Here is a 922746-nt window from a genome sequence, read left to right as displayed (position 1 = left end):
TGATCGCCAGGAGGGCAGCGGACAGGCCCAGCAGTTTCATCAGATGTGGAGTCATGGTCTGGGCTTCCTTAATCGATCATTTCGGTCTGGCGTTCGACCGGGTCGATCAGCACAGCCTTTTGCTGGCGTACCAGCAGGTCGAGGATTTCGTCCTGGCGTTCGCCGAGGATGCCGTTGAGGCTGATGCCGCTGGCCTTGCGCGGGGCGAGCATGCTTACCTTGTACAGCTCGACCGACAGCGGCGAGTCGATGGACAAGGGGCCGGAGCCGTTGGCCGCCAGTTCGCCACCGACCAGGATCAGCGACACCTTGGTGTCGAACGGGTCGAGGGCGATGTCGCGGTCGGTGTCGGACAGGTCCTTGATGTGCCCGTACACGCCGACCAGGCCATTGGCCATGGCGACGTTTTCGTACAGGCGGATGTTCACGCTGTTACGCACGCGGATGCCGTGGCGGCGGTTGTTGATCAGCTTGTTGCCCCAGATCAGGTTGTCGCCACTTTCGTACAGGGTGATACCGTCGGTGTGGTTGCGGTAGATCTCGTTGTAGGCAATCAGGTTGTTGACGCTGTTACGGTCGATCACCACGCCCGAGAGCTTGTTGTCGAAGCTCTTGTTGTTGATGATCCAGCTGTCGTTGACTTCACGCGAGACGATGATGCCGTGCTTCTTCTTGGTGCCGTACACCGTGTTGCCGGCGATGATCAGCCGGTGCGAGCGGTCGTGCGGGTCGATGCCGTAGACGATGTTGTCGCGGTAGGTGCTGTCCTTGACCACGAAGTCCTGGGTTTCGTAGCAGTAGAAGCCGTACCACATGTCGCTGAATTCAGAACCGATGATCCAGCCGGTAGGCTCCGGGCGGCCCATGCGCTTGGCCATGTTCGGCGTGTACTGCGAAATGCTGACGCCGTACGACTTGGACTTGGCGTAGCCGAAGCTGGCCATTTTGGTGTTGACGATGTAGGTCTCGGTGCCGCCCCACGACAACAGGAACGGGCGGAATTCCTTGGGCGAGCGGAAGGTCGCCGGGCCGTTGTCCTTTTCTCTCCAGCCGGTCACCTGGGTGTCGGTGACGAACAGCTTGCCGTCGTTGACCAGGAACGAACCGCCTTCCTGGGACAGGCGCAGCTGCTTGACCTTGCCGTCGATCTCGAGGATGCCCTTCTGCCCGACCACGATCGGCAGGCGCGCCAGGTAGACGCCCGGCTCGACTTCGCTGAGGTACTGCTTGGGTACCTTCTTGCTCAGTTCGACCAGGTCGACATGGCCGTCATCGACGAAGATCGCCTGCGGAATGCCATGCTGGCGCTGGACCCATTCGGCCGCCTTGTTGTCGCCGCCGACGAATTCCTTGAGGGTGTCCTCCTGGAACATGCGGCGCAGGCTGACCTTGCCCTTGTGGCGGCGGTCGATTTTCTTCTGCACCGCCTCGGCGGTGTAGCCGGTCAGGTCGGGCAGCTTCGGCGGGTCCATGTGCAGCGGCTCGACCGGTGCGCTGGAGACCGTGTAGGTCTTGGCCTGCTGCAGCTCCTTGGCGATCACCTTGGGCTCTGCTGCAGCCACCAGGCCGCTGGCCAGCAGCAAGGCGCTGGCCAACAGGCTGTGACGTAAGTGCGGGTGAAGGTTCATAACGGTAAGTCCTCTACCGGCCTCAGAAGCGCCAGATCACGTCGACGAAGGCGCGGTGCATGTACGAGTCCGCTTCCTTGCCGTAGGCATCGCCCGGCTTGAACACGCCGGCGCGCAGGCGCACCAGGGCAGATGGCTCGTCGATGGCCTGGCTCATCGAAGCCGGCAGCAGGCCTTGCTTGAAGTACTTGGTCACGACCACGTCCATTTCCTGGCCAAGGTCCTTCTCGCCATCGACCAGCGGGCGGTTCACACCGTTGTCGTTGACCACCGCGTTGATGCCGCTGGAACCGATGTTCTGGTTGCCATCGACACGCCAGAACTTGTGGTAGATGAAGCTGGCGTCGTAGTCGTCGCGCAGCTGCCAGGAGGCGAACAGGGTGGCCGCCTGCAGGTTGCCCAGCTCGCCGCGGAAGGCTTCACCGAAGCGGTGCACGCGCGAACGGGTACCGGTGTAGTTGGAGCGGTTGCTCTCGAGGCCGGTCTGCTCGTAGTTGCTCGAGCCGTCGTCGCCACCGCCGCCGCTGCCACGGGCGTAGGCCGCACCGACCTGCCATTGCGGGTCGAGGCGCAGGCGGATGCCGAGGTCGGTGGCCCAGGCGTTGACGTCACCGCTCTGCTTGCCGGTGGCCACGGTTTCGTCGCCGACGACCTGGCTGCTGAGGGTGTCGCGATCACCGGTCAGCCAGGTGACGCTGCCCCAGTAGTTGACGGTGTGGTCGTTGCGCCAGTTGTAGGCGTCGCTGTTCGCTTCCAGGCCCAGCCAGGTGAGGTCGCCGGTGCGGGTCTTGTCCAGCGCATCGACGGTTTCGCCCGGGTTCTTCAGGCTGCCGCCGTCGTGGGTGTGGTGGGCGCGCACGCCGACCCAGTGGCCAGGGGTCCATTGCGTGGCAACGTTGCCGTAGAGGTGCGTGCGGTCCTTGTCTTCCGGGGCCAGCTCGGTGAGGTCGGTGCGGTATTCGCTGAAGCGCTGGGCCACGCCCAGATCGGCCTTGAGCAGGGTGGTGTCGAAGGTCCAGTTCAGCGCCTCGATGTTGGTGTCACGCCACATGCCATCGTCGCTGCGCAGGCGCTGGCGGCCGAAACGCAGCTGCTCGCCGGGGTAGGCGGTGAGGCCGCTGTAGCCGACCCAGAACTCACGCATGGCCAGGTAGCTCTTGTCCTGTTCACGGCCGTCGGCAGCGGTGTCGGTGCTGGTACCGTCGTCGTTCTGGCGCAGGGTGTCGGTTTCGATGGTGTCGGTCGCGGTGACAGCCTGGCCCATGGCATAGGCGCTCCAGTTGCCACGCTCGCCATATACCCAGGGGCGCAGGTCGAGACCCAGGCCGTTGACGTCGCCGCCGGAGCGGGTGCCCAGGTCACGGTCGTCTTCCGACTGGCCGGTGATTTTCACATCCAGGCCGAAGTTCTTTTCAGCGGTCATTTCCGCCAGGGTCGGGCAAGACCACAGCAGGGCGAAGCTCAGGCCGATGCCGGCTTTCACGAAGGGATTGAGCGTCATAGCGAGTCCTCACCGGTTACTTCTTTTTCGTCGTCTTGCAGGGCTTCGATGGCCAGGGTGCTGTTGGCGCCCTGGCTCATGCTGCCGCGGGCCTGCTTCTCTTGCGCGAGCAGGGTTTGCGCCTGGCTGCGCTGGTCAGGCGTGAGTTGCTGGTCGAGCTGCTGCAGCAGTTCAGCGGACTGCGGAGTCGGGTTGACCTGGGCCAGCTGGGCGAATACCCAGGCGTTGCCCGGTTGCGGGCGAATGCCGTGGCCTTCGCTGAACAGCTGGGCCAGGGCATAGTCGGCGCTGTTCTGCCCGCCACGGGCGGCGGCCAGCAGGTGGTCGACGGCCTTCTGCGGCTCGACGTTGCCCAGGTAGCCGCGGCGGTACAGCTGGCCAAGGTAGTAATGGGCGCTGACTTCGCCGGCGTCGGCGGCGGCCTGCAGGTGTTGTTCGGCTTTGGCCGCATCCGCAGGCAGGGTCTTGCCTTCGTAGTACAGGCGGCCCAGCAACAGTTCGGCGCGTGGCTGCTCGGCTTCGCGGCCCTTGTCGATGTAGGCCATCAACTGGTCGGTATCGCCCAGCTCGGGGAAGTCGTACACCAGTTGCGCCAGGCTGACCCAGGACGCAGGGTTGGCCGGGGCCACCTGTTCAAGCAGGTCCTTGGCGGTTTTCTCGTCGGTCTGGCCGAGGCTGCGGTCAGCCAGTACCCGGGCAACGCTGTCGACCCTGGTGGCCGGTACTGCGCCACGGGCGTAGGCCGCCTTGAGCTGGCCAAGCAGGGCAGCCTGCTGGTCGGCCTGGCCACGCTTCTGGTACACGGTGGCCAGTTCGACGTAGCAGATGTCGGTGGTGTTCAGTGCGGCCTTGCAGATTTTCTCCACTTCGCCCAGGTGCTGGTCGTAGGTGCCCTGGGTGCGATACAGCAGCACCTGGGCCAGGCCCGCTTCCGGGTTGCCGGCGGCGCGCCACTGGTCGATCTGCTGCTGCGCGTTGACCTTGGGGAAGCTCTGCGGGTAGCTCAGGTAGAGCATCGCCAGCGGGATCAGGGTGTTGCTTTCGCCCTGCTTGGCGGCTTGCTTGAGCAGGGTCTCGGCTTCTTCGCGCTCGGCCTGGGTGCTGTCAGGCTTGGCCACCAGCAGGCGGCCAAGGCGCGCCTGGGCACGCGGCGAAATGGCGGCCGCGGCGCGGTAGGTGGCCTCGGCTTCCTTGATTTTCGCCGGATCGCGGGTGGCGACCTTGATGTCGGCCAGGCCCACTTGCGCTTCGCTGTAGCCCAGGTCGGCCAGCGCCTTGTAGTTGCGCTCGGCCAGTGCCGTGTCACCGCGCTTCATGGCTTCGTTGGCCAGGCGCTGGTCCGGCAGGCCTGCGCAGCCCGCCAGGGTGATGGCTGCAGCCAGGGCACACAGGCCCAGGCTGGCGCTTTTCTTGTGGGGAATCATGTCGTGATCCTCTTACAGCCCACGGGCCATGGCTTTGTCGATCAGCCAGTTCAGCGATGGGCCACGGTCACTGTTGACCGAAGCCGGGCGGCCGGCGAGTTCGGCGGGCAGGGCGCTGTCGGGCTTGATCTGCACGCGGATGTCGGCGGCCAGGTCTTCGCTGTTGAGGCTGGCGCTGCTGACGATCTGGCCGGTACGCACTTCGTCTTCGCCGGCTACCTGGAAGTTGACCTGGGTACCTGGCTTGACCTCGTCGAACTGGCGGTAGGTGAAGCGCGCCTCGATCATCGGGTTGGTGGTGCGTGGGATCAGCTGGAAGATCGGCTGGCCCTTGGCAGCGTACTGGCCGTTGTCCACCAGCTGGCGGGCAACCACGCAATCACAGGGGCTGGTGAGGGTGCCGGACAGCTGCTTGCCGAACAGTTCCTCGATCTTCGCCGGTTCCAGCTGCGCGTCTTCCAGGTTGCCCTTGAGCATGTCCAGCATGCTGGTGGTGAAGCTGGCCAGTGGCGCGCCCTTGGCGATCTGCCCACCGCTTTCGACCAAGCTGTTCACGGTGCCGTCGCGCGGCATGGTGACGTTGGTGGTGGGTACCGCGACCACGCCGGCTTCGGCATGGCTGACGAAGTACATGCCGTACAGCGACTTGGCGATGAAGCCGAAGGCGGCTACACCGACCACGAACACGCCGAGGGTGACGGTGACCGCCTTGAGGCGGCCGAAGGCGCTCAGGCCGGCACCGCCGTCCTTCTGCTTGCGTGCCTTGGTGAAGTTGTCGCGCTGCAAGGTGCTGAGCACATCGCCAGCGGTGATCAGCTCACCCGACAGGTGCGAAGTGATGATGTGGCGCAAGGTGGCGATGTCACGTGGCTCGAGGTTCTGGAACTGCGCGCCGGTGCGGCCACTGTCCGGGTGGAAGGAGCGCACCTGGAACTCGATGTCCATCGACAGGCCGAGGTTGTCGACCGTGAACTGCAGCCGTCCGCGGAGCACGTCGCCAACCGACAGTGGTTGCTTGGTGTGGAAGCTCAGGCCACCGGCGGAGAGGTCGTCGACCTTCACATCGTGGGCCTGGCGCTGAGGGTCTAGGAACCGCAGCTTGGCGGGGATGCGTACCCGGGCATGCTGGCGCTGGGCTTCGGACTCATGCACGACGTTGACGTTCACGGCGGTATTCATGTGTTTTGTTCCTGTTAGTTCCGATCCGGGTTGGGCTCACACGACCATGAACAGCACAGCAACGAAGATGCTGGCAGCCGAGAAGGTCATGGTCCGCGAGGACCAGGTGTTGAACCATTGTTGAAAGCTGGCGAGGTCACGCTTGAGGGCAGTGGGCTGACGCGTCCAGGACTGCTTGTCGAGGCGGAAGAACACGTAGATCTTCATCAGCGCGCCGACGATCTGGTTGTAATAGAGAATCAGCGGGTAGGCCGGGCCGACGTTGTGGCCGGAGCACAGCAGCATGATGGTTAGGATCAGGCGGGTGATGCCGATCCACAGCAGGTACACCAGCAGGAAGCCCAGGCCGAACTTGAGGCTGGCGATCACCGCCACGGTCAGGCCCAGCAGGCTGGTCCACATCGACACGCGCTGGTCGAACAGCACGATGCTGGTGAACAGCCCCAGGCGGCGCAGGCCCAGGCCGAGCGCACGGGAGTTCTGCCGCAGGTTGTTGCCGTACCAGCGGTACATCAGCTTGCGGCTGGCCTTGAGGAAGCTCTTCTCCGGCGGGTGCTCGACGGTGTTGATGGCGGCGTCCGGCACGTAGAAGGTGTCGTAGCCCAGGCGCATCAGGCTGAACCAGCTGGACTTGTCGTCACCGGTGAGGAACTTGAAGCGGCCCAGGCGCCAGTGCATCAGCGAGTCGCTTTCGACGTCGGCGATGAACTCGGGGTTGGTCACCACGCTGGCGCGGAACATCGACATGCGCCCGGTCATGGTCAGCACGCGCTTGGACAGGGCCATCGAGCACATGTTGATGTGGCGCTGGGCAAAGCGCAGCTTGTGCCACTCGCTCATGATGTAGCCGCCACGCACTTCGCAGAACTCGTTGGTGGTCAGGCCGCCGACGTTGGGGAACAGCTTGAACCACGGCACGGTCTTGCGTACCACGCCATCGCCCAGCACGGTGTCGCCGTCGATCACCGCCACCACGGCGTTCTCGTCCGGCAGCATGCGCGAGATCGCACGGAAACCGTAGGCCAGGCCGTCACGCTTGCCGGTACCGGCGATGCGCACGATGTCCAGCTTCACGTGGGCTGGCGGGTTGTACTTGGCCCACAGGCTTTTCACCAGCAGTTCGTCCGACATCTCCACCAGCGAGCAGACCACGGTGGTGGGGAAGCCACAGTTGATCGCCTCGCGGATCACCGAGCTGTACACCTGGGCGGTGGTGAGTGCTTCGATGCGGAAGCTGGTCACCATCAGGTACACGTGGGACGGGTCGGCGTCCTTGCCCATCTTCTGCACCTTGCGGCGCAGGTACGGGTACACGCCGTAGAGGAAGATCATGCCGCGGATGAAATGGGTGGCGCCCATGGAATAGCGCCAGATGCCGACTGCGCCGACCAGGAAGATGAAGTGCTTCGACTGCGAGTCGAAGATATCGGCTGGCAGGGCCAGGGCGATCAGCATGAGCAGACTCATGTAGAGCAGCCAACCGGCGCACTGCAACAGCACTGTCTGGATCCTTTGCATGTTCAGCATCCGTCGAGAATTCGGGAAAAGGTGGGCAGCGGGGGTGGGGAGGCCCCCGCTGCCCGGCCAGCACTTACCAGCAGATGCCTTCGGTACGGCTGGTGGCGCAGGTCGGTTTGCTCATGAAGCCGACCAGGTCGATCACGTGCTTGCCGGCCGGCGCTTGCTGGGCCAGTTCACGGAACTGCTCGTCACGGTTGCCCAGGACGATGATGTCGGCGTTGTCGATCACCTTCTGGAAGTCGGCGTTGAGCAGCGACGACACGTGCGGGATCTTCGACTCGATGTAGTCCTTGTTGGCGCCGTGGACGCGGGCGTACTGGACGTTCTCGTCGTAGATGTCCAGCTGGTAGCCCTTGCCGATCAGGCGTTCGGCCAGCTCCACCAGCGGGCTTTCACGCAGGTCGTCGGTACCGGCCTTGAAGCTCAGGCCGAGCAGTGCGACCTTGCGCTTGTCGTGGGCTTCGATCAGCTCGAAGGCGTTCTGCACCTGCGATTCGTTGCTGCGCATCAGCGAGTCGAGCAGCGGTGCGCGTACATCGAGGCTGGCGGCACGATAGGTGAGGGCACGTACGTCCTTGGGCAGGCACGAGCCGCCGAAGGCGAAGCCAGGGCGCATGTAGTACTGGGACAGGTTCAGCACCTTGTCCTGGCAGACCACGTCCATCACGTCACGACCATCCACGCCTACGGCCTTGGCGATGTTGCCGATCTCGTTGGCGAAGGTGACTTTGGTGGCGTGCCACACGTTGCAGGTGTACTTGATCATCTCGGCCACTTCGATCGGCTTGCGGATGATCGGTGCGTCGAGCTCTTCGTACAGGGCCTGCAGGATGTCGCCGCTGGCGCTGTCCAGTTCGCCGATGACGGTCATCGGTGGCTGGTCGTAGTCCTTGATCGCGGTGCTTTCACGCAGGAATTCCGGGTTGACCGCGACGCCGAAGTCGACACCGGCTTTCTTGCCCGAGCAGTCTTCGAGGATCGGGATGACCACGTTCTTCACGGTGCCCGGCAGCACGGTGCTGCGCACCACGATGGTGTGGCGGCGCTCGCTGTCACGCAGCACGTAGCCGATCTCGCGGCAAACCGACTCGATGTATTCGAGGCCCAGGTCGCCGTTCTTCTTGCTTGGGGTACCCACGCAGATCATCGATACGTCGCTGGCACGGATGGCTTCGGCGAAATCGGTAGTACCGCGCAGGCGGCCGTTGGCGATGCCCTGTTGCAGCAGTGCTTCCAGGCCAGGTTCGACGATGGGCGACTTGCCCTGATTGATCAGGTCGATCTTGGTGCTGGATACGTCCACACCGATCACTTCATGGCCTCGCGCCGTCAGGCAGCCTGCACAGACTGCACCCACATAACCCAAACCAAAGATGCTGATACGCATCGCTATCACCTCATGTGTTTATCACGCCGGCGCCTCTGGAGAGAGCCGGGCTGGGTTGATTAACAACAGTTTTCGGGCGCACGGATCCATGGCGAAATGCACACTTCGCCGAGCGCAGGCAAAATAAATCCGGAGCGCAAAAAGTTATGCACTCAAATGTGGCAGTAAAAAGCCATTAATTAAAAAACGTGCCCTGGAATGCAGCCGTCTTTATTGCAATGCGCTACATGGCGCTTTGCTGTGCTTGTTTTTTCAAGTGGAAAAATCCTTTGAAATCAACCACTAGGACGAATTGTAAGGGACGCGTCTCTCCTGCGTGGACAGGGTCTTCGGGGGTTGCCGTCATACCTGTCGAAGTTGTTGGGGCTGGTAGTGGATACCTGCCGTTGTCATCTGTAAGTCATCTCTCACAGCCCGGGGGCAGGAAAATCGTTACGGCACTATGAGCGATTCGTCGTAGCAGAAGTTCCGGGGTGGGTTCGGCGCGGATGAAAGATTTCTAAATATTTTTTCAGTGGCAGACAATTTCAATCTGATAGCACACGGGTGTTTTGCCCCTATATATAAAGGGCGAAACTGTTGCGAGATATTTTTGTGCCAGCATCGAAAAATATTTTGAAAAATTCGTCAAAAAAGCTACGAACGGTCTTATGGCGTTTGGCTATAAGTTGCGATGTGTCGATTTTTTGGCGTCGGATTTGTGGCGTGATGGCGATATGAGGTGTGCCCTTTCTGGGGCCAACGCGACGACACATGCAGAAATATACCAAGACCACAAGAAAGCTAAGGCTTTGCCGTTGCCTGCCGTTACCCCATCTGGGCGCTCTATGGAGCTGTCCATGAACGAAGGAGCGTCTTGGGCAGCCTTGGGACCCTAGGTCACCAAGGGCGTCTCATCCATAAACCACATGGAAGAGATGAGAGATAGCTAAAAATGAAGAAGACATCGCAGGTCCTGATGGCCAGTGTTTCGTTGCTGATTGCTGGCATGGTCCAGGCAGGGCCGAAGGTTAACGTGACGTTCAAAAATCTTGGCGCGGAAGACGCCATACTAAAAATCGTCACTTCCAATGAGAGCAGCACCTACCAGATAGCGAGCCCGAAACCTGACAACACGGTGCCATCGACAAAGACAATAAATTTCGATGTGCAACGCATTGTGAGTCCCGATGTGAATGCGGCAATGGTGCGTTATACCCAAGGACGTAAGACTTGCGCATTCGGCACAACTTTTCAGATGAGGTTGATGCCGGGTGGGATCAAAGTGCCTGAGTGGACTAAAACTGCAACACCCAGTGGCGGTGCTACGTGCACGGCCAACATCACCCGTATGAATGCAGATAATTCATGGGCTGTTGAATTTACCATGAAGTAATGATGACGCTTTGAGGTGGGCAACAGCACGATGCCTTTGTTGCGTGCTGTTGTCGGGTCGGTTGTATCGGACGCCGAGGTGAACAGTGCACTTTCCAAAAAGTATGGGCTTCGCAAAAACGGATATCACCGGAACAACACCGGTCAGGCATGTACCAGATGTTGAAGTGAATACGCAGGGCCTCAAGGTTGAAGGCGATCAGAAGCATGAAAATTCGGAGCTTTCCAGCCTATCTCGCCAGCTCAGCGCGGCGGCTCAACGCGCGGCTTTGCGGGATAGCCAACTTTCGCGAAGCGAGTTATCAGCCCTGGCTGCGCGAATCCTGGACCGGCTTTCAGGGGCAAGCTACTCATTTAGCAAATCATCGCATGATGCTTTCTTACCGAATACAGATGATGCTGAATTGCTTGATCGAGCTCGGCGAGCCACGGACTTTACCAATGGTCGAGGCCCAAACCCATTTGCGGGTTTGTCCGCGGATCAATTGAGTTTGATTACCTATGATGAAGGGGGAGATTTTACAGTTAATGAGCGACGGGCGGCGAGGTTTGAATTGGCAGATCGACGCTCGGAGTGGCAGTTCTACATCACCCATAAAATGGATGGCGAGCGTCAGCAAACGGGGCGGGCAGAGCATGGTATTTACGAAATCATGGACTATTACAGGGCGCTCCCACCTATAGAAGAGGCGCAGATTAAAAGTAACTGGGAAATTGACTACATGATGCTGCTTTCCCAGTCCGAAGTTGAATGGCCAGAATTCAATACGTCATTGATCGACATGGTCGCAAAAGAATGGAGGGCGGAGGAAACGTCGTCGGTGCCGTTCGAGCGCAGGGAGGGGGTAGCTATTATGGAGGGCGGAAAAGAGTGAATCCGATTATCGCCATGCAAGGCATTACACGTCTGCTGGGCAACGAAGCAATCTTGTGTGATGTATCGTTTTCGCTCCCCGCAGGCCAGTCATGCGCCATCGTCGGCGCCTCTGGTTCAGGTAAAAGCACGCTACTCAACCTGATCGGCCTGCTCGACCAGCCGTGTCGGGGACGTCTGATACTGGACGGTTGTGACATGACGCAGGCAAATGCTGACCAACGCGCCATCGCCCGCAATTGCTCGCTGGGCTTCGTGTTCCAGAGCTTCAACCTGCTGCCACGCCTGTCCGTTCTGGACAATGTCGCGCTGCCGCTGACTTACCGGGGTATCCGCCTGGCCTCGGCACGGCAGGCCGCGAAGGCTCAACTGGAAAAAGTCCGCCTGGCCCATCGTGCCTTGAGCCGGCCCGCTGATCTGTCCGGCGGCCAGCGCCAGCGTGTGGCGATCGCTCGGGCGCTGGTTACCGGGCCGCGAATACTGCTTGCCGATGAGCCAACGGGAAACCTGGATGGCGATACGGCGCAAGACATCATGGGGCTGCTATCGAGCCTGAACCGCGAGCAAGCAATGACCTTGCTCATGGTCACCCATGACCCGGGCATGGCGCAGTGCCTTGACCGGCGCCTGCGGGTGCGTGACGGTGCCGTGTTCGATGTCTGAAGCCTATGGACCAAGCTGGCCACAACGCATCGGCGAGGCGCTGGGCAGCGTGAGGCAATCAGGCGCTCGGGCCGTGCTGGCGCTGCTTGGCATCGCTGTCGGTTGTGCCGCATTGGTGGCCTTGATGAACATCGGCCACAGTGCGGCGCAGCATACCCGGCAGTTGTTCCAGGGCTTGGGTAGCGAGTTGTTGATTGCCAACCTTGAGGCGACGGTCGAACGGGGCGAGCCGATGGCGCTGGAGCCTGTCGATCTGCCGCCGGGCATACGTGCCGCAGCGCCGTTGGCGGTCAGCGTGGCCACCGTGCGATTCAACGGGGAGAGCATCGAGACGATGGTCGTCGGCAGCACCACGTACCTGAACGAAGTGCTGCGGTTGCAGGTAGATCAGGGCCGATTGCTGTCCGGTTACGATGAACTGGCCACGCATGTTCTGCTGGGGGCTTCTCTGGCGCGCCAGCTGCGTGTGAGCAGCGGCGATCGCTTGCAGCTGGGCGCCTATGGGTTCGATGTAGTGGGTGTGCTTGCGCCGCAGGGGTACAACCCGATGTTGCCGGTCAATTTCGACGACGCCGTGCTGATGCCACTGCCCGGCGTTCGTCGTCTGAACCCTCCGCCGGATGTCGGGACGCTGGTCGCGCTGGGTGTGGATGCGATGAGCCTGCCCCAGGCCGCTCGTTCGCTGTATCAGTACCTGCAATCACGGTTGCCGAGGCATGAAGTGAATGTTCAACTGCCGCGGCAAATGCTGGAGAGCCTGGCCGGGCAGTCACGGATGATGACCTGGATGTTGGCGAGCACAGCTGTCATCGCGCTGCTGCTTGGTGGTGTCGGCGTGATGAATGTCATGGTGATGAACGTGGTGCAGCGCCGCCGTGAGATCGGCGTACGCATGGCCCTTGGGGCGCGTGGTTGCGATATCGCCTGGCTGTTCGTGCTTGAAGCGCTGTTGCTCTCGGTAGCCGGGGCGCTGCTGGGTGTGCTGCTCGGGTTGGCCGGTGCCTGGCTGTTCACCCTGGCTTCCGGCTGGAGTTTCGCACTCGATGCAGGGTCGCTGCCTGTGAGCATGGGCATTTCATTGGTGCTGGGACTTTTCTTCGGCCTGCAGCCTGCGCTGGCCGCCGCGCGGCTACAGCCGGTAGTGGCATTGCGTGATGACTAGGTGGCTGGCGATGACCTGCGCATTATCGCTACCGTGGGTGGCCATGGCCGAAAACGGCCTGCGGCCGTCCCGTCCGGCTGTGCAGAACCGTTTACCAGTGAGTGCCCTGTCAGCCATGCACGGCGAGCCCATGGATATCGAGCTGGCCGATGCCATTGCCTTGGCTTTGCGCGACAACCGGGCAATTCGCAGTGCCTACCTTGAGCGTATCGCGCAGAAATTCGACCTGCGCGTAGCCCGTGACCAGTTCGCCCCGCAGCTGTCGTTGAAGGCGCGTTACCTGGGCAACCGCAATCACGCGGACCGCTATCGGGAGGCGCAGCTGACGCCCGCAGCCAGCTTGCTCACACCCTACGGTACACGCTTGAGCCTTGACTGGGCTTACGGCAATACCCGCGCCGATAGCGCGGGCCGGCGCTACCGGGATGGCGCCAACCTGATGGTTATCCAGCCCTTGTTACGTGGCGCCGGGCGCGAGATCGCCGGCGCGCCGCTGCGCCAGGCGCAGCTGGCCGAACAGTTGCACCGCCTGGCGCTCAAGGACAACGTGGCCCACGTCATCACCCGCACCATCCTGCTGTATCGCGGTCTGTTACGTGCTCAGGAGCAGTTGCGCATCGCTGACGATGGCCTGGCTCGTTCACGCAAGCTGGTCGAGGTGAACAGGGCGCTGATTGCTGCCGGGCGTATGGCCGCGTTTGAAATCGTCCAGGCAGAGGCCGAAGTCGCAAGCCAGGAACTGGCCCGCGAAGGCAGCCGCAACCAGTTGCAGCAAAGCCGTCTGGCGCTGGCACAGCTATTGGGGATAGACCTTTCGACGCAACTCAGAGCAGCGGAGTCTTTACGCATCGAGCATGTACAGGTGGACACCGAACAGGCACTGGCTCGGGCGCAGGCGCTTCAACCGGCCTATCTGATGCAGTTGCTGGCTGGTGAACAGGCAGCAATCGACTTGCGGGTGGCGCGCAATGCGCAGTGGTGGGATCTGTCGCTGGTCGGCGGTGCCAGCCAGTTGCGCGAACGACCAGGCGACCAGGCCTCCTGGGAGCATTATCTGGGTCTTGAACTGGATGTGCCGATTGGCGACCTCAGCCGGCGTCAGGCCAAGGTACGTGCGCAGGTGGCGGTGGATAGCCAGGCATTGAGCCTGGCCGAATCCCGTCAGCAACTGCAACGCGAGGTGATCAGCACCGTGCGCGATATCCAGGTGCGCTGGCGGCAACTGGAAATTGCCGAGCGTGCCCTGGCCTTGTCGCAGCGCAAGCTGGATATCGAGCAGGAGAAACTTGCTGCGGGACGCTCCAGCAACTTTCAAGTGTTGAGTTTCGAGGGCGACCTGCGGCATGCGCAAAGTACCCATCTCGATGCCACCCTCGATTACCTCGATGCCCAGGTGGTTCTGGATCAGGTACTGGGGACCACGCTGGAACGCTGGGATGTGGCACTCAATGACTAGGAGAGGCTGGTTGGCGCTGGGTGGGCTCTTGAGCCTGCTGGGTGTGTCGCTCTGGCAGGTATGGCCCGATGCTGCCGGGCAGGGTACGCAACACTGGGTGCAGGTCCAGCCGCAGCGGCTGGAAAGTCGCCTGGGCTTGGTCGGCAAGGTGCAGTCGGGCCGTCAGGTGATCCTAAGCGCGCCGTTCGATGGCGCGTTGGCGTCGGTTCTGGTGCAGGAGGGGCAGCGGGTTGTTGCGGGCCAGCCCCTGATGCGGCTCGATACCAGGCAAATCCACATCCAGTTGCGCCAGGCCGAGGCTGAGCGCCTGAGGACCAGAGCCCTGGTTACTCAGTTGCGAACATGGCCTGCCAGCCCCGAAGTCGCTCGCAGTCTGCGTGTGCTAGGCGCGGCGCGCGCCGCGCTTGCTGCTGGCCAGGCGGCGCTGGATGAAACCCGACGGCTGTTCGAGCGCGGGATCGTTGCGCGCATGGAAGTCGATAGCCTTGAGCAGTTGCAGCAAGCGCAACGTGAAGCGGTGCTGGATGCGCAGCAGGAGCTGCAACTGACCCGGGCACGGGGGCAGGGCGATGTACTGGCTATTGCCGAAATGGAGCTGGAGAACGCCGAAGCGCGGTGGCAGGCATTGGCGGCAATGCGCGAACAGAGAGTGCTCAGGGCGCCGTTCGATGGCCTGCTGGCACGTGTAGGCAATGGTGGTGCGAGCACGGCGCTGCCACTGCAGGAGGGGCAGGCACTGACGCAAGGCATGCCACTGCTGGTCTTGAGCGACCTTGAGCGGTTGCAGGTGAATGCCGGCGTGGAGGAGCGCGATGTGGGAAGCTTGCGTGAAGGCATGGAAGTCGGGGCCATCATCGCTGGTCATCTGCTTGTCGGTCGGCTGAGTCAGATTGGGCAGCAGCCGCGAAACGATACAGGGCAGGGGGCATGGTATGACGTCGTGGTGGACCTGAATTTGCCTGTAGTGTCCTCGGAACTAGGTTTACGGCTGGGCATGGGCGCGCAGCTGGCGCTGTTATTGCAGCGCCGAGAGCAGGCGATAGTGCTTCCACCCGAGGCGCTGCGGCGGGATGAGGCAGGCAGGACTTATGTGGTGTTTCGCGAGGGAGATGAGCAGGCGCCGCGCAAGGTTCCGGTCACTGTTGGTATTACCGTTGCGCAAGGTGTCGAGGTGAACGGGCTGCAGTCGGGGTTCGTGCAATTACCCTGAAGGCCCGCGGGGCAGCCTGTGGGAGCGGGCACGCCGCTCCACAGGTATTGCACTGGCCTCGAGTGCAATGGGGAACTTGCGGGTTTACCCGCGAAGAGGGCGTGCCAGGCTCACTCGGCAGGATGATCGCGCAGGAACACCAGGTGGTCCGGCTTCGACTGCTCGGCACTGTAGTAGTACCCCTGCACATCGAACTGCTTGAGTTGTTCCGGTTCGCTGATGCGCTGCTGGATCACGAAGCGGCTCATCATCCCCCGTGCCTTCTTTGCATAGAAGCTGATGATCTTGTACTGGCCGTTCTTCAAGTCTTTGAAATCGACGTTGATCACCCGAGCCTTCAATGCGCTGCGTTTTACCGCGCTGAAATACTCGTTGCTGGCCAGGTTCAGCAGGACGTCATCGCCCTGCTCGGCCAAGGCCTGGTTCAGCCATTCGCTGATGCGCGTGCCCCAGAAGGCGTACAGGTCCTTGCCGCGGGCGTTGGCCAGCTTGGTGCCCATTTCCAGGCGGTAGGGTTGCATCAGGTCGAGTGGGCGCAGCAGGCCGTACAGGCCCGAAAGCATGCGCAAGTGCTGCTGGGCGTAGCTGAAGTCATCCTCGCTCAAGCTCTCGGCGTCGAGGCCGGTGTACACGTCACCCTTGAACGCCAGCAGCGCCTGCTTGGCATTGGCCGGGGTGAAGTCCGGGGTCCAGCTGCCGAAGCGCGCGGCATTCAGGCCGGCGAGCTTGTCGGATAGATGCATCAGTTCGCTGATCTGCGCCGGCGACAGGTCGCGCAGCTGCTGAATCAGCTCCTGGGAGTCGTCCAGGTACTGGGGCAGGGTGAAACGCTCGGTCACAGGCTTGGTGTCGTAGTCGAGGGTCTTGGCGGGTGAAATCACCGTCAGCATCGGGTCGGCTCCTGGCATCGTTGGCCGGGAATTCTACGGGCTGGACAGTGCAACTCCAAACTATGGCGACGATAGTCACAGACCATGGCCGATGCAGAGGCTATAGTGCGCGTTTCGCCGTTGCGGAGCCTTCAACCGTGCGTATTGCCTCTGCCTTGCTGGCCGCTCTGCTGAGCCTGGCCGCGCAAGCCGCCCCTTCACCCCAGCTGAGCCTGGACCGCAGCCTGTGGCCTGAACAGCTGGACAGCCCGGCGTTGTTCGATGTGGCCTCGCGGGCCGAGATCCTCTCGTTCGCCCAGGTACTGCACGAAAGCGAACTGCTTGACGACGCGACGCTGGCGGCACGCTTGGGGCTACGGCAGGTCAATCTGCAGAAGGTGCGCCAGGTGCGGGCGCGCATGTGGCAGCGTTTGTGGGAAGGGTATCAACAGGCGCAGCGCAGTTGCGAACAGGATGCGTCGTTCTGCTATCCGGTTACGTCGATGGCGGAATTGCGCACACAGGCAGCGACGTTCGCCGCTGATGTCGGCACGTTCTATACGGGCTGGATCGAGCCTAGCCATCAGTTCCATGTCCGTTATCTGGACGACCAACTGCGCAAGGCTGCGTTGCTGCCACAGACCAGCAGCGAGGTGGAGCGGTTGTCCCCGGGCGAGCGCAATGGGGATGAACTGAACGACCGCATGTTCCTGCTGACCTTCGTCGGCGGCCCCGGGCCGGATGGCGGCAGTACCGACCTGCTGGCTGATTACCTGCGCCGGCAAAAGCTTGAAGGTACGTTCTTCGTGCTCGGCAACCGCCTGCAGCAACGCCGCGATGCCGGCTCGGCAGATGCCTTGCATCAGCTCTATGGCGGGCAGTGCGTGGGGATCCAGGGTTGGGAGTACCGCTCCCATGCGCAATGGACCGGCTGGCAGGACTCGTTGCGGCGCAGCCAGGCGCGGGTGCAGGCCGACCTGCCGCAGCAATATGTGCCGTTGTTCCGCCCGCCTTACGGGCAGCGCCGGGCCGATGGCGAGGCGTTCATGGCCAGCCAGCAGTTGCAGGTGTCGTTGTGGGATATCGATGCCCAGGACGATGGCGCACTGAGCGCCGAAGCCTCTGCGCAGAGGGTGCTGACCTTGATGCTGCTGTGGCGCAAGGGGGTGATCCAGTTCCATGACAGCCTGCCCAAGGCGCAGCCAGCGGTGGAGTGGTTGTTGCGCAATACGGCGCAGAGCGGGATTGGTTGGGAAGATTGCCAAGCTTATGGCTTGAGGGGGTAGGGGCCGCTTTGCGGCCCATCGCGACACAAGGCCGCTCTACAAGGTTACGCGATGCCTGTAGGAGCGGCCTTGTGTCGCGATCGGGGTGCGAAGCGCCCCCCCGCCAATGCCAGCCTGAATTTTTACTGTAGCCCCCACGCGCCCCCTCGCCAACCCCTGTTCGTCATTTGGAAAAATAAACTTCACCTGCACGTAAAAAGACTTTTTTTAGTCATCATTTTTGCTGTATGAAGAAACCAGACAGCCGATTCCTGCAGCACAGGTGGCGTCATCCAGGCCCACCTAGCCAGGTTCGCTTCCCGCCCGTAACAACGCGGATACGGGGACAGCGGCAGTCACTCTGCGGCGTAACAGACCACGCCGTGTGGCTTCGACATAAGGTGACCGAGTATGGATGACCAAGGACGCAACCCTTCCTCCAGCAAGCCTATCCTGTATGTGCTCGATACCAACGTCCTGATTCACGACCCCAACGCGTTACTGAACTTCGAGGAGCACCATGTCGCCATCCCGATGACGGTGCTGGAGGAACTCGACAAGCTCAAGACCGGCAAACAGACCATCGCCGCCGAATGCCGCCAGGCCATTCGCCTGATTGATCAGACCCTTGGTGACGCCTCTCCCAGTGATGTCGAGCAGGGCGTGCCGATCCAGCGTGGCAAGAGCGGGCCCAAGGGCTTCCTGTCAATCCTGATGACTCCGCGCAACGAGCCGAACAAGCTGCTGCCGGAAAACCTCAACGACAACATCATCATCAACCAGTTGCTCGAAGTACGGGCCCGGCGCACCGACCTGGACGTTGTGCTGGTCACCAAAGACATCAACATGCGCCTGAAGGCGCGTGCCTGTGGCATCGCGGCCGAGGACTACAGCACCGACCAACTGGTCGATGACGTGTCCTTGCTGTCCAAGGGCTACCATTCGGTCACCGGCTCGTTCTGGGACCGGGTGAGCAAGGTCGATACCCGCCAGGAGCGCGGCCGCACCTGGCATCGCGTGCAATTGATCGACAACCTGCCGGCGGTTCATGTCAACGAGTTCATCATCGATGAACAGGGCTTCGTCGGCTGGATCAAGGGTATCCGCAACGATGAGCTGCTGTTGCTCGACCTGCACCAGGAACCGCTGCTGCACCAGGAAGCCTGGGGCCTGAAACCGCGGGACATCCACCAGAGCCTGGCGCTGTTCGCCCTGCTCGACCCGGATATCCACCTGGTCAACCTGACCGGCGCCGCCGGTTCCGGCAAAACCATCCTGGCACTGGCCGCAGCCATCGAACAGACCATGGTCAGCAAGCGCTACCGGCGCATCATCGCCACCCGCAGCGTGCAGGGGCTGGACCAGGAGATCGGCTTCCTGCCGGGCACCGAGGCCGAGAAGATGGAGCCCTGGCTGGGCGCCATCACCGACAACCTCGAAGCCTTGCACATGGATGACGAAAGCACCCATGGCAGCGTGGAATACATCCTCGAACGCGTGCCGTTGCAGTTCAAGTCGCTGAACTACATCCGAGGTCGTAGCTTCCAGCAGAGCCTGATCCTGATCGACGAGTGCCAGAACCTGACGCCGCACCAGATGAAAACCATCATCACCCGTGCCGGCTCCGGGTCCAAGGTGGTCTGCCTGGGCAACCTGGCGCAGATCGACACCCCTTACCTGTCCGCGACCAGCTCGGGCCTGACCTACCTGACCGAGCGCTTCAAGGACTTCCCCCATGGCGTGCACATCACCCTGCAGGGCGTGCCACGCTCGGTGCTGGCCGAGTACGCCGAGTCGCATCTGTAACCCTCACCGCCGGGCGGTTCGCCGCCCGGCCTCTTCGCGGGCACGCCCGCTCCCACAGGTAATGCGCTGTCCTCGAGTCCCGTGTTGTACCTGTGGGAGCGGGCGTGCCCGCGAAGTGGCCGAACCTGCCGAAACATACTTCTGCTCAAACCTGACTCACAGGTTTACACTGCGAGTTCCCTTCACAGGAGCAGAGCAGTGCTGACACATCTTGATTCCCAGGGGCGGGCCAACATGGTCGACGTCACTGAAAAGGCCGTGACCGAGCGTGAGGCCACCGCCGAGGCGCGGGTGCGCATGTTGCCGCAGACCTTGCAGATGATCGTCGACGGTGAACACCCCAAGGGCGACGTGTTCGCCGTGGCGCGCATTGCCGGGATCCAGGCGGCAAAGAAGACCAGCGATCTGATCCCGCTGTGCCACCCGTTGATGCTGACCAGCGTCAAGGTCGAGCTCAGCGCCGAGGGGCAGGACGCCGTGCGTATCGTCGCCCGCTGCAAGCTGGCCGGGCAGACCGGCGTGGAGATGGAGGCGCTGACCGCCGCCAGCGTGGCCGCACTGACGATCTATGACATGTGCAAGGCTGTGGATAAGGGCATGGTCATCGAGCAGGTGCGCCTGCTGGAAAAACTCGGCGGCAAGAGCGGCCACTACAAGGTGGAGGCGTGATGAAGGTCAAGGTGATGTACTTCGCCCGTTACCGCGAACTGCTGGGCGTGGATGCCGAGCGGGTGGAGGGCGCGTTCAAGGTGCTCGATGATGTACGCCAGGCCTTGGTGGGCAAAGGCGGGCATTACGAAGTGCTGGCCGAGCAGAACCTGATGTGTGCGCGCAACGAAGAGCTGTGCAAGCTCGATGAGCCTCTGGAAGAAGGCGATGAAGTGGCGTTCTTCCCACCGGTGACCGGAGGCTGAACATGGCTGTGCGAGTACAGGAGGGCGCGTTCGACCCGGGGGCCGAGACCAATGCCATGCACGCGGCGAATGTCGGCGTGGGTGCGGTGGTCGGTTTTGTCGGCTACGTGCGGGATTTCAATGATGGCCGCGAAGTGGCGGGGATGTTCCTCGAGCACTATCCGGGCATGACCGAAAAGGCCCTGGCCAAGATCGTGGTCGAGGCCGAGCAGCGCTGGCCGCTGCTCAAGGTGGAGGTGCTGCACCGCATCGGTGCGCTGGAACCGGGCGAGCCAATCGTGTTCGTCGGCGTGGCCAGTGCTCATCGGCAGGCGGCGTTCGATGCCTGCAACTTCATCATGGATTACCTGAAGACCCGGGCGCCGTTCTGGAAGAAGGAAAATACCCAGGAAGGGGCGCGGTGGGTAGAAGGGAAGCAGAGTGACCAGGATGCCGCTGGGCGCTGGTGAGTTCTTCGTTTGATGGCCGGGGCTTTGCCCCGGTTCGCGGGTAAACCCGCTCCCACAGGTACTGCACAGGTTTCGAAAGCTGTGGAGTACTTTGTGGGAGCGGGTTTACCCGCGAAGAGGCCGGCACAAGTTAATGGTGCTTGCGCGGCACCGGCTTGAGCAGCTCATCCGGCGGCATTTCACACTTGATCTTGCGCCCCAGCAGCTCTTCGATCGCCGGCAGCTGGTACGAGTCGTCTTCACCGGCAAAGCTGATCGAAACACCACTGGTGCCTGCACGGCCGGTCCGGCCAATGCGGTGCACGTAGTCGTCCGGGTCTTCCGGCAGGGTGAAGTTGATCACGTGGCTGATGCCATCGATGTGAATGCCACGCCCCGCCACGTCGGTGGCCACCAGCACGGTGATGCGCCCTTCGCGGAAGCTCTCCAGGGTACGGATACGCTTGTGCTGCGGCACATCGCCCGACAACTGCGCGGCGTTGATGCCATCGCGCACGAGTTTTTCCTCGATACGCCGCACTTCGTCCTTGCGGTTGGCGAACACCATTACCCGTTCCCACTTGTTCTGGGTCACCAGGTTGTACAGCAGCTTGTACTTGTCGCTGCCGGCCACCGCATAGACGTGCTGTTCCACCGTTTCGCTGGCAACGTTCTCCGGCTCGATTTCGACGATGGCCGGGTTGGTGGTCCACTGCTTGGCCAGGTTCATCACGTCGTCGGTGAAGGTGGCGGAGAACAGCAGGGTCTGGCGCTCGCTTTTCGGCGGCGTCTGGCGAATGATCTGGCGCACCTGGGGGATGAACCCCATGTCGAGCATGCGGTCGGCTTCGTCCAGCACCATCACCTCGACCATGTCCAGGTGCACCTCACCGCGCTGGTTGAAGTCCAGCAGGCGGCCCGGAGTGGCCACCAGGATGTCGCAATGGCGCGATTCCAGGGCCTTGAGCTGCTTGTCGAAGTCCATGCCGCCGACGAAGCTCATCACGTTCAGGCCGGTGTACTTGGTCAGGGCGACGGCATCCTTGGCGATCTGCACTACAAGCTCGCGGGTGGGCGCGATGATCAGCGCGCGTGGCTCGCCCATGTAGCGTTCCTTCGGCGGCGGCGTCTGCTGCAGCTGGGAAATGATCGAGATCAGGAACGCCGCAGTCTTGCCGGTACCGGTCTGGGCCCGGCCGATGGCGTCCTGGCCACGCAGGGTGTAACCCAGCACCTGTGCCTGGATCGGCGTGCAGTACGGGAAGCCCAGGTCGTGGATGGCGTGCATCAGTTCGTTGGACAGCTTGAAGTCGTGGAAGCGGGTCTTGCCTTCCTGCGGCTCGACCACGAAGTCTTCCGGTTTCCACAGGCTGGCCTGTGGTTTGGGTTTGCGCTCGCGACGCGGTTTGTCCTTGGCCGGCTTGTCGGCGGCTGGCGTAACGGCGGCAGGCTGTTCGGCCAGGGGAGCGGGGTTGGCGCGTGGCGCGGCCGGTTTTGCCGCAGGCCTGGCATCGCTGGCGGGCGCAGGCGGCGACACGCTGGCAGCAGGAGCGACGGCCTGTGGCGCGGCGTCTCCCTTGCCGAAAATTTTCTTGAGTGCCTTGAGCACGATCGTCTCGTCAACTGGTTAAGGAATGTACGCCGGGCAGTGTAATGCAAGTTTCGGGCGCGGCGTAGTGGAATAGCCTTACAACTACAGGCGGCTGCGGCTTATTGCAGTTGTTCGGCCAGCCAGTGGTGGATGTCGTTCAGCTCTTCCACCACCACTTCATGTTCCATCGGGTATTCATGCCAGCGGGCGGCGACGCCCCAGGTGTTCAGGTACTCGAAGGCGGTGCGGCCCATGGAAGGGATGACCACCGGGTCGTGCACGCCGTGCAGGCACAGGGCCGGGGTGCGTTGCTGGCAGGCGCTCAACTGATGCTGGTCGTTGAAAGTGGGGGCGTAGGTGGACAGGGCGATCACGCCACCCAGCGCTTCTTGCCACTTTATATACGCAGTGTGCAGTACCACCGCGCCACCTTGGGAGAAGCCGGCCAGGAAGATCCGCGACAAGCTGATGCCTTTGGCCTGCTCGGCCTTGATCAGGGCAATGAGCTGCTCGGCCGATTCTTCCAGCTGCGCTTCGTCGATGGCGCGGGCCGGGGTCATGGCCTTGATGTCGTACCAGCTAGGCATGGCGTAGCCGCCGTTGATGGTTACCGGGCGGGTGGGAGCCTGGGGCATGACGAAACGGGTACCCAGCAGGCGCTCCTGCATGAATTCGGCGACTGGTAGGAAGTCGTAACGGTCGGCACCCAGGCCGTGCAACCAGATCACACAGGCATCTGCGGTTTTCTGCGGTTCGAGAATCAGCGGGTTGGTCATGACTGCTCCGAAAGTGTGCGGGTCTTGTTATGGCGTGCGTAAAAAGAAGGCGCTGCAAATGATTGTCGGAAAAAGAATGTCGCAACGATACAACTTTCCCTACTTGACGAGCGCTTAAACGCTACAGCCAGCGAAGCTGGTACGCGCTTTGCAATCCAACCTGTGATGCAAAGGGCAGGCCGCGACGGTAACACCCTTTGCACGCGAAGGCTGTCACAGAACAGTCCATTGCGCCAATTGACCCAATAACAAGCCAATACGGGTCGGATACGCCTCAAAAGGGTGCGGTGCAATTCCGGCTCGATACAACAAGAGCGATTTGGAGGTTGTGAATGAAGATGTTGAAAACCACCCTGGCAGTCCTGACCGCTGCCGCCGCGCTGGGCGCCGTGAGCAACGCCCAGGCCGGCGCCACCCTCGACGCGGTAAAGAAGAAGGGCTTCGTCCAGTGTGGCGTGAGCGATGGTCTTCCAGGCTTCTCGGTACCTGATGCGCAGGGCAAGATCGTGGGTATCGATGCCGACGTGTGCCGCGCCGTGGCAGCCGCCGTGTTCGGCGACGCCAGCAAGGTCAAGTTCAGCCAGCTCAACGCCAAGGAACGCTTCACCGCGCTGCAGTCGGGCGAAGTCGACGTGCTGTCGCGCAACACCACCTGGACCAGCTCGCGTGATGCCGGCATGGGCCTGGTATTCGCCGGTGTTACCTACTATGACGGCGTCGGCTTCCTGGTCAACAAAAAACTGGGTGTCTCCAGCGCCAAGGAGCTCGATGGCGCAACCATCTGCATCCAGGCCGGTACCACCACCGAGCTGAACGTGTCGGACTTCTTCCGCGCCAATGGCCTGAAGTACACCCCGATCACCTTCGATACCTCTGACGAAAGCGCCAAGTCGCTGGAGTCCGGCCGTTGCGACGTGCTGACCTCGGACAAGTCGCAGCTGTTCGCCCAGCGCTCCAAGCTGGCCGCGCCGACCGACTACGTGGTACTGCCGGAAACCATCTCCAAGGAACCGCTGGGCCCGGTAGTACGCAAGGGCGACGAGGAGTGGTTCAGCATCGTCAAGTGGACCCTGTTCGCCATGCTCAACGCCGAAGAGGCAGGCATCACCTCGAAGAACGTCGAGGCCGAGGCCAAAGGCACCAAGAACCCGGACGTCGCCCGCCTGCTGGGTGCGGACGGCGAGTACGGCAAGGACCTCAAGCTGCCCAAGGACTGGGTAGTGCAGATCGTCAAGCAAGTCGGCAACTACGGCGAAGTGTTCGAGAAGAACCTGGGCCAGGGCACCGACCTGAAGATCGACCGTGGCATGAACGCCCTGTGGAACAACGGCGGCATCCAGTACGCGCCACCAGTGCGCTGATGGTTGCACCCTGCGGCGGCATCCCGCCGCCGCAGGCTGTTCGGAACCCTACTTTCCGGGGCACTTCATGCAAAATCGAATCGGCGCACAAAAGGGTTTATCCCTGAGCGATCCACGTGTGCGCGCGTGGCTGTTCCAGATTCTCACGATAGTCTTCGTGGTGGGTCTGGGCTGGTATCTGTTCCACAACACGCAAACCAACCTGCAACACCGGGGCATCACCTCGGGCTTCGACTTCCTCGACCGCAGTGCCGGCTTCGGCATCGCCCAGCATCTGATCCCCTACGTGGAATCCGACAGTTATGCGCGGGTTTTCGTCATCGGCCTGCTCAACACCCTGCTGGTGACCTTCATCGGCGTGGTGCTGGCGACAATCCTCGGCTTCATCATCGGTGTGGCGCGGTTGTCGCCGAACTGGATGATCAACAAGCTGGCGACCGTGTATGTGGAAACCTTCCGCAACATCCCGCCGTTGTTGCAGATCCTGTTCTGGTACTTCGCCGTGTTCCTGACCCTGCCGGGACCGCGGGGCAGCATCAATATCGACGACACCTTCTTCATCAGCAACCGTGGCCTGAACATGCCCGGCGCGTCCATGGCCGAAGGCTTCTGGCCGTTCGTCGTGGCCCTGGCCCTGGCGCTGCTGGCCATCGTGGCGATGGTGCGCTTTGCCAACAAGCGCTTCGACGAGACCGGCGTGCCATTTCACAAGTTCTGGGTGGGGCTGGCGCTGTTCATCGCCATTCCGGGCGTTTGCGCACTGCTGTTCGGCAGCCCGGTGCACTGGGAAGTGCCGCAATTGAAAGGATTCAACTTCGTCGGTGGCTGGGTACTGATCCCCGAGCTGCTGGCGCTGACCCTGGCGTTGACCATCTACACCGCTGCATTCATCGCCGAGATCGTGCGCTCCGGTATCCGTTCGGTCAGCCATGGCCAGACCGAGGCCGCGCGCTCGCTGGGCCTGCGCGAGGGCCCGACCCTGCGCAAGGTGATCATTCCCCAGGCACTGCGGGTGATCATTCCGCCGCTGACCAGCCAGTACCTGAACCTGGCGAAGAACTCGTCGCTGGCAGCCGGTATCGGCTACCCGGAGATGGTCTCGCTGTTCGCCGGTACCGTGCTCAACCAGACCGGTCAGGCCATCGAGGTGATCGCCATCACCATGAGTGTCTATCTCGCCATCAGCATCAGCATTTCGCTGCTGATGAACTGGTACAACAAGCGCATTGCGCTGATCGAGCGGTGAGGATACGCCTGTGAATGCCCATGTTTTCAAACCCGACATGCCGCCACCGGTGAAAACCGTCGGCGTGCTCGCATGGATGCGTGCCAATCTGTTCTCCAGCTGGCTCAATACCCTGCTGACCCTGTTCGCCATCTACCTGGTGTGGCTGATCGTGCCACCGTTGCTGCAGTGGGCGTTGCTTGACGCCAACTGGGTCGGCACCACCCGCGCCGACTGCACAAAGGAAGGCGCCTGCTGGGTGTTCGTGCAGCAGCGCTTCGGCCAGTTCATGTACGGCTACTACCCGGCCGAGTTGCGCTGGCGCGTGGACCTGACCGTGTGGCTTGCCGTGCTTGGCGCCGCGCCGCTGTTCATCAAGCGTTTCCCGCGCAAGGCCTTCTACGGCCTGGGCTTCCTGGTGCTGTACCCGCTGCTGGCCTACACCCTGCTGCACGGGGGCGTACTGGGCCTGGAAAACGTACCGACCAGCCAGTGGGGCGGGCTGATGCTGACCCTGGTGATCGCCACCGTGGGCATTGTCGGCGCGTTGCCGCTGGGCATCCTGCTGGCCCTGGGCCGGCGCTCGAAGATGCCGGCGGTGAAGGTGGTGTGCGTGACCTTCATCGAGTTCTGGCGCGGCGTACCGCTGATCACCGTGCTGTTCATGTCGTCGGTGATGCTGCCGTTGTTCCTGCCTGAGGGCATGAGCTTCGACAAGCTGCTGCGGGCCATGATCGGTGTGATCCTGTTCCAGTCGGCATACATCGCCGAGGTGGTGCGCGGCGGCCTGCAGGCCATCCCCAAGGGCCAGTACGAAGCCGCCGCGGCCATGGGCCTGGGCTACTGGCGTGCGATGGGCCTGGTGATTCTGCCGCAGGCGCTGAAGCTGGTGATCCCCGGCATCGTCAACACCTTCATTGCCCTGTTCAAGGACACCAGCCTGGTGATCATCATCGGCCTGTTCGACCTGCTGAACAGCGTCAAGCAAGCCGCCGCCGACCCGGCCTGGCTGGGCATGGCTACCGAGGGCTACGTGTTCGCCGCCCTGGTGTTCTGGATTTTCTGTTTCGGTATGTCCCGCTACTCCATGCACCTGGAGCGCAAGCTGGACACTGGCCACAAGCGTTAGGAGTTTCGAAATGAGTGAAGCGATCAAGCAGCCTGCCGGCCCCGAAGGCATCATCCAGATGCAGGGCGTGAACAAGTGGTATGGCCAGTTCCATGTGCTCAAGGATATCAACCTGAATGTGCGCCAGGGCGAGCGCATCGTGCTGTGTGGGCCATCCGGCTCGGGCAAGTCCACCACCATCCGTTGCCTCAACCGCCTGGAAGAGCACCAGCAGGGGCGCATAGTGGTCGATGGCGTGGAGCTTACCAACGACCTCAAGCAGATCGAGGCCATTCGCCGCGAAGTGGGCATGGTGTTCCAGCACTTCAACCTGTTCCCGCACCTGAGCATTCTGGAGAACTGCACCTTGGCGCCGATGTGGGTGCGCAAGATGCCACGGCGCAAAGCCGAGGAAATTGCCATGCACTACCTGGAGCGGGTGCGTATCCCTGAGCAGGCGCACAAGTACCCGGGGCAGTTGTCCGGTGGCCAGCAGCAGCGTGTGGCGATTGCCCGCGCGTTGTGCATGAAGCCGAAGATCATGCTGTTCGACGAACCGACCTCGGCGCTGGACCCGGAAATGGTCAAGGAAGTGCTCGATACCATGGTGGGCCTGGCCGAGGATGGCATGACCATGCTCTGCGTGACCCACGAGATGGGCTTTGCCCGGACCGTGGCGAACCGGGTGATCTTCATGGACAAGGGCGAGATCGTCGAGCAGGCGGCGCCGGATGACTTCTTCGACCGGCCACGCAGTGACCGGACCAAGTTGTTCCTGAGTCAGATCCTGCATTGATGCTGTAGGGGCCCCTTCGCGGGCACGCCCGCTCCCACAGGTACTGCACAGGGCTTGAGGCCGGTGTTATCACTGTGGGAGCGGGCGTGCCCGCGAAGGGCCGCAAAGCGGCCCCGTTTTTTACTTCTCTTCCTTGGCGACTGCCGGCGCCGGTGGCGGCCGCAGCCCCACTTCGGCGATCAGCTTCAACTGCTGCCCATTGCGCATCACCTCGATGGTGATCTTCTCGTTGGGCTTGATCCGCGCCACCTGGTTCATCGACTTGCGCCCGTCACCGGCCGGCTCGCCGTTGATGCTCAGGATCACGTCACCCAGCTGCAACCCGGCCTTTGCCGCCGGCCCTTCGCGGAAGATACCCGCCACCACGATGCCCGGGCGGTCCTTCATGCCGAACGATTCGGCCAGTTCCTGGCTCAGCGGCTGTACTTCGATGCCCAGCCAGCCACGGATCACCTGGCCGTGCTCGATGATCGACTTCATCACCTCCAGTGCCAGTTTCACCGGGATGGCGAAACCGATGCCCTGCGAACCGCCGGACTTGGAGAAGATCGCCGTGTTGATGCCGATCAGGTTGCCGTTGGCATCCACCAGCGCACCGCCGGAGTTACCCGGGTTGATCGCCGCATCGGTCTGGATGAAATCCTCGTAGTTGTTCAGGCCCAGCTGGTTGCGGCCAGTGGCGCTGATGATGCCCATGGTCACGGTCTGGCCGACCCCGAACGGGTTGCCGATGGCCAGCGACACGTCGCCGATGTGAATGGTGTCGGAGCGGCCGATGGTGATCGCCGGCAGGCTCTTCAGGTCGATCTTCAGCACCGCCAGGTCGGTTTCCGGGTCGCTGCCGATGACCCGGGCCAAGGTCTCGCGGCCATCCTTCAGAGCCACGACGATCTGGTCGGCGCCGCTGGTGACGTGGTTGTTGGTCAGCAGGTAGCCCTCGGGGCTCATGATCACCGCCGAGCCCAGGCTCGACTCCCAGCGGCGCTGCTTGGGCAGGTTGTCACCGAAAAAGCGGCGGAACTGCGGGTCTTCGAACAGCGGGTGGGCGCTCTTGTTCACCACCTTGGTGGTGTACAGGTTGACCACCGCCGGGGCGGCCAGGGTCACGGCGTCGGCGTAGGATACCGGGCCCTGCATGATCCGCGAGGTCTGCGGCGCCTGCTGCAGGTTGACGTCCTGGCTGGGCAGGCCGACCCATTCCGGGAAGCGCTGGATGATCAGCATGGCGATCAGTACGCCGGTAAGCAGGGGCCAGCCAAAATAACGCAAAGCCTTGAACATGAATGAATCCTGGAAAGAGCCGGGGACGGTGACCGTGCGGTGGGGCATGAGCGCGCGCGATCATACACCGGTTCCCCCAGTGCCGGCGACGGCCCATAATGGCCGGCATTATACGGGCGTTGCATGGGCGTTGTGCCCGAGAAGAACGCAGATTTCGAGGAGATTTTCATGGCTGTCGCTCTGAACACCCTGGTCGAGGAAGCCGAGCGTTACCTGGGCAGCGCGAAGATCCAGGATTATTGCCCCAATGGCTTGCAGGTCGAAGGCCGGCCGCAGGTCAGCCGCATCGTCAGCGGCGTTACCGCCAGCCAGGCGTTGCTGGATGCGGCAGTCGAGGCCGAGGCCGACCTGGTGCTGGTGCACCATGGCTACTTCTGGAAGGGTGAGAACCCGTGCGTCACCGGCATCCGGCAGCGCCGGCTGAAGACCCTGTTGAACAACGACATCAGCCTGCTGGCGTTCCACCTGCCGCTGGATGTGCACCCGGATGTGGGCAACAACGTGCAACTGGCGCGGCAGCTGGACATCACCGTCGAAGGTCCGCTGGATCCGGAGAACCCCAAGGTGGTCGGGCTGGTCGGCTCGCTGGCCGAGCCGATGACCGCCCGCGACTTCGCCCGGCGGGTGCGTGAGGTGCTGGGGCGTGAGCCCCTGTTGGTCGAGGGTGAGCAGATGATCCGTCGGGTCGGCTGGTGCACTGGGGGCGGGCAAGGCTACATCGACACGGCGATCGCGGCCGGAGTGGACCTGTACCTGACGGGCGAGGCATCGGAGCAGACCTACCACAGCGCCCGCGAGAATGGCGTCAGCTTCATTGCCGCCGGGCACCATGCCACCGAGCGCTATGGGGTGCAGGCGCTGGGTGATTACCTTGCACGGCGGTTTGCCGTGGAGCACCTGTTCATCGATTGCCCGAACCCGATCTGACATCGGCGTCGCCTTCTTCGCGGGTAAACCCGCTCCCACAGGGACAGTGTTGATCCCAGGCCTGCGGGATCCCTGTGGGAGCGGGTTTACCCGCGAAGAGGCCAGGCCTGCTGGCCCAAACCCACAGTCATATCGTTAGACTTTTTCGATCTAGCCAGCCTCCTAAATAGAAGAAGCCGCTGTGATAAAGTGGCTCGCTCGAACACGGCCCGCAGGCCGTCCATAAGATCGTTTTTCGTGAGTAGCCATGGTCGACAAACTGACGCACTTGAAACAGCTGGAGGCGGAGAGCATCCACATCATCCGCGAGGTGGCCGCCGAGTTCGACAACCCGGTGATGCTGTACTCGATCGGCAAGGATTCCGCCGTGATGCTGCACCTGGCGCGCAAGGCCTTCTTCCCGGGCAAGCTGCCGTTCCCGGTGATGCATGTCGACACCCAGTGGAAATTCCAGGAGATGTACAGCTTCCGCGACAAGATGGTCGAGGAAATGGGCCTGGAACTGATCACCCACGTCAACCCCGAGGGTGTGGCGCAGGGCATCAACCCGTTCACCCATGGCAGCTCCAAGCACACCGACATCATGAAGACCCAGGGCCTGAAGCAGGCGCTGGACAAGCACGGTTTCGATGCTGCCTTCGGTGGTGCGCGCCGCGACGAAGAGAAGTCGCGGGCCAAGGAGCGCGTGTATTCGTTCCGTGACAGCAAGCACCGCTGGGACCCGAAGAACCAGCGCCCCGAGCTGTGGAACGTGTACAACGGCAAGGTCAACAAAGGCGAGTCGATCCGCGTCTTCCCGCTGTCGAACTGGACCGAGCTGGACATCTGGCAGTACATCTACCTCGAAGGCATCCCGATCGTGCCGCTGTACTTCGCCGCCGAGCGTGAAGTGATCGAGAAGAATGGCACCCTGATCATGATCGACGACGAGCGTATTCTCGAGCACCTCTCCGAGGAAGAGAAAGCGCGCATCGTCAAGAAGAAGGTGCGTTTCCGTACCCTCGGCTGCTACCCGTTGACGGGTGCTGTCGAGTCGGAAGCCGAAACGCTCACCGACATCATTCAGGAAATGCTCCTGACGCGCACTTCCGAGCGCCAGGGCCGGGTCATCGACCACGATGGCGCCGGTTCCATGGAAGACAAGAAACGTCAGGGCTACTTCTAATTTTCAGGGCTACTCCATGTCGCACCAATCCGATTTGATCAGCGAAGACATCCTCGCTTATCTGGCTCAGCACGAGCGTAAAGAACTGCTGCGTTTCCTCACCTGCGGTAACGTGGATGACGGCAAGAGCACCCTGATCGGGCGCCTGCTGCATGACTCGAAGATGATCTACGAGGACCACCTCGAGGCCATCACCCGTGATTCGAAGAAAGTCGGCACCACCGGCGAGGAAGTCGACCTGGCGCTGCTGGTCGACGGCCTGCAGGCCGAGCGCGAGCAGGGCATCACCATCGATGTCGCCTACCGCTATTTCTCCACCGCCAAGCGCAAGTTCATCATTGCCGACACCCCGGGCCACGAGCAGTACACCCGCAACATGGCCACTGGCGCGTCCACCTGCGACCTGGCGATCATCCTGGTCGACGCCCGCTACGGCGTGCAGACCCAGACCCGCCGCCACAGCTACATTGCCTCGTTGCTGGGCATCAAGCACATCGTGGTCGCGGTCAACAAGATGGACCTCAAGGGCTTCGATCAGGACGTCTTCGAGTCGATCAAGGCCGACTACCTGAAGTTCGCCGAAGCCATCAACCTGACCCCGAGCAGCCTGCACTTCGTGCCGATGTCGGCGCTCAAGGGTGACAACGTGGTCAACCACAGCGAGCGTTCGCCGTGGTACGCCGGCCCGACGCTGATGGAAATCCTCGAAACCGTCGAAGTGTCGGCCGACCGCAACTTCACCGACCTGCGCTTCCCGGTGCAGTACGTCAACCGTCCGAACCTGAACTTCCGTGGCTTCGCCGGCACCATCGCCAGCGGCGTGGTGCACAAGGGAGACGAAATCGTCGTGCTGCCGTCGGGCAAGAGCAGCCGCGTCAAGTCCATCGTCACCTACGAAGGCGAGCTGGAAAACGCAGGCCCTGGCCAGGCCGTGACCCTGACCATGGAAGACGAGATCGACATCTCCCGTGGCGACCTGCTGGTGCATGCCGACAACGTCCCGCCTGTCACCGACCAGTTCGACGCCATGCTGGTGTGGATGGCCGAAGAGCCGATGCTCCCGGGCAAGAAATACGACATCAAGCGCGCCACCAGCTACGTGCCGGGCTCGATTGCCAGCATCACCCACAAGGTCGATGTGAACACCTTGGAGCAGGGCGCTGCCAGCGCGCTGCAACTGAACGAGATCGGCCGCGTGAAGGTGTCCCTGGACACCTCGATCGCCCTGGACGGTTACGACAGCAACCGCACCACCGGTGCGTTCATCGTCATCGACCGCCTGACCAACGGCACCGTCGGCGCCGGCATGATCATCGCCCCGCCAGTGTTGCCGCACGGCAGTACCGGTCATCATGGCAAGCTGTGCCATGTGGCCACCGAAGAGCGCGCCCTGCGCTTCGGCCAGCAGCCTGCCACCGTGCTGTTCAGCGGCCTGTCCGGCGCTGGCAAGAGCACCCTGGCCTATGCCGTGGAGCGCAAGCTGTTCGACATGGGCCGTGCGGTGTACGTGCTCGACGGCCAGAACCTGCGCCACGACCTGAACAAGGGCCTGCCACAGGACCGCGCCGGCCGCACCGAAAACTGGCGCCGCGCCGCCCATGTGGCGCGCCAGTTCAACGAAGCCGGCCTGCTGACCCTGGCCGCGTTCGTGGCCCCGGATGCCGAAGGCCGCGAACAGGCCAAGGCGTTGATCGGCAAGGAGCGCCTGGTGACCGTTTACGTCCAGGCCTCGCCGCTGGCCTGCCGTGAACGCGACCCGCAAGGCCTGTACGCTGCCGGTGGCGACAACATCCCGGGCGAAAGCTTCCCGTACGATGTGCCGCTGGACGCCGACCTTGTGATCGACACTCAGGCCACCAGCGTGGAAGAAGGCGTGAAACAGGTGCTGGATGTGCTGCGTCAGCGTGGCGCGATCTAAGCGCTAGCCTGTAAGGAAAACCCCGCTTCGGCGGGGTTTTTTGTTTCTCGTTCCCGCAGATAGAGCGCATGCTTCGGGCTCACACTGTACCTGTGGGAGCGGGTTCACCCGCGAAGCAGGCGGCGCGATGGATGGCACCGGCTGTGCCGGTGTTCGCGGCTAAAGCCGCTCCCACAGGGACTGCGCAAACTTGTGGATTTTTTAGCAAGACAGTTGCTCCCAAACGGAGCGCGCAAGTTGTTCAAATGTGTTTTTCTGACACCGGTATCACCCGCCGTTCCTTCACCGCCTTGTAGGAAAAACTCGAATAGATCTCCTTCACTCCTGGCAATCGCTGCAGCACCTCCCGGGTGAACTCGCCGAACGACTCCAGGTCCCGCGCCAGGATCTCCAGCAGGAAGTCATAGCGCCCGGAAATATTGTGGCAGGCAACAATCTCGGGAATCTCCATCAGCCGCTGCTCGAATGCCAGCGCCATGTCCTTGGTGTGCGAGTCCATCATGATGCTGACGAACGCGGTCACGCCAAACCCCAGCGACTTGGGCGAGAGGATGGCCTGGTAGCCGGTGATGTAGCCGTTGTCCTCCAGCAACTTGACCCGCCGCCAGCACGGCGAGGTGGTCAGTGCCACCTGGTCGGCGAGTTCGGCAACGGTAAGGCGGGCGTTGTCCTGCAGGGCAGCGAGCAGGGCGCGGTCGGTGCGGTCGAGGCTCGAAGGCATGTTTTGCCCTCCTGATCCGGTAATTATTGTTTTTGTTCCAACAAGCACGCGGATGCGTGGGCCATTTTGGAAAAAATCGGGCAGCTCGGTGGCATAAGCTTATAGCAAACCACAAGAGGCTGTTGCCATGCGCGACTCCCATAACAACACCGGTTTTTCCACGCGGGCCATTCACCATGGCTACGACCCGCTTTCTCACGGTGGCGCCCTGGTGCCGCCGGTGTACCAGACCGCCACCTACGCCTTCCCAACTGTGGAATATGGCGCTGCATGCTTCGCCGGAGAAGAACCGGGGCATTTCTACAGCCGTATCTCCAACCCTACCCTGGCTTTGCTGGAACAGCGCATGGCCTCGCTGGAGGGGGGCGAGGCGGGGTTGGCATTAGCGTCGGGCATGGGCGCCATCACCTCGACGATCTGGACCTTGCTGCGCCCCGGCGATGAGTTGATCGTCGGGCGCACACTGTACGGCTGCACCTTTGCCTTCCTGCACCATGGCATTGGCGAGTTCGGCGTGAAGATTCGCCATGTCGACCTGAACGATGCCAAGGCCTTGAAAGCGGCGATCAACAGCAAAACGCGGATGATCTACTTTGAAACGCCGGCCAATCCCAACATGCAACTGGTGGATATCGCCGCCGTGGCCGAGGCGGTGCGCGGGCATGATGTGCATGTGGTGGTCGACAACACCTATTGCACGCCTTACCTGCAGCGGCCGCTGGAGCTGGGGGCGGACCTGGTGGTGCATTCGGCGACCAAGTACCTAAGTGGCCACGGTGATATCACTGCCGGCCTGGTGGTGGGGCGCAAGGCGCTGGTCGACCGCATTCGCCTGGAAGGGCTGAAGGACATGACCGGGGCGGTGCTATCGCCGCATGACGCATCACTGCTGATGCGCGGGATCAAGACCCTGGCCCTGCGCATGGACCGGCATTGTGCCAATGCCCTGCAGGTGGCTGAGTTCCTGGCTCGGCAGCCGCAGGTGGAGCTGATTCACTACCCGGGGTTGCCGTCGTTTGCCCAGTACGAGCTGGCGCAGCGGCAGATGCGTTTGCCGGGCGGGATGATTGGCTTCGAGCTCAAGGGCGGTATCGAGGCTGGCCGGCGTTTCATGAACGCGCTACAGCTGTTCGCCCGCGCGGTGAGCCTGGGCGATGCCGAGTCGCTGGCGCAGCACCCGGCGAGCATGACCCATTCCAGCTATACCCCGCAGGAGCGGGCGCATCACGGGATCTCGGAAGGGCTGGTGCGCCTGTCGGTGGGGCTCGAGGATGTGGAGGACCTGCTGGCGGATGTCGAGCAGGCATTGCAGGCTTGCAGCTAGGTGGCCTGGGCTGGCCTCTTCGCGGGCACGCCCGCTCCCACAGGTACACCACAGCATTTGAAATCTGTGGAATACCTGTGGGAGCGGGCGTGCCCGCGAAGAGGCCAGTGAATTCAGCCCACAAAAAAGGCCTCTAGCGAGGCCTTTTTCATGTTCGGCAGATCAGCGCTTGAGCCCGTAGCTCTCGTCGAGCATGCCCGGCGAGTTCGGCGCTTTCGGCGCATAGTCGCGTGGCACTTCGGCGGTATCCTTCGGCGGGGTCAGGCGGTCGCGCGGGCCTTGCGCGCCCTCGGAGTGCAGGGCAGCCAGCAGGCGTTGGCGAGTAACGTCATCAAGGGCCAGGCTGTTGGCGCCTTCGGCCAGGTGATCCTGGACGTCCTGGTAGCTCTGGGTCAGTTTCTTGACCAGCACGGCGGTGCTGTTGAAGTGGGTGACCACTTCGTTCTGGTAGCTGTCGAAGCGCTTCTGGATGTCATCCAGCTGGCGCTGGGTGCTGCTCGGCGCAGCATTGGGCAGCAGGCGAGCGACGACGAAACCGACCACGACGCCAATGACCAGGGCCAGGGTCGGCAACAACCAAACAAGGAGCGAGAGTTCCACGAGTCCTTCCTCTATAAACGGCTTTGCTTTACGTTAACGGCTCAGACCTGCGCTGTATACCGCGAGCGATCGCAAATCAGAACAGAATTCCTCACCTAGACGAATCGACCCCTCCCGAGGTCACGGAGTAGTGCCTTGCTTGTCCGCGAAACCCCCTTGTTCATCGATGGCCCCAGCGGCCAGCTGGAAGCCTTGTACCTGGACGTGGCCAATGCACGTGGCGCGGTGCTGATCTGCCACCCCAACCCGGTCCAGGGTGGCACCATGCTCAACAAGGTAGTCTCGACCCTGCAACGCACCGCCCGCGACGCAGGCTACGTGACCCTGCGGTTCAACTACCGTGGCGTCGGCCAGAGCGCCGGCAGCCATGACATGGGCGCCGGCGAGGTGGCCGATGCCGAGGCCGCTGCGGCCTGGCTGCGCGAAAAACATCTGGGCCTGCCGCTGGTACTGATGGGCTTCTCGTTCGGCGGCTTCGTCGCCACCAGCCTGGCCGGCCGCCTGGAGGCCGCTGGAGTAGAGCTGCAGCAGCTGTTCATGATCGCCCCGGCGGTGATGCGCCTGACGCCGGAATACCCGCTGCCACAGCGCTGCCCGATCACCGTGGTGCAGCCGGACGCTGACGAAGTGGTTGCGCCGCAGCTGGTTTACGAATGGTCCGACAGCCTGTCGCGCCCCCATGAGCTGCTGAAAGTGGCAGAATGCGGACACTTCTTCCATGGCAAGCTGACTGATCTGAAGGATCTGCTGCTGCCGCGCCTTTCGAACTGAGCCAAGCCTGAATAAGCGAACACCCATGACCACGCGCATTCTCACCGGTATCACCACCACCGGCACTCCGCACCTGGGCAACTACGCCGGCGCCATCCGCCCGGCGATCCGTGCCAGCCAGCAGCCCGGTGTCGACTCGTTCTACTTCCTGGCCGACTACCACGCCCTGATCAAGTGCGACGACCCGCTGCGCATCCAGCGTTCGCGCCTGGAAATCGCCGCTACCTGGCTGGCCGGTGGCCTCGATCCGGACAAGGTGACTTTCTATCGCCAGTCCGACATCCCGGAAATTCCCGAGCTCACCTGGCTGCTGACCTGCGTCAGCGCCAAGGGCCTGCTCAACCGCGCACACGCCTACAAGGCCTCGGTGGACAAGAACCTGGAAAACGGCGAAGACCCGGATGCCGGCGTGACCATGGGCCTGTACAGCTACCCGGTGCTGATGGCTGCGGACATCCTGATGTTCAATGCCAACAAGGTGCCGGTCGGCCGTGACCAGATCCAGCACGTGGAAATGGCCCGCGACATCGGCCAGCGCTTCAACCACCTGTTCGGCCAGGGCAAGGACTTCTTCGCCCTGCCGGAAGCGGTGATCGAAGAGAGCGTGGCGACCCTGCCGGGCCTGGACGGGCGCAAGATGTCCAAGAGCTACGACAACACCATCCCGCTGTTCACCAGCGCCAAGGAGATGAAAGACGCGATCTCGCGCATCGTCACCGACTCGCGTGCGCCTGGCGAAGCGAAAGACCCGGACAACGCGCACCTGTTCACCCTGTTCCAGGCCTTCTCGACGCCGGCGCAGTGCGCCGAGTTCCGTGAAGAGCTGCTGCAGGGCCTGGGTTGGGGCGAGGCCAAGCAGCGCCTGTTCCAGCTGCTGGACGGCCAGTTGGCCGAGAAGCGCGAGTACTACCACCAGTTGATCGCCCGCCCGGCGGACCTGGAAGACATCCTGCTGGCTGGCGCCGCCAAGGCCCGCAAGATCGCCACGCCGTTCCTCGAGCAGCTGCGCGAGGCTGTTGGCCTGCGGTCATTCCGCAGCAGCGTGCAGGCCAGCACCGAAGTGAAGAAGAAGGCCGCCAAGAGCGCGCGTTTCGTCAGCTTCCGTGATGAAGACGGCAGCTTCCGCTTCCGTCTGCTGGCCGCTGATGGCGAACAACTGCTGCTGTCGCGCAGCTTCGCCGACGGCAAGAGCGCCGGCGCCGTGAGCAAGCAGCTGCAGCAGGGTGGCGAGGCGGATGTGCGCGTCGAAGGCCTGGGCTTCGGCCTGTGGCTGAACGGCGAGCAGGTTGCCGACGGGCCGCAGTTCGACAGCGCCGAGGCCCGTGATGCGGCCATCGAAAGCCTGCGTGTAGCCCTGGCACCACAGCAGGACTGAAATATCGCACCCGCCTGTACTGGCCTATTCGCGGGTGAACCCGCTCCTACAGGTATTTCTCCTGTGGGAGCGGGTTCACCCGCGAACACCGGCAACGCCGGTGCCATACAGCGTAAATGAGGCATATTGACGCAAGTCGCATTGCCATTAAGCGGGCCTGTCGCTACAGTGACGGCCCGTTTTTTGTTGCCTCGCTAACGAATCATGACGCCCCTAGAACGATATCAAGCAGATCTGAAACGTCCCGACTTCTTCCATGACGCGGCGCAGGAAACTGCTGTGCGTCACCTGCAGCGCCTGTACGACGACCTGGTACATGCGCAGAACAACAAGCCGGGCGTATTCGGCAAGCTGTTCGGCAAGAAGGAGCAGACCCCGATCAAGGGCCTGTACTTCTGGGGTGGGGTAGGGCGCGGCAAGACCTACCTGGTCGATACCTTCTTCGAGGCGCTGCCGTTCAAGCAGAAGATGCGCACGCACTTCCACCGCTTCATGAAGCGTGTGCACGAGGAAATGAAAACCCTCAAGGGCGAGAAGAACCCGCTGACCATCATCGCCAAGCGCTTCAGCGAAGAAGCCAAGGTGATCTGTTTCGACGAATTCTTCGTGTCGGACATTACCGACGCGATGATCCTCGGCACCCTGATGGAAGAGTTGTTCAAGAACGGCGTATCGCTGGTGGCCACCTCCAACATCGTGCCGGACGGCCTGTACAAGGACGGCCTGCAGCGCGCGCGCTTCCTGCCGGCCATCGCCATGATCAAGCAGTACACCGAGGTGGTGAACGTCGACAGCGGGGTCGACTACCGCCTGCGCCACCTGGAGCAGGCCGAGCTTTACCACTACCCGCTCGATGAAGCAGCGCACCAGAGCCTGCGCGCAAGCTTCAAGGCACTGACCCCCGAGTGCACCCAGGCGGTCGAGAACGATGTGCTGATGATCGAGAATCGACCGATCAATGCCCTGCTTACCTGTGACGACGTGGCCTGGTTCGACTTCCGCGCCCTGTGCGACGGCCCTCGCAGCCAGAACGATTACATCGAACTGGGCAAGATCTTCCATGCCGTGCTGTTGAGCAACGTGGAGCAGATGGGCGTCACCACCGATGACATCGCCCGCCGCTTCATCAACATGGTGGACGAGTTCTACGACCGCAACGTCAAGCTGATCATCTCGGCCGAGGTGGAGCTGAAGGACCTGTATACCGGTGGGCGCCTGGCCTTCGAGTTCCAGCGCACCCTGAGCCGGTTGCTGGAGATGCAGTCGCACGAGTTCCTGGCGCGCGCTCACAAGCCGTAACATTCTGGGGCCGCAAAGCGGCCCCATTGTCCTCAAGCCTCCTGCATGAACTGCTGCCGATACTGGTTCGGCGACAACTCGGTATGCTGGCGGAACAGCCGCGCAAAGAAACTGGCATCGTCATAGCCGACCTCATAGCTGATGGTCTTGATGCTCTTGCGCGTGCTCGATAGCAGCCCCTTGGCCGTCTCGATCCTCAACCGTTGCAGGTAATGCAGCGGCTTGTCACCCGTGGCGCCCTGGAAGCGGCGCATGAAATTGCGAATGCTCATGCCGTGGTTGCGAGCCACGTCCTCGAAGCGGAACTTGTCGGCGAAGTGTTCCTCCAGCCAATGCTGGATCTGCAGGATGATCAGGTCCTGGTGCAACTTCTGCCCGCCAAAGCCCATGCGCCCCGGGGTGTAGTTGCGCTGCACTTCGTAGAGGATGTCGCGGGACACGGCGCGGGCCACGTTGGCGCCACAGAAGCGTTCGATCAGGTAGATGTACAGATCGCAGGCTGAAGTGGCGCCGCCAGCACAATAGATATTGTCGGCGTCGGTCAGGTGCTTGTCCTGATTCAGCCGGATCTTCGGGAAACGTTCGGCAAAGCTGGTGAAGAAGCGCCAGTAGGTAGTCGCCTCCTTGCCGTCGAGCAGGCCGGACTCGGCCAGCCAGAACACGCCACTGGCCTCGGCGCACAGCACCGCGCCACGCGCATGCTGTTCACGCAGCCACGGCAGCACCTGTGGATAACGTTGCAGCAGGTTGTCGAAGTCGTCCCAGAAGGCCGGGAGGATGATCACATCGGCGTCGTCAAGGCCACCTTCGACCGGCAACTGCACATTGCTGAAGCTGTCAACGGGCTGGCCGTCCGGGCTCACCAGGCGGATCTCGAACATGGGTTGCAGGCCCAGGCCCAGCTGTTTGCTGTAGCGCAAGCTGGCGAGGTGGAAGAAATCCTTGGCCTGCATCAAGGTCGAAGCGAACACCTTGTCAATGGCCAGGATGCTGACACGCCGCAGCGACGTCGAGGGTTGGGTAAACATCATTGTCATTGTTCTTATAGGGTAGAGTGGTCAATTACCGGCTGGATCGTCTTATTTTTTGGCGATTGTGTCTAGCCTGCTGCACCGCGTGGCCTTCTTCGCGGGTAAACCCGCTCCCACAAGTGTCGCGCAGGACTTGAGGGCTGCGGGGGACCCTGTGGGAGCGGGTTTACCCGCGAAGAGGGCGGTACAATATTATTGCGCTCAAGGCGCCGGGTTCGGTTGCTCCTGGTGAATCGACTCGATTGCCGCCAGCAGTTCATCACTCAGGCTCAGCTCGAGGCTGGCAAGGTTGCTGTCCAGCTGCTCCAGGCTGGTCGCGCCAATGATGTTGCTGGTCACGAACGGCTGCCGGGTGACGAACGCCAGGGCCATCTGCGCCGGGTCCAGGCCATGCTCCCGGGCCAGCTGCACATAACGGCTGCACGCCGCCACGGTCTGTGGGTTGGAATAGCGGGCAAAGCGGCTGAACAGGGTCAGGCGCGCTTTCTCTGGCCGTGCGCCGTTCTCGTACTTGCCCGAAAGCATGCCGAACGCCAACGGCGAGTAGGCCAGCAGGCCGCATTGCTCGCGGATGGCGACTTCCGCCAGGCCCACCTCGAAGCTGCGGTTGAGCAGGTTGTACGGGTTCTGGATCGACACCGCCCGCGGCCAGCCACGGCTTTCGGCCAGTTGCAGGAACTTCATGGTGCCCCACGGCGTTTCGTTGGACAGGCCGATGTGGCGGATCTTGCCCGCGCGTACCTGCTCGTCCAGCGCTTCGAGGGTTTCTTCCAGCGGGGTGAAGTGGTCCTGTGGCAGGTGCTGGTAGCCCAGCTTGCCGAAGAAGTTGGTGTTGCGCTCCGGCCAGTGCAACTGGTACAGGTCGATGCGGTCGGTCTGCAGGCGCTTGAGGCTCTCGTCCAGCGCCGCGACGATGTGCTGGCGGTTGTGCTTGAGCTGGCCGTCGCGAATGTGGCTGATACCGTTGCCGGGGCCTGCAACCTTGCTCGCCAGCACCCACTCGTCGCGATCACCATTGGCCTTGAACCAGTTGCCGATGATGCGCTCGGTGGCGGCGTAGGTTTCGGGGCGGGGCGGTACCGGGTACATCTCGGCGGTATCGATGAAGTTGACCCCTGCGGCCTTGGCCCGGGCAATCTGCGCGAAGGCCTCGGCCTGGTCATTCTGTTCGCCCCAGGTCATGGTGCCCAGGCACAGGGCGCTGACGTTGAGGTCGGTACGGCCGAGCTGGCGGTATTCCATCGGATAGACACTCCTTGGCAAATGAAAACATCAAAGCAGGTTGAAATTTTTCGCGCAATCTGGATAATTCGGCAGCTCTCCGTGTGGCGGAAGTGATGCACCACCACGCAGGAAGAACCCCGTCGAACATTGGCGTGCCTGACCCGAGCCCCCAAAGCGTCAGCGTTCGGCTGCGCGCTTGCCCTTGGCAAGCTGTGCACTATCCAGTAAGATTCGCCGTCTATTTTTCGCTGGGCGGCCTCTGAGGCTTTAGAGAATGAAAACTTTTACTGCTAAACCGGAAACAGTAAAGCGCGAGTGGTTCGTAGTCGACGCCGCTGGCCAGACCCTGGGTCGTCTGGCTACCGAAATCGCTAGCCGTCTGCGTGGCAAACACAAACCAGAATACACCCCTCACGTTGACACCGGCGACTACATCGTCGTTATCAACGCCGAGCAGGTTCGTGTGACTGGTGCCAAGTCTTCCGACAAGATGTACTACTCCCACTCCGGTTTCCCAGGCGGTATCAAGGAAATCAACTTCGAGAAGTTGATCGCCAAGGCCCCTGAGCGTGTTATCGAAACTGCGGTCAAAGGCATGCTGCCGAAGAACCCGCTGGGTCGCGACATGTACCGCAAGCTGAAAGTGTACGCGGGTGCTGCTCACCCACACACTGCTCAGCAGCCTCAAGAACTGAAGATCTAACGGGATAGTTCATTATGTCGGCGACTCAAAACTACGGCACTGGCCGTCGCAAGACCGCAACCGCTCGCGTATTCCTGCGTCCGGGTACTGGTAACATTTCCATCAACAACCGTTCTCTGGACGTGTTCTTTGGTCGCGAAACCGCTCGCATGGTTGTTCGTCAGCCACTCGAGCTGACCGAAACCGTCGAGAAGTTCGACATCTACGTCACCGTTTCCGGTGGTGGTGTCAGCGGTCAAGCCGGTGCGATCCGTCACGGTATCACCCGCGCTCTGATGGAATACGACGAAACCCTGCGTGGCGCTCTGCGTCGTGCTGGCTACGTCACCCGCGACGCTCGTGAAGTCGAGCGTAAGAAAGTGGGTCTGCGTAAAGCGCGTAAGCGTCCTCAGTACTCCAAGCGTTAATACCGCTTCGGCAGTCGAAAAAAGCCCGGTTCCTTGGAACCGGGCTTTTTTTATGTCTTGAACTAACCTGTCAGCATGTCAGTGACCACTTGTCGCATAGACGCAGATCAAGCAAAGCGCGGGTAGTGCCCCCTGGCTGGGGTATTCACCTTGTCAGTGTGTGGATTTGTTTCTTACCATGGCGACCAATTTTTAGCGCCACTGACACAACCTAAGTACAGGGTCTGGTTCAACAGGCCAAGCAAGCTGATGGGAGAGGACTGAATGAGCAATGACGGCGTCAACGCAGGCCGGCGCCGCTTCCTCGTAGCCGCGACATCTGTAGTCGGGGCAGCGGGGGCAGTGGGGGCTGCGGTACCGTTCGTGGGGTCATGGTTTCCCAGTGCCAAGGCGAAAGCCGCAGGTGCACCGGTGAAGGTCAATATCGCCAAGGTCGAGGCCGGGCAGCAGATGGTGGCCGAGTGGCGTGGCCAGCCGGTGTTCATCGTGCGGCGAACGGACGAGATTCTCGGTAACCTGAAAAAGGTCGTTGGTGATCTGGCTGACCCCGAGTCCAAGGCCTCGGTACAGCCCACCTATGTCGACCCGCAGGTCCGTTCGATCAAGCCGGAAATCCTCATCCTCGTCGGTCTGTGCACGCACCTGGGCTGCTCGCCCACCTTCCGCCCGGAAGTCGCACCCGCCGACCTTGGGCCGAAATGGGTCGGTGGCTATTTCTGCCCGTGCCACGGCTCCCACTACGACCTGGCCGGCCGTGTCTACAAGTCGCAGCCGGCGCCCCTCAACCTGCCCGTGCCACCGCACTCTTACGAGTCGGACGAGATCGTCGTCATCGGCGTTGACCAGGAGAACGCATGATGAGCAAGTTCATGGACTGGATTGATGCTCGCTTCCCCGCCACCAAGATGTGGGAAGACCACCTGAGCAAGTATTACGCGCCCAAGAACTTCAACTTCCTGTACTTCTTCGGCTCCCTGGCGCTGCTGGTGCTGGTCAACCAGATCGTCACCGGTGTGTGGCTGACCATGAGCTTCACGCCCTCGGCAGAAGAGGCGTTCGCCTCGGTCGAGTACATCATGCGTGACGTGGAATACGGCTGGATCCTGCGCTACCTGCACTCCACCGGTGCGTCGGCGTTCTTCATCGTGGTCTACCTGCACATGTTCCGCGGCTTGCTCTACGGCTCGTATCAGAAGCCTCGCGAGCTGGTGTGGCTGTTCGGCATGCTGATCTACCTGGCGCTGATGGCCGAAGCCTTCATGGGTTACCTGCTGCCGTGGGGGCAGATGTCCTACTGGGGCGCCCAGGTGATCATTTCGCTGTTTGGTGCCATCCCGGTGATCGGTGACGACCTCACCCAGTGGATCCGTGGTGACTACCTGATCTCGGGCATCACCCTGAACCGCTTCTTCGCCCTGCACGTGGTGGCCTTGCCGATCGTCATCCTCGGCCTGGTGGTACTGCACATCCTCGCCCTGCACGAAGTGGGTTCGAACAACCCTGACGGCGTCGACATCAAGAAGAAAAAGGACGAAAACGGCATCCCGCTGGACGGCATCCCGTTCCACCCTTACTACACCGTGAAGGACATTGTCGGTGTGGTGGTGTTCCTGTTCGTGTTCTGCGCCGTAGTGTTCTTCTTCCCGGAAATGGGCGGCTACTTCCTGGAGAAACCGAACTTCGAGCAGGCCAACGCCTTCAAGACCCCCGAGCACATTGCGCCTGTGTGGTACTTCACGCCGTTCTACGCGATCCTGCGTGCGGTGCCTGACAAGCTGATGGGCGTCATCGCCATGGGTGCGGCCATTGCCGTGCTGTTCGTGCTGCCCTGGCTCGACCGCAGCCCGGTGCGCTCCATGCGCTACAAGGGCTGGATCAGCAAGCTCTTCCTGCTGGTGTTCTGTGTGGCCTTCGTCATCCTCGGCGTGCTCGGCGTACTGGCGCCGACACCCGGGCGTACCTTGCTGTCCCAAGTGTGCACGGTGTTGTACTTCGCCTACTTCCTGCTGATGCCGTTCTACACAAGGCTCGAGAAGACCAAACCGGTTCCGGAAAGGGTGACTGGCTGATGAAAAAGTTGATTGCAGTATTTTTGCTGGCAGTGATGCCTGCCTTTTCCTTCGCGGCCGAACATGGCCTGGAGCTGGACAAGGTCGACATCGACCTGAGCGACAAGGCCGCCATGCAGGACGGTGCGCGTACCTTTGCCAACTATTGCATGGGTTGCCACAGCGCCAAGTTCCAGCGTTACGAGCGGGTGGCCGATGACCTCGGCATCCCCCACGAGCTGATGCTCGAGAAGCTGGTGTTCACCGGTGCCAAGATCGGTGACCACATGCAGATCGGCATGAAGCCCAGCGATGCCAAGACCTGGTTCGGCGCCGCACCGCCCGACCTGACCCTGGTAGCCCGGGTGCGTGGCACCGACTGGCTGTACACCTATCTGCGCAGCTTCTACGAGGACCCATCGCGGCCTTACGGGGTGAACAACAAGGTGTTCCCGAACGTCGGCATGCCTAACGTACTGGTCGGCCTGCAAGGCAACCAGGTGGTTGGCTGCAAACAGGTGCAGACCGTGATCGATGGCAAGAAGCAATTCGACCCGTTGACCGGTAGCCCCATCACCCATGAAGCCTGCGACCAGCTGACCATTACGCCGAAATCCGGTACCCTGACGACCGAGCAGTTCGACGAGAAGGTCAAGAACCTGGTGACCTTCCTGGCCTATTCGGCCAACCCGGTCAAACTGGAAAGCCAGCGCATCGGTACCTATGTGTTGCTGTACCTGGCTTTCTTCTTCGTATTCGCCTACTTGCTCAAGCGTGAATACTGGAAGGACGTGCACTGATCACGCAGTAGTTTCTGGTTGTTGAACGCGCCCGGGGCGCCCCCGCAGAAATGCGGGGCGCGCCCCGGGCGCGTTTTCATTTACAGTTGCACAAGCATCTCGTGCGAGGAGCCGCTACATGGGCGCAACCAACAGGTTAGCCTGCTATTCCGATCCCGCTGACCACTATTCCCATCGGGTACGCCTGGTGCTGGCGGAGAAGGGCGTCAGCGTGCAGGTCATCGATGTCGACCCCGCCCGCCTGCCGCCCAGGCTGGCCGAGGTCAACCCTTACGGCAGCCTGCCGACTCTGGTCGACCGTGACCTGGCGTTGTATGAGTCGACCGTGGTGATGGAATACCTCGAAGAGCGTTACCCACACCCGCCGCTGATGCCGGTCTACCCGGTTGCGCGTGGCAACAGCCGTCTGCTGATGCACCGCATTCAGCGCGACTGGTGTGTTCTGGCCGATACCGTACTCGATTCGCGCAGCACCGAGGCTGCCCGCACCGAGGCGCGCAAGGCCCTGCGTGAAAGCCTGACCGGCGTTTCGCCCCTGTTCAATGAATTCGCCTGTTTCATGAGCGATGAGCAAAGCCTGGTCGATTGTTGTCTACTGCCCATACTCTGGCGTTTGCCGGTGTTGGGCATCGAGTTGCCGCGGCAAGCCAAGCCGCTGCTGGATTACATGGAGCGGCAGTTCGCCCGCGAGCCTTTCCAGGCGAGCCTGTCCTCCGTAGAACGTGAAATGCGCAAGCTTTAAGGAGCCGTTGATGAACTCCAGTCGCCCCTATCTGGTTCGAGCACTGTACGAGTGGATCGTCGACAACGATTGCACGCCCCATATGCTGGTCAACGCCGAATTTCCCAAGGTTCAGGTCCCGGACGGTTTCGCCAGTGATGGCCAGATCGTCCTGAACATCTCGCCAAGCGCCGTGCGCAGTTTGCACATGGACAACGATGCGGTCAGCTTCGAGGGCCGTTTCAGTGGTGTGGCCCATTCGCTGTTCGTGCCGGTTGGCGCGATCCTGGGTATCTACGCTCGCGAAAATGGCCAGGGTATGGTCTTCGAGCTGGAGCCGCCACTGATGGATGACGATGAGCAGGAAGATGATGATGTGCAGCCGGATGACGATGGCCCGCCAGGGGGTGGTGGCCAGCCGCCACGCCCGACTGGCCGACCAAGCCTGAAAGTGGTCAAGTAACAAAAAAGGCGATCCAACCGGATCGCCTTTTTCTTTACCGCCAAGCCGGGCTCACAGGTCGCTGATGGTGCGTACCTGGTCCTTGTTGATGCGAGTACGTTTGCCGTCGAGTTGCTGGAACTCGTAGAAGCCGGAATCGGCGTCGTACTGCGGTACGTCGACCGTCTGGATTTCACGGCCGTCGTTGAGGATGATCTGGCTAGGGGTGGAGCAGCCGGCCAGGGTGGCGAAGGTGCCGAACAGCAGGGCAGGCAGCAGAAGCTTTTTCATGCGGTGTTTCCTGGGTATCTGAAAGGATGGAACAGGGTTGTAGCCTGTGCTGGCCTCTTCGCGGGTAAACCCGCTCCCACAGGAATACCACAAGCTCGAAAGCCGTGAGATCACTGTGGGAGCGGGTTTACCCGCGAAGAGGCCGGCTCAGGCAACCAATGAATCAGTCGATGTACTCGAACAGCTTGACGATTTTCTGCACGCCCGACACGCCCTGTACCACGGCAGTGGCCGAGTTGGCCTCCTGCTGCGTCACCAGGCCGAGCAGGTAGACGATGCCGTTCTCGGTAATCACCTTGATGCGCGAGCTTGGCACGGCATTGTCGGTCAGCATCTGGGTCTTGATCTTGGTGGTCAGCCAGGCGTCGTTGTTGCGCGCCAGGATCGAGGAAGGCTGCATCACCTGCAGCTCGTTGTGCACTTTCTTGACCCTCTGTACCTGGCTGGCGGTCTGCTCGGCGAGGCTCTTGAGGTCGGCGCGCGGGGTCTGCCCGGCCAACAGGACGATGCCGTTGTAGCTGCTGACAACGATGTGCGAACCTTTGTCCAGATCAGGGCTGGCCTTGGCGATGTTGACCGAGGCCTTGGTTTCGATCAGCGAGTCGTCGATCTTGCTGCCGATGGTGCGCGTGCCCCGATCGTCTTCGATCGGCGAATTGCGGGTAGATGTCAATACCGAGCTGCAACCAGTGACGCTCAGGCACAGGGTCAGGGCCATAAGGCCGAGGCGCATAGGGTTCATTCTTCACTCCCGAACAGTTGGCTGTCGATCAGATCACACAGGCAGTGGATCGCCAGCAGGTGGACTTCCTGGATGCGCGCGGTAACCGTCGAAGGCACGCGGATTTCCACGTCTTCGGGCAGCAGCAACGAAGCCATGCCGCCGCCATCGCGACCAGTCAATGCTACGACAATCATTTCGCGGTCATGTGCGGCCTGGATCGCCTGGATGATGTTGGCCGAGTTGCCGCTGGTGGAGATCGCCAGCAGAACGTCACCGGGCTGGCCCAGTGCGCGGATCTGCTTGGAAAAGACTTCGTTGTAGCTGTAGTCGTTGGCGATCGAGGTCAGGGTCGAGCTGTCGGTGGTCAGCGCGATGGCCGGCAGGCTCGGGCGTTCGCGCTCGAAGCGGTTGAGCAGCTCCGAGGAAAAATGCTGGGCATCGCCGGCCGAGCCGCCGTTGCCACAGGCGAGCATCTTGCCCTCGTTGAGCAGTGCGTTGACCATGACCAGGCTGGCCTGCTCGATGTGCGGTGCCAGGATGTCCATTGCCTGTTGCTTGGTATCGATGCTGGCCTGGAACAGCCGGCGAATTCGGGATTGCATGTCCATCTGGTGACCTTAAGTGGGGCGGTGGTCTTTGCTACGCGCAACAACGACCAGCCCGCGAAACATAGAGCAAAAAAATCGGAGTGGGTTCAGCATTCGAAGGCGTTTTTCAGCCATTGAAGCGGTCTGCCTGCATGGTGGCTGCCCTGCAGGGCGACTACGTCGAAGCGGCAGGGGTGGTTGCCCCAGTGGGGCTCCTTCTGCAGGAACAGGCTGGCGGCGAGCACCAGCCGTTTCTGCTTGCGCCCGTCGATACTGCCGAGAGCGCCACCGAAGCCCGCGTGCAACCGGTAGCGGACTTCGACGAATACTACTGTATCGGCGTCGAGCATGACCAGATCAAGCTCACCGCCTTTGCATCGCCAGTTGCGCGCCAGCAGTTGCAGGCCCTTCCCCTGGAGGTACTCGAGGGCCTGGGTTTCTGCTGCCTGCCCGGCGCTGGTGGGCGACGCTGCTGCCATCAGCGAGTGGTGTCAGGCAGGCGCTGGACCTGGCCGCCAACGAACTCGGCCCAAGGCAGCTGACGCTCGACACGCTGGTTGGCGTTCATGCTCAGGCTGCCCGAAAGGCCCAGTACGCGGTTGTCCGGCAGCGCTTTCAGCTGGCCCAGGCGCGGCGCCAGGCTGTAGGCGTCAACGCCCATGGCATACAGGCGGCCCAGGCTGCCGGCGGCTTGTGGCCACTGCTGCACGACCTGCTGGCGCAGGCTGTTGCTGGTGTCGAGCAGCCATGGGGTTTCGCAGAAGCGGATACCGTTCATGTCCTTGTACTGGTTGACGTCACCACTGGCGCTGTACAGGTTCGAGGTGGCGTAGACCGGTACGTCACCGGCGTACTGGAAGTTCAGGGTCGGCTTGATCTGTTGGGCCTGTTGCGGGGTCGAGGCGAGGAAGATGAAGTCGATGTCCTGGCGGCGCGACGGCTGCGCGGCGATGCTGCCGCCTACCGTGCTCTGCAGGCTCTTGGCGCGGCCTTCGCTCTGGCGCAGCTGGAACAGGTCGGCAATCTGCTGGGCCAGGGCGACCGGCTGGGCGATGCGCTCTGCGGCAAGCAGGGTGCCACCGTTGCCTTCCCAGTCCTGGCGGAAGGCGGCAAGCACGCGGTCGCCCCATTCGCCGCTCGGTACCAGGGCCACGGCGCGGACCATGCCATCGGCGCGGGCGCGGCGGGCCACTTCACGGGCTTCGTCTTCGGCAGCCAGGCCGAACTGGAACAGCTGCGGCGGAGCCTTCTGGCCGGCGTCGGCGTAGTTGAGGGCCAGGGTGGTGATCGGCAGTTGTGGCTTGGCAGCCAGTTGCTTGACCAGCGGTTTTTCCAGTGGGCCGATGACCAGCTGTACGCCTGCGGCCTGGGCCTGGCGATAGAAGTCGTCGAGCGAGCCGATGCGCGAGCTGTCGAATACCTGCACGGCTGGCGCCTGCTGGCCGGCTTGCTGGGCCTGGAAGTGTGCAGCCATGAAGCCGTCACGCAGGGCGCGGGCAACACCGGCAAGCGGGCCTTCCTGAGGCAGCAGCAGGGCAATCTTGGTCAGCGGCTGGCTGGCCAGCTCCTTGAGCTTGGTCAGCGCCAGCGGCAGTTGCTGGGCGGCCGGGTGGTCCGGGTGCTGCTTGACCCAGGCGTCGATCGCCGCTTGCTGCTGCTCCAGGGTGCCGGCGCTTTTTACTGCGAAGGCAAGGCTGGTCCAGCCGGCCAGGGTCTGGTCGTTGCCCGGCTGCTGCAGTTGCTCCGCCGGCAGCGAGGCGACCAGGGCCCAGATGGCGTCATTGTTGGTGCTGGCGGCCTGGCCGCTGAGCAGCGGGGCCAGCAGCACGCGCTGTTGCGCGGCGGCCAGGGCCTGGCCATCGGCTTCGAGGGCGGCGGCGTGCACGCTGTAGGTGCGCGCTTGCTGTTCTTCCGGCAGTTCGGCGACGCGCTGCAGGCTAGGGTGGGCCAGTGCGGTCAAGGCAGCCTTGGGCTGGTTGCGGCTCATGGCCAACTCGGCACCCAGGGTGCTGGCGAACACTTGCTGGGCCGGCTTGAGCGTGTCCAGCGGCACCTGCTCGAGGATGCGTGCGGCGCGTGGGAAGTCCTTCTGCCTGTAGGCCAGGTCGGCTGCGCTCAGGCGCAGCAGCGCGGCGTCTTCCGCGGACTTGCTGGAAGCAGCCTTTTCGAGCAGTTGCTCGATGCTGGCGTCCGGGGTGCGTGGCAGTTCGCCCAGGCTGGATGAGGGCGAGCTGGCGCAGGCTGCCAGCAAGGCAGCAAGGCAGAGGGCTGTGAACAGCCGCAGGCAAGCGATCATGTAAAGGTCCTGTTACTCGATCAAGGTGGCCGGCAATTGTACCCAAGCAGTGGCCGGGGCGCGATGTTGCCGTGTCGATCCTTCACTATAGGTGGCCTGCCATCGGTCGTCGGCGAAGTTCTTTGCGCCCTGTTGCAGGCGCTCGGGCTACAATGGCGCCTTTGATCCGAACGACAGGTGTGCGCAGTGACTGATGTGGCAGGGGCTTCGAAATCCACGGTGGGGACGCTGTATGTGGTCGCAACCCCTATCGGCAACCTCGACGACATGAGCGCCCGGGCGCTGAAGGTGCTGGCGGACGTGGCCCTGATCGCGGCGGAAGATACCCGTCATTCGATCCGCCTGCTGCAGCACTTCGGTATCGACACACCACTGGCGGCCTGCCATGAGCACAACGAGCGTGACGAGGGCGGGCGTTTTCTCACCAAGCTGCTGGCGGGCGAGAATGTGGCGTTGGTTTCCGATGCCGGCACGCCGCTGATTTCCGACCCGGGGTACCACCTGGTGCGCCAGGCGCGGGCTGCCGGGGTGAACGTGGTGCCGGTGCCGGGCGCCTGCGCTCTGATCGCCGCGCTGTCGGCAGCTGGCCTGCCGTCGGACCGCTTCATCTTCGAAGGCTTCCTGCCAGCCAAGGCGGCGGGGCGCCGGGCACGCCTGGAGCAGGTAAAGGAAGAGCCGCGCACGCTGATCTTCTACGAAGCCCCGCACCGTATCCTGGAATGCCTTGAAGACATGGAGGCGGTATTCGGTGGCGAGCGCCCGGCGCTTTTGGCGCGCGAGCTGACCAAGACCTTCGAGACCCTCAAGGGCCTGCCCCTGGCCGAGTTGCGTGCGTTCGTTGCCGGTGACAGCAACCAGCAGCGTGGTGAGTGCGTGGTGTTGGTGGGTGGCTGGAGCGCGCCGGAGGGCGAGCAGGCGATCAGTACCGAGGCGCAGCGGGTGCTCGACCTGCTGCTGGCCGAGCTGCCACTCAAGCGGGCGGCGGCGCTGGCTGCGGAAATTACCGGGGTGCGCAAGAACCTGCTGTATCAACTTGCCCTGGAAAAGCAGAAAGCCCAGTAGTGGCATATTGATATAAATGCCGGTATTGCTTGTTCTCGGGCGCGCGTGCCGTTAATCTTGGCGGCGGAGAGTCGATCGGACAGTCGCTGCCTGCTTTTGTTCCGCAACAGCAGGGGGAGGAAAGTCCGGGCTCCATAGGGCAGAGTGCCAGGTAACGCCTGGGAGGCGCGAGCCTACGGAAAGTGCCACAGAAAATAACCGCCTAAGCACTTCGGTGCCGGTAAGGGTGAAAAGGTGCGGTAAGAGCGCACCGCACGGCTGGCAACAGTTCGTGGCTAGGTAAACCCCACTCGGAGCAAGACCAAATAGGGTTCCATCAGGCGTGGCCCGCGTCGGAACCGGGTAGGTTGCTAGAGGCGTCCAGTGATGGCCGTCGTAGAGGAATGACTGTCCTCGACAAAACCCGGCTTACAGATCGACTCTCCACCTTTCCTTCCCTGCTTATTCGATAGCAGATGCCCTCTGGTAATACCGAAAAAATCTTACTCTTGATAAATCACTTTAACTTCGAACTCCATTCGCCTGCGTGGGTTTGATTTTTCTCGCGTTTTTTTCTCCTCGGTAGTCCTTCCGCATTCCTTTATTGCGCTAAATCTCGGTCCTGTAAGGCTTTTCCTTCCGAACGTGCCTTGACGGTGCTGCGGGCGGATTCCTATAGTGTGCGCAAGTGGCAGAAAGTGGGATGAAGTGGGTTTTCTGACACAAAAAAGCTAACATTGTGGGGAATCGCAGCCGTGTTCCGCGGAGCCAACGCCGTCAGCCTCGATGCCAAGGGTCGTCTCGCCATGCCGAGCCGGTACCGTGACGAGCTCGATTCGCGTTGCAATGGTCAGCTGATCGTGACCATCGACGCCGTTGACCCCTGCTTGTGTGTTTATCCCCTCGATGAGTGGGAACAGATAGAAGCCAAGTTGCGTGCCTTGCCATCGTTGCGTGAGGAAAACCGCCGCCTGCAGCGCTTGCTGATCGGTAATGCGGTTGACCTGGAGCTCGATGGCAGTGGGCGTTTCCTGGTGCCGCCCCGTCTGCGTGAGTACGCCAAGCTCGACAAGAAGGCGATGCTGGTGGGGCAACTGAACAAATTCCAGCTGTGGGATGAAGATGCCTGGAACGCGGTTTCGGCAGCCGACCTTGCAGCTATTCAACAACCGGGCGCCATGCCCGACGAATTGCGTGACCTGATCCTGTGACCATAGATAGCGGCTTCAACCACATTACCGTCCTGCTCGACGAAGCTGTCGAGGCATTGGCCCTGCGCGCCGACGGTTGCTATCTGGACGGCACTTTCGGCCGTGGCGGGCACAGCCGGCTGATTCTCAGCAAGCTCGGGCCGCAAGGGCGGCTGCTGGGTTTCGACAAAGATCCACAGGCGATTGCCACGGGGCAAGCGCTGGCGGCCGAAGACGGCCGCTTTGTCATTGTGCAGCGCAGCTTTGCCGAGCTGGGCGCGGAAGTGGCCGAGCGTGGCCTGCACGGCAAGGTCAGCGGCGTGCTGCTGGACCTGGGCGTGTCCTCGCCGCAGCTGGATGACCCCGAGCGTGGTTTCAGCTTCCTCAATGACGGCCCGCTGGACATGCGCATGAACCCGGACCAGGGCATCAGTGCCGCCGAGTTCATTGCCATGGCACCGGTGGAAGAAATCGCCCGCGTATTCAAGGAATACGGCGAAGAGCGTTTTGCCGGGCGCATGGCGCGTGCCGTCGTCGAGCGCCGCGAAAAGCAGCCGTTCACCCGCACTGCCGACCTGGCAGAAGTGCTCAAGGTGGCCAACCCGGCCTGGGAAAAGGGCAAGAACCCGGCTACCCGCGCCTTCCAGGGCCTGCGCATCCACGTCAACAATGAGCTGGGCGACCTTGAAACCGGTCTTGAGGCTGCACTCGATGCGCTCGAAGTCGGCGGTCGCCTGGCGGTCATCAGCTTCCATTCGCTGGAAGACCGCATCGTCAAACTGTTCATGCGCAAGCTGGTGAAAGGTGAGGCGGACAACCTGCCGCGCAACCTGCCGGTACAGCACAAGGTCTTCGAGCCGAAAATCAAGCTCATCGGCAAGGCCCAGTTCGCCTCCGAAGCCGAGCTCAAGGCCAACCCACGTTCGCGCAGCGCCGTGATGCGTGTGGCGGAGAAGCTGCGGTGAGCAGGCTGTTTGCCAAACCCTTGCCAGGCGGAAGCTTCCTGATGCTTCTGCTGTTCGTTGCCGTGCTGGTTTCGGCCATCGCCGTGTCCTACAGCGCGCACTGGAACCGCCAGCTGCTCAACACCCTGTACGGCGAATTGAACGAGCGCGACAAGGCCCAGGCCGAGTGGGGCCGGCTGATCCTCGAGCAAAGCACCTGGACCGCTGCCAGCCGCATCGAAAGCCTGGCTTCCGAGCAACTGAAGATGCGCGTGCCTTCGGCTGACGAAGTGCGGATGGTGGCGCCATGATGAAGCTCGAAGGCGCACTCTACCCGTGGCGCTTCCGCGTGGTGATCGGCTTGCTGGCGCTGATGGTCGGTGCCATCTGCTGGCGTATCATCGACCTGCAGGTGGTCGACCGTGACTTCCTCAAGGGGCAGGGTGATGCGCGCAGCCTGCGTCACATCCCTATCCCGGCTCACCGCGGCCTGATCACCGACCGTAACGGTGAACCGCTGGCGGTCAGTACCCCGGTCACCACCCTGTGGGCCAACCCCAAGGAAATGCAGGCCTCCAAGGAGCGCTGGCCGCAACTGGCCGCGGCGCTTGGGCAGAACCCGCAGCAACTGATCGACCGCCTGACCCAGCAGGCCAACAAGGAATTCATCTACCTGGTCCGTGGCCTGACCCCGGAGCAGGGCCAGCATGTGCTCGACCTGAAAGTGCCGGGCGTGTATGGCCTGGAAGAATTCCGCCGCTTCTACCCGGCCGGTGATGTCACCGCGCACATGGTCGGCTTCACCGACCTCGATGACCACGGTCGCGAAGGGGTGGAACTGGCCTATGACGAGTGGCTGGCCGGCGTACCCGGCAAGCGGCAGGTGATCAAGGACCGGCGCGGCCGGCTGATCAAGGACATCCAGGTAACCAAGAACGCCAAGGCCGGGAAGACCTTGGCGTTGTCGATTGACCTGCGCCTGCAGTACCTGGCCACCCGCGAGCTGCGCAACGCAATTGCCGAGCAGGACGCCAAGGCCGGCAGCCTGGTGATCATGGACGTCAAGACCGGTGAGGTCCTGGCGATGGTCAACCAGCCGACCTACAACCCCAACAACCGCCGCAGCATGTTCCCGGCCGCCATGCGTAACCGCGCGATCATCGACGTGTTCGAGCCGGGCTCCACGGTCAAGCCGATCTCGATGAGCGCGGCACTGGAAAGTGGCCGCTGGAAGCCCACCGACAAGGTCGAGGTGTACCCGGGCAGCCTGCAGATCGGCCGCTACACCATCAAGGACGTATCCAGGAGCGAGGGCCCGGTCCTCGACCTGACCGGCATCCTGATCAACTCCAGTAACGTCGGCATGAGCAAGATCGCCTTCGACATCGGCGGCGAGGCTATCTACCGGGTCATGTCCCAGGTCGGCCTGGGCCAGTACACCGGCCTTGGTTTCCCCGGCGAGCGCGTCGGCAACCTGCCCAACCACCGCGAGTGGCGCAAGGCCGAGACCGCGACCCTGTCCTATGGCTATGGTGTGTCGGTGACCGCCCTGCAGCTGGTGCATGCCTACGCGGCGCTGGCCAACGACGGCAAGATGGTGCCGCTGTCGATCCTCAAGGTCGACAAGGCCCCGGAAGCCGTGCAGGCCATTCCGAAGGAAACCGCCGAAACCGTCCAGGGCATGCTGCAACAGGTGATCGAAGCACCGCGCGGGGTGTTCCGCGCCCAGGTGCCGTTCTATCACGTGGCCGGCAAGTCCGGTACCGCGCGTAAAGCCACCGTGGGCTCCAAGGGCTACACCGAAAACGCCTACCGCTCGCTGTTCGCCGGCTTCGGGCCGATGAGCGACCCGCGCTACGCCATCGTCGTGGTCATCGACGAGCCGGGCAAGGGCGGCTACTTCGGTGGCCTGGTTTCGGCGCCGGTGTTCAGCAAGGTCATGTCCGGCACCCTGCGTTTGATGAACGTGCCGCCAGACAACCTGCCGCCACCCGCACCCGCACCCGTCGAACAGTCGCAAGTCAATGCAGCAGCAACCGCCAAGGGAGGGCGTGGATGATGACAATGCCATTGAGCAAGCTTTTCGCCCACGCCAGCCGTGACCCGCTGATCCGTGAACTGACCCTGGACAGCCGCAACGTGCGCCCGGGTGACCTGTTCCTGGCTGTGCCGGGCGCCAAGGTCGATGGCCGCGAGCATATCGCCGATGCCTTGGCTCGCGGCGCCGCTGCCGTGGCCTATGAAGAACAGGGCGCCACGGTCCTGCCAATCACCGATGTGCCGCTCATCCCGGTCAAGGGCCTGATCGCGCAGCTATCGGATATCGCCGGGCGCTTCTATGGTGAACCGAGCCGCCAGCTGAACCTGGTGGGCGTGACCGGTACCAACGGCAAGACCAGCGTCACCCAGTTGGTGGCCCAGGCGCTGGACCTGCTTGGCCAGCGCTGCGGCCTGATCGGTACCCTGGGTACCGGCTTCTATGGCGAGCTGCAGAGTGGCCGCCTGACCACGCCCGACCCGATCGCCGTGCAGTCGACCCTCAACGACCTCAAGAAGGGTGGCGCCAAGGCCGTGGCCATGGAGGTTTCCTCCCACGCCCTGGAGCAGGGCCGGGTCGCCGCGCTGGAATTCGACATCGCGGTCATGACCAACCTGTCCCGCGACCACCTGGACTACCACGGCAGCATGCAAGCCTACGAGGCCGCCAAGGCCAAGCTGTTCGCCTGGCCGAGCCTGCGCTGCCAGGTGGTCAACCTGGATGACGCTTTCGGTCGCCGTCTGGCCGCCGACTTCGCCCGTCGCCCGAGTGTCGACCTTATCGAAACCCGGTTGCTCAGCTACAGCCTGGAGAACCCGGAGGCCTCGCTGTTCTGCCGCGAAGCCGTGTTCAATGATGATGGCGTGCGCGCCACCCTGGTCACCGCCCAAGGCGAACGTACCTTGCGCAGCCAGTTGCTGGGCCGCTTCAACCTGAGCAACATGCTCGCCGCTGTAGCGACTCTGTTGGCGCTGGACTATGCGCTGGACGAAATCCTTGAGGTCACGCCGCAGCTGCAGGGCCCGATCGGCCGCATGCAGCGCCTGGGTGGCGGCGACAAGCCGCTGGTGGTGGTCGATTACGCACACACCCCGGACGCCCTGGAGAAAGTGCTCGAAGCCCTGCGCCCGCACGCGCACGGCAAGCTGCTGTGCCTGTTCGGCTGCGGCGGTGACCGTGATCGCGGCAAGCGCCCGCTGATGGCCGAAGTTGCCGAGCGCCTGGCCGACCGCGTGCTGGTCACCGACGACAACCCGCGTACTGAAGACCCGCTGCGCATCTTTGATGACATCCGCCCGGGTTTCGCCAAGCCTGCCGGGGTCGAGTTCGTTGCCGGTCGTGGCGAAGCCATCGCGCACCTGATCGCCACTGCCGCTGCCGACGATGTGGTCGTGCTGGCCGGCAAGGGGCACGAGGATTACCAGGAGATCAATGGCGAGCGCCATGGCTTCTCCGACCTGATCGAAGCCGAGAAGGCACTTGCAGCCTGGGAGGCTCCACATGCTTAAGCCGCTTTCACTCAGCCAGCTGACCACGGCACTGAGTGGTCGCCAGATCGGTGCCGACGCCACCTTTACTGGTGTCAGCATCGACAGCCGCAGTGTTGGCGCAGGGCAACTGTTCGTCGCCCTGGCCGGCCCGCGCTTCGATGGCCACGACTACCTGGCCGATGTGAAGGCCAAGGGCGCTGTCGCGGCCCTGGTCGAGCGTGAAGTAGCCGATGTCGACCTGCCGCAGCTGCTGGTTGCCGATTGCCGCCTGGCCCTCGGCCAGCTTGGCGCGCTGAACCGTGCTGCCTTCGACAAGCCAGTGGTGGCCATCACCGGTTCCAGCGGCAAGACCACGGTCAAGGAAATGCTCGCCAGCATCCTGCGCACCCGTGGCCTGGTGCACGCCACCCGCGGCAACCTGAACAACGACCTCGGCGCGCCGCTGACCCTGCTGGAAATCGCCCCGGAGCACAGCGCCGCGGTGATCGAGCTGGGCGCTTCGCGCATTGGCGAGATCCGCTACACCGTCGGCCTGACCCAACCGCAGGTGGTCATCATCAACAATGCCGGTACCGCCCATGTTGGCGAGTTCGGTGGCCCGGAAAAGATCGTCGAAGCCAAGGGCGAGATTCTCGAAGGCCTGGGCGAGGGCGGCATCGCCATCCTCAACCTGGACGACAAGGCCTTTGCTGTCTGGAAGGCCCGTGCCGGTGCGCATCAGGTCATCAGCTTCGCCCGTAGCAACGCCAGTGCCGACTTCTACGCCACCGATATCGGTCGCGATGCCCGTGGTTGCCCATCGTTCAAGCTGCATGGCGGCGGTGAAGCGGTAAACGTGCAGCTCAATGTGCTCGGTGAGCACAACGTCAGCAACGCCCTGGCTGCCGCCGCCGCCGCCCATGCCGTTGGTCTGAGCCTGAGCGGCATCGCCGCTGGCCTGGCTGCCATGCAACCGGTCAAGGGCCGTACCGTGGCGCAGATCGCGCCGAACGGTGTGCGGGTGATCGACGACAGTTACAACGCAAATCCCACCTCCATGTGCGCGGCCATTGATATACTCGCCGGCTTTTCCGGGCGCACCGTTCTGGTGCTTGGGGATATCGGCGAACTGGGGCAATGGGCGGAAGAAGGCCACCGTCAGGTGGGTGACTACGCGCGTGGCAAGGTCGACGCCCTGTACGCAGTGGGTTCCAACATGACACATGCGGTCAAGGCGTTCGGCGCCAATGGCCGCCATTTCGCTACTCAAGCTGAGCTGATCGACGCGGTTGGCGCCGAGAATGCCAGCGACACCACTATCTTGATCAAGGGCTCGCGCAGCGCTGCGATGGAAAACGTCGTGGCGGCTTTGTGCGGTGCCAGCGGGGAGAAACATTAATGCTGCTGCTGTTGGCCGAGTATCTGCAACAGTTCCACAAAGGCTTCGCGGTCTTCCAGTACCTGTCCCTGCGCGGGATTCTGGGTGTGCTGACCGCGTTGTCCCTGGCGCTGTGGCTGGGGCCGTGGATGATTCGTACCCTGCAAATCCGCCAGATCGGCCAGGCCGTGCGTAACGACGGCCCGCAATCGCACCTGTCCAAGTCCGGCACCCCGACCATGGGCGGGGCGCTGATCCTGTCCGCCATCGCCATCAGTACCCTGCTGTGGGCCGACCTGACCAACCGCTATGTGTGGGTGGTGCTGATCGTTACCCTGGCATTCGGTGCCATCGGCTGGGTCGACGACTACCGCAAGGTGATCGAAAAGAACTCGCGCGGTCTGCCAAGCCGCTGGAAGTACTTCTGGCAGTCGGTGTTCGGCCTGGCTGCCGCCATCTTCCTGTACAAGACCGCGCCGACCAGCGTCGAAACCACGCTGATCCTGCCGTTCATCAAGGATGTCACCATTCCGCTGGGCATCGGCTTCGTCGTGCTGACCTACTTCGTCATTGTCGGTTCGAGCAATGCGGTCAACCTCACCGATGGCCTCGACGGCCTGGCGATCATGCCGACGGTGATGGTCGGCGGTGCCCTGGGCATCTTCTGCTACCTGTCGGGTAACGTGAAGTTCGCCGAATACCTGCTGATCCCATACGTGCCGGGCTCGGGCGAGCTGATCGTGTTCTGCGGCGCGCTGATCGGTGCCGGCCTGGGCTTCCTGTGGTTCAACACCTACCCGGCGCAGGTATTCATGGGTGACGTCGGCGCGCTGGCGCTGGGCGCCGCGCTGGGCACCATCGCCGTGATCGTCCGCCAGGAAATCGTGCTGTTCATCATGGGTGGCGTGTTCGTCATGGAAACCCTGTCGGTGGTGATCCAGGTCGCCTCCTTCAAGCTGACCGGCAAGCGCGTGTTCCGCATGGCGCCGATCCACCACCACTTTGAACTCAAGGGCTGGCCAGAGCCACGGGTGATCGTCCGCTTCTGGATCATCACCGTGATCCTGGTGCTGATCGGCCTTGCAACCCTGAAACTGAGGTAGATGAGCGTGTCAATGATCGCTTCCGACCAATTCCGCATCGTTGTCGGCCTCGGCAAGAGCGGCATGTCCCTGGTTCGCTTCCTGGCGAGCCGGGGCATTGCCTTTGCGGTCGCCGACACCCGCGAGCAACCGCCGGAACTGGACACCCTGCGCCGTGATTATCCGCAGGTGGAAGTGCGCTGTGGTGAACTGGATGTGGACTTCCTGTGCCGCGCCAGCGAGCTGTACGTGAGCCCCGGCCTGGCCCTGGCCACCCCGGCCCTGCAGCAGGCGGCCGCGCGTGGCGTGAAGCTGTCCGGCGACATCGAGCTGTTCGCCCGCAACGCCAAGGCCCCGATCATTGCCATCAGCGGTTCCAACGCCAAGAGCACCGTCACCACCCTGGTCGGCGAAATGGCCGCCAAGGCGGGCAAGCGCGTGGCGGTGGGCGGCAACCTCGGTACCCCGGCGCTGGATCTGCTGGCTGATGACGTCGAGCTCTACGTGCTGGAACTGTCCAGCTTCCAGCTGGAAACCACCGACCAGCTCAACGCTGAAGTGGCCACCGTGCTGAACATCAGCGAAGACCACATGGACCGCTACAGCGGCCTGCCGGCCTATCACCTGGCCAAGCACCGGATCTTCCGTGGCGCCCGCCAGGTCGTGGTCAACCGCCAGGACGCCCTGAGCCGGCCGCTGCCGGTGGAAGGCCGCGCATGCTGGACCTTCGGCCTCAACCAGCCGGACTTCAAGGCTTTCGGCCTGCGCGAAGTGAACGGCGAAAAATACCTGGCGTTCGAGTTCCAGGCGCTGATGCCGGCACGTGAGCTGAAGGTTCGCGGCGCCCACAACCAGAGCAACGCCCTGGCGGCGCTGGCCCTGGGGCATGCTGCCGGCCTGCCGTTCGAACCGATGCTCGAGGCGCTGCGCGAGTTCGGCGGCCTGGCCCACCGTTGCCAGTGGGTGCGCGAGCGCAATGGCGTGAACTGGTATGACGATTCCAAGGCCACCAACGTCGGTGCTGCCCTGGCGGCCATCGAAGGCCTGGGTGCCGACATCGAAGGCAAGCTGGTGCTGATCGCCGGTGGCGATGGCAAGGGCGCCGACTTCGCCGCGCTGCGCGAGCCGGTCCAGCGCTTCTGCCGCGCCGTGGTGCTGCTTGGCCGTGATGCCGAGCGCCTGGCCGAAGCCCTGGGCGATGGCGTGCAACTGGTCCGCGTCAAGACGCTCGACGACGCCGTACAGCAATGCGCCGAACTGGCCCAGGCGGGTGATGCCGTGCTGCTGTCGCCAGCGTGCGCCAGCCTCGACATGTTCAAGAACTTCGAAGAACGCGGGCGCCTGTTCGCCCAGGCAGCGGGAGGCCTTGCATGATCTTCGGCATCCTCAAGCCCTATCCGTCGCCGCTGATCAGCGGTCGTGGCATCGACCTGGACTTCGCCATGCTCGCCGGCTGCCTGGCACTGCTGGGCCTGGGCCTGGTGATGATCACCTCGGCGTCCTCGGAAGTGGCTGCGGTGCAGTCGGGCAACCCGCTTTACCACATGTTCCGCCACCTGGTGTACGTGTTCCTCGGCCTGGTCGCCTGTGGCGCCACCATGCTGATACCGATCGCCACCTGGCAGCGCATGGGCTTCCTGATGCTGCTGGGCGCCTTCGGCCTGCTGGTGCTGGTGCTGGTGCCCGGTATCGGCCGCGAAGTGAACGGTTCCATGCGCTGGATCGGCTTCAGCTTCTTCAACGTCCAGCCTTCGGAAATCGCCAAGGTGTTCGTGGTCGTCTACCTGGCCGGCTATCTGGTACGCCGGCAGACCGAGGTCCGCGAAACCTGGATGGGCTTCTTCAAGCCGTTCATCGTGCTGCTGCCCATGGCTGCACTGCTGCTGATGGAGCCGGACTTCGGTGCCACCGTGGTGATGATGGGCGCGGCGGCAGCCATGCTGTTCCTCGGCGGGGTGGGGCTGTTCCGCTTCAGCCTGATGGTGGTGTTGGCGGTGGTTGCGGTGTTCGTCCTGGTACAGGCGCAACCCTACCGTATGGCGCGTCTGATTACCTTTACCGACCCGTGGTCCGATCAGTTCGGCTCGGGCTACCAGCTGACCCAGGCGCTGATTGCCTTCGGCCGTGGCGAGTGGCTGGGCGTTGGCCTGGGCAACAGCGTGCAGAAGCAGTTCTACCTGCCTGAAGCGCACACCGACTTCGTGTTCTCGGTACTGGCCGAAGAACTTGGCGTGGTCGGCTCGCTGCTGACGATCGCGCTGTTCGTGTTCGTGACTGTGCGTGCCCTGTACATCGGCCTGTGGGCGGAAAAAGCCAAGCAGTTCTTTGCCGCTTATGTTGCGTTCGGCCTGGCCTTCCTGTGGATCGGCCAGTTCCTGATCAACATTGGAGTGAACGTCGGCCTGCTGCCGACCAAGGGCCTGACCCTGCCGTTCCTCAGCTACGGGGGCAGCTCGCTGGTGATCTGCTGTGCCTGCGTGGGCCTGTTGCTGCGTATCGAGTGGGAAAGCCGCACGCACCTGGGCAGTGAGGAACACGAATTCAGCGAAAGCGATTTTGCCGAGGAGACCAATCATGGCCGCTGACGGCAAGAACGTACTGATCATGGCGGGCGGCACCGGGGGCCACGTGTTCCCGGCCCTGGCTTGCGCCCGTGAATTCCAGACGCGCGGTTACAGCGTGCACTGGCTGGGCACCCCGCGTGGCATCGAGAACGAACTGGTGCCCCAGGCCGGCCTGCCGTTGCACCTGATCCAGGTCAGCGGGCTGCGCGGCAAGGGCAAGCTGTCGTTGCTCAAGGCGCCGTTCACCCTGGTCAAGGCCGTGCTGCAGGCGCGGCGTATCGTGCGTGAGCTCAAGCCGGTATGCGTGGTCGGTTTCGGTGGCTACGTGACTGGCCCTGGCGGCGTGGCCGCACGCCTGTGCGGCGTACCGCTGGTGATCCACGAGCAGAACGCCCGTGCCGGCACCACCAACCGCCTGCTGCTGCCGCTGGCTGCACGCGTGTGCGAAGCCTTCCCGGCCACCTTCGCCGCCAGCGACAAATTGCGCACCACTGGCAACCCGGTGCGTCCGGAACTGTTCATGGACGCCCTGCGCGCGCCCCTGGCCGAGCGCCGTGCGCGCCTGCTGGTGATGGGCGGCAGCCTGGGTGCGGAACCATTGAACAAATTGTTGCCTAAGGCCCTGTCCGAAGTGCCCGCCGCACTGCGGCCAGAGGTATTCCACCAGGCCGGCAAGCAACACGCGCCGGTCACCGCCGAGCGTTATCGCGAGGCGGGCGTCGAGGCTCAGGTAGAGCCCTTCATCAAGGACATGGCCCAAGCCTATGGCTGGGCCGACATTGTGGTGTGCCGGGCCGGCGCCCTGACTGTCAGCGAGCTGGCGGCAGCGGGCCTGCCTTCGATGCTGGTGCCATTGCCCCATGCGATCGACGACCACCAGACCCACAACGCCCAATATCTGGCCCGGGAAGGCGCTGCCTTCCTGATGCCACAAGCGACAACTGGCGCAGCGCAGCTCGCTGAACGCCTGAACGAGGTGCTGATGCAACCCGAGAAACTCAACGTCATGGCAGGCACCGCACGGCGCCTGGCCAAACCTGCCGCAACCAGCACCGTGGTCGATATCTGCCTGGAGGTGGCCCATGGTTGAGAGCCAGAAAGCCATGCCCCAGCCGAAGATGGGCCGTATCCGCCGTATCCACTTCGTCGGTATCGGCGGCGTGGGCATGTGCGGCATTGCCGAAGTGTTGCTGAACCTGGGCTATGAAGTGTCCGGTTCCGACCTGAAGGCCTCGCCGGTCACCGAGCGCCTGGAGTCGTTCGGCGCCGAGATCTTCGTCGGCCACCGCGCCGAGAACGCCGCCACCGCCGATGTGCTGGTGGTGTCCAGCGCCATCAACCCGGCCAACCCGGAAGTCGCCACCGCCCTCGAGCGGCGCATTCCGGTGGTGCCGCGTGCCGAAATGCTCGCCGAGCTGATGCGCTATCGCCATGGCGTGGCCGTTGCCGGCACCCACGGCAAGACCACCACCACCAGCCTGCTGGCCTCGGTGTTCGCCGCTGGCGGCCTGGACCCGACCTTCGTCATCGGTGGCCGCCTGACCGCTGCCGGCACCAATGCCCAGCTGGGTACCAGCCGCTACCTGATTGCCGAAGCAGACGAGAGCGATGCCAGCTTCCTGCACCTGCAGCCGATGGTGGCCGTGGTCACCAACATCGACGCCGACCACATGGCGACCTACGAAGGTGACTTCAACAAACTGAAGAAAACCTTCGTCGAGTTCCTGCACAACCTGCCGTTCTACGGCCTGGCCGTGATGTGCCTGGACGACCCGGTAGTGCGCGAGATCCTGCCTCAGGTCAAGCGCCCGACCGTGACCTATGGCTTCAGCGACGAGGCCGACATCCGCGCCATCAATGTGCGCCAGATGGGCATGCAGACCCACTTTACCGTCCTGCGTCGCGACCGCGAGCCGCTGGAGGTGTCGGTGAACATGCCCGGCAACCACAACGTGCTCAATGCCTTGGCCACCATCGCCATTGCCACCGACGAAGGCATCACTGACGAAGCCATCGTCCAGGGCCTGTCCGGCTTCCAGGGCGTCGGCCGCCGCTTCCAGGTGTACGGTGAACTGCCGGTCGAAGGCGGCAGCGTGATGCTGGTCGACGACTACGGCCACCACCCGACCGAAGTGGCCGCAGTGATCCAGGCCGTGCGCGGCGGTTGGCCAAGCCGTCGCCTGGTGATCGTCTACCAGCCGCACCGCTACAGCCGTACCCGCGACCTGTACGACGATTTCGTCCAGGTGCTGGGCGATGCCAACGTGCTGCTGCTGATGGAAGTCTACCCGGCCGGCGAGGAGCCGATCCCCGGCGCCGACAGCCGCCAGCTGTGCCACAGCATCCGCCAGCGCGGCAAGCTGGACCCGATCTACATCGAACGTGGCGTCGACCTGGCGCCGGTGGTCAAGCCACTGCTGCGCGCTGGCGACATCCTGATCTGCCAAGGTGCCGGTGATGTCGGCGGCCTGGCCCCTCAATTGATGAAAAGCCCGCTGTTCGCTGGCGCCAAGCAGGAGAAGTCGAAATGACCAGCGCCTACGACAAGCTGCACTCGACCCTGGACGCCAAGGCGTTCGGCCGCGTCGCGGTGCTGTACGGCGGCAAGAGCGCCGAGCGCGAAGTGTCGCTCAAGTCCGGCGCCGCGGTGATCGACGCGCTGACCACCGCCGGTGTCGACGTGGTCGCCATCGACGTGGGTGACGACCTGCTCGACCGCCTGCAAAACGAGAAGATCGACCGCGCCTTCATCATCCTCCACGGCCGTGGCGGTGAAGACGGCAGTATGCAAGGCCTGCTCGAGTGCCTGGGCATCCCCTACACCGGCAGTGGCATCCTTGCCTCGGCATTGGCCATGGACAAGCTGCGCACCAAGCAGGTGTGGCAGAGCCTGGGCATTCCGACCCCGCGTCATGCGGTACTGGCGAGCGAAAGCGATTGTTTGCAGGCCAGCACGGAACTGGGCTTCCCGCTTATCGTCAAACCCGCCCATGAAGGTTCCAGCATCGGCATGGCCAAGGTGAACAGCGCCCAGGAACTGGTCGCCGCCTGGCAGGATGCCGCCCGATACGATTCCCAGGTACTGGTGGAACAGTGGATCCACGGGCCGGAGTTCACCGTCGCGGTATTGCGCGGCCAGGTGCTGCCGCCGATCGCCCTGGGTACGCCGCACGTGTTCTACGACTACGACGCCAAGTACATCGCCAACGATACCCAGTACCGCATTCCGTGCGGCCTGGACAGCGTCAAGGAACAGGAACTGATCGACCTGACCGCGCGTGCCTGCGATGCCATCGGCATCGAAGGCTGGGGGCGGCTGGACGTGATGCAGGACGAGCAGGGCCGGTTCTGGCTGCTCGAAGTCAACACCGCACCCGGCATGACCGACCATAGCCTGGTGCCCATGGCGGCCCGCGCGGCCGGCCTGGACTTCCAGCAACTGGTGCTGGCAATCCTGGCCGAGAGCGTGGCGACGCGAGGTTAACAACCATGCAAGGCGCGATGATACGTCAGCAGCAACCCGTTACCGGCCGCAGCAAGCCGGTGCCGCGTGGTGCCAGCCGGCTGGTGGCCGACGAGCCCGTATCGGCGCGCCTGCCGCGGCCAAGCCTGGGAGGGCTCAAGCGCCTGCTGTGGCCGGTGCTGCTGGTGGCGGCCGGGTTTGGCGCCTACGAGGGCGCCATTCGCCTGATGCCTTACGCTGACCGGCCGATTACCAAGATCGACGTTCAGGGTGACCTCAGCTACATCAGCCAGCAGTCGGTGCAGCAGCGTATCGCGCCCTACGTGGCAGCGAGCTTCTTCAGTGTCGACCTGCCGGCGATGCGCGCAGAGCTCGAGCAGATGCCGTGGATTGCCCATGCCGAAGTGCGTCGGGTGTGGCCCGACGAAGTGGTGATCCGCCTGGAAGAACAGTTGCCGGTGGCACGCTGGGGTGACGAAGCCTTGCTCAACAACCAGGGCCAGGCCTTTACCCCGCGCGAACTGGCCAACTACGAGCACCTGCCGCAGCTGGCCGGGCCGCAGCGTGCTCAGCAACAAGTGATGCAGCAGTATCAGGTATTGAGCCAGATGCTGCGCCCCCTGGGCTTTTCCATCGCTCGCCTGGAGCTGCGCGAGCGAGGCAGCTGGTTCCTGACCACGGGCGCGAGCAGCGCCGGGCCGGGCATCGAGCTGCTGCTGGGGCGCGATCATCTGGTGGAGAAGATGCGCCGTTTCATTGCCATTTACGACAAGACACTCAAAGACCAGATCACCACTATCGCCCGCATTGATCTGCGTTATTCCAACGGACTTGCCGTTGGTTGGCGGGAACCGATTGCACCGACGACGGCCCAACCCGCCGTTGCGAAGAATTAGAGAGAGGCAGGACCATGGCAAACGCGCATAGCGGCAAAATGATCGTCGGGCTGGACATCGGCACCTCCAAGGTGGTGGCGCTGGTGGGTGAAGTGGGCGAGGACGGCACCCTGGAAATCGTCGGGATCGGTACCCATCCGTCCCGCGGCCTGAAAAAAGGCGTGGTGGTGAACATCGAGTCCACCGTGCAGTCGATCCAGCGCGCGGTGGAAGAAGCGCAGCTGATGGCCGGCTGCCGCATCCACTCGGCCTTCGTCGGCGTGGCCGGCAACCACATCCGCAGCCTGAACTCCCACGGCATCGTCGCCATCCGCGACCGCGAAGTCAGCCTGGCCGACCTGGAGCGCGTACTCGACGCCGCCCAGGCCGTGGCCATCCCGGCCGACCAGCGCGTGCTGCACACCCTGCCGCAGGACTACGTGATCGACAACCAGGAAGGCGTGCGCGAGCCGCTGGGCATGTCTGGCGTACGTCTGGAAGCCAAGGTCCACGTGGTCACCTGCGCCGTCAACGCGGCACAGAACATCGAGAAGTGCGTACGCCGCTGCGGCCTGGAAATCGACGACATCATCCTCGAGCAGCTGGCCTCGGCCTACTCGGTGCTGACCGACGATGAAAAGGAGCTGGGCGTGTGCCTGGTCGACATCGGTGGTGGCACCACCGACATCGCCATCTTCACCGAGGGCGCGATCCGTCACACCGCGGTAATCCCGATTGCCGGCGACCAAGTGACCAACGACATCGCCATGGCCCTGCGTACCCCGACCCAGTACGCCGAAGAAATCAAGATCCGCTACGCCTGCGCCCTGGCCAAACTGGCTGGCGCCGGCGAGACCATCAAGGTGCCGAGCGTGGGTGATCGCCCACCGCGCGAGCTGTCGCGCCAGGCTCTGGCCGAGGTGGTGGAGCCACGTTACGACGAGCTCTTCACCCTGATCCAGGCCGAACTGCGCCGCAGCGGCTACGAGGACCTGGTGCCGGCCGGCATCGTACTCACCGGCGGCACCGCGAAGATGGAAGGCGCCGTGGAACTGGCCGAGGAAATCTTCCACATGCCGGTACGCCTGGGCGTGCCGCACAGCGTTCGGGGGCTCAGCGACGTGGTGCGCAACCCGATCTATTCCACCGGCGTGGGCTTGCTCACCTACGGCCTGCAGAAGCAGACCGAAGACTTGCCCCTGACCGGTAACAGCAGCAACAACAGCTATGGCGATGAACCGAAGGCTCCAGTGCTTGAACGCTTCAAGCGCTGGGTCCAGGGCAACTTCTAAGTTTCAAAGCAGTAGTGGTAGGCGCGACAACTAGAGAACTGTAAGGAGAGGGAAAATGTTCGAGCTCGTAGACAACGTCCCGCAAAGCCCGGTCATCAAAGTGATCGGTGTTGGCGGTGGTGGCGGCAACGCCGTCAACCACATGGTCAAGAGCAGCATCGAAGGCGTGGAATTCATCTGCGCCAACACCGATGCTCAAGCGCTGAAGAACATCGGCGCGCGCACCATCCTGCAATTGGGCACTGGCGTGACCAAGGGCTTGGGTGCCGGTGCCAATCCGGAAGTCGGCCGCCAGGCCGCGCTGGAAGACCGTGAGCGCATCGCTGAAGTGCTGCAGGGCACCAACATGGTGTTCATCACCACTGGCATGGGTGGCGGTACCGGTACCGGTGCAGCGCCGATCATCGCCGAAGTGGCCAAGGAAATGGGCATTCTCACCGTTGCCGTGGTGACCCGTCCGTTCCCGTTCGAAGGCCGCAAGCGCATGCAGATCGCCGATGAAGGCATCCGCATGCTGGCCGAAAGCGTCGACTCGTTGATCACCATCCCCAACGAGAAGCTGCTGACCATCCTGGGCAAGGATGCCAGCCTGCTGTCTGCCTTCGCCAAGGCCGACGACGTACTGGCCGGTGCCGTGCGCGGTATCTCCGATATCATCAAGCGCCCGGGCATGATCAACGTCGACTTCGCCGACGTGCGTACCGTGATGGGTGAAATGGGCATGGCCATGATGGGTACTGGCTGCGCCAGCGGCCCGAACCGTGCGCGTGAAGCCACCGAGGCAGCGATCCGCAACCCGCTGCTGGAAGACGTCAACCTGCAGGGCGCCCGCGGCATCCTGGTGAACATCACCGCAGGCCCTGACCTGTCGCTGGGCGAGTACTCCGACGTGGGTAGCATCATCGAAGCCTTCGCCTCCGACCACGCCATGGTCAAGGTCGGCACCGTGATCGACCCGGACATGCGTGACGAGCTGCACGTGACCGTAGTGGCTACTGGCCTGGGCGCGCGCATCGAGAAGCCTGTGAAGGTGGTCGACAACACCCTGCAGACTGCCCAGCAGGCGTACGAGGCTTCCAACCCGGCGCCGGTTCGCCAGGAGCAGCCTGCGGTCAACTACCGTGACCTGGAGCGCCCGACCGTAATGCGCAACCAGGCCCATGCAGGTGCTGCGGCAGCCGCTAAACTGAACCCTCAGGATGACCTGGACTACCTCGATATCCCGGCATTCCTGCGTCGTCAGGCTGATTAATGGAATTTATCAGGGGTATAAAGGTGATTGGTATTCATCAAAGGTTGGGTCTGTTATCATCCCCAGCCTTTGTTGATACCTGTTCGCAATTTGCGCTGAAGCGGCCAATGCCATGATTAAACAACGCACCCTGAAGAATACCATCCGTGCCACAGGTGTCGGTCTGCACTCCGGGGAGAAGGTTTACCTGACCCTCAAGCCTGCACCTGTTGACACCGGCATCGTCTTCCGCCGCGCCGACCTCGACCCTGTGGTCGAAATACCGGCGCGCGCGGCCAACGTCGGCGAGACAACCATGTCGACGACGCTGGTCAACGGTGACGTCAAGGTCGATACGGTCGAGCACCTGCTCTCCGCCATGGCGGGCCTGGGCATCGATAACGCCTACGTCGAGCTCTCCGCCTCGGAAGTGCCGATCATGGATGGCAGCGCCGGACCCTTTGTATTCCTGATTCAGTCTGCAGGCCTGGAAGAACAGGACGCAGCCAAGAAGTTCATCCGCATCCTGCGTGAGGTAACCGTGGAAGAGGGCGACAAGCGCGCCACTTTCCTGCCTTTCGACGGCTTCAAGGTGAGCTTCGAGATCGACTTCGATCACCCGGTGCTTCGCAACCGGACCCAGAGCGCCAGCGTCGACTTTTCCAGCACCTCGTTCGTGAAGGAAGTCAGCCGCGCGCGCACCTTTGGTTTCATGCGTGACATCGAGTACCTGCGCAAGCACAACCTTGCGCTGGGTGGCAGTGTCGAGAACGCCATCGTGGTCGATGAGGACGGCGTGCTGAACGAAGACGGCCTTCGTTACGAAGACGAATTCGTCAAGCACAAGATCCTCGACGCCATCGGCGACCTCTACCTGCTGGGCAACAGCCTGATCGGCGAGTTCAAGGGCTTCAAGTCCGGCCACGCGCTGAACAACCAGCTGTTGCGCAAGCTGATTGCCGAAACCGATGCCTGGGAAGTGGTCACTTTCGAAGATGCCAGCACGGCACCGATCTCGTACATGCGCCCTGTTGCGGCCGTGTAAGTTCGAACACTCTCTAGTTCATTGAGGCCACCTTCGGGTGGCCTTTTTTATTGCTGACACATTTTGCCCGGCAGGTCCGGCCATTCGCGGGCACGCCCGCTCCCACAGGTCCTGCGCCGCTCCAGAGGCAGTGGGCACCCTGTGGGAGCGGGCGTGCCCGCGAATGGACTGCGCAGCAGTCCCGAAGGTGTCAGCGCTTGTCCTGGGCGTGAGCTGCCAGCCTTTCCAGCGCTGCGCGCAGCTTGGGGTCGGTGATGCCCCCGGCGGTATCGCGCAGGCTCTCGGCTGCGTTGCTGGAAAGCTCTGCCGCATGGCCACCACGCTTGGCCGGCACCAGCGGGGGTTGGACCTTGTACAGGATGCGCCTGAGGTTGCCAAAGGCTTCCATGCCCTGCAATGCCGCCAGCAAGCGTTTCTGCTGATAACGCAGGCGGGTTGCCCAGTGGCCGTCGGTTACCACCAGCAACAAGGTGCCATCGCGCCACGACGCCACATGGCAGTGCTCGCGGGCGGCCGGTTGCAGCTGGCTTTCCAGCAGGCGCTGCAGGTGCTCCAGGCGTTCGGCCTGGTTCAGCAGCAGGCGCAACGGGCGGACCTGGCGGAGCAGGGCCGAGGGCGGCTGGGCGGGGGAGGGTTTGTAGGCCATGGGGGTACGCATGAGGTTACATGGTCCGCAGTCTAACATCTCTATAGCCTGCACTGGCCTCTTCGCGGGTGAACCCGCTCCCACAGGGTACGGCACTGCCCTTGATGTGTAGGTGATCCTGTGGGAGCGGGTTTACCCGCGAAGAGGCCGGCGCAGATAACAAAAGACAAGACTCATTCTCGATACGTTTCATCTTCCCGAACCTTGAACTCAGGGAAAATGCCCCTATCTAAGACAAGCCCCCGCCAAAACGCTGTACAAGCATCGTGGCAATCCACCACTTTCCTCACCATCGTTTCCGGGTAGAATGCTCGTTCGCATGCGGCCTCAGGGCTGCACGGGCGACTCATGGGGCCGCCCTCCATCCCTACGTGTGGAAGATCCTGCCGATATGTTTGCGCCTTTGTTAAAGAAACTTTTTGGAAGCAAGAACGAGCGTGAAGTAAAACGCATGCTCAAGACGGTGAACATCGTCAATGCTCTCGAAGAGAAGATGGTGGCCCTCTCCGACGAGCAACTGCGGGGCAAGACCGCAGAGTTCAAGGAGCGCCTGGCCAAAGGCGAGACACTGGACCAGTTGCTGCCTGAAGCCTTCGCCGTGGCCCGTGAGGCCGGCAAGCGCGTGATGGGCATGCGCCACTTCGACGTGCAGCTGATCGGCGGCATGACCCTGCACGAGGGCATGATCGCAGAAATGCGTACCGGTGAAGGCAAGACCTTGGTCGGTACCCTGGCCGTGTACCTCAACGCACTGTCCGGCAAGGGCGTGCACGTGGTCACCGTCAACGACTACCTGGCCCGCCGCGACGCCAACTGGATGCGCCCGCTGTACGAGTTCCTCGGCCTGTCGGTCGGCATCGTCTCGGCATTCCAGCCGCCGGAAGAAAAGCGCGCCGCCTACGCGTCCGACATCACCTACGGTACCAACAACGAATTCGGTTTCGACTACCTGCGCGACAACATGGCGTTCAGCCAGGAAGAGAAGTTCCAGCGTGAACTCAACTTCGCCGTGATCGACGAAGTCGACTCCATCCTCATCGACGAAGCGCGTACCCCGTTGATCATCTCCGGCCAGGCCGAGGACAGCTCCAAGCTTTACATCGAGATCAACCGCCTGATCCCGCGCCTTACCCAGCACATCGAAGAGGTCGAAGGCCAGGTCACCCAGGAAGGCCACTTCACCATCGACGAGAAGAGCCGTCAGGTCGAGCTGAACGAAGCCGGTCACCAGTTCATCGAAGAGATGCTCACCCAGTCCGGCCTGCTGGCCGAGGGCGAGAGCCTGTACTCGGCGCATAACCTGAGCCTGCTGACCCATGTCTATGCCGGCCTGCGCGCGCACAAGCTGTTCCACCGCAACATCGAATACATCGTCCAGGACGGCCAGGTCCTGCTGATCGACGAGCACACCGGCCGTACCATGCCAGGCCGTCGTCTGTCCGAGGGCCTGCACCAGGCCATCGAAGCCAAAGAAAACCTGAACATCCAGGCCGAGAGCCAGACCCTGGCTTCGACCACCTTCCAGAACTACTTCCGCCTGTACACCAAGCTGTCCGGCATGACCGGTACCGCCGACACCGAAGCGTTCGAGTTCCAGTCGATCTACGGGCTCAACGTGATGGTCATTCCGCCGAACAAGCCGTTGGCGCGTAAAGACTTCAACGACCTGGTGTACCTGACTGCCGACGAGAAGTACGCCGCGATCATCGCCGACATCAAGGAAAGCATGACCCATGGCCGCCCGGTGCTGGTAGGTACGGCGACCATCGAAACGTCCGAGCACATGTCCAACCTCCTGAAGAAGGAAGGTATCGACCACAAGGTGCTCAACGCCAAGTACCACGAGAAAGAAGCCGAGATCATCGCGCAAGCCGGTGCGCCAGGTGCCCTTACCATCGCCACCAACATGGCCGGCCGCGGTACCGACATCCTGCTGGGCGGTAACTGGGAAGCCGAAGTGGCCGCCCTGGAAAACCCGACTGCCGAGCAGATTGCCCAGATCAAGGCCGACTGGCAGAAGCGTCACCAGCAAGTGATCGAGTCGGGTGGCCTGCACGTGATCGCCTCCGAGCGCCACGAATCGCGCCGTATCGACAACCAGCTGCGTGGCCGTTCCGGCCGTCAGGGCGACCCGGGCTCCAGCCGCTTCTACCTGTCGCTGGAAGACAGCCTGATGCGTATCTTCGCCTCTGACCGGGTGAAGAACTTCATGAAGGCGCTGGGCATGCAGTCTGGCGAGGCCATCGAGCACCGCATGGTCACCAACGCCATCGAGAAGGCCCAGCGCAAGGTCGAAGGCCGCAACTTCGACATCCGCAAGCAGTTGCTGGAATACGACGACGTGGCCAACGAGCAGCGCAAGGTGATCTACCACATGCGCAACAGCCTGCTGGCCGCCGAGAACATCGGCGACACCATCGTCGAATTCCGCAAGGAAGTACTGGACGCTACCATCAGCCAGCACATTCCGCCGCAGTCGCTGCCCGAGCAGTGGGACGTGGCCGGCCTGGAGGCTTCGCTGGCCAGCGATTTCGCCATGAAACTGCCGATCCAGCAGTGGCTCGACGAGGACGATCACCTCTACGAAGAGACCCTGCGCGAGAAGCTGCTGAACGAAATCACCACCGCGTACACCGAGAAGGAAGACCAGGCCGGTATCGAAGCCCTGCGTACCTTCGAGAAGCAGATTCTGCTGCGCGTGCTGGACGACCTGTGGAAAGACCACCTGTCGACCATGGACCACCTGCGTCACGGTATTCACCTGCGTGGTTATGCGCAAAAGAACCCGAAGCAGGAGTACAAGCGCGAATCCTTCAGCCTGTTCCAGGAGCTGCTCGAGTCGATCAAGCGCGACACCATCCGCGTGCTGTCGCACGTTCAGGTACGCCGCGAAGACCCGGTCGAAGAGGAAGCCCGCCTGCGCCGCGAGGCCGAGGAACTGGCCAGCCGCATGCAGTTCCAGCACGCCGCTGCGCCGGGCCTGGAAAGCGAGCAACTGAACGAGGAGGGCGCCGAAGTGGCCGTCGCCTCGGCACCGGTGCGCAACGAGCAGAAGCTGGGCCGCAACGAGCCGTGCTGGTGTGGTTCGGGCAAGAAGTTCAAGCATTGCCACGGTCAGATCGAGTGATCTGACCTGAATGGGGCCGCGTTGCGGCCCTATCGCGACACAAGGCCGCTCCCACAGGGATAGCGCACAGCCGCAACGCTGCGCCGTCCTATGTGGGAGCGGCCTTGTGTCGCGATGGGGCGCGAAGCGGCCCCGCTTTTCGATATCAACCGTATTTTCTAGGAGCGCTCTAATGGCTGTTGGTCTTGGTCCTTTGCCCACCCTGCACCCGGTCCCGGGTTTTGAACTCGGCATCGCTTCTGCCGGCATCAAGCGCCCTGGGCGCAAGGATGTGGTGGTCATGCGCTGCGCCGAAGGCTCCAGCGTGGCTGGCGTGTTCACCCTCAACGCCTTCTGCGCAGCGCCGGTGATCCTGTCCAAGCAGCGCGTGCAGGGCACCGTGCGCTACCTGCTGACCAACACCGGTAACGCCAACGCCGGCACCGGCGCGCCAGGCCTGGCCGCTGCCGAGCGTACCTGCGCCAAGCTGGCCGAACTGGCCGGCGTACCGGCCGAGTCGGTACTGCCATTCTCCACTGGCGTGATCGGCGAGCCGCTGCCGGTCGAGAAGATCGAAGGCGCGCTGCAGGCCGCCCTCGACAACCTGTCGGAAAACCACTGGGCCGAGGCTGCTACCGGCATCATGACCACCGACACCTTGCCCAAGGGTGCCAGCCGCCGGTTCCAGCACGATGGCGTGACCGTTACCGTCACCGGCATCAGCAAAGGTGCAGGCATGATCCGCCCGAACATGGCCACCATGCTCGGCTACATCGCTACCGACGCCAAGGTTGCCCCTGCGGTACTCAAGGACCTGATGCTGGATGGCGCCAACAAGTCGTTTAACCGCATCACCATCGATGGTGACACCTCGACCAATGACTGCTGCATGCTGATCGCCACCGGCAAGGCCAACCTGCCGGAAGTCACCGAAGCCAGCGGCGCGCTGTTCGAAGCGTTGAAGAAGGCGGTGTTCGAAGTGTGCATGGAAGTGGCCCAGGCCATCGTCCGTGACGGCGAAGGCGCCACCAAGTTCGTTACCGTGCAGGTCAACGGCGGTGGCAACCACCAGGAGTGCCTGGACGTCGGCTACGCCGTGGCCCACTCGCCGCTGATCAAGACTGCGCTGTTCGCCTCCGACCCCAACTGGGGCCGTATCCTCGCCGCCGTTGGTCGTGCCGGCGTACCGGAGCTGGATGTGAGCCTGATCGATGTGTACCTGGACAACGTGTGCATTGCCAGCAAAGGTGGCCGCAGCCCGAGCTACACCGAAGACCAGGGCGCCAAGGTAATGGCCCAGGAAGAGATCACCATCCGTATCGAGCTGGGCCGTGGCCAGTGCAGCGAAACCATCTGGACCACCGACCTGTCCCACGAGTACGTGAAGATCAACGCCGAGTACCGTACCTGATTCATATGGGGCCGCTTTGCGGCCCTTTCGCGACACAAGGCCGCTCCTACAAGAGCTCGCGAACCCCTGTAGGAGCGGCCTTGTGTCGCGATGGGCTGCAGAGCAGCCCCAAAATTCCCAAACCGATGGAGCCGAACCATGAGCTATCACCTGATCATCGGCGACAAGCTGTATTCCTCCTGGTCGCTGCGTGGCGCCCTGGCCCTCGAACTGGCTGGCGTGCCTTACGAAGAAACACTGATCAAACTCAACCAGCCTGACACCCGTCAGCGCCTCCTCGCTTTCTCCGCAACCGGCAAGGTACCGCTGCTCAAGACCGAGCACGGTGTGATCGCCGACTCGCTGGCCATTGCCGAATACCTCAACGAACGCCACCCCGACGCCCAGCTTTGGCCGGCCGATGTGGCTGCCCGGGCCCAGGCCCGTTCGGCCTGCGCGCAGATGCACAGCGGCTTCTTCGCCCTGCGCGGCGCCATGCCGTTCGATCTGTCGCGTGACCAGGCGCTGGACAGCGTGCCGCTGGAGGTTCAAATCGATATCGACCGTATCGTTGCGCTGTGGTCGGAATGCCGCCTGGCGGCGAAGGACAGTGGCCCGTTCCTGTTCGGCAAGCCGAGCCTGGCCGATGCCTTCTTCGCCCCGGTAGCCGTGCGCCTGCGCACCTATCGCGTGGAAGTGCCTGCCGAGGCGGCGACCTATATCGAAACCATTTACCAGTGGCCGGCCTTCCAGGCCTGGCAGCAGGCTGGCCTGGCGGAGCGTGAAGGGTGAAACGGATTCATGTTGTAGCTGCTGTCATTCGCGGTACCGACGGCCGCGTTCTGATCGCACGGCGTGCCGATACCCAGCACCAGGGCGGCCTGTGGGAATTCCCGGGCGGCAAGGTGGAAGAGGGTGAGGGTGTCGAGGCGGCGCTGGCCCGCGAGCTGCGCGAGGAACTGGGCATCGAGGTAAGCCGTTCGCGCGCGCTGATCAAGGTCAGCCACGATTACCCGGACAAGCAGGTGCTGCTGGATGTGCGCGAAGTCGAGGCGTTCACCGGCGAGCCGCATGGCGCCGAAGGCCAGCCGCTGGAATGGGTTGCCCCGCGCGATTTGCCATTGTACGAATTTCCCGAGGCCAACAAGCCGATCGTTGCGGCCGCGCGCCTGCCAGACCAGTACCTGATCACCCCCGATGGCCTGGAAGTGCCGCAGATGCTCAAGGGCATCCAGAAAGCGGTGGCCAGCGGCATTCGCCTGATCCAGTTGCGTGCACCGGACATGTACGACCCCAAGTACCGCGATGTGGCGGTGGATGCGGTCGGCTTGTGCGCTGGCAAGGCGCAGCTGATGCTCAAGGGCCCGCTGGAGTGGCTGGGTGATTTCCCGGCCGCAGGTTGGCACCTGACGGCTGCCCAACTGCGCAAGTATGCCGCCAACGGCCGGCCGTTCCCCAGGGAGCGCTGGCTGGCGGCGTCCTGCCACAGTGCCGAAGAGCTGGCGCTGGCGGAGCAGATGGGCGTGGACTTCGTTACCTTGTCGCCGGTGCAGGCGACCCGGACTCACCCTGAGGCGGTGCCGCTGGGGTGGGACGAGGCACAGCGGTTGATTGCTGGGTTCAACAAGCCGGTTTACCTACTGGGCGGGGTCGGGCCGGCTGAGCGTGAGCAGGCTTGGGATGCGGGGGCACAGGGTGTTGCCGGGATCCGGGCGTTCTGGCCTGAGATTTGAGTCGCCTGTAATTGGGGCCGCTTTGCGGCCCATCGCGACACAAGGCCGCTCCTTGTATGTTGTGTCTGGCCTAGCGGGAGAGGTTATTCTCGTCGGGCTGAAGAAGCACTTCCGGGGAGGCCGATCGCTCCTGAAGGCAGGCATTGCCCCTGACCTTGTATGTAGAGAGGCCCCCCGCCTCATTGCCCACTGCGAAGAGTATCGAGAAGCCGACAAGTCGGACTTCGCATTACAAGGTTGCAGCAGCATGAAGTTCGAGGTCGGGGAACCGGAGGCCATTGTTACCTAACTCGCTTGGAGAGGGAAGAAATGAGTGTCTGGGTTGGCGTCGATATCGGCTCACGTACTTCGGTCGTTGCGGTGCGTAAAGATGGGCGTCCGGCCGGACAGTGGGATATCGCTCAAACCCCTGCAGGCCGTAAGGCTGCGGTGAAAAAGCTGCTGGCACTCAAACCCAAGTCGATCGTGATGGAGGCGACCGGAATCTATTACCTGGACTTGGCCCTTGAGCTACATGCGGCTGACCTTCCTGTATCCGTGATCAACCCCAAGAGCTTCCACAATTTCGCCAAACTAATGCTGGTGAACAGCAAGACCGATGCAATAGATGCTCAACTGCTGTCCGAGTACGGCGAGCGTATGACACCGCGCTTGTGGACACCTCCAAGCCTTGTGCAGCTTGAGCTGAGGGCTCTGGGGCGACACATCAATCGTTTGGTGGGGCATCGTACAAGGGCGAAGAACGAACTGCATGCATTGCAGGCGACCGCTACAACCGTGTCGATGCTGATCGAGGATCAGGAGGAAGCGATTGCTTCACTGGATAATCGAATTGAGCGCTTTCGTAAGGCGGGCCGCGAGCTGGTCGCCCAGTGTCCGACGCTTACTCGGCAGTACAAGCAGCTGCTCGCAGGGCCTGGGATGGGAGAAGTCTCGGCACTTGCGGCATTGGCTGAACTGACCATCCTTCCTCAAATACTCAAGTCCTCGCAGGTAGCTCGCCACGCGGGTCTCGATGTTCGACAGACCCAATCGGGAACGAGCATTGATAAGCCCGGCAGACTCGGCAAAAGTGGGAATGCTTATCTACGGGCAGCCATGTACATGCCTGCCTTGACCGCAGTGCGCTGCGACCCTTATGCGAAGGCTTTTTACGAGTCGTTGGTCAACAGGGGCAAGAAGAAAATGCAGGCTATCGCTGCGGTCATGCGCAAGTACCTGACAGGCATCTGGGCATGCATGCGCGGGAATGAGCCATTTGATACGGCCAAGCTTTTCAGCTCTGAACACCTCAGAAAAGCTTGACCGCCAACAGAGTATCTACAGGGTGATGCGATTCCTTCAAGATGACACGGTTCTCCTGTAGGAGCGGCCTTGTGTCGCGATCGGGCTGCGCAGCAGCCCCAAAACTATCAGCCCTGCGGCTTCTCGGCAGGCTGCCACAAAACCTCAGCCACCCCCTGCCGCCGCCCGATGATCCGCGCCGCCACAAACAGCAGATCCGAAAGCCGGTTGATATACGCCAACCCAACCCCCGCCAACGGCTCCAACGCATTCAGCTGCTGGCACCGCCGCTCCGCACTGCGCGCCAGGCTGCGGCACACATGCGCCTGAGCCACCAACGCCGAGCCACTGGGCAAGATGAAGTTCTTCAACGGCCCCAGCTCTTCATTCCAAACATCGATCGTCGCTTCCAGGCGTTCCACCTCTGCCAGGTTCAGCGCCTGATAGCTGGGCATCGCCAGCTCACCGCCCAGGTCGAACAAGCGGTGCTGACACGGCGCCAATACCGCGCTCACTTCATCCAGGCCTTGTTCGGCCAGCCCCGCCAGCAGCAGACCCAGCTGGCTGTTCAGGCTGTCCACTTCGCCGATCGCCTCGATCCGTGGGTGGTCCTTGGGTACCCGGCGCCCGTCGCCCAGGCCGGTTTCGCCTTTGTCGCCGGTGCGGGTGTAGATCTTCGACAGGCGGTAGCCCATGTCATTTCTCCGTTTTGGCCGGCGTCACCGCTGCCGGCTGGCCGAGGGGCAGGCGCAGGGTGAAGCAGGTGCCCTGGCCGGGCGTGGACTGTACTTCCATCTGCCCCTTGTGGTTGTTGGTGATGATGAAGTACGAGACCGACAGGCCCAGCCCGGTACCCTGGCCGATTTCCTTGGTGGTGAAGAACGGCTCGAAAGTGCGCTTGCGCACCCCCTCGGGCATGCCGACGCCATTGTCCTCGACCTGGATTTCTGCCCATGGCGGGTTCAAGCGGGTGCGCAGGGTGATGCGCCCGGGCTCGCTTGGCTGCGGCCGTTGATGAATGGCCTGGGCGGCGTTTTTCAGCAGGTTGAGCAGCACCTGCTCCAATTCGTTGGCGGTGCATGGCACCGGCCCCAGTTCGGGGTCGAACTGCCGCACGATGGCCTGGCCCTTGAAGTCGAAGCCGATGGCCAGGTCGAAGTCGTTGCCGGCGATCTCCACCGCCTGGTCGATCAGCGCCGGCAGGTCGCATGGCGCCAGTTGGCGGTTGCTGCGGCGGCTGAAGCTGAGCATGTGGGTGACGATTTTCGCAGCCCGGGCACCAGCCTGCTGGATGCCGTCGAGCAATTGCGGTACTTCGCGGCTCTCCAGGTAGCGGTTGACCGTGGGCAGGTCGATGCCCAGTTCCTCTGCCTGTTCCTGATTGCGCGGCAGCTCTGGTGACAGGCGTCGGCGGATGTTCTGCACGTTATGCAGGATCGCGCCCAGCGGGTTGTTGATCTCGTGGGCCATGCCGGCGGCCAGGCCGCCGACCGAAAGCATCTTCTCCGATTGCACCATCATTTCTTCCAGCGACAGGCGCTGGGTGATGTCGTCTATACGGATGACCACGCCACGGCCGCCGCCACCGGTCAGTGGGTAGAAGGTCAGGGCATAGTGGCGCAGGTCGTCGCCCTTGGGCCAGGTGACCCGCTCGATCTTCGCCACGCGGTGCTTTTCCACGGTTTCCTTCAGCTGCGGCAGGAACGGCTTGAGCGGTTCGAAGGCAATGAAGATCGGCTGGTTCAGCGCTTCGTCCAGCGGCGTGCCGGAAAGCACCGTGGCTTCGTGGTTCCACTGGGTCACGTAGAGCTGTTCATCGAGGGCGATCAGCGCCGAGGGCATCGAGTCGATGATGCTGTTCAGGTAATTCTGGAATCCGGTCAGTTTTTTCTCGATCTTGCTGCGCACCTGGACTTCCAGCTCCAGCTTGCGGTTGGTGTGGCGGGTTTCCTCGGCCAGGCCCTGGGCCTGGTCATAGGCCTCCTGGAACTCGTCGCGGGTGCGCTTGAGCTGCTGTTCGCGGGCCTCGATGCGCGAGAGCATGGTGTTGAACGCTTCGGCCAGGCTGCCAATTTCATCGTCGTTGCCGCGCTGCGCACGCAGGGCATAGCTCTCTTCGCGGGTGACCTGGCGGCTGAGTTCTTCGAGCTGGTTGATCGGCTGGGTGATCAGGCGTTTGATCTGCCGGGCGATGACGATCCACAGCAGGATGCTGAACACCAGGATGCCCAGGCTGGCGCTGAGGGTGCCGGTGTAGAAGGCCGTGGGCAGTTCGCTGCTGGCCACCAGCAGCAGGTGCGCCGGTGGGTTGGCGTCACGTGGCATGCGGATCAGCTGGGTACTGCGAAACTCCATCAGGCGCCAGCCGTCGATGTCGCGAAAACGCCTGGGCAGGGCCAGCGGCTCGCCGTGCTGAAGCTGCGCCAGTATGCGGCCATCGCCACCGTAGACGGCGGCGGCGCGCAGCGGTGTGTAGCTGTCCAGTTCCTTGAGCAGGGCGCTGGCGGTGTCCGGTGCATCGCCGGCGCGTGCCGCCAGCTGCGGGTTGGCCACCAGCCGGCCGATGGTGTGCAGTGCCTGTGGCGCCATGCTTTCCTGGGTGATCCAGTAGGCGGCGCTGATGAAGGTGAGGTTGGCCACCAGCAGGATGGTCACCAGCAACACCAGCAGGGCTGCCAGCAGCTTCTGCCCGACCGGGAGGTTTTCCAGGCGTTGGCGCAAGGTCATGGGTTAGGCAATATCCGTATCCGGTTGAAAGGGCCGCGTCAGTCGCAGGGCAAACCACGCGCACGCAGGTTATCGACCAGGCGCTGCAGCAGGCGTTCCAGCTCTGGCAGCTGCAGGCCATGTCGGCCGGCGGCGCGGCAGGCGTGGCCAAGCAGGTAGTGCACCTCGGTGCGCCGGCCTGCGCGTACATCCTGGTACATGGAAGAGTAGTTGGCCGCAGTGGCGAGGATCACCCGCTGTACTTCTTCGTCCAGCCCGTCTGCCGCTTCTGGCTGGCCACAGCGGCGCAGCAGTTGGGCCAGCTCGGCGCACAGGGCGTCCACTTCGCCCAGATGTCCCAGCAGCCCGCCGTTCTGGCAGTCATGCAGCACGGTCAGCGGGTTGATGGCGCAGTTGAGTGCCAGCTTGCGCCACAGGCGGGTGAGGATATCCACCGTCCAGTCGGCGGGGATGCCGGCCTGATGCAGGTCATCGAACCAGGCCGGGGTCGTCGGGTTGCGAGGGTCACCCAGCCAGTTGAAGCCGTGGCCGGCAAAGCGTACCTGCCAGTCACCCTCGCGGAACGCCCCTTCGGTACTTGAGGCGAAGATGCAACGCGCGTGGGGCACCAGGTCGGCGACCTCGTCCTGGCTGCCCAGGCCGTTCTGCAGCAGCACCACTTCGGCGCCCTCGGCCAGACGCGCTGCCACGCCGGCGATGGCCGGGGCGGCGTCGTAGGCCTTGCAGGCCACCAGCAGGCGATGGATCGGGCCGCGTGCCTGCGCGGTTTCGGCGGGGATGGCGTAGTGGCGGGGCTGGTCCTGTTCGACCAGGGTCAGGCCACCGGCCTGCTGGTAGGCCTGCAGCCGTTGCCCGTCACGCAGGATCAGGCGCACTGCCTTGCCCGCGCGCGCCAGGCGGCAAGCCCACAGGCTGCCCAGGCTACCGGCGCCGAGAATATGCCAGGTGCTGCTCATATGCGTTTCGCAACCCGTTATAATGAGCCCGCATTTTAACCGTCAAACCCAGCGCGCTCCATCTTCAGCCTGAGCGCGCTTTTATTTTGGGAGAACAACCATGCCTTCGTTCGACGTGGTATCGGAACTGGACAAGCACGAAGTGCAGAACGCGGTCGACAACGCCATCAAGGACCTGGACCGTCGCTACGACCTCAAGGGCAAGGGCACCTTCGAGTTCAAGGACAAAGAGCAGACCGTGATGCTCACCGCCGAGGAAGAGTTCCAGCTCGAAGCGATGCTGGAAATCCTGCGCCTGGCGCTGGTCAAGCGCAAGATTGACGTGAAGTGCCTGGAAACCAAGGACCCGTACGCCTCGGGCAAGGAAAAGAAACAGGAAGCCAAATTCCGCGAAGGCATCGACAAGGACCTGGCGAAGAAGATTGTCGCCACCATCAAGGATGGCAAGCTGAAAGTGCAGGCCGCCATCCAGGGCGAGCAGGTACGCGTTACCGGTAAAAAGCGTGACGACCTGCAGGAAGCCATTGCCCTGCTGCGTACCAAGGAATTCGACATGCCATTGCAGTTCAACAACTTCCGCGACTGATCGCAGGGTTGTCCGGAACCCCGATGGCGTAATGATGTCCATGGGGGCCAAGGCCGCCGAACCGACGGCGGCCTGCTATACGTGTACATGCCGTTCGGCATCAGGAGATGAATATGGATTTGAACGCTGAAGTCGATCAGCTGGTCCGCCAATCGCAGACCTGGGTCCCCTTGATCATGGAATACGGCAGCCGCCTGCTGCTGGCACTGCTGACCTTGGCGATTGGCTGGTGGCTTACCAACGTGGTCAGCGATCGACTCGCCAGGCTGGTGGGTTTGCGCGTACAAGACCCGGCGCTGCAGGGCTTCATCCGCACCCTGGCCAACATAATCCTCAAGGTCATGCTGGCGATCAGCGTTGCCTCGATGATCGGCATTGAGACCACTTCGTTCGTGGCTGCGATTGGTGGTGCCACGCTGGCCATCGGCCTGGCCTTGCAAGGAAGCCTGGCGAACTTTGCCGGTGGCGTGTTGATCCTGTTGTTCCGCCCGTTCCGCATCGGTGACTGGATCGAGGCGCAAGGCGTGGCCGGCACCGTCGACAGCATCCAGATCTTCCACACCGTGCTGCGCACCGGTGACAACAAGACCGTGATCATGCCCAACGGCAGCCTGTCCAACGGCATCATCACCAACACCAACCGCCAGCCGACGCGCAAGGTGGTGTTCGATGTGGGCGTGGACTACGAGGCCGACCTGCAGAAGGCGCGCAACGTGCTGCTGGAGCTTGCGCAGGACCCACGCGTGCTGCCCGACCCGGCGCCGCAGGCAGTGGTCGCAACCTTGGGCGACAGTTCGATCACCGTGTCCTTGCGCTTGTGGACCAAGACCGCCGATTACTGGGATGTGATGTTCATGCTCAACGAGCATGCGCGTGACCGGTTGAAGGCCGAAGGGATCGACATTCCGTTCCCGCAGCGTGTGATTCGCGTGGTGCAGGAGACTGCAGCGCAGTAATACCGCGTTGTCATCGGTTGGGGCCGCTTCGCGCCCCTTCGCGACGCAAGGCCGCTCCTACAGGGAATCGCGTAACCCTTGTAGGAGCGGCCTTGCGTCGCGATGGGGCGCGAAGCGGCCCCGGCTTTTTACACTTGTTCACAGCAATACCCCGCCATTTCTGGCATATAGCCTGACCCCACCTGCCACACCTGATACGCCATCATGAAACCACTGCTGTACATCACCCCGCTGCGCGCCTTGCTGTTCGGCCTGACCCTGGCCCTGTTCGAGCTGCTTACCTATCTGGCCAGCGATGCCGTCATGCCTGCCATGCCGGTGGTGGTCGGCGACCTGAACGCCAGCCCCGAATACATTCCCCATGCTCTCAACCTGTACCTGCTGGGGGGCGTGGTGCTGCAATGGCTGATCGGTCCGCTGGCCGATCGCTATGGCCGGCGTCCGCTGCTGCTGATCGGCTGCGCGTTCTTCGGCCTGGCCTGCCTGGCCACCTTCTGGGTCCATGACATCGGCCTGTTCAACCTGCTGCGCCTGCTGCAGGGCATCGGCCTGGGCTTTGTGGTCACGGTCAGCTACCCGGCCCTGAACGAAGCCTTCAGCGAGGCGGACGCCGTGCGCATGATGGCCCTGCTGGCCAATATCGCCTTGCTCTCGCCATTGCTCGGGCCGCTGGTGGGCACCTTGCTGCTGCAGTGGCTGGATTGGCGCTGGCTGTTCGTGGCCTTTGCCATTGGCGCGGTTCTGGCCTGGCTGCTGCTGTACCGGCTGATGCCGGAAACGCTTGGTGTGGAGCGTCGTGACGGCTCTCGCCTGGCGTTCACGCCGATCCACCTGCTGCCGCTGCTGGCCGGTTACGGCCAGTTGCTGGCCAACCGCCGCTTTGTCGCTGGTAGCGCGGCCCTGGGCCTGGTCGGTCTGCCGCTGATTGGCTGGATCGGCCTGTCGCCGGTGCTGCTGATCCACGACGAGGGGTTGAGCACCATGGAATACGCCTTGTGGCAGTTGCCGGTGTTTGGCGGGTTGATCCTTGGCAACCTGATCATCAACCGCATCGCCGACCGCTATCCGCTGCCGGCACTGGTGCGTGGTGCATTGTGGCCATACCTGGCCGGGCTGTGCCTGATGGTGCTGGCGACCTGGTACTGGCCGAGCGTGACCAGCGTGGTGGCGGGCATGTCGCTGTACGCGCTGGGGTTGGGCGTGGCCAACGCGGTGCTGTATCGCATGACGCTGTTCGCCAGCGAGCAGAGCAAGGGCCTGGTCTCGGCCATGTTGGGGATGATCACCATTGCCTTGCTGGGGTTGGGTGGGGCGCTACTGGCGCTGATTGGTGCCGGGGCCAGCTTGCTGCACTTTGCCCTGGCGGCGGGGGTGGCGGGGGCCTTGGCGCTGTGGCCATTGTGGTTTGTGGTGGGTGGGCGAGCCGGGGCTGTTACCCAGTAATCTTCATTGCCTGAACCGGCTTCTTCGCGGGTAAACCCGCTCCCACAGGTACAGCACTGCCCTCGAGAGCTGTGCAGTCCCTGTGGGAGCGGGTTTACCCGCGAAGAGGCCGATACAGGCGGTACAGCCTCTTCAGGGCCTTTGCGCTGCTGAACTTTCCTCGCCCACCGGTTTACCCGGCCCCGCCTCCTGGCGCCACTGCAGAGCAATCAGGATCAAGGTGGGCACGCCCAGCAGGGCAGTGATCAGGAAGAAGTCGTGGTAACCGAACTTCTCTACCATGACCCCCGAATAGCCCCCGATCAGCCTTGGCAACAGCAGCATGATCGAGCTGAGCAACGCGTACTGGGTAGCCGAGAACTTCAAGTTGGTCAGGCTCGACAGGTAGGCGACAAAGGCCGAGGTGGCCATGCCGGAGCTGAAGTTGTCCAGCGAGATGGTCACCACCAGCATTTGCAGGTTCGGGCCCATGTCGGCCAGCATCAGGAACAGGATGTTGGTGCCCGCCGAGGCAGCACCGCCGATGAACAGGATCGGCATGATGCCGAAGCGCACGATCAGCAGGCCACCGATCCCGGCGCCGACCAGGGTCATGATCAGGCCGAAGATCTTGCTGACGCTGGCGATCTGGTCCTTGGTGAAGCCCATGTCGATGTAGAACACGTTGGCCATTACGCCCATCACCGTATCCGACATGCGATAGGTGGCGATCAGGCCGAGCAGCAGCAGGGCCTGCCAGCGGTAGCGTGCGATGAAGTCGTTGACCGGGGTCAGCACCGGCGCCAGGCCGCGACGGCCCAGGCTCGACAGGCACGCCCAGGTCAGCAGTACGTAGAGGATCAGGCGCAGGAAGGCGCGGTCTTCCAGCAACAGGTCCAGTGGCGTTGCATCACCGGAGATGACGCTGGACCAGCCGGTGTTGAACATCTGGGTGAAGCTGGCCGGTACCGAAACCAGCAGGATGATCAGCACGAACACCGATGCCAGCTGGTGCACCAGCCCATAGCGCGCTGCCGACAGCTGGGTACGCATGGGTACGGGCGGTTCGCGCATGATCAGGGTGGTGAACACGGCGGGCAGCATCATCACTGCAAACATGACGTAGGTGCCGGCCCAGGCCTTGTGCAGGTAGCTGAAGCCGGTAGAGCCGAACCATTCGGCGAAGAACAGGGCACCGGCCGTGGCCAGCAGGGCCGCCACGCGGTAGCCGGCCATGTAGCTGGCGGCGAGCGCAGCCTGGCGTTGGTCGTCGGCGATTTCCAGGCGGTAGGCATCGACGGCGATGTCCTGGGTAGCGGAGGCGAAGGCCACCAACACCGCCAATGCGATCAGCCATGACAAGTGTTGCTGCGGGTCGCACAGGCTCATGCCTACCAGCCCGACCACCACCAGCGCCTGCGACAGCAGCAGCCACGAACGCCGACGCCCAAGGCTGCCGAGCAGCGGCAGGCGCCATTGGTCGAGTAGCGGCGACCACACCCACTTGAAGGCATAGGCCAGGCCGATCAGGCTGGCGTAACCAATGGTCTCGCGGGCCACGCCCGCTTCGCGCAACCACACCGAAAGGGTGGAGAACACCAGCATGTAGGGCAGACCGGCGGCGAAGCCGAGCAGCAAAAGTACCAAGGTTGACGGGCTGGCATATGCAGCAAGCGCAGCGCGCCAGGTTTTACGGGGCATGGGCCAACATCTGCCTCAAGTTTGCGAAAACAAAGCGCGCACTCTAACCGCTGTGCTCCATCGGGCGCCAGCCATGGCGCGTCATATCCACACGATTGTTGGTTACATTCACACCCTCCGCGCGCAGTCGCGCCCTTTGTTCATCCCCCGACGGGGTACCCAGTGCCAGGCTCAGCCGGCCACCAGCGCCAAGCACCCGGTGCCAGGGCAGGCGAGTATCTGCAGGTAGTTGCCCAAGGGTGCGCCCGACCCAGCGTGCCGCCCGCCCAAGCCCCGCCAGCTCGGCCAGCTGGCCATAGCTGACGACCTTGCCGGGCGGCACCTGGCCGAGTACCGAATACAGCGCCGTTCGTCGGCCCTCGGCGGATTCCAGGGCGTGCTCATATCCGTCAGACATCAGGCCCCCATTGGGCTGCAGATGAAACCGGACCGGCGGTCTGGCAAATGAGAGTTGAACTCAACGGCATGCTCCCGGTCTTTCCTTGCTCTGGTCGTGGTTATCTGGATAATGCCCGGCTTTTTTCGCCAAATCGAACCCGTAGTCCGCAGATCATAGCCCGCTTATGTATTCTAGATCCCTGTTGTGCCTGCTTGCTGTTTCCCTGTGCGCCTCCCCGGTGTTCGCCGACACCGTGTGGATGAAAAACGGTGACCGGCTCAGCGGCAAGATCAAAGTCTTCGACGGCGGCAAGCTGCTGCTGGAAACCCCCTATGGCGGTTCCATCGCCCTGGACTGGAAAGAGGTCCAGACCCTGGAGAGCGACCAGGAGATGCTGGTCAAGCAGGACGCCTACAGCGGTGAGCGCGCCAAGTCGCTGAAGGCCGCCGAGCCCGGCAAGGTGACCCTGGCCAATGGCGAGGCACCGAAGACCGTGGAGCTGGCCAGCATCGAGCAGATCATGAAGCCCAAGCCCCTGGTCGAGGATTTCGTGTGGAAAGGCAACGTCGACGTGGCACTGGATTACAAGCGCGCCGAGAATGACACCGACGACTACGACGTCGGCTTCAAGACCAGCGCCCGCCATGGCCGCTGGCGGCACAACGCCGAAGGCGAGTACAACCGCGAGACCAAGGACGACGTCACCACCACCGACAACTGGAGTGCCGAGTACGCTCTGGACCGCTTCCTCACCGAAAAGTGGTTCTGGCAGGGGCGCGTGGAGTACAAGCGTGACCGCATCGAAGACCTCGCCCGCCAGCGCACCGTGGGTACCGGCCCGGGTTACCAGTTCTGGGACAACGAGCTGGGCGCGTTCTCGCTGGGTTCGCTGATCAACCGCACCGACTTCGAATACCAGGATGGCGCCAAGGACAACTTCTATTCCGCGGCGGTGAAGTGGGACTACACCCGCTACCTGATCGGCAAGAACGTGCAGCTGTTCACCAATGGCGAGTTCGCCAAGCCACTGGGTGGCGTGGCCGATTATGCGCTGGATGCCGAGGTTGGCCTGCGCTACAAGGTCACCGAGTGGGCCTCGCTCAACCTCAAGGCGGAGAAGGACATCATCACCGGTACGCGGGACAGTGACCTGGACAAGACCCGCTATACAGCTGGCTTCGGCGTTACCTGGTGAGTCTTTTGGGGCCGCTTTGCGGCCCATCGCGACACAAGGCCGCTCCTACAGGGGATCGCGTAAATCCTGTAGGAGCGGCCTTGCGTCGCGATGGGCTGCAAAGCAGCCCCATTGGCACTGGATCTGATAATGCTTATCTTGTCCCATCCAGCCCGCCATCAGGAGCCGCCCCCAAGTGAGTACCAACGCCATCCGCCCCGCCCGGGAACTGCTGCTCAAGGAATACCGCGGCGTGCTCTCGACTCATTCCAAGTCGATGCCCGGCTACCCCTTCGGCTCTGTCGTGCCGTACTGCCTGGATGCCCAGGGCAATCCGCTGATCCTCATCAGCCGCATCGCCCAGCACACCCACAACCTGCAGAAAGACCCCAAGTGCTCGCTGCTGGTGGGTGAGCGCGAAGCCGAGGACGTACAGGCGGTGGGGCGCCTGACGGTGATGGCCGAGGCGCACAAGCTGGTGGAGGAGGCCGCCATCGAGGCCGCCGCCGAGCGCTACTACCGCTTTTTCCCGGAAGCAGCCAACTACCACAAGGCCCACGACTTCGATTTCTGGGTGCTGCAGCCGGTGCGCCACCGCTACATCGGCGGCTTCGGCGCGATCCACTGGCTCGACCAGGTGACCCTGGCCAACCCGTTCGCCGGTAAAGCCGAGGCAAGCATGGTCGAGCACATGAACAACGACCACGCCAACGCCATCGCCCATTATGTGCAGCTGGCCGATTTGCCAAGCCGTGCGCCAGCGCAGATGGTCGGGGTGGACAGCGAAGGCATGCACCTGCGTATCGGCCAAGCGTTGCACTGGCTGCCTTTCCCGAGTATTTGCAACACGCCGACACAAGTCCGCGAAGCCCTGGTTTTGCTGGCTCGCGCCGACCAGTGGCCGGTTGCGACGGAAGTCGAGGGTTGAAAAGCCGAGCGCACGCATCCATCTGTTGGTCTTACAGGAAGGTTCTCTTCCGACGAGGAATGCTTTGATGCGTGCTTTTCTACTGCTGTTTCTCCTGTTTCCCGTGCTGGAGCTGTTCGTCTTCGTGAAGGTCAGTGCCGCCATCGGTTTCTTCCCGGCGCTGTTGCTGATCATTGCCGGCTCCGCCTTGGGTGTGCTGGTGATGCGCGTAGCCGGGCTGGCCACCGCATTGCGCGCCCGTGAAAGCCTGCAGCGTGGCGAGCTGCCCGCCGAGGACATGTTCCAGGGCATGATGCTGGCCGTTGGTGGTGGCCTGCTGTTGCTGCCTGGTTTCATCAGCGACGTGCTGGGCCTGCTGTGCCTGCTGCCCTTCACCCGTCACCTGGCTGCGCGCAAGATGCGCCAGCGTGCCGAGGCCCAGGCCATGCGCCAGCGCGCCTTCCAGGACGACCCGTTCCAGGCACGCCCACAGGATGGCGGCCATCGCCCGAACGTGATCGAGGGCGAGTACGAGCGCCGCGACAAGTAATAGCTGGGGGGCCGCTTTGGGCCCTTTCGCGACACAAGGCCGCTCCCACAGGGAATGCACACCTCCTGTGGGAGCGGCCTTGTGTCGCGAAAGGGGCGCGCAGCGGCCGCAGCTTTTTGCGGGGCCAAGGCGCTAATGAAAAATTTTCTGAAACAAGCCTTGTAATTGAATATGGCGGCCTCATGTAGTGGTCACCGCAAGGTTTCTGGTGGCAACACCAGTCATTACTCAGGCGGTTCGCCTTGGGCGAGCGGCCTTCCGGCAACGCCGGATAGCATTAACCCGCCGGTGTCGACACCGGCCGATGAAAACCACACTTTGGGAGAGATCGACAATGAAGCTTCGTCCTCTGCATGACCGCGTAGTCATCCGTCGCAGCGAAGAAGAATCGAAAACCGCTGGCGGTATCGTCCTGCCGGGTTCGGCCGCTGAAAAACCAAACCGCGGCGAAGTCGTCGCCGTCGGCACCGGTCGCATCCTGGACAACGGCGAAGTTCGCGCGCTGGCCGTGAAAGTGGGTGACAAAGTGGTTTTCGGCCCTTACTCGGGCAGCAACACCGTGAAAGTCGATGGCGAAGACCTGCTGGTCATGGCTGAAAACGAAATCCTCGCCGTTATCGAAGGCTGATTTCCCCCGACTTCCCGTTACTCCAAAGAATTTCCAAGGATTAAACGATCATGGCTGCTAAAGACGTAAAATTCGGCGACTCCGCTCGTAAGAAAATGCTGGTTGGTGTCAACGTTCTGGCTGACGCGGTAAAAGCGACCCTGGGCCCGAAAGGCCGCAACGTGGTGCTGGCCAAGAGCTTCGGCGCGCCGACCATCACCAAGGACGGCGTTTCCGTTGCCAAGGAAATCGAGCTGAAAGACGCTTTCGAAAACATGGGCGCCCAGCTGGTCAAGGAAGTTGCTTCCAAGGCCAACGACGCTGCCGGTGACGGCACCACTACCGCTACCGTTCTGGCTCAGGCCATCGTCAACGAAGGCCTGAAAGCCGTCGCTGCCGGCATGAACCCGATGGACCTGAAGCGCGGCATCGACAAGGCCACCGCTGCCGTCGTCGCCGAGCTGAAGAACCTGTCCAAGCCATGCGCCGACTCCAAGGCCATCGCCCAGGTAGGTACCATCTCCGCCAACTCCGACAACTCCATCGGTGAAATCATCGCCGAAGCCATGGAAAAGGTCGGTAAAGAAGGCGTGATCACCGTTGAAGAAGGCTCGGGCCTGGAAAACGAACTGTCGGTCGTGGAAGGCATGCAGTTCGACCGTGGCTACCTGTCGCCGTACTTCGTCAACAAGCCGGACACCATGGTTGCCGAGCTGGAAGGCCCGCTGCTGCTGCTGGTCGACAAGAAGATCTCCAACATCCGTGAGCTGCTGCCAGTTCTGGAAGCCGTTGCCAAGGCCGGCCGCCCACTGCTGATCGTTGCCGAGGACGTTGAAGGCGAAGCCCTGGCTACCCTGGTAGTCAACAACATGCGCGGCATCGTCAAGGTTGCTGCGGTCAAGGCTCCGGGCTTCGGCGACCGCCGCAAGGCCATGCTGCAGGACATCGCCGTCCTGACTGGCGGCCAGGTCATCTCCGAAGAAATCGGCCTGTCCCTGGAAACCGCTACCCTGGAGCACCTGGGTAACGCCAAGCGCGTCATCCTGTCCAAGGAAAACACCACCATCATCGACGGCGCTGGCGCCGACGGCGAGATCGAAGCACGCGTCAAGCAGATCCGTGCCCAGATCGAAGAAACTTCCTCGGACTACGACCGTGAGAAGCTGCAAGAGCGTCTGGCCAAGCTGGCTGGCGGTGTTGCCGTGATCAAGGTTGGTGCCGGCACCGAAGTTGAAATGAAAGAGAAGAAAGCCCGCGTTGAAGACGCCCTGCACGCTACCCGTGCAGCCGTTGAAGAAGGCGTGGTGCCTGGCGGTGGTGTGGCCCTGGTTCGCTCCCTGGCTGCCATTGTCAACCTCAAAGGTGACAACGAAGACCAGAACGTCGGTATCGCCCTGCTGCGTCGCGCCGTTGAAGCGCCGCTGCGCCAGATCACTGCCAACGCCGGCGATGAGCCAAGCGTTGTCGCTGACAAGGTCAAGCAAGGCTCGGGTAACTTCGGTTACAACGCTGCTACCGGCGAATACGGCGACATGATCGAGATGGGCATCCTGGACCCAGCCAAGGTCACTCGTTCGGCGCTGCAAGCTGCTGCTTCGATCGGCGGTCTGATGATCACCACCGAAGCCATGGTTGCCGACCTGCCGGAAGACAAGCCAGCTGCTGGCATGCCTGACATGGGCGGCATGGGTGGCATGGGCGGCATGATGTAAGCCAGCCTTACCCCCTGCGCCATCAAAAAGCCCCGGTTCGCGAGAGCCGGGGCTTTTTTGTTTTCCTGTTGGGGCCATTGGGGCTGCTGCGCAGCCCATCGCGACGCAAGGCCGCTCCTTGTATGTTGTGTCTGGCCTAGCGGGAGAGGTTATTCTCGTCGGGCTGAAGAAGCACTTCCGGGGAGGCCGATCGCTCCTGAAGGCAGGCATTGCCCCTGACCTTGTATGTAGAGAGGCCCCCCGCCTCATTGCCCACTGCGAAGAGTATCGAGAAGCCGACAAGTCGGACTTCGCATTACAAGGTTGCAGCAGCATGAAGTTCGAGGTCGGGGAACCGGAGGCCATTGTTACCTAACTCGCTTGGAGAGGGAAGAAATGAGTGTCTGGGTTGGCGTCGATATCGGCTCACGTACTTCGGTCGTTGCGGTGCGTAAAGATGGGCGTCCGGCCGGACAGTGGGATATCGCTCAAACCCCTGCAGGCCGTAAGGCTGCGGTGAAAAAGCTGCTGGCACTCAAACCCAAGTCGATCGTGATGGAGGCGACCGGAATCTATTACCTGGACTTGGCCCTTGAGCTACATGCGGCTGACCTTCCTGTATCCGTGATCAACCCCAAGAGCTTCCACAATTTCGCCAAACTAATGCTGGTGAACAGCAAGACCGATGCAATAGATGCTCAACTGCTGTCCGAGTACGGCGAGCGTATGACACCGCGCTTGTGGACACCTCCAAGCCTTGTGCAGCTTGAGCTGAGGGCTCTGGGGCGACACATCAATCGTTTGGTGGGGCATCGTACAAGGGCGAAGAACGAACTGCATGCATTGCAGGCGACCGCTACAACCGTGTCGATGCTGATCGAGGATCAGGAGGAAGCGATTGCTTCACTGGATAATCGAATTGAGCGCTTTCGTAAGGCGGGCCGCGAGCTGGTCGCCCAGTGTCCGACGCTTACTCGGCAGTACAAGCAGCTGCTCGCAGGGCCTGGGATGGGAGAAGTCTCGGCACTTGCGGCATTGGCTGAACTGACCATCCTTCCTCAAATACTCAAGTCCTCGCAGGTAGCTCGCCACGCGGGTCTCGATGTTCGACAGACCCAATCGGGAACGAGCATTGATAAGCCCGGCAGACTCGGCAAAAGTGGGAATGCTTATCTACGGGCAGCCATGTACATGCCTGCCTTGACCGCAGTGCGCTGCGACCCTTATGCGAAGGCTTTTTACGAGTCGTTGGTCAACAGGGGCAAGAAGAAAATGCAGGCTATCGCTGCGGTCATGCGCAAGTACCTGACAGGCATCTGGGCATGCATGCGCGGGGATGAGCCATTTGATACGGCCAAGCTTTTCAGCTCTGAACACCTCAGAAAAGCTTGACCGCCAACAGAGTATCTACAAGGGATCGCGTAATCTGTAGGAGCGGCCTTGTGTCGCGAATGGGCCGCAAAGCGGCCCCCTGGGTCAGGCGACGCTACGCTCAGCGGCAGATACCTCAGCCATCCCCCGCCGATAAAGAACCAGGTAATACGACCCCAACCCGATCAACCAGCAGAACACCGCCGTCCACACGTTATGCGACAGGAAGTGCGCCCCCTGCATCATCCGCCCCAGCGACAGCACCGACCCCGCCACGAAGGCCACTGTCAACGCCACCCGCGCCAGCCTCGGCTTGCGATCGCGCAACATGAAGAACAGCCCGAACAGGCAGAACCCGGTTGCGGCATGCCCGCCCGGCCAGCACAGCCCGGGCTTGTCGGTCGCTGGCCGCGGCTCCAGCAGCTTGCTGTAGGTTTCCTTCCCGCCAAACTGGGTCAGGCTCCACGGGCATTGCACTTGGGTCACTTTCTTCAGCGGTGTGACAAACGCCGTGGACAGGCCCAGTGCCAGCACCAGGCAGCCCAGCTCGCGGCGCCAGCCGAACAGGCGCTTCCAGAAGAAGCTGGCAGCAAAGGTCACCAGCGACATCACTCCCAGCAGGATCACCCCTTGCTTGACCCGGTCATGCAGGATGTTCTCCAGCAAATAGCTGTGGCGGCCGATGAATTGCCCGGCGGCGGGGTCGAAGAACAGGTTGGCAATGTCCATGTCGACCGAGGTCAGTTCCAGCAGGATCAGGCCCAACGCCGTCGCCAGGGGTAGCCCCAGGTACAGCCAGAAATTGATCGGGCGGGGGCGGGTTGGTTGCTGCATGGCGGCTCCAGGGCGCGAAAAAGATCGGGCATTGTCGGCCGCCCGCTATCCTGTGTCCGTGAAGGATCAGTGAAAAAACCGTCAAGTGCGCTGAATTTTCCCTGGGGCTGGCACCCTGCAGGCATAGGCCTTAAGCTGCGCCTGCCGCGCACCACAGCGAGAAGCGCCGCACAGGAGAAACCGATGCGCATTCTTTTGGTTGAAGACAACCGCGATATCCTGGCCAACCTGGCCGACTACCTGGGGATGAAGGGCTACACCGTCGACTGCGCCCAGGATGGCCTGTCCGGCCTGCACCTGGCTGCCACCGAGCACTACGACCTGATAGTGCTCGACATCATGTTGCCGGGCATCGACGGCTATACACTGTGCAAGCGCCTGCGCGAAGACGCCCGCCGCGACACGCCGGTGATCATGCTCACCGCCCGCGACCAACTGGACGACCGCCTGCAGGGCTTCCGCTCCGGTGCCGACGATTACCTGCTCAAGCCCTTCGCCCTGTCGGAGCTGGCCGCCCGCATCGAAGCGGTGCTGCGCCGGGCCCAGGGCGGCGGGCGCCGCACCTTGCAGGTGGCCGACCTCAGCTATGACCTCGACACGCTCGAAGTCACCCGCCAGGGCCGCCTGCTCAAGCTCAACCCGGTCGGCCTCAAGCTGCTGGCGGTGCTGATGCAGAAAAGCCCGCACGTATTGCGTCGCGAAGTGCTGGAAGAAGCCCTTTGGGGGGATGACTGCCCTGACAGCGACAGCCTGCGCAGCCACGTGCACCAGCTGCGCCAGGTAATCGACAAGCCGTTCGAAAAACCGCTGCTGCATACCGTCCATGGCGTCGGCTATCGCCTCGCCGAGGGCCGTGATGGAGTTTAAGCAAAGCCTTGCCCAGCGCATCATCATCGCCTTTGCCCTGATGAGCGCGCTGGTGGCCGGGGCCTTCGCCTTCGGCATCGTCGGCACTGTGCACCTGGTCGAAGAACGGCTGATTTCCACGGTATTGGGGGGCGACCTGCAGCGCCTGCTGCGCATGGACAGCGTCAGTGACTGGAGCCACCGGCCACGCCCCGACCAGCTGTTCTACTTCAGCGGCGGGCGTGACGATTTCGAGCTGCCCAAAGACCTGCGCCACCTCGACCGAGGCTTCCATGAGGTGTTCCGCGACCAGTTGTCGTACCACGCCATGGTCGAGATCGTCGACGGCCGCCGTTACGTACTGCTGCAGGACCAGAGCGACTTCGAGGAACGCGAACGCCTGCTGTTCGCGGTGGTGGTGGTGGGCTTCGTGCTCAGCCTGGTGCTGGCGGTCATTCTTGGCTGGCTGGTGGCGCGTCGGGTGATGGCGCCGGTTATCCGCCTGGCGCGCCAGGTACGCCACCGTGACCAGTTGCTGGGCCTGGCCCCGCCGCTTGCGCCGGACTATGCCGCGGACGAAGTCGGCCAGCTGGCGGTCGCCTTTGACGATACCCTGGGCCGCCTGCGCGATGCGCTGACCCGCGAACGGTTGTTCACCAGCGACGTCAGCCATGAACTGCGTACGCCCTTGATGGTGCTTGCTACCTCATGCGAACTGCTGATGGAAAACCCGACGCTGGATGCCCGCTCGCGCAGCCAGGTGGAGCGCGTGGCCAGAGCCACGGAAGAAATGCGCGAACTGGTCAAGACCTTCCTGATGCTGGCCCGGGCACAGCGCGACGAGGGCGCGGTGGCTTCGCGGGCCACCCTGCGGGAGGTGGCTGATGAACTGGTCGGGGTCTGGCGCGACACTATCGAGCAGAAGGGCCTGGCCCTGTATTTCGATGGCCGCGTCAGTGCCAGCCCAGTGCTGTACAACGCTACCTTCCTGCAGTCGGTGATGGGCAACCTGCTGCGCAATGCCGCGCACTACACCGATAGCGGCTATATCCGCCTGAGCCTGGAAGCCAACGGCTTCAGCGTGGAGGACAGCGGCGTGGGCATCCCGGAGGAGCAGCGCGAGGCGATGTTCCGGCCGTTCGTGCGCGGCGATGAGCGGCGCGGCGAGGGCCTGGGCCTGGGCCTGTCGCTGGTACAGCGGATCTGCGATGACCAGGGCTGGCATGTCACCCTGACCTCGACCTTGCCGCACGGCTGCCGTTTCAGGGTGGACCTGAGCAATACCGCAGCCAAGGGCGACCCAGAGGCTTTGGTCGAGTAATCTGTTGTAACAGGTCATTCGGCGCTCAACATATTTTTCACATCAGCATGACCTGATTCCTACGCTTGCTTACCTAATGTGGGCGGAATGGAGTCAGGAGATGCCCAATGCGTAGCCCCATCAAGCTTGAATTTTCCGAGAAGTACGACAAAGAACATGCGCGTGAGTACTTTCTCAAGCACCAGGATGGCCTGGCGCGACGCCTTTCCCACAAGCGTGATGAGCAGTTGGCGCGCCGCGCCTTGGCATTGGCTGGTGAGCCTGGCCTGGTCCTCGACCTGCCATGCGGCGCCGGCCGCTTCTGGCCATTGCTGGCAGAAAAGCCCAACCGGGTGATCATTGGCGCCGACAACTCCGAAGCGATGATCGAGACAGCCTGTGCCGCGCAAGCGCCAGAGGTGGTGGCACGGGTACGGCCTTTGCAGACATCGGCATTTGCCATCGACTTGCCGGACAACTCGGTGGACAGCATCTTCTGCATGCGCTTGTTCCACCACATCGGCGAAGCAGCGCACAGAAAGACCATTCTGTCGGAATTTCAACGGGTTAGCCGTGATAGTGTGATCCTGTCATTGTGGGTGGATGGTAACTTCAAGGCCTGGCGCCGAAAAAAGCTGGAACAGCGTCGCAGCGCCAGGAAAGGCGACCAGGACAATTACCAGAACCGCTTTGTGTTACCGGCCGACACGGTCGAAGAAGAATTCCGAGCCGCCGGCTTCAGAATCCAGGAACGCCTCGACTTTCTGCCGTTCTATGCCATGTGGCGGGTCTATGTATTGCGTAAGGGGTAGTGTTTGATGGCTGTAGCCCAGAAAGGGGAGTCGCGGTTCGATTTTTACTGGCGCCAGCAGGGCGAGTGGGTCGAGGAGCCTAACCAGCGCCGTGGTGGCGAGAGTGGTGTGCAACGCCTCGACGATGGCAATGGCAAGCTGCTGTATGCCAAGCGCCAGGTCGGGCATATCTACCGCAGCGTGCTGCACCCTTTCGGCCGGCCGACCGTATTGCGTGAGCTCGATGCGTTGAACAGCTTCGAGCAACTGGGCGTGCGTGTACCGCGCATCGTCTTCTGTGGCGCCGAGCGTGGTGCCGACCACCAGTGGCGTGCGCTGCTGGTGAGCGAAGCACTCGACGGTTTCGTCGAACTCGACACCTGGCATGCCGAAGGTGCCCGCGAGCGTTATCCGCAGGTGGTGCATGAGCGCATGCTCAAGGACCTGGCGGACAACCTGGCGCGCATGCATCTGGGGCATTGGCAGCACGGCTGCCTGTATGGCAAGCATGTATTCATCAAGGTGATTGGCGAGGGCGAGCAGGCCCGCGTCGAGGTCGCCCTGCTGGATCTGGAAAAATGCCGGCGGCGCATCAGTTGCCAGCGCGCGGCGGGCAATGACCTGCGCCAACTGCGCCGCCATTCGTCGCTGAATGACGCGGAATGGCAAACACTGCTCTACTTTTACCAGATGGCGTTTGGCAGCGCTGTCAAAGGGTTAGAGCAATGAAACTAGAAATAGCTCGAGCTTTGTTCCTGGTAGCTGGCCTGGCGGTGACCACCGTGGCGGTGGCTGCTTGGGAAGAGCCGAGGCCGACAGTGTTCAGCAAGGCCGAGCTGGCCGACCAGTGCGCGTTGCCGCGGGATGTGAAGCCGCAGCAACAGGCCAAGGCCGCGCCGGATCAGGACCTGTTGCTGTTCCTTTTCGGCTTGCGTCAGGGGTTGCGGCCGTTCGGTTGAACCCGGTGCAGTCAGAAATGCCAGAGGCCTCGCGATTTCGGGGCCTCTGGCATTTTTGCATCTGCCTTGCCGGCCCCTTCGCGGGTGAACCCGCTCCCACAGGAACTGCACAATATCCGAACCTGACGCTGTACCTGTGGGAGCGGGTTCACCCGCGAAGAGGCCGGTTCAGGCTACAGCGGGTTCTTTGACCTGCGCCTTGTGCGCCAGCAGGGTGTAGATACAAGGCAACACAAACAGGGTAAACAGCGTACCAATCGACATCCCCGTGGCAATCACCGTACCGATGTCAAAGCGGCTGACCGCCCCCGCTCCGGTCGCCAGGATCAGCGGCACCATGCCGAACACCATCGCTGCCGTGGTCATCAGCACTGGCCGCAGGCGAATCGCCGCAGCTTCCTCGATCGCCTCGCGCACGCTCAGGCCGCGTTCCTCACGCAGCTGGTTGGCGAACTCGACAATGAGGATCCCGTGCTTGCTGATCAGCCCGATCAGCGTCACCAGCCCCACCTGGGTGTAGATGTTCATGCTCGATATGCCGAGGAACAGCGGCAGCAGTGCACCACAGATCGACAACGGCACCGTCACCAGAATCACCAGCGGGTCGCGGAAGCTTTCGAACTGGGCCGCCAGCACCAGGAAAATGATCGCCAACGCCAGGCCGAAGGTGACCCACAGTGCGCTGCCTTCCTGCACGTACTGGCGCGCCACGCCGGCATAGTCGAAGGCGAAGCCTTCCGGCGCCTCTTCGCGGGCGATAGCCTGCACGGTCTGCAGCGCCTCGCCGAGGCTGACCATGGGCACCCCCTGGATGATCGCCGAATTCAGCTGCTGGAACTGGTTGAGCTGGCGCGGGCGCGCGCGGTCGCTGAGGGTGATCAGGGTGGATAGCGGTAGCAACTGGCCCTGGTCGTTCTTCACGTAGTAGTTGTTCAGCCAGCCGGGGTTGTCGCGGTACGGCCGCTCGACCTGGGCAATCACCTTGTAGCTGCGGCCTTCGAGGGTGAAGCGGTTGATTTCCGCCTCGCCCAGCAAGGTCGCCAGGGTGCTGCCCAAGGTGTCCATCGACACCCCCATCTGCGCCGCTTTGGCCCGGTCGATATCCACCACCACCTCGGGCTTGTCGAAGGCCAGGTCGATGTCGAGGAAGGCGAACTTGCCGGATTCCTGGGCGCGGGCCTTGATTCGCTGGGCCACATCCAGCAGTGCCGGGTAGTCGCCAGCGCTGTTGATCACGAACTGGAATGGCAGGCCCTCGCCGGTGCCGGGCAGCGACGGCAGGTTGAAGCCGAAGATCTGCAGGCCACTGATTTCCTCGAGCTTGCTCTGCACCAGTGGCAGCAGCTCCATCTGCGTGCGCTCGCGCTCGTTCCAGGGCTTGAGCAGGAAGCCGCCGATGCCGGTCTGCACGCCATTGAAACCGTTGATCTGGAACGATGAGTAGTACTCGGGGAAAGCCTTGAACAGCGGGGTGAATTCGTCGGTATAGGCGTTGAGGTAATCAAGGTTGGCCGGCTGCGGCGAGCTGCTCATCATGAAGATCACGCCCTGGTCTTCGTTGGGCGCCAGTTCGTTCTGGGTGAACTTCAGCAGCACCGGAATCAGGCACAGGATGATCACGGCAAACACCAGCACGACGGGGCGGCTGTCGAGGGTGGTGTGCAGCAGTCGCTGGTAGCGCACCTTCAGGCGTTCGAACAGCATGTCCAGGCGGTGGGCCAGGCCACTGGGGTTCTGCTCCGGGCGCAGCAGCAGCGCGCACATCATCGGTGACAGGGTGAGGGCAACGATGCCGGAGATGATCACCGCACCGGCCAGGGTCAGGGCAAACTCCTTGAACAGTGCGCCGGTAAGCCCGGTAAGGAAGCCGATCGGTGCATACACCGCCGCCAGGGTGATGGTCATCGACACCACTGGCATGGCGATTTCGCGGGCGCCCTCGAGGGCGGCGTCGAACGGCGACTTGCCTTCTTCCATGTGCCGGTGGATGTTCTCCACCACGACAATCGCGTCGTCCACCACCAGCCCGATGGCCAGCACCATGGCCAGCAGGGTCAGCAGGTTGAGCGAGTAACCCATCATCTGCATGAAGAACAGTACACCGATCATTGACAGCGGAATGGTCACCACCGGGATCAGCACCGAACGCAAGGCACCGAGGAACAGGAACACCACCACGATGACGATCAATATCGCTTCGCCGAGGGTCTTGATCACTTCGTCGATGGAGGCCTGGATGAACAGCGTGGCGTCGTAGGCGATCGATACCTTCAGCGCCGAGGGCAGCTGGCTTTCCAGCTCGGGCATGATGCGCCGCACTTCCTTGATGACGTCCAGCGGGTTGGCGGCCGGTGTGGCCTTGATGCCGATGTACACCGATGGGGTACCGTCGAACGAGCTGACCGTGTCGTAGTTTTCCGCCCCCATCTCGACCCTTGCCACATCACCCAGCAGCACGCGGCTGTCGCCACTGGTCTTGACCGGCAGGGCGGCGAACGCCTCTGCCGACTTCAGCTCGGTGCTGGCATTGATGCTGGTGACCACGTATTCGCCCTTCACCTCGCCGGCTGCGGAAAGGAAGTTGTAGCGGCGCACGGCATTGGTCACATCGGTGGCCGACAGGCCATAGCCTGCCAGTTTCACCGGGTCGATCCAGATACGCATGGCGAACACCTGGTTGCCGAGGATTTCCGCTTCGGCCATGCCCGGCAGGGTAGCCAGCTTGGGCTGGATCACTCGCGACAGGTAGTCGGTGATTTGCGGGTTGCTCATCTCCTTGCTGTAGAAACTGATGTACATCAGCGCCGAGGCATCGGCGGCTTCCTTGCTCAGGACCGGGTCTTCCGAGTCCTGGGGCAGCTTGTTGCGCACTTCGTTGGCCTTGGCCAGCAGTTCGGTGAACAACCGGTCGCTGTCGGCGCCGATGCGTGCGTAGATGGAAATGATCGAGAAGTTCTGCCGGCTCACCGAGGTCATGTAGTCGATGCCTTCGGCGCTGGCCAGGCTTTGCTGCAGCGGCTGGGTGATATAGCCCTGGATGGTCTCGGCGTTGGCGCCGGGGTAGGCGGTGGTTACCGTGATCAGGGCGTTTTCCATTTGCGGGTACTGGCGGATCTGCAGCTTGCTCCAGGCCTGGAAGCCCAGCAGCAGAATCAGCAGGCTGACCACACTGGCCAGCACCGGGCGGCGGATGAACGGGTCGGTGAACGCCATGCCAGCCTCCTGTCAGTCCTTGCCCGGCGCGCCCTGTGCGGGCTTGAGGGCTTTGTCCTGGCCGATGCGGATCGCGGCACCGGGGGTGAGCTTCAGTTGGCCGGCGGTGACCACCTGCTCCCCGGCCTGCAGGCCCTTGCGGACCACCACCATACCGTCACGGCGCTCGCCGGTTTGCACCGCGCGCTGTTCGGCGGTGAGCTGCGGCTGGCCCTTGTCATCGTTTTGCGGCTTGCCGTCCTTGTCCTTTTTTGGCGTTGCGACGTACACCGAGTTGCCATACAGCGTGTAGGTGATGGCGCTTTCTGGCACAACCACTTGTGGCTGCGGGTTGGGTAGCAGGATCAGCAGGCTGGCGAACATGCCCGGCAACAGCTTGCCGTCCGGGTTGGCCATGGTCGCGCGCACCAGCAGGTTGCGCGTGGTTTCCTCGACCTTGGGGTTGATGGCGCTGAGGCGGGCGGGGAAAGTCTGGCCCGGGTAGGCGGCCACCTGCACCAGTACCTGTTGGCCCAGGCTCAGGTGCGGCAGGGCCTGTTCCGGTACGTTGAAGTCGACGTAGAGGCTGGAGGTGTCCTGCAGGGTGGCGATCACCGTGCCGGTGGCCAGGTAGTCGCCGACGTCCACCTGGCGAATGCCGATGGTGCCGCTGAACGGGGCGCTGATGCTTTTCTTGGTCTTCGATGCCTTGAGCTGGTCGACCACCGCCTGGTTGCGCCGGTACTGGGCGGTGAGGCGGTCGAACTCGCCGCGGGAGATGGCCGAGTCGCCGACCAACTGGCTGCCGCGGCCGAAATCGACCTTGGCCAGGCCCAGGTCGGCCTGGGCTGTGCCAAGCAGGGCGGTTTCCTGGTCGTCGTTGAGTTGCAGCAGCAGCTGCCCTGCCTTGACCTGCTGGCCCGAGTCGAAATGCAGGGCTTTGACGATGCCGTCCACCTCCAGGCTCAGTTCCACGCCCTGTAGCGCCTTGAGGCTACCGACGGCGGGCAGGCGCTCTTGCCACGGGCGCTGTTCAGCCAAGGCGGCCGCCACGGTGATGGGCGGCTTGGGGGCAGTGAACATCTGGATCTGCTGGTAGATCGAAAAGGCCTTGTAGCCCCCCAGGGCCAGCACGATCAGCAGAACCACGGCCAACATGATGAGCATGCGGCGGCGCAGCATAGGTCCGGTTCCTTGGATATGGTTGTTATTCGCTTGGACACGACAACGGGCGATCCTGCCCACGTGTGGATGGGGGAAGTATTGACTGTTTTTGGGGGGAAGGGGAGTGGAATGCCTGTGTCGGCCCCTTCGCGGCTAAAGCCGCTCCCACAGGGACCGCGCAGTCAACGGGTTGCGCTATTCCTGTGGGAGCGGCTTTAGCCGCGAAGAGGCCAGTACAGCCAACCCGAAAATCAGACGAGATGCAGGTGGTTGTCCCAGAAACCGGACGGCAGGTTCATCGGTTGCCCGACCAGTTCGGCCTTGCGGCAATCATAGAACCGGCAACGGCCCTGCCCGGAGGTGACGACAAAGCCGTCCTGCACCGCACCCACCCCCGCGCAATCGGGCATTGGCGCATCCAGCCGTACCGCGCCGCTGTCCAGGTCCCAGACGAACAGGCGGTTGGCCCGTGGCGCGGTCAGCGCCACCAGGCGCAGCTCGCTGTGGATAGCCACGCTGGCGGTGTACTGGGCCATGGCCTGCAATTGTCGCTCCGGTACCGGGAAGGCCTTGAACGGCTCGCCCGGGCGCTTGATCGCCAGTAGTTCGGCAGTTTCGTCGGCATCGCCCATGAACTGCTGGCAGGCGGCGATGGTGCCATCGCTGCCCACCGCCAGGTGGCGCACGCTGTTCATCTGCTGGGCCAGGGTTTCCTTGCTCAGCAGGGTACCGTCGCGCTGCATCAGCACCAGGCTCGGCTCCATGGCGTCGAGGTTCATCTCCACCCGGCTTTCGGCTTCGGTACGGATACCGCCGTTGGCCACCACCAGCGTCTCGCCGTCAGGCAGCCAGGCTACCTCGTGCGGGCCGATGCCGTGGGTCGGAATCTCGCCGGTGTGGACCAGGCGCTCGCCTTCGAAACGGTACACACCGAGTACGCCACGCCCTGGGTCGGTGGTGTCGTTCTCGGTGGCATACAGCCATTCGCCACTTTTGTGAATGACCGCATGGCCGTAGAAGTGCCGGTTCGGCTGCGAGGTGACGGTCTGCAGCAAGCGCCCGTCGCGCAGGTCGACCAGGTAGCTTTCGGTGCCAGGGCGGCGGGCGACGAACAGGGCGATCGGCAGTTGCGGGTGGTGGATGATGGCATGGCAACGCTGGGCGACCTGGGTGCTGAACACCTGGGTGCCGTCCAGGCGGAACCCGACCGCATAGTGCTTGCCGTCGCCGTCGTCACGCGCCGACAGCAGCAGGGGCTCGCTGCCTTTGTTGCGGAACAGGCTCCAGCCGCCCAGGGTGAGGGCGCTGAGCAATACGCTACCGAGTTTGAGGGCCTGGCGTCGCAGCATGATCAGTCACCGTCGTTGGCATTGAAGCCCAGCTGGATGTTCAACGCCTTGGCCAGCTCGCCTTCGTGCAGGCGGTGGACGACGTTGAGGCTGTCGTAGATCTGGTTCAGGGTTTGCTGGCCGGCGTCGTCGGCCAGCAGCTCGCCCAGGGTTTTCTGGTTGTCGGCCAGCAGCTTCAGCGAGGCAGCGTAGGCGGCGTCGATCTTGTCCGCCAGGGCTTTCTGATCGCTGGCCAGCAAGCCGCGCAGGCCTTGGTTGTCGACCCCGAGCCAGACCGCTTCGGCGGCCTTGAGGCTGGCCTCCAGGCTCTTCAGCGAGCTGTGGCTGCGCCAGGCTTCGGCCTGCAGTGGCTGCGGGATACCCTTGCTCTGGCGGCCCATCGGTGCACCGAGCTTTTTCTTCAGGCTGTCCAGGGCGGTGACCTGGGCGCGCAGCAGGTCGGCAATGGCCTCGTGGGAATCGGCGTAGCGCTGGTTGGGGAACTTGGTCATCTGCGAGAGCATGCCGTCGGTGCTGTTCCAGCCCTTGAGGATCTCTTCGGCCAGGGCCTTCTGGTGTTCACCGATGGCCACCAGCAACGGGCAGTAGCGGGCTTTCTGCTCGGCAGTGGCGATGTCCGGCTTGCTGTCGAACAGGATGTACTCATAGGCCGACAGGCCACGTACCACCACGCTGGCCTTGCCCAGGGTGGCGGCATCGACCGGCTTGTCGGCGTTGACCAACTGCTCGACCTGGCGACCGACCAGGTTTTTCTTGTCGGGCCAGAACTGTACCTGCCAGGCGCGGTTGCCTTCGGCCAGCGGGCCGACCAGCAGCGGTTGCAGTTCGGCCCAGGCCTTTTGCGCGTTGAGGAAGTCGGCACGGGCCTTGTCCAGGGTTTCCTTGCCTTCGCAGTAGGCCAGGGCGCTGGCGGCCAGCGTGCGGTCGGCTTCGACCCAGCGGCTGTAGGTGGGCAGGATCACCTGCTTGGCGATGGCAGCGGAGGTCACGGCTTGCGGGTCCTGCGGCGAGCAGGCGCCGAGGGCGAGTGCGGCGAGGCTGGTGAACAACAGTTTGGGTCGGAACATGCCCGGCTCCTTTGCGCTTTTTAAAGTGAGTTCAGGAAAGCCAGCAGCGCGGCACGCTGCTCGGCATTGAAAGTGAGTACGAAATTGCGCGCTGCCTCGGCCTCGCCGCCGTGCCAGAGCACGGCTTCGAGCAAATTGCGGGCGCGGCCGTCGTGCAGGAACTGGCTGTGGCCACTGACCGTCTCGCTCAGGCCAATGCCCCACAATGGCGGGGTGCGCCAGTCCTGGCCGTTGGCGGCGAATTCGGTGCGCTCGTCGGCCAGGCCCGGGCCCATGTCATGCAACAGCAAGTCGCTGTAGGGGCGGATCAACTGGTTGGCCAGCTCCGGCTCGGCGGCATTGGCGGCGGTGGTGAACTGCGGTGTGTGGCAGCCCTGGCAGCCGGCCTGGTAGAACAGGTTCTTGCCCGCCAGCACTTGCGGCGAACCCACGTCGCGGCGGGCCGGCACGGCCAGGTTGCGGGTGTAGAAGGTGACCAGGCGCAGGATGTTGTCGCTGACCTCCTTCTCGCCATCGGCACCGTCACCGTTGGGCGCGGCCAGGCAGTCGGCCTGAGCAGGGGTGCAGTCATCGTTGGGCTGCAGGGTGGTGGTCAGGCCCATGTCGCCGGCAAAGGCGTGCACGTTCTGCTGGTTGACGTTGGGCTGCCCGGCCTTCCAGCCGAAGCGGCCGACCACGGTCTTGCCCTGGGCGTCGTCCCACACCCGGTTGGCCCGGCCACTGATGCCGTCGCGGTTGCGGTCGTCGGGGTCTTCATTGGCCAGCAAGTCGGCTTCGGGGATGGCTTCGAGCAGGCCCAGGCCGATCATCGGCGGCGCCACCCGTGCCGAAAAGCGCGTGTCGGGGTGCATCACGCCATAGCCGAGCTGGGTGATCTGCAGGGCCGGCTTGCGCAGCTCGACCTGGTGGCCATCCTCGAACGACACCGTTTCACGGGTGTAGCTCACCCGCACCTTGCCTTCCGGCGTCACGCCGGGGATGGCCATGTCCTGCAGCTGGGTGCCATAGACCGGCTCTGGCACCACGCCGAGTCGTTCGACCACCTTGGCCAGGTAGGGTTGGTCGGGGATCGACAGGCGTACCAGCATCGATACGGCGTTGCTGTCGCCCGGCTCTGGCGGGTGGCCGCGGCCGTCGCGCACGTGGCAGTTCTGGCAGGCATTGGTGTTGAACAGCGGGCCCAGGCCGTCACGGGCGGTGGTGGTGGACGGGGCGATCACCCAGGGGTTGCGGAAGAAGCTGTTGCCTACGGCGAAGTCCAGGCGCCGCTCGGGCGAGAGGTTGGCCGAAGGCAGGGAATAGGCATTGCGGTCAGTGCGCTGCACGGTGGCTTTGCCGCCCGACAACGCTTCGCCAGGCTCGGCCTGGGTGAAACGCGGGGCGTCGTCACAGGCGGCGAGGGCAAAGGCCAGCAGCAAGGGGGAGAGTCGGGACAGCGACAAGGACATCGAGAATCCTGGGCGTGAGCGAAAAACCGGCGTGCAAGCTTAGCAGGGTGAGGGAGTTTGAATAAGAGCAATTTGCAATTGCTGGATGAAATCGGTGTCAGTTGGCCATGTTCATCTGTTGCCTGTGACGACCTCTTCGCGGGTGAACCCGCTCCCACCTCGACCCGCACAGACCTGTAGGAGCAGCCTTGTGCTGCGAAGAGGCCATTACCGCCATAGAAAACCTTTTGTCATACTGCCCCCTTCGCAGCACAAGGCTGCTCCTACAGCATCATGCAGTCCCTGTGGGAGCGGGTTCACCCGCGAAGAGGCCGGCACAGAAAAAAGGCGACCCGAAGGCCGCCTCTTCCAGTACCGCTACAGCAGGATCAGAACTCGTGATCCGCGGTATCGGGGTTCAGGTTGGCAATGCCCAGCTTGCCGGCGGCCTGCTCGATCGCACCGGTCTGCTTGACCAGGGAAGCGATGGCGTCACGCACGATCTGGTTGCCGGCTGCGTTGTCGGCCGCGATCAGCTGGTCGTAGTGCTCGCCCTTGAGGGCGTGGTCGACGATCACCTGGATCTTGGCTTCGGTGGCTTCCAGGTCGGCCTTGAGGGTGGCGTCGGCGGCCGGGTCTACCTTGGCCACCAGCGACGACAGGCTCGGGCCGGTCACCTTGCTGCCATCTGGGCGGGTGTACTCGCCCAGGTAGACGTTGCGGATGCCCTTGGCGTCGTAGAAGTGCGAGTAGTGGGTGTTGTCGCTGAAGCAATCGTGCTCGTCTTCCGGCGAGTTGGCTTCGAGCGAAACCTTCATGCGCTCGCCAGCCAGTTCGCCCAGCGACAGGCTGCCCATGCCGAACAGCATCTTGCGCAGGCCGTCGTTGACCGATTCGGCCTCCAGCTTGGCGCGGTAGTTGTCGGCGACGTTCGGCGCCCAGTTGCCAACCATTTCTTCGAGGTCCTTGACCAGCAGGTCGGTGACCGCTTTCAGGTAGGCACGGCGGCGGTCGTTGTGGCCACCGGTGGCGCCCTTGCCTTCCAGGTAGTCCGACGCCGGACGGTTGCCCGCGCCCGGGCCGGTGCCGTTCAGGTCCTGGCCCCAGAGCAGGAACTCGATGGCGTGATAGCCGGTGGCGACGTTGGCTTCGGAACCGCCCAGCTCGTTCAGGCTGGCCAGCTTCTCGGGTGTGATGTCCTTGACGTCGACCTTCTCTTCGCCCACCTGGATCTCGGTGTTGGCGATGATGTTGGCGTTGGCCGCCGGGTTGCCCAGGGCGTGCTCATAGCTCTTGTCGACGTAGTCGATCAGGCCTTCGTCCAGCGGCCAGGCGTTCACCTGGCCTTCCCAGTCGTCGATGATGGTGTTGCCGAAGCGGAAGACTTCGCTCTGCAGGTACGGTACGCGCGAGGCGACCCAGGCTTCCCTGGCTGCCTTCAGGGTTTCGTCGTTCGGCTTGGCCAGGAACGCGTCGACTGCGGTCTGCAGGGTTTTGGCGGTGCTCAGCGAATCGCTGTACACGGCGTACACCAGCTCGGCGTAATGTTTGACCACGGCTTTGCCGGCGGCTTCGTCGACAGCCCCGGGCGCCGCAGCGGTGGTGCTGGCGGCAGCAGGTGCCTGGGCTTGCGGCGCGGCGGCCTTGTCGTCCTTGCCTTCACCGCAACCGGCGAGAGCGATGGCAATGGCCAGCAGACTGGCGGAGGCCAGAGGCATTCGAATCATTATTGGTTTTCCTGCGTCGTGTGGTTGGACCAAGGGGTGGACCGTGCGCCGTGGCACGCGAAACGGCAACATCATGCGAAAGATTTGCATTTGCTGTAAAGGGGGGCGGGCATGCAATTCGTGTAAATGCCAGTCATGGCCTGTAACCGGTCAGGCGGCTCAGAGCATCGAAACCTGATTTCGCTGCGCCTGTTTGAGGAAATTGGTCAACTCACGGGCCGACAGCGGCTTGCTGTAGTGGTAGCCCTGGCCCTCGTGGCAACCCTGAGCGACGATGTAGGTTTCCTGTTCGGCGGTTTCCACGCCTTCGGCGATCACCTGCATTCCCAGGCTCTTGCCCAACTGGATGATGGCGCGAACGATGGTGGCGTCGTCATCGTCGTCCAGCAGGTCCTGGACGAAGCTCTTGTCGATCTTGATCTTGTCCAGTGGCAGCGATTTCAGGTAGCTGAGCGACGAGTAGCCGGTGCCGAAGTCGTCGATGGCAATCAGTGCTCCGGAGCGGCGCAGGCTCAGCAGGTGCTGGGCGGCGGTGCTGATGTCTTCCATCAGGCCGGTCTCGGTGACTTCCAGCTCCAGGCTGCGTGGTGGCAGGCGGTAGGCCTGCAGCAGGTTGTTGACCACCCGCGGCAGTTCGTTGTGGTGCAGCTGCACGGTGGACAGGTTGACCGCCATGCGCAGGTCACTGAAGCCCATGTCGTGCCATTCGCGCAGTTGCCGGCAGGCCTGGTCGAGCACCCATTCGCCGATGCTGATGATGCTGCCGTTCTGTTCGGCCAGGGGGATGAACTGGTCTGGCGGCACCATGCCCAGCTCCGGGTGCTGCCAGCGCAGCAGTGCTTCGACGCCGACCACGCGGTGGTCGCGGTAGCTGATCTGCGGCTGGTACACCAGGTACAGCTGGTTGCGCGGCAGGGCTTCGCGCAGGTCCTTTTCCAGCTCGCGACGGCGGCGCATCTCGCTGTCGACGCTGGCGATGTAGAACTGGTAGCGGTTGCGCGAACGGGCCTTGGCCAGGGTCATGGTCTGTTCGGCTTTCTGCAGCAGCTTCTCGGTGCTGTCGCCGTCTTCCGGGAACAGGGTGATGCCGATGGTGGCACGCAGGCGGATCTGCTGGTGCTGGTCGAGGTCGAACGGCACTTCCAGGTCGTCGAGGATACTCTGCGCCAGTTCCGCCGCCTCGTAAGGCTGCTCGATATTGGCCTGCACCAGGGCGAACTGGTCACCGCCCAGGCGTGCCAAGGCGCCCAGGCGCCCGCTGTGGGCGCGCAGGCGGTCGGCCAGGGCCAGCAGCAGCTGGTCGCCGACCTGATAGCTGAACTGCTCGTTGATGCCCTTGAAGTCGTCCAGGCCGACGCATAGCACCGCCACACGGTGTTGCAGGCGGCCACCGTCGACGAGGATCTTGTCCAGTTGCTGCTGCAACTGCTGGCGGTTGGGCAGGCCGGTGAGGAAGTCGTACTGGGCCATGCGTTGCAGGCTGTTCTCCGCCTCGTGGCGCAGATGGGTGTTGCGCTCGATCGAGGCCAGCAGCTGGTTGGCAGTATTTACCCACAGGCCCAGCTCGTTCTTCTCATGGCCCTTGAGCAGCGGTAGCTGGTGCTGGCTGGGGCGGTCGGGGTTGATCTGGGTGAGGTGCTCGATGATCTTGGATAACGGTTTGGTCAGCAGCCAGTGGTAGACCAGGTACAGCACCAGGCCCATGGCCAGGGCCCGCAGCACGCCGGAAATGAAGATGATCACGGCGTTGATCAGGAAATCTTCGCCGTAGGACGAGGTGTCCAGCGTGATGCTCAGGTCGCCGTAGTATTCGCTGTAGGGGCCGCGGCCAACCAGTTGCGTGGTGTAGGTGCGTTCCTGGCCGAGGATCAGGTCAGTCAGCCAGCGCATGGACATGTCCTGCAGCGGGCGGGACTTTTCTGCGAGCATGGTTTCGTTGGGGTGGCCGATGGAGGCCATGCGTACCGATTCGTCCTGGAACAGGCCTTCCATCACCTGCATGCCCATTTCGCGGTCCAGGCTATATACCGCTTGGGTCGAGGGGTCGCGGAACATGTCGAGGATGCGTTGGGCATCGTTGTTGACGGCCTGGCGGGTCTTGTAGGTGTCGTAGACGATTTGCGCACAGCTGAGCACGACACCGACCGCTAGCGCCGACAGCAGCACGACCCTGAGCAACTTGACCGACAAGCTGTTCCGCAATTCCAGCTTCAATGGGGTTTCCTTAATCCATGCGCATGGCATCATTTTGCCATCAACGATGACGATACACTATCGGCCGACCATCAGTAGTGTATCGGTTGCCTGACCCCGCAACTTGAGTGCGCTGTATCAATCTTCCAGAGGTTTGATGTTAGCGTGCTATGCGGGCTGAGCAAGCGTTTGCTGGTGGGTTGAAGGTGAAATCTGTGCCGGCCTCTTCGCGGGCACGCCCGCTCCCACAGGGATAGCATCAAGTCAACAAGCGGCGCCGAACCTGTGGGAGCGGGTTCACCCGCGAAGAGGGCCTTACAGGCATAAAAAAACCCGGCACCGGGCCGGGTTTTTCGTTCAGGGCTGAATGACTCAGGCCTTGAAGGTCTTGCCTTCGAACTGTTCGGCAACGAAGGCCCAGTTGACCAGGTTCCAGAACGCCTCGACGTACTTCGGACGCAGGTTGCGGTAGTCGATGTAGTAGGCGTGTTCCCAGACGTCGCAGGTCAGCAGCGGGGTGTCACCGCTGGTCAGCGGGCAGCCGGCGCCGATGGTGCTGGCCAGGGCCAGGGAACCGTCAGCCTTCTTCACCAGCCAGCCCCAGCCGGAACCGAAGGTGCCAACCGAAGTCTTGGTGAACTCTTCCTTGAACTTGTCGAAGGAACCGAAAGCGGCGTTGATGGCGTCAGCCAGGGCACCGGTCGGCTGGCCACCGGCGTTTGGTGCCAGGCAGTTCCAGTAGAAGGTGTGGTTCCAGACTTGAGCGGCGTTGTTGAAGATGCCGCCCGAAGAGCTCTTGACGATCTCTTCCAGGGTCTTGCCTTCGAATTCGGTGCCTGGGACCAGGTTGTTCAGGTTCACGACATAGGTGTTGTGGTGCTTGTCGTGGTGATACTCCAGGGTTTCCTTGGAGATGTGCGGCTGCAGGGCATCGTGGGCGTACGGCAGCGGCGGCAATTCAAAAGCCATGGTGGATCTCCTGATTCAGGTCTGTTTGCGGTTTGCGCAAGGCCGATCACGGGCGGCCCGATGAGCGTCGGCGAGTTTGTACTCTTTGCGACGCAAGGGCTGGATCATAGCACCGGGCCCGGCGCATAACCACGCAACAAAGATAGGGAATAGAGGTTCCAGAGCGGTTGGGGCATACCGACCGGTGGCGTTCGCCGGAGTGTTTGTGTTGCCTGTGAGATCGAGCGCCGCCCGCGCGGCGCTTCGCGGGGCAAGCCCGCTCCCACATTTGTTGCAACGTGCCGAACCTGTCAGGCCATGGTTGCCTGCCTGGTTGCTCTTACCCGATTTCTCGACTGGCGCTGCTGCCGCCCCATCTGTCTCAAGTCATGCACCAAGGCGGACAACGCCTATCCCACAGGCATGGCCACGTTGCAACAAATGTGGGAGCGGGCTTGCCCCGCGAAGCGCCGCGCGGGCGGCGCTCGATCTCACAGGCAATAAAGATGCTGCGACCAGCCCATCGGTCAGTTGAAGATCAACTGCGCCGCCACCGCGAACATCATCACCGCCACCATCAGGTCGAGCATGCGCCAGGTCGCCGGCCGGGCCAGCCACGGCGCCAGCCAGGCCGCGCCGATCGCCAGGGTCGAGAACCACAGCAGCGAGGCACTGGCCGCCCCGGCCACGTAGGCACCAGGCGCAGCCTGCTGGGCGCCCAGTGAGCCGATCAGCAGCACCGTGTCGAGGTACACGTGCGGGTTCAGCAGGGTCACCGCCAAGGCACTGAGCAGTACCGCGCGGCGTGAGCGGGCACCTTGGCCTTGCTGGTGTTGCAGGCTTTGCTTGGAGCAGGCGCTGCGCAAAGCCTTGGCGCCGTACCAGATCAGGAACACCGCGCCACCCCAGCGGGCGATCGCCAGCAAGGTTGGGTTGTGCGCCAGCACAGTGGCCAGGCCGAACACTCCGGCAGCTACCAGGATGGCGTCACAGACGATGCACAGTGCCGCCACCGGCAAATGATGTTCGCGGCGCAAGCTCTGGGCGAGGACGAAGGCGTTCTGTGCACCGATGGCCATGATCAGGCCGAAGGCCACGAGCATGCCGTTGAGATAGCTTTGCCACATGGCGTGCTCTCCAAAGAAGCTAAAAGATGCTGGTCATTGTGATGAATCACGCTGTATAAGAAAAACAAATAAAGCTGATCCCTCATTAGGAAAATCGATGTTCGACTACAAGCTGCTGGCCGCCCTCGCCGCGGTGATCGAGCAGGGCGGTTTCGAACGCGCGGCGCAGGTGCTGGGCTTGTCGCAGTCGGCCATCTCCCAGCGCATCAAGCTGCTCGAGGCGCGGGTCGGTCAGCCGGTGCTGGTGCGTGCCACGCCGCCAAGCCCGACCGAAGTCGGCCGCCAGTTGCTGAACCATGTGCAGCAGGTGCGCCTGCTCGAACGCGACCTGCAGCGCCAGGTGCCGGCGCTGGACGAAGAGGGCATGCCGGAGCGCCTGCGGATTGCCATCAACGCTGACAGCCTGGCCACCTGGTGGGCCGGCGCAGTGGGCAAGTTCTGCGCACAGCAGAACGTGTTGACCGACCTGGTGGTGGAAGACCAGGAAGTGGGCCTGAAACGCATGCGTGCGGGCGAAGTGGCGGCCTGCCTGTGTGGCAGCGAGCGGCCGGTGGCCGGCGCGCGCAGCCTGCCACTGGGTGCCATGCGCTACCGCGCGCTGGCCAGCCCCGCGTTCATGGCGCGGCATTTTCCGCAGGGGTTCGCTGCCAGCCGCCTGGCCCGTACCCCTGCGATCGTTTACGGCCCGGACGATTTCCTGCAACACCGCTACCTGGCATCGCTGGGCATCGAGGACGGTTTCCTGCACCACTTGTGCCCATCGTCCGAAGGCTTCCTGCGCATGACCGAAGCGGGTCTGGGCTGGGGCCTGGTACCGGAACTGCAGGCACGCGAGCAACTGGCCAGCGGCCAGTTGGTGGAAATCTGCAGCGATACCCCCATCGATGTGCCGCTGTACTGGCATCATTGGCGCAATGGCGGGCAACTGCTCGCGCAACTGACCGACCACCTGCGGCACACCGCACGGCATTGGCTGGTGCCCTTGTAGCCACGGCTGGCGTCAGTTGCATCTGAAATCTGGCAAGACGGAGTCTTACATGCGAATTCTGGTCACCGGCGCGAGCGGCTTCATTGGCGGGCGCTTTGCGCGCTTTGCCCTGGAGCAGGGCCTGGACGTGCGGGTCAGCGGCCGTCGAGCCGAAGGGGTCGAGCACCTGGTCAAGCGCGGCGCCCAGTTCATCTCCGGCGACCTGGGTGATGCCGAACTGGCCCGCCGCCTGTGCCAGGGCGTCGATGCGGTGGTGCATTGTGCTGGCGCAGTGGGCAACTGGGGGCGCTATCAGGATTTCTACCAAGGCAATGTGGTGGTCACCGAAAACGTGGTCGAGGGCTGCTTGAAGGAGCACGTGCGACGCCTGGTACACCTGTCTTCGCCGTCGATCTACTTCAATGGCCGCTCGCGCCTGGACATCCGGGAAGACCAGGTGCCGCGCCGCTTTCACGACCACTACGGGCAAACCAAGCACATGGCCGAGCAGAAGGTATTCGGCGCCCAGGAGTTTGGCCTCGAGGTACTGGCACTGCGCCCACGCTTCGTCACTGGCGCGGGCGATGCCAGTATCTTCCCGCGGCTGATGCAGATGCAGCGCAAGGGGCGTGTGGCAATCATCGGCAACGGCCTTAACAAAGTCGATTTCACCAGCGTGCACAACCTCAACGAAGCGCTGCTCAGTGCCTTGTTCGTCGACGACCGGGCGCTGGGCCAGGCCTACAACATCAGCAACGGCCAGCCGTTGCCGCTGTGGGACGTGGTCAACTACGTGATGCGTCAGATGCAGCTGCCGCAGGTTACCCGTTACCGTTCCTACGGCCTGGGTTACAGCCTGGCCGCGCTGAACGAGGCGGCTTGCATGTTGTGGCCGGGGCGCCCGCAACCGACCCTGTCGCGCCTGGGGATGCAGGTGATGAGCCGCGATTTCACCCTGGATATCAGCCGTGCTCGACAGTACCTGGATTACCAGCCCAAGGTCAGCCTGTGGACGGCGCTGGATGAATTCTGCGCCTGGTGGAAGCATCAGCCGCCGGGGCAGTGAGGCCGCTCGGCCGACAATGGTCATCAACGCGCCGCGCTGGCGGTTTATACTCGTGCCTCTTTGCGACTACCGCGGTTGAATGTATCCATGCGTAACCATGCTCACGATGACTACGATGACGTGCCTACCCTGCGTGCCGGCACCCATGACGATGACGAACTGATGCCGGCGCACGTGGTGCGCAGCCGCCAGAAAGCCGCTCGCGGTGCCAGCACGGCGCCGCTCTGGGCATTGCTCGGCGCCTCGTTCATCGCCTTGGCGGGCCTTGGCTGGTGGAGCTTCCAGCAGATCTCGCTGATGGAGCAGCAGCTGGTGGCGACCCAGGAAAGCTTCGCCCGCATCAGCGAAGAAGCGGCGGGGCGCCTGCAAGCGATCAGTGGCAAGGTGGCGGCCAGCGAATCCGGCGCCACTACCAACAGCGAGGCGCTGAAGCTGCAATTGCGCCAGTTGCAGAAGGGCGTGGCCGGGCAGACCGGCGACCTGGGCAAGCGCCTTGAGCAGGTGCTGGCCGATACCCGTGAACAGCAGAAGGCCGTGACCGAGCTGCAAAGCCAGTTGCAGGCGCAGTTGAAGGCGGTGAATGGCGAACTGGCCGCATTGCGCTCGGGCCAGGTCGATGGGGGCAAGCTGGATACCCAGTTCAAGGGGCTGAACGAACAGGTCGCTGCGCTGAAGGCCGCGCAGGTCGATGGCGCCAAGCTGGATGGGCAGCTCAAGAGCCTGAGCAGCGAGGTGGCGGCGCTGAAGAAGCAGGGTAACCCGAGCGCGGCCATCCAGGGCCTGGAACAGGATATTCTGGTGCTCAAGAGCCAGATCGACAACCGCCCGGCCGCGGCGGCCTCCGGTGGTGCTTCGGTGCAGGAGTTCGATGCCTTCAGGGCACAGACGACCCGTAACCTGAATACCTTGCAGAGCCAGGTTCAGAACCTTCAGCAGCAGATCAATGCCCGGCCCTGAAACCACCTGAGCCTTCTTCGCGGGCACGCCCGCTCCCACAGGTACAGCGACAAGCTTGAAGATTGCGCTGATCCTGTGGGAGCGGGCGTGCCCGCGAATGGCCCTCAATCACAACCGCGGATAGTCGATGTACCCCACCGGCCCTTTGCCATAGAAAGTCTCCGGCCGCGCCTCGTTCAACGGCGCATCCGCCGCCAGCCGCGCCGGCAGGTCGGGGTTGGCGATGAACGGCACGCCAAACGCCACGGCGTCAGCCTTGCCACTGGCCAGGGCCGCATTGGCACTGGCCTTGTCAAACCGCTCATTGACGATGTACGGGCCACCGAACGCTTCCTTGATCAGCGGGCCGATACTGTCATCGGCTTCCTTTTCCCGCGAGCAGATGAAGGCAATACCCCGCTTGCCCAGCTCGCGGGCCACGTAGGTAAAGGTTTCGGCGCGGTCGGCATCGCCCATGTCATGGGCATCGGCACGCGGTGCCAGGTGCACGCCGACGCGGTTGGCGCCCCAAACCTCGATGGCTGCATCGGTCACTTCCAGCAGCAGCCGCGCACGGTTTTCCAGCGAGCCGCCGTAGCGGTCGGTGCGCTGGTTGGTGCTGCTCTGCAGGAACTGGTCGAGCAGGTAGCCGTTGGCACCGTGGATCTCTACGCCATCGAAACCGGCAGCCTTGGCATTCTCGGCGCCGCTGCGGTAGGCCTCGACGATGTCGATGATTTCTTCGGTTTCCAGCGCGCGCGGGGTGGGGTAGTCGCTGAGCGGGCGTACCAGGCTTACATGGCCTTTAGGCTGAATTGCACTGGGGGCTACCGGCAGCTCGCCGTTCAGGTAGCTGGGGTGGGAGATGCGGCCAACATGCCACAGCTGCAGGAAGATGCGCCCGCCGGCGGCATGCACGGCCTTGGTCACATTGTTCCAGCCACGCACCTGCTCGTCGTTCCAGATACCGGGGGTATCCGGGTAGCCGACGCCCATGGCGCTGACCGAGGTCGCCTCGCTGAGGATCAGCCCGGCGCTGGCGCGCTGCACGTAGTACTCGGCCATCAGCGCGTTGGGTACGCGGCCTTCGTCGGCCCGGCAGCGGGTGAGCGGGGCCATGATGATGCGGTTGGGCAGTTGCAGGTCGCCCAGGGTGATCGGATCGAAAAGCGTGGTCATGACGGTTACCTGCCTGTTCAGAGTGCTTGGCGCAGTTGTTCGAGAAACGCCTGGATGGTGGCTTCGTTGCGTTTGAAGAAGTGCCATTGGCCGATCTTCTGGCTGCTGATCAGCCCGGCGCGCTGCAGGGTGGCCAGGTGGGCGGAGACGGTTGACTGCGAGAGGCCGCAGCGTTGGTCGATCTGCCCGGCACACACACCGTTCTCGGTGCTGTGGTACTGGTCGGGGAATTGCGTCGCCGGGTCCTTCAGCCAGCTGAGGATTTCTCGCCTGACCGGGTGGGCCAGCGCTTTTATGATTTCGTCGAGATCGAGAGGCATGGGTTGAGGCTCGTTGTAGCGGTATATCGCGATGGAGCGAAATGTAAATCGCGCTTTGCCGATATACCAATACCAAGAGGTTCTGAGCTCAGTATGAATCGCTATATCGCGTTATAACGATATGCTGGCTGGCGGTGCTAGACTGCGCTGATGAACTACCTCGCACACCTGCACCTGGGCGGCCCGGCGCCGCAACAACTGCTTGGCAGTCTGTATGGCGATTTTGTCAAAGGCTCACTGGAAGGGCGCTTCCCACCTGCGCTGGAGGCGGCCATCCGGCTGCACCGGCATATCGACAGCTATACCGACCAGCACCCGTTGGTGTTGGCGGCGCTGGCGCGTTTTCCACGGGAGCGGCGGCGCTTTGCCGGCATCGTTCTGGATGTGTTTTTCGACCATTGCCTGGCGCGGCATTGGCGGGATTATGCCGAGCAGCCGCTGGAGCAGTTCACTGGGGCCTTTTATCGGGTATTGCTGGCGGAGCCCGAGTTGCCGGGGCGGCTGGCGCGGATTGCGCCGTTCATGGCAGCGGATGACTGGTTGGGGGCGTATGGCGACTTTGCCACGCTGGAGCAGGTGTTCAACGGCATCGCCCGGCGCTTGTCGCGGCCGGAAGGGATGGTTGGGGTGATGGGGGAGCTGGAGCGGTTGTATGAGCCATTGTTGGCGGACTTCAGGGCGTTTTATCCACAGTTGCAGGCCTTTGCTGCGGCTGGCCGGTTGTCTGGCAGTTAGTGCCGGGTTGGCATTGCTGGCCTCTTCGCGGGTAAACCCGCTCCCACAGGACACCACAGGCCTCAGGATGAGTGCCATCCCTGTGGCTCCCACAGCTATACCACAGACCTCAGGACTGCTATTGCAGTGGCTCCCACGGGTACACCACAGAACTCAGGATGAGCGCGGTCCCTGTGGGAGCGGGTTCACCCGCGAAAGGGCCAGAACAGGCAGTGCAACAATTCAGGCAGCCCGCGCCTGCCGCCTTGGCGCCAGCTCGACTTCTCCAACCCCGAACAACGCCAGGTGAATCGCCTGCTGCGCCTGCAGCGCCAGCACCGCTCGCTCCTTGCCCACGCTGCCGATCGGCTGCAACAGGTGAATGCACACCTCGCCCCGCGGCAGGGCAAACAGGCGCATCAGGTGCGACACCAGGTCATCGTCACCAATGAACGGCGCAATCGGGTCGATCTGGCCTTCACGCAGGTACTGGATGGCCACCGGCTGCACCGCCACGCCACGGTCGATGGCGCCTGCCAGCAGGCGGCCATGGAAGGTGCGCAGGGTACGGCCGCTGGTGGTGGTGCCTTCCGGGAAGATCAGCAGTGGCCGGGCAAGGCCCAGTTGCCCGGCGATCTGCTCGCGCAGGCGCTGGCTGTCGCCCCCGCCACGGCGGATGAACAGAGTGCCTGCCTTTTCCGCCAGCCAGCCGGCCACCGGCCAATGGCGCACTTCGGCCTTGGACAGGAACGACAGCGGCAGCAGCATGCCGAGCAGGGGGATATCGGTCCAGGACACGTGGTTGCTGACCCACAGCATCGGCCGCTGCGGCAGCTCGCCGATCACCCGCACATCGAAGGGCAAGGCAGTGACCAGGCGCTTCATGAACAGGCAGGTCCAGCGTTGGCGGCGCTCTATGGGCGCCTTGAACCCCAGGCGTTCGCCCAGGGCAATCACGCTGGCCATCAGCATGCCCAGCAGCAGTACATGCAGCAGTCGAGTCAGGCGGGCCATTACCCGCAGCTTCGGCATCAGACCGCTGCCTTGAAGTGGCGGGCGTAGCGTGGGCACAGTTCGTCGCGCTTGAGCAGGATGAACACGTCGGCCACCTGGAAGTCTTCGTCCCAGCATGGCTCGCCGCAGATCTTCGCGCCCAGGCGCATGTACGCCTTGAGCAGCGGTGGCATTTCGGCAATGACGTTGTTCGGCAGGGGCAAGTTGGGCAACGGGTTCTTTGGCTCGGCGCGCAGGTGCTCGGTGCACAAGTAGCGGTCACGCAGGCGCTGCATCACCGCGTGGGCCTGTACCCCGCCATCCTGCATGGGGATGCTGGCGCAGCCCATCAGGTAGCTGTAGCGGCCTTCGTTGAGCACTTCGGCCAGTTCGCCCCAGAGCACGGCGATGGTGCCGCCGTTGCGGTAGTCGGGGGCTACGCAGGTACGGCCCAGCTCCAGGATCGGGCCCTGCAGCTGCAACAGCCCGTGCAGGCTGAATTCTTCTTCGCTATAGAAGCGGCCCAGGCTGCTGGCGGCCTGATGGTCCAGCAGGCGGGTGGTGGCAACCAGCTCACCGGTGTTCAGGTCGCGTACGCCAATGTGGCGGCAGTGCACGTCGTAGTCGTCCATGTCCAGGCCTTGCTCGGCTCCTTTGAGCTTGGCCTTGAATTCGGCGCTGAACACTTTGTAGCGCAGGGCCTGGGCTTCCTGCAGGGCCGCGGCGCCAACCAGGCGTTCGGCTTGCAGACGGCGTTCGGTGCTGTTGTCGCCAGCGTGAGCGATCCGAGTCATTACGAGTCTCCATAAGCCAGCCATGAAGGGTTGCGGCCGGTCGGCTTTGTTGTGCAAAGTCAGCCTAGGTAGATGGGGTGTCACCCCTGTGAATCTTTGGTGATGCTTGCGTGACACCCCCCTGAGCCTCAACTGAAAGCCCTTCAGCAAGGAGCCGACCGATGGCCTGGTTGCAACGACTCAACGACCCGCTTCGCCAAGCGCTGGCGGGCACCCTGGGCGAAACCTATGCCGCCCTGCTCGAACGCCTTGGCCCGGTTGCCCCGTTCGAACTGGCGGTGCTCGGCGGGCGCGCGATGAGCACCCCGGGCCTGGCCTTCCTGGTCGGCTACCAGGCCGCCTTGCGCGTGCTGTGGCCCAGTGCCCCACCCAGCCTCGGTGCCCTGTGTGCCACCGAACGGCGCAGCGTGCGGCCGGCGGACATGCACACGCGCCTGGACGGCTTGCGGCTGAGCGGCAGCAAGGATTTCGTCACCGCAGGCCTGGAGGCGGAATGGTTGTTGGTGGCGGCACGCTGCGAGGCGACTGGGGCGGCACCACAATTGAGCCTGGCGGTGGTCTACCCCGGGGAGCCCGGTGTGACGCTGGAAGCGCTGCCTACCCTGCCGCTGATGCCGGAGGTGGGTCATGGGCGACTGGTGCTGGAGCAGGCGGCGTGCGAGTTGCTGGCCGGTGATGGCTGGGATGCCTATGTGAAGCCGTTCCGTTCGCTGGAGGACTTGTATGTGCTTACGGCGTTGACGGCCTGGCTGTATGGCGTGGGGCAGGAGTGCGCCTGGCCACAGGCCCTGCGCCTGCAGTTGCTTGGGCTGCTGGCCGGGTGTGCCGAAGGTAGCCGGCAGTGCGCCGATAGCGTTGGCTGCCATTTGTTGCTGGGGGGATTGTTTGCACAGTTCCAGGCGCTGCGAGGGGAGATCGATGCTGCGTTGGCGGCGGGGCCGGCGCAGTGGGCGCAGATCTGGCAGCGTGACCAGGGGGTGATGGCGCTGGCGGCGGCGGCGCGGGAGAAGCGGCTGAACAAGGCTTGGGCTGCTGCGGGATTGTCATGAATGCCTGATAGGTTTGTGTGATCCGATGAATCCTGGGGCCGCTTTGCGGCCCTTTCGCGACACAAGGCCGCTCCTACAGGGGACCGCGTCAAGTTCAGGTTGACGCTGTACCTGTAGGAGCGGCCTTGTGTCGCGATAGGGCTGCGCAGCGGCCCCAAAGACGGCGATCACGATGAAGGTACTGTTGATCATACTGACAATGGTTGCGGGTTGTGCCCGGGCCGAAGACTGGCCCGAGCCCGACTGGCCGATCGATAGCCCCCCCCTCGACTGGCAAGCCGTCGACGCCTACGCCTTCCCCGCACACACCACCCCCGAACGCAGCGGCATCCGCACCGACGCCCTGCTGATCATCCGCGACGGCCGTATCCTTCACGAACGCTACGCCGCCCCCAGCACCGCCGCCACCGCCCACCTCACTTGGTCGATCAGCAAGAGCGTACTCGCCACGCTATTGGGCGTAGCCCAGGGCGAAGGCCGCTTCCAGCTGCAAGATCCGGTCGCCCGTTTCTACCCGGCCATGCACGCCCACCCTGGCGTGCGCATGGCCGACCTGCTGCATTGGGCCAGCGGCCTGGACTGGCAGGAAGACTACGAGTACGCCCCGCTCAAGTCCTCGGTGGTGGCCATGCTGTATACCCGTGGCCGCGAGGACATGGCGGCGTATACGGCCGCGCGGGAAGCGGTGGCCAGCCCGGGCCAGCGGTTTCTCTATTCCAGTGGCGACAGCAACCTGCTGGCCGCCGCGCTGCGTGGCATGCTCGATGCCGGTCAGTACCGCGACTACCCCTGGCATGCGCTGTTCACCCCTTTGGGCATCGACAGCGCGGTATGGGAGCGGGACCGCGCGGGAACCTACGTGGGCTCGTCCTACCTGTACCTCAGCGCTCGCGACCTGGCGCGCATCGGCCTGCTGATGCAGCGTGACGGGCGCTGGCAGGGGCGGCAATTGCTGCCCAAGCCCTGGATGGCGTTCAACCGCACGCCGTTTGCCGGGGCCGAAGCGCTGCCCGGTGAGGCCAACCCCGGTGGCCATTGGTGGCTCAACCAGCCGCTGGCCGAGGCTGCACGGCCTTGGCCGAGTGCGCCCGCAGACACCTATGCAGCCCTTGGCCACTGGGGCCAGGCGCTATACGTGCTGCCCGCGCAAAAGCTGGTCATCGTGCGTTATGCCAATGACCGCGACAGCAGCTACCAGCACGACGAACTGCTCAAGCGGATACTCGCGGTTCTGGCCGGGGAGGGGACATGAAGCGGGTACTGCTGGTTGTATTGCTGGGGGTGGTGTACTGGGCCTGGTACGAACGCCAGGCCTTGGCAGACTTCCCCGGCATTCTTTCGGCCTACTCGGCCAAGGAATATTGCTCGTGCCGCTTCGTCATGGGTTTCGAGCCGGCGTATTGCCAAGGCTATGTGAAGCAATGGCTGCCGCTGAGCTTGCTTGCGGAAGACAGCCAACAGCGGCAGGTCACCGCCGAAGGCCTGGGCCGACGCAACCAGGCCGCCTGGCAAGGCCCACGCGAGGGCTGCCGCTTGCTGCCGTGAAGGCGGGCGGGTAAGGTTGGCGGCCTGGTTTCACGAGATCTGTCATGTTCAAGCTGCCCCGCCTGCTACCCGCCCTGTTACTGGCTTTTTGCCTGCCCGCCCATGCCAACTGGCACCTCGATGGCGAGTCTTCGCGCCTTTCGTTCATTACCGGCAAGAACGGTAACACCGCCGAAGTGCACCGGTTCCTGGTGCTGCATGGCACGGTCGACCGCAAGGGTGTGGCTGGGTTGAGCATCGAGATGGACTCGGTGAGCAGCGGTATTCCGCTGCGTGACGAACGCATGCGCGAGGACCTGTTCGAGGTCGAGCGCTTTGCCGAAGCCAAGGTGCAGGCGCAACTGGACCTGCGGCCGATCAACGACCTGGCCAATGGTGCCCAGATCGAACTGCGCCTGCCGCTGACCGTGACCCTGCATGGCCAGTCGCACAGCTACAACGCCTTGCTGCTGGCCACCCGCCTGGACGAGCGACGCTTCCAGGTGGTGACCCTCGAGCCCTTGGTGCTGCGCGCCGAGGATTTCGGCCTGCTGCCGGGGCTGCAACGCCTGCGCAAGTTCGCCGGGCTCAAGTCCATCAACCCGTCGGTGCCGGTTAGCGCGGTGCTGATCTTCACCGCCCGCTGACATGCCGGGGCCGGTCTTTCCCTGGCGGGATGGCAACCAGTTCGAACTGCTGATCGACGGCCCCGAGTTTTTTCCGCGCATGCTCCTGGCGATCGTGCGCGCCGAGTTTCAGGTCGACCTGGAGCTGTACCTGGTCGAGGCCGGTGACTGCGCGGATGCGGTGGTCGAAGCGCTGGAGCAGGCTGCCCGACGCGGCGTGCGGGTGCGCTGCCTGTTCGACGACTATGGCTCGCTGGCTTTCAACAGCAAGTTGCGTCAGCGCCTGCTGGACGCAGGTGTGTACCTGCGCTGGTACAACCGCCTGCGCTGGAAGCGTGGCCTGCGCAACCTGTACCGCGATCACCGCAAGTTGCTGCTGGTGGACGAGCGCTGGGCAGTGGTGGGCGGCACGGGTGTCACCGACGAGTTCTGGACGCCGGGTGAGGCGACCAGTGAGTGGCACGAGGTGATGGTGCAGATGCAGGGGCCGGTAGTGAGCGACTGGCAGTTGCTGTTCGATCGCCAGTGGCACGCCAACAACCGTCGTACCGCCTGGCGCCCCGCCGAGGGCTTTGGCCTGCCGCGCCTGCCCAAGGTGCCTGCGCAGGGGCAGGGCATGGGCCGGGTGGCTTATGCCGACGCCCGCCAGCACCAGGACATCCTGCATTCGCTGGTGCGGGCGATCAACAGCGGCAAGCAGCGAGTCTGGTTGGCCACACCTTATTTCCTGCCGACCTGGAGCGTGCGCCGGTCGCTGCGCCGGGCCGCCGGTAAAGGGGTCGATGTACGGCTGCTGCTGACCGGGCCACGCACCGATCACCCATCGGTACGTTACGCCGGGCACCGCTATTACCCGCGTTTGTTGCGCGCAGGGGTACGCATCTACGAGTACCAGCCGTGTTTCCTGCACCTGAAGATGGTGCTGATCGACGACTGGGTCAGTATCGGCTCGTGCAACTTCGATCACTGGAACCTGCGCTTCAACCTCGAAGCCAATATCGAGGCCCTCGACCCGCCTCTGACGGCAGCCGTGCAGGCCAGTTTCGAGCGTGATTTCGCCTTGAGCGAGGTAGTCGACCTGAGCCACTGGAATGCCCGGCCGCTGTGGCGCCGGATGAAGCAGCGGTTGTGGGGTTGGCTGGACCGGTTGGTGGTCAACCTGCTCGACCGTCGTGACTGAGACCGGCTATCGTGCAGTGACTGTCTCAAGGCAATCGAAGGAGTGGGTGCGATGACGGCGAAGAAAATTCTCATGTTGGTCGGTGACTACGTCGAAGATTACGAGGTCATGGTGCCGTTCCAGGCGCTGAGCATGGTCGGGCATACCGTGCATGCGGTATGCCCGGAAAAGGTCGCGGGGCAGACCGTGCGTACCGCGATTCATGACTTCGAGGGCGAACAGACCTACAGCGAAAAGCCGGGGCACAATTTTGCCCTGAATTACGATTTCGTGCGGGTGCGTGCCGAGGGGTATGACGCGTTGCTGATCCCCGGTGGCCGGGCACCGGAGTACCTGCGTCTGGATGAAAAGGTGCTGGAGCTGGTGCGGGCGTTCGACCAGGCCGGCAAGCCGATTGCGGCGGTGTGCCATGGTGCCCAGCTGTTGGCGGCGGCGGGTGTGCTGGAGGGGCGCGAATGCAGTGCGTACCCGGCGTGTGCGCCGGAAGTGCGGCTGGCGGGCGGCACGTTCATCGATATCGCGGTGGACCAGGCGCATGTGGACGGCAACCTTGTGACGGCACCGGCATGGCCGGCGCATCCGGCGTGGCTGGCGGCATTCCTCAAGGTGCTTGGTACCCGCATCTCCTGATCGGGCCTCTTCGCGGGTAAACCCGCTCCCACAGGGATTGCACAGGTTTTTGGAATTTGTGGCGACCTTGTGGGAGCGGGTTTACCCGCGAAGAGGTCAGTACAGGCAATACACCCCTGCCAGGCTCAACCTACCTGCTCGACCCAGTCATTGAGGTTGTAGTAGTTGGTCACCCGGGCAATCTTCCCGCAATGGATATAGAAGAACGCCCCCGCCGGCAGCACATAGGTCTGCCCGTTGGCCGCCGGCAACCCTTCGTCATCGGCCAGATATTCCCCATGCACGGTGAATTCCGCCGCCGCGCGGCTGCCGTCGGCGTTCTGCATCACCACGATGTCGGCCAGGCGCTCGCGGTAACAGCGGTTCATCTTGTCCATGAACGCTGCAAACCGGGCCTTGCCCATCTGCCGCTCGCCCTGGTTGATGTCGTGGATCACATCCTCGCTGAGCAGGGCGAGAAAGGCCGGCATGTCGCCAGCGTTGAAGGCGGCGTAGTAAGCATTTACCAGTTCGGTAGCGGTCATGGAACAATACCTGTCGTGGAGGGAAAAGGCGGGTCGTTGCTCCGGATGATAGGGTTTCCCCTCAAGCCCGGCTTAGCCGAGCGCGTCATCCACATCGACAAAACGACCGCCAAGCATGGAAATACGCCTGTTGCACGGCGCCGCTATCGCGCCTTACATCGATGACCTCGCTCGCCTGCGCCTTACCGTGTTCCGCGAGTTTCCCTACCTTTATGACGGCACCCCGGAGTACGAGGCCGACTACCTGGCCACCTATGCCCGCTCCGGGCGCAGCCTGGTGGTACTGGCGCTGGACCACGGCAAGGTGGTCGGCGCCTCCACCGGCCTGCCGCTGGTGGATGTCGCCCCCGAGTTCCAGCAGCCGTTCCTGGCCCAGGGGCGCGACCCGGCCAGCGTGTACTACTTCGGTGAATCGGTGGTACTGCCCGAGTACCGTGGCCAAGGCCTGGGGGTGCGCTTTTTCATCGAGCGCGAGTCCTACGCACACAAACTGGCCGAGTTCGATTACTGCGCGTTCTGCGCGGTCGAACGGCCAGGCGTGCATCCACGGCGGCCAGCGGACTACAAGCCATTGCATGGCTTCTGGCGTAACCGCGGCTTCCTGCATGACCCGTCGCTGCGCACCAGCTACGCCTGGCGCGACCTGGACGAGCAGGAGAGTTCTGACAAGCTGATGTCGTTCTGGCTCAAGGAACTGCCGATATGATCCGCCTGGCGGCCTGCCAGTACGCTATCGAGCTGCATGAAACCTGGGAGGCCTACGCCGACCACCTGCAAGGACTGTGCGCCGAGGCGGTGGACGCGGGGGCCCGCCTGCTGCTGTTGCCAGAGTACGCCGGGCTGGTACTCAGCGGGCAGCTGAATGCCGAGCAACGGGGTGACCTGAAGGCCTCCATCGCCGATATCCAGCCGTTGATCGAGCCCTGGAAGGCCTTGTGCGAGGGCCTCGCCCGGCGCTGGGGTATCTACCTGCAACCAGGTAGCGTACCGGTACTGGACAGCGATGGGCGCTACCGCAACCGTGCCTGGCTGTTCGGCCCCAACGGTGTGCTGGGCTACCAGGACAAACTGATGATGACCCGTTTCGAGCGGGAGCAGTGGGACATAGCCGCGGGCCAGGGGCTGCAGGTGTTTGACACCGAACTGGGGCGCCTGGGGATCCTGATCTGCTACGACAACGAATTCCCGATGCTGGCCCGGTGCCTGGCCGAGGGTGGTGCCGACCTGATCCTTGCACCAAGTTGCACCGACACCGAGGCGGGTTACCACCGGGTGCGCATTGGCGCGCAGGCGCGGGCGCTGGAGAACCAGATTGCGGTGTTGCAGAGCCCTACTGTCGGGCTGGCGCCGTGGTCGCCGGCGCTGGACGAGAATATCGGCCGGGCAGGGTTGTTCGTGCCGCCGGACCATGGGATGCCGGGGGATGGGGTGGTGGCGCTGAGTGAAGAGCTGAGTCCGGTTTGCAGCCAGTGGCTGGTGTGTGAGGTGGATCTGGAAGAGGTGCGGCGGGTGAGGCGGGAAGGGCAGGTGTTTACCCGCAGGGACTGGCCGGAGCAGTTCGAAAGAATTGTGTAGAACAGGGCGGCCTCTTCGCGGGTGAACCCGCTCCCACAGGTATCGCGCAGCCTTGAGGCTTGTGCTGTCCCTGTGGGAGCGGGTTTACCCGCGAAAAAGGCGACGCTGTTACATCAGGCTTACTTCACTTCGACTGCCAGGCTCTGGGCGATCTTGCTCTGCCACAGGGCAGGGCCAGTGATGTGTACCGACTCACCGTTGCTGTCCACGGCGACGGTCACCGGCATGTCCTTGACCTCGAACTCGTAGATCGCTTCCATGCCCAGCTCGGCGAAGGCCAGGACCTTCGACTTGCGGATGGCCTGGGCCACCAGGTAGGCGGCGCCGCCGACGGCCATCAGGTACACGGCCTTGTTGTCCTTGATCGCTTCGATGGCGGTGGGGCCGCGCTCGGACTTGCCGATCATGCCCAGCAGGCCGGTCTGCTCGAGGATCTGGCGGGTGAACTTGTCCATGCGGGTGGCGGTGGTCGGGCCAGCTGGGCCTACCACTTCGTCACCGACCGGGTCGACCGGGCCGACGTAGTAGATGAAGCGGCCTTTCAGGTCCACCGGCAGCTCTTCGCCACGGTTGAGCATTTCGACCATGCGCTTGTGCGCGGCATCGCGGCCGGTCAGCATCTTGCCGTTGAGCAGGATGGTTTCGCCTGGCTTCCAGCTGGCGACTTCTTCCGGGGTGATGGCGTCGAGGTTGACGCGACGGGCGCTCGGGCCGGCTTCCCAGACGATTTCCGGGTAGGCGTCCAGCGACGGCGCTTCCAGCTCGGCCGGGCCGGAGCCATCGAGCACGAAGTGGGCGTGGCGGGTGGCGGCGCAGTTGGGGATCATGCACACCGGCAGCGAAGCGGCGTGGGTCGGGTAGTCCATGATCTTCACGTCGAGCACGGTGGTCAGGCCACCCAGGCCCTGGGCGCCGATGCCCAGCTGGTTGACCTTCTCGAACAGCTCCAGGCGGATTTCTTCCAGACGGTTCTGCGGGCCACGGGCTTTCAGTTCGTGGATGTCGATGGACTCCATCAACACTTCCTTGGCCATCACGGCGGCTTTCTCGGCAGTACCGCCGATGCCGATGCCGAGCATGCCAGGCGGGCACCAGCCAGCGCCCATGGTCGGGACGGTCTTCAGTACCCAGTCGACGATCGAGTCGGATGGGTTGAGCATGGCCATCTTCGACTTGTTCTCCGAGCCGCCGCCCTTGGCTGCGACATCGACCTCGACCTTGTCGCCGGGAACGATGGAGTAGTGGATCACTGCCGGGGTGTTGTCCTTGGTGTTCTTGCGGGCACCGGCCGGGTCGGCCAGGATCGAGGCGCGCAGGACGTTTTCAGGCAGGTTGTAGGCGCGACGCACACCTTCGTTGATCATGTCGTCGACGCTCAGGGTGGCGCCGTCCCAGCGCACGTCCATGCCCACGCGCACGAACACGGTGACGATACCGGTGTCCTGGCAGATCGGGCGGTGGCCGGTGGCGCACATGCGCGAGTTGATCAGGATCTGGGCGATGGAATCGCGGGCAGCGGGCGATTCTTCACGCAGATAGGCCTCGTGCATGGCCTGGATGAAATCGACGGGGTGGTAGTACGAGATGAATTGCAGGGCGTCGGCGACGCTCTGAATCAGGTCGTCTTGCTTGATCACGGTCATGCAGCGCGCTCCTCTTAAAGACGGGAACATTCATATAGACGCTCGACGGTGCCGACCAGCGTGTCGAAACGCCTTGCAAAGGCGCGCCGGCAGCATGGCCGACGCAAAAGGGCGCGGCAGTATAGCGTGCCTCACCGTGTGAAACACCTGCGAGTGGTCTGGACCATGGTCGGCAGGGGGCAGGCATTGTTCTTGCTGGCTCGCTGAAGAGATAGGATGCTTTGGAAGGGGCTGCTCTGCAGCCCATCGCCGGCAAGCCAGCTCCCACAGGATTGCACCATGCCTGAGGTTTGCACATTACCTGTGGGAGCTGGCTTGCCGGCGAATAGGGCGCAAAGCGCCCCCAGAAAATCAACAGCTGGAAGAGATAGCTGACAATGCCCGAACTTTGCGTAGGCGAGCGCCGCTGGGCGGTGCCGACCGGCAGCAACCTGCTCGATGCCTTGAATGATGCCGGGCTGAACGTGCCCTACAGTTGCCGCGCCGGCAGTTGCCATGCCTGCCTGGTGCACTGCCTGGCCGGGCAACCGCTGGACGCCTTGCCCCAGGCCTTGGCGCAGGACAAGCACGCCCAGGGCTGGCGCCTGGCCTGCCAGTGCCAGGTAGTCGAAGACCTGTGCCTGGCGCTGTTCGACCCGCAGCAGGATGGCGTGCCGGCGCAGGTGTGTGCCCTGGACTGGTTCGGCGATGTGCTGCGGGTGCGGTTACGTCCCGAACGGGCAATGCGTTACCAGGCGGGGCAGCATGTGGTGCTGTGGAATGGCACGGTAGCGCGGCCTTACTCCTTGGCCAGCCTGCCGGGCGAAGATGATTTTCTCGAGTTCCATATCGACTGTCAGCGCCCCGGTGCCTTTTGTGACAGGGCCCGTGGCTTGCAACTGGGTGATGTGCTGCGCCTGGGCGAGCTCAGGGGTGGGGCCTTGCATTACGACCCGGACTGGCAGCAGCGGCCGCTGTGGTTGCTGGCGGCGGGGACCGGGCTGGCGCCGTTGTGGGGCATCTTGCGCGAGGCATTGCGGCAGGGGCACCAAGGGGAAATCAGGGTGATGCATGTGGCGCGCGAGGGCGCCGGGCATTATCTGGCCGAGCCGTTGCGAGAGATGGCGGGTGTGAATGTCGAGTTGGTACTGGCAGAGCAGTTGGATGAAGCGTTGGCCGGGCTGCGGCCGTCATCGCGCCAGACGGTAGCGCTGGTGTGCGGGGCACCGGGGACTGTCGAGCGGTTTGCCCGACGGCTGTTCATTGCAGGGGTGCCACGAGGGCAAGTGTTTGCCGATGTGTTTGTCGAGCATGCCTGAGGCATGTGTGTTGCCTGGGCTGGCCTGTTCGCGGGTAAACCCGCTCCCACAGGGTTAGTGGCAGGCCTGGGGCTAGCGCTGTACCTGTGGGAGCGGGTTCACCCGCGAAGGGCCGCAGAGCAGCCCTCTATGGAGCAGATCAACCGACCAGCGGATCACCGACATGCAGGATCTTCATGCCATTGGTGCCACCGATGGTGTGGTAGCTGTCACCCTTGGTCAGGATGACCCAGTCACCTTGCTCAACCAGGCCACGCTTGAGCAGTTCGTCGACGGCCGCCTGGCTCACCTTGTCGGCCGGCAGCGAAGCCGGGTCGAAGGCGATCGGGTAGACGCCACGGAACATGTTGGCGCGTGCCTGGGTGGCGCGGTGCGGCGACAGCGCGAAGATCGGCACGTGCGAACGCAGGCGCGACATGATCAGCGGGGTATAGCCACTTTCGGTCAGGGCGATGATCGCCTTCACGCCCGGGAAGTGGTTGGCGGTGTACATGGCCGCCAGGGCGATGCTTTCGTCGCAACGCTCGAAGGTGGTGTGCAGGCGGTGGCTGGACTTCTGGCTGGTCGGGTGCTTTTCGGCACCCAGGCAGATGCGGGCCATGGCCTGGACGGCTTCGATCGGGTAGGAGCCAGCGGCGCTTTCGGCCGACAGCATCACCGCGTCGGTGTTGTCCAGCACGGCGTTGGCCACGTCGGACACTTCGGCGCGGGTCGGCATCGGGTTCTGGATCATCGACTCCATCATCTGGGTCGCCACGATCACCGCCTTGTTGTTGCGGCGGGCGTGCTGGATGATCTTCTTCTGGATGGCGATCAGCTCGGCGTCACCGATTTCCACGCCCAGGTCGCCACGGGCAACCATCACGGCGTCGGAGGCGAGGATCAGCTTGTCGAGGGTCTCGTCGTCGGCCACCGCTTCGGCGCGTTCGATCTTGGCCACCAGCCAGGCACTGCCGCCAGCTTCGTCACGCAGCTTGCGTGCGTATTCCATGTCGCTGGCGTCACGCGGGAAGGACACGGCCAGGTAGTCCAGGTCCATTTCCGCGGCCAGCTTGATGTCGGCCTTGTCCTTCTCGGTCAGGGCCGGTGCGGTCAGGCCGCCGCCTTTACGGTTGATACCCTTGTGGTCCGACAGCGGGCCACCGATGATCACCACGCAGTGCAGGGCATCCGCGGTGGCGGTTTCGACGCGCATCACCACACGGCCATCGTCGAGCAGCAATTCGTCACCAACGCCGCAGTCCTTGACCAGGTCGGGGTAGTCGATACCGACGATGTCCTGGTTGCCTTCGGTCAGCGGGTGGGCAGTGGAGAAGGTGAACTTGTCACCGATCTTCAATTCGATGCGCTTGTTGGCGAACTTGGCGATGCGGATCTTCGGACCCTGCAGGTCGCCCAGCAGTGCAACATGGCGGCCGTTCTTGGCGGCGATTTCACGGATCAGGCGCGCGCGGGCCTTGTGCTCGTCCGGAGTGCCGTGGGAGAAGTTCAGGCGTGCCACGTCCAGGCCGGCGAGGATCAGCTGTTCGATCACTTCCGGCGAGTTGCTGGCGGGGCCAAGGGTGGCGACGATTTTGGTACGGCGGATGCTCATGCACAGACTCCTATAGTGAAGCGCAGCGAAAGGCTACTCCTGAATCTCGCTGTAGTCATTGTTCCGTTGCACTACCTGCGACCAAGGCAGGGTGGCATTTGAACGGGCAGGGTATCCTTGCAAAAGGGTGTGAAGATTTGCCGGCAAAGGCCGATACACTGGCATCAAAGGAGACCCCCATGCGAGCCCTGATCGTTTTAGCCCTGGCGGCCAGCGCCGTCGGCTGCACCCGCTGGTCCATGGACCACCACCTGAACAATGCCTACCGCGCCTACGACCGTGGCGATTGCGCGCGGGTCATGCTCGAGCTGTCACAGGTCGACCGCACCAGCCGTGCGCGACCGTTCATCCACCCCGAGGTGTCGCTGCTGCGCGGCCAGTGCCTGGAGCGCCAGGCGTTGTACGTGGATGCCGCGCAGACCTACCAGTACCTGATCCAGCAGTACCCGGGCAACGAATACGCCTATCGCGCCCAGGCGCGCCTGCAGACTCTGGATAAACTCGGCCATTTGCGCGGCGCCGAAGCCGCCGTGGCCACCCCGGCAAGCGCCGCACCTTGGCGTTAACACCAAGGTGCATTTTATTTAACAGGATTTGCCGCGTGCACTGGGCTAATCTGTAACTCAGCTGTTACAACAACCGCCAGTTCCACGTATTCCTGGCTCCGGATACGGACTGCAATCGCGATCATGTTCAACAAGCGCCACATCGAACGCCATCAACTGCCTTGTGTCCTGCAGGTGTTCAACCGCTGTACCGGTCAGCTGATCGGCCAGCTGGGCAATGCTTCCGAGGACGGGCTCATGCTGATCAGCCAGTTGCCTGTGCTGGTCGGGCCCGATTACGACTTGCAGTTGCGTCTGCCGCTGGTCGGGGGCGGGCATCAGTTCGTCAACCTCACCGCCAGTTGCCTGTGGTGCCGCGAAGACCAGACGCCGGGGCATTACGATTCCGGCTTCATGCTGCTGCAGACCCCTCGCGAGTACGACGAATTCGTCCGCTCGTTGCGCGACTTTTTCAGCTTCAACCCGGCCAACGCTTCCGTCTGAGTCTGCGCATCCTGGCTCAGGCCAGAATCGCGCTAGAATCGGGTCGACCTCGATACAGGACGACCCCGTGACCTCCAGCATTTTCTGGCACGACTACGAAACCACCGGCATCAACCCGCGCTGTGACCGGCCGCTACAGGTGGCCGGCGTGCGCACCGACTTCGACCTCAACGAAATCGACGAGCCGATCAGCCTTTATTGCCGGCCCTCCGACGATATCCTGCCGCACCCGGCCGCCTGCCTGGTGACCGGTATTACCCCGCAACTGCTGGCCGAGCAGGGCTTGTGCGAAGCCGAGTTCATGACCCGGGTACATGCGCAACTGGCGCACCCTGGCACCTGCGGTGCTGGCTACAACACCCTGCGCTTCGACGACGAAGTGACCCGCTACAGCCTGTACCGCAACTTTTTCGACCCTTACGCGCGCGAGTGGCAGGGCGGCAACAGCCGCTGGGACCTGATCGACATCGTGCGCACGGCCTACGCATTGCGCCCGGACGGCATCGAGTGGCCGCAACAGGACGGGCGCACCAGCCTGCGCCTGGAACTGCTGAGCAAGGCCAATGGCATCGACCACGGGCATGCTCACGAGGCGCTTTCCGACGTGCGGGCAACCATCGCCCTGGCCCGCCTGATCCGTCAGAAACAGCCCAAGTTGTATGACTGGCTGTTCCAGTTGCGCAGCAAGCATAAAGTGATGGAGCAGATCCGTTTGTTGCAGCCTCTGGTGCATATATCCGGGCGCTTCTCGGCGGCACGCAATTACCTTGGTGTCGTATTGCCATTGGCTTGGCACCCGCATAATCGCAATGCACTGATTGTGTGCGACCTGCATCAGGAAGCCCTACCGTTGTTACGGGATAGTGCTGAAGTTCTACGCCAGCGTTTGTATACCCGCCATGAAGAACTGGCCGAAGGCGAATTACCCGTTCCGCTCAAATTGGTGCAGATCAATCGCTGCCCGGTACTGGCACCACTTTCGGTATTGCGCCCGGCCGATCAACGACGGCTGGGTCTGGACTTGACGTTGTTACAATTGCGCGGCGAAGAATTGGCCAAGCAACAGGCGCAATGGCAAGACAAGCTGGAACACATCTATGGCAAGGAAGACTTCGCCTTGAGCGAAGACCCGGAACAACAGTTGTATGACGGTTTTCTGAGGGACCGTGACCGCCGCTTGTGCGAGCAAGTTCGTGCACTGGAACCGGCTCAGTTGGGCCGTGGGCAATGGATGTTCGATGACCCGCGCCTGCCTGAACTGTTGTTCCGCTATCGGGCGCGCAACTTCCCCGAGACCTTGACCGGCGAAGAGCGGCAGCGCTGGTTCAGCTTCTGCCAGCAGCGCCTGAGCGACCCGCGGTGGGGCGCGCCGAATACGTTGGGCGACTTCGAACAGGCGCGGCAGCAGGCCTGGGAGGGCGCCGACGAGGCGGGGCGGCGTGTGCTGGAGGCGTGGCAGGTACATGCTCGGCAGTTGCAGGGACAGTTTGCAATTGGCTGAGCGCTGACACAAAACGCGGGCAAACAAAAACGCCGGCAATATGCCGGCGTTCTTGTTGCGACAAGCAGCAGGCGTGTGCGGACAATCAGTCCAGCAGGGTCGCCCAGCTTTCAACCACATCGCCACCCCACTTGGCTTTCCATTCTTTCAGGGTCTTGTGGTTGCCGCCTTTGGTTTCGATCACTTCATTGTTGTGCGGGTTCTTGTATTGCTTGACCTTGCGCGCACGCTTGGTGGCGGTAGTCTTGACCGCACCACGAGGTGCCTTGCTCAGTTTCGACTCTGGGTCGAGCAGGGCAATCACGTCGCGCAGCGACTTGGAGTATTCGCCCATCAGTGTGCGCAGTTTGCCTTCGAACTCCAGTTCTTTCTTCAGCTTGTCATCCTGCGACAGGTTGGCCAGGCGGGCCTGAAGTTCCTTGATGGCTTCTTCGGTAGCGCGGTACTCGTTGATCAGGGACATGGAGTGTTCCTTAATGCGTGTTCAGAAATGTGTGGGGCAATAATAGACAGGCAATACTCGCAAGTAAACATATTGTTGGGCAATTAACTGTTAACTAAGCTGTGACAACCATTTTCAAGGTGAACAAAAATTTACAATTAACCCTGCATTTCGTCATGTCTGTCAGAGAATGTCCGCAGTGCGTCTCATCAGGATCGCAGGCCACTGCCGCTGCGATCAATACTGCGTTTTTCCTGGCGGGCCGCTAGAATGAGCGCCTTTGCGAAGTTCTGGAGTCTCATTCATGCGCACCTATCGTCTGGTGATCGCCTGCCCCGACCGTGTTGGCATCGTGGCGAAAGTCAGTAATTTCCTGGCCCTGTACAATGGCTGGATCAACGAAGCCAGCCACCACTCCGATGAGCAGAGCGGTTGGTTCTTCATGCGCCATGAAATCCGCGCCGAATCGCTGCCGTTCGGTATCGAAGCCTTCCGCGAGGCGTTTGCGCCGATCGCTGAAGAGTTCTCCATGACCTGGCGCATTACCGACTCGGCGCAGAAAAAGCGCGTGGTGCTGATGGCCAGCCGCGAGTCGCACTGCCTGGCCGACCTGCTGCACCGCTGGCACACCGATGAGCTGGACTGCGAGATCCCTTGCGTGATCTCCAACCACAACGACCTGCGCAGCATGGTCGAGTGGCACGGTATTCCGTTCTTCCATGTACCGGTCGACCCAAAGGACAAGGCCCCGGCCTTTGCCGAGGTTTCGCGCCTGGTGCAGGAGCACGCCGCCGATGTGGTGGTGCTGGCCCGCTACATGCAGATTCTGCCGCCGCAACTGTGCCAGGACTATGCTGAAAAGGTGATCAACATCCACCACAGCTTCCTGCCGTCGTTCGTCGGCGCCAAGCCGTATCACCAGGCTGCCCTGCGTGGTGTGAAGCTGATCGGCGCGACCTGCCACTACGTCACCGAAGAACTGGACGCAGGCCCGATCATCGAGCAGGACGTGGTGCGTGTCAGCCATGCCGACAGCATCGACGACATGGTCCGCTTTGGCCGTGATGTGGAGAAGATGGTGCTGGCCCGTGGCCTGCGTTATCACCTGGAAGACCGGGTGCTGGTGCATGGCAACAAGACTGTGGTGTTTGACTGATACAGACTGGTTGCCTGTGAGGTTCTGGGGCTGCCTTGCAGCCCATCGCGACACAAGGCCGCTCCTACAAGGGATCGCGTACCGGCACTGCGTCGCGTAACTCCTGTAGGAGCGGCCTTGTGTCGCGAAAGGGGCGCGAAGCGCCCCCAGCAATCTGAGGGATAAGCCGATGGCCAAGCAGCGCAACCAACCCACCGCCTCACCCCCACCCACCCTCGGTGAAGGCTGCCTGGCCCGCTACGACCCCGAAGCCCTGGCCGACACCGATGGCACCGATTTCCCTGGCGCCGCCGAACTTTGGCAGCAGCTCAACCCGCCTGACGCCGCCAGCGCTCCAGCAGCGGGCGCGCCAGCAGGCACACAAACACCGGCCCACCCGCCAGCAGATAAAAGTAGTAAGTGACCGCTCGCCATATCAGGATCGCCGCAGCCGCGGTCGAACTGCCCACCAGCGGCGTCAGCAGGCTGGCCGAGGTCAGCTCGGCGGCACCGGCGCCGCCAGGCAGCAGGCTGAACTGGCCGGCACTGAGCGACAGCATCTGCACCAGGAAGCTGGGGATCCACGCGAGGTCTACTCCCAACCCCCTCAATACCAGGTACAACACGCTATAGCGCAGGCCCCAGTGGGCGCAGGTCAGGGTGAACACCAAGGTCAGCGTGCGCTTGGGCAGACGCCAGGTCTGCGCCAGTGCGTCGATGAAGCGCAGCACTTTGCGCGCCCAGCGGCGTTTGCGCTGGCGGCTCACGCCCAGGCGGCGCAGCAATCTGCCGTTCACGCGCATCACCGTGCGCCGGTAACGCAGCAGGCCGATTACCCCGGCCAGAGCCGTGCACAGCATCAGCGCGCTGCCCAGCAACATGCTTTCCTGGCTGCGGCCCAGGCTGTGGAACAGCGCATAGCCGGCAATCGCCAGCATTGCGCAGAAAAAGAACACCAGGTCATTCAGCTGGTCCATGGCAAACACCGCGCCGCTGCGCGCCGGGCCGATACGGTCGCGTGCCAGCAGGGCCATCAGGGTCAAGGGGCCACCGCTGCCGCCTGGAGTGGTGCAGATGGCGAACTCAGTGGCCATCACCACACCCAGGCTGCGCATGCGCCCAAGCCTTGCCCCTTGCTGGCCGAGCAGCAGGCGCAGGCGAATGGCGTTGATGACCCAGCACAGCAGGATCATGCCCAGCAGGGTCAGCATCAGGCTGGGGGCGAAGCGCTGCAGCCTCGGCAGCAACTCGCTGCCGCCTAGCAGGGCCGGAACCAGCACGGCGCCGAGCAGTGCCAGGGCCAGCCAGACCAGGCGGTTCATGCGCTGGCCTGGCGGTCGAGCCAGGTGGACTTGGTCAGGGGCTCGCGGCCCTGTGCCAGTAGCGTGTGCAAGGTGTTCAGCCAATAGTCGCGGGACGCGCGATGGCGCATGTCCACCGGGTGCAGGCCCAGGCGCAGGGTCTGGGCGTCGCGCCAGCGCCGGCATTGCCAGTCGCACAGCACCCGTGACAGGCCGCGGCGCCAGCTGCTGCGGGCACTCCAGACCAGCCCCGGGGCCTTGATCGCGGTGAAGTCCGGTAAACGGTACAGGTGCTGGGGCGTGCTGGTATAGCGCAGCGGCAGACGGCGCAGTGCCTGGCGGGTGCCTTCGCTCATCAGCCAGGCGGGCGCGACGAAGCCGGCCACTGGCCAACCCTGATGTGCGAACAGAGCCAGACCGTGCTCCAGGCGTTGCAGGGCCTGCTGCTGGTCGAGGGCGTAGAACTCGCCTTCATGGGTATAGATACGGCGCATGAAGTATTCGCCGGGCGTGCGCGGCGGCGGGCCGTTGTCGGCATGATAAAAGCCGTGCAGGGCAAGCTCGTCGCCCCGGGCCAGGCGCTGCTCGAGCAAGCGGCAGAAGCTGGGCGAGCGCTGCAGCGGGTTGCGGTGGTGAAAGTCCGGTACCACCAGCCAGGTCATGGGAATGCCGCCGATGGCATCGACGGCCTGGACGAAGGGTTGGTAGTCGGGCCAGGTCTCTGGCGCGACATCGTGCAGCACCAGCATCAGGCTGCGCGCTGGCGGCAGTGGCTCAGCCATGGGCGCGGACCTGCGGCTGGTGGCCAAGCACGGCCTGGTAGTGCTGCAGCAGGCCGGCGACCACATGGTCCCACGAATACTGCAGCTCGGCATGGCGACGGGCTTGTGCCCCGAGTTTGCGTACGCCGGCTTCGAACGCTTCTTGCACGGCCCTCGCCATGGCCTGGCCATCGTTGGGACGGCACAGGCGCCCACACTGTTCGTTGACGATTTCGCCGAAAGCACCGGCGCGCACCGCCACCACCGGCGTGGCGCTGGCCATCGCTTCGAGTATGACCAGGCCGAAGGTTTCCTGGTCACCAGCGTGCACCAGCAGGTCGGCGCTGGCCATCAGCCGGGCGACTTCCGGTGCCGGGCAGAAGTGATCGATCACACTCACGTTCTGTGGCACGTTGGCGGGCATGTTCGAACCCACCAGCAGCAAGTGGTAGGGGTGGCCCAGGTGCTGCATGCAGTCGAGCAGCACCGGCAGGTTCTTTTCCCGCGAACCACGGCCGGCGTAGATCAGCAGGCGACTGGTGTCGGCAATGCCCAGCTCGGCCCGCAACCGTGGGTCGCGCTGGCTGGGATGGAAGGTAGCCAGGTCCACGCCCAGGCGCTGCACGTGCACATCGCGTACCCCCAGGCGGCGCAACTTGTCGGCCATGACCTGGCTAGGGGCCAGGACCCGGTCGAAATTGCCGTACAGCTTGCTGACATAGGCCTCGACATTGGGGGTGAACCAGTTGCCCATGCGGTTGCTGACCAGCAGCGGCAGATCGGAATGGTAGAAGCCGATTACCGGCACATCGAGCTTGCGTCGCGCCTCCAGCGCAGCCCAGGCGGTCAAGTACGGGTCGCCGACTTCGATCAGGTCGGGCTTGAGCCGGCGCAGCACATTGCACCAGGGGGCCAGGCGCACCGGGAAACGGTAGCCATTGCCGAACGGCAGCGGCGGTGCGGGCACCTGGTAGATGCCGTCGGCGTGCTGGGCGCTGGCACCGGGTATCAGCAAGCTGTGGCGGACGCCCTGGATGGCGCCCAGGCGGTGGTGTTTGGCATCAAGATAGGTACGTACGCCGCCACTGGCGGGGGCGTAGAACATGGTGATGTCGGCGATGTGCACGATCAGCATCCCTCCGGGATCGTCTTCGGGTCTGTCATCCGGCGCTAACGGGCCGGCGATGACGCGCCTAAAGGTTGACCTATCAGAAGGATAGTTTGTTCGATCGGGGTTGGGCGGGGCAGGGGAAAGCGGGAGAGCGGTGTGGGCTTCTTCGCGGGTGAACCCGCTCCCACAGGAGTTACACAGGCCTCAGGGGTGTGCAGTTCCTGTGGGAGCGGGCGACGCGGATTGAGATCAGATGCGGAAGCTACCCACCAGCTGCTTCAGGCGGCCAGCCTGCTGCTCCAGGTCGGAGCAGGCGCGCAGGGTGGCCTGCAGGTTTTCCACGCCTTCCTGGTTGAGCATGTTGATCTCGTTGATGTCCATGTTGATCGCCTCGACCACGGCGGTCTGCTCTTCGGTGGCGGTGGCCACCGACTGGTTCATGCCGTCGATCTCGCCGATGCGCACGGTAACGCTGTCGAGCCGCTCACCGGCCTGGTTGGCGATCTGCATGCTGTCCTGGCTGTGGCGCTGGCTCTGGTCCATGGTCTCGACCGACTCGCGGGCGCCGACCTGGAGTTCTTCGATCATGGTCTGCACCTGTTGCGCCGATTCCTGGGTGCGGTGCGCCAGGTTGCGTACTTCATCGGCGACCACGGCAAAACCACGCCCGGCCTCACCGGCACGGGCTGCTTCGATGGCTGCGTTCAGCGCCAGCAGGTTGGTCTGCTGGGAAATGCTGGTGATCACCTCGAGGATCTGGCCGATGTTGACGGTCTTGCTGTTCAGCGTCTCGATGTGTGCGCTGGAGGTGACGATCAGGTCGGACAGGCGGTTCATTGCCGCAATGTTGCGCTCCACCACCTGCTGCCCTTCTTCGGCCAGCAACCGCGCCGAACTGGCATGCTGCGACGCCTGGGCGGCGTTGCCGGCAATTTCCTGGGCGGCGGCACCCAGTTCGTTGATGGCGGCGGCCACGCTGTTGGTACGGTTGGACTGCTCGTCGGAGTTGGTCATCGACGAGTTCGACGCACTGATGACCCGCAGGGCTACTTCGTTGACCTGCTCGGTGGCCGAAGACACTTCGCGGATCGAGCTGTGAATACGTTCGACGAAACGGTTGAAGGCGCTGCCCAGGATGCCGAATTCGTCGTGGTTGTGAATGCGCAGGCGCTTGGTCAGGTCGCCTTCACCTTCGGCGATGTCTTCCATGGCGCGGGTCATGGTGTGCAGCGGCTGCATCAGCACGCGGATCAGCAGGCCGAGCAGGCCGATGATGATCACCACAGCCACCAGCGTGGCGATCACCGCAGAGGTGCGGAAGGTGCTGAGCATCGAGAAGGCCTTGTCCTTGTCCACCGACAGGCCGATGTACCAGTTGGCCGAAGGCAGGCCTGTGATCGGGGTGAAGGTCAGCAGACGGGCCTGGCCTTCGCTCTGCACTTCGGTCAGTTCACCGGTCAGTTTTGGCGTGTGCTGCGGGAACAGGTCCGACAGCGACTTCATCACCAGGTCTTTTTCCGGGTGTACCAGGATCTTGCCTTGATCGTTGACCAGGAAGGCGTAGCCCATGCCGCCGAAGTTAAGCGAGTTGATGATCTGCACCAGGCCATCCAGGGCCAGGTCGCCACCGACCACGCCGACACTGGTGGAAACCTTGCTGAGGATGCCGATGACCATCTTGTTGGTGGTCATGTCGATGTACGGCTCGGTCAGGGTCGCGCCGGCGGCGTTCATGCCGTCCTTGTACCAGGGGCGGGTGCGTGGGTCGTAGCCGTCGGGCATTTTCGAGTCAGGGCGCACGCTGAAGCCACCATCGACCTTGCCCAGGTAGACGGTGAGGAAACTGGAAACCAGTGCATTCTGGCCCATGAGGGTTTCGGCGTTGGTCGGGTCCTGGGCAATGTTCTGTGCCAGGTTTTCCACCAGCTTGATACGGCCTTCGAACAGGTTGCGGATATTGGTCGAAGTGGAAGCGCCCATTTCAGCCAGATAGTTTTCAAGGTCCTCGCGGATCGCATTACGCTGGAGGTAATCGTTGTAGAGCGTGAAAAGGCTGAAGGCGAGTATCACGATCAGTGACGCTGCCAAAAGAATCTTGTGGCTGAAACGAAGGCTTTTGTTCATGGCGTAATCGGTTCCGCTAAGGTTTCATATCAGGCGTTTGCACGCGTGGAGTCGCAAAGCAGTGCAACATCCCGAAAAGTCCCTTTTCGGTTGTTCCTCTCTATTAAGGCGAATATCACCCACAGGTATCGGCCGAATTACGGTAAAGCTTGAGCAGAGGATTAAAGAGATGTCGGAATTTTCGACCATCGTTGTAGGCGCTGGCCCGGATGGCCAGCCGGTTGGGCAAGCCATGAGGTTGGCTAACCGCCATGGCCTGGTAGCGGGCGCGACGGGTACCGGCAAGACCGTCACCCTGCAGCATCTGGCGGAAGCGTTCAGTGATGCGGGGGTTGCGGTATTCGCCGCCGATGTCAAAGGCGACCTGTGCGGCCTGGGCGCTGCTGGTGCGCCGCAGGGCAAGGTGGCCGAGCGCATCGCCGGCATGCCCTGGCTGGGGCACAGGCCACAGGCTTACCCGGTGAGCCTGTGGGACATTGCCGGGCAGTCCGGCCACCCGCTGCGCACCACCCTCAGTGAAATGGGGCCGCTGCTGCTGGGCAACCTGCTGGAACTGACCGACAGCCAGCAGGCGGCGCTGTATGCGGCGTTCAAGGTGGCCGACCGTGAAGGCCTGCTGCTGCTCGACCTCAAGGACCTCAAGGCGCTGCTCGCGCACCTGAAGGACAACCCGCAACTGCTGGGCGAAGACAGCGCGCTCATGACCACGGCCTCCACCCAGGCCCTGTTGCGCCGGTTGGCGACCCTGGAGCAGCAGGGCGCCGAGGCGCTGTTCGGTGAGCCCGGGTTGCAGCTCGAGGACCTGCTGCGACCAGACCCGGATGGCCGTGGGCGTATTCACCTGCTCGACGCCAGCCGCTTGGTTCACGAAGCCCCCAAGGTGTATGCGACCTTCCTGTTGTGGCTGCTGGCCGAGTTGTTCGAGCAGTTGCCCGAGCGCGGTGACGCCGACAAGCCGGTGCTGGCGTTGTTCTTCGATGAAGCCCACTTGCTGTTCAACGATACGCCCAAGGCATTGCAGGATCGCCTGGAGCAGGTGGTGCGGCTGATCCGCTCCAAGGGCGTTGGGGTGTACTTCGTCACCCAGTCGCCGGGGGACTTGCCGGATGCGGTGCTGGCCCAGTTGGGCTTGCGCATTCAGCATGGCTTGCGGGCATTTACCGCCAAGGAGCAGAAGTCGCTGCGGGCGGTGGCCGATGGCTTCCGTCCCAACCCGGCGTTCGAAACCTTGGCGGTACTGACCGAACTGGGGATTGGCGAGGCGCTGGTGGGGACGCTGGAAGAAAAGGGCACGCCTGCGATGGTGCAACGGGTACTGATTGCACCACCGCAGTCGCGTATCGGGCCGTTGAGCGCGGCTGAGCGCAGTGCGCTGATTGCCGCTTCGCCGCTGGCAGGGCGTTACGACAAGCCGGTGGACCGTGAGTCGGCGTATGAGATGTTGACCCAGCGCAAGGGCGAACCAGTGGAGCCGGCGCCGCAACCCAAGGCGGATGAAGAGAGCTTTGCCGACAAGGCTGGTGAGTTCTTGCAGAGTGCCGCAGGGCAGGCCATCAAGTCGGCGGTGCGCCAGGCGGCCAACCAGTTGGGGCGGCAGTTGGTACGAGGGTTGATGGGGTCGTTGCTGGGGGGCAAGAAAAGGTAGTTTGCCTGTACCGGCCCCTTCGCGGGTAAACCCGCTCCCACAGGTTCATCACAGATATCAAGAGCTGTGCATTACCTGTGGGAGCGGGTTTACCCGCGAAGAGGCCGGTACAGAAAAAAGGCGACCCGAAGGCCGCCTCTTTAACCGTATCACTCAGCCAATGGCTTTGGACGCCAGCCAGAACAGGCCGGCCGCCAGGCCCATCGACGTAGGCAGGGTCAGTACCCAGGCCAGCAGGATGGTCTTCACGGTGCCGCCTTGCAGGCCGCTCTTGTTGGCGACCATGGTGCCGGCCACACCGGACGACAGCACGTGGGTGGTCGATACCGGCAGGGCGAAGACGTTGGCCATACCGATGGCGCAAGCCGCGGTGATCTGCGCCGACATGCCCTGGGCATAGGTCATGCCCTGCTTGCCGATCTTTTCGCCGACGGTCAGTACCACGCGCTTCCAGCCGACCATGGTGCCCAGGCCCAGAGCCAGGGCGACGGCCACGATCACCCAGAACGGGGCGTACTCGGTGGTGGCGGTCAGGTCTTTGCGCAGTTTTTCCAGGTCGGCCTTTTCACGGGCTTCCAGGCCTGGCAGCTTGCCGACCTTCTTCGCCGTGTCGTCCAGGCACAGCAGGTAGCGGCGCACTTCGACACGCTTGTCGGCACTCAGGCTGTGGTAGTCGGTCACGCCCTGCAGTGACGATTGCAGCGCGGCAATGGTCGGCTCGGTCTGCTGCGGGTTGCAGCTGAACTGCTCCGGCAGGTCGCTGGATTTGGCCTTGCCCAGTGCCAGGAACTCACCCAGGGTGGCGGCGTTGCGCTGGTAGAACTGGCTCATGTGCAGAGTGGCGTCTCGGGTACGCTCGATCTGGTAGGTGGTACTGTTCAGGTCGAGGACGAACTTGGCCGGGACGATACCGATCAGCACCAGCATGATCAGGCCGATACCTTTCTGGCCGTCGTTGGAACCGTGCACAAAGCTCACGCCCATTGCCGAAACGACCAGTACCAGGCGGTTCCAGAACGGCGGGTGCTTCTTGTCGTCGAGCTTGCGGCGCTGCTCGGGGGTCTTGTGCATCTTCGACAGCGGGCGCCACCACTTAAGGCCGATCAGCACCAGGGCGGCAACGGCGAAGCCGGCCATTGGCGAGACCACCAGCGACATGGCGATGTCGATAGCCTTCTGCCAGTTGACACCGTCGCCCAGCGGGATGTCGTTGATCAGGGCATTGGCCAGGCCGACGCCGAGGATGGAGCCGATCAGCGTGTGCGAGCTGGAGGCGGGGATACCGAAGTACCAGGTGCCCAGGTTCCAGGTGATGGCCGCGGCCAGTAGCGAGAAGACCATGGCCAGGCCGTGTCCGGTGTTCACATTGATCAGCAGCTCTACCGGCAACAGGTGCACGATGGCATAAGCCACCCCGACACCGCCGAGCAGAACGCCAAGGAAGTTGAACACGCCGGAGAAGAACACGGCGAGGTGCGGCGGCATGGCCTTGGTATAGATGACGGTAGCTACCGCGTTGGCGGTGTCATGAAAGCCATTGATGAACTCGAAGGCGAGCACGAAGGTCAAGGCGAGCAGCAGGCTCACCAACACCCAGGCATCCAGTCCGCTGAATAATTCGATCATGAAGGTTGTCTGGCGGTCTTAGGGGGGCGGGATTATGCCAGAAAACCTTGGCAATCGATGCATCCGCGACAGACCGACGGCAATCTTCCTGACACGAGCGTGGTGTGCTCGGAGCGACATTGAGGCAGGGAAATGTCGGCTAAAACGCACAAAAACTGGCGAAAACCGGCAAAACGCTGGTTAAAAAGCCGCTTCGCTACTGTTCAAACGGCCGTATGAAATTTGTGTAATTCCATTTCACCTTCAGCCGGGCAGTAAAGATCGAGCGCGCCCGGGTTGGCCGGGCGACGACGCGCTGGCTTGGTCCTGGAAATCAGGGAGTGTCGCTGCGCAGTTCCTTTTCCATACGTTCCAGTTCCTGGCTGAAGGCTTGGTCGCGCACGCTGGCGCGCTTGCGCCAAGGTTTGCGTTCCGGATCCGGTTGGGCGGCGTAGGTGGTGACTTCGCCACCGTAAACATCCTTGTAACGTTCAGCCTGGCGCTCGAGTTCCGCGCGCAGTTCATCTTTCGTCACAGTAGCACCTGAATTAAGTTTGATGACAGTTGTTAATGGCGTTGTGCAGCGGTGCGCATGCCTTGCTGGCCGCAACGGCTTGATACAGCGGAAGGTTCCATTACCACGGAATCGTTGAGGCCTGCGCAGTCGATTATAGCAATCGATATTTCGCCGAACATCGTTATTTACCCAACCCTGACATCACCGGACGCAAGTAACGGAATGCATCCGACAACAGTTTGGGCCTTTCGTACAAGTTTGAAAGGCAAGACGGACAAAAGTTCGTTGCAACGCCGTAGCGGGGCTGTCGATCGGGAGTGTAATGAAAAACGGCCTCGCCAAAAGACGAGGCCGTTGCCTGGGACTTCTACGGTGGGTACCTGACCAGTCTCTCCAAAGAAGCCACAAGTGGCATGAGAAAGGTATAAGTAAAAGTGTCAGCGGTCAATTGCGATTATCGGCCGTTTGTTCGATAATCGCACGAGTGGGCGTTTTTTTGAGGTGTGCGATGAGTGACGAAACCCTGGCCAACGATTCCGTCAATCCAGAGCCGGCCAACCCGGAGCAGGGGCGACCTGCCTCGGCAGCTTTGGCACCGCCGATCGTGGCTTCCCCGGCAAAGCGCATCCAGGCCTTTACCGGCGACCCTGACTTCATGACCTCCCTGGCGCGAGGCCTGGCCGTTATCCAGGCCTTTCAGGAACGCAAGCGCCACCTGACCATCGCCCAGATCAGCCACCGCACCGAAATACCCCGTGCGGCGGTACGCCGTTGCCTGCACACCTTGATCAAGCTGGGTTACGCCACCACCGACGGGCGCACCTATTCGCTGTTGCCCAAAGTGCTGACGCTGGGGCATGCGTATCTGTCGTCGACGCCGCTGGCGATTTCTGCCCAGCCTTACCTGGACCGCATCAGCGACCAGCTGCACGAGGCGGCCAACATGGCCACGCTCGAAGGTGACGACATCCTTTATATAGCCCGTTCGGCCACCGTGGAGCGGCTGATTTCGGTCGACCTGTCGGTGGGTGGGCGCCTGCCGGCCTATTGCACCTCGATGGGGCGTATTCTGCTGGCGGCCATGGACGACACCAGTCTGCGTGAATACCTGGAGCGTGCCGACCTCAAGGCGCGCACCAGCCGTACCTTGCATGACGCCGAGTCGCTGTTCGCCTGTATCCAGCAGGTGCGCGCGCAGGGCTGGTGCGTGGTGGACCAGGAGCTGGAGCAGGGGCTGCGCTCGATTGCGGTGCCGGTGTATGACGCCTCAGGGCAGGTGTTGGCGGCGTTGAATGTGAGTACCCATGTCGGGCGGGTGACGCGCAGTGAGCTGGAGCAGCGGTTCTTGCCGATCCTGCTGGCGGCCAGCCGGGACCTTTGCCATCAGTTGTTTGGCTGAGCTCGCTGGGGGCGCAAAGCGCCCCTTTCAAATTTTGAACAGGCAAAACCCTTTCCTGTGCGATAAACGCACAGTGTCGTTCGCGGCGAATTGCTTCACCCCCGCCCGCTGATTAATGTCTCTCGCAACGGTCGGCTGCGCCGATCGAACAAGAAAAACACAAGAGGCACTTTCCATGATTACTGTCCCCTCGCTGTCGCGGCCGCACCCGCGCGCAGTATTGTTATATCCAGGCTGACGCCGGCCGCAATCTCCCAAATCCTTGTCCTCTGTAACGTTTGATCGCTGCAGCGGCCAGGCTGTGCCCCTCATTCTGGATAACAATAATGAACCAAGCGCAATCCAACGTCGGCAAAAGCCTCGACGTCCAGTCGTTCATCAATCAGCAGCCGCTGTCCCGCTACCAATGGCGGGTGGTGTTGCTGTGCTTTCTGATCGTCTTCCTCGACGGCCTGGATACCGCCGCCATGGGCTTCATCGCCCCGGCCCTGTCACAGGAGTGGGGGATTGACCGCGCCAGCCTCGGCCCGGTGATGAGTGCTGCATTGATCGGCATGGTTTTCGGTGCCCTCGGCTCTGGCCCGCTAGCGGATCGTTTTGGCCGTAAGGGCGTACTGGTGGGGGCGGTGCTCGTATTCGGCGGCTTCAGCCTGGCCTCGGCCTATGCCACCAATGTCGACCAGTTGTTGGTGCTGCGCTTTCTGACCGGCCTGGGCCTTGGCGCAGGCATGCCCAACGCCACCACGCTACTGTCTGAATACACCCCAGAGCGCCTCAAGTCGCTGCTGGTGACCAGCATGTTCTGCGGTTTCAACCTGGGCATGGCCGGTGGTGGTTTCATTTCCGCCAAGATGATTCCGGCTTACGGCTGGCACAGCCTGCTGGTGATCGGTGGCGTGCTGCCGTTGCTGCTGGCGCTGGTGCTGATGGTATGGCTGCCGGAGTCGGCGCGGTTCCTGGTGGTGCGCAACCGGGGCACGGACAAGGTGCGCAAGACCTTGTCGCCCATCGCGCCGCAGGTGGTGGCCGAGGCGGGCAGCTTCTGCGTGCCGGAGCAGAAGGCGGTGGCTGCGCGCAACGTGTTTGCGCTGATCTTCTCTGGTACCTACGGCATGGGCACCATGCTGTTGTGGCTGACCTACTTCATGGGCCTGGTGATCGTCTATCTGCTGACCAGCTGGTTGCCCACCTTGATGCGCGACAGTGGCGCGAGCATGGAGCAGGCTGCCTTCATCGGCGCACTGTTCCAGTTTGGTGGCGTGCTGAGTGCCGTCGGTGTGGGCTGGGCCATGGACCGCTTCAATCCGCACAAGGTGATCGGCATTTTCTATCTGCTGGCCGGGGTGTTCGCCTACGCCGTGGGGCAGAGTCTGGGCAATATCACCGTGTTGGCCACGTTGGTGCTGGTTGCCGGCATGTGCGTGAACGGCGCCCAGTCGGCGATGCCGTCGCTGGCGGCGCGCTTCTATCCGACCCAGGGCCGCGCCACGGGGGTATCGTGGATGCTGGGTATCGGCCGTTTCGGGGCGATTCTCGGGGCCTGGAGTGGCGCGACCCTGCTGGGCCTGGGCTGGAACTTCGAACAGGTGCTGACGGCGTTGCTGGTGCCGGCGGGGCTGGCGACCGTGGGTGTGATCGTGAAAGGGCTGGTGAGCCACGCTGACGCGACCTGAGACGCAGGGGCCGCTCCGCGGCCCTTCGCAGCACAAGGCTGCTCCTGCACAGGCGACGCCGCCCCATGTAGGAGCAGCCTTGTGCTGCGAAGAATTCGACACCGTGGAGAATGAGTAGCAGGATAACAAATAGTTCGATAATCGCACGAATAGTCGATTATCGGATTGTAAGCCACCCACCAGTCTCCTTAATCTGAGCTCACCGAAGCACCCTGACCAGGAGTCTCCAAATGGCTGCAATTCTCCCGCTTCACGAAGCCGTGAAGCAGTTCATCCAGGATGGCGATACCGTCGCCCTCGAAGGTTTCACCCACCTGATCCCGACTGCCGCCGGCCACGAGATCATCCGTCAGGGCAAGCGCGACCTGACCCTGGTGCGCATGACTCCGGACCTGATCTACGATCAGCTGATCGGCGCCGGTTGCGCCAGCAAGCTGATCTTCTCCTGGGGTGGCAACCCAGGTGTCGGTTCGCTGCACCGCCTGCGTGATGCCGTCGAGAAGCAGTGGCCTCACGCCATCGAAATCGAAGAACACAGCCACGCCGACCTGGCCAACGCCTATGTCGCCGGTGCTTCTGGCCTGCCGTTCGCCGTGCTGCGTGCCTACGCCGGCTCCGACCTGCCAAAGGTCAACCCGCTGATCAAGAGCGTCACCTGCCCGTTCACCGGTGAAGTGCTGGCAGCCGTGCCGTCGGTGCGCCCGGACGTGACCGTGATCCACGCGCAAAAGGCCGACCGCAAAGGCAACGTGCTGCTGTGGGGCATTCTCGGTGTACAGAAGGAAGCTGCCCTGGCCGCCAAGCGCTGCATCGTCACCGTCGAGGAAATTGTCCACGACCTGCAGGCCCCGATGAACGCCTGCGTGCTGCCGACCTGGGCGCTGAGCGCGGTATGCCTGGTGCCTGGTGGTGCGCACCCGTCCTATGCCCACGGCTATTACGAGCGTGACAACCGTTTCTACCAGGCCTGGGACCCGATCGCGCGTAGCCGCGAATCGTTCACTGCCTGGATCGACACCTACATCCGTGGCACTGCCGATTTCAACGAATTCAAGGCCAAGCTGGCCAGCACTGCGGAGGCCGCACAATGAGCTACTCCACTTCCGAAATGATGACCGTCGCCGCAGCCCGTCGCCTGCGCAACGGTGCTGTGTGCTTCGTCGGCATCGGCCTGCCATCCAAGGCTGCCAACCTGGCGCGCCTGACCTCTTCGCCAGACGTAGTGCTGATCTACGAATCCGGCCCGATCGGCGCCAAGCCAAGCGTGCTGCCGCTGTCGATCGGCGACGGCGAGCTGGCGGAAACCGCTGACACTGTGGTGCCGACCGGCGAGATCTTCCGCTACTGGCTGCAAGGCGGGCGCATCGATGTCGGCTTTCTCGGCGCCGCCCAGGTCGACCGCTTCGGCAACATCAACACGACTGTGGTCGGTGACTACCACGCGCCGAAAACCCGCCTGCCGGGCGCCGGTGGCGCGCCGGAAATCGCCGGTTCCGCCAAGCAGGTACTGATCATCCTCAAGCAGTCGCCGCGAGCCTTCGTCGACAAGCTGGACTTCATCACCTCGGTTGGCCACGGTGAAGGCGGCGACTCGCGCAAACGCCTTGGCCTGCCAGGCGAGGGCCCGGTCGGCATCATCACCGACCTGTGCATCATGGAGCCGGAAGCCGGCACCCACGAATTCGTGGTCACTGCCATCCACCCGGGCGTGACCCGCGAGCAGATCATCGCCGCCACTGGCTGGGCGATCCGTTTTGCCGACAGTGTGCAGACCACTGCCGCACCTACCGAAGTCGAGCTGTCCGCCCTGCGTGACCTCGAAGCCCGTACCGCCGCGGCCCATGGCCAGGTGGCAGGAGAAGCCTGATGCGCGACGTATTCATCTGTGACGCCATCCGTACCCCGATCGGCCGCTTCGGTGGCGCACTGGCCGGCGTGCGGGCCGACGACCTGGCCGCCGTGCCGCTGAAGGCGCTGATCGAGCGCAACCCGAGCGTGCAATGGGATCAGGTTGACGAAGTGTTCTTCGGCTGCGCCAACCAGGCCGGTGAAGACAATCGCAACGTGGCGCGCATGGCGCTACTGTTGGCCGGCCTGCCGCAGAGCATCCCGGGCGTTACCCTGAACCGCCTGTGTGCATCGGGCATGGATGCCATCGGTACCGCCTTCCGTGCCATTGCCAGCGGCGAAATGGAGCTGGCGATCGCCGGCGGCGTCGAGTCGATGTCGCGCGCCCCGTTCGTCATGGGCAAGGCCGAAAGCGGCTATTCGCGCAACATGAAGCTCGAAGACACCACCATCGGCTGGCGTTTCATCAACCCCCTGATGAAGAGCCAGTACGGTGTGGACTCCATGCCGGAAACCGCCGACAACGTGGCCGACGATTACCAGGTTTCGCGTGCTGACCAGGACGCCTTCGCCCTGCGCAGCCAACAGAAGGCAGCTGCCGCCCAGGCCGCCGGTTTCTTCGCCGAAGAGATCGTGCCGGTGCGTATCGCGCACAAGAAGGGCGAGACCATCGTCGAGCGTGACGAGCACCTGCGCCCGGAAACCACACTGGAAGCCCTGACCAGGCTCAAGCCGGTCAATGGCCCGGACAAGACCGTCACCGCCGGCAACGCCTCGGGCGTGAACGACGGAGCTGCGGCGTTGATCCTGGCTTCGGCCGAAGCAGTGAAGAAGCACGGCCTGACCCCACGTGCCCGGGTACTGGGCATGGCCAGTGCCGGCGTGGCACCGCGGGTGATGGGTATTGGCCCGGTGCCGGCGGTGCGCAAGCTCACCGAGCGCCTGGGTGTGGCGGTGAATGATTTCGATGTGATCGAGCTCAACGAAGCCTTTGCCAGCCAAGGGCTGGCGGTGCTGCGTGAGCTGGGTGTTGCCGATGATGCACCGCAGGTGAACCCCAACGGCGGCGCCATCGCCCTGGGTCACCCGTTGGGCATGAGCGGTGCGCGCCTGGTGCTGACCGCGCTTCACCAGCTGGAGAAGAGCGGTGGGCGTAAAGGCCTGGCGACCATGTGTGTAGGGGTTGGCCAAGGTTTGGCATTGGCCATCGAGCGGGTTTGACCTGTACTGGCCTCTTCGCGGGTAAACCCGCTCCCACAGGGAACCACGCATTCCCTGTGGGAGCGGGTTTACCCGCGAAGAGGCCGGCACATGCGTCTCAAGGCCAATTGCCAGGCAAATAGCGGAACGAGGGTGTTACCAGGTGTGTCTAGAATTACCTGCGACCCTCCAGGAGTAAACTCACCATGACCTCAGCCTATTACACCGGCGAAGAGCGCAGCAAACGCATCTTCGCTATCGTTGGTGCCTCTTCAGGCAACTTGGTGGAATGGTTCGACTTCTACGTCTATGCCTTCTGCGCGATCTACTTTGCCCCGGCGTTCTTCCCCTCCGATGACCCGACCGTGCAGTTGTTGAACACGGCGGGCGTGTTTGCCGCGGGCTTTCTGATGCGCCCCATCGGTGGCTGGATCTTCGGCCGCCTCGCTGACCGCCATGGTCGCAAGAATTCCCTGATGATCTCAGTGCTGATGATGTGCTTCGGCTCTCTGATGATCGCCTGCCTGCCCACCTATGCCAGCATCGGCACCTGGGCCCCGGCGCTGCTGTTGCTGGCCCGGCTGATCCAGGGCCTGTCGGTAGGCGGCGAATACGGCACCACTGCCACTTACATGAGTGAAGTGGCACTTCGCGGCCAGCGCGGCTTCTTCGCTTCGTTCCAGTACGTGACCCTGATCGGCGGCCAGTTGCTGGCGGTGCTGGTGGTGGTGATCCTGCAGCAACTGCTCACCGAAGAAGAGCTGCGCGACTGGGGCTGGCGCATTCCGTTCGTGGTCGGTGCCATCGCCGCGCTGATCTCGTTGATGCTGCGCCGCTCGCTGCATGAAACCAGCAGCGCCGAAACCCGTCAGGACAAGGACGCCGGTACCATCAAGGGCCTGTTCCGCGACCACGCGGCGGCCTTCATCACCGTGCTCGGCTATACCGCAGGCGGTTCGCTGATCTTCTATACCTTCACCACCTACATGCAGAAGTACCTGGTCAACACCGCCGGCATGACCGCAAAGAACGCCAGCTACGTGATGACTGGCGCGCTGTTCCTGTTCATGGTGCTGCAGCCGTTCTTCGGCATGCTGTCCGACCGCATCGGCCGGCGTAATTCGATGATGCTGTTCGGTGCCTTGGGTACGCTGTTCACCGTGCCGTTGCTGATGGCGCTGAAAACCGTGAGCAGCCCGTTCATGGCCTTCGTGCTGATTAGCCTGGCGTTGTGTATCGTCAGTTTCTACACCTCGATCAGCGGCCTGGTGAAGGCCGAGATGTTCCCGCCGCAGGTGCGTGCGCTGGGTGTGGGCCTGGCCTATGCAGTGGCCAACGCGGCGTTCGGCGGTTCGGCCGAATACGTTGCCCTGGGCCTGAAGACCCTGGGCATGGAAAACACCTTCTACTGGTACGTCACGGCGATGATGGCGATTGCCTTCCTGTTCAGCCTGCGCCTGCCGAAGCAGGCCGCGTACCTGCACCACGATGATTAAGGACGTGGCATGACCAACCAATTGTTCGACGCCTACTTCACCGCACCGGCCATGCGCGAGATCTTCTCCGACCGTGGCCGCCTGCAGGGCATGCTCGATTTCGAAGCAGCGCTGGCGCGGGCCGAGGCGGCTGCCGGGCTGGTCCCGCATAGCGCGGTAGCGGCCATCGAGGCGGCGTGCCACGCCGAGCGCTATGACGTTGGCGCGCTGGCCAACGCCATCGCCACTGCGGGCAACTCAGCGATCCCACTGGTGAAGGCGTTGGGCAAGGTGATTGCCAGTGGCGTGCCCGAGGCCGAGCGCTACGTGCACCTGGGCGCTACCAGCCAGGACGCGATGGACACCGGCTTGGTCCTGCAGCTGCGTGCTGCCCTCGACCTGATCGAGTCCGACCTCGGCAAGCTGTCCGATACCTTGTCGCGTCAGGCCTTGCAGTACGCCGACACACCGCTGGTGGGTCGCACCTGGCTGCAGCACGCCACTCCGGTAACTCTAGGGATGAAACTGGCCGGTGTGCTGGGCGCGTTGACCCGTCACCGCCAGCGCCTGCAGGAGCTGCGCCCTCGCTTGCTGGTGCTGCAGTTCGGCGGTGCCTCGGGCAGCCTGGCGGCCTTGGGCAGCAAGGCGATGCCCGTGGCCGAAGCCTTGGCCGAGCAGCTCAAGCTGACCCTGCCCGAGCAGCCCTGGCACACCCAGCGCGACCGCCTGGTGGAGTTTGCCTCGGTGCTGGGCCTGGTCGCTGGTAGCCTGGGCAAGTTCGGCCGTGATGTCAGCCTGCTGATGCAGACCGAGGCAGGGGAACTGTTCGAGCCTTCCGCGCCGGGCAAGGGTGGTTCTTCGACCATGCCGCACAAGCGCAACCCGGTCGGCGCCGCGGTGCTGATCGGTGCCGCTACCCGCGTGCCAGGGCTGGTCTCGACGCTGTTCGCCGCCATGCCCCAGGAGCACGAGCGCAGCCTTGGCCTGTGGCATGCCGAATGGGAAACCTTGCCAGACATCTGTTGCCTGGTATCCGGTGCGCTGCGCCAGGCCCAGGTGATTGCCGAGGGCATGGAAGTGGATGCCACGCGCATGCGCCGTAACCTCGACCTGACCCAGGGCCTGGTGCTGGCCGAGGCGGTGAGCATCGTCCTCGCCCAGCGCCTGGGCCGCGACCACGCCCACCACCTGCTGGAGCAGTGCTGTCAGCGCGCCGTGGCCGAACAGCGCCATCTGCGCACCGTGCTGGGTGAAGAGCCGCAGGTCAGCGCCGAGCTGTCCGCCGAAGAACTCGATCGCTTGCTCGACCCTGCCCATTACCTGGGCCAGGCCCGCGTCTGGGTGGCGCGTGCCGTGTCCGAACATCAACGTTTCACTGCCTGAAGGAGACCGCTGTGGCGCACTTGCAACTGGCCGATGGCGTTTTGAATTACCAGATCGATGGCCCGGAAAACGCCCCGGTGCTGGTCCTGTCCAACTCGCTGGGCACCGACCTGGGCATGTGGGACACACAGATTCCACTGTGGAGCCAGCACTTGCGTGTGCTGCGCTACGACACCCGTGGCCACGGTGGGTCGCTGGTCACTGAAGGCCCCTACAGCATCGAACAGCTGGGCCGTGACGTGCTGGCCCTGCTCGATGGCCTGGACATCGCCAAGGCGCATTTCGTCGGCCTGTCGATGGGTGGCCTGATCGGCCAGTGGCTGGGCATCAATGCCGGCGAGCGCCTGCGCAGCCTGACCCTGTGCAATACCGCCGCCAAGATCGCCAACGACGAGGTGTGGAACACCCGTATCGACACCGTGCTCAAGGGTGGCCAGCAGGCCATGGTCGACTTGCGCGATGCCTCCATCGCCCGCTGGTTCACCCCGGCCTTCGCCCAGGCCCAGCCAGCGCAGGCCCAGCGCATCTGCCAGATGCTGGCGCAAACCAGCCCGCAAGGTTATGCCGGCAATTGCGCGGCGGTGCGTGATGCCGATTACCGCGAGCAACTGGGCCGTATCCAGGTGCCGGCGCTGATCGTTGCCGGTACCGAGGACGTGGTGACCACTGCGGAGCACGGCCGCTTCATGCAGGCTGGTATCGCGGGTTCCGAATACGTCGACTTCCCGGCGGCGCACCTGTCCAACGTCGAGATCGGCGAGGCGTTCAGCCGCCGCGTGCTCGACTTCCTGCTGGCTCACTGAGGATACCGCCATGGACGAGAAACAACGTTACGACGCCGGCATGCAAGTACGCCGCGCAGTGCTTGGCGATGCCCACGTGGACCGCAGCCTGGAGAAGCTCAACGACTTCAACGGCGAATTCCAGGAGATGATCACCCGCCATGCCTGGGGTGACATCTGGACTCGCCCGGGCCTGCCGCGCCATACCCGTAGCCTGATCACCATCGCCATGCTGATTGGCATGAACCGCAACGACGAGCTGAAACTGCACCTGCGCGCGGCGGCCAACAACGGCGTGACCCGCGACGAGATCAAGGAAGTGCTGATGCAGAGCGCGATCTACTGCGGCATTCCGGCGGCCAATGCCACCTTCCACATGGCTGAGTCGGTGTGGGATGAGCTGGGCGTGGAGTCGCGACAGCAGTAATGCCTGTACCGGCCCTATCGCCGGCAGCCAGCTCCCACAGGGATTGCATCAGGCTTGAGGGCAGTGCAGTCCCTGTGGGAGCTGGCTTGCCGGAGATAGGGCCATGGAATGTTTACATGGCCGCATTCTTCTGCCGCATGGCCACTGGGCCGGCGTTGCTTTCCACGGCTTGCTTCAGGGCCGGGCACAAGCCGAGCATGAATGCCGCTTCTGCCACCACGAACAACGGCCCGATGATCAGGCCGCTGACATCGTCTACAAACGCCGGCTTGCGGCCTTCGTAGTAATGGCCGACGAACTGGATTATCCAGCCCACCACGAATGCCCCCAGCCCGGCGCCTAGCCACAGCGCTGTCGTCTGCATTGCCAGCACCTGGCCGACCCACAGGCATAGCCCCAGCAACAACCCCATCACCAGGCCGAAGCGCAGGTCCAGGCGCAGGTAGAACCAGACCGAGGCTGCCGCCGCCGGCAGGGCAGGGGAAAGCCAAATGCCGGCTACCTCCCAGCCAGGTCGCGACAGCAGGATGGTGACCGCCAGCACGATCATGGGGATGCCGACGAAGTGGGTGGCGATGTTGCGTGGGTCGCGGTGGTAGCTGGCGTATTGGCTCAGGTGGTCGACGAGGGTTTTCATTGTTGTGCCTCCCTGGTTTGCCTGGTCGGGGTGTGTTGCCTGTTCTGGCCTCTTCGCGGGTAAACCCGCTCCCACAGGGTCACCACAACTCCTGAGGGCTGCCCTGTCCCTGTGGGAGCGGGTTTACCCGCGAAAGGGCCAGCACAGGCGACCGATATAGCTCAGGATAGCCCGCAGCCACCACCATCATCAGCTCAGCGAATGGCAGCAGCCCGCACTGGCATATCCAGCCCCACCAGCGTCTCGATCATCGCGCGTGCCGCCGGCGATAGCCGGTAACCGCTGCGGCTGACCACGCCACAGCGCACACTCAGCACTTCCAGCGCGGGTGGCAGGTTGCGCCAGTGCAGGCGCACCAGGCTGCCGCTGGCCAGGTCTTCGGCCACGGCTTCCTCGCTGGCGGTGCCGATGGCATCGGTGGCCTGCACCACGCTGCGCAGCACGGCCAGGTGCTCTGTTTGCAGGTGCGGGGTGAAATCGCTGCGCCCGCTCAGGTTGGCCAGGCGCTTGCGCACGCCGGGGGCGAGCAGGGCGCTGGCCAGGGGGTAACTGAACAGGTCGTTGGTCGACAGGCTGTCCTTGGCCAGCAACGGGTGCCCCGGGCGGCAGAAGAACAGGCCGGGGCGCGGTGAAAGGGGTTCGGTGTGGAAGTTGGGGTCGGCTTCGAACGGGCGGATATCGTCGACGAAAAATTCGATCTGCTCGCGGCGCAGGGCCTGGCCGAGGCGTTCTGCATTGTCCACCAGCAGCGAGGTGCGGATGCCCGGGTGGCGTTCGAGGAAGTGGCGCAGGGCATCGGGCACCAGGCGCACGGCCAGCGCCGGGCCGCTGCCAAAATGCAGCTCGCCGGCGTCTAGCTTGGTCATCTGCAGCACTTCGTTGCTCAGCTGTGCGGCACCTTGAACCAGACGCCGGGCATGTTGCAGCACCACCAAGCCTTCGGGGGTGGGCGGCAAGGCTTTGCTGGCGCGGTCGACCAGTGGGCAGCCAAAGCTGTGTTCCAGGCTCTGGATGGCACGGCTGAAGGCAGGTTGGGTGATGCCCATGGCCTCGGCGGCTCGGACGAAGCTGCGGTATTCGGTGAGGGCGATGAAGTAGCGCAGCTGACGGAGGTCCATTTCACGGCTCTGGGGCGGGGATCAGGAGCCTATTCAAGCGGTTGCTGCATATGTCGTCAAAGAAGGTTTATTGATTTGTTTATAGCTTCAGGTTATTTAATGTGACTTCTGGCCTCTTCGCGGGTAAACCCGCTCCCACAGTTTCACCACAGATTCTGAAACTGTGATGAGCCTGTGGGAGCGGGTTTACCCGCGAAGAATTCAAAGAAGATTCAGCGGGTAACTCACGATCAACCGGTTCTCATCGAACGAGTTGGTGCTGAAGTCCCGGCGCATGGTGGAGTTGCGCCACTTCACCGACAGGTCCTTGAAGCTGCCCGACTGCACCACATACGCCAGTTCCGTTTCCCGTGCCCATTCCTTGCCATCGTCCACGCCACCCGCAGTGACGTTGTCACCCTTGATGTAGCGGTTCATCAGGGTCAGGCCTGGCACGCCGACGGTGGCGAAGTTGAAGTCGTGGCGCACCTGCCAGGAGCGTTCCTTGGCATTGTCGAAGCTGGAGTTGTAGCTGTCGTTTGCCAGGGTGCCGCCGCTGGTGCCATTCACTCGCATCCAGGCGTCGTCGCCGCTGACTTTCTGCAGGCCGACGTAGAAGGTGTGGCCCTGATAGCGCGCCGAGAGCATGGCCGAGGCGGTGCGGTTGTCCAGTTCGCCGGCGCGTTCGGCACCGTCTTCCTTGCCGATGAAGTAGCCCAGGTTGGCGCCGAGGGTCCAGTCGCCCAAGGGTTGGCTGTGCACCAGGTTGAGGTACTGCTGGCGGTAGATGTCCTTGAGCTGGGCATCCCACAGGCCGATCATGGTGCGCTTGTCGTTGAAGGTGTATTCGCCGCCGCCAAAGTTGAAACGGTCGGAGGTGAAGGCAGCCTTACCGTTCAGCGACATGTCTTCCATGCTGGCGTCGTTGCGTGGGCTGTTGCCGCGGAACTGGCCGGCGTACAGGGTCAGGCCAGCGATTTCTTTCGAAGTCAGCTGGCCGCCGCGGAAGGTCTGCGGCAGCGAGCGGCCATCGTCCGAGCGCAAGATCGGTAGTACCGGCATCCATTCACCCACTTTCAGCTCGGTTTCGGACAGCTTGGCTTTCAGTGCCACGCCCAGGCGGCCGAAGTCATCGGCGGGGCGGCCGTCGTCATGCACTGGCAGCAGGTGGGTGTTGGTAGTGCCTTTGCCGCCATCGAGCTTGACCGAGTACAGGCCCAGAACGTCCACGCCGAAACCTACGGTGCCCTGGGTGAAGCCGGAGCGGGCGTCGAGGATGAAGCTCTGCGTCCACTCTTCGGCCTTGGCCTGCGGGTGGGCCGGGTCGACGAAGTTGCGGTTGATGTAGAAGTTGCGCAGGTTGAGGGTGGCCTTGGCGTCCTCCAGGAAACCACCTTCGTCGGCGGCGAACACGGGGAATGCGCAGGACATGGCCAACAGGCCGGGCAGCAGCTGGCGTGCGGGTTGCAAAGTGCTCATCTGTCGTGGATCTCTTGTTTTTATGGGCGAGCCGGTACGCTGCAGGATGCGGCCTGCAGGTGCGGGTCTTTTGGGATGAACCGGGGCAACGTTGCGTGGGGAGGATGGTGCGGGGTCGGGCTGGGGTGAGGCAATTCGCCGCAAACGGAAACGGGCGATAATCGAACGGAATGTTCTGGTTGGTTAATTGTTCTCCTGCACTGGCCTCTTCGCGGGTAAACCCGCTCCCACAGGTACTGCACAGCCTTCAGCATTTATGCAAAACATTGTGGGAGCGGGTTCACCCGCGAAGAGGCCGGTTCAGGCAACAGAAAACAAAAAGCCCACCGCGAGGGTGGGCTTGATGCTTTGGCAGCTTCAATCAGCCCTTCGGCGCTTCCACCGATGCCTGCTGGTTGGCCTGCCCGCTCTGCTCGTACCAGCCACCGCCAAGCGCCTTGTACAGGTTGACCTCGCTGGTCAACTGCGACAGGCGATCGCCAATCAGCGCCTGCTGGGCACTGAACAGGTTGCGCTGGGCGTCGAGGAAGGTCAGGTTGCTGTCGATACCGATGCGATAGCGGCGTTCGGCCAGGCGGTAGTAGTCCTGGTTCGCCTGCACCAGATCGCGTTGCGCCTGCAGCTGCTCTTCGAAGGTCTTGCGCGCCGCCAGGCCATCGGAGACTTCCTGGAAGGCGGTCTGGATGGTCTTTTCGTACTTGGCGACGTTGATGTCCTTCTGGATCTTCGAGTAGTCCAGGCTGGCCTTCAGGCTGCCGGCATTGAAGATCGGCAGGTTGATCTGCGGCTGGAACAACCAGGTGCCCTGGCCACCCGAGAACAGGTGGCCCATGTCGGGGCTCAGGCTGCCGGCATTGGCGGTCAGGCTGATGCTCGGGAAGAACGCTGCGCGGGCCGCGCCAATGTTGGCATTGGCGGCCTTGAGCAGGTGCTCGGCTTCCTGGATGTCCGGGCGACGCTGGAGGATGTCCGACGGCAGGCCGGCCGGTACTTCGGCCAGCTGGTCGGCATCGAGCTCCAGCGGCTTGGCCAGGTCGGCGGGAATGCCGGTGCCCAGCAGCACGGTCAGGCTGTTGACGTCCTGGGCGACCAGGCGCTGGTACTGCGAGTACTTGACCCGGGCGCCTTCCACGGCGGTACGCGCCTGGCTGACGTCGAGTGCCGAGGCTACGCCGACTTCGTTGCTGCGACGGGTGAGGTTGTAGCTTTCCTCGTAGGTCTTCAGCGTTTCTTCGGTCAGCTTGAACAGCGCCTGGTCGGCCTGCCAGGTGTAGTAGGCGTTGGCCACGCTGGCCACCAGGCTGATCTGCGTGGAGCGACGCGCCTGCTCGCTGGACAGGTAGGTTTCCAGGGCCTGCTCGGTCAGGCTGCGCACACGGCCGAACAGGTCCAGCTCATAGGCGCTGACGCCCAGGGTGGCCGAGTACTGGCTGGTGATGCCTGCTTCGCCCGTCTGCGACATGTTTGCCGGTACGCGTTGGCGGCTGCCGCTGCCGTTGGCCGAAACCGCAGGGAACAGGTCGGCACGCTGGATGCGGTACTGCGCACGGTAGGCATCGATATTCAACGCGGCAACGCGCAGGTCGCGGTTGTTGACCAGCGATGTCTGGATCAGTTGCTGCAGTGCCGGGTCGTGGAAGAACTGGCGCCAGCCCTGCTCGGCGGCGGCAACTTCCGCCGATTGCGTCGGCGAGTACGCAGGGCCTTGCGGCCACTGCGCAGCCACCGGCGATTCCGGGGTCTGGTAGTCAGGGATCAGCGAGCAGCCGCCAAGAATGAAAGCGGTTACTGCCAGGGACAACAAAGACTTGGTCATTGCCCAGCCTCATAACGTGGAGTTTCAGGGGTGACGTCTTTTTCCGGCTCTTTGCTGCCGAACAGTGACGACACTGCGACGAAGAACAGTGGTACCCAGAAGATAGCCAGCACGGTCGCACTGATCATGCCGCCGATCACGCCAGTACCGATGGCGTGCTGGCTGCCGGCGCCGGCGCCGCTGGCGATAGTCAACGGTACCACGCCGAGGATGAACGCCAGCGAGGTCATGATGATCGGGCGCAGACGCATGCGGCACGCCTCGATCGCCGCGTCGTACAGGCTGCGGCCTTGCTCGTGCAGCTCCTTGGCGAACTCGACGATCAGAATGGCGTTTTTCGCCGCCAGGCCGATGGTGGTCAACAGGCCGACCAGGAAGTACACATCGTTGGACAACCCGCGCAGGCTGGTGGCGATCAGGGCACCGATGATACCCAGCGGTACTACCAGCACCACGGCGATCGGGATCGACCAGCTTTCGTACAGGGCTGCCAGGCACAGGAACACGAACAGTACCGAGAGGGCAAACAGTGCCGGCATCTGCGAACCGGAGAGTTTTTCCTCGTAGGACATGCCGGTCCAGGAGAAGCCGATGCCGCTTGGCAGTTCGCCAGCAATGCGCTCGACCTCGGCCATGGCTTCACCGGTACTGTAGCCCGGGGCCGGAGCACCGAGGATTTCCATCGCCTCGACGCCGTTGTAACGCGACAGCTTCGGCGAACCGTAGGTCCATTCGCCCTTGGCGAATGAGGAGAACGGCACCATTTCGCCGGCGCCATTGCGCACGTACCACTTCTGCAGGTCTTCCGGGCTCATCCGTGCGTTCGGCTCGCCCTGGATGTACACCTTCTTGACCCGACCACGGTCGATGAAGTCGTTGACGTAGCTGGCACCCAGGGCAATCGACAGGGTGTTGTTGATGTCGGCGATGGTCACGCCCAGGGCGCTGGCACGCTCGTCATCGATGGTCAGCTGGTACTGCGGCTCATCGTTCAGGCCGTTCGGGCGCACGGCGCTGAGGATCTTGCTCTGCGCGGCCTTGGCCAGGAACTGGTTGCGCGCTTCCATCAGCTTGGCATGGCCGACACCGCCGCGGTCCTGCAGGAACACGTCGAAGCCGGTGGCGTTACCCAGTTCGAGCACCGCAGGCGGGGCAAAGGCGAACACCATTGCATCACGGAAGGTGAAGAAGTGCTGCTGGGCTCGCTGGGCAAGGGCGAACACGCTGTTTTCCTTGGAGCGCTCGTCCCACGGCTTGAGCATGATGAACGCCATGCCCGAACTCTGGCCGCGACCGGCAAAGTTGAAGCCGTTGACGGTGAACACCGAAGCCACGGTGTCGGACTCTTCGCTGAGCAGGTACTCACGCATCTGGTCTACCACTACCTGGGTGCGCTCGGCACTGGAGCCGGCTGGGGTCTGTACCTGGGCGAACAGTACGCCCTGGTCTTCTTCCGGCAGGAACGCGGTTGGGATGCGGGCGAACAGCCAGATCATGCCGACCACGATCAGCGCATAGGCCAGCAGGAACGGTGCCTTGTTGCGCAGGATGGTACCCACGCTGCGCTCGTAGCCGGTTACGCTGCGGTCGAAGTTGCGGTTGAACCAGCCAAAGAAGCCACGCTTGGCCACATGGTGCTCGCCCTTCTTCAGCGGCTTGAGCATGGTGGCGCACAAGGCCGGGGTGAAGATGAGCGCCACCAGCACCGACAGGCCCATGGCCGAGACGATGGTGATGGAGAACTGCCGGTAGATCACACCCGTGGAGCCGCCGAAGAACGCCATGGGCAGCAGTACCGCCGACAGCACCAGGGCGATACCCACCAGGGCACCCTGGATCTGCTCCATCGAGCGCTTGGTCGCTTCCTTGGGCGGCAAGCCTTCCTCGGACATCACCCGCTCGACGTTCTCCACCACGACGATGGCGTCGTCCACCAGCAAGCCGATGGCCAGGACCATGGCGAACATGGTCAGGGTGTTGATGCTGAAGCCTGCTGCGGCAAGGATGCCGAAGGTGCCCAGCAACACCACTGGTACGGTCATGGTGGTGATGACGGTGGCACGGAAGTTCTGCAGGAACAGGTACATCACCAGGAACACCAGGACCACGGCTTCGATCAGGGTGTGGATTACGCCGCTGATCGATTCGGTGACCACCGGGGTCGTGTCATACGGGAATACTGCCTTCACCCCAGGCGGGAAGAACGGTTCCAGGTCGGAGATGGTCTTGCGCAAGGCCTTGGCGGTGTCCAGTGCGTTGGCACCGGTGGCCAGTTTTACTGCAAGGCCGGAAGCCGGCTTACCGTTGAACTGAGCGCTGACGGCATAGTTTTCACCACCCAGGCCAACCTGGGCGACATCACCCAGACGCACCTGCGAACCATCGCTGTTGACCTTGAGCAGGATCTTCTCGAACTGCTCGGCAGTCTGCAGGCGGGTCTTGCCGATGATGGTGGCGTTCAGCTGGGTACCCGGCATGGCCGGCAGGCCGCCGAGCTGGCCGGAGGATACCTGCACGTTCTGCGCGGCCACGGCGGTCTTGACGTCGACCGGGGTCAGCTGGAACTTGTTCAGCTTGGCCGGGTCGAGCCAGATACGCATGGCGTACTGCGCACCGAATACCTGGAAGTCACCCACACCTGCGGTGCGCGAGATCGGGTCCTGCATGTTGGAGACGATGTAGTTGGCCAGGTCGTCCTTGGTCATGCTGCCGTCTTCGGACACCAGGCCGATCACCAGCAGGAAGTTCTTCACTGCCTTGGTGACGCGGATACCTTGTTGCTGCACTTCCTGCGGCAACAGCGGGGTGGCCAGGTTCAGCTTGTTCTGCACCTGCACCTGTGCGGTGTCCGGGTTGGTGCCCTGCTCGAAGGTGGCGGTAATGGTCATGCTGCCATCGGAGTTGCTTTCCGATGACACATAACGCAGGTTGTCGATACCGTTGAGCTGCTGCTCGATCACCTGTACCACGGTGTCCTGCACGGTCTGCGCCGAGGCGCCCGGATAGGTCACGGCGATGGCGATGGCCGGCGGCGCGATGCTGGGGTACTGGTTGATCGGCAGCTTCAGGATCGACAAGGCGCCGACCAGCATGATCACCAAGGCGATCACCCAGGCGAAGATCGGGCGATCGATAAAGAACTTCGACATGGTTTACTCCGCTTTGCCGTCTGCTTTCGCCGCGTTGGCCTGATCAGGGCTGGCCGGCTTCTTGACGTTGGTGGCTTCGCTGACTTTTACCTCTACGCCCGGGCGCACGTACTGCAGCCCTTCGGTGATCAGGCGGTCGCCCGGTTTGAGGCCTTCCTCGATCAGCCAGTCGCTACCCAGGGTACGGTTGGCCTTGAGCTGGCGCAGTTCGACCTTGTTCTCCTGGTTGACCACCAGTGCGGTCGGCGCGCCTTTCAGGTCGCGGGTCACGCCCTGTTGCGGGGCCAGGATGGCATTGGCGTTGACCCCGGCCTTGAGCCGCGCATGCACGAACATGCCGGGCAGCAGGGTGTGATCGGGGTTGGGGAACAGCGCGCGCAGGGTGACCGAGCCGGTGGTCTCGTCGACTGCGACTTCAGAGAACTCCAGGCGGCCTTCCTGCTTGAACAGGCTGCCGTCTTCCAGCACCAGTTGCACCGAGGCGGCGTTGTCGCCGGCCTTTTGCAGCTGGCCGCTTTCCAGGTCACGACGCAGCTTGAGCAGCTCGGCGGTGGACTGGGTGACGTCGACGTAGATCGGGTCGAGTTGCTGGATGGTCGCCATGGCATTGGTCTGGCCGTTGCTCACCAGTGCACCTTCGGTGAACGAAGAACGGCCGATACGGCCGCTGATAGGTGCCAGGACCTTGGTGTAGCGCAGGTCGATCTGTGCGCTCTTGAGCGAAGCCTCTGCCTGCAATCGTTTGGCATTGGCGTCGTCGTATTCCTGTTTGGAAACAGCCTGCTCGTCGATCAGCTGCTTATAGCGTTCGGCCAGCGAGCGGGTAGCTTGCAGGTTGGCCTGGGCATTGGCCAGGTTGGCTTCGTACACGGCAGGGTCGATCTGGTACAGCTGCTGGCCTTCCTTGACCTCGCTGCCTTCCTTGAACAGGCGCTTGAGGATGATGCCGTTGACCTGCGGGCGCACTTCGGCGACGCGGTAGGCAGTGGTACGGCCTGGCAGTTCCGTGGTCAGAGTGAAGGCCTGGGGCTGGATGGTCACGACGCCGACCTGAGGAGCCTGCGCCGCTGGCGCTGCTTCTTCTTTCTTACAGCCACTGAGCAGGGTTGCCAGGGCGACGGCGGAAACCAGAGCGGTAACGGCTGGCTTGAATTGCATGAGGATCCTCGGGTCGTCGGAGCTGGGAGACGCTCAAGAGTAATGGAAGAGTCTTGATCTGGAAAAATTGCTATCCGGTGGATAAATAGCTTGCTAAGGAATATACTTACATTCATGGTTGTTTGTAAATACCGCTGGGTTGTACTTAGGTACTGCCACAGCCCTTGATTAGCTCATCCGCGAGGCGCCCTGCAGAGGTGCCCCCGGAGCGTTCCCCGCCGCGCCGCGCGTTCGGGGCAGATGAGGTTTGTACTGCCATGGTCCGTCGAACCAAAGAGGAAGCCCAGGAAACCCGCGCCCAGATCATCGAGGCGGCGGAAAAGGCCTTCTACAAGCGCGGGGTTGCGCGAACCACCCTGGCCGACATCGCCGAACTGGCGGGTGTGACGCGGGGGGCGATCTACTGGCACTTCAACAACAAGGCCGAGTTGGTGCAGGCGCTGCTCGACAGCCTGCACGAAACACATGACCACCTGGCGCGGGCGAGCGAAAGCGAGGACGAAGTGGACCCGCTTGGCTGCATGCGCAAGCTGCTGCTGCAGGTGTTCAACGAGCTGGTGCTCGATGCCCGAACCCGGCGTATCAATGAAATCCTGCATCACAAGTGCGAGTTCACCGATGACATGTGTGAAATTCGCCAGCAGCGCCAAGGTGCGGTGCTGGATTGCCACCAGGGCATCACCCTGGCGTTGGCCAATGCCGTGCGACGGGGCCAGTTGCCAGGCGAGCTGGATGTCGAGCGCGCGGCGGTGGCCATGTTTGCCTATGTCGATGGCCTGATCGGGCGCTGGCTGTTGCTGCCTGACAGTGTCGATCTGTTGAAGGATGTCGAAAAATGGGTCGACACCGGGCTGGATATGCTGCGCTTGAGCCCGGCTCTGCGCAAATGACACTTTGTTAAGGATTGTGAGGGAGTGTTGCCCCTTTGTGTTAAGGGGGGATTAATGCTTTCGGATTGCTCGGCTGTTCAGGTTCTGCTGGCGCGCCGAGGTCTCTGTGGGAGCGGGTTTACCCGCGAATCAGGCGCCGCGGTGGATGGCACGGGCTTCGCCCGTGTTCGCGGGTAAACCCGCTCCCACAGGGATCGCGCAAGCTTTAGAAATTGAGCAAGACAGTTGCTCCCGCATTCAACGTCCGCGCAGTTGCCGGTCCGGCAACGCCACTGCTGCTAACAGTCCGAGTACCGCCACCCCGGCACTCCCCATCAGCAACTGCCGGAACGTCTCCAGCAACCTCCCTTGGGTCACCAGGTCCACTTCGCCGGCCTTCAGGCTCCCCAGCAACGGATTACCCAACGACTCGAACCCGCCCTGGTGCAGTAGCGCCAGCAGCAGGCTGGACATGCACGCCACCCCCATGGCCCCGCCCAGCGAGCGGAACAGGTTGGTGGTGCTGGTGGCGACGCCGATGTCCTTGCTGTCCACCGCGCTTTGCGTGCCTACCAGCGAGGTCGGGAACTGCAGCCCGCAAGCGATACCGGTCAGCAGCATGAACAGTGCACTGAGCAAGGCCGATTGCGGCGGGGTCAGCGCCATGGCGAAAATGGCCAGCGGCATCAGCAGCGCACCGGCCAGGATCTGCGGTTTGTAGCGCCCGGTCAGGCTGGTCATGCGCCCGCCGGTAAAGGCACCCATGGGCAGCCCCATCACCAGCGGCAGGAGGTGCAGGGCAGCGCTGTCGGCACCGGCGCCGGTGATGCCCTGGTAGCGCAACGGCATGAGCATGGTCAGGGAGATCGACTGAAAGCTGGCGAAGAAGATCACGCCCCAGCACAGCACCGCCACGCGATTGCCGAACAGGCCGAGTGGCAGTAGCGGTTCCAGGCAGCGGCGCTCATGGACGATGAACAGCATCAGGCCCAGCGTGGCGCAGGCGAACAAGGCCAGCACGGCCGGGTCGACCCAGGCGTGGCCCTGGCCGACCAGGGTAATACCCAACAACAGGCTACCCAGACCGAGGATCAGCAACACGGCGCCCAGGTAGTCCACCCGCGCCTCACGGCGCTGCGCCGGCATTCCGCCGAGGGCGCGGCGGATCGCCCACAGTGCAACCAGCCCCAGTGGCAGGTTGATCCAGAACACCCAACGCCATGACAGGTATTCGGTCAGCCAGCCGCCCAGTACCGGCCCGGCGACACTGGCCACCGCGTACATGCTGCTGAAATAACCCTGGTAGCGGCCGCGCTCCCGAGGTGGCACGAAATCGCCGATGATCGCCTGGCTCACCGAGACCATGCCCCCGGCGCCAATGCCCTGCAGTACCCGGGCCAGCACCAGTTGCTGCATGTCCTGGGCCAGGGCGCAGGCGATCGAGGCCAGGGTGAACAGGCTGATGCCGGTGAGGATCATCCGGCGCCGCCCGTACAAGTCGCCCAGCTTGCCGTAGATCGGTACGGCCACGGTCATCGCCACCATGTAGCCGGAGATGACCCAGGCCAGCAGGCCGACATCGTTGAACTGCGCCGAGATCGCTGGCAGCGAGACAGCGACGATGGTCTGGTCCAGGGCGCCGAGGAAGATCGCCAGCATCAGGGCGGTGAGCACGTTGCGCAGGGTGGTGGGAGGCAGAGCGGCGGTCACGGGGATACCTTATATGGCGGCGGGCCTTCTTCGCGGGTAAACCCGCTCCCACAGGTCCGGTGTCGCTCCTGAGGATGGCGACGTCCCTGTGGGAGCGGGTTTACCCGCGAAGAGGCCAGCATGAAGTACGCGGATTGTAACCTGAGTTAGGTAGCTTCCTATGTACTATCTGCATCCCCTATGCAAGATCGGCATTGGCGCATTCATCCAGTGCTGCATGGCTGCGTGATATCGTTGGTATGCCACAGAGGCTGAAAACCGGGGCTTGCACCAGCTTGGTGCAGCATTATGCCGCAGGGTTTTCACGCCGCTGTCTCCCACACCTTTTATTCCTCTGCCTGCATGTCGAGCATGACCGCCCAAGTGACGACGGTTGGAACAGGCCAGGTAGACCCGATTACAGGGGTCGGTAGTTACCGTTCGAATTTCAACTTATTTTGCGGAGTGATCATGCCCAAGGCTTCCCATCAAGATCTGCGTTTTGCCTTCCGCGAGCTGCTCGCTTCAGGTTCCTGTTATCACACCGCATCGGTGTTCGACCCCATGTCGGCCCGCATCGCCGCGGACCTGGGCTTCGAGGTCGGCATCCTCGGTGGTTCCGTCGCTTCGTTGCAGGTGCTGGCTGCACCGGACTTCGCCCTTATCACCCTCAGCGAGTTCGTCGAGCAGGCCACCCGTATCGGTCGTGTGGCGCAACTGCCCGTGCTGGCGGACGCCGACCACGGCTATGGCAACGCGCTGAACGTCATGCGCACCGTCATCGAACTGGAGCGCGCCGGCGTGGCTGCGCTGACCATCGAGGACACCCTGCTGCCTGCCCAGTTCGGGCGCAAGTCCACCGACCTGATCCCGGTTGAAGAGGGCGTCGGCAAGATCCGTGCGGCGCTGGAGGCGCGGGTCGATTCCTCGTTGTCGATCATTGCCCGGACCAACGCTGGCGTGCTCACCACCGAAGAAATCATCGTGCGTACCCAGAGCTACCAGAAGGCCGGAGCGGACGGTATCTGCATGGTGGGAGTGAAGGACTTCGAACAACTCGAGCAGATTGCCGAGCACCTGACGGTTCCGCTGATGCTGGTGACCTACGGCAACCCGAGCCTGCGCGACGACGAGCGCCTGGCACGCCTGGGCGTGCGCATCGTGGTCGATGGTCACGCGGCCTACTTTGCCGCCATCAAGGCCACCTATGACTGCCTGCGGCTGCAGCGCGGCCAGCAGAACAAGTCGGAAAACCTCAGCGCCACCGAACTCTCGCATACCTACACCCAGCCGGAGGACTACATCCGCTGGGCCAAGGAATACATGAGCGTCGAGGAGTGACCTGATTCACCGGCAGGCGCAGCACTTGTGGGAGCGGCCTTGCGTCGCGAAAGGGCTGCGTAGCAGCCCCGACAGTATTGGATGTGGCGAAGATCAGGGGACCGCTTTGCGGTCCTTTCGCGACACAAGGCCGCTCCTACAAAAGCCTCACAGGTCCCGGTCCCACTCCGGTTCGTCCTTGAACCGCTGCACCAGAAAATCCAGCATGCTGCGCAAGGTCGCCGGCATGTGTTTGCGTGAGGTGTACACCGCATTCAGGTTCAGTTCGCGTGGCCTGGCCTCGGGCAGCAGGCGCACCAGCTCGCCTCGGCGCAGGGCCTGCGCGGCCTGGTAGGTCGGCAGCATGGCGATACCTGCGCCGGCCAGCGCCGCCTTCTGCAGTGTCATCGCCTCGTTGGCACTGATGTTCCCCGCCACCGGCACGGCGACCTGCTGGCCGGCCACCTCGAAATGCCAGAGGCTGTGGCCGAAGTAGGCATGGGTCAGGCAATTGTGCCGGCTCAGTTCCTCGACCCGTTGCGGCGTGCCGTGCTCGCGCAGGTAGGCCGGTGCAGCACACACTGCCGAGCGGCATACGCTCAAGCGCCGGGCGATCAGGTTGGGGTCCAGGTCATTGCTGGTGCGGATTGCCAGGTCGATGCGCTCGTCCACCAGGTTGACCGTGCGATCGAGCATCTGCAGCTCCACCTTTACCCCGGGGTAGCGCCGGACGTAGGCGGCCACTGCATCCACCAGCTGGGCCTGGCCGAATGAGGTGCTGACACTGATGCGCAGCGCGCCTTTGGGCGCGTCATCCGGTTGCTGCACCGCGGCTTGCAAGTCGCCGGCCAGTTCCAGCAGTTGCCGGCAGCGGGGCAGGGTTTCCTGGCCGGCGGCGGTGAGGCTGAGCTTGCGTGTGGTGCGCTGCATCAACCGTGCGCCAACCCAGTCTTCCAGCTCTGCCAGGTAGCGCGACACCACCGGCCGCGACAGTTGCAGATGATCCGCCGCCGCCGACTGGCTGCCCAGGTCGACGACGGTGACGAAAACGCGCATGGCGTTGAGACGATCCATGGATTTGCCCGGTTTCAGAAACAAACTATGTTCGAGCATCGCATTTTTTGTCACGGATTGGGCAACTAAGCTGTTGGGCATTGTTCATCTGACGGGTGTTTGTGATGTCTCTTTTCACTCCCTTGCGTGGCCTGCTGCTGGCCTGTGTGACCCTGGCCGGCCCGGTGCTGGCTGCCGACCCCTTGCAGCTGGAGGTTTACAACCCCGGGCATGAGGCGATCTTCCCGGTCAGTTCGGTGATCGTCAGCGGCGAACACGACGCCATTCTCGTCGATGCCCAGTTCGGCAAGGCCCAGGCCGAGCAGTTGGTGCAGCGCCTGCGGGCAGGCGGCAAGCAGCTGACCAGTATCTACATCAGCCATGGCGACCCGGACTACTACTTCGGCCTGGATACCCTGACCCAGGCCTTCCCCGAGGCCAAGGTGCTGGCGTCGGCCGCCACGGTTGCCCATATCCGCCAGACCATGGATGCCAAACTGGCCTACTGGGGCCCGCAGATGGGCGCGGACAAACCGGCGCGGCTGGTGCTGCCGCAGGTGCTCGAAGGCAACCGCCTGATGCTGGAAGGGCAGGCCCTCGAGGTGGTCGGCCTCGACGGCCCGCAACCTGATCGCAGTTTCGTATGGGTCCCGTCGATCAAGGCGGTGGTCGGTGGCGTAGTGGTGTCGGAGAACATCCATGTGTGGATGGCCGACACGCAAACGGCCAAGTCCCACGCCGACTGGCTCGGCACCCTGGCGAACATCGAGGCGTTGGCGCCGCGCACGGTCATCCCCGGGCATTACCTGGGGGACAGCAGCCGATCGCTCGAGGCCGTGCGCTTCACGGCGAATTACATTGGTGATTTCGATGCCGAGACTGCCAAGACCAAAGACGCCGGTGCGTTGATCGCGGCGATGAAGCGACGTTACCCGAGCCTGGCCGATGAAAGCTCACTGGAGTTGGGGGCCAAGGTCGCCAAGGGCGAGATGAAGTGGTAATTCCGTTCAATTGATGGAGAGTATCCCATGAGCAAGATTGCAATCATCGGTGCCACTGGCCGCGCTGGCAGCCAGTTGCTGGAAGAGGCCCTGCGCCGTGGCCACAGTGTGCTGGCCATCGCCCGCGACCCGTCGCGGTTGCAGGGGCGGGACGGGGTGACCGTCCAGGCGCTGGATGCCAAGGACAGTGCAGCCCTGCAAGCGGCGGTCGCGGGTGTGGATGCGGTGCTGAGTGCGGCGCATTTCTCGACCATCGAGCCACACGCGATCATCGAGCCGGTCAAGCGGGCCGGAGTCAGGCGCCTGCTGGTGGTGGGTGGGGCCGGCAGCCTGTTGCTGCCGTCTGGGCATCGGGTAATCGACAGCCCGGACTTCCCCGAGGCATACAAGGCCGAGGCCACTGCTGGGGTGCGTTTTCTGGAAGCGTTGCAACGGGAGCCGAATCTGGACTGGACCTTCCTGTCGCCGTCGGCGGAGTTCGTTGAAGGCGAGCGTAGCGGGCATTACAAGCTGGGCAAGGATCATCTGCTGATCGGTGCGGATGGCAAGAGCTGGATTACCTTTGCCGATTACGCGATTGCCATGCTGGATGAACTGGAAAAGCCGGCGCATTCGCGGCAGCGTTTTACCGTCGGCTATTGAGTCGCCCTCTTCGCGGGTAAACCCGCTCCCACAGGTACTGCACTGATTTCGATACCGGTGTATTACTTGTGGGAGCGGGTTTACCCGCGAAGGGGCCCTCACTGGCTGGCCTGGCCCTCCAGCCAATCCAGCAATTCCACCAACCCCGGCGGCAAGCTCTTGCTCTGGCTCACCAGGTAATACCCCTTGCCGGTCATCACCTTCAGCGCAAACGGCATGCACAACCGCCCCCCGCGCAAGTCATCACCGATCAGCGACCAGTCGCCGATCGCCACGCCGGTCCCCTGCGAGGCCATGGCCATCGCCATATCCAGCGTCTCGAAATGCTGCTTCGGCCCTGGAGTGCCCAGTGTCACCCCGGCTGCCTGCAGCCATAACTCCCAGTCATGCTCATCTCGCGACGGGTGCAGCAGCATGTGTCGCGCCAGGTCCTCGACCTGCTGCAACGGTACCGGCCCCTGTTGCAGGGACGGTGCGCACACCGGTGTCAGCTGTTCATCGAACAGCTTGCGCACGCGCAGCCCGTGGTTCGGCGCATCGCCATACACCACAGCCGCATCGAAACCCTCGCGGCGAAAGTCCACCCCATGTTGCACCGTGGTGGTCAGTTCTACAGGCACATCCGGGCGTAGCGCCTGCCATTCCATCAGGCGTGGCAGCAGCCAGCGCATCACGCAGGTCGGTGCCTTGAGCTGCAAGGTAGCGGTGCGTCCACCCACCTCGCGCACCCCTTGTTCGATCAGCGCGAACACTTGCTGCACCCTTGGCAGCCAGTCCTGGCCTTCACGGGTCAGGCTCAGCCCACGGGCCTGGCGCTGGAACAAGGCATAACCCAGATGCTCCTCGAGGGCCGCGATCTGTCGGCTGACGGCGCCTTGGGTGATATGCAACTGCTGCCCGGCACGGGTGAAATTGCAGTGCTGGGCGGTGACCAGAAATGTATGCAGGGCGGGTAGGGGCGGGAGGCGTTTCATTGCACCAAGCCATGATTGCAGGACATGGCTAGTATGTGTTTTTTTGCATTGTGGCGATAGCCGTGGCTGGGTCCAATAAGGGCATAACCCAACCAAGATTCATGGTGAAACCCGATGGCAACCTGCGGCGAAGTACTGGTAAAACTCCTTGAAGGCTATGGCGTGGACCATGTCTTCGGCATTCCTGGCGTACATACCGTGGAGCTCTACCGTGGCCTGGCGGGCTCGTCGATCCGCCATGTCACCCCGCGCCACGAGCAGGGTGCCGGGTTCATGGCCGACGGCTATGCGCGCACCCGCGGCAAACCGGGGGTGTGCTTCATCATCACCGGCCCGGGCATGACCAACATCACCACTGCCATGGGCCAGGCCTATGCCGACTCGATCCCGATGCTGGTGATTTCCAGCGTGCAGTCGCGTGATCAGCTGGGCGGCGGCCGCGGCAAGCTGCACGAGTTGCCCAACCAGGCAGCGCTGGTGTCGGGTGTGGCGGCGTTTTCCCACACCCTGATGAGTGCCGATGACCTGCCGCAGGTGCTGGCCCGGGCATTCGCCGTGTTCGAAGGGGGCCGACCGCGCCCGGTGCATATCGAGATCCCGCTCGATGTGCTGGTCGAGCCGGCCGATCACCTGTTGCCGGGGCGCGTGGTGCGCAGCAGCCGCGCAGGGGCAGCGCCGCAGGCCGTGGCGCAGATGGCCGAGCGCCTGGCCAATGCAAGGCGGCCATTGATCCTGGCCGGGGGCGGCGCGTTGGCCGCGGGCGCTGCGCTGGCGCGCCTGGCCGAACACCTGCAGGCGCCGGTGGCGCTGACCATCAATGCCAAGGGGCTGCTGCCGGCCAGCCACCCGCTGCAGATCGGCTCGACCCAGTCTCTGCCTGCCACGCGGGCGCTGGTGGCCGAGGCCGATGTGGTGCTGGCGATCGGTACCGAACTGGCCGAAACCGACTATGACATTACCTTCAAAGGTGGTTTCGAGATCCCGGGCAGCCTGTTGCGCATCGACATCGACCCGGACCAGACCGTGCGCAATTACCTGCCGGCGCTGGCGCTGGTGGCCGATGCCGAACTGGCCGCCGAGGCGCTGCTCGGCGCCTTGCAGCCACTGTCGCAACCCGTGCGTGAAAGCACATGGGGGGCAGCCCGGGTGGCCAAGTTGCGCCAGGCACTGGCGGCGGGTTGGGACCAGCCGACGCTGAGCCAGACGCGTTTGTTGAATGCGATTCTCGAGCGCCTGCCCAATGCCATTCTGGTGGGCGATTCGACCCAGCCGGTGTACACCGGCAACCTGACGCTGGACATGGACCAGCCACGCCGTTGGTTCAATGCCTCGACCGGCTATGGCACCTTGGGTTACGCATTGCCAGCTGCCATGGGCGCCTGGCTGGGCAGCGCGGAACAGGTCGACGAGCGTGCCCCAGCGGTGTGCCTGATTGGTGATGGCGGTTTGCAATTCACCTTGCCAGAGCTGGCCAGCGCGGTGGAAGCGCAGGTACCGTTGATCGTGCTGCTGTGGAACAACCAGGGGTACGAGGAAATCAAGAAGTACATGGTCAACCGGGCGATCGAGCCGGTCGGGGTGGATATCCATACGCCGGACTTCATCGGTGTGGCGCGAGCTCTGGGCGCTGCGGCGGAACAGGTGGCAGACGTGGCGCAGCTGCAGGTGGCGTTGGGGCAGGCAGTGGAGCGCAAGGGGCCGACCTTGATCCAGGTTGACCAGAATCAGTGGCAGGGGGCTGTGTTGGGTTGAAGTGAACCCGCTCCCACAGGTACTGCACAGTTTTCAGTATCTGTGCAAAACCTGTGGGAGCGGGTTCACCCGCGAAGAGGCCGGCACAGGCAAAGCCAAACTCAGCCAGCAGTCGCTCGCAACCTGGCCACATCACGAATCGGCGGCGCGCCATACAGCCGGCTGTATTCACGGCTGAACTGTGACGGGCTCTCATACCCCACCCGGTAGGCTGCCACCGCTGCCTCGATCCCGTCATTGAGCATCAACCGCCGCGCCTCCTGCAGGCGCAGTTGCTTCTGGTACTGCAACGGGCTCATCGACGTCACGGCCTTGAACCGGTGGTGCAAGGTCGAGGTGCTGAGGTTGACCTCCCGGGCCAGGTCCTCGATGCGCAAAGGCAGCTGGTAGTTCTGGTTGAGCCAGGTGATGGCCTGGCAAACCCGGTGGGTCTGGCTGTTGGCCAAGGCGATTTCGTACAACCGATAGCCCTGCGGCCCGCGCAGCAGGCGGTACAGAATCTCCCGGCGGAACAGCGGCGCCAGCATCGCGATGTCGCGAGGGGTGTCCAGCAGGCGTATCAGCCGCAGCAAGGCGTCGAGCAACGCGGCATCGGTTCTTTCCACATACAAGCCACGACCGGAAGGCCGGTTGGGCACCAGCATCGGCCCGCTTTCGGCGATCAGCTGGCTGATTTCGGCCGGGTCCAGGTCCAGGCGCAGGCCAAGGCTCGGGTGCTCGGGGCTGGCATCGAGCCTGACGCCGCTGAGCGGCAAGGTTACCGAGACCACCATGTAGTGCAGCGGGTCGTAGGCGTACTGCTCGTCACCGAGGAACAGGCTTTTGCTGCCCTGGGCAAGGATGCACAGCGCGGGTTGCGCCAGGGTCGGTACCGAGCGCACGTTTTCGGTGTAGCGCACCAGGTACAGGTCGTCGATGGCCGATGCCGGGCCGTGAGGCTCCCCGGCGTGGCGGCGGATCAGCTCGGCCAGCTCCTGGCGTTGCAGTTCCAGGCTCGGGTCGATGGACGTGGCGGTGGTCATGATGGCTTTCCTCTGCTGACCGACGCAGCATAGGTTTGGGCAATGGCCGGCGCTAGTCAAAAGCTGCACGCCGATTGCCTGATCCTGCCGTGCTGCAGGATCAGGCAATCGGCGTGCAGTAATGGCCTAACGCGTCGCGCGGGTGGGCCCCTAACCTTGGCAGCCTGGCTTTTCCGTCCGCCTGCTTCAAGGAGATTGTGCAATGACCCCGACACAACCGGTCACCCACCTTGCTTTCATCCGTGCCAGCAGCGGGCGCTCGGCGGAGCTGGGCGCGCGCCTGCGTGACCTGCTCGAGCCCTCGCTGCGGGCACCGGGTTGCCTGAGTTTTACCGTGCAGCGCTCGCAGGCTGATGCCGATTTATGGTTGCTCAGTGGCAGCTGGCGGGATCAGCAGGCGATGAGGGGGTACTTTGCTTCGCCGACGCTGGAGGTGTTTGGTGAGCTGGTACAGGCACAGGTGGTCAGCAGCCTGGATCTGCATACCTTTGATTGATCTGTCGCCTGTGCCGGCGATAGGGCCGGAGCAGGCAATAGGGTAAAATGCCGGCCCTCGATCAACCAAGCGGATAGCAACATGGCACGTAGGGAGTTCCCGCATTTCGAAGCGGTTTCGGCGATGGTCCCGGTGGAAGGTGGCGGCTACAACGCAGCCATCGCGGTAAAGGCCCTGGGCATGGGCGGCGCGCCGCGCTTTCACAAGATTCTCGACGGCCAGGTGTTCAAGGGCGCCGTGGCCGCCGATGAAGCGGCCACGTCCGAGCTGCAACGCCTGCAGGGCGTCAGCGAAGAGGGTGAGCTGATCTGGTGATCAGGCCGGCGGGCGGGCCATCTTGAACAGGTTGCCCAGCTCGAAATAATCTGCCGGGCCGCCGCCACGCAGGATCGGCTCGGCGGCAGCGGTATCGTAGATGCCGTTCTTCAGCAGGTGCTCGGCAATGTGCACCGCCACCACTTCACCCAGAATCAGCCAGCTGGGCACCAGTTCCTGGTCGGCCCGCTTGAGCTGGACGATCTGGCTGACCTTGCACTCGAAGGCCACCGGGGTTTCGCCGACACGCGGCACGTTGACGATGCTCGACGAGGTGGCGGTGAGGCCGCTCAATTCGAATTCGCTTATCTCGGCGGCAACCGGTGCGCAGCTCTGGTTCATCTGTTCGGCCAACGGGCGGGTGGCCAGGTTCCAGACGAACTCGCCGGTCTGCTCGATGTTGTTAAGGCTGTCTTTGCGCCCGACGCTGCAGAAACCGATGATCGGCGGGATGTAGTTGAAGGCGTTGAAAAAGCTGTAGGGCGCCAGGTTCAGGCGGCCTTCGCGGTCCTGTGAGGAGATCCAGCCGATAGGGCGGGGGCCGACGATGGCATTGAAGGGGTCGTGGGGCAGGCCGTGGCCTTTGGCGGGTTCGTAGTAATACATCTGTGCTGGGCTTGCTGGCCCTACCTCCTGGTGGACAAGGTGCCTAGTGTGCCAAGCCTGTGCCTGTCTGCAAATGATCAAGCCCGGCCGAAGCCGGGCTGGGTGCTCGCATCAGGGATCAGCTGATGCGGTGCGCGTTGGTGCGGTCGAAGCCATCTTCAGCGAAGCGCTGGCCGCCAGTGCGGTCGAAGCCGTCTTCAGCAAAGCGCTGGCCACCGGTGCGGTCGAAGCCATCTTCAGCGAAGCGCTGGCCACCGGTGCGGTCGAAGCCATCTTCAGCGAAGCGCTGGCCACCGGTGCGGTCGAAGCCATCTTCAGCGAAGCGCTGGCCGCCAGTGCGGTCGAAACCATCTTCAGCGTAGGCCGCGGATTGGCTCTGGGTCGCTGCGAAGGCGTGGGCGTTGGTGCGGTTGAAGCCATCTTCGGCGAAGGCGCCAGCAGCGAAAACCGAGAGGGCCAGGGTAAGGATCAGTTTGTTTTTCATGGTCGTTGCTCCGGGGGTTCTTGAGGTTGTTTGTTTCTATGGGTTTGATCCTACGCTGATTTATTTGATTAAAAAGCGCAAATAATAGTGCTTAAAAATCGAATAATTCGATATATGTCGGCGCACATCTTGTCGCTCAGGCAGCTGTTCTGGCTCAGGATGTGTCTGCCCATGCGCCGACGTTCTGCCAGCCATTGCAGCTTGGGGGAGTGGAATTAATCGGGCGTTAAGGATGAAAAATCTGTCATGGAAGGCTGCTCAACGTATTTTTCATACGTCACCAACCGATTTTTCAAATGCTGCTCAGCACCATCGCCGCACCTCAAACCGGAGCGGCACAACAATGAACAAACTTCCGCAAATCACCTTGGCCTTCTGGGTCATGAAGATCTGCGCTACCACCCTTGGCGAAACGGCGGGTGATTTGCTGTCGATGACCCTGAACATCGGCTATGCCCTCAGTTCGCTGCTGCTGATCAGCGTGTTCCTGCTGACCTTGCTCGGCCAGCTGTACTCGCGCCGCTACCACCCGATGCTGTACTGGCTGGTAATCCTCTCCACCAGCACCGCCGGCACTACCATGTCCGACTTCATGGACCGCACCCTGGGCCTGGGCTACGCCGCGGGTTCGGCCATCCTTGTCGGCATCCTGCTGCTGACCTTCCTGGTATGGCGCTTGAGCGGCAACCCACTGGATGTCACCCGCATCAAGAACCGCACGGGCGAATTGTTCTACTGGGTGGCGATCCTGTTTTCCAACACCCTCGGCACCGCGCTGGGCGATTACCTGGCCGATGACTCGGGGCTTGGTTTTGCCGGTGGTGCGTTGTTGATCGGCAGCGCCATTGCCTTGGTCGTGGTGGCCCGCTACTGGACACGCATCCCAGGCGTGGTGCTGTTCTGGGTTGCGTTCGTGCTCACCCGCCCGTTCGGCGCCACCTTGGGCGACTTCCTCACCAAACCCCACGATAAGGGCGGCCTGGACTTCGGCACGGTCGGCTCTTCGGCGGTGCTGGGCGGGGTGTTGCTGGTATTGGTGCTGATGGCCACCTGGTACCAGCGCCGTGAACCGCGTCAGGCGTTGGAGATGTCCTGAGTGTTGATGCGGTAGCGGGTACTGCGGCCTCCGCCAGGAAGGCATGATTTGTTCCGTGAGCCGAATAAGCCGGCTATTCGGCTCATCTCGTGAGCCGAATGAGGCCGTCAATCGGCTCACAGGCTACCGCGTATCACAAAAAAGGGTCGCTCCATGCACTGGAGCGACCCTTTTTCAGTATTGCCAGGCCAGCATCACTCAGTGGTAATCCGCGAGTGCTGCTTGGTGTCCTTCATGGTCGCGTAAACCAGCAGCGAACAGGCGATGCAGGCGGTGACGTACCAGTAGAAGCCGCTCTCCATGCCCGCGCTCTTGAACCACAGGGCCACGTACTCGGCAGTGCCGCCGAAGATCGACACGGTCAGGGCATACGGCAGGCCCACGCCCAGGGCGCGGATTTCGGTAGGGAACAGCTCGGCTTTGACCACGGCGTTGATCGAGGTGTAGCCGCTGACGATGATCAGCGCCGCCATGATCAGGAAGAACGCGCCCCACCAGGTCTGGATGGTGTGCAGGGTGCTGAGGATCGGTACGGTGAACAAGGTGCCGAGTACACCGAAGGCGATCAGGATCGGGCGTCGACCGATCTTGTCGGACAGGCCACCGATCACTGGCTGCAGGCACATGAACAGGAACAGCGTGGCGGCCGAGATGGTGGTCGAGTCGCTGATGCTCATGCCTACGGTGTTGACCAGGTACTTCTGCATGTAGGTGGTGTAGGTGTAGAAGGCCAGGGTGCCGCCCATGGTCAGGCCGACTACGGTCATGAGCTCCTTGGGGTGGCGCAGCAGGGTGCGCATCAGGCTTTCCTTGGCCTTTTCCTTCTTGGTGAAGGAGGCGGTTTCTTCCATGCCGCGACGCAGGTACAGGGCCACCACGGCGCACAGCGCACCGATCACGAACGGTACGCGCCAGCCCCAGGCATACAGCTGCTCGGTGGTCAGGGTCTGTTGCAGGACGATCAGTACCGCCAGGGCAATGAGCTGGCCAGAGATCAGGGTCACGTACTGGAAGCTGGAGAAGAAGCCGCGGCGGTCCTTGCTGGCCATTTCGCTGAGGTAGGTGGCCGAGGTGCCATACTCACCACCCACCGACAGGCCCTGCAGCAGGCGTGCGATGACCAGCAGGATTGGCGCGGCGACGCCGATGGTTTCGTAGCCCGGGGTCAGGGCGATGACCAGCGAGCCGGCGCACATCAGCAGCACCGAGGCCATCAATGCGGCCTTGCGGCCTTTGCGGTCGGCGTACAGGCCCATCAGCCAGCCACCGATCGGGCGCATGAGGAAGCCCACGGCGAAGATCGCGGCGGTATTGAGCAGTTGTGCGGTGGAGTCGCCGGCCGGGAAGAAGGCCTTGGCGAAGTACAGCGAGAATGCGGCGTAGACGTACCAGTCGTACCATTCGACCATGTTGCCGATGGACCCGCTGAAGATCGACTTCAGGCGGCTGGCGGTGGTTTTTTCTGTGGCAGGCGCGGTGGCCGCCCCGGCTGGCAGGGAGGTGGCATTATCCATCAGGGATACCTTCTCGTTGTTTTTGTGGAGCGCGCCGTAGCGCAGCTTGCCAAGGCAATTGCAGAAGGTGTGCCAAATGGGTGCATTGGGCTTCAAGTTGGAGCGCTGCGCGCCCCTTCGCGGGCACGCCCGCTCCCACAGGGACCGCGTGACGTCTGACTCTTCGCGTTTCTCTGTGGGAGCGGGCATGCCCGCGAAGGGCTGCAAGGCAGCCCCCAAGAATCGTGTTGATGAGCGGCTTTTTGCTTACTGGTTGAGTGCTATAGGCGGATTTCCGCTTATTCGCGCCCTGTAAAATCCTCGCGCACCAACCCATGCCGCTGCATCTTCTCGTTCAGCGTGCGCCGCGGCAGCTGCAACGCTTCCATCACTGCATTGATAGCGCCCCCATGCTGGCGCAGCGCCGCGCGCAGGCATTGCGCCTCGAACGCTTCCATCTGCTCGCTCAACGACTGCCCGGCAGGCGCCACCTCGATGTTCGGCGAGCCCAGCCCCAATGCATGCCGTTCCGCCGCGTTGGCCAGTTCGCGCACGTTGCCCGGCCAGTCATGCGACAGCAACTGCGCCAGTTGCGCGCCCGACAGTGGCGGGGCTGCGCGGCCAAGCTTTTCGCCGGCGGCACGGGTAAAGTGCTCGAACAGCAGTGGAATGTCCTCACGCCGTTCACGCAATGGCGCCAGGCGCAGCTCGGCCACGTTCAGGCGATAGGCAAGGTCTTCGCGGAAGCGCCCGGCGCGGGCTTCTTCGAGCAGGTCGGGCTTGGTCGCGGCGATGATGCGCAGGTCGACGCTGATGCTCTGGTTGGCCCCCAGGCGTTCCAGCTTCTGTTCCTGGATCACCCGCAGCAGCTTGGCCTGTTGGGCCAGTGGCATGCTTTCGATTTCGTCGAGGAACACCGTGCCGCCGTTGGCGTACTCCAGCTTGCCGATGCGCTTGCCCTGGGCACCGGTAAAGGCGCCGCTTTCATGGCCGAACAGCTCGGCTTCGAACAGCGACTCGGGGATGGCAGCACAGTTGAGGGCGACGAACGGCTTGCCAGCGCGCGGGCCAAAGTCGTGCAGGCAGCGGGCCACGCGCTCCTTGCCACTGCCGGTTTCGCCGCGGATCAGCACATTGACCGGAAGGCCGGCCAGGTCCAGCACTTGCCGACGCAGCTGTTGCAGGCCCTGGGACATGCCCAGCAGCGTGCCTTCAAGGCGTGACTTGAGGTCGGCCTGCTCGTGCAGCCGGCGGTTTTCCAGGACCAGCTGGCGCTTTTCCAGGGCCCGGCGCAGGCTGCCTAGCAGGTGCTGAGGGGTGAAGGGTTTTTCAAGGAAGTCGTAGGCACCGCTGCGCATGGCTTCCACTGCCATGGGCACATCCCCGTGGCCGGTCAGCAGAATTACCGGCAAGTCAGGGTCGTCCGCCTGCAAGCGTTCGAGCAACTGCAGGCCATCCATGCCCGGCATGCGTACATCGCTGATGATCACCCCGGGAAAGTGCCGCGGCAGGTGTGCCAGGCATTCTTCGGCGCGGGCGAACAGTTGCACGCTGAAGCCGGACAGACTCAGCCATTGCTCCACCGCGGTGCGGATACTGGCTTCATCATCGACGACGATCACTGAATTCAACATACGGGCTCCAGGTCACGGGGCAGGGTAAGGCTCAGGCGCGCACCGCCAGGCAGGTTTTCGGCCTGTAGCTGGCCACCGGCCTCGTGGACGATGCCGTAGGAAATGGCCAGCCCCAGCCCCAGGCCTTCGCCCACCGGCTTGGTGGTGAAGAACGGGTCGAAGACCTTGGCCAGGTCGGCTTCGGCAATGCCGCCACCCGAATCCAGCACGCTCAGACGCCACAGCTCGCCATCGGGCTCGATGCGGATTTCCAGGCGTTTGTAACGCTTGTCGGCCATGGCGTCGAGGGCATTGCGCAGCAGGTTGATCAGCACCTGCTCCAGGCGAATGGCATCGCCGCGCACCCAGGCCGGGCGCGCCAGGTACAAGGCTACCTCCACTTCTTCGCTGCGAATGCGCGCTTCCAGCAGGTGCAGGGCCTGGTCGACCACGGTGGCCAGGTCGAGGCGCTCGCGCAGGCCGACCGGGCTGTTGCGGGCGAAGGTTTTCAGGTGGCTGGTGAGCGCGGCCATGCGTGTGAGCATCTGTTCCAGCGGTTCCAGTGCCTGGCGCGCTTCGTCATATCGGCCATGGTCGAGCAGCAGGCGCAGGGTTTCCAGCTGCATGCGCTGGGTGGTCAGCGGCTGGTTTATTTCATGGGCCATGGCTGCCGACATCTGCCCCAGTGCGGCCAGCTTGGCCGATTGCACCAGCCCCTCCTGGGCGGTGCGCAGTTCACGGGTGCGCTCCTCGACCTGACGCTTGAGCTCTTCCCGGCTGCGCTGGCGCAGGCGGGCCAGGCGCAGGCGCTGGCTGACGAACAGCGCAGCGAACACCAGGCTCAGCCACACGGCAGCGGCACCGAGGGCGGCATGGCGACCGTCGGCGGCCACCTGCGGCTTGCGCAGCAGATGCAAGGTCCAGTTTTCACCCTCCAGCGGCAGGCTTTCCCACAGGTAGTCGGCGCTGCCTTCCGGGCCTTGCACGCGGCTGAGGGTACTGTTGGCGGCAAAACGGGTCAGCACCTGGTGCTGCAGCGGCACCAGCGGTTGCTTGTCGTACTGACGGGTTTCGGCCAGCTCGGCACGGTCGGCACCCGTGAGTGGCTGCAGCTCGCGGTAACGCCAGCCGTCCTGATTGGCGATGAAGGTGATGCCACGGGCATCGCTGACCAGCAGAATGTCGCTGCCCTGGCGCCACTCGCGCTCCAGTTCGGGGAACTCCAGCTTCACCACCATGGCACCGAGGAAGCGGCCCTGCTCGTCGTCCACCGCGCTGGCGAGAAAGTAGCCCGGCACGCCACTGGTCACACCTACTGCGTAGAAGCGGCCACTACCCTGGCTGCGGGTTTGCTTGAAATAGGGGCGAAAACCATAGTTGGAGCCCACGTAGCTGCTGGGCAGCCGCCAGTTGCTGGCGGCGATGGCCAGGCCGGTGCGGTCGAGCAGTTCGAGGGTGGAGGAATTGGCGGCGCCATTGATGCGTTCGAGCTTGCGGTTCAGGGCGTCCTGCACCGGTTCGCTGACCGGGCCACGCAGGGCGGCGATCAGTTCCGGGTCCAGCGCCAGCACGGCGGGCAGGGCGCGGTAGCGATCGATCAGTGTGTGCAGGGCGTTGGCATACAGGCCCAGCTGCTGGCTGGCACGCTGGGCGTCGGCTTCCATGGCCTGGCGCTTGGCCTGGTGCATGGCCCAACCGGCGCTGAGGGCCGTGCCCAGCACGATCAGCAGGGTGATCAGCCCCAGACGCAGGGCGCGAACGGAAAAGGGCATGGGGGCGGATCCGGATGATTGGATATCGGGGCCGGCCTCTTCGCGGGTGAACCCGCTCCCACAGGTATCGCGCAGGTCATCTGCTTGCGGAGTACCTGTGGGAGCGGGTTTACCCGCGAAAGGGCCGGTACAGGCGACGTGTCAGTTACAGCAATTCAAAGCTCTGCTGCTGCACCGCCTGGGAATCCAGCCCGACCTGGACATTGAATTCCCCTGGCTCGGCAACCCGCTGCAGCTGGCCATTGTAGAACTTCAGGTCTTCTTCACTGATGCGGAAGCTCAACGTGCGCGACTCGCCAGGCTTGAGCATCAGCTTCTGGAAGTTCTTCAATTCTTTCACCGGGCGGCTCATCGATGCCGATACATCCTGCAGGTACAACTGCACCACGGTCTCGCCTGCCACCTTGCCGGTGTTCTTCACCGTCACCTTGGCTTCCAGCGTGTCGCCACGCTTGAGGTCCTTGTTCGACAGCTTCAGCCCCGACAGCTCGAAGCTGCTGTAGCTCAGGCCATAGCCGAACGGGTACAGCGGGCCATTGGGTTCCTCGAAGTACTGCGAGGTGTAGTTGCCCGGCTTGCCCGGCGTGAAGGGCCGGCCAATACGGGTGTGGTTGTAGTACATCGGGATCTGCCCGACCGAGCGCGGGAAGGTGATGGCCAGCTTGCCGGACGGGTTGTAATCGCCGAACAGCACATCGGCGATCGCGTTGCCGCCTTCGGTACCGGCGAACCAGGTTTCGAGGATGGCGTCGGCCTGCTCGCGCTCCCAGGCAATCGACAGTGGGCGGCCGTTCATCAGCACCAGCACCAGCGGCTTGCCGGTGGCCTTCAGGGCCTTGATCAGCTCCCGCTGGCTGGCCGGGATTTCCAGGGTGGTACGGCTCGACGACTCATGGGACATGCCGCGGGATTCGCCGACCACTGCAACCACCACATCGGACTGCTTCGCCGCCTTCACTGCCTCGTCGATCAGCACCGCAGGCGGGCGCGGGTCGTCGACGATTTCCGGGGCATCGAAGTTGAGGAAGTTCAGGTAGTCGAACATCGCCTTGTCGCCGGTGACGTTGGAACCTTTGGCGTAGACCAGCTTTGCCTTGCCCTCCACGGCGCGGCGCAGGCCTTCGCGCACGGTCACCGAATGCGCTGGTTTGCCGTCGGCAGCCCAGCTGCCCATCATGTCGATCGGGGCATCGGCCAGCGGGCCGACCAGGGCGATGGTGCCGGCCTTTTTCAGCGGCAGGGTCTGGTTGCGGTTTTCCAGCAGCACCAGGCTGCGGCGCGCCACGTCACGCGCGGCGTCGCGGTGCAGGCGGTCGTTGCCGTAGTAGTCCTTCAGGTCGGTTTCGGCCTTGCCGATGCGCACGTACGGGTCCTTGAACAGGCCCATGTCGTACTTGGCACCCAGCACTTCGCGTACCGCCTGGTCCAGCTCGCCCTGGGTCACTTCGCCGGATTTCAGCAGGCCTGGCAGCTCTTCGCCATACAGGGTGTCGTTCATGCTCATGTCGATGCCGGCCTTGATCGCCAGCTTGGCGGCTTCGCGGCCATCGCGGGCGACGCCATGGCGGATCAGCTCCTGAATGGCACCGTGGTCGCTGATGGTCACGCCCTTGAAGCCCCACTCCTTGCGCAGCAGGTCGTTCATCAGCCAGGTGTTGGAAGTGGCCGGCACGCCGTTGATCGAGTTCAGCGCCACCATCACCCCGCCGGCACCAGCGTCAAGCGCGGCGCGGTAGGGCGGCAGGTAGTCGTTGTACATTTTCGGCAGGCTCATATCGACCGTGTTGTAGTCGCGCCCGCCTTCCACCGCGCCATACAGGGCGAAGTGCTTGACGATGGCCATGATGCTGTCAGGGTTGGCCGGGCTGCTGCCCTGGAACGAGCGGACCATCACCTGACCGATCTTCGAGGTCAGGTAGGTGTCTTCGCCGAAGCCTTCACTGGTACGGCCCCAGCGCGGGTCGCGGGCGATGTCGACCATCGGTGCGAAGGTCATGTCCAGGGCGTCGGCCGCGGCTTCGATGGCGGCGGTGCGGCCGACCTTGGCGACGGCGTCCATGTCCCAGGTCGCGGCCATGCCCAGGCCGATCGGGAAAATGGTGCGTTCGCCGTGGACGGTATCGTAGGCGAAGAACATGGGGATCTTCAGGCGGCTGCGCATGGCCGCGTCCTGCATCGGCCGGTTCTCGGGCGCGGTACGCGAGTTGAAGGTGCCACCGATGCGGCCGGCGGCAATTTCCTCGCGAATCTTGTCGCGGGGCATTTCCGGGCCGATGCTGATCAGGCGCAGCTGGCCGATTTTCTCGGCTTCGGTCATCTGGCTGATCAGATGTTCGATGAACGCCTGCTTGTCCTGCAGGGGCGGGGCGGAGGGGGCGGCGAGGGCCGCCTGACTGGCAAGGCCCATGGCCAGGCCCAGCAAAGACAGTTTCATCATCAATTCCGTTGTGGGGCCTCTGCCGTATCCACGGTGATACGCGCGCGGCCGGAGTTTTCAGGCGGCTATTGTTGTACGATTTGCAGGCATTTCTTCCAGCGGCGGATTATGCCTGAATATGTCGCCTGCGGACGAAGCCCCGAGTGCCGGGACAACAACTATAAGAACGCTCAAGAGACCGACGGCATGACACCCCTCGACGAATACCATCAGCGCCAGATCGCCGAAGCCATTGCCCGTGCCGAACGGCGCACCGATGCCGAACTGGTGACGGTGCTGGCCCGCCGGGCCGACGACTATGCCTACTGGCCTTTGTTCTGGGCCGCCGTGCTGGCGCTGGCCGTGCCGGGCCTGTTGCACTGGCTGCTGGGTTGGCCCAGCGTGCGTGGCTTGCTGGTAGCCAATGTGCTCCTGTTCGTCGGCTTGTGCCTGCTGCTGCGCAGCCCGCGCCTGGCCGGCTGGCTGATCCCCCGGGCCCTGCGCCGCTGGCGCGCCTCGCGCCTGGCCCGCCAGCAGTTTCGCGAACAGAACCTGCAGCGCACTGCTGGTGCCACGGGCGTACTGATCTTCGTCAGCGAGGCGGAGCGGCATGTGGAGATCCTGGTCGACCGTGGTATCGAGCACCATCTGGATGCCACCGCCCGCGCGGCCATCGTCGCCCGCCTTGCCGAACAGGTACGCCAGGGCCGCACCTTGCAGGGGTTTGTCGAGTGCATCGAGGCGTGCGGCGAACTGCTCAGCGAGCATGTGCCGCCTACCCATGCGCGTAACGAGTTGCCCAACCGGCTGGTGATTCTCGATTGAGCCGAACCTCGATGGCTTGACGCGCCCGCTCCTATGGAACTGCACATAACTCATTGAATCAGCAGGGACTCTGTGGGAGCGGCTTTAGCCGGTGCCAGGCACCGCGTTGGATTCTTCGCGGCTAAAGCCGCTCCCACAGGGTACGCGTAGCGCTTGCGAATTCAGTTCTCTACGCGACAGCGCAGCCCAAAGGACTGGGCGATCTCCCACAGGAAGTTAGCCACCCTGTAGAATGCGTGCATTGCGCCATGCGCTCCCCGCTATCCGAGGCACCGTTTCTCCATGTCCGCCAGTTCTTCTGCCCCATCCGCGCCGGATGCGCGCACCCAGTTTCTCGACCTGCTGAACGCCGCCCTGCATGGCAATACCCTGGTCAAACTGGTTTTGGCGCGCCATGTGGGTGCCGACCAGACCTTGCAACGGATCATCGCCAAGCCGCTGCTGGTCAAGGGCCAGCCGTGCCTGTCGATGGTCTACCGCCACCAGACCCGCGATATCACCCGCAACCTGGCGCTGGACCAGGCCCAGGCGCTGGTCGGCGAGCTGCTGCCGGACAGCTTCCGCAACGCCCACCTGTTCGACGCCGACGGTGAAGTGCAGTTGACCTTCAGCAAGAAGGGCAAGCCAATGCTCCAGCGCCACGGCGCACAGGCACCTCGCGAAGCTGCCAGCAGCAGCGGCCATGACCGCGAGAAGAAGCGTTATCTGGAGCTGTCACGGCCGTTCCTGCGTGACCTGGGCGTGACTGACGCACAAGGCGCGCTGATCCCCTCCATGTCGCGCAAATGGAAGCAGATCAACAAGTTCATCGAAGTCTTCGACCATGCCCTGGCCAGTGCCCCGGTGCCGGCGGAGCAGGCGCTGCGGGTGGCCGACTTCGGCTCTGGCAAGGGCTACCTGACCTTCGCCATGCACGACTACCTGCGCAACAGCCTGGGCCGCGACGCACAGGTAACCGGCGTCGAGCTGCGCCAGGACATGGTCGACCTGTGCAACGCCGCCGCCTTGCGCCTGGAGCACCCAGGCCTGGAATTCCAGTGTGGCGATGTGCGCAGCGTGGTGCCCGAGGCCATCGAAGTGATGATCGCCCTGCATGCCTGCGACATCGCCACCGACTACGCCATCCATACCGGCATCCGCTGCAACGCCGCGATCATCATGTGTTCGCCGTGCTGCCACAAGCAGATCCGCCCGCAACTGCACAGCCCGGGGTTGTTGCAACCGATGCTGCAGTACGGCCTGCACCTGGGCCAGCAGGCCGAGATGCTGACCGACAGCCTGCGCGCGCTGTACCTGGAAGCCTGCGGGTATGAGACCAAGGTGTTCGAGTTCATCTCGCTGGAGCACACCAACAAGAACAAGATGATTCTTGCGGTGAAGCGGCGCCAGGCAGGGGACAACGGGGCGTTGCTGGAAAAGATCGGGCAGCTCAAGGCGTTCTATGGGGTGCAGGAGCATTGCCTGGAAACCTTGTTGCGGGCGGATGGGTTGCTGCCTGCCGTGTGATTCTTCAACGGCTCTTGTGAAGCGCCGCACTCGGTAACTCGTTATCCAGCAGTGGCGCATTCGTACCTTTCAGGGGCTCGGTTTCGCTGGTCGACGCTCCGAGCTGGCGGGCCTGGCGGTATTCGCTGGGCGTGCAATTGCTGACCTGCTTGAAGGTGCGGGCGAAGTAGGACGGGTCCTTGAAGCCGGCCTCGTAACCGATGCTGGTAATCGGCATCTGGCTGTTGACGAGCAGGTCCATGGCCAGGTTCATGCGCTTGCTCAGGATGTAGTCCAGAAACCCGACGCCGTTGACCTCTTTGAACAGGCGGCTGAAACGGGCCGTGGTCATGCCGCAGCGCTGCGCGAGGTCCTTTTGATCGACGCATTCGCGAAAGTGCTGGTCGATGTACGGCATCACCTTGCTGAGCGCCTGGTGCTTGTGGTGTTCGCCGGTCAGGCGAATGCTGTCCGGCAAGGAGGGAAGGTGATCGATGCGCTGCGCATTGCCTGAGCTCTTACTGGCGCGGCGGATGTCGCAAAGCTGCTTGAGGACATCGATGTAGCGGCTTTTCTCACCGCTTGTCAGCGGCAATACCAGATACTCCCAGACCCGCGAACGCATGGCCCAGACGGCCAACTCTTCGGAGTGCTGCACGGTGAACATGGTGACCGGGATTGACGGTGAGTTGCGCTTCACTTCCAGCAGCAGGTTGAGGTTGAGGGTGTCGGGGCGATCGAAATGCATGCAGATCATGTCTGCCTGCTGGCGTTCGGATTGCGCGACGGCTTTCGCCAGTTTGCAATCGCAGACATGGCTGAACTGCGCCATCAGCGCTTCGGTGGAATGATCGCGTGTCAGATCGAACCACAACAACAGCGGCTTTGTGCCCGGGTTAGACATCGTGACTTAACCTTATGCTGGGGAGTTCCCTACGAGCAGCAGTATTGTCAAAACACTACTAAGACGACGAGCAATTTGGTTATTAACTTATATCGTTTTCGATTAAGGCGGTCTAAGCGTTTTGTAAAACCCTGATGTTAGACGAGTTCGGCAGTTGGAATGGCCCTTGAGCCTGACGACCGCTTGTCGGCTTTGAACGAGCGTGCCAGGGACCTTTCCCTGATCCAGCTGCAAATGCATACGAAAGTGCTTCTCATATTCGGGTTTTCCGGCCGGTTTTACTGGTGGCCTTGTGCACCTTTCGATACTGGCCAATAGCCGCAAAAAAGTCCTAGCGATTCGCAAAAATCTCCTAACCCCTACCGTCACCCCCTTACTAGGATTCCCATCAGGTAGTGCAAACACCACTGCCCGGGAATAAAAATAATGTCCTTAGCGAGGTGAGCGAAATGAATCTGCAAACAATCAAGACTTCGGTGATGAAGTTCGTCGAAGATGAAAATGGCTTGACCGTTGTTGAATATGCAATAGCAGGTGGCTTGGTTGCCGCCACCCTGGTTACTGCGTTTACTAACTTGGGAACCGCAGTGAAGACAAAGATCAACCTGCTGATTACTGCGCTTGGCGGTACGACTGCTTGAACTAAATTTTTAACTAAGCCCCAAGGGGGATGCAGCAATGTCAGCAGAGTCTCTGTTCGCCATTGTCGTGCTGCTAGGGCTACTGGGTATTGCGGTGGTCGGGGATCTTCGTAACCACCGCATTCCCAATATTTTGATCTTGCTGGGGCTGGGTTTGGGGCTGGCGGGTCAGGTTTATTCCGCAGAACTTACCGGGCTGGGTTATGGCGTGGTGGGTATGTTTATCGGTTTTGCCGTGTTTATTCCGATGTACGCGCTGGGGGGCATGGCAGCCGGAGACGTCAAGCTGATGGCCATGGTCGGTACTTTTCTTAATCCGTATGAAGCACTTGCGGCAGCACTTCTTAGCCTTATTGCCGGTGGCGTGTGCGGGATGTTGATAGTGCTCATGCGCGGGCAGTTGAAACAGACATTACAACGCTACTGGTTGATCTTGACGGCGCAGGCTTATTTTGCGCCGGAGGCGGATGAGGTGGCAGGTAAGCCTTTCCCTTATTCAGTCGCGATCCTGTCCGGAACCCTTGTCAGCCTGTTTGGGCTGCCGCTAGGCCTATAGCCTGGGAGGCTAATAATGTATGCACTCAGAGACAGTGGTGCCTGCGCCTGTGACAAGGACGCAGTGCAGAGCCTGGCACCTCAGCCACGTACAGTCGGTGAGACTGGGCTGGCGGAAAGCTTTCTCGGTGATTTGCTGTGCAAGCACTTGCACGACGCCGGTACGCTGGACCTGTCACGTCTGGTCGAGCGCCTTGCGCTGACCGGTGCGGTAGTGGAAGAAGTGCTGGCCTTTCTGCGCAAGGATGGCCGCGTCGAAGTACTGGGCCAGGTCGGTGTGCAAACGGGGGGGCAGGTGCTGCGCTACGGCCTGACCGAGCGCGGCCGTGCCACCGCCCGCGATGCACTGGCGCGCAGCGGCTATATCGGCGCGGCGCCCTTCCCGGTGAGTGCCTATCGTGACTTGCTCAAGCTGCAGACCATCCACCATGGCCGCATCAATATGCAGGACATGCACACGGCCTTCACTGGCGTCGTGCTCTCGGACAGCATGCTCGATCAGCTGGGCGTAGCGCTGAACTCCGGGCGCGCCATCATGATTTATGGCCCTGCAGGTACCGGCAAGACATACGTCAGCAGCCGGTTGATTCGTCTGTTCGCCGAAGCCATCTGGGTACCGCATGCCATAGAGATCAATGAGTCGGTCATCGAAGTGTATGACCCTCAGGTGCATCAGCGCCTGGAGGAGGAGGGCCAACCCACCAGCCTGTTGCTCAACGAAGGCATCGATCGCCGGCTGGTGCGCTGTAAGCGCCCGGTGGTGATCACGGGCGGCGAACTGGGCATGGAGCAACTGGATGTCCGCTTCGATCCGAATACCCGCCAGTACCAGGCCTCCTTGCAACTCAAGGCCAGCAATGGCCTGTTCATCATCGACGATATGGGGCGCCAGCGCATGGCTCCGGCCGAATTGCTCAACCGCTGGATCGTGCCAATGGAAGAGAAGCGCGACTTCCTCAACCTGGGGGGCGGGCGCCATTGCGAGCTGCCGTTCGATCTGGTGCTGGTGTTCTCCACCAACCTCAACCCGCTGGAGCTGGCAGACGAAGCCTTCTTGCGACGTATCGGCTACAAGCTGCAGTTCAGCTACCTGAAAGTCGATGAGTACGAACGCATCTGGCGCCAGGAATGCGAACGCCTGGGCCTGGCTTACGACCCGCTGCTGTTGCGTTACGCGCTACAGGCGCTGTACGAGGCCGAAGGCGTGCCACTCGTGCCCTGCCACCCTCGTGACCTGCTGAACATGGCACTTGACCGCCAGCGTTACCTGGGCGGCGATGGGCCGTTGTCGGAGCAGGAGCTGAAATGGGCCTGGCAAAGCTACTTCGTGCAGATCGACTTCCTTGGATAAGGAGATGCAGACATGAGTGCCCGTACGCTGATCCTGATTGCCGTTTCCCTGACCTTGGGGCTTGGCGCCGCCTGGATGGCCAACAACTGGCTCGATGGTCGGCTCAACACCGTCCCGGACGACAACATGAAGAACGTGGTGGTCGCCACGGTGGAGATCCCGTTCGGGCAGATGATCGAGGCCCAGCAGGTCGCCATCGTGCGCATGCCCAAGGACGCGGTACCAGACGATGCCTTCGACAGTAACGAAAAGGTGCTGGGCAAGATCGCCACCTTCGCCCTGTTGCGCGGCGACGTGCTGCGCAGCGCCCGCCTGGCCGAGCACTTGGGTGGCAGCACCCTGGCTTCGTTGATCGCCCCCGACAAACGTGCCATTTCGGTGCGAGTGGATGATGTGGTCGGGGTGGGTGGGTTCCTCTTGCCGGGTAACCGGGTCGATGTACTGGCGACCAGGCAAAGTGACGGCGGCAGTAATGACGCAGAGTCCAGGACTATCCTCCAGGACTTGCGGGTATTGGCCGTGGATCAGACGGCAGGGACGGACAAGACCCAACCGGTGGTAGTGCGGGCGGTGACCCTGGAAATGTCGGCGAAAGAGGCAGAAATCCTGGTCAAGGCGCAATCGGAAGGGAAGTTGCAACTGGCCCTGCGTAATCCGCTGGATGCTCAGAAGCCGGCGCCAACCGTTGCTGCTGCCGAGCCGGTGAAGGCCGTACCGCCAGCAGTCAAACCCCAACCAAAACCGGTGGTAAATCGCAGTAACGACGGTGGCGCGGTCACCATCATCCGCGGGACCGAAATCGAGGTCGCGAAAGCCAGATTCTAAGGCAGAAGACGTCCCGATAGCTAACTTTCGGCAGCAACAAGATCACCTTGCAGGGAGTAGTCAATGAATACTTTGCAGAGACTAGGGCTGTACCTGTTGTGTGGGCTGGGTACGCAGCTGTTGTTCGCTGGCGTGGCGCAGGCTGCAGAACCGGGGGCGGGCTACAGCGCCATGCCGGCGGCCAACACCAACATAGTCCAGGTACCCATCTACAAGTCGCGGACGATCAGCACTCGTACACCGGTCAGGAAAATCTCGGTAGGCAACCCGGATATCGCCGATATCCTGATCACCAGCCCGACCCAGCTCTACCTGCTTGGCCGTTCTCTGGGCGCTACCAACGTATTGCTGTGGGACAGCAACAACCGCTTGATCGAGACCCTGGATGTGGAGGTCGTGCATGACCTCACCGGGCTCAAGACCAAACTGCATCAGTTGTTGCCCGAAGAGAACATCGAGGTGTTCAGTGCCCAGGGCGCACTTGTGCTGCGTGGCCAGGTGCGCAGCGCCGGCGCCATGGACACGGCGATGAAAGTGGCCAAGACCTATGCCGCGCAGACCTCGAGTGTGGTGCAAGGCAAAGGTGAAGCTGCCGAGGCGGCCCCGGCCCAGTCGCTGGAGGTGATCAACCTGCTCAGTGTCGGTGGCAGCCAGCAGGTGATGTTGGAAGTGAAAGTGGCCGAGATGCAGCGCAGCCTGATCAAGAACCTCAACGTGCGCTTCAATGCCCTTGGCTCATCTGGCAACTGGAGCGGTGGCGGGTTCAACAATGGTCAAGGGCTGGGCCTGACTCCAGGTGGCGGCTCGATCCTTTCGCCAGGTTCGCTGATTGGTGGCGGCAAAGGCTTGTTCGCCCAGTTCCTGTCCGACGATTTCCTCTTCAACGTGGTGCTGGAGGCGTCCAAGGACAATGGTTCGGCCAAAGTGCTGGCGGAACCCACCCTCACCACCCTGACCGGGCAGCAGGCGGAGTTCATTTCCGGTGGCGAGTTCCCGATTCCGATCACCGAGGATGATGGCATCACCATCGAATACAAGGAATTCGGTGTCGGCGTGAAGTTTCTGCCGGTGGTGCTCGACTCCGGGCGCATCAACCTCAACCTGAATGTCTCGGTGAGCGAGCTTTCCAACGTCAACTCGCTGGTACTCGACACAGGCCTGAACAGCATTCTGGGCGATGGTGTCACCCAGGTCATTCCGTCGTTGACCAAGCGCAGCGCCGAGTCCACGGTCGAACTTGGCAATGGCCAGACCATCGCCATCGCCGGCTTGATCAGTGAAAACACCCGCGATTTCGTCAGCCGTTTCCCCGGGCTGGGGGACCTGCCGATACTCGGGCACCTGTTCCGCAGCCAGTCGTTCATAAACGGTGAAACCGAACTGGTGATCCTGGTAACGCCGCACCTGGCCAAGCCTGTGGATGCCAAGGCGGTGCGCCTGCCCACCGAGAAGTTCGTCGAGCCCAGCGACCTGGACTTCTACCTGCTCGGCAAGACCAAGGGCAGCGAGCCTGGGCGCGCGGTACCCGTCAGCCTCGGGGTCAGCGGTGGCAACTTTGGCCATGATCTGAATTGATCGGAGAGAACCAGCATGAGAAGCATGATCGTGTGTTGCGCGCTGCTGTCGGGTTTGTCCGGTTGCATGTCGTACGACGAAGGGCGCGTTGGTCCGCTGGGGTACAGCGTCTACCAGACTACCTACCAACAGATTGCCGACAAGCAGGCAGCTGCCAACCCAGGTACTGAACTGCCTGCCGCTGGAGTCGATGGGCCGCTGCTGGAGAAGGTGATCAATGGTTATAGGGGGGTGACTGGCGATGCGCAGCAGGTCGGTCAGCCGATCCAGATCCAGGTCACTGATTCAACTCGCTGATCGAGGGCGTGATCATGACTCATCGAGCCCAACGGATGTTCACCGCGCCGCCAGGCCAACAGCGGGGCGCAGTAACTATCATCATCGTGATCGCCCTGTTGGCGATACTGATGATGGCCGCGTTGGTGCTCGATGGTGGTCACATGTTGTTGAACAAGACCCGACTGCAGAATGCGGTGGATGCCGCCGCCCTCAGTGGTGCCAAGACCCTGAGCCAGGTGATGGGCTCAGGCAATGCCGCCACTACCGCACGCAGTGCCGCGCTTTTTACCCTGAACGAAAATGCCAAGGCCGCAGGCAACAATGAGCTGGCGACGGCAATCGGCGGCAACCCTGGAGCATTCGCTGTGGTGGAGTTGGCAGACAGTGTCTATGGGCCTTTCTCCTTCCCCGGGCCGGCCAATGCCACCTATGTGCGGGTCTCGGTATCGAATTACTCACTGGCGGGCTTTTTCTGGAGCTTCGCCCAGTCAATCGGTATGGGAACCGTGGGGACCAAGAGCGTGGCGGCGATTGCCACCGCCGGGCCGAGCCCGACCAGTCCATGTGATCTTGCACCGCTGCTGGTGTGTGGCGACTCGACCAAATACAACCCGGATACCGGAATGTTCTGGGGCTATCGCTTTGGTGACCTGGAGGTCTTGAAATCAGCCTCCAAGAACAGCGACCCGATCGGCCCGGGCAATTTTCAGCTGCTCGATTTTGGCTCGGGTGGCAAGGAAGTTGGCGAACTCATGGCCGGCGGCGCCTCGGTCTGCCGCAATGTCGGTGAAAACGTCACCACCAAGCCTGGCAACACAGTTGGCCCTTCCGTCAAAGGCCTGAACACGCGCTTTGGCCAGTACACCGGGTCGCTCAATAATTCGGACTATCCGCCGGACCTGGTGACGAACTATAGCGACCCGGTGATGACATACAACGATGCAACCACGCCTCCCCGAGTAGAGCAGCAGGGCCAGGTCGTCACTTCGAGCAATGGCAACCTGTCTGCTGGCGGCACGCCGCTGTTCGACTACAACGATTATTCCGCGCAGACAGCCGCATGTGTTGCAGGCGGCACGGGTTGCCAGTCGGGTGGGGTTTTCGAGCGGCGGATGCTGAAGATCGTGGTAGGCGACTGCTCTGGCAAGAATTCGGGTGCAACGTCGATTCCTGTCATCGGTTTCGGTTGCTTCTATGTAGTGCAGCCAGCCGACAACTCAGGTGGGGATTCGCAGATCTTCGGCCAGTTCGTCAAGCAATGCGAAGGTGACGGTGTACCTGGGCCAACGCCGCAAGACGATTCCGGCCCACAGATCATCCAGCTGTACAAAACCTTTATCAGTGGCAGTGGCACACCGAGCACCGACTCCTAGGAGCGTGTCATGAAAATTCATCGGCTCAAGCGTGCGCAGCATCAGCAAGGGGTGGCAATCGTCGAGTTCACGATCACCCTGCCGCTGTTGCTCCTGACCTTGCTGGCTCTCGGCGAATTTGGCCGCATGCTTTACCAGTACAACAGCTTGCTGCAGGGCAGCCGGGATGCCGCGCGTTTCGTCGCCAGCCAGGCCTGGAACTCGACCCTTGGCAAGGTCGAGGTGGGTGCCGATCTCGAGTGCATGACCAAGTACGTGGCGGTGTACGGAGCACCGTCCACGCCGCCTTGCAGTCTGACCGGGATGCCGGCCAACACCACCGTGCAGGTGGCCAAGGTGGCGGGCACCAACGACCACGTGCAGGTGACCATCAGCTCGGTCTTTTCCCCGGTGGTCGCCAACGGCATTCCGGCCTTTATCGGAGGCAGCACGGCGCTGAACTTCCCGTTGGTCGCCACCACTGTGATGAGGGCACTGTGATGAAACGCAGAGGCATGCAAGGCGTCTACGTGGTGGAGTTCGCCATCGTCAGTGCGTTGATGTTCACGTTGCTGTTCGGAGTGCTGGAAATTGGCCGGTTGTACTACACCGCGAACGTGCTGAACGAGTCCGTTCGGCGTGGTGCGCGGCTGGCAGCGGTATGCAATATCAGCGACCCGGTGGTGCTGCGCCGGGCGATATTCAACAGTGCGGGCGACAGCGGAGCCAGTGGCCTGCTGGCCGACCTGGACACCTCTGACCTGACCCTGCGTTACCTGGACAAGAACGGTGCACAGGTCGCCAACCCCGGTGACCTGGTGAGTGCCACCGGGTTTGCCGCTGTCCGCTATGTGCAACTGACACTGCAGAACTTCCAGTTCAGCCTGTTTATTCCAGGTTTTGGCGTTTCCATTACCTTGCCAGTATTCAAGGCGACCTTACCTCGCGAGAGCCTCGGGCGTCATACCGAGGCGGATGTCGTACCGGAGATCACGCCATGCTGAATCTTAGGGAATCTTCCGTATCCGCTACCTCCATCAAGCCCGGGATGCGTCTGTTGATCAGCAGTTCGGACGCCTTGGCCTTGCGTCAGTTGCAAGAAATCTGTCAGCGCATCTCAGGCCTTGAGGTGAATGTTCGTCAGGTGAGCAATGGGCATTGCGACCCTCTGTACGGTTTGGACCGGATGCCCGACTTCCTGCTGCTGCGCGTTGGCCAGCTGTGGCGTGAGGAACTGGCAGCGCTGATGCAACGCCCGGCCCATGAGCGCCCGCCGCTGTTGGTGTGTGGCCTGCTGGACGATCGGGAAGGCATGCGCCTGGCGATGCAAGCCGGTGCGCGCGATTTTCTGCCAGAGCCTATCGTTGCCATGGAGCTTATTGCAGCCTTGAACCGTATGGTCGTGGAAACCCAGACCAACAGCACGGCAACAGGCAAGCTGATCGCGGTGATGAATGCCAAGGGAGGCTCCGGCGGCACGGTACTGGCCTGCAACCTGGCGCATCAACTGAGCCTCAAGGGCAACACCCTGTTGCTGGACCTGGACCTGCAGTTTGGCAGCGTGTCGCATCATCTGGATGTGGCGCAGTCGCACAGCCAGCTAGATGTGTTGCAGCAGGTAAAAGAAATGGATGGTGTCGCACTGCGAGGCTTCTGCAGCCATTTCAGCCCGTCCTTGCATGTGCTTGGCAGCCGCGCCAATGAGCTGTGCCTACCGCAGGATGTCCAGGCCGAACAGCTCGATGCGCTGCTGCAGCTTGCGCGGGCCAACTATGACTGGGTGGTGGCGGACTTGCCGCGGCAGATCGACCACATCACCGCTTCGGTACTGGAGCAGGCCGACCGGGTGTACGTCGTGGTGCAGCAGAGCGTCAACCACCTGCGCGACGCCAGTTCCCTGGCGCGCATCCTGCGCGATGACCTGGGCGTGCGTGGCAATCAGCTGGAGGTGGTGGTCAACCGCTACGACAAGGCGGCACCGGTCAGCCTCAAGGACATTGGCGAGGCATTGCGCTGCACCAACATCGTGAAGCTGCCCAATGACTTCAGCGTCATCAACCAGAGCCAGAACACGGGCGTGCCACTGGGCCTGCAAGCACCTCGCTCCGCGATCACTCAGGCGCTGCGTGGGCTGGCCGAGGAATTGGTTGGCAAGCAGGTGGACACTGACAGTGGACTGTTCAAACGCGCCTTCAAGCGTGTTTTTCGGGGGTGAACCATGCTTAGCGATTTTCGTAACCGTTTGCGCAAACAGGCAGTCACCGCCGAGGCATCGACACCGTCGAAGCAGGGTGCAGGCGCGAAGGACCCGGCAGAGGCGCTGATGGCGTGGGAGCATTCAGCGCCCGATATTCTGTTTGAAACGAAAAGCCAGGTCACCTCGGTGGAAGCCGAGTGGCGGGAAAAAACCTATCAGCAACTGCTCAAGGTCATGGATCTGTCCTTGCTCGACTCGCTCGAACAGGCCGAGGCCGTGCGGCAGATCCGCGATATCTGCCAGCGTCTGCTCGATGAGCATTCAGCTCCGGTGAGCTCTGCCAGCCGCCAGTTGATCATCAAGCAGATCACCGACGAAGTGCTTGGCCTTGGCCCGCTGGAGCCGCTGTTGGCCGATCACACGGTGTCCGACATCCTGGTCAACGGGCATGACTCGGTGTACGTCGAGCGGTTCGGCAAGCTGCAGCGCACCGATGTGCGTTTTCGCGATGATCAGCACCTGCTGAACATCATCGATCGCATCGTCTCCAGCCTCGGCCGGCGTATCGACGAGTCTTCGCCGTTGGTAGATGCGCGGCTCAAGGATGGTTCACGGGTCAATGCGATCATCCCGCCGCTTGCCATCGACGGGCCAAGTATATCGATTCGCCGCTTTGCGGTGGACCTGCTCAATACCGACAGCCTGATCCAGGCGGGCGCGCTGACGCCGGCCATCGCCTTGCTGCTCAAGGCGATCGTGCGGGGACGGCTGAACGTACTGATCTCCGGCGGCACCGGCTGCGGCAAGACCACCATGCTCAATGTACTGTCCAGTTTCATTCCGCATAACGAGCGCATCGTCACCATCGAAGACTCGGCCGAGCTGCAACTGCAGCAGCCGCATGTGGTGCGCCTGGAAACACGGCCGGCGAACATCGAGGGGCGCGGCGAGGTGGGCCAGCGTGAGCTGGTGCGCAACAGCCTGCGGATGCGCCCGGACCGCATCGTGATCGGTGAGGTGCGCGGCGCCGAGGCGCTGGACATGCTGACGGCGATGAACACCGGCCACGATGGTTCGCTGACTACCATCCATGCCAACACTGCGCGCGATGCGTTGGGCCGGGTCGAGAACATGGTCTTGATGTCTGGCGCCACATTCCCCATCAAGGCCATGCGCCAGCAGATCGCATCAGCCATCGATGTAGTGATCCAGCTGGAGCGGCAGGAAGATGGCAAGCGGCGGTTGGTCAGTGTGCAGGAGATCAACGGCATGGAGGGCGAAATCATCACCATGACCGAGATCTTCTCTTTTGTCCGCAATGGTGTGGGCGAGCAGGGCCAGGTGCTTGGTGACTTCCGGCCAAGTGGCATGGTCCCAGCGTTTCGCGATTCCTTGGCGAAGCGCGGGATCGAGTTGCCGCTGACGATGTTCAGGCCTGAATGGATGGAGGCTCGTCAACCATGAGCCAGATACCTGTTGAATTCATCCTGATTTTTCTTGGCATGGTGTTCGTTGCGGTGTTTCTCCTCAGCCAAGGGTTGGTGGTGCCAGTGTTCGGCGAAGCGGGCAAGGTACGCAAACGTATCCGCAGCCGGCTGGTTATTCTGGAGCGGGCAAGCCATCTGCCGAACATGCAGACCGTGCTGCGGCAGAAGTACCTGACCCGCTTGTCTCCGCTGGAGGCGCGGCTCGAGCAGTTACCCTTCATGGCGTCGCTGACGCAAATGATCGAGCAGGCCGGGCATGAGTACCGGGCCTATCGGGTATTGCTGATGGGATTCGTTCTGGCGGCGGCTGCCGGGATGCTGGCCTGGATGCTCTTTCCCTACTGGTGGTTGGCGCTGGCGGCAGCGTTCGTGGCGTTCTGGCTGCCGCTGCTGAAAATCTCCGCTGATCGTGGCAAGCGTTTCGCCAGGTTCGAGGAGGACTTGCCGGATGCGCTGGAATCCATGTGCCGGGCGTTGCGCGCGGGGCACCCCTTCAATGAAACCTTGCGCCTGGTGGCCGATGAACACAAGGGGCCGGTGGCGCACGAGTTTGGCCTGACGTTCGCCGATATCAACTACGGTAATGATGTGCGCAGGGCCATGCTTGGCTTGCTCGAGCGGGTGCCGAGCATGACCGTGATGATGATGGTGACCTCGATCCTCATTCATCGCGAGACAGGCGGCAACCTGACCGAAGTGCTGGAGCGCCTGAGCCGCCTGATACGCGGGCGTTTCCGCTTTCAGCGCAAGGTCAAGACAATGTCGGCCGAAGGGCGAATGTCGGCCTGGATTCTGGTGGCCGTACCTTTCATGTTGGCGGCGGCGATCATTGTCACGACCCCGGAGTATTTGACGTTGCTGATCAAGGATCCTACTGGGCACAAGTTGGTCATGGGGGCTTTTGGCTCCATGTTGATGGGGATTTTCTGGATTCGGAAAATCATCCGTATCCAGATTTAGGCAGTTCTCGCAGGGGGGCGTCGGTCATGGACTATTTGCTCGGTTTGTTGAATAGGGTGACGGACAGTGAGGCACTGGCACGCCTGCTGATCGTTGGTGCGATCGGGATGAGCACAGTCATTGCAGTGATCACAGTGACGTTACTGGTGCTGGGCCTGCAGAGCCCTCTGCAACGCCGTCTTGCATTGATCAAGCGTGATCACTCCAGCGCTGCGGCCGGGCGCGAGGCGCCCGGCAACCTGCAGCTGTTACTGGAACGGGTCGGTCGGCGCGTTACTCCCTCTGCGGAGGAGCAGGTGTCGGCCACCCGAATCCTCTTGACCCACGCGGGTTACGGCTCGGCATCAGCGGTACAGGTGTACTGGGCTGTGCGTTTGCTGCTGCCGTTGATGCTGATGGGTATCTTGCTGTTGACACTGCCACTGGTTCCCAACCTTTCCCCGACCATGATCATTGGTGTGGCACTGATGGGGGCTGCCGTCGGATGGCTACTGCCGGCAGTGTATGTCGACAAGCGCAAGAAGGCTCGGCAGAGGCGGTTGCGTGCGGCCTTTCCTGATGCCCTGGACCTGATGGTGGTTTGCGTGGAGTCGGGCTTGGCGTTGCCCCAGGCGATCGAGCGGGTAGCCGAAGAGATGGCGGTCAGCCAGGCCGAGCTGGCCGAGGAACTGGCATTGGTCAATGCGCAAATCCGCGCCGGCATTTCCAGTACCGAAGCGCTCAGGCAACTGGCGGACCGCACCGGCCTGGAAGATATCCAGGGCTTGGTCAGCCTGTTGGCGCAGAGTATCCGCTTCGGCACCAGCGTAGGGGCTACCTTGCGTATCTATGCCGAAGAGTTTCGTGACCGGCGCATGCAGGCTGCCGAGGAAATGGGCGCAAAGATCGGAACAAAGCTGGTCTTTCCACTAATTTTCTGTCTGTGGCCAAGCTTTTTTCTGGTAGCCATCGGCCCGGTGATCATCGGGATACTTAAAACGTTTGGGAGTCCGTGACATGAAAAGGATCAGCTTGCTGTTGTCCATGATGGCCGTGCTCTCGGGTTGCCAGAGCACGGGGCCAGACCTGAATGGGGTGCGTTCTGTCTACTCCGCTGGCAATTCGGTGCTCTACCAGGTGCAGTCGCAGAGCAGCTCGCCCGACCAGGCGATGCAGATGGCGGCGATGGCCTACCAGGCCGGTGACCTGGACCAGGCGCTGTACCAGTACTTGCGCGTCCTTGAACTGGCGCCCGAACGTTATGAGGCCCTGGTCTGGGTTGGCCGTATCCACCGCGAACGCGGCAACAACCAACTTGCCGAGATGGCCTTCACCGAGGTGCTGGGCAAGGCGCCTGAAAACCCCGATGCGCTGACCGAAATGGGCCTGCTGAACCTGTCCATGCGTAAACATGAGCAAGCCAAGGTGATGCTGTTGAAGGCAGTTGCCGTGGATCAGAAACGCTTCGTCAAGGAGCCGGCCAATACCCAGACAGGGGCGGCTGGGCTCAGGGTCGACAGCAAGTCCCCGCTCAAGGCGTACAACGGGCTGGGGGTGCTTGCAGACCTGGCCGACAACTTCGCCGAGGCGCAGACCTACTACCGCCTGGCCGAGCTCATCGATCCACGTTCGGCGTTGGTGCAGAACAGCCTGGGGTATTCCTACTACATGGCCGGGCAATGGGCCGATGCCGAGCTCCGGTACAAGCGTGGCGTAAGCTACGACGGCACCTACAAACCGCTTTGGCGCAACTATGGGTTGCTGCTGGCTCGCATGGGGCGCTATGAGGAGGCGGTGTCTGCCTTCGAACAGGTCGAAAAGCGTGCCGAGGCCAGCAATGATGTTGGCTATGTCTGCCTGGTGGAGGGCAAGCTGGATGTGGCTGAGCAGTTCTTCCGCAGCGCGATCGAGTTGTCGCCGGGGCACTATCCCGTCGCCTGGGAAAACCTGAACAGGGTCCAGCAGATTCGGCAAATCCGCCAGCTGGGTGGCGATGTAGCGATGCCCGAGCCGGTTGCAGTTGGCCCGGCCGTGCAGGTGACAACGGCATCGGCGCCTTGACGGGGCCGAGAGCTTCAGCGGACAAACCCTGATGCCTGTGAGATAGCATTAACGGGGGCTGCTTTGCGGCCCCCAGCTGGTCCACTTCACCTGCGGGTAAGCGGTGCTTCAATAGCCAACGCTGCTTGCCCCAACGGATGCGTACTGGCATCAAAGAAGTGCAGTACCGTCCCCGGCATATCCCCGAACCTGTCGACAAAATGCTGCTTCTGGTTGATCACCGATGCCTCGCTCAACGGCCTGATGGCAATCGACAGATGCTTCGGCCGGGCCTGTCGGATGGCTTCGAGCAGGTGCTGATCACTGCTGTCCAGGTGCTGCCCGAACAGGCATAGCCCCTGGCTTTCCCGCGCCAGCTGCCCCAGGCACCAGCTCAGGTAATCCGAGTTGCGGATGGCGCGCAGTTTCTCGTCGCTGCGGTCCTCGTTGACGAACAGCGGCACTTCGCCCGGGATGTTCACGGCAAAACCATCGAGCAGTTCGGCGCTGTCGGCGCTGCGTTGGCGGGTGGTGCCGTCGGGCAGTTTGAGCAGGTGCAGGCCGCCATGCAGGTGCAGCACCCGGGTGCCTTCGGCACTGGTGCGGCGCACGTCGAAGAAACCTTGCTCGTCGAACAGTTCGGCAAAGCCGTGCGGGGCGTGTTGCACGGCCCACGGTAGCAGCAGGTCGTAGTTGCTGGTGTAGACGCTGCGGTAGCCGCGCAGGGCCTGGTTGAGGGTTGCCAGGGTGACGGCCGGCATGAGAGGCCACGGCAGGTGTACCGTGCGTATGGCGTGTATCAGCGCTTCCTTGATCGAGTAGTAGCGGTTCAGCGGCGCGGTGGAGTTGATGGCCAGCGCGGCGTTGGTGCGCACGGTGGTGTTGAGGGCGCTGAGCACCGGCTCGAACAGCTCCGTACCCAGCGACTTGAACAGTGCCTGGTCGCTGACCGCCAGGCCTTTCTTGCGGCCGGCACGTTGCGCTTGCTCGAACAGCGAGAAGTAGCCGAACGGCTTCCACAGCGCGCGGCTGGCGCCGTTGCCCAGCAGCAGTGCGTCGCAAGGGTGGCAGGCGGCGAGTTCTGGCCAAGGGGTGAGGGTGGCGTCTAGTGCGGGCATGCTGGGATCCGTTGGGTGGAGCGGGAACGGGGCGACTTTAGCATGTCATGCAAGGTGTGCGAGGGTTGTATCCAGGCGCCTGCCTTGTGAAGCCTGTACTGGCCCTATCGCCGGCAAGCCAGCTCCCACAGGTTCACCGCAGGTCTTATAGCAGTGCAATATCTGTGGGAGCTGGCTTGCCGGCGATAGGGCCAGCGGCAACAATGCACCTCTTCAACCTTCTCCAGCCACCTGCGCGCTGCGACTCCTGTTACGCCACACCCGATACGCACGGATGCCCGCCCGTACCGAGCCGAACAGCAGTCTGTCTTCCATCTCCCGGGCCATCCCCGAGCGCACCAGCATGCGCAGAAAGGTGCCGCGGGCGCGGGCGATGGCGAAGTAGATGCCCTGGGCCGCCAGGGTGTCGCGCACTTCGCGCAGGGCGGCGATGCTGGTTACCGCTTCGGCATCGAACAGCACCGCCTTGGGTTGATCCTGGCTCTGCACGGCTTCGAGCAGGCGCATCTTGAAGTAGTCGGCGTTGAAGAACAGGATCGCGTCGTCGAAGCGGTACACCACCAGGCCTGGCACGGTGCGGGCATCCTTGTGTTTGCGAATGTCCACCTGGCCTTCGGTGCCCGGTAGCCAGCCCAGCACCGCGTCGGTGGGCTGATAGATGCTGTACAGCAGGCGCAGGATCGCCAGGGTCACGGCAAACACGATGCCGGGCAGCACGCCCAGGCTCAGCACGCCGACCGTGGTCAGCAGGCACAGCCAGAACTCGAAGCGGCTCAGGCGGCGAATGTGCCCCAGCGACTTGATGTCGATCAGCCCCCAGCCGGCCATCAACAGCACGGCGCCCAGCGCGGCCTGCGGGATCCACGCCATCGGCGCGGTGAAAAACAGCAAGATCAGGGCGATGACCAGCGCGGCGATGATGCCTACCAGCTGGCTCTTGCCACCGACCATGTCGTTGACCGCAGTGCGCGAATCTGCGCCGCTGATGGCAAAGCCCTGGGAAACGCCGGCAGCCAGGTTGCTTACGCCCAGGGCGACGAACTCGTGGTTGGCGTTGATCGCGTAGCCGTGTCGGGCGGCAAAGCTGCGTGCGGTAAGCATGGCGCTGCAGAAGCTGACGGTGGCGATACCCAGGGCGTCGCGCAGCAGGCTTTTCATTTCTGCCAGGTTACTGTGTGGCCAGGCCAGCTGCGGGATACCGGCAGGTACCGGACCGAGAATGGCGACGCCGAAGCGGTCGAGGCCGAACAGACCGACCAGCAGCATGAACAGCACCACTACCATTAGTGCCGCAGGCAGACGCGGGTAGCGCCGTGGCAGCCAGATCAGCAGGCCCAGTGCGGCGAGGCCGATGAGCAGCGTCACCCAGTGGATTTCGCCCAGGCGCTGGAAGAAGTTGATCAGGCTGAGGATGAAGCCGTCACCCTCGATCTTGAACCCCACTACCTTGGACAACTGCCCGGCGATCAGGCTCAGGCCGATACCGTTGAGATAGCCGATCAGGATCGGCCGCGAGAAGAAGCTGGCGATGAACCCGGCCCGGGCCACACCGGCCGCGATCAGCATCACCCCGACCAGCAAGGTGACGATCACCGACAGTTCGGCAATCCGGTGCGGCTCGCCCAGGGCCAACGGCGCCACGGCGCCGGCGATCATCGCGCAGGTGGCGGCGTCTGGGCCGACCATCAGCTGGCGCGAGCTGCCGATCAGGGCGTAGATCATCATTGGCAGCACACAGGCGTACAGGCCGTACTGCGGCGGCAGGCCGACGATCTGCGCGTAGGCGATGGCAATGGGGATCTGGATCGCCGCCACCGAAAGGCCGGCCTGCAAGTCGGCGTGGAACCACTCGCGGCGGTAATGCAGCAGGTTGGCAAGGCCCGGTAGCCAGCGGGAGAGAAACATGCGTCGTCCTTTCGAAATGCTTCACGAATCCATGCAGGCATTGAAGCGGATCGGCAGGCAAATGGCCATGGGGCAGGTCAAAGGGAAGGGGAGAAACGAAAAAAGGAGCCTGGGCTCCTTTTGACAGCGATGACGTTGCGGGAACGCCATGCGGGAATGCGATGTGGAGCGGGTAGAGGGAATCGAACCCTCAACTAAAGCTTGGGAAGCTTTCGTTTTGCCACTAAACTATACCCGCGTTTGCGCAGCACTTTTTACCAGAACCTTCAACGAATTAGAAGCCCAAGTTATAAAAAAGCTTGTCGGCGCCCAATGACTTGCGGGATTCAGTCACAGGACGCCGAGCTGCTCAGATGGCCAATGCATGCTGCCCCTGTTGTACGTGCTGGTAACGTTGACGAGGCTCACGCACGGTTGGCTTCAGGAACCCCAGCATGACGCTGCGGGTGTCCTCGCAAGCGGTCTTGTTCTCCATGTCAAGAAAGTGGCCTGCATCGCGGATCACGCTGAAGTGGCTGCGGCCCACATGCTTGCTGAACTGCCGCGCATCCTCGGCCGTGGTGTACTCGTCGCGGTCGCCGTTGATGAACAGCACCGGGATGTCGATATTGCGTGCACAATTCAGCGCCCGCTCCAGGTCATGTTGCAGCACCTCGTTGATGTGGAAGTGCATCTGCGCGTACTCGTGGCTGTCCAGGCTGCTGATGTGGCGGTAGTTGAAACGCTTGAACAGTGACGGCAGGTGCTTGCCGATGGTGTCGTTGACCAGGTTGCCGACCTGATAGCGGTCGCAGGCGGCCAGGTACTGGCAACCGCGGTCCAGGTAGTCGCGCATCGGTTCGTTGATTACCGGCGAGAAAGAACTCACCACTGCCTTCTTCAAGCCACGAGGCTGGTGCGCCAGCGCCAGCAGCGTACTTGCGCCACCCCACGAGAACGACATCACGTGGTCTGCCTGGAAGTGCTCGATCAGCTCCAGGAGAATATGCGCTTCGGTCTCCTTGCTGATAAAGCGTTCCTGGCGATTGTGCGGCTTGGATTTGCCGGCGTATGGCTGGTCGAACAGCACCACGTTGAATTGCGGGTGCAGGTTACGTACCGTCTGGGCGAACGAGGCCGTGGTGGCCAGCGAGCCGTTGATCAGGATGATCGTATTCTCGGCCGCATCCGCGCGATAGAACTCCGTGTAAACCCGATACTGACCTTGGATATCAAGTACAGCGATTTCTGGCCTCATGTCATCGACTCCTGGCGCAAAAAGGGTATTCGCGTCACCTAGGGTGCACGTTCTTTATGACAGGTAGGCATTTGCCTGAAGAGAAACCGGGGGCCCTGTGTCGATCCTTGGCACTTGCGTCGACGGTATTGTTTTTGGCAGGCAATTTGCCGTGCCCCAAGGCATCGAGGCCCCGGGTGGCCGGCAAAAAGTGTCTTCGACCGCAAGTGTGACTTGTTAGTCACATGCGGACTGACGATTTGGATTCAAGCAGTGGGTCGGTTATCCCGCAAGTGCCGTTCGGGGGAAAATGTGACTTTTGTCGCTGAGCGGTCGTATGACAACCCCGAAATGTCTGTTCCGGACTCTTCGCGGGTAAACCCGCTCCCACAGGCACCGTGCCGCTTGCAAGGGCAATGGAGCACCTGTGGGAGCGGGTTCACCCGCGAAGGCGTCGGAACAGCCAATCTAGACTGTCGCTATTTCATCCGCCGTCAGCTCACGGAACGCCCCCGGTGGCAACCCCGGGTCCAGCCGGATCGCCCCCATGCTCTCCCGATGCAACCCCACCACTTTGTTGTCGAAATGGCCGAACATGCGCTTCACCTGGTGATAGCGCCCTTCGACGATCGCCAGCCGCGCCTGGCGCGGCCCGAGGATGTCCAGCTGGGCGGGCAGGGTGGTGAGGTCTTCGAAGGCGAAGTAGAAACCTTCGAGGAACCTGGCCACATAGTGCTCGCCAATCTCGTCCTCGGTTTCCACCAGATAATGCTTCGGCAGCTTGGTCGCGGGCTGGGTAAGCCGCCGTGACCATTGGCCATCGTTGGTCAGGATCATCAGGCCGGTGGTGTTGAAGTCCAGCCGCCCGGCAATGTGCAGGTCCTCACGCAACGCGGCTGGCAGCAGGTCGAGCACGGTGCGGTGTTGCGGGTCCTGGGTGGCGCTGACGCAGCCTGCGGGCTTGTGCAACATCAGGTAGCGCGCCGGGCGGCCTGCCTGCAGCAGCTGGTCGTCCAGCTCCACGCGGCTGAATTCGCGCACTTCGGCCAGTGGGTCGCTGACAACCTGGCCATCCACCCGCACACGGCGTTGCGCGAGCATGAGCCGGACTTGCTGGCGGTTGTGGCTGGGCAGGTTGGCGAGGAAACGGTCGAGGCGCATGACAGACGGTCAGTGGGAAGCGGGGGAGCCAAGTTGTTGTTCGACGGCGGCGCAGCGCGGGCACAGGCAGGCTTTGTCGCGCAGTTCGGCGGGCAGGGCCTTGAGCACGGCAGGGTCGATGGTCACGCTGTAACACCAGCATTCCTGGGTAGCCCGGCGCGGGTCGGCCAAGCTGCACTGGTTGAGGGCGCCACAAGCAGGGCAGTGCTGGTTGTCGGGCATGGCTGCCGCTCACCTGTATCAAATTATTGCGGAAATGGCACTGCACCTTGGCGGCACTGTCTTATTCAATGTCGATGATCGCATTTCACGTCGACGCTCGCCAGCGCCGCTGTTCGGGCACTCCAGCGGTCCAGGAGGCCGCCATGTCCTATCGAATCCTGTTGATCGCCCTGCTGGGGCTGATGACTTCCGCCTGCGTTCCGTACTACGAGAGCGGGGGCTACTACCGATCGGACCACTACTACTCTGACCGTTATGTGTCACCGGATTATTACCGCTATGACCGCTATTACGTAACACCACAACCGCGCTATTACTACCAGCCGGCACCGCGCTACTACTACCGCTCGGCGCCTGCGCCTCACTACCGGTCTCATCCGCAGCCGGGGATGAGGCAGTGGTATGGCAACCCGCGCAATGACTATGGCAACCGTCAGCGGTATGACTATGGGCGCGATCGTGATCGACATGATTATCGCGGTGGTAGCCAGCGTTACCAGAATGACCGTTGGCATTCCAATGGGCGGGGGGATGGTGACCGTCGTGGAGACGGGCGGCGCGGGCACGGGCAAGGGAGGAGTTGGCAGCGGTAGGTGAACTGAAAACCGGGGGCGCTTTGTGCCCCTTTCGCGACGCAAGGCCGCTCCCACAGGTACGGCGCAGCATTGGAAACCATCGCTGTACCTGTGGGAGCGGCCTTGTGTCGCGATGGGCTGCAAAGCAGCCCCAGCTTCTCGAAGCTACCCGAGATCCGCCAGCGGATGGCGCCCCTCCCACACCTTGGCAAAATGCGCCTCGACCACTGCCGCCGGCACTTGCGCCACATCGGGCCAGTGCCAGTGCGGCTGGTTGTCCTTGTCCAGCAAGCGCGCACGCAAGCCTTCGCTGAACTCCGGGTGGCGGCAGCAGTTCAGGCTCATGCTGTATTCCATCTGGAACACCTGCGCCAACGACAGGTGCCGTGCCCGGCGGATCTGCTCCCACACCAGGTGTGCGGTCAGCGGGCAACCCTCATGCAACCGTTGACCAGCAGCGGCCAGTAGCGGGTCGCCGTGGTGCTTGAGCCCCTCCAGCGCACGCCAGGCGGCGGCTGCGTCGGCCACGTCGAGCAACTGGTCGATCACCTGTCGCCGTGGCAGCCACTGGGCCTCGGGCAACTCGGCGCAGGCGCGGTGCTGTTCGGCCTTGAGCAGGCTGTTCAGTTGCAGAGCGGTCTGTTCCTGCCAGTTCAGTTGCAGCAGTTCCTCGATCAGCGCCTCTTGTTGGTACTCACCCAGAAAGCGGTCGGCCAGGCCCAGGTCAAGGGCGTCGCGGGCATTGATCGGGGCGCCTGTCAGGCCGAGGAACAACCCCAGCTTGCCCGGTAGCCGGGCAAGAAACCAGCTGGCGCCCACGTCCGGATACAGGCCGATGCTGATTTCCGGCATGGCCAGCCGACTGCTAGGTGTGACGACACGCACATTGGCGCCCTGCAGCAGGCCCATGCCACCACCCAGCACATGCCCGTGGCCCCAGCACAGCAGCGGCTTGGGATAGGTATGCAGGGCAAAGTCCAGGCGGTATTCGGCGGCGAAAAAGGTGGCGGCCAGCGGGGGGACGCTGCCGGGGTGGTCGCGGCAGGCTTGCACCAGCGCACGTACATCGCCGCCGGCGCAGAAGGCCTTGGCACCGTTGCCGCGCAGCAGTACGCAGACGATTCCCGGGTCGCGACCCCAGGCGTGCAACTGTTCGCCCAATACCTCGATCATCGGCAGGCTAAGGGCATTGAGCGCCTTGGGCGCATCCAGGGTGGCGATGCCGATGCGGGCGCCATCGGCGCCGGTGAGTACCTCGCAATGAATGGCCATGGACTACCTCGCGCAAGTCATCGCACAAGTATGGCTTGCCTGGCCGAACATGCCGGTCGTCGGTCGGATCGTTTGACAAGCGGGAAGGGCTTACCTAGTGTCGCGCCATTGTTTATGGAAGGCCCCATGACTGACGACGATCGCATCAAACTCGAACCCAGCTGGAAGGCCGCCTTGCGCGCCGAATTCGACCAGCCCTACATGCATCAGTTGCGCGAGTTCCTGCGCAGCGAGTACGCCGCCGGCAAAGAGATCTACCCGCCAGGGCCGTTGATCTTCAATGCGCTCAACTCGACGCCGCTGGACCAGGTGAAGGTGGTCATCCTTGGCCAGGACCCTTACCACGGGCCGGGCCAGGCGCATGGCCTGTGCTTCTCGGTGCAGCCGGGCGTGGCCACGCCACCGTCGCTGGTCAACATCTACAAGGAACTGCAGCGCGACCTGAACATTCCGATTGCCAGTCACGGCTACTTGCAGAGCTGGGCCGAGCAGGGCGTGCTGTTGCTCAACACGACCATGACCGTGGAGCGCGCCAATGCCGCGTCGCATGCCAAGAAGGGCTGGGAGTTCTTTACCGACCGGATCATCCAGGTGGTCAGCGAGCAGTGCCCGAACGTGGTGTTCCTGCTGTGGGGCTCGCATGCGCAAAGCAAGCAGAAGCTGATCGACGGGACCAAGCACCTGGTGCTGAAATCGGTGCATCCGTCGCCGTTGTCGGCTTACCGTGGGTTCCTGGGGTGCGGGCATTTCAGCCGGGCCAACACGTTCCTCGAACAGCGTGGGCTGGCGCCGATCAACTGGGCGTTGCCACCATTGTAATGGCCTGACATACCGCGTCGCCTGCTTCGCGGGTGAACCCGCTCCCACAAGTACTGCACCACCTTCAGGGCTTGTGTGGTCTCTGTGGGAGCGGGTTTACCCGCGAAGAGGCCGTCACAGTCATTCCGGGGTTGCATTCCACACCCGGAACAAAGGCTCTGCCAGAAACAGCACGAACAACAAGCGCATCACCTGCAGCGCCGTCACCAGCGGCACTGACAACTGCAAGGTCTCTGCCGTCAGGCTCATCTCGGCAATGCCGCCCGGCATCATCCCCAATGTCAGCGAGCGCAGATCCAGCGCAGTCATCACGCTCAATGCCCACGCCGCGCTGCCGGCAATCGCCATGCACAACGCCGTGGCCACCAGGGTACGCCCCAGAAACGACGGTGCGCGGCGGAAGAACGCGCGGTTGAAGTGGCAGGCCAGGCCACTGCCGATCAACCACTGGCCGATCTGGCTGGCGCCATTGGGCAGGGTTATCTGCAGGTTGCCCGCCAGGCTCACGGTGGCTGCCACCAACAATGGCCCGAACAACCACGGGTTGGGCTGGCGCAAGCGCTGCCAGAGCAGGGCGACGGCAACGCCCAGCGGGGCAATCAGCGCCAGCCAGCCCCAGCTCACACTGCCGGTATGATTCAGCGGTACCCCGTCACCCAGCAGGAACTTGAACAGCGCCGGCACGCACAGTACCACCGCCAGTACGCGCAGGCTCTGCGCCGCTGCCACCTGGCTGAGCACTGCGCCATTGCGCGCGCCAAGGTTGACCATCTCTCCCGAACCGCCTGGCATGCTGGCGAAGAATGCCGTGGCACGGTCTTCCCCGGTGCGCCGCAGCAGCCATACGCTGATCACGCTGGACAGGGTAGTGAACAGGGCGCCGAAGAAGATCAGCGCAAAATGGCTGGCCACTTGTTCGATAACAGCCGGGGTGAAGTGCAAGCCGATGCCGATGCCGATGATCCACTGCCCGCATTTGCGGCCATTGGGGATTTCCGGCAGCTGCCAGGGTGTAAGGCAGCGCACCAGGATGATCGCCAGCAATGAGCCGACCATCCACGGCAAAGGCCAGCCGACCTTGCTGGCGGCAAAACCGCCAGCGAGGCCGACCAGCCCGGTCGCGACAAACAACGGCAACGAGCGATCAGGCATCGGCCATCGCCCGGCGCTGCTGGCTGCGTTTGCGCCAGATGCGCAGCAGCGGCAGGGTCAGCATGCAAATGGTCAGTACCCATACCGACATGCTGATCGGGCTCGACCAGAGGATGCCCAGTTCGCCGTTGGAGATCGACAGCGCCCGGCGCAGGTTCTGCTCCATCAACCCACCGAGGATGAAGCCGAGCAGGATCGGCGACAGCGGGAAGTCCAGCTTGCGCAGGATATAGCCCATGATGCCGATGCCGACCATCAGGAACAGGTCGAAGGTGGTGGCATGCACGGCGTACACGCCGATCGCCGTGATGATGGCGATCACCGGTACCAGCGCCCAGTTCGGCACGGCGAGAATGCGGGTGAAGATGCGGATCATCGGGATGTTGAGGATCACCAGCATGATGTTGGCGACGAACAACGAGGCGATCAGGCCCCAGACGATGTCTGGCTGCTGTTCGAACAACAGTGGGCCCGGGGTGATGTTGTACAAGGTCAGGGCGCCGATCATCACCGCAGTGGTGCCCGAGCCGGGTACCCCCAGAGTCAGCATCGGCACCAGGGCGCCACAGCAGGATGCACCGATGGCGGTTTCCGGGGCGGCCAGGCCGCGGGCGTCGCCCTTGCCGAACTTGCCCTTTTCACCAGCCAGGCGTTTTTCGGTCATGTAGGCCACCGCGCTAGCCAGTGTTGCACCGGCGCCGGGCAGCACACCCATGATGAAGCCCAGCAGGCCGCAGCGGATGTTGACCACGAACACCGAGGCCGCTTCCTTGAAGTTGAACAGCATGCGCCCGGTGGCCTTGACCGCCTGGTGGCCATGGTGGGTCTTTTCCAGCAGCAGGAGGATTTCGCTGATGGAGAACAGGCCCAGCACCAGCACCACGAACTGGATGCCATCGGCCAGATGCACGCTGTCGCCGGTGAACCGGTACACGCCACTGTTGGCATCGATGCCGACTGCCGACAGGAACAGGCCGATCAGTGCGGCAATGAAGGTTTTCAGCGGCTTGTCGCCGGCCATGCCACCGAGAGCGACGATGGCGAACACCATCAGCACGAAGTACTCCGCCGGGCCGAAGGCGATTGCCCATTTCGCCAGCAGCGGGGCGAACAGCACCATGCCGCAGGTGGCGATCAGCGCACCGATGAACGAACTCCAGGCCGACAGCGACAGCGCTACGCCAGCCAGGCCGTTGCGGGCCATCGGGTAGCCATCGAGGGTGGTCATTACGGTCGAGGCTTCGCCGGGAATGTTCAGCAGGATCGAACTGATGCGCCCACCGTATTCGCAGCCCAGATACACCGCCGCCAGCAGGATCAGCGCCGATTCCGGCGGCAGGCCTAGGGCGAAGGCAATGGGAATCAGCAAGGCCACGCCGTTGATCGGGCCCAGGCCCGGCAGCAGGCCGACCACGGTACCGATCAGCGTGCCGGAAAGGGCGGTGACCAGGTTGTAGGGGGAAAGGGCGACGCCGAAGCCCTGGCCCAGGTAGCTCAAGGTATCCATGTGTCAGTTCTCCAGTACGCTCAGCAGGCCAAGGGGCAGGGGCACGTCCATCACGCGGTCGAACAGCCAGTAGAGGAACAGGCTCATGCCAATCACCACGATGGCGCTGTGCAGCCAGCGGCCGCCGTACAGGCGGGCCATGGGCACGCCGATCAGGATGGCGCTGAGGATGAAGCCCAGGGCTTCGAAGGTGCTGGCGAAAACGATCAGCAGGCCGACGCAGGCGGCGATCTTGGTCAGGGTTTCGCGGTCCAGTTCCGGTTCGTCGTCCTTGCGCACGATGGGCGTGGGGCGGAACACCAGGTACAGCAGGCCCAGGCCCAGCAGGCCGAGCATCAACAGCGGGTAGGCGCGCGGGCCCACCGGTTCATAGGAAAACGCCGCCTGGTAAGGCCAGGCCATGACGGCCAGGGCGGCGCACACCGCCAGCAGGGCCAAGGCGAAGATGCGTTGCAGGATCATGAAGGAGTCCTCGTTTGTGGGAGCGGGTTTACCCGCGAAAGCGTCAGGCGCCACAACGGTGCTGTCCGAGCTGAGGCATTCGCGGGTAAACCCGCTCCCACAGGGGGCTGTGACAGGTCGTGGAGGCTTACTGGATCAGGCCAAATTCCTTGGCCAATGCCTTGTAGTCAGCCACTTGCTTCTTCACATAGACGTCCAGCTCGGCGCCGGTCATGGCGAACGGGAACAGCTCGCGCTGGTCACGCAGCTGGGCGAAGTCTTCCGAGGCCAGCATCTTGTCGAACGACTGTTTCCACCAGGCGTAGTCCTCGTCGCTTACCTTTGGCCCCAGGTAGAAGCCGCGTACCACTGGCCAGACAATGTCGTAGCCCTGTTCCTTGGCGGTGGGAATGTCTTTCATCTCGGGCTCGTCCAGGCGGTTTTCCGAGAACACCGCGAGGATGCGCATGTTGCCGCTCTGAATGTGCGGCATGGAGTCGGAGATGTCGGTCGAGCCTACCTGGATATGCCCGCCCAGCAACGCCGTGGCGATTTCGCCGCCGCCTTCCAGGGCCACATAGCGCAGGTCACGCGGGTTGATACCGGCGGCCTTGGCGATCAGGGCGGTTTGCATCCAGTCCTGGCTGCCGACCGTACCGCCGGAGCCGATCACCACCTTGCTCGGGTCTTTCTTCAACGCCGCGACCAGGTCGTCGAGGGTCTTGTAGGGCGAGTCGCTTTTCACCGCGATGGCGCCGTAGCTGGTGCCGACGGCGGCCAGCCATTTCACCGCGTTCTCGTCGAAGCGGCCGAACTTGCCCTGGGCCAGGTTCAGCAGCGAACCGCTGGACCAGGCCACCAGGGTGCCGGCATCGGCCGGGCGCTGGGCGACCACGGCGTTGTAGGCCACCGCGCCGACACCGCCGGGCATGTAGGTGACGCGCATCGGCTTGGTGAGGATCTTTTCCTGCACCAGGGCGCTCTGCACCAGTTTGCAGGTCAGGTCGAAGCCGCCGCCTGGCGAGGCGGGGGCAATGCATTCGGGGCGTTTCGGTTCGGCAGCGAGGGCATTGCCGGCCAACAGCAGGCAGCTGGTAGCGAGGACGAGGCGGCGCAGTGAAAGGGTCATCGTCAATCTCCGTGAGTATTGTTGTTATCGGGTTACTGCTGTTGGCTTACCAAAGGGCCACGCTGTAGCTCACCAGCAGCCGCACTTCGTCGGCATCGCGGGCGAAGTTGGAGCGGAAGGTGGCGTTGCGCAAACGCACGGCGACGTTCTTCAACGGGCCGCTTTGTACCACGTACTTCATCTCGGTATCGCGTTCCCACTCCTTGCCCTCGCCACCGGCGGCGCGGCTGACGTTGTCGCCGCTGATGTAGCGCGTCATGAAGGTCAGGCCGGGCACGCCGAGCGCGGCGAAGTTGTAGTCGTAGCGCGCCTGCCAGGAGCGTTCGTCGGCACCGGCGAAGTCGTTGATCTGGACGAAGTTGACCAGATACGGGTCGGCACCATCGACGTACGGGAAGGCGCTTTCGCCAGACAGCTGCTGCCAGGCGGCGCTGACCTTGTGCCCGCCCAGGGCGTAGCTGAGCATGCCGTTGACGGTGGTGTTGTCGATGTTGCCGGCCTTGGCGGCACCGGCGTCGTCACTCACGGCCAGGCGCAGGTCTGCGCCGAAGGTGCCTGGGCCCCATGGCTGGGTGGCGACCATGCCGATGAAGTGCTGGCGGTAGATGTCGTCTAGTTGGGCAAAGTGGTAGCTGCCGGTGATGCGATCGGTGAACTGGTAATCAAGGCCGCCCAGAGTCAGGTTATCAGCGCTGAACGAGCCACCGAAGCGGCCGTTCTTGTTGTTCAGGGCCAGGTCTTCCCAGTTGGTGTCGTTGCGGTCCTTGGCCTTGTCCAGACGCCCGCCGGTGAAGGTCAGGCCTTTGATTTCCTTCGAGGTAAGCAGGCCGCCCTCGAAGGTTTGCGGCAGGATGCGCCCGTCGTTTGGCTGCAGGGTCGGCAATTCCGGGATCAGCGTGCCGATTTTCAGTTCGGTTTGCGAAATCTTCACCTTGCCGGTCAGGCCAAGCTTGGAATACTCATCGGCAGCCTTGCCGTCATCGTGGGTCGGCAGCAGGCCGGTGTCTGTACGGTCGGGGCTGGAATCGAGCTTGATGCCGAGCATGCCCAGCGCATCCAGGCCGAAGCCTACGGTGCCATCGGTGTAGCCAGACTCGAAATTGAGGATGAAGCCCTGCGCCCACTCGTCGCGCTTGGATTGCTGCGCACTGGTGCCGTCGCGGAAATCGCGGTTGAAGTACATGTTGCGGGTTTCGAAGGTGGCCGTGCTGTCTTCGAAGAAGGCGGCCTGGCTCATCGGGGCGACACCGGCAAGCGCAAGGGCGCTGGCGATGGCGGAGGGGCGTGCGGCAAAGGAACGGGTAGGCGCGAACGCCTGCGGTTGCGATGACAGCATCACTGATGGCTCCGTTTATTGTTCTTATTCGTTGCACCTTGCTGGTGCTTTTTTCGGCGCGAAGGGCAGCCGTAGTGCGATGCTAGGTAACCAACCTTTCGCTAACCTTTCAGCGTGAAAGGTTTGTCGACAGGGCTTCACAGGCCTGCCGACAGCGGTACACTCCGCGCCACCGTCCCACCCGAGCAGGGAGAATCCGATGCGTGTGCTGCTGGTCGAAGACCACCTGCAACTGGCCGAAAGCGTGGCCCAGGCCTTGAAAAGCCATGGCCTTACCGTGGATGTGCTGCATGACGGCGTGGCCGCCGACCTGGCCCTGGCCAGCGAGGAATATGCCGTGGCCGTGCTGGATGTCGGCTTGCCGCGCATGGACGGCTTCGAGGTGCTGGCGCGCCTGCGCGGCCGTGGCAAGACCCTGCCGGTGCTGATGTTGACCGCGCGCAGCGACGTCAAGGACCGGGTCCACGGCCTGAACCTGGGGGCCGACGACTACCTGGCCAAGCCGTTCGAGCTGACCGAACTGGAAGCACGGGTCAAGGCCCTGCTGCGGCGTAGCGTGCTTGGTGGCGAGCGCCAGCAACGCTGCGGGCCGCTGGTGTACGACCTGGACACTCGGCGTTTCACCCTGGGTGGCGACAACCTGACCCTGACCTCGCGCGAACAAAGCGTACTGGAAGCGCTGATCGCCCGTCCGGGCCGGGTGATGAGCAAAGAGCAACTGGCCGCCCAGGTGTTCGGCCTGGCCGAAGAAGCCAGCCCTGACGCCATCGAAATCTACATCCACCGCCTGCGCAAGAAGCTCGACGGCCACCCGGTGGCCATTGTCACCTTCCGTGGCCTGGGCTACCTGCTCGAGCACCGCGATGCGTGACAATGGCAGCCTGCGTGGGCGCTTGCTCGGCAACCTGGCCTTGTTGCTGGTGGTGTTGATGCTGGCCAGCGGCCTGAGCGCCTACTGGAACGGTCGCGAGGCCGCCGATACCGCCTACGACCGGACCTTGCTGGCCTCGGCGCGGACCATTGCCGCAGGCCTGTCCCAGCGCGATGGTTCGCTGAGTGCGGATGTGCCCTATGTGGCCCTGGACACCTTCGCCTACGACAGTGCCGGGCGCATCTACTACCAGGTACTGGATATCCAGCAGCGGCTGATTTCCGGTTATGAAAACCTTCCGCCGCCGCCGCCAGGCACGCCGCGTACCGACGATTACCCGGCGCTGGCCCGCTTCTACAACGGCACCTACCAGGGCCAGGATGTACGTGTGGTCAGCCTGTTGAAGGCGGTCAGCGAACCGAACATGAACGGCATGGCGGAAATCCGTGTGGCCGAGACCGAGGAAGCGCGGGTGCGCATGGCCCGTGACCTGATGACCGACACGCTGCTGCGCCTGGGCATGCTGGCGCTGGGCGCGCTGGTGATGGTGTGGTTTGCCGTGAGTGCCGCATTGCGGCCGCTGGAGCGCCTGCGCACGGCGGTAGAAGAGCGCCAGCCGGACGACCTGCGGGCGTTGCCGGTGGTACAGGTGCAGCGTGAGCTGAGCCCACTGGTGCGGGCCTTGAACCATTTCACCGAGCGTTTGCGTGGCCAGTTCGAGCGCCAGGCGCAGTTCATCGCCGATGCCGCCCACGAGTTGCGCACGCCACTGGCCGCGCTGAAGGCGCGTGTCGAGCTGGGCTTGCGTTCAGCCGAGCCGCAGGAGTGGCGGCAGACGCTTGAGTCTGCGGCCCAGGGCACTGATCGGCTGACCCACCTGGCCAACCAGCTGCTATCGCTGGCGCGGGTCGAGAACGGTGCGCGGGCGATTGCCGAAGGCGGGGCGCAACGCCTGGACTTGAGCCAGTTGGCTCGTGAGTTGGGCATGGCCATGGCACCGCTGGCGCACAAGCGCGGGGTGGCACTGGCTCTGGAGGCCGAGGCGCCGGTGTGGCTGAAGGGGGAGCCGACGCTGCTCAACGAGCTGTTGAGCAACCTGGTGGACAATGCACTGGCCCATACGCCAGCGGGTGGCAACGTGATCTTGCGGGTGATGGCGCCGGCGGTGCTGGAGGTAGAGGATGACGGGCCGGGGATTCCCGAGGCCGAGCGTGAACGGGTGTTCGAGCGCTTCTACCGGCGCAGTGCGCAGGGAAGCGGGCTTGGCTTGGCGATTGTCGGCGAGATCTGCCGGGCGCACCTGGCGCAGGTGAGTCTGCATGACGGTGCGAATGGCGGGTTGCGGGTGCGGGTGAGCTTTATCGCGGATTGATGTGTTGCCTGTACCGGCCCTTTCGCGGGTGAACCCGCTCCCACAGGTACAGCGCAGCCTTCAGCAGCGAGGCGGTCCTGTGGGAGCGGGTTTACCCGCGAAAAGGCCGGCACAGGCTGACACCGGTCAGCGCAACATGCTCCGTGCCTCGATCAGTTCACCCACTTCCAGCTCGGTGCCGTACGGCAGGCCCAGATGGCGGTATGCCGGTAGTGCGGCCAGCGGCCGGTGGCGCCCGCGCTGGCTGATGCAGCGGGCGATCTGAACGATGTCGATGTAGTCGATCTTGTCGGTCTGCCGGTCCAGGTCCTGCACCTGGCTCGGCAGGCTGACCAGTTGCTCCGGAAACTCCCAGGCCTTGAGGATCTTGTCGCCCAGCACCGGCTGGATCTGCTCGATCACATAATGCAGGCACACAGGGTCCGACAGCAGTTCGTTGTGCTCTTCGGCATAGATCAGCACTGGCAGCGCGCCAATCTGGTTGACCAGCCCGCCGAGGGTAGCCTGGTCGGGCTTGAGCTGGGTGAAGCGGCGGCATATTTCGTAGCTGATGCCAGCCACATCAAGGCTGTTGGCCCATATATCACGTAACTTCTGCTCCACCGCCGGCGCCCGGGCGTGGAAAATCTGCTCGATCACCAGGCCAATGGCCAGGTTGCAGCTGTAGTTGATGCCCAGCCGCGTGATGGCGGTGTGCAGGTCGGTGACCTCGACCGCCGCGCGCAGCAGCGGGCTGTTGACGACCTTGATCAGGCGCGCTGAAAGGGCCGCGTCGCGACCGATCACCTTGCTCAGGGCCGCTACGCTGATCTCGCTGTCTTCAGCTGCCTCGCGGATGCTCAAGGCAACCTCGGGCAGGGTGGGCAGGACCAGGTCATCCTTTTCGATGGCATCGAGCAATTGTGCTTGAACCATCTCGGCCAGCTTGTTCATGGGCGTGTCTACCGCAGTGGTGGTGCGGCCCCGCCACGTAGGCGGGGCAGGCTGGTCAGCGCTGGATTTCCCGGTCGCGGTCCAGTTCGTAGGGCAGGGTCAGCACCTGCAGGCGCGGGCCTTCCAGGCTGCCCAGATGCAGGTTGTCGTCTTCCACCGCTTCGGCGCTGAGCACCGCCAGCAGTTCGCAGCCTGTGCCGTTGCTGGCAGCAATGACCACTTCACCGACCGACGAGCCATGGGTGGGCGAGAAGATCTCGGCGCCCGGGGCCGGAATGGCCTGCTGGTCCAGGGCCAGGCGGTACTGGCGGCGCTTGAGCTTGCCCAGGTACTGCATGCGGGCAACGATTTCCTGACCGGTGTAGCAGCCTTTCTTGAAGCTGACGCCGTCGACGGCCTGCAGGTTGATCATCTGCGGGATGAACAGCTCGCGGGTCGGCCCCATGACCTGGCCGATACCGGCGCGAATCTGCCCCAGTAGCCAGTCGTTGAGGCTGCCTTCGGGCAGCGTGGCGGCCAGCACCTGGCGAACGCTGTCGGCGTTCTGCGCAGGTACCCACAGTTCCACGCGGCCAGCGGACACGGCAATGGCGATCAAGCCGTCGTGGCGCACGGTGCTGCCGGCTGCCGCAGGCACATCGAGCCCCAGGGCCTGCAGCGCTGCATCGCCGCCTTGCAGGCCGAAGCGTACCCAGGCAGCGCTTTCATCGGTCAGTGTGGCCTTGGAGAACACGGCGTACTTCTTGAGGTCGGCCAGCTGGGCGTCGAGCAGCTCGCTGGCCATGGCCAGCAGATAGCCGTTGCCTTCGGGCAGGATGCGGAAACTCGATTGCATGCGGCCCTTGACCATGCAGCGGGCGCCAAGGCTGGCGTATTCCGGGCTGAGGTAGTTGATGTTGCAGGTCAGCTGGCCTTGCAGGAACTTGCCTGCATCGGAGCCGCGGACGGCGAGGATGCCCTCGTGGGACAGGGGGCAGAAGAAAGCGGAATCGGCCATGGGTCATCGCGGTGGCTAAAGACTGGCGGCCATCATAGAACGCCGGTAACAAAATAGGTAGTTGACTAGACCAACGCCCGGTGCCGCTTCGCTCGCCTGGCTGTATACTGGCGGGCCATTCGAGGAGGGCCCCATGGTCGAACAAACTGAACTCAACCGGCTTTTCTGGCACAGCCGCCGCGGCATGCTGGAACTGGACGTACTGCTGGTGCCTTTCACCCAGGAAGTCTACCCCACTCTCAACGAGACCGACCGTGAACTCTACGTGCGCCTGTTGAGCTGCGAGGATCAGGACATGTTCGGCTGGTTCATGGAACGCACCGAGTCCGAAGACCCGGAGCTGCAGCGCATGGTCCGCATCATCCTGGACCGTGTCCAGCCCAAGTGAGTGCTTCGAGTGCCGCTGGCAAGGCTCGCGCCTGCTGCTGGCGGCCTACCTGGGTTGCCAGGTACTGGCTTGGCTCGCCGTATGGGCGAGCCCGCTGCCCAGGTGGCCGGCCCTTGCTGTTGTCATCGCCTGTATTGCCCACGCTGGCTGGGCCATTCCCCGACGTATTCTGCTGACGCATGAGCATGCCGTTGTCGGCCTGCGCCGTGATGTGCGCGGCTGGCAGGTGTTCAGCCGTGCCCGTGGCTGGCAGCCGGTGCGCTTGTGCCGGGACAGCGTGGCGTTGCCGGGGCTGGTGGTGTTGCGCTTTGTACGGGCGGAGCGATGGATGGGGCAGAGCCAGTGCGTACCGGGGGATGCAATGGGCGCTGATGAGCATCGGCGTTTGCGGGTGCGGCTGAAATTCAGTCGGCGCAGGTGGGGCGAGGTGGGGGCGAGTCAGGGCTGACAGGTGTTCGTCGTGGCAGCTACAGCGCCTGCGAGATCGAGCGCCGCGCGGCGGCGCTCGATCTCGCAGGCGCTACAACTTTCAGAGCGGACTAAGAATAGTGTCCTTGGCCTCATCCAGCATTCCCGGGTAATCCAGGGTGTAATGCAGCCCGCGGCTTTCCTTGCGCTGCATGGCGGACAGGATCATCAATTCGGCCACCTGCGCCAGGTTGCGCAATTCGATCAGGTCGCGGCTGACCTTGTAGTTGCTGTAGAACTCGTCGATTTCGTCCAGTAGCAGGCGAATACGGTGCTGCGCCCGTTGCAGGCGCTTGCTGGTGCGCACGATGCCGACGTAGTCCCACATGAAACGCCGCAGTTCGTCCCAGTTGTGCGCAATGATCACGTCCTCGTCCGAGTCGGTGACCTGGCTGGCGTCCCAGCCGGGCAGGGCCTTGGGCATGGTTACTTCATCCAGGTGCGCCTGGATGTCGGCCGCAGCGGCACGGCCATAGACGAAGCATTCCAGCAGCGAGTTGCTGGCCATGCGGTTGGCGCCATGCAGGCCGGTGAAGCTGGTTTCGCCGATAGCATAAAGGCCCGGCACATCGGTGTGGCCGCGATCGTCGACCATCACCCCGCCGCAGGTATAGTGCGCTGCCGGTACCACCGGGATCGGCTGGCGGGTGATGTCGATGCCGAAGCCCAGGCAGCGCTCGTACACGGTGGGGAAGTGGCTCTTTATGAAGTCGGCCGGCTTGTGGGTGATGTCCAGGTACACGCAGTCCACGCCCAGGCGCTTCATTTCGTGGTCGATGGCGCGGGCCACGATGTCGCGCGGGGCCAGTTCTTCGCGGGGGTCGAAGCGTGGCATGAAACGCTCGCCATTGGGCAGGCGCAGCAGGGCGCCTTCGCCGCGCAGGGCTTCGGTGACCAGGAAACTCTTGGCCTGTGGGTGATACAGGCAAGTCGGGTGGAACTGGTTGAACTCCAGGTTCGCCACCCGGCAACCGGCCCGCCAGGCCATGGCGATGCCGTCGCCGCAGGCACCATCGGGGTTGCTGGTATACAGGTAGACCTTGGCCGCACCGCCAGTGGCGAGCACGGTGAAACGCGCGCCGAAGGTGTCCACTTCGCCGGTGTTGCGGTCGAGCACATAGGCACCCAGGCAGCGTTCGCCAGGCAGGCCGAGGCGACGCTCGGTGATCAGGTCGACCGCCACGCGCTGCTCCAGCAACTGGATGTTCGGACGCAGGCGGGCCTGCCCCAGCAGCGTGGTGAAGATAGCGGCGCCGGTGGCATCGGCAGCGTGGATGATGCGCCGGTGGCTATGACCGCCTTCGCGGGTCAGGTGGAACTCGAAGCCGCCGTCGTCGACGCTGTAGTGCTCGTCACGGGTAAAGGGCACACCTTGCTCGATCAGCCACTCGATGGCTTCGCGGCTGTGTTCGACGGTAAAGCGTACTGCCTCTTCATGGCAAAGGCCGCCGCCGGCATTGAGGGTGTCCTCGACATGCGACTGGACGGTATCGGTATTGTCCAGCACTGCCGCGACACCGCCCTGGGCCCAGAAGGTCGAGCCGTTGGCCAGGTCGCCCTTGCTGAGTACGGCGACTCGCAGGTGGCTGGGGAGGTTCAGTGCCAGGCTGAGACCGGCGGCACCGCTGCCGATCACCAGGACATCATGTTGGAATTGTTGGCTCATGTCGGGACACTAGTATTCTTTGGAGGGGGCGCGGCACAATAGTCACGCGCCGATGGCATTGTGAAACTATCGTTAAAGCTGGCCGGGTTGCCTTTATAGCAGCCCCCGGTGGCCAATTTCCATGCCACTTGCCTGGTCGCGACAACCTTTGTGGGAACTTTCCGGCATGGCCGCAAATCCTATGAAGGCTGCCCACGCGCCACAACTTGCCGCGGCGACGCAGGGCGGCAGGCCTGTCCGGGCTGTCCCTGCGTACTCGAAACCTGATTATCGACGTAGCCGGCCGTGACCGTGCCGCGTCTTTCGTGCAAGCCGACCAAGGGCTGCAGGAAACTTGCTTGGAGGGGAGAACTTTTGCGCAAAGCCCGAGTCTATGGTTGCAAGCCTGAACGATGGCTGATGCAACGCTCCTTCGAGTTCACTGAGGAGTGTTCATGCTAACCCAGGAAGAGGATCAGCAGCTTGTCGAGCGCGTTCAGCGCGGCGACAGGCGAGCGTTCGATCTGTTGGTGCTGAAGTATCAGCACAAGATTCTCGGGTTGATCGTGCGGTTCGTTCACGATACCCACGAGGCCCAGGATGTAGCACAGGAAGCCTTCATCAAGGCCTACCGTGCGCTTGGCAACTTCCGCGGCGACAGTGCGTTCTATACGTGGCTGTACCGCATCGCCATCAACACGGCGAAGAATTACCTGGTGTCCCGTGGAAGACGGCCACCAGATAGTGATGTGAGCTCCGAGGATGCGGAGTTTTACGACGGCGATCATGGTCTCAAGGATCTCGAGTCCCCAGAACGCTCGTTGTTGCGGGATGAAATCGAAGGCACTGTCCATCGCACCATCCAGCAACTGCCCGAAGACCTGCGTACGGCGCTGACCCTGCGCGAGTTCGACGGGCTGAGTTACGAAGACATTGCGAGTGTCATGCAATGTCCGGTGGGTACCGTGCGCTCTCGAATCTTCCGCGCTCGGGAGGCAATAGACAAAGCCCTGCAACCTTTGCTGCAGGAAACCTGAGACAGCGGCGACAGCCAAGAGAGGAACCGCCATGAGTCGTGAAGCTTTGCAGGAATCGCTGTCCGCGGTGATGGATAACGAAGCGGACGAGCTTGAACTGCGTCGTGTGTTGAACGCCGTAGACGATGCTGAAACCCGAGCCACCTGGTCGCGTTACCAGGTTGCCCGCGCAGCCATGCACAAGGAGCTGCTGCTGCCTGACCTGGATATCGCCTCGGCGGTGTCTGCAGCGCTGGCTGACGAAGCCGTGCCGGCCAAGGCCAAGAAAGGGCCATGGCGCAGCATTGGCCGCCTGGCGGTGGCTGCCTCGGTCACCGTAGCGGTGCTGGCCGGTGTGCGCATGTACAACCAGGACGAGATCACTGGCGCCGAGCTTGCTGCCCAGCAACCTGCCCAGCAAGGCCTGAGTGTGCCACAAGCACAAGGCCCCGCCGTTTTGGCAGGCTATAGTGAGAGCAGTGAGCAACCGACCGGGCCGATGGCCAACGGCGTGCTGCAGAACCAGGCCGGCTGGGATCAGCGTCTGCCAGGCTACCTGCGCCAGCATGCCCAGGAATCTGCGCTCAAGGGCACTGAAACCGCATTGCCATATGCCCGCGCCGCCAGCCTGGAAAACCGTTAAGTAAGGAGGATCATGCGCGCGCTACCTCTCCTGTCGCTGCTGATTGGCAGCTGCATGACGGTGCCAGCGTTGGCCGCCAACTCCTCGCCCGAGGCGAGCGAGTGGCTGAGCAAGCTGGCACAGGCCGAGCAAAAGCAGAGCTACCAAGGCTCTTTTGTCTACGAACGCAACGGCAGTTTCTCTTCCCACGAGATCTGGCACAGGGTCGACGACGGCAAGGTCAGCGAGCGGCTGTTGCAGCTCGATGGTACTGCCCAGGAGATCGTGCGCCTGGATGGCAAGGTAGAGTGCGTCAGCGGGGCCTTGGCCAGTGGTGTGACGGCGCCCCCGGACACCGCGCAGCGTGTGCTTGATCCACTGAAACTGATGGGCTGGTATGACTTGAGCGTGGCGGGCAAGTCACGGGTCGCCGGGCGCGATGCCGTGATCGTGACGCTCACCCCGCGCGACCAGCACCGCTATGCCTTCGAATTGCACCTGGACCGTGCTACCGGTCTGCCGCTGCGCTCGTTGATGGTCAACGACAAGGGGCAATTGCTGGAGCGCTTCCAGATGACCCGTCTCGATACTGCAGCGCCCAGCGATGACCAGCTGCGCGCCAGCACTGCGTGCAAGCCGGTGCAGCATGTGGCCGCTAGCGCCCATGACACGGTCGCCGGCTGGCGCTCGGACTGGCTGCCGCCTGGTTTCGAACTGGTCAACAGTTCGGTACGCCGCGATCCGAAGCAGGACAGCACGGTCAGCAGCCTGATGTATGACGATGGCCTGGCACGTTTCTCGGTGTTCCTCGAGCCGGTAAAGGATGAGGGCGGGACCGACATGCGCACTCAGCTAGGCCCGACTTCGGCGGTTTCCCGTCGCCTCAACACCCCCAAGGGTAAGGTCATGGTTACCGTGGTCGGCGAAATTCCGCTGGGTACCGCAGAGCGTGTGGCGCTGTCCATGCGCCCACAGGATGGCCAGGCGCGCCAGTGATGGCGCGCTTTTGCGGGCCTGACGCAAGGCACGCGGGCATGCCGCTGAAATGAAATTAAAGCATTGTCATTTGCAATCCATCGGCAAATTTTCTATAGGTCAGGCTTCTAGGAGCCTGGCCTTTCCTGCTTTGTGCAGGGGCCTTTCTAAACTACCGCTCGTTGTGACGGGAGCCGTATGTCAATACCACGCTTGAAATCCTACCTATCGATGTTCGCCGCCGTGCTGATGCTCGGCCAGGTGCTCAGCGCCCAGGCCGAGGAAGCCCTGCCGGACTTCACTACCCTGGTCGAGCAGGCCTCGCCGGCCGTGGTCAACATCAGTACCAAGCAGAAACTGCCGGACCGCCGCATGGCCGCCGGGCAGATGCCCGACCTGGAAGGCCTGCCGCCGATGTTCCGCGAATTCTTCGAGCGCAATATGCCGCAGCAGCCACGCTCGCCGCGTGGCGACCGCCAGCGCGAAGCCCAGTCGCTGGGTTCGGGCTTCATCATTTCCAGCGATGGCTACGTGCTGACCAACAACCACGTGGTAGCCGATGCCGACGAGATCATCGTCCGCCTGTCGGACCGCAGCGAGCTGCAAGCCAAGCTGGTCGGCACCGACCCGCGCACCGATGTGGCCCTGCTCAAGGTCGAGGGCAAGAACCTGCCGACCGTCAAGCTGGGTGACTCCGAGAAGCTCAAGGTGGGCGAGTGGGTACTGGCCATCGGTTCGCCGTTCGGCTTCGACCATTCGGTGACCAAAGGTATCGTCAGTGCCAAGGGCCGTACCCTGCCCAACGACACCTACGTACCGTTCATCCAGACCGATGTGGCCATCAACCCGGGCAACTCCGGCGGCCCGCTGTTCAACATGAATGGCGAAGTAGTGGGTATCAACTCGCAGATCTTCACCCGTTCCGGCGGTTTCATGGGCCTTTCGTTCGCGATTCCGATCGATGTGGCGATTGATGTCTCCAATCAGCTGAAGAAAGACGGCAAGGTCAGCCGCGGCTGGCTGGGCGTGGTGATCCAGGAAGTCAACAAGGACCTGGCTGAATCGTTCGGCCTGGACAAGCCGGCCGGTGCCCTGGTGGCACAGGTGCTGGAAAACGGCCCGGCAGCCAAGGGCGGCCTGCAGGTGGGTGACGTGATCCTGAGCATGAACGGTCAGCCGATCATCATGTCGGCCGACCTGCCGCATCTGGTCGGCAGCCTCAAGGATGGCGAAAAGGCCAAGCTGGAGATCATCCGCAACGGCAAGCGCCAGAACCTCGACATCAGCGTTGGCGCACTCCCCGACGAAGACGCCGACATCGGTACCGGTGCCGAAGGCAGCGCAGAGCGCAGCAGCAACCGCCTGGGCGTCTCGGTGGCCGACCTGACCGCCGAGCAGAAGAAAGCCCTGGAACTCAAGGGCGGCGTGGTCATCAAGGAAGTCCAGGATGGCCCGGCCGCGATGATCGGCCTGCGCCCAGGTGATGTCATCAGCCACCTGAACAACCAGGCCATCGGTTCGGCGAAGGAATTCACCGAAATCGCCAAGGAACTGCCAAAGAACCGTTCGGTGTCGATGCGCGTGCTGCGTCAGGGCCGTGCCAGCTTCATTACCTTCAAGCTGGCTGAGTAAGCGGGTTCGCAAGGAGAAAAGGGCAGCTTCGGCTGCCCTTTTTCATGAAAATTCACAATTGCCGGGGCGAATGCTGTGCACAGCCCGATAGAGGAATCTCCCATATCCCGGCAGCTTAAGGTACAATTCCCGGCTATTTTTCGGCGGGCGTCCGGCTCGCAGCCTTTTCGAGTGTTGACCCGTGAGTGATTTGAGTCATATCCGCAATTTCTCCATCATCGCCCACATCGACCATGGCAAGTCGACGCTGGCCGACCGTTTCATCCAGATGTGCGGTGGCCTGTCGGCACGCGAAATGGAAGCCCAGGTGCTCGATTCCATGGACCTGGAGCGTGAGCGCGGTATCACCATCAAGGCCCACAGCGTCACGCTTCACTACAAGGCGCAGGACGGCAAGACCTACCAGCTGAACTTCATCGACACCCCCGGCCATGTCGACTTCACCTACGAAGTCTCACGCTCCCTGGCAGCCTGTGAAGGCGCGTTGCTGGTCGTGGACGCCGGCCAGGGTGTCGAGGCCCAGTCCGTGGCCAACTGCTATACCGCCATCGAGCAGGGCCTGGAAGTCATGCCGGTTCTGAACAAGATGGACCTGCCCCAGGCCGACCCGGATCGCGTCAAGGACGAGATCGAGAAGATCATCGGTATCGACGCCACCGACGCCGTGGCCTGCAGCGCCAAGAGCGGCATGGGCGTGGACGAGGTGCTCGAGCGCCTGGTGCATACCATTCCGGCGCCTGAAGGCGAGATCGACGCCCCTCTGCAGGCGCTGATCATCGATTCCTGGTTCGACAACTACCTGGGCGTGGTCTCGCTGGTGCGCGTGCGCCAAGGCCGCGTCAAGAAAGGCGACAAGATCCTGGTCAAGTCCACCGGCAAGGTGCACCTGGTCGACAGCGTGGGCGTGTTCACCCCGAAGCACACCCAGACCGCCGACCTGAAGGCCGGCGAAGTGGGCTTCATTATCGCCAGCATCAAGGACATCCACGGTGCCCCGGTCGGTGACACCCTGACCCTGTCCACGACCCCTGAGGTCGAGGTGCTGCCAGGCTTCAAGAAGATCCAGCCGCAGGTCTATGCCGGCCTGTTCCCGGTAAGCTCCGACGACTTCGAGGACTTCCGCGATGCGCTGCAGAAGCTGACCCTGAACGACTCGTCGCTGCAGTACATGCCGGAAAGCTCCGACGCCCTGGGCTTCGGCTTCCGTTGCGGTTTCCTCGGCATGCTGCACATGGAAATCATCCAGGAGCGCCTGGAGCGCGAATACGACCTGGACCTGATTACCACCGCGCCAAGCGTGATCTACGAGCTGGAACTGAAAACCGGTGAAACCATCACCGTCGACAACCCGTCGAAGCTGCCAGACGTTTCAGCTGTCGCCGATTTCCGCGAGCCGATCGTCACCGCCACCATTCTGGTGCCGCAAGAGCACCTGGGCAACGTCATCACCCTGTGCATCGAGAAGCGTGGCGTGCAGCGCGACATGCAGTTCCTCGGCAGCCAGGTGCAGGTGCGCTACGACCTGCCGATGAACGAAGTGGTGCTGGACTTCTTCGACCGGCTCAAGTCCACCAGCCGCGGCTATGCTTCGCTGGACTATCATTTCGATCGCTACCAGTCGGCCAACCTGGTCAAGCTGGATGTACTGATCAACGGCGACAAGGTCGATGCCCTGGCATTGATCGTGCACCGCGACAACGCGGCCTACAAGGGCCGTGCGTTGACCGAAAAGATGAAGGAACTGATCCCTCGGCAGATGTTCGATGTGGCGATCCAGGCAGCTATCGGCGGCCAGATCATCGCGCGGACAACCGTCAAGGCGCTCAGAAAGAACGTACTGGCCAAGTGCTACGGTGGTGACGTCAGCCGTAAGAAGAAGCTGCTGGAGAAGCAGAAGGCCGGTAAGAAACGCATGAAACAGGTGGGTAACGTGGAGATTCCACAGGAAGCCTTCCTCGCCGTGCTCAGGTTGGATAGCTAGGTCCTATGTCGCTAAATTTCCCGCTGTTGCTAGTCATCGCCGTCTTCGTCTGCGGCCTGCTGGGCTTGATCGACCTGCTGTTCCTGGCCCCGCGCCGGCGTGCGGCAATCGCCAACTACCAGGGCAGCGTCAGCCAGCCCGAGATGGCGGTGGTCGAGCGCCTGGGCAAGGAGCCATTGCTGGTTGAATACGGCAAGTCGTTCTTCCCGGTGCTGTTCATCGTGCTGGTGCTGCGTTCGTTCCTGGTCGAGCCGTTCCAGATTCCGTCGGGGTCGATGAAACCGACCCTGGAAGTGGGCGACTTCATCCTGGTGAACAAGTTCTCGTATGGCATTCGCCTGCCGGTGATCGACAAGAAGGTCATCGAAGTGGGTGACCCGCAACGCGGTGATGTGATGGTGTTCCGCTACCCGAGCGACCCGAACGTCAACTACATCAAACGAGTGGTTGGCTTGCCGGGCGACCAGGTGCGCTACACCAGCGACAAGCGGTTGTTCGTCAACGGCCAGCCAATTGCCGAACAACTGGTGGGCACCGAACCGGGCACCCTGGGCAGCGCCGAGCTGTACAAGGAAAAGCTCGGCGAGGCCGAACACCTGATCCGCAAGGAAATGAGCCGTTACCGCATGCCGCCGGACCAGCAATGGACCGTGCCGGCAGGCCATTACTTCATGATGGGCGACAACCGCGACAACTCCAACGACAGCCGTTACTGGGATGACCCGAACATCCCGAAGGAGCTGCACGGCATGGTTCCGGACCGGAACATCGTCGGCAAGGCCTTCGCGGTGTGGATGAGCTGGCCAGAGCCCAAACTCAGCCACCTGCCCAACCTGTCGCGGGTCGGTCTGATCCATTGATACCCATCGGCGCTGGCCAGCAGGCAGCGCCGAATGCATTTCTGACATAGGCTGTGTTCTCAGGGATCGGGAGATTCGCCGCACATCGCGGCGGGCCACAGCCAAACAGTCTTTCAGGATGTTGATTTGAACAACGCGTTGAACAACGAACGGGTGGCCGCATGACTGCTTCCCTTGCCCGTCTGGAGCGAAAGCTCGGCTATACCTTCAAGAACCAGGACCAGATGCTTCTGGCCCTGACCCATCGCAGCTACGCCGGGCGCAACAACGAGCGCCTGGAGTTTCTCGGTGACGCCATTCTCAACTTCGTCGCCGGCGAGGCGCTGTTCGAGCGCTTTCCGCAGGCCCGCGAAGGCCAGCTGTCGCGCCTGCGTGCGCGCCTGGTCAAGGGTGAGACCCTGGCTCGTCTGGCCCGTGGTTTCGACCTGGGTGACTATCTGCGCCTGGGCTCGGGGGAACTCAAGAGCGGTGGCTTCCGCCGCGAGTCGATCCTGGCCGATGCCCTGGAGGCGCTGATTGGCGCCATCTACCTGGACGCCGACATGGATACTGCCCGTGAGCGCGTGCTGGCCTGGCTGGCCGACGAGTTCGAGGGGCTGACCCTGGTCGATACCAACAAGGACCCGAAAACCCGCCTGCAGGAGTTTCTGCAGTCGCGCAGCTGTGAGCTGCCACGTTACGAAGTGGTGGATATCCAGGGCGAACCTCATTGCCGTACCTTCTTCGTCGAATGCGAGGTAGTGCTGCTGAACAACAAGAGCCGTGGTCAGGGCGTCAGCCGGCGTATTGCCGAGCAAGTCGCCGCCGCGTCTGCATTGATCGCCCTGGGCGTGGAGAATGGCAATGACTGATAGCAACCCGACCCGCTGCGGCTACGTGGCCATCGTCGGCCGCCCCAACGTGGGCAAGTCGACCCTGCTCAACCACATCCTCGGCCAGAAACTGGCGATTACCTCGCGCAAGCCACAAACCACCCGTCACAACATGCTCGGCATCAAGACCGAGGGTGACGTGCAGGCGATCTACGTCGATACCCCAGGTATGCACAAGGCCAACGACAAGGCCTTGAACCGCTACATGAACCGCAATGCCTCGGCGGCCCTGAAAGACGTCGACGTGGTGATCTTCGTGGTCGACCGCACCAAATGGACCGACGAGGACCAACTGGTGCTGGAGCGTGTGCAGTACGTGACGGGCCCATTGATCATCGCGGTCAACAAGACCGATCGCATGGGAGAGAAGGCCGAGCTGATCCCGCACTTGCAGTGGCTGCAGGAGCAATTGCCGAACGCCGAGGTCATGCCGATTTCCGCGCAGCAGGGGCACAACCTCGAAGCGCTGGAAGCCCAGATCGCCAAGCACTTGCCCGAAAACGATCACTTCTTCCCCGAAGACCAGATCACTGACCGCAGCAGCCGCTTCCTGGCCGCCGAACTGGTGCGCGAGAAGATCATGCGCCAGCTGGGTGCGGAATTGCCGTACCAGATCACCGTGGAGATCGAAGAATTCAAGCAGCAGGGCCATGTGCTGCACATTCACGCGCTGATCCTGGTCGAGCGCGACGGCCAGAAGAAAATCATCATTGGCGACAAGGGCGAGCGTATCAAGCGCATTGGCTCCGAGGCGCGCAAGGACATGGAGGTGCTGTTCGACTCCAAGGTCATGCTCAACCTGTGGGTCAAGGTGAAAGGCGGCTGGTCCGACGACGAGCGTGCCCTGCGTTCGCTGGGCTACGGCGACCTGTAAATTCGCCTGACGGCTCAGGTTACTCTGTGGGAGCGGGTTTACCCGCGAATGCGTCAGTGGGTTCACCATCGCATTCGCGGGTAAACCCGCTCCCACAGTTGTCTGGGGCTTTTAGAGAGCGTTTATGGAACAACCTGTTGGCCAGCCAGCTTACGTGCTGCACAGCCGTGCCTACAAGGAAACCAGCGCGCTGGTGGACTTTTTCACCCCGCAGGGCCGCATGCGCGCCGTGCTGCGCCGTGCGCGTGGCAAGGGTGGCAGCCTGGTGCGGCCGTTCGTGCCGCTGGAGCTGGAGCTGCGCGGGCGTGGCGAGCTGAAGAATGTCGGCCGCATGGACAGCGCCGGCATCGCCGCCTGGCTGCACGGCGATGCCCTGTTCAGCGGGTTGTACCTCAACGAACTGCTCATGCGCCTGCTGCCCGCCGAAGCGCCTTTCCCGGCGCTGTTCGAGCACTACACCCTGACCTTGCAGGCCTTGGCCGCCGGTCGCCCGCTGGAGCCGCTGCTGCGCTCATTCGAATGGCGGATGCTGGACGAGCTCGGTTACGCGTTTTCGTTGCATCACGACGTCAATGACCAGCCGATCGCGGTCGACGGCCTGTACCGCTTGCGTGTGGACGCCGGCCTGGAGCGGGTGGAGTTGGCGCAACCCGGCCTGTTCCGCGGCACCGAACTGGTGGCCCTGGCTGAAGCCGACTGGAATGCGCCAGGCGCCTTGCTCGCCGCCAAGCGCCTGATGCGCCAGGCCCTGGCGGTTCACCTGGGGGGAAAACCGCTGGTCAGCCGGGAACTGTTTCGCAAGCGCTGATCAGGACGTATGCTGTGGGGCTCAATCTTCAGGAGAGCCTTTCGTGACTCACAGCAACCGCATGCTTCTCGGCGTAAACATCGACCACGTGGCGACCCTGCGTCAGGCCCGGGGCACGCGTTACCCTGATCCGGTCAAGGCTGCCCTGGATGCCGAGGAAGCTGGCGCCGATGGCATCACCGTGCATCTGCGTGAAGACCGCCGGCACATCCAGGAGCGTGACGTGGTGCTGCTCAAGGACGTGCTGCAGACCCGCATGAACTTCGAGATGGGCGTCACCGAAGAGATGATGGCCTTTGCCGAGAAGATTCGCCCGGCGCACATCTGCCTGGTACCCGAAACCCGTCAGGAACTGACCACCGAAGGCGGCCTGGATGTGGCGGGCCAGGAGGCACGGATCAAGGCTGCGGTTGAGCGCCTGTCGCGTACCGGTGCCGAAGTGTCGCTGTTCATCGATGCCGACGAGCGGCAGATCGAGGCATCGCGTCGTGTTGGAGCGCCAGCCATCGAACTGCACACCGGGCGGTACGCCGACGCCGAAACCCCGACTGATGTGGCTGAGGAGCTCAAGCGTATCGTCGATGGTGTGGCGTTCGGGGTGGGGCAGGGGCTGATCGTCAATGCCGGGCATGGCCTGCATTACCACAACGTCGAGGCGGTTGCCGCGATCAAGGGCATCAATGAACTGAACATCGGCCATGCGCTGGTGGCGCATGCGCTGTTTGTCGGCTTCAAGGCGGCCGTGGCCGAGATGAAGGCGCTGATCGTGGCGGCTTCGCGCTGATCGTTGGTCGCCTGTACCGGTCCCTTCGCGGGTAAACCCGCTCCCAGAGGGGGCGCACAAGCCCCAGCCCTGTAGGGTACCTGTGGGAGCGGGTTCACCCGCGAAGAGGCCGGCACAGGCGAAAGATCAATCGGCAGGAAACACCAGGGTAAACCGGGTAGGCCCCAATGGGCTGCTGCTGACCTCGACCCGCCCGCCATGCAGCTGCATGATCGACTTGACGATCGCCAGCCCCAACCCGGTCCCGCCTTCCAGCCGCGAGCGCCCCGAGCCAACCCGGTAAAACCGCTCGAACAAGCGCGACTGGTGCTCTGCAGCAATACCAGGCCCCTGGTTTTCCACCGAAAGCCGAATTTCACTACCCAGGCGCTCGATGCGCAACTCTACGGGCTTGCCATCGGGGCAGTGCCGAATCGCATTGCTCAGCAGATTCGACAATGCCCGTTGAAACATCAGCCGATCCCCCAGTGCCGTCCCCCAGCCCTGAACACGCAGCTCAACGTCTTTCAGTTCGGCACTGAACGCGAAAAGTTCGACAACCCGAGCAGTTTCGTCGGCCAATGCCATGGGTTTCAGCACCACCTGGGCTTGAGGCTGGCTGACCTGGGCAAGAAACAGCATGTCGTTGATGATGCGGTTGAGCCGGGTCAGCTCTTCGATACTGTCTTCCAGCACTTCGCGGTAATTGGCGTTGTCCCGTTCACGGGCCAGGGTCACCTGGGCCTTGCCCATCAGGTTGCTCAAGGGGGTACGCAGCTCATGGGCGAGGTCGTCGGAAAACTGCGACAGCTGGCTGACCCCCTGATCGAGCCGATCGAGCATCACATTGATGCTGCTGGCCAGCTCTGCCAGTTCCAGCGGCAGGCCGCTCGCTGGCAGGCGATGTTGCAAGTCTTGCGCCGACACCTGCCCGGCAATGCGGCGGAAGTGGCGCAAGGGCTTCAGGCCGCGCCGGGTCAGCCACCTGGCGCCAGCGCCGATCAACAGCAACAGCAGCGGCAACGCCAGCAAGGTGGAATGCAGGTAAGCCTGTAGCAGGGCGTTGTCGTCGGCGCGGTTGAGCGACATCATCACCCTGACTGGGGTGTCGTCGCGCAGGCGCATCAGCCGGGTCGCGGTAAGGATCTGGTTACCTTTGCTGTCGCGCCAGGCATGAAAGGCCAGGTGGGCATCGGTGCGCAGCTCGCCTACCTGCGATTCAAGCGCTGGTCCCAGGCTGAGCAGGTGCGGGTGGCGGCCTTCCAGGGCCAGCACGCTGAGGCTGAGGTTGTCGTGCCCCATCACCAGGTCGAGCAAGGGATGGGCGCGGCTGCCCAGGTCTTCGCTACGCAGGTCGACGCGCAGGTTGTGCTCGACCTGCAGCATCTTGCGCGCCAGGTCCTTGCGTGCGCGGTTGTCCAGTTCGTGATCAAGGGCGAACACGGCCAGGCAAGCCAGCAGCAGCACCAGTGCGGCGCCCATCAGCGTCACGCTCAGGCCCAGGCGCAGTGACAGGCTGGCGTTGTTCAAAAGCGTGCCTCGAGCACGTAGCCGACGCCACGCAGGGTATGGATCAGCTTGTCGTCGAACGGGTCGTCGATCTTTGCCCGCAGGCGCCGGATCGAAACCTCGACCACATTGGTGTCGCAGTCGAAGTTCATGTCCCACACCAGCGAGATGATCTGGGTGCGCGACAGCACCTCGCCAGTCTGGCGCATCAGCAGGTGCAGCAAGGCGAATTCCTTGGCGGTCAGGTCGATACGCTGCCCGGCACGGTAAGCGCGGTGGCGGGCGGGGTCCAGCTCCAGATCGGCGACGCGCAGGGTGCTGGGCTGCAGTTGCTGATCGTTGCGACGCAGCAGGCTGCGGATGCGGGCCAGCAGTTCAGGAAACTCGAAGGGTTTGAGCAGGTAGTCGTCGGCCCCCAGGTCCAGGCCCTTGACCCGGTCGGCCAGGCGGCCGTGGGCGGTGAGCATCATGATACGTGTGGTCGATTCGGCACGTAGCCGCTGCAGCACGGTCCAGCCATCGAGTTCGGGCAGGTTGACGTCGAGAATGACCAGGTCGTAGGGCTGCTGGCGGGCGAGGTGCAGGCCATCGGTGCCGGTGTGGGCGCAGTCGACCACGTAGCCGTTCTCGCGCAGGCCCTGCTGCAGGTAATCGGCGGTGCGCAGTTCGTCCTCGATGATCAGTAGACGCATGGGTGGGCTCGGTGTGATGAAAGGGGCGATTCTCGACCCTGTAGTGACATCAGGGTCAACGGGCAGGATGTTACGGCATGAGTAAGGGCGTGCGGCGCAGATAACGGATTTGTAATGCTGGCGTTATCTGGCTGTCCTGTTGCGGCCCTTTCGCGGGTAAACCCGCTCCCACAGGGTCTTCACAGACGCTGAAAATCCCCGCAGTTCCTGTGGGAGCGGGTTTACCCGCGAAGCGGCCAGCACTGACAACACAGGGCCACATTGCAAGACTGTAATCCGCGCCTCACCTTGCTGTTAGCTAGCCCTCGCTAGGATGGCCGTGTCTGATCGGTTATCACGAGGCAACCACGATGAACCTGACCAAATACCTGCTGTTGGCCACCCTTGCCCTGGGCAGCGCCAGTGTTTATGCCGAGGGCGGTGCGGAACGTTCGAAACAATTCTGGCAAGCGTTCCGCGAAGACCAGCAGCGCCTGCACGGCGACAAGCAACAGGCCGTTGCCGAACGTGAGCGCAAGGCGCAGGAGAGGGCCCGCGAGTTGGCCAAGGATTGAAGTTACAGCACCTGCGCCGCGTCAGTTCCTCGGCGCAGATGTATTCAGACGCCCATCCGGGCGTCTTTTTTTATTTGCGTGCCAGCAGGGTGGCGCGACGTGGAGCCGGCAGGCCTTCGATGGTCTTGCTGTGGTCGTTCGGGTCAAGGAAGTCGACCAGTGACTGGTAGCGCATCCACTCGGTGCTGCGCTGTTCTTCGACGCTGGTCACGCTTACGTCGACGCACCGCACATCGCTGAAACCGGCCCGGCGCAACCAGCGCTCCAGGGCTGGTACCGACGGCAGATACCAGACGTTGCGCATCTGTGCATAGCGGTCCTCAGGTACCAGTACCTGGTTTTCGTCACCTTCGATCACCAGGGTTTCCAGCACCAGTTCGCCACCTTTGACCAGGCAGTCCTTGAGCGCCAGCAGGTGCTCGATAGGCGAGCGGCGGTGATAGAACACCCCCATGGAAAACACCGTATCGAAACCTTCGAGGTTGGCCGGCAGGTCTTCGAGGGCGAACGGCAGGTGCCATGCGGGCAACTCTGGCAGGTATTGCTGGACGGCCTGGAACTGGCAGAAGAACAGCCAGTTCGGGTCGACGCCAACAACTATGTCGGCACCGGCACCGAGCATGCGCCACTGGTAGTAGCCGTTGCCGCAGCCCACGTCGAGCACACGCTTGCCCTTGAGGTCCAGGTGCGGGCCAACCCGGGACCATTTCCAGTCCGAACGCCACTCGGTGTCCACATGCACCCCGAACAGGTCGAACGGCCCTTTGCGCCAAGGCGACAGGCCCATCAATGCCTGACGCATCTGCGCGCGGGTCGCGTCGTCGCAATCGCAGTCCAGGCGCAGCCCGTTGGCCAGGTCGATTTCGCTCGGCTGCAGGGCGGGAAGGGCTTCCAGCGCACCACGCCAGCGGTCGAGGTCGCCGTGGCCCTTCTCCAGCTTGGCTTCCAGTTGCGCTTGCAGGCCTTGCGACCAGGAAGCCAGGGGCGTGCCCGCCAGGCGGCGGACGAGGGGGGACAGATCGATCATGGCAGGGCAATCAAAGAGGCGAAATTAAGGCATTGGAACCAGGGCACCACCTTCGAGAAACCGGCTGCGCGCAGGCGCGCCTGGTGGGCTTCGAGGGTATCGGGCCTCATCACGTTCTCGATGGCGCTGCGCTTCTGGGCAATCTCCAGTTCGCTGTAGCCATTGGCACGCTTGAAGTCCAGGTGCAGTTCATTGAGCAAGTCCTGCTGTTCATCATCGGCGAAGCGCAGTTTTTCCGAGAGGATCAGCGCACCACCGGGCAACAGCGCCTGGCGGATACGGCCGAGCAGTTCCAGGCGCTGGTCGGGGGCGATGAACTGCAGGGTGAAATTCATCGCCACCACCGAGGCGGGCTCGAAGGGCAGGGCCAGGATGTCGGCTTCCAGCACTTGCACCGGCAGCAGTTCCTGGAACATCGAGTCCTGGGCGGTGAGGTACTGACGGCAACGTTCGACCATGGCCGCTGAGTTGTCCACGGCAACAACCCGGCAGCCGTCACTGCGCACATGGCGGCGCAGCGACTGGGTAACGGCGCCCAGCGACGCACCCAGGTCGTACAGCGTGGTGTGCGGCTGGGCGAAGCGCGCGGCCAGCACGCCGAGGTTCTCGACGATGGTCGGGTAGCCCGGCACCGAGCGCTTGATCATGTCCGGGAACACACGCACCACATCCTCGTTGAAGACGAAGTCGGGCACCTGCTCCAGGGGCTGGGCGAAAAGGCGGTCGGGTTGTTTGCTCACGGAGGGCTCGATACAGGGTGAAACGGAGGCGCATTTTAGCCAAAGGCCGCGATTCTTGCCATGGCAGCGCTTCAGCCTCAGGGTGTTCATGGAGCAGCCGCTGCGGTCAGCGGACGACGATCCTGCAATCGAAAGTCTGTACCGGGGCAACATCTGCAGCCCACGGCTGCTGGTAGATCAGCACCAACTGGCCATCGCCGGTGCCGCTGGCCTGGTAGCGCCAGGTCGAGACACCGGCGCTGCCGACCACATCGTCTTCTTCCGGGGCGCTGTACACCTCCGGGCCGAGGCTTTGCAGCACGTTCGCGGCTGGGTTTTCGACCCGCCAGCGGTAACCGGTGGACGGGTTGCTTGGCAGCGTCAGGGTCAGCGTCTGGCCAACCTGCAGGCGCGTCGGGCATTCGCTTTCGGCATCGAGTGCAACCGGCCGGGTGGGCTGATTGGCGCAGGCAGAAAGCAGGGCGAAGCTCAGGGGAACGAGCAGACGAGGGGCGGTCATGTTGGCTCCGGAGGCTGACGATGGCCTGAGGATAACCGATGATCGAGTAGATTTGTGTTGTCTGTGCCGGCCCTTTCGCGGGTAAACCCGCTCCCACAGTGATCTCACTGGGCTCAAGCCCTGCGCTATCCCTGTGGGAGCGGGTTTACCCGCGAAGAGGCCGGTGCTGGCTAGAACAGCACTTTCGCCACGTCGGCAAAGCGCTTGGCAAAATGCACGGTCAGGCCTTCGCGCAGATAATCCGGCAGTTCTTCATAGTCCCCACGGTTAGGCTCCGGCAAGATCAGTTCGAAGATCTTCTGCCGCCGCGCCGCAATCACCTTCTCGCGCACACCGCCAATCGGCAGCACCTGCCCGGTCAGCGTCAGCTCGCCAGTCATGGCCACGCCTTTCTTGGGCGCCTGGTCACGGGCCAGCGACAACAGGGCGCTGGCCATGGTGATGCCGGCACTCGGGCCGTCCTTTGGCGTGGCGCCTTCGGGCACGTGCAGGTGAATGAACGCTTCGTTGAAGAAACCCGGGTCACCACCGAACTGTTTGAGGTTGGAGCTGACGTAGCTGTAGGCGATTTCGGCTGACTCTTTCATCACATCACCCAGCTTGCCGGTCAGCTTGAAGCCCCGGTTGAGAGTGTGGATGCGGGTGGCTTCGATCGGCAGAGTGGCGCCACCCATGCTGGTCCAGGCCAGGCCGGTGATCACGCCTTTGCCGGCAAGCACTTGCTCGCTGCGGAACACGGGCATGCCAAGCGCGGCTTCCAGGTCCTTGGTGCCTATCTTCAGCTTGGCCTCGGGGTTATCCAGCAGCTTGACCACTGCCTTGCGCACCAGCTTGCCCAGTTGTTTCTCCAGCTGGCGCACCCCGGCTTCTCGGGCATAGCCTTCGATCACCGCGCGCAAGGCACTGTCGCTGATACCAAGGCTGGTCTTGGCCACACCGGCCTTTTCCAGCTGCTTGGGCCACAGGTGGCGCTTGGCGATGGCCAGTTTCTCTTCGGTGATGTAGCCGGACAGGCGGATCACTTCCATGCGGTCGAGCAATGGCCCGGGGATCGAGTCCAGGGTGTTGGCGGTGCACACGAACAGTACCTTGGACAGGTCCAGGCGCAGGTCGAGGTAGTGGTCGAGGAAGTCGACGTTCTGCTCCGGGTCGAGTGTTTCCAGCAGTGCTGAAGCCGGGTCGCCCTGGTAGCTCTGGCCCATCTTGTCGATCTCGTCGAGCATGATCACCGGGTTCATCACTTCGACGTCCTTCAGGGCCTGCACCAGCTTGCCGGGCTGGGCGCCGATGTAGGTGCGGCGGTGGCCCTTGATCTCGGCCTCGTCACGCATGCCGCCGACACTGAAGCGGTAGAACGGCCGGCCGAGCGATTCGGCGATGGACTTGCCGATGCTGGTCTTGCCGACCCCGGGCGGGCCAACCAGCAGCACGATCGAGCCGCTGATCTCGCCTTTCCAGGCGCCCACGGCGAGGAATTCGAGAATGCGCTCCTTGATGTCATCGAGGCCGGCGTGGTGCTGGTCGAGGACCTTGCGTGCGTGGTTGAGGTCGAGCTTGTCCTTGCCGTACACGCCCCAGGGCAGGGCGGTTGCCCAGTCCAGGTAGTTGCGGGTGACAGCGTATTCGGGCGAGCCGGTTTCGAGGATGGCCAGCTTGCCCATCTCTTCGTCGATGCGCTTGCGCGCCTGGTCCGGCAGGGTCTTGCCTTCGAGGCGCTGCTCGAACTGCTCGAGGTCGGCGCTGCGGTCGTCCTTGGTCAGGCCCAGCTCCTGCTGGATGACCTTGAGCTGTTCCTTGAGGAAGAACTCGCGCTGGTGCTCGCCGATCTGCCGGTTGACCTCGGCCGAGATCTCGTTCTGCAAGCGCGCGACCTCGACTTCCTTGCGCAGCATCGGCAGGACCTTTTCCATGCGCTTGAGCATGGGCACGCAGTCGAGCACTTCCTGCAACTGGCTGCCGGTAGCCGAGGTGAGGGCGGCGGCGAAGTCGGTGAGTGGCGACGGGTCGTTGGGGCTGAAGCGGTTGAGGTAGTTCTTCAGCTCTTCGCTGTACAGCGGGTTGAGCGGCAGCAGCTCCTTGATCGCGTTGATCAGGGCCATGCCGTAGGCCTTGACCTCGTCGGTCGGCTCGGCGGGCTGGCGCGGGTATTCGACCTCTACCAGGTACGGCGGGCGGTGGTGCTTGAGCCAGGTACGGATGCGTACCCGGGTCAGGCCCTGGGCGACGAACTGCAGCTTGCCGTTCTCGCGGCTGGCGTGGTGCACCTTCACCAGCGTGCCGTACTGGGGCAGCGCCGAGGTGTCGAAATGGCGGTGATCTTCTGGCGGAGTATCCATGAAGAACAGGGCCAGGCTGTGGTCTGGCGTCTTGGCTACCAGGTCGAGGGTTTCTGCCCAAGGGTCTTCATTGACGATGACCGGCAGCACCTGGGCCGGGAAGAACGGACGGTTGTGGATCGGGATCACGTAGACCTTGTCCGGCAACTGCTGGCCGGGCAGGGCGAGGGCGTGGCCGGTTTCGGCCTGGGGAGTGGTGTGTTCGACTTCGCTGTGTTCGTCGGGATGTTCCGGGAAATCCTGCTGGTCGCTCATGGGGCACCTGCGTGAATGACTATGGTGCTTAGATGGGGCGCGGGGGGATGGGTTTCAATGGTAGACGAAGGGCGCAGAGAGAAGTGATACCTGTACCGGCCTTTTCGCGGGTAAACCCGCTCCCACAGATACGGCGCCGACCTTGGGGGCAGCGCCGTATCTGTGGGAGCGGGTTTACCCGCGAATGCGGCAGCAGGTTCACTGCCGCATCTCTGGATTACTCAGCCAGTTTGTAGGCGATGATGTAATCGCCCATCCTGGTGCCCAGCGAGCCATGCCCGCCAGCAGTCACCAGCACGTACTGCTTGCCATCCTTGCCGCTGTAGGTCATTGGCGTGGCCTGGCCACCCGCTGGCAGGCGGGCTTTCCACAGTTCCTTGCCGTTGTTCACGTCATAGGCGCGCAGGTACTGGTCCAGGGTGCCGCTGAGGAAGCCGACGCCACCAGCGGTGACGATCGAGCCGCCCATGCTCGGCACGCCAACCGGCAGGCCGATCGGCACCGGGGTGCTGTCGCGGGTGGTGCCGTTCTTGTGCTTCCACACCACCTTGTTGGTGAACAGGTCGATGGCGGCGACATAGCCCCAGGCCGGGGCCTGGCACGGTACGCCCAGTGGCGACATGAACGGGTGCATGGTCACTGCGTACGGCGCGCCGGTGTTCGGCTGCACGCCGCTGGTCTCGCTTTCGCGCTTGCTGCCCTCGGCAACTTGCTCACGCGGGATCATCTTCGACACGAAAGCCATGTAGTTGGGCGAGGTGAACAGCAGTTGGCGCACCGGGTCGACCGACACGCTACCCCAGTTGAACACACCGACGTTGCCCGGGTAGACCAGAGAGCCTTGCTCGGACGGTGGAGTGTACTGGCCTTCGTAACGCAGCTCGCGGAACTGGATGCGGCACAGCATCTGGTCGAACGGCGTGGCACCCCACATGGCCTGTTCGGTCAGCTCGGGGCCAAGCAGGTTGAGGTCGGAGCGGGCCTGGGTCGGCGAGGTGTGATCGCCCTTCACCGCACCTTGCGGGGTGGGGATTTCGCGGATCGGCACGATCGGCGTACCGTCGCGGCGGTCGAGCACGTACAGGCTGCCTTGCTTGGTCGGCACGATGATTGCCGGCTTCACGCCATCGTCGGTCTTCAGGTGGACCAGGGTCGGCTGGCTGCCGACGTCCATGTCCCACAGGTCGTGGTGGGTGAACTGGTAGTTCCAGCGAGCCTTGCCGGTGGCAAGGTCCAGGGCGACAACGCCGGCGCTGTACTTCTCGGCACCCGGGGTGCGGTTCGCGCCCCACTGGTCCGGGGTCTGGTTGCCCAGAGGCAGATAAATCATGCCGAGGTCTTCGTCGACGCTGGCGATCGACCACATGTTGGCCGAGTTGCGGCTGTACATCTTGCCGGGCGCCAGTGGCTGGGTGTCGTCCGGGTTGTTGCTGTCCCAGTTCCACACCAGGTGGCCGTCATGCACGTCGTAGGCGCGGATCACGCCGGATGGCTCGTTGGTCGACTCGTTGTCGGTGACATGGCCACCGATGATCACCAGGTCACGGGTGACCGCGGCTGGCGAGGTGGAGTAATAGCCGCCAGCGGTGAACGGGCCGATGCCGGTGGTAAGGTCGATCACGCCCTGGTTGGCGAAGCCTTCGCAGACCTTGCCGTTGTCGGCGTTGATGGCGATCAGGCGGGCGTCCGCAGTCGGCAGGTAGAGGCGGCGAGGGCAGGCCTGGGCCACGGCCTGGCCGGCCTCGGTAATTTTCGGTGCCGGGCTGCCGTCGCGGCTGACGTAGCGGTTTTCGTCATAGTACGAAACGCCACGGCAGGTCATGTGGGCAAAGCCCTTGAAGGTGCCGACCGGGCTCTTGACCTGAGGGTCGTAGCGCCAGATTTCCGCTCCGGTGTCCGGGTCCAGAGCCAGCAGGCGGCTGTGCGCGGTGCAGGCATAGAGCATGCCGTTGACCTTCAGCGGGGTGTTCTGGTTGGTCAGCTCCACCGGGTCGTTTTCGGTTGGCAGGTCACCGGTGCGGATGCGCCATGCCTCCTCCAGGCGGTAGGCGTTCTGCGGGGTGATCTGGCGCAGTGGCGAATAGCGGTCGCCGTGCTCGGTACGCCCGTAGGCCTGCCATTCACCGTCGGGCATGGCCGGGGCGGCGCTGGCCATCTCGCTGCTGTCGCGGCCCAGTTCGCCGAACACTTCACCGGGGTGGGTGAACTGGCTGCCCAGGGCGCAAGCGCCCGAAGCGACCACTGCAACGCCGAGCAGCGCAGTATTGGCCTTGCTGGCCGGGCCGATCAGCGGGCGACGCGCCCAGGGCAGCAGCAGAACCACGCCGATGGCAAACCAGATGGCCAGGCGCGGTACCAGTTGCCACCAGTCCAGGCCCACTTCGAGCAGGGCCCATACGGTACTGCCCAGCAGTACCAGGCCGTAAAGGCCAAGGGCGATGCGGCGCTGGGCAAGCAGCAGGATGCCCGACAGGGCAAAGCCGATACCGGCGATCAGGTAGTACAGCGATCCGCCCAGCTGGCTGAGCTTGATGCCACCGGCCAGCAGGGCCAGGCCCATCAGCAACAGCAGCGCGCCGATCAGGCGCGGTAGCCAGCGGCTTCCATTGTTGGCACCTTCAGTGCTCATCGTAGGTTCTCCGTCAGGTCAAAAAGGGGTTAGAAACTGCTCTGGATCTTCAGGCCGCCGATCAGGGCGCCATCGACCTGCGACACCCCGCCCGGGTGGCGGATGTATTGCAGGTTGGGGCGTACCGTGAGCCAGTCGGCCAGGTGGATGCCGTAATACAGCTCGGCGCTGTACTCGGTGTCCTGCACCGGCAGGAAACCGGGGTTGTCGTAGTCGTCGATACCGCTGGCCTGGTTGGCCAGGCGCGCGTTCTTGCGGTAGGCAGGGTTGACGTGCACGCGGGCGAGGGCGAAACCGATGTCGTCCTTGGCGCGGGCGTCGAAGGGCCCTTTGTATACCAGTCCTGCCTGAACATAGTTGTCGATGGCATTGGTCTTCTTGTCGTGCACCGTGGCGTTGGCGAACAGGCTCAGGCCACGCGACTGGTCGGACGCCAGCGAAGTCACCTGCTGCTGGGCCCCGAGCCACAAGCCGTGCTTGCTCGAACTGCTGCGGTAGGCGGCGCCGCTGAGGGCTGCCGGCTGGCCGTTGCTGTCCTTGAGAACATCCTGTGCCTTGGCATTACTGTAGTAGTAGCCGGCGCGATATTCCCCTTTCAGACCATTGACCCGTGGGCTCCATACCAGTTCTATCGGCATTACCGCGCCCTGGGTGCCACTGCCGCTGAGCTTGAAGCCGTTGCCCGATTCCAGGTTGGAGGGGTTCTGCTCGTACACGCCGACCTGGGCGTAGAGCGCATCGTTGAGGTTGTAGCGCACGCGCAGGGCCCACTGGCTGACCGGCCAGTTGTACCAGATGCCACCCACCCAGTTGCCTACCTGCGAGCCGCAGAAGGCCAGGTTCTGAAAGTCGCAGGGGAAGCTGTTGAAGTCTTCGCCTTCGCCGAAACGGCCGAATTTCACGTCCAGCGCGCCGTCGAAGTACTTCTGCTTGACCCACAGCTGCGTCAGCCGCCAGGTTTCGCCACGGCCCCAGACCTCCTGGGCCGAGGTGAAACCGCCGACACGTGGGTCGTTGATGCGGTCGTTGCTGATGTTGTCGCCATGACGCTCGGTGATGGTCAGCTGGAATTCGGTGTCGTGCCAGCCGAGGATCTTTTCCAGGTCGAGGTGGCTACCGAAGGTGAACTGGTCGCTGTAGCGCGCGGTGCGGTCGTGGTCGTAGCCACCCTGCAGGTTGCTGCCCATCTCGCCGGTGTAGCCGAGGGTGAAGTCGTAGCCTTTTTCCAGCAGTTCTCTGCGGGTACCACCCCAGTCGCCGAGCATCCATGGGGAATCGCTGGCGAACATCTCGCTGGCGCCGGTGGGAGTCGCCAGCGCACTGAGGGCAAGGCCGATGTAACAGGTTTTGGGCAGTTGGAGCATGAGATAGCGCTATCTTCTGATTATTGAATAAACGGCAAGCGCATCGAAGGGCGCGCCCTTCAATGGATATGGCAACAAGATGGTTTCGATGAAGCGATTCAGCTTGCGGCGGGGAGGATATAGAGGAAGTTGTAAGAAAAAAAGACAAATTGTCGCACTGGATTGTTGCTTGTCTGGTAACAGTACAGATGATAGGAGGATAAAGGAGGGACCTTGTGGGAGCGGGTTCACCCGCGAATGCGGCGGTGGCCCTGGCATCGCATTCGCGGGTAAACCCGCTCCCACAGGCATCGCGTCAGGTTAGAAGGTGGTACGCAGGCCCACTTCCACGCTGCGCCCCGGCGCCGGGGCGATATCGCGCAGGATCGAGCTGGCATAGCGCACGGTCTGGTCAGTCAGGTTCTCGCCGCGCACAAACGCCAGCCACTGGCTCTGGCCAACTTCGAAGCGGTAGCCAACGCTGGCCCCCAGCGTGGTGTAGCCATCGGTGCTGGTTTCGTTGGCCGGTTTGCGATGCTGCGACGCAGCGTGCTGCACATCGACCCGCGCCTGCCAACGGTCCAGCTCCCAGACCAGGCCGCTGTTCAGGCGCAGCGGGGCGATACGTGGCAGCGGTTCGCCATTGTCGAGGTTCTTCGCCCGGGTGTAGTCACCAGAGAGCTCCAGGGCGAAGCTGCCATAACGGTTCTCGACCAGTTGCCAGCGGTCCTGGGCCTCGATGCCATAGAAGCGCGCCCGCACGCCTTGGTACTGGTACTCCGGGAAACCGTCATGGTCGTGATCGTGGTCGTGGTCATCCTCGCCATGGTCGTGGTCATGCCCCTCGCGGATGTTGCCGGTGCCGATCAGGCCGATGTAGTTGCGGAAGTGGCTGTAGAACACCCCGACACTGCCCTTGTGGGTGCCGTTGTCGAAACGCAGGGCCAGGTCGGCAGAAATGGCTTTTTCCTTGTTCAGGCTGGCATCGCCGACTTCAAAGGCTCCGGTGGCCACGTGGGCACCATTGGCATACAGCTCGTAGAAGGTCGGGGCGCGCTCGGTGTAGCCGAGGTTGGCGGCCAGCGCCCAGATCGGGTCGAGCTGGTACACCGCCCCGGAAGACAGGCTGAAGGCGTTGAAACTGCTGGCGCTGTCGGCGTCGGCGAAGTTCTCGTTGCCTTTGGCATCCGGGTCGACCTGGGTGTGCTCCATGCGTGCGCCCAGGCTCAGGTTCAGGCGCTCGGTAGCTTGCCACTGTTCCAGCATGAACAGCGCCAGGCTGTCGGTGTCGGTGTGCGGGACGAAGGCTTCCTCGCCCAAGGCGGAGAATTCGTTGCGGCTGACCTGCGCACCGATCACGCCTTCTACCGGCCCGAGCGGTTGGTGGCGGGCTTCGATACGTGCTTCATAGCCCTTGTTCCTGAAGGTTGTGTGAACCTCGCCTTCTTCGATTTCACGGTGCTCGTAGTCGGTGTAGCCGGCATCGACCTTGACCGAAGTGAACGGGCCTTGCAGATCGCGCAGTTCGGAGGCGAAGGCGTAATGGTCCTGCTTCATGTCCAGGCGCACACCTGGCTCGGCTACCGAGCCATAGTTGCTGTCGTAGCGGCTGTACGACAGGCCGGCGTAACCGTGGTCCCAATGGTAGGCGCCACCCACGGCGCCACCGTCCTGGCGACCGTCGCTGTTTTCCAGGCGGTGCTTGCTGCCGGGTTCGTCGGCATCGCGCACCTTGGAACTGCGCGCGTAACCGGGGATGCGCAGGTCGTTGAACTGGCGGCTGTTGGCATCCAGGTGCAGGGCAAAGGCACCGTTGCCGGCTTCCAGCTTGCCAGCACTGCTGCGGGTGGTATCGGCGCCGCCGTAGCGCAGTTCACCGGCACCTTGGATGCCCTCGATGGGGGTATCCGGGATGCGATTGTCGAAGGTGTTGACCACGCCGCCGATGGCGTTGCCGCCGTAGAGCAGGGCAGCGGGGCCACGGACGATCTCGATGCGGTCGACGGTCACCGGGTCCAGCGGCACGGCGTGGTCGTAGGACAGCGATGAAGCATCCAGGGCGCCGACGCCATTGCGCAGGATGCGAATGCGGTCGCCATCCAGGCCACGGATTACCGGGCGACTGGCGCCAGGGCCGAACCAGGTGGAAGCGACCCCCGGCTGCTTGTTCAGGGTTTCACCGAGGCTGCCGTGCTGCTGTTGCAGCAGGTTGTCGCCGTCGAGCACGGTGCTGGGGGCGGCCAGCTGGCTGTTGCCCAAAGGGTTGGCGGTGATGACCTGGGGTTCGAGTTCCACAGCGTGGCTGGGTGATGCGGCCAGCCACAGTGCGACGGCGAGAGGAGAGAGGCGAAGCGGTGTGTACAGCATGGGGATGGGGCGTTCCTTGGCAGATGCTTTTGTATTGTTACAATATAACATCTCTATTTCAGCACAGAGGTTTTGCGCCTGGCCAGCGGTTTTTCTGTCGACTCATCTGATCCCACCCACCACTACACTCGTGTAAGGTGCGCATCTTTCCTACGGAGCACTGGCATGAGCACGGCCCAACACAACGCGCTGCACGGCAAGACCCTCGAACAGATCCTCACCGAGCTGGTTGCGCACTACCAATGGCAGGGCCTGGCCGAGCGCATCGATGTGCGCTGCTTCAAGAGCAACCCGACCATCAAGTCGAGCCTGACTTTCTTGCGCAAGACGCCGTGGGCACGGGAAAAGGTCGAGCAGTTGTACGTGAAGCTGCAGCGCCAGGCCTGACATGCCGCGCCGTCCCTGGCTGACCGGCATGGCCGTGCTGGGCTGGTTCGGCCTGGCCGTGCAGGTGTACCTGGTGCTGTTGGCGCGTTGGCAGGAGCAGGCCAGCCTGGTGGGTGGCCTGATCAATGTGTTCGGGTATTTCACCGTGTTGACCAATACCCTGGTGGCAACGGTGCTCAGTTATGCGGCATTCGGCCGGGAAGGCCGTGCCAAGCGTTTTTTCCTGTCGCCTTCAGTGAGTTCCGCGGTGGCCGCCAGCATCGTGCTGGTGGCATTGGCCTACAGCGTGCTGTTGCGTCACTTGTGGCAACCGCAGGGCTGGCAATGGCTGGCCGACGAGCTGATGCATGATGTGATGCCCGTGCTATATGCCTTGTATTGGTGGTGCGAGGTGCCCAAGGGCAGGTTGCGCCTATGGCAGTTGCCGGTCTGGGCGGTGTATCCGGCAACGTATTTTGCCTACGCGTTGTGGCGGGGGAGCGAGATTGGCGTATATGCCTACCCGTTCATCGATGTGGCGAGCCTGGGGTATGGGCAGGTGATGCTCAATGCCCTGGGGGTGTTGGCGGGGTTCTGGGGAATCGGGCTGGTGCTGCTGGGGCTGGATCGGTGGCGCCCCATTCGCGGGTAAACCCGCTCCCACAAGTACTGCGCTGCCCTCAGGAACAGCGCCGCCCTTGTGGGAGCGGGTTTACCCGCGAAGAGGCCGGCGCAGCAATAAACAATCATTCGTCGTCCGCAGTCCCGTCGGCACGCCAGTACGCTACAGCCTTCAGCGCGTCCTCAGGCACCCCTTTCTCCAGCAACAGTGCCTTGGCCTGGCGGGACAGGGCTTTTTCCAGTGCCACCCAGGCGTATAACCGGCCTTGCGGCAAGGTCAGGTTCTTCACCAGCGCCAGCAAGTCTTCCTGTTGGCGACGTACCCAGATCACCTCCACCTGCGCCTTGCTCGGCAGCGGCTGGCGTTCCTGCTCGTCTTCGATCTGGATAACCGCCAGCACCTGGCGGCCAGCAGGCAACTCCTCCAGGCGGCGGCCAATGGCCGGAAGGGCGGTTTCGTCGCCGATCAGCAGATAGCTGTCGAAGATGTCCGGCACCACCATCGAAGCCTGCGGCCCGGCGATGTCCAGAGTTTGCCCGGGTGCCGCCTGCGCGGCCCAGGTGGAGGCAGGGCCATCGCCGTGCAGCACGAAGTCGATGTCCAGCTCATTGGCCACCAGGTCGATGCGCCGTGGCGTGTATTCGCGCATGGTAGGCCGTGCGCCACCCTCTCGGCCCAGGTTGCGAGCCTCGATGGCTTGCTGTTGCTCCGGTGTTTCGGCGAACAGCAGCTTGATATGGTCGTCGCTGCCCACGCTGGTGAAGCCTTGCAGCTCGGCGCCCCCGAGGGTGATGCGGCGCATGCGCGGGGTCAGTTCGGTGACCCGCAGCACCTGCAGGCGGCGTTGGCGGATTTCGTGGTTCACGCGGTGAATGGTGTCACTCATGGGGTGTCTCCCTGACAGGTTCGGCCGGCCCAGAGGCGATGGCCTTGGCGGTATGGTTGAGCAGGTCGCGAACCCGCTCGATTTCTTCCGGTGTCCACCGGCCGCTATGCATGTGCAGCGCGTGGCGCAGGTTGCCGACCGCTTCATGAATTTCTGGTGGGCGGTCGTGGCCGCGCAGGGCGCGCTTGCTGACTTCGATGCGCATACGCACGCCGTCCAGCGCGACAGCCTGTTCGGCCAGGGCGGTGCGACCGGCTTCGGTGATGGCATAAAGGCGTTTGCTGCCCTGCACCTGGCCGCTGATCAGCTCGGCCTCTTCGAGGAAGTTGAGGGTGGGGTAGATCACCCCGGGGCTTGGGCTGTAGCTGCCGTCGAACAGGTTTTCGATCTGGCGGATCAGGTCGTAGCCGTGGCCAGGCTGCTCGGCGAGCAGGTCCAGCATCAGCAGCTTGAGGTCGCCGGGGGCGAAGACGCGTGGGCCGCGCTCGCCACGGCCAGGGCGCCGCTCGAAGGGGTCATGAGGGGTGTGTTCGCGCATGGGGGCAGGGCTCCGTCGTTTGCGATATATCGTAAGATATTACTCAAGATATATCTAAAGACAAGCCTTTAATTGCAGATGATTATCATCTAGTTGTTCGATGTATCCCCTTGCGGCGTGGTTGTATGCACGGCCACCTGCGGCGCTTTGCACTCATTCGGATTGCCCGGTTGCAGGTATGGCATGAGAATCGGAGCCATGCCCTTGAGTACCTGCACTGGCAGCGCCGAGGTGAACTTGAAGGCCTCTGCCGAGCGCCCCGGCACGAACGCGGTCAAGGTACCGAAGTGGTTGTCGCCCAGGAAGAACACGAAAGTGGCGGTACGGTTCAGCGAGCGCGAGCCGATCAGCCGGCCCCCAGCCCCAAAGCTTTCGATGCGGTTGTCACCGGTGCCGGTCTTGCCGCCCATCACCAATGGTGTACCGTCCTGCAGCTTGAAACTGCCGGAAATACGCCGCGCAGTGCCCGCATCCACCACCTGCGACATGGCGCCCTTGAGGGCGCGCGCCACTTCGACCGGCAGTATCCGCACACCCCGGTCCGGGTCAGTGACCAGCTTGGTCTCGTAGGGCGTGTTGGCCGCGAAGTGCAGTGTGTCGATGCGCAAGGTCGGCAGGCGCACGCCGTCGTTCTGGATGATGCCGACCAGCTCGGAAAGGGCGGCAGGTCGATCCCCCGAGCTACCGATGGCGGTGGCCAGCGAGGGTACCAGGTGGTCGAACGGATAGCCCACGCGCTTCCAGCGCTGGTGAATGTCGAGGAACGCTTCGATCTCCACCATGGTGCGAATGCGGCTGTCACGGGCGCCCTGATGGCGGCTCTTGAACAGCCAGCCGTATACCTCCTGGCGCTCGAAGCGGCTGGCATTGACCATTTCGGTCAAGGTCGAACCTGGGTTCTTCAGCAGGTAACCGAGCAGCCACAAGTCCAGCGGGTGGACCTTGGCGATATAACCCTGATCGGGCAGGTCGTATTTGCCCGGGCCATAGGCGTCGTACATCTCCGACAGGCGGCCATCGGTCAGTTTGCCCAGCACGATCTTGTCACCCTTGAGGTGGGCACGGACAAACGCGTTGAAGGTTTCCTGGCCTGCCTCGGGGAACAGGTAGCGGTGTACGGCCGCCAACCGTTGCGGGGTCACGCGCATACTGTCGAGGAAGGTGTCCAGGCGCTGCTGCGAGGTCTTGCGCTGGTATTTCTTCCAGAAGCGCATCAGGTAGTTGGTGCCTTCCTTGTCGGCGAAACGGGCCAGGTACTCCTGGCGGCGCGGGTCGGAGTCGTCCTTGAGCAGCGGCACGCGGTTGTACGGCTGCTGGTAGGTCACGTAGCGCACCAGGTCGCGCATCAGGCGGATGAACGGCAGGTTGATCGATTCGCGCAATGCATCCTTGAGGGTTGGGTTGCGGCTGTTGTCTTCCTTGCGGAAGTTGTTGAACACATGCATGCCGCCGCCGGTGAAGAAGGCTTCGCCGGTGTTGGCTGAATACTTGCGCTCCAACGCGGCATCGAGCATGGCGTCCAGGCTCTGGTTCTTGCTGTTTTGTGCCAGCCATTCCAGCGACCACTGGCTGATGCGGTCGAGTTCGGCGACTTCGACTTTCTTCAACTCGGCGGCAGGTTTGCCAGCGTATTTGTCGTGCAGCTCGGCGATGATTTCCAGGTAGGTGGTGAGCACCCGCAACTTGGCGGTGGAACCCAGTTCCAGCTTGCTGCCTTCGTTGATGTCGAAGGGCTGGTCGGTGCTGTCGGTCTGCACCCGTACCCGTGAGCCGTCGGCGGTGCGCTCGAACAAGGTGAAGCTGTAGCTCACCTGGTCGGTGGTCTTGGCGGTGAGCAGGCGTTCGCCGATCAGGCCGATCTGCGCCGCGAATTCAGGGTCGGCAAGGTTTTTCAGGTACTGGCTGACCTGCAGTTGCAGGTCGGACTGCAGGGTACTGGTGGCGGACACGTCGAGCCGGTCGAGGTCGTACAGCGGGCGATTGAGCATGGCCGCCAGGCGGTTGCGTGCCAGGCTGATGCCCTTGTTGGTGACGATCGGCACGATGGTCGGTTGCGCCACCCAGTCGCGATATACCGCCTTGCTGGCCAGTGCCGCGTCGGCCAGTGGCTGCTCGATGACCTTGTTGGCGGCCAGCACACGGATGTGCGCATCGGTCAGTTCGGCCAGTTCGAGCCGACCCTTGGACAGGTAGTGCGAGGGCCGGCGCTGGGCAATCATCAGCGACAGCACCTGGCGCAGGGCCAGGCCGCGTGCGGCCATGCTCTCGGGGTCGCTGGCGGTGGAATTCAGGGTCTGGTTGACCTGGTCGAAATCGGCGCCGTACCACACCCGCAGGCCTTCGGCCATGCCATGCACTTCGCCATGCCCGGGCACTGCCGACAGCGGCACGCTGTTCAGGTAGTCCCGCACGATGCGCTGGCGTGCCTCGGTGGTGTCGGGGCCGCCCTGGTAGGCGCGCACGCTGGCGGAAATCATCTGGCGGATCTTCTCGGCGCCGGAAACGGTCAGGCCGTCCGGTGAATGGCGGTACTTTTCCAGTTGCGTGGCCAGGGTGCTGCCGCCAGCGGACTGGCCGGGCAGGGCCAGGTATTTGGCCACCTGGCTGTAGGCGGCCTTGGCGAAGCGCGGCCAGTCCACGGCCGGGTTGTTTCGCGGGTCCTTGGTGTCGAGCAGGTCGCGGTTCTCGATGAATAGCAGGCTGTTGGCGATAACCGGCGGGATCGCAGCGAAGTCCGGGTACAGGTGTTGCGGGTAGTTGTACTGGTACAGCACGTCGCCGCGGCAGTCGGTGATCGACAGGCCAGCCTGGATTTTCTCGATATAGGGGGCGAACAGCCCATGATCGACGTAGTTCATCAACGCCGGCGAGAACCTAACCTGTTCGCTGATCAGGTAGTCGCGCTTGAGCAGGCGCGGCAGGAATTCGCCCAGGGCGCTGTAGCCCAGGCGTTTGTCGAACGGCCCTTCGCCAGGGTAGACGATGGCATCGCTGGGGCCTGGTTGCAGCGAATAGGTGAGGGTGCTGGCCAGCTTGCTGAATTCCCGTGACTGCAGGTTGGAGGTGCGGAATTCGTCATACGCAGCGAAGCCGATGGCCACCAGCGCCACCAGCAGGATGAGGATGATCAGCCGCCACCATAGCCGACGCTGACGGGGGGATTTGGGTTGTGGCGTCTCGGCCGGAGGTATCTCGGGTGCTTCCGTTCTGCTTGGTTCCGATTGCCACAGTGCGCCCATAGTCTTCTATCCGGCCAGGTATTTTCGTCTTGCTTGTCTGAAGCTTAGACGTTGAGCGGGTCAGGTGAAAAATTTGTAAGAGACGGCGAAAAGTGGCGTAGGGCTATGCGGCTTTGGTGTGGGTTTCTTCGTAAGGCGATATTGCTATGGTGGCCGGGCGATTTTGGGGGCGCGAAGCGGCCCAGAAATCTAGCTGAATTTTCCTGTTTATACAGCGAAAATCCCTACAACGGTCTTCCTATACTGCTCGCCCCCTTCGCCTTGCCGGGCGCTCTATTCCGGCACACGGGCAGGCCCACGAGGCCAGCCCGGCAAGCCAACGCTTCGCCTATCGGCGTGGCCGGTGCTGCACGAAGGTCAAATCCAATAACAAAATGAGGTTGTATTGCTATGCCAGTCGGCAACCATCCTGCCCACGGCCAGGCCACTGAAGGCGGCCCGCTCAAGCGCGAACTGGGCGAACGGCACATCCGCCTGATGGCGCTGGGCGCCTGTATCGGCGTCGGTCTTTTCCTCGGTTCGGCCAAGGCCATCGAAATGGCCGGCCCCGCTATCATGCTGTCCTACATCATCGGCGGCCTGGCCATTCTGGTGATCATGCGCGCCCTTGGCGAAATGGCCGTGCACAACCCTGTCGCTGGCTCGTTCAGCCGTTATGCCCAGGACTATCTCGGCCCGCTGGCGGGCTTTCTTACTGGCTGGAACTACTGGTTCCTGTGGCTGGTGACCTGCGTTGCCGAAATCACTGCGGTGGCCATCTACATGGGCATCTGGTTCCCCGACGTACCGCGCTGGATCTGGGCCCTGGCGGCGCTGGGCAGCATGGGTGCGGTCAACCTGGTGGCCGTCAAGGCCTTTGGTGAGTTCGAGTTCTGGTTCGCCCTGATCAAGATCGTTACCATCATTGCCATGGTCCTTGGCGGCATCGGCATCATTGCCTTTGGCTTCGGCAATGACGGTGTGGCAATGGGTATCTCCAACCTGTGGAGCAACGGCGGCTTCATGCCCAATGGCGTGACCGGCGTGCTGATGTCGCTGCAGATGGTGATGTTCGCCTACCTGGGCGTGGAAATGATCGGCCTGACCGCCGGTGAAGCACGCAACCCGCAAAAGACCATCCCGCAGGCCATCGGCTCGGTGTTCTGGCGCATCCTGTTGTTCTATGTCGGTGCGCTGTTCGTGATTCTGTCGATCTACCCGTGGAACGAAATCGGCAGCCAGGGCAGCCCGTTCGTCATGACCTTCGAGCGCCTGGGCATCAAGACCGCCGCCGGCATCATCAACTTCGTGGTCATCACTGCAGCGCTGTCGTCGTGCAACGGCGGCATCTTCAGCACCGGGCGCATGCTCTACAGCCTGGCGCAGAACGGCCAGGCCCCGGCGGCCTTCGCCCGCACTTCGAAGAACGGCGTGCCGCGCAACGCGCTGCTGCTGTCCATCGGCGCGCTGCTGCTGGGCGTGTTGGCCAACTACCTGGTGCCGGAGAAGGTCTTCGTATGGGTTACTTCGATCGCCACCTTCGGCGCGATCTGGACCTGGGTGATGATCCTGCTGGCGCAGCTGAAGTTCCGCGCCGGCCTCTGCACTGCCGAACGCAAGGCACTGAAGTACCGCATGTGGCTGTGGCCGCTGAGCTCGTACCTGGCGCTGGCCTTCCTGGTGCTGGTGGTCGGCCTGATGGCGTACTTCGAGGATACCCGCGTGGCGCTGTACATCGGCCCGGCGTTCCTGGTGCTGCTGACGGTGCTGTACTACGCGTTCCGCCTGGCGCCGAAAGACGCGCAGGGTGTGGCCAGTACTGCTTCCTGATCTGAAATGGCTGGGGCCGCTTTGCGGCCCTTTCGCGACACAAGGCCGCTCCTACAGGCGACCGCGACAGCAGCATGGGTCGCGATTTCCTGTAGGAGCGGCCTTGTGTCGCGAAAGGGTCGCGCAGCGGCCCCAGGGTTCTATCAGGCTGCCACTTCGCTGTTTGGTTCGAAGCTGTCCGCCCGCGCCAGCTGCCACATGCGCGAATAGAACTGGCCATTCACCTCGCCAGTCAGCAGCTCACCCGGCTTCAAGAACACATGCATCTGCGAGAACAGCTTGATCTCGGTGGCCGAGATGCGTCGCACCAGATGCTTGGCTTCCAGCTGCGCCGGGTGTTCCAGCCCCGCAGCAGCCAGCATTTCGGCCAAGGCTCGCAAGGTATTGTGGTGGAAGTTCAACACCCGCTGGGCTTTGTCCGGCACCACCAGCGCACGCTGGCGCAGTGGATCTTGCGTGGCTACACCGGTCGGGCACTTGTTGGTGTGGCAGCTCTGCGACTGGATGCAACCGATGGCGAACATGAAGCCGCGCGCCGAGTTGGCCCAATCAGCGCCAATGGCCAGCACGCTGGCAATGTCGAAGGCGCTGACGATCTTGCCGCTGGCGCCAAGCTTGATCTTGTCACGCAGGTTCAGGCCGACCAGGGTGTTGTGCACGAACAGCAGCCCTTCGCGCAGTGGTACGCCAATGTGGTCGGTGAACTCCACCGGTGCCGCGCCGGTGCCACCTTCCTTGCCGTCGACGACGATGAAGTCGGGCAGGATGCCGGTTTCCAGCATGGCCTTGGCGATGCCCATGAACTCCCACGGGTGGCCCAGGCAGAACTTGAAGCCTACCGGTTTGCCACCAGACAGTTCACGCAGCTGGGCAATGAACTGCATCATCTCGATGGGGGTGGAGAAGGCGCTGTGGCGTGACGGCGAGATACAGTCTTCGCCCATCAGCACGCCACGGGTTTCGGCAATTTCCCGGGTCACCTTGTGCTTGGGCAGGATGCCGCCATGGCCGGGCTTGGCGCCCTGGCTCATCTTGATTTCGATCATCCGCACCTGCGGGCTGCGTGCCTGGGCGGCGAAGCGTTCGGGGTCGAAGCGCCCGTCCGGCGTGCGGCAGCCGAAATAGCCGCTGCCCAGTTCCCAGACCAGGTCGCCGCCATGCTCGCGATGGTAGGGGCTGATGCTGCCCTCGCCGGTGTCATGGTGGAAATTGCCCAGCTTGGCGCCTTGGTTGAGGGCGCGGATGGCGTTGGCGCTGAGTGAGCCAAAGCTCATCGCCGATATGTTGAAGATCGACGCCGAGTATGGCTGGCTGCACTGCGGCCCACCGACGATGACCCGGAAGCTTGCCGGGTCGGCCAAAGACGCCGGGCGCATGGAGTGGCCGATGAATTCGAAGCCGGACTCGTACACATCGATCAGGGTGCCGAAGGGTTTGTCCGAGGCTTCATTCTTCGCCCGGGCATACACCAGCGAGCGCTGGGCGCGGGAGAATGGCAGGGCGTCGCTGTCTGCCTCCAGCAGGTACTGGCGGATTTCCGGGCGAATGGCTTCGACCAGGTAGCGGATGTTGCCCAGGATCGGGTAATTACGGCGTACCGCGTGGCGCTGCTGCAACAGGTCGAAAAGGCCGATCAGGCTGAGGATGGCGGTGCTCAGGGTGAACGGCCACAACCATTCGTGGTGGGTGAAGGGCAGGCTTGCCAAGGTGAACAGTACACAGGCGGCGAAGAAGGCATAGCGACTGAGAAGTGACAGGCTCATACAGGGTCCTTGCGATGGCGCGGTCAGGCTCAGGGCCTGGGGCAAACCCCGACCATAGCCCGGTTTGGGCGGTGCTGAAAATGAAATTCGGGGTAGCGAAAATCATTCTCGCAGAGACCTGGCAACGGTCTTCAGGCCAACGCGGGCTTTTGTAGGAGCAGCCTTGTGCTGCGAAGAGGCCAGCAGGGATACAGATTGTCTTCGGCAATAATGGCCTCTTCGCAGCACAAGGCTGCTCCTACAGGGCCTGTGCATGCCGTGAAGGCATTCAGAAAGTGTCGCGCAGTAGCTTCTGCCGCCAGCTTTCCTGCTCTTGTGCCGGCGCTTCGACCAGGTACGAATAGTGCCCGGCCACCCGCACCGCCACCGGCACTCCGTCGCGATACAACAAACGGTTGCCACTCACCGCTGGCACTTTCGCCCCCGGCAGCAACGACCCGACCAGGTTCAGCGGGTCACTGGCACTTACCACCACCAATGCCCCGTCCAATTCACGCCGCCGCACCTGCCGCAGCAGCCCCACCGCCTCCGGCAAGGCGAATTGTTCGCCGGCGAGCCCGGCAATGAAGCGCCCGCCACGAATCTCGCCACGCGCTTCCAGCCTGTGATAGCAGCGCAGCAGTTCACGCCAGGGCGGCAGCACATCGCTTTCACGCTCCAGCAGGCGCCAGCACACCACGCCATAGCGCCGAAGCAGGGCCCGGGCGATGTGCTCCAGGCGCTGGCTGTCGTCTACAGTGCCCCTGCGCAGCAAGGCCCAGCGCCCGGCATGGGACATGCTGCTGGACAGCGGCGGGTGGCCGCGTCGGCTGTTGCGCGATGTGCGTTTCGCCGCCGGGGTGATCAGGCTGCGCAGGCCGGTGAAGCTGTCGGCTCCCACCAGGCCTGCGCCTACCAGTTCCTGCAAGGCCGTTTCCAACTCGCTGGGCAGCAGGTGGGCGTCGTGTGCCAGCTCGTCAAAGAACAGCGCGCCATGTGCGTTCAGCACCTGGTGGACGCGTTGCGCCCGTGCGCCGAGGCTATCCACCGCAGGCACGGGGGCCAGGCTGCGCCACAGGCCAAGGTGCTCGCGCGGCAGCAGTACCAGCGGTGTGCTCGACAGGGTGTTGCTCGACACCGTCGCCGCCAGCCGGCTCCAGGCGAACTGCCCGCTACGGCACGCATCGTCGAGCCAGTGCGGGCTGTAGTCCTTGATACGTGCCGGCAGCAGTTCGGCTTCCCAGGCTCCGGCGGCACTCGGGAACCCTTGCAACTGGCCAAGGACCTCAGCCACCGCTTGCGGGCCACGCAGGTGTGTGTCGTTGGCCAGGTGCTGCCAGTCGAACAGAAAGCGCATGAAGTCCTGCAGGCTGACCGGCTCGATCTCCCGGCGCAGGCGTTTGACCGTGTAGCGATGGATGCGTGCCAGCAAATGGCGCTCGCACCATTGCAGTTCGCTTGCGCCAGGGCTGAAATGCCCACGCAGCACATAGCCTTCGGCCTCCAGGCGGGCCAAGGCCTGTTCGATGGCCTGCGGCGGCTTGCCAAGTGCTGCCGCAATCTGCGCGCGGGTCAGCGGGCCATGGCCGCTCAGGCGGGCTCGTAACAGTTCGACCAGCGCAACGTCCGGCTCGATGACCTGATCGAAGCCAGGCAGTACCTGCAACGCAGGTTCCAGCCGGGAGCCGGGGTACAGTGCCTGCAGCAGGCTCAACCGCTCACGCGCCAGCCACAGCTTTTCATCCACCAGGCGCAGGGCCCGGCCGGCCTTGGCCAACTGCCTGAGCAGCAGCTCCCAGCTGGCATTGCCCTGCACTTCGTCCTGGCTGATGGCACCCAGGCCCATCAACGCTTCATGCATTTCGTCGGCGTTGCCCGGCTGCGGCCAGGCCTCGGCCGCGACGGCGGCAATGGCATCGGCGTCCAGCGCGCCCAGGTCGTCGCCGTTCTGCACCTCGCTCCAGCGCCGGTTGAGCACTGCCTGAGTGCGCCGTTCTTCCAGTGGTGCGTCATCCAGGAAGGCATAAGGCCGTGCGTTGAGGATGGCCGACGCCAGCGGCGAAGGGGCGGGCAGGTCGCGGCACAGCAGGCGCACTGCGCCGCTTTCCATACGCCGCAACAGCGCCAGCCAGCCTTCGCTGTCCATGGCCTCGTGCAGGCAGTCGTCGAGGGTTTGCTCGACCAGCGGATGATCGGGAATCTGCCGCTCGCCGACGATGTTCTCCAGGCAGGCGATCTGCTCGGGGAATACGGCGGCAATCAGGTCTTCGCTCTTCATCCGCTGGATCTGTGGCGCCACCTTGCGTCCGCCGACAAAGCGCGGCAGGGCCATGGTCACGCCGGCATTCCAGCGCCAGCGCACGCCAAACAGCGGCGCATCGAGCAGCGCCTGGACCAGGATCGCCTCGGCGCTGCGGCTATTCAGGTAACGCCACACGTCGTCCAGTTCGAAACTGTGGCTGGAGGACAGCGACAGCACGATGGCGTCCTCGCTGGCCGCCGCCTGCAACTCGAAGTTGAAGGTGCGGCAGAAGCGCTTGCGCAGGGCCAGCCCCCAGGCGCGGTTGATACGGCTGCCGTAGGGTGAATGGATGATCAGCTGGGTACCGCCGGACTCATCGAAGAAGCGCTCCATCACCAGCGTGTCCTGCGAGGGCAGGGCGCCGAGCACTTCGCGGGTGCGGGCCAGGTAGTCGAGCAACTGGCTGGCGGCGTCTTCGCCCAGTTCGAAGGTACCCTGCAACCATGCCAGCACCTCGGCCTGGTCGTTGTCAGCCAGCTGTTGGTCGATCTGCGCCTGCAGCCGGGCCACCGCGGCAGACAGCTCGTCGCTGCGCCCCGGCGCCTCGCCCAGCCAGAACGGGATGGTCGGTGGCAGGCCATGGGCATCCTCCACCCGCACCCGGCCTGGTTCGACCCGCAGGATGCGATAGGAGGCATTGCCCAGCTGGAAGATATCGCCGGCGATGCTTTCCACGGCAAAGTCTTCGTTGACGCTGCCGATGTTCAGCGCCTGCGGTTCGAGCAGCACGGCGTAGTCGGCGTTGTCGGGGATGGTGCCGCCGCTGGTCAGCGCGGTCAGTTGGCTGCCACGACGGCCACGCAGGGTGCCGCTCACCGCATCGCGGTGCAGGTAGGCACTGCGCACGCCCTGGCGGCCGTTGTAGCCCTCGGCGAGCATGCGCAGCAGCGCCTGGTAATGTTGCTGGTCGAGTTCGGCGTAGGGCGTGGCCTGGCGCAGGCAGTCGAACAGGGCCTGTTCGTGCCAGGGCTGGTTGCTGGCCTCGGCTACGATCTGCTGGGCCAGCACATCCAGCGGCGCCCGAGGAATGTGCAGTTCGTCCAGCTCGCCCCGGCGTATGCAGTCGAGCAGGGCCACGCATTCGATCAGGTCATCGCGCGAAGTCGGGAACAGACGCCCCTTGGGCACGCCATCGACCTGGTGGCCAGCGCGGCCGACCCGCTGCAGCAAGGCCGCGATCGAACCTGGCGAAGCGATCTGGCAGACCAGCTCGATGTCGCCGATATCGATGCCCAGCTCCAGCGACGCAGTGGCCACCAGCACCTGCAACTGGCCGTTTTTCAGGCGTTGTTCGGCATCCAGGCGCAGTTCCTTGGCCAGGCTGCCGTGATGCGCGGCAACCGCCTCTTTCCCCAGGCGGTCGCTGAGGTGGCGGGTGATGCGCTCGGCCAGGCGCCGGGTGTTGACGAACACCAGGGTGGTGCGGTGTTCGCGCGCCAGGGTGGCCAGGCGGTCATAGACCAGGCCCCAGACATCGGTAGCCATCACTGCACCCAGCGGCACTGGCGGCACCTCGATGGCCAGGTCGCGCTGCCGAGCATGGCCGACATCGACGATTGCGCAGGGACGGTCGTTGCCGACCAGGAATTGCGCCACTCGCTCGACCGGGCGTTGCGTGGCCGACAGGCCGATACGCCGCAATGGCCGGTTGCACAGGGCCTGCAGGCGCTCCAGGGTCAGTGCCAGGTGGGCGCCGCGCTTGTTGCCGGCCAAGGCATGGATTTCGTCGACGATCACCGTGTGCACGCTGGCCAGGCCTTCACGGCCCGAAGCCGAGCCCATCAGCACGTAGAGCGATTCGGGTGTGGTCACCAGGATGTGCGGCGCCAGCTTGCGCATGGCGGCACGCTCCTTCTGTGGGGTGTCGCCGCTGCGCACGGCCGTGGTGATGCGCGGGGCGTTCAGGCCCTGGTCCGCCAGGGCCTGGCTGATGCCTTCCAGCGGCGCCTGCAGGTTCAGACGGATGTCGTTGGACAACGCCTTGAGTGGCGAAACATAGACCACCTGGGTTCGTGCGGGCAGTTCGCCCTGATGCTCCAGGCCCTGGCGAAACAGTTCGTCGAGCACGGCAAGGAACGCGCTGAGGGTCTTGCCCGAACCGGTCGGCGCGGCCAGCAGCATCGACTGGCCGGCATGGATCAACGGCCACGCCTGGGCCTGGGCATCGGTCACCGTGGCGAAGTGGCGACGGAACCAGGTGCGCACGGCGGGGTGGAACAGCTCGAGCACCGGGTGGTGTTTGGCGGGCAGGTTCATGTGTTGGTTATGGAGGGTGTGGGGCGGGTTGGCAAGGGGCCGTTCGTCTGTGAAATAAGCTTTGACCTGTGCTGGCCTCTTCGCGGGTAAACCCGCTCCCACAGGTACAGCGCCGCTCTCTGGCCCTGTGGGTGCACCTGTGGGAGCGGGCGCGCCCGCGAAGAGGCCGGCACAGGAAACACCGGCCTTGTCAGGCCAATGACCCCCATGGGATCCTCCCCGGCCATTGTTTCAGGTGAGCCCACCCATGCCCAACACCATCCGCATCGCCGCCGCCCTGTTGATCGACCCCCAAGGCCGCACCCTGCTGGTACGCAAACGCGGCACCCAGGCCTTCATGCAGCCCGGCGGCAAGATCGATGCTGGCGAAACCCCGGTGCAGGCGCTGGTGCGCGAGCTGCATGAGGAACTGGGCCTGCACATTGACCCGGCCCAGGCCGTGCACCTGGGCCAGTTCAGTGCCCCGGCCGCCAACGAGCCAGGCTTCGAGGTACAGGCCGAACTGTTTCGTGTCGACAGCGCCGCAGCCGTGCTGCCGGCCGCGGAGATAGAGGAGGTGGTGTGGCTGGCCGCTGACCAGGTACCCGCCATGCAGCTGGCGCCCCTGACCCGCGACCTGATCCTGCCGCTTTACCGCCAGGCCGTCAGCGCACCGCACTGACGCCATCGAGGGTGGCGAACGAGGTGTCCTTGGCCGTCAGCAGGAAGTCGCGCATGTATGGCGCATCGAGCATGTCGGTGCGCACGGCGGCATAAAGCGTGGCGAACAGGCCTTTCTCACCCAGGCGCTTGCCCTTCACATACCCGCGCGAACTGTACTCGTGCAGCGCCCAGTGCGGCATGCCGCACACGCCACGGCCGCTGGCCACCAGTTGCATCATCATCACCGTCAGCTCCGAGGTGCGCACGGCAGCGGGCTCGATGTCGGCCGGTTCCAGGAAGCGGGTGAAGATGTCCAGGCGGTCGCGCTCCACCGGGTAGGTGATCAGGGTCTGGTCGAGCAGGTCCTGCGGCACGATGTAGGGCTTGCTGGCCAACGGATGCTGGTTGGCCACCGCCAGCATCGCCTCGTAGGTGAACAGCGGCACGTAGGTGATGCCCGCCAGGTCCAGCGGGTCGGAAGTCACTACCAGGTCGAGGTCGCCGCGGGCCAAGGCCGGCAGTGGGGCGAAGGCAAAGCCGGAGGCCAGGTCCAGCTCCACCTCCGGCCAGGCGTCACGGAACTGGTCGATGGTCGGCATCAGCCATTGGAAACAACTGTGGCATTCGATGGCCATGTGCAGGCGCCCGGCGGTGCCGCCGGCCAGGCGCGCGATGTCACGTTCGGCGCCGCGCAGCAGCGGCAGGGTGGCATCGGCCAGCTGCAGCAGGCGCAAACCGGCACTGGTGAAGCGGATCGGCTTGGTCTTGCGCACGAACAGCGGCAGGCCCAGGCGTTCTTCCAGCTCCTTGAACTGGTGTGACAGCGCCGACTGGGTAAGGTGCAGGCGCTCGGCGGCCTCTACCAGGCTGTCGGCCTCGCGCAGGGCATGAAGGGTTTTCAGGTGACGGATCTCCAGCACAGCTGACTCCGGTGTGTGGACTTGAGGAAACAGGGAATGAGTTGAGTTTCCCTCATGTTGCCGTGCCTGTCGACTGGGCGTTCGGCCGCACCGCCTGGCGGGAGTCATCAAACTGTCACCGAACTGTGGCAGCGCGCCCGAACAGAATTCATCAGACTCGCGTTCTACTGGGGATCTGCATTCTGGTGTTTCTTTCATGCGGGCTTTTTGGCTTTTTCTTTTCTTTGTATTCGGCGTTCCTGCGGGTTTTGCTGAACAGCGTTGTGACGCCCACGTGCCGGTGCAGCGTGCCGAACTGGGCGCGGTCAGCCTGGTGTACCAGAGCGTCGGCGCGCCACGCGACCCGGTCTTGCTACTGGTGATGGGCCTGGGCGGGCAGTTGATTCACTGGCCGGACGATGTGGTCGAGGCGTTGTGCCGACAGGGCTTTCGGGTGATCCGCTATGACAACCGCGATGTCGGGCTGTCGCGCTGGAACCAGGTGCCGCCGTCGGCCAACCTGACGGTCGCGCTGCTGCGCTACAAGCTGGGCCTGCCGATGGCGGCGCCGTACACGCTGACCGACATGGCGGATGATGGCGTGCACCTGATGGATGCATTGGGTGTGCGCCAGTTTCATGTATTGGGTGTGAGCATGGGCGGCATGATTGCTCAGCACCTGGCTGCAATGGCGCCCGAGCGGGTGCGCAGCCTGACCTTGGTCATGTCCAGTTCAGGGGCGGCGGGGCTGCCAGCGCCGGCCCCGGCGCTGGTGCAGTTGCTGGCCCGGCGCAGCGCACCGAACCGCGAAGTGGCCATCGAGCAACAGGCCGACCTGCTGGCTGCGCTGGGTAGCCCCGACGTGCGTGACGACCGTGCGGCGTTGCTGCAGCAGGCGGCGGTGGCCTATGACCGGGCGTTCAACCCTGACGGGGCCAAGCGCCAGATCATGGCGATACTGGCCGAGCCGAGCCGGGTTGAGCTATTGAACCAGCTGAGGGTGCCGACATTGGTGGTGCACGGCACGGCCGACCCTTTGTTGCCAGTCATGCATGGCGTGCATTTGGCGGCGCATATCCAGGGCAGCCAGCTGCGCTTGATACCGGGGTTGGCGCACCGCTTTCAAGAAGAATTCAAGGCGCCGTTGCTGGGGGCAGTGTTGCCCTACCTGCAGGCGCATCGGCAGGATGTCACGCATATCGCAGGGCTTTGAACCGGCGCGCCTGCTTCCACAGGTGCAGTACAGGTTTAAGGTTTACGCGGTACCTGTGGGAGCGGCTTTAGCCGCGAACACCGGCAACGCCGGTGCCATACACCGCGCTGGATTCTTCGCGGGTGAACCCGCTCCCACAAAGGCCGGAGTCAGCCGGTCAGTCTCAGTGCATCCGCACCCACAAGGTCACTAGAACCGTCGCGGCCATCAGCCAGGCCACGGTGGCCAACGCCAGCGATACCTCCAGGCGCATGCGGTCGACCAGCACATACAAGGTCGCCAAGTACACGAAGTACGGAATGATCGCCCACATGCCGAACAGGATGGTGGTCTTCAGGTCGGCAATGCTGCGCCCCTTGCCGACTATGTAGTGGGCGATCAGGGCGAAGGTCGGGAACAGCGGCACCAGCCCGGCGATGTAGTAATTGCGCGTCTTCGACAGCACCGCCAGCAGCAATACCACACCAGCGCCCAGGGCCGCTTTGAATACCAGGTCCACGTTGTCTTTCCAGTTGAGATTGAGGTCAGCCGAGGCCGTATTTTTTCACTTTGTCGAACAGCGTGGTCTTGGCCATGCCCAGCTCCTGGCTGGCTTGGCTAAGGTTGCCGCCGGTACGTTGCAGGGCATCGCCGAGCAGGTTGCGCTCGAATGCTTCCACCGCCTCGGCAAAGCCCAAACCTTGGCTGGCACCACCGCTGGGGCCTTTCTTGAAAGCTGGCAGGCCGAGGGCATAGCGTTCGGCGACGTTGCGCAGTTCACGCACATTGCCCGGCCAGTCGTGGGCCATCAGGCGCGACAGGGTCTGGCTGTCCAATGCAGGTGTTTCACGGTCGAAGCGCAGGGCCGACTGCTGCAGGAAGTGTTCGAACAGCTGGAGGATATCTTCGCGGCGCTCGCGCAGCGGTGGCAGCTCCAGGGTTACCACGTTCAGCCGGTAATACAGGTCGCTGCGGAACTGGCCGCTCTGGCCCATGGCATCCAGGTCGGACTTGGTGGCGGCGATCACCCGGCAGTCCACCGCAATGCTCTGGTTCGAGCCCAGCCGCTCCAGAGTGCGCTCCTGCAGCACGCGCAACAGCTTGATCTGCAGGTTGATCGGCATGCTCTCCACTTCGTCGAGGAACAGCGTGCCGCCGTTGGCATGTTCGATCTTGCCGATGCGGCGTTTGCCGGCACCTGTGAAGGCGTTTGCCTCGTGGCCGAAAATCTCGCTTTCGAACAGGTTTTCCGGCAGGCCGCCACAGTTCAGCGCCACGAACGGTTGGCCCTGGCGGCGGCTGAAGTCGTGCAGGCAGCGGGCGACCAGTTCCTTGCCGGTACCGGTTTCGCCTTCGATCAGCACGTTGGCCGAGGTATCGGCGACGTTGGCGATCAGTTCGCGCAGGTGCTCCATGGCCGGCGAACGGCCAATGATGCGCCCCTCCAGGCTGCTCTGCTCGGCCAGCTGGCGGCGCAGGGCCACCACTTCGCGCGACAGCCCGCGCTGTTCGAGGGCACGGCGCACCACGTCGACCAGGCGCTCTGGGGAGAAGGGTTTTTCCATGAAGTCGTAGGCGCCATTGCGCATGGCGCCCACCGCCATGTCGATATCGCCGTGGCCGGTGATCAGCACCACCGGCAGACTGCGGTCGCGGGCCTTGAGGCGGTTGAGCAGCTCCAGGCCATCGATGCCCGGCAGGCGGATATCGCTGACGACGATGCCGGCGAAGTCGTCGCCGATGCGTTCCAGCGCCTGCTCGGCGCTGCCCACGCCTTCACAGGCGATGTCCTCCAGGGCCAGCGCCTGTTGGCAGCCGAGCAGCACATGCGGGTCGTCTTCGACGATCAGGACAGTAAGAGGCGCTTGGGTCATGGGTGCTCTGCCGATTCGCTAGGGGGGGAGGCCAGGGGCAGGGCCAGGACGAACGCCGTGCCGCCACTGGCGGGGTGCTCGACGTTGAGGCTGCCCTTGGCGGCGGCGGCAAGGCTCGCCGACAGGGTCAGGCCCAGGCCCAGGCCATGTTCGCCCGGTTTGGTGGTGAAGAAAGGTTCGAACAGGTGCTTGCGCGCCTCGGCGTCGATGCCATGGCCATTGTCGCGCACTTGCAAACGGTACTTGTCGCCCTGCAGCTCGCCTTCCAGCCACAGTTGCGGCAGCGGCTGGGCGGCCATGGCATCCAGGGCGTTGCCGATCAGGTTGACCAGGATCTGCTCCAACCGGGTCTGGTCGATCGCCAGCTGCTGGTCCTCGAACTGATTGTGCAACTGCAGGTGGCAGGCGCTGATGCGGTTGGCCAGCACCTGCAGGGTAGCGTCAACCGCCTTGGCAAGCGAGGCCTGGCCGCTGTCGTCAGCGCGCCGGGCGAACGAACGCAGGCTGGCGGTGATGCGACCCATGCGGTCGATCAGGTCGTTCATGGTGCGCAGGTTGGTGCTGGCGGTTTCCAGCGCCCCGCGTTCGAGGAAGCGTATGGTATTGCCGGACAACGTGCGCAGCGCGGCCAGCGGCTGGTTCAGTTCGTGGGCAATGCTGGTGGACATCTGCCCGATGGCGGCCAGCTTGCCGGCCTGTACCAGTTCATCCTGGGCGTGGCGCAGGGTTTGTTCGGCATGCCGGCGCTCGCGAATCTGACCCTTCAGGCGCTCGTTGCTGGCACGCAGGTCGGCCGTGCGTTCGGTAATCCGTCGCTCCAGCTGGCTGTTGGCTTCCTGCAGGGCCTCGCGGGCTGCCAGGCGGGTGGCGATGACCTTGCGTCGTTCGTTCCAGGCGATGCCGAGGATTGCCAGCAAGGCGAAGGCCACGCCCACCAGGACGCCCTGTACCATGGATTCGCGGCGCAGGTCCTGCAGCGGGGTCAGCAAGGTGAAATGCCAGGGCGTGTCGACCAGCCGCCGGGTCTGGGCCAGGTAGGCCATTTCGCGGGCCTTGCCCTGTGCGGTTTCGCTGTTGGCCGGGAAGGTCAGCTTTTCCACACCATCGGCCAGTGTTTCCCGGGCCAGGGGCTGCAGCTCGTTCAGCGGCCACCAGTAGTATTGCAGGCTACGGGCCAGGCGCTCCTTGATTTGCGGGGTCAGCGGGCGTACCGACTTCAGGCGCCGGGCCGGGTCGCTGGAGAGGATGATGATGCCGTTCTCGTCGCTGACGAACGCTTCCAGGCGCGCACGTTGCCAGCGCTCTTCCAGGGTATCCAGCCGCACTTTGATCACCGCCACGCCAATGACCTTGCCGTGTTCCTCCAGGCCATGCGCCAGGTAATAACCGGCCTCGCCAGTGGTGCTGCCGATACCGTAGAAACGCCCGGGTTCGCCGCGCACGGCGGTCTGGAAGTAGGCACGGAACGACAGGTCCTCGCCGAGGAACGAGTCGGCATCGCGCCAGTTGCTGGTGGCCTGGACCCGGCCATTGGTGTCGAGCACGAAGATGGCCCGGCTGCGGCTGCGCCGGTTCAGGCCTTCGAGGTATTCGTTGACGGCCTGCCGCGAGCCGCCGTCAGGGTCGGTGAGCAGGTGCGAGACGCTGTCTTCCAGCTCCAGCAGGCTCGGCAGGTAGGTGTACTTGCTGATTTCGCTCTCGACCGTGCGCGCGTGCAGCTCCAGCTGGCGCTCGCCGTTTTCGCTGAGGGCGCGGATACCGTTGCTCTCGCTGATCAGGTAGCCGGCCGTTCCCAGGCCGACCATCAGCAGGATGATCAGTGGCGGCAACAGCAATTGGCGGAGCAGGCGGGATTTCACGGCAGGCTTGGCAGGGAGAAGAAGCGAAGGATCGCATTTCATCACAGTGGCCTTGTCACGACCAGCGCCTGCTGCCCGAAAGGGCAGCGGCGCCGACCGCTTCAGTGAAGCAAAATCAGTGTTGCAGGATCTTGCTGAGGAAGTGCTGGGTACGCTCGTGGCGGGCGCTCGGGTTGCCAAAGAAGTCTTCCTTCTGGCAATCCTCGATGATGTTGCCCTTGTCCATGAAGATCACGCGGTTGGCCACCTTGCGGGCGAAGCCCATTTCGTGGGTCACGCACATCATGGTCATGCCTTCGTGGGCCAGTTCGACCATCACGTCCAGTACTTCGTTGACCATTTCCGGGTCCAGCGCCGAGGTCGGTTCGTCGAACAGCATGACGATCGGGTCCATCGACAGGGCGCGGGCAATGGCCACGCGCTGCTGCTGGCCGCCGGACAGCTGGCCGGGGTGCTTCTTGGCGTGGGCACCGAGGCCGACGCGGTCGAGCAGGGCCAGGCCCTTCTTGGTCGCTTCCGCTTCGCTGCGGCCAAGCACCTTGCGCTGGGCAATGGTCAGGTTCTCGGTGATGGACAGGTGCGGGAACAGCTCGAAGTGCTGAAACACCATGCCAACGCGCGAGCGCAGCTTGGGCAAGTTGGTCTTGGGGTCGGCGATCGAGGTGCCGTCGACCACGATGTCACCTTTCTGGAACGGCTCCAGGGCGTTGACGCACTTGATCAGGGTGGATTTGCCCGAGCCCGACGGGCCGCACACCACCACCACTTCACCCTTCTTGACCTCGGTGCTGCAGTCGGTCAGTACCTGGAAGTCCCCGTACCACTTGTTGACGTTCTTGATGGAAATCATACGGTGATCCTTTTTTGCAGGCGCTTGACCAGCCACGAAGCGGAGAAGCTGATGAGGAAGTACACGACACCGGCGAAGATCAGGAACTCATGGGAGCGCCCGATGATGTCGCCGTTGGAGCGTGCCGAGTTGAGAAAGTCCACCAGGCCCACGGTGTATACCAGCGAGGTGTCCTGGAACAGAATGATGCTCTGCTGCAACAGCAGCGGGGTCATCTTGCGGAAGGCCTGGGGCAGGATGATCAGGCGCATGGTCTGGCCGTAGGTCATGCCCAGGGCCTGGGCGGCGCCCATCTGGCCCTTGGAGATCGACTGCACGCCGGCGCGGACGATTTCGCAGAAGTACGCGGCCTCGAACATCATGAAGGCCACCACGCAGGAGGTGAAGGCACCCACCGGGGTGTCCTCGCCAGTGATCCAGCGCAGCACGAATGGTACCGCCAGGTAGAACCAGGTGATTACCAGCAGCAGCGGGATCGAGCGGAAGTAGTTGACGTAGGCGCCGGCCACGTTCGACAGCAGCTTGCTCGACGACAGGCGCATCAGGGCCAGGATGGTCCCCAGTACAATGCCGCCGACCACGCCCATGACCATCAGTTGCAGGGTCATGACCATGCCTTCCCACAGGGCGGGCAGGGCCGGGATGATTTCGCTGAAATCCATGTCCATTTATTTGCCCCCTACGGAAATCAGGCCGGGCACCGAGACTTTCTTCTCGACCATGCGCATCAGCAGCATCAGGCCCATGTTCAGGGTGAAGTAGATCAGCGTGGCCAGGGTGAAGGCCTCGAACAGGTTGGCCGAGAATTCGGCGGTCTGCTTGGTTTGTGCCAGCAGTTCCATCAGGCCGATCAGCGACGCCACCGACGAGTTCTTGAACACGTTCAGGAATTCCGAGGTGAGCGGCGGAATGATGATCCGGTAGGCCTGCGGCAGCAGCACGTTGGTGTAGATCTGCGACAGGCTGAAGCCCATGGCGCGGGCGGCGGCTTCCTGGCCGCGGGGCAGCGCCTGGATGCCGGTACGCACCTGTTCGCACACGCGGGCGGCGGTGAACAGGCCCAGGCAGATGACCACGCTGATCAGCGCCGAAGTGGTCGGGTTGAGGTCCTGCTTGAACCATTCCTGCAGGCCTTCGGGCAGCAGGTCCGGCACCAGGAAGTACCAGATGAACAGCTGCACCAGCAGCGGTACGTTGCGGAACAGCTCCACGTAGGCAGTGGCGATACCTGCTACCAGACGGTTCGGCACGGTACGCATGACACCGAGGACCGAGCCCAGCAGCAAGGCGATGATCCAGGCGGAAATGGCGATGGCGATGGTCCAGCCCAGGCCGGTGACGTACCAGTCCAGATAGGTTTCGCTGCCCACGCCGGTGGACTTGAAGAACACGCCCCAGTCCCAGTTGTAATTCATCGGGATTTCCCCTCAGACGATTGTTTCACGGGCACCTTCGAGCATCCGAGAGCGCTTGGCGCCCTCGGATGAAAGGTTAGACACTAATGAGTGGCCTGCAGTATTGATTGGTGCTGTTGAGCACCAGGCCACTATCTGAGAGTCAGGACTTCTTCTCGTCCGCAGCCTTGTCGGTCGGCTCGGCGATCAGTTTCTTCAGCTCGTCGCTCATCGGGAACTGCAGGTTCAGGCCCTTTGGCGGGATTGGCTGCTGGAACCACTTGTCGTAGCTCTTGTTGACTTCACCCGACTTGAAGTAGCCGACGATGGCGTCATCGACCGCTTTCTTGAAGGCCGCGTCATCCTTGCGCACCATGCAGCCGTAGATTTCGTACGACTGTGGGGTACCGGTGATGACCCAGTCCGCCGGCTTGCGAGCCTTGGCCATTTCACCGGCGAGCAGGGCGTCGTCCATCATGAAGGCCACGGCTCGGCCGCTTTCGAGCATGTTGAAGGCTTCACCGTGGTCCTTGGCGGAAATCACGTTCATCTTCATCTGCTTGTCGGCGTTCATCGCCTTGAGGATGCGTTCGGAGGTGGTACCAGCGGTGGTCACCACGTTCTTGCCGGCCAGGTCCGGGAAGTCCTTGTATGCTGGCTGACCGTCCTTGACCTTGGTCAGCAGGCGGGTACCGACTTCGAAGATACCGACCGAGAAGCCGACCTGCTGCTGGCGCTCGACGTTGTTGGTGGTGGAGCCGCACTCCAGGTCCACGGTGCCGTTCTGCACCAGCGGGATGCGGGTCTGCGAGGTGACGAGGTTGTAACGGACCTTGATGTCCGTGCCCAGCTGCTTCTTCAGGGCCTCGACGACGGCCAGCTGGATGTCATGCGAGTAACCCACGGGCTCGGGCTTGCCGGCCAGGTAGGAAAACGGGATGGAGGAGTCGCGGTGGCCCAGGGTGATGGTGCCCGAATCCTTGATCTTCTTCAGGGTGCCGGTCAGTTCTTCGGCCATGGCCGGCGAAGCGATCACAGCGGCCGCGATGGCGGCGCCCAGCAATTGACGAACGATGCGCATCAAATTTTCCTCGACGTGTTTGTTTTTTTTATGGAGCCGTTGGCGGACTCTTTCGTTCAACGAATACCGCTAGAAGCGAGTGCATTCGGCTACCAAGTGTAGAGCATGAGTCGTGCCAAGCTCTGATAACGATCATAACGCCGCGAAAATCCATGGGATTAATCTTTTTTGGCCTAGGTTTTACCGCTTTTTTCGAACGGGTTTCCGAATGAGTTGCTAGTTGCTGTTCGGGAATCCGAACGAAGGTGTCCGGGTGCCTGGCAGGCCGAGGGGCTTTATATACCGCCAGTACGCACCAGCAGCGTGGTGTCCTGAACCTTTCAGGTACGGAGAACACCAACATGGCAACTGCGCAAAGCATCCCCACGACCTCTATCGATCATCTGATCGCGCGGCAACTACCTGCTTGGCTGACAACTGCCGAAAAGCATCACATCAGCGCTTATCACCAGGCGCTGCGGGCGCAGCAACAAAGTGCAAATGACTTGAAGCACTTGCTTGGCAGCATCCCTGGCCTTGAAGACTTCGCCGCCCCGCTGCTGCAGCAGGCTTTGCTGGAGCAGGGGCTTGGTGATATCGACACACGACGGGCGTGCGTGGTCGTTTCCGAAGAATTTCCTCTCCCTTCGGCTGCGGAAAAGCTTTATCAGCCAAGGATCACGTATTCAACGCGGCAGAGCCTTCTTGCGGCCGCGCTGCATAATTTCGAAGAGCATGAAACCCTGCCATGGCTGATGCGCAAGGCCCATCTTGTCGACCCGAACGGGGTAAGGCTGGCCATGACGTATGAGGATTTTGCCAGGCTGACTCGCACGCTGGACATTGGCGGGCAGTATCAGTCGCTCCTGAAGCGGCTCCTGCACCCCAAGGCCGGTCGCAATCAACCTGAGCATCAGGCCGGAAGGCAGATAGAGCAGCTGTTCGAGAGCAGCGTGCGTACCCAGATGCAGGTTTCGCTGTATCAGGGACGGTTAAAGGGTGAACTGGACGAGCGGGATCTGCAGCGGCTGCAAAAGGTCTTCAAGTCGCCCTCACCGACATACCGGGGAGGTACGCTGACACCCAGCCAACTGTATCTGCTGGGCAAATGTATGGTCGGGGTTGTCGCCTTCGAATGGCGGCCTGCGCCGGATGCAGACATTGACGAAATCATTGTCTGGATTCCTGATGACCCAGAAAAAAGCCTGCGTTATTACGACTCATGGGATGAAGTGTACAGCGCTTTTTCCATTCGCCTGCAGCAGCAGTCTTTCCGTCGGTTCTTCGGCCGTTTCATCAAGGCGCAGGACAAAAGCCAGTTCGAGAAGAACCTGATGCGCTTGCTGGCCGCATCGGAGCCCGGCAAGCCAATGGAACTGGACGGACGAAATCGGCCTGTCGACGGCGACATGTTCGCTCATGTACGAGCCTTGCTGATGGCAAAAATATTCGATGACGCTTGCTACCTCGCTGTCCCGACGGGGGTTGAAGATCGAATGACCAGGCACAAGCGTTTGCAGGAAATGGCCAGCGCGGGTCTGGACCTGATGGGTATGGCAGCTTTCTTCGTGCCCGGGCTGGGCGAGCTGATGTTGGCCGTTGGCGCGGTGCAGCTGCTTGATGAGGTGTATGAGGGATATCAGGACTGGCAGTTGGGTGATCGTCAAGGGGCGCTGGACCATCTGTTTGCCGTTGCGCAGGGTCTGGTACTGGCAGGTGTGACCGCAGGGGCGGTCCACATAGCGAGGCGGCTACCTTTTGTCGATGGGTTGGCGCCAAAAGTAACGCCTGAGGGCGGTGTGAAGCTGGGTCGAGCTCCTCGTTATGCACCTGTTGAAGAGCAGGTGTTGGCGTTGCTCGATCAACTGCAAGGAGAGCACTTTGCCGATACCTTGTCGGATGATGCCAGCTTAATGCTCGAAGTTACCGGCATTCAACTTGCTCAGTTGCGGCGCTTGAGCCTGGAGGATGCAGCCCCTCCGGCGCGTCTGCTGGACATCCATGAGCGCATCGAGCTGGGCCGGCGGTATCCAGCCCTCACGGGCACTGCGTTCGAGGACGAACTGCAAACGCTGAGTGAAACGCCTTCGGATGACCGGAAGCAATTGATGGAGGCATTCAAGGGCCTGTCGCCCAGAGGGGCTCAGGAAATTCTGGATCACAGCAGTGTTTCCCTTCTGGAAACACTTCGCGCCAGTAACCGTGTGCCGCTGAGCATGGCGGAACGCGCGCGCTGGTACATCCGTGACAGCAGGGTCGATAGGGCCTGCCTGGGTATCCGCCTGCAAGCGATGGCCAATGCCGACACTGAGAAACTGGTGCTCGGGCTGATCGAGCGCAAGGCGCCTTGGCCACCGACATCACGTGTCGAACTGCGTGAAGGTAGCCGCGACGGGCGCTTGTTGTTTGCGAGCCAAGGAGAGGCAGCAGAACCGACGCGCATAATCATCAGGCATGAGCAAGGCTATGCCTTGGCCGAAGAGGGTGGCGAGGAATTGGCCGTTGGGAACAGGTCTTTGCTCCAGGTGGTATTGCAATGCCTGGACGAAAGCCAGAAAACCGTGTTGGGTCACCCGAACTTGCAGGTGAAGCAGTTGCGTACCTGGTTGCTGGAAGCGGCCGCTGGTGATCGTGAACAGGCTGCCAGGCTGATCGGTTTGAGCCCGGTTGGTGCTGGTGTCAGGCCCCCCCGGCGTTTCGCCGACGGGCGGCTGGCCTATCCTCTCAGTGGTGGCGGGGAAAGTAGCCAGCAGGCTATCCGCCGCGGTATTCATCAGATTTTCCCGACGCTCAGTGAAATGCAGCTGGACGCCTACATCGAGGCTGTACGCCAGCGTGGGGGGAACCTGTGGGACCATTACCAGATGCTGCAACGCCAACTCACCGAGCTGCGTGAGGCATTGCGACAATGGCAGGCCGGCTGGCGGACACCGATCGATGCCATCCGTCGTCGCCGTGTTGCGGACACACTGCGGCGCAGTTGGCGACGCAAGTTGGTCGATAGCAACGATCAGTACGAACTGACCATCGAAGGCGAGCAGGTAGGGGCGTTGCCGACCTTGCCGGCAGGTGTGGATTTTGTGCATGTGCGCCGTCTGGCTTTGCGCAATATGCAGCTGCCGGCCATCGACGCCCAGTTCCTCAGCCTGTTCCCGAACCTTGTCGATCTCGACCTGAGCGGTAATCAGCTTGTCCAGGTGCCGGACGGAATCGAGCGCCTGACCCAGCTCAGAAGGGTGGACCTGGGCAACAACCGTATCGTCATGGACGAGACGGGCAGCCAGCGCCTGGCCCAGTTACGCCGCCTTGATACGTTGATATTGAGCTACAACCCGCTCAATGGCATGCCGGACCTCTCCGCCTTGCCGCATGTTCGCGATGTGCGGTTACGCTCTACCGGGCAGGTGGATATCCGCCAGGTCCATGAAAACGTGACGTTGCGCGCCCATATCGATTTGCGTGACAACAGGATCAGCGAGTTGCAACGGGAAATGCGCGGCCTGCGCTTGCGTCTTCAGCGCCTGAACCTTCATGACAACCCGTTGACGGAAAGCAGTGTGCAATATCTGGACGAAGCACGTGGTTTCAACGACGCGGCTGCCAGAGGCAGTGCAGCTTATACCCATGAGGTGGTCGATGAGCAGACCCGGGCTAACTGGGTCATGTCCAGGAGCGATCTGCTCAGGAGTCAGCGGGAAGCTACCTGGGATCGCCTGACTGAAGAGCCTGGTTCGGGTGGGTTGTTCAGGTTCCTGGCCGACTTTGCCGAAAGTGAGGATTTCGAATCCCACCCGCGCTATTTCCGTCGCCGCATATGGCGCATCCTTGATGCCTGCGAAAACAACGAAGCATTACGTGAGTTATTGTTCCGCGAAGCCGATGCGCCGCGCAGTTGCGAGGACCGCCTGTTGCTGATGCTCAACCAGCTGGAAGTCGGCATCCTGGCCTACCGGGGTATCGAGGGGATACCCACTGAGCTGAGGGCGAATCGGTTGTTGCGTCTGGGGCGGCAATTGCACCGCCTGGACTTGCTGGACGAGATCGCCAACAGGCATGTACAGCGGTTGCGCCAGGAGGGCTTGCGCAGGGTCGATGAAATCGAGGTGCGGTTGTACTACCGCTCGCGGCTAGCGGGAGCACTCGACTTGCCGGTACCGCCCGATGAAATGCACTTTGCCTCATTCGCCAATGTGACCATGGCCGACCTGAGCCATGCGGAACTTGAGGTACTGCGTTCCAGTACCCCGGTTGCCATGTTGGACGCACTTGTCGAACGCCCCTTCTGGCAGAGCTACCTGCGCGAAACTTTCCCGGAGCGTTTCGAGGTGCTGGGCGCGCCGTACCATGATCGCCTGGAGGTACTCGAAGAACAGGCCAGGGCTGGCCAGGAACACGAGTATGACGAGCGAGCACGGTCCCTGATGCAGCAGCACGCTGCAGAAGAGTCGAACTTGATGCGCAACCTGACCACCGAAGTGTGGGCGCGCTCGCGCTATGCGACCTAGTGTAAACCGCCCCGCGCCTGAAGGCTGCGAGGCGGCACCGATCAGGCCGCTTGGATGCGTGCCTGATCTTGTCCGCGTTGTTGCAGATACTCCCTGAGTACTTGCTGTTCGCTGGCGCTGGTGAACAGCCCCAGCTTGGTGCGGCGCCAGAGAATGTCTTCGGCGTCGCATGCCCATTCTTCGTTGCACAGGTAGTCCACTTCGCGGCTGAACAAGCCACCGCCAATCGACTGGCCGAGATCTTCAGGCCCATGCACGCCATCCAGAAGGCGCCAGACGCGGCTGCCGTAGGTAACTGCCCAGCGTTTGGCGATGTCTACCGGCAACCAGCCACAGCGCGCCAGGATGGCGTCGACCAGGGCATGGACGGTGGTCATGTTTTCACCTCCGGGAAGCGCGGCCTCAGCTGTCCAGCTGCCTCGCATCTGGGTAAAGAACGGCTTCAGCTCGCCCATGGCCGACTCGGCCAGCTTGCGGTAGGTGGTCAGCTTGCCGCCGAACACCGACAGCAAGGGTGCCTGGCCTTCGCCTGCGGACAACGCCAAGGTGTAGTCGCGAGTGACCGCGGAGGGGTTGTCCGACTCATCGTTGCACAGCGGGCGAACGCCTGAGTAGGTGTGCAGGATATCGCTGCGGCTCAACTGGTGATTGAAGTGCTGGTTCACTACATTCAGCAGGTAGTCGGTTTCCTGCTCGGTGATCGCCACCTTGGCCGGGTCGCCGCTGTATTCGCGGTCGGTGGTGCCGATCAGGGTGAAGCGGTCGAGGTAGGGGATGCAGAAAACGATGCGCTGGTCTTCGTTCTGCAGGATGTAGGCATGTTCGCCTTCGTACAGGCGCGGCACGATGATGTGGCTGCCCTGGATCAGGCGGATGCCGTAAGGCGCGTCGAGTTTGAGGTCGTCCTTGATGAAGCTGGCGACCCAGGGGCCGGCGGCGTTGACCAGGGCGCGGGCGCGAATGCTCTGCAAGCTGCCGTCGGCATGCTGCAGTTCAACCTGCCACAGGCCATCTGAACGCTCGGCGCGCAGGCAGCGGGTACGGGTACGAATCTGCGCGCCATGTTCGCGGGCAGCCATGGCGTTGAGCACTACCAGGCGAGCGTCGTCCACGGCACAGTCGGCGTACTCGAAGCCGCGGGTGATCGCCGGCTTGAGCGGGTAGCCCGGGCCGAAGCGCAGGCTGCGCGAGGCGCCCAGGCGCTTGCGCTTGCCCAGGTGGTCATACAGGAACAGGCCGGCGCGGATCATCCAGGCCGGGCGCAGGTGCGGGCGGTGCGGCAGCACGAAGCGCATTGGTTTGACGATATGCGGGGCCTTGGCCAGCAGCACTTCGCGCTCGGCCAGCGCTTCACGCACCAGGCGGAACTCGTAGTGCTCCAGGTAGCGCAGGCCGCCGTGGATCAGTTTGCTGCTGGCCGACGAGGTGTGCCGGGCCAGGTCGTCCTTTTCGCAGAGAAATACCTTGAGGCCACGCCCGGCGGCGTCGGCAGCGATGCCCACGCCATTGATGCCGCCGCCGATCACGACGAGGTCATAGCAGTCGGCGACTGGGGGCTGGGACGAAACGGGCTGGGACACGGGCAAGGCCTCCTGGGGCTGTTCACATCGAATATGAACATTGATGTTCGTTTTCGAAAATACTAGCGCAACAGAAAGCCGGTCGCCAGTCAGTCTTTATAGAAAAAACTGATCAGATGACAATAAAGTGAACATTTACGAAAATGGCGGGCCGCTTACAGCCCGCTGGCGGCTCAAACTACTTCGAGGCGTATCTTGTATTGGTTCAGCAGCTGGGTGAGGGCTGGTGTTGGCGCCTGGTCGGTCACCAGGCAGTCGACCAGGCTGATCGAGCCCATGCGCACCATGGCGTTGCGCCCGAACTTGCTGGAGTCGGCAGCAAGGATCACTTGTCGGGCATTGGCGATGATCGCCTGGGACACCCGCACTTCCTGGTAGTCGAAATCGAGCAGGCTGCCATCTTCATCGATGCCGCTGATGCCCACCAGGGCGAAGTCGACCTTGAACTGGTTGATGAAGTCGACACTGGCCTGGCCGACAACGCCGCCATCACGGCGCACCGTGCCACCCGCCACCAGCACTTCGAAATCGTCCTTGGCGGCAAGGATCGCGGCCACATGCAGGTTGTTGGTGATGACCTTCAGGTGGTTGTGGTTGAGCAGCGCCCGGGCGATGGATTCGGTGGTGGTGCCGATATTGATGAACAGCGAGGCATGGTCGGGAATCTGCCGGGCCACGGCTTCGGCGATGCGTTGCTTTTCGTCACGCATCTGGTCGGCGCGCATGGCGTAGGCGGTGTTCTCGATGCTCGAGTCGTAGGCCGCGCCCCCGTGGTAGCGACGTAGCAGGTTGAGCTCGGCCAACTGGTTGATATCACGGCGGATGGTTTGCGGTGTAACGACGAACAGCTGCGCCATTTCTTCGATACTGACGTAACCGCGTTCGCGCACCAGTTCGAGGATTTGTTGTTGGCGAGGGGGCAGATTCATGGGCGGTCCTTTGGGGCTGCCGGACAAATGCTGCAATGATGCCGTAGGACGGGGATTACGACCAGTAGACTAACAGGCCCGTTGCTTCACGCGGTCCTTGCTGCGGCGCTCGTCATGCACAAAACCCAAAAGCTGTACTGGTCCCTGTGGGAGCGGCTTCAGCCGCGAACACCGGCGTAGCCGGTGCCATCTTCGCGGGTAAACCCGCTCCCACAGGGTTTGGGCAAGCTTTCGCGCCGGGCATCAGGCCTCGTGATCTTCCCAGTCACGGGTACGGTCCACTGCCTTCCTCCAGCCGGCATACAGCTTCTCTTTCTGCGTTTCATCCAGCTGCGGGCTGAACTCGCGCTCGATGATCGCCTTGTCGCGCAGTTCGTCCAGGCCGCTCCAGAAACCGCAGGCCAGGCCTGCCAGGTAGGCCGCACCCAGCGCCGTGGTTTCGCGCATCTTCGGCCGCTCCACGCAGGTGCCCAGGATGTCGGCCTGGAACTGCATGAGGAAGTTGTTAGCCACCGCACCGCCGTCCACGCGCAGCTCGGACAGGCGTTGCCCGCAGTCCTGCTGCATGGCGTCGAGCACATCGCGGGTCTGGTAGGCGATCGATTCCAGTGCGGCGCGGATGATGTGGTCCACCTTCACGCCACGGGTCAGGCCGAACAGTGCGCCACGGGCATACGGGTCCCAGTACGGTGCACCCAGGCCGGTGAAGGCGGGCACCAGGTATACGCCGTTGCTGTCCTTGACCTTGCTGGCGAAGTATTCGGTATCCAGTGCGTCGTTGACGATCTTCAGTTCGTCACGCAGCCACTGCACGGTGGAACCACCGTTGAACACCGCGCCCTCCAGCGCGTAAGCCACTTCGCCTCGGGGGCCGCAGGCAATGGTGGTGAGCAGGCCATGGGACGATTTCACCGCCTGATCGCCGGTGTTCATCAGCAGGAAGCAGCCGGTGCCATAGGTGTTCTTGGCCTGGCCCGGCTCCACGCACATCTGGCCGAAGAGTGCCGACTGCTGGTCACCGGCGATACCGGCAATGGCGATGCCGCTCTTGGTGTGGCCGTATACCTCGGAAGAAGGGCGTACCTCGGGCAGCATCTGCCGTGGGATACCGAGGATTTCCAGAAGCTTGTCGTCCCATTGCAGGCTGTGGATGTTGAACATCAGCGTGCGCGAGGCGTTGGTGTAGTCGGTGACATGTACCTTGCCACCGGAGAACTTCCAGATCAGCCAGGTATCGATGGTGCCGAACAGCAGTTCGCCGCGCTCGGCGCGTTCGCGGGCACCCTCGACATTGTCGAGGATCCACTTCAGCTTGGTGCCGGAGAAGTACGGGTCGGTGACCAGGCCAGTGGCTTCGCGAATGTAGTCTTCATGGCCGTCGCGCTTGAGCTGCGCGCAGATTTCGGTGCTGCGGCGGCACTGCCAGACGATGGCGTTGTACACCGGACGGCCGGTTTCCTTGTCCCACACCACGGTAGTTTCACGCTGGTTGGTGATACCCAGTGCCGCGACTTGGGCATGGCTGATGCCCGCCTGGGCCAGGGCCTCGACCATGGTCGCGCTCTGCGTGGCGAAGATTTCCATCGGGTCGTGCTCGACCCAGCCCGCCTGCGGGTAATGCTGGGCGAACTCGCGCTGGGAGGTGCCCACCACATTGGCGTCGCGGTCGAAAATGATGGCCCGCGAACTGGTGGTGCCCTGGTCCAGGGCGATGATGTAGTTCTTATCCTGGGTGTCTGTCATGGTCGTAGGCCTTGCGAAAATAGGGGGGTCAGGGCTGGGCGTGATGCCGGCGTCAATTGACTTGAGTATCGCCCTGGCGATTGTCATTTGTCTCAGGGTTCACAGCGGCTGCCATTGGCAGGTTGCGGGCGATCAAGCCGCGATAGGTCGCGGCGCCCAGGCAGGCGCCAAGGATCGGTGCGAACACTGGAACCAGGAAATAAGGCATGTCCCGACCGCCAGTGAAGGCGATTTCGCCCCAACCGGCCAGGAAGGTCATGAGTTTTGGCCCGAAATCGCGTGCCGGGTTCATGGCAAAGCCGGTCAACGGGCCCATGGCGCTGCCGATCACGGCGATAAGCAGGCCGATCAGCAGTGGGGCCATGGCGCCGCGCGGCAGACCGTTGTTGTCGTCGGTCAAGGCCATGATCACGGCCATCAGGATGGCGGTGATGATCACTTCGACCAGGAACGCCTGGCCGGTGGATAACGATGGGTGCGGGTAGGTGGAGAACACCGAGGCCAGCTCCAGGCTGGCTTCGCTACCGCGCAACATGGCATGGGCCTGTTCGAAATCGAAGAACAGGTTGCTGTACAGCGTATAGACCAATGCTGCGCCACAGAACGCGCCGCACACCTGGGCCAGCATGTAGAAGGGCAGCTTGCGCTTGTCGAAGCCGGCGAACAGGGTGAGGGCGATGCTCACCGCCGGGTTCAGGTGCGCGCCGGAAATCCCGGCGGTCAGGTAGATCGCCATGCTGACGCCCACACCCCAGATGATACTGATTTCCCACAGGCCGAAGCTGGCGCCCGCGACCTTGAGCGCGGCGACGCAGCCGGTACCGAAGAAGATGAGCAGTGCAGTGCCGAGGAACTCGGCCAGGCATTGGCTGGACAGCGCAGGTTGGCGTAGAGCAGTCGTCATGTATGACCTCGTTTTTTTTGTTGTGAGGCGCGTGGCGCTCGACAGCAAAGCCCGGAGTCTATCCCCGTTGACCCCAGGCGGATGTAGGAATTGCACCTTAAAAGTGCACCATTTATTCAGAAACGAAAAAATATAGACAAGAAACGCTGATGTCAAAGGTCGAAAGTGAACGGTCGGTCACGATCTGGATGCTGATTTCAGGTGCGGATCCGCGTACTAGAGGCGCGCAATTGCGGTGCGCTGGCTGCGGTGTGGGAATTGTCCTAAAGTAGCCGCCGAGCTGTCCCGACCGGAGCCCCTGCATGACCCCCGCCCTAGACCTGTTGAAGAAACACCGTGCCGAGCACCGTGTGCACAGTTACGAACATGACCCAAAATCGGCGTCATATGGCCTTGAGGCGGCGGAAAAGCTCGGTCTCGACCCGCAGCAGGTATTCAAGACCTTGCTGGCGAGCAGCGAGAAGGGAGAATTGCTGGTGGCGGTGGTGCCCGTGGTGGGTACGCTGGACCTCAAGGCCCTGGCCCATGCCGCGGGCGTGAAGAAGTGCGAGATGGCCGACCCGGCGGCGGCACAACGGGCCACGGGGTACCTGGTGGGCGGGATCAGCCCGCTGGGGCAGAAGAAGCGCCTGCGCACCTTTATCGATGACTCGGCGCAGAACTTTGCAACCATCCATGTCAGCGCCGGGCGGCGTGGGTTGGAGGTGGAGTTGGCGGCCGTGGTGCTGGCCGAGCACACCCAGGGCAAGTTTGCCGGGATCGGTAGAGGCTGAGAATCTTGGGGCTGCTTTGCAGTCCATCGCCGGCAAGCCAGCTCCCACAGGTACAGCGTTGCCTTCAGGGCATGTGGTGATTCTGTGGGAGCTGGCTTGCCGGCGAAAGGGCCGCAAAGCGGCCCCAAAATTTCGAATCAGGTCGCCGAGCTGTACCGGCGCACGCCGTTCTCCTGCCGCGGCAACTGCGCCGCCACGCTGCCCGGGACCGGGAACAGCACCAGGTGATCGGCCTTGACCGCAATTCCCACATCCTCACCGACCTGATGGTCGTTATGGCTAGGGAAGATCGCCTCCAGCTGGCTGCCGGTCGGCAACTGCAGGCGGTACAGGGTCGATGCTCCAAGGAAGCTCTTGCCGACGATGTTCGCCTGCAGTGCGCTGCCCGGTGCGTGGACGATATCGTCAGGGCGCAGCAGCACATCCACCGAGCTGCCCGGCGCCATGATGTAGGCACGGTTGCCGCGCAATTCACCCAGCTCGGTATTGACCGCCTCGTGGCTGATCATCTGCCCACGGATGAAATACCCCTGGCCAATGAAGCTGGCCACGAATGGCGTCTGCGGCTCGTGGTAAAGATTGTAGGGTGTATCCCATTGTTCCAGGCGGCCTTCCTTGAACACGCCGACCTGGTCGCTGACGGCAAAGGCCTCTTCCTGGTCATGGGTCACCAGGATGGCGCTGGTGCCGCGGCTCTTGAGAATGTCGCGAACCTCATGGCTCAGGCGCCGGCGCAGTTCCACGTCGAGGTTGGAGAATGGCTCGTCGAGCAGCAGCAGTTGCGGCTCCGGTGCCAGTGCACGGGCCAGGGCGACCCGTTGCTGTTGGCCGCCGGACAGTTCATGCGGGTAGCGCCCGCCCAGGCCGCCCAGCTTGACCAGCTCGAGCATCTCTTCGATGACCTCGGCCTGGCGCGGGTGCTTGGCGATGCCGAAGGCAATGTTCTGCGCCACGGTCAGGTGCGGGAACAGCGCGTAATCCTGGAACACCATGCCGATGCGGCGCTTTTCCGGGGCCAGGGTGAAGCCGGCCCGGGAAATGACCTCGCCGGCCAGCTGGATCTCGCCGTCGTGCACGGGTTCGAAACCGGCGATGGCGCGCAGGGTAGTGGTTTTGCCGCAACCGGATGAACCCAGCAGGCAACCGATGTCGCCTGCGTTCAGGTGCAGATTGAGGTTCTGGACGATGCGCTGGTCGCCATAGCCGCAGGCGAGGTTGCGCAGGTTGAGCAGTAGGGGTTGACTCATGCGTGGTGGTAAGCCGGTTCTACAAGGAATTCGAGAAGGGCCTTCTGTGCATGCAGGCGGTTTTCAGCCTGGTCCCAGGCGACCGAACGTGGGTCGTCGAGCAGGTCATGGCTGATTTCCTCACCACGGTGGGCTGGCAGACAGTGCATGAACAGGGCGTCGGGTGCCGCCAGGTCGAGCAGTTCGCGGGTGACCTGGTAAGGCGCGAAATGCGCCAGGCGCCGTGCAGTTTCCTCCTCCTGGCCCATGGAAGTCCAGACATCCGTGGTCACCAGATGGGCGCCGCGCACGGCTTCCTTCGGGTCACGCACGATCTGCACGTGCTCACCACCAATGGCCATGAAGCGTGGGTCCGGCTCGTAGCCTTCCGGGCAGGCGATGCGCAGCTGGAAGTCGAACTGCCTGGCTGCCTCGATGTACGAGTTGCACATGTTGAAGCCATCACCGATCCAGGCGACGGTCTTGCCCTGGATCGAGCCGCGATGTTCGAGGAAGGTCTGCATGTCGGCCAGCAGCTGGCATGGGTGCGACTCGTCGGACAGCGCGTTGATCACCGGCACACGCGAATTGGCGGCGAATTCGGTCAGGGTGCTGTGGGCGTGGGTACGGATCATCACCACATCGAGCATGCTCGACAGCACGATGGCGCTGTCGCCGATCGGCTCGCCACGGCCCAGCTGGGTGTCGCGCGGGGACAGGAAGATGGCCTGGCCGCCGAGCTGGATCATGCCGGCCTCGAACGACACGCGGGTACGGGTCGAGGACTTCTCGAAGATCATGCCCAGCACGCGGTTCTTCAGGGGCTCGAACAGCACGCCTCGCTTGCGCAGGTCCTTCAGCTCGATGCCGCGGCGGATCACACCGAGCAATTCGTCGGTGGTGAAGTCCAGCAGGGAGAGAAAGTGCCTAGCGCTCATGATTGACTACCTTATCTGCAACTGTATGCAGGTCGACCGTATGGTTTTTTTTGACAACGGGAGTGACCTGCGGCGTAAGCCGCACGGGGGCGGACGAAATAGGGAAAGGCGCAATACTATAAGTAAATGTCGCCTGAAGCCAAGAGGGGAAACAGCTGCCCAGTATCAAAGGGTGTTGCAAAGGGTGTCTTTACCCGACGGGCAGTGCTGTTTTTTATTTGCTACAGAGGGTTGTACACGGCTTGCCGGCAATTTGGCAAATGGCTGTCGCAAATCGTGTGCCTGATGTCGGTGGATTCACGCCACGAAGCGCGCTGGCCGGTGGCCGGTGCTGGGCGCATAGTCGATGTTCGACAACCCTCTACACATCCTCCATAACAACAACGCAGAGGCGGCCATGACCAAGACCCTGCATCACCGTGCCTGTCACCTGTGCGAAGCGATCTGTGGGCTGAACATCGAAGTCAGCCATGACGTCGACGGGCGGGCGCTGATCAGTTCGATCAAGGGCGACCCCCAGGACCCGTTCAGCCGTGGCCATGTCTGCCCAAAGGCCGTGGCTTTGCAGGACATCCAGAATGACCCCGACCGCCTGCGCCAACCGCACAAGCGGGTGGGCGAGCATTGGCAGGCCATCGGCTGGGACGAAGCCTTTGCCCTGGCCGCCGACAGGCTGTGGGCGATCCAGCGGGCCCGTGGGCGCAATGCCGTGGCGGTGTACCAAGGCAACCCGAGCGTGCACAACTACGGCCTGATGACCCACAGCAACTACTTCCTGGGCCTGTTGAAAACCCGCAACCGCTTCTCTGCCACCTCGGTGGACCAGTTGCCGCAGCACCTGGTCAGCCACCTGATGTACGGCCATGGCCTGCTGCTGCCGATCCCGGACATCGACCAGACCGGTTTCATGCTGATCCTTGGCGGCAACCCGCTGGCATCCAACGGCAGCATCATGACCGTGCCGGACGTGGAAAAACGACTGAAAGCCCTGCAGGCCCGGGGTGGGCGCCTGGTGGTGGTGGACCCGCGACGCAGCGAAACAGCGGCGATGGCCGACAGTCACCTGTTCATTCGCCCTGGAGGGGATGCGGCCTTGTTGTGTGGCTTGCTCAATACCCTGTTCGCTGAAGGCCTGGCGCGCGGCTCGCACTTGCCGGTCGCCGGCCTGCAGCAGGTGCGCGAAGCGATCGCGCCGTTCAGCGCGGAGGCCATGAGTGGGCACTGCGGCATTGCCGCGACAGACATCCGCCAGCTGGCACGGGACTTCGCCGCGGCCGACAGGGCGGTGTGCTACGGCCGCATGGGGGTTTCGACCCAAGCCTACGGCACCCTTTGCCACTGGCTGGTGCAACTGATCAACCTGGTGACCGGCAACCTTGACCGTGAAGGCGGCGCGTTGTGCACCGAGCCTGCCGTCGACCTGGTGGCGACCACCTCGGGTGGCCATTTCAACGCTTGGCAGAGCCGGGTGTCGGGCTTGCCCGAGTACGGCGGCGAACTGCCCGTGGCGGCCTTGGCCGAGGAAATGCTCACACCCGGCGAAGGGCAGGTGCGCGCGCTGGTGACGGTGGCCGGCAACCCGGTGCTGTCCACGCCGAACGGCCGCCAGCTGGATGTGGCGCTGGAGGGGTTGGAATTCATGCTCAGCATCGACCTGTACATCAACGAAACCACCCGCCATGCCGATCTGATCCTGCCCTCCACCTCGGCGCTGGAAAACGACCATTACGACAGCACGTTCAACTTGCTGGCCGTGCGCAACGTGACACGCTTCAATCGGGCGATCCTGGCCAAGCCCGAAGGCGCATTGCATGACTGGGAGATTTTCGTCGGGCTGGCCCAAGCGTTCGCCAAACGCGCCGAGCTGGAATTGAAGCCGACCTGGGCTCCAGCGCAGATGATCGACCTGGCCTTGCGCAAGGGGCGCTATGGTGAAGCGACGCCCTGGCAGTTGTCGCTGGCAGCGCTGGACAAGCACCCGCATGGCCTCGACCTTGGGCCATTGCGTGCCAATCTCGCTGCACGCCTGACGACTGCCAGCAAGGCAGTCGAAGCGGCGCCCCAGGTACTGCTGGACGACCTCGGCCGGCTGGCGCAACAAGCCCCTCCGGCGCCGGGCGAGCTGCTGCTGATCGGCCGTCGTCATGTACGCAGCAACAATTCGTGGATGCACAATTTTCATCGGCTGGTGAAAGGCAAACCGCGACATCAGTTGTTGATGCACCCGCAGGACCTGCAGCAGCGGCAGCTGCAGGACGGCCAGCGGGTTCGTATCCGCTCGCGTACCGGGGACCTTGAAGTCGAGGTGCAGGCCTGCGAGGACATGATGCCGGGTGTGGTCAGCCTGCCTCATGGCTTCGGTCACTCTCGTCAGGGCGTGCACATGCAGATCGCCCAGGCGCAACCTGGCGTGAGCGCCAACGACCTCACCGATGAGCGCCTGCGTGACCAGGTTTCCGGCAATGCGGCCCTCAATGGCGTACCCGTGCAGGTAGAGGCCGCGTAAGGAATGGTAAGGCCGAGCATGCTGCTCGGCTTTCCGTTACAATGCGTCACCGTGCCGACGACCGCGTCGGAAAGTTCAGCCGAGGTGCTACATGGATATCATCGAAACGATCAAAGAGCAGATTGCCAACAACACCATTCTGCTTTACATGAAAGGCTCGCCGAATGCCCCGCAGTGTGGCTTCTCTGCGCGTGCATCGCAGGCCGTGATGGGTTGTGGCGAGAAGTTCGCCTACGTCGACATCCTGCAGAACCCGGAAATCCGTGCGAATTTGCCAAAATACGCCAACTGGCCGACCTTCCCGCAGCTGTGGGTAGCTGGTGAACTGGTCGGCGGCAGCGACATCATGCTGGAAATGTTCGAGAAGGGTGAGCTGCAGACCATGATCAAGGAAGCGGCTGCCAAGGCCAAGGCTTCCGAGGCCTGATTTCCGGCAGACATAAAAAAACCCGCACATGGCGGGTTTTTTTATGGGGCGAAATTCTATTCTTCGCCCATCTGCGACTGCAGGTAGTTCTCGATACCGATCTTGTCGATCAGCCCCAGCTGGGTTTCCAGCCAGTCGATGTGTTCTTCCTCGGATTCGAGGATGTCTTCGAGCATGTCACGCGAGCCGAAGTCGCCAGCGGTTTCGCAATGGGCGATGGCTGCTTTGAGGTCGACCAGGCCTTTCTGTTCGATCTTCAGGTCGCACTCGAGCATTTCCTTGGTGTGCTCGCCAATCAGCAGCTTGCCCAGGTCCTGGACGTTGGGGATGCCTTCGAGGAAGAGAATACGCTTGATCAGTTTGTCAGCGTGCTTCATCTCGTCGATGGATTCCTTGTACTCGTGCTTGCCGAGTTTGTTCAGGCCCCAATCTTCGTACATGCGTGCGTGCAGGAAGTACTGGTTGATCGCGACCAGCTCGTTTCCGAGGATCTTGTTGAGATGCTGGATGACGCTTACGTCGCCTTTCATGTCGGGTTCCTGCCCTGTAGAGATGTGCCAATACAGGGAAGTTTGAGCCCGATACTTGGGTGTGTCAAACCTAAGTTCTTGAATAATAAATGAAAATTAATGGAAATAAGAATGTTTGTGAACCGCGTTGAAGCGCTAACTTATTGAATTGCAGACATAAAAAAACCGGACGCAAGGTCCGGTTCTTCGAATTCTGGGTTTTCAGGCCGCGGTAAATTCCACGGGGTAGGGCAGGGCTGCCTGGCTGACCTGAAGCTCGGTCAACGTTTCGCGGACCACCTGCTTGGCCACGCAGGCACATTTGCCACACTGGCTGGCGACGTTGGTCGCGGCTCGCACTTCCTTGTAGCTGCAGCATCCTTCATAGATCGCATCGCGGATCTGTCCGTCGGTAACGCCGACACAAAGACACACATACATAAAGGCTGACCATCGTTGGTGGGCTCGATGGAGTGGAGCTTAATGTTAATGAGAATGCTTGTCAAAGTGGTTTCTGAAATGGCCGTGCTTGAGCGACCGGCGGTTGCTTCGTCGTTGGAGTCGGCCTGTCACCAGAAGCCGTGTATGATGGTCAGCCTTTGTTGGATGTCGGGCAAGCCCGTCTGGCCCGGCAAACGGTTTTTCACCCTCATCAGGAGATTACAATGAGCGTACTCGTTGGTAAGAAAGCCCCCGATTTCACCGTGCCGGCCGTGCTGGGCAATGGCGAGATCGTCGACAGCTTCAACCTGGCTTCGGCCATCAAGGGCAAGTACGGCCTGGTGTTCTTCTACCCGCTGGACTTCACCTTCGTCTGCCCGTCCGAGCTGATCGCCCTGGACAACCGCATCCCTGACTTCCAGGCACGCAACGTGGAAGTGATCGGCGTGTCGATCGACTCGCACTTCACCCACAACGCCTGGCGTAACACCCCGGTCAACAACGGCGGTATCGGCCAGGTCAAATACACCCTGGCTGCCGACATGACCCACGAAATCTGCAAGGCCTACGACGTCGAGTCCGAAGGCGGCGTGGCCTTCCGTGGCGCCTTCCTGATCGACACCAACGGTGTTGTCCGTTCGCAGATCGTCAACGACCTGCCTCTGGGCCGCAACATGGACGAGCTGCTGCGCTTGGTCGACGCCCTGCAGTTCCACGAAGAGCACGGCGAAGTCTGCCCTGCCAACTGGAAAAAAGGCGACAAAGGCATGAACGCTTCGCCGGAAGGCGTTGCTGCCTACCTGAGCGAGAACGCTGGCAAGCTGTAATTGCCGCGAGCATGAAAAAACCGGCCCTGGTGGCCGGTTTTTTTGTGCCTTCCTGTGCCGGCCTCTTCGCGGGTAAACCCGCTCCCACAGGAGAGCCACAGGTCTGAGCCAATGTGGATCCTTGTGGGAGCGGGTTTACCCGCGAATGCGATCCCAACTCAGTCGTTGAAGTCGCGCCAGCCGCCCATCTCTTTCCAGCGGTTGACGATGCCGCAGAACAGCTCGGCCGTCTTCTCGGTGTCATAACGCGCCGAGTGCGCCTCACGTCCGTCGAAGTCAATGTCGGCGCTCTGGCAGGCCCGCGCCAGTACGGTCTGGCCATAAGCCAGGCCGGCCAGCGTAGCGGTGTCGAAGCTGGAGAACGGGTGGAACGGGTTGCGCTTCAGGTCATTGCGTGTCACCGCCGCATTGAGGAAGCCCAGGTCGAAGCTGCTGTTGTGGCCGACCAGGATTGCCCGCTTGCAGCCATTGGCCTTGAGCGCCTTGCGTACGCCACGGAAGATGTCGGTCAGCGCGCTTTCCTCGCTGACCGCCATGCGCAGCGGGTGGTCCAGTTTGATCCCGGTGAACTCCAGCGCAGCCGCCTCGATGTTGGCGCCCTCGAATGGCTCCACCCGGTGGAAGTAGGTGTGCTCGGGGAACAGGAAGCCCTTTTCGTCCATGCCGATGGTGACTGCGGCAATTTCCAGCAGGGCATCGGTAGCGCTGTTGAAGCCGCCGGTTTCAACATCCACCACTACCGGCAGATAGCCGCGGAAGCGCTCGGCCATCGGGTGGCGCGAGCCGCTGCTGCCTTGGGTGTCCAGGTCGTCTTCGTAGAGGTCTTCGCTCACGCGTTTTCCTCCAGCAGGCGCCAGCGCAGTTTTTCGCCGGCGCGCAGCGGGACCACGGTCTGCTCGCCAAAAGGCAGGCTGTCCGGGGCGGTCCATTCTTCGCGAACCAGGGTAATGGTGTCGGTGTTGGCCGGCAGGCCGTAGAACGCCGGACCGTGCAGGCTGGCGAAGCCTTCCAGTTTGTCCAGCGCGTTACGCTGCTCGAATGCTTCGGCGTACATCTCGATGGCTGCGTAGGCGGTGTAGCAACCGGCGCAACCGCAGGCGGCTTCCTTGGCGTGACGGGCGTGCGGGGCAGAGTCGGTACCCAGGAAGAACTTCGGGTTGCCGCTGGTGGCTGCGTCAAGCAGCGCCACCTGATGGGTGTTGCGCTTGAGGATCGGCAGGCAATAGAAGTGCGGGCGAATGCCGCCAACCAGCATGTGGTTGCGGTTGTACAGCAGGTGCTGCGCGGTGATGGTCGCGCCGACGTTGGCCGGGGCCTCGGTGACGAACTGCGCGGCATCGCTGGTGGTGATGTGCTCGAACACCACCTTCAGCGTCGGGAAGCGCTCGACCACACGGCGCATGTGCTCGTCGATGAAGCGCTTCTCGCGGTCGAACACGTCGATCTCGCTGCGGGTCACTTCGCCATGCACCAGTAGCGGCATGCCAACTTCCGCCAACGCTTCGATGGCCGGGAAGATGTTGTCGATGCTGGTCACGCCCGAGTCGGAATTGGTGGTGGCGCCGGCCGGGTACAGCTTGGCGGCGTACACGAAACCGCTGGCCTTGGCCGCGCGGATGTCCTCGGGGCTGGTGCGGTCGGTGAGGTACAGCACCATCAGCGGCTCGAAGCGGCTGCCAGCCGGGCGGGCGGCCAGGATGCGCTCACGGTAGGCGCCGGCCTCGGAGGCATTGCGTACCGGCGGAACCAGGTTGGGCATGATGATGGCACGGGCGAAAGTACGCGCCACGTCGCCAACGGTGTGGGGCAGGACGGCACCATCGCGCAGATGGATGTGCCAGTCGTCGGGACGCAGGAGGGTCAGGCGATCGGACATTGGGGATTCCAGGCGGGTCGAACTCAAGCGCCAATGCTACCGGAAAACCCTGGGTGGAGCACGGCTATCAAGTTTTCAGCCAGGCGTCCGATAGCCTGCAGGTAAGCCGTCAGAATTTGTGGAGCCGCCCGTGCGCCAGCGTTACCTAGCCCTGTTGACCCTGTTCGCCAGCCTGCCGGCCGGTGCACTGACCTTCCAGACGCGCATGGAGAACATTGCCTGGAAGGTCGAGGGTGACCAGTTCGAATGCCGGCTGATCCAGCCTATCGACGGTTTCGGCAGTGGCGAGTTCGTGCGCCGCGCGGGCGAGCAGCCGGTGTTCCAGCTGCGCTCGGACAGCAACGTACTGGGTGCGGGCACGGCCACATTGCTGGCAGCTGCTGCACCGTGGCAACCCGGGCGCAGCGACATCAACCTGGGCAGCGTGCGCATGGCCCGCACCGGGCTGTTGTTCAGTTCCTCCCAGGGCCAGGCCAGTCGCCTGATCAATGGCTTGCTCGATGGGCGCAGCACGGTGATACGCAATTACGCCGGCGAGGCGGGCAGGCCGATGGAAGTGCGGGTACTGCCGGTCAGCTTTGCCAAGGCCTACAACGACTATCAGGCCTGTGCCGGCAAGCTGCTGCCGATGAACTACGATCAGGTGCGTCAGACCCAGGTGGGCTTCCCGGGGGGAGGCTTCGAGCTGGATGCCTCGGCCAAGGCGCGGCTGGATGTGATTCTCGACTACATGAAGGCTGACCCGACGGTGAACCATGTCGAGCTCAACGGCCACTCCGACAACAGTGGCAACCGCCTGACCAATCGCGACATGTCGCGCCGCCGGGCACTGGCGGTGGCCGACTACCTCAAGGCCCATGGCGTTCCGGAGGAGCAGATTACCGTGCGTTTCCATGGCGAACGTTACCCGTTGGCCAAGAACAACAGTGCAGCCAACCGGGCGCGTAACCGGCGGGTGAATATCGAACTGGATCGGGTGACGGTGATCGAGAAGCCGGGTGAAAAACCTGTCGAAAAGGCTCCTGAGCCAACGCCTGCCAAGTCATGAAGTCTGCAGGGCTTTCTGTAGGAGCGGCCTTGTGTCGCGATGGGCTGCGCAGCAGCCCCCGGATCTCAGCCAAGCAGCGAAAATTGCCGGGGCTGCTGCGCAGCCCATCGCGACACAAGGCCGCTCCTACACGGCACTTCATACTTTCCGACGGTAAGTCGCCCTTCCGAAAGTTCCTGTCGCTTTGTCGTCAGAAGCTGTCGCCCCACTGTAAATTTATCCGTAACGTCGTTAGAATCGATCCCTTTCCGTACAACCCCGTGGAGTGATGGCATGGCGGACGTAAAAAAGGTCGTACTGGCGTATTCCGGCGGCCTTGATACTTCGGTGATTCTCAAGTGGCTGCAGGATACCTACAACTGCGAAGTGGTGACCTTCACCGCTGACCTGGGGCAGGGCGAAGAGGTCGAGCCGGCTCGTGCCAAGGCCCAGGCAATGGGCGTTAAAGAGATTTACATCGACGACCTGCGCGAAGAATTCGTGCGTGATTTTGTGTTCCCGATGTTCCGCGCCAACACCGTCTACGAGGGCGAGTACCTGCTGGGTACTTCCATCGCCCGTCCGCTGATCGCCAAGCGCCTGATCGAAATCGCCAACGAAACCGGCGCCGACGCCATTTCCCACGGCGCCACCGGCAAAGGCAACGACCAGGTGCGTTTCGAACTGGGTGCGTACGCCCTGAAGCCAGGCGTCAAGGTCATCGCCCCATGGCGTGAGTGGGACCTGCTGTCCCGCGAGAAGCTGATGGACTACGCCGAGAAGCACGGCATCCCGATCGAGCGCCACGGCAAGAAGAAGTCGCCGTACTCGATGGACGCCAACCTGCTGCACATCTCCTACGAAGGCGGTGTTCTGGAAGATACCTGGACCGAGCACGAAGAAGACATGTGGCGCTGGAGCGTCTCGCCCGAGAACGCCCCGGACCAGGCTACCTACATCGAGCTGACCTACCGCAACGGTGACATCGTAGCCATCGACGGCGTCGAGAAGACCCCGGCCACCGTCCTGGCCGACCTGAACCGTATCGGTGGTGCCAATGGCATCGGCCGTCTGGACATCGTCGAGAACCGTTACGTCGGCATGAAGTCGCGTGGGTGCTACGAGACCCCAGGTGGCACCATCATGCTCAAGGCCCACCGTGCCATCGAGTCGATCACCCTGGACCGCGAAGTCGCTCACCTGAAGGATGAGCTGATGCCGAAGTACGCCAGCCTGATCTACACCGGCTACTGGTGGAGCCCGGAGCGTCTGATGCTGCAGCAGATGATCGACGCGTCGCAGGTCAACGTGAACGGCGTGGTACGCCTGAAGCTGTACAAGGGTAACGTCACCGTTGTCGGCCGCAAGTCGGACGACTCGCTGTTCGACGCCACCATCGCTACCTTCGAAGAAGATGGCGGCGCCTACAACCAGGCGGACGCTGCGGGCTTCATCAAGCTCAACGCCCTGCGTATGCGCATTGCTGCCAACAAGGGCCGCTCGCTGCTCTGATCGCTGGCATGTGCAGCAAGAACCCCGGCGCAGGCCGGGGTTTTTTTTGCCCTGTGGAAAGCCTGGGGCATTCAATGGCCGTCGTTCGCCACCTGTCCATCAAGCGCGCTGATCGATAGTTGCGCGCACTGGCGTCTGTCCAGGTTGCAAAAGCGCCAGGTGCGCGTTGGTTGAGGCGGTTGGGCAAGGGCGGATAGTAGTTGCTGTTCCATCAAGCGACAGGCATCAGGGCCGGAAAACATGAATGTGACAGGCTCGCCCTGCAGCGCTTCGCTGGTATCACCGGGCATCGCATGTTTGGCGACATCGCTCTGTGTCGACGCCTTGCCGTTTGCCTTTGTGTTTGGCGACGGGTCGTAGAACGACTTGTAATTGAAGTTGAGCGTGAGGAAGAACAGTGCCGTCAGGAAGAATGGGAAGCCTACCAGGAACCAGGTGTAGAGCTTTTGGCTGGACTCGCTGAGAAACGGCAATGTGGCAAGGGCCGAGGCTTCGATAATCCCTGCGAAGATGGCAATGATCGTCAGCGGGGCGACAGGTTGTACTTGGTGCATATGGGTCGTCTCCAGCGATTTTGCACATCTTTACCTTTTGACGATGCTCAACTAAAGACTGGATTGTTTCCCGGGTGAGAGTAATCGCTCGAATTGCAGACGAAATGTCTATTCAGCGTATTTGAGTGGTTATTTCATCAGGTATTGGCCGGTTTTCAAGTGAGTGCACTTTCAGGTCGGTGATACTGTTCATTTGGTAACAAGGAATTTGATTGTTACAAGTACATCAATTGAGTGTAGGAAATTTCTGTAAGTGTTGTAGGTTCCATCTGTTCATTTGTTTCGCCGCTAAATCGCCGCGCCAGCAAGCGCTCTGTAGGTTATCTTGGCGTGCCAAAGCAAAAGCAATGAATGGATATCGCATGAATAAAGTGCTTATCGTGGATGATCATCCGGTCATACGCCTGGCCGTACGCATGCTGATGGAGCGGCATGGGTATGACGTCGTGGCGGAAACGGACAACGGAGTGGCTGCGTTGCAACTGACACGGCAACACCTGCCGGATATCGTGGTGCTCGATATCGGTATCCCCAAGCTGGATGGCCTGGAGGTGATCGGCCGCATGACGGCCTTCAGCCCGGGCAGCAAGGTGCTGGTGCTGACATCACAGGCCCCCGGCAACTTTTCGATGCGCTGCATGCAGGCGGGGGCGGCAGGGTATGTGTGCAAGCAGCAGGAACTCACAGAACTGCTGAGCGCCATCAAGGCCGTTTTGTCGGGGTACAGCTATTTCCCCAACCAGGCCCTGCATGTGTCACGAGGAAGGGGCGGAAGCGAGACGGATATGGTCAACCGCCTTTCGGCGCGCGAGATGACAGTGCTGCAACAGCTGGCGCGAGGGCGTTCCAACAAGGAGATTGCCGACAGCATGTTCCTCAGCAACAAGACGGTCAGTACCTACAAGTCACGCCTGTTGCTCAAGCTCAATGCGCGGTCGCTGGTCGACCTGATCGAGCTGGCGCAACGGCAAGGGTTGAACTGACCGCCAAGGCCGTGAAGCCTCCAGCCAGGAGGCTTTGCCCGGGTTACAGATCGTAGTCGAAGTCGGCCAGCTGCTTCTGCAGGCGCCTTTCTTCAAGCATATTGTCGATGGTGCGGCGTTTGCTCAGGTTGGTCTTTGCGGTTTCCACCTGGGGTTCCGCTTCGTCATCCACGGCAACAAAATCATCTTCGATCGGCAGGTCGTCTTTATCGCTACTCATGAGTCGCTCCAAGCCAAGGGGCCATTGGCCGTCCTTATAACCAGAAAGCAGACGCTGGTAAAAAAGATTTTTTCAATCGCCGCAAGTGGTTTTCAGCTATCGGCTCAATCGTCTGAGGTCTTGTGCTTGTACTCGCACAAATCTTCGATCCGACAGCTGCCACAGCGTGGCTTGCGCGCCTGGCATACATAGCGCCCGTGCAGGATCAGCCAGTGGTGAGCGTCGAGCAGATAATCCTTTGGTACGAACTTGATCAGCTTCTTCTCCACCTCCAGGACTGTCTTGCCTGGCGCGATGCCTGTGCGGTTACTGACCCGGAAGATATGGGTATCCACGGCCATGGTCGGCTGGCGGAACGCTGTGTTGAGCACTACGTTGGCGGTCTTGCGACCCACGCCGGGTAGCGCCTCCAGGGCTTCGCGGGTTTGTGGTACCTGGCTGTCATGGCGTTCGATCAGCAGCCGGCAGGCTTCGATGACGTTCTTGGCCTTGCTGTTGTACAAGCCAATGGTCTTGATGTACTCACTCAGGCCTTCGACGCCCAGCGCATAGATGGTCTCGGGGGTGTTGGCGACCGGGAACAGGCGTGCAGTGGCCTTGTTGACGCCGACATCGGTGGACTGCGCGGACAGCGTCACGGCGACCAGAAGTTCGAACGGGGTGGTGTAGGCCAGTTCGGTCTTCGGGTCGGGGTTGTCTTCGTGCAGCCTGCGAAAGATCTCCAGGCGTTTGGCGGCATTCATGAAATCAGAGCTTTCCTTGACGGTGTGATTGGGCGGGACCCGGACGCAGGCGATTGTACAAGGCCAGCAACAATCCAAGCAGTAGCAAACCACCCGGGGCCAGGGTAGCCAGGTGCAGGCCGGTACCATCGGCCAGCCATTGGCGGCTGGCGCCGAGCAGCAGGCATGTGGCGAGCAGCGCGCAATGGTGGCCAGCGAGCACGCGCCAGCGGCCTTGACCGGGCAACAGGTGGTCAATGGCCAGGCATTGCAGGCACAGCAGTGCGGGGTAGTGGCCGAGGGCGAGTGCCAGTGGCAGCAGCCAGGCACGCAGTGCCAGTTGCAGGCAACTGGCCAGGGCCGCCAATACCAGCAGGCTGGCCAGTACATAGGTCCATGTAGCGAGCCGCTGGCGCAGGGGTGCCAGCAACAGCTGGTGAAGGCTGCTCATCAGCACCGCACACACGCCTATGGTGGCGCCTTCGCTCAATGTTCGGGTGGCACCCAGTAGCGGCACCAGGCTTGCGCCGAGCAGGTAGAACCTAGTCATGCGTGGCGCCCTCGAGCAATACGCTGCGCTGTTCATCGAAGTAACTCAGCGCTTCCTGCAGCGCGCCGATCACTGCCCGTGAGGTCACGGTTGCGCCGGCCAACTGGTCAAAGTCGCCCTGGTCGCGCTTCAGCGCCCAGCGATCGCCCAGCTGGCGGTTGGCAAATTGCCTCAGCCAGTTCAGTTGCGGATCACCCAGGCGTGCACCCAGCCCGGGGCTTTCCTGTTGCTCTACCACCTGGCTGCCGATCAACCGGCCGTCCGCGGCGATGGCCACGCTCAGCATGATCGGCCCAGCATAGCCTTGTGCCTGGGTGACCAGGATGATGGCGACCGGTTTGCCCGCCAGTGTCGCCCGATAAGCGGCCAGGATCCGGCTGTTTGGCCGCTGTGCGGCGGGCCTGGGCAGGGGGCTGTCCAGGGGTTGGTTGTCGTAACTGCCCTCTGGCAGTACCGCCAGCCGCTGCCTGCTGTTGAGTTGTTTCTCTGCGTCGGCGACGGCCGCGCTGGTCCAGTGCCGCCAAGCGAGGGTGGCCGACAGCGCCAGTGCCCCAGTCAGTAGCAGCACGCCCATATCACGTATCAGGCGCTTCATCGGGCAACCCGCTGGCGCTGCAAGGCCAGGCGTTCCAGGCTCGGCGCCGTGAGGTTCATCAGCAGGATGGCGAACGCCGTGCCGTCCGGGTAGCTACCCCAAGTGCGGATCAGGTAGATCAGCAGGCCTGCCCCCAGGCCGAACCCAAGCTTCGCCCACTCCTGCCGGGGCGCGGTCACCGGTTCGGTGGCAATGAAGAACGCCGCCATCATGGTCGAGCCGGAGAACAGGTGCAGCAGGGGGGAGCCGTTGGAGTCCGAACCCGAGCCATTCCAGCCCAGCAGGCTGAACAGGAACAACCCTGCCAGCAGGCCTGCCGGCGCATGCCAGCTGATCACCTTGCGTTGCAGCAGGAACAGGCCGCCCAACAGGAATGCCAGGTTGACCCATTCGCTGCCTCGCCCCCCGATGCTACCGAAGCCCGGGTGGCTGGCGAACAGCTCGTCGATGGTCAGGCTGCGGTTGTGACGCAGGCCGTCGAGCAGTGTCGGCCGGGCCCAGGCATCGATCTGATCGCTGCCGATGAATACCTGTTGCAGGCTGTCGAGCAGGCCAGGTGCTGGCCCTGGCCAATGGTTCATCTGCAACGGGAAGCTCAGCAGCACGAAGGCATAGCCGACCATGGCCGGGTTGAACAGGTTGCGCCCGACTCCGCCAAAGGCCTGCTTGCCGATGCCGATGGCAACGCTGGTAGCGATCACCGGCAACCACCATGGCGTCAGGGGGGGGAGGGCGGCGGCCAGCAGCACGGCAGTGACCAGCGCGCTGCCATCATTCAGCGCCGTGTTCCACGGTTGTGCTCGCAATGTGAGTACCAACCCCTCGCACAGCAGCGCGGCACTGGCGCAAAGCAACAGGTTCAGCAGCAAACTCCAGCCATGCAGCCAGAACAGCGCCAGCAGGCCAGGTACACAAGCCAGCAACACCAGGCCCATGCTGGTACGGAGCCGCGGGTCGGGCTTGGCAGTCATTGGGCGAACAGCCCATTGAAGCCTGAAAACGCCATGGCCATCACCCCGGCACCGAGCAGTTCGATGGGCAGGCCGCGCATTGCCCCGGGGACGTCGGCATGAGCGCTGCGCTGGCGCAGGTCGGCGAACAACACTAGCGCCAGCCAGAAGCCGCTGCCGGACAGCAGGCCTCGCAGCAGGGTAGCGAGCCATGTGCTGTCATCACTTGCCTGTTGCAGGGTCAACCCCAGTACTACCGCGTTGCTCAAAAGCAGCGTGGGCAATTGCGTTGTCGGCCAGGTCGGGCGCCACCTTGTCAGCAGCCATGGCACGCCCCAGGCAAGCATGGCCAGCCAGGGCAACAACAGGAACAGGGCAAGGTCCTGGGCCTGCAGCGGGGCAAGCACCCCGCGCACCAGAAGTTGTGCGCCAATCACGCCCAAGGCAATGCACAGTGCGCAGGCAAGGCCGTGCACATGCAGGTGCAGCCTGGGGATTGGCTGTTGTTGCAGGCACAGGTGATTGACCAGCGCGGCGCTGATCAGCACCAGAAGATAATCGCTCATGAGATGACGATAGCCGGGAATCGGGGCGATTGTCCGGGATTGGTGTGAGGCATTGGGGCCGCTTTGCGGCCCTTTCGCGACACAAGGCCGCTCCTATAGGGAAATGCGATCCCCTGTAGGAGCGGCCTTGTGTCGCGAAAGGGCTGCAGAGCAGCCCCCGGCAAGGTCAGTTACTTGATGCGCTGGCCCGGCTTGGCACCGCTGTCCGGGCTCAACAGGTAGATCTCTTCACCGCCAGGCCCGGCCGCCATTACCATGCCTTCGGACACGCCAAAACGCATCTTCCGTGGCTTGAGGTTGGCCACCATCATGGTCAGGCGGCCTTCCAGCTGGGACGGGTCGGGGTAGGCCGACTTGATGCCGGAGAACACGTTGCGGCGCTCGTCACCGATGTCCAGGGTCAGTTGCAGCAGCTTGTCGGCACCCGCTACGGCCTCGGCCTTGACGATCAGCGCCACGCGCAGGTCGACGGCAGCGAAGGTGTCGAACTCGATTTCCGCTGACAGCGGGTCCTTGGCCAGCTCGCCGTTGCCGGCCGGGGCCTTGGCTTCGGCGGCCAGCAGGTCTTCCTTGCTGGCGGCGACCATGGCTTCGACCTTGGCCGGTTCGATGCGGCTCATCAGTGCCTTGAACGGGTTCAGCTGGTGGTTTTCCAGGCGCGACAGGTGGTCGTTCCAGGTCAGCGGTGCCACGTTGAGGAAAGCCTCGGCGTCGGCGGCCAGCACCGGCAGCACCGGCTTGAGGAAGATCACCAGCTGGCGGAACAGGTTGATGCCCTGGGCGCAGATGGCTTGCACTTCATCCTGCTTGCCTTCCTGTTTGGCCAGCGACCACGGGGCCTTGTCGGCGATCCAAGCGTTGGCGCGGTCAGCCAGCGCCATGATTTCGCGCATGGCACGGCCGAAGTCGCGGCCTTCATAGGCGTCGGCGATCGACGGGGCTGCCGCCAGGAAGGCTTCGGTCAGCTCCGGTGCGGCATCGCCAGCCACCATCACGCCTTCGTTGCCCTTGTGGATGAAGCCGGCGCAGCGGCTGGCGATGTTGACCACCTTGCCGACCAGGTCGGAGTTCACCTTCTGCACGAAGTCTTCAAGGTTCAGGTCCAGGTCATCGACGCCACGACCCAGCTTGGCCGCGTAGTAGTAACGCAGGTATTCCGGCTGCAGGTGGTCGAGGTAGGTGCGGGCCTTGATGAAGGTACCGCGCGACTTGGACATCTTGGCGCCGTTCACGGTCAGGTAGCCGTGGACGTTGACCGCGCTTGGCTTGCGGAAGCCTGCGCCTTCGAGCATGGCTGGCCAGAACAGGGCGTGGAAGTTGACGATGTCCTTGCCGATGAAGTGGTACAGCTCGGCCTTGGAGCCTTCGTTCCAGAACGCGTCAAAGTCCAGCTCCGGGCGGCGTGCGCAGAGGTTCTTGAAGCTGGCCATGTAGCCGATCGGTGCATCCAGCCACACGTAGAAGTACTTGCCTGGCTCGCCCGGGATCTCGAAGCCGAAGTACGGCGCGTCGCGGGAAATGTCCCATTCCTGCAGGCCCGAGTCCAGCCATTCGGCCAGCTTGTTGGCCACCGCGTCCTGCAGCGTGCCGCTGCGGGTCCACTGCTGCAGCATGGCCTGGAAGTCCGGCAACTTGAAGAAGAAGTGCTGGGAATCACGCAGTACCGGGGTGGCACCAGAGATGGCCGACTTGGGGTTCTTCAGCTCGGTAGGCGCATAGGTGGCGCCGCATTTTTCGCAGTTGTCGCCGTACTGGTCTTCGGCCGCGCACTTGGGGCAGGTGCCCTTGATGAAGCGGTCGGCGAGGAACATGCCCTTTTCCGGATCGAAGTACTGGGTCACCGAACGGGTGGCGATGTGCCCGGCGTCACGCAGGCGTGCGTAGATCAGGCCCGACAGCTCGCGGTTCTCTTCGCTGTGGGTCGAATGGAAGTTGTCGAAGTCCACCAGGAAGTCGGCGAAGTCGCTGCTGTGTTCGGCCTGGACGTTGGCGATCAGCTGTTCCGGGGTGATGCCTTCCTTTTCGGCGCGCAGCATGATGGCCGAGCCGTGGGCATCGTCGGCGCAGACGTAGATGCACTGGTTGCCGCGCAGCTTCTGGAAGCGGACCCACATGTCTGTCTGGATGTACTCGAGCATATGGCCAAGGTGGATCGATCCGTTGGCATAGGGCAAGGCGCTGGTGACGAGAATCTGACGTGGCTCGGACATGGTGGCTTGGCTACTTATCTGGCGACGGGGTAAAAATGAGGTTGATCGGCCACTATAAAGGGCTGGCGAAGATATTTCACCCCGCATGCGCATCTGCTGACGATTGACGGGTTAGGATAGGCGCCTGTTTTACATTCAGTTTGCCATTGGGAGTCTCCATGAGTGCCGTCACCCGTGCCGCCGTCGAAGGCGTGCTTCGCCAGTACACCGACCCCTACCTGAACCAGGACCCGGTCAGCGCCGGCTGCGTGCGTGCCATCGATATCCAGGGCGGGCAGGTCAGCGTGCAGTTGCAGCTGGGTTATGCCGCAGGGCTGTTCAAGAACGGCTGGGCCCAGGTGCTGCAGACCGCCATCGGCAACCTCGAGGGCGTCAGCAGTGCCCAGGTGTCGATCGACTGCGTGGTTGCCGCGCACAAGGCTCAGGCCCAGGTGCCGGCCATGGCCAACGTCAAGAACATCGTCGCCGTGGCCTCGGGCAAGGGTGGTGTGGGCAAGTCGACCACGGCGGCCAACCTGGCCCTGGCGCTGGCCCGCGAGGGTGCGCGGGTGGGTATTCTCGATGCGGATATCTATGGCCCCAGCCAAGGCGTGATGTTCGGCATCGCCGAAGGCACCCGCCCGCAGATTCGCGAGCAGAAGTGGTTCGTGCCGATCAAGGCCCATGGCGTGGAAGTCATGTCCATGGCGTTCCTTACCGACGACAACACCCCGATGGTCTGGCGTGGCCCGATGGTTTCCGGCGCGCTGCTGCAGTTGGTGACCCAGACCGCCTGGGACGACCTGGATTACCTGGTGATCGACATGCCGCCGGGCACCGGTGATATCCAGCTGACCCTGGCGCAGAAGGTGCCGGTGGCCGGTTCGGTAATCGTCACCACTCCACAGGACCTGGCCCTGCTGGATGCCAGGAAGGGCGTGGAGATGTTCCGCAAAGTCAACATCCCGGTGCTGGGCGTGGTGGAGAACATGGCCGTGCACATTTGCTCGAACTGCGGCCATGCCGAACACTTGTTCGGCGAAGGCGGTGGCGAGAAGCTGGCGAGCCAGTATGGCGTCGACCTGCTGGCGTCGCTGCCGCTGTCGATGGTGATTCGCCAGCAGGCCGACAATGGCAAGCCGACCGCCATCGCCGAACCGGAAAGCCAGATTGCCATGGTCTATCAGGAACTGGCCCGTCAGGTAGGGGCGCGCATCGTGCTGCAGGAAGCGGCGGCGCCGGCGATGCCGAGCATCACCATCAGCGAAGATTGATCTGTCAGACCGAGTCGCCTGCTTCGCGGGTGAACCCGCTCCCACAGGTATCGCGCAGCCTTCAAATACCGCGCGGACCCTGTGGGAGCGGGTTTACCCGCGAAGAGGTTGACTCGATCTTTCGACCAGGCATAAAAAAACCCGCCGGAAGGCGGGTTTTTTTGAAAGCTAGGAAGCTTCGATCGACTTAGGCGATCTGAACTTCTTCAGCCTGCATGCCTTTCTGGCCGCGGGTAGCGACGAAAGTAACAGCCTGGCCTTCTTTCAGGGTTTTGAAGCCGTCAGCTTGGATGGCTTTGAAGTGCACGAACAGGTCGTCGCCCGACTGAGGGGTGATGAAGCCGTAGCCTTTCTCATCGTTGAACCACTTAACAACGCCTTGTTGACGATTGGACATTTTTCTGTCTCCTTGGACAATTTGATAACGGTCAGGAAAAACCCTGGCCGGGACTGAGCGCAAAGAGAGCAGAAAATTCAGCGATGGGCCGATCAGGATCGTGCATCAAACTAGATATTCTCGGTGTCACGTGCAGCACAGTGGCAACACCTTACCCCACTTTCCGCAACCTGCCAATGGTCAGAAGCCGCTTTATGCAAATTCGGATCGACGGCGGCTGCAGCCCCCGCCCGGCGCGGGATGAGGCATGGAACTTTAACCTGGGCGCCGGGACCGGTAAGATGCGCGTCTCGAATTTTCACCTCGCAACTCTTCAGGACAACCCGCCATGAGCATCAAATCGGACAAGTGGATTCGCCGCATGGCGCAGGAACACGGCATGATCGAACCGTTCGTCGAGCGCCAGGTGCGCGGCGAACAGGACAGCCGGGTGATCTCCTTCGGCGTTTCCAGCTACGGCTACGACGTGCGCTGCGCCGACGAATTCAAGGTGTTCACCAACATCAACTCGGCCACCGTCGACCCGAAGAACTTCGATGCCGGCAGTTTTGTCGACATCAAGAGCGACGTGTGCATCATCCCGCCGAACTCCTTCGCCTTGGCGCGCACCGTCGAGTACTTCCGCATTCCGCGTGACGTGCTGACCATCTGCCTGGGCAAGAGCACCTATGCCCGTTGCGGTATCATCGTCAACGTCACCCCGCTCGAGCCCGAGTGGGAAGGCCACGTGACGCTGGAGTTCTCCAACACCACCACGCTGCCAGCAAAGATCTACGCCAACGAAGGCGTGGCCCAAATGCTGTTCCTGCAGTCCGACGAAGAATGCGAAGTGTCGTACAAGGACCGTGGCGGCAAGTATCAGGGCCAGCGCGGCGTCACCCTGCCGCGTACCTGAGCCGACAAGCGCGGGGAATTCCCCGCGCCTTTGGCACTCCAACTGGATAACGCCGGTACGCATGATGCGTGGCGGCCTTGCCAGGAGCAGCCAATGAAACTCCACCCCACAATCAGTGCCAAGCTGGCAGTTCTGCAGCCTAACCACGTCGGGTTGCTACCATGGTCACTGCTGGCGCACCCGCTGCCGATGCAGGCGGGGGGCGTGCCCCACCAGCCTGACCCGGACACCCCGCAACCGCCGGAACCGGGCGAAACGCCCCCCATGGAACCAGGCGAGCCAACCCTGCCTGACGAGCCGCCTCCTGCGCCTGTCGCCTGAGCGTCGCTACACAGGCCAGACGCGGTCTGCTCCGGCCAGGTACACCCGGCTGCCGTTGGGGGCGATTTCCCAACCCCCGGTAAACTCACCAAACGCCGGCAGCAGGCTGACCTGGACATCGATCAGGAAGCAGGGCAGTCGCAGGCGTTGCCGCGCCTTGCCGCGCAGCACGAACACCGGGTGTACATGGCCCGCCAGCACCGGATGAGTTGGATGGGGGGCGGGTTCGTGCTGTAGGGCGAAGGGTTCCAGCAGCCAAGGTTCGTCCATTACCTCAATGCCGAGCGATGCCGGCGGATCGCCGGCGTTGCGATCGTGATTGCCGCGTATCAGCACGATCCTCAGATTTTCGTGTCGTTCCCGCCACGCTTGCAGCCTGGCCAGCGTTGCCGGCGCCCGTGCTGTGCGCGCATGCAGAAAGTCGCCCAGAACGATCAATTGCTCGCAATCATGCGCCGCCAACAAGGCATCCAGCCGGGCGAGCGTCGCTTCGGTGGTGCCGCGTGGTACTGGTTGGTGCAGGGCACGGTAGCTTGCCGCCTTGCCGATGTGCACATCGGCGACCAGCAGGGCCCGACGTGAGGGCCAATAGAGGGCCTTGTCCGCAAGCAGCCAGAGCACCTGGCCACAGTGCTCGATGGATAAAGACGCGGTCATGCGCAACCCTCCGCCGCGCTTTCCAGTTCCGCGACCATTCGCGCAATCCGGTCCGCCAGTTTCTCGGTGCTCAAGGTTTCTCGCATGCCTTCCACCAGCAGGGCGAACGCCAACGGCCCGGTCCGCTTCAGCTGTCGCAGATCCAGGCGTAATTGCGCCATTTTCAGCAGTTGCCGATGCAGTCGCTCGATTTCCAGCTCCTCGTTCAACACCTCGTCCCGCGCCTGGCCCAGCAGCAGGTTGTCGGCGTCATGCTTGCGGAATACCTCGTAGAACAACCCGCTGGAGGCCTGGATCTGCCGCAGGCTTTTTTGCGCCGCCGGATATCCGCCAAACACCAGGCCGGCAATCTGGGCGATCTCGCGAAAGCGCCGCAACGCCATTTCCCCCGCGTTAAGGCTGGCCAGCACATCGTCCAGCAGATGTTCGGTGGCGAGCGCCTGTGGCAGGTGCGTCGCCCAGTCGACGTTGCCGGGGCTGAGCAGTTCGAACCCATAGTCGTTTACGGCAATCGAGACCGACAGCGGCTGTACCCGGCTCACCCGCCAGGCAATCAGGTTGGCCAGACCAAGGTTGGCCATGCGCCCGGCGAACGGATAGAGGAACAGGTGCCAGCCCTGGCGCGATTTGAGCGTTTCGGCCAGCAGCGTGCCAGGGCCAGGCAGCGCCGACCATTGCGCCTGCAAGGCCAGCAGAGGTTGTACTGCGCGCATCTCCGGGCCGTCGAAACGCCCTTGAGCTGCTGCGCCAAGCTGCTCGATCAGGGCGTCGGCCAGTTCGCTGGAGAGCGGCATGCGGCCACCGTTCCAGCGTGCCACCGCTGCCTTGCGTGCGGTGCTGCGGCGCACATAGGCGGTCATGTTTTCCACGCGCACCAGCTCCAGCACTCGGCCGGCGAAGACCAAGGTATCGCCCGGGCGCAAGCGGGCGATGAACGCCTCCTCGACGCTGCCCAGCGCTTTGCCGCCACCGCCCTTGCTCCAGTACTTGAGTTGCAGGCTGGCGTCGCTGACGATGGTGCCGATGCTCATGCGGTGGCGGCGCGCCAGGCGTTCGCTGGCAACCCGGTAAACGCCGTCGGCATGGCGCTCGACCCGCTGGTAGTCCGGGTAGGCGCTGAGCGAGCTGCCGCCATGGCAGACGAAATCCAGCGCCCATTGCCACTGGCTGTCGCGCAACTCACGGAAGGCCCAGGTGCTGCGTACTTCTTCGAGCAACGATTCGGCGCAAAAGCCACTGCCCAAGGCCATGCTGACCAGGTGCTGCACCAGCACATCCATGCACAGGCGTGGCGACTGCCGGGCCTCGATGTGCCCGGCGGCCAGGGCCTGCCTGGCAGCGGCGGCTTCCACCAGTTCCAGGCTGTGGGTGGGAACCAGGGTGACCCGGGAGCGCCGCCCCGGCGCGTGGCCCGAGCGCCCGGCGCGCTGCATGAGGCGGGCGATGCCTTTGGCAGAACCGATCTGCAGCACGCGCTCCACGGGCAGAAAGTCCACGCCCAGGTCCAGGCTGGAGGTACAGATCACCGCTTTCAGGCTGCCCTGCTTGAGGGCGCGCTCGACCCAGTCGCGGGCCTCCCGGGCCAATGAGGCATGGTGCAAGGCAATCAGCCCGGCCCAGTCGGGGCGTGCTTCGAGCAGGGCCTGGTACCAGAGTTCGGCCTGCGCCCGAGTGTTGGTGAATACCAGGCAACTGGTGCTGGCATCGATCTCCCGGCTGACCTGGTCGAGCATCTTCAAGCCCATGTGCCCGGCCCAGGGGAAGCGCTCGATGGCCGCTGGCAGCAGCGTATCGACCAGCAGCGGCTTGTCTTGCCGGCCCTGCACCAGCAAGCCGCCCTGTGGCAGCAGTACATCCCGCGCATGCTCGAGGTTGCCGAGGGTGGCGGACAGGCCCCAGGTGGGCAGGCCCGGGTGCCAGCGGCGCAGGCGCGCCAGGGCCAGTTGCAGTTGCACCCCGCGCTTGTTGCCCAACAGTTCGTGCCATTCGTCCACCACCACCAGGCGCAGCGTGGCGAAGTCTTCGCTGGCCTGTGCCCGGGTCAGCAACAGCGTCAGGCTTTCCGGCGTCGTCACCAGTACGCTGGGCAGGCGCCGTGCCTGCCGGGCGCGTTCGGCACTGCCGGTATCGCCGCTGCGTACGCCCACGTTCCACGGCAGGCCAAGCTCGTCCAGTGGCGCCTGCAGGGCGCGGGCAGTGTCGGTGGCCAAGGCCCGCATAGGCGTGACCCACAGCACCTGCAACGGCGCAGCCTGGCGCCCCTGGCGCTCCTGGCGCTCCTGGCATTGTGCCTTGAACGCGCGCAGTGCGGCGAGCCATACCGCATAGGTCTTGCCGGCGCCGGTACTGGCATGCAACAGGCCGGACTCGCCACGTGCCACGGCGGCCCAGACACGGCGCTGGAACGCGAACGGCTTCCAGCCACGCTTGGCGAACCAGGCCTTGGCGAGGTCGGGGGCAGCGGGCATGAGGCATGAGGTCCTTTGGAGGTTGTGTGTCTAGAGACCACCACCCAGGTGCAATGGTTTTACCGGATCAGTTGGCCAGCAGATAGCCGCTGCGGCACACCTGCTCGCCTGCGATGTGGGCGATGACCATGCCAGCGGTAGCCATGCGCCGTACGTTACGTGCATACAGCAGGCCGGGCTGGCTGTTGTGGATGGCAGTCACCCGGTCGCTGAGCGGGTCGATGACTTCAGCGATCAACTGGCCCGCCTCCAGGTGCTGGCCTGGCCGGGCGTGGTACACCAGCAGCCCGCCCAGTGGCGTTATCACCGGTTCGACGGCGGCCAGCGGCGTGGCCGGGCAGCGCAAGGCGGGCAGGGCGGCTGCGGCTCCTTCGATGACCCCCGCATGGGTCAGGAAGTCAAGGATTGCCTGGCAGTCCTTGCTGGCCAGGTCGTGGCTGACATCTGCCTGGCCGCGCAGCTCGACGGTGACCGAACAGCAGCCCAGCGGAATCGGGAAACGTTTGCCGAAGCGTTGCTGCAACTGCCACCAGACCAGGCTGAAGCATTCATCGAACGACTGCCCGCCCGAATCGGTGGCCAGCAGGCTGGCCTGTGCGCCCAGGTAGCGCGCCAGCGGTTCGATCTGCGGCCAGGCGTCTGGCGTGGTGTACAGGTGCTCGACCGCTTCGAAGTCGCAGTGCAGGTCCAGCACCATGTCGGCATCGCAGGCCAGGCGTTGCAGGATCAGGCGTTGGGCCTGCAGCGGTGTGCGCGCTGGGTGTGCGTCCAGCCCCCGGCGCAGGTATTCGCGGATCAGCGCGAGATTGTGTGCCGGGTCTTCGGTCAGGTGTTCTTCGATCTGGTCGCCGATGCTGTCGGAGAGGTCGACGAAGTTACGGTTGAAGTTCTCGCCGCTTTGCAGTTCGAAACGCCCCAGCGGCGCGTCCAGCAGCACCTGTTCCAGGCCGACCGGGTTGGCCACCGGTACCAGAATTATCTCGCGCTGCAGGCGGCCTTGCTGTTCCAGTTCACCCAGGCGGCGCTTGAGGTGCCAGGCCACCAGCATGCCGGGCAGCTCGTCGGCATGCAGCGAGGCCTGGATATAGACTTTGCCGCCACCGCGAGGTCCGAAGTGGAAGCTGTGCAACTGGCGGGTGATGCCCGGAACGGGAGAGAGCAGGTCATGAGTCGAGTGGTGCATGGTGGTCCTGGGTGCGTGGCGAAAACGGTCTGCGACACGAGGCGGAACACAGATAGAAGCACAAATTTTGGCCTTGCGCCTGCATCGGTGCCCTCCTGACCACCGCGCTGGCTACTTCGCGGGTAAACCCGCTCCCACAGGGGTCGTAAAAAATCCAGCTTTCGTGCATGACCTGTGGGAGCGGGTTTACCCGCGAAGAAGCCAGCGCGGTCCAGAAATTGTTTCAGGCCAGCAGTGCCTGCAATGTAGCCAGGTCATCCGCTTCTTCCACCGGCTTGTCCAGCCGCCAGCGCAGCATCCGCGGAAAGCGCACGGCAATGCCGCTCTTGTGCCTCCTGGACAGGGCGATGCCCTCGAAGCCAAGCTCGAACACCAGCGTTGGTGTCACGCTGCGTACCGGCCCGAATGTTTCAACAGTGGTCTTGCGGATGATGGCGTCGACCTTGCGCATCTCTTCGTCACTAAGGCCTGAATAGGCCTTGGCGAAGGGGACCAGTGCCCGCCCCGGCGTACCGGGTGGCGCGTCCCACACGGCGAAGGTGTAGTCGCTGTACAAGCTGGCCCGCCGGCCGTGGCCGCGCTGGGCATAGATCAGCACGGCATCGACGCTGAACGGGTCGATCTTCCACTTCCACCAGGTGCCCATGTCCTTGGTACGCCCCACGCCATACAAGGCCTCGCGCTGTTTCAGCATCAGCCCTTCCACCCCCAGGCTGCGGGACTGTTCGCGCTGGCGGGCAAGGTCGGCCCAGTTCTGGCCTACCAGTAGAGGCGAGAGCAACACCGGGGCCAATGGGTGCTCCTCAAGCACGTGTTCCAGCTGCTGGCGGCGTGCATGCTGCGGCCGGCTGCGCCAGTCCTCGCCTCGCCATTCCAGCAGGTCGTAGGCCTGCAGCACCACTGGCGCGTCGCTCAGCAGCTTTTTGCCCAAGGTCTTGCGACCCAGGCGCTGCTGCAACATGGCAAACGGCTGTACAGCCAGTTCAGCCGCTGAGCCACCAGGTTTCCAAACCAGGATCTCGCCATCGAGCACGATACCGTCGGGTAGGGTCTGCGCCAGGCTGTGCAGTTCGGGGAAGCGCTCGGTGACCAGTTCCTCACCGCGCGACCAGACCCACAGCTGGCCTTCGCGCTTGACCACCTGGGCGCGAATGCCGTCCCATTTCCACTCGATTTGCCATTCGCTCGGCGGCCCGAGCAGTGCGTCGAGCTGTTCGGTTGGCACCTGCAGAGGGTGGGCCAGAAAGAACGGATAGGGCTGGCCACCACGCTGGCTATGCTCATCGTCTGATTCCGGGGCTATCAGCCGTTGAAAGCTGGCTGCCGTCGGGCGGTGACTGATGTCGGTGTAGCCAACCAGGCGCTGGGCCACGCGTTTGGCATCCAGCCCGGCCATTTGTGCGAGGGCGCGAGTGACCAACAGCTTCGATACACCCACGCGAAAGCTGCCAGTGATGAGTTTCAGGCAGAGCATCAGGCTGGGGCGGTCCAGCTGGGCCCAAAGAGGCGGCAGGCGTTGCTGGATTTCCTCGACCGGCAGGCTCCGCAATGGCAGCAGATGGGCTTCGACCCAGCGGGCGAGGCCGTCGTCGCCAGGGTTGCGGCTTTCCGGTACCAGCAGTGAAATGGTTTCGGCAAGGTCGCCAACGGCCTGGTAGCATTCCTCGAACAGCCAGTCAGGCAGCCCGGCCAAGCTGCCGGCCAGCTCCCGCAGCACGCGTGTAGGCACCAGTTGGCGAGGGCGGCCACCCGCCAGGAAATACACCGCCCAGGCGGCATCCACAGCCGGGGCGGTGCTGAAGTAGTCGCGTAGCGCCTCGAGCTTTGCAGTGCTGGAGGTGGTCGCATCCAGCCTCAGGTACAGTTCGGCGAATGCTTTCATGCGTCTGCCTCCGTGGCTACAACGTCATCTTCCTCGCCGTACTCGGTCACGAAGGCGCGTGCGTCGAGGCCTTGTTCGATGAGGTAGCGCACCAGCACATTGACCGAGCCATGGGTGACCATCACGCGTTCTGCGCCTGTCTGGCCGATGGCCCAGAGCAACCCCGGCCAATCGGCATGGTCCGAGAGCACGAAACCGCGGTCTACCCCACGCCGGCGGCGGGTGCCGCGCAATAGCATCCAGCCACTGGCAAAGGCATCGCTGTAGTCGCCGAAACGGCGCATCCAGCTGCTGCCACCAGCCGAAGGCGGTGCCAGGACCAGTGCCTGGCGCAGCAGCGGGTCGTTGCGTGGGATATCGCCGACATAACGGGTTTGCGGAAGGTAGACGCCAGCGTCCCGGTACACTCGGTTGAGCGGTTCTACAGCGCCATGCACGAGGACAGGACCAAGGTTGGCGTCCAACCCGTGGAGGATTCGCTGGGCCTTGCCGAAGGCATAGCAGAACAGCACGCTGGCTTTGCCCTGTTCGCTATTGGCGCGCCACCAGGCGTTGATGCCGGCAAATATTTCGCTTTGGCTGGGCCATCGGTAGATCGGCAGACCGAACGTCGATTCGGTGATGAACGTGTGGCAGCGCACCGGTTCGAACGGCGTGCAGGTGCCGTCGGGCTCCACTTTGTAGTCTCCGGAGGCGACCCACACTTCGCCTTGGTACTCCAGGCGTACCTGCGCCGAGCCCAGAACATGCCCGGCCGGGTGCAGGCTCAGGGTTACGCCATGGTGCAGCAGGCGTTCGCCATACGGCAGGGTTTGCAGGTCGATGTCCTGGCCCAGACGGCTGCGCAGGATGCCGGCGCCTGGGGCGGCGGTGAGGTAATGGCGGTTGCCGATACGAGCATGGTCGCCATGGCCATGGGTAATTACGGCCCGGTCTACGGGCCGCCACGGGTCGATATAGAAATCACCGGGGGGGCAATAGAGCCCTTCGGGGCGGGCGATGACGAGGTCCATGGCGTGGGCGCTGGTGGCCGAGGTTCTTGTTAGGAGCGCGGAACTGTCACGAGAGTTCGAACGTTTTAACAAGCGAAGTGGACTACTTGCCATTCAGAAATGCCGAACCGCCTTTTGCGGTTAACTGTGTCCTCAGGTCGAAGGGCTGCAACAAAAATGTTGCGGTCTGTCGGCGCGTGATGCACATTGGTTCGACAAAGGCTGATATGAAATACAGTGAATTTCGCCGATGGCTGCGCGGCCAAGGCGCTACGTTTGTCGCTGCCAAGGGTAGTCATTTCAAGGTCTATTTAGGTAATCGCCAGACGATTTTCCCAGATCACGGGGCGAAGGAAATAAGCGAAGGCCTGAGACGGAAGATCCTGAAGGACCTAGGGTTGAAATCATGAACGGTTTAGGGGAGCACGTGATGGTATTCGAGTATCCGGTAGTCGTTCATCTGGAAGACGGCAGTGTCTGGGTGAGTTGTCCCGATGTGCCTGAGATGGCCTGCGCGGGTGACACTTCGGAGGAAGCTCTGTTCGATGCCGTGGATGCCTTGGAGTCCGCGCTCTCGTTCTATGTGGATCAAAAAAAAGCTATTCCGCTGCCTGCAACACCAACTGAAGGTCAACCCGTCGTACGTCTGCCAGCCCTGACCGCCGCGAAGGCAGCGTTGTGGAATACGATGGTTGCACAAAAAATCAGCAAGACCGAGATGGCGCGCCGACTTGGAGTGAATCGTCCCCAGATCGATCGTCTGGTCGATCTGCTGCACCGTTCCAAGATCGAGCAGGTCGAGCATGCGCTGCACGTGTTGGGACAACGGATCGAGCTTTCAGTCGTAGCTGTGTAGTGCATAGCCCAAGCCGCCACAGGTGGCGGCTTGATTGAGAGGTTTACTTGCCGGGCACCAGGGTCAAACGCTGGTTGCCATACGCCCGCCCGAAGTTCTGCTGCTGCAGCGGCAGGCTCATGAAACGCCCTTTGAACCAGGCATCCAGCCCGTCGCTGTAATGCGTGCTGGCCGGGTTGCCGGACTGCCCGCTGCTGGTCAGCACCTGCAACGGCTCGGCCTGGCCGAAGTCGACGATCATCCGCGCCGAGGCCGGCAGGCGGGTGTTGAAGTCGCTGCCCCAGGCGTATGGCGTCAGGGCCAGGGTGGTGAAGTCACCACCGGCAGCCTGCGGTGAGCGTTCAAGGGTATCGCCCAAGCCATGGTAGGCCGGTGCAGGCCAGCGGTACTGGTGCAGCTTGCCCCACTGCCAGGCGCGGCGGTCGGCACCCAGTTGCGCAGTGCCGGCATCCACCGCGCCCGCTAGGCTGCGGGCCAGGATGGCCGGCTTGTCTTCCTTCTGCGGGGTGCTGCGGTCATCCCAGAACGGGCTGTCGTCGCGGCCCAGCAGGTGGTCGGCCTGCGCCGAGAACGACAACCGCGCATTGCTGACGAAAGCCTGCCAGGCCGCGCCGGATTCAGGGCCCAGGTCGTCGAGGAAGGTTTGCCGGGCCACTTCCTGGAGGAACAGTTCGTACAGTGCGGCATCGCTCGACACCGGGCTCAGGCGGCCATCGAAGGCCTTGAGCCGGGCCAGCGCGTCGCGGGCCTTGTCGCGCTGTGCGGCGGGCAGGGCATCGATCGCCTGCTTGAGTGGCTGGGCCATGCCTGGGGCGTCGAACATCTGCTTGAGCTTTTCGGCCAGCAGGGTGGTCTGGTCGTTCTGCAGGGCCATCAGGCTGCGGCTGTCGTGGCGGCCATTGCCAGCGAGCTGGGCCAGGCGCTCGGCGCGTTCGGGGTAGTACCAGGTGCTGGACAGCTGCATGCCATAGCCACGCGGCAGGCTGCGCTGGTTGGCGTGGCCGATCCAGCCGGCGGGTGGGTCCTGGTCGTAAGGGTGCAGCATCGGGTCGGCATAGCCGTCCCAGTCGTAGCGCCCGTCCCAGCCCGGCGAGGGCAGCAGGCCCTGGCCTTCGCGGCGGTTGGGGTAGCGGCCACTGACTTGCCAGCCGATGTGCTCGGGTTCGGCGAAGACGAAGTTGAGGGCGGCGGAGGTCACTTCACGGGTACTGTCGAAGGCACGCTCCACGCTCTTGGCACGGGTCAGGTCGAACAGCGCATCCAGGCTGCGGTCGCCCTTGAACTGTGGCAGGTTCAGCGCCAGGCCCAGGCTGGCATTGCCTGGCTGGGCCAGCAGGGTGCCGTGGCGGGTGTCGTACATCACCTCGCGCAGCGGGCGCTGGCCGCGGACGAAGAAGGTTTCGCTACGGGCGCGGGCCGGCAGCCATTTGCCGTCGGCCAGGTAGCTCAGTTGGCTGCCCTGGTGGCGCAGTTGCTCCAGGTACAGGTCCTGGTTGTCGGCCATGACCGCGCTGCTGCTCCAGGCCAGCTTGCCGTTGTAGCCGGCCAGCACGATCGGCAGGCCAGGCAACGACAGGCCGGCGACCTGATACTTGCCGGTATGGATCTGCACCGGGCTCAGGACCCAGGCGGCTCGGCTGTCGCTGGCCAGCAGGCTTTTGCCGCTGCGGCTGCGCTGCGGCGCCAGGGCCAGGTTGGCCGAGCCCGGGCTGCCCAGAAGGTCAAGGTCGGCCAGCTTCTGACTGGCAGCTGCCAGGGCCGGTAGCCCCGGCAACTGGCTGGCCAGGTTCAGGCCCTTGAGCTTGTCCACTTCGGCCTCGGCCAACGGCTCGTCCGGGGCACCGGGCAGCAGCCAGGCCAGCTTGTCGCTGCCGGCGTTCTGCGCCAGGGTCAGGGCGCTCAGTTCTTCCTGCAGGTTCACCGACTGGCTGAAGGCATACAGGCTGAAGATCAGCGCCGAGTCTTCGGGCTTCCAGTATTCGGGGCGGTAGCCACTGCCAGCCAGGCTGGTAGGCAGTTTGTCGCGGTAGCGGAACAGGTAGGCGTTGACACCGCGCGCATACACTTCGAAGAAGCGCTTGAGCCGTGGCGATGCGTCGGCGTACTGCTGGGCCGCGCTCTGCTTGAGGTTGGCTGCGCGCATCAGGCGGTCGATGTCCAGCGCGTCGCTGCCTGCCAGTTCTGCCAGGCGGCCCTGGGCCAGCAGGCGCATGGCGACCATCTGCTCGATGCGGTCGCCGGCATGCACATAGCCCAGGCTGAACAGGGCGTCATGGAAACTGCTGCTTTCGATCAGTGGTGCGCCCATCGCGTTGCGCCGAACCGAAACGTTCTGCGCGAGGCCTTTGAGTGGCTGCACGCCACTGGTCGGTGGCACGCTGCCCTGGTAGCCGCCCGTCTGGCAGCCGGCCAGCCCGAGCATGCCGAGCAGCGTGGCAGCGGTTGCGAACCGCGGACGGAATGGAGGAAAGGCGGGGGCGGCCATGACGAGGGCTCCTGCAAGGCGTGGCGGGTTTGAAAGGCGCTAAGGTAGTGAGCGCGCAGGCGCCGTGCAAGGTCCTTGGGCGGTTTATTTGCCAGTGCCGACTCAAACCTTGAAATGTTCGGCCACGGCGTCGGAAAAGTGCGTGCAATTGATGCGAGCAAGGCTTTGATAGCCACGGCTGACTGCGAAGGCCGAGCCTGGCATCAATAGCACCTGGTGCTGTTCCAGGCGACGCATGAACGGCTGCAGGTCGGCCAGTTCGGGGTGGTAGACCCACAGGAACATGCCGCCTTGGGGCGTTATGTCGAACTGCCAGCCACGTGCCCGCAACAACTGCTGGGTCTGCGCCTGCTGCCGGACCAGGCGCTGCTGCAGGTCTTGCATGTGCCGGGCATAAGTGCCGTCGGACAAGATGGTGTTGACGAAGCGTTCGCAAAACGCCGGCACCGCCACGCAGGTCAGCAGCTTCAGGCGCGTCAGCGGCTCTATCAGCTCTGCCGAGCAGGCGATGTAGCCCACCCGCAATGAGGCGGACAGGCATTTCGAGAAGCTGCCGATGTAGATGACCCGCTCAAGGTTGTCCAGTTCGGCAAAGGTTTGGCGCACACCCGGGCTGAAGTCGCCGTAGACATCGTCCTCGACCACGAAGAAGTCGTGTTCCACCGCCAGGCGCAGGACGTTGAAGGCATTGTGCGGGCTGATGTTGCCGCCGGTCGGGTTGTGGAAGGTGCTGTTGCAGAAGAACGCCTTGACCTTGTGCCTGGCCAGGTGCTCCTTCATGTCTTCCACGCTTGGCCCGTCCTGGGTTCGGCGCACCCCGACCACGTGGCCGCCGGCCAACTGGATCAGCTTGATCAGGTTGCCATTGCCGGGTTCGTCGACGAACACGTGATCCCCTGGCTTGATCAACAACCGCGCCACCAGGTCCAGCGCTTGTGTGGCGCCCAGTGTAGTCAGCAACTGGCTGGGCCGGGCATCGACACGGGTCAGGCGTTTCAGGTGCACGCACAGCTGTTTGCGCATGGGCAGGTAACCCTGGATGTCGCCATATTCGGCCAGCGAACTCTGCTCCAGCCGCGCCGTGCGCCGAATCGCCTTGGCCAGCAGCTCGGTGTCACGCCAGGCGGGTGGCAGCCAGCCACTGCCCAGTTTGGTGTAGTGCTGGCCCCCCTGCAGCAGCTTGAACAGCGGGTCACCGGCCATGCCTGCGGGCGCATCCACCGCGCCGGTTTGCCGTGTGTGGCTGGCGACGAAGTAGCCGCGGCCAGGAATGGCGGTCAACACACCTTCGCTGACCAGCCGGGCATAACTGGAGACGACATCGTGGTAGCTGCAGCCAATTGTCGCCGTCAGCTTGCGGATGGACGGCATGCGCTGGCCGGGCAGCCATTCGCCGGCTTCGAGGCGCTGTTTCAACTGAGCAAGAAGGCTGTGCGGGCGCATGGCGGGTCCAGCAGCTGTTAGAAAAAACAGCCTAACAGTTAACCGGAAAGTACGTCGACTGTTCGCGTCGCTGGGTTCGACAGATGCCACCATGCACCTGTCGGCACTTTTCCCGTGCCGACAATTACCCTGTCCACCTACCGTGAGCACACGCCATGTCGAGCACACTTCCGCGGCGCACGTACCTGTATTTCACCGCGCAATCGATCAACCTGACGACTGCGGTCATGTCCGTGACCATGGCGGCCATTGTCGGGGCGGCGCTGGCGCCTGCCGCCACCTGGTCCACCGTGCCCTATGGTTTCCAGTTCCTCTGCCTGATGCTGGCCACCTATCCGGTCTCCAGGCTGATGAGCCGTATTGGCCGCAAGCGCGCCTTCATGCTGGGCTCGATCCCGTTGGCGGTGTCTGGCATCTGTGGCTACCTGGCTGTGCAGTACCAGCACTTCCCGACGCTGGTAATCAGCCATTCGGCATTGGGCATCTACATTGCGTTTGCCAACTTCAATCGCTTTGCGGCCACCGATAATCTGGCGCAGGACCTGAAGCCCAAAGCGCTTTCCCTGGTGGTGGCCGGTGGGGTGATCGCTGCCGTGGTCGGGCCGGCACTCACCGAGTGGCTTCGGGACATTGGTGGCTATCCGCTGTTTTCGCTGTGCTACGCCGCTTTTGTCGGCCTGGCGGTGATGTCCTTGCTGACAGCGGCCTGCCTGCCCGGCGATACCGACACCGCCGGTAACGACCGTGCAGCGAAACCGGCTGGCACGGCCGCCGAGCCGCTGAGCCCGGTGGTTGCCGTGGCCATGGCAGTGGCCGCGCTGGGATACGGGATCATGAATCTGCTGATGATCCAGGCGTCCATGCACATGAAACACATGCATGAGGACTTTTCCGACGTTCGCCTGGCGATTCAATGGCATGTGATTGCCATGTTTGCGCCATCGTTTTTCACCGGGGCCATCATCCACAAGCTCGGCATCAGGGCCACCATCTGTCTCGGCCTGGGCCTGCTGATCGGTTGCACGGCCATGAACATGTGGTCGCACAGCTACGCGATGATGACCTTGTCACTGATAGCCCTGGGCCTGGGTTGGAACCTGACCTACGTGGGCGGTGGGGCGCTGTTGGCGCAGTCGCTGCAAAACAGCCCGGCAGCGATGCAGATGCAGGGGAAGAACGATCTGGCCATCGCGGTATTCGCGACCGTTGGCGCGTTCAGCCCGGCGCTGTTGCTGGGCACGGTCGGTTGGGAGGGTACCAATGCCATTTGCATGGCCCTGTGCATCGTGCTGCTCATGGCCACCGCCGGGTTGCTGCAGCGCAAGGTTTCAGGGCCTGCCAGGGCCAGCTAGGCCCCGGCTACCCACTGCGCGGCCCACGGCAGGGACGCGCAAGTGCTGTTCAGCTCAGGCGCCGTGGCACTTCTTGAACTTTTTCTGGCTACCGCACGGGCACGGGTCGTTACGGCCAACGTCCTTCAGGGCGTTGCGTACCGGTTCCTGGTGGCCGTGGTTGCAGTGCGGACCGTGTACATGGCCATGGTCGTGGTGGTGATCATGATCGTGGTTGCAGTCAGGGCCATGAACGTGGGGTTGCTGGGACATTGCAGGGTTACTCCGGTTTGTAATCGCCGGGGATTATCTCACCACTGCGCGACAAGTGCAGGTCCCGATGGATGAGCAACCCGGTCGCCAGTTCGCCTTGCAGGCTGTAATGCAGCGGTTGTTCGCTTTTCAGCAGCTTGGCCAGAGGCTTCAGGTGCTGCCACAGGTTGGTCCGCGCGGTGATCTTGAAAGTCCGCCGGGCATGCCCGCCGACACTGCGCCATACGCTGGTTTCATCCTGCACCAGCAACAGGTCGTTGAGGCGTATGGCGTACGACAGGTTGCGGATGAACAGGCGGCTGTCATTGGGGTTGTCGATTCGCAGATGCAGCACGAACTCTTGCCCCAGCAAGCTGGCCTTGACCGTCTCCACCTCGACCAGATGCACCTCGGGTTCGCGCCAGTCGTCACCGCCCCAGCTGGCGCAGCCCGCCAGCAGTGCCAGCCATGCGATCAGGGCGGCGAACAGCAGCGGGCGGGCGCGGGCGATCATGGTCAGCTACCCACGTAACTGGCGCAGCATTTCTTGAACTTCTGGCCGCTGGCGCAGGGGCAGGGGTCGTTGCGCCCGGCCTTGAGTCCGACCGTGGGGTCGATGAAGTACCAGCGCCCGGCATGCTGGACGAATGCCGAGCGCTCGCGGTGCTGATGGTCACCTTCCTGGTCGTGCCAGCGGGCAGTGAAGGTGACAAAGCCGTGCTCCGGCTGGCCGCCCAGCACCTCTGCGCTTTCCACCTCCAGGCCCAGCCAGGTGCTCTGGGCGCTCCAGGCGGCCATGGCAGCACGGTCCAGGCCAGCTTGCTGGGCCGGCAGGGTGGTGGCCACCAGATAGTCGACCAGGCCCAGCACGTAGGCACTGTAGCGTGAGCGCATCAGCGCCTGGGCATCCGGTGCCGGGGTGCCGGCATGGTAATGCCCGCAGCAGGCGTCGAGCAGGTTGCCACTGCCACAAGGGCAGACCGAGACACTCATCATCACCACCAGTACTTGCCGAAGTTTTCAGGGTTGGCCCAGAACTTGGCATTCAGCCAGTCCGGTACCTGCTTGTAGTCATGTAGATCATAGGTGAACAGGCTCAATACCTGCTGGTCACGGCGGAATTTCTCGCTGGCCGACAGGGCCAGGGCAAAGAAATCGGTGTCTTGCCAGCCACAGGCGGCCAGGTCGGCCAGCACCGCGACCCGGCTGGCATTGAGGTTGCGAATGCCGCCGAGCAATTCCAGGCCGGTGCGTTTGGGCAGGTGCTCCAGGCAGTCCACCAGTACCGCCAGGTCAAAGCGCTGGGCGGCCAGTTCGGCCGGCAGCGGGCCTGGGGCGGCCGCGGCGATGGTTGCAAGTGGATGCGCCTGGGCGAAGGCGTCCAGCGCCGGGAAACGCGTGCCCACCAGCAGCAGGCGTTGCGGAGTGAAGCGCTCGAGCAGGGCCGCCAGGGCCTGCTGCGGGGTGCGCTGGGAAAAACCGTCGGTCATTGGCAATCCTCGTTGAAGTCGTCCAAGACTAGCGGGCCGCAGCGTGCGGGCAAAGAGGCATGTGATTGTGTCGTGGCTTATTGCTGGCAGGGATCAAATGCTCGGTCTTTAATCCCTGAGATCGGCCTTATGCCGATTCCCCCTAGGAGAAGCAATGAAATGAGCATAGTACGCACAGCGATACCCCTGGTTCTGCTCACCAGTGTGTTGACTGGTTGTGCAGGTTTGCAAAAGACCGACTGGCCGAAGTGTGCTGCCGTCGGGGGTGTAGGCGGCGCTGCCCTGGGCGCCATCGAGAGCTCCAGCTGGGCTGGTTGGGGCGCGTTGCTGGGCGGTGGCCTGGCGGCGGGCTATTGCTGGGCCCATGGCGATGGCGACGAGGATGGCGACGGCGTACCGGACAGCCGTGACAAGTGCCCTGGCACCCCGCGCGGTGTGCAGGTCGATGCCAACGGCTGCCCGCCGGAGCCGGCCGCGGTGGTTGAGGAAGTGGTGGTGCAGAAGGAAGAAGTCATCGTCATCCGCGATGTGCACTTCGAGTTCGACTCTGCGCGCCTGACCGCCAGCGACAAGGAGCGCCTCAACACCATTGCCACGCGCCTGAAACAGGAGGCGCCGTCCGCCCGCCTGAGCGTCAGCGGCCATACCGACAGCGTTGGCTCCGACAGCTACAACCAGAAACTGTCCGAGCGCCGTGCCCATTCGGTGACCGATTACCTGGTCGAGAGCGGTGTGCCGCGCAGCAGCTTCGTGTCGGTGGTCGGTGCCGGTGAAACCCAACCGGTGGCAGACAACGCCACGGCCGATGGGCGTGCCATGAACCGCCGTACCGAGATCAAGATCCAGCGGTAGAACGGCGTGCGCCCGTGCCTTGAGCAGTGGCACGGGCGTGTCTTCACGGCGCTCAGCCGTTCGTGGCCAATGACACAGGAGCATTCAGCATGAGTGTGACGTCGAAGGCGGCGCTGCCGCTGTTGGTGGCTGCCAGCCTGCTCGCGGGCTGCGCCACCCACAGCGATGGCAGCGCGCCGCTCAACCAGAGGACCTGGCCCATCTGCAGCCTGCTCGGCGGCCTGGTCGGTGGTGGCCTGGGCGCCATCGAAAGTTCGACCTGGGCGGCTGGCGGCGGTGCCCTTGGCGCCATTGCCGGGGGCCTGATCTGTTACGCCCAGGATGGCGACGAAGATGGCGATGGCATTTTCGATCGCCGCGATCGTTGCCCCGATACCCCCGCCAACACTGCGGTCGACCACATGGGTTGCCCGTTGAAGGTGTACCCCGCATCACAGCCCGCCACTGAACCTGAACCCTCGCCAGAGGTGATCATCCTGGATGACAACGGCGCGGTGATGTTCGCCTTCGATTCTGCCCAGCTGACCCCGGCGGCCCAGCAGCGCCTGCAAGGCCTGGTGGCGAAGCTCGATTCACCGACGGTGGCGAAAGTAAGCGTGATCGGGCATACCGACAACGTGGGCTCCGACAGCTACAACCAGGCACTTTCCGAACGCCGCGCCAGCAGCGTGGCCGTTTACCTGATCAGCCAGGGGCTGGAGGCGGGCAAGGTCACCAGCCAAGGGCGCGGCGAGAGTGAACCGCTCACCGACAACGAAAGCGAGGAGGGCCGCGCCCGCAACCGACGGGTGGAACTGCACCTCAACTGAGTGGTGCTGGCGCCTGTCCTGGCATTGCAGTTAATGTTGGTCGCACGGCCCGCTCGAACGGGCCGTCTCGACATAACAACAATTCATGGGGGCGGGATATGAGGTTCATCCTGGGCTTGGGCAAGGTCCTGACTGTCGCTTTCTGGGGGGTGGTGCTGTTCAATCAGTTGATGCCACAACCTTTGCCCTTCAACCTGCTGATCAACGCCGCCGGCATCACCTTGCTGGGCTTGCACCTGCTCGAAGTGCTGTTCTTCAATGGCAGCCTGCGCGGGCGCAGCCACCGCTGGTTCGATCGTCTGCAGATCCTGTTGACGGGTATCTTCCATGTCATGTCCATCCCCCGTGTGCAGGAGGCGCCGCGAAATGCGTAATCTGATGTTAATGGCCATGTTGGCTGCTCCACTGGCCCAGGCCGAAAGCCTGGAAGTCGCTGCCAATTCCATGCTGCGCCTGCCCGACAAGTCGGCCAGCGTGCATCTTGCACAGCTGCGTGTCGCCGATGCTGCAACCCTGCTGCTGCCTGCCACGCTCGCCGAATTGAAGGTCGACCAGCTGGAGCTGGGGCGCGATGCGCGTATCGCCATTGCACCGTCCGATAGCCCGCTGCTGATCGAGGCGCGCAGCGCGCGGCTGGGTGAGGGCAGTGAATTCAGTGCGCCGGGAGCGGCGGGCACTTATCAGCGGGGAGCCCGGTCCGGCCGCAGCCTGGACCTGAAACTGGCGGAAGTGGACGCCGAACGCCTGGCTATCGATGCCCGTGGCGGTGCCGGTGCGCCGGGGTACGCGGGGCTCGATGGTGCCAACGGCCAGGCCGGTGGCTGCACCTGGGGCCAGGCCAGCCGCGGTGCCAACGGCGATGACGGCGGCAACGGGCACGATGGTGCGCCGGGTGGGCGCGTCCGCCTGAGCCTACCGCAGGGCTTCCCGCAGGAACGTGTCGTTGTGCGCCTGGACGGCGGCGCGCCGGGCCAGGCCGGGGCTGCCGGCAAGGCCGGTAAAGGCGGGGCCAGCAAGGGTTGCCTGGTGTACCGCACAGACGCCGGTGCCAACGGCCGGGCGGGGCAGCCGGGCCAGCCTGGGTTGGCGGGGGCTGCAGGTGAGCTGATTCTGCAGCGCTTGTGAAAACCTGTACTGGCCCTATCGCCGGCAAGCCAGCTCCCACTGCGACCGCATCGGCTGCAAGCCATGTGCAGTACCTGTGGGAGCTGGCTTGCCGGCGATAGGGCCGGTGCAGGCAATATCAGAGCATCAGCCGCGAACTGGCCACTGCGACCACGGCCAGGCCCAGCAGCAGGTTGATCCCCACCATCCGCCGAATCCGCCCCAGCACCGCCGCACCTGCCGACCAGTCCTCGGCTTGCACAGCAGCCCTCAGCTCCGGCAACAGCAACGCCTGGATGCGCATGAAAAGGGCAAACATGGCGATGCCCCCACCGATCATCACATGCACGTACTTCGGCGCAGTCTCGAAGCCGCTGAAGCGCATGTGCAACATGCCGATACCACTTATCGCCAAAATCGCCACCGCCAGCCAGACCCAGCCGAAGAAGCGTCGGAAAACTTCCACCCACAGGCGCAGCCGGGCAGGCCCTTCAAGGGCTGCAACCGTTGCCGGGCGCAGTACCAGCCAGGCGAAGAACATGCCGCCGACCCACACCAGGGCGGCCAGGACATGCAATGTGTAGGGCAGGGCAAAGGCAAGCATGCGGATCTCCATGCGGCATAAAGGGCAATAGCGGGGTATGATAGCCGCCCCATGCGCAACACTGAAAATATATCCAGCCCTCCGGGCGCCTGCAGACCATGATCAGCAACGAACTCAAAGCCACCATCCAGGGCGCCTATACGCGTTTTCTCGAAGCCAAGAGCCTCAAGCCGCGCTATGGCCAGCGCCTGATGATTGCCGAAGTGGCCAAGGTGCTCGGCGACATTGCCTGCGACGAAGAAGGCCGCCGTGCCGGCGAGCCTGCCGTGGTGGCAGTGGAGGCGGGCACCGGTACCGGCAAGACGGTGGCCTACAGCCTGGCTGCGATTCCGGCCGCCAAGGCCGCCGGCAAGCGCTTGGTGATCGCCACCGCCACCGTGGCGCTGCAGGAGCAGATTGTCTTCAAGGACCTGCCCGACCTTATGCGCAACAGCGGGCTGAACTTCAGCTTCGCTCTGGCCAAGGGCCGTGGCCGCTACCTGTGTCTGTCCAAGCTCGACATCCTGCTGCAGGAGGGCCATGCCCAGTCGGCCACCGCCCAGCTGTTCGAGGAAGAAGGCTTCCACATCGAAGTCGACGAGCGCAGCCAGAAGCTGTTCAACAGCATGATCGAGAAGCTTGCCGGCAACCGCTGGGACGGTGACCGCGACAGCTGGCCCGAAGCCCTGGAGGACCAGGACTGGGCGCGCCTGACCACCGACCATAGCCAGTGCACCGGCCGTCATTGCCCGAACTTCCAGCAGTGCGTGTTCTACAAGGCACGCGAAGGCATGGGCAAGGTCGATGTGATCGTCACCAACCACGACATGGTGCTGGCCGACCTGGCCCTTGGCGGCGGCGCGGTGTTGCCTGACCCGCGCGACACCATGTACGTGTTCGACGAAGGCCACCACCTGCCGGACAAGGCCATCGGCCATTTCGCTCACTATTCGCGCCTGCGCTCCACTGCCGACTGGCTGGAGCAGACCGCCAAGAACCTGACCAAGCTGCTGGCCCAGCACCCGCTGCCCGGTGACCTGGGCAAGTACATCGAGCAGGTGCCGGAGCTTGCGCGGGAAGTGCGCACCCAGCAGCAGTTCATGTTCACCCTGTGCGAGCAGGTTGCCGACTTCCGCCCCAGCGAGGACAACGAAGGCCGTGAGCGCCCGCGCTACCGCTTCGAAGGTGGCGTGGTGCCAGAGCAGATTCGCGAAGTGGGCATCGAGCTGAAAAAGGGCTTTGCCCGCCTCAACGACCTGTTCACCCGCCTGGCCGACCTGCTCAAGGAAGGCATGGACGGTGAAGTCAACATCGGCATCGCCAGCCACCAGGCCGAGGAGTGGTACCCGCTGTTCGGGAGCCTGGTCACCCGTGCCCAGGGCAACTGGGAGCTGTGGACGGCCTTTACCGCCGAAGACCCGGAAGACAGCCCGCCCATGGCTCGCTGGCTGACCCTGGCCGAGAGCGGCGCGCTGTTCGACATCGAAGTCAATGCCAGCCCCATTTTGGCTGCCGAAATGCTTCGCCGCAGCCTGTGGAGCGTGGCCCATGGCGCGCTGGTGACCTCGGCAACCCTGACCGCGCTGGGCAAGTTCGACCGCTTCCGCATGCGCTCGGGGTTGCCGCGTGACGCGGTCACCTGCGTGGTGCCCAGCCCGTTCGTGCATGGCGATGCCGGCCTGCTGCGGGTCCCCGACCTCAAGGCCGACCCGCGCGATGCGGCGGCGCATACCGCTGCGATCATTCGCGAACTGCCGAACATTGTCGAAGATGCCCGCGGCGCGCTGGTGCTGTTCTCCTCGCGCAAGCAGATGCAGGATGTGTTCGATGGCCTGGACCGTGACTGGCGCAAGCTGGTGCTGATCCAGGGCAACCTGTCCAAGCAGGAAACCCTGAACAAGCACAAGGCGCGGGTCGACGATGGCCAGCACAGCGTGCTGTTCGGCCTGGCCAGCTTTGCCGAGGGGGTCGACCTACCGGGGGCTTACTGCGAGCATGTGGTGATCGCCAAAATTCCCTTTGCCGTGCCCGATGACCCGGTCGAAGCTGCATTGGCCGAGTGGATCGAGGCTCGCGGCGGCAACCCGTTCATGGAAATTGCCGTGCCCGACGCCTCGCTGCGGCTGATCCAGGCCTGCGGCCGCCTGCTGCGAACCGAACAGGATCGCGGTGTCATCACCTTGCTTGACCGGCGCCTGGTTACCCAGCGCTACGGCAAGGCTATTCTCAATGCGCTGCCGCCGTTCCGGCGGGAGATTTCCTGACCGCCGGAGCACTTGCTCCGGCGCGTTGTCCATTACTCAGTCGCGGGCCATGAGGGCCCTTGAAGGAGAGCCCCAGCCTTATGGTCCGCCGTACCCTGCCCGCCGTTTTCGCCTTGTTGTTCAGCTCGCCCTTGCTGGCTGGGCAGCAGACGCTGTTCAGCTTCGTGCGCCCGGCCTCGGTGGTCAACGTGGCGACCGAAAACGCCGGCATGCCGCAGTACAATGCGGAGCAGACGGCCGAAGGCGAAGTGTTGCGGCGCGTGGTGTTCAACCCGGCCCAGCGGCCGACCCTGCGCCTGAGCCCGCAAAGCGGTGTGTGGGACTGGTCCGGTGGGCAGTTCCTGACCTTGCGCCTGCAAAGCGCGATGGATTGGGCGCTGACGGTGGATGTCACGGTGCAAGGCAGTGATGGGCGCATGTTGACCAGCCGCATTGACCTTCCGGCCGGTCCTGCACAAACCGTGATGGTACCGCTGACGGCCAGCTCGCCGCTGAGTCAGGGCATGCGCGCCGGCCCGCCCATGCCCTGGAACCATGGCGGCCAGCGCCTGCTGCTGACCAGCAGCGCCGGCGCGGTCGACCTCAAGCAGGTGGCGTCGGTCAGCCTGAGTATCCCCAACCCCAACGTGGCGCAGAACCTGCTGATCGAACGTGTGGGCATCCAGGATGACGACCAGCCCTACAAGGCGGCCTATCAGGAGCTGATCGATGCCTATGGCCAGTCCACCCGCGGCCATTGGCCAGAAAAGGTTGCCAATGACGAGCAGCTCAAGGCGGCCGATGCGCGCGAACAGCAACAGCTCAAAGGCTGGCTGGCAGAGCGCGGCAAACAGCAGCTGGACGCATACGGTGGTCTGCTGGCTGGCCCGGCGTTCGAGGCCAAAGGCTTCTTCCGCACCGAAAAGCGTGACGGCCGCTGGTACCTGGTAACGCCCGAGGGGCATCCGTTCTATTCCCTGGGGGTGAATGCAGTGGCTGCGGATGGCGGGCGTACCTACGTTGCCGGGCGTGAGGGGATGTTCAAGGCGTTGCCGGGCGAAGGTGATGCACTGGCAGCATTCTATGGTGATGGCAACAACGACGATGGCAACCCTTCGTCGCAAGGGCGTAACTTCAAGCAAGGGCGCTGGTTCGACTTCTATGCCGCCAACCTGCAACGCACCCATGGCAAATCTTGCCCGCCCGCAGTAGAAGGGCAGCCGGCCAGTTGCCCGCCATTGGCGCTGGATACCGCCCGCTGGCAGGCGCATGCGCTCGACCGCCTGCAGGCCTGGGGTTTCAACACGGTAGGCAACTGGAGCGAGCCGGCTCTGGGCCAGGCCAGGCGCATGCCATACACATTGCCGCTATCGATCGTGGGGGATTACGCCAGCATCAGCACCGGCATGGACTGGTGGGGCCGCATGCCCGACCCGTTCGACCCGCGTTTTGCCATGGCCACCGAGCGCGCCGTGGCAATCGCCGCCCGCGATCACCGCGACGACCCCTGGCTGATCGGCTATTTCGCCGACAACGAACTGGCCTGGGCCGCCCCAGGTAACGACCCAAAGGCGCGTTATGGCCTGGCCTACGGTACCTTGCGCCTGACCACCGATGTACCGGCCAAGCGCGCCTTCCTCAAGCAGTTGCGTGACAAGTACCGCAACCAAGAAGGGCTGTCCAAGGCCTGGGGGATCGAGCTGGCGGCCTGGGAACTGATGGAGGACCCGGGCTTCGAGGCACCGTTGCCCAACCCGGAGCACCCGGAAATCGAGCGTGACTACCAGCACTTCCAGCAGGTGTTCGCCGAAACCTATTTCAAAACCATTGCCGACTCGTTGAAGTGGCATGCGCCCAATCACTTGCTGCTGGGCGGCCGCTTTGCCGTCAGCACGCCGGAGGCGGTCAAGGCCTGCGCCGAATTCTGCGATGTGCTCAGCTTCAACTTCTATACCCTCAAGCCGCAGGACGGCTACGACTTCGCCCGCCTGGCCGAGCTGGACAAGCCGGTGTTGGTGTCCGAGTTCCAGTTCGGCTCGCGCGATCGCGGGCCGTTCTGGCCGGGGCCGCTGGAAGTGGCGCGGGAAGAAGACCGTGGCCCGGCCTACGGCAATTTCCTCAAGGCGGCGCTGGCGCAGCCGATGATCGTTGGCGCGCACTGGTTCCAGTACCTCGACCAGCCGGCCAGCGGCCGCCTGCTCGATGGCGAGAACGGCCACCTCGGGTTGGTGGCGATTACCGATATGCCATACCCAGGGTTTGTCGATGCCGTGCGCAAGAGCAACTTGCAGGCAATGAGCCAGCTGCGCGCCCAGCTGGAAAAGCCGACGCCCTAGCCCAGGTTGACGCGGTCTTTTTGTGGGAGCGGCCTTGCGTCGCGAAAGGACTGCGGAGCAGTCCCCTGATTTCAGCGGCGCTGCATAAATTGCCGGGGCTGCTGCGCAGCCCATCGCGACACAAGGCCGCTCCCACAGTGACCACCCAGCCCAAGCCAGTTTGCAAAACTCGCAACTACTGAAACAATGCACACCATTTTCGGAATTGGTCGTACGGAGAACAGCGGGTGCAGATCCAGGGTCACTATGAGCTGAAGTTCGAAGCAGTGCACGAGGCCTTCGCCGCGCTGTTCGATGATCCCCAGGAGCGTGGCGCCGCGCTGTGCATCCAGGTCGGTGGCGAAACCGTGGTCGACCTGTGGGCCGGCAGTGCCGACAAGGATGGCCAGCAGGCCTGGCACAGCGACACCATCGCCAACCTGTTCTCCTGCACCAAGACCTTCACCGCCGTCACTGCCCTGCAACTGGTTGGCGAGGGCAAGCTGGCCCTGGATGCCCCGGTGGCCAACTACTGGCCCGAGTTTGCCCAAGCAGGCAAACAGGCGATCACCCTGCGCCAGCTGCTCAGCCACCGTGCCGGCTTGCCGGCCATCCGTGAGTTGCTGCCGGCCGAGGCGCTGTATGACTGGCAGACCATGGTCGATGCGCTGGCTGCCGAAACGCCCTGGTGGACACCCGGCACCGAGCACGGCTATGCCGCCATTACCTATGGCTGGCTGATTGGCGAGCTGATCCGCCGTGCCGACGGCCGTGGCCCCGGCGACTCGATCGTGGCCCGTACCGCTCGGCCCCTGGGGCTGGATTTTCATGTCGGCCTGGCAGACGATGAGTTCCATCGCGTAGCGCATATCGCCCGTGGCAAGGGCAACGCCGGCGACGCTGCGGCCCAGCGCCTGCTACAGGTGACCATGCGCGAGCCAGAGGCACTGTCGACCCGTGCCTTCACCAACCCGCCGGCGATCCTGACCAGTACCAACAAGCCGGAGTGGCGGCGCATGCAGCAGCCAGCGGCAAATGGCCATGGCAATGCGCGCAGCCTGGCGGGCTTCTATGCCGGGTTGCTGGACGGTAGCCTGCTCGAATCCGAACTGCTCGACGAACTGACCCGAGAGCACAGCCTCGGCCAGGATCGCACCCTGCTTACCCAGACCCGTTTTGGCCTGGGCTGCATGCTCGACCAACCCGATGTGGCCAACGCCACGTTCGGCCTCGGGGCCCGCGCCTTCGGCCACCCAGGCGCTGGTGGCTCGGTCGGTTTCGCTGACCCGGAGCACGATGTTGCCTTCGGTTTCGTGGTCAATACCCTTGGCCCTTATGTGCTCATGGACCCGCGAGCCCAGAAACTGGTACGTGTCCTTGCCAGTTGCCTTTGATCGGGTAATGCGGGTATTGCCCCATCCCTTTGACTATCCTCAATGCCAACGCCTGAAGTGCGTAGGCAAAATTTCTTTCTATTTCATGGTGTATCGCTGATGTCTTCACACAAAACCTTAGCACTCGCCCTGTGCCTGACCGCCGTTACCGGCTGCGCCAGCCACCCCCAGGACGGCTCGAAGGACAGCGCCTCGAGCTGGTGGCCTTTCGGTTCGGACAAGGTTGCCGAGCAGGAAGTGAAGCAAGCCGTCACGGAAAACGTGGCCAAGGCCGACGCCAAGTCCGACAGCGCCAGCCGTTGGTGGTGGCCGTTCGGCGGTGAAGATAAGCAGGCAAAGGGGCCGGTGGTACCGAAGATCGACCAGAAGGCCACCCAGGCCTGGCTGGACGAGTACGAGCCCAAGCTGCGTGAGGCGATCAAGGGCAGCAAGCTGGAGCTGGAGCGCCGTGACAACGTGCTGGCTGTAACCATCCCGGTGGACAGTTCGTACAACCCCGATCGTCCTAACATGCTGCTGCCGATGACCCTGGGCCCGATTACCCGGGTGGCCAAGACTGTCGAGGGCGATGCCAAGACCGCCGTGCTGGTGCTTGGCCATGCCGACAGCAGCGGTGTCGCTGCCGCCAACCAGAAGCTCAGCCTGGAGCGCGCCGCTTCGGTATCGGCCATCTTCCGCCTCAGCGGCCTGCAGCGTGACCGCCTTAACCTCAAGGGCATGGGCTCGGAAATGCCGCGCGCCGCCAACGACAGCGCCGAGGGCCGCGCCCTTAACCGCCGTGTGGAAATGCTGTTGACCCCGCAGAACACCATGGTCGCCCTGCTGGCCAAGTACCAGCAAGCCGCCCCGGCGCGGGCCCCGATGGTGGCGGCGCAGGATGTCAAGGCGCCTGCCGTCAAGGCTGCCGACAGCAAGCCGGCCACCAAGGCTGCGGCGAAGAAGCCTGTTACAAAAGCCAAGGCCAAGGCGCCCGCCAAGACCACGGCCAAGAAAAAAGCCGCGCCGGCCAAGCCCGTCGCCAAGAAAGCTACCACTGACAAGAAAGTAGCTGCCAACAGCCCTGCGAAGACCAACTGATCGTCAAGGAACGCAGCAATGACCCAATCCCTGGCAGATATGCGCCGCGACTACACCCGTGATGGCCTGGCCGAAGCCCAGGCTCCGGGGGAGCCGTTCGCCCTGTTCCACCAGTGGTTCGCCGATGCGGTGAAAACCGAGCAGGCACCGGTGGAAGCCAACGCCATGACCTTGGCCACTGTCGATGCTGAAGGCCGCCCTCACTGCCGTATCTTGCTGCTGAAGGGGCTCGATGAGCGTGGTTTCACCTTCTTCACCAACTACGATAGTGCCAAGGGCCAGCAACTGCTGGTCAATCCTTTCGCCGCCATGACCTTCTTCTGGCCTGCGCTGGAGCGCCAGGTGCGCATCGAAGGGCGGGTGGAAAAGGTCACGCCCCAGGAGTCTGACGCGTACTACCAGGTGCGCCCGCTGGGCAGTCGCCTGGGGGCTTGGGCGTCGCCGCAGAGCCAGGTGATTGCCGGTCGCGAGGAACTGGAGGGGCTGGTCAAGGCCACCGAGGCGCGCTTCTCCGACACCCAGCCGCATTGCCCGGAGCATTGGGGTGGGTATCGGTTGCTGCCTGAGCGTATCGAGTTCTGGCAGGGGCGGGCCAGCCGCCTGCATGACCGACTGAACTACCGCCTGGTGGATGGGCAATGGCTGCGGGAGCGGTTGGCGCCCTGAGATTGTCGGGGCCGCTTTGCGGCCCTTTCGCGACACAAGGCCGCTCCTACAGGGGATCGCGGTCCCGGCAACTGACGCGGCCCCCTGTAGGAGCGGCCTTGTGTCGCGAAAGGGCTGCGCAGCAGCCCCCGCATTCCATCAGCTACCCCGAATACCCCGCAGCCTCCCGCTCCAACCACCCCGCCAACTGCTTGCGCCCCACCTTCTCCACCCGTGCCTGCTCCAGCCGTTGCAGCATATAAGCGCGTTTTCGAGGGTCCGCCCCAGCCAGCGACAATGCCAGATCACGGTCCATCCAGCGGCGCATGCGCACATAAAGCCACCAGTGGAAGTACAGCCCCGCAACGGTGGTGACCACGACGATGAAGTAATCCATGGCTATCCTTGGTCTCACTTGAAAGGCCTCGACACAGCTACGCAGGCTGTCCGTTGGCTGAATGAAAACAATTTTATTACGTTTGTACCGTGACAGCCGTCAACGTGCAGCGTCTAATGAGCACCTGACTTATGGAGACTTTACCCATGCGTAAATCCGCTTTGCTGGTGGCGACCTTTACCACCATGTCGCTGTTGCTGGGTGGCTGTGCCTCGAGCCTGACCGGTGACAGCTACTCCCGTGATGAGGCCCGCCGCGTGCAAACCGTGCGCATGGGCACCATCGAGTCCTTGCGTCCGGTCAAGATCGAGGGCACCAAGACCCCGATCGGTGGTGGCGCGGGCGCCATCGTCGGTGGCGTGGCCGGCAGCGCCGTGGGTGGTGGCCGTGGCAGCATCGTTGCTGCCGTGATCGGTGCTGTTGCCGGTGGCCTGGCCGGTTCCGCCGCCGAAGAAGGCCTGACTCGTACCCAGGGTGTCGAAATCACCGTGCGTGAGGATGATGGCAGCATGCGTGCCTATGTGCAGGCCGTGCAGCAGAACGAGATCTTCCGCGTTGGCGACCGCGTGCGCATCATGACCGTTGATGGCACCAGCCGCGTCACGCACTGACCGTAGCCGAACAAGAAAAACCCCGACATGGCGTTCGCCAGTCGGGGTTTTTTCATGCTGCGGCAAGGTCAGCCGACGTTGGGCTTGCGGCTGGCCATGGCGGTTACCGCATAGCCGATCACGGCGGCGAAGAACGAGCCGGTGAGAATGCCCATGCGGTCCATCCCGGCGTAATCACTGCTGCCAGGCACAAAGGCGAGCGAGCCAACGAACAGGCTCATGGTGAAGCCGATACCGCAAAGTATCGCCACACCCAGCAATTGCCCCCAACTGGCGCCGGCAGGCAGCGCGGCCAGGCGTAGCTTGATCGCGACCCAGGTCAGGCCGAAGACACCCACGGTCTTGCCCAGCAGCAGCCCGACGGTGATGCCCAGTGGCACCGGGTGGGTGAAGCTTTCTACGGTCATGCCTGCCAGCGATACACCGGCATTGGCAAAAGCGAACAGTGGCAGGATGGCGTAGGCGACCCAGGGATGCAGGGCGTGTTCCAGGGCAAGCAGTGGCGAGCGTTCGGCATGGCGCGTGCGCAGCGGGATGCACAAGGCCAGGGCAACACCGGCCAGAGTGGCATGCACGCCGCTCTTGAGCACGCAGACCCAGAGGATCAGGCCAACGACCATGTACGGCCCAAGCTTGACCACACCAAGCCGGTTCATGGCCACCAGCACTACCAGGCAGGCGGCGGCCAGCAGCAGTGACACGCTCGACAGGGTACCCGAGTAGAACAGGGCAATGACGATGATCGCACCCAGGTCGTCGATGATCGCCAGGGTCATCAGGAACAGTTTCAGCGACACCGGCACGCGCTTGCCCAGCAGGGCCAGTACGCCGAGGGCGAAGGCGATGTCGGTGGCGGTAGGGATCGCCCAGCCGGCCACGGCTGCCGGGTTGTCACGGTTGATGAACCAGTAGAGCAATGCCGGGATCACCATGCCGCCCACGGCGGCGGTGGCAGGCAGGATCACCTGGGAGGGCTTGGACAGGTGGCCGTCGACCACCTCGCGCTTGACCTCCAGGCCGATGAGCAGGAAGAACAGCGCCATCAGGCCGTCGTTGATCCACAGCAGCAGCGGTTTGGCGATTTGCAGCGCGCCGACCTGGACGGCGACGGGCACGTCGAGCAGGCCGCTGTACAGGTAGGAAAGCGGCGAATTGTTGATGACCAGGGCCAGGATGGCTGCAGCGATCAGCAACAGGCCGCTGGCGGCTTCGAGCTGGAAGAAGCGGGTGAACAGGCTACGCACGGGCTATAGGCTCTCCATGAGCAGTTAAGATGGAACGGGCATACACCCTAGCCTGTGACGATATGCTTTCAAACAAAAACTATATTCGTTTTTGTTATATGGTGTTACTGGCTGGGCTGAGGGAAGCCTAGATGCAGATGGGGAAGGAAGGGGGAGGGGAAGTCTGATATTTGCTGTGGATTTTTCTGATGTCTGCAGTGGCCCTTTCGCGGGTAAACCCGCTCCCACAGGTACTTCACAGTCTTCAATACCTGTGAAGTACCTGTGGGAGCGGGTTTACCCGCGAAGAGGCCCTGGCATGTAACAAAGGATCAGAGGCCGAGCATATCCCGCGCCACCGCCTCGGCAATGCGAATCCCATCGACCCCCGCCGACAGGATCCCGCCTGCATACCCGGCCCCTTCACCCGCCGGGAACAGCCCCTTCAGGTTCAGGCTCTGGAAGTCCTCACCGCGGGTAATGCGCAGCGGCGACGAGGTGCGGGTCTCGATCCCGGTCAGCACTGCATCATGCAGGTTGTAACCCTTGATCTGCCGGTCGAACGCCGGCAGTGCCTCGCGAATGGCCTCGATGGCAAAGTCCGGCAGGCTCGGCGCCAGGTCGCCCAGGGTCACGCCCGGTTTGTAGGACGGCTCGACACTGCCCAGCGCAGTCGACGGTCGGCCGGCGACGAAGTCACCCACCAGCTGCGCCGGGGCCTGGTAGTTGCTGCCGCCCATCACGTAGGCGTGGGCTTCCAGGCGTTCCTGCAGCTCGATGCCGGCCAGCGGGCCGCCCGGGTAATCGCGCTCGGGGTCGATGCCGACGACAATGCCGGAGTTGGCGTTGCGCTCGTTACGCGAGTACTGGCTCATGCCGTTGGTAACCACCCGGCCTGGCTCGCTGGTGGCGGCGACCACAGTGCCGCCCGGGCACATGCAGAAGCTGTACACCGAACGGCCATTCTTGGCGTGGTACACCAGTTTGTAGTCGGCGGCACCGAGTTTCGGGTGGCCGGCGTACTTGCCCAGGCGCGCCTTGTCGATCAGCGTTTGCGGGTGCTCGATACGGAAGCCCACAGAGAAGGGCTTGGCTTCCATGTACACGCCCTTGGCGTGCAGCATGCGGAAAGTGTCGCGAGCACTGTGGCCCAGGGCTAGTACCACATGGCGCGAGTGCAGCTGTTCGCCGCTCTCCAGCACTACGCCGGTCAGTTGCCCATCCTCGATCAGCAGGTCGGTGACCTTCTGCTGGAAGCGCACCTCGGCGCCGAGGGCGATCATGTCCTGACGCATCTGCTCGACCATGCCAGTCAGGCGGAAGGTACCGATGTGCGGCTTGTTGATATACAGGATCTCATCCGGCGCACCGGCCTTGACGAACTCTTCCAGCACCTTGCGGCCGTGGTGCTGCGGGTCCTTGATCTGGCTGTACAGTTTGCCGTCGGAGAAGGTACCGGCGCCGCCTTCGCCGAACTGCACGTTGGATTCCGGGTTGAGCACGCTCTTGCGCCACAGGCCCCAGGTGTCCTTGGTGCGCTGACGCACTTCCTTGCCGCGCTCGAGGATGATCGGCTTGAAGCCCATCTGTGCCAGCAACAGGCCGGCGAAGATGCCGCACGGGCCGAAGCCGACCACGATCGGGCGTTCCTGCAGATCGGCAGGGGCCTGGCCGACGAACTTGTAGGTTACGTCTGGCGCCGGGCCAATGTTGCGATCGTCGGCGAATTTGCTGAGCAGTTCGGCTTCGTTGCTGGCTTCCAGGTCGATGGTGTAGATGAACAGCAGTTCGCTGTTCTTCTTGCGCGCATCGTAGCTGCGCTTGAACAGGTTGAAGCTGAGCAGTTGCTCGTCGCGGATGCCCAGGCGCTGGACGATGGCTTCACGCAGGGCTTCGTCGGGATGGTCCAGGGGCAGCTTCAGTTCGGTGATTCGTAGCATGGCAGGGTCCAGTATCCCGGCCATGGGCGGCCGGCGGCTTTACACAAACCGCCAAGTATAAGCTGTTCGCCGCCCGGACTGGCAGGATAAAAGCGCCCGGCGATCAGTTGTCGCGTGCGCCGCCGTAGTAGCCGCAGCCCTGCAGGGTCTTGCCGTCAATGCGCAGTTCGGCGCGCAGGTGGTGGATGGCACCGGTGGCGGTATCCACGCAGCGTTGTGGCGCGACCCACAGCTCCACGTGCTGGCCGTTGGCTTCGCTGGTCAGGGTCAGGCCGCCGCCGGGCACTTCTTCTTCCAGGAAGGGCAGGGGCAGGGGTTCCTGGCCGACGCGGTTGAGCACCATGCCTTTGCCGCTGGCCTTGATGTCCCATTCCGGTTCGTGGCCGTTGGCGCGCAGGGTCAGCTGCTTGAAGTTGGGGTCTTCACAGGCGCGGGTGGAAGGTTCCAGGCGGTAAAGGCGGCGTACTTCCAGCTGGCCGTCGTTGTTGGCCTGCCTGCTGCCGGTGAGGCGGCCACGGACGTCGGCGAACAGCTTGTCGTTGGCATCCTTGGCGAGGTTGGCGGCTTCCTGCAGGATGCCGGTGGCGGCGACGTCGTTGATCACGAAGGTACGGTTTTCGCTGCACGGCTTGAACAGCAGCTGGCCACCGGCGGCACGCAGCTCGCCCTGCATGCGCGTGGTGCCGATGTTCGGGTCGCTGGGGGCGTCAGCCATCAGCTGGCAGCCGGCGAACAGGGGCAGCAGGGCGGTGAGCAGCAGGGTGGGAGTGAGGCGCATGGGGCGGGCTCCGGGGGAATCTTTTGCCAAGGAGCTGGCCACGTTACTCAGGCTTTGCCGGGATCACAAGTTTTCGGTCAACTGTGCTGGCTTCTTCGCGGGTAAACCCGCTCCCACAGGGGTAGCGCAAGGCTTGAGTGTGGCGCCGTACCTGTGGGAGCGGGTTTACCCGCGAAGAGGGCTGCACAGGCGACACAAAACCGGCAGGCAGAAAAAAGGGCCCGAAGGCCCTTTTCCCGATCACCCCCCCAGGTACGCGTCGCGCACCTTCGGGTCGGTCAGCAGTGCTTCACCTGTCCCTTGCATCACCACCCGGCCGTTCTCCAGCACGTACGCCCGATCAGCAATCTTCAGCGCCTGGTTGGCGTTCTGCTCCACCAGGAACACCGTCACGCCATCACGGCGCAGCTGTTCGATGATGTCGAAGATCTGCTGGATGATGATCGGCGCCAGGCCCAGCGAGGGCTCGTCGAGCAGCAGCAGCTTGGGCTTGCTCATCAGCGCCCGGCCAATGGCGAGCATCTGCTGCTCGCCACCGGACATGGTGCCGCCACGCTGGATATAACGCTCCTTCAGGCGCGGGAACAGCTGCAGCACCTTGTCCAGTTGCTCCTGGTAATCGCCCTTGTCGGTGAAGAAACCACCCATTGCCAGGTTTTCCTCGACGGTCAGGCGGGAGAACACACGGCGGCCTTCCGGCACTACCGCGATGCTCTTGCGCATGATGTGCGAGGACGGCTGGCCGACCAGTTCTTCACCCAGGTACTTGATGCTGCCGCTGTGCGCCTGCGGCGAGCCGCACAGGGTCATCAGCAAGGTCGACTTGCCGGCACCGTTGGCGCCGATCAGGGTAACGATCTCGCCCTGGTTGATCTCCACGTTGACGCTGTGCAGCGCCTGGATCTTGCCGTAGAAGGTGGAAACGTTTTCGAACTTCAGCATTTACGCTTCCCCCAGGTAGGCTTTGATCACGTCAGGGTTGTCGCGGATCTCTTCCGGCGTGCCGTGGGCCAGTGGGGTGCCCTGGTTGATCACCACGATATGGTCGGAAATGCTCATCACCAGCTTCATGTCGTGTTCGATCAGCAGCACGGTGACGTTGTGTGATTCGCGCAGGTAGGCGATCAGCGCCTTGAGGTCTTCGGTCTCCTTCGGGTTCAGGCCGGCTGCCGGTTCGTCGAGCATGATGATGCGCGGCTGGGTCATCATGCAGCGGGCGATTTCCAGGCGGCGCTGTTGGCCGTAGGCGAGGGTGCCGGCGGTACGGTTGGCGAACTCGGTCAGGTTGACCTTCTCCAGCCAGTACTGGGCGCGCTCCATGGCCTCCTTCTCGCTGCGGCGGAAGTTCGGGGTCTTGAACAGGCCGGCGAAGAAGTTGGTGTTCAGGTGGCGATGCTGGGCGATCAGCAGGTTTTCCAGCGCAGTCATTTCCTTGAACAGGCGCACGTTCTGGAAGGTCCGCACCACGCCCTTGCGGGCGATCTGGTGCCCGGCCAGGCCCTGGATCGGCTGGCCATCGAGCAGGATGGTGCCGCCGCTGGGCTTGTAGAAGCCGGTCAGGCAGTTGAACACCGTGGTCTTGCCGGCGCCGTTCGGGCCGATCAGTGCCACCACCTGTTTTTCCTTGACGGTCAGGCCCACGCCGTTGACCGCCAACAAGCCGCCGAAGCGCATGCTCAGGCCGCTGACTTGCAGAATTTCACGGCTCATCGATGCAGCTCCATGTGTGGTCGTTGCATAGGCAGCAGGCCCTGCGGACGCCAGATCATCATCAACACCATCAGCGCACCGAACATCAGCATCCGGTATTCGCTGAACTCACGCATCAGCTCGGGCAGCAGGATCATCACGATGGCCGCGAGAATCACGCCCAGTTGTGAGCCCATGCCGCCAAGCACGACGATGGCGAGGATGATCGCCGACTCGATGAAGGTAAACGACTCCGGCGTCACCAGGCCCTGGCGCGCAGCGAAGAAGCTGCCGGCGAAACCGGCGAAGCAGGCGCCCAGGGTGAATGCCGAGAGCTTGATCACGGTCGGGTTCAGGCCCAGTGCACGGCAGGCGATCTCGTCTTCGCGCAGGGCTTCCCAGGCGCGGCCGATCGGCATGCGCAGCAGGCGGTTGATAACGAACAGCGCCAGCAGGGCCAGCAGCAGAGCCACCAGGTAGAGGAAGATGACCTTGTTGATCGAGTTGTATTCCAGCCCGAAGAACTCGTGGAAGGTCTGCATGCCCTCGGCGGCACGGCGTTCGAAGGTCAGGCCGAAGAGCTCCGGCTTGGGGATGTTGCTGATGCCGTTGGGGCCGCCGGTCCAGTCGGTGAGGTTACGCAGGAACAGGCGGATGATCTCGCCGAAGCCGAGGGTCACGATCGCCAGGTAGTCACCGCGCAGGCGCAGCACCGGGAAGCCGAGCAGGAAGCCGAAGGTAGCGGCCATCAGGCCGGCGATCGGCAGGCATACCCAGAAGCTCCAGCCCAGGTAGTGCGAGAGCATGGCATAGCTGTAGGCGCCGACGGCGTAGAAGCCGACGTAACCGAGGTCGAGCAGGCCTGCCAGACCGACCACGATGTTCAGGCCCAGGCCCAGCAACACGTAGATCAGGATCAGCGTGGCAATGTCGACTGCACCGCGCGAACCGAAGAACGGCCACACCAGTGCCGCGACGATCAGGCCCAGGATCACGTAGCGCTGGGTCTTCGGCAGGGTCAGGTAGTTGCTGACGGCCGGCGGGATCAGCTTGCGATCCGAACGGCGGCCCATCACCGAACTCCACTGCTTGTCGAACAGCACACGCAGGAACATCAGCACCGAACACACGGCAATGATGCTGATAGTGAACGAGCCCTGGCTGTGCACCACTAGGCTGATGCCGTCGATGCTCAGTTTCAGGCCCAGTACCGGGAAGGCCACGGCCCATACCAGCAAGGCGCTGAAGAACGCCTGTTTGAGATTTCTGTTCATACTTTTTCAACCTCCGGGCGGCCCAGGATGCCGGTCGGCCGGAATAGCAGGACAAGAACCAACAAGCCGAATGCCACCACGTCCTTGTACTGGTCGCCGAAGATATCGGCACCGAACGCTTCGGCCACGCCCAGCACCAGCCCGCCGAGCATGGCGCCCGGAATGCTGCCGATGCCACCCAGCACCGCCGCGGTGAAAGCCTTCAGGCCCACCAGGAAACCGGCGTTGGGGTTGATCACCCCGTACTGCATGCTCAGCAGCACGGCCGCCACCGCCGCCAGGGCGGCACCGATGACGAAGGTGAGGGCGATGATGTTGTTGGTGTTGATGCCCAGCAGGTTGGCCATCTTGATGTCCTCGGCACAGGCGCGGCAGGCGCGGCCCAGGCGGGAACGGGAGATGAACAGGGTGAGGCAGGTCATGGCCACCAGGGTGACCACGAACACCAGGATCTGCATGTAGCTGATCAGTACTTCCTCCGCGCCACCCGGCCCGAACGAGAAGCTTCCGGGGATCAAGTTGGGGATGGACTTGTCCTTGGAGTCTTGCGACAGCAAGACGGTGTTCTGCAGGAAGATCGACATGCCGATGGCGGAAATCAGCGGGATCAGGCGGTTGCTGTTGCGCAAGGGGCGGTAGGCAACCCGTTCGATGCTGTAGCCATAGGCACTGGTGACGAAGATCGTCGCGACGAAGGCGACGGTCATCAGGATCGGCAGCGAATGGATACCCATCATGGCCAGGCCCGCCAGGGCGATGAAGGCCACGTAGGAACCGATCATGTACACCTCGCCGTGGGCGAAGTTGATCATGCCAATGATGCCGTACACCATCGTGTAGCCGATGGCGATCAAGGCATAGGTGCTGCCGATGGTCAATCCATTAACCAGTTGTTGGAAGAAATGGTAGATCTCAGGCATTACAGCGCTCCTAAAAACCTGATTTGCATTTCGCTGGCGGGGGTACGGCCAGGAAACCGCGGGTGACGGTTTTAAGATTTTCAGGTGAACCCGCCCCCGGATCGCGGGGATCAGGCCCATGAACCTCGTAAAACAAAGCCCACTGCTCGCACAGTGGGCTTCTACGGTCAGCTATTAGTCACGCAGTTACTGAGGGGAGACTTCGGTCTTCGGCTTGCCGAAGTGCCATTCGTAGACCACGAACTTGAAGTCTTTCAGGTCGCCTTTGGCGTCGTAGGACAGATCACCGGTCGGGGTCTTGAAGGTGCCGGCGTGGATGGCCTCGGCCACCTTCTCGGCGTCTTCGGACTTGGCGGCCTTGATGCCCTGGGCGATCAGCTCGACAGCCGAGTAGGCCGGGAACACGAACGGGCCGCTTGGGTCCTTGCCGTCAGCCTTGATGGCGTCGACGATCTTCTTGTTCGCAGGGTCCGCGTCGAACGACTTCGGCAGGGTCACCAGCAGGCCTTCGGAGGCGTTCTGGGCGATCTGCGAGATGGAGTCGTTACCCACGCCTTCCGGGCCCATGAACTTGGCTTTCAGGCCTTTTTCCTGGGCTTGGCGCAGGATCAGGCCCAGCTCTGGGTGGTAGCCGCCGTAGTAGACGAAGTCGACGTTGTTCTGCTTGAGCTTCTGGATGATCGAGGAGAAGTCCTTGTCACCGGCGTTCAGGCCTTCGAACACGGCAACCTTGGTGCCTTTGCCTTCCAGAGTCTGCTTGACCGCGGTAGCGATGCCTTCACCGTACTGCTGCTTGTCGTGCAGGACGGCGACTACCTTCGGCTTGACGTGGTCGGCGATGTAGTTGCCGGCAGCCGGGCCCTGGGCGCTGTCCAGGCCGATGGTACGGAAGATCAGCTTGTAGCCACGGGCGGTGATTTCCGGGGAGGTGGCGGCCGGGGTGATCATGATCACGCCTTCGTCTTCGTAGATGTCGGACGCAGGCTGGGTGGAGCTGGAGCACAGGTGACCGATGACGAACTTGACGCCGTCGTTGACCACTTTGTTGGCGACTGCAACGGCCTGTTTAGGATCGCAGGCGTCGTCGTATTCCTTGGCTTCGAGCATCTTGCCATCCACGCCGCCCGCGGCGTTGATATCCTTGATGGCTTGCTTGGCGCCGATGAACTGCATGTCGCCGTACTGGGTTACAGGGCCGGTCTTGGGGCCTGCAATCCCGATCTTGATGGTATCGGCGGCAAACGAATGGCTGGCTACCCCTGCCAGAACCATTGCGGCGAACAGCTTGGAAATCTTGATCATAGTGCTCCACTCATTCTGTTGTAATTCTTATAGTCCTGGCGGCCAGGGCTACAGACCGGGCGGGATTTGCGGCGTGGCCATGCCAACGCGCAAGCCCACCTTCCCCCGGAACATGTCCCGGAACTGTACCGGTACAGTGTAGAGCGCTGCCCGAGCGCTTGAAAAGCGGTCGAAAAGTGCCTGCTTCCTGGGTTGTCGCATGGTCGACACAAAGATACAGAAAGGCGCCATCAAACTGCCTGCATCTGCGACCCCGCCCCACAAGTTTCGGGATCAATCGACCAAATTACATATTTGAAACCGGGTTTTTCTGCAAAAATGCCGACCTTTTTTATTGGCCGATTTTTGCGGATACCACCCATGACTGATCACACAAGCACCCTCTATGCCAAATTGCTTGGCGAGACGGCAATCATCGAGTGGAAAGCGCTGGAGCGTTTCTGGGCCAAGGGTGACCTGATTTGGGTCGACCCAAGCCTGGACCTGATTGCCGTTGCCGAGGCAATGGCCGAGAATCGCAGCGAGATCTTCGCCAAGTGGCGTAGTGATGGCACTGTTGGGCCGGTGACCGCCGAGCAGGCCCAGGACCTGCAAAGCCGCGATCCAGAGATTTGGGCGGTGGTGGTTTCGCCATTCATCGTGATCCAGGCGAAGCGCCCTCTCGATGCATGATCGCTTTTGGTGCGCGAAAATGCGCAGCCGCCTCGTTTTGGTGCTTGCAGGCGTTCAAGGCGGGTAGAGGTAAGTAACAATTCGGCGTGGCGGTAACAGTTTACGGGATGCGTAATGGGGGCTGCCTTGCAGCCCATCGCCGGCAAGCCAGCTCCCACAGGTGAGGTGCAGCCCTGTAAAGCTGCACCGAACCCTGTGGGAGCTGGCTTGCCGGCGATGGGCCGCACAGCGGCCCCCGGTTATTCGAATAGTCAGGAGTCATCGATGAGCACTGCACTACCTTCGCTTGGATTCGCCGGCATCGGCCTGATGGGCCTGCCCATGTGCCGGCGCCTGTTGGCAGCGGGCTACCCGCTGACGGTGTGGAACCGCAGCCCGGACAAGTGCGCTGCACTGGTCACCGCCGGCGCGCGCCTGGCCAGCAACCCTGCCGAACTGTGCCGCGACAGCGACATGCTGCTGCTGTGCCTGGCCGACACGGCCGTGGTCCGCGAGGTGGTGTTCGGCGAGCAAGGCATTGCCCAGGGCGGGCGTAGTGGTCAGTTGCTGATCGATTTCTCCAGCCTGGAGCCAACCGCCACCCGTGAAATGGCCGCCGAACTGGCAGCGCTGTGCGGTATGGCCTGGCTGGACGCGCCAGTTTCCGGCGGCACGCCCGGGGCCGAAGCCGGCACCCTGGCGATCATGGTCGGTGGCGAGTCGGCCGACCTGGAGCGTGCGCGCCCGGTACTGCAGGTACTTGGCCAGCGCGTGACGCACATGGGGGCGGTGGGCGCAGGCCAGGTGACCAAGGCCTGCAACCAGATGATCGTGGCCTGCAATGCCCTGGTGATCGCCGAAGTGGTGGCCTTGGCTGAACAGTCCGGGGTCGACGCGACGCTGATCGCCGAAGCGCTGGCGGGCGGTTTTGCCGACTCCAAACCGTTGCAGATCCTCGCTCCGCAAATGGCCGAGAGCCGCTTCGAGCCGATCAAGTGGCACGTGCGCACGCTGCTCAAGGACCTCGATGGCGCGGTCAAGTTCTCCCGCGAGCAAGGCTCGGCGACGCCGCTCAGTGGCCTTGCCGCACAATTGATGCGCCTGCACGCAAGCCAGGGGTATCTGCAAAAAGATCCGGCGACACTGGTTGAGTTGTATCGCAGCAAGGGCTGAATAGGCCGCCCTGGTGCTGTAGCCGCTCCAGCAACGAGCGCAGTTCGGCCAGCGGCTCCGGGCGGCCCAGCAGGTAGCCTTGCAGGTAGTCGCAGCCGTGGGCTTCGAGAAACGCCAGCTGTTCGGCGTTTTCCACGCCCTCGCTGACCACCTGCAGATGGAGGGTATGCGCCATGACGATGATCGCCTGGACGATCTCGCGGTCCTTCTGGCTGCCCGGCACATCCTGCAGGAAGCTGCGGTCGATCTTCAGCACGTCCAGCGGCAGGCGCTTGAGGTAGGCCAGTGACGAGTAGCCGGTGCCGAAGTCATCGATCGACAGCGCCACGCCCTGGGCGCGCACGCGCTTGAGCAGGTTGACCGTACGCTGGATGTCACCCATCAGGGCGTTCTCGGTCACTTCCAGCTCCAGCTGGCAGGGCGCGAGCCCGGCGTGGAACAGCGCCTTCTCCACCTCGTTGGGCAGTTCGTCGTGGCTGAGGGTGACGGCCGAGCAATTGACCGTGACCTTGAGGTTGCCATGGCCGTGGCGCTGCAGGTAGGCCAGGTCGGCGCAGGCGTGGCGCAGCACCCACAGGTCAAGGTCGATGATCAGGCCGTTGGCTTCGGCGATGGCAATGAAACGATCGGGCCCGAGCAGGCCGTGTTGCGGGTGTCGCCAGCGCACCAGGGCTTCCAGTTTGGCCACTTGCCTGCTGCGCAGGTCGAATATCGGCTGGTAATGCACGCACAGCCCATGCTCCTCGACCAGGGCCACCCGCAGTTCCTCTTCCAGTTGCAGGGCAATCGAGGCCTGGGTCTTCAGGCTGTCGTTGAAGAAGTTCAGGCTGTTGCGCCCGTTGCCCTTGGACTGGTACAGCGCGAGGTCTGCGTGCTTGAGCAGCTCTTCGGCGGTGGTGCCGTCGTCGGGGAAGATGCTGATGCCGATGCTGGTGGTCATGACCATGCGCCGACCGCCCAGGTCGATGGGCTCCTTCATCCGCTGCATGATGCGCTGGGCCAGGTGGCGGGCTTCGTCGCGGTTGTTGAGGCTGGTGACCACGCAGAACTCGTCGCCGCCAAAGCGCGCGACCAGGTCGTGGTTGCGGGTGGCGGCCTTGATGTGGCTGGCGATCACTTTGAGCAGTTCGTCGCCGGCGTCGTGGCCGAGGCTGTCATTGATGCGCTTGAAATGGTCGATATCGAGGAACATCACTGCCAGGTGGCTTTCCGTGGCCTGGTGTTCGGCCAGGCGTTCGGCGAACACCTGGTTGAAACCTCGGCGGTTGACCAGGTTGGTCAGGGCATCGTAGTGCGCGGCCTGCTGCAGCGAAGCCCGGGCCTGGTCCAGCTGGCTGAGCAACACGCTGACCCGCCGCAGGTCGTGTTCCTTGCTTTGCAGCTTCTTGTCGGCCAGCGCGGTACTGATGCTGGCAGCACTGATCAGCAGGGTGATGAAGCCGATGCCGAGCGCCAGTTGCAGGCTGTTGTCGCCAGAGGGCAGGCGCAGGGCAGTGTCTGCCGGGATGACCAGGGTCATGGCCGACATCGCTGTGAAGTGGGTGGCGACTATGCCGCCGGCCATCAGCAGGCTGGCGCCGTACTTCATGGCATGGTGCAAGGTGCCGCTGCCATGACGGAAGTAGCGTGCCAGGCACAGCGCCGTCAGGCTGGTCAGCAGGGCAATGGTGGCAGATGCCAGCAGCAGGCCGGTCTGGTAGTACTGGCGGGCGCCGGTTTCCAGGGCGGCCATGCCGACGAAGTGCATGAGGATGATGCCCAGGCCAATCAGCACTGCACTTTGCAGGTAGTGGTGGGGGCGCATCTGGCTGCGGTCGAGGCTGTGCATGGCCAGCCAGGCGACGGCCAGGGCGATGAGCAGCGACAGGATGGTAAGGGAAACGTCATAGTGCACTTCCACTGGCGCCTGGAAAGCCAGCATGCTGATGAAGTGCATGGCCCAGATGCCACCTGCCAGGCAGCAGGCACCGAGCATGTTCCATTGTCGGTGGGCGGTGGGGTCTTCGCTGTGGGATTGGCGCTCGGCCATGTCCAGGGTGGCGAAGCAGGCCGCACAGGCGACGAGGTAGGCGAGCAGAACCAGGAACGGTTCATGCCGGCAATCAATGACGATGCGCCCGGTTGCCGGCAGGTCGGCGAACAGTTGCAGCCCCAGCCACTCCATGGAATGCCTCATGATCGAGTTTTCACTCGTCTGCGCTACAACCCTGTGCAGACTGTCCAGAGGCAGTATAGGAAGAGGTGGTTAAGCCTTCCTGACTAATGGCACATTGATTTCTACGATTTGGTTATGAACCTGATCGCAGCAGGGAATATGTACTTGGTTTCTGAAAATTGGCCCCCTGTGGGAGCGGCCTTGTGTCGCGAAAGGGCTGCAAAGCAGCCCCAGCAATTTCAATTATTGCGCCAATTCTGGGGCCGCGTTGCGGCCCTTTCGCGACACAAGGCCGCTCCCACAAAGGCGGTGGTGTCTGACCGGTATCAGCCAGCCACCAGCACGCGAATGGCCTCCAGGCGCAGGGCGGCCTTTTCCAGCATCGCCAGGCCCTCTTCGCGCTGCTTGCGCAGCGCTTCGATCTCGCTGTCGCGCACACTCGGGTTGACTGCTTGCAGCGCGACCAGACGGGCCAGCTCTTCGTCGGCCTCCGCTTTCAGGCGACGCTGGGCCTCGGCCACGCGTTCGACGTGGGCTGGCAGGACCTTGGCTTCGCCACTGCCGATGCGCTGGGCCAGCATGTCACGCTGGGCCTGGACGAACTTGTTGGCGCTGGCGCGCGGCACGCTTTCCAGCTGGTCGTTGAGGGTTTCGAAGGCCACGCGCGACGCCAGATCGTTGCCATTGGCATCAAGCAGGCAGCGCAATGCTGCCGGTGGCAGGTAACGGCCCAGTTGCAGGCTGCGCGGTGCCACCACCTCGCTGACGAACAGCAGTTCAAGCAGCACGGTACCGGGTTTGAGCGCTTTGTTCTTGATCAGCGCCACGGCGGTGTTGCCCATCGAGCCGGACAGCACCAGGTCCATGCCGCCTTGCACCATCGGGTGTTCCCAGGTGAGGAACTGCATGTCCTCGCGCGACAGCGCCTGGCCACGGTCGTAGGTGATGGTCACGCCTTCGTCGTCGCCCAGCGGGAAGCTGGCGTCGAGCATCTTCTCGCTCGGCTTGAGGATCAGCGCGTTCTCGGAATGGTCTTCGCTGTCGATGCCGAAGGCGTCGAACAGGGTTTCCATGTAGATCGGCAGGGCGAACTGGTCGTCCTGTTCGAGAATGTCCTCGACCAGCGCCTGGCCTTCGCCGGCACCGCCGGAGTTGAGTTCCAGCAGGCGGTCACGGCCGGTATGCAGTTCGGCTTCCAGGCGTTCGCGCTCGCTGCGGGCGTCGGCCACCAGTGCTTCCCAGGCCTTGCTTTCGCCGCTTTCGAGCAGTGGCAGCAGGCGTGGGCCGAACTGATGCTGCAGTGCATTACCAGTAGGGCAGGTGTTGAGGAAGGCGTTGAGCCCTTCGTGGTACCACTGGAACAGGCGCTCTTGCGGGCTGTCCTGCAGGTACGGGATATGCAGCTGGATGGTGTGCTTCTGGCCGATGCGGTCGAGGCGGCCGATGCGCTGTTCGAGCAGGTCCGGGTGCGCTGGCAGGTCGAACATCACCAGATGGTGGGCAAACTGGAAGTTGCGGCCTTCGCTGCCGATCTCGGAGCAGATCAGCACCTGCGCGCCGAACTCTTCGTCGGCGAAGTAGGCGGCGGCACGGTCGCGTTCGAGGATGCTCATGCCTTCATGGAACACCGAGGCCGGGATGCCCGAGCGTACGCGCAGGGCGTCTTCCAGGTCCATTGCGGTTTCGGCATGGGCGCAGATCACCAGCACCTTGGTGCGCTTGAGCATCTTCAGGGTGTCGATCAGCCAGTCGACGCGCGGGTCGAAACGCCACCAGCGCTCGTCGTCGGCCACCTCGCCCTGGGCCTGGAAGGCAACTTCCGGGTACAGCTCGGCATGTTCGCCGGCTGGCAGGTCGCGGTACTGCTCGGGCGTTGCCAGTGGGTAAGGGTGCAGCTGGCGCTCAGGGAAGCCCTGGACCGCCGCGCGGGTGTTACGGAACAGCACGCGGCCGGTGCCGTGGCGGTCGAGCAGCTCACGGATCAGGCGCGCGCTGGCCTGGGTATCGCCGTCGCTGACCGCTGCCAGCAGGGCTTCGCCTTCGGCACCCAGGAAACCCTGGATGGTGGCGTGGGCCTTGGGTGACAGGCGGCCTTCGTCGAGCAGTTCCTGTACGGCTTCGGCCACCGGGCGATAGTGCTCGCTCTCGGCGCGGAAGGCGGCCAGGTCATGGAAACGGTTGGGGTCGAGCAGGCGCAGGCGGGCGAAGTGGCTGTCCTGGCCGAGCTGCTCTGGGGTGGCGGTGAGCAGCAGCACGCCCGGGATCACCTGGGCCAGCTGTTCGACCAGGCCGTATTCGGCGCTCACCTGGTCTTCGTGCCAGACCAGGTGGTGGGCTTCGTCCACTACCATCAGGTCCCAGCCGGCGGCGAACAGCGCGTCCTGGGCCTTTTCGTCTTCGACCAGCCACTCCAGGGCCACCAGCGCCAGCTGGGCATCCTCGAACGGGTTGCTGGCGTCGCTTTCGATGAAGCGCTCGGCGTCGAACAGGGCCACCTGCAGGTTGAAGCGGCGGCGCATTTCCACCAGCCATTGGTGCTGGAGGTTTTCCGGCACCAGGATCAGCACGCGGCTGGCGCGGCCGGACAGCAGCTGGCGGTGGATCACCAGGCCGGCCTCGATGGTTTTGCCCAGGCCCACTTCGTCGGCCAGCAAGACGCGCGGCGCGCTGCGGTCGGCGACTTCGCGAGCGATGTGCAACTGGTGGGCGATGGGTTGGGCGCGGCAGCCGCCCAGGCCCCACAGCGCCGACTGCATTTGCTTGCTGGTGTGCTGCAGGGTGTTGTAGCGCAGGCTGAACCACGACAGCGGGTCGATCTGCCCGGCGAACAGGCGGTCGCTGGCCAGGCGGAACTGGATGAAGTTCGACAACTGGGTTTCCGGCAGGGTGCGCGGCTGGTTTTGCCCGTCCAGGCCGTGATAGACCATCAGCCCGTCGATATCCTCGACCTCGCGCACAGTCAGCTTCCAGCCTTCGAAGTGGGTGATCTGGTCACCTGGCGAGAAGCGCACGCGGGTCAGCGGCGCATTGCGCAGGGAATACTGGCGGGTGTCGCCAGTGGCCGGGTAGAGCACGGTCAACAGGCGGCCATCCTGCGCCAGGATGGTACCCAGGCCGAGCTCGGCTTCGCTGTCGCTGATCCAGCGTTGCCCCGGTTGATACTGCTGCGCCATACTGCCTGAACTCCCGCGATGAAAAAGCCGATTATGTTAACGGATCGGCCGGTCAGACCAAAGTGCCGAGCGCATCGAAAGGTGCCGAATTGCGATAGGAAGTGCGATAGGTAGCAACAGTCTAGTCGCTTCATCGTCCCCCACCGTGCTGCCGACGAGGGCCCCGGATCAACATGTCTGCCAAGCACCGCTGGATCAGCACTTCGATGGCCGTGGGCAGCCTGTTGCTGCTGGCCGCCTGCGAGCAGAAAAACTTCGAGACCTTGCCCGCCATCCCGATCGAGCAGCTCGAGGTACTGGGCGTGCAAACGCCGATCAAGAGCGTGCACTTTCGTGACCGCGATGGTGAAGGCCTGCTGGTATTGAGCCGCAGCGATGGCCAGACCAGCGACCCGGAAAGCGAGCAGGAAGTGGACAAGGTGGTCCTCAAGGCCACGTTGTACGGGCGCACCGCCGAAAGCGACGCGTTCAAGGCGCGCTGGCAGATCGAACAGGAAACCACCTGCCCGGGCCTGGACCTGGATGTGGACTTCTATAACGATGTCAGCGATGTCGGCGACCTGAACAAGGACGGCGTCGCCGAGGTGACGGTTGCCAGCCACGCCTTCTGCGGCGGTGGCATCGACCCGCACGACATCGCCATCGAGATGCGTGAAGGGCAGGCCAGCTACAGTATCACCGGCCAGTCGCTGATCACCCCGGCGGGTGAGGAGCCGATCGGCGGTGAGCGCGAAGACAGCGCCTCGCTCAAAGCCGCGCCACAGGTGCTGCGCGAACACATGGACGCGGTCTGGCAGCAGGTGTACAAGCGCCCCTGGAGCGAGGCCAGCCCGCCAACCGACGACGAGCCTGACGAAGAAGCCGAATAAGTGTTGTGCCTGCCATCAAGGTAAGCCCGCGCCTGCCGATACAGGGGGCATAGGAGAACGTCCATGCTGCCACCGATCATTCCGCTCAGTGCCGCCCCGGTGACCTCGCAACAGGACCCGGTCAAACCGACACCCGACATCAAGCCGGTGGTGCCGACGCAGCCTGCCTCCGGCGAAAGCACCATCGACCTCAAGCACCAGCGTGACCCGCAGGAGCAGGCACTACTGCTGCGCGACGAGCAGCGCCGCCAGCAGCAACGCCGGCAGAAGGACGACGACGAACGCTACAGTGCGATGCCGGGTGACGAGGTCAACGCCGACAACACCGTGCCGGTGGCGCCGTTGATGGGCGAGCACGGGCGCCAGGGGCTTCTGGTGGACATCGAAGTCTGACGCGGGGCTGGTCAGCGCCAGCGCCTGGCTTCATCATGCAAGTCTCAGTTGATCGTCGAGCCCACCCATGAGCCAAGACAACCTCATCGATTTCGATGCCGAACGCGCCAAGCGCGTCCACGACCTCAAGGAAAAGCGCCTGAACGAAATGCGCAATGCTTTCGAGCAGGCCCTGCCGTTGAACACCGCCAAGAAAAAGAAACCCAAGAACAAGCCGAAGAAACGCTGAAACTTGACGCAGGTCAACCCAGCACCCGCCTCGCGTGCCCGGCCCCGGGCACCATTGACACCGATCAATTTTCCCCGCCCCCAGTTTGGTTAACTTGCACCCATCGGACAACGGCAAACGAATGGGGAGGCCAGCATGTTCTTCGACAACGTGGTTATCGCCGGAGTGGTAACGGTCGGGTTGATGGTCGTCTTCTTTGCCGGTCTGGGCATTTTCATCTGGAAGGATTCGAACAAGCGCAAGCCGCGCTGACCTTCCGGGTACACGAGCACGCAAGGCATTTAGGGCGACTTCGGTCGCCCATTTTTTTGCCTGCAATTTTTGTGTTGCCTGTGCCGGCCTCTTCGCGGGTAAACCCGCTCCCACAATGACTTCACGAGATTCGGACTGTGCGCGGTCCCATGTGGGAGCGGGCGTGCCCGCGAACAGGGCAGCACAGGAGAGCCTGTCGATAACAAAGATGATTAGCTAGCTAATTAATCCTTTCCGCCTTATCCTTCCCATCATTGTCTATCTTTCTACAAGACCATCCCCGCAAGGTCCGCCTCGTGCCCATCACTCTCCAGGCCCTGTTCGCCCCCAGCAGCCTCGCCCTCAAGTTCGCCATCAAGACCCTGCTCGGTGGCGGCCTGGCGCTGTGGCTGGCGATGCGCTGGGGCCTGGAGCAACCGTCCTGGGCACTGATGACCGCTTTCATCGTCGCCCAGCCTTTATCGGGCATGGTGGTGCAAAAGGGCTTGGCGCGGCTGGCGGGCACTCTTGTCGGCACGATTGTGTCGGTGCTGTTCATCGGCCTGTTCGCCCAGACCCCCGGCCTGTTCCTGCTCACCTTGGCCCTGTGGCTGGCCCTGTGCACCGCCGCCTCCACCCAACTACGCAGCGCCTGGGCCTATGCCTTCGTGCTGGCAGGCTACACCGCGGCGATCATTGCCCTGCCGGCCATCGACCACCCATTGCAGGTGTTCGACCAGGCCGTGGCGCGCTGCACCGAGATCTGCCTGGGTATCTTCTGTGCCACCGCCAGCAGTGCCTTGCTCTGGCCCATGCGGGTAGAGCAGCAACTGGGCGGGCAGGCCCGCCAGGCCTGGCAGAACGGCCTGCAGGCCGCCAGTGCCATGCTGGGCGGGGAAGACGAGGCGCGCAAAGGCTTGCTGGAGAGCCTGGGGCGTATCGTTGCCATCGACAGCCAGCGCGAACACGCCTGGTTCGAAGGCAACCGCGGGCGCCAGCGTGCTCGTGCCATTCGCGGCCTGAGCCAGAAACTGATGGTGCTGCTGCGCATTTCCCGGTCAGTGCGCCGGCAGTGGCGGCAACTGGATGAGCGCGAGGCCCAACGCCTGGCGCCCTGGCTGGAGGAGGTGCGCGCACTGCTGGGCAAGCCCGACCAGCCGGGCCTTCTGTTGCTGCGCCAGCGCATCTGGGATACCGCCCACGATGAGCAGATCAGCCCGGCGGAGCACTTCTGCCTTGCGCGCATGGCTCTGCTGCTGGATTACGCCATGGCTGCCAGCCAGGCGCTGGAAGATGTCGAGGCGGGCAGGGCGCCCAAGGATGTATCCCAAGGCCTGGCCGCGCACCGCGACTGGTCGCTGGCCTTGCTGTTCGGCTCACGCAGTGCGCTGGCCTTTCTGGTAATGAGCGGCTTCTGGCTGGCCACCGCCTGGCCTTCGGCGCCGGGTGGCCTGGTGCTGACCTGTGTGGTCTGCAGCCTGTTCGCCAGCCGCGAGAACGGTGCGCAGATCGGCCTGAGCTTCTTGCGCGGGATCTTCCTGGCGATACCCGCGGCGTTTCTGGTCGGGCAGATTCTGCTGCCGCAATGGAGCAGCTTCGCCATGCTTTGCCTGGGCATGGGCGTGCCGCTGTTTCTTGGTGCACTGGGTATGGCTCACCCGCGGACCGGGGCAACGGCTACCTCTTATTGCCTGCATTTCATCGTGCTGGTGTCGCCGCTCAATGCCATGCAGTTCGGCGTGGCCACCATGCTCAACAGTGCCTTGGCCATGCTGGTAGGTGTGTCGGCAGCGGTGATGGCCTTCCGTTTGCTGGTGTTCCGTCACCCGGCCTGGCTGGGCCGGCGCTTGCGTGCGGCGACCCAGAACGACCTGGTGCGCCTGACCCGACGCGACTTGCGCGGGGCCGACAGCTGGTTTGGCGGGCGCATGGCCGACCGCCTGATGCAACTGGCGCGGCATGCCGGCGAACTGCCCGAGAGCGAACGCAAGCGCTGGGACGACGGCCTGCACGGCCTGGATATCGGCGACGAACTGGTGCATCTGCGCATGTGCCTGGCGGTCGCCCAGGCCCCGTTGGGGCGTGCCGAGCGTGAATACCTGCAGCAGGTAGAGGCCGTGCTGGCCAAGGGGCCGGCGCCCGGGCGCGGGCAGCGCCTGGATGCCGCCAGCGAACAGTTCATTGGCGCCTTGCGCCGTCTACCCTCCAGCGATCCGCTGCGGTTGGCCGAAGGGGCGGTGCTGCAACTGCAAAAAAGCTGGGGCAAGTGGTGCCGCTGGCAGGAGGAAGCTCATGGGGTTGCGTGAGTGGGAAGTGGGCGGCGTGCTGTTCAGTCCCTTCCTTGTTTATGTGTTGCTGGCGCTGGTGCTTACCGGGTTGCTGCGTCTGGTGGTGCAGGCCACGCCGTTGGGGCGCTGGATCTGGCATGAAGCGCTGTTCGACGCGGCGCTGTTCGTTTGTGTGTTGTTCCTGGTGGTGCGACTGCTGGGAACCTTGTAAAGGAGTGTTTCGATGCGTGCGGCCGTACGTACCTTGGTCACCTTGTGTGTGGTGGCCCTTGCCGTGTTCGCCGGCTATCAGTTGTGGCAGTACTACATGCTCACCCCCTGGACCCGAGATGCGCGTGTGCGTGCCGATGTGGTGGTGATCGCCCCCGATGTGTCCGGCTGGGTGCGCGAGCTGAAGGTTCGTGACAACCAGCAGGTCAAGGCCGGCGACCTGCTGATGAGCATTGACCGCGAACGCTTCCAGGCGGCATTCGACCAGGCCAGCGCGGTGACCGAGACCCGCAGCCAGCAACTGCGCCTGCGCGAGCGGGAAGCCGCCCGGCGTACGGCCCTGGGGCCGGAGGCGATCAGTGCCGAACTGCGGGAAAACGCCCAGATCAATGCGGCCATTGCCCGCGGTGAACTGCATGAGGCCGAGGCACAGTTGCAGGTTGCCAGAATCAACCTGGCGCGCAGTGAAGTGCGGGCACCGCGCAGCGGGCAAATCACCAACCTGCGCCTGGCCGAGGGCAACTATGTGAACACCGGGGAATCGGTGATGGCCCTGGTGGACGATTCAACCTTCTATATCCAGGCCTACTTCGAGGAAACCAAGCTGCCGCGCATTCGTGTGGGGGATGCGGTGAAGGTCTGGCTGATGGGCGCGGGCGAGCCGATGCAAGGGCATGTGGAGAGCATCAGCCGTGGTATCACCGACCGCAACAGTAACCCCGACAGCCAGTTGCTGCCGGAGGTTGAGCCGACCTTCAACTGGGTACGCCTGGCGCAGCGGATACCGGTGAGGATCCGCCTGGACCAGGTGCCGGAGGGGGTGACCCTGAGTGCGGGGATGACGGCCAGTGTGCAGGTGCATGAGCAATGAGGCAGGTGGCTACTCTGTGGCCCGATCGCTGGCAACCCAGGCTCATGCGGTGGTGGGAGCAACTGTCCTGTGTTGCCTGTCCTGGCCTCATCGCCGGCAAGTCAGCTCCCACAGGTACTGCACAATGCTTGAGGTCGATGCAGTCGAGGTGGGAGCTGGCTTGCCGGCGATGGGCCGCAAAGCGGCCCCAGAAAACCTGACCTCAGAGGAACATCCCGCCTGAAACCTCCAGCCGTTGCCCGTTGATCCAGCCATTGCCATCTTCCAGCAACAGCGCAATCGCTGCCCCGATATCATCCGGCAAGCCCACCCGCCCCAGCGCCGTGTTGCCGGCAATGTATTCATTCACCTGGCGGTTGTCCCGCACCACGCCGCCGCCAAAGTCCGTCTCGATCGCCCCCGGCGCCAGAATGTTCACGCGAATACCACGCGCGCCCAGTTCCTTGGCCTGGTAGCGGGTAAGCACTTCCATCGCCCCCTTCATCGCGGCATAGGCGGCATACCCCGGCAGCGCAAAGCGCGCCAGGCCAGTGGAAATGTTGACGATGCGGCCATTGTCGACCAGCAGCGGCAGCAGGCGCTGGGTGAGGAAGAACGGCCCTTTCAGCTGGATGTTCAGCAACTGGTCGAACTGCGCCTCGCTGGTTTCGGTGTATGGCACGTTCAAGCCGATCCCGGCATTGTTCACCAGAAAGTCGAAACGCTCGCGACCGAAGTGTTGCTGCAAGGTTGCCCCCAGGCGTTCGGCGAAGCCGGCAAAGCTGGCGCTGTCGCTGACGTCCAGTTGCAACATGGCGGCCTTGACCCCGGCCTGCTCCAGCCGCACGGCCACGGCCTGGGCTTCCTCGGCCTTGCTGTGGTAAGTGCCGATGACATCGATGCCGCGTGCGGCCAGGTGTTCGGCGGTGTTGCGGCCCAGGCCGCGGCTGGCGCCAGTGATCAGGGCAATCTTGCGGGTCATGGTGAAAACCTCATGGTGGGCTGATGAGCACAGGTTATTGGTCGGTGTTGTGCTGTTAAATCCAGCAAATATGGAAATACTGTTCGGTAAAACCGGATAGACGAGGTTCAAGTGAACAAGCTGGAGTTGTTGCGCACCTTTGTGCGGGTCAGCGAGGTCAGCAGTTTCACCCTGGCTGCGGAAAGCCTGGGGCTGCCCCGTTCGACCGTGTCGGAGCAGATCAGGGCGCTGGAGCGTTTGCTGGGTACGCAGTTGTTCAATCGCACCACCCGCCGGGTGCAGGCGACCCAGGATGGCGCCTTGCTGTACGAACGCAGCAAGGACCTGCTGTCGGGCATGGACGAAATCGAGAGCCTGTTCCGCGCCGACGATGCCGAGCTGGCCGGGCGCCTGCGGGTCGACCTGCCGACCATGATGGCCCGCCGGGTCATCATCCCGGCGCTGCCGCAGTTTCTGCAGCGCTTTCCGCGCCTGGAGGTGGAGCTCAGTTGCACCGACCGCCAGGTCGACCTGCTGCGTGAAGGCTTCGATTGCGTGATGCGCATTGGTGCCCTGCATGACCTGGATGTGGTGGCGCGCCCGGTCGGGCAACTGAGCATGCGCAACTGTGCAAGCCCTGCCTACCTGGCCCGCCATGGCGTGCCGCACACGCTGCAGGACCTGGCCCGGCACCACCTGGTGCATTACGTTCGCACCCTGGGCGCGCGCAGCGCCGGTTTCGAATACCTCCAGGACGGTGAACTGCACTTCCAGGCAATGGCCGGCGTGGTGACAGTCAACAATGCCGAGGCGTATTCGGCGGCATGCCTGGCCGGGCTGGGGCTGATCCAGGTGCCGGCGGTGGGCGTGGCCGAGCACCTGCAGCGCGGTGAGCTGGTTTCGGTACTGGAAGGCTGGCAAGCCCCGGCCATGCCAGTGTCACTGCTGTATGCACGGCAACGGCACGTGCCACGCCGGGTGCAGGCCTTCATGCAGTGGCTGGGCGAGCTGCTGCATTCCCAGGTAGACGGTGGGCGCTGATCGATGAAAACCGTGGCGCCTGTGCGACGGCTTGCGTTAGGCTGCCAGCCACGAGTTGCCCGGCAGAGGCAACCTTTCCCCGCCTGGCGTGCGTATCTTCCGATTTGATTGCGAGGTTACGTCATGGCCATCACTTCCCAGGACATTTGCAACGCTGCCGACCAGCTCAAGGGCTTTGTCGGTTTTCATGGCAAGCGCGGTGTGCACATCGTGCGTTTTTCCGAAGATTCGTTCGGCATGGACGTGGCCGACGCCAGTATCACGCCCTGCAGCGAGTTTGTCTGGCGGCCCGAGCAAGGGCAGCGCATGGCCCTGTGCCGCGAACGGCTGGCGCTGTTGCTGGAACAGCATGTGGATGACCGTTTGAACATTGGTGAACCGCTGCGCACCTACCTGCGTCGGCGCGACCTGCCGGAAATCGTGGCAGAGCGCAGTTTGCAGCGGGATTCAGCTCTGTAATAGCGAAGAAACTTCGAAAAACTGCACTATCCCTGTGGGAGCGGGTTCACCCGCGAACACCGGCGAAGCCGGTGCCATATACCGCGCCGCATTCTTCGCGGGTAAACCCGCTCCCACAGGGATAATCATTCCAACCTGAGCAAGACAGTTACCTCGACGCGCTACAGGTAAGGTGCCGAACGCTGGGATGCCTGCGTCAACAACGCCTCAAGCCCCGCACTGTCCAGCGGCCTGCTCATGTAATAGCCCTGCACTTCGTGACAACGATCCTTCTGCAGTGCCTTGAGCTGCTGCTCGCTCTCCACCCCTTCGGCCGTCACCGTCAGCCCCATCGCTTCGCCAAGGTTGATGATGGCCTGGACCACGGCGCGGTCGCTGCCACTGGTGTTGTTCAGTCCGCCAATGAAGCGTTTATCGATCTTGATACTGTCGAACGGGTAGGTGCGCAGGTAGCCCAGCGACGAGTAGCCAGTGCCGAAGTCGTCCATGTTCAGGCGCACGCCCAACTCCTTTAGCGACAGCATGGTGCCCAGCGCGCCTTCGATGTCATTGAGCATCACGTTCTCGGTAATTTCCAGCTCCAGGCGCTGTGCGGGGAAGGCGGTTTCCAGCAGGATCTCGCGTACATCGGCAACCACGTCGCTACGCAGGAACTGCGCCGGTGACAGGTTCACCGAAACCAGCACATCGGCAGGCCAGTCATGGGCTGTGCGGCAGGCTTCGCGCAGCACCCAGCGGCCCAGCGCGACAATGATGTCACTCTGTTCGGCCAGCGGGATGAAGGTGTCCGGCCCCAGCAACCCCTCCTGCGGATGCTGCCAGCGCAGCAAGGCCTCGACCGCGACGATGCGCAGGTCGCTGAGGCGATAGCGCGGCTGGTAGTGCAGCTCGAATTCCTGGTTGCGCAGGGCCCGCCGCATGTCGTTCTCCAGTTGGCGGCGGTACTGGATCTGCTGGTTCATTTCGGCAGCGAAATAGCGCCAGGTGCACTTGCCGTCGGCCTTGGCCTGGTACAGGGCGATATCGGCGCAGCGGATCAGCTCGCCGGCATCGAAGCCTTGGGTACGGGTCTGGGCGACACCGATACTGGCGCCAACGTGCAGGGGCTGGTTATCGAAGATGATCGGTTGCTGCAGCAGGCTGATCAGGCGCGCACAGAAGCGGTCGATCTCGCTGCGGTTGTCCATGCCGCCAAGCACCAGGAGGAACTCGTCGCCGCCCAGGCGCGCGACCAGGTCGCCATCGCGGGTGCTGTCGCGCAGGCGTGTTGCTACCTCCTGCAGCACGGCGTCACCGGCGGCATGGCCGAGGGAGTCGTTGATCGGCTTGAAGTTGTCCAGGTCCAGCAGCAGCAAGGTCAGTGGCGGCGAATCACTGCCGCGCAACAAGGCCTGCTCGAGGTGCCGGGCGAGCTTGTTGCGGTTGGCCAGCCCAGTCAGCGGGTCGTGCAGCGACAGGTGCTGGATGCGCGCATGAGCGTCGACTTCGTCGGTGATGTCGCTGGCGGTGCCGCGAAAACCGACGGGCTTGCCGTCGTACCAGATGGCGCGGGCCGATATCCGGCAGTAGCGGTTCTGGCCATTCTGGTCGCGGTAGGTGCAGCGCAGGTTGGCCAGTTGTTGCGGGGCGGCCGCGGCCAGGGCATCCAGCCACGGCGAGAGCGGCGTGGTATCGCAGGCCAGCAACTGATTGAGCGGGTGGCCGAGCCAATCGTCCACCGGGTAGCCGGTGACATTGACGAAGCGTTGCGAAAGGTAGGTCAGGTGTTGTTGCCGATCGGTTTCCCAGATCCAGTCGGAGGCCGACTCGGCCACCGCGCGAAAACGCAGCTCGCTGGCCTCCAGGGCCTGGTTGCTCTGCTGCAGATGGGCGAGTGTGAGGTCGATCGCCCGCGAACTGCGCAAGGCATGGCGAAACAGGTACAGCATGACCAGGCCGAGTATCAGCAAGGCACCCGCCAGCGGCGGCAACACCGCGCGCAGCAACTGCTGCCCTGGCAGCGGGCTGCTCCAGGACAGGTGGTAGCCGGTATCGCCGAGGTCGATGCGCAGGTGGCCGTGCTCACCCACATCATCGTTTTCCACATGCATGCCGGTCAGGCCGGCACCGCTGCTCAGCTGTGCCAGCTTTTCCTCGGTGAGCTGGTCGACGAACAGCATCACCGGCGCCTGGCGCACCTCGCTATCGGTGACATCCCGGTCCGGGCGCACCGCCGCGGCACTGAGCACTGCCGGCCAGCCGTTGAACAGGACGAAACGGGTGATCTGTTCACGTGGGATGGCCGCTGCCCGAGCCTGGTCGATGATTGGCTGCAGCGCTGCATTAATATAGGTATTGGCCGCTGCCTGGGTAGGCTGGCCTTTGAACAAACCGTAGGTGGTGCGAGCGTCCTCCACCACGAACACCCCTTCATAGCCGCTGGCGCTGTACAGCGACTCGCCCACGTTCTTTTCTTCGTAGGCCCATTTCCAGTCGGCCTGGCCCGCCAGGTGTTCGAAGGCAGCATCCCACACGGCATAGCTGGACAGGAACTGGCGCGAGGCGAGCAGCCGTTGCTCCAGCGCCTTGGTTGCCTGCGAGGCACTGCGCTGGCGTTCCTGATGGTCAAGAGTACCCGCGATATTTAACAGGGCGCCGAGGATGATCAGGCAGGCCAGGCCGAAAACTGCGCTGAAGCCGGCAATCAGGCGACGCACCTGGAAGCGTGGTGTGGGGCTGGCGGGTGGAAGGTTGGCGGTCCTGGCCATGCGCGAGCGGCTCCTTCAGGCAGCCTCCCGCCAGTTAGTCAGGAAGGAGGTTCAATCAGGATAGGCCAGCCTGAGCGCCGCAGCGTCGCTGCGGGCAAAATTGACCTGGTCGCGTCCGGCATGCTTGGCGGTGTACAGCGCTTTGTCCGCCTGTTCGAGCCAGTGCTCGGGTGACTCCAGGTTGGCCTCGAATGCCGAAAGGCCGATGCTCAGGCTTATGCGCAGGTGCGGCAGCTGCGGGTTGCGGTAGCTGGCGACCCGCTCGCGCAGGCGCTCCATGGCCTGGCAGGCTTGGGCTTCACTGGTATCGGGCAAGATCACGCAAAATTCGTCACCGCCGTAGCGCCCGGCCTGGTCACCTTCGCGCAGGTTGTGCCGCAGCTCGGCACCAAGCTGGCGCAGCACACAATCGCCAACCACATGGCCGAAGGTGTCGTTGATGGTCTTGAAGTGGTCGATGTCGATCAGGGCAATCACCGCGTGGCCCTGCTGTTGCTGGCAGGCCTGGAACTTCAACAGCAGCAGGTCTTTCCAGGCACCATGGTTGAGCAGCCCAGTCAGGCTGTCCGTGAGGCTCAGGGTGCTCAGGCGGCGCTTGTGGTCGGCCAGCTTGATCGCCAGTTGGTAGCAGACCCAGCCCAGCGCCAGCGGATAGAGCGTCAGCATCGGCAGGCAGGCATAGACCTGCAGGGGCGTAGCGTTCAATTGCAGGCCGGGGCCCAGCAGCAGAATGGCGACGAACATGCCCGTCAGCTGGGCCAGGACGCCGCGAACGACCATGCGCTTGCCGCCGGCGGCGACGTTGTTCATGGTCATCATCGACAGCACGGTCACGCTGGGCAACGGATTGAAATGGATGGCAGCGGTCCAGAACCCACCCATCAGGGAGTCCAGCACCAGGTTGCGCTGTTCTGCCTGGTAAGGCGTGGCCGAACGGGCTGCCCACAGGTAGGCCACATGCGGCCACAGCAGGCCATTGAACAGTAACAGCAGCCATGCCCAGGTGGGCGGGGACAGCGGCGCCATGGCGGCCATGACGCTGAACAGGCCGATCCCCAGGCCGATGACTCGCGGCAGGTAGATGCGTTTGACGAATGAAAGTCCTTTGCCGCTGCGTTTATCCATCTTGGTATCGTTCTTCTGCTGGAGCACCGTTTATCGCATAACTCTCATGAATATTGTTGAACAGTGTTTCATCTATGAAAAATGACCTTACAAGCCAATTCACGGTTGGTCCGATCACTGTGGGGTAACATGAAGGCTTTCCTGTTGCTCGGAGTGTTGCTGATGGTCCCCTTGACCAGCCCTGCCGGCGAGCCGGCGCCCCAGCGGGAAGGGCGTTTTCACAACCAGGCGTCGTTGCCGCAGGATGGCGTATTGCAGAAGCTGCGCATCGGGCTCAAGTATCTGTTCCTGAGCAAACCGCCGGAAACCCGGCCGGCCACACCGGTGAGCCTGCAGCCCATGACTCGCCAGCAGGTGCTCGACGCACCTGACCGCAGCCTGTGGCGCCTTGGCCATTCCACGGTATTGCTCAAGTTGCGCGGGCGCTTCTTTATTACCGACCCGGTATTCGCCGAGCGCGCCTCGCCGGTGCAATGGGCCGGCCCGCTGCGTTTCCATGCTCCACCCCTGGCGCTGGACCAATTGCCACCGTTGGCTGCGGTGGTACTGTCCCACGATCACTTCGATCATCTGGATGAGCAGGCAATTCGCCAACTGGCCCCGCGCACGAGTGTGTTCCTGGCCCCGCTGGGCGTAGGCAACCTGCTGATGACCTGGGGCGTAGCACCGGGGAAGGTGCGGCAGCTGGACTGGTGGCAGGAAAGCGAGGTCGAGGGCGTACGTTTTGTCGCCACCCCGGCTCAGCACTTTTCCGGGCGTGGGCTGCTGGACAGCAACCGGACCTTGTGGGCGTCGTGGGTGATCGTCGACGAAGATGTGCGGGTATTCTTCAGTGGTGATACCGGCTACTTCGATGGGTTCAAGCAGATTGGCGAGCGCTTCGGGCCGTTCGACCTGACCCTGATCGAGACCGGGGCCTACAACGTCGCCTGGCCCGATGTGCACATGCAGCCGGAGCAGAGCCTGCAGGCCCATCTGGATTTACGCGGGCGCTGGTTGTTGCCGATTCACAACGGTACCTTCGACCTGTCCATCCACGGCTGGCAGGAGCCGTTCGAGCGCATCCTGGCGTTGGCCAACCAGGCACAGGTGCGCCTGAGCACGCCGCAGATGGGGGAGCGGGTCAGCCTTGACTCGCCACATGCCGGGCAGAACTGGTGGCAGCCGCTACCTGTGCGTCAGCGCGGCCAGGCGAACGAGCGCGTGGTAGCGGCACGCTGAAGTTCATTTGTTGCCGTTGTCGCGGCGCAGGGAGGGGGGCTGGTGTTCTTTCAGTAGCCGCGAGGGCGGTCTGCCGCTGTCGCTGCGCACCTGAGCATGGCTGATCAAGCCGAAGATGAAGCTGCCGCCGATGATGTTGCCCGCCAGTGTCGGCAAGGCGAACTCCAGCCAGAAGCTGCTCCAGGTTTCATCGCCGGCCCAGACCAGATAGGACACCTCGACCGAGCCGACCACGATATGGGTAAAGTCGCCCAGGGCCATCAGGTAGGTGATCATCAGGATGATCCAGATCTTGGCGTGTTCCATCGACGGAATCATCCACACCATGGTGGCGATCATCCACCCCGATACGATGCCTTTGGCGAACATCTGGCTGACATCGTTCATCATTACCTTGCGGCCCACCTCCAGGAAGGCCACGTCGGTCTTGCTGTCGAAGATCGGCAGCTCCAGCATTACCCAGGCCACCAGCAAGGTCCCGGCAAGGTTGCCAAGCAGTACCACACTCCAAAGGCGCAGCAGGCGCCCGAAGTTGGCCAGGGTAGGGGTGGTCATTACTGGCAATACGGCGGTCAGGGTGTTTTCGGTGAACAGCTGCTGGCGCGCCAGTATTACTGCAAGGAAGCCTGCGCTGTAGCCGATGCTGGCGATTACCTGGGCACTGTCGCCCTCAGGCAGGCGAGCGTAGAACAGGCCCATGGCCATGAGCGACAGCCCCATGGACAAGCCTGCGGCCAGTGCCGACCACCATAGTGCGGCGAGTGTGCGTTCCAGTTCCTGGTCGCCCTGGTAACGAATGATCTCGTGCAGTACTGCCGCGCGGGGCGGTTGGTTGAGGCTGACTTCCTGCTCCTCGTCCGCGGACAGGCCTGGGGTTTTCTCGCTTTGCGCATCGCTCATGGCCGCTACGCTCCGTTGGGTGGTGTATTTCTACAGATTCGCGGCGCTTTCATTAGTTGCCGACAAAGGTAAAACGGCGGCAGAAAGTTTTTTCAGATCAAGGTGTTGACTCTGATTTCAAAGCGCGTATTATTCGCCTCCTCGCAGCGATGAACGCTTCGAGGCAAGCGGTAAGTTGTTGAGGTTGAAGGGTTTCGAAAGAAACTGGTTGTAAAAAACTTCAAATAAACGCTTGACAGCAAATGAGGAAAGCGTAGAATGCGCGCCTCGGTTGAGACGAAAAGCTCTTAACCAAACGCTCTTTAACAAATCGAATCAAGCAATTCGTGTGGGTGCTTGTGAGTACGGACTGATAGTCACAAAGATTATCAGCATCACAAGTGGCCATGCGAGAAATCACATAGTCATTTGAGATTGCTGAGCCAAGTTTAGGGTTTCTTAAAAACCCAAGCAGTATTGAACTGAAGAGTTTGATCATGGCTCAGATTGAACGCTGGCGGCAGGCCTAACACATGCAAGTCGAGCGGATGACGGGAGCTTGCTCCTTGATTCAGCGGCGGACGGGTGAGTAATGCCTAGGAATCTGCCTGGTAGTGGGGGACAACGTTTCGAAAGGAACGCTAATACCGCATACGTCCTACGGGAGAAAGCAGGGGACCTTCGGGCCTTGCGCTATCAGATGAGCCTAGGTCGGATTAGCTAGTTGGTGGGGTAATGGCTCACCAAGGCGACGATCCGTAACTGGTCTGAGAGGATGATCAGTCACACTGGAACTGAGACACGGTCCAGACTCCTACGGGAGGCAGCAGTGGGGAATATTGGACAATGGGCGAAAGCCTGATCCAGCCATGCCGCGTGTGTGAAGAAGGTCTTCGGATTGTAAAGCACTTTAAGTTGGGAGGAAGGGCAGTAAGCTAATACCTTGCTGTTTTGACGTTACCGACAGAATAAGCACCGGCTAACTCTGTGCCAGCAGCCGCGGTAATACAGAGGGTGCAAGCGTTAATCGGAATTACTGGGCGTAAAGCGCGCGTAGGTGGTTCGTTAAGTTGGATGTGAAAGCCCCGGGCTCAACCTGGGAACTGCATCCAAAACTGGCGAGCTAGAGTACGGTAGAGGGTGGTGGAATTTCCTGTGTAGCGGTGAAATGCGTAGATATAGGAAGGAACACCAGTGGCGAAGGCGACCACCTGGACTGATACTGACACTGAGGTGCGAAAGCGTGGGGAGCAAACAGGATTAGATACCCTGGTAGTCCACGCCGTAAACGATGTCAACTAGCCGTTGGAATCCTTGAGATTTTAGTGGCGCAGCTAACGCATTAAGTTGACCGCCTGGGGAGTACGGCCGCAAGGTTAAAACTCAAATGAATTGACGGGGGCCCGCACAAGCGGTGGAGCATGTGGTTTAATTCGAAGCAACGCGAAGAACCTTACCAGGCCTTGACATGCAGAGAACTTTCCAGAGATGGATTGGTGCCTTCGGGAGCTCTGACACAGGTGCTGCATGGCTGTCGTCAGCTCGTGTCGTGAGATGTTGGGTTAAGTCCCGTAACGAGCGCAACCCTTGTCCTTAGTTACCAGCACATTATGGTGGGCACTCTAAGGAGACTGCCGGTGACAAACCGGAGGAAGGTGGGGATGACGTCAAGTCATCATGGCCCTTACGGCCTGGGCTACACACGTGCTACAATGGTCGGTACAGAGGGTTGCCAAGCCGCGAGGTGGAGCTAATCTCACAAAACCGATCGTAGTCCGGATCGCAGTCTGCAACTCGACTGCGTGAAGTCGGAATCGCTAGTAATCGCGAATCAGAATGTCGCGGTGAATACGTTCCCGGGCCTTGTACACACCGCCCGTCACACCATGGGAGTGGGTTGCACCAGAAGTAGCTAGTCTAACCTTCGGGAGGACGGTTACCACGGTGTGATTCATGACTGGGGTGAAGTCGTAACAAGGTAGCCGTAGGGGAACCTGCGGCTGGATCACCTCCTTAATCGACGACATCAGCCTGCTGATGAGCTCCCACACGAATTGCTTGATTCATTGTAAAAGACGATGCTGTAACGCGACCCTGTTATAGGTCTGTAGCTCAGTTGGTTAGAGCGCACCCCTGATAAGGGTGAGGTCGGCAGTTCAAATCTGCCCAGACCTACCATTACATGGTTCAGCCGTAGAATACGGGGCCATAGCTCAGCTGGGAGAGCGCCTGCCTTGCACGCAGGAGGTCAGCGGTTCGATCCCGCTTGGCTCCACCACTTCCGCAGTACACAGTAACTTGTCAGAACTTAGAAATGAGCATTCAGATCGAATGTTGATTTCTGACTTTTGTCAGATCGTTCTTTAAAAATTCGGATATGTGATAGATATAGACTGATAGCCAGTTTCACTGCTGGTTAATCAGGCTAAGGTAAAATTTGTGAGTTCTGCTCGAAAGAGCAACATGCGAATTTTCGGCGAATGTCGTCTTCACAGTATAACCAGATTGCTTGGGGTTATATGGTCAAGTGAAGAAGCGCATACGGTGGATGCCTTGGCAGTCAGAGGCGATGAAAGACGTGGTAGCCTGCGATAAGCTTTGGGGAGTCGGCAAACAGACTGTGATCCAGAGATCTCTGAATGGGGGAACCCACTCAGCACAAGCTGAGTATCTTGTACTGAATACATAGGTGCAAGAAGCGAACCAGGGGAACTGAAACATCTAAGTACCCTGAGGAAAAGAAATCAACCGAGATTCCCTTAGTAGTGGCGAGCGAACGGGGACCAGCCCTTAAGTTGATTTGAGATTAGTGGAACGCTCTGGAAAGTGCGGCCATAGTGGGTGATAGCCCCGTACACGAAAATCTCTTGTCAATGAAATCGAGTAGGACGGAGCACGAGAAACTTTGTCTGAATATGGGGGGACCATCCTCCAAGGCTAAATACTACTGACTGACCGATAGTGAACCAGTACCGTGAGGGAAAGGCGAAAAGAACCCCGGAGAGGGGAGTGAAATAGAACCTGAAACCGTATGCGTACAAGCAGTGGGAGCCTACTTTGTTAGGTGACTGCGTACCTTTTGTATAATGGGTCAGCGACTTATATTCAGTGGCGAGCTTAACCGAATAGGGGAGGCGTAGCGAAAGCGAGTCTTAATAGGGCGTTTAGTCGCTGGGTATAGACCCGAAACCGGGCGATCTATCCATGGGCAGGTTGAAGGTTAGGTAACACTGACTGGAGGACCGAACCGACTACCGTTGAAAAGTTAGCGGATGACCTGTGGATCGGAGTGAAAGGCTAATCAAGCTCGGAGATAGCTGGTTCTCCTCGAAAGCTATTTAGGTAGCGCCTCATGTATCACTCCAGGGGGTAGAGCACTGTTTCGGCTAGGGGGTCATCCCGACTTACCAAACCGATGCAAACTCCGAATACCTGGAAGTGCCGAGCATGGGAGACACACGGCGGGTGCTAACGTCCGTCGTGAAAAGGGAAACAACCCAGACCGTCAGCTAAGGTCCCAAAGTCATGGTTAAGTGGGAAACGATGTGGGAAGGCTTAGACAGCTAGGAGGTTGGCTTAGAAGCAGCCACCCTTTAAAGAAAGCGTAATAGCTCACTAGTCGAGTCGGCCTGCGCGGAAGATGTAACGGGGCTCAAACCATGCACCGAAGCTACGGGTGTCATCTTACGATGACGCGGTAGAGGAGCGTTCTGTAAGCCTGTGAAGGTGAGTTGAGAAGCTTGCTGGAGGTATCAGAAGTGCGAATGCTGACATGAGTAACGACAATGCGAGTGAAAAACTCGCACGCCGAAAGACCAAGGTTTCCTGCGCAACGTTAATCGACGCAGGGTTAGTCGGTCCCTAAGGCGAGGCTGAAAAGCGTAGTCGATGGAAAACAGGTTAATATTCCTGTACTTCCAGTTATTGCGATGGAGGGACGGAGAAGGTTAGGCCAGCCTGGCGTTGGTTGTCCAGGTTTAAGGTGGTAGGCTGAAATCTTAGGCAAATCCGGGATTTCAAGGCCGAGAGCTGATGACGAGTTGCCTTTAGGCGACGAAGTGGTTGATACCATGCTTCCAAGAAAAGCTCCTAAGCTTCAGATAACTGGGAACCGTACCCCAAACCGACACAGGTGGTTAGGTAGAGAATACCAAGGCGCTTGAGAGAACTCGGGTGAAGGAACTAGGCAAAATGGCACCGTAACTTCGGGAGAAGGTGCGCCGGCGAGGGTGAAGGACTTGCTCCGTAAGCCCATGCCGGTCGAAGATACCAGGCCGCTGCGACTGTTTATTAAAAACACAGCACTCTGCAAACACGAAAGTGGACGTATAGGGTGTGACGCCTGCCCGGTGCCGGAAGGTTAATTGATGGGGTTAGCGCAAGCGAAGCTCTTGATCGAAGCCCCGGTAAACGGCGGCCGTAACTATAACGGTCCTAAGGTAGCGAAATTCCTTGTCGGGTAAGTTCCGACCTGCACGAATGGCGTAACGATGGCGGCGCTGTCTCCACCCGAGACTCAGTGAAATTGAAATCGCTGTGAAGATGCAGTGTATCCGCGGCTAGACGGAAAGACCCCGTGAACCTTTACTATAGCTTTGCACTGGACTTTGAATTTGCTTGTGTAGGATAGGTGGGAGGCTTTGAAGTGGGGACGCCAGTTCTCATGGAGCCATCCTTGAAATACCACCCTGGCAACTTTGAGGTTCTAACTCAGGTCCGTTATCCGGATCGAGGACAGTGTATGGTGGGTAGTTTGACTGGGGCGGTCTCCTCCCAAAGAGTAACGGAGGAGTACGAAGGTGCGCTCAGACCGGTCGGAAATCGGTCGTAGAGTATAAAGGCAAAAGCGCGCTTGACTGCGAGACAAACACGTCGAGCAGGTACGAAAGTAGGTCTTAGTGATCCGGTGGTTCTGTATGGAAGGGCCATCGCTCAACGGATAAAAGGTACTCCGGGGATAACAGGCTGATACCGCCCAAGAGTTCATATCGACGGCGGTGTTTGGCACCTCGATGTCGGCTCATCACATCCTGGGGCTGAAGCCGGTCCCAAGGGTATGGCTGTTCGCCATTTAAAGTGGTACGCGAGCTGGGTTTAGAACGTCGTGAGACAGTTCGGTCCCTATCTGCCGTGGACGTTTGAGATTTGAGAGGGGCTGCTCCTAGTACGAGAGGACCGGAGTGGACGAACCTCTGGTGTTCCGGTTGTCACGCCAGTGGCATTGCCGGGTAGCTATGTTCGGAAGAGATAACCGCTGAAAGCATCTAAGCGGGAAACTTGCCTCAAGATGAGATCTCACTGGGATCTTGAATCCCCTAAAGGGCCGTCGAAGACTACGACGTTGATAGGTTGGGTGTGTAAGCGCTGTGAGGCGTTGAGCTAACCAATACTAATTGCCCGTGAGGCTTGACCATATAACACCCAAGCAATTTGCTGACGCAGATTGCGGTGGTGAAGACGAAACGAACCGAAAGTTCGCACTGCTCACAAAAGCACCACAAATATCGCATATCCGAATTCGCTGGGCTGTCCATCTGGACATTCTGGCAACAGAATTTCTTGACGACCATAGAGCATTGGAACCACCTGATCCCATCCCGAACTCAGCAGTGAAACGATGCATCGCCGATGGTAGTGTGGGGTTTCCCCATGTGAGAGTAGGTCATCGTCAAGATTCATTTCGCAAAACCCCTATCTGCGCATGCAGGTAGGGGTTTTGTCTTTGTGGCCCGGAAGCCACAGGCCTGCACAACCCTTCTCTGTGGGAGCGGGTTCACCCGCGAACACCGGCAAAGCCGGTGCCATCCACCGCGCTGCCTTCTTCGGGCGGTTCTAATCTCCGCTGCCCAACGACCGCAAAATACCCCGGCTGCGACAATATTCCCGTCACATTCACGTGACTTTCCCGCGCCCACCCTACGTCAAGACTTTGGTTCGGAGCACTCCTGTCTCCGGGCCGAGCGATGCCAGCGTACCGTGCTGCGCATTTCCGGACTTTCACCGTCCCATCACTTGAGGTAGCAAGCAAGATGGCCAAGGCCGCCGATGTCGTTGTGCAATGCCTGGAAAACGAAGGTGTCGAGTATGTGTTCGGCATTCCCGGTGAAGAAAACCTCGACCTGCTCGAATCCCTGCGCAAGTCGAAGATCAAGCTGGTACTGACCCGTCACGAGCAGTCCGCGGGCTTCATGGCCGCCACTTACGGTCGCCTGACCGGCAAGACCGGCGTCAGCCTGTCGACCCTTGGCCCTGGCGCCACCAACCTGGTCACCGCCAGCGCCTACGCCTACCTTGGCGGCATGCCGATGATGATGATCACCGGCCAGAAGCCGATCAAGAAGTCCAAGCAGGGCCGTTTCCAGATCATCGACGTGTGCGGCATGATGGACCCCATCACCAAGTACACCCACCAGTTCGCCTCCGCCGACAACATCCCGGCGCGTATGCGCGAAGCCTTCCGCCTGGCCGAAGAAGAGAAGCCGGGCGCGGTCCACCTGGAGCTGCCGGAAGACATCGCCGCCGAGCAGACCGAAAGCCTGCCGATCCCGCCTAGCCTGAGCCGGCGTCCGCTGGCCGAGCACAAGGCCATCGAAGCCGCCGTGGAAAAACTGCAGAAAGCCCGCAGCCCGATCCTGGTAATCGGTGCCGGGGCCAATCGCAAGATGACTGCCAAGGTCCTCAAGCAACTGATCGACAAGACCGGCATCCCGTTCATCACCACGCAGATGGGCAAAGGCGTGGTCGACGAGCGCCATCCGCGCTTCCTGGGCAACGCTGCACTGTCGTCCGGTGACTTCGTGCACCGCGCCGTCGAAGCTGCCGACCTGATCGTCAACATTGGCCACGACGTGATCGAGAAGCCGCCGTTCTTCATGGTTCGTGGCGGTACCGAAGTCATCCACATCAACTTCCGCTCTGCCGAAGTCGATGCCGTGTACTTCCCGCAGGTGGAAGTGATCGGCGACATCGCCAACGCCGTATGGCAGATCAGCGAAGCCCTGACCGACATCACCCATTGGGACTTCACCCGCCTGATGGCGATTCGTGAAGCCAACGAAGCGCAGATCGCCGAAGGTGCCGACGACAACCGCTTCCCGGTGTACCCGCAGCGCATGGTTGCCGACATCCGTCGCGTGCTGCCGTCCGAAGGCATCGTCGCCCTGGACAACGGCATCTACAAGATCTGGTTCGCCCGCAACTACAAGGCGCACAAGCCGAACACCGTACTGCTGGACAACGCCCTGGCGACCATGGGCGCCGGCCTGCCATCGGCCATGGCCGCGCACCTGGTGCACCCGGACCGCCCGGTGATCTCGGTGTGCGGCGACGGCGGTTTCATGATGAACAGCCAGGAGCTGGAGACTGCGGTACGTTTGGGCATGCACATCACCGTGGTGATCCTGCGTGACGACGGCTACGGCATGATCCGCTGGAAGCAGGCGAACATGGGCTTCACCGATTTCGGCCTGGATTACGGCAACCCGGACTTCGTCAAGTACGCCGAAGCCTACGGTGCCAACGGCCACCGCGTGGAAAGCGCCGAAGGCCTGCTGCCGTTGCTCGAACACTGCATCAAGACCCCGGGTGTACACGTGATCGACTGCCCGGTCGATTACAGCGAAAACGACCGCATCCTCAACAGCGAGCTGCGTGAGCGCGCGCTGGCGGTGTAAGGCGTAACGGCTTTATTGACATCAATCCGGCCATCACAGCGATCTCACGATCCTGCGGTGGCCGGTTGGTGCTAATTAACAACCTCTTCACGCATCTCGTGATTGATCATTCTCATGTTCTCAACTCATAGAGAACACGAGACCATGACCATCGGCTCTACACACAACCATCCTGCTGATCTGACTATCGAGCCATCCCTGCTCGTAAAGCCGTGGGCTGCGCGTTACCCTAATCCTCCTGATCTTTGCTTTGATTATCGGCGTCTACTCGAACAAGAGGGCGGAGTCGCATGCGCCACTCAACCGGATCATCGGATCTGTATTGTCGGTGCTGGTGTTACCGGGCTAACTGCAGCCCGTGAATTGCTACGTTGCGGCTTTACCCGTATCACTTTGATCGAGCAGTCCAGGCGTGTGGGCGGGCGCCATCTCACGCTGGTAAATAACGCAGGAAATCAAAAGCAGCCTGTAACCCCTTTTGAAATGGGCGCCATGCGTATGCCGTTCTTCAACAGGACTGGCGAACCCCCGAAAGATGGGCGCTCGCTTATGGCCTATTACGCCAAGCTGTTCGAGCTACGAATTTCCGATTTTCCAAATCCCGGGACACCTTGGGTGAATGCCACTGGAATATATCTTCGTAACGGGCAATTAGAGGGTAATAGAGACCCTGTGCTGTTGGTCTGGCGCAATCCTGAAGGAAACACACCACCCCCCACTGCGATGCTTCAGCAGGTCTACGATAAATGGCGCCATTTTGCGGAGCAGTTCGCCGAGCGTATTGCAGCGGGTTATGGCACTGAAAGCTGGGAATCGATGTGGTCGGCGATCGTCGAGCGCTACCATCGATTATCGTTTAGAGATCTGGTGCATTTACCAGCTCTTGCGGCTTGGGACCCTGCAAACCCTGGTGATTTTGGTGGTCTAGGTATGAGTGGCGACGAGTCGGCCATCTTCTATTCAATCGGGATTGGAGACGGTAGCTGGGGAGCGTTTTATGATGTCTGCTGCCTGTACCCGCTGCGCACAGCAATCTTTGGCTTTAGCAGTCACCTACAGTTGGTGCATGGGCGTGTTGACCAGGACGGTATGCCTTACGTTGCGCCCCATCTTGAAGCCAGCAGCGTCCCTGACAGTAAAGGGTTGATGTTTCAGGGGCCCGCCTATATCGGGCTTGCGGCGATGGACGAAAGCCTCATGTTTCTGGACGCCGGGATGGGCGGCTCCTCGCTGTATGACCACCTGCTGCAACGAGATGATGGGTTACTAACCGACACTTCGGTCTGTTCCCTACAAAAGCTGGAGGATGGTCGCATACGGGTCGGATACCGTTGGCATTGCAGTGATCCGGTGCAGGGGAACGTCCAATATGAAGACTTCGACAGTGTGATCTTGACCATCCCTTCCTGGCTGATCGAAACCAACATCCGCCTCGACGGTTTCAGCCGTCAGATGTTGCCGCAGACGATCTTGGATGCCTGGAAGCATGCTCACTGGGAGACGAGCTGTAAGGTCTATGCCCCGCTGAAGAAGAGCTTCCTGGACCGCAACCTAGCTTTTCCGCAAATTCTGGTCACTGACAGTTTCGTTCACGATGTCTATGCCTATCGCTACAACGACCATTACGCTGATGACTGCATCCTGCTCAGTTACACCTGGGAAGACGATGCAACGAAACTGGCCGCGTTCTCAGATGAGGAACTTGCCCACAAGTGCGTGAAGGAACTCGATCGGATCCTCCTTCGCTGCAGCAACGTGGCTGAACCCATATCGCCTTATATCGATACCCGCAACATTCGCATACAGCGTTGGATGACTGATCGAAACGCGCTTGGCTGCGCAAAGTTGTATCGGGCTGGGACCTATTACGATGCAGTGAGCCTGATGAAGTACAACCGTGATCTGAGTGCCAGTTCAGGATTGTATCTGGCTGGAGAGTCCTTCTCTGTTGACGCCGGCTGGACCGAGCCGTGTCTACGCACGGCGCTCGATGCGGTCATCAACCTGTGCAACAGAACATCGGCATCGTTCAACGGTGGCTTTACCCTGAACCACTACCCACATTATCAAGCTGGGAAATAGCTGCATCCGGGAGTTTTTGTGGGGAATTTCCTACTGGAAGACCTCTCTTGTCCTTCGATCCCATAGGAACTCCCCGACTGTCACTCCCCAGCCCAACCCCGCTTTACTGGCGCCCTTCCAAAACAACCATAAAAGGAAGCCGCCATGTCCGAACATTGCACGTCCGTCAGCCCTGTACGTATCGCCGTCATCCAGTACGACCCTCAGGTCGGGCTGGAGAATTGCGATGGCAACCTTAGCAAGGGCCTGGCATTGGCCCGGTGCGCGGCGCGTGAAGGCGCCAACCTGATCGTGCTACCCGAGTTGGCCAATACCGGCTACACCTTCCACACACGGGCAGAGGCCTATGCCCATGCCGAAACGCTGGAGGAGGGTCGCAGCCTGAAAGCCTGGGCGGATTTCGCCCGGGAGTACCAGGTCTACCTGGCTGCGGGTTTTGCCGAACGCGAGGGGTTGAAACTCTACGACAGTGCCGTACTGTTCGGTCCGAAAGGCTTGCTCGGGCATTACCGCAAAGCCCACCTGTGGAACCAGGAAAAGCTCTGGTTCACCCCTGGCGATCTGGGTTTCCCAGTGTTCGAGACACCGATCGGCCGTATCGGCCTGCTGATCTGCTGGGATATCTGGTTCCCGGAAGTGCCGCGGCTGATGGCCGCGCAAGGCGCCGACATCATCTGCAGCCTGAACAACTGGGTATGGACGCCACCACCGCTGTTCGATGAAGCAGGGCGCTGCATGGCGTCCTACCTGACCATGACAGCGGCGCACGCCAACAACGTCTACATCGCTGCCGCCAACCGCATAGGTAGCGAGCGGGGCGGTCGCTTCCTTGGCTGTTCACTGATTGCCGGTACCAATGGCTGGCCCATTGGCGAGGTGGCCAATGCAGAGGAGGAGTGCATTCTTTACGCCGATGTCGACCTCAGCAGCGCCCGCTCGGCGCCGATCTGGAACAGCCTCAACGACCTGCCGCGCGACAGGCGCACCGATCTTTACGATGCGACGCTTGGCTATCGCCTTCATGCACCTATGCCTCGCTGAGGAGTTGCACATGAAAACGCTACTCTTCCCCAACCGGCAGCGTTCGTCGGTGTTGATCCTTGCCTGTCTGCTGGTGCTGCTGGTTGCCAGCCTCGTACAGGGCCAATGGCCGGACTACACGCAACTGGCCGCGACGCTCGATCAGCCGCTCAGCCGCCTGCGCTGGATAGTTGGTGATATCAGCGAAGTGGCCTTCTACAAGCATGAGTTGCCTGCCCTGGGCTTGCTATTGGGAGCTTGCCTGGCGCACTGGGCCCACGTGCGCGGGTATCGCTGGCACGGCTTTGCCATCTGCTACGGCAGCGGATTATGGCCGTGGGTGTTCACCAGTTCGCTGCTGGGCTTGTTGCTCAGTCACGCGTTGTGGGGATGGACATTGGCCAGTGGCACCTGGCAACCGACCTTCGTTGCTTTCGTATCGTTGCCAGCAGCCATGGTGCTGTTGTTTGGTGCGGGTTGGCGGGTGACCATCAGCGGCGCACTGCTGGGAGCGCTGTTGGTAACACCAGCCAGCCTGCTGATGGTCAACTACCTGTGCTATCCCCTGCAGTTGCCGGTGGTAGTCGGCAACGTAAGTGGCATGGCGCTGGCAAGCGTGGTGGCGTTCATGCTGTGCTGGCACTTTCCATCATGGGTACGGCCCAGCCATCCGCCCACCACACATGAACCCGTTGCGGCCCAACCCGACTACGGTGTGTTCTGGACCCTGCGGCGTGTACTGGCCGATTTCAGCGAAGCGCCATTCTTCGGCAATGAACTGGCCAGCCTCGGGCTACTGCTGGGGGTGTTTCTGGCTTACATGCTGGCCCCCGCTGCGCCGGTCTACGGTTCGCTGCTGCTGATTCCGATGGTTGCCGGGCAGGCGCTGGCATCACTGGTAGGTGTCGTGTTCTGGCGTCGCCAATGGCAGGCGCGAGGCTGGTACCCCACTTACATTCCCATCGTCTCGATCGTCCCTGCCGCTGTGCTCACCCACGGTGGAGGCTGGCAAGTGGTCGTAGCCAGTGCAGTGCTGGGTGCGCTGGTAGCGCCACTGTTGGCAGTGGCCATCAGTCAGCGCTTGCCAGCCTACATGCATGGTTACATCGGCAATGTAGTGTCGATGGCCATCAGCACACTGGCGATCGTTCCGCTGGTCGGGCTGCTTGCTGGAGGTGGCGTATGAAAGCGCATGCAAACCTGCCCAGGTTGTCGATCGCCAGCCTGGGAGGGACGGTGAGTATGCGGACAAGTGCAAGCGAATGTGGGGTGATGCCCAAGCTTGACTGCGCTGAGCAACTGGCCGAGTTGCCACAGCTGCGTGAGATGGCCCATCTTGAGGCTGTCACTCTGGGCCTGCTCCCCAGTGCCTCGCTGGGCTTTGCGGCGATGCTCGAGGTGCTGGCCTGGGCCCGGGGCGAGGTGGCTCGTGGAGCACACGCGGTGATACTGACCCAAGGTACCGACAGCCTCGAGGAAACGGCGTATTTCCTTGATCTGCTCTGGCCGTTCGATGTGCCATTGGTAATGACCGGTGCCATGCGCGCGGCCAGCCAGCCGGGCAACGACGGCCCGGCCAATCTGCTGGCTGCGGCGCAGGTGGCATTGGCGCCTGGCAGTCGTGGTCGCGGTGTTCTGGTGCTGATGAATGATCAGGTCCACTGCGCTGCAAGGGTTCGCAAGACGGCAAGCCTCGCGATGGCTGCATTCGAATCGCCCGGGTGCGGAGCACTGGGCGATGTTGTGGAAGGTGTCGTGGTATATCGTCAACCGCCAGTCCCACGAGAGGTGCTGCCGTTACCGCATCGTACCGAGCATCGGGTTGCAATGCTGGAAGCGTGCCTGGACGCAGATACGGCGTTGTTGAAGGCTGTAGCGACACTGGGCTATGAGGGACTGGTCATAGCCGGTTTCGGTGCCGGTCACGTTTCCGCTAGCTGGTCCGAAGTGCTTGGCCATCTCGCGCCCACCTTGCCTGTGATTGTTGCCACCCGCACAGGCAGTGGTCCCACAGCCTCGGCCTCCTACGGTTTTACCGGAGCCGAGATCGACCTGCAGGCCAAGGGGGTACACATGGGCGGGCAGCTCTGCCCGCGCAAATGTCGTATTTTGCTGTGGCTGTTGATCGGCACGGGCAGGCAGCAGCAGCTGCATGGCTGGTTGCCACGTTAGATAATCTGCCCGCGTAGCTGCAAGCGCGGGCAGCCCTTCGGACGTTGCTGTGCTAGGGTGCACACACTTTTGCTTCCCAGGATGTCCACGCCATGCTCCCCCCTCTCAGCGAAAAAGAACTCGACCGCCTTGAAGACCTGCTGATCACCTACGGCAATGACTACTCGGTACTCAACCTGGCCGAGCTCAATGGCTTTTTCACTGCCCTGGCCAGCTCGCCGACTACCGTCATGCCTGAACAGTGGCTGCCTGCGGTGGCCGGCGGCAAGGTGCCGAAATTCAAGAAGCCGGCGCATGAAGAGGCGTATACGGCATTGATGCTGCGCTATGCCAGCCAGGTGGCGGAGGAGTTGGGCGACGATGTCGACCACTTTGAGCCGCTGTTCGAAGAAAGCGAAGGCGAAGAGGGCAATGTAATCATCATGGAGGAGTGGTGCTTTGGCTACATGCGCGGCACCCAGGTCGCCGGCTGGGCCGAGCTGCCGCCGGAGCAGGACCAACTGCTCAAGGCCATTTCGCTGCATGGGCTGGAGGACAACTTCGAGCTACTGGACCAGATGAGCGAAGCGGATATCCAGGCCTGCGTGCCTCAGGTGACCGAGGCGGCACGCAAGCTTTACCGTTACCACCGGCTGCAGGATTGACCTCTATGAGTCACCCCATCACCGACCAGGAGTTGGACGAGCTGGGAGAGCTGCTTTTCAAGTATGGCAATGATGACGCGATACTTGATGTCAGTGAACTCGATGGCTTTGTGAATGCCCTATGCAGCTCGCCGCATCTGCTGCCACCAAGTGAGTGGTTGCCGGAGGTTTCTGGCGGCAAACTGCCTCGGTTCAAAAGCAAGGCCCAGGCTCAGCGCTACACGGATTTGATCATCAAGTTTTACAACACCGTCGCGATTATGCTCAGCGAAGCCACGGATGAGCTGAATCTGTTCTTTGAGGTCAGAGATACTGCGCAGGGCGAAATTGTAGTGCTTGAAGAGTGGTGCTTCGGGTACATGCGGGGTGTTCGTTTGGGACGATGGACAGAATTACCTGCCCATCTTCAAGAATATCTCGACGCTATTGCCTTGCACGGTTCGGAGGAAAATTTTTCCGTCCTGGACAAGATGAGCCTCGAAGAACACCAGGCCACTGTGCCGTTGGTGGTTGATGCTGTGCATGTTCTTTACCTCTACCAACGGCAGCAGCGATTGGGTTGATTTCTCTGATTTAGCAGGGACCTGTGGGAGCGGCTTTAGCCGCGAACACCGGCGCAGCCGGTGCCAGGCACCGTGTTGGATTCTTCGCGGCTAAAGCCGCTTCCACGGGAGGGTGTAATGCTTTTGGAGCGGGCTTGCCCGCGAAGAGGGCAGAAGCCTGAGTGCATTATTCCGCCTCGCGAAATTATGGTTTCCCCGCCACGCGGATTCTGCTGTCAGTCGAACCAGTGCAGCATGTGCTCCACCAGCCCATCCCGGTGCTGACGAGGAGCCAAGCCCATGTCGAACCCGATCAAGCTTTACAACTTCCCCAAGTCCGGCCACGCCCACCGCATCGAGCTGATGCTCTCGCTGCTGAACCTTCCCACCGAGCTGGTGTTCGTCGACTTGGCCAAAGGCGCGCACAAGCAGCCGGACTTCCTCGCCCTCAACCCGTTCGGCCAGGTCCCGGTCATTGATGACAACGGCACGGTGGTCGCCGACTCCAATGCCATCCTGGTGTACCTGGCCAAGAAGTACGATAACGGCACCTGGCTCCCCGAGGAACCCGCTGCCGCCGCCCGCGTCCAGCGCTGGCTTTCTGTCGCTGCCGGCCCGTTGGCCTTCGGCCCTGCTGCTGCGCGTCTGGTCACGGTGTTCGGTGCCTCGTTCAACACCGATGAAGTGATTACCCGCGCCCACACCCTGCTGAAAGTGATCGACGCCGAGCTGGCCAACAGGCCCTTCCTGGCGGGTAGCACACCCACCATCGCCGATATCGCCAACTACTCGTACATCGCCCATGCACCTGAGGGCAATGTGTCGCTGGAGCCCTATGCCAACGTACGCGGCTGGCTGGCGCGGATCGAGGCGCTGCCGCGCTTCGTGCCCATGCCACGCACCGTGATCGGCCTGCAGACCAGCGCCTGACGCTCAGCCACTGCGAGGAACGCCGCCATGCAACAGAACCCGGACCACCACTCCTCCCCCTGGCATGCGGGAGAGAAGACCCTGCAGGAAAAAGCCGGTGTCGCGGAGCGCATGGAGGCGTTCGGGCAGAAGGTCATTCGTGACTACATGCCCGATCAGCATCGTATTTTCTATAACCAGTTGCCATTCATGGTCGCTGCCAGCGTGGACGCACTGGGGCGGCCCTGGGCGACGCTGCTGGAAGGGCCGGAAGGTTTCGTCAGCTCGCCGGACCCGCGCCAGCTGACGATCGACACTCAACTGCCGGCAGACGATCCCGCTACCCCGGGGCTGGCAGCCGGGCAGGCGGTCGGCCTGTTGGGGATCGAACTGCACACTCGCCGGCGCAACCGCCTCAACGGGCAGATTCGCGAGGCCGGCGACAGGCAACTGCAGGTGACTGTGGAGCAGTCGTTCGGCAACTGCCCGCAGTACATCCAGCTGCGTGACTACACCCGCGTCGCAGAACCCGCCCAGGGGCGTGTCGATGCGACGACACTCGATGCCTCGGCTGTCAGCATTATCCAGGCAGCCGATACTTTCTTTGTCGCCAGCTATGTCGAGCATGACGACGGCCAGCGTTCGGTGGATGTCTCCCACCGTGGCGGGCGGCCCGGGTTCGTCAAGGTCGAAGGCAACCGCCTGACCATTCCCGACTATGCTGGCAACCTGCACTTCAACACCTTGGGCAACCTGCTGGTGAACCCGCAAGCAGGGTTGCTGTTCATCGATTTCAGCAACGGCAACGTGTTGCAGCTCTATGGGCATGCCGAGTTGCTGCTGGACAGCCCGGCCATCCAGGCGTTCGAAGGCGCCGAGCGCTTGTGGACGCTGGAGGTAGAGCAGGTGGTATGGCGCCCGGCTGCCGTTTCCCTGCGTTGGGCCTTCAAGGAGTACGCGCCGACCAGCCTGATGACCGGCACCTGGGCCGAGGCCGACATACGCCTGCAGCAACGCCAACAGCAGCGCCAATGGCAGGCCTGGCGTGTGCTGCGGGTGGAGCAGGAAAGCCGCGATATCCGCTCGTTCTACCTTGAGCCTCCTGCAGGTAGTGCGATGGCTTTTGCCCCAGGGCAGCATGTTCCGGTGCAAGTCCAGCTCGACGGCGAGGCAGCACTGATCCGTACCTACAGCCTGTCCAGCGCGCCTTCGGACGGCTACCTGCGCATCAGCGTCAAAGCCCAGGGTCCTGCTTCGCGGCACCTGCATGAGCGTGTCGTGCCCGGCGATGTGCTGAACGTGCGCCCGCCGATGGGCAGCTTCACGCTGGACCAGCAGAGCACACGGCCGCTGGTGCTGATCGGCGCGGGTGTGGGTATCACGCCATTACTGGCCATGCTGCGCGAGCAGTTGAACAAGGGGCGGGCACGGTGCATCCATCTGTTCCATGGTGCGCGCAGCCTGGCCGACCTGCCGTTCCGTGAGGAGCTGGCAAGCTTGCGGCAGCAGGCTGGCGGCCTGCTGCACGTGCACCGCGCCCTTAGCCAGCCGGAAGAGCATGCGCTGGTGGGGCGTGATTACGAGTTTGCCGGTCGGCTGGGTATCGAGCAGGTCAAGACGACGCTTGCGCTGGACGACTACGATTTCTACCTGTGTGGCCCGGGCAGTTTTACCCAGGACCTGTATGAAGGGCTGCGCGGGGTGCATGTGCCGGATGCACGGATCCATGCCGAAGCCTTTGGCCCGTCGACGCTTCGGCGGCACACCGACGATGACCAGCCCACCCTGCAACAGCCGCCGGCGGCCAGCGAGCCGGTGCCGGTATACTTTGCGGCTTCGGCCAAGGAGGCGCGCTGGGCGCCCGGTAGCGGTACGCTGCTGGAGTTGGCCGAGGCGCGTGGGCTGGCGCCGGAGTTCAGTTGCCGAGGTGGATCGTGCGGTACCTGCAAGACCCGGTTGGTCAGTGGCCAGGTGCATTACCCGAACCTGCCGGCCGAGCTGCCGGAGGCGGGGTCGGTGTTGATCTGCTGTGCCGTGCCGGCCCGGTCGGAGGAGGGGGCGCAGGCGTTGGTGCTGGATCTGTAAGTAGCCTGTCCCGGCCCTTCGGGCTTGCCCGCTCCCACAGGTACTCCACTGCCCTCAGGGATGGTGAATGACCTGTGGGAGCGGGCAAGCCCGCGAAAAGGCCGGCACAGGCAACACAAAATGCCCAGATGAAAGATAATCCCGGCACCTCACAATCCCAGGAGCCCGCATGGACCAGATCCACCTGATGAAGGTGTTCGTCGCCGTAGGCGAGCTGGAGAGCTTCGCCGCCGCTGCCCGCCGCCTGGACATCTCCCCAGCTGCGGTCACCCGTGCCGTCAGCGCCCTGGAAGAGCAACTCGGGGTCAAGCTGCTGCTGCGCACCACCCGTAGCGTGCGCCTGACCGAAGCCGGTGGCCGCTACCTGGAAGATACCCGGCATATCCTCGCCAGCATCCACGAGGCCAACGAAGCCGCCGCTGGCATCAACGCTACGCCCAAGGGCGACCTGGCCGTCACTGCGCCCATCCTGTTCGGCAAGAAGTTCGTCATGCCGTGCATCGTCCACTACCTGCAGCAGTACCCTGAGGTTGACGTTTCCGCCTACTTCCTCGACCGCATCGTCAACATGGTAGAGGAGGGCATGGACGTGGCCGTTCGTATCGGCCCCTTGCCCGACTCCGGGCTCAAAGCACTGCGGGTGGGCAGGGTCCGACGCATGTTGTGCGCCTCTCCCGAATACCTGGCGCGTCATGGCGTGCCAAAGCACCCGTCCGACCTGGCGGAACATGCGGTGATCGGTACCACAAACCTGTCGCCGCGAGCCGGCTGGCGTTTCGGAATAACCGATGAACCGACCCTGGTGCGCATGAAACCCCGCTTGATGGTGACCAGCAATGACGGGGCGATCGCTGCGGCCAGCGGCGGGTTGGGCATTGCCCGCCTGCTGTCGTATCAGGTCGCAGATGAATTGGCCAGCGGGCAGCTGCAGGTGATCCTGGCCGATTATGAAGAGGCGCCTTGGCCGATCCATATACTGCACCGGGAGAGCAAGTACGGTTCAGCCAAGGTCCGGGCCTTCATTGACATGCTGGCGCAGGCGCTGAGGGCTCGGCAGCTGGACTGATTCAGGTGAACTGAATGAAGAAGAACCCGGCGTCATCGCCTTCCTTGCCACGGCGCGCCTGCATGTCCACGAACAGGAAGCCGTTACCTTCGCCAAACAGCCCAACATGTTGCGGACTGGCTTTGGCCACGTCGGCGTCCACCAGTTGCATCATGAACATGTAGCGCGGTGGTTCGTAGATCGGATCCTGCAGCCAGCAGGGGCGGCCGCTGGGTTTGCTCAGGCCGATCCCGCTGTCCTCATCCTCATGCTCCTCGTCATGCTCCTCGTCGGTCATCTCTTCGAAATCGATGAACGCTCGCTCCAGCAGCAAGGGCGGGGTGCTGGGCTCCAGGGGCTGGCTGGCGAGTTCATGCAGGATGACCCGGGCAAAGCCACCGCTGATGACGCTCTGCAGTTCAGACTGCTGATTGACCGTATAGCGACGCTGAAGTGGGCGGTTGAAGCTACCGTCCTGCTGTTGCTCGACTGCAAGGAAAACGGTGATAGCCATGCCTGGCGGGACGAACCGGGCCGGTTGGAACTGTTCGGTAAGGGTCATGATGGGCGTCATCAGCCCACCGGTTTGCGGGTTGGCCGGCCACAGGGAAAGGTCCTTGAGCAAAGGCGCACCACCGATCTGGCCGACGCCGCGATCTTGTTGGGACAGCACGATTTTCTTCATGACGCGCAGGAAAGCAGGGTGAAGGTAAAGCATCCTGGACATTGCCCTTCCAGCCATTCCTTGGCGCGTTCGCTCAGAAAATACCCACGATAAACATCGCCTTTGAAAAAGTCGGCCTGTTCATCGGCCTTGAGCACCTTGAGATACTGGCCGAGGTCAGCAGGTTCGTGCTGTGAGTCCTTGAACAGGTTGAGCTTGCCCACGACGAATGCTTGCCAATACTCCGGCATGCGTTTGGCCAGTGCCGGGTCATGCGGCAAGGTATCGATGATCGAGGTCGGCCCGCCTTCCAGATCGAGGTAGTCGGTAATGGGCTTGCTGGTATCCCAGTGCAACCAGTCGATGTGCACGATGTGGGTTTTTTCCAGGTGCTCATAACGGCTGATGCCCTTCAAGCCGCTTTTTTCCAAGGCTTGTTTGACCGGCTCGGTGAGTACCAGCGAACCCGACCGGATATACGCGGCCGGGGTATAGGGGCCGGCGCGCTCGATGCTGTCTATGTCGGTATCTTCATCCCAGGCGATCATCCCCTGAAGCAGTGCCGCGCCCCAGTCTCCCCAAGGGGATGGCAGGTTGTCCAAATAGTAAATGTTCATATCAGAGGCATGTTCTTTCGGCCATTCAGGCGTACTGAACGAAAAAGAACCCGGCTTCGTCGCCTTGGTTTTTTCGTCGGGCTTGCTTGTCCAGATAGATGTAACCGATGCCATCCAGGAAGATCCCTTCCTGCTGGGGGGCCCAGCGGCTGATTTCGTAGTCGGTCAGTTGTAAAAGAAGCAGGTACCGGCTTGGAACATAGATGGGATCTTGCATCCAGGCTGCTCGACCGAGTTGCTTGCTGATGCCAAGACCGGAGTCCTCGTCATCGTGCTCTTCGGCGAATTCCTCTTCGGTCATTGGCTCGAAGTCGATAAAACGGCGCTCCAGCAAGAGCGTTCCAGGCGGGGCTGGTAACTCCTCCTCACACAGCCGGTGGAGAATGAACCGTGCGTAACCATTGTGGATACCGGGTAGCTCCGCTTGCTCATGAAGTGAGTAGCGGCTGACGACGGATTGCTTGAAGCCGCCGGCGCGCTGTTTTCGAGCTGTGATGAATACCGTGGCAGCCATGCCGGGCGGAAAGATTTTAGCCGGCAGGAAGTTTTCCGTGACCGTACACAGAGGCGTCATCGGCTCCTGGGTATCGGGCGACAAAGGCCACAAGCCTGGGTCGTCCATGCGGACGCTGCCACCCACCTGACCGAAGCCTTTGTCTTCTTCGGTAAACACGATCTTCATTGAATGCACGTCAATAACATCCCTTGCTTTTTGCATATGACCGGGCTAGCCGCCTGGCGGTGCGGAGTTGGTCCTGGGTCACGATATTACGGGTAACCAATGTGTTGTAGATAGCTTCGGACATCAGTCGGATTTCCAGTTTGCCGCGCTTGAGCATCTGGTTTGGCCCCAGCCCTCGTAGTGCTCGCAAGCGGCGCTCCTCGTCGTGAACCATGGTGTGGTTGCTACGCTTGAGCGCCATTGCCGGGTTGCCTTTTACCCGGTTAGTCGTGGCGATACCTTTGTCCTGCATGAACTTGTGACGCATGATTTCATGGGCATCGTGGCCGTCTTTTTTATGAGCATCGGTGCCGAAGCCTGCGGATTCGCCTTCTTTGAGCAGCCCCCATGGGTCGATCCAGGTAAACGGGTTGGGCGCAAACTCGTAAAGGTTCAAACCACCGGCCAGACCAATCGGGTCAGGCTGGGTAAAGCGGCCTATCTCCGGGTCGTAGAAGCGGAACAGGTTGTAGTGCAGGCCGGTTTCGCGGTCCAGGTACTGGCCCTGGAAGCGCAGGTTCTGTTCTTCCGGCAGACGGGTAGCCCGCTGTTCATCCCAGCTTGCGCCCCAGGTCAGGTAGCGCGCCGACCACACCTCCTCGCCAGCGTCATCGGTCAACTGCTCCGGCAGGCCGTTGATGTCATTGTGGTAATGCAGCACTTGCTGGTGAGTACCCAGGCCGTCCACCCGGGCCAGCGGTTCGTGGCCATCGTCCTCGTACAGGTACAGCGCCTGCCGGCCATTGTGCTGCTCGCCGAGCAGGCGCAGGCCACTCCAGCTGAAGCGGGTGCGGCTGACCACCTGGCCGTCGAGCGTCGACTCGATTTTTTCGGTGCGCCGGCCCATCGGGTCGTAGCGCATGTCGATGATGCGTTCCCGCCCGGGTTGCAGGTTGCGCACCTGGACCAACCGGTGCTCGGCGTCGTAACGAAAATGCTGCGTACCGCGGCGGCGGCTGCGCTTTTCCACCAGGCGACCGAAGCCATCGTAGCGATAGCGCTTGTCCTCGAAAGTGAGCACGCGGTTGTGCCGGACCAGCCCGGCACCTGCTGCCAGCGGGTCGAGCAGGTTGCCGGCCGGGTCGTAGCGGAATGCTTCGCGCTGGCCGGCAGGGCTGTCCTGGCGCCCCAGCACATGGCCGCAGCCATCATGCTGATAAGCCTGCAAATAGCCGCTGCCGGGGTGCTGCACCTCGCGTACGGCCAGTTGGTCGGCCGCGTCGAACTGGTACCGCTGCTGGTCTGGCGCCGGCAGCTGGCTGGGTTGGGTTGCCGGGCGGCGCAGCAGAGTGCGCAGGCGCCCACCACGGTCGTACTGGCGTTGAATCGCCAGGTTGCCCTGCAGACGCAGCGTCTCCCGGTGTACGCGGTCACGCTCGAAATCGCACACCACCTTGCCATCGAGGTTGATCTGGTGCAGGTGCCCGCTGCCGTAGTACAGGCGGTTGATCCAGCGGCCGTCGGGGACTCGCGTGCGGGTGACATTGCCGAGCGGGTCGTACTGGTACTGCACGCTGCCCTGCGCGCTGTGTTCTTCGAGCAACTGGCTCAGTGCATCGAAGGCGAAGCCCAGTTCCTCGACCTGGCCATCCACGGCGGTACGGCGGATCGCAACCACGTTGTCCAATGGGTCGTTGCAGTAGTCGGTGCGTCCCTCATCGGTATGGCGGGTCAGCAGGCGACCGCCGGCGTCGTACGCCATTCGATGAACAATGGGCGCCTCTGTGCTGCCTGGTGCAGGCAGGAAGGTCACCTGGACAAGGTTGTCCAGTGGGTCGTACTGGTAGCGCCGCAAGCCGCCGTCCAGGTCGCGTTCGGCGATCAGCCGGTCGCCTGCATCCCATTCGAAACCGTAGGCTTCGCCATTTTCGTTGTACAGCGCGAGCAGGCGCCCATGGTTATCGTACTGGTAGCGCACCTGCCGGCCGAGCGCATCGATGCGCAGTTCCAGTTGCCCGCGGCGGTTACGCCGGTATTGGGTAACATGACCTGCCGTGTCGATGTGCTGGGCCAACAAGCCGCTGGCATCCAGGGCAAACGCTTCGCTGCGGCCATCGGGCAAGGTCACGCTGCGCAAGCGACCCTTGCTGTCATGCTGGTAGTCGGTGCGCTCGCCCTGGGCGTCGGTGATCGATCGCAAGTGGCCCAAGGTGTCGTAGGTGAAGCGGGTCAGGTAGCCGGAGCAGTCCCGCTGTTCGACCAGCAGCCCTTGCTCGTTCCAGCGCAGGTGGCGGCTGGAACCATTGGCATCGATGATTTCGACAGGGTTGCCCTGGCTATCGTGGCGATAGCGTGTGTGCTGGCCTAGCGGGTCGGTTTCGCGCGTGCAGTTGCCGCGTTGGTCGTAGGCGAATGTCCAGCGGTGGCCGGCCTGGTCGGTCTGGCTGCGAGGCAGCGACCAATGCTCGAGCCACTCGGTCGACTCGCTACGCCCCAGCGGGTCGACCGTTTCGGCAAGATTGCCCGACTCATCGTAGAAAAACTGCCAGCGTCCATCCATGGGATCGCTTGCCGCGAGCAACTGGCGCTCGTCGTTCCATTCGAAGCGCCAGGTCCGCTCGAGTGCATCGGTGTAGGCGGTGATCTGATACTGCGGGTTCCAGTGGCGCACGGCGACGCGGCCAAGACTGTCGGTCACCCGGGTGATCCCTGCGGCCACATCGTATTCGAAGGCGTAGCTGTCGCCGCCGTTGGTCCAGTGTCGCACCACCCGCCAACCGTCCTCATGCTGCGCCCATTCGTAGTTGCAACACAGGCCGCCGCCAGTACGGTGTTCGATCATGCGTCGGGCGGCGTCGTAGGCAAAGCCGCGCAGCGGCTGGCTTGCGCCATCCAGCACCTGAGCCAGGTCACCGTTGGCGTCATAGCCATAGCTGGCCAAGCGTTGCGATTCGCCGCTCGCCGCGTGGAAGTCGACGTGGCTCACTCGCTGTGGCCATTGCTCGCTGTAGCCGAGCCGGACACGCACCTGGTCGAAGGTATCGCGCAACTGGCAAAGGCGGCCCTGGTTGTCGTAGTCCAGGTAGATCCGGTTGTCGTTGCGATCACCGATCTGGCTAAGGCGCAGTCGGTCAGGCCGCCCCGGGGTCGGCTGGAACAGCCGATACTCGCCTTCGCGGCTTTCGGTCAGCAGCTCGCCGTTGTGCGCCCGGCGTACGCTCAGCCCTTCACCGACGCTGAACACCGCATCACCCAAGGTGATGATGCCCATGTCCACCCGGCGGGCCTGCTCGTCGACCAGCACCAGGTGATCGTCTTCGCTGACCTCTACCGAAACTTCGTAAGGCAGGCTCCAGCCCGCGCCGAACAAGCCATCGACCCGCTCGTCGTGGCTGTTGTAGAGGCGTTGCCAGGCGATCGGCAGGGTGGCCTGCACGGTGAAGTCGAGGTCTTCATCGCCACACAGGACCTTGCCGCCGGTCGCCGCATGTACCGGGTTGGGCGAACCGGCCATGGCCTGGGTGAGGGCGCTGGTCACCTGGCCGGTTACGACGCTGCTCACCCCGCCCACCAGCATGCAGCCGAACTTGCTGTAGAACTTGCCGCCACGCCCGCGCAGCAGCATCAGCGCGGTCACTGCCAGGCCGATGCCCGGCGTCTTGCCGCTGCGGATCTCGCGCACCACGATCGGTTCACCGCCGATGCGCACGTTGCTCGATACCAGGCCACCGTCGACGATCACCGCTTCGCAGGTGCTGCGGTCACCGCTGCGGCAGGCCGGGTGGCCATTGATCAGCACCTTGCTTGACCCTTCGGCCAGGTACTGCGGTGGCATTGGCGGGTGCTTGCTGCACAGTACCTTGTCGTCCGGTGCTGGCAAGGTATTGGCAGCGGGCGTGGCCACGGTCGGCCGCCACATCTGCGAGAAGAAGCCCTTGGCCATGTCCAGGAAACTTTCTTCCTTCGCCTCGCCAGCCTCGGCGCCGGCCTGCTCCAGCGGTGCCGGCGGGCCAGTGACGATGCCGGCAGCACGTGCCGCGCGCATGCCGTTGGTGCGGGTGTTCGGCGAGCCACTGATGATGGTGGCCTGCACCGACGGCGGGAACAGGAAATTGCCGATGCCCTCGCATAATCGGCTCAGGCCGGTATCGGCGCCGGTCTTGGCCATGACCACACCGACCACCAGGCCAACCACCGCGCCCAGCACGAAGCAGCCCAGGCCACCGGTGGCCACGGTCAAGCCGAACGCTGCCGCCACGGCGGCAGTGGCCAGGGCGCCGATGGCCACGGTGGCGGCGATTTCCAGTACACCGCCGACAATGTCCGCCAGCATCGAGGTGTGCATAAGCGCGTCGCCTTCGCGGGCGGCCCACAGGGCGTCGGACATGGTGCGCGATCAGCCCAGGTTGTCGAAGTCGAGCGACTGCTTGATGGTTGCCCAGTGCGCCGCTTCGGCCGCGCCCAGCGGGCTGGCCTTGACGTAGCTCAAGGCAAACATCTTGCGCGTGCCCGGCAGCACCAGGGCCAGCTGGTACTGATAGACCTTTTCCTGGCCCTTGCTGAACTGGCTGCTCAGCTCGATGGCGGCGATCGCCTGCTCGGTGCCTACCCGCACCGCCTGGGCAGGCTGCATGCGCAGGTCTTTGACCTGCTGCTGCAGGCGCTGCAACTGGCCGTCGAAATTGCTCTGCAAGGTCTCGCCTTCGGCCAGCAGGCTGCGGCTGATGATCAGCGAAGTGGCCAGCGCCTCGAAGCGCAGGATGTTGATGCTGCTGTCCTGCACGGCGGCATCGGGCAGGGCCAGGCGGAATTCGTTGACGCGATAACTCATGACAGGTCTCGTTACTGGTCGGAGCCGGAGAAGATCGCCTTCACCGAGTCGTCGATGGTCTTTTTCACACCCTGGTTGTCGGGCGCGGTCTGCGCACCACTGCCGACGTTCAGGTCGAGGGTGCCGTCGGTATTGATCTCGCCGTTCTGCTTGGCATGGAAGCTGAACTGCTCGCAGCTGATGTTGATCTGGCCGCTGGCGTTGAGCTCGATGACGCTCTTGCCGCACACCAGGCGCAGGTTTTCACCCACTTCGATCAGGTAGCTGGTGCTGACGCTATCGGTCTTGCTGGCGCCGACCAGCAACATGTCGTCGCGACGCACGGCGCGGATGCGGTCCTGGCCGATGGTGATGGTTTCCAGCATGCCCACCGTCTGGGTGCGGTTGATGCCGACGGCCAGCGTCTCGCTCTGCTCGACCACGGTGTCCATGTTGCGCTCGGCATGCACGTAGATCTGCTCGGCGCCCTTTTTGTCTTCCATGCGGATTTCATTGAAATTGGCCGGGCTGCCGCCTTTGCTCGAGCGGCTTTTCATGCCGCTTTGCGTAGCATTGGCGGGCAAGTCGTAGGGCACGCTCTGTTCTGCGTTGTAGACGCGGCCAGTGATGATAGGCCGGTCGGGGTCGCCTTCGAGGAAGCTGACGATCACCTCCTGGCCGATGCGCGGGATCTGCATCGAGCCCCAGTTCTTGCCGGCCCAGGCTTGTGATACGCGGATCCAGCAGGAGCTGTTCTCGTTGGACTGGTCGTGGCGGTCCCAGTGGAAGTGCACTTTCACCCGGCCATACTGGTCGGTCCAGATCTCCTCGCCGGCGGGGCCGACCACCACGGCGGTCTGCGGGCCCTTGACGATAGGCCGCACGGTGTTGCCCTGCGGGCGGAAGCTCTGCTGTGCGTCGATGCAGCTGAGGTTGCTTTCGAATTGCGCCGCGCCGCTGCCGGTGCCGCTTTCCAGGCGCTCCTGGTGCACGTAGTAGCGTGCGCCGACGATCAGGTATTCGCGGTTCTGGTCCTGGCGGGTGAAACCGCTGAGGCTGAACAAGTGACCGCTGCCCAGGCCACGGGCGTTGCCGCGCAGCTCGACCCGCTCGTGCAGGCTTTGCAGCGATTCCAGGCGCGTACGCGCGTAATGCTCGCCATCCTGGCTTTGCTGGTAGGCGCCGGGGTAGTCGTACAGTGGGTAGTCACCGGCCTGATGCGGGCGTGGCATGGCCGAGCGCACGTCGATACGCGCGCTGGGGCGCTGGAAGTCGTAGTCGTTGAGCTCCAGGGAACCTGGCTGGACTTCCTGGGCCAGGTGCCAGTCGTTGATGTGGTCACGCTCGCGGTGCTGCCCGTCCGGCGGGTAGAAGGGCACGCTTTCGTAACCAGGTACCTGCGGGTGCGCGCCATAGGCGTCGGCCAGCACCAGCACGTGGCGCTGCGCTTCATGGCGGAAGAAGTAGTAGATGCCTTCCTCTTCCATCAGCCGGCTGACGAAGTCGAAGCTGGTCTCGCGGTACTGCACGCAGTATTCGCGTTCGCGGTAGCTGCGGCTCAGGGCATCCTCGAAATCGGAAAAGCCCAGATCGCGAAACACCTGCTTGATGATCTGCGGCGCGCTCTGGTGCTGGAAGATGCGGCAGTCGCTGGTGCGGGTCAGCAGCCACAGCCATGGGCGCAGGGTGACCCGGTAGCTGGCGAACTGGCCCTGGTCCACCGACTGGCTGCAGCGGGCGACGATGCCATGGAAGTAACGTGACGTGCCGAGGCCCTGCTGCACGCTCAGGCTCATCGGCTTGCCCAGCAGGGCGTTGAGGTCGATGGCCGGGTCGTCGCTGGTCAGCTGCAGCTCATAGTCGAACAAGCGGCCGAGCTCGTCGCTGCCGCCCATTTCGGCCAGGATCAGCTTGTCCGGCCCCAACGGGCTGTTGATCTGCGCCAGGCGCGTGAACTGCGTGAACAGCATGGTCGGTCCTGTCAGTCGGCTGCGCCGAAGTCATAGTGCAAGTCGTTGTCGCGGCGGCTGATGCGCACGCTGGCCAGCGGCTTGCCTTCGAGCATGCGGGTGAGGAACTCGCGGCTCATGTCCGGCAGCAGGCCGTTGGTGAGGATGGCGTCGATCATGCGGCCACCGCTTTCGGTTTCGCTGCAGCGCGAGACGATCAGCTCCACCACCCCTTCGTCGTAGGCGAAGCCGACCTTGTGCGTGCCTTCCACGCGCTTGCGGATGCGCTCCAGTTGCAGGCGGGTGATGGCCTTGAGCATGGCGTCGCTGAGCGGGTAGTAGGGGATGGTCACCAGGCGGCCGAGCAGCGCCGGCGGGAAGATTTCCAGCAGCGGCTGGCGCAGCTGGCTGGCCACCGTGTCCGGGTCGGGCAGGGCCTGCGGGTCGCTGCAGGTGCGCGCGATGAGCTCGGTACCGGCGTTGGTGGTGAGCAGAATCAGCGTGTTGCGGAAATCGATCTGGCGGCCTTCGCCGTCCTCCATCACGCCCTTGTCGAAGACCTGGAAGAAAATCTCGTGCACGTCCGGGTGGGCCTTCTCCACCTCGTCCAGCAGCACCACGCTGTACGGCCGGCGGCGCACGGCCTCGGTCAGCACGCCGCCTTCGCCGTAGCCGACGTAGCCAGGTGGGGCGCCCTTGAGGGTCGAGACGGTATGGGCCTCTTGGAACTCGCTCATGTTGATGGTGATCAGGTTCTGTTCACCGCCGTACAACGCCTCGGCCAAGGCCAGTGCAGTCTCGGTCTTGCCCACGCCAGAGGTGCCGGCGAGCATGAACACGCCAATCGGCTTGTTCGGGTTGTCGAGGCCGGCGCGGGAGGTCTGGATGCGCTTGGCGATCATTTTCAGCGCATGGTCCTGGCCAATGATGCGCTTGGCCAACAGGCTGTCGAGGTTGAGCACGGTCTCGATCTCGTTGCGCGCCATGCGCCCCACCGGGATCCCGGTCCAGTCGGCCACCACCGAGGCGACTGCCTGGTAGTCCACGGTCGGCAGGATCAGCGGGCTCTCGCCTTGCAGGGCGCTCAGGCGCCGTTGCAGGTCGGCCAGCGTTTCGCGCAGTTCAGGGTTGCCAGGCACCTGCGCGTCCTGGTCGACCACCCCGGCCTGGTCGCGCAGCTGGGCACGGGTGGCCAGCAACTGGTCGACCAGGGCCTTTTCTTCGGCCCAGCGGCTTTCCAGCGTGGCCAGGCGTTGGCGCTCTTCGGCCAGCAGGGTTTCGGCCTGGGCCTGGCGCTGCGCGGTAGGCACGCCGATGGCGGCTTCACGGGCAATGATCGCCTGCTCGACCTCCAGCGCCTCGATACGCCGGCGGCTGTCGTCGACCTCGGCCGGCACCGCGTGCAGGCTGATGGCCACGCGCGCGCAGGCGGTATCGAGCAGGCTCACCGACTTGTCCGGCAACTGGCGCGCCGGGATGTAGCGGTGCGACAGCTTGACCGCGGCTTCGAGCGCTTCGTCGAGGATCTGCACCTGGTGGTGCTGCTCCATGGTCGATGCCACTCCACGCATCATCAGCAGCGCCTTGGCTTCGCTCGGCTCGTCCACCTGCACCACCTGGAAGCGGCGGGTCAGCGCCGGGTCCTTCTCGATGTGCTTCTTGTACTCGGCCCAGGTGGTTGCCGCCACCGTGCGCAGGCTGCCACGGGCGAGCGCCGGCTTGAGCAGGTTGGCGGCATCGCCGGTGCCGGCAGCGCCACCGGCACCGACCAGGGTGTGCGCTTCATCGATGAACAGGATGATCGGCTTGGGCGAAGCCTGCACATCCTCGATCACCTGGCGCAGGCGCTGCTCGAACTCGCCTTTCATGCTGGCGCCGGCCTGCAGCAGGCCGACGTCCAGGCTGCGCAGCTCGACGTCCTTGAGCGCCGGCGGCACGTCGCCGGCGACGATGCGCAAGGCGAAGCCTTCGACCACGGCGGTCTTGCCGACACCGGCCTCGCCAGTAAGGATCGGGTTGTTCTGCCGGCGGCGCATGAGGATGTCGACCAGCTGGCGGATCTCTTCGTCACGGCCGACGATAGGGTCGAGCTTGCCGCTGCGGGCCTGTTCGGTCAGGTCGACGGTAAAGCGCTTGAGCGCCTCCTGCTTGCCCATCGCCGCGGGCGCCACGGCGCCGCTGGCTTCGCCAGGTTGCGCAGCACTGAAACCGTCGGTGGCGCCCAGGTGGTTCTCCGGCGAGTCGCCCACGTATTCGCTGAAGCGTTCGCTCAACGCCTCGACCTTCAGCTTGGCGAACTCGCTCGACAGCCCCAGCAAGGCGTGGCGCAGGCTCGGGGTCTTGAGAATGCCAACCAGCAGGTAACCGGTGCGCACCTGGCTCTCGCCGAACATCAGGCTGCCGTAAACCCAGCCGCGCTCGACGGCTTCTTCCACCTGCGAGGACAGGTCGGTGATCGACGTCGAACCGCGCGGCAGCCGGTCCAGCGCATCGGTCAGGTCGCGGGCCAGGCGCGCCGGCTCTATATCGCACTGGCGCACGATACGGTGCAAGTCGCTGTCCTGCAGTTGCAGCAACTGGTGCAGCCAGTGCACCAGTTCGACATAGGGGTTGCCCCGCAGCTTGCAGAACACCGTTGCGGCCTCGATGGCCTTGTAGGCGATGCTGTTGAGTTTGCCGAACAGCGCGGCGCGGCTGATTTCACCCATGGTCCTGGTTCCTTGTATGGTGGGCGGCGGCCGGCTGGTCGGCGTAGTACCGGGCCAGCTTCAGGTCGCGTGCATCGTGCGGAGGGCGGCCGAGCCAGGTATCGAAACCGAGGCGCTGGCCGGCATTGAGTTGCAACGCAGGCACCTGGTCCTGCGCGAGAATCAGGTTGAGGTCCCAGTCCAGTTCCTGGCCCAGGTATTCGGCGACCCATGCCGCCAGTTCGACGAAGGCCTGTCCGCCGGGTAGCAGGGCGTGGTACTGGTCGAGGCTGAGCGGGCCGAGGCACAGCCGGAACTTGTGCTGGCGGTCCCAGACGTAGCGGCCCAGGCACAGGTCCACGCCCAGGCGGTTGGCGCGCACGCCGAGCTGGCTGCGTTCGGGCAGTTCAAGCCATTGGCCGACGTATTCTTCAAGCGCCACAGGCACGCCGAAATACCCGCTGAGGATGCTGCACAGGCCGTCCGGGTAACGGGTTTGCGCGCTCAGGTGGCCGGACCAGTGCAGTTTGGCGGTGTCTGCCAACGCGCCCTGGCCTTGCAGTTCTGGTTGGCCACGGCCACTGAGCGCCGCCAGGCGCGCGGCCCAGTAATCATCACCCGGGCGATCGTGGCTGACGGTCGGTCGGGCTTCGGCCCAGGCACGGTAGAACAGGCTCAGCAGGCGGTGATGGAAGACATCGAGGAAGGCCTTGCTGGTCGAGTCGGCATGGTTGCGCTGGCGCTCGCGCATGTATTCGGTCAGGTGCAGTGGCAGTGGCCCGTTGGGCCCACCGAGGCCGAAGAAGAACTGCTCCAGGCGCGCCGGCTGGTTGCCGTCGGCGCTGACAGAGGCCAGGGTCGCCGGGGCGAACCCGCAGTCCAGGCGCTGGCCCAGGCGCACTGGCTCGTCGGCCAGGCGCAGGGAATGGCCGAAGCGTGGCAGCTCGGGGTATTGCGCCTCGAGGCGGCGCAGCGCCTGGAAGAAGTCGTACGCCCAAGGCTCGTCCTGCATGGCCTGCAAGGTGTTCATAAGGTCGGCCTGCGCCCCGGTTTGGCCGCCCAGCGCATGATCTCGCCGCGTTCGCTGGTGCGCAGTACCGTTTCGGTGAAGCTGTTGATCGACACGTAGCGGGTCAGGAAGCGCTCGAACACCGCGCCGAGCAGGAACACGCCGGTCCCGCGGAAGGCGTTTTCGTCGAAGGTCAGGGTGATCTCCAGGCCACGCCCGAAAACGATCGGCCCGGGCATCGGCAGGCGTCGGGTGCAGGGCTTGCTACTGACGTCGCGCAGGCCGTCGATCTGCAGGTTCAGGGCGCTGTCCTGCGGGTCGCCATACAGGCGCAGCAATTCGCGCAGGGCGGCGGCGCCCTGGCCATGCTCGGCCAGCGACAGGTAGTTCAGCGACAGCTGGCTGATCAGGCGCCAGGCGCGGTTGTCATGGGCATGGCTGGCCTTGGGCCGACTCGGGCCGGCCAGGCATCGCACGCCGGCGACCGGCGCGCTGTCGGCCAGGCTGAAGTCGCTGCGCCCGTCGCCAACACTCATGAACAATGGCAGGTCGCGGTTGCTGCACAGGGCGCTGATACCCAGCTGGCGCAGGTCGTGGCGGTAGGGCGCCTGCTGGCCATCGACCAGGCTGATGAACGTTTCGCTGCCCATGTAGCTGGAGCGGGTGCCATTGCGTCGCTGGTCGCTGGACAACACCCGCGGCTCGCGGCGCACGATGTAGTAGGCCTGGTCGCGGCCGTAGCGCGACGGGTCGCGCACCGCGTAGAACGGCAGGAATTCCTGATCCGGGCCGGTACCATGGCCGGTGACCCGCTGCAGGGAATGGATCTCGAAATCGGTGGGCCGGGTGCGGTCGGCGATCACGTGGTGTTCATGCACCCGATCGGAAAGGTGCAGGCGGTCGACACGGCGCGGGAACAGGTTGATCGCCGGGGTGCAGAACGGCACGAACTGGCCCGCGCCGACGCTGCCCTCCAGGCTCTGGTCGAAGCGCTCGAACAAAACCAGCACTTCCAGCGTCTGGCCGGTGCAGCGCTGTACGGCCGGCTCCAGCCCGGCAAAATCGACGAACAGGAAGCGCTGCGGCAGGGCGAAGTACTCCTGCAGCAGGCGGTAGCCCTGGAAGGCCTGGGGCACCACCGGCAACGCTGCTTCGCGGTCATCGAAGCCACACGGGCGCAGGGCCTGTTCGACCGGAATACGTTCCACCCAGTCGGCGCCGGGTTGGCGCACGAACACCGCACAGGCGCTGCCCAGCAGTTGCTCGTAGAGGCGGAACGGGGTTTCGTCGGCGCCGTTGAGGTACAGCGGCAGATGGCTGAGCGGCAAGCTGGCGAACGGCACCTCGGCGCCACTGCGCAGGGTCAGGCGCAGGCCGGCGCGGGCTTGCGGCACGCTGCTGGCCAGGCGCCCGAGTACAGCGCCGGGGTTGCCGAAGTACTCGGCGCGGGCTACCTGCAAGGGCCAGAGCGTGACGTCCTGGGTGCTGCGGAACTCGCATGGGGTCTGCGAGTTGCGCCCCAGGTTGGCGCGCAGCACGCTGTCACGCGGCAGGCGGAAACCGGCGGCCAGCGAACCCTCGTCGGGGTCGGTCTGCAGTTGCACCACGGTCATCGATGGGGTCGGCGCCAGGTAGTGCGGGTAGGCGATCTCCAGCAGGTTGTGGGTGAAGGTCGGGTACTCGGCGTCCAGCTTGAGCTGCACCCGTGCGGTGAGGTAGGCGAAGCCTTCGAGCAGGCGCTCGACATAGGGGTCGGCACACTCGACCCCGGACAGCGTCAGGCGCCCGGCGATTTTCGGGTATTCCCGGGCGAACTCCGCCGCACTCTCGCGGATGTGCTGCAGCTCCTGGTTGTACAGCTCGAGCAGGCGCGGGTTCATGCACGCCTCCGGCGTTCGGCAGGGGCCACGCGCACATGGCCGGACTCAAGGTCCACCTCGGTCTGCAGCAGCAACGGCAAGGCCGCCGGCTGGGCCCACAGGTCGCCTTCGATTTCGAAACTCAGGGCGTTGGCATTCATCTCGCCAGGTGCGGCCTGGGCCCGCACCTTGAGGGTATGAGCGAGGATGCGTGGCTCGTAGGTGGTGATGGCCTGGTGGATGATGCGCTCCAGGGCGGCCAGGTCGATGTTCGAGGCGCTGTTGCCGGCCAGGGCCGGCAGGCCGTAGTTGATCACCGAAGCCCCGGCCGGGGTGCCCAAGGTAGTGGCGCTGTCGAGCAGCGAAGTGGTGTTGAGCAGCCAGGCGAGGTCGCGCAGTACCGAGGCCTTGAGCTGGTGCAGGCTGAGCACGCGCTTGTCCGGGGCTTCCTGCGGGTTGCCCGGGTCGTCGTCGGTCAGACGGTCCAGCAGCGAGGGCTGCAGGCGGTCGCGGGCGGCGATTTCGGCTACCACTCGAACAACCCCACGAAGTTCTTCTGGTCTACAGGGCCGTTCCAGCAACTGGCGCCACGCGCCAGGATGGAGGGCTCCAGGCGCTCGCCCAGCTGGCGAACAGCCTGGTACTGGCTATCGCAACGGCCGGGCTGTGACGGGTCTGGCTGCACATGGCTGACAATAATGATCTGTGCGCCATTGAACTGCTCCACGCGAGGCTTGCCGCCATCTCGCTCCGGGCTGAGCTGGCAGGGCCAGGGCATGTCCAGCTGCAACAGCGAGGCATCGGCCTTGCGCAGCGCGCAGCGGCCTTCGTGGTTCACCAGCGCAAGCGTTTTCCCGGCAAGGGTAACCTCAGGCGCCGCGTTCGACGAGGGGGCGGGGGGCTGGGCACACGCATTCAGGGCGAACGCGACCAGCAGGGCCGGGATGGCTTTGAGCGCACGTTTCATTTCAGCTCCCAGAACCAGACGGCCTTGGAACGATGGGCCTGGTCGGCGAAATAGCCCGTGACCCGGCCTCTGTCCCACAGGTCGATGTGATCGCCGGTACGGTCGTCGAATGCCTGCCCGGCACGGGCGAAGCAGTCCTTGAAGAAAATGATGCCGCGCTTCTGGCCGAGCTTGAGGCGGTCGCCTGCACTGCCGCTCAGTTGCAGCGGGGCGCCGAGATGGTGCTTCCACAGCCAGTTGGCCAGCGACTCGGCACCCCGGGCATGGCCATGGGCACAACGTGGTTCGCTGTAGGTACCGGCGTTCACCTTGATGGTGTGCTCGCCGTTGAGCGCGATACTCATGCGAATGGCGCACTGGTTGTCCCAGCCGCCGTCGCAAGGCGAGGAGTCGGTCGGGTAGGCATTCCAGAGGTTGATGAAAGAAGGCTTGGCCATTGGGGTTCACCGTGAGCGGGTGAGGTGGGGAAAGGCGCCCGCGCCAGCCAGGCGGCGCGGGCGCGGTCGGTCAGATCTTGACGTTGGAGCGGATGTTCCAACCGTACTTGATCGGGCCGCCTTCCTTGGTGCCGTCGGCTTTCTGCGGCTGATAGTCGACGGTGACCTTGGCGAAGTTCAGGGTCACGTGCTCGGTCAGGCGGTCGTCGCTGCCCGAGCCACCGGTGCTCAGCGAGCTGATGATGACTTCTTCAAGGTTGATGATCAGGTACTCGACCTGGCTCTCGCCACCGGCCTTGCGCACGGTTAGCTTGACCTTGTCGATGTGCTTGCCGCTGGAGCAGTGGGCCATCAGGTTGGGGCTGGACTTGTCGATGTACTTGGTGATCGACAGATCCTGGATGTTGACCTTGCCCGAGCCGCCGCCGCTGCCCATGTGCATGTTGCCGGACTGGGACATGCCCCAGCTCCAGTTGAGCACGTCGATTTCGTCCTTGTGGCCCTTGTCGTGGGACTCGCCCTTGATGTCGCCGATCTTGATGAAAATATCTACAGCCATGATGTCCTCGGTATTACGCGTCAGGTTGGCGGTTTGGTGCAGTTGGGGCTGTCAGGCAGCCCCGGGGGCGGTCAGGCCCCTTTGGCTGAAGGCAGCTTCGATACCAGGCGCAGCGACACGGTCAGCCCTTCGAGCTGATAGTGCGGGCGCAGGTAGAAGCGCGAGTTGTAGTAGCCCGGGTTGCCTTCGACGTCCTCGACCACTACTTCGGCCGCTGCCAGCGGGTGCTGGGCCTTGGTGGTCTCGGTGGAGTGCGCCGGGTCGCCGTCGACGTAGTTGAGGATCCAGTCCTGCAGCCAGCGCTGCATCTCGTCCTTCTCCTTGAACGAGCCGATCTTGTCGCGAACGATGCACTTGAGGTAGTGAGCGAAGCGGCAGGTAGCGAACAGGTACGGCAGGCGCGCGGCCAGGTTGGCGTTGGCGGTGGCGTCCGGGTCGTCGTATTCGGCCGGCTTCTGCAGCGACTGGGCACCGATGAAGGCAGCGAAGTCGGTGTTCTTCTTGTGCAGCAGCGGCATGAAACCGTTCTTGGCCAGCTCCGCTTCGCGGCGGTCGGAAATGGCGATTTCGGTCGGGCACTTCATGTCCACGCCACCGTCGTCGGTGGGGAAGGTGTGCGCCGGCAGGCCCTGCACTTCGCCACCCGACTCCACGCCACGAATGCGCGAGCACCAGCCGTAATACTTGAACGAACGGTTGATGTTCACGGCCATGGCATAGGCGGCATTGGCCCAGGTGTACTTGCTGCTGTCGGCGCCGTCGGTGTCTTCTTCAAAGGCAAACGCCTCTACCGGGTCGGTCTTGGCGCCATAAGGCAGGCGCGCCAGGAAGCGCGGCATGGTCAGGCCGATGTAGCGCGAGTCTTCGGACTCACGCAGCGAGCGCCAGCCGGCATATTCCGGTGTGGTGAAGATCTTGGTCAGGTCGCGCGGGTTGCTCAGTTCCTGCCAGGAGCCCATGCCCATCACGGTCGGCGAGGCGGCGGCAATGAACGGCGCGTGCATCGAGGCGCAGATCTTCGACATCTCGCCCAGCAGCTCGACGTCGGGTGGCGACTGGTCGAAGTAGTAGTCGCCGACCAGGCAGCCATAGGGTTCGCCGCCGAACTGGCCGTATTCTTCCTCGTACAGCTTCTTGAACACCGGGCTCTGGTCCCAGGCGGTGCCCTTGAATTTCTTCAAGGTCTTGTGCAGCTCGGTCTTCGAGACGTTGAGCACGCGAATCTTCAGCTGCTCGTCGCTCTCGGTGTTGTTCACCAGGTAGTGCAGGCCACGCCAGGCGCTTTCCAGCTGCTGGAAGTCGTCGTGATGGATGATCTGGTTGACCTGCGCGGTCAGCTTGGCGTCGATGGCGGCAATGATCTGCTCGATCGAGCCGATGGCATCGTCGGATACCAGGCTGGTCTGCGCCAGGGCCTGCTCGGCCAGCGTGCGCACGGCGCTTTCTACCGCTTCCTTGGCACGTTCGGTCTTGGGCTTGAATTCCTGCAGCAGCAGGTTGGCGAACTCGCTCGGGTCCTGGGTGGCAGCTGCCGGCTGGCCCTGGGCGTCGCGCAATGGATCGTTCATGAGCTGTCTCCTCAGGCCTTGGGCTCGTTGTCGACGGGTTTCGGTGCGCTGGCCAGGGCCTGCAGCAGGGCCGGGTCCTTGATGGCCTTGAGGATGATGTCCTCGGCACCGGTCTTGCCGTCCATGTAGGTCAGCAGGTTGGCCAATTGGGTGCGGGCCTCGAGCAACTGGTTGAGGGCATCGACCTTGCGTGCCACGGCGGCCGGGCTGAAGTCGTCCATGCTCTCGAAGGTGATGTCCAGGCTCAGGTTGCCTTCGCCGGTCAGTTCGTTGGGCACGTTGAAGGCCACGCGTGGCTTCATCGCCTTCAGGCGCGAGTCGAAGTTGTCGACGTCGATTTCCAGGAACTTGCGCTCGGCCACCGCTGGCAGCGGCTCGGCCGGCTTGCCGGCAAGGTCCGACAGCACGCCCATGACGAACGGCAACTGGACTTTCTTCTCGGCGCCGTAGAGCTCGACGTCATATTCGATCTGCACCCGCGGCGCACGGTTGCGCGCGATGAATTTCTGGGAGCTGTCTTTCGCCACGTTGTTCCTCCTGGTCGCCGGTGCGGCGGGGCTGTTTGTTGCGGGCGTCGGTGTTGATGCGGGCCGAGGACGTCAGTTGTCCTCGGGGCCGCGCAGGTTCTCGAATTGCGACCAGCCATCGGGGATCAGGTCGCGCACAATGGTTGCGAAATCGGCATTGACCAGCTTCTTCGCCCGGTGCAGCAGTACCGGCAGCGGGCTGGAGGGTTCGTGGCGTGCGTAGTACTGCAACAGGCGGTCGAGGCTCAGCTGCACGTCTTCGCGGCTGTTGACTTCGCCGGGGCGGGCAGCCGGCCGTGTGTCGGGGGCAGCACCGGCGATCGTCAGCCGGTCGTCATCGCTTTCGGCAGATGGCGCGTTAGCGGCTTCCGGGGCTGGGCCCGCCCCGTCGGGGCAGTAGTCGGCCAGTACCTGCTGCACCTGGCGCAGCGGCTGGCGCAAGGCTGACAAATCGATACCACTGGCCGATCCGACCTGGTCGTTGACCCGGTTCTCGATGGCGTCCACGGCCTCGCGGGCCAGCCGCAACGCCTCTTGGCATTGCTGCAACTGGTCGGCGTCGGCGTCACGCAGGGCGGCGGCCAGTTCCTCGGCGCTGAGCTGTTCGCTGGCGAAATGCTGCACGCCTGCGGCGTGCAGCGCCGCGCGCAGGGTGACCGGGCCGAAGGCACGTGAGCGCACCAGCACGGCGTCACGCAGCAGCGCGATGTTGGTGTCGCAGGTCAGGCCGGCCAGGGCGTTGACCCGTACCGTTGGGTCGTTGTCGTCGGCGGCGTCCAGTTGTGGGTGCAGGTGCAGCCAATACTCGCCGAGCAGGTCGCGGATCAGTTCCAGGCTGGCGGCAAGCCCTGGCAGGCCGTGCAGGGCCAGGTTGGCCTGAAGCAGGAAATGGGTGATGCGCAGGTCCTTGCTGCGTTGCAGCAAGGTCGTGCTTGCCTGCTCGATATCGCGCCACTGCGGTGGCTCTGCAGGCTGCACAGCGTCGCCCATGACGCGCTCGGGGCGGCCCTGGGCGTCACGTTCCAGTTGCAGAAACTCGGCGTCATATTCGAGGTCATCGCCGCAGGGGAAGTCAGCGGAAACAGCGGCGAGCAACGGCGATGCGTTCACCAGAATTCGATCTCCATATCGGCCCTTGGTGAGGGCGTGTTGTGTGTGCGTAGTTGCAAGTGTGAACTGGCGCACAAACTTTCCAAAGAGTGCCGGAGTGATATCATGGTGATATTGTTTTGGCACTTCGAAGTTGCGCATTTATGGTTTATTTATTCGCGAGTGTCAAGGTAAGCTACGCGCCCCCGAGTGCCACCTGTGAATTCGTTGGCAGTTACCGGGCACCGCTCGTCCGGTTCCATTCGGTGAGCCTCGGCGTTGGCTTTGAATAGCCCTGGCATGTTCGGTTGTATGTGCAAAGCCCCGTAAATCAAGGGGTTCAGCCATTTTTGAGTGGCTGTGAAAAAGTAACTCAAATGGATGGATCGACGTTTTAAATGGATGCATGGAGGCGTGATGGCACTTTGCCTAAATATCACTAGTTACCACAAGATTACTCCCGGCCAATGCCCGGAGATGCGGTTGGAAACCGGTGCCATCACGCTTGGCCGCGCGACGGATAATGACTGGGTACTTCCTGATCCGGAGCGGTTGGTATCGGCCAGGCATTGTGTGATCCAGTTCAAGGATGGGCGATATTATTTGACCGATGACAGTACGAACGGTGTGGAATTAGTTCGCGCCGGTATTCGCTTGCGTCGCGGTAACAGTGAGCAATTGCTGGATGGCGAAGTTATCCGCATTGGCGAATACGAGATACAGGCGCGCATCGACGCGAACCTGCCCGGCGCCCTGGATGGCGAACCCCAGGCGCACAGTTTCGAGGCGCTGATGGCCAACCAGGTGGCGGCCCCAGCCGCCCCAGCCCCGGCGATTTCCGGTGCGCCGGCTGCGTTCCTGCAAGGTGCGTCGAACCACGACACGCTGCCTGACCTGTTCGACTTCCTCGGCCCCTCGAGCGTGCCGCCGGTCAGCCAGCCCGACCATGTGCCGGCTCAGCAGCACGACTTCCGCCCGCCAACCCCGCTGGTGGCGCCTGCCCCAGCCGTCGAACCGGCTGCGCCGGGGATGATCCCGGAAGACTGGAACCTTTTCGACTCGGCACCGGCATCGGTACAAACACCGACCCCGACCCCGACCCCGGCCCCGACAGCGCCCCCTGCGCCAGCCGTTCCGGCAGTATCTGCACAGCCGGCGGCGAGCGCACCGGTCGCAGCACCGGCCGCTGCGCCTGCGCCGGCTGCAAGCAGCGACGCGTTGCTGCAGGCGTTCCTGCGCGGCGCTGGTATCGAGCACCTGCGCATCGACGCCGCCGACGCTGCCGCGCAGATGGAAGCCATCGGCCATAGCTACCGCCTGATGGTAGAGGGCCTGATCGATGTGTTGCGTGCACGCAGCAGCCTGAAGGGCGAGTTCCGCATGCAGCAGACCACCATTGCCCCGGTGCAGAACAACCCGCTGAAGTTCGCCCCCAATGCCGACGAGGCGTTGCTGCTGTTGCTGCGTCACGGCAACCAGGCGTTCATGGCGCCGGACCAGGCCGTGCGCGAAAGCTTCGATGATGTGCGCGCTCACCAGTTGGCGGTGATGGCGGGTGTGCAGGCCGCAATCAAGCACTTGCTCGAGTGTTTCCAGCCGGCGCGCCTGGAGCAGCGCCTGGCACCCGCGGCCGGGCTGGCCAAGTTGTTCGGTGGTTCGCGTCAGGCCCACTGCTGGCAGCAGTTCACCGAGCTTTACGGGCAGATCTCCCGTGAGGCCGAAGACGATTTCCAGGAACTGTTCGGCCGCGAATTCAGCCGCGCCTACGAGGCCCACAGCAGCCGTTTGCAACGTAGCTGAGCGCCCCCAGGAAGACCACGGTACGTCAAGAGGACAAGGATGAAAGCAATACGACTGGTCGCAGCCCTGAGCCTGGTGCTGCTGGCTGCCTGTAGCAAGGACTCGCCGGTTGCCCCCGCTGCCGACAGTGCCCCGGACAGCGCAGCCGTGACCCTGTATTTCAGTGCCGCCGAGGGGCTGAACCCCGGCCCTGGCGGCACGCCAGCGCCGGTACGCGTGCGCCTGTACGAGTTGAAGAACAGCGCGGCTTTCGCCCGCGCCGACTACTTCGCCCTGGCCGAGCGCGCCCAGGCCACCCTCGGCGCCGACCTGATCGACCAGGACGAAGTGCTGCTGCAGCCCGGTGGGCAATTGCGCCTGGAACGCCCGCTCGATCCTGCCACTCGCCACATCGGCCTGGTGGTCGGTTACCGCGAAATCGACCAGGCCCAGTGGCGCAGCGTGCTGCCGGTGCCGCCGCGGGATTATCAGATCAGCCTCGATGTGCGTGCCGTGCGCAGCGCCGTGGCCACCTCACAACCTGAACCTGCCCGCTAGGCAATCGGAGTCCCCATGTCCTGGAACAATCGCGTGGTGTGGTCGGAAGGCATGTTCATCACGACCCAGCATTTCCAACAGCATGATCGCTACCTCGAACACTTGGTCGATGCCCGCAGCCGCCCGCTTGGCGTGGCTGCTTGGGGGTTCTCCGAGCTGCTGCTCGACCAGGGCCTGCTTGCCCAGGGCAAGGTGGCGATCCTCAGCGCCCGTGGCCTGCTGCCTGACGGCACGCCGTTCGATATCCCCCGTGACGACCTGCCACCTGCGCCGCTGGAAGTGCCCGACGATCTGCGCGATGGCGTTATCCACCTGGGGCTACCACTCAAGCGGGCGGGGGCTCGCGACACCGTCGACGAGGGCGAAGCCGTCGCTGGCGCCCGTTACATCAGCCGAGTCAGCGAAGTGCGTGACGACAACGCGCCGTTCGAAAACCGTGCTCCGCTGGCCCTTGGCAGCCGCGCCCTGCGCCTGCTGCGCAGCGAGGATGGCCTGAGCGACTACGCCGCCCTTGGCATGCTGCGCATCCGCGAAAAGCGCGCCGATCGCGCGCTGGTAGTGGATGACAGCTACATCCCGCCGGTACTCGATGTGGCAGCCAGCCAACAACTGTCTGGCTTCTGCGGCGAGTTGCTGGGCCTGCTGCACCAGCGTGGCGAAGCGCTGGCAGGCAGGGTGGTCGCCTCGGCCAATGGCGGGGCGTCGGAAATTGCCGACTTCATGCTGCTGCAACTGGTCAACCGTGCCCAGCCGCTGGTCGAACACCTCAACCAGCTGAGCCCGCTGCACCCCGAGCGGTTGTACAGCGAGCTGGTGGCCCTGGCTGGCGAGTTCGCTACCTTCACCCGCGATGGCCGCCGCCCGCACAGCTTCCCGGTCTATCAGCACGACGACCTGGCGGCGACCTTCGCCCCCGTGATGGCAGCCTTGCGCGAGGCCTTGTCGACGCTGATCGACAGCAAGGCGGTGGCCATTCCCATCGTCGAAAAGGCCTATGGCATCCACGTTGGCATGCTTGCCGACCGCAGCCTGCTCGACAGCGCCAGTTTCGTCCTGGTGGTGCGTGCCGACGTGCCCAGCGAGACCCTGCGTAGCCGCTTTGGTCAGCAGAGCAAGATCGGCTCGGTGGAACACATCCGCGATCTGGTCAACCTGCAACTGCCGGGCATCGGCCTGCTGCCGTTGCCGGTGGCGCCCCGGCAGATTCCGTTCCATGCCGGCGCCACCTATTTCGAACTCGACCGGGGCAGCGAGCACTGGAAGCAGTTGCAACACTCCGGTGGCTTTGCCTTCTACGTCGCCGGCGAGTTCCCCGGCCTGAGCCTGGCCTTCTGGGCCATTCGAGGATAACCCGTGATGCACCCGGACGATCCGCAGGCCAACGACCGTACCCAGTTCATGCCGCGCCCTGGTGGCCGTGCTGCGCCGCAACCCGCTGCGCCAGCACCGCAGCTGCCGCCGTTGCAGGTACCGGCCGAGCCCCTGGCACCTGGCCAGGGCAAGGGACTCAACCCGCTCGAGCAGGCTGCCGGCCCGTTGCTGGCCTTGCTTACCCGGCTGCGCAACACCATCGCCCACTCGGCACCGGCCAGCCTGCGAGCGCAGTTGCTGGCCTATCTGCGCCAGTTCGAGACCCGTGCCGAAGCCGCCGGGGTGGTGCGCAACGAGGTGCTGCTGGCGCGCTATGCGCTGTGCACCGCGCTGGACGAAGCGGTGCTCAGCACGCCGTGGGGCAGTGCCAGCGACTGGAGCCGGCAGAGCTTGCTGATCACGGTGCACAACGAGGCCTGGGGCGGTGAGAAGGTGTTCCAGCTGATGGAGCATTGCCTGCAGAGCCCGCGCGAACGGCTCAACCTGCTGGAACTGTTGTACCTGTGCACCAGCCTCGGCTTCGAAGGCCGCTACCGGGTCATGAACGATGGCCGCAGCCAGCTCGAAGCGCTGCGCGAGCGCGCCGCTGCGGCGATTCGCAGCGCCCGTGGCGAGCGTGAGCGTGAACTCTCGCCACACTGGCGTGGGGTGGCCGTCAGCCGTGACCGTCTGGCCCAGTTCGTGCCGCCATGGGTGGGCCTGGCGGTGGCCGTGGCGTTGCTGTTGCTGTTGTTGTTCGGCCTGCGCCTGAAGCTGGCGGCCGATGCCGAGCCGGTGTTCCGAGGTATTCACGCGCTGGGCGAAATCCCGGTACAAGCCATGGACCGCCCGGTGTTGCAGCCCAAGCCAGTGGAGCGCCCGCGCCTGGCCGGGTTCCTCGCCGATGACATCAAGGCTGGCCGGGTCGCCGTAGAAGACGCGGTCGACCGCTCGGTGGTGACCATTCGCGGCGACGAGCTGTTTGCCAGTGCCAGCGCCAGCATCAAGGGCGATTTCCAGCCGTTGATGCTGCGCATCGCCGAGGCAGTGGCCAAGGTCAAGGGCAATGTCCGGGTCACCGGGCACAGCGACAACCAGCGCATCGCGACGCTGCGCTTCCCGTCCAACTGGGCGTTGTCGCAGGCACGCGCCGAAGAGGTCAGGAGCATCCTCGCCGCGCGCACCGGGCAACCCGAGCGCTTCAGCGCCCAAGGGTTGAGCGACACCGAACCACTGGCGTCGAACGACACCGCGCAGGGCCGGGCGAAGAATCGCCGGGTTGAAATCACCGTTCTGGCGGAGGGCGTCGAGTGAAGGCGTTTTTCAGTTTTGTCATTCGCTGGGTAATCCCGCTGCTGGGCCTGATCGCCCTGAGCCTGATCATCTGGTTCGTCGGGCCGTTGCTGGAAATGCTGGCGTCGCCCACGCCACGCTGGCTGCTGATTGTCCTGCTGTTCGCGCTGTGGGGCGCTTACCGTGCCTGGCGCATCGTGCAGGCGCGCCAGCAGGCGGCCAAGGTCATGCAAAGCCTGGCGGCCGAGACCGCCGCGGACCCTGCCAGCGTGGCCACCGCCGAAGAACTGTCAGCCCTGCGCCAGCGCATGGACGAAGCACTGGCCCTGCTGAAGAAGGCCCGCCTGGGCGGTGACGAACGGCGCAACCTCTACGAGTTGCCGTGGTACGTGATCATCGGCCCGCCCGGTTCGGGCAAGACCACCGCGCTGGTCAATTCTGGCCTGCACTTCCCGCTGGCCGCGCAACTGGGCGAGGGCGCCATCCGCGGTGTCGGCGGCACGCGCAACTGCGACTGGTGGTTCACCGACCAGGCGGTGCTGCTCGACACTGCCGGCCGTTACACCACCCAGGACAGCCACGCCCAGGTCGACAAGGCGGCCTGGCTGGGCTTCCTCGACCTGCTCAAGACCCAGCGCTCGCGCCGCCCGATCGACGGTGCGTTCATCGCCATCAGCTTGTCTGACCTGCTGCTGGGCAGCGACGCCGAGCGCGCCGCACACGCAGCGGCGATCCGTGCGCGCATCCAGGAGCTGTACAGCCAGCTGGGCGTGCGCTTCCCCGTATACCTGATGCTGACCAAGCTCGACCTGGTACCGGGCTTCATGGAGTTTTTCGACAACCTGGGCAAGGACGAACGCGCCCAGGTGTGGGGCATGACCTTCCCGCTGGATACCCTCGAGCAGGGCGGTGATGGCCCGTTGGCGCAGTTCGACAACGAGTTCGGGCTGCTCGAGCAGCGCCTCGGCGAGCGCCTGGTCGAACGCCTGCAGCAGGAGCGCGACCCGGCCCGGCGCGACCTGATCTACGGCTTCGTGCAACAGTTCGCCGCCCTGCATGGCAACCTCAAGGGGTTCCTCGATGGCATCTTCAAGCCCAACGCCTTCGAGGCGCGGGCGTTGCTGCGCGGGGTATATTTCACCAGCGGCACCCAGGAAGGCAGCCCCATCGACCGGCTGATCGGCAGCATGGCCCAGAGCATGGGCCTGGACCGTGCGCACCTGGCACGCCAGAGCGGTAGCGGGCGCAGCTATTTCATCGAGCGGCTGTTCACTGCCGTGGCTTTCGCCGAGCGTGGCCTGGTCGGCAGCAACCCGAAGGTGGAGCGGCGGCGCCGGTGGATCGCCCGTGGCGCGCTGGCCCTGAGCGTGGCCCTGGTGCTGCTGGTCGGCACCTTGTGGGCCGTCAGTTACCGGGCCAACCAGCAATACATCGCCGAGGTCGACAGCCGCCTACAGCCGCTGGGCAAAAGTGTGCAAGGCCTGAGCCCTGCGCAGCGCAACGTGGTCGACGTGCTGCCGCTGCTCAACGCCGTGCGCCACCTGGCCGACGACCCACCCAGCTGGGCCGAAGGCCTGGGCCTGTACCAGGGCGACATGCTCGAAAGCGAATCGCAGAGCCTGTACCGCAAGCTGCTGATCGCAATTTTCGCCCCACGCCTGGTCACCCGCATCGAGGAACAGCTGTACGCCGGCGGCCCGTCAGACTACCTCTACGAAGGCCTCAAGGCCTACCTGATGCTGGCCGATGCCGAGCACTACGACCCGGACTTCATCAAGGCCTGGATCACCCTCGACTGGGAACGCCAGTTGCCCCGCGACCTGGCGCCGGATCTGCGCAAGGCCCTGGAGCAGCACCTGGCGGCGCTGTTCGACAAGCGCCCGCCGAATGCCCGCCTGGACCAGCGCCTGATCGACGACACCCGTCGCCAGCTGCAGCAATTGCCGGTGGCCCAGCGGGTGTACGACCGGGTCAAGCGCCAGAAACTGCCAGGCGGGGTCGAGGATTTCCGCGTCAGCGACGCGGCCGGGCGCGATGCAGCCCTGGTGTTTCGCTTCAAGAGCGGCAAGCCGCTGAGCGAGCCGCTGCCGGGGCTGTTCACCGTGCAGGGCTACCGCCAGGCGTTTCTTGCCGCCAGCCTGGCGCAGAGCACCACGCTGGCCGAAGAGCGCTGGGTATTGGGCCGCGCGCCGGGCGAGGCAGGTGATGCCAGGCGCCTGGCCGATGATGTGCAGCAGCTCTATTACCAGGACTACATCCGCCACTGGGATGCCCTGCTCGACGACCTGGACTTTGTGCCGATCACCAGTGTCGGCCAGGCCGCCGATGTACTGCGGGTGCTGTCCGGGCCCACTTCGCCAATGAAGCAGCTGCTGCAGGCGGTAGCCCGGGAAACCAACCTGGCGCAGCCGACCACACTCGACAAGGTCCAGGACAAGGCCGAACAGGCCGGTGTCGACCAGCTGCGCCAGCGCCTTGGCGGGCTGCTCGGCGACGCACCGCTGCCCGTCGACAGCCCTGCTTCCCGCACGCAGGACCCGGTGACGGCGCACTTCGCCGAGTTGGCCGCGCTGGTCGGCAACGGCGAAGGCCAACCTGCCGCCATCGACGGCTTGCTCACCGACCTCAATGCGCTCTACGTGCAGGTCAGCGCCATGGTCGGCGCCAGCGGCGATGCCCTGCTAGGCGAGGCCAAGAACCAGGCCCAGGCGGCGGCGCAACGGGTTGCCCTGGGCGCGGCGCGCCAGCCCAAGGTGGTGCAGAACCTGGTCAGCTCGGTACTCGGCTCGACCCACGGCGTGGTCATGGGTGGGGTGCGCAACCAGCTCAACGCCGCCTGGGCCAGCGAAGTGCTGAATGTCTACCGCCAGTCGCTCAGTGGCCGCTACCCGATGGCGGCCGGCAGCTCGCGCGATGCCACCCTGGAAGACTTCGGCCAGTTCTTCGGGGTCGGCGGGGTGATGGACAGCTACTTCCGCAAGTACCTGCAGCCCTACGTCAACACCTCCAGCACACCCTGGAGCTGGCAGCCGGGTGCGGCGCAGAAGCTTGGGATCAACAGCAGCGTGCTGTACACCTTCCAGCGCGCGGCGACCATTCGCGATGCCTTCTTCCGCAGCGGCAACGGTCTGCAGCCAGGCGTGCGCTTCGAGCTCAAGCCAGTGGCGATGGACGCCAGCATCACCCAGTTCCTGCTCGACCTCGACGGCCAGCAGGTCAGCTACGATCACGGGCCGAGCCGCCCAGTGGCGTTGCAGTGGCCCAACCCCAACAGCATCGGCGTGGTGCGCCTGTCGATTGCGCCGCCAGCGGCCAGCGGCCGGTCGGGGCTGACCGTGGAAGGCCCGTGGGCGTGGTTCCGCCTGCTCGACCAGTCCGACCTGGTGGCCGGCAGCTCGCCGGAGCGCTTCAACCTGCGCTTGCGCGTGGACGGCGCCAGCGTGTCATACGAGCTGCGTGCCAGCAGCGCCTTCAACCCGTTCCGCAGCCGAGTGGTCAGCGGTTTCAGCCTGCCGGAGCACCTGTGAACGACGTGGGTTTCTACGGAAAACTGGCCTGCCGCGGCGACTTCGTCAGCCGTGGCTTGCCGCAGACCTTCATCCAGCCCTGGGACCAGTGGTTGGCCGCCGGTATCCAGGCCAGCCAGCAGGCGCTTGGCGAGGCCTGGCTGCAAGCCTACCTGGTCAGCCCGTTGTGGCGCTTTGCCCTGGCGCCTGGGGTGTGTGGCCCGGATGCGGTGGTCGGCGTGCTGATGCCGAGCATCGACCGGGTGGGGCGGTATTTTCCGCTCAGCGTGGCGCAGGTGCTGGAGCCCGGGGTGGCGATCGCAGGTGTCGTTGGCGGCGCGGATGAGTGGTTCGAGGGGGTTGAGGCGGCGTTGCTGGGCACACTTGAAGCAGAGGCAACCTTCGAGCATTTCGAGGCGGCCCTGCAGCCTTTTCGTCACGACCGGCCATTGTTGCCAGGGCCACGCGTGACCGTGGGCGGCTTGCAACGGCTGGACGGCACCACCCCGCAGGGCCGGGCCCTGGCCCTGGCCGAATGCGCCTGCGAAGGCATGAGCCTGTGGTGGGGGCAGGGCAGCGAACGGATCGCGCCAGGCCTGCTGCGTAGCCAGGGCCTGCCGCGCAGCGAGCAGTTCGCCGCGTTTTTGCTGGGCAGCGAGGCGAGGCCGGCATGAGCAGTGTGCACTACAGCGCGGCCAGCTACAGCCATGTAGGCATGGTCCGCAAGATCAACGAAGACGCCTGCCTGGAGCTGACCTGGGATGGCCTGTGGGCCGTTGCCGATGGCATGGGTGGGCATGCCGCCGGCGACTATGTGAGCAGCCTGGCCGTGGACAGCCTGCGCCAGTTGCCGCTCGTCGATGGGCTGGAGGATTTCACCCAGGTCTTGCGCGACACCCTGGCGCGGGTCAACCGCGCCGTGCGCGAGGAAACCTTGCGCCGGGGCGTGGCGATGATGGGCAGCACGGTGGTGGTGCTGGCCGCACGCGGCGACCGCGCCGTAGGCCTGTGGGCCGGGGACAGCCGGCTGTATCGGCTGCGCGATGGCCGCATCGAGCGCCTGTCGCATGACCACAGCTACGTCCAGGAGCTGCAGGACAGCGGCCTGCTCAACGAGGCCGAAGCCCGCGTGCACCCGCGCGGCAACATCGTCACCCGCGCCATCGGCGTCGAGGACCAGCTTGAACTGCAGGCGGTGAGCGTGCAGGTGCAGCCCGGCGACACCTACCTGCTGTGCAGCGACGGCTTGAACAAGACCGCCGAAGACCACGAGATCGCCGATGTGCTCGGCCACGCCGACCCCTACCAGGTGGTCCGCAGCCTGGTACACCTGGGGCTGACCCGTGGCGCCCCTGACAACATCACCGCCGTGGTGGTGAAGGCGAATTGAAGAGCACCCCGAACATGCAGATCCCCGGATTCGACATCGACAGCGAGATTGGCCAGGGCGCCATGGCCAGTGTCTACCTGGCCACCCAGCGCTCGCTGCAGCGCAAGGTGGCGTTGAAGGTGATGGCCGCGAGCCTGGCCGCCGACCCTACCTTCTGCGAGCGCTTCCTGCGCGAAGGGCGCACCCTGGCGCGGCTGTCGCACCCGCACATCGCCACCATCCATGACATCGGCAACGTCGGCGAGCTGTACTACATGGCCATGGAGTACCTGCCCAGCGGCACCCTCAAGGAGCGCATCGCCGCCGGGCTTACGCCCGAGCAGGGCTTGCTGTACGTGCGGCAGATCGCCCAGGCGCTGGGGTATGCCCACGACCAGGGGCTGGTGCACCGCGACGTGAAACCGGCCAACATCCTGTTCCGCGCCGACGGCACGGCGGTGCTCTCGGACTTCGGCATCGCCAAGTCGCTGGACGACCGCACCCAGTTCACCCAGGCTGGCTTCGCCGTCGGCACCCCCAGCTACATGAGCCCTGAGCAGGCGCGAGGCATGGACATCGACGGCCGCGCCGACCTGTATGCGCTTGGGGTGGTGCTGTACGAGATCCTTGTCGGCGAGTTGCCCTACCGTGGCACCGATGCGTTGTCGACCGCACTGGCCCACCTGACCGAGCCACTGCCGGAGCTGCCCATCGAGCATGGGCGCTACCAAAGCATCCTGCGCGGGCTGCTGGCCAAGGACCCCGATCAACGCTTCGCCGATGCTGCCGCGTTGCTGGCCGCACTGGATCGCTTGCCTGTCGATGACCAGGACAGCACCGTGATCCGGCCGTTGCCGGTCGCGATGCCGGGCAAGGCTGACCTGGGCGGACTGATGCCGGTATCCATCGAGATCCCGCACGCCGTGGCTGAGCCGGTCGCCAGCCCCGCGCCTGAACCCGAGCCGACCCGGCCGCAACCGAGCGTGCCAGCGAAGGCCAGTACCGGCAAACCGGCCAAAGCCCTGCTGGCCGTGGCCATTGCTGCGGCGCTGGGCCTGGGGGCGACCTGGTTGTGGTGGCCCGCTGATAACGACCAATCGGCTTCGCAGCCACCCCTGGCGCAAGCCGCGAGCGAGCCACAGACGCCAGCTACGCCGCCTCTGGCTGCCAGCGAGGACGGCCGGCCATTGCTGATGCCGGGCAAGAAAACCCTGTTCCAGCGCGTGCTGAGCAAGCCCGAAGCGCAACTGCTGGCCAGGCCCGGTGATAGCGCGGGTGAGCCCCTGCCGGCGTTTTCGGTGTTGTACGTGTACCAGCGCAAGGACATCGACGGCCAGCCATGGCTGGAGGTTGGCGCCTCCAGCAGCGGCCAGCGCGACGGCTGGTTGCCGGCGGCACAAACCAGCGACTGGAAGCAAAGCCTGGTGCTGAAGTTCACCGAGCGTTCCGGCCGTTCACCGGTGATGTTCATGCGCCAGGCCGATGACCTGCAGCAGTTGCTCGATGACACCGGCAAGGCCCGCGCCGACTTGCTCAAGGCGCAGAACGAGCCCGACCAGGTGCCCCAGGTGCTGGCCCTGGAACCGGCCGCCAGCGCGGTGCCGCAGAACCAGTTCTACCTGATGCCGATCTTCGACTACCGCGAGAGCTTTGGCGCCGACGGCCAGCCGGTGCAGTTGCTCAACGTCGCCTCTATCGACCCCGGCAGCAGCGTTCGCAGCCAGGCGGCCACGGCTGCCGGTGCGGCCGTGGCGGCGGACAACCGCTTCCGTACCGGTATCGTCCTGGTGGTCGACACGTCGGTGTCGATGCAACCCTACATCGACCGCGTGCGCCAGGTGGTCAGCGAACTGCAGGCGCAACTGGCCGCGCAGGGCGAGCTGGACAATGTCAGCTTCGGCCTGGTGGGCTTTCGCAACAGCGTCAAGCGCACCCCGGGCCTGGACTACCTGAGCAAGACCCTGGTCAGCCTGGAGGAGGGCCGCGACCCGGCGCGCTTCCTCAAGGCTGCCGCGCAGGTCAAGGCCACCAGCGTCTCCAGCCATTCGTTCAACGAAGATGCCTTTGCCGGCGTGATGCAAGCCGTGGAAGGCATGGACTGGTCGGGCTATGGCGGGCGTATCGTGCTGCTGGTCAGCGATGCCGGTGCCCTGCGCAAGAACGACCCTTACAGCAGCACGCAGATGAACGAGGCCGAGGTGCGCCAGGCTGCGTTGAGCAAGCAGATCAGGATCTACGCCCTGCACCTGCGCACCCCGGCCGGTGTGAAAAACCATGGCGCTGCCGAAAGCCAGTACCGCGTGCTTACCGCCGACAGCAACCCGCAGATCGGTGACCTGTACGTGGGCGTGCCGGGCGGCGATGTGGGCGCCTTTGGCGAGCGCGTGCGCGAGATCGGCTCGACGTTCGCCCAGCTGGTGCACCAGGTGCGTGAACAGCAGCCACAGCCATTGCCCCAGTTGAGCTCGGGCGCGAGCCTGGCGGCGAAGTCCCAGGCGATCGGTTATGCCATGCACATGGACTTCCTCGGCCGTAACGGCGCCAGCCAGGCGCCGCAACTGGTCAGCGCCTGGGCTGCCGACCATGACCTGGCCAACCCGGCGTTACCGAGCCTGCAGGTGTGCGTGATGCTGACCAAGTTGCAGCTCAATGACCTGCAGCAGTCGCTGAAGCTGATTGTCGACGCCGCGCGCAAGACCCGCAGTTCGCCGGGGGATTTCTTCAACGAGATCGCCAGCGCCAGCGCCTACATGAGCCGCGATCCGGGTGCCCTGCGCAAGGGGGCCAACCTGGCCCAGGGCGGGGTGCTGGGCGAATACCTCGAAGGCTTGCCGTACCGCAGCAAGTCCCTGAGCATGACCGAGGACCTGTGGCTGTCGCTGTCGGTGGCCGAACAGGAGGATTTCATCGACGAGCTGGACTCGAAGATCCGCCTGTACGAAACCTTCCACAACGACATGGCCAACTGGGTGCGCTTCGGCAAGGCCGAGCCGGGCGATGCCCTGTACCGTGTCCCGTTGTCGACGCTGCCGTGATGATCAGCCTGCACGGGGTGCGCAAGACGCGCGGGCAGGGCGCCCAGCGCTACAGCCTGCAGGTCGACCAGCTGCAGCTGGCGGCGGGCGCGCGGGTGGCGCTGGTCGGCCCCAGCGGCTGCGGCAAGAGTACCTTGCTCGACCTGTTGGCGCTGGTGCTGGCGCCGGATGCTGCCGAGGGCTTCGTCTTCGCCGGCACCGATGTGGCTGGCCTGTGGCGCCAGCGCCGCCTCGACCAGTTGGCGGCGCTGCGCAGCCGGCAGCTGGGCTACGTGCTGCAGGCTGGCGGATTGCTCGGTTTCCTCGATGTGCGTGGCAATATCCGCCTGCCACGGCAGCTGTTGGGGCTGGGCGAGGACGGCAGCGTCGAACGCCTGGCCGAGGCGCTGGACGTGCATGACCAGCTGGCCAAGAAGCCTGCCGCGTTGTCGCTGGGGCAACGTCAGCGGGTCAGCTGCGCCCGGGCCCTGGCGCATGCGCCGGCCTTGTTGCTGGCCGATGAGCCTACTGCGGCGCTGGACCCGGTGAACGCCGAGCGGGTCATGCAGTTGCTGCTGCGCGAGGCACAGGCGCGCCAGGTGACCTGCGTGCTCGCCACCCATGACGAAGCGCTGGCGCGCCGGGCCGGGTTGAGCGTGCTGCGCATGGCCTGCCGGCGCGATGCCGACGGCGGCGTCACCGCCACTTTGGCGCAGGCGGTCTGATGCGCCCGTGGCTGATCGCCGGCCTGGCCTGGCAGGACTACCGCAACGATGCGCGGCTGTCGGCGTGCAGCGTGCTGGCGCTGGTCGCGGTGATCGCGCCCTTGCTGGTGCTGTTCGGGCTCAAGTTCGGCCTGGTCGGCAGCCTGACCGAGCGCCTGCAACGCGACCCGGCGGTGCGCGAGATCGTGCCGCTGGGCGGTGGTCGGTTCCGCGCCGATTTCATCCATGAGCTGGCGCAGCGACCGGACGTTGCCTTCGCCATCGCCCGTACCCGGCAGATCGCCGCTACCGCCGAGCTGTTGCTGCCGGCACGCGGGCGTGCGGTGACGGCCGAGATGCTGCCGACTGCTGCCGGCGACCCGTTGTTGCAACAGGTGGCGCCGCCGCAGGGGCTGCAGCAGGTGGTATTGAGCTTTACCGCCGCCGAAAAGCTCGGTGCCGCGGCCGGTGATGAACTGCAGGCCAGCTTCAGCCGGCAGCAGGCCGGGCACCTGCAATGGCGCCAGACCCGCCTGCAGGTGGCTGCGGTGCTGCCGCTGGCGGCGTTCGAACGCGATGGCCTGTTCGCCTCCCTGGCCCTGCTCGAGGCGGTCGAAGACTACCGCGACGGGCGCGGCGTGCCAGCACTGGGCTGGCCGGGCAATGCCGCAGGCAGCGATGCCCGGCGGGTGTACCCGGCGTTTCGCCTGTATGCCAAGGAGCTGGCCGATGTCGAGCCGCTGCGCGCCTATTTCGCCGAACGCAAGTGGCTGGTGTCGACCCAGGCGGCGCAGATCGCCCAGGTGCAGGCGCTCAGCCGCAACCTCGACCTGGTGTTCTGGATCATCACCAGCCTGGCCGTGGCCGGTGCCGTGGCCGCCGTCGCCGCTGGCGCGGTCGCGGCGGTACAGCGCAAGCAGCGTGAGCTGGCGGTGCTGCGCCTGCTGGGGTTCGGCACGGCCGCGCTGCTGCTGTTCGTGGTGCTGCAGGCGCTGTACAGCGGCGTACTGGCGGCCGCAGTTGCCGGCGGCCTGTACCTGCTGGCCGAGCAGGGCCTCAACCGGATCTTCACGCAGGTGCCTGGCGAATACGCCAGCCATCTGTTGCCAATGCATTACTTCGTTGCGTTGTCCGCGGTGCTGCTGGCCAGCACAGCCGCTGCTGCCCTGGGTGGCTGGCGGGTGACGCGCATCGACGCCAGTCAAGGAATCCGTGATGTCTGAATATCGCCTCGGGGCTACGGCTCTGCTTCTGACAACGCTGGGCCTGGCGGCCTGTTCGCCGGGCGCCGACGAGCCGCCTGCCAAGCCGGTCAACGCCGCTGCCGCCAGCGCCCCGGCACAGGCGGTCGACACCAGCAAGCTGGACAACCCCAAGCCCTTGCCGGGCGACGTCAGCCTGCCGCTGCCGTGCGGCGGCGAGCTGGTGCTGCGCAGCGTCTACGTGCTGGCCCAGGGCAGCCTGGACGACCGCGAGGTCAACCTCGGCTACCCGTTCAGCGAGGGCGAGGCCGGCTACCAGCAGTCGTTCATTTCCGGTTATCGGCGTGACTTCATCAATGGCCAGTTCAGCCTTCAGGACCTTTCTGCCGATTGGCAGAAGGCCGTCGCCCCCAGCTTGCCCAAGCTCGACCAGGCAGGCCCGCTCAAGCCGATGATGTATTTCATTGGCAAGTACGAGGTCACCGCCCGGCAGTATGCCCAAGTGATGGCTCAGGCCCAGTCGCTGGCCAGCGGCGAGCCGGCGCCGGCCTGCCAGCCCGATACCACGGCGGCGGGGCGTCTGCCCAAAGTCAAGCTGTCGCGCTTCGAAGCCGAGCGCTTTGCCGCGGTCTATAGCGCCTGGTTGCTCAAGTATCACCGCGACCTGCTGCCGGTCAGTGGCCGGGGCAGCAAGGCCGAGGACGGCGGGGTCGGTTTTGTGCGCCTGCCTACCGAAGTGGAGTGGGAGTTCGCTGCCCGTGGCGGTTCTGCGGTGAGCCGCCAGGAACTGGAAGGGCGCCTGTTCCCGCGCAAGGTCCAGGGTAGTGACAGCGACGGGCCGCTCGGCGACTGGGCGGTATTCAACCAGGTGGCGGGCGGCACCGGGCAGGCCGCACGGCTGATGCCGATCGGTACCCGGCTGCCGAACCCGCTGGGGCTGTTCGATGTGATCGGCAATGCTGCCGAAATGGTTCAGGAGTCGTTCCAGCTGGTACATGCCGGCCGCTTGCAAGGCGCCTATGGCGGCTTCGTGGTCAAGGGTGGCAACTACCTGGAAGGCGAGGGCACGCTGTTCACCGGCATGCGCCGCGAGTACCCGCTGTTCGGCGCTGACGGTACCGAGCAGCGCAACGAGACCACCGGCTTCCGGGTGGCCATCGGCGCCCTGTCGGCGCCCCGTTCGCGTTACCAGGAGCTGTTCGAGCAGTGGCAGAAGGTAGGGCGCCTGGCCAGCCTGACCGACGACATCGATGCCGCGCAGGATCCGACCAAGCGCCTGGACAGCATCATCGCCGCCACCGCCGACCCGCGCCAGCAGGCCGAGCTGGGGCTGGTCAACGAAGAGCTCAAGCGCAGCGTTTCGCTGATCGGCCGCCAGCGCGAAGAGGCTGCCGGCAACCTGATCCAGTCCGCCGCGCTGGTGGCCGAGACCATCAACAACTACAACATCCGCCTGACCAACCTGCGCACCACCCAGGCCGAGGCCAAGGCGCGTGGTGACCAGACCACCGTGCGCATGTACGCCGCAGCCATCACCAACGGCCGCGCCGCGCTCGATGGCGCCGTGGCGATCTACATCGACAACCTGGCCAGTGGTACGCGCTACACCGATGCGGTGATCCAGGCGCAGTTCCAGCGGGTCAAGGAAGAACTCAACCGCAAGCCGGTCCTGGGCAAGAGCCTGGTGAGCCGCGCGACCCTGTTCGTTCGCCACGTTGGGGAGTACCGCCAGAACCAGCGGGCCGACCCGGCGACGATCCTCAAGGAGCTCCTGGCATCGGCCGCCGCGCGGCCCTCGTAGTGGCTTCTGCCTGACCAACCGCGGGGTGGCATGAAGCCCCCCGTTTTAACCACCCACGTGAGAAAGTGACATGTTCAAGACCATCTTCACGGCTACCCATGCCCGTTCCGCCCTGCTGATTGCCGCCGGTTTCAGCACTGTCCTGCTGGCGGGCTGCTCCAGCTCTCCGGTGTCCAAGGTTGGTGCCACGACCAAGGTCGAGTACTACCCGAGCTGCTACCAGCCCGTGCAGCACCTGCGTTCCACCGACGGTGACATGACCCGCTCGGTTGCTACAGGCGCCGTCATCGGGGCCCTCGGCGGTGCCCTGACCGGCGCCCTGGTCGATGGCGACAACCGTGGCCGCAACGCTGCCATCGGTGCGGCGGGTGGTGCCCTGGTGGGCGGTGCGGCCGGTTACTACACCGAGCGCCAGAAGCAGATCAGCGACGACAAGCAGCGCATTGCCTCTTACGCCACCGACATCGACAAGAGCGCCGCCGACCTGGACCGCACCACGGCCTATGCCAAGGCTTCGCAAAGCTGCTACCAGCGTGAGTTCACCAGCCTGATCGAAGGCCGCAAGGCCAACCGCATCAACGACACCGAAGGGCGCAAGCGCCTGGCCGAGATCGTCTCGGGCCTGCAGGAGTCGAACAAGCTGCTGGCTACCGTCAATGGCCGCGTTGCGGAAAACCTCGACAACTACACCCAGGCCTACGAGCAGGACCTCAAGCAGGTTGGCGTGGCCCGTACCGACGTAGCGACCGTGGCTGAACCGCCGAAGGCCACCACCGGCAAGAAGAAGACCCAGGCCGTCAAGGTGAACACGAACGTGCCGCAAGAGGCGGTCGCCACCGAGAAGACCCTGCAGAAGGCCACTACCAAGAAAGCCGAGGCCCAGCAGGTGGCCAATGCTGGCGTCGACCAGGTCAACAAGATGTGCCGCAGCCCCGACATGGGTGACTGGGCGCCGGTGCCTTGCCCGAACGTGTAACCCACGCTCCGTTGCGCTTGCGCCGGTGCACGTGCTGCTCTCGGCAGGTCGCCTGACCTGCACGGGGCATGCGTGGGCCGGCGCAGCGGCTTTTCGAAACAAGGAGAGTTGTCGTGACCGATCTGATGTCCGGCGTCCTGGGCGGCTACCAGCAGCAAATGGCCCGTCAACGGCTGCTGTTGACTGTCGACCAACAGAAGCTGTTCAGGGCTATCGATGCCGACCCGGGTATCGTTGGTGCTGGTGTTGTCTATATCGATGCCCAGTACAACGTGATTGTCCTGCGCGAATTCAAGCCTATCTGCAGCATTGCGCCCAAGCGTGTGATTCTGCAGGAGGCACCCCCATACAAGTCGCCTGAACAGTTCATGACCCAGCTGCAAACCGGCGCGCGTGAGCGCAAGGTGATGGCAGAGGCCGTGAACGCCAGTTTGGGTTGCCTTTCCGCCTATCTTGGCTGGGTCGTCATGTTCAGCGGCACCATTGCTGTACCCTTCACTGGCGGCGCCAGCATGGTGTTGACGGCGGTCGGTTATGCCGCCGCAGCTGCGGGTACCGGGCAGTGCATGATGGGCGGGTACCGGGTATTCAACGAAGTGTTCGACCCTGGGCAGAACGACTGGCTCGACAGTAATGACACGGTCCAGACAGTGATGAGCATACTCGACGGCGTAGCGCTGGCAGGTGTGGGTGCATCGAGCCTGAACACCGTGCGTTTCCTGCAGGCTCGCAAAGCGGCGACCGGCAAGGGCTGGAGAGAGCTGTTCCATAGTCTGTCCCGGCAGCAACGCAAGGCCTTGGCCGAGGAACTGCTGCTCATCAAGCATCCGTCGCTCACCGCCAAGCAGCTCAAGCTGAAGCAGGCGGCGGGTACCGCGATCAAGCGTTTCACCCCTACCGAAATTCAGCACGCCACGCGTACCCTGATCAAGGACTCGATAGGCGGCCTATCGGGTTTTGCCAGCAGTAGCTTTGTGCAGTCGGTTGCCGTGGGGCTTTACGAGGAAGTTGACGAATGACCCAGGGCCAGGAACTGAAGGCATTTCTTTCCCGCTACTTCGGCGTGTTCATCGCCGAGTTCATGCTGTCCTGCTTTGCCATTGGCGGCTGTGTTTCACTGGTGTTCTCCACCTGGCTGCGCAGCCCGGACCGATCGCTGTCGGTGCTGGTCCTGGCGCTGGCAGGGGCGCTGAGCGTCGCCTCGCATATCGCCATGGTGCGGGGTTATGCCTGGGGCGTGCGCGGGCTGGTCGGCCTGAACGGGCTGGCCGTGCTGGCCGCGTTGCCCAGCTACGCTTACCGGCCGCACATGGGCGGCTACGTCTCGGTATTGCTGTTCGGGCTGCTGGCCTTGCTGGTGATCAATAGCCAGCGCTACCGGGAAATGCGCGTGCGCCTGGTGGGCTACCGAGAAACGCGCAGGGCCAACCACCAGGCGGCGAAAGCTGGCAAATGATGGCTTGGCTGATGTAACGAGGCTTCTGGATGAATTTGCGCCGAATGCGTAGCGGGTTCGCTGCTTTGCTGTTGCCCTTGCTCGTTGCCTGCAACGGGCACAAGGTCGAACGCGTCGTGGTTTATGAGAACAACGTCCATCACTGGCGCATCGAGCATGTGGTGGAGCAGAACTGGCCGGTGGGGCCTCGACAGTACTATGAGGTGTTTCTCAAGGACCGCTTGCTGATCCTGCCTGCCAGTGTTTTCAATGACGAGCGCGACATTCGCGAATTCGTTGCTGCGGGCGGTTTCGACATCAGCAACTGGCGCAATGACACGATCATCGTGGCGTTCGAGAACGTGCAAAAGCGCGAAGGCGGCAACGAGCATTTTGTCCGCACGCTGATGATCACCCCGGAGTACAAGGAAGGGGAGGTGATACTGACGGATATGGCGAACCATCTGCAGATCGTGGTGCAGCGGGTGGAGCCGGCTGATGAGGGGAAATAGCCTTTGGGCTGTCTGAACAGTAACTAGCTGCGCATGGCACCGGCTCAAACCGCTCCCAGAGGGCACCCCGGTTACAAAGCCCGATATTGAATCCTGAACGCCAGGCTCATCATTTGCCCACGCTGCAACAACCGCAACCCCGGCCGCCCCGGCAGGTGATGCGCATTGACCGGGTGGCTAACCGGCTCAAAGCAGAAAAAACCCTGCCCCTGAGGGCAGAACAGCAAGAAGTGCTCAGCCCCGCTGGCGCTACATGCCAACCGATACCCGGCTCCCGGCTGTTCGATCACACACGTCCCCGGCCAGCCACTGAAGGCGTGATCAACCACCGTTTCGGGCAGGCTGGCCAGCGTTGCAAAACTCCACTGTTCAGGTACTTCGGCCTGGTACGACGGCAAGCGCCCATCCTCGGCCAGCCAGACCTTGCGTGCCGCTGCATACAGCCTGGTATCGGGATAGCGTGGAAAGTAAGGGTGCAGCCCCAGCCCATACCAGTTAGCCGATTCCTCCAGGTGCGTTACATGCAGGCCCAGGTTCAGGCAACCCTCTTGCAAATGCACATCCAGGGTGGCGTGGTAGGCAAACGGTACGGAACTGTCCAGCGTCAGTTGCGCACGCCGTTCACTGTAGTGCACCACCTGCCAGGCCTGCTGCCAGGCGCTGCCATGAATCGGGTAAGGGTCATGCGCGGTATTTGGCGCCAGAGCCTGCCAACCCTCGGGCCGGGCAAAGCCGCCTTCGGCGATACGGTTGGACCACGGCGCCAGCGGGTAGCAGGCTAGCCGTCGCGGCGTACCGCTGGCCAGCGCGTCGTGGTCGGAATGACGCAGCAGCGCCTGCCCGGTCGCCTTGACCTGCCAGTTGACCAGGCTGGCGCCCAGTTCCGGGGCCAGGCTCAGGCGGGTCAGGCGGTCCTGCAGGTGCAGTTCGGTCACAGCCATTCAAGGCTCCTTTGAAAAAGCGTCAGGCGGGGCGCCGGTAAGTGAGCAGCACGATGCCGCACACCACCACGGCACCGCCGAGCAGTTGCAGGGTACCCAGCTGCTGGCCGAGCAGGGCCCAGCCAAGCAGCAAGGTCGCGACAGGTTCGACGTTCATGACCGGCGCGTTCTGTGCCATGTTCAGCCGCGGCACGCAGACAAACAGCAAGGTGAAGGCCAGGCCATACAGCACCACCAGGCTCGCCAGCGCCGCCCAGCCGCTGCTGCTGCCCGGCAGCGACAAGCCGGACGGCATTACGCCGCTTGCGCCTGCGACCAGCATGCTGGAAAACACGATCAGCAGCGTCAGCAGGCTGCGCACCGGGCCGCGCACGGCGGCCAGCTTGTGGTCGGTGATCCACAAGGCGCAGGCAAAGGCACAGGCGGCGCCGAAGGCCAGGCCGACACCCAGCGCCCAGTGCGGGTTGGCATCGCTGCTGTCGGCCAGGCGTGCCGGCACGTCCAGCGCCAGTACCAGGCCGCACAGGATCAGGCCCATGAACAGCACGGTGCGGCCAGTGGGGCGTGCTCCACCCAGCGCCCAGGTGAGCAGTGCCAGCAGCATCGGGAAGGTGTTGCCCACCAGCAGCGCCAGGGCCACCGGAATGCGCGCCACCGCCGAGTACAGGCACAGGCTCTGGGTGGCGATCAGCAGGCCGAGCAACAACTGCCAGCGGCGAGTGCCGGCGGGCAGGGCCAGGGCCTGGCGTTGCCATAGCAGCAGGCTGGCCAGGACCAGAAACGTGATGCCCGAGCGGCAGAGGATGGCCAGCAACACGCCGGTGCCGTCATCGAAGGCGATCCGTGCGGCGATGTGGTTACCGGCGAAGGAGCAGGCCAGCAAAGCCAGCAGGGCGATGGCCAGCTTGCGTGGGAACAGGGGGATAGCAGAGGAGGGGACAGCCATGTGCAGGATCCGTTTGCAGATAGATTTTCCAGCCGCATCACGGTCGTTGTAGGAGCGGCCTTGTGTCGCGATGGGCCGCAAAGCGGCCCCAGCACTATCAGCATCAACGCCGAAATCCTGGGGCCGCTTTGCGGCCCATCGCGACACAAGGCCGCTCCTACAGGGACCGCAAGTGCAGTTACAGCACCACGCTAGGCAGCCACAGCGAGATGGCCGGGATGTAGGTTACCGCCATCAACACCAGGAACAGCGCCAGGTAGAACGGCAGCATCGCCTTCACCGTCGATTCGATGCTCACCTTGCCAATTGCCGAGCCGACGAACAACACAGCCCCCACCGGCGGCGTTACCAGCCCGATCCCCAGGTTCACCAGCATGATCATGCCAAAGTGCACCGGGTCCACGCCGATACCGGTTATCACCGGTAGCAGGATCGGCGTAAGAATCAGGATCAGCGGTGCCATGTCCATGACCGTGCCCAGCAGCAATAGCATGAAGTTGATGCACATCAGGATCACATAGCGGTTGTCCGACAGGGTCAGAAACGCCGTGGTGATCTTCGACGGAATCTGCATCAGCGTCATCACGTAGCCAAAGCTTGCAGCGAAGCCGATCAGGATCATCACGATCGAGATGGTGCGTACCGTGCGGTGCATCAGCTTGGGCAGGTCGCGCCACTTGTAGTCGCGGTAGACGAACATGGTCACGAAGAACGACCACACCACCGCCACGGCTGCCGATTCGGTCGCGGTGAACACCCCGCTGAGGATGCCACCGAGGATGATGACCATGGCCATCAGCCCCCACAGTGCTTCACCGGCGATCTTCAGCGCCTGGCGCATCGGGATCACTTCGCCCTTGGGGTAATTGCGCTTCTTGGCGAACAGCAGGCACAGGCCCATCATCACTGCGCTTAGCAGCAAACCGGGCATCACCCCGGCCATGAACAGCGAGGCAATCGATACCGTGCCGCCTGCCGCCAGCGAGTACAGCACCGAGTTGTGGCTGGGCGGGGTCAGCAGCGCCTGTACCGAGCCGCTGACGGTCACTGCGGTGGAAAACTCGCGCGGGTATCCCCTGCGCTCCATCTCCGGGATCAGTACCGAACCCACCGACGCGGTGTCGGCTACCGACGAGCCGGAAATCGCCCCGAAGAAGGTCGAGGCCATGATGTTGACCAGCGACAGCCCGCCGCGCACGAAGCCCACCAGCACACCGGCAAACGCCACCAACCGGCGTGACATGCCGCCTTCGGCCATGATCGCGCCGGCCAGGACGAAGAACGGAATCGCCAGCAGCGAGAACTTGTTAACCCCACTGGCCACCTGGATCATCATCGCCTGCAGTGGGATGTCGATCCACCAGGCTCCGATCAGCGCCGACAGGCCCAAGGCATAGGCCACCGGCATGCCCAGCAGGATGAGAGCGATGAAACTGCCCAACAGAATGAACGCATCCATTTATGCCGCCCCCTCGTTTTCTTCCAGCTGGTCGAAGCGCACCACCTTGCGATGGCTCTGGTCGCCCAGCAGCAGTTTCTCCAGCACGAACACCAAAGTCAGCACGCCGCCGACCGGGATCGGCGCGTAGGTCATGCCCACCCGCACCCCCGGCAACGACGCCAGAAACTGGTTCCAGGTGGTGATGCACAGCTTGCTGCCGTAATAGGTCATGAACACGCACACCAGGATCATCAGCAGTTGCACCAGCAGCGCCACCAGTTGGCGCTGCTGCGCTGGCAGGCGGTCGGTGATCATCGCCACCGCCATATGCGCCCCGGCACGGTAACTGGCCGCTGCGCCGACGAAGGTGAACACCACCATCAGCAAGATCGCCACGGGTTCCGGCCAACTGGCGCCAGTGCCGAGCACGTAGCGGGCGAAGATGCCCCAGGGAATGATCAGCGACATGGTCAGGATCGACAGGCCGGCAACCCAGATACAGGCGCGGTACAGCGTGTCGTTGGCACGTAGAAAGAGGTTTTTCATCGGCATCACCAAAGCGGCAGGGCGGCGGGCGCCGCACTGCCGGGGTCGTTCAGGAAGGGGCCGCGATTACTGGACGGCGTCGATACGTTTCATCAGGTCGGCGTACTGCGCACCGTATTTTTCGCGGACCGAAGCGGTAGCTTCGTAGAACGGCTTCTTGTCGACGGTGATGAACTCGACACCGGCGGCCTTGAGCTTCTCTTCGCTGGCGGCGGACTTGGCGTCCCACAGCGCGCGCTCCTCCATCTGCGCCTCACGCGCGACCTTCTTCACCAGCACCTGCTGCTCGGGGGTGAGCTTGTTCCAGGTGGTCTTGGACATCACCACCGGCTCCGGCAGGATCAGGTGGCCGGTCAGGGTGTAGTACTTGGCGCTCTGGAAGTGGTTGTGCTCGAGCAGGGTTGGCGGGTTGTTTTCGGCGCCGTCGATCACCCCGGTCTGCAGGGCGCTGAAGATTTCCCCGGTGTCCATGGCGATGCCATTGCCGCCCATGGCGTTCATCATGTCGATGAACAGCGGGTTGCCCTGCACGCGAATCTTCATGCCCTTGAGGTCTTCCAGGCTGCGCACCGGCTTCTTGGTGTAGATGCTGCGCGAGCCACCATCCATCCAGGCCAGGGCCACCAGGTTGAAGTCGGAGTTGGTGATCTTGTCGAGGATCTCCTGGCCTATCTCGCCGTCGATGATCTTGCGCATGTGGTCATGGTCGCGGAACACGAACGGCATGTTGAACACGTTCACATCCGGTACCACCGGGCCGACGATACCCAGGCTGACGCGGGTCATCTGCACGGCGCCAACCTGCGCCTGTTCGATCACTTCCTTTTCCGAGCCCAGCACGCCGCCCGCGAACATCTTGAAGGTGATATCGCCATTACTGGCATCTTCGAGCTTTTTACCCATGTTCTGCTCGGCGACCACGGTCGGGTAGCCGGCGGGGTGGATTTCGGCGAACTTGATGTCCAGGGCCGAGGCGGGCATGGCCACGCTGAAGGCGAACGGGAGAACGGCAAGAAGCAGCTTGCGTTTGAACGTCATGATGAAACTCCGTGGTTTTTATTATCCGGTTTCGAGCGTGCAAGTGTGGTGGTGGATGGGGGCTTAGCCCCGGTAGACAGGTTCCTCCAGGCCCTTGGTGCCAGGGTTGAGGGCAAATACCCCGCCAGCCAGTGGCTGGTCGCCGAGGTCGATGCCCGAGGGGCGGATCGAGGTGATGTACAGGGTGTCGAGGCAGGCGCCGCCGAAGGCACACATCGCCGGCTTTTTCACCGGCACGCTGAGCGAGCGGTCGAGTCGGCCATCTGGGGTGAATCGGTGGATCTGCCCGGCGTCGTTGCCGCAGACCCAGTAGCAGCCATCCTGGTCCATGGCGGCGCCGTCGGGGCGGCCGGGGTGGCTGCGCATGTCGACGAACAGCCGCTGGTTGTGCGGGGTGCCGCTGTCGATGTCGTAGTCGAACGCCCAGACCTTTTGCACATCGGGGTGTGAATCGGACAGATACATGCGCTTGCCGTCGGGGCTGAAGGCCAGGCCGTTGGGCACGATCATGCCGCCCTGCTGCAGGTGCAGCCGACCTTCGCCGTCATGCCGGTACAGCGCGCCGACATGCGCGCCTTGCTGCATGTCCAGCAACATGGTGCCGGCCCAGAAGCGGCCCTGGCGGTCGCAGCGGCCATCGTTGAAGCGCATGCCAGCCTGGGCATGCTCCACGCTGCTGAGCAAACGGCTATCCAGGCTGCCATCTGCTTTGGCCTGCAGCTGGAAGATGCCACTTTCCATACCCGCCACCCAGCCGTCACCGCTGCGGGCGATGCAGGCTAGCATCTCGTCGCCTTGCCAGACCCGGTGGGTGCCATCGGCCGCCTGCCAGCGGTGCAGCTGGCGGGCGGGAATGTCGACCCAGTACAGGGCCTGTTCGCTTGGGTGCCAGACGGGGCTTTCGCCGGTGCTGTTGCGGGCGTCGACAATCAGTTCGCAGTTCATGGCCGTGCCTCCCCCCAAGGTCAGTTGAACGGGCCGGCCACGGCGAAGGCACCGCCCTGATAGACCATGCTCGGGTCGTCGGCAGCGAGCGCCGGCTGGGCTTCCACGGCGGCGCGGAAGGGTTCGGAGCTGTCCTTTGGCACGTAGCCCAGGTGCTCGGCATGGCGGTTGTCCCACCACACGGTGCGGTTGTCGGAGGCGCCGTAGACGATGGTGTGGCCAACGTCGGGCGTGAACAGCCCGCGCTCGATCAGTTGCACCAGGTCGTCATAGCTCAGCCAGGTGCAAAGCATCCGCCGGTTCTGTGGTTGCGGGAACGACGAGCCAATGCGGATGCTGACGGTCTCGATGCCGTAGCGGTCGAAGTAGAAGCTGGCAACATCCTCGCCGTAGCACTTGGACAGCCCGTAATAGCTGTCCGGGCGGCGTGGTGAATGGGCGTCGATGCGCTCATCCTGGCGGTAGAAACCGATGGTGTGGTTGGAACTGGCGAAGATGATGCGTTTCACGCCATGCTTGCGTGCTGCCTCGTAGATGTGGAACACGCCGCAGATGTTAGGGCCGAGGATCTCTTCGAAGGAGTGCTCGGTGGACACGCCGCCGAAATGGATGATGGCGTCCACGCCTTCGACCAAGGCATGTACTGCAGCCTTGTCGGCCAGGTCGCAGGTGATGACCTCTTCATGCGGACCTGCGGCAGGTGCCATGGGGCTGATGTCAGAAAGGCGCAGGACTTCGGCGTAGCCTTGCAGGCGTTCGCGAAGGACCTTGCCCAGGCCGCCTGCGGCTCCAGTGAGCAGCAGGCGATTGAGGGGAGTAGTGGTCATGGCCAGCTCTTGTTGTAAGTTGTTGTAGGTTGTCGTATGACTGCGGTGAATATTGGCGGTGGTTCTGGTGGTTGTCAATGAGGCATGCACAGCCCTCGACGGGTTACGCGGTCTCTTGTGGGAGCGGGCGCGCCCGCGAACACCGGCGTAGCCGGTGCCATGCACCGAGTTGCCGGCTTCGCGGGCATGCCCGCTCCCACAGGGATCGCGTTCGCCTCGCCCTTGGTTACAGCAACGACAACGGATAGTTGAAGATCAACCGGTTCTCATCAAACTCGTTATTGCTGTAATCCCGACGAATCGAGGAATTGCGCCATTTCACACTCAAATCCTTGAACGCCCCGCTCTGGATCACATACGCCAGTTCCGTCTCACGCACCCACTCCTTGCCATCAGTCACCACCCCGCTGTGCACATCGCGCCCGCTGATATAGCGGTTCATCAAGGTCAGCCCCGGCACCCCGACGGTGACGAAGTTGAAGTCATGGCGCAGCTGCCACGAGCGCTCGTTGGCGTTGTCGAAGCTGGAGTTGTAACTGTCGTTGGCCAGGGTGCCGCCACTGGTGCCGTTGACCCGCATCCAGGTATCGCCATCGACTTTCTGCAGCCCGACCCAGAAAGTGCTGCCACCATACTTGGCCGAGAACATTCCCGAGTAAGTCTTGTTGTCCAGCTCGCCAGCGCGTTTGGCGCCATCGTCATCGCCATTGAAGTAGCCCAGGTTGGCGCCCAGGGTCCAGCCACCCACCGGCTGACTGTGGCTCAGTTGCAGGTACTGTTGCTGGTACACATCCTTCAGCGCCGCATTCCACAGCCCGACCAGGGTGCGGTCCTGATTGAACTTGTACTCGCCACCAACAAAGTTGAAGCGGTCCGACACGCCACCGCCGTAGCTCATGTCGTCCATGCTGGCGTCGTTGCGCGGGCTGTTGCCGCGGAACTGCCCGCCATACAAGGTCAGCCCGGCAATCTCGTTGGACGTGACCTGCCCGCCACGGAACGTCTGTGGCAACGAACGCCCATCGTCCGAGCGCAGAATCGGAAGCACCGGCATCCACTCACCGATCTTCAGTTCTGTTCTGGAGATGCGTGCCTTGCCCGCCACTGCCAGGCGCCCATAGTCATCGGCCGGCTTGCCATCGTCATGGCGCGGCAACAACGCCGTGCCATAGGTACCGCCACCGCCATCCAGCTTGACCGACCACAGCCCCAGTACATCCACGCCGAAGCCGATCGGCCCCTCGGTGAACCCCGAGCGGGCGTCGAGGATGAAGCTTTGCGTCCATTCCTCGGCCTTGCTTTGCGGGTTGCTCGGGTTGGTGAAGTTGCGGTTGATGTAGAAGTTGCGCAGGCCGAGGGTGGCCTTGCTGTCCTCGACAAAACCCGCCGCCAGGCTGGTACCTGGCAAGCCGGCGATAACCCCGGCGCCAAGCAGCGCGAAGGGCAGGGTATGGCAGATCTTCATTATTGTTATGCTCCCGAAGGGTATGGCAGCCCGTCCACCGGGCACGCGCAAGCGGCCTGCGGCAGGGGCGGGTAAGTAACGGGCCGGTCAGGGCCAGGGGTGAATGCGCAGTAACCGGGCGCTAGGTACTCGAGGGGGTACACCAGCAGGCCGTGGGAAGAGACAGACGTGGGTGCAGCGGGATGAGTGTCGACATGGGTTCGTCCACTGATTGTTGTTTTTGTTATGTGTTGTCGTACAACTAGGGGCGATTATTAGCAAGGGTGAGAGGGACTGTCAACGCATAATGGCCTGGTGATTAAAGGCAAGATCCCCGTAAATTAACGCGTAGAGGCTCTATCGCGCACTCTGTAAAGAGATACGATGACAGCTGTTTTGCAAGCAAACCGGACACAGGATTTTCAAATCAACCCGACTTGGCAGTGGACCGCGCCGCTCCCCTGCGCTATCTTCAAGTCAGGCCTCGCCCTCGACCACGTAGACTGGCATGTCTAGTCCCGGCATCCTCGTTGGTGCCGTACCCCCTTGTCGGCGTGGGCGGGGCCCCTTTTTACGGCGCGCTTGACCGGATGAGATCGAGCGATTGGCCCCCGCTGTTTACCAACCCTCAAAAAGCGCCCATTGCGCTTTTTTCGTTTAAGGCCCTGGCGGATTCTTGCCGGCAACTGCCACACAAATTCCCAGTGATACGCGATCCCATGTAGGAGCGGCCTTGCGTCGCGAAAGGGCCGCAAAGCGGCCCCGGCGATGGCACAGGCTATGGGATTTTTGCGCAGCTATTGCCACTGCTGGCACAAATATCGCTATTGCAGAGCCACCAATACCAGTGCATTGTAATGACAAACGTCTTTACCTGAGGGCGAAGCCATGGCTTCCATCAACATCCGCGTCGACGACGATCTCAAAGCCCGCGCCTACAAAGAGCTTGAGCGCTTGGGCGTAACCCCCTCCGAGCTCATGCGGCAGGCGCTTCAATATGTAGCCGAGCGGGGAAAGCTACCCTTCCGACCGGTCCTGATGACCGAGGAAGATGAAGACCTCATCGCCACCGTACAAGAGCGGCTTGCTTCTCCGCAGCGCGTGAGGGTGCAGCTGGATGACCTATAGCCTCGACTTCGATTCCCGTGCATTGAAGGAGTGGAAGAAGCTGGGCGATACCGTGCGTCAGCAGTTCAAAAAGAAACTGGCGGAGGTTCTGCTGAATCCTCGGGTTGAAGCCAATCGCCTTCACTCGCTACCAGACTGCCTTTAAGGAAATCGCCTAGGTATTTGGACTGCGCTTGCGAGCAAGGCACTCAATTCCCAAGCGAGACGCAGACTCTGTGGGAGCGGGCGCGCCCGCGAAGCAGGCGACGCGGTGTATGGCACCGGCTGCGCCGGTGTTCGCGGCCACGGCCGCTCCCACAGGTCCAGCATGAGCCCGAAGCCAGCGCAGTCCCTGTGGGAGCGGGCGCGCCCGCGAAGCAGGCGACGCGGTGTATGGCACCGGCTGCGCCGGTGTTCGCGGCCACGGCCGCTCCCACAGGTACAGCGTGATCCCGAAGCCAGCGCAGTCCCTGTGGGAGCGGGCGCGCCCGCGAAGCAGGCGACGCGGTGTATGACACCGGCTGCGCCGGTGTTCGCGGCCACGGCCGCTCCCACAGGTACAGCGTGATCCCGAAGCCAGCGGAGTACCTGTGGGAGTGGGTTCACCCGCGAAGAGGCCCGCCCAGGCAAACCCGCCGCTTAAACCCCATGCAACCGCAGCGCCCGCTGCGCACACTCCCGCCAACTCAACCTGCGCTTCTGCACCGGCCCCAGCGGGTCCACCTCCCCAGCCAGCACCACCGGCATATCCCGCATCCTCACCCAAGGCTCACTCTGCCAATACAACAACGTCGCGCTCCGCCCCCCAGGCCAGCACATCTGCCCCAGTCGCGGGACATCCTCCACCCCGTTCTGCGTTCAAAGTGACAACGGTAAAAGTTGTAGGATGCTTCCTGTTCTGCCATTCCCCTGCCAATAAAAAAGGCTGCCAATCGGCAGCCTTCTCGATGCTCAGCCCGGACGATCAATCCCAGCTCAACGCCCCACCAGTCTGATACTCGATCACACGCGTCTCAAAGAAGTTCTTCTCCTTCTTCAAGTCCATGATCTCGCTCATCCACGGGAACGGGTTGGTGGTCCCCGGGTACTCTTCCTTCAGGCCAATCTGGGTCAGGCGACGGTTGGCGATGAACTTGAGGTAGTCCTCCATCATCGCCGCGTTCATGCCCAGTACCCCGCGTGGCATGGTGTCACGGGCGTATTCGATCTCCAGCTGGGTCCCTTGCAGGATCATCTGGGTCGCTTCTTCCTTCATCGCCGCGTCCCACAGGTGCGGGTTCTCGATCTTGATCTGGTTGATCACGTCGATACCGAAGTTCAGGTGCATCGACTCGTCACGCAGGATGTACTGGAACTGCTCGGCGACGCCGGTCATCTTGTTGCGGCGGCCCATGGACAGGATCTGGGTGAAGCCGCAGTAGAAGAAGATGCCTTCCAGCACGCAGTAGTAAGCGATCAGGTTGCGCAGCAGCTCTTTGTCGGTTTCGACGGTGCCGGTGTTGAATTCCGGATCGGAGATGGCGCGGGTGTACTTCAGGCCCCAGGCGGCTTTCTTCGCGACCGACGGGATCTCGTGGTACATGTTGAAGATCTCGCCTTCATCCATGCCCAGCGACTCGATGCAGTACTGGTAGGCGTGGGTGTGGATCGCCTCTTCGAAGGCCTGGCGCAGGATGTACTGGCGGCACTCCGGGTTGGTGATCAGGCGGTACACGGCCAGGGCCAGGTTGTTGGCTACCAGCGAGTCGGCGGTGGAGAAGAAGCCGAGGTTGCGCATGACGATGCGGCGCTCGTCCTCGGTCAGGCCGTCCATGCTCTTCCACAGGGCGATGTCGGCGGTCATGTTGACCTCTTGCGGCATCCAGTGGTTGGCGCAGCCGTCCAGGTACTTCTGCCAGGCCCAGTCGTACTTGAACGGTACCAGCTGGTTGAGGTCGGCGCGGCAGTTGATCATGCGCTTTTCGTCAACACGCACGCGGGCGCCGGAGCCTTCCAGCTCGGCCAGGCCTTCGGCGATGTCGAGGTCGTTCAGGGCAGCCTTGGCGCGCTTGACGGCGTCGGAGTCGTCGGCGGTGGCGGCACGGGCTTCCAGGGCGGCGGCACCACCGGCGCTGTCGAGCTTGTCGAGGGTGGCGGCGGCAGTGGCCTGCGCAGGGGTGTTGCCTTTGGCGGCTACTTCGCCGTCTTCCTTGTCGAATTCGTCCCAGCTCAGCATGGTTTGGCTCCTGCTTGAGGGTCGCCCTGGGGCAACCGGTTGGATTTTAAGAATGTGATGCCTGACGCAAGGCCGTAACGGCGAATGGACAGCTCGAGAGGCTGACTCTCGTTTACATCTGGTGTGTTCTGGCTTGTACCTGGCCAGGCCTTCGCGAGGGGCCAGGGACAATTGATAGGTGCCCTTTTCAGAGGGGGCGAAGTATACCGGAATTCGCCTTCGATCGGGGCGCGTGTCTGGCGGGCGAGGGTAACTTTTTCGACCGGTCTGGCGTGCGTCCGTTCACGAAGTCTTGTGTAGTTTTCTACGGGAGGAGAGTTTAGCGCTAACCTATATGTTGTGCCAGTTTAAATTTGAAGGCACACCATATGGTGTTTTTATGGGTTTTCGTGTTGCCTGGCCTGGCCTCATCGCCGGCAAGCCAGGTCCCACAGATATCGCGCCAGGCCGGAGGGCGATGCAGTACCTGGGGGAGCTGGCTTGCCGGCGATGAGGCCAGGTCAGTAACCACTAGCTACGTGGGTTGTGCAGCGTTTCGACAATGTGAGTCTTGGGGTGCTTGCGGGCCTGTTCCACCGAAGTGAAGCGGCCGGTTTCCGCATTGCGACCAATCTTGCGAGTTGCCAGTTTTTTCCGCGCCATGGTTACGTCCTTTGCTGGAGAGGTCCTGTTCTTTTACCGAGCTGCGCGAGCAGTGGGCAAAGGGCAAGGCTTCTCCGTGGCGCAGATGCAAAAATGCCGCGCAGGGCACCCATGGGCACCCTGCGCGGCATTCAGGTCTTACTGGCAGGCTTCGCAGTCAGGCTCGTCGATCGCGCAGGCCTTCGGCACTGGCGCAGGGCCGGCTGCCTGGACCGGGGCGCTGTCGCCACCGCTGGAAACGGCGTTGAGCTTGCCGGTGTTGATGGTCGACTTCTCGGTGCTGGTCGCGGCCAGGGCACGGAGGTAGTAGGTGGTCTTCAGACCACGGTACCAGGCCATGCGGTAGGTCACGTCCAGCTTCTTGCCCGAAGCGCCGGCGATGTACAGGTTCAGCGACTGGGCCTGGTCGATCCACTTCTGGCGACGCGAGGCGGCATCGACGATCCACTTGGTCTCGACTTCGAACGCGGTGGCGTACAGGTCCTTCAGCTCTTGCGGGATACGCTCGATCTGCTGCACCGAACCGTCGTAGTACTTCAGGTCGTTGATCATGACCGAGTCCCACAGGCCACGGGCCTTCAGGTCGCGGACCAGGTACGGGTTGATCACGGTGAACTCGCCCGACAGGTTCGATTTCACGTACAGGTTCTGGTAGGTCGGCTCGATGGACTGCGAAACGCCGGTGATGTTGGCGATGGTCGCGGTCGGCGCGATGGCCATGATGTTCGAGTTGCGAATACCTTTCTTGACGCGCTCGCGCACCGGGGCCCAGTCCAGGGACTCTTCCAGGTTGACGTCGATGTACTTGGCGCCACGGGCCTCGATCAGGATCTGTTGCGAATCCAGCGGCAGGATGCCCTTGGACCACAGCGAACCCTGGAAGGTCTCGTACGCACCGCGCTCGTCAGCCAGGTCGCAGGACGCCTGGATGGCGTAGAAGCTGACCGCTTCCATCGACTTGTCGGCGAACTCGACCGCAGCATCGGAGCCGTACGGAATGTGCTGCAGGTACAGCGCATCCTGGAAGCCCATGATGCCCAGGCCGACCGGGCGGTGCTTGAAGTTCGAGTTACGCGCTTGCGGCACCGAGTAGTAGTTGATGTCGATCACGTTGTCGAGCATGCGCACGGCGGTGTTCACGGTGCGTTGCAGCTTGGCGGTGTCCAGCTTGCCGTCGACGATGTGGTTCGGCAGGTTGATCGAGCCCAGGTTGCAGACCGCGATCTCGTCCTTGTTGGTGTTCAGGGTGATCTCGGTGCACAGGTTCGAGCTGTGGACCACGCCCACGTGCTGCTGCGGCGAACGCAGGTTGCACGGGTCCTTGAAGGTCAGCCATGGGTGGCCGGTCTCGAACAGCATCGACAGCATCTTGCGCCACAGGTCTTTGGCCTGGATGGTCTTGAACACCTTGATCTTGTTGTACTCGGTCAGGGCTTCGTAGTACTCGTAGCGCTCTTCGAAGGCCTTGCCGGTCAGGTCGTGCAGGTCTGGCACTTCCGAAGGCGAGAACAGGGTCCACTTGCCGTCATCGAAGACACGCTTCATGAACAGGTCAGGGATCCAGTTGGCGGTATTCATGTCGTGGGTACGACGACGATCATCACCGGTGTTCTTGCGCAGCTCGATGAACTCTTCGATGTCCAGGTGCCAGGTTTCCAGGTAGGCACACACGGCGCCCTTGCGCTTGCCACCCTGGTTGACGGCAACGGCGGTGTCGTTGACCACTTTCAGGAACGGAACCACGCCCTGGGATTTGCCGTTGGTGCCCTTGATGTAGGAGCCCAGTGCACGCACAGGGGTCCAGTCGTTGCCCAGGCCACCGGCGAATTTCGACAGCATGGCGTTGTCGTGGATCGCGTGGTAGATGCCCGACAGGTCGTCCGGCACGGTGGTCAGGTAGCAGCTGGACAGCTGCGGGCGCAGGGTGCCGGCGTTGAACAGGGTCGGGGTCGAGGCCATGTAGTCGAAGGACGACAACAGGTTGTAGAACTCGATCGCACGGGCTTCCTTGTCTTTCTCTTCCAGCGCCAGGCCCATGGCCACACGCATGAAGAATACCTGTGGCAGCTCGAAGCGCACGCCATCCTTGTGGATGAAGTAGCGGTCGTACAGGGTCTGCAGGCCCAGGTAGGTGAATTGCTGGTCACGCTCGTGGTCGATGGCCTTGCCCAGACGCTCCAGATCGTAGCCTTTCAGGGCCGGGTCCAGCAGCTCGAACTCGACGCCTTTGTCGACGTAGGCCGGCAGGGCCTTGGCGTACAGGTCGGCCATTTCGTGGTGGGTGGCGCTCTCGGCCACGTTCAGGAAGCCCAGGCCTTCGGCGCGCAGGGTGTCCATCAGCAGGCGGGCGGTGACGAACGAGTAGTTCGGCTCGCGCTCGACCAGGGTACGGGCGGTCATCACCAGGGCGGTGTTGACGTCCTTGATGGCCACGCCGTCGTACAGGTTCTTCAGGGTTTCGCGCTGGATCAGCTCGCCGTCGACTTCGGCCAGGCCTTCACAGGCTTCGCTGATGATGGTGTTCAGGCGGGCCATGTCGAGCGGCGCCAGGCTGCCGTCGGCCAGGGTGATGCGGATGCTCGGGTGCGGCTCGACCACGGCGTCGGCGTTGCTGCGGGTAGCACGCTCCTTGGCACGCTGGTCGCGATAGATCACGTAGTCACGGGCGACTTTCTGCTCGCCGGCGCGCATCAGGGCCAGTTCGACCTGGTCCTGGATTTCTTCGATGTGGATGGTGCCACCCGATGGCATGCGACGCTTGAACGTGGCGGTGACCTGCTCGGTCAGGCGCGCGACGGTGTCGTGGATGCGCGACGAAGCAGCGGCGGTGCCGCCTTCAACTGCGAGGAACGCCTTGGTGATGGCCACGGTGATCTTGTCGTCGGTATAGGGGACGACAGTGCCGTTACGCTTGATCACACGCAGTTGGCCGGGAGCGGTGGCGGCCAGATCCTGGTTGGAATCGGCGGCCTGCGGCACCTTGGCCTGCGGGTTCTCGCGAGTTGTGTCGGTTTGCATGGGTGGGTGTCTCCACAGTTTCTATATTGTTCAGGCGCCTTTTGGGCGCCCACCGTTCCGTCCACTTGCTCGATGGCCTGGCGGGGATGGGCAATGCATGCGCATCCGCCCGCGCGGGCGTACCAACTTCGGGACAGACTCAGGAATAAGGGCAATTGGCTCGCCGCTCCCTGGCCGAAGTCAAAGGTTCTGGGCCGGGCCCAAAAACTGTTGCTGATGGATGCCAGGCCTGGCCTGTAGCACCCATACCCGAACAAGGCCCTGGAAGGGCTTGCCTCGGTCGCCTCCGCAGGAGCGGTTTGGCTGCTGGAATCACTTGAAGTTCACCCGGAAAATCGCTTGATTTTGCGGGTTGACTTTTGTGTGTGATTTTGCACGAACCCCTATATCTAGTGGTTCGCTGCGATCGGGATACAAGATAATGCGGTATCGGGGGCTTTGCAAGGCGGAGCCCCTGTGGATAACTTGTGCGTACTTTGTGAGTGAATGGTGGGTATTCGCTGTAGGCCTTGTGCCAAGTGGTTTGCAGTATTTTTCTGCGTCCTGCTGCCCCTGGGCAGAATTTTTCGGGCGCGAACCCTATCACAAAAAACGGTTCAGTCGAGGGGCTGCCGGGCGGCTTGGCAGTGCCGGGGGCGGGACGTAGTATCCGAAGTAGATGTTGCCTTTTGGTTAAAGGGTCATGTTTCCTGCACCGGCCCTTTCGCCGGTGAACCCGCTCCCACAGGTATTGCACAGGCTTCGAAAGCGGCTCGGTTCCTGTGGGAGCGGGCGAGCCCGCGAAGGGGCCGGTACAGGCCACAGAAAAACAACAAACAAAGGCACAAGCCATGGACCACCCCGCACCCCGCATCCTCATCGTCGAAGACGACCAGCGCCTGGCCGAGCTCACCGCCGAGTACCTGCAGGCCAACGGCTACGAAGTCAGCGTCGAAGGCGATGGCGCTCGCGCCGCGCGGCGCATCGTCGACAGCCAGCCCGACCTGGTCATTCTCGACCTGATGCTGCCCGGCGAGGACGGCCTGAGCATCTGCCGCCGGGTGCGCAGCCAGTACCCGGGCCCGATCCTCATGCTGACCGCCCGCAGCGATGAACTGGACCAGGTCCAGGGCCTGGACCTGGGGGCCGATGACTATGTCTGCAAACCCGTACGCCCACGCCTGCTGCTGGCACGCATTCAGGCCCTGCTGCGCCGCAGCGAAGCACCGGACAGCAAGCGCCAGGACCTGGCCTTCGGCGCGCTGCGCATCGACAATCGCCTGCGCGAGGCGCGCCTGGGCGAACAGCTGATCGAGCTGACCGGCGCCGAATTCGACCTGCTCTGGCTGCTGGCCAGCAACGCCGGGCGGGTGCTGACGCGCGAGCAGATCTTTACCGCGCTGCGTGGCGTCGGCTACGACGGCCAGGACCGCTCCATCGACATACGCATCTCCAGGATCCGCCCAAAGATCGGCGACGACCCGCTCCAGCCAAGGCTGATCAAGACCCTACGCAGCAAGGGCTACCTGTTCGTCGGCGAAGCCCCATGAACAACTCCATCTTCCTGCGCATCTATGGCGGCATGCTGGCCGTGCTGGTGCTGGTGGCCCTGCTCGGGGTGCTCAGCCTGCACCTGGTCAACGAAGTGCGTGCCGCGCAGCACCGAGAGGGCCTGGCCCAGGGTACGTTCAGCCTGATGGCCGACAACCTGGCGCTGCAGAACGACACCGAGCGCAAGCGCTCGCTGCTGATCTGGGAGCGCCTGCTCGGTGTGCCGCTGGCGCTGCAACCGATGACTGCGCGCACACTCGATGGCGGCCAGCGGGCGCGCCTGTACCGCGGCCTGGTGGTGGTGGAGAAGACCGGCCCGCATGCAGCCCAGGTGTTGCGCAAGGTCGGCCAGCAAGACCTGATGCTGGTAGCGCAGATCAAACAGATCAGCGAGCAACTGGCGCGGGCCACCCTCTATCTGCTGGCCGACGAACTGGTGCGCTATCCGGTGACCGAACAGCAACAGCGCCTGGCACAGATCAAGAAAGAAAAGGGCTTCGGCTTTGGCGTGGCCCTGCAGCGCATCGAGCGGGTGAGCCTGGATGATGACCAGCGGCGCCGGGTCGAGGAAGGCGACACGGTCATGGCCCTGGGCAAGGATGGTGACTCGATCCGCGTGTTCGCCGGGCTGGCTGGTTCGCCGTGGGTGCTGGAAATCGGCCCGCTGCACCAGCTCAACCCCTATCCGCCGCAGTTGCTGATCCTGATCACCTTTCTTGGCCTGTGCCTGATCGGCTTGGTGGTCTACCTGCTGGTACGCCAACTGGAGCGGCGCGTGTCGGGCCTGGAGATTGCCGCTACGCGCATCGCCCAGGGCAGCCTGGATACCCGTGTGCCGGCCGACGATGCCGACTCGGTGGGGCGCCTGGCCGCGGCTTTCAATGGCATGGCCGAGCACCTGCAACGCTCGCTGACCATGCAGCGCGAGCTGGTGCGGGCGGTTTCCCATGAGCTGCGCACGCCGGTGGCACGCCTGCGCTTTGGCCTGGAGATGATCGAAAGTGCCACCACCGAGCAGGCTCGGGCCAAGCACCTGGCGGGCATGGACGGCGATATCCAGGACCTCGACAAGTTGGTCGACGAGATGCTCACTTACGCCCGCCTGGAGCAGGGCGCACCGGCGCTGAAGTTCGAGCGTGTCGACCTGGATGCCTTGCTCGACCGCGTGATCGAAGAGCTCGCGCCGCTGCGTGCCGAGGTACGGGTTGTGCGCGGTGAGTGCCAGGGTGCCGATGGCGAAGGCGCCTGGGTCGAGGCCGAGCCGCGCTACCTGCACCGGGCCCTGCAGAACCTGGTGGGCAACGCCATGCGCCATGCCGAGGCCGAGGTGCGCCTGAGCTACCAGTTGGGGCAGCAACGCTGCCGCATCGATGTGGAGGATGACGGCCCGGGGATACCCGAGGGTGTCTGGGACCGTATTTTCACACCGTTCACTCGCCTCGACGACAGCCGTACACGCGCCTCGGGCGGGCATGGCCTGGGCCTTTCGATTGTGCGGCGGATCATCTACTGGCACGCGGGCCGGGCCACGGTGGGGCGCAGCGCCGCGCTGGGCGGTGCCTGCTTCAGCCTGAACTGGCCACGGCAGCAAGCGCCGTTGTGACGGTCAGGCGCTGACCAGGCTGAGCAGATGGCCGTCCTGCAGGCAGAACTGGCCCTGCAGCTCGGCGCCATGCCGCCACTGCGGCGACAGGTCGGTGAGCAGGCGCAGGCGGGCCAGGCCTTCGGCAGACCAGTCCAGCACTTCGGCGTGTTCGAAGTAGAAACGCTGGCGGGTCAGCGGGTAGAGCGTCTTGAACAGGCTTTCCTTCAGCGAGAAGGTCAGGGTGACTGCAAGGCCGAGCTGGCGGCGGTCCAGGCGCTCGAGCTCGGGCGGGGTGAGGATTTCACCCATCAGCCGCTCGGCACGCTGGTCATCCAGCAGTGCTTCCTGGTCCAGGCCCAGGCCCTGGCAACTGCCCTCGGCAGCGACTACGGCGGCCGCCCAGCCTTTGCCGTGGGTGATCGAGCCGTGAATGCCGGCGGGCCAGACGGGCGAGCGGTCCTCGTGCGTACCCGGTACGTAGTCACGGCCGTCCAGGCGCTGCAGCGCGGCACGGGCGCAAACCCGGCCGGCCAGGTACTCGGCTTGGCGCTTGGCCACCGAGCGTTGCAGGCTGGCAGTGGGCACCACGCCGGTGCGCTGGAAGTCGTCGGGCGCCAGGCGCGTCGGATCGAAGGCGCAACTGACCAGCACCGCGCCAGGTAGTGGGCGGGGTAGGGGCCAGTGGTACTGGAGGGGGGCGCAGCAGGCAGGGAGTGTGTTCATGGGGCTATTGTGCCAGCCGCAGCGGTGGTGTGGGAGGTGGAATAGCTGGGGCTGCTTTGCAGCCCATCGCGACACAAGGCCGCTCCTACACAAAGCGACGCAGTACCTGTAGGAGCGGCCTTGTGTCGCGATGGGCCGCAAAGCGGCCCCGGTAATCCCTACTTGAACACCTTCTTGAAGAACGCCTGCATGTCCGCCCAGGAGCGTTCATCCGCGGCCTTGTTGTAGCCGATATCCGGCCCGCCATGCTCGCCGTGGCTCAAGCGGTCCGCGTCCGGGTTGGTAAATCCGTGCTTGGCACCGTCGATACTGACGAACTGATAGTTGACCTTGGCCGCATCCATCTCGGCCTTGAACGCCTCCACCTGCTGCGGGGTAACCATGCTGTCCGCCGCACCATGTTCGACCAGGATATCCGCGCGAACCACCCCAGGCCTGGCCGGGGTCTGGGTAGCCAGCGCGCCATGGAAGCTCACCACGCCGTCGAGTTTTTCGCCGCGGCGTGCGGCATCCAGCACCACCTTGCCGCCGAAGCAGTAGCCGACAGCGCCCAGTTGATGCTTGTTGGTGTTCGGCTGCAGTTTCAGCAGTTCGAGGCCGGCATCGAAGCGCCGCGCAGCCGCTTTCGGGTCTTTCAGCGCTTCTGTCATGAATGCCTGGGCATCGGCAGGGTGTTCGGTTTGCTTGCCGTCGCCATACATGTCGATGGCCAGCGCGTTGTAGCCCAGCGCCGCGAGGTCACGGGCGCGGCGCTTGGCGTAGTCGTTCAGCCCCCACCATTCATGCACCACGACAATGCCGGGGCGCTTGCCTTCGACAGCGTCGTCATAGGCGTAGTAGCCGACCAGGCGATTGCCGTCGGCGTCCTGGTAGGGGATCTCGCGGGTTTGTACCGCCGCTTGGGCGAGGGCGGCGCTGCACATCAGGGTCAAGGCCAGCAGGGCACGCATGGTCACTACTCCTTGTTCTGCAAACGGTTCGTTCAGCCAGGGTTCAGCCAGGGTTCAGGCGCGGTTCAGGGTGCCCTGCTTACTCTAGCTTCCAGACCGAAACAGCGCACCCAACTGGAGTATCCAGCCATGAAAACCTTCAACACCCTGCTTGCCGCCATGGCCGTCTGCGCCGCTGGCATCACCACTGCCCAGGCCGCTGATGACAACTTCGCCAGCCTGACCTACGGCCAGACCAGCGACAAGGTTCGCAAGTCCGGCCTGCTGCAGCGCAACACCGACCACCTCAACGCCGACGGCATCATCGGCAAGGACGACACCTGGGGCGTGCGAGTGGGCAAGATCAATGATCAGGGCCGCTACTACATGACTTACGACAATGTCTCGGGCGACCACAGCGGCCTGAAGCTGCGCCAGGAAAACCTGCTGGGCAGCTACGACCTGTTCCTGCCGGTGGGTGATACCACCAAGCTGTTCGGCGGCGGCAGCCTGGGCGTGACCAAGCTGACCCAGGACTCGCCGGGCGCCAGCCGGGATACCGACTACGGTTACGCGTATGGCCTGCAGGCCGGCGTGATCCAGGACATCACCGACAAGGCTTCGGTGGAGCTGGGCTACCGTTACCTGCGTACCAACGCCGCCACCGAAGTGGGTGCGCACGGCGGGCCGAAGGACGGCACCCTGCGCCTGACCAGCAGCGCGCAGACCTACCTGGCTGCAAGCTACAAGTTCTGACGGGCGAGCCGGGTTATCCTGTACCGGCCTCTTCGCGGCTGAAGCCGCTCCCACAGGTACCGCACAGTTCTTGAAACCTGTGCGATTCCTGTGGGAGCGGCTTTAGCCGCGAAAGGGCCGGTACAGGCAATAAATATCAAGGAGCTGCACATGAAACTGCTGGTGGTCGAGGACGAAGCCCTGCTTCGCCATCACCTCTACACCCGCCTGGGCGAAAGCGGCCATGTGGTCGAGGCGGTGGCCGATGCCGAAGAGGCGCTGTACCAGGCCGGGCAGTACCACTTCGACCTGGCCATCATCGACCTGGGCCTGCCCGGCATCAGCGGGCTGGAACTGATCACGCGCCTGCGCAGCCAGGACAAGACCTTCCCCATTCTCATCCTCACCGCCCGCGGCAACTGGCAGGACAAGGTCGAGGGGCTTGCCGCCGGTGCCGACGACTATCTGGTCAAGCCGTTCCAGTTCGAAGAACTCGAGGCGCGCCTGAACGCCCTGCTGCGCCGCTCCAGCGGCTTCACCCAATCGACCATTGCCGCCGGCCCGCTGGTGCTCGACCTCAACCGCAAGCAGGCGACGCTGGACGAGCAGCCCCTGGCTCTGACGGCCTACGAATACCGCATCCTCGAATACCTCATGCGCCATCACCAGCAGGTGGTGGCCAAGGACCGCCTGATGGAGCAGCTGTACCCGGGTGACGAGGAGCGCGACCCCAATGTCATCGAAGTGCTGGTCGGCCGCCTGCGGCGCAAGCTCGAGGGCGAGCACGGTTTCAAGCCGATCGACACCGTGCGCGGCCTGGGCTACCTGTTCACCGAGCGCTGCCGATGATCCGTTCGCTGCGGGTGCGCCTGATGCTGGCGGCCGCGGTGCTGGCGCTGCTGTTCATGCTGGCGCTGCTGCCGGCCTTGCAGAAAGCCTTCAGCCTGGCCCTGCAGGAGTCGATCGAACAACGCCTGGCTTCGGATGTGACCACGCTGATTTCCGCTGCGCGCATCGAACATGGCCAACTGCAGATGCCGACGCTGCTGCCGGACGAGCGTTACAACCTGCCATACACCGGCCTGCTCGGCTATATCTTCGACCGCGACGGCGAGCTGGTCTGGCAGTCGCGGGCTACCGCCGCGCAGAACATCAACTACCGCCCGCGCTACGACGGCCGTGGCAATGAATTTGCCCGTATTCACCAGGCCGATGGCGAAGAGTTCTTCGTCTATGACGTCGAGATAAAGCTGCTGGGTGGCCAGAGCGCCGCTTACAGCATCGTTGCCCTGCAACCTGTGCGCGAATACCAGCACACCCTCGATGGCCTGCGCGAAAAGCTTTATCTGGGCTTTGGCGCGGCCTTGCTGGCGCTGCTGGCGCTGCTATGGGCCGGTTTGACCTGGGGCCTGCGTTCGTTGCGCCGGCTCAGTCGCGAGCTGGACGATGTGGAATCGGGCGAGCGCGATGGCCTGAGCGGCGAACACCCACGTGAGCTGCTGCGCCTGACCGGCTCGCTGAACCGCCTGTTGCGCAGCGAGCGCGAGCAGCGCCAGCGCTACCGTGATTCGCTCGATGACCTGGCGCACAGCCTGAAGACGCCGCTGGCGGTGTTGCAGGGGGTGGGCGAAAGCCTGCAGCAGCGTAGCGGCGAGCGCGAGCAGGCGCGCGTGCTGCAGAGCCAGATCGAGCGCATGAGCCAGCAGATCGACTACCAGCTGCAACGCGCCAGCTTGCGCAAGAGCGGCCTGGTACGCCACAGCGTGCTGCTGCGACCGCTGCTGGACAGCCTGTGCAGCACCTTGGCCAAGGTGTACCGGGACAAGCGGGTGGAGGTGACCCTGCAACTGCCCGAGGCGGCGCAGGTGCCGATGGAGCAGGGCGCGTTGCTGGAGCTGCTGGGCAACCTGCTGGAGAACGCCTACCGCCTGAGCCTTGGTCAGGTGCGCGTGAGCCTGGAGCAGGCGCCTGGGCTGTTGACCTTGTGCATCGAGGACGACGGGCCGGGGGTGCCGGTGGATCAGCGTGAGCGGATTCTGGAGCGTGGGGAGCGGCTCGACAGCCAGCATCCGGGGCAGGGGATCGGGCTGGCGGTGGTCAAGGATATCGTCGACAGCTATGACGCCGAGTTGAGCCTGGGTGATTCTCCTCTGGGGGGCGCGGCGTTCAGGATTACATTCAACCTGGATTGATTTTTAGCCTGTGCCGGCCTCTTCGCGGGTAAACCCGCTCCCACAAGACCGCAGAGGATCTGAATGCAGCCCGGTCACTGTGGGAGCGGGTTTACCCGCGAAGAGGCCAGCCCAGGCTATTGATGATGGGCGGATTCCCGCCAATGCCCCTGTACAAATCCCGCCATCGGGCGGAAATCCGCCAGCCCACCTCAGGCAAGTCGCCCCGTCGTTGGGCGTTTATCCCTTGCAAATACGGCCCTTGCACCCTTCGTGGGCATTTTGGCACCACCCTTGCTATTGATCCTCGCAGAGGCCTGCCCAGGCAGCTCGAACACAACGACAAATCCCTCCGGGTGCAGGAGGGTTAGCGATTCAGGTGCCCCATCGCCCTGGGAAGGGTGAACCGGCACACTTGAGGAAAATTAGCCATGACGACACGTCAGCCGCTGTACAAATCCCTGTATGTCCAGGTGTTGGTCGCCATCACCATCGGCATCCTGCTCGGCCACTACTACCCGGAGACGGGCGTCGCTCTCAAACCCTTGGGTGACGGCTTCGTCAAACTGATCAAGATGGTCATCGCCCCGATCATCTTCTGCACCGTGGTCAGCGGCATCGCCGGCATGCAGAGCATGAAGTCGGTCGGCAAGACCGGCGGTTACGCGCTGCTGTACTTTGAAATCGTCTCCACCATCGCCCTGATCATCGGCCTCGTCGTCGTCAACGTGGTCAAGCCGGGCGCTGGCATGCACATCGACGTCAGCACCCTGAACGCCAGCAGCGTGGCTGCCTACGCCGCCGCCGGCGCGCAGCAGACCACTGTCGGCTTCCTGCTCAACGTCATTCCCAACACCGTGGTCGGCGCCTTCGCCAACGGCGACATCCTGCAAGTGCTGATGTTCTCCGTGCTGTTCGGCTTCGCCCTGCACCGCCTGGGCAGCTACGGCAAGCCGGTGCTGGACATGATCGACCGCTTCGCCCATGTCATGTTCAACATCATCAACATGATCATGAAGCTGGCCCCGGTCGGTGCATTTGGTGCAATGGCCTTCACCATCGGCCAGTACGGCGTTGGTTCGCTGGTGCAGCTTGGCTACCTGATGGCCTGCTTCTACATCACCTGCCTGCTGTTCGTGCTGGTGGTGCTGGGTGGTATCTGCCGCGCCCACGGCTTCAGCGTCCTCAAGCTGATCCGCTACATCCGTGAAGAACTGCTGATCGTACTGGGCACTTCCTCCTCGGAATCGGCCTTGCCACGCATGCTGGCGAAGATGGAGCGCCTGGGTGCGAAGAAGTCGGTGGTTGGCCTGGTCATCCCGACCGGTTACTCGTTCAACCTCGATGGCACCTCGATCTACCTGACCATGGCTGCGGTGTTCATCGCCCAGGCCACTGACACCACCATGGACATCACTCACCAGATCACCTTGCTGCTGGTGCTGCTGGTGGCATCCAAGGGTGCTGCCGGCGTTACCGGCTCGGGCTTCATCGTGCTGGCCGCCACCCTGTCGGCTGTTGGCCATCTGCCGGTTGCCGGCCTGGCGCTGATCCTCGGCATCGACCGCTTCATGTCCGAAGCCCGCGCCCTGACCAACCTGGTTGGTAACGCCGTTGCCACCGTGGTCGTGGCCAAGTGGGTGAAGGAAATGGACAACGACAAGCTGGCATCGGAGCTGGCCTCCGGTGGTGCGCCGCTGGTCGATACTCGTCCGACCGACGACCTGGGCGTGGCTGAAGGCCCGGCTCGCTGATCGCGGGATGGTGAAAAGAAAAAGGCGACCTCAGGGTCGCCTTTTTCATGTGCCTTCATACCTGTGCGCGCTCCTACAAGGGACCGCGTACAGGCGCGAAGACCGCGCACAGTCCAGAGGTCAGGCCAGCACCACCTCCAGCACCCGGATCACGTCCGGTTGCGGGTAGTGCCAGCGCACCTGCACATCCCAGAACTTCACCCCATACACCCGCTCCGCCGGCGGCACCTGGTAGGCCGGCCGTGGGTCCTGCGCCAGGCATTGCTCGATCAGCTCCACCAGCGGTTCACCCAGGCGCAGTGCATGTTCGCGGGCCTGGAGCAGGGCGTTGTCGCCCCACTGCACGGCGATCGCGGCTGGCGCCTGGCTGGCCATCTGGTTGCTGGCGCCAGCGATGCTATCGGCGTACGGCACATACGGCTTGATGTCCAGCACCGGCGTACCGTCCAGCAGGTCGATACCAGACAGCAGCAGCCGCCCGGGTTCCACGCCTTCCAGGCGTACCACCGACTGACCGATGCCATTGGGCCGGTGGGTGGCGCGGGTGGCGAACACACCCATGCTCTTGTTCCCGCCCAGCCGCGGTGGCCGCACCTTCAGGCGGGGTTTGTCTTCCAGTGCCTGGTGAAACAGGAACAGCAGCCAGACATGGCTGACCTGCTCCAGCCCCTCGACCGCATCGCCCTGGTCGAACGGCGGCAGCAGCTCGAGCACTCCGCGTGCGGCGGGCGCCAGTTGCGGCTGGCGCGGGATGGCAAACTTCTCCTTGAAACAGGAGCGGATGACGCCGACCGGGGTAACCGTGTGCTGCATGGCCAATCAGCCGCGCACGCGCAGGGTCAGGCCCTTGAGGAAATTGCGCAGCAACTGGTCGCCGCAGGGGCGGTAGTTGTCATGGCCAGCCTTGCGGAACAACGCACTGAGCTCGGGTTTGCTGACCGGGAAGTTGACCGACTTGAGGATCGCATGCAGGTCATCTTCCTTGAGCTCGAAAGCCACCCGCAGCTTCTTGAGGATGAGGTTGTTGGTCACCGGCAGCTCGATCGGCTGCGGCGGGCGGCTGTCATCCTTGCCGCGACGGTGGATCACCAGGCCGTCGAGAAAGTGCGCGATGACCCGTTCCGGGCAGCGCACGAAGCCTTCCTCGTCTTCCTTCTTCAGGTAGGTGGCCAGTACCAGGGGGTGCACGTCGAGGCCAGATAGCCCGATGATTTCGGCCATCTTGGCGTCATTCACCTTGAGCATGTAGCGCAGGCTGCGCAGGACGTCGTTGTGGTTCATTGTTGCAGAATCCTGTTCAGGTGCCGCGCCTGTGGGCGCGGCGTATTGCTTAGAAACGTTCAGTAGTGGCCAGGTAGCGCCACTGGCCCAGGGGCAACTTGCCCATCGACACGCCACCCAGGCGGATGCGGCGCATGCCGACCAGCTCCAGGCGCAGGTAGGCGCACAGCTCGGCAATCTGCCCTGGCTGCGGGTTTTTCAGGGCCATGCGAAGGTGGGTCTCGTTCTGCCAGCTGGCCTTGGCTCTAGGCAGCTCGCGGTCATTGCGGGTGGCACCGCGCGCCAGGCGTTCCAGCGCCTGGGGCGTGGTTTCGCCACGCACTTCAACGATGAATTCCTGTTCGAGACGGCGCAGGTCCGCGTCGATCTTGCGGGTTACCCGCCAGTCCTGGGTGAATACCTGCAGGCCGCTGGCACCACGTTCCAGCGGCGCCACACAGGCCTGCCGGGCAAAATGCCCGTGCAAGGCGCGCACACCTTCGCGGTGGGCTTCGCTGAGGGTGCTCATGTTCATGCTGGCGCGGGCGGTTTCGCTGTCCACGCTGGCCGGTTGGTTCAGCAGCAGGGTTACCGGTTCCAGCGTTTCGGCACGGGCACCCGGCAGCAGTTCGACGCGCTGCTGCTCGACCTTGAACTGCGGTTGCTCGACCACCACGCCATCGACCGTGACCCAGCCGCCTTCAATATACTGCTCGGCCTCGCGGCGGGAGCAGCCAAGCTGCTCGATAAGGCGTTTGGACAGGCGGACGGGTTCGGACATGACGGCAATTCGCAAAGGCAGGGAAAGACCTGCATTGTACCTGCCCGCGCGGCCGAGGGGCTGGGAATCTGTGTCATTTACGCCGTTTTGCGCAGGCGCATGTGCAGCAACGGGTAGGGTTGCCCCAAGCCGTCGGTCTCCGAACGGCCGATCACCTCGAAGCCCTCATGCAGGTAGAAGCCCAAGGCTTGCGGGTTCTGTTCATTGACATCCAGCCGTTCGGCATTCAGTTCGTCTATTGCATAGTGCAGCAGGCGCTTGCCAACCCCTTTGCCACGGTAGTGCGGTGCGACGAACAGCATGTCCACGCGCCCGTTGGCGACCCCGGCGAAACCACAGATGCGCTGGCGGTCCTTGCAGCAGATCAGCATTACGGCGTCGAGGTAGCGACGCAGTACCTGGTCGCGTAGCAGGACGATGTAGCCATCCGGCAGGAAGTCGTGGGTGGCACGTACCGAGTCCTCCCACACCTGTGCCAGTTCGCCGTAGTCACCCAAGCGCGGGGTTTGCAGCGTCAGTACCGAATGCATGCCGGTGTTCCTCCATGACGATAAGGCAAACATAGCAGGCCAACCACTGGTCGGCTTGTCCGTGCGCTGCTTGAACCTCGGTATTCGCCGGTCTATTACTTTTTCGTGGGAAAAATTCCCACGCATCGAAAGGCAACAACCGAACTCAGGATTCCCGGCTCGATTTGGCGTTTCTCATGGCGACAACCTGGAGACGAAATATGCAAATCCATGTGCTGTTCAAAAAGGCTCTATTGGCTGTAGCCGTTGCTGGCGTGCTGTCGACTTCCATCGTTCTGATCCCAGACTCGATATCCAGTGGCTCCAGCGCCTACGCCAAGGATGGCGGTGGAGGTGGCGGTGGCGGTCACGGTGGCGGTCACGGTGGCGGCGGTGGTGGTCATGGCGGTGGCGGGCACGGTGGCGGCGGTGGCGGTCATGGCGGTGGCGGCGGCGGTCACGGTGGCGGCGGTGGCGGTCATGGCGGTGGCGGCGGTGGTCACGGTGGCGGCGGTGGTGGCCATGGCGGTGGCGGCGGTGGTCACGGTGGTGGCGGTGGCCATGGCGGTGAAGGCGGCGGCCACGGCGCTGGCGGGGATGGAGATGGCCATGCCGGCAACAGTGGGCGCGGCCACGACGGTTCCTCGAACTCTGGGCGCAGCGGCAACCACGCTGAAGCAGGTGACGATCATGGCAATCACGTTGGCGGTGAGCCTGGGGACGATCACGGTAATCACGTTGGCGGCGAGCCCGGTGACGATCATGGCAATCACGTTGGCGGTGAGCCCGGGGACGATCATGGCAATCATGTTGGCGGTGAGCCTGGCGATGACCACGGCAATCATGTTGGTGGTGAACCTGGTGATGATCGTGGCGACCATCTGGGTGGCGAACCGGGTGATGACCGCGGTGAGCATGCCGCAGGCGAACCGGGTGATGACAACAGCAGGAGCTGACTGGCTCTGAACGGTCTCATGCAGCGCCTACGGGGCGGGCCTGCGTGAGGCCAGGTTCGGATACACGGCAGCCCCACTCAACGCGAAATGCAATGAGCGCCGACGACTATCCCTCATCTCGTCAGGGATATGGTTACAGTTGGTGTGGGATCTTTTCCCGCGTCGTATACTGGGTTCATCTGTCAAGGAATGCGCTCAATGCAATCGCCTACCATCCCCCCTTCGATGTTAAGCGCACTGCGGCGTGTCATGCGTCCTCTGGTGCGCCTGATGCTGCGCAAAGGGGTCACTTTCCCGATGTTCGCCGACCTGCTCAAGGAAGTGTTCGTCGATGTCGCTCATCGCGAATTTCGCCTGGACGGTACAGTGCCGACCGACAGCCGCATCAGCCTGCTCACGGGCGTGCATCGCAAGGATGTCCGGCGTCTGCGCAGCGAGGGGGGCGAATCGCTCGGCGCGCTGCCGGAAAACATCACGTTAGGTGCGCAGTTGGTCAATATGTGGACCACCGGCAAGCCGTTCTGCTCGGAGCCTGGCCAGGCGCTGCCGTTGCCGCGCCTGGCGAGTGTCGGCGGCGATAGCTCGTTCGATGCCCTGGTGGCGAAAGTCAGCACCGACATCCGCGGGCGGGTGGTGCTGGATGAGTGGTTGCGCCTGGGTATCGTCCGGCTCGATGAGCACGACTGTGTGCACCTGGAAGCCCAGGCATTCGTGCCGCAGAAAGGCTTCGACGAAAAGGCCGCGTACTTTGGCCACAACCTGCATGACCATGCCTGTGCAGCAGTGCACAACCTGAGTGGGGACGGCCAGCCGTTCTTTGAACGCAGTGTGCACTACGACGCCTTGAGCCCGGCCAGCGTCGACCACTTGCGTGCAGCAGTGGAAAAGGATGGCATGCAGATGCTGCTTGCCTTCAGCCGGCTCGCATCAGGCCTGGAAGAGGTCGATGTACCCAGTGCCGAGCAACGTCAGCGCATCACTGTCGGGCTTTATTTCTACACTGAGACTACCGACCCCGATTTGTCGAAGACATCAGAGCCATGACTTCCTTCGCGCGCTGCCTCAGTGTCGTCACGCTGATCCTGGGTTTCGGGCTGAACCTGATGGCGCCTGGCCAGGTGGTCGCAGCGCCGGTGTGTGTCAGCCGTGACGAAGTGGGTATGGCGGGTGCGGCGGGCTTGCAGTTTCCGGGTGGTATTGGTGGTACCGGCGCCAGAACGGGCGGTGTCGGCGGTACCGGTGTGCGCAGTGAAAACGGCGGAATGGGTGGCACCGGTGCGCCGCTGCCGCAGCGCCCTGGCGGCACGGGCGGGACCGGTGCGGTGGCCGACGGTGTGGACGGCACCTTCATCGATAACGGCGGGGTGGGCGGTACCGGCGCACCGACCCTGCGCCCGGGCGGTACCGGGGGCACGGGCATCGTTGGCACTATCACCGGGTTCGCCTCGATCTGTGTCAATGGGCTGGAAGTACACTTTGGCAAAGATGTGCCCGTGAGTGAAAACGGTGCGCCTGCCAGTAGCGCTCACCTGGCAATCGGCCAGGTTGTCGCGGTGGAGGCCTTTGCCGGCAAGCGAGGCCTGCAAGCAGGGCGCATCTCGATCCTCAACGTTTACGAAGGGCCGCTGACGGCACTGCCCAATGCTTCGGCCCCCCTGCGGGTCATGGGCCAACCCGTGCGGCTTGCTGCAGGGGCGCGGGTGGCTGAGGGGCTGCGCCCGGGCGAGCCGGTCAGAGTCAGTGGACTGCGCGATGCCAAGGGCGAAGTGGTAGCCAGCCGTATCGAACGGGCGCCAGGGCTCAGGGAGGCCAGTGCCATCGGTGCGGTTGATCGTACTGGTAACCTTCAAGGGCTCAAGCTGGGAACCCGTGTGGCACCCGCGCGGGAAGTGCTGGTGCGTGGGCAGTGGACCGGGCGCCAGCTGGTAGTGGCGCAAACCCGTCCAGACCCGAGCCTGCCTTTTGCTGGCCGTGTGCAGGCGGCGGTGATCGAAGGGCTGGTACAGCGCAGCCACGCTCAACAACTGGTGGTGGCAGGCATCAAGGTGACGCTGGGGCAGGGCACAGTGATCGTCGGCAAGCAGCCCGCGGCATTGGCGCTCGATCAACGTGTGCGGGTGAGCGGGGTGTTCAGTGGCAAGCACGAGCTGCGGGCGACCCGCGTGGAGTTCCATGATGACCGAGTCGACAACCCGGACAGAGGGCATTCGGGGCGTGGCAGCGAGCACGGTGCCAGTGACGTTGAAGGGGTCAGCAATAGCGGGCATGGCGGACGCGATACGACCAGTGACCGCATTGAAAGCAGTGATGACCACAGCGGGCACGGCGGTATTGACGATTCCAGTGGTCGGGGCAGTGCTGAGGGCGTGGACAGGTCCGGAACGTCGGAACGTGTCGAAACCGTGGAGCAACCCGAGAGCAGCAATAGTGGAAGCTCTGACCGGGTACAGAAGGTCGAGCTTGAAAAGGTGGAAAAGATTGAAAAAGCGGAGAAGATTGAAAAGGTAGAGAAAGTAGAAAAAGCCGAGAAGATCGAGAAGCCCGAAAAGGTCGAGAAGATCGAAAAGCCTGACAAAATCGAGAAAGTAGAAAAAGTAGAGAAGGTCGAGAAAGTAGAGAAGGTCGAGAAAGTAGAGAAGGTCGAAAAGATCGAAAGGCCCGAAACAACAGAGAAAGTCGAAAAAGTGGAACATCCGGAGCGATCTGGGCATTAGGCAACTAGGCTGGGGAAGTGCCATCACCGTTCCCGGCCGGGATACCGAGGTGCAGATGAGACCCACGCTCCCTCTTTTCGCCTGCTTGCTGTCATGCGCCAGCGCCTCGGCCCTGGGCGATACCTTCAGCGCCGCCATAGGCATGGACTATTCAAGTGGCGACTATGGCACGGGTACAACCTCGGAAATCTGGTACGTCCCCGTGGTCGGCAAGTATGAAACCGGCCCGATGACCTACAAGGTCACCGTGCCCTGGCTGCGCATCACCAACCCAGAGGTGGGCCCGAACGGTGACCCCTTGCCCGGTGGCTGCCGGGATGTGGAAAGCGGGTTGGGGGACACGGTTGCCAGCGCCGGTTATGCCCTGCTCGATGGCAGTGGCGGCGGCCTGATGCTGGACCTGATCGGCAAGGTCAAATTCCCCACTGCCGATGAAGACCAGTGCCTGGGCACCGGTGAATACGACTACACCGGCCAGGTCGACATCGCCAAGGCCTTTGGCCCGGTGACCGGCTTCGCGACCCTGGGCTGGAAGAAGTTCGGCGACCCGCCCGACAGCGATTTCGACGACCCGATATTTGCCAGCCTCGGCTTCGCCATGCCCGTGGCTGCAGGCACTTCGGCGGGCGCCTCCTACGACTGGCGGCAGAAGGTCGTCTCGACGGGCGCGCAGATCAGGGAACTTACCCTGTTCCTGACACACAAGCTCAACCAGCAGTGGAAAGTGCAACTCTATGCGGTCAAAGGCTTCTCGGATGCCAGCCCGGATGCAGAGGGCGGCCTGATGCTTTTTCATGCGTTCTGACGAAAAAGCCCCTGACCCGGTAATGCCTGTCAGACAGTGTTAACGGGGCCGCTTCGCAGCCCATCGCCGGCAAGCCGGCTCCCACAGGTACCGCGCAGAATTCAGGATTTGCGCGATCCCCTGTGGGAGCCGGCTTGCCGGCGATGGGCCGCGAAGCGGCCCCAAATTACACAACTGCAGGCATTATGTTCCAGCGCGATTAGATGGGTTCAGCCCACATGTCGTATTCGTCGGCATCCACCACGCGGCAACGCACCTTGTCACCCGGCTTGAAACCGTGGTCGCCATCGATGAACACGCTGCCATCGATCTCCGGGGCGTCGAAGAAGCTGCGGCCAACCGAACCTTGCTCTTCCACTTCATCGATCAATACGTCGATTTCCTTGCCGATGCGCAGTTGCAGGCGGGCGGCGCTGATGGCCTGCTGGTGGGCCATGAAGCGGTCCCAACGGTCCTGCTTGACGTCGTCCGGCACTTCTTCCAGGCCCAGGTCGTTGGCCGGGGCGCCTTCCACCGGCGAGTACTGGAAGCAGCCCACGCGGTCCAGCTGGGCTTCGGTCAGCCAGTCCAGCAGGTATTGGAAGTCTTCTTCGGTCTCGCCCGGGAAACCGACGATGAAGGTGGAGCGAATCACCAGCTCCGGGCACTGCTCGCGCCAGTTCTTGATACGCGCCAGGGTGCGGTCTTCGAACGCCGGGCGCTTCATGGCCTTGAGCACTTTCGGGCTGGCGTGCTGGAACGGGATGTCCAGGTACGGCAGGATCTTGCCGGCGGCCATCAGCGGGATCACGTCGTCGACGTTCGGGTATGGGTAAACGTAATGCAGGCGTACCCAGGCACCCAGGCTGCTCAGTGCTTCGCACAGTTCGAGCATGCGGGTCTTGACCGGGCGGCCGTTCCAGAAGTCGGTCTTGTACTTGACGTCGACGCCATAGGCGCTGGTGTCCTGGGAAATCACCAGGATTTCCTTGACCCCGGCCTTGACCAGGCGCTCGGCCTCGCTCAGCACTTCGCCGACCGGGCGGCTGACCAGCTTGCCGCGCATGGACGGGATGATGCAGAAGCTGCAGCTGTGGTTGCAGCCTTCGGAAATCTTCAGGTACGCATAGTGGCGCGGGGTCAGCTTGACGCCCTGCGGCGGCACCAGGTCGATCAGCGGGTTGTGGTCCTGGCGTGGCGGCACCACTTCGTGCACGGCGTTGACCACCTGCTCGTACTGCTGCGGGCCGGTGACCGACAGCACGCTCGGGTGCACGTCACGGATGCTGCCTTCCTCGACACCCATGCAGCCGGTGACGATGACTTTGCCGTTTTCCTTGATCGCTTCGCCGATCACTTCCAGCGACTCGGCCTTGGCGCTGTCGATGAAACCGCAGGTGTTGACCACCACCACGTCGGCGTCCTCGTAGGTGGGCACGACTTCATAGCCTTCCATGCGCAGCTGGGTCAGGATGCGCTCGGAATCGACCAGGGCTTTTGGGCAACCCAGGCTTACGAAACCTACCTTGGGGGTGGCGGGCGTGGTGGACATGACTAACCTCGGTATTGAATGCAGGTCGCCCGACCGGAATCGGGGGCGATCTTGACGGGCGCTTTTGGCGCCTCTGATCAAAAAGTGCGCAATTCTAGCGAGCGCAGGTTCGCTTGACCAGCAGAAATGCGACGAACGCTGCGCTATGCTTCGCGCCATTGCGTCGGGGGTATCGGTATCACCTGGCGCATGGGGAATTCTACTGGCCTTGCAAGGCCGTCTGCGGGAGTGTTCGATGGTTCAGGCAAGCAGTCACGCCGAGGGCGGGCACGAGGGGAAGCAGGGCGCGACGCGGTCGCTGAGCCTGCTCGTGGCGGCGGTCGGGGTAGTTTATGGCGATATCGGTACCAGCCCGTTGTATACCCTCAAGGAAGTCTTCAGCGGCGGGTACGGAGTACCGGTCAACCATGACGGTGTGCTAGGGATCCTGTCGCTGATCCTGTGGTCGCTGCTGTGGGTGGTGTCGTTCAAGTACGTGATGTTCATCCTGCGCGCCGACAACCAGGGCGAGGGCGGCACCATGGCGTTGACCGCGCTGGCGCGGCGGGCCACGGCGGCCTACCCGAGGTTGCGCACGTTGATGGTGGTGTGCGGGTTGATCGGCGCTTCGTTGTTCTATGGCGACAGCATGATCACCCCGGCGGTGTCGGTGCTCTCGGCGGTAGAGGGCATGGGCCTGGCGTTCGAGGGTATCGACCACTGGGTGGTGCCGATTTCGCTGGTGATATTGGTGGCGCTGTTCCTGGTGCAAAAGCACGGCACCGACAAGATCGGCAAGCTGTTCGGCCCGATCATGGTCATCTGGTTCGTGGCGCTGGGTGCGCTGGGGGTGCATGGCATTTCGCAGAGCCCGGATGTACTCAAGGCATTCAACCCGATCTGGGCGGTGAACTTCTTCGTGGTTCACCCCGGCATGGGTGTCGCCATTCTCGGTGCGGTGGTGCTGGCACTGACCGGTGCCGAGGCGTTGTACGCCGACATGGGCCACTTTGGCCGCAAGCCGATCGCCCGGGCCTGGTTTGCCTTGGTACTGCCGGGGCTGGTGCTCAACTACTTTGGCCAGGGCGCGTTACTGCTGCAAGACCCCGAGGCGGCACGTAACCCGTTCTACCTGCTGGCGCCGGGCTGGGCGCTGCTGCCGATGGTCGGTTTGGCTACCATGGCCACGGTGATCGCTTCGCAGGCGGTGATCTCAGGGGCGTTCTCCCTGACCCGCCAGGCCATTCAGCTGGGCTACATTCCCCGGATGCAGGTCCAGCATACCTCCAGCGACGAACAGGGGCAGATCTACATCGGCGCAATCAACTGGTCGCTGATGGTCGGCGTGGTACTGCTGGTGGTCGGTTTCGAGTCGTCCGGAGCCCTTGCGGCGGCCTACGGCGTGGCGGTGACCGGTACCATGCTGATGACCACCATCCTGGTCTCGGCGGTGATGCTGCTGCTGTGGAAGTGGCCACCGGTGCTGGCAGTGCCGATCCTGCTGGGCTTCCTGTTCGTCGACGGGCTGTTCTTTGCCGCCAACGTGCCGAAGATCGCCCAGGGCGGTGCCTTCCCGGTATTGGCCGGGGGCGTGCTGTACCTGTTGATGAGCACCTGGAAGCGCGGCAAGCAAATCCTGATGGAGCGTATCGACGAAGGCGCGCTGCCACTGCAGCTGTTCATCAGCAGCATACGCATTCAGCCGCCGCACCGGGTCGAAGGCACGGCGGTGTTCCTCACGGCGCGCTCCGATGCGGTGCCCCATGCGCTGTTGCACAACATGTTGCATAACCAGGTGCTGCACAGTCAGGTCGTGCTGTTGACGGTTGTCAGTGAGGACCGGCCACGGGTACCGGAGCAGGAGCGTTTCGAAGTGGAGGCTTATGGCGACGGGTTCTTCCGCGTGCTGCTGCACTTTGGCTTCATGGACGAACCGGATGTGCCGGCGGCGCTGAAGCTTTGCCACCTGGAAGAGCTGGACTTCAGCCCGATGCGCACCACCTACTTCCTCAGCCGCGAGACCGTGATCGCCTCACGGCTGGAGGGGATGTCGCGCTGGCGGGGCAACCTGTTTGCGTTCCTGCTGAAGAATGCCAACGGCAACTTGCGCTTCTTCAACCTGCCGTTGAACCGGGTGATCGAGCTGGGGACCCAGGTCGAGATCTGAGGTGCAATACAGATTTCAAGGCAGTACCCGCTCCCACATGGACCGCATAGCTTTCAAAGCTTGCGCTGTACCTGTGGGAGCGGGTTTACCCGCGAATGGGTCGCAAGGTCTTATCAGTTCTGCTCAGCCACGCTGGACTTGCCCTGGCGTGTCTCGATCTCGCCGATCAGGCGCTTGGCCAATGCCGGGTAGTTTTCGTCGAAGTGGTGCCCCCCTGGCAGCTTCAGGCGTTCACCCACCGCAGTCTTGTCGGTGCAGCCGCTCTCGTCGGTTTCTTCCACACCATACACGCACACCACCTTGGAAGCCGGCAGCCTGGCCATTTCAGGCCCGGTTGGCGCTTCCTGGCCTTCCTTGCCCAGCCAGCCCTCGACTTCGATCTCGAAGCTGCCACTGCGGGCAAAGGCCAGCAGCATCACCGCGTCGATACGCTGCTGGTCCTCGGCCGGCAGGCGGTTGTAGATCGCCGGCAGCACGTCGGCGCCGAACGAATAGCCGGTCAGCACGAAGCGCTTGGTGCCCCACTTCTGCCGATAGTGCTGCATCAGCTCGGACAGGTCGGCGGCGCTTTGTTCCGGAGTCTTGTGCTGCCAGTAGTAGCGCAACGTATCGATGCCGACCACCGGGTAGCCAAGCTTGGCCATTTCCCCGGCCACGTCGCGGTCCAGGTCCCGCCAGCCACCATCACCGGAAAGGAACAGGGTGACCGTGTCGGTAGTCTGCCCGGCCGGTACCTCGACCACCGGGATGGCCAGGGCGTTGCCATCGTGGCCGACCAGGGCCTGGGTGAGCTGGGCCTTGAGCACTTGTGGCAGGTGGATGTCGTAGTCGCTGATGCTGGTTTCGGCATTGGCCTGGTCGCGCACGAAAGCGGCGCTGGCGTCATCCGGGTTGTCGTTCCAGGCGACGTTCCAGTGGCCATGGGCGGCCGACTTCGGCAGCGGTGCCTGGCAGCCGGGCTGTTCCAGGCTGAAGTCCACGGAAATCGCCCGCGCCTTGTCGTTGTTCTGGCTGGCCAGCCAGCGCCAGGCCTGGGCGGCGCCAGGGCCGATGCCGGCGACCAGGGTCGGCTTCTCCGACAATTGGCCCAGGGCCTGGTCTAGGGCCTGTTGCTGCTTGCTGCAGTCGTTGGGCGGCACGATCACCTGTACCAGTTGCGCTTCGCCGGCCTGTGCCAGGTCCAGCAGCTGCCTGTCGGTCAGCGCCTGATCCTGAGGGACACCGATGGCCACCCGGGCCTTGGGGTGCACGCCTGGGGTCACGCGGGTGATAGGGGTGCCATTGATGCTCAGTTGTTCCAGGCGCGCCTCGGGGGCCGGGCGCGTCCATAGCCAGAACGCCAGCGCGCCTCCCACGGCGGCCAACAGCAGGGGAACCAGCAGGTACAGCCAAAAGCGTCGGGTCATCAACGTTTCACCAATCCAGTCAGGCCGCCTGCAATCAGGGCGGCGGTGTCGGCCAGTGCCACCAGCGGGTCGAGCCCGGCCGGCACGGCCATGTAGCGGGGTTCCCAGTCCGGTTGGAACTTGTCCTTGAAGCGTCGAAGCCCCTGGAAGTTGTAAAGCTGCTCGCCACGGCGGAACACCATCGAGCCCAGGCGCTGGGTCAAGGGCGCGCCACGCCGCGGCTGCAGCCCGGAAAGCGGCACCATGCCCAGGCTGAAGCGGGCGTAGTCATGGCTTTTGTAGTGCAGGATCAGGCCGATCATCATGAATTCCATGGTCAGCTTCGGGGCTTCGGGGTGGGCCCGCATCAGGTCAAGGCTGGCCAGTTCATTGCCATGGGTTTCAAGCAGGTTGGCGAAAGCCACCGGGCGGCCCTGAAAGCGGATCAGGGCAATGCGAAAATGCTGCAGGTACTCAGGGCTGAAGCGCCCCAGCGAGAAGCCTTTCTCACGCACGTTCTTGCCGCCGAGCCAGGCGTCGGAAATTTCCTTCAGCTCTGCCAGCGGAGCATGCCCGGGTTCGTGGATCTCCAGGCTCAGGCCGTCACGACCGCCACGGTTCCAGGTGTAGCGCAAGTCCTTCATCTCCTTGCCCTTGGCTTCGAGGTCGAAGCGGCGCAAGTCGACCCGGGCTTCTTCGCCCAGCTTCAGCGCGGTCAGGCCGATGTCCATGTAGAACGGCAGGTTCTCGGCGCGCACCTGATAGAACACCGGGCGGGCATGGTGCAGGTCGCACAGGTCGCGGAACTGCCAGATCATCTCGGCGCGCTCCTGGGCCGGGCCGATCGGGTCGTACAAGGCCACCAGGCTGCGACCGCGACGGGCGTACATGAGGAAGGCGTTGTCAGCAGGGTGGAACAACAGCGCCTTGTCGCCGGTCAGCGCCAGGCCGCCATCGGGCTGGTCAGAGGCCAGCAGAATGCGGTTGGCCCGCTGCAGTTCCTGTTCATCGGGCAGGTGGATTACCGGTGGTGCCGTGCGCAGCAGCCAGGTCAGGGCCACCGCCGCCAGCAGCAAGGCGCTGCCCATTGCGGCGCGCAGGCCGCGCGGGGCGTCGGCATCGAGGGTGAACTGCCACCACAGCTGATGGCTGTAGGGCACATCCTGGTAGGCGAACAGCAACAGCCACACCGATGCGCCCACCACACAGGCGCTGGCCACCAGAAACACCGGCGAGAACGGCAACTCGAGCAAGCGGCTGGGGCGGTAGAAGGAGCGGCGGAACAGAGCGAGCAGGGTGGCAGTAAGGGTCAGCAGGCAGGCCTCTTCCCAATCGAAGCCCTTGAGCAGCGACAGCAGGGCGCCGACCAGCAACAGCACGGTGGTCAGCAGCCAGGCGGCGGACAGGCGCCGGCGCAGGCCCTGGGCCAGCAGCAGGCACAGCACGCCGATCAGGCTGGCGCCGAAGTGCGAGGCGTCGATCAGGCGGTGCGGTACCAGGAAACCCATGTGCTCCAGGCGGGTGTCGATCTCCGGCGTGGCCCCGGAGAAAAGCAGCACCACCCCGGACAGGAACACCAGGATCGACAGGATCGGCGCAGCCAGCCCGGAAGCGGCCTTGATAGCCTGTTGCGCGAACAGCAGGCGCCGGGCTTCGTTGGCCAACAGCAGCACGCAGGCCAGCAGCAGCGGCAGTACCACGTAGATCAGCCGATACAGCAGCAGTGCTGCTGCCAGCGGCGCCGCGCCGAGTTGGTCGGCAAACGCTGCCAGCAGGATCGCTTCGAACACCCCGACGCCGCCCGGTACGTGGCTGAGCACACCTGCGGCCAAGGCCAGCAAATACACCAGGACAAAGGCACCAAATGGCGGTGCTTCGGGCAGCAGCAGATACAGCACGGTGGCGGCAGCCGCGACATCCAGTGCGGTGATCAGCAGTTGCAGGGCGGTCAGGCGGGCGCTGGGCAGGCGTAGTGTGCGCCGGCCTAGCTGTACCAGCAGGTTATCGGCCAGTGGTTGTTCGGCCAGGCGCCGGCGGTACAGGCCGAACACCAGCACGCTGCACAGCACCAGCACGGCTATGGCGATACCCGCCAGCAAGCCCGTCGCCAGACCCAGTGCGGCCGAGGCCGCCGGCAGGTCGCTCAGGGTCGCCAAGGCGGCCAGGGGCGGTAGCGCACAGCCCAGCGATAGGCTGGCGAACACGCTCATCCGCGCCACTTCGCCTGCGCCGACCCCTTGCCGCGCATACAGGCGGTAGCGCACCGAACCTCCCGACAGCATCGACAGGCCGATGGCGTTGCCGATGGCAAAGGCACTGAAGCCGCCCAGCAGCAGGCTGGGCAGCGGCAGTTTCACACCGGCATAGCGGCTGGCCGACCACTCGTAACCCAGCAGAATCAGGAAGCCGGCCACGGTTGCCAGCAAGGCACCGAGCAACGCCTGGGTCGGTACGCTGAGCATGGCATCGTGCAAGGCATAGATATCCAACTCGCTCAACAGGTGGCGGCAGGCGATCAAGGCCATGGTGAACAACACCAGGGTCACTGCCAGGCTGATGGGCTGACGGTAGCGGCTCAAGCGCTCGAGCAAGGGCAGGCGTTGCACGGCCCCCGGCAGCGCCGAGGCGAGCGGTGCTGCCGGTTCTGGGTTTGGCGAAGTCATTGGTTGCCTCGGGCATGCAGCGCGAGGAGAGGGGAAGGTGCGGCCAAGTGAAAGTCCCTTAGAAAAACGTATCCCCATGTTACTCCGGGCTCGGGCGCTTGCAGCGGCCTGGCCGGGTTAAAGATAGTTCATCCAAGGCACGCCCTTTCTAGCCAGGGGGTGGCTGAGGGGGCGAGGGAATTCGAGGCGAGGAAAAAGCAGAGGGGCGAAAACGACAAACCCCGCGCTGCTGTTACACAGGCGGGGTTTGTTCTGACGAATATGGTTGCGGGAGCCGGATTTGAACCGACGACCTTCGGGTTATGAGCCCGACGAGCTACCAGGCTGCTCCATCCCGCGTCAGAGGTGCGCATTCTACAGCTTGGCGATTGGTTGTCAAGCTTTTTGAACTTCAGGCTAGCGATGCACATTTTCAGAGGCAAAGAAAAAGGCCACTGTGTATACAGTGGCCTTTTCTTGAATCTGGTTGCGGGAGCCGGATTTGAACCGACGACCTTCGGGTTATGAGCCCGACGAGCTACCAGGCTGCTCCATCCCGCGTCAGTGGGGCGGATTCTACAGCTTGTGGCGGGTGTGTCAAGCGCTAACGTTTGATTTCTCGACACTTTTTGCTGGCAGAGGTTTTCTGCGCACAAAGAAAAAGGCCACTGCGTTAACAGTGGCCTTTTCTCGAATCTGGTTGCGGGAGCCGGATTTGAACCGACGACCTTCGGGTTATGAGCCCGACGAGCTACCAGGCTGCTCCATCCCGCGCCTGTGAGATCGAATTCTACGGATTCTCTTCCCATTGTCAAGCAAATGTTCTGGAAAAACCTTTTTTGTTCAACCCCTTAGCGTATTCAAATGTATGCAGCTCAGGCACGGTGGGGCTTTCAGGCCGATTATCGTGTGCCGAAGCGGGTGAGCTGTTTCACAACAGTACGCATGCGATACTATCTGTATGAATTTACAGTGCTGACGGTCATCCATGTCCTTGCGCAAGATCATCCACGTCGACTGCGATTGCTTCTACGCCGCGATCGAAATGCGTGACGACCCGCGCCTGGCCGGGCGGCCCATGGCGGTGGGGGGCTCGGCCGACCATCGTGGGGTCATCGCCACCTGCAACTATGAGGCGCGTGCCTACGGCGTGCGTTCGGCCATGTCGTCGCGGCACGCGCTGAAACTGTGCCCGGACCTGCTGATCGTCAAGCCGCGCTTCGAGGCCTACCGTGAGGCCTCGCGGGAAATCCACACGATCTTCCGCGACTACACCGAGCTGATCGAGCCGCTGTCACTGGACGAGGCCTATCTGGATGTGAGCGACAGCCAATGGTACTCGGGCAGCGCCACGCGCATTGCCGAAGATATCCGCCGCCGCGTCGCCCGCACCCTGCATATCACTGTCTCGGCTGGCGTGGCGCCGAACAAGTTCCTGGCCAAGATCGCCAGTGACTGGCGCAAGCCCAATGGCCTGTTCGTGATTACCCCGGACGAAGTGGAGGCATTTGTTGCGGCCCTGCCGGTGGCCAGGTTGCACGGGGTGGGCAAGGTAACGGCAGACAAGATGGCGCGGTTGGGTATCGAAACCTGCCTGGAGCTGCGCGAATGGTCGCGTCTGGCGCTGGTGCGCGAGTTCGGCAGCTTTGGCGAGCGGTTGTGGGGGCTGGCGCGGGGTATCGATGAGCGTGCGGTACACAATGACAGCCGCCGGCAGTCGGTCAGCGTGGAAAACACCTACGACACCGACCTGCCGGACCTGGCCAGTTGCCTGGCACGGCTGCCCGAACTGCTGGAAAGCCTGAACCAGCGTATCGCCCGCATGGACAGTAGTTACCGGCCGGAAAAGCCCTTCGTCAAGGTCAAGTTCCATGACTTCAGCCAGACCACCATGGAGCAGGCGGGGGCGGGCAGAGACCTTGAGAGTTATCGCCAGTTGCTGGGGCAGGCGTTTGCCCGTGGTGGCAAGCCGGTACGCTTGTTGGGGGTGGGCGTGAGGCTGCGCGACTTGCGCGGGGCGCATGAGCAGCTGGAGCTGTTCCCGCCTGAATAAAAGGCCTGGGCCTGGCTGCACGGCCCCCTGTGGGAGCGGCCTTGTGTCGCGAAAGGGCCGCGCGGCGGCCCCAGGATTACAGCTGTGATGCATCAATTGTCGGGGCTGCTCTGCAGCCCTTTCGCGACACAAGGCCGCTCCCACAAGGGGATGCGTTGCCGCAGCAGTTACTGCGCGCCCGGGTCAGCCACCAACCTGCCGGTGGCCTTGGTCAGCGACTGCAGAAATTCCTGCTGCAACTCCGGGTCGTTGCGGGTCAGTTCGATCAGGCTCTGTTCCATTTCACTGGCTTCCTCTTCCAGGCCCAGTTCGGACAAGCGCTTGACCCGGTGTACCCATTGGCCGACATCGTCATCTTCGAGGTCATCGAAGATCAGTTCATGGGCTTCGAGCAGCTTGTTGCGCAGGGTGGCGCTGACCAGCAGGCTGGCATCGCCACGTACCGCGTTGTCCTCGTCCAGCACCTGCAGGTGCAGGGTACCGATGTGGTTGAGGTTCTGCTCGGAGAACGGGCTGTCGAGCAGGTTCAGGCGCAGCACGCCGTTCCTGTCGGTGGTCAGCTCGTGGGTCATCTTGCCAGCCTTCACCTCGACCAGGCGCTCGCTCCAGGGCAGGCTGGTAGATTCCTCGCGCTTGCCTTTCTGCACTTCGCTGATCCCGGCCAGGTTCTGCTGGGCACGGCCGTTGGACGGCACGTTCATGAACGGGTTGAGCCCGTCCACGCCGTAGCTGAGCCAGTCGTGGGTGATGCTTTCCGGCAGGTTGCCCAGGGCGAACACATTGACCACGTTGGCACCCACGCCTGCCACCACAGCCACCGCACCCAGCGGGATCTCGTAGATCTCCCGCCAGGGTTGGTAAGGCGTATAGCGGTCATAGCTGCGGGTGACTTCGAATTCGGTGACTTCGAAGCGCTTCTGCTCATGCACGCGCACACGCCGTTGCGGAAGCTCCATCACCTTCGGCTCGCCGACATCGATCTGCAGGGTGTGCTCGAGCAGCTTGCGCTCGACGCGCTCCTCATGGTCGCTGCGCTGGGACATCTGGTTGGCGCAGCCACTGACGAGCAGGGCGCCGCACAGTGCGGCGCCCCCCAGGGGAAAGGTACTTCGCTTGAACATGATCACTCGTGCATTGGTTATCAGCGGCGAACGCGGGCCTGCAGGAAGGTCAGCACTTCATCGAGCGGCAACGCTTGGGCGTCCTGCTCTGTGCGGTGCTTGTACTCCAGGTTGCCTTCGGCCAGGCCGCGATCGCTGACGACGACGCGGTGCGGGATGCCGATCAGTTCCATGTCGGCAAACTTGATGCCTGGGCTGGTCTTCTTGTCACGGTCGTCCAGCAGCACTTCGTAGCCGGCAGCAGTCAGTTCGGCGTACAGCTTGTCGGTCGCCTCGCGAACCACCTCGGTTTCGTAGCGCAGCGGGACCAGGGCGATCTGGAACGGAGCCAGGGCGTCGTTCCAGATGATGCCCTTGTCGTCATAGCTCTGCTCGATGGCAGCTGCGACCACGCGGGACACACCGATGCCGTAGCAGCCCATGGACAGGGTGACCGGCTTGCCGTTCTCGCCCAGTACCTGGCACTTCAGCGCCTCGCTGTACTTGGTGCCAAGCTGGAAGATGTGGCCCACTTCGATGCCGCGCTTGATCACCAGGGTACCCTGGCCGTCCGGGCTCGGGTCGCCTTCGACCACGTTACGCAGGTCGGCGACCTGTGGAACCGGCAGGTCGCGCTCCCAGTTCACGCCGAAGTAGTGCTTGTCGTCGATGTTGGCGCCGATGCCGAAGTCGCTCATCAGGGCAACCGAACGGTCGATGATGATTTCCAGCGGCAGGTTCAGCGGGCCGAGCGAACCTGCGCCGGCACCGATGGCCTCGCGCAGTTCGGCGTCGCTGGCCATCACCAGCGGGTCGGCAACCTGTTCCAGCTTGGCGGCCTTGATTTCGTTGAGCTCATGGTCGCCACGCACGATCAGTGCAACCAGCTTGCCCTCTTCGGCGCCGCGCACGATCAGGGTCTTGACGGTCTTCTCGATCGGCAGGCCGAAGTTTTCCACCAGCTGGGCGATAGTCTTGGCGTTCGGCGTGTCGACCAGGCGCAGCTCCTCGGTAGGGGCCGGGCGCACGGTTTCACGCGGGATGGCTTCGGCCTTCTCGATGTTGGCGGCGTAGTCGGAGCTGTCGCTGAAGATCACATCGTCTTCGCCAGACTCGGCCAGCACGTGGAACTCGTGCGAGTAGCTGCCACCGATAGAGCCGGTGTCGGCCTGCACCGGGCGGAAGTCCAGGCCCAGGCGGGTGAAGATATTGGTGTACGCCTGATGCATGCGATCGTAGGTTTCCTGCAGGGAAGCCTGGTCGGCATGGAACGAGTAGGCGTCCTTCATGATGAACTCGCGGCCGCGCATCAAGCCGAAGCGCGGGCGGATCTCGTCACGGAACTTGGTCTGGATCTGGTACATGTTGAGCGGCAGCTGTTTATAGCTGGACAGCTCGTTGCGGGCCAGGTCGGTGATCACTTCTTCGTGGGTCGGGCCGACGCAGAAGTCGCGCTGGTGGCGATCCTTCAGGCGCAGCAGCTCGGGGCCGTACTGTTCCCAGCGGCCGGATTCCTGCCACAGTTCGGCGGGCTGGATGCTGGGCATCAGCACTTCCAGGGCGCCGGCGGCGTTCATTTCCTCACGCACCACGGCCTCGACCTTGCGCATCACCCGCAAGCCCATCGGCAGCCAGGTGTACAGGCCGGAGGCCAGTTTGCGGATCATGCCGGCACGCAGCATGAGCTGATGGCTGATGACCACTGCGTCGGCAGGGGTTTCTTTCTGGGTGGCGAGCAAATATTGACTGGTGCGCATGGTGAGCCGTGTCGATTGCCTAAGACATTGAAATGACCCCGCATTGTACGGGGGCGAAACGAAGGCGTACAGGATGCCCCAGGGCGTGACACTTGTCAGCCAAGAAAAAGCCCGGCGTGATCGCCGGGCTTTTTCAAGTGCGGGGCACTGCAAGCCAGGCTTACAGGATGCTCAGCGGGTACTCCACGATCAGGCGCAGTTCGTCGATCGATGGGGAATCGTAGTAGGTGCCATCGGAAGAACGGTAGGTAGCCTGACGTACGCGGAAGCTCAGGTCTTTCGCCGGGCCGCTCTGCAGCACGTACTTGATATCGACGTCGCGTTCCCATTCCTTGCCGTTGCTGGTGCCGGTGACGTTGGCATCGGTACCGCGTACATAACGGGTCATGAAGGTCAGGCCCGGAATGCCGTATTCGGCAAAGTTCAGGTCGTAGCGAGCCTGCCAGGACTTCTCGTCTTCGGCGTTGAAGTCGGAACGGGCCACGGAGTTGGCCAGGAAGATGGTGCCGCCACCGTCGATGCCGTAGCCGTAGTCGCCGTCACCGGTAACTTTCTGGTAGGCCAGGGTGAAGGTGTGAGCGCCGATGTTGTAGGCGCCCGACAGGCTGAACGCGCGGTTGTCCAGTTTGTCGCCATCGAATGCGCGGTACTCGGCCGAGCCTTCGCTCTTGGTGTCATAGATGTTGAAGTCGAACACCAGGCCTTGCTTGTCCGAGATCGGCAGCGCCCAGTTGACGTTGGCGTAGTACTTGCGCCAGTAGTCTTCAACCTTCGAGTAGTACAGGCTGGTGCTGAGGTTGTCGGTGAAGGCGTAGGTACCACCTACCACGTTGGCTTCCTTCAGGTGGAAGCTGTCGCGGTCGGTCTGCTCCTGGGCGGTCAGGCTGGTGAAATGACCAGCGTGCAGGGTCAGGCCCTCGATCTCGTTGCTGGTGATCAGGGTGCCCTGGGCGATTTCTGGCAGCAGGCGGCTGTCGTCGGTGGCGAAGACCGGCAGAGCGGTGAACTGGTCACCCACTTTCAGCACGGTGTCGGAGATGCGGAATTTGACCGCGCCGCCGCCCTTGGAGTAGTCATCCTGCGAACGGCCGTCGGAGCCGGTCGGGAACAGGCCGGTACCGGCGCGGCCCTTGCCGCTGTCCAGTTTCAGGCCGAGCATGCCGATGGCATCCACACCCACACCCACGGTGCCCTGGGTGAAGCCGGACTCGAAGGTGCCGAGGAAGCCCAGGCCGGTCTCTTCGCGACGGCTCTGGCCGCCTTCGTTGTTACGGAAGTCACGGCTGAAGTACAGCATGCGGGTCTTGACGTTCAGCTTGCTGTCTTCGATGAAACCTTTGGACTCGTCCTGGGAAGAGGCCAATGCCAACTGCGAGGTCCCTGCCGCAACGGCCAGGGCGATCATGCTCCACTTCATCACGCGCATCGTGATTTGCTCCTTTGGTTTTTAGGAAGAGTACCGCTGCGTCCAAGTGTTTTAGTTATATGGGGCAGCTCTTTCTTGTTATGTCGGCGAAAATGTATAGCACGCTGACTGTTGTTGGCGATATGGGTATAAACATCCTTTGCGGAACTTTTTCACCATGTCGCTTTCAGGTATTTCCATGTCGCAAATCACGCCCGATTCAAGGGCCGTTCAACACCAGCGCTGTTTCTTTCACCGTAATGAATCTGTAACTACCGATTCCGGTTGGGAAACTCCCTGGTAACCAATGCCGCTGTTGTCATTTGTCGCGTACACCTGTCGATGCAGATGTCGTGCCGACTTGGCGTGAAAGGAATGCAACAAGCGTGCTCAAAATTCGCAACGCTTCATGAAATTTTCACAAAACCGGCTACCGGGGGTCGGAAAGTGCCGTAAATACGGGGCGGGAGCCGCCTGGCGAGGTATTACAGTCAAGAATCATTAAAATTTGAAAAGCTGTCATGAAAGTCAATGTGTTACCGCAACTTGTTCATGCAGTGTCACCTGTGGGGTGGCAAGTGGGGTGCCAGGTGTATCGGCAGCCTCATTTTGGTGCGAAAAGTAGCGCTGTGTTACCGGGAACGTGCAGGGTATCCTTGCAGGCCTGTTTTCCGCGTGAAGCGGGTTGGTTCTGCCTGAAGGAGATTTGCCGTGTTCGTCCTCGATTCGCGTTTGCAGCAGGATTCGCTGGTGCTGGGGGAATTTGCGCTGTGCCAGTTGCTGCTGAGCAAGGATGCCAACTATCCATGGTTCATCCTAGTGCCCAAGCGCGCCGGCATCAGCGAACTGTTCGAGCTCGATGTCGCGGAGCAGCAGCAGTTGTGGCAGGAAACCACCCTGCTGGCCGAAGCGCTGAAGGCCAGCTACGGCGCCGACAAGATGAATGTGGCCACCCTGGGCAATGTGGTCAGCCAGTTGCACATGCATGTGATCGTGCGCCAGCGCGACGACGCCGCCTGGCCGGCACCAGTGTGGGGCAAGTGCCCGGCAGTGGCCTACACCGATGAGCAGGTCGAAGCCATTCGCCAACGCCTGCGTGAACTGAAACTCGATGGTTACACAGAGGCCTGATATGTCGTTGGAAATGCGAATGGTCGAGCTGGAAACCCGTCAGGCGTTCCAGGATGACACCATCCAGGCGCTGAATGACGTGGTGGTCGAGCAGGGGCGGGTGATCGAACGGCTGCAGTTGCAGATGGCCGAGCTGATCAAGCGTTACGAAGAGATGGTTGGCCAGTACGGCAGCGAAGGGGACGAGGCGCCGCCGCCTCATTATTAATACCTGAAACTACTGCACCCACGTTGAGCGCACACGAACCCTGTGGGAGCGGGCAAGCCCGCTCCCACAGGGGGGAGTCAGCGGCGGGTTACCGCAACCACATCCTCGGCCTGCAGGCCCTTGTCACGGTGCATAACGGAAAACTCCACGCGCTGGCCTTCCACAAGGATGCGGTGGCCTTCGCCGCGAATGGCGCGAAAGTGCACGAAGATATCATCGCCCGAGTCGCGGGAGATGAAGCCGAAGCCTTTGGATGTGTTGAACCACTTCACGGTACCGGTATCACGATTGCCGGCATCCTGCGCTGCGTGCTGGCTGGCGCGGACCTTGCGAGGGCTGCGGGCAAAGCCCACGGCCAGGTGCACGGCCACGGCCAGTGCTGCGCAGACCAGTGCGGCCAGGTTGCCCATTTCCGGGCGGGCCAGCAGTGTCAGGGTCTGCAGCACCACGGCCACTACCAGCAGGGCGCACGCCAGGTGCTGCAACTGCTGCCGCGCGCCGCGGTAGTACAGTGGCACGACCGGGGCCAGGACGAGGTTGAGCAGGCCGAGCAGGGCCAGGTAGACCGCGTCGGGTTGTTGCAGGAAGGGTGACGCATCGGTTTTCAGGCTGGGTATGAGCGATAGCAGCAAGGCTGCCACGCCCGTCACCAGATGGACGATCTTGAACATGGGGGTTGGCTCACAGTTATAAGGCCGATCACAGGAAGAGCTGGCTGCACGGTGCGCATGAGGTGTAGGGCGCGAAAACGTGACAGGCCAGCCTATGCACCCGGCAATGACAATCTGCACGGGTGGCACCGTGCCTATTTAACAGTAAAGCCGCAGGGTACTCAAACCGCAGGGCGCGCGGAGCGATGTGTTGCGCCATGTCACATGCGGCGGGCGCCAAGTGTTGCTACAGTGGTCGGCACCCGCTTGGGTCTCAAGCCTTATGGAAAGGGGAACTTCATGGCAATCGATATCGGTATCAGTGAAGAAGATCGCAAGTCCATCGTCGATGGGCTGTCCCGGCTGTTGTCGGATACCTACGTGCTGTATCTGAAAACCCATAACTTCCACTGGAACGTCACCGGTCCGTCGTTCCGCACCCTGCACCTGATGTTCGAAGAGCAGTACAACGAACTGGCGCTTGCGGTCGACTCGATCGCCGAGCGCATTCGTGCCCTGGGCTTCCCGGCACCCGGGTCCTATGCATTTTATGCACGGCACTCATCGATCAAGGAGGAGGAAGGGGTACCGCCTGCCGACGAGATGATCCGCCAGCTGGTGCAGGGCCAGGAGGCCGTGGTGCGGACCGCGCGCAGCATCTTCCCGGTGGTGGACAAGGTCAGTGACGAGCCGACCGCCGACCTGCTGACCCAGCGCATGCAGGTGCACGAGAAAACCGCCTGGATGCTGCGGGTGCTGCTCGACGGTAATTAAGTTCACAAATTCGTCCGGTCTGCACTGATCCTTGTGGGAGCGGCCTTGTGTCGCGATGGGCTGCGCAGCAGCCCCAAGATTGCAGCCTTAGCAAAGAATGCCGGGGCTGCTGCGCAGCCCATCGCGACACAAGGCCGCTCCCACAGGTCCTGTTAAGGCCTTATGTATTTTGTGCGGGAAGATTTTGCCGCTGCTTCAAGCTCGCCGATCAGCGCTTCATAGGCCACCTGGTACCTGTGACGAGGAAGTGTGGCGCATGATGCAAGCAAGCAAGCGTGTGGCTGGCCAGGGGCGTTGGCCGGATAAACAGTGCATCGACCCGTTCAAGGCGGATTTCGACATGCTGCAGACCCAGCCGGTGTCGCGCTCGGTGCGGCTCAACGGTTTTTCCACCTGCCTGCGGCTGGAAGCCGTCTACTGGGGTATCCTGGAGCGCATCGCCGCGGCAAACCGCTGCTCGGTCAGCGCGGTGCTGTCCTACGTGGACCGCGAGGTGCATCTGCGACAGGGTGGGGTGCGCAACTTCAGCGGGCTGATCCGTGTTATCTGCGTCGCCTGGCTGCTGGACCCGCCAAGTGCGCGCTGATCGCCTGGCGGGCTGCGCAGTGCTTGCTAACCATATATAATCCCGCTTTTTGCTGCCCCGGCAGCCAGCGTTGTGGTTGACGAGAGACACCCATGCCCCTTTATGACTATCAATGTGCATCCTGCGAGCACCGCATGGAAGTGCTGCAGAAGATCAGCGCCGCGCCGCTGACCGATTGCCCGGCCTGCCAGGCGCCGGCGCTGAAGAAACTGCTGTCGGTGCCAGGCTTCCGCCTGAGCGGTAACGGTTGGTACGAAACCGACTTCAAGACCGGGGCAAAAAAGAATCTGGCAGGCGGCGACAAGGCCGACTGAGTTGAATGCTGTGACCGGGTCTTGCAGTATTAGCCCTCTGCGGGCGGCCAAGGCCTCCACCGAATACACGAATCACGAGAAGCGAAACCACCATCATGATGCGCAGCCATTATTGCGGCCAACTGAACGAGAGCCTGGACGGCCAGGAAGTCACCCTTTGCGGCTGGGTCCATCGTCGCCGCGACCACGGCGGGGTGATCTTCCTCGACATCCGTGACCGCGAAGGCATGGCCCAGGTCGTGTTCGACCCGGATCGCGCCGAAACCTTCGCCGCCGCTGACCGCGTGCGCAGCGAATACGTCGTGCAGATCACCGGCAAGGTTCGCAAGCGCCCTGAAGGTGCGGTGAATGCCAACATGGCTTCCGGCGCCATCGAGATCCTCGGCTACCAGCTGAACGTGCTCAACGAAGCGGAAACCCCGCCGTTCCCGCTGAACGAATACTCCGACGTCGGCGAGGAAACTCGCCTGCGCTACCGTTTCATCGACCTGCGTCGCCCGGAAATGGCCGACAAGCTGCGCCTGCGTTCGCGCATCACCAGCAGCATTCGTCGCTTCCTCGACGAAAACGGCTTCCTCGACGTCGAGACGCCGATCCTGACCCGTGCCACCCCGGAAGGCGCGCGTGACTACCTGGTGCCTAGCCGTACCCACGCCGGCAGCTTCTTCGCCCTGCCGCAGTCGCCGCAGCTGTTCAAGCAGCTGCTGATGGTCGCCGGCTTCGACCGCTACTACCAGATCGCCAAGTGCTTCCGTGACGAAGACCTGCGTGCCGACCGCCAGCCGGAATTCACCCAGATCGACATCGAGACCAGCTTCCTCGATGAAAGCGAGATCATGGGCCTGACCGAAAGCATGATCCGCAAGCTGTTCAAGGAAGTGCTGGACCTGGAATTCGGCGACTTCCCGCACATGACCTTCGAAGAGGCCATGCGCCGCTACGGCTCCGACAAGCCGGACCTGCGTATTCCGCTGGAACTGGTCGACGTTGCCGACCAGCTCAAGGACGTCGACTTCAAGGTGTTCGCCGGCCCGGCCAACGATCCGAAGTGCCGCGTTACCGCCCTGCGCCTGCCAGGCGGCGCCAGCATGCCGCGCAGCAAGATCGACGAGTACACCAAGTTCGTCGGCATCTACGGTGCCAAGGGCCTGGCCTACATCAAGGTCAACGAGCGCGCCAAGGGCGTCGAAGGCCTGCAGTCGCCGATCGTCAAGAACATCCCCGAGGCCAACCTCAACACCATCCTCGACCGCGTTGGCGCCGTTGACGGCGACATCGTGTTCTTCGGTGCCGACAAGTTCAAGGTGGTCAGCGAAGCCCTGGGCGCACTGCGTATCCGCCTGGGCCACGACTTCGAGCTGCTGACCTGCGAGTGGGCACCGATGTGGGTGGTCGACTTCCCGATGTTCGAAGAGAACGAGGACGGCAGCTTCACCGCGCTGCACCACCCGTTTACCGCGCCGAAGTGCACCCCGGAAGAGCTCGAGGCCAACCCGGCCACGGCCCTGTCCCGTGCCTACGACATGGTCCTGAACGGTACCGAGCTGGGTGGCGGTTCGATCCGTATTCACCGTAAAGAGATGCAACAGGCCGTGTTCCGCCTGCTGGGCATCGAAGCGGCAGAACAGGAAGAGAAGTTCGGCTTCCTGCTCGACGCCCTGAAGTTCGGTGCACCGCCGCACGGTGGCCTGGCCTTCGGCCTGGACCGCCTGGTCATGCTGATGACCGGCGCCCAGTCGATTCGTGAAGTGATCGCCTTCCCGAAAACCCAGAGCGCTGCGTGCGTCATGACCCAGGCCCCTGGCATGGTCGACGCCAAGGCCCTGCGCGAGCTGCACATTCGACTGCGCGAACAGACCAAGGTCGAGTAAGCAGTCCCCGGGCGCATCCACATGGATGCGCCTTTGCGTTTCGGCGCAGGCAATTTCCCGTCCCGCCCCGTACAGGGGCGGGGCTGTTTGTGATTCAAAGGATTCGGAGTCGTTATGGCTGGTCATTCCAAGTGGGCGAACATCAAGCACCGCAAAGAGCGCCAGGATGCCAAGAGAGGCAAGATCTTCACCAAGTGGATCCGCGAACTGACGGTCGCTGCCAAGCAGGGTGGTGCTGACCCGGCATCCAACCCGCGCCTGCGTCTGGCGCTGGACAAGGCCCTGGGCGCCAACATGAGTCGCGACATCATCGATCGTGCCGTGGCCCGTGGTGCCGGCACAAACGAAAGCGACAACGTCGAAGAGCTCAGTTACGAAGGTTACGGCCCGGGTGGCGTGGCGATCATGGTCGAGGCCATGACCGACAACCGCAACCGTACCGCCGCCGCCGTGCGTCATGCCTTCTCCAAGTGTGGTGGCAACCTGGGCACCGACGGTTCGGTGGCCTACCTGTTCGAGCGCAAGGGGCAGATCAGCTTTGCCCCGGGCGTGGAAGAAGACGCGCTGATGGAAGCGGCGATGGAAGCCGATGCCGACGACGTGGTGGCCAACGACGACGGCTCGTTCGACGTGTTCACCTCGTTCAACAGCTTCTACGCCGTGCGCAATGCCCTGGAAGAGGCTGGCTTCAAGGCTGCTGACGCGGAAATCATCATGCAGCCGACCACCAGCGCCGAACTCGACCAGGACGGTGCCGAGAAGGTGCTCAAGCTGATCGACATGCTCGAAGACCTGGATGACGTGCAGAACGTCTACTCCAATGCCCAGATTTCCGATGAGATCATGGAAAACCTCGGCTAAGGTGCCCTGGCGACCCCGGCAGGGGCTTTGAATATTTCAGTGCCTGTATCGGCCCTTTCGCGGGTAAACCCGCTCCCAGGTAATGCACCGACCTCGAATGCGGTGCAGTCTCTGTGGGAGCGGGTTTACCCGCGAAAGGGCCGGTACAGTTTGCAAAGAAGCAATAATTTACGACAGGCACTATGACTCTGATTCTTGGTATCGACCCCGGCTCGCGCATCACCGGTTATGGCGTGGTACGCCAGACCGCCCGTGGTTGCGAGTATGTGGCGTCGGGCTGCATTCGTACCGGCAGCGGCGAGCTGCACGAGCGGCTGCAGATCGTTTTTCGTGGCGTGGGTGAAATCATCGCCCTGCACGGCCCGGTAACCATGGGCATCGAGCGGGTATTCATGGCCCGTAACGCCGACTCGGCGCTCAAGCTCGGCCAGGCCCGTGGCGCGGCTATCGTCGCAGCCGCCGAAGCCGGCCTGGAAATCGCCGAATACAGCGCCACCCAGGTCAAGCAGGCAGTAGCTGGTACCGGTGGGGCCAACAAGGAGCAGGTGATGATGATGGTCATGCACCTGCTGAAACTGACGCAGAAGCCGCAGATCGACGCTTCCGACGCACTGGCCATCGCCCTGTGCCACGCCCATACCCGCTCCAGCCTGGTGCCGCATGGCCTGGCCACGGCGCGGCGACGCGGCGGGCGCTTGCGTCTTTAGGGGCTTCATGCGCTGATACACATTTTGTTCGGGTGATGCATTCACCCGCTGCATTTGCTGATAGGGTTGAGCGGTCTTTGACCGGCTCCCCGAGAGGAAGGATCGGAACGTGATTGGACGTTTGCGCGGCACCCTGGCGGAAAAACAGCCGCCGCACCTGATTATCGACGTCAACGGCGTGGGTTACGAACTGGAAGTTCCCATGACCACGCTGTACCGTCTGCCCAAGGTGGGCGAACCCGTAACCGTGCACACCCACCTGGTGGTGCGCGAGGATGCTCACCTGCTCTACGGTTTTGCCGAAAAGCGCGAGCGCGAGCTGTTTCGCGAGCTCATCCGCCTGAACGGCGTAGGGCCGAAGCTGGCCTTGGCGCTCATGTCCGGGCTGGAGGTAGACGAGCTGGTGCGCTGCGTGCAGGCCCAGGACACCTCGGCCCTGGTGCGCGTGCCCGGTGTCGGCAAGAAGACCGCCGAACGCCTGCTGGTCGAGCTCAAGGACCGCTTCAAGGCCTGGGAAACGTCCCCGGCCATGTTTACCCTGGTCTCCGACGGGCCGCTGCCGGCCGCCAGCGCATCCACAGCCGAAGCCGATGCCGTCAGCGCCCTGGTTTCGCTGGGCTACAAGCCGCAGGAAGCCAGCAAGGCAATCGCCGCGATCAAGGACAAGGCCGGCCTGAGCAGTGAGGAACTGATCCGCCGCAGCCTGAAAGGGATGATTACCAAGTGATCGAAGCCGACCGTCTGATCGCCGCCAGTGGCCGCGACCGTGAAGAAGTCCAGGACCGTGCGATCCGTCCGCTGCGGCTGGACGAGTACATCGGCCAGCCGGTGGTGCGCGAGCAGATGGCGCTGTTCATCCAGGCCGCCCGTGGTCGTAGCGAGTCGCTCGACCATACGCTGATCTTCGGTCCGCCGGGCCTGGGCAAGACCACCCTGGCCAACATCATCGCCCAGGAAATGGGCGTGTCGGTCAAGAGCACTTCGGGGCCCATCCTCGAGCGCCCTGGCGACTTGGCGGCCATGCTGACCAACCTCGAACCGCATGACGTGCTGTTCATCGACGAGATCCACCGCTTGTCCCCAGTTGTCGAAGAGGTGCTGTACCCGGCGATGGAGGACTTCCAGCTCGACATCATGATCGGCGAAGGGCCTGCGGCCCGTTCGATCAAGCTCGACCTGCCGCCGTTCACGCTGGTGGGTGCCACCACCCGTGCCGGCATGCTCACCAACCCGCTGCGGGACCGTTTCGGTATCGTCCAGCGCCTGGAGTTCTACAGCGACAAGGACCTGGCCACCATCGTCAGCCGTTCGGCCGGCATCCTCGGCCTGGCCATCGAGGACCAGGGGGCCTACGAGATCGCCCGCCGGGCACGTGGCACGCCACGTATCGCCAACCGCCTGCTGCGCCGCGTGCGCGACTATGCCGAGGTGCGTGGCAAGGGCCAGATCACCAAGGCCGTGGCCGACCTGGCGCTCAACCTGCTGGACGTCGACGAGCGCGGTTTCGACCACTCTGACCGTCGCCTGCTCCTGACCATGATCGAGAAGTTCGACGGTGGCCCGGTTGGCGTGGACAACCTGGCGGCAGCCATCAGTGAAGAGCGTCACACCATCGAGGACGTGCTCGAGCCGTACCTGATCCAGCAAGGCTACATCATGCGCACGCCGCGCGGCCGCGTGGTCACGCGGCATGCTTACCTGCACTTTGGCCTGAACGTGCCAGGGCGCCTGGGGGAGGGTGGGGATTTTTCCGAAACGGGCGATGAGTGACAGATCGAAAACGGCTTTTCGTGGTCCTACCGCTGGCATGCCGAGGGTGCGCTGGCAATAAGACATTAATGAAGAAAAAACAGTTGCCACAGCGGATTGGCAAGCTGAGGAGTAAGCACTAGAGTATGCGCGCGCTAAATGGCCTGGAACCTTTCGCACACCGTTGTCGTGTCTATTACGAGGATACCGATGCCGGTGGCGTGGTGTATTACGTCAATTACCTGAAATTCATGGAGCGCGCGCGTACCGAGCGGCTGCGGCATCTGGGTTTTTCCCAGGCGCAGCTGGCCGAAGACAACCTGCTGTTCGTGGTCCACTCCAGCGAAGCGCGCTATCACGCGCCGGCGCGGCTGGACGACGAACTGCGGGTCACCGCGCAAGTACTTGAACTCAATCGCGCCAGCCTGCGCTTCGTGCAGCAGGTGTGGCGGGAAAAGGATGAAACGCTGCTCTGCGAAGGGCAGTTCCTGGTGGCCGCCGTGCGCGCCGACACTTTCAAACCCCGAGCCATGCCCCCGGAGCTGCGTGACGCCTTTGCGGCGGACGGCTCGGGTAATCAATCGAATGCAGGAGAATAAGCGTGGAAGCTAACGTCGTCGACCATACCTCCATGTGGAGTCTGGTCAGTAATGCCAGCGTGTTGGTACAGCTGGTAATGCTGACCCTGGTGGCCGCCTCGGTCACCTCATGGGTCATGATCTTCCAGCGCAGCACCATGCTGCGCGCCGGTCGTCGTGCGCTGGATGCCTTCGAGGAGCGTTTCTGGTCGGGCATCGACCTGTCCAAGCTGTACCGCCAGGCAGGCAGCAACCCAGACCCGGATTCCGGTGTCGAGCAGGTTTTCCGCGCCGGCTTCAAGGAATTCTCGCGCCTGCGCCAGCAGCCGGGTGTTGACCCGGACGCGGTCATGGAGGGTGTGGCCCGGGCCATGCGCGTAGCCATCTCGCGCGAGGAAGAAAAGCTCGAGCAGAGCCTGCCGTTCCTGGCCACCGTCGGTTCGACCAGCCCGTATATCGGCCTGTTCGGTACCGTATGGGGCATCATGAACTCCTTCCGCGGCCTGGCCAGCGCCCAGCAGGCCACCCTGGCCACGGTTGCCCCGGGTATCGCCGAAGCGCTGATCGCCACCGCCATCGGCCTGTTCGCGGCAATCCCGGCAGTCATCGCCTACAACCGCTTCGCGGCCCGCAGCGAAGTGCTGATCGGCCGTTACTACACCTTCGCCGACGAGTTCCAGGCGATCCTGCACCGCAAAGTGCACACCAGCGAAGAGTAATCAGGTAGAAGCCCATGGCCCGAGTTCGCCACAAACGCAAGCCCGTCGCCGAGATGAACGTGGTGCCCTACATCGACGTGATGCTGGTACTGCTGGTCATCTTCATGGTGACGGCGCCCATGCTCAACCAGGGCGTGAAGGTAGACCTGCCCAAGGTTTCCAGTGAAGCCTTGCCGCAGGACAACAACGTCCAGATCCTCACCATCTCCATCAAGGCCGACAAGACCTACTACTGGAACCTCGGCAGCGAAGTCGATACCGACAAGCAGATGGACAAGGCCATGACCTTGCCTGCCATGACCGACGCGGTGACCAAGATCATCGCCGCCGGCCGTGACCAGGGCAAGCAGACCCAGGTGTTCATTCGTGGCGACAAGGCTGTCGACTATGGCGCGGTCATGGGTGCCATGGGCGGGTTGCAGAAGGCCGGTGTCGGTAACGTTGGCCTGATTACCGAGGCGCCCTGATGCAACAGCGAGAGCCATCCGCCTCGGAAAGCTACTTCTGGCCCAGTATCTGGGCCATCGGCCTGCATGTGCTGGTGTTCGCCCTGCTGTTCGTCAGTTTTGCCATGACGCCTGAGCTGCCGCCATCCAAGCCGATCGTCCAGGCTACCCTGTACCAGCTCAAGTCCAAGAGCCAGGCGACTACCCAGACCAATCAGAAGATTGCCGGGGAAGCCAAGAAAACCGCTTCGCGCCAGACCGAGGTCGAGCAGCTGGAACAGAAGAAGGTCGAGCAGGAGGCCGTGAAGGCCGCGGAACAAAAGAAAGCCGACGCCGCTCAAAAGGCCGAAGAGGCTCGCGAGGCCGCCGAAGCCAAAAAAGCCGAGGCAGCTGCCGAAGCCGCCGAGGCCAAGAAAGCCGCCGAAGCCAAGAAGGCCGAAGAGGCGAAGAAGGCTGCCGAGAAGCAACAGGCCGACATCGCCAAAAAGAAGGCCGAGGAAGAAAAGAAAAAAGCCGAAGAAGAGGCCAAGAAAGAGGCCGCTGAAGAGGCGAAGAAACAAGCCGCCGAGGACGCCAAGAAAAAGGCGGCCGAAGAGGCCAAGAAGAAAGCAGCCGAGGACGCCAAGAAGAAAGCGGCGGCCGAGGACGCTAAGAAGAAGGCAGCTGAAGAGGCCAAGAAGAAGGCCGCTGCAGACGCCCAGAAGAAAAAGGCACAGGAAGCGGCCCGCAAGGCGGCGGAAGACAAGAAAGCCCAGGCTTTGGCCGAGCTGTTGTCCGACACCACCGAACGGCAGCAGGCCCTGGCCGACGAGCAGGGTGACCAGGTGGCCGGCGACTTCGATGACCTGATCCGCATGCGCGCGGCCGAGGGCTGGGCACGTCCGCCTTCCGCGCGCAAGGGCATGACGGTGGTCCTGCAGATCAACATGCTGCCGGACGGTACCATCACCAGCGTCAGCGTGGCCCGGTCCAGTGGTGACGGCCCGTACGACAGCTCGGCGGTGGCAGCTGTGAAGAACATCGGTCGCTTGACCGAGATGCAGGGTATGAAGCCGAGCGATTTCAACCAATATCGTTCGTTCAAGATGACATTTACACCTGAGGATCTAGCGTTGTGATTAAACGTCTGAGAGGACTGCTGGTCATGCTGTGCTGCGTGGCAGGCATGGCCGTGGCAGAGGAAAAGAACATCCTGGTCACCAGCGGCAGCGACCGGGCCACGCCCATCGCGGTAGTGCCGTTCGGTCTGCAGGGCGGCAGCGTGTTGCCGGAAGACATGGCCGATATCATCGGCAATGACCTGCGCAACTCCGGCTACTACTCGCCGATTCCGCGACAGAACATGATCAGCCAGCCGTCGCAGGCCAGCGAAGTGATCTTCCGTGACTGGAAAGCGCTGGGCGCGCAGTACGTGATGGTCGGCAGCATCGTGCCGTCGGGCGGTCGCCTGCAGGTGCAGTACGCGCTGTTCAACGTCGCCACCGAGCAGCAGGTGCTGACCGGTAGCGTGGCCGGCAGCGTCGACCAGCTGCGCGACATGGCGCACTACATTGCCGACCAGTCGTTCGAGAAGCTCACCGGCATCAAGGGTGCGTTCTCCACCCGCATGCTGTACGTGACGGCCGAGCGCTTCTCCACCAACAACACCCGCTATACCCTGCAGCGTTCGGATTACGACGGTGCACGTGCGGTGACCCTGCTGCAATCGCGTGAACCGATCCTGTCGCCACGCTTTGCTCCGGATGGCAAGCGCATTGCCTATGTCTCGTTCGAGCAGAAGCGCCCGCGCATCTTCGTCCAGCACATCGATACCGGCCGCCGCGAGCAGGTCACCAACTTCGAAGGCCTGAACGGTGCGCCAGCCTGGTCGCCGGACGGCACGCGCCTGGCGTTCGTGCTGTCGAAGGACGGCAACCCGGACATCTACGTGATGAATGTGGCTTCGCGTCAGATCAGCCGTGTCACCGCCGGCCCGGGCATCAACACCGAGCCGTTCTGGGGCAAGGATGGCAACACCCTGTACTTCACCTCCGACCGTGGCGGCAAGCCGCAGATCTACAAGCAGTCGGTCAGTGGTGGTGGTGCCGAGCGGGTAACTTTCGTGGGTAACTACAACGCCAACCCGAAACTGTCGGCGGACGAAAAGACCCTGGTGATGATCCATCGCCAGCAGGGCTTCACCAACTTCAAAGTTGCGGCCCAGGATTTGCAGCGCGGAAGTGTAAAGATTCTCTCGGAAACGAGTCTTGATGAGTCTCCCACTGTTGCGCCAAACGGCACCATGCTAATCTACGCCACCCGCCAGCAGGGCCGGGGAGTCTTGATGCTCGTGTCGCTTAATGGCCGCGTGAGGCTCCCACTTCCTACCGCTCAAGGCGAAGTCAGAGAACCGTCCTGGTCCCCTTACCTGAACTGATTGCGGCGTAATACTTTTGCTTAACACACTGGGGTTTCATTAGGAGTTTCACGATGGAAATGCTGAAGTTTGGTAAATTTGCTGCGCTGGCTCTGGCCATGGCCGTAGCTGTAGGTTGCTCCTCGAAGGGCGGTGACAACGCAGGCGAAGGCGCTGCTGTAGACCCGAACGCTGGCTACGGTGCCAACACTGGTGCTGTTGACGGCTCCCTGAGCGAAGAAGCTGCCCTGCGCGCAATCACCACCTTCTACTTCGAATACGACAGCTCGGACCTGAAGCCAGAAGCCATGCGCGCTCTGGACGTTCACGCCAAGGACCTGAAGTCCAACGGCAACCGCGTTGTTCTGGAAGGCAACACCGACGAGCGCGGCACCCGCGAGTACAACATGGCTCTGGGTGAGCGTCGTGCGAAAGCCGTTCAGCGCTACCTGGTTCTGCAGGGCGTTTCCCCTGCTCAGCTGGAACTGGTTTCCTACGGCGAAGAGCGTCCAGTTGCCACCGGCAACGACGAGCAGTCCTGGGCTCAGAACCGTCGCGTAGAACTGCGTAAGTAAGTTCTCATGCGTATGTGCCGCCGTGTAGTAACCGTCCTCGCACTCAGCCTGCCGCTCGCGGCCTGGGCTGAGGTCCCTGTAGTAGATGACAACGCAGGCAGCTATCCGCCTGCGGGTTATGGCACGAGCGGCGCCTATGCCGGGTCAGGGGCTTCGGCCCCTGCCTCTGCACAGGGCCAGCTGTTCATGCAGCTGCAACAGATGCAGGATCAGCTTTCCCGCCAGCAAGGCATCATCGAAGAGCTGCAGAACGATGTGTCGCGCATGAAGCAGGAAAACCTGGAGCGTTACCAGGACCTGGACCGTCGCATCAACAGTGGCGCCGCGCCTGCCGCGACCCCTGACAATTCCTCCGGTGGTGGTGCATCCGGTACCGCCCCCGATGCAGCAGCAGGTGCTGCTGCGCAACAACCGGCCGCCAGTAGCGAGCCCGGTGATCCGGCGAAAGAAAAGCTCTACTACGATGCCGCTTTCGACCTGATCAAGCAGAAAGACTTCGACAAGGCCAGCCAGGCGTTCAACGCCTTCCTGCGCAAGTACCCCAACAGCCAGTACGCCGGCAATGCCCAGTACTGGCTGGGTGAAGTGAACCTGGCCAAGGGCGACCTGCCGGCCGCCAGCCAGGCCTTCGCCCAGGTCAGCCAGAAGTATCCGAAGCACAGCAAGGTGCCGGATTCGCTGTACAAGCTGGCCGACGTCGAGCGCCGCATGGGCCACACCGACAAGGTCAAGGGTATCCTGCAGCAGGTCATCACCCAGTATCCCGGCACCTCGGCCGCGCAACTGGCTCAGCGTGACCTGCAGAAGCTCTAAGTAGCACCGTTTGAAAGAAACCCGCGCCTGTCGCGGGTTTTTTCGTTAGAATCACTGCCCTTTTTTCGTAAACACGCTGCTGCGGATAACGCTATGTCGAGTCCGCGGCAGTGCCTGACGGAGGCGGGCAGCCTGTTTAGCTGTCACGCCCGTGGCGAGCATGCAAGACACATTACGCATTACCGAAGTCTTTTACTCCTTGCAGGGTGAAACGCGAACGGCTGGGTTGCCCACGGTATTCGTGCGCCTCACCGGTTGCCCCCTGCGCTGCCAGTACTGTGACAGTGCCTATGCCTTCAGTGGCGGTACCGTTCGCACCCTCGATTCGATCCTCGAGCAGGTCGCCGGCTTCAAGCCGCGCTACGTCTGCGTCACTGGTGGCGAGCCATTGGCCCAGCCCAACGCCTTGGCGCTGCTGCAGCGGCTGTGTGACGCCGGTTACGAGGTTTCGCTGGAGACCAGCGGCGCATTGGATATTGCCGGCACGGACACCCGCGTCAGCCGCGTGGTCGACCTGAAGACCCCAGGCTCCGAGGAATCGCACCGTAACCGCTACGAGAACATCGAGCAGCTGACCCGCAACGATCAGGTCAAGTTCGTCATCTGTTCCCGTGAGGACTACGACTGGGCGGTCTCCAAGCTGATCCAGTACAACCTGGCCGAGCGTGCTGGCGAGGTGTTGTTCTCGCCCAGCCACCACCAGGTGAACGCCAGCGACCTGGCGGACTGGATCGTCGCCGACAACCTGCCCGTGCGCTTCCAGCTGCAGTTGCACAAGCTGCTGTGGAACGACGAACCCGGACGTTGATTGAGGAGCAAGCACACATGACCGACAAACGCGCAGTAATCCTGTTGTCCGGCGGCCTGGACTCGGCCACCGTGGTTGCCATGGCCAAGGCCGAAGGCTACAGCTGCTACACCATGAGTTTCGATTACGGCCAGCGCCACCGCGCCGAACTGAACGCCGCTGCCCGGGTCGCCCGCGACCTGGGCGTGGTCGAGCACAAGGTCATCGGCCTGAGCCTGGACGGCATCGGCGGTTCGGCGTTGACCGACAGCAGCATCGATGTGCCGGAAGCCCCAGGTGAAGGCATCCCGGTCACCTACGTGCCGGCGCGCAACACTGTGTTCCTGTCCCTGGCCCTGGGCTGGGCAGAGGTACTGGAAGCTCGCGACATCTTCATTGGCGTCAATGCCGTGGATTACTCCGGCTACCCCGATTGCCGCCCCGAGTTCGTCGAAGCCTTCGAGCGCATGGCTAATCTGGCGACCAAGGCCGGCGTCGAAGGGCAGGGCTTCCGTATTCAGGCGCCGCTGCAGAACATGAGCAAGGCGCAGATCGTACAGGCTGGCATGGCTCGCGGCGTGGATTACAGCCTGACCGTTTCCTGCTACCAGGCCGACGATGACGGCCGCGCCTGCGGCAAATGCGACAGCTGCCGCCTGCGTGCCGACGGCTTCAAGGCAGCTGGTGTCGAAGACCCGACGCGATACTTTTGAAAAAAGTTTGATGGGGTGTTGATTTCCCGTTAGAAATCAGTATTATACGCGCCATCCAACGGGTCGTTAGCTCAGTTGGTAGAGCAGTTGGCTTTTAACCAATTGGTCGTAGGTTCGAATCCTACACGACCCACCATACTCAGTACGTCAAAGCCCGCTACCGGCAACGGTGGCGGGCTTTTTCGTTTTCCGTTGGCCGAGTTTTATTGCTCGGTTTGCGCGATCGCTTGTAGATACCGTCTTGACCCTCACCCCGCAAGAGCGATTTGAGGGTCAAACGGTTTGCCGGATTTCACTACGCCATACACCAGGTGCAAAAGCTTACGCATAGCAGCGCAGACTATCTGCTTGTAGGCTTTACGCCGATTGCTCAAACGCTCTGCCAGTGCCTTCACGACCGGGTTGTATCTGATCGAGACAGTGCCTGGCATCCACAAGCCGGCGCGCAATCTTGGGGCTCCTGTACGGGAAATGGTCGATTGGCCAATCTTCTCTCCCGATTGATGGATCATCGGGTTGAGGCCTGCAAACGCAACCATGGCTGACGGGCTTTCGTACTTCAGCGGATCACCCAGTTCTGCAAGGATCAGCGCGGCCGTGGTGTCTCCCAGGCCATCAATCGACGTAATCAGTTCTCGTCGCTGGCGCAGGTCTGGATCGTCATCGATCGTCTGCTCAATAGCCTTACGGGTTTTCGCTATTTCTTCGCTGATGTGCCCAATTACAGCTCTGATCGATTCCTGGACAGCGATCTGCGACACATCCAGACGGTTCTGCTCCATCTGCTGCATCTCTTTCAGGTCGTCCAGACGCCGCACCAAGGCCCGCAAGCGCCGCTGAGCTGGCGGCTCAGGCTTCCACTGACGAAGCAAATCTTTTTTCTGCTGACCGTAAGCAGCAATAACCTTGGCATCAGCCTTATCAGTTTTGACGCGTCGAAGGTCCGCTCCGGCAAACTTGGCAATCACGGCGGGATTCAGAATACACACCCGGTAACCCTTGGCATGAAAGCACTCAGCAAGCGCTTCGTGATAAGTGCCAGTGGCCTCCATGATAACCCAGGCACGTGGTTCGGCATGTTGCTCAAGCCAGGTTGCGAATTGCTCAAAACCACTCGGATTATTGGCCAGCTTGGCTTTGGTACGGACTTTCCCATTGGGAAGTGGAGTTGCAATATCGAAAGATCGCTTGGCTACATCGACGCCAACAACAACAGACATGATCTTCTCCCTCAGACAACGAAGTTTCGATCACCCAGCACTCGGTTCAACCTTGCGAATGCGTGCTCACGCCGGGGGGCGGCACTAGATACCGTTCGAACTGTTCGAGTGGGGTTGGAGGGCCAGAGCGTTATCTACAATACGGGCTCGATGCCCTTGGAGCGGCTCCGCTTCATGACCCTCCCTCGATGATCAGTCGAGAACTTTCGCCTCTTGTGAGGCGAAAGTCGAGATACAAGGAGCGGCCTTGCGTCGCGATCGGGCTGCGCAGCAGCCCCAGGGTTTCAGCAAAAATGCACAAATTGCTGGGGCTGCTGCGCAGCCCGATCGCGACGCAAGGCCGCTCCTACAGGGGCTGCGCAGACTCCAGATGGCTTATTCAGCCCACTCCGGATCCCCGGTAAACACCACCGTCAGCCAGCGGTCCGGCCCTTCACCCCCCACGGCATCACCGATCTCGTTGCGCCACGCATCCCATTCATCGATGGTTTTCGCGGCCATGGCCTTGGGTACGATGAAATACAGTTCGATCTCCCGCGAGCGCCCGACCTTGGCCACATAGGCGCGGTACGACTGCAATCCATGGCGTGCAACGAAGGCCTTGGCGACTTCATCCACGTGCAGCTTGAGGTCGCCGGGGGTCACCAGGAAGATTTCCGAAAGAGCCTGGCGCACCACCGACATCGGCAACGGCACTATCACCAGGCAGACCAGCGCCAGCACCGCTGGGTCGATGTACGGCGACACCCACTCCAGCGACGTGCCCTGCACCGCATATCCAAAGCAGAAGGCGATCAACAGCGCAGCGGTGATGCTGGCCGACATCACCCAGCCCTTGACGTCCATGCGCACGAAATCCGAGCCCAGCTTGCGGTTGGCACGGGCCTCGACAATGGCAATGGTCACGCAGGCGATCACGGTCAGCACCGCGTAGACCATGGCGATACCGAACTCCAGGTGGCGCCCGCCTTGCAGCAGGCTGCTGACGGCGTTAATCAGCGCATAGATGGCCACGCCGCTGAGCAGGATGCCGTTGAGGGCCAGCACCATCGGCTCCAGGTGCCAGAAGCCCATGGTGAAGCGCTCGCGCAGCTTGCGTGACATCTGCACGCTGGTGGTGTGCGCGGTAATCAGCCTGACCACCACCAGTGACAGCCCGCTCATGCTGGCATCGACCAGCGAATAGACGCCGTCGAACACGATGGAGAACGAGCCAGACGCCAGGCCGAAGGCGATGCCGATGACGGCGATGAACAGGGTGACAGCGATCGAGGTGCGTAGCAGGCCCTGTTCGCTGGTGATGTCAAAGAAGGAAGATCTGGTCGGGGTTTGCATGATTGTGCTCGGTAAATAGCCCTGCTGCTGTGTTGTATGTGCTGGCCTCTTCGCGGGTAAACCCGCTCCCACAGCTTTATGCTCTGACCTTGAAGGCGGCGCCGACCTTGTGGGAGCGGGTTTACCCGCGAAGAGGCCCTGACAGGCTAGACGCGGAACTGCTCCATCAACGCCTGCTGCTGGTTGGCCAGCCGGTTCAGGGCCTGGCTGATCCGCGCCGACTCGTCTGCCTGGCCGGCCAGCGATTCGGTCACATCGCGAATGCCGGCCACATTGCGGTTTACCTCCTCTGCCACGGCGCTCTGCTCTTCGGCTGCCGAGGCAATCTGCAGATTCATGTCGCTGATCACCGCCACTGCCTCGCCAATACGTTGCAAGGCTGGCACCGCCTGCTCCATCCGCGCGGCGCTGTCCTGGGCCTGACGCCGGCCTTCGTGCATTGCGCCCACCACATCCTGGGTGCCTTGCTGCAAACCTTCGATGACCTGGCGAATTTCCTCCACCGACACCTGGGTACGCTGGGCCAAGCCGCGCACTTCATCGGCCACTACGGCAAAACCACGCCCGGCTTCGCCTGCGCGGGCAGCTTCGATGGCGGCGTTGAGCGCCAGCAGGTTGGTTTGCTCGGCAATGGTGCGGATCACTTCCAGTACCGAACCGATCTGCCCGCTGCGGCCTTCCAGCGCGTGCGCCTCGTCCATGGCAGCGTTCATGCCGGCATTCAGGCGGTCGATGCCCTGCCGGGTGCTGTCGATCAGTTGCAGGCCCTCGCGGCTGGCCTGGTCGGCAGCGCGTGCGGCCTGGGCCGCCTGCGAGGCGTTGTGGGCGACATCCAGGGCGGTGGCACTCATCTCATTGGCGGCGGTGGCCACCTGTTCGATTTCGCGGTGCTGTTGCTGCATGCCGTTGCTGGTCTGGCTGGCGATGGCTGCCGACTGGTCGGCAGTGCTGCGTGCCTCCCGCAGCGAGCCTTTGACCTGGGCTATGACCGGCTGCAGCTTGTCGAGAAAGCGGTTGAACCAACCGGTAAGCTGGCCCAGTTCGTCCTGGCGGGCGTAGTCCAGGCGGCGGGTGAGGTCGCCTTCGCCGCTGGCGATGTCTTCCAGGCGCGCGGCCACGGCCAGGATTGGCCGGGTCACACCGCGCGCGGTCAGCCACACCAGCAGCAAGCCGACTACCGCAGCGCCCAGACCAACCAGCAGGCTGGTGAGGTTGGCGCTGTGGTTGTGCGTGTCCAGGCGCTGGTTGAGGGCTACGGCAGGCGCCTGCAGCACGCTTTCCGGCAGTTCCAGCAATACCTGCCAAGGGGCGGCGTCAGGGATTGGCGTGAACGGGTGGGCAACCCGCAGCAGGCCGCCGGCTACCGTCTTGTCCATCGGCTCGCCCAGCTTGCTGTCGTCGCGGCTATTGCCGGCCAGCAGGCCGGCCGCGCTGGCGATGCTGACCTGGCCCTGGCCGTCGAACAGCTCCCGGCGGCCGTCCAGGCTCAACTGCTGCAGGTTGGAAAGGCCGATGTCCAGGCCGACCACGCCGACCACCTTGCCGTGCTCCAGCAGCGGCAGCGCGATGCTGGTCATCAGCACCTGTCGGCCATTCACTTCGTCGAGGTATGGCTCGAGCATGCAGGTTCTGGCGGTGTCCTGCGGACAGGTCAGCCAACGGTTCTTCGCCGCGCCGTTGCTGCCGATGCTGGCGTCACCGAGCATCGATTCCGGCATGGCTTCAAGCTCCAGGGTGCCGGGGCTGGGTTGTGACCAGTACAGCGAGAAACGCCCGGCCTCGTTGCTGCCCATGGCATCCTGGCCGAGGTACTGGCTGTCCGGGTCCAGAGCGTTGGGCTGGAATACCAGGTACAGGCCGATCACATCCGGGTTGCCAGCCAGGCTGGCACGGGCCTGGCGCGTCAGCTCGGCGCGCAGGTCGTTGCCGCCACGGGCCTTGAGCACCTGCACCAGGCGGGCAAAGCCATTGCCGTACTGGTAGGCGTCCATGAAATAGCGCTGGATGCGCAGGGCCTGGGTTTCGGCATGGGCCTCCAGGCGCAGGCGTGCGCTGCTGTCGAGCATTTCGGTGTTGGCCTGGTTGACCAACGCCGCGCTGCGCCGCGCCTGGGCCAGCGATGTGGTTACCAGCAGGGCGACGATGGCCAGCAGGCAGAGGCCGGCGAGCAGGGTGATCTTCCATTGGATGGAGAGGCGACGCAGCGGCATGAGGGCTTTCCTTTTCGATCAAATGCAACGCCCGCGATCAGGCGCGGGCGTTGTCGGCAGCATGGGTCATTCAGCGACGGTCATTCAGCGACGTAGTTGGGCGGCGCGTTCCTGAAAGCCTTGGTCAGCCAGGCCAGGTAGAGCAAGCCGAGCACAGCCCAGACGCCACCGAACATCAGCGAGTGGGCATTCAGGTCCAGCCACAGCGAGACGATGATGCAGAAGCCGATGGTCGGCAGCACCAGGTACTTTAGCTGGTTGGCCAGGCCTTGCCGCTTGCCTTCGCGCAGGTAGCAGTGGTTGATGACCGACAGGTTGACGAAGCTGAACGCGACCAGCGCACCGAAGTTGATGATCGAGGTGGCGGTGACCAGGTCGAAGAAGATCGCCGACAGCGAAATCAGCCCCACCACCGCGATATTCAGCACTGGCGTCTTGTAGCGCGAGTGCAGGCGGGCGAACAGGCTGGCCGGCAGCACGTTGTCACGGCCCATCACGTACAGCAGGCGCGACACGCTGGTCTGCGAAGCCAGGCCCGAGGCGATGGTGTTGATCACGGTGCAGGCGATGAAGATCGACTGGAACAGCTTGCCGCCGACGTACAGGGCGATTTCGGGCAGTGCCGCTTCATGGTCATGGAAGCGCGCCATGGTCGGGAAGTAAGCCTGGATGAAATACGACACAGTGATGAACACCACGCCGCCGATCAGTGCGGTGAGGAAGATAGCCCGTGGGATGGTCTTGCTCGGGTTGTGGGTTTCTTCGGACAGGCAGGTGACAGCGTCGAAACCGAGGAACGAGAAGCACAGGATGGTCGCACCGGCGGCCAGGGCGCTGAACTGAGTCTGGTCGTCGGCGAACGGCAGCAGGCTCCAGGCGGTACCCAGCCCTTCACCTTGGTCCAGGCCGCGTACGCACAGGTAGATGAACACGGCGATGATCGCCACCTGCACGGCCACGAAAAGCAGGTTGAAGTGCGCCACCAGGTTCACACTGCGCATGTTGATCAGGCTGATCAAGGTGACGAAGCCGGCCACCCACATCCACTCCGGTACTTCTGGGAACATGGCCGAAAGGTACAGCTTGGCCAGCAGCGCGTTGACCATTGGCAGCAGCAGGTAGTCCAGCAGCGACGACCAGCCGACCAGGAAGCCCACGTGCGGGTTGATCGCCCGTTGGGTGTAGGTGTAGGCCGAGCCCGACTGCGGGAAGCGTCTTACCAGGGTGCCGTAGCTCACGGCGGTGAACAGGATCCCGGCCAGCGCCAGGATGTAGGCGCTGGGTACGTGGCCGGCAGTTATCCCGGAAACGATGCCGAAGGTGTCGAACACGGTCATCGGGGTCAGGTAGGCCAAGCCGATGATGATCACGTGCCACAGACGCAGGGTTTTACGGAGTTGGCCGTTGCCGGAGGCGCTGTGGTCAGGCTGCATGCTGGCATGGCTCCTGCGGCTGGGCGTAAACGGCGGGCACGGTGTACTGCGCATGCGGCAAGGGCGAGCGGGTGGGCTCCATGTTGTTCACCTTTTATTGTTGGAGCAGCGGGGACGCGGGAGAGCGCGCAAAGTGGTGAAAATAAAAAACGATGGGTAGCTGAGTGTCAAGTTAAACATGACAAGATGTTGCCAGATTGAAATATTTATCGATTAAAGTGGGGTTTTGTTCGGTTTTTGCGCGTTTTTTTGCGGTTTTGATCAATTTTAGTGTTCGCAAAAATTAACGAATGCCCGTCTGCCTTGGAGGGCGTGTCAGGCGCTTCCCAAAAACGGGATTTCTTGAGCCTGACCAGCGCCAGGGCTGGGCTGCGGTGGTACTCTTGGCGTCCCGTGTGGCCCTTGGCCGCCTACGAAGCCCTTATGGACAGCAATCGGTTCTATTCATGAAGAAATCAGTTGGCATCCTTTCCGGCCTGGCTATCGCCATCGCCGTCGCAACCACCGCTGGCGCCTGGTACACCGGCAAGCAGCTGCCAGCAGAGCTGGACAACGCCCTGGTCCGCAGCAACGCGGAACTCAAGAAGGCCCTGGTGAGCACCGGTGGCAGCATGAGCATCGAACGGGTGTCGCTGGAGCAGCATTTCTTCAGCAGTACCGCCCAGTACCGGCTCAAGGCCCGCGATATCAACCTGGGCGAAGGCGAAGTGGTGAATTTCGACGTGGGCGTGACCGACCAGATCGAGCACGGCCCGTTTCCCTGGTCACGGGTAAAGGCATTGAAGCTGATGCCGGTGCTGGCAGTCAGCAACAGCACGCTGCAGAAGGACGACACCACCGCACCGTGGTTCGCCGCAGCGGGCGAGCAAGCCCCGGTCAGCGCTCAGACCAGCCTGGGTTACGACGGCAATGTGGTCAGCCAGGTACGGCTGGCACCGGTCAAGCTCGACGAAGCGGATGGCAACAGCCTCGACTTCTCGGGCATGCAACTGCAGGTCAGCGGTGACCAGGAAGGCAAGGCCTCGAACTTCCAGGGCCAGGCCGACCGGTTCGTGATGAAACTGGTACGCGATGACCAGCCGCCTGCCACCTTCGAGCTCAACGGCCTGAAAGTCGGCGGCCAGTTGGCGGCCACCGCGCACGAGGCCATCTATGTGGGTAACGTCGACCTGGCGCTGGCCGAAACCAAGGTCACCCTTGGGCCCAAACAACAGGTGCTGGTAATCAAGGCATTGGAGCAGAACGCCCTGCAAACCCTTGACGGCCCGGATACCGTGGGTGGTCGCGTGGAGTACAAGGTCGGGGATATCACCTGGGATGGCCGTGCCGTGGGCAAGGCGCAGATGGCGGTGAGCATCACTTCGGTCAACGCGCCGGCGCTACAGGCGCTGTCGACCTGGTACCAGGCGCACCTGCCGGAATTCGAGGCCGCCGCTGCCGCTGGCCAGCCGGTGCCGGAAATCCAGATGAACGACGAGGAGAAGGCCAGGTTCCAGGGCGAGCTGCAGAAACTGCTGGCTGCCAAGCCCCGGGTGGCGGTGGAAAACCTGTCGTTCAGGACCGCCAATGGCGAAAGCCGCTTTGACCTGTCGATGGGCTTCGCCGCCCCGGCCAGCTTCGACCTGCCGCCAGACCAGTTGAGCAAACAATTGATCACCGAGGTGAAGAGCAAGCTGTCGTTGTCCAAGCCGATGATCGGTGACCTGGCAACCTTGCAGGCACTGCTGGATGGCCAGACCGACGCCCAGGCCATTGCCATGCAATCGAGCCAGGCCGGGGAAATGGTCGGCATGATGGCGCTGCAGAGCGGCATGGCCACCGTGCAGGGCAATGATGTGGTGAGCAGCCTGCACTATGCCGATGGCATGGTCGACTTCAATGGCAAGAAGATGACCGTGGAAGAGTTCGCCATGCTCATCGCGGCGCACCTGGCGGCCCTCTCGCCGCAGGGCTGATCGTTTCTCCTGTACCGGCCTCTTCGCGGGTAAACCCGCTCCCACAGGGTCTGCCCAATTCCTGTGGGAGCGGGCGCGCCCGCGAAAGGGCCAGCACAGGCAACACAAAAACCACTTTAGAAATCGCCGGATTGTCTGTAGCCTTCGGCCTCCGATAATAATCCGCGCCCGCAGAGGGCCGTGGCGGCCTGCGAGCCGTCCGGCGCCCTTAGCCGATCTGTCAGGGCCGGGTGATACACTCGATTCGACGCGCGCACGCGCCTGCAGGTCCAGCGATCATGACCCAGATTTCCGAACGCCTGTTGGTTCAGGCCCACCTCGACGCCAAGCAGCCAAACCCGCTGACAGCCGAGCAGGAGGCCGAATACCGTGCGGCCATTGCTGCCGAGCTCAAGGCCCAGAACGCCGTGCTGGTCGCCCACTATTACTGCGACCCGGTCATCCAGGCGCTTGCCGAGGAGACTGGCGGCTGCGTGTCCGACTCGCTGGAAATGGCCCGCTTCGGCAAGAACCACCCGGCCGAAACCGTGATCGTTGCCGGTGTGCGTTTCATGGGCGAGACCGCAAAAATTCTCACCCCGGAAAAGCGCGTGCTGATGCCGACCCTGGAGGCCACCTGCTCGCTCGACCTGGGCTGCCCGGTGGACGAGTTCTCGGCGTTCTGCGACCAGCATCCCGAGCGTACCGTGGTGGTCTACGCCAACACTTCCGCTGCCGTGAAGGCCCGTGCCGACTGGGTGGTGACCTCGAGCTGCGCGCTGGAAATCGTCGAGAGCCTGATGGACAACGGCGAAACCATCATCTGGGGCCCGGACCAGCATCTGGGGCGTTATATCCAGAAGCAGACCGGTGCCGACATGCTGCTGTGGGACGGTGCCTGCATCGTTCACGAAGAGTTCAAGTCGCGCCAGCTGGCCGACATGAAGGCGCTGTACCCGGATGCGGCGATTCTGGTGCACCCCGAGTCGCCGGAAGCGGTGATCGAGCTGGCCGACGCGGTGGGCTCCACCAGCCAGCTGATCAAGGCTGCCCAGACCTTGCCGAACAAGACCTTCATCGTCGCCACCGACCGCGGCATCTTCTACAAGATGCAGCAGCTGTGCCCGGACAAGGAGTTCGTCGAAGCCCCCACCGCCGGTAACGGCGCGGCATGCCGCAGCTGCGCGCACTGCCCGTGGATGGCGATGAACACCCTGGAGCGTGTGCTGGATTGCCTGCGTAACGGCACGAACGAGATTTTTGTCGACCCGGCGCTGGTGCCCAAGGCGATCAAACCGTTGAACCGGATGCTGGACTTTACCCAGGCCGCGCGCCTGAAGTTGTCCGGGAACGCCTGACGATATACCGCGTCGCTTTCTTCGCGGGCACGCCCGCTCCCACAGGTACTGCATCGCCTTTGCAAGCGGTGCGGTCCCTGTGGGAGCGGGTTCACCCGCGAAGAGGTCCTCAACGCCCCATCATTTCCTGAACCATGCGCCGCTGCTCCATGATCTCGCGCTGGCGCTGGTCAATCTGTGCTGCCAGCGGGAAGTTGCCACCCGATCGGCGCTTGGCGTAATCCAGCTGCTGGATCGCCTGGTCGAAATCGCCCACCAGGGTGAAATACTCGGCCCGCGCCCGGTGCAAGCCAATGGTATTTCCCGAAAGGCCACGCACTTCGGCCATGTCGTACCACACGTCCGGGTCATCCGGCCGGCTCTTCACCAGTTCGTTCAGCACCTTTTCCGCCTCGGCGGGCTTGTTCTGCTTCACCAGCAGGTCGGCACGCACCTGCTTCAGCGGGTAATTGCCCGGGTACAACCCCTGCATGCGTTCGGCGCGCTGCTGCGCGTCGGCCAGGCGGTTGTTGGTGATGTCCAGGTCGATCTGCGCCAGGTTGTAGGTAATGTCGTTGGGCGCCTTGGCCAGTAGCGGCTTGAGCAGTTCACGTGCTTCGTTCAGTTGGCCGCCCTTGATCTGCGCCAGTGCCAGGCCGTAGCGTGCTGCGTCCAGCTTGGGGTCTTCGTCCAACTGGGCGCGGAAGCGCTTGGCCGCCAGCCCTGGGGTGCCTTCGTAGGTCAGTACCACCCGGGCGCGGATCAGCTGGTAGCGCATGCTGTCCTCGACGCCGCCCTTGGGGGCCTGCTCGGCACGGTTGCGGGTGTCGGCGATACGCGACTCGGTCACCGGGTGAGTCAACAGGAACTCCGGCGGCTTGGCGTCGTAGCGGTATTGCCGGGCCAGGCGTTCGAACATGGTCGGCATGTTGCGCGGATCGTAGCCGGCCTTTTCCAGGTTCTGGATGCCGATGCGGTCGGCTTCCTGTTCGTTCTGCCGCGAGAAACGCCGCTGTTCCTGGATCGCCGCCGCCTGGGTACCGGCGATCACACCGATACCGGCATCACCGCCGCCACCGGCGGCCAGCACGATACCGGCCAGCAGCGCCGCCATCATCGGCAGCTGCATGCGCTGCTGGGCCTCGACGCCACGGGCGAAGTGGCGCTGCGACAAGTGCGCCAGTTCGTGGGCCAGTACCGAGGCGTACTCGCCTTCGGTCTGGGCGTTGAGGAACAGCCCGCCGTTGACCCCGACGATGCCGCCCGGGGCGGCAAAGGCGTTGAGCTCACGGCTGTCGATGAGGATGAATTCCAGGCGGCGGTCCTGCAGTTGGCTGGTTTCGGCCAGGCGGTACACGCTGGTTTCGACGTAGTCCTTGAGCTGCGGGTCGTTGAGCTGGTTGACCTGGCCACGCAGCAGGCTCAGCCAGGCACGGCCGAGCTGGTGCTCCTGTTGCGGCGAGACGATCGCGGAACTGGCATCACCCAGTGATGGCAGGTCGTCAGCGTGGCCTGGAAGGGCCAACAGGCAGGCCAGCGTCAGCAGGGTAGGGCGCAGTAGATTCATGCATGAAGCTCGCGTCGGTCAAAGATACCTACTGTAGCGGGCTCACACGTTGGCGACCAGTGGCGCTATCCTAGCCGGCCAAATCCAGATACAGCCTGGCAATGCCTTTTGGAGAGCCCCGCAATGAGTGACACCCTGACCTGTGACGCCGAACTGGACGCCAGCGGGCTGAATTGCCCTTTGCCGCTGCTGAAGGCAAAGATGGAGCTCAACCGCCTGGCCAGCGGCGCGGTGCTCAAGGTAATCGCCACCGACGCCGGTTCCCAGCGCGACTTCCGCACTTTCGCCCAGCTGGCAGGTCATACCCTGCTGCGGGAAACGGCCGAGGCCGGCACCTACACTTACTGGCTGCGCAAGGCCTGAGTCTTTCCAAGGATCGTCAATGTTCAAAGTGCTTCGCGACTGGATGCAGCGCTACTTCTCCGATGAGGAAGCGGTGGTGCTGGCGGTTCTGTTGTTCCTGGCTTTTACTGCGGTACTCACCCTGGGTGGCATGCTTGCGCCGGTGCTGGCGGGCATGGTGCTGGCGTTTCTGATGCAGGGGCTGGTCAACGCCCTGGAGCGTGTACGGGTGCCGACCCGGTTGGCGGTGCTGCTGGTGTTCGCCCTGTTCATGGGCGCGCTGGCGGTGTTCATGCTGGTACTGGTGCCGTTGCTGTGGCACCAGTTGATCACCCTGTTCAACGAACTGCCGGGCATGCTCGGCAAATGGCAGTCGTTGCTGTTGCTGTTGCCTGAGCGCTACCCGCACCTGGTGTCGGACGAGCAGGTGCTGCATGCCATCGAGTCGGTGCGCGGGGAAATCGGCAAGTTCGGCCAGTGGGCACTGACCTTTTCGTTATCGAGCCTGCCGCTGCTGGTCAACGCCATGATCTACCTGGTGCTGGTGCCGATCCTTGTGTTTTTCTTTCTCAAGGACCGCGAACTGATTGGCCGTTGGGTCAGCGGTTACCTGCCACGCCAGCGCACCCTGCTGAACCGGCTGGGCAGCGAGATGAACCGGCAGATCGCCAACTACATTCGCGGCAAGGGCATCGAGATCCTGATCTGCGGCATTGCCACCTACATAGCCTTCATCAGCCTGGGGCTCAACTACGCGGCACTGCTGGCGCTGCTGGTCGGGCTGTCGGTGGTGGTGCCTTACGTGGGCGCGGTTGTGGTCACGGTGCCGGTGACCTTGATAGCGCTGTTCCAGTGGGGCTGGGGCGACCAGTTCATCTACCTGATGACGGTGTACGCGATCATCCAGGCGCTGGACGGCAACGTGCTGGTGCCGCTGCTGTTCTCCGAGGCGGTCAGCTTGCACCCGGTGGCGATCATCTGCGCGGTGCTGCTGTTTGGCGGGTTGTGGGGGTTCTGGGGGATCTTCTTTGCGATCCCGCTGGCGACCTTGATCAAGGCCGTGCTGGATGCCTGGCCGCGGCAGGAGCCTAGCGTTTCACCGATGCTTTGATGTAACTGGGGCCGCTTTGCGGCCCATCGCGACGCAAGACCGTTCCTACAAGGGAACGCGATTCCCTGTAGGAGCGGCCTTGTGTCGCGAAAGGGGCGCAAAGCGCCCCCATACAATCTCAAGCCTTGTTCAGGGCCTGAGCAGCAGCCAATACGGCATCCACATGCCCGGGCACCTTCACCCCACGCCATTCCTGGCGCAGCACACCGTCCTTGTCGATCAGGAAGGTGCTGCGGTCAACGCCCATGTATTCCTTGCCATACAGCTTCTTCAGCTTGATCACGTCGAACAGTTGGCACAGGGCTTCGTCCTTGTCGCTGATCAGCTCGAACGGGAAGCCTTGCTTGGCCTTGAAGTTCTCGTGCGACTTGATGCCATCGCGCGACACGCCGAACACCACGGTGTTGGCCGCGGCAAAGGCGTCATGCTGGTCACGGAAGCCCTGGCCCTCGGTGGTGCAGCCCGGGGTACTGTCCTTCGGGTAGAAGTACACCACCACTTGCCGGCCCTTGAGCTCGGCCAGGCTGACGGTTTGCCCGCTGGTGGCCTGGGCCTGGAAGTCGGCAACGGGTTGGTCGAGTGCTACAGCCATGGTCGGTTTCCTTACATTGGGTTCTGTGGACGCCATGGCTCGATCAGCGCATCGAGGTTCAGGGCATCGGCAAAGTCCAGGAACTGGTCACGCAGCCAGCTGATCTGGGTGCCGGCCGGCAGAATCACGGTGAACTGGGCGTTGAGCATGCTGCTGCCGGTCTGCGGCGCCAGGTAGGTATCGCAGGTCATGGCTTCCAGCTCGACGCGGTGGTCGAGGAAGAACTGGCACAGCTCGTTGATGATGTCCGGGCGGTAGGCGGCGCTCACGTAGGCCACATAAGGCAGGGCCTGCGGGCGCACTTCCTGGTCGGCACTGCGCACCACGTCCAGGGTCAGGCCGTGCTTCTTGCCCAGGCCCGGCAGGGTGGATTCAAGGCGCGCCAGGGCGTCCCAGCTGCCGCCTACCTGCAGTACCAGGGCGCTGGTCTCGCCGTGGCGGCTCAGGCGCGAGGTGACCACCGCGCAGCGGTTTTCGAAGGCAGCGCGGCTGAGGACGTTGGCCAGCTCCATGGGGTTGGGGCCCAGGGCACTGATGACAAGGAATTGTTCGCGGACGGTGGGGGTGGACATGCAGCATTCCTAAAGCGATGAGCGGTCGGCACAGGACGGGCGAAAGCCTCCTGTCGGCAGGGCCCGGGGCTCGCATGCGAGGTCGTGGACGCTGGCGGGGAGCAAGGTCGACGGCCCGGCGGGCCGCGCTGCACCGATCAAAGCATCAAGGGTAGCGAAATAAGCCGCCGAGGGGAATGCTCCGCCTGCCTGCTTCGCTTGTGCAAGGCCGATGCCCCCAGTACCATTACCGCTCTCTTTTTCCGGCAGGAGCAGTTACATGATTGCGGGCAGTATGGTGGCATTGGTCACACCCATGGATGCACAAGGGCGTGTGGACTGGGGCAGCCTCGACAAACTTGTAGACTTCCATCTGGAAAACGGCACTCATGCGATCGTCGCTGTCGGCACCACCGGTGAGTCGGCCACGCTGGATGTCGAAGAACACATCCTGGTCATCAAGCACGTGGTCGAGCGCGTCAAGCGCAGCAACAAGCCGATCCCGGTCATCGCCGGCACCGGTGCCAACTCCACTGCCGAAGCCGTGCACCTGACCCAGAACGCCAAGAATGCCGGCGCCGACGCCTGCCTGCTGGTGGTGCCGTACTACAACAAGCCGACGCAAGAAGGCCTGTACCAGCACTTCAAGCACATTGCCGAAGCCGTCGACATCCCGCAGATCCTCTATAACGTACCTGGCCGCACCTCCTGCGACATGCAGGCCGATACCGTGATCCGCCTGTCGAAGGTCAACAACATCATCGGTATCAAGGAAGCCACCGGCGACCTGGTACGCGCCAAGGCGATCCTCGATGGCGTCGACAGCGACTTCATCGTCCTGTCCGGCGACGACCCGACTGCCGTCGAACTGATCCTCATGGGCGGCAAGGGCAACATCTCCGTCACTGCCAACGTCGCCCCGCGCGAAATGGCCGACCTGTGCGAGGCCGCCCTTGCGGGCAATGCCGAGAAGGCCCGCGCAATCAACGAAAAACTCATGCCGCTGCACAAAGACCTGTTCTGCGAAGCCAACCCGATCCCGGTGAAATGGGCGCTCGTCGAAATGGGTCTGATGCAAAAGGGCATTCGCCTGCCGCTGACCTGGCTGAGCGAAGGCTGCCACGAAAAAGTCCGTACTGCCTTGCGCCAGTCCGGCGTACTGGTTTAAGAGGAAGTACACCGCATGAAGCGACTGGCTGGTCTTTCTGCCCTTGCCCTGATCATCTCCAGCACCAGTGGGTGTGGCTGGCTGTGGGGCGAGGATGGCTATTTCCGCGACCGCGGCAGCGATTACCTGCAGGCGCGCCCGACTGCGCCGATGCAGCTGCCGCCGGACGCCAGCAACGTCAAGCGCCTTGACCCGCTGCTGCCGATTCCGCGCAACGTCGCCGACGACAGCGCCACCGGTGAGTTCGAGGTGCCGCGCCCGCAACCGTTGACCGGTAGCGGCGCCCAGGTTACCGACTACAGCCTGCAGCGCAGCGGCAGCAGCCGTTGGGTACTGGCCCAGCATTCGCCGGCCGAAGTGTGGCCGGTGGCTCGCCAGTTCTTCGAGGACAACGGCTTCCGCATCGCCGAAGAGCGCCCGCAGACTGGCGAATTCAACACCACCTGGCAGCGTTTCGACGAACTGTCGGCATCGCTCGGCCAGCGCCTGGCCAGCACTGCCAGCAGCGCTGACAGCGAAGTGCGAGTGCGGGTACGCATGGAGCCTGGCGTGCAGCGCAACACCTCCGAGGTGTATGTGGTCAGCGTCGAGCGCCCGGCCGGCAGCACTGCCGAGCCTGATTTCCCGTCCACCTCCAGCAACACCGGCGCCGATGCCCTGCTGGTCGACGAAATGCTTGCCAGCATGAACCGCAGTGCCGAGAAGGGCGGTTCGGTTTCGCTGCTGGCCGCGCGCGATTTCGACGCGCCAAGCCGCGTCAGCCTGAGCGAAGACGGCAGCGGCAACCCGGTGCTGTACCTTGGCGCCGACCTGGACCGCGCCTGGTCCAGCGTGGGCCGTGCCCTGGAGCAGGGCGGCGAGTGGCGTGTCGAGGACATCAACCGCAGCCTGGGCCTGTACTACATCAACCTGTCTGAAAAGCCTGAAGACAAGCAGAACCAGCCTGGTTTCTTTGGCCGCATGTTCGGCAGCGAGCCGACCAAGGAAGAGCGTGAAGCCCGTGCCGAGCGTTATCAGGTTCGCCTGAGCAAGGTTGGCGAGAGCGTGCAGGTCACCGTCGAGAAAAACATCAACACCGTGGCCCCGGCCGATGTCGCCCGCCGCGTGCTGAGCGCCATTCAGGACCACCTGGGCTAAGTGCGCTTCGCGGTACTCGGAAGCGGCAGCCAGGGAAACGGCACGCTGATCGCCCGTGGTGACACGTTCATCCTGGTCGATTGCGGGTTTTCCCTGCGCGAGACCGAGCGGCGCCTGGCGCTGCTCGGCGTGTCGGCGGCCCAGCTCAGTGCGGTACTGGTCACCCACGAACATGCCGACCACGTGCATGGGGTCGGCTTGCTGTCACGGCGCTACAATGTACCGGTCTACCTCAGCCAGGGGACCTTGCGCGGCATGCGCAAGCCGGTGGAGGTGGCCGGTTTTCTCGCTTGTGGCGACAGCCTGCGTATCGGCAGCCTGGAAGTGACGGCGGCGCGGGTCGAGCACGACGCCTACGAGCCGCTGCAGTACGTGGTCAGCGATGGCCAGCGGCGCTTCGGCATGCTGACCGACCTGGGCTCGTACGACGCGCTGCTGCTGGAGCGTTACCAGGGCCTGGATGCACTGCTGATCGAGGCCAACCATTGCCGCGACCTGCTGGCGCGCGGTCACTACCCGGCCTTCCTGAAACAGCGGGTGGGCGGCATGCAAGGGCATTTGAACAATCACCAGGCCGCGCGCCTGGTGCACGAGTTGGGCTGGAGCAACCTGCAACACCTGGTGCTGGCCCACCTCAGCAGCAAGAACAACCTGCCACACTTGGCCCGCCAGTGCTTCGTCGACACCCTTGGGTGCGACCCGGACTGGCTCCAGGTGGCGAATCAGGAACACGGGCTCGACTGGCGCGAAATCGCCTAGCCCAACACCTCAAGCAAGCGGAGCCCAATCATGGAAAAACGCGACGAACTCTACCGCGGCAAGGCCAAATCGGTTTACAAGACCGACGACGCCGACCGCTTGATCCTGCTGTTCCGTAACGACACTTCGGCGTTCGACGGCAAGCGCATCGAACAACTCGACCGCAAAGGCATGGTGAACAACAAGTTCAACGCCTTCATCATGCAGAAACTGGAAGAAGCCGGCGTGCCGACCCAGTTCGACAAGCTGCTGGGCGACAACGAGTGCCTGGTGAAGAAGCTGGACATGATCCCGGTCGAGTGCGTGGTGCGCAACTACGCCGCCGGCAGCCTGGTCAAGCGCCTGGGCGTGGAGGAGGGCATCAAGCTGGAGCCGTCCACCTTCGAGCTGTTCCTGAAGAACGACGAGAAGGGCGACCCCTTCATCAACGAATCCCACGTTGTCGCGTTCGGCTGGGGCACCGCCGAACAGCTGGTGGAAATGAAGAAGCTGTCGCTGAAGGTCAACGAAGTGCTGAGCAAGCTGTTCGATGACGCCGGCCTGCTGCTGGTCGACTTCAAGCTGGAATTCGGCGTATTCCACGGCCAGATCGTGCTGGGCGACGAGTTCAGCCCGGACGGCTGCCGCCTGTGGGACAAAGAGACCCGCAAGAAGATGGACAAGGACCGCTTCCGCCAGGGCCTGGGCGACGTGATCGAAGCCTACGAAGAAGTTGCCAAGCGCCTGGGCGTGCCGCTGTAAGCGCCACGTTCACGCAAGCGCCTGATACCACGCGATTTTTTTGAAAAAAAGATTTGCGTTTTAAAAGAACGCTGGTATGATGCGCGGCATTGGAGAGATGCCGGAGTGGTCGAACGGGACGGATTCGAAATCCGTTGTACTGGCAACAGTACCTAGGGTTCAAATCCCTATCTCTCCGCCATACAAGATGAAGCCCCTAGAAGCGAAAGTTTCCGGGGGCTTTTTCGTTGTTGGACCGGCAATCGATTTGGCGTTCTGCTTGCCTGTTGGGTGGCGTCCTATGAAGAAGCTGGTAGCTTCTGGAGTGGCCTCACTGTCAGCTCAACTCCCAAAGCCAGCATCAGCTTCTGAATAGTTGAGAAGCGTGTCTTATCGCCACCCCTCAAAGTCTTGTAAAGCGATTCACGATTTAAGCCCGCCTCTTGTGCAAATTGGTTCACGCCCTTGGCTTTCGCCACTTCGCCCAACGCATGCATCAGGATTTGAGCGTCGTTAGCTTTCATTGCTTCTGCCAGGAAAGCTGCGATGGTTTCGGGGCTGTCTAGAAACCGGGAAGCCTCGAACCGTTTGCTATTGCTCAAGTCCAGCTCAAGGATTGGCATGTCCTCGGAAGTGAATTTGTCGCTCATCGTTGTTTACCTCGTACAGCATCAAGAATTTCCTTGGCTCGCTTGATGCCTCTGGGTTGATCCGTTTTATCGCTGCCATACAGCATCAGGTAGCGGGTCGAGCCCGTTCGTACGAAGTAGATTCGATATCCGGGCCCGACAGACACGCGCATTTCACTGACACCGTCGCCTACCGATTCGATATCGCCGAAGCTGCCATTTTCTGCTCGGGCGATTCTTGAGGTTGTAGCACTTCTGCCGATCGGGTCTTTGATTGTCGATGAGTGAGCGACCGCGTGCTGCGCGATGAGGCTAAGGGGACGAGTGGAGCACAGCAATAGCCTGAGCAGGGTTTGGCTTAGGTTTGGGAAATGGACTACATGGCGTCGAATGGTGCCCCTGGATGGTTATGTCTCCAGAGGCTATCTCGTTGCCTTATTTTTTCATCATCCCCAATTCGGCATCATCCAGCAGCGCCTTGGCCATCGCGCTCAGGTAGTGCGATGCCCAGATCAGTTTCTGGTCGCCGTCCATCAGGCCGGTGATGATCAGGTCGCGGACGTAGCCCATCAGTTCGGAGGCCTGTTCGCGGGCGTCCTGGCAGGGGATGCCAGGTTCGATGCGGAACAGTGGGTGGGTGTTGTTTTCGCCTTGGTAGAAGCAGGTCTTGCCGACTGTGGTGGGTTGTTTTGTGTCGTCGGTGGGCATGGTGAATCTCCCTAGGATTTTGTATGTCTGTACCGGCCTCTTCGCGGGTGAACCCGCTCCCACAGGTACAGCGCAGTACTTGAGGGCAATGATTACCCCCTGTGGGTGGGTTTGAGTTGCACGGATTGGCGGGCCACGAACAGGGCGCAGAGTACGTACTCTGAGGACTGGACCAGGGTGTCTTGCAGAGCCTGGGTGGAATCGAGGGAGAGGGGTGGATCGGGGACCATCTTGCGCATAGTTAGCTCCAGAGTCAGTCGAGCTGCTACGGACTTGCTGTCAAACAAGAGGGTGGCAGCGGTACGCGGGTTGACAGACCGAGGACTCCGGAGACTCGGCGCACACGAGGTGCCCCACGTACTGCCGCCATAACGGGTGTACGTGCACGGAGAAGTTGTCGGCCTGTCAAAGCCGGTCGTTGATTTGCAACGACAAGCCGAGACTAGAGCGCGACCCAATCCGTCGCAACAGTTTGAGCGGTTTGGCAGTATGTTTGGGAAATTGCCTACATGGAAGGGGATTATTCTGAGCTTCAGGTGTAGGACAGGGGCCGCTTTGCGGCCCATCGCGACACAAGGCCGCTCCTACAACTGCATCCCTGCAACTAGCCAATGCACGTTGCTGCTTGGATCCAATGCTCATGTTCTGTATCATCCCGCCGCCATCAGAATGATGGCCGAAGATGATTCATATAAAGGACTTAGTATGAAAAAGCTGTTCAAGGCTACCGTAGCCGTTGCTGTCGTTTCGGGTGTTGCCCTGCTGTCGGGCTGCACTGGCCAGGTTTACAACCAGCCGAAAAACTGCAGCTACGACTACCTGTTCCACCCTTCGGTTTCCATCTCCAAGATCATCGGTGGCTGCGGCCCGATCGATAAACTGCCTCAGCAGCAGTAATCTTGGCGGTACCCTGATCGCGACGCTTGCGGCGTGATCCAAGGCCCCCGGTCATGTACATGGCCGGGGGTTTTTGTTTGTGGGGCACTTCAGCCTGTGCCGGCCCTTTCGCGGGTGAACCCGCTCCCACAGGAATCTCACCGGACTTGAGTGCGGCATGGCACCTGTGGGAGCGGGTTCACCCGCGAAGAGGCCAATACAGGCGTGAGACAACCCGTCACCTTGACTCCCAGGCCGGCAATTTGTTTGTGCTGGCATTTAAGCTACAATCGGAAAAACGATTCAGCCTTGTCGGTCAATTCGACAAAAGGCCGAGTCGTTTTCTGGTTCTCTGGCTGCTGAACAATGATCAACAACAAGCCTGCGCTGCAGAACACGCATTACCTGGGCCAGCCACAGGCCCACCCTCTGTTCTCCTGACTGGAATCGATCAATGTTCAAGAAAGCTGGCAAGACCTTGCTGGGTCTGGCTGTCGCTGCAAGCGTCATGCAAGCGCACGCCGCAGAAACCAAGAAAGTAGATGTGCTGCTCGTCGGTGGCGGCATCATGAGCTCCACCCTGGCCGTGTGGCTGCACGAGCTGGAGCCAAGCTGGTCGATGGAAATGGTCGAGCGCCTGGATGGCGTGGCCGAAGAAAGCTCCAACGGCTGGAACAACGCCGGTACCGGCCACTCCGCGCTGGCCGAGCTGAACTACACCCCGGAAGACAAGGACGGCAACGTCAACATCGCCAAGGCCATCGAAATCAACGAGGCCTTCCAGATCTCCCGTCAGTTCTGGTCGTGGCAGGTGCGCCAGGGCGTGCTGAAGAACCCGCACTCGTTCATCAATACCACTCCGCACATGAGCTTCGTGTGGGGCGATGACAACATCAAGTTCCTGAAGAAGCGTTACGAGGCGCTGCAGGCCAGCCCGCTGTTCCGCCCGATGCAGTACTCCGAAGACCACGCGCAGATCGCCAAGTGGGTCCCGCTGATGATGGAAGGCCGCGACCCGAACCAGAAGCTGGCCGTGACCTGGACGCCAATCGGCACCGACGTCAACTTCGGCGAGATCACCCGCCAGTTCGTCGGCCACCTGAAAACCCAGGAAAACTTCGACCTGAAGCTGTCCAGCGAAGTGCAGGACATCACCCGCAACAAGGACGGCTCGTGGCACGTCGAGTACAAGAACCTGAAGGACGGTACCGAGTCGGCCACCGACGCCAAGTTCCTGTTCATCGGTGCCGGCGGCGGCGCACTGAAGCTGCTGCAGAAGTCGGGCATTCCTGAAGCCAAGGAATACGCAGGCTTCCCGGTGGGCGGCTCGTTCCTGGTGACCGAGAACCCGACCGTGGCCATGCAGCACATGGCCAAGGCCTACGGCATCGCCTCGACCGGCGCGCCACCCATGTCGGTTCCGCACCTGGACACCCGCGTGCTGGACGGCAAGCGCGTGATCCTGTTTGGCCCATTCGCCACCTTCTCGACCAAGTTCCTGAAGAACGGCTCGTACCTGGACCTGCTGAGCAGCACCACCACCCACAACGTGTGGCCGATGACCAAGGTCGGCATCGATCAGTACCCGCTGGTGGAGTACCTCGCTGGCCAGCTGATGCTGTCTGACGATGACCGCTTCGAAGCCCTGCGTACCTACTTCCCGAACGCCAAGAAGGAAGACTGGCGCCTGTGGCAGGCGGGCCAGCGCGTGCAGATCATCAAGCGTGATGCCGATAAGGGTGGCGTGCTGAAGCTGGGCACCGAAGTGGTCGCTTCCGAAGACCGCACCATTGCCGGCCTGCTGGGTGCATCGCCAGGTGCGTCGACTGCTGCACCGATCATGCTGAACGTGCTGGAAACCGTGTTCAAGGAGAAGGTCGCTACCCCTGAGTGGCAGGCCAAGATCAAGCAGATCGTGCCGAGCTATGGCACCAAGCTGAACGACTCGGCGGCGGCCACCCAGAAAGAGTGGAACTACACCGCTGAAGTGCTGCAGCTCGAGAAGCCACCGGTGATCGACGAGAGCGTCGGCACCACGGTTGCACCGAGCCAGCCGGTCGAGAGCAAGCCTGAGAATGACATAGCGCTGTAACGGGCCATTGTTGTGACAGAAGCCACGGGGGAGACCTCGTGGCTTTTTTGTTGCCTGTTCGGTCCCTTTCGCGGGTAAACCCGCTCCCACAGGGATAACAAAAAGCCTGAGGCAGCGCGTGTACTTGTGGGAGCGGGTTCACCCGCGAAGAGGCCAGAACAGCAAACCACTGATCTGAAAGCTCACGCAGTAGTCAATAAAAACATATTTTGATGCTTAAATTAATCTTGTCAGTCAATCCCCTCCAGGAGGGTGCTGTCATGAACATCAAGATCGCCGCCTTACTGCTGCTTGCCCTGTGCGCCCAGCCGGCATGGAGCCAAAGCTACTCCTACTCCAGTGAAACCCCCGCCGCCAAACCCGCCGAAGCTGCTGCAATGACCACGCGCATGGCCCTGCGTGACCTTTGGGTCGAGCACATCTTCTGGGTGCGCAACTATGCCGTCGCCAACCAGGCCGGCAATGCCAAGGAGGCTGAAGTCGCCGCCAAGGAAGTGGTCACCGACGCCACCCGGATCGCCAACAGCATTGCCCCGCTGTACGGCCAGCCCGCCGCCGATCAGTTGCTGAAACTGCTGGCCGGCCACTGGGGCGCCATCAAGCACTACAGCGACGCCACCGTGGCCAAGGACAAAAAGGGCCAGCAAGCCGCGGTCAATGAGCTGACCAGCAATGCCAAGGCCATCGCCGCGTTCCTGGCCAAGGCCAACCCGAACCTGCCCGAGGCGACCCTGCTGACGCTGCTCAGCGCCCACGGCGGGCACCACGTGGCCCAGATCGACCAGCTGGCGGCTGCTGACTACGTGGGCGAGGCGCGCACCTGGGCGATGATGCGCGAGCATATCCTGACCTTGTCCGATGCCCTGGCTGCGGCATTGGTCAAACAGTTCCCGGACAAATTCTGATGCTCGAAGGTCTGGGCCGTACCCAACAGGACCTGCTCCACGCGTTGTTGCGTCAGCCATCCGGCATGAGCATCGACGACCTGGCGCAGGCCCTGGCCATCACCCGCACGGCCGTGCGCCAGCACCTGGCAGCGCTGGAGCGCGATGGCCTGGTCAGGCGGGGCGCTACCCGGCCCACAGGGCGCCGCCCGGAGCAGCTGCACGAGCTGACCGAACATGCCCGCGAGCTGTTCCCGCGGCAGTACCCATTGCTGGCCAACCTGCTGATTGCGCAAGTGGCCGGCTTGCTGGGGCAGGAGGCGTTGCTGGCGCTGATGCGCCAGCTGGGGCGCAAGCTGGCGGCGGACCTGGAGCACCAGGTGGTGGATGAGGCGCGCATCGTCGAGCACATGAACCATGCCGGGTACGAGGCGCAGGTGTTCTTTCGCTCGGGGGGCCAGCCGCAGATCGTTGCGCACAATTGCGTGTTTCATCACCTGGCCAAGGCGCACCCGGTGGTGTGCGAGCTGGACCTGGCGCTGATAGGGGCCTTGGGTGGAGGCGAGGTCAGCCATGAGGAGTGCATGCTCAGGGGAGGGCAGGTGTGCCGGTTTGCCCTGGGCAAGAACGAAGATTGATGTTGCCTGTGCTGGCCTCTTCGCGGGTAAACCCGCTCCCACAGGATAATCACTGCCTTCGAGACCTGTGCGCCCCCTGTGGGAGCGGGTTTACCCGCGAAGAGGCCAGGGCAGGAAAAATCAACTCTGTCGCAGAATGCAGTCCAGCAACCCAGGAAACCGCTCCCCCAGCATCTCGCTACGCAACGAGTTCATATGGGTCGTCCCCACATTGCGCGTATGCACCAACCCCGCATCACGCAACACGCGGAAATGGTGTGACATGCTCGACTTCGGCCGGCCGCCGTCCAGCTCGCCACAGCTGGCTTCGGCCACGCCCGCCAGGTGACGCACGATACCCAGGCGCACCGGGTCGCTCAGGGCATAGAGCAGGCGTTCCAGGGTGAGGTCTTCAGAATTGGGATGTTGATAGGCTCGCATGGTCGTCATGATAACGGGGCTATCATTAATTGCCATAGTTCGATTATGATCGAACTATCGTAATCAAACAGCCCGGGAGCTTGCCCATGTCCGCCTTGTTCGAACCCTATACCCTCAAGGATGTCACCCTGCGCAACCGCATTGCCATTCCGCCGATGTGCCAGTACATGGCCGAGGACGGCATGATCAACGACTGGCACCACGTGCACCTGGCCGGCCTGGCCCGTGGCGGTGCCGGCCTGCTGGTGGTCGAGGCCACGGCAGTGGCACCGGAAGGGCGCATCACCCCCGGTTGCGCCGGTATCTGGAGCGATGCCCACGCCCAGGCTTTCGTGCCGGTGGTGCAGGCAATCAAGGCCGCCGGTTCCGTACCGGGTATCCAGATTGCCCACGCCGGGCGCAAGGCCAGCGCCAACCGCCCTTGGGAAGGTGATGACCACATTGCCGCCGACGATGCCCGCGGCTGGGAAACCATCGCCCCGTCCGCCATCGCCTTCGGCGCGCACCTGCCACAAGTGCCGCGCGAGATGACCCTGGACGACATCGCCCGGGTCAAGCAGGACTTCGTCGATGCTGCCCGCCGTGCGCGCGATGCCGGTTTCGAGTGGATCGAGCTGCACTTTGCCCATGGTTACCTGGGCCAGAGCTTCTTCTCCGAGCACTCCAACAAGCGTACCGACGCCTACGGTGGCAGCTTCGACAACCGCAGCCGCTTCCTGCTGGAAACCCTGGCAGCGGTGCGTGAGGTATGGCCAGAGAACCTGCCACTGACCGCGCGGTTTGGTGTGCTGGAATACGATGGCCGTGATGAGCAGACCCTGGAGGAGTCGATCGAGCTGGCGCGCCGTTTCAAGGCTGGCGGCCTCGACCTGCTGAGCGTGAGTGTGGGCTTTACCATTCCCGACACCAATATTCCGTGGGGCCCGGCGTTCATGGGGCCGATTGCCGAGCGAGTGCGTCGTGAGGCGAAGCTGCCGGTGACTTCGGCGTGGGGTTTTGGTACGCCGCAACTGGCGGAAGCGGCGCTGCAGGCCAACCAGCTGGACCTGGTATCGGTAGGGCGTGCGCACCTGGCAGACCCGCACTGGGCTTACTTTGCGGCTAAAGAGTTGGGGGTGGAGAAAGCCTCATGGACCTTGCCCGCGCCTTATGCGCACTGGCTTGAGCGTTATCGCTGAGGTATGGAGGGGCTGCATTGCAGCCCATTCGCGGGTAAACCCGCTCCCACAGGATCACCGCAGGGTTCAGGCCCTGTGCAATAGCTGTGGGAGCGGGTTCACCCGCGAAGAGGCCAGCACTGGCTAAAACCGGTCCAACCGGTAAGCCCCCATCTCCGCGCCACCGGCCCGTTCAGCCAACCGCCCCACCCATTCCGCAGTCACCGCCGCCTGGGTCAACCCCAGGTGCTGATGCCCGAACGCCAACAGCACCCGCCCGTCACACACCCGGTCGATCACCGGCAACGAATCTGGCAACGAAGGCCGGAAGCCCATCCACGGCGTCGCTCCTTCAACACTCAGGTCCCGCCGGAACAACCCCTTGCTCAAGCGGTGCAACTGCCACGCCCGCTGCATGCTCGGCGGCGCGTCCAGCCCGGCGAATTCCACCGTGCCGGCCAGGCGCAAGCCCTCGGCCATGGGCGTCATGATGAACTTGCGCTCCAGCGATGTGACTGCAAACGGCAAACGCTGATGCTCGCCAGGCAACATCAGGTGGTAGCCGCGCTCGGTGTCCAGTGGCACCTGCTTGCCGGTCAGCGCGCCGGTCAACCGCGCAGAATGCGCACCACAACTGATCAGCACCTGGCGGGCCTCCAGCGTGCCCTGGTCGCTGGCCAGGCTGATCCCGCCGCTGTGCAGCCGCCCGCCGTCGACCTGCGCCTGAACAAAACGCACGCCAGTGGCCTTGGCCGCTTCGAACAGTTCGCACACCACCCGGTACGGATCGATGAAATGCCCGGTACGCGGGAAGAACAGCCCTCCCAGCAATGACGGGCTCAGTTGCGGGGCCGCTTCGCGCACGGTGTCGGCCGACCAGACGTCCACCGCCACCGCCTGTTGCTGCATGCGCGCGCGCAAGGCCTCCAGGGCCTGGCGCGACTCCGGCCGCTCGAATACCAGCAGCGAGCCATCTTCCTGGAACAGCTCGCTGCGCCCGATCGAACCCAGCAGCCGCTGCCAGGCACCCAGGCTGCCTTCGTTCAACGTGCGGATGCCGGCCACGCTGCGCTGAAACGGGCCTGGGCGCAGGTTGAGCAGCAGGCGGGTGAACCACGGCATGGCCTTGGGCAGGTACTTCCAGTCCAGGCGCAGCGGGCCCATCGGGTCCAGCAGCATGCGCGGCAGGCGTTTGAGAATCGACAGGTCGGCAATCGGGAATACCTGCTCGGTGGCCAGGTGCCCGGCGTTGCCGTAGGACGCGCCATGGCCGGGTGCCTGGCGGTCGACCAGGGTCACCCGGCGACCCTGACGGGCCAGTTGCAGGGCACAGGCGACGCCGACAATGCCGGCGCCGATCACGGCGATATCGGTTTCAGCGGTTTCGACCATGCTCAGCCTTCCCGTTTACCGTCGAGCAGACGCCGCAGTTGCAGCGGGTTGCCGTGCTGCAGCGCCTGCGGCAGCAGGGCATCGGGGAAGTCCTGGTAGCACACCGGGCGCAGGAAGCGCAGGATCGCCGCCGTGCCCACCGAGGTGGTGCGGGCGTCGGAGGTGGCCGGGAACGGCCCGCCGTGCACCATCGCGTCGCATACTTCTACACCGGTCGGCCAGCCATTGACCAGGATGCGGCCAGCCTTGCGCTCGAGGGTCGGCAGCAGTGCGCGGGCGCTGGCGATGTCAGCGTCGTCCAGTTGCAGGGTGGCGGTCAGTTGGCCCTCCAGATGCTCGGCCACCTGACGGACTTGCTCATCGTTGGCGCAGGCCACCACCAGCGACGCCGCGCCAAAGACTTCGGCCTGCAGCGCCGGGTCGGCGAGGAACGCTTCGGCCTGGGTCACGAACAGCTGCGCCTGGCACTGGTTGGGGCCTTGCCCGACCAGGCCACTGGCGGCGGCCTGGGCATTGGCGTTTGCGGCCAGGGCGCCGACACCAGCCTGGTAGGCACTGAAAATGCCCGGGGTAAGCATGGTCTGCGCCGCAGCCTGGCGCACATGTTCGCTGGCGGCCTCGATGAAACGCTGCAACGCCGGCCCTTGGCGGGCAATCACCAGGCCGGGGTTGGTGCAGAACTGGCCGGCACCCTGGGTCAGCGAGGCGACGAAGCCTTGTGCCAGTGCCTCGGCGCGGGTCTGCAGGGCGGTGTCGAACAGGAACACAGGGTTGATCGAGCTCATTTCGGCGTACACCGGGATCGGTTCCGGGCGGGCCTGGGCCGCCTGGCACAGCGCAATGCCGCCGCTGCGCGAGCCGGTAAAGCCAACGGCCTTGATGCGCGGGTCGCTGACCAGCGCAATGCCGACTTCACGACCGGAGCCGTACAACAGCGAAAACACACCGGCCGGCAAGCCGCACTGCTTCACGGCCTTTGCCACTGCCAGGCCGACCAGCTCGCTGGTGCCTGGGTGGGCGCCATGGGCCTTGACCACCACCGGGCAACCGGCGGCCAGGGCCGAGGCGGTGTCGCCACCGGCCACCGAGAAGGCCAAAGGGAAATTGCTGGCGCCGAATACCGCCACCGGCCCCAGGGCCACCTGGCGTTGGCGCAGGTCGGCACGCGGCAGGGGCTGGCGCTCGGGCTGCGCGTTGTCGACCCGCACATCCAGCCATTCGCCGGCCCGCACCACACGGGCAAAAGTGCGCAGCTGGGTGCAGGTGCGGCCACGCTCGCCCTGGATGCGCGCCTTGGGCAGGCCGGTTTCGGCCACGGCGCGGTCGATCAGGACATCGCCGAGGGCTTCGATTTGCGTGGCGATGCTTTCGAGAAATTGTGCCCGTTGTTCGAGCGAAGTTTCGCGGTAGGCATCGAACGCCGCCCAGGCCAGGGCGCAGGCCTGGGCAACGTGTTCGCCGGTGCCGCCGTGGTAGGCCGGCTCCAGCGCATGGCCGGTGGTCGGGTCGATGGCACGGATGGCTTCGCGGCTGCCGGTTACCGGCGTCTGGCCGATCAGCAGGTTGCCTGTGAGGGTCATGGAGCCTCCTTTGGAATCAATATCAAGGGAGAGCGCAGCCCTTGTGGGAGCGGGTTTACCCGCGAAGCAGGCAACTCGGTGCCTGGCACCGGCTTCGCCGGTGTTCGCGGGTGAACCCGCTCCCACAGGGGCTGCGGCTCGGCCTGGAATCAGACGATCAGGCCAGGTTCTGCTCAGCCGACCAGCTGGCGTACCAGGTGCGGAACAGCGCGTACTGCTGCTCGGCATAGTTGCGCTGGGCGTCGGTCAGTGCATCGGTCTCGTTGAAGTGCAGGCTGTATTCGCTGTCGCCGTTCAGCACCATCAGGTGCTTGTAGTACAGCACCAGGTCGCAGCCTTCATCGAACGACGACAGCACCGCCAGCGCCGCTTCCAGTTCACGCGCCAGGCGGCGGGCCTTGGCGTCACCCTTGGCCGCCTGCTTGCTCAGACTAACCAGGTGCAGCACCTCACGCGGCAGGGCGTTGCCGATGCCGGTGATGGCGCCGGTGGCGTTGCAGTTGACGAAGCCATGCACCACCTGGGTGTCGACGCCGACCATCAAGGTCACGTCATCGTCCTTGGAGGTGATGTGCTCGGCGGCGTAGCGCAGGTCGGCGCCACCGCCGAACTCCTTGAAACCGATCAGGTTGGGGAACTCGCGGCGCAGTTCGAAGAACAGGTCTGCGCGGGTGGCGAAGCCATAGTACGGGCTGTTGTAGATCACCGCCGGCAGCTTCGGTGCGGCTGCCAGGATGGCCGAGAAGTGGTGCTTCTGGGCAATCAGCGAGGCACCGCGGCTGAGCACGCGGGGGATGACCATCAGGCCGGCGGCGCCAACCTTGGCCGCGTGGGCAGCGTGGGCTACCGCCTCACGGGTGTTCACCGCGCCGGTACCGACGATGGTCGGAATACCGGCGGCCACCAGGCGCGCCACGCCTTCCTGGCGCTCGGCCTCGGTCAGCAGTGGCCAGTCACCCATCGAACCGCAGTACACCACGGCGCTCATGCCAGCCTCGATCAGCTCGCGGCCCTTGCGCACCAAGGCGTCGAAGTCCGGCTTGCGCTCGGCGGTGCAGGGGGTCATCAGGGCGGGCATGGTGCCGGTGAAGATGTTGTTGGTCATTGTTGTCACTCCTCGCGATATTCGATTTTTTGGAAAAAGCCGGGGTCAGATGCCCCAGGCGAACGGGTCCTGTTCGTCGATCAGCAGGGTGCTGTCGGCGGTCATGTAGGCGCGGCCGGTGATGAACGGGCGAATGCGATCGCCGTCGTGCTCGTAGCGGCCCTGGAACTGGCTGCCGGTGATGCTGGCCTGTACCCAGGTCTGGCCTTGGTCGAGCTTGCCGTCGGCGGCCAGGCAGGCCAGCTTGGCGCTGGTGCCCGTGCCGCAGGGCGAGCGGTCGTAGGCCTTGCCGGGGCACATCACGAAGTTGCGGCTGTCGGCGTTGGCGTCGTCGGCGAACAGTTCGACGTGGTCGATGGGTGCACCGTTTTCACCGGTGATGCCCTGGGCTTCGAGGGCCTTGAGCATCGCCCAGGTGTACTCGGTCAGCGCCTCGTGGTTGCCCAGCTCGATGCGCTGGCCGTGTTCGGAAACAAGGAAAAACCAGTTGCCGCCCCAGGCGATGTCGCCGCGCACCGGGCCATGGCCGGGCACGTCCACCAGCACCTGCTGGCGGTAGCGGTAGGACGGCACGTTGCCGACGGTGACGGCGCCGTCTTCATGCAGGGTGGCGCTGACCTGGCCCACCGGGGTGTCGATCTTGTGCACGCCCGGTGCGATCAAGCCCAGGTGCTGCAGCGAGGCGACCAGGCCGATGGTGCCGTGGCCGCACATGTTCAGGTAGCCAGCGTTGTTGAAGAAGATCACCCCGCAAGTGGCGTCGGCCGATACCGGTGGGCAGTACAGCGCACCGACCAGCACATCGTTGCCACGAGGCTCCAGCAGGCAGGCGCGGCGCCACTGGTCGTGCAGCTCGCGCAGCTCGTCACGCTGCTCGGCCATGCTGCGGCCATGCAGTTGCGGGAAGCCTTTCATCACCAGGCGGGTCGGTTCCCCGCCGGTGTGCGAGTCGATGACATGAACGTGTTTCATGGGCATATCCATTCGAGAGTGGGTCAGGAGGCGACGGCGGCAGGGCGCTGGCCTGGGTAGCTTTCGGAGGAGGCTTCGCTTTCATCCTCGCCCTCCAGACGCACCAGGTGCGCAGGTACGCCGGTGGCAGCGCCCCAGTAGTAGATGCCCAGCGCACAGGCGGCCACGACCACGGTGTCGAACGGGTGGCCGAGCACGCCCAGGCCACCGAAGCTGCCCAGCCACGACAGCAGGATGGTCACGGCGTAGAAGCCGATCAGCCACGCCGACGAGCGCACTTGCTGGGCCAGCGACAGGTGCTGGGTCGGCACGAAGCGGCCGCACAGCAGGTACAGCACGAACATCACGATCTGCAGGGCCAGCAGCCAGGACACGGTCTTCCAGCCCGACCAGTACACGATCAGCGCGGCGATGATGAACGACAGCGGGCCTAGCACACCCATGCCCTTGACCCGGAACGGGCGCGGCATGTCGGGGGCGTTCCGGCGCAGGGCGGCGACGGTGACTGGGGCCACGGCGTAGCTCAGTACCAGGGCGGCGGAAACCACGTTGATCAGCGCTTCCCAGGACGGGAACGGCAGGGTCCAGAACACCGACAGGCCAAAGGTCAGCCACAGTGCCGGGCGCGGGATGCCGGACTCGGCGTCGATGCGGGTGAAGTACTTGAAGAAGGTGCCGGTTTGCGCCCAGCCATAGACCACGCGCGGGGTGGCGTTCATGTAGATGTTGCCGCAGCCGCTGGGCGAGATCACCGCGTCGGCCACCACCAGGTAGGCTAGCCAGCCCACACCCAGGGCCAGGGCGATGTCGCGGTAGGGCAGGGCCAGTTCCTTGGTCACTGCGGCCCAGCCGTTGCTCAGCATCTCGGTCGGCACGCTGCCGAGGAAGGCCAGTTGCAGCAGGGCGTAGATCGCGGTGGACAGCAGTACCGAGAGGATCAGCGCAATAGGGATGGTGCGTTGCGGGTTCTTCACCTCGCTGGCCACCGAAATGATCGGCGTCAGGCCCAGGTAGGCGAAGATGATGCCACCGGCCGATACCGCCATTTCAACGCCGGACAGACCGAACGGGGCAAAGCCCTGGACCTCGAAGTTTTCTGGCTTGAAGAAGGTGAACAGAACGCCGATCACCAGCAGCGGCACGATGAACTTGAACACGCTGACCAGGTTGTTGGCCTTGGCGAAGGTTTTCACGCTGCGGTAGTTGAGGAAGAAGAACAGCCCCAGCAGGGCGAACTGTACCAGCCAGCCGAGCACGGTCGGGTCGCTGGAGCCGGCCTTGGTCAGCCCGGGGAACCAGGCGGCGGCGTATTGGCGCGATGCGACCACTTCGATGGCGATCAGGCTGGAAAAGGCGATCAGGGTGATGAAACCCATCAGGTAGCCCAGCAGCGGGCCGTGAGAGTAAACCGGGTAGCGCACCACGCCCCCGGCACGCGGCAGGGCAGCGCCCAGTTCGCAATAGACGATGCCCAGCAACAGAACGGCGAAGCCGCCAAGGAACCAGGACAGAATGCCGGCCGGGCCGGCGATGGCCGAGACGTGGCTGGCGGCGAACAACCAGCCTGAGCCGAAGATGGCGCCTAAGCCGATGAAGGTGAGGTCCAGCAATGACAACTGTTTTTTGAATTTGCCTGACATGGGTTCGCCTTTTTGTTGGTTATTGGATAGGCAGGTCTGATGTCACGAGATGCGGCTTTTTGGGCCGCGCTCTTGTAGGACTTGGGGCGGCTTGCGTGGGGCATAGAGTGGACCGATCGGGGCGACGGTTCTTGATGGTTTTCTGCAGGGGGGATGACGAAATCGGCACAGTTGCAAAAAAACAGTGGTGGGAGGGAAGGGCGGTGGATAGGCTGTAAGCCATACCGCATAAGGGTTGTAGACATTTACTCGCTGTGCCGGCCTCTTCGCGGGTAAACCCGCTCCCACAGGTATCTCCGCAGCTTTCGAGGGCTGCGTAGTACCTGTGGGAGCGGGTTTACCCGCGAAGAGGCCGACACAGCAAACCGAGCTAGAGCAGATGACCGACACCCCCCTGGCAACCCTCTACCAGTCCCTCGACCAGCACCGCCCCGCCAGCCTCGAGGCCCTGCTCGCCGGCGTATCCCTGCTGTTGCCGATCCTCGACGCCATCCCCAACGCCGCGATCTTCATCAAGGACCCGGCCGCCCGCTATGTGCTGGCCAACAACACCCTGGTCCAGCGCTGTGGCCTCAAGCGCCTGCAACCGCTGCTGGGCAAGACCAGCGCCGAAGTGTTCCCGGCACAGCTGGGTCCCGGCTACACCGAGCAGGACCGTCGCGTTCTCAAGGAAGGCCTGGTGCTGGAAGACCAGCTGGAGCTGCACCTGTACGGTAGCCGCGAGCCTGGCTGGTGCCTGACCCACAAGCGCCCGCTGTACAACCAGACCGGCGAGATCATCGGCCTGGTGGGCATTTCGGTCGACCTGCAGTCAGCCGCCGACAGCCACCCCGCCTACCAGCGCCTGGCGGCGGTGGACGAGCATATCCGCCGGCATTTCCACCAGCCGATCAGCATGGGCGAGCTGACCCGTATCGCCGGCATTTCCGTGGCCCAGCTGGAGCGCTACTGCAAGCGGGTGTTCCACCTGACGCCACGGCAGATGATCCACAAGGCGCGCCTGGAGCACGCCCACCGTTTGCTGCACTCGGACCTGCCGATCACCGAAGTGGCGATGTGCTGCGGCTATACCGACCACAGCGCCTTCAGCCGCCAGTTCAAGCAACTGACCGGCTTCACGCCGAGGCAATACCGCCAGGCTACGGCGTAGTAGACGCGATGAAGCGGCTATAAACGGTTTGCGCGCGCTGCATTCGTGACAGCTTCAGTACCACCAGCACCAGGCCAAGAAACAGTATCGCGGACACAACCGCCAGAAACCGACGCTGGCCCTTCAGGCCCTTTTCAACTTCCACTGCGTAGTCGGTGGCCATGAAGAACGAGCAGATGGTGTCCAGATTTTCTTCCGGCATGTAGCGGGTAAAGGGCGCCAGTCTTTCCGAAGACCGGCACTGGTCCAGCGTCAGCTTGTCATCCGGAAACCACATTTCAAACTTGATGTCCTGTTGCGACAGATAGAAAGCAGGTGAGTCCGGCTCGTTTTTCAGCCAAACCATCATGTATGGCGATTGGCTTGCCATGGGCAGGGGAGCCAGCAGCACGCCCAGTATGGCCAGCAGTGCAATGAAACACCTGAAGCGTTTCGGTGAGAATTTGCCGGTAGCGAACCTGGGGGCGTTGAAGTCGCTCCAGTCGATGTAGGCGCGGTTGCGGCTCAGGTCGCCGGGTGCCAAGCCGTTGTCGACGATCCAGCGATGGGCAAGGTTGGCCTCGTGCAGGTTTTTCGCGGGGATGTTGAACTCATAGCGAAAGTACTCGATTTCCCGTAGCTCCTTGCGCAGGGTGTCGAACTGCGAGTGGTTGTCGAATTCGGTGGTACCACCGAAGATGCGCCAGATGAGGTCTCGAAGAAAGTACAGCGAACCGGCTCGTCTGTAGATAAACCACAACAGGATCCCCAGTAGTATGGGCGCGCCGATCCCGGCCAAGGGCGCCAGGTTTTCTATGCTCCAGAAGGATGAGGCCAGGTTTGTGGAAGTGTTCATGTCAGCTCCTTTAACGAAGTAAGCTGGCCTTGTGCATGCGCTGCCGGCCGGCGGGTCCGATGAAGCGACGATGATAAAGGCGCTTAATCTGACCTGTCGTTAGCGAAGCTTCTGAGTTGCCTGTAGGAAAGTTCTGCTTGCCGAGCCAAGCTCAGGCATTGGCGAACAATAGCCGCGCTTCATCGAAGCACTGCTCGGCAATTGCCGAACGCGGCTCGCTGCGCCGTAGCAGCAGGCCGACCGGGCTGTGGATGGCAGCGTCGGCCACCGGCAGGATACGCAGGTGTTCGCTCAGGTCTTCCAGGCCACAGTCCAGCGGCATGACCGCGCAGCACATGCCGGTGTTGATGGCCTGGATCAGCTGGAAGCTCGAGTCGCTTTCCAGTACCGCGTTCGGCTCAAGGCCACGGCTGCGGAAACTCAGGTCCAGCGACTGGCGGTAGTGCATGCCTTTGCTCAGCAGGCCCAGCGGAATGTCGCCCAGCTCGTCCCAGCGCAGGGTGTCGCTGGCAAACTGGAAGTGCCGGGTATCGTGCAGCAGGCCCATGGTGGTGGTGCCCAGTTCGATCACTTCGAAGAAGCTGGTGTTGACCTGGTCGAGGTAGCAGATACCCAGGTCGAGCTGGTTGCGGCTGAGCCCGTCGATGATCTGTTCCGAACTCAGCGAGCTGAGCTGGAAGTGCAGTTCGGGGTATTTGTCGCGCAGTGGCAGCAGCAGGTGCATGGGGTTGAAGCTGGCCAGCGGCACCGTGCCCAGGCGCAGGCTGCCGACTACCTGGCCACGACAGCTGGCGGCTTCGGCCTGCAGGCCGTCGTGAGCGGCGAGCAAGGTGCGGGCCCAGGCCAGGATGCGCTCGCCGGCCTCGGTGAAGCCTTCGAAGCGCTGGCCACGCTTGACCAGCACCAGGTCCAGCTCGTCCTCCAGGTTGCGCAGGCGCATGGACAGCGTCGGCTGGGTGATATGGCACAGCGCCGCCGCCTGGCCGAAGTGGCGGGTCTGGTCGAGGGCGATGAGGAACTTGAGCTGCTTGATGTCCATGGAAGTGCCTGGTAGCGGGTTGTGCAGACCTTAACCCACGTCTGCGATAGATGTCATTGATCAGTCGGTACGCCATATCGATTGGACGCCTCGGGGCCATGCCTCTAGCGTGGCGGCAATGCCACTCGAGGAGCCCCACCGTGCGCGTCCAACCCGACGCGGTCTTCGTACCGCTCAACATCGCCGTGCTGACTGTCAGCGATACCCGTACCTATGACAACGACACCTCCGGTGAACTGCTGGCCAGCCGTTCGGTGGAGGTCGGCCACCGCCTGGTGGCGCGGGCGTTGCTCAAGGACGACCTTTACAAGATCCGCGCCCAGGTCGCCACCTGGATTGCCGACGAGCAGGTGCAGGTGGTACTGATCACCGGCGGTACCGGTTTTACCGGCCGTGACAGCACGCCGGAAGCGGTCGAGTGCCTGCTGGACAAGCGCATCGATGGCTTTGGCGAACTGTTCCGTGCGTTGTCGATTCTCGATGTCGGCACCTCGACCGTGCAAAGCCGGGCGCTGGCCGGGCTGTCCAACCGGACGTTGGTGTGCTGCCTGCCGGGTTCCACCGGGGCCTGCCGTACGGCGTGGGAGGGCATCCTGGCGGAGCAACTGGATGCGCGGCACCGGCCGTGCAACTTCGTCAAGCACTTGAAACCGATCGAGGCGTGTGCCAGCCGGGGCTGAGTGCTCTCCTGTGCTGGCCCTTTCGCGGGTAAACCCGCTCCCACAGGGACCCCACAGGTTTCGAACCCTGTGGGAGCGGGTTTACCCGCGAAGGGGCCGGCACAGTAAACCCCAACCATTCAGTTCAATACATACCCCACCGGCAGCAACGCCGGCGGTAGCTGTTGTTCCCCCAACCCCGCCAGCACATCGCGCTCCACGGTCCGCACCATGGCATCGGTCGGCAGGTCGTTCTCGTCGCGCCCGAACGGGTCTTCCAGTTCGTTGCCAATCGCATCCAGCCCGAAGAACGTGTACCCCACGATGGTGGTGAACAGCGGCGCCAGCCAGCCCAGCGGTTCGGCCAGGGCAAACGGCAGCAGCAGGCAGAAGATGTAGATGGTGCGGTGCAGCAACAGCGTGTAGGGGAACGGCAACGGTGTGCCCTTGATCCGCTCGCAGGTGGCCTGCACTTCGGTCAGGCCCACCAGCCGCTGTTCCAGCAGGCTGTAGCGCCAGTCGCTGATCTGCTGCTGTGCGGCCAGCCGCGAGCAGTGCCCGCCGATTTCGCGCAGGATGGCGTCGCACACGTTGTGCGGGCTGATCGCTTCGGGCCGGGCCAGCCAGGGCCGGGCGGCGGCCAGTTCGTCCTCATTGCGCAGCCGTGCATTCAGTGCATGGGCAAAGCCGCACAGGCTGCGCAACAGTTCGGCCCGCAGAGGTTCGTCGGTAATCACCAGGCTTTCGCGTACGAACGAACGGGTTTCGATGATCAGCTTGCCCCAGGCCTTGCGCCCCTCCCACCAGCGGTCATAGCAGGCGTTGTTGCGAAAGCTCATGAAAATCGACAGCGACAGGCCCAGCAAGGTGAACGGCGTGGCGCTGACCGGGTAGAAAAACGCCGGGAAATGCCGCTCGACCAACACGATCAGCGCGGCCAGCAGGGTGATTGTCAGGCAACGCAGGGCAATGCGCTTGACGATCGAACCCTTGAGGGTGAACAGCACACGCAGCACATCGGGGGTGGGGTGGACGATCATGGCAATCCAGAGACGGCTGTCTAGCCGCCGGTCATGTTCATGAAGCGCAGGATCTGCACATCGCCACCGACTTCGAAATGATGGCGGTAGGGCTTGAGGTGCAGCGAGTCACGAATGGCCTTTTCCAGGCGTTCGGGGTTGCCGGGGTGGGCGCGCAGCACCTGCTTCAGGTCCACCGAGTGTTCATTGCCCAGGCACAGCAGCAGGCGGCCTTCGACGGTGAGGCGCACGCGGTTGCAGGTGGCACAGAAGTTGTGGCTGTGTGGCGAAATGAAGCCGACCCGAGTGTTGGCGGCTTCGGCCAGGCGCCAGTAGCGGGCCGGGCCCTGGGACGACTCGGTCGATTCGACCAGGGTGAATTGCTCGGCCAGCAGTGCGCGTACTTCATCGCTGGAGCAGAACGACTCGCCGCGTTCATGTTCGCTGATCACGCCCAAGGGCATTTCTTCGATGAAGGTGATGTCCAGCTCGCGGTCGATGGCAAAGCGCACCAGGTCGACCAGTTCGTGGTCGTTGCGGCCCTTGAGGACCACGCAGTTGAGCTTGGTGCGCTTGAAGCCGGCCTGGCGAGCGGCGTCGATGCCGGCGATCACCTGGTGCAGGTCGCCGGTGCGGGTCAGTTGCTTGAAGCGCTCGGCGTCCAGGCTGTCGAGGCTGATGTTCAGGCGCGTGACGCCAGCGTCGAACAGCGGCTGGGCCAGGCGCCCGAGTTGCGAGCCGTTGCTGGTCAGGCACAATTCGCGCAGGCCGGGCAGGGCGGCGATGCGCCCGCACAGGTCGACGATGCCCTGGCGCACCAGCGGCTCGCCGCCAGTCAGGCGGATCTTGCGGGTGCCGAGGGCGACGAAGCGCTCGGCCACCTGGAACAGTTCCTCGAGGCTGAGGATTTGCTGGCGCGGCAGGAACTGCATGTCTTCGGCCATGCAGTACACGCAACGGAAGTCGCAGCGGTCGGTGACCGACATCCGCAGGTAGTCGATTTTCCGGTTGAAGCCGTCGATCAGGGCCCGGCTGTTCTGTTCCACGTTCGCGCTCGAATGGGTTGGGACTTGAGTCCAAGCTATAACCTGGCCGCAGGGCCGTCAAATTGCTTTGTCCGACCGATTGATCGATGGCCTCTATCATGGCTGCAGGCCAGGTATTTCAAAGTGTTGACCGCGTCGCCCAATTCGCGGGTAAACCCGCTCCCACAGGTAAAGCGCAGGACTCGAAACTTGTGGGATCCCTGTGGGAGCGGGTTCACCCGCGAAGGCCACGCCGCGGTTTCAGCCCATGATCGAAACCGCCTATCACCCCGTAAGATCTTTCGATTGGACGGCTCTACCTCACGCTCCATAGGCTGAAAAAAAGCATCGAAGCGTGAGGATTCATCGCATGAGCCAGGACCAACACATCAGGGACTACAAGGGCGCCGCCGCCGGCTGGGGGGCGCTCAAGAGCGTGACCAAGAGCTGGCTGGGCAGCGACAATGCCTTCAAGAACCTGCGGGCCATGCTCAAGACCAACCAGAACGGCGGCTTTGACTGCCCCGGCTGCGCCTGGGGCGAGTCGCCGGAAAACGACATGGTCAAGTTCTGCGAAAACGGCGCCAAGGCGGTCAACTGGGAAGCCACCGGCCGCTCGGTGGACCCGGCGTTCTTCGCCAGGTACAGCGTCAGTGCGCTGGCCGAGCAGACCGACTACTGGCTGGAATACCAGGGCCGCCTGACCCACCCGATGCGCTACGACGCGGCCACCGACCACTATGTAGAAACCAGCTGGGAAGAAGCCTTTGCGCTGGTTGCCCAACACTTGCGCGCACTCGAATCGCCCGACCAGGCCGAGTTCTACACCTCGGGCCGGGCCAGCAACGAGGCGGCGTTCCTCTATCAGCTGTTCGTTCGCGCCTACGGCACCAACAACTTCCCCGACTGCTCGAACATGTGCCACGAGGCCAGCGGCGTGGGCATGTCGGAAACCCTCGGCGTGGGCAAGGGCACCGTGGTGTTCCACGACCTGGAGCTGGCCGACGCCATCTTCGTCATCGGCCAGAACCCCGGCACCAACCATCCGCGCATGCTCGAACCGCTGCGTGAAGCGGTGAAGCGTGGTGCCCAGGTGGTCTGCTTCAACCCGCTCAAGGAGCGCGGCCTGGAGCGCTTCCAGCACCCGCAGCACCCGTTCGAAATGCTCAGCAATGGCTCTGAACCAACCAATACGGCCTACTTCCGCCCGGCCCTGGGCGGCGACATGGCAGTGATGCGCGGCATTGCCAAGTACCTGCTGCAGTGGGAGCGCGAAGCCCAGGCCAATGGCGAACCGGCGGTGTTCGATCATGCCTTCATCGCCGAGCATACCAGTGGCATCGACGCGTACCTGGAAGCCGTGGATGCCACACCCTGGCAGCATATCGTCGAGCAATCGGGCCTGACCCAGGCCGAGATCGAACTGGCCGCGCGCATGTACCGCAAGGCCGAACGGGTAATCATGTGCTGGGCCATGGGCGTCACCCAGCATCGCCACTCGGTGCCGACCGTTCAGGAAATCGTCAACTTGCAGCTGTTGCGCGGCAACGTCGGCAAGCCCGGCGCCGGCCTGTCACCGGTGCGTGGCCACAGCAACGTGCAGGGCGACCGCACCATGGGCATCGACGAGAAGCCCGGGTCGGCACTGCTCGATGCCATCGAGAAACGCTTCCGGTTCCGCGTGCCACGTGCCCATGGGCACAACGCGGTGCTGGCGATCAAGGCCATGGAAGAGGGGCGGGCCAAGGTGTTCATCGGCCTGGGTGGTAACTTTGCCCAGGCCACGCCGGATACGCCGCGCACCCATGCGGCCATGCGCAATTGCGCGCTGACCGTGCAGATTTCCACCAAGCTCAACCGCTCGCACCTGGTCACCGGCCGCGATGCGTTGATCCTGCCGTGCCTGGGCCGTACCGAAATCGACATGCAGGCCAACGGGCCGCAAGGCGTGACCGTGGAGGACACCTTCAGCATGGTGCATATTTCCCATGGCCAGCTGCGCCCACGCTCGCCGCACCTGCGCTCGGAGCCGTGGATCATCGCCGGCATGGCCCAGGCGACCTTGGGCAAGCAGCCGATCGACTGGGAATACGCAGTTGCCGACTATGGCCGCATCCGCAGCATGATTGCCGATGTGATCCCCGGCTTTACCGATTTCAACGAGCGCCTGCAGCACCCGGGCGGCTTCCACCTGGGCAACAACGCCGCCGACCGCACCTGGCGCACGGCCACAGGCAAGGCGCGCTTCAGCCCGCACCAGTTGCCGGAGCAACTGGTGAATGCCAAGGTGCTGGCGCGCGGTGACAAGCCTGACCTGATCCTGCAGACCTTGCGCTCGCACGACCAGTACAACACCACCCTGTATGGCCTGGACGACCGTTATCGCGGGGTGTTCGGCCTGCGTGAAGTGGTGTTCGTCAACGAGGTGGACATCCGTCGGATGGGCTTCGAGCCGGGCGAGCATGTGGACCTGGTGTCGCTGTGGGAGGATGGCGTGGAGCGACGGGTGTCGGGCTTCCGCCTGGTGGCGTATGACGTACCCGAGGGGCAGGCGGCGGCCTATTACCCAGAGACCAACCCGCTGGTGCCGCTGGAAAGCTATGGCGAGGGGACCTATACGCCGACCTCGAAGTTTGTGGCGATCAAGGTCGAGAAAGCCAAGGCGGGTAACCGGATTGCGGCGGTGCTTGCTTCGGAATGATGGGTTGCCTGTACCGGCCTCTTCGCGGGTAAACCCGCTCCCACAGGGACCTCACAGGCCTGAGGGCAAGGTGATCCTTGTGGGAGCGGGCAAGCCCGCGAAGAATCCAGCACCGATCAGGAACGATGCACCGGGTAAGCCGTGGTGTATTTCATCTGCTCCATGGCAAAACTGGATGTGATGTTCGACAGCCCGTCAGTACTGGTGATCAGCTTTTTGTAAAACCGGTCATACGCCGCGATGTCCCCCACCACCACCCGTAGCATGTAATCCCAGTCCCCCGACATGCGGTAGAACTCCATCACTTCCTCGAACCCGGTCACGGTCGCGGCAAACTGCTCCAGCCAGGCGCTGTCGTGGCGCTGGGTCTTGAGCTGGACGAATACCGTCAGCCCCAACCCCAGCCGTTCCGGGTCGAGCAGCGCAACACGGCCGACAATGTAGCCGTCTTCCTCCAGGCGCTTGACCCGTTTCCAGCACGGTGTGGTAGACAGGTTGACGGCCTCGGCCAGGTCCTTGAGCGAGATCGAGGCATCGCGCTGAAGCAGGGTGAGAATGTGCTGGTCGAAGCTGTCCATATCGCGCGTGGGCCGTGGCGAAAAATATTTCACAGATTACCCCAAGGCCAGAAGAATTGGGTTGTGCGATAGTGGCAACTTTCACTCTGCCAATGGGCCTGACCATGTCCGACAAGCCGCGCAATTTCGCCACCCGTACCATTCACGCCGGTGAGCAGTTCAGCGTTGCCGACAACGCTATTTTCCCGGCGATCGTTACCGCCAGCTCGTTCACCAAGCGCAGCCTGGACGACAAGCCGGAATACTCCTACAGCCGCGTCGGCAACCCCACCCGGCATGCCTATGAAACCTGTGTCGCCGCCCTGGAAGAGGGCGTTGGCGCCGTCGCCTGCGCCTCGGGTGTGAACGCTACCGCCACCGTGCTGGAGCTGCTGCCCAAGGACGCCCACGTGGTGGTGATGAACGGCGTGTACGGCGGCACCTTCCGCATCATGGAAGACTACCGCAGCCGCACATCGGGCCTGACCACCACCTACGTCGACCTCAACGACCTCGAGGCGGTAGCCGCCGCCATCAAGCCGGAAACTCAGCTGATCTGGATCGAATCGCCGACCAACCCGTTGTTGCACCTGGTCGACATCAAGGCGGTGTGCGACCTGGCCAGGACGCGGGGCATCCTTACCTGCATCGACAACACCTTCTGCTCGCCGTGGAACCAGCGCCCGATCACCTTGGGCGTGGATCTGGTAATGCATTCGGCCAGCAAGTACATCGGTGGCCACTCCGACCTTACCGGTGGCGTGGTGGTAGCTGCCAATGATGCGCTGTTGGCGCGCCTGCGTCGCATCAGCATGGCGATTGGCGCGGTGCAGGGGCCGTTCGACTGCTACCTGGCCCTGCGTGGCCTGAAGACCCTGGATGTGCGCATGGAGCGCCAGTGTGCCAATGCCTTGCAGGTAGCGCGCTTCCTCGAAAGCCACGCGCAGATCGAGCAGGTGTACTACCCGGGGCTGGAAAGCCACCCACAGCATGAGCTGTGCAAACGGCAGATGCGCAGTGGCGGGGCGGTGGTGGCGATGAAGGTCAAGGGCGACCGGGCCGCGCTCAACCGCCTGGTGGAGGCGCTGCAGATCTTTGTGCTGGCCGACTCGCTGGGCGGGGTGGAAAGCATGATCAACCACTCCTGGAGCATGTCGCATTGCTCGCTGAGCCCGGAGCAGAAAGGCGTGATGGGGATCAGCGAGAACCTGCTGCGGTTGTCGGTGGGGATCGAGGATTATCGCGACCTGATCGACGACCTGGATGGGGCGTTGACGGCTGCGGCAGCTGTGTGAGGGCTGCTGGCCTCTTCGCGGGTGAACCCGCTCCCACAGGTACTCCACAGGCCTTGAGGGCAGTGGTGACCCTGTGGGAGCGGGTTTACCCGCGAAGAGGCCGGTGGATTCAATGAATTCCTGTCAGGATTTGGGCGGATGGATGATCCGTTCGATCTTGTCCTTGATCAGCAACCGCTCCTTGCGCAGGCGGTTGACGGCTTCGTCGTTGGTGCCGTTGCCTTCGGCGGCTACCACCTCTTTGTCCTTTGCGTTGTATTCCTTGTGCAGTGAGTGCAGCGTCTGGTCCTTGTCGATGAGCGCCTGGAATGCATCAGCGGTAACGTGCAGGTCAGCGAGCAGATCATGCGGAACTGGCATTTCTTCACCTCTGTCAGGGTTGGCGGATGGTTCTGACCATTGAGGATAGTCGTCTTTGCGCAGGTAGGGGACTGGGGTAGGCTGTCGCATCTCCCCTTACCCGGAACCTGCGCCATGCCTCACGTGAATCTGGAATACAGCGACAACCTGGGCGAGCTCAATGTCGACGTCCTGCTGCTGCGTCTGAACCACGCCCTGGTCGGCAGCGGCCAGTTCGCCGACGAGGCCGATATCAAAAGCCGCGCCGAAGCCTTCAAGCACTATCGGGTGGGCACCGCGCCCGGCGAGCGTGCCTTTGCCCATGTGCGCCTTGCCATCCTCAGCGGGCGCTCGCCCGAGGTGAAGACGCAACTGTCCGCCAGCCTGCTGGATGTGCTGCGAGAGGCCATCCCCGAGCAACCCGGGCTGGACATCCAGCTGTGCGTGGAAGTGCTGGACATCGACCGCGAGCCCTACGCCAAGGCTCGCCTGCGCGGCTGAACAAGCGTTGGATGAACTTCTTTTAATGTAGAAAAGGCGCCGGTTCACGAATTTGTTGGCGCCTTTTTCACGAAATATTGATGGCACGCTTTCTAGAGTTCAGCCAAGTTTCCCAGGTGCCGCGCAGGCCCTCGGGCTGATAATCACTCTTGATTGCGAACACCGATGCTCAACTTCAAATCCCTGCGGACTGAATGGGTCACGCTGCTGGCCAGCCTTTACCTGCTGATCGGCTTCAATGTCTTCCTCTGGCAGCATCTTGAACAGGTCGTGCCGCCCGGTTTGCCTGGGCTTTGGCTGAGCCTGGCGTTTGCCGTGCTGATGTTGTTCGCCTTCAACCTGATCCTTACATTGGTTGCCTTCCGTTATATATTGAAACCGGTACTTATCGTGTTGTTCATGAGCGGCGCGGGCGTGGCTTACTTCATGAATCAATACGGTGTACTTATTGATGCGGGCATGTTCCGCAATATGGCGGAAACCAATGTGGCGGAAGTGCGCGACTTGCTCTCGCTGAAGTTCGCCTTGTATATCCTGGGGTTGGGTGTAGTGCCTTCGGTCCTGTTGTGGAAGGCGCCTGTCGCCTATCGCGCCTGGCACCGTGAACTGCTTGGCAAGTTGGTGGTTGGCGGTGCCTGCGTGGTGGCCCTGGGCTCGGTGGCACTGGTCAACTACCAGGGCCTGTCGTCGCTGTTTCGCAACCACCACGAACTGCGCCTGATGCTCACCCCCAGCAATATCGTGGGGGCCTCCATCGGTTATGTCAGCGAGCGTGTCGGCACCGCATCGCACCCCTTCCAGCATTATGGCGAAGATGCCAAGCGTGATGCCGCCTGGCAAAAGCATGAACGCAAGTCGCTGACCGTGCTGGTGGTGGGGGAAAGTGCGCGGGCAGACCACTTCGGCGTGCTTGGCTACAACCGCGATACCACACCGAACCTTGCCAGGGAACAGGGCCTGCTGGCGTTCTCCGATGTGCACTCCTGCGGCACGGAAACCGCTGTCTCGGTGCCGTGCATGTTCTCTGGCATGCAGCGCAAGGACTACGATGCCCGTGTGGCGAAGAACCGCGAAGGGTTGCTGGACATCCTCCAGCGTGCCGGCCTGGCGGTGCAGTGGCGGGACAACCAGTCGGGCTGCAAGGGCACCTGCGACCGGGTGCAATTCATCGATGTCAGCAACCTCAAGGACCCGCAGTTGTGCACTGATGGTGAATGCCATGACCAGATCCTGCTGCAGGGCCTGGCTGAGCTGATCGACAACCTCGACAAGGACACCGTGCTGGTGCTGCACCAGATGGGCAGCCACGGACCGGAATACTTCAAGCGCTACCCTGGCGCCGACCAGCGCTTTGCACCGGTGTGCCAGAGCAACGCGCTGGACCAGTGCAGCGAGCAGGAAATCGTCAACGGCTACGACAACACCTTGGCCTATACCGACAAGGTACTGGCCTCGCTGATCGACACCCTGCGCAGCAAGCAGGACAAGGTCGACACGGCGATGATCTACCTGTCCGACCATGGCGAGTCGCTGGGTGAATACAACCTGTTCCTGCATGGCACGCCTTACGCCATCGCCCCCGAGCAGCAGAAGCACGTGCCGTTGCTGACCTGGTTCTCCGACAGCTACAAGGAGGACTTCGGCGTCGATACCGACTGCCTGGCCAAGCTCAGCGATGCGCCGCTGTCGCAGGACAACCTGTTCCACTCGATGCTCGGCCTGTTGCAGGTACGCACCGAGGTCTACCAGCAGTCGCTGGACATGTTCGCCAGCTGCCGGCCGTGGATGGCGGCCAAGCGCTGAGGCGAAGCGCGTTCCATACTTGGGCTTGCGCGGTCTTTGTGGGAGCGGGCATGCCCGCGAAGCAGGCGACGCGGTGCATGGCACGGGCTTCGCCCGTGTTCGCGGGCATGCCCGCTCCCACAGGGATTACGCGCACTAGAGTTGCTCCTGCCTGAGCATGCACAACAGCACCATTGATCGATATCAAGGATGGCCCGGGTTTCACCAGCAGTGCCCGCGCCGTATATACTGCGCGCCAATGTTAGTGGGAGAGCCTCGTGGCCATCGAAATACACTGGATCCGTGACGACCAGAGCCTGGCCGAACACTGCCGCGACTGGCACCAGCTGCCCTTTGTCGCCGTCGATACCGAATTCATGCGGGTCGACACCTTCTACCCGAAAGCCGGGCTGATCCAGATCGGCGATGGCCAGCGTGCCTTCCTGATCGACCCGTTGCTGATCGGTAACTGGCAACCCTTGGCTGACCTGCTGGATGACAGCGGCGTGGTCAAGGTGCTGCACGCCTGCAGCGAAGACCTCGAGGTGCTGCTGCGCCTGACTGGCAAGCTGCCACAGCCGCTGTTCGACACCCAGCTGGCCGCTGGCTACCTGAACCTGGGCTTCTCCATGGGCTATTCGCGCCTGGTGCAGGAAGTGCTGGGTATCGACCTGCCCAAGGGCGAAACCCGCTCCGACTGGCTGCAGCGGCCTCTCTCGGAAACCCAGGTCAGCTATGCCGCCGAGGATGCCGTACACCTGGCCGAGCTGTTCACCGTGTTGCGCCCGCGCCTGAGTGACGACAAGTACGCCTGGGTGCTGGAGGACGGCGCCGAGCTGGTGGCTGCATTGCGCCGCGAAGTCGAACCCGAAAGCCTGTACCGCGACGTCAAGCTGGCCTGGAAGCTGGCACCCCAGCAACTGGCGGTGCTGCGCGAGCTGTGCGCCTGGCGCGAGCGTGAAGCGCGCAACCGCGATGTGCCGCGCAACCGCATCCTCAAGGAGCACTCGCTGTGGCCCATGGCCAAGAGCCAGCCGAGCAACCTGTCGGCGCTGGCCAAGATCGACGAGATGCATCCGCGCACCATTCGTCAGGACGGTGAGTTCCTCATCCAGCTGATCAAGCGTGCCGCCAGCCTGCCAGCCGAACAATGGCCACAGGCCTTGCCCGAGCCTTTGCCGATCGAGGCCGCAGGCATCCTCAAGCAGCTGCGTGCCATCGGCCAGGCCGAAGGTGAGCGCCTGGGCATTGCCCCCGAACTGATGCTGCGCAAGAAAGCCCTGGAAGCGCTGCTCAAGAGCGGCTACCCCAATGGCCCCTATCAATTGCCCGATTCGCTGCGCGGCTGGCGCCGTGAGCGCATGGGCCAGGCCCTGCTGGACAGCCTGGCAGGCGCCGGAGAGACCCGATGAAACGCATTTGCTCTATCTACAAGAGCCCCCGCAAGAACGAAATGTACCTGTACGTGCTCAAGGCTGACGGCCTGGAGCGCGTGCCCGAAGGCCTGCTGCCGTTTTTCGGCACCCCCAAGCACGCCTTCGACCTGGTGCTTACCCCCGAGCGCAAGCTGGCCCGCGAGGACATCGCCAAGGTGCTGGAAAACCTCGACAACCAGGGTTACCACCTGCAGATGCCGCCGCCGGAAGACGACTACATCGAGCACCTGCCCGAAGAGTTGCTGCGCCGTAACGACCCTGCCTGATCATGCGAGTACTGATTGCTGAGCATGATCATGCTCGATACGCCGAGATCTTGCGCGCAGCCGCGCCTGAGCTGGAAATCCTGACCAGCGGCGACTCCGCCGAACTGGCCCGCCAGGCGGCACGGTGCCCAGTGTGGCTGGGCCAGCCGGACCTGCTGGCAAGCCTGCTGCGCCAGGGCCACAAGCCGGGCTGGATGCAGTCCACCTGGGCTGGTATTACCCCGCTGCTGGCCGAGGGCCTGCCACGTGACTATCGCCTGACCCGCGCCGTGGGCATCTTTGGCCAGGTGATGGCCGAGTACATGCTCACCTACATGCTCGGCCATGAGCGCGAGGTGCTGTCGCGCCTGGTCAGCCAGGTCGAGCGGCGTTGGGATGACCGCCCGGGGCGTACCCTGGAAGGGCGCAAGGTGCTGATCGTCGGCACTGGCGACATTGGCCAGCGGGTGGCCGAGTTCCTGCAGCCGTTTGGCGTGGTGCTGTATGGCGTTGCCAGCAGCGCCCGCGAGCAGGCGCCCTTCGTCGAGGTAGCGGCGCTGGCCGACCTGCCGCGCATGGTTGGCCAGGTCGACTATGTGCTCAACCTGCTGCCGGATACCCCGGCCACCCACGACCTGTATGACGCGGCACTGTTCAAGTGCTTCCAGCCCACGGCGCTGTTCATCAATGCCGGGCGTGGGGCGGCGGTGGTCGACGCTGACCTGGTCGAGGCGCTGAAGGAAGGGCACCTGGCAGGGGCGGTGATCGATGTCTGCCGACAGGAGCCGTTGCCCAGGCAACACCCGTTCTGGACGGCGTGGGGCTTGCTGCTGACCGGGCACAGCTCGGCGCCCACCTCGCCGGCGGCGATGGTGCGGTTGTTTGTCGAGAATGTGCGGGCGTATGTGGCGGGGCAGGGGTTGCGAGGCGAAGTGGACTTCGCCCGGGGTTATTGATTGTGTAATGCCTGTGCCGGCCTCTTCGCGGGTAAACCCGCTCCCACAGGATCTCCGCTACCCTCAGGTCCTGTGGGAGGCTGGTGTTGGCTGTGCTGGTACAGGATCAACACAGGCCCCATGAGGCAGTGGAGATCCCTGTGGGAGCGGGTTTACCCGCGAAGAGGCCGGTACAGCCAATGCAAGGCTTACAGGCTGAAATCACCCTCGGCAGCCAGCTCGCTCAGTGGCTTGCGCGGGCTCGGTACTTCACGCGCCTGCAGGGCTTCGTTCAGGCTGGCCTTGTCGCCCAGCTTGCCGATTGCCACCATGGCATGCAGCACGTAGCCTTCAGGAACCTTCAACTCCTGCCGTGCCAGTTCCTGGTCGAAACCGGCCATGCCATGGGTATGCCAGCCGCTGATGCTGGCCTGCAGGGCCAGGTGACCCCAGGCGGAGCCGGTGTCGAAGGTGTGCCACAGCGCCGGTTTTTCTTCCGTGGCGCCCGGGGCGGCGTAGGTGGTTTTGGAAATCACCAGCACCAGCGCCGAAGCCTGTTGCGCCCAGCTGCGGTTGGCCGGCACCAGCAGGTTCAGGTAACGCTCCCAGTTCGGCGTGTCACGGCGGGCATAGAGGAAGCGCCAAGGTTGCGAGTTGTTCGCCGACGGCGCCCAGCGAGCCGCTTCGAGGAAGCTCAGCAAGGTTTCTTCGCTGATCGGCTCGGCGGTGAAGGCACGTGGCGACCAGCGGTTGATGAACTGCTCGTTGATGGCGTAATCGGCAATGCGGGGGTTGGCGCTCATGGCGGCTCCTGCAAAAGGACGGGAAACGCGCACGCTACTGCGTCGCGTCGCGACTGACAAGCGGTCTGGCTTTGCCGAAGACCAGGCTCTAGACTGGCGCCGCCGCGCGCCGTGGCCCCAAGATGAATGCAGGAACCCCGTGTGATGATCGCTGAAAACGCGCCGTTCTGGCGGCGCAAGACCCTCGAACAACTCAGCCCGCAAGAGTGGGAGTCGCTGTGTGACGGCTGCGGCCTGTGCTGCCTGCAAAAGCTCGAGGACGAGGACGACAACAGCGTCTATTACACGCGTATCGCCTGCAAGCTGCTGGATCTGGATACCTGCCAGTGCAGCGATTACCCCAACCGCTTCGCCCAGGTACCAGACTGCATCCAGCTCACCCCGGGCAAGGCCGACCAGTTCAAGTGGCTGCCGAGCACCTGCGGCTACCGCCTGGTCAGCGAGGGCAAGGACCTGCCGGCCTGGCACCACCTGGTCTGCGGTGATCGCCAGCAGGTCCATGAACAGCGCATTTCCCAGTCGGGGCGCATGCTCAGTGAACACGATGTGCACGAAGACGACTGGGAAGACCACCTGATCTTCCGCGCCAGCTGACCGGCGCGGCCCGCTGCCATGGGGAAACAAGGAGTTTCTGTATGCGTTGCCAGCTGTTGTTGCTGTTGGGCCTGATGGCCAGTTCGCCGGCCTGGGCGAAAAAGGTCGACCTCGACTACCAGGTGCGCCTGTTGCCAACCAGTGGCCAGGCGGAAGTCCGCCTCACCTTGGCCGAAGGCAGTGCCGTGCGCAGCCTGGACTTCGACCTGGGCAAGGTCGGGGCCTACAGCGGCTTCCAGGCTGATGGCCAATGGCAACTGCAGGGCCAGCGTGGCGTGTGGCGACCGGCGGCCGGCAAGACCAGCCTCAGCTACCGCGTGCAGCTGGACCAGAAGCGCGCCAGCGGCGCCTATTCGTCGCGCATCACTCCGCATTGGGCACTGTTCCTCGGCGACCAGCTGGTGCCACCTGCACGCCTCGACCAGCAGGATGGCACCGAGCTGGTGGCGCGGCTGGCGTTCGACCTGCCTGAAGGCTGGAAGAGCATCGAAACCTCCTGGCCACGCATCGGCAAGGACAAGTTCCGCATCGACAACGTTTCGCGCCTGTTCGACCGCCCCACCGGCTGGATGCTTGCCGGCGACCTGGGCAGCCGCCGCGCCCGCCTGGGCGAAACCGAGGTCACCGTGGCAGCACCGGTGGGGCAGGGTATGCGGCGCATGGACAACCTGACCATGCTGACCTTTGTCTGGCCGCAATTGCAGGCGGTGTTCCCGCGCAACCCGCCGAAGCTGCTGTTGGTCGGTGCTCGCGATGGCATGTGGCGCGGGGCGATGGCCGCGCAGGGCTCGTTGTACCTGCACAGTGGGCGGCCGATGGTCAGCGAGAATGGCAGCAGCCCGTTGCTGCGCGAAGTGGTGCAACTGTTTGCGCAGATCCATGGGCGTGATGGCAGTGACTGGCTGGTGGAAAGCCTGACTGACTACTACGCCAGCGAGTTGCTGCGCCGCTCGGGCGGGGTAAGTGACGACCGTTACCAGGCCTGGCAGGCGCGCCTGAGCAAGCAGGGCGCCAAGGTCACCCGGCTCAAGGGCGAGCATGCCACCCCGGCGCAGGTGGCGCGGGGGGTGATGTTGTTGCAGGCGCTGGACAAGGAAATCCGCATCCACACCCAGGCCAAACGCTCACTTGACGATGTGGCACGCGGGCTGATGCGCCTGCCCAGTGTCAGCACCGAAGACTTCGTGCAGATCAGCGAGAACGTGCTGGGGCGGCGCTCCGAGGTGTTGCAGAGCAAGGCGTTGCGCTGAGCATCTCTTTCGCCCCTACCGGCCTCTTCGCGGGTGAACCCGCTCCCACAGGTTTTTCGTTGCCTTGTAGGAGCAGCCTTGTGCTGCGAAGAGGCACTTACAGCCACAGACCTCTTTGATCATACCGGCCCTTTCGCAGCACAAGGCTGTTCCTCCAGGTAATGTACTGCCCTCAAGACGGTGCGGTCCCTGTGGGAGCGGGTTCACCCGCGAAGGGGCCAGCACAGGCAGTGAAAAAATCAACTGCCAGCCAACGGATCCTTCCCGGTCACCGTCACCCCCCGCGTTGCCGCGTCGGCACTGGCCTTCAACGTCTCCAGCTCCGCCGCACTGCGCTCGATGTCCGCACGCAACCGCTGGTATTCCTGACGATGGCGCTGCCACCAGGCCTTGGTCGAGCAATGCCCGCTGACCCCGCGCGCCACCGCCAAACCTCCCACCACCATCTGCAGCAAGCCGACCAGGCCGCCATGGCGCAGCCCCTTGCTGAACATAAGCGCTCCCCCGGCCAGCGAGCTGACCCGTTCCAGCCCATGAACATTGTGCTGCGACGATGCAGTCGCGGAATGGATATCGAGCATGGCAAGGCCTCCGTCTGAAGTGTATGCAGGTGACCTGTCGGCCGCCGTCATCGTTCAGTCGGTTACTTGAACCTGGGGCCTGAACGGGTATTCAGCCCTTTGGCCATGCGGTCATACAGCACCACGTTCACCGTCGCTGCCAGATTCATGCAGCCCTCGGTCGGAATGTAGATGGTCTCTTCGCACCACGCCCGCACATCGGCACTGAGGCTGCCGTCTTCCGGCCCGAAGATGTAGATGGCCCGGTCGGGGTGGGTGTATTCCGGCAATGGCCGCGCACCTTCCACCAATTCCACGGCCACCGGTGTGCAGCCCAGCGGGATGATGCGCTGCAGGTCATCGATACCGATCAGCGGGATGTCGTAGTGCACGCGCTTGGTGTCGGTGATGAAGTCACGGGCACGCTCGTAGCGTTTGCCGGTGTAGAACACCGAATTGACGCCATAGCAACCCGCGGCGCGCATCACCGAGCCGACATTTTCTGCCGACTTGGGGTTGAACAGGCCGATGCAGCTGTATCGTTTGTTTGCCACGTACCGGGGCCCTTCGCGAAAAAAGCGCGATTATACGGGCTGCCCGGCAGCAGCGGGGGGCGAATCGATGGTCAGTCTTTCTTCAGCATGCCCGCCAGCCCGGCGAACGGGTTGTGGGTGGCCTTGGCGATGCTCGGGGTGCTGGTTGAGCCTTCGCTGAAGTACTGCTGGTCGGTATAGCGCGAGTGCTCGTTGTCGTGGCAGTACAGGCACAGCAACTCCCAGTTGGAGCCGTCCTGCGGGTTGTTGTCGTGGTTGTGGTCGCGGTGGTGCACGGTCAGCTCGCTCAGACGCTTGCCGGAGAACTCGCGGGCGCAGCGGCCGCAGACGTGCGGGTACATTTTCAGGGCCTTGTCGCGGTAGCCCATTTCCTTGTCGCGCTTGGCATCGGCCAGGATGCGGTCCAGGCGCGCGGTGGCGGCGGCGGAAGAGGTGGAGCTCATGGTGTTTCCTTTGTTCTGATCAGGCAAATGACGGTTATGCCACTGAGTCTAGCGCGCTTGCGGGGCAGGCGGACAGGCGAAAGCTTTGTTTTAGGCGTAGCCTGTAGGAAGGTTCCCGACAGGAGGTTGCTGATGTTTCGCGCGATCCTCGTTGTGCTGTTGTTCGCCGGCCTGCCCATGGCCGAAGCTGCCAGCACGCCACCCCGGCTGAACACGCCGGTGCCCGGTGCACCGGGTACGCCTACGCCTACGCCATATCCGCAGATTACCCCGAGTACGCCGCCCAAGGCCTATGGCAGCCAGCCGGGGGCGCCACTGTTACCGCCGATGCCGGTGCCCGGGCCGCCGAAGGACCAGCCATTGCCCGGGTTGCGCCTGGACCCGCCGAAGCAGCCGGTGCAGGATGATTGACTGAGCGGGCTATGGTGGCTGTGGGATTTTGGGGCTGCTTTGCAGCCCATCGCAACACAAGGCCGCTCCCACAGGGATCGTGCAGGATTCAGGACATGCGCGATCCCTGTAGGAGCGGCCTTGTGTCGCGAAAGGGGCGCAAAGCGCCCCCGGCGCTCTCAAGCCAGACCCAGCTCACCAAACACGAACGCATACTCCAAGGCCACATCCTTCAGCCCCTGATACCGCCCGCTCATCCCGCCATGCCCAGCCCCCATCTCGGTCTTGAGCAGCAGCAGGTTGTCGTCGGTCTTGCGCGTGCGCAGCCGCGCCACCCATTTGGCTGCTTCCCAGTACTGCACGCGGCTGTCGTTGTAGCCCGCCACCACCAGCATTGCCGGGTAGGCCTGTGCCTTCACGTTCTCGTACGGCGCGTAGGCCTTGATCCGCTCATACACCTGCGGCTCTTCAGGGTTGCCCCATTCGTCGTACTCGGTCACGGTCAGCGGCAGCTCTGGGTCGAGCATGGTGTTGAGCACATCGACGAACGGCACTTCGGCAATCGCACAGCGGAACAGCTCGGGTCGCAGGTTGAGCACTGCACCCATCAGCAGGCCGCCGGCGCTGCCGCCACTGATGGCCAGGCGATCGGCAGCCGTCACACCTTCGGCGATCAGGTGCTCGGCACAGGCGATGAAGTCGCTGAAGGTGTTGTGCTTGTGCTCCTGCTTGCCAGCGCGGTACCAGGCTTCGCCCAGTTCGCCGCCGCCACGCACGTGGGCGATGGCAAAGGCCACGCCGCGCTCCAGCAGGCTCAGGCGCGCATGCGAAAACCACGGGTCGAGGCTTTCGCCATAGGCACCGTAGCCATACAGGTACAACGGCACGGTCCGGCCCAGGTCCTGACGGCGGCGCACCAGGCTGATGGGCACCCGGGTGCCGTCCGCTGCCGTGGCCCACAGGCGCTCGCTGACATAGTCGTCGGCATCGAACGGCCCCAGCACCGGGGTTTGCTTGAGTACCGCCTGGGCACCGCTGGCCAACTCCAGCTGGCGCACCTGGGCCGGGCGGTTGAGTGCTTCGTAGCGCAGGCGCAGGCGCGTGCTGCTGAACTCCAGGCTGTCCTGCACGTACAGGCTGTAGGCGGCATCGGGTAGTTCGACGCGGTAGGCCGCCAGGCCCTGCGGGCGCACTTCGATGATCGGCAGGCCGCCTTCGCGCAGGCTCAGGGTCAGCGCGCCGGCATTCAGGCTGAGGCCCTCGAGCATGATCGCGTCGCGGTGCGGCACCAGCACCTGCCATTGTTCACGGCTGGGCACCGGCGCGACCGGGGCGTGGTACAGGGCGAAGTTGATGCCGTCCTGGTTGGTGCGGATGAACCAGCGCCACTGGCCGTCGAGCTGGCCGTGGTCAGGGAAGTACTCGTGGCCTTCGACGCGTGGCGCCAGGCAGGTGAACGGTGCCAGCGGGGTCTGCGCATCCAGCACCCAGGCTTCGCTGGTGGTCTTGCTGTTGAGCAGCAGCACCAGTTGGCGTTCGGAGCTGGTGCGGTAGCAGTGCAGGAAGAAGCGCCCGTCGGGTTCCTCGAACACGGTCTGCGCACCTGCGTTGCCCAGCGTGTGACGACGCAGGCGCCACGGGCGGTGGGTGTCGTCCAGTTCGGCGAAGAACAGCGTCTGGCTGTCGTTGGCCCAGGTCAGGCTGCCGTCGCAGTCGTCGAAGGGCAGGGCGGTGACGCTGCCACTGGCCAGGTCCTTCACGTACAGGGTGAAGATTTCGTCGCCGCTGGTGTCCAGGCTATACGCCAGCAGGCGGTGGTCGGGGCTGACGTTGAACGCGCCGAGGGACAGGAAACCGCCATTGGCCAGGGCGTTGGGGTCGAGCAGCAGTTCCTCCTGGCCTTCATCGACCGTGTTGGAGTCGTCGGCCGGGCGCGGGCAGCGGTAGTGACGCGGGTACTCGTCGCCCGCGGTGGTACGGGTGTAGTACAGGTAGGGGCCCCAGGGCGCCGGCAGCGAGAGGTCGGTTTCCAGGATGCGACCCTTGATTTCTTCGAACAGTTGTTCGCGCAGCGGCGCCTGGTCGGCCAGGCAGGCTTCCTGGTAGGCGTTCTCGGCCTGCAGGTAGGCAAGCACCTCGGGGGTGTCGCGCTGTTGCAGCCAGGCGTACGGGTCGGCGGTGTTGTCGGCGTGGGCAATCGGGGGTTGGGGCTTGGTTTGCATTGAAGATCTCATGTTTGGGGTCGCCTGTACCGGCCTCTTCGCGGGTAATGCGCATGGCTCGAAGTCTGCAGTGATCCTGTGGGAGCGGGTTTACCCGCGAAGAGGCCGGCACAGGCAAACACTGTCTGCGCCCGGAAAAGTGTTTATCATAGGCATCTCTTTGCCTGGCTTGCACGAACACCATGACCGAGAACGACTACACCCTCGCCTGGGGCCTTTACGCCGTTGCTGCCCTGGGCTGCCTGATGGTGGGCTTCAAGCTCACCGGCTGGATGTGGCGCTGGCTGCGCGAACCGCTGCGGGTGGTGCTGGCAGTGCTGCTGCTGACCCCGACCATCGTCGACCCGGTCAAGGACAGCTTCGCCCCGGCCATTGCCATCACCGCCCTGGATGTTGCCTTCAAGGTCGGCAACAACGCCTGGCGCGCGGTGTCCGACTTCGCCATGTACGGCATGGGCGCCTTCTCCCTGTATTTCCTCTTCGTACTGCTGCGCTTGCCGCTGGAAAAGCGCGCCCGCGAGCGCCGCGCGCAGGCCGAGGCCGCTGCCCAGCGCCAGGCTGCCGAAGATGACCAGCTTGGCGCCCAGGCCCCGCTGGCCGCAGAGCGTCGCGACCGATACCGTGATGCGCCACCCCCTGCCGCCCCGGCCGTCTCCCGAGGCGGCGGCCGGGTCGAGCCCCGTCTGTAAGCGGAGACACGCCTATGTGCGAACTGCTGGGCATGAGTGCCAACGTCCCCACCGACATCGTCTTCAGCTTCACCGGCCTGATGCAGCGCGGCGGCCGTACCGGCCCGCACCGTGACGGCTGGGGCATCGGCTTCTACGAAGGCCGTGGCCTGCGCCTGTTCCAGGACCCGGCTGCCAGCAGCGAGTCGGAAGTGGCCAACCTGGTACAGCGTTATCCGATCAAGAGCGAAGTGGTCATCGGCCACATCCGTCAGGCCAACGTCGGCAAGGTGTGCCTGTCCAACACCCACCCGTTCGTGCGGGAGATGTGGGGTCGCAACTGGTGCTTCGCGCACAATGGCCAGCTGGGCGACTTCAAGGGCCTGGCCAGCTTCTACCGGCCGGTGGGCGACACCGACAGCGAGGCGGCCTTCTGCGACCTGCTCAACCGCATCCGCAGTGCCTTCCCCGAGCCCGTGCCGGTGGAACAGCTGCTGCCGGTGCTGGTCGAAGCCTGTGCCGGCTACCGCAGCCAGGGCGTGTTCAACTGCATGCTCAGCGACGGTGACTGGCTGTTCTGCTTCTGTTCGACCAAGCTGGTGCACATTACCCGCCGTGCACCCTTTGGTGCGGCACGGTTGAAGGATGTCGACCTGATCGTCGATTTTCACACCGAAACCACCCCCAACGACGTGGTCACGGTGATCGCCACCGAGGCCTTGACCGAGAACGAGACCTGGCAGCGCTACGAGCCGGGTCAGTGGGCCCTGTGGCGGCACGGCGAGTGCGTGGCGCACGGCCAGAGCTAAGGATGCGGCATGTTCAGAAGTTACCTGCGGTTGCTGCTGTTCACCTTCGGCCTGCTGGCCGGTATCCAGGTTCCGGGGCTGGTGAAGGACTACAGCCAGCGGGTCGAGGCGCACCTGTTCGAATCACGCGAGGCGCTCGATGGCTTCCGGCAGACTGCCGAACGCTTTTTCAATGGCGACCTGCAGGCGCTGCTGCGGCATTACCGCAGTAGCGACGATCCGGTGTTCCTCAGTGACGCCAACAGCATCGAAAGCCTGATGATCCGCAACCAATTGCTGGAAAACGAATGGCAGGCGCTGCAAGGGGCATGGGCGCAGCGCACCTGGCATGTGCTGGTGCAGGCGGACCCGCAACTGCGGGAAGAGACCCTGAACGGCTATAGCTATCAGATATTGCTAGTGCCCGAGGCGATTGGCTGGGGCGTAGGCGCAGGGTTTGTGCTGGCCTTCGTGGTCGAGAGCCTGCTGCTGGGGATTGGCTGGGTGATTCTGGGTGGGCGGCGCAGGGCGGTGAAAGAGAGCTGGCGCTGATTACTGCTTGCCTGTACTGGCCTCTTCGCGGGTAAACCCGCTCCCACAGGGTTTGCACAGGATTCAAGCTTATGCAGTACCTGTGGGAGCGGGTTTACCCGCGAAAGGGCCAGCACAGGCAGCACAGCTGGTTCACACCAGCACTATCCGCTGAGCCCCCACATCCCGCGCATACCTTTCCAGCACCTGCCGGCATACCCCGACCACTTCATCCACCAGCACCACCCCGGTCTGCCAGGCCACCACCAGTTCCAGGCTCGGCGGCGGTTGCAGCCCCTGCAGCAACACCAGCTCACCTCGGCTCAACTCGGCATCCACCAGCGCCGGCGGCAACGCACCAATGCCGAACCCGTCGCGCAACAACCGGGTAATCGCCGCCACCGAGTTCACGCAATTCAGCCGCGGCGTTTCGGCACCGGCACCCAGTAGCAGGCTCAGCACTTCCTGGTGCGGCCGCGAGTTCTTCGAGAAAGTGATGATGCGTTCCCGTCCAAGCTCGGCCAATGATCCGTAATCGCGGTGCTGGTGCGAGCCGGCGGCCACCACCCAGCCCATCGGGTAGCGCGCCAGGTCCAGGCTGCGGATCGACTGCTCGCGCAGCAGGTCGGTCTGCAGGATCACGTCGAGAAAGCCCTTCTGCAATTGCTCGCGAAGGTTCAGCGCAGTGTCGGCCACCAGTTCGATTTCCACCTGCGGGTAACGCTCGGTCAGCTCCGCCACCAGCGCGCTCATCCAGGTGTGGATCACCGTGTCCATCACCCCGATACGGATGCGCCCGACCTTGGCCCGGTCGCTGTCCAGCGACTGTTTCATGGCCTTGGCGGTTTCCAGCATGCGCTCGGCATATTCCAGTACCTTGCCGCCCTCCGGGGTCAGGCTGACGCCGCGTGAGTCGCGCAGCAGCAGCTTCACGCCCAGGTCGGCTTCCAGCGCGGCAATGCGGCTGGACACCGAGGCCTGGGTGGTGAACAGCTTTTCCGCGGTCAGGCGGAAGCTCTTGAGCCGGGCGACCCAGACGAAGGTTTCGAGGAAGCGAAGGTTCATGATCAGTTTTTCTTGTTCCAGACCGGCGGTTTTTCTCGTTGGACGCAAATGGCGCGGCGTCTGAACAATGGCAGCCAGGCCGCGACTCATTGTCGCCCATAAAACAATACCAACAAGCCGAGGCAAGCATGAACCCCACCGGCGTGCAGCAGCAGGTCAGTTCCCCATCTTCGTCCGGGCCTTTCGCCTGGTATCGCGACATCGACTCACAGCAGCGCCGGACGTTCTGGAGCTGCAAGATCGGCTACGGCCTGGACGGCATGGACACACAGATGCTCAGTTTCGTCATCCCGACGCTGATCATGCTGTGGGGCATCACAACCACCGAAGCCGGGTTGATCCACACCAGCACCTTGATCGCCTCGGCCGTGGGTGGCTGGGTGGCCGGCATTCTCTCCGACCGCATCGGCCGCGTGCGCACCCTGCAACTGACGGTGCTGTGGTTTGCCTTCTTCACCTTCCTCTGCGGTTTCGCCCAGAACTACGAACAGCTGCTGATCGCCCGTACCCTGATGGGCTTCGGCTTTGGCGGTGAGTGGACTGCCGGCGCGGTGCTGATCGGCGAGGTGATCCGTGCCCAGGACCGTGGCAAGGCGGTGGGCATGGTGCAGTCCGGCTGGGCGCTTGGCTGGGGCCTCACCGCCATCCTCTACGCGCTGCTGTTCTCCTGGCTGCCGGCAGAGCAGGCCTGGCGCGCGCTGTTCCTGCTGGGCCTGGTGCCGGCGATTTTCGTGATCTTCGTCCGCCGCCTGGTCAAGGACCCCGAGGTGTACCGCGAGGCCAAGGCGGTGGAAAGCGCCGAGGCTCCTGCGCAGTTCTACGAAATCTTTGCCCCGGGCATGCTCTGGACCACCGTGCGTGCGTCGCTGCTGACCACCGGTGCACTGGGCGGCTACTACGCCATTACCTCATGGCTGCCGACCTTCCTGAAGAACGAGCGGGGCCTGAGTGTGCTGGGTACCGGTGGCTACCTGGCCATGGTGATCGTAGGCTCCTACGTCGGCTATGTGGTCAGTGCGTATCTGTCCGACCTGCTGGGGCGCAAGAAGAACTTCATCCTGTTCGCCGTGGGCTCGTTCGTCATCGTGCTGTTGTACACGCAAATGCCGGTCAGCGACGGCGTGATGCTGTGGCTGGGCTTCCCGCTAGGCTTCTTCGCCTCGGGCATCTTCAGCGGCATGGGCGCGTTTCTCACCGAACTGTTCCCCACGCGTATCCGCGGTTCGGGGCAGGGTTTCTGCTACAACATCGGCAAGGTCATTGCGGCGCTGTTCCCGCTGCTGATCGGCGTGCTCGGCCAGAAAGTGCCGCTGGGCCTGGGTATCGGCGTGTTTTCGGCCGTGTCCTACGGCGTGGTGATCGTGGCGGCGCTGAGCCTGCCGGAAACCCGCGGCAAACAACTGCAGGCGCGGTAAGGTAGGCATATGAACAACGACAACGGAGGCCGCGCGGTGGAACGCCTGCTACTCAATTGCGACATGGGCGAGAGTTTCGGCAGCTGGCGCATGGGCCTGGATGCCGAGGTCATGCCTTACATCGATTGCGCCAACATCGCCTGCGGCTACCACGCCGGGGACCCCGGCATCATGCGCCGCACCGTGGCCCTGGCGCTGCAGCACGGCGTGACCATCGGCGCGCACCCGGCCTACCCGGACCTGGTCGGCTTCGGCCGCCGCTCCATGGCCTGCAGCCCGGAGGAAATCCGCGACCTGCTGCATTACCAGATCGGTGCGCTGGACGGCATCTGCAAAGTGTTGGGCGGCCGCGTGGCGTACGTGAAACCCCATGGTGCGCTGTACAACGACATGATGGCCGACCCGCTCAAGCTGCGTACCGTACTGGAGGCTGTGGCGGCCTATGGCGGCGGCCTGCCACTGATGCTGATGGCTACCGCCGACAACCGCGCCGCCCAGGCCCTGGGCGATGAAATTGGCGTGCCGCTGTGGTTCGAAGCATTCGCCGACCGCGCCTATACCGCCAGCGGGCACCTGGTGTCGCGGCGCCTGCCCGGCGCGGTGCACCACGACCCGGCGCTGGTGGTGGAGCAGGCCGTGCGCCTGGCCCGTGGCGACACGCTGGTGGCGGACGATGGCAGTGCGTTGACGCTGGCGGCCAGCACCCTGTGCGTACACGGCGACAACGACAGTTCGGTGGCGGCGGTGCGGCAGATTCGCCAGGCCCTCGATGCCCTGGAGTCGCGATGAAGCCGCGTATTGAAGTTGTGGCCATCGACAGCCTGATGGTGCGCCTGTTCGACTCCATCGACGAGGGCAACATGCCGTGGATGCTTGCCGCCAGCCAGCGCTTGCACGCGGCGTTCGGCGAGCACTTGCTGGACCTGGTGCCGTCCTACACCACGCTGATGGTGCAGTTCGACCTGCCACCGAGTGAGGCGAGGGCGCTGATCATCCGTTCACTGGAGGGCTTGCAGCCAGACACGGGCAGCGGTGGCCGCCGCCATGAGATCCCGGTGTGGTACGACGCCAGCGTCGGCCCGGAGCTGCCGGTGTTGGCGGCCCGCAGTGGCTTGAGTGAAGCAGAGGTGATCCGTTTGCACAGCGAGCGCGAGTACCCGGTGTTCGCCCTGGGTTTCGCCCCCGGTTTCGGCTTCATGGGCCTGGTGGACGAACGCCTGGCCAGCCCGCGCCTTAGCACCCCGCGCAAGCGCGTGGCGGCCGGCAGCGTCGGCATTGCCGAGCGCCAGACGGCGGCCTATCCGGCGGTATCGCCGGGGGGCTGGAACCTGATCGGGCGTACCCCGGTGCGCCTGTTCGACCGTGAACGCGAGGGCTACAGCCTGTTGCAACCCGGTGACCGGGTGCGCTTCGTGCCGGTTTCGCGCAGCGAGTTCGTGGCGTTGGGCGGTGATGTGGAGGCACAAGCATGAAGCAGTTGAAGATCGAGGCCAGTACGCCGCTGTGCCAGTTGCAGGATGCCGGGCGCTTCGGCGTACGCCACCTGGGCGTGACCCAGGGCGGGGCGCTGGACTGGGTGGCGATGCACTGGGCCAACTGGCTGCTGGGCAACCCGTTGACGGCGCCGGTGGTCGAGGTGGCGCTAGGTGGTTTCTGTGTGGTCGCAGAGCAGGATTGTGTGCTGGCCCTGGCCGGTGCCGACCTGGATGCGCGGGTCGATGATCAGCCGCTGGCGCCCTGGCGCAGCTTTGCATTGGCCAAGGGGCAGCGGTTGACCCTGAAGCAGCCGAAGCAGGGCGTGCGGGCGTACCTGGCAGCACCTGGCGGGTTCCTGGGCGAGGATGTGCTGGGCAGTCGTGCCACGGTCGTGCGGGAAGAACTGGGCGGTATCGATGGCCAGGGCTCTGCGCTCGGCAAAGGCCAGCTGCTGGCATTTTCCAGCGCTTCAGCGACCTTGCGTGAGGTACCGGCAGCGCTGCGGCCACAGTACGCACAAAAGCCAGTGCTTGACCTGGTGATCGGCGCACAGATCGGTGACTTCAGCGGTACCAGCCTGTTCGAGGCGTTCAACCGCGAGTGGACGCTGGACAGCCGTGCCGACCGCATGGGCATCCGCCTGCTGGGGCCGCAGCTGGTCTACCAGGGTGCGCCGATGATTTCCGAGGGGATTCCGCTGGGGGCGGTGCAGGTGCCGCCGGATGGGCAGCCGATCGTGTTGCTCAATGACCGGCAGACCATTGGCGGCTATCCGCGGCTTGGGGCATTGACGCCGTTGGCGCTGGCGCAACTGGCGCAGTGCATGCCGGGGGCGGTGGTGCGGTTCAGGGCGGTGGTGCAGGATGAGGCGTGGCGGGAGCAGCAAGTATACCTGGACCGTTGGCGTCAAGGCTGCCGGCCTCTTCGCGGGTGAACCCGCTCCCACATGTACCCCACAGGCCTCAAGGCTTGCGCAATACCTGTGGGAGCGGGTTCACCCGCGAAAGGGCCGGCACTGGCAAAATCACTTGGACAGGTAACGCATCCCTTCCTCCAACCCCTGCAAGGTCAGCGGGTACATCTTGTCTTCGATCAAGTCCCGCACCAGATGGGTCGATGCGGTGTAGTCCCAGGCCTGCTTCGGGTACGGGTTGATCCAGATGATCTTCCTGAATTTCTCCATGAAACGCTGCATCCACACATACCCGGCCTCTTCGTTCCAGTGCTCCACGCTGCCACCCGGCTGGGTAATCTCGTAGGGCGCCATGGCCGCGTCGCCGACGAACACAACCTTGTAGTCATCGCCGTACTTGTGCAGCAGGTCGAAGGTGGAATAGCGCTCCGAGGTGCGGCGCAGGTTGTTCTTCCACACCGACTCGTACACGAAGTTGTGGAAGTAGTAGTACTCCAGGTGCTTGAACTCGGTCTTGCACGCCGAGAACAGTTCTTCGCAAACCTTGACGTGGGCGTCCATCGAGCCACCGATGTCGAACAGCAACAGCAGCTTCACCGTGTTGCGCCGCTCGGGGCGCATCTGGATGTTCAGCAGCCCGGCATCCCGCGCGGTGTGGTCGATGGTGCCGTCGATGTCCAGCTCTTCGGCGGCGCCTTCACGGGCGAACTTGCGCAGCCGGCGCAAGGCCAGCTTGATGTTGCGCGTGCCCAGCTCCACCTGGTCGTCCAGGTTCTTGTATTCGCGCTGGTCCCACACCTTCACCGCCTTGCCCTGGCGCTTGCCGGCCTCACCCACGCGGATGCCCTCGGGGTTGAAGCCGCCCGAACCGAACGGGCTGGTGCCGCCGGTGCCGATCCACTTGTTGCCGCCGGCGTGACGCTCCTTCTGCTCCTCGAGGCGCTTCTTGAACTCCTCGATCAGCTTGTCCAGGCCACCCAGCGACTGGATCTGCGCGCGCTCCTCATCGGTCAGCGAACGCTCGAACTCCTTGCGCAGCCAGTCTTCGGGGATCAACGCCTCGATGTGCCGGTCGAGGTTCTCCAGGCCCTTGAAGTAGGCAGAGAAGGCGCGGTCGAACTTGTCGAAGTGGCGCTCGTCCTTCACCAGGATGGCGCGGGCGAGGTAGTAGAACTCGTCCATGTCGGCAAACACCACGCGCTTTTGCAGGGCCTGGTGCAGGTCGAGCAGTTCGCGTACCGACACCGGCACCTTGGCCGCGCGCATTTCATTGAACAGGTTGAGCAGCATGGCCCGGCTCCTGTCAGCGGTTGCCGCGCCGGCTCATGAAGGCCAGGCGCTCGAGCAGTTGTACGTCCTGCTCGTTCTTCACCAGTGCACCAGCCAGCGGCGGAATGGCCTTGGTCGGGTCGCGCTCGCGCAGCACCGCTTCACCGATGTTGTCGGCCATCAGCAGCTTGAGCCAATCGACCAGTTCGGAGGTGGACGGCTTTTTCTTCAGGCCCGGTACCTTGCGCACGTCGAAGAATACGTCCAGCGCCTCGCTGACCAGCGACTGGCTGATGTTCGGGTAGTGCACGTCGACGATCTGCTGCAGGGTGGTCCGGTCGGGGAAGGCGATGTAGTGGAAGAAGCAGCGGCGCAGGAAGGCGTCTGGCAGCTCCTTTTCGTTGTTCGAGGTGATGATGATGATCGGGCGCTGTCTGGCCTTGATGGTCTCGTCGATTTCGTAGACGTAGAATTCCATCTTGTCGAGTTCTTGCAGCAGGTCGTTGGGGAACTCGATGTCGGCCTTGTCGATTTCGTCGATCAGCAGGATGACCCGTTCCTCGGCTTCGAAGGCCTCCCACAGCTTGCCCTTTTTCAGGTAGTTGCGCACATCGTGGACCTTGTCCACGCCCAGCTGCGAGTCACGCAGGCGGCTGACCGCGTCGTACTCGTAGAGGCCCTGGTGGGCCTTGGTGGTGGACTTGATGTGCCAAGTGATCAGGCGCGCACCGAACGAGGCTGCCAGCTGCTCGGCGAGCATGGTCTTGCCGGTGCCGGGTTCGCCCTTGACCAGCAAGGGGCGTTCGAGGGTGATGGCCGCGTTTACCGCCAGTTTCAGGTCGTCTGTGGCGACGTAGTCGCGGGTGCCTTCGAACTTCATGGGTCTGTCCTCTGCGGTAAGCCTGTAGCGGCCCTTTCGCGGGTAAACCCGCTCCCACAAGTACCCCACCTTCCCTGAGGTTTGTCGAATACCTGTGGGAGCGGGTTTACCCGCGAAGGGGCCAGTACAGGCAGCATCTATTTTCGATTTGTCACCGACTATAACGCGGGCTTCGCCGACTGGAAACGCAGACCGGGTATTCAGTCCCTGAATGCCCCGTCACTCGATCCTAGTCGGAATCCGGCGCGTCACGCTCGTACCGGGCATTGAACGCCTGGATGAACCCGTTGCGCAGTATCTGCAGAAACGCCTCGAAGGCGCTGACATCCTGCTTGTGCACGCTACCGCTGAGCTCTACACGGGTCGCGAACTGGTTCTTTGGCTGGTTCTTCAATACTGTCTCGGTCGCGCCCACCAGCGCTTCCCAGACTGAGCGGAAGAAGCCTTTGTCCTTTTCCTGCACATCCTGCTGCCAGTCGAACACATCCACATCCCGCAACAGCGGCTTGATGTACCCGTTCAGTCGGCCGTTGGTCGCCTCGGCCTCTATCACCACATCGCCGTGCCCGGCATTGAAGTCGAACTTGCCGTAGGCGCTGGCGAAGTCATTGAGCTTGCGCAGCTCGATACCCGTGGCGCGCAGGCGGAACTCGAAGTCATCGAAATCGCTGAATGGGTCGAAAGTGGCGCGGCTTTCCACCTTGGCATCGCCTACGATCAGCGCCGTGCCATCAAAGCTTGCATCGCGTCGGCCCTTTTCGTCACGAATGTTGGTGAGGTTGCGAATACTGGCATCGAGCTGGGTGGCCTTGAGGTTGACCGGTGGCCTGGAGTTGAAGTTACGGAATGTCAGCACGCCTTTGTCGATGCGAACCTCGTTCAGGGTGATCGGCAGCAGTTTTTCCAGTTGCTGGCGCCAGTCGGTGCCCTGACCAGTCTGCGAGTTCTGTTTGTTGCCGCCATCGACGAAGTTGAGTTCCGGCCGGTCGAACACCACTTCGGCAACCACTGCGCGGTCGTACCACAGGGCGTGCCAGCTTACCGACAGGTCGATCAGCGGAGCGTCGAGAAACGGCACCGGCACCTTGCCGGTGGTCTTGACGATCTTCAGGCCGTTGATCTGGTACGCGCCGCGCCACCAGGCCAGGTCCACATCAGTCACCTGGCCACGGTAGTCGCCCATGTCGGCCAGTTTGTCGTTGAGGTAGTTGCGCACCAGATAGGGCAGGGCCAGGTGCAGCGCCAGCAACAGCACGATCAGGCTGGCCAGGCCGATCAACGGCCAGCGATAACGGGCTCTCATCGGAGTGTCTCCAAGGCAGGATATGCGGTTGACCGCAACGCGTCCGGGGGAGTTCGAACAGGCTTTACGGGCCACCGGCCCAGGCTTACCCTTGAGGTCTTTCCCTGCTTACTTTCATGCCAAGGACCCCTGCCATGAGCCGTATCTTTGCAGACAACGCCCACTCCATCGGTAACACGCCGCTGGTGCAGATCAACCGCATTGCCCCGCGCGGCGTGACCATCCTGGCCAAGATCGAAGGGCGTAACCCGGGCTATTCGGTCAAATGCCGCATCGGCGCGAACATGGTCTGGGACGCCGAAAGCAGCGGCAAGCTCAAGCCGGGCATGACCATCGTCGAGCCCACCTCGGGCAACACCGGCATCGGCCTGGCCTTCGTCGCCGCAGCCCGTGGCTACAAACTGATGCTGACAATGCCTGCCTCCATGAGCCTGGAGCGCCGCAAGGTGTTGAAGGCGCTGGGTGCCGAGCTGGTGCTGACCGACCCGGCCAAGGGCATGAAGGGCGCCATCGAGAAGGCCAACGAAATCGTCGCCTCCGACCCGGCCCAGTACTTCCTGCCGGGCCAGTTCGAAAACCCGGCCAACCCTGCGATCCACGAAAAAACCACCGGCCCGGAAATCTGGAACGACACCGACGGCGCGGTCGATGTGCTGGTTGCAGGCGTCGGCACCGGCGGCACCATCACCGGTGTTTCGCGCTACATCAAGCATACGCAGGGCAAGGCGATCCTGTCGGTGGCGGTGGAACCCGTGGCATCGCCGCTGATCACTCAGACCCTGGCCGGCGAGGAGCTCAAGCCCAGCCCGCACAAGATCCAGGGCATCGGGGCAGGCTTCGTGCCGAAGAACCTCGACCTGTCGATCGTCGACCAGGTGGAAACGGTGACTGACGAAGAGTCCAAGGCCATGGCCATCCGCCTGATGCAGGAAGAGGGCATCCTCTGTGGCATTTCCTGTGGTGCGGCGATGGCGGTGGCCGTGCGGCTGGCCGAAAAGCCGGAAATGCAGGGCAAGACCATCGTCGTGATTTTGCCGGACTCCGGCGAGCGCTACCTGTCGAGCATGCTGTTCAGCGACATGTTCAGCGAGCAGGAAAACCAGCAGTGATGGCCTTGCCGCTGATCCGGCGCAACGTTTGGCGGCTTGGTTTATTGCAAAATCTTCATGATTGAGTTGCCGCCCAGGCTGTTTTTACCCCGGCGGCATCAGTTTATGATGGCAGGATGATTTATCGGAGAGCAGGGCGCACAGCCCTGTTTCTTCCTCAAGGAGTGAAAGCATGACCTTTTCCTTTGCAGCCAAGGCGGGTGTCTTGCTGGTGTTTTTTGGCAGCGTGCTGTTCGTGCACCTGCGCGGCAAGGCTCGCTTGCCGATGTTGCGCCAGTTCGTCAACCATTCGGCGCTGTTCGCCCCTTATAACAGCCTGATGTACCTGTTCTCCGGCGTACCGTCCAAGCCCTACCTGGACCGCCAGCGCTTCCCCGAGCTGGACGTGCTGAAGGACAACTGGCAGGAGATCCGCGAAGAGGCCATGCGCCTGTTCGACGAGGGCTACATCCGCGCCGCCGAGAAGGATAACGACGCCGGCTTCGGTTCGTTCTTCAAGAAAGGCTGGAAGCGCTTTTACCTGAAGTGGTACGACAAACCGTTGCCGTCGGCCGAAGCCCTGTGCCCGCGTACTGTCGAGCTGGTCAGCAGCATCCCCAACGTCAAGGGTGCGATGTTCGCCCTGCTGCCAGGCGGCAGCCACCTGAACCCGCACCGCGACCCGTTCGCCGGTTCCCTGCGCTACCACCTGGGCTTGTCCACGCCCAACTCCGATGCCTGCCGCATCTACGTCGATGGTGAGCAGTACGCTTGGCGTGACGGCGAGGACGTGATGTTCGATGAAACCTACGTGCACTGGGTCAAGAACGAGACCGACGTTACGCGGGTGATCCTGTTCTGCGATATCGAGCGCCCGCTGAGCAGCCCGCTGATGACCCGCATCAACCGCCAGGTCAGCGCGTTCCTGGGGCGTGCCACCGCGCCGCAGAATACCGATGACGAGCGTGTCGGCGGGATCAACCAGGCGTATGCCTGGAGCAAGCGCTTCAGTAACCGGGTCAGTGGCCAGGTGAAGCAGTTCAAGCGCGCCAACCCCAAGGCTTACCGCGTGCTGCGGCCGGTGCTGGCGGTGGTGGTAGCGTATCTGCTGTATCGCTGGTTGTTCTGATTCTGCCTGTTGGGGCTGCTTCGCAGCCCATCGCGACACAAGGCCGCTCCCACAGCTACCGCGCCACCTCTGGAATTGCGCAGAACCTGTGGGAGCGGCCTTGTGTCGCGATAGGGGCGCAAAGCGCCCCCGGCGTCCTCTCAGGAAACCAGTGAGGGGCGCGCAGCCCCCCTTTGCCGTATCAAGCCGGCTCCAATGCCTCGACTACCTTCCCACGGCTCAGGTGCACCACCTTGTCCGCCGTATCGAAGTACCGGTCATCATGCGAAATCACGATGATGGTCTTGCCCATGCGCTTCAGGTCCGGCAGCAGTTCGGTGTAGAACACTCGGCGGAAGGTCGGGTCCTGGTCCGCCGCCCATTCGTCGAACACCAGCACCGGCCGGCCATCCAGCCAGGCATTGACCAGCGCCAGGCGCTTGCGCTGGCCGGTCGACAGGTCGGTGGTGGTGAAGGCGCCATCGCGCACGCTCACCTTGTGGGCGATCTCCAGCCGTTCCAGGTAGCGCGTGGCATCGCTGGGCAGGCTGTGCTCGTGCTCGGGCAGGTCGTCGAACAGGTAATAGTCGGCGAACACCGTGGTGAACAGCTGGCGATAGTCATCCAGCCCCTCCGGGCCGACCGCCTTGCCGTTCAGGCGCACTTCGCCGCGTTGCGGGGTGTACAGGCCCAACAGCAGCTTGATCAGCGAAGTCTTGCCGCAGCCGTTCTCGCCGACGATGAACAGGATCTCGCCCGGTTCGATGCTCAGGTTCACCGGCCCCACGCGGAACGGCTCGTTGCCGTCAACCGGCGGGTAGGCGTACTCGACGTTGTGCAGTTCCAGATGCGCGCTGGCCGGGGCGGCGCGCTTGACTGGCGGCTCCAGCAGCAGGTGCGGCTCGGGCGAGGAAAAGCGCTCGGACAGGTCGGCAATGCGGCGGAACGCCACCTGGGCGCGACCAAGGATAGGCAGGTTGCCAATCAGGGTTTCCAGCGGGCCTTTCATGTACAGCAGCACCAGCACGAAGCCGCTCATCACCGCCGGGTCGTTGCTCGGCCATAGCGATTGCAGGGCCAGGGTCAGGCCGATGACCACGAAGAACAGCATCGACCCCAGGCTCTTGGCCGCGACGAAGATGTTGATGGCGCGGATATGGGTGTTGGCGATGAAGTCGGCGGTGCCCTGGATGTTGCGGGTCAGCATGGCGTGCCGACGACGGCGGTCGATGCGCAGCTCCTTGGCGCCCTCGGCGATGGCCGAGTAGTGCTTCTGCAGGTTGTCCTCGGCATCGCGTGCGGCGTTGAAACCGGCCACGCCTTTCTGCCTGGCCAAGTACTGAATGCCACTGCCGATGCCGATGGCTGCCAGGGTAATGAGGAAGATCGGCCACGACAGCCAGGCCAGGTAGGCCATGCAGCCGGTCACGGTGGTGAGCGAGATGGCCAGCGGGGCGAAGGCGAAGGCAAAGTCGCTGATGGTGTCGACGTCGCGGGTCAGCACCGGGATCAGGCGGTGGGTGCGGTAGCGCTCGATCTGCTCGATCGGCGCCGACAGCACCTTGGCGCCGAGGTCCTTGCGCAGCCTGGCGATGACTTTCTGCCCAACGTAGTTGGTGCCGCTGTCAGCCGCCACGCTGCTGACCAGGGCCAGCACGCACAGGCCGGCGAAGGCCAGGATCACGCCCTGGCTCATGCCGTCAGCGGCATGCAGGCCCTGGTTGACGGTGGCCAGCAGGGCGGTCACGGCCAGGCCGCCGAGCATGCCCAGCAGCACCGAGACGATTACCGCCGGGCGGTAGGGTTTCAGCAGGCCCAGCAATTCGCGGATGGCCCCGGGGGAGGAGGTTTTCATGAAGCGTGATCTCGCTGGTGAGGTGGGGGCGGGGTCAGCTGCCTAGGGTCAGGGAGCCTTTCATCAAGGTGCCGTGGAATGGGAACGAGCAGTAGAAGCTGTACGCGGTACCTGCCTTCAGCGACCGGACGTCGAGGCTGATGCTGTCTGTTTCACCGCCGCCGATCAGGCGGGTGTGGGCGATCACCCGGGTGTCGCCGGGCTTCACGTAGTCCAGTGCCTCGCCGGCTTTCTGGCCGTCGTCGAGCACGCCTTGCATGTCGGCCTGGGTACTCAGCACCCAGTTGTGGCCCATCACGTTCTTCGGCATGTCGCCAGGGTGGGTGAGCGTGACGGTGAACACGGCGCAGGCCTTGGGCACCGTGATGGCGGCCTTGTCGAAGGTCATCTGGTCGGTGCCATGGATTTCCACGGCGCATGGCTCTGCCGACCACGCGGCAGGGGCCACGGCGAGCAGGGCGAAGAGCAGAAGCTGGCGAGTCATGTACGGTTCCTGGGCGATAGAAGGGTGCACATCGTTCAGACGAACCGGCGCGCGCCGGCTTTACCTGTGTGTGCGGCCCAGGTGAATTTCCCCATCGCCCGCTCGTTCATTCAGTCAGGCGCCGACATGGCGCACATCCCGATTTCGCCGCCTATGCGGCCCTGGCCTGAGGTGACCGGACATGAGTGAACTGCTGAGCTTTGCGATCGAACCCCTGGACGCCGCGCGCGGCAACCTGCCGCTGCTGGTGCGCGCACCGGAGCCGGGTATCGACCTGCTGGAAGCCTTTGCCGAGTTGCAGCCGCTGGTGGACCGGCACCTGCTGCAGGCCGGCGGCATCCTGTTTCGCGGGTTCGAAGTGGGTGGCGCCGAGGCTTTCCGCCAGTTCGCCGCGTCCTTCGGCCACCCGCTGCTCAACTACGAGTTTGGCTCCACCCCGCGCAGCAACGTGACCAAGGGCGTGTACACCTCCACCGAGTACCCGGCGCACCAGAGCATCCCCCTGCACAACGAGCAGGCCTACACCCTGGAATGGCCGATGAAGATCTGGTTCTACAGCGTGATCCCCGCCGCGACCGGTGGCGAGACGCCGATTGCCGACAGCCGCGAGGTGTACCGGCGCATGCCGGCGCGCATTCGTGAGCGGCTGGTGGAGAAGGGGCTGATGTACGTGCGCAACTACGGCAACGGCCTTGATGTGGAATGGTCGCAGGTGTTCAACACTGAAGACCCGCGCCAGGTCGAGGCCTATTGCCGGGCGCATGCCATCGAGTGCATCTGGAAGGATGACGGCGAATTGCGCACCCGCCAGCGCTGCCAGGTGGTGGCGCGCCACCCGGTGACCGGGGAGGATGTGTGGTTCAACCAGGCGCACCTGTTCCATGTTTCGAACCTGCAGCCAGAAGTGCGCGAGTCGTTGATGGACATCGTTGAGGAAGAAGACTTGCCGCGTAACGTGTATTACGGCGACGGTACGACCATCGAGGATTCGCTGCTCGATGAAGTGCGCGGGGTGCTGGACGAATGCACCATCAGCTTTCCGTGGCTGGAGAACGATGTGCTGATGTTGGACAACATGCTTGCGGCACATGCGCGGTCGCCGTTTACCGGCAAGCGCAAGGTGGTGGTGGCGATGGCGCAGGGGTATTCCGAGTTTTTGCGCTGATTAGGGAGTGAGGGCTGCCATGTGCCTGCCTTGAGAGGTGTGGTGTCTGTGAGATCGAGCGCCGCCCGCGCGGCGCTTCGCGGGACAAGCCCGCTCCCACATTTGTTGCAACGTGCCGAACCTGTCAGGCCATGGTTGCCAGCCTTGGTGGGTTGACTGGATTTCTGAGTTGGCATTGCTGCCGCATCACCTGTCTCAAGCCATGCACCCAGGCTGACAACGCCTCTCCCACAGGCATGGCCACGTTGCAACAAATGTGGGAGCGGGCTTGTCCCGCGAAGCGCCGCGCGGGCGGCGCTCGATCTCATAGGCACCGAAAGGGTTGTGGCGAACACCTGTCAGCCCAGATGCATTCCCCAGACATGCCTCCTGCAGCCTTCAAAAATCCCAGACTCTTCCTACGCCTCGGGACTGGCAACTCCACCCCTACGAAATATCCTACAACCTCTGTCGACATGCGTCTGATTGTTCCTGCAAATCCCGCACTCTAGGCTTTGCCCGTCGCTGACGGTTCAGCGATCGGGTGTGGAAACCTGTAGTAAGCATTTCAGGGTTTGTCGTTACATTCAGGAGAACCCATGACCGACGATACCAAAACCACCCCCGGCGTTACCTACTTCTACCAAGGCGAAGGCCAAACCCATCCGCTGTTCCGTATCGCTGAGGGCATCCCCTGCCGCAGCGCCCGGGAGCAAGCCTCGGAGCTGATGGGCTATGCACGCGACTTGTCACTGACCGGCTTGATGGATGGCGATCAGCAGATGCTCTGGGCTTCGCATTACTTCGCAGCCATGGCCAAGGCGCTGCTGGATGATGCCGAGTTGGGTTTGCTGCGCTGATCCTTGTATTGGCTGGGCTGGCCCTTTCGCGGCTAAAGCCGCTCCTACAGGGATTGTGCATGCCTCAGGTTATGCAGAATGCTTCAGGGTATGCACAACTCCTGTGGGAATGGGTTCATCTGGGTCAGGTTCCAGCAGGCAAGGTTTGGCTGATCGAGTTATTTCGTGAATGGTGCGTAACCTGACAAGAATCCAAAGAGCGCGGCCATAGGCATCCAGCAAGCAATTAACCACATAACATTTGCCCAAGTTATTTGTGAATTTTGCAGCCCGCACGCATCACCTTCGCAGACATTGACTGCCTGCTGTACTTGTATCATTGCTACCACAAAAAATGTGATGTAGGTGAGCATGAGCATGATCGGAGCCATGATCAAGATTGAGGACGGAAGATTAGCAAAATAGGATTCGGAAAGTGAGAACTCCCAGCACATCATCATTAGTGGAGGGATGCAATACATAAGGGTGACGCCGAATGCACTACCTTCTACCGGCTGGTTCGCTTGGCGGCATCGATCGATAATCTTTTTCATCAAGAAGTATATTGTTAGGGCGCCAAAAATTGTACATAGGAGTGGAATGAGTTTAAAGCCACGCTGACCCCGGATGAGTAACCAGTGTTTGTAATTCCAGTAATAAAGATAGAGTCCCGCTGATAGACCTCCCATGATGATGAACTTTGATATGGAGGTTACGTAGAGCTGCGTTCTGGTGTGTGGTAACTCGGCTGGCGAACTCTCAGATGTGTGCATTGCGTTGTCTCTGTTGTGGCTAAATTATGAAGTAGTTTATGACTAGCCAAGTGAACCCGGTTGTATTTAACCATGATGCGATAACTATTTTGGTTTTCAATGGGCTGGGGAGTTGCTCATAATCTTCTTTGTCAAGTAGGCCTCTGCGAATACTTGAGATTGGGAAGGTGATGGCGCCTGCTACCATGAAAATCACCAGCATTCTTGAGCGTATGCTTTTCTCTCCCCAAAGGGTTATGGCGTATGAAAGACATGGGCTTCGGTGAAGTGCTGTGACCATTTCTTTATACTGCTGAGAACTTGCAATGTGAAAGTCCATTGCAAGTGCGGTCAGGCCGAGGCAGAAAGGTGAGGCTACTATAAATATCCTAAATTTTATGTCCAGATGATCAATCATCTTGAAAGGCCTCGAAGATTACTTCACCTAACTCTTCGCCGCCGTCCATGCCTGCAATGCTTCCCGCTAGTGCGCCTGCGCCAGTAATCACAATTCCGCATGCCAAGCCGGCGGCTCCGGCTTTCCAACAAACTTTTGTGGCGGCTTTACCTGCTATCTTTCCGCCTAGCCAGCCCGCAGCTAGCCCGCCTGAAAAATTCCCCGCTTCAGTATTTTTTACCTTTTGACAATCCTTGATATTGCCTGCCTGGCAAACTTCCGATATTTTCAATGCCGAGCCAGTGCCGCCAATGGTAATGCCTATATAACCTCCGGCCTTGAGGTATTTAGCCATTTTGGCCAGTTTGTCTAGGTGTGTCGAGTAACCAGGGATATGCGTCGGGGTCCCTGCTTTACTCCAGTGATGAACTAGGCTTCTTGATGATATCCCCAAGTCTCGTCGTAGGTTTTCATAGCTTCCAAGATTGAGTTGCTTGTTCAGAGTGGTTGCTTTCAGGTTCGCATTCAATTGCTTGAACAGTCTTTGACGCTCCGCAAAGAATTCAGGGTGGCGGAGATGCCCGTGCTTGATGAATTGCTCTTTATGTAGATCCTCTATTTTTTGCAATAGGGTGCTGAGTTCATCCAGCGACTTGGCAACCATCGCCTCGCTCACCCCCATCGCCAGGCTCACATCGCTGAGCAACGCAGCAATCTCGGCTTGATGGCGCATCATGAATTCCGCCTCTTCGGGCGTCAGTTCCGCCAGTGCTTCACGAGCTTGTTTTGCTGCACTCATCGCAGACAGTTCTTCCCGAGTGCACACCGGGCGCCTCAAACCATCGCCAATGACAAAGATCTCGCCCGCCTTGAACCCCTGCTGATAGGTCGGGTTCAGCCGCTCTAGAATTGACCGAGGCAGGTTGGCCTACGGCGCGCCAAGCTCTGCCAGGACTTCCTGGTATGACATGCAGCGCGGAACGATGTAGAAGCCGGGCTCCATGCCTTGAGGAGTGGGCGAGGGCTGAACCACCTCAGGCTGATAGGTACTTCTTATCGGGTTACCCGTCTGGGCGTGTGCTGGTGCCTCACGAACAGGCTCAGATGCGGGTGCCCCGCGCGAAGCCGGAGGTGCGTACCCATTTGCAACCAGGCGATTGCTGCCCTGTGGGCACCCGCATTGCACCAGTGCTCCGTCCAGAGCTGTGGGAATACCATCCTGCCGCCAGCGGACTTCGCCCTCGACGATGGTGCCCGCTTGTCCACATAGCGGGCAGGGTGTGGTCGGGTCGCCTTGAAGTAGCCAGTTGCGGCCATGCACACGGCCCCTGGCTTGGCTGGCAATGCAGATGGCGCCTGTGGTGGTTTCGTCGCCGTCCAGGCCTTGGTATCGGCCGAAGATGTTCATGCGCATGCTCATGGCTCGCCTCTTTTTCAGGTGGAAGCCAGGAACCTAGCAGGCGGTTGGCGGGTATTTTCGGGGTGGTGGGGGTTTAGGAAGGGTCCTACAAGGAATAGAGATTTGGACTACGTTATTTTATTGATGGCAATGCCGGCCTCTTCGCGGGCATGCCCGCTCTCATAGAACAACACATAAATCATCGATTTAGCAGGGCTCTGTGGGAGCGGGCGCGCCCGCGAACACCGGCGTAGCCGGTGCCATACACCGCGTTAGGCCCTTCGCGGGCGCGCCCGCTCCCACAGTGAATGTGACACGCTCTCGAACCTTGTTCTCTATGCAATCTCCCTGCGCGGTCGGTGTGGGAGCTGGCTTGCCGGCGATCACCGGCGCAGCCGGTGCCATACACCGCGTCGCCTGATTCGCGGGCACGCCCGCTCCCACAGGGATGGTGCGGGGCCTAAGGTCGGCGCCACTAAATCAACCCCCCATGCCTTCGTCTGACAGTTACCGCTCGACTGCCAGGACACCGCTCGACATGAATGCCGACCAAACGCTCAAGCTCGCCCGCCGCTTCATCGAACTCAGCCCCGACAAGCGCCGCCTGTTCCTCAAGGCGCTGCAGGGCGAGGGCATGGATTTTTCCGTGCTGCCGATTGCACCCGGGGTGGAGGTGGCCGAGCGTGATCAGCTGTCGTACGCCCAGCGGCGCATGTGGTTCCTCTGGCAGCTCGACCCGCAAGGTGCGGCGTACAACCTGCCCATGGCCGTGCGCCTGAATGGCCCGCTGGACCTGGCAGCCCTGCAGCACGCCTTCGATGCCCTGGTGGCCCGCCACGAAACCCTGCGCACCCGCTTCGTCGCCGACGGCGATGACGTGCGCCAGCAGGTCGATGCCAGCGCTGCCCCGTTGCAGCTGCACCAGGATGCCCTGGCCGGCCTGGATGAAGGCGCCCGTCAGGCCGCCATCGAAACCATCGCCGAAGCCGAAGCCCTGGCCCCCTTCGACCTGGCCAGCGGCCCGCTGCTGCGTGTGCGCCTGCTGCAACTGGCCGCACAGGAGCACATCCTGCTGCTCACCCTGCACCACATCGTCGCCGACGGCTGGTCGATGAACGTGCTGATCGACGAATTCCTGCACCTGTACGACGCCGCCGTGGCCGGCAGCGAAGCCCGCTTGGAACCGCTGCCGATCCAGTACCGCGACTACGCCCTGTGGCAGCGCAGCTGGCTCCAGGCCGGTGAGCAGGAGCGCCAGCTGGCCTACTGGCAGGCGCGCCTGGGCGACGACCATTCGCCGCTGGAACTGCCACTGGACCGCAGCCGTCAGGGCCGCCCCCGCTACCGCGGCGCTCGCCACGAATTCCCGATCGCCGCCGACGTCGCCGAACGCCTGCGCGGTGTGGCCCGCAAGCACAACGTCACCCTGTTCATGGTCCTGCTGGCCGCCTTCAAGCTGTTGCTGCAACGCTACAGCGGCCAGGCCGCGATCCGCGTCGGCGTGCCCATCGCCAACCGCAACCGTGTGGAAAGCCAGGGCCTGATCGGCTGCTTCATCAATACTCAGGTGCTGCATACTGAGATCGACCCACTGCTGGACATCACCGGCCTGCTCCAGCGCGTGCGCGAAACTGCCGTAGGCGCGCAAAGCCACCAGGACTTGCCGTTCGAGCAACTGGTCGAGGCCCTGGACCTGCCGCGCAGCAGCGAAAGCCCGCTGTTCCGGGTGCTGTTCAACCATCAGGCGCAGGTGGCGGATGTGCAGGCCATCGAGACCCGCTCCGGCCTGAGCCTGGCTCCGATTGCCCTGGAAAAGCGCAGCGCACGTTTCGACCTGGCGTTGGACACCCACGAGCGCGGCGGGCAGTTGCATGCAGCGTTCACCTATGCGACCGATGTATTCGATGCGGCTACCGTCGAAACCCTCGGTGAGCAGTGGATGACCCTGGTGCAAGCGCTGGCCGCCGAAACGGCTGGCGCCGTAGGCGAGCTGGCATTGCCGGGCCTGGCCACAGCCATTGGCGTAGCAGCACCGGCTAACGAAGTACCCATGGTGCAGGAGCGCTTTGCTGCTGCGGCCCGCCGTCACCCTGAGCGTATCGCGGTGATGGCTGCCTGCGAGCAGGCCAGCTTCGCTGAACTCGATGCCCGCGCCGAGGCCATCGCCGGCCGGCTGGCCGAAGCCGGCGTGGGGCCGGACTCGCTGGTCGGCGTGCTGGCTGACCGCAGCGTCGGCATGCTCGCCAGCATCCTCGGCGTGCTCAAGGCCGGTGGCGCCTACCTGCCGCTGGAGCCTGAGCAACCAGCCGAACGCCTGGCCTACATGCTTGCCGACAGTGGCACGCGGCTGGTGCTGGCCCCCGGCAGCTGGCAGGCCGAGCTACCCGCAGCCGCGCAGCACCTTGACTGGGCGCAAGCCGGCAATGGCCAGGCCACGCGCATCGCTCCAGCACCGGCCAACCTGGCCTATGTGATCTACACCTCCGGCACCACCGGCCAGCCCAAGGGCGTGGCGATCAGCCACGGCGCCCTGGCCAACTACATCGAGGGCATCACCGCGCGCCTGCCGGTCGAGCGTATCCGCAGCATGGCCCAGGTCTCGACCCCGGCTGCCGACCTTGGCCACACCATGCTGTTCGGCGCCCTGTGCGGCGGCCACACCTTGCATTTGCTGCTACGCGAGCAGGTGCTGGATGCCGAAGGCTTCGCCGCCTACCTGGCCGAACACCGGGTAGACGCGCTGAAGATCGTACCGTCGCATCTGGAGGCCATGTTGGTGGCAGGCCGCTCGGCGCTGCCGGCACAGTGCCTGGTGCTCGGCGGCGAGGCCATCAGCCCGAGCCTGCTGGGCAAGGTCCGCAGCCTGGCCCCGGCGCTCACGGTGTTCAACCACTATGGCCCGACCGAAACCACAGTCGGTGTGCTGGTCGCCGAACTGAACGAGCAGACCAGCCTCGGCCAGCCGCTGGCCAACACCCGCGTCGCGGTGCTCGACCGCTGCCTGCAACCCTTGCCGGCCAAAGCCAGGGGCGAGCTGTACATCGGTGGCGCCGGCCTGGCTCGTGGCTACCTGAACCGCCCGGCACTCACCGCCGAGCGCTTCGTTCCCGACCCGAACGGCCACGGCCAGCGCCTGTACCGCAGCGGTGACTGGGTTCGCCAAGGCAGCGACCTGCAGTTCGCCGGGCGCATGGATGGCCAGGTGAAGATCCGTGGCTATCGCGTGGAACTAGCCGAAATCGAGAACCAGCTGCGTGCCCTGGGCGGTGTCGCCAATGCCCTGGTTCGCGTACATGGCCAGGCGCCGCAACTGCAACTGGCTGCCTGGCTGGTGCCCAGCCAGATGCCGGCCGATAGCCTGACCTGGCAGGAATCGATCCGCGCCAGCCTCAAGAGCCTGCTGCCCGAACACATGGTGCCGACCCACCTGATGGTGCTGGAACAGCTGCCGGTCACGGTCAACGGCAAGGTCGATGTCAGTGCGCTGCCGGAACCCGTCGCCACGCAAGTGGCCTATCAGGCGCCGCAGACCCCGCTGCAAACGCAGCTGGCACAGATCTGGGCGCAAGTGCTGCAAGTACCGCAGGTCGGCCTGGGCGACAACTTCTTTGCCCTTGGCGGCCATTCGCTGCTGGCCACCCAGGCGGTATCGCGGATACGCAAGCAATTGGGCGTGGATATCCCGTTGCGCAGCCTGTTCGACACCGCCGACCTGCAGGCCTTTGCCCAGGCAGTGGCCGAAGGCGAGCAGGGCGCAGGCCTGGACATCGAGATCCTCGACCGCCAGCAACCCTTGCCGGTGTCCCGTTCGCAGAACCGCCAGTGGCTGTTCTGGAAGCTCAACCCCGAAAGCCTGGCCTACAACACGCCAATGGCCGTGCGCATGCAGGGCCACCTTGACCGCGCCGCCGTGCAGGCAGCGCTGGATGCCTTGGTGGCCCGCCACGAATCGTTGCGCACGGTGTTCGTCGAGGCCGACGGCTTGCCCTGGCAGCGCATCTTGCCGACCGCCACGGTCCCGATCGGTTTCGAAGACCTCAGCGGCCAGGACCACGCCGCACAAATGCGCAGGCTGCAAGCCGAAGCCTTCGTCCCGTTCGATCTGGAGCGCGGTCCGCTGCTGCGCGCCCGGCTGTTCAAGGTGCATGCGCAGGAGCACCTGCTGTCACTGACCTTGCACCATATCGTCTCCGATGGCTGGTCGATGAGCCTGCTGGTACGCGAGTTCGCTGCTGCCTACAACGCCGCCGCCACAGGCCAGGCGCAAACCGTCGAGCCGCTGCCGGTGCAGTACGCCGACTTCGCCGCCTGGCAGCGCAAGTGGCTGGCCGAGGGGCAGATGCAGGCGCAGATCGACTACTGGAAGGCCCGCCTGGAAGACGACTTCGAAGTGCTGGAACTGCCTGCCGACCGCATTCGCCCGCAGGTCAAGAGCTACCAGGGCAGCCGCTTCGATGTGCGCCTGCCACAGGCCCTCACCGAGCGTCTGCGCGCCCTGGCGGTGGCATCCAACGCCACGCTGTTCCATGTATTCCTGGCGGCCTATGCCATTGTGCTGTCGCGCTACAGCCGCAAGGGCACGCTCAACATCGGCGTGCCGGTCACCAACCGCAACCGCCTGGAACTGGAAGGGCTGATCGGCTTCTTCATCAACGTGTTGGTGGCGCGTATCAGTGTCGATGGCAGCCAGCCGTTCCCGCAGCTGCTGGCGGTGATCAAGGAAACCACCTTGCAGGCCCAGGCCAACAAGGATGTGCCGTTCCTCGAGGTTGCCGAGGCGCTGTATCCAGACCGCAGCCAAGGTGTGAACCCGTTCTTCCAGGTGCTGTACAACCACCTGCGCGACCTTGGCGAGCAGGTGTCCAGCGATGCCCTGCACGGTCTGCAGGTCAGGGAGGTAGACCTGCAGGAGCCAGGCGCGCAGTACGACATCTCGCTCAACACCCTGGAGCGCTCCGATGGCGTGACCGCCTCGTTCAACTACTCTACCGACTTGTTCGACGCAGCGCGCATCGAGCGCATGGCCGGCCACTGGCAGGCGCTGCTGGAAGCCATCTGTGCCGAACCGCAGCGCTGCATCGGCGAGCTGGACTTCCTTGGCAGCGCCGAACGCCAGCAGCTGACCCACGGTTGGAACCCCGCGCGGCAAACCACCAGCGGCCTGTGCGCGCACCAGCTGCTGGAGTGCCAGGCGCGCGAGCGTCCAGACGCTATCGCGCTGATCTGCGACGACCAGCAGATGACCTACGCCGAACTGGACCGCAGCAGCAACCAGCTGGCCCACCGCCTGCGGGCGCTGGGCGTGGGGCCGGACGCGCTGGTCGGCGTGGCTGTCGAGCGCGGCCTGGGCATGGCCCTGGCGCTGGTCGCCATTCACAAGGCGGGTGGCGCCTATGTGCCGCTGGACCCGGACTACCCGCAAGAACGCCTGGCCTACATGGTCGAGGACAGCAATATCGGCCTGCTGCTGGCCGATGCGCCCTCGCGTGAGCGCCTGCAACTGGGCAGGCAACTGCCCTGCGTGGTACTGGAACCGGGCACCGAGTGGCTGCACGCCTGGCCCGCCGAACCGCTGGCCAACCTGGCGGCACCGCACAACCTCGCCTATGTCATCTACACCTCCGGCTCCACCGGCATGCCCAAGGGCGTAGCCATCGACCATCACGCCCTGTCGTTGTTCTGCCAGGTGGCAGGCGACTATTCGCGCCTCACCCCGGGCGACCGTGTGCTGCAGTTCGCCACCATCAGCTTCGACGGCTTCATCGAGCAGTTCTTCCCGCCGCTGGCCCAGGGCGCCTGTGTGGTGCTGCGCGACCTGCGGCTGTGGGACACCGCCACGCTGCTGGACGAGATCAATCGTCACGGCGTGACCGTTGCCGACCTGCCGGCAGCCTACTGGCGCCTGCTGGCGCTGGAGCGCCGAGCCCCCGAGGCCTATGGCCGGCTGAAGCAGATTCACGTCGGCGGTGAGGCAGTGCCGGAAGATGCCCTGCGCGCCTGGCTGGTCGATGGCCCGCCAGCCGTGCGCCTGTTGAACACCTACGGCCCGACCGAAGCCACCGTGGTCGCCACCACCTACGACTGCTCGCAGATGACCGTGGAGCAGGTCAGCCAGGGCGGGGTGCCAATCGGCCGTGCCTTGCCGGGGCGCACCTTGCATGCCCTGGACGATGGCCTGGCGCCGACGCCGGTGGGCGTACCTGGCGAACTGTTCATCGGCGGGGCAGGGTGCCTGGCGCGCGGTTATCACCAGCGGCCATCACTCACCGCCGAGCGTTTCATCCCCGACCCGTTCGACCCGGTCGGCGGTGGACGGCTGTACCGTACCGGCGACCTTGGCTGCTACGACGAAAACGGCCAGCTGGCCTATCGCGGCCGGGTCGACCACCAGGTGAAGGTGCGCGGTTTCCGTATCGAACTGGGCGAGATCGAGCAGTACCTGCGCGCGCACCCGGATGTCCGCGAAGCCGCCGTGCTGGCCATCGACTTGCCCAGTGGCAAGCAGCTGTGCGCCTATGCGGTGCCGGCCGAAGGCTACCGCGGCGATCTGCGCCAGGCCCTTAAGCAGTACCTCAAGGCCAGCCTGCCGGACTACATGATCCCGGCCTACCTGGTGACCTTGCCGAGCATGCCGCTGACCCCCAGCGGCAAACTCGATCGCAAGGCCCTGCCGCTGCCCGACCCGAATCAGCCACAGCACGACTACCAGGCGCCGCAGACCGAGCGGCAGCAGCAACTGGCGAACATCTGGGCGCAGTTGCTGAGCGTTGCCCGGGTCGGCCTGAACGATAACTTCTTCGAGCTGGGCGGCCACTCCTTGCTGGCGGCCCAGGCCGTGTCGCGGATCAACGTCGAACTGGGGCTGGACATACCCCTGCGGCTGATCTTCAGCCACCCCGAACTACGCGCGTTCGCCCAGGCGCTGGACGAGCAGGGCCTGTCGCTCTCCGACGACGGCCTGAGCGATATCGAACAAATGATGAATGCATTCACAGAGGCCTGACATGGAACTCACCGCCGCACAACGCATCGCCCAACGTTTCGTTGGCCTCCCCGTGGAGCAACGCCAGCAGATCCTGGAAAAGATGCAGGCCACCGGGCAGAGCTTCCGCCTGCTGCCCATCGTGCCCGCGCGCCAGGGCCTGGCGCGTATTCCGCTGTCGTACGCCCAGCAACGCCTGCTGTTTCTCTGGCAGCTGGAGCCCGGCAGCCCGGCCTACAACGTGCCGATGGCAGTACGCCTGAAGGGCGCGCTGGACCAGGCGGTGCTGCAACAGGCGCTGGATGCATTGGTGCAACGCCACGAGTCGCTGCGCACGCGCTTCGCCTCGGAGGAAGGCGAGTTCTATCAGGAAATCCTCGAGCACTGCCCGCTGGCGCTGGAACGGGTGGAGTTCGACGGTGCAGTCGATGAGGCAGCGCTGAGCGTGGCCGTGGATACCGCCCTCAAGCAGCCTTTCGACCTGCTGACCGGCCCGCTGCTGCGGGTGACCCTGCTGCGCGTGGCCGCCGATCACCACGTGCTGGCGCTGAGCATGCACCACATCATCTCCGATGGCTGGTCCAGCGATGTGCTGGTGCGGGAATTCATCCAGCTGTACAGCGCCCTGGCCGAAGGCGGGCAGGCCGAGTTGCCGGCGTTGCCGATCCAGTACGCCGACTACGCCATCTGGCAGCGTGCCTGGCTCGAAGCCGGTGAAGCGCAGCGCCAGCTGGCCTACTGGCAGGCCCAACTGGGCGACGAGCAGCCGGTGCTGAGCCTGCCGCTGGACTTCGAGCGCCCGGCCACGCCCAGCCAGCGTGGCGCGGTGGTGCGCGTGGACATCGGCGCCGAGCAGGCCGAGGCCCTGCGCAGCCAGGCGCGCAAGGGTGGCCACACGTTGTTCGTGCTGGTATTGGCGGCCATGGCGGTGGTGCTGTCGCGCTACAGCGGCCAGGCCGACATCCGCATCGGCGCCCCGAACGCAGGGCGCAACCGCAAGGAGCTGGAAGGCCTGATCGGCTTTTTCATCAACACCCAGGTGCTGCGCGTGCAGGTAGACGAGCGCGCCACCTTTGCCGCGCTGCTGGAGCAGGTAAAGGATGTGATCGGCGGCGCCCAATCGCATCAGGAACTGCCGTTCGAGCACCTGGTCGATGCCTTGCTGCCCGAGCGCAACCTGGCCCATAACCCGCTGTTCCAGTTCAAGATCAACCAGCACGTGGCCGCCAGCGATGCGGGGCGCAAGCGCCTGGGCGCGCTGGAGGTGGAAGGCTTTGCCCGTGACGGCGGCGATGCCCGCTTCGACCTGGCGTTCGACTTCTCCGACAAGGCCGGCGCCATCGAAGGCTATTTCACCTACGCCACCGACCTGTTCGAGCAGGCCACCATCGAACGCATGGCCGCTTCGCTGCGCCAGGTGCTGGATGCGCTGGTCCGCGACCCGCAGCAGGCGATCGTCGACAGCCCGCAAGTAGCGACGCTGCTACCGGCGACCACGCAGGCCTACCCGCAGGGTGACTTCCTCGCCCTGTGGCGCCAGGCAATGGCGCAAGGCCAGGCCCACGGTGGTGTGCGTGCCGGTGACCGGTTCATGACCCAGGCCGGGCTGGAGGCGGCGTCCAACCGGCTGGCCAACTACCTGCGCCAGCGCGGCGTCGGCGCCGGCAACATCGTTGCCCTGTGCCTGCCGCGCTCCATCGAGTGGGTCAGTGCCTTGCTCGCAGTGCTCAAGACTGGTGCCGCCTATCTGCCGCTGGATACCCAGCAACCGCAGGAGCGCCTGCAACAACTGATTGCCGACAGTGGCGCCGCCGTCCTGCTGCATGCGCCGGACGACCAGCGCTTCGCAAGCCTGGACAGCGTGCAGCTGATTGCCTGCGATCACACCGCCTGGGCAACCTGCAGCGACAGCCCGGTCGAGGTGGCCATCGCCGCTGAACAACCGGCCTACCTGATCTATACCTCGGGCTCGACCGGCCAGCCGAAAGGTGTGGTGATCAGCCACGGGGCGCTGGCCAGTTACACCCAGGCGGTGCTGGAGCGCCTGCAACTGCCGGCCGCAGCGAGCATGGCGATGGTCTCCACCACTGCGGCCGACCTGGGCCACACCGTGCTGTTCGGTGCCCTGGCCTCGGGCCGCCTGCTGCACCTGCTGCCACAGGAACTGGCGTTCGACCCGGATGGCTTCGCCAGCTACATGGCGCAGCATCAGGTCGGCGTGCTCAAGCTGGTGCCGAGCCACCTGCAAGGCTTGCTGCAAGCGGCCCGCGCCGCCGATGTGCTGCCCGCCGAGGCACTGATCCTGGGTGGTGAGGCATGCAGCTGGAGCCTTTTGGAAAAAATCCGCGAACTGCGCCCGGCCTGCCGGGTCGTCAACCACTACGGCCCGACCGAAACCACAGTCGGCGTGCTCACGTTCGAGCCGGGGCAGCCACAGCCTGGCTGCCGCACGGTGCCGGTCGGGCGCCCGCTGGGCAACGCCTGCGCCCAGGTGCTGGATGGCTACCTCAACCCGTTGGCGGCGCGGGTGCCCGGTGAGCTTTACCTGGGCGGGCAAGGCGTCGCCCAGGGCTACCTGGGCCAGCCGGCTTTGACCGCCGAACGCTTCGTGCCGACCGAGGGTGGTGCCCGCTTGTACCGCACCGGCGACCGCGCGCGGCTGACGGCCGATGGCCTGGTCGAGTTCATCGGCCGTGCCGACGACCAGGTGAAGATCCGTGGCTATCGCGTGGAGCCAGGTGAAGTCGGCCGGGTGCTGGCCGGCCTGCCCGGTGTCAGCGAGGCCGTGGTGCTGGCCTTGCCACTGGAAGGTGACGCCGAGCGCTTGCAGCTGGTGGCCTACGGTGTGGCCGACGCAGGCGTGACCGTGCAGCAACTGCAGGCGCAATTGCAGGCACGCCTGCCGGACTACATGGTGCCGGCGCAGATACTGCTGCTGGAGCGCCTGCCACTGACCGCCAACGGCAAGCTCGACAAGCGCGCCTTGCCGTTACCGGGCGCTGTCAGCCGTGGCCATGTGGCGCCGCATGGTGAAATCGAGGAAAAACTGGCCGCGGTGTGGGCCGATGTGCTCAAGCTGGAGCAGGTCGGCAGCACCGACAACTTCTTCGAACTGGGCGGTGACTCGATCCTCAGCCTGCAGATCATCGCCCGGGCCAAACGCCAGGGCATCAGGATCACCCCCAAGCAGCTGTTCGAACAACAGACCATCGCCCAGCTGGCCCAGGTAGCCAAGCGCATCGAAACGAAGCCAGCTGTAGCCGCCGTGGACACCGCCACCAGTGGCGAGGTGGCGTTGCTGCCGGCCCAGGCGCGTTTCTTCGAGATGGAGATTGCCCAGCCGGCGCATTGGAACCAGTCGGTACTGCTCAAGCCGGCCAGCCCGGTGCAGGTGCAACATCTGGAGGCAGCCCTGCGCGCCGTGGTCGAACAGCACGATGCCCTGCGCCTGCGTTTCACCTGTAGCGATAGCCAGTGGCAGGCGCGCTTCCAGCCACTGGACAATGCACCACTGCTGCGCCAGCGCAGCCTGGCCGCCCTGAATGAACTGGATGCCGCCGGCAACCAGGTGCAGGCGAGCCTGGATCTGGAGCACGGGCCGCTGCTGCGTGCCGAACTGTTCGACTTCGCCGATGGCCAGCAGCGTGTGCTGCTGGTGGTCCATCACCTGGTGGTCGACGGCGTGTCGTGGCGGGTGCTGCTGGACGACCTGCAAGCGGCCTACCGGCAACTGCTGGGCGGCCAGGCTGTGAGCCTGCCCGCCAAGACCACCTCGGTGAAGACCTGGGCCGAGCGCCTGGCCAGCCATGCCGGCAGCCCGACGCTGCAAGCACAGCGCGACTACTGGCTGCAGGCGCTGGCCGGCGACTCCGGCGAACTGCCGCGGGACAACCCGCAGGGCAGCCTGGCCAACACTCATGCCCGTACCGCCGTCACACGGCTGGATGCCGAGCGCACCGCAAAGCTGCTGAAACAGGCTCCGGCGGCCTACCGCACGCAGATCAATGACCTGCTGCTGACCGCGCTGGCGCGCACCCTGTGCCTGTGGAGCGCACAGGGCAACGTGCAGGTACTGCTGGAAGGCCATGGCCGCGAAGACCTGTTCGACGACCTCGACCTCAGCCGATCCGTGGGCTGGTTCACCAGCCTGTTCCCGGTGCGTCTTACACCCGGCCAGGACCTTGCCCAGTCGATCAAGGCGATCAAGGAGCAACTGCGCGGCGTGCCGGACAAAGGCCTCGGCTACGGCTTGCTGCGTTACTTTGGCGATGCTGAAGTGCGTGACCGGCTCGAGCGTACCGCCCAGGCCCGTGTCACCTTCAACTACCTGGGCCAGTTCGATGCCAGCTTCGATGCCGGGGCCGGCGCCCTGTTCACCCCAAGCGGGGAAAGCGCAGGCCGTACCCAATGTGCCGGCGCACAACTGGGCAACTGGCTGAGCATCACCGGCCAGGTGTACGGCGGCGAGCTGTTCCTGGAGTGGACCTACAGCGCCGACATTCATCACCCGGCCACCATCGAGAAGCTGGCCCAGGCCTACGGGCAGGCCTTGGCAGAGCTGGTCGAGCACTGCTGCGATGCGTGGCACCAGGGCGTGACGCCGTCGGACTTCCCGCTGGCCGCGCTGACCCAGGCGCAACTGGACAGCTTGCCGCTGGAGGCCGGGCAGATCGCCGATGTATACCCGCTGTCACCCATGCAGCAAGGGATGTTGTTCCACACCCTTTACGACCAGCAGGCCGGCAACTACATCAACCAGCTGCGCGTGGATGTGGATGGGCTGGATGTGCAGCGTTTCCTGCAGGCGTGGCAGGCCACGCTCGATGCCCACGACATCCTGCGCAGCGGTTTTATCCTGCAAGGCGAGCTGGAACAGGCCGTACAAGTGGTACGCAAGGCCGTCGGATTGCCATGCAGCGAGCATGACTGGCGTGGCCAGCCGGCGCTGGAGCAGGCATTGCAGGCCCTTGCCGAGGGCGAGCGCCAGCGCGGCTTCGACCTTGCTGCCGCGCCGCTGCTGCGTCTGGTTCTGGTACGCACAGGCGATACCCGCCACCACCTGATCTACACCAACCACCACATCCTCATGGACGGCTGGAGCACCTCGCGCCTGTTGGGCGAAGTGCTGCAGCGTTACGCCGGCCTGGTGCCGCAGGCCCAGGCCACGCACTATCGCGACTACATTGCCTGGTTGCAGGGCCAGGACGCAGCCGTTGCCGAAGCCTTCTGGAAAGCCCAGCTTGCGGCCTTGGACGAGCCGACCCGCCTGGCTCAGGCCATCGCCGGCAGCGCAGGCGCGGGCGGAAGTGGCCATGGCGACCACCGCGTGGCCTTCGACCCTGAGCAGACCGCCCGTATCGAAGCCTTCGCCCGGGCCAACCGGGTCACGGTCAACACTCTGGTGCAATCGGCCTGGCTGCTGCTGTTGCAGCGCTGCACTGGCCAGGCCAGCGTGTGCTTCGGCGCCACGGTCGCCGGCCGCCCGGCAGACCTGCCGGGGGTAGAGGAGCAGATCGGCCTGTTCATCAATACCTTGCCGGTTATCGGCACCCCGCGTGCCGAGCAGACCGTGGCCGAGTGGATCGGCCAGGTGCAGGCCGGCAACCTAGCCGTGCGCGAATTCGAGCACACCCCGCTTTACGATGTGCAGCGCTGGGCGGGGCAGGGCGGTGACGCCTTGTTCGACAGCATCCTGGTGTTCGAGAACTACCCGGTGGCCGAGGCGCTGCAACAGGGCGCGCCCGGTGGCCTGCGCTTCGGCGACGTAGCCGTGCAGGAACAGACCAACTACCCGCTGACCCTGGTGGTGGAGCTGGGCACCACGCTGTCGATGCAGTACAGCCACGACCGTGCGTTGTGGAGCGACGAGACCATTGGCCGGCTGGCTGGCTACTTTGCCAACGTGCTGCGGGCGCTGGTGGAGAATGCTGAAGCGATGATTGGCGAGCTGCCAATGCTGGAGCTGGCAGAACAGCAACAGATGGTCGAAGGCTGGAACGAAACCCACGCGGCATACCCGGACGAGCGCAGCGTCCACCAGCTGATCGAAGCCCAGGTATTCGCCACCCCGGATGCCCCGGCGCTGGCCTTTGGCGAGCAGACCCTGAGCTATGCCGAGCTCAACCGCCGTAGCAACCGGCTGGCGCACAAGCTGCGCGAGCAGGGCGTGGGCCCGGACGTGCTGGTGGGCATCGCCATGGAGCGCAGCCTGGAGATGGTCGTCGGTTTGCTGGGTATTTTGAAGGCCGGTGGCGCCTATGTGCCACTGGACCCGGAGTACCCCCAGGACCGTTTGAGCTACATGTTCGAGGACAGCGGCATCGCCTTGCTGCTGACCCAGTCGCACCTGCACGAAGCCCTGCCGATCCCGGCCGGCCTGCGCAGCCTGGACCTGGATATGGTGGACCTGAGCGGCTACAGCGACGCCAACCCGAACATCGACGTGGCCCCGCTTAACCTCGCCTACGTGATCTACACCTCCGGTTCCACCGGTCGCCCGAAGGGCGCTGGCAACAGCCATCAGGCGCTGGTCAACCGCCTGTGCTGGATGCAGAAGGCCTACGGTCTGGGCGCCAGCGACAGCGTGCTGCAGAAAACCCCGTTCAGCTTCGACGTGTCGGTGTGGGAGTTCTTCTGGCCGCTGCTGACCGGGGCGCGCCTGGTCATGGCCCAGCCCGGGGCGCACCGCGACCCGCAGCTGCTGGTGGAATGCATCAACCATTACGGCATCAGCACGCTGCACTTCGTACCGTCGATGCTGCAGGCGTTCATGACCCACGAAGCGGTCGAAAGCTGCGTCAGCCTCAAGCGCGTGGTGTGCAGCGGCGAAGCGTTGCCGGCCGAACTGGCCCGCCAGACCCTGCAACGCCTGCCTGCTGCGGGCCTTTACAACCTGTATGGCCCGACCGAAGCGGCGATCGACGTCACCCACTGGACCTGCCAACCGGACGAAAGCATCAGCGTGCCGATCGGCCAGCCGATCGACAACCTCAAGACCCACATCCTTGAAGGCAGCCTGCAACCGGCGGTGCGCGGCAGTGCCGGCGAGCTGTACCTCGGTGGCGTGGGCCTGGCGCGTGGTTACCACCAGCGTCCGGCGCTGACCGCCGAACGCTTCGTACCAGACCCGTTCAGCGACAACGGCGGCCGCCTGTACCGCACCGGTGACCTGGCGCGCTACCGCGCCGATGGCGTGATCGACTACGCCGGGCGCATCGACCACCAGGTGAAGATTCGCGGCCTGCGCATCGAATTGGGCGAGATCGAGGCGCGCTTGCTGGAACTGCCGAGTGTGCAGGAGGCCGTGGTGCTGGCCCAGGACGGACCAAGCGGCAAGCAGCTGGTGGGCTATGTGGTGCCTGCCGACAGCACGCAAGACGAAGGCGCCTTGCGCGACAGCCTGCGCGAGGCGCTCAAGGCCGGTTTGCCGGACTACATGGTGCCGGCACACCTGCTGCTGCTCGACAAGCTGCCAGTGACGCCTAACGGCAAGCTTGACCGCAAGGCCCTGCCGCAGCCGGATGCCAGCCAGACGCAGGGCGAGTACATCGCGCCACAGAGAGAGCTGGAGCAGCAGATTGCGGCGATCTGGGCGGATGTGCTGAAGCTGGAGAGGGTCGGCCTGGGTGACAACTTCTTCGAGCTTGGCGGGCACTCGTTGCTGGCCACCTCGGTGATCGTGCGCATCCGGGAGCAGGTGGGGGTAGTGGCCGAATTGAAAGAACTCTTCGAGTTCCCGGTGCTGGCTGACTTCAGTCGCCAGTTGGAGGCCAGGACGCCCTTGGTCGATTCCACCCAGGACCAGCTGGCCAGATCCCTGGCGTTGCTCGATAGCCTGAGCATGGATGAGCTCGATGAGCTGATTTCCTGAGGCCCTGATGTGATCTGTGCGGGCGGGTAAACCCGCATCCACAGGTACAGCGTATTCCTTGAGCTGGCGGGTTCCCTGTGGGAGCGGGCATGCCCGCGAAGCAAGCGACGCGGTAGATGGCACCGGCTGCGCCGGTGTTCGCGGGCGCGCCCGCTCCCACAGGTACAGCGCATTGCTTCAGCTGGCGGGGGGCCTGTGGGAGCGGGTTCACCCGCGAAGCAGGCGACGCGGTGGATGGCACCGGCTGTGCCGGTGTTCGCGGGCGCGCCCGCTCCCACAGGTATGGCGCATTGCTTCAGCTGGTGGGGTCCCTGTGGGAGCGGGTTTACCCGCGAAGCAGGCGACGCGGTGGAAGGCACCGGCTGCGCCGGTGTTCGCGGGTAAACCCGCTCCCACAGGTATGGCGCATTGCTTCAGCTGGTGGGGTCCCTGTGGGAGCGGGCATGCCCGCGAAGCAAGCGACGCGGTGGATGGCACCGGCTGTGCCGGTGTTCGCGGGCGCGCCCGCTCCCACAGGTACAGCGCATTGCTTCAGCTGGTGGGGTCCCTGTGGGAGCGGGTTTACCCGCGAAGCAAGCGACGCGGTGGATGGCACCGGCTGTGCCGGTGTTCGCGGGCGCGCCCGCTCCCACAGGTATGGCGCATTGCTTCAGCTGGTGGGGTCCCTGTGGGAGCGGGTTTACCCGCGAAGCAGGCGACGCGGTGGAAGGCACCGGCTGCGCCGGTGTTCGCGGGCGCTACTGCCCTGAATTTCCGTCTAAATCCATGCCACCACTCAACCGTCTAACTACGGAGGAAATTGATGAGCTGATTTCTTAGGAGATTCCCTGTGCAAGAGCTGCTCGATACAGTCGTATCGTTGTCCACCCAAAAACGTAAGGCGTTGGCAGCCTTGCTCAAGAAACAAGGCGTGAACCTGTACGGTGTCACGCCGATCTTCCCGAGGGATCCTGCAGAGCCGGTGCTGCTTTCCTACGCTCAGCAGCGCTTGTGGATACTGTCGCAACTGGGCGAGGTGGGCAGTGCGTACAACCTCTCGTCCGTCTTGCGTTTCAAAGGCCACCTGGATACCCAAGCCCTGCAGCGCAGCTTCGAGGCCCTGATCGAGCGCCACGAAACGCTGCGGACCACCTTCCGCCTGGAAGGCGAGCAGGCGGTTCAGGTGATCCACCCACATGTCCCTTTCGAACTGCCCGTTGAAGTGCTGGCGCAGGCCGATGACAACCACTTGCGCCAGCGCGTCGAAGCCGAAGCCCACCTGCCTTTCGACCTGCAACAGGGCCCGCTGCTGCGTGTGCGCCTGTTGCACCTGGCAGCAGACGAACATGTGCTGGTGCTGACCCTGCACCACATTGTCTCCGACGGCTGGTCGATGCCGGTGATGGTCAACGAGCTGGTGCAGCTCTACCACGGTCACAGCCAGGGCCAACCCGTGGAATTGCCGGCGCTGCCGGTGCAGTACGCCGATTACGCCACCTGGCAGCGCAACTGGATGGAGGCCGGCGAACAGGCAAAGCAACTGGCCTACTGGACCGCGCAACTGGGGGAAGAGCAGCCCGTGCTGGAGCTGCCCGCCGACCGCCCGCGGCCCGCCGTGAGCAGCCATCAGGGCGCACGGGTAAAGGTCGCGCTGGGCCAGGAACTGGCCGAGGCACTCAAGCATCTGGCCCAGCAGCAGGGCGTGACGCCGTTCATGTTGTTGCTGGCCAGCTTCCAGGCGCTGCTGCACCGCTACAGCGGCCAGCCAGACATCCGCGTCGGCGTACCGGTTGCCAACCGCAACCGGGTCGAGACCGAGCGCCTGATCGGCTTTTTCGTCAACACCCAGGTGTTACGCGCCGAGTTCGACTTGCAGATGACTTTCATTGACCTGCTGCAGCAGGTGAAGCAACGTGCATTGGGTGCCCAGGCCCATCAGGACCTGCCATTCGAGCAGTTGGTCGAGACCTTGCAGGTCGAGCGCAACCTTGGCCACAGCCCGCTGTTCCAGGTGATGTACAACCACCAGACCCAGGCCAAGGGCGAGCGCCGTAGCCTGCAAGGGCTGCAGATGGAAGAGCTGGCCTGGGACAACCACACCGCCAAGTTCGACCTGACCCTGGATACCTTCGAGCACGAGCAGGGTATTGGCGCGGCACTGACCTACGCCACCGACCTGTTTGACGCCGCGACCGTCGAGGGCATGGCCCGGCATTGGTTGAGCCTGCTGCAGGGGATCGTGTGCGAACCCGGGCAGCGGGTTGCCGACCTGCCGCTGCTGGACGAGCCTGAGCGGCGCATCATCGTGCGCGACTGGAACGCCACCGAAGCGGACTACCCGGCAGGGCACAGCATCCATCAGCTGATCGAAGCCCAAGTGTTCGCCAACCCGGATGCACCGGCGCTGGCCTTTGGCGAGCAGACCCTGAGCTATGCCGAGCTCAACCGCCGTAGCAACCAGCTGGCGCACAAGCTGCGCGAGCTGGGCGTGGGCCCGGATGTGCTGGTGGGCATCGCCATGGAGCGCAGCCTGGAGATGGTCGTCGGTTTGCTGGGTATTTTGAAGGCCGGTGGCGCCTATGTGCCACTGGACCCGGAGTACCCCCAGGACCGTTTGAGCTACATGTTCGAGGACAGCGGCATCGCCTTGCTGCTGACCCAGTCGCACCTGCACGAAGCCCTGCCGATCCCGGCCGGCCTGCGCAGCCTGGACCTGGATATGGTGGACCTGAGCGGCTACAGCGACGCCAACCCGAACATCGACGTGGCCCCGCTTAACCTCGCCTACGTGATCTACACCTCCGGCTCCACCGGTCGCCCGAAGGGTGCTGGCAACAGCCATCAGGCGCTGGTCAACCGCCTGTGCTGGATGCAGAAGGCCTACGGCCTGGGCGCCAGCGACAGCGTGCTGCAGAAAACCCCGTTCAGCTTCGACGTGTCGGTTTGGGAGTTCTTCTGGCCGCTGCTGACCGGGGCGCGCCTGGTCATGGCCCAGCCCGGGGCGCACCGCGACCCGCAGCTGCTGGTGGAATGCATCAACCATTACGGCATCAGCACGCTGCACTTCGTACCGTCGATGCTGCAGGCGTTCATGACCCACGAAGCGGTCGAAAGCTGCGTCAGCCTCAAGCGCGTGGTGTGCAGCGGCGAAGCGTTGCCGGCCGAACTGGCCCGCCAGACCCTGCAACGCCTGCCGGCGGCGGGCCTGTACAACCTGTATGGCCCGACCGAAGCGGCGATCGACGTCACCCACTGGACCTGCCAACCGGACGAAAGCATCAGCGTGCCGATCGGCCAGCCGATCGACAACCTCAAGACCCACATCCTTGAAGGCAGCCTGCAACCGGCGGTGCGCGGCAGTGCCGGCGAGCTGTACCTCGGTGGCGTGGGCCTGGCGCGTGGTTACCACCAGCGTCCGGCGCTGACCGCCGAACGCTTCGTACCAGACCCGTTCAGCGACAACGGCGGCCGCCTGTACCGCACCGGTGACCTGGCGCGCTACCGCGCCGATGGCGTGATCGACTACGCCGGGCGCATCGACCACCAGGTGAAGATTCGCGGCCTGCGCATCGAACTGGGCGAGATCGAGGCACGCTTGCTGGAACTGCCGAGTGTGCAGGAGGCCGTGGTGCTGGCGCAGGACGGACCAAGCGGCAAGCAGCTGGTGGGCTATGTGGTGCCTGCCGACGGCACGCAAGACGAAAGCGCCTTGCGCGACAGCCTGCGCGAGGCGCTCAAGGCCGGCCTGCCGGACTACATGGTGCCGGCGCACCTGCTGCTGCTCGGCAAGCTGCCATTGACGCCGAACGGCAAGCTGGACCGCAAGGCCCTGCCGCAGCCGGATGCCAGCCAGACGCAGGGCCAGTACATCGCCCCGCAGAGCGAGCTGGAGCAGCAGATTGCCGCGATCTGGGCGGATGTGCTGAAGCTGGAGAGGGTCGGCCTCGACGACCATTTCTTCATGCAGGGAGGGCACTCTCTGCTGGCAGTTTCGGTGATTGCCCGCATTCGTCAGCACCTGGGGCTGGATGTGCAGCTGCTTACCCTGTTCGAGGCTCCGGTGTTGAGGAACTTTGCCAAACGTGCCGAGCTTGGTGAGCGGGCACCGGCTGCTGCCATCGAATGCGTGAGCAGGGCTCGGCCGCTGGCGCTTTCCTACGCCCAGCAACGCCAGTGGTTCCTGTGGCAATGGGCACCGCACAGTGCCACCTACAACATTCCGGCAGCACTGAAGCTGGCCGGGGCGCTGGATATCGCTGCCCTGCAGCAAGCCTTCGGCGCCTTGATCGAGCGTCACGAAACCCTGCGCACCACCTTCCGCCTGGACGGCGAGCAGGCGGTGCAGGTCGTTCATGCCCAGGTGCCGTTCGCGCTGGCCATCGAGGAGCAGGCGCACGCCGATGAGGCCGCTGTGCGTGCCTGGGTCGAAGCCGAAGCCGGGCAACCGTTCGACCTGGAGCAGGGGCCGCTGCTGCGCGCCCGGCTGCTGCGCCTGGCGGCGGACCAGCATGTGCTGGTACTGACCCTGCACCATATCGTCGCCGACGGCTGGTCGATGCCAGTGCTGGTCGATGAGCTGGTGCAACTGTATGCGGGCTACAGCCAGGGCCAGGAGCCGACACTGCCGGTCCTGCCGATCCAGTACGCGGACTTCGCCGTGTGGCAGCGCAACTGGATGGAAGCCGGCGAGCAGGCGCGGCAGATGGCCTACTGGACCGAACAACTGGGTGATGAGCAGCCGGTGCTGGAACTGCCCTTGGATCATCCGCGCCCGGCTGTACCGAGCCACAGAGGGGCGCGGTTACCGATCGTGCTGGACGATGAGTTGGTCACCAACCTGAAGCGCGTTGCCCAGCAGCAGGGCGTGACGCCGTTCATGCTGTTGCTGGCCAGCTTTCAGACCTTGCTGCATCGCTACTCGGGCCAGGCCGATATCCGTGTTGGTGTGCCCACGGCCAACCGCAACCGGGTCGAGACCGAGCGCCTGATCGGCTTCTTCGTCAACACCCAGGTGCTGCGTGCCGAGTTCGATGTGCAGCTGACTTTCGGCGAGCTGCTGCAACAGGTCAGGCAACGTGTCCTGGGCGCGCAGGCCCATCAGGACCTGCCGTTCGAGCAGTTGGTCGAAGCCTTGCAGCCTGAGCGTAACCTTGGGCACAACCCGTTGTTCCAGGTGCTGTACAACCACCAGACAGAACTCAAGGGTAGCCAGCACCGCTTGCCCGGCCTGGAAATGTCCGGCCTGGACTGGAGCACGAACACAGCCAAGTTCGACTTGAGCCTGGATACCTACGAAGCCGAGCAAGGGATCGGTGCGGCACTGACCTATGCCACTGATCTGTTCGACGCCAGCACCATCGAGCGCATGGCGCGGCACTGGGTCAACCTGCTCGAAGCCATCGTGCGCCAACCGGGCCAGCGTATCAGTGAGCTGCCGTTGCTGGGCGAGGACGAGCAGCAGGCAGTGCTGCATGACTGGAACCGCAACACAGCCGCCTTCCCGGATGAGCGCAGCATTCATGAGCTGATCGAGGCCCGGGTGGCCGCTGCCCCCGAGGCGCCGGCGGTCACCTTCGGCGAGCAGACCCTGAGCTATGGTGAGCTGAACCGCAGGGCCAACCAGCTGGCGCACAAGTTGATCGAGCGTGGCGTTGGCCCTGATGTGCTGGTGGGCATCGCCATGGAGCGCAGCCTGGAAATGGTCATCGGCCTGCTGGGTATCCTCAAGGCCGGTGGCGCCTATGTGCCGCTGGACCCGGAATACCCACAAGACCGCCTCAGCTACATGTTCGCCGACAGTGGCATTGCCTTGCTGCTGACCCAGTCGCACCTGCGCGAGGTGCTGCCAATTCCGGCCGCTATCGAGTGCCTGGAGCTGGATGAGCAGGTTCTGGCCAGCTACAGCGATGCCAATCCGAATATCGAAGTGGCCCCGCAGAACCTGGCCTACGTGATCTACACCTCCGGCTCTACCGGCAAGCCCAAGGGCACGCTGCTGCCGCACCAGAACGTGGTCCGGTTGTTCGCGGCGACGCAGGCGTGGTTCCGCTTCGATGCCAGCGATGTGTGGACGGTGTTCCACTCCTACGCCTTCGACTTCTCGGTGTGGGAGCTGTTCGGCGCGCTGCTGTATGGCGGCCGGGCGGTGATGGTGGCCAAGGACGTGGCTCGTTCCAGCGAGGACTTCCATGCGCTGCTGCAGCGTGAGCAGGTCACGGTGCTGAACCAGACGCCGTCGGCGTTCCGCCAGTTGATCCCGGTGGCCTGCGCGGCAGCGCGGCAGGGGCAGGGCCTGGCCCTGCGGCATGTGGTGTTCGGCGGTGAAGCGCTGGATGTGAGCAGCCTCGCCCCCTGGTTCGAAGCGTTTGGTGATCAGCAGCCACGGCTGATCAACATGTACGGCATCACCGAGACCACGGTACACGTGACCTACCGGCCGATCACCAAGGCCGACCTGGCCAAGGGTGCGAGCAGCCCGATCGGCGAGGTGATTCCGGACCTGTCGTGGTACCTGCTGGATGCTGCGCTGAACCCGGTGGCCCCGGGCAGCCACGGCGAACTGGTGATCGGCCAGGCCGGCCTGGCGCGGGGGTATCACGGGCGCCCGGGGCTGACCGCCGAGCGCTTCGTGCCGAACCCGTTCGACAGCCAGGGTGGTCGCCTGTACCGCTCGGGCGACCTGGCCCGCTACGGCGGCGCGGGAGTGGTGGAGTACCTGGGGCGGATCGACCATCAGGTGAAGATCCGAGGTTTTCGCATCGAGCTGGGCGAGATCGAGGCGCGGCTGCAGGCGCAGGCCAGCGTGGCCCAGGGTTTGGTGTTGGCCCAGGACGGCCCTGGCGGCAAGCAGTTGGTGGGGTATGTGGTGCCTGTCGACAGCACGCAAGACGAAGGCGCATTGCGCAACAGCCTGCGCGAGGCGCTCAAGGCCGGTTTGCCGGACTACATGGTGCCGGCCCACCTGCTGTTCCTGGCCAAGCTGCCGTTGACCGCCAACGGCAAGCTGGACCGCCGTGCGCTGCCGCAGCCGGACGCCAGCCTGCTGCAAGCGGCCTACGTGGCCCCGCAGAGTGAGCTGGAACAACGGATCGCGGCGATCTGGGCCGATGTGCTGAAGCTGGAGCGGGTCGGCCTGGGCGACAACTTCTTCGAACTGGGTGGGCACTCCTTGCTCGCCGTCCAGGTGATCTCCCGGGTACGTCAGAGCCTGGGCGTGGAGCTGCAGTTGCGCGTGCTGTTCGAAACGTCGAGCCTGGCCGACTTCGCCAGGCTTGCAGCGCAAGGTGAGCGAGCTGGCTCTACCGGTATTGCACGGGTTTCTCGGGAGCAACCACTGGCGCTTTCCTACGCCCAGCAACGGCAGTGGTTCCTGTGGCAATGGGCACCGCACAGTGCCACCTACAACATTCCGGCAGCACTGAAGCTGGCCGGGGCGCTGGATATCGCTGCCCTGCAGCAAGCCTTCGGCGCCTTGATCGAGCGTCACGAAACCCTGCGCACCACCTTCCGCCTGGACGGCGAGCAGGCGGTGCAGGTCGTTCATGCCCAGGTGCCGTTCGCGCTGGCCATCGAGGAGCAGGCGCACGCCGATGAGGCCGCTGTGCGTGCCTGGGTCGAAGCCGAAGCCGGGCAACCGTTCGACCTGGAGCAGGGGCCGCTGCTGCGCGCCCGGCTGCTGCGCCTGGCGGCGGACCAGCATGTGCTGGTACTGACACTGCACCATATCGTCGCGGATGGCTGGTCGATGCCGGTGCTGGTCGATGAGCTGGTGCAACTGTATGCGGGTTACAGCCAGGGCCAGGTGCCGCAACTGCCGGCCCTGCCGATCCAGTATGCCGACTTTGCCGTGTGGCAGCGCAACTGGATGGAAGCCGGCGAGCAGGCGCGGCAGATGGCCTACTGGACCGAACAATTGGGGGGTGAGCAGCCGGTGCTGGAACTGCCCCTGGATCATCCGCGCCCGGCTGTACCGAGCCACCAAGGCGCGCGTTGGCCGATTGAGTTGGGTAATGAGCTGGCGGTCAACCTCAAGCGCGTTGCCCAGCAGCAGGGCGTGACGCCGTTCATGCTGCTGCTGGCCAGCTTCCAGACCTTGCTGCATCGCTACTCGGGCCAGGTCGATATCCGTGTTGGTGTGCCCACGGCCAACCGCAACCGGGTCGAGACCGAGCGCCTGATCGGCTTCTTCGTCAACACCCAGGTGCTGCGTGCCGAGTTCGATGTGCAGCTGACTTTCGGCGAGCTGCTGCAACAGGTCAGGCAACGTGTCCTGGGCGCGCAGGCCCATCAGGACCTGCCGTTCGAGCAGTTGGTCGAAGCCTTGCAGCCGGAGCGCAACCTTGGGCACAACCCATTGTTCCAGGTGTTGTACAACCACCAGACAGAACTCAAGGGTAGCCAGCACCGCTTGCCGGGCCTGGAAATGTCCGGCCTGGACTGGAGCACTAACACAGCCAAGTTCGACCTGAGCCTGGATACCTACGAAGCCGAGCAAGGGATCGGTGCGGCGCTGACCTATGCCACTGATCTCTTCGACGCCAGGACCATCGAGCGCATGGCGCGGCATTGGGTCAACCTGCTGGAAGCCATCGTGCGCCAACCGGGCCAGCGTATCAGCGAGCTGCCGTTACTGGGCGAGGAGGAGCAGCAGGCAGTACTGCATGACTGGAATCGCAACACCGTCGCTTTCCCGGATGAACGCAGCATTCACGAGCTGATCGAGGCCCGGGTGGCGGCTGCCCCCGAGGCCCCGGCAGTCACTTTCGGCGAGCAGACCCTGAGCTACGGCGAGCTGAACCGCAGGGCCAACCGGCTGGCGCACAAGTTGATCGAGCGTGGCGTTGGCCCTGACGTGCTGGTGGGCATCGCCATGGAGCGCAGCCTGGAAATGGTCATCGGCCTGCTGGGGATTCTCAAGGCCGGTGGCGCCTATGTGCCGCTGGACCCGGAGTACCCAGAGGACCGCCTCAGCTACATGTTCGCCGACAGTGGCATTGCCTTGCTGCTGACCCAGTCGCACCTGCGCAAAGCCCTGCCGATCCCGGTTGGCCTGCACAGCCTGGATCTGGATGTCGAAGACCTGACCGGCTACAGCGATGCCAACCCGAACATCGAAGTAGCCCCGCAGAACCTGGCCTACGTGATCTACACCTCCGGCTCCACCGGCAAGCCCAAGGGCACGCTGCTGCCGCACCAGAACGTGGTCCGGCTGTTTGCGGCGACGCAGGCGTGGTTCCGCTTCGATGCCAGTGACGTGTGGACGGTGTTCCACTCCTACGCCTTCGACTTCTCGGTATGGGAGCTGTTCGGCGCGCTGCTGTACGGCGGCCGGGCGGTGATGGTGGCCAAGGATGTGGCACGTTCCACCGAGGACTTCCATGCGCTGCTGCAGCGCGAGCAGGTGACGGTGCTGAACCAGACGCCGTCGGCGTTCCGCCAGTTGATCCCGGTGGCCTGCGCGGCAGCGCGGCAGGGGCAGGGGCAGGGCCTGGCCCTGCGGCATGTGGTGTTCGGCGGTGAAGCGCTGGATGTGAGCAGCCTCGCCCCCTGGTTCGAAGCGTTTGGTGATCAGCAGCCACGGCTGATCAACATGTACGGCATCACCGAAACCACGGTACACGTGACCCACCGGCCGATCACCAAGGCCGACCTGGCCAAGGGTGCGAGCAGCCCGATCGGCGAGGTGATCCCGGACCTGTCGTGGTACCTGCTGGATGCCGCGCTGAACCCGGTGGCCCCGGGCAGCCACGGCGAACTGGTGATCGGCCAGGCCGGCCTGGCGCGGGGCTATCACGGGCGCCCGGGGCTGACCGCCGAGCGCTTCGTGCCGAACCCGTTCGACAGCCAGGGTGGCCGGCTGTATCGCTCGGGCGACCTGGCCCGCTACGGCGGCGCGGGAGTGGTGGAGTACCTGGGACGGATCGACCATCAGGTGAAGATTCGAGGTTTTCGCATCGAGCTGGGCGAGATCAAGGCGCGGTTGCAGGCGCAGGCCAGCGTGGCCCAAGGAGTGGTGCTGGCCCAGGACGGCCCTGGCGGCAAGCAGCTGGTGGGGTATGTGGTGCCTGCCGATGCAGCCGTGATGGCCAGCATCGAGGCCCAGGCTGCCGAGCGTGAAGCGCTGCGTACTGCGCTGAAGGCGAGCCTGCCGGACTACATGGTGCCGGCCCACCTGCTGTTCCTGGCCAAGCTGCCGTTGACCGCTAACGGCAAGCTGGACCGCCGTGCGCTGCCGCAACCGGATGCCAGCCAGTTGCAGCGTGACTACCTCGCACCACAAAGCGAACTGGAGCAACGGATCGCGGCGATCTGGGCCGATGTGTTGAAGCTGGAGCGGGTCGGCCTGGGCGACAACTTCTTCGAACTGGGCGGGCACTCCTTGCTGGCAACCCAGGTCATGGCGCGGCTACAGGTCGAGCTTGGCACGAGCCTGCCCCTGGCGTTGTTGTTCCAGGCGCAAACGCTGCAGGACTACGCAGCAATGATCAATGGCTTGAATACCCATAGCGATGCAGACCTGGATGAACTCCAGGACTTCATGAGCGAGCTTGAGGCAGTCTGAAATGCAAACGGATAACAGAAACATGGCTCTGGTGCAGCGCTTCATCGGCCTGCCGCTGCCACAGCGCAAACTCTTCCTCGAGAAACTGGCGGCGAAGGGCATGAGCCTGGCCCAGTTGCCGATCCCCGAGGTGCGCGGCGAGCATCCATTGCCGGCGCTTTCATACGCCCAGCAACGGCAGTGGTTCCTGTGGCAATGGGAGCCTGCCAGTGCCACCTACAACATCCCGGCTGCCTTGAAATTCAAGGGGCCTCTGGACACCACAGCTCTGCAACTGGCCTTCGAGGCCCTGATCGAGCGACATGAAACCCTGCGTACCACGTTCCGTCGCGACGGTGAGCAGGCGGTGCAGGTCATTCATGGCCAGCTGCCGTTCGACCTGCTCATCGAGAAGCAGGCGCACGCCGACGAGGCCGCGGTGCGTGCCTGGGTCGAAGCCGAAGCCGGGCAACCGTTCGACCTGGAGCAGGGGCCGTTGCTGCGGGCCCGGTTGCTGCGCCTGGCGGCGGACCAGCATGTGCTGGTACTGACCCTGCATCATATCGTCGCCGATGGCTGGTCAATGCCGGTGCTGGTCAATGAGCTGGTGCAGTTCTATCAAGGTTTCAGCCAGGGCCAGGTGCCGCAACTGCCGGCCCTGCCGATCCAGTATGCCGACTATGCCATCTGGCAGCGTAGCTGGATGGAAGCTGGCGAACAGGCACGGCAACTGGCTTACTGGACCGAACAATTGGGCGATGAGCAACCGGTGCTGGAGCTGCCGCTGGACCATCCGCGCCCGGCCATGCCAAGTCACAGAGGGGCACGGTTACCGATCGTGCTGGACGATGAGCTGGCCACCCACCTGAAACGGGTTGCCCAGCAGCAGGGCGTGACGCCTTTCATGCTGTTGCTGGCCAGCTTCCAGACCCTGCTGCATCGCTACTCGGGCCAGGCGGACATCCGCGTTGGGGTACCGATTGCCAACCGCAACCGGGTCGAGACCGAGCGCCTGATCGGCTTCTTCGTCAACACCCAGGTGCTGCGTGCCGAGTTCGATGTGCAGCTGACCTTCGGCGAGCTGCTGCAACAGGTCAAGCAACGAGCCCTGGGTGCCCAGGCCCACCAGGACCTGCCGTTCGAGCAGTTGGTCGATGCGCTGCAACCGGAGCGCAACCTCAGTTACAACCCGCTGTTTCAAGTGCTGTACAACCACCAGACCCAGGCCAAGGGCGAGCCCCGACGTATAGCAGGGCTGGAGATGGAGGCGTTGGCCTGGGACAACCACACCGCCAAGTTCGACCTGGCTTTGGACACCTCCGAGCATGAACAGGGCATCGGGGCTTCGTTGATCTACGCCACCGACCTGTTCGACGCCAGCACCATCGAGCGCATGGCGCGGCATTGGGTCAACCTGCTGGAAGCTATCGTGCGCCAACCGGGCCAGCGTATCAGCGAGCTGCCGTTGCTCGGCGAAGACGAGCAGCAAGCCGTGCTGCGTGACTGGAACCGCAACACCGTCGCCTTCCCGGATGAGCGAACCATTCATGAACTGATCGAGGCCCGGGTGGCCGCCGCTCCCGAGGCGCCGGCAGTCACTTTCGGCGAGCAGACCCTGAGCTATGGCGAGCTGAACCGTCGGGCCAACCAGCTGGCGCACAAGTTGATCGAGCGTGGCGTTGGCCCTGATGTGCTGGTGGGCATCGCCATGGAGCGCAGCCTGGAAATGGTCATCGGCCTGCTGGGTATCCTCAAGGCCGGCGGTGCCTATGTGCCGCTGGACCCGGAGTACCCAGAGGACCGCCTCAGCTACATGTTCGCCGACAGTGGCATTGCCTTGCTGCTGACTCAGTCGCACCTGCGCGAAGCCCTGCCGATCCCGCTTGGCCTGCATAGCCTGGATCTGGATGGCGAAGACCTGACCGGCTACAGCGATGCCAACCCTGGAGTTGCCGTAGCCCCGCAGAACCTGGCCTACGTGATCTACACCTCCGGCTCCACCGGCAAGCCCAAGGGCACGCTGCTGCCGCACCAGAACGTGGTCCGCCTGTTCGCAGCGACGCAGGACTGGTTCCGCTTCGATGCCAGTGACGTGTGGACGGTGTTCCACTCCTACGCCTTCGACTTCTCGGTGTGGGAGCTGTTCGGCGCGCTGCTGTACGGCGGCCGGGCGGTGATGGTGGCCAAGGATGTGGCACGTTCCACCGAGGACTTCCATGCGCTGCTGCAGCGCGAGCAGGTGACGGTCCTGAACCAGACGCCGTCGGCGTTCCGCCAGTTGATCCCGGTGGCTTGCGCGGCAGCGCGGCAGGGGCAGGGCCTGGCCCTGCGGCACGTGGTGTTCGGCGGTGAAGCGCTGGACGTGAGCAGCCTCGCTCCCTGGTTCGAGGTATTCGGCGACCAGCAGCCACGGCTGATCAACATGTACGGCATCACCGAAACCACGGTGCATGTGACCTACCGGCCGATCACCAAGGCCGACCTGACCAAGGGCGCGAGCAGCCCGATCGGCGAGGTGATCCCGGACCTGTCGTGGTATCTGCTGGATGCCGCGCTGAACCCGGTGGCCCCGGGCAGCCATGGCGAACTGGTGATCGGCCAGGCCGGCCTGGCGCGGGGCTATCACGGGCGCCCGGGGCTGACCGCCGAGCGCTTCGTGCCGAACCCGTTCGACAGCCAGGGTGGCCGCCTGTATCGCTCGGGCGACCTGGCCCGCTACGGCGGCGCGGGAGTGGTGGAGTACCTGGGACGGATCGACCATCAGGTGAAGATTCGAGGTTTTCGCATCGAGCTGGGCGAGATCGAGGCGCGGCTGCAAGCGCAGGCCAGCGTGGCCCAGGGTGTGGTGCTGGCCCAGGACGGCCCTGGCGGCAAGCAGTTGGTGGGTTATGTAGTACCTGCCGATGCGGCCGTGATGGCCAGCACCGAGGCCCAGGCTGCCGAGCGTGAAACGCTGCGTACTGCGCTGAAGGCGAGCCTGCCGGACTACATGGTGCCGGCCCACCTGCTGTTCCTGGCCAAGCTGCCGTTGACCGCCAACGGCAAGCTGGACCGCCGTGCGCTGCCGCAGCCGGACGCCAGCCTGCTGCAAGCGGCCTACGTGGCCCCGCAGAGTGAACTGGAACAACAGATCGCGGCGATCTGGGCCGATGTGTTGAAGCTGGACCGGGTGGGCCTGGACGACAACTTTTTCGAACTGGGTGGCGACTCCATCGTTTCCCTGCAGGTCGTGGGCAAGGCCCGTCAGGCCGGCGTACAGTTCACCCCCAAGCAATTGTTCCAGCATCAGACCGTACAAGGCCTGGCCACGGTGGCGCGGCGTGTTGTCGCAGGTGCGAGCGAACAAGGGCCGATCACCGGCAGCACACCGCTGACACCGATTCAGCACTGGTTCTTCGAGGCCGATATTGGCCAGCGCGGGCACTGGAACCAGTCGGTTCTGCTGACACCCAGCGAACCCCTGCAGGCGAACCGCCTGCACGATGCGTTGCTGGCACTGGTCGCCCATCATGATGCACTGCGTCTGGGCTTCGAGCAGCAGGCGGGGGCCTGGCAAGCGGAATACAAGCCACAGCAACAGGCCCGGATACTCTGGGAGCATGCCTGCGCGGACGAGGAGGCGTTGACCGTACTCGCTGACCAGGCCCAACGCAGCCTGGACCTGCAGCAAGGCTCGCTGGTCCGTGCGCTGCTGGCCAGCCTGCCCGATGGCAGCCAGCGTCTGCTGCTGGTCATTCATCACCTGGCGGTGGATGGTGTGTCGTGGCGCCTGTTGCTGGAGGACCTGCAACAGGCCTACCAGGCCCTGGGCAACCGGCAGCCGGTGCAATTGCCAGCCAAGACCAGCGCCTACAAGGCCTGGGCGCAGCAGTTGCAGGCCTATGCCCAAAGTGAGGCGCTGCAAGCGGAACTTGCCTACTGGCAAGCGCAGTTGCAGGGCACCAGCGACCATCTGCCGTGCGCCAATGCGCTGGGCGGCAACCAGCAGCAGCACGCAGCGTCGGTCAGTACGCGGCTGGGCCGCGAGGCCACGCGGCAGTTGTTGCACGATGCCCCGGCGGCCTATCGCACGCAGATCAATGACCTGCTGCTGACAGCCCTGGCTCGAGTGATCGCCCGCTGGACCGAGCAGCCACAGGTGCTGGTCAGGCTGGAAGGCCATGGCCGGGAAGACCTGTTCGATGACATTGACCTGAGCCGCACGGTGGGCTGGTTCACCAGCATGTACCCAGTGAAGTTGAGCCCCTTGGGGGGCATCGGCGAATCGATCAAGGCGGTCAAGGAGCAGCTGCGGGCCGTGCCGAACAAAGGCCTGGGCTATGGCGCGCTGAAGTACATGGGGCCGACTGGTGCGCGTGAGGCCCTGGCTGCGTTGCCTCAGGGCGAGATCGTGTTCAACTACCTCGGGCAGTTCGACGGTAGCTTCGACGAGCAGTCGGGCTTGTTCGCACCCGCCCGGGAATACGGTGGTGCGGCCAAACCGGCCGATGCGCCGCTCGATAGCCAGATCGCCCTGAACGGCCAGGTATATGGCGGCGAGCTGAAACTTGGCTGGACCTTCAGTGCGCAGCGCTACGACACGGCGGTCATGCAGCGGTTGGCAGATGACTATGCCGCAGAGCTTGGCGCGCTCATCGCTCATTGCTGCGAGCCTGGCAACCGTGGTGTAACGCCTTCGGACTTCCCACTGGCCGCGCTGAGCCAACAGCAACTGGATGACCTGCCGGCAGTTGCACGGCAGGTGGCCGATATCTACCCACTGTCGCCGATGCAGCAGGGCATGCTGTTCCATTCGCTACAGGGGCCTGAAGGCGCGCTTTACATCAACCAGACGTCGGTGGAAGTCAAAGGTCTGGAAATCGATCGGTTCGTGGCAGCCTGGCAGCAGGTGATCGGCTGCCACGATATCCTGCGCAGTGCGTTCTGGTCGGCGCCCCACCTGGCCGAGCCTTTGCAGCTTGTCTACCGCAAGGTCGAATTGCCGGTGGTCGTGCATGACTGGCGCGACCGCCCGGTGAGTGCGCAGATGCTGCAGGCGCTGGCCGAGGCCGACGCCGCACAAGGCCTGGACCTGAGTGTCGCGCCGTTGATGCGCCTGACGCTGGTGCGGCTGGACGACGAGCGTCTGCACCTGCTGTGGACCCGTCATCACATTCTGATGGACGGCTGGAGCACTTCACGACTGCTCGGTGAGGTGTTGCAGACCTACCATGGTCACCCTGCACGAGCACCGGCAGGGCGGTTTGGCGATTACATCCGCTGGCTTGCCGGGCAACCCAAGGCGGCGCTGGAGCAGTTCTGGCGAGGCAAGCTGCAAGAGCTGGAAAGCCCTACCTGGCTGGCGGACAGCCTGGCGGCTCGCCCGTCGGCAGACCTGCAGGGGCACGCCGCGCTGTACCTGCGCTGGGATGCCTCGCGTACCCGGCAACTGCGTGAGCAGGCCCAGCGCCTGCGCATCACTGCCAACACCTTGATCCAAGCGACCTGGCTGCTGCTGCTTCAGCGCTATACCGGGCAAGCCACGGTGTGCTTCGGCGCCACCGTGGCCGGCCGGCCGGCCGGCTTGCCCGGCGCCGACGAAATGCTGGGGTTGTTCATCAACACCTTGCCGGTGGTGCAGACGCCTCAACCGCAGCAACGGATTGTCGACTGGCTGCAGCAACTGCAGGCCTACAACCTGGAACTGCGGGACCACGAACATGCAGCCTTGGTCGATGTGCAGCGCTGGGCGGGGCAGGCCGGGCAAGCATTGTTCGACAGCATCGTGGTATTCGAGAACTACCCGGTGGACGAGCGCCTGCAAGAGGGCGGGGGTGGCTCGCTGCAGTTCGGTGAGGTGAGCAACCGCGACGTGACCAACTACGCCATGGACCTGGCGGTGCATCTGGGCGAGACGCTCTCGGTCGAGTTCCTCTACTTGCGCAACCGCTTCACGGAGCAAGCCACCGACAGCATTCGTGGCAGTTTCGAACGGCTGCTCGCGGGCATGCTCGACAACCCTGACGCCACCGTGGGCAGCCTGGACATGCTGACCCCGGCGCAAGCGCAGCAGGCCCAGGCTCGCAATGCCCTGCAGCCACGCGAGCGGGCCATGCCCAGGCTGGCCGAGCTGATCGGCCGGCATGCCCAGGCGCGGCCCGAGGCAATCGCGGTGGCCTGTGGCCAGCGACAGTTGAGCTATGCCCAACTGGATGAGCGTGCCAACCGCCTGGCACACCACCTGATTGCCTTGGGCGCGCGCCCGGAGGTTACGGTCGGCATCGCCCTGGAACGCTCGGTGGAGGTGATCGTGGCTTTCCTGGCAGTGATGAAAACCGGCGCCGCCTATGTGCCGCTGGATATCGACTACCCGCAGGATCGCTTGCAGTGGATTGTCGAGGATTCGGCCATGCACCTGCTGCTGACCAGCAGCGGCTTGCGCCAGCGTTTTGCCGGCGTGGAGCACTGCGTGGAGCTGGACCTTCTGGCTATCGCCAGCCTGCCGTCCGATGCCCCCCAGGTGCTGGTGCACGACGCCAACCTGGCGTACCTGATCTACACCTCCGGCTCCACCGGCAAACCCAAGGGCGTGGCGGTCAGCCATGGGCAGATCGGCATGCACTGCCAGGCAATCGCCCGCCTTTACCAGATGGATGAAAGCACTCGTGAGCTGTTGTTCATGTCGTTCGCTTTCGATGGTGCCCAGGAGCGCTGGCTGTCGACCTTGTCGTCGGGCGGTTGCCTGGTGGTGCGCGATAGCCAGCTGTGGACTGCCGAGCAGACCTGGCAGGTACTGCATGCCGAACGCATCGACATTGCCTGCTTCCCGCCGGCGTACCTGCAGCAACTGGCCGAGTTCGCGCAAACCCGGCAGGAGGTTGCACCGCCGGTGCGTATCTATTGCTTTGGCGGTGACGCGGTGCCCGATGCACTGTTCGAGCTGGTCAAGCGGACCTTGCGCCCGCAGTTCCTGACCAATGGCTACGGGCCTACGGAAACGGTCGTGACCCCCCTGTTGTGGAAAGTATCGGCACAGCAGTCATGCCAGGCGGTGTACGCGCCGATCGGTGAGCGGGTTGGCCAACGCACGCTGCATGTACTGGACCAGGGCCTGAACCCGGTGCCCGATGGCGTGGCCGGGGAGCTCTACATTGGTGGCGAGGGTGTAGCGCGCGGGTATCACCAGCGCCCGTCACTGACCGCCGAGCGCTTTGTCGCCGACCCGTTTGCCCAGGGCGGGCGGCTGTACCGCACCGGTGACCGGGTGCGTCGTCGGGCCGATGGCGTGATCGACTTCATCGGCCGCCTGGACAACCAGTTGAAGGTTCGCGGTTTCCGCATCGAGCCCGGGGAAATCGAAGCACGGCTGCGGAACCTGGCGGATGTGCGGGATGCCGTGGTGGTGGCCCGGGAGGGCGCTACCGGCAAGCAACTGGTGGCTTATCTGGTCACCAGCAATGGGGCGACTTCCGCCACACCATTGCGTGACGCCTTGCGTGCCGACCTGCCGGACTACATGGTACCGACCCAGTGGGTAGTGCTGCCGGCGTTACCACTCACGCCCAACGGCAAGATCGATCGCAATGCGCTGCCGGCCCCGCAGTTGGCCGCGCGACCGGCGCGGGTGGCTCCGCGTGATGACACGGAGAGGGCATTGGCGGCTATCTGGCAGGAAGTGCTGGAAGTGGATGAAGTCGGTGTCGATGACAACTTCTTCGAGTTGGGGGGCGATTCGTTGCGTGTGCTGAAGATGCTGTCGAAGGTACGAGCGCGGCCCGACCTGTCGATCGAGCTGAAACTGCGCGATGTCATGGCCAGGCCCACCATTGGCGAGCTTTCCGGCTATACCGATGCCAGCGTCGCCCTTGATCCGCTGCTGCTGCTCAACAGCCGGGTAGCCGGGGCCAGGCCTCTGTTCTGCCTGCATGCAGGCTTTGGCACGGTGTTCGACTACGAGCCGCTGGCGCGTCGACTGGAAGGGCATTGCAGCGTTTACGGCGTGCAATGCCGCATGCTGCTCGATCGCAACTGGCAGGATGATTCGTTGCAGGCCATGGCGATCGACTATGCCCAGTACATTCGCCAGAAGCAGCCCGAAGGGCCATACCAGCTTGCCGGCTGGTCGCTGGGTGGCACGCTGGCGGTGCTGGTGGCCCAGGAGCTGGAAGCCCAGGGCCAGCAAGTATCGATGCTTGGCCTGGTCGACAGTTTCATCCCCACCGGTGCGCCGGCAACGCCGGCTGCGGACTGGAGTGACGACCTTGGCAGCTTCCTGAGTGTGCTGCTGGGGCTGGCCAAGGAGCAGGTGGCGCTGCCGGCCGTTGCGCCGGGCAGTGGTGTTCCGCTGCTTGAGCGGCTGATCGATGAGGTACGCTCGGGGCTGCGGGCATCGTCGGCCTTCGCCAGTGTAGAAAGCGCCGAACTGGCCCACACCTTTGCCGTGGCGATGCAACTGAAGGCGTTGTCGGAGCGCTTGCCGGCATTGCCGACGACCCGTGCCGCTGCCTTGTGCTGGTGGGCTGGTGACCATGGCCAACGTTTCGCGGTTCACGGAAGCCGCGAGAACCACACGGTTGCAGCGGGTCACTATGACATCCTCAAACATCGGGACGTGATCGAGGGGCTGGCGGCCAGGCTGGTGGCGGAGCCGGTCCCGGGCTGATCCGCCAAGCCCAGCTGAATGACCTGTGGGGCCCACCTTCAACCTGGGCCCCACAGGTTTTTCATGTCGGCAGTGCCGTCACCGAGACGAAAAAAAGCGGCGTCATCCTGTGTGGATGACGCCGCTTCGACTACAACGGTACAGGTGGCTGTCGGCCTAGAAGTCGTAGCGCAGGCTCATGGTGGCATTACGCGGGTCACCGTAATGGCCAACACTGCCGCCGATACCCGAGTAGTACTTCTCGTCGAAGATGTTGTTCAGGTTCAGGGTGGCGGCCAGATGGTCGGTGACCTGATAGCGCGCCATCAGGCTGGCAACCGTGTAGTCATCCTGGGTAGCCCGGGCTTTGAGGCTGTTGTAGTAGAGCGACATGCTGGAGTTCCAGGACACCCCGCCACCCACCGTCAGCCTGTTCCAGTCACCCTGGAAGCGATAGGTGTTCCAGAAGCGGAAGGTGTCCATGGAGTACTGCGTCAGCTGGCGCACGCCATCGGCGTCCTCCGTGCGGGCATGGCTGTAGCTGGTCATGACCTGCCAACCAGGCAGTACCTCACCCGACAGTTCCAGGTCGATACCCTTGGTTTCGGTACCCTTTGCGCCCTTGTAGGCTTGCTGGTCGAGCGTGCCTGGCACGATCGCGTCGCCATCCTGCACCGCCAGGTTGTCACGCTTGACCAGGAACAATGCCGTACTGGCGTTCAGACGCCCGTCGTAGAACGCCCCTTTCCAGCCTACTTCGTAGTTGCTGCCTATGACAGGGCCAATGACCGAACCGTTACGATCGAGGTTGGATTGTGGCTTGAAGATATCGGTATAGCTGGCGTACACCGATTGCTCGGGGGTCAGGTCATAGATGATGCCCGCGTACGGTGTTACTTCACCCCGCTCGTGCATTTTGACGTTCGTAGTAGGCCAGTAGTAATAGTCGTAGTCATAGTCGGAGGTGCGCGCGCCCACGATTACGTTGAGGTCGTCCATCAGGTTGAACTTGAATGCCGCGTAGGCGCCTCGCTGGCTGCTCTTGATGTCGAGAATTTCCCCCAGTGCGCCAGTATCGGTAGGCCGAGGCAGGTAGTTGTCCCAGTCATAGAAGTTGACGGTTGTGTTGCCTACGTCATAACCGGTGTGATCGTTCTTGTAATCCTGATAGTTGAAACCGGTGATGAACTCGTGGGTGCGCCCGAACAGGGAAAAAGGCCCCTGCAGCGTCAGGTCCAGGCCGCGCTGGGTCTGGTCGGCTTCAGCGTTGTAACGCAACATTCGCGCAGCGCCGGTTTCTTCATTGATCCACGCTCGGCCCGAAGAGGTCTGATAAGAGCCGTTGTAGTTATCGCGATTGGAATCCATGTAGTTCGCGGCCAGCTTGAGTTGCCAGTCATTGGCGAAAGTGTGCTCGGCGGCCATGAAATAGTTGGTGGTTTCCAGCTCGTCGTACATCCAGCGGGCGCCGGAGCTGGTCGAGCGGGAGAAGTTGGTCTGCTTGCCGTTGGTGAACAACAGCGGCACACCCGGTGAACCGGTGGCCTTGAACTTCTGGTAATCGACGCCGAAACGCACCAGGGTGGCGTCGTTCAGGTCCGCTTCGAGAACACCGTAGAGAATGTCCTTGTCTTCCTTGTACCAGTCGCGAAAGCTGCCGCTTTTCTGCTTGGCCGCCACCATGCGCCCGCGCAGGTTGCCGCCCTCGGTCAAGGGGCCGGAAACATCGACTTCGCTGCGGTAGGAGTCCCAGGAGCCGACAGTGCCCTGGATGTGCGACTGGAATTCGCGGGTCGGGCGTTTGCGAATGAGGTTGACCACGCCGCCGGGTTCACCGGCGCCGGTCATCAGGCCGGTGGCGCCGCGGACGATTTCGACGCGGTCGTAAATGGTCATGTCCAGCAAGGTGCTGGGCATGTTGCGGGTCTGGTTTTCCTGGGTGGTGGTCACGCCGTCAAGCTGGTAGGTGTTGATGGCACTGCCGCGGGAGTAGATGTTGTAGCGCAGGCCACCGTCCTGGGACATGGTGATGCCCGGTGTCTGGTTCAGCACCTGGGTCACGCTGTTGAGCTGCTGGTCGTCCATGCGCTGGCGGGTGATCACACTGATCGACTGGGGCGTCTCACGTATCGACAGGTTCATCTTGGTGGCAGTGTTGGTGACACCGGTGGTGTAGGAGCCCGTGCCTTCGGTGGTGGCACCAAGGCCCACGCTATTGACGTTGGTCGCCGAAAGCTCGACCTGGCCGGCCTGTGCGCCCGAACTGGCCGTCACCGTTACGGTGTTGCCATCGATCTGGTAACGCAGCCCGGTGCCTTGCAGCAGTGTCCGCAGCGAAGACTGCAGGTCATGCCGGCCCTTGAGGGCCGTGGAGCGCAGCCCATTGATGTCCTCCGGGCTGTACAGCAACTGGGTATCGGTCTGCCTGGCCAGTGCCTGCAACGCCGAGTTCATCGACTGCGCTGGAATGTCCAGGGTCCACTCCTGTGCCTGCACCTGGGCAACCATCGCAGCGGATATCGCCAGGCCCAGGCCGATGCGGGTTAACGCGCGCTGGGGGCGAAGGGAATGACGGATCAGTAACGCTTTGGCAAGCGGGTTGAGCGGGCCGGGGAGGGACTTGGACATCTATTGCGGTCTCGTTGGCAGAGGGTTTTTTTCTATGTCAGCTATAGGACGCAGCACCTGTGAAAAACCGGAACGATTCTTATTGGCGATTTTTTTGCCCGGTGCTGCGTTAACCGCGTCACAACTTCACAGTTCGCGTGCTACGCGAAAGCCGAGGAAGTCACCGCGGGTGGTCTTGAGGCGGTCGTTGCGGTTGGCCGAGCGGGAGAAGATCGGCGGTTCGCCCCAGTCGTTGCCGCGCATGTGCGCGCGGATGCACTTGGGGTCCTGGATCCAGGCGCTGCCGTCGGTGGGGGCGCCTTCGTAGCTGTCGTGGTAGCAGTCGGCGACCCATTCGTAGACGTTGCCGTGCATGTCGTACATGCCGAAGGCATTGGGCGGGTAGCTGCCCACCGGGGCGGTGAAGGCGTAGCCGTCCTTGGGACCATAGGTGTTGGCGTGCTTGCTGATTTCGTACTTGCCCGGTTCGTCGAAGGGGAAGGGGAACGGGCCGCTGGAGCCACCACGGGCGGCATATTCGCGTTCGGCTTCGCTGACCATGCGGTAGGGTTTGCCGGTGGTTTTCGCCAGCCATCGGGTGTAGGCCTGCACTTCGTCGTAGTCGACGCACACCGCCGGCTGGCGGGGGCCTTGCTTGTAGCTGGGCTTGCTGGCTTCGCACCAGCGGCCAGGGCGGTCGTCGCCGCTCTTGATGACGGTGCCGGTGGCCTTGATGTAGGCGTCCAGTTCGCCGGCGGTGACCTGGTAGCGGCTCATGGCGAAGGGCTTGGCGAAGGTCACGGTGTGCAGCGGGCCCTCGTCGGGCTGGCGGCCGACTTCGTCGTCGGGGGCACCCATTACATAGCTGCCGGCGGGCAGCACGACCATCTCGGGGCAGTCCTTGCAGTCTTGGAACACGTCGCCGGGCTTGGCGGCGTGGGCGTAGGCGCTGACCAGCAGCAGGCATGTGACCTGGGCTGGCCGGTAGAGCCAGGCGGATACGTTCATCGGTGGTCCTCGAAACGGGTGAATGCGGGCTGCGTTTCGCATTCAGACGAATCGGGGTGGTGAGAAATTAACCAATACACACGCGGCCCCTTACCAGCCAGTTAACGTCACTGGGGCTGCTGCGCAGCCCATCGCCGGCAAGCCAGGCTCCCATAGGGACCGCGAAAAATCTTGAGGCCTGCGCTGTACTTGTGGGAGCCCGGCTTGCCGGCGATGGGGCGCGAAGCGGCCCCGGCAATATCGGCGTGGATGCAAAGAACTGGGGCCGCTTCGCGCCCCCTCGCGACACAAGGCCGCTCCTACACGGGATCATGGCCGGCGGGGTAGTTGCCAGCCAGGAAACACCGGGCTATAGTCCAGCCCACTGTTCTCTTCCCGAAGACCTGTTCATGCCAGCCAGCCCTTCCACCACAAGCTTTGCCATCGCGCCAGTCGCGGGCATGGTCGTGCGTGGCTGCCAGCAGCCGGCGATGATCAGTCACTATCCACCACCACCTGTCAGTGGCGTCGTAGGCGGCGTAGCTCCGCCTGCTTGCGTGGTCGTGCTGGGCTGATCGGCTTCTGGCCGCATCCCTTCGCACACGCAACCTACTGAACACGGTCGGCGACTTCCCACGCTGAAGCACACGCCGTCCGTCTGGCTTATTCGCCTTGAATCAGGTGGCAATAAATGTCTGTCTTTAGCAAAGCATCCGTGGCCTCGGCGGCCACTACCAGCCTGTTCGTCCTGCTGTGGAGCAGCGGGGCGATCGTTTCCAAACTTGGCCTGGCACACGCCAGCCCGTTCGCCTTCCTGCTGTTGCGCTCGGCGCTGGCCCTGGCCGGCCTGCTGTTGATCGGCCCGTTGCTGGGGCTACGCTGGCCGCGCAGTCGCGGGGCCATCCTGCGAGCCCTGGGTACCGGCTCTGTGTTACTCGGCGCCTATCAGATCTTCTATCTGCTGGCGCTCGATACCCACGTTACCCCCGGCGTCATGGCCACGGTGATGGGGGTACAACCGATCCTGACCGTGGTGCTGATGGAGCGCCAGCGCTCCTGGAGCCGCTTGTTCGGCCTGGGGTTGGGGCTTGGCGGGTTGATCATGGTGGTCTACCAGGGCATCAACCTGGGCGGGGTGTCGCTGGCGGGGATGCTGTTCGCCTTGCTGGCCCTGGTCAGCATGACCTTCGGCTCAATCCTGCAGAAGCGCATCACCGACAACCCCATGGGCACGCTGCCTCTGCAGTATCTGGCCGGCTTTGCCATGTGCGCGCTGTTCGCGCCGCTGCAGCCGTTGCATGTGGAGTGGACTGGTGGTTTCGTCGGCGCGCTGCTGTGGATGGGGTTGGTGGTCTCGTTGCTGGCGACCCTGCTGCTGTACCGGCTGATCGCCAAGGGTAACCTGGTCAATGTCACCAGCCTGTTCTACCTGGTGCCGGCAGTGACCGCGGTGATGGACCTGCTGATCTTCGGCAACCGCCTGGCGCCGCTCAGCCTGCTGGGCATGGGGCTGATCGTGGTGGGCCTGCTGTTCGTGTTTCGCAAGCCCGCCGCGCGCCTGGCCGAGGCGTAGGCCCTAGCGAAATTCTTCGGGGATGGCGTGGCGCAGTACGCCTTCCTCGAAGTCCAGCAGGCCGGCTTCGCGCTGGGTGAGCAGGTAGTAGAGCAAGGTGTCGAGCGAGCGCTGCGGCGGGACCTCGACCGCCAGCATCTTCACCGCCTGCTCGGTTTCGCAGTTGCAGCCGAAGTCGTGCAAGGCCGCGCATACCTGGTCCAGGGTTTCCGGGGGCTTGACGATCACCCGGAACACCGAGCTGCCGCTGCTGCGGCGCAGTTCGGCGAACCAGGTTTCGCCGGCGTCCTCACGGGTGCCGATCACGTCGCCCGGGGCGATGCCGTAGACATGGAAGGGAATGTTGTCGACGGCATAGCCGCCTTCCACGGCCTTGGCCCACAGGCCCTCGACCGAGGCGGGCGGGTAGCCGTTTTCGTCCTGCTCCAGGCGGAACAGCACCTTCTTGTACGCGTCGTTCATCCTGTACCCCGCTTCAGCTTCGTGCCGGGCGCAGCACCAGCCACAATGCCAGGCCAATCAGCAGGCCGCCGTACAGGTGCGCCATCGACAGCGGTTCGTCCAGCAGCCACGCCCCCCACAATACGCCGAATACCGGAATCAGGAAGGTCACGGTGCTGGCCTTGACCGGGCCGATCTCCTCCAGCAGGCGGAAGTACAGGATGTAGGCGAACGCTGTGCACAGCAGGCCCAGCCCCATCAACGACAGCCACACCTGCCAGCCACCCCAGCTGGCAGGCGGCTGGGTCAGCGCGCTCCAGGCGAACAGCGGGCTCAGCATCAGGGTGGCGCCGAGCATGCTGCCCAGTGCCGACAGACGGCTGTCCAGGCCGCTGACCCAGCGGCGGGCGAGGAAGCCGGCAAAGCCGTAGCAGGTGGTGGCCGCCAGGCAGGCAAGTGCGCCTTGCAGCAGGGCCAGGTCCAGGGCCACCGGGCCGGCGCCGCTGAGGATGCCGACGCCGAACAGGCCCAGGAAGATGCCGCAGAGCTTGGCCAGGGTCATTGGTTCGCGGAAGAACAGCACGCCGACCAGCACGCCCATCAACGGCGTCGTGGCGTTGAAGATTGCCGAGTAGCCGGCAGGCAGTACCTGGGCGGCCACGGAGTAGAACGTGGCGGGGATGCCGGAGTTGATCATGCCCAGCACCAGGCAGGCGCCGAGCTTGCCCTGGAAATCCCAGCGCACGCGGGCGGCGGCGAGCAGTGCAACCAGGCCCAGGCAGGCGATGGACACACGGAAGAACGCCGTCGGCACCGTACCCAGTTCGGGGGCGATGATGCGCATGAACAGGAAGCTCGCCCCCCAGACGGCGGCAAGGGTCAGCAGGCGGGCTAGGGCGATGGGGCTCACAGCGGTCTCCGGAGGCGGGGCAGGGGCGCGAGTGTACGTCAGGGGGCCAAGGGATTCTTGTGCTTTCTTGCGGTGTAAATCTGTGCCGGCCTCTTCGCGGGTAAACCCGCTCCCACAGGATTACCACAGGGCCGTGCATTGCACAGAACCTGTGGGAGCGGGTTTACCCGCGAAGAGGTCGGCACAGGCTCCGCAAAAACCAAGAGGCGACTAAGCTCTGTAACTCAACACCGCACCGAGGTCTTCGCATGTCCCAGCCCTGGCCAGCAGTCGAAATCGCCCGGATGATCCTCGCCGGCTTCGATGACTACCGCGATCACTTCCAGCGCATCACCCTCGGTGCCCGCAAACGCTTCGAGCAGGCGCGCTGGCAGGATATCCAGCGTGCTTCCGCCGCCCGCATCAATCTCTATGAAGAAAAGGTCGCCGAGGTCAACGGCTGGCTGCGCCAGGGTTTTGCCGAGGATGTGCTGCTGGATGTCGAGCAATGGCCACTGGTGAAGAATGCCTATATCCACCTGATCGACCCGCGGCTGGACGACGAGCTGTCCGAGACCTGGTACAACTCGCTGTTCTGCAGCCTGTTCAGCCATGACCTGATCAGCGACGGCTGCATGTTCATCCACACCACCCGGCCCTCGATGCGCGGCCGCGAGCGCGCCGCGCAGACCCGTACCTATCGGCCGGACGGCGGGCTCAAGAGCCTGCTTCGGGCGGTGTTCACCGATTACCCGTTCGATGTGCCATACGGCGACCTGGAGGGCGACCTGACGCGCCTGCAAGAGCAATTGCGCGAGTGCCTGCCGGACTGGGTGTGCAAGGACCCAGCGCTGGCGCTGGAGCTGTTCGTGCCGGTGCTGTACCGCAACAAGGGTGCCTACCTGGTTGGCCGGCTGTTCAACAGCGACGAGCAGTGGCCGCTGGTAATCCCGCTGCTGCACCGCGAAGGGCACGGCATCGAGGCCGATGCGCTGATCACCGACGAGGCCGAGGTGTCGATCATCTTTTCCTTCACCCGCTCGTACTTCATGGTCGATGTGCCGGTGCCGGCGGAGTTCGTCAACTTCCTCAAGCGCATCTTGCCGGGCAAGCACGTGGCCGAGCTGTATACCTCCATCGGTTTCTACAAGCACGGCAAGTCGGAGTTCTACCGGGCGCTGATCAACCACCTGGCCAACAGCGACGACCGCTTCGTCATGGCGCCCGGGGTGCGTGGCATGGTCATGAGCGTGTTCACCCTGCCGGGCTTCAACACCGTGTTCAAGATCATCAAGGATCGCTTTTCACCGTCGAAGACGGTCGACCGTGCCACGGTGATCGACAAGTACCGGCTGGTGAAAAGCGTCGACCGCGTTGGGCGGATGGCCGATACCCAGGAGTTTGCCGATTTTCGCTTCCCGCGCAGCAAGTTCGAGCCGGAGTGCCTGGCCGAACTGCTGGAGGTGGCGCCATCGACCGTGGCGCTGGAAGGTGACACGGTGCTGATCCGCCACTGCTGGACCGAGCGGCGCATGACGCCGCTGAACCTGTATCTGGAGCACGCCAGCGAGGGCCAGGTGCTGGAGGCGCTGGAGGATTACGGCCTGGCCATCAAGCAGCTGGCGGCGGCGAATATCTTCCCTGGCGACATGCTGTTGAAGAACTTTGGCGTTACCCGCCATGGCCGGGTGGTGTTCTATGACTATGACGAGATCAGCTTTTTGACCGAGGTGAACTTCCGCCATATCCCGCCGCCGCGTTACCCGGAGGACGAGATGTCGGGCGAGCCGTGGTACTCGATCGGCCCGCATGACGTGTTCCCCGAGGAGTTCCCGCCGTTCCTGTTTGCCGATATCGGCCAGCGGCGGTTGTTCAGCCGCTTGCATGGGGAGTTGTACGATGCGGATTACTGGAAGGGGCTGCAGGCGGCGATTCGTGAAGGGAAGGTGATCGATGTGTTTCCGTATCGGCGCAAGGGGCGGTGATCTTGTTTTATCAGGCCCGGCCTCTTCGCGGGTAAACCCGCTCCCACAGGGACCCCACTGGTTTCAAATCCTGTGCCGTACCTGTGGGAGCGGGTTTACCCGCGAAGAGGCCGGCCCTGCTTTTCCCAGTTAACCCTTCAAACACTTCAACTCACTGAAATCAGTCCGGACCTTGCTCAATTTTTCCTTCAGAAACCGCCGCTGCTGCGGGGTACTCTGCTGCACCAGGTCGACCAGCAAGCTGCGCGCCTGCTGCTCGGTATTCTGATACGCCGCCCGGTACTCCGGCGTCCACAAACTCTCCTTGCGCTGTAACAACGTCGCCAGGCGCGGCTCGAAGCTGGCGTCGTTGCGCTGGTTCATCGCCAGCAGCAATTGCTGCTGCCAGTGCGCTCGATTGGCGATCCATTCGCGGTTCTGGTCGCCCAGCGCCTGGGACCAGGCCTGCACGCGTTGCTTCTGCACCGCGGTCAGCTCGCCGAACCACGGGGTCAGGCGTTTCTCCATGCGTTCGGTACGGCGGGCGATCTGCTTGGCCAACGGCGTATCCACATACTTCTTCTGCCGTTCGCTGATGTCCTCGCGGAACGCCTCGCGCATCTCCGCCACCTGGGCATCGCTCATGCCGCGCAGCAACTCGGTGGCCGAAGGGGTGATTTCCTCGGCCACCCGGCCAATTGCCTCGCGGGCTTCGCGAGTACGCTGCTGCAGGGCCTGGTCGGTCACCTGGTCGTCGGCGACCATGGCGCGTATCCGGTCCAGCCAGTCGAGGTAGCCGGGCAATTGGGTCTTGCAGTGCCAGGCCAGGTGCTCGCGCAGGCGGTCGTCAAGCAGGGCCTTCTGCTCGCTGTTCATGGCCAGGTAGTCGTCCAGCGACCACGGCACCAGGCGGTCGAGGTTGCGGTAGGCCAGGTCGATGCGGCTGCAGGCGGCCAGGGCCAGGGCGAAGCCGATGGCGATGAGCAGGGCTTTGAACAGGCGTAGCGGCATGTGCTGTTCCTTGCTGGGGGCTGGCCAGACGGTAGACGCGACGAGGGGCTGACGGTTCCACCGCATCAGCGGTCGGGCGGCGCGCTGGCTTCAGGTGTAGAATAGCCACCTTGTCTTGAGGAACATCGGAAATGGCTCTGCTTGGGCGTTACAACAGTTTGCAAATCGTGAAACACGTGGACTTCGGCCTGTATCTGGACGGCGGCGCCGACGGCGAGATCCTGCTGCCCGGGCGCTACATCCCGAAAAACGCCGAAACCGAGGTCGATGACTGGCTGAACGTGTTCATCTACCTGGACAGCGAAGACCAGCTGATCGCCACCACCGAGAAGCCCAAGGTGCAGGTCGGCGAATTCGCCAGCCTCAAGGTCAAGGACATCAACGGTGCCGGCATCTTCCTTGACTGGGGCCTGTCCAAGGACCTGCTGATGCCGTACTCGGAAGAGGCGCGGCCGCTGAAGATCGGCGACTACTGCGTGGTGCACGTGTACCTCGACAAGCGCACCCGCCGCATCACTGCCACCTCACGCCTGGACCGCTACCTGGACCGCACCCCGGCGGACTACCAGGTGGGCCAGCCGGTCGAGCTGCTGGTGGCCGGCGAGACGCCTATGGGCTTCAAGGCGATCATCAACAATCGCCACTGGGGCCTGATCCACAAGAACGAAGTTTTCAAGTTCCTGCGCTCGGGCATGCACGAGAAGGGCTTCATCAAGGAAGTGCGCCAGGACGGCAAGATCGCCCTCAGCCTGCAACCGGTCGGCGCGGCCTTGGCCGACAGCCTGCAGGAGCAGATCATGGCGCGCCTGGATGCCGAAGGCGGGGTGCTGAACGTGAGCGACAAGAGCGACCCGGCGCTGATCAGCAAGCTGTTCAACGTCAGCAAGGGCAACTTCAAGAAGGCCATCGGCGGGTTGTTCAAGCAGGGCCGCATCGTCATCCATGACGATCGCATCGAAAAGGCCTGATCAGGCCTGCACGAAGGTACGGAAGTCCAGCTGCTCGCCACCGGGGCGGGTGTCGCGCAGCAGCGAGTCGCGGTCGGCGCTGAGGGCCAGGCTGATGGTCGAGCGGCGCTTGCCCGGGTTGCGCACTTCCATTTGTTCCTGGTGAGCGCGCAGGAAGTTGGTCGGCACCTTCAGGTGCTGCAGCTCGTCGCTTTCCGGGGTGTGCAGCAGCAGGTTGACCCAGTCGGGCTGGCCCTTGCGCAGCAGGGCCACCGGCACCTCGAACCACCACAGGTTGCGCTTGCGGTCGAGGATGGCGAACAGGGTGTTGCTGCTGGTCAGCACCGGGCGGGCCAGTGCTTCGTTGCGCCGGGCGATGGCGGCGGGTTTGTCGAGTTTCATGCAGGTTCCTGCGGGTTGACGCTATGAAGGCCTGCATTGTGAGGGGTGGCGTGTAGCGGAGCAAGGTTTGCCAACCGCCTTGCCGCTCGGTTCGAAGGCAAAAAAACTGTTGGAACGCTTGGCGAAGGCGTCGGGTCCACCGACTGTCGGCACGGTCCTTGTGCCTCCAATTGCAGGAGTTTTGCCATGAGCGGTACCAAAGACAAAGCGAAAGGCCTGGCCAACGAAGCGATCGGCAACGTCAAGCAGGGTGTCGGCAAAGTGACCGACAACGAGCGGCTGCGGGCCGAGGGCGAGGCGCAGGAGCTCAAGGGCGAGGGGCAACAGATCAAGGGCAACGTGAAGGATGCGGTGAAAAAGCCTTGATGTGAGTGACCTGTCCCGGCCATTTCGCGGGTGAACCCGCTCCCACAGGTGCTGCACAGTGCTTGAACTTGCGTAGGACCTGTGGGAGCGGGTTTACCCGCGAAAAGGCCGGTACTGGCGTAAGCAAATTCTTGCAGCATGGCCGGGATCAGCACAGTAACGGCATGGTCTATTAGACTTACCCATGTACTCACGAATCAAGCGGCGAAAGGAGACGCTATGATTTTCCCCGACCTGCGCGGCCTGCCCCTGCACCGCGTGCTGGTACGCACCGTCAAGGAATTTCTCGACGACGAGATGTCGACCTACGCTTCCGCGTTGGCCTACCAGATGCTGTTCTCGCTGTTCCCCTTCCTGCTGTTCCTGATCGCCCTGGTCGGTTTCCTGCACCTGCCGGACTTCTTTTCCTGGCTGCGCCTGCAATCGGAACTGGTGCTGCCACCCCAGGCACTGGAGCAGGTCAACCCGGTGATCGACCAGTTGCAGCAGTCCAAGGGCGGGCTGCTGTCGGTGGGTATCGTGATTGCCCTTTGGACCGCATCGGCCGGTGTGCGCCTGATGATGAGCGCGATGAACGCCGCCTACGATGTGCCCGAGGGCCGCCCGGTATGGAAGCGCATTCCGTTGTCGATCATCTACACAGTCGGCATTGCCGGCATGCTGCTGGTGGCTGCGGCGCTGATGGTGCTGGGGCCGCAGGTGATGGAGTGGATTGCCGCCCAGATCGGCATGCAGGAGGTGATCGTCACCGTGTGGACCATCCTGCGCTGGCCGGCGATCATCATTTTGATGATGGTGGCGGTGGCGCTGATCTATTACGTGATGCCGGATGTGAAGCAGGAATTCCGCTTCATCACACCGGGCTCGGTGCTGGCGGTGGTGGTGTGGATCCTGGCGTCGCTGGGCTTTGCCTACTACGTGAAGACCTTTGCCGATTACAACGCCATGTACGGCAGTATCGGTGCAATCATCGTGCTATTGCTGTATTTCTATATCTCCGCCGCCGTTTTGCTGCTGGGTGCGGAGATGAATGCGGTGATCGAGCACATGTCGAGCGAGGGCAAGAACCCTGGCGAGAAGGACGTCGATGAGCACAAGCCCGGCGAAACCATTACCGTGCTGGGCCATGAGCACCCTGTACCGAGCGAGCATCAATCTTCCGAGCCGAACCCCCGATGATCCGTGACATTCTCAAGATGGGCGACGAACGCCTGCTGCGCATCGCCCCGCCAGTGCCCGAACATATGCTCGGCAGCGCCGAACTGCAGCAACTGATCGACGACATGTTCGAAACCATGCGCCATGTGGGCGGGGTGGGCCTGGCCGCGCCACAGATCGGCATCGACCTGCAGCTTGTCATCTTCGGCTTCGAGCGCAGCGAGCGTTACCCGAATGCCGAACCGGTGCCGCAGACTATCCTGCTCAACCCGGTCATCACGCCGACGTCCAGCGAGATCGAGGACGGTTGGGAAGGTTGCCTGTCGGTGCCTGGCCTGCGCGGCGTGGTACCGCGTTTCAAGCACATCTGCTATGAAGGCATCGACCCCCAGGGCAACCCGATCAACCGCTTTGCCGACGGCTTCCATGCGCGGGTGGTGCAGCATGAATGCGACCACCTGATCGGCCGGCTGTACCCGTCACGCATCCAGGACTTTTCCCGGTTCGGCTACACCGAGGTGCTGTTCCCAGGGCTCGACGCCAGCGACGACTGACCTCGTTGCATTGCTACCAGGCGCTTGCTGCGCTGGTAGCGCTGCAGGCGGCCAGCCAGGGCTTGCGGCAGCAGCTGGGCCATGTCGAAGCCCAGGCGCTGGTAGAAGGGCGCAAGGTCCGGGTGGCAGAACAGCCAGGTGGGCCCGCCAGCCTGCGCCAGCGCCGCCTCGACCAACCGCCCGGCCACCCCCTGGCTGCGCCGTTGCGGGTCGACGAACAACCCGGTCAGCCAGAAGCCATCGCCTACCGGGCTCAGGCTCAAGCCCGCGATGATGCCAGGGCCTCGCGCTACCCACAGCTCAGCATCGCCCGCAGCACGCATGCGTGAGCCGTGCTGGCGGTAAAAGTGGTCCAGCAGCCGGCGTTCCGGGGCCGAAAGTTTCGAACAATCCAAATTTTCAGAAATCGCGCGCCCTGCCCTGAAAGGTGGCCAGAGGCTCTGGCCCGATATTTTGCGCTGAACTTGTCGCAGATTGTTGCATATCTGGCAAGGGTGAATGTCCGAGTTCGGGGTTCAACTATTCCGGGCCGGGAGTAGACTTTTATCCATCCCCACTGGCAGTACGAAGCGGGATCGGTACTTCGTGCCATCTTCATCGCAGATGGCAACTTCTCCGCGCCGAGCACGGCAATAGAAGTCAATCGATCAGCTTGAATGCTCAAAAGGCAAACTCACATGAAACCATTACTGATTCTTGCATTGGTCGGTATGTCCTCGTTCGCCCTCGCCGATGAGGCCAGACCCGTCTCCAGCGAGCCCGTCGCCCAGCAGTACGACTACTCCATGAACCTGGACATCAAGCGGGTGATCAACCTGTCGACCATCCCCAACGTCTGTGAAGTGGTACCTGCGACCATGACCTACGAGGACCACCAGGGCCAGGTGCACACCATTCAGTACCGGGCCATGGGGGAGGGTTGTCAGCAGGGTTGATCGGACACTTGCCTGGTGTCGATGGCCCTTTCACCAGCCTGCTGGTGTCAGGGCTGTCAACCGTATTGCAGTTCAAGCGCCAGAAAAATCCTGAATGAATATCGAGGAAAAAGTGCTATCTTTGTTTGATAGCATTTTTCGATGAACACTCGATACCGCAAGATCCTCGACGCAATTTTCCGAACGCCGACCACGGCGTCGTTGGCTTTCTCCGAGATCGAGGCATTGGTACTCCATCTGGGCGGTGAGGTGCTGGAGCGGCAAGGCTCCAGAGTCAAACTGGTGCTTGGTGGCCAATTCTGGAGATGCCATCGGCCTCATCCAGGCAAGGAAGCCAAGCGGTATCAGATTGAAGAAGCCCGTGAATTCCTCATGCGGGCAGGAGTCAGGATATGAGTTGCATGCGCTACAAAGGCTACGCCGCCCGTATCGAGTACGACGCGCGTGACGATATTTTCGTCGGCCGAGTGCTTGGTATGCGTGACATCATCAGTTTTCACGCAAGCTCGGTGCCCGAGCTGCATGAGGCATTTCGCGGTGCGCTGGAAGACTACCTGGCCGATTGTGCTGAGCAGGGCATTGCGCCGGAAAAACCTGCTTCGGGCAAAGTAATGTTGCGTATTCGGCCCGAAGTTCATGCCGCCGCGAGTGTTGCTGCCCGTGCTGCCGGCAAAAGCCTCAACCAGTGGGCTGATGAGGTCTTTGAGCAAGCCGCAATGGCCTGAGCCAGCCTGCTTTTCGCTATTTCTCGCAGGTATTCTGCCGTCACCGTGCAGAATTGTTTCCCCTGCCTGTCGATTCCTCCAGTTCCCGTTCGACCATAGGTGAAAGCACGCCGCACCGCGTGCCCAATCACCCATGACCTGTCGGAGGAACCCCCGATGAGCACCGCAGCCGAAACCGAGATCCGCCAATTGATCGAGCGCTGGATGCAGGCCGTGCGCGACCGCGACATCCCCAACATCATCGCTCCCTATGCCGACGACATCGTCGCCTTCGATGCCATCCAGGCCCTGCAGTTCAAAGGCAAGGCAACCTACCAGGCGCACTGGGAAATGTGCATGGGCATGTGCCCCGGCCCGATGGTTTTCGAGTTCGCCGAACTTACCGTGCATGCCGCTGGCGACCTGGCCCTGGCCCACTGGCTGAACCGCTGTGGCCCTGCGGACAATGAAAGCCAGTGCGGCTTCATGCGCGCCACCGTGGGCTATCGTCGTCAAGGTGGCCAGTGGCAGGTCATCCACGAGCACTGGTCGGCGCCGTTCGACATGGAAACCCAGAAAGCCCTGTTCGATCTCAAGCCCTGAGCCGTTATCGCCAAACGCACTTTGCCAAAGCCCTGGAGGCGACCATGAAATACCTGTGCCTGGTCTATTGTGACGAGGGGCTGCTGCACAGCCTGCCCGACAGCCCGGAAGACGCCGAATGCATGGCGTATGCCGAATCCATTCAAGGCTCCGGGCGAATGCTGGCGGCCGAGGCGCTGAAGCCGGTGCAGACCGCCACCACAGTGCGCATGCGCAACGGGCACATGAGCCTGACCGATGGCCCGTTCGCCGAGACCAAGGAGCAACTGGCGGGCTTCTACCTGGTGGAAGCCCGCGACCTGAACGAGGCGCTGAACATCGCCAAGGGCATCCCCGCCGCGCGGGTCGGCAGTGTCGAGGTGCGGCCGGTGCGCGAACTGCAACCCTGACAGCAATGGAGACCTACCAGCATGAGCCTTGCCCACCCCGCGCAAGCGCAACACGAGTTGTCCATCAGCCGCCTGATCGACGCGCCACCGGCCAAGGTGTTCCGCGCCTGGACCGATCCCCAGTGGCTGATGCAGTGGTGGGGGCCGCACGGCATGACCACCCCGGAGTGCGAGATGCAGTTGTGGATCGGTGGCCTGTTCCGCACCCTGATGCGGGCGCCGGATGGCAGCGAGTACCCGAACCAGGGCGTGTTCCTGGAAATCGCCGCGCCTCGGCGGCTGGTGTTCACCGATGCCTTCGGCCCAGGCTGGGTGCCTTCGGACAAGGCTTTCATGACTGCCGTGATCAGTTTTGACGAGGAGCAGGGCAAAACCCGTTACACCGCCAGCGCCTGGCACTGGAACGCCGCCGATTGCCGCGCCCATGAGGAAATGGGCTTTCACCAGGGCTGGGGAGAAAGCCTGGACCGCCTGGTGGAGGTGGTGACCCAGCGGATGCCCGACTGATGACGGCACTGGCGCAAGTGCGTGCTGAGGTCGAGGCGGTCTACCGGAGCGAGTCACGGCGCATCCTGGCGACGCTGATCCGCCTGCTGGGTGATTTCGACCTGGCCGAGGAGGCCATGCACGACGCCTTCTTCATCGCCGTCGAGCGCTGGCAGCGCGACGGTATTCCCGATAACCCGCGGGCGTGGCTGGTCTCCACCGGCCGCTTCAAGGCCATCGATGCGCTGCGCCGGCGCGCCCGTTTCGACCGTTCCCAGGCGGACCTGAGCATGCAGCTCGACGGCCACGCGCAGGACCCAAGCGAAGAAGAGCTGTTGGCCGACGACCGTCTGCGGCTGATCTTCACCTGCTGCCACCCGGCGTTGTCCGCCGATGCCCAGGTACCGCTGACCCTGCGTGAAGTCTGCGACCTGACCACCGAGCAGATCGCTCGCGCTTTCCTGCAGAGCCCGGCCACCATCGCCCAGCGTATCGTGCGTGCCAAGGCCAAGATCCGTGATGCGGGCATCCCTTATCAGGTGCCGGAGCTCAGCGAACTGCCCGAGCGCCTGGAGAGCGTGCTGCGGGTGATCTACCTGGTGTTCAACGAGGGCTATTCGGCGTCGTCAGGCGAGGCGCTGTTGCAGCAGGAACTGAGCGATGAAGCCATTCGCCTGGCGCGGCTGCTGGTGCAATTGTTGCCCGACCCGGAGGCGGTCGGCCTGCTGGCCCTGATGTTGCTGCAGGCATCCCGGCAGCGGGCGCGTACCGATGGCCAGGGCAACCTGGTATTGCTCGAGCAGCAGGACCGTAGCCTGTGGGACCGGCGACGCATTGACGAAGGTTGCGAGCTGGTGCGCCAGGCCCTGCAAAGCCGCGCGTTCGGTGCGTATACCGTGCAGGCGGCGATAGCGGCGGTGCATGCCGAAGCGGCGACGGCGGAAGAGACCGACTGGGTGGAAATTGTCGGGCTGTATGACGTGCTCCAGCGGCATTGGCCGTCGGCGGTGGTGGAACTGAACAGGGCTGTTGCGTTGGCCAAGCGGGATGGGCCGGAGGTTGGCCTGCGGGAAGTCGACGGTATTCTGGCGAGGGGGGAGTTGCTGGACTATCATCTGGCACATGCGACGCGGGGCGAGCTGCATTACCAGCTGGGGCATATTGAAGAGGCCCGTGCGGCCTGGCGGCAGGCGCTGGCGCTGACCCGGCAGGAGCCGGAGCGCAGGCATATCGAGCGGCGGTTGCAGGCGATCGAATGATGTTGGCTGCGCCGGCCTCTTCGCGGGTAAACCCGCTCCCACAGGATTGCGTCACGGCTTGATGCTGTGAGGTCCATGTGGGAGCGGGTTTACCCGCGAAAGGGCCGGTACTGCCTGCATCAATCTTCAGCTAGCCACAAAATTCGGCGGCGACACCAGCTCGACGGTCTGCTGCTTGCGCGGTGCAAGGATCTCGGCCTCACCGGCAACCACCAGCTCATCATTCTGGTTGTACACATTGGTGGCGATGCGCACCTTGAACTTGGGCAGCTTCTCCAGGATTTCCAGGCGCACGGTCAGGGTATCGCCAATTTTCACCGGCTTCTGGAAGCTCATCTGCTGGCCCAGGTAGATAGTGCCAGGGCCAGGCAGGGTGCAGGCCACTGCAGCACTGATCAGCGCGCCGCTGAACATGCCGTGGGCAATGCGCTCGCGGAACATGCTCTTGGCAGCGAACTCGGCGTCCAGGTGTACCGGGTTGTGGTCACCGGACATCGCGGCGAACAACTGGATGTCGCGTTCTTCGACGGACTTCTTGTACTCGGCCTTGTCGCCGACTTCGAGGGCTTCGTAAGGCGTGTTGGTGACCTGGGACATCGGGGCTTCCTTAAGCGGTAGGCGAGGGCGGCTATCATTCACTGCGCACAGGGCGGCCTAGGGCCAGTGCCTGTTCGAGCCAGCCGAGGATATCGGCGGTGACCTCGTCACGGTTGGTTTCGTTGAGTACTTCGTGCCGCGCCTCAGGATAGACGCGCAGCTGTACATGTCGATTGCCGGTCGCGCGCAGGGCGTCGGCCAGAAGGGTGAGACGCTTGCCGGCACTGACCGGATCACATTCACCACCGATTACCAGCAGTGGCAGGTTCGGATCGATCTGCGCGAGGTTACTCGGCTGGCTGATCTGCGCCAAGCCTTGCAGCAGGTCGAGCCACAATTGATTGCTGCAGCGAAAGCCGCACAACGGGTCGTTGACGTACAGGTCGACCTGCGCCGGGTCGCGGCTGAGCCAGTCGAACGCCGTGCGGTTGGGCTTGAAAGCCTTGTTGAACGAGCCGAACGACAACCACTCTATCAACGCGCTCTTGCCCAGCGGCCCCTGGCGCCAGGCCTCCAGCCGGGCAATCAGCCGCGCCACGCGGTACAGCGCCGCCGGCTGGTAGTTGGAGCCGCTGAGGATCGCCCCCTGCAGGCTGCCACTGTGGTGCAGCAGGTAGGCCTGGGCGATGTAGCTGCCCATGCTGTGGCCGAACAGGAACAGCGGCGTGCCCGGGTATTGCTGGCCGATGTGCTGGGCCAGCAGCCCGAGGTCGTTGACTACGGCATTCCAGCCATGATGGCGGGCGAACAGGCCGAGGCTGCCCAGTTCGGCGGTGCGCCCATGGCCGCGCTGGTCGGCGGCGAACAGGGCGAAGCCGGCCTCGCTCAGGGCATGGCCCAGGTGCTGGTAGCGCCCGGCATGCTCGGCCATGCCGTGGGCCAGCAGGACCACGGCTTTTACCGGTTTGGCCGGCAACCATTGGTGCACATACAGGCTGCAGTGCTCGCTGGCGGGCAACCAGAAGGCGTCGTGAGGCATGGTGGGTCCTTGTGCGCACAGGTTCCCGAACAGTGTATGCACAACCGACCGGATTGCAGGAAGGGCACAAATAAGATTCACAATGTTAATGGCGGCACTTGGCGTATATGCCGCCTTGGGCTTACCTGCTAACGTCGGGTCAACGCCTTTTCGCTTTCGGGCGGGCAGGTGAAAGGACTACAGGACTCGCAGCAGTCCAGGCAGAGGAACAATAATAAATGCAAGCCGACTTCTGGAATGACAAGCGCCCGGCGGGCGTGCCCTCCACCATCGACATCAATGCCTACACCTCGGTCGTCGAGGTGTTCGAGCGCTCCTGCAAACGTTTCGCCGACCGCCCGGCCTTCAGCAACCTGGGCGTGACCCTGACCTACGCAGAGCTGGAGCGCCAATCGGCGGCCTTCGCCGCCTGGCTGCAGCAGCACACCGACCTCAAGCCGGGCGACCGCATCGCGGTGCAGATGCCCAACGTGCTGCAATACCCCATCGCCGTGTTCGGTGCCCTGCGCGCAGGCCTGATCGTGGTCAACACCAACCCGCTGTATACCGAGCGCGAGATGCGCCACCAGTTCAAGGACAGCGGCGCGCGTGCGCTGGTGTACCTGAACATGTTCGGCAAGCGCGTGCAGGAGGTGTTGCCCGATACCGGCATCGAGTACCTGATCGAGGCCAGGATGGGCGACCTGCTGCCCACCGCCAAGGGCTGGCTGGTCAACACCGTGGTCGACAAAGTGAAGAAGATGGTCCCGGCCTATCAGCTGCCCCAGGCGGTGTCGTTCAAGCAGGTACTGCGTCAGGGCCGCGAGCTGTCGCACAAGCCGGTGCCGCTCAGCCTGGACGACACTGCCGTGCTGCAATACACCGGTGGCACCACCGGCCTGGCCAAGGGCGCCATGCTCACCCACGGCAACCTGGTGGCCAACATGCTGCAGGTGCTGGCCTGCTTCTCGCAGCACGGGCCGGACGGGCAGAAGCTGATCAAGGACGGCCAGGAGGTGATGATCGCGCCGCTGCCGCTTTACCATATCTATGCCTTTACCGCGAACTGCATGTGCATGATGGTCACCGGCAACCACAACGTGCTGATCACCAACCCGCGGGATATCTCCGGCTTCATCAAGGAGCTGGGCAAATGGCGTTTCTCCGCCTTGCTGGGCCTGAACACGCTATTCGTCGCACTGATGGACCACCCGGGCTTCCGCCAGCTCGACTTTTCGGCGCTGAAGGTCACCAACTCTGGCGGCACCGCGCTGGTCAAGGCTACGGCCGAGCGCTGGGAGGCGCTTACCGGTTGCCGCATCGTCGAAGGCTACGGCCTGACCGAAACCTCGCCGGTGGCCAGCACCAACCCCTATGGCCAGCTGGCGCGCCTGGGCACGGTGGGTATCCCGGTGGCGGGCACCGCCTTCAAGGTGATCGACGATGACGGCAACGAGCTACCGCTGGGCGAGCGGGGCGAGCTGTGCATCAAGGGCCCGCAGGTGATGAAAGGCTACTGGCAGCAGCCCGAGGCCACGGCCCAGGCCCTGGATGCGGAGGGCTGGTTCAAGACCGGCGACATCGCAGTGATCGACCCGGACGGCTTTACCCGCATCGTCGACCGCAAGAAGGACATGATCATCGTCTCGGGTTTCAACGTGTACCCCAACGAGATCGAGGATGTAGTGATGGGGCACCCCAAGGTTGCCAACTGTGCGGCCATCGGCGTGCCGGACGAGCGTTCCGGCGAGGCGGTCAAGTTGTTCGTGGTACCGCGTGAGGGCGGGCTGAGCGTGGATGAGCTGAAGGCCTACTGCAAGGCCAACTTCACCGGCTACAAGGTGCCCAAGCACATCGTGCTGCGTGAGTCGTTGCCAATGACGCCGGTGGGCAAGATCCTGCGGCGGGAGCTGCGCGACATAGCTTGAGACCGAGTTGGATTCTTCGCGGGTGAACCCGCTCCCACAGGGGCTTGCAGTTCTCAAGGCCTGTGCAGTACCTGTGTGGGAGCGGGTTCACCCGCGAATGCTTTCAAACCGCTCTAACAGGCTATTTACAGCCCGATCTGCGACATTTTGGATAAATACTCTAAAAATGACCTGTATTGTTCATTGAGTCATTTTTGTGACCGTGAGGCCTGTTTTGGCCTCTAGGCGACCCCTGGCAAAGCTGTTACTCTCGGCCCGCTTTCAGATGATCCGGTTTGCAATGAGCCGTCATCACATATCAATAATAAGCGCATCGACGCGTGAATCGAACTTCGCTGTTGCTGAAGGAGTGGGCTTCCATGATCGAACATTTTTGGAAGGATAAGTACCCAGCCGGGATTACGGCGGAAATCAATCCTGACGAATTCCCCAATATCCAGGCGGTACTCAAGCAATCCTGCCAACGCTTTGCCGACAAACCGGCCTTTAGCAACCTGGGCAAGACTATCACTTATGGCGAGCTGTATGCGCTGTCGGGGGCGTTTGCCGCCTGGCTGCAGCAGCATACCGACCTCAAGCCAGGTGACCGCATTGCCGTGCAACTGCCTAACGTATTGCAATACCCGGTGGCGGTATTCGGTGCCATGCGTGCCGGGCTGATCGTGGTCAATACCAACCCGCTGTACACCGCACGGGAAATGGAACATCAGTTCAACGACTCGGGCGCCAAGGCGCTGGTGTGCCTGGCCAACATGGCCCACCTGGCCGAGAAGGTGGTGCCCAAGACTCAGGTCAGGCATGTCATCGTCACCGAAGTGGCCGACCTGCTGCCGCCGCTCAAGCGCCTGCTGATCAACAGCGTGATCAAGTACGTGAAGAAGATGGTGCCGGCCTACAACCTGCCGCAGGCCGTGCGCTTCAACGACGCGCTGGCGTTGGGCAAGGGCCAGCCGGTGACCGAGGCCAACCCACAGGCCAATGACGTGGCGGTGCTGCAATACACCGGTGGCACCACCGGCGTGGCCAAGGGCGCGATGCTGACCCACCGCAACCTGGTGGCCAACATGCTGCAGTGCCGGGCGCTGATGGGCTCCAACCTGCACGAAGGCTGCGAAATCCTCATCACGCCGCTGCCGCTGTACCACATCTATGCCTTTACCTTCCATTGCATGGCGATGATGCTGATCGGCAACCACAACGTGCTGATCAGCAACCCGCGTGACCTGCCGGCCATGGTCAAGGAGCTGGGCAAGTGGAAGTTCAGTGGCTTCGTCGGCCTCAATACCTTGTTCGTTGCCTTGTGCAACAACGAGGCGTTCCGGGCCCTGGACTTCTCGGCGCTGAAGATCACCCTGTCCGGCGGCATGGCCCTGCAGCTGAGCGTGGCCGAGCGCTGGAAGGCCGTGACCGGTTGCGCCATCTGCGAAGGCTATGGCATGACCGAGACCAGCCCGGTGGCCGCGGTGAACCCGTCGGAGGCCAACCAGGTTGGCACTATCGGTATTCCGGTACCCTCGACCCTGTGCAAGGTGATCGACGACGCCGGCAACGAACTGCCGCTGGGCGAAGTTGGTGAGCTGTGCATCAAGGGCCCTCAGGTGATGAAGGGCTACTGGCAGCGCGAGGATGCCACTGCGGAGATCCTCGACAGCAATGGCTGGCTGAAGACCGGTGACATCGCGGTGATCCAGGCGGATGGCTACATGCGCATTGTCGACCGCAAGAAGGACATGATCCTGGTCTCGGGCTTCAACGTGTACCCCAACGAGCTGGAAGATGTGCTGGCGGCCCTGCCAGGCGTGCTGCAGTGCGCGGCCATCGGCGTACCGGACGAGAAGTCCGGTGAAGTGATCAAGGTGTTCATCGTGGTCAAGCCGGGCATGACCGTGACCAAGGAGCAGGTGATGGAGCACATGCGTGCCAACGTCACCGGCTACAAGGTCCCGCGCCAGATCGAGTTCCGCGACGCGTTGCCGACCACCAACGTTGGCAAGATCCTGCGCCGTGAGCTGCGCGATGAAGAGCTGAAGAAGCAGGGCTTGAAGAAGATCGCCTGATCTTCTGAATTACCGGCCTCTTCGCGGGTGAACCCGCTCCCACAGGTTCTGTGCAACTCTCAAGGGTTACGCAATACCTGTGGGAGCGGGTTCACCCGCGAAGAGGCCGGCAAAATCAGCGCAATTTCTCGAGCATCTGGTAGTACCACATCCCCGCCGCCAGCAGCGGATTCCCCAGCAAGTCCCCCATCGGCACCCGCACATGCTTGCACTGGGCAAAGGTGTCGAACTTCTCCAGCGTCCCGGTCAACGCCTCGGCCATGATCTCGCCCATGATGTGGCTGGTGGCAATCCCGTGCCCCGAATAACCCTGGCAATACCACACGTTCTCCGACAGCTTGCCCAGCTGCGGGATGCGGTTGACCACGATGCCCATGGCGCAGCTCCACTGGAACTCGATCGGCACCCCTTTCAATGCCGGGAAGGTGCGCTCGATGCACGGGCGCAGTTCGCCTTCGATATCCCGTGAATCACGGCCGGAATAGTTGGCGCCACCGCCGAACAGCAGGCGCTTGTCGGCGGTCAGGCGGTAGTAGTCGAGCACGAAGCGGCAGTCGTATACCGCCAGGTCCTGCGGGTTGATCTGGTCGGCCAGCTCCCCCAGCGGTGCGGTGGTGACGATGCCGCCCATGGCCGGGAATATCTTGCCCTTGAGCTGGCGCTTTTCCAGTTTGTGGTACACATCGCCGGCCAGCATCACCTGGCGCGCCTCGACCCGCCCGTGCGCGGTGACCACCGCCGGGCGCGGGCCGTGGACGATCTCCAGCACTTCGGAGTTCTCGAAAATCAGCGCCCCCAGGCCATGGGCAGCACGGGCCTCGCCCAGGCACAGGTTGAGCGGGTGCAGGTGCAGGTTGCGCAGGTTCTTCAGCGCGCCCAGGTACAACGGGCTTTGCAGGTGTTCGGCCATGCCGGCGCGGTCCAGCAGTTGCACCTGCTCGCCCATGCCCCGGCGCCGGGCTTCGGCCTCGAAGGCGCGCAGCTCGTCCATGTGCGAGGGTTTCATTGCCGCATGCAGGTGGCCGCGCTTGAGGTCGCAGTCGATGCCGTAGCGCGCCACGCGCTGCTCGATCACCTGGTGCCCGCGCCAGCGCAGGTGCCAGATGAAGTCATCGACCTCGGCACCCAGGCGGTTGCGCATCTGCGAGCGCATGGCTTCGTCGCCCGAGAGGCTGCCGGTGACCTGGCCGCCGTTGCGCCCGCTGGCACCCCAGCCGATGCGGTTGGTTTCGACGATGGCCACCTTGAGGCCACGCTCGGCCAGTTCCACCGCCGTGGCTACGCCGGTGAAGCCGCCGCCGATGATCGCCACATCCACCTGCACCGTGCCCTTGAGCTGTGGGTACTCGGTGTGGTCGTTGAGGGTGGCGCTGTAGTAGGACGGCGCGCGCTGCGCCGGGCCCTTGTTCAATGCTGCATTCATGGTGGTTCCTTGTAATCTGGGGGGCTCAGGCCTGGTGCAGGTACCAGCGCCAGTCCTGCTCGCTGACTTCGGCCATGAACTGGCGGTACTCGGCGCGCTTGACCTTCAGGTACACGCCAAGGAAGTCCTCGCCCAGTGCTTCGCGAGCCCAGCTTGAGTGCTGCAGGGCGTCGAGTGCAGTCAGCCAGTCGGTGGGCAGGTGTTCGGTGGCCTGGGCATAGCCGTTGCCTTCCACCGGTGCCCCCGGGTCCAGCTGTTCGCGGATGCCCCGGTGGCTGGCGGCAAGGATCGCCGCAGCGGCGAGGTAGGGGTTGGCGTCGGCGCCGCAGATGCGGTGTTCCACATGCCGGCTGTTGGCCGGGCCGCCTGGTATGCGCAGGCTCACGGTACGGTTGTCGACGCCCCAGGTTGGCGCTAGCGGGGCATAGCTGTTGGCCTGGAAGCGGCGGAACGAGTTGGCGTTGGGGCAGAACAGCAGCAGCGAGTCGCGCAGGTGGCGCAGCATGCCGGCCACGGCCTGGCGCAGCAGCGGGGTGCCGGCCTTGTCTTCACTGGCGAACAGGTTGTTGCCGGCGCTGTCGGCCAGGCTCAGGTGCATGTGCATGCCGGTACCGGCCAGTTGCGCGAACGGCTTGGCCATGAAGCAGGCCTGCATGCCATGGGCGTGGGCAATACCCTTGACCAGGCGTTTGTAGCGCACGGCCTGGTCCATCGCCTGCAGGGCGTCGCCGTGCTCAAGGGTGATTTCCACCTGGCCGGGGGCGTATTCCGAAATCGCCGTGCGGGCCGGGATGCCCTGGGCCTTGCAGGCGGCGTAGAGGTCGGCGAGGAACGGCTCGATCTGCTCCAGTTCGCGCAGGCCATACACCTGGGTGGTGCGTGGGCGGCCGCCGTCGTTGTCCAGTGCCGGTTGCGGGCGGCCCTGGGCATCAGGTTTCTGGTCGAGCAGGTAGAACTCCAGCTCGCACGCCATCACCGGATGGTAGCCGTCGGCCTTCAACGCCTCGATGGTACGCAGCAGCACGTGGCGCGGGTCGGCGATGCTGGCCGGCAGGCCCTCGTTCGGGTGCATGCTCACCTGCACTGCGGCGGTCGGCACCCGGCGCCAGGGCAGGCGCACCAGGCTGCCTTCAAGCGGGTAGGCGCGGCAGTCGATATCGCCCACGTCCCATACCAGGCCGGAGTTTTCCACGTCGTCGCCGTTCAGGGTCAGGCCGAGAATGGTGCTGGGCAGCGGTCGGCCGGTCTGGTACACGGCTAGCAGTTCCTCGCGGTGCAGCAGCTTGCCGCGCGGTACGCCGTTGGCGTCGAGGATGAACAGTTCGAACAGCTCGATATCGGGGTTGTCGGCCAGAAAACGGCTGGCCTGCTCTACGGGTGCAAAGTGCATGTTGGATTCGCTCGCGGGTGCACGGGCCACCGCGCATGCAGGCGGCCTGGCTGAGTCAAACGGCCAGACGACGGCCGGGTTTGGTCACAAAGGCGAGAGCGGGAAATCCGGTGGGCGTGCGTGACGGCAGTGCCACAGGGCCCAGAAGGCGAGGATGATGTGGACCAGCGGATTTTCACCGGCACGGCGCCTGGCCTTCGCTTGCGAAGGGCGGGACGACGGTGGGGCGATGGGCTGGACGGGAGTCATGCCTTTGATACTCACATGCGGCGTAAGGTTGATTAAAGCAGTGAATGGCAACCTTTACATCGCATTTGGCTAAACATATGTGCTGTTGCAACTGGCCTCTTCGCGGGTGAACCCGCTCCCACAGGATCGCATCGAGGCTGAGAGCTGTGGGGTACCTGTGGGAGCGGGTTTACCCGCGAAGAGGCCGGCACAGGCAGCAGAAACCCGGCAAATCTGCGACAATCGCGCATCCTTCGAATGCCGATCATGAAAAAGCAGGCCCACCTGCATCACTAAAAAGCCCCATGACTGACCACGCCATCGACAAACTGCTGCAAAACCTCGACCACGCCATGATCGCCGACCGCCATCGCCTGCGCCGGCAATTGCACGAACTGCGCAAGCGCCCCGACGAGGCCAAGCTGGCGCAGTGGGTGGAAAAGGTCCAGGCGTCCTGTGCCCAGGTCACTGCGCGCCAGCAGAGCGTGCCGAGCGTGCGCTACGACGACAGCCTGCCGATCGCTGCCAAGCGTGACGAAATCAAGAAGGCCCTGGCCGAGCACCAGGTGCTGGTGATCGCCGGCGAAACCGGCTCTGGCAAGACCACCCAGTTGCCGAAGATCTGCCTGGAACTGGGCCGTGGCAGCCATGGCCTGATCGCCCACACCCAGCCCCGCCGGATCGCCGCGCGCAGTGTTGCCGCGCGGGTTGCCGAAGAGCTGGGTACGCCCCTGGGCGGGCTGGTCGGCTACCAGGTGCGCTTCGAGGACCAGAGCGACGCCAACACCCTGGTCAAGCTGATGACCGACGGCATCCTGCTGGCCGAAACCCAGCACGACCGCTTCCTCGAGCGCTACGACACGATCATCGTCGACGAAGCCCACGAACGCAGCCTGAACATCGACTTCCTGCTCGGCTACCTGAAGACCCTGCTGCACCGTCGCCCGGACCTGAAACTGATCATCACCTCGGCGACCATCGACCTTGAGCGTTTCTCCCAACACTTCGACGGTGCGCCGATCATCGAGGTGTCCGGGCGTACCTTCCCGGTTGAAACCTGGTACCGCCCGCTGACCAGCGAGCAGGACGAGGAGGGCAACCAGATCGAGGACGACCTCACCGTCGATCAGGCCATTGTCGCGACCCTGGACGAACTGGCGCAGCACGAGCGCAGCGAGGGCAAGGGCCCCGGCGATGTGCTGATCTTCCTGCCGGGTGAGCGCGAGATCCGCGATGCCGCCGAGATCCTGCGCAAGGCGCAACTGCGCCACACCGAGATCCTGCCGCTGTACGCGCGCCTGTCGCCGGCCGAGCAGCAGCGCATCTTCCAGCCGCACACCGGGCGCCGTGTGGTACTGGCCACCAACGTCGCGGAAACCTCGCTGACCGTGCCCGGCATTCGCTATGTGATCGACACCGGTACCGCGCGCATCAGCCGCTACAGTTACCGCGCCAAGGTCCAGCGCCTGCCCATCGAGGCGGTGTCGCAGGCCAGCGCAAACCAGCGTAAGGGCCGCTGCGGCCGGGTCGAGCCGGGCATTTGCGTGCGCCTGTACAGCGAAGAGGATTTCAACAGCCGGCCGGCGTTCACCGACCCGGAAATCCTGCGCACCAACCTGGCGGCAGTGATCCTGCAGATGCTGCACCTGCGCCTGGGCGCAATCGACGCCTTCCCGTTCATCGAGCCGCCGGATGGCAAGGCCATCAGCGACGGTTTCAACCTGTTGCAGGAGCTGTCGGCGGTCAACCGCGAGAACCAGCTGACGCCGATCGGTCGCCAGCTGGCGCGCCTGCCGATCGACCCGCGGCTGGGCCGCATGCTGCTCGAAGGCGCCCGCCTGGGCAGCCTGCAGGAAGTGCTGATCGTCACCAGTGCGCTGTCGGTGCAGGACCCGCGCGAACGCCCGCCGGAGCGCCAGCAGGCCGCTGACCAGGCACACGCGCAATGGAAGGATGTGGATTCCGACTTCGCCGCGCTGGTCAACCTGTGGCGTGGCTTCGAGGAGCAGCGTCAGGCGCTGACCGCCAACCCGCTGCGCAACTGGTGCCGCAAGAACTTCCTGAACTACCTGCGCCTGCGCGAATGGCGCGATGCCCATCGCCAGCTTGCGCTGATCTGCCGTGACCTGCAGTTGACGGTGAACAAAGAACCGTGCGACTACCAGAAGATGCACAAGGCCATTCTCAGTGGTCTGCTCAGCCAGATCGGCCAGAAGACCGAAGAAGGCGACTACCAGGGGGCGCGGCAGCGGCGCTTCTGGGTACACCCGTCGTCTGGCCTGGGGCGCAAGCGCCCGCAGTGGGTGATGGCCGCCGAACTGGTCGAGACCACCAAGCTGTACGCACGCATGGTGGCCAAGATCGAACCGGACTGGATCGAACCGCTGGCCGGCCACCTGGTCAAGAAGAACCACTTCGAGCCGCACTGGGAGAAGAAGCGCGGGCAAGTGGTGGCCTATGAACAGATCACCCTGTACGGCCTGATCCTGGTTGGTCGCCGCCCGGTGCATTTCGGCCCGATCGACCCGGTCACCTCACGCGAGCTGTTCATCCGCGAAGGCCTGGTGGGTGGCGAAATCCAGTCGCGGGCCAAGTGCCTGGCGGCCAACAAGCGACTGCTGGAAACCCTCGACGAACTCGAAGCCAAGGCCCGTCGGCGCGACATCCTGGCTGACGAAGAAACGCTGTACGCCTTCTACGAAGCGCGCCTGCCAGCGGAAATCCACCAGACCGCGACCTTCGACGCCTGGTACCGCATGGGCAGCCAGAAGGACGCCAACCTGCTGATCATGCGCGAGGAAGACGTTCTGGCGCGTGAGGCCAGCGAAGTGACCGCTGCGCAGTACCCCGACAGCCTGCAAGTGGGTGAATTGCGCCTGCCGCTGAGCTACCACTTCGAGCCCGGCCACCCGCGTGACGGCGTGACCGTGCGGGTGCCAGCGCCGCTGTTGCCGAGCCTGCCGGGCGAGCGCCTGGAGTGGCTGGTGCCAGGCCTGTTGGAAGCCAAGTGCGTGGCGCTGGTGCGCAACCTGCCCAAGGCCTTGCGCAAGAACTTCGTGCCGGTGCCGGACTTCGTCAAGGCCTCGCTGGCGCGCATGACCTTCGGCCAGGGCGCATTGCCGCAGGCCCTGGGGCAGGAGCTGCTGCGCATGACCGGTGCCCGTGTGCCCGATGAGGCCTGGGACGAGTCGGTCAACCTGGTCGAAGGCCACCTGCGCATGAACATCGAAGTGGTCGATGGCCAGGGCAAGTTCCTCGGTGAAGGCCGCGACCTGGCCGAGCTGACCGCGCGCTTTGCCGCCGCCAGCCAGGCAGCGCTGGCCGTGCCGCGTGACGCCAAGAGCGAGCAGCCGGTGCAGGCCAAGGCCTTCAGCGAGGTCAAGCAGACCGCGCAGCAGAAGATCGCCGGCCTGTCGATGACCGTGTACCCGGCGCTGGTGGAAGAGGGCGGCACCGTGCGCGAAGGGCGCTTCTCGACCCAGGCCGAAGCCGAGTTCCAGCACCGCCGCGCCTTGCAGCGCCTGTTGCTGCAGCAGCTGGCCGAGCCGGCCAAGTACCTGCGCGGCAAGCTGCCAGGGCTTACCGAACTGGGCCTGCTGTACCGTGAAATGGGCCGGGTCGAGGCGCTGGTCGAGGATATTCTGCTGGCCAGCCTGGACAGCTGCATCCTTGAAGGCGAACAGCCGTTGCCACGTGATGGTGCGGCCCTGGCTGGCCTGGCCGAACGCAAGCGCGGCAGCTGGGCCGAGCATGCCGAGCGCCTGGCACGGCAGACGTTGGAAGTGCTGAAGCTGTGGCATGGGCTGCAGAAGCGCTTCAAGGGCAAGATCGACCTGAGCCAGGCGGTGGCGTTGAACGATATCAAGCAACAGCTCGGCAACCTGGTGTACCCGGGCTTCGTCCGCGAAACCCCGGGGAGCTGGTTCAAGGAGCTGCCGCGTTACCTCAAGGCGGTGGAGCTGCGCCTGGAGAAGCTGGGTTCGCAGGTGCAGAAGGACCGGGTGTGGAGTGGTGAACTGGCCAACCTGTGGGCGCAGTACAAGGCCCGTGCCGACAAGCATGCTCAGGAAGGCAAGCGTGATGAGCAGCTGACCCTGTATCGCTGGTGGCTGGAGGAATACCGGGTTTCGCTGTTTGCCCAGCAGTTGGGGACCAAGGTGCCGATTTCCGACAAGCGATTGAGCAAGCAATGGAGCCAGGTGGAGGGCTAAACTTCCACAGTTGTGGCAATATTGATGCAATTTGGGGCTGCTTGGCGGCCCTTCGCGGGTACCACAGTGTTCTCAGGAGCAACGCGATCCCTGTGGGAGCGGGCGTGCCCGCGAACGAGGGCGCAGCCCTCGCCCTTAAATTGGCACTAAAGTGCCATTAACCTGTCATGTTTCCCAGCCAGCGCCCCGTGGCGATGGCCTTTGACCAGAGGAACGACCGTGCATAACGTCGTGATCAGCGGCACCGGCCTGTACACCCCGGCCCAGAGCATTTCCAACGAAGAACTGGTGGCTTCCTTCAACGCCTGGTCGCAGCAGTTCAACCAGGACAACGCTGCTGCCATCGAGCGCGCTGAAGTCGAAGCAGCGCCGCTGTCCGACGCGGCGTTCATCGAAAAGGCCTCGGGCATCAAGAGCCGCTTCGTCATGGACAAGGCTGGCATCCTCGACCCGCAGCGCATGAAGCCACGCCTGCCAGAGCGCTCCAACGACGAGCCGTCGGTGCTTTGCGAAATGGCCGTGGCTGCCGCCCGCCAGGCCCTGGAGCGCGCCGGTCGCACCGCCGCCGATGTCGATGGGGTGATCGTCGCCTGCTCCAACCTGCAGCGCCCGTACCCGGCCATTGCCATCGAAGTGCAGCAGGCGCTGGGCATCCAGGGCTTTGCCTTCGACATGAACGTGGCCTGCTCGTCGGCCACTTTCGGCATCCAGACCGCCGCCAACAGCGTGGCCCTGGGCCAGGCGCGTGCGGTGCTGATGGTCAACCCGGAGGTGTGCACCGGCCACCTGAACTTCCGTGACCGCGACAGCCATTTCATCTTTGGCGATGCTGCCACTGCGGTATTGCTCGAACGTGCCGACAAGGCCACTTCGGCGCACCAGTTCGACATCGTCAGCAGCAAGTTGTGGACCGAGTTCTCCAACAACATCCGCAACAACTTCGGCTTCCTCAACCGCGCGGCGGAAGAGGGCGAGGGTGCAGCGGACAAGCTGTTCATCCAGGAAGGCCGCAAGGTGTTCCGCGAAGTGTGCCCGAAGGTGGCCGAACTGATCGGTGAGCACCTGCAGGAAAACGGGCTGCAGCCCAGCGATGTGAAACGCTTCTGGCTGCACCAGGCCAACCTCAGCATGAACCACCTGATCGTCAAGAAGTTGCTGGGACGTGAAGTGGCCGAGGAGGATGCACCGGTGATTCTCGACCGTTACGCCAACACCAGTTCGGCGGGTTCGGTGATTGCCTTCCACCTGTACCAGGACGACCTGCCCAAGGGCTCGCTGGGGGTGTTGAGCTCGTTTGGTGCGGGGTATTCGATTGGTAGCGTGATTCTGCGCAAGCGCTGATTTATCTGGCGCCTGTACCGGCCTCTTCGCGGGCTTGCCCGCTCCCACAGGGACACCACAGCATTCGAAACTGTGATATCCCCTGTGGGAGCGGGTTTACCCGCGAAGAGGCCGGCGCATTTCTGCCAGGCAAAAAAAGCGGGAAACGCCGGATGGGGTCGGCATTTCCCGCTTCAGGTGACGCAGCGCAGGGTATCGCTTAGAACTTGGCTTCCAGGTCTACCTGCAGGGTATCTACATCGGCATCGCTGTTGGGCAATTGCGACAGATCGGTCTTGGCCATCAGGTAGGCCGCGCCCAGGGAGAAGTTCTTGTCGATTTCATAGCCGACCTTGAACTTGTGCCCGCGCGAACCGGTAAAGCCGTTGCCAAAGTCGGAGTCGGTGAACAGGCTGACCACCGCGTTACGCTGCACGTCGCGGTAGTTGTAGTCCAGGCTCCAGGCGCCGACCTTGGTTTTCAGGCCCGCCAGCCAGGCCTGGTCTTCGCCATCGGTGCTTTCGGTGTTCTTCACGTACTGGCCATACGCAGACAGCGGGATGGCAAAGCCGGTGAAGTCCAGCTGGCCGAAGCCTTCCACCAGGTTGAACTCGTTGGTGGTGTTGCCGAACGACTGCAGAATGGTTGCTTCCTTGTCGTTGTCGTAGCCATAGATACTGGCACCGACGGTCAGCTTGAGCACATCTGCCGGTGCGAACTTGGCGCCCAGCTGGCCGTGATAGACCTGTGCGTCATGCTTGTATTGCACACCGTCGCCATCGACGTTGTCCTTGAGGGTGTACTGACCGGCGCTGGCGAACACTTCGGCCCCGCCCAGGTCGGTCTTGTAGGTGGCTGCCACGCCTTCCGGGTTGATGTCGCTGTCCCAGATGATGTCGCCCATGCTCACCCATGGCTGCGCCATCTTGCCGCCAATCAGGTGCAGGTTGGGAACGGCGGTCGGGTGCCAGTCGAGGTAGGCCTGGTCGACCCACAGCGACTTCTTGTCGAAGTAGTTGTCGAAGCTCTGGTTGGTCGAGCGGCGGTCGGCGCTGCTGCCAGTGGCGATACGGATGCCGGCGTCGACCTGCGGGTTGATTTCGCTGTAGAAGCCGACACGGGCACGCACGCGCTGGCGGTCCTGGTTGCCGCTGCTGCTGTTCGGGTCGTCGACGTTGACGTCTTCGTAACGCAGGCGCACATCACCCTTGACCTGGGTCTTGGCGGCCCATGCCACTTTCTGTTCAAAGGAGCTCATCCGGTCGGACTGAGCTTTCTGAGCGGCCTTTTCCTTGGTTTCTTGAGCCAGGTCCGCCTGCAGTTCGTTGTACTGCGCCTGGTTGATCGAGCCGTTGGCGCGGAGCATTTCGAGCAGCTTGGCGTCGACAGCTGCACTGGCCGGAGTACTCAGAGCCAGCATCATGCCGGTGAGGCTCACTCCGGTAAGTGTAGAAACAAGACGCATAAGGTTCTCCCTGTTGAATAAGATGGGGGAGGCTCAAACGCCCGCCCCTGTATTGGCATGTCTTCGGAAAGGGCCTGAATAGACAGGTTCTGGGGTTCCGGAAAACAGGCGCAAGTATTGCGGGGGCGAGTGACAGATTAATGTCGAATTAGTGGCACTGCTGTTAAGTAATTGAGAATGAAAGGATCTGTCCCGGCTATCGTGATTTGAGTGGCGGGCCTTCCTTGGGGATACTGGGTACCTTGAAACAGCGAGCCAGAACCGTGACCAGCCTGTACAGCCTTGCCCATTTGCGTGATCTTCCGGCGGCCACCTGGGATGCCCTGGTGCCGGCCGGCCAACCGTTCCTGCGCCATGCGTTTCTCAGCGCCATGGAGGATAGCGGCAGCGTCGCGCGCAACACCGGCTGGGCTGCCGAGCACCTGGTGCTGGAGCGTGACGGGCAGGTACGGGCGCTGCTGCCGGCGTACCGCAAATGGCACTCGTTTGGCGAATACGTGTTCGACCATGGCTGGGCCGATGCCTGTGAGCGGGCCGGCATTGCCTACTACCCCAAGCTGCTCGGTGCCGTGCCGTTCAGCCCGGTCAGCGGCCCGCGCCTGCTCGCCGCCGACCCAGCCGATGGCCTGCTGGTGCTGCAGGCGTTGCCGGAGTACCTGGGCAAGGGCGGGCTGTCTGGCGCGCACATCAATTTCACTGACCCGGCGCTGGACGAACAGCTCGCTGGCCAGCCAGGCTGGATGGAGCGCCTGGGCTGCCAGTTCCATTGGCGCAATCACGGCTACCGCGACTTCCAGGACTTCCTCGACAGCCTCAGTTCACGCAAGCGCAAGCAAATGCGCAAGGAACGTGAACAGGTAGCCGGGCAGGGCATCGATTTTCGTTGGTACCGCGGGGCTGAGCTGGACCAGGCGCAGTGGGATTTCGTCTACCGCTGCTACGCCAACACCTATGCGGTGCGCCGCCGTGCGCCCTACCTGACCCGCGAATTCTTCAGCCTGCTGGCCGAGCGCATGCCCGAGGCGCTACGCGTGGTGATGGCGCGCCAGGGCGGGCGTGATGTGGCCATGGCCTTGAGCCTGGTGGGTGGCGACAGCCTGTTCGGTCGTTACTGGGGTTGCCTGGATGAATTCGACCGGCTGCATTTCGAGACCTGTTTCTACCAGGGCATGGACTTTGCCATTGCCGAGGGTTTGCAGCGTTTCGATGCCGGGGCGCAGGGCGAGCACAAGTTGATTCGCGGGTTCGAGCCGGTGCTGACGCGGTCATGGCACTACCTGCTGCACCCGGGGCTGCGGCGGGCGGTGGAGGATTTTCTGGTGCAGGAGCGGGACGGGGTGCGGGCGTATGCCGAGGAGGCCAGGGGGATGCTGCCCTATCGCCGGGACTGAGGGGTTTGGGTTGCCTTTGCCGGCCTCTTCGCGGGTAAACCCGCTCCCACAGGGATCGCACAAACTTCACGGCCTATGCAGTACCTGTGGGAGCGGGCAAGCCCGCGAAGAGGCCGGCACAGGAAATCAGTCCACTCCGACAAACCCCCCGGTCTGGTGATGCCACAACCGGGCATACAAGCCTTGCTGCTCCAGCAGCTCAGTGTGGCTGCCACTTTCGACAATCCGCCCCTTGTCCAGCACCACCAGCCGGTCCATCCGCGCAATGGTGGAAAGCCGGTGGGCAATGGCGATGACCGTCTTGCCCTGCATCAGCGTCTCCAGGCTTTCCTGGATCGCGGCTTCCACCTCCGAGTCCAGCGCCGAAGTGGCCTCGTCCATGATCAGGATCGGTGCATTCTTCAGCAGCACCCGGGCAATGGCGATGCGCTGGCGCTGGCCACCCGACAGCTTGACCCCGCGCTCCCCCACATGGGCATCGAAACCGGTGCGTCCCTGGGCGTCCGACAGCTGCGGGATGAACTCGTCGGCGCGGGCCCGGCGCACCGCTTCATGTAGCTCCGCCTCGCTGGCACCGGGGCGACCATACAGCAGGTTGTCGCGGATAGAGCGGTGCAGCAGCGAGGTGTCCTGGGTGATCATGCCGATCTGCGCGCGCAGGCTGGCCTGGCTCACTTCGGCAATGTCCTGGCCGTCGATGAGAATGCGCCCACCCTGCACGTCATACAGCCTTAGCAGCAGGTTGACCAGGGTCGACTTGCCTGCCCCGGACGGGCCGATCAGGCCAATCTTCTCGCCCGGGCGGATGTCCAGATTGAGCCCTTCGATCACGTTGGCCGCCTTGCCGTAATGAAAGTCCACGTCATCGAAACGCACCGCACCGCGGCTGACCTTGAGCGCCGGCGCGTTGGGCCGGTCGGTGACGGTGACCGGTTGGGCGATGGTCTGCAGGCCGTCCTGGACCATGCCGATGTTTTCGAAGATGCCGTTGACCACCCACATGATCCAGCCCGACATGTTGACGATGCGGATCACCAGGCCGGTGGCCAGGGCGATGGCGCCCACAGTGATCAGCGACTGGCTCCACAGCCACAGCGCGAGGCCTGTGGTGGTGACCACCAGCAGGCCGTTGAGGGTGGTGATCACCACATCCATGCTGGTGACCACGCGTGCGGCCAGCTGGGTCTTCTCGGTCTGTTCGCTGATCGCTTCGCGGGCGTATTGCTGTTCGTAGTCGGTGTGGGCGAACAGCTTGAGCGTGGCGATGTTGGTGTAGCCGTCGACGATACGGCCCATCAGCTTGGAGCGGGCATCGGAGGAAATCACCGAACGCTCCTTCACCCTGGGGACGAAATAGAACAGCGCGGCAATGTAGCCGGCGATCCATAGCAACAGCGGCAGCATCAGGCGCCAGTCGGCCTCGGCAAACAGCACCAGCGAGGTAATGGCATAGATCAGTACATGCCACAGCGCATCCACCGCCTGCACGGCGGAGTCGCGCAGCGAGTTGCCGGTCTGCATGATGCGCTGGGCGATGCGCCCGGCAAAGTCGCTCTGGAAGAAATTCAGGCTCTGCTTGAGCACATAGGTGTGGTTCTGCCAGCGGATCAGGCTGGTCATGCCGGGGTTGATGGTCTGGTGCACCAGCAGGTCGTGCAGGCCGAAGAACACCGGCCGCAGCAGCAGGACCACCACCAGCATCCAGATCAGCTCGCCGCTGTGTTCGCTGAAGAAACTGGCATTGGGGGTGCCCTGGGCCAGGTCGATGATGCGGCTGAGGTAGCTGAACATCGCCACCTCGATCAGCGAGGCGACCAGGCCGACCACCAGCAGGGCGAGAAAGCTGGGCCACACTTGGCGCAGGTAATACAGGTAGAACGGCCACACGGTGGTAGGTGGCGATTCAGTGGGTGCTTCGCGAAAGATATCGATCAGTTGTTCAAAACGGCGGTACAGCATGGGTAACGACACTCCTGTTCCATCCGGCCCTCAGGCGGTTTCACGTCCCTGTGAAGCCTGCGGTCAGTCGATGCGTTTGGCCGACTTGATGTAGACCGGGTCGGCCGGTACATCACGCATGCCTTTCTTGATGGTGGTCGGCGAATTGACGATCTGGTCGACCACTTCCATACCTTTGGTCACTTTGCCGAACACGGCGTAGCCGGCGTCGCGGCCCGGGTTGAGGAAATCATTGTCGGCGACGTTGATGAAGAACTGGCTGGTGGCCGAGTTCGGGTTGGAGGTGCGCGCCATCGACAGTGTGCCGCGGGTGTTCTGCAAGCCGTTGCTGGCTTCGTTGCGAATCGGGTCCTTGGTGTCTTTTTGCACCATCTGGTCAGTGAAGCCCCCGCCCTGGACCATGAACCCCGGGATTACCCGATGGAAGATGGTGTTGTTGTAGAAGCCACTGTCGACGTACTCGAGGAAGTTCTTGGTACTTACCGGTGCCTTCTCGGCATTCAGTTCGATTTCTACCTGGCCGAAGCTGGTGTCCAGCAGTACGTGCGGGGTCTTGTCGGAGGCCATGACGCTGGTGGCGAAGGCGACCGAGCAGGCGGTGAGCAGGAGTTTTTTCAGCATGGGCTCAAAGATCCTTGAGAGGTGGAAGCGGCTGCAAGGAACTGCAGCAGGGTCTGGTTGAAGACCTCGGGTTGGTCGAGGGGTGTAGCGTGCCGGGAATCGTCGATGACCACCAGCCTGGCGTGGGGCATCAGGGCGACGTAGCGTTCTTTCAGTTGTATCGGGGTGTAATCGTGGTCGGCGGCGATGACCAGGGTAGGACAGTGGATCTGCCCGATGCGTTCCTGCACGCCCCAGTCGACGATGGCGTCGAAACTCTTGAGGTAGGCGCGCTTGTCATTGCGCGCCCAGCGCTGGGCCATCTTCTCTCGCAGCTCGGCCTGCCCGGGCTTGGGGAACAGGCGTTCGGCCAGGCCCTTGCCGACGGTTTCGACACTGAGGAGGCGCGCCAGGCTCCAGCGTTTCAGCCACCAGAGCCAGTCACTGCGGGTGCGGCGCTTTACCTCGGGGGCGCTGTTGACGATGCACAGGCTGCGCAGCCATTGCGGGTGGTCGACGGCAAACTGGAAACCGACCATGCCGCCCATGGACAGGCCGACGAAGTGCACCGGGCCGGTGTGCAGGTGTTCGAGCAGGGCCAGCAGGTCGGCACTGAAGGTGGCGATCTGGTAACCGTCGTGGGGCTTGTCTGAGCGGCCGTGGCCGCGGATGTCCATCACGATCACCCGGTAGTGCTGGCTCAGCAGCGGCACCTGCATTTCCCAGTCCTGGCAGCTGGAACCCAGGCCATGCAGCAATACCAGGGGTTCGCCCTGGCCATATTCCGCGTAATGCAGTGCGCATCCTTCGTGTTCGAAATAGGCCATGGGCGCGGTCCTCTCAAGCTTGTGGGGGGGCTGCGAAGGGCACGTCCAGCGGCGCGGTATCGAAATTGCGCAGCAGGTCGATGAGAATCTGCGTGGCCGGGCCCAAGGTCTTCTCTTTGCTCGAGTAAAGGTAGAACAGTGGGTGGCGGCTGCCACCCTGATCCAGCGGCAACGGCTTGAGCACGCCTTCGCGCAGCTCGCGCTCGATCATGTGCCGGGGCAGCCAGGCAAAGCCCAGGCCACTGCTGACGAAGGTAGCGGCGGTGCCCAGGCTGCCGACGGTCCAGCGTTGCTCGGCGCCCAGCCAGCCGACATCGCGTGGCTGGGCGCGGCCGGAGTCGCGGATCACCACCTGCAACTGGCTTTCCAGGTCCTGAAAGGTCAGTTCACGGCCCAGGCGGTGCAGGCTGTGTTCGGGGTGGGCGACGGCGACGAACTCCACCGCGCTCAGTTCGGCGCCCAGGTAGCCGCCGATGCTGTAGCTGCTGATGGCGAGGTCGGCGATGCCTTCGTGCATCACTTCCTCGACGCCAGAAAGCACTTCTTCACGCAGGCGCACCCGGCAGCCGCGGCTCTGCGGCATGAATGCGGCCAGGGCACGTACCAGGCGGGCACTGGGGTAGGCGGCATCGACCACCAGGCGTACCTCGGCCTCCCAGCCTTGTTCCATGTGGTGGGCAAGGTCTTCTAGCTGGCTGGCCTGTTTGACCAGGTGGCGTGAACGGCGCAGCAGGACATTGCCGGCCTCGGTGAGCACTGCCTTGCGACCGTCGATGCGTAGCAGCGGCACGCCCAGTTGCTCCTGCATGCGGGCCACGGTGTAGCTGACCGATGACTGCGAGCGGTGCAATGCCTCGGCGGCCTGGGCAAACCCGCCATGATCGACCACTGCCTGCAGGGTTCGCCACTGGTCAAGGGTTACGCGCGGCGCTTTCATCTTTCGCTCCTGTTGTCCTAAGCTGCGCTCTTTCAAGGAGAGCGGCCCATGAAGAAATGTTGTGCGGCAATACTGATGTGCCTGCCCCTCGGGGCCATGGCTTATCCCATCGATGTGGAGAAGGACCTGACCGGGGTAAAGCTCGACTACACCGCCTATGACACGGCCTATGACATTGGCGCGATCACCCTCAACAACTATGGGCAGGTACCGGCGGCGTGCAAGGTAACCTTTCGCAACGGCCCAGAGGCACCACGGGTGCGCCGGGTGAACGTACCGGCCGGTAAAAGCGTCGATGTCACTGCCAAGTTCAATCGGCAGATCATCAAACTACGGATCGCCTTGAACTGCAGTGCAGAATAAACTGATAAATCGATAGATTGAACCCATTTTTTACGCTTTTTTATCGATAGGTCAAGCCGTAATCTCACCTCCATCGAATCGCAACCCTTTTTGCCGATGGAGGCACCCCATGTCCCGCGTACTGATCATCGAAAGCAGCGCCCGCCAGCAGGATTCCGTTTCCCGTCAGCTGACCCGTGATTTCATCCAGCAGTGGCAGGCCGCCCATCCGGCCGATCAGATCAGTGTGCGCGACCTGGCTGTCAATCCGGTGCCGCACCTGGACGCCAACCTGCTGGGTGGCTGGATGAAGCCCGAAGATCAGCGCAGCGCCGCCGAACTGGACGCCTTGGCCCGCTCCAACGAACTGACCGATGAACTGCTCGCTGCCGACGTGCTGGTGATGGCTGCGCCGATGTACAACTTCACCATCCCCAGCACCCTCAAGGCCTGGCTGGACCACGTGCTGCGTGCCGGCATCACCTTCAAGTACACCCCGACCGGCCCGCAGGGCTTGCTGACCGGCAAGCGCGCCATCGTCCTGACTGCCCGTGGCGGCATCCACGCCGGCGCCACCAGCGACCACCAGGAACCGTATCTGCGCCAGGTAATGGCCTTCATCGGTATTCACGATGTCGACTTCATCCATGCCGAAGGCCTGAACATGAGCCCTGACTTCCACGAGAAGGGCGTCAACCAGGCCAAGGCCAAGCTGGCGGCGGTGGCCTGAGGCTTGGCGAATTCCCAACCCTGACACCTGTTGTTGCTCCTTTGGGTGTACCTGCCCGGCCTGCATGGCCGGGCTTTTTTATGCCAGAAATTCATGGGTGCCTGTGCCGGCCTATTCGCGGGTAAACCCGCTCCCACAGGAATAACACGGCACCTGAGGCCTGTGGTGTCCCTGTGGGAGCGGGTTTACCCGCGAATAGGCCGGCACTGCCCTTACATTCCCCATGGTTGAACTGATTCCCCGCAACCCGCTAAGGTCGCGGCCTTGATCCACGAGAGGCAACCATGGGCTACCTGATAATCGTCGCGCTGATCCAGGCGTTTTCCTTCAGCCTGATCGGCGAGTACCTGGCCGGGCACGTCGACAGCTATTTCGCCGTGCTCGCGCGCGTGATGCTGGCGGGCCTGGTGTTCCTGCCGCTGACCCGCTGGCGCCAGGTCGAGCCGCGTTTCATGCGTTCGATGCTGCTGATCGGTGCGTTGCAGTACGGCATCACCTACGTCTGCCTGTACCTGAGCTTCCGCGTGCTCACCGTGCCGGAGGTGCTGCTGTTCACCATTCTCACGCCGCTGCACGTGACGCTGATCGAAGATGCCATGAACCGGCGCTTCAACCCGTGGGCGCTGCTGGCAGCGCTGGTGGCGGTGGCCGGCGCGGCGGTGATCCGCTTCGATACCATCAGCGGTGAGTTCTTCATCGGCTTCCTGCTGCTGCAACTGGCCAACTTCACCTACGCCGCCGGCCAGGTGCTGTACCGCCACCTGGTTGCACGCCACCCCAGCGACCTGCCGCACTACAAGCGCTTTGGCTACTTCTACCTGGGCGCGTTGATCGTGGTATTGCCGGCCTTCCTGCTGTTTGGCAACGCCCAGCACCTGCCGACCACCGATGTGCAGTGGCTGGTACTGCTGTTCCTGGGCCTGTGCCCGACGGCGCTGGGGCTGTACTGGTGGAACAAAGGCGCGTGCCTGGTATCCGGGGCCACGCTGGCGGTGATGAACAACCTGCATGTACCGGTGGGGCTGCTGTTGAACCTGCTGATCTGGAACCAGCATGAGCCATTGGGCCGGCTGCTCCTCGGCGGGGCGGTGATCCTGGCCTCGGTGTGGATGAGCCGCCTGGGCGGCCTGACGTTATCGGGCAAGGCATGGCGCAGCTAGCTATGACACGTTCGTTACTGGGCCCGTAACCCGTCGGTGACTACCCGATAATCAAAAAAATAAAAATCGGAGTCCGGCGTGAAGCTAGAAACGCGAAGTATCGAATTTGTCCCACACGCTGAGCGTTATGGTACGCCCAAACGATTGTTCACCATCTGGTTCAGCTCCAATTTCCAGATAACCGCCCTGATGGTCGGCACCCTGGGCGTGGCGTCCGGGCTGAGCCTGGGCTGGACCTTGTTGGCCCTGTTGGTCGGCAACCTGATCGGCACCGTGTTCATGGCCGCGCACTCTGCCCAAGGGCCGCACCTGGGCGTGCCACAGATGATCCAGAGCCGGGCGCAGTTCGGTGTCCATGGTGCGGCGCTCCCTCTGCTGGTGATGGTCACGGCCGCAGTCCTGTTCCTCGCCGCCAGCGGCGTGCTGATGCGCAATGCCCTGCAGGCGCTGGTGCCCATGAGCGATGACCAGGCGATCGTGGTGGTCGGTTTGCTGACTTTTGTCATCGGCTTTGTCGGCTACGAGCTGATCCACCGCCTGGGCGCGTGGATGAGCCTGTTGTCCACGCTGGTTTTTGCCGGCGCCCTGGTGCTGATCCTGCTGCACCCCGGCGACATGGCAACCACAACGGCGGTGAGTACCGGCTTCTCGTTCACCGCCTTCAACCTGATCGTGGCCCAGTCGGCCTCCTGGACGCTGGGGTATGGCCCGTATGTGGCCGACTACTCGCGCTATCTCCCCGCCAACGTCAACCCGCGCGCCACGTTCTGGGCCACCTATTGCGGTTGTGCGCTGGGCTCCTTCGCCATGATGGCGCTCGGTGCGCTGGTGGCTGTGGAACTGCCCTCGGCACTGGGACATGACCCGGCCACAGCCATTGCTGCGCTGTTTGGCCCATGGGCGCCGTTGGCGCTGGCAGTTATCGCGCTGGGGGTGATCCAGTACAACGTCCTGTGCCTGTACAGCGCCTACATGTCATCGGTCACGATCTTTGGCGCCTTCAAGACCATCCGGCGCGTGACCGCGACGGCCAAGGCCCTGGTAATGGCTGGGCTGACCGCAGCGGCAACGGTGATCGCCATCGCCACCCAGTACAATTTCGATACGTTCTTTGCCGACATCCTGATCGGCCAGCTGTACCTGCTGATTCCATGGAGCGCGATCAACCTGGTGGATTACTACTGGGTATGCCGAGGGCACTATGATGTGGGGGCGCTGTATGACGCCAAGGGGCGTTATGGTTGCTTCAATCGTCGAAGCCTGGCGGTGTACGCCGTGTCGATCATCGGTACCATCCCGTTCATGAAGCTGTCGTTCTACACGGGCTTCGTGGCCGAGTGGCTGGGGGCGGATATCAGCTGGGCGATGGGGTTGATCCTGGCCGGTGCGCTGTATTGCATGGTCCATGGACGCGAGAGCAACCGCCTTTCGACAACCATGAATGCGCACCCCTGACTCGGCCCTGACACGGAAAGGGGCCGCTTTGCGGCCCATCGCAGGCAAGCCAGCTCTCACAGGCACCGCGCAAAATTCGAGACGTGTGCAGTACCTGTGGGAGCTGGCTTGCCGGCGATGGGCTGCGAAGCAGCCCCGGCAATATCAAGCCTCGCCCATTTCTTCCAGCCGACGCGGCACAGGCTCTTGCGATACACGCCCGCTCAACCCCACCCGCATGTCATTACCACTCGGCTGTTGATACAGGCTCAAGCCAAACTCCGGCAACACCGCCAGCAGATAATCGAAGATATCCCCCTGAATCCGCTCGTAATCCGCCCACACCGTAGTGGTGGTAAAGCAATAGATCTCCAGCGGCACGCCCTCGGCGGTGGTCTGCATCTGCCGCACCATGCAGGTCATGTTCGGGTGCACGTTGGGGTGGTTCTTCAGGTAGGCCAGGGCGAACGCGCGGAACGTGCCGATGTTGGTCAGCTTGCGGCGGTTGGCCGACAGCTCGGCCACTGGCCCCATGGCCTCGTTCCAGCGCTGCAGCTCCTGACGCTTGCCGGCCAGGTAGTCGGCTAGCAGGTGCACCTGGCTCAGGCGCTGTTCTTCCTCGCGCGTCAGGAATCGCACGCCGGCCGCGTCGATGAACAGGCTGCGCTTGATGCGCCGGCCACCGGACTGCTGCATGCCGCGATAGTTGCGGAACGACTCGCTCATCAGGCGCCAGGTGGGGATGGAGACGATGGTCTTGTCGAAATTCTGCACCTTCACCGTGTGCAGGGTGATGTCCACCACGTCGCCATCGGCGCCGACCTGGGGCATCTCGATCCAGTCGCCCACGTGCAGCATGTCGTTGCTGGTCAGCTGCACGCTGGCGACGAACGACAGCAGGGTGTCCTTGTACACCAACAGCAGCACCGCCGACATGGCGCCCAGACCGGACAGCAGCAACAATGGCGAGCGGTCGATCAGGGTGGCGACGATGACGATGGAGGCGAAGATCCACAGCATCATCTTGGCCAGCTGCACGTAGCCCTTGATCGAGCGGGTGCGGGCGTGTTCGGTGCGGGCATAGATGTCGAGCAGGGCATCCAGCAGGCACGACAGCGCCATGGTCATGAACAGCAGGGTAAAGGCCAGGGCGACATTGCCGAGGAAGTGCTGGGCGGTGTCGGACAGCTCGGGCACCAGTTTCAGGCCGAACTGCAGCACAAGTGACGGCGTGGTCTGCGCCAGGCGGTGGAACACCTTGTTGTTGCGCAGGTCGTCCAGCCACTTCAGCGCTGGCTGGCGGGCCAGCAGGCGGGCGCCATGCAGCACCAGGAAGCGCGCCAGGCGGCCGATGACCAGGGAAACAAGCAGCAGCACCGCCAGGCCGATGGCCGCGTGCAGCATCGGATGTTGGTCAAGGGTGCCCCACAGGTCGAGGGAGTCACGCCAGATTCGTTGAATATCCATGGGCTTGCTTACAGTCTTGTTGCCAAACGAGGCGCCATTAGAGCGCGGATGGCGACAAAGTTGCCAAAAGAAATTCGGCTAAGGCGGCAGAAAACGTTACCCTATGCAACTGAATTTCCCGCACTTGCCTGAGGTTACCTCCGTGTTCTCCCAATTCGCCCTGCACGAACGCCTGCTTAAAGCCGTGGCCGAGCTTAACTTTGTCGAGCCTACCCCGGTGCAGGCTGCGGCCATCCCCCTGGCCCTGCAAGGGCGTGACCTGCGCGTGACCGCACAGACCGGCAGCGGCAAGACCGCGGCCTTCGTGCTGCCGCTGCTCAATCGCCTGGTCGACCTGCGCGAGCGCCGCGTCGAGATCCGCGCGCTGATCCTGCTGCCGACCCGTGAGCTGGCCCAGCAGACCCTCAAGCAGGTGCAGCTGTTTTCGCAGTTCACCTACATCAAGTCGGGCCTGGTCACCGGTGGTGAAGACTTCAAGGAACAGGCAGCCATGCTGCGCAAGGTGCCGGATGTGCTGATCGGCACCCCGGGCCGCCTGCTCGAGCAGCTCAATGCCGGCAACCTCGACCTGTCCCACGTGCAGGTGCTGATCCTCGACGAAGCCGACCGCATGCTCGACATGGGCTTCGCCGAAGACATGGAGCGCCTGTGCAAGGAGTGCGAGAACCGCCAGCAGACTCTGCTGTTCTCCGCCACCACTGGTGGTGCGGTCTTGCGCGACATGATCGGCAAGGTGCTGAAAGACCCTGAGCACCTGATGCTCAACAGCGTTTCGCAGCTGGCAGAAGGCACCCGCCAACAGATCATCACCGCCGACCACGACCAGCACAAAGAGCAGATCGTGCAGTGGCTGCTGGCCAACGAAACCTTCGACAAGGCGATCATCTTCACCAACACCCGCGCTCTGGCCGACCGCATCTACGGCCACCTGGTGGCCAAGGATGTGAAGGCCTTCGTACTGCACGGCGAGAAGGACCAGAAGGACCGCAAGCTGGCCCTGGAACGCTTCAAGCAGGGTAGCTCCAAGGTGCTGGTGGCGACCGACGTCGCGGCCCGTGGCCTGGACATCGACGGCCTGGACCTGGTGATCAACTTCGACATGCCCCGCAGCGGTGACGAGTACGTGCACCGCGTGGGCCGTACCGGCCGTGCCGGTGGCGAAGGCCTGGCGATCTCGCTGATCACTCACAACGACTGGAACCTGATGTCGAGCATCGAGCGCTACCTGAAGCAGCAGTTCGAGCGCCGGGTGATCAAGGAAGTGAAGGGCACCTACAACGGGCCGAAGAAGGTCAAGGCCTCGGGCAAGGCGGCTGGCAGCAAGAAGAAAAAGGTCGAGAAGAAGACCGGTGACAAGAAGGCAGCCGCCAAGCGCAAGCCAACTGCCAAGCCAAAGGCCAACGCACCGCTGGCCAGCGCTGACGGCCTGGCGCCGCTGAAGAAGCGCAAGCCTGCGGCTGAGTAACGCTCGCTAACGGTGTTGGCTGCTTCGCGGGTGAACCCGCTCCCACAGTGACCCTACAGGCTTCCAGGCCTGTGCAATCCCTGTGGGAGCGGGTTTACCCGCGAAGGGGCCAGCACAGGCGACCACTATTCAGCCTTTTTCTCCGCCCCTTTCAATTCCTTGATCCGCGTGTCGATCAGCTGACACTTGTCGGGCAAATCCTTGCTCGCCGTCCCAAGCTCCATCCCTTGAAGCTCGTCATTGATCTCCTTGGCCTTCTGCGGGTTCTGTTCGGTCAACCGGGTGACCAAACCGGCCAGCTCTTCGCGTTTCTGCGTCGCTTCTTCCGGTGTGCAGGCCCAGGCGGGCAGGGCGCAGAACAAGGCAGTGGCGCAGGCAATGGGCAGTAGCAGTTTCATCCTTCCTACCTCCGGCGGTGGTGATGCCCGGTGGAGGCATGCGCCTGGCCGTTAGTTCAGCGCCTTCGACCGATGGGCCTTGCTAGCCGGTTGGCTAGGCCGTTTCCGCTCTAGGCTGTAATCCATTTCCCCAAGCCTCCTGCGGCTATTGAAGGTCGTGCGATCGCCCCCTAGCCTTGGCCTGGATCAGGAGGTATCGTATGTACAGATGTAAATACGGAGCGTCCCAAGGCAGGGTGATGTCATTCGCATCATTTCTGCACGCAAAGCCACCAGATGGGAGGCCAAACATTATGACCAAAGCATCGAAAACTGACTGGAGCCGCCTGGCTCGACAGGACGACCAGGCTATCGATACCTCGGATATTCCTGAACTGGATGAAAATTTCTTCCGCGAGGCCGAGCTGCGAGTTCCAGCCAAGCAGACGGTGACCATTCGCCTGGATTCCGATGTGCTCGCCTGGTTCAAAGAGCAGGGTAGCGGCTACCAGACCCGGATCAATCAGTTGCTGCGCCAGTACATGCAAGCGCAACAACGCCAGCGCTGAGATATTTCGGAACGCCGGGCAACCTCGACAGGTCCCAACCTGTGTACCCCTTCCGTCCACAGCAGGAGCCCGTAGCCATGAGCATCGCCTACGACTGGGACCTGATCGAGCGTTTGCTGCACGAGGTGCAGAACGGCGCCGGTCACAGCTTCACGCCACGCCCCTATGCCGAGCAGCACGCTGCGGCACTGGCCGCCAAAGGTGAGCCGGTGGGCGACCTGGACCACCTGAAAACCCGCGCCTGCGAGTATGAAAGGCTGTTGTTCGAGCGTGGTTTCATCGAAACCCGGCCCGAAGAGGATGGCGGCAATGGCGAGAACTTCGTGTTGACCGAGCGTGGTTCGCGGCTGATGAGCCTGATCGACAGCAGCATCCCGGGCTTCGAGCACCCGCGCCAGGTGCTGGACGAGCAGGAAGATGCGCTGGACGAAACCACCTTCGAGCAGGTGTCGGCGAAGGCACAGATCGCCTGAGGTCGTTTTGAGGGTGGCAAGGGCGGCCATGGAAACCCGATAATCGGTAGTTCATGAACACTGCCGAGACCTCGCCCATGCCAATGACCACCGTCGAGGCCCGCCTATGAGCGCGGTCCGCAAGAACCCTGATGCCTTTGCCTTCCAGGTGATGCTGGGGCTGTGCCTGATCTGGGGTTGCCAGCAGGTTTTGATCAAGACTGCCGCCATCGATATCGCGCCGGTGATGCAGGCGGCGTTGCGCAACGGCATCGCCGCCGTGCTGGTGGGCCTGATGCTGTGCTGGCGCGGGGGTTGGAACCAGGTCGGCAGCACCTGGCGTGCCGGGGTGGTGGCGGGCGGGCTGTTCGGCCTGGAGTTCCTGTTCATTGCAGAGGGGCTGAAGCTGACCTCGGCGGCGCACATGTCGGTGTTCCTCTATACCGCGCCGGTTTTTACCGCGTTGGGCCTGCATTTCAGGTTGCCCAGCGAACGCCTGCGGCTGCTGCAGTGGCTGGGGATCCTGCTGGCGTTCGGCGGCATTGCCATGGCATTTGCCGGCGGTATGTCGTTCGAGCACATGGATGGCCGCACCCTGTTGGGCGATGCCTTTGGCGTGATCGCCGGGCTGGCCTGGGGGGCGACCACAGTGGTGGTGCGCTGCTCGCGGCTGTCGGAGGCGCCGGCGACCCTGACCCTGTTCTATCAGCTGGCGGTGGGCTTTGCCGGGCTGCTGCTGATTGCCTTGCTCAGCGGGCAGATCGGCGCGGTGGCGCTGACGCCGCTGGCGATGGGCAGTGTGCTGTTCCAGGGGATTGTGGTGTCGTTCATCAGCTACCTGACCTGGTTCTGGTTGCTGCGAAAGTACCTGGCGTCGAACCTTGCGGTGTTTTCGTTCATCACCCCGCTGTTCGGGGTGACCTTTGGCGTGTTGCTGCTGGATGAGCCGCTGAGCCTGAACTTTGTGGTTGGCGCGTTGATGGTGCTGCTGGGGGTGGTTCTGGTGAGTGCCGAGCCTTGGGTGAAGCAGCAATTGCGTAAGTTTGTGGGGTAAGGGCTGGCCTGTGCCGGCCTCTTCGCGGGTGAACCCGCTCCCACAAGTTACTGCACAATATTCGAGACCTGTGACATACCCTGTGGGAGCGGGCAAGCCCGCGAAGAGGCCAGATCAGGCAATCTCAATTCAGGATGCGGCCTTGGCCTGACAGGCGCTGCCCTGCTGTACCGAGCTGGCAAACAAGACCAACCCCCCAGCCACCACCAACCCACCCGCCGCCACCATCAGCGCAGGCTGCAGCCCGCCGCTGTAATGGCTGCTGACCGCCGCCAACAATGGCCCGCTCAATTGCCCCAGGGCAAAGCAGGCCGTCAGCAGCCCGGCATTGCGCTGGGTGGCATGCGGCGCGAGCTCCCGCGAACGTTGCATCACCAGCTGCATGCAGGCCAGGAACGGCCCGCCACACAGCACCACGCCCAACGCCAGGCCGACACCCCCGCCCATCAGGCAGGCCAGTACACCCAGCCCCTGCAGCCACAGGGTGGCGGTGAGCCAGATCGAGGTACGGCCGCCGCGCCGCATGCTCACCACCAGCACCCCCAGCGCCGCCGCCAGGCCGAACGCAGGCCAGAACAGGTCGGCAAGCCACTGCCCACGAAACTGCTGGTTGGCCATCTGCGACAGGAAGGTGGCCGGCAGGATGTAGCCCACGCCATACAGCGCATACACCAGCCCCAGGCGGCCGATGCCGACACTGCCCGTCGGGCCCTGGCGTGCAGCCGACGGCACCGGCGCCGCTTGCAGCGCCCCGGGCAGCCAAGGCCGGACCGCCAGCAGCATCACCAGCGCGGCCACGGCATAGATCAGCCACAGTGCTGCCGAGCCCAACCCCCATAAGTGCGCCACCAGTGCCAGCAAACCGGTCAGCGCAATGCCCAGGCCAGGCCCTGCGAACACCAGGGCACCCAGGCGCTGGCGGTTGTTGGCATTGGCTACCTGCTGGCTGAGGCTGGTGATCATCACCAGCACCCAGGCACTGGCTACACCGGTGCCGAAGCGCAGCAGCAGGTGGCTCCAGAATCCGTCGGCGGCCCATGAGACCAAGGTCAGCAGCACGCACAGCCACAGCCCGCCGTGCAGGCGCAGGCGCACCTGGCCCGGCGAGCGGGCGAACATGGCATCGACCGCGCCGATGAAGTAACCCAGGTAGTTGGCCGCTGCGACCAGCCCGGCGACTGTCAGGTCGAGCTGGCCTTCGGCAATCAGTTGCGGCAGCTGCGGAGTCAGGGCGAAACGGCCGATGCCCATGGCCATCATCAGCGCCACGGCGCTGGCCAGCAGTTGAATGAGTGGCGACATGACAAGTCTCCTGCAGGGATGTAAGCGATGGCTGGCAGGTTAGGGCGGTTTCTTTTTCAATAAAATTGAATAATGATGATCAAGTTGTTCTGTTTTGGAGAATGCCGTGGAGTTCAGCCAACTGCGTATCTTCCAGGCCGTGGCCGAGGAAGGTTCGGTCACCCGTGCCGCAGAGCGCCTGCATCGGGTGCCGTCGAACCTGTCGACGCGCTTGCGCCAGCTCGAGGAACAGCTGGGTGTCGAGCTGTTCCTGCGCGAGCGCCAGCGTCTGCAGCTGTCGCCGGCGGGCAAGGTGCTGCTGGACTATGCCAACCGCATGTCTGCCTTGCGCGACGAGGCACTGGCCGCCGTGCGCGGTGGCCAACCGGCCGGGGACTTCGTGCTGGGGACCATGTACAGCACCGCGGCGACCCATTTGCCGAGGTTGCTGGCGCGCTATCACCAGGCCTACCCGGCGGTTAACCTGCAGGTGCGTGCGGCGCCCAGTGGCGAGCTGCTGGAAGGCCTGCTCAACCACACTTTGGACGCGGCCTTGGTGGACGGGCCGCCGAGCCTGTCCGGGCTGGATGGTGTGCCGCTGTGCGATGAGCAACTGGTGCTGATTACCAGCCCCGAGCACCCGGCGGTGCACACTGCCAAGGACGTGGCGGGCAAGGCGGTGTTCACTTTCCGCCAGGGCTGCTCGTACCGCATGCGCCTGGAGGCCTGGTATGCCCATGCCCATACGCCCATGGGCCGGGTGATGGAGATCGAGTCGTACCAGAGCATGCTGGCCTGCGTGATCGCCGGCGCGGGCGTGGCAATGATGGCCAGGTCGATGCTCGACAGCCTGCCCGGGCGCGATCAGGTAAGGGTCCATCCGTTGCAGGCGCCATTCGATCAGGCGGTCACCTGGTTGATGTGGCGCCAGGGCATGCGTGGGGCGAATTTGCAGGCCTGGATCGACCTGCAACAAAGCGAAACGATTAACCAGTCGTCGGAATGCGCCGGTACGGCTTGATCCGTATCAAAATGGCCCTTATCTGTAGCTGTAGAGGCATGCGTAATACAGGACATAGGGCTATGATCTGTATGAAACATCGCAGGATTGAATTGCCGTGAGGCTGACCCGTCAAGGGGGCATTATGAATAAACCACTGTCCAACTGGCTCCACGACCTGGCTGTCGCCTTGGGGCTGATTCCACCACCCTTGCAGCCGGTGCCGATCCCGACTGATGAAGAGCAGCGCAAACGCCAACCGCGTCGTCGCTGATACAGACAAAGGCCGCTGCACCTGGGTGGGTGCAGCGGCCTTTTTGTGCCTGATGAAAATCTGTTGCCTGTACCGGCCTCTTCGCGGGTAAACCCGCTCCCACAGGTCCCCCACAGCACTCGGCCTGTGATATTCCTGTGGGAGCGGGTTTACCCGCGAAAGGGCCAGTACAGGCAGCCCGGATCTGTCAGGCCAGTTTCACCGCCGCCGCCGGCTTGCGCGACACCAGGCTGACCACCACAAAACTCACCAGGCCAACCGCCAGGCTGTAGTAGATCGGCGTATTGGCCTCCAGCCCATCCTTGAACATGAACAGCAGCGCGGTCGCGAAGCCCAGCGACATGCTGGCGATAGCCCCGGCAGTGGTAGCGCGCTTCCAGAAAATCGCGCCGATCAGCGGGATCAGCATGCCGCCGACCAGCAGGTTGTAGGCCAGGGTCAGGGCATTGATCACATCGTTCACCACCAGGGCGATGCCCAGCACCACCAGGCCGGTGAGCAGGGTGAACAGGCGGCTGACGCCCAGGCTCGACGCCTTGCCGCCACGCAGCTTGGGCAGCAGGTCTTCGGTCAGGGTGGTCGACGCAGCCAGCAGGCCGGCGCTGGCGGTGGACATCATGGCGGCCAGCGCCGCTGCCATCAGCAGGCCACGGATGCCATCGGGCAGGGTGGTCTTGATCATCTCGGCAAAGGCATTGTTCGGGTTGGCCAGGTCGGGCATCAGCACATGCGCGGCCATGCCGATCGCGGCGCAGGCCAGGCCGTACAGCACGCAGTACACACCAGCGGTGGTGCCAGCGCGCTGGCAGACCTTCTCGTCACGGGCAGTGAATACCCGCTGCCAGATGTCCTGGCCGATGAGGATGCCGAAGAAGTAGATCAGGAAGTAGGTGATGATGGTGTCCCAGCCAATGGTAGTCAGCTGGAAGCTGGCCGCCGGCAGCTTGGCCACCAGGGTGTCCCAGCCACCGGCCTTGTACAGGCACACTGGCAGCAGGATGAACATCAGGCCGACGGTCTTGATCACGAACTGGACGATGTCGGTCAGGGTCAGCGACCACATGCCGCCAATGGTCGAGTACAGCACCACCACACCACCACCCAGCAGCAGCGAGGCCCAGAACGGCAGGTCGAGCAGCACCTGCAATACGGTGGCCATGGCCAGGGTCGAGGTGACACCGATCATCAGTGCGTAGGCCAGCATGATCACGGCGCTGGCCTGGCGTGCGGCCGGGTTGTAGCGCTGCTCCAGCACCTGGGTCACGGTGAAGATGCGCAGGCGCAGCAAGGGTTTGGCGAGGAACAGGTTGAGGGCGATGATGCCCAGGCCCAGGGCTGCGCACAGCCAGAAGCCGGAGATGCCGTGGACGTAGCCCAGGCGCACGGTGCCGACGGTGGAAGCACCACCGAGCACGGTGGTGGCCATGGTGCCCATGTACAGGACCGGGCCGAGGTTGCGCCCGGCCACCAGGTAGTCCTCGTGGGTTTTCGCGCGCCGCATGCCATACCAGCCAAGCCCGAGCATGCCGGCGGTATAGATCATTACAACAATGATGTCCAAGGCCATTGGGGGTCTCCCGATTATCTTTATTATGGCGAGATCGACCACCCGGGCGTTTGCACGGCGCCCGGCGGTCATGTCGTGTGTTGGCGGGCCTCAGTGGCCCTCCCATATGGCTCCTGCCGGGGTACAGCGGTATTAGCGACGCACTACGCCCGGTAGCACGCAGAGCATCTCGAACAGCAGGTTGGCACCGAGCAGCGAGGTGTTGCCGGTGGTGTCGTAAGGCGGGGAGACTTCGACGAGGTCACAGCCGATCAGGTCCAGGCCGTGGCAGCCGCGAATGATCTCCATCGCCTGGATGGTGGTCAAGCCGCCGATTTCCGGGGTGCCGGTACCGGGCGCCCAGGCCGGGTCGATGCCATCGATGTCGAACGACAGGTACACCGGACCACCGCCGACCTTTTCGCGCACTTCGGCCATCAACGGTTCCAGCGACTTGTGCCAGCACTCTTCGGCCTGGACCACACGGAAGCCCTGGCGGCGGCTCCAGTTGAAGTCATCGGCGGTGTAGCCCTGGGCGCGCAGGCCAATCTGCACCACGCGGTCGCAATCGAGCAGGCCTTCTTCCACGGCGCGGCGGAAGGTGGTGCCGTGGGCGATCTTCTCGCCGAACATGTGGTCGTTGACGTCGGCATGGGCGTCGATGTGCACCAGGCCGATCTTGCCGTGCTTCTTGTGCAGCGCGCGCAGGATGGGCAGGGTGATGGTGTGGTCGCCACCCAGGGTCAGCGGAATGATGTTGTGCTCGAGGACCTCGTCATACGCTTCTTCGATGATGCGCACGGCGTCCAGCAGGTTGAAGGTGTTGATCGCCACGTCACCGATGTCGGCCACCGACAGCGAGTCGAACGGTGCAGCCCCGGTGGCCATGTTGTACGGGCGGATCATCACCGATTCGGCGCGGATCTGGCGCGGGCCGAAGCGGGTGCCGGAGCGCAGCGAGGTACCGATATCCAGTGGCACGCCGATGAAGGCGGCGTCCAGGCCTTGGGCACTTTGCAGGTGGGGGAGACGGAGCATGGTGGCGATGCCGCCGAAACGCGGCATTTCGTTGCCGCCCAGTGGTTGGTGGAGGATCTTGTCCACGGTGGGCCTCATCAGTCGGTCGATTGTTCTGTTTGTTCGAACCTGTGCCGCCGCGCGCCTTTCAGGTTTGGTCTTGCTGGCGGGCAGGGACATTTCGGCCAAGTCTGCTGAAGGTAGTGCCGGGGAAAAATCGCTACCGGCAAATACTTAGTTCAGGAATTTCTGAACTAATGACGCAGAGCGGTTAGACTGCGCGCAAATACCCTTGCGGAACCGTTGCACCATGGCCTCGACCTTGCCCGACCTGAAACTGCTGCGCATCTTCGTCAGCGTGGTGCGCCACCAGGGCTTTGCCAATGCCCAGCGCGAACTGAACCTGTCGACCTCGGCCATCAGCACCTACATGAGCCAACTGGAAGGCGCCCTGGGGATTGTGCTGTGCCACCGTGGCCGTGGCGGGTTCAGCCTGACCAGCAAAGGCGAGCTGTTCCACCAGGAAACCCTGCGCCTGCTGGCCGAGCTGGACGGTTTCGAACAGTATGCCGCCGCCCTCAAGGGCGAGTTGCGCGGCACCCTCAACCTGGGGGTGATCGACTCCACGGTCGGTGACCGGGCCTTGCCGCTGGCCGAGGCCATCGGCGCCTATAGCCAGGAACACCCGGCGGTGCATCTTCACCTGTCGGTGTCCAGCCCTTACGAGCTGCAACTGGGCGTGCAGGACAACCGCCTGGACCTGGCCATCGGGGCGTTTTCCTCGCGCATGAGCGGGCTGCTCTACCAGCCGCTGTACCGTGAGCAGCACTGGCTTTACTGCAGTAGCCGCCACCCGTTGTATGCCGAGCGGCGCATTCCCGAGCAAGTGGTGACCCAGCAGCGCATGGTCGGGCGTGGCTACTGGAGCCAGGCCGAGCTGGCCCGGCATGGTTTCAAGCACAGCGCGGCAACCGTGGAGAGCATGGAGGCGCAGTTGATCCTGATCCTGTCCGGGGCCTACATCGGCTACCTGCCCGAGCACTATGCCCAGGCCTGGGTCGACAAGGGCGACTTGCGCGTGCTGTCGCCGTCGACCTTCGGCTACCAGGCACCGTTTTCGCTGATCATTCGCCGCGGGCGCAGTCGCGAGCCATTGATCCAGACCTTCCGCGACCTGCTCAAAAGCCAGCTCATCGTGGGCTGAAGTTCGGCACATGCTGTATTTCGTCGGTGCTCGTTAAATTGTTGGCGCCGCTGACCGACAACATAATGGCGCCCTGCTATATATCAAATCAGCGTGTGCTGCTGACTACCTCCCTTTAATCCTGCAAGGATTGCCCAAGATGCGCATGAATTTGCCCGTCACTGAGCACGAAAGAACCTTTCCCAACGACCAACGCCTGATTTCCACCACTGACCTCAACAGCCGCATCACCTACTGCAACGACGCTTTCGTGGAGATCAGCGGGTTCACCTACGACGAACTGGTCGGCCAACCCCACAACCTGGTGCGCCACCCGGACATGCCACCGGCCGTGTTCGGCCACATGTGGGAAACCATCAAACAAGGCAAACCTTGGATGGGCGTGGTCAAGAACCGAGCGAAGAACGGCGATTACTACTGGGTCAGCGCCTATGTCACGGCCATCTACGAGCAGGGCCGCATCAGTGGCTACGAGTCGGTGCGCTCGGTGCCCACCCGTGAGCAGATCCGCCGTGCCGAGGCGCTGTACGCGCGCTTGCGGGCCGGCCGCGCACCGGTGCCGTGGGTGGCCCGCCTGGGGCATGGCCTGGGCCACGGTTGGCCATTGATCGGTGCTGGCCTGGTGTCGGCAGCGGGCTACCTGTGGCTAGCGCCTTACGCGGCGCTCGGGGTGTTGATGGCCAGCCTGCTGGTGGCCTGGTATCTGGTCGAGCACCGGCAGAACCAGGCCGTCCGCCGCACGCTGGCCGAACATCCCAAGGCCTTCACCAGCCCGCTGGTGGCGCTGACCTACAGCGATAACCCGGGCCTGCAAGGCCAGCTCGACCTGGCCATCATCAGTGAGGAAGCGCGCCTGCAAACGGCGCTGACCCGCCTGGTGGATGCAGGGGTCGGGGTGAAGTCGCGGGCGGCGCAGTCGTCCGACTTGTCCGATGCCCAGGCACAGATGCTCGACCGCCAGCGCAACGAGACCGACCAGTCCGCCGCCGCCATCGCGCAGATGGCGGCGACCATCCAGCAGGTTACCCATAACGTGCAGAGCACGGCGCATGCAGCCGGTGATGCCGACCAGCTGGCGCAGCAGGGCAGCGAGCTGGCCATGCAGAGCTTGCAAGCCATGGGCAGCATGAGCAATGCGGTCAACGATATCGGCCAGGCCGTCAATGCGCTTGCCGAGCAGACTCAGTCGATCGGCAGCGTGGTCGATGTGATTACCTCGATCGCCGAGCAGACCAACCTGCTGGCGCTCAACGCGGCCATCGAGGCGGCGCGTGCCGGCGAACAGGGGCGCGGGTTTGCCGTGGTGGCGGACGAAGTGCGATCACTGGCCCAGCGCACCCGTGCTTCGACCGAAGAGATCCACCAGATCATTGCTTCGTTGCGCGCCGGGGCAGAGCGTGCGGTGAGCACCGCCAGCCGCGGCGAGCAGATCTCGCGGGACAGTGTGCACAGTGTCGAGGCGGTGCAGGCAGCGTTGAGCGGGATTGCCCAGGCGGTCAGCCGCATCACCGGCATGAGCCAGCAGATGGCGACGGCATCGGAGCAGCAGAGCCATGTGGCCGAGGACATCAACCAGCAGATCGTGCGCATAGCCCACCTGTGCGACCAGAGTGCCGGGCAGGCCAGGCAGGGCGCGGAAATCAGCCAGGACCTGGAGCGCATGGCGGAGTACCTGCATAGCCTGGCGGAGCGGTTCAACCGCTGAAATCGCAGGGGCTGCTTTGCAGCCCTTTCGCCGGCAAGCCAGCTCCCACAGGTGTTGCACAAGGCCCAGGTCTGTGGTGATCCTGTGGGAGCTGGCTTGCCGGCGAAAGGCCCGCAAAGCGGGCCCCGGTTCTGTGGCAAACTGTTCCCGCCAAGGAGAACCCCATGCCCAGACCCCGCTGCGAGCGCTGCCAGCGCCCGCTCGACCATTGCCTATGCTCACTGATCCCCGCACTCGACAGCCGCACCCGCGTCATCCTGCTGCAGCATCCCAGTGAAACCTCCCATGCCCTGAATACCGCCCGCCTGGCCGCCCTTGGCCTGAACAACGCCGAGTTGCGGGTAGGCGAGGTATTCGATGACCTGAATGAATTGCTGGCGACCCCTGGTTACCGGCCAGCCCTGCTGTTCCCGGGCGATGACGCCCAGGAGTTGCTGGCCTATGGCGCGACGGACGACCAACCCTTGCTGTTGATCGTGCCCGACGGCACCTGGCGCAAGGCGCGCAAGCTGCTGTACCTGAACCCGTTGCTGGAAGCATTGCCGCGGGTGACGCTGGGGGCTGTCGCGCCTTCACGCTACCGGTTGCGCAAGGCGCCGCAGGCGGGGGCGTTATCGACTATCGAGGCCGTGGTGGGGGCGTTGAACGCGTTGGAGCAGCCTGCCTGTTTCGATGCGCTGCTGGCACCGTTCGAGGCGTTGATAGAAGGCCAGATCAAGGCCATGGGTTTGGAGACGTTCCAGCGTAACCATGGTAGCGAGTGAGGGCAGGGGGCTGCTTTGCAGCCCATTCGCAGCACAAGGCTGCTCCTACAGATGTTGCGCGCTTTCCTGTAGGAGCAGCCTTGTGCTGCGAATGGGCCGCAAAGCGGCCCCAAAATCTCAAACCTGATCAGCGCATGTCAGGCAAGCGCGCCTCGGTGCGTACTTCGGTGGAAGCCAGCGCTTCCGGCGGCAGCGAAATACGTTGCTTGCTAAGCAGCTCGCCCATTGTCGCCAGCACGCGATAGCGCGAGAACTCCTCGGTGTAACGCACCTCGGTGTAGCGGCGGTCGGCGTTGTACAGCTCGTTCTCACTGTCCAGTACGTCCAGCAGGGTACGTTGGCCCAGGCCGAACTGGTCCTGGTAAGCCGCGCGCACGCGCTTGGTGGTCTCGGCGTATTCACGCGCAGTCGGCAGCTGCTTGCTGGCATTGTTCATGGCGTTCCACGCCAGGCTCAGGTTCTCGGTCAGCTCACGCAGGGCGTTGTTGCGAATGTCCAGGGCCTGGTTGACCTTGTGTGCGTCGGAGTTCAGGCGAGCCTTGTCGCTGCCGCCGCGGAACAGGTTGTAGTTCATCTCGACGCCGGCTTGCCAGTCGTTATTGTTGTGACCTTTCTCGCCGCCGGTGTTGTTGTTGGCACCTGTGGCCAGGATGGCATCGAAGCGAGGATAGAAGGTCGACTTGGCCACTTCGTACTGTTTCTCGGCGGCATTCACGTCAGCCTGGGCCGACTTGATATAAGGGTTGTTCTGGCGCATGCCTTCACGCGCCTGTTCGAGATCGGCCGGCATTTCCACCTTGATCGATTGTGGGCTTTCCAGCTCGTCCGGCATACGGCCGACGACGCTGAAGAAGTTGGCCTCGGCATCGGCCAGGTCGACTTCGGCGGTGTCCAGGTTGTTTTCCGCCAGGGCGCGACGTGCGCGGGACTGGTCGAGGTCGGCGGTGCTGCCGACGCCGCGCTCGTTGCGCAGGCCGATCTGGTCGTTGACCCGCAGGTGGGCTTGCAGGTTGTTCCTGGCCAGGGTCACCAGCTCGCGGCGCTTGAGCACTTCCAGGTACACCTCGACTGCACGCAGCGCGACATCCTGGGCAACAGCCTGGGTGTAGTAGGCGCGGGAGGTGGAGACCGCTTCGGTGCGGCCTACTTCATTCGAGGTGTTGAAGCCGTCGAAGATCATCTGCCGCAGGCGCAGCTCGGACTGGGTGTAGTTGAGGGTTTCCTTGTTGTGGTTGCCCTCGGCACGAGTCGTGGTGTTGTCCGAACGCTGGCGGCCATAACCGGCGACCAGATCCACGGTAGGGTAGTAGCCACCACGCGCAAACTTCACATCTTCATCAGCCGACAGCTTGCTGTTGCGATTGGAGCTGACCTGCGGGTGGTAATCCACGGCGCTCTGGACAGCCTCGGTGATCGACATCGCCTGTACGTTGGCACTCGCCAGGGCCAACAGTAATGCACTGGTGATGGGGTTCAAGACGCGCATGGTACATCTCCCTGATCCTGGAATTGATCCTGCCGATCGCCAAAAAAATGACGATAAAGAAATTACATATAGTGTTGCAGGTTTTTAATAAGACAGCTAAGTACATTCATCGCGATAGACAAGAAGATTTATTCATATCATATTGCCATTTAATAGAAAAACTGTCTAACAAGCTTACGAAAGAACAAGATTCCGGCAGCGGAAAAATCCATGTAAGCCAGGTAATACATGGCTTCCACAGAGTTCCAGAATTATTTCGGATAAGTGGGATAAAAGTTAGGCGAAGTTGATATTTGGCGACAAAATATTGTCACTTTGGCTTGCGCAGGGTTTTCTGGCTGAGGATATACAGGCTTACCAGCACGGCACTGGCCAACATGAAGGTGCGCGCCCAGAACAGGGGGACCAGATAGCACGACAGGCCGATGCTGGCCCACATCAGGCCGATGGCGTAGACCTTGCCCTTGAGGGGGATACCTTCACCACTGAGGTAGTCCCGGATCCATGGCCCGAGCTTCGGGTGATGGACCAGCCAGTGGTGAAAGCGCGGCGAGCTGCGGGCAAAGCAGGCGGCCGCCAACAGCAGGAACGGGGTGGTGGGCAGTACCGGCAGGAATATCCCCAACACCCCCAACGCGACGCTGAGCCAGCCGGTGGCCAGCAGCAGGTAGCGCACAGGCGACTTAGTGGTGGCGTGGCTTGAGCAGCGCCGGCTTTTCGTCAGGGGCATGCAGCAGCAGGAACAGCGCCGTCAGCGCTTCGGGGATCTGTACGATCATGTCGTCCTGCAGGCCAGCGTTGCTGGCGATGTCGGCGAACTCCGGCTGCTCGTCGAACAGGCCCGAGCCGACCATGATCGGCAGCAGCATCTCGCTGACTTCTTCCTCGGCGTTCTCGAACCAGGCCTCTTCACGCAGGAATACGCCTTCCATGAAGCCGATGCACCAGCCGCGCAGGTCGGAATCGTCCGGTTCGTCGGTCAGGTCGAGGTCGCACGGCAGCTCGAACTCGTCGTCGCTGGCCAGCTGGCGGGCGATGTGCGCCTTGAGCGCCACCAGGGTGGCCTCGATCTCGGTGCGCTGAGCGTCGCTGGCGTAGTGCGGCTCTTCGGCGAACAGGGCGTCGATCCACTCGCGCTCGGGCACGTCCTCTGCATTGATCGACAGGGCGGTGAGGTAGCCGTGGGCGGCGACGTAGTCCAGAGCTTCTTCGTGCAGCTCGTCGGCGTCGAGGAAGGCTTGCAGGCGGGTCAGTTGCTCGGCGAAGGACATTACAGGGCTACCTTGGGGAATAAACGATAACGAATTCTAGCACCTTGCGACGGCGGCGGGGCAAAGGGAACGTCTATCGCAGTGGTGCCCTGCGCGGGGCGGTGCTGCGGTATACTCCGCGATTTTTCATCCAGGGGCAGGTTTTGCCGGCTGCCTGGCAAAAACCGCTTACGCATTTGGCGTGTGCGGGGCGGGTTTTTCGTCCAGCCTGTATCCGGGATGGTACGGCGATTTGTGGAGTTGCACATGCTCGAACAGGCTCAGCGCGTTCTCAAGGACGTCTTCGGCTACGACAGTTTCCGCGGGCGCCAGGCAGCGATCATCGACTGCGTGGCCAATGGCGGCGATGCCCTGGTGCTGATGCCCACCGGCGGCGGCAAGTCGTTGTGTTTCCAGGTGCCGGGGCTGCTGCGCCCGGGCCTGACGGTGGTGGTCTCGCCATTGATTGCGCTGATGGACGACCAGGTCGCCACGCTCGATGAACTGGGTGTGCCGGCCGCCGCGCTGAACTCCACGCTGACCCCGGAACAGCAGCGTGACCTGGCCGGGCGCTTGCGCCGTGGCGAAGTGAAGATGCTGTACCTGGCCCCCGAGCGGCTGGTGCAGCCGCGCATGCTCGACTTCCTGCGCGACCTGGATATCTCGCTGTTCGCCATCGACGAGGCCCACTGCGTGTCGCAATGGGGCCACGATTTCCGCCCCGAATACCTGCAACTGGGCCAGTTGGCCGAGCTGTTCCCGCATGTGCCGCGCATCGCGCTGACCGCCACCGCCGACATGCGCACCCGCGAAGAGATCGTCCAGCGCCTGCACCTGCAAGGCGCCGAACGCTTCCTGTCGAGTTTCGACCGGCCCAACATCTTCTACCGCATCGTGCCCAAGGAGGCGCCGCGCAAGCAGCTGATGGCCTTCCTCGGCGAGCGCCGCGGCAACGCCGGCATCGTCTATTGCCTGTCCCGCAAGAAGGTCGACGAAACCGCTGCCTTCCTCTGCGATCAGGGCTTCCCGGCGCTGCCGTATCATGCCGGCCTGGCTGCCGAGACGCGTGCGGCCAACCAGCACCGCTTCCTCAACGAGGAAGGGCTGATCATGGTCGCCACCATCGCCTTCGGCATGGGTATCGACAAGCCCAACGTGCGCTTTGTAGCGCACCTTGACCTGCCCAAGTCGCTCGAGGCGTACTACCAGGAGACTGGCCGCGCCGGCCGTGACGGGCTGCCGTCCGATGCCTGGATGGCCTACGGGCTGCAGGACATGGTCATGCTCAAGCAGATGCTGCAGAACTCCGAAGGTGACGAGCGCCACAAGCGCATCGAGCAGCACAAGCTCGACGCCATGCTGGCCCTGTGCGAAGAAACCCGTTGCCGCCGCCAGTCGCTGCTGGCCTATTTCGACGAAACGCTCGAGCAACCGTGCGGGCACTGTGACAACTGTGTCGACCAGGTACAGACCTGGGACGCCACCGAGCCGGCCCGCCAGGCGCTGTCGGCGGTGTTCCGCACTGGCCAGCGCTACGGTGTCGGTCACCTGGTCGATGTGCTGCTGGGCAAGGACACCGAGAAGGTGCGCAATTTCGGCCACGAAAAACTCTCGGTGTTTGGCGTCGGCAAGGGGCTGGCCGAGGTCGAGTGGCGTTCGCTGTTCCGTCAGCTGGTGGCACGCGGCCTGGTTGACATCGACCTGGAAGGCTACGGTGGCCTGCGCCTGTCCGACAGCTGCCGGCCTCTGTTGCGTGGCGAGGTGACCCTGCAGCTGCGCCGTGACCTCAAGCCACAGACCACCGCCAGGACTTCTTCGTCCAGTGGCGGCAGCCCGGCCAGCCAACTGGTGCGTGCCGAAGAGCGCGAGCTGTGGGAAGCACTGCGTACCCTGCGGCGCAAGCTGGCCGAGGAACACAGTGTGCCGCCCTATGTCATCTTCCCCGACTCGACGCTGCTGGAGATGCTGCGCAGCCAGCCGGCCAGCCTCAGCGACATGGCCCAGGTCAGCGGCGTGGGGGCGCGCAAGCTGGAGCGTTATGGCCAGGCCTTCCTCGAGGTGCTGAACAACAGCGGCGGCACCGACGAAGCACCGAAAGTGGTGCTCGACCTGCGCCACGAACTGGTCAGCCTGGCCCGCGCCGGCATGACTCCGGCGCAGATCGCCGGCCAGCTCAACTGCAGCGAGAAGAATGTCTACAGTCTGCTGGCCGAGGCGCTGGGCCGCCAGGAATTGAGCCTGGAACAGGCCCTGGACCTGCCGGAAGACCTGTTGATGGAAGTGCAGGATGCCTTCCTCGATGGCGAGGGCGAGTTGCCACCAGTGTCGGCGATTGCGCCGCTGTTCGGGGCACGGGTGCCGGAGGGCGTGCTGTACTGCGTGCGGGCTGCGCTGGCGGCCGAATTCGAGCTGTAAGTGGCGACAGGTTCGAAGGCAGAACTGCCATCTGCTGACCTTTGTCATGTTTTTTGACGATTATCGGATATTCCAGGGCGCCCGAGCCTTGCCTCGTGGGGCGGGGCATGATTAGCTGCCTAATAATTAGATCTGTTCAATGAGTTGCTTATGCCCCTGACCGACAACCAACACCGCTTCGGCATGCAGCTGGCCCAGATGTCCCGGGGTTGGCGTGCCGAGCTGGACCGCCGCCTGGCCGGGCTCAACCTGTCCCAGGCGCGCTGGCTGGTGTTGCTGCACCTGGCCCGTTTCGAAGAGGCCCCGACCCAGCGTGAGCTGGCCCAGAGCGTGGGCGTCGAAGGCCCGACCCTGGCGCGCCTGCTCGACAGCCTGGAGGCGCAGGGGCTGGTACGCCGGCAGGCAGTGCTGGAGGACCGGCGGGCGAAGAAGATCGTGCTGTGCCCGCCGGCCAAGCCACTGATCGACCAGATCGAGACTATTGCCAATCAGTTGCGGGTCGAGCTGTTCACTGGCGTGGATGAAGCGGAGCTGCAGGTGTGCATGCGGGTACATGCCAAGATCCTGGCCAACCTGGAGAAATCCTGAGGGGGCCTGGGGCCGCTTTGCGGCCTGTGGGAGCGGGTTTACCCGCGAAGAATGCGACGCGGTGTATGGCACCGGCTTCGCCGGTGTTCGCGGCTAAAGCCGCTCCCACAGGGTACCCGGCATACCTAGAAGGTATGCCCCAGGTTCAGGTACACCGCCTGCTCATGCGCACTGTTGGCCCCGTAGCTCAGGTTCAACGGCCCCAGCGGCGTCTCCAGCCCCAGGAAGATGCTCGCCGCATTGATGTAGCCACTGTCGAACTCGTTATCGTTGTTCCATGCCCGCCCTCGCTCCAGCGACCCACCGATGTACAGCGGGAAGTCCAGCGGCACGTAGGCCCGTGGCGTCAGGCGGCGGTAGTAGACCATGCGCATCAGGCTCACGTTCTGGCCCGATACCGAGTCCTGGCGGAAGCCTGAAAGCTCCCGCGCGCCACCCAGCACGAAGCTCGAAGTCACCACCTCGGTATCATCCAGCGTGCGCCCGTAGCGCCCGCCCAGCACGAAGGTGTTCGGCCCGCTGCTGATGGCCTTGTCCAGGTTGAACATCCACTGCCGGTAATCCTGGTCGGAATCCAGCGACTGGTCATACTTGCGCAAGGTCAGGCCGATATCTTCGCCGCGATGCGGGAAGTACACGTTGTCGAGGGTGTCGAACGAGTACTTCAGCTCGTAGAAACCTTCGTTGAAACTGACCTTGGGCAGGTCCTGGTCGCCGATGCGCACCTCGGCTTCGCCCCAGGCCTTGCCCACGCCCAGGCGCACTTCACCGTTGGTGCCGATCTGCCGCCCCAGGTTCAGGCCAAAGCCGTAACGCTCCAGGCGGTACTCGGCCACCGGGTCGTTGTCCAGGGTGGCTTCGATGTTCTGCGAGCCGAAGTCCAGATACGGTGCGATGAAATAGCGCGAGCCCACGTCCAGCGGCTGGTAGAACTCGCTGTACAGCTCCTGCTGGTCGCCTATCTGACCACGGGTCAGCCATTCGGCGCCGAGGCTGTTGATGCCGTTGACCCGGTAGCTGGCACCCAGGTTGAAGGCGCTGTCGCCGCGCAGGTCGTCCGACAGGTTCAGGCCCAGGCGCAGGTAGTCGGTGCCACCGCGTCGGCCACGGGCATTGATCACCAAGGTGTTGTCGTCGCCCTTGTGCACCACGCGGTACTGCACCCGGTCGAAGTAGTCCAGGCCGTACAGCGTGCCCATGTCGGTCTGCAGGCGGCCGAGCTCCAGCGGCGCATCGATCGGTTGGCGAATGTACGAGCGGATGACCTCGTCGCTGACCTTGGAGTCGTTCTCGATCCTGATCGCGGTGATGGTCGGCGTGCGCTGGCGCGGCGAACGGGCCACGGCCAGGCTGCTGTCACCTTCGGGCTGGCGCAGGGCGGCAAGGCGCGGGTCGAGCAGGCGGGTGGCGCGGTAGCCGGCCTCGATCATTTCTTGGGCGCGGCCAAAATCGGTCACGCCGAAGGCAGTCAGCGGTGGCTGGATGAGGATGTCATCGCGGTGCAGGCTGGCCAGTTGTTCTTCCGAGTTGCGCCGGGTCATCAGGGTGATCGACTGGTTGAGCACGTCGACCACCGTGGCCAGCTGCTTGCGGTCACGCAGTGGGGTGCCGATGTCGACCACGATGGCCAGGTCCACACCCATTTCACGGGCGACGTCCACCGGGATGTTGTCGACCATGCCGCCGTCCACCAGTAGCCGGCCGTCCAGCTCGACCGGGGCGAACACCGCGGGGATCGACATGCTGGCGCGGATCACCTGGGGCAGGTGGCCACGGCGGAACACCACCTTTTCGCCACTGGCGATATCGGTGGCCACGGCGCGGAAGGGGATGGGCAGCTTGTCGAAGTCACGGGTATCGGCGGTGTGCGCCAGCTTGCTTTCCAGCAGCAGCGCCAGGTTCTGGCCCTGGATCACGCCCAGCGGCAGGCCCAGGCTGCCGTCGTCGCGAAAACTGAGCTTCTGCTTGACCAGGAAGTCGCGGTCATCCTGCTTGCGCCGGAACGGCACGTCCTTGCGCGGCGGGGCGTCGGACAGCGCCTGTTGCCAGTCGAGGGTGGTGGCGAGCTTTTCCAGCTCTTCGACGCTGTAGCCCGAGGCATACAGGCCGCCGACTACGGCCCCCATGCTGGTGCCGGCGATGGCGTCGATGCGCACACCCTGTTCCTCCAGGGCCTTGAGCACACCAATGTGGGCCAGGCCACGGGCCGCGCCCCCCGACAGCACCAGGCCAACCTTGGGCCTGGCGGGTTCGGTGGCGAATGCCGTGAGGGAGGTGAAGGTGAGCAGGAAACAGAACAGCAAACGGCGCATCGTGAGTCTCAAACCGTGGGCTAAAGACCGCTAGTATAAGCGGCCCCTCACCTGGAGATGCCCCACCATGGCCGACAGCAAACCGGAAATCGTCATCACGTATTGCACCCAGTGCCAATGGCTGCTGCGTGCCGCCTGGCTGGCCCAGGAACTGCTCAGCACCTTTACCGACGACCTTGGCCGCGTGGCACTGGAGCCTGGCACCGGCGGTATCTTCCGCATCACCTGCAATGGCGTGCAGGTCTGGGAGCGCAAGGCCGATGGTGGCTTCCCCGAGGCCAAGGTACTGAAGCAGCGGGTTCGCGACCAGATCGACCCGCAGCGTGGCCTGGGCCACAACGACCGCTGAATCAGGCGCCCTCGGCCAGTGATGGCTGCCTGGGCGGTTGTTCGGCGGCCAGGCGGCTGGACAGTACGATGGCGAAGATGATCAGTGCGCCGCCCAGCAGCATGCGCAGGGTCGGGGTTTCGGCGAACACCGCCCAGGCCACGGCGATACCATAGACCGGCTCCATGCCGAACACCACGGCGGCGGTGCGCGCCTTGATCACCGACAGGCTGGCGACGAACAGGCTGTGTGCCACGCCGGTGCAGAAGATGCCGAGCAGGGCGATCCACAGCCAGTCCATGGTGGTTACGCCAGCCAGGCCCGGTGCCGCGAACGGCAGTAGGCACAGGCCCACCACCAGGTTCTGCCACAGTGCCGCCTGCACCGCAGGCAGGCGGCCGGAGCCAGCGCGGTTGGTGAGTGACAGCAGGGAGAACAGCAGCCCCGACAGCAATGACCAGAGCAGGCCACCGGTGGCTTCACTGGCCAGGTCGAATGCCGGCGTGACCAGTACCAGGCCGATGCTGACCAGCAGCACCAGCAAAGCCTCGTTGCGGCGGATGCGTTCGCGGAACAGCAGGCCCTCGAGGATTACGGTAAAGGCCGGGAAGCTGGCGAAGCCGAGGGTGGCGATGGCCACGCCGGCAACCTTTACCGCGATGAAGAAGCTGACCCAGTGCCCGGCCAGCAGTACGCCGCCGAGCAGCAGGCGGCGGGCGTCCTGACCGCTCAGGCGTTGCCAGCCCGGCCCGGCCAGGCTGGCGAACAGGGCCAGGGCGAGCACGGCGAAGGCGGCGCGGCCGAAGACGATGATCGCCGGGCTGGCGCTGGCGGCCAGTTTGCCGAAGACGCCGGTAAGGCCGAAGAACAGCGCGCCGATGTGCAGGGCGCCGAGGGCGGTACGGTGGTTCATGGGTGGTCCTTGCTCAAGATCTCTGCTGGCTGTGCCGGCCTCTTCGCGGGTAAACCCGCTCCCACAGGTACTGCACCGCTTTTGAAGCCTGTGCAGTACCTGTGGGAGCGGGTTTACCCGCGAAAGGGCCGGCACAGGCAAAGTGTATAGGCACAGGCAAAGGCGGTCTGTCGCAAGACTGGCGTCAATTGTCGCCAGACTCTCGCCGCAAAGCCAATGGCGTACACCCGAACGCCCGCAACATCGCCGCCGAAAACGCACTCTGCGAGCTGTACCCCACCTGCGCCGCAATCTCCCCCATCGGTAGCAAGGTCTGCGTCACCAGCCGCCGCGCCTTGAGCAAGCGCCGCTGGCGAATGTAGTCCATTGGCGTCATCCCGCACTCCGCTGTGAAGCGCGCATGCAGGCGGGCGCTGGACAACCCGGCGATGCGCGCCAGGTCAGCCACTTGCAGCGGGTAGGCGGCATGCTGCTCGATATGCGCATCGAAGGCTGCATAAGGCAGACGCTGGCTGGCCGTGACGCTGGCTGCCACCGTGGGGTTGAGGCTGGCCAGCAGCAGCGCTGCCCCTTGCCGGGCAATCAGTGGGTCGTGCACGGGGCTGGTCGCCAGCCAGTCCACCAATTGTTGCTGGCGTTCATCCAGGCCCAGGGCGGCGGGGCGGTCGAGCAGGCGACGGCTGGCATCGGCATGTTCGCCCAGTTGCTCGCGCAACCAGTGGTCCCCTGGTACATCCAGCACCAGGCAATCGCTGCCGCCATCGCTGGCGCAAGTGTGGTGGGCGCCCGCCGGTACCACGATCAGCCCTTGTCGATCGATCCCGGCGCCATGCCCCTGCACCTCGAACTCCAGGCGACCGCGCAGGCCGAACACCAGTTGCGGGTGTTCGTGGCTGTGGGCGATCAGGCTGTCGCGGTAATGGCGCAGCGAGAGGATCGGGCCGGCGGTCATGGGAAAAGTTGTCCTCGCAGGGCAGAAACGCATTGTGCCTCATTCCCGGCAGTCCATCACTCGTAACGGTTTTGCCACTGCGCTGTCATCCGCGCCTGCCAGTCTCCAGCAAACCGCGCCGGAGCTTGCCCATGACCCATGCCGAACTGTCCCGCCCCTCGCGCAAGCAACGCGTGCGTACCCTGTGGATTTCCGATGTGCATCTGGGCACCCGCGACTGCCAGGCCGAACACCTGTCGCAGTTCCTCAAGGGTTACCAGGCTGACCGCGTCTACCTGGTGGGCGATATCATCGATGGCTGGAAGCTGCGCGGCGGAATCTACTGGCCTCAAGCTCACACCAACGTGATCCGCCGCCTGCTGACCATGAGCAAGCGGGGCACCGAGGTGATCTACGTCACCGGCAACCATGACGAATTCCTGCGCCGTTACTCCAGGCTGATCCTCGGCAACATCCAACTGGTGGACGAGGCCGAGCACCTGACGGCCGATGGCCGCCGCCTGCTGGTGATCCATGGCGACCAGTTCGATGTAATCACCCGTTACCACCGCTGGCTGGCGTTCCTCGGTGACCGTGCCTACGAGTTCACCCTGGTGCTCAACCGTTGGCTCAACCACTGGCGTGCCCGCTATGGATACGGCTATTGGTCGCTGTCGGCGTACCTGAAGCACAAGGTCAAGGGCGCGGTGAACTTCATCAGCGACTTCGAGGATGCCATTGCCCACGAGTGCACCCGCCGTGGTTTTCATGGCGTGGTGTGTGGGCATATCCATCATGCCGAGATTCGCCAGGTGGGGGAGGTGGAGTACCTCAATTGCGGGGATTGGGTGGAGTCGTGCACGGCGCTGATCGAGCATTGGGATGGCACGATCGAGCTGTACCGGTTGGCCGAGGCGCAGGCGCGTGAAGCGCAGGCAGCGGCGGCGGTGCGCGAACCGGTGTAGGGTTTGAGGCCCCAAAAATCTACAGGCTGATCTTGCCCAACAGGATATCCCTGAACATCGCGAAATCCCCGATCAGGCTGTACAACGGGTGGGTAAAGGTCGCAGGCCGGTTCTTTTCGAAAAAGAAGTGCCCGACCCAGGCAAAGCCGTAGCCGAACACGGGCAAGGCCAGCAGCAGCAACCATTTGCCACTGCCGATGGTATAGGCCAGCAGGGCAATCACCAGGCTGGTGCCGACGAAGTGCAGGCGGCGGCAGGTGGGGTTGCTGTGCTCCCCCAGGTAGTAAGGGTAGAACTCGGCAAAACTGCGAAACTGCGCTGTGCTGTTCATGGCAGTGCTCCGGGATTAATACTTCTGGACAAGATGCACGGCATGGAGCCTGATTCGAGTCTAGAGTGACTGGCGAGGCCTATCAGTGACAATAGGCGCCAATTGAATATCCTTGGGGTTCACCGCAGGAGCGGTCAGCATAAGATGCCTGTCATGAGCGAAAGAACCACGTCGGCCAGCTGGGCATCAGGGATCGTCAAGGCACTCGAACTGGAAGGGCTGGACTGTCGGGCCATGTTCAAGCAGCTGGGGCTGGACTTCGCAGCTCTCGACGACCCCGACGCGCGCTTCCCCCAGGATTCCATGACCCGGCTTTGGCAACTGGCGGTGGAACTGTCGGGCAACGAGGCCATAGGCCTGAACATGGCGAGGGTGGTGCGCCCGGCTTCGTTCCATGTGGTGGGTTATGCGTTGATGTCCAGCCGCACCCTGGCCGAAGGCTTCGAGCGCCTGGTGCGTTACCAGCGCATCATCGCCGAAAGCTCCGACCTCAGCTTCGTCCTCGGCCCCGAGGGCTATTCGCTGATCCTGACCGTACACGGCGATCACCTGCCTCCGACCCGGCACAGTGCCGAAGCGTCGCTGGCCTGCGCGCTGGCGCTGTGCAGCTGGCTCAGCGGTCGGCCGGTGCAACCGCGCCGGGTGCTGGTGCAGGGGCCGCAACCAAAGGACATCGAGCCATACAAGGTGGCGTTCCACTCGCCGCTGGTGTTCGGTGCGCCGCACGATGCGTTGGTGTTCGAACGCGCCGACATGGAGGCACCGCTGCCTACGGCCAACGAAGCCATGGCCATCCTGCATGACCGCTTTGCCGGCGAATACCTGGCGCGTTTCTCGGAAAGCCGGGTCACCCATCGCGTGCGTCAGGTACTGTGCCGTATCCTGCCGCAAGGCGAACCCAAGCGCGAAACCCTGGCCCAGGCCCTGCACCTGTCGCAGCGCACCTTGCAGCGGCGGCTGCAGGAAGAAGGCACCAGCTTCCAGACCTTGCTCGACGATACCCGTCGCGAACTGGCCGAACAGTACCTGGCGCAGCCAGGCATGACCCTGCTGGAAACCGCCTACCTGCTGGGGTTTGCCGACCCCAGCAACTTCTATCGGGCGTTTCGCCGCTGGTTCGATGCCACGCCCAGCGAATACCGCGCCCGCCTGGGTGCCGAGCCTGAGGTGGTCAGTGGCGCCAGAACGCCGGCATGCACAACACTAGCACGGTGATGATTTCCAGGCGGCCGAGCAGCATGCCGCTGGCGAGAATCCACTTGGCAGCGTCCGGCAGCGTGGCGTAGTTGCCTGACGGGCCGATCACTTCACCCAGGCCCGGGCCTACACCGGAGACCGTGCCGGCAGCGCCGGTCAGGGCGGTCATCCAGTCCACGCCAAGCAAAGACAGCAGCAACGCCATGACGCAGATGGTGATGGCGAAGAAGAACGAGAAAGTCAGGATCGAACGCACGATTTCTTCGTCGAGGCGGTGGCCGTTGTACTTCTGCTTGATCACTGCGCGCGGGTGGATCAACTGGTTGAGGCTGGCCTTGAGCAGGATGTAGGCCACCTGGAAGCGGAAGATCTTGATACCGCCTGCAGTCGAGCCGGAGCAGCCGCCGACGAAGCCCAGGTAGAAGAACAGCATCAGCGAAAAGTTGCCCCACAGGCTGTAGTCACCCAGGGCGAAGCCGGTGGTGGTGACCACCGAGGTCACGTTCAGCGCCACGTGGCGCAGGGCGTCCAGCCAGTGCAGGTTGGTGGTGGCCCAGTACCAGGTGCCAAGCACCAGCCAGGTGACCACCAGCATGCCTAGCAAACCTTGCACCTGCTGGTCGCGGATCAGTGCCTTGCGGTTGCCGCGCAGGGTCGCCACATAAAGGGTGAAGGGCAGGCTGCCGAGGATCATCACCACCACCGCGACCCAGTGCACGGCCGGGATATCCCACTTGGCCAGCGACTGGTCGGAGGTGGAAAACCCGCCAGTGGAAATCGCCGACATGGCGTGGTTGATGGCATCGAACGGGCTCATGCCGGCCCACCAGAAGCCCAGCGCGCCCAGGATCGAGAAGCCGACGTAAACACCCACGATCGACTTGGCGACCATGTGCGAGCGCGGCATGACCTTCTCCGAGCGGTCGGACGATTCGGTCTGGAACAGGCGCATGCCACCGATGCGCAGCAGCGGCAGGATTGCTACCGCCATGCCGATGAAGCCGATGCCGCCGAGCCAGTGCAGCATCGAACGCCACATCAGGATGCCCGGCGACATGTTGTCCAGCCCGCTGAGCACGGTGGCGCCGGTGGCGGTGATGCCCGACATGCTTTCGAAGAAGGCGTCGGTGTAGCTGATGTGCTGGGTCAGCAGGAACGGCAGGGCGGCGAACACGCATACCACCAGCCAGCTGCTGACGGTCAGCAGGTACATGTCGCGCGGGCGCAGGTGCACGTGTTCGGGGCGGCCCTGGAGTACCAGGGCCAGGCCGGCGATGAAGGTGATCAGGCTTGACCAGAGGAACGACGGCATGTCACGGGTGCGTTCGAAGACCACCAGCGTAGCCATGGGCACGGCCATGCTGACGGCGAGGGTAATCAGGAAGATGCCGATGATGAAACCAATGATCCTTAAGGTCGGCAACGCCATGTGATCTGCTCTGACTCGAAACGGAAGGGCGCCATTCTACCTATGGGTCTGGTGATGTAAACGCTAGAATGGCGACACATTTACCTGCCAGGAGGGTAGCCGATGGAGGCTCTCGACGCATTGCTCAACCGTGTTTCCGTGCCACGCCTGACCGACCCGGCGCCCAATACCGCCCAGCGCGAGGCACTGTTCCAGGCCGCCCTGCGCGCCCCGGACCACGGCCAGCTGCGGCCGTGGCGTTTTCTCACCATCGAAGGCCAGGGCCGCGAGAAGCTGGGTGAGCTGTTCGCCGAAGCGCTGCAGCACAGGGGGGATGCCAGCCAGGCTGCCCTGGACAAGGCCCGCGCCATGCCCCTGCGTGCGCCGTTGCTGATCGTGGTGGTTGCCAAGCTGCAGGACCATTTCAAGGTACCCAAGTCCGAGCAGCGGCTGGCGGCGGGCTGTGCGGCGCACGGCATCCTGATTGCCGCACATGCGCAAGGTATCGGTGCGGTATGGCGCACCGGGGACATGGCTTTCGATGCCCATGTGCACAAGGGCCTGGGGCTGGCCGCGAACGAGGAAATCATCGGTTACCTGTATGTTGGTACGCCGCTGACCGAGCCGCGCACCGCGCCGATTCTGGAAACCGCTGATTTCGTCAGTGCCTGGGGCGAGTAACCTGGCCTTGGGCTGATTGCAGTATCAGGGCCGCTGCCCCTTTCGCGGGTAAACCCGCTCCCACAGGTGCGGCATAATTCTTGAGTCTTGCGCAGTTCCTGTGGGAGCGGGTTTACCCGCGAAGAGGTCAGAGGCCTTCACATCATCAGCTGCCGATTGCCTCAATCTCCCATAGGTGTGGCTTAAGTCTTGAGTCTTGCGCAGTTCCTGTGGGAGCGGGTTTACCCGCGAAGAGGCCAGAGGCCTTCACATCATCAGCTGCCGATTGCCTCAGCCTCAGGCAACTCCAGCCGAGCTACAAATCCACCTTGTGGGTGATTGTCCAAAATCAGACTACCGCCATGCCGCTCCGCCGCCTTGCGTGCAATCGCCAGCCCCAGCCCATGCCCCGGCGCATCCTGCCCCGGCGCACGGAAGAACGGCTCCCCCAGCTGCGCCAGGTGTTCCGCCGCTGCCCCCGGCCCATGGTCACGCACGCTGATCACGATACGGCCCTGCTCGCGCACGGCGCCGACTTCGATCGGCTGGCCCTGCGGGTTGAAGCGCAGGGCGTTGCGCAGCAGGTTGTCCACGGCACGCTCTATCAGCGTTGGCCAGCCCTGCAAGGTCAACCCCGGCTGTGCTTCCAGGCGCACATCCTGCTCTGGTGCGCTGAGCTGGGCGTCCTTGCGCACGCTGCCGAGCAGGGCGTTGAGGTCGACCGGCTCGGCATGCGCCTGTTCGGCATCGACCCGCGCCAGGGCAAGGATTTCGCTGATCAGGTCCTCAAGGCGGTCGCATTCGCGGGTCAGGCGTGGCCACAGCGCCTCGCGCTGCTCAGGCTCGGCACGCTCGGCCAAGGCCAGGGCGATACGCAGCCGGGCCAGCGGTGAGCGCAGTTCATGGGACACATCGCGCAGCAACTGGCGCTGGCTGCCGATGGTGCTTTGCAGGCGCGCCCCCATCTTGTTGAAGTCCTTGGCCAGCACGCCGAACTCGTCACGCCGCGCCGCCAGCCGCGCCAGGCTGTTCTGCTGGTAGGTGGTCTGGCCCAGGTCATGCACGGCGCTGCGCAGGCGGCTGAGCGGGCGGGTGATGGACAGTGTCACCAGCAGGCTGAACAGGGTCAGCACCACCAGCGCAATGCCCAGCGCACTGAGCGGCCACAACAGGCTTTCGCGGTGCCAGGCATCCAGCGCCGGGTGGGGTATGCGGTAGATCAGCAGGTACGTCTCACCGGTGTCGGGGCTGGTGTATTCCTCGGTCAGCCGGCGCCACGGCAGGCGCCGCTGGTCATTGTGCTGGCGTGCCTCGAAGGCCGCCGCACGGCGCGGGAAAGTGCCGGGCACCACGGCTTCGCCACTGTCGTCGAGCACCTGCACGTCGATCTTGTAGCGGTCCTTGCGCCGTTCCAGGAAGTGTTGTGCCGAAGCCAGGCCTTCCTGTTCGTAATGCTTGGCCCACTTGCTGGCCAGGGTATTCAGGCCCGGGTGGCGGCTGAGGATCCAGGCATCCTGGTTGAGCATATGGCCCAGCAGGATCGACAGGCCCGCAACCAGGGTGATGGCCAGCCAGAAACTGGCCAGGATGCGCCAGAACAGTGAACGCAAGTGCACCTCCTGCAAACAAGAAAAGCCCGGCTCGCACTGAGGCGGGCCGGGCATCGGGCGGACAGCTTACTGGGCCTTGTTGCCTTTTTCAGCTTTCCAGGCCTGGAACTCCTGCCACTCGGCTTTCTTTGCGGCGCGTTCCTTCTGCAGTTCGTCGAACTTCTTCTGCTGCTCAGGCTTGAGCAGGGCACGGACCGCGCCGTCGGTCTTGTCGCGGTTGGCCTGCAGTTCGTCTTTCATCGCCTTCTGGTCGGCGGCCGGCAGTTTGGACAGGTAGCGCTCGGTGATGTCGCGGCGCTGTTTCATCTGTTCACCCATCAGCTTGCCGATCTGCTGGCGCTGGTCACGGCTCAGGTCCAGCTGGTGGAAAGGCGCATCACCGCGATGATGTGGGCCGTCGTGGCGCGGGCCGCCTTCAGGCATGGCCATGGCCACGGTCGGCAGGGCGGCGGCGAACATCAGGGCGATAAGGGTCTTGCGCATGGTGTCTCTCCTTTCATGGGCCGGTGGTTACCGGATGAGCACAGTCTAGGGAGATCATCGTCAAGCGCGGTCAGCGGAGGGTAAAGGCTCGGTAAAGATGAATGAGGGCCGCTGCGCGCCCCGGCGATTTCACAGGCAGTAGTAGTAGCCACGGCTGCGCAGGGCGACGATGCGTGGCCGGCCATCGGCGTGGGGGCCGATCTTCTTGCGCAGGTTGCTGACATGCATGTCCAGGCTGCGGTCGTACAGGGTCAGCTTGCGGCCCAGGCCGATCTGCGCCAGTTCCTGCTTGTCCAGCGGCTCGCCGGGTTGGCGCAGCAGCGCTTCGAGAATGCGGCTTTCGGACAGCGTCAGGGTCATTTCGCGGCCATCGATGCTGGCCACGCCACGGGCAGGGCTGTAGACCAGGTCGCCCAGTTCCACCTGGCTGGTGGTGGCGGTGGGGTGGCTGCGGCGCAACACGGCGCGCAGGCGAGCGGTGAGTTCACGCGGGTCGCAGGGTTTGGCCAGGTAGTCGTCGGCGCCCAGTTCCAGGCCGAGAATGCGGTCCAGCGGTTCGCCGCGGGCCGAGAGCATCAGCACCGGCAGTTCGGCATGCTCGCTGCGCAACTGCTTGAGCAGTTCCAGGCCGCTGCCGTCGGGCAGCATCACGTCGAGCACCACGGCCGAAGGGGCGTGCGTGGCCAGGGCCTGGCGTGCACTCTGGCCGTCGTGGCAGGCGCGCACGGTAAAACCTTCCTGGGTCAGCCAGCTGCCGAGCAGCTCGCACAGCTCCTGGTCATCATCTATCAGTAACAGCTCGCTCATGACTCACTCAATTCAACCATTGACGGCGGCTATTCGGCCCGCCAGTGGCAAAGATACCGCAGACTGATGGCAACAGTATAACTGCCGGTACCGCGTGGCCTTCTTCGCGGGTAAACCCGCTCCCACAGGGAAAGTGCAAAGCTTGAAGCTTGCGCTGTCCCTGTGGGAGCGGGTTTACCCGCGAAGAAGGCCACGCGCTCTCAGATCAAGGCAGCACTTGCTTGAACGGCTTGACCACCACCTTGTCGTACACGCCCGCGGCAATGTAAGGGTCGGCATCGGCCCAGGCCTGCGCGGCGGCCAGGGATTCGAACTCGGCAACGATCAGGCTACCGCTGAAACCCGCTTCGCCAGGGTCGTTGCTGTCGATGGCCGGGTGCGGGCCGGCCAGTACCACGCGGCCCTCGGCCTTCAACTGCTGCAGGCGTTCGATGTGCGCCGGGCGGGCGGCCAGGCGCTTTTCCAGGGAGTTTGCGACGTCGCTGGCGATGATGGCGTAGAGCATGTCAATCCTTGGGTTTGGAGGTAGAAGGGTCGTCGTGCAGGTGGCGCGACAGGTACACACCCTGCGCCACCAGGAACAGCACGGTCATGCCCAGGCTGCCGAACACCTTGAAGTCGACCCAGAAGTCCTGGAAGGTGAAGGCGACGAACAGGTTGGCCGCGCCGCAGAACAGGAAGAAGCCGATCCAGGCCAGGTTCAGGCGGGCCCAGATGGCATCGGGCAGGCTCAGGGCGTGGCCCATGATGCGTTTGATCAGCACCCGGTCGCCGATGAAGTGGCTGCCGGCGAAGCCCAGGGCGAACAGCCAGTTCACCACCGGCGCCTTCCACTTGAGGAAGGTTTCGCTGTGGAAGGTCAGGGTCAGACCACCGAACACCAGGCAGGCCACCAAGGTCAGCCACTGACCCTTTTCCAGCTTGCGCTGGCGCAGGAACAGCGCGCCGTAGACCACCAGCGAGCTGATGATCAGCATGGCCGTGGCGCTGTAGATGCCGCCGAATTCGAAGCTGTGGCCGGCGACTTCCATGGGGCGCGGGTCAAGCTTGTAGACGATGAAGAACAGCAGCAGCGGGATGAAATCGATGAATTGTTTCACAATGGCAGCCAGAATCGGGATGTGACGGCATAATAACAAACATCGATTCCAGCGAAAGCGCTCCTCCATGAATGTTGATCTGCACTGTCACAGCACGGCCTCCGATGGCGCCCTGTCGCCCTCGATACTGGTCGCCCGGGCCCATGAGCATGGGGTGCAAACGCTGGCACTGACCGACCATGACACCATCGAAGGCCTGCCCGAGGCGCGCCAGGCGTGCCGCGACAAGGGCATGCACTGGGTCAGCGGGGTGGAGCTGTCGTGCACCTGGGGTGGCGCAACCATCCATGTGCTGGGTTATGACTTCCCGCTCGACGCGCCGCCCCTGCTGGCGGCGATCGAAGCGCTGCACCGTGGCCGCTGGCTGCGTGCCGAAGAAATCGACAAACGGCTGGCTGCCAAGGGCATGCCCGGTACCCTCGACGGCGCCCGCGCCGTCCAGCACGAACTGGGCGATAGCGGCAATGCTCCGGCGCGCCCGCATTTTGCCGAGTACCTGGTACGTGCCGGGCACGTCAAGGACCGCGGCGAGGCGTTTCGCAAATGGCTGGGGGCCGGCAAGCTGGGGGACGTCAAGCAGCACTGGCCGACCCTCGATGAAACCGTCGCCACCTTGCGCCAGTCCAACGCTTGGGTGAGCCTTGCGCATCCCATGCACTACGATCTGACCCGCAGCAAGCGCAGAAGGCTGATTGCCGACTATATTCAGGCAGGCGGGCAGGCGCTTGAAGTGGTCAACGGGATGATGCCTGCCGAGCAGGTGGGCACCATGTCCATCCTTACCCGTGAGTTCGGCCTGCTGGCAAGCGCTGGCAGTGACTTCCACGGCCCCGGCACCTGGGGCGAGATCGGTGCCTACCGGCCTTTGCCCGAGGACCTGCCACCTCTGTGGCGCCGATTCAGCCATGAACAGCCTTTGGCGGTATGAACAGGACGACTACGTGAGCCAATTTTTCCAGATTCATGCGGAGAATCCGCAGGCGCGCCTGATCAAACAGGCCGTCGAGATCATCCGCAAGGGTGGCGTGGTGGTGTATCCGACCGACTCGGCCTATGCCCTGGGTTGCCAGATCGGTAACAAGGCGGCGATCGAGCGGGTGCGGCGCCTGCGCGGCCTGGACAAGACCCACAACTTTACCCTGATGTGCTGCGACATGTCGCAGCTGGGGTTGTATGCCAAGGTCGATACCGGCACCTTCCGCCTGCTCAAGGCCCACGTACCCGGGCCTTACACCTTCATCCTCAACGGCACCCGCGAGGTGCCGCGTCTGCTGCTGCATGAAAAGCGCCGAACCATCGGCCTGCGCGTGCCGGACCATGCCATCACCCTGGCGCTGCTGGCCGAACTGGGCGAGCCGCTGATGAGCGTGAGCCTGATCCTGCCGGGTGATGACGAGCCGATGACCGACCCTTACGAGATCCGCGAGCGCCTGGAGCATCATGTCGATCTGGTAATCGATGGCGGTTTCGGTGACCTCAAGGCATCGACCATCATCGACCTGTCCGGCGATGAACCGGAACTGGTCCGTGAAGGCTGCGGCGATCCCACGCCGTTCCTGGTCAGCGCGTGAGTCAGGTGGAAACACCCGAGGCACCGGCCGAACAGGCCGAGGAGCCTCGGCAGTTGCAACTGGCCCTGGTCTATGGCGAAGCCTTGACCGAGCTGCCGCTGGACCTGTACATCCCGCCGGACGCCCTGGAAGTCATCCTCGAAGCCTTCGAAGGCCCGCTGGACCTGTTGCTGTACCTGATCCGCAAGCAGAACATCGACATTCTCGACATCCCGGTAGCCGAAATCACCCGGCAGTACATGGGCTACGTGGAACTGATGAAGAGCGTGCGCCTGGAGCTGGCCGCCGAATACCTGGTGATGGCTGCCATGCTCGCCGAGATCAAGTCGCGCATGTTGCTGCCGCGCTCGGCCGACGTCGAGGAGGAGGAGGGTGACCCGCGCGCCGAACTGATCCGCCGGCTGCAGGAGTACGAGCGCTTCAAGGCTGCCGCCGAGGGTATCGATGAGTTGCCACGGGTCGGTCGTGAGGTGGTGGTGCCGCGCCTGGAGGCGCCGCAGGCCAAGGTGCGCAAGCTGTTGCCCCAGGTCAGCCTGGAAGAGCTGCTGGTGTCGATGGCCGAGGTGATGCGCCGCAACGACCTGTTCGAAAGCCATCAGATCACCCGCGAGACCTTGTCCACTCGCGAGCGCATGAGCCAGGTGCTGGAACGCCTCAAGGGCGGCGGTTTCGTGCCGTTCGTCGAGCTGTTCGCCGCCGAGGAGGGCAAGCTGGGCGTGGTGGTGACCTTCATGGCGATTCTCGAGCTGGTGAAGGAATCGCTGATCGAACTGGTGCAGAATGAACCCTTCGCCGCCATCCACGTGCGGCTTCGCCCGGCGCTTGTTGAAGAACCTGATGAACCTGAATGAACCCCGCGACCTGGCGTCGCTGATCGAAGCCTTCCTGCTGGCTTCGGGCAAGCCGCAATCCCTGGAGCGCCTGTACGAGCTGTTCGAGGAAGCCGAGCGACCGGAGCCCAAAGTCTTCAGGCAGGCGCTGGAGCTGCTGGGCAAGTCGTGCAGTGGCCGCGCCTTCGAACTCAAGGAGGTGGCCAGCGGTTACCGCCTGCAGATTCGCGAGGACTTTGCGCCGTGGGTCGGGCGCCTGTGGGAAGAGCGCCCGCAGCGCTACTCGCGCGCGCTGCTGGAAACCCTGGCCCTGATCGCCTACCGCCAGCCCATCACCCGTGGCGAAATCGAGGATGTGCGGGGCGTGGCGGTGAACAGCAACATCATCAAGACCCTGATGGAGCGCGAGTGGATCCGCGTGGTCGGCTACCGCGAAGTGCCCGGGCGGCCGGCGATGTTCGCCACCACCAAGGGGTTTCTCGACCATTTCAACCTCAAGAGCCTGGACGAACTGCCGGCCTTGGCCGAACTGCGGGAGATGGAGCCGGAGCCGCTGCTCGACCCGGATGATGCGCCAGTGCCGGCGCACCTGCAGGCATTGGCGGATGCCAGCCTTGGGGAAGAGCAAGAGGTTGCCGAGCCGAAGGAGGAGACCAGCTTCCGTAGCCTGCTGGTGGAGCTGGATGCCATGGAAGAGGGGCTGAAGACCGATTTTGATGATTTGCGCGAGGAAGAGGCTGAGGCCTCGGTGGAAGAAGAGGGCAAGTCACTGCCCTGAAGCTTCTGTTGTCTGTGCTGGCCCTTTCGCGGGTAAACCCGCTCCCACAGGTACTGCATCACTCTCAAAGCCTGTGATATCCCTGTGGGAGCGGGTTTACCCGCGAAGAGGCCAGCACTGCCAATACTTCACCATTAGGCAGAAACCTCTGGCAAAGCCCACAAAACCCTCTACCCTCCAGTGCGTTCCGCCGCCGAACCGCGTATGATGCGCGGCCTTTTGGCGCGTTCGTCGCCAGAACCCGTATTTCATTCCTACACCGGGAGGTGCCCAGATGAGTGAGCAAGACCTGCAAGATACCGAGATCACCCCTCCATCCGGCGAAAAGCTGCAGAAAGTGCTGGCGCGCATTGGCGTTGGCTCGCGCCGTGACGTCGAGGCCTGGATCAGCCAAGGCCGCATCAAGGTCAACGGCGTCGAGGCCACCCTCGGCCAGCGCGTCGACCTGCACGACGCCATTGCCGTGGATGGCAAGTTGATCAAGCGCGAAGAGGCCGCCGAGGCCACCCGCCGGGTGATCATGTACAACAAGCCCGATGGCGAAATCTGCACCCGTGACGACCCGGAAGGTCGCCCGACCGTGTTCGACCGCCTGCCACGGCCGAAAGAAGGCCGCTGGATCAACATCGGCCGCCTCGACATCAACACCACCGGCCTGCTGCTGTTCACCACCGACGGTGAACTGGCCAACCGCCTGATGCACCCGTCCTACGAGATGGACCGTGAGTACGCGGTACGTGTGCGTGGTGAGGTCGACGACGAGATGATCGAGCGCCTGAAGGCCGGCGTGATGCTGGAAGATGGCCCGGCCAAGTTCACCGATATCCAGAAGGCACCCGGTGGCGAAGGCTTCAACCACTGGTACCACTGCGTGGTGATGGAAGGTCGTAACCGTGAAGTGCGTCGCCTGTGGGAGTCCCAGGGCATGGTGGTCAGCCGCCTGAAGCGCGTGCGTTTCGGCCCGGTGTTCCTCAACTCCGACCTGCCGATGGGCCGCTGGCGGGAAATGACCCAAGGCGAAATCGACATCCTCGCTGCTGAAGTGGGCCTGCAACCGGTGGCGCTGCCAGCCATGAAGCTCAAGGCCAAGGACAAGATGGAGCGCCTGCAGCGCAAATCGACCCGCCCGCTGGGCCGTGGCGAGCGCGTGCGCAACCTGCGCCCGGCTCAGGAAGGTGCAGCTGCCGGCGAACGCCCGGCGCGCCAAGCGCGTGAAGAGGCCCCGCGCAAGTCCAGCCGTGGCAGCACCGTGGCCGAGCGCCCGAGCGAGATGCGCAAGCGTCCGGCCAAGCCTGAGGGTGACAAGCCTGCAGGGCGTGGCCGCGGCAAACCGCGTGGCTGATTGGCTTTTGCGTTGAAAGAGAACCAGCCTTCGGGCTGGTTTTTTTATGCCTGTGAGATTTTGGGGCTGCTTTGCAGCCCTTTCGCGACACAAGGCCGCTCCTACAGGAACCGCGCAATACTCGAAATTGACGCGGCCTCTGTAGGAGCGGCCTTGTGTCGCGATGGGCCGCAAAGCGGCCCCAAGATATTGAACAAAAAGTATTTTTCGGACGACTGGCAAGTTCTCGAACCGCCTTGTAAAGAAAATTGTACGAATGTGGTCGATTTCAGCCAGGATTTCAGATTTGGTCGAATCATGTAAACAAACCTTGCCGCCGCTTCCTCAACAAGACAGCCGGCCAAGCCTCTCCCACCCTTGCCCAAACCCCCGCCCCACGGTGTTATAGCCGCCATTGCCGTGTGCAAAAGCCTGTCCACAGAGACAGGCTGACAAAACAACAAATGGAGGCGCCATGTACGCCGATCACTCCGCCTCTCAAGGCCCACACCACAGGATCGCTGCGTTTTTTCCCGAGGAAACGATGCAGTGCGTTGACGCCTGCGCGTTTGCAGGGGTATACAGTGCGCCGCGTTTTACCTGTGACTCCTTTGCGTACCGCGCACTCTTGATCACGCCTGGTTGACCCGCCCCGGCGGCACCTGAGGTCAAGAAACCCAAGGTAACCACCTTGCCCATTCCGCTGCGCCACGAGCGCGGTGGGTCCGATTCCGTCACAGATAAAAACAATGCAGGTGACTTCGTTCATGAGTGGACAAAACATGCATTCAGGCGAGCTCAAGCGGGGCCTGAAGAACCGCCATATCCAGTTGATCGCCCTCGGCGGTGCGATTGGTACCGGCCTGTTCCTCGGCTCGGCAGGCGTGATGAAATCCGCTGGCCCGTCGATGATCCTTGGCTACGCCATCTGCGGCTTCATCGCCTTCATGATCATGCGCCAGCTCGGCGAAATGATCGTCGAAGAGCCGGTGGCCGGCTCGTTCAGCCATTTCGCTCACACCTACTGGGGTGGTTTCGCCGGCTTCCTGTCCGGCTGGAACTGCTGGGTGCTGTACATCCTGGTGGGCATGTCGGAGCTTTCGGCGGTCGGCAAGTATGTTCACTACTGGTGGCCGGAAATCCCTACCTGGGTCACGGCGGCAGGCTTCTTCGTGCTGATCAACGCCATCAACCTGATGAACGTGAAGTTCTTCGGTGAAGCCGAGTTCTGGTTCGCCATCATCAAGGTGGTGGCCATTGTCAGCATGATCGGCCTGGGTGCCTACCTGCTGACCAGCGGCAGCGGCGGCCCAGAAGCCACAGTGGCCAACCTGTGGTCGCATGGTGGCTTCTTCCCGAACGGTGTCAGCGGGCTGGTGATGGCCCTGGCCTTCATCATGTTCTCCTTCGGTGGCCTGGAAATGCTCGGTTTCACCGCCGCCGAGGCCGACAAGCCGAAGACCGTGATCCCCAAGGCGATCAACCAGGTCATCTACCGCATCCTGATCTTCTATGTCGGTGCCCTGGTGGTGCTGCTGTCGCTGACCCCATGGGACAACCTGGTCGCCAGCATCGATGCGTCCGGTGGCAGCTATGGCAGCAGCCCGTTCGTGCAGGTGTTCTCGCTGCTGGGTAGTGATGTGGCTGCGCACCTGTTGAACTTCGTGGTGCTGACCGCAGCGCTGTCGGTGTACAACAGCGGCACATACTGCAACGCCCGCATGCTGCTGGGCATGGCCGAGCAGGGCGATGCCCCGGCATCGCTGGCCAAGGTCGACAAGCGTGGCGTGCCGGTGCGTTCGATCCTGGCTTCGGCCGCCGTGACCTTCTTCGCGGTGCTGCTCAACTACCTGATGCCACAGAACGCACTGGAGCTGCTGATGTCGCTGGTGGTGGCCACCCTGGTGATCAACTGGGCGATGATCAGCTACTCGCACCTGAAGTTCCGCCAGCACCTGGACCGCACTGGCCAGAAGCCGCTGTTCAAGGCGCTGTGGTACCCCTATGGCAACTACATCTGCCTGGCGTTCGTGGTGCTGATCCTGGGCATCATGCTGATGATCCCGGATATCCAGGTGTCGGTGTATGTGATGCCGCTGTGGGTGTTCGCGATGTTCGTGGTGTACATGGTCAAGCCGCGTCGCCGGATGAATGGCGGTGTCGCTGCGGGTGGCATGGCCAAGTAAGGTGCCGCAGATAGCGTACAAGAACCCGAAGTCAGGAACTGGCTTCGGGTTTTTTATTGCCTGTACCGGCCTCTTCGCGGGTAAACCCGCTCCCACAGGTTTAGCGCTGCTTTAAGCTCAGGTGATGTCCCTGTGGGAGCGGGTTTACCCGCGAAGAGGCCGGCACAGCCAACAATCAGATCTGTTCGAGCAACCAGCTGCGAAACGCTCGCAGCGACGGCAATGCCTCATTGCGCGGCGGATAGATCAGGTAATAACTGCGCTGGCTGGCAAACGCCACCCCCGGGCTGTACAGCTCGCCCTTGGCGAGTTCTTCCTCCACCAGGATGCGCGGCACCAGGCCGATGCCGATCCCGGCCCGTACCGCCTGGATCAGGTGCGAGGTCAGTTCGAAGCTTGGGCCCAGGCGCATTGCCCGGTGCGCCAGGCCATGATGCGAGAACCATTCACCCCAGGCATGCGGGTTGTTGGCCACATTCAGCAGCACCTCTTCACTGATGCGTGCCGGGCTCCAGCCCTGGCTTTCCGCGCCAGCCTCCGGCGGCAATATCACCACCAGTTCCTCGGCATGCAGCCGATGGCAGATCAACCCGGGCAGATCGTGGCTGGCCACGCCGATGGCGGCATCGATCTCGCTGGTGTCGAAGTTGATGGCTTCGATGCGTGAGTGTATGTGCACCAGCATGCCCGGGTGGGCACTGTAGAAGGCGTGCAGGCGTGGCAGCAGCCATTTCGAGCCGAAGGTTGGCAGGGTGGCCAGGCGCAAGGTGCCCACCCCCGACTGGTAGGCCAATGCCTGCAGGGTGGCGCTGCGGATGCGCCCCAGTGCTTCGCTGAGCTCGCGCTGGTACAGGCGGCCGACATCGGTCAGCTGCACCTGGCGCCCCTCGCGGCGGAACAGGGTCAGGCCCAATTGCTGCTCCAATGCCTGCACCTGGCGGCTGACTGCGCTTTGGGTCAGTGACAGTTCGGCGGCGGCGCGGGTGTAACTTTCATGCCGGGCGGCGGCTTCGAAAGCCAGCAACAACGACATGGACGGGGTCAGATGGCGGTAATTCATTCATGAAAGTCATCAATAGCGGCAGGATTATCCGTTTGCCCCTGAAGCGAAACTACAGGAACATTGGCCTGTACGTCATCCTTGCATGGCTGCATCCATGCCGGAACGACAGGAATCCCGTGAATTAGCCCATATCAAGAGGCCATCCTTCGATGATCGCCCAGCTGCCGACCGTTGCCCCGAGCGCCAACTACCCCGAATTCCTCGAAGCCCTGCGCAACAGTGGCTTCCGTGGCCAGATCAGTGCCGACTACGCTACCCGTACGGTGCTGGCCACCGACAACTCGATCTACCAGCGCTTGCCACAGGCGGCGGTGTTTCCGCTGGATGCCGACGATGTGGCGCGGGTCGCCACGCTGATGGCCGAGCCGCGCTTCCAGCAGGTCAAGCTGACCCCGCGCGGCGGTGGTACGGGCACCAACGGCCAGTCGCTGACCGACGGGATCGTCGTCGACCTGTCGCGGCACATGAACAAGATCCTCGAAATCAACGTCGAGGAACGCTGGGTGCGGGTGCAGGCCGGTACCGTCAAGGACCAGCTCAACGCGGCCCTCAAGCCGCACGGGCTGTTCTTCGCCCCCGAGTTGTCCACTTCCAACCGTGCCACTGTCGGCGGCATGATCAACACCGACGCCAGTGGCCAGGGTAGCTGCACCTATGGCAAGACCCGCGACCATGTACTGGAGCTGCACAGCGTGCTGCTCGGTGGCGAGCGCCTGCACAGCCTGCCGATCGACGATGCCGCGCTGGAACAGGCCTGTGCCGCGCCTGGCCGGATCGGTGAGGTGTACCGCATGGCGCGGGACATCCAGGAAACCCAGGCCGACCTCATTGAAACCACCTTCCCCAAGCTCAACCGTTGCCTGACTGGCTACGACCTGGCGCACCTGCGCGACGAGCAGGGCCGCTTCAACCTCAATAGCGTGCTGTGCGGCGCCGAGGGCTCGCTGGGCTATGTGGTCGAAGCCAAGCTCAATGTGCTGCCGATCCCCAAGTACGCCGTGCTGGTCAACGTGCGCTATACCAGCTTCATGGATGCCCTGCGTGATGCCAACGCGCTGATGGCGCACAAGCCGCTGTCGATCGAGACCGTCGACTCCAAGGTGCTGATGCTGGCGATGAAGGATATCGTCTGGCACAGCGTCGCCGAATACTTCCCGGCCGACCCCGAGCGACCGACCCTGGGCATCAATCTGGTGGAGTTCTGCGGCGACCAGCCGGCCGAGGTCAATGCCAAGGTGCAAGCGTTCATCCAGCACCTGCAGAGCGACACCAGCGTCGAGCGCCTGGGCCACACCCTGGCCGAGGGCGCCGAGGCGGTGACCCGCGTCTACACCATGCGCAAGCGTTCGGTGGGCCTGCTGGGGAACGTCGAGGGCGAAGTGCGCCCACAGCCGTTCGTGGAAGACACTGCGGTACCGCCTGAGCAACTGGCCGACTACATCGCCGACTTCCGTGCGCTGCTCGATGGCTATGGCCTGGCCTATGGCATGTTCGGCCATGTCGATGCCGGCGTGCTGCACGTGCGCCCGGCGCTGGACATGAAGGACCCGGCCCAGGCCGCACTGGTCAAGCCGATTTCCGACGCCGTGGCGGCACTGACCAAAAGCTATGGCGGCTTGCTGTGGGGCGAGCACGGCAAGGGCCTGCGTTCGGAATACGTACCGGAATACTTCGGCGAGCTTTACCCGGCGCTGCAGCGTCTGAAGGGGGCTTTCGACCCGCACAACCAGCTCAACCCGGGCAAGATCTGCACCCCGCCAGACAGCGCCGAGGGCCTGACCAAGGTCGATGGCGTGACCCTGCGCGGCGACCTCGACCGCACCATCGACGAACGCGTGTGGCAGGACTTCCCGAGCGCCGTGCACTGCAACGGCAACGGCGCCTGCTACAACTACGACCCCAACGACGCCATGTGCCCGTCGTGGAAGGCCACCCGTGAACGCCAGCATTCGCCCAAGGGCCGCGCTTCGCTGATGCGCGAATGGCTGCGCCTGCAGGGCGAGGCCAACATCGATGTACTGGCGGCTGCGCGCAACAAGGTGTCGTGGCTCAAGGGCCTGCCGGCACGCCTGCGCAACAACCGTGCGCGCAGCCAGGGCCAGGAAGACTTCTCCCATGAGGTTTACGACGCCATGGCCGGTTGCCTGGCGTGCAAGTCGTGCGCCGGGCAGTGCCCGATCAAGGTCAACGTGCCGGACTTCCGCTCGCGCTTCCTCGAGCTGTACCACGGCCGCTACCAGCGCCCGCTGCGTGACTACCTGATCGGTTCGCTGGAATTCACCATCCCGTACCTGGCCCACGCGCCAGGCCTGTACAACGCGGTGATGGGCTCGAAGTGGGTGAGCAAGCTGCTGGCCGACAAGGTCGGCATGGTCGACAGCCCGCTGATCAGCCGCTTCAACTTCCAGGCCACCCTGACCCGCTGCCGCGTTGGCGTGGCCACGGTACCGGCCCTGCGAGAGCTGACTCCAGCGCAGCGCGAGCGCAGCATCGTGCTGGTGCAGGACGCCTTCACCCGTTACTTCGAAACGCCGCTGCTGTCGGCCTTCATCGACCTGGCCCACCGCCTGGGCCACCGGGTGTTCCTGGCGCCGTACAGTGCCAACGGCAAGCCGCTGCATGTTCAGGGCTTCCTTGGGGCGTTCGCCAAGGCAGCGATCCGCAATGCCACCCAGCTCAAGGCCCTGGCCGAGTGCGGCGTGCCGCTGGTGGGCCTGGACCCGGCGATGACCTTGGTGTATCGCCAGGAGTACCAGAAAGTACCGGGCCTGGATGGTTGCCCGCAGGTGCTGTTGCCGCAGGAGTGGTTGATGGATGTGCTGCCGGAGCAGGCGCCGACTGCGCCGGGTAACTTCCGCCTGATGGCGCACTGCACCGAGAAGACCAATGTGCCGGCGAGCACCAGGCAGTGGGAGCAGGTGTTCGCCCGTTTGGGGCTGAAGCTGGTGACCGAGGCGACTGGCTGCTGCGGTATGTCGGGTACCTATGGGCACGAGGCGCGTAACCAGGACACTTCGCGGACCATCTTCGAGCAGTCGTGGGCGACCAAGCTGGACAAGGAAGGTGAGCCGCTGGCGACGGGCTACTCGTGCCGCAGCCAGGTCAAGCGCATGACCGAGCGGCAGATGCGCCACCCGCTGGAAGTGGTGCTGCAGTACGCCCAGCGCTGACCTTCACGGCCCCGGGGGCTGCCTTGCAGCCCATCGCGACACAAGGCCGCTCCTACAAGAGACCGCGTTTTTCTTGTAGGAGCGGCCTTGTGTCGCGAAAGGGGCGCAAAGCGCCCCCTGTTTTTAGAGGCCCCGCTGCCGCCGCACCTGCCTGTACAGATACAGGCTCAACACCAGCCCGCAGGCCGCCGCCGCAGCAGCAAACAGAAACATCGAAGCAAACCCGAACCCTGCCGCCACCGCGCCCACCAGCGGCCCGGTTACTCCCAGCGACAAATCGATGAACAGCGAATAAGCCCCCACCGCCGCCCCACGGTTGGCCGCCGACACCTGGTTCACCGCCTCCACGCCCAACGCCGGGAACACCAGCGAGAAGCCGAACCCGCTCAGCGCGGCCCCCGCCAACGCCAGTTCGGCACTGGGCGCCAGCCACAGCATCAGCAGCCCAAGCGTTTCCACCGACAGGCAGGCGATCGCCACCCGGAACCCGCCAAGCCGGTTGATCAGGTTGCCAAACAGCAGTCGTGCACTGATGAAGCTGGCGCCGAACAGGCTCAGGGTCAGTGCCGCATTGGCCCAGCCACGGCTGGCGTAATACAAGGTGATGAAGGTGGCGATGGTGCCAAAGCCGATCGAGCCCAGGGCAAGCCCCGAGCCGTGCGGGAACACCTTGCCCAGCACCCTCAGGAATGGCAGGCGCACGCCGCTGACGATCGGTGCGGCCTGTTTGGGCCAGGCCAGCAGCAAGCCGAGTGCACACAGCAGGATGATGCTCACGCCCATGCTCCACAGCCCCAGGCCCTTGACCATCAGCACGCCCAACGGAGCGCCGATGGCCAGCGCGCCATAGCTGGCGATGCCGTTCCAGGAAATGACCTTGGCCGTGTTTTCGGCACCTACGCGGCCAATGCCCCAGCCAATCGCACCGGAGCCCACCAGGCTTTCGGCGCTGCCGAGCACCAGGCGGCCGACCAGCAGGCAGGCAAGGCTCAGCCAGGGCAGGTGAGTGAGGAAGGCGCAGGCCAGCATGAACACCCCGCTGAGCCCGCAGCCGGCCAGGCCATACACGACCGCCTTCTTGCTGCCGTGGTTGTCGATGATGCGGCTGGCGGTGGGGCGGCTGAGCAGGGTGGCCAGGTACTGCACGCTGATCACCAGGCCCGCGACCACGGCACTGAAGCCCAGGTCGTTGTGCACATAGCCAGGCAATACGGCCAGCGGGATGCCGATGTTCAGGTAGCCGATGAAGGTGAAGAGGACGATGGAGACGACTTGCAGGGTAACCGCAAGGGGGCGCGGTGAGTGGGGCATGAGGGCCTACGTGGGTTCTGGACGGTGTGAAAACGTGATGACGGGGGTAGCCCGCAGGTCAGCCGTTTTCACACAGTCGGGGGATGCGCGGTTATTCCTGGTCAGCGCTGGATTGATCGTCACCATCCTGCTCGACGGCAGCTGCCGGTTCGGCGTGAACGGTCACGGTTGGCTCTTCTGGGTTCAGGCTTGGGAAGGGAAGATTCGGGATTTCATGCATCTCGTCGTTCCTCGCAAGTGTGAGTGAAAAGTCTGCGCCAGGCGCGTTTGAGGCTTCGCGAAGCAAGGGCAGGATACACAAGTCTGGATGACAGTTTGGTTTTTTTGCCGTTCATTTGTCGGTTTTGCGGGCGGATACCGGACCGGGGCAGGCCGCTGACTGCAGCGGCCCTTGGGGTCACATCAGCAGTTTGCTGCGTAAATCGCCGAGTAACTGCCGGGTGAGGTTCAGGCCATTGAGCAGATAGTTGTCCATGTCACCGTAAACGATCGCTACTTGTTCGAGTGCGGCGTTCAGGTAGTGCGCATCGACGCCCATGACCGGAGCGTAGATGGCCCTGGTTTCCTCTGGCATGGCTACCAGCGCAGCGTTGATGCGCTGGGCGGTGTAGGTGTTGGTTGCCAGGTAATCGTTCATGAGCGTGGCCTCATCGGCACCTGCAATGCTCAACAACAGTGCCGAAACCCAGCCGGTTCGATCTTTGCCTGCGGAGCAGTGGAACAATACCGGGCCTTGGGTTTCAGCCATTGTCGTCAGGACTTCGCCTAACACCTCTCGAATTGCAGCGCTCTGCACAAAGTCGCGATTTACATCCGCCATGAATGCGGCTGTCTGTTCACCGCTCTCAAAGCTGAATGTACTGAGGTCGGTCCTTTCGAAACGCTCACGCAGTACATTGAACTGCCGATAGGTAGCGCCGCTGGGGATCATGTCTGGTTCTGCCTTGATCTCTTGGTCAGCGCGCAGGTCGAAAATGGCGCGAATGCCAAGTTCCTCCAGCAGGAGCATGTCGGCAGCGGAGGGGATCACGGCGTTGCTGCGGTAGAACGCATTGCTGCGTAGGGTTCCGTGGCAGGTAGAGTATGCCGTGACGGTTCCCGCTACATCACGAAAGTTGTCCATGCTGGGCAAGCGTGGTGTATCAAGCCTGAAGACATCTGGGCTGGCGCAGGCTTTTTGCGAAGCGCCAAGCGCAGTTTTCAGTTCGGGATTGTACGAGGATAGGAGACATTTTCTGTCTCGCGGATTTGAAGAGCGCCTAGTTTCAGATATGCGCGACAGCCGTTTCAGCGGCTGATTCCGAGAGAGACAGGCATTGGGCGATTGGGTATGACAGAAGCGTGGAGCCGGCGTGTATGAACCTGGCCGCGGCATGTACGCCGCAGTCAGGTTTACGGGCAGGGTGTCACTTGCGGCCTTCGGCAGCCTCGGCAACCTTGTCGGTGCGTGCGCACATGATGAAGTCATTGCGGTGCAGGCCTTTGATCGAGTGGCTCCACCAGGTCACAGTGACCTTGCCCCACTCGGTCAGCAGGCCCGGGTGGTGGCCTTCGGCTTCGGCGATCTCGCCCACGGCATTAGTGAACGCCAGGGCGTGCTTGAAGTTCTTGAACAGGAACACGCGCTCCAGCTCCATGTGGCCGTCACGTACTTCGATGTTCCAGTCCGGGATTTCGCGAATCAGTTCGGCCAGCTCTTCGTCGGTGACCTTGGGTGCGTCGGCGCGGCAGGCTTCGCAATGGGCTTGGTTCAAGGCATTCATGTGGTGTTTTCCGGTTCGAGTTGTTATCGGCAAGGTCGCTCAGGCAGCGACCTTGGGTGGAAACTTCGGTGCGTGCAGGCCCAGCTGCATGGCTTTGTGAACCATGCCCATGATGTCTTCGTGGGCCAGGTCGAACAGGCGCTTCATGTTCGGCAGCACGAAATACAACGGTTGCAGAATGTCGATGCGGTACGGTGTGCGCATGGCCTCGATCGGGTCGAAGGCCTGGTGCTCGGGCTCGTCAGACAGACTGTAGACGGTCTCCTTTGGCGACGAGAGAATGCCGCCGCCATAGATCTTGCGGCCCTGCGCGGTTTCCATCAGGCCGAACTCGATGGTCATCCAGTACAGGCGTGCCAGGTACACGCGCTGTTCCTTGGTCGCGGCCAGGCCGAGCTTGCCGTAGGTATGGGTGAATTCGGCGAACCAGGGGTTGGTCAGCAGCGGGCAGTGGCCGAAGATCTCGTGGAAGATATCGGGTTCCTGCAGGTAATCCAGCTCTTCCGGAGTGCGGATGAAGGTGGCCACCGGGAAGCGCTTGCTGGCCAGCAGTTCGAAGAAGGTCTGGAAAGGGATCAGCGCCGGCACCCGGGCAACCTGCCAACCGGTGGTGGCGCCCAGCACCTTGTTGATCTCGCCCAGTTGCGGAATACGGTCATAGGGCAGCTTGAGCTGGTCGATGCCGTCCAGGTATTCCTGGCACGCGCGGCCTTCGATCACTTTCAGCTGACGGGTGATCAAGGTGTTCCATACCGCATGCTCTTGCTGCGGGTAATCGATAAAACCATGCGCATCGGGCTCGCGTGCCACGTATTGCGTCTGTTTCATGTGGCTCTCCTGGTGAGGGCTTTTCTTGTTATGTGCAGGACATACCCAAGGAATATCCCTTCGCTGGCCACTTTGCACGGGGTTGGCCCGTGGAAGGTGTTGGCTTTTGGCGATGTTTTCGTAACGATAATTTTACAAAAAGGTGCAAGTGTCGGAAAATCCGAGGCATCAGGCTGAAGCTTCGGCTGTTTTTGTCAGCTTATCTTTACGACTTTTCCGCGCGGTGTTGAAAAACATTGGCGCTTCGAGAGCCTTCATGCGTATCAAAGTGCACTGCCAGAACCGTATTGGCATCCTGCGCGACATCCTCAACCTGCTGGTGGAGTACGGCATCAACGTGCTGCGCGGCGAGGTGGGCGGTGACCATGGCAACGCCATCTACCTGCATTGCCCGAACCTGATCAATTTGCAGTTCCAGGCGCTGCGACCGAAGTTCGAGGCGATCGCCGGGGTATTCGGTGTCAAGCGCGTGGGGCTGATGCCCAGCGAACGCCGGCACATGGAGCTGAATGCGCTGCTGGGGGCGCTGGACTTCCCGGTGCTGTCGATCGACATGGGCGGCAGCATTGTCGCCGCCAACCGCGCCGCTGCGCAGTTGCTGGGAGTGCGGGTGGACGAGGTGCCGGGCATGCCGCTGGCGCGCTATGTGGAGGACTTCGACCTGCCAGAGCTGGTGCGGGCCAACAAGTCGCGTATCAACGGCCTGCGCATCAAGGTCAAGGGCGATGTGTTCCTGGCTGATATCGCGCCACTGCAGTCCGAGCACGACGACAGCGAGGCGCTGGCTGGTGCGGTGTTGACCCTGCACCGCGCTGACCGTATCGGTGAGCGCATCTACAACGTGCGCAAGCAGGAGTTGCGCGGTTTCGACAGCATCTTCCAGAGCTCGCGGGTGATGGCTGCGGTGGTACGCGAGGCGCGGCGCATGGCCCCGCTGGACGCGCCATTGCTGATCGAGGGCGAGACCGGCACCGGCAAGGAGCTGCTGGCGCGTGCCTGCCACCTGGCCAGTCCGCGCGGCCAGTCACCGCTGATGGCGCTCAACTGCGCCGGGTTGCCCGAATCGATGGCCGAGACCGAGCTGTTCGGTTACGGCCCCGGGGCATTCGAAGGGGCGCGGGCCGAGGGCAAGCTGGGGCTGCTGGAACTGACTGCCGGTGGCACGCTGTTCCTCGACGGGGTAGGGGAGATGAGCCCGCGCCTGCAGGTGAAGCTGCTGCGTTTTCTGCAGGATGGCTGCTTCCGTCGCGTAGGTAGTGATGAAGAGGTGTACCTGGATGTGCGGGTGATCTGCGCGACCCAGGTGGATTTGTCCGAATTGTGTGCTCGTGGCGAGTTTCGCCAGGACCTGTATCACCGGCTCAATGTGTTGTCGCTGCACATTCCGCCATTGCGCGAATGCATGGATGGCCTGGAAGGGCTGGTGCAGCATTTTCTCGACCAGGCCAGCCGACAGATCGGCTGCGCCATGCCGCGCCTGGCGCCGGCGGCAATGGACAAACTCGGCCAGTATCATTGGCCGGGTAATGTGAGGCAGTTGGAAAACGTGTTGTTCCAGGCGGTTTCGTTATGCGAAGGCGGCGTGGTCAAAAGTGAACATATACGTTTGCCGGATTACGGCGTGCGCCCACCGCTGGGTGAGTTTTCGCTGGATGGGGATCTTTCGCAGATTGTCGGGCGCTTTGAAAAAGCGGTGCTGGAAAGTTTGATGGGAGAGTTTTCCAGTAGTCGGGCTTTAGGGAAAAGATTGGGTGTTTCGCATACGACCATTGCAAACAAGTTAAGAGATTATTCGCTTAACAAGTCTGTAGATTAGTTGTTTGGCAAAGAACCTGGGACTGCTGCGCAGTCCTATCGCGACACGAGGCCGCTCCTACAGGTACTGCGCCTGACTTGAAAGCTGCGCAATACTTGTAGGAGCGGCCTTGTGTCGCGATAGGGGCCCACTGGGCCCCCAATTCACAAGGTATCAGCCGTTCGAGCAGCCGTTCCCCATCACGCGGTATTCGAGAATGTGCTTCTGGCCCTTGGAGTCCTCGTAGGTCATGCGGGCGGGCACGACTTCGCACACATTGGGCACTTCGCTCATGGAAATGACGCGAGCAATGTCCAGGTGCTGCGAGTAACTGTACTGTTCAACCGGAATCTGCTCGGCATCTTTGGCTTCGCCGGCCATCGCCGCGCCGCAAAGACTGCCAAGTACCAATACCAGTAAAGCTTTCATTTTCAATTTACCTGTCTAAGGTCGTGAGGGGGCACGCGGCGCTTATGGCGCCGCGAGTATTGCTAGTTTTAACTATCGGGTTTGGATGGGGATTAACGCTTGCCTTCGTGGGGGCTGTTACCAGTTGTTAATCGCCTTGCCGTTGCTGGCGAGGTGAATTTTATGGCTGGGGCCAAGGCCGAAACAGTGGGTCTTTTGATAAAGTGTTTTGACAGAATCTGTAACAATCCTCTGGCAAGCGCCCCCTTTTTTTCTCGCCTGGGCTGTAAGGTGCGTGCCAGAGCGCTTTGCCAGAACGGGCGTACCAAATTACTACCAACGTCGAATGGCTTTTGTCGCTCTGGTACAGTTACAAACGGTTCCATACAAAAACAACTATTACACCGAGGTAACACAGATGAGTGCGGCTCCACTGTATCCCGTTCGTCCCGAGGTTGCGGCCACCACCCTGACCGACGAGGCCACCTACAAGGCCATGTACCAGCAGTCGGTGATCAACCCGGACGGCTTCTGGCGCGAGCAGGCCCAGCGCATCGACTGGATCAAGCCGTTCACCAAGGTCAAGCAGACCTCCTTCGACGACCATCACGTCGATATCAAATGGTTCGCCGACGGCACTCTGAACGTTTCCTCCAACTGCCTGGACCGCCACCTCGAAGAGCGCGGCGACCAGTTGGCCATCATCTGGGAAGGCGACGACCCTTCCGAACACCGCAACATCACCTACCGCGAACTGCACGAGCAGGTCTGCAAGTTCGCCAACGCCCTGCGTGGCCAGGATGTGCACCGCGGTGACGTGGTCACCATCTATATGCCGATGATCCCCGAGGCCGTGGTCGCCATGCTGGCCTGTGCGCGTATCGGTGCGATCCATTCGGTAGTGTTCGGCGGCTTTTCGCCCGAGGCGCTGGCCGGCCGTATCATCGACTGCAAGTCCAAGATCGTGATCACCGCCGACGAAGGCGTGCGTGGTGGCCGGCGTACCCCGCTCAAGGCCAACGTCGACCTGGCGCTGACCAACCCTGAAACCAACAGTGTGCAGAAGATCATCGTGTGCAAGCGCACCGGTGGCGACATTGCCTGGCACCAGCACCGCGACATCTGGTACGAAGACCTGATGAAAGTCGCTTCCAGCCACTGCGCGCCGAAAGAGATGGGTGCCGAGGAAGCGCTGTTCATCCTCTATACCTCCGGCTCTACCGGCAAGCCGAAAGGCGTGCTGCACACCACCGGCGGCTACCTGGTATACGCAGCGCTGACCCACGAGCGTGTGTTCGACTATCGCCCGGGCGAGGTGTACTGGTGCACCGCCGATGTGGGTTGGGTCACCGGCCACAGCTACATTGTCTACGGCCCGCTGGCCAATGGCGCCACCACCCTGCTGTTCGAGGGCGTGCCGAACTACCCTGACATCACCCGCGTGTCGAAGATCGTCGACAAGCACAAGGTCAACATCCTGTACACCGCGCCGACCGCCATCCGCGCGATGATGGCCGAAGGGCAGGCTGCTGTTGAAGGTGCCGATGGGTCCAGCCTGCGCCTGCTGGGCTCGGTGGGTGAGCCGATCAACCCCGAAGCCTGGAACTGGTACTACAAGACCGTGGGCAAGGAGCGTTGCCCGATCGTCGACACCTGGTGGCAGACCGAGACCGGCGGCATCCTGATCAGCCCGCTGCCGGGTGCTACCGGCCTCAAGCCGGGCTCGGCAACCCGCCCGTTCTTCGGTGTGGTGCCGGCGCTGGTGGACAACCTGGGCAATCTGATCGAGGGCGCTGCCGAAGGCAACCTGGTGATCCTCGACTCCTGGCCGGGCCAGTCGCGTTCGCTGTACGGCGACCACGACCGTTTCGTCGATACCTACTTCAAGACCTTCCGTGGCATGTACTTCACCGGCGACGGTGCGCGCCGCGACGAGGATGGCTACTACTGGATCACCGGTCGCGTGGATGACGTGCTGAACGTATCCGGTCACCGCATGGGGACTGCCGAGATCGAGAGTGCCATGGTGGCGCATGCGAAAGTGGCCGAGGCTGCGGTGGTGGGTGTGCCGCACGACATCAAGGGGCAGGGCATCTATGTGTATGTCACCCTCAATGCCGGTATCGAGGCCAGCGAGCAGCTGCGCCTGGAGCTGAAGAACTGGGTGCGCAAGGAAATCGGCCCGATCGCCTCGCCGGATGTGATCCAGTGGGCGCCGGGGCTGCCGAAGACCCGGTCGGGCAAGATCATGCGCCGCATCCTGCGCAAGATTGCCACGGGTGAGTACGATGCACTGGGTGACATCTCCACCCTGGCCGACCCGGGCGTGGTGCAGCACCTGATCGATACCCACAAGGCGATGAGCCTGGCTTCTGCCTGATTGCGAAGCAGGGAAGCGCGGCTTTGTTCAATTCCTGTGGGAGCGGCTTTAGCCGCGAAGAACCCAGCGCGGTGGATGGCACCGGCGTTGCCGGTGTTCGCGGCTGAAGCCGCTCCCACAGGGTAAGGCATGCGCCTGAGGCCTGTACTGTATCTGTGAGATCAGCCAACAAGAACCCCGCCCGGGCAACCGGCGGGGTTTTTGCTTTACTGTTACCCGACATTCATCGGTAACTGTTCTGTCACCGACGCCGCACAATATCGGGGCGGCAGGAAACAATTCCGGCCTGTTTCGGGGCGTTTTCGCAGCGTTTTTTGCGACTCGGCACGCTGCACTTGCCGTAATACAAGGCTTTGCCAATAATAGGCCCGGGAATTGCTAGTACTATAGGTTCTATTTCTTGCGCTTTTGCATATTTTGCAATGGCTGTCAACATCGCCCGCTGCCGTTTCAAGCGCTTCTGTAAGTAGTTGTCGCTTTGAAGAAATATCGACTACCGGGCTGTCGTTAAAATGCCACTCACTCGCTCGTGGTCTGCGACCTTGGTCGAACCCTGCGCGGCTCGCGTTGTACCCATTCGCATATCGGGCAGCCGTTACCTGCCTTGTATTGCTTCGTACCGATGGAGTTACCTGATGAAGAAGCTCGCACTGCTTGGCGCCCTGGCGCTGTCCGTGTTTTCCCTGGTGTCGCAGGCCGATGAAAAACCGCTGAAAATCGGCATCGAAGCCGCCTACCCACCCTTCGCCTTCAAGCAGCCAGACGGCAGCATCGCCGGTTTCGACTACGACATCGGCAACGCCCTGTGCGAAGAGATGAAAGCCAAGTGCACCTGGGTCGAGCAAGAGTTCGACGGCCTGATCCCGGCGCTGAAAGTGCGCAAGATCGACGCCATCCTGTCGTCCATGTCGATCACCGACGACCGCAAGAAATCGGTCGACTTCACCAAGCGCTATTACCTGACCCCGGCGCGCCTGGTGATGAAGGAAGGTACCGCCGTCAGTGAAAGTCTGGATGAGCTCAAGGGCAAGAAGATTGGTGTGCAGCGCGGTTCGATCCACGACCGCTTCGCCAAGGAAGTACTGGGCGCCAAAGGTGCCACCGTGGTTCCTTACGGCACCCAGAACGAAATCTACCTGGACGTGGCAGCTGGCCGCCTCGATGGCACCGTGGCTGACGCCACCCTGCTGGAAGACGGCTTCCTCAAGACCGACGCCGGCAAGGGCTTCGCCTTCGTAGGCCCGTCCTTCACCGACGCCAAGTACTTCGGTGACGGCATCGGTATTGCCGTGCGCAAGGGTGACAAGGCCAACGTCGACCGCATCAACGCTGCCATCGACGCCATCCGCGCCAACGGCAAGTACAAAGAAATCGAGAAGAAGTACTTCAACTTCGACATCTACGGTCCAGACTCGAACTAAGACGTCGGGTTTCACCTGTGCAATGGTGCAAACAGCAGAGGCTCTGAGGTTTGCACCATTTTTCATTCTCTAGGTCGAGGACCTCATCATGTTGAAAGGCTACGGGGCAGTCATCCTCGACGGGGCGTGGCTGACGCTTCAGCTCGCCCTGTCGTCGATGGCCCTGGCCATCGTGCTCGGCCTGATCGGTGTGGCGCTGCGCTTGTCGCCGGTGCGCTGGCTGGCCTGGCTGGGCGATCTGTATTCCACGGTGATTCGTGGCATTCCGGACCTGGTCCTGATCCTGCTGATCTTCTACGGCGGGCAGGACATCATCAATCGGGTTGCGCCGCTGCTCGGTTATGAAGACTACATCGACCTGAATCCGCTGATCGCGGGTATCGGTACCCTGGGCTTCATCTTTGGTGCCTACCTGTCGGAAACTTTCCGCGGTGCGTTCCTCGGTATTCCGAAAGGCCAGGCCGAAGCGGGCGTGGCGTATGGCATGAGCAACCGCCAGGTGTTCTTCCGCATCCAGGTGCCGCAAATGATTCGCCTGGCGATCCCGGGCTTCACCAACAACTGGCTGGTGCTGACCAAGGCCACCGCGCTGATTTCGGTAGTCGGCCTGCAGGACATGATGTTCAAGGCCAAGCAGGCGGCAGACGCCACCCGCGAGCCTTTCACCTTCTTCCTGGCGGTGGCGGCCCTGTACCTGGTGCTGACCAGCATCTCGCTGCTGGCCCTGAAGTATCTCGAGCGCCGCTACTCGGTTGGCGTCAAGGTGGCTGAACTATGATCTTCGACTACAACGTCGTCTGGGAGGCACTGCCGATGTACTTCGGCGGCCTGCTGACCACTCTCAAGCTGCTGGCGATTTCGCTGTTCTTCGGGCTGCTGGCGGCCATTCCGCTGGGGCTGATGCGGGTTTCGAAGCAGCCGGCAGTCAACCTGGTTGCCTGGCTCTACACGTATGTGATCCGCGGCACGCCGATGCTGGTGCAGCTGTTCCTGATCTACTACGGCCTGGCGCAGTTCGAGGCGGTGCGCGAAAGCTTCCTGTGGCCGCTGCTGTCCAGCGCTACCTTCTGCGCCTGCCTGGCGTTTGGCATCAACACCAGTGCCTACACCGCCGAAATCATCGCCGGCAGCCTCAAGGCCACACCGCATGGCGAGATCGAGGCGGCCAAGGCCATGGGCATGTCGCGCATGAAGATGTACCGGCGCATTCTGCTGCCGTCGGCCCTGCGCCGGGCGCTGCCGCAGTACAGCAACGAAGTGATCATGATGCTGCAGACCACCAGCCTGGCGTCGATCGTCACCCTGATCGACATCACTGGCGCTGCGCGCGCGGTCAATGCCCAGTACTACCTGCCTTTCGAGGCCTATATCACGGCGGGCGTGTTCTACCTGTGCCTGACCTTCATCCTGGTGCGCCTGTTCAAGATGGCCGAACGCCGCTGGCTCGGCTACCTGGCGCCGCGCAAGCACTGACCGCTTTGTGAGAATCGACAGCATGTACAAACTCGAAGTCCAAGACCTGCACAAGCGCTACGGCAGCCATGAAGTGCTCAAGGGCGTGTCCCTGTCGGCCAAGGCAGGCGATGTCATCAGCATCATCGGCTCCAGCGGTTCGGGCAAGTCGACCTTCCTGCGCTGCATCAACCTGCTGGAGCAGCCGCACGCCGGCAAGATCCTGCTCAACAACGAAGAGCTGAAGCTGGTACCGGGCAAGGACGGCGCGCTCAAGGCTGCCGACCCGCGTCAGCTGCAGCGCATGCGCTCGCGCCTGTCGATGGTTTTCCAGCACTTCAACCTGTGGTCGCACATGACTGCGCTGGAAAACATCATCGAAGCGCCGGTGCACGTGCTGGGCGTGAACCGCAAGGAGGCCCTGGAAAAGGCCGAGCACTATCTGGCCAAGGTCGGTGTCGCCCATCGCAAGGACGCCTTCCCGGGGCACATGTCCGGCGGCGAGCAGCAACGTGTGGCAATTGCCCGGGCGCTGGCCATGGAGCCGGAGGTCATGCTGTTCGACGAGCCGACCTCGGCGCTGGACCCGGAGCTGGTCGGCGATGTGCTCAAGGTGATGCAGGCGCTGGCCCAGGAAGGCCGCACCATGGTGGTGGTGACTCACGAAATGGGCTTTGCCCGTGAGGTGTCAAACCAGCTGGTGTTCCTGCACAAGGGCCTGGTGGAAGAAACCGGCTGCCCGCGCGAGGTGCTGGCCAACCCGCAGTCGGAGCGCCTGAAGCAGTTCCTCTCCGGCAGCCTCAAGTAAAAACTGCATTTTTGCACCAGAATAGGGCATGCTGCGCGGCGAGCGCAGCCTGACCCGGCGCACAGACTCGAACGACCTCAGGTTTCGGACCGCACCCTATGACCACCCAGCGAATCGGTTTTCTCATCTGGCCCAGTACCAGGCCCTTGACCCTGGCGCTGGCCGAGGAAGTGTTGCAGGTGGCGCAGCGGGTGCACCCGGAGGTGTCCTACGAGCTGGTCTTCCTGCAGGCGGAACCGGCGCAAGAGGGTAGCTGGCGCCTGCCGGGCGAGCCGTGGAATGGCCGCCTTGAGGGGTGTCAAAAGTTGTTCCTGTTGGCTGACGAGCAGCCGTCGGCGGTGGGGGCGGCGTTGTCGTCGGCGCTCAAGCAGCTTGCGCGCAGTGGCTGCATGGTCGGCGGCCTGTCGGCCGGGGTCTACCCTCTGGCCATGCTGGGCCTGCTCGACGGTTACCGGGCTGCGGTGCACTGGCGCTGGCAGGATGATTTTGCCGAGCGCTTTCCCAAGGTGATCGCCACCAGCCATCTGTTCGACTGGGATCGCGATCGTCTGACTGCTTGTGGCGGCATGGCCGTGACCGACCTGCTGCTGGCAGTGCTGGCCCGTGACCACGGGGCGGAACTGGCCGGGGCGGTGTCGGAGGAGCTGGTGGTCGAGCGCATCCGCGAGGGTGGCGAGCGCCAGCGCATTCCGCTGCAGAACCGCCTGGGCTCCAGCCATCCCAAGCTGACCCAGGCGGTGCTGCTGATGGAGGCCAACATCGAAGAGCCGCTGACCACCGACGAAATTGCCCAGCACGTGTGCGTGTCACGCCGGCAGCTGGAGCGCATCTTCAAGCAGTACCTGAACCGCGTGCCGAGCCAGTATTACCTGGAGCTGCGGCTGAACAAGGCGCGACAGATGCTGATGCAGACCAGCAAGTCGATCATCCAGATCGGGCTGTCCTGTGGCTTCTCCTCGGGGCCGCATTTTTCCAGTGCCTATCGCAACTTCTTTGGTGCAACGCCGCGGGAGGATCGCAACCAGCGGCGTAGCAGTAGTCCGTTCGAGCTGAGCTCGGCGCCTGCCGAAAAAGGCTGAGTTTTCCTTCGCCTGTGCCGGCCTCTTCGCGGGTAAACCCGCTCCCACAGGGTTCGCACAATCTTCCGGTTCTGTGGAGAGCCTGTGGGAGCGGGTTTACCCGCGAAGAGGCCGGCACAGGCAGTATCCATTCTTATGTGAACACCCGTTCACCCAGCCCCCTCTCTCCCGTACACTGCGCGATTGCGACAGTGTTTGTCGCATTGCCGAAAGCCTTGTCAAAACTGGGTTTTGCGCTGTAACAAGTTGTCGCTTGGCCGCAAGGACAGGCGCTGATCAGTCCTTACAATCCCCCCATCGCTCGCCACTTCCAGGCCAGCGTTCCTCTTCAGGAGACTCAGATGTCCGTTGAGCAAGCCCCGGTGCAACGTGCCGATTTCGACCAGGTCATGGTCCCCAACTATTCTCCGGCGGCCTTCATTCCTGTGCGAGGCGAGGGCTCCCGAGTTTGGGACCAGTCGGGTCGCGAGCTGATCGACTTTGCCGGTGGCATCGCGGTCAACGCCCTGGGCCACTGCCACCCGGCACTGGTCAAGGCCCTGACCGAGCAGGCCAACACCCTCTGGCACGTATCCAACGTATTCACCAACGAGCCGGCCCTGCGCCTGGCCCACAAGCTGGTGGACGCCACCTTTGCCGACCGTGCGTTCTTCTGCAACTCCGGCGCCGAGTCCAACGAGGCCGCCTTCAAGCTGGCCCGTCGCGTTGCCCACGACCGCTTCGGGCCGGAAAAGCACGAAATCATCGCCACCGTTAACAGCTTCCACGGCCGTACCCTGTTCACCGTCAGTGTCGGTGGCCAGCCGAAGTACTCCGATGGCTTCGGCCCGAAGATCACCGGCATCAGCCATGTGCCGTACAACGATCTGGAAGCGCTGAAGGCACAGATTTCCGACAAGACCTGCGCCGTGGTGATCGAGCCGATCCAGGGCGAGAGTGGCGTGGTGCCGGCCGACAAGGCCTACCTGGAAGGCGCGCGCAAACTGTGTGACGAACACAATGCCCTGCTGATCTTCGACGAAGTGCAGACCGGCGTTGGCCGTACCGGTTCGCTGTATGCCTACCAGCACTATGGCGTTACCCCGGACATCCTGACCAGCGCCAAGAGCCTGGGCGGCGGTTTCCCGATCGGTGCCATGCTGACCACCACCGAGCTGGCCAAGCACCTGGCCGTCGGCACCCACGGCACCACCTACGGCGGCAACCCGCTGGGCTGCGCCGTCGCCTGTGCGGTGCTGGACGTGGTCAATACCCCGGAAACCCTCGCCGGTATCAAGGCCAAGCATGAACGCTTCAAGGTCCGCCTGGAGCAGATCGGCCAGCAGTACAACCTGTTCAGCCAGGTGCGTGGCGTTGGCCTGCTGCTGGGCTGTGTGCTGACCGAGGCCTGGAAAGGAAAGGCCAAGGATGTGCTCAACGCCGCCGAAAAAGAAGGCGTGATGGTGCTGCAGGCCGGCCCGGACGTGGTCCGCTTCGCACCAAGCCTGGTGGTTGAAGACGCCGACATCGATGAAGGCCTGGGCCGCTTCGAGCGCGCCGTGGCCACCCTGACCAAGGGCTGATCCGCCCGTGGTCCCTTCGCCGGCCCCGGCGCAGGCTCAGCCCGAGTCTGCACCGAGCCGGTGATACCCGATCCCAGTGCAGGTGCCAGTGCACTTGCCGTTTTCCCGTGCCGCCGTGAGCGGCCCGTATTCCAAAGGAGTGACACCATGCTGGTGATGCGCCCCGCGCAAATGGCTGATCTGAACGAAGTGCAGCGCATGGCTGCAGACAGCCCCATTGGTGTCACCTCGCTGCCGGACGACAGCGCTCGCCTGGGCGACAAGATCGCCGCATCCGAGACTTCCTTCGCCGCCGAGGTCAGCTTCAATGGTGAAGAAAGCTACTTCTTCGTGCTCGAAGACAGCGAAACGGGCAAGCTGGCCGGTTGCTCGGCCATCGTCGCTTCGGCCGGCTACTCTGAGCCGTTCTACAGTTTTCGTAACGAGACCTTCGTGCACGCATCGCGCGAGCTGAAGATCCACAACAAGATTCACGTCCTGTCGCTGTGCCATGACCTGACCGGCAACAGCCTGCTGACCAGCTTCTATGTGCTGCCGGAACTGGTGAACAGTGGCTGGGCCGAGCTCAATTCGCGTGGCCGCCTGTTGTTCATGGCCGCTCACCCGGAGCGTTTCGCCGAGTCGGTGGTGACCGAGATCGTCGGCTACAGCGACGAGCAGGGTGAATCGCCGTTCTGGGATGCCATCGGCCGCAACTTCTTCGACCTCAACTACGCCGACGCCGAGCGCCTGTGCGGCCTGAAAAGCCGCACCTTCCTCGCCGAACTGATGCCGCACTACCCGATCTACGTGCCGCTGCTGCCTGACCTGGCACAGGAAGCCATGGGGCAGGTGCACCCTCGGGCGCAGATTACCTTCGACATCCTCATGCGCGAAGGCTTCGAGACCGAGCACTACATCGACATCTTCGATGGTGGCCCGACCCTGCATGCGCGTACCTCGGGTATCCGCTCGATCGCCCAGAGCCGGGTGGTGCCGGTCAAGCTCGAGGACGCCCCGATCAAGGGTGGGCGCCCATACCTGGTGTGCAACGGCCAGTTGCAGGACTACCGCGCGGTGCTGCTGGAGCTGGACTGGGTGCCGGGCAAACCGGTCAGCCTGAGCCTGGCAGCTGCCGAGGCGCTGGGGGTGGGCGAGGGTGCCAGCGTGCGACTGGTCGCGGTCTGAGGTCTGGCAACAGACGTTTCGGGATTGATGCGTTAGAAGAGTTTCGCGCCGGCCGCCGCCGCCGCAAAAGGAGATAGCATGATCGTTCGTCCTGTACGCAGCAGCGATTTGCCTGCGTTGATCGAATTGGCACGCAGCACCGGTACCACTGGGCTGACCACGCTGCCGGCCAACGAAGAGCGCCTGGGGCATCGCGTTGGCTGGGCGGAGAAAAGCTTCCGCGGCGAAGCCGAGCGTGGCGACACCGACTACCTGTTCGTGCTGGAAAACGACGAAGGCATGGTGGTGGGCATCAGTGCCATCGCCGGTGCCGTCGGCCTGCGCGAGCCCTGGTACAACTTCCGTGTCGGCCTGACCGTCAGCGCCTCGCAGGAACTGAAGATCTACCGTGAAATCCCCACCCTGTTCCTGGCCAACGACCTGACCGGCAACTCCGAACTGTGCTCGCTGTTCCTGCGCAGCGACTACCGCTCCGGCCTCAACGGCCGCCTGCTGTCGCGGGCGCGCATGCTGTTCATCGCCGAGTTCCCCGAGCTGTTCGGCAAGAAGATCATCGCCGAAATGCGCGGCATGTCCGACGAGCAGGGCCGCTCGCCGTTCTGGGAAAGCCTGGGCCGGCACTTCTTCAAGATGGAGTTCAGCCAGGCCGACTACCTCACCGGCGTGGGCAACAAGTCGTTCATTGCCGAACTGATGCCGAAGTTTCCGCTGTACACCTGCTTCCTCTCCGAGGCGGCGCGCAACGTTATCGGCCGCGTGCACAAGGATACCGAGCCGGCGCTGGCCATGCTCAAGCAGGAAGGCTTCAACTACCAGGGCTACGTCGACATCTTCGATGCCGGCCCGGCCATCGAGTGCGACACCGACAAGATCCGCGCCGTACGCGAAAGCCAGACCTTGGTGCTGGCCGTGGGCACACCGGGCGATGACGCCACGCCTTACATCATTCACAACCGCAAGCGCGACGACTGCCGCATCACGGCTGCACCTGCGCGGTTGGCCGCCGGTACCCTGGTGGTCGACCCCCTGACGGCCAAGCGTCTGCGCATGGGTGCCGGCGACAACGTACGCGCAGTGCCGCTGTCGGCAAGCCGGGAGGCCAAATAAATGACCACGCATTACATCGCAGGCAACTGGCAGGCCGGCCAGGGCGAAACCCTGCAGTCGCTCAACCCGGTGACGCAAGCCGTCGTCTGGGAGGGGCAGGGCGCCGACGCCAGCCAGGTGGATGCTGCCGTGCAGGCTGCGCGTCAGGCCTTCCCGGCCTGGGCGCAATTGAGCCTGGAAGCACGTATCGATGTGCTGGAGAAGTTCGCCACGCAACTGAAAGCGCATGCCGAAGCCATGGCCCAGTGCATCGGCGAGGAAACCGGCAAGCCCCTGTGGGAGTCGGCGACCGAAGTCACCAGCATGATCAACAAGGTGGCGATCTCGGTACAGAGCTACCGCGAGCGTACCGGCGAAAAGAGCGGCCCGCTGGCCGATGCCACGGCCGTGCTGCGGCACAAGCCCCACGGCGTGGTGGCGGTGTTCGGCCCGTACAACTTCCCCGGCCACTTGCCCAACGGCCATATCGTGCCAGCGTTGCTGGCGGGCAACTGCGTGGTGTTCAAGCCCAGTGAGCTGACGCCCAAGGTCGCCGAACTGACCGTTAATTGCTGGATTGCCGCCGGCCTGCCGGCGGGTGTGCTGAACCTGGTGCAGGGAGCGCGTGAAACCGGCGTGGCGCTGGCCGCCAATCCGGGTATCGATGGCCTGTTCTTCACCGGCTCCAGCCGCACCGGCAACCTGCTGCACCAGCAGTTCGCCGGTCGCCCGGACAAAATCCTGGCCCTGGAAATGGGTGGCAACAACCCGCTGGTGGTGGATGAGGTGAAGGACCTCGACGCCGCGGTGTACACCATCATCCAGTCGGCGTTCATTTCCGCTGGCCAGCGCTGCACCTGCGCCCGTCGCCTGCTGGTGCCGCAAGGCGCCTGGGGCGATGCGCTGCTTGCGCGGCTGGTCGAGGTGAGCAGAACCATCACGGTCGGCGCGTTCGACCAGCAGCCCGCGCCGTTCATGGGCTCGGTGATTTCGCTGCAGGCGGCACGGGCGCTGATTGCGGCCCAGGCCGAACTGGTCGCCAAGGGTGCGGTGAAACTGCTGGAAATGACCCAGCCGCAGGCCGATGCCGCGCTGCTGACCCCAGGCATTGTCGATGTCACTGCCGTGGCCGAGCGCCCGGACGAAGAGTTCTTCGGCCCGCTGCTGCAGGTGGTGCGCTATGCAGACTTCGATGCTGCCATCGACGAGGCCAACAACACCCAGTACGGCCTGGCCGCCGGCTTGCTGTCCGACTCCCGTGCCCGCTACCAGTACTTCTGGCTGCGCAGCCGCGCCGGCATCGTCAACTGGAACAAGCAACTGACCGGTGCCGCCAGCAGTGCGCCGTTCGGTGGTGTGGGCGCCAGTGGCAACCACCGCGCCAGTGCCTATTACGCAGCCGATTACTGCGCTTACCCCGTGGCTTCGCTGGAGACCGCCAGCCTTGCCTTGCCGGCGACCCTGACGCCGGGCATTACCCTATAACAACAGGTCACGGAGCCTAGCCGATGAAATCCTACGAAGTGAATTTTGATGGCCTGGTGGGGCCTACCCACAACTATGGCGGCCTGTCCTACGGCAACGTGGCTTCGCAGAGCAACAGCCAGCAGGGTTCCAACCCGCGCGAAGCCGCGCGCCAGGGCCTGGCGAAGATGAAAGCGCTGGCCGACATGGGCTTCAAGCAGGGCGTGCTGGCGCCGCAGGAGCGCCCGGATGTGGCCGCGCTGCGCCGCCTGGGCTTCAGCGGCAGCGATGCCGAAGTGATCCAGCGTGCCGCCAAGGAGGCCATGCCATTGCTGGTGGCCAGTTGCTCGGCTTCGAGCATGTGGGTGGCCAACGCCGCCACGGTCAGCCCTAGTGCCGATACTGCCGATGGCCGCGTGCACTTCACTGCTGCCAACCTCAATTGCAAGTACCACCGCAGCATCGAGCACCCGACCACCAGCCGCGTGCTGGGGGCCATGTTCAGCGACGCCAGGCACTTTGCCCACCACGAGGCACTGCCTGCGGTGGCACAGTTCGGTGACGAGGGTGCAGCCAACCACACGCGTTTCTGCCGTGCCTATGGCGAGGCCGGTGTGGAGTTCTTCGTCTACGGCCGCAGCGCCTTCGACAGCCGCTACCCGGCGCCGCAGAAGTACCCGGCCCGGCAAACTCTGGAAGCCTCCCAGGCCGTGGCCCGGCTGCATGGCCTGAGCGACGACGGCGTGGTCTACGCTCAACAGAACCCGGCCGTGATCGACCAGGGCGTGTTCCACAACGATGTAATTGCGGTGGGCAACGGCGAGGTGCTGTTCTACCACGAGGACGCTTTCCTCGACACCGACGCGGTACTTGGCCAGCTGCGAGCTAAACTGGCCAGCAAGGGTGGCAACTTCCAGGCCATCTGCGTGCCGCGGGCAGCGGTGACGGTGGAGGATGCGGTGCGTTCCTACCTGTTCAACAGCCAGCTGCTCAGCCGTGATGACGGCTCCATGCTGCTGGTGGTGCCGGAAGAATGCCGCAACAACGAGCGGGTCTGGGCCTATCTGGGCCAGTTGACCAGCCAGGGTGGCCCGGTGCGGGAGGTCAAGGTGTTCGACCTCAAGCAGAGCATGCAGAACGGCGGTGGCCCGGCGTGCCTTCGTTTGCGCGTGGCGTTGAAGGAAACGGAACTGGCAGCCGTCAACCAAGGCGTTATCATGACCGCCTCGCTGTATGACACTCTGCTGCAGTGGGTCGACAAGCATTACCGCGATCGCCTTGGCGAGGCGGACCTGGCCGACCCGCAATTGCTGGTGGAATGCCGTACGGCACTGGACGAACTGACCCAGATCCTGAAGTTGGGCTCGGTGTATCCGTTCCAACGCCAACCTTGAAGAGAGACTTTGCAATGACCGACGCCCTGCGCCTTATCCTGGAAGATGAAGACGGCACCCAGTTGGAAACTTCCTGCACCCGCTTTGCCGTGGTCTGGCAAGGCAAGGAAGTGTGGATTCAGCAGGATGGTCGTGGCCAGCTGCTGATTGGCGTGGATGTCGAGGAAGACGACACCGAGTACGCCAACCTGCTGCTGCGCCCGATGGCCACCAACCTGGTCAGCCTGCAGCTGGAAATGGAACCGGCCGAGGTCGGCGAAGACGACGATCACGTCCATGGCCCCGACTGCGGCCACCATCACTAAGGAAGTACCTATGCTCGCCCTTGGCAAATTGCTTGAGCTGACCCTCACCGATCACGAACCGGCCGAGAAGACCCAAGTGACACCCAAGGGCGCGCGGTTGCGCTGGCTGGGGGAGGGCGCACTTGAGGTGCGCCCGGCTGAAAGCGACGATTGCGGGCTCGATCTGCTGTTGTCTGCCGGCATCCACGGCAATGAAACAGCCCCCATCGAGTTGCTCGAACGGCTGCTGCACGGCGTGGCCAATGGCAAGATCAAGCCGAAGGCGCGAGTGTTGTTCCTGTTCGGCAACCCGCCAGCGATCCGCAAGGGCGAGCGTTTCATCGAGCAGGACATCAATCGCCTGTTCAATGGCCGCCATGAACTGTCCAGCGGCTTTGAGGCATTGCGCGCTGCCGAGCTGGAGCAGTTTGCCCGGGTGTTCTTCAGCAAGCCGGGGCGCAGCCGCTTGCACTACGACCTGCATACGGCCATTCGTGGTTCCAAGATCGAGCAGTTCGCCTTGTACCCTTATAAAGAAGGGCGCAAGCATTCCCGTCGCGAACTGGCGCGTCTGGCGGCAGCTGGCATGGAGGCGGTGTTGCTGCAGAGCAAGTCGTCGATTACCTTCAGCGCCTTCACCTACGAACAGCTCGAGGCCGAGGCCTTTACCCTGGAGCTGGGCAAGGCCCGCCCGTTCGGCCAGAACGAGGAGGTCAACCTCGACAAGCTGGAAGAGCGGCTGATCCAGATCATTGAAGCCAACGAGCCAGAAGGCGAGGGCTCGCTGGACGGCTTGCAGCTGTTCAGCGTTTCCCGCGAGATCATCAAGCACAGCGACAGCTTCCACCTGCACTTGCCGGCGGATATCGAGAACTTCTCCGAGCTGAGCAAGGGCTACCTGCTGGCCGAAGACCTCGCCGAGACGCGCTGGGTGGTCGAGGAGGAGGGGGCGCGCATCATCTTCCCCAACCCCAAGGTCAGGAACGGCTTGCGCGCCGGTATCCTGATCGTGCCGGACTCGGGGCAGCAGTTGGGCTGAGTGCTGGTCCGGGCATGTGGCGCGCGCTCAGGCGCACCACATGGACACGCTCAGTAGTACGTGCGCACTGGCAGGCCTAGCTCCATTCGCAGTGCGTTTTCGTTGAATGGCGGTGGGTTGCTGTTGGTCGGCGCTGTGTCGGGATCATTGTCGAAATCGTACAGCAGGCCGCTCGGCAGGCCGATTGCCTGCAGGTGTGCGTTAGCGACCCTGATCTGCCGGCGATCGATAGTCCTGATCAGGGTATCGCCAGGTATCGTCGTGCCGCTGAAGGCGTTGTACGCCTCGCACATGCAACGGTAAAGGTCGAGCAGCGGCAAATTGTCGCTGAGCGAGCGCGCCAGGTTGAATGCCAGGTTACCACCCTCTGCAGGCCAGCCGGCTACCCATTCCAGCTGGCTGTTGCGCCGCAGGTAATGGTCGCTGTCAGTCGGGTCAGCAATGTAGACACCAAAATGGGTGGCCCCTTGTGTTTCGCTAACCCTTATCCAGGACCGTTTTGCCAGCTCAGCCAGGAGTTGCTGGCCGCACTGCGTGTGGCGCAAGAAAAACAGATGGTTGTGCACGGCCTGCTTGAAGGTATCGCTGCCCTGTATGTCGAATGTGCTGCTGGCGAGCGTGTCGAAGGGCGCTGGCAGGGGCAGTGCGAAGCGGGCGTCGCCCGCCTGGTTGCGGGCATAGACCACCGAATCATGAGGGTCGTCGACCAGGATATGGCCGTTGATACGGCTGTTCGCCGAACCGCTCTTTATAAACGTCAGCCCTTGGCCCACGTCGATCTGCACATCGCCAGCGCCGGTGAACACCTCGGTGATGCCACCGCCGGTGGTGATACGCGTGGTACCGTCTGCGGCCTGAATGATGACCGGCGTCTTCACTTCCTGCGCCACCTGAACGTTGGCCACACCCTTTGCGGTTCTGATGATGAGGGTTTGCCTGGGCGTAGGGGCGAGGATGAACGTCTTGTTGCCGACCTTGGCCATCAGATGGCAATCGTAGGCGGAAATATCGACATCGACGGCCGGGGCATGGCTGTCAATCACCATGTGGTGCCTTCCGGGGATCTGGCCTTGCTCGAACCATAGCTGCTCCAGCAGGACGTCTACCTTGTCATCCCGGTATTCGTAGAATCGATGAACGGCTCTGCCATCCACGGACGTGTCTGCCCACTGTTGAAAACCGCTGGTCCTACCAGAAATGAAATAAACGGGATTGGGGTGCATGAGGGGCCTCGCTTGCAGTGATGGTGGCGGCAGGTAATGCAGCGGCCAAGGCTAAAGGTCTGGGCAGGCGGGGAGTGGTACTTATCTAGGTGCAGGGGCGCGAGGCGGAGCGTTGTGACGAGGCGCTGAACCGGATAGCCTGCATTTTTATGTTCGCAATAACGATTTAATGCCGATTGGCTATTTCGGGCCGATAAACACGCTGTATCTCCTGTGCAGGCTGGCTATAATGGCGCCCTTTGCCGTCGTTTCGTCGATTCGACGTATTAGCCCAAAACGGCCGCCGTTTCCGTGGAAGAACCTATGAAAAGCGCAGAAATCCGTGAAGCCTTCCTTCGCTTCTTCGAAGAGCAGGGACATACCCGAGTCGCCTCCAGTTCGCTGATCCCGAACAACGACCCGACCCTGCTGTTCACCAATGCCGGCATGAACCAGTTCAAGGACTGCTTCCTCGGTGCGGAGAAGCGTGCCTACACGCGTGCCGTCAGCAGCCAGAAGTGCGTGCGCGCCGGCGGCAAGCACAACGACCTGGAAAACGTCGGTTACACCGCGCGTCACCACACCTTCTTTGAAATGCTGGGCAACTTCAGCTTCGGTGACTATTTCAAGCGCGACGCCATTACCTTCGCCTGGACCTTCCTGACTTCCGACAAATGGCTGAACCTGCCCAAGGAAAAACTCTGGGTCACCGTCTACGCCACTGACGACGAAGCCTACGATATCTGGACCAAGGAAGTCGGCGTGCCGGCCGAGCGCATGGTGCGCATTGGTGACAACAAGGGCGCCCCTTACGCCTCCGACAACTTCTGGACCATGGGCGACACCGGCCCGTGCGGCCCATGCACCGAGATTTTCTACGACCACGGCCCGGACATCTGGGGCGGCCCACCCGGCTCGCCGGAAGAAGACGGCGACCGCTACATCGAGATCTGGAACAACGTCTTCATGCAGTTCAACCGCACCGCCGACGGCGTGCTGCACCCGCTGCCAGCGCCGTCGGTGGACACCGGCATGGGCCTGGAGCGCGTCAGCGCCGTGCTGCAGCATGTGCACTCGAACTACGAGATCGACCTGTTCCAGAACCTGCTGGCGGCCGCGGCCAAGGCCATCGGTTGCAGCAACGAGGGCCAGGCTTCGCTGAAAGTGGTCGCCGACCACATCCGTTCGTGCGGCTTCCTGATCGCCGACGGCGTGCTGCCGTCCAACGAAGGCCGTGGCTACGTGCTGCGCCGCATCATTCGCCGCGCCTGCCGCCACGGTAACAAGCTGGGTGCCAAGGGCAGCTTCTTCTACCAGATCGTTGCCGCGCTGGTCGCCGAAATGGGCGAGGCCTTCCCGGAACTGAACAGCCAGCAGGCGCACATCGAGCGTGTGCTCAAGGCTGAAGAAGAACAGTTCGCCAAGACCCTGGAGCAGGGCCTGCGCATTCTCGAGCAGGACCTGGCCCAGCTCGAAGGCGACGTGGTGCCGGGCGACGTGGTGTTCAAGCTGTACGACACCTACGGCTTCCCGATGGACCTGACCGCCGACATCGCCCGCGAGCGCGAGCTGACCATCGACGAGGCCGGCTTCGAGCGCGAGATGGACGCCCAGCGTGAACGTGCCCGCTCCGCCAGCGCCTTCGGCATGGACTACAACAGCCTGGTCAAGGTCGACAGCGCCACCGAGTTCCTCGGCTACGAGGCCACCGAAGGCCAGGGCAAGATCATCGCCCTGTACAAGGACGGCCAGGCCGTCGACCAGCTGGGTGAAGGCGAGCAGGGCGTGGTCGTGCTCGACCGCACGCCGTTCTACGCCGAATCCGGTGGCCAGGTGGGTGACACCGGCTACCTGCAGGCTGGCGCTGCGCGCTTCGATGTGCGCGACACCACCAAGACTGGCGGTGCCTTCCTGCACCACGGCGTTGTTGCCAGCGGTGCGCTGGTGATCGGTTCGCCGGTCGAGGCCAAGGTCGATGCCGACGTGCAGCACGCCACCTCGCTGAACCACTCCGCCACCCACCTGCTGCACGAAGCGCTGCGTCAGGTACTGGGCGAGCACGTACAGCAGAAAGGCTCGCTGGTGGACAGCCAGCGCCTGCGTTTCGACTTCAGCCACTTCGAGGCGGTGAAACCGGAGCAGATCAAGGCCCTGGAAGACATCGTCAACCGCGAAGTGCGCAAGAACACCGCAGTGGAAACCGAACTGACCGACATCGAAACCGCCAAGGCCAAGGGTGCCATGGCGCTGTTCGGCGAGAAGTACGGCGATACCGTGCGTGTGCTGAGCATGGGCGGCGATTTCTCGGTAGAGCTGTGCGGCGGTATCCACGCCAAGCGCACCGGTGACATCAGCCTGTTCAAGATCATCAGCGAAGGCGGCGTGGCCTCTGGCGTGCGTCGTATCGAAGCGGTCACCGGCGCTGCTGCGCTGGCGTACCTGAACGCTGCCGAAGAGCAGGTCAAGGAAGCCGCGCAACTGGTGAAGGGTAACCGCGACAACCTGATCGACAAGCTGTCGGCTGTGCTCGAGCGCAACCGCCAGCTGGAGAAGCAGCTGGAACAGCTGCAGGCCAAGGCCGCCAGCGCCGCCGGGGACGATCTCTCCAACGCGGCCGTTGAGGTCAAGGGTGCCAAGGTGCTCGCCGCCCGCCTGGATGGGCAGGACGGCAAGGCCCTGCTGGCCCTGGTCGATCAGCTGAAGAACAAGCTCGGCCACGCAGTGATCCTGCTGGGCAGCGAGCATGAGGGCAAGGTCGTGCTGGTGGCCGGCGTGACCAAGGACCTCTCCAGCCAACTCAAGGCTGGCGATCTGATGAAACAAGCCGCTGCGGCGGTGGGTGGCAAGGGCGGTGGCCGTCCGGACATGGCCCAGGGAGGTGGCGTCGACGTCGCTGCACTGGACCAGGCCCTGGCGCTGGCCGTGCCATTCGCAGAGCAGGGACTTTGAGATGAAGGGGGGATGGTCTAGTCGTCCCCCTTCATGTTGGATTGTTTTTTGGGGCCCTGTATGGGCTGAGGCACCATTGAAATGGCGTTGATCGTACAGAAATTTGGCGGCACCTCTGTCGGTTCCATCGAGCGGATCGAGCAGGTAGCCGAAAAGGTCAAGAAACACCGTGAGGCGGGCGACGACCTGGTGGTTGTGTTGTCGGCAATGAGCGGTGAAACCAATCGCCTGATCGACCTGGCCAAGCAGATTACCGATCACCCGGTTCCACGTGAACTGGACGTGATCGTGTCGACCGGTGAGCAGGTCACCATTGCCTTGCTGGCCATGGCCTTGATCAAGCGTGGTGTGCCAGCGGTGTCCTACACCGGCAACCAGGTGCGCATCCTCACCGACAGCGCGCACAACAAGGCGCGCATCCTGCAGATCGACGACCAGAAGATTCGTGCCGACCTCAAGGAAGGCCGCGTGGTCGTGGTGGCGGGCTTCCAGGGCGTCGACGAGCACGGCAGCATCACCACCCTGGGCCGTGGCGGCTCCGACACCACCGGCGTGGCCCTGGCGGCTGCGCTGAAGGCTGACGAGTGCCAGATCTACACCGACGTCGATGGCGTCTACACCACTGACCCGCGCGTTGTGCCACAGGCCCAGCGTCTGGAGAAGATCACCTTCGAAGAGATGCTGGAAATGGCCAGCCTCGGTTCCAAGGTGCTGCAGATCCGTTCGGTGGAGTTCGCCGGCAAGTACAACGTTCCGCTGCGCGTGCTGCACAGCTTCAAGGAGGGTCCGGGTACCCTCATTACCATTGATGAAGAGGAATCCATGGAACAGCCGATCATTTCCGGTATCGCCTTCAACCGTGATGAAGCCAAGCTGACCATTCGCGGCGTGCCGGACACCCCGGGCGTGGCCTTCAAGATCCTCGGCCCGATCAGCGCCTCGAACATCGAGGTCGACATGATCGTGCAGAACGTTGCCCACGATAACACCACCGACTTCACCTTCACCGTACACCGCAACGAGTACGAGAAGGCGCAGAGCGTGCTGGAAAACACCGCCCGCGAAATCGGTGCCCGTGAAGTGATCGGCGATACCAAGATCGCCAAGGTCTCGATCGTCGGCGTCGGCATGCGTTCGCACGCCGGTGTTGCCAGCCGCATGTTCGAAGCCCTGGCCAAGGAGAGCATCAACATCCAGATGATCTCCACCTCCGAGATCAAGGTTTCGGTCGTGATCGAAGAGAAGTACCTGGAGCTGGCCGTACGCGCGCTGCACACCGCGTTCGAGCTCGACGCTCCGGCACGACAGAGCGAGTAATACGCTGCCTGGAAGGGCGCGGCTTGCCGCGCCCTTCGCGTTTCTGCTCGCCGTGCAGGCCCTGTCCTGGCCTGTGCGGCGGGTAACCGGGGCCTGGTCGTCGTCCACGACCAGGCCGCGACACCAAAGACTGTTACCCCTGAATGTTTTGCGTAAGGAGAAAGCTATGTTGATTCTGACTCGTCGGTGCGCCGAGAGCCTGATCATTGGAGACGGCGAGATCACCGTGACGGTGCTCGGCGTCAAGGGCAACCAGGTGCGTATTGGCGTCAGCGCCCCGAAAGAAGTGGCTGTGCACCGCGAGGAAATCTACCTGCGGATCAAGAAAGAGAAGGACGAAGAGCCAAGCCTTTAATTTTTTTGAAGTTTTTTTCAAAAAAAGGGTTGCAAACGAGGAAGAGCCTGTTTAATATTCGCCTCGTGTTGCGGTGAGGTGGCCGAGTGGCCGAAGGCGCTCCCCTGCTAAGGGAGTATACCTCATAAGGGTATCGGGGGTTCGAATCCCCCCTTCACCGCCATTATTCGCTTAGGGCGCTGTAAACGGTAAGAACGCTAAGTAGTTGATTTTAAACGAAAAAGTTCTTGCAAAAATGTTTCGGCGACCTATAATGCGCGGCAAGACACGGACTCATAGCTCAGCTGGATAGAGTACTCGGCTACGAACCGAGCGGTCGGAGGTTCGAATCCTCCTGAGTCCGCCACTTTTTGAAGTGGCTTTGCTTACAAAGCTGCTTCAAAGAACCAGTGGTAATCTGGTCTAAAACTACCATTGCGGACTCATAGCTCAGCTGGATAGAGTACTCGGCTACGAACCGAGCGGTCGCAGGTTCGAATCCTGCTGAGTCCGCCACTTTTTGAAGTGGCTCTGCTTGCAAAGACGCTTCAACCAACCAGTGGTAATCTGGTCTAAAACTACCACCACGGACTCATAGCTCAGCTGGATAGAGTACTCGGCTACGAACCGAGCGGTCGCAGGTTCGAATCCTGCTGAGTCCGCCACACCAAATCAAGAAGCCCGCTCAATTGAGCGGGCTTTTTGTTTTTCTGCGCCAATGAATTGTTGGTGATGTCGATCTAAGCTCTTCTGTAGATTGAGCGTGTGCCTTTGGGGGCCGCTGCGCGACCCTTTCGCGACACAAGGCCGCTCCTACAGAAGTACGCGATCCCTTGTAGGAGCGGCCTTGTGTCGCGATGGGCTGCAAAGCAGCCCCGAGATCGATCAGGCACCGCATACACATCCAGGCACACAACAAATGTAACTTGACCGCCAGACCCACCGCCGCACTGATAGCTTCGAGCGTTGTCCCAGCTTTATCACGCAAACGATTGTTCTGGCCAAAATTTTAAGCGATCTGACAGCTTTAGCAGTGTATGATTGCGCCCGTCAGCCCCGCCGGGGCTTGTGGAAAACCACCATGGACTTACCCAGTAGTTACTCGCTAACAAGATTCATACAGAAAGATCTGACCGATTGATTCTCCCGGCGTGCTCCGCTGCTGGGAGTGGAGTTCGCCTATGACTGAAGTAGAAGTAAAAAAAGCGCAGGAAAGCCTGCAGGACCGCCTGGCCCAGGTGGTCGAACTGCTGCAGCGCCAGCGCGTGGTCGAAGACCTGACCCACCGTCAGGAAGGCGCCCACAACGACCTGGTGGAAAACCTGGTCCACCGCCAGAACCTCGTCGAGCTGCAGCGCAAGCTCGATGACCTGCACCCCGCCGACATCGCCTATATCCTTGAAGCCTTGCCCCTGGAAGACCGCCTGACGGTCTGGCAGCTGGTGCGCTCCGATCGCGATGGCGACATTCTGCTGGAAGTGTCCGACGCCGTGCGGCAATCGTTGATCGCCGACATGGACGATCACGAGCTGCTCGCCGCAGCCAAGGAAATGGACGCCGACGAGCTGGCCGACCTTGCTCCAGAGCTGCCGCGTGACGTTGTTCACGAGCTGATGGAAACCCTCGATGCCCAGCAACGCGAGCGCGTGCGTTCGGCGCTGAGCTATGACGAGGAGCAGGTTGGTGCCTTGATGGACTTCGAGATGGTCACCATCCGCGAAGACGTCAGCCTGGAGGTGGTTTTACGCTACCTGCGCCGCCTGAAAGAGCTGCCGAACCATACCGACAAACTGTTCGTGGTCGACTATGACGGTATTCTCAAGGGCGTATTGCCGATCAAGCGTCTGCTGGTCAACGACCCGGAGAAAAAGGTGGCGGAGGTCATGGCGACCGACCCGGTCTCCTTCCACCCCGAGGAAGATGCCTATGATGCGGCGCAGGCCTTCGAGCGTTATGACCTGGTATCTGCGCCGGTTGTGGACAAGAACGAGCGCCTGATTGGCCGCTTGACCATCGACGAAATGGTTGACCTGATTCGCGAGGAAAGCGAAAGCGAAGTGCTGAACATGGCCGGTTTGCGCGAGGAAGAAGACATCTTCGCCTCGGTCTGGCGTTCGCTGCGCAACCGCTGGGCCTGGCTGGCCATCAACCTGATTACCGCGTTCGTTGCGTCGCGTGTGATCGGCCTGTTCGAAGGTTCGATAGAGAAACTGGTAGCCCTGGCTGCGCTGATGCCGATCGTGGCGGGCATTGGCGGCAACTCCGGTAACCAGACCATCACCATGATCGTGCGCGCCATGGCGCTGGACCAGGTGTCGCCGGGCAACACCAGCCGCCTGATGCGCAAGGAGCTGGCGGTATCGCTGCTCAACGGCCTGATCTGGGGCGGGGTGATCGGTGCGGTGGCGTTCTGGCTGTATGGCAGCTGGTCGTTGGGCCTGGTGATGACTGCGGCGATGACCTTGAACCTGCTGCTGGCGGCCTTGATGGGAGTATTGATCCCGATGACCCTGACACGCCTGGGGCGCGACCCGGCGATGGGCTCCAGCGTGATGATTACCGCAGTGACCGACAGTGGCGGGTTCTTTATCTTCCTCGGGCTGGCCACGCTGTTCTTGCTGTAACCGATTACCTCCAAACGCTGAGGAGGTCCCTGTGGGAGCGGCCTTGTGTCGCGAAAGGGCCGCAGAGCGGCCCCGCAATTTCAGCGGCGCTGCACAACATTCTGGGGCTGCTTCGCAGTCCTTTCGCGACACAAGGCCGCTCCCACAGAGAGTGATCCCGCAGCGGTGATGAGCCCACAAAAAAGCCAGCTTACGCTGGCTTTTTCATGTTCGGCTGCAAACTTCAGGAGGCGTCGGTAGCCATTTCCACATCGTGAGCGATAAGGGCGACCAGCGCGTTCTGCTGGCGGTGAGACAGTTGGCGGAAGCGTTGCAGCAATTCGCGTTCATGCAGGGACAGTTCAGGGCTGTCCAGGCGCATGCTCAACTCGTCACCCAGCGCACCTTCCTGGATAAGGCTCTGTTCCAGGCGCGCGATGATTTCGGAGTTCATGCTGCGGTGATGGTTGCGCGCTACCTCGGCAATGCGCTCACGCATCCCGTCTGGCAGGCGGACGACGAACTTGTCAGCGGTGCGGCTCGAATAAATAGCCTGTTTCATTGGGCGCATATAAATTGACCGGATTTTGGTTCAGGGGAAGCGGTTCTAAAATTGGCCGCACGGGGTGGTAGTACGACCGTGGCGACGACGAAATGTTCAACCGTCTGTGAAAAATGGATGCTCATCTTGCCTCATGGTCGCCGTTTCCTTGGCGTCAATTCTGTGACAAATAGTGAGCCGGATAAAGGCTTTGTGCCAGTACCAATTATCAGAAATGAGTACTGGTTTGAAAAGTTTTACATGCGCCGGCTTGCCCAATCGTCAGACTTTTGCCGCCAAAAACTGGTGAAACGCAGCAAAAGACCGGGAAAAATCATAGAATGCGCCGGTTTCCTTCCATAGAGCATAGTGGCTATGCAACATGACGCAAGCGACCGCCAATCAGGGACAGGCCGGTTGATCTATCTGGTAGGACCGTCGGGTTCCGGGAAAGATTCCCTGATCGACGCTTCTCGTGAGCGGCTGGCAGCCGCCGGGGTGCAAATCGCTCGTCGCGTCATTACCCGCTCGGCCGAAGCCAAGGGCGAAGCCGCCCATGGCGTCACATCCGAGCAGTTCGAAGCACTGCGCGCACAAGGTGCTTTCGCCATGTATTGGCAAGCCAACGGCCTGGATTACGGCATTCCAGTACAGGTGGACCAGTGGCTGGCGGCGGGCAGGGCGGTGCTGGTGAATGGTTCGCGGGCTTATCTGGCCGAGGCGCGCCGACGCTACCCGAACCTGTTGGCTGTGCTGGTCCAGGTCAGGCCCGAGGTGCTGCGCGAGCGCTTGCTGGCCCGCGGGCGGGAAAGCGCCGAGGAAGTAGAGCAGCGCCTTGCACGTAATGCACGCTTGCAGGCGCTGGCCGATCCATCGCTGCACGTGCTGGACAACTCCACCACTCTGGAAACCGCGGTCGCGGCATTGTTCGCGCTGCTGCATGATGAAGCTGTGCTGCCGCAGGTGTAGCATTGGCAGAAAAGGATTACGCGAAAAAGCCCGCTTGAGGCATGACAAACGCCAGCATGCTGGTTAACATGCTGGCCGTCCCGCTGTGCAGCGCTCGCTGCCGGCATTTGCGTCTCAGTAGCTCAATTGGATAGAGCATCCCCCTCCTAAGGGGAAGGTTGCAGGTTCAATTCCTGCCTGGGACGCCATTTCTCCTTGCTTCTTTCCTGGCCTGCCTTTTGGCCACCGGTCGTCAACAGCGAAGAATTCAGCCTGGTCCCACAGGTATTGCACAAGGCTCAAAGGCAGTACAAATCCTGTGGGAGCGGGTTTACCCGCGAAGAGGCCGGCACCGATTCAGGCATGAAAAAAGACCCGCGGCGCCTGGGGCGCTGCGGGCCAAAATCGGCCTTGGCCGCTTCAGTGTCAGATATGCAGGGCGTGGCCCAGGGCGCGCAGTGCCGCTTCCTGTACCGCCTCACCCAGTGTCGGGTGGGCATGGATGGTACCGGCCACGTCCTCCAGGCACGCGCCCATTTCCAGCGACTGGGCGAACGCCGTCGACAACTCGGAAACCGCCACGCCAACCGCCTGCCAACCGAGGATCAGGTGGTTGTCACGGCGCGCCACCACGCGCACGAAACCGCTTTTCGATTCCAGGCTCATGGCCCGGCCATTGGCGGCGAACGGGAACTGCGCGACGATGCAGTCCAACCCTTGCTGGCTGGCTTGCTCCGGGGTCTTGCCGACCACCACTACTTCCGGGTCGGTGAAACACACCGCGGCGATCGCGCTGGGTTCGAAACGGCGTGCCTTGCCGGCGATGATCTCGGCGACCATCTCGCCCTGGGCCATGGCCCGGTGCGCCAGCATCGGTTCGCCGGCCACGTCGCCGATGGCCCAGACGTTGCGCATGCTGGTCTGGCAGCGTTCGTCGATGGCAACGGCGGCGCCGTTCATCTTCAGGTCCAGGCACTCCAGGTTGAAACCTTGCGTGCGCGGCCGACGGCCCACGGCCACCAGCACCTGGTCGGCTTCCAGGCGCAGTTGGCCGCCCTGGCCATCACGGGCCAGCAGACAGCCGCCTTCGTAACCCTCGACGCTGTGGCCCAGGTGCAGGGTGATGCCCAGCTTCTTCAGCGACTCGGCCACCGGGGCGGTCAGCTCGCTGTCGTAGGTCGGCAGGATGCGCTCGCGCGCTTCAACCACGCTGACCCGTGCACCCAGCTTGCGGTAGGCGATGCCCAGCTCCAGGCCGATGTAGCCGCCGCCCACCACTACCAGGTGCTGCGGCAAGGTTTTCGGCGCCAGGGCTTCGGTCGAGGAAATGATCGGCCCGCCCAGCGGCAGCATCGGCAGTTGGACACTGCTGGAACCAGTGGCCAGCAACAGGTGCTCGCACTGGATGCGCTGGCCGTCGACCTCGACCTGCTTGCCGTCGAGCACCTTCGCCCAGCCATGGATCACCTTTACCCCATGCTTTTTCAGCAGCGCGGCGACTCCGGTAGTCAGGCGGTCGACGATGCCGTCCTTCCAGGCCACGCTCTGGCCAATGTCCAGGCGTGGCGAAGCGACGCTGATGCCCAGCTCCGACGGCCCGGCAAAGCGCGAGGTCTGGTGGAACTGCTCGGCCACGTGGATCAGCGCCTTGGACGGGATGCAGCCGATGTTCAGGCAGGTACCGCCCAGTGCCTGGCCTTCCACCAGCACGGTGGGGATGCCCAGTTGCCCGGCGCGGATGGCAGCCACGTAGCCACCAGGGCCGCCGCCGATGATCAACAGGGTAGTCTGGATAGTCTGTTGCATGCTCACTCCACGAACAGGCAGGCGGGTTGTTCGAGCAGGCCGCGCACGGCCTGGATGAACAGCGCGGCGTCCATGCCATCGACCACGCGGTGGTCGAACGAGCTGGACAGGTTCATCATCTTGCGCACGACGATCTGGCCGTCGATCACCACCGGCCGCTCGACCATGCGGTTGACGCCGACGATCGCCACTTCCGGCGTGTTGACCACCGGCGTACTGACGATACCGCCCAGGGCGCCCAGGCTGGTCAGGGTAATGGTCGAACCGGACAGCTCATCGCGGCTGGCCTTGTTGTTGCGGGCAGCGTTGGCCAGGCGCGAAATCTCGCCGGCATTGCTCCACAGGCTGCCAGCTTCGGCATGGCGCAGCACCGGCACCATCAGGCCGTTGTCACCTTGGGTGGCGATGCCCACATGCACCGCGCCATGGCGGGTGATGACCTGGGCTTCGTCGTCATAGGTGGCATTGATCTGTGGGAAGTCGCGCAGTGCCACGACCAGGGCGCGCACCAGGAACGGCAGCAGGGTCAGCTTGCCGCGGCTGTCGCCGTGCTTGCTGTTGAGTTGCTGGCGCAGGGCTTCCAGGGCGGTGACGTCGATTTCTTCCACATAGCTGAAGTGCGCGACCCGGCGCTTGGCGTCCTGCATGCGTTGGGCGATCTTGCGGCGCAGGCCGATCACCGGCACCTGCTCGCTGTCAGTGCGCTTGGCATAGCCGCTCGACGCTTGCCCGCCAGCGCTGTGCGGCTTGCTCATGAAGGCGTCGAGGTCTTCGTGCAGGATACGCCCGGCCGGGCCGCTGCCATGCACGTAACGCAGTTCGATACCGGCATCCAGGGCACGCTTGCGCACCGCCGGCGAGGCCAGCGGCTTGTCGCCCGGCTGGCGCGGCACGATGGGCGCTGCCTCATGGTTGGCAGGCGCCTGGCATGCAGCAGGCTTCACTTCTTTCTGCGGTTCCGGCTTGGCGGCTACCGGAGCTGCCGGGGCCTCGACCGGCTTGGCGTGCGGCACGTCCACATGGTTGCCGCTGCCTTCCACTTCGATGCGGATCAGCTCGCTGCCGACCGCCATCACTTCACCGGGCTGCCCACCCAGGGCCAGCACCTTGCCGCTGACCGGCGAAGGGATTTCGACGGTGGCCTTGTCGGTCATGACGTCGGCCACTACCTGGTCTTCGGCGATCATGTCGCCGACCTTGACGAACCACTCGACCAACTCGACCTGCGCGATGCCTTCGCCAATGTCCGGCATCTTGATGACGTGCGTGCCCATTCAGACCTCCATGACCTTTTTCAATGCCGCACCTACCCGCGAAGGCCCTGGGAAGTAAGCCCATTCCTGTGCGTGGGGGTAGGGGGTGTCCCAGCCGGTGACGCGCTCGATCGGCGCCTCCAGGTGGTGGAAGCAGTGTTCCTGCACCAGCGACACCAGTTCGGCGCCGAAGCCGCAGGTGCGGGTGGCCTCGTGTACCACTACGCAACGGCCGGTCTTTTTCACCGATTCGACGATGGTGTCGAGGTCCAGCGGCCACAGGCTGCGCAGGTCGATCACCTCGGCGTCGACGCCGGTTTCTTCGGCGGCCACCTGGGCCACGTACACGGTGGTGCCGTAGGTCAGCACGGTCACGTCATTGCCGGGGCGGGTAATGGCCGCCTTGTCCAGCGGTACGGTGTAGTAACCGTCTGGCACGGTACTTTGCGGGTGCTTCGACCATGGGGTGACAGGGCGGTCGTGGTGGCCATCGAACGGGCCGTTGTACAGGCGCTTGGGCTCGAGGAAGATCACCGGGTCATCGCATTCGATCGAGGCAATCAGCAGGCCTTTGGCGTCATACGGGTTGGACGGCATGACGGTGCGCAGGCCGCACACCTGGGTGAACATCGCTTCCGGGCTCTGGCTGTGGGTCTGGCCGCCGTAGATGCCGCCGCCGCAAGGCATGCGCAGGGTCAACGGCGCGATGAACTCGCCGGCCGAACGGTAACGCAGGCGCGCCATCTCGGAAACGATCTGGTCGGAGGCCGGGTAGAAGTAGTCGGCGAACTGGATTTCCACCACCGGGCGCAGGCCGTAGGCACCCATGCCCACGGCAGTGCCGACGATGCCGCTCTCGGAGATCGGCGCGTCGAACACGCGCGATTTGCCGTACTTGTTCTGCAGGCCTTCGGTGCAGCGGAACACGCCGCCGAAGTAACCGACGTCCTGGCCGTACACGACCACATTGTCGTCGCGCTCGAGCATGACATCCATGGCCGAGCGCAGGGCCTGGATCATGGTCATGGTAGTGGTGGCCATGGCGGTTTCCGGGTTGATGCTGTTGTTGTGGTCGTTCATCTCAAACCCCCAGTTCCTGGCGTTGGCGGCGCAGGTGATCGGGCATTTCCTTGTACACGTCCTCGAACATCGAGGCGGCGCTCGGGATGTGACCGTTGGCCAGGGTGCCGTACTGCTCGGCTTCCTTCTGCGCGGCGATGACCGCAGCTTCGAACTCGGCAGTGGTGGCCTGGTGTTCTTCCTCGGACCAGTGGCCGATCTTGATCAGGTGCTGCTTCAGGCGGGCGATCGGGTCACCCAGCGGGAAGTGGCTCCAGTCATCGGCGGGGCGGTACTTGGACGGGTCGTCCGAGGTCGAGTGCGGGCCGGCACGGTAGGTGACCCACTCGATCAGGCTTGGGCCAAGGCCACGGCGGGCGCGTTCGGCGGCCCAGCGCGAGGCGGCGTACACGGCGACGAAGTCGTTGCCGTCAACCCGCAGCGAGGCAATGCCGCAACCCACGCCACGGCCGGCGAAGGTGGTCGATTCGCCGCCGGCGATGGCCTGGAAGGTAGAGATGGCCCACTGGTTGTTGACCACGTTGAGGATCACCGGGGCGCGATAAACGTGGGCGAAGGTGAGGGCGGTGTGGAAGTCCGACTCGGCTGTTGCGCCGTCGCCGATCCACGCCGAGGCGATCTTGGTATCGCCCTTGATCGCCGAGGCCATGGCCCAGCCGACCGCCTGCACGAACTGGGTCGCCAGGTTGCCGCTGATGGTGAAGAAACCGGCCTCGCGTACCGAGTACATGATCGGCAGCTGGCGGCCCTTGAGCGGGTCGCGTTCGTTGGACAGCAGCTGGCAGATCATCTCGACCAGCGACACGTCGCGGGCCATCAGGATGCTTTGCTGGCGGTAGGTGGGGAAGCACATGTCGGTGCGGTTCAGCGCCAGGGCCTGGCCGCTGCCGATGGCTTCTTCACCCAGGCTCTGCATGTAGAAGGACATCTTCTTCTGGCGCTGGGCGACCACCATGCGGCTGTCGAAAATCCGCGTCTTGAGCATGGCACGCATGCCCTGACGGAGAACTTGCGGGTCGATGTCTTCGGCCCATGGGCCTTGTGCGTCGCCTTGCTCGTCGAGCACGCGGATCAGGCTGTAGGACAGGTCCGCGGTGTCGGCAGCATCGACGTCGACAGGGGGTTTACGGGCTTGACCTGCATCGTTCAGGCGCAGGTAGGAGAAATCGGTCTGGCAGCCTGGCCGGCCGGTAGGCTCGGGCACATGCAAACGCAGGGGGGCGTACTCGTTCATGCTTTTTACGCTCGCTCGGGTATTTGTTTTTGTGAGCTTTGAAGCGGCCGCCGCTGAGTACCGGCTTGTGACTGGTAAGTCAGCGTCCCCTACATCTTAGAGGTCCGGCAGGAGAATTTTTCTCTCAAGTTGATTGCCTTTGTCGAGCGGGGCAGATAAACATTCCGCATAAACACAAAAAACCGGTGATTTTGTCTCATGCGCAAACTCGATCGTACCGATATCGGCATTCTCAACAGCCTGCAGGAAAACGCCCGCATCACCAACGCCGAGCTGGCCCGCTCGGTGAACCTGTCGCCAACGCCGTGTTTCAACCGGGTCAAGGCGATGGAAGAGTTGGGCGTGATTCGCCAGCAGGTGACCTTGCTGTCGCCGGAGGTGCTGGGCCTGGATGTGAACGTTTTCATCCATGTAAGCCTGGAGAAGCAGGTGGAGCAGGCATTGCACCGCTTCGAAGAAGAGATCGCCGAACGGCCCGAGGTGATGGAGTGCTACCTGATGACCGGTGACCCGGATTACCTGTTGCGGGTGCTACTGCCGAGCATCCAGGCGCTGGAGCGGTTTCTTGATTACCTGACCCGATTGCCGGGGGTGGCCAACATCCGCTCCAGCTTTGCCTTGAAACAGGTGCGCTACAAGACCGCGCTGCCGTTGCCTGCCAATGGCCTGGCGCTACGCGAGTAGGGCTTGCGCGCAGTGCTCGGCGAAGGCGCTATGCCAGTTTGATATTGCGCAGATTGAATTGCAGGACCTCTCCTGGCCGCTCGCTGGCGTTGAGGAAGGGTTGGTTGGTCAGCGCGACGCTGTTCGGGTCTGGGCGGGTATGGGCAACGCGGTAGCCAAACCTGTCGCGTAGGTAGAATCCAATGCTCTCGGCGCTCCCCAGGTCACCGTCCCACGGTTGCAGGGTTTCGATTTTCCAGTGGTCGGCAGCGCGGGTCAGGTTGGCCAGGTTCACGCTGTCGATGATTCGCCCGACGACGCTGGTGGCATACAGGCCCAGCCAGCCATTGTTGTTGCGTTCGAGCCGCGATCCGGCGTAGTCCCAGTGCTGGCCGCACGATATCTGGTAATAGGTGCGATTGTCTTTCTGCTCGATGAAGGCGAAGTCGAATGCTGCGCGCTTGAACTCGCCTTTTTTCGCGGCGCAGTCGCGGCTTTGCTCGGTGCACAGCCAGCCGTCTTCGTCGGCGCTGGTGAACGGATGGGCACTGAAAGATGTGTCAGCGATGACCACCTGGCCGTACTTGCAGTGCAGTTCGGCGGTAAAGTTGGCTCGAATCATGTGGGTTTTCCTTGAGTTAAATGCTCGGACGGGCACGTGGGGCTTCACGGTAGACCGGTCATGGCCGGTTGAAGATCTGGAACTTCTTCTTCAGCACGCCTATCGGAGCTTCGGGCGCGGCGGCACAAGCCTGATCGCGACACGACCTGCACCGGACACGCCGCAGTAGCGGCAAATCACTCAAGGGGGCCTGCGCCAGGCGGTTTTTGCCCTTATGCTTCTAGCACCCCGCCACCTGACCAGGGAGCTTTACGGGACCTATGCGAAATATCTGGAAGCCGTTTCAGTCGTTGTATTTCGCCGCGCTGATGATGTTGATCGGCTCGGGCCTGCTCAGTACCTACCTGGCCCTGCGCCTGGCAGCCGATCATGTCGACAGCCTGTGGGTGGGTGCCTTGATGGCGGCCAACTACTTTGGCCTGGCGGTCGGCGGCAAGGTCGGCCACCGGTTGATTGGCCGGGTCGGGCACATACGCGCCTATGCTACCTGCGCCGGTATCGTTGGCGCGGCGGTGCTCGGCCACGGCCTTACCAGCTGGCTGCCGGCCTGGGTCGGGCTGCGCATGATCGTTGGCCTGGGGATGATGTGCCAGTACATGGTCATCGAGAGCTGGCTCAACGAGCAGGCCGATGTGAAGCACCGCGGCGCGGTGTTCAGCGGCTACATGATCGCTTCGTACCTGGGCCTGGTGCTTGGCCAGTTGATCCTGGTGGTGCACCCGCAACTTGGCCTCGAGCTGCTGATGCTGGTTGCCATGTGCTTCACCCTGTGCCTGGTGCCGGTCGCGATGACCCGGCGCATTCACCCGGCGCCGTTGCGCCCGGCACCGATGGAGCCGAAGTTCTTCATCAAGCGCGTGCCGCAGTCGCTCAGCACGGTGCTTGGGTCGGGGCTGATTGTCGGCTCGTTCTACGGCCTGGCGCCGTTGTATGCTTCCAGCCAGGGGATGACCACCGAGCAGATCGGTCTGTTCATGGGTAGCTGCATCTTTGCCGGCCTGCTTGTGCAGTGGCCGCTGGGCTGGTTGTCGGACCGCTATGACCGCGCGGTGCTGATCCGCAGCGTGGCAGTAGGCTTGGCGCTGGCGGCTGCGCCGTTGGCGATACTGCCCAGCGTGCCGCTGGAATTGCTGTTCGGCATTGGTTTCCTGATTTCCTTACTGCAGTTCTGCCTGTATCCGCTGGCGGTGGCGTTTTCCAATGACCACGTGGAAAGCGAGCGGCGGGTGTCGCTGACTGCAATGCTGTTGGTGACCTACGGCGTAGGCGCCTGTATCGGGCCATTGGCGGCTGGCGTGCTGATGAAGGTGCTGGGGCCGCAGATGCTGTATGCCTTCTTCGTGTTCTTTGCGCTGGTGCTGGTGTGGCGCATCCGGCCGAAAGCGGTTACCGGCCTGCACCAGGTGCAGGACGCGCCGTTGGGCCACGTGGCCATGCCGGCGGCCGGTTCGCCGTTGTCGGCGGCACTGGACCCACGGGTGGATGAGCAGACGGTGCAGGAGGTGATGCAGGCGCCGGTGGCAGCGGAGGACACCGAGGAAGAGCCGTCATCAACCGAGCAGCAGGCTGAAGCCGATGCCGGCTTCAAGCAATCGGTATGATCCTTGCCCGCCGACCTGCAGCGCACTGTGGCAGGCGGCGGGCTCGGGGCCGGTTCAGCCAGCCTTGACGTTCTTCAAGTGGAATGTGAGGATCTCGCCTTCTTTAGTTCCGGCGTTCAGGAACCAGTAATGCAGTTTGACTTTTTCTCGGGTGTAGATCGACTTTGACAGTGCAACACGGTGGCCGTCCCGATCGCGCAAATAGAAAGGCACGCTTTCAATGCTTTGCAAGTCGCCATCCCAGGTGCCCAGGGTTTCAATTTTCCACTGGCCCTTGTCATCAACAAGATCGTCGAAGGCGCCATGAGCTCCTATGACCCTGCCGAGGATGTGGGTTGCGTAAAGGCCCAGCCAACCGTTGCGGTTTTTTTTCATGCTGGCGCCGAAGTATTCCCAGGTTTCCGCTCCGTAGATGTTGTAGTGAATGCGGTCACCGGTATGCCTGATGAAGCGGAAGGTGAAGGTCAGTGGCTTGAAACTGACGGTGTCTCCCCGCTGGTCCTCGGTGCACAACCAGCCATCCTGGTCGAGAGAAAACAGCGGGTGCACATAGATCGGCGTTTCGACGACCCCGACCTGCCCATGTTGACAGTGCAGTTCTGCGGTGAAGTTGCTTTGAATCATGGTGTGTCCAGCTCCAGAAGACGGCGTTGCCAGGAGTGGACACATTAGACAGGCGTAACATGCACGCTCAGCGGGAAATGTTCCGCATGCGGGTCATCAATAATCGTCCTTGTCGAACCGCCGCGCCTCACGCTGCAGCTGGTACACGAAGCTTTCGATCTTGCGCTGCGCCTGGCCGCTGAGGTTGTGGAAGCGCACACCGGCAAAAGTGGTGTTGATGCGCTCTTCATAGTGCAGGTGGCGCAGCTCGACCATGGTGTCCACCAGGCCCAGCGGGTTGCCCGCCTTGAAGCGCTCGTACACCTGGCCCAGTTGCAGGCGATCCTCGACATTGCCCTCAAAGCGCAGTTTGCAGCCGGTGGCGGAGATATCCAGCAGCTTGCCACGCAGGGCGCCGTTGCCTTTGAGATGGGTCCCATCAAAGATGATATCGACCAGCTGCGACAGCTTCAGCGCGGCGCGGAAGGCGTTGCGGCGCTGGTGGTAGGTCATTTCTACCGGCATGGCGCCGCGGTAGCAGCGGTTGCCATCGACTTCGCTGATCTTCAGCTCGTGATTGCAGTCCCAGGCGATACGCACGCCATCGTGGAAGCCCTCGACGCGGAAGTGTTCGCCGTTTTCGATGAACTTCTCACCGTCGCGCGGGATCATCTCGTCCAGCGCCAAGGTGTTGCTTTCACGGTCCACGTGCACCACGTAGCTCTGGAAGCGCTGGCTGCGGTCGTGGAAGGTGATGATCAGGGGGTCGTGGCTTTCCTGCAGCTGCCGCAAGTTGGCCGCAATCTCCAAGGGAGTGCTCAGCACCTTTGGCGGCTGCGGGGCATCGGATTCATTGAACACGGCTTATCGTTCTCCAGGCAAAAGCGAAACACGCAATTAACGGCATTTTGCCAGTATGTTCCGTGCCTTGATAGAAAAATCACACTTGGCTGAGGGCCCGTGGCTTGGTCAGCGGCGAGGTGCTGCCGCGGCTGTCGTAGAGCGAGGGCGAATCGCCACCCATGAGGATGCGGATCTGGTTGTCGGTGACGTGTTGCTGCACCTGGATGATCCGGCCATTGGTCTCGTTGAGCTGCTGGCAGGCTTGCATCAACTGGCTGATCACGTCGAGTTGCTGCAGCAGCAGTTCGCCGTTTGGCGATTGTGCCGCAACGGCCTCCACCCCGGCGCGGTTGGCGCTCAGGCCAAGGCTGGTGAGCAGTTGGTTGCGCCGCAGGCCTTGCTGCTCCAGCAATACGATCAAAGACTGCTTGCGGGCCAGGATGTTTTCCAGTGGCGCCATGTCGCGGCCGTGCAGTGCAACGGCCTCCTTCTGCAGGAGATCGAGCAGTTCCTGCATCGGGGCAATGTCATCTTCGATCAGTTGCAGCAAGGTGGTGTCGTGCATGGCTAACTCTTGGCTTTATCTAGCGTCCGTGAAGTCAGCGCGCCGAACGGTCAGCGCTGGGCTTCGAAATCGAGCAGTTTGCTGGCGACCCGGCCGGCATCGACCTGGTAGCTGCCGTCGGCGATCGCCTGTTTCAACTGGGCCACACGGGCACTGTTGACCACCGGCTCGTCGCGCAGCTTGTCGCTGATCTTCTGCAACTGCTGGGCCTCTTGGCTGAGGTGTACCGCTTCTCCGCTGGCGCTGGTGGTGGTTGCCGCTTCCTGGCTGGCTGCCGGTTTTTCGGCGCTGCCGGACGCGGTGTTGCCGCGCACGCCGCCCGTGACGGACGGAGAGTTATTCAAACGACTGAAGTCGATGACCATGATCAGAAACCTCTGGGTATTTGGACGCTTGCCTTGTTTTCGGCCAACCCGAAAGAAACTTTAGGCACAAATGCACAGCCGCCTGTCAGCAAGCTCGCGAACCCGTTTTCTGACACAGTTTAGGAAAAGCGGTTCCTCACCGCCAGCGCAAATCAATGGGCTGGCTACATACTTACCTCGACCTGGCCGGGGCCGGTCACCCTGGCCTTGATCACCCGTTTGGAATTGAGGTTGCGCACCCGGATCTGTTCGCTCAGGCCGCCCTTGCTCAGGGCCTCGCCGGGCATGCGCACACTCAGGCTGCCACTGCGGGCGATGATCACCACGTGGTCGCCCTTGCGCACCACCTCGGCCTGTTCCAGGTGTTGCGGGGTGAGTACCTGGTCGATCACCGTCGGGCGCAGCATCTTCATGCCCACCGCTTGCTCCAGTTCGGTCAGAAAGCCTTGGCCCAAGGTGCCGACATCGCGTTCGCGCAGGGCCACGTCGCCTTCACCCACCACGTTGTCGCGCTTGAGCGGCCGGGTCACCACCACCACGTTGCGGAACAGCCGCACGGTGGCCGGCACGAACACGGTCCATGGTGTCGTGCCCTCGCAGCGCACCTTTACCGTGACACGGCCCAGCGGCTGGGCCGGGCTTTCCAGCGAGGCGTCCAGCTGCTGGCTGCACAGCGGCATGCGCAGGCGTGGGTCAAGCGGGTTGACCTGGATCTCGTAACGGCCGGCGGTCTGGGTGGTGGCCAGATAATCTTCGACGCTGAATTCAAGAAACCCTTGAGTGACACCGATAAGCTGTTCAGGCATGGTAAACGCGTTCGCCATCGTGCGAACGCCGGGCACCAGCAGGCACAGCATGGCCAGCGAGCCAGTCAGCAGGCGTGTCAATCGTCGGGAAAATGTCGTTTTCGTGTACATGGCGCTCAAAAAAGCAAAGCCCGTGCCGACTCGCTAACTGAGTTGCAACGAAAGGCTGAAACATAAGGAGTCTGGCATGGCAGGTGTTATGGATTCGGTCAACCAGCGCACGCAGCTGGTGGGGCAGAATCGCCTGGAATTGCTGCTGTTCCGCCTCAATGGCGAACAGCTTTACGGCATCAACGTATTCAAGGTCAGGGAAGTGCTGCAATGCCCTGCACTGACCCTGCTGCCCAAGGCGCACCCGGTAGTGCGCGGTGTTGCCAATATTCGCGGGGCAACCATCCCGATCCTCGACCTGTCGATGGCCACCGGGTTGCGGCCGCTGCAGGAAGACACGCGCAGCAGTTTTGTGATCATCACCGAGTACAACACCAAGACCCAAGGTTTCCTGGTGCATTCGGTGGAGCGCATCGTCAACATGAACTGGGAAGAAATCCATCCGCCACCCAAGGGCACTGGCCGCGATCACTACCTGACTGCGGTCACCCGGGTGGATAACCGCATGGTCGAGATCATCGATGTGGAGAAGGTGCTGGCCGAAGTGGCGCCGTCGTCCGAGTCGGTGTCGGCCGGGGTGGTCGATGCCGAGGTGCAGGACAAGGCGGTGCTGCTGCGGGTGCTCACCGTCGACGACTCGTCGGTGGCGCGCAAGCAGGTCAGCCGCTGCCTGCAGACCGTGGGGGTCGAGGTGGTGGCGCTCAATGACGGCCGTCAGGCCCTGGAATACCTGCGCAAGCTGGTGGACGAGGGCAAGAAGCCGGAAGAAGAGTTCCTGATGATGATCTCGGACATTGAAATGCCGGAGATGGACGGCTATACGCTTACGGCCGAGATCCGCAGTGATCCGCGCATGCAAAAGCTGCATATCTGCCTGCATACTTCGCTGTCCGGGGTATTCAACCAGGCAATGGTCAAGAAGGTCGGTGCCGATGACTTCCTGGCCAAGTTCAAGCCGGACGACCTCGCCCAGCGCGTGGTCGACCGGATCAAGGCAACGCATTGAAGCCGCCGGGGGCTGGCCCCCCGGCACCAGTGATTGAAAAGAGGCGGCAGTAGTGTCTACGGGTAATTTGGATTTCGAACAGTTCCGGGTGTTCCTGGAGAAAGCCTGTGGCATCCTGCTGGGCGAGAATAAGCAGTACCTGGTTTCCAGCCGTCTCAACAAGCTGATGGAGCAACAGGGCATCAAGAGCCTGGGCGAGCTGGTGCAGCGCATCCAGGCCCAGCCGCGCGGCGGCTTGCGCGAGCAGGTGGTCGATGCCATGACCACTAACGAGACCCTGTGGTTTCGCGATACCTACCCGTTCGAGGTGTTGAAGAACAAGGTCATCCCCGAGTTCATCCGCAACAACCCCGGCCAGCGCCTGCGCATGTGGTCGGCGGCCTGTTCGTCGGGGCAGGAGCCGTACTCCATCTCGATGGCCATCGACGAGTTCGAGCGCAGCAACCTCGGCCAGTTGAAGATGGGCGCGCAGATCGTTGCCACCGACCTGTCCGGCACCATGCTGACCAACTGCAAGACCGGCGAGTACGACAGCCTGGCGATTGCCCGTGGCTTGTCGCAGGAGCGCCTGCAGCGCTACTTCGACACCAAGGGGCCGGGGCGCTGGGCGGTCAAGCCGGCGATTCGCAGCCGCGTCGAGTTCCGCTCGTTCAACCTGCTCGACAGCTATGCCAGCCTGGGCAAGTTCGATGTGGTGTTCTGCCGTAACGTGCTGATCTACTTCTCGGCGCAAGTGAAGAAGGACATCCTGTTGCGTATCCACAGTACCTTGAAGCCGGGCGGGTATCTGTTCCTCGGGGCTTCCGAAGCGCTGAACGGGTTGCCGGACCATTACCAGATGGTGCAGTGCAGCCCGGGGATCATCTACCAGGCGAAGTAAGCACAAAGGCCGGCAACGCAAGTTGCCGGCCTTTTTGTTTGCCTGTGCCGGCCTCTTCGCGGGTAAACCCGCTCCCACAGGTACGGCGTCGCCTTCGAGAGCTGTGCACAACCCTGTGGGAGCGGGTTTACCCGCGAAGAGGTCCCAACAGACAACAGACACTGACGTCAATTTTTTGTTTTGCCGCTTTTGCCGCCTGGCAATTGCCGCTTTCGTCGCTCAAGGCGGAAGGCCTTTGCCGCTTTTCTGGCATCACTCTGACAGCACCTCGCCCTGCAAGCCCGTATTTCCTGGCTTTCTGTTGGTTGGCACAGCCCTTGCTATACCTTGCCCAACGATATTCCGGTCAACCTCCGAAGGTTTCCCCGACATGAGCATCAGCTTCGACAAGGCGCTTGGTATTCACGAAAAGGCCCTGGGCTTCCGCGCCCAGCGTGCCGAAGTGCTGGCCAACAACATCGCCAACGCCGACACGCCCAACTACAAGGCGCGCGACATGGACTTCGCCTCGGTGCTCGCTGCCGAAAGCGACAAGCAGCAGAGCGGCGGCCGTTTCAGCCTCGATCGTACCAACAGCCGCCATATCGAGGCCGAGGGCCTGGCCATGGCCGACGATACCCTCAAGTACCGCACGCCAACGCAGCCGTCGATCGATCAGAACACCGTGGACGCGCAGATCGAGCAATCGAACTACACCGAAAACGCCGTCGGCTTCCAGGCCAGCTTCACCTTGCTCAACAGTAAATTCAAAGGGCTGGTATCGGCCCTGCGGGGAGAATGATCATGTCCCTTTCCAGTGTCTTCAACATTGCCGGTAGCGGCATGAGTGCGCAGAACACGCGCCTGAACACCGTTGCTTCCAACATCGCCAACGCCGAGACCGTGTCCTCGAGCATCGACCAGACCTACCGCGCCCGCCATCCGGTGTTCGCCACCACCTTCCAGGACGCGCAGGCCGGCGGCAGCCAGTCGCTGTTCGAAGACCAGGGCGAGGCAGGGCAGGGCGTGCAGGTAAAAGGCATCGTCGAGGACCAGAGTAACCTGGAAGCTCGCTACGAGCCCAACCACCCGGCGGCGAACAAGGACGGTTACGTCTACTACCCCAACGTCAACGTGGTCGAGGAGATGGCAGACATGATCTCCGCCAGCCGCGCGTTCCAGACCAACGCCGAGCTGATGAACACGGCCAAGGCCATGATGCAGAAAGTCCTGACCCTCGGTCAGTGATAAGGAAACCAGACCATGGCAATCGATACTACCGGCGTGAACCTCAATGAAGTGCTCACGGCTTCCGGTGTGGGTGCACCCACGAAAAAGACCGTCGACACTGCATCCAAGACCGGCAACGACTCGCTCGGCAAGGACGCTTTCCTGCAGTTGCTGGTCACCCAGATGCAGCACCAGAACCCGCTGGACCCGCAGGACAACGGTGAGTTCGTTGCCCAGTTGGCACAGTTCAGCAGCCTGGAAGGCATTACCTCGCTGAACGAATCGGTCAATGCCATTACCGGCTCCATGGCCTCGTCCCAGGCCTTGCAGGCGTCGTCGCTGGTCGGGCGCTCGGTGGTGGTGCAGAACGACAAGGCGGTGGTCGATACCGCCGAAAGCTTCAATGCGCAGTTCGTGGTGCCGCAAGCCATCGGCGAAGCGAAGATCACCATCAAGGACAAGGACGGCAATACCGTCAAGACCATCGAACTGGGCGAACAGAAAGCCGGTTACGCCGATTTCATCTGGGACGGTACCAACAACAGCGGCGAGAAAGTCGACCCTGGCACCTACACCTTCACCGCCAGCACCACGGTAGATGGCAAGTCGGTGCAGATGAACACGCTGCTGCCAGCCAAAGTGACCAGCGTCAGCTTCAGCGCCGCCGGCGAAATGGTGCTCAACCTTGCCGGTGTCGGCAAAGTGTCCCTCTCCGACGTGCAAACCATCGGTATCTAAGGCCCGCTAGTGCGGCAAAAGGAGCGAATTCATGTCTTTCAATATCGGCCTTAGCGGTCTGTACGCAGCAAACAAACAGCTGGATGTCACCGGCAACAACATCGCCAACGTCAACACCAACGGCTTCAAGTCGTCGCGTGCCGAGTTCGCCGATGTCTACGCCGGCTCCAACCGCCTGGGCGTGGGCAAGAACCAGGTGGGTAACGGTGTGCGCCTGGCGGCCGTTTCCCAGCAGTTCACCCAGGGTGACGTCAACACCACCGGCAACGTGCTGGACATGGGCATCCAGGGCCAGGGCTTCTTCGTGCTGTCCGATAACGGCTCGCGTGTGTACACCCGTGCGGGTGCCTTCCAGGCCAGCAAAGACAACTTCGTGGTGACCTCGGACGGCCTGCGCCTGCAGGGCTATGCCGCCGACTCGACTGGCAAGATCCAGAAGGGCGTGCTGACCGATCTGCAGATCGATACGTCTTCGCTGCAGCCAAAGGCAACATCGCTGATCGACCAGGGCATCAACCTGAATTCTTCGGCCGCCGACATCCCGCTGGAAGTCGACGATGGCAGTGGCGCGATGGTGCCGAACCTGCCGTTCGATCCTTCCGACCAGACGACGTACACCAAATCGTTCCCGACCAAGGTCTACGACAGTCAGGGCAACGAGCACACCATGGAGCAGTTCTATCGCAAGACCGGCACCAATGAGTGGACCATGTACACCCTGGTGGACGGGCGCAACCCGTTCAACCCGGCCTCCACTGCGCCGCTGACCGGTACCATCAGTTTCAACAGCGATGGTTCGGTCAGCAGCATGACGGCCGATAACACCGGGCATCCGGCGGGTGCTTCGTTCACGGTGAACAACAACACCTTCACCATGACCGGCTGGGTGCCGGCGGTGGAAGATTCCGCAGGTAACTGGGGTTCGAATGGCGCGGCCGGCAACGCCGATGGCATGCGCCTGGCGATGAACAGCACCACCTCCTACAACACCGAGACCGCGCGCATGTCGCAGTCCCAGGATGGTTACGCGACCGGTATTCTGTCGAGCCTGAGCATCGACTCGACGGGCGTGCTGTTCGCCAGCTTCAGCAACCAGCAATCCCGCGCCATTGGTCAGGTGGCCCTGGCCAGCTTCGCCAACGAGCAGGGCCTGCAGCAGATCGGTGGTACCCGCTGGACGGAAACCTATACCTCCGGCATTCCGGGCATCGATGCGCCGAAGACCGGTACCCTGGGCAGCGTCGAGTCCAACGCACTGGAAGGCTCGAACGTGAACCTGACGCAAGAGTTGGTCGAGCTGATCAAGGCGCAGAGCAACTACCAGGCGAACGCCAAGACCATCTCCACCGAAAGCACCATCATGCAGACCATCATCCAGATGACCTGATGGTTGCTGGTTGAGCGTGTTTGGACGAACCCCTTTGTCGTGAAGGGGTTCGTCGTGTTTGCAGGAGGCGTCATGAAACGGCTGGTTGTCACATTGATCGCTGCTTTTTGCCTGTACCAGGCCCAGGCCGGTACCGCGCCCTGGTGGCGTTGGGAAAGCCAGGTGGATGGGCGCCTGGTCTGCTCGCAATGGCCGCCGGGGGATGGCTGGAAGAAATTCGCCGGCCCCTACAGCAATGGTGCTTGTCGCGAGCCTTGATAAGGCCGGTGCCGGCCCTTTCGCGGGTAAACCCGCTCCCACAGGAATTGCACAGGTCTTGAGTTCGGCATTGCCCTTTTGGGGCAACTGTCTTGCCCAATTTCTAAAAGCTGGCGCGATGCCCTTGTGGGAGCGGGTTAACCCGCGAAGAGGCCGGCCCAGGTTTGCCGCCATCGGCAACCCAGCGCCGGATAACCGGCGTTCAACACACCGGCGGCACCTTCGAAAGCCCGTATCCACGGGCTTTTTCACGATTTCGGAAAGTTGGTTCGGAACTTGCTTCGGAGCCATTACAGCAACGGCGAGCGGCAAACGATCGCCAGTGCAGCGGAGGATGACTGTGGACAAGATGCTTTACGTGGCCATGACCGGTGCCAGCCAGAATGCGCTGGCGCAGAAGGCGCACGCCAACAACCTGGCGAACATTTCCACCAACGGTTTTCAGCGAGACCTGGAGCAGGCCCGCTCGATGCCGGTGTTCGGCGACAGCTTTCCGTCGCGCGCCTTTGCCATGACCGAGCGCCCGGCCACCGACTTCAGCGAAGGTCCGATGGTGGAAACCGGTCGTGATCTGGACGTGACGGTGACCGGCAAAGGCTTCATCGCCGTGCAGGCTCCTGATGGCAGTGAAGCCTATGTACGTACCGGCAGCCTGAATATCGACGCCCTCGGTGTGCTGCGTGCCGGCAACGGCATGCCGGTGCTCGGCAACGGTGGCCCCATTGCGATTCCGCCAGAGCAGAAGGTCGAGGTCGGCGCCGACGGCACCATCAGCATCCGCTCCATGGGCGAAGACCCACGGGTGATGGCCGAGGTCGACCGCATCAAGCTGGTCAACCCTGATACCAAAGGCCTGACCAAGGGCCTGGATGGCCTGATCCATACCCGCGACGGCCAGCCGGCCGACGCCGACGTCAACGTGCGGGTGGTGTCGGGCTTCCTGGAAGGCAGCAATGTCAACGCCGTGGAAGAAATGACCTCGGTGCTGGCGCTGTCCCGTCAATTCGAACTGCACGTGAAGATGATGAACGCGGCCAAGGAAGGCGACGAAGCCATGGCGCGTGTTTTGCAAATCGGCTAACCACATTTGAACGCGTGCCGTAATTCAGGCGCACGAGGAGAACATTAAATGCTTCCGGCTCTTTGGGTCGCTAAAACCGGCCTGTCCGCCCAGGACACCAACCTGACGGTCATCTCCAACAACCTGGCCAACGTCTCGACCACCGGCTTCAAGCGTGATCGCGCCGAGTTCCAGGACTTGCTGTACCAGATCAAACGCCAGCCAGGCGCGCAGTCCACCCAGGACAGCGAGCTGCCTTCCGGCCTGCAGGTCGGTACCGGTGTGCGCATTGTCGGCACGCAGAAGAACTTCCAGACCGGCAGCCTGCAAACCACGGAAAACCCGCTGGACATGGCGGTCAACGGGCGTGGCTTCTTCCAGGTGCTGCAGCCGGATGGCACCGTCTCGTACACCCGTGACGGTACCTTCCACCTGAACTCCGACGGCCAGATCGTCACCGCCAACGGCTTCGCCCTGGAGCCTGCCATCGTCGTGCCTAACGACGCGCAGACCTTCACCGTCGGCCAGGACGGCACCGTGTCGATCACCACCGCCGGCAACCCGGCAGCGCAGGTGATCGGCAACATCCAGACCGCCGACTTCATCAACCCGGCCGGCCTGCAGGCGATCGGCGACAACCTGTTCCTCGAGACCGCCGCCAGTGGCGCGCCGCAAGTCGGCACCCCAGGCCTGAACGGTTTCGGCACCACCCTGCAGCAGACCCTGGAAAACTCCAACGTCAGCACCGTGGAAGAACTGGTGAACATGATCACCACCCAGCGTGCCTACGAGATGAACTCCAAGGTCATCTCTACCGCCGACCAGATGCTGTCGTTCGTTACTCAACAGCTCTAAGGCCGACAGCTCCAAGCCCAGTCACCCTGTTGCACCCGTGAGGTAAGCGTCATGAATCGTCTGTTGTCCGTTTTCGCCCTGGGGGGGGCGGTGTTGCTGGCAGGTTGCGTCGCGCCGACGCCCAAGCCCAACGACCCGTACTACGCGCCGGTACTGCCGCGCACCCCGTTGCCGGCAGCGGCCAACAACGGTTCGATCTACCAGGCCGGTTTCGAGCAGAACCTGTACAGCGACCGCAAGGCGTTCCGGGTGGGTGACATCATCACCATCACCCTCAACGAGCGCACCTCGGCCAGCAAGAACGCCGGCTCGCAGATCCAGAAGAACAGCAACGCCAACATCGGCCTGACGTCATTGTTCGGCACCACGCCGAACACCAACAACCCGTTCGGCGGCGGTGACCTGTCGCTGGAGGCCGGCTACAGCGGCGAGCGCGCCACCAAGGGTGACAGCAAGGCAACCCAGGGCAACACCCTGACCGGTTCCATCACCGTGACCGTGGCCGAAGTGCTGCCCAACGGCATTATCGCCGTACGTGGCGAGAAGTGGCTGACCCTGAACACCGGCGAAGAGCTGGTGCGCATCGCCGGCATGATCCGTGCCGACGACATCGCCACCGACAACACCGTGCCGTCCACCCGTGTGGCCGACGCGCGCATCACCTATTCCGGTACCGGCTCGTTTGCCGATGCCAGCCAGCCCGGGTGGCTGGACCGCTTCTTCATCAGCCCGCTTTGGCCTTTCTGAGTACGGATGACCATGTTCAACGTGAGGCAGCTGATTGCCGCAACCCTGCTCCTGTCCTGTGCCTTCGGCGCCCAGGCCGAGCGCCTGAAGGATATCGCCAGCATTTCTGGCGTGCGCTCCAACCAGCTGATCGGTTACGGCCTGGTGGTGGGGCTCAATGGCACGGGTGACCAGACCACCCAGACGCCATTCACCCTGCAGACCTTCAACAACATGCTGTCGCAGTTCGGCATCAAGGTGCCGGCCGGCTCCGGCAACGTGCAGCTGAAAAACGTTGCAGCAGTGTCGGTGCATGCCGACCTGCCGGCGTTCGCCAAGCCAGGCCAGGTGGTGGACATTACCGTGTCCTCGATCGGTAACTCCAAGAGCCTGCGTGGCGGCAGCCTGCTGATGACCCCGCTCAAGGGTATCGATGGCAATGTCTATGCAGTGGCCCAGGGCAACCTGGTGGTAGGCGGTTTCGATGCCGAGGGCCGTGACGGTTCGAAGATCACCGTCAACGTTCCGTCGGCCGGTCGTATCCCTGGTGGTGCTACCGTCGAGCGTGCAGTGCCGAGCGGCTTCAACCAGGGCAACAGCCTGACCCTGAACCTCAACCGCCCCGACTTCACCACCGCCAAGCGCATCGTCGACAAGGTCAACGACCTGCTCGGCCCGGGCGTGGCCCAGGCCGTGGACGGCGGTTCGGTACGGGTCACCGCGCCGATGGACCCGAGCCAGCGCGTGGACTACCTGTCGATCCTCGAGAACCTCGAGATCGACCCGGGCCAGGCGGTTGCCAAGGTCATCATCAACTCGCGTACCGGCACCATCGTCATCGGCCAGAACGTCAAGGTGTCGCCGGCCGCGGTGACCCACGGCAGCCTGACCGTGACCATTACCGAAGACCCGATCGTCAGCCAGCCGGGGCCGTTCTCCAATGGCGAGACCGCCGTGGTGCCACGCTCGCGGGTAAATGCCGAGCAGGAAGCCAAGCCGATGTTCAAGTTCGGCCCGGGCACCACGCTGGATGAAATCGTCCGCGCGGTGAACCAGGTGGGCGCAGCGCCCAGCGACCTGATGGCCATCCTCGAAGCCCTGAAACAGGCCGGCGCCTTGCAAGCCGACCTGATCGTGATCTGAGGACGGCGCGGATGAACAGCAAGAGCCTGGTTTCTGGCAGCGCCGACAGCGGTGCCTACACCGACCTCAATCGCCTGAGCTCGCTCAAGCATGGCGACCGCGACAGCGACGCCAACGTACGCAAGGTAGCCCAGGAGTTCGAATCGCTGTTCATCAGCGAAATGCTCAAGGCCTCGCGCAAGGCCAGTGACGTGCTGGCCGCCGACAACCCGATGAACACCGAAACGGTGAAACAGTACCGCGACATGTACGACCAGCAGCTGGCCGTGAGCATGTCCCGCGAGGGCGGTGGTATCGGCCTGCAGGATGTGCTGGTTCGCCAGCTGTCGAAGCACAAGAGCGCGCCGGCCAACACCAGCCCGTTTCCGCGTACCGAGGGCCATGCCCCGACGCTGTGGGGCAACAAGGTGGCCGAGCCAGTGCATGCCGCGCAGTCGACCACCGCCCGCAACGACGTCGCCGCGCTCAATTCGCGCCGCCTGGCGCTGCCAAGCAAGCTCACCGACCGCCTGGTGGCCGGTATCGTGCCGTCGGCGACCAGCACCAATACCGCAGCCGTGCCAGCCCGTGACGGCCAGCAAGTGGCCAAGGCCTTCGCCGTGCCGGACAACGGTCTGCGCATCCTCGGGCGCGCCGTGGCCCAGCCACCGTTGGCACCGAAAAAAGCCTTTGCCGACAGCGACGAGTTCGTCGCCACCATGTTGCCGATGGCCGAGCAGGCGGCGAAGCGCATTGGTATCGACCCACGCTACCTGGTGGCGCAGGCCGCCCTGGAAACCGGTTGGGGCAAGTCGGTCATGCGCAACACCGATGGCAGCAGCAGCCACAACCTGTTCGGCATCAAGGCGACCGGTAACTGGGAAGGCGGCGAGGCGCGGGCGATCACCAGCGAGTTCCGTGACGGCCAGTTCGTCAAGGAGACGGCGGCGTTCCGCTCCTACGATTCCTACCAGGACAGCTTCCACGACCTGGTCAGCCTGTTACAGAACAATTCGCGCTATCAAGATGCGGTGAAGGCCGCCGATAAACCGGAACAGTTCGTGCAAGAGTTGCAAAAGGCCGGGTACGCCACCGACCCGAATTACGCCAGCAAGATCTCGCAGATCGCAAGACAGATGAAGTCGTACGAGCACTACGCAATGCTCGATACCGCAACGAAACTTTAAGGGCATGGAACCATGGCGAGTCTGATCAACATTGGTATGTCGGGGCTTGGCGCCGCGCAATCGGGGATGTACACCCTCGGCAACAACATCGCCAACGCTGATGTCGAAAGCTACTCGCGCCAGCAGAACGTGCAGAAGACCAAGGGCGGGCAGCAAGTCGGCCAGGTGTTCATCGGCAGCGGTACCACCCTGGCCGACGTGCGCCGGGTGTACAACGCGTTCCTCGAGAACCAGCTGCGCAGCACTACCTCGCTGAGCAGCGATGCCAGCTCGTACCTGAACCAGATCACGCCGCTGGATACCGCCCTGTCGAGCAGCGACACCGGTATCACTGCTGCGCTGAAAAGCTTCTTCAGCGCCATGCAGGATGCTGCGGCCAAGCCGACCGAAGACGCCTCGCGGCAACTGCTGCTGACCAGCGCGCAGTCCCTGGCCAAGCGCTTCAACACCTTGTCGGCGCAGCTCAACCAGCAGAACAGCGACATCAACGCCAACATGGCGTCGATGGCTGATCAGGTGAACAACCTGACCAAGACCATCGCTGAGCTCAACGACCAGATTTCCCGCGTCAGCTCCATCTCCGGCCAGCCCAATGACCTGCTCGACCAGCGCGATGGTGCAGTGCGTGAGCTGAGCAAGCTGATCGGCACCGATGTGGTGGAGCGTGAAGGCAACTACGACATCTACCTGAAGAACGGCCAGGCCCTGGTGCTGGGCAAGACCACCCAGACCCTGGGGGTGGAGCCGAGCGCTACCGACCCGACCCGCATGAGCCTGATCCTCAATCGCGGCTCGACCAAGATGGATATCACCAGCAGCGCCAGCGGTGGCGAGCTGGGCGGCTTGATCCGTTACCGCAAGGAAACCCTCGACCCCGCGCTCAACGAGCTCGGCCGCGTGGCCCTGGTGGTGGCGGATGCGATCAACAGCCAGCTGGCCCAAGGCATCGACAAGAACGGTGAGTTCGGTGCCACCCTGTTCGGTGACATCAATAGCGCCGCGGCCATCAGCCAGCGCAGTATCGCCAAGACCGGCAACAGCGCCGGCTCTGGCAACCTCGATGTGACCATCAAGGACTCCGGCAAGCTGAGCACCAGCGACTACCAGGTGACCTTCACCAGCGCCACTGGCTACAGCGTGCGCAAGCTGCCTGAAGGCACCGACATGGGCAGTTTCGACCTCAGCGACACGCCGCCGCCGGTGATCGACGGGTTCACCCTGTCGCTCAATGGCGGTGGCCTGAGTGCTGGCGACAGCTTCAAGATCACCCCCACCCGCAATGCGGCTGCAGGTATCGACACTGTTCTGACCGACCCAAAGCGCCTGGCCTTGGCTTCGCCGCTGACCGCCACCAGTGGTTCGGGCAACAAGGGCACCGGGGTGATCACCCAGCCGACGCTGACCTCGGAAATGGACATCTACGATGCCGCCCAGCGTTCGCAACTGCAGACGGGCCTGAAGTATTCGACCCCGGTCAAGCTGGTGTTCGGCGACGACACCAGCTCGCCACAGGCCTACAAGATGTACGACGCCAAGGGTACCGAAATCGGCAGTGGCACCATCGTGCCGGGCCAGGAAAACAAGCTGCAACTGTCGGTGCCGATGGTCGATGGCAGCGGTAATCCACTGGGTGGCAACTTCACCTTCGAGATGAGCGTTTCCGGCGCGCCGAAAAATGGCGACAGCTATACCGTGGCGCTGGCCGGCGCAGGCTCGGCGGACAACCGCAACGCCCAGTCGGTGATCGACCTGCAGACCAAGTCCACGGTCGAGGTGGGTGCCGACGGCAAGGGCATCAGCTTGACCGATGCCTATGCCAAGCTGGTCTCCAACGTTGGCGGCAAGGCCGGGCAGGCACAGATGGACAGTGATGCCACCACGGCGTTGCATACCTCTGCACTGGACAGCCGCAATGGCCTGTCGGGCGTGTCGATCGATGAAGAGACCGGCAACCTGATCAAGTTCCAGCAGTACTACACCGCGTCGTCGCAGATCATCAAGGCGGCCCAGGAAACCTTCGCCACCCTGATCAACAGTCTTTAAGGAGCCGTAGATCGTGAGCGTACGCATCTCTACTTCGCAGTTCTACAACACCAACAGCGCCAACTATCAGAGCAACTTTGCCAAGACGGTGAAGACTCAGCAGGAGGCCAGTGATGGCATTCGCGTGCGCTCTGGCAAGGACGACCCGGTGGGGGCGGCTCGCCTGCTGCAGCTGGAGCAGCAGCAGAACATGCTCAAGCAGTACAGCGGCAACATCGTCAATGTGCGCAACGCCCTGGGCACTGCCGAGAGTACCCTGAACTCCATCGGTGCCATCCTGCAGCGGGTCAACGAGCTGGCGGTGAGCTCCGGCAACGGCTCGATGACCGATGCCGATCGCAAGGCCAATGCCGATGAACTGGCGTCGCTGGAAGACCAGCTGTTCTCGTTGATGAACAGCAAGGACGAGAACGGCAAGTACATTTTCTCCGGTTCCAAGGGCGATACCCCGCCTTATGCGCGCAATGCCGATGGCACCTACAGCTACCAGGGCGACCAGGGCAAGCTCAACCTGCAGGTGGGTGACATGCTCAGCCTGGCCGCCAACGAGACCGGCTACGATGCCTTCGAGCAGGCGCTGAACACCAGCCGCAGCCAGACCAGCCTGACCGCGCCGGCCACCGATGATGGCCGTGTCAGCCTGTCCAACGGCCAAGTCTCCGGCAACAGCCTGTACAACGATCGCTTCCGCAGCGGCGAGCCGTACAGCATCGAATTCCTCAGCAGCACCGAATACAAGATCACCGATGCCGCTGGCAACGACGTCACCCTCGAGGCCAGCCAGGGCGGCAAGTTCGACCCCAATGGTGACAACACCAGCATCAGCTTCCGCGGTGTCGATCTGCGCCTGGACATCACCTTCAAGGATGGGGACAAGGGCAACGAAGATGCAGCGATCGCAGGGCATACCTTCAGCCTCAGTTCCAAGGCCGACGAGGTGTCCGGCACCCGCAGCCCGGGCAACACCTCGTCCGAGCAGGTGACTGGTGCGACCATTACCGACCCGGCGGCCTACAAGGCAGCCTTCCCGGCCGGTGGTGCGGTGCTGAAATTCACCGGCACCAGCACCTTCGAACTGTACGCTGCGCCGATCACCGCCGACAGCCGTCCGGTGGCATCAGGTGCACTGGGCGGGCCGGGCGGCACCACCGCCACCGCGGCAGGGGTCAGCTTCGAGCTGTCTGGCGCACCGAATGCAGGGGACTCGTTTGCGGTCAAGGTCGATACCCACCAGACCCAGAACGTCCTCGACACCATCGGCAAGCTGCGTACCGCCCTGACCAGCCCGGTGGACAACGACCCCGTGGCCCGGCAGAACTTTCTTGCCGCGCTGGACTCGGCCGTGGGCAACATCGCCAGCGCCACTAACCAGGTGTCATCGTCGGTCAGTGCGATCGGCGGCCGTGGTCAGGCGCTGGATGTGCAGGCCGAAACCAACGAGGCGCTGAGCACCGAGAACACCAAGACCCAGAGCTCGATCCGTGAAAGCGACCCGGCTGAAGTGATGCTGCGCCTGCAGATGCAGACCAACATGCTGCAGGCCTCGCTGCAGGCCTATGCCAAGGTCGCCAGCTTGTCGTTGGTCAACTACATCTGATTTCACCCCTCTCGCGTCACCCGGCGTGTGCCAGCCCGTTCGGTGCTGGCCACGCCATCTCTTCAAGGTCTTCGCCGTGAATCAACAGACCCTCGTCAGCATCGCCATCCCCGCCTTCAACCCCGAGTTTTTCCGCGCCACCTTGCTCAGCGCGCTCAACCAGGATTACCCGGCGCTGGACGTGCTGGTGTGCGACGACAGCCGGGGAGCGGAGATCCAGCGCATCGTCGACGAGGTGACGAGCGAGACCGGCAAGCCGGTGCGCTACGTGCGCAACCCGCAAACCCTGGGATTTGCTGGCAACCTGTTGGCGTGCCTGGAGCATGCCCAGGGGCCGTTGATCAAGTTTTTGTGTGACGACGACCGCCTGTTCCCCGACTGTGTCAGCCTACAGGCAGAGGTCATGCAGCAGCATGCCGATGTCAGCATGACCATCTGCCAGCGCATGCTGTGCGCCGCCGATGACGCCTTGTTGCCGCCGCGCATGCTCAATGCGGTGATGTGCCCGGAAGATGCGGTGGTCAAGGGCAGTGACCTGCTCGAGGCCCTGGAAACCAATGCGCCCAACCTGTTCGGCGGGCTGAGCCATGCCTTGCTGCGCCGTGATTGGGTGGCCGAGTTTCTGCCGGCGCTGGTGCAGGAGGGCGGCTTTGTCGCGCGCCTGGACATGGCGCTGTACATCTGCCTGATGCGCCGCGGCAACCTTGGCCACCTGTCACGCTTTCTTAGCATGGAACGCCTGCACCCCGGGCGCCTGAGCCACCAGGCGAGCATGACCATGGCGTTCCCCGTGGAAACCGACTGGATCAAGGCGATGCTGGCCGCGCGCAGCAGCGAGCCCGCGCCGGCCAGTGGCTGGGTGCGGTATCTGCCGCTTGAGCGTTACCAAGGCGGGCAGGATGCGCAGTGGGACGAGTACGAACTCAACCGGCTATACGGCGCCCAGCAGGCGCGCCAGGCGCAGCAGGTCGGCACTGACTGCCTGTCGTTCGACGAGGTGTATGCCCAGTGGCTGGAGTGCCGGGATCTGTCGGCGGCGCAGCTCAAGGCGTTGCCCAAGCGCTTCGAAGGCTGGGGCCGGCAACCGCGCATCATCCCGGTGATCTGGGCCGAGGTGGGAGAGGAGTTGGCCTTGCGTGCCACCCTCGACAGCCTCGCCGCGCAGTCCTATGGCGCTGCCAGCACCTGGCTGCTGGCACCTGCGGTGCTGGAGCTGGCTGACGCTGTCGGGGTCGAGCGCATGCTCGTGCAGGGCAATGGCCTGGCCCAGGTGCAGGCGCGTCTGGCGCGTGCCAATGATGTCGACTGGGTCTTGCTGCTGCGCGCTGGCGACCGCCTGGTGCCCCATGCGCTGGCGATCATGGGCGAGCGGATGGCCCTGCGCGAACGGGCCTGTATCTATGTCGACGAAGGCAGCCATGACACCCTGCGCCCGACCACGCCGATCTTCAAGCCAGACTTCAACCTCGACCTGATGCGCAGCCTGCCCTATGTCGGGCGCGTACTGGCATTCAATTGTGCGGCACTGCGCGAGGTCGGCGGTTTCGACCCGGACTTCGACACGCTCGCGCCTCACGACGCGCTCTGGCGCCTGGCCGAAAGCCGGGGCCTGCAGGCCATCGAACACATCGATGAACTGCTGGTGCACTGCCAATGGGACTTCGGCCAGTGGCTGCATGACCCACGCTGTGTACAACAGGCGCCGCGGGTGGTGCGGGCCCATCTGCAGCGCCTGGGGGTCGATGCCGAGGTGCTCGGTGCCGAAGGCCTGTCACTGTGCCGGGTGCTGTACCAGCACCCGCTGCAAGCCATGGTTTCGATCCTGGTCACGCTCGGTGACGACCTGGGCGCGGCCATGCGTTGCGTTGAGTCGCTGTTCGAACACACCCGCTATGGCCATTTCGAGGTACTGCTGATCGCCTCGCCAGATACCTCGAGCGACCTGCGCCAATGGCTGCAGGCCATGCAGGGCCTGGGCAGCGATCAGCTGCGCGTGGTCGAGGTTGCCGGCGGCAGCCAGGTGGCACAGCTGAACCAGGCCAGCGAGTCGGCTCGGGGCGACTACCTGTTGCTGCTCGAAAGCGCCTGCGTGGCCTTCGACAAGCCCTGGCTGGAGCAGTTGATGGCCCAGGCCCAGCGCCCCGAGGTCGGCGTGGTCGCGCCCAAGCTGTGTACCCAAAGCGGCGAGATCTTTGCCGCCGGGCTGGTGCTGGGGCTGCATGGCGGCGTCAACAGCCCGTTCGTCGGCATGCCGGCGGACAGCGGCGGCTACATGCTGCGGCTCAATGCAGTGCAGAACTGGAGTGCGCTGAGCCTGGATTGCCTGCTGGTGCGCCGCGAGCTGTTCGCCACGCTGGGCGGTTTCGATGTGCAGGGGCTTCAAGGCGGCCTGCAGGACGCCGACCTGTGCCTGCGCATCCGCGAACAAGGCTACCTGGCGGTGTGGACACCGCATGCGGTACTGGTCCGCTTCGCGTCGCCCCGCGATGTGCCGGCCGACAGCCAGCGCAAGCTGCTGGACAAGGACATCTTCCATGAACGCTGGTTGGCCAAGGTGGCCCGCGACCCGGCCTACAACCGCAACCTGAGCCTGAAAATGGCCAGTTTCAACCTCGATGCCGGCCAGCGTCGTGGTTGGGACCCGTTCATCAGCCGGGTACTGCCGTCAGTGCTGGCGCTGCCGATCAATACCTCGGCGGTCGGGCACTACCGGGTGGCGCAGCCGTTTACCGAGCTGGAGCGCGCTGGCTGGATCCAGGGGCGGCTCGATTTCAGCACCCCCGAGATGATCGAGATCGAGCGGGAGCAGCCCGATGTGATGATCTTGCAGTGCCGCTATACGATCAACTCGATCGAGGAAATGACGCGCTTCAAGCGCCTGTCGAACGCCCGGCGCATCTACGAAATCGACGATTACATCATCGATGTGCCGAAAAAGAACGCCCATGCGCGGAACATGCCGGCCAACATGCGCGAGCTGGTCACCCAGGGTATCGCCCTGTGTGATCGGGTGGTGGTGTCGACCCAGCCGCTGGCCGACGCCTTGTCGGGCATGCACCAGGATATTCGCGTGGTCCCCAACATGCTCGCCGCAACGCTGTGGGCCGGGCTTGCCAGCGAGCGGCAAAGCAGTGCGCGGCCGCGCGTGGGCTGGGCGGGGGGCACCAGCCATAGGGGCGATCTGGAGCTGCTGCTGGAGGTCATCCGGGAACTGGCCGACGAGGTCGACTGGGTGTTCTTCGGCATGTGCCCGGATGCCTTGCGGCCCTATGTGAAGGAATTCCACAAAGGCGTACCCCTGGCGTTGTACCCGCAGAAGCTGGCCAGCCTCAACCTCGACCTGGCCCTGGCACCGCTGGAACAGAACCTGTTCAACGACTGCAAGAGCAACTTGCGCCTGCTCGAGTACGGCGCCTGCGGCTTCCCGGTGATCTGCACCGATACCAAGGCCTATGACGGCTATCTGCCGTGCACGCGGGTGCGCGACAACACCTCCGAACAGTGGCTGGAGGCGATCCGCATGCACCTGGCCGACCCCGAGGCCAGCTACCGCCAGGGCGACGCCCTGCGCGAAGCGGTACTGCGTGACTACGTGCTGATGCCGCACCACCTGCAACAGTGGGCCAACGCCTGGCTGGCGGACTGAAACCTGGCGCCTGCCCTGGCGGGCACCAGACCAACAACATGAACAGGTGCCCTATGGCCGAAACCGCAATCGGGTCGCACAACCCAGTGACCGTCGTCCTGCTTGGGCATGAACAGCCCGATCATCGTGCCCGTGCTGACTATTACTATCGCCAGGCTGGCATCCCCTGCCTGGCCCTGGAACCGCTGCAGGCGGGCACCTCGGGTGAACAGTGCAGCGCGCGCCTGGCGGCCGCCTTGCAACAGGTCGCCACGCCGTTCGTGACCTTGGCCCTGGATGCCGATTTCGTGTTGCCCTCGGCCCTGCAGCAGGCCGCCGCTTGCCTGCATGCGCAGCCCGAGGTTCAGGGTGCCCAAGGCTATGCGCTGGCCTATGCGCCGGGTAACGCGCAGATGGCCTACTACAAGATCGGCTCGGCCTTCGAGGCCGCAGCCGATAGCAGTGCACGCGCACGCCTGCGCCAGTACGCCATGGCCGGGCAGCCGGCCTGGCGCGCGGTGCTGCGGGTCGGGGCGCTGCAGGCGCTGCTCGACACCTTGCCGGGCGAGCTGGACTTCGCTGCCTGGCGCGTGGCCCTGTCTTATGCCTTGGTCGCCAGCGGCGACATCGCGCAGTTGGCGCAGACCGATGTGGTCTGTGAATACGCGCCGAGCACGCTGAGCGTCGTGGCCCGCGATGAGCAGTTGACTCGTAGCGTGCGCCTGTTGCGCGAATGGAATGGCGAACTGGCTAATGACGATGCCGGTTTTGCCGTGCTCAACCGTTTCGTGCGCGCGACCTACGACCAGGGCGAAGCGCCGCTGCTGTTCACCTCACCGTGGGGCACGGTGATCGGTGAGCCAGAGCGTATCTTCGAGCCGCGCCAGTATGTCGAATTGCCTTACTACAACGGTGCGCTGTTCGAGTGCCTTACCGCACTGGAATTCCTCTGCCATGCCTGGCCAACCGGGCAAGCCCATCGCCAGGCGTTGGAGGGCACCTGGGTACGCCAGCGCGAGTTGCTGCAGGTGCACCCCAACGACACGGCCGCCACCTTGCAACAGCGTTACTGGAAGGCGTTGGCATTGGGCCTGTTCAACCTGGAAGTCTGCCGACGCCTGGTGCCGACTCTGACCGGCAAGGACGATGGCGAGCGCGCCCGCGAGCTAGGCGACTGGCTCGCGCGCCTGGAGGCGGTACCCGGTATCGATGGCGACGGCTGGTTGCGCGGCACGGTTTCCGGGCAGGTGCTCGAAGCGCTGGCCGCTGCCACACCGGACAAGGCCACGCAACAGCGCCTGCTGGCGCCGCTGAACAAGCGCCCGGGCGCGCCGGTCACCTTCGTGGTGACTGACCTGGCCGACGACGACCTGGCCCTGCAGGCTACCTTCGACAGCCTGCTGGCCAGCGGGTTGCGGCAGCTCAAGCTGGTCGTGCTCAAGGGCGGCAAGCCGCCGGCGATCACCACCGCACGCGATACCCTGCATTTCGTGCAGGTCAACGAAAGCAACTGGGTCACCCACCTCAACCAGCAAGTACGCCAACTGAGCAGCGACTGGCTGATGTTGCTGGAGGCGGGCGATACCCTGGTCAGCGGTGGCTTGCTGCGCCTGCAGCAGGAGCTGGCCGAGGCTTCCGGCTGCCAGGCGGTGTGTGCCAACGAGGTGCAGCGTGACAGCGAGGGCCGTCTGCATGGCGTGGTTCGCCCAGGCAGCAACCTCGATCTGCTGCGTGCGCAGCCAGGGTTGATGTCGCGGCACTGGTGTCTGCGCCGGCAAACCGTGGTGGAACTGGGCGGTTTCAGCGAAACCTGCCGCCATGCGCTGGAGTTCGACTTGCTGTTGCGTCTGGTGGAGCAGCATGGGCAGGGTGGCCTGGCGCACATGGACGAATACCTGGTGGTGGGCAACCAGGCGACGCCAGCGCTGCAGGCCGACGCCGTACAGACGCTCAAGCGGCACCTGACGCTGTTGGGTTACCGTGGTGAGGTGCACGATCAGGGCGAGGCTGGCCTGGTGGTGGATTTCCGCCATTCGGCCACCCCGCTGGTGAGCATCCTGGTGGCTGCCGAAGGTGACCTGCAGCGTCTGCAGGCCTGCCTGACCAGCGTCCTGCAGCGCACCCGCTACCCACGCTACGAGCTGCGGGTGGCCTGCAATGCCGAACAGGCCGAAGCCACTGCCGCCGCGTTGCAAGGGTTCGGCCAGCGGGTGGTGCTGCTGGCGGGCGCGGCGAGCGGGCGCGAGGCGCTGCTCAACCTGGCGGCGGAACAGGCCGCCGGTGAATACCTGCTGCTGCTCGCCGAGCACTGCGAAGTGATTTCACCCGCCTGGATCGAAGGCTTGCTCAACGAGGGCCTCAGGCCCGAAGTCGGGGTCGTTGGTGCCCGCCTGCTGGCGCGCGACGGCGCGGTCGTGCACGCCGGCTTCGACCTGTTGCAGGGGCCGATGCTGCATCGGCCGTGGCAGGGCCTGTCGCTGGCGGACTGCAGCAAGGCGCGCTGGCCAGCGTCGGTGCGCAACTGCGCAGCGGTCACTGCCGACTGCATGTTGCTGCGCCGTGATCTGTTCGACCATTGCGGTGGCCTGCAGCCGTTGCCGGCGTTTGACCTGGATGTCTGCCTGGCGGCAGCGGCGGCGGGACTGTTGGTGGCCTGGACGCCCGTGGCGCAGCTGTTCGACGACGCACCGCAGGTGGCCGACCAGGCAGCCTGCGAAGCGCTGCAGGCGCGTTGGCCGTCTGCTTTCAGTGGGCAGTGGGCGAGTGATGCCTTGAGCCCGTCGCGCGCTTAGGTGCGCGAGAATGGCAGCCATTCCCCGGCGTTACGCCGGGGAGTGGCTGCGTTCCCTTTACACACGGCTCAAGCAGGTGTCCAGGCAGCGAGGCAAGTTTCGCGGTACTCGGCATCAATGAAACCGGAGGCCTCTGCCTTGCTGCGCAGCTGTTGACCGTGCATGCACACGCTATCGGCAGAGGCGAGACAGTTGTCCAGAACCTTCAGCCACTGGGCGGGCGTGTCGTCGACCAGCATCATCGGCCATTCTGCGAAGCGTGCCTGGCGGTCATTGCTGATGACGGCATAACCGCATGCGGCATAGCGCATTGGCGCAAGGCAGTCGCCGGTGTTCCCCGCCATGCTTACCGGATGCAGCGCAATGTCCAGGCCCAGACCCGAAAGCACCTCGGGCGTTGAGCCGAGGTCACGGCAGTAGACTTCCGTGGCCAGCGCCGCAAGGTGTGCCGGTACCTCTCCCCACAACACCCAGTCAGCCTGATCGGCACGCGCGCGCAGCAGCGGATCGATGATCGGCAGGGTCTCGACACTCAGCTGGCAGCCGATGCGCGGTTTGGTGTTCGCCGTGGCGGCTGTCGGCAGTGCCTGCCAGTTCGTGCCCAGCCGGGATTCCCTGACGCGGATGTCGCCATGCAGCCCGTCCAGCGATGCGGCCAACTCTGCGCTGGCGACAACCACCCGGTCGACGCACGCGAGGGCCTCATGCAGCAGCCCCCAAGCCCGATCGCCAACGGGCAGGCCAACTACCTCGAGTACCTTGAAGGCTTGGCTGAGCTGATAATGCTGTGCCATGACCTGAATGCGCAGCGGGTCGGCGATGTGCTGGAAAATGATCACATCGGGTTGCAAGCGATTGAGCTCCACCGGCGTGAGCATGGCGTTGCTCGAGTAGCCGTCCACCTGTGCGTGTTCCAGCAGCTGCTGGAAGGGCGCCGTGCAGCGCTCGGCGTGTTCCCGATCAGGATGGACCAGCACCACCGGCAGCGGGCGCCAGTTCAACGGGCGCCAGGTCAGGCCGTGCAGGGCTGGCAGCTCATGACCGCGGCCGCGCAGCGAAAGGTTCTTGTTGTAGGCGGGGTCGCGGGTCAGGGCGTTGAGCCATTTGCTGTAGAGGTTCTGCTCATCCTGACGGGCGCGTTGCTGCTGGGCCGCAGCACGCATTACCGTGCCCCAGCCTTTGCCATGCTCGTTGGCCACAAGCGCATGAGCGGTCCAGACGTTCAGCAGGCCCTCGGCAGACACGCGCAGGCACAGGTCGATGTCGGCGTGGCGCAACGCGAATGCCTCTTCATCCAGCCCGCCCAGCCCCAGGTACAGCTCACGGCGGATCATCAGGCAGGCGCCGCTAATGGCGCTGACGTCACGGTCCACGCGCAAGCATTGCAGGTAACCGGCTTCGCTGTTTGGCAACCCGACAGCCGGGCTCGCTGCTGTGCCATTGAGGCCCAGCACCCAGCCAGCGTGGGCGATGCTGCCGTTGATATCCAGTTGCTTTGCACCTACCACACCTACCTCAGGTCGCTGGGCGTGGTTGAGCAGACGCTGGAGCCAATCCTCCTGGAAAATCACGGTGTCGTTGTCGAGCAGCACGAGGAAGTCGCCGACAGCCTGAGCGGCCGCCTGGTTATACAGGGCACTCAGGTTCAATGGGCGGTCGTCGCGCAGCACTTTGATCATGCCTTCGCCGGCGACTACCAGTTGTTCCAGCCACTCCAGCAAGGCCGGGTCGCTGCTGGCGTGGTCGACCAGCAGCAATTCGAAGAACGTATAGCTGGTTTTGGCCAACACGCTCTCGACACAGCGCTGTATCAGTTCCAACTGATTGTGCACGGGAATTACGATGGATACAGAAGGCTGCTGTTGGTGGCCATAGTCGATCTGATAATGCCGGGCCGGCTCCTCACGTACCTGTGCGTGGGTATAGCCACGCACTGACAGATGGCGTTCGATGGTGGCCAGTTCGTCGGGGTTGCTGGCCATATCCGGGCTGTTGCAGATCACCAGCGGCTCGTCCAGATGGCCGATGCCATCGAGGCCATCCGCTTCGATCAGGCGCAAGATCATGTCCAGCTCGAGTGCCCCCTGGCATTGCTGGTCGAAACCGCCGGCAGCCAGCACCAGCTCACGACGCAGCAACCAGTGACGCCCCATTATCACCGGCAGCGACAACACGTAGTCGAGGTTCATGTCGGGACGGAAGATCGGGCTCGAGCCTTGTGTGGCGCGGTAATACTCGTCGCAGTAGAGCATTCGGCAGGCGTTGGCGCCCGGGAGCTCGAGGTCGACCATCAGGCTGCCGCTGGGCAGGATTTCGTCACCAGCAGCAAGCAGCAGCAACCAGTCGCCGTCGTCCTGGTGGGTGACCTGGTTAAGTATCGCTGCGCCAGGCGTGGCGTTCAGCCAGTGCACGTTGTTCGGCAGATTGGCCTGCGGCGGCTGTTGGCTGACGACGTAGGTACGAAGCCCGAGCGGGCTGTTCGCCCCCCACAGCTGCAGGCTTTCAAGGGTGAAGGCCAAGGCCTGCGCATCGCCTTCGTGGTCGTTGACCACGATGCTCAGGCGGGTCTGGTTGCGCAGTGCCATGCGCCGCTCATCGGTCAAGGCCTGCTGCACCGGGGTCAACATGCGGTTCAACAGCCAGTCGCGCACACCGGGATGTCGATTGGCATCGACATGGTCGGCGGCGCTGCGCTGAGTGCGTTCGATGAAATACGCCAGCTGCGGCCAGAATTCATCTTCCATGTGCAGGATGCGTTGACGGGCCAGCCCTACCGATTGCCGCGCCCGTTCGAGGCCGCCCGGCTCTTCGAACATGGCGGAACCGGCATCGCCGATGTGCTCGGTAAACGGCAGGGTCTTCACGTGCCCGCCACTCAGGTAGACCACCGGGCAGCCGCACAGCATCGCCATGGTGCAGGTTGCCGAAATCTCGTAGGAGTACAGCGCTTCTGCGGTCTGGAACAGTTCGGCCAGCTGCGGCAGCGTGCGTGGATTGCTCAGGCTCAGCACCTGGATATCGGGCGGCAGCAGGTTGTAGTCCACCTGGTTGGCGTCGAAGCGATGCAGGTAAAGGTAATTGCCGCGTCGAACCACTGGCTCCGGGCGTGGGGCAAACAGCCTGGAATCGATCATCGGCAGCGTGAGCATATCTTTCTGGCGCTTGCCTTCGCCGAAGTCGTGGGCGTAGTAGAAGAACAGGTCACTTTCTTGCGCCGCCAGCTGCAGGCCGCTGATGAAGCCGTCGCGGTTGAGCATGTAACGGACCACGACCGGGCAGTTCAACGGGTTGCCGCTGAGCACTTCCGGGTACACCGCGATCGGCGCTGCTCCCGTGGTCTTGTGCAACTGGATGACGGCGTCCGTCAGCACCGGGGTGCGCAGGTTCGGGTTGGTTACCTTGCAGCCGATGACATAGGCTTCCTGGCCGCTGATGTTGAGGGCATGGCAGAGGTAGTGCATGACGCATACACCTGACGAGGTGTCGCGGTAATCGGGCGCATAGAGGTAGTAAGGATTGCTGGTCTTTCCATGCAGCGATGACATCTTCATGTGTATTTCCCGGGTGCGGCCCGCCTGCGTGTGGTACTCGGCGCCGTGCAAGGTGAATGGTCAGGCCTTCAGGTTGTGGCCAGGAAAGTGCTCACCCGATCGGCGAGCCGTTCCATGTGCGTTGCGTCGTAGCGTTGGTCGATCGGCAGTGGCAGCAGGCAGCTCGCCAGTTGCCTTTCTACGTTCGGGCTGTGCGGCTCGCCGATCACTTCCTGCCAGTAGCAGGGGATGAAAATTCTCTCGGCCAGCAGGCGTTGGCGGATGGCCTGGGCCTGCTCGGGGGTACCCAGGAGCAACGGGTAGCAGAGCGCTGCGGTCGGCGTGTCGGGCAGGATATGCAGCAGGTTGCGCGCGCCCAGCAACTGCCCCAGCACGGCCAGGTTGGCCATGCGGCGCGCGCTGATCGAGGGATAATCCAGGCTGTCGAGCACCCGCCGCGTGCTGTTCGACATGGCGGCGGCCGGGGCGCGATCAAGCTCCGTTTCAACCTTCTGGAACGCCGCGTAATGCTGTTCAGGCGCGCCTTCGAGCCGCCCCAGCAGGGCAGCGAAATGCGCCATCGACTGGCTCTGCGGTAACTGCCAGTCGCCGGGCGGGGCGTTGGCCAGCCAACCGCCGTCGGCCACACCGACGAACTTGCGCGGTGAGTAAAGAGTCTTGATGCCGGGTAGCGGCGTGCTGAACAACCCTTGCGAGTTGTCGACCACTAGTTGGTCGCGGTAGTGCGGTGCCAGCACATCGCTGATGTAGCGGTCCTTCAGGCCGAAGTAGTTCACGTACAGCAACAGCTCGCCAGGTTGCAGTGTCGGCAGGTGTTCCAGTTCCAGCTGCAGGTTAATTGCATAACGAGCTACGTCCACACCAACGGCGTGGGCGGCGTCAGGTACTGCATGGCAAATGTAATGAGGCACGTGCAGGCACCGCGTACCGATGTTGCCCAGCAGGGCCTTGAGCGCGGAGCGTGCGGAGTTGAAGGCCAATGCCTGCGGATACAGGCTGTAGCCCTGGCGCAATTCCAGCTCGAAGTAGCCACCAATAGCGTCAGGCATGTATCACCCTCCCGTGTCTGGCCCACTCGCCGACCACTTCGGGCGGGTTGAACATCAGGGCATCGAGCAGTGACAGACCTGGTACGAAATCTTGCCCTTGCTGAGGGTAGGGCGAGAGCTCGGCGTGCAGCAGTTCCAGCTTGATACCGGCCTTGGCGAATTCTCTGGCCTCGTACAAAAAAGCGCCTGCGGCCGGGTTCAGGTAGTGGGTCGCGCCGGTGGCAGCCATCAGCTCAAGCACTCTTGCCTGGCCACTGACGCCTGCCCCAGGGGCAAGGGCGCTGGCAGCGATGATCGGGGTGTCGAGCCCGATCAACGCACAGCTTGCCCGCAGAACCCTGAGGTTGAGGTCGGCGATGCTGGATGCCGGCTGCTCCAGCAATTGCGCCAGCCACGGCAGCACCTGCTGCACATACGGAGCTTTGCGGTAGGCGTGCTTGAGCTTTTCAAGCACCTGCGGGTAGTGAAAGCCCTGGCTGATCCGTTTGTCATGAATGGGCAGCGTGTGGCTGCTTTTCTCCAGGGCGATGCCGAACCACTTCGGCTCGCCATCGAGCAGGTAGCGGTTGCGCTCGATCCAGCCGTTCTTGATGAACTGGGCGGTGTCGTAGCTGATGAACAGGTCCGCCGCACCCAGCAGCTGGTAGTAGCCCAGATAAGGCAGGAAGTAGGGCTGCATGAGCACGACCCGCTTGCCTTGCGGCTGGCCCGTGCGAGAGGCGGTCATCAGCACGTGTGGTAAACCCCCAGCCAGGAACTGGTAGCCCCCAATTGGCCATCGGAAAGCCGCCAGGCGAGGTCGAAGCCTTTGTTCAGTGCACGGGTGAACGGGGAGATCGGGGTGTCCTGTATATAGAAGGAACGCCACAACCGTGTGCGCCAAGGGTCGCGGAAGAAGTGGATATCCTTGAGCACGATGCGCTCATGCGCGCCGAACGACAGCGGCGAACTGGACTGGCCGAACGCATGCCGGATGCTTTGTGGGTAATAGGGGCGCACGTGAGAGAAATCGTGGAAGAAGCGCTCGCCCAGGACCGGGCTGATCATGACCAGCCGGCCCTGCGGCGCGAGCAGGGCGATCAGGCGGTCGAGCAGGTGCAGCAGTTGGTTGGGGTCCAGGTGCTCGATCAGGTGGCTGAGGAAAATGACGTCGAAACGCTTGCCCAGCGCTTCCAGTTCGGCCTCGTGCAAGGCTTCGAAGCCGGCGGCTTTGGCTTGTTCGATGTATTGCGGATTGATATCCACGCCGGTGGCTTGCAACCCCAGTTCACGGAACATGCGCAAGTACTTGCCATGGCCCATGCCGTAGTCCAGGACCGAAACAGGTGCTGCGCTGCCAGCTTTCCAGTGCTCGAACAGTTGTTTCACTTTGCGGGTTTCGAGGGTCTGGTAATGGGCCGGGAAGCGTTCGGCATCCAGCAACTCAAACATGGCTCGCCTCGGTCAGCTTGAGCATGACGGCGTGGCCATTGAGGTTGCGCAGCAGGAAGTACTCCGGGTGGTCAGCCAGGTCTTCCACCAGCCTGGCCACGCCTTCGCAGCCCCAGAACCCGTAGTCGTCGAAGACGATGACGCCGTGCCGGTTCAGGCGCGGTGTGACCCATTCGACGATGTCCTTGGCCGATTGATAGGTGTCCACATCGATATGGCAGAACGAGAAGCGACGCCCCTCGGCTTCGCTGCCGGTCTGCTCCGGGAAGATCCCTTGCAGCAGGGTAACGCGGTCCTTCAGCTGTTCACCTTCGAGCAGTGCGGCGACACCCTCGAGGCTGGTGTCGGCGTGCTCGCCGCCCTGGTAAAGGGTGTCATTGGCGCCGGCTTTCACTACGCCGCAGAAGGTGTCGCAGAGCAGCAGATGCTTGTTGCCAGCAAGTTGTTCCAGGCGCTTGGCGGCGAGCAGCCCGGTGCCGCCTTTCCATACACCGACTTCGATGACGTCGCCGGCAACGTTGGCGGTTTGCCGAAGCAGGTCCCACAGCTCGTGGCAACGGTAGATGTCGACCAAGGTCATGCCCTGGATGCGTTCGAACACCTGCATGAACGCGGCATCGGCATACCAGGGCGAATAGGTGGCCCGGGAAATGAGTGCCGAATGCGGGAAATCCTTGTCCAGCGGCTCGATCCAGGTGTCTCGCAGGTGGCGCATGACCAGGCGGCGGTTATGGTCGGACTTGACGGTTTTCACGAAAGAAACTCCAGAGCATCAACATCGAAGACGGGTATGGCGCAATGGGTGGCGACATCCAGGCGCTCGGGGAAATGGTTGTCAATGAAGATCGAATGGCCGCGAACGAATTCGGATTTCGCTCGACCGTCAGTGATATGAATGATCTCGTCGAACAGTTCGACGGCAATGCGCGCCTTGCGCAGGGTGTCGCGTGGGTCGCTCGCGTGGCGGGTGAGCAGGACCAGGCGCTTGCCCTTGCACTGCATGCGATAGAGGAAGTGCAGCGTCGAAGGTATGGCGCGGCCGTCGCGGATGACAGTTTCGTCGAAGTCGATGTAGACCGTGTCGAAGGCCCAGTCCAGTTGCGCGACGGTGAGGATGCGCCGTTCGATCAGGTTGACCGCAGTTTGCGGCAAGGGCGTGACGCGGCGTTGCAAGTGGTCATGGATAGCCATCAATGGCAGGTTCACGCCGAGGGCACGCTGGGCCACCATCGATCCTGCCACCCGGCAACTGATTTCCAGCAGCTTCCAGCGTTGCTGGCGGTCGCGCTTGAGTTGGAAAAACCACGGGCCGCGAAAGCGCAGGCGCTTGTTCAGCGTTGCCGCGATGGCCTCTATGGCCGGGTCGGGGGCAGGGAAGGTGCTGCGCATGGAAATACCGGCACGCACCCGTTCGCGGTTGCGCGGCCCCACCCAACGCAGTTCGTGCTGGAAGTCGCTGAAGCAGTCAACCGTGATTTCTTCGCCGGGAAGGTATTCGACCAGCAACGGCAGGTGAGTTCGCTCGAGTGCCGCGCGTGCTTCTTGCGCGTCGGCTACCCGCTCGAATCCCTGGCCGCCCTGGCCGAGGTCCGGCTTTACCACTGCCGGCCACTGCTCAACCTCTTCCGGGCTTGCGTAGACCGCAGATACCCAAGGCTGGTCGGCGAACGCTGCGTAAGTCGATGACTTGCGCCGGGCTAGCGCGCAGGTTTCCGGGTCGCCATTGACCAGTGCCACGCCGAAGCGCTCGACGCGTTCGCTGAGGTAGGCCTGGACGGTGTCGTGCGTGGCGAACACCAGGTCGATCTGCCAGTCATCCAGCAGGGCGGCAAATGCCTGATCGAAGCGCTCGTCATCGATGCGTGGCAGGTTGCCGTTGTAGCTGTCGAAAAGCTGGCGACCATGGTCGTCGACGCTGGAGGCGCCAAACAACCTGACATGAATGGAGTGCATCAGTGCCTGGTGTATCTCTGAAGCATTTTCCGAACCGCAGGGAAATACCAATACATTGACGGCCATTGCTCAGGCACCTTGTCCTTCGATGATGATGGACAGGATGCGATCCTGGGTCGCGACGTCCAGGTCGGGGTAGATCGGCAGGCACAGCACCTGACGCGAGACTTGCTGGGCAATGCGCAGCTTGTCCAGGTTGGCGCTTTCCAGCCCGCGGTACATGGGGAACTCGCAGATCAGCGGGTAGAAGTAGCGACGGACCAGAATGTCGACGGCGCGGAAGCGCTCGTACAGTTCGTCACGGCTGATACCGAAGCGCTCACCATCGACCATGATCGGGCAGTAGGCGTAGTTCCATTCGACATTGGCCGGCGGGCTCATCAGGCTGATGCCTGGCACCGCTGCCAGGCGATCGCAGTAGCGTTCGTAGATCGTACGGCGCCGGGCCAGCGCATCATCTATATGGCGTAGTTGCAGCAAGCCGAAGGCTGCCTGCAGTTCATTCATCTTGCCGTTGATGCCCGGTGCTATGACCGTGACTTCGTCGGCGAAACCGAAATTCTTCAAGTAATCGATGCGCCGCTTGGTCTTCTCGTCCTGGCAGACGATCGCACCGCCCTCGAACGTGTTGAAGACCTTGGTGGCGTGGAAACTCAGGACCGAAACGTCGCCATGGTTGAGCAGGCTCTGCCCGCCGAGGCGCACGCCAAACGAATGGGCCGCGTCGTAGATGACCTTCAGGCCATAGGTATCGGCCACCGCCTGGATGCCATCCACATCGCAGGGGATGCCATAGCAATGCACCGGCATGATTGCGGTGGTCGCCGGCGTGATGGCTTCTACGATGCGTTGCGGGTCGAGGTTGTTGCTGTGCGGGTCGATATCGACGAACACCGGTTTCAGGCTGTTCCACAGCAGCGAATGGGCGGTGGCGACGAACGAGTACGGCGTGGTGATTACTTCGCCGGTTATGCGCAATGCCTGCAGCGCGGTGACCAGCGCCAGCGTGCCGTTGGAAAACAGCGAGATGTACTTGACCCCAAGGTGCTCAGCCAGCGCTTGCTCCAGTTGCTGGTGAAACTGACCGCAGTTGGTCAGAAACCGGCTTTCCCAGATCTGCTCCAGATAAGGCAGAAAGGACTCCAGGGGCGGCATCAGGGGGCTGGTGACGGTGATAGGCTTGGCCATATGAGACGGTGCTCGCGCTGACAATGGGGCTGCCCCGCTTGACGGCGGATATCCGATAGCGTCGATCGAACCGCTGCCGCGTCAGTTAAACGACAGCGAAGGCATTGATACAGGTCGATTAGCAAGAAACTGGCCAACAGTTCGCCATCAGCATTTGGCGGATTGTCGGTATAGTCGTGACTTGGCAGTCGAAACGTGCATCTTTAATCTATTGAGTCTGTGGGTAGTCCCGTCGGCGAGGAATGCAACTTTTGCATTCACGGTCGCGGCACCTGCGAATTTTTGCCATTTCCATCGGGAAGCCACAATGATTGGCATCAAAAGCATCGCCAGTTACGTACCTGTAGAAGGCGTGGATAACTACGCGCAGGGTGCGAAATTCGGCAAGGATCAGGATTTCATCTTCGGCAAGATCGGTTCGACCTTCCTGCCGCGCAAGGATACGACCCAGGAAACCTCCGACCTGTGTGTCGAGGCGGCCAGGACGCTGTTCGCTGCCAATCCCTCGCTTGACCCTGCATCCATCGATGCGCTGATCGTGGTCACTCAGAACGGCGATGCCGAAGGCCTGCCGCACACGGCGGCGATCGTCCAGCACAAGCTGGGGCTGTCGACGCATGTCGCGGCGTTCGATGTTTCCCTGGGCTGCTCCGGCTACGTATATGGGTTGTATGCGATGAAGGGCTTCATGGAGGCAGCGGGCCTGAAGAATGGCCTGTTGATTACCGCCGACCCCTACTCGAAGATCGTCGACCCAGAGGACCGCAACACCACCATGCTGTTCGGCGATGCCGCCACCGCGACCTGGATGGGCGAAGATGCTGCCTGGCAACTCGGCAAGTCGCTGTTCGGCAGTGATGGTGCAGGCGCCGAGCACCTGCGTACCACCGACGGCAAGTTCTTCATGAACGGCCGCCAGGTCTACAACTTCGCCCTGGTCAAAGTGCCTGCGCACTTGCAGCAGTTGCTCGAGGCCAGCCAGTTGCGCGCCGAGGACATCGACCTGTACTGCCTGCACCAGGGTAGCGCGGCGATCGTCGATGCCGTGTCCGCGCGTTTCGATGAGGGCGCGCACAAGCAGAAGTTCGTCAAGGACATGGTCGAAACCGGCAATACCGTGTCGTCGAGCATTCCGTTGCTGCTGGAAAAGCACGTGCTCAACTCGCCGCACAAGCGCGTAGCACTCAGTGGCTTCGGCGTAGGCCTGTCGTGGGGCTCGGCGATCATCGAGCGCAACGGCTGACCGAGTGCCGTACTGTCTAAAGAAGCGCAGCCCGTCCAAGGCTGCGCTTCTTTCGTTTCCAATGTTGGTTTTCTGGCGTCAAACCCTTGATTTCATTGGGGTGGCCGGATGCCAGTAAAAAAAGTGAGAAATCGCCCTAAAGCAAACTGCCCTGACGACGATAAAGATTACGAAGGTTCTCTGTGCCACACCCGGCGAATTGCCAAGGCCGGAAGCCGTAGTACCCAATCCAACGAGGAATTCGTCATGGCTTTGACTGTTAACACCAACACCACCTCTCTGGGCGTTCAGAAAAACCTGAACCGTGCTTCCGATGCACTGAGCACCTCGATGACCCGTCTGTCCTCCGGCCTGAAAATCAACAGCGCCAAAGACGACGCCGCCGGCCTGCAGATCGCTACCCGCATGACCTCGCAGATCCGTGGTCAGACCATGGCTATCAAAAACGCCAACGACGGTATCTCCATCGCCCAGACCGCTGAAGGCGCGATGCAAGAGCAGACCAACATCCTGCAGCGTATGCGTGAACTGGCCGTTCAGTCCCGAAACGACTCGAACAGCACCAACGACCGCGTCGCTCTGGACAAAGAATTCCAGTCGATGGCTTCGGAACTGACCCGTATTGCCAACAGCACCCAGCTGAACGGCAAGAACCTGCTGGACGGTTCGGCTTCGGTCATGACCTTCCAGGTCGGTTCCAACACCGGTGCCGCCAACCAGATCACCATCGACCTGAGCGCCAAGTTCACCGCTTCGGACCTGGGCGTTACTTCCTCGATCAACATCCAGGGTTCCGACACCACTACCGCCGAAGCCAACTTCAGCGCTGCTGTTTCGGCCATTGACGCCGCTCTGCAAACCATCAACAGCAACCGTGCTGACCTGGGTGCCGCGCAGAACCGTCTGACCAGCACCATCAACAACCTGCAAAACATCAACGAAAACGCCGAAGCTGCTCGTGGCCGCGTACAGGACACCGACTTCGCTGCTGAAACTGCTCAGCTGACCAAGCAGCAGACCCTGCAGCAAGCTTCCACCTCGGTTCTGGCCCAGGCCAACCAGCTGCCATCGGCAGTACTGAAGCTGCTGGGCTAATCTGCCTGGTTGCTGGCGGGGAAGTGCTGGTAAGGCACTTCCCCGCCTTTTCATTGCGAGGTGGTGGGCATGGACATGAGCGTCAAGCTGAACCTGTCTTATCCGGCCGCACGTCCGGCCGAGCAGGTTGCCGAAAAACCGGTAGTCCGGTCGACGGAAAACGTAAAGCCCGAAGACGACAAGAAAGACCCCAAGGCGGAGCAGGATGCCGACAAGGTCAAACATGCCGTTTCGGAGATCGAAAAGTTCCTGAAGGCATCGCAGCGCAATCTGGAATTTTCCACGGATGAAGAATCCGGCAAGATCGTGGTCAAAGTCATCGCGACCGACAGTGGTGAACTGATTCGCCAGTTGCCCTCGGAAGAGGCCCTGCGGATCGCTCACAGCCTGAGCGATGTCAAAAGTGTTCTGTTCGACGCCAAGGTATGATTGGCGGCGAACACCAATGAAGTGATGCATGTCTGTCCCGCAGGAGCGGGTTGACGCGTTGATGAGAGGGACTACAGCATGGCAAGCCCGATTACTTCCAGTACAGGCCTGGGTTCTGGTCTCAACATTACCGAGATCGTGACCGCGTTGGTCAAGGCCGATACATCCGCCAAGCAGGCGCAGATCACTCGGCAAACCAGCAACAACACTGCGATGATTTCGGGTATCGGCTCGCTGCGCAGTGCCCTCACGGCATTCCAGGACGCCATGAAGGCGCTCAACAACAAGGATGCGCCGTCGTTCAACGCCTATGCAGCGACCTCGGCCAACGAGTCGGTGGTCAAGATCAAGTCCAGCAACACGGCCGTGGCGGGCAGCTACGATATCGTGGTGGACAAGCTGGCCACCAGCTCGAAAGTGGCCAGCCAGCAGTTCGCTGGTGGCGCCAGTAGTGCGATCACGGCTGGCAAGCTGACCATCAGCCAGGGCGGCAAGACCTATGATCTGGACGTAGCCAGCGGCGCCACGCTGCAGAGCGTGCGCGACCAGATCAACAAGGAAATGAGCGCCAACGGTATTTCCGCCAACATCATCAACGAGGAAGGCGGCTCGCGCCTGGTGCTCAGCTCGACCACCACCGGTGCCGGCAGCGACATTTCCCTTAGCGGCATCCCCGAGCTGACGATCGATGGCACCACGCAGATGTCCGGCACCGGCGCCGGCTTCATCTCTGCCAAGGCTCAGGATGCCGAGCTGACCATCGACGGGCTGAAGGTCAAGAGCGCCTCCAATACCCTCGACAGCGCCATCAGCGGCATGACCCTCGAGCTGACCGGGGTCAGCGCCAAGGCCAGCGGTACTCTCGTTGGTACGCCGACCGCGGTCACCGTGGCAGCGGACAACGAGGGCCTGAAGAAGTCGGTGCAGAGCTTCGTCGATGCCTACAACACGCTGCAGAAGGCGATCACGTCGCTGACGTCGACCAGCCGTGATGACAATGACAAGCTGGTGCTCGGCCCGCTCACCAACGACCCGACCACCCGCTCTCTGCTGGGGGATGTGCGCAAGGTGCTGAGTGAGGTGGGGGCGGGCGATCAGCTGACCACGCTGAGCCAGTTGGGCATCAACACCCAGAAAGACGGCACGCTCGAATTCAACAGCACCAAGTTCACCTCGGCGATGAACGACAAGAAGCTCGGCCCGGAAGTGCAGGAGCTGTTCACCGGCACCGACGGTATCTTCGAGCGCATGAACAAGGCCATCGATCCTTACAACAAGACCGATGGCAGCCTTGCAACACGCAAGTCGAACCTCGACAAGGCGGTCTCGGAACTGGCCAACCAGCAGGCAGCCCTGGACCGCCGCACCGAGTCCCTGACCGAGTCGCTGACCAAGAAGTACGTGGCCCTGGACACCGCCCTGGGCAAGATGAAAGCCCAGGCCGACCAGATCACCTCGATCTTCGAAGCGATCAACGCCCAGGCCAAGAAGTCCTGATCGGCTGAACATGCCAAAAGCCCGGCGGCGTCCGCGAGACGCCCCGGGCTTTTTGCTTTTCCCCTAAAGTTCTTTGACGTACAGGCGATACAGCAGGTACAAGCAACTTTTTACCGCAGCAACGAGGCAGATCCATGAACCCGATGTTGGCCCTTCGGCAGTACCAGAAAGTCAACGGCGCAGCGCAGACATCCGAAGCCAGCCCGCACCGCCTGGTGCAGATGCTCATGCAGGGCGGTCTTGATCGCATGGCACAGGCCAAGGGCGCCATTGCCCGCAACGACGTCGCGCAAAGGGGCATTCTCATCGGCAAGGCCATCGACATCATCGGCGGCCTGCGTGAAGGCCTGGACCTGGAAAACCATGCTGAAAGCCTGGCCGAGCTGGACAGTTTGTACATGTACATGAGCCGTCGCCTGATCGAGGCCAACGTCAAAGCCGACCCGGCCATCATCGATGAGGTCGCGCGCCTGCTGATCACTGTGAAGGAAGGTTGGGACGCAATCGGCGATCAGTCGTCGGCTTCCTGATAAAGGAGGATGGCATGAGCGAAGTAATCACCCGGATCGAGCAGACTCGGGAAATGCTGCTGGCGGCGCTGGCCGAGCGCAACTGGGAAGCGGTGGGTGAGCTGGACCTGGAGTGCCGCTTGCGCATCGGCGACATGGTGAGCGAGGCGAAAGGCAACGAGGCTGATGTCAGTGCCAGCCTTGAGCAGTTGTTGGCCGTATACCGTCAACTAATCGATGTTGCAAGTGGTGAACGTCAATCCTTGGTGGAAGAAATGACGAAAATCCGTCAGGCGAAGAACGCGGCAAAGGTATACCATTTGTTCACCTGACCACAGATCTGCAAAAAGCCAAGCGCCATTAATTTGACTGGCTGGTGTTTTTTGACTTTACTAGTGGCTGTTTTCGAATTTCAGACGTCCGAACACTGACCATTCAGTCGGAATGATGTCGAGCACGCCCTCGGGCGCCGATATGACTAGGGAAGTTGCTATTGCATGTGGCGTGAAACCAAGATTCTGCTGATCGACGACGACAGCGCACGCCGCCGCGACCTGGCGGTGGTGCTTAACTTCCTCGGCGAAGAAAACCTCGCTTGCTCCAGCCAGGACTGGCAGCAAGTGGTCGAGCCTTTGTCTTCGAGTCGCGAAGTGCTGTGCGTGCTCATCGGCACTGTAAACGCCCCGGGCAATGTGCTTGGGCTCGTTAAGACAGTGGCTGGGTGGGATGAGTTCCTTCCGGTTCTGCTTTTAGGTGAAATTTCTTCTGCGGAGTTCCCGGAAGACCTTCGCCGCCGGGTACTTTCCAACCTGGAAATGCCGCCAAGCTACAGCCAGCTGCTGGATTCGCTGCATCGTGCCCAGGTCTATCGCGAGATGTACGACCAGGCGCGCGAGCGTGGTCGCCAGCGCGAACCCAACCTGTTCCGCAGCCTGGTCGGCACCAGCCGTGCCATCCAGCACGTGCGCCAGATGATGCAGCAGGTGGCCGATACCGATGCCAGCGTGTTGATCCTGGGTGAGTCCGGCACCGGCAAGGAAGTGGTCGCGCGCAACCTGCACTACCATTCCAAGCGCCGCGAAGCGCCGTTCGTGCCGGTCAACTGCGGTGCGATCCCCGCCGAGTTGCTGGAAAGCGAACTGTTCGGCCACGAGAAGGGCGCCTTCACCGGGGCGATCACCAGCCGTGCCGGGCGTTTCGAGCTGGCCAACGGCGGTACCCTGTTCCTCGACGAAATCGGCGACATGCCGTTGCCGATGCAGGTCAAGCTGTTGCGCGTGCTGCAGGAGCGTACCTTCGAGCGCGTGGGCAGCAACAAGACCCAGAGCATCGATGTGCGCATCATTGCCGCGACCCACAAGAACCTCGAGACCATGATCGAGGAGGGCACCTTCCGCGAAGACCTGTACTATCGCCTGAACGTGTTCCCCATCGAGATGGCGCCGCTGCGTGAGCGGGTGGAAGACATCCCGCTGCTGATGAACGAGCTGATCTCGCGCATGGAGCACGAGAAGCGCGGTTCCATCCGTTTCAACTCTGCGTCGATCATGTCGCTGTGTCGCCACGGCTGGCCGGGCAACGTGCGCGAGCTGGCCAACCTGGTGGAGCGCATGGCGATCATGCACCCGTACGGGGTGATTGGCGTGTCCGAGCTGCCGAAGAAATTCCGTTACGTCGATGACGAAGACGAGCAGATGGTCGACAGCCTGCGCAGTGACCTGGAGGAGCGCGTGGCGATCAACGGCCATACGCCGAACTTCAACAACCACGCCATGCTGCCGCCTGAAGGCCTGGACCTGAAGGACTACCTGGGTAGCCTGGAGCAGGGCCTGATCCAGCAGGCGCTGGACGATGCCAACGGTATCGTTGCACGCGCGGCTGAACGTTTGCGTATTCGTCGTACCACCCTGGTCGAGAAGATGCGCAAGTACGGCATGAGCCGCCAGGGGGGCGAGGAGCAGGCAGAGGATTGATGGCTGGGTCGGGGGTGTTCGCCTCGACCTTTCCGGCGCCTGTTAGACCGAGCGCCGCCCGCGCGGCGCTTCGCGGGACAAGCCCGCTCCCACATTTGTTGCAACGTGCCGAACCTGTCAGGCCATGGTTGCCTGCCTTGGTGCATGTCGTGAGACGGGCGGGGCGGCATCAATACCCATCTAGAAATCCAGTCATGCCGACAAGGCTGAAAACCATGGCCTCACAGGCATGGCCACGTTGCAACAAATGTGGGAGCGGGCTTGTCCCGCGAAGCGCCGCGCGGGCGGCGCTCGGTCTAACAGGCGCAGAAAGTGTAACGGCAAACACCCGCGAAGCGCCGCGCGGGCGGCGCTCGGTCTAACAGGCGCAGAAAGTGTAACGGCAAACAATCGCGAAGCGCCGCGCGGGTGGCGCTCGGTCGCGCCCCATCCACCCACATTCCGCAATACTTTTCAGCGCTCCAGCCCTTCGCATGCGCCTATGTTTCCTGAACCTTTGTGCGAGGAGACCATATGGAGCGTGCTCAATCCCATCTCTTGCGCCGTGGCCGCTTCTCTATGCCCGGTGGCCTGTATCTGTTAACAACCGTAACGAATAATCGAAAGCGAATTTTCACGGATTTCTGGCTAGCCCGAGCGGTGATTCAGCAGCTTCGGCAGGCTGAGTGCGAGGGGGCGTGTCAGTCATTGGCCTGGGTTGTGATGCCGGACCATCTCCATTGGTTGATTCAGCTGAACGACTCGACATTATGTAGCTTGATGCGACGATTTAAGTCGCGCAGCAGTCATGCGTTGTATCACCGAGGAATGCGGCGGGAAAAAGTGTGGCAAGCGGGCTATCAGGACCATGCCATTCGGCGGGAGGAAGACATTCGCAGGGTGGCGAAATATGTAATTTGCAACCCATTGCGGGCGGGGTTGGCAAGCAGGGTCGGTGATTATCCACATTGGGACGCCGTATGGGTCTGAGCCATCTGGACGCGGTGAGCGCCGCCCGCGCGGTGCTTCGCGAGTGTTTGCCGTTGCGTTTGCCGTTGCACTTTCTGCGCCTGTGAGATCGAGCGCCGCCCGCGCGGCGCTTCGCGGGACAAGCCCGCTCCCACATTTGTTGCAACGTGCCGAACCTGTCAGGCCATGGTTGCCAGCCTTGGTGGGTTGACTGGATTTCTGAGTTGGCATTGCTGCCGCATCACCTGTCTCAAGCCATACACCCAGGCTGACAACGCCTCTCCCACAGGCATGGCCACGTTGCAACAAATGTGGGAGCGGGCTTGTCCCGCGAAGCGCCGCGCGGGCGGCGCTCGATTTGCGCCCCACCACAAATCTCAAGCCCTGCATTAAACCCTATCTCCGGCACGGCTATTGCTACACCGCTGGTAACACACCGTTTTTATGACGGTCAGCCACGCGAGAGAGCAAGATGCCCCAGGCCGCCCACGTATCCCGAGCCCCCGATCCGCAGGGGCAAACCCTGGTCGAGCAGGAAAGCCGCCAGGGTGTCGAACAGGCCTTCGCCCTGTTCAATCAGGTGTCCAGCCAACTGAGCCAGTCCTACAGCCTGCTGGAAGCCCGAGTCAGCGAGCTCAAGGGCGAGCTGGCGGTGGTCAGCGCCCAGCGCATCGATGAACTGAGCGAAAAGGAACGCCTGGCCAACCGCCTGCAAAATTTGCTGGACCTGTTGCCCGGCGGGGTCATCGTGATCGATGGTCAGGGCCTGGTGCGCGAAGCCAACCCGGCCGCCTGCGAACTGCTCGGCGAGCCGCTGGTCGGCCAGCTGTGGCGCCAGGTGATCGCGCGCAGCTTTGCTCCGCGCAAGGATGACGGTCACGAAGTCTCGCTGCGCGACGGCCGCCGTCTGTCCATCGCCACCCGCTCGCTGGATGCCGAGCCTGGCCAGTTGGTATTGCTCAACGACCTGACTGAAACCCGTCGCCTGCAAGACCAGCTGGCTCGCCACGAGCGCCTGTCGTCGCTGGGGCGCATGGTCGCCTCGCTGGCGCACCAGATCCGTACGCCATTGTCTGCGGCGATGCTCTACGCCAGCCACTTGGCTGACCCCGAACAAGACCTGAGCGTGGAAACCCGCCAGCGCTTTGCCGGCACCCTGAAAGAGCGCCTGCACGAGCTGGAGCACCAGGTGCGCGACATGCTGGTATTCGCCCGTGGCGAGCTGCCGTTGAGTGACCGGGTCACGCCAAAAGCCTTGTTCCAGGCCCTGCAGCAGGCTGCCCAGGCGCATGTGCAAGGGCACGCCGTGCGCTGGCAGTGCGACAGCCATCTGGGTGAGCTGCTGTGCAACCGGGACACCCTGGTTGGTGCATTGCTCAACCTCATCGAAAATGCGCTGCAAGCCAGCGATGGCCCGGCGCGCCTGAAGGTGCACCTGTTCCGTCGCGAGCGCAGCCTGCACCTGTCTGTAAGCGATGCCGGCAGTGGCATCGATGCAGACCTGCTCGGCCGCCTGGGCGAGCCGTTCCTGACTACCAAGGCCACAGGCACCGGCCTGGGCCTGGCGGTGGTCAAGGCCGTGGTGCGCGCGCACCAGGGTACGCTGCGCCTGCGCTCGAAGGTCGGTCGTGGTACCTGCGTGCGGGTGGAGCTGCCGTTGATCGACGGGCAACCGGCGGAGGGCGTGTAATGGCAATCAAGGTGCTGCTGGTCGAGGATGACCGCGTATTGCGCCAGGCGCTGGGCGATACCCTGGAAATCGGCGGTTTCGCCTACCAGGCGGTGGGCAGTGCCGAAGAGGCACTGGAAGCGGTGCTGGGTGAGGCCTTCAGCCTGGTGGTCAGCGATGTGAACATGCCTGGCATGGATGGCCACCAACTGCTGGCTCAGCTGCGCCGCCAGCATCCGCAATTGCCCGTGTTGCTGATGACCGCGCATGCCGCGGTGGAGCGCGCCGTCGAGGCGATGCGTCAAGGCGCCGCCGACTATCTGGTCAAGCCGTTCGAACCCAAGGCGTTGCTCAGCCTGGTCGAGCGGCATGCCGCCGGGCGCGTGGCTGACGAAGAAGGTCCGGTGGCCTGCGAGCCGGCCAGCCGACAGTTGCTGGAGCTGGCCGCGCGGGTGGCGCGCAGTGACTCGACCGTGCTGATCTCCGGCGAATCCGGCACCGGCAAGGAAGTGCTGGCGCGCTACATTCACCAGCAGTCGCCGCGGGCAGCGCAGCCCTTCGTGGCGATCAATTGTGCTGCCATCCCCGACAACATGCTCGAGGCCACCCTGTTCGGCCACGAGAAGGGGGCCTTCACCGGCGCCATCGCTGCGCAGGCGGGCAAGTTCGAGCAGGCCGAAGGTGGCACCTTGCTGCTTGATGAGATCTCGGAAATGCCAATGGCCTTGCAGGCCAAGCTGCTGCGCGTGCTGCAGGAGCGCGAGGTGGAGCGGGTAGGCGGGCGCAAGCCGATCAGCCTGGATATTCGTGTGCTGGCCACCACCAACCGTGACCTGGCTGGCGAGGTAGCGGCCGGGCGCTTCCGTGAAGACCTGTACTATCGCCTGTCGGTGTTCCCCCTGGCCTGGCGCCCCCTGCGCGAACGCCCGGGTGACATCCTGCAATTGGCCGAGCGCCTGTTGGCGCGACATGTGGCGAAGATGAAGCACGCCCCGGTCCGCCTGTCGCCCCAGGCGCGCGCATGCCTGCAGGCGTATGCCTGGCCGGGCAATGTGCGTGAGCTGGACAATGCCCTGCAGCGGGCGCTGATCCTGCAGCAGGGCGGGGTGATCGAGGCGGCGGATTTTTGTCTGGCAGGCGCCATTCCATTGTCAGCTGGCACGGAGCCATTACCTGAGGTGGCAGCCGAGGTCAGCGGGCTGGGCGATGACATGCGTCGTCATGAGTACCAGATGATCATCGACACCCTGCGCGCCGAGCGCGGTCGCCGCAAAGAGGCGGCTGAACGCCTGGGGATAAGCCCGCGTACCCTGCGCTACAAGCTGGCGCAGATGCGTGATGCCGGGTTTGACGTCGAGGCCAGCCTGTTCGGTTGATTGACAGCGCATCTTGCAGCGCGTGCGACTCCTGTGGGAGCGGGTTTACCCGCGAACACCGGCAAAGCCGGTGCCATGCACTGTGTCGCATTCTTCGCGGGTGAACCCGCTCCCACAGGTGTCATGTTGCCTGAGCCCTGGAGGCTGGCACCTTTGTTGCTTTAGGTTGGCTATCCGCCGCATCACTGTCAAAAAAATGCGGCCGCAGGAGAGAGAAGGGTCATGAGCCAAGGTGTTGAATTCAATCGTCTGATGTTGGACATGCGGGCCATGCAGGCCGATGCCATGTCGCTGCCCAAGGTGGCCGCAGCCCCCGAGCTGGCGCCCGGGCAGAGTACCTTTGCCGACATGCTCGGCCAGGCCATCGGCAAGGTGCATGAGACGCAGCAGGCTTCGACCCAGCTGGCCAATGCCTTCGAGATCGGCAAGAGTGGCGTCGACCTGACCGACGTGATGATCGCTTCGCAAAAGGCCAGCGTGTCGATGCAGGCCCTGACCCAGGTACGCAACAAGCTGGTCCAGGCGTACCAGGACATCATGCAGATGCCGGTTTGAGGACGGACGTAAACCATGGCTGAAGCAGTCGTCGACAACCCCCCCGCCAAAAGCGGCCCGCCCGCGGCCAAACCGCCGCTGTTCGGCATGGCGTTTCTGGAAAACATCGCGCAGATGCCCATGCTGCGTCAGGTCGGCCTTCTGGTCGGCCTGGCCGCCAGCGTGGCGATCGGCTTTGCCGTGGTGCTGTGGTCGCAACAACCCGATTACCGTCCGCTGTATGGCAGCCTGGCGGGCATGGACACCAAGCAGGTCATGGATACCCTGGCCGCTGCCGACATCCCCTACAACGTGGAGCCCAATTCCGGCGCTCTGCTGGTAAAGGCCGACGACCTCTCCCGTGCGCGCCTGAAACTGGCGGCCGCCGGTGTGGCACCCAGCGATGGCAATGTCGGTTTCGAGCTGCTCGACAAGGAGCAGGGCCTGGGCACCAGCCAGTTCATGGAAGCCACCCGTTACCGTCGCAGCCTGGAAGGTGAACTGGCGCGTACCGTGTCCAGCCTGAACAACGTCAAGGGCGCGCGCGTGCACCTGGCCATCCCGAAAAGCTCGGTGTTCGTGCGTGACGAACGCAAGCCCAGCGCCTCGGTACTGGTCGAGCTGTACCCGGGCCGTGCCCTGGAAGCCGGGCAGGTGATGGCCATCGTCAACCTGGTCGCCACCAGCGTGCCGGAACTGGACAAGTCCCAGGTCACCGTGGTCGACCAGAAGGGCAACCTGCTGTCCGAGCAGATCCAGGACACCGCCCTGACCCAGGCAGGCAAGCAGTTCGACTACAGCCGCCGGGTGGAAAGCATGCTCACCCAGCGGGTGCACAACATCCTGCAACCAGTGCTGGGCAATGACCGCTACAAGGCCGAAGTGTCCGCCGACCTGGACTTCAGCGCGGTCGAGTCCACCTCCGAGCAGTTCAACCCTGACCAGCCAGCGCTGCGCAGCGAGCAGTCGGTCGACGAACAACGCGCAAGCAGCCAGGGCCCGCAAGGTGTGCCCGGCGCGCTGAGCAACCAGCCGCCAGGCCCGGCCTCGGCACCGCAGACCACCGGTGGTGCCGCTACCCCGGCAGCTGCCATCCAGCCTGGCCAGCCGCTGGTGGATGCCAACGGCCAGCAGATCATGGACCCGGCCACCGGCCAGCCAATGCTCGCGCCGTACCCGTCCGACAAGCGTCAGCAAAGCACCAAGAACTTCGAGCTGGACCGCTCTATCAGCCACACCCGCCAGCAGCAGGGGCGCATGACCCGCCTGTCGGTGGCGGTGGTGGTGGACGACCAGGTCAAGATCGACCCGGCCACCGGCGACACCACCCGTGCGCCGTGGGGCGCCGAAGACCTGGCACGCTTTACTCGCCTGGTGCAGGACGCGGTCGGCTTCGATGCCAGCCGTGGCGACAGCGTGACAGTGATCAACGTGCCGTTCGCCGCCGATCGTGGCGAAGAAATCGCCGACATCGCCTTCTACCAGCAACCTTGGTTCTGGGACATCGTCAAGCAAGTGCTGGGCGTGGTATTCATCCTGGTGCTGGTGTTCGGCGTACTGCGTCCGGTGCTGAACAACATTACAGGGGGCGGCAAGCAGGCTGCCTCGGATAGCGACATGGAGCTGGGCGGCATGATGGGTCTGGATGGCGAACTGGCCAACGACCGCGTCAGCCTGGGTGGCCCGACAAGCATTCTGCTGCCTAGCCCGAACGAGGGTTACGAGGCACAGCTCAACGCAATCAAAGGCCTGGTGGCCGAAGATCCGGGCCGCGTTGCCCAGGTCGTGAAAGAGTGGATCAACGCCGATGAGTGATAACCGAGCCGTTACCGCCAAGCTGAGCCGCGTCGACAAGGCGGCGATCCTCCTGCTTTCGCTGGGTGAAACCGACGCCGCCCAGGTACTGCGGCACATGGGGCCCAAGGAAGTGCAGCGGGTGGGTGTGGCCATGGCGCAGATGGGCAATGTGCACCGTGAACAGGTCGAGCAGGTGATGAGCGAGTTCGTCGAAATCGTCGGCGACCAGACCAGCCTGGGCGTGGGCTCTGATGCCTATATCCGCAAGATGCTCAACCAGGCCCTGGGCGAGGACAAGGCCAACGGCCTGGTCGACCGCATCCTGCTTGGTGGCAACACCAGCGGCCTGGACAGCCTCAAGTGGATGGAGCCGCGCGCCGTTGCCGACGTGATCCGTTACGAGCACCCGCAGATCCAGGCCATCGTGGTCGCCTACCTCGACCCCGACCAGGCCGGCGAAGTGCTGAGCAACTTCGACCACAAGGTGCGCCTGGACATCGTCCTGCGCGTGTCGTCGCTGAACACTGTGCAACCGGCGGCGCTGAAGGAGCTGAACCAGATCCTCGAGAAGCAGTTCTCGGGCAACTCCAACGCGGCGCGTACTACCTTGGGCGGCATCAAGCGCGCCGCCGACATCATGAACTTCCTCGACAGCTCGGTGGAAGGTGCACTGATGGACGCGATCCGCGAAATCGACAGCGACCTGTCCGAGCAGATCGAAGACCTGATGTTCGTCTTCAACAACCTGGCCGACGTCGACGACCGTGGTATCCAGGCACTGCTGCGCGAAGTCTCGTCCGACGTGCTGGTGGTGTCGCTCAAGGGCGCCGACGAGCGGGTCAAGGACAAGATCTTCAAGAACATGTCCAAACGTGCGTCGGAGCTGTTGCGCGACGACCTGGAGGCCAAGGGGCCGGTACGGGTCAGCGACGTGGAAACGGCGCAGAAGGAAATCCTCACCATCGCCCGCCGCATGGCCGAGGCCGGCGAGATCGTGCTCGGCGGCAAGGGCGCCGAGGAAATGATCTAAGGTATTCGCGATCTGAAGGCCGACGCCGCCCCTTGTGGGAGCGGGTTTACCCGCGAAGGCGTCGGGCCTGGCGATAGAGCTTGTCGCTGCCGACGCATTCGCGGGTAAACCCGCTCCCACAGGGACCGTGTCGGCTGAACATGGTTTGAGAACATGACAGCATGCCCACCAAAGAACATCACCCCAGCGACCTGATCCGCGCCCGCGACCTCGAGGGCGTGGATGTCTGGGCGCTGCCCAGCTTCGACCCGGAACCGGAGCCTGAGCCCCAGCCTGCGCCAGAACCCGAGGTAATCGAGGAAGAAGTCGAGGAAGTGCCGCTGGAAGAAGTCCAGCCACTGACCCTGGAAGAACTCGAGGCCATCCGCCAGGAAGCCTACAACGAAGGCTTCGCCACCGGTGAGCGCGAGGGCTTCCATAGCACCCAGCTCAAGGTCCGCCAGGAAGCCGAAGAGGCCCTGAAGGCCAAGCTGGAAAGCCTCGACCGGCTGATGACCAACCTGATGGAGCCGATCGCCGAGCAAGACACCCAGATCGAGAAAACCTTGGTCCATCTGGTGGCACACATGACCCGCCAGGTGATCGGTCGCGAACTGCGGGGCGATTCCAGCCAGATCACCCAGGTACTGCGCGAAGCGCTCAAGCTGCTGCCCATGGGCGCGGACAATATCCGCATCCACCTCAACCCGCAGGATTTCGAGCTGGCCAAGGCCCTGCGCGAACGCCATGAGGAAAGCTGGCGGCTGCTCGAGGACAGCGCACTGCTACCCGGCGGCTGCCGTATCGAGACCGCGCACAGCCGCATCGACGCGACCATGGAAACCCGCATCGAGAAAGCCGTGGCCCAACTGTTCGACCAGTTGCACGACCATTCGCTGCACCCGGCAGCGCCGGACATGTCGGTAGACCTGGACAGCCTGCCAGAGCGCGCCGTGGGTAACCCGGATGCATCTTGAGCGCACCAGTTTCGGCAAGCGCCTGGGCAGCTATGCCGAGGCCATCGAGCTGCCGGCCCAACCCATCGTCGAAGGCCGCCTGTTGCGCATGGTCGGCCTCACCCTGGAAGCCGAAGGCCTGCGCGCTGCAGTCGGCAGCCGCTGCCTGGTAATCAACGATGACAGCTACCACCCGGTGCAGGTGGAAGCCGAAGTCATGGGCTTTGCCGGGTCCAAGGTATTTCTCATGCCGGTCGGCAGCATTGTCGGCATCGCCCCCGGCGCCCGCGTGGTGCCGCTGGATGACAGCGGCCGCCTGCCCATGGGCATGAGCATGCTCGGCAGAGTGCTCGACGGCGCCGGCCGCGCACTGGATGGCAAAGGTGGGATGAAGGCCGAGGACTGGGTGCCGATGGACGGCCCGGTGATCAACCCGTTGAACCGCGACCCCATCAGCAAGCCGCTGGATGTGGGTATTCGCAGCATCAATGGCCTGCTCACCGTCGGTCGCGGCCAGCGCCTGGGCCTGTTTGCCGGTACCGGCGTGGGCAAGTCGGTGTTGCTGGGCATGATGACCCGCTTCACCGAAGCCGAAATCATCGTCGTCGGCCTGATCGGTGAGCGGGGGCGCGAGGTCAAGGAGTTCATCGAACATATTCTTGGTGAAGAAGGCCTCAAGCGCTCTGTGGTGGTCGCTTCGCCCGCCGACGATGCGCCGCTGATGCGCCTGCGTGCGGCCATGTACTGCACGCGTATTGCCGAGTACTTCCGCGACAAGGGCAAGAACGTGCTGTTGCTGATGGACTCGCTGACCCGTTTTGCCCAGGCTCAGCGGGAAATCGCCCTGGCCATCGGCGAGCCGCCGGCTACCCGGGGTTACCCGCCGTCGGTGTTCGCCAAGCTGCCCAAGCTGGTGGAGCGGGCCGGCAACGGCGAGCCAGGCGGTGGTTCGATCACCGCGTTCTATACCGTGTTGTCCGAAGGTGACGACCAGCAGGATCCGATTGCCGACGCGGCGCGCGGTGTGCTCGATGGCCACTTTGTGCTGTCGCGGCGGTTGGCCGAGGAAGGCCATTATCCGGCCATCGATATCGAAGCCTCGATCAGCCGGGTCATGCCCCAGGTGGTCGATGCCGATCATTTGCGCCAGGCGCAAAAGTTCAAGCAGTTGTGGTCGCGCCTGTCGCAAAGCCGCGACCTGATCAGCGTGGGCGCATACGTGGCGGGTGGCGACCCGGAAACCGACCTGGCCATTGCCTTGCAATCGAAGCTGCTGGAGTTTCTGCGCCAGGGCCTGCGCGAGAGCGTGGGCATGGCGCAGAGCCGTGAACAGTTGGGGGCGATCTTTGCGCCCCCGGCGGGCGGTTGATAGGCCATGGCGTTGCCCGGACGTGCCGCGCGCCTGGCGCCGGTGGTGGACATGGCCGAAGAGGCCGAGCGCCAGGCGGCCCAGCGCCTTGGGCATTTCCAGCAGCAGGTGGCCACCGCCCAGGCCAAGCTGGCCGAGCTCGAGCGGTTTCGCGAGGATTACCAGCTGCAGTGGATCAACCGTGGCGGGCAGGGGGTAAATGGTAGCTGGCTGGTCAATTACCAGCGTTTTCTCGGGCAGCTGGAAACGGCCATGACGCAGCAGCGCCAGAGCCTGGCCTGGCACCAGAACAACCTCAACAACGCCCGCGGCACCTGGCAGCAGGCCTATGCCCGGGTGGAAGGCTTGCGCAAGCTGGTGCAGCGCTACCTGGACGAAGCCAGGCGCGCCGAAGACAAGCGCGAGCAGCGCTTGCTCGACGAGCTGTCCCAGCGCCTGCCGCGGCAGAATCATCTATAGCCTGTAATGGCCTCTTCGCGGGTAAACCCGCTCCCACAAGTACGACGCAGGATTCGAAGTGGTGGAGATCCTGTGGGAGCGGGTTTACCCGCGAAGAGGCCAGTACAGGCAGCACATATATGTCGCGCTGCACGCAGAATCGTGTGCTTGCCACCCCCGGCATCGCCTGCTAAACCTTTAAGGAGTTGCATCCGCCATCATCGAAGGAATCGCTAGCATGGCAGTCGAGACTGATTTTTCGCAGGATGGGAAAAAGCTGACGATAAAGATCAAGGGGCGCTTCGATTTCGGCAAGCACCAGGAATTTCGTGACGCCTACGAACGCCAGCCCCGCCGGCCCGATTCGGTGGTCGTCGACCTGAAGGACACCACCTACCTCGACAGTTCTGCACTCGGCATGCTGCTGTTGCTGCGTGACCATGCGGGCGGCGATGATTCGGATGTGCGGGTGGTGCATGCCAGCTCCGATGTGCGCAAGATCCTCGCCATCTCCAATTTCGAAAAACTCTTCGATATCAGTTGAGCGCCGACATGCCCGCCGAACAGGCGTTGACCGTGCTGGTCGCCGAAGACGGTGCCGCCGACCGTCTGCTGCTGGCGCAGATCGTGCGCCGGCAGGGTCATCAGGTATTCACCGCGGAAAACGGCGAGCAGGCGGTGGCACTGTTCATCGAGCGGCGCCCGCAACTGGTGCTGCTGGATGCACTGATGCCGGTGATGGACGGCTTCGAGGCGGCGCGGCAGATCAAGACCCTGGCCGGCGAAGCGCTGGTGCCGATCATTTTCCTGACGTCATTGAACGAGGAGGAAGGCCTGGTGCGCTGCCTGGAGGCCGGGGGCGACGACTTCATGGCCAAGCCCTACAGTGCGGTTATCCTCGGCGCCAAGATCCGCGCCATGGACCGCCTGCGCCGGCTGCAGGCCACCGTGCTGGAGCAGCGTGACCAGATTACCCGGCACCACCACCACCTGCTCAACGAGCAGCGGGTGGCCAAGGCAGTATTCGACAAGGTGGCCCACTCCGGCTGCCTGGCCGCGCCCAACATCCGCTACCTGCAGTCGCCCTATGCGCTGTTCAATGGCGATCTGATGCTGGCCGCGTTCACCCCGTCCGGCGACATGCGCGTGCTGCTTGGCGATTTCACCGGCCACGGCCTGCCAGCGGCGGTGGGGGCCATGCCGCTGGCTGAAGTGTTCTACGGCATGACTGCCAAGGGCTACGGCATGGCCCAGGTCCTGCGCGAGATGAACGCCAAGCTCAAACGCATCCTGCCGGTGGACATGTTCTGTTGTGCGCTGTTGCTCAACCTCAGCATGCAGCGCGGTTCGGTGGAGGTGTGGAACGGTGGCATGCCTGATGGCTATCGCCTGGCAGTGGATGGCCAGGTGCTGTCGGTGCTGAGTTCGCGACACCTGCCACTGGGCATCCTGGATGCCGAGCGTTTCGATGACAGTACCGAAGTGTTGCCGTTGGCACCAGGCGAGCGCCTGCTGCTGCTGTCGGACGGCGTGCTGGACACTGCCGACGACCAGGAACGCCTGTTCGGCGTGCAGCGCCTGCGCAGGGTGCTGGCCGACAACCGTGACCCGGTGCGGCTGTTCGACGAAGTGATGCAGGCCCTGGAGCGCTTTGGCGGGCGCCCGCGCGATGACATCAGCTTGTGCGACATTCGCATGTTCAGCGCCGAGGAGCGGGTGCCGGCGCCTATGATCTACTCTGATAGCGGCCGCTCCAGCCCGCTGGACTGGTCGCTGGGGTTCGAGGTGCGTGGCCAGAGCCTGAAACGCTTCAACCCGGTGCCGTACCTGGTGCAATTGTTGCAGGAGATTCACGGCCTGCGCGCACGTACCGGCAACCTGCACAGTGTGCTCAGCGAGCTGTATTCCAACGCCCTGGAGCATGGCGTGCTGGGCCTGGACTCGCAGCTCAAACGCGATGTACAGGGCTTTGCCGACTACTATCAGGAACGCGCTCGGCGCCTTGGGGTGCTGACCGACGGTTACGTACGCATCGACTTCCAGGTTGAACCGCAGGCCGATGGCGGGCGTCTGATGATCGAGGTCCGTGACAGCGGTGCCGGGTTCGATGTGCAGCGCGTGCTGTCGCGGCCCTCGCTGGCGCAGGAGCTGAGCGGGCGAGGCCTGAACCTGGTGCGGCGGTTGGCCAGCAGTGCGCACTGGAGTGATGGCGGGCGCTGCGCGCATGTGGAGTTCGTCTGGTGAGCCACGGGTTGGCTCGGGCATAATCTGGCTTGATCAAGGAGTGAACAAGTGACTGACATGCATATTGACCACAAGGTACTCAGCGACCTGCGTGAGATCATGGAAGATGGCTACCTGCAGTTGGTGCAAACCTTTCTCGACGACTCCGAGCAGCGCCTTGATCAGCTGCACGCGGCCAAAAGTGCCGAAGAGCTCAGTTCTGCAGCCCACAGTTTCAAGGGCAGCAGCAGCAACATGGGCGCAGTTGTGTTGGCCAGTCTGTGCCAGCAGCTGGAGGAGCGCGCGCAGCGGCCCCCACTGTATGGCATCGAGGACCTGATCAGCCGCATCGACTTGGAGTTCGTCGAGGTGCAGCGCTTCTACCGAGGTGAGCAGCAACGCATTTCGGCAGGTTAACCCACAACTTGGCGCGAGTCTTGCGTGTCTCTGGCCGGATTATTTTTTTGTTTCTGGCGCGGAGACTGCTCGATGCCTGTCGCACCCAACCCATTGTTGCAAGGCAACGCCATTGCCACCACCTCGCGGTCGGCCACCACGCAGGCTGAAAAACCTCTGCAGGCGCCGGGCGACAAGGGTGACAGCTTTGGCCAGGTGATGGCCAGGCGGGGCCGCGACAAGGCCGCCGCGCAGGACGACAAGGCCGACCAGGCGAAGCCCAAGGACAAATCCGAGGCGGCACAAGGCGGCAAGAAAGACGCTGCGGAAAAACCCGCCGTTGCCGATGACGGCAAACAATTGCCAGCCGACGATCAGGCTCAGGCGGACACTGGCGTGCGCGATGCCAGCCTTGTGGCCGGCCAGGTAACCGACGCTCAGCCTGGCGCACAGCTGATTCAGGCCCAGGCCGAGGCGGTGGCACCTGTGTTGCAAGCCGCCACGGCGCAGGCTCAGGTCACCGCCGCACTGCCCGAGGAGCCAGTCGCCGAGGAAGCCTTCGACCCTGACGCCGACCCTTTGGCCAACCTGCCGACCTTGCGCCTGGCACTGGAACAAAGCGCCCAGGCCAAAGGGGCGACTTCGGCGCATGCTCTGGACCCTTCACAGGCCCAGGGCGAGGAGGGGCAGATGGCCGTCAATACCTTGGCGAATCTGGTCGAGAATGCCGAGGGTGAAACCGGCGAGCCTGGCGACAAGGCCTTTGCTGGCTTGCTCGAAGATGGCCTGAAGGACACCAAGAGCGCTGGCAGCGATACGCGCGTCGACGATTTCGCCAACCGCCTGGCCAACCTGACCCAGGCCGCCACGGCCAAGACCGCCAATGCCGTGCCGGCCAATGCCAGCCCATTGCACCAACCGCTGCCGATGAACCAGAACGCCTGGGCCGAGGGCCTGGTCAACCGGGTCATGTACCTGTCCAGCCAGAACCTCAGGTCGGCGGATATCCAGTTGGAGCCGGCGGAGCTGGGGCGCCTGGACATTCGCGTCAATGTTGCGACGGACCAGTCGACCCAGATCACCTTCATCAGCGGCCACGCCGGTGTGCGTGACGCCCTCGACAGCCAGGTGCACCGCCTGCGCGAGCTGTTCGCCCAGCAGGGGCTGGCACAACCGGATGTCAACGTGGCCGACCAGTCGCGCGGGCAACAGCAGCAGCAGGGGCAGGCGCAGGGCAGCAACCTGTCCGGGGTGGCGGCGCGCCGGGCCGAGCAGGATGGCGGCGAGGCAGTCGATAGCGCCCGGCCTGTGGAGCAACAGGTGGTTGTTGGCGACAGCGCGGTCGATTATTACGCGTAGATCTCGATTGCCTGTACTGGCCTCTTCGCGGGTAAACCCGCTCCCACAAGTACAATGCAGGATTCGCAACCTGTGCAGGTCCTGTGGGAGCGGGTTCACCTGCGAAGAAGCCAGCACAGTCGTCCCTGCTGAAAAATGCCCTTCTGCAAAATCTGGCATAACACTTGCTCAAGCCAAGCCATTCTCCCTTGAACCCCCGATGGACGACGGATTATTGGCATGGCGAAGAGCGAAGCAGTCAAAGACCCCGCCACTAAAGGCAAACTCAAGCTGATCCTGCTGGCCGTAGTCGGCCTGTTGCTGGCGATCGGCCTTTCGGTGGGCGCTACCTGGTTCATCATGCACAAGAGCGAACCGGCCCCGGCCGCCGATCCTGCAGCCAGCAACGTCAAGCCAGCGGCTATCTACGAAGCACTGGCCCCGGCCTTCGTGGTCAACTTCAACCAGAACGGCCGCCAGCGCTACATGCAGGTGAGCATCACCCTGCAAGCGCGCAGCCAGGCTGACCTGGATGCGCTCAAGGTGCACATGCCGGTGATCCGCAACAACCTGGTGATGATGTTCTCCGGGCAAGGCTTCGACACCCTGGCCGGCAGCCCGGTAGGGCAGGAAATGCTGCGCCAGAAGGCCACCGCAGTGGTCCAGGAAGTGGCGCAGAAGGAAGTCGGCAAGCCGGTCGTCGACCAGTTGCTGTTCACCAATTTCGTATTGCAGTAGGAGTCCGCAATGGCCGTACAGGACCTGCTGTCCCAGGATGAAATCGATGCCCTGTTGCATGGCGTCGACGACGGGCTGGTGCAGACCGAGAGTGCATCCGAGCCTGGCAGCATCAAAAGCTACGACCTGACCAGTCAGGACCGTATCGTGCGGGGCCGCATGCCGACCCTGGAAATGATCAACGAGCGTTTCGCCCGTTACACCCGTATCAGCATGTTCAACCTGCTGCGCCGTTCCGCCGACGTGGCGGTGGGGGGCGTGCAAGTGATGAAGTTCGGCGAATACGTGCACTCGCTGTACGTGCCGACCAGCCTCAACCTGGTCAAGATCAAGCCGCTGCGCGGCACCTCGCTGTTCATCCTCGATGCCAAGCTGGTGTTCAAGCTGGTGGACAACTTCTTCGGCGGCGACGGCCGCCACGCCAAGATCGAAGGCCGCGAATTCACCCCCACCGAACTGCGCGTGGTGCGCATGGTGCTGGACCAGTGCTTCGTCGACCTCAAGGAAGCCTGGCAGGCAATCATGCCGGTCACCTTCGAATACATGAACTCCGAAGTAAACCCGGCCATGGCCAACATCGTCGGCCCCAGCGAGGCGGTGGTGGTGTCCACCTTCCACATCGAACTGGATGGCGGTGGCGGCGACCTGCACGTGACCATGCCGTACTCGATGATCGAGCCCGTGCGGGAAATGCTCGATGCCGGTTTCCAGTCCGACCTGGACGACCAGGACGAGCGCTGGGTCAAGGCCCTGCGCGAGGATGTGCTGGACGTGGCCGTGCCGCTGACCGCCACCGTAGCCCGGCGCCAGCTGAAGCTGCGCGACATCCTGCACATGCAGCCTGGCGACGTGATCCCGGTGGAGCTGCCCGAGCACCTGGTGCTGCGCGCCAACGGCGTGCCGTCGTTCAAGGCGCGCCTGGGTTCGCACAAGGGCAACCTGGCGCTGCAGATCATCGACCCGATCGAACGCCGCTGACGGCGTGCCGGTCACTTCTAACGAATTGAATGCCTGTCGAGGAAACCATGGCTAACGAAAACGAGATCACCTCTGCAGAGGACCAGGCGCTGGCCGATGAGTGGGCTGCGGCCCTGGAAGAAACCGGTGCAGCCGGCCAGGCCGACATCGATGCACTGCTGGGTGGTGACACCGGCAGCAGCGCCGGCGGCCCGGGCCGCCTGCCGATGGAGGAGTTCGCCAGCTCGCCGAAGCCGAACGAAAACGTCAGCCTCGAAGGCCCGAACCTGGACGTGATCCTGGATATCCCGGTGAACATCTCCATGGAAGTGGGCAGCACCGAGATCAACATCCGCAACCTGCTGCAGCTCAACCAGGGCTCGGTGATCGAGCTCGACCGCCTGGCCGGCGAACCGCTCGACGTGCTGGTCAACGGCACGCTGATCGCCCATGGCGAAGTGGTGGTGGTCAACGAAAAGTTCGGCATCCGCCTGACCGACGTGATCAGCCCCAGCGAACGTATCAAGAAGCTGCGCTGAGTGAAGGGCACGATGCGCGCCTTCGCGGCGCTCGCCGCGCTGCTCGCCAGCCAGGCTTGCCTGGCCGCGGCCACACCGGCGGCAACTCCGGCAACCGCGCCTGGCAGCCTCGGTGGGCAGTTGGCGCAGATGGTCTTCGGCCTGTTGCTGGTGGTCGGCCTGATCTTCTTCCTGGCCTGGTTGCTGCGGCGCATGCAAAGCACGGCGGTGAAGGGCGGGCAGGTGATCGAGATCGTCGGCAGCCGGGCCATCGGCCCGCGTGATCGGCTGCTGCTGGTGCAGGTGGGCAAGCAGCAGATCCTGATCGGCCATACCCCTGGCAGCATCGAGGCCCTGCATGTGCTGGCCGAACCCGTGGAAGTGCCGGAAAGTGCCCGTCAGGCGACGCCGGAGTTTGCCCAGCGGCTGATGGAGCTGATGGGCAAGGACCCTAAGGACAAGAAGTGATGAGTGGCGCGCTGCGTGTGTTGTTGACTCTGGCGCTGCTGCTGGCTGCGCCGCTGGCCTTGGGTGCCGACCCGCTGTCGATCCCGGCCATTACCCTGTCCAATACCCCGGACGGGCAGCAGGAATATTCGGTCAGCCTGCAGATCCTGCTGATCATGACGGCGCTCAGCTTCATCCCGGCGTTCGTCATCCTGATGACCAGCTTCACCCGCATCATCATCGTGTTCTCGATCCTGCGTCAGGCCCTGGGCCTGCAGCAGACGCCGTCGAACCAGTTGCTGACTGGCATGGCGCTGTTCCTGACCATGTTCATCATGGCGCCGGTGTTCGACCGGGTGAACCAGGACGCGCTGCAGCCGTACCTGAAGGAGCAGATGACCGCCCAGCAGGCCATAGACAAGGCCCAGGGGCCGCTCAAGGACTTCATGCTGGCACAAACCCGGCAAAGCGACCTCGACCTGTTCATGCGCCTGTCCAAGCGTACCGACATCGCCGGCCCGGACCAGGTGCCGCTGACGATCCTGGTACCGGCGTTCGTCACCTCAGAGCTGAAGACCGCGTTCCAGATCGGTTTCATGATCTTCATCCCGTTCCTGATCATCGACATGGTGGTGGCCAGCGTGCTGATGGCCATGGGCATGATGATGCTGTCGCCGCTGATCATCTCGCTGCCGTTCAAGATCATGCTGTTCGTGCTGGTGGATGGCTGGGCGCTGATCATGGGTACCCTGGCCAGCAGTTTCGGCGGCGTCTGACGCCGTCAAGGAGAGCCGCCGATGACACCTGAAGTCGCTGTCGACCTGTTCCGTGATGCCCTGTGGCTGACCACCCTGATGGTCGCCATACTGGTGGTGCCGAGCCTGCTGGTGGGCCTGGTGGTGGCGATGTTCCAGGCCGCCACGCAGATCAACGAACAGACCCTGAGTTTCCTGCCGCGCCTGCTGGTGATGCTGGTCACGCTGATCGTCGCCGGGCCGTGGCTGGTGCAGAAGTTCATGGAGTACTTCATCAGCCTCTACACCAACATCCCGCATTTGATCGGTTGACGCGCCGATGCTGGAGCTGACCGACACGCAGATCGGCACCTGGGTTGCCACCTTCATCCTGCCGTTGTTCCGGGTGACGGCAGTGCTGATGACCATGCCTATATTCGGCACCCGCATGCTGCCGGCGCGGGTGCGCCTGTATGTGGCCGTGGCTATCACCGTGGTGATCGTCCCGGCCCTGCCGCCCTTGCCCGAGTTCGACCCGTTGAGCCTGCGCGGCCTGCTGCTGTGTGCCGAGCAGGTCATCGTCGGGGCGCTGTTCGGGTTGTCATTGCAGTTGTTGTTCCAGGCGTTCGTGATCGCTGGCCAGGTCGTCGCGGTGCAGATGGGCATGGCCTTCGCATCGATGGTCGACCCGGCGAACGGCGTCAACGTCGCGGTGATCAGCCAGTTCATGACCATGCTGGTGAGCGTGCTGTTCCTGCTGATGAACGGCCATCTGGTGGCGTTCGAGGTGCTGACCGAAAGTTTCACCACCTTGCCGGTGGGCAATGCGCTGGTGGTCAATCAGTTCTGGGAGCTGGCAGGGCGCCTGGGCTGGGTGTTCGGTGCCGGCCTTCTGCTGATTCTGCCGGCTATCGCCGCGCTGCTGGTGGTGAACATCGCCTTTGGCGTAATGACGCGTGCCGCGCCGCAGTTGAACATTTTCTCCATCGGTTTTCCGCTTACCCTGGTCATGGGCATGTTCATTTTCTGGGTTGGCCTGGCGGATATACTTTCCCATTACCAGGCATTGGCCAGCGAAGCGCTGCAATGGCTGCGTGAACTGGCGAGGGCGCGCTGAGCATGGCGGAAAGCGAAAGCGGTCAGGACAAGACAGAAGAACCCACCGACAAGCGCAAGCGCGATGCTCGCGAGAAAGGCGAGATCGCGCGTTCCAAGGAACTGAATACGGTGGCGGTGACCCTGGCCGGCGCCGGTGGCCTGTTGGCGTTTGGCGGCCACCTGGCCGAGACGCTGCTGGCGATCATGCGCATGAACTTCAGCCTGACCCGCGACTTCATCACCGATGAGCGGGCCATGGGTGCCTTCCTGCTGGCCTCGGGCAAGATGGCCATCTGGGCGGTGCAGCCGATATTGATCCTGTTGTTCGTGATTTCCTTCGTCGCGCCGATCGCCCTGGGCGGTTTCCTGTTTTCCGGCAGCCTGTTGCAGCCGAAATTCAGCCGTATGAATCCCTTGTCAGGGGTCAAGCGCATGTTCTCGATGAATGCCCTGACCGAACTCTTGAAAGCGTTCGCCAAGTTTCTCGTGATTCTGGTCGTGGCGGTAGTGGTGCTGGTCAATGACCGTCAGGCGCTGCTGGCCATTGCCAACGAGCCGTTGGAGCAGGCGATCATCCATAGCCTGCAGGTGGTGGGCTGGAGTGCGTTGTGGATGTCGGCGGGGCTGCTGTTGATTGCGGCGGCGGACGTGCCGTTCCAGCTGTGGCAGGCGCACAACAAGCTGAAGATGACCAAGCAGGAAGTCAAGGACGAGTACAAGGACAGTGAAGGCAAGCCCGAGGTCAAGCAGCGTATTCGCCAGCTGCAGCGTGAGGCTTCGCAGCGGCGCATGATGGCGGCCGTGCCCGAAGCCGACGTGATCATCACCAACCCGACGCACTACGCGGTTGCCTTGCAATACGACCCGGAGAAGGGCGGGGCGGCGCCATTGCTGCTGGCCAAGGGCACGGATTTCATTGCCTTGAAGATTCGCGAGATCGGTGTGGAGCACAAGGTCCAGATCCTCGAGTCGCCGGCGTTGGCGCGGGCGATCTATTACTCCACCGAGCTTGAGCAGGAAATCCCCGCCGGCTTGTACCTGGCGGTGGCGCAGGTGCTGGCCTATGTGTTCCAGATCCGTCAGTACCGGGCCGGCAAGGGCAAGCGGCCAGAGCCGCTGAAAGACGACCTGCCGATTCCGCCGGACCTGCGTCGCGACAGTTGACCTTGTGTCAGGGCTTCTTCTGGCCCTTTCGCGGGTGAACCCGCTCCCACAGGTCCTCTGCGGGCTTGAAAACTGTGCGGTCCCTGTGGGAGCGGGTTCACCCGCGAAGAGGCCGGAACAGGCAAGATAAATCCCCCGTCGAGCAAAGTTGGAAGGCTTCTTGCAAAGCCAGCGCCAGGCGCCCCCTGTGCGTCAAAGTTTTGCATCAAGAGGACTCGCGGTGGATCGCACTCAGTTAATCAGCAACGCCCGTAACAACCTGGCCGGGCTCGGTCGGGGCAACCTGGGTGTGCCGCTGTTGCTGCTGGTGATGTTGGCAATGATGATGTTGCCGATACCGCCGTTCCTGCTCGACGTGTTCTTCACCTTCAACATTGCCCTGTCGATCGTGGTCCTGCTGGTCTGCGTCTATGCGCTGCGCCCGCTCGACTTCGCCGCGTTCCCCACCATCCTGCTGGTGGCCACGCTGTTGCGCCTGGCCCTGAACGTTGCCTCCACCCGGGTTGTGATGCTGCATGGCCAGGAGGGCCACGGCGCAGCCGGCAAGGTGATCCAGGCCTTCGGCGAGGTGGTGATCGGCGGTAACTACGTGGTCGGTGCCGTGGTGTTCGCCATCCTCATGATCATCAACTTCGTGGTAGTGACCAAGGGCGCCGGGCGTATCTCGGAAGTGAGCGCGCGTTTCACCCTCGACGCCATGCCCGGCAAGCAGATGGCCATCGACGCCGACCTCAACGCCGGCCTGATCGACCAGGCCCAGGCCAAGCACCGCCGCGCCGAAGTGGCGCAGGAAGCCGAGTTCTACGGTTCGATGGACGGTGCCAGCAAGTTCGTTCGCGGTGACGCCATCGCCGGCCTGCTGATCCTGTTCATCAACCTGATCGGCGGCATGCTGATCGGCATGCTGCAGCACGGCATGAGCTTTGGCGATGCCGGCAAGGTGTACGCTTTGCTGACCATCGGTGACGGTTTGGTGGCGCAATTGCCATCACTGCTGCTGTCCACCGCTGCCGCGATCATGGTTACCCGCGCCTCGGGCTCCGAGGACATGGGCAAGCTGATCAACCGGCAGATGTTCGATTCGCCCAAGGCCCTGGCGGTGTCCGGCGCGCTCATGATCGTCATGGGCCTGGTGCCGGGCATGCCGCACGTGGCCTTCCTCAGCCTTGGCCTGCTGGCCTGTGGTGGCGCCTACCTGGTATGGAAAAAGCAGCAGAAGGCCAAGGCGCAAGCGCTGCAGGAGGCGCAGCGCCAGCAGGACCTGCTGCCCTCGCCACAGCGCGCGCTGGAAACCAAGGAACTGGGCTGGGACGACGTCACGCCGATCGACATGATTGGCCTGGAGGTCGGCTACCGGCTGATCCCGCTGGTCGATCGCAACCAGGGCGGCCAGTTGCTGGCGCGGATCAAGGGCGTGCGCAAGAAACTGTCGCAAGATCTGGGCTTCCTCATGCCCACCGTGCACATCCGCGACAACCTCGACCTGCAGCCCAGCGCCTATCGCCTGACCTTGATGGGGGTGATCCTGGCGGAGGCCGAGATCTATCCGGACCGCGAACTGGCAATCAACCCGGGCCAGGTGTTTGGCACCCTCAACGGCATTGCCGCGCGCGACCCGGCGTTCGGCCTGGAGGCCGTGTGGATTGATGTTGGCCAGCGTTCCCAGGCACAGTCGCTGGGCTACACCGTGGTCGACGCCAGCACCGTGGTGGCCACCCACCTGAACCAGATTCTGCAGAAGCACTGCCACGAGCTGATTGGCCATGAAGAGGTCCAGCAACTACTGCAGGTGCTAGCCAAGGCATCGCCTAAACTTGCAGAAGAGCTTGTGCCAGGTGTCATTTCATTGTCGGGTCTGCTCAAGGTGCTGCAAGCGCTGTTGTCGGAGCAGGTGCCGGTGCGCGATATTCGCAGTATCGCCGAGGCGATCGCGAACAACGCCGGCAAGAGTCAAGATACCGCCGCGCTGGTGGCGGCGGTGCGCGTCGGATTGTGTCGCGCCATCGTGCAAAGCATTGTCGGCATTGAGTCGGAGCTGCCAGTGATTACCCTGGAGCCAAGATTGGAACAGATTTTGCTCAATAGTCTGCAGAGGGCCGGGCAAGGTCAGGAAGACGGTGTTCTTCTGGAGCCGAGCATGGCCGAGAAGCTGCAGCGTTCGTTGATCGAGGCGGCCCAGCGCCAGGAAATGCAGGGCCAGCCGGCCATCCTTCTGGTCGCCGGCCCGATCCGCGCCATGCTGTCGCGTTTCGGTCGCCTGGCTGTACCGAATTTGCATGTTCTGGCGTATCAGGAAATACCTGACAACAAGCAAGTCACCATCGTTGCCACCGTGGGCCCTAACGGCTGAGGTAGGGGATAATGCAAGTTAAGCGATTTTTCGCCGCCGATATGCGTCAGGCCATGAAGCTGGTCCGTGATGAGCTGGGCGCCGATGCCGCCATCATCGGCAACCGCCGCATCGCCGGCGGTGTCGAGCTGACGGCTGCGCTGGACTACAAACTGTCCGCCTTGGCCCCGCGTGTGCCTAACGCCGAGCTGGAAGAAGAGCTGCGCAAGACCCATACGCGCATCGCCACTGCCCGCGCCGAGCTGGATCCCCGCCCGGACAGCAGCGACAACAACCGCCAATTGTTCGCCGGGCAGTCGCTGACCGCCGCCGAGCCGTTGATCGAACCGCACGTCGATGCGCCCGAGGCCGCCGCTGCAGCCCCCGCATCGGCACCGGTCGACCCGCGTCTGTTCGATGCCATGCGCTCCGAGCTGTCGGGCCTGCGCGAGCTGCTGGAAGTGCAGCTCGGCTCGCTGGCCTGGAATCAGCTGCAGGGCAGCAAGCCGCAGCAGGCCACCGTCTGGCGCCGGCTGCAGCGCATCGGCCTGTCCGGGCCGATCGCCCGTGAGCTGCTGGACCTGACTGCCGAGATCGACGAGCCACGCCAGGCCTGGCGCATGTTGCTGGCGCACCTGGCGCGGATGATCGAAATCCCTGAGGTCGAGCCAATCGAAGAGGGGGGTGTGATCGCCATGGTCGGCCCGGCCGGCATGGGCAAGACCACCACCCTGGCCAAGCTGGCCGCCCGCTACGTGCTCAAGTACGGCGCGCAGAACCTGGCACTGGTGAGCATGGACAGCTTCCGCATCGGCGCCCAGGAGCAGCTCAAGACCCTGGGCCGCATCCTCAACGTGCCGGTGACCTACGTCGACCCGGGCCAGTCGCTGGCTGCGGCGCTGGAGCCGCTGCTGCGCAAGCGCGTGGTGCTGATCGATACCGCCGGCCTGCAGGCCAGCGACCCGGCCCTGCGCATGCAGCTGGACACCCTGGCCGGGCGTGGCATTGCCGCGAAGAACTACCTGGTGCTGGCCACTACCAGCCAGAAGCAGGTGCTGACTGCCGCCTACCACAGCTACAAGCGCTGCGGCCTGGCCGGTTGCATCCTGACCAAACTCGATGAAACGGCAAGCCTTGGCGACGTGCTGAGCCTTGCCATCAGTCATGAACTGCCGGTGGCCTACCTGACCGATGGGCCGCGCATTCCTGACGACCTGCACCTGCCTCGGGGGCACCAGTTGGTCTCCCGCGCGGTCAATGTGCAGCAGCAGGACGAGCCCAGCGAAGAGGCCATGGCCGACATGTTCGCTGATCTCTATCACAACCCACGGCGAGCGGGTTGATGATGAAGCGTGTGCAAGGTAGCTATGCCAAGGGGTACGCAGAATTGCCCTACGTGTGGCCTGAGTCCCAGCGAGACAAGGTAAAGAACAGACATGGGTAGCATGCATCCCGTACAGGTGATCGCCGTGACCGGTGGCAAAGGTGGCGTCGGCAAGACTAACGTTTCAGTGAACCTGTCCCTGGCGCTGGCCGAGCTTGGCCGCAGGGTCATGCTGCTGGACGCCGACCTGGGCCTGGCCAATGTCGACGTGCTGCTGGGCCTTACCCCCAAGCGGACCCTGGCCGATGTCATCGAGGGGCGCTGCGAGCTGCGCGACGTGATGCTGCAGGGCCCCGGTGGTGTGCGCATCGTGCCGGCTGCCTCGGGCACGCAGAGCATGGTGCACCTGGCCCCGGCCCAGCATGCCGGGCTGATCCAGGCGTTCAGCGAAGTCGGCGACAACCTCGACGTGCTGGTGATCGACACTGCGGCCGGTATCGGTGATTCGGTGGTCAGCTTTGTCCGCGCTGCCCAGGAAGTGCTGCTGGTGGTATGCGACGAACCCACCTCGATCACCGACGCCTACGCCCTGATCAAGCTGCTCAACCGCGACTACGGCATGAACCGTTTCCGCGTGCTGGCCAACATGGCGCAGAGCCCACAGGAAGGCCGCAACCTGTTCGCCAAGCTGACCAAGGTCACCGACCGCTTCCTCGACGTTGCCTTGCAGTACGTGGGCGCCGTGCCGTATGACGAGTGCGTGCGCAAGGCGGTACAGAAGCAGCGTGCCGTGTACGAAGCCTTCCCACGCTCCAAGTGCGCGCTGGCCTTCAAGGCGATTGCCCAGAAGGTCGACAGCTGGCCGCTGCCGGCCAACCCGCGCGGCCACCTGGAGTTCTTTGTCGAGCGTCTGGTGCAACCTACCAGCGCGGGACCTGTGTTATGAACGCCAGTGGTTTCAAGATGTACAGCCGGGCGTCGAAAGACGCCCAGTGCGAGCTGATCGAGCGCTACGCCCCGCTGGTCAAGCGCATCGCCTACCACCTGCTGGCGCGGCTGCCAGCCAACGTGCAGGTCGAGGACCTGATCCAGGCCGGCATGATCGGCCTGCTGGAAGTGGCCAACAAGTATGACGCCAGCAAGGGCGCGAGCTTTGAAACCTACGCCGGCATCCGCATTCGCGGGGCCATGCTCGATGAAGTGCGCAAGGGCGACTGGGCGCCGCGTTCGGTGCACCGCAACACCCGCATGGTCAGTGACGCGATGCGTGCGGTTGAAGCCAGAACCGGCCGTGACGCTAAAGATCATGAAGTTGCTGCCGAACTCCAATTGAGTCTCGATGATTACTACGGGATCTTGAACGACACCCTGGGCAGCCGCCTGTTCAGCTTCGACGACCTGTTGCAGGACGGCGAGCACGAAGGGCTGCATGAGGATGGCGCCAGTGGCCAGGTAGAACCTGCGCGTGGCCTGGAAGACGAGCGCTTCCAGATTGCCCTGACCGAGGCCATCGCCAACCTGCCGGAGCGTGAGCGCCTGGTGCTGGCGCTGTACTACGACGAAGAGCTGAACCTCAAGGAAATCGGTGAGGTGCTAGGGGTCAGCGAGTCGCGGGTCAGCCAATTGCACAGCCAGTGTGCCGCGCGCCTGCGCAGCCGCCTGGGGGAATGGCGGGCGCGTTGAGCCTGCTGTCGTTGCAGTCGTTTTCTACGTTGTACCGAATTGTAAATGCGCGCTCGGGGCCGAGCGCGTTTGAGACTGCTTGGAGGTCTACTTGAACAAAGACATGAAAATCCTCATCGTTGACGACTTTTCGACGATGCGGCGGATCATCAAGAACCTGTTGCGTGACCTGGGCTTCACCAACACCGAAGAAGCCGATGACGGCACTACGGCGCTGCCGATGCTGGAGAACGGCCACTTCGACTTCCTGGTGACCGACTGGAACATGCCGGGCATGTCCGGTATCGACCTGCTGCGCAAGGTGCGTGCCCACGATCGCCTGAAAGCCATGCCGGTGCTGATGGTGACCGCCGAAGCCAAGCGCGACCAGATCATCGAAGCGGCCCAGGCCGGCGTCAATGGCTACGTGGTCAAGCCGTTCACCGCCCAGGTGCTCAAAGAAAAGATCGAGAAGATCTTCGAACGCGTCAACGGCTGAGTCACGTCAGGGGGCGCGCCATGGATTCATCACAAACGTCTTTGGGCGAGTTCGAATCGACCCTGAAGAAGCATGCCCAGGAGCTGGTCGAAAGCCTGGAGCGGGGCCGTTTCGGCGAGGCGGTGCAGCTGATTCACGAGCTGAACCAGACCCGCGACCGCGGCCTGTACCAGGAAGTCGGCAAGCTGACCCGCGAGCTGCACAGTGCCATCGTCAGTTTCCAGATCGACCCGACCATGCCGCAGGCCGAGGAGGTCTCGCAGATAACCGACGCCACCGAGCGCCTGTCGTATGTGGTCAGGCTTACCGAGGGCGCGGCCAACCGCACCATGGACCTGGTCGAGGAAAGCACCCCGGTGCTCAACGAGCTGGCCAGCGAGGCCGCGGCCCTGAGCACCGACTGGCAGCGCTTCATGCGCCGCGAAGTGGCTGCGCCGGAGTTCCGCGACCTGGTCAAGCGCGTCGACAGTTTCCTGACGCACAGCGCCGAAGGTAACCGCAAGGTCGCCGGCCACCTCAACGACATTCTGCTGGCCCAGGACTATCAGGACCTGACCGGCCAGGTGATCAAGCGCGTCACCACCTTGGTCACCGAGGTGGAAAGCAACCTGCTCAAACTGGTGCTCATGGCCAGCCAGGTGGACCGCTTTGCGGGCATCCAGCATGACCACGATCAATTGCGCGCAGAAAAAGATCTAGAAAAACATCCGACTCGGGGTGAAGGTCCGCAGATTCATGCCGATAAGCGTGAAGACGTCGTGTCCGGTCAGGACGATGTCGATGATCTGCTGTCCAGCCTGGGTTTTTAAGGAGCACCTTTGATGAGCTTCGGCGCCGATGAAGAAATCCTCCAGGATTTCCTGGTAGAAGCCGGCGAAATTCTTGAGCAACTGTCCGAGCAACTGGTCGAGCTGGAAAGCCGGCCCGACGATGCCGACCTGCTCAATGCGATCTTTCGCGGTTTCCACACTGTAAAAGGGGGCGCCGGCTTCCTTCAGCTGAACGAGCTGGTGGAGTGCTGCCATATCGCCGAGAACGTGTTCGACATCCTGCGCAAAGGTGAGCGCCGGGTCGACGCGGAACTGATGGATGTGGTGCTCGAGGCACTGGATACGGTCAACAGCATGTTTGGCCAGGTGCGTGAGCGCAGCGAAGTGACCCCGGCTACTCCCGAGCTGCTGGCGGCACTGTCGCGCCTGGCCGAGCCGGGGGGCGCCGAAGCCGTTGCCGCGCCGGCCCCTGCGGCACCGGTGCCGGTTGCCGAAGCTCCGGCCGAGGAGCAGGACATCACCGACAGCGAGTTCGAACAGCTGCTCGATTCGCTCGATGCGGTCAAGGCACAAGCTGCGGTCGACGAGCAGATGCAGGGCGAGACCGTCAGCGCTGAAGGTGACGAAATCACCGACGCCGAGTTCGAGTCGCTGCTCGACCAGTTGCACGGCAAAGGCCAGTTCAGCGCCGAGGTTGCCGCGCAGCCGGTTGCCAGTGCGCCGGAAGCGGCCAGCGACGAAATTACCGACGCCGAATTCGAATCGCTGCTGGACCAGTTGCATGGCAAGGGTACCTTCCAGGCCGATGCCTTGCCCGGCGCCAAGGCGCCGACGCCTGCCGCAACCGATAGCAGCGCAGCCGGCGACGAAATCAGCGAGCACGAGTTCGAGGCGCTGCTGGATCAGTTGCACGGCAAGGGCAAGTTCGGTGGCGACGTTGCCGCCGTCGAAGCCCCGGCTGCAGCCAAGGTGCAAGCGCCGGTCGCGGCCAAGGCCGACAGCCAGCCCGTGGCCAAGCCAGCAGCTGCTCCGGCGCCGGCACCGGCCCCTGCCAGCAAACCTGCCGCAGCACCCCGCGCCCCGGCCCCGACCGCTGAAAAGCATGGCGCCAGCGAAGCGGAGACCACCGTGCGGGTCGATACCGCGCGCCTGGACGAGATCATGAACATGGTCGGCGAGCTGGTACTGGTGCGTAACCGCCTGGTGCGCCTGGGCCTGAACAGTGGCGACGAGGCCATGTCCAAGGCCGTGTCCAACCTCGACGTGGTCACCGCAGACCTGCAGACCGCGGTGATGAAAACCCGCATGCAGCCGATCAAGAAAGTCTTCGGCCGCTTCCCGCGCCTGGTGCGCGACCTGGCCCGCCAGCTCAAGAAAGAAATCAACCTGGAGCTGGTCGGCGAAGAGACCGACCTCGACAAGAACCTGGTCGAAGCCCTGGCCGACCCATTGGTGCACCTGGTGCGCAACGCAGTCGACCATGGCGTGGAAATGCCCGAGGAGCGTGAAGCCGCCGGCAAGGCGCGCACCGGCCGCGTGGTGCTGTCTGCCGAGCAGGAAGGCGACCACATCCTGCTGTCGATCTCTGATGACGGCAAGGGCATGGACCCCAACATCCTGCGCGCCAAGGCCGTGGAAAAGGGCCTGATGGACAAGGACGCCGCCGAGCGCCTGAGCGAGTCGGACTGCTACAACCTGATCTTCGCCCCCGGCTTCTCGACCAAGACCGAGATTTCCGACGTGTCCGGCCGCGGTGTGGGCATGGACGTGGTGAAGACCAAGATCTCCCAGCTCAATGGCTCGATCAATATCTTCTCGGCCAAGGGCCAGGGCTCGAAGATCGTCATCAAGGTGCCGCTGACCCTGGCGATCATGCCCACCCTGATGGTGATGCTGGGCAACCAGGCGTTCGCCTTCCCGCTGGTCAACGTCAACGAGATCTTCCACCTCGACCTGTCGCGCACAAACGTGGTCGACGGCCAGGAAGTGGTGATCGTGCGCGACAAGGCGCTGCCGCTGTTCTACCTCAAGCGCTGGCTGGTCCAGGGCCAGGTGCACGAAGAGCAGCACGAGGGCCACGTGGTGATCCTGTCGGTTGGCACCCAGCGCATCGGCTTTGTCGTCGATCAACTGGTTGGCCAGGAAGAAGTGGTAATCAAGCCGCTGGGCAAGATGCTGCAGGGCACACCGGGCATGTCCGGGGCCACCATCACTGGCGACGGTCGCATTGCGTTGATTCTCGACGTCCCGAGCATGCTCAAGCGTTACGCCGCGCGGCGTATTTGATTTCGGTGGCGCACCCTGGCGGGTTGCGCCGCCTAATGGAGTGTTTATGGCAGTCAAGGTCCTGGTGGTGGATGATTCCGGTTTCTTCCGCCGCCGCGTCTCGGAAATCCTCTCGGCGGACCCGACGATCCAGGTAGTAGGTACCGCGACCAACGGCAAGGAAGCAATCGACCAGGCGCTGGCATTGAAGCCCGATGTCATCACCATGGACTACGAAATGCCCATGATGGACGGCATCACCGCGGTGCGGCACATCATGCAGCGCTGCCCGACGCCGGTGTTGATGTTCTCGTCGCTGACCCACGAGGGCGCCCGTGTCACCCTCGATGCGCTGGATGCCGGTGCGGTGGATTACCTGCCGAAGAACTTCGAGGACATTTCGCGAAACCCCGACAAGGTCAAGCAGCTGCTGTGCGAGAAGGTGCATACCATTTCCCGCAGCAATCGCCGTTTTGGCAGCTACGCCAGCCATGCGCCGGTTGCCGCACCTGCACCCGCGCCAGCAGGCGCCGGTCACGCAGCTGCCAGCAGCTTCGCCAGCCCGGCAGCGGCGCGCACGCCTGCGCCTGCCCGTGCAGCGGCCCCGGCCGTGGCGCCAGCGCACTCGCCGGCACCCAAGCGCAAGCCATACAAGCTGGTGGCCATCGGCACCTCCACGGGCGGCCCGGTCGCCCTGCAGCGGGTGCTGACCCAGCTGCCGGCCAACTTCCCGGCGCCGATCGTGCTGATCCAGCACATGCCGGCAGCGTTCACCAAGGCCTTTGCCGAACGCCTGGACAAGCTGTGCCGCATCAGCGTCAAGGAAGCCGAGGACGGCGACATGCTGCGCCCGGGCCTGGCCCTGTTGGCCCCAGGTGGCAAGCAGATGATGATCGATGGCCGTGGCACGGTGAAGATCCTGCCTGGTGACGAGCGCCTGAACTACAAGCCATGCGTGGACATCACCTTCGGCTCGGCGGCCAAGTCGTATGGCGACAAGGTGCTGTCGGTGGTGCTTACCGGCATGGGCGCCGATGGCCGTGAAGGTGCGCGCCTGCTCAAGCAGGGCGGCAGCACGGTGTGGGCGCAGGATGAAGCCAGCTGCGTGATCTATGGCATGCCCATGGCCATCGTCAAGGCCAACCTGGCCGACGCAGTGTACAGCCTGGACGAGATCGGCAAGCACCTGGTGGAGGCGTGCGTCTGATGGACGTGCTCAGCCTGATCGGCCTGATCCTCGCCTTTGTCGCCATCGTCGGTGGCAACTTCCTCGAAGGCGGCCATGTCGGCGCCCTGATCAATGGCCCGGCGGCGCTGATCGTGCTGGGCGGCACACTGGCGGCGGCCTTGCTGCAGTCGCCACTGTCGTCGTTCAAGCGCGCCTTGCAGATTCTGCGCTGGATCCTGTTTCCGCCACGGGTCGACCTGGCGGGCGGGATCGACCGCGTCGTCAACTGGAGCCTGACCGCGCGCAAGGAAGGCCTGCTGGGCCTGGAAGGGGTGGCCGACAGCGAGCCTGACCCTTATGCGCGCAAGGGCCTGCAGCTGCTGGTGGATGGTGCCGAGCCGGAGGCCATCCGCAGCATCCTCGAAGTCGATTTCCTGACCCAGGAAAGCCGTGACATCCAGGCTGCCAAGGTGTTCGAGAGCATGGGCGGCTACGCGCCGACCATCGGCATCATCGGTGCGGTGATGGGCCTGATCCACGTGATGGGCAACCTGGCCGACCCCTCGCAGCTGGGCAATGGCATTGCCGTGGCCTTCGTCGCGACCATCTACGGCGTAGCCAGTGCCAACCTGGTGCTGCTGCCGGTCGCCAACAAGCTCAAGGCCATCGTCATGCGCCAGTCGCGCTACCGCGAGATGCTGCTTGAGGGCCTGCTGTCGATTGCCGAGGGTGAGAACCCGCGCTCGATCGAGCTGAAGCTGCAAGGCTTCATGGAGTAACCCATGCGTCGCCGTCGTCATACCGAGGAACATGAAAACCACGAACGCTGGCTGGTGTCGTACGCTGACTTCATCACCTTGCTGTTCGCCTTTTTCGTGGTGATGTACTCGATTTCCTCGATCAACGAGGGCAAGTACAAGGTCATTTCCCAGGCCTTGCTCGGGGTATTCAACGACCCCGAGCGCAGCATGAAGCCTATCCCCATCGGTGAAGAGCGGCCGCTGAGCGTGCGCCCGGCCGAGCCGTTGGTGAAGGACAGCGAGCAGACTGATGCAGGCCTGGGGGCGACCAGTATCGACCCGCTGAAAACCATCAGCGACGACGTGCGCGATGCCTTCGGCGACCTGATCAAAAGCGACCAGATGACTGTGCGCGGCAATGAGCTGTGGATCGAGATCGAGCTCAACTCCTCGTTGCTGTTCGGCAGCGGCGATGCCATGCCCAGCGACCAGGCATTTGCGATCATCGAGAAGGTGGCCGGCATTCTCAAACCGTTCGCCAACCCGGTGCACGTCGAAGGCTTTACCGACAACCTGCCGATCCGCACGGCACAGTACCCGACCAACTGGGAGCTGTCTTCGGCGCGGGCGGCAAGCATCGTGCGCCTGCTGGCGATGGAAGGGGTCAACCCGGCACGCATGGCTTCGGTCGGCTACGGCGAATACCAACCGGTGGCGAGCAACGACACTGCCGAAGGCCGTGCGCGCAATCGCCGCGTGGTGCTGGTGATTTCGCGCAACCTCGAAGTACGCCGCAGCCTGACTGGCTCGGGCAGTGCCAATGCCACGCCGGATGCTGCATTGCGCCGGGCTGGCACACAAAGTGCACCGGCAACGCCAGCAACGGTGGCGGGGCAGTGATTCGTCAATTCCCCGACGCTGCCAAGTAGTTGAATGTAGCGCGGTCCTCTGTGGGAGCGGGTTCACCCGCGAAGAAGGTGACACGGTGCATGGCACCGGCTGCGCCGGTGTTCGCGGGTAAACCCGCTCCTACACTGATCGCGCCAGCTTTCCGATGTTGAGCAAGACAGTTGCCCCCGCAGTGTCCCTGCCAAATCAATAGATAGAGTTTGCTTGATGAGAGTCTGGGCAGTAGCCAATCAAAAAGGTGGCGTCGGCAAGACCACCACTACCATCGCTCTGGCCGGCCTGCTGGCCGAGGCCGGCAAGCGCGTGGTCGTTGTCGACCTCGACCCGCACGGCTCGATGACCAGCTATTTCGGGCATAACCCCGATGCCCTGGAGCACAGCTGCTACGACCTGTTCCTGCACAAGGGCGTGGTACCCGAGGGCCTGCCCGGGCAACTGCTGCTGCCTACCAGCGACGAACGCATCTCGCTGCTGCCATCGAGTACCGCACTGGCGGTGCTGGAGCGTCAGTCACCGGGGCAGAACGGCCTGGGCCTGGTGATCGCCAAGAGTCTGGCGCAGCTGTGGCAGGATTTCGACTATGCCCTGATCGACAGCCCACCCTTGCTCGGCGTGCTGATGGTCAATGCCCTGGCGGCCAGCCAGCAGCTGGTGATCCCGGTGCAAACCGAATTTCTCGCAGTCAAGGGCCTGGAGCGCATGGTCGGTACCCTGGCCATGGTCAACCGCTCGCGCAAGCAGGCGCTGCCCTATCAGATCGTGCCGACCCTGTTCGACCGCCGCACCCAGGCCTCGCTGGCCACCCTCAAGCTGCTGCGTGACACCTACGACCAGCAGGTGTGGCAGGGCTACATCCCGGTGGATACGCGCCTGCGTGATGCCAGCCGCAAGGGCGTCACGCCCTCGCAATTCGACAGCAAGAGCCGCGGGCTGATTGCCTATCGCGCGCTGCTCAAGCACCTGCTGACCTACAAGACTGCGGCGCAGGTGGCCTGATGACCCAGACCCGGCAAACCAGCAACCGGCCACAGATGGCCCTGCAGTCGTACCTTGATGGCCTGTTGCAGGAGGCCACCGAAGCCGAAGACCTGTTCGAGGCGCCGGCAGCGGCGGATGAGTTCGCCGAAGCGGTGCGCGAAGAGCAGGCGCGTGATGCCTTGCAGCAAGCCAGGCCGGCATCGGTCGAAGCAACCGTCAGCCCCGCACCACGGCCGTTCGCCGAGCCCAGGCTGGCGGTGCTGCCCCGCGTGATGCCGGTAGAAGCGCCGGTGGTGACGGTGGTAGAGCGCGAAGTGGTGGCCGAGGCCAGCATTCCGGTGCTGGTCGAAGAACAAACCGTGGAACCGGCAGTGCCGCTGGTGGATGTGCACCTGCCGGGGCCGCAAGCGCCTGTGCCCCCGGCCACGGTCGATGGCCGCCCGGCCTGGGCCGCCGAGCCGTTCGAATGCCTACTGTTCGATGTGGCCGGCCTGACCCTGGCGGTGCCACTGGTGTGCCTGGGCTCTATCTATACCCTGGCCGGCCAGGAACTGACACCGCTGTTCGGCCAGCCCGACTGGTTCCTCGGCATCCTGACCTGCCAGGCCGGCAACCTGAAGGTGCTGGACACCGCGCGTTGGGTGATGCCAGACCGCTACCGCGATGATTTTCGCCAGGGCCTGCAATACGTGATTTCCGTGCAGGGCTACGAATGGGGGCTGGCCGTGCACCAGGTCAGCCGCTCGCTGCGCCTGGACCCGTCCGAGATCAAGTGGCGCAGCCAGCGTGGCCAGCGCCCGTGGCTGGCCGGCACGGTGATTGAACACATGTGTGCACTGCTCGACGTCGCAGCACTGGCCGAGCTGATCGCCAGTGGCGCGGTCAAGCAGATGCACGCCAAACAGAAATGACACCGAACACACCGCCGATGGCGGATTTTGAGGGTAGGGGAATGAAAAAGTCGTCTGCACAAGGTTCCGAAGATCCGATCCTGCAGTGGGTTACCTTCCGTCTGGACAATGAGTCCTACGGCATCAATGTGATGCAGGTGCAGGAAGTGTTGCGCTACACCGAGATCGCCCCGGTGCCGGGTGCGCCAAGCTACGTGCTGGGCATCATCAACCTGCGCGGCAACGTGGTGACCGTGATCGACACCCGCCAGCGCTTTGGCCTGATGCCGACCGAAGTCACCGACAACACCCGTATCGTCATCATCGAGGCCGACAAGCAAGTGGTCGGCATCCTCGTCGACAGCGTGGCCGAGGTGGTGTACCTGCGCCAGTCCGAGATCGAGACCGCGCCGAACGTGGGTAACGAAGAATCGGCCAAGTTCATCCAGGGCGTGTGCAACAAGAATGGCGAACTGCTGATCCTGGTCGAGCTGGACAAGATGATGACCGAGGAAGAATGGTCCGAGCTGGAGAACATCTGAGTTGATCCTAGAGGTTGCTGTCATCTTCCTGGCGCTGGTCTGGGCGCTGAGCCTGTGGTTCTTCCTCAACTACAGCAAGCGCCAGCGCGAGCTGGCCGCGCAGCAGGCAGAGGGTGATGCGCTGCGTGACCAGCGCATCAAGGACCTCGCCAAACGCCTGGACGACTACCAGAACGGCACCGTGCGCATGGGCGAGGCGCTGCATGACCTGCGCGTGGCGGTTGCCCCGCTGCCAGACAAGATCCAGCAGCTGGAGCAGCGCGACCCGCACAACGTCACCTTCACCCAGGCGGCCAAGCTGGTGGGCATGGGCGCCAGCGTGGCCGAGCTGACCGAAAGCTGCGGCCTGACCCAGGCCGAGGCAGAGCTGATGAGCAAGCTGCATCGCAGCAACTGATTGCCATGAGCATTGCGCGGCCCCTGATACAGTGGCCGCGCAAGCCCGTCCGGCCGTCAGTAACCCTGTGCGTTCCCCGCCATTGCTACCTCTTCCAGGGGTAGCAACCGCAGCTCTGCACGCCGTTGTGCTGCTTCATCCAGCAGCGCGTCGTAGTTCAGGGTGTGCATGTTTGCCAGGTCCGCCACCTGCCTGAAGGTGTAGAGCTCAGGTAGACGTTGGTCGATCACATGGTTGAGCACCGCAGGCCCGGTCAGCGTGTTGAGCCTTTCGGTATAGGACTGGAATGCCGCCGCATGCTGTCGCGGCGGTTTGGGGGCCTCGTAGAACGCCTGGCCCTCCGGGGTGCGGTAGCGGGCCAGGATCTCGTCGGAAATGGCGTTCAGCACCGGATTGCCAGCGCGGCTACCAATCATGCTGGTGTTGTAGCTGGTATACATTCCCAATTGCGCATTGCACACCGGGCTCCTCAACAGCAGCCCGTCGAGGGGCGTGGTGAGCGGTACGCTGTCGATCTTTGCCCGCAGCTGCCCGGTTGCGTCCGGCTCGACCAGCAGATGGTCGTCGATATCCAGGTAGATGCCCCCTTCGCTGTGCAGGACGCGGTAGCGCAAGATGTCGGAGGCCGAGGAGAAGTTGCTCGCCACACCGCCATTCCCTTCCAGCGCAGCTTGGTACTGGCCGAAGTATTCACTTGCCGCGAATTGATGATAGAAGGTCTGGTGCTCCAGCACTGCAACCTTCAACCCCTCGTCGATGCGGGCCTGCAGCAGGGTCATGTTGCGTTCGAATGCCCGAGGGTTGGCGTTGGAGAGGTAGAGCTTGAGCGTGAAATCGCTGTTGCGCAGTGCCTGCACGTTGTTGTCGAGCGCAGCCAGGTAATCACCGGCGATCGTCCTGTCACCCAGCCAGATGTGAAATACCTGCCTGGGGACGGGTATGCCTGGTGCAGTCCCCAGGGCATCGAGGTCGACGGGCAGCTGCAGATCGATACCCAGTGCCCGCAGCGTGCGCGAGCGCGATGCCGGGCTGATTTCCCGCAATGGGTCCGTATCGGGCAGCAGCCGGCCGATCGGCTGCAGCGGATCGGCGCTGGCCACATAGTGCTGGGCGCCGCGTGTGCCGTTGGGGTACTTGAGCACGAAGCTGTCCCGTCGGGCGTCGTAGTAGAGCGGGTGCGGGCCATTGCCCACATCGCCGATCAGTTCGTCACCTGTGCCGAATGCCCTGCGCCGTGTTACGCAGCGGGCAATGTGTGAATCGGCGCCGGACCAGCTGGCGGCTACCTGATCGCCCGCTACTGCCAGGTCCTGGAAATAGGGTGTCATCGCAGGCCCGGGCCAGCGTGGCGGCGAGACCGGGCTCAGCGGGTAGCCTATGCGGCCATTGAGCCTCACCGGTTTGATGAAGCCAATGGGGCGTTGGCCGAACAGCGCCTTGCTCGCCTTGACCCCGCGCGCCAGCCCCGGGGCTGCGTTCAGCAGGCCGAACACGGCCTGCTCCGCGCCTTCGAGCTGTTGGTTCACATCCTTGCCGTGCAGCGCCTGGTCCAGGCCCACTGTAAATTGGGCCACCCCGGCCACGGCAGCCAGGGGTAGCAGTCCGGGAACCACCAGCAGAAACGGTGTGGCCAGGTTCATGGTCAGGTAGAAATAGCTGCGCCATGCGGCCTTGGTCACTTCACTGTCGCGCGTGATCAGGAAGTCGGCGTCGGATTGGCTGCGTTGACGTTGTACCACCGTCAATGCCTCGAACAGGTTGTATTCGATGCTCGGGCTGGAGGTGTCTGCCTTGTAGTTGATCAGGGTATGCGGGTTCCATACCCTGGCCAGGCGATACACGCTGGTTGCAGGCAGGATGATCTGGCGGGGCGGGAAATCGCCCATGCCTTGAAGTACCCGACGCAACCCCGACCGGCCAATCCTGTCCGGAATATCGCAGGCCCTGAAGTGGGCAAGCAGGGCCGCCCGTTTGTCGGCGTCGCGGCACTGCCTGGCAAGCCACGCACGCATGGCGCCCGGGGTGGCGAACTCATGCAACGGCGCCGCATTGCCCGGTATGTACAGCAAGGTCAGGCGGCTGCGCGTATCGCTCAGGCAGAGGATGTCGCTCGATGGGTAGCCATTGATGTTCAGCAACCTGGCCTCTACCCCGTTGGCACTGAGGCTGGCGCCGTGGTGCCAGCGTTCCGCGCCTGCCGCCCGCCACGCCAGGCTGCGTCCCTGTTCGCTGAGGTTGCCCCGCAATGCCTGCCGGTTGCAGGCAGCGAGGAATGCGATGCACGCGCTGACGCTGTACTGGCTGGCGGCATGGGCCCAGAAGTCATCGAGCTGGCGTTTGAATACACCCTGGAAGTCGAGTTGCCAGATGAAGGACTGGAAGGTCGTGGCGTCGAACTGCACATAAGTGCTGGCGTCGTAGCGCATGGGTGCGGTCTGGCGGAAAAGGCCATGGAATTCGGTGTGCACATCGATGTCGTGGTCCAGGCCGCTTCCTGGCAATTCATCGACGATCGTCACCTGACCATTGCTGAAGGCCTGGGCCCAGGGCGCTCGACCGTGTGGCAGGGACAGCTCCGGCAGTACACCTAGCAGGTCGACGGTGGCCGTCCCGCCTCTTAGCAGCAACTGCGCGGTTTGCTCGGCAACCTTGGAGTAGCCACTTTGCTGCCAGTTGCCAAGCAGCGCTTCGGTCAGGTTCATTTGTTGGACGACCTTGGCCAGCCAGCCCCGCTTGGGAACGAATTTGCAATGCAAGGTCACCGCAAGCGTGTTGTCAGGTTCCACATCCAGCCGCTGTTGGCTGGCCCATTCGCGGATGGCTGCACTGGCACTGCGGTCAGGGCGAGGCACGGAACCCAGCATTGCCTTGACGTAGTCTTGGCCGGCTGCGCCGACCACAGGTTGGCGCGGGTTCATGTTTGGCTCCAGGAATGGTTGCCACCGACAGTGGCGAAGCGGTTCAGGGGCAGGAGCGTACGCACCGAATCGCGCATGCGTGGCAGATCGACGAACCGGTAGGCATTGATGCGCGGCATCCCATAGAGGTTGGTGAGCTGTCGCAGGATGCGCAGGCTCGGCAGTTGCCGATCGACCACGTCGCTGAGCAGGGCAGGGCCGGTGAGGTAGCTCAGGCGGCTGGCATACTCATAGAAGCTCCCCGGGTCTTCAGCCAGGCTGGGCTTGCTGTCGTAGAAGTCGCGATTGAGCTGGTAGCGTGCGTACATCTCTTCGGAAATGGCCTCCAGGGTAGGGTTGCCGGGGTGGCTGCCGATAAGGCTGGAGTTGTAGAGGCTGTTCATGCTCATCTTTTCATTGGACATGGGCGGTACCAGCAGCAGCCCATTGGCGTCCGTGCTCAACTCGACCTGATCGATGGGTTCACCGGCGGCACCTACCGGTTGGCCGTCGATGATCAATGAGTATTCGCCTGGCGCGAGCAAGGTGTCATCGACATCCATGTACAAGCCACCTTCGTGGTGCAGCATCGGGTAGCGCAGCACATCGCATGCCGATGCATAGTTGCGGGCAACGCCGCCGTTGCCATCCAGGGCAGCGTCGTACTGCGCGTAGTACCTGCTTTGGCGGAAAGCCCTGAAGAAGGCCTGCTCTTCCAAGGGCAGCACCTGCAAACCCGGGGCATGACTGGCCAGCAGCTCCAGGTTTTCGGCATAGGCCTGCCGGGCAGTGCTGGAAAGGAACAACCGCATCCTGTATTCGCTGCCTTGCAACCGCGCTGCGTTCTGGCCCAAGTTGGCCAGCAGTTCGGGGCCGATGATCTGGTCACCGACCCACAGGCAGGAAATGTGCTTGGGTATTGGCCAACTGCCCGGCGCTCTGGCCGGCACCTGTAGCGGCAATGGCAGGTCCACTCCCAGCGCCCGCAGGGTACGACTGCGCATCGCATGGGTCACCACGCGCCCTTGCGGCGCGGGGCGCAGGTTCCGGCTGCCGGGTACCGCCACGAAGCCGACAGGGTCGACCTGGTTCAGGTCTTCTGCCCGAATGAATACGTCCCGCTCCATGTCGTAGATCACCCTGGCGTTGTAGCCATCGATGTTCGCTGCCAGGGTGTCTGGCTCACCATCGTACTGGGGCGTACGAATGACGGCGTCGGCAACTGCCTGGTCAGCGTCCTCCAGTGGCTCTATCGGGTCGGTGATATGGAAGTAGCGTGCGCCCTCGGGCTCGGGGAAGCGCGGTGGCGAGAGCGGGCTCAGGGGGTAGCCGATCTGTTCATTCAGCCGCGTCGGCGGCGCGAAACCCTCGACCTTGAATTCGAACAGTGCCTTGCCCCTTGCGGCAGCGCCTGCCGCCAGGGGCAAGGCGTTGAACAGGCCCCAGGTGATGTTGCCGATGCCTTCCTGCTGCTGCTGCAGTGACTTGCCGTTGATTGCCTGGTCGAGCCCCAGGCCAAGCTGGGCGATGCCACCGATGGCCAGCAGCGGCCCCAGGCCGGGTACCACCAGGCACAGTGGCGCCAGCAGGTTGAGCGTAGTGGCCAGGTAGCCACGCCACCTGGCCTTGATGACTTCGCTGTCAGCCGTGATCAGAAACGCGGCATCGTCGTAGCTGCGCTGACGCTGGCGCTCGGCCAATGCCTGGAAAAGGTCGCCCTTGATTCTTGGGTTGTACTTGGTAGGTCGATAATTGACATAGGTCTGCGGCGGCCAGGTGCCGTCGTCGTTGAAATAGCCGTGTTCGGGCGGCAGCAGGTGACGTTCAGGGTAGACGCCCAGCCCCTCCATGGCAGTGTCCAGGCCGCTGAAATCGAGGCCTTGCGGGCAATCGGCCAGGCGAAAGTGCTGTTTCAGGGCCTGGCGTTTGGTCGGGTCTTTGCATTGTTCGCCGACCCAGGCCTTCAATTCTCGTTCGCTACTGAACGTCAACAACGGTGAGCTGTTGCCAGGAACGTACAGCACTGTCAGGTCGGTGGCGGGGTCGTTCAGGTACAGCAGGTCGGTTGCGGCATAGCCGTAGATGCTCAACGTGCTGCGTCGCAGCCTGTTACGCCGTGGCATCAGCCCGGCCGCTTGCCAGACCAGTTGCCGTGCAGGCTCGCTGAGGCTGCCCTCGCTGACCTGTCTGTTGCAGGCTGCGATGAAGTTGAGCTTCAGCGCCAGCCTGTGACTGTGCAGATGGTCACGCCAGTACACATCCAGCGCCGCCTTGAAAGGCTGCTGGAAGTCCAGGTTGCTGATGAACTGCTGGAAGGCTTCGGCGCTTACCGGCAGATGGGTGGAAGCGTCGTAGCGTTGCGGGGCAGTGCGCCGGAACAGGCCGTTGAATACCTCGAAGGGGGCCCCGTAGTGATTGAAGCCGGGTGCCGGGAGGGTTTCCACCAACCGTAGCGGGCCTGCGGGTAATGCACCGGCCCACGGTGCTTGCAGCAGCTTGCCGAACACGTCACTGGCCGACTCGCCCTGCCAGTTGCCCAGCAGTGCCTGGGTCAGGCTGGTGCGCTGGCTGATCGCGGCCAGCTGGCCACCTGCACCGTCCGGGCAGTAGTGGAGGGTAACGACGTCGAGCTGGTCCGGGTCCAGGTCCTGGCCTTGCTGCGCGAGCCATTGGCGGATGGCGCGGTTGGCTTCACGATCGGGGCGAGGCACATGGCCGAGGTGGTCTATAACGTAATGCGTGCCCATCACGTTGATGCGAGTCGAATGCATGGGGGGTACCTTGCGCTGAGATGAAGCCGGCAAGGTTGGAGCAGGGGCACGGAAAAGCGGTGGTAGATATGTCGGTGCGGGGCCTGGCCGTTCTCATCACCCCGTGACCCTCGCAAGGGCAAGGGCTGGTGTCAGGCGCCTTCGCCTCCGGGCAGCAGCCTTCCTAGCAGCGGTGGGGTTGTCCCTGGGGCGGCAGGTTCGTCATCGAATCCCGCAGGCACTTTGCCCCGCAGGTGCCAGGCAAAGGCGATGATTTCGGCAATGGTCAGGTACAGCGCCTCCGGTATCTGGTCCCCCAGCTCCAGGCGCGCCAGCAGACGCACCAGCTCGGCATTTTCGTAGATCGGCACTTCGTGCTCGCGGGCCAGAGCCAGGATGGCCTCGGCCAGCGCATCGTCGCCCTTGGCGGTGAGGGTAGGGGCTTGCTGCCCGTCGTAGAACAGGGCAATCGCCTGCCGTGCAGGTTGGTGCGTCATGCGTTCTCATCCACCCAACGTTGTTCTACCCGCGTACGCGGGCCTTGTGGCGGGATACCAGGATGGCATTCCAGATCACCCACATCCAGGCCCCGCGCCAACAGGCGTTCGCGCAAGCTGCCGAGCTGGCTGTCGATCAGCCGGGCTGTCGCCTCGCGTTCCGCCCAAAGCTGGCCACCCAGGCGGCCTTGACTCAGTTGTGCCTGGACCTGCACCGGGCCAAGGGGCGATAGGTCGAAAGCCAGCTCGATACGCCACAGGGCTTGCAGCGGGTCGGCTGATTCCTGCTGGCGGTCGGCCTGCTGCTGTGGCGTTTCTTCGCGCTGCAGCTTGACCTGCAACGGGATGAACTCCTGGCCGTGACGGATCGGCACTTCGGTTTGCCAGGTGGTTTGCAGGTTGCCGTTTTCCAGGGTACCGGTTTGTTGCAGGCTGCTCATGGCATGGCTTTGCAGCCGAGATACGGCAGCGGCGGCCAGGCGCAGCAGTTGTTGCAGGTCGCCTTCGTCCTCCATGGCCTTGAGCAGGCGCGACGGCAGCGGGAATGCGCCCGGTTGCGGCTTGGGGCTGACCCGTTCGAGCATGCCCAGCGCGCTGCGGGCCAACGCCGGCATGGTAACGGCCAGGACGGCGGGCGAGAGGTTGGGCGCCCCGGGTACGCTGGCCGGTGCGACGTTGATCAGCCGCAGCAAGTGCGCCTTGAGGTCGGTGGCGACGCTGGCCGGGAAACCGCCCAGCAGTTTCGCTTCGAGAAAGGCGCCGCTGTTGTTCAGGGCTTGGGCCACTGCCTTGGCATCACCCAGTTGCCGGGCTTCCGGCAGGCTGGCCAACAGGCGTTCGGCGCTGGCTCGCAGTTCGCCATCGGCGCTCGGGTCACGGGCCACCTGCTGCAGGGCATTGAGCAGGCCGGGCAGCGAAGCCTGGCGGTTTTGCTGGGTCAGCAACTGCTGGGCAATGCTGAGCTGGTCCTGGCGGCCGCTGAGCGGTACGAAACGCAGTGACTGGTCGCCCTGCACCAGCGCGCTGAGCAGGCTGCCGACGGCCAGCGGGCGCGGGCTGTCCACGCTCAGGGTAGCACCGGCCTGGGCACTGTTGAGCAGGCTGACCAGCGCCCGGTAGGCGGCTGGCTGGCCGGGCGCCTGGGCCAGCACCTGGTTGGTCAGGACCTTGCCCTGCAGCAGGGTGCCGACCGGCACTTTGCTGGTATCCAGGCGGGTGAGGGTGGCGATCTGGCTGGCGCTGGCCTGCTGCAGCATGATCGCCAGGCGGTTGCTTTCAGGCTGGCTGACCGTGACCTGGCTGCCCTGGGGCAAGGGCTGGCTGGCGCTGGCCTGCAACTGGGTCTGGGCGCCGTTGGCCTGCATCAGCCGCAGCACCAGCTGGAAGTCCTGGCCCACCTGGCGCAACGACATGACCTCGGCCTGCGCGGTCTCGCCGGGCGCCATCAAACCTGGCTGCGGTTGCGTCAGGCGCAGCAGTTCGCCGGTCATGCCCGCCTTGATGGCCTGAGGGCTGACCGTGGTTTGTGTGCCGAGACTATTGATTTCAGTCATGATTGTATACAACCTGTCGAACCCGCCCTCTTGGCAGCGCGGTGGCACGTGTAATAATGCCGACCGCCCGTGGTTGCCAGTATAACGGCAGCGTAGGGGGCGACTTGAGACACAAGGCTTCAGAGCGGTGTCGTCTGCTTCGCGGGTGAACCCGCTCCCACAGGTACGGCGCAAGGCTTGAAAGCTGCGCAGAACCCTGTGGGAGCGGGTTCACCCGCGAAGCGGACAACACCATTCTGAAGCCCTACAAAGATAAGGCGAAACCGTGACCCTTCACCTCCAAGCCGCGGGCCTGGCCTGCGAGCGCGACTGGCGCCTGCTGTTCGAGCACCTCGCTTTCGAGCTGCGGCCCGGCGACATGCTGCAGATCAGCGGCCCCAACGGCAGCGGCAAGACCAGCCTGCTGCGCTTGCTGGCCGGCCTGATGCAGCCGACGGCCGGGCAGATCCTGCTGGGTGGCAAGCCACTGGCCGAGCAGCGCCACGCCCTGGCCAGCATCCTGTTGTGGATCGGCCACGCCGCCGGCATCAAGGACCTGCTCACCGCCGAGGAGAACCTCACCTGGCTGTGCGCCCTGCACCAGCCGGCCAGCCGCGAGGCGATCTGGGCGGCGCTGGAGGCCGTTGGCCTGCGCGGTTTCGAAGACGTGCCCTGCCACACTCTCTCGGCCGGCCAGCAGCGCCGCGTGGCCCTGGCCCGGCTGTACCTGGCCAGCCCACCGCTGTGGATTCTCGACGAACCCTTCACCGCCCTCGACAAGCAGGGCGTGGCGCAGCTCGAGGCGCACCTGGCGGCCCACTGCGAGCAGGGCGGCACGGTAGTGCTGACCACCCACCACACGCTGGAACGCAAACCCTCCGGTTACCGTGAACTGAACCTGGGGCAATGGGCGGCATGAGCGTATTCATCCTGTTGTTGCGCCGCGAAGCGCGCCTGCTGTTCCGCCGCCCGGCCGAGCTGGCCAACCCGTTGGTGTTCTTCGCCATCGTGGTTGCGCTGTTCCCGCTGGCAGTCGGCCCGGAAAGCCAATTGTTGCAAACCTTGTCGCCAGGCCTGGTCTGGGTGGCGGCACTGCTGGCGGTGCTGTTGTCGCTGGATGGCCTGTTCCGCAGCGATTTCGAGGATGGCTCGCTGGAACAGTGGGTGCTGTCGCCGCACCCGTTGGCGCTGCTGGTGCTGGCCAAGGTGCTGGCACACTGGATCTTTTCCGGGCTGGCGCTGGTATTGTTGGCGCCGCTGCTGGCGCTGATGCTGGGCCTGCCGAGCCATTGCCTGCCGGTGCTGCTCGGTTCGCTGCTGCTGGGTACGCCCGTGCTGAGCCTTTTGGGCGCGGTGGGCGCGGCGCTGACAGTCGGTCTGAAACGCGGCGGTTTGCTGCTGGCATTGCTGATTCTGCCGTTGTATATCCCTGTATTGATCCTGGGCAGTGGTGCGTTGCAAGCGGCGTTGCAGAATATGCCGGCAACCGGCCACCTGCTCTGGCTCGCCAGCCTGACGGCCCTGGCCGTGACCCTGGCACCCTTTGCGATAGCGGCCGGCCTGAAGATCAGCGTCGGCGAATAACGAGTCCCGGGCTTTCAAGCCCGGCCAATACCCTGGATGTACCCTGATGAAAATAAGCTGGACGTGGTTCCACAAGCTGGGCTCCCCCAAATGGTTCTATGCCATCAGCGGCCGCATGCTGCCGTGGCTTGCCGGCGCTGCCGTGCTCCTGCTGCTGGTCGGCATCACCTGGGGCCTGGCCTTCGCCCCCCAGGACTACCAGCAAGGCAACAGCTTCCGCATCATCTACATCCACGTACCGGCGGCGATGCTGGCGCAGTCCTGCTACGTGCTGCTGGCAGTGGCCGGGGTGGTGGGGCTGGTGTGGAAGATGAAACTGGCCGACGTCGCCTTGCAATGCGCCGCCCCCATTGGCGCCTGGATGACCGCCGTGGCGCTGGTCACCGGGGCCATCTGGGGCAAGCCCACCTGGGGAAGCTGGTGGGTCTGGGATGCCCGGCTGACGTCCATGCTCATCCTGTTGTTCCTGTACTTCGGCATTATTGCGCTGGGCCAGGCAATCAGTAATCGTGACAGTGCAGCCAAGGCCTGTGCGGTACTGGCGATCGTCGGCGTGGTGAACATCCCGATCATCAAGTACTCGGTGGAGTGGTGGAACACCCTGCACCAGGGCGCCACCTTCACCCTCACCGAAAAGCCGGCGATGCCCGCAGAAATGTGGTTGCCGCTGCTGTGCACGGCGCTGGGCTTCTACTGCTTCTTTGGCGCGGTGCTGTTGCTGCGCATGCGCCTTGAAGTACTCAAGCGCGAAGCGCGCGCCAGTTGGGTCAAGGATGAAGTATTGAACAGCCTGGGGCGGAGGGCCGCACAATGAGTTTCGCCACCTTCGGTGACTTTCTCGCCATGGGCCACCATGGCCTGTACGTGTGGACGGCCTATGGCATCTGCCTGGCGGTGCTGGCGCTGAATGTCGCCACGCCCGTGCTGGCCCGCCGTCGCTACCTGCAAGATGAGGCGCGTCGTTTGCGCCGGGAGAACAACCAGTGAATCCGCAGCGCAAGAAACGCCTGTTGCTCATCGTCGGCCTGCTGGTCGGCGTCGGGGTTGCCGTCGGCTTTGCCTTGAGCGCATTGCAGCAAAACATCAACCTGTTCTACACCCCGACCCAGATCGCCAACGGCGAAGCGCCGCTGGACACCCGCATCCGCGCCGGCGGCATGGTCGAAAAAGGTTCGGTGCAGCGCTCGTCCGATTCGCTGGACGTGCGCTTCGTGGTCACCGACTTCAACAAGTCGGTGCCGATTACCTACCGTGGCATCCTCCCCGACCTGTTCCGCGAAGGGCAGGGCATCGTCGCCCTCGGCAAGCTCAACGCCGACGGCGTGGTAATGGCCGATGAAGTACTGGCCAAGCATGACGAGAAGTACATGCCGCCCGAGGTCACCAAGGCCCTGAAGGAAAGCGGCCAGGCCGCCACTGGCGGGGAGGCAAGGCCATGAACGCGGCGCTGGTGATCCCCGAGCTCGGCCAGCTGGCGATGATCCTGGCCATCTGCTTTGCCGTCGTGCAGGCCAGCGTGCCGCTGCTGGGCGCCTGGCGTGGCGACAGCCTGTGGATGAGCCTGGCGCGGCCGGCGGCCTGGGGGCAGTTCGCTTTCCTGGCCTTTGCCTTCGCCTGCCTGACTCATGCCTTCATGACCGACAACTTCTCGGTCGCCTATGTGGCCAGCAACTCCAACAGCGCCTTGCCCTGGTACTACAAGTTCAGTGCCGTGTGGGGCGCCCACGAAGGTTCGCTGCTGCTGTGGGCGCTGATCCTCGGCGGCTGGACCTTCGCCGTTTCGGTGTTCTCGCGGCAGCTGCCGCAGGTGATGCTGGCCCGCGTGCTGGCGGTGATGGGCATGATCAGCGTGGGCTTCCTGAGCTTCCTGATCATCACCTCCAACCCGTTCCAGCGCCTGCTGCCGCAGGTGCCGACCGATGGCCGCGACCTCAACCCGCTATTGCAGGACTTTGGCCTGATCGTCCACCCGCCGATGCTGTACATGGGCTACGTCGGGTTCTCGGTGGCCTTCGCCTTCGCCATCGCCGCCTTGCTCGGTGGCCGCCTGGACGCCGCCTGGGCGCGCTGGTCGCGGCCCTGGACCATCGTTGCCTGGGCCTTCCTCGGCGTCGGTATTACCCTGGGCTCGTGGTGGGCCTACTATGAGTTGGGCTGGGGTGGCTGGTGGTTCTGGGACCCGGTGGAAAACGCCTCGTTCATGCCCTGGCTGGTGGGTACGGCGCTTATCCATTCGCTGGCGGTGACCGAGAAGCGCGGGGTGTTCAAGAGCTGGACCGTGCTGCTGGCGATTGCCGCGTTCTCGTTGAGCCTGCTGGGTACCTTCCTGGTGCGCTCCGGTGTGCTGACCTCGGTGCACGCCTTTGCCGCCGACCCGTCGCGGGGCATTTTCATCCTGATCTTCCTGCTGTTCGTGGTCGGTGGTTCGCTCACCCTGTTCGCCTTGCGCGCACCGGTGGTCAAGAGCCAGGTCGGCTTTGCCCTATGGTCGCGCGAGACACTGCTGCTGGCCAACAACCTGGTGCTGGTGGTGGCGGCATCGATGATTCTGCTCGGTACCCTGTACCCACTGGTGCTCGATGCGCTCACCGGGGCCAAGCTGTCGGTCGGCCCACCGTATTTCGATGCCTTGTTCCTGCCGCTCATGGCACTGTTGATGGTGGTGCTGAGTGTGGGCGTGGTGGTGCGCTGGAAAGACACCCCCGGCAAATGGCTGGCCAGCATGATGACCCCGGTGCTGATCGGCAGCGCCATCCTTGCGCCGGTAGCGGGCTTTATCGTCGACGATTTCGACTGGCCAACCCTGACCGCCTTCGCCCTGGCCGCCTGGGTGGTGCTTGGCGGGCTGCGCGATATCCTCGACAAGACCCGCCACAAAGGCCTGCTCAAGGGCCTGCCCGGGCTGGGTCGCAGCTACTGGGGCATGCAGCTGGCGCACCTGGGCCTGGCGGTGTGCGCGCTGGGCGTGGTGCTGTCGAGCAACAACAGCGCCGAACGCGATCTGCGCATGGCGCCGGGCGAGAGCGTGGAGCTGGGCGGGTACCAGTTCCTGTTCCAGGGCGCCAGGCACTTCGAAGGGCCGAACTTCATCTCCGACAAGGGCACCGTGGTGGTCAGCCGGGATGGCCGTGAAGTGACCACCCTGCATCCTGAGAAGCGCCTGTACACCGTGCAGCAGTCGATGATGACCGAAGCCGGCATCGACGCCGGCTTCACCCGTGACCTGTACGTCGCCCTCGGTGAGCCGCTGGAGAACGGCGCCTGGGCGGTACGCGTGCATATCAAGCCTTACGTCCGCTGGATCTGGCTGGGCGGTCTGCTGACCGGCCTGGGCGGGTTGCTGGCGGCCCTCGACCGGCGCTATCGCGTCAAGGTCAAGACCCGGGTGCGTGATGCCCTGGGCGTGTCTGGAGCAGCTGCATGAAGCGTTGGATCATGGTAGTCCCCCTGGCGGTATTCCTGCTGGTGGCGGTGTTCCTCTACAAGGGGCTGTTCCTCAAGCCCGACGAGCTGCCCTCGGCAATGATCGGCAAGCCGTTCCCGGCGTTTTCCCTGGCCTCGACCCAGGGCGACCGTACCCTGACCGAGGCCGACTTGCGAGGCCGCCCGGCACTGGTCAACGTGTGGGCCACCTGGTGCCCGTCGTGCAAGGTCGAGCACCCGTACCTGAACCAGCTGGCCCAGCAGGGCGTGGTGATCCACGGCGTCAACTACAAGGACGACAATGCGGCGGCCCTGAAGTGGCTGGCCGAGTTCCACAACCCGTACCAGCTGGACATTCGTGACGAGCAGGGCAGTCTGGGCCTGGACCTGGGCGTGTATGGCGCGCCGGAAACCTTCCTGATCGATGCCAAGGGCATCATCCGCTACAAGCACGTGGGCGTGGTCGATGCCACGGTCTGGCGTGAGCAGCTGGCGCCGCTGTACCAGGGCCTGGTCGACGAGGCCAAGCCATGAAGCGGGGGCTGGCAGCTGCCGTGCTGGGGCTCTTCATGGGGTTGAGCCTGGCAGGCGTGGCCAAGGCGGCCATCGACACCTACCAGTTCCGCGACGATGCCGAGCGTGAGCGCTACCAGCAGCTGACCAAAGAGCTGCGCTGCCCCAAGTGCCAGAACCAGGACATCGCCGACTCCAACGCGCCGATTGCCGCCGACCTGCGTCGGGAAATCTTCCGCATGCTCGGCGAGGGCAAGAGCAACCAGCAGATCGTCGACTTCATGGTCGACCGCTATGGTGACTTCGTGCGCTACAAGCCGGCGCTCAGCGGGCGTACCTGGCTGCTGTGGTTCGGCCCGGGGATTTTGCTGGCTGGTGGTTTCGTGGTGCTGGCGCTGATCGTGCGCCGGCGCCGCAGTGCGGCCGTGCAGGGCGCCAATGAGTTGTCCGCCGAAGAACGCGAGCGTCTCGCCAAATTGCTGGAAAAAGAACAGACCCATGATTGAATTCTGGCTTAGCGCGGGCCTGCTGCTGCTCGCTGCCCTCAGCTTCCTGCTGATCCCGATCCTGCGTGGCCGTGGCCGCCAGCAGGAAGAAGACCGTACAGCCCTGAACGTGGCCCTGTACCAGGAGCGCATCGCCGAATTGGCTGCCCAGCAGGCCGCCGGCGTGCTCGACGAGGCGCAGATGGCCAAGGGCCGTGACGAGGCCGGCCGTGAGCTGCTGGCGGATACCGAGGGTGCTGAAGCCCCGCGCCAGGGGCATCTGGGCAAGGCCCTGCCGTTGCTGGCGGCGCTGCTGGTGCCGCTGCTGGCATTGGGGCTGTACCTGCATTTCGGCGCGGCCGACAAGGTGGAGTTGACCCAGGAGTTTGCCGAGGCGCCCAAGTCGATGGAAGAAATGACTGCCCGCCTGGAACGGGTGGTACAGACCCAGCCGGATTCCGCCGAGGCCGTGTACTTCCTGGGCCGAGCCTACATGGCCGAGCAGCGCCCCGCCGATGCCGCGCGTACCTTCGAGCGCGCCGTGAACCTGGCCGGTCGCCAGCCCGAATTGCTCGGGCAGTGGGCACAGGCGCTGTACTTCGCGGCCGACAAGAAATGGAGCCCGCAACTGCAGGCGCTGACTGACGAGGCACTGAAAGCCGACCCCAACGAAGTGACCAGCCTGGGCCTGCGTGGTATCGCTGCATTCGAGGGCGAGCGTTACCAGGAAGCCATCGACTACTGGAAGCGCCTGCTGGCGCAGTTGCCGGAAGGTGATGCCTCGCGAGCGGCGCTGCAGGGCGGTATTGATCGCGCCGCCGAGCGCCTGGGTGGATCGCCGGGGCAGGCGGCGCCCGTGGCGGCTCGCTTGAAGGTGCGCGTGGAGCTGGCGGCGGCGTTGAAGGACAAGGTCAAGCCGGATGACACGGTGTTCATCTTCGCCCGCGCCAGCAATGGCCCACCCATGCCGCTGGCGGCCAAGCGGGTGACCGTGGCGCAATTGCCGATCGAGGTGGAGTTGTCCGACGCCGACGCCATGATGCCGCAGATGAAACTGTCGGACTTTGCCGAAGTCCAACTCGTTGCACGTGTATCACGCGCTGGCCAGCCAACCCATGGCGAGTGGATTGGCCAGGGCACGCCATTGCCCAGCGCCACCCAGGCCATCCAGCACCTGACCATCGACAGCCCCGACCCGTAAGAGAGCAATGCCATGCACAGCATCGTCCGCCTGACCCTGATCACCCTGGCCCTGGGTTTGTCTGCGTGTACGGTGCATGAGCCGTACGAGCAGCCCGAACCACCGATCGAGCGGCTGCCGCCAGGGCCGGGGCCGGCGGTCAAGCCCTTGCCGGACAGGCAGCCGGCCCCCGCGCCGAGCAAGCCTGCGGCCACGCCCAAGCCGATGCCTCGTACCTCGGCCAGCTTCGCGCCGCCACCTGGCGGGGCGAGCCATTGGGACCCGAAGCTGGGTGTGTATGTGCTGGAGAAGAAGCCCAATACCTTCTACCGCCAGCGGACCTACTACCGCTTCGACAACGGCTGGAGCTGGTCGCTGAGCCCGGACGGGCCGTGGCAGGAAACTGACAGCAGCGGTGTGCCGGGTGGTCTGGGGCGCGCGTTCGCCCAGTAATTGAATGGGGCGGGTGAGAGCTGGAGGCTCGCCTTTGGTTTTGTACTGGCTGTGAGATCGAGCGCCGCCCGCGCGGCGCTTCGCGGGACAAGCCCGCTCCCACATTTGTTGCAACGTACCGAACTTGTCAGGCCATGGTTGCCCGCCTTGTTGGCCCGACTCGATCTCGAGGTGGACACATCCGCCGCCCCACCTGTCTGAAGACATGCACCAAAGCTGGCAACGCCTCTCCAACAGACATGGCCACGTTGCAACAAATGTGGGAGCGGGCTTGTCCCGCGAAGCGCCGCGCGGGCGGCGCTCGATCTCACTAGCATCGCACCTCCTTCGCCAAGCACCCCTAGCCCCCACGCGGCCTCCCTGCCACTCCGCCCATACAGTACAGTTCAACAAACATTTTCTGATTGACTGTACTGGCCAGTGACTCCGCATAATGTCGCCTCGAACTGACCCGGAGGTGGCATGCACAAGACAGTCCTGGTACTGGTGGAAACCGTCGATGACTACCTGCCCATGCTGGAGCAGGCCGGCTACCGTCTGATCCGTGCCCCTTCGCCGCAGCTGCGGGCGGAGGCCATCCGGCGCCATGCCGATGAAATCGATGCCGTGCTCACCCGCGGCCCGCTGGGCCTGACTGCCAGCGAAATCGACGTTCTGCCCAAGCTGCAGATCATCTGCGTGATCGGTGCCGGCTACGAGCAGGTCGACCTGGCCGCGGCCGCTGCGCGCGGCATCACCGTCACCAACGGCGCCGGGGCCAATGCGGAGGCGGTCGCCGACCACAGCCTTGCCCTGCTGCTGGCGTTGTTGCGCGATATTCCTCGCGCCGATGCCAGTACCCGCCGGGGAGAATGGAACCGGGTGATCAGCCCTTCGGTGAGCGGCAAGCGCCTGGGCATTCTCGGCCTTGGTGCGGTAGGCCTGGCCATCGCCAGGCGTGCCCACCTGGGCTTTGCCATGCCCGTCAGCTACCACAGCCGCACGCCGCGCCAGGATGTGCCCTACACCTGGTACGACAGCCCGCAGCACCTGGCCGATGCTGTCGACATCCTGGTGGTGGCCACCCCCGGCGGTGCCAATACTCACCACCTGGTCGATGCACAGGTGCTCGCGGCCTTGGGCCCCGAGGGCTATCTGGTGAACATCGCGCGTGCCAGCGTGGTCGACACCCAGGCCCTGGTCGCCGCGCTGCAGCATGGCCAACTGGCTGGTGCAGCACTGGATGTGTTCGACGACGAGCCGGCGGTACCCGATGCCCTCAAGGCCCTTGGCAACACCGTGCTCACCCCCCACGTGGCCGGCCAGTCGCCGGAGGCAGCGCGCGACACGGTGACCCTGGTGCTGCGCAACCTGCAGGCGTTCTTTGCCGGCGAAGCCGTGTTGACGCCGGTAAGCCAATAACCCTTTTCATACATCTGCCTGGCAGCGATCGGGCAACAAGGAGTGTGGGCATGCAACTTGAAATCTTCCAGGTCGATGCGTTTTCCGCCGAACCGTTCGGGGGCAACCCGGCGGCAGTGATCCCGCTGCAAAGCTGGCTGCCGGACGACGTGCTGCAGCGCATCGCCGAAGAGAACAACCTGTCGGAAACCGCCTACTTCGTGCGCAACGGCGAAACCTTCGACCTGCGCTGGTTCACCCCGACCGTGGAAGTCGACCTGTGCGGCCATGCCACCCTGGCCTCGGCCTATGTGCTGTTCGAACAGCTGGGCGAGCAAGCCCAAGTGCTGCGTTTCAACACCCGCAGTGGTGAGCTGCGGGTCAGTCGCAACGCCGACGGTTCGCTGGCCATGGACTTCCCGGCCAAGCAGCCGGTCGCCGTGGACATTCTGCCGGGCCTGTTGCAGGCGCTGGGCCTTGGCCAGGCACAGGCGCTGTACCGCAGTGACGACTATGTGGTGGTGATCGATGACGCTCTGTCGCTTGACACCCTGAAGCCGGATTTCGTTGCGCTTTCGGCTTTCGATGTTCGCGGTATCGCTGTTACCGCGGCAGGCCGTGGCTTTGATTTCGTCACCCGCTGGTTCGGCCCGCGGGTCGGCGTGAACGAAGACCCGGTGACTGGCTCGGCGCACACCTCGCTGGCGCCAATATGGGCTGAGCGTCTGGGCAAGAACGTGCTGAGCTGCGAGCAGGGTGGGGTGCGCAAAGGGCAGCTGCAGTGCGTGGTGCCGGGTAACGGCCGGGTGATCATCAGCGGGCGGGCGGCGCTGTACATGCGCGGTACTGTGTACATCTGACCTGGGCAACTGTCTTGTGCTACCTGTGCCGGCGATGGGGCCGGTACAGGCGTCTATACTTGCTGGCCCATCTTCCGCTCAAGGAGCCAGCCATGGCCCTGGAAAAACACGGCACCTGCCTGTGCGGCGCCACCCGGCTCAAGGTCACCGTCGACAACACCCATATCAGCGCCTGCCACTGCAGCATGTGCCGCAAGTGGACCGGCGGCCCTTTGCTGGTGGTGCACTGCAGCCAGCCGCCAGTTATCGAAGGGCGCGCGCCCAGCGTCTTTGAGTCTTCCGACTGGGCCCAGCGCGGTTTTTGCGGCCAGTGCGGCACCCACCTGTACTACCGGCTCAAGGCCAATGACTTCCACGCCGTGCCGGTCGGGCTGCTCGACGGCGACCAGGCGTGGGATTTCGACCTGCAGATTTTCGTCGAAGAGAAACCCGCCTGGTATTGCTTCGCCAACCAGACCAAGGAACTGACCGGCCAGGAAGCCTTCGAGCAGCTCGGCTGATCAAGACCGGACTTGCCAAACCGTTGCGTACCTGAGAAAAGGGCGGCTTTGTTTCCAGCGTTGGAGTATGCCCCGTGAGCCAAGAACTGCAGATCATCGACCTTGTGGAGGGGGATGGCAAAACCGCCGTCAAAGGCGCCCTGATCACCACCCAGTACACCGGCTGGCTGGCCGATGGCAGAGAGTTCGATTCGTCCTGGTCGCGCGGCAAGCCGTTCCAGTGCGTGATTGGCACTGGGCGGGTAATCAAGGGCTGGGATCAAGGCCTGATGGGGATGCGCGTGGGCGGTAAGCGCAAGCTGCTGGTACCGGCGCATCTGGGCTATGGCGAACGCAGCGTCGGGGCGATTCCGCCGAATTCTGATCTGACCTTCGAGATCGAATTGCTGGAAGTGCTGACGCGGGACGATTGAGTGGCCTATTGCAACCCGATGTTCTTGCGCCCTACACAATTCAGCAACACCCCATCCCCTAATGTAAGCCTTGCCTAGGGAACGGCATCCACCTCCAGGGAGGAACCAAACGGGTTCAGGGCACTCTCACCCTCACTCGTTGCCAAGGACGGCATTCACTACAAGGATGCCCTGCCGTGCTGTTGGCGGGGTGATGTGGCGGGTCAACCCGATTTTTCTGCCACACGAGCCTGCCTTGATGAAGTTGCCAACATTCTTCCGCCGTCGTCGTCACTGGTTGCTGAGCCTGGTGCTGACGGCCGTCGCTGTACCGCTGGCATTGGAGGCTGTCGAAAGCCGGGCGCAACCGGTGGATGGCACCCAGACCCTTGTGTTCCTGCGCCACGCCGAGAAGCCGGGCGAAGGGCTGGGCCAGTTGAACTGCCAAGGCCTGAACCGTGCGCTGGACCTGGCTACCGTGTTGCCCGAGCGCTTTGGCAAGGCCGACTACGTGTTCGCTGCCAACCCCTCACGGCATGTCGAGGAAGGCAGCAAGGACGAAAGCTACAGCTACATTCGCCCGCTGATGACCATCAGCCCCAGCGCCATTCGCCTGGGCCTGCCGGTAAACATCGACTATGGCGCCAACGACACCGACGCGCTGGCCGAAGAGCTGCTGCGTGACAAGTACCGTAACGCGACCGTGTACACCGCCTGGTCACACGGCTACCTACCAGACCTGATCAATGCCGTGGCTGGCAAGGCCCTGGGTGAAGAGCGGGTGATCACCGAGGACTGGGGCGGCGACGACTTCGACACCCTCTACGTCCTCACCCTGACCTGGCACGACGGCAAGGCCAGCCTGCTCAGCCGCAACGTGCGTCAGGGCTTGAATGATGGTGCGCATAGCTGCCCGACTTGATGGTTTTCCTCTGCCGGCCTCTTCGCGGGCTTGCCCGCTCCCACAGGTACTGCACGGGCCTTGAGAGCAATGCGGTCCCTGTGGGAGCGGGTTTACCCGCGAAGAGGCCAGGTCCGGCGAAGGATGCCTAACGGCCGAAGCGCATCGGCCAACCCACCACTTTCTTCGCTCGTGGCGTGGCATAAGTACGTACCTTGGAGGTAGTCAAGCCCATGCGCACCAGCGATTCGGCAATGGTCACCGCCGCGCTCACGCCATCCACCACCGGCACGCCGGTGCGCTGGCGGATCTGCTCGTCCAGCCCGGCCATGCCGCCGCAACCCAGGCAGATCACCTCGGCCTTGTCGTCACGCACGGCGCGTTCTGCCTGCTCGACAATCGCCTCCACGGCGCGCTGCGGGTCGGCTTCCAGCTCCAGCACCGCCAGCCCGCTGGCCCGCACCGATGCGCAGCGGTCATACAGGCCGGAGAGCTTCAGGCGGTCTTCGATCAGCGGCACGGTGCGGTCCAGGGTGGTCACCACCGAGTAGGCATGGCCAAGGTACATCGCCGTGCTGGCGGCGGCATCGGTGATGTCCACCACCGGCACGTTCAGCAATTCCTGCAGGCCTTCGCGGCCATGCTCGCCGTAACCCGCCTGGATCACGGCGTCGTAAGGGCCTTCGTAAGCCAGCACCCGGTCCATCACCGCGATGGCGGCCAGGTAACTTTCGAAGTTGCCTTCCACCGACTCGGCACCGAACCATGGGGTGAGGCCGATGATTTCGGTGCCGGGCGCGGCCACCGCACGGGCCTGTTCGGCAATGGCTTCGGTGATGGCTTCGGTGGTGTTGACGTTGGCGATCAGAATGCGCATGGGTAGTCCTCCCTGGTCAATGGCTGCTGTGGTCAACGGCGATGCATTCACCGCTGACGTCGTGGTAATGGCGTTTGCGTGGGGCGATCAGCAGGTACAGGGCGGCGGCGATGCCGGCACCGATCAGCCAGGAGAACGGCGCGATGCCGTGGAAGTTGGGTACCAGGGCCAGGACGATGGCCAGCAGTGCGGCCGGCACGAAGGCGGCCACCGCGCGCAGGTTGATGCCCTTGGTGTAGTGGTAGGCGCCGGCCGGGTCTTCGCTGTACAGCTGCGGCACGTTGATGCAGCCTTTGCGCAGCAGCCAGTAGTCGGACATGATCACCCCGTACAGCGGGCCAAGCAGGGCACCCAGGCCGGACAGGAAGTACACGATCACCAGCGGGCTGTTGTACAGGTTCCATGGCAGGATCAGCACTGCCAGGGTGGCGCTGATCAGCCCGGCGCGGCGGAAGTTCAGGTGGCGCGGTGCCAGGTTGCTGAGGACGAAGGCCGGGGCGACGAAGTTGGCCATGATGTTCACCGCCACGGTGACGATCAGGAAGGCCAGGCAGCCCAGTACCAGGAACGCTGTGCTGGGGATGGCGGCGACGATCTGGGTCGGGCTGTCGATGATCTGGCCATTGATCTGGAACTGCGCGCCGCACAGCACCACGGTGATCATGGCGAACACCAGGATATTCACCGGCAGGCCCCAGAAGTTGCCGACGCGGATGGTCTTGCGGCATGGCGAGGAGCGGGCGAAGTCACAGAAGTTCAGCACCAGGGTGCCGTAGATTGCCAGCCACAGCGCGCCGCCGGCAAAGATGTTGCGCCACATCTCGTAGCCGGTCAGCGGCTCGGCCACCGACCAGGCGATGCGGGCGTCGGCCTTGAAGTACATGAACACCGCCAGGGCGGCGACAGTCAGCAGGATCACCGGGCCGGCAAAGGCCTCGTAGCGGCGCACCATCTCCATGCCGTAGGCCAGGATCACCAGCTGCACCAGCCAGATCGACACGAAGCACACCCAGCCCAGGCTCGACAGGCCAAGGATGCTGTCATGGTCGTAGGCTGCCATTTGCGGCCATACGGCGGTGAGCAGCACCCGCAGCACCACCGAAGCCAGGTAGGTCTGGATGCCGAACCAGGCGATGGCGATGACCGCGCGGATCAGCGCCGGTACCTGCGCGCCGTGGATGCCGAAGGCGATGCGGCTGATGACCGGGAACGGCACGCCGGTCTTCTGCCCCATGTAGCCGGACAGGTTCATGAAGAAGTACACCAGCGCCGCACCGATGGCCAGCGACAGCAGGATTTGCCAGCCACCCAGGCCGAGGGCGAACAAGCCCATGGCGAACGAGTAGTTGGCGATGTTGTGCACATCGTTGGTCCACAGCGCGAAGATGCTGTAGCCGCCCCAGCGACGGCCCTCGACGCGTGTCGGGGCGAGGTCGCGGTTGTGCAGGCGCGGGCTCAGGGCAAGTTCCGGCTGGTGACCGGCAAGAGGGGAAGCGGGGTGGGTGCTGGCGACGGATAGTTCAGGGGCAAGGTCGAGGCTGGTACTCATTCCGGCGGGCTCCTGATGCACGTGGACTGCGATGAGCGGGCATGCGCACGGGCTCGCCATCTCGTCGGTGCAGCGTTGGCATCTCAGGTTTGGGGCGCGGCGGCCGATTTGGGTCGGCGTCGCGGGTTCTTGTGTATTTATGTTTTGCTCGGTTTGTATACAAAACACGAACACACAAAAGCGAGTTCCATGCCAAGGGAGAAGCAACTTTCAGCGGGCCATCATTTTGAATCTATCTTGTTGAAATATAAGTTTATGAAATGAAGGGGATATAAGTTGACCAAATGAACAGGTTTAAATTTTTCGAGGGTGATTTAGTTGATCGTTTGGTCAAAATAAGTTGTGGGAAGTGTGTAACGTAATGGGGCGTATTCTTGGTAAGTGCACACAAAAACGGCACTTATGGTGACATTCTTGTGTACAAAAAATAGTCAGCTTTTTCTTGTGCCGGCCTCTTCGCGGGTGAACCCGCTCCCACAAGTATTCCACAGCATTCAGGCCCGTCGAGATGCTGTGGGAGCGGGTTTACCCGCGAAGGGGACCGTACAGGCAAAACTCAATCCATCGGCGGCAACCGCCGCTTCACCGGGCTTTTCTTGATGATGGCGGTGTTGGTCTCGGCCAGTACATTGATGCGGTCGAGCAGGGTATCCAGCTGCTCCATCGAGCGCACATGCAGCCTGGCAATGAAGCAGTCCTCGCCGGTGACCTTGTCGCATTCGGTGAATTCCGCAATCGCAATGATCTGCCGCTCCACCTCCTGCAACTGCCCCGGTAGCGGGCGGATGCGCACGATGGCCTGCAACTGGTAGCCAAAGGCGCGCGGGTCGACCTCTACGGTGTAACCACGCAACACGCCGCGTTCCTCCAGGCGGCGCAGGCGTTCGCTGACGCTGGGCGCCGACAGCCCGCTGATCTGCGCCAGGGCCTTGAGCGAACGGCGTGAATCCTCCATCAGTGCATTGATCAGCAGTTGGTCGATGGCATCGGTCATGGTCACCCTCATAAGGTCGTTCGTATGATTTGCCTTGATAGTAAAGGTAGTTCAGCAAATCCACCTTCGATATCCGCTGGAAGGCCTCCCGGAAACATTTGCATACTGTTGCCATCATCGACAGGAGGTGTGAAATGGATAGTTCGTTGCGCCGTGGTTCGCTGGAAATGGTCGCCGCCATGCTGATTTCCGGGACCATTGGCTGGTTCGTGCTGGTATCCGGCCAGCCGGTGCTCGAGGTGGTGTTCTGGCGCTGCGTGTTCGGTGCCGTGACCTTGCTGGCGATCTGTGCTGGGTTCGGCTTCCTGCGGCCGGGGGTGATCAGCCGCACGGCGTTCCTGCTGGCGATTGCCAGCGGTGTGGCCATCGTCGGCAACTGGGTGCTGCTGTTCGCCTCCTACTCGCGGGCGTCGATCGCCATCGGCACGGCGGTGTACAACGTGCAGCCGTTCATGTTGGTGGGGCTGGCGGCCGTGTTCCTGGGCGAGAAGATCACCCTGGCCAAGGTCACCTGGCTGAGCGTGGCGTTCCTCGGCATGTTGGCCATCGTCAGTGCCCATGGCGCGGGGCAGGGTGGCGGTGAGGACTATTTGCTGGGCATTGCGCTGGCGCTGGGGGCGGCCTTCCTGTATGCCATCGCGGCGTTGATCATCAAGCGCCTGAGCGGCACCCCACCGCACCTGATCGCGCTGATCCAGGTGGCCACGGGGGTGCTGTTGCTGGCACCGTGGGTCAAGCTTGGCGGGTTGCCGGGGGAAGTGCCGGCGCTGGCCAGCCTGGTGACTTTGGGCATGGTGCACACCGGCTTGATGTATGTGTTGCTGTACAGCGCCATCCAGCGCTTGCCCACGGCGTTGACCGGGGCACTGTCGTTCATCTATCCGATTGCGGCGATTCTGGTGGACTGGGTGGCATTCGGGCACCGGTTGGCACCTTTGCAGTGGCTGGGGGTAGCGTTGATCCTGCTGGCTGCTGCGGGCATGCAGCAGGGGTGGTGGTTCCGGCCAGCGCGGGTTGTGGCCGAGGAATGAGGTGGTCTTGCGGGCCTTTCGCGGGTAAACCCGCTCCCACAGCTGCTCCACACGGTTCGGGCCTGTGGTGATCCTGTGGGAGCGGGTTTACCCGCGAAGAGGCCCACAAGGTAGAATGCTGCTCTTTGCCAGTTACGACCCATGATGACTTCGCCGATCCAGACTCTGGAGCAACACCTGCTCGCCGCCCTCGACCCTGCCCCGCAGGAAACCCGCCGCCTGTTCCACGGCCGGGGCCGCTGCTGGGCGGGCCTGGAGCAGGTAACTGTCGACTGGCTGCAAGGCGTGCTGTCGGTCGCCCTGTTCCGCGAGCCGGCGGAAGGCCAGCTGGCCGAACTGGAGGCCATGCTGCGCACTCTCGCCGAGCGCCCACAGTGGACTGGTCAAGCCATCCTTCTCCAGCACCGCTACCTGCCCGACAGCCCGGGCCAGTGGTTGCTGGGCGAGCCGTGCCAGCAGCGCGAGGTGGTCGAGGACGGCCTGACCTACCTGCTGGACCTGGGCGTGCGGCAGAACAACGGCCTGTTCCTCGACATGCGCTATGGTCGGCGCTGGGTGCGCGAGCAGGCGGCGGGCAAGCGCGTGCTGAACCTGTTCGCCTACACCTGCGGTTTCTCGGTGGCGGCGATTGCCGGTGGCGCCGAGCAGGTGGTGAACCTGGACATGGCCAAGTCGGCGTTGTCCCGGGGCCGCGACAACCACCGCCTGAATGGCCACGATGCGTCGCGGGTGGCGTACCTGGGGCACGAGCTGTTCAAGTCGTGGGGCAAGGTGCGCAAGCACGGGCCTTATGACCTGATCATCATCGACCCGCCGACCTTCCAGCGCGGTAGCTTCGTGCTGACCCAGGACTACGCGAAGATCCTGCGGCGCTTGCCGGAGCTGTTGAGCGAGGGCGGGACGGTGCTGGCGTGCGTGAACGACCCGGGCATCGGGCCAGAGTTTCTGATCGAGGGGATGGCGGAGCAGGCGCCGTCGCTGGCTTTCGTCGAGCGGCTGGAGAATCCACCGGAGTTTCCTGACGTGGACCCGGCGGGGGGCTTGAAGGCTTTGGTATTCCGTCAGGTCTGATGTTGCCGTTGCTGGCCTCTTCGCGGGTAAACCCGCTCCCACAAGTACAGTGCAAAACCTGAGGGCTGTGGGGTACTTGTGGGAGCGGCTTTAGCCGCGAAGAGGCCGGGCCTGCTTACATCAATTACTGATTGTTGCTGTAGATCTGGTCAAACACCCCACCATCATTGAAGTGGGTCTTCTGCACGGTGCGCCAGTCACCAAAGGTCTTCTCCACCGACAGGAAGTCCACTTTCGGGAAGCGGTCGGTGTACTTGGCCAGTACCGTCGCATCACGCGGGCGCAGGTAGTTCTGTGCGGCGATTTCCTGGGCGGCTGGCGACCACAGGTACTTCAGGTATTCCTCGGCCGCGGCCTGGGTGCCTTTCTTCGCCACCACCTTGTCGACCACGCTGACCGGCGGCTCGGCTTCGGCCGACACGCTCGGGTAGACCACTTCGAACTGGTCGCGGCCGAACTCGCGGGCGATCATTTCGGCTTCGTTCTCGAAGGTCACCAGCACGTCGCCGATCTGGTTGGTCATGAAGGTGGTGGTGGCGGCACGGCCACCGGTGTCCAGCACCGGCGCTTGCTTGAACAGCTTGCCGACAAAGTCCTTGGCCTTGTTTTCATCACCGCCTTGCTTGAGCACATAGCCCCAGGCCGACAGGTAAGTGTAGCGGCCGTTACCCGAGGTCTTGGGGTTGGGCACGATCACCTGTACGCCATCCTTGAGCAGGTCGGGCCAGTCTTTCAGCGCCTTGGGGTTGCCCTTGCGCACGATGAACACAGTGGCCGAAGTGAACGGCGCGCTGTTGTTCGGCAGGCGGCTCACCCAGTTGTCCGGCACCAGCTTGCCGTTGTCGGCCAGGGCGTTGATATCGGTGGCCATGTTCATGGTGATCACATCGGCCGGCAGGCCATCGATCACCGCTCGCGCCTGCTTGCTCGAGCCGCCGAAGGACATCTGCACGTTGACCTTCTCGTTGTGCTCGGCTTCCCAGTGTTTCTGGAAGGCCGGGTTGTAGTCCTTGTAGAAGTCGCGCATCACGTCGTAGGAAACGTTGAGCAAGGTTGGGGCGGCCTGGGCGAAATTGCCCAGGGCAAGGCCTGCGGCGAGTAGCGAGGCGGTGAAGAGTTTTTTCACGTTGCTTCCTTGTTCTTGAAGGTTATTGGGGCAGATTGCCAGCGACTATAGCGGGTGGGTTTGCGCGGGTTAAAGAACAAAAACGACTTTGGTTATGCTTCGGCCTGTGCCGGCCTCTTCGCGGGCAAGCCCGCTCCCACAGGGACCGCGCAGGGTTCGGGCCTGTGGTGATCCTGTGGGAGCGGGTTTACCCGCGAAAGGGCCGGAACAGGCGACATCATTGCTTGGGAAACAGCACATTCCCACACCGGGAACAGAATGCCGCCCCATGCTCATGGCTCTTCTTGCTGCAGGTCGGGCAATCATGCTGCAACTGCTCCCCGCGCATGGCATTGGCCAGTTCGGCGGTGAAGATCCCGGTCGGTACGGCAATGATCGAGTAACCGATGATCATCACCAACGACGAAATCACCTGCCCCAGCGGCGTCTTCGGCACGATGTCACCAAAGCCCACCGTGGTCAGGGTGACGATGGCCCAGTAGATACCTTTGGGAATGCTGGTAAAGCCATGTTCCGGCCCTTCGATCACATACATCAGCGTACCGAACACGGTCACCAGGGTAGAAACGGTGACCAGGAACACGATGATCTTCTGCTTGCTGCCGCGCAGTGCTTCGATCAGGTAGTGCGCCTGCTTGAGGTACGGGCTGAGCTTGAGCACGCGGAAGATCCGCAGCATCCGGATCACCCGGATGATCAGCAGGTACTGGGCGTCGCTGTAGTACAGCGCGATGATCCCCGGCACGATCGCCAGCAGATCGACCAGGCCATAAAAGCTGAATGCGTAGCGCAAAGGCTTGGGCGAGCAGTACAGGCGGGTGAGGTACTCGGCCAGGAAGATCGCGGTGAAGCCCCACTCGATACCCGCCAGCAGGCCGGCGTAGCTCTGGTGCACTTCGTCGATGCTGTCGAGGATGACGGTGACCAAGCTGGCGAGAATGATCAGCAGCAGGATCTTGTCGAAGCGCCGGCCGGCTACGGTGTCGGTCTGAAACACCATGATGTAGAGGCGTTCGCGCAAGCTTTGTGAGTCGGACATATAGACGATGGCCAAAAACGTAGTCGCACTAAGACTATGGGGCACGCCATAGCCATACAAGTGAGAATGGTCGAAAGCACCTGACAGAATTGCCAGTACCGTGGAGCCAGGAATGCTACGACAATTGGCCAATTGCAGAAAGGTGGTGTTATGAGCGAGCGCGTTCGAGCAGAACCGGTTGTATATGGTCCATACGGGTATGAGCGATCGAATTGGGCCTGCCGGCTGCTCGGGTTCTGCGGATATTGGCGCAATATCTGCGAACACAGCTACCCATTGGGCAACGGATATCGCCTGCTAAACACGCGGTTGATGCGTTTCAATAGGCCTGATGAGCTGAGTCCGTTCGCGGAGGGTGGAATCAATGCGTATATGTATTGCAGTGGCGATCCGGTGAACAAGGTGGACCCAAGCGGCAGAAAAGGCACTGGCTTAAGAGCACTGCTTAAGCTGCACAGGCTCCCAGAGAAGCGTCTCAAGCCGCTTCTCAAGATGCTCAAGGAAAATCAGGCAATTACAATCATCCGTGTCGAAGGACCAAGCGCCACCACCTTCAAAGCCACAAGGACTGCTACCGGATTTTCTGTAGATGCCTCTTCAACGGAAACTTCGAGTTTGGCCCCAGGTACATATTTGGCCAGAAAAAATCTCTATATCGCCTGGAGGGAAGGGGCTAGCAGCTCCGCGATAGAATTCTCAACGGGTTTCAAAAAGCTCAAAGTAAACTTCGAGCATTCTACTGTGACCTTGGACGGGGCGCGACGGCCTCTTGCTAAGGGCAACATATACACAGATCCTCCACTCAATACCGTTGTTCAGGACGTGCGCGAAGGGGGCCGTGGTGCTGGTTTTTCAGATACACCCCAAGGTGCATCAGCCAGCAGGCGATAACAAAGGGAGCGGTCAAGCCGGAAACTGGTAGCAAGTTGAGTATCGGCTGCAATATCAGCGCAATAGTAATTGCCAGCAGCGTTACCCACGGCTTTTCACCTTGCCTGCTGAACGCCAGTGCCGCCAGCGCGGCGTTGAAACCGTACAGGCCCAGCCACGCGGCTTGCGCCTGGTCGGCAAGCAGTGCCACGCCGCCGCCGATGGCCGAACCGATCACTGCCCACATGGCCGCATAAGGGTTGGCGATGAACATGCCGATGATGATCAGCAGACCGGCCAGTGGCTGGTCGAGCAGGAAGATCTGGCCGACGCCGCGCGCCAGCGCGTATAGCGGGTCGGCTTCGACGAAGCCGCTGGGCGAGGGGCTGGCGATCTGCAATACGGCCCAGCCAAGCAGCACGAAGGGTGCGGTGTAGGCGATCAGCAGCTTGCCGCCGCGCTTGCGCCACTGGTGGGTGATGATGCTGGACAGGCCGCCAGCGGCGATGATCAGTGGCGGCAGGATGACCGACCAGGGCAGCACGGCGCTGATCAGGATGCCGATCAGCACGCCGTTGTAGCAGTACAGGCCGGCCTGGCGGTCGGCACGGTCGTAACCGCGGGCCTGGGCGGTGAGCAGGCCGGCCAGGGCGCCGAGCAAGGCGCCGCCGACCAGGTTGGGCGCGGTCAGCAGGATGGCCAGCAGGCAGCACAGGCCGCACAGGGGATTACGCAGCAGCAGTACCTGGCTGAAGCCGTTGAGTAACGCCGTTGCCCAGTCGGGGCACGGGTTGACGAAATTTTTGGTGTACATCGGGGCAGTCAGTGAGGTTGATGGGGAGCGGTGGGCCTCTTTGGGCCTCGGGTTTTCCGCAGGTTTGGTGTTTCAGGGTTCTGGGAGGGCTTTGCCCTCCGATCGCGACGCAAGGCCGCTCCTACAGGGGGCGCGCAAGCCTGAAGGTGTCGCGGTCCCTGTAGGAGCGGCCTTGTGTCGCGAAAGGGGCGCAAAGCGCCCCCGGCATTCTCAGATCAAAGTCTCGATCCGCAGCGTGTTAGTCGACCCTGGCTTGCCGAAAGGCACACCAGCAGTAATCAGCAGCGTGTCGCCACGGCTGGCCATGCCCTGTGCCTGGGCAATCTCCAGCGCAGTGGAAACAACCTCGTCCACTTGGCGCAGGCGGTCGTTGACCACCGAATGCACGCCCCACGCCACGCTCAAACGGCGCGCGGTGTTCAGGTTCGGTGTCAGGTTGAGGATCGGGGCCCGTGGCCGCTCGCGTGCCGCGCGCAGGGTCGAGGCGCCCGACTCGCTGTAGTTGACCAGCACCGCCACTGGCAGGATGCCGCTGATACGGCGGATGGCGCAGCTGATGGCGTCCGACACGGTGGCCTCGGCCTTCGGCCGGCCAACGTCGAGCTGGGCCTGGTAGTCCGGGCCGTTCTCCACCTGGCGGATGATCTTGCTCATCATCTGCACGGCTTCCAGCGGGTACTCACCCGAGGCAGTCTCGGCCGACAGCATCACCGCATCGGCACCTTCTGCCACGGCGTTGGCCACGTCGGTGACCTCGGCGCGGGTCGGTGCTGGCGAGAAACGCATGGATTCGAGCATCTGCGTGGCCACAACCACCGGTTTGCCCAGATGACGGCAGGTGCCGATGATGCGTTTCTGGATCTGCGGCACGCTTTCGGCCGGCACTTCCACACCCAGGTCGCCACGGGCCACCATGATCGCATCTGCAAGCTCCGCGATGGCTTGCAGCTGTTCCACTGCCGATGGTTTCTCGATCTTGGCCATCAGGTAGGCGCGGTCGCCAATCAGCTGGCGTGCTTCAACGATGTCCTCTGGGCGCTGCACGAACGACAGGGCTACCCAGTCCACGCCCAGCTCCAGGCCGAAGGCCAGGTCGCGGCGGTCTTTCTCGGTGAGCGGGGAGAGGTCGAGTACCGCTTGCGGCACGTTGACACCCTTGCGATCGGACAGCTCGCCACCGGCCAGTACTTCGGTGTCGATGGCGTCGCTGTGCTTGGCGGTTACGCGCAGGCGCAGCTTGCCGTCGTCCAGCAGCAGGTCCATGCCCGGTTCGAGCGCGGCGATGATCTCGGGGTGTGGCAGGTTGACCCGGCGGCTGTCGCCCGGGGTGTTGTCCAGGTCCAGGCGCAGGGCCTGGCCGCGTTGCAGCTGCACCTTGCCATCGGCAAAGCGGCCGACGCGCAGCTTCGGCCCTTGCAGGTCCATGAGGATACCCAGCGGGTAGTTCAGTTGCTGCTCGACTTCGCGGATCCACTGGTAGCGCAGGGCGTGGTCGGCGTGCTCGCCGTGGCTGAAGTTGAGGCGGAAGATGTTCACCCCGGCTTCTACCAGTTGGCGGATGTCGTCGATGCCTTTGATCGCAGGGCCAAGGGTGGCGAGGATTTTGACTTTTTTATCAGGCGTCATGATTGGGCAGTCTCGAGGATCAGGATGGCGCGGAAGTCGTTGACGTTGGTGCGGGTCGGCTCGGTGACGATCAGCGCATCCAGCGCGGCGAAGTAGCCGTAGCCGTTGTTGTTGTCCAGTTCATCGCTGGCCGACAGGCCCAGGGCTTCGGCGCGGGCGTAGCTGGCCGGGGTCATGAAGGCGCCGGCGTTTTCTTCCGAGCCATCGATACCGTCGGTGTCACCGGCCAGGGCGTACACGCCCGGCAGGCCTTTCAGGCTTTCGGTGAGGCTGAGCAGGAACTCGGCGTTGCGCCCGCCACGGCCATTGCCGCGCACGGTCACGGTGGTCTCGCCGCCGGACAGGATCACGCAGGGCGCCTTCAGCGGCTGGCCGTGCTGGACGATCTGCCGGGCGATACCGGCGTGCACCTTGGCCACTTCGCGTGATTCGCCTTCCAGGTCGCCGAGGATCAGCGGGCTGAACCCGGCCTGGCGGGCTTTGACCGCGGCGGCTTCGAGCGACTGCTGGGGCTTGGCGATCAGCTGGAAGTGGCTGCGGGCCAGGGCCGGGTCATCGGCCTTGACGGTTTCCGAGGCTGGGTTGTTGAGCCAGTCGATAACGGCCTTGGGCGCTTCGATGTTGTAGCGCTTGAGGATGGCCAGGGCATCGGCCGAGGTGCTCGGGTCGGCCACGGTAGGGCCTGAGGCGATCACCGTGGCGAGGTCGCCCGGTACATCGGAAATGGCATAGGTGTAGACCGTGGCCGGCCAGCAGGCCTTGGCCAGGCGGCCGCCCTTGATCGCCGAGAGGTGCTTGCGCACGCAGTTCATCTCGCCGATGGTGGCGCCGGATTTCAGCAGCGCCTTGTTGATCTGCTGCTTGTCGGCAAGGGTCAGGCCTTCGGCGGGCAGGGCCAGCAGTGCCGAGCCACCGCCGGACAGCAGGAAGATGACGCGGTCGTCTTCACTGAGGTTGCTGACCAGTTCCAGCACGCGCTTGGCCACGGCCAGGCCGGCGGCATCGGGGACCGGGTGGGCGGCTTCGACCACCTCGATCTTCTGGCAGTTGGCGCCGTGGCCGTAACGGGTTACGACCAGGCCGGAGACTTCGCCCTGCCAGCTTTTCTCGACCACTTCGGCCATGGCGGCTGCGGCCTTGCCGGCGCCTATGACGATGACCCGGCCGCTGCGGTCGGCGGGCAGGTAGGGTTCGAGGACTTGACGGGGGTGGGCGGCGGCGATGGCTGTGTCGAACAGCTCGCGGAGAAGTTTTTGCGGATCGACCGACATGGCAGGCTCCCAATTATTGTTGTTCTGCAGAATCAAAAACGCCCCTGGAACTGCCTCCGTGCAGGCCGAACCAGGGGCGGGTGTTGCTCGGTGCCACCTTTGAACCTGTGGTCGCAGGTTCAAAGGTGTTGGCTTCTTCGCGGGTAAACCCGCTCCCACAGGGGCCTCACAGAGGCTGAAGACGGCGTAAAACCTGTGGGAGCGGGTTCACCCGCGAAGAGGCCGGTGAAGGCTAAAAATTACTTACTTGTCGTCGCGGATCGAGAAGTTGGCCATGTGCTCCAGGCCTTTGATCAGCGCCGAGTGGTCCCAGTTGCCGCCACCCAGGGCCTGGCAGGTGTTGAACACTTGCTGGGCATTGGAGGTGTTGGGCAGGTTGATGCCCAGTTCCTTGGCACCCTGCAGGGCCAGGTTCAGGTCCTTCTGGTGCAGGTTGATGCGGAAGCCTGGGTCGAAGGTGCCCTTGATCATGCGCTCGGCATGCACTTCGAGAATCTTCGACGAAGCGAAGCCACCCATCAGTGCTTCACGTACCTTGGCCGGGTCGGCACCATTCTTGGCGGCGAACAGCAGGGCTTCGGCAACGGCCTGGATGTTCAGGGCAACGATGATCTGGTTGGCCACCTTGGCGGTCTGGCCGTCGCCATTGCCACCGACGCGGGTGATGTTCTTGCCCATGGCTTCGAACAGCGGCAGGGTGCGCTCAAAGGCTTTCGGGCAGCCACCGACCATGATGCTCAGGGTTGCAGCCTTGGCGCCGACTTCGCCGCCGGACACCGGAGCGTCCAGGTAGGCAGCGCCGGTGGCCTTGATTTTCTCGGCGAAGGCTTTGGTAGCGGTAGGGGAGATCGAGCTCATGTCGATCACGATCTTGTTCGGGCCCACGCCTTCGGCGACGCCGTTTTCACCAAACAGGACGCTCTCGACCTGCGGGGTGTCGGGAACCATGACGATGATGAACTCGGCTTCCTGGGCTACTTCCTTCGGGTTGGCCAGGGCCACGGCACCGGCGGCGACCAGGTCGGCCGGGGCAGCGTCGTGGTGAGTGGAGACGAAGATGCTGTGACCTGCTTTCTGCAGGTTCTGAGCCATGGGCTTGCCCATGATGCCGGTGCCGATGAAACCGATTTTAGCCATGAGAGATTACCTCGTTGTATTTGTTGAATCTCGATGGAGCAGACTGCTCAGGCCCGTTGTTGGACACAGAACTCTGTGGGAGCGGGTTTACCCGCGAAAGCGGCAGTGAAGCCAGCATTGCATTCGCGGGTGAACCCGCTCCCACTGGGTCAGGCATATGTCACAGGACCCCGGTCAGCCTTAGATTGCGTTATGGGTCTTCAGCCAGCCCAGGCCCGCCTCGGTGGTGGTCAGCGGCTTGTACTCCGCGCCCACCCAGCCCTGGTAGCCGATGCGGTCCAGGTGCTCGAACAGGAAGCGGTAGTTGATCTCGCCGGTGCCTGGCTCGTTGCGGCCGGGGTTGTCGGCCAGCTGGATGTGGTTGATCAGTTTCAGGTTGGCTTCCATGGTACGAGCCAGGTCACCTTCCATGATCTGCATGTGGTAGATGTCGTACTGCAGGAACAGGTTGTCGCTGCCCACCTCGGCCTGGATTTCCAGGGCCTGCTTGGTGGTGTTCAGGTAGAAGCCGGGGATATCGCGGGTGTTGATCATTTCCATGACCAGGCGGATCCCGGCGGCTTTCAGCTTGTCGGCGGCGTAGCGCAGGTTTTCCACGAAGGTCTTGCGCACGGTGGCGCAGTCCGGGCCTTGTGGGCGAATGCCGGCCAGGGCGTTGACCTGGGTGTTGCCCAGCACCTTGGCGTATTCGATGGCCTTGTCGACGCCGGCGCGGAATTCCTCGACGCGGTCAGGGTGGCAGGTGATACCGCGCTCACCCTTGGCCCAATCGCCCGCCGGCAGGTTGAACAGCACCTGGGTCAGGCCGTTGGCGTCCAGCTGCTGCTTGATCTCGGCAGCGCTGAAGTCGTACGGGAAGAGGTATTCGACGCCGCTGAAACCAGCATCGGCGGCAGCCTTGAAGCGGGCCAGGAAGTCCTGTTCGGTGAACAGCATGGACAGGTTGGCAGCGAAGCGAGGCATGTTGTGTCTCCTTGCGATGAAGGCCCCCGGCGCCCTCAGGTAGGGGCCGGCACGGGGGCGTCAGGCGATCAGTCCAGCAGCGAGATGGCGGTTGGCGCGTCGTTGCCGACCAGGGCCAGGTCTTCGAACTCGTTGACCGCGTTGATCTCGGTGCCCATGGAAATGTTGGTCACACGTTCGAGAATCACTTCGACCACCACCGGCACGCGGAACTCTTCGGCCATCTTCTGTGCCTTGAGCAGGGCAGGGGCGATTTCGGCCGGCTCGAACACACGGATGGCCTTGCAGCCCAGGCCTTCGACCACGGCGACATGGTCGACACCGTAGGTGGCGGCGTCGGTCGAGTTGATGTTCTCGAACGCCAGTTGTACACAGTAATCCATGTCGAAGCCACGTTGCGCCTGACGGATCAGGCCCAGGTAGGCGTTGTTCACCAGTACGTGCACGTACGGCAGGTTGAACTGTGCGCCCACCGCCAGCTCTTCGATCATGAACTGGAAGTCGTAGTCACCCGACAGCGCGACCACCTTGCGTTTCGGATCGGCCTTGACCACACCGAGGGCGGCAGGGATGGTCCAGCCCAGCGGGCCGGCCTGGCCGCAGTTGATCCAGTGGCGTGGCTTGTACACGTGCAGGAACTGCGCGCCGGCGATCTGCGACAGGCCGATGGTGCTGACGTAGCAGGTGTCCTTGCCGAATACTTGGTTCATCTCTTCGTAGACGCGCTGCGGCTTGACCGGCACGTTGTCGAAGTGGGTCTTGCGCTGCAGGGTGGCCTTGCGCTCCTGGCAGTCTTGCAGCCAGGCCTTGCGGCACTTCAGCTTGCCAGCGGCTTTCCACTCGCGGGCCACTTCGAGGAACACGTCCAGTGCCTTGCCGGCGTCGGAAACGATACCCAGGTCTGGGGTGAATACGCGGCCGATCTGGGTTGGTTCGATGTCCACGTGCACGAACTTGCGGCCTTCGGTGTAGACGTCGACGGAACCGGTGTGGCGGTTGGCCCAGCGGTTACCGATACCGAACACCAGGTCGGATTTCAGCAGGGTGGCGTTGCCATAACGGTGCGAAGTCTGCAGGCCGACCATGCCGACCATCTGCGCGTGGTCGTCCGGGATGGTGCCCCAGCCCATCAGGGTCGGGATTACCGGTACACCGGTCAGCTCGGCGAACTCGACCAGCTTGTCGCTGGCGTCGGCGTTGATGATGCCGCCACCGGCTACCAGCAGCGGGCGCTCGGCGTCATTGAGCAGGGCCAGGGCTTTTTCGGCTTGTACACGGGTGGCGGACGGCTTGTGCACTGGCAGCGGTTCGTAGGCGTCGATGTCGAATTCGATTTCGGCCATCTGCACGTCGAACGGCAGGTCGATCAGTACCGGGCCTGGGCGACCGGTGCGCATTTCATAGAAGGCCTTCTGGAAGGCGTAAGGCACCTGGCCTGGCTCCAGTACGGTGGTGGCCCACTTGGTGACCGGCTTGACGATGTTGGTGATGTCGACAGCCTGGAAGTCTTCCTTGTGCAGGCGGGCACGTGGAGCCTGGCCGGTGATGCAGAGGATCGGGATGGAGTCGGCGGAGGCACTGTAGAGGCCGGTGACCATGTCGGTGCCGGCTGGGCCGGAGGTGCCGATGCACACACCGATGTTGCCCGGGTTGGCACGGGTGTAACCCTCGGCCATGTGCGAGGCGCCTTCGACGTGACGAGCGAGGACGTGATCGATGCCACCGACTTTCTTCAGGGCCGAGTACAACGGGTTGATGGCAGCCCCCGGGATGCCGAACGCGGTATCTACACCTTCACGGCGCATGACCAGAACGGCTGCATCGATTGCTCTCATTTTGCTCATGGTTTGTGCCTCATCGATTTTGTAATTGTATACAACTTGCTTTGTGCCAGAGTGTATTCATGGCTGGCCGCTTAGGTCAACGGGTTTTCGTCGGCGGATGTCGCTTTCATTCGAGCGCCCGTGAAAACGGAGGTTTGCGCCATCGCATACGATCGTTTCAAAATATTGTATACAAAAATATCTTCCGTTGTGTTCTATTTGTTCTATCGGTTTTCAACTGCCCTCAGGGCTTCTCACAACAAGAAGAGGACCTTTCCATGAACGCTTTGAACCTGAAAGTCGCGGTCAGCCTGGTGAACGCCGCGCTGGCGGCTGGCCGCAAGATCAATGCCGCGCCACTGACCGTGGCGGTGCTGGATGCCGGCGGCCATTTGCTGGCGCTGCAGCGCGAGGATGGCGCCAGCCTGATTCGGCCGGAGGTAGCTACTGGCAAGGCCTGGGGCGCGATTGCCCTGGGCAAGGGTTCGCGCCTGCTGGCACTGGACGCACAGCAACGGCCGGCTTTTTTTGCCGCGCTGAACGGGTTGGGCGAGCGGCCGGTGGTGCCGGCGCCGGGTGGCGTGCTGGTGCGTGATCAGGACGGCAAGGTGCTGGGTGCGGTAGGGATCAGCGGCGATACGTCGGATATCGACGAACAGTGCGCGATCAGTGCGATCGAGGAGGTGGGGTTGAAGGCGGATGCGGGTGTAGCAGCCTAATCTGGTAGCCTAATTCTCTATTGCCTGTTCCGGCCTATTCGCGGGTGAACCCGCTCCCACAGGACCATCACACGCTTGAAGCTCGTGGTGTCCCTGTGGGAGCGGGTTCACCCGCGAAGAAGCCAGCGCCGGGGGTCAGGCCACCTCAGGCTCACAACCCTTGAGCACCATGCGGATGATGGTCTCGGCTGCGGCGTCATAATCGCTGTCGGCCAGCTTGGCCTTGCCGGTCACCGCAGAGATCTGCCAATCGAAATCGGCATAGGTCTGGGTCGCTGCCCAGATGCTGAACATCAGGTGGTGCGCATCCACATGGGCGATCTGCCCGCGGTCGATCCAGCGCTGGATGCACTCGATGTTATGCCGCGCCTGCTCGTTCAACTGCGCTACCTGGTTCGGCGACAGGTGCGGGGCGCCGTGCATGATCTCGCTGGCGAACACCTTGGACGCATGCGGCAGGTCGCGGGAAATGCGGATCTTCGAGCGGATATACGCACTCAGCACTTCCTTCGGGTCACCTTCGGCATTGAACGGGGTCGACGCCTGCATGATCGGCGCGATGATGCTTTCCAGGACCTCGCGGTAGAGGTTGTCCTTGGATTTGAAGTAGTAATACACGTTCGGCTTGGGCAGGCCGGCCTTGGCCGCGATATCGCTGGTCTTGGTGGCGGCGAAGCCCTTGTCGGCGAATTCCTCGCTGGCCGCGCGCAGGATCAATTCCTTGTTGCGCTCGCGAATGGTGCTCATGGTCAGGGATCTTCCTCGTGTCTGGCCACCTCTAAGAGGGATCGGGCATGGTAGCACCGGGCTCGACGGGCGCTCAAGGCGGCGGCTTTGGGCTAGAATCCTGGGCACTCACTCTTCTGGATACAGGCAAACATGGCAGGAAGCAGTCTACTGGTACTGATCGACGATATCGCCACTGTGCTCGATGACGTCTCGGTGATGACCAAGGTGGCGGCGAAAAAGACCGCAGGCGTGCTGGGCGATGACCTGGCCCTGAATGCCCAGCAGGTCACCGGGGTGCGTGCCGAGCGCGAGATCCCGGTGGTGTGGGCCGTGGCCAAGGGCTCGATGGTGAACAAGGCCATCCTGGTGCCGGCGGCGCTGCTGATCAGTGCGTTCATCCCTTGGGCGGTGACACCGTTGCTGATGCTGGGCGGTGCCTACCTGTGCTTCGAGGGTTTCGAGAAGCTGGCGCACAAGTTCCTGCACAGCAAGGCCGAGACGGACGCCGAGCACGAAGCGCTCAAGGAGGCGGTGGCTGATGCCAATGTCGACCTGGTGGCATTCGAAAAAGCCAAGATCAAGGGCGCGGTACGTACCGACTTCATCCTTTCGGCGGAAATCATCGCCATCACCCTGGGCATCGTTGCCGATTCGCCGTTGACCCAGCAGATCGTCGTGCTGTCGGGCATCGCGGTGGTCATGACCATCGGCGTGTACGGGCTGGTGGGCGGTATCGTCAAGCTCGATGACCTGGGGCTGTGGATGACTCGTAAGGCATCACGCCTGGCCAGGGCGGTGGGTAACGGCATCCTGCGGGCTGCCCCGTACATGATGAAGAGCCTGTCGGTAATCGGTACGGCGGCCATGTTCCTGGTCGGTGGCGGGATCCTGGTGCATGGCATCGGGCCGCTGCATCACGCCATCGAGGCGTTCAGCGAAGGGCGTGGCGGGGCGTTGACCGTGGCGCTGCTGAACGGCGGTGTCGGGGTTGTGGCCGGTGCCGTGGTGCTGGCGGTGGTGGGCATTGCGGGGAAATTGTGGCGGGCGGTTCGGCCGGCCAATTGATGCGGCCTGGCCGGGGCTTCGCCCCGGTTCGCGGGTGAACCCGCTCCCACAGGTACAGCGCAGGCCTTGAATCCGGCGCGGACTTTGTGGGAGCTGGCTTGCCGGCGATGGGCCGCAGCGCGGCCCCACGCGGCTTCGCCCCGGTTCGCGGGTGAACCCGCTCCCACATGTATAGCGTCTGCCATGAATCCGGTGCGGACCCTGTGGGAGCGGGTTTACCCGCGAATGGGCCGCAAGGCGGCCCCTGTACTCAGATCAGAAATGTACCTTGAGCAGGAAGCTCATGGTGTTCTGGTCGGTGGTGAAGGCATCGGAATCCTTGATGCCGTACTTGTTCTTCCAATAGTCGTACTCGACACCCACATACAGCTGCTTCTCGCCCAGGTGCAAGGCCTTGCCCAGGTCATACTTGATCTGCGGATTGAAGTGCAGGTTGGCCTGGTAGGTGCCGCGGCGGTTCTCGTCGTTGTCCACCACCCAGTCCATGAAACCGTCGATCAGCACATCGGACGAACCGACCGGAATGGTGTACGACCACACCGGGGTGATCTGCCACACGTTGTCGCCAGCGCGGCTGCCGTCGGTGGTGCGGTTGTAGAAGTTCAGCTGGAAGTAGTCGAAACCAGGGATGTCCAGGTCGAAGCCTGGGCCAATCAGGTACGACTCGGTATCACCTTCGCCGAACTCGTAGGTCATCGCCAGCAGCACGTCCTTGACCGGGCCGAAGGCCAGCTTCTGGTCGAAGATCTTGCCGAACGACAGGCGCGGGCTGATTTCGCCGTAGTAGGTGTTCGGGCCATTGCCCTCATCTTTCTGGCCCTGGTAGAAGATCTTGTCGACAAAGATGAAGTTATCGCCGTACTTCCAGCCATCAGCGTGCTCGAAGGTCACGGTTTGCTGGATCGACGGGTTGACCTTGAAGTTCTTGCCCCACAGGTAGGTCAGGCTGTTGTTCTGCCATTGCAGCAGGTCGCCGCCGAAGGTGGTGCCACAGGCCAGCAGGCCGCCGGCGAGGATCAGGCTGTTGATGGTACGCATTGCGAGTGTCGCTCCCTTGATTGATCTGTTGTCAGCGCTCGTTGTTGGCGCTTTTTTGTCTTTTGAGTCAGCTTTTTTCGATAGGCCACAGCTGTTTGGCAAGGGTTGAGCCAACTTTCCTGGGCTGGCAAAACCTTCCTGCTCGACTTCGTTCTGAACGGATGAAAAGGGTCTTTCAGGCTGGCAACACGTTGGCCAACCGCCCGTATTCATTGACTGAGCGGTCAGTAAACGCAGGCAGAATCCCTTCTGCCCTGATCGAGGGGGCGCGCAGATTACTGGCTTGCGCGCCTTGCCTCAAGTGCTCCGTCCTGGAGCAGTGTGGTACAAACTTGTGCGTTCGGTCAGTTTTTCAGAAGTGCACTTTGATCAGCGCGCTGGTAACGCTCTGGTTGCTGTCGATGTTTCCCTGGCTGTCGATGCCGTACTTGTCCTTCCAGTAGCTGTACTCGATGCCCACGTACAGCTGCTTGGCGCCCAGGTTCAGGGCTTTGCCCAGGTCGTACTTGACCTGTGGGTTGAACTGCAGGTTGGCGTGGTAGGTGCCACGGCGGGTCTGGTCGTTGTCGACCACCCAGTCCATGTAACCGTCGATCAGAATGTCGGATTTGCCCACCGGAATGGTGTACGAGAAAGCCGGGGTAATCTGCCAGACGTTGTCACCGGGGCGGCTGCCTTCGGTGTTGCGCAGGTAGAAGTTGAGGGTGAAGTAGTTGAAGCCGGGAATGTTCAGGTCGAAGCCAGGGCCGATCAGGTAGGCCTCGTTGTCGCCCTCGCCACGCTCGTAGGTCATGGCCAGCAGCACATCCTTGATCGGGCCGAAGGCCAGCTTCTGGTCAAAGATCTTGCCGAACGACAGGCGCGGGCTGAACTCACCGTAGTAGGTGGTCACGCCTTTGCCCGGGTCGGGCTTGCCGTTGTAGAAGATCTTGTCGACGAACATGAAGGTGTCGCCGTACTTCCATTTGTTGGCGTGCTCGAAGGTAACCGTCTGCTGGATGCCTGGGTTGACCTTGAAATCCTTGCCGTACAGGTAGCTCAGGCTTTCGCCATGCCACTGCAGCCATTCGCCAGCGTGGGCGGGAAGGGTGGCCAGCAGGCTGCTGCCCAGCAAGAGGGACGAGGTGATGCGTTTCATGTTGTGGTTCCCGGACTTATTGTTTTTGTTGGGTTTTTTTGGCGCGCAGGCGCCCCGGACGGCCCATTCCGGCGGGCCGACGGTGTAGCGTTTACGGCGAATTCGAGGTGGGGCGGCAGTGCGCCGCCCCCCTTTGCTCAATGCTGGTGACAGGCTTCGTTGTGCACCGCGCGGTCGGCACCGCCAAGGATGTTGAACAGCACGTTCAACACCAGGGCACTGACCGTGGCCATGGCGATGCCACTGTGGGTGATGGGTTCCATCCACTGGGGCATCTGGGCGAAGAACTCCGGACGCACCACGGGGATCAACCCGAAGCCGACGCTCACCGCAACCAGCAACTGGTTGCGACGGTCGCCGATGTCCGCTTCCTGGAGAATCTTGATACCGGTGGCGGTGACCATGCCGAACATGGCGATGGACGCGCCGCCCAGTACCGCAGGCGGGATCGAGGCAATCAGGAAGGCCGCCTTGGGCAGCAGGCTGAGCAGGATCAGCAGTGCACCGGCCACGATGGTGACATAGCGGCAGCGCACCCCGGTCATCTGCACCAGGCCGATGTTCTGGGCGAACGAGGAGTGGGTGAAGGTGTTGAAGAAGCCGGCGATGAACGACGCGCCGGCATCGCACAGCAGGCCGCGACGCAACATCCCTGGGGTAACTTCACGATCGGTCACCTTGCCCAGGGCCAGGAACATGCCGGTGGACTCGACGAAGATGATCACCACCACCAGGCACATGGACAGGATCGGCGCCAGGCTGAAGGTCGGCATGCCGAAGTGCAGTGGGGTTACCACTTGCAGCCAGGGTGCGTCGTTCAGGCCCGACAGGTCGACCATGCCGATGGAACCGGCCAGGACGTAGCCCAGGCCCATGCCCACCAGCACCGACACGTTGACCCAGAAGCCACGCATGAAACGGTTGATCAGCAGGATTACCGCCAGCACCAGGCCAGCCACCATCAGGTAGATCGGTGAGCCGAAGGCTTCAGCTTCCTGGCCGCCACCAGCCCAGTTGACTGCCACCGGGAACAGCGACAGGCCAATCGAGGTGATCACCGTACCGGTGACCAGTGGCGGGAAGAAGCGTACGACCTTGGACATGAACGGCGCGATCAGCATGCCGAAGAAACCGGCGGCGATGGTGGCGCCGAAGATCCCTTGCAGGCCCACGCCTGGCATGCCGGCCATGGCCACCATGCTGCCGACGGCAGCGAAACTGGCACCCATCATCACCGGCATGCGGATGCCCACCGGGCCGATACCGAAGGACTGGATGATGGTGGCGACGCCAGCGACCAGCAGGTCGGCGTTGATCAGGAAAGCGACTTCTTCACGGGACAACCCGGCGGCCTGGCCGATGATCAACGGCACGGCGATCGCGCCACCGTACATCAGCAGAACGTGTTGCAGGCCAACCAGGATCAGTTGGAACAGGGGCAAGGGCTCACGCGGCGGCGCAACAGGGATGTACGCCTTGCGGGACTCGGACATGCAGCACCTCGAGTTTTGTTTTTATTCTCGGATCCAAGCGCCGGCCTCAGGCGGCAGGCTCACAATGAAGAGAGCCTGGAGTCCCGCCTGACGCTGAACGCTCGATGCTTGCTTGTTGCGTATATCTTGAAACAGAGGCCGGGATTACCGGCCTCTTCGCGGGTGAACCCGCTCCCACAGGGGGCGGTGTTATCCCGACATTTGTGTTTCAGTTGACCGGGGCGCCTTTGGCGATCCAGTCACCGACCAGCTTGCGCTCTTCGGTGGTCATCTGGGTGATGTTGCCCAGCGGCATGATCTGGCTGGCGACCGCTTGCGCCTGGATGCGCGCGGCCTGGGCCTGGATCTGCTGCGGGGTGTCGAACATCACGCCGGCAGGGGCGGCGCTGAACAGTGGGCTGGTCGGCTTGGACGAGTGGCACACGGTGCAGCGTTCCTGGATGACATTGTGGATCTTGTCGAAGGTCTCGCCGCCGGCCTGGGCCGTGGCCTGGGCAGGGGCTTCGGCCGGCGCGGCAGGCGCTGCGGCAGCCTTGGCGGCGTCTTCGGCGCGTTGCTCGGCTGCGGTCTTGCCACCTACAGCGGTCGCGGGCAGTGGCTGGTACTCGACTTTCGCCGCAGCCTGCTCAGGGCTGACCGCCATCGGTTTCGGACCGGTGACGTAGGCCAGGCAGATCATCGCCAGGGCGCCGACCGGCAGGGTCCAGGCGTACTTGTTGCTGTCGTGGCGGGTGTTGAAGTAGTGACGGATCAGGACCGCAGCTACCGCGATACCGGCCAGGATCAGCCAGTTGTACTGACTACCGTAGGTGCTCGGGAAGTGGTTGCTGATCATGATGAACAGCACCGGCAGGGTGAAATAGTTGTTGTGGCGCGAGCGCAGCAGGCCCTTGGCCGGCAGTACCGGGTCGGGGGTCTGGTTGTTCTCGATCGCCGCCACCAGCTGGCGCTGGGCCGGCATGATGATGCGGAACACGTTGCCGACCATGATGGTGCCGATGATCGCGCCGGTGTGCAGGTACGCACCACGGCCGCTGAACACCAGGCTGAAGCCCCAGCATGCGGCGATGATCAGCACGAACAGTACTGCACCGAGCAGCGCTGGCTTCTTGCCCAGGGGCGAGTCGCACAGGAAGTCGTAGATGAACCAGCCGGCGATCAGCGAGCCGATACCGATGGCCACGCCTTCGGCACCACTGAGGGTGCTGCCAGGGGCCAGCAGATACAGGGCCGGGTTCCAGTAGAACACCACGCACAGCAGGGCGATACCGGACATCCAGGTGAAGTAGGCTTCCCATTTGAACCAGTGCAGGTTCTCGGGCATTTTCGGGGGGGCGAGCTTGTATTTTTCCAGGTGGTAGATACCACCGCCGTGAATTGCCCAGAGATCACCCGACAACCCATCGCGCGGGTTGCTTCGGTTCAGGTGGTTCTCCAGCCAGACGAAGTAGAACGATGCACCGATCCAGGCGACGCCGGTGATCATGTGAACCCAGCGAATGCTCAGGTTCAGCCATTCGTGAAGGTGTGCTTCCACAGTATGTACCTCTTGCCGGTCACCCGATCGGGCAATGCCCTTGAATGACCGACCTTTTCTTATTGGTGGGGATTGAGGACCAGCATCTGTTCCTCGGTGAAGTAATGCTCGTCGCAGTTGTTGCCGGAACCACTGCGATCAACCACCAGGAAGTCATCCCGCTTTTCGATCGTCAGCACCGGGTGGTGCCAGACGCCGCGATGGTAATTAACGCCCTGCCTGCCATTACTGCGGAAGGCTCGGACCAAACCTGATACAGGTGCATCGCCAACTGGCGCGACCACGATCAGAAAGGGGTTGCCGAGCAGCGGGATGAAAGCCTGGCTGCCCAGCGGATGGCGTTCCAGCATGCGCACGGTCAGCGGCATGTCCAGCGCGTCGGCGCGGAAGATGCTGATGATCGCCTTGTCTTCAGGCTCGGCGGTTTCGACCGTGGCGAGCTTGTGGAAGCGCATGGTCGAGCCGTTGTTGATCATGAAGTGGTCGCTGCCATCGGTTTCGATCACATCTCCGAAGGGGGCGAAGGCTTCTTTGGTCAGGGGCTCGATCATCAGGGTGCGCATGCGGATATCTCTTCTATGTTCGTTATTCTGGATAAGGCTCAAGCGTTGCTACGGCGGTTACAGCTGCAGCAGGCGGAACAGGGCGATCAGGTTGATCTGCGCCAGGGCTTCCTTGAATTCGGCATCGGCATCGTTGTGGATGCGTTTTTCGAACGAGGCGAGGATCTGGTGCCGGTTGCTGCCTTTTACCGCCATGATGAACGGGAACTGGAACTTGGCCTTGTAGGCGTCATTCAGCTCGGTGAAACGGGCGAACTCTTCGGCGGTGCACTGGTGAATACCGGCGCCGGCCTGCTCGTTGGTGCTCGATTCGGTCAGCTCGCCCTGGATGGCGGCCTTGCCGGCCAGGTCCGGGTGAGCGTTGATCAGCGCCAATTGGTCGGCGTGGTTGGCGCTGAGCAGGATATCGCTCATGCGCTGGTGCAGCGCCTCGATCTCGTCCAGCTCGCCCAGTTGGCCCAGGTCGTAGGCTTTTTCGGCTACCCACGGCGAGTGCTCGTAGATGTCGGCGAAGGCCTTGACGAAGGCGTCGCGGTCCAGGGCGGATGGCTTGAGGGTGTTGAAGGCGGTCATCAGGCGTTCTCTTTCTTGTACGGGTGGGTGGCGTGCCAGTGGCGGGCGATGTCCACGCGACGGGCGAACCAGACCTGGTCATGGCTTTTTGCGTAATCGACGAAGCGCTTCAGTGCTGCCAGGCGTGCCGGGCGGCCAACCAGGCGGCAGTGCAGGCCGATGGACAGCATCTTTGGGGCGTCGCTGCCTTCGGCGTACAGCACATCGAAGGCGTCCTTGAGGTACTGGAAGAACTGCTCGCCGCAGTTGAAGCCCTGTACCTGGGTGAAGCGCATGTCGTTGGTGTCGAGGGTGTAGGGGATCACCAGGTGCGGCTTGCCGGTAGGGTTGTTCGGCTCCCAGTAGGGCAGGTCGTCGTCATAGGTGTCGCTGTCGTACAGGAAGCCACCTTCCTCCATCACCAGGCGGCGGGTGTTCGGGCCGGTGCGGCCGGTGTACCAGCCCAGCGGGCGCTCACCGGTGATTTCGGTGAGGATGCGGATGGCTTCGAGCATGTGCTCGCGCTCCTGGGCCTCGTCCATGTACTGGTAGTCGATCCAGCGGTAGCCGTGGCTGCAGATTTCATGGCCGGCCTCGGCCATGGCGCGGATCACGTCGGGGTGGCGCTGGGCGGCCATGGCCACGGCGAAGATGGTCAGCGGCACGCCGCTGTCCTTGAACAGCTTCAGCAGGCGCCAAACGCCGGCACGGCTGCCGTACTCGTACAGCGATTCCATGCTCATGTTGCGCGCGCCCTGCAATGGCTGGGCGGCGACCATTTCCGAGAGGAACGCTTCGGACTCCTTGTCACCGTGCAGGATGTTGCGTTCGCCACCTTCCTCGTAGTTGAGGACGAAAGATAGCGCGATGCGAGCGTTGCCCGGCCATTGCGGGTGAGGAGGGTTGTTGCCGTAACCGATCAGGTCGCGAGGGTAGTCAGCGCTCACTGCAGTCTTCCTTCTTGTGCGTTAGTGCGGGGGGTGGGCGGGCCGCGTCGGTATGTCGCACCACCGGATGGGCTGATTGTATACAACTTCTGAAATCTTTTGTAAGCCTGTTTTTCCGCATTTCTTCCCTTTTGTCGCCTCGCAGCGACCTGGAAAAACAGTGCAAGAAACCTGCCTGATTGGTCAGCTAATGACGTTGGTGTCTTTGCGGTGCCTGTATTTGCGACCGATGGGTCGTTTGTGAGCAAGAAACGGTGGGTGCGACAGATGGGTTCAAAAAATTGTGTACAATTTTGCGATGGAATGTCTTAATGGCGTCATTCCCGCGCATCGCAGGCCCTTTGGCGTGATGATGGCCGTGTATTTTTTGCCCACAGATTGAACAAGAGGCGACAAGCAATGGGACGTTTGACCACACACGTACTGGATGCCGCGCATGGCTGCCCGGGCAGCTCGATCAAGGTCGAGCTGTACCGTGTCGAAGGCCAGCAGCTGGAGCTGGTGAACACCGCCCTGACCAACAGCGATGGCCGCGTCGACGCGCCACTGCTGCAGGGTGACGATTACCGTACCGGCGTCTACCAGCTGCAGTTCAGCGCTGGCGACTACTACCGCGCTCGCGGTGTACAGCTGCCAGCCCAGGCGTTCCTGGATGTTGTCGTGCTGCGCTTTGGCATCGACGAGCAGCAGGAGCACTACCACGTGCCGCTGCTGATCTCGCCGTACAGCTATTCGACCTATCGTGGAAGCTAGTTGGTCGCTAGAAGAATCTTCGTAGGTCCTTTGGCCCGCTCTCACACTGGCGGGTTTTTTTTCGTCTGCTGTTTTTTGTATTGCCTGCACCGGCCTCTTCGCGGGTAAACCCGCTCCCACAGGCCGCGAAGAGGCCGGACAGGCTGTAGAAACAAAGAAAGGGCGCCGAGGCGCCCTTGGTTGGTGCAGCGGGGGTCAGAGGAACACGAACTTGGCAATGAAGATCGCGCACAGCACCCACAGGCTGGCGGAGATTTCCTTGTATTTGCCGGTACCTGCCTTCAACGCCACGTAGCTGATGAAGCCCAGGGCAATACCGTCGGCCACCGAGAAAGTCAGCGGCATCATGATCACCGTGACGATCGCCGGAATGCTGTCGGTGGCCTCGTCCCAGTGGATATGCGCCATGCTGCCCATCATCAGCATTGCCACGTAGATCAGCGCACCGGCGGTGGCATAGGCCGGAATCATCCCGGCCAGCGGCGCAAAGAACATCGCCGCGATGAACAGCAGGCCGACCACCACTGCAGTCAGGCCGGTACGGCCACCTGCGGCTACACCGGCAGCACTTTCCACATAGCTGGTCACCGGCGGCACGCCGACCACGGCGCCAAACACACTTGAAGCACTGTCGGCCTTCAGCGCCTTCGACAGGTTCTCGATGCGCCCGTCCGGCGCCACCAGGTTGGCCCGCTGCGCCACGCCCATCAGGGTGCCGGCGGTGTCGAACATGTGCACGAACAAAAACGCCAGCACCACGCTGATCATGCTGACGTTGAACACGCCGGCCACGTCCATGGCCATCCAGGTCGGTGCCAGGCTTGGCGGCATCGACATCACCCCGCCGAACTTCACCAGGCCCAGGCCCCAGCCGGCCAGGGTGACACCGATGATGCTGATCAGGATCGCACCGAACACCCGCTTGTAGCTGAGGATGGCGATCAGCAGGAAGCATACCGCCGCCAGCAGCGGCCCCGGCTCATGCAGCGAGCCCAGCTTGATCAGCGTGGCCGGGCTGTCGACGATGATGCCTGCCGTTTTCAGGCCGATCAGCCCGAGAAACAATCCGACGCCGGCCCCCATGGCATGGCGCAGGCTGACCGGGATGCTGTTGAGCAACCATTCGCGCACTTTCGACAAGGTCAGGAACATGAACAGCACACCCGAGACGAATACTGCGCCCAGTGCCGTTTCCCAGTTGTAGCCCATGGTGCCGACCACGGTGTAGGTGAAGAACGCGTTGAGCCCCATGCCCGGCGCCAGGCCCACCGGCCAGTTGGCGTACAGGCCCATCAGCAGGCAGCCAAGCGCGGCGGCGATGCAGGTGGCGACGAAGGCGGCACCGTGGTCGATGCCAGCGTCGGCCATGATGTTGGGGTTGACGAAGATGATGTAGGCCATGGTGATGAAGGTGGTCACCCCGGCGATCATTTCGGTCCTGACGGTGCTGCCGTGTTGCTTGAGTTTGAAAATCCGCTCCAGCCAGCTCGTTTCGAGCGGTGGGGCAAGATCCAGCGTAGGGGCTTCGGATTTGCGGCTTTCCACAGCAAGTACTCCTCAAGTCTTTCTTGTTGTTATGGAGCCAGTGGCCTGCGCAATGCACTTGGCGGCTCCGCGAGGGAAGGCAGACGTCTGACCGGTTTGTTGACTTGCGGGTCAAGAAGTTGCTCGGTGGATTATCCTTTTGTGTACAAAGAATGCAAATAATGTTTTATCTTTTGTGTGCGCAAGGTGTCGTACAACGGCTATATAGGTAAAAGGCCACCTGCAGAAACGGCTCAGCCTGTGTACAATGGCGCCATACTTTCCTTCGTGCCTCGAGAGCCCATGAACGAACAGCTGCAACCTCTGAAGAAACCTGCGCGTACCGGCAAGGCTGGCCGCAGTGGTACCCAGGACGACATCGTCTACGCGCATATTTTCGAGGCGATCCTCGAGCAGCGTCTGGCACCGGGCACCAAGTTGAGCGAGGAAGCGCTGGGCGAGATCTTCGGCGTCAGCCGCACCATCATCCGCCGCGCCTTGTCGCGCCTGGCCCACGAAAGCGTGGTGCTGTTGCGGCCGAACCGCGGTGCGGTGGTGGCCAGCCCGACGGTGGAAGAGGCCCGCCAGGTGTTCTTCTCCCGGCGCATGGTCGAACGTGCCATCACCGAACTGGCCGTGCAGCACGCTTCCCTCGAGCAGCTCAACGAGCTGCGGCAGATGGTGCGTGAGGAGCGCGACAGCTTCTCCCGTGGTGACCGCGGCGCCGGCATTCGTCTTTCCGGCGAATTCCACCTCAAGCTGGCCGAGGCTGCGGGTAATGCGCCACTGGTCAGCTTCCAGCGCAGCCTGGTATCGCAGACCTCGCTGATCATTGCCCAGTACGAGAGCGGCAACCGTTCGCATTGCTCCTATGACGAACACATGCAGCTGATCGACGCCATCGAGGCGCGCGATGCCGAGCAGGCGGTGAGCCTGATGATGCACCACATGGATCACATCGACAGCAAGCTGAACCTGGACGAGGAGAGTGCCTCGGACGATCTGCATGCCGTGTTCTCGCATTTGCTGAAAAAGCCCAAGGTATCGGTCAAGGGTTGATCGTTTGCTTAAGTGAATGGAATGCGCCGTTGTGGGAGCGGGTTCACCCGCGAACACCGGCGCAGCCGGTGCCATACACCGTGTTGCCTTCTTCGCGGGTAAACCCGCTCCCACAAGAAGCACGGCCATTTCTGGCCATTAATCAAAGGTCTGCTAAATTCTTGTGAGCAAACCTTCATCAAGCAGTTGGGCTTGCGCATTCGTTGCGTTCAACTTCTTGAGGAATGGACTCATGAGCATGTCCCTCGGTAAACGCATGGGGGCCGAGCTGGTCGGCACCTTCTGGCTGGTGCTTGGCGGCTGTGGCAGTGCGGTACTCGCCGCAAGCTCCCCCATCGGCATCGGTGTACTCGGCGTCGCCTTCGCCTTCGGCCTCACCGTGCTGACCATGGCCTTCGCCATCGGCCATATCTCCGGTTGTCACCTTAACCCCGCCGTGTCATTCGGGCTGGTGGTGGGCGGGCGCTTCCCGGCCAAAGAGCTGTTGCCCTACGTGATCGCCCAGGTGATCGGCGCCATCCTGGCGGCAGGTGTGATCTACCTCATCGCCAGCGGCAAGGCAGGTTTCGAGCTGTCTGCGGGATTGGCTTCGAATGGCTACGCCGACCACTCGCCCGGCGGCTACACGCTCGGGGCAGGCTTTGTCAGTGAAGTGGTGATGACGGCGATGTTCCTGGTGGTGATCATGGGCGCCACCGACGCCCGGGCGCCGGCGGGTTTTGCGCCGATCGCCATCGGCCTGGCCCTGACCCTGATCCACCTGATCTCGATCCCGGTGACCAATACCTCGGTCAACCCCGCGCGTAGCACGGGGCCGGCCTTGTTCGTCGGTGGCTGGGCCCTGCAACAGCTTTGGCTGTTCTGGGTGGCGCCGCTGATCGGTGCGGCGATCGGCGGCGCATTGTACCGGGGCTTGGCGAACGAGCCTTAGCGCTGGTGCACGCAACGCCCGGCGGCGTAGGTTTCGCGCACGGTGCGGTCGTCGCCGAGGGTGGTGAGCACGAACAGGGTTTCCTCGATGCTGTTGGACTGCTGGATGCGGTAGTCCAGCAGTGGCGTGGCCTTGTAGTCCAGTACCACGAAGTCGGCGTCGTTGCCCGGGCGCAGGCTACCGATGCGGTCGTCCAGGCGCAGTGCGCGCGCGCCGCCCAGGGTGGCCAGGTACAGTGACTTGTACGGGTGCAGACGCGCGCCCTGCAACTGCATCACCTTGTACGCTTCGTTCAGGGTATTGAGCAGCGAGAAGCTGGTGCCGGCGCCAACGTCGGTGCCCAGGCCCACATTGACCTTGAAGCGCTCGGCCTGGGGCAGGTTGAACAGGCCGCTGCCGAGGAACAGGTTGGAGGTGGGGCAGAAGGCCACGGCCGAGCCGGTTTCGGCCAGGCGCTGGCATTCGTCATCGCACAGGTGCACGCCATGGGCGAATACCGAGCGCTCGCCCAGCAGCTCGAAGTGGTCGTACACGTCGAGGTAACCCTTCTGCTCGGGGAACAGCGACTTGACCCAATCGATTTCCTTGAGGTTTTCCGACAGGTGCGTGTGCATGTACACCCCCGGGTGTTCCTTGAGCAGTTGGCCCGCCAGCGCCAGCTGTTCAGGCGTACTGGTCGGGGCGAAACGCGGGGTGACTGCATAGTGCAGGCGGCCCTTGCCGTGCCAACGCTCGATCAGTGCCTTGCTTTCGGCATAGCCGGACTCGGCGGTGTCGGTCAGGTAGTCCGGGGCGTTGCGGTCCATCATCACCTTGCCGGCGATCAGGCGCAGGTCCAGGCGCTCGGCTTCCTCGAACAGGGCATTGACCGATTCCGGGTGCACGCTGCCGAACACCAGGGCGGTGGTGGTGCCGTTGCGCAGCAGTTCCTTGAGGAAGATCTTCGCCACCTGGTCGGCGTGGCCCTTGTCGGCGAACTGCTTTTCGCAGGGGAAGGTGTAGGTGTTCAGCCAGTCCAGCAGCTGTTCGCCGTAGGAGCCGATCATGCCGGTCTGCGGGAAGTGGATGTGGGTGTCGATGAACCCCGGGGTGATCAGCGCGTCCTGGTAGTGCTCGACCGGGATGTCGGCGTCCAGGGTCGGCAACAGTTCGGTGGCGTGGCCTACGGCGCGGATGCGGCCGTCGTCGACTACCAGCAGGCCGTCCTCGAAGTATTCATGGGAAGCCTCCAGGCCCACCTCGGCCGGGTCGGCGATGCTGTGCAGGATGGCGGCACGGTAGGCTTTGCGGGTAACGGTCATAACACACTCGTCAAATGGCTTGGCTGCGCCGGGAAGGCGGCAGCAACTGGGCAATGGGGCCGGCATTGGCGGCAGCGTCGTGCTGGCCGAAGCAGGCGTTGTAGGTGGCGATGATTTCACCGGCGATGGACACGGCGATCTCGATGGGCAGCTTGCCCTTGACCTCGGCCAGGCCCATCGGGCAGCGCATGCGCGCCATCACGGCATCGTCGTAACCGCGCTCGCGCAGGCGATGCTCGAACTTGACCCGTTTGGTCTTCGAGCCGATCAGGCCGAACCAGGTGAAGTCGTTGCGCTTGAGAATGGCGGCGGTCAGTTCCAGGTCGAGCTGGTGGTTGTGGGTCATGACGATGCAGTAGCAGCCTGGCGGCAGTTCTGCCACTTCGTCGACCGGCTCCTCGCTGACCACCTTGGTCACCCCGTCGGGGATCAGGGCAGGGAATTCCTGCTCGCGCGAATCGATCCAGCGCACCCGGCAGGGCAGGGCGGCGAGCAAGGGTACCAGAGCCCGGCCGACATGACCCGCGCCGAACACCGCGATCTGCGCCTGCACCGCGGCCATGGGTTCGAACAGCAGTACATTGACGCCGCCGCAGCACTGGCCAAGGCTGGCGCCGAGGCTGAAGCGCTCCAGGTGCGGAGTGGTGCGGTGCTCTTCGAGCATTTGCCGGGCGATGTGCAGCGCCTTGTATTCCAGGTGGCCGCCGCCGATGGTGTCGAACAGGCCGCTGGCGCTGACGACCATTTTCGAGCCGGCATTGCGCGGGGTCGAGCCGCGCTCCTCGATGATGGTCACCAGCACGCAGGCTTCGCCACGGGACTGGTGGTCGGCGAGGGCGTTGATCCATTGGTGCATGATGCAACCTCTCTATAGCTGCGTCGCGATCCCTGTGGGAGCGGGTTCACCCGCGAATGCGGCGGTGAAACCACTATCGCATTCGCAGGTAAACCCGCTCCCACAGGGCCCTGCATTGTCAGTGAGGCACGGTTTCCAGTTCCTGTTCGGCAGGTTGCGCTGCAGCCACCGCCTTGCGCATCTGCTCGCAACCCCACAACACTCGCTCCGGCGTCGCCGGCGCATCCACCTGTGGCTGCACGCGGTAGTCGGCGATGCTGGCCACGGCGTCCTTGATCGCGCACCAGGCAGCGATGCCGAGCATGAACGGCGGCTCGCCCACGGCTTTGGAATGGAACACGGTGTCTTCCGGGTTCTTGCGGTTCTCCACCAGCTTCACCCGCAAATCCAGCGGCATGTCGGCCACTGCCGGGATCTTGTAGCTGGCCGGGCCGTTGGTCATCAGCTTGCCCTTGGCGTTCCACACCAGCTCTTCGGTGGTCAGCCAGCCCATGCCCTGAATGAAGCCGCCTTCCACCTGGCCGATGTCGATGGCCGGGTTCAGCGAATCACCCACATCGTGCAGGATGTCGGCACGCAGCATCTTGTATTCGCCGGTCAGGGTGTCGACCACCACCTCCACGCAGGCTGCGCCGAAGGCGAAGTAGTAGAACGGCCGGCCACGTGCCTGGCTGCGGTCGTAGTAGATCTTCGGCGTGCGGTAGAAGCCGGTGCTGGACAGCGACACCTGGGCGAAATAGGCCTGCTGCACCAGCTGCTCGAAGCTGACGATCTGGTCGCGCACGCGCACATGGCCGTTGCGGAACTCGACGTCTTCCTCGGTCACCTGGTAGTGCCGCGCGGCGAACTCGGTCAGGCGCTTCTTGAGGATTTCGGCAGCGTTCTGCGCCGCCTTGCCGTTCAGGTCGGCACCACTGGAGGCCGCGGTCGGCGAGGTGTTGGGCACCTTGTCGGTATTGGTGGCGGTAATCTGGATGCGGCTGAAATCGACCTGGAAGATTTGCGCCACCACCTGCGCCACCTTGGTATTCAGGCCCTGGCCCATCTCGGTGCCGCCATGGTTCAGGTGGATGCTGCCGTCGGTGTAGATATGGATCAGCGCACCGGCCTGGTTGAGGAAGGTGGCGGTGAACGAAATACCGAACTTGACCGGGGTCAGCGCCAGGCCTTTCTTCAGGATCGGGCTATTGGCGTTGAAGCGGCGGATCGACTCGCGGCGCTCGGCGTAGTCACTGCTGGCTTCCAGTTCGGCGGTCATCTCTTCGAGCATGTTGTGCTCGACGGTCTGGTAGTAGTGGGTGACGTTGCGCTCGGTCTTGCCGTAGTAGTTGGCCTTGCGCACCGCCAGCGGGTCACGGCCCAGGTGGCGGGCGATGTGGTCCATCACCTGCTCGATGGCGACCATCCCCTGCGGGCCGCCGAAACCACGGTAGGCGGTGTTGGAGGCGGTGTTGGTCTTGCAGCGGTGGCCGTGCACCGTGGCATCGCCCAGGTAGTAGGCGTTGTCGGAGTGGAACATGGCGCGGTCGACGATCGAGCCGGACAAGTCCGGCGAATAGCCGCAGTTGCCCGCCAGGTCGAAGTTGATGCCGTGCAGGCGCCCGTCGTCGTCGAAGCCCACATCGTATTCGACGTAGAACGGGTGGCGCTTGCCGGTCATGGTCATGTCCTCGACCCGTGGCAGGCGCATCTTGGCCGGCTGGCCGGTCAGGCGCGCCACCACGGCACACAGGCACGCCGGGCTGGCGGCCTGGGTTTCCTTGCCGCCAAAGCCGCCGCCCATGCGGCGCATGTCCAGCACCACCTTGTTCATTGGCACATCGAGTACTTCGGCGACCAGTTTCTGCACTTCGGTGGGGTTTTGCGTGGAGCAGTAGACAATCATGCCGCCATCTTCGGTCGGCATCACCGAGGAAATCTGCGTTTCCAGGTAGAAGTGTTCCTGGCCACCGATGTGCAGCGTGCCCTGGATGCGGTGCGGGGCACTGGCCAGGGCAGCAGCGGAATCGCCACGCTGGTGGGTGTGGCTGTCGAGCACGAAGTGTTTCTTGCGCAATGCCTCGACCACATCCAGCACCGGCTCCAGGTCTTCATATTCGACGATGGCGGCCATGGCCGCACGGCGTGCGGTGTCGAGGTCACGGGCGGCCACGGCGAGCACCGGCTGGCCGAAGAACTCGACCTTGTCGATGGCCAGCAGCGGGTCGCCGGCCACCACAGGGCCGATGTCCTTGAGGCCAGGGATGTCTTCGTGGGTGATGGCGATGCGCACGCCCTCGAAGGCATAGCACGGCGTGGTGTCGATGCGCAGGATGCGCGCGTGGGCGCGGTCGGCGGTGCGCGCATAGACGTGCAACTGGTTGGGGAATTCCAGGCGGTCGTCGATGTACACCGCGTCGCCGGACACATGCTTGTCGGCGCTGTCGTGCTTGACGCTGCGGCCGACCCCGGTGGTCAGGTCCTGGCTGAACAGTTCGGCCATCTCGGCCTGGCTCTTGGCTACGTGATGGTTAGACATAAGCGGTCACCCGGGTTTCGATGTACGGCGTTTGCTGTTCGATGAAGTACTTGCGCAGCAGGTTCTGCGCGGTCAGCAGGCGGTACTCCTTGCTGGCGCGGAAGTCGCTGAGCGGGGTGAAGTCTTCGGCCAGGGCCTGGCAGGCGCGCTCGATGGCGGCCTGGTTCCAAGGCTTGCCGCGCAGCGCTGCTTCACAGGCACGGGCCCGTTTGGGGATCGCCGCCATGCCGCCGAAGGCGATGCGCACACCGCTGACCACGCCGTTTTCGATGCTCAGGTTGAAGGCACCGCACACCGCAGAAATGTCATCGTCCAGGCGTTTGGACACTTTATAGGCGCGGAACGCCCAGTCGCTGGTGGCGCGCGGCACGATGATCTTCTCGATGAACTCGCTGTCCTGGCGGGCAGTGATGCGGTAGTCGATGAAATAGTCTTCCAGCGGCATCACCCGCTGACGCTCGCCCTGGCGCAGGACGATCTGCGCGTCCAGGGCAATCAGCAGGGGTGGCGAGTCGCCGATTGGCGAAGCGTTACCGATATTGCCGCCCAGGGTGCCCTGGTTGCGGATCTGCAGCGAGGCGAAGCGGTGCAGCAGGGCGCCGAAATCCGGGTATTCCTCGTTCAGCGCGCCATAGCAGTCGGTGAGCGGGGTGGCGGCGCCGATTTCCAGGTGGCTGGCGGTCTTCTCGATGCGCTTGAGTTCAGCCACATGGCCGACGTAGATCATCACCGGCAAGGTCTTGTGGAACTGGGTGACTTCCAGGGCCAGGTCGGTACCGCCGGCCAGCAACCGCGCTTCGGGGTGCGAGCTGTACAGGTCGGCCAGATCGGCCACGGTCAGCGGTACCAGGCAGCGCTTGTCGCCGCTGTTCAGTTCTCCGGTCTGGGTTGGCGCAATGGCCTTGAGGCGGCTGATGGTCTGTGCCTGCTGGGCATCGAACTGGTCGCGGCAGGGCTGGCGGCAGCTCTGCTCGGCGGCGTCGAGGATCGGCCGGTAGCCGGTGCAGCGGCACAGGTTGCCGGCCAGGGCTTCCTGGGCCTGGTGCAGGTCGGGGCCGCTGCTGTTCTTCTGCAGGGCGAACAGCGACATGACGAAGCCGGGTGTGCAGAAGCCGCACTGCGAGCCATGGCAATCGGCCATGGCCTGTTGCACGCTGTGCAGTTGGCCCTGGTGCTTGAGACCCTCGACGCTGATCAGTTGCTTGCCGTGCAGCGACGATACGAAGGTCAGGCACGAGTTGAGGCTGCGGTAGCGCAGGCTGTCGTTGCCCTGGTCGTCCTGGGTCAGTTCGCCGACCACCACGGTGCAGGCGCCGCAGTCACCACTGGCGCAGCCCTCCTTGGTGCCAGGTTTGCCCAGGTGCTCACGCAGGTACTGCAGCACCGTCATGTTCGGGTCCAGGGCATGCTCACTACGCAGCTCCTGGTTGACGAGAAACTGGATCACGGGGATGGCCTCGCAATGGTTTTATTGTTGTTGGGCGGACTCTAAGCAAGAGCTGTCCTGCTGGTCAATAATTTTCTGACTCAAAGGTCAGGAAATTGTTCGTGTCACTGCCCAACGGCTCACATTGCCCATATGCCAAGCATAGATCGCGCCGCGCTCGGGGTTGCCTGTCGGGTCAAATAAACCGCCTGGCCCCTCTGCGCGATCAACGGTCAAGTACGCTACAATTCGCTGCTTGTGCCCAGTTCAATGATTTTGAAGGAAAACCATGACGTTCAAGGCCCCGGACAGCCTCTCCGAGCAGATTGCCGATTACCTGGCCGAACGCATCATTCGCGGCGAGCTGGCGCCAGGCGAGCGTATCCAGGAGCAGAAGGTCACCCAGGCGCTGAATGTCAGCCGCGGCTCGGTGCGCGAGGCGCTGCTGATCCTCGAACGCCGGCACCTGGTGGCGATCCTGCCGCGCCGGGGTGCTCATGTGACCGAACTCGACGAGCGAAGTGTGCGCAGCCTGTGCGCACTGATGGGCGAGTTCTACATCCTGCTGGGTAACGCGGTTGCGCAAAAATGGCGCACCGATGCTGACCTGCGCCCGTTCCTGGAGATCCAGCAGCGCCTGCAGCGGGCCCATGACCAGCTGGACATCAAGGCCTTCGTCGCCGACAGCTTCGCGGTCATGCGGGCGGCCTATCCGTTCGCCGACAACCCGTTCCTGCAGGAAACCGTGGAAAACCTGCAGCCGGCGATGAGCCGTGCCTACTACCTGTCGCTGGACCAGCGCCAGGCCAACATGATCGATTACCTGGACCTGTTCGCCCGCCTGCTCGACGCCGTGATCGCCCGTGACCTGCCGCGCATTCGCGAGGTGCTCACCGCTTATGGCCAGCGCAGCTGCGAACTGGTGCTGGCGGCGTTGGCCCGAGGCTGACCGATGCGCCTGAAGTGCATTCGCCTCGCCGGGTTCAAGTCGTTCGTCGACCCGACCACGGTCAACTTCCCCAGCAACATGGCGGCCGTGGTCGGCCCCAACGGCTGTGGCAAGTCCAACATCATCGATGCCGTGCGCTGGGTGATGGGCGAGAGTTCGGCGAAGAACCTGCGCGGCGAGTCGATGACCGATGTCATCTTCAATGGCTCCAGTGGCCGCAAGCCGGTCAGCCAGGCCAGCATCGAGCTGGTTTTCGACAACAGCGAAACCACCCTGGTCGGCGAATATGCCGCCTACGCCGAGATCTCGATCCGCCGCAAGGTCACCCGCGACGGGCAGAACAGCTACTACCTCAACGGCACCAAGTGCCGTCGGCGCGATATCACCGACATATTCCTCGGCACCGGCCTGGGGCCGCGCAGCTACTCGATCATCGAGCAGGGCATGATCTCCAAGCTGATCGAGGCCAAGCCTGAGGAGCTGCGCAACTTCATCGAGGAAGCCGCCGGCATCTCCAAGTACAAGGAGCGCCGCCGTGAAACCGAGAGCCGCATCCGCCGCACCCAGGAAAATCTGGCGCGCCTGACCGACCTGCGCGAAGAACTGGAGCGCCAGCTGGAGCGCCTGCACCGCCAGGCCCAGGCGGCCGAGAAGTACCGCGAATACAAAGCCCAGGAACGCCAGCTGAAGGCTCGCCTGTCTGCCTTGCGCTGGCGTGACCTGGACGATCGGGTGCGCCAGCGCGAGGCGGTGATCGGTGACCAGGATGTGGCCCATGAGGCGCTGGTGGCCGAGCAGCGCAATGCCGATGCCAGCATCGAGCGCCTGCGCGATGGCCATCACGAATTGTCCGAGCGCTTCAATCAGGTGCAGGGCCGCTTCTACTCGGTGGCCGGTGACATCGCGCGGGTCGAGCAGAGCATCCAGCACGGCCAGCAACGGCTGCGCCAGTTGCAGGATGACTTCAAGGAAGCCGAGCGCACGCGCCTGGAGACCGAGTCGCACCTGGGCCACGACCGTACCCTGCTGGCTACCTTGGGTGAAGAGCTGGCCATGCTCGAACCCGAGCAGGAAATGACCCTGGCCGCTGCCGAAGAGGCCGCCGCTGCCCTTGAAGAAGCCGAGCTGGGCATGCACGGCTGGCAAGAGCAGTGGGACAGCTTCAACAGCCGTTCCGCCGAGCCCCGGCGCCAGGCCGAAGTGCAGCAGGCGCGCCTGCTACAGCTGGAAACCAGCCTGGAGCGCCAGGCCGAGCGCCAGCGCAAGCTGGGCGAAGAGCGTGAGCTGCTGGGCAGCGAACCGCAGGATGCGGCCATGCTCGAACTGGCCGAGCAGCTGGCCAGTAGCGAAATGTTGCTGGAAGAGTTGCAGTTGTCGGAAGAGCAGGTGGTCGAGCGCCTGGAAGGCGCACGTGAGCAACTGCAACAGGCCACCCAGGCCCAACAACAGGCGCAGGGCGACCTGCAACGCCTTGGCGGTCGCCTGGCATCGCTCGAAGCCTTGCAGCAGGCCGCCCTGGAGCCGGGTGCAGGTGCTGCGTACTGGCTGCAGGACCAAGGCCTGGAGCAACAGCCGCGGCTGGCTGAAGGGTTGCGGGTAGAGCCGGGCTGGGAGCTTGCGGTAGAAACCGTGCTCGGCGCCGACCTGCAGGCCGTGCTGGTGGACGACCTCGGTAACCTCGATTTTACCGGCCTGGAGCAGGGCGAGTTGCGCTTGCTGCTGGCCAGCGGTACCGGCTCGTCGCTGCCCGGCAGCCTGCTGGAAAAGGTCGAAGGCCAGGTCGACCTGGCGCCCTGGCTGGGCCAGGTCAAGCCCGTGGAAGGCCTGGCCCAGGCACTGGCGCAGCGCGCCTCGCTCGGCGAAGGCCAGAGCCTGGTCAGTCGCGATGGCTACTGGGTTGGCCGGCACTTCCTGCGGGTGCGTCGTGGCAGCGAAGCCGAAGGCGGCGTGCTGGCACGCGGCCAGGAGATCGAGCGCCTGGGCCAGCAGCAACTGGAGCAGGAAGCGGCGCTGGAGCATTTGGAGCAGCAACTGCAGGCCCTGCGCGAGCAGCAGTTGGACCTGGAAGAACAGCGTGAGCAGCTGCGTCGCCGAACCCAGGAAGAAAACCGCCTGCATGGCGAACTGAAGGCCAACCTGTCGGCTGGTCGCGCACGTGCCGAGCAGGTCGAGCTGCGCCGCCGGCGCCTGCAGGAAGAGCTGGCCGAACTGGAAGAGCAGCGTGCCCTGGAGCACGAGCAACTGGGCGAAGCCCGCCTGTTGCTGCAGGAGGCACTGGAGCTGATGGCCCAGGATACCGAGCAGCGCGAGCAGTTGATGGCCCGCCGCGACACCCTGCGCGAAAGCCTCGACCGGGTGCGTCAGGAGGCCCGTCAGCACAAGGATCACGCCCACCAGCTGGCTGTTCGCCTGGGCTCGTTGCGTGCCCAGCACGACTCCACCCGGCAGGCCCTGGAGCGCCTGGAACAGCAGGCCGCGCGCCTGACTGAGCGCCAGGAGCAACTGAGCCTGAACCTGGAGGAGGGCGAGGCCCCGCAGGAAGAGCTGCGCCTGAAGCTGGAAGAGTTGCTGGAGCGGCGCATGAGCGTCGACGAGGAAATGCGCCAGGCCCGCCTGCATATGGACGAAGCCGACCGCGAACTGCGCGACGCCGAAAAGCGCCGTACCCAGGCCGAGCAACAGGCCCAGCTGCTGCGTGGCCAGCTGGAGCAGCTGCGCCTGGAATGCCAGGGCCTGGATGTGCGGCGCAAGACCTTGCAGGAGCAGTTGCTGGCCGATGGCTACGACCTGCAAGGCGTGCTCGCCACCCTTGAGGCCGAGGCCAGCGAGCAAGGCACCGAACAGGAACTGGAACAGCTCGAGGCGCGTATCCAGCGCCTGGGGGCGATCAACCTGGCAGCCATCGAAGAGTACGAGCAGCAGTCCGAGCGCAAGCGCTACCTGGACGCCCAGGATGCCGACCTGGTCGAAGCGCTGGAGACTCTGGAAAATGTCATTCGCAAGATCGACAAGGAAACCCGCAACCGCTTCAAGGATACCTTTGATCAGATAAATGCCGGATTACAGGCACTTTTCCCAAAAGTTTTCGGTGGTGGCAGCGCTTATCTGGAACTGACGGGCGAAGATCTACTCGATACAGGGGTAACGATCATGGCGCGGCCACCGGGCAAGAAGAACAGCACCATCCATCTGCTGTCCGGCGGCGAGAAGGCACTGACCGCATTGGCGCTGGTGTTTGCCATCTTCAAGTTGAACCCCGCACCGTTCTGCATGCTCGATGAGGTCGACGCGCCGCTGGACGATGCCAACGTCGGGCGTTACGCCCGTCTGGTCAAGGAAATGAGTGAAAGCGTGCAGTTCATCTACATCACCCATAACAAGATTGCCATGGAAATGGCGGACCAATTGATGGGGGTGACCATGCATGAGCCGGGCTGTTCGCGTCTGGTTGCCGTCGATGTGGAGGAGGCCATGGCCATGGTCGACGCCTGATGCTCGACGATAAGGGCATATTCTGTAGCGAAATGCCCCCGCCATGTGCGACAGACGGTGTAAAGTTGTCTTTGGTCGTGCTAGCTTAATGTCACTCGTTTTTTGCGTGGGTAAAACGCCTGTCAGAACATAGAGTTGGCGCCACGTGTTAAAGGGCTTTGAACCCTTTGTTTTCAAGCATATTTTTATAGAGGCACGGGATTACATGGAAATCGGTCTGCGCGAGTGGCTGATCGTCATCGGCATCATTGTCATTGCCGGGATTCTTTTCGACGGCTGGCGCCGCATGCGCGGCGGGAAAGGCAAGTTGAAATTCCGTCTGGATCGCAGTTATTCCAACCTGCCGGACGAAGAGGGCAATGCCGAAGTGCTTGGCCCGTCGCGGGTGCTGGATACCCACAAGGAGCCTGAGCTGGATGAAAGCGACCTGCCGTCGCTCAGCGCTTCTGCGCGTGATCGCGAGCGTGAGCCCAAACCGGCCAAGGCTGCCAAGCGCGGCAAGCGCGCCACCGCGGCTGCGGATGCACAGCAGGGCGACCTGAACCTGAGCGCCGAGCCGCGCGAGCCCGACCTGTTTGCCGACAGCGATGACGACTTTGCCGCGGAAAATACCCGCAGCAACGGTGCGGCGCCTGCCAGCAGCAGCGTCAAGGAGCTGCCGCCGGCCGAGGAAGTGCTGGTGATCAGCGTCATCTCCCGCGACGAGAGTGGCTTCAAGGGCCCGGCGCTGCTGCAGAACATCCTGGAAAGTGGCCTGCGCTTCGGTGAAATGGACATCTTCCACCGTCACGAGAGCATGGCCGGTCACGGCGAGGTGCTGTTCTCCATGGCCAACGCCGTCAAGCCCGGTGTGTTCGACCTGGATGACATCGACCACTTCAGCACCCGCGCGGTAAGCTTCTTCCTCGGCCTGCCGGGCCCGCGTCATCCGAAGCAGGCCTTCGACGTGATGGTGGCTGCGGCGCGCAAGCTGGCGCATGAACTGAACGGTGAGCTCAAGGACGACCAGCGCAGCGTGCTGACTGCCCAGACCATCGAGCACTACCGCCAGCGCATCGTCGAGTTCGAGCGCCGTGCGCTGACCCAGAAGCGCTGACAGATCCAGACGAAAGAGCAGCCTGAGGGCGTGCTGGTCGGTTCGGGTAATGCTGTTGCCTGTGTCGGCCTCTTCGCGGGTAAACCCGCTCCCACAAGGACACCACAAACCGCAAGGGCAGTGGAGTCCCTGTGGGAGCGGGTTTACCCGCGAAGAGGCCGGCACAGGCAATAAAACCCTGAACACCAGGCACCAACCCCAGGCTGCTCTTTTGCTTTGCAAGAGAAGACAAATCCCATGACCGCCGAAACCCGTATCCACGAACTGCGTGCCGAGCTCGACCAGCACAACTACCGCTACTACGTGCTCGATGAGCCAAGCGTGCCCGATGCCGAATACGACCGCCTGTTCAACGAGCTCAAGGCGCTTGAAGCCGAACACCCGCACCTGGTGACCCCTGACTCGCCCACCCAGCGCGTTGGTGGCGAAGCCCTGCCCGCGTTCAGCCAGGTGCGCCACGAAGTGCCCATGCTCAGCCTGGGCAACGCTTTCGAAGAGGCCGACCTGCGTGAATTCGGCCGCCGGGTGGTAGACGGGCTCGATCAGCCCGGTGCGGTCGACTACAGCTGCGAGCCCAAGCTCGACGGCCTTGCGGTGAGCTTGTTGTACCGCGACGGCCAGCTGGTGCAGGGCGCCACCCGTGGCGACGGCACCACCGGCGAAGACATCAGTGCCAATGTGCGCACCGTGCGCAACATCCCGCTCAAACTGCAAGGCCAGGGGTGGCCGGCGGTGCTGGAGGTGCGCGGCGAGGTGTACATGAGCAAGGCCGGTTTCGACCGGCTCAACGCCGCCCAGGCCGAAGCCGGCGGCAAGACCTTCGCCAACCCGCGCAACGCCGCAGCCGGCAGCCTGCGTCAGCTGGATTCGAAAATCACCGCCAGCCGCCCGTTGGAGTTCTGCTGCTATGGCGTCGGCCAGGTGTCCGCGAGCATCGGCGACAGCCACATCGGCATCCTCGAGCAGCTCAAGGCCTGGGGCCTGCCGATCAGTCGCGAACTCAAGCATGCCGCCGGCATCGAAGAATGCCTGGCCTACTACCGCGACATCGGCGAGCGACGCAACAGCCTGCCGTACGAAATCGACGGCGTGGTGTTCAAGGTCAACAGCCTGGCCGCCCAGCGCGAACTGGGCTTCCGCGCACGTGAGCCGCGCTGGGCGATTGCCCATAAGTTCCCGGCCATGGAAGAGCTGACCGAAGTGCTGGATGTCGAGTTTCAGGTCGGCCGCACTGGTGCGGTAACGCCTGTGGCACGACTGAAGCCGGTCAAGGTAGCCGGTGTGACCGTGTCCAACGCCACCCTGCACAACATGGACGAGATCGCTCGCCTGGGCCTGCGCATTGGCGACACGGTGATCATCCGCCGCGCCGGTGACGTGATTCCGCAGGTGATGCAGGTGGTGCTGGAGCGGCGCCCGGAAGATGCGCGCCCGGTGCAGGTGCCGAGTGAATGCCCGGTATGCGGCTCGCAGGTCGAGCGTACCCAACTGGTCAAGCGTAGCAAGGGCAAGGAAACCACCAGCGAGGGCGCGGTGTACCGCTGCGTCGGTCGCCTGGCCTGTGGCGCCCAGCTCAAGCAGGCGATCATCCACTACGTGTCGCGCCGCGCCATGGACATCGACGGCTTGGGCGAGAAAAGCGTCGAGCAGTTGGTGGACGAAGGCCTGATTGGCTCGCCGGCCGACCTGTACAAGCTGGAGTTCGACCAGATCGTCGGCCTGGAAGGCTTTGCCGAGGTGTCCAGCAAGAAGCTGCTGGATGCCATCGAAGCCAGCAAGCGCCCGAGCCTGGCGCGCTTCATCTACGCCCTGGGCATCCCCGACGTAGGCGAGGAGACCGCGAAGGTGCTGGCCCGCTCGCTGGGCAGCCTGGCGCGCGTGCAGCAGGCGCTGCCGCAGGTGCTTACCTACCTGCCGGACATCGGCCTGGAGGTGGCGTACGAGATCCACAATTTCTTCGAGGACGAGCACAACCGCAAGGTCATCAAGCAATTGCTCGATAGCGGCATGCAACTGCAGGACGAAGGCGAGCTGGCTGCCGAATTCGCCGCCAGTACCACGCTGGCCGGCATGATCGCCAAGCTCGACATTGCCTCGGTTGGCCCGACCGGTGCCGAGAAGCTCGTGGCCAAGCTCGACAGCCTGGAGAAGATCATTGCCGCCGACGGTATCGACCTGCGCCAGGCCCTGGCGGCCAAGCAGGCCGACGCCGTGCGCGAGTTCTTCAAGGATGAAGCCAACCAGAAACTGGCCCGGGACATCGAGGCACAGTTGCTGGCGTTCGGCATGCACTGGAGCAGCGAGAAGAAAGTGGCCGAAGGGCTGCCGCTGGCCGGCCAGACCTGGGTACTGACCGGTACCCTGGAGCGCATGAGCCGCGACATCGCCAAGGAAAAGCTGGAAAGCCTCGGGGCCAAGGTGGCGGGTTCGGTTTCCGGCAAGACCCACTGCGTGGTGGCGGGGCCGGGGGCGGGGTCCAAGCTGGCCAAGGCCAGCGAGCTGGGGGTCAAAGTGCTGGACGAAGATGCCTTCGTCACCTTCCTGGGCGAGCAGGGCATCGCTGTCTAGAAGGCCAATGGCAGATCTTGCTGCTTGCACGGTCCCTGTGGGAGCGGGCGTGCCCGCGAACACGGGCGAGGCCCGTGCCATCCACCGCGGCGCCTGCTTCGCGGGCACGCCCGCTCCCACAGGTCCTGCGCTGGTCTTGCTGTCAGCGTTAGCCCTGTAGGAGCGGGTTCACCCGCGAATTGGCAGCCCGTGGCCACCCCAACCCGGACAAGTCATTGAGAAATGATGACTTTTTCTCCTCCAGAGGTTGTATCTGCCCCCAAGACCGGTACAATGGCGCCACTCGTTGTTCAGCGAGCCTTGTAGTGGTGGCCCCATCGGTCCCCCCGCATTGATTACCCGTTAACCTGGTCAGGCCCGGAAGGGAGCAGCCATAGCGGGAACATCGAGTGCCGGGGTGTGGCTGGTGGGGCCGCCTCCATTTCCGGGGTATGAAAACCCCGCGTCTTGTCTATCCCAGTCACATCACAATGAAACGTTGCGTGCGTTGAAGGATGTGAGGCGGCATGAGCGCTTGTATTCACGCCGAGTAGGTTTTCTCACAGGCCGAGTCGAGTGCGCCTACATCTACTCTGCTGTGACAAAAATAGAGTGGTGCCTGCTAATCTGGGAGAGCAGGCATGAAAATGAGCAGGCGTGACTTGACCGTAGGTCTTCTGGTGACGGTTCTGTGGGGTGGCAACTACAGTGTCATCGAGCTTGGCTTGCGAGGGCTCGATCCCTATTTGTTGACGCTGTTACGCTTCACCTTCTGTGCGGTGCCGCTGGTTTTTTTTATCCGCCGCCCGGCCGGCGTTTCAGTGGCCGCCATGGCGGTATATGGCGTGCTGTTTGCCGTAGGTATCTGGTGGGTGGTCAACCTTGCCATGCACCAAGGCTTGAGTCCGGGTATGTCCTCGGTGTTCTTGCAGTTCAGTGCGTTCTTCACCATCCTGCTGAGCGCTATCTTTCTGCGTGAGCGTATCACCGCCGCCCATTCCTGGGGGATGGTCTTCGCGGCATGTGGGTTAGGCCTGATGCTGTTGGCGAGCAGCCAGTCGTCAACGGTGGTCGGTCTGCTGTTGGTGCTGCTTGCCGCGCTCGCCTGGGCTTTGTGCAATCTTTTGATCAAGCTCAAGCGCCCTGGTCAAATGACGGCCTTCATCGTCTGGTCGAGCTTGTACGCGCTGCCGGTCCTTGTGGTCCTCACGTTTGCCTCGCAAGGATGGTTGGCGTTCGAAGCCCTGGCCGGTGGCCTGGCATGGCCAACACTGTTTTCCGTGCTTTTCCAGAGCCTGATCACGACCATTCTGGGTTATCGCGTGTGGAACAACCTAATGAAGAAGTATCCGGCCACCCACGTCGCGCCCTTGTCGTTGCTGATACCAGTATCGGGCCTCGCAACTTCCTGGCTTTTCTTCGACGAGCAGATGAGTGCCGGGCAATGGCTGGCCATCTGCATGATCTTGACCGGCATCATGATATTCTTTTGCGGCCACTGGTTACGGACGCTCGGCGGGCGTTTTGCGCGGTTGGACTAAATGGAGGTTACCGGCGCTGGCTTGGTATTCGGGGAGGATGTCCACTTCCTTGGCCAAGGCCTGCATCAGGTCGTACAGCATGCCTTCTACTGGCTGGTCGCCTTCGATGCGCACCAGTGGCATGCTCCAGCTTTCGGCGACAGAAAAACGCAACACGGGCTGTTCAGCCTGGCTGTAGGTGCTCCACAGCAGCAACAGGGCCAGCAGTCTTCGCAAAGGCAATCCTCCCTAGATGGCACATCAGTTTCAAAGCTTAGACGACTTGCGCAGGGTGCAATTTTGCCCCCGCTCCGCTAGCATTAGCGATCTTCCGCTCGATCAGGCTACGATGGTTTTTCGATGAGTTATCAGGTTCTTGCACGTAAATGGCGTCCGCGCTCGTTCCGCGAAATGGTCGGCCAGACCCATGTGCTCAAGGCCTTGATCAATGCCTTGGACAACCAGCGCCTGCACCATGCCTACCTGTTCACCGGTACGCGGGGTGTGGGCAAGACCACCATCGCCCGTATCATCGCCAAGTGCCTGAACTGCGAAACCGGTATCACCTCCACGCCCTGTGGCACCTGTTCGGTGTGCCGGGAGATCGACGAAGGCCGTTTCGTCGACCTGATCGAGATCGACGCCGCCAGCCGCACCAAGGTCGAGGACACCCGCGAACTGCTCGATAACGTGCAGTACGCCCCGAGCCGTGGGCGCTTCAAGGTCTACCTGATCGACGAAGTGCACATGCTCTCGACCCACTCGTTCAACGCCTTGCTCAAGACGCTGGAAGAGCCGCCGCCCTACGTCAAGTTCATCCTCGCCACCACCGACCCGCAGAAACTGCCGGCCACCATCCTGTCGCGCTGCCTGCAGTTCTCGCTGAAGAACATGAGCCCGGAGCGGGTGGTCGAGCACCTCAGCCATGTGCTGGCTGCCGAGAACGTGCCGTTCGAGCCGGATGCCCTGTGGCTGCTGGGCCGTGCCGCCGATGGTTCGATGCGCGACGCCATGAGCCTGACCGACCAGGCCATCGCTTTCGGCGAAGGCAAGGTACTGGCCGCCGATGTGCGGGCCATGCTCGGCAGCCTCGATCATGGCCAGGTTTATGGTGTGCTGCAGGCGCTGCTCGAAGGCGATGCCCGGGCCTTGCTGGAGGCCGTTCGCGACCTGGCCGAGCAGGGGCCGGACTGGGCTGGCGTGCTGGCCGAAATGCTCAATGTGCTGCACCGCGTGGCCATTGCCCAGGCGCTGCCGGAAGCGGTGGACAACGGCCAGGGCGACCGTGAGCGGGTGCTGGCGCTGGCCTCGGCATTGCCAGCCGAGGATGTGCAGTTCTATTACCAGATGGGCCTGATCGGCCGCCGTGACCTGCCACTTGCGCCAGACCCGCGCGGCGGTTTTGAAATGGTACTGCTGCGCATGCTGGCGTTCCGCCCCGCCGACACCGACGACGCGCCGAAGCCGATACTAAAGCCAGTGGGGATCAGCCAGGCCACAGCTGATCCTGCAACACCGGTGGCAGCGCCGGCGGTTGCCGTGGCGCCGCCGGCCGCTGCTGTCGTGGAGCCTGTTGCACCGGTTGCCACGCAACAAGTGCAGGCGCTCGCGCCGGTCGAGCCAGCACCGCAGCCGGTTGTCGAGCCTGTGATGGCAGCTGAGCCTGCCCCGGTCAGTGAACCTGAGCCAGAACCAGAACCAGAACCGGTGGCAGAGGTGGTTGACCTGCCATGGGAAGAGCCTGCGCCAGCGGCGGCACCGGTAGTGGCCGAGCCTGCACCGGCTCCTGCACCGCCCGCTGCGCCCACGCCGGCAGCTGCCGCCCCAGCACATGACGACGAGCCGCCCTTCGACCCGTCCGCCTATGCCGCCGTGGGCATGGACCGCGACGATGAGCCGCCACTGGACGAAGACTATTACGGCGGCGAAAGCGACCCGGTCGGCTTCAGCTACCTGGACGAACTGGCCGAACATGTGCAGGAAGAAGCACCCAAGCCGGCAGCCGAACCGCTGCCGGCAGCCAAGCCGGCCACCGGCCTGGCCTTGCAATGGCTGGAATTATTCCCACAGTTGCCTGTGTCCGGGATGACAGGCAACATCGCGGCAAACTGCACGTTGATTGCCGCTGATGGCGACGACTGGCTGCTGCACCTGGACCCTGGCCAGGGGGCGCTGTTCAACGCCACCCAGCAGCGGCGCCTGAACGACGCGCTCAACCAGCACCTGGGGCGCACGCTGAACCTGCGCATCGAGCTGATCCTGCCCGAGCAGGAAACCCCGGCGCAGGCGGCGGCGCGCAAACGCGCCGAGCGCCAGCAGGACGCAGTCACCTCGATCGAGCAGGATCCGTTGATCCAGCAGATGATCAAGTTGTTCGGCGCCAAGGTGCGGCAGGATACTATTGAGCCTGTAGAAGCCCTGGTTAACCAGGGCCAGTAACGGATAACCATGCGGCCGGCCCGGTGCCGGGCCGCATCACATGACCCAATCGAGGTATTCCCCATGATGAAAGGTGGCATGGCCGGCCTGATGAAGCAGGCCCAGCAAATGCAGGAAAAGATGCAGAAGATGCAGGAAGAGCTGGCCAACGCCGAAGTCACCGGCCAGTCCGGTGGTGGCCTGGTGAGCGTGGTGATGACCGGTCGTCACGACGTCAAGCGTGTCAGCATCGACCAGAGCCTGATGTCGACTGATGAAGACGACAAGGAAGTGCTGGAAGACCTGATCGCCGCTGCACTGAACGACGCCGTGCGCAAGGTCGAGCAGAACAGCCAGGACAAGATGGGCAGCATGACCGCCGGCATGCAGCTGCCGCCGGGCTTCAAGATGCCGTTCTAAAGGCATTTGCGTTACTGAAAAAACCGCCGCTGACGACAGCGGCGGTTTTTTTATGCGCTCTCGCGGTCGACGCGGTTTGCTTTTATTGTGGGAAAAACAGACCGCGCAGGGCTGGAGGCTGATTTGACGCCGCCGCCCCCGCTGGGTATAAACCGCCTCTTATTGAATTGTCAGGCCTTCCACATGAGTTTCAGCCCCCTCATCCGCCAACTGATCGATGGCCTGCGCATCCTGCCAGGTGTCGGCCAGAAAACCGCCCAGCGCATGGCCCTGCAACTGCTCGAGCGTGACCGCAGTGGCGGCCTGCGCCTGGCCCAGGCCTTGACCCAGGCTATGGAAGGGGTTGGGCATTGCCGTCAGTGCCGCACCCTGACCGAGCAGGAGTTGTGCCCGCAATGTGCCGACCCGCGCCGTGACGATACCCAATTGTGCGTGGTCGAAGGGCCGACCGATGTGTATGCAGTGGAGCAGACCGGTTACCGTGGCCGCTACTTCGTGCTCAAGGGCCACTTGTCACCGCTGGACGGGCTGGGGCCGGAGGCGATCGGGATTCCGCAGCTGATGGCGCGGATCGAGGAGCAGGGCACCTTCACCGAGGTGATCCTGGCGACCAACCCGACGGTGGAAGGGGAGGCGACGGCGCATTACATTGCCCAGTTGCTGAGCGAGAAGGGCCTGGTGGCGTCGCGGATTGCCCATGGCGTGCCGCTGGGTGGCGAGTTGGAGCTGGTGGATGGTGGGACCTTGGCGCATGCCTTTGCCGGGCGGCGGCCGATTTCGCTCTGATTGAGAACTGTTGGGGCCGCTTTGCGGCCCATCGCGACACAAGGCCGCTCCTACAGGGACCGCGCAGACTTGAATGCGGCGCGGTCTCTGTAGGAGCGGCCTTGTGTCGCGATGGGCTGCAGAGCAGCCCCAAAACCCAACTCAGTATTCGCTAAGAGAAAACTCGGTCAGGCAGAAGGTAGGCACCCCAGCCGCCTGCAACCGGCGCGACCCCTCCAGCTCCGGCAAATCAATGATCGCCGCCGCCTCGAACACCTGCGCCCCGGTCCGGCGCACCAGGTTGGCCGCTGCCAGCAGCGTACCGCCAGTAGCAATCAGATCATCGAAGATCAACACCGAATCCCCTTCGCACAGGCTGTCGGCATGCACCTCCAGGAAGGCTTCGCCATACTCGGTCTGATAACCCTCGCTCAGCACGTCAGCCGGCAGCTTGCCCTGCTTGCGGAACAGGATCAGTGGCTTGTTCAGCTGGTGGGCGATGATCGAGCCGATCAGAAAGCCCCGCGCGTCCATGGCGCCGATATGGCTGAACTCGGCTTCGACATAGCGCTCGATGAACTGGTCGGCCACATAGCGCAGCCCGCGCGGCGACTGGAACAGCGGGGTGATATCGCGGAAGATCACGCCCGGTTTGGGGAAGTCCACTACCGGGCGGATCAGGGCTTTGAGGTCGAAGGCGTCGCTGTGCATTGTTGCGGGTATCCTGGGAAAACGAATGCCCAAGTATACCCGCTAAACGCCGGCCTCAGGCCTCCATTGCGCCACCGGCCAGCGCGCACAGCTGGATCGGGTCGAGAATGTGCACTTCCTTGCCTTCGGCACGAATAAGGCCATTTTGCTGGAAGCGGGTGAACACCCGCGATACGGTTTCCACCGCCAGGCCCAGGTAGTTGCCGATTTCGTTGCGCGACATGCTCAGGCGGAACTGGTTGGCCGAATAGCCGCGGGCGCGGAAGCGAGCCGACAGGTTGACCAGGAAGGTGGCAATACGTTCGTCGGCGGTCTTTTTCGACAGCAGCAGCATCATTTGCTGGTCGTCGCGGATTTCCCGGCTCATTACCCGCATCAGCTGGCGGCGTAGCTGCGGCAGCTGCACCGACAGTTCGTCGAGGCGCTCAAACGGGATTTCACACACCGAAGTGGTTTCCTGGGCCTGGGCCGACACCGGGTAGGCCTCGGTGTCCATGCCCGACAGGCCGACCAGTTCGCTGGGCAGGTGGAAGCCGGTGATCTGCTCTTCGCCGCTGTCGCTGAGGCTGAAGGTTTTCAGGGCGCCGGAACGTACTGCGTAGACCGAGCCGAAATTGTCACCTTGGCGGAACAGGAACTCGCCTTTTTTCAGCGGTCGCCCACGCTTGACGATTTCATCCAGTGCATCCATGTCTTCCAGGTTGAGCGACAGGGGCAGGCACAGGGGGGCCAGGCTGCAGTCCTTGCAATGGGCCTGGTTGTGTGGGCGCAGTTTGACTGGCTCGGACATTTTCATCGATCCTTGTGGGAAAGCACACATAAGACGTAAGGGTAACTCACGGCGTAGGTTGTAGGCCAGCGTGCGCTGTTGTGGTGCGAGCGGGCCAGGCCCTGGCGGGTGTGCGCCAGGGCCTTCGCTGTGCCCATAGTGTGCCTGGCAAGGAAACTTGTCCATGCGGTTGAACGACTCGGTTTCAGATCACCCGCGAAAAGCGCTGGCGGTTGTGCATCGCCAGGTAGGCGTCGAACACCATGCACACCGAGCGCGCCAGCAGGCGGCCGGCAGGCAGGATGCGGATGCCTTTGTCATCCAGGCGGATCAGGCCGTCGCGCTGCAAGGTCAGCAGTTCTGGCCAGAGGTCGTTGAAGTAACCGCGGAAATCGATGGTGAAGGCCTGTTCGATCGGCTCGAAATCCAGCTCGAAATGGCAGATCAGCTGCTGGATCACCGCCCGGCGGATGCGGTCGTCGTGGTTGCACAGCAAGCCGCGCTGGGTGGCCAGCTGGGCGTTGGACAGGCTGTCCTGATAGGTGTTGAGGTCGCTGCTGTTCTGGCAGTACAGGTCGCCGATCTGGCTGATGGCCGACACGCCCAGGCCGATCAGGTCGCAGTGCCCATGGGTGGTGTAGCCCTGGAAGTTGCGCTGCAGGGTGCCTTCTTCCTGGGCGATGGCCAGCTCGTCGTCGGGCAGGGCGAAGTGGTCCATGCCGATGTAGCGGTAGCCGGCTGCGGTCAGCTGGTCGATAGTGGCGTGCAGCATCTCCAGCTTGGCGGCCGCGCTGGGCAGGTCGTTGCTGTCGATGCGCCGTTGCGGCATGAAGCGCTCGGGCAGGTGGGCGTAGTTGAACACCGACAGGCGGTCGGGTTGCAGGCGGATCACTTCTTCGACGGTGCGGGCAAAGCCTTCCGGGGTCTGCTTGGGCAGGCCGTAGATCAGGTCGAGGTTGATCGAGCGGAACTGCAGGGTGCGCGCGGCTTCGATCAGGGTGCGCGTCTGCTCCAGGCTCTGCAGGCGGTTGACCGCGCGCTGCACGGCCGGGTCGAGGTCCTGCACGCCCAGGCTGACGCGGTTGAAGCCCAGCTCGCGGAGCAGGCCCATGGTCGACCAGTCCGCTTCGCGCGGGTCGATCTCGATGCCATAGTCGCCGGAGTCGTCATCCAGCAGGTGGAAGTGCTGACGCAGGGTGGCCATCAGCTGGCGCAGTTCCACATGGCTGAGGAAGGTTGGTGTGCCGCCGCCAAAATGTAGCTGTTCAACACGCTGTTTAGGGTCGAGGTGACAGGCGATCAGCTGGATTTCCTGCTCCAGGCGCTGCAGGTAGGGCGCCGCGCGGGCGCGGTCCTTGGTAATGACCTTGTTGCAGGCGCAGTAGTAGCAGATGTTGGCGCAGAACGGCACGTGTACGTACAGCGACAGCGGGCGCGCGGCCCGACGGCTCTCGCGCAGGGCGTGGAGCAGGTCGAACGAGCCCACTTCGCTGTGCAGTTGCACGGCGGTCGGGTAGGAGGTGTAGCGTGGCCCGGCGAGATCGTAGCGGCGGATCAGGTCGGTATCCCAACGTAGGTCGTCGAGCATGAGGGCGGTCCCCGGAAAGAGCAGCAGTGCCCGGAGTCTATGGCCGTCTGTAGGAATCTGTGTTGATTTGTATCAAGGGCATTGGGGCTGCTATCAGCCGTTCGCAGGGCCCTGTGGGAGCGGGCATGCCCGCGAAGGGCCGCACGGCGGCCCCCAATCAATGCCCCATCAACCAATGCTGATGCGGCCCAGGCAGCGTCCAGATACCAAACAGCATCACCAGCACCCCGCCAGCCACTCGCACACTGCGCCGTTTCAACAAAATGTTTACCCGTTCCGCAGCCAAGCCGGTAGCCAGCAGCACTGGCCAGGTTCCCACACCGAACGCCAGCATCAGCGCCGCGCTGTACCCGGCATTGCCCTGGCTGGCCGCCCACAGCAAGGTGCTGTACACCAGCCCGCATGGCAACCACCCCCACAAGGCCCCCAGCAACAACGCCCGGGGCAGGCTGGACACTGGCAGCAAGCGGGATGCCACCGGCTGGATATGCCGCCACAGCCCCCGGCCCAGTGCCTCGATGCGGGTCAGCCCGCTCCACCAGCCGGCCAGGTACAACCCCATGGCGATCAACAGCAGCGCCGCCACCACGCGCAGCCCCAGGGCCGCTGGGCTGCTGGCCACGGCCCAGCCGGCCAGGCCCAGCAGCAGGCCGGCACAGGCATAGCTGAGAATGCGCCCAAGGTTGTAGGCCAGCAGCAGGCGCAAGCGTCGGCCACGTTGTTCGGGCGGTATGGCAAGGGTCAGCGCACCCATCAGGCCGCCGCACATGCCCAGGCAGTGGCCACCGCCGAGCAGGCCGAGGATCAACGCCGAGCCCAGCAGGGGCAGCAGGTCAGGCACGGGGCGGGGATCCCTTGTCGGTCTCGGCCTGGTTGTCGTCAGGCTTCACCGCCGCCTGGTGGCGCGGGTCCTGGTCGTCGAACAGGATGCTGTGGGCAGGGCTTTCCAGGTCGTCGTACTGGCCGCTGTCCACCGCCCAGAAGAAGATGTACACGGCCACGCCGACCAACAGCAGGGCCGCGGGGATCATGACATAGAGGGCGGGCATGGCGACTTCCTCGCGGGCAAGGGCGCTTCGTTCGCTGGCAAGCCCGATGCCAGGGGCAGGCGGGTCAGGCGCAGGGCGTTGAGTACCACGATCAGTGAACTTACCGACATGCCGATGGCCGCCCAGACCGGAGTGATCCAGCCAAGCGCGGCGAACGGCAACATCAGGCCATTATACAGGGTCGCCCACAGCAGGTTCTCGACGATGTTGCGGCGGGTCCGGCGGGCCAGCTCGAAGGCTTGTACCAGCGCCTGCAGGCGGTTGGACAGCAGCACGGCGTCGGCGCTGGTCTTGGCCAGGTCGGTGGCGCTGCCCATGGCGATGCTGATGTCGGCGGCGGCCAGAACCGGCACGTCGTTGACTCCGTCACCCAGCATCAGCACCTTGCGCCCGGCGGCCTGCAGCGCCTTCAGCCGGTCCAGTTTGTCGTCCGGGCGCAGGCCACCGATGGCCTGGTCGATGCCCAACTGCGCAGCTACTTCGGCAACCATCGGCGAGCTGTCGCCAGACAGCAACAGCGTGCGCCAGCCCCTGGCCTTGCAGGCCGCCAGCAGGGCTGGGGCATCGTCGCGCAGGCGGTCGTCCAGGCTGAACCAGGCCAGCGGGCCTTGGCGGTCGCCCAGCAGCAGCCACTGGCCGCGCGGCTCTGGGACGCCGGGGATTTCCGCGCCGCTCAGGGCGCAGACGAAGGTGGCCTGGCCAATACGCAGGCGCTGGCCTTCGACCAGCCCTTCCAGGCCCAGGCCCGGTATGGTCTGCACATCGTCAGCAGGCGTGGCGGTACGGCCGAAGGCACGGGCGATGGGGTGTTCGGAGCGGTTCTCCAGCGCTGCAGCCAGGGCCAGGCAGCGCTCGGCGGGCAGGCTGCCGAGCGGGCGAATGCTGCGCAAGGTCAGGCGGCCTTCGGTCAGCGTGCCGGTCTTGTCGAAAATCACCGTGTCGATCTGGTTCAGGCCTTCCAGTACATGGCCACGGGTCACCAGCAGGCCGAGCTTGTGCAAGGTGCCGGTGGCCGCGGTCAGCGCCGTCGGTGTGGCCAGGGACAGCGCGCAAGGGCAGGTCGCTACCAGCATGGCCAGCACGATCCAGAACGCCCGCGCCGGGTCCAGGTACCACCACCACAGGCCGATGGCCGCGGCGGCCAGCAGCGAGAACAGCAGGAACCACTGCGAGGCCCGGTCGGCGATTTCGGCCAGGCGTGGTTTTTCGGTCTGGGCGCGCTCCAGCAGGCGGACGATGGCCGACAGCCGCGAGTCGTGGCCGAGGGCTTCGACTGCCACGTTCAGGGTGCTTTCAACGTTCAGGGTACCGCCGGTGACCCGCTCGCCGACCTGCCGCGGCTGCGGCAGGTATTCACCGGTCAGTAAAGACTCATCGACGCTGGAGCGGCCTTCGACGATGCGCCCGTCGGCGGGGATTACCGCGCCTGGCAGCACCTGTACCGTGTCACCGCACTGCAGTTCGCTGAGCAGGATGCGTTCGCTGCGGCCGATAGCATCCAGGCGCAGGCACGAGGCCGGCAGCAGGTTCACCAGCTGCGCAGTGGCCGCAGCGGTGCGTTCGCGGGCGCGGCGCTCCAGGTAACGGCCAGTGAGCAGGAACAGCGCGAACATGCCCACGGTGTCGAAATACAGCTCGCCGCTGCCGGTGATAGCGGTCCAGATGCCGGCGCCGAAGGCCAGGCCAATGGCCAGTGACACCGAAACGTCCATGGTCAGGTGGCGGGTACGCAGGTCGCGTGCCGCGCCCTTGAAGAACGGAGCGCAGCTGTAGAACACGATGGGGATGGTCAGGAACAGCGCCACCCAGCGCAGGATGGTGTGCAGCTCGGGCGACAGGTCGATGTTGAATTCCGGCCAGGTGGCCATGGTTGCCATCATTGCCTGGAACCACAGCAGCCCGGCCACGCCCAGGCGGCGCAGGGCGCTGCGGTTCTCGCGGGCCAGTTGCTCGGCGGCCTGGTCGGGCTGATAGGGGTGTGCGGCGTAGCCGATCTGGCGCAGCTCGGCGAGCAGGCGCGAGAGCGGCAGTTGCTTGTCATCCCAGTTCAGCAGCAGGCGGTGGTTGGACAGGTTCAGGCGCGCCTCGGCGACGCCGGGCAGGTTGCGCAGGTGCTTTTCGATCAGCCAGCCGCAGGCGGCGCAGCTGATGCCTTCGACCAGCAGGGTGGTTTCGGCCAGGTCGCCAGCATGGCGAACGAAGGTTTGCTGTACGTCGCTGCGGTCGTAGAGGGCCAGTTCGTCCTGGAGCTGCTTGGGCAGGGCCTCGGGGTTGGCGCTGTTGTCGCTGCGGTGCTGGTAGTAGTGCTCCAGGCCACCGGCAACGATCGATTCGGCCACCGCCTGGCAGCCGGGGCAGCAGAACTGCCGGGGCTGGCCGAGAACCACGGCGGTGAAGCGGCTGCCGGCGGGGACGGGCAGGGCGCAGTGGTAGCAGGGGGTGGGTTGGGTCATCACATCGTTGCCTTAAACATATCGGCCGGCTGGGCAAGGCACCTGTGGGAGCGGGTTTACCCGCGAATGCGTCAGACCTGAAAACATCATCGCCTGATCTGACGCATTCGCGGGTGAACCCGCTCCCACAGGGCGCGGCGGAGGTGCGTTTATTGGTGCTCGGCACCTTGCAAGGCTTCATCACCCAGCTGCAAGGTCACACCATGCTCCACTTTCTCCTCCTCGAACAAGCGCCAAACCTGGCCACCTTCGCTGCCCAGCAGCTCGACGAAGCGACGCCCGTCAACCTTGTCTTCCAGCTGCCCCACATAGCGCCCAGCCTCGACCCGGCTCAGCAGCACCTTGCGGTCTTTCTCCGGCTGGGTTGGCGATATCAGGTTCAGCTCCAGGCTCTGCGGGTCGCTGTTGCCGGCCAGGCGCACGTCCACTTCGCCGGTCAGCTCGTCCAGGTGCACGCCGGCCTTCAGGCCCAGCGTCTGTGCCAGCAGTTCCCGGTCCAGCGAGCGGTTGATGCCCTTGCCTGCCTCGTAGTAGTTGTCGTTCACCAGGTTGTCCGGGTTGTGCACGGCGATGCTGACCATGGTCAGGCTCAGGCACACCGAGGTGGCGAGGATGCCGATGATGATCCAGGGCCAGAGGTGCTTGTACCAGGGGCTGGCGGCGGTGGCAGGCATTGTGGGTTATCTCTCTTAGCGGATCTGTGGGCCGATGAAGCGGCTCTTGGCTTCAACCTGGGCGTCGCTGTCATCGGCGCTCTTGAGGATGAAGGTGATTTCGTTGGTGGTCGACGGCAGTTTCTCGGGCGCGATCGACAGCTGCACCGGCAGGCTGACGATATCACCAGCGTCCACGCGGATCTCGCGCTGGCCTTCAAGCTTCAGGTCCGGCAGGCCGGTGGCGTCCAGCACGTAGACGTGGTCACGCTGGTCCTTGTTCATCACCTTCAGGCTGTACACGTTCTCGATCCGGCCCTGGGCGTTCTCGCGGTACAGCACGCGGTCCTTGCTCACGTCGAAACCGACCAGCGAACGGGTGGCGAAGGCGGTGGCCAGGCCGACGATCATCACCAGCAGTACCAGGGCATAGCCGATCAGGCGCGGGCGCAGCAGGTGGGTCTTCTGCCCGGAAAGGTTGTGCTCGGTGGTGTAGCTGATCAGCCCCCTGGGGTAGTTCATCTTGTCCATGATGTTGTCGCAGGCGTCGATGCACGCGGCGCAGCCGATGCACTCGATCTGCAGGCCGTCACGGATGTCGATGCCGGTGGGGCAGACTTGCACGCACATGGTGCAGTCGATGCAGTCACCCAGGCCCGCGGCCTTGTAGTCCAGGTCCTTTTTACGCGGGCCGCGGGTTTCGCCACGGCGCGGGTCGTAGGAAACGATCAGCGTGTCCTTGTCGAACATCACGCTCTGGAAGCGCGCATAGGGGCACATGTACACGCATACCTGCTCGCGCAGCCAGCCGGCGTTGCCGTAGGTGGCGAGGGTGAAGAAGCCGACCCAGAAGTAGGCCCAGCCGTCCGCCTGGCCTGTGAAGAATTCGGTGGCCAGTTCACGGATCGGCGAGAAATAGCCGACGAAGGTCATGCCGGTGACGAAACCGATCAGCAGCCACAGGCTGTGCTTGGCGAACTTGCGCAGGAACTTGTTGCCGCTCATGGGGGCTTTGTCGAGCTTCATGCGCTGGTTGCGGTCGCCCTCGGTGACCTTTTCGCACCACATGAAAATCCATGTCCACACGCTTTGCGGGCAGGTGTAGCCGCACCACACGCGGCCGGCGAACACGGTGATGAAGAACAGACCGAAGGCGGCCACGATGAGGATGCCTGAAAGCAGGATGAAGTCTTGCGGCCAGATGGTGGCGCCGAAGATGTAGAACTTGCGCTCGGGCAGGTTCCACCACACGGCCTGGTGGCCGCCCCAGTTCAACCACACGGTGCCGAAGTACAGCAGGAACAGCACAGCCCCGCCGACCATGCGCAGGCGTCGGAACAGGCCGGTGAAGGCACGGGTGTAGATCTTTTCCCGGGAGGCGTAGAGGTCGACGGAATCCTTCCCTTTGTTGGCAGGCGGGGTGACGTCATGTACCGGAATTTGCTTGCTCATCATCAAGTCCCACGGCAGTGGAGAAACGCCGCAGCCAGTGCGTGCCGGCCGCAGTCTCGCGCAATCTGCTAGCGCTCTGCGGCCCATGATACGCCGCTGATGGCAGTATGGGGCTGCACTGCGACCTTTAGTCGCGTTGGGTTCGTGGTATGAATCGTGTTATGGCGGGTGTCAATTGATCCAGGTCATTTCCCTGAGAGAAATGCTGTGTCTTTGCTGGCCTCTTCGCGGGTGAACCCGCTCCCACAGGGATCGCACAGGTCCTGAGGCAAGCGCAGTACCTGTGGGAGCAGGTTTACCCGCGAAGAGGCCGGGCCTGCTTACTCGGCCTTGGCCGGCTCAGCCTGCTGCGACAGGCTGTACACATACGCAGCCAGCAAGTGCACCTTGTCATTACCTTGCAGCTGCTCCTGGGCCGGCATCTGTCCCTGGCGACCGTAGCGGATGGTCTGCTGCAACTGGGCAAAGCTTGAACCGTAGATGAACGCCTGCGGGTGGGTCAGGTTCGGTGCGCCCATTGCCGGCGTACCCTTGCCCTCAGGCCCGTGACAGGCCACGCAGTTGGCGGCGAAGATCTTCTGCCCGTTCTCGGCATCGGCCTTCACGCCCTCTGGCAGCGTACGGCCATCGAGCTTGCTGACCACGAACGCGGCCACATCGGCCACGCCCTGGTCACCGATCACCTCGGCCCAGGCCGGCATCACGCCGTGGCGGCCGCCCATGATGGTGGTCTTGATGGTGTCCGGCTCGCCGCCCCAGCGCCAGTCGTTGTCGGTGAGGTTGGGGAAGCCGAAGGCGCCCTTGGCGTCGGAGCCGTGGCAAACCGAGCAGTTCGAGGCAAACAGCCGCGCGCCCATCTTCAGTGCCTGCGGGTCCTTGGCCACTTCTTCGATTGGCATGGCGGCGAACTTGGCGAAGATCGGCCCGAAGCGGGCGTCGGCCTTGGCCATTTCCTTTTCCCACTCATGCACGCCGGTCCAGCCTGGCTGGCCGTTGGAGAACTCGGTCTGCTTGTCGTTATCCAGGTACGAGTAGCCCGGCAGGACGCCTTTCCAGTTGCCCAGGCCTGGGTACAGCACCAGGTAGCCGAGGGCGAAGACGATGGTGCCGACGAACAGCCAGAACCACCATTTCGGCAGCGGGTTGTCGTATTCCTCGATGCCATCGAAGGCATGCCCGACGGTTTCGTCGGTGACCTCTTCGCGCTGGCCCTTGCGGGTCGACAGCAGCAGCCAGGTCAACGAGAAGATGGTGCCCAGGGTCAGGACGGTAACGTACAGACTCCAGAAGGTTGTCATTGTTTTTTGCTCCCAGAAGCTTTTGCTTGCTCGACGTGCCGGCTGGCTTCGGGGTCATCCGCGAAGGGCAGTTGGGTCGCTTCGTCGAAGTCCTTCTTGCGCCGTGGGTTGAACACCCACAGCGCCAGGCCCACGAATGCCACCATCACCACGACGGTGCCCAGGCCGCGAATCATCCCGATATCCATCAGCGTCACCGTTTGCTCTTGATGATGGTGCCAAGACCCTGGAGGTACGCGACGATGGCGTCCATTTCGGTCTTGCCCTTGACCGCGTCGCTGGCCCCGGCGATGTCGGCGTCGGTGTACGGCACACCGAGGGTGCGCAGCACTTCCATCTTCTTCGCGGTGTCCTTGCCATCGAGCTTGTGCTCGACCAGCCACGGGTAGGACGGCATCTTCGATTCCGGTACCACGTTGCGCGGGTTGTACAGGTGCGCACGGTGCCAGTCATCGGAGTAGCGGCCACCGACCCGGGCCAGGTCCGGCCCGGTACGCTTGGAGCCCCACAGGAACGGGTGGTCCCACACGCTTTCACCGGCCACCGAGTAGTGGCCATAGCGCTCGGTTTCGGCACGGAACGGGCGGATCATCTGCGAGTGGCAGCCCACGCAGCCTTCGCGGATGTAGATATCGCGGCCCTCAAGTTCCAGCGCGGTGCGCGGCTTCATGCCTTCCACGGGCTTGTTGGTGACGTCCTGGAAAAACAGCGGGACGATCTGGGTCAGGCCACCGACGCTCACGGCGATGACCATGAAGAAGGCCAGCAGGCCTATGTTCTTCTCGACGGCTTCATGCTTCATCAGTGCGCTCCCACGACGACGATCTTGGCGGCTTCCTCTGCCTGTGCCGGGTTGGCGGCACGTACGGTGCGGAACACGTTGTAGGCCATCAGCAGCATGCCGCTGGCGAAGAACGCACCGCCCAGGGCGCGGACGATATAGCCAGGGTGGCTGGCTTGCAGGGCTTCGACGAAGGAGTAGGTGAGGGTGCCGTCATCGTTGATGGCGCGCCACATCAGGCCCTGGGTGATGCCGTTTACCCACATCGAGGCGATGTACAGCACGGTACCGATGGTGGCCAGCCAGAAGTGCGCGTTGATCAGGCCGACGCTGTGCATCTGCTCGCGGCCATACAGGCGCGGGATCATGTGGTACACGGCGCCGATCGAGATCATCGCTACCCAGCCGAGGGCGCCGGCGTGAACGTGGCCGATGGTCCAGTCGGTGTAGTGCGACAGCGAGTTCACGGTCTTGATGGCCATCATCGGGCCTTCGAAGGTGGACATGCCGTAGAACGCCAGCGACACCACCAGGAAGCGCAGGATCGGGTCGGTGCGCAGTTTGTGCCAGGCACCGGACAGGGTCATCATGCCGTTGATCATGCCGCCCCAGCTTGGTGCCAGCAGGATGATCGACATCACCATGCCCAGCGACTGTGCCCAGTCAGGCAGCGCGGTGTAGTGCAGGTGGTGCGGGCCGGCCCAGATGTACAGGGTGATCAGCGCCCAGAAGTGCACGATCGACAGGCGATACGAGTAGATCGGGCGTTCGGCCTGCTTGGGTACGAAGTAGTACATCATCCCCAGGAAGCCGGTGGTAAGGAAGAAGCCCACGGCGTTGTGGCCGTACCACCACTGGATCATCGCATCGGTAGCGCCGGAGTAGGCCGAGTACGACTTGAACAGGCTTACCGGCAGCGAGATGTGGTTGACGATGTGCAGCATCGCGGTAACCACGATGAAGGCGCCGTAGAACCAGTTGCCGACATAGATGTGCTTGGTCTTGCGCTTGACGATGGTGCCGAAGAACACCAGCCCGTAGGTGACCCAGACGATGGCCAGCAGGATCGCCAGCGGCCACTCGAGCTCGGCGTATTCCTTGGTGGTGGTGTAGCCCATCGGCAGGGTGATCAGCGCCCCGACGATCACCGCCTGCCAACCCCAGAAGGTGAAGGCGGCCATGCTGTCTGATATCAGCCGGGTCTGGCAGGTGCGCTGCACCACGTAGTAGCTGGTGCCAAACAGCGCACAGCCCCCGAAGGCGAAGATCACCAGGTTGGTGTGCAGCGGGCGCAGGCGGCCGAAGCTGGTCCAGGGCAGGTCCAGGTTCAGTTGCGGCCATACCAGCTGCGAGGCGATGAAGACGCCGAGGCCCATGCCAAGGATCCCCCAGACCACCGTCATGATGGCGAACTGGCGGACGACCTTATAGTTATAAGCAGTCGGACTGATTGCTGTGCTCATTGCTAAGGTTCCACGGTTTTGATGTTCTTGTTGGTCGAAAAATCGGCGCCAGTATTGATAACCATCAGGGTTACTGCAACGCAACTTTGGTACGCCGACCCGTGCCCGAGCCCGTTCACTGATGTCCCGCAGCGATCGGGTCTGGACGATTGTACACAAATAAATATTTGTAATGTGTACCGTTTTTCGCCTTTTTCTGATCGATCGGTCAAGCTTTTTATCGGGACGGCGACAGGCTACGCGCCGTGTCTGCTTCGGTCCTTTCGGAGCGAGGCCCACTGAGGCAACAAGCTTAGTTGTGTTCGGAGGGGGTGCAAGGAGGGGTAGAGCGGGGAGAGGGGCCGCTTTGCAGCCCTTCGCGGGCTTGCCCGCTCCCACAGGTTCACCACAATGCTTGAAATCTGTGGTTAACCTGTGGGAGCGGGCGAGCCCGCGAAGGGGTGTTACTTGGCAGTCAGGTCTGGCGAAGCTTGATCCTGCGACAGGCTATACACATATGCCGCCAGCAGGTGCACCTTGTCGTTGCCCTGGATCTCCGCCTGCGCCGGCATCTGACCCTGGCGACCATAGCGAATGGTCTGCTGCAGCTGGGCAAAGCTCGACCCGTAGATGAACGCCTGCGGGTGGGTCAGGTCTGGCGCGCCCATGGCCGGAGTGCCCTTGCCTTCAGGCCCGTGGCAGGCCACGCAGTTGCCGGCGAAGATCTCCTTGCCCTTGGCCGGGTCGGCCTTGGCGCCTTCCGGCAGGCTGCGGCCGTCCATGCTGGTCAGCACGAACGCAGCCACATCGGCCACGCCCTGCTCGCCAATCACCTCAGCCCAGGCCGGCATCACGCCATGGCGGCCGTTCAGGATCGAAGCCTTGATGGTTTCCGCTTCACCACCCCAGCGCCAGTCCTTGTCGGTGAGGTTTGGGAAGCCAAAGGCACCCTTGGCATCCGAGCCGTGGCACACCGAGCAGTTGGAGGCGAACAGGCGGCTGCCCATCTTCAGCGCCTGCGGGTCCTTGGCCACTTCTTCCACGGGCATGGCAGCATACTTTGCGAAGATCGGGCCGAATTTTGCGTCGGCCTTGTCCATTTCCTTCTGCCATTCGTTGGCGCCGGTCCAGCCATTTTCATAGCCCGGCAAGATGCCCTTCCAGTTGCCCAGGCCCGGGTAGAGGATCAGGTAGCCGACCGAGAACACCAGGGTGCCGACGAACAGCCAGAACCACCACTTGGGCAGCGGGTTGTCGTATTCCTCGATGCCGTCGAAGCTGTGGCCCATGGTCTGGTCGGTGGTGTTGTTGCTCTGGCCCTTGCGGGTGGCGAGCAGCAGCCAGGTCAGGCCAACCAGGCTACCAATGGTCAGTACGCAGATGTACGTACTCCAGAAGGTGGTCATTGCCCGTTACTCCTTTTTGCAGCAGGTTCCTGTCCGGCAGACGGCAGGCGGTCGTCGACGAAGGGCAGCAGGCGCGCTTCGGCGAAATCATGGTCGCGGCGGCGGTTGAATACCCACAGGGTGAGGCCGATGAAGGCGATCATCACCACCAGGGTACCCAGGCCGCGGATCATGCCGATGTCCATTCCCATCGCATTCACCTCTTGTTCTTGATCGCGGTGCCGAGCACCTGCAGGTAGGCGACCAGGGCGTCCATCTCGGTCTTGCCCTTGACCGCGTCGCGGGCTCCGGCGATGTCGTCGTCGCTGTACGGCACACCGAGGGTGCGCAAGGTGCGCATCTTGGTGTCGGTATGGCTGTTGTCGACCTGCTGGGCGACCAGCCATGGGTACGACGGCATCTTCGATTCCGGCACCACGTTGCGCGGGTTGTACAGGTGTGCACGGTGCCAGTCGTCCGAGTAGCGGCCGCCGACCCGGGCCAGGTCTGGCCCGGTGCGCTTGGAGCCCCACAGGAACGGGTGGTCCCACACGCTTTCACCAGCCACCGAGTAGTGGCCATAGCGCTCGGTTTCGGCGCGGAACGGGCGGATCATCTGCGAGTGGCAGCCCACGCAGCCTTCGCGGATGTAGATGTCGCGGCCTTCCAGCTGCAGCGCGGTGTAAGGCTTCATGCCTTCCACCGGCTTGTTGGTGACGTCCTGGAAGAACAGCGGGACGATCTGGGTCAGGCCGCCGATACTGACGGCAAACACCATCAGCAGGGCCAGCAGGCCGACGTTTTTCTCGATGACTTCATGTTTCATCAGGCAGGTCTCCTCAAGCCAGCTGGGCGTTCGCAGGGGCGACATCGAGCGCCGGCGAACGCACGGTGCGCCAGGTGTTCCAGGCCATCAGGAACATGCCGCTGAGGAAGATCGCACCGCCGACGAAGCGCACGATGAAGCCTGGGTGGCTGGCCACCAGGGTTTCCACGAACGAGTAGGTGAGCGTGCCGTCGCTGTTGACCGCGCGCCACATCAGGCCCTGGGCGATGCCGTTGACCCACATCGAGGCGATGTACAGCACCGTACCGATGGTAGCCAGCCAGAAGTGCGCGTTGATCAGGCCGATGCTGTACATGCGCTCCTTGCCGAACACTTTCGGGATGGTGTGGTACAGCGCACCGATCGAGATCATCGCCACCCAGCCGAGGGCGCCGGCGTGCACGTGGCCGATGGTCCAGTCGGTGTAGTGGGACAGGGCGTTGACCGTCTTGATGGCCATCATCGGGCCTTCGAAGGTGGACATGCCGTAGAACGCCAGCGACACCACGAGGAAGCGCAGGATCGGGTCGCTGCGCAGTTTGTGCCAGGCGCCGGACAGGGTCATCATGCCGTTGATCATGCCGCCCCAGCTTGGTGCCAGCAGGATCAGCGACATCACCATGCCCAGCGACTGCGCCCAATCGGGCAGGGCGGTGTAGTGCAGGTGGTGTGGGCCGGCCCAGATGTACAGGGTGATCAGCGCCCAGAAGTGCACGATCGACAGGCGATAGGAATACACCGGGCGTTCGGCCTGCTTGGGCACGTAGTAGTACATCATCCCAAGGAAGCCCGCGGTCAGGAAGAAGCCCACCGCGTTGTGCCCGTACCACCACTGCACCATGGCGTCGGTAGCGCCGGCGTAGATCGAGTACGACTTGGTCATGCTGACTGGCAGTTCCAGGTTGTTGACGATGTGCAGCATCGCCACGGTGAGGATGAACCCGCCGAAGAACCAGTTACCGACGTAGATGTGCTTGGTGTTGCGCTTCATCAGCGTGCCGAAGAACACGATGGCGTAGCTCACCCAGACGATAGTGATCAGGATGTCGATCGGCCATTCCAGTTCGGCGTATTCCTTGGAGCTGGTGTAGCCCAGCGGCAGGCTGATGGCCGCCAGCAGGATCACCAGTTGCCAGCCCCAGAAGGTGAACGCGGCCAGGCCCGGTGCGAACAGGGTGGTCTGGCAGGTGCGTTGCACCGAATAATAGGAGGTGGCGAACAGCGCACAGCCGCCGAAGGCGAAGATCACCGCATTGGTATGCAGGGGACGCAGGCGGCCGAAGCTGGTCCAGGGGAGGTCGAAGTTGAGGGAAGGCCAGGCGAGCTGGGCGGCGATGAAGACGCCGAGCCCCATCCCGACGATTCCCCACACCACCGTCATGATGGCGAATTGGCGGACCACCTTGTAGTTATAGGCGGTACTGCTGGTTGTGTTCATGTATGGGTTCCCATCCACGGTTATTTGGCAGGCTTTACAGCGAGGCAAGCATGATTAATGGGCAAAGTGCCGGTATTGACGGGGATCAATGGGCGAAGGTCGGAAATGTCCCAGGCTTGCGCTGCGATCCCCCGCACGTTCGGGGCAATGGCGGTTACAGGGGCTGCCTGATCCTGGCCCACGGCGCAGGCGCGCCGATGGACAGCGGCTTCATGGACGAAATGGCGCAAAGGCTTGCGGCGCTTGGGGTAGGGGTAGTGCGCTTCGAGTTCCCGTACATGGCCGAGCGCAGGGTTTCCGGCGGCAAGCGGCCGCCAAACCCGCAGAAGGTGTTGCTGGAATGCTGGCGCGAGGTGTACCGGCAGGTGCGACCTTTGGTCGCGGGCAAGCTGGCGGTGGGAGGCAAGTCCATGGGCGGGCGCATGGCCAGCCTGTTGGCCGATGAATTGGGGGCGGATGCGCTGGTGTGCCTGGGTTATCCGTTCTATGCGGTGGGCAAACCGGAGAAGCCACGAGTCGAGCACCTGGCGGAGTTACAGACGCCGACGTTGATCGTGCAGGGCGAGCGCGATGCGCTGGGTAACCGCGAGGCGGTGGCAGGGTATGCGTTATCGCCGGCGATCGAGGTGAGCTGGCTGGTGGCGGGGGATCATGACCTGAAGCCGCTGAAGGCCTCGGGGTTCAGCCATGAGCAGCATTTGCAGGCGGCGGCCGAAAAGGTTGCGGCATTCCTGTCGCGATAGTGCTGGATTCTTCGCGGGTGAACCCGCTCCCACAGGTTCACAACAAGGCTGAAAGCTGTGCAGTACCTGTGGGAGCGGGTTTACCCGCGAAGAGGCCGAAACAGGCTACTGCTTAGTCGCGGTACTCGCACAGGTAAGCGGTATCCACCTTCACCTGCAGCTGGAACTTGCTGTCAGCCGGCACGTTGAACTTGTCGCCTGCCTTGAAAGTTTCCCAGTTGTCGCTACCTGGCAGCTTCACGGTCAGCGCACCCGAAACCACGTGCATGATCTCGCGCTTGGCAGTGCCAAACTCGTATTCGCCCGGGGCCATCACACCGACAGTGGCCGGGCCTTCTTCGCCCGCGAATGCGATCGACTTGACGGTGCCGTTGAAGTACTCGTTGACCTGGAACATGGGCGACTCCTGAAAGGGGAGATGAAAAAGGGCTGGCCAGTATGCCCAAGCCCACGGGCCTCGTCATCTGCTTTCAGGTAGCGTCCGCCGGCAGGCTCAACGGCAGCAGCCGCGCGGTATTGCGCGCATCTTCCAGGGCCCGATGCTGCTGCCCGCAAAAGTGCATGCCAGCCAACTGCAGTGCACCATTGAGCCCAGCAGGGCGCTGCAGGTGGCGGGCCTTGGCGAAGCGTTGCTTGAGGTTGATGTGCGGCAGGGTCCGCAGCAGGCTGTCCAGCCCATGCTGCTGCCACTCCTGGTGCAATTGCTGGCGGTCGTAGTCGCCCCAGCTGACCCAGGCCTGAAGCTGCCCACGGTGGTGCCCGAGCCAATGCTCGAAGCTTGCCCATACTTCGCGGAACGACGCGGCACTGTCCACGCTGGCCTGGCTGATATGGGTCAGCTCACGACAGAACGGTGTCAACTGCGGCCGCCGCCGAGGCTTCACGAAGCGCTGGAAGTGGTCGACCTCGCGGCCTTCGCGGGTAACCAGGCTTGCGCCGATTTCAATGACTTCCATCTCTGTGACCGGCCACCCACCATCGTCGGTGGTGGCTTCCAGGTCGATCACCAACCAATGGCCCATACCAGGCTCCCTTGCAGATCCTGCTAGAGCGTAGCCAAACTCAGGGCATCCGGCACCCCCTGGCAATTTGCCCGCAGCTTTGGCGCAAAGTGCCACCAACCGGCAGTTGTGCCCGGAACGGAAAACGCCTAGCTTAGGCGGACCCAGGCATGAACCGTGATGAGTGTCCGTCTTGACTCCAGCGCCCGGCCTCAAGGCCCTCTCTCCACTGATGCTGCTGGCCGTGTTCTGGCTGGCGGCGCCGGCATGGGCTGCCGATGCCGTCGAGGTGAGGATTGGTGCGGCGCATTTCCCGCCGTACACGGTACGCCCCGAGCAGGGTGCCGACAGCGGCCTGTTGCCGCAGCTGGTCGAAGCGCTCAACCGCGCGCAGCAGCGCTACCGCTTCGTCGTGGTGCCCACCTCCATCCAGCGGCGTTTTGGTGACCTTCAGCAAGGCCGCACCGACATGGCCATTTTCGAGAACCCGGCGTGGGGCTGGCAGCAGATCGCCCACCGCAGCGTGGACATGGGCCTGGAAGATGCCGAGGTGTTCGTCGCCCGCCAGGCCAATGGCCGTGACCCGAGTTACTTCGACGACCTGCACGGCAAGCGCCTGGCGCTGTTCAACGGCTACCACTATGCGTTCGCCGGCTTCAACTCCGACCCGGACTACCTGCGCAAGACATTCAACGCGACCCTGACCTATTCCCACGACAGCAACTTGCTGATGGTGCAGGCCGGCCGCGCCGACATCGCCTTGGTCACACGCTCCTACCTCAGCGATTTCCTGGCGCGCAACCCGGCTACCCGGGAGCAATTGGTGCCCTCGCAGCGCATCGACCAGGTCTATCACCACTATGCCTTGCTGCGCCCGGGGGCACCCATCGGCGAGCAGTCGTTCGCGGCACTGCTGCGCGCCCTGCGCGAAAGCGGCGAGCTGGCGCGCATCTTCGAGCCCTACCGCATCACGGTGGCCGCCCCCCACGACTAAATTCCCGTAGTGCGGCAACGTTTTCAGCAGTGAGCCTTTTCATCATTGCCGTGAGTCAAGCCCATGCCGTTCGATGCCGCTTCGCAGCCCCAGTCCGCGCCACGCTGGCGCAGCCTCAGTGCCGAGGAGGGTGACAGCTGGCTGAGCCTGTCCCTCGAAGGCCGCCCACTGATCGAGTTGCGCCTGGAGGTGGGCGCTACCCCGCATGTTCACCTCGAGCGGCTGTGCCCCGAGCGCCCCTATCAGGCATTGTGGGCCGCCTGTTATTGGTTACTGGCCCGCAACACCGCCTGCCAGCGCCTGGCCTGGCACCTGCCCGAGCCGTTGCCTCAGGCATTGGCCAGTGGCCTGCTGCTGGCTGGTGAGCAGCCTGGACAATACCTGTGCGAGCGGGCGCTGTTCTGGCAACTGCCACAACCGTGGCTAGGCGAACGGGCCGATGTGGCATACCCGCAGCAGATGCAGATCAGCGACGGCAAACGCCACCCACGCCGCGTGCCCAAGCCTCGTGGCGAGGTGTACCGGCGCTTCGATACGCGTCTGGGCAGTTGGGTATCGCTGCGTACCTTGGAGATCGAGCACGACCTTGAACGCTTCAACCGCTGGCAGAACAACCCGCGGGTAGCGGCGTTCTGGCAAGAGGCTGGCACCCTTGCGCAGCACCGCGAATACCTGGGCAAACTCGAGGCCGACCCGCATGCGTTGACGCTGATCGGCTGCTTCGATGACCAGCCGTTTGCCTACTTCGAGGCGTACTGGGCCAAGGAAGACCGCATTGCGCCGTTCTATCCGGCCGACGACTACGACCGCGGCATCCACATGCTGGTAGGGGAGGAGAGCCACCGCGGGCCGCACAAGGTGGCCAGCTGGCTTTCGGCGCTGGTGCACTACCTGTTCCTGGATGACCCGCGCACCCAGCGGGTGGTGGCCGAGCCGCGTGCAGACAACGGCAAGATGATCGGCTACATGCACGACCAGTGCTTCCACTGCGACAAGGAGTTCGACTTCCCGCACAAGCGGGCGGCGTTGATGATCCTGGGGCGGGAGCGGTTTTTCGAGCGTTGCAAACTGGCTTGAGGGCCAAGGGGCCGCTGTGCGGCCTTGTGGGAGCGGGTTCACCCGCGAAGAATGCGACATGATGCATGGCACCGGCTATGCCGGTGTTCGCGGGTAAACCCGCTCCCACACGCGCCCTCAGCCACCTTGAAGGATCAGGCCTGCCGACTGGCCGTCTTGCGGCAATGCACCAGCGCATCTCGGATCATGAAGTTGACCAGCGTCGGCGACACGCCCAGCTCCTTGGCAATGTCTTTCTGCGGCACGCCATGCAGGCGGTACATCTCGAAGGCATAGCGGGTGCGCTGGGGAAGTTCGTTCAGCGCCTCGGCAATGTCATCCAGCGCAGCGAGGTTGATGTGGGTGGCTTCGGGGGAGGCATTTTGCACGACCACGTTCATGCCTTCCTCCTCGCTGCCGGAGTACTTCAGCTCCATCGCCTGCTTGCGATAGTGGTCGATGGCCAGGTTGCGCACGATCTGGAACAGGTAGCTCAGCTGCGCCTTGAATGACGAGGTGATCTGCGGGGCGGCGCTGAGCCGGAAAAAGGCATCCTGCACCACATCTTCGGCGCGCGACCGGCAGCCGGTGATGCGGGCAGCGATCTTGACCAGGATGCTGCGGTTGTCGACGAAGGCCTGGAGTAATGGTGAATCGCACTTACTTGTGGATAGTTGTTCCGCCATGGAAATCACCTTGTCACAGAGAGGAAAGGACGCACCCAAATTTGGGAAGCTTCCTACGACGGGCGACAAGCTATTCAGAATGATAATGATTGTCAAATGCGAAATGTAATTAGTTTCATGTGATTTCGGTTCTAAGGCGCAGGGGTGGCTGGGGGTAGGTCATGGCATTTTCAGCGCCTAGGAGATCGAGCGCCGCCCGCGCGGCGCTTCGCGGGGCAAGCCCGCTCCCACATTTGTTGCAACGTGGCCATGCCTGTGGGAGAGGCGTTGCCAGCCTTGGTGCAAGGCTTGAGACAAGTGGGGCGGCAGCAATGCCAACTCAGGAATCCAGCCAGCCCAACAAGGCTGACAACCATGACCTGTCAGGTTCGGCACGTTGCAACAAATGTGGGAGCGGGCTTGCCCCGCGAAGCGCCGCCCGCGCGGCGCTGGATCTGCCAGGCGCCACACCTCTCAAGGCATAAACCCACCAACTTTCACACAACCCAAAACCCCCAACCCCGCTAATTTCTCCCCCCTCCCATCCGTTTCCCTGTGTACACCTCAGGCCGCCACATGCCGCTGCGCCCACGTTCGCGCAGCAGCCGGCCCGACCCAACCAGACACTGGCAGGAACACCCCATGACGGACGCCTTCGAACTCCCGCTCTCGCTGGTCCAGGCCCTGGCGCAGCGCGCCGCGCACACCCCGGACAAAGTCGCCTTGCGCTTTCTGGCCGACGCGCCCGGCGAGCAGGCGGTGCTCAGCTACCGGGACCTCGACCAGCGCGCCCGCACCATCGCTGCTGCCTTGCAAGCCCGGGCCGGCTTCGGCGACCGCGCGGTGCTGTTGTTCCCCAGCGGGCCAGATTATGTGGCGGCGTTCTTCGGCTGCCTGTATGCCGGCGTGATTGCGGTGCCGGCCTACCCGCCGGAGTCCGCGCGCCAGCACCACCAACAGCGCTTGCTTTCGATCATCGATGACGCCGAGCCGCGCCTGCTGCTGACTGTCGCGGCGCTGCACGACAGCCTGCAGGGCCTGGAGGCCCTGACGGCGGCCAACGCTCCCGAACTGCTGGCGGTGGATGGCCTGGACCCGGCGCTGGCCGCGCAATGGCGCGAGCCCGCGCTCAAGGGTGATGACATCGCCTTCCTGCAGTACACCTCCGGCTCCACCGCACTGCCCAAGGGCGTGCAGGTCAGCCATGGCAACCTGGTGGCCAACGAGCAACTGATCCGCCAAGGCTTTGGCATCGACCTCAACCCCGACGACGTGATCGTCAGCTGGCTGCCGCTGTACCACGACATGGGCCTGATTGGCGGCCTGCTGCAGCCGATCTTCAGCGGCGTGCCTTGTGTGCTGATGGCGCCGGGCTACTTCCTGGCACGGCCGCTGCGCTGGTTGCAGGCCATCAGCGAGTATGGCGGCACCATCAGCGGCGGCCCCGACTTCGCCTACCGGCTGTGCAGTGAGCGGGTCAGCGAGGCCTCCCTGGCCGGGCTCGACCTCAGCCGCTGGCGGGTGGCCTATTCCGGCTCCGAGCCAATCCGCCAGGACAGCCTGGCGGCCTTTTCCGACAAGTTCCAGGCCTGCGGCTTCGACCCGCAGAGCTTCTTCGCCAGCTACGGCCTGGCCGAAGCGACCCTGTTCGTCAGCGGCAGCCGCCGTGGCCAGGGCATTGCCGCGCTGGAGCTGGACGCGCAAGCCTTCGCCGCCAACCTTGCGGAACCTGGCAAGGGCAGTGTGCTGATGAGCTGTGGCTACCCGCAGCCCGGGCATGCCGTGCGCATTGTCGAACCACAACGCCTGCAGGTGCTGGGCGACAACCAGGTGGGCGAGATCTGGGCCGGCGGCCCGAGCATCGCCCTGGGTTACTGGCGCAACCCTGAAGCCAGTGCCCGCACCTTCGTCGAGATGGACGGCCAGACCTGGCTGCGTACCGGCGACCTGGGCTTCATGCGCGAAGGCGAAGTGTTCGTCACCGGGCGCCTGAAGGACATGCTGATCGTGCGTGGGCAGAACCTGTACCCGCAGGACCTGGAAAAAACCCTCGAGCGGGAAGTGGATGTGCTGCGCAAAGGCCGGGTGGCGGTGTTCGCCGTTGAGCAGCAAGGCGAGGAGGGCATTGGCGTGGCGGTGGAAATCAGCCGCAACGTGCAGAAGGCGATCAAGCCCCAGGAGCTGATCAAGACCCTGCGCCAGGTGGTCGCCGACGCCTGCCGCCAGGCCCCGGCCGTGGTCCTGCTGCTGAACCCGGGCGCGCTGCCCAAGACCTCCAGCGGCAAGCTGCAACGTTCAGCCTGCCGTCTGCGCATGGACGATGGCAGCCTGGACTGCTACGCCCGTTTCCCTGAGGGGAGCGAGCCCGTTGCCAGGACGGTAGCGGGTGATGACCTGCAGGCGCGCATCGCCAGTGTGTGGCGCGACATCCTCAAGGTCGAAGCGGTGGCGGCAGACGACCACTTCCTGCTGCTGGGCGGCAACTCCATCGCCGCCACCCATGCCACCGCACGCCTGGCCGATGAGCTGGGCGTCAACCTGGGCCTGCGTACCCTGTTCGAGGCGCCGGTACTGGCGGACTACGCCCAGGCAGTGGCCGCGATCATCGCCCAAGGCGGTGGTCGGGGCGGTGCCATCGCCACCCTGGAACGCACCCAGGCGCTGCCCCAGTCGCTGGCGCAGAACCGCCTGTGGCTGCTATGGCAGTTGGACCCGCAGTCGGCGGCCTACAACATTCCGGCCGGCCTGCAGTTGCGCGGTGAGCTGGACGAAGGCGCCCTGCAAGCGGCCTTCCAGGCGCTGGTGGCGCGCCACGAATCATTGCGTACCCTGTTTGCCGAAGAGAACGGCCAGGCCCTGCAGCGCATCCTGGCGCAGCAGCCGTTCGACCTTCGCCGCCTGGACCTCGAAGGCCAGGCCGCCGAGCAGGTCGCCGCCCAGCGCGAAACCGAAGCTCGCCAGCCGTTCGACCTGACCCGCGGGCCGTTGCTGCGGGCGACCCTGGCGCGCCTTGACGATGAACATCATCAGCTGTGGGTGACCCTGCACCATATCGTCGCCGACGGCTGGTCGCTGAACATACTGCTCGACGAATTCGCCAAACTGTACGCCGCCCATTGCCAGGGCCTCGACGCGAACCTGGCACCGCTGACCCTGGGCTATGCCGACTACGGCACCTGGCAGCGACAGTGGCTGGCCGCAGGCGAAGCCGAGCGTCAGCTGCAGTACTGGCAGGCGCGCCTGGGGGGTGAACTGCCGGTGCTCGACCTGTGCACCGACCACCCGCGTGCCAGCCAGCGCGACCACCGCGCCGCCCGCTTCAGCCTCAAGGTACCAGCCAGGCTCACCGAAGCGCTGAATGGCCTGGCCCGCGAGCAGCAGGCCAGCCTGTTCATGGTGCTGCTGGCCGGCTGGCAGGCGCTGCTGCACCGCTACAGCGGCCAGGTCGATATCCGTGTCGGCGTGCCCAACGCCAACCGGCCGCGCCTGGAAACCCAAGGCATGGTCGGCTTTTTCATCAATACCCAGGTGCTGCGTGCGCAACTCGATGGCCGCCTGCCGTTCGACCAGTTGCTGGCCCAGGTGCGCCAGGCCACCCTGGATGCCCAAGCCAACCAGGACTTGCCATTCGAGCAGCTGCTCGAAGCCTTGCCCGAGGCTCGCGAGCAAGGCCTGTTCCAGGTCATGTTCAACCACCAGCAACGCGACCTGTCTGCCCTGCGCCGCCTGCCGGGCCTGCTGGCCGAAGAGCTGCCGTGGCACAGTCGCGAAGCCAAGTTCGACTTGCAGCTGCACAGTGAAGAAGACCACCAGGGCCGCCTGAGCCTGGCCTTCGACTATGCCGCTGAATTGTTCGATGCCGGCTCCGTCAAGCGCCTGGCCCAGCACCTGCTGGCCCTGCTCGAGCAGGTGTGCACCGAGCCGCAGCTGGCGCTGGGCGAGGTGCAATTGCTCGATGAGGCTGGCCGCGCGCAACTGCTGAGCTGGGGCGAGGCACCGGCTGCGACGCCGCAGCGCCTGCTGGTCGAGCAGCTCAATGACCAGGCACGCCTGACCCCGCAGCGCACCGCCCTGGTATGGGACGGTGGCAGCCTGGATTACGCTGAGTTGCATCAGCAAGCCAACCGTCTGGCCCACTACCTGCGTGACAAAGGCGTCGGCCCCGACACCTGCGTGGCCATCGCCGTCGAGCGTTCGCCGCAGCTGCTGGTCGGCCTGCTGGCCATTCTCAAGGCCGGTGGTGCCTATGTGCCGCTGGACGTCGATTACCCGGCCGAGCGCCTGGCCTACATGCTCGCCGATTGCAATGCGGGCCTGTTGCTGAGCCACAGCAGCCTGCTTGGCAAGCTGCCACAGGTTGACGGCGTCAGTGCCATCGCCCTCGACCAGTTGCACCTGGACAGCTGGCCAAGCCATGCCCCTGGCCTGCACCTGCATGGCGACAACCTGGCCTATGTGATCTACACCTCCGGTTCCACCGGCCAACCCAAGGGCGTGGGCAATACCCACGCGGCACTGGCCGAGCGCCTGCAATGGATGCAGGCCAGCTATGCGCTGGATGACAGCGACGTGCTGATGCAGAAGGCGCCGATCAGCTTCGACGTTTCGGTGTGGGAGTGCTTCTGGCCACTGGTGACCGGCTGCAAGCTGGTGCTCGCCGGCCCCGGTGAGCACCGCGACCCGCAGCGCATCGCGGCGTTGGTGCAGGCCCATGGCGTGACCACGCTGCACTTCGTGCCGCCGCTGTTGCAGGTGTTCGTCCAGGAGCCGCAGGCGGGTGCCTGCAGCAGCCTGCGCCGGCTGTTCTCTGGTGGCGAAGCGCTGCCCGCCGCGCTGCGTGACCGCGTGCTGCAAGTGCTGCCGCAGGTGCAGTTGCACAACCGCTATGGCCCGACCGAAACCGCCATCAACGTCACCCACTGGCACTGCCAGGCTACCGATGGCGAACGCTCGCCGATCGGCCGCCCGCTGGGCAATGTGCTGTGCCGCGTGCTGGACGACGAGCTGGAGCTGACCGCCCCAGGTGTGCCGGGCGAGCTGTACCTCGGCGGTGCAGGCCTGGCCCGTGGCTACCTGGGCCGCCCGGGCCTCACCGCCGAACGCTTCGTGCCCCGGGCAGATGGCAACGGCGAACGCCTGTACCGCAGTGGCGATCGCGCCCGCTGGCAGGTGCAGACCGAGGCGCTGGAATATCTTGGCCGCCTCGACCAGCAGGTCAAGGTACGTGGCTTCCGTGTCGAGCCCGAGGAAGTCCAGGCCTGCCTGCTGGCACAAGCGGGGGTCGAACAGGCGCTGGTACTGATTCACAAGGATGCCGTAGGCGCGCAACTGGTCGGCTACTACAGTGGCAGCGCCCAGCCTGATGCGTTGCTGGCGGCGCTGGCTGAACAACTGCCGGCCTACATGGTGCCGGCACAACTCATCCCGCTGGCGCAGATGCCACTGGGCCCCAGCGGCAAGGTCGACCGCAAGGCATTGCCGGCCCCGGTGTGGCAGCAGCGGGAGCACATCGAGCCGCAAACCGAGTTGCAACAGCAGGTCGCCGCCATCTGGCGCGAGGTGCTGAACCTGCCGCGCATCGGCCTGCAGGACGACTTCTTCGCCCTCGGTGGCCACTCGCTGCTGGCCACTCAAATTGTCTCGCGCACGCGTCAGGCCTGCGATGTCGAGCTGCCGCTCAAGGCCCTGTTCGAAGCCAGCGAGCTAGGCGCTTTCTGTGCCGAGATCGCGGGTATCCGCGCTGCCGGTGAACGCAACCTGCAAGGCGCAATCGCCCGCGTCGACCGCCGCCAGGCGGTGCCGCTGTCGTACTCGCAGCAGCGCATGTGGTTCCTCTGGCAAATGGAGCCGGACAGCCCGGCGTACAACGTCGGCGGCATGGCGCGCCTGCGCGGCACCCTGCATGTGGATGCCTTCGAGCGCGCGTTGCAGGCGCTGGTGGTGCGCCACGAAACCTTGCGCACTACCTTCCCCAGCATCGATGGCGTGCCGTACCAGTGCGTGGCCGAAGACAGCAGCCTGCACCTCGACTGGCAGGACTTCAGCGCCTTGCCCGCCGATGCCCGCCAACAACGCCTGCAACAACTGGCCGATGGCCAGGCGCACCAGCCGTTCGACCTGGAGCGCGGTCCGCTGCTGCGTGCCTGCCTGGTCAAAGCCCAAGAGCGCGAGCACTTCTTCGTGCTGACCCTGCACCATATCGTCACCGAAGGCTGGGCGATGGACATCTTCGCCCGCGAACTGGGCGAGCTGTACGAGGCCTTCGTCGATGACCGCGAATCGCCGCTGGCGCCGCTGCCGGTGCAGTACCTGGACTACAGCGTGTGGCAACGGCAATGGCTGGAAAGCGGCGAGGGCGCTCGCCAGCTGGCCTACTGGCAGGCCCGCCTGGGCGATGAACACCCGGTGCTGGCGCTGCCTGCCGACCGCCCGCGCCCGGCAGTGCAGAGCCACCGTGGCGAGCTGTACCGCTTCGAGCTCGACCCGGCGCTGGTCGCCCGTGTGCATGCCTTCAACAGCCAGCGCGGCCTGACCCTGTTCATGACCATGACTGCCACCCTGGCCGCCTTGCTGCACCGCTACAGCGGCCAGCGTGACCTGCGCATTGGCGCGCCGGTGGCCAACCGCATCCGCCCGGAAAGCGAAGGGCTGATAGGCGCGTTCCTCAACACCCAGGTGCTGCGTTGCGAGCTGGACGGCCAGATGACTGCCGTACAGTTGCTGGAGCAGGTACGCCAGGTTGCCATCGAAGGCCAGTCGCACCAGGACCTGCCGTTCGACCAGCTGGTGGAAGCCCTGCAGCCACCGCGCAGCAGCGCCTACAACCCGCTGTTCCAGGTGATGTGCAACGTGCAGCGCTGGGCCTTCCAGCAAAGCCGCCAGCTTGCCGGCATGCAGGTGGATTACCTGGTCAACGACGCCAGCGCCACCAAATTCGACCTGTACCTGGAGGTGACCGACCTCGACGGCCGCCTGGGTTGCTGCCTGACCTACAGCCGTGACCTGTTCGACGAACCACGCATCGCACGCATGGCCGAGCACTGGCAGCAACTGCTGGCCGGCCTGCTCGACAACCCGCAACAGCGCCTGTGCGAGCTGCCGATGCTGAGCAGTGCCGAACAGAAGATGCTGGCGGGCCAGTTGCAGGGCGAGCCGGATTTCGCTCTCGACCAGACCGTGCACGGCCTCTTCGCCGCCCAGGCTGCGCGCACGCCACACGCTGGCGCGTTGACCTTCGCCGGCCGGCACATGACCTATGCCGAACTCGACCAGCAGGCCAACCGCCTGGCCCGTGCCCTGCGCGAGCGTGGCGTCGGCCCGCAGGTGCGGGTGGGCCTGGCGCTGGAGCGCTCGCTGGAAATGGTCGTCGGCCTGCTGGCCATCCTCAAGGCCGGTGGCGCCTACGTGCCGCTCGACCCCGAGTACCCGCTCGACCGCCTGCGCTACATGATCGAAGACAGCCGCATCGGTCTGCTGCTCAGCCAGCGCGCGCTGCTGCAAACCCTGGGGCAGCTACCCGAAGGCGTGGCGCGCTGGAGTCTCGAGGACGACAGTGCCAGCCTTTCAGCCTACAGCGATGCGCCGCTGGACAACCTCAATCTGCCGCAGCACCAGGCCTACCTGATCTACACCTCCGGTTCCACCGGCAAGCCCAAGGGCGTGGTAGTCAGCCACGGCGAGTTCGCCATGCATTGCCAGGCGGTGATCGACGCCTTCGGCATGCGCAGCGACGACTGCGAGCTGCATTTCTATTCGATCAATTTCGATGCCGCCAGCGAGCGCCTGTGGGTGCCGCTATTGTGTGGTGCCCGGGTGGTACTGCGCGCCCAGGGGCAGTGGGGCGCCGAAGACATCTGCCAACTGGTGCGCGAGCAACAGGTGAGCATCCTCGGCTTCACGCCCAGCTACGGCAGCCAGTTGGCGCAGTATCTGGGCGGGCAGGGCGAACAGTTGCCAGTGCGCCTGGTCATTACCGGTGGTGAAGCGCTGACCGGTGAACACCTGCAGCGCATCCGCCAGGCCTTCGCGCCGCAGCAGTTCTTCAACGCCTACGGGCCGACCGAAACCGTGGTCATGCCGCTGGCCTGCCTGGCACCACAGACATTGCCGGCGGAGCTGGGCAGTGTACCGATCGGCCGCGTCATCGGTAGCCGCACGGCCTACATTCTCGATGAAGACCTTGCCCTGTTGCCGCAAGGCGGTATTGGCGAGCTGTATGTCGGCGGTGCCGGCCTGGCCCAGGGTTACCACGACCGCCCCGGCCTCAGTGCCGAGCGCTTCGTCGCCGACCCGTTCGGCAGCGAAGGCGGGCGCCTGTACCGCACCGGTGACCTGGTGCGCTTGGGCAGCGATGGCCTGGTCGAGTACGTCGGTCGCGCCGACCAGCAAGTGAAGATTCGCGGTTTCCGCATTGAACTGGGCGAAATCGAAAGCCGCCTGCAGGCCCATGCCGATGTCGACGAAGCTGTGGTGCTGGCCCTCGACCTGCCGGGCGGCAAGCAACTGGTGGGTTACCTGGTGTGCAGGCAGGCCGCTGCCGACAGCGAGGCCCAGGGCCTGCTGCGCGACGCGGTGAAAGCCGATGCCCGCCAGCACCTGCCGGACTACATGGTGCCGGCGCACCTGGTGCTGCTCGACAGCCTGCCACTGATGGGCAACGGCAAGCTCGACCGCCGTGCGCTGCCGCTGCCGGACCTGGAGCAGGCACGCCAGCAGTACCAGGCGCCTGGCAACGAGGTGGAAGCGCAGCTGGCGCAGATCTGGCGCGACGTGCTAAACGTTGCCCGGGTTGGCGTGCAGGACAACTTCTTCGAACTGGGCGGCGACTCGATCCTGTCGATCCAGGTGGTCAGCCGTGCCCGTCAGGCCGGCTTGCAGTTCACCCCGCGCGACCTGTTCCAGCATCAGACCATCCAGACCCTGGCGGCCGTCGTTCAGCGCAGCGAAGCCGCCAGCAGCATCGAGCAGGGCCAGCGCCAGGGCCAGGCTGGCCTTACGCCGATTCAGCACTGGTTCTTCGACAGTGAAGTGCCACAGCCGCAGCACTGGAACCAGGCTGTTCTGCTGGAGGCGCGCAAGCCGCTGGATAAGGGAGTGCTGGAGCAAGCCTTGGCCGCCCTGGTGCAGCACCACGACAGCCTGCGCCTGCGCTTCAGCCAGGCCCAGGGCCGCTGGCAGGCCGAATATGCTTCGCCTGCCACCGGCCAATTGCTGTGGACAGCCACGGTCGCCGACTTCGCCGATTGCCAAGCGCTGTACACCGGCCTGCAACGCAGCCTCGACCTGCAGCAGGGCCCGCTGTTGCGTGCCTTGCTGGTAAATGACGGACAGGGCAGCCAGCGCCTTTTACTGGCGATCCATCACCTGGTGGTCGATGGCGTGTCGTGGCGCGTGCTTCTGGAAGACCTGCAGGCGCTGTACCGTGGCCAGCCACTGCCGGCCAAGACCCACGCCATGGGCGACTGGGCCGCACGCCTGGCCAGCTATGCTGGTAGCGATTCGCTGCGCGACGAACTGGGCTGGTGGCAAGGCCAGTTGGGCGGTGTGCGCCGCGAACTGCCATGCGATCACCCGCAGGGCGGCAACCTGCACCGCCACGCCCGTACCTTGGCCATCGGCCTGGATGTGGCGCAGACCCGGCAGTTGCTGCAGCAGGCCCCGGCGGCCTACCACACCCAGGTCAACGACCTGTTGTTGACCGCGCTGGCGCGTGCCCTGTGCCGCTGGAGCGGCGACGAAGAAGTGCTGGTACAGCTTGAAGGCCATGGCCGCGACGGGCTGTTCGAAGACATGGACCTGACCCGCAGCGTTGGCTGGTTCACCAACGCCTACCCGCTGAGCCTGCGTCCGTTGCCAGGCGACGACGATGCGGCGCGGGCAGGCTCGATCAAGCGCATCAAGGAGCAGCTGCGCCAGGTGCCGCACAAAGGGCTGGGTTACGGCGTGCTGCGCTACCTGGCCGATACGGCCGGGCGCGAGCAGATGGCGGCTTTGCCGCAGGCACGCATCACCTTCAACTACCTGGGCCAGTTCGACCAGCAGTTCGACAGCACGGCGCTGTTCCAGCCGCTGGACGCCCCGGCCGGTTTGGCCCACGACCTCGATGCACCGCTGCCCAACTGGCTGAGTGTCGATGGCCAGGTGTATGGCGGTGCCCTGCAATTGCGCTGGACCTTCAGTGCCGAGCGCTACGACGAGCGAACCATCGCCAGCCTGGCCGAAGCCTATCGCCAGGAGCTGCTGGCCCTGGTCGAGCATTGCCTGGCTGATGGCAACGGCAGTTTCACGCCCTCGGACTTCCCGCTGGCGCACCTGACCCAGGCGCAGATCGACGCGCTGCCGGTACCGGCCGCGCAGATCGAGGACGTCTACCCGCTGACGCCGATGCAGGAGGGCATGCTGCTGCATACCCTGCTGGAGCCGGGCACCGGCCTCTACTACATGCAGGACCGCTACCGCATCAACAGCGCGCTCGATCCCGAACGCTTCGCCCAGGCGTGGCAGGCGGTAGTGGCGCGCCACGAAGCGCTACGCGCATCGTTCAGCTGGAACACCGGCGAGGCGATGCTGCAGATCATCCACAAGCCGGGCAACACACCGGTGGACTACCAGGACTGGCGTGGCCTCGACGACAACGCCCAGGAGCAGCGCCTGCAGGCCCTGCACAAGCAGGAACGCGAGGCTGGTTTCGCCCTGCTCAGCGAGGCGCCATTCCACCTGCGCCTGGTGCGTGTGGCCGACGAGCGCTACTGGTTCATGATGAGCAACCACCACATCCTCATCGATGCCTGGTGCCGCTCGCTGTTGATGAACGATTTCTTCGAGATCTACCAGGCCCTGGGCGAAGGCCGGCAGGCCCGATTGCCGGTGCCGCCGCGCTATCGCGACTATATCGGTTGGCTGCAACGCCAGGGTCTGGACGACGCACGTGCCTGGTGGCAGGCCAATCTGGCCGGCTTCGAACGTGCCACCACCATCCCCAGCGACCGCCCGCTGCGCCATGACCATGCCGGTAGCGGCATGATCGTCGGCGACTGTTACACCCGCCTGGCGGTGAGCGACGGCGTGCGCCTGCGCGAGCTGGCCCAGGCCCACCAGCTCACCGTCAACACCTTCGCCCAGGCGGCCTGGGCCCTGGTACTGGCGCGCTACAGTGGCGACCGCGACGTGGCCTTTGGCGTGACCGTGGCCGGGCGCCCGGTGAGCATGCCGCAGATGCAGCGTACCGTCGGCCTGTTCATCAACAGCGTTGCCCTGCGCGTGCAATTGCCGGTGGCGGGTGAGCGCTGCAGTGTGCGCCAGTGGTTGCAAGGCCTTTTGGAGCGCAACATGGAGCTGCGCGAGTACGAATACCTGCCGCTGGTGGCAATCCAGGAATGTAGCGAACTGCCCAAGGGCCAGCCACTGTTCGACAGCCTGTTCGTGTTCGAGAACGCGCCGGTGGAAACCGCCGTGCTCGACCACGCCCAGCACCTGAATGCCAGTTCCGACTCGGGCCGCACCCACACCAACTTCCCGCTGACAGCAGTGTGCTACCCGGGCGATGACCTTGGCCTGCACCTGTCGTTCGACCAGCGCTACTTCGACTACCCGACCGTCGAGCGTCTGCTGGCCGAGTTCAAGCGCCTGCTGCTGGCGCTGATGCAAGGCTTTGAAGGGGAGATGAGCGCACTGCCGTTGCTGGGTGACGAAGAGCAGCGCTTCCTGTTGGAGGACTGCAACCGTACCGCACGTGCCTATCCGCTGGAGCAGAGCTACATTGCGCAGTTCGAGGCGCAGGTGGCCGCACATCCGCAACGTACCGTGGCCCGCTGCCTGGACGCGTCCTACGACTACGCCGGGTTGAACCTGGCGGCCAACCGCCTGGGCCATGCCTTGATCGCGGCGGGTGTGAACGTGGACCAGCCGGTGGCACTGCTGGCCGAGCGTGGGCTACCGCTGCTGGGCATGATCGTCGGCAGCTTCAAGGCCGGCGCCGGCTACCTGCCACTGGACCCGGGCCTGCCGGCGGCGCGCCTGCAAAGCATCATCCAGCTCAGTCGTACACCCGTGCTGGTGTGCAGCGGGGCCTGTGCCGAACAAGGGCGGCTGTTGCTGGATGAGCTGGAGCTGACGACGCGGCCGCAGTTGCTGGTCTGGGAAGATATCCAGGCCAGCCCGGTGGCCAGCCACAACCCCGGCATTCACAGCGGGCCGGACAACCTCGCCTATGTGATCTACACCTCAGGCTCCACCGGCCTGCCGAAGGGGGTGATGGTCGAACAGCGCGGCATGCTCAACAACCAGCTGAGCAAGGTGCCGTACCTGGCGCTTGGCGAGCAGGACGTCATCGCCCAGACGGCCTCGCAGAGCTTCGACATTTCGGTGTGGCAGTTCCTTGCCGCGCCACTGTTCGGCGCCAGGGTGGAGATCGTGCCGAACGCCATTGCCCATGACCCGCAGGCCCTGTTGGCGCATGTGCAGGCCACCGGCATCAGCGTGCTGGAAAGCGTGCCGTCGCTGATCCAGGGCATGCTGGCCAACGACCACCAGGCCCTCGATGGCCTGCGCTGGATGCTGCCGACCGGCGAAGCCATGCCACCGGAGCTGGCGGCGCAGTGGCTGCAGCGCTACCCGCAGATCGGCCTGGTCAACGCCTACGGCCCGGCGGAGTGCTCCGATGACGTGGCGTTCTTCCGCGTCGATGCCGCCTCGACCCGTGGCAGCTACCTGCCGATCGGCACGCCGACCGACAACAACCGCCTGTACCTGTTCGGCGAGGACCAGGCGCTGGTGCCACTGGGTGCGACAGGTGAGCTGTGCGTGGCCGGCACCGGCGTGGGCCGTGGCTATGTCGGCGACCCGGTGCGTACCGCACTGGCGTTCATTCCCCATCCTCATGGTGCCCCGGGTGAACGCCTGTACCGCACCGGCGACCTGGCGCGGCAGCGCCCGGACGGGGTGCTGGAGTATGTCGGGCGCATCGACCATCAGGTGAAGATCCGCGGCTACCGTATCGAACTGGGCGAGATCGAAGCCCGCTTGCACGAACAGCCGGAAGTCCGCGACGCTGCCGTTGGCGTGCAGGAGGGCGTCAATGGCAAGCACCTGGTGGGTTACCTGGTGGCGCATCAGGGCGTTGCAGCCGACGCTGCGTTGCTGGAACAGCTCAAGCAGCGCCTGCGTGCCGAGTTGCCGGAGTACATGGTCCCACTGCACTGGGGCTGGTTCGACAGCCTGCCGCACAACGCCAACGGCAAGCTCGACCGCAAGGCCCTGCCGGCCATCGACATCGGTGGCCAGCACAGCCAGGTCTACCAGGCGCCGCGCAACGAGCTGGAAGAGGTACTGGCCGGAATCTGGGCCGATGTGCTCAAGGCCGAGCGGGTAGGGGTGCACGACAACTTCTTCGAGCTGGGCGGGCATTCGCTGCTGGCCACGCAGATCGCCTCGCGGGTGCAGAAGCAGTTGCAGTTGAACGTGCCGCTGCGGGCGATGTTCGAGTGCAGCACGGTGGAGGAGCTGGCGGCGTATGTGCAGGGGCTGCAGGGCAATGTGCTGGATGACGACAAGGTCGACCGGCTCAGTGACCTGATGGCTGAGCTGGAGGGCTTGTGACCTGAACAGGTGAGGCCTGCACCGCCCCTGGATTGGCGCACAAAAGTTGAAATTGCTGGGGCCGCTATGCGGCCCTTTCGGGACACAAGGCCGCTCCTACAGATACGGCGTTGTACTCGAGGTTTGGCGCTGTACCTGTGGGAGCGGGCATGCCCGCAAACACCGGCGCAGCCGGTGCCATACACCGCGTTGAGTCTTCGCGGGCTTGCCCGCTCCCACAGGGCCGCCACCGCCTTCATGGCAGGTGCACTACTTGTAGGAGCAGCCTTGTGCTGCGAATGGGCGGCAAGGCAGCCCCGGCGATTTCACATCAGCGCTTGCCGAGAATCTTCCCAAGCAACTCCGGCCGCGGTGCGCCTTGCTGGCTCTGCAGGTTGCCCTGGTCATCCTGATAGAAGATCGCCGGGGTCGCCTGCAAACCCATCTCTTCCATCAGCGCCATGTTCGCCGCCAGCTTCTGCTGCACCGCCTCCGGCACCTGCTCCAGTGCCTTCAACTTGCTGGCCTTGCCCGCTTTTTCATGCTCATGCAGTGCCTTGGCCGGGTCTTTCGCCGCCAACAGCGCCGCCGACTTGCCCGGGCTATCCTCGCGGATGATGCCGACCATGATATGGCGCAACTGCACCTTGCCCGACTCCACCCACGGCCGCGCCTGCTCCCAGAACATGTTGCAGTAGGGGCAGTTGGGGTCGCTGAACAGGTACACCTTGCGCGGTGCATCGTCCTTGCCGTCGGCGATCCAGGCGGTTTTTTCCATCTTGGCCCAGATTTCCTTGCTCATCGGCGCATACACCAGCTTTTTCAGCGGCTCGGCACTGAGGTCCTTGCCCTGTTCGTCGAACAGGCTGCCGACCAGTACGTGCTTGCCGTCAGGGGTGAGGTACAGCGCCAGGCCGTTATTCTGATACTCGGCGGCATACCCGCGCAGGCCGTTGGGGGCGTCGAAGCTGCCTTTGATCACGGCGCCCTTGGCTTGCAGTTGTTGAATTGCCTTGGGCAGCTCTTCGGCCTGCAGGGTGGGGCTAGCCAGCAGGGCCAGGGACAGGGGCAGCAGTGCAGTCAGTCGCATGTCAGTTTCCTTGTGCGGCAGGGGCGGGCGCGGTGGCCCGGTCGAAAGGCTCCAGGGCGTGGCGCAGGCTGGCCCGGGACAGCTCGCCCAGATGGCTGCCGACCAGGCGCCCGTCGGCGTCGTAGAACAGGGTGGTGGGCAGGGCCATGGAGCCGACGCGCTGGGCCAGCAGACCGGTGCCGTCGAACAGCACGTGGGTCAGGCTCAGGCCGGTGGTGGCGAGGAAGGTACTGACGTTTTCCGGGGTCTCGCCCTGGTTGACGAACAGGAAGGTCACGTGCGGGTAAGCGCTTTGCGCCTGTTGCAGCACCGGCATTTCGCGTCGGCAGGGTGGGCACCAGGTGGCCCAGATGTTGATGACCAGCGGTTTGCCGCGGTAGCTGTGCAACGCTACGGATTGGCCGTTGGCCTTGCGCAGGCTCAGCTCGGGCAGTTCGGTGCCCTTGCTGTACAGGTGGCCACCGAGGCTGGCCAGGCCCCAGAACAGCGCGCCGCTGAACAGCGCCCAGCCCAGCGGGCGGCGCAGGCCGGGATGGCGCCAGCCCTGCCACAAGGCGCCGAGCACGATTCCGGCAAGGCCCGACCAGAACAGGAAGCCGCCATCACGGATGTCGATGACCTGCAGCGGGTCGTCCTGGTACATCGGCCAATAGGCCAGCACGAAGCCGGCGCGTGCGCACAGCAGGCCGATCAGGAACAGGTTGAACAGTGCCGATTCCGGGCTCTCGCCGCCACGCCGGGCGACCCACCAGCCGACCATGCTGGCGATCACCAGGGCGGTGAGCATCAGCAGGTGGTTGAGGGCCATGGTCAGTGGCCCGAGGGTTACGGTCAGCATCAGCCTTGGCTCCTGGTCTGGGTCCAGTGTTGCAGGAAGACGGCTGCATCCACCTCACCAGTGATGCGCCGCGCGCGGCGTTCGTCGCCTTCCGGGCCGACCCAGATGATGCTGGGCGGGCCAGGTACCTGGTAGCGCTGCAGCAGGGCCTGGCTGGCCGGGGTGTCGGCGGTCACGTCCAGGCGCAGCAGGTGCACACCGGCCAGGCCGGCCTGCACGTCGCTGCGGGCGAACACCTGTTTTTCCATGACCTTGCACGACACGCACCAATCGGCATAGTAGTCGAGCATCACCCATTGGCCACGGGCCTTGGCCGCATCCAGTTCGCGTTGCAGGTCTTCGGGGCGGCTGACGGTGACGAAGGCGTCCTCGGTGTGCTGGCCGGTGGCCGACGCAGCGCCGCTACCGGCGAACGGGCGCAGCGGCTGCCAGAGGTCGTCGCCACCGGCCGCCGCACCTACCAGTAGCAGGCCGCCCCACAGGGCACCCAGCAGCGGCAACGCGCGCAACGCCGGCAACCGCTGCAGGGCCGGCCAGGCAGCCCAGGCCAGGGCGATCAGCAAGGCGCCGCTCAGGGCCAGCAGCAATGCTGCGGGCAGCAGGCTGCGCAAGGTGTATAGCGCCATGCCCAGGAACACGAAGCCGAACACGCCCTTGACCCGGTTCATCCAGGCACCCGGGCGGGGCAGGAAGCGGTTGCCGAGGGTTACCAGCAACAGCAGCGGCACACCCATGCCCAGGCCGAGGCTGAACAGCACCAGCGCCCCCTGCAGCACGTCGCCGCTCTGGGCGATGTACAGCAGCGCGCCGGCCAACGGCGCGGTCATGCACGGCCCCATCAGCAGGCCGGACAGCGCGCCCAGCAGCGCGGCGCCATACAGGTTGCCGCCACGGGTGCCTTGCCCGGCACGGTCGAGGCGATCGCGCAAGGCGGCGGGCAATTGCAACTCGAAGGCACCGAACATCGGCAGGGCCAGCAACACGAACAGCCCCGCCAGGCTGGCCAGCAGCCAGGGTTGCTGCAGCCAGGCCTGCAGGCTGGCACCCAGCAGCGCGGCGACCACGCCCAGGGCGGCATACACCAGGGCCATGCTCAGTACATACACCCCGGCCAATATCCAGCCGCGCCGGGCACTGGCGCCATTGCCCAGTACCAGCCCGGCGAGGATCGGCAGCATCGGCAGCGAGCAGGGGGTAAAAGCCAGCAACAGGCCCAGGCCGAAGAACGCCAGCAGGCTCCAGGCCAGGTGCCCCTTTTGCAGACCGCTGGCCAGGGCCTGGTCACTGGCTTGTTCGGCCGCCGGCGGCACACTGCCGCCCAGGTCGATCAGCGTGGTTTGCGGCGGGTAGCACAGGCCGGCGTCGGCACAGCCCTGCCAGCCCAGGCGCAGCTGGCCCTGGGCATCGGCCGGGAGTAGCAGTTCGAGTTGGTCGCGGTAAACCGCACTGTCGCCGAAGAACTCGTCGTGGTGGTTGAGGGCAGCTGGCAGTTGCGGGTGCTGTGCGGCAGGCAGGCCGTCGAACTTCAGGCGCTTCTGATACAGGTAGTAGCCAGGCTGGATCTGGAAGAACAGGCGCATCTGGCCATCGGCCTGGCGGTCATGGGTAAGCACGAAGGCCTGGTTGACCGGCAGGAAGTCCGGTTTGACATCGAACGGGTTGGCCTGCAACGGGCCGGCCAGCAGCAGTGTCAGGAAGAGCAGGAGGACGCGCATGTCTTCGCCTTGGCAGTACGTTGAAGGGGGTCATGCTGGCTTGGGTCGATTAACCCAAGGTTAACTCTGGTTTTTGGTCAGGGGGGCGCATCAGGGCTTGGAGGTGTATGCCGTGGAATTGTCTGCGCGTGGGAGAGCCCCCCGACGAACTCCTACCAGGCACAGCCAAATTCCCCCCACATCCCAGATATGTCGCGACATATTGTCTGCTTGACTTTGCCTGCGCCACTACAATTGCTGTAAAGTTGACGCACAGGTCAGCTTTTGCGAGCTAGTACCAGAATCAAAAAAAGGGCAGACCCCCTGCTGCCCAGAGGATCAAGCATGTCCAACCGTGATATTTCCCGGCGCGCCTTCCTGCAAGGCGGCCTGATAGCTGGTGTCGGCGTGACCATGGCGCCGCTCGGCAGCCAGGCGTTCGCCGCGCTGATGGAGGAACGCGTCACCACCTCGCCGCAGAAGTGGATGAACCATGACGGCAAGGCGCGTTTTCGTAACGATGCCTTGTCCAAGGTGTGCGGCGACAAGGTGTTCGCCCGCGACATCCGTGCCAAGGACATGCCCGGCTGGCCCGCGCAGCAGGGCCATGCGCTGCTGCTCAAGGCGACCAAGGCCGACCGTATCTATGCCGGCCATGACCTCAGCCTGCTTGGCACCGACCTGCAACCGGACCGCATCGTCACCGCTGCCGACCTGGAGCGGGACGGCATCGCCTGGCCCGAGGCCCACTCGCCCGACCCGCTGCTGCCGCCCGGCAAGGTGCCGATGTTCATCGGCCACCCGGTGGCAATCCTGATCTGGCACGACTTCGAGCGCTTCCGCCAGGCCAAGCGCAAGCTGCAGTTCAACGACCAGGCGATCCGCTATGGCGCCCAGGCGCCGCTGTACCAGCGCGACCCCTACGGCAGCTTCCGCTTCGTGCGCGTGGGCGGTGCCACGCCGTTCGACGATGATGAATTCTCCAGCCTGAAGAATTCCATGCTGTTCCCCACCATCCTCAACCGCAAGCCGGTGTGGTCGAAGCAGCCCAACCAGCATGGCGACCTGACCGAGCAGGGCCTGTTCTACGCCAAGCGCATGGCCGAGCAGCTGGACAACCCGCCCGAGGACTGGCTGGTGTTCGACGAGCGCTACAAGACGCCGTCCATCGAGCCGGCCGCACTGGAGCCGGACAACGGCAACGGTTGGTACGACCCGGCCAGCGGTACGCTGCATTTCGTGGTCGCGACCCAGTGCCCGTTCGAAGTGGCGCAGGAATGCGTGCACATGATCAAGCCGTCGCGCTTCGCCCTGAACACGCTGAACATGCACCCGGGCTATACCGTGGGCTACGGCTCGAAAGACAACAACATCTTCGTCTTTTACGCCGCCGTGGCCGCGTTGTATGGCGCCGGTGTACCGATCCGCCTGGCCAACGACCGCTACGAGCAGTTCCAGAGCGGCATCAAGCGCCATGCCTTCGATATCCGCTACCAGTTGGCGGTGGACAAGAAGGACAACAGCTTCAAGATCTTCCGCGCCGACATGAGCTGCGACGGCGGCGGGCGTATCAACTACAGCCCGTCGGTGGCAGCGGTGGGCGCCACGGCGGCGCAGTCGATCTACTACATGCCGCAGAACGACCTGTCGGTCACTGCCTATCATTCCCGGGGCGTCGAGGCCGGCTCCATGCGTGGCTACGGCACCCTGCAGACCATGGCCGCTACCGAAATGATGGTGGATGAGATCGCCGGGCGCCTGGGCGTCGATGCCATCGACCTGCGCCGCGCCAACGCGCTGAAGTCGGGCATGAAGAACACCCAGGGCGCGGTCCCGGCCGGCGCGCTGCGCCTGTACGAGATTCTCGACAAGGCCGCCGTGCACGACTGGTGGCGCAACCGCGACGCGCGCAAGCAGCAGATGGATGCCAAGGACCCGGACCACTGGTATGGCGTGGGCTTTGCCATCTGCCAGAAAGACTTCGGCACCGGCTCCGAAGCTCCGATGGCCAGCATCGAGTTCAGCCGCGACGGGCGCATCAGCCTGCGTCACATCGGCACCGAGCTGGGAACCGGCATGTCCACCTCCCAGGCCCTGGTGGTCAGCGATTTCCTCGGTCGCTCTGCCGACGAGGTGAAGACCGCGGTCACCGAATGGCCGGAGCTGCAGCTGACCACCAGCGGCAACCCGTACCTGATCAGCCAGCCCGAGCAGGATGCCGCGCTGCGCAACCCGCGTTGGGTCGGCAAGCTCGCTTCACCATCGTCGGCGACCAACTCGGCGTTCTACTTCAGCCATGCCACCCGCGAAGCGGCACGCGTGCTGTTCAACCACGGTCTGTGGCCGGCGGCCATGGCCATCTGGAGCCAAGGCCCTTACGGCGGCCAGGCCAACCCGCTGGTGGTGCGTCGCGAGAACGCGGTGTGGGTCAACGGCGAGCTGACCGGCAACGGCCTGTCACCGATCCCGTTTGCCCAGCTGGCCCAGAAGGCCCATGACATGGGCCTGGTCACCGGCGTCAGCGTGCACGGTTTCAACCGCTGGAGCTGGGCCGAGGCCGACTTCGTCATCGACGGCGTGCGCGAACGCTTCCCGCTCGACGCGGTGGCGGTGAAGTACGGCGATGGCGCGGTGAACGCCAAGAAGGCGCAGATGAGCAGCCACGGCTACCACCTGCTCGACCGGCAGAACGCCGCCTACCCCGACACCCAGCTGAACAACGCCATGGTCACCTACTACAGCCCGGTGGCGACCATTGTCGAAGTCAAGGTGAACAAGGGCACTCACGAAGTGCAGGTGCTCAACCATCACAGCTGGGTCGAGTGCGGTCGGGTGCTGGTGCCGGAGCTGGTCAAGGGCCAGCTCGAAGGCGGTATCGCCATGGGCATCGGCCATGCCTTGACCGAAGAAATGCCGTTGTACGAGGGCGGGCCCGGGGAGGGCGACTGGAACTTCAACCGCTACCGCCTGCCGCACGCGCGCGATGTGGCGGTGTGGCAACAGACCAGCGAAATCCTCCCGCCGCTGTCACCGACCGACCCGTCCAAGGGCATCGCCGAGGTGGTGATGATTCCGGTCGTCGGTGCCATCGGCAATGCCGTCGCGCATGCCATCGGCAAGCGCGTGCGCGATCTCCCCATCACCCCAGCCCGTATCAAGGAGGCCCTCAATGGCTAACCGCCCACTGCAACTGACCCTCAACGGTCAACCGGTCGGCCCGGTCGAGGTCCCTGATGACCTGGCGATGATCGACTACCTGCACGAACACCAGAACCTCACCGGCTCGCGCCTGGGCTGCGGCCAGGGCATCTGCCACGCCTGTGTGGTGATCGTCGACAACCCTGACGGCACCAGCGAGGAGGTGCGCACCTGCATTACCGGCGCGCATTACTTCGAGGGCAAGAAGGTCCGCACCATCGAGGGCCATGCCAGACAGGACGAGGCCGGCAACCTGACGCTGAACCCGATCCAGCAGAAGTTCGTCGACCTGTTCGCCTTCCAGTGCAGCTACTGCGCGCCGGGCTTCGTCAATGCCGCCACGGTGCTGGTGGAAACCGCCCAGCGCCAGCCGCTGAAGAAGAGCGAGGTGGAAGACCGCATCGAGGCGAGCCTGGGCCACCACATCTGCCGTTGCACTGGCTACGTGCGTTACTACGACGCTACTCGCACGGTGCTCAACGACCTCGGCCTGGTCAAGGAGGGTTGAGCATGGGTCTTGTTCGTAGCGCACTGGCGCTGGCTCTCGGCCTTGCCATTACCTCGCTTGCCCAGGCAGCCGACCAGGCGCAGGTCAAGCGCGGTGAATACCTGGCCCGCGCGGCCGACTGCATGGCCTGCCACACCGCCGAAGGCGGCGCGCCGTACGCCGGCGGCCTGCCGATCCATTCGCCGTTCGGCACCATTTACGGCAGCAACATCACCCCGGACAAGCAGTACGGCATCGGCAAATACAGCGCCGACGAATTCTTTGCCGCGGTAACCGAGGGCAAGCGCAAGGACGGCGCCAACCTCTACCCGGCGATGCCGTACACCTCGTACCACCTGATCAAGCGCGAAGATTCGGACGCGATCCTCGCCTACCTGATGACCGTGCCGCCAATCAACCGCCCGGCACCGCAGACTGCGTTGCGCTTTCCGTTCAACGTGCGCCAGGGGCTGAGCGGCTGGAACATGCTGTACGGTAAAAGCGTTCAACTGCAGCCGACCGAGGGCAAAAGCCCGGCCTGGCAGCGTGGGCAGTACATGGTCGAAGTCATGGGCCATTGCGGCGAGTGCCATACCCCGCGCAACCCGATCGGTGCGTTGCAGCAAGACCAGCGCCTGAGCGGCGGCCTGCTGGGTGGCTACCTGGCCCCGAGCCTGCTGGCCCAGGACCTCGCCGAGCGCGGCTGGACCCAGCCGGACCTGACCACCTTCCTCAAGCATGGCATCAGCGCCCAGGGCAGCATGTTCAACGAAATGTTCCCGGTGGTGCACCACAGCACCCAGCACCTGGAGGATGCCGACCTGGCGGCCATGGCCACCTACCTGCTGGGCGACCAGCCACCGCCGGCCAAGACCATCCAGGCGGTGGCGCTGGAGCAGATGAGCGACAGCGCCAAGCGCGGCCGCCAGCAATACCTGAATGTCTGCGCGGGCTGCCATGGGGTGGACGGCGAGGGCAAGCCGCACATCGCCGTGGCCATGCGCGGCAACACGGTGCTGCGCCAGGCCGACTCGCGCAACCTGGTCAAGGTGGTCCTCGAAGGCATCCGTGAGCAGCAGTTCACCGGCTTCGAGCGCATGCAGCCGATGCCGGGCTTTGCCGACAAGCTCGATGACCAGCAGGTGGCGGATATGGTCAACTACCTGCGCCAGGCCTGGGGTGGATTGCCCGGTGACCTGAGCGTACAGCAGCTCGCCGAGCTGAAGGCGGAGTAAAGGGTGCAGCATCTCGATCTACAGGTGGTCCGCCAGGCGTTGCAGTGGTCGCGCGGCGGCCAGAGGGTGTGGTTGTGCACGGTGCTCGCCACCTATGGCTCGGCGCCCCGTGCGCCGGGCTCGCTGCTGGCGGTGAACGCCAGCGGGCAGTGGCTGGGTTCGCTGTCCGGTGGCTGCGTTGAAGACGACTTTCTCGAGCGCGTGGGGCGGGGAGCGTTTCCCGAACCGGTGGCCATCGTGCGTTACGGCGATGGCAGCGACTCGCGTTCGAGTATTCGCCTGCCGTGTGGCGGCGTGCTGGAAGTGCTGGTGGAAAACCTTTCGGCCGAATGCGATGTGCAGGCGCACCTGCGTGAGCTGGAAAGCGCATTGCAGGGCCAGCGCCGTGTGCTGCGTGAAGTGAGCCTGCCCGAGGGCCGGCGCCTGCTTGTCAATGACCACAGCCAGGGGCCGCGTGTGGAGCGTGAAGGTGCCTGTGTACGCTTGCGTGTGGGGGCAGCCCAGCGTCTGCTGCTGGCCGGCTACTCCAGCGTCGCGCACTTCTGTGCCGAGTTCGGCAAGGGCATGGGCTTCGAAGTCATCCTCTGCGAGCCGCGTGACGAAGTGCTCGACGGCGTGCGGCTGGATGGCATCGAAGTGCGCCGCGAGCTGCCATCAGAGTTCATCGCCCATGGCGGTTGCCATGCCGACACTGCCGTGGTGGCGCTGACCCACGACCCGAAGATCGATGACCTGGCGATGCTCGAAGCGGTGCGCACCGAGTCGTTCTATATCGGTGTGATGGGTTCCCGGGCGACCTCCGACAAGCGCCGTGAACGCCTGCGGCGGATCGGTGGCCTGGGTGACGTCGAACTGGGCCGCATCCACGCCCCCATCGGCCTCAACCTGGGCAGCAAGACCCCGGCCGAGATCGCTTTGGCGGTGCTGGCCGATATTCTGCGGGTGCGCAATGGCATCGAGAGGGCGGCGCTGTGAGCGTGGTTGCGCTGGTGCTGGCGGCAGGGAGCGGCCGGCGTTTTGGTGCCGACAAGCGCCGGGCGACGTTGGCTGATGGTCGCAGCCTGCTGGCCCATAGCGTGGAGCGGGCTCGGGCGGTATTCGATGATGTGCGCGTGGTGTTGCGCGCGGGCGAGTGGGGCGAGGATTTTGCCTTGCCTGGCGATTGCCGGGTGGTCGTCAGCCCGGATGCGGCATCGGGAATGGGGCATAGCCTGGCTGCAGGCGCCAGATCGTTGGGTGACAGCCAGGCGCAGGCGGTGGCGATCTTGCTGGGTGATATGCCTTGGATCGAAGCGGCAACCTTGCGTCGGCTGGCCGAGGCGGCCACCGCCTCGACCATCGTGCTGCCGGGCCATGCGGGGAAGCAGGGGCATCCGGTGATTTTCGGGCGCGACTTCTGGCCGGCGCTGGGGCAGCTTGCCGGGGATGAAGGGGCGCGGGCGGTGGTGCGGGCGCAGCGGGATTGTTGTGTGGTGGTTGAGGTGGAGGATGCGGGGGTGCTGCTGGATGTAGATACGCCGCAGGCGTTGAAAGGGTCAAGGTGAACACCCCCACCCAACAAAAAGGTCCATAATCCCCCCTTAATCCGCCCAAGGTGCAATGCCAGCCACACCATTCCGGGAGCCCCGCCATGCACGTTCTGCTCTGTGAGGACGACGACCTGATCGCCGCCGGCATCTGCGCCGGCCTTACCGCCCAGGGCCTGACCGTGGACCGTGTGGGCAACGCCGCCGATGCACGGGCGATGCTGCAGGCGGCGCAGTTCGATGTGATGATCCTCGACCTTGGCCTGCCCGACGAAGACGGCCTGAAGCTGTTGCGCCGCCTGCGCGAGAAAGGCGAGACGCTGCCAGTGCTGGTGCTCACTGCCCGTGATGCGGTTACCGATCGGGTCGATGGCCTGCAGGCCGGCGCCGACGATTATTTGCTCAAGCCGTTTGACCTGCGCGAGCTGGCCGCACGCCTGCACACCCTGCTGCGGCGGGTGGCCGGGCGGGCGGTGAATGTGATCGAGCACGGCCCACTGCGCTATGACCCGAGTAGCTGCGAGGCAACCCTGGCCGGCCAGCCGGTCGACCTGTCCCGGCGTGAACAGGCATTGCTCCAGGCGCTGTTGCAGAACCCCGGGCGTGTACTGTCCAGCGAGCAGCTCAAGGATTGCGTGTACGGCTTCAGCGACGAAGTCGAGAGCAATGCGCTGAACGTGCATATCCACCATCTGCGGCGCAAGCTGGGCAACGGCATCGTCGAGACCGTGCGCGGCCTGGGCTACCGCCTTGGCCCGGCGCAGGCGCCGGAGCAGGCCGCATCATGAGCCTGCGGGTACGCCTGAGCCTGATCCTGGGCAGTGCCTTCGTGATCATCTGGGCGCTCGCCGCCGCGTGGATGCTGCGCGACCTGCGCCAGCAGATGATGTTCTCGCTCGATCAGCGCCTGGTGGCCTCGGCGCGCATGGTCGCCGGGTTGATCGACCAGTTGCCGCAGCCGCTGACTGCCAAGGGCGGCGAGGCGCACTTTTCCGCCGATCAGTTCAGCGTGCCGGACGGCATGGCCTGCCAGGTCAGCTCGCTGCGCGGCGAGATTCTCGCCAGCAACCACAAGCACGATGGCGTCATGGACGATGAACGCAGCGGTTTCCGCGACCAGACCATCGACGACGCGCTGTGGCGCACCTTCACCTACAACCATGGCGATGTTCGCATCACCACCGCCGACCGGCACATGGAGCGCGAGGCGCTGAACCAGTCGATCCTGCTGGCAGCCTCGGCGCCGGTGTTGATGGCCCTGCTTGGCAGCCTGGGGTTGTTGTGGATCGGCCTGGGCAAGGGCCTGGAGCCGCTCAACCGCATGCGCGATGCCCTGCGCCGCCGGCGCGCGGACAGCGTCGAGCCGCTGCAGGTGGCGGGCATGCCCAGCGAACTGCAACCGTTGCTGGAAACCCAGAACCAGCTGTTCCTGCGCATTGCCCAGACCATCGAGCGTGAGCGGCGCCTGACCGACGATGCCGCGCATGAACTGCGCAGCCCGCTGACGGCGATCAAGACCCACCTGCAGGTGGCGCGGATGACCGATGGCGCCGTACGTGAGCAGGCGCTGGAGCATGCCGAGCAGGGGGCCGACCGCATGCACCGCACGCTGGAGCAGTTGTTGATGCTGGCGCGGGTGGAGGGCAGCCTGTCGTTCGAGGATGGCGTGCAGTGCAGCGCCGAGCAGGTGGCCCGGCAGGCGGTGCAGGATGCCGGCGGTGGTGACAACCGGCGCATCGTGCTGCGCTTGCCTGAAGCCGCTACGCAGATCTACCTGGGCATGCCCGCCCCGCTGGCGGTGGCGGCGCTGCGCAACCTGCTGGACAACGCCTTGCGCCATGGCGGCGACGAGGCGGTGGAGCTTGAGGTGCAGATGGCTGACGGCCAGGTGGGCTTCATGGTGCGCGACCATGGGCCGGGGATTGCCGAGGCGGACCTGGAGCACCTGACCGAGCGCTTCTGGCGCAACGGGCAGAGTGGCGGATGCGGGTTGGGGCTGGCGATCGTGCAGGCGATCGTGCAGCGTTGTGCCGGTAGCCTGAAGTTCGACAGCCGCAGTGATGGGTTGCGGGTGTTGTTGCAAGTGCCGGCGCGCTCGGCGCATTGATGTTTATCGCCTGCGCCGGCCTCTTCGCGGGTAAACCCGCTCCCACAGGTACTGCATCATCCCTGAAATCTGTGGCAACCCTGTGGGAGCGGGTTTACCCGCGAAGAGGCCGGGCCTGTTTTCAAAAATCCCATGGCAACCGCTAAATCCTCCCCGCACTCAAGCGTTTCCCAAGCGACGAACACCCGCACTTTCGCTTGCTTGCGAGGATTCACCCATGCCCACCGCTTCCTGCCTTGCCCAGGTCCCGCCGGCCAGCGCGCCGCGTGCCTTGTACGAGTTCACCGATTCACCCTTGCTGCAACGCCAGCAACAACAGGAATCCAACGCCCGCAGCTACCCGCGCCGCATCCCGCTGGCGCTCAAGCGCGCCCGCGGCATCCATGTGGAAGATGTCGAAGGCCGCCAGTTCATCGACTGCCTGGCCGGCGCCGGCACCCTGGCGCTGGGCCACAACCACCCGGTGGTGGTCGAGGCGATCCAGCGGGTACTGGCCGATGAGCTGCCGCTGCACACCCTGGACCTGACAACGCCGGTCAAGGACCGCTTCGTCCAGGACTTGTTCGGTGTGCTGCCAGAGGCGTTGCGCCGTGAAGCCAAGGTCCAGTTCTGCGGCCCGACCGGTACCGATGCGGTGGAGGCAGCGCTGAAGCTGGTGCGCACTGCAACCGGCCGCAGCACCGTGCTGGCCTTCCATGGCGCCTACCACGGCATGAGCCAGGGGGCGCTGAGCCTTATGGGCAGCCATGGGCCGAAGCAACCGCTGGGGGCCTTGCTCGGCAATGGTGTGCAGTTCATGCCGTACCCCTACGACTATCGTTGCCCGTTCGGCTTGGGCGGCGAAGCCGGGGTCAGGGCCAACCTGCATTACCTGGAAACCCTGCTGCTCGACCCGGAAAGCGGCGTGCCGCTGCCGGCGGCGGTGATCCTCGAGGTGGTGCAGGGTGAGGGCGGGGTCATCCCGGCCGATATCGAGTGGCTCAAGGGTGTACGCCGTATCACCGAGCAGGCCGGTGTGGCGTTGATCGTCGATGAGATCCAGAGCGGGTTTGCCCGCACCGGGCGCATGTTCGCTTTCGAGCATGCCGGCATCGTCCCGGACGTGGTCACCCTGTCCAAGGCCATTGGCGGCAGCCTGCCGCTTGCGGTGGTGGTGTACCGCGACTGGCTGGATACCTGGAAACCGGGCGCCCACGCCGGCACTTTCCGTGGCAACCAGATGGCCATGGCGGCGGGTTCGGCGGTGATCGATTACCTGGTCGAGCATCGCCTGGCCGAGCATGCCGAGGTCATGGGGCAGCGCCTGCGCCAGCATCTGCAGCAGTTGCAGCGGGAGTATCCGCAGTTGGGTGATGTTCGCGGGCGGGGGCTGATGCTCGGGGTAGAGCTGGTGGACCCGCAAGGGCAGCGGGATGCGCTTGGGCATCCGGCGGCCAACCGCGAGCTGGCGGCGAAGGTGCAGCGCGAGTGCCTCAAGCGCGGGCTGATCCTGGAGCTCGGTGGGCGGCATGGGGCGGTGGTGCGCTTCCTGCCGCCGTTGATCATCAGTGGCGAGCAGATCGATGAGGTCGCGCAGCGGTTTGCTGAGGCGTTGATCGCAGCGGTCTGATCGGTTGCCGGGGCCGCTGCGCGGCCCTATCGCCGGCAAGCCGGCTCCCACAGGTACAGCGCAAGTCTTCCGGTCGGCGCAGTCCCTGTGGGAGCTGGCTTGCCGGCGATAGGGGCGCAAAGCGCCCCCCTGGTAACCCTGGTTACCAACCGCGCCCGGAATTCACCCAGAAGTTCACCGACAGCGAGGTGGTCACAGACTGCACCTGGTGAAACCACCCTTCGGGCAGGAACAGCAGGTCACCGGCCTGCAGCACCACGCGCAGGAAAAGCACTTCGCGCGCCGCCGGGAAACGCTGGAAGTCCGGGGCATCGGGGTTGAAGTCGCAGCCGTCCAGGCCGCCCTTCGGGCTGGTCGACCAGGTGCCCAGGGCTGGGCGATGGTGCGGCGCGGCGAGGATGAACGATTTCTGCCCCCATACCTGCGCGAACAGGTTGTCGGTGTCGTCGCGGTGCAGTGGCGTCAGGGTGCCCTTGGGGCCGATCCAGATGCGCGGCGCAATGAACTTCTCGCGGGCGAAGTACTGCGGGTAGCGAATCAGCGTCAGCAGCTTTTCCGGCACGATGTTGTTGCCCATGTAGGCCGGGGTTTCGCCGGGTTTGGCAGGGGTGTCGAGCGAGGCGATGAAGTCGGCCATGGAGGTGGAACGGAAGTCACGGTCGGTGGAGAAGGTCTTCTTCACGTAGTCGCCGTGGCGGGTGATGCCCTGCAGTTCGGCGAAATGTTCCAGCGAAGCTTCGCGGCCCATGGTGAACAGCGGCCAGTCCTGCAGGGCATCGCTGATGACCACCGGCGTCCCGTGCTTCAGGTATTCGCTCTGGAAGCGCGCCAGCGACAGGTCGGTGCGGGCAATGCATGCCACCTCGCGCTGTGCCGGTTGCGCGGCCGACACCCGTTCGCTGAAGCGTGCCGGTGTCGGGTAACGTTGGTTCATCGATACCTTGGTCGCCGGCGCACCGCGGCGGGCGTTGCTGATGATCTGCGGCAGCAGGGTGGCCAGGCCCATGTTGCCGCTGATCTTCAGGCGGGCGCTGGCGAACAGTTCTTCGACGTTGGCGGTGCCGCCCATGATGCCGATGAAGTCACGCTCGGTCACCTCGATGGTGACGTCCGGGGCGCTGTGCCGGCCGGCACCGGTGCGGCTGCTGTCGCGCACCTCCGACCAGAAGGCCAGGTCCTGGCTGAAGACGAACTGGAAAACGCCTTCGATGCCGACGGCATGGGCGTTGGCGAACAGTTTGCTGAGGATGCTCTGAAGGTCCACGGTATGCCTCTGGCGGTCTTTCGTTGTGCAGGGATAACGAGTGCTCGCACCAACGATTTAGCCGTGTGGACGGGTAATTTTTCGGCATGCTGCTACGTCCCGTAGGGAGGCTCGAGTCACATTTCACCCAAGGAACCCACATGGCACTGCACCCTGATCTGGCGGCATTTCTGGAACTGGTCGAATTTGGCCGGCTGACGGGCAGGAGCCTGCCCATGCACGCAATGGACGTGGCCCAGGCCCGTGCCGAGTTCGAGGGCAGCTCGCAGGTACTCGACCCGAGCCCGCCCGGCAACGTCACGGTCAGCGAGTTGCAGGTTACCGCGCGCGACGGTGCCCGCCTGGCTGCTCGTCTGTACCGCCGGGGCGATGCCGGGGCTGCCTTGCAGCCAGTGATCCTGTACCTGCATGGCGGCGGCTATGTGGTCGGCAGCCTCGATTCGCATGACTCGGTGTGCCGTCGCCTGGCGGCCCTGGGCGAGTTCGCGGTGCTGGCGGCGGACTACCGGCTGGCACCGGAGCAGCAGTTCCCGATGGCCCTGCACGATGCGCTGGACGCGGCCAACTGGCTGGCCGAGCAGGCGGCCTCGCTGGGCCTGGACAATCGCCGGGTGGTGCTGGCAGGGGACAGCGTGGGCGCCAGCCTGGCGGCGGTGCTGGCCATTACGGCGGTGGCGCAGCCCGAGGCGCTGGCGTTCAAGCCGCTGGCACAGTTGCTGTTTTACCCGGTGACCGATATCTCCTGCCAGCGTGAGTCCCATCGCCAGCATGCCGAGGGTTACCTGCTGGAGACGCCCACCCTGGAGTGGTTCTACCAGCACTATGCGCCGCAGCGCGAGCAGCGCCTGGACTGGCGGGTGTCGCCGTTGCTGTCGACGCTGCGCCAGCCTTTGGCACCGGCTTACCTGTTCGTGGCCGAATATGACCCGTTGCATGACGAGGGCATGGCCTATCGCGACTGGCTGGTGGCAGGCGGGACGGCGGTGACCTTTGCCCGGGTGGAGGGGCTGACCCATGACTTCTTGCGCATGTCGGGGATCGTGGGGCAGGTGGAGGGGATTTACCGGGATGTCGGGGAGTGGTTGAAGCGGGTCGATGGCCAATCCTGACTTGAGCTCGCCGGGGGCGCGTTGCGCCCCTTTCGCGACACAAGGCCGCTCCCACAAAAGCACTGCGCCCACCGAACCATGTGGGAGCGGCCTTGTGTCGCGATGGGCCGCAAAGCGGCCCCCGGGCCTCACCCGCGAACGTGCTTCTTCAACGCATCGACCAATCGCTCGATCTCCGCCTCGGTATTCAACAGCCCAGGCGCCGTCCGTACCACCGGCCCCACATCCCGCGACACGGCATCCACCACGATGCGCTGGCTGTTGAGGTACCGGGCCACCTCGTCAGCATCCTGCCCCGTCACCCGGAAGAAGGTGAACCCCGCCGAATACTGCGTGCTGCGCGGTGTCACCAGCTCGATCCCCGGCAGCGCTTCAAGCCGCTGCCTGAGATAGCCATTAAGCCCATGAATCCGCGCCTGCACCGCCGCCTTGCCCAGCTGCAGGTGTAGCTCGAACGCCTTGCCCAATGCCCAGCGGTGCTCGAAGGCGTGGTAACCCCCGGGCGTCATCACCGTGGCAAAGTCCTCATTCTCGGAAAGCGTCGCAATGGTCGGGTTCAGCTGCTTCAGTTCGCTGGACGCCGCGCAGATGATCCCGGTACCCCGTGGCCCGAACATCCACTTGTGCGTGCCGGCGATGAAGTAGTCGCAGTTGAGATCGGCAAAGCGCATGTCTTCGACGCCGAAGCCATGCACACCGTCGATCACGTAGATGATCTGGTCCTGCTCGTCACGCTGGCGATTGACCTCGCGCACCAGCGCGCCGATCTCGCCCACGGGCAGTTTCACGCCACTGCCCGAGTGCACCCAGGTCATGCCCAGCACTCGGGTTTTAGGCCCGATGGCCGCCGCGATGGTGGCCAGTACCTGGTCGCTGGTGACCTTGGCGGGGTCGTCGAACAGGCGCAACCGGTGGACCGGTGTGCCATCGCGCGAGGTGCGGAAACCCATGGTATGGCGGGCGGCCGAATGCTCGTGCACGGTGGTGAGAATTTCCTGCCCCGGGGCAATCTTCAGCCCGCCATAGATCAGCCCCAGGCCTTCGGTGGTGCTGCCGGTCAGGGCGATTTGCCGGGGCGTCACTTCGAGGTAGCGGGCTGCCCATTCACGCACGGCGGCTTCGTGCTTCCACTCCGACTGGCTGTCCCAGTCGACCATGCGGGCCGGGTGGTGGTCGAAGCGCGCACGCAGGGCCTCGATGGCTTCGCGCACGGGCCGTGGGTGCGAGGTGATCAGGAAGTTGGCAAAGTGCGCGTACGCTGGGTCCAGCTCGAACAGGTTGCGAAACGCGGCCCAGTCGCTGGCGGTCGCCGGTGGTGCAGTTGCCGCTTGGGCGGCCGGCAGCAGTGGGCCTGTGAGGGGCAGGGCGGCCGCAAGCAGGCCGGCCTGCTTGAGAAAGGTGCGACGATCGTTCATCAAATGGCTCGCTAGGGTCAGGGGGATGAGGTGGCGACAGGTTGCGCGGCGCGCTGCACCTGCTCCCACACCCGCAGGAAGTTGCCGCCCCAGAGCTTGGCGATATCCGCTTCGGAGTAGCCGCGGCTGATCAGTTCGGCGGTGACGTTGCGTGCTTCACTGGCGTTCTGCCAACCGTCGATGCCGCCGCCTTCATTGAAGTCCGAACTCAGGCCGACATGGTCGATGCCGACCTTGCGCACGGTGTAGTCGATGGCGTCGCCATAGTCCTTGAGCGTGGCCGGCGGTTCTTCCTCGAGAATGCCGTACAGCGCGTTGGCGTACTGGCCGACCTTCTGCTCGGGCCAGCCGGCGATCACCGGGTCACCGGGCATCAGTGCGTAGTCGAGGTTGGCCAGTGGCGGCAGGTCGTAGCGGGCGCGCAGGGCGTTGAGTTTGTCCTGGGTCTTGCTGCTCAAAGGCTTGAGATAGGTGGAGAAGGCCACCAGCTGGATCACGCCGCCGCTGTCCTTGATCAGCTGCAGCTCCTTGTCGGAGAGGTTGCGCCTGATATCGACCATGGCCCGTGGCGCCGAGTGCGAAGCCACCACCGGCGCGCGGCTGAGGGCAACGGCCTGGGCCAGGGCCTTGCTGGACATTTGCGACACATCGATGATCACGCCCAGGTCGTTCAGCCGCTGCACGGCGCGCTTGCCGAGCGGCGAAAGGCCGTCCAGGGCATCGGCGGTGTCATTGAAGAACGGCAGTGGGCGCGAGGAATCGGCCCAACTGTTGTTGCCCACGTAGCTGAAGCCGAACATGCGCACGCCGCGCGCGGCCCAGCGGTCGAGTTGGTCTATGTCATCGCCCAGGGCATAGGCATTGAGCATGCTGAGGAACACCGCGAATTTGCCTTCGCCGTGCAGGCGCCGCATGTCTTGCGGGGTATAGGCGATACCCACCTGCAGCGGGAAGTCGCGGACCATGGCGGTGATGGCGTTGTAGCGCACCTCCTGGGTGTGGCGGGCGGCTTCGACGAAGCCTGGGGTGGGGCGGTGCGGGCCACCGTCACCGGTCCAGGATTCCGGCCAGGCGAAGATGGTCAGGGCCGCGCCGGACAAGCGCCCGCGTGCGGCCTTGGCCAGGTCGAAGCGGCCATTGCCATCCCTGTCGGCTTCGCTGCCTTCGGTGCCGAAGGTCAGCGGCAGGGTGACATGGCTGTCGAACGAGATGATGCGTTCCTGCAGGTCGTTGGCCTGGCGGGTCACCTCCCTGGAGTAGCCGGCGGGTGTGGCGAAGTAGTGCCAGGCGGCAAACCCGGCGCCAGCGGCAACCGCCGCGGCCAGGCTGATAAACAGGGCTTTCTTCCAGCGTGGAGTCGTCATCTTGGTCTCAATAGGTTCACCGTCGAGGGATGGGCACAGAGGCCGCCGCTACCTGCAGTGAACGAGCGCGCACCCGGGAAATTTAGCCGCGTATGCTCCCTGAACGCCGCTAAATTTCGCCTGCCGTGCAACGTTCTAGCCTTGGACGGGCCGTGCTCCATGGCCGCAATGAATGCACAGGTATGCAATGACGATTTCCCGACGCGGTTTCATCGCCGGTGTGGCATTGACGGGTGTGGTGGTGCCCGGTGCGCTGGGGGCGCTGTATATGCAGCGCCAGCGTGCCGCCGAGGAATTCCCGGAAACCCCTGGCGAGGCCGTCGTCGAGTTGGCCGATACCCGCCTGCAGCAGCTGGGCGATACACTGCGCGGCATCTGGCGCTGGACCCTGCAGGGCAGGGATGCGGGGCTGGACGGTCTACCCACGGGTGAACTGGAGCTGTTCCTGGATGTGACGACCAGCGGGCGGGCCTTGCGCGGTTACCTGGATACCCCCGAGCGCCTGCGCGGGCAGGAAGAGCCGCGCTACCGCGTGGTAGGCGACCTGTTGGCGGACAAGCCGGGCACCCTGCGCTGGCGCCTGTTTTCGGCCCAGGCCCGCTATGAGTGCCACATCGTGCTCGACGAGGTCTGGGGCCGGTTCGGCAACGCCGGGCCGGCCACCCTCAGCGGGCGCATTGCACGCCTGGACCGCGCGCTGACATTGCCCGTGGAGGACAACCAGTTCCTGGCCTTGAAGCGCAGCTTCCCCGAGGCGCGCGAGCGTATCCCGCTGAACCCGCAACTGCTGGCCTGGCTGACCGCCCCGGAGCATCGCCTGTTCCACCAGCTGTGGCACTCGTCGCGGGACAAATGGCACAAACTGAGCAAGGACAAGCAGGGCGCCCTGCGTGGCCTGGGCTGGCAGCCCGGGCCGCGTGACCGCGAGCGTGACGCGCGGGGCCGGCACAAGGACCGCAACGGCTCCGGCGAGGATTTTTTCTTCATGCATCGGCACATGCTTGGCAGTGCCCGCGCCTTGCAGGACTTGCCGTCATGGACGCGCTTCCCGTTGCCGCAGCCGGAACTGGAACGCGACCGGGCCGGCTTCGCCCGCTACTTCGACAACCATGACGGCAATGCCCTGCCGCCCACCTGGCTGGCCAGCGGTGATGCGGAATACACCCAGTGGGTACGCGACATCAAGACACCGGATACCTTCCATGGCAACTTCCAGGTCTGGGAATCACGCTACACCGACCCGGAGTACCTGAGCACCTTGACCCTGGGCCAGTTCGGTTCGGAAGTGGAACTGGGCCTGCACGACTGGCTGCACATGCGCTGGGCATCGGTGCCGCGCGACCCCTCCAACGGCATGCCGGTGCCGACGGCGCGCACGCCGGATGATTTTGCCGAACGCTGGTTTGCAGAACAGAACGATTTTCTCGGTGATCCGTTTTCATCCCATGTGAACCCGGTGTTCTGGCACTTTCATGGCTGGATCGACGACCGCATCGAGGACTGGTTCCATGCCCATGAGCGGCTGCATCCGGGCGAGGTGCGGCGCCTGGAAGTCAATGGCGTGCCATGGTTTGCGCCAGGTCGCTGGGTGGAGGTGGCCGACCCGTGGCTGGGGCCGGATACCCACGGTTGCTCGACGGTGCCGGGCTTGCGCCCCGGGCGCAGTGTAGAGATGGACCCCGAGACCATGAAGCTGGCGTTGCGCATCATCTACAGCGATGACGACCTGCTCGACAAGCTGCGGCCCAAGGTACCGCAGCGGCCGTGGTATGCGCGCAACCTGAAGGTGCGGAACTAGTCGCTGCCTGCGTTGGCCCTATCGCCGGCAAGCCAGCTCCCACAGGTGCAGTGCATGTCTTGAACCCGGCGCAGAACCTGTGGGAGCTGGCTTGCCGGCGATAGGGCCGGTACAGGCGCCCCTAATGGCTGACCACCCACCCACCCCCCAATGCCTTGTACAACGCCACGCTGCCCTGCAACCGGGCCAAGCGCAGTTGTGCCTGTTGGTCCTGCGCCGCATACAAGGTGCGCTGGGTCTCCAGCACGCTCAACAACGTCTCCGCGCCCGCGCCATAACGCTGCTGCGCCAGGTCGAACGCCAGCCGCGCCTGCGTCACCTCTTCATCCTGCCATTGCCGCTGGTGGTCCACGCCCCGGATCGCATTGAGGGCTTTCTCGACATCGGCAAAAGCGGCCAGGATGCTGCTGCGGTAGGTCTCCAGCAACTCCATCTGTTCAGCTTCGGCCAGTTCACGCGCGGCACGCAGCCGGCCGTTGTTGAAGATCGGCGCGACCAGGCCGCTGGTAAGGGTGTAGTAGGAGCTGTCGAACAAATGGGCAAAGGTATTGGCGCCAGCCCCCAGGTTGGCCCCGAGGGTGAGCTTGGGCAGCATGGCGGCGCGGGCGACCTGCACGTTGGCGCTGGCGGCGGCCAGCCGTGCTTCTGCCGCGGCAATGTCCGGGCGGCGGGTGAGCAGTTCGCTGGGCACGCCGCTGCCAATGGCGGGCCATTGCAGGGTGTTGATCGCGTCCTGGCTGGCAGGTAGCGATTGCACCGGGTCGCCGAGCAGGGTCGCCAGGGTGACCCGGCTGTCTTGCCACTTCTGTTCCAGTAACGGCAGTTGGCGTTGCTGCGCGGCCACCAGGCTGCGCTGCTGGGCTAGTTCCAGGCGCGTGGCGGAACCGCTGCGCTGGCGTGCTTCGACCAGGCCCAGCACGTCCTGGGCGTTGCGCAGGTTGAGGCGGGCAATGCGCAACTGCTCCTGCAGGGCCAGCCCCTGCAGGTAACTGTCAGCCACCGCGCTGACCAGGGTCAGCTCCACGGTCTGGCGGTCGAAGCGGCTGGCATCCAGGCTGCGCAGTGCACTTTCGCGGGTCGCCCGCAGGCCGCCCCAGAAGTCGATTTCGTAGCTGGCGCTGAGCTGCATACCGAACGAGGTGCTGGTGGGTTCGCTGCGGCTGACATCCAGCTGGTCGTAGCCGTCGCCGTGCAGCAGGCGTTGGCGGCTACCGTCCAGGCCCAGCTTCAGCTCCGGCAGCAGCGGCGCGCCAGCAATGACGGCGCGGGCCTGGGCCTGGCGTACCCGCGCCGTGGCGGCAGCCAGGTCGTGGGCATTGTGCAGGGCGTGCTGCACCAGGCGGTCGAGTTCGCGGCTGGCGAAGGCTTGCCACCACTGTGTCGTTGGCAGTTGTGCCGAGGGTGATGCGGCCTCGCCTTGCCAGGCGGCTGGCGCGGCGATGCCGCTGGCGGGTGTTGGCGGCGTGCTGCAAGCGGCGAGGCATATGCATAAGGTCAACAGGCTGATGCGGCTAGGCAGAGTCATGGGTTATTCGCTGGTAAGGGCTTTGACCGGGTCGAGGCGGGCGGCTTTGCGCGCTGGCATGAAGCCGAACACGATGCCGGTAACGACGGCGCAGGCGAAGGCGCCGAGCATGGCGGGCAGGGCAAAGGCCACTGCCACTTCGGCCAGCATCAGGCCACCACCAATGGCCAGGGCCAGGACGATGCCGGCCAGGCCGCCGACCATCGACAGCATCACCGCCTCGCTGAGGAATTGCCGCAGAATGTCGCGTTGGCGCGCGCCGGTGGCCATGCGAATGCCGATTTCACGGGTGCGCTCGCGCACGGTCATCAACATGATGTTCATCACGCCGATGCCGCCCACCAGCAGCGAAATCGCCGCGATCGCCCCCAGCATCAGCGACAGGCTGTTCTGCGTGCGCGCCTCGGCCTGGATCAGCGCCGCGTCATTGGTCAGCTCGAAGTCCTGGCGGCCGTTGTGGCGCTGGCGCAGCAGCTTGTCGATGGCCGCTTCGGCTTCGTTGACCCGCGTGGAGTCGAGGGCAGCAACAGCGATGTAGTCCGGGTCGCGCTGGCCGAACAGGCGGATGGCTGCAGCGGAATAGGGCACCACGATGCGCCCGTCGCTGTCCTGGTCGCCAGAGCTGGCGCCCTTGCCGGCCAGGATACCGACCACCTGGAACGGCACATTGCCAATCAGCAGGTACTGCCCCAAGGGGGCGCGCCCAGGGTCGAGCATCTTTTCCCGCACTTTCTGGCCGATTACCGCCACCGCGGCAGCGTTGGCTTCATCGGTATCGGTGTAGAAGCTGCCTTGCACCGCCGGCCAGTTGAAGATCTCGGGGAACCCGGTGTTGTTGCCACCCACGTAGAACCGCTGGCTGTTGTTGCCGTGGCGCACCATCATCTTTTCGCCAATCACCGGCATCACGTGCTTGACCTGCGGAAGTTGGCCGATGGCGGCGACATCGTCGAGGGTGATGGTGCCGGCCTGCTCGCCCAGGCTTGCCGGCTTGCCGTTGAGGTAGAGGATGTTCGAGCCGAAGGCTGCCATCTGCGCCATGACCTGGCGCTTGCTGCCTTCGCCCACCGCCAGCATCACCACCACCGAGGCCACGCCGATGACGATGCCCAGCAGGGTCAGGGCGGTGCGGAAGCGGTTGACCCACATCACCCGCCAGGCCGCCTGCAGGGCTTCGAGCAGTTCGCCTTTCCACGCGCCGTGCAAGGTCGCGCCACGGTCCAGGCGCTGGCGCAGCTGGTCGGCCTGCAGCCCGCGGCCATTGTCGACCGTGGGCGTTTCGGCGGCCGAATCGCTGATGATCAACCCGTCACTGATTTCGATCACGCGCTGCGCCCGCGCCGCGACGTTGCGGTCATGGGTGATCAGGATGATCACGTGGCCCTGGCTGGCCAGTTCGTCGAGCAACGCCATCACTTCGGTGCCGCTGTGGCTGTCGAGGGCGCCGGTGGGTTCGTCGGCGAGGATGATATGGCCGCCGTTCATCAACGCCCGGGCAATCGACACCCGTTGCTGCTGGCCGCCAGACAACTGGTGCGGGCGGTTGCCGGTGCGGCTGGCCAGGCCCAGGCGGCCGAGCAGGGCGCTGGCACGGGCGTGGCGTTCGTCGGCGGCGACGCCGGCATAGATGGCCGGCATTTCGACGTTTTCCTGGGCCGAGCCCGAGGGGATCAGGTGGTAGCCCTGGAACACGAAGCCAAACGCTTCGCGGCGCAGCCAGGCCAGTTCGTCGCTGCCCAGCTCTGCCACATCCTTGCCGGCGAAGCGATAGCTGCCGGACGTGGGGCGGTCGAGGCAGCCGAGGATGTTCATCAAGGTCGACTTGCCGGAGCCGGAGGCGCCGACGATGGCGACGAACTCGCCGGGATGGATGCGCAAGCTGATGCCATGGAGGATATCGACCTTGGGCGTTTCGACGCCGCCGTAGGATTTACGGATGTCGACCAGTTCGATCAGGGGTGTGCTCATTCAACCTCCGCTGACGCCAGGAGCGCCGATCACCAGGCGTTCGCCTTCGTTGAGGCCGTCCAGCACCTGCACCCGCAGGCGGTCGCTGAGGCCGGTGCGCACCTGGCGCTGTTCCACCTTGCCGTCGGCGGTCAGCACATGCGCCAGGCGCAGGCCATCGCCGTCGTCCAGCGCGGCCAGTGGTACGGTCAGCACCTGGCTGGCTTTGCCGGCGACAAAGAACACCTGCGTGGTCATCTCGGCCATCAGTGCTCCGTCTGGGTTGTCGACATCCAGCAGCACGCTGTACTGCACCACCTGGCTGCCGGCACTGCCATTGCTGACGCTGGCCGGGCTGCCGCCGCCCTGGCTGGCCTGCTCCAGTGGCTTGGGCGGGATCGGCAGCACTTGCCGAACGGTACTGGTCCAGCGGCGTTTGCCGCCGGCCAGGGTGGTGAAGTAGGCGGTCATGCCCGGCGTGACCTTGCCGATGTCGGCCTCCGACACCTGGGCCCACACGGTCATCGGCGAGAGCTTGGCGATGCGCAGGATCAACGGGGTTTGCTGTTGGGCGTTGAGGGTTTGCCCCTCACGGGCATCCACCGCCACTACCGTGCCGTCCATCGGCGCGTAGATGCGCGTGTAGCCCAGCTCGGCCTCGTCACTACGCAGGCTGGCCTGGGCCTGGCGGATCTGCGCCTGGAACATGTCGATACGTGCCTGGGTGACTTTCAGCTGTGCGGCGGCCGTTTGCACATCCTCGTCGCGGGTGGCGCCGGCGGCGGCCAGGTCCTGTTGGCGTTTGAGCTGCTGCCGGGCCAGTTGGAACTGCGCACGTTGTTCGGCCAGTTGGGCCTTGAGGTTGTCGATCGAGTAGCGGCCGGCATCCAGCCGGGCCTGCTGGGTCGAAGGGTCGATCTCGACCAGCAGCTGGCCTTTGCGCACTGTGTCGCCGACCTCCACATGCAGGGTGTGGATCTGCCCCGACGCCTGGGCACCGACGTCCACGTAGCGCCTTGGTTGCAGGGTGCCCAGCGCGGTGACGCTGCTTTCGATGTCGGCGCGGGTCACGGCAACCGTGCTGAGCGGCTGTGCGCCGTAGGGCAGGGCCTTCCAGGCCAGCAGGCTGCCCAGGCCGAGCAGGCCCAGGCCGGTGAGCAGGAGCCGGCGACGGGTGTTGGTTAAAGGTCTCATGCAGACATCCAGCCGAGGGGGTGCCAGATAGACGAAAGCGGCAGGGGGGGATTTAGCGCAGTGAATTTGGTGCGATCTGTGTAGGAGCGGCCTTGTGTCGCGAAAGGGGGGCGAAGCGCCCCCAGGATATTCGCATCACTGCAGATTGCCGGGGCCGCTTTGCGGCCCTTTCGCGACACAAGGCCGCTCCTATAGGGATTGTGTATGCCTTGGCCCTTGTTGCTGAGAATAATTATAATTTGTAAGATCGCACGCTGACATCACTCGGTCCCGCGTTGCTGCCTGAAAGGGCTTTCTGGCATAGGCTGGCAGGACGATCTCAGGTAACGTCGTGGAACATTACTATCGCGAACTGGTGGGCTTCCTTTCCGCGCGCCTGGGCAGTCGGCAGGCCGCCGAAGATGTGGCGCACGATGCCTACCTGCGGGTGCTGGAACGCACCGACGCCGAGCGCATCGAGCACCCGCGTGCCTTCCTTTACCGCACCGCGCTCAACCTCGTGGTCGACCGCCATCGGCGGCATCAGGTACGTCAGGCCGAGCCGCTGGAGGTGCTGGACAGCGACGAGCGCTGGCACACCCCGGCGCCGACTTACGACATGCAGTTCGACCAGCGGCTGGCGCTGATGCAGCGCGCTCTGGGTGAGCTGAGCAAGGTCTGCCGCGACTGTTTCCTGCTGCGCAAGCTGGAAGGTCTGTCACACCAGCAGATTGCCGAGCACCTGGGGATTTCCCGCAGCCTGGTGGAAAAGCACATCGTCAATGCCATGAAGCACTGCCGGGTGCGCATGCGCGAGTGGGAATCCTGATCGCCGGGTTGAATGCGGATGAAAATTCCGTCAGTCGATCACTTGATTTCCGCGGCTTTCCCGACTTCTATCAAAGAAGACCCCAGCCAGGCGTAGCCTTGGCAGCAGCCGTTACTGGCGCAGTATGGTCATGGAGCCTACCCATTACCCAACTGCCCAGGTCCCGCCATGGCCAACAAGACCCTGCGCATCCTCATCGCCGACGCACACCCCTGCCAGCGCCTGCAGCTGGAGCGGCTGCTCAACGGCCTGGGTTACTACCGGATAGCGCCAGTGGACAGCTTCGAGGAGCTGCAGCGCCTGGTGCTGAGTGCCTTGCAGCCGTTCCACCTGTTGTTGGGCAATATCGAGCTGGCCAGCCATGCCGGGGTCGATCTGGCGCGCTTCTGTCGCGTCAGCACGCAGATCCAGCATGCCCTGCTTTATCACTCTACCCAGTTGCAGGTGCCATTGGTGCCGCAGACCGAGCGCCAGGCCGTCAGCCTGAGCCTGCCCCAGGTGCCCGACAACGAGGCTCTGGAGGCATTCATGGCGATCATCGATACGCCGCTGCTGGTCGGCAAGGCACCGCTGCCGGGCACCGTGCCGGCTGCTACGGCGCGGCCACGGCCGAGGGCCAATTTCGTCAACACCATGTTCAGCCGCTAAAGCCGCAGCGGGCGGGGCAAGGGGGCAGCTATTTGCTATCCTCTTGCCCTTTGCCGATTTGCGGACCCTGCCATGACTGCCATCGATACCGCTCGCCCGCCCCGGTTCAGCCGCGGCGACCACCGGACCCTGGGCCTGGCGGCGTTGGGCGGCGCGCTGGAAATCTACGACTTCATCATCTTCGTATTCTTTGCGCTGACCCTCAGCCAGCTGTTCTTCCCGCCCGAGATGCCCGAATGGCTGCGCCTGCTGCAAAGCTTCGGAATCTTCGTCACTGGCTACCTGGCGCGGCCGCTGGGTGGCATCCTGATGGCGCATTTCGCCGACCACCTGGGGCGCAAGCGGGTCTTCAGCCTGAGTATCCTGATGATGGCCCTGCCGTGCCTGTTGATCGGGGTGATGCCGACTTACGCCGACATCGGCTATGCCGCGCCGCTGATCCTGCTGGCCCTGCGCATCCTGCAGGGCGCGGCGGTGGGCGGCGAGGTGCCGAGCGCCTGGACCTTCGTCGCCGAGCACGCGCCAGCCGGGCGCCGCGGTTACGCCTTGGGCTTCCTGCAGGCCGGGCTGACCTTCGGCTACCTGCTGGGGGCGTTGACCGCGACCTTGCTGGCACAGCTGTTCACCCCCCAGGAAATCCTCGACTACGCCTGGCGCTATCCGTTCCTGCTCGGCGGGGTATTCGGCGTGATTGGTGTGTGGCTGCGTCGTTGGCTCAGCGAAACACCGGTATTTCTTGCCCTGCGCGCGCGCCAGCAGCAGCCGGTGAGCTTCCCGCTGCGGCGGGTGCTGGGCGAACACCGCCGGGCGTTGATCCCGGCGGCGCTGCTGACCTGTGTGCTGACCTCCGCCGTGGTGGTGCTGGTGGTGATCACCCCGACAGTGATGCAGCAGCGCTTCGGCATGAGTGCCGGGCACACTTTTGCCTTGAGCAGCGTGGGTATCGTCTTTCTCAACATCGGCTGCGTGCTGGCAGGGCTGTTGGTCGACCGCGTAGGCGCCTGGCGGGCGCTGATGCTCTACAGCCTGTTGCTGCCGGTGGGCATCGGTGCGTTGTATGCCAGCCTGGTGGGGCAGTGGGGCATGACCTGGCTGGCCTATGCGCTGGCGGGGTTGAGCTGCGGTGTGGTGGGGGTGGTGCCGTCAGTGATGGTCGGGTTGTTCCCGGCCGAGATTCGCGTGTCGGGCATTTCCTTCACCTACAACGTGGCCTACGCACTTTGGGCCAGCACCACACCGCTGGCGCTGATTGCGCTGATGCCGTGGAGCCCTTGGGTGTGTGTCGGCTTTTGTCTGGTCATGGGCACCGTGGGGCTGCTTACCGCCTGGTATTTCGGGCGTGGTGAATCGCTCGCAATGACTGAGCCAGACCTCCAGCTCACGCGCTCCTACACGGGCCAATACAGCCAGAACAGGTAAAACAAAAAGCCCCCGGCTCGTGAGAACCGGGGGCTTTTTATTACAAGGGCAGGGCCTTACATGTTCGGGTAGTTCGGCCCGCCAGCGCCTTCAGGGGTGACCCAGGTGATGTTCTGGGCCGGGTCCTTGATGTCGCAGGTCTTGCAGTGCACGCAGTTCTGCGCGTTGATCTGGAAGCGCTTGTTGCCGTCTTCCTGGGTGACCACTTCGTACACGCCCGCCGGGCAGTAGCGCTGGGCCGGCTCGTCGTACAGCGGCAGGTTGCTGGCGATCGGCACGTTCGGGTCGGCAAGCTTCAGGTGGCAGGGTTGTTCCTCTTCGTGGTTGGTGCTGGAGAGGAATACCGAGCTGAGCTTGTCGAAGCTGAGCTTGCCGTCCGGTTTCGGGTAATCGATCTTCTGCGACTCGGCCGCCAGCTTGAGGCAGGCGTAGTCCGGCTTGGTGTCGTGCAGGGTGAACGGCAGCTTGCCGCCGAACCAGTTCTGGTCCACATAGTTGAACGCTGCGCCCAGCAGTGGGCCGAACTTGTGCATGGCCGGGCCGAAGTTGCGGCTGGCGAACAGTTCTTCGTACAGCCAGCTGGCCTTGAAGGCGCTGACGTAGCCGTTCAGCTGGTCGCCGCCTTCGCTGCCGGCGAGCAGAGCGTCGGCCACCGCTTCGGCGGCCAGCATGCCGGACTTCATCGCGGTGTGGCTGCCCTTGATCTTGGCGAAGTTAAGGGTGCCCAGGTCACAGCCGATCAGCGCGCCGCCGTTGAAGACCATCTTCGGCAGCGAGTTGAAGCCGCCCTTGCAGATGGCACGGGCACCATAGCTGATGCGCTTGCCACCTTCGAGGTATTGCGCCATCACCGGGTGGTGCTTCAGGCGCTGGAACTCGTCGAACGGCGACAGGTACGGGTTGGCGTAGGACAGGTCGACGATCAGGCCGACCACCACCTGGTTGTTTTCCAGGTGATAGAGGAACGAACCACCGGTGTTGTCCTTGGCCATCACATCCAGCGGCCAGCCGGCGGTGTGCACCACCAGGCCCTGCTCGTGCTTGGCCGGGTCGATTTCCCAGATTTCCTTCAGGCCGATGCCGTAGTGCTGGACGTCGGATTCGCTATCCAGGTTGAAGCGCTTGATCAGCTGCTTGCCGATGTGGCCACGGCAACCTTCGGCAAACAGGGTGTACTTGCCACGCAGCTCCATGCCAGGGGTGTACATGCCATCTTTCGGGTTGCCTTCACGGTCGACGCCCATGTCACCGGTGACAATGCCGCGCACCACGCCGTTTTCATCGAACAGCGCTTCCTGGGCGGCGAAGCCCGGGTAGACTTCCACGCCCAGGTTCTCGGCCTGCTGGGCCAGCCAGCGGCACAGGTTGCCCAGCGAGATGATGTAGTTGCCCTGGTTGTGCATGGTCTTGGGCACGAACAGGTCAGGCACCTTGGTCGAACTGCCGGCATCCTTGAGCACGTAGATGTCGTCACGCTTCACTTCAGTGTTCAGCGGCGCGCCGAGCTCTTTCCAGTCTGGGAACAGCTCGTTCAGGGCGCGAGGTTCGAACACTGCGCCGGAGAGGATGTGGGCGCCGACTTCAGAGCCTTTTTCCACCACGCAGACGCTGATTTCGCTACCGGCTTCGGCGGCCTTCTGCTTCAGGCGGCAGGCGGCGGACAGGCCCGCCGGGCCTGCGCCGACGATGACCACGTCGAATTCCATGTATTCGCGTTCCACTGGTTCTCTCCTACTCATCAAGGCTCGTGCTGTTGCTTTGTCTTATGGGTGCGCGGGGCATTCGCAGCGGTTCTACGCAACGGCGGAACTGTAGCTGGGCAAATGACGGACTACACCGTTTTGTCTTGGCCGCGCATTATATCTACACCACTTGGCGGGTCCAATACAAACGTTTGTTTGAATTTGCCGCAGGCCAGTAAAATCACAGGAACGCGGCTGGAGGGTGACCGATTTGCCGTATTGACCGGATTGGGTGTTACGGTCAAGATACGAGCGGTTTTACGTTCGCCGTAGGCTTGCAGCCGGGCGCAGGTACACCTCTAAAGACCAGGTGTGGAGCAGGGTTTTGCGGCCTTGGGCCGGTTTGTAGTGGAGTTTACACGCCACGACAGAAAATGACCCGTAAGTATTCGTCGCAAGAGTCCGGACAAGACTGTTCGGTCACTGTGAAGTTACCGCCTCCCGGTACGTTTTTAGAGGTGCCCTTGTACCCACGCGCATCGCCGGGCCTGGCCCCAGGCGACTATCTATTCACCGGAGAGTAACGAGGAATCCATGAAGGTTCTTGTAGCTGTCAAACGAGTGGTCGACTACAACGTCAAGGTTCGCGTCAAGGCGGACAACTCCGGCGTCGACCTTGCTAACGTCAAGATGTCCATGAACCCCTTCTGCGAAATCGCCGTGGAAGAAGCCGTACGCCTGAAGGAAAAGGGCGTCGCCACCGAGATCGTCGTTGTTTCCGTCGGCCCGACCACTGCCCAGGAGCAGCTGCGTACCGCCCTGGCCCTGGGTGCCGACCGTGCCATCCTGGTCGAAGCCGCTGACGAACTGAATTCCCTGGCCGTGGCCAAGGCGCTGAAAGCCGTTGTCGACAAAGAGCAGCCGCAGCTGGTCATCCTCGGCAAGCAGGCCATCGACAGCGACAACAACCAGACCGGCCAGATGCTGGCTGCGCTGACCGGCTTCGCCCAGGGCACCTTCGCCTCCAAGGTCGAAGTGGCTGGCGACAAGCTGAACGTCACCCGTGAAATCGACGGCGGCCTGCAGACCGTTGCACTGAACCTGCCGGCCATCGTCACCACCGACTTGCGCCTGAACGAGCCACGCTACGCGTCGCTGCCGAACATCATGAAGGCCAAGAAGAAGCCGCTGGAGACCGTCACTCCAGACGCGCTGGGCGTTTCCCTCGCCTCCACCAACAAGACCCTGAAGGTTGAAGCCCCGGCTGCCCGCAGCGCTGGCATCAAGGTCAAATCGGTGGCCGAACTGGTCGAGAAGCTGAAGAACGAAGCGAAGGTAATCTAAATGACTATCCTGGTTGTCGCTGAATACGAAAACGGTGCCGTAGCCCCGGCCACCCTGAACACTGTTGCTGCTGCCGCCAAGATCGGTGGTGATGTGCACGTGCTGGTTGCTGGCCAGAACGTGGGCGGCGTTGCCGAATCCGCAGCCAAGATCGCTGGCGTGGCCAAGGTACTGGTTGCCGATAACGCCGCCTACGCCCACGCCCTGCCAGAAAACGTCGCGCCGCTGATCGTCGAGCTGGCCAAGGGTTACAGCCACGTGCTGGCCCCGGCCACCACCAACGGCAAGAACATCCTGCCGCGCGTTGCCGCGCTGCTGGACGTGGACCAGATCTCCGAGATCATCTCGGTCGAGTCCGCCGACACCTTCAAGCGCCCGATCTATGCCGGTAACGCCATTGCCACCGTGCAATCGAGCGCCGCCATCAAGGTCATCACCGTGCGTACCACCGGCTTCGACGCCGTGGCCGCCGAAGGTGGTTCGGCTGCCATCGAAGCCGTCGGCGCCGCGCACAACGCCGGCATCTCGGCCTTCGTTGGTGAAGAGCTGGCCAAGTCCGACCGCCCAGAGCTGACTGCTGCCAAGATCGTCGTTTCCGGCGGCCGTGGCATGGGCAACGGTGACAACTTCAAGCACCTGTACAGCCTGGCCGACAAGCTCGGCGCTGCCGTCGGTGCTTCGCGCGCCGCGGTCGACGCAGGCTTCGTGCCGAACGACATGCAGGTCGGCCAGACCGGCAAGATCGTAGCGCCACAGCTGTACATCGCCGTCGGTATCTCCGGCGCGATCCAGCACCTGGCCGGCATGAAGGACTCCAAGGTGATCGTGGCGATCAACAAGGACGAAGAAGCGCCGATCTTCCAGGTAGCCGACTACGGCCTGGTCGCTGACCTGTTCGAAGCGGTTCCGGAGCTGGAAAAGCTGGTCTGATCCGCCTGCTTCACTTATAAAGAACCCGGCCCTTGTACAGGGGGCCGGGTTTTTTTATGACCTGTCCTGGCCCCTGTAGGAGCAGCCTTGTGCTGCGAAGAGGCAGTCACAGCCATAGATATTTGTTGTTCATGCAGGCCCTTTCGCAGCACAAGGCTGCTCCTACAGGGGCGGCGTGTGCCGCTAGGGTGCGAAGCAATACAAGGAGTGAGGGATGACGTTGCGCGGAACGGGCTGGGCGCTGGCATGTGTGGCGCTGTTGATGTCGCCACTGGCCATGGCCGCAGGTAAATGCGAACGCCTGGTAGCAACCGGCAGCCCTGATGCGCCGCCCTATTCATGGCAGGACCCGAACGACCCGAAACACCTGATCGGCGCCAACGTCGACCTGCTGCGCCAGGTGGCTGGCGAGCTGGGCGTGAAAGTGGAGGTGCTGAGCGCCGGCCGTCGTGACCAGGCGCTGGAAGAGGTACGCAGCGGGCGCATGGACCTGCTGCTCGACACCCCCATGCAGGTGGAGCAACTGACTGCGCTGGACTATATCCACCCACCCTTGCAGCTCAACGAATACCTGGTGTGGACGCGCCACGACGCCACACTGGCCTTCGAAGGCCCGGCGGACCTGGCGCAGTACCAGGGCAGTTTGTCCGAGCGCGCGCGGCTGACCCCGGCCTTTACCGCTTTCGCCAAGGCCCAGCTGAAGCTGGTGCCGGCACAGAACCTGACCCAGGCGTTCCAGAAGCTGGTGCTCGGCCAGGTAGATTATGTGCTCGCTGGCCGCTATTCGGGCATGGCCATGGCCCAGAGCCTGGGCATGAGCAATGACCTGATCGCCCGCGGCCTGCCGGTGGATCGGCCGGGTCTGTACTTGGCCCTGTCCCACAATTCGGCTTGCAATGACAGCTGGTTGCGTGGGCAACTGGCGAAAAAACTGACAGAATTGCCGATCTCCGGTGCGTCCGAAGCCGTGCTGCAACGTAATGTCGAGCGCTGGAAAGCGCAGCTGCAGGTGCCGTCGGACGCCCCCAAACATTAGGAAGATTGCGTGAGAACCCAACCATTAATCCTTGCCCTGGCCGTGCTTGGCCTGGCTGGCTGCGCCAACGATCCGGCCCCTGACGAGCAGATGCGCATCTCCGAACAGGCACTGGCGCAGGCCAGGGCCGTCGGTGCCACCGAGCAGGTCGATGCGCTCAAGCTGGCTGAAGACAAGCTGGCCCGGGCCAAGACCAACATGCTCACCGAAGACTACCGCGATGCGCGCATGCGTGCCGAGCAGGCCGAACTGGATGCACGCCTGGCCGAGGCCCAGGTGTTGAACCAGAAGAGCGAAGAGCAGCTGCAATTGCTGCAGTCGCGGGTGCAGCGCCTGCGCAAGCAGTTGGAGGTGCAGCCATGATCCGTCGTGTGCCATTGGCCGCGCTGGCCGTGCTGGCGCTGGCCGCAGGTTTGCAAGGTTGCGCCAGCCAGCGCAGCAGCGCAGCACTGGATGACGCTGCCGCGGCCTTCCAGAAGGTCAAGGATGATTCCAATGTGCTGCGCAGTGCGCCGCGTGACGTGATTCGCGCCGGCGAGTCGCTGGCCCGCGCCGAGCGCCTGTCCAGCTACATCGGCACCGGTGCCGACGTGCGCCATTACGCCTACCTGAGCCAGCGCTACAGCGAAATTGCCAGCGAGCATGCCAAGCTGGCGCTGAACCAGGAGCGCCAGGCCAAGCTCGACCTGGAGCGCCAGCGCCTGCAGCTGGCCCTGCGTGAGGCCAAACTGGCCAGTGTTCAGCAGCAGGGCAAGTGGGTCGAGTCGCAGATCGCTGCGCTGGCCTCCGAGCAGGCCGACCGTGGTCTGGTAATGACCCTGGGGGACGTGCTGTTCGACACCGGCCGCGCCGACCTGAAGAACTCGGCAAGCCGTACCGTGCTCAAGCTGGTGCAGTTCCTTCAGCTCAATCCGCGCCGGGTGGTGCGGATCGAGGGCTACACCGACAGTACCGGGCCGGCCGAAGAAAACCTGAAGCTGTCCCGCGACCGGGCGCAGGCCGTGGCCGACATGCTGGTGGACCTGGGCATTGACGAGAAGCGTCTGCAGGTCGAGGGGTACGGCGACCAGTACCCGATCGAGGCCAATGCCTCGGAGCGGGGCAGGGCGCAGAACCGCCGCGTGGAGATCGTGTTCTCCGATGACAAGGGCAAGCTGGCGCCAGCGCGCTGACCGCTTGGCGGTGCGGTGGATGGCACCGGCTTTGCCGGTGTTCGCGGCTAAAGCCGCTCCCACAGGTACAGTGTTAACTTCAAGGTATGCACGGTTCCTGTAGGAGCGGCCTCGTGTCGCGAAAGGGGCGCAAAGCGCTCCCGGCTTTTCGTCGGCATACCCAGGCTTGATCGTTTCCATCGCTGTCACGCAACTGTATTGTTGACTATCCTGCCATCTGTCCCAGTACACTTTGCAACTGTTACGGTATCCTCTACCGTCAGTGAGCGACACAAGAACAACGAGCCCGTCCTCGCGTCGAGAGCCAGCCATGACCAACCTGCTGTTGTACCAGCGTATCGCCCAGCAACTGGCCGATGACATCCGTCGCGGTGTCTACCAGCCAGGCGAGCGGGTACCCTCCGTGCGCAAGATGAGCGCCCAGCTCAACGTCAGCCATGCCACGGTGCTGCAGGCCTATGCCAATCTCGAGGATCAGGGGCTGATCCGTGCGCGGCCGCAGTCCGGCTACTATGTGCACCAGACCCCGGCCCTGACTGCGCAGACGCCGGACATCGCTCGGGTAGAGCGCCCCGGCCTGGTCACCCGCGCCAGTATCATCCAGCAGGTACTGACCGAGGCTCGCCGTGATGGCGTGTTCCCGTTCGGCGCCGCGGTGCCGCACGTCGACTATCTGCCGGTCCGTGCCTTGCACCAGCAGATTGCCAAGGTGACGCGCTTCCACAGTCCGCGTGCCTTCAGCTACATGTTCAGCCCCGGTTTCGAGCCGCTGCGCCGGCAGATCGCCATTCGCATGCGTGATGCCGGTGTGCTGGTCGACCCGCGTGAAGTGATCGTGACCCATGGCTGTGTCGATGCGCTGCAGATGTCGCTGCGCGTGCTGACTCGTCCGGGCGACCTGATTGCCGCCGAATCGCCTACCTATTACGGGCTGTTGCAACTGGCTGACCTGCTGGGCCTGAAGGTGATCGAGATCCCCAGTGACCCCTCCACCGGCATCAGCCTCGAGGCCCTGCAGCTGGCGGCCAACCAATGGTCTATCAAGGCCCTGGTCCTGACCGCGCGCCTTAGCAACCCGCTGGGTGGCACTGTCCCGGAAGAGCGGCAGAAGCAGTTGCTGCGCCTGGCGTCGGACTTCGATATCCAGATTGTCGAGGATGACATCTATGGCGAATTGATGTTCGAGCAGGGCAAGACCAAGGCGCTGAAGGCGTTCGACCGGCTGGACCGAGTGATCTACTGCTCGAGTTTTTCCAAGACCCTGTCCCCCGGGGTGCGGGTCGGCTGGATGGTCGCCGGTCGCTATCAGGATGAAATCCAGCGCCTGCAAACCTTCACCACCCACTCGGCCTGCAGCGTGACGCAGATGGGTGTGGCGGCCTACCTGGAAAATGGCGGCTACGACCGGCACCTGCGTTACATTCGCCAGGAGTACCGCAAGAACCTCAGTGCCTACCAGCTGGCGGTGCAGCAGCACTTCCCCGAGGGTACCCAGATGACCCGGCCGACGGGCGGTTTCATTCTGTGGGTGAGCCTGCCGGGGCGGGTCAATACCCAGGAGCTGCATGTGCGCGCGCTGGAGCAGGGCATCAGTATTGCGCCGGGGCTGATCTTCAGTAATACCGAGCAGTTCAACCACTGCATACGCCTTAATTGCGGCATACCCTGGAACAAAGAGGCCGAGCGCGCGGTGATCACGCTCGGTTTGCTGGCCCAGCAATTGTGCCGGGAGCCAGCGGCAGCCCTTTTGTAGGCTTGCCACGCGCCCGTGGAACAGGGAGCATACGCACTTTTCCTGCCAGCCTGTCCATTTGCCATGAATGCTTTGCGCCGTTTTGCCCTGATTCTGTGTCTTGTACCGCTGTGCAGCCTGGCTGGTGTTGCCCAGGCTGCGCAGCCGGCAGGCCAGGCGCAGGCGGCCAAGCCGGTGCAGAAAGCCAAGCCGGCGCAGAAGGCTGCAGCCAGGCCTGCGCACAAGCAGGCGGCAAAAAAAACCGGTAGCAGCAAGGCCAGGGCGGCACGCAAGCCGGTGAGCAAGGAGATTGCCCAGCCGCTACCCAAGGCGAAGCTTGACCTCAGTCTGCCGGCCGACATGGTCGATAACCTTGAGCCGAATGTGGGCAGCCCTTCGCCGATACAGCGACGCAAACCTTTGCTGCCGCCCATGTTCACTGAAAAGCCGGAGACCAGTGACAGCCCGTTCCAGCTCAATGGCCGGTTGATCAGCAACGAAATGCAGCTGCAGCTGCGCAATGACAGCCGTCGCGACGTGGAAGGGGCGGCCATCGATTTCGAGTACCGCCAGTAGCCGGTGAACTGACTGCCGGGTCACGGCAGATTTCATCATGCCAGCAATTTCAAACGCCTGTTTGAGCGGTTACTATCCAGGGACGTTCGTCCCGTTTTGTTCCAGGGAGTCCTGATTTGGTGAATAGCCATGAATTGCCGTGAGGGTTGTGGTGCCTGCTGCATCGCCCCGTCCATCACCTCTGCGATGCCGCGCATGCCCAATGGCAAGCCGGCTGGCGAGCGCTGCCTGCACCTGACCGTCGACAACCTCTGCGACCTGTTCGGCAAGCCCGAGCGGCCGGCAGTGTGTGGCGGTTTCAAGGCGGATGTCGAGGTGTGCGGCAGTGACCGTGACGAGGCCATCAGGATTCTCGGTTGGTGGGAGCAGATGACGGCGGCGTGACAGCTGGATCTTCGACAACAAGGATAAACATGATGAGATCGTTCAAGCGTATTGCACTGCTGTGTGGCATGGGTGTTCTGCTGTCGCCTGCGGCCTGGGCCGAAAACTGGCAGGTGGCCAAGGACGAGGAGGGGATCAAGGTTTCCCTCAGCGAAGTGGCCGGTTCCAAGTACAAGGCCTATCAAGGCGTCACCTTGATCAAGGCGCCGCTGGCCAAGGTGCAGGCGTTGC

Annotated in this window: 793 protein-coding genes, 13 tRNA genes, 3 rRNA genes, 2 other RNA genes and 7 pseudogenes (2 of these 818 only partly in view); 470 read left to right on the top strand and 348 right to left on the bottom strand. The window is 63.4% G+C overall.

The window, feature by feature from the left end; translation table 11 throughout:
• The 7 genes from RIN61_RS07150 to RIN61_RS07120 all read right to left on the bottom strand — a co-directional run.
• Positions 1-55: the 5' end (the start) of an alginate O-acetyltransferase gene (locus tag RIN61_RS07150; protein ID WP_112250239.1), read on the bottom strand. It extends 1388 nt beyond the left edge of the window; only the first 55 of its 1443 coding nucleotides appear in the window; it begins with the start codon at positions 53-55; the stop codon falls past the left edge of the window.
• A gap of 13 nt (positions 56-68) precedes the next feature.
• Entirely contained in the window at positions 69-1628 is a 1560-nt protein-coding gene (algG, locus tag RIN61_RS07145; RefSeq protein ID WP_207877941.1) for a mannuronan 5-epimerase AlgG, read from the bottom strand.
• Between the two features lie 22 nt (positions 1629-1650).
• The gene (locus RIN61_RS07140) at positions 1651-3129 is read right to left on the bottom strand and encodes an alginate export family protein (protein ID WP_013974153.1); all 1479 of its coding nucleotides are present in this window, start codon (positions 3127-3129) and stop codon (positions 1651-1653) included.
• Complete coding sequence (algK, locus tag RIN61_RS07135) at positions 3126-4553, bottom strand: alginate biosynthesis TPR repeat lipoprotein AlgK (protein WP_207877945.1); 1428 nt, start codon at positions 4551-4553, stop codon at positions 3126-3128. Before algK ends, RIN61_RS07140 begins: the two co-directional genes overlap by 4 nt.
• Before the next feature lie 12 nt (positions 4554-4565).
• Positions 4566-5732: an alginate biosynthesis protein Alg44 gene (locus tag RIN61_RS07130; RefSeq protein WP_112250243.1), complete on the bottom strand. Its 1167-nt coding sequence runs from the start codon at positions 5730-5732 to the stop codon at positions 4566-4568.
• A 36-nt stretch (positions 5733-5768) separates the two neighbouring features.
• Entirely contained in the window at positions 5769-7250 is a 1482-nt protein-coding gene (locus RIN61_RS07125) for a glycosyltransferase family 2 protein (RefSeq protein ID WP_085614376.1), read from the bottom strand.
• A gap of 73 nt (positions 7251-7323) precedes the next feature.
• Positions 7324-8640 carry a nucleotide sugar dehydrogenase gene (locus tag RIN61_RS07120; RefSeq protein ID WP_112250245.1) on the bottom strand — a complete coding sequence of 439 codons (1317 nt, stop codon included), beginning with the start codon at positions 8638-8640 and terminating at the stop codon, positions 7324-7326.
• Positions 8641-9574: 934 nt separating this feature from the next.
• Here RIN61_RS07120 and RIN61_RS07115 point away from each other — a divergent pair.
• The 6 genes from RIN61_RS07115 (at position 9575) to RIN61_RS07090 (ending at position 15379) form a co-directional block, all read left to right on the top strand.
• The gene (locus RIN61_RS07115) at positions 9575-10015 is read left to right on the top strand and encodes a hypothetical protein (RefSeq protein ID WP_112250247.1); all 441 of its coding nucleotides are present in this window, start codon (positions 9575-9577) and stop codon (positions 10013-10015) included.
• Positions 10016-10100: 85 nt separating this feature from the next.
• Positions 10101-10889 (top strand): hypothetical protein, encoded by a 789-nt coding sequence (locus tag RIN61_RS07110; RefSeq protein ID WP_146742821.1) that lies wholly within the window; start codon positions 10101-10103, stop codon positions 10887-10889.
• Positions 10890-10903: 14 nt separating this feature from the next.
• A complete protein-coding gene (locus tag RIN61_RS07105; protein ID WP_313857582.1) occupies positions 10904-11551 on the top strand; it encodes an ABC transporter ATP-binding protein in 648 nt (215 codons plus the stop codon).
• Positions 11544-12713, top strand: a complete 1170-nt coding sequence (locus tag RIN61_RS07100) for an ABC transporter permease (RefSeq protein ID WP_313856437.1) — start codon at positions 11544-11546, stop codon at positions 12711-12713. The genes RIN61_RS07105 and RIN61_RS07100 overlap by 8 nt, the downstream gene beginning before the upstream one ends.
• The gene (locus tag RIN61_RS07095) at positions 12706-14169 is read left to right on the top strand and encodes a TolC family protein (protein ID WP_390899124.1); all 1464 of its coding nucleotides are present in this window, start codon (positions 12706-12708) and stop codon (positions 14167-14169) included. Before RIN61_RS07100 ends, RIN61_RS07095 begins: the two co-directional genes overlap by 8 nt.
• Positions 14170-14197: 28 nt before the next feature.
• Positions 14198-15379 carry an efflux RND transporter periplasmic adaptor subunit gene (locus RIN61_RS07090; protein ID WP_313856433.1) on the top strand — a complete coding sequence of 394 codons (1182 nt, stop codon included), beginning with the start codon at positions 14198-14200 and terminating at the stop codon, positions 15377-15379.
• 110 nt (positions 15380-15489) lie between these two features.
• Here RIN61_RS07090 and yaaA read toward each other — a convergent pair whose 3' ends face one another.
• Entirely contained in the window at positions 15490-16269 is a 780-nt protein-coding gene (gene yaaA, locus RIN61_RS07085; protein ID WP_112250259.1) for a peroxide stress protein YaaA, read from the bottom strand.
• Between the two features lie 137 nt (positions 16270-16406).
• On the opposite strand from yaaA, the gene RIN61_RS07080 reads away from it, so the two are divergent.
• The 5 genes from RIN61_RS07080 (at position 16407) to moaE (ending at position 20682) form a co-directional block, all read left to right on the top strand.
• A complete protein-coding gene (locus RIN61_RS07080) occupies positions 16407-17534 on the top strand; it encodes a polysaccharide deacetylase family protein (protein ID WP_112250261.1) in 1128 nt (375 codons plus the stop codon).
• Between the two features lie 390 nt (positions 17535-17924).
• Positions 17925-19319, top strand: a complete 1395-nt coding sequence (locus RIN61_RS07075) for a PhoH family protein (RefSeq protein WP_013974146.1) — start codon at positions 17925-17927, stop codon at positions 19317-19319.
• 198 nt (positions 19320-19517) lie between these two features.
• A complete protein-coding gene (gene moaC / locus RIN61_RS07070) occupies positions 19518-19988 on the top strand; it encodes a cyclic pyranopterin monophosphate synthase MoaC (RefSeq protein WP_003251775.1) in 471 nt (156 codons plus the stop codon).
• Positions 19988-20233 carry a molybdopterin converting factor subunit 1 gene (gene moaD, locus RIN61_RS07065; protein ID WP_313857580.1) on the top strand — a complete coding sequence of 82 codons (246 nt, stop codon included), beginning with the start codon at positions 19988-19990 and terminating at the stop codon, positions 20231-20233. The genes moaC and moaD overlap by 1 nt, the downstream gene beginning before the upstream one ends.
• Before the next feature lie 2 nt (positions 20234-20235).
• Positions 20236-20682: a molybdopterin synthase catalytic subunit MoaE gene (gene moaE, locus RIN61_RS07060; protein ID WP_025340575.1), complete on the top strand. Its 447-nt coding sequence runs from the start codon at positions 20236-20238 to the stop codon at positions 20680-20682.
• A gap of 130 nt (positions 20683-20812) precedes the next feature.
• Here the strand turns inward: moaE and rhlB are convergent, their stop codons facing one another.
• Entirely contained in the window at positions 20813-22270 is a 1458-nt protein-coding gene (rhlB, locus tag RIN61_RS07055; RefSeq protein WP_215520821.1) for an ATP-dependent RNA helicase RhlB, read from the bottom strand.
• A 101-nt stretch (positions 22271-22371) separates the two neighbouring features.
• On the bottom strand, positions 22372-23028 hold the full coding sequence (locus RIN61_RS07050) for an alpha/beta hydrolase (protein WP_112250269.1): 657 nt from the start codon (positions 23026-23028) through the stop codon (positions 22372-22374).
• 332 nt (positions 23029-23360) lie between these two features.
• On the opposite strand from RIN61_RS07050, the gene RIN61_RS07045 reads away from it, so the two are divergent.
• The 4 genes from RIN61_RS07045 (at position 23361) to RIN61_RS07030 (ending at position 27518) form a co-directional block, all read left to right on the top strand.
• A complete protein-coding gene (locus tag RIN61_RS07045) occupies positions 23361-24389 on the top strand; it encodes an amino acid ABC transporter substrate-binding protein (RefSeq protein ID WP_085614304.1) in 1029 nt (342 codons plus the stop codon).
• Between the two features lie 67 nt (positions 24390-24456).
• Positions 24457-25635, top strand: coding sequence for an amino acid ABC transporter permease (locus tag RIN61_RS07040; RefSeq protein WP_112250271.1), 1179 nt, complete (start codon positions 24457-24459; stop codon positions 25633-25635).
• Positions 25636-25645: 10 nt separating this feature from the next.
• Positions 25646-26743, top strand: a complete 1098-nt coding sequence (locus RIN61_RS07035) for an amino acid ABC transporter permease (RefSeq protein ID WP_046616500.1) — start codon at positions 25646-25648, stop codon at positions 26741-26743.
• 10 nt (positions 26744-26753) lie between these two features.
• Positions 26754-27518 (top strand): amino acid ABC transporter ATP-binding protein, encoded by a 765-nt coding sequence (locus RIN61_RS07030; protein WP_003251792.1) that lies wholly within the window; start codon positions 26754-26756, stop codon positions 27516-27518.
• 120 nt (positions 27519-27638) lie between these two features.
• Here the strand turns inward: RIN61_RS07030 and algW are convergent, their stop codons facing one another.
• The gene (gene algW, locus RIN61_RS07025; protein ID WP_112250273.1) at positions 27639-28799 is read right to left on the bottom strand and encodes a Do family serine endopeptidase AlgW; all 1161 of its coding nucleotides are present in this window, start codon (positions 28797-28799) and stop codon (positions 27639-27641) included.
• A 168-nt stretch (positions 28800-28967) separates the two neighbouring features.
• Between algW and RIN61_RS07020 the strand changes: the two genes are divergently transcribed.
• From RIN61_RS07020 to cysN, 3 genes are all read left to right on the top strand, one after another.
• Positions 28968-29726 carry a Nif3-like dinuclear metal center hexameric protein gene (locus tag RIN61_RS07020; RefSeq protein WP_112250275.1) on the top strand — a complete coding sequence of 253 codons (759 nt, stop codon included), beginning with the start codon at positions 28968-28970 and terminating at the stop codon, positions 29724-29726.
• 247 nt (positions 29727-29973) lie between these two features.
• The gene (gene cysD, locus RIN61_RS07015) at positions 29974-30891 is read left to right on the top strand and encodes a sulfate adenylyltransferase subunit CysD (RefSeq protein WP_003251799.1); all 918 of its coding nucleotides are present in this window, start codon (positions 29974-29976) and stop codon (positions 30889-30891) included.
• 16 nt (positions 30892-30907) lie between these two features.
• Positions 30908-32809, top strand: coding sequence for a sulfate adenylyltransferase subunit CysN (gene cysN / locus RIN61_RS07010; RefSeq protein ID WP_112250277.1), 1902 nt, complete (start codon positions 30908-30910; stop codon positions 32807-32809).
• A 241-nt stretch (positions 32810-33050) separates the two neighbouring features.
• Here the strand turns inward: cysN and RIN61_RS07005 are convergent, their stop codons facing one another.
• Positions 33051-33530, bottom strand: coding sequence for an Lrp/AsnC family transcriptional regulator (locus RIN61_RS07005; protein WP_016498026.1), 480 nt, complete (start codon positions 33528-33530; stop codon positions 33051-33053).
• 127 nt (positions 33531-33657) lie between these two features.
• Between RIN61_RS07005 and RIN61_RS07000 the strand changes: the two genes are divergently transcribed.
• The gene (locus tag RIN61_RS07000; protein WP_112250281.1) at positions 33658-34854 is read left to right on the top strand and encodes a methionine gamma-lyase; all 1197 of its coding nucleotides are present in this window, start codon (positions 33658-33660) and stop codon (positions 34852-34854) included.
• Positions 34855-35016: 162 nt separating this feature from the next.
• On the opposite strand, the gene RIN61_RS06995 is transcribed toward RIN61_RS07000, so the two are convergent.
• The gene (locus RIN61_RS06995) at positions 35017-35454 is read right to left on the bottom strand and encodes a Z-ring associated ZapG family protein (RefSeq protein ID WP_085626500.1); all 438 of its coding nucleotides are present in this window, start codon (positions 35452-35454) and stop codon (positions 35017-35019) included.
• A 135-nt stretch (positions 35455-35589) separates the two neighbouring features.
• On the opposite strand from RIN61_RS06995, the gene RIN61_RS06990 reads away from it, so the two are divergent.
• From RIN61_RS06990 to zapE, 3 genes are all read left to right on the top strand, one after another.
• Positions 35590-36225 carry an alpha/beta hydrolase gene (locus RIN61_RS06990; protein WP_112250283.1) on the top strand — a complete coding sequence of 212 codons (636 nt, stop codon included), beginning with the start codon at positions 35590-35592 and terminating at the stop codon, positions 36223-36225.
• A gap of 25 nt (positions 36226-36250) precedes the next feature.
• Entirely contained in the window at positions 36251-37600 is a 1350-nt protein-coding gene (locus RIN61_RS06985; RefSeq protein ID WP_112250285.1) for a tryptophan--tRNA ligase, read from the top strand.
• Positions 37601-37804: 204 nt separating this feature from the next.
• Entirely contained in the window at positions 37805-38899 is a 1095-nt protein-coding gene (gene zapE, locus RIN61_RS06980) for a cell division protein ZapE (RefSeq protein ID WP_112250287.1), read from the top strand.
• A gap of 32 nt (positions 38900-38931) precedes the next feature.
• Here zapE and RIN61_RS06975 read toward each other — a convergent pair whose 3' ends face one another.
• On the bottom strand, positions 38932-39852 hold the full coding sequence (locus tag RIN61_RS06975; RefSeq protein WP_177421376.1) for a GlxA family transcriptional regulator: 921 nt from the start codon (positions 39850-39852) through the stop codon (positions 38932-38934).
• Between the two features lie 279 nt (positions 39853-40131).
• Positions 40132-41172, bottom strand: a complete 1041-nt coding sequence (locus tag RIN61_RS06970; RefSeq protein ID WP_207877964.1) for an NADP(H)-dependent aldo-keto reductase — start codon at positions 41170-41172, stop codon at positions 40132-40134.
• Positions 41173-41428: 256 nt separating this feature from the next.
• Between RIN61_RS06970 and rplM the strand changes: the two genes are divergently transcribed.
• The 7 genes from rplM (at position 41429) to RIN61_RS06935 (ending at position 46296) form a co-directional block, all read left to right on the top strand.
• Positions 41429-41857 (top strand): 50S ribosomal protein L13, encoded by a 429-nt coding sequence (gene rplM, locus RIN61_RS06965; protein ID WP_003260798.1) that lies wholly within the window; start codon positions 41429-41431, stop codon positions 41855-41857.
• A gap of 14 nt (positions 41858-41871) precedes the next feature.
• Positions 41872-42264, top strand: coding sequence for a 30S ribosomal protein S9 (gene rpsI, locus RIN61_RS06960; RefSeq protein ID WP_003260797.1), 393 nt, complete (start codon positions 41872-41874; stop codon positions 42262-42264).
• Positions 42265-42528: 264 nt separating this feature from the next.
• Positions 42529-43122: a ubiquinol-cytochrome c reductase iron-sulfur subunit gene (petA, locus tag RIN61_RS06955; RefSeq protein ID WP_015271723.1), complete on the top strand. Its 594-nt coding sequence runs from the start codon at positions 42529-42531 to the stop codon at positions 43120-43122.
• Positions 43122-44333, top strand: coding sequence for a cytochrome b (locus RIN61_RS06950; protein WP_024717460.1), 1212 nt, complete (start codon positions 43122-43124; stop codon positions 44331-44333). Before petA ends, RIN61_RS06950 begins: the two co-directional genes overlap by 1 nt.
• A complete protein-coding gene (locus RIN61_RS06945) occupies positions 44333-45112 on the top strand; it encodes a cytochrome c1 (protein ID WP_112250289.1) in 780 nt (259 codons plus the stop codon). The genes RIN61_RS06950 and RIN61_RS06945 overlap by 1 nt, the downstream gene beginning before the upstream one ends.
• A 118-nt stretch (positions 45113-45230) precedes the next feature.
• Positions 45231-45854 (top strand): glutathione S-transferase N-terminal domain-containing protein, encoded by a 624-nt coding sequence (locus RIN61_RS06940; protein ID WP_313856416.1) that lies wholly within the window; start codon positions 45231-45233, stop codon positions 45852-45854.
• A gap of 10 nt (positions 45855-45864) precedes the next feature.
• Positions 45865-46296, top strand: a complete 432-nt coding sequence (locus RIN61_RS06935; protein ID WP_112250293.1) for a ClpXP protease specificity-enhancing factor — start codon at positions 45865-45867, stop codon at positions 46294-46296.
• A gap of 51 nt (positions 46297-46347) precedes the next feature.
• Here the strand turns inward: RIN61_RS06935 and RIN61_RS06930 are convergent, their stop codons facing one another.
• From RIN61_RS06930 to RIN61_RS06910, 5 genes are all read right to left on the bottom strand, one after another.
• A complete protein-coding gene (locus RIN61_RS06930) occupies positions 46348-46566 on the bottom strand; it encodes a YgdI/YgdR family lipoprotein (RefSeq protein ID WP_112250295.1) in 219 nt (72 codons plus the stop codon).
• A 163-nt stretch (positions 46567-46729) separates the two neighbouring features.
• Positions 46730-47308 carry a BON domain-containing protein gene (locus RIN61_RS06925; RefSeq protein WP_112250297.1) on the bottom strand — a complete coding sequence of 193 codons (579 nt, stop codon included), beginning with the start codon at positions 47306-47308 and terminating at the stop codon, positions 46730-46732.
• Positions 47305-47898: a phosphoheptose isomerase gene (locus RIN61_RS06920; RefSeq protein ID WP_056801807.1), complete on the bottom strand. Its 594-nt coding sequence runs from the start codon at positions 47896-47898 to the stop codon at positions 47305-47307. The genes RIN61_RS06925 and RIN61_RS06920 overlap by 4 nt, the downstream gene beginning before the upstream one ends.
• Positions 47899-47984: 86 nt before the next feature.
• Positions 47985-48356, bottom strand: a complete 372-nt coding sequence (locus RIN61_RS06915) for a YraN family protein (protein WP_112250299.1) — start codon at positions 48354-48356, stop codon at positions 47985-47987.
• On the bottom strand, positions 48356-50173 hold the full coding sequence (locus RIN61_RS06910; RefSeq protein ID WP_215520819.1) for a penicillin-binding protein activator: 1818 nt from the start codon (positions 50171-50173) through the stop codon (positions 48356-48358). Before RIN61_RS06910 ends, RIN61_RS06915 begins: the two co-directional genes overlap by 1 nt.
• A gap of 186 nt (positions 50174-50359) precedes the next feature.
• On the opposite strand from RIN61_RS06910, the gene rsmI reads away from it, so the two are divergent.
• From rsmI to lpxC, 18 genes are all read left to right on the top strand, one after another.
• On the top strand, positions 50360-51235 hold the full coding sequence (gene rsmI / locus RIN61_RS06905; protein ID WP_112250303.1) for a 16S rRNA (cytidine(1402)-2'-O)-methyltransferase: 876 nt from the start codon (positions 50360-50362) through the stop codon (positions 51233-51235).
• A gap of 67 nt (positions 51236-51302) precedes the next feature.
• Positions 51303-51662, top strand: an RNA gene (gene rnpB / locus RIN61_RS06900) — RNase P RNA component class A.
• Between the two features lie 307 nt (positions 51663-51969).
• Positions 51970-52425 carry a division/cell wall cluster transcriptional repressor MraZ gene (mraZ, locus tag RIN61_RS06895; protein ID WP_004575120.1) on the top strand — a complete coding sequence of 152 codons (456 nt, stop codon included), beginning with the start codon at positions 51970-51972 and terminating at the stop codon, positions 52423-52425.
• Positions 52422-53369, top strand: coding sequence for a 16S rRNA (cytosine(1402)-N(4))-methyltransferase RsmH (gene rsmH, locus RIN61_RS06890; protein ID WP_112250305.1), 948 nt, complete (start codon positions 52422-52424; stop codon positions 53367-53369). The genes mraZ and rsmH overlap by 4 nt, the downstream gene beginning before the upstream one ends.
• On the top strand, positions 53366-53659 hold the full coding sequence (gene ftsL, locus RIN61_RS06885) for a cell division protein FtsL (RefSeq protein WP_056801817.1): 294 nt from the start codon (positions 53366-53368) through the stop codon (positions 53657-53659). The genes rsmH and ftsL overlap by 4 nt, the downstream gene beginning before the upstream one ends.
• Entirely contained in the window at positions 53659-55407 is a 1749-nt protein-coding gene (locus tag RIN61_RS06880; protein WP_181457306.1) for a peptidoglycan D,D-transpeptidase FtsI family protein, read from the top strand. Before ftsL ends, RIN61_RS06880 begins: the two co-directional genes overlap by 1 nt.
• On the top strand, positions 55404-56894 hold the full coding sequence (locus tag RIN61_RS06875) for a UDP-N-acetylmuramoyl-L-alanyl-D-glutamate--2,6-diaminopimelate ligase (protein ID WP_375149753.1): 1491 nt from the start codon (positions 55404-55406) through the stop codon (positions 56892-56894). Before RIN61_RS06880 ends, RIN61_RS06875 begins: the two co-directional genes overlap by 4 nt.
• Positions 56887-58254 carry a UDP-N-acetylmuramoyl-tripeptide--D-alanyl-D-alanine ligase gene (locus RIN61_RS06870; protein ID WP_207877968.1) on the top strand — a complete coding sequence of 456 codons (1368 nt, stop codon included), beginning with the start codon at positions 56887-56889 and terminating at the stop codon, positions 58252-58254. The genes RIN61_RS06875 and RIN61_RS06870 overlap by 8 nt, the downstream gene beginning before the upstream one ends.
• Positions 58254-59336: a phospho-N-acetylmuramoyl-pentapeptide-transferase gene (gene mraY / locus RIN61_RS06865; RefSeq protein WP_112250311.1), complete on the top strand. Its 1083-nt coding sequence runs from the start codon at positions 58254-58256 to the stop codon at positions 59334-59336. The genes RIN61_RS06870 and mraY overlap by 1 nt, the downstream gene beginning before the upstream one ends.
• A gap of 6 nt (positions 59337-59342) precedes the next feature.
• Positions 59343-60689, top strand: a complete 1347-nt coding sequence (gene murD / locus RIN61_RS06860) for a UDP-N-acetylmuramoyl-L-alanine--D-glutamate ligase (protein WP_313856403.1) — start codon at positions 59343-59345, stop codon at positions 60687-60689.
• Positions 60686-61900, top strand: a complete 1215-nt coding sequence (gene ftsW / locus RIN61_RS06855; RefSeq protein ID WP_112250313.1) for a putative lipid II flippase FtsW — start codon at positions 60686-60688, stop codon at positions 61898-61900. Before murD ends, ftsW begins: the two co-directional genes overlap by 4 nt.
• Positions 61890-62969, top strand: a complete 1080-nt coding sequence (gene murG / locus RIN61_RS06850; RefSeq protein WP_112250315.1) for an undecaprenyldiphospho-muramoylpentapeptide beta-N-acetylglucosaminyltransferase — start codon at positions 61890-61892, stop codon at positions 62967-62969. Before ftsW ends, murG begins: the two co-directional genes overlap by 11 nt.
• Complete coding sequence (gene murC / locus RIN61_RS06845; protein ID WP_046616527.1) at positions 62962-64410, top strand: UDP-N-acetylmuramate--L-alanine ligase; 1449 nt, start codon at positions 62962-62964, stop codon at positions 64408-64410. The genes murG and murC overlap by 8 nt, the downstream gene beginning before the upstream one ends.
• The gene (locus tag RIN61_RS06840; RefSeq protein WP_112250317.1) at positions 64407-65363 is read left to right on the top strand and encodes a D-alanine--D-alanine ligase; all 957 of its coding nucleotides are present in this window, start codon (positions 64407-64409) and stop codon (positions 65361-65363) included. The genes murC and RIN61_RS06840 overlap by 4 nt, the downstream gene beginning before the upstream one ends.
• A gap of 5 nt (positions 65364-65368) precedes the next feature.
• Complete coding sequence (locus RIN61_RS06835) at positions 65369-66238, top strand: cell division protein FtsQ/DivIB (RefSeq protein WP_012274056.1); 870 nt, start codon at positions 65369-65371, stop codon at positions 66236-66238.
• Positions 66239-66252: 14 nt separating this feature from the next.
• Positions 66253-67509: a cell division protein FtsA gene (gene ftsA, locus RIN61_RS06830; RefSeq protein WP_015271706.1), complete on the top strand. Its 1257-nt coding sequence runs from the start codon at positions 66253-66255 to the stop codon at positions 67507-67509.
• A 55-nt stretch (positions 67510-67564) separates the two neighbouring features.
• The gene (ftsZ, locus tag RIN61_RS06825) at positions 67565-68761 is read left to right on the top strand and encodes a cell division protein FtsZ (protein ID WP_003251871.1); all 1197 of its coding nucleotides are present in this window, start codon (positions 67565-67567) and stop codon (positions 68759-68761) included.
• Between the two features lie 112 nt (positions 68762-68873).
• Positions 68874-69785 carry a UDP-3-O-acyl-N-acetylglucosamine deacetylase gene (gene lpxC / locus RIN61_RS06820; protein WP_112250319.1) on the top strand — a complete coding sequence of 304 codons (912 nt, stop codon included), beginning with the start codon at positions 68874-68876 and terminating at the stop codon, positions 69783-69785.
• Positions 69786-69975: 190 nt separating this feature from the next.
• Here the strand turns inward: lpxC and RIN61_RS06815 are convergent, their stop codons facing one another.
• Positions 69976-70431 (bottom strand): DUF721 domain-containing protein, encoded by a 456-nt coding sequence (locus RIN61_RS06815; protein ID WP_112250321.1) that lies wholly within the window; start codon positions 70429-70431, stop codon positions 69976-69978.
• 391 nt (positions 70432-70822) lie between these two features.
• Here RIN61_RS06815 and secA point away from each other — a divergent pair, with 391 nt between their 5' ends.
• The 5 genes from secA (at position 70823) to RIN61_RS06790 (ending at position 77965) form a co-directional block, all read left to right on the top strand.
• Positions 70823-73558 (top strand): preprotein translocase subunit SecA, encoded by a 2736-nt coding sequence (secA, locus tag RIN61_RS06810; RefSeq protein ID WP_313856397.1) that lies wholly within the window; start codon positions 70823-70825, stop codon positions 73556-73558.
• 172 nt (positions 73559-73730) lie between these two features.
• Positions 73731-74948 (top strand): bifunctional glutamate N-acetyltransferase/amino-acid acetyltransferase ArgJ, encoded by a 1218-nt coding sequence (argJ, locus tag RIN61_RS06805; RefSeq protein WP_313856395.1) that lies wholly within the window; start codon positions 73731-73733, stop codon positions 74946-74948.
• Between the two features lie 138 nt (positions 74949-75086).
• The gene (locus RIN61_RS06800) at positions 75087-75719 is read left to right on the top strand and encodes a glutathione S-transferase family protein (protein ID WP_112250324.1); all 633 of its coding nucleotides are present in this window, start codon (positions 75087-75089) and stop codon (positions 75717-75719) included.
• Positions 75716-76660 carry a Nudix family hydrolase gene (locus tag RIN61_RS06795; protein WP_313856392.1) on the top strand — a complete coding sequence of 315 codons (945 nt, stop codon included), beginning with the start codon at positions 75716-75718 and terminating at the stop codon, positions 76658-76660. Before RIN61_RS06800 ends, RIN61_RS06795 begins: the two co-directional genes overlap by 4 nt.
• A gap of 309 nt (positions 76661-76969) precedes the next feature.
• Complete coding sequence (locus RIN61_RS06790; RefSeq protein WP_252379473.1) at positions 76970-77965, top strand: IS110 family RNA-guided transposase; 996 nt, start codon at positions 76970-76972, stop codon at positions 77963-77965.
• 107 nt (positions 77966-78072) lie between these two features.
• Here the strand turns inward: RIN61_RS06790 and RIN61_RS06785 are convergent, their stop codons facing one another.
• Genes RIN61_RS06785 through RIN61_RS06775 form a run of 3 tightly spaced genes read right to left on the bottom strand, consistent with a single transcriptional unit; the run spans position 78073 to position 81627 of the window.
• Positions 78073-78639, bottom strand: a complete 567-nt coding sequence (locus RIN61_RS06785) for a cob(I)yrinic acid a,c-diamide adenosyltransferase (protein WP_313856389.1) — start codon at positions 78637-78639, stop codon at positions 78073-78075.
• Between the two features lies 1 nt (position 78640).
• Positions 78641-80671: a sensor histidine kinase gene (locus RIN61_RS06780; protein ID WP_112250327.1), complete on the bottom strand. Its 2031-nt coding sequence runs from the start codon at positions 80669-80671 to the stop codon at positions 78641-78643.
• A gap of 38 nt (positions 80672-80709) precedes the next feature.
• Entirely contained in the window at positions 80710-81627 is a 918-nt protein-coding gene (locus tag RIN61_RS06775; RefSeq protein ID WP_207877974.1) for a putative 2-dehydropantoate 2-reductase, read from the bottom strand.
• 100 nt (positions 81628-81727) lie between these two features.
• On the opposite strand from RIN61_RS06775, the gene RIN61_RS06770 reads away from it, so the two are divergent.
• The 3 genes from RIN61_RS06770 (at position 81728) to RIN61_RS06760 (ending at position 84612) form a co-directional block, all read left to right on the top strand.
• A complete protein-coding gene (locus RIN61_RS06770) occupies positions 81728-82213 on the top strand; it encodes a YajQ family cyclic di-GMP-binding protein (protein WP_016713577.1) in 486 nt (161 codons plus the stop codon).
• A gap of 113 nt (positions 82214-82326) precedes the next feature.
• The gene (locus tag RIN61_RS06765; protein ID WP_046616540.1) at positions 82327-83169 is read left to right on the top strand and encodes a mechanosensitive ion channel family protein; all 843 of its coding nucleotides are present in this window, start codon (positions 82327-82329) and stop codon (positions 83167-83169) included.
• 204 nt (positions 83170-83373) lie between these two features.
• A complete protein-coding gene (locus tag RIN61_RS06760; protein WP_112250329.1) occupies positions 83374-84612 on the top strand; it encodes an MFS transporter in 1239 nt (412 codons plus the stop codon).
• A gap of 132 nt (positions 84613-84744) precedes the next feature.
• Here the strand turns inward: RIN61_RS06760 and RIN61_RS06755 are convergent, their stop codons facing one another.
• Both RIN61_RS06755 and RIN61_RS06750 read right to left on the bottom strand, forming a co-directional pair.
• Positions 84745-86292, bottom strand: coding sequence for an AmpG family muropeptide MFS transporter (locus RIN61_RS06755; RefSeq protein WP_112250330.1), 1548 nt, complete (start codon positions 86290-86292; stop codon positions 84745-84747).
• 43 nt (positions 86293-86335) lie between these two features.
• Positions 86336-86689 carry an MGMT family protein gene (locus RIN61_RS06750; protein ID WP_112250331.1) on the bottom strand — a complete coding sequence of 118 codons (354 nt, stop codon included), beginning with the start codon at positions 86687-86689 and terminating at the stop codon, positions 86336-86338.
• 166 nt (positions 86690-86855) lie between these two features.
• Here RIN61_RS06750 and RIN61_RS06745 point away from each other — a divergent pair, with 166 nt between their 5' ends.
• The 6 genes from RIN61_RS06745 (at position 86856) to RIN61_RS06720 (ending at position 92992) form a co-directional block, all read left to right on the top strand.
• Positions 86856-87866 (top strand): DUF481 domain-containing protein, encoded by a 1011-nt coding sequence (locus tag RIN61_RS06745; RefSeq protein WP_112250332.1) that lies wholly within the window; start codon positions 86856-86858, stop codon positions 87864-87866.
• Positions 87867-88041: 175 nt separating this feature from the next.
• Positions 88042-88773: a HugZ family pyridoxamine 5'-phosphate oxidase gene (locus tag RIN61_RS06740; protein WP_207879788.1), complete on the top strand. Its 732-nt coding sequence runs from the start codon at positions 88042-88044 to the stop codon at positions 88771-88773.
• A gap of 67 nt (positions 88774-88840) precedes the next feature.
• Complete coding sequence (locus tag RIN61_RS06735) at positions 88841-89302, top strand: FxsA family protein (RefSeq protein WP_207879790.1); 462 nt, start codon at positions 88841-88843, stop codon at positions 89300-89302.
• Between the two features lie 334 nt (positions 89303-89636).
• Positions 89637-89930, top strand: coding sequence for a co-chaperone GroES (locus RIN61_RS06730; protein WP_003260750.1), 294 nt, complete (start codon positions 89637-89639; stop codon positions 89928-89930).
• A 50-nt stretch (positions 89931-89980) separates the two neighbouring features.
• Complete coding sequence (gene groL, locus RIN61_RS06725) at positions 89981-91621, top strand: chaperonin GroEL (protein ID WP_085626533.1); 1641 nt, start codon at positions 89981-89983, stop codon at positions 91619-91621.
• A 375-nt stretch (positions 91622-91996) separates the two neighbouring features.
• A complete protein-coding gene (locus RIN61_RS06720) occupies positions 91997-92992 on the top strand; it encodes an IS110 family RNA-guided transposase (RefSeq protein ID WP_313855045.1) in 996 nt (331 codons plus the stop codon).
• A gap of 84 nt (positions 92993-93076) precedes the next feature.
• Here RIN61_RS06720 and RIN61_RS06715 read toward each other — a convergent pair whose 3' ends face one another.
• Positions 93077-93805, bottom strand: a complete 729-nt coding sequence (locus RIN61_RS06715) for a phosphatase PAP2 family protein (RefSeq protein ID WP_207879792.1) — start codon at positions 93803-93805, stop codon at positions 93077-93079.
• A gap of 183 nt (positions 93806-93988) precedes the next feature.
• Between RIN61_RS06715 and colR the strand changes: the two genes are divergently transcribed.
• The 5 genes from colR to RIN61_RS06690 all read left to right on the top strand — a co-directional run bounded on the left by colR (position 93989) and on the right by RIN61_RS06690 (position 97701).
• Complete coding sequence (colR, locus tag RIN61_RS06710) at positions 93989-94672, top strand: two-component system response regulator ColR (protein WP_003255215.1); 684 nt, start codon at positions 93989-93991, stop codon at positions 94670-94672.
• Complete coding sequence (locus RIN61_RS06705) at positions 94662-95972, top strand: sensor histidine kinase (RefSeq protein ID WP_112250340.1); 1311 nt, start codon at positions 94662-94664, stop codon at positions 95970-95972. Before colR ends, RIN61_RS06705 begins: the two co-directional genes overlap by 11 nt.
• 107 nt (positions 95973-96079) lie before the next feature.
• Positions 96080-96763 (top strand): class I SAM-dependent methyltransferase, encoded by a 684-nt coding sequence (locus tag RIN61_RS06700; RefSeq protein ID WP_112250342.1) that lies wholly within the window; start codon positions 96080-96082, stop codon positions 96761-96763.
• A 6-nt stretch (positions 96764-96769) separates the two neighbouring features.
• A complete protein-coding gene (locus tag RIN61_RS06695; RefSeq protein WP_112250344.1) occupies positions 96770-97471 on the top strand; it encodes a lipopolysaccharide kinase InaA family protein in 702 nt (233 codons plus the stop codon).
• Entirely contained in the window at positions 97468-97701 is a 234-nt protein-coding gene (locus tag RIN61_RS06690) for a hypothetical protein (protein WP_112250346.1), read from the top strand. Before RIN61_RS06695 ends, RIN61_RS06690 begins: the two co-directional genes overlap by 4 nt.
• A gap of 168 nt (positions 97702-97869) precedes the next feature.
• Here RIN61_RS06690 and RIN61_RS06685 read toward each other — a convergent pair whose 3' ends face one another.
• The 9 genes from RIN61_RS06685 to RIN61_RS06645 form a co-directional block, all read right to left on the bottom strand.
• A complete protein-coding gene (locus RIN61_RS06685; RefSeq protein WP_112250348.1) occupies positions 97870-100914 on the bottom strand; it encodes a multidrug efflux RND transporter permease subunit in 3045 nt (1014 codons plus the stop codon).
• Positions 100915-100926: 12 nt separating this feature from the next.
• Positions 100927-102075 (bottom strand): efflux RND transporter periplasmic adaptor subunit, encoded by a 1149-nt coding sequence (locus tag RIN61_RS06680; protein ID WP_313856375.1) that lies wholly within the window; start codon positions 102073-102075, stop codon positions 100927-100929.
• A 233-nt stretch (positions 102076-102308) separates the two neighbouring features.
• On the bottom strand, positions 102309-103406 hold the full coding sequence (locus tag RIN61_RS06675; protein ID WP_207879796.1) for a DUF1513 domain-containing protein: 1098 nt from the start codon (positions 103404-103406) through the stop codon (positions 102309-102311).
• Between the two features lie 2 nt (positions 103407-103408).
• Positions 103409-104473 carry an imelysin family protein gene (locus RIN61_RS06670; RefSeq protein WP_112250354.1) on the bottom strand — a complete coding sequence of 355 codons (1065 nt, stop codon included), beginning with the start codon at positions 104471-104473 and terminating at the stop codon, positions 103409-103411.
• Positions 104474-104493: 20 nt separating this feature from the next.
• On the bottom strand, positions 104494-105921 hold the full coding sequence (locus RIN61_RS06665) for a di-heme oxidoreductase family protein (protein ID WP_313856372.1): 1428 nt from the start codon (positions 105919-105921) through the stop codon (positions 104494-104496).
• 368 nt (positions 105922-106289) lie between these two features.
• Complete coding sequence (locus tag RIN61_RS06660; protein ID WP_112250358.1) at positions 106290-107627, bottom strand: imelysin family protein; 1338 nt, start codon at positions 107625-107627, stop codon at positions 106290-106292.
• 159 nt (positions 107628-107786) lie between these two features.
• Positions 107787-109841, bottom strand: a complete 2055-nt coding sequence (locus RIN61_RS06655) for a putative bifunctional diguanylate cyclase/phosphodiesterase (protein WP_166674302.1) — start codon at positions 109839-109841, stop codon at positions 107787-107789.
• A 351-nt stretch (positions 109842-110192) separates the two neighbouring features.
• Positions 110193-110789 carry a superoxide dismutase gene (locus tag RIN61_RS06650; RefSeq protein WP_013974076.1) on the bottom strand — a complete coding sequence of 199 codons (597 nt, stop codon included), beginning with the start codon at positions 110787-110789 and terminating at the stop codon, positions 110193-110195.
• 506 nt (positions 110790-111295) lie between these two features.
• Positions 111296-111895, bottom strand: a complete 600-nt coding sequence (locus RIN61_RS06645) for a LysE/ArgO family amino acid transporter (RefSeq protein ID WP_133975233.1) — start codon at positions 111893-111895, stop codon at positions 111296-111298.
• Between the two features lie 97 nt (positions 111896-111992).
• Here RIN61_RS06645 and RIN61_RS06640 point away from each other — a divergent pair, with 97 nt between their 5' ends.
• From RIN61_RS06640 to RIN61_RS06630, 3 genes are all read left to right on the top strand, one after another.
• Complete coding sequence (locus RIN61_RS06640; RefSeq protein ID WP_112250364.1) at positions 111993-112883, top strand: LysR family transcriptional regulator ArgP; 891 nt, start codon at positions 111993-111995, stop codon at positions 112881-112883.
• Between the two features lie 49 nt (positions 112884-112932).
• Complete coding sequence (locus tag RIN61_RS06635; RefSeq protein WP_112250366.1) at positions 112933-113928, top strand: NAD-dependent epimerase/dehydratase family protein; 996 nt, start codon at positions 112933-112935, stop codon at positions 113926-113928.
• An 87-nt stretch (positions 113929-114015) separates the two neighbouring features.
• Positions 114016-114885 carry an ATPase gene (locus RIN61_RS06630; protein WP_207879800.1) on the top strand — a complete coding sequence of 290 codons (870 nt, stop codon included), beginning with the start codon at positions 114016-114018 and terminating at the stop codon, positions 114883-114885.
• Positions 114886-114993: 108 nt separating this feature from the next.
• Here RIN61_RS06630 and RIN61_RS06625 read toward each other — a convergent pair whose 3' ends face one another.
• Positions 114994-116043, bottom strand: a complete 1050-nt coding sequence (locus RIN61_RS06625; RefSeq protein WP_015271676.1) for an alkene reductase — start codon at positions 116041-116043, stop codon at positions 114994-114996.
• 17 nt (positions 116044-116060) lie between these two features.
• Complete coding sequence (locus RIN61_RS06620) at positions 116061-116363, bottom strand: ArsR/SmtB family transcription factor (RefSeq protein WP_003258229.1); 303 nt, start codon at positions 116361-116363, stop codon at positions 116061-116063.
• A 150-nt stretch (positions 116364-116513) separates the two neighbouring features.
• On the opposite strand from RIN61_RS06620, the gene RIN61_RS06615 reads away from it, so the two are divergent.
• Positions 116514-117098: an acyl carrier protein phosphodiesterase gene (locus RIN61_RS06615; protein ID WP_112250370.1), complete on the top strand. Its 585-nt coding sequence runs from the start codon at positions 116514-116516 to the stop codon at positions 117096-117098.
• A 222-nt stretch (positions 117099-117320) separates the two neighbouring features.
• On the opposite strand, the gene RIN61_RS06610 is transcribed toward RIN61_RS06615, so the two are convergent.
• Positions 117321-118109 (bottom strand): lysophospholipid acyltransferase family protein, encoded by a 789-nt coding sequence (locus RIN61_RS06610; RefSeq protein WP_313856362.1) that lies wholly within the window; start codon positions 118107-118109, stop codon positions 117321-117323.
• Entirely contained in the window at positions 118109-118864 is a 756-nt protein-coding gene (olsB, locus tag RIN61_RS06605) for an L-ornithine N(alpha)-acyltransferase (protein WP_207879941.1), read from the bottom strand. Before olsB ends, RIN61_RS06610 begins: the two co-directional genes overlap by 1 nt.
• Positions 118865-119025: 161 nt before the next feature.
• Here olsB and RIN61_RS06600 point away from each other — a divergent pair, with 161 nt between their 5' ends.
• From RIN61_RS06600 to RIN61_RS06575, 6 genes are all read left to right on the top strand, one after another.
• Positions 119026-119913, top strand: coding sequence for an acyl-CoA dehydrogenase middle domain-containing protein (locus RIN61_RS06600; protein WP_112250376.1), 888 nt, complete (start codon positions 119026-119028; stop codon positions 119911-119913).
• 172 nt (positions 119914-120085) lie between these two features.
• Entirely contained in the window at positions 120086-121165 is a 1080-nt protein-coding gene (locus tag RIN61_RS06595; RefSeq protein WP_313856356.1) for a serine hydrolase domain-containing protein, read from the top strand.
• Entirely contained in the window at positions 121162-121458 is a 297-nt protein-coding gene (locus RIN61_RS06590) for an amidase (protein WP_207879947.1), read from the top strand. Before RIN61_RS06595 ends, RIN61_RS06590 begins: the two co-directional genes overlap by 4 nt.
• A 44-nt stretch (positions 121459-121502) precedes the next feature.
• Positions 121503-122084 (top strand): YceI family protein, encoded by a 582-nt coding sequence (locus tag RIN61_RS06585; RefSeq protein ID WP_013974065.1) that lies wholly within the window; start codon positions 121503-121505, stop codon positions 122082-122084.
• Between the two features lies 1 nt (position 122085).
• Positions 122086-123243, top strand: coding sequence for a phospholipase D-like domain-containing protein (locus tag RIN61_RS06580; protein WP_207879951.1), 1158 nt, complete (start codon positions 122086-122088; stop codon positions 123241-123243).
• Positions 123244-123294: 51 nt separating this feature from the next.
• Positions 123295-123873: a DJ-1/PfpI family protein gene (locus RIN61_RS06575; protein WP_112250384.1), complete on the top strand. Its 579-nt coding sequence runs from the start codon at positions 123295-123297 to the stop codon at positions 123871-123873.
• Between the two features lie 125 nt (positions 123874-123998).
• Here the strand turns inward: RIN61_RS06575 and RIN61_RS06570 are convergent, their stop codons facing one another.
• Positions 123999-124397, bottom strand: a complete 399-nt coding sequence (locus tag RIN61_RS06570) for a nuclear transport factor 2 family protein (RefSeq protein WP_015271666.1) — start codon at positions 124395-124397, stop codon at positions 123999-124001.
• A 115-nt stretch (positions 124398-124512) separates the two neighbouring features.
• Here RIN61_RS06570 and RIN61_RS06565 point away from each other — a divergent pair, with 115 nt between their 5' ends.
• Both RIN61_RS06565 and RIN61_RS06560 read left to right on the top strand, forming a co-directional pair.
• Positions 124513-125103, top strand: coding sequence for a GNAT family N-acetyltransferase (locus tag RIN61_RS06565; protein ID WP_112250386.1), 591 nt, complete (start codon positions 124513-124515; stop codon positions 125101-125103).
• Positions 125100-125972, top strand: a complete 873-nt coding sequence (locus RIN61_RS06560) for a carbon-nitrogen hydrolase family protein (RefSeq protein ID WP_112250388.1) — start codon at positions 125100-125102, stop codon at positions 125970-125972. Before RIN61_RS06565 ends, RIN61_RS06560 begins: the two co-directional genes overlap by 4 nt.
• A 119-nt stretch (positions 125973-126091) precedes the next feature.
• Here RIN61_RS06560 and RIN61_RS06555 read toward each other — a convergent pair whose 3' ends face one another.
• A complete protein-coding gene (locus RIN61_RS06555; RefSeq protein ID WP_112250390.1) occupies positions 126092-127615 on the bottom strand; it encodes a fumarate hydratase in 1524 nt (507 codons plus the stop codon).
• 377 nt (positions 127616-127992) lie between these two features.
• On the opposite strand from RIN61_RS06555, the gene RIN61_RS06550 reads away from it, so the two are divergent.
• On the top strand, positions 127993-128913 hold the full coding sequence (locus tag RIN61_RS06550) for an iron-sulfur-binding ferredoxin reductase (RefSeq protein WP_313856347.1): 921 nt from the start codon (positions 127993-127995) through the stop codon (positions 128911-128913).
• Positions 128914-129052: 139 nt separating this feature from the next.
• Here the strand turns inward: RIN61_RS06550 and pyk (RIN61_RS06545) are convergent, their stop codons facing one another.
• Complete coding sequence (pyk, locus tag RIN61_RS06545) at positions 129053-130507, bottom strand: pyruvate kinase (RefSeq protein WP_112250396.1); 1455 nt, start codon at positions 130505-130507, stop codon at positions 129053-129055.
• Positions 130508-130686: 179 nt separating this feature from the next.
• On the opposite strand from pyk (RIN61_RS06545), the gene RIN61_RS06540 reads away from it, so the two are divergent.
• The 3 genes from RIN61_RS06540 (at position 130687) to sbcB (ending at position 133057) form a co-directional block, all read left to right on the top strand.
• Entirely contained in the window at positions 130687-131073 is a 387-nt protein-coding gene (locus tag RIN61_RS06540; protein WP_252378671.1) for a tol-pal system YbgF family protein, read from the top strand.
• Between the two features lie 123 nt (positions 131074-131196).
• Positions 131197-131556 carry a PilZ domain-containing protein gene (locus RIN61_RS06535; protein WP_112250400.1) on the top strand — a complete coding sequence of 120 codons (360 nt, stop codon included), beginning with the start codon at positions 131197-131199 and terminating at the stop codon, positions 131554-131556.
• A gap of 67 nt (positions 131557-131623) precedes the next feature.
• The gene (gene sbcB / locus RIN61_RS06530; RefSeq protein ID WP_313856341.1) at positions 131624-133057 is read left to right on the top strand and encodes an exodeoxyribonuclease I; all 1434 of its coding nucleotides are present in this window, start codon (positions 131624-131626) and stop codon (positions 133055-133057) included.
• An 85-nt stretch (positions 133058-133142) separates the two neighbouring features.
• On the opposite strand, the gene mvaT is transcribed toward sbcB, so the two are convergent.
• On the bottom strand, positions 133143-133520 hold the full coding sequence (mvaT, locus tag RIN61_RS06525) for a histone-like nucleoid-structuring protein MvaT (protein WP_003259590.1): 378 nt from the start codon (positions 133518-133520) through the stop codon (positions 133143-133145).
• Between the two features lie 283 nt (positions 133521-133803).
• Here mvaT and purU point away from each other — a divergent pair, with 283 nt between their 5' ends.
• Positions 133804-134655, top strand: coding sequence for a formyltetrahydrofolate deformylase (purU, locus tag RIN61_RS06520; protein ID WP_023662871.1), 852 nt, complete (start codon positions 133804-133806; stop codon positions 134653-134655).
• A gap of 308 nt (positions 134656-134963) precedes the next feature.
• Here purU and RIN61_RS06510 read toward each other — a convergent pair whose 3' ends face one another.
• The 5 genes and pseudogenes from RIN61_RS06510 to RIN61_RS26725 form a co-directional block, all read right to left on the bottom strand.
• Entirely contained in the window at positions 134964-135956 is a 993-nt protein-coding gene (locus tag RIN61_RS06510) for a glucosaminyl phosphatidylglycerol flippase (RefSeq protein ID WP_252378670.1), read from the bottom strand.
• Positions 135953-136717 (bottom strand): N-acetylglucosaminyl phosphatidylglycerol deacetylase, encoded by a 765-nt coding sequence (locus tag RIN61_RS06505; RefSeq protein ID WP_112250414.1) that lies wholly within the window; start codon positions 136715-136717, stop codon positions 135953-135955. The genes RIN61_RS06510 and RIN61_RS06505 overlap by 4 nt, the downstream gene beginning before the upstream one ends.
• Positions 136710-137831 (bottom strand): N-acetylglucosaminyl phosphatidylglycerol synthase, encoded by a 1122-nt coding sequence (locus RIN61_RS06500; protein WP_207879961.1) that lies wholly within the window; start codon positions 137829-137831, stop codon positions 136710-136712. Before RIN61_RS06500 ends, RIN61_RS06505 begins: the two co-directional genes overlap by 8 nt.
• A 225-nt stretch (positions 137832-138056) precedes the next feature.
• Positions 138057-138653: pseudogene (locus tag RIN61_RS26730) on the bottom strand (methyl-accepting chemotaxis protein); the annotation flags it as partial.
• Positions 138654-138914: 261 nt separating this feature from the next.
• Positions 138915-139931: pseudogene (locus RIN61_RS26725) on the bottom strand (HAMP domain-containing protein); the annotation flags it as partial.
• A 169-nt stretch (positions 139932-140100) separates the two neighbouring features.
• On the opposite strand from RIN61_RS26725, the gene RIN61_RS06490 reads away from it, so the two are divergent.
• Positions 140101-141576 carry a helicase HerA-like domain-containing protein gene (locus RIN61_RS06490; protein WP_252378667.1) on the top strand — a complete coding sequence of 492 codons (1476 nt, stop codon included), beginning with the start codon at positions 140101-140103 and terminating at the stop codon, positions 141574-141576.
• A gap of 153 nt (positions 141577-141729) precedes the next feature.
• Here the strand turns inward: RIN61_RS06490 and RIN61_RS06485 are convergent, their stop codons facing one another.
• Both RIN61_RS06485 and RIN61_RS06480 read right to left on the bottom strand, forming a co-directional pair.
• Entirely contained in the window at positions 141730-143202 is a 1473-nt protein-coding gene (locus RIN61_RS06485) for an inorganic phosphate transporter (RefSeq protein WP_112250422.1), read from the bottom strand.
• Positions 143203-143515: 313 nt separating this feature from the next.
• A complete protein-coding gene (locus RIN61_RS06480) occupies positions 143516-143716 on the bottom strand; it encodes a hypothetical protein (protein ID WP_003259583.1) in 201 nt (66 codons plus the stop codon).
• A gap of 490 nt (positions 143717-144206) precedes the next feature.
• On the opposite strand from RIN61_RS06480, the gene pcaR reads away from it, so the two are divergent.
• The 9 genes from pcaR (at position 144207) to pcaC (ending at position 153885) form a co-directional block, all read left to right on the top strand.
• Complete coding sequence (pcaR, locus tag RIN61_RS06475; protein ID WP_112250424.1) at positions 144207-145097, top strand: pca regulon transcriptional regulator PcaR; 891 nt, start codon at positions 144207-144209, stop codon at positions 145095-145097.
• Between the two features lie 326 nt (positions 145098-145423).
• Complete coding sequence (locus tag RIN61_RS06470; protein ID WP_215520806.1) at positions 145424-146770, top strand: 4-hydroxybenzoate transporter PcaK; 1347 nt, start codon at positions 145424-145426, stop codon at positions 146768-146770.
• 230 nt (positions 146771-147000) lie between these two features.
• On the top strand, positions 147001-147861 hold the full coding sequence (locus tag RIN61_RS06465) for a CoA transferase subunit A (RefSeq protein WP_313856326.1): 861 nt from the start codon (positions 147001-147003) through the stop codon (positions 147859-147861).
• Entirely contained in the window at positions 147858-148637 is a 780-nt protein-coding gene (locus RIN61_RS06460) for a CoA-transferase subunit beta (RefSeq protein WP_313856324.1), read from the top strand. The genes RIN61_RS06465 and RIN61_RS06460 overlap by 4 nt, the downstream gene beginning before the upstream one ends.
• The gene (pcaF, locus tag RIN61_RS06455) at positions 148634-149839 is read left to right on the top strand and encodes a 3-oxoadipyl-CoA thiolase (RefSeq protein WP_215520854.1); all 1206 of its coding nucleotides are present in this window, start codon (positions 148634-148636) and stop codon (positions 149837-149839) included. The genes RIN61_RS06460 and pcaF overlap by 4 nt, the downstream gene beginning before the upstream one ends.
• 185 nt (positions 149840-150024) lie before the next feature.
• Positions 150025-151314: an MFS family transporter gene (locus RIN61_RS06450; RefSeq protein WP_133975170.1), complete on the top strand. Its 1290-nt coding sequence runs from the start codon at positions 150025-150027 to the stop codon at positions 151312-151314.
• A gap of 9 nt (positions 151315-151323) precedes the next feature.
• Positions 151324-152676: a 3-carboxy-cis,cis-muconate cycloisomerase gene (locus RIN61_RS06445; protein ID WP_207877318.1), complete on the top strand. Its 1353-nt coding sequence runs from the start codon at positions 151324-151326 to the stop codon at positions 152674-152676.
• Positions 152677-152687: 11 nt separating this feature from the next.
• The gene (pcaD, locus tag RIN61_RS06440) at positions 152688-153479 is read left to right on the top strand and encodes a 3-oxoadipate enol-lactonase (RefSeq protein WP_252378663.1); all 792 of its coding nucleotides are present in this window, start codon (positions 152688-152690) and stop codon (positions 153477-153479) included.
• A 10-nt stretch (positions 153480-153489) separates the two neighbouring features.
• Complete coding sequence (gene pcaC, locus RIN61_RS06435) at positions 153490-153885, top strand: 4-carboxymuconolactone decarboxylase (RefSeq protein WP_003259581.1); 396 nt, start codon at positions 153490-153492, stop codon at positions 153883-153885.
• Positions 153886-153997: 112 nt separating this feature from the next.
• Here pcaC and RIN61_RS06430 read toward each other — a convergent pair whose 3' ends face one another.
• The 6 genes from RIN61_RS06430 to ttgA form a co-directional block, all read right to left on the bottom strand.
• Positions 153998-154522, bottom strand: a complete 525-nt coding sequence (locus RIN61_RS06430; RefSeq protein ID WP_215520804.1) for an Mpo1 family 2-hydroxy fatty acid dioxygenase — start codon at positions 154520-154522, stop codon at positions 153998-154000.
• A 194-nt stretch (positions 154523-154716) separates the two neighbouring features.
• On the bottom strand, positions 154717-155640 hold the full coding sequence (locus tag RIN61_RS06425) for a LysR family transcriptional regulator (RefSeq protein WP_133975160.1): 924 nt from the start codon (positions 155638-155640) through the stop codon (positions 154717-154719).
• Between the two features lie 201 nt (positions 155641-155841).
• On the bottom strand, positions 155842-157098 hold the full coding sequence (locus tag RIN61_RS06420; protein ID WP_112250440.1) for an OprD family porin: 1257 nt from the start codon (positions 157096-157098) through the stop codon (positions 155842-155844).
• A 361-nt stretch (positions 157099-157459) separates the two neighbouring features.
• Positions 157460-158914, bottom strand: coding sequence for an AdeC/AdeK/OprM family multidrug efflux complex outer membrane factor (locus RIN61_RS06415; protein ID WP_207877322.1), 1455 nt, complete (start codon positions 158912-158914; stop codon positions 157460-157462).
• Complete coding sequence (gene ttgB / locus RIN61_RS06410) at positions 158911-162063, bottom strand: multidrug efflux RND transporter permease subunit TtgB (RefSeq protein ID WP_112250442.1); 3153 nt, start codon at positions 162061-162063, stop codon at positions 158911-158913. Before ttgB ends, RIN61_RS06415 begins: the two co-directional genes overlap by 4 nt.
• Positions 162064-162066: 3 nt before the next feature.
• Complete coding sequence (gene ttgA, locus RIN61_RS06405; protein WP_112250443.1) at positions 162067-163221, bottom strand: toluene efflux RND transporter periplasmic adaptor subunit TtgA; 1155 nt, start codon at positions 163219-163221, stop codon at positions 162067-162069.
• Between the two features lie 257 nt (positions 163222-163478).
• Between ttgA and ttgR the strand changes: the two genes are divergently transcribed.
• Positions 163479-164111, top strand: a complete 633-nt coding sequence (gene ttgR / locus RIN61_RS06400) for an efflux transport transcriptional regulator TtgR (RefSeq protein WP_112250444.1) — start codon at positions 163479-163481, stop codon at positions 164109-164111.
• Between the two features lie 237 nt (positions 164112-164348).
• Here ttgR and RIN61_RS06395 read toward each other — a convergent pair whose 3' ends face one another.
• Entirely contained in the window at positions 164349-165800 is a 1452-nt protein-coding gene (locus RIN61_RS06395; RefSeq protein WP_112250445.1) for an MDR family MFS transporter, read from the bottom strand.
• A 450-nt stretch (positions 165801-166250) separates the two neighbouring features.
• Here RIN61_RS06395 and RIN61_RS06390 point away from each other — a divergent pair, with 450 nt between their 5' ends.
• Positions 166251-167120, top strand: coding sequence for an isocitrate lyase/PEP mutase family protein (locus RIN61_RS06390; protein WP_025340480.1), 870 nt, complete (start codon positions 166251-166253; stop codon positions 167118-167120).
• 147 nt (positions 167121-167267) lie between these two features.
• Here RIN61_RS06390 and RIN61_RS06385 read toward each other — a convergent pair whose 3' ends face one another.
• Entirely contained in the window at positions 167268-168173 is a 906-nt protein-coding gene (locus tag RIN61_RS06385; RefSeq protein WP_207877326.1) for a LysR family transcriptional regulator, read from the bottom strand.
• A gap of 104 nt (positions 168174-168277) precedes the next feature.
• Here RIN61_RS06385 and RIN61_RS06380 point away from each other — a divergent pair, with 104 nt between their 5' ends.
• Both RIN61_RS06380 and RIN61_RS06375 read left to right on the top strand, forming a co-directional pair.
• A complete protein-coding gene (locus tag RIN61_RS06380; RefSeq protein ID WP_313856309.1) occupies positions 168278-169153 on the top strand; it encodes an MBL fold metallo-hydrolase in 876 nt (291 codons plus the stop codon).
• Positions 169154-169180: 27 nt separating this feature from the next.
• A complete protein-coding gene (locus RIN61_RS06375) occupies positions 169181-169795 on the top strand; it encodes an NAD(P)-dependent oxidoreductase (RefSeq protein WP_112250450.1) in 615 nt (204 codons plus the stop codon).
• A gap of 98 nt (positions 169796-169893) precedes the next feature.
• Here the strand turns inward: RIN61_RS06375 and RIN61_RS06370 are convergent, their stop codons facing one another.
• On the bottom strand, positions 169894-170769 hold the full coding sequence (locus RIN61_RS06370; protein ID WP_112250452.1) for a LysR substrate-binding domain-containing protein: 876 nt from the start codon (positions 170767-170769) through the stop codon (positions 169894-169896).
• Between the two features lie 114 nt (positions 170770-170883).
• On the opposite strand from RIN61_RS06370, the gene RIN61_RS06365 reads away from it, so the two are divergent.
• Complete coding sequence (locus tag RIN61_RS06365) at positions 170884-172521, top strand: 5-guanidino-2-oxopentanoate decarboxylase (protein WP_112250454.1); 1638 nt, start codon at positions 170884-170886, stop codon at positions 172519-172521.
• Between the two features lie 101 nt (positions 172522-172622).
• Here the strand turns inward: RIN61_RS06365 and RIN61_RS06360 are convergent, their stop codons facing one another.
• Positions 172623-173543: an AraC family transcriptional regulator gene (locus tag RIN61_RS06360; protein WP_112250456.1), complete on the bottom strand. Its 921-nt coding sequence runs from the start codon at positions 173541-173543 to the stop codon at positions 172623-172625.
• 202 nt (positions 173544-173745) lie between these two features.
• On the opposite strand from RIN61_RS06360, the gene RIN61_RS06355 reads away from it, so the two are divergent.
• Together RIN61_RS06355 and RIN61_RS06350 are read left to right on the top strand one after the other, a co-directional pair.
• Positions 173746-174039, top strand: coding sequence for a putative quinol monooxygenase (locus RIN61_RS06355; RefSeq protein WP_112250458.1), 294 nt, complete (start codon positions 173746-173748; stop codon positions 174037-174039).
• 81 nt (positions 174040-174120) lie between these two features.
• Positions 174121-174354: a hypothetical protein gene (locus tag RIN61_RS06350; RefSeq protein ID WP_112250460.1), complete on the top strand. Its 234-nt coding sequence runs from the start codon at positions 174121-174123 to the stop codon at positions 174352-174354.
• On the opposite strand, the gene RIN61_RS06345 is transcribed toward RIN61_RS06350, so the two are convergent.
• On the bottom strand, positions 174355-174960 hold the full coding sequence (locus RIN61_RS06345) for a flavin reductase family protein (RefSeq protein WP_112250462.1): 606 nt from the start codon (positions 174958-174960) through the stop codon (positions 174355-174357).
• 118 nt (positions 174961-175078) lie between these two features.
• Positions 175079-175444 carry a heme utilization protein gene (locus tag RIN61_RS06340; protein ID WP_313856303.1) on the bottom strand — a complete coding sequence of 122 codons (366 nt, stop codon included), beginning with the start codon at positions 175442-175444 and terminating at the stop codon, positions 175079-175081.
• Between the two features lie 343 nt (positions 175445-175787).
• On the opposite strand from RIN61_RS06340, the gene RIN61_RS06335 reads away from it, so the two are divergent.
• Complete coding sequence (locus tag RIN61_RS06335; RefSeq protein ID WP_112250466.1) at positions 175788-176540, top strand: COG4705 family protein; 753 nt, start codon at positions 175788-175790, stop codon at positions 176538-176540.
• A 194-nt stretch (positions 176541-176734) separates the two neighbouring features.
• Here the strand turns inward: RIN61_RS06335 and RIN61_RS06330 are convergent, their stop codons facing one another.
• The 4 genes from RIN61_RS06330 to bglX form a co-directional block, all read right to left on the bottom strand.
• Positions 176735-178054: an MFS transporter gene (locus RIN61_RS06330; RefSeq protein WP_075046206.1), complete on the bottom strand. Its 1320-nt coding sequence runs from the start codon at positions 178052-178054 to the stop codon at positions 176735-176737.
• A 278-nt stretch (positions 178055-178332) separates the two neighbouring features.
• Positions 178333-179667, bottom strand: coding sequence for a sigma-54-dependent transcriptional regulator (locus RIN61_RS06325; protein WP_112250469.1), 1335 nt, complete (start codon positions 179665-179667; stop codon positions 178333-178335).
• On the bottom strand, positions 179661-181418 hold the full coding sequence (locus RIN61_RS06320) for an ATP-binding protein (protein ID WP_112250470.1): 1758 nt from the start codon (positions 181416-181418) through the stop codon (positions 179661-179663). Before RIN61_RS06320 ends, RIN61_RS06325 begins: the two co-directional genes overlap by 7 nt.
• 145 nt (positions 181419-181563) lie before the next feature.
• Positions 181564-183855 (bottom strand): beta-glucosidase BglX, encoded by a 2292-nt coding sequence (gene bglX / locus RIN61_RS06315; RefSeq protein WP_207877332.1) that lies wholly within the window; start codon positions 183853-183855, stop codon positions 181564-181566.
• A 186-nt stretch (positions 183856-184041) separates the two neighbouring features.
• Between bglX and RIN61_RS06310 the strand changes: the two genes are divergently transcribed.
• Complete coding sequence (locus RIN61_RS06310) at positions 184042-184659, top strand: TPM domain-containing protein (RefSeq protein ID WP_207877334.1); 618 nt, start codon at positions 184042-184044, stop codon at positions 184657-184659.
• A 282-nt stretch (positions 184660-184941) separates the two neighbouring features.
• Complete coding sequence (locus RIN61_RS06305; RefSeq protein ID WP_112250474.1) at positions 184942-186165, top strand: class I SAM-dependent methyltransferase; 1224 nt, start codon at positions 184942-184944, stop codon at positions 186163-186165.
• 4 nt (positions 186166-186169) lie between these two features.
• On the opposite strand, the gene RIN61_RS06300 is transcribed toward RIN61_RS06305, so the two are convergent.
• Positions 186170-187048 (bottom strand): response regulator transcription factor, encoded by an 879-nt coding sequence (locus RIN61_RS06300; RefSeq protein ID WP_112250475.1) that lies wholly within the window; start codon positions 187046-187048, stop codon positions 186170-186172.
• A 449-nt stretch (positions 187049-187497) separates the two neighbouring features.
• Between RIN61_RS06300 and RIN61_RS06295 the strand changes: the two genes are divergently transcribed.
• The 14 genes from RIN61_RS06295 (at position 187498) to RIN61_RS06230 (ending at position 200310) form a co-directional block, all read left to right on the top strand.
• Positions 187498-187689: a Flp family type IVb pilin gene (locus RIN61_RS06295; protein ID WP_313856298.1), complete on the top strand. Its 192-nt coding sequence runs from the start codon at positions 187498-187500 to the stop codon at positions 187687-187689.
• A gap of 37 nt (positions 187690-187726) precedes the next feature.
• Positions 187727-188245: an A24 family peptidase gene (locus tag RIN61_RS06290; RefSeq protein ID WP_313856296.1), complete on the top strand. Its 519-nt coding sequence runs from the start codon at positions 187727-187729 to the stop codon at positions 188243-188245.
• A gap of 15 nt (positions 188246-188260) precedes the next feature.
• Entirely contained in the window at positions 188261-189595 is a 1335-nt protein-coding gene (locus tag RIN61_RS06285; protein ID WP_313856294.1) for a DUF8689 domain-containing protein, read from the top strand.
• A gap of 12 nt (positions 189596-189607) precedes the next feature.
• Positions 189608-190420, top strand: coding sequence for a Flp pilus assembly protein CpaB (gene cpaB / locus RIN61_RS06280; protein WP_313856292.1), 813 nt, complete (start codon positions 189608-189610; stop codon positions 190418-190420).
• Positions 190421-190483: 63 nt separating this feature from the next.
• Positions 190484-191995: a type II and III secretion system protein family protein gene (locus tag RIN61_RS06275; RefSeq protein WP_313856290.1), complete on the top strand. Its 1512-nt coding sequence runs from the start codon at positions 190484-190486 to the stop codon at positions 191993-191995.
• A gap of 15 nt (positions 191996-192010) precedes the next feature.
• The gene (locus RIN61_RS06270) at positions 192011-192292 is read left to right on the top strand and encodes a hypothetical protein (protein ID WP_133975105.1); all 282 of its coding nucleotides are present in this window, start codon (positions 192011-192013) and stop codon (positions 192290-192292) included.
• Positions 192293-192303: 11 nt separating this feature from the next.
• The gene (locus RIN61_RS06265; protein ID WP_390899146.1) at positions 192304-193647 is read left to right on the top strand and encodes a TadE/TadG family type IV pilus assembly protein; all 1344 of its coding nucleotides are present in this window, start codon (positions 192304-192306) and stop codon (positions 193645-193647) included.
• A 9-nt stretch (positions 193648-193656) separates the two neighbouring features.
• Complete coding sequence (locus RIN61_RS06260; protein WP_133975103.1) at positions 193657-194127, top strand: TadE/TadG family type IV pilus assembly protein; 471 nt, start codon at positions 193657-193659, stop codon at positions 194125-194127.
• Positions 194127-194630, top strand: a complete 504-nt coding sequence (locus tag RIN61_RS06255) for a TadE/TadG family type IV pilus assembly protein (protein WP_313856284.1) — start codon at positions 194127-194129, stop codon at positions 194628-194630. Before RIN61_RS06260 ends, RIN61_RS06255 begins: the two co-directional genes overlap by 1 nt.
• Positions 194624-195841 carry an AAA family ATPase gene (locus RIN61_RS06250; protein ID WP_313856282.1) on the top strand — a complete coding sequence of 406 codons (1218 nt, stop codon included), beginning with the start codon at positions 194624-194626 and terminating at the stop codon, positions 195839-195841. Before RIN61_RS06255 ends, RIN61_RS06250 begins: the two co-directional genes overlap by 7 nt.
• A gap of 3 nt (positions 195842-195844) precedes the next feature.
• Positions 195845-197287: a TadA family conjugal transfer-associated ATPase gene (locus RIN61_RS06245; RefSeq protein WP_252378648.1), complete on the top strand. Its 1443-nt coding sequence runs from the start codon at positions 195845-195847 to the stop codon at positions 197285-197287.
• Entirely contained in the window at positions 197284-198270 is a 987-nt protein-coding gene (locus RIN61_RS06240; RefSeq protein ID WP_313856280.1) for a type II secretion system F family protein, read from the top strand. The genes RIN61_RS06245 and RIN61_RS06240 overlap by 4 nt, the downstream gene beginning before the upstream one ends.
• A 26-nt stretch (positions 198271-198296) precedes the next feature.
• Positions 198297-199265 (top strand): type II secretion system F family protein, encoded by a 969-nt coding sequence (locus RIN61_RS06235; RefSeq protein WP_313856278.1) that lies wholly within the window; start codon positions 198297-198299, stop codon positions 199263-199265.
• A gap of 1 nt (position 199266) precedes the next feature.
• Entirely contained in the window at positions 199267-200310 is a 1044-nt protein-coding gene (locus RIN61_RS06230; protein WP_133975093.1) for a tetratricopeptide repeat protein, read from the top strand.
• Positions 200311-200396: 86 nt separating this feature from the next.
• On the opposite strand, the gene RIN61_RS06225 is transcribed toward RIN61_RS06230, so the two are convergent.
• Together RIN61_RS06225 and RIN61_RS06220 are read right to left on the bottom strand one after the other, a co-directional pair.
• On the bottom strand, positions 200397-201407 hold the full coding sequence (locus RIN61_RS06225; RefSeq protein ID WP_313856274.1) for a DUF4917 family protein: 1011 nt from the start codon (positions 201405-201407) through the stop codon (positions 200397-200399).
• A gap of 213 nt (positions 201408-201620) precedes the next feature.
• Positions 201621-203312: a SulP family inorganic anion transporter gene (locus RIN61_RS06220; protein WP_313856272.1), complete on the bottom strand. Its 1692-nt coding sequence runs from the start codon at positions 203310-203312 to the stop codon at positions 201621-201623.
• Between RIN61_RS06220 and RIN61_RS06215 the strand changes: the two genes are divergently transcribed.
• Positions 203311-203436, top strand: coding sequence for a hypothetical protein (locus RIN61_RS06215; protein WP_313856270.1), 126 nt, complete (start codon positions 203311-203313; stop codon positions 203434-203436). The two genes, RIN61_RS06220 and RIN61_RS06215, sit on opposite strands and share 2 nt — an antisense overlap.
• Positions 203437-203476: 40 nt before the next feature.
• Here the strand turns inward: RIN61_RS06215 and RIN61_RS06210 are convergent.
• From RIN61_RS06210 to RIN61_RS06195, 4 genes are all read right to left on the bottom strand, one after another.
• Positions 203477-203550, bottom strand: a tRNA-Gly gene (locus RIN61_RS06210).
• Between the two features lie 111 nt (positions 203551-203661).
• Positions 203662-204549, bottom strand: coding sequence for a (R)-3-hydroxydecanoyl-ACP:CoA transacylase (gene phaG / locus RIN61_RS06205; protein WP_313856268.1), 888 nt, complete (start codon positions 204547-204549; stop codon positions 203662-203664).
• A gap of 447 nt (positions 204550-204996) precedes the next feature.
• Positions 204997-205689, bottom strand: a complete 693-nt coding sequence (locus RIN61_RS06200) for a pseudouridine synthase (RefSeq protein WP_112250504.1) — start codon at positions 205687-205689, stop codon at positions 204997-204999.
• 9 nt (positions 205690-205698) lie between these two features.
• The gene (locus RIN61_RS06195) at positions 205699-205911 is read right to left on the bottom strand and encodes a cysteine-rich CWC family protein (RefSeq protein WP_133975080.1); all 213 of its coding nucleotides are present in this window, start codon (positions 205909-205911) and stop codon (positions 205699-205701) included.
• 143 nt (positions 205912-206054) lie between these two features.
• Between RIN61_RS06195 and RIN61_RS06190 the strand changes: the two genes are divergently transcribed.
• Positions 206055-206504, top strand: a complete 450-nt coding sequence (locus RIN61_RS06190; protein ID WP_112250508.1) for a hypothetical protein — start codon at positions 206055-206057, stop codon at positions 206502-206504.
• 147 nt (positions 206505-206651) lie between these two features.
• On the opposite strand, the gene RIN61_RS06185 is transcribed toward RIN61_RS06190, so the two are convergent.
• A complete protein-coding gene (locus RIN61_RS06185; protein ID WP_313856262.1) occupies positions 206652-207758 on the bottom strand; it encodes an enoyl-CoA hydratase/isomerase DspII in 1107 nt (368 codons plus the stop codon).
• A 126-nt stretch (positions 207759-207884) separates the two neighbouring features.
• Between RIN61_RS06185 and ung the strand changes: the two genes are divergently transcribed.
• On the top strand, positions 207885-208577 hold the full coding sequence (gene ung, locus RIN61_RS06180; RefSeq protein ID WP_112250512.1) for a uracil-DNA glycosylase: 693 nt from the start codon (positions 207885-207887) through the stop codon (positions 208575-208577).
• A 120-nt stretch (positions 208578-208697) separates the two neighbouring features.
• Here the strand turns inward: ung and RIN61_RS06175 are convergent, their stop codons facing one another.
• The 5 genes from RIN61_RS06175 to RIN61_RS06155 form a co-directional block, all read right to left on the bottom strand.
• Positions 208698-209729 carry an AbrB family transcriptional regulator gene (locus tag RIN61_RS06175; protein WP_112250514.1) on the bottom strand — a complete coding sequence of 344 codons (1032 nt, stop codon included), beginning with the start codon at positions 209727-209729 and terminating at the stop codon, positions 208698-208700.
• The gene (locus RIN61_RS06170; RefSeq protein WP_112250516.1) at positions 209722-211236 is read right to left on the bottom strand and encodes a tripartite tricarboxylate transporter permease; all 1515 of its coding nucleotides are present in this window, start codon (positions 211234-211236) and stop codon (positions 209722-209724) included. The genes RIN61_RS06175 and RIN61_RS06170 overlap by 8 nt, the downstream gene beginning before the upstream one ends.
• A 3-nt stretch (positions 211237-211239) precedes the next feature.
• Positions 211240-211698, bottom strand: a complete 459-nt coding sequence (locus RIN61_RS06165) for a tripartite tricarboxylate transporter TctB family protein (RefSeq protein ID WP_112250518.1) — start codon at positions 211696-211698, stop codon at positions 211240-211242.
• Positions 211699-211825: 127 nt separating this feature from the next.
• Positions 211826-212812, bottom strand: a complete 987-nt coding sequence (locus RIN61_RS06160; RefSeq protein ID WP_370290216.1) for a Bug family tripartite tricarboxylate transporter substrate binding protein — start codon at positions 212810-212812, stop codon at positions 211826-211828.
• Positions 212813-212852: 40 nt separating this feature from the next.
• Entirely contained in the window at positions 212853-214142 is a 1290-nt protein-coding gene (locus RIN61_RS06155; RefSeq protein ID WP_112250522.1) for an OprD family porin, read from the bottom strand.
• A 199-nt stretch (positions 214143-214341) separates the two neighbouring features.
• Here RIN61_RS06155 and RIN61_RS06150 point away from each other — a divergent pair, with 199 nt between their 5' ends.
• Positions 214342-215013, top strand: a complete 672-nt coding sequence (locus RIN61_RS06150) for a response regulator (protein ID WP_112250524.1) — start codon at positions 214342-214344, stop codon at positions 215011-215013.
• Positions 215006-216385: a sensor histidine kinase gene (locus RIN61_RS06145; RefSeq protein WP_112250526.1), complete on the top strand. Its 1380-nt coding sequence runs from the start codon at positions 215006-215008 to the stop codon at positions 216383-216385. Before RIN61_RS06150 ends, RIN61_RS06145 begins: the two co-directional genes overlap by 8 nt.
• Positions 216386-216511: 126 nt before the next feature.
• On the opposite strand, the gene RIN61_RS06140 is transcribed toward RIN61_RS06145, so the two are convergent.
• Both RIN61_RS06140 and ygfZ read right to left on the bottom strand, forming a co-directional pair.
• Positions 216512-217318, bottom strand: a complete 807-nt coding sequence (locus RIN61_RS06140; RefSeq protein ID WP_112250528.1) for an HDOD domain-containing protein — start codon at positions 217316-217318, stop codon at positions 216512-216514.
• A gap of 55 nt (positions 217319-217373) precedes the next feature.
• On the bottom strand, positions 217374-218315 hold the full coding sequence (ygfZ, locus tag RIN61_RS06135) for a CAF17-like 4Fe-4S cluster assembly/insertion protein YgfZ (RefSeq protein ID WP_112250530.1): 942 nt from the start codon (positions 218313-218315) through the stop codon (positions 217374-217376).
• Positions 218316-218448: 133 nt separating this feature from the next.
• On the opposite strand from ygfZ, the gene RIN61_RS06130 reads away from it, so the two are divergent.
• Both RIN61_RS06130 and RIN61_RS06125 read left to right on the top strand, forming a co-directional pair.
• A complete protein-coding gene (locus RIN61_RS06130; protein WP_003252043.1) occupies positions 218449-218703 on the top strand; it encodes an FAD assembly factor SdhE in 255 nt (84 codons plus the stop codon).
• The gene (locus tag RIN61_RS06125) at positions 218687-219151 is read left to right on the top strand and encodes a protein YgfX (RefSeq protein WP_112250532.1); all 465 of its coding nucleotides are present in this window, start codon (positions 218687-218689) and stop codon (positions 219149-219151) included. Before RIN61_RS06130 ends, RIN61_RS06125 begins: the two co-directional genes overlap by 17 nt.
• 81 nt (positions 219152-219232) lie before the next feature.
• Here RIN61_RS06125 and nadB read toward each other — a convergent pair whose 3' ends face one another.
• Positions 219233-220837, bottom strand: a complete 1605-nt coding sequence (gene nadB / locus RIN61_RS06120; protein ID WP_112250534.1) for an L-aspartate oxidase — start codon at positions 220835-220837, stop codon at positions 219233-219235.
• 434 nt (positions 220838-221271) lie between these two features.
• Here nadB and rpoE point away from each other — a divergent pair, with 434 nt between their 5' ends.
• The 10 genes from rpoE to pdxJ all read left to right on the top strand — a co-directional run bounded on the left by rpoE (position 221272) and on the right by pdxJ (position 231240).
• Positions 221272-221853, top strand: a complete 582-nt coding sequence (gene rpoE, locus RIN61_RS06115; protein ID WP_003252049.1) for an RNA polymerase sigma factor RpoE/AlgU — start codon at positions 221272-221274, stop codon at positions 221851-221853.
• 31 nt (positions 221854-221884) lie between these two features.
• Complete coding sequence (locus RIN61_RS06110; RefSeq protein ID WP_112250536.1) at positions 221885-222475, top strand: sigma-E factor negative regulatory protein; 591 nt, start codon at positions 221885-221887, stop codon at positions 222473-222475.
• A 12-nt stretch (positions 222476-222487) separates the two neighbouring features.
• Positions 222488-223450, top strand: coding sequence for a MucB/RseB C-terminal domain-containing protein (locus RIN61_RS06105; protein WP_112250538.1), 963 nt, complete (start codon positions 222488-222490; stop codon positions 223448-223450).
• 210 nt (positions 223451-223660) lie between these two features.
• Complete coding sequence (locus RIN61_RS06100; RefSeq protein WP_370290353.1) at positions 223661-225061, top strand: DegQ family serine endoprotease; 1401 nt, start codon at positions 223661-223663, stop codon at positions 225059-225061.
• Between the two features lie 181 nt (positions 225062-225242).
• Positions 225243-227042: a translation elongation factor 4 gene (gene lepA, locus RIN61_RS06095; RefSeq protein WP_112250540.1), complete on the top strand. Its 1800-nt coding sequence runs from the start codon at positions 225243-225245 to the stop codon at positions 227040-227042.
• 5 nt (positions 227043-227047) lie between these two features.
• The gene (lepB, locus tag RIN61_RS06090) at positions 227048-227902 is read left to right on the top strand and encodes a signal peptidase I (protein WP_003258486.1); all 855 of its coding nucleotides are present in this window, start codon (positions 227048-227050) and stop codon (positions 227900-227902) included.
• Positions 227903-228063: 161 nt separating this feature from the next.
• A complete protein-coding gene (rnc, locus tag RIN61_RS06085) occupies positions 228064-228753 on the top strand; it encodes a ribonuclease III (protein ID WP_313856249.1) in 690 nt (229 codons plus the stop codon).
• Positions 228746-229648, top strand: a complete 903-nt coding sequence (gene era, locus RIN61_RS06080) for a GTPase Era (protein ID WP_313856247.1) — start codon at positions 228746-228748, stop codon at positions 229646-229648. The genes rnc and era overlap by 8 nt, the downstream gene beginning before the upstream one ends.
• Before the next feature lie 124 nt (positions 229649-229772).
• On the top strand, positions 229773-230456 hold the full coding sequence (gene recO, locus RIN61_RS06075) for a DNA repair protein RecO (protein ID WP_207877345.1): 684 nt from the start codon (positions 229773-229775) through the stop codon (positions 230454-230456).
• Between the two features lie 61 nt (positions 230457-230517).
• Positions 230518-231240: a pyridoxine 5'-phosphate synthase gene (gene pdxJ / locus RIN61_RS06070; protein WP_243432208.1), complete on the top strand. Its 723-nt coding sequence runs from the start codon at positions 230518-230520 to the stop codon at positions 231238-231240.
• A 126-nt stretch (positions 231241-231366) separates the two neighbouring features.
• Here the strand turns inward: pdxJ and RIN61_RS06065 are convergent, their stop codons facing one another.
• Both RIN61_RS06065 and RIN61_RS06060 read right to left on the bottom strand, forming a co-directional pair.
• A complete protein-coding gene (locus RIN61_RS06065) occupies positions 231367-232749 on the bottom strand; it encodes a heavy metal sensor histidine kinase (protein ID WP_313856244.1) in 1383 nt (460 codons plus the stop codon).
• Positions 232746-233420, bottom strand: coding sequence for a heavy metal response regulator transcription factor (locus RIN61_RS06060; RefSeq protein ID WP_112250553.1), 675 nt, complete (start codon positions 233418-233420; stop codon positions 232746-232748). The genes RIN61_RS06065 and RIN61_RS06060 overlap by 4 nt, the downstream gene beginning before the upstream one ends.
• Positions 233421-233770: 350 nt before the next feature.
• On the opposite strand from RIN61_RS06060, the gene RIN61_RS06055 reads away from it, so the two are divergent.
• Positions 233771-233974 carry a hypothetical protein gene (locus RIN61_RS06055; RefSeq protein ID WP_112250555.1) on the top strand — a complete coding sequence of 68 codons (204 nt, stop codon included), beginning with the start codon at positions 233771-233773 and terminating at the stop codon, positions 233972-233974.
• A gap of 70 nt (positions 233975-234044) precedes the next feature.
• Here RIN61_RS06055 and cmoB read toward each other — a convergent pair whose 3' ends face one another.
• The 7 genes from cmoB to RIN61_RS06020 form a co-directional block, all read right to left on the bottom strand.
• Complete coding sequence (gene cmoB, locus RIN61_RS06050) at positions 234045-235001, bottom strand: tRNA 5-methoxyuridine(34)/uridine 5-oxyacetic acid(34) synthase CmoB (RefSeq protein WP_252378889.1); 957 nt, start codon at positions 234999-235001, stop codon at positions 234045-234047.
• Positions 234998-235741, bottom strand: coding sequence for a carboxy-S-adenosyl-L-methionine synthase CmoA (gene cmoA / locus RIN61_RS06045; RefSeq protein ID WP_112250559.1), 744 nt, complete (start codon positions 235739-235741; stop codon positions 234998-235000). The genes cmoB and cmoA overlap by 4 nt, the downstream gene beginning before the upstream one ends.
• Before the next feature lie 106 nt (positions 235742-235847).
• Positions 235848-236240 (bottom strand): protease inhibitor I42 family protein, encoded by a 393-nt coding sequence (locus RIN61_RS06040; protein ID WP_215520785.1) that lies wholly within the window; start codon positions 236238-236240, stop codon positions 235848-235850.
• 170 nt (positions 236241-236410) lie between these two features.
• On the bottom strand, positions 236411-238831 hold the full coding sequence (gene lon, locus RIN61_RS06035; RefSeq protein ID WP_112250563.1) for an endopeptidase La: 2421 nt from the start codon (positions 238829-238831) through the stop codon (positions 236411-236413).
• 217 nt (positions 238832-239048) lie between these two features.
• Positions 239049-241460 carry a glucose/quinate/shikimate family membrane-bound PQQ-dependent dehydrogenase gene (locus RIN61_RS06030; protein ID WP_207877353.1) on the bottom strand — a complete coding sequence of 804 codons (2412 nt, stop codon included), beginning with the start codon at positions 241458-241460 and terminating at the stop codon, positions 239049-239051.
• 29 nt (positions 241461-241489) lie between these two features.
• Positions 241490-242824, bottom strand: a complete 1335-nt coding sequence (locus RIN61_RS06025; protein WP_313856238.1) for a carbohydrate porin — start codon at positions 242822-242824, stop codon at positions 241490-241492.
• A 300-nt stretch (positions 242825-243124) separates the two neighbouring features.
• Positions 243125-245170: a TonB-dependent receptor gene (locus RIN61_RS06020; RefSeq protein ID WP_313856236.1), complete on the bottom strand. Its 2046-nt coding sequence runs from the start codon at positions 245168-245170 to the stop codon at positions 243125-243127.
• A 165-nt stretch (positions 245171-245335) separates the two neighbouring features.
• On the opposite strand from RIN61_RS06020, the gene RIN61_RS06015 reads away from it, so the two are divergent.
• A complete protein-coding gene (locus tag RIN61_RS06015) occupies positions 245336-245557 on the top strand; it encodes a VF530 family protein (protein ID WP_003252112.1) in 222 nt (73 codons plus the stop codon).
• A gap of 1 nt (position 245558) precedes the next feature.
• Positions 245559-246188 carry a Pr6Pr family membrane protein gene (locus tag RIN61_RS06010; protein ID WP_112250573.1) on the top strand — a complete coding sequence of 210 codons (630 nt, stop codon included), beginning with the start codon at positions 245559-245561 and terminating at the stop codon, positions 246186-246188.
• Positions 246189-246282: 94 nt separating this feature from the next.
• Here RIN61_RS06010 and RIN61_RS06005 read toward each other — a convergent pair whose 3' ends face one another.
• From RIN61_RS06005 to RIN61_RS05995, 3 genes are all read right to left on the bottom strand, one after another.
• The gene (locus RIN61_RS06005) at positions 246283-247044 is read right to left on the bottom strand and encodes a siderophore-interacting protein (RefSeq protein ID WP_313856233.1); all 762 of its coding nucleotides are present in this window, start codon (positions 247042-247044) and stop codon (positions 246283-246285) included.
• Positions 247037-247582 (bottom strand): PadR family transcriptional regulator, encoded by a 546-nt coding sequence (locus tag RIN61_RS06000; protein WP_313856231.1) that lies wholly within the window; start codon positions 247580-247582, stop codon positions 247037-247039. The genes RIN61_RS06005 and RIN61_RS06000 overlap by 8 nt, the downstream gene beginning before the upstream one ends.
• 89 nt (positions 247583-247671) lie before the next feature.
• The gene (locus RIN61_RS05995) at positions 247672-250821 is read right to left on the bottom strand and encodes a transglycosylase domain-containing protein (protein WP_215520782.1); all 3150 of its coding nucleotides are present in this window, start codon (positions 250819-250821) and stop codon (positions 247672-247674) included.
• A gap of 390 nt (positions 250822-251211) precedes the next feature.
• Here RIN61_RS05995 and RIN61_RS05990 point away from each other — a divergent pair, with 390 nt between their 5' ends.
• The gene (locus tag RIN61_RS05990; protein WP_215520781.1) at positions 251212-252630 is read left to right on the top strand and encodes an amino acid permease; all 1419 of its coding nucleotides are present in this window, start codon (positions 251212-251214) and stop codon (positions 252628-252630) included.
• 143 nt (positions 252631-252773) lie between these two features.
• On the opposite strand, the gene RIN61_RS05985 is transcribed toward RIN61_RS05990, so the two are convergent.
• Together RIN61_RS05985 and RIN61_RS05980 are read right to left on the bottom strand one after the other, a co-directional pair.
• A complete protein-coding gene (locus RIN61_RS05985; RefSeq protein WP_207877357.1) occupies positions 252774-254393 on the bottom strand; it encodes an FMN-binding glutamate synthase family protein in 1620 nt (539 codons plus the stop codon).
• Between the two features lie 268 nt (positions 254394-254661).
• On the bottom strand, positions 254662-258930 hold the full coding sequence (locus RIN61_RS05980) for a DEAD/DEAH box helicase (protein ID WP_313856225.1): 4269 nt from the start codon (positions 258928-258930) through the stop codon (positions 254662-254664).
• Between the two features lie 247 nt (positions 258931-259177).
• On the opposite strand from RIN61_RS05980, the gene RIN61_RS05975 reads away from it, so the two are divergent.
• Positions 259178-259591, top strand: a complete 414-nt coding sequence (locus RIN61_RS05975) for an NUDIX hydrolase (protein ID WP_112250584.1) — start codon at positions 259178-259180, stop codon at positions 259589-259591.
• On the opposite strand, the gene metR is transcribed toward RIN61_RS05975, so the two are convergent.
• Entirely contained in the window at positions 259575-260492 is a 918-nt protein-coding gene (metR, locus tag RIN61_RS05970; protein ID WP_003258025.1) for a transcriptional regulator MetR, read from the bottom strand. The two genes, RIN61_RS05975 and metR, sit on opposite strands and share 17 nt — an antisense overlap.
• Before the next feature lie 196 nt (positions 260493-260688).
• On the opposite strand from metR, the gene RIN61_RS05965 reads away from it, so the two are divergent.
• Positions 260689-261684 (top strand): alpha/beta fold hydrolase, encoded by a 996-nt coding sequence (locus tag RIN61_RS05965; protein WP_313856222.1) that lies wholly within the window; start codon positions 260689-260691, stop codon positions 261682-261684.
• Positions 261685-261847: 163 nt separating this feature from the next.
• Here the strand turns inward: RIN61_RS05965 and RIN61_RS05960 are convergent, their stop codons facing one another.
• The 7 genes from RIN61_RS05960 to RIN61_RS05930 form a co-directional block, all read right to left on the bottom strand.
• Complete coding sequence (locus RIN61_RS05960; RefSeq protein WP_112250588.1) at positions 261848-262183, bottom strand: GlpM family protein; 336 nt, start codon at positions 262181-262183, stop codon at positions 261848-261850.
• A 25-nt stretch (positions 262184-262208) separates the two neighbouring features.
• On the bottom strand, positions 262209-263537 hold the full coding sequence (locus RIN61_RS05955; protein ID WP_112250589.1) for a two-component response regulator AauR: 1329 nt from the start codon (positions 263535-263537) through the stop codon (positions 262209-262211).
• Positions 263534-265438 carry a two-component sensor histidine kinase AauS gene (locus tag RIN61_RS05950; RefSeq protein ID WP_207877361.1) on the bottom strand — a complete coding sequence of 635 codons (1905 nt, stop codon included), beginning with the start codon at positions 265436-265438 and terminating at the stop codon, positions 263534-263536. The genes RIN61_RS05955 and RIN61_RS05950 overlap by 4 nt, the downstream gene beginning before the upstream one ends.
• Before the next feature lie 73 nt (positions 265439-265511).
• Positions 265512-266246, bottom strand: a complete 735-nt coding sequence (locus RIN61_RS05945) for an amino acid ABC transporter ATP-binding protein (protein WP_003258023.1) — start codon at positions 266244-266246, stop codon at positions 265512-265514.
• Entirely contained in the window at positions 266243-266914 is a 672-nt protein-coding gene (locus RIN61_RS05940) for an amino acid ABC transporter permease (RefSeq protein ID WP_075046155.1), read from the bottom strand. Before RIN61_RS05940 ends, RIN61_RS05945 begins: the two co-directional genes overlap by 4 nt.
• Positions 266915-267661 carry an amino acid ABC transporter permease gene (locus RIN61_RS05935; protein ID WP_112250591.1) on the bottom strand — a complete coding sequence of 249 codons (747 nt, stop codon included), beginning with the start codon at positions 267659-267661 and terminating at the stop codon, positions 266915-266917.
• 142 nt (positions 267662-267803) lie between these two features.
• On the bottom strand, positions 267804-268721 hold the full coding sequence (locus RIN61_RS05930; protein ID WP_112250592.1) for a glutamate/aspartate ABC transporter substrate-binding protein: 918 nt from the start codon (positions 268719-268721) through the stop codon (positions 267804-267806).
• 341 nt (positions 268722-269062) lie between these two features.
• Between RIN61_RS05930 and RIN61_RS05925 the strand changes: the two genes are divergently transcribed.
• Positions 269063-273205, top strand: a complete 4143-nt coding sequence (locus RIN61_RS05925) for an NEL-type E3 ubiquitin ligase domain-containing protein (RefSeq protein WP_313856217.1) — start codon at positions 269063-269065, stop codon at positions 273203-273205.
• Positions 273206-273246: 41 nt separating this feature from the next.
• Here the strand turns inward: RIN61_RS05925 and glpD are convergent, their stop codons facing one another.
• The 4 genes from glpD to RIN61_RS05905 all read right to left on the bottom strand — a co-directional run bounded on the left by glpD (position 273247) and on the right by RIN61_RS05905 (position 278361).
• The gene (glpD, locus tag RIN61_RS05920) at positions 273247-274785 is read right to left on the bottom strand and encodes a glycerol-3-phosphate dehydrogenase (protein WP_112250593.1); all 1539 of its coding nucleotides are present in this window, start codon (positions 274783-274785) and stop codon (positions 273247-273249) included.
• Positions 274786-274958: 173 nt separating this feature from the next.
• Positions 274959-275714: a DNA-binding transcriptional repressor GlpR gene (gene glpR / locus RIN61_RS05915; RefSeq protein WP_046614760.1), complete on the bottom strand. Its 756-nt coding sequence runs from the start codon at positions 275712-275714 to the stop codon at positions 274959-274961.
• 243 nt (positions 275715-275957) lie between these two features.
• Positions 275958-277457, bottom strand: a complete 1500-nt coding sequence (gene glpK / locus RIN61_RS05910; RefSeq protein ID WP_112250594.1) for a glycerol kinase GlpK — start codon at positions 277455-277457, stop codon at positions 275958-275960.
• A gap of 52 nt (positions 277458-277509) precedes the next feature.
• Positions 277510-278361 (bottom strand): MIP/aquaporin family protein, encoded by an 852-nt coding sequence (locus RIN61_RS05905; protein ID WP_112250595.1) that lies wholly within the window; start codon positions 278359-278361, stop codon positions 277510-277512.
• 302 nt (positions 278362-278663) lie between these two features.
• On the opposite strand from RIN61_RS05905, the gene ybaK reads away from it, so the two are divergent.
• On the top strand, positions 278664-279134 hold the full coding sequence (gene ybaK / locus RIN61_RS05900; protein WP_105945838.1) for a Cys-tRNA(Pro) deacylase: 471 nt from the start codon (positions 278664-278666) through the stop codon (positions 279132-279134).
• Between the two features lie 137 nt (positions 279135-279271).
• On the opposite strand, the gene RIN61_RS05895 is transcribed toward ybaK, so the two are convergent.
• Positions 279272-280381, bottom strand: a complete 1110-nt coding sequence (locus RIN61_RS05895; protein ID WP_025340392.1) for an ABC transporter ATP-binding protein — start codon at positions 280379-280381, stop codon at positions 279272-279274.
• Complete coding sequence (argF, locus tag RIN61_RS05890) at positions 280378-281298, bottom strand: ornithine carbamoyltransferase (protein ID WP_112250596.1); 921 nt, start codon at positions 281296-281298, stop codon at positions 280378-280380. Before argF ends, RIN61_RS05895 begins: the two co-directional genes overlap by 4 nt.
• Positions 281299-281695: 397 nt before the next feature.
• Between argF and RIN61_RS05885 the strand changes: the two genes are divergently transcribed.
• Together RIN61_RS05885 and grxD are read left to right on the top strand one after the other, a co-directional pair.
• Complete coding sequence (locus RIN61_RS05885; RefSeq protein ID WP_112250597.1) at positions 281696-283804, top strand: molybdopterin-dependent oxidoreductase; 2109 nt, start codon at positions 281696-281698, stop codon at positions 283802-283804.
• Between the two features lie 91 nt (positions 283805-283895).
• The gene (gene grxD / locus RIN61_RS05880; protein WP_313856208.1) at positions 283896-284231 is read left to right on the top strand and encodes a Grx4 family monothiol glutaredoxin; all 336 of its coding nucleotides are present in this window, start codon (positions 283896-283898) and stop codon (positions 284229-284231) included.
• 56 nt (positions 284232-284287) lie between these two features.
• Here the strand turns inward: grxD and bfr are convergent, their stop codons facing one another.
• Complete coding sequence (gene bfr / locus RIN61_RS05875; RefSeq protein ID WP_003258014.1) at positions 284288-284761, bottom strand: bacterioferritin; 474 nt, start codon at positions 284759-284761, stop codon at positions 284288-284290.
• Between the two features lie 201 nt (positions 284762-284962).
• Positions 284963-285181, bottom strand: coding sequence for a bacterioferritin-associated ferredoxin (locus tag RIN61_RS05870; protein WP_003254947.1), 219 nt, complete (start codon positions 285179-285181; stop codon positions 284963-284965).
• A gap of 224 nt (positions 285182-285405) precedes the next feature.
• On the opposite strand from RIN61_RS05870, the gene RIN61_RS05865 reads away from it, so the two are divergent.
• Positions 285406-286008 (top strand): peroxiredoxin, encoded by a 603-nt coding sequence (locus RIN61_RS05865; RefSeq protein ID WP_003254945.1) that lies wholly within the window; start codon positions 285406-285408, stop codon positions 286006-286008.
• 158 nt (positions 286009-286166) lie between these two features.
• On the opposite strand, the gene rnt is transcribed toward RIN61_RS05865, so the two are convergent.
• Together rnt and pyrC are read right to left on the bottom strand one after the other, a co-directional pair.
• Entirely contained in the window at positions 286167-286778 is a 612-nt protein-coding gene (rnt, locus tag RIN61_RS05860; protein WP_230388460.1) for a ribonuclease T, read from the bottom strand.
• 59 nt (positions 286779-286837) lie between these two features.
• On the bottom strand, positions 286838-287884 hold the full coding sequence (pyrC, locus tag RIN61_RS05855) for a dihydroorotase (protein ID WP_112250598.1): 1047 nt from the start codon (positions 287882-287884) through the stop codon (positions 286838-286840).
• Between the two features lie 130 nt (positions 287885-288014).
• Here pyrC and RIN61_RS05850 point away from each other — a divergent pair, with 130 nt between their 5' ends.
• Both RIN61_RS05850 and RIN61_RS05845 read left to right on the top strand, forming a co-directional pair.
• Positions 288015-288932: a flagellar protein MotY gene (locus tag RIN61_RS05850; RefSeq protein WP_112250599.1), complete on the top strand. Its 918-nt coding sequence runs from the start codon at positions 288015-288017 to the stop codon at positions 288930-288932.
• Between the two features lie 273 nt (positions 288933-289205).
• Positions 289206-290423: an argininosuccinate synthase gene (locus RIN61_RS05845; protein ID WP_112250600.1), complete on the top strand. Its 1218-nt coding sequence runs from the start codon at positions 289206-289208 to the stop codon at positions 290421-290423.
• A 71-nt stretch (positions 290424-290494) separates the two neighbouring features.
• On the opposite strand, the gene RIN61_RS05840 is transcribed toward RIN61_RS05845, so the two are convergent.
• A complete protein-coding gene (locus tag RIN61_RS05840; protein WP_112250601.1) occupies positions 290495-290977 on the bottom strand; it encodes a hypothetical protein in 483 nt (160 codons plus the stop codon).
• 362 nt (positions 290978-291339) lie between these two features.
• Here RIN61_RS05840 and RIN61_RS05835 point away from each other — a divergent pair, with 362 nt between their 5' ends.
• A complete protein-coding gene (locus tag RIN61_RS05835) occupies positions 291340-291960 on the top strand; it encodes a response regulator transcription factor (RefSeq protein ID WP_112250603.1) in 621 nt (206 codons plus the stop codon).
• 43 nt (positions 291961-292003) lie between these two features.
• Here RIN61_RS05835 and RIN61_RS05830 read toward each other — a convergent pair whose 3' ends face one another.
• The 7 genes from RIN61_RS05830 to metG all read right to left on the bottom strand — a co-directional run bounded on the left by RIN61_RS05830 (position 292004) and on the right by metG (position 297773).
• Positions 292004-292180, bottom strand: coding sequence for a PA3496 family putative envelope integrity protein (locus RIN61_RS05830; protein WP_166674300.1), 177 nt, complete (start codon positions 292178-292180; stop codon positions 292004-292006).
• A gap of 104 nt (positions 292181-292284) precedes the next feature.
• Positions 292285-292923, bottom strand: a complete 639-nt coding sequence (nth, locus tag RIN61_RS05825; protein ID WP_112250605.1) for an endonuclease III — start codon at positions 292921-292923, stop codon at positions 292285-292287.
• A 4-nt stretch (positions 292924-292927) separates the two neighbouring features.
• Positions 292928-293452, bottom strand: a complete 525-nt coding sequence (locus tag RIN61_RS05820) for an Rnf-Nqr domain containing protein (RefSeq protein ID WP_112250607.1) — start codon at positions 293450-293452, stop codon at positions 292928-292930.
• Positions 293445-294047, bottom strand: a complete 603-nt coding sequence (locus RIN61_RS05815) for an RnfABCDGE type electron transport complex subunit G (protein WP_112250609.1) — start codon at positions 294045-294047, stop codon at positions 293445-293447. The genes RIN61_RS05820 and RIN61_RS05815 overlap by 8 nt, the downstream gene beginning before the upstream one ends.
• Positions 294044-295018: an RnfABCDGE type electron transport complex subunit D gene (locus tag RIN61_RS05810; protein ID WP_112250611.1), complete on the bottom strand. Its 975-nt coding sequence runs from the start codon at positions 295016-295018 to the stop codon at positions 294044-294046. The genes RIN61_RS05815 and RIN61_RS05810 overlap by 4 nt, the downstream gene beginning before the upstream one ends.
• A complete protein-coding gene (locus tag RIN61_RS05805) occupies positions 295015-295563 on the bottom strand; it encodes an Rnf-Nqr domain containing protein (protein ID WP_112250613.1) in 549 nt (182 codons plus the stop codon). Before RIN61_RS05805 ends, RIN61_RS05810 begins: the two co-directional genes overlap by 4 nt.
• A gap of 170 nt (positions 295564-295733) precedes the next feature.
• Entirely contained in the window at positions 295734-297773 is a 2040-nt protein-coding gene (gene metG / locus RIN61_RS05800; protein WP_112250615.1) for a methionine--tRNA ligase, read from the bottom strand.
• A gap of 158 nt (positions 297774-297931) precedes the next feature.
• Between metG and apbC the strand changes: the two genes are divergently transcribed.
• The gene (apbC, locus tag RIN61_RS05795) at positions 297932-299026 is read left to right on the top strand and encodes an iron-sulfur cluster carrier protein ApbC (protein WP_112250617.1); all 1095 of its coding nucleotides are present in this window, start codon (positions 297932-297934) and stop codon (positions 299024-299026) included.
• Between the two features lie 187 nt (positions 299027-299213).
• Here the strand turns inward: apbC and RIN61_RS05790 are convergent, their stop codons facing one another.
• A complete protein-coding gene (locus tag RIN61_RS05790) occupies positions 299214-299423 on the bottom strand; it encodes a cold-shock protein (RefSeq protein ID WP_056802159.1) in 210 nt (69 codons plus the stop codon).
• Positions 299424-299751: 328 nt separating this feature from the next.
• Here RIN61_RS05790 and dcd point away from each other — a divergent pair, with 328 nt between their 5' ends.
• Complete coding sequence (dcd, locus tag RIN61_RS05785; RefSeq protein ID WP_003258001.1) at positions 299752-300318, top strand: dCTP deaminase; 567 nt, start codon at positions 299752-299754, stop codon at positions 300316-300318.
• A gap of 93 nt (positions 300319-300411) precedes the next feature.
• On the top strand, positions 300412-300639 hold the full coding sequence (locus RIN61_RS05780; protein WP_085625918.1) for a hypothetical protein: 228 nt from the start codon (positions 300412-300414) through the stop codon (positions 300637-300639).
• Positions 300640-300645: 6 nt separating this feature from the next.
• Here RIN61_RS05780 and pdeM read toward each other — a convergent pair whose 3' ends face one another.
• The 5 genes from pdeM to RIN61_RS05755 all read right to left on the bottom strand — a co-directional run bounded on the left by pdeM (position 300646) and on the right by RIN61_RS05755 (position 307842).
• Positions 300646-301296, bottom strand: a complete 651-nt coding sequence (gene pdeM, locus RIN61_RS05775) for a ligase-associated DNA damage response endonuclease PdeM (RefSeq protein WP_112250619.1) — start codon at positions 301294-301296, stop codon at positions 300646-300648.
• Positions 301293-303764 carry a ligase-associated DNA damage response DEXH box helicase gene (locus RIN61_RS05770; protein WP_207877371.1) on the bottom strand — a complete coding sequence of 824 codons (2472 nt, stop codon included), beginning with the start codon at positions 303762-303764 and terminating at the stop codon, positions 301293-301295. Before RIN61_RS05770 ends, pdeM begins: the two co-directional genes overlap by 4 nt.
• 67 nt (positions 303765-303831) lie before the next feature.
• Entirely contained in the window at positions 303832-304947 is a 1116-nt protein-coding gene (locus tag RIN61_RS05765) for a succinylglutamate desuccinylase/aspartoacylase family protein (RefSeq protein ID WP_112250623.1), read from the bottom strand.
• A gap of 223 nt (positions 304948-305170) precedes the next feature.
• Positions 305171-306829 (bottom strand): ATP-dependent DNA ligase, encoded by a 1659-nt coding sequence (locus RIN61_RS05760; RefSeq protein ID WP_313856188.1) that lies wholly within the window; start codon positions 306827-306829, stop codon positions 305171-305173.
• Positions 306826-307842 carry a ligase-associated DNA damage response exonuclease gene (locus RIN61_RS05755; RefSeq protein WP_215520771.1) on the bottom strand — a complete coding sequence of 339 codons (1017 nt, stop codon included), beginning with the start codon at positions 307840-307842 and terminating at the stop codon, positions 306826-306828. The genes RIN61_RS05760 and RIN61_RS05755 overlap by 4 nt, the downstream gene beginning before the upstream one ends.
• 206 nt (positions 307843-308048) lie before the next feature.
• On the opposite strand from RIN61_RS05755, the gene RIN61_RS05750 reads away from it, so the two are divergent.
• Together RIN61_RS05750 and RIN61_RS05745 are read left to right on the top strand one after the other, a co-directional pair.
• The gene (locus tag RIN61_RS05750) at positions 308049-308231 is read left to right on the top strand and encodes a type II toxin-antitoxin system HicA family toxin (protein WP_025340378.1); all 183 of its coding nucleotides are present in this window, start codon (positions 308049-308051) and stop codon (positions 308229-308231) included.
• The gene (locus tag RIN61_RS05745) at positions 308228-308677 is read left to right on the top strand and encodes a type II toxin-antitoxin system HicB family antitoxin (protein ID WP_243432203.1); all 450 of its coding nucleotides are present in this window, start codon (positions 308228-308230) and stop codon (positions 308675-308677) included. Before RIN61_RS05750 ends, RIN61_RS05745 begins: the two co-directional genes overlap by 4 nt.
• Positions 308678-308720: 43 nt before the next feature.
• Here RIN61_RS05745 and RIN61_RS05740 read toward each other — a convergent pair whose 3' ends face one another.
• Both RIN61_RS05740 and RIN61_RS05735 read right to left on the bottom strand, forming a co-directional pair.
• The gene (locus tag RIN61_RS05740) at positions 308721-311162 is read right to left on the bottom strand and encodes a penicillin acylase family protein (protein ID WP_313856182.1); all 2442 of its coding nucleotides are present in this window, start codon (positions 311160-311162) and stop codon (positions 308721-308723) included.
• 102 nt (positions 311163-311264) lie between these two features.
• Positions 311265-312605, bottom strand: coding sequence for an aminotransferase-like domain-containing protein (locus tag RIN61_RS05735; protein WP_313856180.1), 1341 nt, complete (start codon positions 312603-312605; stop codon positions 311265-311267).
• Positions 312606-312760: 155 nt separating this feature from the next.
• Here RIN61_RS05735 and RIN61_RS05730 point away from each other — a divergent pair, with 155 nt between their 5' ends.
• A complete protein-coding gene (locus RIN61_RS05730) occupies positions 312761-313957 on the top strand; it encodes an MFS transporter (RefSeq protein WP_313856178.1) in 1197 nt (398 codons plus the stop codon).
• A 54-nt stretch (positions 313958-314011) separates the two neighbouring features.
• Here the strand turns inward: RIN61_RS05730 and RIN61_RS05725 are convergent, their stop codons facing one another.
• Genes RIN61_RS05725 through RIN61_RS05710 form a run of 4 tightly spaced genes read right to left on the bottom strand, consistent with a single transcriptional unit; the run spans position 314012 to position 315678 of the window.
• Positions 314012-314209, bottom strand: a complete 198-nt coding sequence (locus RIN61_RS05725; RefSeq protein ID WP_003258907.1) for an SEC-C metal-binding domain-containing protein — start codon at positions 314207-314209, stop codon at positions 314012-314014.
• A gap of 7 nt (positions 314210-314216) precedes the next feature.
• On the bottom strand, positions 314217-314702 hold the full coding sequence (locus RIN61_RS05720) for an LEA/WHy family protein (protein ID WP_112250635.1): 486 nt from the start codon (positions 314700-314702) through the stop codon (positions 314217-314219).
• Positions 314703-314704: 2 nt separating this feature from the next.
• A complete protein-coding gene (locus RIN61_RS05715) occupies positions 314705-315181 on the bottom strand; it encodes a YchJ family protein (protein ID WP_015271542.1) in 477 nt (158 codons plus the stop codon).
• Positions 315182-315183: 2 nt separating this feature from the next.
• On the bottom strand, positions 315184-315678 hold the full coding sequence (locus tag RIN61_RS05710; RefSeq protein ID WP_112250637.1) for a DUF6231 family protein: 495 nt from the start codon (positions 315676-315678) through the stop codon (positions 315184-315186).
• Positions 315679-315837: 159 nt separating this feature from the next.
• Here RIN61_RS05710 and RIN61_RS05705 point away from each other — a divergent pair, with 159 nt between their 5' ends.
• The 4 genes from RIN61_RS05705 (at position 315838) to RIN61_RS05690 (ending at position 318464) form a co-directional block, all read left to right on the top strand.
• The gene (locus RIN61_RS05705) at positions 315838-316530 is read left to right on the top strand and encodes a PA1041 family peptidoglycan-binding anchor lipoprotein (RefSeq protein WP_087500242.1); all 693 of its coding nucleotides are present in this window, start codon (positions 315838-315840) and stop codon (positions 316528-316530) included.
• Between the two features lie 89 nt (positions 316531-316619).
• The gene (locus RIN61_RS05700; protein ID WP_313856171.1) at positions 316620-317339 is read left to right on the top strand and encodes a PA1041 family peptidoglycan-binding anchor lipoprotein; all 720 of its coding nucleotides are present in this window, start codon (positions 316620-316622) and stop codon (positions 317337-317339) included.
• A 98-nt stretch (positions 317340-317437) separates the two neighbouring features.
• Positions 317438-317713 (top strand): DUF1145 domain-containing protein, encoded by a 276-nt coding sequence (locus tag RIN61_RS05695; protein WP_023663398.1) that lies wholly within the window; start codon positions 317438-317440, stop codon positions 317711-317713.
• On the top strand, positions 317706-318464 hold the full coding sequence (locus tag RIN61_RS05690; RefSeq protein ID WP_313856168.1) for a collagen-like protein: 759 nt from the start codon (positions 317706-317708) through the stop codon (positions 318462-318464). Before RIN61_RS05695 ends, RIN61_RS05690 begins: the two co-directional genes overlap by 8 nt.
• A gap of 118 nt (positions 318465-318582) precedes the next feature.
• Here the strand turns inward: RIN61_RS05690 and RIN61_RS05685 are convergent, their stop codons facing one another.
• The gene (locus tag RIN61_RS05685) at positions 318583-319047 is read right to left on the bottom strand and encodes a CopD family protein (protein WP_112250643.1); all 465 of its coding nucleotides are present in this window, start codon (positions 319045-319047) and stop codon (positions 318583-318585) included.
• A 98-nt stretch (positions 319048-319145) separates the two neighbouring features.
• Here RIN61_RS05685 and dinG point away from each other — a divergent pair, with 98 nt between their 5' ends.
• The 5 genes from dinG (at position 319146) to pdxH (ending at position 326721) form a co-directional block, all read left to right on the top strand.
• On the top strand, positions 319146-321290 hold the full coding sequence (gene dinG / locus RIN61_RS05680; RefSeq protein WP_112250645.1) for an ATP-dependent DNA helicase DinG: 2145 nt from the start codon (positions 319146-319148) through the stop codon (positions 321288-321290).
• A gap of 80 nt (positions 321291-321370) precedes the next feature.
• Positions 321371-323605, top strand: coding sequence for a beta-galactosidase (locus tag RIN61_RS05675; protein WP_313856165.1), 2235 nt, complete (start codon positions 321371-321373; stop codon positions 323603-323605).
• A gap of 227 nt (positions 323606-323832) precedes the next feature.
• The gene (locus tag RIN61_RS05670; RefSeq protein WP_112250649.1) at positions 323833-324978 is read left to right on the top strand and encodes a serine hydrolase domain-containing protein; all 1146 of its coding nucleotides are present in this window, start codon (positions 323833-323835) and stop codon (positions 324976-324978) included.
• Positions 324979-325077: 99 nt separating this feature from the next.
• Positions 325078-326055 carry an OmpA family protein gene (locus tag RIN61_RS05665; protein WP_112250651.1) on the top strand — a complete coding sequence of 326 codons (978 nt, stop codon included), beginning with the start codon at positions 325078-325080 and terminating at the stop codon, positions 326053-326055.
• An 18-nt stretch (positions 326056-326073) separates the two neighbouring features.
• Positions 326074-326721: a pyridoxamine 5'-phosphate oxidase gene (gene pdxH / locus RIN61_RS05660; RefSeq protein ID WP_112250653.1), complete on the top strand. Its 648-nt coding sequence runs from the start codon at positions 326074-326076 to the stop codon at positions 326719-326721.
• A gap of 142 nt (positions 326722-326863) precedes the next feature.
• On the opposite strand, the gene RIN61_RS05655 is transcribed toward pdxH, so the two are convergent.
• Positions 326864-327097, bottom strand: a complete 234-nt coding sequence (locus tag RIN61_RS05655; RefSeq protein WP_112250655.1) for a hypothetical protein — start codon at positions 327095-327097, stop codon at positions 326864-326866.
• Between the two features lie 146 nt (positions 327098-327243).
• Between RIN61_RS05655 and RIN61_RS05650 the strand changes: the two genes are divergently transcribed.
• Entirely contained in the window at positions 327244-327708 is a 465-nt protein-coding gene (locus RIN61_RS05650; RefSeq protein WP_013973925.1) for an outer membrane lipoprotein, read from the top strand.
• Positions 327709-327776: 68 nt separating this feature from the next.
• On the opposite strand, the gene nhaA is transcribed toward RIN61_RS05650, so the two are convergent.
• The 8 genes from nhaA to RIN61_RS05610 form a co-directional block, all read right to left on the bottom strand.
• The gene (gene nhaA, locus RIN61_RS05645; RefSeq protein WP_112250659.1) at positions 327777-328952 is read right to left on the bottom strand and encodes a Na+/H+ antiporter NhaA; all 1176 of its coding nucleotides are present in this window, start codon (positions 328950-328952) and stop codon (positions 327777-327779) included.
• Positions 328953-329263: 311 nt separating this feature from the next.
• Positions 329264-330871 carry an NAD(P)/FAD-dependent oxidoreductase gene (locus tag RIN61_RS05640; protein WP_046614721.1) on the bottom strand — a complete coding sequence of 536 codons (1608 nt, stop codon included), beginning with the start codon at positions 330869-330871 and terminating at the stop codon, positions 329264-329266.
• Positions 330872-330974: 103 nt separating this feature from the next.
• Positions 330975-331649 (bottom strand): COG3650 family protein, encoded by a 675-nt coding sequence (locus tag RIN61_RS05635; RefSeq protein WP_025340360.1) that lies wholly within the window; start codon positions 331647-331649, stop codon positions 330975-330977.
• A gap of 240 nt (positions 331650-331889) precedes the next feature.
• Entirely contained in the window at positions 331890-332591 is a 702-nt protein-coding gene (locus RIN61_RS05630) for an ABC transporter ATP-binding protein (RefSeq protein WP_013973921.1), read from the bottom strand.
• Positions 332592-333359 (bottom strand): high-affinity branched-chain amino acid ABC transporter ATP-binding protein LivG, encoded by a 768-nt coding sequence (livG, locus tag RIN61_RS05625; protein ID WP_025340358.1) that lies wholly within the window; start codon positions 333357-333359, stop codon positions 332592-332594.
• Positions 333356-334612 (bottom strand): high-affinity branched-chain amino acid ABC transporter permease LivM, encoded by a 1257-nt coding sequence (locus RIN61_RS05620; protein ID WP_112250662.1) that lies wholly within the window; start codon positions 334610-334612, stop codon positions 333356-333358. The genes livG and RIN61_RS05620 overlap by 4 nt, the downstream gene beginning before the upstream one ends.
• The gene (gene livH / locus RIN61_RS05615; protein WP_025340356.1) at positions 334609-335532 is read right to left on the bottom strand and encodes a high-affinity branched-chain amino acid ABC transporter permease LivH; all 924 of its coding nucleotides are present in this window, start codon (positions 335530-335532) and stop codon (positions 334609-334611) included. Before livH ends, RIN61_RS05620 begins: the two co-directional genes overlap by 4 nt.
• 186 nt (positions 335533-335718) lie before the next feature.
• Entirely contained in the window at positions 335719-336834 is a 1116-nt protein-coding gene (locus tag RIN61_RS05610) for a branched-chain amino acid ABC transporter substrate-binding protein (protein WP_112250663.1), read from the bottom strand.
• A gap of 360 nt (positions 336835-337194) precedes the next feature.
• Here RIN61_RS05610 and RIN61_RS05605 point away from each other — a divergent pair, with 360 nt between their 5' ends.
• Positions 337195-337506: a DUF2288 domain-containing protein gene (locus RIN61_RS05605; RefSeq protein WP_112250665.1), complete on the top strand. Its 312-nt coding sequence runs from the start codon at positions 337195-337197 to the stop codon at positions 337504-337506.
• Positions 337507-337770: 264 nt separating this feature from the next.
• The gene (locus RIN61_RS05600) at positions 337771-338658 is read left to right on the top strand and encodes an NAD(P)-dependent oxidoreductase (RefSeq protein ID WP_207879975.1); all 888 of its coding nucleotides are present in this window, start codon (positions 337771-337773) and stop codon (positions 338656-338658) included.
• Here the strand turns inward: RIN61_RS05600 and RIN61_RS05595 are convergent.
• Both RIN61_RS05595 and rapA read right to left on the bottom strand, forming a co-directional pair.
• A complete protein-coding gene (locus RIN61_RS05595; RefSeq protein ID WP_313857568.1) occupies positions 338558-340822 on the bottom strand; it encodes a putative bifunctional diguanylate cyclase/phosphodiesterase in 2265 nt (754 codons plus the stop codon). The two genes, RIN61_RS05600 and RIN61_RS05595, sit on opposite strands and share 101 nt — an antisense overlap.
• Positions 340823-341139: 317 nt before the next feature.
• The gene (gene rapA / locus RIN61_RS05590; protein WP_215520762.1) at positions 341140-343986 is read right to left on the bottom strand and encodes an RNA polymerase-associated protein RapA; all 2847 of its coding nucleotides are present in this window, start codon (positions 343984-343986) and stop codon (positions 341140-341142) included.
• Positions 343987-344159: 173 nt separating this feature from the next.
• Between rapA and RIN61_RS05585 the strand changes: the two genes are divergently transcribed.
• The 7 genes from RIN61_RS05585 to RIN61_RS05555 all read left to right on the top strand — a co-directional run bounded on the left by RIN61_RS05585 (position 344160) and on the right by RIN61_RS05555 (position 349077).
• Entirely contained in the window at positions 344160-344855 is a 696-nt protein-coding gene (locus RIN61_RS05585; RefSeq protein ID WP_207879979.1) for a M949_RS01915 family surface polysaccharide biosynthesis protein, read from the top strand.
• A 63-nt stretch (positions 344856-344918) separates the two neighbouring features.
• Positions 344919-345248: an aspartate-semialdehyde dehydrogenase gene (locus RIN61_RS05580; RefSeq protein WP_313856158.1), complete on the top strand. Its 330-nt coding sequence runs from the start codon at positions 344919-344921 to the stop codon at positions 345246-345248.
• 67 nt (positions 345249-345315) lie between these two features.
• Positions 345316-345477 (top strand): hypothetical protein, encoded by a 162-nt coding sequence (locus tag RIN61_RS05575; protein WP_166674299.1) that lies wholly within the window; start codon positions 345316-345318, stop codon positions 345475-345477.
• Between the two features lie 135 nt (positions 345478-345612).
• On the top strand, positions 345613-345729 hold the full coding sequence (gene ccoM / locus RIN61_RS05570) for a cytochrome c oxidase subunit CcoM (RefSeq protein WP_025340347.1): 117 nt from the start codon (positions 345613-345615) through the stop codon (positions 345727-345729).
• Between the two features lie 296 nt (positions 345730-346025).
• Entirely contained in the window at positions 346026-348014 is a 1989-nt protein-coding gene (locus RIN61_RS05565) for an FUSC family protein (protein ID WP_313856156.1), read from the top strand.
• Positions 348001-348207, top strand: a complete 207-nt coding sequence (locus RIN61_RS05560) for a DUF1656 domain-containing protein (protein ID WP_063913097.1) — start codon at positions 348001-348003, stop codon at positions 348205-348207. The genes RIN61_RS05565 and RIN61_RS05560 overlap by 14 nt, the downstream gene beginning before the upstream one ends.
• A 12-nt stretch (positions 348208-348219) precedes the next feature.
• A complete protein-coding gene (locus RIN61_RS05555) occupies positions 348220-349077 on the top strand; it encodes an efflux RND transporter periplasmic adaptor subunit (RefSeq protein ID WP_112250676.1) in 858 nt (285 codons plus the stop codon).
• 202 nt (positions 349078-349279) lie between these two features.
• On the opposite strand, the gene RIN61_RS05550 is transcribed toward RIN61_RS05555, so the two are convergent.
• Complete coding sequence (locus tag RIN61_RS05550) at positions 349280-350038, bottom strand: SDR family NAD(P)-dependent oxidoreductase (RefSeq protein ID WP_025340343.1); 759 nt, start codon at positions 350036-350038, stop codon at positions 349280-349282.
• Between the two features lie 111 nt (positions 350039-350149).
• Here RIN61_RS05550 and RIN61_RS05545 point away from each other — a divergent pair, with 111 nt between their 5' ends.
• Together RIN61_RS05545 and RIN61_RS05540 are read left to right on the top strand one after the other, a co-directional pair.
• Positions 350150-351058, top strand: a complete 909-nt coding sequence (locus tag RIN61_RS05545; RefSeq protein ID WP_313856154.1) for a LysR family transcriptional regulator — start codon at positions 350150-350152, stop codon at positions 351056-351058.
• A 123-nt stretch (positions 351059-351181) separates the two neighbouring features.
• Complete coding sequence (locus tag RIN61_RS05540) at positions 351182-351517, top strand: DUF2025 family protein (RefSeq protein WP_013973906.1); 336 nt, start codon at positions 351182-351184, stop codon at positions 351515-351517.
• 161 nt (positions 351518-351678) lie between these two features.
• On the opposite strand, the gene RIN61_RS05535 is transcribed toward RIN61_RS05540, so the two are convergent.
• Both RIN61_RS05535 and RIN61_RS05530 read right to left on the bottom strand, forming a co-directional pair.
• The gene (locus RIN61_RS05535; RefSeq protein ID WP_313856152.1) at positions 351679-354264 is read right to left on the bottom strand and encodes a bifunctional diguanylate cyclase/phosphodiesterase; all 2586 of its coding nucleotides are present in this window, start codon (positions 354262-354264) and stop codon (positions 351679-351681) included.
• A gap of 51 nt (positions 354265-354315) precedes the next feature.
• Positions 354316-355389: a diguanylate cyclase gene (locus tag RIN61_RS05530; RefSeq protein WP_313856150.1), complete on the bottom strand. Its 1074-nt coding sequence runs from the start codon at positions 355387-355389 to the stop codon at positions 354316-354318.
• A 129-nt stretch (positions 355390-355518) separates the two neighbouring features.
• Between RIN61_RS05530 and RIN61_RS05525 the strand changes: the two genes are divergently transcribed.
• Positions 355519-356610: an MBL fold metallo-hydrolase gene (locus RIN61_RS05525; RefSeq protein WP_313856147.1), complete on the top strand. Its 1092-nt coding sequence runs from the start codon at positions 355519-355521 to the stop codon at positions 356608-356610.
• Between the two features lie 3 nt (positions 356611-356613).
• On the opposite strand, the gene RIN61_RS05520 is transcribed toward RIN61_RS05525, so the two are convergent.
• Entirely contained in the window at positions 356614-357510 is an 897-nt protein-coding gene (locus tag RIN61_RS05520) for a formate/nitrite transporter family protein (RefSeq protein WP_313856145.1), read from the bottom strand.
• 458 nt (positions 357511-357968) lie between these two features.
• On the opposite strand from RIN61_RS05520, the gene RIN61_RS05515 reads away from it, so the two are divergent.
• The 15 genes from RIN61_RS05515 (at position 357969) to RIN61_RS05445 (ending at position 375682) form a co-directional block, all read left to right on the top strand.
• Positions 357969-359505 (top strand): 16S ribosomal RNA (locus tag RIN61_RS05515).
• Between the two features lie 85 nt (positions 359506-359590).
• A tRNA-Ile gene (locus RIN61_RS05510) sits at positions 359591-359667 on the top strand.
• Between the two features lie 24 nt (positions 359668-359691).
• Positions 359692-359767: transfer RNA gene (locus RIN61_RS05505), tRNA-Ala, on the top strand.
• Positions 359768-360010: 243 nt separating this feature from the next.
• Positions 360011-362903, top strand: a 23S ribosomal RNA gene (locus tag RIN61_RS05500).
• A gap of 144 nt (positions 362904-363047) precedes the next feature.
• A 5S ribosomal RNA gene (gene rrf / locus RIN61_RS05495) occupies positions 363048-363163 on the top strand.
• Together the 16S, 23S and 5S rRNA genes with 2 tRNA genes alongside form the textbook arrangement of a ribosomal RNA operon.
• A 355-nt stretch (positions 363164-363518) precedes the next feature.
• Positions 363519-365162, top strand: a complete 1644-nt coding sequence (locus RIN61_RS05490; RefSeq protein WP_112253416.1) for an acetolactate synthase large subunit — start codon at positions 363519-363521, stop codon at positions 365160-365162.
• 144 nt (positions 365163-365306) lie between these two features.
• The gene (locus tag RIN61_RS05485; protein WP_313856142.1) at positions 365307-367244 is read left to right on the top strand and encodes a flavin monoamine oxidase family protein; all 1938 of its coding nucleotides are present in this window, start codon (positions 365307-365309) and stop codon (positions 367242-367244) included.
• Between the two features lie 144 nt (positions 367245-367388).
• Positions 367389-368285, top strand: a complete 897-nt coding sequence (locus RIN61_RS05480; RefSeq protein ID WP_313856140.1) for a nitrilase family protein — start codon at positions 367389-367391, stop codon at positions 368283-368285.
• 10 nt (positions 368286-368295) lie between these two features.
• A complete protein-coding gene (locus RIN61_RS05475; RefSeq protein ID WP_313856137.1) occupies positions 368296-369450 on the top strand; it encodes a hypothetical protein in 1155 nt (384 codons plus the stop codon).
• On the top strand, positions 369447-370436 hold the full coding sequence (locus RIN61_RS05470; protein WP_112253420.1) for an asparaginase: 990 nt from the start codon (positions 369447-369449) through the stop codon (positions 370434-370436). Before RIN61_RS05475 ends, RIN61_RS05470 begins: the two co-directional genes overlap by 4 nt.
• A 92-nt stretch (positions 370437-370528) precedes the next feature.
• Entirely contained in the window at positions 370529-371080 is a 552-nt protein-coding gene (locus RIN61_RS05465) for a UPF0149 family protein (protein ID WP_112253421.1), read from the top strand.
• 5 nt (positions 371081-371085) lie between these two features.
• Positions 371086-371643, top strand: a complete 558-nt coding sequence (locus tag RIN61_RS05460) for a UPF0149 family protein (protein WP_313856133.1) — start codon at positions 371086-371088, stop codon at positions 371641-371643.
• A 279-nt stretch (positions 371644-371922) separates the two neighbouring features.
• Positions 371923-372552, top strand: coding sequence for a glutathione S-transferase family protein (locus tag RIN61_RS05455; RefSeq protein ID WP_112253423.1), 630 nt, complete (start codon positions 371923-371925; stop codon positions 372550-372552).
• 27 nt (positions 372553-372579) lie between these two features.
• The gene (locus tag RIN61_RS05450; protein ID WP_112253424.1) at positions 372580-374616 is read left to right on the top strand and encodes a pyridoxamine 5'-phosphate oxidase family protein; all 2037 of its coding nucleotides are present in this window, start codon (positions 372580-372582) and stop codon (positions 374614-374616) included.
• 169 nt (positions 374617-374785) lie between these two features.
• Positions 374786-375682, top strand: coding sequence for a LysR family transcriptional regulator (locus RIN61_RS05445; RefSeq protein ID WP_112253425.1), 897 nt, complete (start codon positions 374786-374788; stop codon positions 375680-375682).
• 1 nt (position 375683) lies between these two features.
• Here RIN61_RS05445 and RIN61_RS05440 read toward each other — a convergent pair whose 3' ends face one another.
• The 16 genes from RIN61_RS05440 to tssA all read right to left on the bottom strand — a co-directional run bounded on the left by RIN61_RS05440 (position 375684) and on the right by tssA (position 395085).
• A complete protein-coding gene (locus tag RIN61_RS05440; protein ID WP_313856130.1) occupies positions 375684-376334 on the bottom strand; it encodes a hypothetical protein in 651 nt (216 codons plus the stop codon).
• 8 nt (positions 376335-376342) lie between these two features.
• Positions 376343-377056 (bottom strand): hypothetical protein, encoded by a 714-nt coding sequence (locus RIN61_RS05435; protein WP_181457382.1) that lies wholly within the window; start codon positions 377054-377056, stop codon positions 376343-376345.
• On the bottom strand, positions 376968-377624 hold the full coding sequence (locus RIN61_RS05430; RefSeq protein ID WP_112253427.1) for a hypothetical protein: 657 nt from the start codon (positions 377622-377624) through the stop codon (positions 376968-376970). Before RIN61_RS05430 ends, RIN61_RS05435 begins: the two co-directional genes overlap by 89 nt.
• A 10-nt stretch (positions 377625-377634) precedes the next feature.
• The gene (locus RIN61_RS05425) at positions 377635-381990 is read right to left on the bottom strand and encodes an RHS repeat-associated core domain-containing protein (RefSeq protein WP_313856126.1); all 4356 of its coding nucleotides are present in this window, start codon (positions 381988-381990) and stop codon (positions 377635-377637) included.
• A gap of 9 nt (positions 381991-381999) precedes the next feature.
• Positions 382000-382434, bottom strand: coding sequence for a DcrB-related protein (locus tag RIN61_RS05420; RefSeq protein WP_112253429.1), 435 nt, complete (start codon positions 382432-382434; stop codon positions 382000-382002).
• Between the two features lie 11 nt (positions 382435-382445).
• Positions 382446-384383, bottom strand: a complete 1938-nt coding sequence (locus tag RIN61_RS05415; protein WP_313856123.1) for a type VI secretion system Vgr family protein — start codon at positions 384381-384383, stop codon at positions 382446-382448.
• An 11-nt stretch (positions 384384-384394) separates the two neighbouring features.
• Positions 384395-387070: a type VI secretion system ATPase TssH gene (tssH, locus tag RIN61_RS05410; RefSeq protein WP_112253431.1), complete on the bottom strand. Its 2676-nt coding sequence runs from the start codon at positions 387068-387070 to the stop codon at positions 384395-384397.
• Positions 387063-388079: a type VI secretion system baseplate subunit TssG gene (tssG, locus tag RIN61_RS05405; RefSeq protein ID WP_112253432.1), complete on the bottom strand. Its 1017-nt coding sequence runs from the start codon at positions 388077-388079 to the stop codon at positions 387063-387065. The genes tssH and tssG overlap by 8 nt, the downstream gene beginning before the upstream one ends.
• Positions 388076-389938: a type VI secretion system baseplate subunit TssF gene (tssF, locus tag RIN61_RS05400; protein ID WP_112253433.1), complete on the bottom strand. Its 1863-nt coding sequence runs from the start codon at positions 389936-389938 to the stop codon at positions 388076-388078. Before tssF ends, tssG begins: the two co-directional genes overlap by 4 nt.
• Complete coding sequence (gene tssE, locus RIN61_RS05395) at positions 389935-390450, bottom strand: type VI secretion system baseplate subunit TssE (RefSeq protein ID WP_112253434.1); 516 nt, start codon at positions 390448-390450, stop codon at positions 389935-389937. The genes tssF and tssE overlap by 4 nt, the downstream gene beginning before the upstream one ends.
• Positions 390444-390884: a hypothetical protein gene (locus tag RIN61_RS05390; protein ID WP_207879237.1), complete on the bottom strand. Its 441-nt coding sequence runs from the start codon at positions 390882-390884 to the stop codon at positions 390444-390446. The genes tssE and RIN61_RS05390 overlap by 7 nt, the downstream gene beginning before the upstream one ends.
• Complete coding sequence (locus RIN61_RS05385; protein WP_207879239.1) at positions 390881-391321, bottom strand: type VI secretion system amidase effector protein Tae4; 441 nt, start codon at positions 391319-391321, stop codon at positions 390881-390883. Before RIN61_RS05385 ends, RIN61_RS05390 begins: the two co-directional genes overlap by 4 nt.
• A 70-nt stretch (positions 391322-391391) precedes the next feature.
• A complete protein-coding gene (locus RIN61_RS05380) occupies positions 391392-391880 on the bottom strand; it encodes an Hcp family type VI secretion system effector (RefSeq protein ID WP_112253436.1) in 489 nt (162 codons plus the stop codon).
• 71 nt (positions 391881-391951) lie between these two features.
• The gene (tssC, locus tag RIN61_RS05375) at positions 391952-393448 is read right to left on the bottom strand and encodes a type VI secretion system contractile sheath large subunit (protein WP_133974866.1); all 1497 of its coding nucleotides are present in this window, start codon (positions 393446-393448) and stop codon (positions 391952-391954) included.
• A gap of 11 nt (positions 393449-393459) precedes the next feature.
• Positions 393460-393975, bottom strand: coding sequence for a type VI secretion system contractile sheath small subunit (tssB, locus tag RIN61_RS05370; protein ID WP_025340314.1), 516 nt, complete (start codon positions 393973-393975; stop codon positions 393460-393462).
• 72 nt (positions 393976-394047) lie between these two features.
• A complete protein-coding gene (tssA, locus tag RIN61_RS05365) occupies positions 394048-395085 on the bottom strand; it encodes a type VI secretion system protein TssA (protein ID WP_207879241.1) in 1038 nt (345 codons plus the stop codon).
• 396 nt (positions 395086-395481) lie between these two features.
• Between tssA and tagH the strand changes: the two genes are divergently transcribed.
• From tagH to RIN61_RS05290, 15 genes are all read left to right on the top strand, one after another.
• Entirely contained in the window at positions 395482-396864 is a 1383-nt protein-coding gene (gene tagH / locus RIN61_RS05360; RefSeq protein WP_313856112.1) for a type VI secretion system-associated FHA domain protein TagH, read from the top strand.
• Positions 396865-396903: 39 nt separating this feature from the next.
• Complete coding sequence (tssJ, locus tag RIN61_RS05355) at positions 396904-397401, top strand: type VI secretion system lipoprotein TssJ (protein WP_207879246.1); 498 nt, start codon at positions 396904-396906, stop codon at positions 397399-397401.
• 15 nt (positions 397402-397416) lie between these two features.
• On the top strand, positions 397417-398751 hold the full coding sequence (gene tssK, locus RIN61_RS05350; protein ID WP_112253441.1) for a type VI secretion system baseplate subunit TssK: 1335 nt from the start codon (positions 397417-397419) through the stop codon (positions 398749-398751).
• Between the two features lie 6 nt (positions 398752-398757).
• Positions 398758-400065, top strand: a complete 1308-nt coding sequence (locus RIN61_RS05345; RefSeq protein WP_112253442.1) for a DotU family type VI secretion system protein — start codon at positions 398758-398760, stop codon at positions 400063-400065.
• Positions 400062-403571 carry a type VI secretion system membrane subunit TssM gene (tssM, locus tag RIN61_RS05340; protein WP_207879249.1) on the top strand — a complete coding sequence of 1170 codons (3510 nt, stop codon included), beginning with the start codon at positions 400062-400064 and terminating at the stop codon, positions 403569-403571. The genes RIN61_RS05345 and tssM overlap by 4 nt, the downstream gene beginning before the upstream one ends.
• The gene (tagF, locus tag RIN61_RS05335) at positions 403568-404224 is read left to right on the top strand and encodes a type VI secretion system-associated protein TagF (protein WP_112253444.1); all 657 of its coding nucleotides are present in this window, start codon (positions 403568-403570) and stop codon (positions 404222-404224) included. The genes tssM and tagF overlap by 4 nt, the downstream gene beginning before the upstream one ends.
• Positions 404221-404940, top strand: a complete 720-nt coding sequence (locus RIN61_RS05330) for a PP2C family protein-serine/threonine phosphatase (RefSeq protein WP_112253445.1) — start codon at positions 404221-404223, stop codon at positions 404938-404940. The genes tagF and RIN61_RS05330 overlap by 4 nt, the downstream gene beginning before the upstream one ends.
• Positions 404941-404954: 14 nt before the next feature.
• The gene (locus RIN61_RS05325; RefSeq protein WP_313856102.1) at positions 404955-407954 is read left to right on the top strand and encodes a serine/threonine-protein kinase; all 3000 of its coding nucleotides are present in this window, start codon (positions 404955-404957) and stop codon (positions 407952-407954) included.
• Complete coding sequence (locus RIN61_RS05320) at positions 407954-408658, top strand: ATP-binding cassette domain-containing protein (RefSeq protein WP_112253447.1); 705 nt, start codon at positions 407954-407956, stop codon at positions 408656-408658. The genes RIN61_RS05325 and RIN61_RS05320 overlap by 1 nt, the downstream gene beginning before the upstream one ends.
• The gene (locus RIN61_RS05315; protein ID WP_112253448.1) at positions 408658-409860 is read left to right on the top strand and encodes an ABC transporter permease family protein; all 1203 of its coding nucleotides are present in this window, start codon (positions 408658-408660) and stop codon (positions 409858-409860) included. The genes RIN61_RS05320 and RIN61_RS05315 overlap by 1 nt, the downstream gene beginning before the upstream one ends.
• The gene (locus RIN61_RS05310) at positions 409853-411640 is read left to right on the top strand and encodes a formylglycine-generating enzyme family protein (protein ID WP_207879258.1); all 1788 of its coding nucleotides are present in this window, start codon (positions 409853-409855) and stop codon (positions 411638-411640) included. Before RIN61_RS05315 ends, RIN61_RS05310 begins: the two co-directional genes overlap by 8 nt.
• A gap of 70 nt (positions 411641-411710) precedes the next feature.
• Positions 411711-412616 (top strand): type VI secretion system-associated lipoprotein TagQ, encoded by a 906-nt coding sequence (gene tagQ / locus RIN61_RS05305; protein ID WP_112253450.1) that lies wholly within the window; start codon positions 411711-411713, stop codon positions 412614-412616.
• Between the two features lie 125 nt (positions 412617-412741).
• Positions 412742-413635: an Ssp4 family T6SS effector gene (locus RIN61_RS05300; RefSeq protein ID WP_112253476.1), complete on the top strand. Its 894-nt coding sequence runs from the start codon at positions 412742-412744 to the stop codon at positions 413633-413635.
• Positions 413632-414072, top strand: coding sequence for a hypothetical protein (locus RIN61_RS05295; RefSeq protein ID WP_112253451.1), 441 nt, complete (start codon positions 413632-413634; stop codon positions 414070-414072). Before RIN61_RS05300 ends, RIN61_RS05295 begins: the two co-directional genes overlap by 4 nt.
• 29 nt (positions 414073-414101) lie before the next feature.
• The gene (locus tag RIN61_RS05290; protein WP_112253452.1) at positions 414102-414563 is read left to right on the top strand and encodes a hypothetical protein; all 462 of its coding nucleotides are present in this window, start codon (positions 414102-414104) and stop codon (positions 414561-414563) included.
• A gap of 71 nt (positions 414564-414634) precedes the next feature.
• On the opposite strand, the gene RIN61_RS05285 is transcribed toward RIN61_RS05290, so the two are convergent.
• The 8 genes from RIN61_RS05285 to RIN61_RS05250 all read right to left on the bottom strand — a co-directional run bounded on the left by RIN61_RS05285 (position 414635) and on the right by RIN61_RS05250 (position 422712).
• Complete coding sequence (locus RIN61_RS05285) at positions 414635-415504, bottom strand: aldose 1-epimerase (RefSeq protein WP_313856096.1); 870 nt, start codon at positions 415502-415504, stop codon at positions 414635-414637.
• A 22-nt stretch (positions 415505-415526) separates the two neighbouring features.
• Positions 415527-416450 carry an EamA family transporter gene (locus tag RIN61_RS05280; protein WP_112253454.1) on the bottom strand — a complete coding sequence of 308 codons (924 nt, stop codon included), beginning with the start codon at positions 416448-416450 and terminating at the stop codon, positions 415527-415529.
• A gap of 178 nt (positions 416451-416628) precedes the next feature.
• Positions 416629-417909: a TRAP transporter large permease gene (locus RIN61_RS05275; protein WP_112253455.1), complete on the bottom strand. Its 1281-nt coding sequence runs from the start codon at positions 417907-417909 to the stop codon at positions 416629-416631.
• Positions 417910-418437 carry a TRAP transporter small permease gene (locus tag RIN61_RS05270; RefSeq protein ID WP_112253456.1) on the bottom strand — a complete coding sequence of 176 codons (528 nt, stop codon included), beginning with the start codon at positions 418435-418437 and terminating at the stop codon, positions 417910-417912.
• Between the two features lie 66 nt (positions 418438-418503).
• Positions 418504-419475, bottom strand: a complete 972-nt coding sequence (locus RIN61_RS05265) for a TRAP transporter substrate-binding protein (RefSeq protein WP_112253457.1) — start codon at positions 419473-419475, stop codon at positions 418504-418506.
• Between the two features lie 63 nt (positions 419476-419538).
• Positions 419539-420420 (bottom strand): glucurono-1,5-lactonase, encoded by an 882-nt coding sequence (locus tag RIN61_RS05260; protein ID WP_112253458.1) that lies wholly within the window; start codon positions 420418-420420, stop codon positions 419539-419541.
• A gap of 20 nt (positions 420421-420440) precedes the next feature.
• Positions 420441-421247: an NAD-dependent epimerase/dehydratase family protein gene (locus RIN61_RS05255; protein WP_112253459.1), complete on the bottom strand. Its 807-nt coding sequence runs from the start codon at positions 421245-421247 to the stop codon at positions 420441-420443.
• 226 nt (positions 421248-421473) lie between these two features.
• On the bottom strand, positions 421474-422712 hold the full coding sequence (locus RIN61_RS05250) for an OprD family porin (protein ID WP_207879268.1): 1239 nt from the start codon (positions 422710-422712) through the stop codon (positions 421474-421476).
• A gap of 867 nt (positions 422713-423579) precedes the next feature.
• Between RIN61_RS05250 and RIN61_RS05245 the strand changes: the two genes are divergently transcribed.
• Together RIN61_RS05245 and RIN61_RS05240 are read left to right on the top strand one after the other, a co-directional pair.
• Positions 423580-423819 (top strand): type II toxin-antitoxin system RelB/DinJ family antitoxin, encoded by a 240-nt coding sequence (locus RIN61_RS05245; protein WP_028700126.1) that lies wholly within the window; start codon positions 423580-423582, stop codon positions 423817-423819.
• A pseudogene (locus tag RIN61_RS05240) lies at positions 423809-423958 on the top strand (type II toxin-antitoxin system RelE family toxin); the annotation flags it as partial. The gene RIN61_RS05245 and the pseudogene RIN61_RS05240, both read left to right, overlap by 11 nt.
• Positions 423959-424762: 804 nt before the next feature.
• Here the strand turns inward: RIN61_RS05240 and RIN61_RS05235 are convergent.
• From RIN61_RS05235 to RIN61_RS05225, 3 genes are all read right to left on the bottom strand, one after another.
• Entirely contained in the window at positions 424763-426013 is a 1251-nt protein-coding gene (locus tag RIN61_RS05235; RefSeq protein ID WP_112253462.1) for a ribonucleotide-diphosphate reductase subunit beta, read from the bottom strand.
• Positions 426014-426523: 510 nt separating this feature from the next.
• Entirely contained in the window at positions 426524-426655 is a 132-nt protein-coding gene (locus RIN61_RS05230; protein WP_256474673.1) for a hypothetical protein, read from the bottom strand.
• A gap of 138 nt (positions 426656-426793) precedes the next feature.
• On the bottom strand, positions 426794-429673 hold the full coding sequence (locus tag RIN61_RS05225; RefSeq protein WP_112253463.1) for a ribonucleoside-diphosphate reductase subunit alpha: 2880 nt from the start codon (positions 429671-429673) through the stop codon (positions 426794-426796).
• An 830-nt stretch (positions 429674-430503) separates the two neighbouring features.
• Between RIN61_RS05225 and RIN61_RS05220 the strand changes: the two genes are divergently transcribed.
• Together RIN61_RS05220 and RIN61_RS05215 are read left to right on the top strand one after the other, a co-directional pair.
• Positions 430504-431202 carry a response regulator gene (locus RIN61_RS05220; RefSeq protein ID WP_085590720.1) on the top strand — a complete coding sequence of 233 codons (699 nt, stop codon included), beginning with the start codon at positions 430504-430506 and terminating at the stop codon, positions 431200-431202.
• A complete protein-coding gene (locus tag RIN61_RS05215) occupies positions 431199-432806 on the top strand; it encodes an ATP-binding protein (RefSeq protein WP_112253464.1) in 1608 nt (535 codons plus the stop codon). The genes RIN61_RS05220 and RIN61_RS05215 overlap by 4 nt, the downstream gene beginning before the upstream one ends.
• A 3-nt stretch (positions 432807-432809) precedes the next feature.
• Here RIN61_RS05215 and RIN61_RS05210 read toward each other — a convergent pair whose 3' ends face one another.
• Together RIN61_RS05210 and RIN61_RS05205 are read right to left on the bottom strand one after the other, a co-directional pair.
• On the bottom strand, positions 432810-433511 hold the full coding sequence (locus RIN61_RS05210) for a 4'-phosphopantetheinyl transferase family protein (protein ID WP_112253465.1): 702 nt from the start codon (positions 433509-433511) through the stop codon (positions 432810-432812).
• Between the two features lie 158 nt (positions 433512-433669).
• Entirely contained in the window at positions 433670-434461 is a 792-nt protein-coding gene (locus tag RIN61_RS05205; protein WP_207879304.1) for a dienelactone hydrolase family protein, read from the bottom strand.
• A gap of 129 nt (positions 434462-434590) precedes the next feature.
• Between RIN61_RS05205 and RIN61_RS05200 the strand changes: the two genes are divergently transcribed.
• The 4 genes from RIN61_RS05200 (at position 434591) to RIN61_RS05185 (ending at position 439100) form a co-directional block, all read left to right on the top strand.
• Positions 434591-435196, top strand: a complete 606-nt coding sequence (locus tag RIN61_RS05200; RefSeq protein ID WP_013973837.1) for an outer membrane beta-barrel protein — start codon at positions 434591-434593, stop codon at positions 435194-435196.
• A gap of 150 nt (positions 435197-435346) precedes the next feature.
• Positions 435347-436024 carry a response regulator gene (locus RIN61_RS05195; protein WP_025340281.1) on the top strand — a complete coding sequence of 226 codons (678 nt, stop codon included), beginning with the start codon at positions 435347-435349 and terminating at the stop codon, positions 436022-436024.
• Complete coding sequence (locus RIN61_RS05190; RefSeq protein WP_207879306.1) at positions 436021-437367, top strand: ATP-binding protein; 1347 nt, start codon at positions 436021-436023, stop codon at positions 437365-437367. Before RIN61_RS05195 ends, RIN61_RS05190 begins: the two co-directional genes overlap by 4 nt.
• A 410-nt stretch (positions 437368-437777) precedes the next feature.
• Positions 437778-439100, top strand: coding sequence for a dicarboxylate/amino acid:cation symporter (locus RIN61_RS05185; RefSeq protein ID WP_025340279.1), 1323 nt, complete (start codon positions 437778-437780; stop codon positions 439098-439100).
• Between the two features lie 120 nt (positions 439101-439220).
• Here the strand turns inward: RIN61_RS05185 and tsaA are convergent, their stop codons facing one another.
• The 4 genes from tsaA to RIN61_RS05165 all read right to left on the bottom strand — a co-directional run bounded on the left by tsaA (position 439221) and on the right by RIN61_RS05165 (position 441671).
• Entirely contained in the window at positions 439221-439913 is a 693-nt protein-coding gene (gene tsaA / locus RIN61_RS05180; RefSeq protein ID WP_112253469.1) for a tRNA (N6-threonylcarbamoyladenosine(37)-N6)-methyltransferase TrmO, read from the bottom strand.
• Positions 439914-439919: 6 nt separating this feature from the next.
• Positions 439920-440381 carry a YehS family protein gene (locus RIN61_RS05175; RefSeq protein ID WP_112253470.1) on the bottom strand — a complete coding sequence of 154 codons (462 nt, stop codon included), beginning with the start codon at positions 440379-440381 and terminating at the stop codon, positions 439920-439922.
• A gap of 49 nt (positions 440382-440430) precedes the next feature.
• Entirely contained in the window at positions 440431-441141 is a 711-nt protein-coding gene (locus RIN61_RS05170; protein ID WP_313856077.1) for an rRNA pseudouridine synthase, read from the bottom strand.
• Between the two features lie 77 nt (positions 441142-441218).
• A complete protein-coding gene (locus RIN61_RS05165) occupies positions 441219-441671 on the bottom strand; it encodes a GNAT family N-acetyltransferase (protein WP_207879308.1) in 453 nt (150 codons plus the stop codon).
• Between the two features lie 321 nt (positions 441672-441992).
• Between RIN61_RS05165 and RIN61_RS05160 the strand changes: the two genes are divergently transcribed.
• From RIN61_RS05160 to RIN61_RS05145, 4 genes are all read left to right on the top strand, one after another.
• Positions 441993-442616, top strand: coding sequence for a hypothetical protein (locus tag RIN61_RS05160; protein WP_375149944.1), 624 nt, complete (start codon positions 441993-441995; stop codon positions 442614-442616).
• 188 nt (positions 442617-442804) lie between these two features.
• Positions 442805-443650, top strand: a complete 846-nt coding sequence (locus RIN61_RS05155) for a DUF6502 family protein (protein ID WP_215521304.1) — start codon at positions 442805-442807, stop codon at positions 443648-443650.
• The gene (locus RIN61_RS05150) at positions 443647-445320 is read left to right on the top strand and encodes a DUF5666 domain-containing protein (RefSeq protein ID WP_313856072.1); all 1674 of its coding nucleotides are present in this window, start codon (positions 443647-443649) and stop codon (positions 445318-445320) included. Before RIN61_RS05155 ends, RIN61_RS05150 begins: the two co-directional genes overlap by 4 nt.
• Before the next feature lie 55 nt (positions 445321-445375).
• The gene (locus RIN61_RS05145) at positions 445376-446125 is read left to right on the top strand and encodes a hypothetical protein (RefSeq protein WP_215521302.1); all 750 of its coding nucleotides are present in this window, start codon (positions 445376-445378) and stop codon (positions 446123-446125) included.
• Positions 446126-446324: 199 nt separating this feature from the next.
• Here the strand turns inward: RIN61_RS05145 and rimO are convergent, their stop codons facing one another.
• Complete coding sequence (gene rimO, locus RIN61_RS05140; RefSeq protein ID WP_013973825.1) at positions 446325-447656, bottom strand: 30S ribosomal protein S12 methylthiotransferase RimO; 1332 nt, start codon at positions 447654-447656, stop codon at positions 446325-446327.
• Between the two features lie 235 nt (positions 447657-447891).
• On the opposite strand from rimO, the gene RIN61_RS05135 reads away from it, so the two are divergent.
• Positions 447892-449802 carry a potassium transporter Kup gene (locus tag RIN61_RS05135; RefSeq protein WP_207876968.1) on the top strand — a complete coding sequence of 637 codons (1911 nt, stop codon included), beginning with the start codon at positions 447892-447894 and terminating at the stop codon, positions 449800-449802.
• A 113-nt stretch (positions 449803-449915) separates the two neighbouring features.
• On the opposite strand, the gene RIN61_RS05130 is transcribed toward RIN61_RS05135, so the two are convergent.
• The 5 genes from RIN61_RS05130 to RIN61_RS05110 form a co-directional block, all read right to left on the bottom strand.
• The gene (locus RIN61_RS05130; protein WP_207876966.1) at positions 449916-451208 is read right to left on the bottom strand and encodes a virulence factor family protein; all 1293 of its coding nucleotides are present in this window, start codon (positions 451206-451208) and stop codon (positions 449916-449918) included.
• Complete coding sequence (gene mprF / locus RIN61_RS05125) at positions 451208-453850, bottom strand: bifunctional lysylphosphatidylglycerol flippase/synthetase MprF (protein WP_112254246.1); 2643 nt, start codon at positions 453848-453850, stop codon at positions 451208-451210. Before mprF ends, RIN61_RS05130 begins: the two co-directional genes overlap by 1 nt.
• Positions 453851-454112: 262 nt before the next feature.
• A tRNA-Met gene (locus RIN61_RS05120) sits at positions 454113-454189 on the bottom strand.
• Between the two features lie 124 nt (positions 454190-454313).
• Positions 454314-454390 (bottom strand) — tRNA-Met (locus RIN61_RS05115).
• Between the two features lie 136 nt (positions 454391-454526).
• Positions 454527-454603 (bottom strand) — tRNA-Met (locus tag RIN61_RS05110).
• A gap of 220 nt (positions 454604-454823) precedes the next feature.
• Between RIN61_RS05110 and dinB the strand changes: the two genes are divergently transcribed.
• The gene (gene dinB / locus RIN61_RS05105) at positions 454824-455882 is read left to right on the top strand and encodes a DNA polymerase IV (RefSeq protein ID WP_215521323.1); all 1059 of its coding nucleotides are present in this window, start codon (positions 454824-454826) and stop codon (positions 455880-455882) included.
• A 167-nt stretch (positions 455883-456049) separates the two neighbouring features.
• Here the strand turns inward: dinB and RIN61_RS05100 are convergent, their stop codons facing one another.
• The 3 genes from RIN61_RS05100 to RIN61_RS05090 all read right to left on the bottom strand — a co-directional run bounded on the left by RIN61_RS05100 (position 456050) and on the right by RIN61_RS05090 (position 460165).
• Positions 456050-457003, bottom strand: a complete 954-nt coding sequence (locus RIN61_RS05100; protein WP_112254244.1) for a hypothetical protein — start codon at positions 457001-457003, stop codon at positions 456050-456052.
• Between the two features lie 20 nt (positions 457004-457023).
• A complete protein-coding gene (locus RIN61_RS05095; RefSeq protein WP_207876965.1) occupies positions 457024-458739 on the bottom strand; it encodes a proline--tRNA ligase in 1716 nt (571 codons plus the stop codon).
• A 160-nt stretch (positions 458740-458899) separates the two neighbouring features.
• Complete coding sequence (locus RIN61_RS05090; RefSeq protein ID WP_112254242.1) at positions 458900-460165, bottom strand: OprD family porin; 1266 nt, start codon at positions 460163-460165, stop codon at positions 458900-458902.
• Positions 460166-460855: 690 nt separating this feature from the next.
• On the opposite strand from RIN61_RS05090, the gene RIN61_RS05085 reads away from it, so the two are divergent.
• Positions 460856-461275 carry an HIT family protein gene (locus tag RIN61_RS05085; protein ID WP_112254241.1) on the top strand — a complete coding sequence of 140 codons (420 nt, stop codon included), beginning with the start codon at positions 460856-460858 and terminating at the stop codon, positions 461273-461275.
• A 1-nt stretch (position 461276) separates the two neighbouring features.
• The gene (locus tag RIN61_RS05080) at positions 461277-461483 is read left to right on the top strand and encodes a SlyX family protein (RefSeq protein ID WP_112254240.1); all 207 of its coding nucleotides are present in this window, start codon (positions 461277-461279) and stop codon (positions 461481-461483) included.
• Between the two features lie 77 nt (positions 461484-461560).
• Here RIN61_RS05080 and RIN61_RS05075 read toward each other — a convergent pair whose 3' ends face one another.
• Entirely contained in the window at positions 461561-462154 is a 594-nt protein-coding gene (locus RIN61_RS05075; RefSeq protein WP_112254239.1) for a cold-shock protein, read from the bottom strand.
• Positions 462155-462433: 279 nt separating this feature from the next.
• Here RIN61_RS05075 and RIN61_RS05070 point away from each other — a divergent pair, with 279 nt between their 5' ends.
• The 18 genes from RIN61_RS05070 to RIN61_RS04985 all read left to right on the top strand — a co-directional run bounded on the left by RIN61_RS05070 (position 462434) and on the right by RIN61_RS04985 (position 476157).
• Positions 462434-462907, top strand: coding sequence for a Dps family protein (locus tag RIN61_RS05070; RefSeq protein ID WP_084854477.1), 474 nt, complete (start codon positions 462434-462436; stop codon positions 462905-462907).
• A 256-nt stretch (positions 462908-463163) separates the two neighbouring features.
• The gene (locus RIN61_RS05065) at positions 463164-463493 is read left to right on the top strand and encodes a ribbon-helix-helix domain-containing protein (RefSeq protein WP_112254238.1); all 330 of its coding nucleotides are present in this window, start codon (positions 463164-463166) and stop codon (positions 463491-463493) included.
• Positions 463494-463585: 92 nt separating this feature from the next.
• On the top strand, positions 463586-463807 hold the full coding sequence (locus RIN61_RS05060) for an FmdB family zinc ribbon protein (protein ID WP_003254776.1): 222 nt from the start codon (positions 463586-463588) through the stop codon (positions 463805-463807).
• A gap of 95 nt (positions 463808-463902) precedes the next feature.
• Entirely contained in the window at positions 463903-465678 is a 1776-nt protein-coding gene (aspS, locus tag RIN61_RS05055; protein ID WP_207876962.1) for an aspartate--tRNA ligase, read from the top strand.
• Between the two features lie 114 nt (positions 465679-465792).
• Positions 465793-466539, top strand: coding sequence for a YebC/PmpR family DNA-binding transcriptional regulator (locus RIN61_RS05050; protein ID WP_112254236.1), 747 nt, complete (start codon positions 465793-465795; stop codon positions 466537-466539).
• Between the two features lie 182 nt (positions 466540-466721).
• A complete protein-coding gene (gene ruvC, locus RIN61_RS05045; protein ID WP_112254235.1) occupies positions 466722-467246 on the top strand; it encodes a crossover junction endodeoxyribonuclease RuvC in 525 nt (174 codons plus the stop codon).
• Between the two features lie 109 nt (positions 467247-467355).
• A complete protein-coding gene (gene ruvA, locus RIN61_RS05040; RefSeq protein WP_112254234.1) occupies positions 467356-467973 on the top strand; it encodes a Holliday junction branch migration protein RuvA in 618 nt (205 codons plus the stop codon).
• On the top strand, positions 467970-469016 hold the full coding sequence (gene ruvB, locus RIN61_RS05035; protein ID WP_112254233.1) for a Holliday junction branch migration DNA helicase RuvB: 1047 nt from the start codon (positions 467970-467972) through the stop codon (positions 469014-469016). The genes ruvA and ruvB overlap by 4 nt, the downstream gene beginning before the upstream one ends.
• Positions 469017-469141: 125 nt before the next feature.
• On the top strand, positions 469142-469594 hold the full coding sequence (ybgC, locus tag RIN61_RS05030; protein ID WP_313856051.1) for a tol-pal system-associated acyl-CoA thioesterase: 453 nt from the start codon (positions 469142-469144) through the stop codon (positions 469592-469594).
• Positions 469595-469596: 2 nt separating this feature from the next.
• Entirely contained in the window at positions 469597-470292 is a 696-nt protein-coding gene (gene tolQ / locus RIN61_RS05025) for a protein TolQ (RefSeq protein ID WP_215521299.1), read from the top strand.
• A 14-nt stretch (positions 470293-470306) separates the two neighbouring features.
• Positions 470307-470759, top strand: a complete 453-nt coding sequence (tolR, locus tag RIN61_RS05020) for a protein TolR (protein WP_003254760.1) — start codon at positions 470307-470309, stop codon at positions 470757-470759.
• Positions 470759-471856, top strand: a complete 1098-nt coding sequence (gene tolA, locus RIN61_RS05015) for a cell envelope integrity protein TolA (protein ID WP_112254232.1) — start codon at positions 470759-470761, stop codon at positions 471854-471856. The genes tolR and tolA overlap by 1 nt, the downstream gene beginning before the upstream one ends.
• 26 nt (positions 471857-471882) lie before the next feature.
• Entirely contained in the window at positions 471883-473154 is a 1272-nt protein-coding gene (tolB, locus tag RIN61_RS05010) for a Tol-Pal system beta propeller repeat protein TolB (RefSeq protein WP_046617157.1), read from the top strand.
• A gap of 53 nt (positions 473155-473207) precedes the next feature.
• Positions 473208-473708 carry a peptidoglycan-associated lipoprotein Pal gene (gene pal, locus RIN61_RS05005; protein WP_012273762.1) on the top strand — a complete coding sequence of 167 codons (501 nt, stop codon included), beginning with the start codon at positions 473208-473210 and terminating at the stop codon, positions 473706-473708.
• Positions 473709-473714: 6 nt separating this feature from the next.
• The gene (ybgF, locus tag RIN61_RS05000; RefSeq protein ID WP_112254231.1) at positions 473715-474521 is read left to right on the top strand and encodes a tol-pal system protein YbgF; all 807 of its coding nucleotides are present in this window, start codon (positions 473715-473717) and stop codon (positions 474519-474521) included.
• A 160-nt stretch (positions 474522-474681) separates the two neighbouring features.
• Positions 474682-475329, top strand: coding sequence for a 7-carboxy-7-deazaguanine synthase QueE (gene queE / locus RIN61_RS04995; RefSeq protein WP_112254230.1), 648 nt, complete (start codon positions 474682-474684; stop codon positions 475327-475329).
• A gap of 17 nt (positions 475330-475346) precedes the next feature.
• Positions 475347-476021, top strand: a complete 675-nt coding sequence (gene queC, locus RIN61_RS04990) for a 7-cyano-7-deazaguanine synthase QueC (RefSeq protein WP_112254229.1) — start codon at positions 475347-475349, stop codon at positions 476019-476021.
• A gap of 60 nt (positions 476022-476081) precedes the next feature.
• Positions 476082-476157, top strand: a tRNA-Lys gene (locus tag RIN61_RS04985).
• A 112-nt stretch (positions 476158-476269) separates the two neighbouring features.
• On the opposite strand, the gene RIN61_RS04980 is transcribed toward RIN61_RS04985, so the two are convergent.
• From RIN61_RS04980 to RIN61_RS04965, 4 genes are all read right to left on the bottom strand, one after another.
• On the bottom strand, positions 476270-477241 hold the full coding sequence (locus RIN61_RS04980) for an IS110 family RNA-guided transposase (protein WP_207880112.1): 972 nt from the start codon (positions 477239-477241) through the stop codon (positions 476270-476272).
• A 375-nt stretch (positions 477242-477616) separates the two neighbouring features.
• Positions 477617-478576 (bottom strand): cation diffusion facilitator family transporter, encoded by a 960-nt coding sequence (locus RIN61_RS04975; RefSeq protein WP_112254228.1) that lies wholly within the window; start codon positions 478574-478576, stop codon positions 477617-477619.
• 146 nt (positions 478577-478722) lie between these two features.
• Positions 478723-480786: a methyl-accepting chemotaxis protein gene (locus RIN61_RS26905; RefSeq protein WP_215521296.1), complete on the bottom strand. Its 2064-nt coding sequence runs from the start codon at positions 480784-480786 to the stop codon at positions 478723-478725.
• An 80-nt stretch (positions 480787-480866) separates the two neighbouring features.
• Positions 480867-482219, bottom strand: a complete 1353-nt coding sequence (locus RIN61_RS04965) for an APC family permease (RefSeq protein ID WP_112254226.1) — start codon at positions 482217-482219, stop codon at positions 480867-480869.
• Between the two features lie 446 nt (positions 482220-482665).
• Between RIN61_RS04965 and RIN61_RS04960 the strand changes: the two genes are divergently transcribed.
• Both RIN61_RS04960 and nadA read left to right on the top strand, forming a co-directional pair.
• Entirely contained in the window at positions 482666-484174 is a 1509-nt protein-coding gene (locus RIN61_RS04960; RefSeq protein WP_112254225.1) for a YdgA family protein, read from the top strand.
• A 278-nt stretch (positions 484175-484452) separates the two neighbouring features.
• Entirely contained in the window at positions 484453-485511 is a 1059-nt protein-coding gene (gene nadA, locus RIN61_RS04955; protein ID WP_112254224.1) for a quinolinate synthase NadA, read from the top strand.
• A 109-nt stretch (positions 485512-485620) separates the two neighbouring features.
• Here nadA and RIN61_RS04950 read toward each other — a convergent pair whose 3' ends face one another.
• Complete coding sequence (locus tag RIN61_RS04950; RefSeq protein ID WP_313856039.1) at positions 485621-487057, bottom strand: M48 family metalloprotease; 1437 nt, start codon at positions 487055-487057, stop codon at positions 485621-485623.
• Positions 487058-487180: 123 nt separating this feature from the next.
• On the opposite strand from RIN61_RS04950, the gene RIN61_RS04945 reads away from it, so the two are divergent.
• Together RIN61_RS04945 and RIN61_RS04940 are read left to right on the top strand one after the other, a co-directional pair.
• The gene (locus RIN61_RS04945; RefSeq protein ID WP_008097503.1) at positions 487181-487420 is read left to right on the top strand and encodes a sulfurtransferase TusA family protein; all 240 of its coding nucleotides are present in this window, start codon (positions 487181-487183) and stop codon (positions 487418-487420) included.
• A 19-nt stretch (positions 487421-487439) separates the two neighbouring features.
• Positions 487440-488510 carry an AI-2E family transporter gene (locus tag RIN61_RS04940; protein ID WP_112254222.1) on the top strand — a complete coding sequence of 357 codons (1071 nt, stop codon included), beginning with the start codon at positions 487440-487442 and terminating at the stop codon, positions 488508-488510.
• Between the two features lie 118 nt (positions 488511-488628).
• On the opposite strand, the gene RIN61_RS04935 is transcribed toward RIN61_RS04940, so the two are convergent.
• Together RIN61_RS04935 and RIN61_RS04930 are read right to left on the bottom strand one after the other, a co-directional pair.
• Entirely contained in the window at positions 488629-489102 is a 474-nt protein-coding gene (locus RIN61_RS04935; protein ID WP_013973794.1) for a peroxiredoxin, read from the bottom strand.
• A gap of 11 nt (positions 489103-489113) precedes the next feature.
• Positions 489114-489674 carry a glycine cleavage system transcriptional repressor gene (locus RIN61_RS04930; protein WP_003254741.1) on the bottom strand — a complete coding sequence of 187 codons (561 nt, stop codon included), beginning with the start codon at positions 489672-489674 and terminating at the stop codon, positions 489114-489116.
• A 259-nt stretch (positions 489675-489933) separates the two neighbouring features.
• Here RIN61_RS04930 and dapA point away from each other — a divergent pair, with 259 nt between their 5' ends.
• From dapA to RIN61_RS04905, 5 genes are all read left to right on the top strand, one after another.
• Positions 489934-490821 carry a 4-hydroxy-tetrahydrodipicolinate synthase gene (gene dapA, locus RIN61_RS04925; protein WP_207876952.1) on the top strand — a complete coding sequence of 296 codons (888 nt, stop codon included), beginning with the start codon at positions 489934-489936 and terminating at the stop codon, positions 490819-490821.
• Positions 490822-490836: 15 nt separating this feature from the next.
• Complete coding sequence (gene bamC, locus RIN61_RS04920; protein ID WP_112254220.1) at positions 490837-491958, top strand: NlpB/DapX family lipoprotein; 1122 nt, start codon at positions 490837-490839, stop codon at positions 491956-491958.
• Positions 491959-492717, top strand: coding sequence for an MBL fold metallo-hydrolase (locus RIN61_RS04915; protein ID WP_112254219.1), 759 nt, complete (start codon positions 491959-491961; stop codon positions 492715-492717).
• Between the two features lie 30 nt (positions 492718-492747).
• Positions 492748-493458, top strand: coding sequence for a phosphoribosylaminoimidazolesuccinocarboxamide synthase (gene purC / locus RIN61_RS04910; RefSeq protein WP_011535129.1), 711 nt, complete (start codon positions 492748-492750; stop codon positions 493456-493458).
• A gap of 91 nt (positions 493459-493549) precedes the next feature.
• Positions 493550-493639: transfer RNA gene (locus RIN61_RS04905), tRNA-Ser, on the top strand.
• A 97-nt stretch (positions 493640-493736) separates the two neighbouring features.
• Here the strand turns inward: RIN61_RS04905 and RIN61_RS04900 are convergent.
• From RIN61_RS04900 to RIN61_RS04890, 3 genes are all read right to left on the bottom strand, one after another.
• Positions 493737-494087: an addiction module antidote protein gene (locus tag RIN61_RS04900; RefSeq protein ID WP_112254218.1), complete on the bottom strand. Its 351-nt coding sequence runs from the start codon at positions 494085-494087 to the stop codon at positions 493737-493739.
• Entirely contained in the window at positions 494084-494341 is a 258-nt protein-coding gene (locus RIN61_RS04895) for a type II toxin-antitoxin system RelE/ParE family toxin (RefSeq protein WP_370290641.1), read from the bottom strand. Before RIN61_RS04895 ends, RIN61_RS04900 begins: the two co-directional genes overlap by 4 nt.
• Positions 494342-494501: 160 nt before the next feature.
• The gene (locus RIN61_RS04890) at positions 494502-494774 is read right to left on the bottom strand and encodes a DUF3077 domain-containing protein (protein WP_025340252.1); all 273 of its coding nucleotides are present in this window, start codon (positions 494772-494774) and stop codon (positions 494502-494504) included.
• A gap of 705 nt (positions 494775-495479) precedes the next feature.
• Between RIN61_RS04890 and RIN61_RS04885 the strand changes: the two genes are divergently transcribed.
• The 4 genes from RIN61_RS04885 to RIN61_RS04870 all read left to right on the top strand — a co-directional run bounded on the left by RIN61_RS04885 (position 495480) and on the right by RIN61_RS04870 (position 499264).
• Positions 495480-495671 carry a YhfL family protein gene (locus RIN61_RS04885; RefSeq protein WP_046616491.1) on the top strand — a complete coding sequence of 64 codons (192 nt, stop codon included), beginning with the start codon at positions 495480-495482 and terminating at the stop codon, positions 495669-495671.
• Between the two features lie 433 nt (positions 495672-496104).
• Entirely contained in the window at positions 496105-497742 is a 1638-nt protein-coding gene (mqo, locus tag RIN61_RS04880) for a malate dehydrogenase (quinone) (protein WP_313856030.1), read from the top strand.
• A 260-nt stretch (positions 497743-498002) separates the two neighbouring features.
• Positions 498003-498647 (top strand): hypothetical protein, encoded by a 645-nt coding sequence (locus RIN61_RS04875; RefSeq protein WP_112254216.1) that lies wholly within the window; start codon positions 498003-498005, stop codon positions 498645-498647.
• A complete protein-coding gene (locus tag RIN61_RS04870) occupies positions 498647-499264 on the top strand; it encodes a helix-turn-helix transcriptional regulator (RefSeq protein ID WP_313856027.1) in 618 nt (205 codons plus the stop codon). The genes RIN61_RS04875 and RIN61_RS04870 overlap by 1 nt, the downstream gene beginning before the upstream one ends.
• A gap of 120 nt (positions 499265-499384) precedes the next feature.
• On the opposite strand, the gene RIN61_RS04865 is transcribed toward RIN61_RS04870, so the two are convergent.
• Entirely contained in the window at positions 499385-499720 is a 336-nt protein-coding gene (locus tag RIN61_RS04865; RefSeq protein ID WP_085590625.1) for an ArsR/SmtB family transcription factor, read from the bottom strand.
• Positions 499721-499770: 50 nt separating this feature from the next.
• On the opposite strand from RIN61_RS04865, the gene xenA reads away from it, so the two are divergent.
• The gene (xenA, locus tag RIN61_RS04860) at positions 499771-500862 is read left to right on the top strand and encodes a xenobiotic reductase XenA (protein ID WP_015271369.1); all 1092 of its coding nucleotides are present in this window, start codon (positions 499771-499773) and stop codon (positions 500860-500862) included.
• A 123-nt stretch (positions 500863-500985) separates the two neighbouring features.
• On the opposite strand, the gene RIN61_RS04855 is transcribed toward xenA, so the two are convergent.
• From RIN61_RS04855 to RIN61_RS04835, 5 genes are all read right to left on the bottom strand, one after another.
• Positions 500986-502233 (bottom strand): NAD(P)/FAD-dependent oxidoreductase, encoded by a 1248-nt coding sequence (locus tag RIN61_RS04855; RefSeq protein WP_112254214.1) that lies wholly within the window; start codon positions 502231-502233, stop codon positions 500986-500988.
• 2 nt (positions 502234-502235) lie between these two features.
• The gene (locus tag RIN61_RS04850) at positions 502236-503813 is read right to left on the bottom strand and encodes an aldehyde dehydrogenase (NADP(+)) (RefSeq protein ID WP_313856024.1); all 1578 of its coding nucleotides are present in this window, start codon (positions 503811-503813) and stop codon (positions 502236-502238) included.
• 157 nt (positions 503814-503970) lie between these two features.
• Positions 503971-504918: a dihydrodipicolinate synthase family protein gene (locus RIN61_RS04845; RefSeq protein WP_252379328.1), complete on the bottom strand. Its 948-nt coding sequence runs from the start codon at positions 504916-504918 to the stop codon at positions 503971-503973.
• Between the two features lie 45 nt (positions 504919-504963).
• Positions 504964-505890 carry a 4-hydroxyproline epimerase gene (locus tag RIN61_RS04840; RefSeq protein WP_313856022.1) on the bottom strand — a complete coding sequence of 309 codons (927 nt, stop codon included), beginning with the start codon at positions 505888-505890 and terminating at the stop codon, positions 504964-504966.
• Positions 505891-505913: 23 nt separating this feature from the next.
• Positions 505914-507530, bottom strand: a complete 1617-nt coding sequence (locus tag RIN61_RS04835) for an APC family permease (RefSeq protein WP_013973778.1) — start codon at positions 507528-507530, stop codon at positions 505914-505916.
• A gap of 379 nt (positions 507531-507909) precedes the next feature.
• On the opposite strand from RIN61_RS04835, the gene RIN61_RS04830 reads away from it, so the two are divergent.
• Entirely contained in the window at positions 507910-508680 is a 771-nt protein-coding gene (locus tag RIN61_RS04830) for an AraC family transcriptional regulator (RefSeq protein ID WP_112254210.1), read from the top strand.
• On the opposite strand, the gene RIN61_RS04825 is transcribed toward RIN61_RS04830, so the two are convergent.
• Positions 508670-509515: a DUF6216 family protein gene (locus RIN61_RS04825; RefSeq protein ID WP_112254209.1), complete on the bottom strand. Its 846-nt coding sequence runs from the start codon at positions 509513-509515 to the stop codon at positions 508670-508672. The two genes, RIN61_RS04830 and RIN61_RS04825, sit on opposite strands and share 11 nt — an antisense overlap.
• A gap of 151 nt (positions 509516-509666) precedes the next feature.
• A complete protein-coding gene (locus tag RIN61_RS04820) occupies positions 509667-510554 on the bottom strand; it encodes a LysR family transcriptional regulator (protein WP_112254208.1) in 888 nt (295 codons plus the stop codon).
• A 140-nt stretch (positions 510555-510694) separates the two neighbouring features.
• Between RIN61_RS04820 and moaB the strand changes: the two genes are divergently transcribed.
• Positions 510695-511234 (top strand): molybdenum cofactor biosynthesis protein B, encoded by a 540-nt coding sequence (gene moaB, locus RIN61_RS04815; protein ID WP_112254207.1) that lies wholly within the window; start codon positions 510695-510697, stop codon positions 511232-511234.
• A 119-nt stretch (positions 511235-511353) separates the two neighbouring features.
• Here moaB and RIN61_RS04810 read toward each other — a convergent pair whose 3' ends face one another.
• Positions 511354-512253, bottom strand: a complete 900-nt coding sequence (locus tag RIN61_RS04810) for a bestrophin family protein (protein WP_112254206.1) — start codon at positions 512251-512253, stop codon at positions 511354-511356.
• 20 nt (positions 512254-512273) lie between these two features.
• Positions 512274-513278 (bottom strand): GTP 3',8-cyclase MoaA, encoded by a 1005-nt coding sequence (moaA, locus tag RIN61_RS04805; protein WP_075046042.1) that lies wholly within the window; start codon positions 513276-513278, stop codon positions 512274-512276.
• Positions 513279-513627: 349 nt separating this feature from the next.
• Between moaA and RIN61_RS04800 the strand changes: the two genes are divergently transcribed.
• Entirely contained in the window at positions 513628-515958 is a 2331-nt protein-coding gene (locus RIN61_RS04800) for an FdhF/YdeP family oxidoreductase (RefSeq protein WP_112254205.1), read from the top strand.
• A 116-nt stretch (positions 515959-516074) separates the two neighbouring features.
• On the opposite strand, the gene RIN61_RS04795 is transcribed toward RIN61_RS04800, so the two are convergent.
• The gene (locus tag RIN61_RS04795; protein WP_039613985.1) at positions 516075-516536 is read right to left on the bottom strand and encodes an Lrp/AsnC family transcriptional regulator; all 462 of its coding nucleotides are present in this window, start codon (positions 516534-516536) and stop codon (positions 516075-516077) included.
• 92 nt (positions 516537-516628) lie between these two features.
• On the opposite strand from RIN61_RS04795, the gene RIN61_RS04790 reads away from it, so the two are divergent.
• Positions 516629-517810, top strand: coding sequence for a trans-sulfuration enzyme family protein (locus RIN61_RS04790; protein ID WP_313857562.1), 1182 nt, complete (start codon positions 516629-516631; stop codon positions 517808-517810).
• 123 nt (positions 517811-517933) lie between these two features.
• On the opposite strand, the gene RIN61_RS04785 is transcribed toward RIN61_RS04790, so the two are convergent.
• Positions 517934-518170 carry an HP1242/YdcH family protein gene (locus RIN61_RS04785; protein ID WP_063912984.1) on the bottom strand — a complete coding sequence of 79 codons (237 nt, stop codon included), beginning with the start codon at positions 518168-518170 and terminating at the stop codon, positions 517934-517936.
• A 114-nt stretch (positions 518171-518284) separates the two neighbouring features.
• On the opposite strand from RIN61_RS04785, the gene RIN61_RS04780 reads away from it, so the two are divergent.
• The 5 genes from RIN61_RS04780 to RIN61_RS04760 all read left to right on the top strand — a co-directional run bounded on the left by RIN61_RS04780 (position 518285) and on the right by RIN61_RS04760 (position 523069).
• Positions 518285-518650: a 5-carboxymethyl-2-hydroxymuconate Delta-isomerase gene (locus tag RIN61_RS04780; RefSeq protein WP_112254203.1), complete on the top strand. Its 366-nt coding sequence runs from the start codon at positions 518285-518287 to the stop codon at positions 518648-518650.
• A gap of 165 nt (positions 518651-518815) precedes the next feature.
• Entirely contained in the window at positions 518816-520453 is a 1638-nt protein-coding gene (locus RIN61_RS04775) for a phosphoethanolamine transferase (RefSeq protein WP_207876936.1), read from the top strand.
• Positions 520454-520710: 257 nt separating this feature from the next.
• Positions 520711-521844, top strand: a complete 1134-nt coding sequence (gene rnd / locus RIN61_RS04770) for a ribonuclease D (protein ID WP_112254200.1) — start codon at positions 520711-520713, stop codon at positions 521842-521844.
• Entirely contained in the window at positions 521841-522134 is a 294-nt protein-coding gene (locus RIN61_RS04765) for a YcgL domain-containing protein (protein WP_112254199.1), read from the top strand. The genes rnd and RIN61_RS04765 overlap by 4 nt, the downstream gene beginning before the upstream one ends.
• Positions 522135-522136: 2 nt before the next feature.
• The gene (locus RIN61_RS04760) at positions 522137-523069 is read left to right on the top strand and encodes a D-2-hydroxyacid dehydrogenase (RefSeq protein WP_112254198.1); all 933 of its coding nucleotides are present in this window, start codon (positions 522137-522139) and stop codon (positions 523067-523069) included.
• A 188-nt stretch (positions 523070-523257) separates the two neighbouring features.
• On the opposite strand, the gene RIN61_RS04755 is transcribed toward RIN61_RS04760, so the two are convergent.
• Positions 523258-523851, bottom strand: coding sequence for a nitroreductase family protein (locus tag RIN61_RS04755; protein WP_013973765.1), 594 nt, complete (start codon positions 523849-523851; stop codon positions 523258-523260).
• A 144-nt stretch (positions 523852-523995) separates the two neighbouring features.
• Here RIN61_RS04755 and RIN61_RS04750 point away from each other — a divergent pair, with 144 nt between their 5' ends.
• Both RIN61_RS04750 and RIN61_RS04745 read left to right on the top strand, forming a co-directional pair.
• Positions 523996-524445 carry a YcgN family cysteine cluster protein gene (locus tag RIN61_RS04750; protein ID WP_063912977.1) on the top strand — a complete coding sequence of 150 codons (450 nt, stop codon included), beginning with the start codon at positions 523996-523998 and terminating at the stop codon, positions 524443-524445.
• A 41-nt stretch (positions 524446-524486) separates the two neighbouring features.
• On the top strand, positions 524487-525695 hold the full coding sequence (locus tag RIN61_RS04745) for a hypothetical protein (protein WP_112254195.1): 1209 nt from the start codon (positions 524487-524489) through the stop codon (positions 525693-525695).
• Between the two features lie 239 nt (positions 525696-525934).
• Here RIN61_RS04745 and RIN61_RS04740 read toward each other — a convergent pair whose 3' ends face one another.
• The 3 genes from RIN61_RS04740 to RIN61_RS04730 all read right to left on the bottom strand — a co-directional run bounded on the left by RIN61_RS04740 (position 525935) and on the right by RIN61_RS04730 (position 527252).
• The gene (locus tag RIN61_RS04740) at positions 525935-526276 is read right to left on the bottom strand and encodes a DUF2461 domain-containing protein (protein WP_112254194.1); all 342 of its coding nucleotides are present in this window, start codon (positions 526274-526276) and stop codon (positions 525935-525937) included.
• Between the two features lie 62 nt (positions 526277-526338).
• Complete coding sequence (locus tag RIN61_RS04735; RefSeq protein ID WP_112254193.1) at positions 526339-526809, bottom strand: RNA methyltransferase; 471 nt, start codon at positions 526807-526809, stop codon at positions 526339-526341.
• Positions 526810-526880: 71 nt separating this feature from the next.
• Positions 526881-527252, bottom strand: coding sequence for a YajD family HNH nuclease (locus tag RIN61_RS04730; protein WP_003259546.1), 372 nt, complete (start codon positions 527250-527252; stop codon positions 526881-526883).
• A gap of 132 nt (positions 527253-527384) precedes the next feature.
• Between RIN61_RS04730 and RIN61_RS04725 the strand changes: the two genes are divergently transcribed.
• Positions 527385-527663 carry a hypothetical protein gene (locus tag RIN61_RS04725; protein WP_313856002.1) on the top strand — a complete coding sequence of 93 codons (279 nt, stop codon included), beginning with the start codon at positions 527385-527387 and terminating at the stop codon, positions 527661-527663.
• 158 nt (positions 527664-527821) lie between these two features.
• On the opposite strand, the gene RIN61_RS04720 is transcribed toward RIN61_RS04725, so the two are convergent.
• Positions 527822-529864 carry a S9 family peptidase gene (locus tag RIN61_RS04720; RefSeq protein ID WP_313856001.1) on the bottom strand — a complete coding sequence of 681 codons (2043 nt, stop codon included), beginning with the start codon at positions 529862-529864 and terminating at the stop codon, positions 527822-527824.
• A 182-nt stretch (positions 529865-530046) separates the two neighbouring features.
• Between RIN61_RS04720 and RIN61_RS04715 the strand changes: the two genes are divergently transcribed.
• The 3 genes from RIN61_RS04715 to RIN61_RS04705 are packed head-to-tail and all read left to right on the top strand — an operon-like array spanning position 530047 to position 531872.
• On the top strand, positions 530047-530553 hold the full coding sequence (locus RIN61_RS04715; protein WP_207876932.1) for an MFS transporter: 507 nt from the start codon (positions 530047-530049) through the stop codon (positions 530551-530553).
• 14 nt (positions 530554-530567) lie between these two features.
• On the top strand, positions 530568-531341 hold the full coding sequence (locus RIN61_RS04710; protein ID WP_112254189.1) for a class II glutamine amidotransferase: 774 nt from the start codon (positions 530568-530570) through the stop codon (positions 531339-531341).
• A 9-nt stretch (positions 531342-531350) separates the two neighbouring features.
• Entirely contained in the window at positions 531351-531872 is a 522-nt protein-coding gene (locus tag RIN61_RS04705) for a DUF2937 family protein (protein ID WP_112254188.1), read from the top strand.
• Positions 531873-532004: 132 nt separating this feature from the next.
• On the opposite strand, the gene RIN61_RS04700 is transcribed toward RIN61_RS04705, so the two are convergent.
• Positions 532005-532916, bottom strand: a complete 912-nt coding sequence (locus tag RIN61_RS04700; protein WP_313855994.1) for a LysR family transcriptional regulator — start codon at positions 532914-532916, stop codon at positions 532005-532007.
• A 128-nt stretch (positions 532917-533044) separates the two neighbouring features.
• On the opposite strand from RIN61_RS04700, the gene RIN61_RS04695 reads away from it, so the two are divergent.
• From RIN61_RS04695 to RIN61_RS04680, 4 genes are read left to right on the top strand one after another with little or no spacing between them, the layout of a single operon-like run.
• Positions 533045-534331, top strand: coding sequence for an MFS transporter (locus tag RIN61_RS04695; protein ID WP_207876931.1), 1287 nt, complete (start codon positions 533045-533047; stop codon positions 534329-534331).
• A gap of 9 nt (positions 534332-534340) precedes the next feature.
• Positions 534341-535120 (top strand): 5-oxoprolinase subunit PxpA, encoded by a 780-nt coding sequence (locus tag RIN61_RS04690; protein WP_207876930.1) that lies wholly within the window; start codon positions 534341-534343, stop codon positions 535118-535120.
• Positions 535117-535803, top strand: coding sequence for a 5-oxoprolinase subunit PxpB (gene pxpB, locus RIN61_RS04685; RefSeq protein ID WP_112254184.1), 687 nt, complete (start codon positions 535117-535119; stop codon positions 535801-535803). Before RIN61_RS04690 ends, pxpB begins: the two co-directional genes overlap by 4 nt.
• Positions 535800-536741, top strand: a complete 942-nt coding sequence (locus tag RIN61_RS04680; RefSeq protein ID WP_207876928.1) for a 5-oxoprolinase subunit C family protein — start codon at positions 535800-535802, stop codon at positions 536739-536741. Before pxpB ends, RIN61_RS04680 begins: the two co-directional genes overlap by 4 nt.
• Positions 536742-536831: 90 nt before the next feature.
• Here the strand turns inward: RIN61_RS04680 and RIN61_RS04675 are convergent, their stop codons facing one another.
• The 3 genes from RIN61_RS04675 to RIN61_RS04665 form a co-directional block, all read right to left on the bottom strand.
• Positions 536832-538010: a vWA domain-containing protein gene (locus RIN61_RS04675; protein ID WP_112254182.1), complete on the bottom strand. Its 1179-nt coding sequence runs from the start codon at positions 538008-538010 to the stop codon at positions 536832-536834.
• Between the two features lie 13 nt (positions 538011-538023).
• On the bottom strand, positions 538024-538869 hold the full coding sequence (locus RIN61_RS04670; RefSeq protein WP_013973748.1) for an AAA family ATPase: 846 nt from the start codon (positions 538867-538869) through the stop codon (positions 538024-538026).
• 229 nt (positions 538870-539098) lie between these two features.
• Positions 539099-540172 carry an AsmA family protein gene (locus tag RIN61_RS04665; protein WP_207876927.1) on the bottom strand — a complete coding sequence of 358 codons (1074 nt, stop codon included), beginning with the start codon at positions 540170-540172 and terminating at the stop codon, positions 539099-539101.
• A gap of 134 nt (positions 540173-540306) precedes the next feature.
• Here RIN61_RS04665 and cysK point away from each other — a divergent pair, with 134 nt between their 5' ends.
• Entirely contained in the window at positions 540307-541281 is a 975-nt protein-coding gene (gene cysK / locus RIN61_RS04660; protein ID WP_112254180.1) for a cysteine synthase A, read from the top strand.
• A 172-nt stretch (positions 541282-541453) separates the two neighbouring features.
• Positions 541454-542389 carry an aspartyl/asparaginyl beta-hydroxylase domain-containing protein gene (locus tag RIN61_RS04655; RefSeq protein ID WP_207876926.1) on the top strand — a complete coding sequence of 312 codons (936 nt, stop codon included), beginning with the start codon at positions 541454-541456 and terminating at the stop codon, positions 542387-542389.
• Between the two features lie 181 nt (positions 542390-542570).
• On the opposite strand, the gene RIN61_RS04650 is transcribed toward RIN61_RS04655, so the two are convergent.
• Together RIN61_RS04650 and azu are read right to left on the bottom strand one after the other, a co-directional pair.
• Entirely contained in the window at positions 542571-544223 is a 1653-nt protein-coding gene (locus RIN61_RS04650; protein ID WP_313855984.1) for a cyclic peptide export ABC transporter, read from the bottom strand.
• Positions 544224-544257: 34 nt separating this feature from the next.
• Complete coding sequence (gene azu / locus RIN61_RS04645; protein WP_112254176.1) at positions 544258-544707, bottom strand: azurin; 450 nt, start codon at positions 544705-544707, stop codon at positions 544258-544260.
• 181 nt (positions 544708-544888) lie between these two features.
• Here azu and RIN61_RS04640 point away from each other — a divergent pair, with 181 nt between their 5' ends.
• Both RIN61_RS04640 and RIN61_RS04635 read left to right on the top strand, forming a co-directional pair.
• A complete protein-coding gene (locus tag RIN61_RS04640; RefSeq protein ID WP_112254175.1) occupies positions 544889-545872 on the top strand; it encodes a TauD/TfdA family dioxygenase in 984 nt (327 codons plus the stop codon).
• A 578-nt stretch (positions 545873-546450) separates the two neighbouring features.
• Complete coding sequence (locus RIN61_RS04635; RefSeq protein WP_038410083.1) at positions 546451-546711, top strand: DUF3077 domain-containing protein; 261 nt, start codon at positions 546451-546453, stop codon at positions 546709-546711.
• Between the two features lie 158 nt (positions 546712-546869).
• Here RIN61_RS04635 and RIN61_RS04630 read toward each other — a convergent pair whose 3' ends face one another.
• The 3 genes from RIN61_RS04630 to RIN61_RS04620 form a co-directional block, all read right to left on the bottom strand.
• A complete protein-coding gene (locus tag RIN61_RS04630; protein WP_243432145.1) occupies positions 546870-547244 on the bottom strand; it encodes a hypothetical protein in 375 nt (124 codons plus the stop codon).
• A 608-nt stretch (positions 547245-547852) separates the two neighbouring features.
• A complete protein-coding gene (locus RIN61_RS04625) occupies positions 547853-548638 on the bottom strand; it encodes a hypothetical protein (protein WP_306795216.1) in 786 nt (261 codons plus the stop codon).
• Positions 548639-548767: 129 nt separating this feature from the next.
• A complete protein-coding gene (locus RIN61_RS04620; RefSeq protein ID WP_306795220.1) occupies positions 548768-549247 on the bottom strand; it encodes a PAAR domain-containing protein in 480 nt (159 codons plus the stop codon).
• Positions 549248-549776: 529 nt separating this feature from the next.
• Here RIN61_RS04620 and RIN61_RS04615 point away from each other — a divergent pair.
• From RIN61_RS04615 to RIN61_RS04600, 5 genes and pseudogenes are all read left to right on the top strand, one after another.
• Entirely contained in the window at positions 549777-556241 is a 6465-nt protein-coding gene (locus tag RIN61_RS04615) for a non-ribosomal peptide synthetase (protein ID WP_313855977.1), read from the top strand.
• 1 nt (position 556242) lies between these two features.
• On the top strand, positions 556243-564090 hold the full coding sequence (locus RIN61_RS04610) for a non-ribosomal peptide synthetase (RefSeq protein ID WP_313855976.1): 7848 nt from the start codon (positions 556243-556245) through the stop codon (positions 564088-564090).
• Between the two features lie 829 nt (positions 564091-564919).
• A pseudogene (locus tag RIN61_RS26900) lies at positions 564920-566356 on the top strand (condensation domain-containing protein); the annotation flags it as partial.
• A gap of 18 nt (positions 566357-566374) precedes the next feature.
• Positions 566375-574630 (top strand): amino acid adenylation domain-containing protein, encoded by an 8256-nt coding sequence (locus RIN61_RS04605; RefSeq protein ID WP_449301169.1) that lies wholly within the window; start codon positions 566375-566377, stop codon positions 574628-574630.
• A gap of 22 nt (positions 574631-574652) precedes the next feature.
• Positions 574653-583250, top strand: a complete 8598-nt coding sequence (locus RIN61_RS04600) for a non-ribosomal peptide synthetase (protein WP_313855973.1) — start codon at positions 574653-574655, stop codon at positions 583248-583250.
• A gap of 156 nt (positions 583251-583406) precedes the next feature.
• Here the strand turns inward: RIN61_RS04600 and RIN61_RS04595 are convergent, their stop codons facing one another.
• On the bottom strand, positions 583407-585857 hold the full coding sequence (locus RIN61_RS04595; protein ID WP_207876914.1) for a TonB-dependent siderophore receptor: 2451 nt from the start codon (positions 585855-585857) through the stop codon (positions 583407-583409).
• Between the two features lie 126 nt (positions 585858-585983).
• Positions 585984-586844: a dihydropyoverdine dehydrogenase gene (gene pvdO / locus RIN61_RS04590; protein ID WP_207876912.1), complete on the bottom strand. Its 861-nt coding sequence runs from the start codon at positions 586842-586844 to the stop codon at positions 585984-585986.
• A gap of 389 nt (positions 586845-587233) precedes the next feature.
• Here pvdO and RIN61_RS04585 point away from each other — a divergent pair, with 389 nt between their 5' ends.
• Entirely contained in the window at positions 587234-587398 is a 165-nt protein-coding gene (locus RIN61_RS04585; protein ID WP_166674295.1) for a hypothetical protein, read from the top strand.
• A 116-nt stretch (positions 587399-587514) separates the two neighbouring features.
• A complete protein-coding gene (locus RIN61_RS04580; RefSeq protein ID WP_207876910.1) occupies positions 587515-588396 on the top strand; it encodes a DMT family transporter in 882 nt (293 codons plus the stop codon).
• A 3-nt stretch (positions 588397-588399) separates the two neighbouring features.
• On the opposite strand, the gene RIN61_RS04575 is transcribed toward RIN61_RS04580, so the two are convergent.
• Positions 588400-588858 (bottom strand): DUF4265 domain-containing protein, encoded by a 459-nt coding sequence (locus RIN61_RS04575; RefSeq protein ID WP_207876908.1) that lies wholly within the window; start codon positions 588856-588858, stop codon positions 588400-588402.
• A gap of 13 nt (positions 588859-588871) precedes the next feature.
• Positions 588872-589747 carry a DMT family transporter gene (locus RIN61_RS04570; protein WP_112253226.1) on the bottom strand — a complete coding sequence of 292 codons (876 nt, stop codon included), beginning with the start codon at positions 589745-589747 and terminating at the stop codon, positions 588872-588874.
• A gap of 248 nt (positions 589748-589995) precedes the next feature.
• Here RIN61_RS04570 and aceK point away from each other — a divergent pair, with 248 nt between their 5' ends.
• A complete protein-coding gene (aceK, locus tag RIN61_RS04565; protein WP_215521068.1) occupies positions 589996-591711 on the top strand; it encodes a bifunctional isocitrate dehydrogenase kinase/phosphatase in 1716 nt (571 codons plus the stop codon).
• A 129-nt stretch (positions 591712-591840) separates the two neighbouring features.
• Here the strand turns inward: aceK and RIN61_RS04560 are convergent, their stop codons facing one another.
• A complete protein-coding gene (locus RIN61_RS04560; protein WP_313855964.1) occupies positions 591841-592701 on the bottom strand; it encodes a DUF6279 family lipoprotein in 861 nt (286 codons plus the stop codon).
• A gap of 131 nt (positions 592702-592832) precedes the next feature.
• Here RIN61_RS04560 and RIN61_RS04555 point away from each other — a divergent pair, with 131 nt between their 5' ends.
• Positions 592833-593669 carry a CvfB family protein gene (locus RIN61_RS04555; RefSeq protein WP_112253222.1) on the top strand — a complete coding sequence of 279 codons (837 nt, stop codon included), beginning with the start codon at positions 592833-592835 and terminating at the stop codon, positions 593667-593669.
• On the opposite strand, the gene RIN61_RS04550 is transcribed toward RIN61_RS04555, so the two are convergent.
• Complete coding sequence (locus tag RIN61_RS04550; protein ID WP_013973727.1) at positions 593670-594050, bottom strand: hypothetical protein; 381 nt, start codon at positions 594048-594050, stop codon at positions 593670-593672. It lies immediately after the preceding gene.
• 186 nt (positions 594051-594236) lie between these two features.
• On the opposite strand from RIN61_RS04550, the gene RIN61_RS04545 reads away from it, so the two are divergent.
• The 3 genes from RIN61_RS04545 (at position 594237) to def (ending at position 596128) form a co-directional block, all read left to right on the top strand.
• Positions 594237-594416: a CsbD family protein gene (locus RIN61_RS04545; protein WP_015271319.1), complete on the top strand. Its 180-nt coding sequence runs from the start codon at positions 594237-594239 to the stop codon at positions 594414-594416.
• Between the two features lie 219 nt (positions 594417-594635).
• Entirely contained in the window at positions 594636-595595 is a 960-nt protein-coding gene (locus RIN61_RS04540) for a YihY/virulence factor BrkB family protein (protein WP_313855960.1), read from the top strand.
• Positions 595592-596128: a peptide deformylase gene (gene def / locus RIN61_RS04535; protein ID WP_112253220.1), complete on the top strand. Its 537-nt coding sequence runs from the start codon at positions 595592-595594 to the stop codon at positions 596126-596128. Before RIN61_RS04540 ends, def begins: the two co-directional genes overlap by 4 nt.
• Here def and RIN61_RS04530 read toward each other — a convergent pair.
• A complete protein-coding gene (locus RIN61_RS04530; protein WP_112253219.1) occupies positions 596083-596451 on the bottom strand; it encodes a GNAT family N-acetyltransferase in 369 nt (122 codons plus the stop codon). The two genes, def and RIN61_RS04530, sit on opposite strands and share 46 nt — an antisense overlap.
• A 354-nt stretch (positions 596452-596805) precedes the next feature.
• Between RIN61_RS04530 and RIN61_RS04525 the strand changes: the two genes are divergently transcribed.
• From RIN61_RS04525 to RIN61_RS04495, 7 genes are all read left to right on the top strand, one after another.
• Positions 596806-597063 (top strand): DUF2790 domain-containing protein, encoded by a 258-nt coding sequence (locus tag RIN61_RS04525; RefSeq protein WP_004375752.1) that lies wholly within the window; start codon positions 596806-596808, stop codon positions 597061-597063.
• A 141-nt stretch (positions 597064-597204) separates the two neighbouring features.
• The gene (locus RIN61_RS04520) at positions 597205-597459 is read left to right on the top strand and encodes a type II toxin-antitoxin system HicA family toxin (RefSeq protein ID WP_112253218.1); all 255 of its coding nucleotides are present in this window, start codon (positions 597205-597207) and stop codon (positions 597457-597459) included.
• Positions 597456-597788 carry a type II toxin-antitoxin system HicB family antitoxin gene (locus tag RIN61_RS04515; protein ID WP_112253217.1) on the top strand — a complete coding sequence of 111 codons (333 nt, stop codon included), beginning with the start codon at positions 597456-597458 and terminating at the stop codon, positions 597786-597788. The genes RIN61_RS04520 and RIN61_RS04515 overlap by 4 nt, the downstream gene beginning before the upstream one ends.
• 156 nt (positions 597789-597944) lie before the next feature.
• Positions 597945-598370, top strand: coding sequence for a YybH family protein (locus tag RIN61_RS04510; protein ID WP_189121308.1), 426 nt, complete (start codon positions 597945-597947; stop codon positions 598368-598370).
• 44 nt (positions 598371-598414) lie between these two features.
• On the top strand, positions 598415-598759 hold the full coding sequence (locus RIN61_RS04505; protein WP_013973721.1) for a YciI family protein: 345 nt from the start codon (positions 598415-598417) through the stop codon (positions 598757-598759).
• A 21-nt stretch (positions 598760-598780) separates the two neighbouring features.
• Positions 598781-599266: an SRPBCC family protein gene (locus RIN61_RS04500; RefSeq protein WP_313855952.1), complete on the top strand. Its 486-nt coding sequence runs from the start codon at positions 598781-598783 to the stop codon at positions 599264-599266.
• Entirely contained in the window at positions 599266-600504 is a 1239-nt protein-coding gene (locus RIN61_RS04495; protein ID WP_207876902.1) for an RNA polymerase sigma factor, read from the top strand. Before RIN61_RS04500 ends, RIN61_RS04495 begins: the two co-directional genes overlap by 1 nt.
• A 126-nt stretch (positions 600505-600630) precedes the next feature.
• Here the strand turns inward: RIN61_RS04495 and RIN61_RS04490 are convergent, their stop codons facing one another.
• Both RIN61_RS04490 and RIN61_RS04485 read right to left on the bottom strand, forming a co-directional pair.
• Positions 600631-601101 carry a MaoC family dehydratase gene (locus tag RIN61_RS04490; RefSeq protein WP_112253214.1) on the bottom strand — a complete coding sequence of 157 codons (471 nt, stop codon included), beginning with the start codon at positions 601099-601101 and terminating at the stop codon, positions 600631-600633.
• A gap of 34 nt (positions 601102-601135) precedes the next feature.
• Entirely contained in the window at positions 601136-602080 is a 945-nt protein-coding gene (locus RIN61_RS04485; RefSeq protein ID WP_112253213.1) for an alpha/beta hydrolase, read from the bottom strand.
• Positions 602081-602298: 218 nt separating this feature from the next.
• Between RIN61_RS04485 and fadD2 the strand changes: the two genes are divergently transcribed.
• Together fadD2 and fadD1 are read left to right on the top strand one after the other, a co-directional pair.
• Complete coding sequence (gene fadD2 / locus RIN61_RS04480) at positions 602299-603987, top strand: long-chain-fatty-acid--CoA ligase FadD2 (RefSeq protein ID WP_112253212.1); 1689 nt, start codon at positions 602299-602301, stop codon at positions 603985-603987.
• Between the two features lie 359 nt (positions 603988-604346).
• Positions 604347-606044 carry a long-chain-fatty-acid--CoA ligase FadD1 gene (fadD1, locus tag RIN61_RS04475; protein WP_112253211.1) on the top strand — a complete coding sequence of 566 codons (1698 nt, stop codon included), beginning with the start codon at positions 604347-604349 and terminating at the stop codon, positions 606042-606044.
• A gap of 115 nt (positions 606045-606159) precedes the next feature.
• On the opposite strand, the gene RIN61_RS04470 is transcribed toward fadD1, so the two are convergent.
• Together RIN61_RS04470 and RIN61_RS04465 are read right to left on the bottom strand one after the other, a co-directional pair.
• Positions 606160-607467, bottom strand: coding sequence for an NAD(P)/FAD-dependent oxidoreductase (locus tag RIN61_RS04470; RefSeq protein ID WP_313855948.1), 1308 nt, complete (start codon positions 607465-607467; stop codon positions 606160-606162).
• A gap of 25 nt (positions 607468-607492) precedes the next feature.
• Positions 607493-608857 (bottom strand): glutamine synthetase family protein, encoded by a 1365-nt coding sequence (locus RIN61_RS04465; RefSeq protein WP_313855945.1) that lies wholly within the window; start codon positions 608855-608857, stop codon positions 607493-607495.
• Between the two features lie 533 nt (positions 608858-609390).
• Here RIN61_RS04465 and hrpA point away from each other — a divergent pair.
• A complete protein-coding gene (gene hrpA, locus RIN61_RS04460) occupies positions 609391-613296 on the top strand; it encodes an ATP-dependent RNA helicase HrpA (protein WP_313855943.1) in 3906 nt (1301 codons plus the stop codon).
• A 219-nt stretch (positions 613297-613515) separates the two neighbouring features.
• A complete protein-coding gene (locus tag RIN61_RS04455; protein ID WP_215521073.1) occupies positions 613516-614637 on the top strand; it encodes a beta-ketoacyl-ACP synthase III in 1122 nt (373 codons plus the stop codon).
• A gap of 199 nt (positions 614638-614836) precedes the next feature.
• On the opposite strand, the gene RIN61_RS04450 is transcribed toward RIN61_RS04455, so the two are convergent.
• Positions 614837-616081 (bottom strand): putative porin, encoded by a 1245-nt coding sequence (locus tag RIN61_RS04450; RefSeq protein WP_112253205.1) that lies wholly within the window; start codon positions 616079-616081, stop codon positions 614837-614839.
• Between the two features lie 263 nt (positions 616082-616344).
• On the opposite strand from RIN61_RS04450, the gene RIN61_RS04445 reads away from it, so the two are divergent.
• Positions 616345-617472 (top strand): GNAT family N-acetyltransferase, encoded by a 1128-nt coding sequence (locus RIN61_RS04445; protein WP_112253204.1) that lies wholly within the window; start codon positions 616345-616347, stop codon positions 617470-617472.
• 126 nt (positions 617473-617598) lie between these two features.
• On the opposite strand, the gene RIN61_RS04440 is transcribed toward RIN61_RS04445, so the two are convergent.
• The 4 genes from RIN61_RS04440 to RIN61_RS04425 form a co-directional block, all read right to left on the bottom strand.
• Positions 617599-619431 carry an ABC transporter ATP-binding protein gene (locus tag RIN61_RS04440; RefSeq protein WP_112253203.1) on the bottom strand — a complete coding sequence of 611 codons (1833 nt, stop codon included), beginning with the start codon at positions 619429-619431 and terminating at the stop codon, positions 617599-617601.
• Between the two features lie 63 nt (positions 619432-619494).
• Complete coding sequence (locus RIN61_RS04435; RefSeq protein ID WP_112253202.1) at positions 619495-620052, bottom strand: peptidylprolyl isomerase; 558 nt, start codon at positions 620050-620052, stop codon at positions 619495-619497.
• Complete coding sequence (locus RIN61_RS04430) at positions 620046-620858, bottom strand: alpha/beta fold hydrolase (protein ID WP_207876892.1); 813 nt, start codon at positions 620856-620858, stop codon at positions 620046-620048. The genes RIN61_RS04435 and RIN61_RS04430 overlap by 7 nt, the downstream gene beginning before the upstream one ends.
• 13 nt (positions 620859-620871) lie before the next feature.
• Positions 620872-621795: a LysR family transcriptional regulator gene (locus tag RIN61_RS04425; protein WP_012273620.1), complete on the bottom strand. Its 924-nt coding sequence runs from the start codon at positions 621793-621795 to the stop codon at positions 620872-620874.
• A gap of 48 nt (positions 621796-621843) precedes the next feature.
• Here RIN61_RS04425 and RIN61_RS04420 point away from each other — a divergent pair, with 48 nt between their 5' ends.
• The 4 genes from RIN61_RS04420 to RIN61_RS04405 all read left to right on the top strand — a co-directional run bounded on the left by RIN61_RS04420 (position 621844) and on the right by RIN61_RS04405 (position 625482).
• Entirely contained in the window at positions 621844-622158 is a 315-nt protein-coding gene (locus RIN61_RS04420; protein ID WP_207876890.1) for a 3-phosphoglycerate kinase, read from the top strand.
• Positions 622159-622267: 109 nt separating this feature from the next.
• On the top strand, positions 622268-622867 hold the full coding sequence (locus tag RIN61_RS04415; RefSeq protein WP_112253200.1) for an FMN-dependent NADH-azoreductase: 600 nt from the start codon (positions 622268-622270) through the stop codon (positions 622865-622867).
• A gap of 284 nt (positions 622868-623151) precedes the next feature.
• Positions 623152-624027, top strand: a complete 876-nt coding sequence (locus RIN61_RS04410; RefSeq protein WP_313855938.1) for a carboxylate/amino acid/amine transporter — start codon at positions 623152-623154, stop codon at positions 624025-624027.
• 78 nt (positions 624028-624105) lie between these two features.
• Positions 624106-625482: a purine-cytosine permease family protein gene (locus tag RIN61_RS04405; RefSeq protein WP_207876888.1), complete on the top strand. Its 1377-nt coding sequence runs from the start codon at positions 624106-624108 to the stop codon at positions 625480-625482.
• Between the two features lie 144 nt (positions 625483-625626).
• On the opposite strand, the gene RIN61_RS04400 is transcribed toward RIN61_RS04405, so the two are convergent.
• Positions 625627-626928 (bottom strand): mechanosensitive ion channel family protein, encoded by a 1302-nt coding sequence (locus tag RIN61_RS04400; protein ID WP_112253197.1) that lies wholly within the window; start codon positions 626926-626928, stop codon positions 625627-625629.
• Between the two features lie 103 nt (positions 626929-627031).
• Between RIN61_RS04400 and RIN61_RS04395 the strand changes: the two genes are divergently transcribed.
• On the top strand, positions 627032-628393 hold the full coding sequence (locus tag RIN61_RS04395; protein WP_112253196.1) for a DEAD/DEAH box helicase: 1362 nt from the start codon (positions 627032-627034) through the stop codon (positions 628391-628393).
• Between the two features lie 125 nt (positions 628394-628518).
• Here RIN61_RS04395 and RIN61_RS04390 read toward each other — a convergent pair whose 3' ends face one another.
• Entirely contained in the window at positions 628519-628791 is a 273-nt protein-coding gene (locus RIN61_RS04390) for a hypothetical protein (protein ID WP_112253195.1), read from the bottom strand.
• Positions 628792-629020: 229 nt separating this feature from the next.
• Between RIN61_RS04390 and RIN61_RS04385 the strand changes: the two are divergent.
• The 4 genes and pseudogenes from RIN61_RS04385 to RIN61_RS04370 all read left to right on the top strand — a co-directional run.
• Positions 629021-629107 (top strand): annotated as a pseudogene (locus RIN61_RS04385) (BrnT family toxin); the annotation flags it as partial.
• Positions 629085-629339, top strand: coding sequence for a BrnA antitoxin family protein (locus tag RIN61_RS04380; protein ID WP_046614667.1), 255 nt, complete (start codon positions 629085-629087; stop codon positions 629337-629339). The pseudogene RIN61_RS04385 and the gene RIN61_RS04380, both read left to right, overlap by 23 nt.
• A 77-nt stretch (positions 629340-629416) precedes the next feature.
• A complete protein-coding gene (locus tag RIN61_RS04375; RefSeq protein ID WP_013973698.1) occupies positions 629417-629812 on the top strand; it encodes a hypothetical protein in 396 nt (131 codons plus the stop codon).
• 106 nt (positions 629813-629918) lie between these two features.
• Positions 629919-630845 carry a DMT family transporter gene (locus tag RIN61_RS04370; RefSeq protein ID WP_112253194.1) on the top strand — a complete coding sequence of 309 codons (927 nt, stop codon included), beginning with the start codon at positions 629919-629921 and terminating at the stop codon, positions 630843-630845.
• Between the two features lie 129 nt (positions 630846-630974).
• Here the strand turns inward: RIN61_RS04370 and RIN61_RS04365 are convergent, their stop codons facing one another.
• The gene (locus RIN61_RS04365) at positions 630975-632147 is read right to left on the bottom strand and encodes an MFS transporter (RefSeq protein WP_112253193.1); all 1173 of its coding nucleotides are present in this window, start codon (positions 632145-632147) and stop codon (positions 630975-630977) included.
• Between the two features lie 106 nt (positions 632148-632253).
• Here RIN61_RS04365 and ptrR point away from each other — a divergent pair, with 106 nt between their 5' ends.
• Together ptrR and RIN61_RS04355 are read left to right on the top strand one after the other, a co-directional pair.
• A complete protein-coding gene (gene ptrR, locus RIN61_RS04360; protein WP_112253192.1) occupies positions 632254-633147 on the top strand; it encodes a putrescine utilization regulator PtrR in 894 nt (297 codons plus the stop codon).
• Between the two features lie 124 nt (positions 633148-633271).
• On the top strand, positions 633272-633400 hold the full coding sequence (locus RIN61_RS04355; RefSeq protein WP_009683677.1) for a PA1414 family protein: 129 nt from the start codon (positions 633272-633274) through the stop codon (positions 633398-633400).
• 187 nt (positions 633401-633587) lie between these two features.
• On the opposite strand, the gene RIN61_RS04350 is transcribed toward RIN61_RS04355, so the two are convergent.
• Together RIN61_RS04350 and speB are read right to left on the bottom strand one after the other, a co-directional pair.
• Positions 633588-634967: a sodium:solute symporter family protein gene (locus RIN61_RS04350; RefSeq protein WP_112253191.1), complete on the bottom strand. Its 1380-nt coding sequence runs from the start codon at positions 634965-634967 to the stop codon at positions 633588-633590.
• Positions 634968-635099: 132 nt separating this feature from the next.
• The gene (gene speB / locus RIN61_RS04345; RefSeq protein WP_133974558.1) at positions 635100-636050 is read right to left on the bottom strand and encodes an agmatinase; all 951 of its coding nucleotides are present in this window, start codon (positions 636048-636050) and stop codon (positions 635100-635102) included.
• Between the two features lie 223 nt (positions 636051-636273).
• Between speB and RIN61_RS04340 the strand changes: the two genes are divergently transcribed.
• The 3 genes from RIN61_RS04340 (at position 636274) to RIN61_RS04330 (ending at position 639636) form a co-directional block, all read left to right on the top strand.
• Positions 636274-637167 carry a LysR family transcriptional regulator gene (locus RIN61_RS04340; protein WP_112253190.1) on the top strand — a complete coding sequence of 298 codons (894 nt, stop codon included), beginning with the start codon at positions 636274-636276 and terminating at the stop codon, positions 637165-637167.
• Between the two features lie 139 nt (positions 637168-637306).
• Entirely contained in the window at positions 637307-638872 is a 1566-nt protein-coding gene (locus RIN61_RS04335; RefSeq protein ID WP_207876884.1) for a methyl-accepting chemotaxis protein, read from the top strand.
• Between the two features lie 164 nt (positions 638873-639036).
• A complete protein-coding gene (locus RIN61_RS04330) occupies positions 639037-639636 on the top strand; it encodes a tRNA-uridine aminocarboxypropyltransferase (protein ID WP_313855928.1) in 600 nt (199 codons plus the stop codon).
• Between the two features lie 127 nt (positions 639637-639763).
• Here RIN61_RS04330 and RIN61_RS04325 read toward each other — a convergent pair whose 3' ends face one another.
• The 3 genes from RIN61_RS04325 to RIN61_RS04315 all read right to left on the bottom strand — a co-directional run bounded on the left by RIN61_RS04325 (position 639764) and on the right by RIN61_RS04315 (position 642393).
• Positions 639764-641122, bottom strand: coding sequence for a TolC family outer membrane protein (locus RIN61_RS04325; protein WP_112253187.1), 1359 nt, complete (start codon positions 641120-641122; stop codon positions 639764-639766).
• A 310-nt stretch (positions 641123-641432) separates the two neighbouring features.
• Positions 641433-641852 (bottom strand): YbaN family protein, encoded by a 420-nt coding sequence (locus RIN61_RS04320; RefSeq protein WP_181457368.1) that lies wholly within the window; start codon positions 641850-641852, stop codon positions 641433-641435.
• Entirely contained in the window at positions 641806-642393 is a 588-nt protein-coding gene (locus tag RIN61_RS04315; protein ID WP_112253185.1) for a YecA/YgfB family protein, read from the bottom strand. The genes RIN61_RS04320 and RIN61_RS04315 overlap by 47 nt, the downstream gene beginning before the upstream one ends.
• A 246-nt stretch (positions 642394-642639) precedes the next feature.
• Here RIN61_RS04315 and recQ point away from each other — a divergent pair, with 246 nt between their 5' ends.
• Together recQ and RIN61_RS04305 are read left to right on the top strand one after the other, a co-directional pair.
• A complete protein-coding gene (gene recQ, locus RIN61_RS04310; RefSeq protein WP_025340147.1) occupies positions 642640-644787 on the top strand; it encodes a DNA helicase RecQ in 2148 nt (715 codons plus the stop codon).
• Between the two features lie 150 nt (positions 644788-644937).
• Positions 644938-645375: a MarR family transcriptional regulator gene (locus RIN61_RS04305; protein WP_013973685.1), complete on the top strand. Its 438-nt coding sequence runs from the start codon at positions 644938-644940 to the stop codon at positions 645373-645375.
• Between the two features lie 125 nt (positions 645376-645500).
• On the opposite strand, the gene RIN61_RS04300 is transcribed toward RIN61_RS04305, so the two are convergent.
• On the bottom strand, positions 645501-647687 hold the full coding sequence (locus tag RIN61_RS04300) for a patatin-like phospholipase family protein (protein ID WP_112253183.1): 2187 nt from the start codon (positions 647685-647687) through the stop codon (positions 645501-645503).
• Between the two features lie 67 nt (positions 647688-647754).
• Here RIN61_RS04300 and RIN61_RS04295 point away from each other — a divergent pair, with 67 nt between their 5' ends.
• Positions 647755-648036: an Rdx family protein gene (locus RIN61_RS04295; RefSeq protein ID WP_112253182.1), complete on the top strand. Its 282-nt coding sequence runs from the start codon at positions 647755-647757 to the stop codon at positions 648034-648036.
• 1 nt (position 648037) lies between these two features.
• Here RIN61_RS04295 and RIN61_RS04290 read toward each other — a convergent pair whose 3' ends face one another.
• Together RIN61_RS04290 and RIN61_RS04285 are read right to left on the bottom strand one after the other, a co-directional pair.
• A complete protein-coding gene (locus tag RIN61_RS04290; RefSeq protein ID WP_112253181.1) occupies positions 648038-648928 on the bottom strand; it encodes a DMT family transporter in 891 nt (296 codons plus the stop codon).
• A 184-nt stretch (positions 648929-649112) separates the two neighbouring features.
• On the bottom strand, positions 649113-649880 hold the full coding sequence (locus RIN61_RS04285; RefSeq protein WP_112253258.1) for a helix-turn-helix domain-containing protein: 768 nt from the start codon (positions 649878-649880) through the stop codon (positions 649113-649115).
• 131 nt (positions 649881-650011) lie between these two features.
• Here RIN61_RS04285 and RIN61_RS04280 point away from each other — a divergent pair, with 131 nt between their 5' ends.
• Complete coding sequence (locus RIN61_RS04280) at positions 650012-650824, top strand: UDP-2,3-diacylglucosamine diphosphatase (RefSeq protein WP_112253180.1); 813 nt, start codon at positions 650012-650014, stop codon at positions 650822-650824.
• A 19-nt stretch (positions 650825-650843) separates the two neighbouring features.
• Here the strand turns inward: RIN61_RS04280 and RIN61_RS04275 are convergent, their stop codons facing one another.
• Positions 650844-651155 (bottom strand): Mpo1-like protein, encoded by a 312-nt coding sequence (locus tag RIN61_RS04275; protein WP_112253179.1) that lies wholly within the window; start codon positions 651153-651155, stop codon positions 650844-650846.
• A 153-nt stretch (positions 651156-651308) separates the two neighbouring features.
• Between RIN61_RS04275 and RIN61_RS04270 the strand changes: the two genes are divergently transcribed.
• The gene (locus tag RIN61_RS04270) at positions 651309-652370 is read left to right on the top strand and encodes an AraC family transcriptional regulator (protein ID WP_112253178.1); all 1062 of its coding nucleotides are present in this window, start codon (positions 651309-651311) and stop codon (positions 652368-652370) included.
• Here the strand turns inward: RIN61_RS04270 and RIN61_RS04265 are convergent.
• On the bottom strand, positions 652327-653781 hold the full coding sequence (locus tag RIN61_RS04265) for a TrkH family potassium uptake protein (protein ID WP_112253177.1): 1455 nt from the start codon (positions 653779-653781) through the stop codon (positions 652327-652329). The two genes, RIN61_RS04270 and RIN61_RS04265, sit on opposite strands and share 44 nt — an antisense overlap.
• A gap of 102 nt (positions 653782-653883) precedes the next feature.
• Between RIN61_RS04265 and RIN61_RS04260 the strand changes: the two genes are divergently transcribed.
• Entirely contained in the window at positions 653884-654441 is a 558-nt protein-coding gene (locus tag RIN61_RS04260) for an NAD(P)H nitroreductase (protein WP_112253176.1), read from the top strand.
• A 254-nt stretch (positions 654442-654695) separates the two neighbouring features.
• On the opposite strand, the gene RIN61_RS04255 is transcribed toward RIN61_RS04260, so the two are convergent.
• The 5 genes from RIN61_RS04255 to RIN61_RS04235 all read right to left on the bottom strand — a co-directional run bounded on the left by RIN61_RS04255 (position 654696) and on the right by RIN61_RS04235 (position 658420).
• The gene (locus RIN61_RS04255; protein WP_112253175.1) at positions 654696-656036 is read right to left on the bottom strand and encodes a sensor histidine kinase; all 1341 of its coding nucleotides are present in this window, start codon (positions 656034-656036) and stop codon (positions 654696-654698) included.
• A gap of 60 nt (positions 656037-656096) precedes the next feature.
• Complete coding sequence (locus RIN61_RS04250; protein WP_112253174.1) at positions 656097-656513, bottom strand: Spy/CpxP family protein refolding chaperone; 417 nt, start codon at positions 656511-656513, stop codon at positions 656097-656099.
• Between the two features lie 129 nt (positions 656514-656642).
• Positions 656643-657320 (bottom strand): response regulator transcription factor, encoded by a 678-nt coding sequence (locus tag RIN61_RS04245; protein WP_112253173.1) that lies wholly within the window; start codon positions 657318-657320, stop codon positions 656643-656645.
• Positions 657321-657525: 205 nt separating this feature from the next.
• On the bottom strand, positions 657526-657825 hold the full coding sequence (locus tag RIN61_RS04240) for a YciI family protein (RefSeq protein ID WP_012273585.1): 300 nt from the start codon (positions 657823-657825) through the stop codon (positions 657526-657528).
• 1 nt (position 657826) lies between these two features.
• Positions 657827-658420: a septation protein A gene (locus RIN61_RS04235; protein WP_112253172.1), complete on the bottom strand. Its 594-nt coding sequence runs from the start codon at positions 658418-658420 to the stop codon at positions 657827-657829.
• 67 nt (positions 658421-658487) lie between these two features.
• Between RIN61_RS04235 and RIN61_RS04230 the strand changes: the two genes are divergently transcribed.
• The 6 genes from RIN61_RS04230 (at position 658488) to RIN61_RS04205 (ending at position 665106) form a co-directional block, all read left to right on the top strand.
• Entirely contained in the window at positions 658488-659348 is an 861-nt protein-coding gene (locus RIN61_RS04230; RefSeq protein WP_023661025.1) for a PHP domain-containing protein, read from the top strand.
• Positions 659349-659361: 13 nt separating this feature from the next.
• A complete protein-coding gene (locus RIN61_RS04225; protein WP_112253257.1) occupies positions 659362-659991 on the top strand; it encodes an L-threonylcarbamoyladenylate synthase in 630 nt (209 codons plus the stop codon).
• A gap of 125 nt (positions 659992-660116) precedes the next feature.
• Complete coding sequence (locus RIN61_RS04220) at positions 660117-660842, top strand: segregation and condensation protein A (RefSeq protein ID WP_162276787.1); 726 nt, start codon at positions 660117-660119, stop codon at positions 660840-660842.
• Positions 660829-661599 (top strand): SMC-Scp complex subunit ScpB, encoded by a 771-nt coding sequence (scpB, locus tag RIN61_RS04215; protein WP_313855914.1) that lies wholly within the window; start codon positions 660829-660831, stop codon positions 661597-661599. The genes RIN61_RS04220 and scpB overlap by 14 nt, the downstream gene beginning before the upstream one ends.
• Positions 661600-661873: 274 nt before the next feature.
• Positions 661874-662941, top strand: coding sequence for a 23S rRNA pseudouridine(2605) synthase RluB (rluB, locus tag RIN61_RS04210; RefSeq protein ID WP_112253169.1), 1068 nt, complete (start codon positions 661874-661876; stop codon positions 662939-662941).
• A gap of 746 nt (positions 662942-663687) precedes the next feature.
• On the top strand, positions 663688-665106 hold the full coding sequence (locus tag RIN61_RS04205) for an amino acid permease (protein ID WP_181457367.1): 1419 nt from the start codon (positions 663688-663690) through the stop codon (positions 665104-665106).
• A 175-nt stretch (positions 665107-665281) separates the two neighbouring features.
• Here the strand turns inward: RIN61_RS04205 and RIN61_RS04200 are convergent, their stop codons facing one another.
• Positions 665282-666166 (bottom strand): LysR substrate-binding domain-containing protein, encoded by an 885-nt coding sequence (locus tag RIN61_RS04200; RefSeq protein WP_039612606.1) that lies wholly within the window; start codon positions 666164-666166, stop codon positions 665282-665284.
• Between the two features lie 152 nt (positions 666167-666318).
• Here RIN61_RS04200 and ydiJ point away from each other — a divergent pair, with 152 nt between their 5' ends.
• Positions 666319-669339 carry a D-2-hydroxyglutarate dehydrogenase YdiJ gene (gene ydiJ, locus RIN61_RS04195; protein ID WP_112253167.1) on the top strand — a complete coding sequence of 1007 codons (3021 nt, stop codon included), beginning with the start codon at positions 666319-666321 and terminating at the stop codon, positions 669337-669339.
• Between the two features lie 123 nt (positions 669340-669462).
• Here ydiJ and RIN61_RS04190 read toward each other — a convergent pair whose 3' ends face one another.
• The 5 genes from RIN61_RS04190 to phhA form a co-directional block, all read right to left on the bottom strand.
• Positions 669463-670650: an MFS transporter gene (locus RIN61_RS04190; protein ID WP_112253166.1), complete on the bottom strand. Its 1188-nt coding sequence runs from the start codon at positions 670648-670650 to the stop codon at positions 669463-669465.
• 91 nt (positions 670651-670741) lie between these two features.
• Positions 670742-670870: a hypothetical protein gene (locus RIN61_RS04185; RefSeq protein WP_015271274.1), complete on the bottom strand. Its 129-nt coding sequence runs from the start codon at positions 670868-670870 to the stop codon at positions 670742-670744.
• A 177-nt stretch (positions 670871-671047) separates the two neighbouring features.
• On the bottom strand, positions 671048-671773 hold the full coding sequence (locus RIN61_RS04180; RefSeq protein ID WP_207876877.1) for a tyrosine-protein phosphatase: 726 nt from the start codon (positions 671771-671773) through the stop codon (positions 671048-671050).
• Between the two features lie 283 nt (positions 671774-672056).
• Positions 672057-672413 carry a 4a-hydroxytetrahydrobiopterin dehydratase gene (locus RIN61_RS04175; RefSeq protein WP_112253164.1) on the bottom strand — a complete coding sequence of 119 codons (357 nt, stop codon included), beginning with the start codon at positions 672411-672413 and terminating at the stop codon, positions 672057-672059.
• A 39-nt stretch (positions 672414-672452) separates the two neighbouring features.
• A complete protein-coding gene (gene phhA / locus RIN61_RS04170) occupies positions 672453-673241 on the bottom strand; it encodes a phenylalanine 4-monooxygenase (protein WP_112253163.1) in 789 nt (262 codons plus the stop codon).
• Positions 673242-673497: 256 nt separating this feature from the next.
• Between phhA and RIN61_RS04165 the strand changes: the two genes are divergently transcribed.
• Positions 673498-675057 (top strand): sigma-54-dependent transcriptional regulator, encoded by a 1560-nt coding sequence (locus RIN61_RS04165; RefSeq protein ID WP_112253162.1) that lies wholly within the window; start codon positions 673498-673500, stop codon positions 675055-675057.
• Between the two features lie 153 nt (positions 675058-675210).
• Here the strand turns inward: RIN61_RS04165 and RIN61_RS04160 are convergent, their stop codons facing one another.
• Entirely contained in the window at positions 675211-675465 is a 255-nt protein-coding gene (locus RIN61_RS04160; RefSeq protein WP_003260110.1) for a DUF2790 domain-containing protein, read from the bottom strand.
• Between the two features lie 397 nt (positions 675466-675862).
• On the opposite strand from RIN61_RS04160, the gene acs reads away from it, so the two are divergent.
• From acs to astE, 13 genes are all read left to right on the top strand, one after another.
• Positions 675863-677824 carry an acetate--CoA ligase gene (acs, locus tag RIN61_RS04155; protein ID WP_112253161.1) on the top strand — a complete coding sequence of 654 codons (1962 nt, stop codon included), beginning with the start codon at positions 675863-675865 and terminating at the stop codon, positions 677822-677824.
• A 635-nt stretch (positions 677825-678459) separates the two neighbouring features.
• Entirely contained in the window at positions 678460-679245 is a 786-nt protein-coding gene (locus tag RIN61_RS04150) for an ABC transporter substrate-binding protein (RefSeq protein ID WP_112253160.1), read from the top strand.
• An 88-nt stretch (positions 679246-679333) separates the two neighbouring features.
• Positions 679334-680023 (top strand): ABC transporter permease, encoded by a 690-nt coding sequence (locus RIN61_RS04145; RefSeq protein ID WP_003260113.1) that lies wholly within the window; start codon positions 679334-679336, stop codon positions 680021-680023.
• Positions 680020-680718, top strand: a complete 699-nt coding sequence (locus tag RIN61_RS04140; RefSeq protein WP_313855906.1) for an ABC transporter permease — start codon at positions 680020-680022, stop codon at positions 680716-680718. Before RIN61_RS04145 ends, RIN61_RS04140 begins: the two co-directional genes overlap by 4 nt.
• 22 nt (positions 680719-680740) lie before the next feature.
• On the top strand, positions 680741-681505 hold the full coding sequence (locus RIN61_RS04135; RefSeq protein ID WP_025340127.1) for an ABC transporter ATP-binding protein: 765 nt from the start codon (positions 680741-680743) through the stop codon (positions 681503-681505).
• A gap of 98 nt (positions 681506-681603) precedes the next feature.
• Positions 681604-682584, top strand: coding sequence for a transcriptional regulator ArgR (gene argR, locus RIN61_RS04130; RefSeq protein ID WP_112253158.1), 981 nt, complete (start codon positions 681604-681606; stop codon positions 682582-682584).
• 341 nt (positions 682585-682925) lie between these two features.
• Positions 682926-684146, top strand: coding sequence for an aspartate aminotransferase family protein (locus RIN61_RS04125; RefSeq protein WP_112253157.1), 1221 nt, complete (start codon positions 682926-682928; stop codon positions 684144-684146).
• Positions 684147-684293: 147 nt separating this feature from the next.
• Positions 684294-685313: an arginine/ornithine succinyltransferase subunit alpha gene (gene aruF, locus RIN61_RS04120; RefSeq protein WP_112253156.1), complete on the top strand. Its 1020-nt coding sequence runs from the start codon at positions 684294-684296 to the stop codon at positions 685311-685313.
• A gap of 78 nt (positions 685314-685391) precedes the next feature.
• On the top strand, positions 685392-686420 hold the full coding sequence (astA, locus tag RIN61_RS04115; RefSeq protein WP_112253155.1) for an arginine N-succinyltransferase: 1029 nt from the start codon (positions 685392-685394) through the stop codon (positions 686418-686420).
• Positions 686421-687884, top strand: a complete 1464-nt coding sequence (gene astD / locus RIN61_RS04110; protein WP_112253154.1) for a succinylglutamate-semialdehyde dehydrogenase — start codon at positions 686421-686423, stop codon at positions 687882-687884. It abuts the gene before it with no gap.
• Positions 687885-687907: 23 nt separating this feature from the next.
• Complete coding sequence (gene astB, locus RIN61_RS04105) at positions 687908-689257, top strand: N-succinylarginine dihydrolase (protein ID WP_112253153.1); 1350 nt, start codon at positions 687908-687910, stop codon at positions 689255-689257.
• A gap of 14 nt (positions 689258-689271) precedes the next feature.
• Positions 689272-689562 (top strand): topoisomerase II, encoded by a 291-nt coding sequence (locus RIN61_RS04100; RefSeq protein ID WP_003256592.1) that lies wholly within the window; start codon positions 689272-689274, stop codon positions 689560-689562.
• Positions 689563-689572: 10 nt separating this feature from the next.
• A complete protein-coding gene (astE, locus tag RIN61_RS04095) occupies positions 689573-690580 on the top strand; it encodes a succinylglutamate desuccinylase (protein ID WP_112253152.1) in 1008 nt (335 codons plus the stop codon).
• A gap of 50 nt (positions 690581-690630) precedes the next feature.
• Here the strand turns inward: astE and RIN61_RS04090 are convergent, their stop codons facing one another.
• Positions 690631-691803, bottom strand: a complete 1173-nt coding sequence (locus RIN61_RS04090; protein WP_112253151.1) for a M91 family zinc metallopeptidase — start codon at positions 691801-691803, stop codon at positions 690631-690633.
• 303 nt (positions 691804-692106) lie between these two features.
• On the opposite strand from RIN61_RS04090, the gene alaS reads away from it, so the two are divergent.
• The 8 genes from alaS (at position 692107) to mgtE (ending at position 699006) form a co-directional block, all read left to right on the top strand.
• Entirely contained in the window at positions 692107-694731 is a 2625-nt protein-coding gene (gene alaS, locus RIN61_RS04085; protein ID WP_313855898.1) for an alanine--tRNA ligase, read from the top strand.
• An 81-nt stretch (positions 694732-694812) separates the two neighbouring features.
• On the top strand, positions 694813-696048 hold the full coding sequence (locus RIN61_RS04080; RefSeq protein ID WP_112253149.1) for an aspartate kinase: 1236 nt from the start codon (positions 694813-694815) through the stop codon (positions 696046-696048).
• Between the two features lie 166 nt (positions 696049-696214).
• A complete protein-coding gene (csrA, locus tag RIN61_RS04075; protein WP_003254503.1) occupies positions 696215-696403 on the top strand; it encodes a carbon storage regulator CsrA in 189 nt (62 codons plus the stop codon).
• A gap of 72 nt (positions 696404-696475) precedes the next feature.
• Positions 696476-696566 (top strand) — tRNA-Ser (locus RIN61_RS04070).
• A gap of 106 nt (positions 696567-696672) precedes the next feature.
• Positions 696673-696749 (top strand) — tRNA-Arg (locus RIN61_RS04065).
• A gap of 72 nt (positions 696750-696821) precedes the next feature.
• Positions 696822-696898 (top strand) — tRNA-Arg (locus tag RIN61_RS04060).
• A 72-nt stretch (positions 696899-696970) separates the two neighbouring features.
• Positions 696971-697047 (top strand) — tRNA-Arg (locus RIN61_RS04055).
• A 516-nt stretch (positions 697048-697563) separates the two neighbouring features.
• Positions 697564-699006 carry a magnesium transporter gene (gene mgtE / locus RIN61_RS04050; protein WP_025340118.1) on the top strand — a complete coding sequence of 481 codons (1443 nt, stop codon included), beginning with the start codon at positions 697564-697566 and terminating at the stop codon, positions 699004-699006.
• A gap of 223 nt (positions 699007-699229) precedes the next feature.
• On the opposite strand, the gene RIN61_RS04045 is transcribed toward mgtE, so the two are convergent.
• The gene (locus RIN61_RS04045; RefSeq protein ID WP_012273554.1) at positions 699230-699556 is read right to left on the bottom strand and encodes an Arc family DNA-binding protein; all 327 of its coding nucleotides are present in this window, start codon (positions 699554-699556) and stop codon (positions 699230-699232) included.
• A gap of 345 nt (positions 699557-699901) precedes the next feature.
• Here RIN61_RS04045 and phnN point away from each other — a divergent pair, with 345 nt between their 5' ends.
• Both phnN and RIN61_RS04035 read left to right on the top strand, forming a co-directional pair.
• Complete coding sequence (phnN, locus tag RIN61_RS04040) at positions 699902-700495, top strand: phosphonate metabolism protein/1,5-bisphosphokinase (PRPP-forming) PhnN (RefSeq protein ID WP_112253147.1); 594 nt, start codon at positions 699902-699904, stop codon at positions 700493-700495.
• 111 nt (positions 700496-700606) lie between these two features.
• Positions 700607-700683: transfer RNA gene (locus RIN61_RS04035), tRNA-Arg, on the top strand.
• Between the two features lie 217 nt (positions 700684-700900).
• On the opposite strand, the gene lpdA is transcribed toward RIN61_RS04035, so the two are convergent.
• The 4 genes from lpdA to RIN61_RS04015 are packed head-to-tail and all read right to left on the bottom strand — an operon-like array spanning position 700901 to position 705847.
• The gene (gene lpdA, locus RIN61_RS04030; protein WP_112253127.1) at positions 700901-702280 is read right to left on the bottom strand and encodes a dihydrolipoyl dehydrogenase; all 1380 of its coding nucleotides are present in this window, start codon (positions 702278-702280) and stop codon (positions 700901-700903) included.
• Between the two features lie 2 nt (positions 702281-702282).
• Positions 702283-703554: a dihydrolipoamide acetyltransferase family protein gene (locus tag RIN61_RS04025; RefSeq protein ID WP_207876867.1), complete on the bottom strand. Its 1272-nt coding sequence runs from the start codon at positions 703552-703554 to the stop codon at positions 702283-702285.
• Positions 703555-704613, bottom strand: coding sequence for an alpha-ketoacid dehydrogenase subunit beta (locus RIN61_RS04020; RefSeq protein ID WP_112253125.1), 1059 nt, complete (start codon positions 704611-704613; stop codon positions 703555-703557).
• A 1-nt stretch (position 704614) separates the two neighbouring features.
• Entirely contained in the window at positions 704615-705847 is a 1233-nt protein-coding gene (locus tag RIN61_RS04015; protein ID WP_112253124.1) for a 3-methyl-2-oxobutanoate dehydrogenase (2-methylpropanoyl-transferring) subunit alpha, read from the bottom strand.
• A 198-nt stretch (positions 705848-706045) separates the two neighbouring features.
• Here RIN61_RS04015 and bkdR point away from each other — a divergent pair, with 198 nt between their 5' ends.
• On the top strand, positions 706046-706531 hold the full coding sequence (gene bkdR / locus RIN61_RS04010; RefSeq protein WP_112253123.1) for a Bkd operon transcriptional regulator BkdR: 486 nt from the start codon (positions 706046-706048) through the stop codon (positions 706529-706531).
• Positions 706532-706559: 28 nt separating this feature from the next.
• Here bkdR and RIN61_RS04005 read toward each other — a convergent pair whose 3' ends face one another.
• Positions 706560-707132, bottom strand: a complete 573-nt coding sequence (locus RIN61_RS04005; RefSeq protein WP_112253122.1) for a hypothetical protein — start codon at positions 707130-707132, stop codon at positions 706560-706562.
• A 260-nt stretch (positions 707133-707392) separates the two neighbouring features.
• On the opposite strand from RIN61_RS04005, the gene RIN61_RS04000 reads away from it, so the two are divergent.
• Complete coding sequence (locus RIN61_RS04000) at positions 707393-708733, top strand: MFS transporter (RefSeq protein WP_313855890.1); 1341 nt, start codon at positions 707393-707395, stop codon at positions 708731-708733.
• Between the two features lie 54 nt (positions 708734-708787).
• Here the strand turns inward: RIN61_RS04000 and RIN61_RS03995 are convergent, their stop codons facing one another.
• The 5 genes from RIN61_RS03995 to flgA form a co-directional block, all read right to left on the bottom strand.
• On the bottom strand, positions 708788-709357 hold the full coding sequence (locus tag RIN61_RS03995) for a hypothetical protein (RefSeq protein WP_207876865.1): 570 nt from the start codon (positions 709355-709357) through the stop codon (positions 708788-708790).
• Positions 709358-709453: 96 nt separating this feature from the next.
• The gene (locus RIN61_RS03990) at positions 709454-710197 is read right to left on the bottom strand and encodes a flagellar brake protein (protein WP_215521080.1); all 744 of its coding nucleotides are present in this window, start codon (positions 710195-710197) and stop codon (positions 709454-709456) included.
• 79 nt (positions 710198-710276) lie between these two features.
• On the bottom strand, positions 710277-710744 hold the full coding sequence (locus tag RIN61_RS03985) for a flagella synthesis protein FlgN (RefSeq protein WP_112253118.1): 468 nt from the start codon (positions 710742-710744) through the stop codon (positions 710277-710279).
• A gap of 50 nt (positions 710745-710794) precedes the next feature.
• Positions 710795-711109, bottom strand: a complete 315-nt coding sequence (flgM, locus tag RIN61_RS03980; protein ID WP_112253117.1) for a flagellar biosynthesis anti-sigma factor FlgM — start codon at positions 711107-711109, stop codon at positions 710795-710797.
• Between the two features lie 164 nt (positions 711110-711273).
• Positions 711274-712026: a flagellar basal body P-ring formation chaperone FlgA gene (gene flgA, locus RIN61_RS03975; RefSeq protein WP_112253116.1), complete on the bottom strand. Its 753-nt coding sequence runs from the start codon at positions 712024-712026 to the stop codon at positions 711274-711276.
• A 76-nt stretch (positions 712027-712102) separates the two neighbouring features.
• On the opposite strand from flgA, the gene RIN61_RS03970 reads away from it, so the two are divergent.
• The 16 genes from RIN61_RS03970 to RIN61_RS03895 all read left to right on the top strand — a co-directional run bounded on the left by RIN61_RS03970 (position 712103) and on the right by RIN61_RS03895 (position 732511).
• Positions 712103-713032 (top strand): chemotaxis protein CheV, encoded by a 930-nt coding sequence (locus tag RIN61_RS03970; protein WP_112253115.1) that lies wholly within the window; start codon positions 712103-712105, stop codon positions 713030-713032.
• A 52-nt stretch (positions 713033-713084) separates the two neighbouring features.
• A complete protein-coding gene (gene cheR / locus RIN61_RS03965; RefSeq protein WP_015271244.1) occupies positions 713085-713912 on the top strand; it encodes a protein-glutamate O-methyltransferase CheR in 828 nt (275 codons plus the stop codon).
• Positions 713913-714282: 370 nt separating this feature from the next.
• Positions 714283-714693 carry a flagellar basal body rod protein FlgB gene (gene flgB / locus RIN61_RS03960; protein ID WP_015271243.1) on the top strand — a complete coding sequence of 137 codons (411 nt, stop codon included), beginning with the start codon at positions 714283-714285 and terminating at the stop codon, positions 714691-714693.
• Positions 714694-714695: 2 nt separating this feature from the next.
• Entirely contained in the window at positions 714696-715139 is a 444-nt protein-coding gene (gene flgC / locus RIN61_RS03955) for a flagellar basal body rod protein FlgC (RefSeq protein ID WP_003257260.1), read from the top strand.
• 15 nt (positions 715140-715154) lie between these two features.
• Positions 715155-715859, top strand: a complete 705-nt coding sequence (gene flgD / locus RIN61_RS03950) for a flagellar hook assembly protein FlgD (protein ID WP_215521081.1) — start codon at positions 715155-715157, stop codon at positions 715857-715859.
• A 31-nt stretch (positions 715860-715890) separates the two neighbouring features.
• Positions 715891-717246, top strand: coding sequence for a flagellar hook protein FlgE (gene flgE, locus RIN61_RS03945; protein ID WP_112253112.1), 1356 nt, complete (start codon positions 715891-715893; stop codon positions 717244-717246).
• Between the two features lie 72 nt (positions 717247-717318).
• Entirely contained in the window at positions 717319-717504 is a 186-nt protein-coding gene (locus RIN61_RS03940; RefSeq protein WP_112253111.1) for a hypothetical protein, read from the top strand.
• A 340-nt stretch (positions 717505-717844) separates the two neighbouring features.
• Positions 717845-718585, top strand: coding sequence for a flagellar basal-body rod protein FlgF (gene flgF / locus RIN61_RS03935; RefSeq protein WP_112253255.1), 741 nt, complete (start codon positions 717845-717847; stop codon positions 718583-718585).
• Positions 718586-718633: 48 nt separating this feature from the next.
• Positions 718634-719419 carry a flagellar basal-body rod protein FlgG gene (gene flgG, locus RIN61_RS03930; RefSeq protein ID WP_015271239.1) on the top strand — a complete coding sequence of 262 codons (786 nt, stop codon included), beginning with the start codon at positions 718634-718636 and terminating at the stop codon, positions 719417-719419.
• 51 nt (positions 719420-719470) lie between these two features.
• On the top strand, positions 719471-720166 hold the full coding sequence (flgH, locus tag RIN61_RS03925; RefSeq protein WP_085589051.1) for a flagellar basal body L-ring protein FlgH: 696 nt from the start codon (positions 719471-719473) through the stop codon (positions 720164-720166).
• A gap of 12 nt (positions 720167-720178) precedes the next feature.
• Positions 720179-721288: a flagellar basal body P-ring protein FlgI gene (locus RIN61_RS03920; protein WP_112253110.1), complete on the top strand. Its 1110-nt coding sequence runs from the start codon at positions 720179-720181 to the stop codon at positions 721286-721288.
• Between the two features lie 11 nt (positions 721289-721299).
• Entirely contained in the window at positions 721300-722454 is a 1155-nt protein-coding gene (gene flgJ, locus RIN61_RS03915; RefSeq protein WP_313855876.1) for a flagellar assembly peptidoglycan hydrolase FlgJ, read from the top strand.
• Between the two features lie 12 nt (positions 722455-722466).
• On the top strand, positions 722467-724497 hold the full coding sequence (flgK, locus tag RIN61_RS03910) for a flagellar hook-associated protein FlgK (RefSeq protein WP_112253108.1): 2031 nt from the start codon (positions 722467-722469) through the stop codon (positions 724495-724497).
• Between the two features lie 13 nt (positions 724498-724510).
• Positions 724511-726094 carry a flagellar hook-associated protein 3 gene (locus tag RIN61_RS03905; protein WP_313855874.1) on the top strand — a complete coding sequence of 528 codons (1584 nt, stop codon included), beginning with the start codon at positions 724511-724513 and terminating at the stop codon, positions 726092-726094.
• 76 nt (positions 726095-726170) lie between these two features.
• The gene (locus RIN61_RS03900) at positions 726171-729740 is read left to right on the top strand and encodes a glycosyltransferase (RefSeq protein WP_313855871.1); all 3570 of its coding nucleotides are present in this window, start codon (positions 726171-726173) and stop codon (positions 729738-729740) included.
• Between the two features lie 53 nt (positions 729741-729793).
• The gene (locus RIN61_RS03895; protein WP_313855868.1) at positions 729794-732511 is read left to right on the top strand and encodes a glycosyltransferase; all 2718 of its coding nucleotides are present in this window, start codon (positions 729794-729796) and stop codon (positions 732509-732511) included.
• Positions 732512-732579: 68 nt separating this feature from the next.
• Here the strand turns inward: RIN61_RS03895 and RIN61_RS03890 are convergent, their stop codons facing one another.
• From RIN61_RS03890 to vioA, 7 genes are all read right to left on the bottom strand, one after another.
• Complete coding sequence (locus RIN61_RS03890; RefSeq protein ID WP_112253104.1) at positions 732580-736062, bottom strand: glycosyltransferase; 3483 nt, start codon at positions 736060-736062, stop codon at positions 732580-732582.
• Positions 736063-736130: 68 nt separating this feature from the next.
• Positions 736131-737111, bottom strand: a complete 981-nt coding sequence (locus tag RIN61_RS03885; protein WP_112253103.1) for a hypothetical protein — start codon at positions 737109-737111, stop codon at positions 736131-736133.
• Positions 737104-737838: a WbqC family protein gene (locus RIN61_RS03880; RefSeq protein WP_313855865.1), complete on the bottom strand. Its 735-nt coding sequence runs from the start codon at positions 737836-737838 to the stop codon at positions 737104-737106. The genes RIN61_RS03885 and RIN61_RS03880 overlap by 8 nt, the downstream gene beginning before the upstream one ends.
• Positions 737838-738542 (bottom strand): class I SAM-dependent methyltransferase, encoded by a 705-nt coding sequence (locus tag RIN61_RS03875; RefSeq protein ID WP_112253102.1) that lies wholly within the window; start codon positions 738540-738542, stop codon positions 737838-737840. The genes RIN61_RS03880 and RIN61_RS03875 overlap by 1 nt, the downstream gene beginning before the upstream one ends.
• A complete protein-coding gene (locus tag RIN61_RS03870) occupies positions 738535-739296 on the bottom strand; it encodes a TylF/MycF/NovP-related O-methyltransferase (RefSeq protein WP_112253101.1) in 762 nt (253 codons plus the stop codon). Before RIN61_RS03870 ends, RIN61_RS03875 begins: the two co-directional genes overlap by 8 nt.
• Complete coding sequence (locus tag RIN61_RS03865) at positions 739293-740495, bottom strand: ATP-grasp domain-containing protein (protein ID WP_252379368.1); 1203 nt, start codon at positions 740493-740495, stop codon at positions 739293-739295. Before RIN61_RS03865 ends, RIN61_RS03870 begins: the two co-directional genes overlap by 4 nt.
• A gap of 69 nt (positions 740496-740564) precedes the next feature.
• Entirely contained in the window at positions 740565-741683 is a 1119-nt protein-coding gene (gene vioA / locus RIN61_RS03860; protein WP_112253099.1) for a dTDP-4-amino-4,6-dideoxy-D-glucose aminotransferase VioA, read from the bottom strand.
• A gap of 307 nt (positions 741684-741990) precedes the next feature.
• On the opposite strand from vioA, the gene RIN61_RS03855 reads away from it, so the two are divergent.
• The 42 genes from RIN61_RS03855 (at position 741991) to RIN61_RS03650 (ending at position 782611) form a co-directional block, all read left to right on the top strand.
• Positions 741991-742926 (top strand): ketoacyl-ACP synthase III, encoded by a 936-nt coding sequence (locus tag RIN61_RS03855; protein WP_252379369.1) that lies wholly within the window; start codon positions 741991-741993, stop codon positions 742924-742926.
• A 246-nt stretch (positions 742927-743172) separates the two neighbouring features.
• Positions 743173-744021: a flagellin domain-containing protein gene (locus tag RIN61_RS03850; RefSeq protein ID WP_112253097.1), complete on the top strand. Its 849-nt coding sequence runs from the start codon at positions 743173-743175 to the stop codon at positions 744019-744021.
• Positions 744022-744090: 69 nt separating this feature from the next.
• Positions 744091-744450, top strand: a complete 360-nt coding sequence (locus tag RIN61_RS03845; RefSeq protein WP_112253096.1) for a flagellar protein FlaG — start codon at positions 744091-744093, stop codon at positions 744448-744450.
• A gap of 78 nt (positions 744451-744528) precedes the next feature.
• Positions 744529-745947 (top strand): flagellar filament capping protein FliD, encoded by a 1419-nt coding sequence (fliD, locus tag RIN61_RS03840; RefSeq protein ID WP_112253095.1) that lies wholly within the window; start codon positions 744529-744531, stop codon positions 745945-745947.
• A gap of 134 nt (positions 745948-746081) precedes the next feature.
• A complete protein-coding gene (gene fliS / locus RIN61_RS03835) occupies positions 746082-746477 on the top strand; it encodes a flagellar export chaperone FliS (protein WP_112253094.1) in 396 nt (131 codons plus the stop codon).
• A 14-nt stretch (positions 746478-746491) separates the two neighbouring features.
• A complete protein-coding gene (locus RIN61_RS03830; protein WP_112253093.1) occupies positions 746492-746788 on the top strand; it encodes a flagellar protein FliT in 297 nt (98 codons plus the stop codon).
• Positions 746789-746953: 165 nt separating this feature from the next.
• Entirely contained in the window at positions 746954-748429 is a 1476-nt protein-coding gene (gene fleQ / locus RIN61_RS03825) for a transcriptional regulator FleQ (protein ID WP_112253092.1), read from the top strand.
• A gap of 513 nt (positions 748430-748942) precedes the next feature.
• Positions 748943-749398 carry an REP-associated tyrosine transposase gene (locus RIN61_RS03820; RefSeq protein ID WP_313855855.1) on the top strand — a complete coding sequence of 152 codons (456 nt, stop codon included), beginning with the start codon at positions 748943-748945 and terminating at the stop codon, positions 749396-749398.
• A gap of 451 nt (positions 749399-749849) precedes the next feature.
• Positions 749850-751067, top strand: a complete 1218-nt coding sequence (locus RIN61_RS03815) for a sensor histidine kinase (protein ID WP_112253090.1) — start codon at positions 749850-749852, stop codon at positions 751065-751067.
• Positions 751067-752422, top strand: coding sequence for a sigma-54-dependent transcriptional regulator (locus RIN61_RS03810; RefSeq protein ID WP_313855853.1), 1356 nt, complete (start codon positions 751067-751069; stop codon positions 752420-752422). The genes RIN61_RS03815 and RIN61_RS03810 overlap by 1 nt, the downstream gene beginning before the upstream one ends.
• A 222-nt stretch (positions 752423-752644) precedes the next feature.
• Positions 752645-752977 (top strand): flagellar hook-basal body complex protein FliE, encoded by a 333-nt coding sequence (gene fliE, locus RIN61_RS03805; RefSeq protein WP_013973606.1) that lies wholly within the window; start codon positions 752645-752647, stop codon positions 752975-752977.
• 15 nt (positions 752978-752992) lie between these two features.
• The gene (gene fliF, locus RIN61_RS03800) at positions 752993-754771 is read left to right on the top strand and encodes a flagellar basal-body MS-ring/collar protein FliF (protein WP_313855850.1); all 1779 of its coding nucleotides are present in this window, start codon (positions 752993-752995) and stop codon (positions 754769-754771) included.
• Positions 754764-755783, top strand: a complete 1020-nt coding sequence (gene fliG / locus RIN61_RS03795; RefSeq protein WP_003257289.1) for a flagellar motor switch protein FliG — start codon at positions 754764-754766, stop codon at positions 755781-755783. Before fliF ends, fliG begins: the two co-directional genes overlap by 8 nt.
• A gap of 161 nt (positions 755784-755944) precedes the next feature.
• Positions 755945-756739, top strand: coding sequence for a flagellar assembly protein FliH (fliH, locus tag RIN61_RS03790; protein WP_112253086.1), 795 nt, complete (start codon positions 755945-755947; stop codon positions 756737-756739).
• Positions 756729-758087: a flagellar protein export ATPase FliI gene (gene fliI, locus RIN61_RS03785; RefSeq protein ID WP_112253085.1), complete on the top strand. Its 1359-nt coding sequence runs from the start codon at positions 756729-756731 to the stop codon at positions 758085-758087. The genes fliH and fliI overlap by 11 nt, the downstream gene beginning before the upstream one ends.
• 6 nt (positions 758088-758093) lie before the next feature.
• Positions 758094-758546, top strand: coding sequence for a flagellar export protein FliJ (gene fliJ, locus RIN61_RS03780; protein ID WP_112253084.1), 453 nt, complete (start codon positions 758094-758096; stop codon positions 758544-758546).
• Between the two features lie 217 nt (positions 758547-758763).
• Positions 758764-759069: an STAS domain-containing protein gene (locus RIN61_RS03775; RefSeq protein ID WP_112253083.1), complete on the top strand. Its 306-nt coding sequence runs from the start codon at positions 758764-758766 to the stop codon at positions 759067-759069.
• 8 nt (positions 759070-759077) lie between these two features.
• Positions 759078-760769 carry a fused response regulator/phosphatase gene (locus tag RIN61_RS03770; RefSeq protein WP_112253082.1) on the top strand — a complete coding sequence of 564 codons (1692 nt, stop codon included), beginning with the start codon at positions 759078-759080 and terminating at the stop codon, positions 760767-760769.
• 48 nt (positions 760770-760817) lie between these two features.
• Positions 760818-761165 carry an Hpt domain-containing protein gene (locus RIN61_RS03765; protein WP_207878144.1) on the top strand — a complete coding sequence of 116 codons (348 nt, stop codon included), beginning with the start codon at positions 760818-760820 and terminating at the stop codon, positions 761163-761165.
• 72 nt (positions 761166-761237) lie between these two features.
• A complete protein-coding gene (locus RIN61_RS03760; RefSeq protein ID WP_313855843.1) occupies positions 761238-762503 on the top strand; it encodes a flagellar hook-length control protein FliK in 1266 nt (421 codons plus the stop codon).
• Positions 762504-762722: 219 nt separating this feature from the next.
• On the top strand, positions 762723-763220 hold the full coding sequence (gene fliL, locus RIN61_RS03755; RefSeq protein WP_025340078.1) for a flagellar basal body-associated protein FliL: 498 nt from the start codon (positions 762723-762725) through the stop codon (positions 763218-763220).
• Between the two features lie 9 nt (positions 763221-763229).
• A complete protein-coding gene (fliM, locus tag RIN61_RS03750) occupies positions 763230-764198 on the top strand; it encodes a flagellar motor switch protein FliM (RefSeq protein ID WP_013973595.1) in 969 nt (322 codons plus the stop codon).
• Between the two features lie 47 nt (positions 764199-764245).
• Positions 764246-764716 (top strand): flagellar motor switch protein FliN, encoded by a 471-nt coding sequence (fliN, locus tag RIN61_RS03745; RefSeq protein WP_112253253.1) that lies wholly within the window; start codon positions 764246-764248, stop codon positions 764714-764716.
• Positions 764717-764728: 12 nt separating this feature from the next.
• The gene (gene fliO / locus RIN61_RS03740) at positions 764729-765163 is read left to right on the top strand and encodes a flagellar biosynthetic protein FliO (protein ID WP_112253252.1); all 435 of its coding nucleotides are present in this window, start codon (positions 764729-764731) and stop codon (positions 765161-765163) included.
• Positions 765163-765918 carry a flagellar type III secretion system pore protein FliP gene (gene fliP / locus RIN61_RS03735; RefSeq protein WP_038410037.1) on the top strand — a complete coding sequence of 252 codons (756 nt, stop codon included), beginning with the start codon at positions 765163-765165 and terminating at the stop codon, positions 765916-765918. The genes fliO and fliP overlap by 1 nt, the downstream gene beginning before the upstream one ends.
• A gap of 21 nt (positions 765919-765939) precedes the next feature.
• The gene (gene fliQ / locus RIN61_RS03730) at positions 765940-766209 is read left to right on the top strand and encodes a flagellar biosynthesis protein FliQ (protein WP_112253079.1); all 270 of its coding nucleotides are present in this window, start codon (positions 765940-765942) and stop codon (positions 766207-766209) included.
• Positions 766210-766216: 7 nt separating this feature from the next.
• Positions 766217-766993, top strand: coding sequence for a flagellar biosynthetic protein FliR (gene fliR, locus RIN61_RS03725; protein ID WP_021785189.1), 777 nt, complete (start codon positions 766217-766219; stop codon positions 766991-766993).
• A 2-nt stretch (positions 766994-766995) separates the two neighbouring features.
• Positions 766996-768138 (top strand): flagellar biosynthesis protein FlhB, encoded by a 1143-nt coding sequence (gene flhB, locus RIN61_RS03720; RefSeq protein WP_112253078.1) that lies wholly within the window; start codon positions 766996-766998, stop codon positions 768136-768138.
• Between the two features lie 220 nt (positions 768139-768358).
• Positions 768359-770488: a flagellar biosynthesis protein FlhA gene (flhA, locus tag RIN61_RS03715; RefSeq protein ID WP_215521093.1), complete on the top strand. Its 2130-nt coding sequence runs from the start codon at positions 768359-768361 to the stop codon at positions 770486-770488.
• Between the two features lie 11 nt (positions 770489-770499).
• On the top strand, positions 770500-771810 hold the full coding sequence (gene flhF, locus RIN61_RS03710; RefSeq protein WP_112253076.1) for a flagellar biosynthesis GTPase FlhF: 1311 nt from the start codon (positions 770500-770502) through the stop codon (positions 771808-771810).
• 93 nt (positions 771811-771903) lie between these two features.
• Positions 771904-772737: a flagellar synthesis regulator FleN gene (gene fleN / locus RIN61_RS03705; RefSeq protein WP_039612698.1), complete on the top strand. Its 834-nt coding sequence runs from the start codon at positions 771904-771906 to the stop codon at positions 772735-772737.
• Complete coding sequence (gene fliA / locus RIN61_RS03700; protein WP_215521094.1) at positions 772734-773474, top strand: RNA polymerase sigma factor FliA; 741 nt, start codon at positions 772734-772736, stop codon at positions 773472-773474. Before fleN ends, fliA begins: the two co-directional genes overlap by 4 nt.
• Before the next feature lie 103 nt (positions 773475-773577).
• Complete coding sequence (locus tag RIN61_RS03695; RefSeq protein ID WP_112253075.1) at positions 773578-773952, top strand: chemotaxis response regulator CheY; 375 nt, start codon at positions 773578-773580, stop codon at positions 773950-773952.
• A 20-nt stretch (positions 773953-773972) separates the two neighbouring features.
• Positions 773973-774761: a protein phosphatase CheZ gene (locus tag RIN61_RS03690; RefSeq protein WP_112253074.1), complete on the top strand. Its 789-nt coding sequence runs from the start codon at positions 773973-773975 to the stop codon at positions 774759-774761.
• Between the two features lie 12 nt (positions 774762-774773).
• Complete coding sequence (locus tag RIN61_RS03685) at positions 774774-777008, top strand: chemotaxis protein CheA (protein WP_112253073.1); 2235 nt, start codon at positions 774774-774776, stop codon at positions 777006-777008.
• 46 nt (positions 777009-777054) lie between these two features.
• Positions 777055-778194, top strand: a complete 1140-nt coding sequence (locus tag RIN61_RS03680; RefSeq protein WP_112253072.1) for a protein-glutamate methylesterase/protein-glutamine glutaminase — start codon at positions 777055-777057, stop codon at positions 778192-778194.
• On the top strand, positions 778194-778934 hold the full coding sequence (locus RIN61_RS03675) for a flagellar motor protein (protein WP_025340068.1): 741 nt from the start codon (positions 778194-778196) through the stop codon (positions 778932-778934). The genes RIN61_RS03680 and RIN61_RS03675 overlap by 1 nt, the downstream gene beginning before the upstream one ends.
• A gap of 3 nt (positions 778935-778937) precedes the next feature.
• Positions 778938-779795, top strand: a complete 858-nt coding sequence (gene motD / locus RIN61_RS03670) for a flagellar motor protein MotD (RefSeq protein WP_112253071.1) — start codon at positions 778938-778940, stop codon at positions 779793-779795.
• A 216-nt stretch (positions 779796-780011) separates the two neighbouring features.
• A complete protein-coding gene (locus RIN61_RS03665; protein ID WP_207878141.1) occupies positions 780012-780800 on the top strand; it encodes a ParA family protein in 789 nt (262 codons plus the stop codon).
• Entirely contained in the window at positions 780800-781693 is an 894-nt protein-coding gene (locus RIN61_RS03660) for a CheW domain-containing protein (protein ID WP_112253069.1), read from the top strand. The genes RIN61_RS03665 and RIN61_RS03660 overlap by 1 nt, the downstream gene beginning before the upstream one ends.
• A 41-nt stretch (positions 781694-781734) precedes the next feature.
• Entirely contained in the window at positions 781735-782214 is a 480-nt protein-coding gene (locus RIN61_RS03655) for a chemotaxis protein CheW (protein WP_003254393.1), read from the top strand.
• Between the two features lies 1 nt (position 782215).
• Positions 782216-782611 (top strand): DUF2802 domain-containing protein, encoded by a 396-nt coding sequence (locus tag RIN61_RS03650; RefSeq protein WP_112253068.1) that lies wholly within the window; start codon positions 782216-782218, stop codon positions 782609-782611.
• Positions 782612-782667: 56 nt separating this feature from the next.
• Here RIN61_RS03650 and RIN61_RS03645 read toward each other — a convergent pair whose 3' ends face one another.
• The 4 genes from RIN61_RS03645 to fliK form a co-directional block, all read right to left on the bottom strand.
• Positions 782668-785529, bottom strand: coding sequence for a dermonecrotic toxin domain-containing protein (locus RIN61_RS03645; protein ID WP_112253067.1), 2862 nt, complete (start codon positions 785527-785529; stop codon positions 782668-782670).
• Positions 785526-788279 (bottom strand): dermonecrotic toxin domain-containing protein, encoded by a 2754-nt coding sequence (locus RIN61_RS03640; RefSeq protein WP_112253066.1) that lies wholly within the window; start codon positions 788277-788279, stop codon positions 785526-785528. The genes RIN61_RS03645 and RIN61_RS03640 overlap by 4 nt, the downstream gene beginning before the upstream one ends.
• Before the next feature lie 131 nt (positions 788280-788410).
• The gene (locus tag RIN61_RS03635) at positions 788411-788755 is read right to left on the bottom strand and encodes an EscU/YscU/HrcU family type III secretion system export apparatus switch protein (RefSeq protein WP_112253065.1); all 345 of its coding nucleotides are present in this window, start codon (positions 788753-788755) and stop codon (positions 788411-788413) included.
• Entirely contained in the window at positions 788752-790308 is a 1557-nt protein-coding gene (fliK, locus tag RIN61_RS03630; protein ID WP_313855821.1) for a flagellar hook-length control protein FliK, read from the bottom strand. Before fliK ends, RIN61_RS03635 begins: the two co-directional genes overlap by 4 nt.
• Before the next feature lie 265 nt (positions 790309-790573).
• On the opposite strand from fliK, the gene ccmA reads away from it, so the two are divergent.
• The 15 genes and pseudogenes from ccmA to RIN61_RS03555 all read left to right on the top strand — a co-directional run bounded on the left by ccmA (position 790574) and on the right by RIN61_RS03555 (position 801979).
• Positions 790574-791206 carry a cytochrome c biogenesis heme-transporting ATPase CcmA gene (gene ccmA, locus RIN61_RS03625; protein WP_207878137.1) on the top strand — a complete coding sequence of 211 codons (633 nt, stop codon included), beginning with the start codon at positions 790574-790576 and terminating at the stop codon, positions 791204-791206.
• The gene (ccmB, locus tag RIN61_RS03620) at positions 791194-791871 is read left to right on the top strand and encodes a heme exporter protein CcmB (protein WP_013973563.1); all 678 of its coding nucleotides are present in this window, start codon (positions 791194-791196) and stop codon (positions 791869-791871) included. Before ccmA ends, ccmB begins: the two co-directional genes overlap by 13 nt.
• Before the next feature lie 46 nt (positions 791872-791917).
• A complete protein-coding gene (locus tag RIN61_RS03615) occupies positions 791918-792685 on the top strand; it encodes a heme ABC transporter permease (RefSeq protein ID WP_012273476.1) in 768 nt (255 codons plus the stop codon).
• Entirely contained in the window at positions 792682-792858 is a 177-nt protein-coding gene (gene ccmD / locus RIN61_RS03610; RefSeq protein ID WP_003257324.1) for a heme exporter protein CcmD, read from the top strand. The genes RIN61_RS03615 and ccmD overlap by 4 nt, the downstream gene beginning before the upstream one ends.
• Positions 792855-793306, top strand: a pseudogene (ccmE, locus tag RIN61_RS03605) (cytochrome c maturation protein CcmE); the annotation flags it as partial. The gene ccmD and the pseudogene ccmE, both read left to right, overlap by 4 nt.
• Before the next feature lie 15 nt (positions 793307-793321).
• A complete protein-coding gene (locus RIN61_RS03600) occupies positions 793322-795295 on the top strand; it encodes a heme lyase CcmF/NrfE family subunit (protein ID WP_215521111.1) in 1974 nt (657 codons plus the stop codon).
• The gene (locus RIN61_RS03595) at positions 795292-795828 is read left to right on the top strand and encodes a DsbE family thiol:disulfide interchange protein (protein WP_023663391.1); all 537 of its coding nucleotides are present in this window, start codon (positions 795292-795294) and stop codon (positions 795826-795828) included. Before RIN61_RS03600 ends, RIN61_RS03595 begins: the two co-directional genes overlap by 4 nt.
• Positions 795825-796313 (top strand): cytochrome c-type biogenesis protein, encoded by a 489-nt coding sequence (locus RIN61_RS03590; RefSeq protein ID WP_003257333.1) that lies wholly within the window; start codon positions 795825-795827, stop codon positions 796311-796313. The genes RIN61_RS03595 and RIN61_RS03590 overlap by 4 nt, the downstream gene beginning before the upstream one ends.
• Positions 796306-797493: a c-type cytochrome biogenesis protein CcmI gene (gene ccmI / locus RIN61_RS03585; protein WP_112253060.1), complete on the top strand. Its 1188-nt coding sequence runs from the start codon at positions 796306-796308 to the stop codon at positions 797491-797493. The genes RIN61_RS03590 and ccmI overlap by 8 nt, the downstream gene beginning before the upstream one ends.
• A 12-nt stretch (positions 797494-797505) precedes the next feature.
• Positions 797506-797925 (top strand): hypothetical protein, encoded by a 420-nt coding sequence (locus tag RIN61_RS03580; protein WP_112253059.1) that lies wholly within the window; start codon positions 797506-797508, stop codon positions 797923-797925.
• A 462-nt stretch (positions 797926-798387) separates the two neighbouring features.
• Positions 798388-799326, top strand: a complete 939-nt coding sequence (locus RIN61_RS03575; protein WP_112253058.1) for a 2-hydroxyacid dehydrogenase — start codon at positions 798388-798390, stop codon at positions 799324-799326.
• 50 nt (positions 799327-799376) lie between these two features.
• The gene (locus tag RIN61_RS03570) at positions 799377-800165 is read left to right on the top strand and encodes a PhzF family phenazine biosynthesis protein (protein ID WP_207878134.1); all 789 of its coding nucleotides are present in this window, start codon (positions 799377-799379) and stop codon (positions 800163-800165) included.
• Positions 800166-800257: 92 nt separating this feature from the next.
• On the top strand, positions 800258-800665 hold the full coding sequence (locus tag RIN61_RS03565) for a GFA family protein (RefSeq protein WP_112253056.1): 408 nt from the start codon (positions 800258-800260) through the stop codon (positions 800663-800665).
• Between the two features lie 74 nt (positions 800666-800739).
• Entirely contained in the window at positions 800740-801078 is a 339-nt protein-coding gene (locus tag RIN61_RS03560) for an FKBP-type peptidyl-prolyl cis-trans isomerase (RefSeq protein WP_112253055.1), read from the top strand.
• Between the two features lie 238 nt (positions 801079-801316).
• Positions 801317-801979: a histidine phosphatase family protein gene (locus RIN61_RS03555; RefSeq protein WP_112253250.1), complete on the top strand. Its 663-nt coding sequence runs from the start codon at positions 801317-801319 to the stop codon at positions 801977-801979.
• Positions 801980-802106: 127 nt separating this feature from the next.
• Here RIN61_RS03555 and RIN61_RS03550 read toward each other — a convergent pair whose 3' ends face one another.
• The 3 genes from RIN61_RS03550 to RIN61_RS03540 form a co-directional block, all read right to left on the bottom strand.
• On the bottom strand, positions 802107-802835 hold the full coding sequence (locus RIN61_RS03550) for an aspartate/glutamate racemase family protein (protein ID WP_112253054.1): 729 nt from the start codon (positions 802833-802835) through the stop codon (positions 802107-802109).
• Between the two features lie 16 nt (positions 802836-802851).
• On the bottom strand, positions 802852-804384 hold the full coding sequence (locus tag RIN61_RS03545) for an NCS1 family nucleobase:cation symporter-1 (RefSeq protein WP_112253053.1): 1533 nt from the start codon (positions 804382-804384) through the stop codon (positions 802852-802854).
• Between the two features lie 556 nt (positions 804385-804940).
• Complete coding sequence (locus RIN61_RS03540) at positions 804941-805378, bottom strand: Lrp/AsnC family transcriptional regulator (protein ID WP_112253052.1); 438 nt, start codon at positions 805376-805378, stop codon at positions 804941-804943.
• A gap of 134 nt (positions 805379-805512) precedes the next feature.
• On the opposite strand from RIN61_RS03540, the gene RIN61_RS03535 reads away from it, so the two are divergent.
• Positions 805513-806409 carry a DMT family transporter gene (locus RIN61_RS03535; RefSeq protein WP_024087447.1) on the top strand — a complete coding sequence of 299 codons (897 nt, stop codon included), beginning with the start codon at positions 805513-805515 and terminating at the stop codon, positions 806407-806409.
• Between the two features lie 144 nt (positions 806410-806553).
• A complete protein-coding gene (locus RIN61_RS03530; protein WP_313857556.1) occupies positions 806554-807480 on the top strand; it encodes a class I SAM-dependent methyltransferase in 927 nt (308 codons plus the stop codon).
• Positions 807481-807604: 124 nt separating this feature from the next.
• On the opposite strand, the gene RIN61_RS03525 is transcribed toward RIN61_RS03530, so the two are convergent.
• Together RIN61_RS03525 and RIN61_RS03520 are read right to left on the bottom strand one after the other, a co-directional pair.
• Positions 807605-808606 (bottom strand): sulfate ABC transporter substrate-binding protein, encoded by a 1002-nt coding sequence (locus tag RIN61_RS03525; protein ID WP_112253050.1) that lies wholly within the window; start codon positions 808604-808606, stop codon positions 807605-807607.
• Between the two features lie 217 nt (positions 808607-808823).
• Positions 808824-809645, bottom strand: a complete 822-nt coding sequence (locus tag RIN61_RS03520; RefSeq protein WP_112253248.1) for an ion transporter — start codon at positions 809643-809645, stop codon at positions 808824-808826.
• Between the two features lie 150 nt (positions 809646-809795).
• On the opposite strand from RIN61_RS03520, the gene RIN61_RS26705 reads away from it, so the two are divergent.
• On the top strand, positions 809796-810536 hold the full coding sequence (locus RIN61_RS26705; RefSeq protein ID WP_390899121.1) for an RHS repeat-associated core domain-containing protein: 741 nt from the start codon (positions 809796-809798) through the stop codon (positions 810534-810536).
• Here RIN61_RS26705 and RIN61_RS03510 read toward each other — a convergent pair.
• From RIN61_RS03510 to gcl, 6 genes are all read right to left on the bottom strand, one after another.
• Positions 810448-811329, bottom strand: coding sequence for an urea transporter (locus RIN61_RS03510; RefSeq protein ID WP_112253048.1), 882 nt, complete (start codon positions 811327-811329; stop codon positions 810448-810450). The genes RIN61_RS26705 and RIN61_RS03510 overlap by 89 nt on opposite strands.
• Positions 811330-811539: 210 nt before the next feature.
• Entirely contained in the window at positions 811540-812955 is a 1416-nt protein-coding gene (gene pyk / locus RIN61_RS03505; RefSeq protein ID WP_207878130.1) for a pyruvate kinase, read from the bottom strand.
• Positions 812952-814226, bottom strand: coding sequence for a glycerate kinase type-2 family protein (locus tag RIN61_RS03500; protein WP_025340038.1), 1275 nt, complete (start codon positions 814224-814226; stop codon positions 812952-812954). The genes pyk (RIN61_RS03505) and RIN61_RS03500 overlap by 4 nt, the downstream gene beginning before the upstream one ends.
• Before the next feature lie 243 nt (positions 814227-814469).
• The gene (locus RIN61_RS03495; RefSeq protein ID WP_112253046.1) at positions 814470-815363 is read right to left on the bottom strand and encodes a 2-hydroxy-3-oxopropionate reductase; all 894 of its coding nucleotides are present in this window, start codon (positions 815361-815363) and stop codon (positions 814470-814472) included.
• Positions 815364-815543: 180 nt separating this feature from the next.
• Positions 815544-816326 (bottom strand): hydroxypyruvate isomerase, encoded by a 783-nt coding sequence (gene hyi / locus RIN61_RS03490; protein WP_003259508.1) that lies wholly within the window; start codon positions 816324-816326, stop codon positions 815544-815546.
• A gap of 68 nt (positions 816327-816394) precedes the next feature.
• Complete coding sequence (gcl, locus tag RIN61_RS03485; protein ID WP_085601235.1) at positions 816395-818170, bottom strand: glyoxylate carboligase; 1776 nt, start codon at positions 818168-818170, stop codon at positions 816395-816397.
• A 257-nt stretch (positions 818171-818427) separates the two neighbouring features.
• On the opposite strand from gcl, the gene RIN61_RS03480 reads away from it, so the two are divergent.
• Positions 818428-818868 (top strand): GlcG/HbpS family heme-binding protein, encoded by a 441-nt coding sequence (locus RIN61_RS03480; protein ID WP_013973539.1) that lies wholly within the window; start codon positions 818428-818430, stop codon positions 818866-818868.
• Between the two features lie 135 nt (positions 818869-819003).
• On the opposite strand, the gene RIN61_RS03475 is transcribed toward RIN61_RS03480, so the two are convergent.
• Entirely contained in the window at positions 819004-819615 is a 612-nt protein-coding gene (locus RIN61_RS03475) for a TetR/AcrR family transcriptional regulator (protein ID WP_112253045.1), read from the bottom strand.
• Between the two features lie 132 nt (positions 819616-819747).
• Between RIN61_RS03475 and RIN61_RS03470 the strand changes: the two genes are divergently transcribed.
• A complete protein-coding gene (locus tag RIN61_RS03470; protein ID WP_085664004.1) occupies positions 819748-820662 on the top strand; it encodes a DUF808 domain-containing protein in 915 nt (304 codons plus the stop codon).
• Positions 820663-820917: 255 nt separating this feature from the next.
• Here RIN61_RS03470 and RIN61_RS03465 read toward each other — a convergent pair whose 3' ends face one another.
• From RIN61_RS03465 to puuE, 7 genes are all read right to left on the bottom strand, one after another.
• The gene (locus RIN61_RS03465; protein ID WP_025340033.1) at positions 820918-821700 is read right to left on the bottom strand and encodes an outer membrane protein OmpK; all 783 of its coding nucleotides are present in this window, start codon (positions 821698-821700) and stop codon (positions 820918-820920) included.
• Between the two features lie 352 nt (positions 821701-822052).
• Entirely contained in the window at positions 822053-822838 is a 786-nt protein-coding gene (locus RIN61_RS03460) for an outer membrane protein OmpK (protein ID WP_313855799.1), read from the bottom strand.
• 137 nt (positions 822839-822975) lie between these two features.
• Positions 822976-824331 (bottom strand): nucleobase:cation symporter-2 family protein, encoded by a 1356-nt coding sequence (locus tag RIN61_RS03455; protein WP_112253043.1) that lies wholly within the window; start codon positions 824329-824331, stop codon positions 822976-822978.
• A gap of 208 nt (positions 824332-824539) precedes the next feature.
• Entirely contained in the window at positions 824540-825868 is a 1329-nt protein-coding gene (locus RIN61_RS03450; RefSeq protein ID WP_112253042.1) for a urate hydroxylase PuuD, read from the bottom strand.
• 59 nt (positions 825869-825927) lie between these two features.
• Positions 825928-826431, bottom strand: a complete 504-nt coding sequence (locus RIN61_RS03445; RefSeq protein ID WP_003259500.1) for an ureidoglycolate lyase — start codon at positions 826429-826431, stop codon at positions 825928-825930.
• A gap of 57 nt (positions 826432-826488) precedes the next feature.
• Positions 826489-827004: a 2-oxo-4-hydroxy-4-carboxy-5-ureidoimidazoline decarboxylase gene (gene uraD, locus RIN61_RS03440; protein ID WP_133974293.1), complete on the bottom strand. Its 516-nt coding sequence runs from the start codon at positions 827002-827004 to the stop codon at positions 826489-826491.
• Positions 827004-827930 (bottom strand): allantoinase PuuE, encoded by a 927-nt coding sequence (gene puuE, locus RIN61_RS03435; protein ID WP_112253040.1) that lies wholly within the window; start codon positions 827928-827930, stop codon positions 827004-827006. Before puuE ends, uraD begins: the two co-directional genes overlap by 1 nt.
• Before the next feature lie 399 nt (positions 827931-828329).
• Between puuE and uraH the strand changes: the two genes are divergently transcribed.
• The gene (gene uraH, locus RIN61_RS03430) at positions 828330-828683 is read left to right on the top strand and encodes a hydroxyisourate hydrolase (RefSeq protein WP_003259496.1); all 354 of its coding nucleotides are present in this window, start codon (positions 828330-828332) and stop codon (positions 828681-828683) included.
• A 195-nt stretch (positions 828684-828878) separates the two neighbouring features.
• Here the strand turns inward: uraH and RIN61_RS03425 are convergent, their stop codons facing one another.
• Positions 828879-830228, bottom strand: a complete 1350-nt coding sequence (locus tag RIN61_RS03425) for an NCS2 family permease (RefSeq protein ID WP_013973528.1) — start codon at positions 830226-830228, stop codon at positions 828879-828881.
• Between the two features lie 282 nt (positions 830229-830510).
• Here RIN61_RS03425 and RIN61_RS03420 point away from each other — a divergent pair, with 282 nt between their 5' ends.
• Both RIN61_RS03420 and aqpZ read left to right on the top strand, forming a co-directional pair.
• Positions 830511-831266 (top strand): GntR family transcriptional regulator, encoded by a 756-nt coding sequence (locus RIN61_RS03420; RefSeq protein ID WP_207878129.1) that lies wholly within the window; start codon positions 830511-830513, stop codon positions 831264-831266.
• 232 nt (positions 831267-831498) lie between these two features.
• Positions 831499-832197, top strand: a complete 699-nt coding sequence (gene aqpZ, locus RIN61_RS03415) for an aquaporin Z (protein WP_112253039.1) — start codon at positions 831499-831501, stop codon at positions 832195-832197.
• Here aqpZ and guaD read toward each other — a convergent pair.
• The 4 genes from guaD to xdhA all read right to left on the bottom strand — a co-directional run bounded on the left by guaD (position 832194) and on the right by xdhA (position 838319).
• A complete protein-coding gene (gene guaD, locus RIN61_RS03410) occupies positions 832194-833498 on the bottom strand; it encodes a guanine deaminase (protein ID WP_313855791.1) in 1305 nt (434 codons plus the stop codon). The genes aqpZ and guaD overlap by 4 nt on opposite strands.
• Before the next feature lie 10 nt (positions 833499-833508).
• Positions 833509-834354, bottom strand: a complete 846-nt coding sequence (gene xdhC, locus RIN61_RS03405) for a xanthine dehydrogenase accessory protein XdhC (RefSeq protein ID WP_207878127.1) — start codon at positions 834352-834354, stop codon at positions 833509-833511.
• A gap of 118 nt (positions 834355-834472) precedes the next feature.
• The gene (gene xdhB / locus RIN61_RS03400; protein ID WP_112253036.1) at positions 834473-836872 is read right to left on the bottom strand and encodes a xanthine dehydrogenase molybdopterin binding subunit; all 2400 of its coding nucleotides are present in this window, start codon (positions 836870-836872) and stop codon (positions 834473-834475) included.
• Positions 836865-838319: a xanthine dehydrogenase small subunit gene (xdhA, locus tag RIN61_RS03395; protein WP_112253035.1), complete on the bottom strand. Its 1455-nt coding sequence runs from the start codon at positions 838317-838319 to the stop codon at positions 836865-836867. The genes xdhB and xdhA overlap by 8 nt, the downstream gene beginning before the upstream one ends.
• A gap of 268 nt (positions 838320-838587) precedes the next feature.
• Here xdhA and RIN61_RS03390 point away from each other — a divergent pair, with 268 nt between their 5' ends.
• From RIN61_RS03390 to RIN61_RS03365, 6 genes are all read left to right on the top strand, one after another.
• Positions 838588-839247, top strand: a complete 660-nt coding sequence (locus RIN61_RS03390; protein WP_015271155.1) for a GntR family transcriptional regulator — start codon at positions 838588-838590, stop codon at positions 839245-839247.
• A 3-nt stretch (positions 839248-839250) separates the two neighbouring features.
• Complete coding sequence (gene smc / locus RIN61_RS03385) at positions 839251-842739, top strand: chromosome segregation protein SMC (protein ID WP_313855786.1); 3489 nt, start codon at positions 839251-839253, stop codon at positions 842737-842739.
• Between the two features lie 205 nt (positions 842740-842944).
• Complete coding sequence (gene zipA, locus RIN61_RS03380) at positions 842945-843835, top strand: cell division protein ZipA (protein WP_112253032.1); 891 nt, start codon at positions 842945-842947, stop codon at positions 843833-843835.
• Between the two features lie 237 nt (positions 843836-844072).
• Positions 844073-846403: an NAD-dependent DNA ligase LigA gene (gene ligA / locus RIN61_RS03375; protein WP_313855781.1), complete on the top strand. Its 2331-nt coding sequence runs from the start codon at positions 844073-844075 to the stop codon at positions 846401-846403.
• A gap of 315 nt (positions 846404-846718) precedes the next feature.
• An RNA gene (gene ffs, locus RIN61_RS03370) (signal recognition particle sRNA small type) lies at positions 846719-846815 on the top strand.
• A 208-nt stretch (positions 846816-847023) separates the two neighbouring features.
• Entirely contained in the window at positions 847024-847923 is a 900-nt protein-coding gene (locus tag RIN61_RS03365; RefSeq protein ID WP_112253030.1) for an EamA family transporter, read from the top strand.
• 12 nt (positions 847924-847935) lie between these two features.
• Here RIN61_RS03365 and RIN61_RS03360 read toward each other — a convergent pair.
• Positions 847936-848139, bottom strand: a pseudogene (locus RIN61_RS03360) (amino acid ABC transporter substrate-binding protein); the annotation flags it as partial.
• Positions 848140-848262: 123 nt separating this feature from the next.
• On the opposite strand from RIN61_RS03360, the gene dnaX reads away from it, so the two are divergent.
• From dnaX to recR, 3 genes are all read left to right on the top strand, one after another.
• Positions 848263-850341, top strand: coding sequence for a DNA polymerase III subunit gamma/tau (gene dnaX, locus RIN61_RS03355; RefSeq protein ID WP_313855777.1), 2079 nt, complete (start codon positions 848263-848265; stop codon positions 850339-850341).
• A gap of 63 nt (positions 850342-850404) precedes the next feature.
• The gene (locus RIN61_RS03350) at positions 850405-850740 is read left to right on the top strand and encodes a YbaB/EbfC family nucleoid-associated protein (RefSeq protein ID WP_003259671.1); all 336 of its coding nucleotides are present in this window, start codon (positions 850405-850407) and stop codon (positions 850738-850740) included.
• 183 nt (positions 850741-850923) lie between these two features.
• The gene (gene recR / locus RIN61_RS03345; protein ID WP_051101044.1) at positions 850924-851526 is read left to right on the top strand and encodes a recombination mediator RecR; all 603 of its coding nucleotides are present in this window, start codon (positions 850924-850926) and stop codon (positions 851524-851526) included.
• A gap of 141 nt (positions 851527-851667) precedes the next feature.
• On the opposite strand, the gene RIN61_RS03340 is transcribed toward recR, so the two are convergent.
• The 16 genes from RIN61_RS03340 to ccoN (RIN61_RS03265) all read right to left on the bottom strand — a co-directional run bounded on the left by RIN61_RS03340 (position 851668) and on the right by ccoN (RIN61_RS03265) (position 867350).
• Positions 851668-852216, bottom strand: a complete 549-nt coding sequence (locus tag RIN61_RS03340; RefSeq protein WP_054573138.1) for an adenine phosphoribosyltransferase — start codon at positions 852214-852216, stop codon at positions 851668-851670.
• Positions 852217-852271: 55 nt separating this feature from the next.
• A complete protein-coding gene (gene fnrA / locus RIN61_RS03335) occupies positions 852272-853006 on the bottom strand; it encodes a Crp/Fnr family transcriptional regulator FnrA (protein ID WP_015271145.1) in 735 nt (244 codons plus the stop codon).
• A 184-nt stretch (positions 853007-853190) separates the two neighbouring features.
• Complete coding sequence (hemN, locus tag RIN61_RS03330; protein WP_133974259.1) at positions 853191-854573, bottom strand: oxygen-independent coproporphyrinogen III oxidase; 1383 nt, start codon at positions 854571-854573, stop codon at positions 853191-853193.
• A 157-nt stretch (positions 854574-854730) separates the two neighbouring features.
• Entirely contained in the window at positions 854731-855414 is a 684-nt protein-coding gene (locus RIN61_RS03325; protein WP_112253027.1) for a sulfite exporter TauE/SafE family protein, read from the bottom strand.
• Positions 855407-855622 (bottom strand): cbb3-type cytochrome oxidase assembly protein CcoS, encoded by a 216-nt coding sequence (ccoS, locus tag RIN61_RS03320; protein ID WP_252378214.1) that lies wholly within the window; start codon positions 855620-855622, stop codon positions 855407-855409. The genes RIN61_RS03325 and ccoS overlap by 8 nt, the downstream gene beginning before the upstream one ends.
• Positions 855601-858075 (bottom strand): heavy metal translocating P-type ATPase, encoded by a 2475-nt coding sequence (locus RIN61_RS03315; protein ID WP_313855768.1) that lies wholly within the window; start codon positions 858073-858075, stop codon positions 855601-855603. The genes ccoS and RIN61_RS03315 overlap by 22 nt, the downstream gene beginning before the upstream one ends.
• Before the next feature lie 149 nt (positions 858076-858224).
• Entirely contained in the window at positions 858225-858749 is a 525-nt protein-coding gene (locus RIN61_RS03310) for a FixH family protein (RefSeq protein WP_075045875.1), read from the bottom strand.
• A gap of 15 nt (positions 858750-858764) precedes the next feature.
• The gene (gene ccoG / locus RIN61_RS03305) at positions 858765-860180 is read right to left on the bottom strand and encodes a cytochrome c oxidase accessory protein CcoG (protein WP_313855765.1); all 1416 of its coding nucleotides are present in this window, start codon (positions 860178-860180) and stop codon (positions 858765-858767) included.
• A 320-nt stretch (positions 860181-860500) separates the two neighbouring features.
• Positions 860501-861478, bottom strand: coding sequence for a cytochrome-c oxidase, cbb3-type subunit III (gene ccoP / locus RIN61_RS03300; RefSeq protein WP_112253023.1), 978 nt, complete (start codon positions 861476-861478; stop codon positions 860501-860503).
• On the bottom strand, positions 861475-861666 hold the full coding sequence (locus RIN61_RS03295; RefSeq protein ID WP_003259925.1) for a CcoQ/FixQ family Cbb3-type cytochrome c oxidase assembly chaperone: 192 nt from the start codon (positions 861664-861666) through the stop codon (positions 861475-861477). Before RIN61_RS03295 ends, ccoP (RIN61_RS03300) begins: the two co-directional genes overlap by 4 nt.
• Before the next feature lie 5 nt (positions 861667-861671).
• A complete protein-coding gene (gene ccoO / locus RIN61_RS03290) occupies positions 861672-862280 on the bottom strand; it encodes a cytochrome-c oxidase, cbb3-type subunit II (protein WP_112253022.1) in 609 nt (202 codons plus the stop codon).
• Positions 862280-863722, bottom strand: a complete 1443-nt coding sequence (gene ccoN, locus RIN61_RS03285) for a cytochrome-c oxidase, cbb3-type subunit I (RefSeq protein ID WP_114170175.1) — start codon at positions 863720-863722, stop codon at positions 862280-862282. The genes ccoO (RIN61_RS03290) and ccoN (RIN61_RS03285) overlap by 1 nt, the downstream gene beginning before the upstream one ends.
• 443 nt (positions 863723-864165) lie before the next feature.
• Complete coding sequence (gene ccoP, locus RIN61_RS03280) at positions 864166-865107, bottom strand: cytochrome-c oxidase, cbb3-type subunit III (RefSeq protein WP_313855759.1); 942 nt, start codon at positions 865105-865107, stop codon at positions 864166-864168.
• Entirely contained in the window at positions 865104-865298 is a 195-nt protein-coding gene (locus tag RIN61_RS03275; RefSeq protein ID WP_087499892.1) for a cbb3-type cytochrome oxidase subunit 3, read from the bottom strand. The genes ccoP (RIN61_RS03280) and RIN61_RS03275 overlap by 4 nt, the downstream gene beginning before the upstream one ends.
• Positions 865299-865303: 5 nt before the next feature.
• Complete coding sequence (ccoO, locus tag RIN61_RS03270; RefSeq protein ID WP_112253019.1) at positions 865304-865912, bottom strand: cytochrome-c oxidase, cbb3-type subunit II; 609 nt, start codon at positions 865910-865912, stop codon at positions 865304-865306.
• Positions 865913-865925: 13 nt separating this feature from the next.
• Entirely contained in the window at positions 865926-867350 is a 1425-nt protein-coding gene (gene ccoN, locus RIN61_RS03265; RefSeq protein ID WP_207878121.1) for a cytochrome-c oxidase, cbb3-type subunit I, read from the bottom strand.
• Positions 867351-867400: 50 nt separating this feature from the next.
• Between ccoN (RIN61_RS03265) and RIN61_RS03260 the strand changes: the two genes are divergently transcribed.
• Positions 867401-868093, top strand: coding sequence for an alpha/beta family hydrolase (locus RIN61_RS03260; RefSeq protein WP_112253018.1), 693 nt, complete (start codon positions 867401-867403; stop codon positions 868091-868093).
• A gap of 112 nt (positions 868094-868205) precedes the next feature.
• Here the strand turns inward: RIN61_RS03260 and ppnP are convergent, their stop codons facing one another.
• Together ppnP and RIN61_RS03250 are read right to left on the bottom strand one after the other, a co-directional pair.
• A complete protein-coding gene (gene ppnP / locus RIN61_RS03255; protein WP_003259920.1) occupies positions 868206-868490 on the bottom strand; it encodes a pyrimidine/purine nucleoside phosphorylase in 285 nt (94 codons plus the stop codon).
• A 73-nt stretch (positions 868491-868563) separates the two neighbouring features.
• The gene (locus tag RIN61_RS03250) at positions 868564-869115 is read right to left on the bottom strand and encodes a 3'-5' exonuclease (protein ID WP_112253017.1); all 552 of its coding nucleotides are present in this window, start codon (positions 869113-869115) and stop codon (positions 868564-868566) included.
• Positions 869116-869287: 172 nt separating this feature from the next.
• Here RIN61_RS03250 and RIN61_RS03245 point away from each other — a divergent pair, with 172 nt between their 5' ends.
• On the top strand, positions 869288-870088 hold the full coding sequence (locus RIN61_RS03245; protein ID WP_252378355.1) for a substrate-binding periplasmic protein: 801 nt from the start codon (positions 869288-869290) through the stop codon (positions 870086-870088).
• Positions 870089-870151: 63 nt separating this feature from the next.
• Entirely contained in the window at positions 870152-871165 is a 1014-nt protein-coding gene (locus RIN61_RS03240; protein ID WP_112253015.1) for a GNAT family N-acetyltransferase, read from the top strand.
• Positions 871166-871299: 134 nt separating this feature from the next.
• Here the strand turns inward: RIN61_RS03240 and RIN61_RS03235 are convergent, their stop codons facing one another.
• Positions 871300-871830 (bottom strand): RNA polymerase factor sigma-70, encoded by a 531-nt coding sequence (locus RIN61_RS03235; RefSeq protein ID WP_112253014.1) that lies wholly within the window; start codon positions 871828-871830, stop codon positions 871300-871302.
• Positions 871831-872451: 621 nt separating this feature from the next.
• On the opposite strand from RIN61_RS03235, the gene RIN61_RS03230 reads away from it, so the two are divergent.
• Positions 872452-885405, top strand: coding sequence for a non-ribosomal peptide synthetase (locus RIN61_RS03230; protein WP_313855751.1), 12954 nt, complete (start codon positions 872452-872454; stop codon positions 885403-885405).
• 310 nt (positions 885406-885715) lie between these two features.
• Here RIN61_RS03230 and dsbG read toward each other — a convergent pair whose 3' ends face one another.
• The 3 genes from dsbG to dsbD are packed head-to-tail and all read right to left on the bottom strand — an operon-like array spanning position 885716 to position 889027.
• Positions 885716-886474 carry a thiol:disulfide interchange protein DsbG gene (gene dsbG / locus RIN61_RS03225; RefSeq protein WP_112253012.1) on the bottom strand — a complete coding sequence of 253 codons (759 nt, stop codon included), beginning with the start codon at positions 886472-886474 and terminating at the stop codon, positions 885716-885718.
• Between the two features lies 1 nt (position 886475).
• Positions 886476-887312: a prolipoprotein diacylglyceryl transferase family protein gene (locus tag RIN61_RS03220; protein ID WP_313855746.1), complete on the bottom strand. Its 837-nt coding sequence runs from the start codon at positions 887310-887312 to the stop codon at positions 886476-886478.
• Complete coding sequence (dsbD, locus tag RIN61_RS03215) at positions 887312-889027, bottom strand: protein-disulfide reductase DsbD (protein WP_313855744.1); 1716 nt, start codon at positions 889025-889027, stop codon at positions 887312-887314. Before dsbD ends, RIN61_RS03220 begins: the two co-directional genes overlap by 1 nt.
• 324 nt (positions 889028-889351) lie before the next feature.
• Here dsbD and RIN61_RS03210 point away from each other — a divergent pair, with 324 nt between their 5' ends.
• The 8 genes from RIN61_RS03210 (at position 889352) to RIN61_RS03175 (ending at position 899168) form a co-directional block, all read left to right on the top strand.
• Positions 889352-892183 (top strand): xanthine dehydrogenase family protein molybdopterin-binding subunit, encoded by a 2832-nt coding sequence (locus tag RIN61_RS03210; RefSeq protein WP_215521104.1) that lies wholly within the window; start codon positions 889352-889354, stop codon positions 892181-892183.
• The gene (locus tag RIN61_RS03205; RefSeq protein WP_025339998.1) at positions 892176-892712 is read left to right on the top strand and encodes a (2Fe-2S)-binding protein; all 537 of its coding nucleotides are present in this window, start codon (positions 892176-892178) and stop codon (positions 892710-892712) included. The genes RIN61_RS03210 and RIN61_RS03205 overlap by 8 nt, the downstream gene beginning before the upstream one ends.
• Before the next feature lie 2 nt (positions 892713-892714).
• On the top strand, positions 892715-893926 hold the full coding sequence (locus tag RIN61_RS03200) for a cytochrome c (protein WP_252378219.1): 1212 nt from the start codon (positions 892715-892717) through the stop codon (positions 893924-893926).
• A 3-nt stretch (positions 893927-893929) separates the two neighbouring features.
• The gene (locus RIN61_RS03195; protein ID WP_313855739.1) at positions 893930-894901 is read left to right on the top strand and encodes an XdhC family protein; all 972 of its coding nucleotides are present in this window, start codon (positions 893930-893932) and stop codon (positions 894899-894901) included.
• Entirely contained in the window at positions 894898-895470 is a 573-nt protein-coding gene (locus tag RIN61_RS03190) for a nucleotidyltransferase family protein (protein WP_112253007.1), read from the top strand. Before RIN61_RS03195 ends, RIN61_RS03190 begins: the two co-directional genes overlap by 4 nt.
• 86 nt (positions 895471-895556) lie before the next feature.
• A complete protein-coding gene (locus RIN61_RS03185; RefSeq protein ID WP_015271116.1) occupies positions 895557-896240 on the top strand; it encodes a response regulator in 684 nt (227 codons plus the stop codon).
• Complete coding sequence (locus RIN61_RS03180) at positions 896237-897559, top strand: ATP-binding protein (protein WP_112253006.1); 1323 nt, start codon at positions 896237-896239, stop codon at positions 897557-897559. Before RIN61_RS03185 ends, RIN61_RS03180 begins: the two co-directional genes overlap by 4 nt.
• A gap of 217 nt (positions 897560-897776) precedes the next feature.
• Entirely contained in the window at positions 897777-899168 is a 1392-nt protein-coding gene (locus RIN61_RS03175; protein WP_112253005.1) for an aspartate aminotransferase family protein, read from the top strand.
• A 142-nt stretch (positions 899169-899310) separates the two neighbouring features.
• Here the strand turns inward: RIN61_RS03175 and RIN61_RS03170 are convergent, their stop codons facing one another.
• Positions 899311-900432, bottom strand: a complete 1122-nt coding sequence (locus RIN61_RS03170; RefSeq protein WP_313855735.1) for a cupin-like domain-containing protein — start codon at positions 900430-900432, stop codon at positions 899311-899313.
• Positions 900433-900572: 140 nt separating this feature from the next.
• On the opposite strand from RIN61_RS03170, the gene RIN61_RS03165 reads away from it, so the two are divergent.
• Positions 900573-901541 (top strand): alpha/beta hydrolase, encoded by a 969-nt coding sequence (locus RIN61_RS03165; protein WP_313855733.1) that lies wholly within the window; start codon positions 900573-900575, stop codon positions 901539-901541.
• 128 nt (positions 901542-901669) lie between these two features.
• Here RIN61_RS03165 and pvdN read toward each other — a convergent pair whose 3' ends face one another.
• Both pvdN and pvdM read right to left on the bottom strand, forming a co-directional pair.
• Positions 901670-902956, bottom strand: a complete 1287-nt coding sequence (gene pvdN / locus RIN61_RS03160; RefSeq protein WP_313855731.1) for a pyoverdine-tailoring periplasmic protein PvdN — start codon at positions 902954-902956, stop codon at positions 901670-901672.
• Between the two features lie 17 nt (positions 902957-902973).
• Positions 902974-904320, bottom strand: coding sequence for a pyoverdine-tailoring dipeptidase-like protein PvdM (pvdM, locus tag RIN61_RS03155; RefSeq protein WP_112253001.1), 1347 nt, complete (start codon positions 904318-904320; stop codon positions 902974-902976).
• A gap of 187 nt (positions 904321-904507) precedes the next feature.
• Between pvdM and pvdP the strand changes: the two genes are divergently transcribed.
• Positions 904508-906118: a pyoverdine maturation tyrosinase PvdP gene (gene pvdP, locus RIN61_RS03150; RefSeq protein ID WP_112253000.1), complete on the top strand. Its 1611-nt coding sequence runs from the start codon at positions 904508-904510 to the stop codon at positions 906116-906118.
• Between the two features lie 121 nt (positions 906119-906239).
• Here pvdP and RIN61_RS03145 read toward each other — a convergent pair whose 3' ends face one another.
• The 3 genes from RIN61_RS03145 to RIN61_RS03135 are packed head-to-tail and all read right to left on the bottom strand — an operon-like array spanning position 906240 to position 910784.
• Complete coding sequence (locus RIN61_RS03145; RefSeq protein ID WP_207878624.1) at positions 906240-907643, bottom strand: efflux transporter outer membrane subunit; 1404 nt, start codon at positions 907641-907643, stop codon at positions 906240-906242.
• A gap of 3 nt (positions 907644-907646) precedes the next feature.
• Entirely contained in the window at positions 907647-909611 is a 1965-nt protein-coding gene (locus tag RIN61_RS03140; protein WP_207878622.1) for a MacB family efflux pump subunit, read from the bottom strand.
• Positions 909612-910784, bottom strand: coding sequence for an efflux RND transporter periplasmic adaptor subunit (locus RIN61_RS03135; protein WP_112252997.1), 1173 nt, complete (start codon positions 910782-910784; stop codon positions 909612-909614).
• Positions 910785-911115: 331 nt separating this feature from the next.
• Here RIN61_RS03135 and RIN61_RS03130 point away from each other — a divergent pair, with 331 nt between their 5' ends.
• From RIN61_RS03130 to RIN61_RS03120, 3 genes are all read left to right on the top strand, one after another.
• A complete protein-coding gene (locus RIN61_RS03130) occupies positions 911116-911592 on the top strand; it encodes a sigma-70 family RNA polymerase sigma factor (protein WP_112252996.1) in 477 nt (158 codons plus the stop codon).
• Positions 911593-911760: 168 nt separating this feature from the next.
• Positions 911761-912240 carry a histidine kinase gene (locus tag RIN61_RS03125; RefSeq protein WP_112252995.1) on the top strand — a complete coding sequence of 160 codons (480 nt, stop codon included), beginning with the start codon at positions 911761-911763 and terminating at the stop codon, positions 912238-912240.
• A 72-nt stretch (positions 912241-912312) separates the two neighbouring features.
• Entirely contained in the window at positions 912313-913659 is a 1347-nt protein-coding gene (locus tag RIN61_RS03120; protein WP_112252994.1) for an MFS transporter, read from the top strand.
• Between the two features lie 56 nt (positions 913660-913715).
• On the opposite strand, the gene RIN61_RS03115 is transcribed toward RIN61_RS03120, so the two are convergent.
• Entirely contained in the window at positions 913716-915398 is a 1683-nt protein-coding gene (locus RIN61_RS03115) for an electron transfer flavoprotein-ubiquinone oxidoreductase (RefSeq protein WP_112252993.1), read from the bottom strand.
• Positions 915399-915935: 537 nt separating this feature from the next.
• On the opposite strand from RIN61_RS03115, the gene RIN61_RS03110 reads away from it, so the two are divergent.
• From RIN61_RS03110 to RIN61_RS03070, 9 genes are all read left to right on the top strand, one after another.
• Positions 915936-916685: an electron transfer flavoprotein subunit beta/FixA family protein gene (locus RIN61_RS03110; protein WP_014590265.1), complete on the top strand. Its 750-nt coding sequence runs from the start codon at positions 915936-915938 to the stop codon at positions 916683-916685.
• Positions 916686-917615: an electron transfer flavoprotein subunit alpha/FixB family protein gene (locus RIN61_RS03105; protein WP_085691592.1), complete on the top strand. Its 930-nt coding sequence runs from the start codon at positions 916686-916688 to the stop codon at positions 917613-917615.
• A gap of 214 nt (positions 917616-917829) precedes the next feature.
• Positions 917830-918651, top strand: coding sequence for a substrate-binding periplasmic protein (locus RIN61_RS03100; protein ID WP_112252992.1), 822 nt, complete (start codon positions 917830-917832; stop codon positions 918649-918651).
• A 9-nt stretch (positions 918652-918660) separates the two neighbouring features.
• The gene (locus RIN61_RS03095) at positions 918661-919014 is read left to right on the top strand and encodes a DUF4398 domain-containing protein (protein ID WP_112252991.1); all 354 of its coding nucleotides are present in this window, start codon (positions 918661-918663) and stop codon (positions 919012-919014) included.
• On the top strand, positions 919011-919823 hold the full coding sequence (locus RIN61_RS03090; RefSeq protein WP_112252990.1) for an OmpA family protein: 813 nt from the start codon (positions 919011-919013) through the stop codon (positions 919821-919823). The genes RIN61_RS03095 and RIN61_RS03090 overlap by 4 nt, the downstream gene beginning before the upstream one ends.
• A gap of 310 nt (positions 919824-920133) precedes the next feature.
• The gene (locus tag RIN61_RS03085; protein ID WP_112252989.1) at positions 920134-921576 is read left to right on the top strand and encodes an aminotransferase-like domain-containing protein; all 1443 of its coding nucleotides are present in this window, start codon (positions 920134-920136) and stop codon (positions 921574-921576) included.
• A gap of 63 nt (positions 921577-921639) precedes the next feature.
• Positions 921640-922131 carry a hypothetical protein gene (locus RIN61_RS03080; RefSeq protein ID WP_112252988.1) on the top strand — a complete coding sequence of 164 codons (492 nt, stop codon included), beginning with the start codon at positions 921640-921642 and terminating at the stop codon, positions 922129-922131.
• A gap of 129 nt (positions 922132-922260) precedes the next feature.
• Positions 922261-922515, top strand: coding sequence for a YkgJ family cysteine cluster protein (locus RIN61_RS03075; protein WP_025339973.1), 255 nt, complete (start codon positions 922261-922263; stop codon positions 922513-922515).
• Between the two features lie 32 nt (positions 922516-922547).
• A protein-coding gene (locus tag RIN61_RS03070) for an START domain-containing protein (protein ID WP_112252987.1) crosses the window boundary here: on the top strand, positions 922548-922746 show its beginning. It continues 407 nt past the right edge of the window; only the first 199 of its 606 coding nucleotides appear in the window; its start codon is at positions 922548-922550; the stop codon falls past the right edge of the window.

The organism is Pseudomonas inefficax, from assembly GCF_032164165.1.
Taxonomy (GTDB): Bacteria; Pseudomonadota; Gammaproteobacteria; order Pseudomonadales; family Pseudomonadaceae; genus Aquipseudomonas; species Aquipseudomonas inefficax.
This window is presented reverse-complemented; position numbering and strand designations above follow the sequence as displayed.

What these genes read in the sequence shown, in the direction of transcription:
- algG (WP_207877941.1), bottom strand. Translation starts at nt 1,628, where the DNA reads ATGAACCTTCACCCGCACTTACGTCACAGCCTGTTGGCCAGCGCCTTG.
- RIN61_RS07140 (WP_013974153.1), bottom strand. Translation starts at nt 3,129, where the DNA reads ATGACGCTCAATCCCTTCGTGAAAGCCGGCATCGGCCTGAGCTTCGCC.
- algK (WP_207877945.1), bottom strand. Translation starts at nt 4,553, where the DNA reads ATGATTCCCCACAAGAAAAGCGCCAGCCTGGGCCTGTGTGCCCTGGCT.
- RIN61_RS07130 (WP_112250243.1), bottom strand. Translation starts at nt 5,732, where the DNA reads ATGAATACCGCCGTGAACGTCAACGTCGTGCATGAGTCCGAAGCCCAG.
- RIN61_RS07125 (WP_085614376.1), bottom strand. Translation starts at nt 7,250, where the DNA reads ATGCAAAGGATCCAGACAGTGCTGTTGCAGTGCGCCGGTTGGCTGCTC.
- RIN61_RS07120 (WP_112250245.1), bottom strand. Translation starts at nt 8,640, where the DNA reads ATGCGTATCAGCATCTTTGGTTTGGGTTATGTGGGTGCAGTCTGTGCA.
- RIN61_RS07115 (WP_112250247.1), top strand. Translation starts at nt 9,575, where the DNA reads ATGAAGAAGACATCGCAGGTCCTGATGGCCAGTGTTTCGTTGCTGATT.
- RIN61_RS07105 (WP_313857582.1), top strand. Translation starts at nt 10,904, where the DNA reads ATGCAAGGCATTACACGTCTGCTGGGCAACGAAGCAATCTTGTGTGAT.
- RIN61_RS07100 (WP_313856437.1), top strand. Translation starts at nt 11,544, where the DNA reads ATGTCTGAAGCCTATGGACCAAGCTGGCCACAACGCATCGGCGAGGCG.
- RIN61_RS07095 (WP_390899124.1), top strand. Translation starts at nt 12,706, where the DNA reads ATGACTAGGTGGCTGGCGATGACCTGCGCATTATCGCTACCGTGGGTG.
- yaaA (WP_112250259.1), bottom strand. Translation starts at nt 16,269, where the DNA reads ATGCTGACGGTGATTTCACCCGCCAAGACCCTCGACTACGACACCAAG.
- RIN61_RS07075 (WP_013974146.1), top strand. Translation starts at nt 17,925, where the DNA reads ATGGATGACCAAGGACGCAACCCTTCCTCCAGCAAGCCTATCCTGTAT.
- moaD (WP_313857580.1), top strand. Translation starts at nt 19,988, where the DNA reads ATGAAGGTCAAGGTGATGTACTTCGCCCGTTACCGCGAACTGCTGGGC.
- moaE (WP_025340575.1), top strand. Translation starts at nt 20,236, where the DNA reads ATGGCTGTGCGAGTACAGGAGGGCGCGTTCGACCCGGGGGCCGAGACC.
- RIN61_RS07050 (WP_112250269.1), bottom strand. Translation starts at nt 23,028, where the DNA reads ATGACCAACCCGCTGATTCTCGAACCGCAGAAAACCGCAGATGCCTGT.
- RIN61_RS07045 (WP_085614304.1), top strand. Translation starts at nt 23,361, where the DNA reads ATGAAGATGTTGAAAACCACCCTGGCAGTCCTGACCGCTGCCGCCGCG.
- RIN61_RS07040 (WP_112250271.1), top strand. Translation starts at nt 24,457, where the DNA reads ATGCAAAATCGAATCGGCGCACAAAAGGGTTTATCCCTGAGCGATCCA.
- RIN61_RS07030 (WP_003251792.1), top strand. Translation starts at nt 26,754, where the DNA reads ATGAGTGAAGCGATCAAGCAGCCTGCCGGCCCCGAAGGCATCATCCAG.
- algW (WP_112250273.1), bottom strand. Translation starts at nt 28,799, where the DNA reads ATGTTCAAGGCTTTGCGTTATTTTGGCTGGCCCCTGCTTACCGGCGTA.
- RIN61_RS07020 (WP_112250275.1), top strand. Translation starts at nt 28,968, where the DNA reads ATGGCTGTCGCTCTGAACACCCTGGTCGAGGAAGCCGAGCGTTACCTG.
- cysD (WP_003251799.1), top strand. Translation starts at nt 29,974, where the DNA reads ATGGTCGACAAACTGACGCACTTGAAACAGCTGGAGGCGGAGAGCATC.
- cysN (WP_112250277.1), top strand. Translation starts at nt 30,908, where the DNA reads ATGTCGCACCAATCCGATTTGATCAGCGAAGACATCCTCGCTTATCTG.
- RIN61_RS07005 (WP_016498026.1), bottom strand. Translation starts at nt 33,530, where the DNA reads ATGCCTTCGAGCCTCGACCGCACCGACCGCGCCCTGCTCGCTGCCCTG.
- RIN61_RS07000 (WP_112250281.1), top strand. Translation starts at nt 33,658, where the DNA reads ATGCGCGACTCCCATAACAACACCGGTTTTTCCACGCGGGCCATTCAC.
- RIN61_RS06985 (WP_112250285.1), top strand. Translation starts at nt 36,251, where the DNA reads ATGACCACGCGCATTCTCACCGGTATCACCACCACCGGCACTCCGCAC.
- zapE (WP_112250287.1), top strand. Translation starts at nt 37,805, where the DNA reads ATGACGCCCCTAGAACGATATCAAGCAGATCTGAAACGTCCCGACTTC.
- RIN61_RS06975 (WP_177421376.1), bottom strand. Translation starts at nt 39,852, where the DNA reads ATGCAGGCCAAGGATTTCTTCCACCTCGCCAGCTTGCGCTACAGCAAA.
- RIN61_RS06970 (WP_207877964.1), bottom strand. Translation starts at nt 41,172, where the DNA reads ATGGAATACCGCCAGCTCGGCCGTACCGACCTCAACGTCAGCGCCCTG.
- rplM (WP_003260798.1), top strand. Translation starts at nt 41,429, where the DNA reads ATGAAAACTTTTACTGCTAAACCGGAAACAGTAAAGCGCGAGTGGTTC.
- rpsI (WP_003260797.1), top strand. Translation starts at nt 41,872, where the DNA reads ATGTCGGCGACTCAAAACTACGGCACTGGCCGTCGCAAGACCGCAACC.
- petA (WP_015271723.1), top strand. Translation starts at nt 42,529, where the DNA reads ATGAGCAATGACGGCGTCAACGCAGGCCGGCGCCGCTTCCTCGTAGCC.
- RIN61_RS06950 (WP_024717460.1), top strand. Translation starts at nt 43,122, where the DNA reads ATGAGCAAGTTCATGGACTGGATTGATGCTCGCTTCCCCGCCACCAAG.
- RIN61_RS06945 (WP_112250289.1), top strand. Translation starts at nt 44,333, where the DNA reads ATGAAAAAGTTGATTGCAGTATTTTTGCTGGCAGTGATGCCTGCCTTT.
- RIN61_RS06940 (WP_313856416.1), top strand. Translation starts at nt 45,231, where the DNA reads ATGGGCGCAACCAACAGGTTAGCCTGCTATTCCGATCCCGCTGACCAC.
- RIN61_RS06935 (WP_112250293.1), top strand. Translation starts at nt 45,865, where the DNA reads ATGAACTCCAGTCGCCCCTATCTGGTTCGAGCACTGTACGAGTGGATC.
- RIN61_RS06930 (WP_112250295.1), bottom strand. Translation starts at nt 46,566, where the DNA reads ATGAAAAAGCTTCTGCTGCCTGCCCTGCTGTTCGGCACCTTCGCCACC.
- RIN61_RS06925 (WP_112250297.1), bottom strand. Translation starts at nt 47,308, where the DNA reads ATGAACCCTATGCGCCTCGGCCTTATGGCCCTGACCCTGTGCCTGAGC.
- RIN61_RS06920 (WP_056801807.1), bottom strand. Translation starts at nt 47,898, where the DNA reads ATGGACATGCAATCCCGAATTCGCCGGCTGTTCCAGGCCAGCATCGAT.
- RIN61_RS06915 (WP_112250299.1), bottom strand. Translation starts at nt 48,356, where the DNA reads ATGGCAGCAGCGTCGCCCACCAGCGCCGGGCAGGCAGCAGAAACCCAG.
- RIN61_RS06910 (WP_215520819.1), bottom strand. Translation starts at nt 50,173, where the DNA reads ATGATCGCTTGCCTGCGGCTGTTCACAGCCCTCTGCCTTGCTGCCTTG.
- RIN61_RS06880 (WP_181457306.1), top strand. Translation starts at nt 53,659, where the DNA reads ATGAAGCTCGAAGGCGCACTCTACCCGTGGCGCTTCCGCGTGGTGATC.
- RIN61_RS06875 (WP_375149753.1), top strand. Translation starts at nt 55,404, where the DNA reads ATGATGACAATGCCATTGAGCAAGCTTTTCGCCCACGCCAGCCGTGAC.
- RIN61_RS06870 (WP_207877968.1), top strand. Translation starts at nt 56,887, where the DNA reads ATGCTTAAGCCGCTTTCACTCAGCCAGCTGACCACGGCACTGAGTGGT.
- mraY (WP_112250311.1), top strand. Translation starts at nt 58,254, where the DNA reads ATGCTGCTGCTGTTGGCCGAGTATCTGCAACAGTTCCACAAAGGCTTC.
- ftsW (WP_112250313.1), top strand. Translation starts at nt 60,686, where the DNA reads ATGATCTTCGGCATCCTCAAGCCCTATCCGTCGCCGCTGATCAGCGGT.
- murG (WP_112250315.1), top strand. Translation starts at nt 61,890, where the DNA reads ATGGCCGCTGACGGCAAGAACGTACTGATCATGGCGGGCGGCACCGGG.
- murC (WP_046616527.1), top strand. Translation starts at nt 62,962, where the DNA reads ATGGTTGAGAGCCAGAAAGCCATGCCCCAGCCGAAGATGGGCCGTATC.
- RIN61_RS06840 (WP_112250317.1), top strand. Translation starts at nt 64,407, where the DNA reads ATGACCAGCGCCTACGACAAGCTGCACTCGACCCTGGACGCCAAGGCG.
- RIN61_RS06835 (WP_012274056.1), top strand. Translation starts at nt 65,369, where the DNA reads ATGCAAGGCGCGATGATACGTCAGCAGCAACCCGTTACCGGCCGCAGC.
- ftsA (WP_015271706.1), top strand. Translation starts at nt 66,253, where the DNA reads ATGGCAAACGCGCATAGCGGCAAAATGATCGTCGGGCTGGACATCGGC.
- ftsZ (WP_003251871.1), top strand. Translation starts at nt 67,565, where the DNA reads ATGTTCGAGCTCGTAGACAACGTCCCGCAAAGCCCGGTCATCAAAGTG.
- lpxC (WP_112250319.1), top strand. Translation starts at nt 68,874, where the DNA reads ATGATTAAACAACGCACCCTGAAGAATACCATCCGTGCCACAGGTGTC.
- RIN61_RS06815 (WP_112250321.1), bottom strand. Translation starts at nt 70,431, where the DNA reads ATGGCCTACAAACCCTCCCCCGCCCAGCCGCCCTCGGCCCTGCTCCGC.
- secA (WP_313856397.1), top strand. Translation starts at nt 70,823, where the DNA reads ATGTTTGCGCCTTTGTTAAAGAAACTTTTTGGAAGCAAGAACGAGCGT.
- argJ (WP_313856395.1), top strand. Translation starts at nt 73,731, where the DNA reads ATGGCTGTTGGTCTTGGTCCTTTGCCCACCCTGCACCCGGTCCCGGGT.
- RIN61_RS06800 (WP_112250324.1), top strand. Translation starts at nt 75,087, where the DNA reads ATGAGCTATCACCTGATCATCGGCGACAAGCTGTATTCCTCCTGGTCG.
- RIN61_RS06790 (WP_252379473.1), top strand. Translation starts at nt 76,970, where the DNA reads ATGAGTGTCTGGGTTGGCGTCGATATCGGCTCACGTACTTCGGTCGTT.
- RIN61_RS06785 (WP_313856389.1), bottom strand. Translation starts at nt 78,639, where the DNA reads ATGGGCTACCGCCTGTCGAAGATCTACACCCGCACCGGCGACAAAGGC.
- RIN61_RS06780 (WP_112250327.1), bottom strand. Translation starts at nt 80,671, where the DNA reads ATGACCTTGCGCCAACGCCTGGAAAACCTCCCGGTCGGGCAGAAGCTG.
- RIN61_RS06775 (WP_207877974.1), bottom strand. Translation starts at nt 81,627, where the DNA reads ATGAGCAGCACCTGGCATATTCTCGGCGCCGGTAGCCTGGGCAGCCTG.
- RIN61_RS06770 (WP_016713577.1), top strand. Translation starts at nt 81,728, where the DNA reads ATGCCTTCGTTCGACGTGGTATCGGAACTGGACAAGCACGAAGTGCAG.
- RIN61_RS06765 (WP_046616540.1), top strand. Translation starts at nt 82,327, where the DNA reads ATGGATTTGAACGCTGAAGTCGATCAGCTGGTCCGCCAATCGCAGACC.
- RIN61_RS06760 (WP_112250329.1), top strand. Translation starts at nt 83,374, where the DNA reads ATGAAACCACTGCTGTACATCACCCCGCTGCGCGCCTTGCTGTTCGGC.
- RIN61_RS06755 (WP_112250330.1), bottom strand. Translation starts at nt 86,292, where the DNA reads ATGCCCCGTAAAACCTGGCGCGCTGCGCTTGCTGCATATGCCAGCCCG.
- RIN61_RS06750 (WP_112250331.1), bottom strand. Translation starts at nt 86,689, where the DNA reads ATGTCTGACGGATATGAGCACGCCCTGGAATCCGCCGAGGGCCGACGA.
- RIN61_RS06745 (WP_112250332.1), top strand. Translation starts at nt 86,856, where the DNA reads ATGTATTCTAGATCCCTGTTGTGCCTGCTTGCTGTTTCCCTGTGCGCC.
- RIN61_RS06735 (WP_207879790.1), top strand. Translation starts at nt 88,841, where the DNA reads ATGCGTGCTTTTCTACTGCTGTTTCTCCTGTTTCCCGTGCTGGAGCTG.
- RIN61_RS06730 (WP_003260750.1), top strand. Translation starts at nt 89,637, where the DNA reads ATGAAGCTTCGTCCTCTGCATGACCGCGTAGTCATCCGTCGCAGCGAA.
- groL (WP_085626533.1), top strand. Translation starts at nt 89,981, where the DNA reads ATGGCTGCTAAAGACGTAAAATTCGGCGACTCCGCTCGTAAGAAAATG.
- RIN61_RS06720 (WP_313855045.1), top strand. Translation starts at nt 91,997, where the DNA reads ATGAGTGTCTGGGTTGGCGTCGATATCGGCTCACGTACTTCGGTCGTT.
- RIN61_RS06715 (WP_207879792.1), bottom strand. Translation starts at nt 93,805, where the DNA reads ATGCAGCAACCAACCCGCCCCCGCCCGATCAATTTCTGGCTGTACCTG.
- colR (WP_003255215.1), top strand. Translation starts at nt 93,989, where the DNA reads ATGCGCATTCTTTTGGTTGAAGACAACCGCGATATCCTGGCCAACCTG.
- RIN61_RS06705 (WP_112250340.1), top strand. Translation starts at nt 94,662, where the DNA reads ATGGAGTTTAAGCAAAGCCTTGCCCAGCGCATCATCATCGCCTTTGCC.
- RIN61_RS06700 (WP_112250342.1), top strand. Translation starts at nt 96,080, where the DNA reads ATGCGTAGCCCCATCAAGCTTGAATTTTCCGAGAAGTACGACAAAGAA.
- RIN61_RS06695 (WP_112250344.1), top strand. Translation starts at nt 96,770, where the DNA reads ATGGCTGTAGCCCAGAAAGGGGAGTCGCGGTTCGATTTTTACTGGCGC.
- RIN61_RS06690 (WP_112250346.1), top strand. Translation starts at nt 97,468, where the DNA reads ATGAAACTAGAAATAGCTCGAGCTTTGTTCCTGGTAGCTGGCCTGGCG.
- RIN61_RS06685 (WP_112250348.1), bottom strand. Translation starts at nt 100,914, where the DNA reads ATGGCGTTCACCGACCCGTTCATCCGCCGCCCGGTGCTGGCCAGTGTG.
- RIN61_RS06680 (WP_313856375.1), bottom strand. Translation starts at nt 102,075, where the DNA reads ATGCTGCGCCGCCGCATGCTCATCATGTTGGCCGTGGTTCTGCTGATC.
- RIN61_RS06675 (WP_207879796.1), bottom strand. Translation starts at nt 103,406, where the DNA reads ATGCTGCGACGCCAGGCCCTCAAACTCGGTAGCGTATTGCTCAGCGCC.
- RIN61_RS06670 (WP_112250354.1), bottom strand. Translation starts at nt 104,473, where the DNA reads ATGTTCCGACCCAAACTGTTGTTCACCAGCCTCGCCGCACTCGCCCTC.
- RIN61_RS06665 (WP_313856372.1), bottom strand. Translation starts at nt 105,921, where the DNA reads ATGTCCTTGTCGCTGTCCCGACTCTCCCCCTTGCTGCTGGCCTTTGCC.
- RIN61_RS06660 (WP_112250358.1), bottom strand. Translation starts at nt 107,627, where the DNA reads ATGATTCGAATGCCTCTGGCCTCCGCCAGTCTGCTGGCCATTGCCATC.
- RIN61_RS06650 (WP_013974076.1), bottom strand. Translation starts at nt 110,789, where the DNA reads ATGGCTTTTGAATTGCCGCCGCTGCCGTACGCCCACGATGCCCTGCAG.
- RIN61_RS06645 (WP_133975233.1), bottom strand. Translation starts at nt 111,895, where the DNA reads ATGTGGCAAAGCTATCTCAACGGCATGCTCGTGGCCTTCGGCCTGATC.
- RIN61_RS06640 (WP_112250364.1), top strand. Translation starts at nt 111,993, where the DNA reads ATGTTCGACTACAAGCTGCTGGCCGCCCTCGCCGCGGTGATCGAGCAG.
- RIN61_RS06635 (WP_112250366.1), top strand. Translation starts at nt 112,933, where the DNA reads ATGCGAATTCTGGTCACCGGCGCGAGCGGCTTCATTGGCGGGCGCTTT.
- RIN61_RS06630 (WP_207879800.1), top strand. Translation starts at nt 114,016, where the DNA reads ATGCGTAACCATGCTCACGATGACTACGATGACGTGCCTACCCTGCGT.
- RIN61_RS06625 (WP_015271676.1), bottom strand. Translation starts at nt 116,043, where the DNA reads ATGACCACGCTTTTCGATCCGATCACCCTGGGCGACCTGCAACTGCCC.
- RIN61_RS06620 (WP_003258229.1), bottom strand. Translation starts at nt 116,363, where the DNA reads ATGCCTCTCGATCTCGACGAAATCATAAAAGCGCTGGCCCACCCGGTC.
- RIN61_RS06615 (WP_112250370.1), top strand. Translation starts at nt 116,514, where the DNA reads ATGAACTACCTCGCACACCTGCACCTGGGCGGCCCGGCGCCGCAACAA.
- RIN61_RS06610 (WP_313856362.1), bottom strand. Translation starts at nt 118,109, where the DNA reads ATGCCGAAGCTGCGGGTAATGGCCCGCCTGACTCGACTGCTGCATGTA.
- olsB (WP_207879941.1), bottom strand. Translation starts at nt 118,864, where the DNA reads ATGACTCGGATCGCTCACGCTGGCGACAACAGCACCGAACGCCGTCTG.
- RIN61_RS06600 (WP_112250376.1), top strand. Translation starts at nt 119,026, where the DNA reads ATGGCCTGGTTGCAACGACTCAACGACCCGCTTCGCCAAGCGCTGGCG.
- RIN61_RS06595 (WP_313856356.1), top strand. Translation starts at nt 120,086, where the DNA reads ATGAAGGTACTGTTGATCATACTGACAATGGTTGCGGGTTGTGCCCGG.
- RIN61_RS06590 (WP_207879947.1), top strand. Translation starts at nt 121,162, where the DNA reads ATGAAGCGGGTACTGCTGGTTGTATTGCTGGGGGTGGTGTACTGGGCC.
- RIN61_RS06585 (WP_013974065.1), top strand. Translation starts at nt 121,503, where the DNA reads ATGTTCAAGCTGCCCCGCCTGCTACCCGCCCTGTTACTGGCTTTTTGC.
- RIN61_RS06580 (WP_207879951.1), top strand. Translation starts at nt 122,086, where the DNA reads ATGCCGGGGCCGGTCTTTCCCTGGCGGGATGGCAACCAGTTCGAACTG.
- RIN61_RS06575 (WP_112250384.1), top strand. Translation starts at nt 123,295, where the DNA reads ATGACGGCGAAGAAAATTCTCATGTTGGTCGGTGACTACGTCGAAGAT.
- RIN61_RS06570 (WP_015271666.1), bottom strand. Translation starts at nt 124,397, where the DNA reads ATGACCGCTACCGAACTGGTAAATGCTTACTACGCCGCCTTCAACGCT.
- RIN61_RS06565 (WP_112250386.1), top strand. Translation starts at nt 124,513, where the DNA reads ATGGAAATACGCCTGTTGCACGGCGCCGCTATCGCGCCTTACATCGAT.
- RIN61_RS06560 (WP_112250388.1), top strand. Translation starts at nt 125,100, where the DNA reads ATGATCCGCCTGGCGGCCTGCCAGTACGCTATCGAGCTGCATGAAACC.
- RIN61_RS06555 (WP_112250390.1), bottom strand. Translation starts at nt 127,615, where the DNA reads ATGACCGTGATCAAGCAAGACGACCTGATTCAGAGCGTCGCCGACGCC.
- RIN61_RS06550 (WP_313856347.1), top strand. Translation starts at nt 127,993, where the DNA reads ATGCCCGAACTTTGCGTAGGCGAGCGCCGCTGGGCGGTGCCGACCGGC.
- pyk (WP_112250396.1), bottom strand. Translation starts at nt 130,507, where the DNA reads ATGAGCATCCGCCGTACCAAAATCGTCGCCACCCTTGGCCCCGCCAGC.
- RIN61_RS06540 (WP_252378671.1), top strand. Translation starts at nt 130,687, where the DNA reads ATGCGAGCCCTGATCGTTTTAGCCCTGGCGGCCAGCGCCGTCGGCTGC.
- RIN61_RS06535 (WP_112250400.1), top strand. Translation starts at nt 131,197, where the DNA reads ATGTTCAACAAGCGCCACATCGAACGCCATCAACTGCCTTGTGTCCTG.
- mvaT (WP_003259590.1), bottom strand. Translation starts at nt 133,520, where the DNA reads ATGTCCCTGATCAACGAGTACCGCGCTACCGAAGAAGCCATCAAGGAA.
- purU (WP_023662871.1), top strand. Translation starts at nt 133,804, where the DNA reads ATGCGCACCTATCGTCTGGTGATCGCCTGCCCCGACCGTGTTGGCATC.
- RIN61_RS06510 (WP_252378670.1), bottom strand. Translation starts at nt 135,956, where the DNA reads ATGAACCGCCTGGTCTGGCTGGCCCTGGCACTGCTCGGCGCCGTGCTG.
- RIN61_RS06505 (WP_112250414.1), bottom strand. Translation starts at nt 136,717, where the DNA reads ATGGCTGAGCCACTGCCGCCAGCGCGCAGCCTGATGCTGGTGCTGCAC.
- RIN61_RS06500 (WP_207879961.1), bottom strand. Translation starts at nt 137,831, where the DNA reads ATGCTGATCGTGCACATCGCCGACATCACCATGTTCTACGCCCCCGCC.
- RIN61_RS06490 (WP_252378667.1), top strand. Translation starts at nt 140,101, where the DNA reads ATGTCGGAATTTTCGACCATCGTTGTAGGCGCTGGCCCGGATGGCCAG.
- RIN61_RS06485 (WP_112250422.1), bottom strand. Translation starts at nt 143,202, where the DNA reads ATGATCGAATTATTCAGCGGACTGGATGCCTGGGTGTTGGTGAGCCTG.
- pcaR (WP_112250424.1), top strand. Translation starts at nt 144,207, where the DNA reads ATGAGTGACGAAACCCTGGCCAACGATTCCGTCAATCCAGAGCCGGCC.
- RIN61_RS06470 (WP_215520806.1), top strand. Translation starts at nt 145,424, where the DNA reads ATGAACCAAGCGCAATCCAACGTCGGCAAAAGCCTCGACGTCCAGTCG.
- RIN61_RS06465 (WP_313856326.1), top strand. Translation starts at nt 147,001, where the DNA reads ATGGCTGCAATTCTCCCGCTTCACGAAGCCGTGAAGCAGTTCATCCAG.
- RIN61_RS06460 (WP_313856324.1), top strand. Translation starts at nt 147,858, where the DNA reads ATGAGCTACTCCACTTCCGAAATGATGACCGTCGCCGCAGCCCGTCGC.
- RIN61_RS06450 (WP_133975170.1), top strand. Translation starts at nt 150,025, where the DNA reads ATGACCTCAGCCTATTACACCGGCGAAGAGCGCAGCAAACGCATCTTC.
- RIN61_RS06445 (WP_207877318.1), top strand. Translation starts at nt 151,324, where the DNA reads ATGACCAACCAATTGTTCGACGCCTACTTCACCGCACCGGCCATGCGC.
- pcaC (WP_003259581.1), top strand. Translation starts at nt 153,490, where the DNA reads ATGGACGAGAAACAACGTTACGACGCCGGCATGCAAGTACGCCGCGCA.
- RIN61_RS06430 (WP_215520804.1), bottom strand. Translation starts at nt 154,522, where the DNA reads ATGAAAACCCTCGTCGACCACCTGAGCCAATACGCCAGCTACCACCGC.
- RIN61_RS06425 (WP_133975160.1), bottom strand. Translation starts at nt 155,640, where the DNA reads ATGGACCTCCGTCAGCTGCGCTACTTCATCGCCCTCACCGAATACCGC.
- RIN61_RS06420 (WP_112250440.1), bottom strand. Translation starts at nt 157,098, where the DNA reads ATGAGCACTTTGCAACCCGCACGCCAGCTGCTGCCCGGCCTGTTGGCC.
- RIN61_RS06415 (WP_207877322.1), bottom strand. Translation starts at nt 158,914, where the DNA reads ATGACCAAGTCTTTGTTGTCCCTGGCAGTAACCGCTTTCATTCTTGGC.
- ttgB (WP_112250442.1), bottom strand. Translation starts at nt 162,063, where the DNA reads ATGTCGAAGTTCTTTATCGATCGCCCGATCTTCGCCTGGGTGATCGCC.
- ttgA (WP_112250443.1), bottom strand. Translation starts at nt 163,221, where the DNA reads ATGCAATTCAAGCCAGCCGTTACCGCTCTGGTTTCCGCCGTCGCCCTG.
- ttgR (WP_112250444.1), top strand. Translation starts at nt 163,479, where the DNA reads ATGGTCCGTCGAACCAAAGAGGAAGCCCAGGAAACCCGCGCCCAGATC.
- RIN61_RS06390 (WP_025340480.1), top strand. Translation starts at nt 166,251, where the DNA reads ATGCCCAAGGCTTCCCATCAAGATCTGCGTTTTGCCTTCCGCGAGCTG.
- RIN61_RS06385 (WP_207877326.1), bottom strand. Translation starts at nt 168,173, where the DNA reads ATGGATCGTCTCAACGCCATGCGCGTTTTCGTCACCGTCGTCGACCTG.
- RIN61_RS06380 (WP_313856309.1), top strand. Translation starts at nt 168,278, where the DNA reads ATGTCTCTTTTCACTCCCTTGCGTGGCCTGCTGCTGGCCTGTGTGACC.
- RIN61_RS06375 (WP_112250450.1), top strand. Translation starts at nt 169,181, where the DNA reads ATGAGCAAGATTGCAATCATCGGTGCCACTGGCCGCGCTGGCAGCCAG.
- RIN61_RS06370 (WP_112250452.1), bottom strand. Translation starts at nt 170,769, where the DNA reads ATGAAACGCCTCCCGCCCCTACCCGCCCTGCATACATTTCTGGTCACC.
- RIN61_RS06365 (WP_112250454.1), top strand. Translation starts at nt 170,884, where the DNA reads ATGGCAACCTGCGGCGAAGTACTGGTAAAACTCCTTGAAGGCTATGGC.
- RIN61_RS06360 (WP_112250456.1), bottom strand. Translation starts at nt 173,543, where the DNA reads ATGACCACCGCCACGTCCATCGACCCGAGCCTGGAACTGCAACGCCAG.
- RIN61_RS06355 (WP_112250458.1), top strand. Translation starts at nt 173,746, where the DNA reads ATGACCCCGACACAACCGGTCACCCACCTTGCTTTCATCCGTGCCAGC.
- RIN61_RS06350 (WP_112250460.1), top strand. Translation starts at nt 174,121, where the DNA reads ATGGCACGTAGGGAGTTCCCGCATTTCGAAGCGGTTTCGGCGATGGTC.
- RIN61_RS06345 (WP_112250462.1), bottom strand. Translation starts at nt 174,960, where the DNA reads ATGTATTACTACGAACCCGCCAAAGGCCACGGCCTGCCCCACGACCCC.
- RIN61_RS06340 (WP_313856303.1), bottom strand. Translation starts at nt 175,444, where the DNA reads ATGAAAAACAAACTGATCCTTACCCTGGCCCTCTCGGTTTTCGCTGCT.
- RIN61_RS06335 (WP_112250466.1), top strand. Translation starts at nt 175,788, where the DNA reads ATGAACAAACTTCCGCAAATCACCTTGGCCTTCTGGGTCATGAAGATC.
- RIN61_RS06330 (WP_075046206.1), bottom strand. Translation starts at nt 178,054, where the DNA reads ATGGATAATGCCACCTCCCTGCCAGCCGGGGCGGCCACCGCGCCTGCC.
- RIN61_RS06325 (WP_112250469.1), bottom strand. Translation starts at nt 179,667, where the DNA reads ATGTTGAATTCAGTGATCGTCGTCGATGATGAAGCCAGTATCCGCACC.
- RIN61_RS06320 (WP_112250470.1), bottom strand. Translation starts at nt 181,418, where the DNA reads ATGCCCTTTTCCGTTCGCGCCCTGCGTCTGGGGCTGATCACCCTGCTG.
- bglX (WP_207877332.1), bottom strand. Translation starts at nt 183,855, where the DNA reads ATGATGAAACTGTCTTTGCTGGGCCTGGCCATGGGCCTTGCCAGTCAG.
- RIN61_RS06310 (WP_207877334.1), top strand. Translation starts at nt 184,042, where the DNA reads ATGACACCCCTCGACGAATACCATCAGCGCCAGATCGCCGAAGCCATT.
- RIN61_RS06305 (WP_112250474.1), top strand. Translation starts at nt 184,942, where the DNA reads ATGTCCGCCAGTTCTTCTGCCCCATCCGCGCCGGATGCGCGCACCCAG.
- RIN61_RS06300 (WP_112250475.1), bottom strand. Translation starts at nt 187,048, where the DNA reads ATGTCTAACCCGGGCACAAAGCCGCTGTTGTTGTGGTTCGATCTGACA.
- RIN61_RS06295 (WP_313856298.1), top strand. Translation starts at nt 187,498, where the DNA reads ATGAATCTGCAAACAATCAAGACTTCGGTGATGAAGTTCGTCGAAGAT.
- RIN61_RS06290 (WP_313856296.1), top strand. Translation starts at nt 187,727, where the DNA reads ATGTCAGCAGAGTCTCTGTTCGCCATTGTCGTGCTGCTAGGGCTACTG.
- RIN61_RS06285 (WP_313856294.1), top strand. Translation starts at nt 188,261, where the DNA reads ATGTATGCACTCAGAGACAGTGGTGCCTGCGCCTGTGACAAGGACGCA.
- cpaB (WP_313856292.1), top strand. Translation starts at nt 189,608, where the DNA reads ATGAGTGCCCGTACGCTGATCCTGATTGCCGTTTCCCTGACCTTGGGG.
- RIN61_RS06275 (WP_313856290.1), top strand. Translation starts at nt 190,484, where the DNA reads ATGAATACTTTGCAGAGACTAGGGCTGTACCTGTTGTGTGGGCTGGGT.
- RIN61_RS06270 (WP_133975105.1), top strand. Translation starts at nt 192,011, where the DNA reads ATGAGAAGCATGATCGTGTGTTGCGCGCTGCTGTCGGGTTTGTCCGGT.
- RIN61_RS06260 (WP_133975103.1), top strand. Translation starts at nt 193,657, where the DNA reads ATGAAAATTCATCGGCTCAAGCGTGCGCAGCATCAGCAAGGGGTGGCA.
- RIN61_RS06255 (WP_313856284.1), top strand. Translation starts at nt 194,127, where the DNA reads ATGAAACGCAGAGGCATGCAAGGCGTCTACGTGGTGGAGTTCGCCATC.
- RIN61_RS06250 (WP_313856282.1), top strand. Translation starts at nt 194,624, where the DNA reads ATGCTGAATCTTAGGGAATCTTCCGTATCCGCTACCTCCATCAAGCCC.
- RIN61_RS06245 (WP_252378648.1), top strand. Translation starts at nt 195,845, where the DNA reads ATGCTTAGCGATTTTCGTAACCGTTTGCGCAAACAGGCAGTCACCGCC.
- RIN61_RS06240 (WP_313856280.1), top strand. Translation starts at nt 197,284, where the DNA reads ATGAGCCAGATACCTGTTGAATTCATCCTGATTTTTCTTGGCATGGTG.
- RIN61_RS06235 (WP_313856278.1), top strand. Translation starts at nt 198,297, where the DNA reads ATGGACTATTTGCTCGGTTTGTTGAATAGGGTGACGGACAGTGAGGCA.
- RIN61_RS06230 (WP_133975093.1), top strand. Translation starts at nt 199,267, where the DNA reads ATGAAAAGGATCAGCTTGCTGTTGTCCATGATGGCCGTGCTCTCGGGT.
- RIN61_RS06225 (WP_313856274.1), bottom strand. Translation starts at nt 201,407, where the DNA reads ATGCCCGCACTAGACGCCACCCTCACCCCTTGGCCAGAACTCGCCGCC.
- RIN61_RS06215 (WP_313856270.1), top strand. Translation starts at nt 203,311, where the DNA reads ATGCGTCGTCCTTTCGAAATGCTTCACGAATCCATGCAGGCATTGAAG.
- RIN61_RS06220 (WP_313856272.1), bottom strand. Translation starts at nt 203,312, where the DNA reads ATGTTTCTCTCCCGCTGGCTACCGGGCCTTGCCAACCTGCTGCATTAC.
- phaG (WP_313856268.1), bottom strand. Translation starts at nt 204,549, where the DNA reads ATGAGGCCAGAAATCGCTGTACTTGATATCCAAGGTCAGTATCGGGTT.
- RIN61_RS06200 (WP_112250504.1), bottom strand. Translation starts at nt 205,689, where the DNA reads ATGCGCCTCGACCGTTTCCTCGCCAACCTGCCCAGCCACAACCGCCAG.
- RIN61_RS06195 (WP_133975080.1), bottom strand. Translation starts at nt 205,911, where the DNA reads ATGCCCGACAACCAGCACTGCCCTGCTTGTGGCGCCCTCAACCAGTGC.
- RIN61_RS06190 (WP_112250508.1), top strand. Translation starts at nt 206,055, where the DNA reads ATGTCCTATCGAATCCTGTTGATCGCCCTGCTGGGGCTGATGACTTCC.
- RIN61_RS06185 (WP_313856262.1), bottom strand. Translation starts at nt 207,758, where the DNA reads ATGGCCATTCATTGCGAGGTACTCACCGGCGCCGATGGCGCCCGCATC.
- ung (WP_112250512.1), top strand. Translation starts at nt 207,885, where the DNA reads ATGACTGACGACGATCGCATCAAACTCGAACCCAGCTGGAAGGCCGCC.
- RIN61_RS06175 (WP_112250514.1), bottom strand. Translation starts at nt 209,729, where the DNA reads ATGCCTGATCGCTCGTTGCCGTTGTTTGTCGCGACCGGGCTGGTCGGC.
- RIN61_RS06170 (WP_112250516.1), bottom strand. Translation starts at nt 211,236, where the DNA reads ATGGATACCTTGAGCTACCTGGGCCAGGGCTTCGGCGTCGCCCTTTCC.
- RIN61_RS06165 (WP_112250518.1), bottom strand. Translation starts at nt 211,698, where the DNA reads ATGATCCTGCAACGCATCTTCGCCTTGGCCCTGCTGGCGGTGTGCGCC.
- RIN61_RS06155 (WP_112250522.1), bottom strand. Translation starts at nt 214,142, where the DNA reads ATGCTGTCATCGCAACCGCAGGCGTTCGCGCCTACCCGTTCCTTTGCC.
- RIN61_RS06150 (WP_112250524.1), top strand. Translation starts at nt 214,342, where the DNA reads ATGCGTGTGCTGCTGGTCGAAGACCACCTGCAACTGGCCGAAAGCGTG.
- RIN61_RS06145 (WP_112250526.1), top strand. Translation starts at nt 215,006, where the DNA reads ATGCGTGACAATGGCAGCCTGCGTGGGCGCTTGCTCGGCAACCTGGCC.
- RIN61_RS06140 (WP_112250528.1), bottom strand. Translation starts at nt 217,318, where the DNA reads ATGAACAAGCTGGCCGAGATGGTTCAAGCACAATTGCTCGATGCCATC.
- ygfZ (WP_112250530.1), bottom strand. Translation starts at nt 218,315, where the DNA reads ATGGCCGATTCCGCTTTCTTCTGCCCCCTGTCCCACGAGGGCATCCTC.
- RIN61_RS06130 (WP_003252043.1), top strand. Translation starts at nt 218,449, where the DNA reads ATGGTCGAACAAACTGAACTCAACCGGCTTTTCTGGCACAGCCGCCGC.
- nadB (WP_112250534.1), bottom strand. Translation starts at nt 220,837, where the DNA reads ATGAGCCAACAATTCCAACATGATGTCCTGGTGATCGGCAGCGGTGCC.
- rpoE (WP_003252049.1), top strand. Translation starts at nt 221,272, where the DNA reads ATGCTAACCCAGGAAGAGGATCAGCAGCTTGTCGAGCGCGTTCAGCGC.
- RIN61_RS06110 (WP_112250536.1), top strand. Translation starts at nt 221,885, where the DNA reads ATGAGTCGTGAAGCTTTGCAGGAATCGCTGTCCGCGGTGATGGATAAC.
- RIN61_RS06105 (WP_112250538.1), top strand. Translation starts at nt 222,488, where the DNA reads ATGCGCGCGCTACCTCTCCTGTCGCTGCTGATTGGCAGCTGCATGACG.
- RIN61_RS06100 (WP_370290353.1), top strand. Translation starts at nt 223,661, where the DNA reads ATGTTCGCCGCCGTGCTGATGCTCGGCCAGGTGCTCAGCGCCCAGGCC.
- lepB (WP_003258486.1), top strand. Translation starts at nt 227,048, where the DNA reads ATGTCGCTAAATTTCCCGCTGTTGCTAGTCATCGCCGTCTTCGTCTGC.
- rnc (WP_313856249.1), top strand. Translation starts at nt 228,064, where the DNA reads ATGACTGCTTCCCTTGCCCGTCTGGAGCGAAAGCTCGGCTATACCTTC.
- era (WP_313856247.1), top strand. Translation starts at nt 228,746, where the DNA reads ATGACTGATAGCAACCCGACCCGCTGCGGCTACGTGGCCATCGTCGGC.
- recO (WP_207877345.1), top strand. Translation starts at nt 229,773, where the DNA reads ATGGAACAACCTGTTGGCCAGCCAGCTTACGTGCTGCACAGCCGTGCC.
- pdxJ (WP_243432208.1), top strand. Translation starts at nt 230,518, where the DNA reads ATGCTTCTCGGCGTAAACATCGACCACGTGGCGACCCTGCGTCAGGCC.
- RIN61_RS06060 (WP_112250553.1), bottom strand. Translation starts at nt 233,420, where the DNA reads ATGCGTCTACTGATCATCGAGGACGAACTGCGCACCGCCGATTACCTG.
- RIN61_RS06055 (WP_112250555.1), top strand. Translation starts at nt 233,771, where the DNA reads ATGAACCTGACCAAATACCTGCTGTTGGCCACCCTTGCCCTGGGCAGC.
- cmoB (WP_252378889.1), bottom strand. Translation starts at nt 235,001, where the DNA reads ATGATCGATCTGTCCCCCCTCGTCCGCCGCCTGGCGGGCACGCCCCTG.
- RIN61_RS06040 (WP_215520785.1), bottom strand. Translation starts at nt 236,240, where the DNA reads ATGACCGCCCCTCGTCTGCTCGTTCCCCTGAGCTTCGCCCTGCTTTCT.
- lon (WP_112250563.1), bottom strand. Translation starts at nt 238,831, where the DNA reads ATGAGCGACCAGCAGGATTTCCCGGAACATCCCGACGAACACAGCGAA.
- RIN61_RS06030 (WP_207877353.1), bottom strand. Translation starts at nt 241,460, where the DNA reads ATGAGCACTGAAGGTGCCAACAATGGAAGCCGCTGGCTACCGCGCCTG.
- RIN61_RS06025 (WP_313856238.1), bottom strand. Translation starts at nt 242,824, where the DNA reads ATGCTCCAACTGCCCAAAACCTGTTACATCGGCCTTGCCCTCAGTGCG.
- RIN61_RS06020 (WP_313856236.1), bottom strand. Translation starts at nt 245,170, where the DNA reads ATGCTGTACACACCGCTTCGCCTCTCTCCTCTCGCCGTCGCACTGTGG.
- RIN61_RS06015 (WP_003252112.1), top strand. Translation starts at nt 245,336, where the DNA reads ATGAGCACGGCCCAACACAACGCGCTGCACGGCAAGACCCTCGAACAG.
- RIN61_RS06010 (WP_112250573.1), top strand. Translation starts at nt 245,559, where the DNA reads ATGCCGCGCCGTCCCTGGCTGACCGGCATGGCCGTGCTGGGCTGGTTC.
- RIN61_RS06005 (WP_313856233.1), bottom strand. Translation starts at nt 247,044, where the DNA reads ATGAGTGACACCATTCACCGCGTGAACCACGAAATCCGCCAACGCCGC.
- RIN61_RS06000 (WP_313856231.1), bottom strand. Translation starts at nt 247,582, where the DNA reads ATGCGCGAACACACCCCTCATGACCCCTTCGAGCGGCGCCCTGGCCGT.
- RIN61_RS05995 (WP_215520782.1), bottom strand. Translation starts at nt 250,821, where the DNA reads ATGGGCGCACTGTGGCAATCGGAACCAAGCAGAACGGAAGCACCCGAG.
- RIN61_RS05990 (WP_215520781.1), top strand. Translation starts at nt 251,212, where the DNA reads ATGCCAGTCGGCAACCATCCTGCCCACGGCCAGGCCACTGAAGGCGGC.
- RIN61_RS05985 (WP_207877357.1), bottom strand. Translation starts at nt 254,393, where the DNA reads ATGAGCCTGTCACTTCTCAGTCGCTATGCCTTCTTCGCCGCCTGTGTA.
- RIN61_RS05980 (WP_313856225.1), bottom strand. Translation starts at nt 258,930, where the DNA reads ATGAACCTGCCCGCCAAACACCACCCGGTGCTCGAGCTGTTCCACCCC.
- RIN61_RS05975 (WP_112250584.1), top strand. Translation starts at nt 259,178, where the DNA reads ATGCCCAACACCATCCGCATCGCCGCCGCCCTGTTGATCGACCCCCAA.
- RIN61_RS05965 (WP_313856222.1), top strand. Translation starts at nt 260,689, where the DNA reads ATGCGGGCTTTTTGGCTTTTTCTTTTCTTTGTATTCGGCGTTCCTGCG.
- RIN61_RS05955 (WP_112250589.1), bottom strand. Translation starts at nt 263,537, where the DNA reads ATGACCCAAGCGCCTCTTACTGTCCTGATCGTCGAAGACGACCCGCAT.
- RIN61_RS05950 (WP_207877361.1), bottom strand. Translation starts at nt 265,438, where the DNA reads ATGAAATGCGATCCTTCGCTTCTTCTCCCTGCCAAGCCTGCCGTGAAA.
- RIN61_RS05945 (WP_003258023.1), bottom strand. Translation starts at nt 266,246, where the DNA reads ATGATTTCCATCAAGAACGTCAACAAGTGGTACGGGGACTTCCAGGTA.
- RIN61_RS05940 (WP_075046155.1), bottom strand. Translation starts at nt 266,914, where the DNA reads ATGGACATGGATTTCAGCGAAATCATCCCGGCCCTGCCCGCCCTGTGG.
- RIN61_RS05935 (WP_112250591.1), bottom strand. Translation starts at nt 267,661, where the DNA reads ATGAATTACAACTGGGACTGGGGCGTGTTCTTCAAGTCCACCGGCGTG.
- RIN61_RS05930 (WP_112250592.1), bottom strand. Translation starts at nt 268,721, where the DNA reads ATGCGCATCGTTCGTCAATTGCTGGGCGCCGCCATCGCGGCCGCTGTG.
- RIN61_RS05925 (WP_313856217.1), top strand. Translation starts at nt 269,063, where the DNA reads ATGGCAACTGCGCAAAGCATCCCCACGACCTCTATCGATCATCTGATC.
- glpR (WP_046614760.1), bottom strand. Translation starts at nt 275,714, where the DNA reads ATGAATCTGCCCCCTCGCCAACAACAAATCCTCGAACTGGTGCGCGAA.
- glpK (WP_112250594.1), bottom strand. Translation starts at nt 277,457, where the DNA reads ATGACAGACACCCAGGATAAGAACTACATCATCGCCCTGGACCAGGGC.
- RIN61_RS05905 (WP_112250595.1), bottom strand. Translation starts at nt 278,361, where the DNA reads ATGACGACTGCTCTACGCCAACCTGCGCTGTCCAGCCAATGCCTGGCC.
- ybaK (WP_105945838.1), top strand. Translation starts at nt 278,664, where the DNA reads ATGACCCCCGCCCTAGACCTGTTGAAGAAACACCGTGCCGAGCACCGT.
- RIN61_RS05895 (WP_025340392.1), bottom strand. Translation starts at nt 280,381, where the DNA reads ATGAGTCAACCCCTACTGCTCAACCTGCGCAACCTCGCCTGCGGCTAT.
- argF (WP_112250596.1), bottom strand. Translation starts at nt 281,298, where the DNA reads ATGAGCGCTAGGCACTTTCTCTCCCTGCTGGACTTCACCACCGACGAA.
- RIN61_RS05885 (WP_112250597.1), top strand. Translation starts at nt 281,696, where the DNA reads ATGACCAAGACCCTGCATCACCGTGCCTGTCACCTGTGCGAAGCGATC.
- grxD (WP_313856208.1), top strand. Translation starts at nt 283,896, where the DNA reads ATGGATATCATCGAAACGATCAAAGAGCAGATTGCCAACAACACCATT.
- bfr (WP_003258014.1), bottom strand. Translation starts at nt 284,761, where the DNA reads ATGAAAGGCGACGTAAGCGTCATCCAGCATCTCAACAAGATCCTCGGA.
- RIN61_RS05870 (WP_003254947.1), bottom strand. Translation starts at nt 285,181, where the DNA reads ATGTATGTGTGTCTTTGTGTCGGCGTTACCGACGGACAGATCCGCGAT.
- RIN61_RS05865 (WP_003254945.1), top strand. Translation starts at nt 285,406, where the DNA reads ATGAGCGTACTCGTTGGTAAGAAAGCCCCCGATTTCACCGTGCCGGCC.
- rnt (WP_230388460.1), bottom strand. Translation starts at nt 286,778, where the DNA reads ATGGCCGAGCGCTTCCGCGGCTATCTGCCGGTAGTGGTGGATGTTGAA.
- pyrC (WP_112250598.1), bottom strand. Translation starts at nt 287,884, where the DNA reads ATGTCCGATCGCCTGACCCTCCTGCGTCCCGACGACTGGCACATCCAT.
- RIN61_RS05845 (WP_112250600.1), top strand. Translation starts at nt 289,206, where the DNA reads ATGGCGGACGTAAAAAAGGTCGTACTGGCGTATTCCGGCGGCCTTGAT.
- RIN61_RS05840 (WP_112250601.1), bottom strand. Translation starts at nt 290,977, where the DNA reads ATGCACCAAGTACAACCTGTCGCCCCGCTGACGATCATTGCCATCTTC.
- RIN61_RS05835 (WP_112250603.1), top strand. Translation starts at nt 291,340, where the DNA reads ATGAATAAAGTGCTTATCGTGGATGATCATCCGGTCATACGCCTGGCC.
- RIN61_RS05830 (WP_166674300.1), bottom strand. Translation starts at nt 292,180, where the DNA reads ATGAGTAGCGATAAAGACGACCTGCCGATCGAAGATGATTTTGTTGCC.
- nth (WP_112250605.1), bottom strand. Translation starts at nt 292,923, where the DNA reads ATGAATGCCGCCAAACGCCTGGAGATCTTTCGCAGGCTGCACGAAGAC.
- RIN61_RS05820 (WP_112250607.1), bottom strand. Translation starts at nt 293,452, where the DNA reads ATGACTAGGTTCTACCTGCTCGGCGCAAGCCTGGTGCCGCTACTGGGT.
- RIN61_RS05815 (WP_112250609.1), bottom strand. Translation starts at nt 294,047, where the DNA reads ATGAAGCGCCTGATACGTGATATGGGCGTGCTGCTACTGACTGGGGCA.
- RIN61_RS05810 (WP_112250611.1), bottom strand. Translation starts at nt 295,018, where the DNA reads ATGACTGCCAAGCCCGACCCGCGGCTCCGTACCAGCATGGGCCTGGTG.
- RIN61_RS05805 (WP_112250613.1), bottom strand. Translation starts at nt 295,563, where the DNA reads ATGAGCGATTATCTTCTGGTGCTGATCAGCGCCGCGCTGGTCAATCAC.
- metG (WP_112250615.1), bottom strand. Translation starts at nt 297,773, where the DNA reads ATGTCCGAGCCACGTCAGATTCTCGTCACCAGCGCCTTGCCCTATGCC.
- apbC (WP_112250617.1), top strand. Translation starts at nt 297,932, where the DNA reads ATGAGTGCCGTCACCCGTGCCGCCGTCGAAGGCGTGCTTCGCCAGTAC.
- RIN61_RS05790 (WP_056802159.1), bottom strand. Translation starts at nt 299,423, where the DNA reads ATGTCCAATCGTCAACAAGGCGTTGTTAAGTGGTTCAACGATGAGAAA.
- dcd (WP_003258001.1), top strand. Translation starts at nt 299,752, where the DNA reads ATGAGCATCAAATCGGACAAGTGGATTCGCCGCATGGCGCAGGAACAC.
- RIN61_RS05780 (WP_085625918.1), top strand. Translation starts at nt 300,412, where the DNA reads ATGAAACTCCACCCCACAATCAGTGCCAAGCTGGCAGTTCTGCAGCCT.
- pdeM (WP_112250619.1), bottom strand. Translation starts at nt 301,296, where the DNA reads ATGACCGCGTCTTTATCCATCGAGCACTGTGGCCAGGTGCTCTGGCTG.
- RIN61_RS05770 (WP_207877371.1), bottom strand. Translation starts at nt 303,764, where the DNA reads ATGCCCGCTGCCCCCGACCTCGCCAAGGCCTGGTTCGCCAAGCGTGGC.
- RIN61_RS05765 (WP_112250623.1), bottom strand. Translation starts at nt 304,947, where the DNA reads ATGCACCACTCGACTCATGACCTGCTCTCTCCCGTTCCGGGCATCACC.
- RIN61_RS05760 (WP_313856188.1), bottom strand. Translation starts at nt 306,829, where the DNA reads ATGAAAGCATTCGCCGAACTGTACCTGAGGCTGGATGCGACCACCTCC.
- RIN61_RS05755 (WP_215520771.1), bottom strand. Translation starts at nt 307,842, where the DNA reads ATGGACCTCGTCATCGCCCGCCCCGAAGGGCTCTATTGCCCCCCCGGT.
- RIN61_RS05750 (WP_025340378.1), top strand. Translation starts at nt 308,049, where the DNA reads ATGAAATACAGTGAATTTCGCCGATGGCTGCGCGGCCAAGGCGCTACG.
- RIN61_RS05745 (WP_243432203.1), top strand. Translation starts at nt 308,228, where the DNA reads ATGAACGGTTTAGGGGAGCACGTGATGGTATTCGAGTATCCGGTAGTC.
- RIN61_RS05740 (WP_313856182.1), bottom strand. Translation starts at nt 311,162, where the DNA reads ATGGCCGCCCCCGCCTTTCCTCCATTCCGTCCGCGGTTCGCAACCGCT.
- RIN61_RS05735 (WP_313856180.1), bottom strand. Translation starts at nt 312,605, where the DNA reads ATGCGCCCGCACAGCCTTCTTGCTCAGTTGAAACAGCGCCTCGAAGCC.
- RIN61_RS05730 (WP_313856178.1), top strand. Translation starts at nt 312,761, where the DNA reads ATGTCGAGCACACTTCCGCGGCGCACGTACCTGTATTTCACCGCGCAA.
- RIN61_RS05725 (WP_003258907.1), bottom strand. Translation starts at nt 314,209, where the DNA reads ATGTCCCAGCAACCCCACGTTCATGGCCCTGACTGCAACCACGATCAT.
- RIN61_RS05720 (WP_112250635.1), bottom strand. Translation starts at nt 314,702, where the DNA reads ATGATCGCCCGCGCCCGCCCGCTGCTGTTCGCCGCCCTGATCGCATGG.
- RIN61_RS05715 (WP_015271542.1), bottom strand. Translation starts at nt 315,181, where the DNA reads ATGAGTGTCTCGGTCTGCCCTTGTGGCAGTGGCAACCTGCTCGACGCC.
- RIN61_RS05710 (WP_112250637.1), bottom strand. Translation starts at nt 315,678, where the DNA reads ATGACCGACGGTTTTTCCCAGCGCACCCCGCAGCAGGCCCTGGCGGCC.
- RIN61_RS05705 (WP_087500242.1), top strand. Translation starts at nt 315,838, where the DNA reads ATGAGCATAGTACGCACAGCGATACCCCTGGTTCTGCTCACCAGTGTG.
- RIN61_RS05700 (WP_313856171.1), top strand. Translation starts at nt 316,620, where the DNA reads ATGAGTGTGACGTCGAAGGCGGCGCTGCCGCTGTTGGTGGCTGCCAGC.
- RIN61_RS05695 (WP_023663398.1), top strand. Translation starts at nt 317,438, where the DNA reads ATGAGGTTCATCCTGGGCTTGGGCAAGGTCCTGACTGTCGCTTTCTGG.
- RIN61_RS05690 (WP_313856168.1), top strand. Translation starts at nt 317,706, where the DNA reads ATGCGTAATCTGATGTTAATGGCCATGTTGGCTGCTCCACTGGCCCAG.
- RIN61_RS05685 (WP_112250643.1), bottom strand. Translation starts at nt 319,047, where the DNA reads ATGCTTGCCTTTGCCCTGCCCTACACATTGCATGTCCTGGCCGCCCTG.
- dinG (WP_112250645.1), top strand. Translation starts at nt 319,146, where the DNA reads ATGATCAGCAACGAACTCAAAGCCACCATCCAGGGCGCCTATACGCGT.
- RIN61_RS05675 (WP_313856165.1), top strand. Translation starts at nt 321,371, where the DNA reads ATGGTCCGCCGTACCCTGCCCGCCGTTTTCGCCTTGTTGTTCAGCTCG.
- RIN61_RS05665 (WP_112250651.1), top strand. Translation starts at nt 325,078, where the DNA reads ATGTCTTCACACAAAACCTTAGCACTCGCCCTGTGCCTGACCGCCGTT.
- pdxH (WP_112250653.1), top strand. Translation starts at nt 326,074, where the DNA reads ATGACCCAATCCCTGGCAGATATGCGCCGCGACTACACCCGTGATGGC.
- RIN61_RS05655 (WP_112250655.1), bottom strand. Translation starts at nt 327,097, where the DNA reads ATGGATTACTTCATCGTCGTGGTCACCACCGTTGCGGGGCTGTACTTC.
- RIN61_RS05650 (WP_013973925.1), top strand. Translation starts at nt 327,244, where the DNA reads ATGCGTAAATCCGCTTTGCTGGTGGCGACCTTTACCACCATGTCGCTG.
- RIN61_RS05640 (WP_046614721.1), bottom strand. Translation starts at nt 330,871, where the DNA reads ATGCTACGAATCACCGAACTGAAGCTGCCCCTGGACCATCCCGACGAA.
- RIN61_RS05635 (WP_025340360.1), bottom strand. Translation starts at nt 331,649, where the DNA reads ATGCGCCTCACTCCCACCCTGCTGCTCACCGCCCTGCTGCCCCTGTTC.
- RIN61_RS05630 (WP_013973921.1), bottom strand. Translation starts at nt 332,591, where the DNA reads ATGCTGAAGTTCGAAAACGTTTCCACCTTCTACGGCAAGATCCAGGCG.
- livG (WP_025340358.1), bottom strand. Translation starts at nt 333,359, where the DNA reads ATGAGCCGTGAAATTCTGCAAGTCAGCGGCCTGAGCATGCGCTTCGGC.
- RIN61_RS05620 (WP_112250662.1), bottom strand. Translation starts at nt 334,612, where the DNA reads ATGAACAGAAATCTCAAACAGGCGTTCTTCAGCGCCTTGCTGGTATGG.
- livH (WP_025340356.1), bottom strand. Translation starts at nt 335,532, where the DNA reads ATGCCTGAGATCTACCATTTCTTCCAACAACTGGTTAATGGATTGACC.
- RIN61_RS05610 (WP_112250663.1), bottom strand. Translation starts at nt 336,834, where the DNA reads ATGATCAAGATTTCCAAGCTGTTCGCCGCAATGGTTCTGGCAGGGGTA.
- RIN61_RS05605 (WP_112250665.1), top strand. Translation starts at nt 337,195, where the DNA reads ATGACTGATCACACAAGCACCCTCTATGCCAAATTGCTTGGCGAGACG.
- RIN61_RS05600 (WP_207879975.1), top strand. Translation starts at nt 337,771, where the DNA reads ATGAGCACTGCACTACCTTCGCTTGGATTCGCCGGCATCGGCCTGATG.
- RIN61_RS05595 (WP_313857568.1), bottom strand. Translation starts at nt 340,822, where the DNA reads ATGGAGTGGCTGGGGCTGCAACTGTTCGCCGACCTGCCGGCAACCGGG.
- rapA (WP_215520762.1), bottom strand. Translation starts at nt 343,986, where the DNA reads ATGGCGCAGCAGTATCAACCGGGGCAACGCTGGATCAGCGACAGCGAA.
- RIN61_RS05585 (WP_207879979.1), top strand. Translation starts at nt 344,160, where the DNA reads ATGTCTGCCAAGCACCGCTGGATCAGCACTTCGATGGCCGTGGGCAGC.
- RIN61_RS05580 (WP_313856158.1), top strand. Translation starts at nt 344,919, where the DNA reads ATGCTGCCACCGATCATTCCGCTCAGTGCCGCCCCGGTGACCTCGCAA.
- RIN61_RS05575 (WP_166674299.1), top strand. Translation starts at nt 345,316, where the DNA reads ATGAGCCAAGACAACCTCATCGATTTCGATGCCGAACGCGCCAAGCGC.
- ccoM (WP_025340347.1), top strand. Translation starts at nt 345,613, where the DNA reads ATGTTCTTCGACAACGTGGTTATCGCCGGAGTGGTAACGGTCGGGTTG.
- RIN61_RS05560 (WP_063913097.1), top strand. Translation starts at nt 348,001, where the DNA reads ATGGGGTTGCGTGAGTGGGAAGTGGGCGGCGTGCTGTTCAGTCCCTTC.
- RIN61_RS05555 (WP_112250676.1), top strand. Translation starts at nt 348,220, where the DNA reads ATGCGTGCGGCCGTACGTACCTTGGTCACCTTGTGTGTGGTGGCCCTT.
- RIN61_RS05550 (WP_025340343.1), bottom strand. Translation starts at nt 350,038, where the DNA reads ATGACCCGCAAGATTGCCCTGATCACTGGCGCCAGCCGCGGCCTGGGC.
- RIN61_RS05540 (WP_013973906.1), top strand. Translation starts at nt 351,182, where the DNA reads ATGGCCATCACTTCCCAGGACATTTGCAACGCTGCCGACCAGCTCAAG.
- RIN61_RS05535 (WP_313856152.1), bottom strand. Translation starts at nt 354,264, where the DNA reads ATGGCCAGGACCGCCAACCTTCCACCCGCCAGCCCCACACCACGCTTC.
- RIN61_RS05530 (WP_313856150.1), bottom strand. Translation starts at nt 355,389, where the DNA reads ATGGATAAACGCAGCGGCAAAGGACTTTCATTCGTCAAACGCATCTAC.
- RIN61_RS05525 (WP_313856147.1), top strand. Translation starts at nt 355,519, where the DNA reads ATGAAGGCTTTCCTGTTGCTCGGAGTGTTGCTGATGGTCCCCTTGACC.
- RIN61_RS05520 (WP_313856145.1), bottom strand. Translation starts at nt 357,510, where the DNA reads ATGAGCGATGCGCAAAGCGAGAAAACCCCAGGCCTGTCCGCGGACGAG.
- RIN61_RS05490 (WP_112253416.1), top strand. Translation starts at nt 363,519, where the DNA reads ATGGCCAAGGCCGCCGATGTCGTTGTGCAATGCCTGGAAAACGAAGGT.
- RIN61_RS05485 (WP_313856142.1), top strand. Translation starts at nt 365,307, where the DNA reads ATGACCATCGGCTCTACACACAACCATCCTGCTGATCTGACTATCGAG.
- RIN61_RS05480 (WP_313856140.1), top strand. Translation starts at nt 367,389, where the DNA reads ATGTCCGAACATTGCACGTCCGTCAGCCCTGTACGTATCGCCGTCATC.
- RIN61_RS05475 (WP_313856137.1), top strand. Translation starts at nt 368,296, where the DNA reads ATGAAAACGCTACTCTTCCCCAACCGGCAGCGTTCGTCGGTGTTGATC.
- RIN61_RS05470 (WP_112253420.1), top strand. Translation starts at nt 369,447, where the DNA reads ATGAAAGCGCATGCAAACCTGCCCAGGTTGTCGATCGCCAGCCTGGGA.
- RIN61_RS05465 (WP_112253421.1), top strand. Translation starts at nt 370,529, where the DNA reads ATGCTCCCCCCTCTCAGCGAAAAAGAACTCGACCGCCTTGAAGACCTG.
- RIN61_RS05460 (WP_313856133.1), top strand. Translation starts at nt 371,086, where the DNA reads ATGAGTCACCCCATCACCGACCAGGAGTTGGACGAGCTGGGAGAGCTG.
- RIN61_RS05455 (WP_112253423.1), top strand. Translation starts at nt 371,923, where the DNA reads ATGTCGAACCCGATCAAGCTTTACAACTTCCCCAAGTCCGGCCACGCC.
- RIN61_RS05450 (WP_112253424.1), top strand. Translation starts at nt 372,580, where the DNA reads ATGCAACAGAACCCGGACCACCACTCCTCCCCCTGGCATGCGGGAGAG.
- RIN61_RS05445 (WP_112253425.1), top strand. Translation starts at nt 374,786, where the DNA reads ATGGACCAGATCCACCTGATGAAGGTGTTCGTCGCCGTAGGCGAGCTG.
- RIN61_RS05435 (WP_181457382.1), bottom strand. Translation starts at nt 377,056, where the DNA reads ATGGCATCGGTTACATCTATCTGGACAAGCAAGCCCGACGAAAAAACC.
- RIN61_RS05430 (WP_112253427.1), bottom strand. Translation starts at nt 377,624, where the DNA reads ATGAAGATCGTGTTTACCGAAGAAGACAAAGGCTTCGGTCAGGTGGGT.
- RIN61_RS05425 (WP_313856126.1), bottom strand. Translation starts at nt 381,990, where the DNA reads ATGTCCGACGCCCTGTGGGCCGCCCGCGAAGGCGACGCGCTTATGCAC.
- RIN61_RS05420 (WP_112253429.1), bottom strand. Translation starts at nt 382,434, where the DNA reads ATGAGTTATCGCGTCAACGAATTCCGCCTGGCCCTGCCCGATGCCGCC.
- RIN61_RS05415 (WP_313856123.1), bottom strand. Translation starts at nt 384,383, where the DNA reads ATGCTGTTCACGCAGTTCACGCGCCTGGCGCAGATCAACAGCCCGTTG.
- tssH (WP_112253431.1), bottom strand. Translation starts at nt 387,070, where the DNA reads ATGGGTGAAATCAGCCGCGCCGCGCTGTTCGGCAAACTCAACAGCATC.
- tssG (WP_112253432.1), bottom strand. Translation starts at nt 388,079, where the DNA reads ATGAACACCTTGCAGGCCATGCAGGACGAGCCTTGGGCGTACGACTTC.
- tssF (WP_112253433.1), bottom strand. Translation starts at nt 389,938, where the DNA reads ATGAACCCGCGCCTGCTCGAGCTGTACAACCAGGAGCTGCAGCACATC.
- RIN61_RS05390 (WP_207879237.1), bottom strand. Translation starts at nt 390,884, where the DNA reads ATGAAACGTGCGCTCAAAGCCATCCCGGCCCTGCTGGTCGCGTTCGCC.
- RIN61_RS05385 (WP_207879239.1), bottom strand. Translation starts at nt 391,321, where the DNA reads ATGGCCAAGCCTTCTTTCATCAACCTCTGGAATGCCTACCCGACCGAC.
- RIN61_RS05380 (WP_112253436.1), bottom strand. Translation starts at nt 391,880, where the DNA reads ATGGCTGTAGATATTTTCATCAAGATCGGCGACATCAAGGGCGAGTCC.
- tssC (WP_133974866.1), bottom strand. Translation starts at nt 393,448, where the DNA reads ATGAACGATCCATTGCGCGACGCCCAGGGCCAGCCGGCAGCTGCCACC.
- tagH (WP_313856112.1), top strand. Translation starts at nt 395,482, where the DNA reads ATGGCACTTTGCCTAAATATCACTAGTTACCACAAGATTACTCCCGGC.
- tssJ (WP_207879246.1), top strand. Translation starts at nt 396,904, where the DNA reads ATGAAAGCAATACGACTGGTCGCAGCCCTGAGCCTGGTGCTGCTGGCT.
- tssK (WP_112253441.1), top strand. Translation starts at nt 397,417, where the DNA reads ATGTCCTGGAACAATCGCGTGGTGTGGTCGGAAGGCATGTTCATCACG.
- RIN61_RS05345 (WP_112253442.1), top strand. Translation starts at nt 398,758, where the DNA reads ATGCACCCGGACGATCCGCAGGCCAACGACCGTACCCAGTTCATGCCG.
- RIN61_RS05330 (WP_112253445.1), top strand. Translation starts at nt 404,221, where the DNA reads ATGAGCAGTGTGCACTACAGCGCGGCCAGCTACAGCCATGTAGGCATG.
- RIN61_RS05325 (WP_313856102.1), top strand. Translation starts at nt 404,955, where the DNA reads ATGCAGATCCCCGGATTCGACATCGACAGCGAGATTGGCCAGGGCGCC.
- RIN61_RS05320 (WP_112253447.1), top strand. Translation starts at nt 407,954, where the DNA reads ATGATCAGCCTGCACGGGGTGCGCAAGACGCGCGGGCAGGGCGCCCAG.
- RIN61_RS05315 (WP_112253448.1), top strand. Translation starts at nt 408,658, where the DNA reads ATGCGCCCGTGGCTGATCGCCGGCCTGGCCTGGCAGGACTACCGCAAC.
- RIN61_RS05310 (WP_207879258.1), top strand. Translation starts at nt 409,853, where the DNA reads ATGTCTGAATATCGCCTCGGGGCTACGGCTCTGCTTCTGACAACGCTG.
- tagQ (WP_112253450.1), top strand. Translation starts at nt 411,711, where the DNA reads ATGTTCAAGACCATCTTCACGGCTACCCATGCCCGTTCCGCCCTGCTG.
- RIN61_RS05300 (WP_112253476.1), top strand. Translation starts at nt 412,742, where the DNA reads ATGTCCGGCGTCCTGGGCGGCTACCAGCAGCAAATGGCCCGTCAACGG.
- RIN61_RS05295 (WP_112253451.1), top strand. Translation starts at nt 413,632, where the DNA reads ATGACCCAGGGCCAGGAACTGAAGGCATTTCTTTCCCGCTACTTCGGC.
- RIN61_RS05290 (WP_112253452.1), top strand. Translation starts at nt 414,102, where the DNA reads ATGAATTTGCGCCGAATGCGTAGCGGGTTCGCTGCTTTGCTGTTGCCC.
- RIN61_RS05285 (WP_313856096.1), bottom strand. Translation starts at nt 415,504, where the DNA reads ATGGCTGTGACCGAACTGCACCTGCAGGACCGCCTGACCCGCCTGAGC.
- RIN61_RS05280 (WP_112253454.1), bottom strand. Translation starts at nt 416,450, where the DNA reads ATGGCTGTCCCCTCCTCTGCTATCCCCCTGTTCCCACGCAAGCTGGCC.
- RIN61_RS05275 (WP_112253455.1), bottom strand. Translation starts at nt 417,909, where the DNA reads ATGGATGCGTTCATTCTGTTGGGCAGTTTCATCGCTCTCATCCTGCTG.
- RIN61_RS05270 (WP_112253456.1), bottom strand. Translation starts at nt 418,437, where the DNA reads ATGAAAAACCTCTTTCTACGTGCCAACGACACGCTGTACCGCGCCTGT.
- RIN61_RS05265 (WP_112253457.1), bottom strand. Translation starts at nt 419,475, where the DNA reads ATGACGTTCAAACGCAAGCTGCTTCTTGCCGTTCTCCCGTTCGCCTTC.
- RIN61_RS05260 (WP_112253458.1), bottom strand. Translation starts at nt 420,420, where the DNA reads ATGAACTGCGAACTGATTGTCGACGCCCGCAACAGCACCGGCGAAAGC.
- RIN61_RS05255 (WP_112253459.1), bottom strand. Translation starts at nt 421,247, where the DNA reads ATGACCACTACTCCCCTCAATCGCCTGCTGCTCACTGGAGCCGCAGGC.
- RIN61_RS05250 (WP_207879268.1), bottom strand. Translation starts at nt 422,712, where the DNA reads ATGAAGATCTGCCATACCCTGCCCTTCGCGCTGCTTGGCGCCGGGGTT.
- RIN61_RS05245 (WP_028700126.1), top strand. Translation starts at nt 423,580, where the DNA reads ATGGCTTCCATCAACATCCGCGTCGACGACGATCTCAAAGCCCGCGCC.
- RIN61_RS05235 (WP_112253462.1), bottom strand. Translation starts at nt 426,013, where the DNA reads ATGCTGAGCTGGGACGAATTCGACAAGGAAGACGGCGAAGTAGCCGCC.
- RIN61_RS05230 (WP_256474673.1), bottom strand. Translation starts at nt 426,655, where the DNA reads ATGGCGCGGAAAAAACTGGCAACTCGCAAGATTGGTCGCAATGCGGAA.
- RIN61_RS05225 (WP_112253463.1), bottom strand. Translation starts at nt 429,673, where the DNA reads ATGCAAACCGACACAACTCGCGAGAACCCGCAGGCCAAGGTGCCGCAG.
- RIN61_RS05220 (WP_085590720.1), top strand. Translation starts at nt 430,504, where the DNA reads ATGGACCACCCCGCACCCCGCATCCTCATCGTCGAAGACGACCAGCGC.
- RIN61_RS05215 (WP_112253464.1), top strand. Translation starts at nt 431,199, where the DNA reads ATGAACAACTCCATCTTCCTGCGCATCTATGGCGGCATGCTGGCCGTG.
- RIN61_RS05210 (WP_112253465.1), bottom strand. Translation starts at nt 433,511, where the DNA reads ATGAACACACTCCCTGCCTGCTGCGCCCCCCTCCAGTACCACTGGCCC.
- RIN61_RS05205 (WP_207879304.1), bottom strand. Translation starts at nt 434,461, where the DNA reads ATGCGTGCCCTGCTGGCCTTGACCCTGATGTGCAGCGCCGCCCTCGCC.
- RIN61_RS05200 (WP_013973837.1), top strand. Translation starts at nt 434,591, where the DNA reads ATGAAAACCTTCAACACCCTGCTTGCCGCCATGGCCGTCTGCGCCGCT.
- RIN61_RS05195 (WP_025340281.1), top strand. Translation starts at nt 435,347, where the DNA reads ATGAAACTGCTGGTGGTCGAGGACGAAGCCCTGCTTCGCCATCACCTC.
- RIN61_RS05190 (WP_207879306.1), top strand. Translation starts at nt 436,021, where the DNA reads ATGATCCGTTCGCTGCGGGTGCGCCTGATGCTGGCGGCCGCGGTGCTG.
- RIN61_RS05185 (WP_025340279.1), top strand. Translation starts at nt 437,778, where the DNA reads ATGACGACACGTCAGCCGCTGTACAAATCCCTGTATGTCCAGGTGTTG.
- tsaA (WP_112253469.1), bottom strand. Translation starts at nt 439,913, where the DNA reads ATGCAGCACACGGTTACCCCGGTCGGCGTCATCCGCTCCTGTTTCAAG.
- RIN61_RS05175 (WP_112253470.1), bottom strand. Translation starts at nt 440,381, where the DNA reads ATGAACCACAACGACGTCCTGCGCAGCCTGCGCTACATGCTCAAGGTG.
- RIN61_RS05170 (WP_313856077.1), bottom strand. Translation starts at nt 441,141, where the DNA reads ATGTCCGAACCCGTCCGCCTGTCCAAACGCCTTATCGAGCAGCTTGGC.
- RIN61_RS05165 (WP_207879308.1), bottom strand. Translation starts at nt 441,671, where the DNA reads ATGCATTCGGTACTGACGCTGCAAACCCCGCGCTTGGGTGACTACGGC.
- RIN61_RS05160 (WP_375149944.1), top strand. Translation starts at nt 441,993, where the DNA reads ATGGCGGTGGAGGTGGCGGTGGCGGTCACGGTGGCGGTCACGGTGGCG.
- RIN61_RS05155 (WP_215521304.1), top strand. Translation starts at nt 442,805, where the DNA reads ATGCAATCGCCTACCATCCCCCCTTCGATGTTAAGCGCACTGCGGCGT.
- RIN61_RS05150 (WP_313856072.1), top strand. Translation starts at nt 443,647, where the DNA reads ATGACTTCCTTCGCGCGCTGCCTCAGTGTCGTCACGCTGATCCTGGGT.
- RIN61_RS05145 (WP_215521302.1), top strand. Translation starts at nt 445,376, where the DNA reads ATGAGACCCACGCTCCCTCTTTTCGCCTGCTTGCTGTCATGCGCCAGC.
- rimO (WP_013973825.1), bottom strand. Translation starts at nt 447,656, where the DNA reads ATGTCCACCACGCCCGCCACCCCCAAGGTAGGTTTCGTAAGCCTGGGT.
- RIN61_RS05135 (WP_207876968.1), top strand. Translation starts at nt 447,892, where the DNA reads ATGGTTCAGGCAAGCAGTCACGCCGAGGGCGGGCACGAGGGGAAGCAG.
- RIN61_RS05130 (WP_207876966.1), bottom strand. Translation starts at nt 451,208, where the DNA reads ATGACCCGACGCTTTTGGCTGTACCTGCTGGTTCCCCTGCTGTTGGCC.
- mprF (WP_112254246.1), bottom strand. Translation starts at nt 453,850, where the DNA reads ATGACTTCGCCAAACCCAGAACCGGCAGCACCGCTCGCCTCGGCGCTG.
- RIN61_RS05100 (WP_112254244.1), bottom strand. Translation starts at nt 457,003, where the DNA reads ATGTTCAAGCGAAGTACCTTTCCCCTGGGGGGCGCCGCACTGTGCGGC.
- RIN61_RS05095 (WP_207876965.1), bottom strand. Translation starts at nt 458,739, where the DNA reads ATGCGCACCAGTCAATATTTGCTCGCCACCCAGAAAGAAACCCCTGCC.
- RIN61_RS05090 (WP_112254242.1), bottom strand. Translation starts at nt 460,165, where the DNA reads ATGCGCGTGATGAAGTGGAGCATGATCGCCCTGGCCGTTGCGGCAGGG.
- RIN61_RS05080 (WP_112254240.1), top strand. Translation starts at nt 461,277, where the DNA reads ATGTCGTTGGAAATGCGAATGGTCGAGCTGGAAACCCGTCAGGCGTTC.
- RIN61_RS05075 (WP_112254239.1), bottom strand. Translation starts at nt 462,154, where the DNA reads ATGTTCAAGATCGTCCATCTGGTGACGGGCGTGGCAGCCTTGCTGCTA.
- RIN61_RS05070 (WP_084854477.1), top strand. Translation starts at nt 462,434, where the DNA reads ATGGCAATCGATATCGGTATCAGTGAAGAAGATCGCAAGTCCATCGTC.
- RIN61_RS05065 (WP_112254238.1), top strand. Translation starts at nt 463,164, where the DNA reads ATGATGCAAGCAAGCAAGCGTGTGGCTGGCCAGGGGCGTTGGCCGGAT.
- RIN61_RS05060 (WP_003254776.1), top strand. Translation starts at nt 463,586, where the DNA reads ATGCCCCTTTATGACTATCAATGTGCATCCTGCGAGCACCGCATGGAA.
- aspS (WP_207876962.1), top strand. Translation starts at nt 463,903, where the DNA reads ATGATGCGCAGCCATTATTGCGGCCAACTGAACGAGAGCCTGGACGGC.
- RIN61_RS05050 (WP_112254236.1), top strand. Translation starts at nt 465,793, where the DNA reads ATGGCTGGTCATTCCAAGTGGGCGAACATCAAGCACCGCAAAGAGCGC.
- ruvC (WP_112254235.1), top strand. Translation starts at nt 466,722, where the DNA reads ATGACTCTGATTCTTGGTATCGACCCCGGCTCGCGCATCACCGGTTAT.
- ybgC (WP_313856051.1), top strand. Translation starts at nt 469,142, where the DNA reads ATGCGCGCGCTAAATGGCCTGGAACCTTTCGCACACCGTTGTCGTGTC.
- tolR (WP_003254760.1), top strand. Translation starts at nt 470,307, where the DNA reads ATGGCCCGAGTTCGCCACAAACGCAAGCCCGTCGCCGAGATGAACGTG.
- tolA (WP_112254232.1), top strand. Translation starts at nt 470,759, where the DNA reads ATGCAACAGCGAGAGCCATCCGCCTCGGAAAGCTACTTCTGGCCCAGT.
- tolB (WP_046617157.1), top strand. Translation starts at nt 471,883, where the DNA reads ATGCTGTGCTGCGTGGCAGGCATGGCCGTGGCAGAGGAAAAGAACATC.
- pal (WP_012273762.1), top strand. Translation starts at nt 473,208, where the DNA reads ATGGAAATGCTGAAGTTTGGTAAATTTGCTGCGCTGGCTCTGGCCATG.
- ybgF (WP_112254231.1), top strand. Translation starts at nt 473,715, where the DNA reads ATGCGTATGTGCCGCCGTGTAGTAACCGTCCTCGCACTCAGCCTGCCG.
- queE (WP_112254230.1), top strand. Translation starts at nt 474,682, where the DNA reads ATGCAAGACACATTACGCATTACCGAAGTCTTTTACTCCTTGCAGGGT.
- queC (WP_112254229.1), top strand. Translation starts at nt 475,347, where the DNA reads ATGACCGACAAACGCGCAGTAATCCTGTTGTCCGGCGGCCTGGACTCG.
- RIN61_RS04980 (WP_207880112.1), bottom strand. Translation starts at nt 477,241, where the DNA reads ATGTCTGTTGTTGTTGGCGTCGATGTAGCCAAGCGATCTTTCGATATT.
- RIN61_RS04975 (WP_112254228.1), bottom strand. Translation starts at nt 478,576, where the DNA reads ATGCAAACCCCGACCAGATCTTCCTTCTTTGACATCACCAGCGAACAG.
- RIN61_RS26905 (WP_215521296.1), bottom strand. Translation starts at nt 480,786, where the DNA reads ATGCCGCTGCGTCGCCTCTCCATCCAATGGAAGATCACCCTGCTCGCC.
- RIN61_RS04965 (WP_112254226.1), bottom strand. Translation starts at nt 482,219, where the DNA reads ATGCAGCCTGACCACAGCGCCTCCGGCAACGGCCAACTCCGTAAAACC.
- RIN61_RS04960 (WP_112254225.1), top strand. Translation starts at nt 482,666, where the DNA reads ATGAAGAAATCAGTTGGCATCCTTTCCGGCCTGGCTATCGCCATCGCC.
- nadA (WP_112254224.1), top strand. Translation starts at nt 484,453, where the DNA reads ATGACCCAGATTTCCGAACGCCTGTTGGTTCAGGCCCACCTCGACGCC.
- RIN61_RS04950 (WP_313856039.1), bottom strand. Translation starts at nt 487,057, where the DNA reads ATGAATCTACTGCGCCCTACCCTGCTGACGCTGGCCTGCCTGTTGGCC.
- RIN61_RS04945 (WP_008097503.1), top strand. Translation starts at nt 487,181, where the DNA reads ATGAGTGACACCCTGACCTGTGACGCCGAACTGGACGCCAGCGGGCTG.
- RIN61_RS04940 (WP_112254222.1), top strand. Translation starts at nt 487,440, where the DNA reads ATGTTCAAAGTGCTTCGCGACTGGATGCAGCGCTACTTCTCCGATGAG.
- RIN61_RS04935 (WP_013973794.1), bottom strand. Translation starts at nt 489,102, where the DNA reads ATGGCTGTAGCACTCGACCAACCCGTTGCCGACTTCCAGGCCCAGGCC.
- RIN61_RS04930 (WP_003254741.1), bottom strand. Translation starts at nt 489,674, where the DNA reads ATGTCCACCCCCACCGTCCGCGAACAATTCCTTGTCATCAGTGCCCTG.
- dapA (WP_207876952.1), top strand. Translation starts at nt 489,934, where the DNA reads ATGATTGCGGGCAGTATGGTGGCATTGGTCACACCCATGGATGCACAA.
- bamC (WP_112254220.1), top strand. Translation starts at nt 490,837, where the DNA reads ATGAAGCGACTGGCTGGTCTTTCTGCCCTTGCCCTGATCATCTCCAGC.
- purC (WP_011535129.1), top strand. Translation starts at nt 492,748, where the DNA reads ATGGAAAAACGCGACGAACTCTACCGCGGCAAGGCCAAATCGGTTTAC.
- RIN61_RS04900 (WP_112254218.1), bottom strand. Translation starts at nt 494,087, where the DNA reads ATGAGCGACAAATTCACTTCCGAGGACATGCCAATCCTTGAGCTGGAC.
- RIN61_RS04890 (WP_025340252.1), bottom strand. Translation starts at nt 494,774, where the DNA reads ATGCCCACCGACGACACAAAACAACCCACCACAGTCGGCAAGACCTGC.
- RIN61_RS04885 (WP_046616491.1), top strand. Translation starts at nt 495,480, where the DNA reads ATGAAAAAGCTGTTCAAGGCTACCGTAGCCGTTGCTGTCGTTTCGGGT.
- mqo (WP_313856030.1), top strand. Translation starts at nt 496,105, where the DNA reads ATGTTCAAGAAAGCTGGCAAGACCTTGCTGGGTCTGGCTGTCGCTGCA.
- RIN61_RS04875 (WP_112254216.1), top strand. Translation starts at nt 498,003, where the DNA reads ATGAACATCAAGATCGCCGCCTTACTGCTGCTTGCCCTGTGCGCCCAG.
- RIN61_RS04870 (WP_313856027.1), top strand. Translation starts at nt 498,647, where the DNA reads ATGCTCGAAGGTCTGGGCCGTACCCAACAGGACCTGCTCCACGCGTTG.
- RIN61_RS04865 (WP_085590625.1), bottom strand. Translation starts at nt 499,720, where the DNA reads ATGGCAATTAATGATAGCCCCGTTATCATGACGACCATGCGAGCCTAT.
- xenA (WP_015271369.1), top strand. Translation starts at nt 499,771, where the DNA reads ATGTCCGCCTTGTTCGAACCCTATACCCTCAAGGATGTCACCCTGCGC.
- RIN61_RS04855 (WP_112254214.1), bottom strand. Translation starts at nt 502,233, where the DNA reads ATGGTCGAAACCGCTGAAACCGATATCGCCGTGATCGGCGCCGGCATT.
- RIN61_RS04850 (WP_313856024.1), bottom strand. Translation starts at nt 503,813, where the DNA reads ATGACCCTCACAGGCAACCTGCTGATCGGCCAGACGCCGGTAACCGGC.
- RIN61_RS04845 (WP_252379328.1), bottom strand. Translation starts at nt 504,918, where the DNA reads ATGACCAACAACATCTTCACCGGCACCATGCCCGCCCTGATGACCCCC.
- RIN61_RS04840 (WP_313856022.1), bottom strand. Translation starts at nt 505,890, where the DNA reads ATGAAACACGTTCATGTCATCGACTCGCACACCGGCGGGGAACCGACC.
- RIN61_RS04835 (WP_013973778.1), bottom strand. Translation starts at nt 507,530, where the DNA reads ATGTCAGGCAAATTCAAAAAACAGTTGTCATTGCTGGACCTCACCTTC.
- RIN61_RS04830 (WP_112254210.1), top strand. Translation starts at nt 507,910, where the DNA reads ATGACCGACACCCCCCTGGCAACCCTCTACCAGTCCCTCGACCAGCAC.
- RIN61_RS04825 (WP_112254209.1), bottom strand. Translation starts at nt 509,515, where the DNA reads ATGAACACTTCCACAAACCTGGCCTCATCCTTCTGGAGCATAGAAAAC.
- RIN61_RS04820 (WP_112254208.1), bottom strand. Translation starts at nt 510,554, where the DNA reads ATGGACATCAAGCAGCTCAAGTTCCTCATCGCCCTCGACCAGACCCGC.
- RIN61_RS04810 (WP_112254206.1), bottom strand. Translation starts at nt 512,253, where the DNA reads ATGATCGTCCACCCCACCCCCGATGTGCTGCGTGTGCTGTTCACCCTC.
- RIN61_RS04800 (WP_112254205.1), top strand. Translation starts at nt 513,628, where the DNA reads ATGAGCCAGGACCAACACATCAGGGACTACAAGGGCGCCGCCGCCGGC.
- RIN61_RS04795 (WP_039613985.1), bottom strand. Translation starts at nt 516,536, where the DNA reads ATGGACAGCTTCGACCAGCACATTCTCACCCTGCTTCAGCGCGATGCC.
- RIN61_RS04790 (WP_313857562.1), top strand. Translation starts at nt 516,629, where the DNA reads ATGGGCCTGACCATGTCCGACAAGCCGCGCAATTTCGCCACCCGTACC.
- RIN61_RS04785 (WP_063912984.1), bottom strand. Translation starts at nt 518,170, where the DNA reads ATGCCAGTTCCGCATGATCTGCTCGCTGACCTGCACGTTACCGCTGAT.
- RIN61_RS04780 (WP_112254203.1), top strand. Translation starts at nt 518,285, where the DNA reads ATGCCTCACGTGAATCTGGAATACAGCGACAACCTGGGCGAGCTCAAT.
- RIN61_RS04775 (WP_207876936.1), top strand. Translation starts at nt 518,816, where the DNA reads ATGCTCAACTTCAAATCCCTGCGGACTGAATGGGTCACGCTGCTGGCC.
- RIN61_RS04765 (WP_112254199.1), top strand. Translation starts at nt 521,841, where the DNA reads ATGAAACGCATTTGCTCTATCTACAAGAGCCCCCGCAAGAACGAAATG.
- RIN61_RS04760 (WP_112254198.1), top strand. Translation starts at nt 522,137, where the DNA reads ATGCGAGTACTGATTGCTGAGCATGATCATGCTCGATACGCCGAGATC.
- RIN61_RS04755 (WP_013973765.1), bottom strand. Translation starts at nt 523,851, where the DNA reads ATGAGCGCCAACCCCCGCATTGCCGATTACGCCATCAACGAGCAGTTC.
- RIN61_RS04750 (WP_063912977.1), top strand. Translation starts at nt 523,996, where the DNA reads ATGATCGCTGAAAACGCGCCGTTCTGGCGGCGCAAGACCCTCGAACAA.
- RIN61_RS04745 (WP_112254195.1), top strand. Translation starts at nt 524,487, where the DNA reads ATGCGTTGCCAGCTGTTGTTGCTGTTGGGCCTGATGGCCAGTTCGCCG.
- RIN61_RS04740 (WP_112254194.1), bottom strand. Translation starts at nt 526,276, where the DNA reads ATGCTCGATATCCATTCCGCGACTGCATCGTCGCAGCACAATGTTCAT.
- RIN61_RS04730 (WP_003259546.1), bottom strand. Translation starts at nt 527,252, where the DNA reads ATGAGCTCCACCTCTTCCGCCGCCGCCACCGCGCGCCTGGACCGCATC.
- RIN61_RS04725 (WP_313856002.1), top strand. Translation starts at nt 527,385, where the DNA reads ATGTTTCGCGCGATCCTCGTTGTGCTGTTGTTCGCCGGCCTGCCCATG.
- RIN61_RS04720 (WP_313856001.1), bottom strand. Translation starts at nt 529,864, where the DNA reads ATGCAAACCAAGCCCCAACCCCCGATTGCCCACGCCGACAACACCGCC.
- RIN61_RS04715 (WP_207876932.1), top strand. Translation starts at nt 530,047, where the DNA reads ATGACCGAGAACGACTACACCCTCGCCTGGGGCCTTTACGCCGTTGCT.
- RIN61_RS04710 (WP_112254189.1), top strand. Translation starts at nt 530,568, where the DNA reads ATGTGCGAACTGCTGGGCATGAGTGCCAACGTCCCCACCGACATCGTC.
- RIN61_RS04705 (WP_112254188.1), top strand. Translation starts at nt 531,351, where the DNA reads ATGTTCAGAAGTTACCTGCGGTTGCTGCTGTTCACCTTCGGCCTGCTG.
- RIN61_RS04700 (WP_313855994.1), bottom strand. Translation starts at nt 532,916, where the DNA reads ATGAACCTTCGCTTCCTCGAAACCTTCGTCTGGGTCGCCCGGCTCAAG.
- RIN61_RS04695 (WP_207876931.1), top strand. Translation starts at nt 533,045, where the DNA reads ATGAACCCCACCGGCGTGCAGCAGCAGGTCAGTTCCCCATCTTCGTCC.
- RIN61_RS04690 (WP_207876930.1), top strand. Translation starts at nt 534,341, where the DNA reads ATGAACAACGACAACGGAGGCCGCGCGGTGGAACGCCTGCTACTCAAT.
- pxpB (WP_112254184.1), top strand. Translation starts at nt 535,117, where the DNA reads ATGAAGCCGCGTATTGAAGTTGTGGCCATCGACAGCCTGATGGTGCGC.
- RIN61_RS04680 (WP_207876928.1), top strand. Translation starts at nt 535,800, where the DNA reads ATGAAGCAGTTGAAGATCGAGGCCAGTACGCCGCTGTGCCAGTTGCAG.
- RIN61_RS04675 (WP_112254182.1), bottom strand. Translation starts at nt 538,010, where the DNA reads ATGCTGCTCAACCTGTTCAATGAAATGCGCGCGGCCAAGGTGCCGGTG.
- RIN61_RS04670 (WP_013973748.1), bottom strand. Translation starts at nt 538,869, where the DNA reads ATGAAGTTCGAAGGCACCCGCGACTACGTCGCCACAGACGACCTGAAA.
- RIN61_RS04665 (WP_207876927.1), bottom strand. Translation starts at nt 540,172, where the DNA reads ATGAGAGCCCGTTATCGCTGGCCGTTGATCGGCCTGGCCAGCCTGATC.
- cysK (WP_112254180.1), top strand. Translation starts at nt 540,307, where the DNA reads ATGAGCCGTATCTTTGCAGACAACGCCCACTCCATCGGTAACACGCCG.
- RIN61_RS04655 (WP_207876926.1), top strand. Translation starts at nt 541,454, where the DNA reads ATGACCTTTTCCTTTGCAGCCAAGGCGGGTGTCTTGCTGGTGTTTTTT.
- RIN61_RS04650 (WP_313855984.1), bottom strand. Translation starts at nt 544,223, where the DNA reads ATGAAAACCTCCTCCCCCGGGGCCATCCGCGAATTGCTGGGCCTGCTG.
- azu (WP_112254176.1), bottom strand. Translation starts at nt 544,707, where the DNA reads ATGACTCGCCAGCTTCTGCTCTTCGCCCTGCTCGCCGTGGCCCCTGCC.
- RIN61_RS04640 (WP_112254175.1), top strand. Translation starts at nt 544,889, where the DNA reads ATGAGTGAACTGCTGAGCTTTGCGATCGAACCCCTGGACGCCGCGCGC.
- RIN61_RS04635 (WP_038410083.1), top strand. Translation starts at nt 546,451, where the DNA reads ATGACCGACGATACCAAAACCACCCCCGGCGTTACCTACTTCTACCAA.
- RIN61_RS04630 (WP_243432145.1), bottom strand. Translation starts at nt 547,244, where the DNA reads ATGAAAAAGATTATCGATCGATGCCGCCAAGCGAACCAGCCGGTAGAA.
- RIN61_RS04625 (WP_306795216.1), bottom strand. Translation starts at nt 548,638, where the DNA reads ATGAGTGCAGCAAAACAAGCTCGTGAAGCACTGGCGGAACTGACGCCC.
- RIN61_RS04620 (WP_306795220.1), bottom strand. Translation starts at nt 549,247, where the DNA reads ATGAACATCTTCGGCCGATACCAAGGCCTGGACGGCGACGAAACCACC.
- RIN61_RS04615 (WP_313855977.1), top strand. Translation starts at nt 549,777, where the DNA reads ATGAATGCCGACCAAACGCTCAAGCTCGCCCGCCGCTTCATCGAACTC.
- RIN61_RS04610 (WP_313855976.1), top strand. Translation starts at nt 556,243, where the DNA reads ATGGAACTCACCGCCGCACAACGCATCGCCCAACGTTTCGTTGGCCTC.
- RIN61_RS04600 (WP_313855973.1), top strand. Translation starts at nt 574,653, where the DNA reads ATGGCTCTGGTGCAGCGCTTCATCGGCCTGCCGCTGCCACAGCGCAAA.
- RIN61_RS04595 (WP_207876914.1), bottom strand. Translation starts at nt 585,857, where the DNA reads ATGTCCAAGTCCCTCCCCGGCCCGCTCAACCCGCTTGCCAAAGCGTTA.
- pvdO (WP_207876912.1), bottom strand. Translation starts at nt 586,844, where the DNA reads ATGAACGTATCCGCCTGGCTCTACCGGCCAGCCCAGGTCACATGCCTG.
- RIN61_RS04585 (WP_166674295.1), top strand. Translation starts at nt 587,234, where the DNA reads ATGCCAGCCAGCCCTTCCACCACAAGCTTTGCCATCGCGCCAGTCGCG.
- RIN61_RS04580 (WP_207876910.1), top strand. Translation starts at nt 587,515, where the DNA reads ATGTCTGTCTTTAGCAAAGCATCCGTGGCCTCGGCGGCCACTACCAGC.
- RIN61_RS04575 (WP_207876908.1), bottom strand. Translation starts at nt 588,858, where the DNA reads ATGAACGACGCGTACAAGAAGGTGCTGTTCCGCCTGGAGCAGGACGAA.
- aceK (WP_215521068.1), top strand. Translation starts at nt 589,996, where the DNA reads ATGTCCCAGCCCTGGCCAGCAGTCGAAATCGCCCGGATGATCCTCGCC.
- RIN61_RS04560 (WP_313855964.1), bottom strand. Translation starts at nt 592,701, where the DNA reads ATGCCGCTACGCCTGTTCAAAGCCCTGCTCATCGCCATCGGCTTCGCC.
- RIN61_RS04555 (WP_112253222.1), top strand. Translation starts at nt 592,833, where the DNA reads ATGGCTCTGCTTGGGCGTTACAACAGTTTGCAAATCGTGAAACACGTG.
- RIN61_RS04550 (WP_013973727.1), bottom strand. Translation starts at nt 594,050, where the DNA reads ATGAAACTCGACAAACCCGCCGCCATCGCCCGGCGCAACGAAGCACTG.
- RIN61_RS04545 (WP_015271319.1), top strand. Translation starts at nt 594,237, where the DNA reads ATGAGCGGTACCAAAGACAAAGCGAAAGGCCTGGCCAACGAAGCGATC.
- RIN61_RS04540 (WP_313855960.1), top strand. Translation starts at nt 594,636, where the DNA reads ATGATTTTCCCCGACCTGCGCGGCCTGCCCCTGCACCGCGTGCTGGTA.
- def (WP_112253220.1), top strand. Translation starts at nt 595,592, where the DNA reads ATGATCCGTGACATTCTCAAGATGGGCGACGAACGCCTGCTGCGCATC.
- RIN61_RS04530 (WP_112253219.1), bottom strand. Translation starts at nt 596,451, where the DNA reads ATGCGTGCTGCGGGCGATGCTGAGCTGTGGGTAGCGCGAGGCCCTGGC.
- RIN61_RS04525 (WP_004375752.1), top strand. Translation starts at nt 596,806, where the DNA reads ATGAAACCATTACTGATTCTTGCATTGGTCGGTATGTCCTCGTTCGCC.
- RIN61_RS04520 (WP_112253218.1), top strand. Translation starts at nt 597,205, where the DNA reads ATGAACACTCGATACCGCAAGATCCTCGACGCAATTTTCCGAACGCCG.
- RIN61_RS04515 (WP_112253217.1), top strand. Translation starts at nt 597,456, where the DNA reads ATGAGTTGCATGCGCTACAAAGGCTACGCCGCCCGTATCGAGTACGAC.
- RIN61_RS04510 (WP_189121308.1), top strand. Translation starts at nt 597,945, where the DNA reads ATGAGCACCGCAGCCGAAACCGAGATCCGCCAATTGATCGAGCGCTGG.
- RIN61_RS04505 (WP_013973721.1), top strand. Translation starts at nt 598,415, where the DNA reads ATGAAATACCTGTGCCTGGTCTATTGTGACGAGGGGCTGCTGCACAGC.
- RIN61_RS04500 (WP_313855952.1), top strand. Translation starts at nt 598,781, where the DNA reads ATGAGCCTTGCCCACCCCGCGCAAGCGCAACACGAGTTGTCCATCAGC.
- RIN61_RS04495 (WP_207876902.1), top strand. Translation starts at nt 599,266, where the DNA reads ATGACGGCACTGGCGCAAGTGCGTGCTGAGGTCGAGGCGGTCTACCGG.
- RIN61_RS04490 (WP_112253214.1), bottom strand. Translation starts at nt 601,101, where the DNA reads ATGTCCCAGGTCACCAACACGCCTTACGAAGCCCTCGAAGTCGGCGAC.
- RIN61_RS04485 (WP_112253213.1), bottom strand. Translation starts at nt 602,080, where the DNA reads ATGCCTCACGACGCCTTCTGGTTGCCCGCCAGCGAGCACTGCAGCCTG.
- fadD2 (WP_112253212.1), top strand. Translation starts at nt 602,299, where the DNA reads ATGCAAGCCGACTTCTGGAATGACAAGCGCCCGGCGGGCGTGCCCTCC.
- fadD1 (WP_112253211.1), top strand. Translation starts at nt 604,347, where the DNA reads ATGATCGAACATTTTTGGAAGGATAAGTACCCAGCCGGGATTACGGCG.
- RIN61_RS04470 (WP_313855948.1), bottom strand. Translation starts at nt 607,467, where the DNA reads ATGAATGCAGCATTGAACAAGGGCCCGGCGCAGCGCGCGCCGTCCTAC.
- RIN61_RS04465 (WP_313855945.1), bottom strand. Translation starts at nt 608,857, where the DNA reads ATGCACTTTGCACCCGTAGAGCAGGCCAGCCGTTTTCTGGCCGACAAC.
- hrpA (WP_313855943.1), top strand. Translation starts at nt 609,391, where the DNA reads ATGACTGACCACGCCATCGACAAACTGCTGCAAAACCTCGACCACGCC.
- RIN61_RS04450 (WP_112253205.1), bottom strand. Translation starts at nt 616,081, where the DNA reads ATGCGTCTTGTTTCTACACTTACCGGAGTGAGCCTCACCGGCATGATG.
- RIN61_RS04440 (WP_112253203.1), bottom strand. Translation starts at nt 619,431, where the DNA reads ATGCTGTACCGCCGTTTTGAACAACTGATCGATATCTTTCGCGAAGCA.
- RIN61_RS04435 (WP_112253202.1), bottom strand. Translation starts at nt 620,052, where the DNA reads ATGCTGAAAAAACTCCTGCTCACCGCCTGCTCGGTCGCCTTCGCCACC.
- RIN61_RS04430 (WP_207876892.1), bottom strand. Translation starts at nt 620,858, where the DNA reads ATGGCCTATTTCGAACACGAAGGATGCGCACTGCATTACGCGGAATAT.
- RIN61_RS04425 (WP_012273620.1), bottom strand. Translation starts at nt 621,795, where the DNA reads ATGAAAGCGCCGCGCGTAACCCTTGACCAGTGGCGAACCCTGCAGGCA.
- RIN61_RS04420 (WP_207876890.1), top strand. Translation starts at nt 621,844, where the DNA reads ATGAAGAAATGTTGTGCGGCAATACTGATGTGCCTGCCCCTCGGGGCC.
- RIN61_RS04415 (WP_112253200.1), top strand. Translation starts at nt 622,268, where the DNA reads ATGTCCCGCGTACTGATCATCGAAAGCAGCGCCCGCCAGCAGGATTCC.
- RIN61_RS04410 (WP_313855938.1), top strand. Translation starts at nt 623,152, where the DNA reads ATGGGCTACCTGATAATCGTCGCGCTGATCCAGGCGTTTTCCTTCAGC.
- RIN61_RS04400 (WP_112253197.1), bottom strand. Translation starts at nt 626,928, where the DNA reads ATGGATATTCAACGAATCTGGCGTGACTCCCTCGACCTGTGGGGCACC.
- RIN61_RS04395 (WP_112253196.1), top strand. Translation starts at nt 627,032, where the DNA reads ATGCAACTGAATTTCCCGCACTTGCCTGAGGTTACCTCCGTGTTCTCC.
- RIN61_RS04390 (WP_112253195.1), bottom strand. Translation starts at nt 628,791, where the DNA reads ATGAAACTGCTACTGCCCATTGCCTGCGCCACTGCCTTGTTCTGCGCC.
- RIN61_RS04380 (WP_046614667.1), top strand. Translation starts at nt 629,085, where the DNA reads ATGACCAAAGCATCGAAAACTGACTGGAGCCGCCTGGCTCGACAGGAC.
- RIN61_RS04375 (WP_013973698.1), top strand. Translation starts at nt 629,417, where the DNA reads ATGAGCATCGCCTACGACTGGGACCTGATCGAGCGTTTGCTGCACGAG.
- RIN61_RS04370 (WP_112253194.1), top strand. Translation starts at nt 629,919, where the DNA reads ATGAGCGCGGTCCGCAAGAACCCTGATGCCTTTGCCTTCCAGGTGATG.
- RIN61_RS04365 (WP_112253193.1), bottom strand. Translation starts at nt 632,147, where the DNA reads ATGTCGCCACTCATTCAACTGCTGGCCAGCGCCGTGGCGCTGATGATG.
- RIN61_RS04355 (WP_009683677.1), top strand. Translation starts at nt 633,272, where the DNA reads ATGAATAAACCACTGTCCAACTGGCTCCACGACCTGGCTGTCGCCTTG.
- RIN61_RS04350 (WP_112253191.1), bottom strand. Translation starts at nt 634,967, where the DNA reads ATGGCCTTGGACATCATTGTTGTAATGATCTATACCGCCGGCATGCTC.
- RIN61_RS04340 (WP_112253190.1), top strand. Translation starts at nt 636,274, where the DNA reads ATGGCCTCGACCTTGCCCGACCTGAAACTGCTGCGCATCTTCGTCAGC.
- RIN61_RS04335 (WP_207876884.1), top strand. Translation starts at nt 637,307, where the DNA reads ATGCGCATGAATTTGCCCGTCACTGAGCACGAAAGAACCTTTCCCAAC.
- RIN61_RS04330 (WP_313855928.1), top strand. Translation starts at nt 639,037, where the DNA reads ATGCCCAGACCCCGCTGCGAGCGCTGCCAGCGCCCGCTCGACCATTGC.
- RIN61_RS04325 (WP_112253187.1), bottom strand. Translation starts at nt 641,122, where the DNA reads ATGCGCGTCTTGAACCCCATCACCAGTGCATTACTGTTGGCCCTGGCG.
- RIN61_RS04320 (WP_181457368.1), bottom strand. Translation starts at nt 641,852, where the DNA reads ATGCCCCTGACGAAAAGCCGGCGCTGCTCAAGCCACGCCACCACTAAG.
- RIN61_RS04315 (WP_112253185.1), bottom strand. Translation starts at nt 642,393, where the DNA reads ATGTCCTTCGCCGAGCAACTGACCCGCCTGCAAGCCTTCCTCGACGCC.
- recQ (WP_025340147.1), top strand. Translation starts at nt 642,640, where the DNA reads ATGCTCGAACAGGCTCAGCGCGTTCTCAAGGACGTCTTCGGCTACGAC.
- RIN61_RS04305 (WP_013973685.1), top strand. Translation starts at nt 644,938, where the DNA reads ATGCCCCTGACCGACAACCAACACCGCTTCGGCATGCAGCTGGCCCAG.
- RIN61_RS04300 (WP_112253183.1), bottom strand. Translation starts at nt 647,687, where the DNA reads ATGCGCCGTTTGCTGTTCTGTTTCCTGCTCACCTTCACCTCCCTCACG.
- RIN61_RS04295 (WP_112253182.1), top strand. Translation starts at nt 647,755, where the DNA reads ATGGCCGACAGCAAACCGGAAATCGTCATCACGTATTGCACCCAGTGC.
- RIN61_RS04290 (WP_112253181.1), bottom strand. Translation starts at nt 648,928, where the DNA reads ATGAACCACCGTACCGCCCTCGGCGCCCTGCACATCGGCGCGCTGTTC.
- RIN61_RS04285 (WP_112253258.1), bottom strand. Translation starts at nt 649,880, where the DNA reads ATGACCGCCGGCCCGATCCTCTCGCTGCGCCATTACCGCGACAGCCTG.
- RIN61_RS04280 (WP_112253180.1), top strand. Translation starts at nt 650,012, where the DNA reads ATGACCCATGCCGAACTGTCCCGCCCCTCGCGCAAGCAACGCGTGCGT.
- RIN61_RS04275 (WP_112253179.1), bottom strand. Translation starts at nt 651,155, where the DNA reads ATGAACAGCACAGCGCAGTTTCGCAGTTTTGCCGAGTTCTACCCTTAC.
- RIN61_RS04270 (WP_112253178.1), top strand. Translation starts at nt 651,309, where the DNA reads ATGAGCGAAAGAACCACGTCGGCCAGCTGGGCATCAGGGATCGTCAAG.
- RIN61_RS04265 (WP_112253177.1), bottom strand. Translation starts at nt 653,781, where the DNA reads ATGGCGTTGCCGACCTTAAGGATCATTGGTTTCATCATCGGCATCTTC.
- RIN61_RS04260 (WP_112253176.1), top strand. Translation starts at nt 653,884, where the DNA reads ATGGAGGCTCTCGACGCATTGCTCAACCGTGTTTCCGTGCCACGCCTG.
- RIN61_RS04250 (WP_112253174.1), bottom strand. Translation starts at nt 656,513, where the DNA reads ATGCGCAAGACCCTTATCGCCCTGATGTTCGCCGCCGCCCTGCCGACC.
- RIN61_RS04245 (WP_112253173.1), bottom strand. Translation starts at nt 657,320, where the DNA reads ATGAGCGAGCTGTTACTGATAGATGATGACCAGGAGCTGTGCGAGCTG.
- RIN61_RS04240 (WP_012273585.1), bottom strand. Translation starts at nt 657,825, where the DNA reads ATGCTCTACGCCATCATCGCCAGCGACGTCGCAAACTCCCTGGAAAAG.
- RIN61_RS04230 (WP_023661025.1), top strand. Translation starts at nt 658,488, where the DNA reads ATGAATGTTGATCTGCACTGTCACAGCACGGCCTCCGATGGCGCCCTG.
- scpB (WP_313855914.1), top strand. Translation starts at nt 660,829, where the DNA reads ATGAACCTGAATGAACCCCGCGACCTGGCGTCGCTGATCGAAGCCTTC.
- rluB (WP_112253169.1), top strand. Translation starts at nt 661,874, where the DNA reads ATGAGTGAGCAAGACCTGCAAGATACCGAGATCACCCCTCCATCCGGC.
- RIN61_RS04205 (WP_181457367.1), top strand. Translation starts at nt 663,688, where the DNA reads ATGAGTGGACAAAACATGCATTCAGGCGAGCTCAAGCGGGGCCTGAAG.
- RIN61_RS04200 (WP_039612606.1), bottom strand. Translation starts at nt 666,166, where the DNA reads ATGAATTACCGCCATCTGACCCCGTCCATGTCGTTGTTGCTGGCTTTC.
- ydiJ (WP_112253167.1), top strand. Translation starts at nt 666,319, where the DNA reads ATGATCGCCCAGCTGCCGACCGTTGCCCCGAGCGCCAACTACCCCGAA.
- RIN61_RS04190 (WP_112253166.1), bottom strand. Translation starts at nt 670,650, where the DNA reads ATGCCCCACTCACCGCGCCCCCTTGCGGTTACCCTGCAAGTCGTCTCC.
- RIN61_RS04185 (WP_015271274.1), bottom strand. Translation starts at nt 670,870, where the DNA reads ATGCATGAAATCCCGAATCTTCCCTTCCCAAGCCTGAACCCAGAAGAG.
- RIN61_RS04180 (WP_207876877.1), bottom strand. Translation starts at nt 671,773, where the DNA reads ATGGACAACTTTCGTGATGTAGCGGGAACCGTCACGGCATACTCTACC.
- RIN61_RS04175 (WP_112253164.1), bottom strand. Translation starts at nt 672,413, where the DNA reads ATGAATGCCTTGAACCAAGCCCATTGCGAAGCCTGCCGCGCCGACGCA.
- phhA (WP_112253163.1), bottom strand. Translation starts at nt 673,241, where the DNA reads ATGAAACAGACGCAATACGTGGCACGCGAGCCCGATGCGCATGGTTTT.
- RIN61_RS04165 (WP_112253162.1), top strand. Translation starts at nt 673,498, where the DNA reads ATGCGTATCAAAGTGCACTGCCAGAACCGTATTGGCATCCTGCGCGAC.
- RIN61_RS04160 (WP_003260110.1), bottom strand. Translation starts at nt 675,465, where the DNA reads ATGAAAGCTTTACTGGTATTGGTACTTGGCAGTCTTTGCGGCGCGGCG.
- acs (WP_112253161.1), top strand. Translation starts at nt 675,863, where the DNA reads ATGAGTGCGGCTCCACTGTATCCCGTTCGTCCCGAGGTTGCGGCCACC.
- RIN61_RS04150 (WP_112253160.1), top strand. Translation starts at nt 678,460, where the DNA reads ATGAAGAAGCTCGCACTGCTTGGCGCCCTGGCGCTGTCCGTGTTTTCC.
- RIN61_RS04145 (WP_003260113.1), top strand. Translation starts at nt 679,334, where the DNA reads ATGTTGAAAGGCTACGGGGCAGTCATCCTCGACGGGGCGTGGCTGACG.
- RIN61_RS04140 (WP_313855906.1), top strand. Translation starts at nt 680,020, where the DNA reads ATGATCTTCGACTACAACGTCGTCTGGGAGGCACTGCCGATGTACTTC.
- RIN61_RS04135 (WP_025340127.1), top strand. Translation starts at nt 680,741, where the DNA reads ATGTACAAACTCGAAGTCCAAGACCTGCACAAGCGCTACGGCAGCCAT.
- argR (WP_112253158.1), top strand. Translation starts at nt 681,604, where the DNA reads ATGACCACCCAGCGAATCGGTTTTCTCATCTGGCCCAGTACCAGGCCC.
- RIN61_RS04125 (WP_112253157.1), top strand. Translation starts at nt 682,926, where the DNA reads ATGTCCGTTGAGCAAGCCCCGGTGCAACGTGCCGATTTCGACCAGGTC.
- aruF (WP_112253156.1), top strand. Translation starts at nt 684,294, where the DNA reads ATGCTGGTGATGCGCCCCGCGCAAATGGCTGATCTGAACGAAGTGCAG.
- astA (WP_112253155.1), top strand. Translation starts at nt 685,392, where the DNA reads ATGATCGTTCGTCCTGTACGCAGCAGCGATTTGCCTGCGTTGATCGAA.
- astD (WP_112253154.1), top strand. Translation starts at nt 686,421, where the DNA reads ATGACCACGCATTACATCGCAGGCAACTGGCAGGCCGGCCAGGGCGAA.
- astB (WP_112253153.1), top strand. Translation starts at nt 687,908, where the DNA reads ATGAAATCCTACGAAGTGAATTTTGATGGCCTGGTGGGGCCTACCCAC.
- RIN61_RS04100 (WP_003256592.1), top strand. Translation starts at nt 689,272, where the DNA reads ATGACCGACGCCCTGCGCCTTATCCTGGAAGATGAAGACGGCACCCAG.
- astE (WP_112253152.1), top strand. Translation starts at nt 689,573, where the DNA reads ATGCTCGCCCTTGGCAAATTGCTTGAGCTGACCCTCACCGATCACGAA.
- RIN61_RS04090 (WP_112253151.1), bottom strand. Translation starts at nt 691,803, where the DNA reads ATGCACCCCAATCCCGTTTATTTCATTTCTGGTAGGACCAGCGGTTTT.
- alaS (WP_313855898.1), top strand. Translation starts at nt 692,107, where the DNA reads ATGAAAAGCGCAGAAATCCGTGAAGCCTTCCTTCGCTTCTTCGAAGAG.
- RIN61_RS04080 (WP_112253149.1), top strand. Translation starts at nt 694,813, where the DNA reads ATGGCGTTGATCGTACAGAAATTTGGCGGCACCTCTGTCGGTTCCATC.
- csrA (WP_003254503.1), top strand. Translation starts at nt 696,215, where the DNA reads ATGTTGATTCTGACTCGTCGGTGCGCCGAGAGCCTGATCATTGGAGAC.
- mgtE (WP_025340118.1), top strand. Translation starts at nt 697,564, where the DNA reads ATGACTGAAGTAGAAGTAAAAAAAGCGCAGGAAAGCCTGCAGGACCGC.
- RIN61_RS04045 (WP_012273554.1), bottom strand. Translation starts at nt 699,556, where the DNA reads ATGCGCCCAATGAAACAGGCTATTTATTCGAGCCGCACCGCTGACAAG.
- phnN (WP_112253147.1), top strand. Translation starts at nt 699,902, where the DNA reads ATGCAACATGACGCAAGCGACCGCCAATCAGGGACAGGCCGGTTGATC.
- lpdA (WP_112253127.1), bottom strand. Translation starts at nt 702,280, where the DNA reads ATGCAACAGACTATCCAGACTACCCTGTTGATCATCGGCGGCGGCCCT.
- RIN61_RS04025 (WP_207876867.1), bottom strand. Translation starts at nt 703,554, where the DNA reads ATGGGCACGCACGTCATCAAGATGCCGGACATTGGCGAAGGCATCGCG.
- RIN61_RS04020 (WP_112253125.1), bottom strand. Translation starts at nt 704,613, where the DNA reads ATGAACGACCACAACAACAGCATCAACCCGGAAACCGCCATGGCCACC.
- RIN61_RS04015 (WP_112253124.1), bottom strand. Translation starts at nt 705,847, where the DNA reads ATGAACGAGTACGCCCCCCTGCGTTTGCATGTGCCCGAGCCTACCGGC.
- bkdR (WP_112253123.1), top strand. Translation starts at nt 706,046, where the DNA reads ATGCGCAAACTCGATCGTACCGATATCGGCATTCTCAACAGCCTGCAG.
- RIN61_RS04005 (WP_112253122.1), bottom strand. Translation starts at nt 707,132, where the DNA reads ATGATTCGAGCCAACTTTACCGCCGAACTGCACTGCAAGTACGGCCAG.
- RIN61_RS04000 (WP_313855890.1), top strand. Translation starts at nt 707,393, where the DNA reads ATGCGAAATATCTGGAAGCCGTTTCAGTCGTTGTATTTCGCCGCGCTG.
- RIN61_RS03995 (WP_207876865.1), bottom strand. Translation starts at nt 709,357, where the DNA reads ATGATTCAAAGCAACTTCACCGCAGAACTGCACTGTCAACATGGGCAG.
- RIN61_RS03985 (WP_112253118.1), bottom strand. Translation starts at nt 710,744, where the DNA reads ATGCACGACACCACCTTGCTGCAACTGATCGAAGATGACATTGCCCCG.
- flgM (WP_112253117.1), bottom strand. Translation starts at nt 711,109, where the DNA reads ATGGTCATCGACTTCAGTCGTTTGAATAACTCTCCGTCCGTCACGGGC.
- flgA (WP_112253116.1), bottom strand. Translation starts at nt 712,026, where the DNA reads ATGTACACGAAAACGACATTTTCCCGACGATTGACACGCCTGCTGACT.
- RIN61_RS03970 (WP_112253115.1), top strand. Translation starts at nt 712,103, where the DNA reads ATGGCAGGTGTTATGGATTCGGTCAACCAGCGCACGCAGCTGGTGGGG.
- flgB (WP_015271243.1), top strand. Translation starts at nt 714,283, where the DNA reads ATGAGCATCAGCTTCGACAAGGCGCTTGGTATTCACGAAAAGGCCCTG.
- flgC (WP_003257260.1), top strand. Translation starts at nt 714,696, where the DNA reads ATGTCCCTTTCCAGTGTCTTCAACATTGCCGGTAGCGGCATGAGTGCG.
- flgD (WP_215521081.1), top strand. Translation starts at nt 715,155, where the DNA reads ATGGCAATCGATACTACCGGCGTGAACCTCAATGAAGTGCTCACGGCT.
- flgE (WP_112253112.1), top strand. Translation starts at nt 715,891, where the DNA reads ATGTCTTTCAATATCGGCCTTAGCGGTCTGTACGCAGCAAACAAACAG.
- RIN61_RS03940 (WP_112253111.1), top strand. Translation starts at nt 717,319, where the DNA reads ATGAAACGGCTGGTTGTCACATTGATCGCTGCTTTTTGCCTGTACCAG.
- flgG (WP_015271239.1), top strand. Translation starts at nt 718,634, where the DNA reads ATGCTTCCGGCTCTTTGGGTCGCTAAAACCGGCCTGTCCGCCCAGGAC.
- flgH (WP_085589051.1), top strand. Translation starts at nt 719,471, where the DNA reads ATGAATCGTCTGTTGTCCGTTTTCGCCCTGGGGGGGGCGGTGTTGCTG.
- RIN61_RS03920 (WP_112253110.1), top strand. Translation starts at nt 720,179, where the DNA reads ATGTTCAACGTGAGGCAGCTGATTGCCGCAACCCTGCTCCTGTCCTGT.
- flgJ (WP_313855876.1), top strand. Translation starts at nt 721,300, where the DNA reads ATGAACAGCAAGAGCCTGGTTTCTGGCAGCGCCGACAGCGGTGCCTAC.
- flgK (WP_112253108.1), top strand. Translation starts at nt 722,467, where the DNA reads ATGGCGAGTCTGATCAACATTGGTATGTCGGGGCTTGGCGCCGCGCAA.
- RIN61_RS03895 (WP_313855868.1), top strand. Translation starts at nt 729,794, where the DNA reads ATGGCCGAAACCGCAATCGGGTCGCACAACCCAGTGACCGTCGTCCTG.
- RIN61_RS03890 (WP_112253104.1), bottom strand. Translation starts at nt 736,062, where the DNA reads ATGAAGATGTCATCGCTGCATGGAAAGACCAGCAATCCTTACTACCTC.
- RIN61_RS03885 (WP_112253103.1), bottom strand. Translation starts at nt 737,111, where the DNA reads ATGCCTGACGCTATTGGTGGCTACTTCGAGCTGGAATTGCGCCAGGGC.
- RIN61_RS03880 (WP_313855865.1), bottom strand. Translation starts at nt 737,838, where the DNA reads ATGACCGCCTCTCGCACGGGCCAGCCGCAAGGCAAGCGGGTCGTGCTC.
- RIN61_RS03875 (WP_112253102.1), bottom strand. Translation starts at nt 738,542, where the DNA reads ATGTTTGAGTTGCTGGATGCCGAACGCTTCCCGGCCCATTACCAGACC.
- RIN61_RS03865 (WP_252379368.1), bottom strand. Translation starts at nt 740,495, where the DNA reads ATGCACTCCATTCATGTCAGGTTGTTTGGCGCCTCCAGCGTCGACGAC.
- vioA (WP_112253099.1), bottom strand. Translation starts at nt 741,683, where the DNA reads ATGGCCAAGCCTATCACCGTCACCAGCCCCCTGATGCCGCCCCTGGAG.
- RIN61_RS03855 (WP_252379369.1), top strand. Translation starts at nt 741,991, where the DNA reads ATGATTGGCATCAAAAGCATCGCCAGTTACGTACCTGTAGAAGGCGTG.
- RIN61_RS03850 (WP_112253097.1), top strand. Translation starts at nt 743,173, where the DNA reads ATGGCTTTGACTGTTAACACCAACACCACCTCTCTGGGCGTTCAGAAA.
- RIN61_RS03845 (WP_112253096.1), top strand. Translation starts at nt 744,091, where the DNA reads ATGGACATGAGCGTCAAGCTGAACCTGTCTTATCCGGCCGCACGTCCG.
- fliD (WP_112253095.1), top strand. Translation starts at nt 744,529, where the DNA reads ATGGCAAGCCCGATTACTTCCAGTACAGGCCTGGGTTCTGGTCTCAAC.
- fliS (WP_112253094.1), top strand. Translation starts at nt 746,082, where the DNA reads ATGAACCCGATGTTGGCCCTTCGGCAGTACCAGAAAGTCAACGGCGCA.
- RIN61_RS03830 (WP_112253093.1), top strand. Translation starts at nt 746,492, where the DNA reads ATGAGCGAAGTAATCACCCGGATCGAGCAGACTCGGGAAATGCTGCTG.
- fleQ (WP_112253092.1), top strand. Translation starts at nt 746,954, where the DNA reads ATGTGGCGTGAAACCAAGATTCTGCTGATCGACGACGACAGCGCACGC.
- RIN61_RS03820 (WP_313855855.1), top strand. Translation starts at nt 748,943, where the DNA reads ATGGAGCGTGCTCAATCCCATCTCTTGCGCCGTGGCCGCTTCTCTATG.
- RIN61_RS03815 (WP_112253090.1), top strand. Translation starts at nt 749,850, where the DNA reads ATGCCCCAGGCCGCCCACGTATCCCGAGCCCCCGATCCGCAGGGGCAA.
- RIN61_RS03810 (WP_313855853.1), top strand. Translation starts at nt 751,067, where the DNA reads ATGGCAATCAAGGTGCTGCTGGTCGAGGATGACCGCGTATTGCGCCAG.
- fliE (WP_013973606.1), top strand. Translation starts at nt 752,645, where the DNA reads ATGAGCCAAGGTGTTGAATTCAATCGTCTGATGTTGGACATGCGGGCC.
- fliF (WP_313855850.1), top strand. Translation starts at nt 752,993, where the DNA reads ATGGCTGAAGCAGTCGTCGACAACCCCCCCGCCAAAAGCGGCCCGCCC.
- fliG (WP_003257289.1), top strand. Translation starts at nt 754,764, where the DNA reads ATGAGTGATAACCGAGCCGTTACCGCCAAGCTGAGCCGCGTCGACAAG.
- fliH (WP_112253086.1), top strand. Translation starts at nt 755,945, where the DNA reads ATGCCCACCAAAGAACATCACCCCAGCGACCTGATCCGCGCCCGCGAC.
- fliI (WP_112253085.1), top strand. Translation starts at nt 756,729, where the DNA reads ATGCATCTTGAGCGCACCAGTTTCGGCAAGCGCCTGGGCAGCTATGCC.
- fliJ (WP_112253084.1), top strand. Translation starts at nt 758,094, where the DNA reads ATGGCGTTGCCCGGACGTGCCGCGCGCCTGGCGCCGGTGGTGGACATG.
- RIN61_RS03775 (WP_112253083.1), top strand. Translation starts at nt 758,764, where the DNA reads ATGGCAGTCGAGACTGATTTTTCGCAGGATGGGAAAAAGCTGACGATA.
- RIN61_RS03770 (WP_112253082.1), top strand. Translation starts at nt 759,078, where the DNA reads ATGCCCGCCGAACAGGCGTTGACCGTGCTGGTCGCCGAAGACGGTGCC.
- RIN61_RS03760 (WP_313855843.1), top strand. Translation starts at nt 761,238, where the DNA reads ATGCCTGTCGCACCCAACCCATTGTTGCAAGGCAACGCCATTGCCACC.
- fliL (WP_025340078.1), top strand. Translation starts at nt 762,723, where the DNA reads ATGGCGAAGAGCGAAGCAGTCAAAGACCCCGCCACTAAAGGCAAACTC.
- fliM (WP_013973595.1), top strand. Translation starts at nt 763,230, where the DNA reads ATGGCCGTACAGGACCTGCTGTCCCAGGATGAAATCGATGCCCTGTTG.
- fliN (WP_112253253.1), top strand. Translation starts at nt 764,246, where the DNA reads ATGGCTAACGAAAACGAGATCACCTCTGCAGAGGACCAGGCGCTGGCC.
- fliO (WP_112253252.1), top strand. Translation starts at nt 764,729, where the DNA reads ATGCGCGCCTTCGCGGCGCTCGCCGCGCTGCTCGCCAGCCAGGCTTGC.
- fliP (WP_038410037.1), top strand. Translation starts at nt 765,163, where the DNA reads ATGAGTGGCGCGCTGCGTGTGTTGTTGACTCTGGCGCTGCTGCTGGCT.
- fliQ (WP_112253079.1), top strand. Translation starts at nt 765,940, where the DNA reads ATGACACCTGAAGTCGCTGTCGACCTGTTCCGTGATGCCCTGTGGCTG.
- fliR (WP_021785189.1), top strand. Translation starts at nt 766,217, where the DNA reads ATGCTGGAGCTGACCGACACGCAGATCGGCACCTGGGTTGCCACCTTC.
- flhB (WP_112253078.1), top strand. Translation starts at nt 766,996, where the DNA reads ATGGCGGAAAGCGAAAGCGGTCAGGACAAGACAGAAGAACCCACCGAC.
- flhF (WP_112253076.1), top strand. Translation starts at nt 770,500, where the DNA reads ATGCAAGTTAAGCGATTTTTCGCCGCCGATATGCGTCAGGCCATGAAG.
- fleN (WP_039612698.1), top strand. Translation starts at nt 771,904, where the DNA reads ATGGGTAGCATGCATCCCGTACAGGTGATCGCCGTGACCGGTGGCAAA.
- fliA (WP_215521094.1), top strand. Translation starts at nt 772,734, where the DNA reads ATGAACGCCAGTGGTTTCAAGATGTACAGCCGGGCGTCGAAAGACGCC.
- RIN61_RS03695 (WP_112253075.1), top strand. Translation starts at nt 773,578, where the DNA reads ATGAAAATCCTCATCGTTGACGACTTTTCGACGATGCGGCGGATCATC.
- RIN61_RS03690 (WP_112253074.1), top strand. Translation starts at nt 773,973, where the DNA reads ATGGATTCATCACAAACGTCTTTGGGCGAGTTCGAATCGACCCTGAAG.
- RIN61_RS03685 (WP_112253073.1), top strand. Translation starts at nt 774,774, where the DNA reads ATGAGCTTCGGCGCCGATGAAGAAATCCTCCAGGATTTCCTGGTAGAA.
- RIN61_RS03680 (WP_112253072.1), top strand. Translation starts at nt 777,055, where the DNA reads ATGGCAGTCAAGGTCCTGGTGGTGGATGATTCCGGTTTCTTCCGCCGC.
- RIN61_RS03675 (WP_025340068.1), top strand. Translation starts at nt 778,194, where the DNA reads ATGGACGTGCTCAGCCTGATCGGCCTGATCCTCGCCTTTGTCGCCATC.
- motD (WP_112253071.1), top strand. Translation starts at nt 778,938, where the DNA reads ATGCGTCGCCGTCGTCATACCGAGGAACATGAAAACCACGAACGCTGG.
- RIN61_RS03665 (WP_207878141.1), top strand. Translation starts at nt 780,012, where the DNA reads ATGAGAGTCTGGGCAGTAGCCAATCAAAAAGGTGGCGTCGGCAAGACC.
- RIN61_RS03660 (WP_112253069.1), top strand. Translation starts at nt 780,800, where the DNA reads ATGACCCAGACCCGGCAAACCAGCAACCGGCCACAGATGGCCCTGCAG.
- RIN61_RS03655 (WP_003254393.1), top strand. Translation starts at nt 781,735, where the DNA reads ATGAAAAAGTCGTCTGCACAAGGTTCCGAAGATCCGATCCTGCAGTGG.
- RIN61_RS03645 (WP_112253067.1), bottom strand. Translation starts at nt 785,529, where the DNA reads ATGAACCCGCGCCAACCTGTGGTCGGCGCAGCCGGCCAAGACTACGTC.
- RIN61_RS03640 (WP_112253066.1), bottom strand. Translation starts at nt 788,279, where the DNA reads ATGCATTCGACTCGCATCAACGTGATGGGCACGCATTACGTTATAGAC.
- RIN61_RS03635 (WP_112253065.1), bottom strand. Translation starts at nt 788,755, where the DNA reads ATGACGCACCAACCTGCACGGCAGGCGATTGCCCTGTTCTACGACGGG.
- fliK (WP_313855821.1), bottom strand. Translation starts at nt 790,308, where the DNA reads ATGACTGAAATCAATAGTCTCGGCACACAAACCACGGTCAGCCCTCAG.
- ccmB (WP_013973563.1), top strand. Translation starts at nt 791,194, where the DNA reads ATGGGCGGCATGAGCGTATTCATCCTGTTGTTGCGCCGCGAAGCGCGC.
- RIN61_RS03615 (WP_012273476.1), top strand. Translation starts at nt 791,918, where the DNA reads ATGAAAATAAGCTGGACGTGGTTCCACAAGCTGGGCTCCCCCAAATGG.
- ccmD (WP_003257324.1), top strand. Translation starts at nt 792,682, where the DNA reads ATGAGTTTCGCCACCTTCGGTGACTTTCTCGCCATGGGCCACCATGGC.
- RIN61_RS03595 (WP_023663391.1), top strand. Translation starts at nt 795,292, where the DNA reads ATGAAGCGTTGGATCATGGTAGTCCCCCTGGCGGTATTCCTGCTGGTG.
- RIN61_RS03590 (WP_003257333.1), top strand. Translation starts at nt 795,825, where the DNA reads ATGAAGCGGGGGCTGGCAGCTGCCGTGCTGGGGCTCTTCATGGGGTTG.
- ccmI (WP_112253060.1), top strand. Translation starts at nt 796,306, where the DNA reads ATGATTGAATTCTGGCTTAGCGCGGGCCTGCTGCTGCTCGCTGCCCTC.
- RIN61_RS03580 (WP_112253059.1), top strand. Translation starts at nt 797,506, where the DNA reads ATGCACAGCATCGTCCGCCTGACCCTGATCACCCTGGCCCTGGGTTTG.
- RIN61_RS03575 (WP_112253058.1), top strand. Translation starts at nt 798,388, where the DNA reads ATGCACAAGACAGTCCTGGTACTGGTGGAAACCGTCGATGACTACCTG.
- RIN61_RS03570 (WP_207878134.1), top strand. Translation starts at nt 799,377, where the DNA reads ATGCAACTTGAAATCTTCCAGGTCGATGCGTTTTCCGCCGAACCGTTC.
- RIN61_RS03565 (WP_112253056.1), top strand. Translation starts at nt 800,258, where the DNA reads ATGGCCCTGGAAAAACACGGCACCTGCCTGTGCGGCGCCACCCGGCTC.
- RIN61_RS03555 (WP_112253250.1), top strand. Translation starts at nt 801,317, where the DNA reads ATGAAGTTGCCAACATTCTTCCGCCGTCGTCGTCACTGGTTGCTGAGC.
- RIN61_RS03550 (WP_112253054.1), bottom strand. Translation starts at nt 802,835, where the DNA reads ATGCGCATTCTGATCGCCAACGTCAACACCACCGAAGCCATCACCGAA.
- RIN61_RS03545 (WP_112253053.1), bottom strand. Translation starts at nt 804,384, where the DNA reads ATGAGTACCAGCCTCGACCTTGCCCCTGAACTATCCGTCGCCAGCACC.
- RIN61_RS03540 (WP_112253052.1), bottom strand. Translation starts at nt 805,378, where the DNA reads ATGACCGATGCCATCGACCAACTGCTGATCAATGCACTGATGGAGGAT.
- RIN61_RS03535 (WP_024087447.1), top strand. Translation starts at nt 805,513, where the DNA reads ATGGATAGTTCGTTGCGCCGTGGTTCGCTGGAAATGGTCGCCGCCATG.
- RIN61_RS03530 (WP_313857556.1), top strand. Translation starts at nt 806,554, where the DNA reads ATGACTTCGCCGATCCAGACTCTGGAGCAACACCTGCTCGCCGCCCTC.
- RIN61_RS03520 (WP_112253248.1), bottom strand. Translation starts at nt 809,645, where the DNA reads ATGTCCGACTCACAAAGCTTGCGCGAACGCCTCTACATCATGGTGTTT.
- RIN61_RS26705 (WP_390899121.1), top strand. Translation starts at nt 809,796, where the DNA reads ATGAGCGAGCGCGTTCGAGCAGAACCGGTTGTATATGGTCCATACGGG.
- RIN61_RS03510 (WP_112253048.1), bottom strand. Translation starts at nt 811,329, where the DNA reads ATGTACACCAAAAATTTCGTCAACCCGTGCCCCGACTGGGCAACGGCG.
- pyk (WP_207878130.1), bottom strand. Translation starts at nt 812,955, where the DNA reads ATGACGCCTGATAAAAAAGTCAAAATCCTCGCCACCCTTGGCCCTGCG.
- RIN61_RS03500 (WP_025340038.1), bottom strand. Translation starts at nt 814,226, where the DNA reads ATGTCGGTCGATCCGCAAAAACTTCTCCGCGAGCTGTTCGACACAGCC.
- RIN61_RS03495 (WP_112253046.1), bottom strand. Translation starts at nt 815,363, where the DNA reads ATGGCTAAAATCGGTTTCATCGGCACCGGCATCATGGGCAAGCCCATG.
- hyi (WP_003259508.1), bottom strand. Translation starts at nt 816,326, where the DNA reads ATGCCTCGCTTCGCTGCCAACCTGTCCATGCTGTTCACCGAACAGGAC.
- gcl (WP_085601235.1), bottom strand. Translation starts at nt 818,170, where the DNA reads ATGAGCAAAATGAGAGCAATCGATGCAGCCGTTCTGGTCATGCGCCGT.
- RIN61_RS03480 (WP_013973539.1), top strand. Translation starts at nt 818,428, where the DNA reads ATGAACGCTTTGAACCTGAAAGTCGCGGTCAGCCTGGTGAACGCCGCG.
- RIN61_RS03475 (WP_112253045.1), bottom strand. Translation starts at nt 819,615, where the DNA reads ATGAGCACCATTCGCGAGCGCAACAAGGAATTGATCCTGCGCGCGGCC.
- RIN61_RS03470 (WP_085664004.1), top strand. Translation starts at nt 819,748, where the DNA reads ATGGCAGGAAGCAGTCTACTGGTACTGATCGACGATATCGCCACTGTG.
- RIN61_RS03465 (WP_025340033.1), bottom strand. Translation starts at nt 821,700, where the DNA reads ATGCGTACCATCAACAGCCTGATCCTCGCCGGCGGCCTGCTGGCCTGT.
- RIN61_RS03460 (WP_313855799.1), bottom strand. Translation starts at nt 822,838, where the DNA reads ATGAAACGCATCACCTCGTCCCTCTTGCTGGGCAGCAGCCTGCTGGCC.
- RIN61_RS03455 (WP_112253043.1), bottom strand. Translation starts at nt 824,331, where the DNA reads ATGTCCGAGTCCCGCAAGGCGTACATCCCTGTTGCGCCGCCGCGTGAG.
- RIN61_RS03445 (WP_003259500.1), bottom strand. Translation starts at nt 826,431, where the DNA reads ATGCGCACCCTGATGATCGAGCCCCTGACCAAAGAAGCCTTCGCCCCC.
- uraD (WP_133974293.1), bottom strand. Translation starts at nt 827,004, where the DNA reads ATGACCGCCTTCAACACCCTCAAGCCATCCGCCCTGGACCGCGACGCC.
- uraH (WP_003259496.1), top strand. Translation starts at nt 828,330, where the DNA reads ATGGGACGTTTGACCACACACGTACTGGATGCCGCGCATGGCTGCCCG.
- RIN61_RS03420 (WP_207878129.1), top strand. Translation starts at nt 830,511, where the DNA reads ATGAACGAACAGCTGCAACCTCTGAAGAAACCTGCGCGTACCGGCAAG.
- aqpZ (WP_112253039.1), top strand. Translation starts at nt 831,499, where the DNA reads ATGAGCATGTCCCTCGGTAAACGCATGGGGGCCGAGCTGGTCGGCACC.
- guaD (WP_313855791.1), bottom strand. Translation starts at nt 833,498, where the DNA reads ATGACCGTTACCCGCAAAGCCTACCGTGCCGCCATCCTGCACAGCATC.
- xdhC (WP_207878127.1), bottom strand. Translation starts at nt 834,354, where the DNA reads ATGCACCAATGGATCAACGCCCTCGCCGACCACCAGTCCCGTGGCGAA.
- xdhB (WP_112253036.1), bottom strand. Translation starts at nt 836,872, where the DNA reads ATGTCTAACCATCACGTAGCCAAGAGCCAGGCCGAGATGGCCGAACTG.
- RIN61_RS03390 (WP_015271155.1), top strand. Translation starts at nt 838,588, where the DNA reads ATGACGTTCAAGGCCCCGGACAGCCTCTCCGAGCAGATTGCCGATTAC.
- smc (WP_313855786.1), top strand. Translation starts at nt 839,251, where the DNA reads ATGCGCCTGAAGTGCATTCGCCTCGCCGGGTTCAAGTCGTTCGTCGAC.
- zipA (WP_112253032.1), top strand. Translation starts at nt 842,945, where the DNA reads ATGGAAATCGGTCTGCGCGAGTGGCTGATCGTCATCGGCATCATTGTC.
- ligA (WP_313855781.1), top strand. Translation starts at nt 844,073, where the DNA reads ATGACCGCCGAAACCCGTATCCACGAACTGCGTGCCGAGCTCGACCAG.
- RIN61_RS03365 (WP_112253030.1), top strand. Translation starts at nt 847,024, where the DNA reads ATGAAAATGAGCAGGCGTGACTTGACCGTAGGTCTTCTGGTGACGGTT.
- dnaX (WP_313855777.1), top strand. Translation starts at nt 848,263, where the DNA reads ATGAGTTATCAGGTTCTTGCACGTAAATGGCGTCCGCGCTCGTTCCGC.
- RIN61_RS03350 (WP_003259671.1), top strand. Translation starts at nt 850,405, where the DNA reads ATGATGAAAGGTGGCATGGCCGGCCTGATGAAGCAGGCCCAGCAAATG.
- recR (WP_051101044.1), top strand. Translation starts at nt 850,924, where the DNA reads ATGAGTTTCAGCCCCCTCATCCGCCAACTGATCGATGGCCTGCGCATC.
- RIN61_RS03340 (WP_054573138.1), bottom strand. Translation starts at nt 852,216, where the DNA reads ATGCACAGCGACGCCTTCGACCTCAAAGCCCTGATCCGCCCGGTAGTG.
- fnrA (WP_015271145.1), bottom strand. Translation starts at nt 853,006, where the DNA reads ATGTCCGAGCCAGTCAAACTGCGCCCACACAACCAGGCCCATTGCAAG.
- hemN (WP_133974259.1), bottom strand. Translation starts at nt 854,573, where the DNA reads ATGCTCGACGACCTACGTTGGGATACCGACCTGATCCGCCGCTACGAT.
- ccoS (WP_252378214.1), bottom strand. Translation starts at nt 855,622, where the DNA reads ATGCCCGCCCTCTATGTCATGATCCCCGCGGCCCTGCTGTTGGTCGGC.
- RIN61_RS03315 (WP_313855768.1), bottom strand. Translation starts at nt 858,075, where the DNA reads ATGACCCAACCCACCCCCTGCTACCACTGCGCCCTGCCCGTCCCCGCC.
- RIN61_RS03310 (WP_075045875.1), bottom strand. Translation starts at nt 858,749, where the DNA reads ATGCCTGCCACCGCCGCCAGCCCCTGGTACAAGCACCTCTGGCCCTGG.
- ccoG (WP_313855765.1), bottom strand. Translation starts at nt 860,180, where the DNA reads ATGAGCAAGCAAATTCCGGTACATGACGTCACCCCGCCTGCCAACAAA.
- ccoP (WP_112253023.1), bottom strand. Translation starts at nt 861,478, where the DNA reads ATGACAACCTTCTGGAGTCTGTACGTTACCGTCCTGACCCTGGGCACC.
- RIN61_RS03295 (WP_003259925.1), bottom strand. Translation starts at nt 861,666, where the DNA reads ATGGATATCGGGATGATTCGCGGCCTGGGCACCGTCGTGGTGATGGTG.
- ccoO (WP_112253022.1), bottom strand. Translation starts at nt 862,280, where the DNA reads ATGAAGCATGAAGCCGTCGAGAAGAACATAGGCCTGCTGGCCTTCTTC.
- ccoN (WP_114170175.1), bottom strand. Translation starts at nt 863,722, where the DNA reads ATGAGCACAGCAATCAGTCCGACTGCTTATAACTATAAGGTCGTCCGC.
- ccoP (WP_313855759.1), bottom strand. Translation starts at nt 865,107, where the DNA reads ATGACCACCTTCTGGAGTACGTACATCTGCGTACTGACCATTGGTAGC.
- RIN61_RS03275 (WP_087499892.1), bottom strand. Translation starts at nt 865,298, where the DNA reads ATGGGAATGGACATCGGCATGATCCGCGGCCTGGGTACCCTGGTGGTG.
- ccoO (WP_112253019.1), bottom strand. Translation starts at nt 865,912, where the DNA reads ATGAAACATGAAGTCATCGAGAAAAACGTCGGCCTGCTGGCCCTGCTG.
- ccoN (WP_207878121.1), bottom strand. Translation starts at nt 867,350, where the DNA reads ATGAACACAACCAGCAGTACCGCCTATAACTACAAGGTGGTCCGCCAA.
- RIN61_RS03260 (WP_112253018.1), top strand. Translation starts at nt 867,401, where the DNA reads ATGATTAATGGGCAAAGTGCCGGTATTGACGGGGATCAATGGGCGAAG.
- ppnP (WP_003259920.1), bottom strand. Translation starts at nt 868,490, where the DNA reads ATGTTCCAGGTCAACGAGTACTTCAACGGCACCGTCAAGTCGATCGCA.
- RIN61_RS03250 (WP_112253017.1), bottom strand. Translation starts at nt 869,115, where the DNA reads ATGGGCCATTGGTTGGTGATCGACCTGGAAGCCACCACCGACGATGGT.
- RIN61_RS03240 (WP_112253015.1), top strand. Translation starts at nt 870,152, where the DNA reads ATGCCGTTCGATGCCGCTTCGCAGCCCCAGTCCGCGCCACGCTGGCGC.
- RIN61_RS03235 (WP_112253014.1), bottom strand. Translation starts at nt 871,830, where the DNA reads ATGGCGGAACAACTATCCACAAGTAAGTGCGATTCACCATTACTCCAG.
- RIN61_RS03230 (WP_313855751.1), top strand. Translation starts at nt 872,452, where the DNA reads ATGACGGACGCCTTCGAACTCCCGCTCTCGCTGGTCCAGGCCCTGGCG.
- dsbG (WP_112253012.1), bottom strand. Translation starts at nt 886,474, where the DNA reads ATGCGACTGACTGCACTGCTGCCCCTGTCCCTGGCCCTGCTGGCTAGC.
- RIN61_RS03220 (WP_313855746.1), bottom strand. Translation starts at nt 887,312, where the DNA reads ATGCTGACCGTAACCCTCGGGCCACTGACCATGGCCCTCAACCACCTG.
- dsbD (WP_313855744.1), bottom strand. Translation starts at nt 889,027, where the DNA reads ATGCGCGTCCTCCTGCTCTTCCTGACACTGCTGCTGGCCGGCCCGTTG.
- RIN61_RS03210 (WP_215521104.1), top strand. Translation starts at nt 889,352, where the DNA reads ATGTCCAACCGTGATATTTCCCGGCGCGCCTTCCTGCAAGGCGGCCTG.
- RIN61_RS03205 (WP_025339998.1), top strand. Translation starts at nt 892,176, where the DNA reads ATGGCTAACCGCCCACTGCAACTGACCCTCAACGGTCAACCGGTCGGC.
- RIN61_RS03200 (WP_252378219.1), top strand. Translation starts at nt 892,715, where the DNA reads ATGGGTCTTGTTCGTAGCGCACTGGCGCTGGCTCTCGGCCTTGCCATT.
- RIN61_RS03185 (WP_015271116.1), top strand. Translation starts at nt 895,557, where the DNA reads ATGCACGTTCTGCTCTGTGAGGACGACGACCTGATCGCCGCCGGCATC.
- RIN61_RS03180 (WP_112253006.1), top strand. Translation starts at nt 896,237, where the DNA reads ATGAGCCTGCGGGTACGCCTGAGCCTGATCCTGGGCAGTGCCTTCGTG.
- RIN61_RS03175 (WP_112253005.1), top strand. Translation starts at nt 897,777, where the DNA reads ATGCCCACCGCTTCCTGCCTTGCCCAGGTCCCGCCGGCCAGCGCGCCG.
- RIN61_RS03165 (WP_313855733.1), top strand. Translation starts at nt 900,573, where the DNA reads ATGGCACTGCACCCTGATCTGGCGGCATTTCTGGAACTGGTCGAATTT.
- pvdN (WP_313855731.1), bottom strand. Translation starts at nt 902,956, where the DNA reads ATGAACGATCGTCGCACCTTTCTCAAGCAGGCCGGCCTGCTTGCGGCC.
- pvdM (WP_112253001.1), bottom strand. Translation starts at nt 904,320, where the DNA reads ATGACGACTCCACGCTGGAAGAAAGCCCTGTTTATCAGCCTGGCCGCG.
- pvdP (WP_112253000.1), top strand. Translation starts at nt 904,508, where the DNA reads ATGACGATTTCCCGACGCGGTTTCATCGCCGGTGTGGCATTGACGGGT.
- RIN61_RS03145 (WP_207878624.1), bottom strand. Translation starts at nt 907,643, where the DNA reads ATGACTCTGCCTAGCCGCATCAGCCTGTTGACCTTATGCATATGCCTC.
- RIN61_RS03140 (WP_207878622.1), bottom strand. Translation starts at nt 909,611, where the DNA reads ATGAGCACACCCCTGATCGAACTGGTCGACATCCGTAAATCCTACGGC.
- RIN61_RS03135 (WP_112252997.1), bottom strand. Translation starts at nt 910,784, where the DNA reads ATGAGACCTTTAACCAACACCCGTCGCCGGCTCCTGCTCACCGGCCTG.
- RIN61_RS03125 (WP_112252995.1), top strand. Translation starts at nt 911,761, where the DNA reads ATGGCCAACAAGACCCTGCGCATCCTCATCGCCGACGCACACCCCTGC.
- RIN61_RS03120 (WP_112252994.1), top strand. Translation starts at nt 912,313, where the DNA reads ATGACTGCCATCGATACCGCTCGCCCGCCCCGGTTCAGCCGCGGCGAC.
- RIN61_RS03115 (WP_112252993.1), bottom strand. Translation starts at nt 915,398, where the DNA reads ATGAGTAGGAGAGAACCAGTGGAACGCGAATACATGGAATTCGACGTG.
- RIN61_RS03110 (WP_014590265.1), top strand. Translation starts at nt 915,936, where the DNA reads ATGAAGGTTCTTGTAGCTGTCAAACGAGTGGTCGACTACAACGTCAAG.
- RIN61_RS03105 (WP_085691592.1), top strand. Translation starts at nt 916,686, where the DNA reads ATGACTATCCTGGTTGTCGCTGAATACGAAAACGGTGCCGTAGCCCCG.
- RIN61_RS03100 (WP_112252992.1), top strand. Translation starts at nt 917,830, where the DNA reads ATGACGTTGCGCGGAACGGGCTGGGCGCTGGCATGTGTGGCGCTGTTG.
- RIN61_RS03090 (WP_112252990.1), top strand. Translation starts at nt 919,011, where the DNA reads ATGATCCGTCGTGTGCCATTGGCCGCGCTGGCCGTGCTGGCGCTGGCC.
- RIN61_RS03085 (WP_112252989.1), top strand. Translation starts at nt 920,134, where the DNA reads ATGACCAACCTGCTGTTGTACCAGCGTATCGCCCAGCAACTGGCCGAT.
- RIN61_RS03080 (WP_112252988.1), top strand. Translation starts at nt 921,640, where the DNA reads ATGAATGCTTTGCGCCGTTTTGCCCTGATTCTGTGTCTTGTACCGCTG.
- RIN61_RS03075 (WP_025339973.1), top strand. Translation starts at nt 922,261, where the DNA reads ATGAATTGCCGTGAGGGTTGTGGTGCCTGCTGCATCGCCCCGTCCATC.